This window comes from Pseudoalteromonas sp. SD03, from assembly GCF_040937955.1.
In the GTDB taxonomy this organism is placed as follows: domain Bacteria; phylum Pseudomonadota; class Gammaproteobacteria; order Enterobacterales; family Alteromonadaceae; genus Pseudoalteromonas; species Pseudoalteromonas tetraodonis.
Genome location: NZ_CP162515.1, coordinates 57,672 through 792,768 on the forward strand (window position 1 = coordinate 57,672; position 735,097 = coordinate 792,768).

Here is a 735,097-nt window from a genome sequence, read left to right on the forward strand (position 1 = left end):
TAGCGCTTTAGGGATATCAGGATGGCGACAGGTAGCACCTTTAACATGGCACTCATAAATAACGGTATTGGCCCAACTATGCTTTGGCTTATTATTTGAATAAGCAACCGGCGCAGTCACTTTTGATTTAGGCATATCTATCGCATTATTAACCACGCTTTTAGTGCCAATGGGCATTTGCCCGTAATGACGTTCGCTCCAAGTAAATTCGTTAAACAAGTCTTTTGCATACGGATCAATCAGTAATTTATGCTCATTAAACAACATGCCTTTTTCTGGGCAGTATTCGCCATCAACCCTAAAGCCATACAATGCGCCTGTGCTTAATGGGGCTATGTGAATGCTCCATACGCCGCCTTCATTAATATTCATGGCTATTTTTAATATTTCTGTATGACCACTTTTATCAAATAAGCACACAAAAGCTTGGCTTGCATTAGGGGCATACAAGGCAAAGTTAACGCCTTGGTTTTGTACACTCGAACCCAGTGGCAAAGGCGCACCCTGAGTAACCTCAAAGCAATTACTCATCATTCACCTTTTCTAAGTAAAGTGTGGTTAAGCCACCAATATTAACTGTAATACTGTGATCAAACCCATGACTTGGCTGAACGACTGAATGGATAAGCTGGTTTTTATCCTCTGTGACACGATAACCTGAGCCAAAAAAGCAGACCTCATCGGTATTTAATACCACTTTATATGTGCCCTTCGCTGGCACACCTAAGGTGTAGTGTTGATAAGCCGTTGGTGTAAAGTTAGCGACAATAACCATAAAGTGGTCAGCATTTTTAGCATAACGAATAAAACTAAACATACTCTGCTGGCTGTTATTATTATCTATCCATGAAAAGCCCGTTGCACAGCTATCGAGCTCATATAAAGATGGATGCGCTTGATACACTTGATTAAGGCGTTTAACCGTATGCTGAATCCCTTGATGGCTTTGATGCTCAAGCAAGTGCCAGTCTAGTGAATGGTCATGATCCCACTCTTTACGCTGTGCTATTTCGGCGCCCATAAACAGTAATTTTTTACCTGGGTGTGCCCACATAAACGCATAATAAGCACGTAAGTTTGCAAACTGCTGCCAATCGTCACCGGGCATTTTGTTTAGTAGTGATCCCTTGCCATGCACCACTTCATCATGACTGAGCGGTAAAATGTAATTTTCACTAAATGCATACACCATAGAAAATGTCATTTTATGATGGTGATATTTTCTAAATAACGGATCTTGTTGCATATAATCTAAGCTGTCATTCATCCAGCCCATATTCCATTTATAACCAAAACCTAAGCCATTGTGTTCAACACTTTGCGTGACCCCAGGCCAAGCCGTTGACTCCTCAGCCACCATCATAATGCCGGGGTTATTTTTATAACTGCGTAAGTTCACTTGTTTTAGGCACTCTATTGCCCCTAAGTTTTCTCGACCGCCATAACAATTAGCTACCCACTGTCCTTCTTTACGACTGTAATCAAGGTAAAGCATTGACGCCACCGCATCTACACGCAGTCCGTCTATGCCAAATTGGCTAAGCCAATACATCGCATTAGAAATTAAAAAGCTTTTTACTTCAGGGCGGTCATAATTATAAATATAGGTGTTCCAATCAGGATGAAACCCTTGGCGCATATCAGCGTGTTCGTATAAATGGGTGCCATCAAAACAATGTAAGCCATGAGGGTCGCTCGGAAAGTGCCCAGGGACCCAATCAAGTAATATGCCTATGTTAGCTTTATGACATTGTTCAACTAAGTATTTAAAGCTGTTGTAATCACCAAAGCGGCTCGTAGGTGCAAACAGCCCTACTGGCTGATAACCCCAAGAACCATCAAACGGGTATTCACTGATCGGCATAAGTTGTAAATGCGTAAACCCCATTTCAATCACGTAGCTTACAAGCTTATCTGCAAGCTCGGTGTAACTTAAATAACGGTTATGCTCAGCGCGTTGCCAAGAGCCTAAGTGCACTTCATAAATACTGATAGCCGCATCAATATGATTACGCTTTTGGCGATTTATAATCGCTTGTTCACTTAGCAAAATAGGCGCTGGTTTGTACTGTAATATACTGGCAGTGCCCGGTGCTTGCTGCATTTTAAACGCAAAAGGATCGGCTTTATCTAAAACTTCGCCACTGAGCGTAGTAATAGCATATTTGTAGCACATGTCTGCACTTAAACCCGGGATAAATAATTCCCATACCCCACTTGCCGGATGAAATCGCATAAAATGGCGATTCGCTTGCCAAAAATTAAACTCACCAATAACCGATACACTGGCGGCATTAGGCGCCCACACACAAAAACGAACACCATCTACCCCTTGTTGTGTAGTAAATTGCGCACCTAGGTGAGTATAAGCATGCTCAAGGCTACCTTCGTTAAACAAGTACATAGCCTGTTCATCCAATGTACTGCTGAAGCTGTATTCATCGTAAAATGTAACATCGCTATTTTCATAACTAACCTGGCATTGGTAAACACTGCTAGGCATGCTTGATAACTCAGCGATAAATAAATCACTGTGTTTATAGCGTAACGCGCTAATAACTTGACCATCAATTAACAGTTCGACGCGTGATGCCGCTGGCAAATACACGCGTATTTCAGTGCCACTTTGGGTGTTGTGCGCGCCTAAAAAACTAAACGGGTCTTTAAATCGCCCTGCAGTTAATGCGTTTACCTGTGCGTCATAATCAACTAATTGCGTTGATACCCTATTTTTAGTACTGCCCATTTACGCATTCCTTATTGAATGTATTGCAGCCAAAAGAGCAGCATTATCTTTAAAAATATCGTCGCACGTATGTGTGAGTACCCGTCGCCAATTAGGATACTCTTTATCGGTGCCAGGAATATTGACTGGGTAGTGTTGCTTGTCTAAATCATCAAGCTGTAATGCAAATAAACGAGACGGCGATTTAGCTAAACATACAGCCAAAGCGCTATAAACGTCAAAAGCATCCGTGTTAAGTGACAAGGAAGTGTTTTGTGGATTTAAAAAGCGTAATAACCGGTGTTGCTCTTGCTCTCTCTGCTGAACTAACTGCTGATACTCATCAGTATCAATCAGCCCATACTGCTGTTTAATTTTTAAATCGCTATGCTGCCACCAGCCCACAAATGGCGGTACATCATGATTGGCTATCATCAGCAAGCATTGATCGCTAAGGTCATCGCTATTTACAAACTCATCATTTTGTTGTTTTTCAAAATAAAATAAGCTGTTTGAGAAAATGCCACTATCAACCAGTGCCTCTTTTACCTCAGGTGGTACAACCCCTAAATCTTCGCCTATTACGATGGCCTGATTAAGATGAGATTCAATTTTTAAAATTGCTAATAAATGCTCAAATGGGTAGTACACATAACAGCCATCTTGGGTATTATTGTTTATGAAACACCACCACAAACGCCTAATCGCCATTACATGGTCGATTCGTAAGCCGCCTACTGCATCCATATTGGCGCGTATGAGTGAACGATAAAACTGATAGTTATTGTCAGCAAGGCGCTGCGGGTTTATTGCTGGCAGCCCCCAATTTTGGCCGTTAGGTGCCCAAGGATCTGGTGGTGCACCAAGGGTTGCATCTTGACTAAATAATCCCTGCTGATATTTAAATTCAGTGCCATCATTAGCACAGCCCACCGCTAAATCATTGATTAAACCAATCGCCATCCCTTGCTCAATACAATGCTGTTGGCATTGCGTAAGTTGGCTGTGTGCTTGCCATTGGAGGTAATATTCAAATGTGGGCTCTGTGGTTTCTAACATAGCAAGTACATCACTGTACTGTTTACAAAACGCACTAAATTCGTTTTGCCGTGCTTGACTGCCCTGTTGTTGAAAATGCTTAAAAAGCAGCTTAAAAGCAGCATATTTACACTCAGTAACCGTTTTATAATCAATAAAGGCTACATCTTGGTCGCTGTATTTACTTGAGGTATAAGCAGATAACAACTCAGTTAAATCCGGATTGTTAAAGCTGTCTGGCGATAAATTAATTGCGATATATAGCGGATTGAGTAAGGCACGATTGTTTGGGTTGTAGGGGCTGGCGCACTCAGGGTTATCTGCAAACAATAAGTGCAATGGGTTAAGTAAAATATAGTCCATATTTTGCTTTGCACATAAGGTTGCCAACTCAAGTAAATCACTAAAATCACCAATCCCGAGTCCGGCTTTATTTTTTAATGTATATAACTGAATTGATAAGCCAAAGCGTTTTTTATCCGCTATTTGGTAGGCTTGTTCAGGGGTCGACCAAATTTGTGTTTTCGCTGATTGCTCACCCATCGTTAATAACGCATCATAATAGCCGGTTGGTAAATGCGTCAGTGGTAGCGCTATTTCTATATAACGACACCCATTTACAAAGTACTCACCTAATGCTGCATACTGAGCAATGTGTTCAAATTGCAGCTTTATATTTAATGCTGCCACAGTTAATGTAATTTTGTGATGCGTATCAGCTTCATTAACACGCACCTTTAGCACATTACTAGCCTGATCTATTATGCTAACAGCAGGTGCGAGTGTTAACCATGTAGCCGCATCCAATTGATAATTTAACTGGGTTATTTGCGCCGTATCACGTGTGTCAACGCCACAGCAGTGCAAAGCAGATTTACGTGTGTCTTCGCTAAATATAACGTGTTCACCCGTATACTTAGTGTATTCGTAACCAATACCATGCAAATAAAACAATTGCGATAGTGCGTCCATTCAGCGACCTTAATTAATGCGTTGTGTATTTACTATACTATTTTCTGTACCAAAATTATTAGCAATATACCCATCAGCCTGATGATCGTTATCCCACTGTTTACCATTTATTAAATAGCGAAAATGAAACTCTTTATCAACGGGAAGACGTTGCTTGCATTTAAATACGCCAAGCTTTTTGTTGTGCTTCATTGGCACCGGCTGCCAATCATTAAATTCTCCAAGTAAACAGACATCATCTGCATCTGGGTGAGAAAATTCAAAGGTTACTTCTGCTTCATTTTTTGTTTTAAAAAAGCGTTTATTCAACATAATAGGCTCCAACTAAACCATAAGGGTTATTCATCTTTGCCACAGGCCAAACAGCTTAAAAAGGCGATGTGGAATCCATTCATTCACATAAAAACAGCTTTAAAGTTAATCAAAACTTTATTTACGCATTATTACAGTGCGTTATTTATTTTACCGCACTGGTTTGGTGCAATTTTAACCATTAAAACTGATTTTTACGTAAGCACTGCAACTGAGCAACTTTTAAACCAACTACACCATAACAGCTAATTAATTTGCTTTTGTCCTTATACACATACTTATTAATTTTTATTACTACATTAAAACTATAAAAACCTTTAGCTTAACAACATCATCAGCGATAATAACTATCTACTCAGCCAACCCGATGAACACTTAAATACAATGTTGAAAAAAAGCATCCTTATTACTTCTGTTATCGTCTTTAGCATCATTACGGCTGTTGTAGGCAGTTCAATTTATACACTATATAGTAAAAAGGTGGTCTCTGTAGACCCAAAACTAAAAGAAATTTCAGGCATTGAGTTTGATAAACATAAACGGCTTTGGGCTATTAACGATAGTGGCGACGAGCCTAAGCTTTATAGGCTCAATGACGATGGTTCAATTGCAAAAGAAGTACTCGTCACGAATGCAAAAAATATAGATTGGGAAGATATGACGCAAAATAAGTTTGGTCATTTCTTTTTAGGCGACTTTGGTAATAATAAAAATGAACGTAAATGGCTAACAATTTATAAAATAGAAAACCCTATAGATATAAAAACCAATACAACAGAAGCTGAAATTATAAAGTTTACCTACCCAGAATTAGATGGCAGCCCAATACAACCTGATCAACGTAATTATGACTTAGAAGCGTTTGTCGCTTTTGGTCGACATTTATACTTGTTTACTAAAAATCGCACAGAGCCATTCGATGGAATTACTAACGTTTACAAAGTAGGCGACCATGCAGCGAATTTTGATGCCCAGCTGATAGATTCATTTAAAACGTGCACCACCATGGAAAAGCTTTGCTGGATCACATCCGCAGCACTTAGCCCAGATAGAAAAAAGCTCGCGCTATTAGATTCAACCAGTATTTGGCTGTTTGAAAACTTTAAAGGCGATAAGTTTTTCTCTGGCGATGTATTTAAAATTGACTTAGGTATTGTAACCCAAAAAGAGGCAATCACCTTTTATGATGACAATACCATCGCCTTTACCGATGAAGAATTCAAAGGCATTGGCGGCAATGTTTATTTTATAAAGCTCGACCAAGTAACCAAAGTGAAAGTGCAGCGAAGCCATCCTCAGCCGCAGTAGTTTAAAATAAATCTATTTCTGAGGAATTAACTTGTACACTTATTAAGTTCTCGGCAAGTAAATCTTCATAGATACAAAATTTATCTCGGCCATTATTTTTTGCATAATAAAGCGCTTTATCTGCGCTTTCTAGCACTGCAATTGGAAAATCATAAGGACTAATACGCGCTAAACCAGCACTGATCGTCATATTTTCAACAAAAGGAAACGATGTATTTCTAATGAGCTGTATAAATTCAGCCATTTTATTACTGATTGAGTCAGCATCTGTGGGCTCAAAAACAATCACGAATTCTTCCCCACCAAAACGAAAAATTAAATCTGTTGAGCGAAAAAAGTGACGCATTTTTTGCGCTAATACCAGTAACACTTCATCTCCACAGATATGACCGTATTGATCATTTATATTTTTAAAATGATCAATATCTAAAATAGCCAGCCAAGATGTTGATGCCTGCTTTTGTTGCCTTTTATCCTTATCTCGGGATGAGCCGTGCATTTTTAATACTTGTTTTTCAATTAGCTGTTTTATTTTTTTCTCAAATGTCTGTCTATTTAACAGCCCCGTTAATTTGTCTCTTTCGTTTTCATGGAGTATCACTAAATAGTTTTCAAATATGCGGCAAAAAGCATTTAGCATCACTTGAGCCGAACTATCTAAACTTTTTGAAACCACAGAAATGGCAGCAACTGTTTTTTCTTGGCGGGTAATGGGGAGCCAACGGCGTTCAATTCCATCGGCAGACTGAACAGTAATAATACAGGCAGAACGTAAACACGATAGAAGTTCATCCTCAGGCTGTGCAACAATTTGTCGTTGTACCCACTCGAATTGCTTTTCACCCGTCACTTTTAAGCAAAGACTTTGCTCAATAGTCAGTTGGCCTTGAACTTCTATATCTTTATAAACTGAGACTTCTTTACAGCCTATAAATTCTTGGATGGTCGATATCAAACTATATTCAAGAGAATCTACATCTCTATTTTTTGTTATTTTGATGACTGAATTCAGTAAATTTTCTTGCATTGTACTCCCTAAAGCAAACTGGGCGTTTGAGCATTAATAAAATTTAGCATAGACCACGCAGTGGAATATGCTAAATAAAAATTAAAGCATCAATGCTCATCCAGTTTAGGAGCCGCATTTTTAATAAATTAAGAACTGTAAGCGCTATTTTAGCTATTGGTCATGCAATTAATAAACTTCTCAGAGAGCTGTGTTATTGCCACTTTATCAGTGTACATAGGCTCGTTATTTTTTATTATAAACTCAGCACATTGTGCTTGAGATTGTTTGAATTTTTGCTTACATGAGTTTACCGATTCGCCAATTACTTCTTGGTAGATGCTTTCATCACACAAGCTATCGGCAAATTGACTCGCCCCGGTAATAATTTCATTAATGCTGACAGGAGAGGATTCTAATTTGAAGAATATATCGCTGTAAGTTTCAACCGTTATGCTCTGTGCAGGGTCAAATAAAGTCGCTTTTGCACTTAAATATGAGCCACCTATTAATAATGCCACAGCAGCCATTGTTGTGTATTTCATAACATTTCCTTATAAAGTCTTTGCGCAGTGGTGCCAAAAACGTCCTATTTCACTCACACCTTATTAGCCAATGCTAATAAGATTAATAACTGTATTGATGAGATTTTTTAAGTACTGGAGGATTGCAACAAATGCAGGGCAATAAGCCTATTGATTTGGTTAAAAACATTCCTTGTTCCTAATATCAAGTAGACTACAATCAAGTTAGCTTAAATGCAAATAATTAATGCTCACTTAATGTACTAAATAAATCGAATTAACGCTTAAATTTAGTCTCTAAAATAACCGATGAACGGGTACGCTCTACCCCATCTAAGTTACCAATATCATCAAGTAAGTGGCTTAACTGCTCAAGGTTCTGTGCTTCTACAATAGCAATTAAATCAAACTCTCCACTAATTGCATACAACTGAGAAATCGCATCAATTTGCTTTAATTCAATATTAGTTTTTGTTGTTAGCTTCTGTTTTACTTTTATTGAAACATGCGCAGAGACCAAGCTATTTAAAAAGTCATCTCCAAAGTCAACGCTATAACCCTTAATGATCCCACTTTGCTCTAATTTTAGCATTCGGCTTTGCACCGTTGAACGAGATAAACTCAAATGCCTTGCAAGATCAGAAATGCTAGCACGGGCGTTCGTTTTTAATACTGAGAGTAGTTTTTCATCTTGGGGAGTTATCATAATGCTAATTAAATTCGTTAATTTGACTATTATTCTAATCATTTTTCACAAAATAGCACTGCAAATTTCATTCATAACCTTTGATAATGACATTTTTAATAAGTAAAACACATTGTATTGCTGAATCATCCTGACCTTATCGTTATTTTTTCAGCAACGTATTTTTTTATGTGAATAATTTAGGTGTAAAAATGCAAGTAACCAGAGATTTATTTAACGACGTAATGGTCCCTAATTACAACCCTTCAGCTGTTGTTCCTGTTCGCGGTGAAGGCTCACGTGTGTGGGATCAGAACAATAACGAATTTATCGATTTTGCCGGTGGTATTGCAGTTAATTGTTTAGGGCATTGCCATCCTGCATTAGTCGGTGCACTTAAAGAGCAAGGCGAAAAAATTTGGCACTTATCAAATGTAATGACCAATGAGCCAGCTCTTCGTCTAGCTAAAAAAATGGTTGATGCCACGTTTGCTGAAAAAGTTTACTTTGCAAACTCAGGGGCTGAAGCAAACGAAGCAGCATTAAAATTAGCACGTCGCTTTGCACTGGATAAATTTGGTGCTGAAAAAACTAAAATTATTGCTTTCAATAAAGGTTTTCATGGTCGTACATTTTTCACTGTAACAGTGGGTGGCCAAGCTGCTTATTCTGACGGTTTTGGTCCAAAACCTGCTGATATTGTTCATTGTGACTACAATGATATTGCCGCTTTTGAAGCCTTAATTGGTGATGATACCTGTGCGGTAATGATGGAGCCATTACAAGGTGAAGGCGGCATTGTGCCACCAACTAATGAATTTGCACAAAAAGTACGTGAACTGTGTACTAAACACAACGCACTACTTATTTTTGATGAAGTGCAAACCGGCGTTGGCCGTACAGGTCACTTATACGCATACGAAGGCTTAGATGTTATTCCTGATATCTTAACGACGGCTAAAGCCTTAGGTGGCGGTTTTCCAATTGGCGCTATGATCACCACCACGGAAATTGCAGCACACCTAAAAGTAGGCACGCATGGTTCTACATATGGTGGTAACCCGTTGGCTTGTGCTGTTGCAGAAGCGGCATTTGATACCGTTAATACGCCTGCTGTATTAGATGGCGTAAAAGAGCGTGAACAAATGTTCCGTGATGGCTTAAATGCAATTAATGAAAAATACCATGTATTTAGCGAAGTCCGTGGTAAAGGCTTACTAATCGGTGCGGTATTAAATGAGAAATTTGAAGGCCGTGCTCGTGACTTTTTAGTAGCAAGTGCAAATAACGGCTTAATGAACCTAGTAGCCGGTATGAACGTTATTCGTTTTACACCTTCATTAGTGATCCCATTTGAGGACATTAAAGAAGGCTTAGCTCGCTTTGAAAAAGCAGTTAGCGATGTAGTAAACGGTTAATAACTAAGTAAAACATAACTAAGTCCTGAGGCAAACACACGTTTACCTCAGGATTTTATATGTTGTTGGAGCAAGTAGTTAATGCAAGTATTACGTCCTATTACTGTCAATGATTTTGCAGCACTTAAAGAGATTGCTATTGAGTCTGGCCATGGCTTTACCTCTTTACCTGTCGATGATGGGCAACTACAAGAAAAAATTGATCGTGCGCAAAACAGTTTTACTAAAAACGTAGATAAGCCCATCGACGAAAGCTATCTATTTGTTTTAGAAGACAGTGAAACCGGCAAGGTAATTGGCACTACCGCCATAGAAGCGGCCGTCGGGTTATCTGTACCTTTGTATCATTATCATCTAGGTAAAACCGTTCACCATTCACCCACTTTAAACGTTTACAATACCGTAGATATTTTGAGTATGTGTAATGACTACACTGGCTGCTCAGAAATATGTACTTTATTTTTACGTGAAGACAGTAGAAAAGGCCTGACGGGACGTTTTTTATCACGTTCACGTTTTTTATTTATGGCGCAACACAGCGAGCGCTTTGCCGACACAGTAATTGCTGAAATGCGTGGTGTTAGCGATGAAGACGGTCACTCGCCATTTTGGCAATGGTTGCAGGAACACTTTTTTAGCATTGAATTCCCACAAGCCGACCATTTAGTGGGGTTAGGCGATAAAGTGTTTATTAGCGAACTCATGCCTAAATACCCTATCTATGTGAATTTGCTGAGCAAAAAAGCACAAGCGGTTATTGGCCATGTGCATGATAAAACCAAACCAGCACTAAAACTGCTAGAAAAAGAAGGTTTTGAACACCGCGGATACGTTGATTTATTTGACGCAGGCCCAACTGTAGAAGCAAAACTTGGTAATATTCGCAGTATTCGTGATTCACAGGTGTGCCCTATTACTATTGGCGAGCTTGAACATATCAATGAGCAAAGCTCAGACACCCTTGCTATTTGTAATCAAGGGGTTAGTGATTTCAGAGCCACATTCACCAAACATGCTCATTACAATCAGGCAAAGCACACCTTAATCATCAGCCAAGAAGTAGCTGATGCACTTCATTTAAAACAAGGAGATGCAGCGCGATTTTTCCGCCTGTAACATTATTTATGAACACACAACTAATTAATAATCAATGGCTTGTAGGCAAAGGCCCTGCGTTTGATTCTATTAACCCAAGTAATGGTGAAATTGTATGGCAAGGTAAGGGCGCCAACGCAGAGCAAGTTGACAGTGCCATAAAAGCGGCAAGAGCCGCGCAAGTTCAATGGGCAGACATGCCAATTGAGCAACGTATTACTATTTTAGAAAACTTCGTAGCCCAACTAAAAGAACACAGCGAAGAGTTTGCCGCTATTATTGCTCGTGAAACAGGTAAACCGCTATGGGAAACACGCACAGAAGTGGGCGCGATGACAGGCAAAGTGGCCATTGCGATCCGTGCTTATAATGAACGTACTGGTACAACCGAAAACCCAATGCCTGGTGCAAAAGCCTTTATTCGCCACAAACCTCACGGTGTGGTCGCTATTTTTGGTCCGTATAATTTCCCTGGGCATTTACCAAACGGCCATATTGTACCAGCCATACTAGCCGGTAATACCGTGGTATTTAAACCATCAGAATTAACTCCTCATGTAGCGCAGTTTACCTTAGAACTATGGTTAAAAGCAGGCTTACCTGCTGGGGTTATAAACCTTGTTCAAGGTGAGTTAGAAACAGGTAAAGCGCTGGCCTCACATCAAGATATAGATGGCCTATTTTTTACTGGTAGCTCAAACACAGGTCATTTATTACATAAACAATTTGCTGGCCACCCAGGTAAAATTTTAGCGCTTGAAATGGGCGGTAATAACCCGCTAGTGGTTAAAGATGTTGCTGATGTTAGCGCCGCTGTGCACGATATTATTCAATCGGGTTTTATCACCTCTGGCCAACGCTGTACTTGTGCACGCCGTTTATTTATTGAAAAGTCGCCCAATGGCGATGCTATTTTAGAAAAGCTGATCAGCGCCACCAAAAATATCTTAGTAGACGATAGCTTTGCGGACGATCAACCTTTTATGGGTGCTATGATCAGTGAAAAAGCCGCATTAGGCATGGTGGCAGCGCAAGCTGAGCTAGTTAAAAAAGGTGCTGAGATTCTTGTTGAGCTTAAACAGTTAAAATCAGGCACTGGGTTTGTAAGCCCAGGCATTATTGATGTCACTAACATTAGCGAAATTGCCGATGAAGAACACTTTGGCCCGCTTATAAAAGTATATCGTTACACTGATTTCAATAGCGCTATAACAGAAGCAAACAACACCAGCTTTGGTTTATCTGCTGGTTTACTTGCTGATAGCGAAGATGATTACAGTCACTTTTTAAAACGTATTCGTGCCGGCATTGTTAACTGGAACCGCCCTATTACAGGCGCATCAAGCGCAGCGCCATTTGGTGGTATAGGTGCCAGTGGCAACCACAGAGCCAGTGCATACTACGCTGCAGATTATTGCGCATACCCAGTGGCCTCTGTAGAGTCAGAAAAAGTTAATTTACCGCAAACCCTCGCGCCGGGCTTAATAATTGAATAACAATTTAAACAGATTTAAGGATTTACCATGCATACTGATGTAAACACATTATTTGATAACCTGTGGCAAAACTACCTAAGCGTAACGCCATCGGCTGACAAAATTCATGACCTATTAGGCTCAACGCAAAAAGACGACATAATCAACGATCATATTGCGCTGCGTACTTTTAATATTGAAAAAGTAGGCCTTGAAAAACTAGCTGCACACTTTTTAGCCATTGGCTACAAAGAATGTGGTGAGTACCATTTTGAAGCAAAAAAACTCTACGCTAAGCACTACGAGCACAGCGATCCAACGCAACCTAAAGTGTTTATTTCTGAGTTATTAGTTGAAAAATGCTCGCCTGAGCTTCAAGCAATTGTTACTGATATGGTTGCACAAATTGACGAAAGTGCGGTGACTGCCGATAACTTTTTATATTCAGGTACACATTGGCAAGTAAGCACTGATACTTACAAAAAGCTATTAGCAGAGAGCGAATATGCGGCGTGGATGTCTGCGTGGGGTTACCGTGCAAATCACTTTACTGTGAACATTAATACCTTAGCTAAGTTTGATAACATCCATGATGTAAACCAAGCTCTTAAAGATGCTGGCTTTGCGCTTAATACCTCAGGAGGCGAAGTAAAAGGCTCACCAGAGGTGCTATTAGAGCAATCATCAACATTAGCTGATGAGTACGCCGTAACCTTTAGCGATGGCGATATGCGCATTCCTAGCTGTTTTTACGAGTTTGCTATTCGTTATCCAAAACCTGATGGTGAAATTTACACCGGTTTTGTCGCTGCCTCTGCAGACAAAATATTTGAAAGCACCAACGCACGATAACCAAAGTGTGTTGAATTTAAAAAGCCCACTTTTGGGCTTTTTTTGTGCCTAATGAACGGCTTAAAACAATTTTATTTATCGATGAAACAATAAAAAATGAGAATAATCAATTGCTCCCCTATAGGCATGCAGGCTTATGTGTGTAAACTTAAACACAGTTGCTCATTTCAACTACGCTTTTTGCTAAAGAAGGAGCCGCTTTCCTCTTTAATATTATAAAAACAACGGCTTATAGTCATTTTCTAATTGTTCAAAAGACAAATCGCCAATAAATCGACCAAAGCTGAGCCACGTAGCAAGGCCTCTTAAATCTTTAAAATGAGGCGGCACAAATTGCGGATTATCAATGACACCTAAGTCATGCAATTGCGATATTAATCTAAAGTCATCAATTGATATTTTACCCACCAGCAATAATGGCAACTGATCAATTCGACCAAGCTGTATCGCCACCCTAATTAAGTTGTAAACTAAAACAAAGCCTTTTATGTAAGCAATATCTTTGGTAAAGGGTAAGCCGGTTGCGGTACTGCCTCTAAAAACGCGCTGTGCAAGAGTATAGCTGTCGTCTTTTGATAAACCTTGAGCAACGTAATCTCGGTAAATATCGATAAACTCAGCACCATCAATTACTTTCGTCACCGCTTGAATACGGTTTACTAATTTTGATAAACGACGTGGTGTTGATTTAAGAGTAATAATTTCCGTCAGTACTGCAAGCCCCTCTTGGGTCACCGTAGAGCTTGGTGTGCCTTTACTCAAGCAAGTTAAATAAGGTTGCGCTAAGCCATTTTGAGTGGTGCCTACATGGATCCAGCCCTCGTGCACTTCTAAAATATCTAATTCGCGCTGAGAAAACTTAACATCTTGATTGAGCTTAATATTATTAGCACCTGCTGCCGCATCGCTGACAATACCATCACTTAGCATCACTTCTACGTTTATTCCCGGCATGCTGGCATTGACCTGTTCAGATAAAATCCGCACCGCGTCGCTGGCATCAATATTTTTAGGATCTTCAGGCAAAATATCCGCTGCAAGTAAATTTTTTAAAGGCTGTTCAAGCATATTAGCCAGTTCTGATAGAGATGGCTCACCAGCATGAAACAAATCTTTAGGATGACCAAATAGCTCCACTGATAAGTCATGAAACTCTGGCGTACCGCGGTATTCAAGCATGCTCAGAACCGTTTTATATTCGGTACACATTTTACCCATATATTGTGCAATTGGGTTTAATTGCCCCAACTGGTTAATAATATTGCGGTGCAGTGTTGAAAATGCTTGGCGCAACTCGCTAGGAACAAATCCTAAATCGCGCTGTTGATAATAAGCACGATCAATAAGTGGATTTTTTTGACATTTTTGTCTAAAAAATTCCTCTTTAATTTGTTTATCCCAATTTATTGCATCGAGTATTCTAATGGGTGTTTGCAATGCAATGAGTTGGTCGGATAATTCACGAGTTTTCAAAAGTAACGCTTTGTCTATCATGGTAAAAGCTCAACAAAAAGTGAACTTTGAGCATAATTTATAAATGAAAAATAACAAAGCAATATCATACTTTTTAGACTATTGTTTTTATGATGATCGACCCTCACTTCTATAGCGTATGAGTGATTAAATAAAAGGGACAAACAATGAAAAATGAAATCGACAATAAACAAATTCTAGCGGTTTACGAACGCATTCAACAACGCGGAGAAGTCACAGAAGAAGGTAAATTTTATCAAGGGATCACTGCATATTCTGATATAGATGGCTACACCGTCTATTTACAAGGCAGTGGTGTTTTACTTCGCTTTGGGTTTCATAATACTTATCACCTTGATTATGAACACGACAAACACAAAGACGACTTTTTGAAAAAACTTTACAACATAGCTAATGAAGAGTGATGCGATCAACAAATAGAAGAAACAGACCAACCAGTTCGCGCAATTTGCAGTTTATTAATCAAGTTATTGCGCAATTAAAAGCAGAGCCTAAAAAGCTGCAACTCATCAAAAACAACCTTGCTTATTACCGTGCGCAAACGCATTTAAAGCGTGGGTTTTTACTTGCAATAGAACGTTTTGATTGGGTATTTGAAGCGACCGATAATATTGATGAAATTTGCGATCAAATTATGGCTGACGATTATATTGGCAACCGTTTAAGACGTTATCCTTTGCTCTTTAAAGGCGTTGTTGAAACCTAAACAGCGTCTTTATTTATCTCTTCACTTAGTTAACATTTCTGTAAATTAATCTCATATTTCACTTCCTAAATCTTTTTTCTTGGATCTTCCCACAAACTCGCCTTACCGCTTTTTAAAGTAACCTGCCCACAAAAAATACAATTAGTACTCTAATAGTTATCACACTAATAAATAAATCACTAAAAGTTTCAACAATTGTGTAAACAAATAATTACACCGCAAAAAGCAATCAAAAAAACACACGTAACAAATTGTTATTAAATGATATTTTATAAAAATTCAGCTTGTTAATATAACTTCATTTTAGACTTATTTTATTAATTATTTATCCACATTTCAGACACTCACCATTTTCACGAACCTTGAATTGTTAGAGCTATTACCTTAAGCTTATCTTTATTGAACGATCAATTAATAAAAATTATGCCTAAAGTTGGAATGGAACCTGTAAGGCGTCAGCAGCTAATTGACGCAACAATAGAGTCAGTTGCTCAAAAAGGGTTACAAGCAACCACAATTAATAGTATTAGCAAAAATGCGGGGATGTCTTCTGGCATAATTAGCCATTACTTTGGTGGGAAACAGGGGCTAATTGAAGCAACTGTGCGTTACTTACTGTCTAACTTGAAATATGACTTGATCAGCAAAGTAGATGAAAAGACCACGCCAACTCAAAGGTTAATGTTTATTGTTGAATCAAACTTTGCGCTAGTACAACAACGAAAAGACACCACTCGGACGTGGTTAAGTTTTTGGGCGCAATCAATGCACGACAAGGAACTTCATCGTTTACAAAATGTAAACAGCAAACGCTTGCAAAGCAATTTAACCGTTTCATTTAAGCAATTAATGCCTTTAGCGCAAGCAAACCTCGCGGCAGAGTTAACCGCAGCAATGATCGATGGTTTATGGCTACGAGCCGTATTAAGCCAATCAGACGAAAATCAGTTTAAACACAGTGAATCACTGGCTAAAAACTACGTGCATTCACTTATCAAGCAATATGGAGCCTAACGTGACTACACCTATCTATCAAAACTTTATCAACGGTCAATTCCTTGCAAACAAAAGCGGCGAAACATTTGATGTAGTAAATCCTGCAACCGGCCAAGTAATTTATGCCGTTGAAGTTGCCGATGAATACGTTCAAAACGCAGCAATTGAAAGTGCAAAACAAGGCTTTAAAGTTTGGTCAGCCATGACCCCTATTGAGCGCAGCCGTATTTTATTAAACGCCGTTGCTATTTTACGCAAGCGTAATGATGAGCTTGCACTAGTTGAAGTGCTCGATACCGGTAAACCAATGCAAGAAGCTAACTGCGTAGATGTTGAAACAGGCGCAGATGTAATTGAATATTTTGCAGGCCTTGCCCCTGCGCAAGTTGGTCAACAACAAATGGTTGGCGATGATTTTTACTACACACGCAAAGAGCCTTTAGGTATTTGTGCTGGTATTGGTGCATGGAACTACCCATTACAAATTGCATGTTGGAAGTCTGGCCCTGCCCTTGCTGCGGGTAATGCATTTATTTTTAAACCTTCAGAAGAAACCCCGCTTGGCGCAATTAAATTAGCCGAGGTATTTATTGAAGCAGGTGTACCCGCTGGCGTATTCAATGTAGTTCAAGGCGCGGGTGAAGTAGGCCAATGGCTTACTGCACATCAAGATATTGAAAAAGTATCGTTTACTGGTGAAGTAGGTACCGGTAAGAAAGTCGTCGCCAGTGCAGCAGGTACATTAAAAGATGTGACTATGGAACTAGGTGGTAAATCGCCGTTACTTGTCTTTGACGATGCCAATATAGAGCAAGCAGTAAGCGCGGTAATGTTAGGGAACTTTTATACCCAAGGTGAAATTTGTACTAATTGCACTCGTATCTATGTTCACAAAAATGTGTACCAGCAGTTTATTGATGAGCTTAAAACTCGCACCGAAAACAATATTATTGCCGGTGATCCACAAGATTTAAACACTAACTTTGGCGCGCTTATTTCTAAAAAGCATCAAGATTTAGTGCTGAGCTACATCAACAAAGGCCTTGAAGAAGGGGCAACGCTATTAACCGGTGGCTCAACGCTTTCACCAGCATCTGCGCCAAATGGTTATTTTGTAGCGCCAACCGTATTTGTTGATTGCAACGATGAAATGACGATTGTTAAAGAAGAAATTTTTGGCCCAGTAATGAGCGTTTTAGTATTTGATGACGAAGATGATGTAATTGCACGTGCTAACGGCACTCACTTAGGTTTAGCTGCTGGCGTATTCACAAGCGATATTAAACGTGCTCATCGCGTTATTCATCAGCTACAAGCGGGGATTTGTTGGATCAATGCTTACGGTAACTCGCCGGCAGAAATGCCTGTAGGTGGCTATAAGCAATCAGGTATCGGCCGCGAAAACGGCATACAAACGCTTGATCATTACACGCAAACTAAGTCTGTTTATGTTGGTATGGCTGACATAGAAAGCCCATTTTAAGGAATCATTATGAACCACTCTTTTGATTATATTATTGTAGGCGCGGGCTCAGCAGGTTGTGTGTTAGCAAATCGCTTGTCTGAAGATTCAAGTAACAAGGTATTGTTACTTGAAACCGGCGGCAGCGATAAAAGCATCTTTATTAAAATGCCCACTGCTCTGTCGATACCAATGAATACCGATAAGTATGCGTGGCAATTTCATACGCAGCCAGAAAAGTACTTAGATAACCGTGAAATGCACTGCCCACGCGGTAAAGTGCTTGGCGGCTCATCATCTATTAATGGCATGGTGTATGTACGTGGTCATGCGAAAGATTTTGATGAATGGCAGCAACATGGCGCTAATGGCTGGGATTATCAAGCCTGTTTACCGTATTTTAAAAAAGCAGAAAGTTTTTACCTAGGTGAAAACAGCCATCGTGGTGGAAAAGGCCCCCTTGGCGTTAATAACGGTAATAACATGGAAAACCCTTTGTATAGCGCCTTTATTGATGCTGGTGCTCAAGCGGGTTATGCCACTACAGCTGATTATAATAGTGCTCAACAAGAAGGCTTTGGCCCTATGCACATGACCGTTAAAAACGGTGTGCGCAGCTCAGCCTCTCGTGAATATTTAGATCCGATTAAACATCGCAGTAACCTAACAATTGTAACCGGTGCACTTGCGCAGCGCGTTATTTTAGACGGTAAAAAAGCAACCGGCGTTGAATACAAGCTCAATGGTACAGTTAAAACAGCCAAAGCAAGTAAAGAGGTTATTTTAAGTGCGGGCTCTATCGGTTCTCCTCACCTGTTACAACTGTCCGGTATTGGTGATACACAAATACTTGAAAAAGCAGGTGTTGAAGTAAAACATCACCTACCAGGTGTTGGTCAAAACTTGCAAGACCATTTAGAGTTTTACTTTCAATATAAGTGTAAACAACCCATTACCTTAAACGGTAAATTAGGCTTGTTTTCTAAAGGTTTAATTGGTGCAAAATGGCTGCTTACCCGTAAAGGTTTAGGCTCAACTAATCACTTTGAATCGTGTGCCTTTATTCGCTCAAAACCGGGGGTAGAGTGGCCTGATATTCAGTATCACTTTTTACCGGCAGCGATGCGTTATGATGGACGCAGTGCTTTTGCAGGGCATGGTTTTCAAGTGCATGTAGGTCATAACAAACCTAAAAGTCGTGGCAGTGTCACTATTGCCTCAGCAGATCCGACGCAGCCGCCAAAGATTGTGTTTAATTATCTTGAGCATCAAGACGACATTGAAGGCTTTAGGGCGTGCGTACGTTTAACGCGTGAAATTATTGAACAAGCTGCCTTTGACGACTTCCGTGGTGAAGAAATTCAACCAGGGCAACAAGTTCAAACGGATGAGCAAATTGATGCCTTTGTGCGCCAAGCAGTGGAAAGTGCTTACCACCCTTCTTGCTCTTGTAAAATGGGTGAAGACGAAATGGCTGTAGTTAACTCAAATACCCAAGTGCATGGCATGCAAAGCTTGCGTGTAGTTGACTCGTCGATTTTTCCAACCATACCTAATGGTAATTTAAATGCGCCTACCATCATGGTGGCCGAAAAAGCCGCTGATATTATTTTAGGTAATAAGCCTTTAGCTCATACAGGAGTTGATGTTGTGAATGCCACTGATTGGCAAACTTCACAACGAAATAAAACCCTTTAATTTAGCCTGCCATAAAGGCCACTCTTTTAGCAAAATGCTTTAAGGAGTGCCTTTATGCGCCTTGCAGTGGCTCACAAGCATAAATAGGTTATGCCTGTGTTAATGCAAGCACAATAAAAAACGGAGTATATATGTGTTATTTTTATTCATTCTGGGAGGGCGATAATGACTATTTGGCTTAATGCAGGCATTATTTTCACCTTACTTGCCATTGTTACTATTTTAATAAAATGGGGCAATGTACGCGTAGTAGGCGTCACACCAGTGAGAACATTCACTTTTATAGCAATCCTGTTTACCTCAGGCCTAGACGTTGGCCTTATTATGTTTCCTTTAACCGAATTTGCCGGTTATGCAGACATAAAAGCAAGCCCAGAATATGCATTTGCCAATCCTCTCTCAATTGAGTTTGGTTATTGGGGATTTTTAATTTGGGGATTTTATTTTCTTACGTGCTTTTATTTCTGTGTAATAGAACCCAAAGTGAAGTTTTTTGAAATTCCATGGGTTAAGTTTTTAAACAATGTGGTCATTATTGGTACTTGTGCGTTTACCGCTTACTTATTACTGAGTAACTTGCCGTGGTATTTACCTGAACTCGGTGATGGCTCAAATGTTATTCCTGCGTTTTACTTAATCGTGCTTGCCGCTATTTGCTTTGCGGTGTATTCAAGTACCGATATTAAATATGTGCGCTTTTTAAGTATTGCAACTACTTGGTTGTTTATCGCCCTAATTGGCTTTATGTGGGCTGATGCCTTCTTATTTGGCGACAGTGAACTCTCTGCATTTACTAAAAACATCGGATTAATTGGTAATTACTTTGCCAACATCAATGAGTTTGTATTACCACTGAATGATTACCATGAGTTTTACTTATTTTGGTGGTTTGCGTGGAGCATTATGATTGGTCAATTTACATCGCGTTTTGTGGGCGGTTTAAAAACCTATCAAGTCCTTGGTGCTATGCTGATTTTCCCATCGATTCCAATCGCTATCTGGTTTAGTGTGTTATATCACTACCATGAAGCCGGTATTCCAACCGAGGGAATCAAAAACTTTGCTATGGTGTTTGTAGGTATCGTATTTGTTATTAACTCGCTCGATTCACTGATTCGTTTATACACAGATAATTTAAACCTAACCGTAAAACGCTTTGGTAAATTTAAATATATTGCCATGAACGTTGTCGCTTTGTCGCTACTAACATTGCTATTTAAGCTTGAGTTTTTGCAAATTCAATGGGTTGGTGCTTTAGTTATAGGGTTATTCTTTATTTGCCTTGGTTTTATTGCCTACAGCAAACTTAAAACGGTCAGCAATATCGAAGGATCGCCTAAAGCGAATAAAATTGATTACACAAAAATAGAAACTATCAGCTAGGAAAACACATGAACAATAAATTAAAACAACTTTTTATCGCTTTACCTTTCACCGTTTTATCAACAACGGCAGCGGCTAACTGGTCAACAACGATTACGGCTGCATCTGATTACACCTTTAATGGTGTATCACAAACAGATAACGATCCGGCACTGCAAGCAAGCCTTGACTACGCGTATGATAACGGTGTTTATGCCGGTGTATGGGCATCAAACGTTGATTTTGGTGATGACACCGACTTTGAACTAGATGCTTACGTAGGCCGATACATTCAGTTAAACGAACAAGTAAACCTGGATTACGGTATTGCTTATTACACTTACCAAGGTAATAACAGCGATGGTAACTACGCAGAAGCGTATACTAAATTTGGTTACGCCAGTGACTACGGCCAAACAGAGCTTAACTTTTGGTACAGCTGGGATTACTTTGGCTACGATACTGGCCATGTGATTTCTATGATTGCGCACACTTACGAGCTTGCGCCAAATCATGCGATTCGTGCCAGCTTTGATATTTCAAACTCACTCGATGGCAATAAGTTCCAATGGGATGAAGCTAAGGGCGACAAATCGTATTATCACTACCGCTTAGCATACCAAACGAGCTATGAAGGGTTTGGCATTGAAGTGGCTGCTGAGAATACCAGCCTAGATTACGATTACGCAGATGAGCGAATTGTACTTGCTATCTCACGTACATTTGATTTGTAATAGTTAACAGGGTCTGTTGTACTTTTAAGATTGAATTTGCAGCAGCCTGTTTGGTATTTAGGCAAAACAGAGCCTATGTAGTGTTATTCCCCATAAATAGGCGATAACGTAGCATTAATGCCAAACAGGCGATGCCCAAAGGGTTCTTCCTAGGGGCGATTTACTCTTTGTTGCTCGGTTTTTACTTAGCCCACTAGGTTACAAACCTCGCGCCGCGATTAAACACCCCCTAGTTTGAACAAATTTCAATCCACAAAGGTCAACAGACCCTAGTAAATATAAAAAAACACGCTACTGGTTAGCGTGTTTTTTTATTGCCTAGCAAAATCTTACTTTTATATTATTTATAGCGTTATAATTGCCACGCATAACTGACTTTAGTAAAGAAAGTACGTTGGTCTCGCTCAATCCTTTTTAACGAGTCATCCTGATAACCTTTATCTGAATACCCTAAGTAAAATAAGGTTTGTGCGTTAATTTTGTATGAGTACACCAGCTGACTACCGTAATCTTTGTTGATTTCGCTAACCTGATAAAAATAAGCATCTTCATTTCTGTCTATATCTTCAAACTGTAAAATCAGTTTAAGCATAGCGCGCATACTAAACTTATAATAAAGCCTAAAATCAATAAGGTTTGCGGTAAAAACACGTCGCCCTTGGTAATCATCTAAATGGCTATAATTATGCCTAACATCGACCTGCCAATGGTTATTAATATCCCAAACAGCCTGCGATTGTGTGGTTAAAACATCGCCTAGCTGCTCATTAGTGTAATCTATACGGCTTGCATATTCGGCATATAACGATAATCTCAGATCTTTTGACGGTCTAAAAGCCGTATAAAAATAACCAATATTTTGGTTATAAAACTTGCCGTTATAATTTTCATAGCGATTTAACAAACCCAGCTCAAATACAGACTGCTTTTGACCTTGAAAGGTCATGTAACCTTCGTATTCTTCTTCAAGTAACTCGCCATTCTGCGCCCAGGTTTTATCCCAATCGGCGGTGTATGACCAGGTTGTTAGCATGTCATGTTCATCACCATACCAAGTTTGTCCGCCACCAAAGCCTACTTTTTCATAGTCTACCTTTTCTTGATAACCTAAATCGGTCCGATAATCCTCACCAATATTGTCATAGGTCGCGTAGAGCTTATAATCGCGCTTATCGCGTGTCAGCTTTAATGCATAAGCCCGATCAGACTGAGACTCTGCTAAATTGTAGTTATCAACTAAAAACTGCGAGTTGTTGGTATCAGCATGGGCTATTTGGTAATTAAGCGTATCTGACTGATTAAACCAATAGCTGCCATCAACCGATAGCACCGTATTATGGTAGTCGCTACTTTCGCGATGCGTTGAAGTAACACCAATAGTGCCTTGTTGGCCAATATCATATTGATAACGTGCCACCGCCGCTTTGGTTTTATCATTTAAGTTAGCAAAGCCCGAGCCTTGGTTACTTGGCAATAAAATATTACTGTTTTCGTCATCTGCAAACATCAGCGCATAACTGTGACTGTCGGTTTTACCGGTGAGCTTGGCGCCAATATTTGGCTCAGCTATGGTACGTGTATAAAGGAGTTCAAATAAATTACTTTTAAAATAAGACGCGCCATCTAAGAAAAACGGACGCTTTTCAGCGTAATAAATAGAGTAAGTGGTGTTTACATCCAGTTCTAACGAATCGGTTTCTACCTGAGAAAAGTCTGGATTTATGGTGGCATTAATTACTGCATCTTTGGTAACCCCCCAACGAAGATCAAGCCCAACCTCAGTGTCTACATCGCCATTATCCCACGCACCCGGTACTTGTGTTTTTTGATCGTTTCTCAGTGCGGTTAATGTTGGCGTTAGCTGTAGGTTTTTACTTGGTGCTAAATTATTAAATCCGCTTATTTTGTCAAACTGACATAAACTACATTTAATATCACGGTCAAAGCCTGTGCTTGATAATTGATACAACACATCACGCTGATAGTTTCGCATTACAGCAAAACCCCAGGTAGATTGATCTTTATTTTGCGCAAATCGCAGCGCTTTAAACGGAATACGCATTTCAACTACGTAACCTTGCTCGTTTATGGTACCGGCACTGTCCCAAATGGCATCCCACGATAAGTCTGACACCCATTCATCGGTATCCGTCATGCGAAGGTCACCTTGAGCGCCCAGTGGGTTTACATAAAACTCATAGCCTGTACGTTCATCGTTAAAGGTATCAATCACCAAACCGACAGTATCATCTTGCCAGAGGGTATCTCTATCACGAAGCGCCGCGCGAATTTTACTCGGATCGGGGTCGTAAGCTACAAACGCCACATATAAATTATGACCATCGTCATAAAGGTATGCATCTGTTTTTACTGGCGGTGTGCCTTTTTCATTCGGCTCATCTTGGTAGTTTACCGCAACATGTGTTGCTTGTTGCCAATGTGGCTCGTTAAGCACGCCATCTACATCAATATTTTTATTAATGTGCGCGAGTTGATAATTAAGCTTATCGGCAAGTGCATTAGGGCTGAGAGTTAAACCGAGGCTGAAGCTGATAAAAAACAGCAATGTTGTTATTTTTATAGGTATAAAGTACTGCATAAACATCCATTTAGGTTTATTTACTTGTTAAAAGTAAACTTTGCTCAGGAGTGTAAATTATACAGGTACATTTGTTAATAGTTGCGCGCTATTATTTGCAATAAAATTAACAAAAAACTAATACACAACGAAGTGGAATGATTATGTGTCGAGAAGTTTTAATTTATTAGCCACACCATTCCAGCTATCGGCATCTTCCGGGGCGGGTTTAACTTGGGTGATGCGTGGCCATATTTCTGCTAGCTCCGCATTTAATTGAGTAAACTCTTTTTGCGATTCAGGTAATTCATCTTCTTGAAAAATAGCATCAGCGGCACACTCAGGTACGCATAAACCACAGTCAATACAGTCAATAGGGCTAATAGCCAAAAAATTAGGACCTTCAAAAAATGCATCTGCAGGGCATACTGATACGCAATCAGTGTACTTACATTTTATACAGTTTTCGGTGACTACAAACGCCATAATGGTTTAATACCTAATGTTTCACAATAACAGCTGCGGATCATACCCAACCCTTACCAAAACACAATAAATAAGTGCCAAAAGTGGGCAATTTAACGTAACATATGGCGCTTATAAATCAGCGCTTTGTGCACACCCCTTATTGTGAGCGGAATTTAATCCCCGCTATGACACCTAAAGAGATATTAATGATACGTTTAACCGAAATAAAGCTGCCGCTTGACCATGACGAAAATGCCATTGGCCAAGCCATCATCAATAAATTAAATATAAGCCCAGAGCAGCTACACAGCTACAATGTGTTTAAACGCGGTTACGATGCACGTAAAAAAAGCGCCATTTTACTGATTTACACGCTTGATGTTGAAGTGGATAACGAAGCACAACTGTTAACCTCGTTTGAAAAAGACCAACACGTTAAAGTCTCCCCTGACACCAACTACAAATTTGTAGCGCACGCCAATAGCAGTATTAAAGAACGCCCTGTGGTAATTGGCTTTGGCCCTTGTGGCTTATTTGCCGGTTTAGTGTTGGCACAAATGGGCTTTAACCCAATTATTTTAGAGCGCGGTAAAGAAGTGCGTGAGCGCACCAAAGACACCTTTGGCTTTTGGCGTAAAAAGGCCCTTAATACAGAATCAAACGTACAGTTTGGTGAAGGTGGCGCAGGCACGTTCTCAGACGGTAAGCTCTACAGCCAAGTAAAAGACCCTAAACATTATGGTCGTAAAGTCATTACTGAGTTTGTAGAGGCCGGCGCTCCTGAAGAAATTTTATACGTGAGTAAGCCGCATATTGGTACCTTTAAACTGGTAACCATGATTGAAAAAATGCGTGCACGTATTATTGAACTTGGTGGAGAAATTCGTTTTAGCACGCGCGTTGACGATATCCATTTAGACAACGGCCAAGTGACTGGGCTTACGCTTTCTAATGGTGAACAGCTCGAAACTCGCCATGTGATATTAGCGGTTGGCCACAGTGCCCGCGATACGTTTAAAATGATCCACGATAAAGGCATTTATGTTGAAGCTAAACCCTTTTCAGTGGGCTTTAGAATAGAACATAAGCAATCAATGATTGATGAATGCCGCTTTGGCGATAATGCGGGTAACCCTATTTTAGGCTCTGCAGATTACAAATTAGTACACCATTGTAATAACGGCCGTACTGTATATAGCTTTTGTATGTGCCCTGGCGGCACAGTAGTTGCCGCAACATCTGAAGAAGGCCGAGTCGTCACCAATGGCATGAGCCAATATTCACGTAGTGAACGTAATGCTAACAGTGCTATTGTAGTGGGTATTTCGCCAGAAAAAGACTTCCCTGGACACCCTTTGGCTGGTATCGATTTACAGCGTAAACTAGAAGAGCAAGCCTATGAACTTGGTGGTAAAAACTACGATGCCCCTGCACAGCTTATTGGCGACTTTTTAAAAGGTAAATCATCGGCTAATTTAGGCGATGTACAGCCTTCGTATACGCCGGGCATAAAACTGACTGATTTGAGCAACGTATTACCTCCTTTTGCGATTGAAGCCTTGCGTGAAGCAATTCCTGCTTTTAACAAGCAAATTCGTGGTTTTTCAACTAATGATGGCTTACTCACTGGGGTAGAAACGCGTACTTCATCACCAATAAGTATCAAGCGCGATAAAACCTTCCAAAGTATTAATACTAAAGGGCTTTACCCTGCAGGTGAAGGCGCGGGTTATGCGGGTGGTATTTTATCAGCGGGTATTGATGGTATTAAAGCCGCAGAGGCGGTTGCGTTATCGATGCTAGAAAACGCCTAACTCGATTTAATCGACCTTTATCGAAAAACCTCACAATGTGAGGTTTTTTTGTGCTAAAAATAACCTGTGTTTCCATAAAATAGATAATAACAATGATTATAAAACGGCTACTTTTAACATTATGTGTTTGTACAATAACTAACTTACACGCAGCGGATAACAATACAGAGCTTAAAACCATTAGTGACATTCACAATGCCTATAAAAATAACACCACCACGGCTGAACAGCTTACCCGCACTTATATCGACAGAATAAACGCGCTCAATCCTAAATATAATGCGGTAATTAGTATTGAGCCCACTGCAATTGAACAAGCCAAACAACTCGATGCTCTGTTTAAAGCCGGAAAATGGGCAGGCCCTTTACATGGTATTGCGGTATTACTAAAAGATAACATTGAAACAACAGGTACATTACCCACTACAGCGGGCTCATTAGCACTTAAAAATAACATTACCAATAAAGATGCCTTTGTGGTTAAACAATTACGCCAAGCAGGCGCTATTATTTTAGGCAAAGCGAACTTAAGTGAATGGGCTAATTTTCGCTCATCGTATTCGTCATCTGGTTGGAGTGCAATAGGTGGGCAAACCCATAACGCCCATGATGTAACGCGTAATCCGTGTGGTTCAAGCTCGGGCTCTGCTGTCGCGGTTGCTTTAAATTTTGCACCTATTGCGCTGGGCACTGAAACCGACGGCTCAATTACCTGCCCTGCATCTGTTAATGGGGTGTACGCCATAAAACCCAGTATGGGACAAGTTTCGCGCGCAGGCGTGGTGCCACTTTCTAGTAGCCAAGATTCGGTAGGCCCAATGGCACATTCTTTAAAAGATGCACTCGCAGTATTGTCCGTCATTCAAGGGGAAGACCCTAATGATGTATCAACACTCAACGTAAATAGAAAGCTTGATAGTATAGCGCCTAAGCCGTCACTGAGAATAGGCGCTTTACCTGCCAGTAAGTTTACTGTGGAAACACAAAAACTTTACGCTAAACAGCTACAAGCATTAAAAGACGCAGGTCATACCGTTGTCAATGTTGAAGTAAAAGATGATTTAAGCACACTTTACGTTGATGAATACGCCATCTTGCTTTACGACTTTAAAGCCGAAATTAATCATTATTTAAGCCAAACACCAACGCAAGTAACGGTAAAAAGCTTAGACGATTTAATCGCATTCAATACCGCAAATAAACAGCAAGAAATGCTCTACTTTGAGCAAGATATTTTACAGCAAGCCAACGCGGTTGATTTGAGTGAGAAACAACAATATCAAAAAACCAAGGCGCGTTATCGCGCACTAGCAAACCGCGCTATTAGCAATTTATACCGCAATAATAAGCTAGATATTGTGATTGCACCCACCGTTTCGCCCGCCTGGAAAACCGATTTAATTAACGGTGATAACTTTAAAGGCAGTAGTAGTTCATTGCCTGCTATTGCAGGAACAACCCATATCACTTTGCCAGTAGGTAAAGTAAGCCACTTACCGGTTGGGTTGTCGGTTATTGCTAATCAAAATGCTGAAGCGGCTGCTTATGCGTACGCTGCTATTATCGATAATGTATTAGGCATAAAAAAACCTGAGTAAACTCAGGTTTTTTTAATGGCTTAGCTATCTTACTTTTTAAGTGATAGCTTTTCGCCTTTTAAGCTTTTACGTACATTAGAAATACGCGAACGGTTCTTCGCTCTCGCTTCACCGGTAGCTTGGCCTGATGGCTTATTAGCACGGGTGCGGCGTAAATGCGCTGGCTTTTTACCAATTTTATCAATCAGTACTTCACGATTACTTACTTCGTAACCTTCTAAGTAAACACGTTTAATTTTTTGACCAATTAAGGTTTCAATTTCAAACAACATGTTTTCTTCTTCGCGGCTAACAAACGAAATTGCTTGTCCTTGGTTACCAGCACGGCCTGTACGGCCAATGCGGTGTACGTAATCTTCAGCAAGCCAAGGTAAATCAATATTAATAACGCGCGGTAAACCGTCAATATCAATACCACGTGCTGCAACTTCTGTTGCAACTAGAACGCGTACTTTGCCTTCTTTGAATTCACGTAACGCACGACGACGGTTACCCTGCGATTTATCACCATGACACACTGCCGCTGGGATACCGTCTAGGTTAAGCTCAGTGACTAGCTCATCTGCGGTTTCTTTCATGTTTACAAACACCAGCACTTGCTGCCAGTTTTTCTTACCAATTAGCTCAGAAAGTAACTCTTGCTTACGGCGCTCTTCTACCGGGTAAACCACGTGTTGTACTGTGCTTGCGGTGCTGTTAGTTTGATCAACACGCACAATTTCAGGTTGCTTTAGCACTTTAGAGGCAAATTGTTTAATTGCTGCTGGGAAAGTTGCTGAAAACAATAAGATTTGACGCTCATCAGCACAGCTTTTTATCACGCTTTGCATGTCATTAATAAAGCCCATATCGAGCATACGGTCAGCTTCATCAAGTACTAAGTGTTTTACTTGGGCAAGGCTTAAGTTACCTAAACGAATATGATCAAGTAAACGCCCTGGTGTTGCTACTACAATATCCACACCTTCTTTGAGTGCAATTTCTTGTCCTGCGGTATTAACACCACCAAATAAACTCACTACTTTTAGCGAAGTGTACTTAGCAAAGTCTTTAAAGTTATTCGCTATTTGCTCTGCAAGCTCACGCGTAGGTGCAAGGACTAAGGCGCTTGGCGCATTCGTAGTACTGCTATCTGACTCAAATAACTTTTGGATAATAGGGAGTGCAAAGGCAGCGGTTTTACCTGTGCCGGTTTGAGCACTCGCTAAAACGTCTTTACCTTTACGAACAGCCGGAATAGCTGCGCGCTGAATGGGCGTAAGGGTGTGGTAATTAAGTTCGTCTAACGCCTGAATAAGTTCAGGGGCAAAACTAAAAGATTTAAAATTCATTGCTGTATAACCTGCGGCCACATTATCAAGGGTCGCAAATTATACAGTAAAATCGCTTAAACAGTTAGTTTTAAACACCAGAAACCACTAATTTATAAAATGCGGGGTAATTAGCTATTATTAGACGCTGTTTGAGTTAGCTAAATGATTTTAACTCGCAATATTAATCCTCGCTTATTCACTTCTTTATTGCGATTTTATAAACTTTACACCGTTCTTTTACATTGTGTTACATAACCATTTGCATTTAAATAAAAAAAGCAGGTACACTTTCCCGCCCATTTTGTGGGGTGAATATAAATTAAAGGAAATTAATAATGATAAAAAGATGTTTAACTGCTGCGGTATTAGTAAGCGCGTTTGTTTCAATGCCGTCACAAGCAAAAAGTGGCATCAACCCATGGCAACAATGTGGTATTGGCGCGATGGTTTTCCCAGATAATGGCGTTGCTGCAGCAATTTCTAATATTATTTGGGATTTAGGCACAACTGCAGTGTCTTCTAACATCTCTTCAGTAGAAAGTTGTGAAGGCGCTAACGTAAAAACAGCGCAGTTTATTCAACAAACTTTTCCTGTATTAGAACAAGAAATAGCACAGGGTGAAGGCGAGTATATCGCTGCAATGCTTAACGTACGTGGTTGTGATGTAACTGCACATCAACAAATTATCACTTCGGTACGTAACGATTACGCAAACGCGCCAATAGACAATGCACAAGCATTTTATGAATTAGTTGAAGGTAAAATTACAACTAACTTTTCATCTCAATGCGCTGCAATCTAATAATTAAAGGGCTTAACAGCCCTTTTTTTTTTGGTTAAACAATGAAACCTCTATTTTATTTAATTAGTGCTTTTTTATTCATCTCTTTCTCAAGCTCTGCCACGCAATCTATCTCTGTTTTAGCCAAACACCCAATATGGTTGAAATTAGGGCATTACAAAAACCAACCAGCTACCATCAGTTATATTACTAACGCATCATTTTTTATTGCAGATAACGGACGTACTGATCCGGCTGCCGAATTAAAAGCAACAATCCATGCTTTTAATAACCTGCCCTCAATGCCATGTCGCTACCCTGCTCGTTACCAATGGCTCAAAGAGCAAGGTTTAACCTTTTCAATGCCAGCTGCAGAGTGCCCCAAATTAAAGCAATGGCGAGAGCAACAAGCAATTCACTCTGTTAGTTTAGTATTTGCATCTGGTTATATGAGTAATCCCGCATCATTATATGGTCATTTATTACTTAAACTTAATCGCTCGACCGAATCAAAAAACAAATTATTAGATTACAGTATTAACTATGGCGCACACGTTCCAGATAATGAAAACGGCTTGGTGTATATTCTCAAGGGCTTGTTTGGTGGTTATAAAGCCGGTTTTTCAGATCAATTGTTTTATCGCCACCAGCACAACTATGGTGAAATAGAATTAAGAGATTTATGGGAATATACCCTCAATCTAAACGAGCGCGATGTGGTTTTTATTGCTAATCACTTATGGGAAATTTTAGGCACTGAATTTGATTATTACTTTGCCGATGAAAACTGTGCATTTCATCTTGCGCAAATTATTGAACTTGTTATTGGCGATCAACTAACCAGCGAAGGCGCTCCTTGGGTAATACCAGCCACTATTTTTTCAAGATTAAACACGGCCACTTACCAAGGCCAATCGGCGGTTAAAAAGATCACATTTACCCCCTCGCGCGACACTGTATTTGCCAAGCACGTTCAATCTTTAAGTGAAAAAGAGCTCAGCTTTGCTAAACAAATCTTTGCTGAATCAGCAGTACTTAAAAGCAAATCTTTTTTAGCTTTGCCAGTACAGTCTCAAAAAGCCATTATTGGGGCTTTATTTGAACTCGTACAAGTAAAACAAATTCAAAAGCAAACCCCTGTAAAAATAAGTGAGTTAAAAAATGCACTGATTAAAGCGCGCTTAAAGCTGCCAATGGGCGAAAACAAAGTAAAATTTCAATTTACCCAACAGCCACCACATCAAGGGCAAAAGCCCTCTAATAGCTCAGTTTCTGCGGTGCACACGGCTGAGCAAACACAGTACACTTTGGGGTTTAGGTTGAGTTATTTTGATACCCTTGCCTCTGATATTGCCCGCATTCCATTTTCTAATTTAGAAATGTTAGAAACCGAGCTGATGTTTACTGATGGCGAAACTTACATAAACAAAGTTCATTTATTAGATTTGGAGTCATTCAATCCAAACCAATTATCTTGGGCTAATGAATCTAAGTGGTCGTGGAAAATTAATGTTGGATTCGACAGACAACCAGCACTGTGCAGAACCTGTAAACGTAGCTTTGTTATGGGGGGAGCCGGACAAGCTTGGCAATTTAGGAACAACACCTTAGCCTATAGCTTAATTAATGGTTATTTAGGTGATTTAGCTAAAAACAGCCACTTTTATGATTCGTCGGTAGAAGTGGGGATTATTACTGGTACTGACTCAGGTATTAAACTTAAAGCATCCTACGAAAAGTCATTCTTAAATGCCAAAAACCCTGCGCAAACCAAACTAGAAATGGCAGTGCCTTTAAGCCAAGATATTGATATTAGATTAGCGGTCACTCACGCTAATTCAGCTATGTGGCAGCTTAAACTCAACTACTATTGGCAGTGATATAAAAAAGCAGCCTCTGTGTTTACAGTAGGCTGCTTTGAAAATTTAGTATTTAATAAATAGTCTAACAGTTTAAGATAAAATCAAAACCTTACTAATATCCACACACTGCGCTCGACTACCGACAAAATCTTGCTCATTAAGCTGATTAATTAGGGTTTCACCTTGTTGCTGTTGCTCATCGCTAAGCGGCACATAAGGCATTCTAAACACTGGGTTAACCGCGCCTGTCATCATCATCGCGGTGTTAATGGCAATTGGGTTTGGCTCGCAAAACAGCCAGTTAATTAATGGTTGTAATGAATTATTAAGCGCATCATTTTTGCTATCCATTAATTGACGGAACAAACCCGGGATCAGGTTAGACGTAACTGAAATAACGCCATGTGCTTTATGAGTATGGCGTGCATCGTGTGCTTCGTCATCATTACCAGACCAACACGCAATACCTTGTCGTTCATAGTGCGCTATACGCTCATTGCCACCACATTCTTTAACACCAATAAAATGCTCATGCTGGGCCAGTGGTTCAATAATATCAGGGGTGAGGTCTTGACCTGTGCGCCCTGCTACGTTGTAAATAAACGCCGGACCAATATCAAGCACACGTTTAAAGTGCTCTTTAACACCGGCAATTGATGTGCGCCCGTAGTAAGGGTTAATTTGTAATGAGGCATGCATGCCGCTGGCAAAACCATATTTTGTTGCTTTAATTGCTTCGCGCGTATTATTACTGCCGGTGTTACCTACAATCAGTAATTGCTCACCAAATTTATTGGCACTGTGCGCAATTAGCATTAAGTGCTCTTCCCAGTTCATTAACTGGCCTTCACCGGTGGTGCCACCAACAACTATGCCGTCAACACCCGCTGCAATTTGTATTTCAACGAGTTCATCATACTTTGCAAGATCGATCTCACCATTGGCTAAGTAAGGTGTTTTAATTGCAGTAATAAGGCTTGCTTGTTTAATTTGTTCTAGGGTGCGCATAAAAAAATCATTGTTATTAATACTTGCCCTATTTGTACCATATTTACCGCGCTATTTGCAGTGATAGCCAGTATTTAATTATAAAATGGCTTGTGTTATTGAGTTTGATGATACAAAATAAATAACTGTACAAATAAACAGTATTTTGTTTTTTACTATTAAGCGAGCCACTATGCGTTTATCTGACTATTTAAGCACTCACTTTTATCACACTGATGAGTTATGCCAAGCACTCAACATAGACACTGAAACTCTTGAAAATTGGCAAGCACAGAGCATTTTCCCTAAACCCAGTTATTGCATTAAAAATCAAATGAGCTGCAGCTCTTATTCAGGGTTATATGAATGTGAAGAATACGACGATTATTATCCCCGTGGCTGCGTAAATTGGGGGCAAGGATTAGTTAAGCAAAAAATTGAGTCATCTAACCAAGCTTTTAATTTGTTTGCTCAGCATTATACCCAGTGCTTGGCTAAGCTTGCACAGCAAGGCTTTATATTTAACGAAGAATTGTTTGGCTGTGAAATAGAAGAGCATTTACAGCAAGTGTGGCAACAGTTTTTATGCAGCAAATATGGCGTGCTCACCCAAAATGGCCTAATTGATGAAATTGTGGCTGTGGATATTGGCAGATTATTAGTAGACGATATAACCGAACTGCGCAGCAAAGCCAGTTTAGATAAAGATGAGCGCACCCGTATTCACCCTGCCATGAAGCTTTTAAATAAAGCCCTCAGCCATGGCGCCGATCACGAAAAGCAACTCACATTACGTAGCCGCTATATTGATGCTCTTATTTTAAAATACGATTTATCGATTAAGTAAAGGGTCGTATTTGGCTGAGGAGTTTAGCTATGTATGGATTGTTGGTTTTATTAAACAATGCCAACACTGTGCTTTGCGGCTTATTTTTAGTGCAACGAGACAAACAGTCCGACAACTACGCCTTGTTAATTGCAGATTTACGATTTAGATATGATTTCATTAACCGCATGAGATACATCATCTTTTATTACTGACTCTTCAATAATTGGTATTACCCATGAGACACCAAGCATTTCTAAAGAAAAGCGCCAATCTTTCCATAACTTTCCTTCAATGGTATCAAGACTATCAAGTCCAAATCTTGAAGATGCCCCCCACTGAGCAATTGAAGGCAGCTTAGGATCAACACTTTGCGCACCTAAAATAAACGGACGCTCCATATCTTCTAGCATAATTGCAAAATAATACTCTACTTTTTCAGTCTTATTTAGAAATCTCGAGATAATTACCATTTTTTACCAAACTGAGCTGTCATATAAAAGGATTGAAAGTTTTTTCTAAAATTATAGAAATGTTAATATGGCACTCATCTTGAAAAAAGTTGATAATTTGACTTTATTTTCAATAAATTAAATAACTATAGAAGCTGTAATTATATAAATATACATTGATTCCAACACTAAACTATTTGTAAGGCTGAAGCTTCAACAACTGACATTAGCGCGAAATTGATTGTTCTGTTAGACAATGCGTTTACAAAAATGAGCAGCCTCGGGACATTTCAGGAGAAACGGAGCAAGGCCACTTGAATTTTCAGGCACCCATAACAGCCTAAATTCTCTTTGTGTTGCATAAAGATCAGGCGGTTTTACGAAACCAATACGACCTGGAGGCGACTCCATGCCGGTATAGCTTCGATCTTTGTAAATGACCTTACCTGCAGCAGCTTCTTTTATCTTTTTTGATTTTTCCAAGGATTCAGAAATTAAAACAAAAAAGTCCTTCGGGTTTGTAACTTCTACGCAGTATCGACCAAACGTTTCGCTTAATTTTTCAGGAGAAAATTCTGTAGTTGTGCACAATACATAAGCATCTGGAAGTATGGTTTTCATTGTATTGTTACTTAAGGTTATGTTACTACAACCGGGGCCAATATAAACCCCACTTCTTCGGGCTACCTCAACAAAGCCCGGATCATTACTACCTCCTACAGCATAACCAGAATTGTAGGTTTCATAGGCCTCTTCAGGATCTCCTTGCTCAGGATCTTCGTATGCCCTGCAAGCCTCTAACGTGCTTAACCAAACTTCGCCACGCGCAAGGGCATCAGCTTGCCACTCTTCTTGAAAAAAACGATAGATAGATTGATTGTGCTCACCAAACAACAAAAGTGTATTGGCTGTTCGTTCAATTAATCCATGCTGTTCTAATCCCCTACGCTCTTTTTTTAACCTACTTTTTCTTCCCACGACAATTATCCTTTCGCCTAATCATTTTTTTAAGACTTTTGTCGGTTTATAAACCGTCAAATGTCCATACATTCCTTTTGTATTTATATTAACCATCAAAAAACATTTGTAAACGACTAGTTATCTCCTAACCTGTTTATGACTATGCAAAATTACACTAAAAAGGGTGTGTTCAGTAATATCAGACAAACCACTGCTACCAATGCAAACAGTATTTCTTATTAAAGATGGCTATTATGAAATCGCCTTTATAAACGGCTTTGAGTTTAAGAGAGCAGCTGAAAAGGGTGATATTTGAAGGGGGTATTTGGAGATGATATTTCAAAAAAAGAGCTGTAAGTTACAGCTCCTGTTTTGCTATTAGCCTAGTGACAGTTAACCAATGGTTTTATACACATCAATATTGGTAGAGGTAATAAGTTCGCCTACTGCATCACCAAAGGCTTTAAAGTGGGGTGCGTTTTTATGGGCTTCAAAATGCTCATTAGACGCCCATTGCTCACTCACTAAATAGCTAGTTTGCTCAGCATCGTTTTTAACTGATAGTTCGTAACGCAGGCAGCCTACTTCTTGGCGAGAGGACTGTTGTAAGTTTTCGAGCTCGGTTAAGAGGCGCTCTGCATCGCTATTTTCACTCGATAGTGTAGCAATTACCGTTAACATGGGTGTTCCTTGTTTCAAAAATAAAGGTGCAGCTCAACTGCACCTGTTTTGGTTCTGGCTTTTTGGTTATTGATCCCACTGTGGTGCAAAGTCAGGCGTTGCTTGGCGGTCGTTGCAATCAAGGCCATCAATTCGCGCTATATCTTCATCATCAAGTTTTACCTTGTCGTTAAAGTTATCTTCTAAGTTTTTACGCTTGGTCGATGATGGAATTGTGGTCATGCCGTTGGCATTTTCCCATGCAATAACCACTTGCGCTGGCGTTGCATCGTGTTTATTAGCAATATCTATAATGGTTTGATCGTTTAACACTTTACCAACCACAAACGGCATATAGGCTGTTACATGTATGTCATGTTGAGCACAAAAGGCGCGCAGTTTGGTATTGGTTAAATAGGGATGCACTTCTACTTGGTTAGTAAATATTTCACGCGAGTCTAACGTTTGCATCGCTTCTTTTAAGTTCGCAATAGTGAAGTTTGATACACCTATATGTTTGGTTAACCCTAACTTTTTAGCTTTTAGTAGCTCAGTCAGGTATTCGCTCATAGGCTCATTGTTTGATGGTGCAGGCCAGTGAACTAGCAATAAATCAACCGAGTCAACTTGTAACTTTTCTAATGATTTTTCTACACTTGCGATAAAGTCGTTTTTATTGAGTTTATTGTTCCATACTTTGGTAGTAATAAATAACTCATCTCTGGGAATATTACTGTCTTTAATGGCTTGGCCAACTTGCTCTTCGTTGCCATAAATTTGCGCGGTATCAATATGACGAAATCCTACTTCTAACGCCATTTTTACAGATTCATAAGCAGTTTTACCTTCTAAACGAAAAGTACCCATACCTAAGTCTGGCATTTCAATTACACGTTGTGTCATAGCTTTATCCTTATTAAATAATTGGTTTAAAATTCAAACGTCGTGTTTACTAAATACACCGATTACTTTTTGATTTAAAATTTCGACCTCATGAAAATACTGAGGTCATTCATTTTTATTTCAAGACTAACCTACATAAGTTTCGCTTTATTTAGCCTGAACATTTTGTTTATCTAGCCTGCCACTGTACCGGGTGACTATTAAAGCCAGCAATGAAACAACGGCGCCAATCCATGCGGTATCTTTTAGTTCCATGTGCTCTACTACAAGGCCCCCCGTAATAGAACCCAATGCTATGCCAATGTTAAATGCTGCTATATTTAATCCAGATGCAACATCGACTGCGTTAGGAGTATGTTGCTGAGCTTGCTTAACAACATAAAGCTGCAAACCAGGTACATTACCAAATGCAAATGCCCCCCAAACTAATATGGTTAATACGGCAGCAACCTTTGACTCCATGGTAAAAGTAAATATCAGTAGAATTACAGTAAGTGCACTAAAAATAATGCTCAGCGCACTGATCGGGCCTCGCTTGTCAGCTAATTTTCCACCCCATATATTACCAACAGCCACTGAGACACCATATACCAGCATAATTATGCCAATTGTTGAAGATGCAAATCCTGTCTGCTGCTCTAAAATGGGGGCCAAGTAAGTAAACGCAGTAAACGTGCCGCCATAGCCTAAAATTGTCATTAAATACACAAGCAGTAATCTAGGTTTAGTAACAACTTGAAGTTGCTCTTTAAAGGTTGCCGGTACTGATTGCTTTAAATTTTTAGGTACTAATACAGCACTTCCAATTAAAGCGATAATACCAAGTGATGACACCACTAAAAATGTAGCGCGCCAACCAAAGTGCTGCCCTATCCAAGTACCTAATGGCACACCCGTTACTAGCGCTACCGTAAGGCCGGTAAACATAATTGCAATGGCGCTAGCCTCTTTATCTTTACTTACTAAGCTTGTCGCTATCATTGAGCCAATAGAGAAAAATACACCGTGAGCAAGTCCAGTTAAAATGCGTGCTATTATTAACGTTTCGTAGCTAGGGGCTTGCCAAGCTAATAAGTTACCCATAACAAATAAGCCCATAAGACTTATAAGTACCACTTTTCGGTTCCAGCGACCCGTTAATGCAGTGAGAACCGGTGCGCCAATAGCTACACCAACCGCATATAAGCTCACTAGTAAGCCTGCTGATGGTAAGCTCACGCCTAAATCGTTTGCAATAGTTGGCACTAAACCCACTATAACAAACTCTGTTGTTCCAATTGCAAATGCGCTTAAGGTAAGCGCCCATAAAGCCAATGGCATAGTTACATCCTCATTTTTAAAATAGATGTACAGTGTGAGTAAAAATGCCTTTGCAATAAATGGCAAAATACTTTTGTTTATTTTGCAAATATAAATGAGTGAATTTATGCCTGTTCAAGCTAAAACTGAAGATCTAGAAATGTTTATTACCATTGTTGATTGTGGCAGTTTTTCCGGTGCGGCTAGTTTACTTGATTTAAATGTAGCTAAAGTTTCAAGAGCACTATCTCGTCTTGAAAGCAGGCTAAACTGCACATTACTAAACAGAACAACTCGGCGCTTAGAACTGACCGAGGAAGGGCATATATACATAGAATATGCGCGAAAGGCTTTAAACACGCTGCTCTTAGGGGAAGAAACAATAAAGCTACTAAAGCAAGCACCTAGCGGGCACTTGCGTATAGATGCAGCAAGCCCTTTTGTTTTGCATCAACTAGCGCCACTAGTTAATGAGTTTAAAAAGCAATACCCGCAAATCACGCTCGATATTACCTCACACGACAATATTATTGATTTACTTGAGCGCAAAACAGATTTAGCTATTCGCATTGGAGACTTAAAAGATTCAAACCTGCATGCGAGAAAATTAGGCCAAAGTAAATTAAAATTGGTCGCAAGCACTGATTATTTAAAAAATGCGCCACCGTTACAGCAAGTTTCAGATCTTAAAAACCATAACCTAATTGGTTTCAGTGAACCCAATACTCTTAATCAATGGCCCTTGAAGCATGAGCAATCGCTGCACTTTGATTTAAGGGCTAGCAGCGGCGAAACCATTAGGCATTTATGTATTGCTGCTCAAGGCATAGCACTTCTCTCACAATTTATGATTGCAGAAGATTTAGCCAAAAAACGATTAATAGAAGTTTTACCTCACAGCGTAAGTAGCCCAAATAATCGAGAATCTATTTATGGCGTTTATTACAAAAATGAGGCGGTTTCTTCCCGTATCGTTGCATTTTTAGATTTTATACAACCGCGACTAAGTTTATAAATCACTTTTAAATTGAGTTTAAAGAGCAACTTAATGAAATAATTTACATTATTGACGGTTTTAAGATTAAGCTGAGTATAAACATTGCAGTTGCATTATTTAGATGAGGTAGTATGGATTCTTTAACACAAGTTGCGTTAGGTAGCGCTGTAGGGTACGCAGTATTAGGTAACAAAGTGGGCCGCAAAGCGGTGTTATGGGGCGCTATTTTGGGCACTTTACCCGATTTAGATGTGTTTTTACCCTATGGCAGCAGTGTTGAAGCATTTACTTATCACCGTGGCTTTAGCCATTCATTTTTTGTGCACTTGTTAATTAGCCCTTTGATTGTTTGGCTAATTTTAAAAATACACACTGGCATGCAAGCGTATAAAACACGTTGGTTTTGGTTAGTGTTTTTGTGTTTATCAACCCATGCACTATTGGATGCACTTACTGTGTACGGTACGCAATTAATGTGGCCACTTACAGAGCATCCGTTTGCAATTTCAAATATGTTTATTATTGATCCCCTCTACACGTTACCGTTATTAGTAGGGGTTATAGGCACTTTAATACCAAAAATAACCGCCCCAACCGCCTACAAAATTAACGCAATTACGCTCACAGTAAGTACTCTCTATTTATGTTGTTCGCTTATTCTTAAAGTTGTTATTGACGATAAAGTCAACACTGCGCTACAAAACAGAGACATTACTGTCAATGAATACATTAGCACTCCAGCACCGTTTACTACTTTACTTTGGCGGGTGGTTGTGATGTCGGATGGGAAATATTATGAAGGCTATGCATCGGTGTTTGATACACCCAACGAGGTTACCTTAAATGCATACCAAACAACCCCTTCTTTACTAAACGAGATTAAAAATGAATGGGGTGTTAAACGCTTGCAGTGGTTTACAAAAGGGTTTTATTCCGTTCGCGAGCAGCAAGACAAAGTTATTCTCTCTGATTTACGCATGGGCATGAAGTGTGCTTATGTGTTTAATTTTGTTGTCGGTCAGAAAGATGGCTCAGCAATCAGTGTCGGTAATTTTGAAAAAATAAGTCAAAGACCCAACTTAAACAACCTACCTAAAATATGGGATAGAATTTGGCACCCCGATACCGTATTGGCATCGCCATTAGCAAAAAATAATTGTGTAGAGCAATAATACCAACTATAACTGCCATCTTTTGAGTAAACTCAACTCAATACCTTGTTGAGTTTACCTCTATTTAGTTAGGGGTTATCGTATAATTGGGTTCTGTTTTTTCCGCGCTCTTTGGCTTCATATACCGCATTATCGGCTTGGGCAAATAAATCAGTAAACGTCGTTTTCGCAGTACTCAAACTTGCCCCAATACTGGCGGTTACTGGGCGATTACCTACTTTAATTTCAGCAATTAATAAATGCAGCCTTTGACAAAATGACAAAGTATCTGCTTTATTTGTATCTGGCACCATAATTAAAAACTCTTCACCGCCGTAACGAGAAATAAGGTCGGTTTGTCGACCAAAATGTTTAAGACGTTGCCCCAACTCTTTTAAAACTCGATCCCCTTCTAAATGCCCAAAGGTATCATTAACGACTTTAAAATTATCAATATCGATAATTAACAATGCAACCGACTGCTTTGATCGCATAGCCTGTTCGAGTAACAGCACGCTGCGGCAATTCATCTCTCTTCTATTTAATAAATTGGTTAACTCATCGGTAGACGCTAAAGATTGTAAGCGTTCAGTTTGCGCTTCTAACTTTTCCCGTGTTTTAATCAGCTCGTCGTAAAGCTTATCTCGCTGAGTCGCGTTAAAAAAGCTCCAGTATATATAGCCCTTTTCATCAAGCTGAGCATTAACGGTAACGGCCATACGCTCGCCTTGGGCGCTGAGCATAATTAACTGCATTTCTTGACACGCTTTTTCATGCAGTAAGGTAGGAAGCACATAACTTTGTAAAAATATTTTTGATGATTTAGTTATAATTTTATCAACCGACTTGCCAATAAGCTCATTACAATTCCACTGTAATTCCTTTTGAAAATAAGTATTTGCATAAACAATAATGTTATCTGCATTTGTCACTAATGCACCATTTAAAAAGTGATCTGCGGAATAATCAGCAAGCTTTTCATCTACTTTATCAAGTGACATGTGGCTAACTCACAAAATCAAAAATTAAACGGCTGACTGTTTCTGGGTGCGTCATATGAATACAGTGGCCATGCGCACTAATAACCTTAAGTGTTGCATTTGAAATTTCATTCGCTACAAACTCCCCAACAGAAGGCGCGGCTAAAGCATCATTTTCACTTTGTAAAATTAAAGTAGGCTGTTTTATATGTTCAAGTATAAAACGGTAGTCGGATAAAAACGTGGCTTCTGCAAAGGTTTTTGCAATAAGGGGATCTGTTGAGCAAAAACTTCCCGATAGTTCCGCTATAAATTCATCTGGATGAGAGTTGCCCATTACTAGAGGCGCTAAATAATTTGCCCAACCAATGTAATTTTTATCCATTAGGTTTAGTAATTCGTGAAGGTCTTGTTTTTCAAATCCACCAAAATAATCAGGGGGTAAATTTAAAAAGCACGGTGAGGGGCACACCATAACCAGCTTAGAAAATAGCTCTGGTTGCTCAATGGCAGCAAGTGCGCCAATGGTGCCACTAACCGAGTGGCCTATAAATGTAATATCGGTAAGTTCAAGTGCGGCACATATTTCTAGTACGTCTTTGGCATACCCATCAAGGGTTGAGTAGCGCTGTTTATTATATTTAGACACATCAGAGTTACCTGAGCCTACATAATCAAACAGCACTAAAGTAAAATGTTGTTCAAGGGCAGGAATAATAAATCGCCACATGTTTTGGTCGCAACCAAATCCGTGAGCCAACACCAAGGTTTTATCACCCTTGCCAATTATTTTGACGTTGTTTCTGCTGAGTATTTCATTTAAATGTTGCATGCTGAATTATCCCTTTCTTATTTCAACTTATTAATGGTAGTTCAACTACGAGCCGAAACTACTATTTTAACACTAAATGTAGTTTAACTTATTATAAAGCTTTAAACATCAATTAGTTAGTTGAAAAATAATCAAGGGGCAAAGTACATACTATTTTATTGAATAAGTGTAATTAATTATTTCGCTTATATATAAAAACAATGCCTTTATAACATTAAATTACAATCGTATAGCCAGTGTTAGTATAATGACTAATTAATATGCCTAATACAAACAGTTAGTTTTGGTGCTCATACTGTCCGCGATATACTTCAAATACTTTTAGCACGGTGTGTTGTTCTTTTGAAAGAGAGTCAAACCAGTCATCAAATAACTCATCATCTTCTTGTTCGCTTAATGCTAAATAATGAGCAAGCAATTCAATGATATCGTTATGAGAACATGCGAGTGAGTCAACTTGTTTTGCCAATACACTATGATCGCGCTCCCTAAGAGTGTCCATAACTCCTTGGTCGATTTGGTCCTGTTTCGTTTGAGCGTCACTCATAAACTACCTCTATTCTACGTGTTTAAATTTTTATTATTTTTTTTGCTGAAACTAGTTATAGCAGCCTAAATACTAATAGCCAGTACTTTTGATCTAAGTGCTTATTTTTTGACTAGTTTGTGCAAATACCCAGCAATTACGGTGCATTAAAGACAATTTAACCAAAGTTCAAGCTATTTAAAATGATTTGCAAAGGGAAATTAAATGCGCCAAATTAAATGATATACTATCACATAACATTAAAGGCGTTTAATGAAACCAAATATTCACCCTGATTACCATGTGGTTGCTTTTCATGATACTGCAGCCGATTCATATTTCATTATAGGTTCAACCATCAAAACCGACCGCACTATCGAAATAGACGGTAATACATATCCCTATGTGCCTATTGATGTTTCATCTGACTCACACCCATTTTATACAGGCAAACAAAAAACGCTCGCATCTGATGGCCGCGTTGCGCAATTTAATCGTCGTTTTAAAAACTTATCTTCGGCTAAAAAGGAAAGCAAATGAAAGTATTAAGTTCATTAAAAAGCGCAAAGCAACGACCTGGTTGTCAAATTGTAAAGCGTAAAGGGCGCGTGTTCGTGATATGTAAAGATAATCCTAGATTTAAGGCCGTACAGGGTATGAAGAAAAAATAGTGGGATAAAATAATAATGCCGAGTTTATTACTCGGCATTATTGTTAAAGGGTATTTACTTTACTTCAACAGAAAACTCAGGCACTGCCTGAATAACCTTTTTCACGGTACATGTATTTACAGCAGCAATAAGTGCTTTTTTATATTTATCGGGGAAACCTTCAGGCAACCCAATTTCAATAGAAAAACGTTTTTTACCGTTTTCATCTACATTCTCGTTATTTTGTGTCAGCGTCATGCCGTCGGTTGAGATCTCTCTTTGCTGACAAAATTTACGCGCATAAAAACCAGCGCACAAAACCATGCTAACCAAAAAATAGTCAAATGGTTCTGGGTGCTCTGCCCCACCACCGGCATTGATGCTTTGATCGCTTATTACTTCATGCTCACCAAACTTAGCACTCAACTTTTGACCGTCTAACATTGAAACTGAAATTTCCATTGCTAATCCTTATTTTCCAAACAGTAATTCAAAAAAGCCTGGAGGCTCATGTAATTTATGATATTTTTTGCGTAAATTATCGATGGCTTTAAGTGGTTTTTTTGCAGCTTCGAGTCCCTGCTCATTCGCTACTTTTTTTGCCAACTGGGCTTGAACCAGTACTTTATCGAGCCCTTGCACCGACTTCTCAGCTTCTTTATAAAATTTGGCTTTCTTACCTTGCTCTATCAATCCAATAAATTGATCGATAGCACCATTAAATTCTTGCAGCTGGGTTGCTTCAACACTTTGTTTATAAGCCAGCCCAATATTTTTCATGGTCTTTTCTAAATCACTTACGTCATTAGCGGCAACTGTTTGACTAAAGAGTAATACTATTAACAATAAAACTGCTTTCATTCATAAATCCTAAAAAAATTAATTGCTGCATACATGCTAAACTTACTGGGGTATTATATAGCATAACGCTTAGATGTCACCACGGAGCTAGTTAGCAAGGTAAAAATCGAGCTTTATAAAATCTATAGAGAAACATATGCCTTTGTTTAAATTATACCGCCTGATAACTTATACCTGCCTGCTATTCAGTAGTTACAGTATTAATGCCTTAGAGATCATATTCATCAATCCTGGCTTTTCAAATTCAACTGAAGCTAATAGCAATAAAACCGGTGATTTTTGGTTTCATGTTTCTAAAATTATGCAAAATGCTGCCACAGATTTAGATGTGACATTAACTATAAAATACGCCAATCGAAATCATATTTTAATGAAAGAGCTGATCCAGCAGGCCATTAACGATAAGCCTGATTACCTGTTATTGGTAAACGAAAAAAATGTCACCAGCCAATACCTATCTAAAATAGACAGTAACAAGGTTCCCATTTATTTTTTATTAAATCGTCCTTCCCCTGCGTCTCTCGAGCAATTGCAAAAAAATGGCGTCAATGTGGTCGGCAGTATTACCCCAAATAATCGTGTTGCAGGTAAATCATTGATGCAGCAGCTTTATAAAAAGTTTACCAATAAAACAAAAACGCCAGCTCATACATTAGCTTTACTAGGGGACTACACAACCCCTGCTTCCACTTTACGTACCCAAGGGTTAATGGATTTTTTAGTGCAAACATCCAAAGTAACCTTAACCGCTAAAGAGGTTGCAAATTGGTCTGAGCAAGAAGGCTATATAAAAACCATGGCCTATATGCAACTTGCGCCTGAAATTAACATTATTTGGTGCGCTAATGATGCCATTGCGTTTGGTGCTAAAAGAGCATTAACGCAACTAAACAAACAATCGCAGGTTATTGTGGGTGGGATTAACTGGGATTCTGCGCCTAATAACGCATACACGCTTGATATATCGATAGGGGGTCATGTTTTATTAGGGGCTCATGCAATTATAAACTTATTTGATAACCATACTGATTTAAAGCATTGGCCACTTTTTCACAGCACTAATGATATTTTTCAGCCACTCAACGATACAAATAAGCCTTTATATAATGCAATTAATGCGAATAACCTAGCCGAAATAGACTTTTCGCAGTTTAGTAAAACCCGCCCAGACAAAGTTGAATTTACTATAGAAAACTTACTACTCGCGCTTGAGTAATGTAACTGTAAAGCCCCTTTACAGTTACATTGATTACTTTAAACGTCGTTAATTATGCCCTATTAGATAACCAGAGTGTTTGATACGGTGCTAATTGCATAGTTTTAAGCTCTTCATCCAGCACTGTTTTAGAGAGCAGCTCATGCCATTGCTGTGTATTTATTAAGTTCAAATCGGCCAAGGTTAAGCTTTGTGGCTGACTGCTGATATTATAAATACAAAAAATACTTTGCTGGCGGTCAATGCTTTGTCGCCAAAAACCAAATAACCCCTCTCCTAAATGCAAAGTGAACTGTGTTGCATTAGGATGAAATGCCGCTTGCCTTTTACGCACTGCTAATAACTGTTTTACTCCGTTGAATACTTGATGATGATGACTATATTTTTCTGCAATTGCCGCTAATAATTTTGACTCTTGCCATCGATGACGGTTAATGGCGCGATTGTGCTGCGAATTATCAAAGCGTTCATAGTCATTAGTGGTGCCAAGTAAACTATGTATATACAGCCCTGGGATCCCCTCCATTGCAAACATAATGGCGTGAGCACATAAAAAGCGCTCAAGGCCAAATTTATCCGCGCCATTATGCGTCCCTTGTAAGGCATCAAACAAGGCAATATTTAGCTCATACGGGGTATGTGTGCCATCGTGACTAGTACGCATTGAAACGCGCCCACCAAACTGCATGGTGGTACTGACTAATGAAGCAACCTCACTGGGTTGCAGCAAGCCTTCAATTGGCCTTAAACCAATGCCATCGTGAGAAGCAATAAAATTAAAATACGCAGTGCCGTTTTGTGCAGGCGGCATACTCATCATCCAATGCTTAAGCGCCGTACTATCGCCACTAAGTAAGGTATGCAACAACAACGGCGGCAAGGCAAAGTTGTAAATTGCATGGGCTTCGTTGGCATTACCAAAGTAAGACAAGTTCTCCTGATTGGGAATATTAGTCTCCGTGATGATCACCACGCTTGGCTCGGCATGCTCAATCAGCGTTCGTAATAAACGCACTACTTCGTGGGTTTGTGGTAAGTTTATACAACTGGTATTGAGTTGTTTCCATAAAAAGGCCACAGCATCAAGGCGAAATAAGCGAATACCGTTGTCTAAATAATGACGAATAATGCCGACAAACTCTTTTAACACCTCGGGGTTTTCAAAATCAAAATCCACTTGATCATGACTAAATGTGCACCATACATGTTTTTCACCACTGGTTGTTGTTACCGTATTTAATAGTGGCGACGTACGAGGACGAACAACTTGGCTTAAATCGTCAGTTAAACTGGCTGTTTTAAAGTAATCTTTTCCGGGGTGTGTGTCGGTTAAAAAGTTTTCAAACCAAATACTTCGACTAGAGCAATGATTAATGACTAAATCAGCCATCAGTTTTACATCATTTGCAATCGCGTTAATGTCTTGCCAGTCGCCCAGCGCTTCATTAACGTGTGCATAGTTCATCACCGCAAACCCTTCATCTGAGCTATACGGATAAAAGGGTAAAATGTGCAGTGCATTAAGCTGATGATCGCACTGCTCTTTTATAAAGCGATGCAAGGTTTTTAAAGGCGCCTCTAAAGGGGTGCCTACGGCTAAATCACTGTCTTCATGGTTTATTATCGAATCGCCATAGGCAATTAGCACAACATCTTGTTCATCCCAGCGGTTAGTGTGTGGCGTGGGATCGCGAAGTGGGTTATCACCTAAAATTAAGGTGATCAATTCTTCAGTCAATTCGCTTATTGCTATCGGTAATTCAACATCTTGATAAATAGCATGTAAATGTTGTTCAACTCGTTGAAAAAACTGTTCTTTAACTATACTCACAGGCGCCTCGTTTAATGATGTTAACTGTATTGCTCGTTATCTAGCTCAACGGCTTCTTTTAAACGCTCAAGTACGTCTGGCATTGCCGAGGCCACACGATTCCAACTCGGCACAAAGGGGGCTTCCATTGGGTTTTCTAAAAAGTGCTGACCAGCATTCATGATATTTTGCGCAAACATTTCAACGGCTTTTTCTTCTTGGTGAATATCAAGGGTTAAACCGTTCATTAGTGCATCATTATGATAGGTTTCAATAAAATCTAAACCAATACGGTAATATGTGGCTTTTAATGAGCGAATAGTTTCGCTGGTAAAGGTAACCCCTTGCGTTGCTAACTTTCTAAATAGTGCTTTGGTGATATCAATCGACATTTTAGAAAGGCCAGCGGTTTGGTCGTCGAGCGATAACGCCTGATGTTTATGATCGTAGTTATCCGCAATATCGACTTGGCATAATCGATTATGAGAATAATTACGATACATTTCACTTAATACGCCAATTTCTAACCCCCAGTCACTAGGAATACGAATATCGTTTAATACGTCTCGTCTAAACGAAAATTCACCGGCTAATGGGTAGCGAAACGAGTCCATGTACTCAAGGTAATCACGGCTGCCTAAAATGGTTTTAAACGAGCGCAATAACGGAGTAACCAATAACCGAGAGACACGGCCATTAATTTTTCCATTGGCGGTGCGCGGGTAAAAGCCTTTACAAAACTCATAGTTAAATCGAGGGTGTGCAACAGGGTATATTAACCGCGCTAATAAGCCTCGGTCATAAGTTAAAATATCACAGTCATGCAAGGCGATTGATTCAACCTCAGCGGTGGCTAATTTATACCCCATGCAATACCACACATTACGCCCTTTACCGAGCTCGCGTGGCGCCACACCTAAGGCTTGAAGCTCTTTGTCGAGCGCTTGTAAGCGTGGCCCGTCGTTCCAAAGTACTTTGTGGTTTTGATCAAGCGCTTTAAAAAAGTTCAGTGCATAACGATATTGGCTTTCGTCGGCTCTGTCTAAGCCTATGGTAATTTGTGATAAATAAGGTACTTTTTGCAGCTCTTTAACAATATTTTGTAGCGCGGGGCCTTCTAACTCACTAAATAATGAGGGCAAAATAAGCCCCATGGGTCGCTGCTTACTAAAACTCAGCAACTCTTTTTCTAAATCGTCTACGGGTCTGTTGGCAATATTATGTAACGTTGTAATGATGCCATTTTGATAAAAATCAGCCATGTAAACTATACTCCTCAAAATTGGGTAAAATGCTGTTAATACAAGGTAATGCAGTGATTTCTTCTACCCAGCCTAACGGCGCTGGCAACTGAGAATAGCGCGCTTTGTTATGGGTTAATTTAACCGGCTTTTTACTCTCTGGATTGGCAATAATAATGGCAATATCTGCCTCTTCTAGCATTTGCTTATCGTTATCACTATCCCCAAGCGCAATAATGCTTAGCGGCTTAGTAAACTGCGCAGTAAACTGTTTCACCAGCCATTGCTGCGCCATGCTTTTATCGGTATTTTTACCAATGTGGATAAAGCGCCCGCCTACTTTAACGTCGTAGCCGTACACTGTTATTGCGTTTATAAATTCGTTAAGTTTGTGCTCTTCGCCATGCCAGCAGAGCGGATCTGAATATTGACGATTCTGTGCTTGCGCCGCCTGTATCTCGTTTAACCCTGTGATGTGCATTACCTGCTCACACGATAACTCACTGAATAAACTATATTGGTCGCTGTAGTCTTTTTTTAAATGTGTTAAATCAGCCCATAAATTGCTAATGGGCGCCGCAAATGAATAACACCAATAGCCTTGGTATTCGCTGCAGCCAATGGGTCTGAGGGTAAAGTAATTTTCAGGAATATAGACAGCCGAGCCATTTTCAACAATAAAAGGCTGTTTAATATTGAGCGCTTGTTGCAGTGCCACCACTTCACTAAACGTTTTACTGGTGTTAAATACCACCGGCACACCGCTGTATTGCAGCTCTTGTAATAAAGTGTCGACCGCTTCGGTGTTGTAGTCTCTATGATTTAGTAACGTACCATCTAAATCGGTAAAAATAATGGGCTGACCAATATTGTCGCTAGTTAACTGCATTGCGACTACATCACGGTGACTATCAAGCTCTATTAATGCATTCGCTTTGGCACTGAGGGTATTTAAATTTTCTCGGGTAATACGCTCAAAGTGAGAAATAAACCAAAGCAGCTGCTCGTCGGTCATGGTGCCTGCGCCTTGGCCTTGTTTTACGATTAGCTTGTGCTCTTGCTCTTGTCGCCATGCAAATACATCATCAAAACTCGGGGCTTTGAGCATAATTGTGTAATCGATTTTATCAAAAACGGCTTTATATTCATTGGCTAAACAGCTGTTAATACAGCGACGCCATAGTCCTTGCTGATCGTATGATTTTTCTAGCTCATTAATGGGCTCAATTAAGGTAAAAGGCTGCTGTGGCTCACTGGCTACACACCACCCTTCTAAAATAACAATATCGACTGGCTGGCTATTGGTTAACCATTTATTTTTTGCTACGGGTTCATCTTGTTGCTTGTCAAAACGTGGCAGCGGTACATTAACCTCTTTATTTAACAAGCGACTAATGGTTTTATCCATAAGGGCAACATCATGTGTGCCTGGAACTCCACGGGTGGCAAATAAACAATGCACATCTTGTGCTAGCTGCTGACGTTTTTGGGTTGATAAATAAAAGTCATCAATAGAGAGTGCGACACAATTTAGGTGGGTGTTTTGCTCAAACCAAGTCACTAAATAGTCACCAAGCGTGGTTTTTCCTGAGCCTTGGCAGCCGTTGATGGCAACAAATAAAGGCGCATTTTTTTTGCTGGTTAAAATATCCTGAGCAATCACAGAAAAATACTGCTCACTAATATATTGATATTTCAACGGCAATTGATGTTTTACTAAAAAAGCATTTATATCCACACTATTGGCCTCCAATATAACAATCCCTGATTCAACTATAGGGTATGAATAAGGAAATGCAGTTACTAGACCAATATTATTTATTGTTACTTTTTAGTAGGTTAAAAAAAAAGCGCATTTAAAATGCGCTTTTTTGGTGCAATATTTTTAACCACAGTGCAAATTTAATTCTCGTTGCTCTGTGCTTTTGGGAATACTAAATTTAATACTATGCCTAAAACAGCGCATAAGCTCACACCTTCAAGGCTGAACTGGCTGCTACCAATGTGCATACCACCAATACCGCAAATTAAAATAAGCGCCACAATACTTAAATTGCGTGGGTCGCTTAAGTCATCGCCCGATTTAACTAAGGTATTTAAGCCAATAACGGCAATAGAGCCAAATAATAAAATCATTATGCCGCCCATTACAGGGACCGGAATGGTTTGCAAACCCGCGCCCATTTTAGCCACAAACGCTAAACAAATTGCAATAATGGCAGTCCACATCATCACTTTAGGGTTAAAGTTTTTAGTTAGCATTACCGCACCGGTTACCTCTGAGTAAGTGGTGTTAGGTGGGCCGCCAAATAATGACGCAGCAGACGTGGCTAACCCATCACCAAATAAAGTGCGATGTAGCCCTGGCTTTTTCAAATAGTCTTTTTTTGTAACTTGGCTAATTGCCATCATGTCGCCAATGTGTTCAATAGCAGGCGCAATTGCCACCGGCACCATAAACAAAATGGCTTGCCATTTAAACTCTGGCAGTACAAAGTTAGGCACTGCCAACCACTGTGCATTACTGACTGTTTCAAACTGTACTACACCCATAAATAACGATAGCGTGTAACCGGCAACAACACCGGCTAAAATAGGGATCAGTTTAAATACTCCTTTGCCCCACACGGCAAACACTAAAGTTACTAGTAATGAGAACATAGAGATAATAATGGCACTGTCGTAGGCAATAATTTGTGTACCACCATCGCCACTTTTACCCATGGCCATATTAACCGCAGCTGGCGCGAGTGCGAGGCCAATCACCATAATGACTGGGCCGACCACAATTGGCGGCAAAATTTTATGTAAGGTTTTTGTGCCTTTAAACTTCACCAATAAACTCAACAGCATATAAGTAAAGCCCGCTGCCATTAAGCCGCCCATAGTGGCGGGTATTCCCCACATTTGCACTGAGGCAATAATAGGTGCAATAAACGCAAATGACGAGGCTAAAAAGATAGGCACTTGGCCTTTAGTGACAAATTGAAACAACAAAGTACCTAAACCTGCGGTAAACAAGGCAACACTCGGATCGAGACCCGTTAAAATAGGCACTAATACCAGCGCACCAAACGCTACAAATAGCATTTGGGCACCCGTTAAAATGGTTTTTATTGAAAACGTAGAATTATTTTGCACTGCTAAACCCTAGTAAACCGTACCGAAAATTTTATCACCTGCATCCCCTAATCCTGGGATAATATAGCCTTTTTCATTGAGGTGGCTATCAACTGAGGCAGTAAAAATCTCTACATCTGGGTGAGCGGCTAATGTTTTTTCAACGCCTTCAGGTGCAGCAACCAGTACGATTACTTTAATTTCTTTACAGCCTGCTTTTTTAAGCATATCGATAGTGGCGATCATGGAGCCACCAGTAGCCAGCATAGGGTCAATCACTAAGCTCAAACGCTCATCAATATTACCTACTAGCTTTTCAAAATAAGGTACTGGCTCAAGTGTTTCTTCGTTACGCTCTAAACCCACTACACTCACTTTAGCCGCTGGGAGTAATTGCATTACGCCGTCCATCATCCCAAGGCCTGCGCGTAAAATTGGCACAACGGTAATTTTTTTACCTTTAATATGCTCAACTTTAAGTTTATTACCGTCCCAACCTGTAATTTCGTTATCTTCTAATTCTAGGTTTTTAGTGGCTTCGTAAGTTAATAATGTGCCAACTTCTGAACACAACTCTCGAAAACTTTTCGTGCTAATTCCATGCGCGCGCATTAAACCTAACTTATGTTGAACAAGGGGGTGAGAAATAACGTGAATAGCCATAGTAATAAACCTAGTGATAAAAAATTTGACGTATTTTATATTAAAACAGGCCGTTTGACTGTTAATTTTAGCCCTGATTTCATAGTTCGTGCCAAAATATTTAATTTAGCCATAACTGTTCAACTTTTTGTGTTTATGAGTTGTTACTGGCTAACCAATTATTTACCTGGGCTTGCATGTAGCCGTTAATTTTTTTGTGCTCGGGGCTCCACCCAAGTAAAAACCGATAAAAGTCTGCCCACGCCACCGGCCATAAATGAGCCCATTGTGCAATAACGTCATCCGCATTCACTGCTGGTTGGTAGTGACTGAGTGCGTTTTTAAACTGGCTAAAATAATAACCGAGGTAAGTTTGTGCGTGTTTGTGAAGCTCAGAATCGTCCAAACAACTGGTCATAAAATACATAACATCTACCACCCCAACACCCGCACCCACATATTGAAAGTCATAACCGAGTATATGCCCTTGGCTATTAGCGGCAAAATTAGCAAGCTTGGCATCACCATGAATTAACGTTTGGTAGTCACATTGTTTTAACGCGTTATTTAATTGAGTAGCTGCCTGTTTAATATCGGACTTTTCAGGCAAGTTATTAAATTCATCAGGGCGTGTATCTAAATGCCAATAACTTCCTTGCGGCCATAAGCCATCAAACTTTGTATTTAAATGAAAGGCATTTAAATGAAAGGCATGAAAATGTGCCAACCACTTTAATATGGCTTTTATATTCTCGGTGGTTGCTTGGGTGTATCCCAGCTTTGAAAAATCTTTAAACACCAAGGCAAATTCATCGCCTTTGTTGATTGCTTTAATGCATTCAATAGCTGCCGCTTGCTTGGGCAGTTTATGGCTAAATTGCTTATAAAACGTATATTCAACGTGGTAAGAGTCACGCTTTCTATTAAGCGCAAACGCACTTTGTTTAATTTTAGAATGATTAATGTGATCGGGTACTTTAATCGCTTTAATTACACAGGCTTGCTCATCAAGCTGACACTTCACAATATGGCCGCAGCCGCTCCAAAGTGAGGTTAGGGTTTCGCCAATAGCTATACGTTGAAAATGCGGGGTAAGTAACGAAAGATAAAAAGACATAGCCAAATTAGGTTGCTAAATTTTAGTTAGTTTAACATTAGACGGTGTTTTTAATAACAGGTCTTAAAACAAAGCTCTTAATAAATAAATCCATATGGTTTTACACAACCCTGTATGTAAAAAACGAATGCTAGTTTTTGAATGGGTGGCAAAATTAACTATGCCACTACAAACTTATCGTCGAATTGAGCGCTTTACCCGCTGAAATACTTTGTTGTATCCATTTTAGTTATGGCTTTGTTTAACAATAGAAAGGATAAGACTATCAATGTCATTATTCACTGCGCCAATACTACTATTACTTAAAATCACATAACCAAAGTTAAGGTCAGTGATAGAGCGTGATAGCGAGACCCAACCACGATTAAATCCAGCAAAGCCAAGACTGCTATTCTTTGCGTCAACAACATAGCTCATACTCCAGCGCCCATTAGTGTTTGGCGCGGGCTTTATCATCAGATCAATTAATTTTTCTGGTAGCAACCCTAAACCATTATAATCACCATCGTTGTTGCGCAACACAGCCATATTAAAGCGTGCTAAGTCTATTGGCGTTGTCTGTAAACCAGCAGCTGCTTTCTCATTAAAATAAACCATGCCCGTGACTTTGCCGGAATTATCGTAAGGTGTTGCCGACTTTTTGATAACTTTTTTAGTAATGTTAAAAGTAGAATCCTTCATATTTAGAGGCTTAAACACGTATTGCTGCATATAGTCTTCAAATGCCATGCCTGACACATCTTCAATTAAAAGTTGCACCACTGAATACCCACCACCAGAATAAGACCATTTTGTATCGGGCACATGAATAAGTTCAACAGATCCGGCGCCATTGTTATTGCCATTTAGTGAGTCAACTATAGATGTTAACTTTTCTGGAGACTCCCAGCCTGTATATGGGCCAAGTGACAAGCCTGAAGTGTGAGATAAGATATTTCTCAATGTTACTTTTTTTGCGTTAAACTCAGACTTAGGGATCTGCCAACGTTTGAGGTATTGGTTTATTGGCGCATCTAAATCGACTTTGCCTTGAGCTACAAGTTGCATTACTCCCCAAACAGTAACCAGCTTAGAAATAGACCCTACGTTAAACATTGTGCTTTGGGTAATCTCAGTTTTGGCTGCTACGTCGGCAAAACCATAGGATCGAAACTCTAGAACTCTATTTCCATTGACAAATGCAAGTGCAACACCAGGAGCTTTGTGTTTATCTAAAATCTTTGGTATGTCATCTTCCAAGCGCTCTGTGATCTCAGACACATCAGTAAACTCTTCAGCGGTAGCAAGACTAGCTAAAAACAATGTAAATATTATCAGTATTGATTTAATCATAACTTTCCTTAGTTCGTAAAACGCCAATATAAACAGACTTGAAATAGTTGGCTAAAATATTAAACAGTGTGAAAACAGCCAACGGTTTTTTTTCGTTTGAATATTCTTACTAAATACCGTTTGTTACCGATAAGTATTTGCTTTTACCGAAACTGACATAATAAATAGTTAAAAAAAGCAATTTGAATATATTACTACCAAAAGAATTTTTAATAATAATTCCTTTGTCAGTAATTGAGGCTACAGGAAAAGTTTGGCTTGAACACCAATCTATTTTCGCTTGAATAGTTTTAGTTGAATCAGGGATGTTTACTGTTTGCGTAACCCCTCTTTTTATAGTGGCAACTTCTACGTCATCCGCAAACAACTTATAGTCTCTCGCCATATCTACAAATTGTTTTGGTCTAAAAACTTGAATATTCATCTAAACTCCATTTAGGTATTTAACGCCCCAAAAAAGGCAATACAATAGCTGGCAAAATTAGAGACGCAGGAACAAAAGCCAACTGTTTTATTCTGCTTAATGTGTTTGTTGACTAAATAAAGCTATTAGCAAGTAACCCTACGCCAAGCCCTAAACCAAATATAGAGAAGTTGCGCAATATATATACTTTTTTTGAGATATCATAAATAGTTTTACCTTTTGTTAATGACTCAACTATATAGTCTTGAGCAATTAAAGAGTTAAGAATTGAAAAACAAAAACAACCTAAAGGAATATAAACCTTTGAGCCAAAGGTAAGTACTTTTAATTGAATAAGTATAACAACAGCACCTATTATTGCTGATGATAGCCATGCATACTGTTTTAACAACTCAAAATGTAGCTCTGTTGTAATAGTTTCATTTTGGATTTTATTTTTTTCTACACTTCGAGATTTCTTTATACTATCTTCATTATTTTCGACTTGAACTGATTCTTCCATAATTAAAATAAAACTCCATATTTTGATGAAAACCTAAAGCCCGGATAATGGGCTGATAATTGTTGGCTAAAATGTGTAACGAAGCGAAACTGAGTCAACTGTTAGCAGTTCCGCGCTCAAAGCGCCTGTTATGTGCACTTGTTGACCGTTGCTAAACCTAAATCTATATTTGCAACAATATAGCCATACTCTTTCTTAGTTAACTTTTTAGCCTGATATTGTTGCTTAGCTAATTCGTGAGTCCAAGCCTTTTCACATGGGGCTAATGGAATGGTTGTATCAACCATTAAAAGGTGTTCTTCCTGAATCACGCCCCCTTTTTTGACAATGCTTTTAGCGCAAAGGCTTAAAGCATATTCAACAGCAAATTTATCAACTCTTGGCATACCTACAAATTCTACATCACAACCAAGTTTCTCATTACCTTTAGTATCAACATAATAAAGCTGACCTGACGTGGTGCAACCAGATATAAATAAGATGATAACGAGTAATAAAATATGTCTGATATTCACTTTGCCTCCTTGTGCATATAAGCCCGCATATAGGGCACAAAAACGTAACGGCGATTTGGTTAAATTATGCAGAGCACCAAACTCAATCGCCGTATAGTTTTGATATCCAACGAGCCTGCGAGTGCATTGATGGTTTTGTTATTTGCCAGACCTTGAATATATTGATAGCAAAGGAAACTTACTTTCACCAAAGTTGATAGTTAGCGATAGTGTCTCATCTGCTTTGAATGATTGTAAAAACTCCAATGGCGCAATTCGCTGCCCATCTGCAACGATAGCCATTAGGTGTTTACTAGTTAGACTTCGTCGACCTGATGCCATATTAGTCAAGGTTACTACCGCCCAACGCTCACCAGAATCATTACTCATTAATACAAAATTATTTACACTAAAATCACTCTGCTCTGGCTGAATGTTTGATTCATTTGGGAAGGCCAAATCAAAACTATTAGGTACAACTCTATCAATGGAAAGTACCTCTTCACCCGAATGGGCACAAAATGTAAAAACCAGCAATATCCAAGACATCCTTTTCAACACAAATCTTCTCCTAATTTCATATAACATCTTGCAACAGGGCTAATGGAAGCGCTTTGGCCGTTTGTTTGGCCAACGAGCATTTGTTCCTGCCTGATTGCTTGTTAGCTATTCTTTGCACTTGAATTGATGATATCAACTATCTTTTTAGACATAGCTTCTAACTGTCTAGAAGTTGTAGCACCGAATATTCCTTCACTAAACTCTGAACGAGTGTCTAGTTGCGATTCACTAACTATTTGGTTTGTGGATAGGTCTACGAGCTTAACGTTTAGCATCAATTCGGCATCACCTACCATTACACCTGCCATAAATCGACCAAACCCTGAAACATAACGAAAATGCTCTATTGTTATTTCCACGGAGATATCAGCCTGATTAGATGAGTTGCTTGGTATCAAATTACCTTTGTAATCTGTAGTTATTAATGTATTAAGTTCAGTGATACTTTTAGTTAAATCTCTACTTTTAGAGATTGAATTAGATGAGGATATAGCTACTGATATACTATTTGGTATGGCTCCTTGCTGCATGTTCGATGTTTTTACTGATTGCTTAATGTTTGCAGCACAACCCGCAATTAAGCTTACTAAGATGATTAAAATAAAGTTTTTCATTGAATGCTAAATTTCCTTGAATAGCTAACGCTTTGCTAAGAGGCTAAAATGGTTGGTTGGCTTTTTTGCGGTACTTTGCAAAAAACGAGCAAACTGTTTTAGTCCTTTTAAGCACCTTGTTATGCGCTACTGCCTATTAATTCAGATACTGTAACATAGCGATAACCTTTATCTTTTAACTGCTGAACAATTAAAGGTACCGCAGCCATTGAATTACCTCTAGATTTAAACATTACATGTAAAAGAATAATTGACCCTGGCTTAGTATTTTGGACAACGTAATCGGATATATCACTTGCACTAGCATTTTTATCTAAATAAGTTTCAGGCTCCACATCCCACGTAACGGTAGTTATATTATTATTATTTAGATAATAAGGTAGCGAAAACAATTTTTTACCATAAGGTGGTCTAAAATGTATTTCACCTTTATAACCTGCCTCTGTAATTAACTCATTAGTTTTTTCTAGCTCATCTGCAACAAAGTTATAACTTTTCAAAACCATACGTTGATGAGTATATGAATGGTTTCCAACTTCATGACCTTTATCAATGATATTTTTTGTTTCTTGAATGTTTTCTTCTATAGCTTTGCCGACTAGGTAAAATGTAGCTTTAATTTCTGATTCATCTAGGATTTGGAGAATTTCTTTTGTTTTAAGTCTGGTCGGACCATCATCAAAAGTTAATGCGACTACTTTTTCAGTTGTTTCTACTCGATCTATAAGGTTACCAAAAAATTGAAATTTTTCATTCTTACTCAGCTGCCATAAAGCAATAAATATGATCAGCACTAATGCTGATAGTTTGATTATTTTACTCATGCAGACTCCATTTGCGCATAACAATTTTATAGTGTGCTCATCGCGCATATCTCTGCCAGCGCCCCACTAATATATTTATTAATTTCTTTTTAACAAATAAGTTAACTCATTGCCAGCTTAAAACTTTTAGTAAGGCTGTTCTTTTAATACAGTGCAGAAAAGAGGAAAGCGTCCTCATTTCTTGGCTTTGAAAGAAAGCACCAAAATGCCACGTGTTGCGAATCTGCTTAAATTGTTTGTTATGTTCGAAGTTTAACTGCTGTGCCAAACACTAATATTTCTGATGCACCATCAGTAACTGAGCTAGTTGTAAATCGTATTCCTACTATTGCATCGGCATTTAACTTTTTTGCATCTTCTATTAATCGTTCTACCGCTACATTTCGAGCTTCCATCAACATCTCGGTATAGCCTTTGAGTTCGCCACCCACAATCCCTTTTAAACCAGCCATGATATCTCGACCAACATGTTTAGACTGAACCATGTTGCCATTGACGATTCCCAATACAGCTTCGATTTCCTTGCCAGGAACAGTTTCCGTTGTCGTATAAATCATAATTTTTCCCTAAAACATAACAGCTCATTAAACACCACTTTGGGAGTTATAACCCTCAAAACAGCGTATATTATATACGCTCAATAATTCCACTAAACAACTCTAATGTAAACAAGTAATTACGTAACTTATTTACCACCCATTGTTAAAATACACTAAAACAACGTTTAATAATGTTCTGTACCATTAAATTAGTCGCATTAGTTATGGGCTTAAATTACACCCATAAAAAAGCCCCGCTTGATATTACTCAAGCAGGACTCCACACTAATTTTGTATCAATAAAAGCGCCTAAACTGCAGGCGCTTTGCATTATTGAATTTTATTGGTTAACCACGCTTTTAAGCGGATTAACTGGCTGTGCGTTGTCGTCTAGAATGTTCATATCGAAGTCGAACTCATCAACACGAATCGCTTTTTCACGCTTTTTGTTGTAATCACTTAACTGAACAAATTCAGCGTCGTTAATTACTTTTGCAGCAAGTGCATTTTCAAGCGTGATTGAAAAACGCGTACCCGGCTTAAAGGTTTTAGCACGTAGCGCTTTTTTCACTTTTGCTAATAACTCAAGTGATGCCATTTTAGCTTTGTAAGCTTGCTCGTTGATGTGATGACCATCACCTTCAATTGGCTTAACTAAATGGGTAATTTGCGCTTTAAATGCTGTATCAAGCTGAGCTTGTTTCGCTAATTCACGAATTAAATCATCGCTGATTTTTGGCATTTTAGTTGAGTAATTCATAGTAATGAAACGAATGAACTTACGAGTACCACTTGCAGGGAAGTTATCTAGGAACTTGTGCAATGCTTCTTCAGCACTTTGTAATGCAAAACGAGTCGCATAATGGAAGTAAGGAGCCGCTTGCTCGCGCTCACTACTTGCTACTTTTTGCTCGTAATACTTAATAGATGCCATAGCTGCATATAAGAAGCTCATTACATCGCCTAAGCGTGCTGAAAGCATTTCAGCTTGCTTTAATTTACCGCCTAGTACTAGTAACGAGAAGTCAGCATACACAGCTAATTTAGCTGATAGTTTATGTACTGCTTTTTCGTAGTCACGTACTTCTGGTAGTGCTGAGTTTGCACCAGCAGTAAACGGTAATACACCTAAACGGAATGCACGTAAGCTATTTGCTGTGCTGTAGCCAATTGTTTTACGTAAAATACCGTTAAATTCTGCATCTGCGTTTTTGTCATCGCTGTGGATAGACTCAACCATAGATTGTAAGTATGGGTGACAACGCATAACACCTTGGCCAAAGATCATCAGGTTACGAGTAAGAATGTTCGCACCCTCTACCGTAATGGCAATTGGCTGCGCTACATAACCACTCGCTAATGTATTTTGTGGACCGTTTTGAATCGCTTTACCTGCTTGAATATCCATTGCTGAATCAAGTACATCACGACCAAGCTCTGTCATATGGTATTTAGCGATTGCAGTCACTACCGATGGTTTTAAGCCCATGCCTAAACCTTCAGTTGTAAGTACTCGCATTGCTTCTTGTAGGTATGTTTTACCTGCAATGTCAGCTAGCTTTTCTTGAATACCTTCAAATTGACCAATTGATAAACCAAACTGTTCACGCACTGCTGCGTATTCAGATGCTGATTTAAATGCAACTTGTGCTGTACTTACACCCAATGCTGGTAATGAAATACCACGCCCTGCGCCTAAACAGCTAACTAGCATTTGCCAACCGCGACCGATGTTTTTCTGACCACCGATAATAAAGTCCATTGGTACAAATACTTTGTTACCACGTGTAGTACCGTTGTAAAAACGGATACCCATAGGATCATGACGGTTACCAAGCTCTACGCCTGGGTGCTCTTTTGGAATAAGTGCACAAGTAATACCTAGGTTTTCTTTGCCACCCAATAAACCATCAGGGTCAACTACTTTAAACGCTAAACCAAGTACAGTAGCAATTGGTGCGAGTGTAATGTAGCGCTTGTCCCATGTAATTTCTAGGCCAAGTACTTCTTCGCCGTTGTACATGCCTTTAGTTACAGTACCTACATCAGGAATACCGCCGGCATCAGAACCTGCTTCTGGGCTGGTTAATGCAAAACATGGAATGTCTGTACCATTTGCTAAACGTGGTAAGTAATGTGCTTGTTGCTCCTCTGTACCAAAGTGAAGTAATAACTCACCTGGGCCTAACGAGTTTGGTACCATTACAGTTACTGCAACAGCTGAACTTTTCGTTGCAATAGTACCTACAATTGTTGAGTTAGCGTATGGGCTGAACTCTAAACCGCCAAACGATTTAGGGATGATCAGCGAGAAGAAACGCTCTTTTTTCAAAAACTCTAAAATGTCGTTTGGTAAATGAATACCATTTTGAATGACTGAATCATCAATCATGCCAAGTAGTTCTTGTACTGGGCCGTCTAGAAACGCTTGCTCGTCTGCGGTTAATTTTGCCGCAGGTACATCGCGTAGCGCGCTGAAATCTGGTTTACCTCGATAGATAGACCCTTCTAGCCATACATCGCCAGCGTCTAGCGCTTCTTGCTCAGTAACTGAAATGCTTGGTAATACTTTTTTTAATTTTGTACGTAAACTCATAACGAACTCATCCGACCAGATAAATAATACCTACATTACGTCATAAAAATCGCTTTAGATCAATTACTCTATTCAATTAATTAACAGTTTTTGCAATTTATTTTCTTTACCTGAACGTAAACTGTTGAAATAGAAAGCCTTACACTTGTACGCTGAAAATTAATTTTTTTGTTAAAAAATTAATAATTCAGACCACTAAGGCAATAAAAGCCTGTTTTAGGAGAGGCTAAAAACAAAAAAACGCAGCTTAAAATTAAGCTGCGTTTTTTAAAAGCGAGAGATTAAATCGAGTCTAACTTATTTTAACTACCTGTTTGCCAGTAAAACCACCTGCTAACTGGTTATTTAGTGCAGCCGAAACAGCGTTTGCATTAAAATCAACAGCTAAAACTTTTGGAGGAGTTATCTCGCCATTTGCTACCGTTTCAAGCAACAAATTACCCATGAAACTCATCCGCTGCTGCGCACATAAGCTGTTAGCTAGCCACGCACCTCCTAAGGAGACAATACTAATATTAGGCGCACGCCGATACATTAGCTGCTGTTCGAAGTTAGGGAGTGGATTTAAACAAGCAATACGACCACAAAAACGCATTAGTTCGATATTTTGAATGGTCGATTCCCCACCCATAATATCAATAACAGCGTCAAACCCTTGTGGACCTAACTCTCGACGAATTTTGTCACATAAGGCTTTATCGTTGTAATCAAAGACCACATCGGCGCCGAGTTGCTTAACTAACTTATGATTGCGCTTAGAGGCGGTGGTAAATACATCTGCACCGCGCTGCTTGGCAAACTGAATAGCAAATTGCCCTACAGCGCCAGCACCACCTTCAACAAAAAGTGTATCGCCCTCAGTTACTGATAGTTTATCTAAGCTGATCAATGCCGCCATTCCGGCGCAGGGTAAAGTTGCAGCTTTGTCACTGGCTAATTGCTGAGGAATGATAGACACCGCATAATTAGGCACTTTTGCGTATTCGCTCAGTACCCCTTGCTCACCTACGCTGGCGTGCCACATAACACGCTCCCCTACCCCCGGAAAAATACCTTTACCCGCTTTAACCACTGTCCCCACTGCATCCAAGCCTAAAACATGCGGGTATTGCCACGTACAAAAGCCAGACTTGGCAAATTGTGCATCCACTGGGTTTAAACCAACGTACTCTACTTTTACTAATAGCTCATTCCCTGTGCACTGAGGCACAGGTAACTGAGTATCCGATAAGTTAATATCCTCATTAGGCTCGTTTAACACAATAGAGCGCATGAATGTAGGAATAGTATTTGGGTTTGTATCTGCAGTATTAGGCATCAAAAACTCTACTTGTAAGTATTACTTAACGCGTAACTCCATCGCCCATTAAATGACTGGTAGGCATTTACTTTAGCAAGTAGCGATGAAATAGTTGAATCAACGGCATTTTCTTGCGCTATTAAAACATCCTGACGCGCATCTAACAACTCTAAGTAAGGAATTTGCCCTTCTTCGTACATTGCTTGTGCTTGTAAAAATGCATTATTAGCAAATTGATAACGCTCATCAGCAAAGCGCGATTGCTGTGCTTGATTGACCAATAATTGCAGAGAAAGTTCACTCTCGTTAATCGCTTTTAATACCACTTGTTGGTAGTCAGTATACGCCGCTTGGCTTAAAAACTGCTGCGCATCGCGTTGTGCTAAAAGCGCAGGGTAACTTAATAATGACCACTGCAATTGCGGCGCTACTTGCCATTGCTGCTGGGTATCACTAAAACCGTTGCTCCCTAAACTTAACACGCCTGCAAAGCCGCTTAAGCTAATATCCGGCAATAAAGCTTTGCTGGCTGCTACACTCAGGCTATTTGCTTGGCTAAAATCAAATAAAGCACGACTTATATCAGGTCTTAATGCTATTGCATCATTAGGCTTTGCCAATGACACCGCAAAAGCCTTAGTTAATATAGTACGTTCATCATTAATACTCAGTGATTGCGTAGTTTGCGCGCTTAATACGGCCAAAGTAGATAAGTCACGGTACTTGGCATATTCAATTGCCGGCACCAAGGCTTGCTGCTGTCTAAGTTGCGCCATAGTGCGGTTTAAGTCGAGCTCATTAGCCACACCTTCATCAACTTGGGCCTGTAGCACCTGAATGCTTTGTTCAAGCGCTTCTATTTGCATCTCAATAATTTGCTGCTTTTGCAGATTACCTTGATAACTCACAAAGCCTTTAACCACAGCCGACACCACTTCAATTTGCAATAACCTAACTTGCTCAGCTTGGCTCATTGCTTGTGAATTCGCGGCATCGACTAACGCAGTAATTCGACCAAATAAGTCGAGCTGCCAATCAAGTGCTACATTCGCACTTGATTGTCGGCTATTGGTATTGCCTAGCCCGCTTCGCTTTGCACCAATCTCAATACCTCCTTGCGGTAAGTATTGCGCTTGTTGCTCGCCAATACGCGCCAAAGCGCTTTTTAATACCAGCTGACTAGTTTGTAAGTCGTAATTATTAGCCAATGCGTTGCTCACCAGTTGGTTTAGCTGCGCTGAGCCCAGCTTGTGCCACCAGTTTTGCTCATCTTCACCCATAAATTGCTCTGCAGATATTGCCTTGGCAACAAACTCATTAACCTGTTGTTGCTGAGCGGCTGTGTCAATTTTACTCGCACAACCTGATAACACAGCAACCGCTAATACAGAACTCAGCCATGGCGATAATTTAAGGGCGCTTAGGTTAAATTTAGTCATGTGAAGACTCCTCAACGCGCGACTTTTTTACCACCAGCATATAAAACACCGGTGTAAATAATAGTCCAAACACAGTTACACCAATCATACCCGAGAACACCGCATTACCCATGGCATGACGCATTTCTGCTCCAGCACCGGTTGCCAATACAAGCGGTATAACACCTGCGGTAAAGGCAATTGATGTCATTAAAATTGGGCGTAAACGTAATCGACACGCCGCTAACATCGCCTCAAGGTGCGATAACCCAGTGTCATGCTTATCTTTAGCAAATTCCACCATAAGGATGGCATTTTTAGAAGCCAATGCGACCAGTACAATCAACGCTATTTGGGTAAATATGTTGTTGTCTGAACCTACAAACCACACCCCTAATAACGCTGAGAAAATAGTCATAGGTACAATTAAAATAATGGCCAGTGGTAAACGTAAGCTTTCATACTGTGCGGCCAGTACCATAAACACCAGCAATACAACCAGAGGGAATACATACACCATGGTATTACCGGCTAATACTTGCTGGTACGTTACCTCAGTCCACTCATATTCAATGCCAGTAGGCAATGTTTTTGCTAGTACAGCTTCAATCGCCAATTGCGCTTGATCAGAACTATAACCAGGCGCTGGGCTGCCATTAAGCTCTGCACTTGGGTAGCCGTTGTAATGCATTACACGATCAGGACCAATAGTAGGCGTTACCGTTAATACTGAGCCTAGTGGCACCATATTACCGGCACGATTACGCACTTTTAGGTTTAGTATTTGCTCTGGGTCTACCCTAAAATCAGCATCAGCTTGGGCATTAACCTGATAAGTACGACCAAACAAATTAAAGTCGTTTACATACACTGAGCCTAAATAAATTTGCAACGAGTTAAACACTTCATCTAATGGAATGCCTTGAATAAGCGCTTGCTCACGGTCAATATCAATATCCATTTGTGGTACTTGAATTCTAAAGCTTGAATACAGCCCCATTAACGCTGGATCTTTTTGCGCCGCAGCAATCACTGATTGCAAACTGTTAAATAAGGCTTCAAAGCCTTTGTTAGCTCTATCTTCTATTTGCAATTTAAAGCCACCTGTAGTGCCAAGGCCTTGAATTGGCGGTGGTGGAAACACAGCGACAAAGGCTTCATCAATGACCGCAAAACGTTGGTTTAGTTGCGCTGCAATAGCCGAAGCCGACATACTCGGATCAGTACGCTCTGCAAAAGGCGCCAGTGGCGTAAATACGATGCCGCTATTTGGGCTATTAGTAAAACCATTCACTGAAAGACCAGGAAACGCTACCGTGTTCGCAACCCCAGGGACCTCTAATGCAATTTGCTGCATTTGTTTTACCACCGCTTCTGTACGGTCTAAACTGGCAGCGTCAGGTAACTGCGCAATAGCGACTAAGTATTGCTTATCTTGTTGTGGAATAAAGCCACCCGGTACTGCATCAAACAATTTAATCGTACCGCCAACTAAAGCAATATACGCAACCATAACCACAACACTCATACGAATAAGCTTTTGTACCAGCTTTTCATACCCTTTAGCACCACGGTCAAACACGCGGTTAAAAGGTTGAAATAACCAACGGCCAAATAATTTATTAAGCACGCGGGTAAACGCATCAGGCTCGGCATCATGTGATTTTAACAATAAAGCGGCCAGTGCTGGCGACAGCGTTAATGAGTTAAACGCCGAAATTACCGTTGAAATAGTAATGGTTAATGCAAATTGTTTATAAAACTGCCCTGAAAGCCCAGTAATAAAAGCCGTCGGAATAAATACCGCACATAATACTAATGCAATCGCAATAATAGGGCCGGTTACTTCCGTCATTGCCACGCGGGTGGCTTCAAGCGGTGATAAGCCATCTTCTATGTTTCGCTCAACATTTTCTACAACCACAATTGCGTCATCAACCACGATACCGATTGCCAGTACTAAACCAAATAGCGATAAGGTATTAATAGACACCCCAAGCCACTGCATTACTGCAAAGGTACCAATGAGTGAAATAGGCACCGCAATTAACGGAATAATAGACGCGCGCCAGGTTTGTAAGAACACAATAACCACAATCACCACCAGCACGATTGCTTCGAGTAAAGTGGCGATCACCGCATCAATTGAACCACGAACAAATACCGTTGGATCATAAACAATGTCGTATTCAACACCTGCAGGAAAGTCTTTTGATAAACGTGCCATGGTTTCACGCACCTGATCAGAGAGCTCAATGGCATTTGACCCTGGACGTTGAAATATTGGCATCGCTAAAGCGGGTTGATTATCAAGCTCAGCACGCAATGCATAAGAATCTTGGCCTAAATCAACACGTGCCACGTCTGACAAACGGGTAAGCTGCCCTTGCTCCCCAACTTTAATAATGACTTGTTTAAACTCTTCAATGCTATTAAGGCGTCCTTTGACGTTTAATAGAATTTGGAACTGACTGTCATTTGAAATCGGTTGCGCACCTAAACTACCTGCTGCAACTTGCTGATTTTGCGAGCGTAGTGCATTGACCACGTCACTTGCAGTAAGCTCACGTGATGCTAGCGCATCGGGGTTAAGCCAAACTCGCATTGAATATTTACCGCCACCAAATAAACGAATATCACCCACACCAGGTAAACGCGCTATTTCATCTTTAATATTTAAATCGGCATAATTTGATAAATACGCGGTGTCATGGCTGTTTTGGGGTGAATATAAATGCACCACCATGGTTAAATCGGGTGATGATTTTTCAGCAACTACCCCTAAACGTTGCACTTCTTGTGGCAAACGCGGCAGCGCACTATTTACTCGGTTTTGCACTTGCACTTGGGCACGGTCTAAATCAGTGCCTAACGCAAATGTCACCGTGAGCGTCATACGTCCGTCACTGGTTGCTTGTGAAAACATATACAGCATGTTTTCGGTGCCATTTATTTCTTGCTCAAGCGGTGTTGCCACTGTTTGTGCAATAACCGTCGGGTTCGCACCTGGGTAACTTGCAGTCACAACCACTGTTGGTGGTACGACTTCTGGGTATTCACTGACAGGCAGCTGAAATAATGAAATGCTACCTGCAATTAAAATAATCAACGACAGCATGGCCGCAAAAATCGGTCGCTGTATAAAAAAGTGTGAAAATTTCATCTAATAACCTTATTGCTTAGCAACTAAATCGGCAGGGTTAGCACTTAGCGTAAATGCCACGCCTTGGGTATTAATTGCCACTTTATTTGGTGATATCGGCATACCGGGTCCTACACGAGCAGGGCCATTTACAGCAATAACATCGCCTTGCTCAAGTCCTGATGTGATGGCTCGCAACGATCCATAGCGCTCACCTACCGTTACAAGCTTATACTGCAGCACATTGTTTTCGCCTACCGTTAACACAAAGCGATTTTTTAAATCTGTGCCTATGGCTCTGTCTGGAATAATGACAGTTTCACGCACTGCATTAGCAGCTAACTTAATGCGTGCAAATGAGCCCGAACGCAGCTCGTTACTGCGATCATCAAATACCGCACGAACGCGTAAAGTGCCTGTAGATGCGTTAATTTGATTATCTATAAAGTTAATATGGCCGCTATAGTTAAAATCGTCTTGCCCTACTTTTTGCATTACAACAGGCTGTTTGCTTGCAGCTGTTACTTCGTCAAATGCGCTATTCCAAGTACGTTCATCGACATCAAAGTAAGCGTACATTTTGTCATTAGAAACAATTGAAGTAAGCACGCTTTGCCCTGCAAGTACGTTGTTACCTTTGGTAATATTTGCGCGAGAAATCACGCCATCAATAGGAGAAACCACTGACGTAAACTCTAAATCGAGCTTTGCAGCTTTAAGCTGCGCTTGCAGTGCAGCAAGTTGTGCTTCACGCTGACGTAAAGTCGATGTACGCGCTTGTGCTTGCTCAGTCGAAATGGCTTTTCGCTCAGTTAAGCGTACAGCACGCGATGCTTCGCTTTTTGCTTGTTCAAGTGCTGCTTGAGCACTTTTTACCTGAGCGCTTAAACTGTCAACAGTTGCAGCGAATGAGCGATCGTCTAAACGAAATAATACATCGCCTTGTTTAACGCTATCCCCTTCTTTAAATTCAATTTGCTCAATAATGCCGGATACACGCGGCATTAATGCCACTTTTTGCGGTGACTCTAAGCGTGTTGTATAGGTATGCCAACTTTGAACTGGCTTAACCAAGACTTCGGCTACATCAATAGCTTGTTGTTGCTGTGCGGGGGCTGATTGCGCTGTACTTTCATCGGCACAACCGGCCAGTGTGATTAATGCAACAGATAGTGCTGTAGCAATTAAGTGTTTGTTCATAACGACGCTCCTTTTAATTTAGCATTGCATAATACGGAACATACTTGATGACAAAAACAATAGATTTTTAAATTCATTAGTGCCAAAATGGCATCAATACTCACTAAGTGATGAAATAATGGATACAACCAGTCGACTATTAATGCTGCTTGAAGTGGTAGAGCAAGGCTCATTTGCAAAAGCAGCCGAAATACGAAATATTGACCGCTCAGTGATTTCTAAGCAAATTAGTCGGTTAGAGGATGAACTTGGGGTAAGACTATTAAACAGAACAACCCGCTCATTCTCTCTTACAGCAGCGGGCGCTGAAATGATAAAAAAAGCGGGTGAGCTGCGAAGCCTGCTTGGCGAAACGGTGCGCATGGCAGAAAACTACCACCAAGAGCCTCGCGGCGTATTAAAAGTGACCGCATCGACTTTAATAGGTCGACGCTACTTACAGCCAGTGATCAACGATTTCCAAAAACGCTTTCCACAAGTGGAAGTAGAACTGCGTTTAGATGACCGACTGGTTGATATTGTATCTGAAGGATTTGATTTAGCGTTTAGAGTGGGTGAACCCAAAGACTCATCATTAATTGCTCGTAAAATTGCCCGTAATCGTCTGTTACTATTAGCCGCGCCAGCGTTTATAGAAACATACGGTATGCCAACAACAATCACTGATTTGGCACAATTGCCAGCGGCCAGTTATGCCAGCAACTCACTGCGGGTAGAAGGCATAAATTACTATAACCACACTGGCGAGCACTGCGAGCAAAAAATAAAAAGTGTGTTTAGAGCAAACGATGCAGAAGTATTACTGATGAAAACCCTCTCTGGCACCACCTACTTTTTAGCGCCGGCATTTATTTTAGATAAAGAAGTGATTGATGGGCAACTGGTGCCCTTACTTACCGATGTAAAATTAATGGAACACAGTGCAATGTATGCTGTATACCCACACCGAGATTTACCGGTAAGAACACGATTGTTTTTTGATGCCGTGCGTGAATACATTGGCAAAGAAAGACCGATTTGGGAGAACAGTATTCCTAATTTTGATCAAATGTATTAAGCCGCATCTGCACAGAGGTTAATATCAGAAAAAACCGCATTGCGCCCCGCATCTTTTGCCTTATAAAGCTGCTTATCTGCTTGCGCTATTAATTCAGCCAAATTTTGTTGTTGGTACTTAACTACGCCAACACTGGCTGTTAAATTTATGGTTATACCATTGGCTTCAATATATTTATTTGCAACGGCTTGTCTAAGATTTTCAGCCATTGCCAACGCGGATTGTGCACTATCAAAATTGCTCATTAAAGAAAATTCTTCACCCCCCACCCTAAACACATACCCTTTTGCGAAAGTAATCCTAAATAGAGTTGCCAACTCAACCAGCACTTTATCTCCTACATCATGGCCGTATTCATCATTTATTTGTTTAAAGTGGTCAAGATCAATTAAAAACAAGTACAGCTGTGATTTGTCTTTTATCTCCACTTCAAAATAATGGCTCATAGATAAACGGTTTCCTGCCCCCGTGAGAGGATCAAGTAAGGCCAAGTTTTTAAGTCGCTTCGAAAATTCGGCCCTATTTCCTTCAAAAACATGAGAAATGACCCATATAATAATATAAATAAACAGTAAGTTGAGCGCTAGGTTAAAAGAGGAAAAATAAGGGCTTGGTAATTTATAAAGCAACACTGATGATTGCATAACCAAAAGTGTGGCCGATAACACAATACCGTATTTTCGACCAAGAAGTAGATAATACAAAATGGGTAAAGAAAACGCCCACAAAAACAGACCATTTTTAAGTGGTGCCAAAAAGGTTCCACATAATATAACGAGCGTTACAGTCATACAAACCGTTATGGCATACCAGTTTCGTTGCTTGTTTTTAACCAATTGTATAAAAATATAAAAACAAAGTGCGGAAAAACACACCTCTAAGCCGCCTACAATATAAAAATGATTTTTTGATAGGTTAAACACAGCAAAAATAAATGACAGCAAACCAAAAAATAAACACATCCATTTTAAGACATGCTTACGTAATATTTTTGTACTGTTAAGAGCGGCTATATCCATAAAAAACTTAAATCAAAACTAATCGTTTATATTAACCCTGAAATGCAATAATCACAATTTTATGCTTAACAACCCCCTTTAAAATAAGCAAAAAGGATTGGTTAAATGCAGCTATTCTGTAAGCAGTTCATTAACTGTGCCAACCAAGTCAGCAAATTCCTCATCAACATGTGCGATTTGTTTAGGGCTTAAGGTTTGATTTAATTTAACCAGCAACTGTGCGTATGCCCTTAAAGTTTCCTCATTTCTCTCAATGAGTTCAGCACTCATAAACAGCTCTCGTTCTGTAATGATAGTGCGTAACTGCTGCGCAAATTGGGCATCATCAAGGGTTTGCTGATTAAAAAGCGCCTCAAGTGCACCTAACCGAGTTAGTTTATAGTCATACCATAAATTGCTGGTACTGATATATTCACTGTTGGCTTGTGACACTAGCGTTCGCTGCTCTGAGGTGAGCTTACCAAGCCATTGTTCGTAATAGTCTAGTTGCCTGTCTAAACGAGACTGCTGATGCTCCTCTTTGGTTAATGAAGCGTGCTCTTTTATTTCGTCATTAATTTGATCGCGAATGTTTTCTACCATTTCACTGCGTTGTGATGGAGTTAACGTTTTTGCCAGCTCGATTAAGGGATCACTCGCGTACAAAAGTAAATTGCGCCAATGCTGCTTTACCTGCGTTATTTTTGACATTAACTGTGCTGTATCAGCCTCTTTATCGAGCAACTGCCTTAAGTCGAGTAAATCGGCTTTATATTTTGGTAACTCAACCTCTCGGTGCCAATCTCGGGTGTTATTAATAATCACTTTTAACTGCGTTGATTGGCTTTTGTTTAAGTCGACATAATCGTCTATCCAAAACGAAGACAGCCAACCAAGGTTGTTATAAGCAAAGGAAGTAGAACAACTGGCAATAAACAATAAACTGGTTATAAAAATAATTTTGCTTAGTTTTATATTTTTTAAATTATTTAACATTAACAGACCCCGTTTTATGATGCTTTGGATGTCAAAAATCATCATAAGTAATTATGTAAGCTATTGCTCGCTTTTATTTTTTTCATTTTTCTATAGAATCGCAAGCTAACGCAATTTATATCATGACTATATGCTTAAGTTTAGAATTTTTGAGCTATAGTTAAAGCTACTTGTTAATACGTTTGTATACCTAGGTTATAAACGTTGGCGTTATTAATTTAGCTCATAATTTTTTACCTATCCCTAATAGATTCACTAGGTAAGTTTTCTTTTATGGCGCTTACATAGAACGACAACTAATTTGGAGACATGCTTATGTCACAGTCTAATTTTAAAGCACTGCTACTGGCCGGTATTATGCTCGCTACCCCTCTTGCCCATGCTGGACTAGAAGAAGGGATCAGAGCTGCTAATGCGGGTGAATTTGAAGAAGCACTTAAAGAGTTTAATTATTTAGCTGACAAAGGCTATGCACCGGGTATTTACGAATTAGGTAAGCTATACGAAGGTGGCCATGGCGTTACCCGTGATTATTACAAAGCAGCTGAGCTGTACCAACAAGCCGTAAAGAAAAACCATGTAGATTCAATGTTTGCACTTGCGGTTTTATATGATGAAGGTAATGGCGTTAAATTAGACAAACAAATGGCCATAACCTTATTCGAAAAAGCAGCCAATAAGAACCTTCCCGCAGCACAGTATAACTTAGGTGTAATGTACGCAAATGGCGATGGTGTTAGCCAAGATTATAAAGTCGCCAGAACATGGTATGAAAAAGCCGCTGCTAATAATTATACATTGGCGCAGTTTAATTTAGCACTGATGTATTTTGAAGGCTTAGGAATGCCAAAAAATCTTGAAATGTCGTATGTGTGGAATACCATTGCCGAGTATAACGGCAACATGCAAGCGAGTCACAGCCGTAAACTTGATGAACGTACTATGCTCCCGAAAGAGGTAGCTGAGGCCAAAGAAAAAGCCGATGCAATTTATACCAAAATTTTAGCGGGAACATACGCTGGCGAAGGACGCCTGTTTTAAGTTAGCTATTAAAAAAGCTGAATGAAGTGATTCATCAGCTTTTTTGTTTTAACCGCTACAGGCTATTTTACATAAAGCCATTTTAGCACTTTGATCAGTAATTTATTTTGTTTAAGTAATAAACCAATGCGCGGGTTAACCGAGCCAGAGACTAAGGTATTTTTTGCATGGCTAAAGGTGAGAAAACCTTCTTTACCATGATAATGCCCCATCCCCGAATGCCCCACGCCACCAAACGGCACATCATCGGCAGCTACTTGTATTAATGTGTCGTTTACCGCAACTGTTCCGCTGAGTGTTTGCTTAATAATGTACTGTTGCGCCTGTTTATCTTGACCTAAAATGTAAAGGGCTAATGGGTGGTCGCGTAATCGAATATAATTAAGCACGTCCTCTAATTTGTCGTAACTCATAATGGGTAAAATGGGACCAAATAGCTCTTCTTGCATTAATGTCATCTCATCTGTTACGTGCGTAACAATATGCAGACCCATACGATGCTTTTCGCCATCTTGCTGGTTTTGTTCAAGCGGTTTAGTAATTTTAGCACCTTGCTCTTGTGCTTGCTCTAAATAACCTAGCAAACGTTGATAATGTGCAGGGCTAATAATCGAGGTCAGGTTTTTGCCTTCTACGCCTTGCTTAAAGTGTTTTTTATAAAGGGTACAAAGCGCTTTAATGAATTGATGCTCCAATGCTTTAGGAACAAACACGTAGTCAGGCGCTACACATATTTGCCCTGCATTGGCCATTTTTCCAAATAATAAAGCACGCGCGGCTTTATTTACATCGGCTTTTTCTAACACAATAACGGGCGATTTCCCGCCGAGCTCTAATGTTACCGGCGTTAAATTTTTACTGGCCGCGGCCATAACTAACTTGCCAACGGCAGTCGAGCCTGTAAACAGCAAATGCGCAAATGGCAATGATGAAAACTCACTTGCCACGTCGCTACCACCTTGAATAATTGTGCAGTGTTGGCTTAATTCACCTGCAAATATTTTTTCAATAACGGCATTGGTGTTAGGCGTAAATTCACTGAGCTTTAACATCACCCTGTTACCCGCTGCAATCGCAGTAATAACAGGTACCAATGCTAGTTGAATAGGATAGTTCCATGGTGCAATCACACCGACCACGCCAATAGGCTGATAGGTGACACTTACTTTTGAGGGCCATAAGCTTAACCCCGCGCTGCGCTGACTAGGCTTAGACCATCGAGGTAGCTTTTTAATAATATGCGCAAGTCCCTGCATGGTGGGCAAAATATCCCCCACTAAGGTATCGAACGCCGTTCGGTATCCAAAATCTTTAGATACTGCAGCAATCAAGTCTTGCTCTAACGTTACAATGTTAGCGCGTACTTTCTTGAGTAAAGCAAGACGTTGCTCAATGGGTAAATAAGGGGTGTCTTCAAAAGCATGCTTTAGTTCATTAAATTGCGAACGCAAAGACCCTGTAGATAATGTGTCAGTGTTCAAAATAGGCTACCCGGTTTATAACGTTTTCAAGACTATATCCTTGTTCTGTTACTCGAGCAATAAAGAGTGATTTTGCAACACGAGGAAAAGGATTGCAAAAACACTCAACAGGTTGGTTGGAACGCATACCGATGCACTGCTTTTGTGTGCATCGGTTATCTATTTTGTTAGTTGATTAAAGTGGGTTATTAAAAACCAAAAACTTGGGCTGCTATGGTCATTGTTACTAAGGTAATTAGAACAATAGCGACAATATTTAACACAAAGCCAGCACGGATCATGTCTTTCATTTTAATTTCACCCGAGCCAAACACAATCGCATTGGGTGGTGTGGCTACTGGCATCATAAACGCACAACTACACGCAATCGCAGCTGGAATAACCCACACTAACGGACTGCCTGTTACTGACTCAGCAACGGGGCCTAGCAGTGGTAAAAAGCCTGCTGCTGTTGCCGTATTACTGGTTATTTCGGTTAAGAACGTAATCAGCGCAACCACAACAAGAATGCTCATGACTAATGGAATAGTACTCGCCCCTTCAATCATATTGGCAATGTAGTCAGCTAATCCTGATGACTTTATTTGCGAGGCAAGTGTTAATCCGCCACCAAATAAAAGCAACACACCCCACGGCACTTTAGCGGCACTTTCCCAATCTAAAATACGCGCATCGCTGCCTTTATTTGCCGGTAGTACAAACAGTAATAATGCAGCGGCAATAGCAATACCGGTATCTGAAATTTTAAGCCCAGTAACATCGCCTAATAAAGGTCTAAATATCCAACAAATAGCGGCAAGCATAAATACAAACAACACGCCCTTTTCAGCACGTTGCATTAGACCTAAGTCTTTTAATTGTGAAGAGAATACCGCTTTGGTATCAATACGCTTGTTCGCTTGTACATTCGCATCGACTTTATAAGTGAATTTAGTTAACCAAATCCAGCTGATCAGCAACATACCGAGCGCTAATGGCACACCAACAATCATCCACTCGGCAAAGCCAATTTCAATCTGATAACTGTCTGATAGGTACGCAGCCATTAATGCATTTGGTGGAGTACCGATTAAAGTAGCAATACCACCAATACTTGCGCCATAAGCAATCGACAGTAAAAGGGCTTTACCAAAACCTTCATTACTAGGATCTGAGCTTTTAACTAAATGGGTAATAGATAAAGCGATAGGAAGCATCATTACTGCGGTAGCGGTATTAGACATCCACATTGATAAAAATGCAGTCACTAACATCATCGCTAAAATTTGTAAGCTTGGTTTTTTACCTGCATAAAGCATTGTTTTTAGTGCAATACGCTTGTGTAATCCCCAACGCTCCATCGCTATTGAGATTAAAAAGCCACCTAAAAATAAAAAGATCAGCGGATGCGCATAAGGCGCTGCAACACTTTTTATCGCGGCTATATCAACAATCGGCGAAATCACTAAAGGGAGTAACGCAGTAGCAGGAATAGGCACTACCTCACTCACCCACCACGAGGCCATCCAAAATGCTAAGCCTGCGGTTTTAAACGCTGCCTCCGACATACCTACTGGCGGCTCAACTAAGCAAGTAAGTAGCATGACACATGGGCCAAGTAACAAAAACAGCCATTGCATAAATGGCTTTTTATTCGCGTTATTTTCTAAAATACGTTTTGTCATTTGTTCAGCCCTTAAAATTTATATTTAAGACCAAGTGCAACACTGCTATCAGCATTTTCTTCTAGGTCGAGGTCAGTGTATAAAAGGTAAGCTGTGGTTTGCTTGTCAAATACATAATCTACACCCGTAGTCCACTGTGTAGCGTCTGATGTTTGACGTAGTTTTGAATCATCTTTTGCAAATTGTACTTTAGGTACCCATTTGTCTAACTTATAGCTTGCGCTTAGTACATAACCATTGCCAGACTTAGCGCCGTCAATCGATTCTGAATGCTGGTACAATGCCCCTAATTGTAATTTTTCAAACTTATACACACCAGCAATACGGCTTGCTTTAATGTTATTAAGCGAATCAACATGGCTGATTGAAATAGAGTAAGGTGTTTTATTTAAATTTCGGTCGCCGTAAATTAGCGTAGCAGCAAATCCTGCTTCGTTATCTTTGTTGTCATCTTTTGGCGCATAGGTAAATGAAAACTGCGCGTTATGCCAATACTTAGAGGTATAGGTGATGGTATCGCCTAAGCGGTCTTGACCTGCAATTACTTGAGCAATATCAGCTTGGGTTTCGTTAAAATTATCAAGCTTACCTTCTGAATATTTAAAGCGCGTGTCGTTTCGCCCAACCACCACTTCACCAAAAGCACCTTTTAGACCAAGGTAAGTATTGCGTGCTGCAAAAGGCTCATTGGTGTCGTCGTGTTCAAAACCTTTTACTTGAACTTCGTATTTAAATACCGCGGTAAAATACTCATTTAATTTATGGTCACCTTTAATGCCAATACGCGAAAAAGGGGCATCTATTTGCGTGCCTTCGTCAGCGTAACGCATTATGCCTATATCGGTGTTAGCAATTTGTACTTCGGCTTTACCATACACTGTGTAGTCTGCAGCAAAAGTGGTTGCAGGTAACGTGGCAGCACTGCATAACGCAGCAAGTACTGAACCTTGGAATATATTGTTTTTCATTATGTGTCCTAATTATGTGATGCTACTTGTTGTCTGCACCTACAAAGCAAGAACATGACCAACTAAAAAATAACAATAATTTTCAGTGATTTAAAAAATAAAGGTTTAAAAATAAACATTGAAATGTGCGGGTTTCCACACATAAAAAACACTCAATATCACCATTTCCACCCATTAATCGGTGAACATATCTCGATTAAGGTTATATTTACTCATTTTATCGTAGAGGGTTTTACGCGCAATTTGTAAGGTTGTCATGGTGTCTTTAATGCTGCCATGGTTAAGCTCTAGCGCCTCTTCAATTAAGGATTGCTCATAAAAGCTGACCTTTTCGGCTAGGCTCAAATCTAATGATAGCGTGCTGTTGCTTGAGTCACTTTGTGCAAATGCCAGATCGGGGCCTAGCAATACCGCGCGCTCGGCTTGATTTCTCAATTCCCGCACATTGCCAGGCCAATCGTGCGCTAGTAAACGTTGTTGTAGTTCTATATTGAGCGCCCCTAACGGTTTATGAAAGCGGGTCGCAGCTATAGAGCTAAAATGTTTAAACAACAGTGGAATATCTGCTTTTCTGTCTCTTAATGCAGGGATGCTGACTTTTACTAAACTAAGTCGGTAATATAAGTCGGCTCTAAACTCACCTTTTTCTACCAGCGAAAGTAAATCGACTTTGGTGGCTGCGACAATACGAATATCAAGCTCTATCGCTTTATTAGCACCAACGGGGGTGACTTTTCGCTCTTCAAGCACCCGTAGTAATTTAACTTGAAGTGATAAAGGAGTGCTTTCAATTTCATCTAAAAAAACGGTGCCGCCTTGTGCAAACTCAAATTTACCTTTGCGATCGTGTGTTGCGCCAGTAAAGGCTCCGCTGATAGCCCCAAACAGTTCGCTTTCTATTAATTGCTCTGGGACTGCGCCACAGTTAATAGCCACAAACTGACAGCTTGAACGGTTACTATGATCGTGTAAATAACGGGCAACCAATTCTTTACCTGTGCCAGTTTCACCTTCAATCAGCACATCAGCCGGAGTATCAATCACCGTGTTGAGTAGGTTCATCATATGCTGCATTTTAAGCGTATCACCTAAAATACGCACACCGGGCGCCGACGTTTTCTCAACCGCGCGCTTCAGCGCTCTGTTTTCCATTACTAAAGCACGTTTATCTGAGGCTCTGGCAATACAATCTAATAAATTTTCGTTCAGTGGTTTTTCAAATAAATCATACGCGCCTAGTTGCATCGCTTTTACCGCAACAGAAACATCAGCATAACCGGTTAAAAATATCACGGGTAGTTCACTATCGAATGCTTTTACCTGCTCAATAAAGGTTAAACCATCCATAGTGGGCATGTTTATGTCACTGAGTACAATGCCACAAAAACTGCGATTTAAGCGACTTAAGGCAACACTTGCATCACTAAAACACTGTACCTCATAACCCTCGAGCGTTAATAGCTGATTCAATGAATCGCGGATCATCGCTTCATCATCAATAACAATAATCTGTTTGCAAACAACGGCTTCAATCATTTTTAGTGGCCTCTATGCTTGATAAACTAATAATAAATTGCGCACCGCCTTCAGGGCGATTATGTGCAGTTAAGTAACCATTAAATGATTCAATAATTTGCTTTGAAATCGACAAGCCCAGCCCTAAACCGTTACTTGATTTAGTACTATAAAAAGGTTCAAAAATAGACCCCAGCACATGATGCTCAATACCAGGGCCACTATCTAAAATAGAAAGCTTAACGCGCTCTTCAAAGCATTCAACATCAAAACTGAGCTCTCTAACTGGCTCACCTTTCATTGCCTGTGATGCATTGGTGATCACATTAACCAATACTTGTTCAAACTTTAACGCATCGACCCACACCGTGATCTCTTGCGAAAACTGCGGTGGACTTACGTTAACATCGTCTTGTTTAAGTTGCGGATGGGTGATCATCAACGCATTGTTTAATAACGCCGACAGTGGATGAGGTCGCAGTTGCATGGTCGCCGGTTTACTAAAGTGTTTAAGCTGCGCCACTATTTTATGCACCCGCTCTACCAAATTCTCAATAATGATTAAGTTTTCATTTAATGCGTTGAGCTTTCCCTTTTTTAGGAAAATTTTAGCACTGGCTAAATAGGTGTTCATTGCGCTGAGCGGTTGGTTAATTTCGTGATTAATGCCCGCACTCAATTGCCCAATAGTGGCTAATTTTGCCGACTGTACTAATGCGGTTTGGGCTTTTTCGAGTGCTTGGGTACGCTCTAGTACCTCAAGCTCTAAACTGTGACGCGAATACAGTAATTTTTTATACCCGGCAAAGCGTGCCAATAAGCTATATCCAACAAAAATAAACACCCAATAAAACAACACTAGCCATAACAATCTAGGCACCTGTAAGGCGTTAATGTTTGAAATATCAACAAGCACTGTCATGGTTGCATTCAGATGAGTTAAGGGTCTTGAGGCGGAAACGTATTCATCTTTAGCAATTTTAAATTGCTCAATGCCTTGGCTTTTGTAGCGCTGTTGTTTAATTTGTAGCGGTTGATGATCTAAGTAAGCACGGCGCTGTTTAATATCACGACGCGCGGTAATATCAAGCTCTGTAAAACTATTTAAACGCCATGCGGGTTCATCCGACATGGCAATAATATTATCGGCAAGTTGCAAATAAAAATGGCTTCCTTTTGAGGTATTTAAAAGCGAACGATCGTTTTCAAATTTAGCGACATTAATTTTAAGCGCCACCACGCCAATGGCTTTTCCATCTAGGTAAATAGCTTGGGAAAAATAAATTCCGCGCTCTTTTGAGCGCTGACCAAGTGCAAAGTATGCGACCTTTTCACCGGCAAACGCTTGTTTAAAATAAGGTCTAAATGCAAAGTTACTACCTAAAAATGTATAGTCGGTTTGCCAGTTACTACTGGCAATAACATCGCCATGAGTATCTAGTATGTATACATCTGAGGCACCACTGGCTTGTTGAATATCAGCAAGGTAATTGTTAATTGCATTAAAGTGTTGTGATTCATTATTAGTAAAACGAATCAATACGTTATTTTCAGTTAGCAGCTGAGGGATAGCCGCAAATCGAGCGAGTTCGTTATCGATATAATTATTTAATTGGATGACTTGTTGATCAGCTTGAATTTTGGCTTGCCCTAAATCATAAGCACGACCAAACGAAAAGGTGACCACCAATAATAGTACTAACAATATACAGGCAAAAATAATTTTTTTGGGGATGGAGAACATAAACGCCTATGACAACTATGATGCCAATAATAAGTAATAGCCAATATTGTAACGAGTTATCCCCCTTTGCAGAAGAAACTTTTTGTTAACAATTGTACTGAAACTAAAAAACCGTGAAATATTACATTCCACGGTTTAATCACCTTTTAAGGTGTGCTGTTTTAGCTTAATTTACGCTTTTACAACGACAGGTTTGTCTTTAAAGTATTTGTATAAGCCAATTAATGAGGCTGCAATCCAAAATATTTCAATCACAAAGCTTGCTAAGTTAAAGTTATAACAAAGGCTAATAAGTAACAAAATAGCGCCACTTAAATTCATTAAGTTATACGTTAAACTTTTAGGTGAAACTTTATTTAGTTGCAGCAAAAAAAATGAACCAACCACTAAAAAAGTGCCACTCATACCAACAATATCAAATAAAAGTGCGATCACACGTCTATCCTTTTCCATTTTAAAACCCAACTGACTGGCCCAATCCATGGGGAGGGTTTTTTTCAATCATTGAAACAGCAAAACCAGCGAAGTTTACCAGTGAAATAAAAGCAAACAAGGGCTTATGTCCGCCCCTCACTACTTTAGACTATAAACAAAACGTTTATTTAAAACGTGACTTTACCACCAATCATTTTATAGGCAGGGGTCCCTCTTATAATTGTGGGGCGGGCAAAAGGTCGTTCACAGCCTGGGCATACGCATTCAGTATGGGTGTGATCTTGGGTTATTCTTTCTATAAAACATTTTACTAAAGCACCTTTGCCACCTTTACGGTATTTGAATAACGGTGCCTTACACGCAGAACAAAATATATCGACCGTTTTTGTAGGCCCTTTTTTATTGGGCTTAGCCATACTTCCTCAATAATTACTTTACGATTAGTTAATAGCATAATGCTATCACATCAGTGGTAGAAAATAATGAATGGCTGTTGCGCTAATATATTTTTTAAACAGTCGGTAGATAACTCTACTTTATAAACGATTCGCTTTAGGCTTTTATCGATAAACGGGTTAATTGAGCTGATAACACATTCATATTAAAAGGCTTTACGATAAACCCTGACACTTTAGCATTAATCGCTTTTTTGACAGTCGAAGAACTATCTTCACAGGTAACCATAAGTACAGGAAGGTTTTTCAGCTCGGCATCTTTTCTAATATTATCAAGTAAAGTAATGCCATCCATTTTAGGCATATGAAGATCTGTTATAACCAAATCAAACATTTGATTTTGCAGTATGTTTAATGCTTGAAGCCCATCTGTGGCTTCAACAATATCTTTATAATCTAACTGCCTTAACATATTAATTAATACATGACGCATTAACGGCATATCATCAACAACAAGTATTTTCATGCGTATGTTTTACCAAAATAGCTGCGAGCAAATTTTCATTAAAACAAAGTAAAGGCGACACGCCAATCTAAAAGGTATTAACAAAAACGTGTTATGTGTAGTAACAACATTAGTTAACAATACCTATTGCCGCAAGTAATCAGATGGATACTTATATCCCCTTATTTTAGCTAAACAAAAGTTTAAAAAACTGCAAACGAAGCTTGAGTTATATGTGCTAAGCTTTTTGCACTTAGTGTTACTTCTAACCCTCGTTTTCCGGCACTAACATATATCATTTCAAAATCTAACGCACTGGAGTGTATGTATGTTTTTAGCCGTTTTTTTTGGCCAAGGGGGCTTACTCCTCCCAAAATATAACCGGTACTCGCCTGCACTTTTTGTGGGTCTGCCATCATCACTTTTTTTACTGTACAAAGCTTCGCAAGCTGTTTTAAATTAACCTGCTGAGTGACGGGAGTCACCGCTACAATAAGCTGTTGCTCTGAGGTTTCAAGCACTAGGGTTTTAAATACTTGGGCGCTATTTAGATTTAGCTTTTCAACCGCTTCGAGGCCGTAATTAGTATTGTTTATATCGTGCTCGTAACTAAGTATGTCAAACTTAATATCGCTTTTTTTTAGCTGCTCTATAGCGGGGGTCATCTGATAAAGTCCAAAATAAATTTCCCTAATAATTTAGCACATTAAACATAAAAAAACGGCGCTAAAAAAGCGCCGTTTTTACTAGGGTCTATTGATCCGACTAATTACTTAGTTAAGTCATCAAAAAACTTTTTAACCCCATCAAAAAAGCCTTGCTCTTTAGGACGGTTTTTTGAGCTGTCTTTGCCCATACTTTCATCTAATTCTTTAAGTAAGTCACGTTGACGCTCGTTTAAATTAACAGGCGTTTCAATCACAACCTTACAAATTAAATCGCCTTGAGCACCACTGCGTACTGACTTAACACCTTTGCCACGCATACGGAACATTTTGCCCGTTTGTGTTTCTGACGGTATTTTAAGTTTTGCACGCCCATCAAGCGTTGGCACTTCAATTTCACCGCCAAGGCCTGCGGTGGTAAAGCTTATTGGTACTTCACAATATAAATTATTAGCTTCACGAACAAATATTTTGTGTTCACGAACAGATACTTGCACATACAAGTCACCTGCTGGTGCACCATGCATGCCTGCTTCGCCTTCACCTGATAAGCGAATACGATCGCCAGTATCTACGCCTGCCGGGATTTTAACCGATAGCGTTTTAGTTTTTTCTACACGGCCTTGCCCATGACATTTATTACAAGGATCTGAAATGATCTGACCTTGTCCATGACATGTTGGACAGGTTTGCTGCACAGCAAAAAAACCTTGGCGCATTTGTACTTGGCCAGCACCATGACAGGTTGTACATGTTTTTGGTTTAGAGCCCGCTTTAGCACCACTGCCATCACATGGTTCACAACTAACCCAAGTAGGTACTTTAATCTCAACGTCTTTACCACGAACCGCTTCTTCTAAGCTTAAGTCCATGTTGTAACGTAAATCTGAGCCACGTTGCTGGCGTGATTGACGTCGACCACCGCCGCCACCAAAAATATCACCAAATACGTCACCAAAAATATCACCAAAATCACCTTGGCCGCCGCCAAAGCCACCGTGACCACCGCCACCACCTTGTTCGAAGGCTGCATGGCCGTATTGGTCATACATTTGACGCTTTTGCGCATCAGTCAGTATTTCGTAAGCTTCTTTAACTTCCTTGAATTTAGTTTCAAGGTCTTTATCACCGGCGGTACGATCGGGGTGATATTTCATCGCTAAGCGTTTATACGCTTTTTTTATGTCTCGCTCACTCGCATCTTTGCTTACGCCGAGGACTTCGTAATAATCGCGTTTTGACATATCTATCACACTACTCTTTTCTATTTACAGCGTTAGCTGCTGGACAAACCGATAAATCATATCGATTTATCATTGAATTTTTAAAGCGTTTTATTCACTTCTCTTTACATGCAAAAGGCGCGTTAAGCTTTAGCCTACGCGCCTCATGTGTTCATCCTAACTCAAACACTTGATTTGGTCATGTGTTTTAAATTAGCGAGAAGCGTTAGCAACAATTACTTGTCGTCTTTAACTTCTTCGAACTCTGCATCAACAACATCGTCATCTTGTTTAGCTGACTGTTGTTGTTCACCAGCGTCACCACCAGCTTGTTGTGCTTTAGCTTGAGCGATTTCCATTAGCTTTTGAGACTTTTCAGCAAGCGCTTGCGTTTTCGCTTCAATCTCTGCTTTGTCGTCACTCTTAATTGCTGCTTCTAGGTCCACAACAGCCGCTTCAATCGCGTCTTTGTCTTCGCTTGGCAGAGCATCACCCGCTTCTTCAATTTGCTTACGTGTACCGTGAACAAGTGCATCAGCTTGGTTACGTGCAGCTACTAACTCTTCAAACTTTTTATCGTCTTCAGCGTGCGCTTCTGCATCACGAACCATTTTTTCAACTTCTTCATCGCTTAAGCCAGAAGATGCTTGAATAGTGATTTTTTGCTCTTTACCTGTATCTTTATCTTTTGCAGATACATGTAAGATACCATCGGCATCAACATCGAATGTTACTTCGATTTGTGGCGTACCACGTTGTGCTGGGCGAATGCCTTCTAGGTTAAATTGACCTAGCGATTTGTTATCACTTGAACGTTTACGCTCACCTTGTAACACATGAATAGTTACTGCAGATTGATTATCTTCTGCTGTTGAGAATGTTTGCGATTTCTTAGTAGGAATCGTGGTGTTTTTCTCAATCAGTGCTGTCATTACTGACCCCATCGTCTCAATACCTAGAGATAATGGTGATACGTCTAGTAATAGTACGTCTTTCACGTCACCTGCAAGTACACCACCTTGAATCGCAGCACCCACAGCTACCGCTTCATCAGGGTTAACGTCTTTACGTGGCTCTTTACCAAAGAATTCAGCAACTGTTCTTTGAACAAGTGGCATACGCGTTTGACCACCCACTAGAATGATATCGTTGATATCGTTCACAGACAGGTCAGCATCAGCTAATGCGCGTTTAAGCGGTTCAATCGACTTAGTCACTAAGTCTTCAACCAGTGACTCAAGCTTAGCACGTGTTAATTTCACGTTCATGTGCTTAGGACCTGATGCATCAGCGGTTACGTACGGAAGGTTAACTTCTGTAGATTGTGCTGATGAAAGCTCAATTTTTGCTTTCTCTGCTGCTTCTTTAACACGTTGCATTGCAAGCGGATCATTTTGTAAATCGATACCTTGATCTTTCTTGAATTCAGCAACTAAGTAGTTGATTACACGGTTATCAAAATCTTCACCACCTAAGTGAGTGTCACCATTTGTCGCAAGTACTTCAAATGTGTGCTCGCCTTCAACTTCATCAATTTCAATGATTGATAAATCGAAAGTACCACCACCTAAGTCGTATACCGCTACTACGTTTTCGCCACGGTTTTTATCCATACCGTATGCAAGGGCTGCAGCTGTTGGCTCATTGATAATACGTTTTACTTCAAGACCCGCAATACGGCCCGCATCTTTTGTAGCTTGACGTTGTGAATCGTTAAAGTATGCCGGTACTGTGATTACCGCTTCAGTTACTTCTTCACCTAAGAAGTCTTCAGCCGTTTTCTTCATTTTTTTCAGTACTTCAGCAGAAATTTGTGGTGCAGCGCGTTTTTCACCGCCTGCTTCTACCCATGCATCGCCATTATCTGCTTTGATAATTTTGAAAGGCATGATGCCGATATCACGTTGTACTTCTTCGTCTTCAAAGCGACGACCAATTAAACGTTTGATTGCAAATAACGTGTTTGTTGGGTTAGTTACCGCTTGACGTTTTGCAGGTTGACCTACTAACGTTTCACCGTCTTGCGTATAAGCAATAATAGACGGGGTTGTGCGATCGCCTTCCGCATTTTCAATAACACGTGCTTTGTCACCATCAAGTACTGCAACACAAGAGTTAGTAGTACCTAAATCGATTCCAATAATTCTACCCATGAATCTTCTCCAACTTCTAAATTCGTTAATACATTCGATGACTAGTTAATAGGGATGCCATAAACTTAATTCAACTGTAAAAATGAAAAAAAACGCATTTTTTTTAATTTATTTACTAAATAACCCTAAAAAGAGTAGGGATTGCTCATTTTTTGTAATTTGGGAGCTTATTTATTATCTGGTCTGATGAGTTTGGGTGTGATATAAATTTAGCAAATAACAGCAAAAGGACATTATTTGTGCACTTTGAACAATTATTAAAACAAGCAGCCCAAGCGAGTCAGGAAACTGACCCGTTAACCGATACCATGCAGTTTCCTGCTAACTGGTGCCAAGGTCGTACTGCTTTTGGTGGCCTCTCTGCTGCGCTACTTTATCAAGCAATGCGCAATAAAGTTGATTCATCAAGAAGACTGCTTTCTTTAAGTACAAACTTTGTAGGGCCATTATTGGCTGAAAAACCGTTTTCATTTTCGGTAGAAATATTACGTGAAGGTAAAAGCAGTACCCAAGTGCTCGCCAAAGCGATTCAAGATGATGCGGTGTGTGTCATTGTGCAGGCCTGTTTCGCCAAAAATCGTAACTCATCAATTAATGTGCCGGTATCAAAGTCGTTAACCTTACACCCTGTAAACGAAGGCCATTGTTTAGGCTTTGTACCTGGGAAAATGCCAGAATTTTTTCAGCATGTTGATTTATGCCCGCAACAAGGCGCCATGCCGTTTAGTAGTGCGCAAACCTCTCACCTTGGTGGTTGGATGCGATTTAAACACACGCCTGAAGAAATTACAGAAGCTCATGTTATTGCTCTTACTGACGCATGGCCGCCAACATTACTACAAATGTTTAAGCAACCTGCACCGGCTAGTAGCATGTCGTGGTATTTAGAATTTGTACAAGCGCCTAATTTAGCACCAGGTGAATGGTTGGGTTTTGAAGCAATCACTCATCATTCAAAAGATGGCTACGGCTTAGAAGATGGCTGTATTTGGTCGCAATCGGGTGAGCTTATTGCACTCACCCGCCAAACGGTTGCCTTATTTGATTAATTAAAAACGAGTGAAGTCGCGCTGGGTATATTGCTTATCTAAGTTAAGCATTATGGTGCGATATTCACCGCTTTGAATTATATTTGCTAAGCCTTTGTCAAACTGCTGTCTCAGCAAATCATTGTTAAAATACGCAGGCCTTGCCGCAGGTGGAAAAATAGCATGAATAACAAAATCTTTAGTGGCATTGGTTTTTTGATATTCCTTTAAGTAGTGAAGAAATATACGCCTATCGAGAATAATCGTATCAACCCACCCTGCCATTAAATGGTGTATCTGCGCTTGTTGATTGAATACCTCTTCATAGCCTCTCAAGTTTTCCAAGTTATGACCAAATTCTTTGGGTAAATAAGCAGGCGCATTTTGAAATGCTAAAACACTTTTAGTCGCCAGATCGTAAATACTATTAATAGTGAAGTTACTCTTTTTAAGACTCACCACCACATTCTCATAACTAACAACCGATTGGCTTCGATATATGCCAGCAATTAAAATACCCGAGTAATTTAATGCAATATCAACATGGCCTTGATTCAATAAAGCATCTGCACGCTGATTTGACATGTAATGTACATCAACCTCATTTATGTCTTGATTGTTAAGTGCTGCCTTTACAATCTCGAGCTGAATACCTGAATCATTTTCACTTATTACATAAGGCGCAACAGTAGGGTTAGCCGCAATTATGACTCGTTGCTGCTTAATATCATTAACAAATGCAAAACTATCGCCACATAAACACACTAAGGCCAATAAAAATACAACTTTCACTCTTTCACCTAATCCGTTTTTATTTTCAGTTATTGGGGTTACTTTTCTTTAGTAATTTAGCCGCAGCGTTTGTATTTAACTATTATTTATAGCAATATTTAAATTATTGAATTAATTATAAGCTAACATTTTGCAAACTGCCTGCCCAAGCTGTGATCTTATCATTGATATTCCCGAGATTAATGCCAAACAAGTGGCATTGTGCCCACGCTGTAGCCATAAAGTCCGCGGTATTAATATAAACCATGACACTGAAATAGTCGCACTGAGTTTAAGCGCATTATTAATGTTGCTCAGCAGTATGTTTTATCCGTTTATCTCTTTTAGTAGTAATGGCATTACCCAAACTATTACTCTGCCCGACGCAGCACGGATTTTATTTAACTATGATAGTGACTTACTCGGCCTATTTATTGATATCAGCATTATTATTCTGCCTATGAGTTTACTGATTATTTTGATCCCTTTGCATTTAGGCGCACTCAAAGCACTGCCGCAAGCAGTTGCAAGAAAACTATTAAAATTCACATTAACGCTAGAGCCTTGGATCATGTCAGAAATATTTCTGATTGGTGTTTTAGTTAGCATGGTAAAAATAATGTCATTGGCTGAGGTTAGCTTTGGTATCAGTTTTTTTGCTTATGTGGGATTTGTTATTTTTTATGTTAGTGCATTAACGCGTTTAAATCGTGCTAGGCTATGGTCACAAGTAAGCCCTGCCACTACACTTCAAAATACTTCAAACGCTGAGCGGGCTATTGATGAGAATATAAAAGCCTGCCATGTTTGCCATCAACTGAGCGTTGAATCAATTTGTCCTCGTTGCCATAGTAAAACGTATTTAAGAAACCCCAACAGCGTACAAAAAGCGGCTGCATGGTTAGTTACTTCTCTGATTTGTTATATTCCTGCGAATTTACTGCCCATTATGTACACCATCAGCCTAGGGGATGAAACACCTGCAACCCTTATTTCGGGTGTTATTGCGTTATGGAGTAGCGGCTCGTATCCTATTGCAATTATTATATTTTTTGCCAGTGTAGTGGTACCGTTAGCCAAAGCGCTTATTTTGAGCTTTTTGTGCTTTATGGTTACAAAACCCGCCAACCTGCATACAAAAGGTTACACAAAAGTGTATCAACTTACTGAATTTATAGGTAAATGGTCTATGATTGATGTGTTTGTTGTGGCTATATTAGTTGCACTGGTGCAGCTAGGAAACTTAATGTCGGTTACACCAGGTTTGGGCATCGTCTTTTTTACCGTTATGGTATTATGCCAAATAATGGCGGCACACGCATTTGACCCTCGCCTACTGTGGGACTCACCAAAAATAATAACGCAGAGAATAAAGCATGACTAAAACAGCTAACGTAGCACAAAAATCAAGTATTTCTGCAATTTGGATTATTCCTGTGGTTGCCTTATTTGTTGGTGTTTGGATGCTTTATCAGTATCAATTAAATAAAGGGCAAACAATCTACATCACTATGCCCCAAGCAGAGGGGATTATTGCTGGTAAAACAGAAATAAAAGTGCGAAGTGTTAAAATAGGTCAAATTGATCACGTCCGCCTTTCTGACAGCCAAGACAGTGTAATTGCCCGAGCACAAATAGATAAAAACTATGATAATTTACTCACCGAAGATGCCAGTATTTGGGTAGTAAAGCCACGCATTGATGAAACTGGGATCAGTGGTATGAGTACCCTACTTTCAGGGGTTTATTTAGAGCTTTCACCGGGAGAAAGTAACCGACTTAAAAAGCGCTTTACCCTGCAAGAAGAGCCCGCATTAATTGGTAAACATGTTCAAGGTGGACGCTTTAAGTTACTCAGTTACAATGCTGAGGTACTTGATGTGAGTACTGGTATATTTTTTAAAAACTACAAAATAGGCCAAATAGAAACCGCCACCTTTGATTGGAAAAACCAAGCAATGCAATACGGTATTTTTATTAAAGCCCCTTATGAGAACCTGATCACTTTAAACTCTATTTTTTGGGTTAACTCAGGTATTGAGATAGATCTTTCTGCTGATGGCATAAATATTAATACCGGTTCACTAAGCAAATTATTAAAAGGCGGTATTTCTGTTGGCTTACCTGATCAGCAAGCCCCTGGCGATTTAGCACAAGATGGTCATAGCTTTTCTTTGAGTCAAAGTTATAAGCAAGCTTTAGAAGAGCGTTTTTATGATTTTGATTATTACCTTATTGAATTCGAACAATCGATTAGAGGACTCCATGTTGGTGCGCCAGTTGAGTATAGAGGTACTCGCGTCGGCACAGTGGTTGAAGCGCCCGCCAATGTAATTATAGATGGGAAACCGGCTCATTTTCGCGCTAAAAATACCGCAGTTCCGGTATTGATAAAAGTAGAATATGGTCGTTTATACCATATCACCTCGGTAGCAAAAGAGTATTGGGAAACAAGCGTTAACGAGTGGATTGAAAACGGCATGAGAGCGTCACTTAAACCGGGTAATTTGCTAACCGGTGCAGTTTACGTCGATTTTGACTTTTATACCGACACCCCAAAAAGCGAGCTTAAAAAGCTTGCTCAATACGATGTGTTTCCTAGTGTATCGAGCGGTATAACGGTACTTGCCGATCAAGTATCGGATGTACTTAATAAAGTGAATAATTTAAAAATTGAAGACAGTTTGGCAAAAATGCAATCAACCTTTAGCGAGTATCAAGCTCTGGCCAGTGAGATGCGCACATTATTAAATAAGCCCGATACACAAAATTTACCTGGCGACTTTAATCGTAATCTCGAAAAAATAACCAAAAGTATGGAACAATTTGAAATAACCATGCGCCAGTTTGATAAAACCATGGCAAGCTATCAAGCAGGCTCTCAAATGCACTATCAACTTGAGCAAACACTGCTACAAATTAAACGTTTAACAGAAGAGTTTCAGCCTCTTACCCGTGGCTTAAACGAGCAACCTAATATGCTCATTTTTGACAAATCACTACCTAACGATCCACAACCGAGGAAGCAATAATGAAGGCACTATTTTTACTTTTAACGGGTGTGATCTTTATCAGTGGTTGCAGCTCTGCTATTCAAACAACAATTCAGTATTACCAATTTGAGCAGCCCATTAATGACTCTTCGCGAAATGTGCAAGATACACAGGCACAACTGCGCGTGCAAACAGTTACCCTAAGAGGCGCATTGAATAATCGGGGTATTGCTATGAAAGTAGATAGTAATCAAATCCATGCTGCTAATTATCATCTATGGGGTGAGTCGCCAGATGTTATGCTCAGTGCCAGCGCGCAGCAAACATTATTTAATACCATGACAAACTGGATGGTTATTAAAGGCTTACCCGTTATTACTGACCAACAGCAACAAACATTTTACGAATTAGAATACGAACTACACCACTTTAACGGTGATCTGCAAGGTAATGCAGATATTTCAGGGCTATGGCGTTTATACTACACTCACCCAGAATCGGGTAGGCGTTTACTAAGCATCCATAATTTTTCATCTGTTATGCCAATCAATGATGATGGCTATGATTCATTGGTGGCTACTCTTGAAAAAATGTGGCAACAAATCAACATCCTTGCGGCAAAAGAAATTGAAAAGCGCGAATTTAATTTTTCTCCGTATTAAGTAAATATACATCTACCGCAATGTTAGTGCTTTCTATGATCACTTGACCTTGGGTTTTAAAACCGAGCTTTTGTAATACATTTTTTGATGCGCGGTTATCACAGCGGGCGATCGCCGTAACCTGTTTAATCCCCAAGTTTTGTCTATGGTTTAGCAAGGTATTTGCCGCCTCAAAAATATAGCCCTTTTTTTCAAAACCGTCTTTTAGCGCAAACCCTAAATCGGGATATTGCAGAACAGCTCGCTGATAAAACCCAACAATACCAACTAGTGTTTCATCATGTAATGCGATTATATAAGGCCCAAAGCCATGCTGCTTATGGGCAGATATAAAACTGTCTTTGATGTATTTTTTAGCGTCGTCTAAGGTATAAATACCTTTATCACCAATGTATTTGGTGAAATTAGCCTGATTAACCAACTTAAATAACTCTGCCGCATCTGCTATTTGTGCGAAGCGAATGTGTAAGCGCTCTGTTGTAAAAGCAATATTCAAAATAACTCCTAATAAATTTTTAACGACCCGATATTTTTTTATTGACTGAAATAAAAAAGAAGATTATTTTTGCGCCGATGTTTTTAAAGGCACAACAATAGCGGCATGCATTCCTTGCGCCGTCTGGCGCCAAAGCCAACGCGTTTCACTAAAACTATTAATTTAACATAATTTTTTAAGTGCCCTCCACGCGTGCAAAAGCAGTGACTTGGAAAATGATTTAACAACAAACTTATCATCTTCTTTGTTTTTGTATAAGCAGTTTACTTTTTAAATCTGCTTTTAATTTTGTGATCTTATAAATGCTTGAACCTTCTGCGTTAACTCTACTGCCGCCTGCGGTAGTGGTTGTATTGGCTGTTGTTTTACGCCGCCCTATTTTATCGTTACTGATTGGTGCATTAGTTGGCCTTGTTTTAGCTGACCCTAGCAAAGTTCTCTCAAATTTTGCCAGCACATCACTCAAAGTAATGACTGATGAAACCATTGGTTGGTTAATACTTGTGTGTGGCGGCTTTGGTGCGCTTATTGCCTTATTAGTGCGCACTGGAGGGGCTTCTGCGTTTGGTAGTTTGGCTTTAAAGTACACCCGAGGTAAACGATCCTCCTTATTTATGACCTTTTGTTTGGGTGTCGTGATATTTATTGACGATTATTTAAACGCGCTTACCGTGGGTGAAACCATGAAGCGGATCACCGACAAATTTAAAGTGAGTCGTGAAATGCTCGCTTACGTTGTTGATTCAACGGCAGCGCCTATTTGTGTACTCGTCCCTTTGTCAACGTGGGCTGTATTTTTTGGTGGCCTGTTAGTGGATAACGGCATTGCAGAAGAAGGCAAAGGCATTGCCGTTTATATTCAAGCCATTCCGTACATGTTTTATGCCTGGTTTGCGGTGTTGACTGTGGTGCTGGTTATTGCCGGCGTGATCCCTACTTTTGGCCCCATGAAAAAAGCCGAGCAACAGGCGCTAACTCACGTTCCTACTTTAGAGCCTGCGATTTATACTCAAGTACAAACCGCCGATGAATATGCAGTAAAAGCAGCGGAGGAACACTTTGAAGATGCGGATCCTAAAGGTAAGTTATATAACTTTCTGTTGCCGATTATTTTATTAGTCGCATTTACCGTATATTTTGAAATAGATGTGTACAAAGGTCTATTAGCGACAATGGCTGTCACTTTGCCATTTTATGCGTTACAAAAATTAATGAGCTTTAGCGAAATGATTGAGCGTATGCTGGATGGTTTTAAAAGTATGATCCCCGCAATTGGAACCGTGATTGCCGCCTTTATTTTTAAAGATGTATGCGATTTAATTGGCTTGCCACAATTTGTGATTGGCAGCTTAAGCCCGTATATGACCGCTGGCTATTTACCTGCGGTGGTATTTATTGCGATGTCGATATTAGCGTTTGCGACGGGTTCAAGTTGGGGGATTTTTGCGGTTTCAATTCCTATTGTCATGCCCCTTGCGACGGCGGTTGATGCAAATATTCCATTGGTGATTGGCGCATTACTTTCAGCGTCTTCATTTGGTAGCCAAGCCTGTTTTTACTCTGATTCAACCGTACTAGCAGCACAAGGCTCTGGCTGTAATTTGATCAGTCATGCTGTAACGCAATTACCTTATACCTTAATTGCTGCAGGCTTTGCCATAATTGGCTTTTTACTTATGGCCTAACATGGCAATGGTAGCCATTTTACTAAAACCATAATTAACGCCGTTAAAACAAAACCCAGTCAACAATGGCTGGGTTTTGTTTAGTTTTTGAGTAATTTCAACTTACTTTTGCAATTTTATATCGCTGTAGTAAGCATCTAAACTCGTCACTTTAGTTTGGTTTGGCAAATCAGCGAACTCGCTATCACTAAACTTACTGCCACGTAATTGCACATTTAAGCGGGCTGCTTGTGGATTTAACATGGTTTGCTGGTAGTAGTCTTTAATATCAGCAAGGGTGACCTTTTCTACTTCTGCAATTAGCTTTTGTTTTGAATCAAAATCAAAGTTTTCACGGTACCAATCGTTAATCAATGGACTCATTTCGTCACTTAAATTCTTTGGCTGTTCTTTTAACGAGACCAACGTTGCATTTTTAAGCTGTGCAAATGTCTCTTCACTCATGGCATTAAGCTCAGAAGCATACTCTTTTTTGAACTTATCAAAGCGTACTTGAATTTCTTTTGGCCCTTTAACCGGCGTTTGAATAAACAATCCAATACCAGAGTAATCCTCAATAGGACGCGCTAATGCCCCTACCGCATAAGCTAGTTGTTCTTCGGTACGCATTTTGTCAAACGCGATTGTTCTAAAGTGTCCTTGTAAAACCGCCGCCTGCGCTTTTTGTTTGTAGCCTGGCGTTGGGTGAATGGTCATATCGACAACGGCTACATCGGCTACATCAATATCTTTGTGTAATACGCGCGCTTCACCTAGTTGTGGTAACCAAGCTTTACTGCGGGCAAACTCAGATTTTGTATGATTATTTGGTAAAATAGCCGTTAATTCAGCAGCAATGGCATCAATATCTTTTTGGTTATAGTTACCATAGCTAAATACGCGTAAGTTATTATTCGCTAAGGTGCTTTGTTTTAAGGCTTGTAAATCAGCGAGTGTCAGTGATTGAGCTGCCTTAATAAGCGCGTCAGTATCAAAACTACCGGTTCGAGTCAGTTTTGAATATTCACTAAACGCTTGTGCATACGGGAACTGTTTTTGCTGATTGAGTAAATCACGTTGATAACGGTCAATCGCTTGGTTAAATGCTTGCGCTGAAATTTTATCGTCAAATCCAGCTAACGCTTGTTTAAGTAAGGTATCTTGTTTATCGGTAAAACCACTTAATGATAAAACTAAACCATTGCTTGAGCTTAAATTAACATTCATACCGGCAATAGCCGCTTCGGTTCGTAGCTGACTTAATTGAGTGTTATATAAATCTGCCCACACAGAATAAAGGACGGTTGAGTTAATATCACGCAACCCTGTTTGTGTGTTGATATACACCTCAACTAAACCTTTGGGTTGCTCTGCAAACTGCTGGCTTGCTTGGCGCCAAATTTTTACACCGTTTTTATCATAGCTAAGTTCTGGGTGTTTTTGCTCTTTAAAAGCCTGCGTTTTAATTGCAAAACTCTCTGGCAGTAAGTTGTTAACACTTGGTAAGGCTAAATTAAATTCACTTGGTTTTTCCCAGCTGGCAATTTCTGCGTCGCTAATATCACTAATTCGGTATTTACCATCATAAAAATGTAATTGTGAATCAGTGTCTTCTTGTTGAGAAATATACCAAACACGTAAGGTGTCTGCGTTAAGTTGTTTTAGTACATTATTAACCGCATCAGCATCAAACTTAGCGTAGTAGTATGGTGCGTTTATCGCATGATTTAACGGATAATCTTGCATGCTTTGAGTCAGCGCACTGACGTAGTTAAACTCATCGCCTTTTTCTAAAAATTTAAACTGGTTATTCAAAGAGGTACGAATTTCATTAAAGTACTTACTATTAACACCTTCACGTTTAATTAAATCAATATATTGCATAATAGTCGCAACAATGGCTTCGCGGTTTTTCATGCCCTCATCAGTCAGCTCTATGTTCACATTTAAAGAGCCATAGTTACCATATTGATTTGGTGAAGCAGATGCTGATAACTGCGATACCCAGCCTTTATCACGTAATATTTGTGCTGGGCTACCTGGCATTTCATTGCTAAGTAAATAGGCAACAAAACGATTAGGTTTTACTGCAAATTCAGTTTGATTATTAGTGATTGTAAAGTCGAGCTGTAATTGTTTAACGTCTTCGTTTGGCGAGTAAAAAACACGTTTACCACCGGCATTATCAAAATCTAGCTTGGCTGATACTTTTGGCTTTTCAATATTTTTATTTTTAATATCAGCGAAGTATTTTTCTGCTTTTTTCTGCATTTCTTCAAGCGGTAAATTAGAAATTAACGCCACTTTCATAATATTTGATGAATAATATTTATTATAAAAATCAACAGTTTCTTTGTGTAATGAACTATCAGCTTTATCGCCTAACGTTTCAAGGTTACCAATTAAGAATCGATTAGCTGGGTGTTCACCCATCATTTTACGTGCAAGTTTAAATTGGCCAAAAAAGTCCATTTCACGACGCATTGACCACTCAGCATTCACTGCGTTTTTTTCTTTTTCTGTGTATTCTGGGTAAAGCTTAGGGGCTTTAAAAAAGTCTGAAAAGCGGTCTAAGCCTTCATCAAACGCATCGTTATTAATTTTAAACATGTAGTTTGTAATATCGAGCCACGTATAGGCATTATGCGCTCCGCCGTTTTTAGTCATAAAATCGGAGTACCCTTTAGTGTCAGGGTAGCGCTCAGTGCCTAAAAACAACATATGTTCTAAATAATGCGCCATACCTTGCTGGCTCATTGGGTCGTGCAGCAGGCCGACGCCGACACTCAATGAAGCAGCCGATTTTTCTGCGCTTGGATCAGAAACTAAAATCACTTCAATATCATTGGCAAGTGTTAGTGTTTTGTATTCACGATTATCGTTAGGGCTTACAACAAGCGTTGGTGATAAAAGTGATGTTTGTGATGATTGAGATGATTGAGAAATAGTGGCGGTATTCGAACAACCGCTTAATATTGCCAGTGCAATTGCACTTAAGCCGATGATGTGTTTCATTTTAGTTATATCCATTGCTGTTAAATATGGGCTTAGTGTTATAAAAAAGACTAAATCACTTATAAACTACCATTATCAATTAATACTATGCTACTAATTAGTACTTAATTGTGTAACACATTGTGAATAGTTAATATAAATAATAAGGTAAGTTATGGAAAAGATAATAATAATAGCCATGTTCGTTCAGGTAACACTTTCATTAGTTGTGATGGTAATAATGGGAAAACGACGTTTTGCGGCGGCTAAAAACAAACACATACAGTTAAGTGACTTTGCTGCTATGCGACTTGATAATGCGGGCGATCATGTCAGAGTCGCTGATCGTAATTTTAGCAATCAATTTGAAATACCTGTGCTTTTTTATGCGGGATGTTTGCTTGCTTTACAGCTTAATATGGCGAGTGTCCCTATTGCAGTCTTGGCGTGTATATTTGTAGCGACACGCATTATTCATAGCCTCATTCACCTTGGTAGTAATCATTTAAGAGCCCGTTTTAGAGTATTTTTGCTAGGCTGCTTAGCTGTGTTTGTAATGTGGGTAATGTTACTGGTGAGCGTACTTTACAACTAGGGTCTGATGACCTTTCAAGGTTAAATTTGCAGCAGTCTGTTTGGTATTTAGGCAAGGCAGAGCCTATGTGGTGTGGTTATTCCCCATAAATAGGCGATAACGCAGCATCAATGCCAAACAGGCGGTGCCCTTCGGGTTCTGCCTAGGGGCGGTTTACTCTTTGTTGCTCGGTTTTTACTTAGCCCACTAGGTTACAAACCTCGCGCCGCGATTAAACCGCCCCTAGTTTGAACAAATTGTAATCCGCAAAGATCAACAGACCCTAACTAAAAAAACGGCGGCTATGATAAGTCGCCGTTATTTTTATGGCTTATTTAGTGCGTTTTAACCTAGGTGCTACAAGCAATAGTGCGCCTAATAACCATGCCATACTGCCACTAGAGTCTGAACTTTGTGGTGGTGTCACTTCTACGTTATCAATTAATGTATTCTCTTTAGGTGTTAAATTTTGTGCTGAATTAGGATCGTCATCAAGCACAACCACCGTTTGTATTGATACTAAGTTTTGATTACTAATAACCACATTTTCATCTGAACATTGCTCTTTAGTAATACCAACCAATGGTACCTCTGCACAATGAACTAAGGCCGCTATTTTATCTAAAGTTTCTTGGCTTTGTGCTGTTATTTGTCCGAAAACGGTAAACCCACCATTTTGTAAATCTAAGTTTTGGCTGTTATCACTCATATTAAAAAACCATTGGCTAGTGGCGCTGTTTTCGTTGCCGCCCTGCTTTGCCATGGCAATTGTGCCTTTTACATTTGAGTAAACAGGTTCGTTAATAACCGCTGGCTTGGTTGTAATGGGATCCATTTTGTCAGAAAAAGTAAAACCTCCTCCTTGAATGACAAACTTATCAACAGAGCGGTGTATTACTGTTTGTTTATACGCTGCATCATTAACATAACTTAGGAAGTTTTCTACTGTTTTAGGTGTTTGTTGATCAAACAAGTTAATTTCTATCGTTCCTTGGCTCGTTTGCATTTCGACTATGGTTGCTGCGCTTGAAAAGCTCGCTGCAGTTAAAATTGACGCTAAGATAAGCTTCTTCATTATTATTCCTATTTTTTATTGTCATTAGGCGTCATAGAGTAGTGTTATTCATTTTATAAATCGATACATAAGCACTTAACGCTACAATTCATATCAAAGTAATTACACTGCAGTTACAACTGTTTACATTTTAATTTTAAACACGTGATGGAGAGTTAATTGTCTGAGTGCCTTGGTGTACATCACGGTGACTCTTTTTTAATTAACTTTAAGCCTAGCAAGGTACTTAAAAAGCCCCTTATCAATCACTCTTTTTTTGTTATTATCAGCCTACACAGTGATAGGAGTAAATATAATGGCAAACAACACGACTATTTGTGACTTTGGGCTACACCAAGGTGAACCATACACCCAGCTTCCCGTCAGCTTTTTGAAATGGATGATTGATGTAAATCATCAAAAATCTCAATACGCACATGATGAGCTCGCACGCAGAAAACGGGTTGTAGAGCAGCAACGTGAAGTCTCATTGGCTGAAAAATATGAATAAGTGCGTTTTTTTAACCTCGAACTAGTTTAAACTAGCCGCCTACTATACTGAGTTTTGTTAATCGATAGGTATTTTATGCGTACTCTTGTTTTTCTCATTTTATTTCTTGGTTTATATGGCTGTGCCAGTGACTCTGTCAATAAACCTGCAGTACACTATTTAACTGTTCTTCATACCAATGATAATCATGGTCGTTTTTGGCATAATGAAAAAGGCGAATATGGTATGGCTGCGCGTAAAACCCTAATCGACCAGCTAAGAGCCGATGCAAAAGCACAAGGGCATCAGGTTTTATTATTATCAGGTGGCGATATTAATACCGGTATTCCTGAATCAGATCTACAATTTGCTGAGCCCGATTTCAAAGGCATGTCGAAAATTGGCTATGACGCAATGGCACTAGGTAACCACGAGTTTGATAATCCATTAAGTGTATTAAGACAGCAACAGCAATGGGCTAATTTCCCTCTTTTATCGGCTAATATCTTTGATAAACAAACTAACGAAACTATTTTTGAGCGTTATAAAATATTCAACAAAGGCGGCTTAACCATTGCTGTAATTGGGTTAACAACGACAGACACCGCTAAAATTGGTAACCCGCAATACATTGGTCACTTAGATTTTAAAGATCCGGTTGAGATAACCGCCTCACTTACCCAAACATTAAAAGCAAAATACAATCCTGACATTACCATTGCGGTAACGCACATGGGGCATTATGTAGATGCCAATTATGGGATAAATGCTCCAGGTGATGTCACACTTGCTCGCTCTTTAGATAAAAATGCCCTTGATATGATTATTGGTGGCCATTCCCAAGAGCCAGTGTGTATGGCTGCAGAAAATGTCACAGATGAGAATTTTAAGCCAGGTTTAGCCTGTAAACCTGATCAGCAAAATGGAACCTGGATAATGCAAGCCCATGAATGGGGTAAGTATGTGGGTAAAGCGGAGTTTAAATTAGAAAACGGTCAATTATCACTGCTAAGTTATCAATTATTGCCCGTTAATTTATACGTAGATAAAAAGCAAAAAGACGGTAGCGTAAAATCCGTACTTGCTGCAAATTACATTAAACCAGATCCAGCGCTACAAACCTTTTTAGCGGCGTACCAACAAAAAGGGGCAAAACAAATTGAGGGTAAAATTGGCTTTGTGAATGACAGACTCGAGGGTGATCGTAACAAAGTACGCTTTGAGCAAACTAACCTTGCTCGCGTTATTATTCAAGCGCAAATGAATACCGTAGGTGCCGATTTTGGCATTATCAGTGGTGGCGGTGTTCGCGATAGCATCAATGCGGGTGACGTGAGTTATAAAGACATACTCAAAGTACAGCCTTTTAAAAACCGTGTCGCTTATATCGATTTCAAAGGCAATGATATTTTAACCTATTTAAATGTCGTGACGCGTTTCCCACCAGACTCTGGAGCCTACATGCAATACCACAACTTAGCCTTTGAGCTTAAAGAGGATCAAGTAACTAACGTGTTCATCGCCGGCAAGCCGCTTGATATAAACAAAACATACCGCATGAGTATTAATGAATATAATGCTTCTGGTGGCGATAGTTACCCTAAAATTACTCACATGAAAGGATTCGTAAGCACCGATGAAACGGACTCTCAGGCATTAAAACGATTTTTTGCAGAGCACAGCCCTGTTGATGCACATGAGTTTGCACCTAAATAGTAATCTGTATTGAACAGTGATGAGTGTCATTGATATATAATGACACTCATAATTCAGGTTTATGTTATCACCAAGCCAATTTAAGCGCACTTCAACCCACAAACCTCTCACACTCTATTTAAGTTAGTAGCTCTCTTAACCAGAGTTAAGATTAAGTAGCAAAGCACGATTACTTTCCTATTATTTCTATATTTCCTTGACCCACATTTGCTAACCCATAACTGTGCATTCGTGAGCGTGAGCCCTCTCCAAATGCTTTCGGTGGGTAGTATAATCCCTTTTGTTCAGGGCAATCATTTAACACATCATCCAGTGACGCACGAATTTCACTCAATGTTTTCTCTAGACTGTTATTAAAGTTTGGACGTTTTCTTACTGTATGACCAAGCTCAACTAAACGATAGAAATATTTATTGGCAAGCTCTATCAATTCCTCGGGTACATTCTTGTTATGATTAAGCTTGATCTCTGGATTGTTAGTGCAATATTCCACAAGCGCTAAATAAAAACATAACGGTTTGTTTGCCAAAGCTACTTGGTGCTCCAAAGAAACGCTACTCGATAATGTTTTACTTTTTAAATCAATAATCAGGGTTAATGGTTTTGACTCTGTAGTATTTGATTCTGCGTGAACAACCTGTTTTTCATCACTTTTTTTAATATAGGCTAATTTTATTAGGTATGTTAGTAATATGCTAAGAATAAAAAGCATCCCATAAATAGCTACCACATCACCCGTAAAATACGGCTGTCTCAAAGAGAAAACGATGAACACCACACCATTATTACTATTTAACTCTCGAATAAACTCTGTGTAAGTTTTTAAAGAAGCATCAAATTCATGCTGTGGCGTTATAGCTACAACCTCAATACCGGTACTATCAATAAAGGTGTTTAAGGTTTGAATATAATTAAGTAAAGCTGCTTTATTACCTGAGTGTTTAAGCAGCTCATTAGATAAATCTAACAAAGGTAAGTCTAAAGCGATTCGTTTTTCTATTTGTATTATTTGTAATTTATTTACTTGCTGTTGTTTTTGCATTGTCGAAATATAAAAAACAGACGAGAAAACCAAGAATAAAAAAATTGTGCATATTATCCATATTAACCTATTCATTACGATTCCCCTATAAAGGTAACGGCGTAACTGTTGCACTGCCAATATGGCTCAACATCTTGATAATATTGAAACGATTGTTCTTTAGACATACTCAATAAGTGAGACTGTACAGCACAGAGTAAATCAGTATTGTTATGCTGCATTTTTAAGTACCAACGGGTGCCTGCCACATTACTACTAATAGGCGTAATATAATTTTTTGAAAAACGCTGACTGTCACTTTCTCTCCAAAAAGAGGCAATAAGGTCTACTTCCCCGTTCGCCAATAATTCTCTCAACTCATTGTGTGAACTCGCATAGGTTATTTTTAGCTGAGCAATGTTTAGGCCTAGCTCTTTAAAGGCTTGTTTGGGTAAAATGTGTCCTGAGCGACTCGTTGGATAATCTAACAGACCGATTTTTTTATCTAAAAAATATTGTTTGCTGATCTTAGGTTTTTCTTTTGAAGAGATAAAAAATGCAGTGTAATCAGAAAAGCCAACCACAGGCTGATAGTTGTAAGTAGATTCAGCCTTAAACGCATCCATAATATTATTTTTCGCTAAAATTAAATCTGCAATACCTTTACCTACAAACTCTAAGCTATCAACGGTTCTATATCCCCAATAGCCAATGACAGAGCCATACTGTTTTGCCACTACTTTGTCGCCACAGAGATTTTGAGTAAGTAATTGAGCAACGTATTTTGAGGGGGTAAATACTATAAGTTGACTCTTATTAGCCGTTGCCGTTGTTTGACATGTCGTTGATGTCTCTATTATTACTGGAAACGTTATATCTTCCTCGCCCACAATAACTTGACCTGAAAACCAACTTAGCAACACGCCCAGAAACATAAATGTAACAATTGCTGTTTTATGCAACATTAACTTCTTAATATTCAAAAAACACCCGTTTAAATTAGAGTAATAGCTCATTTGAACAATTTTAATTACTTATTACAATAGGTAATTTTACCTGTCAAACCCAAGCCATTGAATAAAAACAACTTTAAACAAGAAAATATGAATATTATTGAGTCCTTTCTATCAACTAAAAAAATGAGGACAATTGACCTTATCAGCGTTTACAAAATAAATGTCACACTACTAGGATGCTTCAATGTACAAAAATGTAAAATATTCGCTTTCTTTAACACTTTTAATTAGTGCAATATTTGCAAGCACAGATTGTAATGCTTGGGGCCAAAACGGGCATCGTGTAGTGGGTAAAATTGCAGAGTCGCACATAAGCGAAACTACTAAGACTGCACTTATCCCCTATCTCAACGGCGAATCTTTAGCTCAGATTTCAACATGGCCTGACGAAATGCGATCTGCACCAGGTGACTTTTGGCAAAAAAAATCATCTCGTTGGCATTACATTAATGCTGATGACAACGCGACCTTTAGTTTTGACCACGACCACACTAAACACAAAGAATCAGTAACAAACATATTAGAAGGCATTCACTACTCTATCCGCGTGTTGAAAGATGATAAATCAAGCCTTGCGGCCAAACAGTTTAGCTTGCGTTTTTTGGTGCATTTAGTGGGTGACAGCCATCAACCATTTCATGCAGGAAGAGCAGAAGATAGAGGCGGCAATCGCGTTAAGGTTTCTTTTTTTAACCAACAAACCAATCTTCATAGCTTATGGGATACCAAGTTAGTAGAAAACGAAAACTTATCTTTTACTGAATACGCTCAGTTTATAAATACCAACAACAGCGAGCTAATTAGTGAATATTTACAAAGTACACCAACAAGCTGGCTTGAAGAGTCGCACAACTTAGCCCTAAAAATATATGAATCAACAGAAGAACAGATTAGCTACGACTATATCTACAACAACACCCCTATTGTGAAAACACGCTTGCAACAAGCGGGAATTCGCTTGGCTGGATTGTTAAATACATTATTTGATCCTGCTAACACGCAATCAAAAATGGCCTTAACACAGCAAACACAAAAATAAATTTAGTTTCTAACTTAAATCATCTACATGGGAAATCAACATTATGACTAAGCTTCGCCTTTCGAAATTAACTGGGGCTGTAATTCTAGCTCTAGGAGTTTCAACAAGCGCTATGGCTGCTGACACTTCATCTGCAATGCGTGGTAAAATAACCACACCTTCAGGTGCGAGCGCTGCAAACGTTAAAATTAAGGTCGTTCATCAACCAACCGGCACAATTAGTGAACTAACGACCAATGAAAGTGGTACTTTCATTGCGAATGGTTTACGTGTTGGTGGACCTTACACTGTGATCATCGACTCTGATACGTTTAACGATACTACCGTTGAAAACATCTTTTTAAACCTTGGCGAAACTTACCGATTAACATCGCAATTAGCGCCGCTAAACATTGAAAAGATTGAAGTCTCTGGTTATAAAATTGTACAACAGTCAGGTGGCTCTAGTAGTACGTTTGGCGAAGATACTATCAATAATATGCCTAGCTTTAATCGTGACATTAAAGATATCGCACGTTTAAATCCGCTTGCGAGTATTAATGGCAGTGGTGAGCTAACTTTTGCTGGCAGCAACCCACGTACGAATGGTTTAACCGTAGATGGTATTGGCCAAAATGATGACTTTGGTTTAAGTTACGGCGGCTACCCTACTTCACAGCCTCCAGTAGCCCTTGATGCAATTGAGCAAATATCTGTTGACGTTTCTCCATTCTCTGCCTCTAAAGGTAACTTTGGTGGTGGTACTATTAACGCGGTAACTAAGTCAGGTACTAACGAACTTAAGTTTTCTGGTTTTTACGAAACATCAACACCTGATATTGCTGGCGATGTAGACAGCATATCTCAAGTGTTTGCTGATAACCGCCCTGTTTTAGATGACGATGGTCACCGCACATACATTGTTGAACAAGTAGAACCTAACCAAACTGAAAAACGCTACGGTTTTAATGTTGGCGGCCCACTTATAGACGATACCTTATTTTACTTTGTTAACTACAATAAATGGTCAAGCGAACTAGATTTAGACTATGGTTTCGAAGGTTCAGGCGCAACCAACGAATACGATGTGAGTGAAGAAAGCTATAACCGTTTCCTTAATATTCTAAATAACGAATACGGCTTAACAGACTCTCTTGGAGGCGACCCTAAAGACACCAACGAAACATTACTTGTAAAATTAAGCTGGAACATTGCTGATGATCATCGCTTAGATTTTACCTATCAGTGGCAAGATGACAAAGATGAAACAAACTTTGGTACTGGTGGCACATCAGTTCAGTTTGCATCAAGTCGTTATACCTACGCAACCAAGTTTAATAACTTTGCTACCAAGCTATATTCAGATTGGAATGAAGACTTTTCAACTGAAATCGGTATTGCATACAAAGATGTATCATCGAGAAGTTTAACAAATTCTGATATTGGTAGCGTTAAAGTTGAAGAATACTTCCGCGGGCCTTCTTATAACTTTGGTACAGATGAGTTTCGCCATGCAAATAGCTCAGCAACAGAAAATTTAACACTTTCTCTTGATGCCACTTATTTAATGGACGAGCATGAAATTAACTTTGGTATGCAATATGAGTCGTTAAACTTATACAACCTTTTTGCAGCTAACTCTCTCGGTTCATGGGAATTTGATAACTTTAATGGTTTCGAAAATCGTGAAGTAGGTAACTACAAAGGAAAATACGATTTTAGCTACAGCAATGCCTTTACAAATAACCCTAATGACACTGCTTACGACGCAACCCGTAATCAATTAGCACTTTACATTGAAGATACTTTTTATGTTGGTGATGATTTAGAAGTAACGGCAGGTGTTCGTTATGAGCGTTTATCTTCTGATGATAAACCAACACTCAACGAAAACTTTTTAAACACCTATGGCTTTAGCAATCAAGAAAACCTCGATGGGTTAGATATTATTCTACCGCGTATTGGCTTTAAGTATTACGCTACAGAAGCATTAACAGTTAACGGTGGTGTAGGTCGTTTCCAAGGTGGTATCCCTAACGTTTGGTACAATAACTCATTCCAAAACGATGGCATTACTTTTGTAGATGCACCTCAAAGTGCTATTAACGATTATTATACTAATAATCAAGCTGATATCACTCAAGTACCAGATGCCATAAAAGGCTCTTTAGTTCAAGGTGCAGGTAGCACTAACTATGTTGATCCTAACTTTGAACTACCGTCAAGTATTCGTGCACAACTTGGATTTGAGTACGACTTTGATTCTGAATTACTAGGTGAAGGCTTTAAATGGCAAGCAGAAATTGCTTATCACAAAAAAGAAAACGAAGCTGTGTGGCATAACACCGCCATTAAACCTGTAGGTGTAGCGGCCGACGGCGAGCGTATCATCTATGAAAGTATTTACAGCGGTGATTTAGCTGATAACTTTGATATAGCAATGACTAACTCAACTGATGATGGTCGTTCTGTTATTATTACAACAGCACTAGCTAAAGAGTGGGAAAATGGCCTTTATATTTCAGCAAGCTATGCACATCAAGATGTAACAGAAGCGTCTTCAGGTTCTTCATCACGTGCACAAAGCAACTATCAGTACAATATCACTAAGAGCCGAAATGAAGACTTTGCTGCCCGTGGTGCATATGAAGTAGAGCATAGCTTTAAAGTTAATTTAGCGTATAACACTGAGTTCTTCAGTGGCTATGCCACAAGATTTAATGTGTATTTTGAACGTCGATCTGGTCGTCCATTTAGCTATACTATGGGTATGTATCAAGATAGTGATTTAGGTGATACGCGTGACTTTTATTCAAGCTCAGCTTATTTAGCGTATATTCCAACTGGTGCAGATGATACCAATGTAAATTGGGATGAATCAGGGCTATCATGGAGTGAACTTGAAACACTACTTAATAGAGCGGGTATTTCTGAGCGAGGTCAAATCTTAGATCGTAACTCAGGCACGCAACCATGGGTTACCACTATGGATATTAGCGTTAAACAAGAGATCCCTGGTTTTGCAAAAGGTCATAGCGGTGAGGTTTACTTTATGATTGATAACTTTGCTAACTTATTAAACAGTGATTGGGGCGTAGAAAAGCGCTTAGGTTTCTCTGACCAAGCAGTTTACGACTTTGGCGGCTTAGACGATCAAGGTCGTTATATAATTGATAGCAGATTTAATGGCGCTGATGTTCGTAACTATAGCCAATATCAAACTAGCTCGTCTGCTTGGCAAGCTAAAATTGGTGTTAGCTATAAGTTTTAATACATAGCCTGTACATCAAAAACTCGTAAAATTAAAAAAGCCATTACATGCATGTAATGGCTTTTTTTATGGAAAAAATCACTTTTCATCTGTTTGTCATAAAAACTACTTACTATTTGCACGGTAAAATATTGAAACATAGATAAAATGCTAAATTTCATAAATAAAGTGTTTTATAATAAAAAAATTACAGTTGTATTTTATTTGTAACAAACAAATGAGGTACACTATGTAAGTATTTTGGGTTAAGTGTATTTTGCGGTCGCTTAATCCAAAATTAAAATAAAAAAGCTATTAAAAGTTTATTTAACTACACGGGAAAATAAAATGAAAATTCAACTTCGCAAAACAGCTCTATCACTTGCTATAGCAGCATGTGTTGGTGTGAGTGGTGCTGCAATTGCAAACGAAACAACCTCTGCAATTAAAGGTCAAATAAAGGGTCCTAACGGTAACCCTGCTGCAGGAACTAAAATTACTATTTTACACGTTCCTTCAGGCTCTGTTAAAACAACTGAAGTAAATGACGCTGGTTACTTTACTGCTAAAGGTCTTCGTGTTGGCGGCCCTTACAAAGTAATCGTAGACTCAGACATCTATGCTGACCAAGAGTTCAATAATATTATCTTGAACATTGGTAGCGACTACCCTGTTAATACTTCACTTGAAAATATCTCAGATGTTGAACAAATCGTAGTAACTGGTCGCCCTATTAGCACTATGTCTGGTGGTACGGGCCCTGCTTCAACATTTACGTTAAGCGATCTTGAAAATCAACCAGCTATTAACCGTGATTTAAAAGATATTATTCGTATTGACCCTCGCGTTGCTATCGATGATAGCCGTGGTTCAATCAACTGTGGTGGTGGTAATCCACGTTTTAACAGCTTAACCCTTGATGGCGTTCGTATGAACGATAACTTTGGTTTAAGCTCAAACGGTTACCCTACTATTCGCGCTCCATTCTCTTTTGATTCAATCGAGCAAGTAGCGGTAGAATTAGCCCCTTTTGATGTTCAATATGGTGGTTTTACATCATGTAACATCAATGCAGTTACCAAATCTGGCGGCAACGACATTCACGGTGGTGTATTCTACGATTACACTAACGATTCGATGAAAGGCGATAAGATTGAAGGTAATGACGTTGATAACGGCGATTACAGTGAAAAACGTTATGGCTTTAATGTTGGTTTACCGCTAATTAATGACACGCTGTTCCTTTTCACTTCTTACGAAAAACTTGAAGGTGTTAAACAGTTTAACTATTCATCTTTAGTGTCTTCTGCAGAAATTGATGAAATTAAACAAATTACACGTGACGTTTATGGTTACGAAGCCGGTGCAACACCAGCTAGCTCACCAGTAGAAGATGAAAAAATCTTAGTGAAGCTAGATTGGAACATCAACGATGACCACCGTGCTAACCTAATTTATAACTACAATGATGGCTTTACTTTATCGCAATCAGATGCAGATGGTGATGAGCTCGCATTTGACAGCCACTTTTATGAGCAAGGCGCAGAGTTCACTTCAATCGTTGCATCACTTTACTCTGATTGGAATGACAACTTTTCAACTGAAGTTCGTTTAGGTAAATCAGAGCTTGACGCTCGCGTTCAATCTTTAGACGCAGCAAGCGGTTTTGGTGAGTTCCAAATCAGCACAGATAATGCCACGGTGTACGTTGGTCCTGATGACTCTCGTCAATCAAATGATTTAAACTACGATACCACAACAGCTAAATTCTCAGGTACCTACTACCTTGATCAGCACACGATTACCGCTGGTTTTGAGTATGAAAAGTTAGAAGTATTTAACCAATTCGTACAACATACTGAAGGTGAATGGCGTTTTGCTTCGATTGACGCATACAGAAATGGGATTGCTAATGCAGTTTATTATAATAACTCTGCAAGTACGAATAACCCAAATGATGCAGCTGCTAACTTTGCTTATTCACAAAATACATTTTATGTACAAGATGAATACAGCTTTTCAGATATCGATGCATCATTAACATTTGGTCTTCGTTACGACAGCTATTCAAGCGATGACAAACCAACATTAAATCAGAATTTCACTAATCGTTACGGTTTTAGCAATCAGTCAACGTTTGACGGTATTGATTTAATTCAACCACGCGTAGGTTTTGAGTGGTATGCAACCGATGCACTAGAAGTACGTGCGGGTGTTGGTTTGTTCTCAGGCGGTAACCCTAATGTATGGTTGTCTAACTCATATTCAAATGATGGTATCACCAATATTGGTGCTTATATCAGCGATATCAGTAATTCTTATAAAGTTGGTTCTGGTGATGATGAAGTCACTCTAGTTGACCTATTTGATACGCCAAATGTAAATGGTGGTACTCCAGGTTACGACGTTCCACAAGATATGTTTGATAAAGTAGCAAATACTGAAATTGGTTCGGGTGATGCTACAACAAACGCGGTAGATCCTAACTTTGAAATCCCATCAGAGTGGAAGTACTCTTTAGGTGCTACATATACTACAGAAAACGACTATGTTATTGCTTTGGATTATCTTTACACTAAGAAGCGAGATGCAGCGACTCTTGTAGATATTGCTTTACAAGATTCTGGTAAAACTACTTTTGATGGTCGTCCTATCTATGAAAGAAAAGAAGATCCATTAAATCCAGGTAAATATCGTAGTGGTGAACTATTACTAACAAATGTGAATGGTGATAGTGGTGAGTCTTCAATTATATCTGCTGCAGTAAGTAAAGCATTTGATAATGGCGTTAGCGTTCAGTTCTCATACGCTTACACTGATGCAGATGATGTAAACCCAATGACTAGCTCTGTAGCCAGCTCAAACTACGGTAACCTAGCAACATCAAACCCAGGTAACCCTGGCGTGGCATCATCTGATTACGAAATTCCACATCGCTTTACATTAAATCTAGGTTATAAGCACGAGTTCTTCGATGGTTATAACACCCGCTTTAACCTATTTGGTGAAGCATACAAAGGTTTACCATATAGCTTTACTTACAAGAGTAATCGTGACACCGGTGCGGGCGATATTCAATTTGGTGATAGAAACTCTAATGGCGCGCGTCAATTATTGTATGTACCACTTGAAAATGATCCAAACGTTGTCTACAACATGAGTGCTGATGAAATCAATGAGTTTAATGACTTTATCGCATCTGAAGGTCTTAAACGTGGTGAAATCACTGGTCGTAATCAACAGAACTCTGATTGGTTCGTTAAATTTAACTTTAAAATCACTCAAGAAGTACCTGGCTTTATGGATGGCCATAAAGGTGAAGCATTCTTCGTAATCGATAACTTAACGAATATGTTAAACGATGATTGGGGTGTATTAAGAAAAGGCTCTTTCGTGGGTAATAAGATGGTTGAAGTAAATATTAATGACCAAGGTCAATACGTTTACTCAAACTTCAGTGCACGTAGTGCTGAACAGTCTGTACAACGCGATGCGTCTTTATGGGAAATGCGTGTAGGTGTTCGTTACACGTTCTAATTTGATTGATTAAATTAGTGTATTTAAAAGCCCACTTTGTGGGCTTTTTTATGCCTGTAATTTATTTTTTAATTTATCAAAAATTGCGATTAGCTGATGCTGTTCAGCATCCGACAGGCAGCTTAATAATGCACGCTCCCACTGCAATGCTTGTGGCGTTATTTTTTCATATAAAGCCATGCCCTTATCACTTAGCATCAAAAATGCAGCGCGCTTATCATGCTTATTTAACTCGCTATAAATAAGCCCTTCATCAATTAGCGTTTTTACTGCCCTTGATACTGTCGACTTATCCATATCCGCTTGAGTACATAGCTGCTTTGCTGTGCTTTGCCCAGATTGTGCTAAATTAGCGATTATTCGCCACTGAGGAATAGTTAAATCAAACTCTTTTTTATAAATACTCGAAAAATCATTACTTACCAGTGTTGCTAAGTGTGTTAATTGGTAAGGCAAAAATGTCGTTAAATCTATTTTCATATTGAATCACTTATTTATTTACATACGACTTTTATTTGTTCACTTTTATTTACAAGGGTCATAATCAGTGTGTTTGATATTAGTCTCACTTGAGAGTATCTTAGCGTAAATAACAAAAATATAACACTCCCCCACTTTCATAGGAGTCAGTAATGGCGACACAATTAAACTATATGACCGGCTTTGGTAATGAATTTGAAACCGAAGCGCTGCCTGGTGCATTACCGATTGGGCAATTTAGCCCGCAAAAAGTAAAATACGATTTATACGCAGAGCAATTTAGTACCACTGCATTTACTGCTCCGCGCGCCGATAATCGCCGCACGTGGATGTACCGTATTCGTCCATCAGTTGTACAAGGCGATTACACAGCCATAGACAATGGCTTAATTAGAACAGCGCCTATTACTGAAGTGCCAACGCCGCCCACCATGCTTCGTTGGGATCCCATTGATATACCAGCAGCACCTACTGATTTTATTGATGGGCTGATCACTATGGCTGCAAATGGCAGCGCCAATGGGCAAGCCGGTATTGGCATTCATGTTTATGTCGCCAACAAATCAATGGACAAGCGCTTTTTTTATAACGCCGATGGCGAAATGTTATTTGTACCACAACACGGCGAGTTATTACTTAAAACAGAACTCGGGCATTTAAGTATTAAAGCCGGTGAAATTGCGGTCATTCCGCGCGGCATTAAGTTTCAGGTTCAATTATTAACTGACACAGCCCGTGGGTACATTTGTGAAAACTACGGCCATGCTTATGTTCTTGCTGAGCGCGGTCCTGTTGGCGCAAATGGTTACGCTAACGACCGCGACTTTCAATATCCAGTAGCGGCTTTTGAAGACATCGAAGGCGAATTTGAACTGATTGCTAAATTTAATGGCAATATGTTTCGTTGTGATATTGGTCATTCTCCTCTGGATGTTGTTGCTTGGACAGGCAATAGTGCGCCTTACAAATACGACTTAGCTCGCTTTAATGTCATGAATACCGTTAGCTTTGATCACCCCGATCCATCAATTTTCACGGTACTAACCTCGCCATCAGGCACTGAAGGCGTTGCAAATATCGATTTTGCTATTTTCCCACCGCGTTGGATGGTGGCTGAAAACACCTTCCGCCCGCCTTACTATCACCGTAATATTATGAGTGAGTTTATGGGTTTAATCGAAGGCGTTTATGATGCAAAAGAGCATGGTTTTGTACCTGGAGGGATGAGCTTACATAACTGTATGTCGCCGCATGGTCCTGAGGCGGATGTATTTGAAAAAGCGTCAAATGCGGACTTAGAACCACAACGCTACGATAATACGCTGGCGTTTATGTTTGAGTCACGTTATGTAATATCGCCAACTAAATATGCATTAGAAGGTAAAGAGCGTCAAGCTAATTACACTGACTGCTGGCGCACAATCAAAAAACACTTTAACGGCAATCAAGGGTAATTAGATTATGAAGCTTTATACTTATTTTCGCTCATCTGCAGCGTATCGTGTGCGCATCGCATTAAACCTAAAAAATATTGATCACCAGTTGGTGCCGGTAAACTTACTAAAATCAGAGCAACAAAGCACAGATTACTTACAGAAAAACCCCCAAGGACTTTTACCTGCTTTAGAAACGGAAGACGGCGTATTAGGTCAATCTCTAGCAATTTTAGAGTACCTTGAAGAGCAATACCCTGAAACACCATTACTGCCTGGTAATGCATGGCAAAAAGCACATATTCGCAATTTAAGTTATGCAATTGCGTGTGATATTCACCCGATTGATAATTTACGTGTGCTTAAGTATTTAAGTAGTGAACTCAATGTTGATGATGAAGCAAAAAATAAATGGTACCGCCACTGGGTTGAAGTGGGTTTTGAAAAAATAGAACGCATGCTCGATAGTAAAAATACATTTTGCGCAGGCGAGTCGCCAAGCTTAGCTGATGTATGTTTAGTACCGCAGGTATTTAATGCCATTCGTTTTAAAGTAGATATGGCTGCCTACCCTAAAATAGCAGCCATATATCAGCGTTGTAATGAGTTGGCAGCCTTTATTGATGCAGCCCCTGAAAATCAACCTGATGCAAACTAATAGAGTAAATTAACTTTTAAGTGCACTGTGTATTACCGTCACATGCTCAATTAAATCTAAGCCCAGTTCGGTTAAATAACCGCCATCTGGGCTATCTATAACCCCTTTATCGAACAAACGTTGTGCTGCGCTTAGTAAGGCGGGTTCAGCGTCTGAATGAAGTTTAATTCCCTGCATTTTGCTCTCGCGTGGAAATTTTGCTAGTAGTGTAAATTCGTCAATCATGGTTTGATTAAATAGCATATCAGTTCACCTTTTTATTGTTCTGTGTTTTACTTATATTGTCTTACTTACCCTAGCATGTTTTTTGCTAAGTGTACTTATTTTAAATACTGGAGGTTTTTGATGCGTTATTATTTTACTTCGTTTATTACTGTTTTATGCTTGTGTTTTTCAGCTTTAAGCTTCGCTGGCACAATAAAAACGCTTCCTATTGTTGATGCTACCCAGCTTATAAACACTAACACTGAGTGCTGGTATGATAATAAACGTTACAGCGAAGGAGCTATACTGCAGGTTCACTCAGTTACGCTTATTTGTGCTGCAAAGTACCCCCAACATAACAACAGTCAATTGATTTGGCTAAAGCTTGATAAGCAAGGTAACCTTATTTACCCCAAGAAGCCTGCAACTATTACTGTAAATTAATCAAGATTAACAATCTGGAATCTGCCAGCCATCTCCAAACTATTAAGATGCGGTGGGATACGTTACAATACATGCAGTTTAAAAAAGCAGTGTGACTATGAATAATCAACCAAAAAACCCGCTACATGGGATAACTTTAGAGCAAATTCTTGTAGAACTAGAGCAACGTTTAGGCTTTAAAGCAATGGGTGAACAAGTAAACATAAAATGCTTTACTGATTCTCCGAGTATCAAATCAAGCTTAAAATTTTTACGTAAAACCCCATGGGCAAGAGATAAAGTAGAAGCACTTTATATTCATACCATGAGTAATAAACCGCTACGAAAACCCAGAAATAAACCAAAACCAACAGAGCCCACGCAACCTGATACATCAGATTTTGTATGGCCCTCTATTAAAAAATAAATGAGTGCTAAATGGCGTAATATTTACGCCATTTTTAGTCAGTTAGTTTTGTTCTTGGCATATTACATTCAATGAAGCAGGGTTAATATTCACTACCACTTTATCGGCAGATTTAACCTCACCATCAATTACATAATCTAGCGTTTTATCTGCGCTTATCTCTACACGTTTTGCGTTAGTATAATGCGAGTTAATAGCAAAATGTGTTTGCGTGATACTGCTAAACATTAGCTCAGCAATACTCAATACTGTGGTTTCATTGTCTTTGTTTGGCGTTAACCAGTTTACGTCTAATAATCCATCACGGTGGTCGGGTTGTCCCCCACCTTGGGCTAAAAGGGTTGTAAATGGGGCAGCATTAGCGACAATAAAGCTATTTGTATTAATAGCTTCAGGCTCATTATCATCGAGTTTAACCATCAGCTTTTGCGCTTTATTCTCGCCAAAGGAATGTAAAAACCCATTTAAATAAGCAAGCTGGCCAGATTTATTTTTCGACTCTCTATCTGCTTTTTCAATCATTGCATGCTCAAAGCCAATGCCAATTAGCAATAACATCAAATCGTTATTACAATATGCGGTATCGATCAGGTTTGTCTGACCATCAATTATTAAATCGCACGCTTGCTCAACAGGAATAAATTTAGATTTTATTCCCATCAGCACATGGGCCAACGCATTAGCTGTCCCCAACGGTATAATTCCTAATCGACAAGACGTACCCACTAAAACACTCGCAACCTCAGTGACTGTGCCATCTCCACCGCAGGCAATTATAATATCAGGCTCGTGCTCTATAGCTTGTTTAGCCAATGTAATGCCGTTTTGTTCCGGTGTAGTTTTTAAAATGGTTAAATCATAATAAGCAGATAAACGTGTAACGATTAAATGCTCTTTTTCAGACCATAACTTAGTGCCTGATACAGGATTAGCAATTAAATATGCTTTATTTTTTATCAGTAGCTCCCCCCTGCGATGGCGCTTAACTAAATGGCGTAATTGGCGTTTATTAAGATTGGCTGTTTCACGTGTTTCTTTGATTTGAGCAAGAATGTCATGTACATTAGCTTCTTTATTTTGACTCAATAAATACGCTGCCATAACAAACACCGAACGTCCGCGACCTAATGCACAATGCACCACAACACGACGGTCTTTCTTTATATGGTGATGGATCCAGTTAATTGCCTGGTTTAATTGCGAGTGAGTAGGCACACTATGATCAAGAACAGGAATGTTTAAATAACTAATATTTTCTTGGGTAGATGTCCACTCAAGTCCATCAAATTCACAAGTCACATCTAAAATAGCGGTAATGCCATTTTCTTTTAATGTATCTATATCAGAGGGAAACAAACGACATGCTAAAAATAAGTTATCGTTTATTTGTTGAATTGGGGGTACCTTATCGTGTTTGCGTGACCATGCATTATAAATTTGTGCACCTAACAAAAAAGGAACAAATGCCCAACGAATGTAAAAAGGGATAACGCCATTTTCTCGCTTTCTGAATATTTTTCCCGCATTAAAAAAATAAGCACCGCTGACCAATATCAGCGACAGCGCCGTCCAAAAAAATGCAACCGCGAAGTAAACAGAATTAACCTTCAATCCCAGTACTATAAATACTAATGCTGTTACAAGATAACTGACTGCAGCCCACATGTGCTCTCCTTTAAGTTGGCAGCGCCATATTAGCGCCTTTAATATAGTCCTAACTTGCAAATAATACGCCAAAAAAGCAATTTATCTTGTTTGATGCCACTGCACCACCGGTGTTGAAACCACATCACTTAACCATAACCCGCTGTTAATAATAGCTTTTTTAATATAAAAAGTTATAACTTCACGCTAAAACATCGTACTCAGTTTTTATTGATTACGCTTAAATAAAAGCAGCTAAATTGATATAACTCTTTCATATTTACAACAATATCAGTCAAATATTCATAGTTATTTAATGCTTCAACTTATTATTTATCAAATGGCATAAGTAATGTTTTCATCGCTGGGCGCAGTGCAATCAATACGGTTTCCTCGGTCAATTCAGGAAATAACATTTTTCGTAATAGCAGTCCGGCCATCACTGAGAAAATCACATTAATGCGGCTTTCGAGTTCTTGCTCTGAATGTGATTTTATTAAACTACTTTCACTGACTAATAAATCACGCATTCTGTTACGTGCTTGCGTATCAGCCTCGCGTAGTAATAAAGCGACTTTTTTGTTTCTACTGGCCTCTGCCATCATGTCTAAGTCAACTACGCAGGCCCCCGTATCCATATGACGCTGCACACCATGGTGTAAGCCATCAAGTAACACCGTTAAAATATCGCCAGGTTGATCTTCAAACTCTTGAAATATGGAAAACATTTCTTCCATATCTTGTTCAATAATACTTTCAATTATGGCTTCTTTACTTTCAAAGTAATTATAAATATGGCCGGCACTCATCCCGGCTGTTTTAGCTATTTCTGCCATACCTGCGCCATGGTAGCCTTTGCGACGAAAACAATCAGCAGCGGCGGTTAATACCTGCTCGCGACGCGCTTGTGCTTGCACCGGATCTAGGTGTTTTTTATTTTTAGGTTTCATTTGAAACTCCAGTATCGAGTCTCTCAACTCGAAATATTTAGCGTTTACTGCTTTGAACACAAAAAATAAACGCTAAACGGGCATTACTTTAATCACGCATAAAACCTTTTATTGTTAACAGGCTTTATGCGTACTAATTTACTTAACGGTTGAAGTAGTGGTCTGCCAGCCACCGCCAACCGCTTTGTATAAATTGATTTGGCTTGCAAGCACAGCTTGTTGGCCCGTGATCAATTGCTGCCTTGCGCTATACCAAGTTCGCTGAGCGTCAAGCACTTGTAAAAAGCTATCAACCCCTTTGTCGTAGCGCGCCTGCGATAATTCAAAGGTTGTCTTTCGGCTTTGTAATAACTCCTCAAGAGCCATTAACTGTGCGTTATAGCCTTCTCTATCCGCAAGTACATCAGCAACTTCACGAAATGCTTGCTGTATTTTTTGCTGGTACGTTGCTACAGCAACTTGTTGCTCTGCGTTAGCGACATCTAAATTTGCTTGATTTCGACCCATATTAAAAATAGGTAAATTTACCGATGGCATGAAGCTCCATGTGCCTGAGCCTGCATCAAATAAATTACTTAAATCACGTGATGCAGTTCCTGCATTGGCAGTTAAACTAATGCTCGGGTAAAACGCTGCACGGGCAATACCAATGTTAGCGTTAGCGGCTAACAGCTGATGCTCTGCTGCTTTTATATCTGGTCGCTGCGTTAGTAAATCAGAAGGTAAACCCACAGGCACACTAGGCAAGTCTAATAAATAATTTAATGACTTACTTGGCAGTAAATCCTCACCTACCGTTTTACCTACTAATAAATCAAGCGCGTTTTTATCGCGTTTCACTAAACGTTGGTATTTAGCAATATCAACTTTCGCGGTGGCTACCGTACTTTTAAGTTGTTCCAGCGTAATTTTAGAAGCGGCACCTAAATCAACACTTTTTTGGGTTAATGATAAGGATGCTTGCTGCGATGATAACGTCTCTTGTGCCAACGCTAACAACTGTTGATCGGTCGCGTAATTTAACCAAGCATTAGCAAGCTCTGCAATTAACGACACTTGCATGGTGTATTGGCTCAGCTGAGTTGAATAAAGCGTTTGTAATGCTTGCTCTGACTGATTGCGTACTTTACCCCATAAATCTAACTCGTAAGCCGTCATGCCTACCGTTGCACTGTATTGAGAACTTATTTGTGGTTGACCACTTGCTGATAAATCGCTGGGTAAACGCTGACGACTTCCTGATGCATTAAAATCCAGTGATGGATATAACGCTGAATCTTCAATCTGATACAAACCACGCACGCGCTGAACATTTAAAGCAGCTATTTGTAGGTCTTTATTATGTTCAAGACTTTGTGATATCAGTGTTTTAAGTTTTTCATCATTAAAAAACTGCTGCCATTTTAACGAGGACACCTGCTCATCCCCTGTCTCTGATGCATACGCATCAGGGACAGGTAAATTTAGCGCTTCTTGTTGAGGAGCTAACTGACATCCAGATAAAATTGCTAAAGTAAAAGCACTAAAACTGATTGCTCTTAAACTCATTATACTTCCTCCTCGGAGGTGGTTTTAGCTTTTCCTGAAAACAGTCTACGTACTAAAACAAAAAACAACGGTACAAAAATAACAACCAATGACGAGGCGGCAAGTGTTCCACCAATAATTGAAATACCTAATGCATTTTGTGCACCTGAACCAGCACTTGAGGCAATAGCTAATGGAAGCACACCACACACAAAGGCCATTGAGGTCATTAAAATAGGACGTAAGCGAAGGCGTACAGCGGCAATCGCCGAGTCAACTAAGCTTAAGCCTTCTTCCATTTTATGAATCGCAAACTCAACGATTAAAATGGCATTTTTAGAGGCTAAACCTATGGTGGTTAATAAACCCACTTGTAAGTAAATATCGTTTGATAAGTTACCCATAAAGGCGGCTACAATCGCACCAAAAATACCCAGTGGCACAATCATCATTACTGCAAATGGTACTGACCAACTTTCATAAAGCGCTGCTAAACATAAGAATACAAATAACAGTGATAATCCATATAACAACGGCGCTTGACCGCCACTTGATCGCTCTTGATATGAAATACCAGTCCATTCAGAAGCAATACCTTGTGGTAACTGCTTAACTAAACGCTCCATTTCATCCATGGCTTGACCTGTACTGTAGCCTGGCGCTGCACTGCCTTGGATTTCCATTGCTGAAAAGCCGTTATACCTTTCCAAGCGAGGCGAACCATAAGACCAATAAGAACTAGCAAATGCTGAAAATGGCACCATATCGCCGTTTTTATTACGCACATACCATTTGTTTAAGTCCTCAGGCACCATTCTCGCATCGGCTTGACCTTGCAGGTATACTTTTTTCACGCGACCACGGTCGATAAAGTCATTTACATAACTACTACCCCATGCTGTCGAAAGCGTACTATTAATATCACCTTGCGACACACCAAGCGCTTCTGCTTTTGCAAGATCAATATTCAGCTGTAACTCAGGCATATCTTCTTGCCCATTAGGGCGAACACCTGCCAATATTGGACTTTGACTCGCCATACCTAATAACTGATTACGCGCTTTTAATAGCTCATCATGACCTAAACCCACACGGTCTTGTAGAAACATATTAAAGCCATTTGCGGTTCCAAGTTCAACAATCGCCGGAGGTGGAAATGCAAATACAAATGCCTCTTTAATCGTTGAAAAATACCCCATGCCTTTTCCTGCAACGGCGCCCACTGATAGGTCGTCACGTTGGCGCTCATCCCAGTGCTTTAAGCTAACAAAGCCAATTGCTGAGTTTTGTCCAGAGCCTGCAAAACTAAAACCTGTTACCGTAAAAATTGAACTAACGGCTTCAGATTGATCTTCTAAATAGTGGTTTTCAACTTTTTTAACCACTTCAAGCGTTTGCTCTGTAGTAGAGCCTGCAGGAAGCATTACTTGGTTAAACAAAATACCTTGGTCTTCATCAGGTAGAAATGCCGTTGGTAAGTTTGAAAAAATAGCCACCATGCCGCCTACAATTAATGCATAGCTAAGCAGGTAGCGCTTAGAATGTTTGATCATGCGGCCAACAAAACCTTGCGCACCTTTATTGGTTTTATCAAAACCACGGTTAAAGCCTGAGAAAAAACGACCAATAAAACTACCATCGGTGTGAACATGGCTAGGCTTTAATAACGTAGCACACAGCGCGGGAGTTAAAATAAGCGCAACCAGTACCGACAGTCCCATCGCCGACACTAAGGTAATAGAGAACTGACGATAAATAACCCCAGTAGAGCCACTAAAGAATGCCATCGGAATAAATACAGCCGACAGCACCATCGCAATACCTACCAGTGCCCCTTTAATTTCATCCATCGATTTTCGCGTTGCTTCAACCGCAGAGAGCTTTTCTTCGGTCATTAAACGCTCAACGTTTTCGACAACAACGATCGCATCATCTACGAGTAAACCAATGGCCAGTACCATCGCAAACATCGTGAGGGTATTAATGGAATACCCAAAGGTAAATAGAATACCAAACGTGCCTAGCAATACGACAGGCACCGCAATGGTTGGAATAATAGTTGCTCTGAAGTTTTGTAAAAATAAGTACATTACAACAAATACCAAAACGACCGCTTCGATTAGGGTATGTACTACTTTTTCGATTGATAATGCAACAAAAGGAGTGGTGTCATAAGGCACAACCGCCTCTAAACCTTCTGGAAAAAATGGTTTAAGTTCTTCAAGTGCATCTTTTACACCTTGTGCTGTATCCAAAGCGTTTGCGCCACTGGCTAATTTAACCCCTAAACCCGATGCCGGTTTACCATTAAAACGCGCTACAACACCGTAGTTTTCACCACCGAGTTCCACATCAGCAACATCTTGTAAACGCACTACCGAGCCATCGCTGTTGGTTTTAACTAAAATATCTTTAAACTGCTCAGGTGTTTGTAATCGGCTTTGAGCCGTCACCGTTGCATTAAGCTGTTGACCAGCCAATGACGGCATACCACCAAGCTGACCTGCAGATACTTGCGCATTTTGTGCTTTTATTGCCGCAGAGATATCGTTTGGCGTTAGTTTATAGCTTTGTAACTTAGCCGGATCGAGCCAAATACGCATTGCATATTGAGAGCCGAACAATTGTACTTCGCCCACCCCATCAACACGCGCAACAATATCTTGTACGTTTGATGATACGTAATCACCAATGTCAATGTTGGTCATACTGCCATCTTGCGATACAAAACCAACAACGAGTAAAAAACTAGACGATGACTTAGCAACCACAACGCCCTGTCGTTGCACTTCTTCAGGTAATAATGGCGTAGCTGTTGCTAGTTTATTTTGCACTTGCACTTGTGCAATATCAGGGTTAGTTTCTGCATCAAAGGTAAGAGTTAATGTTGCTGAACCACTTGATTCAGAGGTCGATGACATATACAACAAGCCATCTAAGCCTTTCATTTTTTGCTCAATAACCTGGGTCACCGAGTCCTCTAAAGTACGCGCAGAAGCACCAGGGTAGTTAGCAGTAATCGTAATAGCAGGCGGTGCAATTGACGGATACTGAGCAACGGGTAAACTTTTAACCGCAATAATACCTGCAAGCATCACTACAATAGCCAGTACCCATGCAAAAATAGGCCTGTCGATAAAAAATCGTGACATGAAATTCTCCGTTATTGGCTGTTATTTGCTGATGACTGTACTTGTGATGCAGCAACCGGTGCGCCTGGGCGAATTTTCTGTAGCCCTTCCACAATCAATTGATCGCCATCAGCTAAACCGTCGGTAACTAACCAGTTAGCGCCCAAAGTACGCTCTACCTTTAATACACGGCTTTCAACGGTGTTGTTTTTGCTAACAACCATAGCCGTAGGTTCGCCTTTAGTATTGCGACTAACACCGCGTTGAGGAGCGAGTATTGCATTAGATTTCACCCCTTCAACAACCTCAGCACGTACATACATACCAGGAAGCAATAGTTTTTCAGGGTTTGGAAACTTCGCGCGTAACGTTACCGAACCCGTACTTGGGTCAACCGTCACTTCAGAGAACTGTAATGTTCCCTTATGAGGATACGCAGAGCCATCTTCCATAATAAGTTCAACATCTGTTTGCGTGGTTGAATCAACCCCTAAAGAACCCGATGCCAATGCTCTTTTTAGCTTAGTTAGTTCATTACTTGATTGGGTTAAATCTACATAAATTGGATCAAGCTGAGTAACGGTTGCCAATGCTGTGGTTTGAGCTGCGCTAACTAGTGCCCCGACAGTGACACTTGATTTACTAATTTGGCCGCTAATTGGCGAAGAAACATGGCTATAATCAAGATTAATTTGCGCGCTTTGTAACTGTGCTTTTGCCGTTAATAGTTCTGCAGATGCTTGCTTGTATGCTGCATCGGCTTCATCAAAGTCTTGCTGGCTTACCGCTTTAATTTCTAGCAATTCTTTATAACGCGACGCTTTAGATTTACTGCTTGCAATACTAGCCTCTGCGCGCGCAACGGCCGCTTTGCTGGCTGCGAGTTCTGCTTCAAAAATGTCAGGATTAATTTGATAAAGCGCTTGGCCTTGCTCAACCTGTGTGCCTTCTTCAAATAAGCGAGATTGAACAATACCACTGACTTGAGGACGAATTTCAGCAATTTGAAACGCACTAACACGCCCTGGTAATTCTTTTTTAAGTGTAATAGCTTGGCTTGTTAAGGTGACCACACCAACAGGTGTCGCTGCAGGAGCAGAAGCCTTAGGTTGTTCAGCTACCTGATCACAACCACTTAAAGCAACAGAACCAACGAGGGCCGAAAATACAAAAAAAGCGATGCGGGAACGCTGCATGTCAAATACCTTTTAGTTTAGAATGAACGATCATTCTAAACTATAGTACAGCAATTAAAAATAGCCACTGAGCAACATTTACACATTTTTACAATTGAATAGATAAGTAACACAAACAATAGCTGAGTTATTTAAGCAACACCCATAAAAAAAGCAGCCAATGAACTTTCATTGGCTGCTCTTAAGCTATGTTGGCTGTCATTATTCGTTGTCAGTATTAACTCTAGAGACTAGTAACTGCTCAATACGAATTCCTTCCACGTCCACAACTTCAAATTTAAAACCTGCAAATAAAACAAACTCTGCGCGTTTAGGAATATGTTTCATGGTATAAATTAAATATCCGGCCACGGTTTCATAATGATTTTGATCAGGAAATTCATCAATTTCAAGTACCTTCGCCAGCTCAACAATCGGGGTTAAGCCATCCACTAACCAAGAACTCGCGTCGCGTTCAATAATTAACTCTTCACTTTGATGAGTAATTAAATCGCCCATAAAACCTTTCATTAAATCTTTAACCGTAACAATCCCAACCACCAAAGCATACTCATTAACTACCACCGCAAAAGGATGCACAGCGGTTTTAAACGCATTTAACGCTTCAGATAAACTCAATGTTTCGGGCAAGTAAAAAATATCTTTATCAAGCATGTCATCGTTAATATTTGCCGCCTCACCTTTGAGTACTTGGCGTAAAATATCTTTAGACTCAACAGAGCCAATTAACTTATCAAGATTACCTTTGCACACTAAAAAGTGATTGTGCGGATGATCTATAATTTTATTTGCTATATCGTCGCTAGATTCATCAATATCAAAATAAACAATTTGCTCACGCGGTGACATAACGCTTGATAAGAAACGCGCTTCTAAATCAAATACATTTCCTATTAAATCATACTCTTGTTGCTGTAAACTGCCATATTCAGCACCAGCATCCATCATCGCAACAATATCTTCAGTGGTCACAATATCTTCACGTTCACTGGGCACTTTAAACACCCGTAAAACAATATTGGTTAAGCCATTAAAAAATAATACCAGTGGCGTGAGCGCAAAAGTAACCCAGCGCATAATTGTCACCACCCTCACGGCAACGGCCTCAGGTAAAATCATCGCTAAACGCTTTGGTAGTAAATCGGCAAATAAAATAAATAACGAGGTAATAATTAAAAACGATAATACAAAGCTAATTTGCCCAAGTAATGGACCTTGATAAAACAGCTGTAGTATTTCTTGCATGTAAGGAGACAATGCTTGCTCGCCAACAATCCCGCCTAATATAGCAATCGCATTGAGCGTAATTTGGATCATGGCGAAAAAAGCCCCAGGCTGCTCTTGCAACTTTAAAACCGCCAAAGCGTGCACATTGCCCTCGTCCGCCATTACTCTTAACTTAATTTTGCGTGAAGCGGCAATCGAAATTTCTGACATCGCAAATAACGCACTCATCAAGATTAATAACGCAATTCCGATTAAATCACCCATTTATAACTCCAAAATAATCGCTTTTACAAGCAAAAGCAGCTGGATTATAGACGCTTTTATAGACAGGGCAATTGATATTTAAATAATATTAATAACTAATAAAAATCAAAAGCTTAATATTTATAGTTTAGACTCATATGAAGAAAAAGCCGCGCTAAGTTGTTGCTTTACGTTATCGGGTAGATTTTTATTACAGGCGAAATATAAAGGGGCTTGATGGGCATTGATGGGCATAAGTAATTCGAGTTGTAATTTATTTAATAAATGAGATTGTTCATGGTTTATTCGCTGCGCTGGTATAACAACTAAATCAATACTCGAACTTCGGGTTTGGATTATCTTAAAAATATTATCAAAACTATTAAACAGCATTAAATTTTCGTTTTCTTTAAAGCCCTTTGAAAGTAAGTAATGATGGCTGTAGTTATCTTTTAAAACCGCAATACGGTATTGCTTTGCCTGCTCTAAATTAGTTAAGGAAATACCTTTGCTTTTAAGGGAGTAAAAATTAGTGTCAAATTGGGCAAGCTTAGCAAACCAAATAAAATTATGTTCCCGCTCAGGCGAACGAGAAATAGAAAATATACAGGTTTGGGGATCTCTCAGTGCAATATTGTAAGCCATACTCCAATCGTTTACAGAAATTGAATAATCAATACCTACGCTATCAAGCACTAATCGGACTTTATCGGCAGCATCACCTACTAAATTGTTATTCGCGTCCAGATACTGCGCAGGCGCGAAGTTCTCTGTTACAACAGTAAGTTTAGCCGCACAATGATGACTTACAATGAACAATAATACACAATACCACTTAGTCACAATAACCCACTATATAAAATTTAAGATGTTACTTTTTTGATAAAAGCAAATTTAATATAGCGGATTATTTACAAATAGCCAATTTTGACCTTTAGGATTAACGATTCATTGCTGCAATTAAGAATGCTGAAATTTTAGCGCCTTCTCTAAGCGTCGTCTCTGAGCTTGATTGACCCACTAATGAGCTGTCGGTAAACGGCGCGATTTCCATCATATCTGCACCGGTTATTGGAAACTCATCGGCAATGGCTGACAAAATATCAAGCGCATGCTGTGGTGTTAATCCATTTTCTTCAGGTGTACCTGTTGCTGAGGCAAATTGAGCATCTAGTGCGTCAATATCAAAGCTTACATACACTTCATCAACCTTGTCAGCCTTTAGTTGCGCGATTGTATCGGCAGCAACAGCGGCTGCGCCACGCTCAATAATTTCAGCAGCCCAGTGCTGTTTAACGCCAAAGGTACTTTCCCAATGTGATTTAGGCTTACCACTTGAGCGAATACCAAATTGAATTAAATGATGTGGCGCGGGTAAAAATTCTAAAATATGGGTACACCAAGAGCCAAAACATAAATCGATGCCTAAACGCTCAACCAATAAATCGGTGTGGGCGTCGAAATGAATAATAGCCGTACGCTTACCTTGGCTACGCTTTGCTTTTAAGTACGCTTTTGTCAGCGGGTAACTAATAGAATGATCGCCACCAATGCCAAAAATGCCTTTATCTTGGAATGTTGCATAAAAGCTGTCACATACATCTTCGGTAATAGACAGTGGACTTACGAAATGATCGTTATTGTCATTGCCATAAAGCGCTTTTTGGCAATTGGTAATTGTTGCCTCGTTTAAGTATTTATCGTGTAATAAATGCGGTATTACGCGCACATCACCTAAGTCAAATGAACGACACTGTGTTTGCTGGTCAATTAAAGCTGAACGTAAAAATAAAGGCCCCCAGTTTGCACCGCGTAAAATACCACCACCACAATCAGAGCTAATCCCCAGCATAACCGCTTTGTGGGGTGAGTTAGGTAATTCATTTAGCGAGTCACGCCATAAAGCATCGACATTTTCAGTTTGACCATATAATTTATTTCTGAGTGCTGCTTTGCGTTCTTTTGCCGTATTAACCGTGAATACACCGTCGCCAGGTGCACATAAACAGTGTTCAACTTTATTTTTAAATGCTTGAAATTGTGTGCTCATTGTAAACCCTTTTTCAATCTGAATATCTTGTCTATTATTGAGTAGTTATGCAAAACGACGAACGCTGAATAAATTAAAAATTAATTGTCTGTGGTTATAAAAATCACTGAACGTTGTGTTTTGCGAGGTTAGGTCAGCGGCAAAACAATACAAAACCTACTAACTAACCTTATGAATATAAACAATTTAAAATTTAGCTAACAACTCTTTTAGCTAGCTACTGGTTTGCTCTGAGGTATGAATATAGTGTCTGAGCAAACAAGTCAACTGGCTCATTTTGTTAGTAATTTTAGCCATTGATTGAATATTCAGAGTTGATGAATAAATCAATACGGACATCCGTCCTGTACTTCATTTAGGTTTCTCGTAATCATGTTAAATTGACAACAACTCTTATTAAAAAGGCTTAGTTATGGAAAAAGTATTTCACTTAGGACTGTGTATTGATGATTTAAAAGGTGCAAAACTGGCTATTGTTCCAGGGGATCCAGATCGTGCAGCACGCATTTCACAGTTCTTAGATAATCCAACCTGCCTTGCTCAAACGCGTGAGTTTCACATTTATTTAGGCCAATTAAACGGCCACTCAGTGGTTGTATGTTCAACCGGTATCGGCGGCCCTTCAACGTCAATTGCGGTTGAAGAACTGGCTCAACTTGGCGTACGTAGCTTTCTTCGCATTGGCACAACAGGCGCGATTCAGCCGCACATTAACGAAGGCGATATTTTAATTAGCCAAGCCTCAGTTCGTTTAGATGGCGCGAGTCAGCATTTTGCACCGCTGTGCTACCCTGCTGTTTCTGATTTTTTTGCCACTCAAGCGATGGTAAAAGCCTGTGAAAACCTAAACATCGATTTTCATATCGGTATCACCGCTTCAAGCGATACCTTCTACCCAGGACAAGAGCGTTATGATACGCATTCTGGTTATGTTCCTAAGTCATTACAGGGTAGCTGTGAAGAATGGCAAAAACTAGGCGTGATGAACTACGAAATGGAATCGGCTACTTTATTTACTATGTGTGCCGCTCTTGGCCTACAAGCAGCCTGTGTTGCAGGTGTATTAGTAAATAGAACACGTCAAGAAATTCCTAACGTAGACCACGGCGAGATTGAGAAAAAATCGGTTGCCGTGGTACTTGAAGCCGCTAAAGTGTTACTTGGCTAATGTTGCGCTAATAACCTCAAGTGTTGGCAAGCCAGTAAAGCTTGCTAACACGGCTTTTGCCACCCCTGATTGGTTTTCATGACCAGCCGTTTCTAATAACGTAACTGATTTAACTGTTTGCTTATCAAAGTTCAGTCCTGCTAAAAACAACTGACTCACAGCACTTTGTAATGGCGATAAACTCGGGCTGTACGCTGCATTTTCTGCATAGCTGCCATAAAAATCACCGTTTTCAAACGTACTTATTTTTACTGCACTGTAATTTTGGCTGTATGGCACATAAGCCGCTAAAGCATAGCTCATCAGCTTTTCATCAAGTTGTTTGTTTTCAAAACAATTAGTTTGCTCTGCTGGGTTAAATAAGCTGTGCTCATTGCCTAAATCGGTTGGTCCAAATGAATGAGGTAATAACTCTGCCAATTTAAAGTTTTGTGCTGGCAGTAAAATATCAAGCTCTTTCGCATCAGCGAGTTCATTCATAAATTGACGACAGTACCCACATGGGACATCACTAATCGCTATTTTAAGAATTTTTTTACCGCCATTTAACCAGGCATTATTAATTGCAGATTGCTCACCGTGCACCACTAAACTAAGTGCTTGATGGTCAAACTCAGCGTTAGCGCCAAAGTAAAAAGTAGTGTTTCCTTGTGAATCGAGCCCTTTTACAATTGCGCCGACATGAAATTTGGAAATAGGTGCAACGGAAAACTCTGAAGCCATAGGCACTAAGCCTTGTAATAATGCATCGTCGCTAACATTAAGCTCGGTGCAAAGCGCTTTAATATCGCTTGAATATAAAATACCGCGTTGAGTTTTTAATTGACTGCGTAGAGCTTGCGTTTGCGCTACGTTTAGAGAAATGTGTGAATTGCTAAGTGCTGTATTATGTTGCACTTTAAAAGTTGCTGAAGCCATAATAGTTTTTATTTGTTCAATGGCCAAGTAGTGTAAAAGGTTGGCAAACTAAATACCAGCCTATTCAACGTAAAAAAGGGAACACGTCGTGTGTTCCCTCTAAAACTAATCTAGTTTTGGATTAACCTGTATTACGCATACCCGCTGCAATACCGGTCATAGTGATCATCAAGGCATTGTCTATATCATTTTCATTGCCTTTATCATCGCCACGAGAACGACGTAATAACTCAACTTGTAATACATTAAGCGGGTCGGTGTATGGGTTTCTAAGCCCAATAGACTCTTTGATCCAAGGCTGATCAGCCAATAAGCTTTTTTGTGGGCTTAATGATTGCACTAACGTCATCGCCTCACCAAGTTCCTCTCGCAAGGCAACACCTAAAGGCTTATACATCTCTTCCACCAGCGCATTATCGTAATGCTCACTCAACCAGCTATCCGCTTTACTAAATACCATTTCTAGCATTTCTAAACGTGCTCTAAAGAACGGCCATTGCAAACTCATTTCGCTTAAGGTTTCAATTCCATATTTTTCAAGCGCGGCCTTAAGTCCGCTTAATGCACCTAACCATGCAGGTAACATTAACCGGTTTTGACTCCACGCAAAAATCCATGGAATAGCACGTAAGCTCTCAACCCCTCCATTTGGATTTCGTTTTGCAGGTCTTGAGCCTAACGGTAATTTTGACAATTCCAATTCAGGTGTCGCCATTCTAAAGTAAGGCACAAAGTTTTCATCGTGGCGCACCACATTACGGTAGTGCTGACACGACACATCGCTAATTAATGCCATTACTTCACGCCACTGTGATTTAGGCTCTGGTGGTGGCAATAAATTACTTTGTAGTACCGCACCTGCATAAATATTTAAGCTTTGTAATGCCACATTGGGTAATCCAAACTTAAAGCGGATCATTTCACCTTGCTCTGTTACCCTAAGCCCGCCTTTTAACGACCCCGGCGGCTGAGAATGCAATGCTTGTGCAGCAGGCGCACCACCACGTCCAACCGTACCACCACGTCCATGGAATAAAATAAGCTCAATACCGCGTTCATCCGCTAGTTGTACGAGCTTATCCATTGCCTCATATTGTGCCCAACCAGCAGCCATCATGCCTGCATCTTTGGCTGAGTCTGAATAGCCAATCATTACATTTTGGGTGTTTTTGATGTGTCCACGGTACCACTCGTTATTTAAAAGCGTAGTGATGACGTTGTGGCCATCGTTTAAATCGTCCAAGGTTTCAAATAAAGGCGCCACGGGCAGTTCAAAACCACAGCCAGACTCTTTAAGTAATAGCTGCACTGCTAATATGTCAGAGGCGGTTCGTGCCATAGATATAATGTATAAACCAAAGGTTTTTTCATCTTGCTGTGCAATAACATCAAAGGTGTCGAGCACCTCTTGCACTTCTGGACTTGGTTGCCAATGCCTAGGAATAAGCGGACGACGTGAATTTAGCTCTGTCAGTAAAAAAGCTTGTTTGTCTTGCTCTTCCCATTGATTGTAATCGCCAATACCTAAATGACGAGTTAATTCTGAAAACACATCGCTGTGTCTTGACGAATCCTGTCGCACATCCAGTTTTGCCAAACGCAAACCAAAGCTATTTACACGATGGATCACATCTAATAGCAAGCCATCAGCAACCACTTGCATATTGCATTTTAACAATGAGCGATAACACACCTCAATTGGGTGCTTAATTTGGTTAATATCAGTAATTAAATCTTGTGATTCTGTACGCTTATTTTTAATTTTAGCGCTTAAGTACATCACTGTTTCAGCCACTTGATTTTTAAGCTCTTTGAGCACGGCTCGATAAGGTTCAAACTCTTGCCCTGCCAGCTTAATAAGCTCATCGCTGGCATCAGACATAGAAAGTTCAGCACACAAAGTTTCTAAATCACGCTGGTATAAATCCAGCGCCATCCAACGGCCATGATCGAGTACTTGCTTTGTCACCTCGGCGGTTACAAACGGGTTACCATCTCGATCCCCCCCCATCCATGACGTAAATTCTATCGGACTGTAGTTAGCTGGTAGCTCAAGGCTCAAATGCTGTTTAACATGCTGGCTAAACTCACGTAAAAAACGTGGCACGGCATCCCATAAGCTATTTTCAATTACCGCATAGCCCCATTTAGCTTCATCAACTGGGCTTGGGCGAGAACGACGAATATCGTCGGTATGCCAGGCTTGGCTAATTAGCTGCGCAATTCGATTTAATATCGCTTCGCGCTCTTGCGCAAGGTTATCGGTACGCTCAAGCGACGCTAAACAATCGCTTAGTTCAACATGTTTATTAATAATAGTACGGCGAGTCACTTCGGTTGGGTGAGCGGTTAGTACTAAGTTTATGTGGAGTTTTGAGAGTGTGTCGGCTAAATGATTATGATTAAGCTGACCTTGTTCGGCCTTTGCTGCTAACGTTTTTAATGTTTGAGTGAGAGGATTTAGTTGGCAAAAACCAACATCATTAAAACGTGATACGGTATGAAACTGCTCTGCAACATTAGCTAAGTTTAAAAAATGATTAAATGAACGGGCAACCGGTAAAAGCTCCTCATCACTAAGCGCATGAAGTACATCAATTAACGCTTGGCGATCGGCTTCATTGCCACTGCGAGATGATTTTGATAAAGCCCGAATTTCTTCTACTTTATCTAAAATCTCTTGGCCTTGGGCATCTTTAATAGTTTGTCCTAATAATTGACCAAGTAGACTAACATTACCTCGCAAGGCGGCATATTGTTCACTCATTTCTAGCTCTCCTTCGTTTCTTGGAGACCTATTAATATCATTAAGCGGGAATATTTAATAGATCCATTTGCATCGCCTTGTCGTAAAAAAGCATATGTAAAATAAACACAAAGCGACAACATGATCATTTTTTACGATGGCAATTGCCCCCTTTGCAATGCAGAAATGCAACATTTAAAACGTGCCGATGTTGATCATAAAATTACACTAGAAGATTTAAATGCGGATGATTTTAGTGAGCGTTTTCCTGCAATCGATAAACAAAATGCCATGGATTTATTGCACGCCCAAACTGATAAGGGGCAGATGATTTACGGCTTAGACGTCACTTATCAAGCTTGGCGCACCGTTGGGAAATACCGTTGGCTTAAAATAATTCGTTTGCCAGTAATTCGCTTTTTTGCCGATCATGCTTACACTTTTTTTGCAAAATATCGTCACCACATTAGCCGTTTTTTAATGCCCAATGCGCAGTGTAGTAATGGTCAATGCAATATCAAATCTAAAGGTGAAAAATGAAAACAGTGATTTTATTTGGCGCCAGTAGCGCCATTGCACAATCCTACGTAAATCATTTAAATCAGCAAGCAACACAATTTAATATAATTTGTGTCAGCTCATCGAATATTGAGCATAATGATGACAAGGTAACCTATTTCCACAGCGACTACTCGGCGCAAAGCCTAAATGAGCTAACCCAGTCGTTAAAGTCACAACAAATTGGGCTTGCTCAGGTAATTATATTTAATGGTCAATTACATAACGACCAGCACATGCCGGAAAAAAAGCTCGAAGAAATTAACAGTGATTATTTTATGCAGCTTTTGCACTCTAATACACTTGTCCCCCTGCTGTGCTTACAAAGTATAGTGCCGCTGCTTAATCATAAAACTCACTGCACAATTACTGCTTTGAGCGCTCGTGTAGGCAGTATTAACGACAATAAATTGGGTGGCTGGTATACCTATCGCGCATCTAAGTCTGCGCTGAACATGTTATTTAAAACAGCCGCCATTGAACTTGCTCGTCGCGCTAAAAATACCAAACTTGTTTTATTTCACCCGGGTACTACAGATACACAGCTCTCTAAGCCATTTCAAAAAAATGTGCCCGCAGATAAACTGTTTACCCCTGACTTTGTTGCTCAGCAATTATTTAAATTTACTTACGAAAACCCACAGCTAGAACTCAACGGCGAACCTGCCTACCTAGATTGGCAAGGAAACACCATAAAATGGTAAGGAACAAACACATGCATTTTTCGAAAGACCGCATAGCCGCACTTGAAAAACATACCCGTACACACTTTATCAACTCACTTTCAGGGTTTAAAAGTGCAAACTTAATTGGCACACAAGACTTACAAGGTAATACTAATCTAGCCATTGTCAGTTCAGTTATTCATTTAGGCGCACACCCACCGCTAGTAGGCATGATAATGCGCCCGCACAGCGTACCAAGGCATACATTCGAAAATATTATAGAAACAGGTATCTATACCATTAATCAAGTAAACAGTGATATATACCAGCAAGCACACCAAACCTCTGCACGTTACGCCAAAGACGAGTCTGAGTTTAATGCAACGGGTTTAAAAACAGAGTACTTAAACGACTTTAAAGCGCCTTTTGTTGCACAAAGCCGACTAAAATACGCAGTAAAATTTGTTGAGAACCAGCATTTAGCTGTTAATGGCACTGAGCTGGTTATTGGCGAAATAATGGATGTGTACGTAGATAAATCAGCACTTCAAAGTGATGGCTTTTTAGACTTACAAGCCATCGATACCGTTGCAGTAACCGGATTAGATAGCTACCACACGGCGAATAAGCTCAATCGTTTACCCTACGCGAAAAAATAGCCCAAGGTTATCAAGTCCTTGGGAATGAGGGACTTGATAACTCCCCCCATTTGTTTAATCCCTTGTTCACTAATCGCAATTAATTTGAATTGAACGCGTTTAGCCTACACACTATGCAAAATTTTGTAGGAGAAATATATGACCACAGTTGGTATTGGTACACACACACCCGAACAAGCACTTGCTAGTTTAAGCAATATGACCCACTCAGTAACGCCAATTCAGGCCGATGAGTATTTAGTGCGTATGGCCAAAGCGCAAGCTTATATGCAAGCTAATAATATTGATGCGATATATTTAAATGCAGGTACCAACTTAACGTATTTTACCGGTATGAAATGGTACGCCAGTGAACGACTAGTCGGCGCTATTTTACCCGCCATGGGTGAGGTGCAATACATTGCCCCCCACTTTGAAATTGGCTCTTTAAATGGCTTTAAAGTCATTGATGGCCCAATACACGGCTGGCAAGAACACGAGAACCCTTTTGAGCTATTCGTTAAAGTGCTGAAACAGCTTAATATTAGCGACACCGCTACCGTGGGCATTGATGAAAGCGCACAGTTTTTTATTTTTGATGGCATCAATAAAGCCAGTTCAGGATTAGAACTAGTTAACGCACAACCTGTAACCGCACATTGTAGAATGCATAAATCAGCCAATGAATTAGCATTAATGCAATGCGCCATGGATATGACTTTAGCGGTTCATCAGGCTACTGCGAGCATGCTTTATGAAGGAATTAGCACAGTAGAAGTCGAAGAATTTATAAAAAAAGCGCATCAAAAAGTAGGTGCCCCGGGAAATTACTTCTGTATTGTATTGTTTGGCCTTGCTACCTCATTCCCTCATGGTGTAAAAGATCCACAAATTTTGAAAAAAGGCGACATGGTGCTTATCGATACTGGATGTAAAGTGCACGATTACCTGTCTGATATTACGCGTACTTATGTATTTGGTGAAGCAACCAGCCGCCAACGCCTATTTTGGGATTTTGAAAAAGCGGCCCAGTTAGCAGCTTTCAATCAAGCCGCCCTTGGCGAAACCTGTGAATCGGTTGACGAAGCAGCTCGCAGCTACTTAGCAGCTCAAGGCTTAGGCCCTGAATACCAAACACCAGGTTGCCCACACCGCACAGGCCATGGTATTGGCTTAGACATTCATGAATGGCCATACTTAGTGGGCGGCGATAAAACCCCGCTTGCCACAGGCATGTGTTTTAGTAACGAGCCAATGCTGGTTATTCCAGATGAATTTGGTGTGAGATTAGAAGATCACTTTTACATGACAGATAACGGCCCGCGTTGGTTTACCCAGCCAAGCCACAGCATTGACGACCCATTTGGCTTGAACAGCTAACCTGAAAACATTCAATAAACGAGCAGCACTTTCGCTGCTCTTTTTATGTTCGATGATTGATAAACTAAACTTCATCCCAATATCCATTGTTATTAAAAAGCAATCCTTCAAGGATCCCTATGAAAAACTTAAAAATTGATATCGTCTCAGATGTAATGTGCCCGTGGTGTATTATTGGGTATAAAAACTTAGAAACCGCATTGGCAGAATTAAAAGACGAAATGAGTGCGGATATTACATGGCACCCTTTTGAGCTTAATCCAGATATGCCACTTGAAGGACAAGACTTAAACGAGCACTTGCAGCAAAAATACAGTTTAACTGAAGAAGAAAGCGCGCGGAATCGTCAAAACATGGCGGATGCGGGTGAACGAGCTGGGTTTACCTTTAATTTTGACGGTAAACGCATCATGATCAACAGCTTTGATCTACACCGCTTGCTAATGTGGGCGCGTGAAGAAGGCAAACAAACTGAGCTGAAATTGGCGTTTTTTGAAGCACACTTCACCGATTTAAAATATTTAAATCAAGAAGATGCGTTACTGGATGTGGTAGAAAAAGTCGGCCTTAACAAAGACACAGCCAGAGAAATTTTACACTCAGATAAATACGTACAAGCGGTACGCCAAGAGCAAAATAACTTTAAACAAATGGGAATAACCTCAGTACCTACTTTCATTATAAATGATAAGTACGCGCTTACCGGTGGGCAACCGAGTGAATCGTTTATTCAAGCACTTAAGCAAATAAGTGAAGAAGAAGCCAAGCAGGACCAATAATTTTCGGGTTAGGCTACATTTTGCGGCCTAACCTTATTAATTTTTTAAGTTAAACACCCGTCTGTTATTTAAATTAAGCCCGTCCTCAACATCACGATAATAGTGTTCATAAAGCGCATTTAACTCGCCGCTATCTGCTAACTTTGTTAAGCCTTGCTCTAATAACTCAATGATTGCTTTGTTATTTTCGTTTGCGTAAAAATAATAGTAATTATCGTATTGCAGCATAATATGAGGCTCAATAACAAAGTTATACTGAGGATGTTTACGTATTTCGGCTTTTATAGCAGTTACTGAACGCGGAAAATAATCGCCAAGTCCTTCATCTAACGCTTTTAACATGCTTTCATAACTCAAATCACCATTAACTGTTAAGCCATTGTTCTTTAATACATAATAATCAGACCAACTTTGCTTTTGTAAGGCTATGAACGGCTTTAGTTGTTCAAGGGTTTTTATATCAGAAAATTCTTTTAACCGGCTTTGTTTAACCATGAGCAAGCGCTTTGAATGCAGCCCATTATAAATAGGATAACTTGTGCGGATTAAATGTCTTTGCTCTGCAAGGGAGTTTGGCAAAGTTAACCAAGCTAAATTAACATCATCGTTACGTGTGAGCTCTTCTAAAATTCTTTTAGTATTCATTGGCTCAAGACTATAAGCAATATTGAGCTTTACATTAACCTTTGCAAAGCTCTTTTCTAATAATGTTAAAATATAGTGGTTTTTTGGTATGTCTTGGGTGCTTGGTTTGCCAAGCTTAAGGGCGATCGTTTGCTCAGTGCTACTGGCAAAAAATGACACTGCCATTAAAATTAAACTGCAGCATAAAATAATAAGCTTCATAGTTATTCCAAGTTGCTTTAGCAATGTAACAAACTAAACAAATGATAAGTATAGCGGCAACTTAAAATTGCGTTAGTTTATGTACGATAAAGCACCTTAATCACATGCCAACCAAATTTCGTTTTTACTAAATGCGGTTCTAAAATTGCACCACTAAAGGCCACCTTATCAAACTGTGGAACCATTTGGCCTCGTCTAAACTCACCTAAATCACCGCCTTTTTTACCCGATGGGCATGACGAATACTTTTTAGCTAAAGTTTGAAACTTTGCGCCTTTGCCTAATTGCTTGATGATGTCTTCTGCAATCTCTTTATGTTTTACTAAAATATGCAGTGCGTGCGCCGTATTTGCCATGTAAGTGCCTTTTTAATGCTTAAATTTAAACGCCGCGATTTTAGCACAGCCAATACATTCAGGCATCTATTAAAGCACTTATAAATAGTGGGCTTGGTCTTGCTTTGAAGGGATCCTGCAATAGTGATATTTACCAAATAAGGTATATCGATTTGATGCAATTTTATCATAAAGCCAATTGTTAAAACGATTTGGCAACACACTAAATATACCACTAAGTTTCCACGGATAGCCTAGCTGTTTAATCACCTCAAAAAATGCATGGCTTTGTATAAATGCTTGAGCGTTTTCAATGTAAACCATAGAGGCAAAATCAGTTGTCGAATAGCCAAAGTGCATTAATATTTGTTGTCCTTTTGGCGATTGTACACTGCACAGTTTAAACATGGCCTGAGGATCGTGAGCAATAATAAAATTACACCACGCACTACAAAGCTTGCACTGGGCGTCGAACAGTATAATTTTTTGGCTTTTTATTAGCGCGGCGGTATGAGTCATTAATTGCTTGCTCAAGTGAGGGCTTATTGCTGCACAGGTTTTTTTTGTAGCTTGCGCTGCAAAGTGCGTCTATGCATATTAAGCTGCCTTGCAGTCATTGATACATTACCGTTGTTACTGTGTAATACATGTTGAATATGCTCCCACTCTAAACGCTCGGGTGACATAACCTCTTCAGGAATTTCGGTTACTGTCAATACCGGCTCTACTTTTAGCGCTTTTAATAAGCTTGCCATATCGACAGGCTTAGTTAAATAGTCATTAGCGCCCAAGCGCATCGCCTCTACGGCTGTAGCTATACTTGCAAAGCCGGTAAGCAATACAATATGAGCATGTGTGAGTAAATGGCGCAGCGGTGCAATAAGCGCCAGCCCATTTTCATCTGCTAACTTCATATCTAATAAAATACAATCAGGTTGCTGCTGGCGAGCCCTAAGTAAAGCCTCTGTTTGGTTATGTGCAACCTCACAGTTAAAGCTGTGTTTTGTTAAGCGCCTTGCCAAAGTGGTAGCAAGGTTAATGTCATCTTCAATAATTAGCAGCTTCATAGCGCCGACTCGGTTATTAATAGTGGCATTTGTATCTTGGCCACCGCCCCACCATCGGGGTGATTATAAACAGTTAACGAACCATTTAAACGCTCAAACGTGACATTTGATAGCATAACCGCTATTCCCATGCCTTGCTCGCTGGGCATGAGCTGCCCGCCTAACTCCGCTAACTCTGAGGATAAAAAACCAGCGCCAAAATCCCGAATAATTAACGCAATACTTTGCGCATCTGGCTGTTGCCAACTCAACTCTAATTGCATTTGGCCTTTTTTTTCGTTAGCAAGCGCTGCATTTTGTAATAAGTTTAAAATAGCAGGTAGCAGCATGGCATCACTTTTTAATGTGGCTTTAGGCGCCTCATTAAGCCAGTTTATTTGTTGATTAGGGTATTGTAATAGCAACGTATCATGAATTTGATTTTGCAGCTGCTCTGCTTTTATAGGTGTTTGCGTGTTTTTATCTCGTAGCTGCATAGAGAGCTTTCTAAAATCATTAAGCTGAGTGCGGCATTGCAGCAAGGGTGATTGCATTTGCTGAATAATTTCATTGTTGGGATACTCTTCTACAAGCTCTTCAAACAATAATTGTAAATTAGCAATAGGCGTTGCTAATTGATGAGTAATTTGCGCCGCTGCGCCATCGAGAGTAACCAGTTGTTCACTACGCAACTGTTTCTCTCTAACTTTGGCAATAGTGCGCTCACGTTGTTGTAAAGCACGGTTCATTGCACCAATAACCAACGCAATCACGCAGGCACTGATAACAAAATTAACCCACATGCCAATAAAGTGGCCACTCATGTTCATTTGGTGCATGCTATGCTCTGGCATTTTAATCAGTAGCATGCTGTAGGCAGCGATAGCCAGCACAGCAATATAGGCAAGCCCACGAGCGCTCAATGTAATTGCCGCTATCATAATAGGTAACAATAATAACGACACAAATGCGTTAGTTGCACCGCCACTTAAAGACAACAAAATAGTTAAAAAAAGTACGTCAGCGGTCAGTTGCATCAGCATGCCAACTGGCTTTGCTTGGCTAACATTTCTATAAGCAAAGATACTTGCTAACTGAAAAACCGCCTCAAGCGTAATAACGGCTAGCAACGGCATGAGCGCAATTTGATGCTCTAATAAAAAATAAACGCTTAACACCGCAATAAGCTGCACAGCAATGGCGCCACTGCGCAGCATTAATAACCGGCTAATAGCAGGATCGGTTTTAATTAACACAATAAGATTCACCTGACTGAATATACATTGCTTTGTTATCCATTATAAATAATGCTTTTTAAGTAATGCTTTTTAAGTAATGCTTTTTAAGTAATGATTTCATAATATGCGCCCCATATTAGCTGCTCACTCAGCCGCACTCAAGCATATATGGTCAACAAAGTATTCGTATTCTATTAAGCTTAGAAAGCCTATGAGCTATCGTGTAAAACACGCAAAATCATTAAAAGCATTTAATTAACACAATAAAAACAAGCCACTTACCTTTAAACAAAAATGCAGCAAATAGTCCGTAAAATAGCAGTAATTACTAAGCAAACCATGCTTTAAACTAGTGTTAACAGCTAATTTTTGATATAACGTCCTCATTAGACGAACACGTCATACCACTTTTAAGAGAACACACTATGCCTTACGCACATATCACTGGTTGGGGTAAATGCATTCCACCAGCAAGCATCAGCAACGACGAAATAAGTGAAATTGTAGATACAACCGATGAGTGGATCACCACACGCACAGGTATCAAGGCACGAAGAGTTAGCCATGTAAGTACTGCTGAACTTGCTAGTGTGGCTGCAAAACATGCCATTGCTTGTGCTGGCGTAGATGCAAAAGATATCGATTTAGTTATTTTAGCAACGTGCACCCCCTCAACAGTAGTCGCAAACACCGCCTCATTAGTACAAAAAAATATTGGTGCCACAGGCGCTGCAGCCATGGACACCAACGCGGCATGTTCTGGTTTCTTATATGCTTTACAAGCTGCGACAGCGCAAATTCAAGCTGGCATGATCAAAAAAGCTGTCGTTATCGCGGCTGAGCGCATGACGTGGTATGTAAACTGGGCACGACGCGACAGCGCAGTATTATTTGGTGATGGTGCCGGTGCCGTTGTGCTTGAAGCAGCAGAAACTCCTGCAGGCTTATTAGGGACTAAAACCGGTTGTGACAGCGAAGATCGTGATATTTTACACATTACTAATTTTGGCAGTGATTTAAATAAATATGAGCCAATTGGTCCATCAGACCTTTTATTTGAAGGCCGTGAAATATTTAAACGTGCCGTTAAAGGCATGAGTGAAGCCTGTGACGACGTGCTTGAACAAGCCAATCTTAAGTTAGACGATATCGATGTACTAGTTCCGCATCAAGCCAATCTACGCATTATTCAAGCTATTCAAAATCGCTTAAAAGTGGATGACGAAAAAGTAATGGTCAATATTGGTGAATATGGCAACACCTCTGCTGCCACCATTGCAATTGCATTGTGTGAAGCCGTTGAGCAAGGCTTAATTAAACCGCATGCAAACATTATGTCGGCGGCATTTGGGGCTGGCCTTACTTGGGCGGCAAGCTATATAAAATGGGGCGAGCGAGTAACGCCTATTGCTGTTAGTGATGCTGAGCTTCCACCGTGTGATAAAACGGGTTTAGAGCTTGTTGCACCGGCTGTAAAAGCGTGTAAAGACGCAGAGCCTAGCTAAAAGCTAATATATAAACATGCACATGTATTGATAAACAGCGCACTGCTTTTAGTGCGCTTTTTGCTTTTTAAGGAAAATATATGCAACTACTAGGCATTCATCATGTAGCCATCATTTGTAGCAACTACCCACGCTCTAAACATTTTTATAGTGAAATATTAAAACTCACGATTATTAATGAGCATTATCGTGCACAGCGTCAGTCTTACAAACTCGATTTAGCTTTACCTGATGGTAGTCAGTTAGAATTATTTTCGTTTAATGATGCGCCAAGTAGACCAAGCTACCCCGAAGCACAAGGACTTAGACATTTAGCATTTAAAGTTGGGTGTATTAATACTGCTAAACATTATTTAGAGTCACACAATGTCATCGTCGAAAATATTAGAGAAGATGAAATAACCGGCAAAAAATTCACCTTTTTTGCCGATCCAGATGGCTTACCCCTTGAGTTATATGCACTTTAACATCAAATAACTCAAGGTAAACCTTAATCCAAGTTCAGGTTAGTTAAATCGATTTTGTAGGTAAGTAAATACTGCACGAATACCCAGTGCTTCACCACCAGCTGGACGCCCGGGTAATGCACGTAAATTCCATGCCATTACGTCAAAGTGAACCCATGGTGTATTTGGCTCTATAAACTCTTTCAAATAAAGCGCAGCGGTTATTGCGCCACCAAATGGCGTACTTGCACAGTTAGCCATATCAGCCACATCGCTTTTCAAAAATGGTTTGTATTGTTCGAATAACGGCAATTGCCAAACAGGGTCGTTAACTTGCATTCCCGAGTCCATAATGGCATTTGCTACAGCGCGATCCGTTGAGAAAAACCCCGGTAACTCCGTACCTAACGCAATACGGCACGCACCAGTTAGTGTAGCAAAATCAATGATTAATTCAGGATCATCGTTTTGTGCTTCGCTTAGTGCATCACACAGCACTAGTCGCCCTTCTGCATCGGTATTGTCTATTTCGACCATAATACCTTTACGGGTTTTTACTACATCGCCAGGGCGAAATGCATTACGCGAAACAGCATTTTCAACCGCAGGCACTAAAACACGAAGGCGTATTGGTAAGTTAGCGGCCATAATTAGCTGAGCCAGGGCAATAACATGCGCGGCCCCACCCATGTCTTTTTTCATGTTGCGCATGCCTGAACTAGGTTTTAAATCCAGTCCACCGGAATCAAAACACACGCCTTTACCGACTAACGTAATTTGTGGCGCATCGACTGCCCCCCATTTCAAGTCAAGTAATCGTGGTTTATTTTCACTCGCGCGCCCTACCATGTGAATAGTTGGGTAATTTTGCTCTAATAACTCATCACCTATCCACTGCGAAAATTCACCGTCGAATGTATCTGCTAGGTCACTCATTACCTGCGATAAATGCTGCGGCATCATATCAGCAGCTGGGGTATTAACTAAATCGCGTGCTAAATTAATGGCGTCCGCTTGTTGTTTTACTTGTTCATATAATGTTTTATCAGCAATGCCAAGCTGAGCTTTTGCTGTGGCTTTTTGCTTGTACTCACTAAACTCATAACCACCTAACACAAAGCCTAAAGCAAGTTGAGCAACTAAAGACTCATCACCTTGAATTTGATAACAACCCGCAGGTAATTTACTGGCAAGCTCGCCAGCAGCCCAAAAATCATCAGTGCTTTGCATTACACAAAATACCTGACTTAGTTCACCCGTTTCTGGGTTTGGTACTAGTGCGAGTCCTGATTTTTCAAAATCTGTGTTTGCTAGCCAGCGCTGTACAAAACTCGGTTGCTGCGTAAGCCAATCGGTTAGTTCGTTTTTAACGATAAAAGATAGAGGAATTCCTGAAGAGGTATGACGAAGTAAAGCACTCATTAAATGACTCACATAATAGAAAATGATGCCTTAGCATAACAATAAGCACTATTAAAAGGTATAGCTAATTATGTTCTGCTAGCTTACTTCTTCTTTGAGGGCGTTGAGTCTTGCTCTTGGTTTTGTTGAGCAATTTCTTTATCAATTTCTTTAATCGGCTTATTCATACTAAAAGAACTCGGTAATACATCAACACCTACTAACTGCCCTAGTTTAACAACCAGTGGAATAGTTAATGGTGCAAACGGTAATAACGCAAAAACGCCTAGCCCTAGTCCTTTTAATATATCAACAAACTGCTCGTTGGCGCGTTTTAGTTCTGCTTTATTTGTTTGCCCTTGGGTATAACGCCTGTAAATTATTAGCATTTCTTTGGTTTCTTGCCTTTCTTGGGCAAGCGCAATTTTAAGCGCGACCATAGCACGACGAAAGCGTAGTTGTTGCCGCTTTTTACTTATTTTAGCAACCCGCCAGGGTGCACGATGGATAACTTTATATAATCGCATAGCCTGTATTCTCACACAGCGCTTTCAGTTCACAAAGAATAATTTACACGCTTTATTCAATCATTTATTCTTAAAGTTCATTTTCCTCAGTTTTAATTAAAAACATGCAAAAAAACATACCCAACACTAAACCCGAAAGGCCAAAATCTGATGAGTGCTGCGGCGGCGGTAGTTGCTGTCCATGTGTATGGGATGAGTACAAAGAAAAACTTGCACAGTGGAAAAAACATCATGGTGAAAATATCAATAGCAGGTCAGTTTAATTCAATAATAGAAAGTAGCTAAAATAGCTTATTTAATTAATAACTATGTATCAATGCCTGCTTTTACCCCTTTTCCCTGCCCTACTTATGATTAACTCTGCGTTATTTTTAGATAAATCATTTGTTTCAACTTGTTAAATAGTGGTTAATTACCCATTGCCCTCTTTAGTTTTTTTATCTATAGTCTATTTCGAGGACTCACAGGAGGTGCGCTTAGTTTATTAAGCTTTTAGGAGTGAGTTAGCAATATCTGCTCCCCATTGAATGTGAACCGTCCACAATAAAGTCATTAAATAGACTATACAAATCAATTCTAACTGGGGATATTTAGAATGAAATTAAAAAGCAATGCGCTTCAACAGGCCATCAAATTTGCTCTAGCAACAACAGCCGCAGGCTTATTTGTTTCTGGTTCAGCAATTGCTCAAGAAGAGCAAACCGAAGTTAAAGTTAACAAAAATGTAGAAAAAATTGCCGTAGTAGGTACGCGCTCTGCGCCTCGTTCTATTGGTGACTCTCCTGTACCTATCGATATTATTGGTGGTGAAGAGCTAAGTAAATCAGGTAACACTGATATGCTAGAGCTATTAAAAGGGGCTATTCCTTCTTTAAACGTACACTCAATGCCAATCAGTGATGCTGCTTCATTAGTGCGCCCTGCAAACTTACGCGGACTACCTTCAGATAGCACACTAATTTTACTTAACGGTAAACGTCGTCACCGTGCTTCAGTTATCGCCTTTTTAGGTGGTGGTATTAACGATGGTGCGCAAGGTGCTGATATTTCAGTAATTCCAAGTATTGCACTGAAACAAGTAGAAGTACTTCGTGATGGTGCCGCTGCACAATATGGTTCTGATGCGATTGCTGGGGTTTTAAACTTCCAACTTAAAGATGCCTCGGAAGGCGGATCTTTCGAAGTTCGCAAAGGCGAATATTATGAGGGCGACGGTGATACAACTCAAATTTCAGGTAATGTGGGCTTACCATTTACCGATAGCGGTTTTGCTAATTTAAGCTTTCAGTACAAAACAGCCGACGCAACCAGCCGCTCAGTACAAAGAGCGGATGCTACCGCACTTGATGCCGCTGGCGTACCAAACATTGCCCCGATCACCCAAGTATGGGGTGCACCTGAGGTAGATGACGACATCTCTATCTTTGGTAATGTTGGTTTAGAACTTACTAACGACTCACAATTTTACATGTTTGGTAACTACTCAGAGCGTGATGTACGCGGTGGTTTTTATTACCGTAACCCACATACTCGCCCTGGTGCATACTCAAATGATGGTGGCGAAACACTGCTTGTTGGTGATTTAACCGGTGATATGAGCGGTAACTGTCCAACCATTATGATTGATGACAACGTTCTTGATAACCCTGACTACATTAATGGTGTAGCAAATAACCCTGATTGTTTCGCATTTAACGAAATGCTTCCGGGCGGTTTTACACCAAACTTTGGTGGTAATATTACAGATACGTCACTTACTATCGGTACTAAAGGTGAGTTTACTGGCGGCTTTTTAGAAGGCGCTTATTATGATCTAAGTGGTACGGTAGGGTATAACGAATCTCGCTACTTTATATACGACACAATCAATGCTTCACTGGGTCCAGATAGCCCGCGTGATTTTAGCCCAGGTAAATATGAACAATTAGAGAAAAACTTTAATTTTGATATTTCAAAAGGGTTTGACTTTGATTTAGCTTACGATGTAAACATTGCCGGTGGTTTAGAATGGCATGAAGAAACCTTTACCGTAGTGGCAGGTGATGAGGCTTCGTTTATTGCAGGTCCATTAACTGATCAAGGTTTTGGTATAGGTTCTAACGGTTTCCCTGGATTTAAACCATCAGATGCAGGCGAATATGACCGTCGTAACTATGCAGCTTATATTGATATTGAAGCGCCATTTACTGAAGAGTTCCTAATGGGCTTAGCGCTTCGCTACGAAGATTACGATACCTTTGGTTCAACCACTAACTATAAGTTAATGGGTCAATACCACTTGACTGAAGATCTAAATATTCGTGGCTCTATCAGCACCGGTTTCCGTGCGCCTACCGTTGGCCAAGCGAATGTTAGTAACGTACAAACTAACTTAAGCAGTGGTGTACTAGTAGATTCGGCTTTGTTACCACCTACAAACCCAATTGCTATTCAACTAGGTGGTACTGAACTTGAGCCTGAAGAATCACAAAGCTACACCTTTGGTGCGGTGTATACTATTGGCGATTTATTCTTAACGGTTGATTACTACAACATCCAAGTAGATGACCGTATTAGCCAATCAGATAAAATTGAACTTAGCCAAGCAGATAAAGACACGCTTGAAGCTGCGGGCGTACCTAACGTACAAAACCTTGCGCAAGTTAGTTTCTTTACTAATGACTTTGATACCACTACACAAGGTGTTGATTTAGTTGCTAACTACTCAGCTGAATTGTTCAGTGGTAGCTCTACATTTAGCTTAGCGTACAACTGGAATGAAACAGAAGTAACCCGCTCAAGTGATATAACTGGTGCATTTAAAGTAAGCCGTCTTGAAAATGACTTACCTAATCACCGTGCAACACTGAGCTGGGCACAACAATGGGAAAGCTTTTCAGCATTTTCTCGCCTTAACTACTTTGGCGAATACCAAGGCGTTCATGTAGATTATGATGAAACAGCTAAAATGGCTGACGCAGCTATGACGTTAGATGTTGAAGTCACTTACTTCATGAATGACTCAATTAGCTTCTCATTGGGTGCACAAAACTTACTGGATCAGGAAGCAGAAAAACTTGATTTCACAGTGGCACCAAATAACAACTGGGGTGGTAAGTACTACGAAACATCTCCATACGGAATTAATGGTGGCTTTTACTACGCTAAAGCAACCTATACTTTCTAACATGTGTTAATGATAATCAAAGGCGAAATGTGTAATGCATTTCGCCTTTTTATTGCCCTTTATAAACCTATTTAAAATGACTTTTACACTCGCATTTTTTGTCACTTTGGGGTTATAGTAAATAAAAAGAATATTAGTTGTATTATGCTACTAAAGAAAGCGGACCAGTTATTATCACAAAACAAGCTCAGAGAAGCTGAGTTTCATTACAAAATGCTATTACAAGCAGAGCCTGATAATGGTGACGCCCTGTTTGGCTTAGGTAAAGTAGCACTGCGTTTAGAACAATTTGATGCCGCTGTTTATATACTACAACGAGCGTGTCAGCATCTCCCTTATGTATTAGAACCTTTGTATGCACTAAGTGATGCATTTAATGCGGTCAACTCTCCTGAAGATGCGCAAAAAGTACTCGAATACGCAACAAGTATTGCCGCAGACAACCCAGACACTCATTATTATTTAGCCCAGCACTATTTAACCTTTGGCGAGCTTGATAAAGCGCAGGCCACGTTTGAGGAAGCATTAAAGCTTGGAGTAGCACCAGTTACGGCTTATGTTTTATTTGAATTGGTACAATTAGGCCGCTTTAATAAAGCAAATAATTACATCGATCAGTTACACCACTTTTTAACGCAAACAAATAACCTACGCTTAAAAATGGTCTGCTACTATGCTTTAGCTAAAAGTTACGACAAGTTAGACGATACTGATCAAGCATTTAACTATTTTGTGATTGCCAATCAGCAACAACACAAACTCAGTGAATTTAATACTGAAGATTTAATTGGGTTTTATGATCAACTTATTGAATATAACAATGAAAGTGTGCTCAATTTAGCAAACCTAAATAAGCAGTATCCTGTTACGCCCGTGTTTATTATTGGTATGCCACGAAGCGGCTCAACCTTACTGGAGCAGATGTTAGCAGGACACAGTCAATGGGCAACGCTTGGAGAAGACACCAGTATTAGTAAAAAGGTAGTCGCTTTTTTAGAACATAAAACAGGGTTACGCTACCCTCAATGCTTAACTAAGCTAACAACGCCTTTAATTAACCAAGCCAGAGCTATATATTTAGATACCTTAAGTTCTTCTGGGAGCAATTGCGCATTTGTGATCAATAAACTGCCTAGCAATTACCAAAACTTAGGGTTAATTTATATTCTATTCCCAGACGCTAAGTTTATTAACCTGACCCGCAACTTTAACGCAACCGCATTTTCAGTGTTTACTAATTACTTTGCTGAAAACGAACCCTATTTTTGTGATTTGAATGAATTTACTTTGTACCATCAGCTTTATGAAAAACTGATGAGCTATTGGCAGCAATTTAACCGCTTAGCTATTTATAATTTAAGTTATGAGCAGTTAATTGAAAATCCTAAAGATCAATTAACCGCACTATTAAGTTTTACTGGCTGTGAATTTGAACAGACTTGTTTAGACTTTTACAGAAATAAAAGCGCCGTTACAACGCTCAGTAAACATGCGATTAGGCAGCCTGTAAATAACAAAAGCCTTGATAAATGGCAGCGTTATGAAGCCCCTTTACTTAGTTTGCTCTCGTTGCCTCAAACCAATTAAGCACATCCATAAACTGTTCTTGGCGTGCCTGTGGATGGGTAAGCATATTAATATGGTCGTAATCTACTTTGTGCCCAAAGCGGCGGCCATATATTTGCATTTTTTGCACCCCAGTACCTGACTCATCAATAAACTTTTGAATATCGATAGGCTGTGCCAATGCTTTATCTTTTACTGCCGCAATATGTAACGTCGGAGGAAGCGTGAGATTTGCTAATGTTTTAGCGTAATCAAAGCCATCATCACTGTCTATCCACGGATTTTTCTTAGCCCACTGCATACTTTGATAGTGCGACTTTTGAGTTTCATCATCACTGCCCCACTTTAAGCGTTTTGCTGGTAAATAACCGTGTTTTTTCGCTAATATTGGCGCCATAAAATACCAAATTAAATTGGCCTGAAATAACTTTTTAGGGTGGTTATTAAATAGCGAACGCTTTGAACCAAAATAGGCACACGCTTTTATATCGTTAATCAGCTCAGGGAAGCGAGCAAACACGCTATTAAGCAACACCCCACCCCAAGAATGAGCAACTAAAAAGTCAGGTTTTTTACTCTCTAACTGTTCAATTTTCTCAATAAATGCCGGAATATCTTCAACAATCGCCTCAGTTTGTCCATACCGTGCTTGCTTACAAATAGCAGGTTTACTTTCACCACGCCCGCGTAAATCAGCGACATAACAACAATACCCGTGTTCAGCTAAAAAAGGCGCTAACCCTTTATTGCTATGAGTGTAAAATATTTTGCCATTTTCTACCGCACCATGAATTAATAACACCACAGGACCACTTGGCTTCTGGTTGGCGATACGGCGTAAATGCAGTGTTTGATGGTCATCTAATTTAATAAAAACAGACTCTTGAGTAACTGCCAAAGCGAATTCCTTATAATTGCTAACAACTCATCCTACCAGTAATGCCTGGTAAGCCAAAGGGAAAATTATGCACTTTTTTTGTCTGTATTTGTTACTATTGGCTTTTATTCCTGTTGTTAAAAAAGCCTCATGAAAGCAAAATCAGCTCGTTCTAAATTACATCCGCGCAATCAACACAAAAATGGTTACGATTTTAATTTGCTTACCTCGCAAACCCCTTCGTTAACTGCTTTTTTAATTACGACGCCAGCAGGCAATCAAAGTATTGATTTTAGTAATAACTTAGCTGTAAAAACCTTGAATCAGGCGCTATTAAAAAGTCATTACAACATTAACTTTTGGGACATACCTGAGCACAACTTATGCCCACCTATTCCAGGAAGAGTTGACTATATTCATTACTTAGCTGACTTACTCAGCGAAGATAATCAGCAGGTTATTCCCACTGGCCGACAAATTAAAGTGCTTGATATAGGCACTGGCGCTAACTTAGTTTACCCGCTAACGGGCAATAGCGAATACCAATGGCACTTTACTGGCAGCGACATCGATTTAGCAGCAATAAAAATAGCCAAGCAGCTCGCTCAGTTTAATGATTTAAAAATAACGCTTAAACAACAAAAAAATCCCGAGCATATTTTTAAAGGGGTGGTTAATGCGAAAGATTTATATCACCTAACGATGTGTAACCCGCCATTTCATGCCAGCGCAGAAGAAGCCAATAAAGGCAGTGAGCGTAAATGGAAAAACTTAGGTAAAGCCCCCAGTAACGCCCTCAACTTTGGTGGCCAAAGTAATGAGTTATGGTGTGAAGGCGGCGAGCTGACCTTTATTTCTAACATGATCAAAGAAAGCGCTCAGTTCAGTGAGCAAGTGATCTGGTTCACCTCGTTGGTTTCTAAAAAAGAGACCCTTGCTGCTTTACAAACACAGCTAAAACAGCTCCCTATTTGCGACTATAAAATCGTTGAAATGGCACAAGGGCAAAAAGTCAGTCGCTTTATTGCGTGGAGTTATTTTGATAAAACGACCCGTGAACAAATTTGTGAAGAATTCATATAACAACCATAAGGACTACTCATGATAGATTTTCGCTCAGACACAGTGACCAAGCCTTGCAATAAAATGCGAGATATTATGTATCATGCCCCGGTTGGCGATGATGTATACGGTGATGATGAAAGCGTTAACCAATTGGAAGCCTATGCTAGATTGCGTTTTAATGTGGCCGATGCATTATTTTGTAGCTCCGGCACGCAAGCAAACTTATTGGCATTAATGGCGCATTGTGAGCGAGGTGATGAGTATATTTGTGGGCAAAGTGCTCATAACTACAAGTTTGAAGGCGGTGGCGCTGCCGTTTTAGGCTCTATTCAACCACAACCTATTGAAAATGAAGCCGATGGTAGCCTATGTTTTACTAAAATTGCTGCTGCAATAAAACCCGATGATAGCCACTTTGCGAAAACGCGATTACTGAGCCTTGAAAACACCATAGGTGGCAAAGTACTGGGTATTGATTATTTAATTAAAGCACGTGAATTTGTTCATCAACATAACTTAGCACTGCATTTAGATGGCGCGCGAGCATTTAATGCCGCAGCCGAGCTTAACCTTGATATTAAAGAAATCACCAAACATTTTGATTCAGTCTCTATTTGTTTATCGAAAGGCTTAGGTGCGCCAGTTGGCTCATTATTATTAGGTTCTAAGCAGTTAATCGCTAAAGCAAGACGCTGGCGTAAAGTGCTTGGCGGCGGTATGCGCCAAGCGGGTATGTTAGCTGCTGCGGGGCAATATGCGTTAGAAAATAACACTCAACGTTTAGTCGATGATCACGCTAATGCGCGTTATTTAGCACAGCAGTTAAGTGAAATTTCAGGCTTTGAAGTAAATATGAGTAATACCACAAATATGGTTTACGCTACGTTTGATAACAGCATAAACATCACAAAGCTAGCAGCCGATTTAAAAGCACATGACATTGTGTTTAGCCCAAGTAAGCAACTTAGGCTCGTAACCCATTTAGGTATTACCCAAGCGGATATAGATACCTTTATTAAAGTCTTAACGGCCCATATTTAACGCCGCTTTGTAATGCTTGCGGCACACCGATTCATAACGGTCGTTGCCGCCAATTTCAACTTGATTACCATCGGCAATAGCCTCGCCATTTTCATCGGTACGTAATACGTGATTTGCTTTGCGCCCACAATGACACACCGTTTTAAGCTCAATTAGCTTATCAGCCCAAGCAAGTAAATACTGTGACCCTATAAACAGCTCCCCTCTAAAGTCGTTGCGCAATCCGTAACACAATACGGGTATTCCTAACTCATCAACCACATCGGTTAACTGCATAACTTGGTCTTTTGATAAAAACTGACATTCATCTACCAGCACACAATGGCGTTTTTTATCTGCATTAAGAGCTTGAATAAGCGCAAAAACATCTATATCTGCATCATAAATATGCGCATCTGCTTGCAAGCCAATACGTGAGGATACTTTACCTACTCCGGCTCTATCATCGATAGCCGCCGTGAGGATCACCGGCTCCATACCACGTTCTTTATAATTGAATGCAGATTGTAGTAAGGTGGTTGATTTACCTGCATTCATTGCAGAGTAGTAAAAGTATAATTGCGCCATTGTCGTGCCTTCAAATAAAAAGTGCGCTTATGCTACCTTAAAGTGCTCAGAATACAAATTTGGATACGTTATTTAGCTATTTATTTTGCTTCATGCTCTAGTAACCATTGCTTGCGCTCTAAACCACCTGCATAACCAGTTAGTTTTTTATTTGCACCAATAATACGATGACACGGCACAATAATACTGATTGGGTTTTTACCATTTGCAGCCCCTACCGCTCTCACAGCTTTAGGGTTGTTTAACTGCTCGGCAATATCTTTATAAGTCGCCACTTTTCCATAGAGTACGCTACACAATGCCTGCCATACGCTTTGCTGAAATGGCGTGCCGCCAGTATCAAGCTCTAAATCAAACTCAGTACGCGTATGAGCAAAGTACTCATTAAGCTGCGCCACACAAGATAAAACATGCGAATTATTTATCTCGTTTAAAGGCGTACTGATATAACTGGCCGGTGGATAAAACCCCACATAACTAATACCTTTTTCAGTTGCCTGAATAATAATGTCATCAATCGGGCTGGGTAAACTGGTTTGCACTATCATAATTGCTGCCAAAGTTGAAAAGTTAAGTAAGATCGAAATGGTGCACAGTTCGCAGATTCAAAAGAGCTTGCTGCCGCTTGTGCCTTTTTAACGCCTAAATCGCCATCGAGTAAAATATCGGGCTGGCTTTGGCCGCGTAACTTTGCATAATTAACCGTCCATGGGCCAATCCCTTTTAAACTAAGCCATTGGTCTAAATCATCACAATCGGGATTCACGGCACAAAATTCAGCGAGGTTATGCAGTGCATTTTTACGCGCCTGTGGCATTTTAAAGAATGCAAAATCACTGTGTGCTAACACTTCAGGCTCAGGAAAATAGACCTGTTGGTGTTGCTTTTCACCAAGCTGTGTTACTAAATTAGTCACTAGGTTGTGCGCCGCCGCTACACTGACTTGTTGCCCAAGTATAGCCCTAACTCCCGCCTCAAAACTTGACCAAATACCCGGTAACCTTAAGCCTTTAGTAAGTGGAAATGCATTATTAATGTGTTCGCTTAAATGCGCCTCAATTAAATAAGTATCTGCATCTAAATCAAGTACACGGCGAATGTTGTTAATAACTGGCTGTAAATATTGCGTATTATCTATATCAATTTGCACCCGAAAATGATGTTTATCTGCAACAAACTCAGCATCAAAACGCCCTCTACACGATTTATAAGTAAAAGTACGCCCATAACTGGTTGGCGTTAACCACTCTATTGGCTGAATTAATCGTTTTGCTAAAAACCCATGCAATGCCTGCCAGTTATACGGCGGACGAAAAGGCAAAATTAAGGTGAGCCCAATATCAGCTGGGTGCTTGGCGGTTCTGAGCGCTGAGGGCGCAATATTAAGTTGTTTTAAAAAAGCATCATTAAAACGCCTAACACTTTTAAAGCCTGAGGCAAACGCTATCTCGGTAAGCGGTAAGCTAGTTTCTTGAATCAATTTTTTTGCAAAATGACATTGGTTAAACAATCGATATTGCGTGATAGAAATGCCAAAATATTGAGAAAATAATCGCCTTAAATAACGGCTGCTTATTCCTAAACGCGTGGCGAGCTTTTCGCAGTCGTGCTGATTATCCTGATCAATTAATTGCTTGGCTCGTAGAGCCGTTGTTTTTGTTCCCTGCCAAGCCGCACTTCCTGGTGCACTATCGGGCCGACAACGAATACAAGGCCTGAAACCAGCCTGCGCGGCAGAGTGTGCAAACTGATAGTAGACTACATTTTTTTCGTGAGCTGTGGGCGCAGGGCAAATTGGCCTGCAATAAATACCGGTACTTTTAACGGCTACATAAAAAAGCCCATCGAAACGCGCATCACGACTTTGACGTGCTTTTTGCCAGTGCTGATCACCCATAAAATGCTCTTGTAAATTAGGTAGCGCTTAGCTTAGCAAAAACTAAGCGTATTACTGGCCATATTCGGCACTAATCTTTATTTGCAAAATCAATTAATGCCTGACCCGTTAAACGATATATAATCCATTCATTTTGTGGCTCAGCGCCCATACTATTATAAAAATCAATCGCGGGTTTATTCCAATCAAGTACCACCCATTCAAAGCGGCCACAGTCTTTATTGATTGCTCTGTTTGCTAGTTCTTTCATAATGGCTTTACCAGCCCCATTTCCGCGGCTATCAGGGCTCACGTATAAATCTTCTAGGTAAAGACCATTTTTACCTAACCAAGTCGAGTAATTGTAAAAATACACGGCAAAACCAATTGGCTCATCATCTTGTAAACATATTAAACTGTGCGCCGTTGCGCCTTCACAAAACAGGGTGTTTAAAATGGCTTGCTCATCGGTTTTAACTGCATCAGGTTCTTTTTCGTAAATAGCAAGCTCATTGATAAAGTGTAGAATTGTTTTTGCATCACTTGGCTTTGCATCGCGAATTTCTATTGCTGTGTTCATTGTTATTGACCCTTAAAAAACTACTTTTATGCCTGGTAAGCATCTAATTTAATATAAAAAGTGCTTAACTAATTATGATAATTTAAGCCATTAATACATTTATTTATACCCTAGCATATCGTTTTATATTCAATAAGTAACGTTCATGAGCTTATTTCAATTTATTCATTAGGGCATTAAAAAAACAAATTAAAACAACGCTTTTATATATGGCAAAAAGTTGTCATTATGAGTACACAGTAAAGCAATGAGGAAGTTTAACTAAAATGGGTCATGGTCATTCACACAGTCACGTTGATGATAACCAAAGTGATAAACAGCTCACTCTTGCCGTATTTATAAATGTTTTACTGACTGCAGTGCAAGTTGTTGGCGGCGTATTTTCCGGCAGTCTTTCATTAATTGCCGATGCATTACATAACCTAAGTGATGCGGCCTCAATTTTTATTGCCCTCGTTGCTCGAAAAATTGGCAATAAGCAAGCTGATACAACCCACCATTTTGGCTACAAACGTGCAGAAATTCTAGCAACTCTTTTTAATAGCACCACGTTAATAGTCATCGGTGGTTATTTAATTTTTGAGGCCATAAGTAGTTATTTAAACCCTCAACCTATCAATGGCTGGATCATTGTGTGGGTTGCTGCAGTAGCGCTATTCATTGATTTAGTCACTGCATTATTAACCTTTAAAGCCGGCGCTAAAAACAACATGAATATAAAGGCGGCGTTTATTCATAATGTGTCTGATGCCATGGCCTCTATTGTGGTTATTATTGCCGGTACTTTAATTATTTTATACCAATGGTATGTAGTTGATTTAATAGCGACGATATTGATATCACTGTATGTTATTTATCACGGCGTATTATTACTTAAAGCCAGCTGCAGCATTTTAATGCAGGCAGCCCCCATTGGTTTTGACCAGCAACTTATCAGTAAAAAGTTACTGCAACAGTTTGCCATTACTCAAATAAAATCAATAAAAGCATGGCAACTCGACGATAACACCACACACTGTGAAATTGTGATGCAAACAGATACCCTTATTGAGCTTAACGCCATTAAACATTATTTACATGATGAATTTGCAATTGAGCACTGTGTAATCGAGTGTTACTAATCACTGTTTTCAATAACCAAAATGATTACATTAAAGCTCTAAGTAGGTTTACTTATATTAGATAGACTTCTCAGCGGTTTTTATTTAAACCGCTACAAAAATACGATAGATAAGTATTATCACAAATTAATTAAATTAAAGAGTACTGATAGTTGCTGCTGCAAGAGGCAGCATTAAGTTTTCAGCTTTATCTGCTTTTTTCACGGATATTTGTGTAAACAATAAATGTCCACTTCCCTGCTCCTTAGCCTTTCTTACTTCATTAATTACAGAGCCGTGAGCTGGGTGCAAAGACATCACCCCGCTACAATAGCAATAATTAGATTACGAGAGTGGCTACAAAATAAATTGAGTGAAAAAACTCAGTTGTGTAAATATTTCAGTTTTACTGTATTCATCCCAGAATTCGAAGTAATAAAGCGTAAAAGAACAACCTCAACACTTAGAATAGCTGCAATACTTTACTTAATAACCTTAGTAAGTATGCCTTTTTATGTTATAAAAAATGTAACTTGCTGATCTAAAATACAAATAACAACTTGTCCATTTGTCAGCCAGCAATGCAAACTTAAACAAGAATCAAACTCAATATTAACCATATGATTTATAAGTAAATTACTTGCAATTCTGTGCCTATATACTAGACTAGCCACAATTAGAATTTTTAGGATAAGCGCTATGAAAGGTAATCAAAAAGTAATCGACGCCTTCAATACATTGTTAGCTAACGAATTAGCTGCTATTGACCAGTATTTTATTCATTCTCGTATGTACGATGATTGGGGCTTAAACAAACTTTATGAGCGTCTTAACCATGAAATGGAAGAAGAAAAAGACCACGCTGACTGGCTAATCAAGCGTATTCTTTTTTTAGAAGGCGTACCAAACATGACCAAACGTCGTGATCTGTTAATTGGTGACGATGTAAAAAGCATGATGCAAAACGACTTAACCTTAGAACTTGAAGTGGTTGAGTGTGTTAAAGAAGTTATTGCCATCTGTGAACAACAGCAAGATTATCAATCACGTGAAATTCTAGAAAAGCTATTATTTGATACCGAAGAAGATCACGTCTACTGGTTAGAGCAACAATTGGGTCTGATTGACAAAATTGGCACTCAAAACTATCACCAAGCTCAAATGGGCGAATAAGGACTTATATTATGAAAGGCGATAAAGACGTTATTGCAGCACTAAATAAAGTACTTGCTAATGAGCTTGTGGGTATTAACCAATACTTTTTACATGCACGTATGTTTAAAGATTTTGGTTTTAGTAAACTAGACAAAGCTGATTACAAAGTATCGATACAAAAAATGAAAAACGCCGACCGTTTAATTGAGCGTATTTTATTTTTAGAAGGCTTACCTAATCTTCAAGATTTAGGACGTTTACGTATAGGCGAAAACAGCGAAGAAATGATTGCCGCTAACATGAGCTTTGAGCTTGATACCGTAGACGAACTGCGTACTGCCATTAAACTAGCTGAAAGTAAAAAAGATTACATTAGCCGTGAAGCGCTCGATAACATTTTAAATGAGCAAGAAGAGCAAATTGATTGGCTCGAAACACAGCAACTGCTGATCAAAAACACTGGGCTTGAAAACTACTTACAATCACAACTGTAAGTTAAAGTTATAAACATAAAAAAAGCAGCTAAGGCTGCTTTTTTTATGTTTAATTTTTAAGTGTTAAACCAATTCGTTTAGATAGGGACTATTATATAGACTACTATTAGGCCACTTGATCGGTTATATCTGCTATTTGAATCAGTTTACGATTGAGGATCTTTTTAGTACAGCCACAACACTTACCGCATTGGCTGCCCACTTTAAGCTCTTTAGTTAGCTCGCGCATGGTAGTAGCACCATCGTCGATGGTTTGCTCAATTTTTTTATCGGTCACACCGTGACAAAGACAAACATACATGAATACAAACAACTCTCAATTTCATTTAGTGGGTTTATATTAATCTAAACGAAAATAGTTATCAATTGGTTTTTTATAAAATTTGAATTTTTTGCATTTTTTTTGGCCAGCGCCACTTAAGTTGAGAATTCGCGGCAGCTTGAGAATTGTTTAAATTTCAATCGAAGTATGGCACTTAAATTGAGATTTATTAACTAAAGTCTCGCCTTAAATTTAAGTAGGTTTAGATTTAGGTAAATAGTTGAATGATTAAAATGAATTACATTAAGTCTGAAGAAGCCTTAATGTATAAATACAGGATTAGTGCGTGGGCTATTTCCGGTTTGTGCCATTTGCGGACGGTCAAAAGTCAAGGTTTAATCCCTTTGGCTCCACCAACATGTGCTTGTTATAAATCTTGCTCTTCAAATATATAATCTTGTCGATAGATGCTATCAGGAAGATAAATACCCCCATCTTTCTTTTCGTTTAATGCTTTATCACGCACTGCAAATACAAACGAAAATATTGCAGATCTTGTTAATTGCAATATACGTCGAAGATGTTCAATAAAATCATCTTCTTTGATAAATACTATGTTATCCATGAATTCGTAAGACTCATAGATATCACTTGGAGTCTCGCTCTTATGAACAACCACAAACTCATGTTCCAAGTCATTTCTTAACTGTTTCAAAAATGACCACTCACCATCTTTTTTGTCATTCAAATCAGTAGCAATACTATACAAAGCTAGAAGTCCCGGACTTTTAATGCTATTAAAAAGTTCTCTTCTACTGTCACGGTCGAGTTGCCAAAAACTTTGGAAATAGACTTTTCCATTGGGGGGATAGAGGTCAAATAGCTCGCAAATAGCTATACCTATTTTATCCAATATACCGAAGCATGATCGAAAAGAAGTTCTAAGCTTCTCAACATCTATACCTAGTAACTCATCATTAAAAAGCTCTGAAAAACATGAGTCGTGAAGTAATTCAAAATCACTCTCTGTTGTAAGGTATTCAAAATATAAATGTCGTGAGAACGCAAACTCTGACTTTAACCGATTAAGAACCATTTCCATCGGAATAACAAAATCACCAACCACTCCTCCGGCAGTAGGTATAGTTAAATTATCTCTGGAGCTTCCCATACATGGACAGTACAAACCATGTTCAGATAAACTTAAGTTATTGTCTAAACAAAATTTTCTGTAACTACTTAGTTTTTCATATTCATCTTTAGTTTTTTCTGAATCATGTAAATCAGGTTCAATACCAGCATCTTCACAAGCTTCGCTAATCTTATTTTCATGAAAAGCAACCTGTTCCTTATAATGGTCAAGCCACATTGGAGGAATCTGCTCTGATAAAAGTACATTTTCATACCCATTTTTAATCTGTTCCAGCATTTGTATAGTAATTGTATTCGAAACTTGGTTAAGTATCATAAGAGTTTCAGATCTATTGATCCACGATTGGGGGATATCTTGATTTAATGAATTAACTAGATCGTAGCATTCCATAGCCTCAACTATTCGAAACTGCTGTTTCAAGGAATTTCCTAAATTGACAATAAAGGTTGGCTCAAATTTTCCAGCATTCTTATCTCTGAATAATTTGGTAGCCTTCCAAAGGTCTGTTTTTATCTCTACAAGTTGCTCAATCGTAGAGAAGGTATGGTTAAATGGGTTCTTCTCACTGATTAAATTTGATTTTGCATTACTCAAATTGTAAAAATAGGCATCTTCTCCAATCTGTTCGGCTATCTCATTCTTATGCTCATTGAGAATATTCAAACCCTTTTGAGCAGAGTCAGCACATGGTTTCATGTGCCCAATATCAATAAATATACTGGCAACGTTAGATATAATTGTAAAAAAATGAGCACTTCTCTTAGTATCTTCATTGACTTGTTGAAACAAAATATCGGCACCGTTCATAGCCTCATCAAACTGCCCAATACTTACTGCCTCTGACAGTCTATTTAACTCTATTGCTATGACCTTTATTTCCATGAGAATTCCGATTGTGATTTATAACGCCGCACTAAGCGGACTAAAATTGTGGGTTATAATGTGTAGCGGATCGAAACGTAACCCACTGTTTTATTTGCGTTTAAGTGCCTTTTTAGCCCTTTAAAAATGCACCAATTTGAGTTGGCATTCTAAAAGGATATTTATCATTGAATGCACTTAAACTTAAAAATTTGATGATTTCACATGAATCATCGAATGCTTTTTTTGCATTTACAATAGAGCATTGCTCTTGCCAGCTTGCTTGAAGAGGAGGTATGGACTCAGAGGAGAAGCTACTATTATCATCTGCTTCAATCCAAACTGAACTTGAAACGAATTCAGACCTTCCATGAGCTAATGAATTTCTTAGATTAAATAAATGTTCTATTAGTTTTCGGTGCTCTTTTTTTTTAGTGTCATCAGCATATAAAACTTCAGATAAAGCGAAAAATTTGGCTTTTGGAGAAAATCTTATTTTATCATCTATTTCATAGAATGATTTTCCGACACATAACCGGTTAAAGTCTACTTTTTTTCGACCAAATAAGTTGTCATTAAACACACCTATTAGGTTATCCAACTGCTCTTTAAATCCATAAGCAATAGCAACTTTATCGTTTATATGAGTGCCTTTAACTGATTTGTCATCAATAACATCAAAGAAATCAGAAGGAGAAGAATCAAGTACTTCGTTTACCCTAGCTTGCAAATCAAAGATCAATTTACAACTTAGGTTCAAATAGCTTTCCACCATAAATGCAGTTAAGGCCACCGCCGTAATTCCCCCACAAATATTACCATAACCTTCAAATTGAAATGATCGCCTTGTTGATTCATAAAACCAACAATGAGAATAGATATCTCCAGAGAGATGACCACTGAATGACAATTTATACTCTCCTATAAAAGGCTAACGCCGCAATAAACCGTTACGAATCCGACTTTATTGCCTTGTTAGCCATAATTAACTAGTTAATTAACTTTACTTCGAATAGCCTTTTACAGTCTCGACCTGTACTTTCTTTACCTTCACAACTAAATTGAGCAACATCAAATTTAGCCGCAACATTAGGGTTATTACATAATGGATTTGTGCAACTTACAGATGGGTTTATATCGGAAAAATTAAAGTAAGATTTTCCCAGTTTCTCTGTATAGTTGTATTCAGTTATTTCGACTTTTTTATGGGACACGATTATTCCTTTATGTTCTTTATGGCTAACGCCAAAATAACGGGCAAATAGTGTTTGGCAATAATTTTGTAACGCAGTGACAAAAGCCAAACAGTATTTGTCCTTGTTGATTTTTCTTGTTAGGCATACATTTACGCAGACACATATATTTCTGACTTACCTTGTGAACCATCAGGATTTGTCCATAAAACTGTAACATTAAATCCCAAAGGAGTGTCATCACAAATTGCGGCTATAAAAGAAACATCGCTTCCAGAACCGAGAACAGATACAGGAAGCTTTTCTTACACTTCACTACTGATGAGTGGGCTAGAATAATTTGAAGGAATATTTAACTCAAAGGAAACATTTTTAGCATTTTGCTGGCTATTATTTGATAAGAAAAACTTATAGTTATTACTCGAAACCTTTCTTAAGTCTAAACGAACAGATGCTTGTAACTTTTGAGCCTCTTCTTTTTCAAATGACTCTAATTGCTTTTGGGATAATGTAGCTTGTGATTTTTGCAGTTCAATAGATTCCCTTTGTAGCTTGCTCTGATCTACCTTAGTGAGCACACTAACAAAAACGGTTAATAGCGCAACAACAATTGCCCAGTTTATTGAAGCGAAAAAGTCATTTAATTCCACCAAACTCTCCTTGTATACATAACAGCTTATTGAACACCATTTTTTGGTGGTTTATAACACACCAAAATGGCCTATATTACATACCATGATAATTTCACCAATAATTACCTTTGTAAACAAGTAATTAAAACAGCTAGAAATTAAAACAGCTAGAAATTAAGCATGTTATTTTGCCCCAAAACGGCGTTTAATAATGTTATTGGACAAAATTAGATTTCTACTTAAAACACATGAATAAATTTAACTTTTTAAGTGTCCGGTTATCGCTCTAAACCGACTAACGGCTATTTGCCATGAGCGGAATGGTAGTACGCTGGCAACCGCCCCAGCCAAAAGGATTAACTGCCTCCTCTTTTTATGCAGCCTATAGCGCATTGATCTGTTTTTGCAGTGAGGACGTGAACTCTTTTATATCCTCTATTGCCTGATAAAAGTCTTGGGCATTTAAATTAATCGGTGCGTTATCCTTGTTGTAACCATTCCTGTGTACAATATCGTGGCGTAAGGTGGTTATTCTGGACACCTTAGATATATCGAGCTGTAATTTCACCCCAAGAACTTGCTCATAAATTTTCTTTACTTTAGGAATGTTATGAAACAAGATTTCGCTAACGTGCTTTAAAGCTAAGTTACAAATACTTAAATCGGTTCCAGCCAGCTCTGCAATTGAATACTTAGCTTTGCTCACTTCTTCTACATTTTTAATGGCATTGTGCAAGAATGCTTCACGCTCAGTAATAAGGGATTTTAATGTGTCAGCCAGAAATGATTCCAAAAGAGTAACTGCGTACGCATAAGACATTTTTACGATAATATTCGAGTGCAACATAAACGCCATTTTACTGGAATGACCTAAATTGCTTTCAGCCATTGCTTTTAGTGCATTTAACTCAACTGAAAAAAACTTGTGGATATTGGATGAACCATTTTCTTTTAACCACTTTATTTCGGCTTCCCATTCGGCTTCCTCCATTAGATGATCTTGATAGTTTGAATACTCATTTGCCAAGTCTTGCCATTCTTCTGAGTCCTCATCAAGCTGATCATCACTAAGCCTTTCACGAATCCATTGTTCTGCTTGCTCGTTTTGAACCTCGAACAGGTGATCTTTAATTGAGCTCAAAATTTACTCCTTGATGAAATGTTGCATAACGAGGCTGTAGAAAAACTCCAACAGCCAAATCCGATTAGAAAATGAGTTCCTGCAATTAACTCTAAGCATTTTTAAAGCATTAGGTAATGAATTTGGAACTCATAAACAGGCTGCTTTTCAAAAAGAGAGTAACTCTACAGCCTCAACGCTCACTTAAACGGATAAATATAGTTAGTTACAATGTGTAGAAAAATGGAATATAACCAACTGTTTTTGTTACGTTTGAAATGCTTGTTAGCTTCGTTTAATCGTTGCCAACCTTTATAAATGGATTACCAAAACTTCGATCTTTTTTGATAACTTTTCCGACATATTTTTCTCTCACATCTGTTGGCGCTTTTTTTCCAACAAACTCCCAACGCTGACTAATATCTCGATTATCAAAACAACGAGTAAAATATTGCTGTGTTCCAGCTTTAACCCAAGAGTGGATTTGGTATACTTCTTTGATTAAGCCACCGTAAGTTGCATATGCATATTTAATAGAATCATCTCTTGATATATTTCTCCAGACACCTCTTGTTGATTCAAACAACTCTATCTCTGACATACCTGATTTGTATGTAGAATTTAATAAAAAAGCGAGCCCTTGATGTTCTTTTTGTATTTCAACAAGCTCACCAGATTTTAAATTATGAATTTCTTCAATCGTTGCTCTTCCCATTTCTGAGCCACTGCCACGAACTTTATTAGATAGCTCCCCAATTCCCAGTAAATCAATACATGTTGCTTCAATCAACTTAGCTGTTTTATCAGTTTTTATTCCATGCCTAAGAATATCGATACCAAGAGAGTTTTTTTCTAACAACCTTTCAATTACCTCCTTTTTTGGAGAGTCTTTTTTTTCCTTTAGATGCTGCAAGCATCGATCATTTACACCTTTGCCAATATAGAATGGGGTTCTCTTATCCCCATCTATCTCACATAAGGCGTAAATATAATGATCAATTGCTAATAACGACTTTTTGAATTTACTGAAATCCTGCATATGCACCCAGAGTAGCTAACAACTTTATCAGAGGACACTTTCACTTTCTTAGCGAAAAAACGTCCTTATTTTGTGAACTTACATTAATAGCAAATAGTTTAAGTCATTGCCAGTTATAAATATTATGCTAAAAAAGGAAAAATATCCCCTTATTATAACTAAGTTAATGACGACTCACCTGAATGACCGGTTATCGCTCACTGCCGTAATTCGTCAAAGTACCAACTATTAGTATTTTTAGATATACTTATAGGTCAGCAACTATGAAAAAGCTGTTTCAATGAAAAGAAAAGATGAAGCAAAAGGTACTTTAAAATCCATTAAAATAACCCCCTCAATTACAGAAGATGAATCTCTATCATCGGCTATTAGTGAAGATAATGAATTGATAAAATTAGTCAGAGAGAGGGAAAACCAAGAAGAAATCGAAGTTGATATAGATGATTTATAACCTCTTTTAGAGCCCAATCTAACTTATTGGGTGGCTAGCAAACTATGAGAAGTCCATTTATCTTAAAACAAAAACGAGAACAAATCGCTCTTAGCCGAAATATGCCTGAGTGCCAGCAGACATTGGTAACGTCTAATTAACAGGAGAAAAATTATTGGCTAAAATAAGCGACGAAGGAACAAAGGCCAACTATTTATTGTGCTTGGTTGATTTCTTGTTGTATTTAAAAAGTAAAAGAGTCTTTACTTATATAAGTTATAAATTTTTCAGAATCTTTTAATGAAAACTCCATTGAGAAAGTAACATTGGTTCCCATTGCAAGATCTTTTTCAATCCAAAGAACCTTCATGATTTTACCATTTTTAATCTGATCCAGTAGCTTACTATATGTCGCTCCTTGCACTACAGACTCTCGAACAACTCCTGAACTAAAACCTACCCTTTCACCAAAACCATAATTAACTAATTCAAAATCAAAAGGGCTCCCATTATCTATACTTCCTTGTGCGGACAAAATAATAGGTTTTCCATAACTTCGAGAGTTGAAATTTTTCGTTATGACTACTTTATCTTGATATAAACTAAGCTCAAAACTTTGCCAATGTCCATCCTTACTTTTAAGACCAGTATGGCTTTTTGCTATAGCTTCAGTACTGGCATGAAGAGGGGTAACAGGTTTACCAGTTAGAAAATCACAAAACTGATAAGAATAAAAATTATCACCCTTACTACCACCAAGCTTATTACAGAACTTTTCTGTCTCTGATGCCATTAAGATATTTGGGATTAATAATAACGAAAATAGAAGTTCCTTTTTCATGAATAACCTCCGTACTATGATTTAAGTTTAACGCTTAACTCATTGGTGTTTGGGGAGCGAAGCGAGTAAGATTTCTGACTGTAGTAGCTTGTTAGCTTTGCTGCCACTCCTTAACAACTTCATCCCAATCAGAATATCGCTCAACTGCATTCCCATTTTCATCTTTTCTTGTCCAAACATCCCAGAAATCAGGATCGTCTGAATGAGGTTGCTGCTCTTTTGTTAAACTCTTCATTTTAACCAAAACAGGAAGCTCAGATGCCCAGCCCATAAGTATCGCATGTTGAGATGGCAGAGAAGGCAACTCACGGAGTAGTCCACGTAAATTATCGGGCACCATTTTGTGTACTTGCTCTTGATCTCTGTCGTTACTAATCCTGTGCAGAAGAAAAGTATTACATTGAGATAAAACCGTAGGTGATAACTCAGAGGGCCGTTGCGAAGAAATTACCATGCCAAGACCGAACTTTCTTCCTTCACGTGCTATTTTTTCAAACACTTGGCAACATACAGCAGCGACATCCTGATTTTCAGAATCATCACGATAGCGTTTAATAAATGTATGCGCCTCTTCAGCCACAAGAACTGTTGGTAAAGTTTTATTATTTAGTCGTCTATAGCGTTGCAATGATTCAAATATAATTCTTGAAATTACAGCTGTAACTAGGTGGGTGATTTCGTTTGGCACTAAAGAAAGATCAATAATTGAGACACAACTATCATCATCACCATCCTTACCTATATAATTTTCTAGCCACTTAGCTAAGTCGACTTTCTGCTCTCCATCATTAGTTATAGGTTTCATTCTTGTATCAGAGAGCATGGTTCGTATTCGAGCTACCAAGTACTCAACATACTGTTCACTACCGTTTTCTTGCGCTAATGCTTCTAAATAGGCTACTAGGTTATTTCCTTCAAATGGTAATGGAATATCTTCACTCTTAGGCAATAAATCATGCTCATTGCCACCGAATTCCTGAAATGCTGAAGTCACTTTAACTATGATATTGTCAATTTCAGGTACAGTAGCCTGTAAAGTAGCGTATTGTGCGCTTCTGTCTTCTCTGTACTTACACATTACAGTTATGACTGGTGTTAATTTACTATCACCTAATTGATCTCTATAAGCCTCAAAACTTTCTATCCATTTAGCCATTGTCTCGTTAAAACCTTTCGCGGGTCCAAATCCACCAAATGGTCTACCTGAACTCTTATCATGTTTTAAAGTAACTAAGACATTACCTAGAAATCGTTTTATCTCAATACTTGAATCAGTTTCAAGTTTAAAGTCTTCATTTCGCATAGCTCTCAAAGCGCGCTTTAGTAATGGTAGCTGTGCTTTTGGGCTTGCCTGTGTGAAAGATGACCATTCAGCGCTGTTCCAAAACCAAGAAGGTACTTGTAGTTGGTTTTCATCTTGACCAGCTTCAACTTTAAATACTCGGCCTTTAAATTTTGTATCTGGCCCTAAAGCTCGAGTATATTCACCATTTGGATCAAGCACAATAAACCGAGCATTTGGTTTGGTTTCTGATTCCATAGCGGCTTCTAACGACCATTGAATAAGGCCAGCAACTGAACAAGATTTGCCACTACCAGTATTTCCGAGAACAGCAATATGGCGGCCAAATAAGCGATCAGGATCGACTGCAACATTAGCGTTATTCGCAAGTGGGCTTTGCCCGATTATAACTCTACGATTATTGCCAGATTCAACAATAGATCTAAGCTGTAAATCTGTTGGGAGTAAGATAGCAGAACCAATTGATGGAAATGATTCCGAACCTCGCTGAAATTTGAAAGAATCAATACCTTGCTTTGAAACTCGTTTTAAAGTTCCTACAGGATTTAGACTGATTTTTTTTTGTGGGAAAGGTAGATTCACTAAGCCATAATCTTGGATATCCCTTTGTTTAGGATATGGCGAACTTTCAACGGCTAACCACTCAATTTGTCCAACCAGATAACCATTATCACAAGATACTAAAACATAACTATTTACTCTTGGGAAGTTTCTTGGTGTTCCAGCATTTAAGGCAACAGAATCAGGTGAATCAATATCGAGTACAGCTCTAATTTCATTTGGTGATACAAAATCTACAGTACCAACTCTTAATTGTTCTCCTTGCTCAATTGGTAGCGAGCTCATTCTTCACCACCAATTGTGCTTTGAATTGCTGCTGGATATAAGCCTCTTGATTTCAAAAGCTCAGCCATTCTAATTGAAGTGCGATCTATTGCGGCTTTAGGTAGGTAGTAATCAACTAATGTTTTTAGGTCTCCAAAATGACTACCTAGTAATAAAGATATTTGAGCCTGACGCCCGCTATCATTTATAAAACTCATGATTCTTCCAAGTGGATCGCCATAGGCAATAATCACGATATGCGTTGAGGGTATTGTTAGCATATCAGTTAAAACTCGATTTATATGTTCATCACCAAAGCTATAGCCATAGGTGACAAGGGTACTATTTGGGCGGCATGTTGCTGAGGCTAAATCTCTAAACAATTCTACATAGGGGTATTCTGATGTTTCACGATCTTTGACTGAATTTGGATAGATCATCAACTGTTGGTGGTTAGCAGTACCAGAACCTTCGACTTGTAAAAATGGATCGACAGAAGCCGCTCCAAAAGGTAACCCAAAACGCCTTATAGCCCCCTCGTTTGCATACCAGTCTAATGAGCCGTGAAGTTTAGTAAAACGAGCTACACCTTCTAAATATCTTGGTTCTCCACGTATACCAGGTGGATTGTAATGATAATCCACCTCTAAACGAGATGATCTAAAAATTGGCGCAATACTACCGACAAATCGATCGACTAATCGAAGGCCGGCTATTTCGGCTCCGGTTTCTAAAATTCGATCATAATTTGTTGTAAATATATGTAACCTATCGCGCGTCGCAGTCCTACTTGAAAAGCTCATCAGAAAATTGACTAAATAGTTAAATGTCTCAGTTTTTAACTTTGGTTCAGCATCACGGATTGATTTTTCACCACTACTCACAGAATCTGAGAAAGATTTTAAACACCGCGATAATTCATTGTTTAGCTCTACTAATTCATTTTTAAAATTACGATATGGCGGGATACCTGGAGGTGCTGACGGCACAGGAATATTCTGTGCCGTTAGAATTTCTAACCCCTTAATCAATTCATTAATTGAACGAATCTGATCTTCAATATTTCCGTTTTCTCTTCCTGAGGCTTTCGCTGAGGTAGCTACATAACTATCAATTTCACCTTTACACACTTTGAGATCGGTAATCCAACCCATACCTTGCGGAAGAGCCCCCGTAGCAAACTCTTGAACTGCTGAACTAAGGCCTGCACCGACAAGTAAATTGAGGTGCTCTGATTGGAAGAGCGCAGTTAACCAAGGTTCAATTTTTGAGCGTAAAAAGTCTGGGGTAATTTCATCTTCTTTTTTTGCCCAAACACAGTCGCCAACAACTTTAAAAGCACCATTATCACCATGCGCATCCAACTGTACTGGAGATTGGTCATCGCCTAATTTTAGGTATTGAGTCAAGTTATATACATCCTTATAAAATGGTGATATCTAAATAAAAGCTAACATTTTAGTATTTATGCGACACACTAATTTATATAGTTTTAACAAATTACCTAAGGCATTACTATCACTAACTTTTCTAAAATTTTTAGGTAGAGTTAAATTAACCAATATGCGCGTGCAGCTCATTTTCATGAATATATGCACAAAAAGCAGCTTGACCAATCAATTAACTGCTATATTTAGCCAATCTCAATGACTGGTTATCGCTCAAGTAAGACCCTGAAAAGTAGCTCATATAGCTATCTAGGTTAACAACGCTATCAAAAAACAGAAGTATATTTCCGGTAACTACCTTTGAAGCCCTAGAAACGGAAGTTTACTTCCGAAATATGGCAATATAGGCTTAAAATCGGAAGTCTACTTCCGTTTTGTACTTTAAGATTATAAGCCGGTGTCTAGTGAAAGCTGGGAAATCCAAACTCGTTTCTGCCCCAAAACGAGTTTAGTCGAGCGTCGCAAATGAGCGAATTTGAGACACTGATTTTATGTTTGAGTTGTATCAATATATCTACAAAACGGACATTAAGCCTCTTATTTCCCCATGTTCAGTTAACTTAAATACTCTAATTTGTGATTTAAAATTGATTTTTCACAAAAAGAATCTGAAAACTTAGAGGGAAAGCTAGAGCTTTAACGAAATAGCTTTTAAATAAATTAAGTGTAAATTCAGCTAAACTTAAGTTTAAGGCGATATTCTGAATAATATTTACTCAAAGGCATGCATCATTGAAAGTTTTAATTATCGAAGATTCAGTTTCACTTAGGCGTAGTTTAAGAGTTGGACTATCCAATCTTGGTTTCACTGTTGATGACACTGGCGATGGCTCTGAAGGCTTAAGCATGGCTTTGTCTGGTGATTATTCTTTATTAATTCTTGATTTAATGTTGCCCTCTGTCGATGGTACTTCAATATTAAAGGCAATTCGTCAGGCAGGAAAAGATATCCGTGTATTAATTTTGTCTGCGAAAGACCTTACTGAAGATAAAGTTGACGGTTTGCTCAACGGTGCTGATGACTACCTTACTAAACCTTTTTCGTTTGACGAGCTACATGTTCGATTACTTTGTCTTATGCGCAGGGGAACATTGAATGTAAATGACAGCAGTGTCAACATTGGCTCAATATCATTAGATTTGCATTTAAAACAATTAAAATGTGGTGGTACGGATGCTCAACTTACACCCAATGAATACAAAGTGGTTGAATGTTTGTTTACCAATCAAGGAAAAGTAATTTCTCCTGAAAAGCTTAGCGAATATCTTGCCGGGCAGTATGATGCGATTGCAAAAAATTCTTTAGAGGCTCACCTTTCTTCAGCTCGAAAAAAAGTTAAAGCTTTGGGCTACGAGCTTCCAATCAAAACTAAGCGTGGCTTTGGCTACTTCGTTGAGAGTCATTAGTGAACTCAATTCATAAAAAGCTAAGTCGCTATTTATCCATTTCGATTTCATTACTGTTGATCTGTATCTTATTGGCAACTGATATCAGTGTCGATACATGGATTAGTGATGAATTTGACCGGGCTATGATTAACAAGGTTGGGTTACTTGAAACATTAGTTGAAGAAGATGAAGAAGGCATAGAATTTGATTTTGCTGGGGAATTTATGCCGGAATTTGAAGGTAAAGAGAACCCAGAATATTACCAGTTTTGGTATAAAAACGAGGTGTTTGAGAGATCAGACACGCTAGAGTTTTTTGAAATAAAGGATCTGCCAAAACTAGATGTGCAACTAGACAAGTTTATTTTTCAGAACATCACTCTTCCAGATGGACGAGCGGGAAAAATGTTATTCACTAAATTTATTCCTCAAGTTGATTCTGATGATAGAGAGCGATTAGGTATAACTAAAGAAGAGTTCGCAAAAAATCAGCATCCAATGGAATTTGCTTATGCTCTTAGCACTGAAGAATTAAACTACATTCTATGGTTTGTAGATATCATTTTTATAGTTACATCAATACTTGCCGTCTTTGCTGTGCGAAAAATTGTTACTATTGTTGTATTTAATAGTTTAAAACCATTAGATGAATTCAATCGTCAACTAAGAAAGGTAAGTTTAAATTCTGATAACCTTGAGATTTCTGTCGGCACGCTACCACAAGAACTTGTTCCCATTGCTAACGGTGTTAACCAATTCATCAAAGATAACCACAGCCTGTATTTGCGTGAACAAAGGCTAACCTCTGATATAGCCCACGAATTAAAAACACCAATTGCCGAACTAATAAGTTTGAGCGAAGTTGCCATAAAATTTCCTCATGAAAAACAAATAACAGATAACCTTGCCAGCGATGTTCATGAAATATCATCTCGATTAAAAAATATTGTTAATAGCATCATACTTTTGCAAAAATGTAGCAGTTCCAACGAATTAGCAACAAGCAAAATTAACTTAACCGAACTAATTGGAAATATTCTCGCTAGAGAAAATTCAGAAGACAGAGAGATTAAATTTCATCTCGATGTCCCTTTATTGATAGTTGAGACCAACAAATTTGCATTAGAAACTGTGTTATCAAATTTGATTAATAACGCAATTTTTTACAGTCCAACTAATACAGCAATAGAGATAGCAACGTCAAAAACTGATGACAACAACGCTTTGATCAAAGTATCAAATATATGCAATGAAGACTGTCAGGAAGATGATTTGAAATTGTTCTTTGATCCTTTATGGCAAAAAGACGAATCAAGAACATCGACAGAGCGATTTGGTTTAGGTTTAGCGATAGTAAAATCCTACTGTGAAAAAATTGGAGCAACTGTTGCAGTAACGTTAGTTGAGAGGAAAATAACATTTACTGTATCGCTGTAATGAAAAAGAATTTTTTTTCTTCTTTACTATTTCTTTACCTGTTTGCTTCAAGTATTACCTTTGCAACTGAAGTGGTCGTTGATGGCTCCCTGAATGATTCAGGTTGGCACAGCGCGAAGCGAAACACAGTTAATTACCAAGTTGTTCCACTAACGCTAACAAAGGTAGAGGATAACTTTTCTTATCAAGTGATAACTACAGACCACGGCATATACATAGGTGTTGTGGCAACGACTAAAGCACCATTAAGAGTAAGGACTCAAGAAAACGATACGCTTTTCACTAATGATCATATTCAACTAATGATAGATATGAATAATACCGAGCAAACAAGTTATGTATTTTCAGTTAATCATCAAGGATATTTTTATGATGGTATCTATAAGCAGAATAAAGAGTTAGATTTAGATTGGAGCAGTCTATGGAACTTCAAAACTAAAGTATTTACCGATTCGTGGAGCGCTGAAATTTATATCCCTTGGACTGCTATGTCTTTTGCCATTCAAGAGCAGAATGAATTCGGCCTTTCTATTACGCGTTTTGATGAATCCACTAATGCTACATATTCATCAATTCCGGCAAACGCTTCAATGAATAGCTTTTTGACAAACTTCAGCAAACGAAAAGTTGAAATCAACAATCAGTCGAGCCTAGATGTTTTTCCATACATTTCGGCCAATCGAGACATTGCAAACAACAAAAACTCTACTGATATAGGGGCGGAGCTTTTTTGGAAACCTACTAAAAGCCAACAATTAAGTGCCACAATAAACCCGGACTTTGGTCAGGTCGAATCAGATGAGTTAGTCGTTAATTTTTCAGCCATAGAAAGCTTTTTCTCGGAAAAACGACCTTTTTTCAATGATAATCAAAGTTTATTTGAAGTTTCCGGGCCAGAGTCTCTAAGAGTAGTACATACGCCAAGAATTGGCGGGGAGTCATATTATGATGAAGACTATTCAGGTGAGTTGGATTCTGCAATTAAATACACAATAAGTAGTGAACAATTAGATTTTGGGCTTTTATCTGCATTTGAAAGTGCCGATAGCGGGAAATCTGGTAGAGATTTTTGGTTGTTAAGAGGCCAGTACCGTTTAGGAGCTAACAAATTTGGCGCTTCACTTAATAGGGTTAATACGCCCAGCATTGAGCGAAATGCAATTATTATTGAGTCTGATTTCAATTATGCATACTCAGATAGTGCTGAGCTAAATTTCGGTATAATCAGATCTGATATAGAACAAGGACCTGAAACAACGAGCGATTTCGGTTGGTGGCTAACAGGAAGTACAGAGCCATCCGAGCAGCATAACCATGAGTTTAGTCTTTTTTACTATGGAGAAGATTTACAGTTAAATGACATCGGCTATGTTAAACGAGTCAATCGAAAGCAATTTGAGTATGAATATCAATATATAATTCCAGATTTAGATAGCTGGTCAATAAGAGATGTCACATTTGCTTTTGAGACGGAAATAAAAACGAACCACCAAAATGAACAACTACCTCGTATTGTCGGTGCAAGTGTTGAATTGGTGACAAATACTGAATTTGAATATCAACTTTCTATGGAATTAGGTTCGTCTGGGTATGATGATTTACTAACACGAGGGAATAATTCAGTATGGCTACCATCCTTTTATTTAGCCGAACTTGAACTGAATTCTCCAGAATATGACTGGGGAAGCATTGGAGTGGCGCTTGAGATAGGAACTGAGGGACTGTCTGGTAACTTTTACAACTCTGAAGTGAGCATTGAGCAGCAGATTAGCACTCAGTTACACCTTGGACTAACGATATCTCAATACAGCAGTGATAGTTGGCTTGAGTGGGATGAAGGTAATACCGTTGATGAGTTTAACTTCACTGAACAAGGCATTGAGTTAAATTTAGATTATCAAATTAGTGAAAGTCAGGAAGTACGCATCAAACTTGAGTCTGTTATCGGCAAAGCAAATCACTTAAATCAATACTTCGTTGACACACAGGGTGAGCTGATAGACTCTAAAAACCAAGATGATTTTTCTTTTTCTGAAAGTGCTTTCCAGCTTCGCTACAAATATTCTTTAAGTAAATTAACCGCATTTTACCTCAGCTATAGTTTTGGTGGGGAATTTGAAGACGATCTCGCGAAGTTTGGAAAAAGAAACCTTTATAAACAATCAATAAATGCAAAAGATGCTCATAATCTATTTGCGAAAATTCGACTTCATTTTTGATTAAGGCAACATTCAATCAATCTTATTTAAAGTTTCAGTTTCTACTTTAAGTTTAAATTTTTAGCATAAAACCACCAACATTGAGGTGATTTTATGCCAGTAAAACTAACAATTGGTCAACAGTATACTAAAGCCAGTTTTCCTTATTGGAAGCTTATAAGCTTTATATGTTTAATGAGTGCCATAATGGTAAGTATGGCAATGAATAAAGACGCCTATATCGCCAGCCAAAAAGATATCTTTTCTATCAGTAATAATGCTCTGCAAATACTACCCAGTGAAATTTGGCACAATATTACGTACTTGGGAGATGCTCTGATTTTAATTCCGCTGCTTTCCTTCATTTGCCTTATAAATACGAGAATGTGGGCAGCTATGTTCGGAGCTATGCCATTAGCTTTCTCACTTAGTCATTTAGGTAAAAATTTTTTTGCCATTCCAAGACCTGCTGCCGTTCTAGAACATCAGCAATTTACTATTATTGGTGAAACCCTGACTGCTTATACAAGTTTTCCATCGGGTCATACGATTACGATTTTTACAGCAATCTCTGCAATGGTATTTGTTCTTTTAAGAGAAGTTAAAATCAGCGAGCAAGGTAAAAGGTATTGGATATATATATCGCTAATGGTCGCAACAGTAGTCGCCATTTCTAGAGTAGCCGTGGGTGCTCATTGGCCCGCAGATTTAGCATTTGGAGCAATACTAGGCACTGTTTCAGGGTTAAGTGGCGAATATTTATCAAGACATTATTCAAAATGGTGGAACTGGACAAAAGTAAAGCCAACTCTTTTAGGGTATTTTATTCTTGGTTTTTGCTTCATCCTTTTTGTATTTACAATCAGTGAAAAACTTCCTGAACTAACTTTAATTTGGATAGCAATTTCGGTCAGCGCTATTGTTGGTACATACATCGCATTAAAATCAATATTACAAAATGAACACTAAAGCCCTTTCTAATATTTTAATTTTGAAGGCAAGCAGTTTCACTTTTTGGGTGAGCATTGTAATGACGTTTGCTTACAATTTGGTGCTGCTAGAGTATGTTAATCAAAACACCAATGTATGGAGCACTAGCGGACTTGGAATATTGCTATCAACTGTTGTTATAGTATTTATCTTTTCATACACCATATTTTCATTGCTAGCCCTGACTTCACCAAAAATTCTGAAGCTCTTTCTCGTAACAATTACGATAATAAATGCTTTCGCCATATATTACATGAGCAACTATCAAGTGGTGCTAGATAGAACCATGATGGGAAATATATTTAATACCCGCTATTCTGAATCTATTGAACTACTCTCTGTAAGCTTGATTTTCCCAACAATAGTATTGGGTTTAATTCCAGCTTGTTTTGTAGCCTTAATTCAAATTAAACAAGTTGATAGAGTAAAAATATTAAGTAACGCGTCAATTGCATTAATAGTCGCTTTTGCATTCTTGTATACGAACTCTACAAGTTGGCTTTGGATTGATAAGCATGCAAGTGTATTAGGCGGAAAGATTTTACCTTGGTCATACATAATAAATTCAGGTAGATATTACTCATCTATAAATAGAACAACTGACGGACAGAAAGCGTTGCCTGATGGCAATTTTCCGGATAACAATAAAACAGTCTTTGTATTGGTCATTGGTGAAACGGCTCGTGCTGCCAATTTCTCATTATACGGCTATTCCAAATTAACTAACCCAAAGCTCACTGAACAGTCTAATCTACTGGTGCTAAACAATACAAAATCCTGCACTACCTATACTACAGGCTCTCTAGCATGTATTTTAGCGCCTAGTGATCAATACTTAGACTATGAAGCACTGCCTACTTATTTAACTCGACATGGCGTTGATGTGCAGTGGCGAACCAATAACTGGGGTGAACCACCAATTAAAGTTACAAGTTATGTTGAGGCTAGTGAATTACGAGCTGACTGTGTGGGAGAAGGCTGTAAGTTAGATGAAGTGCTACTAACTAACTTAATCAATACAATTGAATCCTCTGATAAACAAAAAGTCTTTGTTGTTTTGCATACTAAAGGGAGTCATGGACCAAGCTACTATTCACGATACACAAAAGACTTTAACCAATTCACACCTGTTTGCAACGATGAAGAAATTAGCAAATGTAGCCCGGATGAGTTGATTAATGCCTACGACAATACCCTGCTGTATACCGATCATTTTTTGACGACACTTATAACGGAGTTACAAACATTAGCGAATACTTCATCAGCTATGATGTACATTTCTGATCATGGTGAGTCACTTGGTGAGCATGGACTTTACTTGCATGGCACACCATATTCATTTGCACCTGATTATCAAAAAGACATCCCTTTTTTATTTTGGGCATCTGATACTTTTTTAGATTCAAAAGATTTAAAGCTGGAAGATCTAACTCAAGCTGAAAGCTATAATCAGTTTAACGTCTTTCATACTGTTTTAGGTGTGTTTAGCTTTGAATCATCAATATATGATAGTACGCTTGATGTATTGCATAACTCTGGTGAACATTAAAAATTATGTTGCTCTACAACAGCGTTATTAAAATTATTATATTGGTAATGCTTTATTTTGCATTGCCATTAACTGCTGCCCCTCTTATTAATAATGGTTCTGAAGAAGCATCTGGATTGAATTTATATACCGCGAAATATAGTGTATTACGGGGCAAGAAAAAATATGGTCGAGCCACAAGAAAACTAAGTAAAAATAATACTTCTTATTCGTTATCATTCAATACTAGCGCATCAATTTTTTTCTATAGCATAGATACGAGTGAGATAAGTAATTTTCTATGGCAGGACAATAAAGTAGCGTTACTGAGCTATAAAGGAAAAGATTCGAGAACTTTTAAAAAAGATAAACATTTACAGTTAAATTTTGATCGTAATAACCAAACTTTAATAGCTAAAATGAATGGCGATATTAGTGAGCAAACCTTAAAAGATGACGTGTTAGACCCACTATTTGTGTTTGAAATGTTAAGGCTTGACGCACTGAAAAACGATGGGTTTTCTAATGTAAAACAATTGCATTACACCGTTTATGATACAAGTGGCTTCAAAGAATTTAACTTCCTGAATGGTGGACGAGTTACTATTGACACACCTCTTGGGGAACTTAATTGCATCAAGTTAAGCAGGATTAGAAAAAATAGTACTAGAAAGACGCATATTTGGCTGGCAATTGATTACGACTATATTCCTATTATGCTTTTACAAGAACACAAGGAAGAAGAAGTCGCAACACTACTTATAAGTTCTATTGAGAAACATTAAGAAGCAATATCGGCATAACCTTCCTACAAATAAAAGATAAAAACTACATTTCTAATTAACTTCTAAAACTAACTACCGTAATTCAATAATAGCAAAGCCTTTCTAAGCAAAAAATAGCAACACTTTGCCATTTATCAGTTTGAACTAAGCAAATCTTAAGTTAACAAAATTACCATAAAGCCATACTCATAAGAGGTGTCTTTATGAAAAAGCATTACATTCTTTCTAAGGTAAGTTAAGTGTACAAAATTATCAATTTTTTAAACCAAATTAAGCTCACAACTAATCAATTAGTGATTTATACCTGCGTATACATCACTTTAGTTTTGAATTTCCCATTTTTAAGTAAAATAACGACAGTGGTTACAGCCCTTGAATCTTACAATCTTTTTTTCTTACTGTCTGTCCCTGTTTTTTTATTGGCATTGTCTATTTTCGTTCAATGCTTTTTATCCTTTCGATGGATAACAAAACCACTACTCATCTTATTGGTTTTATTGTCGTCTGTTCTTTTTTATAGCACTGTGACATACGGTATAGTTTTTGATTATGGCATGATCCAAAATACAGTTGAAACGGATACGGCTGAAGCATTTTCTTATTTTAACTTCTCCGCAATATTGTTCTTTCTATTTTTTGGAGTAATACCTTCACTTCTTATTGCCAACGTTCAATTGACCTATAGTTCTTTTGTCGGGGAATTGCTCGCACGGATAAAATTACTTAGCGGCAGTGTCGGTGTAATATTTCTAATTGCAATAGTATTTTATTCAAACTATGCATCTGTTGGCCGAAATAATCGCGATTTAGTGGGCTATCTAACACCATATGCCTTGATTGATTCAACAGTAAAATATGTTCGAAAAAACTATTTGTATCCTCCGTTAAAATTCAGCCTGTTAGACACGTCTCCAACCATTAAAAATGATGATAGTAACAAAAGTATTACTGTTTTAGTGCTAGGTGAAACAGCAAGATCCCAAAATTTTTCTTTAAATGGTTATGAAAAGCAGACCAATAGCCTAACTAAAGACTTAGGCGTTGTTTCATTTAAAGATGTTACCTCCTGTGGAACAGCAACTGCGGTATCTGTACCTTGTATGTTTTCAAGGTTAAACAAAAACAACTACGAGAAAAGAGTGGCGGTAGCACAACAAAATGCCGTTGATTTAATTCACTTGGCAGGAGCTGAAGTGTATTGGATCAGCAATAATAATGGTAGCTGCAAAGGCGTTTGCTCAAGGGTAAAAACGGAGCAGATTTCTACTAATAGTAAAAATCCATTATGTGATGATGAGTACTGTTTCGATGAAGTTCTGGTTGACGAATTAAGAAAGAAACTTCATTCATTGAAAAGCGACAATACACTAATAGTACTTCATATGATCGGCTCTCATGGACCAACTTACTACCGACGCTACCCCAAAGATAAACGAGTATTTTCTCCTGACTGTCAACGTAGTGATATCCAAAATTGTAGTCAAGAGGAACTGGTTAATACCTACAACAACACTATTGCTTATACTGATTTAGTCTTGTCAGAAATCATCACAGAACTTGCAGCATTGAGCAATGAGAACAATATCAAAACATCAATGATTTATGTTTCTGATCACGGTGAATCTTTGGGCGAAAGTGGCGTGTATTTACATGGTTTACCTTACGCATTTGCACCAGAAGAACAAACAAAAGTGCCATTGATTTATTGGGGGGATAAATTACATCACAAAGCCAAGTTAGATTGTTTAAATAAAATTAGTGAACAGCCTATATCTCATGACAACGTATTCGATATTTTACTTGCTGAAATGCAAGTAAAGTCAAAAGTTTATCAACCTAAAAACAACCCTTTTAATCATTGTACTAATGGTGTTTCCGTAGCAAATGCAAAGTCACCAACAATTTCTCAAGGAGTAAACTAATCCGTGTTTGATAGTGAAAACAAGCCTAAAGGTTTTAATCGAGTTTATCTCGCAACATTAAATTCAACTAGAGCGTTCAAATGGCTCCTAAGGAATGAAGCCGCATTCAGACAAGAGTTACTGTTGCTCATATTGTCGATCCCCGTAACTTTCTTGTTCAATATTACACTGAAAGAGCAACTCATACTTATCATTGCGGTACTGTTCATTATGTTTACCGAGATAGTAAATACTGCAATAGAGGCAGTCGTTGACCGTATTGGTTTCGAAATACACCCACTGTCAGGTTTAGCGAAAGATTTAGGGTCTGCCGCAGTATTAGTGAGTATAGTGATTGCTATATGTATTTGGTTGGTAGTTCTTTTTTAATGACATACTCACATAGAGGAATTTTATATGAATAAACAATTTAACGATGCTCTGATAAAAGTACCTCAATTAACAATAGGGTTTTGGATAATAAAAATACTCGCGACTACGTTAGGTGAAACAGGTGGTGATGCTGTTTCAATGTCAATGAATTTGGGCTATTTAGTTGGAACTGTAATCTTTATGTCCTTTTTTATTGCTGCTGTTATTATGCAAGTAAAATCTACAAAATTTAGCCCGTTTATTTATTGGATCACTATTATTGCATCAACGACAGTGGGGACAACACTTGCTGATTTTGCCGATAGATCGTTGGGAATTGGGTATTTAGGAGGTTCAACTCTATTAGCTACTCTCTTAATTATTACATTAGCTATTTGGTATAGAACAATTGGAAGTATCAGTGTTTCTTCTATTGACAACCCTAAAGCTGAATCGTTTTACTGGTTAACCATTATGTTTTCTCAAACACTTGGGACTGCACTGGGAGACTGGACTGCTGATACTGCTGGATTGGGTTATATTGGAGCTGCATATATTTTCAGTACAGGCTTAGGAATTGTATTAACCCTATATATGTTCACTAAAGTATCTAGAACAATGTTATTTTGGCTTGCATTTGTTTTGACTCGTCCCTTAGGCGCGGTTGTTGGTGACTTTTTAGACAAGCCTGTTGCGCACGGTGGTTTGGAATTGAGTAGATATTCAGCTACCGCGACACTACTGTTTGTAATAGTAGTTTTGATCATACTTCTACCTCAACGACCTGCTTTAAAACAACATTAATGTCTAATTATCAGTTTTAATTAAGCAATTCTTAAGTTTAACCTAATACAGTAAACATCGTGTTATTCACTAAAAAGAATTGCGATGTTTACTTCTATCTACAGCTTTATCAGACCATTCCTACTATTCTCTGTTTCTGTCATGCTATTCCTAACCTTAGTACGAACAGGGTTGGCTATCTGGCAATTAGATAGATTTAATGACTTAAATAGTATATGGAGCCTAATCACAAATGGCTTTCGTATAGACTTAAGTAGCGTAGGTTACTTATGCGCCATCCCGGCGTTATTGCACCCTTGGGTGTCAAAAACTAGATTTCAAGAATATTGGTCATTGGTTTTGCGAATTTGGTTTTTGATCTGCTTTATGGGCATATTGTTTTTTGAATTAGCAACGCCCGCATTTATCAATGAATACGGCTTTAGACCAAACAGGCTATTTATTGAATATCTAGCTTATCCTGATGAAGTGTCTAAAATGCTGGTGAATGGTCATTTGATAACAATATTGATAGTGTTTGCTCTATTGCTATTTCCTGTTAAAAAAATATGGCAGTTTACTGATCACGTAGTCTCTAACAAAGTAAAAGAAGATAACGCAGCAATCGGAAGTAGGCTGGTTTCTTGTTTGATGCTTTTTGTAATAATTGCTTTATCTGCACGAGGGACATTAGGCCACAGACCAATCAATCCTGCCTTAGTGTACTTTTCCACTGACCCACTAGTTAATTCACTTACATTAAATTCGACCTACAGTGTTGCTTATGCGCTTAATCAATTCGGTGATGAAAAAAATGCAGCTAAGTTGTATGGCAAGATGGAAGATGATCGAGTTATTGAGCTAGTTCGTCAGGAGTCAAAACAACCTTTAGACAGCTTCAAAAACGATAACTTACCCACTTTAAGTAAGCGCTCTCCGAGCTTTAAGGGGCAACCAAAAAACTTGGTAATTATCCTTGAAGAAAGCTTAGGTGCCCAATATGTATCATCTCTTGGTGGAATCCCGCTGACACCTGAAATTGATAAATTAAATCAAGAAGGTTGGGCATTTAAACGATTATACGCAACAGGCACTCGCTCCGTTAGAGGTATTGAAGCGGTTATAACTGGCTTTACTCCAACTCCCTCTAGGGCAGTAGTTAAGTTAGACAAATCGCAAAAGGACTTCTTTACTATTGCATCTCTGCTAAAAGAAAATGGTTATGAGACTCAATTTATTTATGGTGGAGAAAGTCATTTCGACAACATGAAAAGCTTCTTTCTAGGAAACGGTTTTACAGACATTGTTGACTTTAATGATATTGAAAACCCACAATTTGTAGCGTCTTGGGGGGCAAGCGATGGTGATTTGTTTAATCAAGCTGATATTGAGTTAACTAAGCTTCATAACGAAGGAAAACCATTTTTTAGCTTCATATTTACGTCAAGTAACCATGATCCATTTGAAATTCCTGACGGTATTGTTACCTCTATCCAGTATAGCGATAAACAATTGACGAAGTATGATGACAAAGAATTACTGCGCCATAAAGCCATACAATATGCAGATTATGCCTTAGGACAATTTATTGCAAAAGCAAAGATGCAAGCCTATTGGGAAAACACAATATTCCTCGTTGTTGCCGACCATGATGCAAGAGCAATGGGTAAAGATCTTGTTCCTATTAACAATTTCCATATTCCGGGTGTGATCCTAAACTCAGGTAAAGAACCCACTTTAGATCAACGAATAGTCAGTCAAATCGATTTAGCACCAACTCTTTTGTCATTAATGGGTATAGAGAATATTTCACCAATGTTAGGTCAAGACCTAACAGTTCCAACGGCTTCTAATAGAGCTATGATGCAGTATGCAGAGAATTTTGCTTATATGGTTAATGATGAAGTAACCATCCTTCAGCCAAGTAAAGCACCTTTGAACTTTCAATATAATTATGAACTCAACACACTATCACCAATAGATGTTAATCATGATACTTCAGAAATTGCATTGGCCCATGTATTGTGGGGAAGTTTGGCGTATAAAAACTATTGGTATTCTCAGCAGGGAAAATAATACTCAACGATAAGTTTAATCAAAAATGAGATGGTGAACATCTGTAGTCGCAATTAGTTTTAAGATGTAATATTGCAGTCGAAAGACCGAAAATGGCACAGAGCCGTCCGTTGGCTCTAACTCATTTCTGTCCAAAAATGCGCTAAAGTGGCCGTCGGCTTCTCGTTCAAAGCCCAACTTCCATACTAATCCATAGAAAATCAGAGCCCTTCTTCAGATCTCTTATAGTTTACTCAAAAAAGTCCACCTTTACGTTAATGACATAAATAGATTTTGAGGCCAGTCTTTATTTAATAATATTCCACACAATAGTTTTCATAAAATAGTAATATCTCATTAAAGGTGAAATCTCGATAATTCATTGTTTTGCTGAAGTAAAAACGATATTAGCTTAGTTAAGCTCTCATTTAACATTTAAATTTCTTGGTAAGCTTTGCAAGCTGAATTATACTGTATAAATAAACAGTATAGAGGTGCGTATGTTTGTTATTCCAATTTTTATAGAGGCCGGTATTACAGGATTTGAGTCTCCCGCAGCAGAGTACACAGAGCTTGGGATTTCGCTCGATGAACTCATAATAAAGCACCCTAATGCGACATTTATTGGTTTAGCATCGGGTGAATCAATGCAAGATGTAGGGATTTTCGATGGTGACTTACTTGTTGTAGATAGAGCTGAAAATGTGAGTACTGGCGATGTAATAGTTGCGAGTTACAACGGGACTTTTGTGTGTAAAATAATAGATAAAACAAACCGTTTACTCATTTCTGCTTCTAAAAACTATCAGTCTGTTTATATCTCTGAAGGTGATGATTTTAAATTAGAAGGTGTTGTCACATCGAGCATTCGTCTTCATAAGAATAAAGCCGAGCTGAGTCGATGTTTGCCCTCGTAGATGCTGTTGCTTTTTATGCGAGTGCAGAAAAGGTCTTTGACCCCTCTATTCGCTTTAAACCAGTTGTGGTTCTAACAAATAACGATGGGTGTATTTGCGCCATATGCCCTATTGCCAGAAAGCTGAACATTCCTAAATTCCAGCCTTACTTCAAAGTTAAAAACTACCTAGAGCAACATAATGTAGTTGTTCGCTCATCAAACTATGAGCTGTATGCTGATTTGAGCGAGAGAATGATGACGGTCATAAACCGCTTTTGTGATGACCACTATGTATATAGTATCGATGAGTCTTTTCTTCGCTTTACTGGCTTCACTAAAATCATTGATGACTGGGCCGACTATGGACAAACAATACGCCGTGCTGTTTGGCGTGAAACCGGTCTACCGGTTGGTGTAGGGTTTGGTACGACGCCTACGCTAGCTAAAGCCGCCAACCATGCAGCTAAAAAACTGTCCGGCTATAACGGTGTTGCTGTTATCAACGATGAACATTCTCGCCAAGCAATATTGATGCGAATGGATGTCACTGATGTATGGGGCATAGGCTCCCGTCTAGGAAAAAAGCTTAAGTTCATGGGGATTAACACGGCATGGGAGCTCGCTTGCCAAAACCCAAAAGCCATGAGAAGAATGTTCAGTGTTGTCGTTGAGCGAACAGTCAGCGAATTAAACGGTATTGCGTGTTTAAGTTGGGATGAAGTAAAGCAGAATAAAAAAGAGATATACTCTACAAGAAGCTTTGGTGAAAGAGTCTGTGATATAACAACATTAAAATCAGCTCTCGTTACGCATGCTGCCATTGTTGGCCGCAAACTGAGGAAACAGCAGTCTTTAGCAAAACGTATCGTTATATTTGCTGCCAGCTCACCTCACGAAGAATTTTATTATAAAAAATCACTTCTTTACGACTTTCCCATACCGACATCGGATACCAGCGTTATGGCTAAAGCCGTTTCGGATGTCATAAATGATATTTTTAAAGTAAATACGCGCTTTTATCGCTGCGGTATTGGTGCAATAGAATTAGAGAGTGAGTTATTCCAACAGGCTGACATGTTTTCTGTCAGCGAAGATAAACCAAGGATGATGGAATGCTTAGATGCTATAAATAAACGTTATGGCGTGGGCACTTTATCACTCGGCAGTGAAAAGCTTACACAAACATGGAATATGAAGCGTGCTTTCTTATCACCTCACTACACAACACGTTGGTCAGACATCCCTATTATAAAGTGCAATTAAATCGGTTATTGTATATTTATCAACCCTAGTTTTAGACAGTGACGTTATTGGTTAAAAAAATCAGGTATAAGGAATTTAAATGAAAGCGCTAATATTAATACTAACTTTGATGGCCTCCAGTAGTGCCTCAGCTCACAGTGGTCGAACGAATTCAGAGGGTTGCCATAACGATAAAAAGCGAAACGAGTATCACTGCCATAGCGGTAAAAGCAAACCAACATCCAGTACGCCAAATATAAATAAACCAGTGCCACAAGGCTTTGGGGTTGGCTCGCTTAATTATAATAGAAAAGATTGGCCACACTGGGTTGATGCCGATAATGACTGCCAGGATGCAAGGGCTGAAATACTCATTAGAGATTCAAAGTCACCAGTTAAATTTAAACGAAATAAGCCCTGCAACGTTTCTTGGGGTGAATGGATAGACCCATACACTGCTCAAACATTTTATAAAGCCTCAGATATCGACATAGACCACATTGTCCCCTTAGCTCATGCTCATGAGATGGGTGGCAAATACTGGACTCGAGAGCAAAGAAGATCGTTTGCCAACGACTTTGAAAATCTCTTAGCTGTGGAAGATAACGCCAACCAATCTAAAGGCGCTCAGCCGCCACATGAGTGGATGCCCCGAAATAAGCACTTTCATTGTAAGTACGTAAAAAAATGGAGACACATAAAAATTAAATATGGACTCCAAGAAAACCTTATAGAAAAAACATTTATAAACAATTTAATTAGTTCAAATGGTTGCAACTAGCAGCAGATGACCAACAAGGAGACGCCTCTAATTTGGGTCCCAAATTAACCAAGCCACTACAATACTGTTATTTGGCTGGAATATGGAAAATAATAGCCTAAGTATTTACTAGAAAAAGTCGAGAAACTGTTTACTGTAGTGGTCAATAAGATTTTAAGTTTCAAGGAAGCTTTTGTGAGAGATAAAGAGAAAATTGCGGTATTTATTGATGCAGATAACGCACCTGCTCAAAAGATAGATAAAGTGCTATCCGAGTTGGCGCGATATGGTGTAGTCAACATTCGTAAAGCATATGGAAATTGGAAAAATCAAAACCTGAAACCGTGGGAAGACGTGCTTCATGAATTTGCAATACAGCCGATGCAACAGTTCGATCTTACCAAAGGCAAGAATGCCACAGATATGGCATTAGTAATTGATGTTATGGATGTGCTGTATACTAAAGACATTGATGTTATTTGCCTGGTGTCGTCCGATTGTGATTTTACTCCCTTGGTAACTCGTTCTTTGGCTGATGGTAAATTTGTGATTGGTTTTGGTGAACGTAAAGCACCACTAGCTTTCGTTAATAGTTGTTCACTATTCCTCTATCTTGACGAAGATAGCGAAAAAGACCCTCCTATACAAAAACAAAAAAAGAACATAAAAAGTGACACCAAGTTAATTAATTTGCTTAGGCAAGCAATTGAGGCTGTCGAAGAAGACGATGGCTGGGCCATGTTAGGACCAATCGGTACACATATTTCAAATCACGCATCCTTTGACCAGCGTAATTATGGCTTTAAGAAGTTGAGTGATTTATTTCAAGCTATAGATTTGTTTGAGATGAAAAAAACAAATGGCTCAGTTTTATGGATTAGGGATAAAAAGAAAGCAAAACAACTTAACAAATCAAGGTAAGGCGCTTTATTAATATCCGCTTATGGCACTTAGCCGAACTTCGGCAAAGAGCGAGAAGCAGACGGTCAGATAAACTCTTTTTTGGACAAATATGAGTTTGGACGAATGCGTGCTTTTTGCGTCCTTTGTTGAAGCGTTTGTTAGGTATTCTCTGCTTTGAGCTTTTCTATTTCCCTTGAAATAACCTCTTCTGTTAAACCATGCTGTTGCCAGATGTGTAAGTAGACACCTTCTATAAATTGGTCCCATTTATTGAATAGCTTTATCAATTCAGTTAATTTTTTAATCATTTTCATACGTCCTGACTCAGTATGAAATTGACCCATCGAATCAAAAAAATAATCATGAGCCAACCAATTTCTTTTATTTAAGGCTTGTTTCAATTCCGCTAACATCTCATCAGAGGTACTAAGCTCTTTTTTTACCATCCCCAACAAGCGACCAAATGTTTTTTTATTTACGTCGTCAAAAAGAGCATCCCATTCTTCTTGAGTCACTATATTTTTATTAGTGAGAGAGTATGTAAAAGCTAAATTCACCAAAGCTTTTTCTAAACATTGCGCCGAAAATGAAGCCAAACCAAAAAAAGCATAAACTTCTTTTTCATCGAATGATTCTGGTTCTGGAATTTCTTTAGGTTTAATTTTGATATAAATGTTGTCCCGCTTGCGCTGTTTGTTAGGCATAACTAGTGTGATTCTCCATACGGTGAAACATAGTCTGCATCAATGCCCTCATCCCCAATACCAGTACGAGCAACTTCAATATCCAGTTTTTCGCAGACAATTCTAAGGGCGTCAAAGAGTGGTTGAGACATTCTATGCCCAGCAATAACCTTCTTGATTGGTTTTTTTAGTTTATAAAAACTATCCGTTGTAAGGATCCGTATTTCTTTTTCATACGACCAAGCGTCATATTTAGAAGATAGGACAGCCCTTGCTACAGAAGAAGGATCTGCACTATTTGATTCGTTAACGCCAGCAAATACACCTCTGTAAGTAATATCTACTACTTCATCCTCTGTAGCATCGATTTCAAACTCGATAGCCACTCCTGAAAAACCACTGGCGTAGTGAGCCCAAAGCAAGTGATCATCAAAAGTTTTGGATAGTGAACAAACACGGAGAGGCTTTTTGGCTTGTTCGACTTTTTTCATAAAATTGGCGACTGACTCCTGATTTTTACCGCTATGAGAGTAAACGAATACACCTTCTACCGGATCATTCAATGTATGCCACTCAGCACAATAAATTCGCTTGTTAAATAAGATATCAAAGACAAAGTCCATCTGCTCTGGACCCCTGAACTTATAAACTTTCAATTAATTGTCCTTTTCGTGAGTGCTCAACTTGATGCCTAACGTCTCGCTAACGGGCGCAAAATTGTTGGCTAAAATTAGCGAAGAATCAGCGCAAGCCAAATGTTTTGCGTCCACTTTGAGCGATTTGTTAGCTTACTCTGCCATAAACTTTTCGTAACTATATTGGCATGAACCACATTTACCTTCGTTGTATTGATCTTCTATACCTAATGAAGTGTCACATATTTCACAAAATTTATACTCCATTTCATATTCACACGCCACACACTTTTCTTCACTATGTATATATGTATTTTTTCCACATTCATGGCAAGAATCATATGGAGACTCACCTCCATCCATTGCATTTCTCATAGCTTCACCAGACAGAGAGTCATCAATACATTGCTCAATTACATCATCGAATACAAAATCTAGATTACATGACCTGCAATGGAGGTTAACATAAGGGTGACGATCATCAGGGTATGGTGCTTCGATTAATGAAGAGTGGCATGACTTACAACGTAAATATTTTAATGACTCTTTTACTGCATCATACTGCCAATCTATTTTTTCAATAGATGAGGCGCATAATGCTTCTTCAGCAGAATAGACTTCACTTACTTCAAGTAATGTTGCCCATGCCTCTTCACCTAATGTTTCTTGTGGGTCTTTTTCTAAGTATTCAGTTAGAAAATCTCTAATTAATAAAAATGATTTTGCAACTATTTCACGAACTGTATCTGGTGACTCCGAAGTATAATAGTGCTCAAGGTCATTTCTCAGTTTATTAATTTCTTCAAATCGTTTCCAATCTACTGCTACTTTCAAGCTTTTAAATCGCTCTTGAATAGAAAAGACATCAACTGTTTTATGTCCTTTACCTTCAAAGACGATTTCTCCATCATCATTTTGTATTGGTCTAATATTTTGTTTTATTAAAAGCTCTTTGTTGTCTTCAGGGGATAGTTGACATAACTTTTCTTTGTAAAGAAGCAAAATTCCAGCTGAAATATTTCGCACAGCAGAAACACTTCTTCTATCATCTGTACTTTCATAGTCTTCAATCCCTATTTGAATTGAATCTATAGCATTTTGGATTATGCTCAAAACTTCTCCTTTTACGCTAAAAATTTAATATCGAGCGATTGGGTCGTTTTTCTGCCACAATCATTCTCATTTTTGTCCTAGTACCATTGATATCAAATTTAGGAAGTACTTACCAGCATTGAAGTTACGTTACATTGCTCTAAATGTGGACAAGACAAAAACGACCCGTCAGGTCGTTTTACTGACTATGGAAGAAACTCAATGATTATGGATATGTAAACAGTAAATTAGGTGGAAGGGTAAACGTCAGCTTTTTGCTCAAAGCCGCCCTTAGAGCATTTACATTAACTCGTTTAGGGGCAGAGACGAGTTATACCGGAATAGCTGTTTTTGGCACTCAGGCGTACTTCGGCAAAGAGCGAAAAGCAGACAAACAAGTTAATCATCTTAAGGACGGCAATTCCGACAAAGCAGACATACGAACGAAGAATTATATTACTGTATTTTGCTGCTAAAACCCTTCAACATCAACTTCCTCTATCCGTCGGCCACGTACGCAGGCTGTGTAAAAACTATTTTCAGCCCATTATTTGAACAAAAATAGATGTAAATATGTGTCTTACATTAAAATCTGACCAAGTTTCATAACTAAGGAAACTTACATTTTACGTAGCATTGCGTTATTAATTGGGTTGTTGAAGTTTTTACACAACCTGAGCCAATTGCAGACGTTCGTGGTCATAGCGATTCAGGAGCAATTAGCCTAAGTTTTAGCAAATTAGGATGATGTCTCTGCAACTGATGTAAGGCACTTTTTAGTTGGTAGAGCACCTTACCGTAAGTCGTTATTGCCAACCTTTTTTCCGATATCCCAGAGCGGGTAATATAACGGCACAGCCTGACGCAAGTCCTTGCTCTGCCATAGGTGCATTGCTTTGCGAGATAAAGACCTTTCGTCATTGCCGTCCCCATTCCTTTCCACCCATTTCTACCAACCGAGACGCGGCTCGTCGAAAGGAAAAGGCGAGATCATTGGCGGCCGATAATTGTGCCAGTGACACGCCACTTCGACCCGTCGCCGACCACTCAAATTGTTCACCCTCTTTGGTGCGAATCATGGTCGTCGCAAAGGAACTCGAGTTTCCCCCCTTCTCACTGACAAACAACTCTTCATTTCCATCACTGCTTTCAACTTGCGCTTCAAACTCGACAAATAATTCATCGAGCGGAACTTTTGCCGCTAGCACCAAGCGGGTGCGAGATTCATAACACACGTCAATGAGGGTCACGAATCGTCGCGCTTCGTCGAGGTGATTGGCGTCTAATTGCGGCACCCGGTCCATGATGAGGACCTGAAATCGGTCGCAGAGGAAAATATAATCGGCCGCGCCGAGTGGTTGGTAGCATAACTCGGAAAAGTCAAACCAGGCGCACCGGTCATTCAATCGGGCGACCTGGACGGTGCGACCGAAGGGTATGTGAATGGCCTCGGCCTCAGTTCCGGATGCAGTGCCACCAAATATTTCTTCCAACTGCGCCTGCATGTTGTTGTTACTATTATTATCGCCATGAACATCCTTGTTTGACCAAAAATAGGATTGACCATCAGCTCGAGTTTCGAGTCGATAATCCTCGGTGGAACCCTCCATGGAAATAATGTCGAACGTGTGTTTTAACATGTCTATGAATGGCAAAAAAAGGGATCGGTTAATGCCTCCCTTATACAAGGCATCGGGGGAGCGATTCGAGGTGGCCACTACCACGACATTCCAATCCAATAATAATAGAAATAGTCTTTTCAAAATCATGGCATCGGCAACGTCTGTCACTTGAAATTCATCGAAACAGAGGAGTTGGGCTTCTTGTGCCAATTGTTGCGCAATGATGGGAATCGCATCACCTCTGGGGTGCTTCTGTTTGTAAACAAAGATTCGATGATGGACGTCTAGCATGAATTCATGAAAGTGGACGCGGCGTTTGGTAATCTTTGCGTGTTTGTGGCTGTCATTATTACAGCAAGAATCATCATCAGGAACAATAACCGACGCGTAAAAGAGATCCATTAGAAAGCTCTTGCCGACCCCGACCGGTCCATGAATGTACATGCCTCGCGGTGGTGGACCAAAAGTCCACAAATGGAACTTCTTTCGAAGAAAGGACTGGGCGGATGCCAGGGTTCGCGCCAGCAACAGTGGACTGCTGCTTGTATAGCGGCTCTCTGTCGAATCGTCGGTGCGTACTGGTGGGAGCGAGGCAAGAGACTCGTGCAGGGCATCGAATTTTGCCGCCAGAGCGACTTGCGCGTCATCTCGTCGCACCTCCCCCGCGTCCACCTTGAGTTCATAAGCCGCTGTCACGGGGCCTGTCGAGAAGCACGGCCGAGCGACGCGATGTTGTGCTATTTTCGTCTTCATCATCGTCTTCATCATCATCGTCTTCATCATGGAGCTGATGAGTTTATCAACATGATGGTATGGTACACTAGATTTCTGTATGGGTATCAAATGGATTTGTATTAGAGACTCAAGTTTCGGAGTTCAACCTGAAGCCCAATGAAGCATAACTAACTGAATAATATAAATAAAATTAGCCTTATTATGGTAAAATTTTTGTTATCTAGATAAAACACGAAACCACTCAAGGGCTATAAAATGAACCCAGACACAACCCCCCTCTATTTTTAACGACAGATTTGCTCACACGCGCCGATATTTAAGTCGACAACCTGTTTAGTACAATGTGGTAACGCCTAGGCTTAAGAGTATAGGTAAAATAAAACGTCATTTTTCCTAAAATTAAAATACATGATGCCTCATGTTTTCCATATTGACATCTATTTTATATTCTTAAGGGAGTGAAAGTCGGCTATTTTTCGTATATTAATCAAATGCTTCCACGTAATTAAGAATTCAAGACAAGCGGCTCCTAAAGTTGTGCAAACCAGTTTTGAATATTACTTTTATTTAAACAGGCTTATCTGAGGCCAAGTTTGATTAATCGTATGATGATTCTTCGCTCAATATAGTCTGATAGTTCGAATTTTCTAGCGTCAGCTTTAGGTCGATTTAAGCCTTTTCTAGACTAGAACCTGATGTCGGCTTTTGGCACATAGCAGATAGCCTTTTATTAACTTAGATCAGAATTCCTGGTGCCTTCCCTCCTAATAATCCTTTACTGATGAGTTTTTCAGACTTGTACATTTTTGTGTAAAACTCTATATTAGAAACAAATTTAAAAAGGAGTTTTTATGCGACAAGAAATACAGGAAGTAACAGTCCAAGATATTGAAAATGATTTATTTTTAGTAACGGGTGACCGCGGCTTGGCTAAAGCCCAAGCTCAAGCATTTTCAATACATTACCGTGGTGAAATTATAGATTCTGTAAAGTATAAGCGCGGTTCTATCTCAGCTGATGATTTGATTTATTCGCGCCATGTTCGCTGGGAACACATGAAAAAGCATGCTGAGAAGTTAGCCTCCAACATGGCTAAATCAGGTCGAGGTAAAAAACCTAAAGATACCGCAGCGCACCATATAGTATCTTGGAATGATATGCGTGCAGCTCGTTCAAGACTTAGGCTAGCGGCATTCGGAATCGATATTGATCATGAAGCTAATGGCGTTTACTTACCTCGATTTCAAAAGCATGTTCCAATGGATATTCTTCCGGATGCGTATTCACACTCTAAGATTCATACAGGTAAATACTATTTCAATATTGAATTTTTACTAAATGAAACGATTGCTGAGGGCTTAGGTAGGCAAGGTATTATTGAAACCTTACGAGAAATAGGCGATGAGCTTGCAGATGGTACATTTCCAATTACTAAATCATTAACCCAGGCTAATGTGTAATGACAGATAAATTTAGCAAAGTATTTAGTGTCAGTGTTGACCCTGATGAGTTTTTATTGTTAAACGAAACAGGGTTCGAGCAGACTATCCAATTAACCGAAGGTCAGTTGTTATTATTCGATGGTACGAGTATGAAAGACAATTGGAGAACCTTAGGCGTTGATTGGTTAATAGAGCCGAGTGTTGCACATCAAAATTTAGCCAAACCTGATATTGCCGGTCTAGGTGCTTCAACTATTGTTGTATCCCCTCAATTTTCATCGTTATTCTTAAGTGATTTTGGTAAAAACGTCGAGTTACTTGAATGTAATTTAGCAGATGAGCAGTGGTTTGCATTTAATGTTGTGGGCTTTGACGAGGCGCTGAATGCAGAACATACCGTACGGAATATAAAAAACGGGAAGCCAAGTAGAATACGAAAGTTCAAAAAAATGGTGTTCACAAAAGATGCAATTGAAAACCCTGGATTGTTTAGAGTGCGAGAGGCTGGGCTTAAGTATTTCACAACAGATGCTAAAAACAGTTTATACACAATCGTAAAAGAACATGGCATCAAAGGATTATATTTTCATGAGGTTGAATTAGCATAACGTATAAAGCCGTATATTTACGGCTTTAATTAAATATCAGCACACATTAAAAACTGCTTCTACAATTGGTTGCCAACATCCATTAACGAATTTTTGAAGTCTTTAAAAAAGAAGCCTTAAGAGTCAGTATAAAGAAACCGCCCTATTCTGAATAAAGAACTGTCTAGTGAAATCTGGGAAGCCCAATAAATAAACGATATGGTGTAGAAACTATTATCAATAGACAGTGAAAAGCTAACAAAATCATGGAACATGAAAAGAGCATTTTTATCGCCCCACTACAACCCGCTGGTTAGACATTCCTATCATAGATTTTGATTGAGTTAGTTAGTTGTACTAGTGTGAATACCAAGGGATACTGACGGTATAAGTACCAGGCGATTTTGACGTAATCCCACTACCACATCTAATACAGCTCTATTTTGATAATCGGATAGGTAGTAACAAAGCCGCTATCTTCTTTAACTTTTTGATAGGGCCCTTTAACAACACTTACTTTTGCTTTTCTAGACTCATCATCATAATCCACTTTTGCAGGATCGCGTTCATATTCAATTTTAAACCATTCAAGTATTGGTAAAATTTTATCAATAGAATTATGGTCGAAATTTATAATTGAGTCTTGATGCACAAACGACTCAAACCTGTAGGCTCCTTCGTAGAAAATGGCCAGTTTTTCTAGTTGCTTAATTATTTCATCAATAGCTAAAGTATCACTTTCGAACTTAATAGGGATTATTTTAGTATTTACATACCCAGTACTTTCGTTGCCTAATCTGAACCCAACTTTATTTCCACCTTTGAGTAACGTAAAGAGTTGAATGAGTTCATTAATATCTTTTTTGCTAATTGCCTGAAAGGGGTTGCTATTATTCCCTTCAACTTTAATTTTAATTGAATTGTAATTTCCTTTAAGTTCATTCATTCTCTGAGATAATCTGAGTTTAATTTTTATAAAAGGGTGTGTGAACATCCTAATAAAACAATACTCTTTGTAGTTTGGTGGGGCTAATGATATTAGCTTGACTGGGTAATTACTTAAAATGATTTTCTTATCTGCTAAAGATACAATTTCGCCACCCAATTCAGCTATAATGTTTTTGTTTTTATTATAGTTAGGTAAATAATGTTCTAGTCTAAATGAGTCTTTTTTCCAATCATCAATGGTGTATTCTGCTTCAGTTTTTGTCCTTTGTGAATTTAGATAGTTTTGCAGGTTACATAAACTTGGGTTTAAGAGTGCTGCAGGAGTAAAAAGCTTCTTTGCTTCATCGAAGACTTCTTTATCCATTAACATTTTATGTTTTATTTTGACTTCATCAGCAACAATTTCCATTTGGACAAGAGAATTCAAGTGTTTGGATGCTTCTTCAAGGCTTCCTATCTCATCGACTTTCTTTGTGATTACTTCACTAAGATAATCGGTTCTAATATTTTTCATTTTTCTTTGAAGTAAGTGTACTTTGACATTTTGTCCATACTCTCTGACAAACTTTAGTTTTCTGAGGTCATCGGCAGGGTACATATCAGCATTTGCATCTATCACTGTTTCGCATATATTGCAAAGATGGATTGCATTCGATTCATCTTTTATGAACTCTTCGTTATAAATTTTTTCATTACCACGAGGTCCATTTGGCCGTGCAGGAATAATGTGGCTAATTGTGGCGATGTTTAAAGCTCCGCTTCTACAATCGACATAGCAACCTTTCATTGAGCATAAGTTCCCTGCAGCAAAGCGAACTTTATTCTTAGTTGCTTCTGTAAAGTCAATGCGCTTATCCATATCTATCCTTAACTTATTTTGTGTAAAAGAACCATTCATATTTAATATTAATATGTTCTATCTGGTTTATGTAATTTATAAATATCGAGTTCCTTTCCCATAAGTAATCCTTTATGAAGTAAGGTTTGTTCTTATTAAGAATTATTGAAGCCTGAATATCAACACCTTTGACCGAGCCAACCAAATCACACTGAATATTAGCCAAATTTTTATTAGGCTGGATTACTATGGGAGTACGCGTTAGTTATACTTATACTGTATTCATTTATTAGCTTTTACTGTATTCGTTTATTAGCTTTTAATGTAGAACTAGCAACATTTACATAATACAGATTCTCATCTTTGCTTACCAAAGCCGCTAAGTATCTACCGTTATGTAGAGCTCATGACCTTCAAAAGTAAAATAAAATAGACGGATTAGATGGCGCTAATCCCTTACTTATCTTCCATAACATCTTTAAATGCAATGCGCTTTAACTGCGTGCCATCGGGGTACCCTTTCGCTAACAAATCCTCTAAAACTCCGCCAGTGTAATAGGTGTAGCCATTTTCTTCATTAACGGGGAGCTCATATGTAGAGCCTGATATTTGTGGCCATATCCAGTAGTTTTCACACGGTGATAGGTGAGGTAACACCATTGAGCCTGAACTCACTCTCCAGGCATCGTCATCTCGCCATGAACAAAATAAAACATAACAGGCTTTATCATCTATTGTCTGAAATGTTAGAACAACCCACCCATCTGGTTTGTGTTTATTAGCCATTAATCCTCCCCTCATCTAATCAAATAAAAACTCAATACTAGCCTAACTCTACCTCATTACTTAAAAAATTGTTTTTTTGATTCCAGGAAGGCTCGTTTTTTTCGTTGGCAAACATGGCTTTCCAATAATTTGGTCTCAGAATGGTTGGATTTTTACCTTCATGGCAATTGGTAGCGAGGTGTTTTATGACGTTTTTTGACTTTGATAATGTTGTTTAGCCAAGATATGAAACAAAACACCCACAGGTCAGACCAGCTATACACTCTATTATTTCGGCTAGATTGAACACGTTTCTTCGCAAAAAAAGTACACGTATTACAGCGGGATAAATATCACCCATTGAAAGTAAATAAACTTTATATATTGTTTTTGTATATGTATATGTCAAATAAATATAACAACTAGTTTTATAACCATTTCAGAGAAAGACGCCCCAAAATAAATGCGCTTAACATCCCTAAAAAATAGCAACAAAGCCAATTAATTATAAATACTTACACGGGGCGCTGTACATAAACCACCCACCACAAACTCACTGTAACTTACTAATAAAAAACAGATAAAATTAAAAGCTGGTGATTTTTTGAGGGATTGTTTTATTTTTAAAATCAGTTCAACATTCACTTCGCTTTCAAGAAGGCCCCTTATCCAACTGTGGCAAGGCACAAATGAAAATTACAATGAATGAAGACCAGTAAATGCGATGCAAAACATTTTAAATTATCAAACATTAACTATAGTGTAAAGACATTTATTTTCTGCAGGTGGCGAAAATTATGAAATTAACAGTGACAAAAACCAATGCGAACGTTCATCGTGGACGCTTTGTACTGCGGTTTAACTCTCAAAAAAATAAGAGCGTGCTCACTCCTGAGTCATTTCAGGAACTAAAAAAAGCGTACCTGCTGGAATGTGATCCAAATGTCGTGATGTTTACCTGTCAACCAGAACAAATAGCAGTAACTATTGATAAAAAAACTCGCCGCTATACACCTGATTTTTTAGTTCTGTATCGCTCTGGATTTTCTGAATACATCGAAATTCACCACGCATCAAAAGTGGACGACGCTTATCGCGCCAAAATTGCTTTCTTTGATAAATTCACGCGCAAAAAGGCCAAAATAGGTATCCGCCTCATCGTAGTCGATAAACTCAATTCAATCGAAATGGCAAACTTAAGCTTGTTAACTCAGTATTACGCCGCGCCCACATTTCCATTGTCGATGGCTCCGGATGGCCAATTGACGTTCGCAGAGCTCATTCAAAGCTTAGAGGCGATAGCTGTATGTCCAATATCGGAAGCTTATGGGCTCATTGCTGCAAAGGTATACCACCTAAATTTGTATAAGCCTTTAACCGCTGAAACTGTCTTAACACGAGCTTACCGCTAATGATGGGGTACACGCTTGGCTCGGAGATCACAAATAAATTTGGCAATGTCGAGTCCATTTTATTTGTCACTAACAATGGGGTTATGCTCTCTGGTGATGGTGAAAAAGTCGGGGAGCATTATGTTTCTCGTTCAGACTTTGATGAATCGCTCGATGCGCAAACTTATTTATTGAGACAAAAACAACACCCACACATTGTGTTAACGGACTACCAAAAATCAACCATTACTGAACGATTGATGTACCTCACAGTTTTAAAGACATTGGTCAGTGAGGGTTACCCTGCTACAACAGCTCAAACGTATAACGAGCTCATTAAGCGGGTTGAACGCGAACACCCTGCAACAATTGCCACACAGCACCCAAAATGGAAAACGATTTGTCGTCATTGGCGAAATTGGGTTCAAGCGGATTTTAATGATGAGGCGCTCGCGGGGCAAAAGCGCAACTGTGCCGCACGGCTCAATGCTGCGACTGAGGCCTTTTTACAGCACCATGTTGCGACGGTTTACACCTGCAATAACTCAAATTTCAAACAGGCGTTTTATAGCCATTACAAACGAGAAGCCGAAAAAGCACAGTTAGAGAATAGTGAGATAAAGATAGCCTCTAATCGCACCTATTACAGACGCCTTGGAGAAATTACTGATGCTGAAAAACTTGCCAATTTTAAAGGCCTGTCTGAGGCGGAAATCAATAAGCGATTGACGACATTGCGTAAAAAAATCAAAACCTATTATGCAATGCAGCGCGTTGAATGTGACCGTGTTGTGCTCAACATGTGTTTAATTGACGACAAAACAGGTTTACCTACGCCGACAATATCGCTGTATGTAGCAATAGACGTTTATACACGCGCACCTATCGCGGTTGTATTGAGCCTCGAGCCAGAAAATAGCTCAGGCGGACTCAACCTGTTACGTCAGATATTCATGTCCGATAAAAATTTAACGATGAATGGGCGAAAACCCAATGTGTTGATTATGGATAATGGCCCAGGATTTAATAATTCACTCGTGAAAAAAGCGGCACAAAGACTGGGAGTCGAGCTGCATTATACACCATCAAATCAACCGGCTAAAAAGCCGTTCATTGAATCATTTTTTAACTTCCTAAGAAATAAGTTTTTCTCAGGTATGACAATTGAAACACAAAACGGTGAGTCGAGCATTGGCTTTCAGAGCTACTCACGCAAACGTACCAGCCCGAAATCAATTGATACAATCCCCCTGCCAAAACGTGCTGATATAACAATCAGTAATTTCAGAAAGCTTCTCAATGTATTTCTAACCGAATACATGCACAAATATCATAAATCGGCGGGGCATATCCCTATCGAAAAATGGGAGCAATCTATTATCGATACACCTGCGCCATCATTCACCTACGGACAACTGCAGCATTGTTTTCATGTCTCGCAAGACAAACCATCGCATAAATTGCAGTCACGAGGAACTGTTCGCTATTTGCGTCAAGATTTTTTTAGTGATGAATTAAAAGCGTTTTTTAACGCAACTAAAAAAGATATGGATTTAGGGGAAAACCCGTCTGTGAATGTGTTTGGTGATAGACATGATGCACGTAAGGTAAGCGTTGTGGTAACACTACCAGGTAAAGAAGAGCCGGTGGAGATTATTGCACATAATACAGAGCTAGATGAAACATCACTGCCCGTGTCATTTGACGAGCTAAATGACGATGCAACCCCTACTCAATACGGAATTTATCAAGGCCACTATCACCATAAACCTACCGGCCATTACGTAGGGCAAATCGATTCATTTTTCAAACAGAAGGCATCGCGTAAACGCCGCAGAGGGCCAACAGCGCCTTCTTTCAATGAAAATACGGAAAATAATCTAACCGTTGAAGCGCGCATAAAAGAATCACATAAGCTAACTATCACTAAATCCTCCCAATCCCTGATGAGCGGACAGGATGAATATGAACAATCCATGATTAGCCAAACAAAAACAATGACCCCAACTCGGTCAGATGATGAAGGAAATATTAAGCAATGGTAACTATGCCCGATACACTTTTCGCAAATAATGTATATAAAAAGGCATGGGAGAGGCTCAGCGAAACCCATGACATGTTCAACAAAGACCCCGATGATATACGCGCGCAACTTATTTATGGCTCGTCGGGTATTGGGAAAACGTTTATTTTGAAATCGTACGTAGCGCAATTTGAGCCTGTTACGTCGCCCGAGAAAACAACCGTCCCTGTGTTTTATGTGGCCTTTAAGGAGTTCAAAAAAAGCACGGCCGAAATAACGCGATTTCTAATCTCTGAGCTTGGCGGTATAGCTCAGAATTCTAAGACACCAGCTGCGGAATTAGATGCTCAACTTATTCATTTACTGAAAAAACATGAAGTCGAGCTGATTATCATGGATGAAATTCAAAATATTGCCTCGAGCTATGATGGAATTGAATTTCAACGCATCATTAAATATTTTTGTTACCTGATTGATAGCAATAAAATCCGATGTTCAATGGTTTTTGCAGGAACCAGTAGTGCTAAAAGGTTGCTTACATTTGGAACAACAGCGGGAAAATTTGATGATGATGAGCAGATGTCTCGTCGGCAAATGCGCCCCATAGAAATAACACCTATCTTGCCAAAAACACAGAATTGGCTGGACTGCTGTAATTGGTTTATTCGACAAGTTGGACTGCCCGATTTAGAAGTCAATAAACACAATGAGTTACTCGATCGCATTTACCTTGCTTACAGTGAGCACACTATGAGCACCATGCGTGATTTGTTTTTACGTAATAACACGCGAAAAGTAGAAAACTATGAGCAACTCGTTCTGGCGCTTTATGACAATTTCGAAAAGTATGCAACCGGTGGTATTAATCCATTTGATTATGAGTTTTTAACGCAAGAGCAATTAACAGCGTATATTGATGAGCAAGATAAAAGCCTCAGAAGTCAGAGTTGTTTGCGAAAACCACAGCAACCAAGGAGATAATACGAATGCAATTTTCTATAACTCCAGCACATTTCGAATATGAGTCAGCGATTGGGTATTTATTGCGCCTATTGAAAGAAAATGGTGTGCAGTGTGCATCTCGTGTGGTTAATAAGCCCATGCTAAATGATGTTATCAAAGGCAAACCATCAAAGAATGTTGTGCTCGACAACCTTCTGCCAGAGGCTTGTAAACTGTCTTTATTAAAAATAAAAGGTTGGACACATTCACGACTACTCACACCTCAGGTGTGCATCGAGTGTATTAAGCAACATGGGTATTTCCGAGCTCAATGGCAAAACCCCTTTCTACGCCACTGTATCATTCATGAGTGCGCCCTAGCCTCAGAATGCTCGCATTGTAATGAGCCATTAAAGTTTAGTATTGATTTACTAAATGGTTACTGTACTTCCCCGCGTTGCGCAAAGTCTTTAACGAGTCAGCCATGTAATGAAATGTTGAAAGTGCCAGAGCGTGTTCATGATGCTTACCTAGTCGCAAAAATGATATTCGATGATATAAGTGCACGAACGAGTTATCCGCCAAAAGAAATCACCTCTACGCTACTAGAAAAGGCGGTGGATATACTCAATAACCCTGATTGCGCAAAGAAATTTCTGCATGAGCGAGCTCGAAACATACCGATAAGTCTCCCGCTAAATATTGAATTTAAACAAGTTGAGATTGTTACCCAAAACTTGTTATGTGACTGGGCCTCCCTACCAACGTTATCTGATATGTATAGTGACGACTATATACGTGCAAATGAACCTGTAAGCCAGTTATGGTACACAGCTCAAATAGCCGCAGAAATCATCGAAATTCCATTTAAACAAATCACTATTTTACATGAGCTGGGGTTGGTAAGAATGCTATCCACAAAAACGATACTCCCGAAGAACCGCATTGAAATTTCTAACATTTACTCAATGTTAAGTCAGTTTTCTCATAAAGAAGGATATGTACCTCTAGCTGAGCAACAGAGCCTAATGGCGTACCATAACGTTTGCCTAGTTGATGTACTCACTGCTATTCAAAACAACCAATTATCAATAGCATATAAACCTATGCGCAATTTAATGTATTCTATTGGCGTCTTGCCTGAAGAGTTTATTACCTTTTGTAAATTGCAGGTACAGCTTATGCGCGATAAGACAATGTCACTGGACAATGTTGCTGAAGTTTCTAACGTCCCTAAAGTCGAGTTAATGAGGCTAATTAATATAGGTAAGCTCACACCGGTTTTTATCTCAGGCAGCAACTCAAAGCGTATATATAACAAGGACGTGTTGAAGTTAGCAAAAGCAAATAATATACAATTATCGCTCGACATTTAATACGCTATAAAATAGCAGTAAATTGTTTAGATCAAGGCTCGCTTATAGGCCTATGTATTCAATTAACGACACAATAGACACCTAGATAAAAGTAACCTACTGATTACTATAACTTATCTTTTTCATTGATAATGGTTTAGCTACTTCCTCATAAACTAAACCTAACTCACACCGCAATTGAATCATCCATAATAATTTAATAACATTTCACAAATGATGCCTCAGTTTCACTTAAGCGCTGCGACCTTCCTTACCCAAAATAAATGACCACCTTAGGCATAATAGCCTATGCTTTCAATTAGTACTTATTGGCGTATGATAACCGCCACTTATTCACCGGTCACTGAATCTATTTATTTTAGTACACATAAAATGAAGCCCGTGTACCATAGTGGCAGAGCGAGAATTTTCGCGGCAGGATGAGAACTTTTTTTGGCAGGTTGAGAATTTGCCTTAGAGCAATTTTTAGCGCTTAATAATTCTCAATTTAAGAGGCAAAGTACCCATAAAGGTACATTTTAAGTTCTTGAAAAAGCAATTGATAACCTGCCTGAGATTCTCAAATTAAATGGCGCTGATCATTTTTGGCCAGCGCCACTTAAGTTGAGAATTCGCGGCAGCTTGAGAATTGTTTGAATTTAAAGCAAGGTATAGCACTCAGATTGAGATTTATTAACTAAAGTCTCGCCTTAAATTTGAGTAGGATTAGATTTAGGTAAATTATTGAATGATTGAATGATTGAGAATTAGTTACTTTAAAGCCTGAAGAAACCTTAATGTATAAATATAGAATTAGTGCGAGGGCTATTTCCGGTTTATGCCATTTGCAGACAGTGGTAACGCCGTTTTAAGCGGTAAATTGCTGTTGGCTAAAATAAGTGAGGCACGAACAAAAAGCCAACTGTAATTTATCCGACTTGAAAGCCCTTGTTATGTGTTCACTTTAAATTCCATTATGAACTTAGTTTCTTCAACACAGACAACTTGAAAACCATGAGATTCATAAAGTTTCACGAGGTGCTCTTCACAACGAAGATATATAGCTGGTATTTGTAACTCAATCGACTTTGATTTAGCAAACTCGATTAGTGCTGTTGATATACCTTTCCCTCGATGTTCTATAGGTACACAGATTCCATCTAGCCAATGGTTATAGCTAGGATAGTCAGAGTATTCGCGATATTTTAATTCTCCAGCTCCTGCTAATTCACCGTCAATATGAGCGACAAATGCGGTTCGGTTTGAAATTGAAGAAACCTTTTCGATAACATTTTCTAGCGTCGCTTCCGAATCCTTATGATCCCACTCATTAAAATACCAATTGGCGACAACCTCAATTTCACTCGGGCAATCTACTAAATTTGAAATTTTCACAATACCTCGATGACACATAACGCTTGCAGTAAAATTTGTCCGTTGACTGCACTTGTTAGTTTTCTGTTACTGATACCAACTTACCGTCTATTGAAAGGCTACCGTCTCGAATCAAAACTTCACCCGACCAAATTGAACCATAAAACTTATTACCAAAATACAGTTCTTTTTTGTACTTACCTACAACTTCAAGCTTATGTTGATTTGATTTGGTTCCAAATATAATAGTATGTCTCAACGGCGAAGGTGATGATTTACCAACCGTAGATATTGGCATTAAATCGGGAGCATAAGGTACAATAATTTTAATTGTAAGCCCCGGATGAGTGACGTTATATGCAACCCAGTCATCGTTAATTCTTTTTCCAGTATCCGCACCAGTGACACCTAAAATACTAGCGCACCCAGTAATGAGTAATACAATACTGACAATGACTAATTTACTTAAAATGTTCATCTACTCTCCATTGAAAACTAACGCCGCGCTCTGCGGAAATTTAGGAGCGCCAGCGAGTAAATTTTCCGTAGCAGCGTCTTGTTATATTTCACTTCCCTTTTGCTCGCGAAATTACTCCCATCATGGAGTGAGAAAATTGTCCAATTTCAGCTTTTTCATCAAGTTTATCTGAAACATACTTACCTGTAGCTGCAGCCGCACCAAGGGGAAGTAACGCACCTAAGAAAGGAGCTAAAACGGGAAACATAGTTACACCTAATGTACCACCAGCAATTAAAGCTGTGTATTTATGCTTTGCTTGATATTTATCATTAAATAATGAAACTTGCTTCTCATGTTTCGATATTGCTCTTTCAATATGGGAGTACACTTCAGCAGCAACATACCCTAAATCTTCGACCTTGGTATTAGGTAAGCTGTTAACTAAATCTCTTAACTCTCTTCTAAACTCAATATTTTCATCTGTCTTTCTCAATGCCACAAGTTGCGAGTCTTCAATATTAGCTAAATAATCAAGTCTTTTAGATGTAAGAGACTGTAAAATTGCTGATGTAGATGGGTCAAATGACGCAACTTCACCAGCAGATGCATTCTTCATATTTGCAATAAGCTGGTAATAATGCGCCTGCGCATTAACACACAGAAATGGATGACTCCTAAGTTCATCTGCATTTTCTAGTAAATGATAATTTGGCATAATACGTTCAAAGATCGCATTAGTTACAACACTTGCATCACCATTCGAAAACAACTCATTACACCAATCTTCTGACCTCCACTGCCTCATTTCAGCTTTGTAATTTTCTAATTCTACTTTCACAGACTCCCCTGGCTCAGAACCTGGTGAAACAAAAAGTCTTGCCTCTTCTATCTTTTGAAAGTATTGGTCGGGGTGATTTGTAGCGAACTCCATTATATCTTGCGGGTGCGCTATACCTGAATCGACATAATGTGAAAACACATCGGTGATAAGTTGAACACTATTTTCTTGCGTTTGCTGATCGTGTTCTTCAAGTGATTTTTCAAAGCTTGGAAATACAATAAATGGCGGTAGATCAAACTCGTCACCTTTAATGTCAGACAAATGCAATATGAAAAAAGCCATTTGAAGGGGTATGACATGATTAAACTTTTCTTCATCACGTTTTTTTTCTAACCACGGCATGACAGGGTCTGGAATTAAAACTGTATCGGAATAGAGAAGTGATTTACGTGTAGCATTTAACTGTGTTTGTAAAAAGCGACTACTCCCTCCCAAGTTCAATTTACATGCATCTAATTTCTTGGCTGCACTAAAAGCTTTACCACCTTCTTCTGAATATAATTTCTTAAGATTTTTTTCGAGACTTGAAAAAGCCATCATAGACTTTTCAGCTCTTTTAGGGTTCTCTCTTAAAACAGATGCGATTCCTTGAATTGAGTCAGAGAAGCTCTCCAATGGAGAAAAATCACGTGGCAAACAGCCTGTAACGCAGAGGAAAAACTCCGTTAATATCTCAAAATACCTATCTTGATAAATAATTAAATCGTGTAATTCCTGCTGACTCACTTAAAGACTCCATTTGAAATATAACAATTTAATAGTGCGCTCATCGCGCATATTTCTGCCGACTTAACGCTCATTTATCTACTTTATATAGTTTTAACAAATTACCTAAGGCATTACTATCACTAAGTTTTCTAAATTTTTTAGGTAAAGTTAAATGAACCAATATGCGGGCAGCGCTCATTTTCATGAATATATGCGCAAAGAGCAGTTTAACCAATCAATTAACGACGATATTCAGCCAGTCTCGATGACCGATTATCGCTCATACCCGAATTCTTTTGTAGCGAGCTAAGCTTAAACTCCATAAACACCGGAGTACAACTAAGCGTTTGGCATTGGTTTCTAAAAAATATGTTAATCCGCGCTACTTAGTTCTCATAAAATTATAATGGAGCTGTATCAATATTGATTTGATAAGGCTTACTGACAAAGTCAGCCATTTTTATACACTCCTTAACTGCAAATCCTCGTCCTTTGTAGCTTGCGAAAGCAACATGAGTATTATCAGTTAACACTGCATATAATCTATAGTTATGTGTGTAGCCTTTTCTTGGTATAGCTTTAAAACCTTTAATATCTGATAATTTATAAACACGTTTAAAAATAGTATATAAACTACTAGACTTTAATTCCAAGGTTTGTTTTGCGAGATCAAAACGACATACATAGCCACCAAACGAGCCACTCCACCCTAACCAGCATATAAACCCAGATACCCATATTGGTAATGATTTTGCTTCATCAGAATTAAACACATTAATTAGTCCGATAAATAAAAAGAAACCACACAACAAAACTAGCAATAATCTAGTTAACCTTGGTTGTCGATAAATAGCTAGCTCACTAGATAGTTCTTTAAAATACATTACAGCACTCCGTATTTAACTAAGCCGGCAATGGCTGTAAAAACAAAAAATGGCAGGGATAGTTTTATTAGCGATTTGCGATCCCATATTTCAATGAAAACAAGATCCTCTCTATTAAAATCTACATCTTTCAGATGAGAGTTTGAATTAGCTTTAGTGCTATCATGAGCAATTTGTGGTGAAATATCTAATTCGCTTTGAGCAAACCTTATCGGCGTTTTATTTGGCCAATCCGATATGGTTTCAGCAGCAATAATATTATATTTTTTATATAAAAACGAAATGAACATTTTAGCATCTGTATACTGTTTAAATTCATATAACTGATCAACAAACTTAATTTGATAAGGGCCTTGCGCGCCTATACTACTTAATTCAATTGATAGTGTATCAAACGATGTAATAACTTTACTTCTTTGAAAGTAACCCCATAATGCGGTTTTTAAATTAAGCTGTTTTTCTGTCCCGTTAAACTCTAAGCGGCTCTTTCGACCAAAAAGCAATATAGATATACTTAAAAAGAAGCTTGCAGAAATCGCGAAGAAAATACTTTCCCCTCCTTCGCTTGTTACTGTCATCACAATGCTGGTAATTCCAGGAATAAGCATAATAAACGCAAAAATTTTGCTTGTCATTTCGCGTCTTGAGGGCATTGTTGTATTACCACTTTGATCTGTTTTGAGAACTTTTTTTACAAGCTTGGATAGATTGTTATATTCCATTACTTCAACCTTAAAAGTTAATTATTACCTTATTTACATTAACATAAAGTAGCTAAGTAAATCTTATCTCACGATACTCATATTATTCCTTATATAGGAGCCAAATTGCTATTTCCAATACAGTAGTTAGTTCAAGTCAGGGAAATCTTAAATGCATTTGGTATAAAAAGGTGATCGTCCGGTTTTCGCTGAAATAAGACCCTGAAAAGTTGTTTATATAGCTATCTAGGTTAACGTTTTCAAGAAACAGAATATATTTCGATAACTACCTTTGAAGCACTAGAAACGGAAGTTTACTCCCATTTTGTACTTTAAGATTATAAGCCGATGTCAAGTGAAAGCTGGAAAGTCCAAACTCGTTTCTGCCCCAAAACGAGTTAACGTAAATGCTCTAAGGGCAGCTTTGAGCGAAAAGCAGACATTGACCGTTAATCGTTTCAACGACGGCAATTAGCCATACGTTGCATGTTTGCTCCCTTACTGGTTTTACGATATCCAAAACCGACATAACGACCATTAAGCAAATACCAAAGTAAAATAGGTATGTGCTCCAATCATATAGCCAAAGAGGATAAAGCGTTAATAGCACTGCTACAGGCCCTAGAATGCTGAAGACAGCTCTGGTATGGTTTTTATTTTTGTGCCAGTTGTATAAGTTTACCAATAGTTCCAAAGATGCAAAAATAGGTAAAAGCGTATTTACAGCTATTCCTTCGAAGTGAGAGAAGAAGCCTAGTCCTAATGCCGATGCAAGTGACCTTAATGCAGGGAGGCAGGCCGTGCCGCTAGCCAAACGCCACTAGAGCCTACTCTGTCTAATATTTTATTTATCATTTGAAAGTCTATTGGTTGATATTACCATCATTCTAAACTCCGTATACAAGTACGGAGTCAATCATTTTAATGAGTCAATTATGGGGCAATGTGTTGGATCTTCGTTTTGCATACAGGTATTTGTCATACCCACAATTACTTTCTCTAAACGTTGAAGGTCATTAATTTTGTCTCGAATGATTGCTAACTTTTGTCGGTTTAATAGCTCAACTTGAGCGCAGTTGCTGTCCATAGACATTAGCGATTTTATTTCTCTTAACGTAAAGCCGAGCGCTTTGGCTTTTGTGATAAACCTAAGTTGTCCTGCTATTGATTCGTCATATTGTCTATAACCAGATATTGGTTTTTCAGGTTGTGTAATCAGTCCTTCTCGTTCATAAAAACGAATGGTTTCTACATTTAAATTTAATGATTGTGCTAATTTGCCAATGGTTTTCATTATTGCCTTTGTGAATACTACTAATCTAAAGTTATATTTAGTTCAACTATCTAATGACTTGATAATGCCACAGACTTCAATTGTACCGTCAGACCCGCAAGAGCTTGCCATTAGTTTTAACTCTTTTTTGAGTGCATTCAATTCCTTCATTCGTTGATTAACTAAAGTTAGTTGCCGATCAATTAATGCATTTACACTAGAGCAACTCTCCTCTGGCTTGTTTTTTAATTCAATGAGTCGCTTAATATCATTAAGCGGAATATCTAAACTTCGACAATGCTTTACGAACTCTAGCTCTTTAAATGCCTTATTAGAATACAACCTGAAATTCCCTTCAGTGCGATCAGGATCTGACAGCAAGCCCTCCTTTTCATAATATCGGATGGTTTGTACTGAATACCCCGATGTTTTCGATAACTCACCAATTTTCATAAAATTTCCAAATAAACTTGACCCTATAGTCACTATAGGATTTATAGTTAGAGCATACAAGTTAATCGGAGATGAAAATGAGCGATTGTGGGTGTGAAGTTGAGCTAAAAGATAACCAGCAAAAAACGGTGCTTTATTGGCTTCTGGCTATCAATGCCTCGATGTTTGTTTTTGAAATTGGCTTTGGTTGGTTATCAGAATCAACGGCTTTAATTGCAGATTCGTTAGACATGCTAGCGGATGCAATCGTCTATGCAATTGCACTATACGCGGTGGGAAAGTCAATCCAACATAAGGCTAATGCTGCTTTAGTGAGTGGCTATTTCCAACTGGGGTTAGGCGTGCTAATTCTAATGGATATTGCTAGAAGGCTGTATGGTGAAAGTGAGCCTCACTCTTGGTTTATGATTGGCGTAGGCATGGTTGCTTTAGTTGCAAATGTGATTTGTCTCATCCTTATTCGAAAGCACAACAACGATGAAGTACATATCAGAGCTAGCTGGATATTTTCAGCGAATGATGTAATTGCAAATCTTGGTGTCGTTATCGCAGGCATACTCGTTATGGTGCTGAAACAGCGTTGGCCTGATATCGTCATTGGTAGCATCATTTCAATGTTAATTCTTCGAGGCGCTTACCGAATACTAAGCGATGCTAAACAAGAATTAGCTGTTGCTGAGAAAACACGTTAAACACCAAATGAAGATAAACAATCAACCTTTGGTTGTTCAAAGTAAGGAAACATCAATGAATAGCAAATATCTAGAAAAAACCAAGATAGTAAATTTTGAACACTCTACAATTCAATCATTAATTTCTGAGCGTAATTGGCAAGAACTCGATGACTTCAACAAAATTGGTGCAGCCTACCAATTTGTTAAAGATGAAATATTATTTGGTTACAATGAGAGTGATGATATTTCAGCAAGCAGTGTTTTAGCCGATGGTTACGGACAATGCAATACCAAGGGTAACTTGCTGATGGCTTTGTTACGAGGATTAGGTATTCAATGTCGTTTTCACGGCTTTACTATTGAGCAGCGATTACAAAAAGGAGCTATTCCAACTTATGTATTTTGGTTAGCACCTAAATATATCATTCATAGTTGGATTGAAGTTTATTTCAAGGATCGTTGGATAAACTTAGAAGGCTTTATATTAGATGAACAATATTTAAGTTCACTACAGCACAAATTTAGTCAAATAAAAAACGAATTTTGTGGTTATGGTGTTGCAACAAAGTGTTTCTCTTCGCCAGATACAGATTGGCGTGGTCAAGATACCTATATACAAAAAGAAGGTATTCATGATGATTTTGGTGTTTATAATTCCCCTGATGAGTTTTATCTCGAAAAAGGAACTAACTTATCAGGAATCAAACGTTGGATGTATCAACGAGTGATCCGTCACTTTATCAATTTTAACGTAGTCAATGTAAGAAATTTAAAAGTTCTTGAGGTGGAAAATGCACAATCATAGCCATAGCCATTCGCATGGAAAAGACGACCGTATAGGTTGGACATTTTTCCTTAATGTTTCATTTACTATTATCGAATTTATTGGTGGTTGGCTAACCAACAGTACCGCTATTATGGCTGATGCTGTACATGACCTGGGTGACAGTTTATCTATAGGATTCGCTTGGATACTGAGTCGTTTCTCGGATAAAGAAGCATCCGATAGATTTAGCTATGGCTATCGTCGTCTTACCCTGTTTGGCGCATTAATTAACAGTATTGTATTAGTTATTGGTTCTGTCTGGGTGCTATTTGAAGCAATACCAAGATTATCTAATCCTGAAATGCCAATGGCTGAAGGAATGTTGGGTCTTGCATTACTTGGGGTTGCTGTTAATGGGTATGCAGTATTTAAACTAAAAGCGGGTAAAACGCTGAACGAAAAAGTACTTACGTGGCATTTGCTTGAAGACGTACTTGGCTGGGTTGCAGTCCTAATTGTTTCTATCGTGCTGCTTTTTGTAGATCTACCAATATTAGATCCTTTGCTTTCTATAGGCTTTACACTGTTTATATTGTTTAACGTTTTGAAAAACCTGAAAACAACATTGGCACTATTTCTTCAAGCTACACCTGATGAAGAAGTGCAGAATAATATTGAAAAAGCGATAAAGGCTATACCTGAAATTAATGGGATTCATCATATGCACTTTTGGTCATTAGACGGGGAAAGTCACGTATTAACTGCTCACCTAGAGTTAGCCCATAACTTTGAGGTTGATAAATTAATTAGGCTAAAACAACAAGTGGCTAAGGAACTTTCTTCTTATAATTTATCTCATACAACCATTGAGTTTGAGTTTCCTCAAGAAACTTGCCGTGACGAGCATGAAAAACATGCGCATGGCTAGTTTAGAAAACCTTTTTTTGATATTATAATTTTTCATATTTAAGTAGGTGTTTATTTTGAAATTCAATGTTGCGTTAAAAATACTATTAGTCGTTTCGATTGTTTTGCAATCGTTAACTGCTGTTGTATCCGCAACACCTGAGAATCACCAAATAGATATAGAGCACCTTCAAATTCAACATGATCATGCAGATGATCGAAATGTCTCAAATGATAATGTAGGTGATGAGCAGCATAATGAAAAAGATTGTCATCACTGCGGACATTGCAGTGGCAGCCACTTATCTTGGATTTTAGTCAGTAATTCAAATACCACGGGCAAACTAAACATTATCAATAAAACGCCTTATCAAATTGATCAAACAAGTACCTTTCTTGAAGCGATACTTCGTCCGCCCATTTCTTAATTAGATTAATTTTTAATGACCTATTTATCCTTTAATAATGGATAAAGGTTTCGTGTTTATTAATTTTAAAATTAAGAATTTTTATGTATATATATTTAAAAAATGCAGGTTTAGTCCTGTCTTTATGTATGGCTGTGAGTTTTTCAGTTGCCACTTATGCCAAACAGAAAAGTATTTCATGGCTAGATAGTCAAATAAATAAAGATCCCGAAGTTGTTGCGGCTAAAGAGTTACTTAATGCAAGTAATCATAGAGCCAAGAGCTTAACTAAAGCCGTATATAACCCAGAGCTTGAAGCAAGCTATGAAAAAGAGGGTGATTTTGATAATTATTCTATTGGTATCAGTCAAACGATTGATTTTTGGGATAAGCAATCAGCAAATAAAAGCATTGGTGAAATTGGTGTTTATGCAAACCAGCAACAATTGTTATCTCTACTCGATTCTAAAAAGGCTAACGCTTTAACTGCAATAGTTAATTGGCAAGCAGCAAAAAAGGTGGCTCAGTTACTTTCAGTAAGAGAAAATCAATTACAAACGCTCGTTGGAATTATTGAAGATAAGCGAAAAGCAGGACTTTTAGAGCCACTTGACGCTGAACTGGTTTATTTAAACTTGTCCCAAGTTTTCAGTGAAATATCTGAGTCGCAAATTGCTTTGAAAAATGCAGAGGTAAATGTTCAGGAGTTATTGCCTGATTGGACGCCTAATACTACCAATTTGTTTTCATTTACTTTTGGAGCAACAAACTATTCATTTAACTCTCAGTGGGTTGAGGAACATCCAAAAGTTAAACTCGCTAGAGCGCAATGGAAGATAAAACAATCTAAAGCTCAACTAACCACTATGGAATCTAAAGCCAATCCAACCATTGGAGTTAACGCAGGGAAAAGTGGAGATGAAGACTTGATTGGCGTGACTTTCTCAATGCCTTTAAATATCAGAAATAACTATTCAGATACTGTTAAAGCCGCTTATTCAGAAGCAATTGCAGCAGAGGCTAACTTTCGGTCGGTTTATCGAAAGCAGTCATTTGAAGCAAAAGCTAATTATGAATCGCTTATTGTCAGTAAAAAATATTATGAGCAATGGCAAAAACTGACAAAAGGCAGATTAGATAGCAGCGAAAACTTATTAAATAAGCGCTGGGAAGCTGGTGACATTAATACTTCTGACTACTTACTTGCATTAAATCAACGTGCGGAAGGGCTTCATGCAGGAATACGTTTGGAAAATCAATTCAAGCTTGCAGAAATATCCTTCATTTTAAGTATGGGTCAGTTATCCAAATTTGAGATTTGAGCGCTTTGTTTTTTCAGTAGCGAAAAACGAAATCTTAAATTTATTAAAAATATAGGTTACAAAAATGAATACAGTAATTAGTAAAAAATTTTTAGCCGTAGTAATTAGCTGCCTGTTAGTTGGGTTTACTACAAATCATGATGCTTTTGCACAGTCGTCAGATGGAACTGGTTCTGTCACAAACGTTTCGAAACAAGAAGAAAAAGAACATCAAGATGAGCATGAACACGAAAAGGGACATGAAGAAGATAAAGGTGACCATGACGAGCACGGCCATGAAGGTGGTAATAAAGAGGGAGAAGAAGGACATGAAGAAGGTATCACTATTGATCCAAAGAAGATGTCGCTTGCTAACATTAAAGTGGAAAGTGTTAAGCCTGAATATCAATTTAGCTCCGTATATGCACCTGGCGAAATAAAAGCTAATGGCTATAAAAGTTATGTGGTATCACCACGTACAGAGTCAGTCATTATCAGTCGCCATGCAGCGCTTGGCGAGTATGTAGAAATAGGTCAGAAGTTAGTTACATTATTTAGTGAAGCAATGGCACAAGCACAAGCTGACTATTTAATCGCTTCAACCGAATGGCAACGTGTAAAAAAGCTGGGTAATAAGACGGTGAGTGAAAGTCGATTATTACAAGCTGAAACAACATACAATGCGAGCTATGGCAAGCTCATTGCTTTAGGGTTAACTGAAAAAGCAATAAATGGTATTTCTAACAAAGACATTAAAGCATTTGGACAATATGCATTAACGGCGCACCGTGAAGGTGTCGTGCTTCAAGACGACTTTATCCAAGGGCAACGTGTTGATGCTGGGGATTCAGTCATGTTGTTAGCTGATGAAAAACAACTATGGGTTGAAGCAAAAGTTTCTCCAAATAAAAAGCTAAATTTATCAATTGATTCTCCTGCGGTACTTAAATTAGAAGGCCAGAGTTACAATGCCAAAGTTATCCAAGAAGCCCATACAATTGATCCCGTAACTCGTACAAGAATTATTAGATTGGGGGTACAGAATGCTGATGATAACCTTCATTCAGGTATGTTTGTAAAAGTTTACTTTCAGTTTGCCACAAAGCAGAAAGTGATGGCTGTGCCAGAAGAAGCATTGATCCGCAGCGCAGATGGTGATTGGACCGTATTTGTCGAAGACCACCCTGGAGAATTTAAAGCTGTAGAAGTAGAACTAGGCCGAGCCTTAGGTGATTTTAGGGAAATCATTGGCCTTGATAGTGGGACGCGAATTGTAACCAAAGGCGCATTTTTTGTTGCTTCTGAAATCGCTAAAGGCGGATTTGATCCGCATAACCACTAAGGAGCAAGACTATGTTTAATAAAATAATAGATTGGTCTGTTAATAATAGACTCCTGATTTTGATTGCGCTGTTTGCCACAATTGTCGGCGCAATTATGGTTATACCAAAACTAAATTTAGATGCCTTTCCTGATGTTACTAATGTTCAAGTTGCTGTAAATACTGAAGCGCCAGGACTAGCTGCTGAAGAAGTTGAACAACTCATTACGTACCCCATTGAAGCGGTCATGTATGCCTTACCTGATGTAGAACAAGTGCGCTCAATTTCTAAAACAGGCTTGTCTGGCGTCACGGTTGTTTTCAAAGAAGGCACCGACATTTACTTTGCAAGACAACTTGTATTTGAGCGTCTTCAAGCCGCAAAAGAACTGATACCAGAAGGTGTCGGCACACCCGAAATGGGGCCAAACACCTCAGGGCTAGGCCAAGTATTTCAGTACCTTCTTATTTCAGATAAAGATGCAGGCTATGATGCTATGGCACTCAGGAGTCTCAATGATTGGGTAGTAAAATTACTCGTTATGCCTGTCGATGGTGTTACTGATGTACTCTCCTTTGGAGGTATTGTTAGGCAGTACCAAGTAAATGTAGATCCATCTAAGCTTCTTTCTTATAACCTAACGCAAGAAGACGTTGTTGGTGCCCTAGATAACAACAATGCCAATGTTGGCGGATGGTATATGAACCGTGGGCAAGAGCAGCTTGTTATTAGAGGTGCAGGTTGGTTTGAAAGTGGTGACGCTGGTATTAGTAATATCAAACAAGTTCCCGTCAAAACAGTTGATGGGACAGTTGTGACGGTTTCGGATATTGCTAAAGTTGAAATGGGCAGTGAAATTCGTCAAGGTGCTGTCACAATGACGCGCAAAACCGAAGACGGTAAAGTCGAAAATTTAGGTGAAGTTGTCTCTGGCATTGTCTTAAAACGCATGGGGTCTAATACTAAAGCCACCATTGATGGTATCAATGCAAGAATCCCATTGATTAATCAAGCATTGCCTAAAGGTGTTCGCTTTGAACCATTTTATGATCAGGCTGATTTGATTGAAAAAGCCGTTGATACAGTAGTTGATGCACTATTACTAGCATTTATTTTCATCTGTATTGTATTAGCACTATTTTTAATGAATATACGTGCAACCTTCCTTGTCCTAATATCTATTCCAATTTCAATTGGTATCGCGTTAATGATCATGGCTTGGTGGGGCATTTCTGCAAACCTTATGTCATTGGGTGGCATTGCCGTAGCCATTGGTATGCTAGTTGATGGTTCAGTCGTGATGGTTGAAAACATGTTTAAGCATTTAAATAGACCAGACTCTACCCATTTAAAAACTGTAAAAGAAAGAGTGCCTAGTGCTGATACTGATCCACATGATGTAGAACAAGATGAGCATGGTATTAAGTTACGTCTTCAAAATGCGGGTAAAGAAGTGGCTCGTCCCGTATTTTTTGCAGCTTCTATTATTTTAGTCGTATTTACGCCTTTATTTAGCTTTGAAGGTGTTGAGGCAAAGTTATTTCAACCTATGGCAATAAGCATCATTTTAGCTGTTATATCTGCTATTGTGGTTGCGTTGTTTGTTGTACCCGCTTTAGCTACTTATTTATTTAAGTCAGGTGTAAAAGAGAGGGAAAGCTTTGTTCTTAGGCCATTAGACAAACTCTACAGAAAAGGGCTTACATTCGCACTAAAACGCACCAAATTAGTCATTTCAGCCGCACTTATATTAGTTTTCTCTGCCTTTGCATTAGTTCCATTAATTGGTACTGAATTTGTACCTGAGTTAGAAGAAGGGACGATAAACTTAAGAGCAACGCTTGCACCTTCTTCCAGTTTAGATACCGCGCTCACTGTGGCACCAATTCTAGAAGAAAAACTAATGGCTTTCCCTGAAGTAACCTATGCATTAAGCCGAATTGGTCGAGCAGAAATAGGTGGAGACCCAGAGCCTGTGAATAACATCGAAATTTACATAGGGTTGAAGCCTGTTTCTGAGTGGACCAGTGCATCTAATCGATATGAACTTCAAGGAAAAATGGAGAGATCTTTAGAAGAATTCCCTGGGTTGCTACTCAACTTTTCTCAACCTATTGCGACTCGTGTCGATGAGCTACTATCTGGTGTTAAGGCTCAGTTGGCGATAAAGTTGTTTGGGCCTGAACTTGAGGTACTGGCGGCTAAAGGTCAAGAAATAGAAACAGCAATTAAAAACATTGAAGGTGCAAGGGATGTTGCATTGGAGCAAATTGCTGGTGAAGCGCAATTGGTGATAAGTCCTAACAGGCAAGAACTATCACGCTTTGGATTGTCTGTGAGTGACATAATGGAGGTTGTGCGTGATGGTATTGGTGGTGTTGAAGCCGGACAAATAATCAATGGTAATGAACGTTATGATATTTACGTTCGCATAGAGGAAGAGTACCGAAGTAACAAAGAAGCTATTGCTGATATTCGGCTTCAATCACCTACTGGTGCTTGGGTGCGGCTGGGTGACGTAGCCTCAGTCTCATTTGAGTCAGGCCCACCACAAGTTAGACGCGATGATGTACAACGAAGAGTCGTTATCCAAGCAAATGTACAAAATCGAGATATGGGAAGCGTGGTTGCCGATATCAGAACGGTAATTGCTGAAAAGGTTGACTTACCTTCAGGTTATTCTGTTTCGATTGGCGGCCAGTTCGAAAGTCAAAAACGTGCTCAAAATAGGTTAGCTATAGTTGTACCTTTATCGTTAGCACTAATCGCACTACTACTTTACTTTGCCTTTGGTTCTGTTGGTCAAGCTATGCTGATATTGGTCAACGTGCCGCTTGCTGTAATTGGCGGAGTTTTCTCCTTATATTTATCTGGACAATACTTGTCTGTACCAAGCTCCGTTGGCTTTATTACCTTATTTGGTGTAGCGGTATTGAATGGGGTCGTTATGGTAGAAAGTATCAACCAACGTATTAAAGACGGTCTAGAAGCATCTAAAGCCGTTTTTGAAGGCGCTACTTCAAGATTAAGACCTGTACTTATGACTGCTATAACATCAGCTTTAGGTTTGATACCGATGTTAATGTCTAATGGTGTTGGTGCAGAAATACAGCGCCCATTAGCGAGTGTTATTGTTGGCGGCTTGGTAACTGCAACACTGTTAACATTATTTGTTTTACCTGTTTTATATCGCTGGTTTTCAGAGAAAAAAATAAAAGAGCTATCCAGATAAAATTACTGTGAACTCTAACCCCACGCTAAAGTCACGTTTAGCGTGGGGTTATTGAGTAGATGAACGAAAAGAAAGATTAGATTTAACAATAAACTAATAGTCATGACTGCTTTGTCGGAATATTTGTCGTTAAACAGGCCAAAGCTAACTTCCGCTTTCGTATCTTTGCAGTCTTAATCTCTATGTGTCTCAAGGTCGGATTATGGCACGTGCCAGACTCTAACTTCGAGTCTGGCTTAGGTTCAAATTTAAGCATCGATCTGTTCTGATACTTCTAACGCATCATCAACTTCTATTCCCAAGTACCTGACAGTGCTCTCTAGTTTTCTATGGCCAAGTAGAAGCTGACAGGCTCTTAAATTTTTAGTTTTTTTGTAAATTAGTGATGGTTTGGTACGTCTCATTGAATGAGTGCCATATTGAGTCTTATCTAACCCAATTGAGGTGACCCAAGAGTCAACTATACGTCCATATTGACGGGTTGAAAGGTGTTCAGAGGAATGAATTCGTGACTTAAACAAGTAATCATAAGAATTGAGAGTAAATTGCTCTATGAGCGCCACAATTGATTTCCTTGTATTTCCAGTAATTTCAAATTGAACAGGCATACCAGTCTTTTTTTGAACGACTATTGCCCGTGATTGGATTGCTTTACCATGTGCAATGTCATTAACTTTTAGTGAAACTAAATCACACCCTCTTAGTTTGCTATCTATGGCTAGGTTAAATAGTGCTAGATCTCTTATTTTATGAAAAAGTTCCAGTCGTATTCGGATAGCCCATATTTGCTGTAATTTTAGAGGTAACTTTTGTCCTACAAGCTTATTTTTATTCCAAGGCTCTTTAGGCTGATATATAGTTAACTGGTGCATTAGTTGTACTCCGGTGTTTATGGAGTTTTAAGCTTAGCTCGCTACAAAAGAATTCGGGTATGAGCGAGAAGCGGTCATTGATATTGGCTAAATATCGTCGTTAATTGATTTGTTAAACTGTTCCTTGCGCATATATTCATGAAAATGAGCGATGCGCGCATATTGGTTTATTTAAATTTATCTGAAATTTTAGAAAACTTAGTGATAGTAATACCTTAGATAATTTGTTAAAACTATATAAAGTAGATAAATGAGCGTTAAGTTGGCAGAAATATGCGCGATGAGCGCACTATTAAATTGTTAGCTGTCTCAGGAGAGTCATGAGTAACTCAAAGGAATTCGAAATCGCACTATCTTTCGCAGGTGAAGATCGAGAGTATGTGGATCAAGTAGCAAACCTATTAAAAGACTCAGGGGTAAAGGTATTCTATGATCTTTTTGAAGAAGCAAACCTTTGGGGGAAGAATCTCTATGATTATCTAACTGAAATATATATGGATAAAGCTCTTTATACGATTATGTTTATTTCAGATGATTATTCTAAGAAATTATGGACGGGGCATGAGCGCAAAGCCATGCAAGCCAGAGCCTTTCAAGAAAACCAAGAATATATACTTCCAGTTCGATTTGATGAAACTCCTATTCCTGGGGTATTGCCTACAACTGGATACATTGACATCTCCAAAAAATCACCAGAAGAATTCGTTGAAATTATACATAAAAAATTAGTGAATAGTGGTAAGACGGTCCCAACAGAGAGTGTCCGAAAGTCTCTATTTACTACAAACTCTATCCCAAAGATTGATCCGGCAGTTTCAAAAATAACTGTAACGTCAACACTTGGAAACCCAGTTGAAGGTGCTACAGTCGTCGCTATAGCAGATAATAATACTACCAAGTCTGCCGCATCTGAGAGTGATGGAGTAGCTAAGTTGATGATTTCAACAAGGCGAAGTTACCAAATTCTGGTTTCCCATCCTGATTACCCTGGGGCAATAGTTCAATCATGGGATTCCGCAGAGGATCTGAAAATAGTTTTAGCTTCTACTGATAATACAGGATCTGTAATCTGTATGAGCACAGGATATATTCCAGGACTACAGGGCAGGTTAAACCCAATTTTAGACACAAGCAATCGTACATATCTATATGCAGATAATATAGCTATTAATGGTGGTCAAAACCAACCTACAACTTTCTCTATTGATGAGCCATTTGAGCTTGAAGACTGTGATGGTGTAATTATGCAGGTAAAAGTTTTACACATACAAGGTAGAACGTCACTACTGCAGTTCGTACATGCTAAGCATGACAGGTAATAAATAAGGATAGAGTTTATGCCAACTTACGATGTGGTAATTTCTTTTGCAGGTGAAGACAGGGAAATTGCGGCAGCTATAGCCTCTAATTTAGTTACTAGAGGTATTAATGTCTTTTACGATGAGTATGAGCAAGCTAACCTTTGGGGAAAGGATCTGTATGTTCATCTGACAAAAATTTATCGAGATGACTCCAAATATTGTTTAATGCTTATTTCAGAAAACTACGCTAAAAAACAGTGGACAAACCACGAGCGTAAAGCCGCTCAAGCACGAGCATTCCAAGAGAATAGCGAGTATATATTGCCCTTACGTTTAGATGATGCTGAAATCGAAGGGGTCTTAGGTACTACAGGTTACATCGATTATAGGCATAGTTCGCTAGAAAAAATTATTAGTATGCTTGCCGAAAAGGTTTTCCTGTTTAATAAAGAAAACAATATCTCATATGATTTGGTTAGTGCAGAAAGTGTTTTTAAAAATGCACTAGATTTTAAAGGACAGCGAGCTTACCGAGATAAAGATATGGTGACAAATTGCCCTACTTGTAATGAAAAACAAAACCTTTCAGAAGCTACTATGTCTCTATCAGATGATGACACATTATATACTTGTAAAAATGGATGCCAGACCATCCTTGTTATTAGTCGCCCAGGTGAAACGGCATGGCCTGGTAGAGGATTTCGTTTAAAGGACTATGTATTCAGAAATGCTAGCGACATTACAATACAAACTGAATATATGCAGCTGGCTATGCTAATTCCTGCATCTAAATCAGCATTAATGAAGGTGCAATCGAACAGCTAACAAGTCATTACAGCAGGACAAAAAACAGCTGGTTTTTGCTCGTGCCTCGCTAATTTTAACCAGCTATTTTATTGCCTCTGAATGAGGCGTTACCAATGACCGCTCATGGCACAGAGCCGTCCTTCAGCTCTAACTCATTTTTGTCCAAAAACGAGTTTACCTGACCGTCTGCTTCTCGCTCTAAGCGCAGTTCAATCACACATAATTTGCTTGGCGTTTTGCAAACAATGACAAGATTACCTACCCCCCTATCTGCAGTAACAATAATAAAGATTGATTGGGTTATGCGAGTAAAAGCTTTTTTAAATTAGGCAGGCATTTTTTAACTTAAAACACAAAAGAGTTTTAAAACTGAATAATTTTCATATAAAAATTCAGTAAAATTTTTTATCCATATTATACTTTTTTATTATTGCTGTAATTTTGGATAACTATGTTAAACAATTATTCTGTGCGTACCCGTTTAGCCGTGCTTGCATTGCTACCAATTATGATTTTTTTAATTACATCGTTTTTTTCAATAAACACAATGGGAAGGTTAGTAGCAGGGATTGATAGTTTATACGACGACCGAGTCGTACCACTTAAGCAAATTAAACATGTGTCTGATAATTACGCTGTAAATATTGTTGATTTACTTCACAAGTATCGTGCTGAGTCTATTACCAAATCAGCGCTTTTAGCGAATATTAATGATGCTAGAAATACGGCTGATAATGAATGGAAAGCCTACCTGAGCACACAGCTAACAGCTGAAGAAAAGCGCTTAGTAGATAACGTTGAAAGTAAACTACAGCCTGTGCTTACGCACTTGAATAATTTAATTGTAAGTATTAATAGTGGTGAGTTTTTACTAATCCCACAAAAGCAATTTGTTTATGAGCTTTACCAACTCTTTGATCCGCTGAGTGCCAGCTACCAAGCTTTAATTGATTTACAACTTAAAGAAGCAAGTGATTTTAAAGTTAAAGCTGATGAGAATTATCAATTTATAAAATTGATAATGAGTGTGACAATCGCGATATTGATTTTACTGTTACTGATTGTTGCTTACTTTATTTATTCTTCGATACAAAATCCATTAATGTCATTACGCGATACCATAACGCACATTGCGACCAATGCTGATTTAACAGCTCGTGCTGAGGTTCAAGGTAAGGATGAGATTGCAGATACCGCATCTAACTTTAATGATATGCTACTTCGGATCCAAGGTTTAGTAAAAGATATGGCAGGCGCAACGCTGACACTTGCCTCTGCAGCTGAAGAAATGAACTCTATTAGTATTCAGGTTGCCAGTACAGCAACGCAGCAAGAGCAACAATCGGCTATGATTGCAACTGCAATTACTCAAATGAGCAGTGCAATAGAACAAGTTGCTCAAAACGCGCAAACAACCTCCGACAAGGCAACAAGTGCCGACATTAAGGCAGGCCAAGGGCAACAAGCTGTTGCTGATAATATAGAGTCAATAAATACGCTTTCAACTTTAGTTAATACTAATACGCAGCTCATTACAGATCTAAATACACAAACCAATGATATAAACCAAGTTGTTATGATGATTCAAAGCGTTGCTGAGCAAACTAACTTGTTAGCTCTAAATGCAGCTATTGAAGCAGCAAGAGCTGGCGATTCTGGTCGTGGTTTTGCCGTTGTAGCCGATGAAGTAAGGCAACTTGCCCACAATACTCAAAAGGCAACCGCTAGCATTAATGAAATGATCACTAAACTACAAGGCATGGCTCAGCAAGCTGTTAATGCCATGGGTAACGCTGAAAGCAGCGCTAAAGAGAGTGTTGAGCATGCTAATTATTCTTCGCAGGTGCTCAGCGAAATTAACCGTGAAGTTACTGAAATTGCAGATATGAATACTCAAATATCAACCGCAACTCAGGAGCAAAAAATGGTCGCAAATGAGCTAAGCAGTAATATTAATGAGTTTAGCGCGAGTATCACGTCGGTTAGCGAAAGCTCACAGCAAAATGCACAGGCATCGCAAGAACTCGCACAGCTTGCGGCAATGCTACAAGGGCAAGTTAATGTATTTAAAGTTTAGGTACTTTCATTTTGCCGCATGTTAGGAGTTATACCTTAAATGAAAGCCTTATTTGCCATCAATTAAAATTATTAATTGATGGCATGCTTGTTACTTTAAGCACTCGTTTGATTTGACAATATATTTATCCAATCACTGGGGTTTGAGAGTATAAACTGATACGAGCTGCCATCTTGCGTGAAAACCTCTATCGCATCAGCTGTTATTGGAACAAGGCCTGCGCCTTTGCCTTTACATTCAACCACTTTTAAAATTGTATCACGGGCAATTGTATATGGTTCTAACCCTAATTTTTCATTAAAAGGTTCAAAATTTAAGTCGGTTTGCGTAATCCAAAACTTTCCGTCCGCTTTCATAACTCCATTTTGAATGGTTGCCATTGTTGATTTAACGACAGTTGATTGCATATTTAAATTCCTTTACACGTGAATATAATTTCAAATTGTTCAACTTCCTTCTGTTTATTATTACAGCTAACTTGATAGCCAAAAGCAAGTTTATTTGTGCACTAACGACACAAAGCCACCTTTTAAATTTAAAAGTTACCCGTATATATTTACCTACTTTAAACTTTGTGGAATAATCGCTGCTCTTTTAGGGGAGTAGCCCGCTCAGTAATGAGTAAACTTATCAACATAATTGCACCTCATGTGCATGGTAAGTTTGTAATGTTGTAGCAAGCGTTATCGGCGAGACCTAGGTAGACACTATCCTCATGGCGGGAGATAGCTGTTTGCCTTGGTTTAGTATTCCCGCCTGAAGATTATATTAATGGATATTTTTTTAACCTCTACCGTCACTGTTGCCCTTGCTGAAATAGGCGATAAAACCCAGCTTTTATCTTTACTATTAGCTGCTCGCTTTCATAATAAAATTGCACTTATTTTAGGCATTCTCGCTGCTACTATTATTAATCATGGTTTATCTGCATGGTTTGGTGATTGGCTAAGCGGAAACTTTGCCGTCGAATACTTACCTTGGATAGTCAATATAAGCTTTATTGTGGTAGGGCTGTGGCTACTTATTCCAGATAAAGATGAAGAAGTGAGCCATAAATACGACCGCTATGGTGCATTTTTAGTGGCCTTAATCTTATTTTTTATTGCTGAAATTGGGGACAAAACACAAATTGCAACCGTGTTGCTCGGTGCACAATATCAATCAGTACTTTGGGTTACGCTGGGTACTACATTAGGCATGTTAATTGCCAATGTCCCTGTTATTTATGCCGGTAAGGCGTTACTAAAAAGAATTCCATTAAATACCGTAAGAGCGATAGCAGCCAGTGTTTTTGTACTGTTGGGTATTTATGGTTTAGTGACTATATAATGATTAAATAACGTTTAAATCACTCTTTAATCGTTAAACAATAAAAAGCGCTTACCTACTTTTATACAAGTTAGTTGTAAGCGCTTTTTATATAAGGGTATATGATTTAGGCGTTATTTACACAATAGCAGCCTTTTGTATCCGCTATTAATAATGATGAGTTAAATCCGGCCTGTAAATTACTAATAACGGTTTCCACAAAGCCACTACCTTGAGAGCATGCCAGCCCTTCAGATAAAGGCCCTGCATAAACAAACTCACCATTTTTATCAATTAAAACGGCGGCAGGTGTGGCAGGGACCACTGACTTTAACTCATTATTTAATACAAAATTTTGCACTTCAACACCTTGGTTTGTAGCAAAGCGTTGCAAGGCTGATAAATGAGGCTGTGCTTGAATTGTACAGCCGCAATTTTCTTGCGTAATAATCACAAGTTGAGCACTGTCTTTGTTTTGCCACAGTACTTGGTTTTTAAATTGCGAAAACCAGTTTTGCTGTTTAAGCATATTACCCTCATCAAAGGGCTTTAGCTGCCCTAGCTGAAAGTAAACAAGTGCCGACACAACAAAAGCAAGCCATATACAAATTAAGCTAATGGTGAAATAACGAGACTTACTTAAATTTTGCAATACTTTGCTCTAATACATCAATACTTACGTCTATCAGCTGCACTTTAGCCGTTAACTGCTCAACTATTTTAGTCTCTTGATACTGATTTTGGCGCATTTGATTTGTACTCATTGCTATTTGCTCTGTATTTCCAGCCTGTTCGGAAACCACTTGAGCTACTGAGTTAGTGCTGGCAGATACCGCTTGAATTTGATCACTCATTGACGAAATATTCTCTTTCATCGTTGCGCTTATTTTTGTTAAATCAACCACAAATTCTACACATTGATTCATCGACTGAGTTGACGTGCGACTATTATTTACCAGATCAGTAAGCGTAGACGCTATTTTGGTTGTTGTTGCTTGGCTGCTATTTGCAAGCGAGCGTACTTCATCGGCAACAACAGCAAACCCTCTGCCATGCTCACCCGCTCGTGCGGCCTCTATTGCAGCATTAAGGGCTAATAAATTAGTTTGGTCGGCTATGCCTGAAATTTCATTGAGTAAACTAGTAATAACATCCCCAGCGGCCACTAAATGGCTTAACTGCTCTTCAGTGTTTGTTAACAAGGTGAGTAGCTCGGTGCTTTTTCTGTCGGTTTGTAATACTTCTTCCAGCGCAACATTGGCTGATTCAGTAATGCTATTAACTTGTTGTTTTAAAGTATCGCTTTCTTGTTCAACTAACTTAAAACCATGCGCAACTTGTGCGCCTGAATTAGCAATATCATCTGTTTGCGCGTTTCGTTGCTGCGCGCTATTGGCTAACTCATCATGAACATGAATAAGCTCTTTAGAGTTATTTTTTAAAGAGTCTGACTGAACTTGAACTTGCTTAATCACATCTGATAAGTACTCAAGCAAAGTATTAAAACCAACTACCGCTTTGCTTGTTGTGTCATCTGCTCGCATAGAAAGCTTAACTTGATTTGGATCTTGCATTATTTGCTCTGTGGCATAACTTAACGATAGACCCGCACGGCGTTCGCGATTTAATGTTACGGCAATAAAACCAGCTACAAGCGCTTCCACAATGGCATACGCTGCGTGAATAAGCACTGTTGAAAAGGCGAGTCGGTCTGGATCAAATACGTAAAAACCAGTATTTTGTGTTTGCAAATAGTAAAAAGATAAATGGTGTATAGCTACAAACACAATAGCGGTAATAAACACTCGCCACTCTATGAACATTATTAGCATGGCTAAGAAAATGAATATTTCGAAATGCACTTCAATAAGGCCATAGGCTTGTTGAATATGTAAAAATGAAAACATCATAATTGCAGCCGCAACAACATGCGGTGTCATTTTGCTATCGGGTTGGGTTTTTAAAAGCCAAATGGGGAGCAAACATAACGGTAAGCCGACAAGAAATGCTTCTGTCAGGGTGCCAAAATAAAGACCAATACCTATAGACTCAATAAACAAAAGACTAAAAATAATTGTGAATAACCGACTTACACTAGACATAAAAACCTTAAATTAATTGTGTTCTAATTTAAACACGTTCAGCTGATATTTAAACTCAAAACAGCTAGCTATTTATTATTTCAAATCAAACAAAGTACAAATTATTTGATTTAAAACCGTTTTTAATGCGCTACTTAACAATTGGTAGTATTTGTTTAAAGGTAGACGTCCCTGCTTTTGTTGTCCATTGAAATATGATGGTCTCTACACAAGAGACTATAGCACCGGCTTGACGAAGCTGTTCTAGTGCAATAGCTTTGTGCTCTGTGTTTCTTGATGCTACTGCATCAGCTGCCACAGTGACCGCATAACCCTGCTGTAATAAATCTAAGCATGTTTGTAACACACAAACGTGCGCTTCAGTGCCAATTACAACTATATGTGGGCGATTTAATTGCGCAAGAGTATCTAAAAACCCCTCTTGTGCACAGGCACTAAAGTTAATTTTTTCAAAATAGCGAGCATTAGGTAACACAGATTTTATTTTCTCATCACTTTCACCTAGTCCTTTTTTATAATGTTCTGTAATTATTGAAGGAATTTGATGAATAGCACTTGCTTTTGCTAACTGCAAAGCACAATCTAGCGTGTCATTAAACGAAGCAATCGCTGGTGCTAACTTACTTTGTAAGTCGATAACTAAAAGTATACTGTGCTCTGCTTTAATATTTCCTGCGTAATTCATACTATGTCCTTACGTTATAACTAGATTAACCTTGTAACAAACAACAAAAACACAACAAACAGTTTACATTTAATGCTTTTTGTAATTTTTGAATTAAACTCATGTTATATTACGCCAATATTTAATACCAACCTTGTTCGTTGTAAGGGTAAGTGCTTTTGAGTAAGTTTTTCTTTATTGTTTATATGTTTTTATTTGTTTGCTCGCAGCATAGCTTTGCTTCACAAACTTATTCAGAACAATTACAACGTATCACTAACAACGAACAATTGTCGCAAAGCTTTATAGTGAAATCACTCCAAGATGACGTGGGCTATGTATGGATTGCTACAACTGAAGGTTTATACCGATTCGACGGATACCAAGTCACGCCTTACGAGAGCGAATTGGGTTTAAAAAATAACTACATTAATAGTATTTATAAAGCAATTGACGGCCAAATTCTGGTTAATACTCAACTTGCAGGAAGTTATTTGATTAACCCTAATACCTTGCAAGCAGAGCTAATATATTCAGGGCATTTAAACCAAAATCAAGAAAAGTTCTCTCCTGTTCAGGCTGTTGCTGAACAACCGGCGCATTTTTATTTTTCTATTGATTCGCACATCTACCGATATGGTAAAACATCAAAAGGCCTAACACTCATCTCATCTTTGCCCGATGAAAATATGTTTATTAGAGCATTATCATTATACCAAAACACATTGTATATTGGTGCCGATCAGGGGCTATATGTTTATAGCTTTGCCAATAACGACCTACAACAAATAACACTTAACGACATTCAAGAAGTTACAAACGATAGCAACAATGTTAAATTTTTATCCATAGATGATGAGCTCGGTTTGTTAATTGGTACGGTTGAAGGAATGTATCGGATTGCTTTTGATGAAATTAAAAATATAAACCCTTCAGCATTAACAACTTTGATAAGTGACTATAATATTTGGGATTATATAAACACACCGTATGGTGAGTTTATTGCCACAGAAAGTGGGTTATTTGAATTCGATAGAAAAAACACAAGCATTAGCCCTATTTTAAACTTCAAAGATAGTAACTACAACGTAACAGAGAACACGATAAACGATATTATGTTTGATGAGTCGGGCTTACTTTGGTTAGGTTCTAGAACACATGGAATATTTACTTGGGCAGCACAAACAAAAAAGTTTAAAAAAATAACCTTACCTGAAAATAATATTGTAAATACTATTTACCAAGATAATAGTAAATTACTGTGGATAGGCACTGACGATGGGCTTGTTCAGTATAACTTAGAAACCCAAAAGAGTGACTTATATCTACAATCTAAAGATAGCAAAGCGGTCTATGGCCTATCGGCTATAGGTGATATTTTCCCTGCATATGGCAAAGGCGATAACTACCTATGGCTAGCAACTTTTTCCGGGCTCGATCTCTTTAATAAAGAAACAACAACATTTGAAAAAAACAAATACATTACTCAGTACAAGTTAAATACCGACTATACGTTCGGCATTGCACAAGTTGCACCCGATACTTTTGCTTATATAAACAATGATAACTTTTATATATTTAATGGTAACACAGGCGAAAACCGAGTTATTAATGGACTAAAAGAGCAGGTATCGCCCATGCTTGCATATACGTTTCATACCCCCTCTGAGGCTTTCCCTGGCGAATTACTGTTAAGTACCTCTGACACGCTTTATCGATACAACGAAGAAACAGCGACTTTAATTACTATTTTTGAATCTAAAACAGCAAAAAACAATCTTTACCATACAGTAGAGAATTATTATTACGATGCTAAGCGAGGGCTGCTGTGGTTAGCCACCACCCAAGAAGGCTTAATTGCAGTAAACGCTAAAACATATCAGCAAGTGCATGTATTTGATAAACACAACTCATTAAATACTAACTCTATTTTTAAACTTATTGCAGATAATAAAGACTTTTTATGGATAAGTACTGATAACGGTCTTTATCAACTTAATTTAGATACGCTTAACATCACCACGTACACAATAAAAGATGGCTTAAGTAACAATCACTTTACAGCTCTAGCAGCATTAAGATTACACAACAACGAGTTAGCGTTTGGTAACCGTAGCGGCGTGCTAATGTTTGACCCAGAGCAATTTGATAATGAACAGCGAAAAATCAATAATAACTTAGCAATTACTAATATTAGTTTGTTTTCACAAGCCCTTAATTACTCCCCTTCAAAATACAGCACTGATCCATTAATGCTTAAGCACGACGATATGGGCTTAACGGTTCGGTTTTCAAATTTTGATTATAAAAATATTAATAAAACCTACTACAAAGTTGAGCTTACAGGCCCTTCGTCTTTGAGCTACAACGATTTAAAATCTAACCAGGTGTTTTTTACTAAATTACAACCTGGTGATTATACTTTGTCTGTCTCTACTCAACAGCGAAATGGAGTGATCACAAGTGACCCCATACAGTTAAAATTTAGTGTAGCTTACGCCCCTTGGCAGTCTCCTATTGCATATACTTTATATTTTATTGCTATTGTTGTTATTTTGTTTTTATTTTTCTGGCAATACCGAAGCCGTAAAATTGCAATTGAACAAGCTCACCGCGCCGCTGTGCACTCTAAAACACAAACTGAGCTGGCACTAAAAAGTAATAAAAGCGGTGTATGGAACTATAGCTTTGCAGATAACTCAGTAAATACAGATAGAGGCGCAGAGCTTGGCTACGAGAACTTACCTGAACGCATCGATATAAGTAGTTTTTTTAATATTATGCATCCTGATGAGCGTCGCAGGCTACAAAGTAAATGGAATACTTTCACAAACCAAACTAAGCAAAAACATTGGCAAGCTACTTATCGTTTACGGCACAAAGATGGGCACTGGTTATGGTTTCATGATTTGGGGCAAACTATTTATAATGAAGACACTAAAGAGCCTCTTTATGTGTCGGGTATTTTTACTAATATTACCGAGCAGCTGGCAAACGAACAACAAGCCAAGATATTAGGCGAAGCATTTAGTCAAATAAATGACTTTTTACTTATTTTAGATGAAGACCTCGTGCCATTTTCAGCCAATAACAGCTTTATGGATGTGTTTTCTGATGAAGGCAGAGAGGGGATTGTTACCTCAAAATTATTTATTAATGCCATTGGTCAAGCTAAGTGTAGAGAGTTTGCAACAATTTTAAAAGCACTTAAACCAAAAGAAAACTGGCGAACAAATGCTTATGTAAAGACCACAAAAGCTGAAAAACACCCTATTCATTTAAGTGCCACAGCCGTTGCTAATGAAAAAGATAAAGTCAGTTATTATGTTATTGTTATTACCGATTTAACAGAGCAAAAACGCGCTGAAAATGAGTTACGCTACCTTGCTAATTACGATGCGTTAACGGGCTTACCTAATCGTAGTTTAATGAATCAAAAAATCGAAAATGCCATTACAAGCGCCGCTAAAGACGATTCGCAATGCGCTGTAATATTTATAGATTTAGATAAATTTAAACCCGTCAATGACTCCTTTGGCCATGCTGTGGGTGACAAACTATTGTGCAATATTACCGAGCGAGTGAGCCAATACTTAGGTGATGACGCTACATTTGGCCGCCAAAGTGGTGATGAATTTTTAGTGTTAGTTGAAAACGTTACCTCAATGGCTTCTTTACAACACACCCTCAACGAAATGAGCAAAGAGCTGGCTAACAAGGTTATTATTGAAGACTTCGCTATTAATATATCAGCCAGTATTGGTATTGCATTGTACCCATACGATGCAACATCGACCGATGCCCTCATACGTAACGCAGATATTGCCATGATGCATGCTAAACAAGCAGGCAGAAATGGATTTCAGTTTTTTAATGAAAAAATGAATGAGCAAATTAAACAAAAGCTTATTCTTGAAAACGACTTAAAAGATGCTGCTAGGGACAATCTGTTTTTTAATCACTATCAACCTATTGTTAATACACTAGATAAAACAATAAGTGGGGTTGAATTACTCATGCGCTGGGAAAACCAAGGCAAACCGGTTTCTCCCGCTTTATTTATACCTGTTGCTGAAGAGACTGGCTTAATTGATATGTTAACTGAGCAAGCATTACAGCGTGCAATTACTGAGCTTGCTCCACTTTTGAACATTAACCCGTTGTTTTACATATCGTTAAATTTGTCTCCAAAACATATTTTAAAGGCCAACATAACGCAGCAGCTCAGCTCCATACTAGAAAAAGCACAGATAAAACCACAACAACTTCGTTTAGAAATTACAGAAAACACGCTATTAGAAGATAAATACAAAGCGGCTAAGCAACTAAAAAGCTTACAGGCTGCTGGTTTCAAACTGTATCTTGATGATTTTGGCACTGGCTATTCATCGTTAACTTATTTGAGTCAATTTCCAATTAATGTGATAAAAATAGATCAAAGCTTTGTTAATAGTATTGGCATTGATAAAGGGGATGAATCTATTATTAAAACGATTTACTCACTCGCTGAAAACTTAGAGTTATATTGTATTGCCGAGGGTGTAGAAACGCGTGAGCAGCTAGACTTCTTGCGTAATATAGGCTGTTATCAGTTACAAGGGTATTACCTTGCTCGCCCTATGAGTGCTAACGATTTAATGAGCCCGGAGTGCTTCGAAAAAATTATTGATTTGATATGAAACTAAAAGCGACTTAGTTAAGTCGCTTTTAGGTTTAACGCATTAGTGTATGTGCTTGCATTCGTAGCTTTCTATTTGTAATACGCTGTTGCGCACATTAAATTTATCTGCAAGCAGTTTAATTACCTTTAAGCGGCACTCTTCATCATGTTTTTCTATAGTACAGTGTTGTTTTAGCACAACATGAGCACCAACAATAACCTTTTTGTTTTTACGAACAACAGTGACATTGTGCACATTTGCAACATGTTCCATGGTGGTTATTTCTGTTTCAATATCGGCCACTTTAGGTAACTTAGCTTTATTTGAACGCAACCCCTTGAGACAGCTAATAATGACCTTAATACCGGTAAACAAGACAAAAGACGCAATTAACATGCTCGATAAAATATCAATTACATTCCAGCCTGTTATGTATATAAGTACACCAGCAGCAAAAGTAGAAACCGTTGATATTAAATCAAAAAACGAGTGTAAAAACACGGCATACACATTAATGCTCGCCTTACGGCCTTTATAAAGCACCCATGCCGCTGCGCCATGAAATAAAAAACCAATAGCAGCAATTACCGACATCAAGTAACTATTAATAACCAGCTCATGTCCCCCTTTATGATGCATAAAGCGCTCAGTGCCCTCATATAAAATAAGTGAACTAATGGCTAGGTATAAAACGCCGTTGATCAACCCCCCTATTAGCTCTGCTTTTTGATGGCCATCGTTATAGGTTTTAGCTAAATGAATAGCAAAGCTAGACGCAATGAGAGCAATGAACAAAGAGCTATTATGAACAAACAAATGCCCTGCATCAGCAAGTACTGCAAGTGAGTTTGCGTAATACGCACCCACTAATTGAATCACCATAAATGAGCAGGTAATTGCAAGTGCAATTAACAAACGGCGACGAGAAGCATGATGTGTGGTTATTTCTGTCATGAAATATAATAGACCTTCACTAAAAATAAAGTAAGCTTATGAAATAAAGCAAATTGGGAAATACGTAATGATATACAGTCACAATTGTAATACGTAGGCCAAATAAACGCACTAAAAACTTAGTAAAACACAAAAAACTGTACTAAAAATAACTAAGCAGATACAAAAATAATAATTAATTCATAAATATGGTCAGTTATCATATTTTAATGCGGAGAAACCCGTGAGCCATGACTCAAACAATACAATTTGGCAGGTTTTTAATCTAATTAATTTGGCGGTGATTGTTTATGACAATAAAACACATAATTACATCTTAAACCAACATGCCAAAACGTTACTTAACATAAATAGTGACGACGCGCTTAGCAGCGATGTTTTTAACAGTATTACGCTTCGCGACTTTAATGATGATACGGTTGTTACCGTTGAGCAATTATTCACATCTACTATAACAGCTGTTTTATTAGAGTGTGAATTCACGCCTCAGCTTTTAAATGTGAACCACTCAATCATTGATGACTCTGTTTCTATGATCACTTTAGAGCAAGACCATAGTCATGCAGAGCAATATAATTTTGACCATATTATTTCAAAAATATCCACCAAACTAATTGATATTCAAAATGACAATATTGATCAACAAATTAACTTTGCACTCAAAGCCATAGGCACCGTTTGTAAAGCAGATAGAAGCTACTTATTTGAATTTAATACCGATAGTGAAACTTTAACCAATACGCATGAATGGGTGAACACCGGCATAACTGCCTACAAAGATAGGTTGCAAAACGTCCCTAAAGCCGAACTACCCTACTTTTTTGATGTAATGAACTTAACACACCTATTTAAAGTTAATGATGTTGCTCAGTTACCACCGGAAGCGAATTCAGAAAAAGCAGAGTTTGAAGCGCAGAGTATTCAGTCTGTCTTATGTGTTGGCCTGCGCTTTGACAAGGAGCTTGTTGGTTTTATTGGCTGTGACTGTGTTAACACAAAACGCCAATGGAGCAAAATAGATTTAATAAGAATCAAGCTCGTAGGCGAAATTATTAATAACGCACTCAAAAACATAAACTATAAAAAAAAGCTGCAGTTAGCCCAAAAACAATTAATTAACGCTAATACAAAATTAAATAAGTTAGCAAACACCGATGCACTTACTGATATTGCCAACCGCCGATTTTTTGATACTTCCCTAAAGAGCGAAATTAAACGCTCTGCAAGACAACACCAACCAATTAGTTTAATTATGTGTGATATCGACTTTTTTAAGCGCTATAACGACAATTATGGCCACCACAAAGGCGATGAAACGTTAAAACACGTTGCTCGTGCATTAAAAAATTTATGTAAACGTGAGGGTGACATAGCAGCTCGCTATGGCGGTGAAGAATTCGCAATCATTTTACCTGCTACGAATATAGAGCAATGCCATAAATTTGCTTTATTGATTGAGCAAAAAATAAAAGCACTTAATATTACGCATGAGTTCTCTCCTATTGCCCCTTACATAACACTTAGCTTTGGTTGCTTTTGTAGTTATCCAAATGCAGATACACACACAGAAACCCTAATAAAAAGCGCTGACATCGCTTTATATAAAGCAAAGAAAGCTGGCAGAAATCAAATATGTATTTTTGAATAATAAACAATCATAAATTACTCTTTTCACAATGAAAGTCATATCATTATATTAATAACCACTTTGTGCTATTTAAATGAACAATAAATTGCCCATTTAAATTTATAAATTAAAAACACTTTCTTAGCTTAAGTCATCAGCACTTGGGATAACCACGCCATATAAGTCATTAATGGTTGCTAAGGCACTTTTATGTAGATCAGATGCCAACACATCACTCACTGAAGTTTGTAATGACCTTGTAGCGCACGCGTCAGCGACTACCGTTGCGTGGTTACCTCTTAAAAATGCACCTTGCGCTGTAAATGTCACACACATGTGGGTCATAAACCCAACAATGATCAATTTATTATTACCAATTACATCTACTTCTTCGCCTAAGTCTGTTCCTACAAAACTATCGGGAGCTGTTTTAACGATAACTTTTTCATCCGCAATTGGCGCGACACTTGAGTGTATTTGGCCTATTTCGGCATTAATATCGTAAGGCGAGCCTTCACCACCATCATGCATAATATGAATAATTTTAGAACCAGCAGCACGTGCATCAGCCAGTAAAATTGCCGCATTATTAAGAGCATCTTGCCACCCTTCTAACTCCATAATACCTTGTGTATAAGTATTTTGATAATCAACAAATATAAGTGTGGCGTTTGTAAGTGAAGCGGGTGTTGAGTCAAGCCCATTAAGTTCACGAAGCGTCGTCGTCATAATTTATCCTTTAATACCGAGTTAAATTTAAGTTTATAAGCTATCACGGCTGTGACAGCCGTGTTGCTGCGTTTGCACCGTGACAGCTTATACTTTATAGTCGGTTGCAAATAGTGTCCTAAAGGACGATAGTCGATGATATTAGGCCAAAATGACATTACTCTGTGAACATACCGTTGCGATTGTTGCTTATAACAATATCAGTTTATTTCACCTATCTATTCCGTGTAGTATTTTTGGTGAAGACTTAGACCGCGTGGGCGCTCGTCCATATAAAGTTACAGTATGTACAGAAACTGTAGGTCTGGTGCCAACACTTTCTGGCTTTCCCATAGAAATAAAACAAGACCTGTCAATACTTGAAACTGCTGATACTGTCATAGTACCCGCGTGGTGCGATCCTGATATACCCGCCTCAACAGCTTTACTTAATGCACTTCGCCGTTCACATGCTCGTGGAGCAAGAATGGTAGGTTTATGTTTAGGCGCTTTTGTGCTTGCTGAAGCAGGTATATTGGATGGCAAAACAGCATCAACCCACTGGGTATGGGCTAACGACTTCGCAAAAAAATACCCAAAAGTAAACTTTGATAACGATGTACTGTACATTGATGAAGGAAATGTTTTTACCTCAGCAGGCGCCGCTGCCGCAATTGATTGTTGCCTACATTTATTACGTCGTGATCACGGCGCAGATATTGCCAACAGCGTGGCCAGACGCATGGTTGTGGCGCCTCACCGCAGTGGAGGACAAGTACAGTATATAGAAAAACCCATTCCTCGACACATCGATAGTAACCGTTTAGAGCCGGCTATCACTTGGGCACTAAAAAATTTAACTAAACCTTTAACAATCGATGAACTCGCCAGTAAAGCAAGTATGAGTCGCCGTAATTTTTCTCGACTTTTTAAAAAAGCAATGGGCACTACATTTACACAATGGCTGCTGAGTCAACGTCTAACCATCGCGCAGCAGCTATTAGAAACAAGTAACCACAATATAGATAGAATTGCTAATCAATCTGGGTTTTCATCGAGTGTTAACTTTCGACAGCAGTTTTTAGCCGCTTTCTCTATTTCACCTTCCGCTTACAGAAAGCAATTTAAAAGTAGCGAGCCGCAATAAAAAGTTACTCGCACATACGCAAATCACTTGTTAGCATGAGGTATTATCAAAGGATGGAAATGAGCATGACGAACAATAATCATACGTTAGTCGTTGAAGGTGGTGCAATGCGCGGTATTTTTGCTGCAGGTGTGCTTGATGAGTTTTTAGAGCAAGGATATCAACCCTTTAATCGGTATTTTGGAGTATCAGCTGGTGCTACAAATGTGGCAGCCTATTTATGTAAGCAGCCAACACGCAACTACAAAGTGATCACCGATTACTCCTGCAGGCCAGAATTTATTAATCTCGCACGTTTTATCAAAGGCGGCCATCTATTTGATTTAGATTGGCTGTGGCAAGAAACAGTTCGTGAAATCCCCTTGAATACCGACGAATTCTCACAATCTCGTTACGATTTTTATATTGTTGCAACAGCAATAGATTCAGGTAAAGCTCACTATTTGCAAGCAACGGGCAATGAAATGGTTGAGCAATTAAAAGCCTCTTGCGCCATCCCAATCGCTTATCGGGATTACCCAACAATAAACGGGATCGCAATGACCGATGGTGGCGTTGCCGATTCTATTCCGGTAAAAAAAGCCTATGAAATGGGTGCATCAGAAATAACAGTTATCCTTTCCCAACCTTTAGGCTATCGTAAAAAAGACAACAAAGTACCGTGGTTAACTAAACAACTCTATAAACAGAGCCCTGCGCTTGCAGAGGCCGCCATACAGCGTTCTAAAAATTATAATGACAGTATTGATTTTTTGCACAATGCTCCGTCAGATTGCAAAATAAATATTATTGCACCACCAACAGGGTTTAAAGTCGGCCGCACCACTAAAAATCTAGCTATACTCAATTCAGGCTATCAAATGGGCATAAGTGAAGCTAAAACTTACCTAGGTAGCCCTAGGTTGCGTGAGAAATGAACATAAGCTATAAAATCAACCTATAAGAAGTATACAGTGATATAACCTTTGAATTTACAGCTTACTCCAGCTATTAATTTTTAAACCAACGGGGTAATGTAATAAAGAACGATGTGTTCGTCGTCCTATTGCAAAAAAACAGATTAAATTTAGGCGTGTTTTTTGCATTAAATTTTGTGTACACACCAAATAAATTAAGGGTTTTTGTGAATTTTCTTCGATGCTTTCATAATATAGTCTCAGATCAGCAGCTAAGCTTTGATCAAAAAATTGCAGACTTACTTGCTTTTGGGCTCGATGTTTTTCAACTCGACTTAGCTATTATCAGCCGCGTAAAAAATGATTCTTATATTGTTTTACATGCCATCACCCCTGACAATTCTCTTGCAATTGGTACAGAGTTTGAATTAAACGGCACCTATTGCACGCATACCTTGTCGGCCAACTCTGCACTCGCATTTCATAATGCGTCGCAAAGTAGTATTGCAAATCATCCATGCTATATTAATTTCCAATTAGAAGCGTACATTGGTGCGCCTATACGAATAGGTAAAGACGTATTTGGAACTGTTAACTTTTCATCAGCTCAAGAATGCGCCCCTTTTAGCGATGAAGCTTATGATTATATTGAATTATTGGCTCAGTGGTTGGGCTCAGAATTTGCGCGCAATCAGGATAAAGTTAATCTCACTAAAAATAGTGACACCTTATTGAAACTTGAAAGCGTTGCAAATATAGGCACATGGGAAGTCGACCTAATAGACAATAGCATTTTTTGGAGCCAGCAAACTCGACGTATTCATCAAGCCGAAGAAGGCTATACTCCAAACATGGAAACAGCCATTGAATTTTATAAAGCGGGTAAAAGTCGAGATAGCATTAATAAAGCGGTAGAAAATGCGGTATCTAAGGGTGAAAAATGGCATTTAGAGCTGGAAATAGTTACCGCAAAGCAGCAAAATATTTGGGTGTCGACTTTTGGAGAGGCCGAGTTTAACAACGGCAAATGTGTGCGATTATTTGGTACTTTTCAAGATATAACTGAAGCCGTTAAGTTACGCGAAGAGTTAAAACAAAAAAAAGCACTTGCAGAACAACTCCTCCAAGACCGTAGTATGCTGTTTGCCAAAATTAGTCATGAGCTTAGAACCCCGCTTAATGGAATTACGGGAATGTTAGCGACTCTCATTGATGAACACGATTATGACAAGCGGGCAGAAAAAATTAAAGTCGCCCTTCGAAGTGCTGACATTTTATTAAGTATTATTAATGAAGTACTCGATTTTTCAAAAATAAATCATGGTGAGTTAAAACTGGAGCCCCACCACTCTCTACTTAAAACGGTATTTACCGATTTGGTTTCTTTATATTCGGTATTGTTTAGTAATAAAAACATTGAACTGCTAGCCACTAATCTCATTTCTAATGATGTTTGGGTATACTGCGACACCTCTCGATTAAGCCAAATTGTCTCTAATTTACTAAGTAACGCGTTAAAATTTACAGAGCATGGATCTGTTTCTCTCTATTCGCAATTAGCATTAGACACAAAACACCCTTTACTTACCATTAAAATAACCGACACGGGTCGCGGCATGAGTAAAGCGTATTTAAACTCATTATTTAAGCCTTTTACCCAAGAGGTTGATGCTAACAACAATAAAGGCGGCACCGGATTAGGTTTAGCAATTGTTAAAGAACTCGTTGGTTTTATGAATGGCAAAATTGAAGTAACGAGTGAGGTTAATGTGGGTACGTGTTTTACCTTAACTATCCCGATTGAACTTGGCAAACAACAAATACAGACACCGAGTCTTAAATTGATTAATAATCATGGTGCCAAATTATCAGTACTGGTGGTTGATGATAACGAAATAAACCGCCTTGTATTAGAAGCTGCGCTGGATAAGTTTAATATAAAATCAGACTTTGCCATAGACGGCCAAGACGCAATTTTAAAGTGCAAACAAAAGCATTACGATCTTATTTTTATGGATTGTATTATGCCAATACTTGATGGTTTTGAGGCTACCAAACAATTAAGATCTAATAACATATGTAGCCCCAAAAGCACATATATCGTCGCTCTGACGGCTAATGCTTCTTCCCAAGATAAACTAAGCTGTAAACAAGCGGGCATGGATATATTTATAGCCAAACCATTTAAGCTTCCAGCAATAGAAGAAGCAATTACAAATACATTAAAAAGGCTGAGCGTAGCCACATTATAATAACGAGTGTCGCTCAGATTAAATTGCACTAGAAAACAAAGGATCATTATGACAAATAAAATTATTGGTATTGTACTTATTGTTATTGGTATCGCACTGGCAATATGGGGCTATGACGTTTATGACTCAGCAGCCTCTCAGGTTACCCGCGCATTAAACGGCGAAACACCTATGGAAGCCTGGCTTGGCTTTATTGGTGGCGCAGTCTGTATTTTAGTGGGTATTACCCGACTTAAATAGCGCTCAAAAAAGCCGCCTTTGGAGAGGGCGGCTTGGGTGAACAAACAGCTATGGGTGAGAGCTGTTATATCAAGAGACTTTAAGCTAAAACACTATTAAGCAGCGCTTTGCTCTGCATCGGGCGTTTGACGAATTAAATAGTCAAACGCACCTAGGCTTGCTGTTGCGCCCGCCCCCATCGCAATAATAATTTGCTTAAATGGCGTAGTGGTTGCATCACCTGCAGCATAAACGCCTTGTAACGATGTTGCGCCTTTGGCATCAATGAGTATTTCACCAAATTGGCTCAGTTCAAGGTCGCTGTCTTTCAACCATTCGGTATTAGGTATTAAACCAATTTGTACAAATATACCGGCTAAGTTCAACTGTTTACTCTCGCCGCTAAGGCGGTCGGTATAACTTAACCCCGTTACTTTTTTGCCATCACCAAGTACTTCCGTGGTTTGGGCGTTTTTAATAATAGTGATGTTTTTTAAGCTATTAGCTTTACGAATAAGTACCTCATCGGCGCGTAACGTATCAGCAAATTCAAGTACAGTAACGTGTTCAACTATATTGGCTAAATCAATTGCCGCCTCAATACCTGAATTACCACCACCAATAACCGCAACCGGTTTACCTTTAAATAGAGGCCCATCACAGTGCGGGCAGTATGCAACGCCATGGCCTTTATATTGTTGCTCACCGGGTACATTCATTTCGCGCCAGCGTGCACCGGTTGCTAGCACGAGTGATTTTGCTTTTAATACAGCGCCATTTTCTAGCGTAATATCATACCCATTACTGCCTTTTTGCAGGTTTGCCGCGCGTTGGTTGTGCATAACATCAACATCGTATTCTTTAACGTGTTCTTCCAACTGAGCCACCATTTTCGGCCCTTGCGTTGCTTTTATTGAAATAAAGTTTTCAATCGCTAATGTATCAGCAACTTGACCGCCAAATCGCTCTGCTACAACCCCAGTATTGAGCCCTTTACGTGCTGAATAAATAGCTGCCGAAGCACCAGCTGGCCCACCACCGACGACAAGTACATCAAACACCGACTTTTCATTGAGTGATGCTGCTTGGCGCTGTGCACCTTTGCTATCCACTTTATTTAAAATATCAGTGAGGCTCATGGCCCCTTGGCTAAAGGGTTCACCATTTAAATATACAGCGGGTACAGCCAGTATGTTTCTTTGCTCAACTTCATCTTGAAATAATGCCCCATCAATCATGGTGGCTTTAATATTACTATTTGTTGCTGCCATAGTATTAAGTGCCTGCACAACTTGCGGGCAGGTTTGGCAACTCAAGCTAATATACACTTCAAAATTAAGTGTTTGTTCAAGTGTTTGTATTTGTTCAATGTCATCTTTACTTGCTTTACTAGGGTGACCACCCGTATGTAATAGCGCTAACACTAAACTAGTAAATTCGTGTCCCATAGGTACACCTGCAAAGGTAATATGGGTGTTTTTTTCTGGTGAATGCACCACCATAGAAGGCCTGCGGGCGCTAGTATCGGGATTATTTATTACACTAAACTTATCGCTTAGTGACGCTAAATCGTTTGCTAGACTTTCTACTTCTGTTGATTTTTTGCTGTCGTCCAAGGCGATAAGCAGCTCAACAGGCTGAGTCAGCGATTCAAAATGGCTTTTTAGTTGGTTCTTTATGTTGTTGTCTAACATGGCTTAGCCCCTTAAGGAAAATTAAAACAGCAAGGTTCCCATGCCATCAGTGCATGTGCGAAATTTTAGAAACGTGTGATGGCGTGGGAGAGTGCCCAGTGAACCTATACAGGCTCACTGGTATTAGAGTCATGTTCTACTCTAAATTTAGATAGTGGTAAGGTTTAAATCTTACCAACTAGGTCTAGTGAAGGTGCTAATGTGTCTTCACCTGGCTGCCAAGATGCAGGACAAACTTCGCCATCATGTGTTGCAATGTATTGCGCTGCTTGTACTTTACGAACTAACTCTTTAGCACTACGACCAATGCCTAAATCATGTGTTTCAACAACTTTAATTTCGCCTTCAGGGTTCATTACAAATGTACCGCGAAGTGCTAAACCGTCATCTTCAATCATTACACCAAAGTTGCGTGTAATGCGCCCTGTTGGGTCACCAATCATTGGGTAAGTAATTTTACCGATTGTGTCTGACGTGTCATGCCATGCTTTGTGCGTAAAGTGTGTATCAGTTGATACTGAATAAACTTCAACGCCCATTTCTTGTAACTGTGCGTAATGATCTGCAAGGTCACCTAATTCAGTTGGGCATACAAATGTGAAATCTGCAGGGTAAAAGAAAAAGATAGACCACTTACCTAATACGTCTTTTTCAGTGAGTTCTACAAAGTCACCATTGTGGTAAGCTGTTGCATTGAAAGGTTGTAATTTTGTGTTAATCAATGAAGTGCTCATAGTATTCCTCATTTATGTTTAGTGTATTTATAAAAAGTTAACGCTGTATGCGTTGGCTTGATTAATACAATAAGGCCATTGAGAAATTAAATAAAATTGATTGTTTAGATTAAAACAATCGATTTTTAAGATTACAAATCCAAGGAGTGATCTACTGCTTACTTTTAAGCGTTAAAGCAGTTACAACTCAACTACCACTCATAGTCAGTTGCGCTATATAGATTTTAATAAGATTACACTGCACATCCTTGCTACAATAACGTGGTTTACATTACACAACCTTCAAAGGCATTTCATTTATGGAAAAATTCGTCAATCACATTCAACTTGGCTATTTGGGCTTATTGCCATTTTTAGGCTGTGTGGGCTGGCCACTCATGGTTGGCAGTAACAGTGTAAATTTAGAATTTTTTAGTTTTTACAGCATTGCTATTTTAGCGTTTATGGCGGGTAATTTATGGCATGCAGGCCAGCAGAGCTTTGCTGATGCGATTAAAGCAGTGCTACCGATCATTCCTATTCCGTTTTTATCATTCTTACCGATTGAGTGGATGCTTGCTTGGTTAGGCGCGAGTTTTTGGTTAGTACTGATTTTTGAAAAGGCCACAATACAGTGGCAGGGTTATCATAAAGATTATCAAAAAATGCGTTTTGTGCTCACATCAGTGGTATTTGTGTGTCATATCTTAATTATTGGTATGAGTATTTACCCTAAATAACACGCCATGGCTTAACCATTGGTCTGTAATAGGGTAACATCCGCGCACTGTATTGAGAGGACACACCATGATAGACCAATTACGCCAACAGCTTACTGACCTTGGTGAGAATTTTGTAGAAAAAAACGCGGCTTTTAAAATTAAAGTTATCCCGTTTTTTTGCGCTATTAGCATAAAAAAAGATCATAAAAGTGAGGGGCGTCTTTCTTTTTATTCAAATCAGCTCATTGAAATATTTATGGTGGTGTTGTTTGTTTTATTTGGCTTAGCCATTTACGACCCTCAAGCCGGTTTTACTCATGGCCCTATTCATATTGTGTTTGCTATTTTGATTACCTTTAACTTAATTCTTAAACAAGTTGCCATTGAAGGGTTAAAAACGCGTTTAGCTATGTATAGGTTGCATCAACAGCTGATTAATACACCGCATCCTGACACATCGCCTGTTACTAATAAAAACATATAATTTAATATGTATTTAAACCCAAATTGGAACATACTCACGGTAGGTGATGGCGACTTATCGTTTTCAAACGCGCTTTACAACCACATTAAACCGCAAAAGTTAGTTGCCTCAACCTATGATGCAGCTGCAACTCTTACAGAAAAATACCCCGATAACGCGCTTGCCTCACTTAAAGCACATAAAATTGATGTGCTTAATGAATTTGATGTCACCAACACACAATGTTGGCAACAACTAGCCGAGCACCTAAACAGCTTTGATGTAGTGATTTTTCAATTTCCACTTATTCCTGCGTTTATTGGTCGCGACGCATTTGAGAAAAATACACGTAACAACAGCATGAACGTGCTTAACCGTGCGTTACTGCATCAATTTATAAAATATGCCAATGAGTTTGCCTTGAACCCACAAGGCCCTGGGTTATGCTATATAACCTCAAAAGATGTTAAACCGTATCGTGAGTGGAATATTGAGGGGAGTTTAAATACCCATTTAAACGCGGCATACCAAGGACAAATGCCATTCGATATCAGTCGCTTTGATGGCTATAAAATTCGCAATGTCGACCGTGACAAACACGTCAAAGACACCAGCGGTATTACTTATGTATTTAGTGAAAATACACTACCCGAACTAAGTGATATGTTAACAACCCCTAATTATCTAACTGATGATTATTGTCCGCTTTGTCGTGTGGGGCCGTTTTTAGCGGATGAAGATAAAAACAAACATTTTTCCGCTAAAAAGCACCAGCAAATGCTCAAACTAGAGCAAGACTGGCAGCAATGGTTAACAGCGTTTTATAAGTCAAGTTAGTCACAAAGTGCAGCTTGCTTTATTAAGTCAGCTGCTTTTTCTGCAATTGCTATTACCCCAGCATTGGTATTTCCGGTAATAATACTGGGCATAATAGAGGCGTCTACCACCCGTAAATTTTGCACACCGTGAACACGTAATTCGCTATCAACCACAGCCATATCGTCTTGGCCCATTTTGCAGGTTCCTACGGGGTGATATTCTGTATCGGCTGTTTGCCTAATAAACTCAATAAGCTGCGCATCATCATTAATATCAAGCGGATACACCATATCTGCACGAATAGTATCAAACGCTTTGCTTTGCATTATGCTCAATGTTTTTTTAAGCCCAAGTAGCATAACCTGTAAATCATCGGGGTGGCTTAAATAATTAGGATCAATGAGTGGCGCACTTAAAGGGTTGGCATCCGCTAAACGAATAGTGCCGCGGCTTTTAGGGTGCATTATGCTGCTATGAATACTGTATCCATGGCCATAATGCAGTTTACGGCTGTGATCGTCCACCAGCCCAATAACAAATTCAAGTTGCACATCGGGCACAATAGAATCTGTAAATAAGTTTACAAACGCATGCGACTCGGCAAAGTTACTGGTTAGCTTTCCTTCGCGTTTGGCAAACCAATCAACGCATCCTTTTGCAATATTAAACGCACCGCTGGCACTTATTCCAAATGTGCCTTGCGAATATTTTGCTTTGTATAATGGCACAACGGTTAAGTGATCGTGCAAATTACTGCCTACACCTTCTAATGGCGTTACAAGCTCAATGTTATGCTGCTTTAAATGATCTGCAGGCCCCACTCCCGATAACATTAAAAGTTGGGGGGAGTTAATCGCACCGGCACTTAAAATAACTTCTTTATGGGCATTTAGCACATAGCTTTTATTATTAACTGCAACTGTTACACCAGTTGCAGCTCTCCCGCAAAAATTAATTTTATTTACCTGCGCATCAGTGAGCACGGTTAAGTTTTTACGAGCTAAATTAGGTGTTAAGTACGCTTTTGCCGCACTGCAACGCTCCCCTTTATGTTGAGTGACCTGCGATAACCGCGCACCTAGCTGTTGCTGCGCATTAATATCGTCATTAAGGGCTACGCCTTGCTCTTGGCATGCTTTTAAAAACAGCTGATTAACTGGGCTTGGTAAACTTAGCTCTTGCACATGTAAGGGGCCATTTACACCATGATATGGGCTGTTGATAAAGGTTTTGTTGTTTTCAGCTTTGATAAAATAAGGCAGCAAACTGGTATAATCCCAGCCGGTATTTCCCATAGCGGCCCAGTTGTCGTAGTCTTTTTTATTCCCCCTAATGTACACCATGGCATTGATTGAACTTGAACCACCAAGCACTTTACCTCTGGGCATAAATCCACAGCGGTTATTAAGCTCTTTTTGTGGCACCGTGTTGTAATGCCAGCTATTAATGCCATAAGGTACACTAGCTGCAACTCCCGCAGGCATTTGCACCATGGCACTTTGGTCACGGCCGCCAGCTTCAATTAAACACACACTCACATTTTTATTTTCAGATAATCGCGAGGCAACAACACAGCCGGCACTGCCTGCGCCAATCACAATGTAATCAAATGAGGTGGTATGCATAAAATATCTCCCATTAAAAAAACTACTTTGCATGGATTATCTACTAAAAACTTGATATTTTTAGACACCTCTCCACTAATGTAATTGTTATGAGCAGCCTAATTAAAGCCACTTCTTTACAGGGAATTGATACATTAATTACCGAACTAGGTGGTGATACAGCATGCATCATGCGCCATTGCGCCATTGAGGTAACGTTAAACTCCCTTGAAACCCAAAGCTTAACATATCGCCATTATGCCGAACTTTTAGAATACTGCGCTCATAGCTTAAACTGCCCAAGTTTTGGTCTTAAACTCGCTAGCAAACAAAGTTTTGATATTTTAGGGCATATCGCTATCGCCGCTAAAAGTGGAACTGATTTAGGTGAAGCGCTTACATGGGTAATTAAATACCTGCACTTACATACACCCGCACTTAATTTAACCACGCATACACTTGAAGATGACCAAAATATATTTTTATCATTCGAAATAAAACTCAAGCCTTTACCTGTTATAAATCAAGTTATTGAATTAACAATTGCACTGGCGCTCGCTACCTTAAAAAAAGTGAGCCAAAATCAATGTAAACCCATTAAGGTATTTTTACCGCAAAAGCTTGATGCAAATCTGCGCGCTTACCATCAGCACTTTGGCTGTAACGTTATTGAACACAGAAATAGCGCCGGTATTTTAATCGCCAAAAACGATTTATTATTGCCACTTAATGTTTCTGATCAACACAAAGTACAAGCCGCATTAAACTTTTTAGCCGCTAATAATGCGCATACTCAGTCGTTACCTTCGCAAGTAAGTGCACTTATTCGACCCATGCTGCCCCTTTTTCAATGCTCAAATCAAACGATAGCAACGGCACTTAATCTGCATCCTCGCACCTTGCATCGTGAACTTAAAAAACATAACACCAGCTTTGTAAAACTAAAAGATGCCACTCGCCGCGTATTATGTGAACACTATTTAATGCAAAACCAATTTTCTATTTCACATATTTCCGAGCTGTTAGGTTATCAAGAACAAGCCACATTAAGTGCCAGTGTAAAACGCTGGTTTAACTGCTCTGCCCGCGCATTTAGAGCAAAATATTGTTAAACTGCAAAGCTGTGTAAAATACATAAAAAGGCTAAACATGAATTTTGTAATTGTAGGTACCAATTTTATTAGCGACACCCTACTTGATGCGGCAAGTACTCTGAGTAATTTTAATTTATACGGTGTGTGTTCTCGGGCAGAAAGTAGCGCTGAGCGATTTTTAGCTAATCACCCCACTCATTCTCAAGCAAAAATATTTACCTCCATTGACGCTGTTTGCCAAGACGAGCTTGTAGAGGCAGTATATATTGCCGCACCAAATAGCCTGCATAAAGACTATGCTGTGCAATGTTTAGCTGCGGGCAAACACGTACTTGGCGAAAAACCCTCAGCAGCAAATAGTCATGAGCTTACTGCTATTTTAACGGCTGCTCAAAAACATCAACGTTTGTACATGGAAGCGATGATGACAACGCATTTACCTAACTTTGCTGTTTTAAAAAACGCATTAAAAAGAATCGGTACACCGCGTAAATTTATTGGCCAATTTAGCCAATATTCGTCTCGTTACGATAAGCTCAAAAACGGCGAGCGCCCTAATACCTTTTTGCCTGAATTTGCAAATGGCGCATTAGTAGACTTGGGTATTTACCCACTTTATTTACTTATAGCACTGTGGGGCGCACCAAACAGTGTGCACGCCAGTGGCGTATTACTAGAAACCGGTGTTGATGGTGCCGGCGATGTACTTTTAAATTATGCAGATAAACAAGCGGTAATTAGTTATTCAAAAATATCGCAAGGCGAGAACATAACCGAAATACAAGGTGAGTTAGGCCGTATTCGTATTGAAGCTGTATCGCAACTTAAAAAAGTGGAATTCATCGCTAATAATGGTCAAAAAGAAACAATAAGTGCAGATTTTGATGAGCATTTTATGAAGTATGAAGTGGCGCACTTTATTGAGATGATTGAGCAAAATGCATTAGAGTCACATATTAACAACCACCAGCTTTCACGCGATGTGATGACGGTACTCGATACCGCCCGCGCACAATTGGGCGTTATATACCCTGCCGATAGTAAAGCTGAGCTATAAATTTTTACTCAATCAGTCAGCCCTCATTACCCGCCACCTCAATCTTAAAAAAGAGTAACGCTTATTTTTCATTCAGCCCAGTGATAGCCTCTCATCACTGGGGACTCCATGTAAAACGTTAATTTACATTTACCTGCGTAGGTAAAAGCAGGTAATATGCGCCGCAATTAAATGGCAATATTTAAGGACGACCATGCAAAAATCAACCAAAGAGCTATTACTGGCTATTTTATGCATATTGCTTGCAATGATCACTATTCAGTCTGGGGCTTCACTGGCTAAGCAGCTTTTCCCTATTGTTGGCCCTGAGGGCACAACGGCCTTACGTTTAGGTTTTTCTGCCGCTATTCTTTGTTTGATTTTTAAACCTTGGAGACACTTTCCGGTTGCAAGCCAGCGTTTACCCATCTTAATTTATGGTTTGAGCCTAGGCGGCATGAACATTCTATTTTATTACGCCATTGAACGTATTCCACTGGGTATTGGTGTTGCGCTTGAATTTACCGGGCCACTTGCCGTTGCGTTATTTTCATCAAGACGAAAGCGTGATTTATTTTGGGTTGCTTGCGCAATAACCGGAATATTATTACTGTTACCCGATATGAAAGGCCAAGAAAGTTTAGATCCAATTGGCGTGATTTTAGCTCTAGCAGCGGGTGCGTGTTGGGCAGGTTATATTTTATTCGGTAAAAAAACCGGCAGCCAAAGCTCTGGTGGCGCAACGGTAGCGATGGGCATGACCATTTCAGCTATTGTGCTTGTACCTTATGGTGGCATATCACAAAGTGCCGCATTTACTTGGGATATTATTCCGTTAGGTATTGCCATTGCGGTACTCTCTAGTGCCCTACCTTACACTTTAGAAATGATCACATTGCGGAATATGTCGCCGCAAGGGTTTAGCATTATGATGAGCCTTGAACCCGCTATTGCAGCACTCGCTGGCTTAGTTATTTTAGGTGAACTACTTAGCATTTGGCAGTGGCTTGCTATTTTATTAGTTATTATTGCCTCGGTTGGCAGCTCAACGTCGAACAGTAAAAAGCAGCCCGCTGCTTAATATTTAATTAAATATTAAGCTACCGAGACACACAAAACCCACGCTATTTGCTTGGGTTTTGTAGTTAAGTCATTCACTATTTTATAGGGGATGGCTTGCCATGTGGGCTTGAGCGCAAATATTGCTTTGGTGCCTGCACTTGCGCGCCCAACTCGGCCGCAGCATGCCAAGGCCAATGTGGGTTATATAAAATACCCCGCGCTAAAGCGACACCATCAGCACGTTCATCACTAATAATACTTTCAGCTTGCTGTGCCTCGGTAATTAAACCCACCGCTATCACTGGCATATTCACAACCTGTTTAATGGCGGTTGCAAACGGCACCTGAAAATTCTTAGCAACAGGTATATCTTGCTCAGGGCTTAAACCCGCAGTGCTTACATGAATAAATTCACACCCTAACGCGTCAAGCGCTTTTGCCAGTTCAATTGATTGCGGTAAATCCCAACCACCATCTACCCAATCGGTTGCTGAAATACGTACACCCACCGCTTTATTGCTTGGAAATGCCGTTCTTACAGCTTTAAATACGTCGAGTAATAATCGCATTCTATTTTCTAGGCTACCACCGTATTGATCATCACGTTTGTTTGCCAGCGGCGATAAAAACTGGTGTAGCAAATAACCGTGCGCGCCATGTATTTCAATTAAATCAAGGCCTAACTCGTCAGCGCGCTTTGCCGCATTAACAAAGTCACTTATGAGCGAATCTATATCATCTTGGTTCATCGCTTTGGGAGTGGGGCTGTTTTCATCATAGGCAATGGCTGATGGCGCAACCGTTTGCCAACCATTGAGGTGATCGGGCATAAGTACCCCACCGCCATCCCATGGTTTATCGGTTGACGCTTTTCGACCTGCATGGGCTAATTGAATACCAATAGGCATTGGGCTGTATTGTCTTACGGCCGTTAAACTTTTTGCTAATGCAGCTTGGGTAGTATCATCCCATAATCCTAAATCGGCGTAACTAATTCGCCCTTCAGGATTAACGGCCGTCGCTTCTAAAATAAGTAAACCCGCTCCACTTAAACTCAATTGCCCTAAATGAATGGTATGCCAGTCACTTGCAGCGCCATTGTTGGCCGAGTACTGGCACATGGGTGCAATAATAATTCTATTCTCTAGGCTTAATTTACCAAGTGACAATGGTGAAAACAGCTTTGACATTATAAATCCTCATATAACTAACTCACAGCCACAGCCACAGCTAAACTGTGCTGTTGTTGTTATCAATAATTAAACATGTATTTATAAAGGTTATGGGGGGGAATATTCATTTTTATAGTGTTTATAAAAATATAAGTAATGACGTTTTAAACTATTCATTATCCAGTTTTTATCTCTATTAAGCACAATTAATATTTTGGTTGATTTTAAAGCAACGCCTTTGTTTATTTAATATACAGCGCGAAACACTCAAACTCACTTTTACATTTTTATTCTAAAAAAGTGAATTAAAATTCATGTTTTTATTTCCATCACTAAAACACCCTGATACTATTAGCGCTCATTTATAAACACATTTTATTGAACTAGGATCACTTTTTATGTTTAAACCAAGCCTGTTAACCTTGGCTGTATCAAGCGCACTGAGCGGTGTATTATTTAGCAGTAATGCAGTGGCTCAAGAGCAAGTTATTGAAAAGAACAAATCGCTTGAAGTTATTGAGGTTACAGCAACGCGCCGAAGTGGCTCAATTCAAGCCGCGCCTCTTAACATTACCGCGCTCGATGCTGATGTAATGAAAGATCAAAACATCAGTGAGCTGGCCGATGTAGCACGTTGGGTACCAGGTTTAACAATTACAGATCAAGGTGGCCGTGCCGGTTCACCTATTATAGTGCGTGGATTAAATACAAATTCATCAGGGCCTTCATCAGATGGTGGCACTGTTGCCACTTATATTAATGAAATTCCAGTATCGGTAGATATGCGCCTTGTTGATGTAGAGCGTGTGGAAGTGCTTATTGGGCCACAAGGCACATTATATGGAGCTGGTACATTAGGCGGCGCTATTCGCTATATGCTTAAAGAACCAGAGCTTGATTTCACCTCAGGTGAAGTATTTGGTGATGTTTTTCAAACTCAAGAAAGTGATTCGGTCGGGGGTGAAGCGGGCTTTATCTTCAATTTACCATTAATTGAAGACAAACTTGCTGTTCGTACCAGCTTAAATATTTATGAAGACCCAGGGTTTATTGACTACGCTTACACCGTTCGTGAACCGGGTGTATCGATTACCGACCCTGATTGGACAAACCTTGATGCAGTCAACAGCAATCTTAAAAATGTAAAAGACGCCAACGGTGAAACAACCACAACTGGCCGTATTTCATTGCGTTACAAAGCAAATGAGTCATTCGAAGGTACATTAAACTACTTCTATCAAAAGCAAGATACTGAGGGTCGTTCCATTGTTCATCACAACAGCCTTAATGCTAACAATGGCTTAAATGATCGCATTGGCAAATACGAGTCAGCGTACCGTTATGAAGAGCCACGGATAAAAGAAGACCAATTACTAAGCCTTGAACTTAAAGCCGACTTAGGTTTTGCTGAGCTAGTATCAGCTACCGGTATTTCACACTTTGACGCCGATGGGCAACGCGACCAAACTGATCTTTTAATTCGCTTAGACTATGGCTACGAAGAGTTTCCTTCGTTTTCAGCCTTTACTCGTGAAATTGACGAAAAAGACACGTTTACCCAAGAACTGCGTTTAGTCTCACAAAGCGATAGCGATTTAAGCTGGATTGTTGGTGGTTTTTACAACAAAACTGACACCGATGCATCAAGCAGAGAGTACACACCAGGGTTTGATCAATTCGCGGTTGATAATTTCGATGGCGCACAACTTAGACCAGACTCTTTAGAGTATTTAGAAATTACTGGCAGCAAAGTCACTGAATCAGCGCTTTTTGGTGAAGTGGGTTACCAAGTAACCGATAAACTCGACATTACCATTGGCGCGCGTTTTTACGAATACGATGTTGAGTCAAAAGCGGCTTTTGACTTCCCATTAGCAAATACCTTGTATGAAGGTGCTGCACCTGATGCAATCTCAATTAATTTTGAAGAAAACAAAGCGGGTGACAACGGTAATCTATTTAAATTTAATGCTAAGTATCAGTTTACTGATACTGTAATGGGATACGCCACTGTTAGCGAAGGCTTTAGAATTGGCGGCTCAAATGGCCTAGTGCCTTGTCCTGTGCCCTTACCTGAGGATCAACAAACAGGCTGCGGTACACCTGATGAAATGCTGTATGAAGCAGATACCACAACTAACTATGAACTAGGCTTTAAAAGTACCTGGATGAGAAGCCAACTACACTTTAACGCCGCGCTATTCAATGTTGATTGGGATAACGCACAAATTGCAGGGGCAACCACCGTTGGCCAATTACCGTACCTGTCAAATGCAGGTAGCGCTAATGCTAAAGGGATTGAGGTTGCCACACGTGCAATCTTATCAGACTCGTTTACTGCCTATGCAACTTATGCCTATACAAAAGCAGAACTAACCTCAGACGCTCCGTATTTATTTAATGCCGATGGCACTGATGGCGCAAAAGATGGCGACCGTTTACCAGGCTCGCCAGAGCATCAGTTTTCCATGGGGATTAATTATCAAACAGACGTGTTAAATGATAAAACCTTAGATATTAACTACGGTTTAACTGCACAAAGTGATGTAATTTCAAAAGTAGGCCTACGTGATAATGGTGAAGCACTCCCAGGTTATAGCTTAAGTAATCTTTCAGCTAAATTAACCGCCGATGCATGGTCGACTACTTTATATGTAGATAACCTATTTAATAAATATGCGGTTACCTCTGTTCGTCGCTCAGATGCGGATATTACAACAGCGAATGGCGCAGACATACAACGTAACTATGGTTACTATATTAATCGCCCGCTTACTGTTGGCATTAAATTTAACTATAAGTTTGAAATATAACTAAGCGACAAGTTTGAAATATAATTAAACGATAAGTTTAAGTACAATAAAAAGGCTCAAATTAATTTTGAGCCTTTTTATTTGTAAGTACATTATTTATAAGAGTATTCATGCAGCCAAACTTAAAGCAACTACACCAAAGCGCTATAAACAACTTAAACCAAGGCAACATTCAGCAAGCGCATAAAGCACTGGTTGAGCTAGTGACACAGCAGCCTGACTTTGCTGATGGCTACTTTTTACTCGCCATGGTTAATTTACAGGTTGGCCAAATTTATAAAGCAATAAAGCTAATTGAAAAAGCATTAAGCTTTACTAAGTCTATTGAATATACAGCGCAACTTGCCAAGTGTTACGCCCTTACTGGCGATTTACAAAAAGCGAAAAGCACCGCACTCAGCGTTAAGCTTGAACATATTAGTAAAGCACTTGATGCCGATACATTAGGCGTCGCAATAACCCAAGCGGGTTTACATCAGCATGCTGCTGACTATTTTAAATACGCGTTAAGTTTGGCTGAAGCGAGTAATACTCGTCAGCCGCAGTTTTATTATAACTATGGGGTATGTGCTAAATTTTTAGGCCAGTTTGAAAAGGCGCAGCACGCGTTTGAAAATGCCATTGCACTGAATCCGCTTCATCATCAAAGTCATTTTGCTTTAGCTGATTTAACTAAAGTCACTGAGCAAAACAACCACATAGCGCGATTAAAAAACGTATTTACACAGGTCAATCATCCCGACGCTAAACTGCATATAGGTCATGCGCTCGCAAAAGAATATCAAGACCTAGGCGACTTTTCAGCAGCCTTTAATGCATTACAACAAGGTAAAAAAGCAAAACACGCTAATAAGGCGTTTGATAATCAAGCGTCTGAGGCTTTATTTTCACATATAAAACAGCTCAGTGATAAGTACAAAAACCAAAAAACAGCTGGCAACCAAAGCAGTGAGCCAATTTTTGTATTAGGCATGCCGCGCTCTGGCACCACCTTAGTTGAGCGCATTTTATCAAGCCACAGCGACGTACAATCAGCGGGCGAGCTGCAAGACTTTGGCCTAAGTGTAAAAAAACTTAGCCAAACACCCACGCCTCAAGTACTCGACACAGATACCTTAAGCCAAGCTTACCAGCTTGATTTTGCAAAACTTGGCAGTACTTACCTTGAGGCGACCCGTGTAGTTACCGGTAGCCATAAACACTTTATTGATAAATTACCGTTTAACTTTTTTTATATTGATTTAATTACCAAAGCCCTGCCAAACGCCAAAATAATTTGCCTACTTCGCGACCCCATGGACACCTGTATTGGTAACTATCGTCAGCTATTTACTATTAATAACCCCTACTACGCGTACTCCTTAGACTTACTCGACACCGCTAAATTTTACAGCCGCTTTTATAAACTGATGCAGCACTTCAGCGCCCTGCACAGCAATATTAAACTAGTAAAATACGAAGAGCTCATCGCCGCACCGGAGCAAAAAATAAAAGAATTGGTGAGCTATTGCGACTTAGACTGGCAACCACAGTGCCTTGATTTTCATTTAAACACCGCACCGGTATCAACCGCTAGCAAAATGCAAGTGCGCCAACCGCTTAACAATAAAGCCATAGGCCGCTGGAAAAAGTTTAAACCCCATACAGATGAAGCGCAGGCTTATTTAGTTAATCAAGGAGTTTTAGGTTTAATTAAATAACAACAACTGTTATGTGGTCGGATAGTTCAGTTTGATAAACTTTAAAGTTACCGGATGGATATAAGTTTTTAGGCTGAATGTATTTGAGGTTTTTTCTCTGTTAACTAACCCTCTTCCACTTAAGGAAAAACCCAACGCTACCATAAAAAACTAACAAAAAGTAATACACCAATTACTGCAGCAGCTATAAATAAGTATTTACAAAGCGTTGCATTGTGTTTAAGAGATTCTTGATGTTTAGCCTTAAGCATAAGTAATTGTGCTTCGTTTAAATCAGAACAATGCGTACATTTATCCAAGAATTCAGAATAATACAGTTCACACCTATCACATCGTTTTTGTTTAGGTTGCTTAGATCTCCATGATATGCTCATATCTAGAGACATTATAACCTCCACTCAAGAGTACCAGCGTACTCAACCTTAACCAGCCTACCATTTAATAACGCAGGCTTAAATAGCCATAGTTTTAAAGCCCGTAAACCTTCCTTTTCAAATACACCTTTTGGGGCAGATTCAATTACTTCAACTCTTTCTAACGCTCCAACTTCATTCACTATTGCTTTGAATTTTAAGTAGCCCTCTACGCTATTTTTAGCTGCATCTTCAGGATATTTTGGTTCAATCTTCACAACCCATTTAGCAGGTGGATCTGTTTGCGCATTGATATACACAATACTTGAATTTGCCGCTTCATTAGTACTATTACAACCAACCAGTAAAAGGACTAAAAATATAGTTATGTACTTCAAAGACTACCCCTAAAAATATAGCTAAATAAAATGTACAACTAGTGGCTAAGTTTACTAAGGTGTGCAGCATCACGAAACAAGACCAACTATTATGCATTCAATAATTTATGGCCTTGTTATATGTACTATTGCATTAACAAATCAGATAAAAACTTTATACTATTTATTTCAACTTTACCGTCAGATGACTGCAAACCTAATTGAATATGAGCTAATCCTGTATCAAAGGTTACGGGTACCTGATAAACAGCATATGTCACACTTGAGCTACCAACTGGAGATAACGTTTTCCAATTTTGCAACTCTGCTTTACCGACTGATTGAAATACACCTAATTTAGCAACCTTTTTTACGTACAACTCCCATTGCTCTGAAGTTGCACTAGTGTAACCTTGTTCAGACATTAGCTCTTTAAAAGGAGTTACTTCCCACGTTGCTAACTTAGGGATTGCCTTTACAATAAAAGGCTCAAAGACGGCCTCTTTATCAACAGTATTTATGGATGCAACAACTCCAATACCAATGAAAAATATAACAACACTTAAAATTCCAAAACCTAGATATTTGAAGAATTTCTTCACCATAACTCCTTGTACATACAACCGCTTTATCAGTTAACACTTTCCACATTCCAGCGTGAAAATGCCATTATTTTATTAACATATATTAATAACAAATAGTGTAAGTTATTACCAGCTATAAATTTTATGCTTAATGTAGGTTATTTCGCTATGTAAAAAAGGGAGGGTTTCTTTTTATTCTTACTAAGTTAAAAACGACTCACCTGAATGATCGTTCATCGCTCTTTGCCGAAGTATGCCTGTGTGCTATGAGAGGACATTGAGCACCATAGTCACTTGTTAGCATTAAAACTCTGATACTTATTCCGTGCGATAAAGAACCATACAGAAAAGCAGCCTGCGCATAAGTACCCGAAAAAAATCAAAAATGTAGCACTATTGATTTTTATACCTGTTGATACCGAGGCAACTAATAAGAGATTAGCTGTAAGCCCTGAGAATAGAATACCAACAAGTACATCATTAACGGGTTTTAAGTTTGACGCTGCTATAGAAACACCCAAAAAAGCAATTAAAAACCAATAATGGTTTTCATAAAATTCACCCTGAGATATCAGAATAAAGATCGCCACAACGGTATAAATTAAAAAATTAAGTAGCGATGTTATTTTCAATAGACTATCCAAGTTGACTCCTTAATGCTAGCGCCGCCAGCACGCGCGGCTTTGTTGTGTAGGCGAAGCCGCAACGGAAAAGCCGTCGCCGTGACTGGCATTGTTATGCATTTTCCATGAACCAATATTCAAAACGCTCTTCATTAAAATCACACATGTGGGTGACGAAAGCTTGCTCTAAAGTAACACACATATTAAAAGTAAGATGCAGTACTGCAATACTAGCCAAATCTATGATCATGGTAGGTTCTTGCTTTTTGTAGTTTTTGAGAAAAGCGTGAACGGTAGCCCACAGAGTGAATATATCAAGGTGCTTGCTTTTTAGCTTGCCGGCTTCAGGGTCTCCCTTTTCGAGTTCAGCCAAACGAACCAAATCATCAACAACCTCCTGTGTAAACATAGATTCAATTTTTACAGCATATTTTTCTACCATATCAAAGCTAATATCTCGAGATATAACTCTTTGCTCGTGCTTATGCATATTTTTTTGTAGCTGAAACTGCTTAACCAGCACAACCAGTGTAAGAATTGAAAGAATTGGAGTATAAAACCCTCCGATTGCGCTTCCCATTTCAGCCCATTCTTGATTGGATTCCCATAAACCAAAGCCAAACTGATATGAGTACGCAACGATTGGTAGAGCCAAGACAATCCCAATTATTGGTATGTAAAATTTTTCTTTCATAAATTTAGAACTTTTATTTATTTGAGTACAGGGGTGCATAACGCTTTGCTAAGCGGAAAATAATGGTTGGCTATAATCGCCAAGCGAAGGCCAACTGTTATTTTTCCGTTTAAGCAACTTGTTATGTTTTAATCCATTTGACCATAATTGGACTGATTGATCCGAAGGTCATTTTCTTTAGGTTCTGCGCCATTCTCAATAATATCAATTTTAATGACAAATTTTGGCAAACCAAACTTATCTAAAAAACCAGTAGCAACCTTCTTCGATGTTTCATCAAACTCTAAATCCAAACCGTTGAAGTAACGATTCGAAAGTTGAAGTGATAATGGGGTACCATGTCGATAAAGTAATGTGTCTTTGTAACCAGTAGCTAAAGCTAAATTCAGTGGTACACAAACCGCTCTTGTGACCGCAGATAGTGGAGTGTTGTAGCCACGACGATAATGGTAATGCCTTAACTCGTCCTGATATAAGTTACCCGATAGGAAGTTTGTGATGTCTTCATAATCATAAAGTAAGTATTGTGAGCGAGGTGCGTTCTTCAATATTTTTCTCGCTTGCGGAATTTTCATCGCGCCAAATGATGTTTTTCGCCAATCACGTTTTTTTGCTTCTAAAAATGCAGCTCCATGAAGATCAGTTCTATCCTTATAGGTAATGTTTACAACAAGGGCTATATCTCCAAAATTATTTTCAAAAGTCCCTTTTAACTTGTAAGTTTGCCAATCTACTTTACTTTTTTTATCTTTACCGACCAGTTTTATGCCATTTAGATCCTGCCTTAGGTCACTAAGCAAGTTTAGGGTAATAAAATCCTCATCCCATTCGTGCCCTGTTAGCCCACTAATAGAATTCCTAATAGTATTTTCTATTTGCCCCGTAAGTTCCTCTAAATCAGATTCCATCCGATATCTCCATTTAAAACATAACATTTAAGTATTTATGCGACACGCTGTTTGTGTTGCATAATCGCTTGTTGGACTGAGGCGCTACCTGCTCGGTGTGTCAGAGTTGGTGTTGTTTATGCTATGGGAATTTGCTTTTTAGAGGCTCTAGCTAAATCAGCTAATTTAATAAGCTTACCTATTATAATTTAAGCTTTCCCTGCATTGCTCAGCGTTTATTATCTATTCATTAAACCGAATGTTTAACCGTTAAGCAAGGATATTTTTCGCTCGCATAGTCGCTATTAGCCTGAGCAATTAAGCAGGTTAACTCATTGATTTTATGCAGCAAGCAAAGCTGCTAACTCGTTCGCGTTATTTTATTTGTCACCACAGTTAAATTATTCATCATACCTGTAAATGGCAAGATACCAATTAACAGTGAGGCTATGGATAAATCAAAGTTGATGTAATGCGTGACCGCTTTCGACTGTCCGCTTATCGCTCTTACTTACCTTCTAGGTTTTGATCTAATAGTTAAAACTATATAAAACTCAGCACGTATAAAGATTATTGCTCATCGGCGTCGCGAATGCGTTCTTTACGTTCTTGCTCTTCATCAAAGGCGGCTTGAATTTCGTCAAGTACTGAATCTACATCTGCAACTTCGCTGTCGTCTTCAAATTCGCCACTGAGTTTTGAGTGCGGGGTTAAGTTAGCATCTGCAAACAGTGCCCACATTTCTTTGGCATATTGCGTATGTAATAACGCCGGTGCAAATTGGCCATAATAGCGGCGCATGTTATTTACATCACGGGCAAACATCGCCTCGGCGCTATTATTAGCAGAGGCGTTAACCGCTTGGGGTAAATCAATAATTACTGGGCCGTTGCTATCAACAAGTACATTAAACTCCGATAAATCACCGTGAATAATCCCAGCGCACAGCATTAATTTGATGTAATGCATCATTAATGTATGTTGCTCAATGGCTTGTTGCTCGGTTAAATCAACTGCACCAAGCTGTGGTGCAACATCGCCTTCATCATCACTTACAAGTTCCATTAACAAAACACCGTCAATGCAGCCGTAAGTTTGCGGTACCCGAACACCCGCTGAAGATAAACGCGACAGCGCGTCAACCTCGGCATTTTGCCAAATTTCTTCTTCTAATTGACGGCCATAGCTTGAACGCTTACCCATAGCACGGGCTTGTCGGCCACTGCGTACTTTGCGGCCCTCTTGATACTGGGCGGCTTTTTTAAAACTGCGCTTACTGGCATCTTTGTATACTTTAGCGCAGCGAATTTCATCGCCACAGGCCACCACAAATACATCGGCCTCTTTACCGCTCATTAACCGGCTGATCACTTCATCAATAAAACCATCATCAACTAATGGCTGTAAGCGTTTAGGTATTTTCAAACGACACCTACTAAAAATACAGGGTTGGCTTTTTGTTTTGCTATGTGGTTCAAACGAGGCATACCTTTGGGGATTGAAGAAAGTTATAAATTATTAGTAAACTTTAAAGTTACATTTAATGACTAAATTACGCAGCTAGAATAAGCGACTACAGCTAAAAAGCCAACCGCCTTTTTTGTTTTTTAAATATTATTGAACAAGAACCGAGATAAAACCAAAAAACGAGTACGGTTTAGCGTACTCGTTTACTTTGTATTATTAAAAAGTGTTTAGAACTGCCACACTAAAGACGCCCAATAGCGACGGCCATCTTCAACATAGCCATACTCTTGCTCTGTGATCTCTTTATCAAGCAAGTTGTAAATTCCAGCACCAATTTTAACGCTGTCACTTAGCTGATAATTAGCGCCTAAATTGGCAATGGTATAATCAGGAGCAATTAAACTACTTTGTGAAGGCCCTGTGGTAGGCTGGCTTTCTTCTCCACGATATTGCACACGTAACCATCCGCCTAACTTATCTATTGGACGCCAATTTAAAGACGTTTGTAAACTATGTTTTGGTAGCTGATTAAGTGGGCTCCCTTTATATTGACCGGTTTTTTGCTCTGAATCGGTGTAGGTATAATTAGCACTCAAATCAATTTCAGTTGAAATATCGTAATCTACTGATAGCTCAATACCTTGGGTTATGGCTTCATCCACATTAATGTACGTAGTTGGCATGGAGCCGAACTGATTTGGGCCATCTGAGCACTGCGTTAATGGGCAAGCTATACGGGTTATTTTGTCATCAAATTCATTATAAAAAACGGTTGTAGATATGCTTAAATCGCGTCCAGAATCATAGTAAACACCCATTTCATAGTTAACTGATTGCTCAGGCTTTAAGTCAGGGTTACCATAAATATTACCGCCACGACTCACTTGTCCCCATTGGGCGGTAGATTGGCGAATATTTGGCGCACGGAAACCGGTTGATATGCCGCCTTTAATAGTGATCGCTTTAGATGCGCTATAAACACCATACAAACGTGGGCTCCAGTGACCTGCAAAATTGCCATCATGATCGTAACGTAGGCCTGCGGTGAGCTTAAAGTCATCAGTTGCTGCCCATTCGTTTTCACCAAAAACAGACCATTGCTCGTTTTCTACATGGGTTAAGTCGCTAATTTTATTGCTTGTATAATCATCCAATGACTCTTTTAAATAGGTCGCACCAAACGTAGAGTTATGATTGCTATAAAGCGGTAAACTCCATGTCGTTTGAATGTCGGTATTTTCGACAAACATTTCACGTGAGTTATTATCAAACTTATCGTATTTAATGTAACTACGCGACGAGCCAAAGTCATAAAAACCATTGTGTGACATAGAGTATGTTTGTTGCTCATACTCAGTAGTTGCTGATTCAGGGCAGCCACGTCGACCACAGCTTTCTCCTGGGGCAAGTTCGGCAACTGTTTTACCAAGTGTTTCATCTAATGTTTGTTTTGCCGAGCCAAGTTCAAACATTAATTCGTGACTATCATTAGGTGTTAATGTGAACTTAGCTTTTAAATTACTTTGTTCTTTGCCTCGAAATCCTGCTGTAAAATCATCCTCATTTCGCTTTGAAAACTGCCCATACAATTGCACGCCCAATAGATCTGGAATAATGCCACCAGAAGTGAAAAAGCTGGCTTGGTTTATATCACCTGACTGACTTTGCTCTTGAATGGTACTGTCTAAACGCAGTTCTCCATACCACTGCTCTGGCGCTTTACGGGTAATAATATTGATCACACCACCAATTGCATCAGAGCCATACAATGAAGACATCGGCCCTCGTATTACTTCAATACGCTCAATCGCAGAAATTGGCGGCGTCCAGGCACCTTCTACGCCCGGGCCATCACTATTTGGTCGTGTTTCTCTTGAACTTTGGCGTTGCCCATCAATTAAAATAAGCGTGTATTGGCTTGCCATACCACGCAAGCTAATATCTTTTCTGTCACCTCCGCCAGTCACTATTACACCCGGAATATCAGCCATTGCGTCGGTTAAGTCACGATAAAAGCGTTTTTCTAGCTGCGCTCTGTCGATAACACTAATACTTGCAGGTGCCTCTTTGAGCATTTGTTCGTAACCAGAAGCAGTGACAACCATTACTTCCATATCTTGTTTTTTTTCATCAGCAAAAGCAGGGTTAGCAATTGCAAAAGTACTTAAAATAAATGCAGTTACCGGCCTTAACTTACAACTTACCGTGTTCATGATATTTCTCCGTGACATTTAGCATGTAAATGATAATAATTAGCGTTTGCGATAATAGTGAGAAGTTCCCTTTCTCACAACGTTATTTTTATTAAAGCTAATTTAAGTAAGGCTTAACGGTATGAGTGATAAGTTAACTAAAACCCTGAATATATTTGTTCGCACCGTGCAAACGGGAAGTATGAGTAAAGCTGCCGCTGACCTTTTAATGACAACCTCTGCAATTAGTCAGCAAATAAAACAAATAGAGCAAGATGTAGGTTTGAGTTTATTTAATCGCAGCCCTAGAGAATTAACGCTTACCGAGGCCGGTGAGCTGTATTATCAAAGTTGTTTACAAATGCTTGCCGTTGCAACAGCTACATCAGAACAATTACAGCATTTACAAAATTGCCCGAGTGGGCAATTAAAACTAGCAGCCCCTGTTGGTTTTGGTGGTGGGTTATTAAGCGAGCCTGTAAAGCATTTAATTAGCCAATTTAGTGATATAGATGTGCACTTAACGCTTTCTGACGAGCCGATTGATATGATCAGAACAGGTATAGATTTAGTGCTGGCGATTGGCCCTCTCGAAGACTCAAACTTAATTGCACGCCAGCTCGCTAGTTGGCCTTTAATACTGTGTGTTCATAAAAATCATGCACTAGCACAGCAACCAAAAATCACACTGGATGACCTAAAAGCGTATAACCGCATTGCGCATATAGCTGTTGATCCGACGCTTACGCACCTTACTCGCGGCGTAAGTACAACACTACCAAAAGCGCGTATTACCATTAATAATATGCAAACTGTGATTCAATTTGTTCTCGACGAGTTAGGCTATGCTATTTTGCCTGAGCCTGAAGTACGCAATTTCTTAGCTACAGGAGAACTTTTAGAAATATGCACTGATTGGCAACTTCCCCATTACGATGTATTTGCTCTAACGCCTGCACGCGACACGTTAGCAGCAAAAACAAAAGCTGCAATTAAAGCACTTAACGCATCATTTTCAGCTATTTAAATAACCTAAGTTCAGGTTAAGGCTTGTTTATAGTTAACTAATTGCAAGCCAAACTCCTACTAGCACCATTAAACTCCCCGCAATTCGGTTCATCCACTTGATGTTATTGCCTTTAGTTAAAAATAACCGCAGGCTTTTACCACCTGTTGCGTAAATCATCATACAGATAAACTCTGAAAGTAAAATAATGGCCACCAACACCGCTAACTGTGGCGCAACACTGTATTGCACGTTAATAAAAGGAGGTAATAAGGAAATCATAAACGCCCATCCCTTTGGATTAGCAATAGCGGTTACAAACCCCTGTGAAAATAATGAATATCGGCTCACGGCTGTTGTGCTATGCGTATCAACCGACATTTTTCCTTTCGCACGCCACATATTAATGCCAATGTAGATTAAATAAGCGCCACCTAGCCATTTTAAAATATCAAATGCACTGGGGTAATTAAGCATAACACTGGCTACACCAAGCACCGCGGCTACCGCAACTGTTGCTACACCGAGTAGTTCACCTATCATCATCCATAATGTTCGGCGAACGCCAATACTCATGCCTAAGGTCATGGCCAGTGTCATACACATACCGGGTGTAATTGATACAAAAAAGAAGGTAGGAATAAATACCGCAAGTGCAGCTACATCAATCATTTAAAGCTCGCAATAGATTAAAAAATAGTGTTAATTATGAATGAAAGGGTAAAGGAAAAAAGCCAAAGGTGAAAGATAAAACAACTATCAGTAAGGTAGAAATAACGGCTTCGAGGATCGGTTTAAGAGCACCGAGCTTAGCCTGAGGTTCTAAGCCCGATACTCGAAGCTCGAAGCCTATAACTCGGCGCAAAGTGCCGTGAGATTGAGAGGAGATATTCTTAATCTCACGGCATAATACACTATTGAATGGGTTGTTCGTCCATATCAACTGGTTCAACATTATCCTTTAACAAGTACTTATCAAGCCATTGCTCTTGCTCCCACAGTACATGTAATAAGCTTTTACGGGCACGGTAGCCATGAGCTTCGTAAGGAAGCATCACTAAACGCGCTTCTTTACCCAAGCCTTTAAGCGCTGCGTACATACGCTCACTTTGCATTGGAAAAGTGCCCGAATTAGGGTCCTCTTGACCGTGGATCATTAACATTGGTTCGTTAATTTTTTCAGCATGGAAAAACGGCGACATGTTTGCGTACACACTTTGTGCTTGCCAAAAATCACGTTCTTCACCCTGAAAACCAAACGGCGTCAATGTGCGGTTATACGCACCACTGCGGGCAATACCTGCCTTAAATAAATCGCTATGTGCTAATAAATTAGCCACCATAAACGCACCGTAAGAGTGCCCTGCAATAGCAATGTTATCTTTATCGGCAATGCCCTTTTCAACCAGTACATCAACCGCTGCTTTAGCGCTAGAAACCAGCTGTTTTCTAAAGTGATCATTTGGCTCACTACCATCAACGCCTACAATCGGCATTTTAGGATCGTCAAACACCGCAATCCCTTTCGCAAGGTAAGGCATAGGGCCCCAATAACCTATGTAGGTAAATTCGTATTCAGATTCACGCACTTGTGATGCAACTGCTTTATCTTTATATTCAAGTGGATATGCCCACATCAATACCGGTAATGGCCCTTGTGTTTTGTCATACCCCGGTGGTAAATAAAGCGTACCTGAAAGCTCAACACCGTCATCACGGGTATAACGTAACTGCTCTTTGGTTACGCCTTTAAATGCAGGGTAAGGATGCTCAAACTGAGTAAGCTGTGTTAGCGAGCCTTTATCTAAATCGCGAATAAAAAAGTTTGGCTGCTGCGTTTTAGACTCACGAATAGTAATAAATTTTGTGCCTTCATCGTCTAACAATGCACGCACACGCTCGTAATAAGGCGCTGCTGATTGCCATAAACGTTTGGTGCTATTCGTTTTAACATCGTACTGATCTAAAAAAGGAATGTTTCCCTGCTCAGACGCGCCATCGCCACGTAAGTAGATGTAACGTCCGCCAACAACTTTTATTACGCTAACACCTAAATCGTTACGCTCGTAAATTGCACTGCCTGGATCTTTATAGGCATCGTTATAACTGCGCTCTGAAAATAACACGCGGTTACTATCGGCATTACGTGGTTGAATTACATAAGTGCGCACTTGTCGGTCACTAAAACGCCAATCACTTAGCATAGCAATATTATCATTACCCCATTGTATGCCAGCAAAACGACGCTCTACTTTGGCAAATAATTTAGGGTCGCGTTTAAATGGCGCTCGTAAACTGTAAAGGTAGTCATGATATTCAACCTCAGTTTTCATATCACCGCCATCTTGCGCCTCGGCCCATATGACTTCAGCACCTTGATCGGCTCGCCACTCAAAATTACGACGACCGGTGCGTACACTGTCGTAGCCTTGTGGAATGTTGTCGGCAAGGGGTTGCTTTGCCAGCTCTACTAATGCATAGCCACGCATTCCCCATATTTGCCATGTAGTTGCAAAACGACTGTAAGGGACTTGATACGAAAATGGCTCGTCGATGGTTGCGACTAAAATATTGGTTGAATCAGGCGAAATTGAAAACGATTTAAATAAACCGGCACGGCCAATCGGCTGTGCTTTACCATCAAGCGTGATATACGCTAATTGACCTTGACCATAAAATTTAAATTGTGCTTCATCAAACGGGCTGGTCAATAAGTTTTGATAAGTCCTTGCTGGGGCTTTTTCGCCAGTGCTTTGTTGAATAACCGGCACTGTACTTTGAGTATCATTGGTTAATCTTGGTTTGTCTAAGTTTACTGCTAAATTAGCCACAATCGCCGTGCTATCGGGTAACCACTGATAAGGCGTAGCGGTTAATACTGAATTAAGTGCAAGCTCACTTAACTGCTTAGCTTGTTTGGTTTTAACGCTATAAACCCATAGCCGTGCGTTATCCGGTTGTTCAACAATAAACGCTAAATGTTCGCTATTTGCTGACCAACGCGGCGAGCGAATAATCCCCTGAGGCAAATTATTAACGTTTATTACTGTTCCACTTTGAACATGCTTAAGCTCTAACGCGCTGTACTTTGCACTTACCCGTGAGCGTGAAAAGTTAGCAGGATTAAGCTTAATTCCCGCAAGCTTAAATTCTTCTTTGGCCAGCTCATCAAGCGACACAACACGCTTGCGTTCAAACAGAGCAAGCCACTGACCATCATTCGATAAAGAGCTAGTTGGTGCTAACTTAGCATCGACTAATGCCGCAAGCGCCGGTGAAGGGGTTTGATATCCTTGCTCTGCATAACTTGCAGGCAATAAAACAATGCAGCCTACCAAGGCAATAAATAGCCTAAAAGCATTCATGTTTTCATCCTTTTTTATTGTTAAATATTACCCGCTATATAAACACGTTTTACCTTGTTCATAAAGTGTTAAGCAAGGATAAAATCAGCTAAATGATGCTTAAGTAAGGCGAATAAGTTAAACTACGCGACTATTTACTTATCGTTACTGTGTTGTCGTTATGTACTACGACTAAACAAAACGCAGCGTATTTACACTGCTGAAAAAGCACGCAAATAAACTAGGGTCTATTGGCCTTTGCGGATTATAATTTGTTCAAACTAGGGGCGGTTTAATCGCGGCGCGAAGTTTGTAACCTAGTGGGCTAAGTAAAAACCGAGCAACAAAGAGTAAATCGCCCCTAGGCAGAACCCTTCGGGCAGCGCCTGTTTGGTATTGATGCTGCGTTATCGCCTATTTGTGGGGAACAACCACACCACATAGGCTCTGCCTTGCCTAAATACCAAACAGACTGCTGCAAATTTAACCTTGAAAGGTCAACAGACCCTAATAATAAGAGATCTAGCCAATGAAAAAAGTGCTGGTAATTGGCTATGTATGGCCAGAGCCCAATTCGTCTGCTGCGGGTACGCACATGATGTCGTTACTTAATGCGTTTAAATCGCAAAACTGGGATGTTGAATTTGCTACGCCTGCACAACCTACAGAGCACATGGTAAATCTGAACGATTACGGCATCACCAGTCAAAGCATCGCACTTAACTGCGATAGTTTTGATGATTACGTTAAAGCCTACAACCCAGATATTGTTATGTTCGACCGTTTTATGATGGAAGAACAATTTGGCTGGCGCGTAGATAAGCATTGCCCAAATGCACTTAAAATTTTAGACACCGAAGATTTACAATGCCTGCGCAATGCCCGCCATGAAGCCCATAAAGGTGAGCGTGAATTCAACCATAGCGATTTACTATCAGACATAGCTAAACGTGAAATAGCCGCTATTTTACGCTGTGACTTAAGCTTAATTATCTCAAGCTATGAGATGGAACTACTCAATGAAGTGTTTAAAGTTGAGCCTAGTGTGTTACATCATTTACCATTTATGGTTGATTTAAGCGCCTTACCTGAGCAAACTAAATCGTATGATCAGCGCCAACACTTTATGACTATTGGTAATTTTAGGCATGCCCCTAACTGGGATGCAGTACTGTATTTACAAAAAATTTGGCCGCTCATCCGCAAAAAACTACCACAGGCAGAGCTGCACATTTATGGCTCATACCCACCACCTAAAGCCACCGCACTCAATAACCCTAAAACCGGTTTTTTAATTAAAGGCTGGGCAGATGATGCTTATGAAGTAATGCAAAGCGCGCGCATTTGTTTAGCCCCGCTTCGTTTTGGTGCTGGCATAAAAGGCAAACTTTTAGAGGCCATGATCATGCAAACCCCAAGCGTCACCACGCCAATAGGTAGCGAAGGTATGCATAGCCATTTACCATGGCCTGGGGCTATCACTCAAAATGCAGAAGAATTTGCAAACGCTGCTGTCTCAATTTATACCAATCAGGCTGAGTTTATAGCTGCACAAAAAGCTGGTAATGAGTTACTTAATACACTTTATGATAAAGCGCAGTTGAGCGACAGTTTAATCGAAAAAATTCAATTAGTAAGCCAAAATTTATCGGCGCATAGAATGAAAAATTTCACCGGTCAAATGCTAAAACATCACACCATGCGCAGCACACAATACATGTCGCAATGGATAGCAGAAAAAAATAAAAAATAACGGTGAGAAATGACTAGACAGACGGCGATTTGTGTTTAAAATCGCCGCAAATAAACTTGGGCAATTTTAGCATTATTGCCTATATTTTTAGCTTAGTTATTTAATAGTTGGTTCAAAACAAATTTGAAAACCGCAACGTTTACAGAAAAACGCAAATTTATCGTTAAATTGGGCAAAATGCTTCATAAGTACGGTACACCGGCATATCGCCTAGAAGCCCATTTAATGGAAGTGGCGACTTACCTCGGTCTTAAATCATCGTTTGTCATGTCGCCAACATCGGTTACCTTTGTTATTTGGACTGATGGCCACGAAGATGAATACACCCATGTTGCCCGCGTAGACCCTGGCGATCATGACTTAGGCTCACTTGCAGATACCGATGATCTCGTTAATAAAATGCTTAATGATGAATTAACGTTGCAAGAAGTTGATCAGCAACTTGATATCATTTTTGATGCCCCAAACCCTTACAATAGAGTGATTACAGGTATTGCCTTTGCTACCTCTGGCGGCGCATTTGCAATGCTTATGGGCACCAGTTGGAATGACGTGCTGTGGTCTGGTTTATTAACCTTTGTTGTTTATTTATTTGTGTTGTGGTCGGCTCGTTCCAAGCGCGTTGCCCACATGTTAGAACCCTTAGTGGCCATTGTTTCAGCGGTACTGGCGTGTGCCATTAGCGTTCATTTAGATGCGCATATTAATATTCGTTTAATTGTTCTGTCGGCCATTATTGTGTTTATTCCAGGCCTAGCACTGGCACTTGGTTTAGCTGAACTCGCAGCGCGGCATTTAGTATCTGGCACAGCACGCGTTATGGACTCGTTTATGTTGCTGTTTAAACTTTATTTTGGTGCATTTATTGGTATTGCTATTGGCTTTGCTATTTTTGGCCAAGCTGATTTTGTACAGCCAGAGCCACTGCCTAAATGGACAGCTTGGTTAGCTATATTTTTACTATGTAGCAGCTTAATTGTGATATTTAGAACTAAGTTTAAACATGCTGCTTGGTCTATTGCCTCAGGATTTATAGCCTACGGCACCAGTATTGGCTCTGCCATGTATTTAGATTACACGCTGGGTACCTTTGTTGGCGCATTTTCTGTCGGTGTATTTAGTAACTTATTTAATCGGGTTGCTAATGCCCCTGCTTCCATTGTAGCTATGCAAGGCTTAATTGTGTTGGTACCGGGGAGCAAAACGTACATAGGTTTAAACTCACTCATTGAAGGTCAAGACTTTGTTTATGCTGAACATATTGGGCAGCAAACGTTTTTAATATTTATGTCACTGGTGGCAGGACTTATTTTTGCAAACGTGGCGCTTCCTCCTAAAAAGAGTCTATAAATGTATGCGCGGTATTGCACAAGAATCACTTCACTTAACGTCCTCTTTTGAGGATTAATCGCATTTTTTAGTATATTGGTTACACATTGCTATAATGAGGTAAATCTTATAAAGCAAAGGAAATAACAATGCTAAAAACTAGCTTAGCGCTGGCAATTGGGCTTTCAAGCTCAGTTGCATTTGCGCAATCGGCCATCACTGTTGAAGACATTCCAAAAATTAAATCTGTGATCCAAACCAGTGTTAGCCCAGATGGCGACAACGTTGCGTTTACACGATCGTTACCGCGTACATTATATGTTGATGAGAACGGCAGTAATTACAGTGAACTTTATGTTGTGGATGATAAAGGCGTTGAACGTCCTTTTATTACCGGCTCGGTTAACATTAAAAGCATAGAATGGTCAAACGACAGTAAAACAATTTACTTTTTAGCGAAATTAAAAGACGATAAATTTACCTCGCTTTACCAAATACCTGTTGATGGCGGCCAAGCACAACCTGTTCTTGCTTTAAAAGACACATCAATTTCAAGCTACAAATTAAGCCCAGACAACAAACAGGTGGCTATTTTAGCGATGCCTGCAGCAGACAAGTCAGAAAAAGAACTTAAAAAACTTGGCTTTAAAGCTGAAGTATATGAAATGGGCTTAAAGAACAAGCAGCTTTTTATTGTTGACTTAGCTAAAGCGGATAAACCACTTACCCCCACCGCACTCAACGTTGATAATTACGTGAGTGATGTTAACTGGGCAGCTAATGGCGAAAAACTACTGGTTAAAACCCAACCTACCGCATTGATTGATGATAAATACACAAAATCTATGTGGCATTTGTTTGATATTGCTAGCAATAAAGTAACCTTATCGTTTAAAACTGAAGGCAAGCTAGGTGATGCAGAACTGTCGCATGATGGTAAATACATTGCTATTTTAGGTGCAGAAGATAAGCACGACCCTGCAACAGGCCGCTTATTTATTGCTGACACTAAAACCGCTGAAATCACTGAATGGTTACCTGACTTTATGGGGCACGTTGTTGATTTTGAATGGTCGCATAAGCGTAATACACTTAACTTTATTGCCAATGTAGGCACGCAAAGTTTTGTAGCGAGCATTAAAACGGGATCTAATAAATACAAAAAATTAGTCAAAGAAGGTGAATTTATTGCCTCACAATTGAGTGTTTCAGATTCAGATAAAACACTCGCACTTCGTGGTAATACCGCAAAACACCCTAACGAAGTGTTTATTGTGCGCAGCAATAAAGCAACACGTTTAACCGATTCAAATAGCTGGTTAAATGATAAACGCTTTGCCAAGCAAGAAACCATTACCCTTAAAGCACGCGACGGCGTTGAGCTTGATGGTGTGCTTGTTTACCCATTAAATTATGAAAAAGGCACACGCTACCCACTGATTATGTCGGTACACGGTGGCCCTGAAAGCCATGATAAAGACGGCTGGGTCACTAACTACTCACGCCCAGGTCAAATGGGTGCAGCACGTGGCTATGCGGTGTTTTATCCTAACTACCGAGGCTCTACAGGAAAAGGAGTAGATTACTCAAAATTAGGCCAAAACGATTACGCAGGTAAAGAGTTTGACGATTTAGTTGATTTTAAAAATCACCTTGTTGATATGGGTTTAGTAGACACTAAACGTGTTGGTATTACTGGGGGATCTTACGGTGGTTATGCATCGGCGTGGGGCGCAACAAAACTAACCAAACACTTTGCTGCAAGCGTTATGTTTGTGGGTGTCACCAACCAACTGTCTAAATTTGGTACTACTGATATTTCTAACGAAATGAACCTAGTTCATGCGCGTTCATACCCATGGGATAAATGGCAGTGGTACTTAGAGCGCAGCCCTATTTACTGGGCAGGCCAATCTGAAACACCTCTGCTTATTATGCATGGTAAAGACGACCCTCGCGTTCACCCTGCACAATCTATGGAGCTTTACCGCTACATGAAAGTGCAAGGTAAGGATGTACGTCTTGTTTATTACCCAGGTGAAGGTCATGGTAACCGTAAAGTGGCAGCGCAATACGACTACAGCTTGCGTTTAATGCGCTGGATGGACAACTATTTAATGGAAGGCAAAAAAGAGATGCCAGCGTTTGAAATTGACCATGCTGCTAAGTTAAAAGAAGTCAAAGACGCAAATAAATAAGCACTTACGAACGCGTTTAATTTTAAAAGGCCAACATAAAAATGTAGGCCTTTTTTATAGGTCTAAATTGGCGAGCACGCATCCTTAGTGACATAGCACAGCTTATGTTAAACTCTTGGCAATTATTTTGTTAACTGCTAATTTTACTGCCATGTCAAACCCTGCTAGCTGCTTTACCGTTTTTGATCAAAACGTCGATTCCCTTACTCTGCCTGAGCAGTTTACATTTCCATTTTATTATAAACCGCACCCTTTGGCCGTTGCCGCTGCACAGCAATTACAACAGCAATTAAAAAAGCTAGATAAGGCTATTTTAGATACGGATGATATTGATGCGGGTAAAATGTTTGGTGTGCTCGTCGTTCAAAATCAGGCGCAACAACTGGGGTTTATTAGCGCCTATTCGGGGCAAATAGCGGGCATAGATGAGCAATTGAATTTTGCACCTAATGTGGCACTTAAACACATAGACGATGCTGTATTTAGTCAGCAAAGCCAAATCATTAACGCCATTAATGCGCAAATTACGGCATTAGAAAACAGTGAAGATTATCAAGCCATTGAGCAGCAATTAGCTACAGCACGTAAAAATTATGAACAGCAACTTGTAGCCAAACAACAAGCCATGCAAGTGACCCGCAAACAGCGAAAAGAGCAACGCCAAACTGGCCAAGAGCAACTCAATGCCGATGACTTTGAACAGCTTAAAACAACCTTAGCTGGGCAGAGTATTGTTGAGAAAAAACAACTGCAGGCATTAAAGCAAGACTGGCAAACGCAAATTACAGCGCTTGAGCAAACCCAAGCAGCTATGCTGGGTGAAATTAACGGATTAAAAAAGCGCCGCAAAACACTCTCAAAAAACCTACAAAAGAAATTATTTGCTCAATACCAATTTTTAAATGCACACGGTGAAGTGACCGATCTGAATGCTATTTTTGCCAAACTTCCTGAGCACACGCCGCCTTCGGGAGCGGGGGATTGCGCCGCCCCTAAATTATTACAATATGCATACAAGCACCATTTAAAACCAGTGGCTATGGCCGAATTTTGGTGGGGTGCACCGCCTAAATCAGCAATTAGGCATCACTTACATTATTACCCATCGTGTTATAGCAAATGCCAACCCATTTTAGGTCATATGCTAAAAGGCTTAAATGTTGAAGAAAATCCATTACTAACAAACCCTGCAAAAGGAAAAAACTTAACTATTGTTTATCAAGACGATGATTTACTGGTAATAAACAAACCCGCTGAATTTTTATCGGTGCCAGGGATTAATATTGATGACTCAGTGTACATGCGTATTAAAACTCAGTTCCCCGCGGCTTCTGGCCCACTTATTGTGCACCGGTTAGATATGTCGACCTCAGGGCTGTTAATTATTGCGCTTAATAAGCGCGCGCATAAAGCGCTGCAAAAACAGTTTATTGAACGCACAATTGAAAAGCGTTACGTTGCTTTAGTGGCGGGCAATATCACTGAGAATAGCGGAGTGATTGATTTACCCCTTGTGCTCGACTTTGATGATAAACCACGCCAAATGGTGTGTTATAAAACCGGTAAACCGTCGTTAACAACATGGCATGTACTGGAGCGCAAAAACAACACCACCCGACTGCAGTTATACCCTAAAACAGGGCGCACACATCAGTTACGGGTGCATTGCGCTCATCAATTAGGTTTAAATACCCCGATAGTTGGCGATACTCATTATGGTGAAGAGGCAGAGCGCTTACATTTACATGCCGAGTATTTAGCCTTCACCCACCCTATTTCTCATCAACGTTTAGAATTTGAAGTAGCCGCTGATTTTTAAATCAGCGATACTAAAACTCCCCTATGTTTTAAAAAGCCTTGCCATTTTTTTATATTGCAAAGTCGGTAACCTTTACCGTTGCAATATAGAAAAATTTACCTGCATTATGCAAAGCCTCTACTTATAAATAATAAATAGCTATATATTTCAATGCATTAAAAGTTGGCATTAGCTTTGCTTTTATAAAAATAAGTATTTATTACAGTCCACTTTATTTGATTAAAAGCGCCAATAAGCGCTTTTAATGACACACAGTATATGGGTAACTAACCGTTTACTGCGTACAACAGAACTTCCTACACTCCCTGTGTACTTTATTGGTTATAGGCTAACGCTTATAACCATTTTTTTTGCCTTTATTATTTAATCGTAAATTTTACGTCTTGATCGCGTAATAAATAAAGCGCAAAACACGCAGCCCACATCGGCCACGCCGCAAAAAACAGTAAATTATTAAAGCCATCAATGTATTGATTATATGAAGAAAGCGTAGATAAACCATGCATTATAAAAATAGCACCGTAAGTAATACGTTTTTTAATACCGACCAAAAATGCTATTACTAGCAATAATTGCAGTGCACCTAAAATATAAGCAATAGTATCGGTAGAGCCACTGATCCCATAAAAATGTTCAAAAATTCGGGCGCTATGCCCCGGATTTACAAATTTATCTAGCGTCCACATTACCATCACTATAAACACCCCTAACCGAAGCGATAATAAAGACCACTGCAAACGATTTTGTACATCAGTATTCATTGAACCTGTCATAAAATTTCCTTAAAAAAGATATAAATAAACTAATAAGCAATAAAGACCGTACAAACTCTCTTTTATTTCATAATAATTGTAAATAGCTGTTAAGCTTGTTTAATAAATCGATTAACAAAGCAGCTATTTTTAATATTTTAATAAATAACAATATTGTTAAATTGCTGAAAGTTATTTTTAAGCCTTTCGGTCTTTTATAACCATCAACATACAATTACAGAGAGAAAACGTTTGAAATCTTCATCCTTGGCCGTATCTATAGCCGCTTTATTAAATACACCCGCTATTGCTTTTGCTACAACAAAGCCTGTAACAGAAAATGCCATAGAGCGTATTGAAGTAGCGGGCCAAAGTTTAAATTCTCAAGGACTTTCTGTTAAAGATGCAACCATAAATGGCCCCTTTGGCGATAATTTAGCACTGCAAGATATAGCACGTTCAGTCACGCCTATTTCAAAAGAGCTAATAGAACAACTTAACATTACTACCTTGCAAGACGTACTTGCTGTGAGCCCTAATACGTATGCCGCCAGTGGCTTTGGGGCACCAAGCTTACCCACTATTCGAGGCCAATTAGGTGAGCTTTTTCAAGATGGAACTCGTCGCCAAGCGGGTAATAACGGCTTTGGTGTACCGCTATCATTTAACGCGGTAGAACAAATAGATGTAGTTAAAGGCGCTCCTCCAGTATTGTTTGGTTCAAGCCAGCGCAATGGTGGCTTTGTTAATTTACACTCTAAGCAAGCCTCAACTGAAGAACACAAAGGTAAAGCGAAGCTCTCTGCGGGTCGTTGGGATCAATACACCGCTCAGCTTGATTACACCACACCGATTGTAAAAGACAAAATTGGTTTTCGTGTGAGTTATGAACACCTTGATCATGGAAGCTACTACGATTACTCAGGGACTAAAAGTGACAGTCTTTTTGCAGCACTGCGAGTATTGCCTGATGATAAAAGCAGCTGGGATATTAACTTTGAGCTATATCAGGTTGAGTTTACCGACAACGCCGGTATTAACCGCCCTACTCAAGCACTCATCGACCATGGTCTTTACATTACCGGCCAAGGCGTTCAAGCAAACGGCAGCACAGTACCCGCAGCGGGTTCAATTGTATCTCCTACAGGGTTAGTTAACATTGATCGCAGCACCGTACTTACCGACCCTGATAACCAAAACGAAGCCACTACTTACCTACTACACAGTATTTATAAGCGCGAGCTTTCAGATAAAGCGTCGCTTAAAAATATTAGTTATTTTCAGCACTTAAAACGTGATGAAGTGGCTCAAAACAGTTTTGTTGAAATTATAGATGGTGCCGATACCGCACAAAACCGCACTGAACTAACGTATCAATGGAATAATGAACAGCAAACTATCTTAGCCTTTGATGTACGCTACAACAAAGTACTTGGCTACAGCCAATTTACCACCGAGGCCGACACGCCAATTGATTTAACGGGTCCACTTTCAAACCGTCGTATTCCATTAACCGATGCGCAAAAAGCACGCTTAGTTGAGCTGCGCCCCGGTGTATTTGTATCTCCAGGTGGTCAATACGATATAAACGGCGATGGCAGTGGCGATTTTAACTTATCAGACACCACCGACTCGCGTTCTTGGCAAACTGGCTTTGCTATACAACAAGACTCACAGTGGACAAATAAACTGCGTACCAGTGTGGGTTACCGCCTTGATTATTATGATGTAGAAGCACACGATCCCATAGCGCCACAAGGACAAACAGCAGCCAGTGATAGCATTAACGACACGCTGCAATCTGGCCAAATCAGTTTTAATTACAAGCTCAATACTGATTTTACAAGTTACGGCGCAGCAAGTTACAACGAAGCGACTTCAAATAGTATGGCCGGTGGTAACACCTTAGGTGGTGACAACACGATTAGTGCGCAAAACTTTGCAACCGAAAACACGCTGGTAGAATTTGGCTTAAAATATGCGCCTACTAACAGCGATTGGTATGCTGATGCCGCCCTATTTAGCCAGCGCCGTAGTTTACGCAACCGCGATGGCAGCAATACCGGTATTCGTACCTCAGGTTTTGAAGGCCAAGTATTTTACGACGCTTACCCATATTGGTTAAGTGCAGGTTATAGCTATATTGACGCGCGCTATGATAACTCTGCGACTGGCCAAGACTCGGCGCAAATTGCTGATGCGTTTGATAACTCACGCCCAGATATTATTGCCGGTAATGGTATAGGCGCGCCAAGTTATACAGCGTTTGCCCCTTCAAATAGCCAAGTACAAGGTATTCCTGAGCAATCGTTAAGCGTTAATGGTAGTTATTCAATTAATGAGAAATGGCAGGCAGGTTTTTCAGCTTTATATGCAAAGAGTTACCCGCTAGATTTTTTACAAACAGTGAAAATTCGTGACCAATACACGCTAAACGTCAATACCAGCTACGCGTTTACGCCTAGCACTAAGTTGCGATTAGATGTGAACAACGTCACAAATCAAGATAACTGGCGTCCAGTGTTTGAAGGCGGCTATTTTGGCGCAACATTAGCATTCCCTGAATTACCAATAAACGCCAAGCTTACCCTAACGCATAACTTTTAAGCCCAAGAGATAATATGATTAAAAAACTATTGTTAGTATTGATTGCAGCAGCCGGTATTGGCATGTTCTTTCATTTTAATTTGCACCAGTTGCTTACACTCGATGGCTTAAAAGGGTCGATGGATCAGTTTAACCAATACAAAGCGCAATCGCCGTTGTTAGTTATTGGCGGGTTCTTTTTACTCTATGTGGTAGTAACGGCTCTCTCTTTACCTGGCGCAGCTATTTTAACATTGGCCGCAGGCGCATTATTTGGCTTAGTAGAAGGCTTACTGGTGGCGTCGTTTGCCTCAACGATTGGTGCTACCCTTGCCTTTTTAGTGTCACGCTATTTATTACGCGACACCATTAAAAAACGGTTTCCTGAGCGTTTAGCTGCTATAGATAAAGGCGTAGATAAAGAAGGCGCTTTTTACCTTTTTACTTTGCGTTTAGTACCGGTATTTCCGTTCTTTTTAATTAACCTATTAATGGGCTTAACCGCTATTAAGTCGTGGACTTTTTATTGGGTGAGCCAAATTGGTATGTTGGCAGGCACCTTTGTTTTTGTGAATGCCGGTACTCAACTTGCACAAATTGAGCGTTTATCGGGCATTTTGTCACTAGATTTAATTCTGTCATTTGCTCTATTAGGTGTATTCCCACTGATTGCGAAAGCGATTTTAAATGTATTTAAAAAACAACGGGTTTATAAAAACTACACTAAGCCCAAAAAATTCGACCGTAACATGATTGTTATTGGCGCGGGTGCAGGCGGCTTAGTTACCAGCTATATTGCCGCCGCAGTAAAAGCCAAAGTCACCTTAATTGAAGCCGGCGAAATGGGTGGTGACTGCTTAAACACTGGCTGTGTGCCTAGTAAAGCGATTATTAAAAGTGCAAAAATAGCACAGCAAATGCGCCATGGCGAAAACTATGGCCTTGAAAACACTACACCGCAGTTTTCCTTTAAAAAAGTAATGGCACGTGTACATCAAGTCATTGCTGATATAGCCCCGCACGACAGCATAGAGCGCTACACAAATTTAGGTGTGGAGGTTTTAAAAGGCTATGGAAAATTGATTGACCCGTGGACAGTGGAAATTAAACTTAACGATGGCAGCACGCAAACTCTTACCGCTCGCACACTTGTTATTGCCACCGGTGCACGCCCGTTTATACCGCCACTGCCAGGTATTGAAGAAACCGGTTACGTTACCAGCGATACTTTATGGAGCAAATTTGCCGAGCTCGACGAAGCGCCCAAAAAACTGGTTGTTTTAGGTGGGGGCCCGATTGGTTGTGAGCTTGCACAAAGCTTTGCTCGTTTAGGCTCAAGTGTGACGCAAGTTGAAATGACTCAGCGCGTTATGATCAAAGAAGATGTTGAAGTGTCAGCTTTTGCACACCAATCATTGGCCGATAGTGGCGTTAATATTTTAACCTCACACCAAGCGCTGCGCTGTGAAGCACGCGAGGGTAAAAAGTACCTCGTGGTGAAGCACAACGACACCGAAATTGATATTGAATATGATGAGCTACTGTGTGCCGTTGGCCGAAGCGCACGCCTCAAAGGCTATGGCCTTGAAGAGCTTGGTATAGAAACTAATCGAACCATAGTAACTAACGACTACTTAGAAACACTCTACCCTAATATTTTTGCCGCAGGCGATATTGTAGGCCCGTACCAGTTTACTCACGTTGCGGCTCATCAGGGGTGGTACGCGGCGGTTAATGGCTTATTTGGCCACTTTAAAAAGTTTAAAGTAGATTACCGTGTTATTCCATGGACCACCTTCATTGATCCAGAAGTCGCGCGCGTAGGCCTAAACGAGCAAGAAGCGATTGATAAAGGCATAGACTATGAAATCACCCGCTTTGAGTTTGAAGAGTTAGACCGCGCCATTACTGAGAGCGCCAATAATGGCTTTATTAAGGTGATCACCCCTAAAGGAAAAGACAAAATACTCGGAGTTACTGTGGTTTCTGAGCATGCAGGCGATTTAATTGCTGAATTTGTTTTAGCCATGAAACACGGCCTTGGCCTTAATAAAATTCTAGGCACAATTCACAGCTACCCAACATGGGCAGAAGGCAACAAATATGCCGCTGGTGAATGGAAACGTAACCATGCTCCACAAACTGTTTTAAACATGCTTGAAAAATACCATGCATGGCGCCGAGGTTAAGCCTTTGTATACGTTATTGAAGTTTTTAGTTTTAAGTGCACTACTGGTCACGGCGTTTAAAAGTAGTGCACAAAACCTGCACGATAGTTGGAACACGCTATTAACTAAACATGTTGTCGCTATTAATCATGGGCACAGCACTGAGGTTGATTACGCTGCAATTAAACACGAGCATACCCAATTAAAAGCATATTTAAATACGTTAACAGCCATCACACCAGGTGAATTTAACACGTGGGGTAAACACAAACAGTTGGCGTTTTTAATTAATGCCTATAATGCCTTTACCGTTGAACTAATATTAACGCAGTACCCTAATATTGAATCAATCAAAGAGTTAGGTAGCTTTTTTAGTTCACCGTGGAGCAAAGAGTTTATTTCGCTGCTAGGTAAAACACGCAGCCTTGATGATATAGAGCATGAGTTAATTCGTGGTAGTGGTAAATACAACGACCCGCGTATTCACTTTGCAGTAAACTGCGCCAGTATTGGTTGCCCTGCACTTCGTGAAGAAGCCTACTCGGCCGATAAACTAGAAGAGCAATTACACCAGCAAACTGTTCGTTTTTTGTCAGACAACACCCGCAACATGGCAACAGGCAATACTTTAAATGTATCGTCTATTTTTAAATGGTACGGCGGTGATTTTGAACAAGGCTTTAAAGGAGCAAACACATTACACCCGTTTTTAGCACAATACGCTGATGCATTAAAACTGCTACCCGCTCAACAAAAAGCGCTGCAAAATAATGACATGAAAATTAAATTTTTAGATTACAACTGGAATCTAAATGCACGTCGTTAAGCCAATACAAATACTCAGCCGATATTGTTTTTTGAGTATTGCTTTGTGCATTGTTTTAGTTGCTAGCTTTAAAACCATGGCAACCTCTCCCTCTGATACTCGCTGGCAAACTATCCAAAGCCAAGGTAAAAACCAACCCGTTTATTTTTATGCATGGGGCGGCGATCCGCAAATAAATGCCTACATTCAATGGGTGGCTGAGCAGGTCAAAGCGCAATATGATATTGAATTAGTGCATGTAAAATTAAGCGATACCAGCGAAGCAGTAAGCCGAGTATTAGCAGAAAAATCAGCCAATAATCACGCTCAAGGCAGTGTCGATTTAATTTGGATCAATGGCGCTAACTTTGCCGCTATGAGTAAGCATGACTTGCTGCTTAAAGACTGGGCCCAGACGCTGCCAAATTTTGCATTAACCGATCCTAATAATAACCCCGCGGTAAACTTTGATTTTGGTTTGCCTACAAACGGGATGGAAGCGCCTTGGGGGCAAGCGTCGCTCACTTTTTATTACGACAGCCTAGCAATAGATGGCAGCACAACGAATCAATTACCCACCACCCTACATCAGTTATTAACTTGGAGCGCGCAAAACCCTGGGCGTTTTAGTTACCCAAAGCCGCCTGATTTTTTAGGCATGAGCTTTTTAAAATACGCTTTAGTGGTACTACATAACAACAACGATGATGAATTAAAAGCACAGCTAAACCAGCCAGCTACAGATAAAAACACCACTGAGGTGCTCAACCCTTTGTGGGTATTTTTAAATAAATTACACCCTACGCTTTGGCGTAGCGGCAAACATTTTATGCAAAGTGGCGCACAAATGCGCCGCTTAATTGACGATACTGAGCTTAGTATCGGGTTTACCTTTTCAGCGCCAGAAGTGCCCGCTGCAGTACAACGCTTTGATTTACCCACCAGCACCCGCAGTTATGCTATGCATGATGGCAGTTTAAGTAACACCCATTTTGTAGCAATACCGTATAATGCAAGCCATGCACAAGGCGCACAGTTAGTCGCTAATTTTTTATTAAGCCCTCAAGCGCAAGCTCATAAACAAAAGCCCACTATTTGGGGCGATAAAACCGTGTTGATCCAATCAATGCTAAATACCCAGCAACAAGCCTTATTTAAAACCACACAACCGCACCCAAGTGCGCTGCCTTTTAATAGCATAAAACGCACACTCAGTGAGCCTCACCCAAGTTGGGTTAATGCCATAATGCAAGGTTGGCAAACGCGCTATGGGGTTAGCCAATGAATAAAGTACCCGCTTCAAATAGCCTATTTACCTTTTTGGTCAAACTAAGTCCTTACTGTTTGGTTGCATTGCTTACTTTACCCGTTTTAGGGGGGGTAATCGGCGTGCTTTTACCTGCCTTTGGTTGGGCGCCGGCACTCAATGAAACAAATATTGGCTTAGCAGGATTTAACGCATTATGGCAAACGCCTGGATTGACACACATGGTAGAGCTGAGCATACGAACAGGGCTTATTAGTACCTTAATCGCGTTTGTGCTGATGATCATTATGCTTGGCGCGTTTTTTAATAGTGTGTGGCTTAAACGCATTGAATATATTTTAAGTCCAATATTGGTTATTCCGCATGCCGCTGCCGCGATTGCGGTGAGTTTTTTAATTGCGCCATCGGGGTTATTTACTCGTTTATTTTCTCCATGGTTAACTGGCTGGCAATTAGCGCCAGAAGGCGCGTTACCTTACGACGCTTTTGGCTGGAGCATTATTATTGGGCTTGTGCTTAAAGAGTTACCTTTTTTACTACTGATTGCATTGAGTGTTTTGGCGCAACCCGAACTTGGCAAAAAGCTACGCAAACAGCATCAAATTGCGGTTAATTTAGGTTATTACCCTATGGTGGCGTTTTTTAAAGTGGTGCTACCCAGTTTATACCCACTGTTACGTTTACCTATTTTTGCAGTACTTGCTTATGCCAGCGCCAGCGTTGAAATGCCACTCATTCTTGGCCCAAATACCCCTCCCACTTTAGCCGTTGCTATAATGCACTGGTTTAACGATGTAGATTTAAACCTGCGAATAAAAGCCTCGGCGGGTGCCCTGTTACAATTAGCGGTCACTGTTGGACTACTCTTAACGTGGCTATTGCTTGAAAAAATCATTGCTCTAGTTTTTAAGCAATCACTTATTAATGGCCGCCGCCAGTATGCACATCAATTGATCTGCACATTTACTCATGTTTTCACGAGTCTAATTTTAATTTTTATTGTTGCTGCGCTAATTGGGTTAGTGATGTGGTCAATAGCGGGCTATTGGCGTTTTCCGGATACCGTGCCCTCAAGCGTGGTATTTCTGCATTTTCAACATGCATTTACACAAATACATACTCCCTTGTTTAATACCTTAATAATAGGGGTAATAAGTACGCTGTTTGTTATCACTATGGTATTGCTGTGCTTAGAAGCCGAGCAGTTAAACACGAAACCCATGTCGAAATGGACACAGTTAATTATTTATCTTCCTTTATTAGTGCCCAGTATTGCGTTTTTATTTGGTATTGTGTGGTTACAACAACTGCTCAATAGCCAGCATGCCTTTTTTAATGTGATATTTGTGCACGTTTTATTTGTTTTACCGTATGTTTTTTTATCTATTGCCGATAGTTACAGGCGTTTAGACCCTCGATTAGCGCGCGTTGCCGCAAGCTTGGGGACAAGTCCCTGCAAGGTGTTTTTACAGGTTAAATTGCCACAACTATTCGCCCCTATTTTAATCGCGATAGCGCTTGGACTGGCGATTAGTTTTGGCCAATATTTATCTACACTTTTAGCCAGTGGCGGGCGTATAAGTACCATTACCACCGAAGCCGTAACCCTTGCTAATGGCGCAAGCAGACGCACCAGTGCAGTTTACGCCATTTTACAAATGGCATTACCGCTAATTGGTTTTGGTGTGGCATGGGTGTTACCTAAATACTTTTTTAAAGCGCGCGCTTAACTATAAAACCATTAAGGCTATTTAATGCAGTCATCATTACACATCAAAGATTGTCAGCTTTACCGTCAAGGCGAGCTGTTACTAAGCTTAAACGAGCAAGTAAATGGCGGCGAAATACTCACCATTATGGGGCCATCGGGCAGTGGCAAGTCAAGCTTATTAAATTGGCTTACAGGCTGTTTGCCCAAAGACTTTAGGGCACAAGGCGAAGTATGGCTAAATGATCAAAATATAGATAACACACCCCCGCATTTACGCCATATTGGGGTGCTCTACCAAGACGCTTTATTGTTTTCGCATTTAACAGTGGCAGGAAATATTGCCTTTGCTATGCCCAAAGGCAATAAAAAGCAGCGTCTTGAAAAAATAGACCACGCCCTAGAACAAGTTGGCTTAACAGGATTGGCAGCCCGCCATCCCGACAGTCTATCTGGTGGGCAGCAAGCGCGTGTTGCACTACTACGCATGTTGCTCAGCGAACCTAAAGCTATTTTACTCGACGAGCCTTTTAGTAAACTCGACACCCAATTGCGTGTTGATACCCGCGAACTGGTGTTTAGTCAAATACGCGAGCATAAATTGCCTGCCATTATGGTTACGCACGACCACAGTGACGCCGAGGCAACAGCTGGCAAAGTGATTACTTTAGGCACTGATGCTTAAAACCTGACTCATATTCAAGGCAATACGTATGTTAGATAAATTTGTTACCCCCATTATAAAGCCACTACTAACACCGGTTGTTATGCTCATTAATAAAAGCGGCATTACAGCTAATCAACTCACTGTTTTTGGTTTTTTAGTGGGTATGTTTGCCGTGCCTTTACTTGCCTTTGAAATGTGGTATGGCGCATTAATCGCCATTGCGTTGAATAGAATTTTAGATGGACTGGATGGCGCATTAGCCCGCTATGCTAATCAAAGTTCTAGCGCGGGTGGGTTTTTAGATATTACTCTCGACTTTTTATTTTACGCAGCGATTCCACTGGGCTTTATTTTGGCTAATCCAGCACAAAATGCCATTGCAGGTGCTATTTTACTGGCTACTTTTATAGGTACCGGTTCCAGCTTTTTGGCCTTTGCGATTGCCGCTGAAAAATTTAAACTCGACAAACCACAATTTAAATATAAAAGTTTTTACTACTTAAATGGCTTAACCGAAGGCACAGAAACCATTGCCTTATTTGTTGCCTTTTGTATTTGGCCGCAGCACTTTGCCATAATGGCCAGCTTATTTGCTGCAGCTTGCGCCATAACGATTTTCACCCGTATTTATGGCGGTTATCACACATTAAAACAACTAGAAGCTAATATCAGTAAAACGGAGGCTATCAATGGATAACGAATTATGGTGGCGGCTTGGATGTTTTGTAAGTATTTTAGTCATAATGATGCTGCTTGAGTGGCAAGCCCCTGCACGGCAATCGCCCATAAAAGCCACTAAACGTTGGGTTGCGAATTTTGGTCTTGTATTTACCTCTTCAGTGATTGCTCGGTTAGCGGTTCCTTTAGGGTTAACCGCCGCCGCGCTTTATAACCAAGAACATAGTATCGGTGTGTTTAATCAACTAACTATGCCTCTTTCAGTAGCAATTATACTTAGCCTGCTGTTGCTAGATATACTGATTTATTGGCAACACAGATTATTTCATAAAATTCCAATTTTATGGCGTTTACACCGTGTTCACCATGCTGATGCGCACGTAGATACAAGCACTGGGCTGCGCTTTCACCCTATTGAAATAGGTCTTAGCATATTGATAAAGCTTGCCGCCATAACTGCTCTTGGCGTGCCCGCCATTGCAGTACTTATATTTGAAATAACACTCAATGGGTTAGCACTGTTTAACCACGCAAATATTCGCTTGCCAAGCGCAATAGAAAAACCACTGCGCCTCATCCTTATCACCCAAGCGCTGCACCGCATACATCACAGCCAAAACCCCGAAGAAACAAACAGTAACTTTGGGTTTAGTGTAACTTGGTGGGATAGACTTTTTGGCAGCTATAAATCACAGGCAAGCCAGCCTGATAAACGTATTGCACTTGGTTTGAGCCAATACCCAAACCCCGAACAAAATTCATCCTTGTGGCAATTGTTAATAATGCCATTTAAAAAATAGCAATACGGCTAATGAAAACGCCCATGTACACCTTTTAAACCTTTATTTATAACATTACTTGGGCGTTTAACCGTTCCTGTTAACAAAAACACCCTATTAAAAGTAAATCAATTGTAAATTATTTAAACAAATTCTTGACCCAGTTAAAAATCCCCCATATTATTTGTAAGCGCTTACATTTATCACACATAAAAATGTAAGCGCTTACAAAAATGAAAAAATCAACAAATACACTATATTCTGACAATAATCAGTTGAACGGGGTTCAGTTATGAACATTGAAACAACACGCATTACTCGCCTTTTGGCTGCTATCTCATTAGCAACTTTGGCTGGCTGTGGCGGCGATGCTGCAACAACATCCAATTTTGAAAAAGTAGATCCTGCCCAGCCAGTTTCAGATTGGCAAATGGTTTGGAGTGATGAATTTGATGGCACAAGCATTGATACAAACAAGTGGAACTTTGAATTAAACTGCGCTGGTGGTGGTAACAACGAAAAACAATGTTACACCGACAGTGAAGAAAACGCCTTTATTAAAGACGGTGTGCTAAACATAGTCGCCTTACCTGCAGAAGAAGGCGCAGAAAAACCATACACATCAGCCCGTTTAAACACCCGTTACAACGCAGACTTTACTTATGGCCGCTTTGAAATGCGTGCAAAGTTGCCTTCGGGTCAAGGTAGCTGGCCAGCTTTTTGGATGATGCCAACCGATGAAGAATATGGTACTTGGCCGCGCTCTGGCGAAATTGATATTTTAGAAGCGGTAAATTTAAAAACAGTTGCTGAAGATGGCACCGTTGAATCTAATATTCATGGCACACTTCACTATGGCCGTGAATGGCCAAATAACTCAAGTTCAGGTAAAGCGTATACATTCCCTGAAGGGATGAATCCTGCAGACGATTTTCATACTTACGCAATTGAATGGCAAGAAGGCGAAATTCGCTGGTACGTAGATGGCTATTTATACGCCACACAACGTCGTTCTGAAGTTCGTTACAATTCAAAAGATGAGCCTGTTGGCTTAAAGCATAAAGGTTGGTTTGCTGAATACTTTGAACAAGGTAGCGGCGAGCTAACAACGCATTGGGATACAGCACCATTTGATAAAGACTTTTACCTTATTTTAAACAATGCCGTTGGTGGTGATTGGCCTGAAAACGTAAATAACTTAGGCGTTGACGCTGCAGCATTTGCAGAAGGTCAAAGCTTTGAGATTGATTACGTGCGTGTTTACGAATGTACCTCTAACCCAACCACAGGTAAAGGCTGTGAAACAGTCCGCCCAGGTTACGATAGCCTAGAAGATGCACTCGTTGAAGGTAAAGCCCCTGTACCTACTCCACCAAGTGATGGTGTTGCAAGAAACCTTGATATATTTAATGGCACATTAAACGCAAACTGGATCGCTTGGGATTGTTGTGGCGGAACCACACCAGAAACCATTACCGATGCTGACAAAGGCGACGTAATTAAGTTTAACATTAACGATAATAACGGTACGGTACTTGGTTTCTCTACCCGTGGCGGTCATTTCCCTGATGGCTTTGCAGGGTCATCGTCGCCATTTGACGCTTCTTTATTGCTTGATTTAAATGGCCGTGTATCATTTGATATGAAAGTAGTAACACCTCCAACATCTTCAACTACTTGGTTATTAAAAGCCGAAGCGGGTGATGGTGGTCCTAATACAGGCGATGTAGCCCTTAGCGATAGTACTGAAGGCGTAACACCGGTTACAGGCCAATGGCAAACCTATACATTCCCGCTTTCTTTACTACAAGAAAGAGGTTTAGATTTAAGTGCCATTGATGTTTTAATGGTATTCCCAGCATGGCAAACAGGTGAAGGCGCAGAATACTTAATTACCAATGTGGCTATTGAAGGCGACTTACCAAAAGTCGACCTTTTCAGTGATGAACAAAACCTAAATTGGCCAATGTGGGATTGCTGCGGTGGCTCAACGCCAGTTGAGGTAGTAGATGATGAAGAGCACGGTTTAACTGCTGAGTTTACTATTGGCGCAACAGCAACAGTAATGGGCTTTAATAACCGCACAGCTGCAGGCGGAAGCGGTGAAGCATTCGATGCTACTTCAATATTAGAAAACGGTGTAATAGCGTTTGAGTTAAAGGTGATTTCAAAACCAAATAATCTTGATTCAGTTTGGACTTTCAAAGTGGAGTCTGATAACGGTAGCTCAGCTGTCGAAATTCCACTAACTGACAGCATTGAAGGTATAGAACCTACTGTTGGTGAATGGCAAACATATACCTTTACCCTTGCTGATTTAGCCGGTGCAGGTTTAGATGTTAGTGCGTTAGATGTAGTGATGATTTTCCCAGCTTGGGACACAGGTGAAGGCGCCGTTTATCGTGTAGATAACGCTTTCATTGGCGTTCCATAATTAAAAGTCACTTAATGGTAGGTGCATATATGCACCTACTTATCGTAAAATTTAGTTAAAAGCAGAGCAATTATGAACACATTTAATTTTAAAAAAAGCCAATTAGCGGCTTCTGTGTCACTTATCATCACTGCAAGCACGCTTAATATCGCTCATGCAGCAGAACAAAATACTGTTGAACCTGAAATCGAAGTAATACAAGTTAAAGGTATTCGTGGTTCATTAATCCGTTCAATGGATGTAAAGCGTGACGCATCAGGCGTGGTTGATGCCATTTCTGCTGAAGAAATGGGTAAATTTCCAGATACTAATTTAGCTGAATCGCTACAACGTATTACGGGTGTATCGGTAAGTCGCTCAAACGGTGAAGGTAGCCAAATTACCGTACGTGGTTTTGGCCCATCGTTTAACCTTGTAACACTTAACGGCCGTCAAATGGCAGGCACCGGTTTTACGCGTTCATTTAACTTTGAGAACTTATCATCTGAAGGCGTTAGTTCACTTGAAGTTATGAAAACAGCGCGTGCGGATACACCAACAGGTGGCCTTGGTGCAACTGTAAATATTGTTACCGCTAAACCTCTACAAAAGCCGGGTCAGCGCTTTTCATTGATGGCTAAAGGCATTCACGATACATCGGTAGAAGAAGGTGATGAAGTAACACCTGAAATTGCAGGTATTTACAGCAATACTTTTGCTGACGAAATGTTTGGTTTTTCAGCTAACTTTTCATACCACCGCCGTGATTTTCAGCGCCAAGCAGCCAATGTACGCTCTTGGTTAGTCAACCCTAACCTATCGGTTGATGCTGAAAACATAATTGATAACCGCCCAATGGATGCAGATGGTAACCCAGCTAAGCAGTTTTTCGATCCAAATGCTGGGGATAATGGTGAGTTTGTATCTGCCGCTTTCTTCCCACAAGAAGTCAGCTTTTCAAAAGATGATATTCAGCGTGAACGTTTAAATGCGCAAGCCACTTTTCAGTTTGCACCAACAGATAACTTAACGTTTACACTAGATCATACAATCTCAAATGCAACAACAGGTAATAACTCACTATCGTGGGGTATTTGGAACGGTTCGTTTGGTGGTAATGGTAATGCCTATGAGCTAGATGAAAATGGCACCGCTATTTACTATAACTCAGCCGGTGATGATGCCTCATTCACGGCATTTCGTGAAACTGCCGAGGTAGACTCAAAAGCAACCGGTATCAATGTTGAATGGTTAGCAACAGAAAACCTTAGTTTTAACTTTGATGCCCATACTTCAAAAACCACAACAGATAATGGCAAAGATCCTGGCTTAAATTCTAATGCCCGTATTATTTTGGGCTCAGCAGAGTTATCTACTAAAGAATACTTTTTCCGCGAAGGCGATGTACCGGGTTTTAATATTAATTGGAACAACGGCACACAAGAAGTAAGTCCAAATCAAATTGGTTCTAACTTCAGTATTTTTACCAGAACACCAGGTGAGTCAGAAGTTTCTCAAGTACAATTAGACGGTAAATTATTTACTTATACAGATATTGGTCTTGAAACCGTTAAATTTGGTGCGGCTTACACTAAGCAAACACTCAGTGGTTGGGGCGGCTCTAATAACGCCAATGCACCTGGCTTTAACAACGGTACATTCGCTGAAATTTTCCCAGATGCGATGTTCGAAAGGATTGATTTAAGCGGATTCCTTGATGAATTTTCATTTGGTCCTAACGGCGTAGCGCCAGGTTATGCTTACACTTATGACCTTGATGAAGCATTTGCTCGTCAAAGTGCTTATTTGACCGAAGACGTAATTGGTAGTGATTATTACCGAATTGGTAGCTTTGATAACTTCCCAACTAACGAAGTAGAAGAAGAAACCATTAGTGTTTACCTTTCTAGCAACTGGGTATTTAACGTTAGCGACTACGACGTATTTGTAAACTTAGGTCTTCGTTATGAAGAAACTGATATTGTAAGCCCAGCAAAAAGTCGTGTAGCGGAACAAGTTTACTGGGCAGGCGGTTCAGAGTGGTTAACTCAATTTGCCGCTGGTGGCGAATTAGTTGAAGTAGACTATGAAGGACAATACGACTTACTACTTCCTATGATTGATATTAAAGTCGATCTTACGGATGACTTAGTAACCCGCGCATCATGGGGACAAACAATCACCAGACCAACTCTTGGCGATATGTTAGGTAACTTGGCTTTAACACCATCACCTAAATTAAATTCAAGAAGTGGTAGCCGTGGTAATCCAAACTTAGAGCCATTTAAATCAACTAATCTAGATTTAAGCCTTGAGTATTATTACAGCGAAGGCAGTTACGCTGCTGTCGGTCTATTTTGGAAAGACGTAGATAATTGGATTGATAACACCCAGGTAAAAACTACCTTTGAAGGTTTACATGATGTGTATTTAGGTGAGCGTTGGAACAATGCAGTAGCCGCCATTGAAGGTCGTGGAGATCAAGCAACTGACACTGCAATTTACAATGAAATTGTAGCTAATGGCGTAGGCATTGGTGAAAACAACCGTATATTACCAGATCCAGCGACTGATCCGCTGATTGAATGGACCATCAATTCACCTGAAAACGTTGGTTCACGTAAAGTAAACGGTTTTGAATTTGCTGTTCAGCACTTGTTTGGCGACTCAGGCTTTGGTGCAGGCTTTAATGCCACCGTTGTTGATGGTGATGTAGAGTACGATAACTACTACCTTGCCTCTCAAGCAGTATTAGCTGGTTTAAGTGATTCTGCAAACATACAAGGCTTTTACGAAAAAGATGGCTTATCGGTGAAAATTACCGGTGCATGGCGTGATGAGTACTTAATTGCGCAAGGTTTACCTGACTCAGGTGCTACGGCTCCTCCACAATACGCAGAAGAGTACTTACAGTGGGATATTAGTGTGAACTACGAAGTTAACGAAAGCACAACGGTATTCTTTGAAGGTGTGAACTTAACCAACGAAACCGAGCGTTCATTCAGTCGCTTCGAAAGTCAGTTCTTAAGCGCGGCTCAATACGGCCCTCGTTATGCCTTTGGCGTTAGATACTCTATGGGCAATTAATACATTGCCCAAATACAGTTTTTGATTACCCCTTATAGTTGAAAAGTCAAAGCCGCTCATTGAGCGGCTTTTTTTATAACTGTTTAATTTTTTCTAATAGCTTATCGGTTGTCCAATCAATATCGTTATAGGCAATATCGGGTTTATAATAATCGCCCTTTCCTCTTGCTCTATTCACATACACTTTATTAGGCACTATCACTTTACCTAAACCTGAGGGTAACTCAGCTAATCGAACATCCATATACAGTGAGTCAGCACTGCTTGGCGCGCCAAATAACTGAGTGTTTGAAAACTGCTTAAATACATCAATGGCATCAAGACACGCACTTGCACACTGTGGCGGCACAATAACAAAAACCTGTGTTTTAAAGTCACTCTCTGGCACCGTGCTATCGCTTTGGTTTGGTTTACTTTGCGGCTCTTCGATGTAAAATAGCTTATTATTTTCAAGTGACTGCGCCATACCTGCAGCTATTTCTTTAAACTCTTTTTGTGCTTTAGGTTGATCTTTCAACACTTCAATTAATGATTTAACATGGCTAGTATTATCTTTTGACGCTCTCCACCAAACTCGGCTATTTTTTGAGTAGTTATCCATTTTTTGTTCAACAACTTGCTCACCCCACAACGCTTTTGCAAGCGTTAAGCTCCAATACGACGAGCCACCTTGGTTATGACGAAGATCTAAAACCACCGTTTTTGCACTGAGTAACTTAGAACGTTGATCAGTCACTTTTTTATACAGGTTATTGTAATCATGAGTTTGCTTATCGTTATTTGCAAAACTGGGCATAGCAATCCACGCTATGTTTTGCGCAGGCCAAGTTAAATCGGTTGTAAGCTCATCCCCATTATAGGCATGTGTTAAATGCTTACTTACACTCTTTGGCCGAACAGACCAATCAAGGGTTTTACTGTAAGCTTGCCCATTGGCTTTAACAAATTGACATTCTTTTAGAGGTGTTAAAAAGGGGTTGCCCTCATCAATTAGTAACCGCCAACCTTGCTGCCACCAATGCCCAGGTTGTGTAACCTGTCCATGAAATTTAAACACTCTTTGTCGCATTAACGTCTCGGTACTTTGCCCATCGCATCCACTTATCACATCACCTTTATTTATATTATCTGTTTCACTGTAATACACTTTTAATGCATCACCCCGCCAAACGGCACTAAAACCTGGCCAACGACGAGCAGGTCGTTCAACGCTTGAAAACACACCTGCATGACCATCTTGTAGCACAGTACTAAAACGCGCAATTGCCGCAACATGAACCTGCGGCCCGCTCGCTTTGGCAGACAGTGCAAGTGCTTCTGCTTTTGCTTGCTTTAATAGCTCAGGAAAGACTGGGTTGTTAACATCAAACATACCGGGGTGGTTTTTTGCCGAAATACTGTAAGCAGCTTCAATATCACGATCAGTAACACTGCGCCATTGCGCTGAGGTTTGAGGAGTAACTGCTAATTCTGCCATGCTCAAGGTAGGCGTAATTAATAAAGCACTCAATAAAGTACGGCTAACTATTTTTGTTTTTATGTTCATGAAAATCCATTTTAAATTAGGTTATATAATTACTGTAAACTCATTTGGTGGAACTAAAAATACCTTAAATCAAATAAGTATCAGCAAATTATTTTTATAGCAGTAACTTAACAACATTAAAAGCAGCTAACAACGAGTAAGATTTGAAATGAACTGGCTTTAAATTTAGAGCAACACCTTACTTAGACGTTTGTTCAATTTTGGTTTGCAGTAGTGTTATGCGGGCGTTGAGTTTTCTAAAGCTATACTGTGAATAGAAAAAGTTCAAAAAGAAAGCAGCAAAACCTGAACAAGCAAGCCCTATCAATGGGCTGAAATAAAACATTAACAACAAAACAATAACAGCCATCGCTATCGTAAGTCCCAAATTATGAGATGCACTAAATAACTTTCGGTTGTTTTTTTCAAGTTGAACTATATGAGAATCTATATCCATTAAAAATTTCCTTTTAATAAATCAACGTTAACTATTTTGAGCTTTAGATGGCTACATAAGTAGCATCTAAAGAAGTCCATTCATTCCACTGCGCCTTAGTTAATCGATATAACTGTACAGCACGACCATGAAATTGATGAGTGCTATAGTCTGTAAAACCAATTTTCTTTACTACTTGCTGCGCTGTTAATTTTCGTCAAAAAAGCGCCCGCTGTCGTCTGTCATTTTTACTGGCAAGCCATTATCCACCATAAAATAGTAAAAACGAAGGTCGTCTATTAAATCTGGTGCAGTTATTTCAATATCTTGGTATGTGGCGTTAGTAAATCTAAATCTTAAAATATGTTCAAAACGCTTAGTTTGGCAGTACAAAACCTCTTCAAGCTCTGATATTTTAATCTTTATACCTAGTAGCTCAAATTCACCATCTACAATTTCAATTGCCTGAGATTGCTCTTTGTTTGTAATGTACCACTGTGAAAATACTCTTATTAGTACAAATGCAAATAGGTATAAAAACTGATGCAACAACGGTTGCTTAATAAACACCTCTACCCAAAATAAAATAATAACCGCAATAAACGTGTTAAGACCAAGTGTCCAGATTAGTTTTGCACTGGGTGTTTGTTTGTACCTTGTCAGTTTATTCATAAATACCTTTTAAAACGTTATCCTTAGGTTAGTATTGCTACAGCTTAATATAACCTACTTTTGTTTCCGCTATGAACCAAAGGGTCAAGAATTCTAGCTTCATTCATCACTATTTTAGGCCGCCCGCTGATTACTCACAACTGCCTGTCGGATGATAGCCCACCCTATTAATTGAAGATCTAAGAGAAAATATGAGAGATTACAATTTAGCTAACAAAATGATTACTCCACTGCGCCTTAGTTAATCGATATAGCTGCACAGTGCGACCATGAAATTCATGAGTACTGTAGTCTGTAAAGCCAATTTTCTTTGCTACTTTTAATGACGCAATATGCTCAGGTTCAATAATAACAACGACTGATTGATGAGTAGTTTGAGTAAACACATACTCTAAAACCCCTTTAGCAGCTTCGCACGCTAATCCTTTATTCCAAAACCCGACCGCTAATCGATACCCTAAATTAGGCTCTTCGTTTCCCGCGACACTTTGTGGGGAAACGCCACAAAACCCAATGAGCAAATCGCTATGTTTATCTATTAATGCCCATGGGCCTAACCCATATGAATCGTAGCATTGTATACACCACTTTATGAATTCACGAGTTGCGGCTTCATCGCACGCACCACGAATCGAGTATTTCATCACTTCATCGTCACTAAGAATTTTACTTAATGCCGGCACATCATCAATTGAAAATGGCCGGATAACCAACCTTTGGGTTTCACATATATTCATTAAACCTCACTGTAATTAAATATGAAAGATAAAAAGCACAACACCAAAATGAGTATTATGTTACATGCCTAATAAAGGAAAATGTTTACGCTGATGATAGGTTAAACCAAGTTTAATACAGTGTTTTATCGTTCTTTCGGGGATGGATTCTAGTAAGCTTAATACTATCGCTCTATTACCTTGAAACTCAAGCTCGTCATTGAATAACTCACGAAATGTGTCAATTAGCTTTGTATTGCAATTGAAAAACAAATAGTAGTTATTTGGGCATTCTAACTTCCAATCAAGTCGGATTGGGCTACCAGTTTTAACACTGTAACTAGGCTCTCCCCATTTAATAGACTCAGTGACCTCTCCCAATTTTAACTCTGTGGCAACACTTAAAATTAAGTGACGCAATTCTTCTAACCGTGTTCTTACGTTTGCTGGGTATTCATCAAATCGAACCTTCACACCTTCGTTCATTAAACCTTCCTTGCCTGCACATATTCATTTAAACAGGATACTAGATATATATCGACTGTTGCCATTAGCTTTTCATACTTTACAATTTTGTAGTGGTTAATTCATTGAGTTGATGCACCAAGCTGGGCGCTAACTCGTTCTTACTATTTCAATCGATACAATATTTGAGCGTATCACTGTAATAAACCAAAATACACAAACCTTAATTTGCTCTGTTAATGTACACGCGTTTACAAAAAAACATTAACTGGTGCCCGATGTCTAAAATTTGATTACTTATTTGTACCTCTAAAAGCGCAGCGCCTCTTTACCCTCTTTGTGAATAATTCACTGCGATTTTTTTCGCCTCATGATTGAGCCATATATATATCGTTATAATTGGCCACTAATTTAATGCAATGGTATTGGGTTTTAAAAAACAAAGCGCTACAAAAATGTAGCGCTTTCATTACTTATAGGTTGTTTGTTTAAACTAAAACGCGTTATTAAAAAAAGCCAAGCGGATCTTCGCTGTAACTTACTAGCAAGTTTTTAGTTTGTTGGTAATGATCAAGCGCGAGTTTGTGAGTTTCGCGGCCTATACCAGACTTTTTATAACCGCCAAACGCTGCATGTGCTGGGTACATATGGTAACAATTAGTCCATACACGACCTGCTTCTATTTTGCGACCAAAGTGATAAGCACGATTCATATTACGGCTCCATACCCCTGCGCCTAAACCAAATTCTGAGCTGTTAGCCAGTTCAAGTGCTTCGGCTTCGTCTTTAAAGGTCGACATTGAAATAACGGGGCCAAAAATTTCTTCTTGGAACACGCGCATGTCATTACGTCCTTTTAATAGTGTAGGTTGAATGTAATACCCGCCGTTTAGCTCGTCGCTTAATTGCTCAACATGGCCGCCAGTTAATACTTCAGCACCTTCTTCTTTACCAATTTCAATGTAGCTTAAAATTTTATCAAACTGTGCTTTAGAGGCTTGTGCGCCTACCATGGTTTCACTATCAAGCGGGTTGCCACGTTTAATTTGTTTAGTACGTTTTAAAATACGTTCTATAAATTGCTCATAAATATCTTCTTGAATGAACAAGCGTGATGGACAAGTACATACTTCACCTTGGTTAAAGTAGGCAAGAATGGCACCCTCAATTGCCTTATCTAAATATGAGTCGTCTTTTTCCATAACATCGCTAAAGAAGATATTAGGCGATTTCCCCCCAAGCTCGACCGTTGAAGGAATAATATTCTCGGCTGCACATTTTAAAATATGTGAGCCCACAGGAGTTGAGCCTGTAAAGGCAATTTTAGCAATGCGCGTACTAGTTGCCAGTGCTTCACCAGCTTCTTTACCAAAGCCGTTTACCACATTTAAAACACCCCCTGGCAGTAAATCGCCAATAATTTCCATTAACACTAAGATTGAGGCGGGTGTTTGCTCTGCGGGTTTTAATATTACACAGTTACCTGCTGCAAGTGCAGGCGCTAATTTCCATGCGGCCATTAATAATGGGAAGTTCCACGGAATAATTTGCCCTACAACGCCTAGAGGCTCATGAAAATGATACGCCACCGTGGTTTCGTCTATCTCGCCAATACTGCCCTCTTGAGCACGCAAACAACCGGCAAAGTAACGAAAGTGATCGGCGGCCAGTGGAATATCAGCGGCAAGGGTTTCACGAATCGCTTTGCCGTTATCCCATGTTTCGGCCACTGCAAGTAGCTCCAAGTTTTGTTCAATACGGTCGGCAATTTTTAATAGTATATTGCTGCGCTCGGCGACTGAGGTAGTGCCCCACTGGGTTTTTACTGCATGGGCTTTGTCGAGTGCAAGGTTTATGTCGTCTTTATCTGAGCGCGGTACTTTACAAAATACCTTGCCATTAACTGGGCTTATATTATCAAAGTACTGGCCGTTAACTGGGGAAACCCACTCGCCGCCAATGTAATTACCATACTGCTGTTTAAATGTGACGAGTGCGTCTGCTGAACCTGGATTTGCGTAAATCATATGTGTGTTCTCTTGTTGTTGTTAGCTAAAAGTCTAAGCCGAAATTTGTTAGAGTAATGTAGCAACTTGCTTTATATTTAATCGGTATTGATTGACATTAGACCATTAAGCGCTTAAAAACTTGCTTAGCTGTCCAAAAAAGTTGTCTGTGAGTCCACATTAAAAACGCTCTATAACGATTAAAAAAGGCTGAACATGCACACATCTCAGTTAAATAAAAAACGCCAACAACTTGATGTACTGATTGAAAACAAAGTGACCTTTGCTGCCGATAACTCTGAGCTAAGTATTTACGATACCTATAAAAGTGCGCAAAAAGTGGCGTTGCACTCAAACGAATTACTGTTTTGTGCCATGCTCAGTGGTAAAAAAATAATGCATGTTGAGAGTAGTCATTATCATAAAGCGTTTTTACCACATGAATCGTTTGTATTAGCACCCGAGCAAAGCGTGCTGATTGATTTCCCGCATGCATCCTTAAACGCACCCACCACCTGTTTAGCCATTGAAATAAGCACCGATAAAATAACCAATGTGGCTAATGCGCTTAATATGCAGCAAAGCTTTGCTAGTGATACCTTGTTTGAATACACCCCTAATTTAGTGCATACCCAACATAATACGCAAACTCAGCAGTTATTAGAGCGCATGGTGCATTTATTTAGTGAGCAAGGCGCTGAGCGACACTACTTAATTGATTTATCGTTAAACGAATTGATCACCCGTTTATTACAACAACAAAGCCGTGATTTATTGCTGGCAAACTGCGATAAGCTGCGCCTAAAAAGTAACGTGAGTGATGCACTGCATTATATTGAAGAGCATTTAAGCGAAAACCTCGACATAAACACCTTGTGCAAAATAACCTGTATGAGCCGTAGTAAGTTTTACCAGCAATTTAAACTTGCTTTTGGTACAAGCCCTGCACTTTGGCAGCAACAACTTAGGCTTAAAAAAGCCCGCACGCTTTTATTAGAAGGCCACGCTATAAGCAAGGTATGCTACGACCTGGGTTTTAATAGCGCCAGTCATTTTAGCCGTTTGTTTAAGCAAACTTTTGGTATTGCACCAAAAGCGTGTCGCCATTAACCTAAAACAACAGTTTTTGTTATATTAAACAGCCTAATATGCTAGATTGTTTGCAATGTTGTAAGTAGTAATGAGTCACCGATGAGTAAACCCACCCGCTGGACATTAAAGAGTATTGCCAAAGAATTAGGTGTGTCTAATGCTACGGTATCAAATGCGTTTAATCGCCCGGATCAACTCTCTGCTAAACGCCGCGAAGCCATACTTAAAGCGTGCAAAGAGCTGGGGTATTATGGCCCTAATAAAGCGGCTCAGTCTTTGCGAAGTGGCACGTTTAATATTGTTGCATTAGTCCTTCCTGATAGCGTGGAATACATGGTATCAGACCCTGTTGCGAGCAGTTTTATGCGGGGAGTAACCTCGGTACTTGAAAAAAACAATATTAATGTTTTATTGTTTTCAGGCAATAGTGACAACCTCAACAGCGTTGTTGATTTTGTCGATGGCTTTATTTGTTATGGTCGCCCGCGCAATAAAGCACTAGTAGAGCAACTAAAAACAGTCTCTAAACATGTGGTGACGGTTGATTTTGACATTGCCCGTAACGCCTCAATTAATGTTAATAACGAGCAAGCCAGTTATGAAATAGCCAAACATGTTTTGCATAATCAAGATGATAAAGTGGCTATATTAGGTTTAAGATTACTTGATGAAAATGTATTGTGTCGGGTATACGAACATCACGAATTTGAAACTGGCCAATCTATTTCGCATCAACGTTTGCGTGGTTATCAACGCGCCTTAAGTGAGGCTAATATAACGGTTGCCGACGACCGCATTTGGAATATTCCTGAAAGCAGTGAGCGCTTTGCAAATATTGCCGCAAAAGAGGTATTAACAGCCTCCCCTCGCCCTAACGTGATTATATGCATGAGTGATTTAATTGCCCTTGCCACCATGCGAGAAGCCATAAAACAAGGGATAAAAATAGGCAGTGAGCTGCGTATTGTGGGGTTTGATGGCATAGAAGAAGCCGCTCGTTTTGTACCTCGTCTCACTACAATTCATCAAAATAGCCAAGAAAAGGGCGTTATGGCTGCTAACTTATTTATTTCTAAAGAAGAAAAACAATATGAAGTAGGTTACGCACTCGATATTGGTGCAAGTAGCTAAGCACTGCTAATAAAGCAAATAAAAAAGCCAAACAGAGGCTGCTTGGCTTTTGGTTTTCAACAAATAAAGCTATTTAAGCCAATAAACTTTGTAAGTTTAGAGTGCTTTCTTGAGTGCCATTAACCTGCGAAATAAGTGCAATACGGCTTGCAAAGTCAATCCTCAATGAAATTGATTGTTGTTCAAGCTTCCACATTAAACAACAAACACTTGCGCCGCCTTGAGCCGAAAATTCACCTGCAAATGCGGGATGTGCATTACGCATTTTAATTAGCTCTATGAGCCCTTTTACTACCGGTTTATTAAGGGCTTGCTCTATTTTAGCCGCGTTCAAATATGGGCGATTTATATCACGGCCAACATTGGTTTTTGCTAACAGTTCCATATCGTTTTCACAGGCAAATAAGCCGCCGTAATAAACTTGCGGTACACCTGGCGCAAAAAATTGAATTGCGCGCGACAGTAAATAGTCAAAATCATTAGCGCCTAATGCATTGTAATAAGTACAGTTTACTTGATATAAATCGACATTACTGGCAGCCGCGCCTGTTGCTTGGCGGCTTTGATTGTTACTATTTGCATGCATGGTTTCTACTAGGTTATCAATTTGCTCTGCATTTAATAAGCCTGGTTTTTCACCCATTGGGCCTGCATCAATAATGCCTATGCCATCATGCGTATCAAGTACCGTTAAACAGTTACGCGGCGATATTTTTAGCCATTTGAGTAATGCATCCGCATTGTTATTAAACAAGCTATGTAGAATAAGTGGTGGCAACGCAAAGTCGTAAACCATATTAACGCGCTTAGCTACATCTACTTGTGTTTGATAATGGCTATGAATTTCTGCAATGGTTTCCATGCCTAAATCGTTGGCTTGCTTTGATAAGTTATCTAAGTAGCCAAACGTTTCATCTAGCATAAAACAATTAGTACCCGCCTGCTTAATGGCATAACCTGCTGCATCTAAACGAATAATATTAACGTTGTTAGCAGAGAACTTAGTAAGTACATTATTTAAATACGCAATTCCCGCCTCTACTTTTACGTTTATATCAATTTGATTGTCGGTAAAAGTGGTCCAAAAATCATACGTTTGACCATCACCGCATTTCATTGGTGTAAAACAACTGCCTGGGCGTGGACGGTAAATAGCTTGCTGCTCAGCCTCGCTCATGCCATTGGGAAACACGTCTTCTTTGGTTAAAAATAAATCCCAAAATGCTGACGCTTTACCTTTAGCCAGCACATCTTGAAATTGAAAAGATTGCGCCGACACATGGTTCACTATTAGATCAGCCATTAAATCATGGTCTTTACCGAGTGCCTTTATGTCGTCCCAAGTACCGATTCGAGAATCAACTTCACTATGATCAATCGGGTCAAAGCCTGCATCGCTGCCATCAATTGGGTTATAAAATGGCAATAAGTGCACACCACCAAAAACGCCCTCTAATGGGCCATGTAAAAGAGTGGTAAGTGCATTTATATCTTGGCCAGTAATTCGATCAGCGTATGTGATCAATTGAACTTTATTCTTCATCATTGTGTGATTACCATGTTGAAACTTAATCGATTAAGATATATCTTTAACTAGCACGTACGAATTTACAAGTTATTTTTATAAATTTTACATACAAATATCGTGGCGACATTAATACTATAATCAGTAACTGACTGACTTACTGAGTGTTAAGAACGCATTTAACGAGGAAAAGCACATGACAAAATCACACACACACGTAAGCAGCGATCCGTTGCAACAAATTCGCTGGCTCACATATATGATGTTTTTTATGTTTGCCATGACCTCCGATGCCGTTGGCATGATCATTCCCGAGCTCATAACTGAATTTGGTTTAAGCATGACCCAAGCCAGCGCATTCCACTATGCGCCTATGGCACTCATTGCCTTTAGCGGATTATTTTTAGGCTTTTTAGCCGATAGCCTCGGGCGTAAAAAAACGATTATGCTTGGGTTATTAATATTTTCTGCGAGTTGCTTTTTATTCGCCATTAGTAGCAGCTTTATATTTTTTGTTTTTTTGCTTTGCTGTATTGGTTTAGCTATTGGCTTATTTAAAACCGGCGCTTTGGCGTTATTAGGCGATATTTCTCATAGCAACGCAGAGCACACTAAAACCATGAACAAAGTAGAAGGCTTTTTTGGTATTGGTGCCATTGTTGGACCTGCACTTGTTGGTGTATTACTGGTACAAAATGTAAGTTGGACTTATTTATATATTATTGCCGGCATTATGTGCTTAATTTTAGCGTTTTTAGCGTGGCATGCAGAGTATCCAAGCGTTGTTAAAAGCACTGAAAAGCCCGCTTCACTTGCTACCACCATGAAAATGATTAAAAACCCCTACGCGCTTGGCTTTTCGCTCGCCATTGCGCTTTATGTTGCAACCGAGGTTGCCATTTACGTATGGATGCCGACGCTGTTAAAAGACTACACAGGCTCTTGGCCCCTTTTGGCAACCTATGCACTCACCATATTTTTTATACTGCGTGCCGCAGGGCGTTTTATTGCGGTGTGGTTATTAAACCGCTATAGCTGGCAAGGTGTTATGGCTTACTTAAGTTTAGGTATCGCATTGTGTTATGTGGGTACTTTAGTCGGTGGCGTTGATTGGGCTGTTGGTTTATTGCCGCTTTCAGGGTTATTTATGTCGATGGTTTACCCGACCTTAAACTCCAAAGGAATATCGTGCTTCCCGGTACAACAACATGGCGCAGTTGCTGGGGTTATATTATTTTTCACTGCACTTTCAGCCGCATTAGCGCCTTTATTTATGGGTATGATCAGCGATTACTTTGGTCATGTACGTTATGGTTTTTACCTTGCAACCGGCTTTGCCATTATTTTATTTTTAGCGATGCTGTTTAACTATTTCCGTGACCCATCAGCCTGCGCTTTACAAGAGAGCAACCTAATAACTGAGTAAATCAACAAATTGGGGGCTAAAAAAAACACTATATAAATCAATAGATGAGTAAAAAAACAGCAAATAAAGAATAAAATAATTTGCTTATTGTAAAAGATTTGTTATTTTTACTTAATCGATTAAGTAAAAATAACAAACCCCTTCGGGCTCACAAAGCGAGGCGTTCACATGACAACACACAACACACCTTTATATTTAATGAGTGCTTTAGCGCTGGCTGTAAGCCAAGGCGTTTATGCACAACAAGAAGAGCAAAACACACAAGCGCAAGCTAACAAAGGTCTTGAGACTATCGTTGTAACCGGTGTACCACGTCGTACAACCATTATGGCATCAAGCTCATCAGTGAGCAGTTTATCGCTTGCTCAAGTTGAAGTATCTACACCGCGTTCAACTGCTGAAGCGTTTAGAATTATTCCGGGCGTACGCTCAGAGTCAACCGGCGGTGAAGGTAACGCAAACATTGCTGTACGCGGCTTACCTGTGGCCTCTGGTGGTGCTAAGTTTTTACAATTACAAGAAGACGGTTTACCCGTTATGCAATACGGTGATATTGCTTTTGGTAACGCTGATATATTTATGCGCCTAGATAATACCGTACAAACTATCGAATCAATTCGCGGTGGTTCGGCCTCGACTGCAGCAAGTAATTCACCGGGCGGCATAATTAACTTTATATCTAAAAATGGTGAAAACGAATCAGGCAGTGTTTCTACAACACTGGGCCTTGATTACGACACTATTCGTACAGACTTTGAATACGGAACTTACCTTAGTGATAGCGTACGTTTTCATGTAGGTGGTTTTGTGCGCCAAGGTGAAGGCCCGCGTGAAACAGGTTACACATCAAATAAAGGTGGGCAAATTAAAGCCAACCTTACCAAAGACTTTGAAAACGGTTACGTGCGTCTTTATTACAAACATTTAGATGACAAAAGCGTGGGTTACTTACCAATGCCAATGTATGCAAATGGTGACTCAATCCCAGGGTTTGACGCACAATCAGATACCCCGCATTCAGCATTATTTACTAAAACAGTGCGTTTAAATGGCGAAAATCAAATTAGTAGCGGCGATATTCGCGATGGCATGAACCCGCAAGTTGACTCAGTGGGTTTTGAAGCTGTATTTGACTTAGATAACGATTGGCGTATTGAAAACCGTTTTCGTAAATCCTCTGTTAGCGGTAACTTTAATTCACTTATTCCTGCTGAAGTAGGCAGCGCGACTGCTATTGCACAAAGTATTGGCGGCGCAGGTGCAACGCTTAGTAATGCAAATACCGGAGCTGCATTTAATGACGATTTAGCCATGCGTATTCATACGTTTGACGTCACAATGAACGACTTTGACTCTATTGTGAACGACTTCAAACTAACTAAATCACTAAGCGATGATACAAGCGTTACATTTGGTTACTATGCTTCAACGCAAAATATTGCTATGTCATGGTTATGGAACTCTTACCTAATGGAGCTTAAGGGCGATAATGCGGCGCTACTAAATGTAACAGCTGCCGATGGTACAGCGTTTTCTGAAAATGGCTTATATGCATACGGAACGCCTTTTTGGGGTAACTGTTGTCAGCGTGATTACGATACAGAATACGATACCCGCGCCCCGTACGTTTCATTTTCAACAAAAGTGGGTGATGTAAGTATTGACGCAAGTGCTCGTTACGATAGTGGTGAAGCACGCGGCAACTATGCAGGTGCCGTTACCTCAACGGTCGATATGAATCGCGATGGAGTGATTTCAGTTCCTGAACAAAATGTAGCAGGCATTGATACCGCAAATGCTAGCCCAGTAAATTACGATTGGGATTATGCATCCTATTCAATTGGGGCTAACTACCAAATTGATTCAAGCCTTGCGACATTTGCACGATTGAGTAAAGGTGGCCGTGCAAATGCTGACCGACTTTTATTTGGTAAAGTACGCGCTGACGGTTCGGTTGCTGATGAAGATGCCGTTGATGAAGTAAACCAGTATGAATTTGGGGTTAAAAAACGTTTTGATTCACTCTCAGTTTTTGCAACAGCGTTTTATGCAGAAACAGAAGAGCAAAACTTTGAAGCAACATCGCAAACCTTTTTTGACCGTGAGTACGAAGCAAAAGGGATTGAAATTGAATCAACTTACTTCATCGATGCATGGGATTTTCGTGGTAACTTAACATGGACTGATGCAGAAATTGCTAAGGATGCACTTACCCCTGAAGTGGTAGGTAATACGCCACGCCGCCAAGCTGATTTAATCTACTCTTTAATGGCTCGTTATAGCTTTGATAAAGGTGCTGCCGGTGTCAACTTTATTGGTACTACTGATGCTTACGCTCAAGACAATAACGACCTTAAATTTGACGGTTACACTCAAGTAAATGGCTTTGTAAGTTACGATTTATCTGAAAACCTTAATATTGCACTTAATGTAAATAACTTATTCGATACGGTAGGTATTACAGAAGCTGAAGAAGGCTCAATTCCAGATAATAACATTATTCGCGCCCGTACTATTAATGGCCGCACAACATCAATAACGCTTAAATACGCGTTTAACTAACCATCGTTAGTGTAACAAGCGCAGAAGCTATGTTTTTCAGCGATTGTTACACTAACTTTAATTAGTTTTAATAATTCTCCCTTGAATTTTGACCTAGCTCTGCTGGGTTTTTTAGGATTTACACTATGACCAAATTACTTAGCCTCGGCGAGCTACTTATTGATATGCTGCCACAAGATTCTCAAAACAGTGCTTATTTGCCCATTGCAGGAGGTGCCCCTGCCAATGTAGCGGTAGGTTATGCAAAGTTAGGCGGCAAGGCTGCTTTTTGTGGCGGTATGGGTGATGACTACTTTGCTAAACAATTAAGTAAATCGCTTGCGCAATATAAAGTAAGTACAGAGTACTTATTTACGATTAAAGACTCTCAAACGGCCGTGGTTATTGTGAGTTTAGATGAAACCGGTGAACGCAGCTTTAATTTTTATCGCCACAATACCGCCGATTTACTGTTAACGAGTGATCACTTATGCCATATCAAATGGGATGAATTGAGTACCCTACACTTTTGTTCCAACACGTTAACCAATCCAGCCATTGCAAACACCACCGTGTGTGCTTTAAAGCTGGCTAAAAACAACCATAAACTCGTTAGCTTTGATGTAAATTTACGCTATAGCTTGTGGCAAAATAGCAATGACATTGAACACAATGTACACGCGTGTTATGCGTATTGCGACATTGTTAAGCTATCGCGTGATGAGCTGAACTTTTTAGCTGAGCAAACACAGCATGCACCTGATGATTACTTACAATCTATTTTAAATATAGGTGTTAAATTGGTATTTTTAACCGATGGCCCTGCACCGGCAACGGTTTACCATAAGGGATTTATATTAAATGAATCGGCGCCAATCATTAATGCTGTGGATACTACCAGTGCCGGTGATGCGTTTATTGCAGGCGTGTTATATTATTTAAATCACACCGATGAAAATAGCCCGCTCATCGAAAAAATTAATAATGAGCATCTAGTAAAACACGCTTTAAGTTTTGGTTTGCGCTGTGGCTCTAAAGCCTGCTTAGCTAAGGGGGCATTTCCCGCATTACCTACACTTCAAGAGGTATAATACCAATCCGCAATAATACTTAATCATTTTACGGGGCTAAACGTGTTGCTATCTGCGTTAAAAAATTCTCATTTAGAACAACTAAATAGCAAATTTTTTGCCTAGCTATCAACACGTTTTTCCAGCCTCAAAATAGATCACTTAATTAAGCGAATTGGTATAAATACTTTAAAAATAAAGGCCGATTATGGCCTTTATTTAAGCATCCGCTTCTTCATCATTACTTTTTAACCATTCTAAAGCCGCAGTGGCGTTCTCAAAATATTGAATTTCACCTGATACAAACCAACTGCCTAATTTAGCGATGGTTGATTGCCAGTCTTTGTTGCCGTATATGGCTATTTTTTTAAATTCTTTGTTATGCTTTAAGCCAAGTTTTAAATCATCCCATGCAGCTCTAAGTTCCCAGCCATCAAGCTCAGTACCATCTATGAGTACATTAACAATAGGATGTTTAACTTCGCCAAGCGCAGAGTCAATCATCGGCGTGATCACCTCATAATCTTTATGAGTGAGTGTACCTATAGCTTTTAAGGTTAAAAAAAACTCGCAACCAGAGCGCTCAATACCAATAGATAAGCCGTGTGTTGAATTTACCATAACCCGAACTCCACAATAATATGAGCATCAAGTATAGGTGATAACTTATTAACCAATAGTGAAGTAGATCAAAAAACAGGCACATCACTTTTATTGTGCCCATTTTAATTAAATGCTGAATTATGCATTTTTAAGCCGTGCTATTTGGTTTTCAACATCTGTTAAATGACCGATTTTAAGCCACACTCTGGCTCCTTCACTGCCTGCTGTTGCTTTAATTTCGCTGTTAGGCGGCACTCTTAACCAGCTGTGCTGTACTAATGTATCGCCTTGCTCTTCAAGCGAGCCCTCAAGTACTAAAAGCTCGCCCCCACCTAAGGCGTTTAACGATATTTCACTGTTAGGTGAAAATGCTAAAATACTCACCTCTTCAAAGGCATCTTTATAAAGAGAAACTACATTTACATTACTAAACTCAGGGTGAGGAACGCTGCACATGGTATTAGTTTGCAAGCGAACATGCTCTCTATCCTCTGGCTGAAACTGCCATAATTTCACAAATATCACGCACCCGTTTTCAGAGCTTGGTGTATGTTTTGACTCAGGCGGATTACGAATATAAGAGCCCTTGGGGAAATCACCATGTTCATCTTGAAAAACACCTTCAAGCACAATAAATTCTTCACCGCCGGTATGTGTATGGGCAGAAAAATGGCTGTTTGGCGCATATCGTACAATGCTGGTTGCGCGTGCAACCTCATTGCCCACTCTATCAAGTGGACGCCTATCAACACCCGCCATCGGTGAGGCTATCCATTCTAACGATTCGCTATGTACAACAACACGTTCGCTAAAATCAGCTGCAATTTTCATATTTGACTCCATATCTAAGCGGCAATACTTGGACGCTGAGCGACCTTTTCTTGCCATGCTATTAAATGTGATAGCTCACTAGGAATAGCTATTTTTGCAAAGCCTGCAAACACCAGACCGGCGTACAAAGTAATATCTGCAACACTAAAATTCTCACCAGCAACATAAGCAGAGTTGGCTAACACTGTATTAAAATAAACAAAGCCTTGGCGCGCTTTTTCACCTTGCTTTTCTCCCCAAGCAACATTTTGATAGGTTTCAAGCGCTGGGCCTAAACCATCCGTTGCATGATGAAAGTAAGTGGCTACAGCATCAAGAACCATTGACTCCGCACGTTTTTGCATCATATTAATCACTGCACGCTCTTTTGCCTCAACACCGGTTAATGAAGGGCCTGCAAAAGCGGTATCAATATATTCAGTAATTGCGGTGCATTCTGCGATGAACGTTCCATCATCTAGCTCTAAAACAGGTACGCCTGCTAAGGGGTTTTTAGCTAAAAAAGCCTCAGTACGGTGCTCACCATTTAATAAATCGACAGCAACAAATTCTACTTTATCAGTCGCCTTTTTTTCAGCAAGCGCAATACGGACACGTAATGGATTAGGAAAGTTTTCTACATCATAAATTTTCATAATTATCTCTTTATATTTTTAATCACAGTTTGAGCTAATACTGGCAAGAATAAACTACCTACCTACTGGTAGGTAATTTATATTAAGATCTCGACCTTTGCAAACTAAAAATAAAAGAGCTTGAAAATAACTACCTACTGGTTGATAATTTTTTGCAGCGATATGAAGGAAGTTTAAAATGACAAAAAAAGCAGCCCTGTTAAAAGCAGCAGAAAACAAAGTTAGACTTGGTGGCTATAGCAATTTTAGCTTTAGAGAGTTGGCCAATGAAATTGGTATTAAAAGTGCCAGTGTGCATTATCACTTTCCAACTAAAGCTGATTTAGGTGCAGAGCTTGCGCATCAATATACCGATGCCTTTATCGCTGTACTTGGTGAACCAGAGGCACACAAAGCAAACGGTAAAAACCCTATTGATATTTACACTCAGTTATTTAGAAATGCACTCGTGATTGATAAAAAAATGTGTTTATGTGGCTTGCTCGGCGCAGAAAGCGACAGCCTACCTGATAAAGTGCGGGTTGAAGTTCAGCGGTTTTTTAATAAAAATTTAGCCTGGTTAACCCAAGCACACGCTGCGAATGGTGAAAAAAACCCTGCTCGCGCGGCAATACAAACAGTGAGCTTATTAGAGGGGGCGATGATGATTAGTAAAACCCTAGATGATATCAGCTACTTCGAACAAGCCACTTTTTAGCGATTGGCGATCAAGTATAAAAAAAGCGAGCCTTTATAAGGCTCGCTTTTACATTTTTGAGATTACGATTTATTAAGCCGTACGCACTTTATGCTTTGAATGCACAACAGCTAATACAATAAACCCTATAACAGCCACCGCTGCACCAATCGGTTTACCTAAATCACTTGATAAGTTTAACCCTATTGCCGCAGTCATTATGTATGACAAGGTCACTGCTGTAGCGATTACTGCTGGTATACTAGTGATCCAGTGGAATGTACCACGGTCAAATAAATACTTGGTCGCAAGCCACAACACACTGGTAGAAAGCAGCATATTTGAGAATGCGAAGTAGCGCCAAATCACAGAGAAATCGAGCTTAGTCATAAAGTAGGCAATGGTTAAAATAGGGATTGCTAGCAATAAACGATTACGTAAACTTTGCGGAATACTAAACGCATCAACCACGGTCAAGCGCAGTGAACGAAACGCCGTATCGCCTGAGGTAATAGGGAAAACAGCAACAGCAATAATTGCCATAATACCGCCAAATACACCTAAGTAGCTGTTTGCAATATGGTTAACCACCAAACCTGGACCGCCTAAATCAAGCATAGCTTTTAAACCCGCATAGCCTTCAGGGAAGGCAGCAATACCCGCTAATGCCCATACACAACCTACAATGCCTTCACACATCATCGCACCATAATAAACTGGGCGTACGTATTTTTCGTTGGTTAAACAACGGGCAATAATAGGTGCTTGCGTTGAGTGAAAACCACTAATAGCACCACAGGTAATGGTTATAAATAGCAGCGGCCAAGTGGGCAGTCCATCAGGATTTGGTGCTAAGAAGTCATGAGCGTGATCGGCCTCAAAGTATGCTAAAAAGTCGCCCGCTACTGGTAAATGCGGTGCGTTTATTAGCAGTGATACCGCAATAGCTACTGTCATCACAATCATTAACAAACCAAAAATAGGGTAAAACTTAGTGATGATTTTATCAATGGGTAATAACGTGGCTAAAAAGTAGTAAGCTAAAATAGCCAAAACCCAAAAGGTATTATTTGCAAATATTGTATCCTTAAATATATCAAGGTTACTTAATAATCCTGCCGGGCTCATAATAAATACAACACCAACAAAAAATAGTAGCATCGCAGTAAAAATAAGCATAAAGCCTTTAAATACAACGTTGTAGTAGTGCCCTGCTATTTCCGGTAAGCTTTTCCCGTCTTCTTTTATACTCATTACTCCTGAGAAGAAGTCGTGTACAGCGCCACCCAAAACATTACCAAGCACAATCCATACAAGCGCAACCGGACCATATAATGCACCCAGTATTGGGCCAAATATGGGACCTACGCCTGCTATATTTAAAAATTGAATCAAAAATGCACGAACAGGGTGAATTGCAACGTAATCAACACCTTCGCTAAAGCGTTTTTGTGGTGTGTCGACCGTTGAATCCATGCCCGCTTGCTTTTCAACAAACGGGCTATAAAACTTATAGCCTAATATTAAAATAGTTAGGCAAATAAAAAAGATGATCATAAAGCACGCTTCTCTTTTTGTATGTGTGTATAGGGCCAAGTATTGCAGCCCAAATTTTAAAATAACAATTGAACGTAGCATATGAAAAAGCACGCAACAATGAGACGTTTGGCTAATGCTCTGGCAAAATCAAATTTATTTAAAAAAATAAAACTAAGTAACAGCATAAGTTACTTATAAAAAAGCGTTAAAAAACGTTAAAAGTGCTTATATTGCGACTAAAATCTATACGCCAATTTACAACAATAGCTACACCTGAATGATTAATTAGCCTACGATAAACATTATTACTACTTTTAATGTACTGCCGTTGGCCTACGTGGCTTTATAAAAAACAAGGATGCCCTCAATGACACAGTTTACTACGCCCGATTTATACGATGAACATCGCGACCATGTGCAAGTCGCTGACAGTGGCTTGCAACACTTTGGTAATAAAACTCTCTTTTATGGTCAAGTAGTGACTGTCACCTGCCCAGACGATAACTCGTTTGCTGGCAACATATTACATGAAAATGGTGAAGGCAAAGTGTTGGTTGTGGATGGCTTTGCTAGTAAGCGTTTTGCCTTCATTGGCGATATGATTGCAGAGCGAGCCCTAAAAAATGGCTGGCAAGGCATTATTATTAATGGTTGCTGCCGCGATATTGAAATTCTTGCCACGCTTGATTTACCCGTGATGTCGCTAGGCGCTACGCCGCGCTGCACCACTAAGCGCGGTTTAGGTGCCAAAGATCACCCGGTTAATATGTTAAACACCACAATTAATACCGGTGATTGGGTGTATGCTGATGTCAATGGATTAATTATTAGTAATAAAGCCTTGTTTTGAACAATCAAAGTGGCTGTTCGCGATAAAAAAGCAGCTCGAGAGCTGCTTTTTATAAAATCAAACAATAAGGTTTTACATTAAAGTGCTAACCATACATCGGTTACGCCTGGCTCGTTCCCTTGAGTCCACCACTTAGCTTGGTACTTGTTGCCCTGATAAGAGACTTCATCACCGCTGTTATAAATAGCCGATGACTGCCAAATTGCAGCACCCGTATCATCTGTAGGCTGTGTTGTTGCCTCCCACGCACCGCCTAAATCAGGACGTTCACCTTGAGTCCACCATTTTGCTTTATATTCAACGCCATTATAAGTGACGACATCGCCACCAACGTATGCAACACTCGCATCCCAATCTTCTGTAGGTGGAGTGGTAGTATCACCATTTGTCACTGTTACGCTAAAGCTTTGCGTTGTGGTTAATGCGCCATCAGTGACTGCAACTGAAACAGTGAAGTTTGTATCTGTATCTACAGCGCCTGCCTTAATACTTACATTTGCACCGCTGCCCACTAACGTTAAGCCTGCTGGTACTGTCCACGTATATGTAAGCGCATCGTTTTGTGCATCGTTTGCAACTACAGCAACACTTGCTGATGCGCCTTCTTCAACACTAACATTAGCAATTGCATTAACACTCGGTGCTGTATTTTCGCCACCTGATGTTGGCGCAATAACATTAACAACAACATCACGATTCACTGTTGCTTGACCATCTGATACTGTAACGGTTGCAACATACTGTGTATCTGTAGTCACTGTTGGCGCATTAATAACCAGTGATGATGTATTTTGTCCAGATACTACTAGCGCGCTATCAGCACTCCAGCTAAAGCTCAGTGGATCGTTATCTGCATCGGTTGCAGAAGCCGTTACTGTGATGCTCTCGCCTGAATTAACAGACACAGATGAAGACACTGAAACAACCGGTTTTTTATTACTTGGCGGCGCAACTACGCCCCCTAAGCCATCATGCATTGCATTTAGAATGTCACCATTGTCAGCATCAATTTCCCATGCAAATAAACCGCCTAAGTTATGCTGATTAACATACGCACCTTTGGCCAGCACAGACTTACGACTATCATAGGTGATCAGTTTACCAGTTGAGCGATTCCATACATAAGCGGCTTGTGCTTGCTCATCATAACCCACTTCAAAACCATTAATACCTGTGCCTGCCGCACCAATCATATTGGCTTTAACGCCCTTGTAATCAATAACTCCATCTTCCCATACACCTTGTGCCGTGGAGCCTTTTAACGGGCCATTACCAGGGGCGGTCATTGGGTTACCATCAATCGCTGCATTTTGCGGGTAAACACCTTCCCAACCACGGCCATACATGGCTGTGCCCACGACGATTTTTTTTGATGGTACATTTTGCGCAAGTAACAGCTGTACTGCATTATCGGTGGTATAAGCAGGGCCTTTACGAGGTTCGCCATTTTCATCAAGCCCAGTGCCATTACATTGACCAACACTCATGTGCTCGCCACAGTAAAGTGCAGTTTGATGACCGGTTACGTTACTCCATGCGCCATAAAAGTCATAGGTCATGGCAAAAATGTAATCCATGTACTGGCTTGCGGCTTGATAATCTACATCTTCAATTTTATCGTAACCAGCACCAATGGCTGAGGTTAACTCGTAAGTACGACCCGTTTCTGCTTCTAGTTTATCAAGCATAGCGCGCAGCTCTTGCATAAGCGCCACATAGGCTGGGCCATCGTTAATTGGATCGCCAATATCAGGATTGGGGCCGTCACCACCTGGGAATTCCCAGTCAATATCAACACCATCGTAAAACTTCCAGGTTCTTAAAAACTCTTCCATTGAGGCAACAAAGGTGTCGCGGTTTGCTTTATTAGTAAAACCACCAAATGGGTCTGATAACGTCCAACCACCTACAGATGGTAAAATTTTAATATCGGGGTAGCGCTGTTTTAGTGCCATTAACTGCGAGTAAGTACCACGAATGGGATCTTTAGCATCAACCCCTGGCAATGCTTTTTGTACTGCGGCCCATGGGTCGTGAATAACCACTTCGTAATCTGCAGAGCCCGCACAGGCTGTTTCCAGTGCGCGCTTAGGACCGCCAGTTAACGACGCATTTTCACCACAAATTGGAATGAAGCCATACAAAATATGACTCAGGTTTTGTGCTGGCATATTCGTTACATCGTAATCACGGCCATAGATCCCCCACTCAACAAAGTAAGCGCCCGTCACTAAATCTTGCTTAACGCCAATATCACGGTTATTTGGGTCAACATCCATAGGTAATGGTGCTAAATGTCCGCCGTCAGTGTCAGCAATTACAATTGGCTTACCCGCACTTCTTGCACAGGTCGTGCCGCCTTCACATAGTTCAACATACATTGTATGGCGGCCTGCTTTATCATAAGGGAATGAAATAGTGCCACTTTTAGAACCATCAGCAAGCGTGCCCTCATTTACTAGCATGTCATCAAAGTACACTTTATAGCTATCGCCGCCATCACCGCTCCACGCACTCCATTCAATGTTGATATTAACTTGCTCAACACGGGTAACCAGCTGTTTGTAAGAACCGTTTCCCTCAAGGTCTACCTCAACAAACGAATATTGCTGTGGCTCCCAATTAATACTTGGTGTAGAAGGCGCTGCCGATACAGAACCGGCAAATAGTGCAACACCCATAGCTGCGGTTAATTGTTTAATATTCATATTTCTCTCTTATCTATTTTTAATGTGGTTATTTTGGTTTAATAAGTTTGAACTACAAAACTTAGGCTTTTAGTTACAGTGTTTTCCATACATCGGCTTGTCCTGGCGTATCGCCTTGAGTCCACCAATTAGCGCGATAGCGCTGTCCTTGATAGATTATTTCTGCGCCTGCTTGATAGGCTTTGTTAATACTCCATGCTGCTGGATTAGTACCCTCCTCAACAAGCTCCCACGCACTTGAACTATCGGGATGCTGACCTTGATTCCACCATTTAGCTAAGTAAACACGCTCTTGAAAACTCACTTTATCTGTTGCTTGATAAACCTCAGTAGTGCTCCAAGGCGCTATAGCAGGATCATTGATAACGCTGTCATTAACGGTGACAACAAACTCGGTTTGGGTCGTTAATTGGCCATCAGAAACAGATACCACAACGGTATAATCTGTAGGTGTTGAAACTTCAGGTGAAATTAAGTTGATATTGGCATCGCTACCGGTAAAACTCAGTGGTGCCGGTACTGACCAAGTATAAATTAACGCATTTTGCTCATCATCAAACGCATGTAAATGCACAGCCGTGGTGGTGTTTTCATCAACTACTAGGTTTTCTGGCTTACTAACAATAGGCGCTGTATTATCAGGGGTGCCCTGCACGCTTAATGTATAAGTGTAATTTGGATTGCTTCCATAGACTTGGTTTGTTAGTACATCAGCGCTGTTAAATACAACATCACCAACTTGATTTTGCACACCAATCTGCACTAAATGCGCATAATCAAGGTTAAGTTGTGACGCCAACACTTGCTGCCAATTTACTTGATTATCGGCATTGATTTTAAGTTGTTGATTAATCACCTCTTGGCCAGATTCATCAAATAAGCGAGCCCATACAGTGTCGCCTGCAATGGCATTTTGCCCTTGACGTACAAAGTACCCAAGGCTTGCCCACGCATTCGGATTGGTTGGAGCAGCGTCGTTTACAATATTTATATCACTACAGTTATAAAAGCCTTCACCCACAACATCGTTTCGTTGCCAGCGGCTGTACAAAATGGCATCACCGTTGCGTCCTTGTGGAATAGCCACACTCATTTGATAATAACGCTCACCATCGGTGTCTTTAATCACGTCAACATTTTGATGCTCCTGAACTAGCTCTAAGTCTTGCCAGGTCAATACATCAGTAGCGGCATTAAAAGTTGGCTTAGTTAAGTAAAACTGCCAAAAGCTGGGGTTATGTGGTGTTGATGCAAGGTAACGAACTTGAATTTCACCATTAGCATTGGGCACTACGTCACTACGTTGCCAATGTGGTGATGGTAAATCCATACCGCGTTTGGCTGTATCGCCACCAGCACATAAAGTGCCGTTTGGTATACTGGCCTCAACTGCGGTTTGATTTAAATAGTCAGGAGTATTAACAGAAAATTCAATCGCTTGCACAAACTGCACCGTGCCGGATTCTAGATATGCTGATCGACAAGCAAGGTTAGGAATATTTGTGCCATCTTCTGGCCACCAGTATCCGCCATCATCTTGGCAAAATGCTTGGCGTGCTTTAGGACTATCCATATAACCATGTGCTTGTACTTGCGGTGCTAGCATACTCAGTAGCAAGCCACCTGCGATTGCAGATAGCGTAATCGTGTTAAGTTTAATTGATGCCATTATTTTATCCTTTATTAGACTCAATACATGGGGCAAGCTCAGGCCTACCGCTCATTGTTTTGTAAATTACAGGCTACAACTTAAGGTCCAATCTGCTGTTGCACCCGGCTCAGAGCTTGTCCACCACTTGGCTTTATAAACTGCGTTGTTATGCACCATTAGATCGCCGCCAGCAGCATGACTTGGGTTGCCCGCCCAGTCTGTTTGAGGGAAATTTGGATAAACAGGAATCGTGGCTATATCAACTCCTTCACACGTACCTACAGGGTCACCGCCACCGTTATCTGGATTGCCCGTGCCATCACCCGGTGTTGCACCTGGTAGCATTGGGTATTCAGCTTTGAATGCGTAAGTTTTTCCATCTTTTTCAATGGTAAAATTGCTAGGCCCAGTGATTGGCATGTAGTACATCACTTGTGCATTCACAGTTGCACCAGCGCTAAAGTCTTTTGGTTGACCGCCCCATTCATTGTTCAGTGTGATTGAGAAACGGTGGAACTCGTTCTCAAAACCGCCAATATTATTACCCGCTGCGTTCGAGCCATTTACTTCTACTGCCATGCCCAGTTTTTCTTGTGCATTCCAGTTAGATTTAAAAATAGCGGAAGTTGATACCGGCACATCAAATGAAATTTTTGCACCACTCAAATCAAGGCTTGAGTTATTGGTAAACGCAAATGTTGGGCTGATTGGGTAGTTATCATCACCGACAGGGAAGTCTTTGGCTTCAAATGTGATATCTACTGCTTCAGCAGGCACTGTAAAGTTTGGATTTCCGCCATGTACATCATATGCAACAGCGCTTTGATTAAACTTATCGTATGCAAGTGAAGTAAGCGTTGACCCCATGAAGTACTCGCCTTTTGCTGAGTCGTAATCAAAATCACCAGCAAGCTCCCAGAACATGATACCGCCAAGGCCATTGTTAATAACATAATCAACTTTAGAGGCCATCGACTCTTCATCTTCTATCGACAGAAATACTTTTTTATCGGCATTCCAAAGCCAAGGTGCGACGGCAACACTGTCGTAATAACGTGTGTAAGAACCTGTTAAGCGATCGTCAGCATCGGTATCGGGGGTTAAGCCATACACTTCGAGGTAAGAGCCAACAATACCATTTTCGAGATTTTTAGCGTGCCATAAAGGATTTGAACCGGCGGGCATTTCTTGACCTGCGTCGTTCTTATCGTGCCAAAGGTTATCAATACCTAATGCACCATTACCACACTTGTTCTTTTCACCAACCCCTGTACCTGTGGCACAATCAGCTTGGTTTGGTAAAGCCGATTGACCCCATAGACCATTAGTTCCGCCCGACACATCTTTAAAACCTCGAGTATAATAAGGAATACCGATATTGATTCGACCGGCAGCCATTGCCCCTCGGAAATAACGAACCGCCCAATCGGTGTTTAAGTAACCAATCCCTTCAAATTCTTTAGTGCCGTAGACGTTCCATTGTGTCAGTTCTGAGTCTAAACCGGTGTCAAACAAGGCAGCATTGTGCCCTACATGTGAGTTCCAAGCGCCATGTAAGTCGTAAGACATAATGTTTACATAATCCAGATATTTAACCGCTTGAAAGGTTTCCATACCTCGTAATAAATAACCAGAAGATGGAGACGCAATAGTGAGTAAATAGTGCTTACCTGCTGCTTCACCTGCACGGTCTAGCTCTTCACGTACTTTTTTCATTAGCACTTGGTATGAGGCATTCAATCCTGCACGGCGCGCGTTGGATATAGGAAAATCATCGGGGTGACCTGAGTCGTTCATTGAAGATGGGTATTCATAATCAATATCAACGCCGTCAAATCCATATTTTTCAATAAACTCAACGGTGCTTTTTGCAAATGCATTAATACCTTCATAATTGACTGAGCCATCAGCATGGGTGGTCATGGTATAAAAGCCACCACTTTCAACGCGGCCGGTTTCATCAAAATACCCCCCCGTTTCAGCCCAGCCACCTACCGATACCAAGGTTTTAACGTGTGGGTGTTGTTTTTTGTATTTATTTAAAAGATTAAAGTGTCCTTTGTATGCAAACTCAGGATCCATTTCAGCGCCAATAACGCCTGGCCATTCCATGTTTGTAGCAGGATTATTTGCTGAATTAGGATCGCCAATAGATACTTTATTATTGGCATCAACATGCGCAAAGGCATAATTAATATGAGTAATTTTATCCCATGGAATATCATTAACTAGATAACTTGGTTGGTCATTAGCACCATTTCGCCAACTAGTAAAATAACCAATAACACGACGCGGGTGGTCAGCTCCCATAACTTCACGACCATCAGCATCATACACAGTACAATAAGGCGTATTAACACCGGGGGTTTGATATAACCCTTGTGGTTGACAATCAGTTACACCACTGCCGGGCGCTGCAGAGTCAACAACATTTAGGGTTTTTGTGGTTTGTGCTGTAGCCCCTTCATTATCAGTCACTGTAAGTGTAAAGCTGGCTTGCCCAAGAGCTGTAGCCTGCCATGTGTACTGACTAGTTGCTGATGTCGCTTGATGAGTATCATCACCATTTATAGCAAAATTAAGCGCGGTGATCTCACCATCGCTATCGCTACCTGAAAGCTCAAACACAACTTGTGAACCCACAATTAGCTGTTCAGGTAAGGTACTCAATGAAATTGATGCAACGGGTACTTGATTAACAGGATTAGTAACGTCATCTGCAACTGTTAAGGTATTGATGATTTGTAATGACTGCGCACCTTGATCATCCGTTGCAATTGCACTTATTTGATGAGAACCCGCCACAGCTTGCCAATCAACGCTGTAAGGTGATGAAGTATCTGCAGCTAGAAAAATACCATCAACAAAAAACTCAACGGTGGTTACCTCTCCATCGTTATCAATTGCTTGCGCCGATATGACAACGCTGTCTTTATCGGTTAGTTGAAAACCGTCTGCAGGCATTAACTCGGTAATTACTGGAATTTCATTATCAATGACAGCGTTGTCACATACACCCAAAATTTTCCAATCTTTATAATCACCAGCATTCTCCACTGGATTGGCTTGCGTCCACCAGCTAGCTTCATACGCTGTGCTTTGCGCTTGCACTTGATCTCCAGCAACGTGTGTCTGGCCTGTTTGCCACTGTTCTAACGCACTGCAATCAATAGACGCGTGTACATTTAAACTAAGAAAACTTAACGATAAAGCACTTAGATTAAAGGCATTTGTTATTATTTTACGTGAGCTCATTGGCTCCTCCATTAACGATGTTTATACTCATTATTTTTTACCTTTCAGGTACAAACTTAACATGGATATCGTAAATATCAAGAAAATAATGCACAAATAACAAACAAAATAAATACAAAATAGTTACATTGCAAAATTAACTAATTATTTATTACTATAAAATTAAGAAGGGATATTCCATAAAAAAGCCCAGCATTGCTGGGCTTTGAATGTCTAAGGGGTAAACGTTTTATTCAGAAAATGAAACCGTAATAATATTCGAACATACGTTTTCAGATACGCATAACTGATAGTCGTATGCCGGTAATGTTGCGTTACGCACATAATCACGGTAACGGCCATTATCTGATACGGTATCTACTAGTTCGCCATTTCGGTATAGGCTAAGTGACTCAGCCCCTACTTCTGCCCAGTTTAACTCAACACGCATAGTATCAAGACGTGACTTGTTAGCGCGTTTTAAGCTCAATTCAATTTCAACATCACTAACAACCACTGTTTGAGTGAATGTATCTGAGTTATTTTCACTATCCGTTACGGTTAATTCAACCTCATAACTTCCTGACTGAGCGTAAACATGTGTAGGATTTGGGTTTGTTGATGTTGAACCATCACCAAAGTTCCAGCTCCACTGTGAAATGTCATCATTTACATCACGACTTGTATCTACAAATGTAGCAGTTAAACCTTGTGCTGAAACACTAAAGCCAGCTTGTGGTGGTTGTGGGCTTACCTCACCAATAGCGCTAAATGTAAGTGACCAACCATTGATATTACCCGTATCTGCACCAGCTGTATCTTCAACATGAAGTGTCCAATCTCCGGTTGCCACTTCAGAATTAAATACGCTTGATGTAAATGACTTAACAATATCGTCTGCACTGCCACCTTCATTGCTTTGTAAAGTCACTTCTGTACCTTGCGCTGAAATAAGCGTAAGTACTAAGTCACCAGACCAAGTATGCGTAATATCTACATCAGCAGTGGTGCCAAAAATAGTTAAATCATCAGCAACAGTAATAACTGAGCTTGCGCCCTCTGGAGAATTATCTGGAATAGCGATGTTTTCATCACTGCTGTAAGTAAAGTCATTTAAACCAGCAGGTTGAAGCATTAAACTAACAGTTTGTTCTTTAACTTGCTCTTCAGTTGTTGCGGTAACAGTAAAGTCGTAATTTCCCCACTGAGTATCGCTGTTAGTTGCAACCGTTAGAACAACTTCATCGCCCGGACGAGCGGTAGTTGCGCTTAGTGATGCATCGGTAAGATCTGAAGCTAAAGCCAGTGAAACGTCACCTTCCCATTGTGCAATTGAGCCAATCGTAAAGGTATAAGTAACCGTATCACCTACAGCCGCTTGCTGAGAAACCGGCGATACAGATAATTTAAAGCCTGGAGTTGGATCAGCATCAATTAGCGCTTGGTTAACATTTAGGCGTGTACCTGCAACCGTTTTACCATTTAATGCCGCATTAGCATCACCACTAGACATAAGTAATTCTTTAAGCTCTAGTGTTGTTAAATCAGGATTAACTGAAAGTACAAGTGCAGCAGCACCAGCTACATGCGGTGTTGCCATAGATGTACCTGAATAAGTAGCATAGCTATTACCAGGAACGGTCGACAAAATACCTGAGCCAGGTGCGCCCATATCAACACTTGTTAGGCCCCATTGAGAAAAGCTAGACATATTATCTCTGCTATCAGTACTTGCTATCGATAATACGTTGTCGTTCTCATAGTTAGATGGGTAGTGTGGATTTTGATCGTTATCAACCGCATCGTTACCCGCAGCAGCAACAAATAAAATATCAGCTTGCTCACTAGCCGTAATTGCATCAGCTAACGCTTGGCTAAAACCACCGCCGCCCCAGCTATTATTTAACACACGCAGATTAACACCCGCATTTTTAAGGCCAACCATGTAATCGATACACTTAATAGCACCAGAGGTAGAACCTGTACCATCTGCGGCTAAAAACTTACAACCAACAATAGAAACATCATGGTTTACACCAACAACACCGACGCCATTGTTACCACTGGCACCGATTGTACCCGATACGTGTGTACCATGGCCTTCGTCATCCATCGGGTCACCAACATCAGTAATTGCATTAATACCGTGAACGTCATCAATGTAACCGTTTCCGTCATTATCGATACCATCACCGGCAATTTCACCACTGTTTACCCACGCGTTCGCAGCTAAATCAGGGTGGCTATAATCAACACCCGTATCAATAACACCTACTACAACATCACGACTACCTGTAGAGATTGACCATGCTTCTGGTGCATCAATATCGGCATCAGCCGTGCCACCAGTTTGGCCTTCGTTGTTTAAGCCCCATAAATCATCAAAACGAGGGTCATTAGTTGCGCTTGCTATGCTCACTCGGTAATCAGGCTCAACATACTCAATAGCTTGATGCGATTTTAAGCGCTCAATTGCTTCTTTAGCACTCATTCCTGATATTTTAAATTTTGCGAGGCGGCCAGAAAATAACGAGGTGAAGTTATCATCAATTTCATCGTTATTTAGATCAGATATTTTGGCTTTTACTAACGAACGAGCTTGCTTACGCATTTCCGGCGAAGCATTCTTTTTATACTTAACAATAATCGAGTCACTGCTCGCAGTTACTTTTTGAGTTGTACTGTTAACATCAGGCAATTTAGCCGCAGCTAAACAAGGTAAAAGTGCAAGTGTAATAATAGATAATTTTGTTTTCATTGTTCTATCCGTAATTAAGTTAACTTAGCTTTACTAAGCGAAATATTTACGTTTATGAATTTAAGTAATCACGTGGCAAGCGTTAAGAAAACGGGTAATCAGTCACTAACTCAAGTAAAAAAAGCAAAATCAGGAACAAAACCATTATTTTTAACTAGAAATACAGTAAAAAAAACATTAATAGCAGCCATTTTAATGAATTAAATAACTTATTTTTAACATGGCATTAACTCATTATTTTTTACTGGTTTTTGATGTAAGTAGATAGAAAATACAAATTAAACTGGTAAGCAATTGAAATTTATAGATTTAAATTACCATTAAAAAAGATGATTCAAAATGAACTCATTGAAGAATACAGTGACTGAGCAGTTATGAATTAGTGAATGGCAAACCACCTTACCAAGTACTAATGACCAAACCCTAGTTCATATTTAAAACAGCATTTTACGTTTAAGAATAAAAAGCTAATCACACATTATGGCAGCACGGCATGCTGCAACGAAAATACCTTTTTAAAACTTAATAAATAATCAAGGTATTTTATTTTATCTTTCAAGGAGAATAATAATGAAATTGAATAAATCACTTTTAAGCTGTGCAATTGCAATTGCAATGGGCGCCAGCTTTACAGCAAACGCAAACACAGAAACAAAAGCAGGTTCAACTTCTGAGCTTGCAGCTAAAGTATCTGTAAGTAGCATTGAGAATGCTGTAACAGTTAAGCAATCATTTTCTGACAACACGGCATTAGTCTCTCAAGATGGCGATGGCAATACTGCACTATCTACTGAAATCGGTAACAACAACGATGTTAAAATAGCTCAATTACAAAATGGTAATTACGCCGAAGTTGAAACAACAGGTGATAACAACCAACAAACTTATGCTCAAGATGGTGTTGCTAATGGTTTCATCACACGCATAACGGGTGATAACAACGGCGTTTATGTTTCTCAATTCGGCCAAGGATTATTTCAAAACAATGAAGCAATCAATATTATCACTGGTAGCGATAATAATATTGACGTTGAACAAGGAAATGGCGGTCACTGGTTTTACAACATGGACATGAGAGGTAATGGTAACGAAATTATTTCATCTCAGTCTGGTATGTGGCAAGAATTTGAAGTACTTAGCTTATCAGGCGATGAAAACATTATTGAAATTGAACAAACAGACACCTGGAATGAATTTAAAATAGGCTCATTACGCGGTAACGAAAATGAGATTGACGTTAACCAGGATGGTTCACGTAACATCATTACATTTACTGATATTGCTGGTGATGACAACGAAATAGCTATTGAACAAAGCAGCGGTGATAACAATACCATTACTTTTGCAGCCGTTACTGGTAATGATAATGAAATAAAACTAGACCAAGAAGGTTCGAATAATGCTATTGAGTCTGGTCTTTTTGACGGTTCATTCAATGAAGTAACAGTTAATCAAATTGGTGATGAAAACCTTGCGACTACTGAGCTAATGGGCGATAACAATGAGCTTACAGCAATGCAAGTTGGTAACACTAATGAAGCATACATGGGTGTCATTGGTTCAAATAATGAATTTACAGTAACCCAGGTTAGTGATTTTAACTCGGTTCATTTAGCTAACTTTAATGGTAGCGGTAACGATGTTGATCTTAGCCAATCAGGTGGCGATGAAAACGCAATTTTAGTGCAGTCTTCATACCCTGATGTTTCTCTCACTTCAAACGATAACGATATTGATGTTAATCAAGTCGGTAATCAAAACGAGGCGATTGTTACACTTGCGGGTATCCTTGATAGTAACGCAAACCAAATTGATATTGCTCAAAATGGTGATATTAACGTTATTGACTTAATGGTAGAAGGCAGTAATCACTCTATTGATATTGCACAGCAAGGCGAAGGTAACTGGGTAGGTGGAACTGGAGATTCAGCGTTTTTATTAGGCGGTGAAAACGTTTCATTCTCTGTTACTCAAACCGGTAACTACAACACTGTTGAAGGTAACGTAATTGGCTTTAACAGTACATTCTCTGTCACTCAACTTGGTGATGGTAATACAGCAACAATTACACAAATGTAATTGATGAGACGGGGAGAGTAACCCTCTCCCTTATTTTAACTATGAAAAATAAACAATATATCTATCTTTTTATACTTTTAACTTTTTTTACTCCTTTGAGTAATGCCAGTGCTGAATTAGAAATCGATGGATTATTACTAAACAAAAGTATTAGTCGCTTTGGGTATCAATTTTACAGTGAATTTTCAAATTATTGGCGTGAACTGCCTTCAACAGCTGGCTTTAATGTAGAAATAAAAGAAACGGTTATACCCCGTGCTGGTACTAAATTAGTTTTAATAATGAATCATAAGATTATTTATGCAACCCATTTGGGACGAAAGTTAGAGCCTTTGGACGAGCGAGTAGAGCAAGCAGTGCACTCTGTAATGGACGCCATGGCGCGATCGAATATGCAAACAGCGAGTCCTGATATGGCATTAAATGGATGGTAACAATGAAAAAAATAGCATTAACAATAATAACAACTTTAAGCTTTTCAGTCTCCGCAACTGAAATTATTTATACCCCTATTAACCCGAGTTTTGGTGGCAACCCTCTCAATGCCAATATGCTGCTTAGTAAGGCACAAGCACAAAATAAACATAAAGCGCCGGTTGTCGAAAAAGGGTATGCAGAGCAGTTTCAAGATTCATTAGAGCGGACATACTTAAATCGAATGGTGAGAGAAATCACCGACATGGCTTTTGGGGAAAATATTGAAGACAGTGTTTTTAATCAAGACTCCATTTTTATGAGTGGTGATTATCAAATAGAAGTGATCACCAGTACAACCGACACTATCACGGTTAGAATAACAAATGTAATTGATGACTCGGTTGTGGTTATCGAAGTACCGAGGTTTGGATAATGTATAAATTAATAATAATAACAATCGCTCTTTCTCTTAGTGGTTGCTCTACTATGGGTAATTTAATCCCTCCGTCAAAACAAAGTGCGGTAACGTTAGAGCCAACAGATGTCTTTTCTGATTTAAAAAGCTTACCTAAACCTGCGGGCAGCATTCCAGTCTCGGTTTATTCATTTCGCGATCAAACCGGTCAATATAAGCCACAAACTAATGTTAGCTCGTTTTCAACGGCCGTCACTCAAGGTGCAAACTCTATTCTAGTGCAAGCATTACATGAGTCTGACTGGTTTACGCCGGTTGAACGTGAGGGTCTACAAAATATTTTAACAGAGAGAAAAATAATTAGAGCGGCACAAGCGACTAATCCTAATCAAGGCGAGCTACCGCCGTTAACCACTGCGAAAATCATTTTAGAAGGCGGTATAATTAGTTACGACACCAATGTAAAAACGGGTGGCTTAGGAATGGAATATTTTGGTATTGGCGCATCAGAGCTATATCGTGAAGATGCAATATCAATCTATTTACGTGCCGTAGATGTAAGAACTGGCCAGGTATTGTTATCAGTAGCCACCAGCAAAAAAGTATTGAGCCAAGAAATGCGAGCAGGTTTTTTTAGGTATGTTAGCTATAAACGTCTGGCGGAAGCTGAGGCGGGCTTTAGTGATAATGAACCAATGAGCATTTGCGTAACGCAAGCAATAGAAAAGGCGCTTACAGATCTTATCACCAAAGGTATTGATAAAGGCTTATGGGCTAAACAGGCAACTTAACCTACTCTTGCAGATGGCCACAACGTCATTGATGTGGCCAAACAAATAACGATTAGCTCTCAACGGGTAATAATACTGAAATATATCTTTGCGCCCAATTGGCCAATTCAACTCTATTACGCGAATTAGTTTTTTTAAATGCGCTATAAAGGTGAGTTTTAACAGTATGGTCGCTAATATTTAGTTTGTCCGCTATTTTATTATTACTCGCTCCTTGTGCAATTAAATGAATAACCGATTTTTCTCGTTTAGTTAAATGCTTATAGTCAGCTTCATTTAACGTGATATCTTCGCTTAAGGAGCTAAACGAAGAGGCCACACTTAGAATATCATTAAAGGCCTTAGAGATTACTTTACGAGTAAACCAAAGCTCACCAGTAGAAATTCTTACTAAGCCTTTAAATATATCTTCTGCTGCTGCCGATTTATAAAATACCCCATTAAAATGATTGAGTAATAAGTTTTTTTCACATACTTGCTCTAGTTCTACATTAAAAAGCACAACTTTATACTGTTTAGCCAAACAAATTAAATCTGCTGGGATCAAGTCCTGCCAATCATTTTGAGATCCATCGATTAGAAAAATGTCATAAGCACCACGCTGATCAATATGTGGGATAGTACTGTCCATTTTTATATCACCAAAAATGGCTTGAAGTGTTCTTAAAATAACTGTGTAGTTTTGAGAATGGAAAGACGATTGAAGCGTTGTCTTAATAAAAGCCGAGCTTTTTTGCAACATATAACTCATCCTTGAAACATTAGATTTACAACTATCGTCACATTACCTAAATTAACTACAAAACACAATGCTCTTTTGGTATAAGCCAATGAGTTTAGTTACCCTATAAAAGGGTATAAAAGCGTGATGTAACACCGTTAGTCCAACCAAATCCTTGTTGTACTTGATATTCACCCCCGCTGGCTTTTTGTTGCGGTGTGCATACGTTATATTTCTCCAACAAGCATTTATTTTCAATAAAATCTTGTTCTACCATTGTTAGCCAGTTTTTCATTATGCGTGTAGCTAATTGATCAATACCATAATTACGCAAGCCTTTTACCGCAAACCATTGTAATGGAGCCCAGCCATTCGGGCTGTCCCATTGTTGTGGAGTATCAACAACCGTTGTTACAATACCACCTACTTTTAAAAACTGCTTGCTCAATACGTTTGCGACCAGTTCAGCTTGCTGTTGTGAGGCTAAATTAACAAAAAGCGGGGTACTTGCCGCTGCACTTAAAATAGCAGACGGCTTAGATAGCTTATGATTATAATCAACAAAAAAACGCTTCTCATTACTCCAAAGATATTGATTAATAAGCGACTTTCTTTTTACAGCATAGCTGCTGTACGTTTGTGATTGTTGCTCATTACCAAGCAATTTAAAGCATTTACTAAGCTGATTTTCTAAATTGTAAAGTAGGCAATTTAAATCTATGGGTACAATATCTGTCGTTTGAATTGAGCTTAGTAAGTTTGACTCGGCTAACCAGCGCGAGCTAAAGTCCCACCCAGATTCGCACGCAGCACGAATATTACGATAAAACTCAGATTTTTTATCATCACTAAATCCTGATGCAAGCGCTAAGTCTTCTCTTAATGACTCTGCGCGAGGAGCCGCCTCATCATCCCAATAGCGATTTAATACCCCACCACATGGCATTGTTACCACGCGTTTTACACTTGTTTGCGTATCACTGAGTGTATCTGCTCCTTGCATCCAAAATGCGTGCTCTTTTGTTAAAGCTTCAACACACAATTTAAGCCAAGCTAAATTATGTGTTTTACTGTGAGTGTGCTGCCATAAAAGCTCAACCATCAGCGCTAAAATAGGCGGTTGTGAACGCGATAAATAATAACTGCGGTTACCATTTGGAATGCAGCCGTAATCGTTAATTAAGTCTATGAAGTTTTGTAGCATGTCTTCTACTACATCACTTTTATCTGCATCAATTAAACCTAGCGCAGTAAAGTAACTATCCCAATAATAAATTTCTTGAAAACGTCCACCAGGTACAATGTAGCTGTGCTTTAAAGCGAGTAAAGAATTAGCTTTGGGTGTATCGGCTTCACGTCGAAGGCCGCTCCACAGTGAGTTTATGTAGCCTTTTACACTGGTGGTATTTGCAGCCCCTTTCATTGTTAATAAAGGCGTTGTTATAAAATGCGCATCAACAAAGTCTCTTAATTGAGTTTTATTAAGGGGTGCTATTTGCTCATATTGTTTACAGGCACTTTGCCAATCAACACGCGCGGTTGCATCAGCAAACGTTTTACAGTCGCTAAATATGTGCTGTGTTTGTACATCTTTAAATAATTGGCTATTAAAAAAACTCATAACTGTCCTAATCTATTAACTATTGACTGCGTGTTGTGAAATGGCATGGGTGCGTTTTTTAAAAATAATCACGCTAATGAAAATTAAACTAATGGGCACAAGTGAAAGATAAAAAGCATGCTGGCCACTAAAGTGCTCAAATACATAGCCGGTTATCACCGACCCGGTAGTGCCACCAAGTGCTGAAAACACAACGATTAACCCTGTCATTGCAGCATGTTGATGCTTTTGAAGCGCACTGAGCATGACTGAGTTGAGTACCGGATAAATGGGCGCCATAAAAAAGCCAATTAATGGCAAAACAAACGCCGCCAGAGGCGCATCAAATAAACTATTCACCTCGCTTTTAGGTAAGTTTTCCGTTAGTGGTAAGGTAATAATGATCAATGCAGCCATAGCAACTAAACAACAGCTAAGTACTACAAACCAATGAATATGCTTTAATACTTGGCCCGCCACTAAGCGCCCTAAAGCAAGAGCTGCGGCAAAAATACTCGCTAGTTGAATACTAATAGCTACTGGTAATTGCAAAACTTGATTATTAAATGTAGGCAACCAAGTCCCTACCCCTTGCTCGATTAACACATACAAAAATGCACTAATAATAAAAATCAGCACTAACGGTTGATAGGTAAGTTTGAGCATAGCAATAAAGTCATTCCAACCCGAGTTGCTTTTTTGACCTTTGATAGCAGGCTTTATTGGTGCTATTACGACACTGATAATCACCAAAAGCGTAAGCGCTGCTAATACGTAATAAACGTTCAACCAGGCATTGCTATCAACAGGGTCTATAAATGCGGTGAATACCCAATAGCCACTTAATACACCCACCATAAAAATGCCTTCTATGGTGTTCAGTAATGATGAGTGACTATTTGCATCCTCAGTCACTTGGCCAATAATTGAATAAACCGACACCTTAACGACCGCAAAACCACAACCCACAGCAGCAAATAACACTTTAAACATGTAAAAGTCACTTATTACAGCCGTACTCAAACACGCTATAGCGACAACTAGCAGTGCTAGCAGCATTGCAAGCTTGTAGCCTAAACGCGGTATAAATGAAGCAACAACAAATGACATTATTGCAATTGATAAGTCTTTAAACCCCTCTAAAACCGACGCTTCTGTTTTGCTTACCCCTAATGTGTTTATAGCCTGCAAAATAACAGTGCCTACGCTATTTAATAAAATTGCGAAAATAAAATAGCTTGCAGCAATTGCCAGTGTGATTTTTATTTTACTCATTGCGTGCCTCGTTTATAGCGACATACGCCATAACGTTTATAAAGCAAATTACCCATAACTGGTAAATTACTGTGTGTGTTAGTCAGTGAATCCTGAGTTTAGAGAAGAATAAACAACATTGCAATCGTTTGCATTTTAAATTTAACAATTTATATACATGCATACTAAGTTAACGTTTGCTTGACTGGCGAGTAATTAACTCTATATCAATAACTTGTGATTCGACTTTTTCACCTGAAAACTGCTGTATTAACTTTTTAACTAACAAAGTCGCAGCAAATTGGGTGTTTTGTTTAATTGTAGAAAGTGAAGGATGGCTGATATCAGCCATGGCAATGTCATCAAATCCAACCAGAGCCACATCGTTGGGAATACTCACGTAGCGCTCTTTCAGCGCTTTCATCGCCCCCAGTGCAACCATGTCACTACAGGCCATAATCGCGTCAAAATACAACCCTTTTTCACGTAATAACTGATTAATTGCTTGATACGCAGAGCGACTGGTAAGATCAATGGATATAACATGCTGCTCAAGTTTATGGGTAGAAAGTGCAGCAGCGTAACCACGATGCCTTTCACTAATTTCACCATGCTCAGGATCGCCTAAAAATAAAATATTTTTAGCACCGTGTTCTATTAAATGAGCGGTCGCTTGCATTCCTCCTAAGTAGTTATCACTGCCGACAATAGGATAATTGCTTTGTGTTTTTGGATCCCCCCATACAACTAAAGGAATACCTGCATCGGCAGCCGCTTCTATATTAGTTTGGTTTTTTCCTTGCCCCACAACAATAATGCCATCTGCTCGGCGGCCATTAATAAAGTAATTAGCCCAGTCATCTTGCGCCATAATAGAGTTAGATAACAACAACTCTAACCCCTGTTGATTAAGCGCAAGGTTAATTTCGCTCACTACCTTGAGTAAAAATGGATCGCTGATTGATTGCTCGGTTTGCTCATCAAGATTAATAATGACGGCAACAACATTGGTCTTTTGCGTACGCAAACGGCTAGCCGCCGTGTTAAGGCTAAAATTATGTTTTTTTGCAAGCTGCTGAAGCTTGTCGCGGGTTTCTTGCTTAATGAGCGGGTTATTATTCAGCGCGCGCGAAACCGTTGAGGTAGACACCCCAGCAAGCTTTGCTAAATCAGCTAATTTAATTTTTTTATTATTCATAAAACCCTAAACGCTCCACTGCGGCTGTTGCTATATCTAACTTACTGACAATATAGCATTATTATTTTTTACTGGCTTGCCCATTAACTCAAAAATTACGCTCTTGTGTAATTACGCTCAATAAAACAACAGCCCTTATTAATAAATAATTTACAAATAAATATTGCAAACGTTTGCATTTATCTCTAGAGTTTCAATTTATACAGCCTGTTTACATTAAAATTTAATCAATCTCGCTGTAATACACACTGTTTAACACACTAAAAACGGGATCTCACACATGAAATTCAATAGAGCAAAAAGCATGCTAGCCTGTGCAATTACTTTAGCCCTAAGCACACACGCTGCTCTTGCAGCAGAACAAGCAAAAGAAAAAAAGGTTGAGCGAATTGTCGTTTCTGGTACACCCGCAGGTGTTGGGATCAGAAAAATTGATGCCAGCTACGCTGTAACAAATATTGATTCATCACAAATTATAAAATTATCACCTAAAAGTACTGCTGACTTATTTAAAGCCGTTCCCGGTGTGTGGGTTGAAAGCTCTGGCGGTGAGTCTGGTGCCAACGTATTTGTGCGTGGGTTTCCAGGAGGTGGTGATGCGCCATTTTTAACACTCAGTATTGAAGGCTCGCCAGTTTACCCTGCGCCTACTCTTTCATTTTTAGAAAACTCATCGTTATTTAGAATCGATGAAACGATCGAAACAATGGAAGCACTGCGTGGTGGTCCTAATCCTGTGCTATCCAATGGTCAGCCTGGTTTAACAACCAACTTTAGATTAAAACGTGGCAGTGAAGATACTCAAGGCTTATTTAAATACACCACCTCAGATTACGACTTACAACGGGTTGATGCTGTAGTAAGTGGTGAAATCACCGACGACCTATATTTTATGGTAGGCGGCTATGTTAAAAGCTCTCCTGGTATCCGTGATGCAGGCTTTACTTCTGAAAAAGGCAGCCAATTTACAATTAACATTACTAAAGAGTTAAACAATGGCGAGCTTAACTTTTATACCCGTCAAACAGACGATCATGGCGCATGGTACTTACCAACACCACTCAATGTTAATGGCATTGATGCTGAATATACCCAACTTGGCACACTTAACCGTCAAGCGACGATTTTTACCGGCCCAAATGCGCAAGCACACGACATTGACCTAGGTGATGGCCGAGGATGGGATGGCCATGTATCCGGCGGTAGTATTAAACTTGAATTTGATAATGGCTGGCAATTTATTGATCGCTTCAATATTACAAAAGGCGATGCCAATACATTTGGCCTAGTACCTAATGGTTCAGCAACAACCGTTGGTGAAGTGGCCGACAATGGCCAAACGGCATTCGGTGCGGTAACTAACACCGAATATGCTAGTGACACTGCGATTCAGCAACTGGGTCGCTGGGTAGTATTAAAAGAAATAAGCTCGTTTACTAACGACTTAGCTTTTTCAAAACAATTTGGTGACTTATCAGCCACTTTTGGTTATTACACAGCAAGCACATCTGCGAGCGATTGGTGGAGCTTAGGTAATACGGCGTATCACGTGCTGGAAGCCGGTGGTGAATTATTAAATGGTATTGAATGTAACCAAAACACTGACGGGTGTGGTTTTAATTACGATATTAGCTCAACAGGCGATGCACGCACCAATGCCCTTTACTTTACAAGCCAATATAAATTTGCAGATGCATTTACGCTTGATTTAGGTGTACGTAAAGAAAACCATGATGTGCAGTACAGTGTTGATGAAGACCTTGACGGTATTATCACTAAAACTGTTGATTACGATGAAAGTAAAACCTCATGGACAACCGGTTTAAACTATTCAATTAATGACGACATGGGCGTGTTTGCACGTGTTAACCGTGGTTATAAAATGCCATATTTTGATGACTTTAGAGATAACTTTGGCGCATACCAAGGGGGTGAAAAACTGATTAAAGAAGTAACGCAAGGTGAACTAGGTTACAAGCTTATTTCAGACTCTACCGACTTCTATGCCACCTTTTTTGTCAATGAAGTAAAAGGCGATACCTTTGTAAGTCGCCCGGGTGTGCCGGCTGAAATTTTAACCAACGAAGCGTATGGTGTTGAACTTGATTACAACTTTAATCATGAATCTGGCTTTTCTGTTAATTTAAATACCACATTACAACAAACCGAAATCACTGAAAGTCCAGAAAATAAAGGCAATGAAGCACAGCGCCAGCCTAAATGGCAAATACGCGTAACACCAAGCTATGACTTTGAAGTAGACGGCATGTATGCCACTTTATATGGAACAATTTCAGCGGTGGATGACCGCTTTGGTAATAACGAAAACACCGTGACACTCGATGGCTACGAAAAAGTAGACTTAGGTTTAATTGTTGAACCAATGGAAGGCATTAAACTGCAATTAGCCATAGATAACCTCACCGACGAGCAAGGTATCACTGAAGGCGACCCACGTAATGCCGACGCGCCCAATGGCCGTTACATTATGCCGCGTACAACACGCTTAAGTGTTAGTTACGCATTTTAATACACTCCCTAAGCAATAAATTAAAGTCGCTGTGTTTAATACACGGCGGCTTTTTTATTATAGGTGTCAACCTATTAGCAAGCTCTCTATGCTCACTAACAGGTAAGTGTATGCCCTCTTTCTTGCAAGATTGTATCAGCAGATAACAATCTAAAAATTCACACGTGTGACGATCAGCGGCGGCTTTGAACTCAATGGATAATTGTTCAACTTTTTTACCTGCACCTGCGTAAATGCTTTTATAACTTCCCACTTCATGAACCTTGGGCGGGCTTATAATGATTATCTTTGGTATTGTTTTACAATGATAAAAGGCTTTAATGGCTAAAATTAACTCCTCAAGCGCTTTGCCAATATCGATAGCAGACAGTGCAAAACGTGCTTTTAAGTCATTGGTGCCAAGTTGAATAATAACAACATCAACAGTGTGCGCTTCCAGATACGGTTTTAAATATTTAATGCCCGATTTATCTCCCATAAACGGGGGGTTATTGACTAAAGTACGATTAGGCTCCCCGGCTTCAATCACTTCAAAGCCGGTGCCCAACTGCTGCTTTAATAAAGTAGGCCAGCGTTCAATTTCGCTCAGCCGTTTGCCATCAACAGGAGAAATACCAAAGGTATTGGAATCACCAAAACACAGAATGTTCATTAAAACGGATTCAATGTATAGCCTTGCTGCTGTAACTGCGCATGCGCAGTCATCGCAGAAAGCGCCATTTTCACCCCAGGTATAAGCTGTTCTGCTGCTACATTCATATGCATTGCCGACTGCCCGCATACATATACCTGCGTGTTATTAGCAAGCAGCTGTTTAATTAAAGATTCGGTTTTGTTATCTTTTTCAAATCGTGTCTTATAAACGCTGTTTTGCAGTACATCAACGCTGGCTCCACCGTGTACCACCAGCGCAAGCTGAATATTTTCTGGTTTTACGCCGTGAGCCACATGCATATTAATAAATCGCGCTAACGAATTAATATGATTATTTTGCGCGCCCTTTTCAGCGCCTTTACCTACATCAAAAGCTATCTTAAACTGCGCTTGGCTTAAATCAGACACATGCTCGGGCACATTATAAAAATAACCATAGTCTTTAATAACAGGCGCAGGCTCTGCAGCAAGAGTACTAAAGCTAGCCAAAAGTAAGCTTGAGCCAATAAGTAACGTTTTCATACATCATCCTTTTTACTTTTTGTTTAGCCTAACGCTATTTAACGTGATTAACTAGCCTGAACATGTGAATGCGCTTTAAAAGTCATTCCTAAATAATTAAAGGTATGTTTAAACATATCGATAAATGCATCTGGCGCAGAGGGAGATGCGGCATTAGACAGCAGTGAAAACTGCTTTTGACGTAAAGTTCTAAGCTTCGGTTTTAACGCCTCATCATCCATATAATCTGTGATCCTATCAATAAATGCTTTCATTTGTGGCGTAGTGTTATACCAGTACACAGGCGATGCGAACACCCAATGTTCGTAGCGAAGTAACACTTCAAACAAATTATAAAAATCATCATTGTGATACTGCTTATCGTAGCGATAAGGTGAAATAACATAATCATCTAAGCAAAAAACAATGCCGCTTTGTTGCTTACTATAGGCATTAACTTGCGCGGTAGTATTGCCATTTTTACGACCACTTGAATATATGATTGCAATATTGTGTGCTGATTTTTCTTGCATTGGGTTAGCTCCTTTTTTTATGATGGAGCAAAGCTTAAAACCTCAAGTTAAGTTCAGGTCAATAAAAAATAATTTAATTTTTAAAAGGAATTAAAGTGATGGCGGTACAAAAAAAGCTTACTGAAGCCAACTTAACGGTTGGGTTTGTCGCTAAACGCAGTGGCGTTAAGGTATCTACACTGCACTTTTACGAAAATAAAGGGCTAATACGCAGTTGGCGAAACAGTGGCAACCAACGACGCTTTAAACCAGATGCACTAAGGCGAGTCGCAGTTATAAAAGCGGCACAAGCGATGGGGATCACGCTGGAAGAAATTAAACAAACACTGGCAACGTTACCAGAGCAGCGCACACCTACCCAAAAAGACTGGTCTGCACTTTCAAAACAATGGCAAGCACAGCTTGATGAGCGCATTGCTTATATGCAACGTCTACGTGAGCGGGTTGATGGCTGTATTGGCTGTGGGTGTTTATCAATGAGTAAGTGCCCTATTTATAACAAAGACGACCACTTAGGTGAAACCCAAAGTGGTGCCATTTTGTTAGAGCGAGATTAAGGCTTATAAGACCTTAATCTAGACCATTTAAGCCTTCTCGGGCAGCGCGATATAATGCCCCTAGAGTTGAATCAAATACCGATTTAATAAAACTGTAAGTCAGCTCTACGGCTTTACTAATAACTTTGCCAGCAAACACTAACATGTGCCCGAGTAAACCTAAGGTTTGTGTTGCAAATGAAGCTGACGCTTTGGCTATTTTATCAAGCGTTCGCGCGAGCATATCGTAAAAAGTTAAACCTGTACCTATGGCTGCTTGCGCCGCAACAGCACTGTAGTAGCCCGAATCTTTTAATAAGGTAACTAACGCAGCGCCCAGTTTATCTGCCCAGTGTGAACTAAATGAAGCTTGATTTCTGTCTTCAAACTTCAAACGTACCGGCGTGCTTAAAAAGTGGTTTGCTTTTACAGTTAAATTACCCCAATCATTACTGTTTGCAGTATTAACATAGCCTGGCGTACCACTTAACTTGTGTGCTGCGCCTTTAAGACCTTGACCGTTATCAAGACGAATTTCTTGGCCATTGTAGGGCGCATGTGAAAATGGCCACAAAGGCACTTTTGTAACTGGATCAGCGCCGTGTGTACAGCGGTATATTTTATCAATACGAGAAGTGGCAGCCCGTGAAAAGTTATCAAGCCCCACTCTTGGTGAGCCAAATGTATATAATTTAACCGGCAACGAATACTCTGCTTTTATCCAATCGGCTGAAAGCGTAGCCAGTGCCCCACCTAAACTGTGACCAACAATGTGCACACAGCCGGTTATTTTATCTCGAATGTTAGCCGCTACAAACTCTTGTAAAGCGGGCTTCATGCTATAAAAGGTTTTATTAAACCCAGCATGTACCATACTGCCATTAGAGCCACCGCTTAACCCAAAGTGTGCATCTGTTAGGCCATCTCTAAGAGAGGCCGTACCACGAATAGTAATGACTGAATCACCTTGATAAAGCCCTTGGCCATGCCCTAGCAAACCAAAACCAGTGCTTAAACCAAATAAATGAGAGAAAAAACCACCAGATATTCCTTGCACTGCTTCAGGGCTCACCCCAAAGTTAAAGCTACCTCGTAGAGCAGGATGCAAAGAATTATTAAGTAACGTGGTACTTTTAATACTCTTTGCTTTATAAGCAAGCAAAGCAACTTGTACAGCTTGTGTAGGAGTTAAAGTATTCATAAAATTCCCTTTAAATGATTATGTTAAAAGTTACATTTTACATGCACCATATATCGTAAAGAAATGCTCTGGCGCTTCTTCTATAGGTATGTCGTATGTTTGTGGCTCTTCGGCAATATCACACTCTAAGTTAGCGAGTAAGTTTTTTAGGGTATCACTCCCCTCGTGCATAGACACGGTTGTGTACCAAAGAACAACGCCCTCAGGCGTACCATTTTCTAAATAAACATGCTGAACCAGTGATTCATTATCAAACATGTTTGCAGGCTTACTCGTTTTTATAGATTTTTCTGTGAAGGTAAAAAAACCATTTTCATCGGTTATTGCTTCATCTTTATATTCATCACCATAAGTAAGCGCACGTACAACCTTAGTATTTGCAACAGGCTGCCCTTTATCTAACAACTGCCCCTTCATCGGAGCCGATAAAACAAAATCCTGCTTATTAAAAAAACCAAACATATCTGCACAAGCCTGTGTTGTAGTAAAAATAATAGTAATAGATACAACTACCAAAAAGTAAGCTTTAAAACGTGATAACAAAATATACAACCTCCCAACTGTTAGCCTCAAAATACACCTGTCGTATTGCTATTTAATGACGTTTTAAACTCTTAACTATCAGCGTTAATGAAATTGCCATTTCAACTAAAATTTATTCTAATTGGGTACAAAGCGCACTGCAAGCATTTAGAGTAAAAAACAAGCAATAAATCATTCCCTAAAAAAACACTTCATAAACAAGCTTGCATATAATGCTAAACCCTAGCCCCATCATTAATATATAGCCATACAAAATAGCAATAGCGCCACCCGATGCATCCCCTATTTTGTCTATTTCAATACATGTAGAGCACACTATAAAAAAGATAAAAAAGTTAGCAATTAAGCCTAATATATAAGCTTCGCCAAATAGTGGGGAAATACCGACTAATATAGCACTTAGCATAATAAGTATGCCTGAAAGCGCCTCCTTCAAAGAAAACTTGTATTCAATAATTTTGAGTACTAAGGTCACGACCATTAATGCTAAAAAATAAACCGTAGGTTTAAACTGGCTGTATAAATAATCCACACTAAACATTTGGCTAATCGTCAATGAGGGCTCTTTAGCTGGGCTTAAATCTTCTGTTATCGCGCTTGAAGCGTCATCGGTAAAAAAATACGCAGCCGCAACAATAATTAACTTTATCATTCCAAAAAAGATAAAACTGGCGACCATAAACCCTATTGAATCGTCTCTGGTGAGTCTCTTATTTGCTTTACTTTCTACAATTTTAGCTAGCAATACACCCAATAAGCACACACTACCTAAATAAAGCAGCGCGACCCAAAACTGATCAAGGTAAAAAACCGATAAGCCAGGGGCAATAAATAAAAACATTGAATCTTCATTATCTAACGAGCTTTTTGGCTCAACGCTATATTTTGACTGTTTAAAAAGTGCTAAATAAACAAATAATGGCTGTAAAAACAGCATTAAAATGCAGGTGTTTATAAGAGTCATTTATCATCCTTGATTACAGCCAACACACTTCGCCGAGAGTATTGGCAATTACGAAACTAATTAAAGGTTTATTTTTTGAAGGTAGGTTTTAAGCTTTAATAAGCCCGACTCAAGCTCAAACTTTTGTATTTTAGGGTTTTTAAACTTAAACCCGTTTGAAATATGAGTATTGATCATCGTCGCCATGCCTTCAAAACCCGCAGGCGCAGTTGCGACTAAATCGCTCAATAATGGTTGAATAAGCTCTTGATGCTCTTCAATTTTGGTTGGATCCTCGTAAATATCGTATACAAGGTTGGTTAGTGTTTGTTGGTGTTGTTGTTCCATAATAATTCTATAGCGCCTTAAGTTTGGCGTTTATAGCTCCTTTTTGGATTTGATATTTAATTGTTCATTGCTGCTACGGCATTTTCTTTTAATGTTTTAGCTAAAGTATCAGAGCCATCGTCTAGCTTTTGATCTATCACATATTGCGCATTAATAATAACATTTGGCCAATCTTCAAGCTTGGTATAGATTTTTGCTAAATCGTAATGAATCGACCTTAACAGAATTGGATAGGGCTCTTCTGCCTGAGTTAAAAAAAGCTCATATAAACGTGCGGCTTCCTTTAAATCTTCCTCAACAAACAAACCACCATCATAAAGCCATGCAAGCCTGCGAATAGCCAAATTTTCATTTTTCAGCACACGGCGCTTTAACTCATTAACATAACGGGAGCCGTCCCCAGTATGATGGCCAATAAAAAGTAATGCTTCATACTCACCCATGTCGTAAGCTTTTTCGCACCACTTTTCAAGCTGTCTAGGCGCATACATTAAGCTTTTTTGACATTGAAGCATAACTGTATTTTTAGACAACTCTGGGTTGTTAATATCAAGATCTGGCCATAAAGTTCCGGCATTACTAATTAAGCTAAAAGTAAACAGTGCACTAATTAATAAATACTTTGTCACATGACTTCCAAGTGAAAAGCTAAATACGCGTGAAAAACTCACAAATTACTTTCTTTCAAAGATGTTTCGGCCTCATCTCGCCATCTCTGTGCAAGCTCCCTACGACCCTCACTTTTTGCATTATTAATTACATATTGAGTATGAGTTATTACTTCATCCCACATACCCAGCTTTCTATAAATTGTGGCTAACTCAAAATGTGTAGAAGTTTTAAGTGTAATTGCTTGATTATTTTCTTGAGCTAAATAAAGCTTGTATAAGCGTGTAGCTTCACTTAAATCCTTTTTAACTAAACGGCCGCTTTGGTATAACCAAGCTAATGTGTTAATAGCATTAGCTTCACCTTGTTCAATTCGAGTATTTAATTCATTCAAATAACGAGAACCATCCCCAGTATACATACCAATATAATACAAGGACTCTAAGTAACCCATTTCGTAAGCTTTTTCACACCATTCTTCTAATTTGTTAGGTGCATGCATAAAGCTTTTTTCGCATTGCTTAGCTGCAATTTCAACGGTTAAGTTCGGATCATTAATATCAATATTCGCAAACATAGATGCTTTAGCATCCGTAGAAGTAAAAAAACTAATTGCTAACACAAGTGTCACTAGTGCTTTTACCATTGGAATGACCCATCATTATTAATACGCTTTTCTGGTAGGTGGACTTGAAATGATTTAACCGTACTTTCATACGGAAAACCCTCTTTGTAAAAGTATTGTCCTTTCAAAGTCTCTTGTTGGCTAGACATGCCCTTACACGGCCTGTCGCTGTAACAAGATAAGCCACCAATAAAATCAATAAAACGAACTTTTTGAATACCGTGCTCTTTAATTAAAGAATCAATACCTATTTGATACTTTAAATTCTTAACTGCGTGCCATCGACTCATAAAAGCAACAATTTTATTCTGCTTAGATCTCTTGAGGATTGTAGCTAAATTGTAAGCCCAAAGATCGTTTCTAAACGTATGCGCATCAAAACATTCCCCAGTCACGGCTTTTTTCGATGGGCATACACTATCCATTACTTCCATCGTTTCTACAGAAACATCCAATGCAACTATCTTCATTCCTGCATTGCGTGCCGCCTTTACCAGCTCACCATAGGCTTGAGGAGTAAAATCACCATGTGTCCAATATTTATCAAAATATTGCTGTATTATGTTAAAGCCTTTACCTGTTCGTTGATACAGTTCAATTTTTTCCTGCATCGAGCTAGGCAGCATTTCTATAGCAAAATGTGTAAAACCCGCAGCCTTTAACTGCCTAATCGCTTTTATAGCCTCATATTTATAGCCAGCAGCACTATGGCTCGATTCGCCTAACATAACTAAACGCGCATTACCGGCCATTGTTCTGTAATTTACATCCGTGTTTATTTTATTCATTATCTATCCTTGATTTTATTTAAATTTTCAAAACACCATCTATAAAATTCAATAGCGTTATTATTCTCAGAGCTGTAAGGAGCAACTGCATATTCATAGTTCATTGCAAATAAAAGCTCTTGTGTAGTGAAGTTACATTCTTTACTTTTTGAATAACATTCCTTTACTCCACGCCATAATGACATTGCGCGGCTAAAATACTCGTCACCCCATTTTTCTTTAAATTGCTTGCTGGAGTTATTTTTTAGCGTAAATGAAGCGACGTCTTGAAGTGTTAAATTTTTGATATTTATACATGCCATAATAACAAACTAATATTCAGGTGCTTTGCAATATAAATTTTCTAAGGCAGAAACAATTGTAGTATCAGGTACAAGATTATGTACTGAAACAAGATGTAAAATAGACGAATTAATTACAATATTAAACTCACCATTTGGAATCCTATATTCATAACTGGAAATCTTTTTACCATTAGTACCAAATGTTATATACGTCTTGCATCTGGGACAAACCTCAACACTTCGTAATTTATTTATTATCTGGGCTTGCCTTAATGCTAATAAAAACCAATCAAGAAACACGTCCCTATCCTTTAATGATTGGAAATTTTCTGTCATTAGTGTTAAATCAATACGTACATCATTTCTTTTATAAGATATCATCAGCAGTACCTTAAATGAGAACAATTAAAAATTTAAATATATTTCTCTGTTTGTTACCAAGCTAATTTTCACAAAACTAAGCATCAACACACTTCAATTTACTAATAAATTGATTCAAATCATCACGGTCAAACTGCAAACAACCAAAGTCGAAGTCAAAATAAAATATTTTGCCAATGTTATTCTCTCCATAACCTACACATATAACGGCCCCACCAAATAAACCTAGAAAAGGAAAAACCTCGTATTCACTTAAATATCCTTTGAAGCTTTCCCATATATCATCTAGCTCTTCATCACAAAAAACTTCTTCTATAACTAAATATTTATCTGGGATTTCTTTACTAAGTTCACTATACAGTGTGGTGTCAACTTGTGAAGATAACAGTAAGGTACATTCTGGCTCTCGCCATACTCTTTTAATTATATGTTTAATGCTCTTAATTTCAGTCATACATCACACCTTATACAAGCTCTTTTGGAGACTTATAATTCAATACGTTATTAGGATTATCTTTGTTATGTTTTATCACTGCCCTGCCTCCAGTATGTGCAACACCTCCATTTCTAACAGAGTGCACAGATTTAGGAATGAGCATCATTGTTTTAGCATCTTGGTGATGATGCCAAACATATTTAGTTTTATCGTATACTTCAATACCAGCTTTTTCCATTGCTAAGGGTACATCATTTAGCATATCCCCAGTCAAGCCCTCTACGGAGACTGTTTTTTGTGAGTATGGAGTAAAATCAGGGAAACCATCGGTATCGAACGCAACATCCCCGCCTTTAGTTTTAACAATAGTACCTGCTAGATCCGAGTTAATTATTTTTCGACCGTTAATTACCTTGTCAGGATTGATATCATTAATTAAAGCTTTTTCCAAAGCTGACTGTTCTATGCCATATGGCTTAGTTATACTTCGAGTATCTTCACTAGCATTATCTTCAAGCAACTCACTCCAACTATCGTCATCTTGTAGCTGATAAAATTTATTTGATTCTTTTTTGAAAATGCCCTCAGAAACCAAACAAGACATCCACTCTAATTCTGCAAGCAAAGCTGTTTTTCTAGATTTATTTTTTTAGGCTCATAATTAATATTTTACGACTGCGTTACTTCATTTCATCCAGTAAATAAACCATTATCACCTTTAAACCTAAATTACACGCATAGAAAGAACTGCACCATTGCAGTAACAACTTTTTCTAATGAGTAATTTAAAGTTTATGCTAATAGCTTTTCACAGTTACTAAGATCCGCTCGCCGTTTTCTGTTTAGATTTTCACAGTAACTTGCTTGTGAAGACGGGCGGCCAACTGCACCATGAAATACGCGTGTAAATTGCGTAGTCAGTTTCACCCAGTTTTCTGGCGATATATTTAACCTTTCTAGCAAAGGGAGGTTCATATTATTAATATACCCGCGTTTATCCTCTTGTATTACTCGCCCTGTTAACTCAACAAGTTCAAGGTACGATTTAAGTTCAAACGGTAACCCTTTTGGCATTATTTGACGTGGCATACCTGCAAAGCGGAGCAATTTTTTTGTTTGTTTGCCATTTTTTGCGTATGTTAGCCGCTTTTGAACGCTCGTATGGTCAGAGTCTTCTGGTGTATTTGCCATTTTGGCTCTGATGGGGTTTAAGTCTACATACGCCATGCAGGCCGCAAGTGCGGCTTCATCAAGGAGTGCTTGAGATTTAAAGCGACCTTCCCAGAATCTGCCTGAGCAGTTATCTTCTTTATTTGCTCTACGAGCAATATTTTCATTCAATAAGCGCATAAACCAGCTAATACTTGATAGGCGCTCTCGATATTGTTTGACTGTTTGATTAAAAAAGATAAGCTCAGCTTTACTTAACTTTTCACCTTGTATGTATTTTTGCGTGAGTAACGTGCCTTTACACAGTTTATGCCAGCGAATAACAATTGCTTTATCATTCAGTCTATTTGCTTTTTTATCATCAACATACAACACTAAGTGCGTGTGGTTACTCATAACAGCATAAGCACACACATCAATACAAAATATCTTGGCTAATTTAAGCAGCTTATCCTCAACCCAACCTCGTCGATGTTCATAAGATTGCCCTGTAAAATGGTCTTCACCGCACAAAAAAGCACGCCGAACACAACGCGAGATACAGTGGTAATATTTTGTATCAACCAAACTTACTTGACGCTTTCTTGCGATTGCCATAAGACACCCTGCTTTTTTTTGCACTGATAAAAGCCTAGTACTTAGTTAGCCAAACTGCAAAAATTAGGATGGGTGTCCAGTTCATTCAGGTATAGTTCATTCAGGTGTAGTTCATTCAGGTGTCTAGTTTATTCATCTATTGGGTGAGCGTGCCGTTGTTGTTAAAGCAACTTAGCTGATTAAACGCGTTATATTCACGGCAGGTTTTTATGCCTATACCGGTTTCGCGGATTTGGTTACCAAACTCATCATAATGAAAGTCGCTATCGCCAAAGTGGGTTAAACGGTCTGCATCAGTGATGCCTGTAATAACATCATCATTATCACTTAAATCACTAGCAAGTGTTGTTGTACTTGAATCACTATACTCACTGTGAAGCACGTTATTTGTGTTAGCTAACTGGGTGCTTTCAACATTATTTATAGTATCGCTAGCATCACTTGGTTTAGCATTTTGTTGCTCGGTTAATTCATCATTTTTAACCGCTGACTGGATAACTGGGTTACCAAAACTATCCCACTGGTATTGGGTAGTTTTTGTGTTCTCACCACTTGCTAGATTTTGCTGAATTAACTGTCCAAGGCTGTTGTACTCAAAATTAATATTATGGCTACTAACGACTTCCTCTTTTCGCGCAATCAACTGGTTTACACTGTCGTAATTGTACGTACAGGTATCAAAAAGCGCTTGCGCAGGATGGGTTAACTGCTGCTGTGTTAAGCGGTTAAATACATCAAATTGTTGGGTAAGGGTTACATCATTACCAAACTTTTGCGTTTGAATATTACCTTGGCTGTCGTAGCCATAAAAGACTTAAGCAAAATTGCCTAAACCTTCAAACATCCATGTTTTTAAAGAGCGTTTTATCTTATATTTAAAATGAAAGTATTGATTGTTTGATTAAGCTGTCTTTATTACTGTATAAGTATTAAAGCAATCAATTGTATTCTTTTCCTCATCTATTTTTATACTATCAGGAAAGCTAAATACTCTCCTTAGATCATCAAAATTTATATCTTTCTCTAAATGGCAAAAATAACCAGTTCTATTGATGCCCCAAATATATTCATTAACAGACTTATTACCATGCCCTATTAAAAAATCTACAACTGGCTTTAGGTGTGAATAGTCAGCCTCATCCTCACTAGGGTAATCCTGTATTTTAATTTTTTCAAATGAGACAGGAATAGGTACTAACTTACTAACTTTTCTCACTACTCCATACTTAACTTAAAAGCGATATTTTGGCACTTCTTTAATATTTCTGAAAATTCAAGGTCACTTTCTTCAAATTCACGAACTGCGAAATGCCCTAAAATTATTTTCTCTAATTTACTTCGATCAGGTTCAGAACCGTTCAATATCATCTGTAAATAGTGTAGTTGTTTTAAAATGCTTTTATAAATATCAAAATCAGGAATGTTTTTTAACCTTTTCTCAGTTAAAGATATACCTTCTTCTATTGTTTCCAAGCGGCTCATTTAAGTTATCTCTTCTTTTTAAAAGCTAATTTATTAGCAGTAAAATATTGTGTTCCACCACCTTCTGTTGGATATGATTCCCCCCGAACAGACCAGAAGTCATCAACCGCTTTTGCTCTACTTCTAAGGGCTGGTGTATCTTCTTGGGCAATATAAACACCTTTAATTTTAGGCTCTATACTATTTAATGCTCTATTTGTACCCATAGGGCTTATGCCTAATTGAGTTGGCGTGATATTGGGATCATCTGAATAATAATTTCCTTGTGGTGCTCCGGGTGATTGAAACTGATAGAAGACTTGACCGCTCTCAATCATGACTTTTTCTACCGGGTGAGCAAAATCAATTCCTGTAAGATGTGACGGAATATCTTCTTCCTTAAAGCCTTGCGATTTATAAAACTCAAAAGCCACGAGTTTACGTTGCTTAATAGTATCAGCAATAGGCGTTTCTTCTTGCTCGCCCTCCTTACAACTCAACCCAAACGGGTCCACCCAATTAACCGGATTTGGCGCATATTGATAGTGGTTTATCCCACCGACTAAACCAATTGGATCTTGGTTAATAAAGCGCTGCTGTTTTGGACTGTAATAGCGGTAGCGGTTGTAATGTAAGCCACTCTCGATATCTAAATATTGCCCTTGAAAACGTATTGGCTGAGTGAAGCTATTTGTAGTGTTTGCCTCTGACTCTTCATAACCATATACATCTGCTTGGTTTTCCCAGACTACTTCTGTTTTGTTGTTGGTTACAAAACGTGGAGTATTCAGTTGGTCTAGGTGGTAGTAGTACACCTCGCCTTTTTTAATAAGCGCAATTGGGTGAAATTGATTTGGTAGGTTGATATACCAGGTATATTCACCGTGTTGGCACTCGCCGATTAACTGGTCGTTATCCCAAATGTAGTCAATTTTACCGTGCTCGGTGTGCTTGGCGATACGGCGGCCGAGTGGGTCGTAATCGTATTGGGTAAGCGTGCCGTTGTTGTTAAAACAGCTTAGCTGGTTAAATGCATTGTACTCGCGGCGGGTTTTTATACCTTTACCGGTTTCGCGTATTTGGTTACCGAATTCATCATAATGAAAGTCGCTATCCCCGAAATGGGTTAAACGGTCAGCGTCCGTGATGCCTTTAATAACCCTATCATCTTCGCTTAGGTCACTAGCAAGCGTTGCTGACTTTGAGTCACTATACTCACTTTGAATTACACTAGGTGTATTAGCTGACTGGTTGCTTTCAACCTTATTGATAGCATCGCTATTATCATTTGGCTGAGTAGTCTGCTGCTCTGTTAAATCATTATTTTGAATTTTTGATTGGCTAACAGGGTTACCAAAACTATCCCACTGGTATTGCGTGGTTTTTTGTTCTCAGAACTTACTAGATTTTGTTGAATTAACTGGCCAAGGCTGTTGTACTCAAAATTAATATTATGGCTGCTAACGCCTTCCTCTTTACGCGCAATCAGCTGGTTTACGCTGTCGTAATTGTACGTACAGGTATCAAATAGCGCTTGCGCAGGATGGGTTAACTGTTGCTGTGTTAAGCGATTAAAAACATCAAACTTTTGAGTAAGGGTTATGTCATTACCAAATTGTAGCGTTTGAATATTGCCTTGACTGTCATAGCTAAGCGCTGCAAGTTCAACAGCCGTGCTATTGGCTTGCTGTAAGTGAATAGCACTTAGCTGACCAAATTTATTGTAGCTGTATTTAAGCGTACTTGAATCTGACAAGGTCAGTGATTGCCTTGCCCTCATTAGCATAGAGAACTTAAGGGAAATTGCCTAAGCTTTAAAATATCCATGTTTTTAAAGAGCGTTATATTTTTACGTTTTAGATACGTATTTAGGTTATTTTTGTTTTCTTAAAAAACTTAAGTCAATCACTACTAAATATTATTTTCCAGTTAGTTATTAAAATTATTAACTGAAAAAACAATGTTACATATAGAAACATCTCAACTGAGTTCGGAATATCATGATTTAGATACGTCATAATGCCAAATATAAGAGCTATAGATAAGTAAACAATCTCTTCTTTTAATAAATGTAATAACTTTGCTCTATTAGTTATTGCTTTCCGCTCCATATTTTTTATTACTGCGCTCAGTTGCAATCAACTCTTTAAACTCTTGGGCTTTTAAATAAAAAACATGAAATTCTTTTACTTTTTTAATCCAATGATAATTAATAACACGCTCTCCATAGTAAGCTCCTGCGAGTTGTCCATATATAGCACCGGTAGTATCAGCATCTTCACCTAAATTCACTGCTAATAAAGCACCAGTTTCAAATGTATCAGAATGATAAAACGCCCATAAAACAGCCTCTAAAGTATGCATAACATAACCACTAGCACGTATTTGAGAAGCACTTTTAGATTTATATTTAGCGTCTACTATCAATTTAACAATAGATTGACATAATGGATTTTTATCCCAATAGTCATTAATAGGTGTGTAAATGCCATCAAGTAAAATTTCTTTCGATACCCCATGTAAAGCTCCCCAAATTAACCCACTAAAATATCGGCACGCATCTACTGCTTCTTCTGCACCATGAGTTGTTTTAGAACTTAAAGCAGCGTATTTAATCGCGTCTTCGAAGCTGTAATAGTAACGAATCGGTATTGGTGCTAAACGCATCAACGAACCATTTCCAGCTGAATTAGGATCTGTATCACCAGCTATAGGATCACCTGTTCGTTCATAATTTTTCAGTGCATGAATTACGGTATTTCCAATATCGAAACATTTACCATTAACACTAAAAACACCATCTTTCCACCATTTAGAATACAAATCCATTTGATCTTTTGGGTCAAAAATTTTAGTACGAACAAGGCTATGAGCTAAGCAATACATCATGCTAGTATCGTCAGTCCACTCTCCTGCCTTCAAGTTAAATGGCCCACCACCCACAATATCATTAATCGGCTCAAATGTTCCAGGGGCCTTAAATTCAAGCGTTGTACCTAAAGAGTCACCTAACGCGCATCCTAGCAAAGCCCCTCGGAAACGATTGATGTCATCATCATAATCAACTTGAATTCTTTGATAGTATTCTTTACATTGCTCATCAGTTGGCCTTGGAACAGCGATGCGATAAACATTATATGATGACATCCATTGTGTTTTATGAGGCTCTCTAGAACCACTTAATTTATTTGTCATAAAAGGAAATCGAAGATCATTAGGGATTTTGTTTTCCATTTCTAACATTCGAATTATTGTGGAAGAGGTAATTAACTTACCAGAATCATCATAATATTTTTTGTCACTCATTTTTAAACCTCTTCCAACTCTATGAAGTTTGTACCATTTACCTTAATACGACTAATAACTTTAAATTTCGTTCCTGACTTAAACAGTACTTCTTCCTCATCAGGCTTGACTGCGGCATTATTGGCAATATTAACCCCGCTTTTAGAAGTTATCATTATTTTAGTATTCCCACGAAAAGGCTTATCTAAATTGCTCGATGAGCTTTTAAAACCTTTTTCATGGTGTATGCCGCCAATAGGGAACAGTTCCTCTAATAAGTCATCGCTGAATTCATCTCCACGAATAACCTGTCCCTCATGCCTTAATGCTGAGTTCTCTGCTAGTTTAATTAACGCTTGGTCAGTATCAGCAACAACCCGAGCCCACTTTTCCTTATCCTCAGGTGAAAAGCCTCGAAGACCTGCATTAATAGGCTTGTAAAGGTCTGTAGTATATACTGCTAGTGATAAAAACTCATCACGAGTTAAAGCCTTCATATCAGGATCTAAATGGTAATTCATTAATACGTGATTTTTGAACTCTTCCCCCTCTTTCCCAATTAAACTGGTCACTATATCTAAGTCTGAGTTAATTAATTCATCAACTGAAGGTGGTCCGTCAATACATTCGTCAATTATAGATTGAGTGGTCATTGGGCTTGGCTTTTCCATCCCATTCAATATAAGTAACGAAGCTGGATTCCCTGTAATTAATTTCTGTTTAATCTCTTTTGGGGTAATGAATCCAATTTGTGCAGCTTCTAATAGATCTCTTTGTAGCTCCCTACTAATTACGCCTTCGTTAACTGCTTTCTCTAAGCTTATTTTTAATTTTCTCTCACCTTCTTTACACATTAACCCAAACGGATCAACCCAATTAACCGGGTTCGGAGCATATTGGTAATGATTGATTCCACCCACTAAACCAATCGGGTCTTGATTTATAAAACGTTGTTGTTTGGGGCTGTAGTAGCGGTAGCGGTTGTAATGTAAGCCACTCTCGATATCTAAATATTGCCCTTGAAAACGTATTGGCTGAGTGAAGCTATTTGTAGTGTTTGCCTCTGACTCTTCATAACCATATACATCTGCTTGGTTTTCCCAGACTACTTCTGTTTTGTTGTTGGTTACAAAACGTGGAGTATTCAGTTGGTCTAGGTGGTAGTAGTACACCTCACCTTTTTTAATCAGCGCGACTGGGTGAAATTGATTTGGCAGGTTGATATACCAGGTATATTCACCCTGTTGGTATTCGCCAATTAGCTGGTCGTTATCCCAAATGTAGTCAATTTTGCCCTGCTCGGTGTGTTTGGCGATACGACGCCCGAGTGGGTCGTAATCGTATTGAGTAAGCGTACCGTTGTTGTTAAAGCAACTTAGCTGATTAAATGCATTGTATTCGCGGCGGGTTTTTATACCTTTGCCGGTTTCGCGTATTTGGTTACCAAATTCATCATAATGAAAGTCGCTGTCGCCAAAGTGAGTTAACCGGTCGGCATCAGTGGTACCTGTAATAACATCATCATTATCACTTAAATCACTAGCAAACGTTGCTGCATTTGAATCGTTATATTCGCTATTAATTACATTAGGTGTGCTTTCTGACTGGTTACTTTCAACCTTATTGCTGGCGTCGCTATCATCATTGTGCTGAGGAGTTTGCTGCTCAGCTAATTCGTCATTTTTAACCGTTGACTGGCTAACTGGGTTACCAAAGCTATCCCACTGGTATTGCGTGGTTTTTGTGTTCTCAGAACTTACTAGATTTTGTTGAATTAACTGGCCTAGGCTGTTGTACTCAAAATTAATATTATGACTACTAACACCTTCCTCTTTACGCGCAATCAGCTGGTTTACGCTGTCGTAGATGTACGTACAGGTATCAAATAGTGCTTGCGCAGGATGGGTTAACTGCTGTTGTGTTAGGCGGTTAAATACATCAAATTGTTGGGTAAGGGTTATGTCATTACCAAACTTTTGCGTTTGAATATTACCTTGACTGTCATAGCTAAGCGCTGCAAGTTCAACAGCCGTGCTATTGGCTTGCTGTAAGTGAATGCCACTCAATTGACCAAATTTATTATAACTGTAATTCAGTTTGCTTGAATCTGGCAAGGTCAGTGATTGCCTTCTGCCGTAGTCGTCGTAACTGTATTTTAAGGTATGGGCTTGTTGCTGATTATGTACTTGCTCAGCACGTACTAATCGCCCGCCTTTATCAAACTGCTGCTTTAAGGTTGATTGTGCATTGTGCGCACGAGTAATTTTACCTTGCAGGTTATAGCTGTAGTAATTGGCGTTATTAACGATGTGAGTATCGGTTGCCAAACTGGCATGCTGCGCAATCACGCGGCCTAATTTATCACGCTCTATTTTTACATGGCGTTTATCGCTTTGTGTAACCGAGGTTAAGCGGTTGCAAGCATCGTATTTATATTGCTGTAGCGTGCCATCAAATCCAGTTACTTGCGTTGGGTTTTCGTTAGCGTCATAACTTATGCGGTATACATGGCCGTCGCTACGTTCGATAGCGGTTAGGTTGCGCTCTTTATCGTAAGTTAAATGCAATGCACTGCCATCGGGCTGAATAACACAATGTGGCTGGCTTAGCCCTTCAAAGTGTTGCTCGGTGGTATCACCCTTACTGTTTTGCGAGCTAATTAACCGCCCTGCATCATCGTAACTAAAATGTTGATGCTGTTTATTTTCAGGGTCTTTTTCGTCAAAGGCAATAGTTTGCGCAAGCTGGCCGTGCTCATTGTATTTATATTGAGTCAGCAAACCTGCGTTATTAATGGTGGCATTTACACGGCCTAAACTGTCGTAGCTGTAGCGAATGAGCTCATCGTTATGGTGTTTGGCTAAAAGCTCGCCTTGCTCGTTCCATACAAATTGTGTGACTTGACCATCTTTATTTATGTGTTGGGTTAGCTGGCCAAATTTGTCATAGCTGTAAAGTACGGTGCGACCGTCGCCAAAGGTTTCACTTTGCAGTAAACCCGCTACGCTGTATTTACGTGTTATTGTTTGACCATCAGGCAAGGTGGTTAATACACGCTGACCCAATTGGTTGTAAGCAAATTTAGTGACACTGCCATCTGGCTGCGTTATTGATTCTAACTGGCCGTAAGGCGTATAGCTGTATTTTATTTCACTGCTATCAGGCTTTATTTCCGTTATTTTTTGACCTTGTACGTTATAGCTGTAGTGCCACACATTACCATTAGGGTCGGTGTGCTTAACTAATTTACCTTGCGCGTTATGTACAAAGTGTTCTTTGTGGCCACGCGAATCTATACAAGTTGTTTCACCAGCGTCTAAATTATATTCAAACTGATACGTATAGGTGTTGTTATCGCCCCACTGTTTTATACATTTAGCACTCGATGAGTAACTGTCCCATTCAAAATGATGGCTAAAACCACTGGCACGGGTACGCTTAGTTAATAAGTTAGCGGCGTTATAGCCATAATGCTCTGTTTCACCCTGCTGATTGGTCGCACGAATGAGGTTTTTGTTTTCATCATAATCATATTGCGCAAGAAACGGCGTTAGTAATACTGGCTTATTGTTATCACCTGTACGATAAGCCGAAATGTTTGCCAGCAACCCTTGCGGGTTATATTTTAAAATACAGCCACGCGCTTTATTTACCTCAACGCGATGCAAGCGCTCTTTCGCATCGTAATAAAAACCAATACTTTGGCCTTTTTCGTTAATAACTTTTTCGAGCAACCATGAGTTTTCGCCAGCTTTAAACGTAAGATGCTGATCATCTGGGGTTACCAATACTTGCTTACCATTAGTTTGGTAATGCAACGCTAAATTACTGCTTAGCTGATAGCTCGATTGCCCCGGTTTTACTTTTTCAAAGCGGTGTTTAGCGCCATGCTCATCTTGGTATTCTAACCAGTAGGTGCCTTTTTGTTTTGGGCCTACTTTAGGTGGCGGTAAATAGTGCTCAGTTAGCTGCACCATAAAGTCATGTCGCCAACCATTCCCCATTACACTGCATACATCCGCATGCGATGAACGGTATAGGCGTCGCCAAATTAATTGTTTACTCCCTGCTAGGGTGAAATCAATAAGCGGCAGTATTTCTTCACCTGAGAGCATAGAAACCGGATCAGAACGACATTCTTGTTGGGTGATAGGTTCTTCACTTGGGGTATTATTACTTGCACCGCCACTGTTTTTAGCCGGCGCTTGAGAGGCACTTTTACCTGAGGCTGTTGAACTGCTCTTACTACTTGGCTTTTTACCTGCTGCGCCGCTATTAGTGTTATCGCTTACCTGAATGGCCGACTTAGCTTTTTGGTGATAGCAACTAATAGTACCTGCAACCAAAGCTTGGGTTAATACACTCGCGGTTTCACGTGCAGACGCACCGCGCGAACAGCTCACTCCTGCAAGGTTAAGCAAGTTAATTACGTCTAAACGTTTAGCGGCGTCGCTAGTAAGCGCACTGCCTACTTGCGCAATTTGATTTTTGGCACTTTCAGGCGTGTTAGCTGCTACAGCAACAAAGCCCGACGGCGCAGAACCTTTACCAGCGACGAGGCAAATTGGGTAACTTATTCCTTGTAAAACAACGGTATTACTTTGCATTAGCTGTCTACTTCCTCACTTATCCATAAGTATGATGCTGCACCTTGATGCTTAGCTTGCTCTTGGGAGAGCATTAATGCATAACTAAAATGCTCAACAATTGCAGGGCTTGTGGTTAATTGGTACAAATTAACTAACCCTTCTAGTGCGCCTATTTTCCCTAATTTATAATTGGGTAGTTCGTAATATGTGTGCTCATCAATTAAGCTAGTAAGTAGCTGTAAATTGTTTAGCCAACTATCATCATCTACCCCATTTCCCGGTGCAAAAATTAGATCAATCTTATTCTCTGTTTGTTCAGCTAATCGCGTAAGCATACCTGCTAGCTGATTATGTTTGCTAAAATCAATAGATGCTGCAATCTCATGGCTTACCTGCGACCACCCGCAAGGCACCATTTCAACTACAGCCAACGCACCACCTACACCTTGATATACAAACTGTTGCTGTTTATTTGCTTTAAAAGTTGCATCTAAAGCAATTACATTAAATTTTTGCCATTTTTTTTCACCAGCCAAAGCTATAGCAGAGTGTGCACCTGTTGTTCCATGAAAAATCAGCTCACTGCTATGATCGGGGTATAACTGTTGTAAGCTTTGAGCTAATAACTGTTTTAGCTCATCTTGAAATGATAATGCCGGTAGTAACCAAATCATCGGCAATGTGCTGTCTGTGACTTCTGCCATTAATTCTTTAGATTTAATTATGCAATCGTAAACACATGCATCCCAAGACTGCCATTGCAACTCATTAAAAACAGCACTGTTATCGTCAAATAATAATGTGTCTACGCTGCTAATATTTGAGACAGAAAAGCATGTCATCTCGATTGAAAATGCACTCATGATGCCACCTCGTCCTGAGTTTTATTGGCAGCGAGATGTTGATAATAGCGATATAAATTAAACACCCCTTGGCTATAGCTATCCATGGCCGATAAATAAATGGCATTAGGCACTTCATCAAGAGGGTGCCCTGCAATCAGTCGTAAACTCGACATGGCGGTTTCATATTTAGACCAGTTATGTTTTAACTGCTGCTGAAACTCTAATAGCGCGCTTTCATCACCTTGCCAAGCGAGTCGCTGGATATCGTACTCCACTAGCTGATCGAGTTTATCACCTAACATGCGTCTTATTAGCGCAATAATTAACGCGGGTTGCTCTACTTGTTGTAATAAAGAATTGGCTAAAACAATCAGTTTTACAAAACCGCTTTGTAATAAAATATGCAGTGTTTGATCAACCGATAAGGTATTACTGGCATGATTGCTTAAGCTATTTACTTGCTCAAAATTTAACGACAACAAAAATAACGACATTAAAGGTGATAGATGGGCTTGCTCACTTAATGCATCAAAAATAGCCGTTAATATCTGTCTGTCGTGGTGCTGCGCAAGCTTGGTAATTTTATTTATCGTTGCCAGTGTTTGCGGGGCAATCTCTTCATCAGCACTGTAAGCAAAAAACAAGGTGTTTAAATTTAATAGCCGAATTAAGTTAAAGCTATGCTGTTGAATAACGACTTTATTTATAATGATTTTAAAAAAGGCACTCAGCGATGGCTCATTAAGTAATTCATTTATAAATATAATATTTTTATTTTGTGGCAAGTTAGCCATGACTTCAATACATGCTTGGGCAACTAATTCATCGTTTTTGGTGTTAGTTATTATTTCAAGTAATTGCTTAATGGTAGGTAGTTCAAAGTTATTTTTTTGATTATTGTTTTTTGCCGTTAACCAACAGCTTTCTAATAGCGTTTTTCTTAAATAGCGAACATGACCTACACACGTAAACGGGCACAGTTGAGCGTTACTAATTTGTAGTAATTGTGCTTGATGAACACTTAAATAGGTCGTTAGCAAAGTTAACCACCAATTAAAACGGTTGGGTTGCCAACGATGATCTTTCCGCCGTGGCCACTATCATCGCCCATTCTAGCCGCAGGTTTACCATTAATTTGAACACTACCCGAGCCTGTTTTCACGCTGTCTGGCGGGCCAACACACACTATCATGTCGCCTTTGCGGGCAGCGGGCATGCCGCCTATTAATACATTGCCAGAGCCAGCAACTATAGGTCCGCCCACATGTGGAACTTTAGCGGTCACTTTAGGGCATACATGCATATGACCAATTGTAGCAGCGGGTTTACCCATTTTGACTCCTTGTCGTGTCTTTGTTGGTTTATGAAATGCTATTCATAAAGCGGGATAACTAATAGCTTGTTACTGGTTACCAGTAGCGAAATTTCTTCAATTAACTCATCTTTACTGTGATCAGAAAGTGCCACAGCGCTTTGAGTTGCATATTGATATAAGTTTGAAATTACATTTTCACTATTAAGTGCATCACTTAAATGAATAAAAAACTGCTGTGCATAATAGCCATTCATGGCTTTTAAATGACTTAAAGCCGGGCTTAGTAATGGATCATCTGGCCTGTTTATCGGTAAACACACTAAATGAGGTAAACCATAACGACAGTAAACAACGTGCCCGTTATTTGCAATGCCGTTTCTAAATCCTGATTGAAAGTTATTGACTATTTCCATCATTAATTTAACTTAATTACACCAGCAGATAAGGTAATGGCACTGCCATCTACTTTTACATTACTGCCTTTAATATCAATGTTTGTACCTTCAATAGTAATATTGCCACTACTGCTCATTTTAATTTGCGCAGAGCCTGTTTTTATCACTATTTCGTCACCCGCTTCAATATTAAGTGTTTTACCGACTTTTAAGGTGTCATTTTCACCCATTTCAGCAACACGGTTAGCTGTGACTTTGAGATTATCGTTATTGAGGATTTCAACATTACGGTCGTTATCTATTTTTTCGTTTTGATCGTTTTTAACGTAAAGCTGTTTATCTTTTTCGGCTTGCATATACACAAGCTCGCTGCCTTTTTTATCCTCAAAACGTAATTCATTAAAATTATCTGCCCCACCTTCTTTAGTTGAGCGGGTTTTAATACCACTTTGCGTTTTTTCGCCAGGTAATGCGTACGGAGGCATTAGGTCTGCATTATAAACAGCACCGCTTATTATAGGTTGATCTGGGTCGCCATTAATAAAGTCGACGAGTACTTCTTGACCTACGCGGGGAAAGAAAAAGGCGCCCCACTTTTTGCCAGCCCAGTTTTGTGCAACTCGGATCCAGCATGAACTTTTAGAGTCTTTTTTACCTTCACGATCCCAATCAAATTGCACCTTAACGCGGCCATATTGGTCAATCATAATTTCATCGGCGCTATCACCCGTTACTATGGCTGTTTGTACGCCGTTGATAACCGGTTTCTTTTTGCTCACTTGCGCTCTGTATGGAATGTCTTTTGGCACACATTCAAAGTGGTTAGAATACACTTCTTCACTCGATGCTTGTGCAGCGCCTGATTGGTTTGGTACCACAATCGACGTCATCATCGAGGTGATAGCAAAGGTTTTACCTTCAAGGCGTGGGTCTTCATGTTTTTTGAAACTAAACAGTTTACCAACAGAAAATGAGCGGCAGTCACTGCGCCCGCTCGAGAGCTTCATGTCTCTTTGCAGTGACTCTAGTTGAACTGATGCCAAATTAGCCGCGCGGGGATGACACTCTGCTTCAGCTGTATATTCAAAAATTTCTGATACCGATTGGGTCGGTAATTCTGCGTTTGCTTGCTCTGCATCAGGGTAACGTGATGGCTGTTTAAAATCGTAGCCCAAACGTTTGAAACTACCTGGCGCTAAGCTTAATCCGCCCTGCCAACGCGAAACATGAGACTCACTTAAATGGCCAGTTGAATGAACAACTTTAGCCTCACCACACATTTCATATGCGGTAATATCATCTGCTAAAACTAATGTATGGTTACTTTTTGTATGCTCAAAGAAGTAAAAAATCCCCTCGCTTTGTAATAAGCGTTGGATAAAGTCAAAATCTGACTCTTGGTATTGCACACAGTATTCGTATTTGGGGTAGGTTTTACTGGTTTTATCTGAAAAAGCCACATTGTGTTGGCCAAACAAATCAGCAAATATATCTTTAATTGTTTTCTTTTGGAAAATGCGACTGTTTTTACGATTACGCATAGAAGCGGCAAAAGGCACAATGGTAGCTTGATAATCAATGTAATTTTTTTGCTCATCAACATCCGCCGTACGGCTTCCGTTAGAAACAAGCTGACTCACGATACCGTGATAATAACGCTCTCCGCCACCCTCGGCATTTTTTACCTTGATAGAAACAGGCTTGCCAACCAGATCTTCATGTGCAATTTGTTGGCCTATGGTGTACATATTGACCGACATAACAAACAAATCTGACATGGCTTCTTGCGCAACGAAGCGTGTTAAATAAAGGGCGTCTTTACCAACAGGAGTACTAATTTGAATTACGTTTTTATCTTGTGTTGCTTTTTGCATTCCTTGCTTTTCCCATCCTGAAGATCAAAAAAAGCCCTGGGCAAAGCCCAGAGCTACAATCGGGTAACAAATATTACATTTGTTGACCTTTAACACCGCTGTAACCATATACAAGTGGTGCAGTGATGTTGTTTTGGTCGTCAGTAGGTGTAACAGTCATCATCATTTCAGTGTAGCTGATAGTGATTGTTTCAATTGGACGGTCGTTTTGAACTGATACTGAGTAGCTAGAGATCATGGCATCTGTAAGTTCGATTTTCATGATTTCTTCAACTTTATCACCTTGTTTAGTGATATGGAAAACAGCAGGTAGACCTTTACCAATAGTTGCTTCTTTGAAAAGATCCGGAGATGCTTTATCTTGAAGTTTAGTAATAGTCACATCGCCTAAACGAGTAGAGCTAGATTCACGATCCATCGCCGTACCAGTCGCTGCGCTAATTTCACGGCTAACGTTCCAATCTAAAGATAAAACTGTAATTAAATCTTTGAAAGACTCAGCAGTAGTTTCGCCTTTGATTGAACCGTATTTTAAATATGTATTTGCTTGCATTTGATAATGCTCCTTTTTATTAAACAATATTATCCATTATGTGGATTCGTTTACTTTGGTTACCCAAAATTCCTTGAAATCATTATCTTTAAAACAGCAATGAAAAGGTCTTCAGAATTCCTTTCCCTAGATGAAGACAATGTCTCAAAAATTCCTTGTTTCTATATAAGACACACGAATTATAATGCCCTAAAACTAAAGAAACAACCTTAAAAACAAGTTATTTTGAATTAACTTTAGCTAATTCAACATCGAACTCATTATCTTTAATTAACAATGAGATAGATGTTACTTTTTCACCTTCAACCATGCTTGAAAGCAAGATCTCAGACAATAGAGGTAGTACTTTATTCTGTAATATGGTGTGAATATTTCGTGCACCCGATCCGGCATTTTGACAATTTGCAATAATGTGCTCAATCACATCATCGTTATACGTTAATTGCGCATCATAGTGCTTTTTAACACGCTTAATTATTTTACTAATTTGCAACGCAGCAATCTGGGTAAGAATTTCATCACTTAACGGAATATATGGAATAACGTTAATTCGTCCTAAAAATGCAGGCTTAAATGCCCCTAATAAATCATCTTGTAGTGCTTTTAATAAGCCTTTAATACTTGGCTTACTTTCTTCATCTTCAAATAAGCTCATTGTGGTATCAGTACCGACATTTGAGGTCATAATAATGATGGTATTTTTAAAGTCGATGCCTCGGCCTTCACCGTCCTTAATCGTACCTTTATCGAATACTTGATAGAAAATATCTTGCACGCCTGGATGGGCTTTTTCCATTTCATCTAGCAGCACCACACTATATGGTTTTCTTCTTACTGCTTCGGTTAAAATACCGCCTTCGCCATAACCAACATAACCAGGAGGTGAGCCAAGTAGTAATGACACTTTATGCTCTTCTTTAAACTCAGACATATTAATAACTGTTACGTTATCTTCACTGCCATACACTTCTTGTGCTAGTGAAAGCGCGGTCTCTGTTTTACCCACTCCGCTTGGGCCTGCCAGCATAAATATACCATTAGGGCGACTTTCATCTGCAAGCTGAGCACGAGAGGTTTGTACTACTTTAGCCATGAGTTCAAGCGCATGATCTTGGCCAACTACGCGTTGTTTCATTTGCTCAGCTAAATTTAAAATGCCATGAATTTCATCTTCATGCATTTTACCAACAGGAATACCAGTCCAATCAGAAATAACCTGTGCAATCAGCTCTTCATCAACTTGCCAATGCACCATATTATGTTCATACGAGGCTAGCTTAAGCTTGCTTTCTTTTAACTGCTCAAGCACTTCAACAGAAGAGTCTGCATCGTTGGTGTTAATCGATTCAAGCGCTTGGTTTAATTCTGCAACGATGCCTTTTTCAACGTTGAACTGCTCATTTAATGGTTCAAGTTGCTGTTCAATCTCAACTAGTTCAGATTTAAGTGCTGATAATTGTTCGCTGTGATCTAAACCGGTTTTTTGCTCACGATTTAACATTAAAACTTGCGCTTCAATTTCACTAAGTCTATTCATTAACTGCTCAATCGCATTAGGTGTCGATGCTTGGCTCATAGCAACACGAGCACAGGCCGTATCTAACAATGCAACTGCTTTATCGGGGAGTTGTCGCGCAGTAATGTACCTGTGCGATAGATGCACCGCACTCTCAAGTGCTTGCTCTGAAATAAACACTTTATGATGCTTTTCCATAACAGGAACTAAACCACGTAGCATAGCAACCGCTTTTTCTGGCGTTGGCTCTTCAACCTTTACCACTTGGAAACGACGTGTTAGTGCGGCATCTTTTTCAAAAAACTTTTTATATTCAGCCCACGTTGTTGCTGCAATTGTACGTAATTCCCCTCTTGCTAAAGCAGGTTTTAGTAAGTTAGCCGCATCGTTTTGACCCGCTTGTCCGCCACTACCAATCATAGTGTGAGCTTCATCTATAAAAAGAATCACAGGGTCAACAGCGTTTTTAACTTCGTTAATTAACGACTTTAAGCGATTTTCAAACTCACCTTTCATGCCCGCACCTGCTTGAAGCAAAGCCAAATCTAGGCTGTGCAACTTAACGTTTTGTAATACTGCAGGTACGTCTTTTTGGGCAATTCTTAGGGCAAGTCCTTCAACCACAGCGGTTTTACCTACACCCGCTTCACCCGTTAAGATTGGGTTGTTTTGACGACGTCTAGTTAAAATATCAACCATTTGACGTATTTCAAAATCACGACCTAGAATAGGGTCTATTTTCCCCGCTTTTGCTTGAGCGGTTAAATCAACTGTAAATTGATCTAAGCTTGGTGTTTTAGATGAACCATTTGCAGGTGTTATAGCACTTGCAGTGCTGGTATTACGTTCTTGCGATTGGGCAACAATTTCAGGCCATGCATGTAACAGTTGGCCTGGCTCTATGTTATTAAACAATTTGCTACAGCGCGTTACTAAACTTGAAAGCGTATCGTCTTTTGTTAGCGTATAAATAACATAAGCACTGCGAATTTGCTCATCGGTAAATTCTATACTGGTACTTAACCATGACTGCCTAAGTAAAGTAGTAACATGCACCGACAGACTAGGCGATGAATCACTGCCCGTTTTAAATGACTCTAATGATTGATTTAAATCTTGCTTCACCTGATCAATATCAATATCAAATGAACCGAATATTAGTCTAACGTCATCTAGTTGCTGCTCAATCATAGCTAACAACCAATGCTCTAATTCAACCGTAAAATGGCTGCGGCTATTACATATTGCAACAGCTGCCTCTAAGCTTTTTCTACAATCTGGACTTAGTTTTTCAACTAATTTATTTAATGTCATCGTTGACATACGCTGTTCCTTTTAATTTTTAATTATCCTTTAAACGATAACTTAATAGGGTTAAATTTAGGGGTGTTTTTACTCGCCATTAAAAAGCTATTAGCGCCAAGTTGGCATTCCCGTTTAGACAACTGCACCGCATCAAGTTGTTGAAAATCTGATTCGATGATAAGTCGAAATGAAATCGCATTGCCCGCATAATCTTTTACAATCTTTGTAGCTAGCTCAAATAACTTGCCTTTCGGTAACAAGGATTTTGCTTTATCAATATCAGTAGTGCTGATATGAATCTCAATATTAGAAGAAATATCCCATATCTTTTTACCTATTACGGTATCAACGCCTAAGCGAGCATGTTGTCCCTCATATAGGCGCTCACTTGCTAAACAAGTTTGTTCTTGTGGTTTCAGATCATGCCACTTTCCTACCATTTGTTTGATGACAACATCACAACCAAGGTAAGAGCTCAATACACTTTTTAAATCAAAAGCGTTACGAATTTTTCGGCTATAAAGGCCTGAAAAGTGCAACTGATGATCATTGTAGCCGCCACTTAAAAGTCCCAATATTTGTGTATATGGGTCTTTGTTTTTATCTTTGTTCACATGATTTAAAGACGGCTTATATTTTTTCCACGCTCGATAATATAAAGACACCAAACGATGATTAAACATATCGTAAAAGTCACGCATGGTGGTATCTTTATAGCGAAGACGCTGCATCACCAGCTCGCTGTAAAATTGAGGTAAAGCGCCCGAGCAACCCGTTAAGCCCATAAAAGAGATCTGCATGTTGACTTTATGTAACCCGTCTTCAAAGCTAGCTTGCTCTAATTTTGTTATTGCATTGCCTGGATAACCAAACTTTTGTGTTGCAGTAAATTTAATTAACTCTTGCTTTGGGCTACTGTCATACCCTACATAGCGATATTCTAAGCCATGCTTTTTAAGCTGGTTTTCAATAATGAAAACAGCTTTATAAAAGTCAACTTGTGACGCTTGAGAAATAATATGCTGGATCATATTAACGGGCTTTCCCCGACTCGAGCAGGCCATTGATAATACACTTGCTCTTGTTCTTTGAGCCTTAAACTGACTCGCGTGAAACTATTGATTGCCGCAAATTGTGCAAAGAAATGATCGAGGATAGAAGCAAAGAAAAACATACCACTTCCCGAAAAATCATCATTGGCAAAGGTAATTTCAATTTCGCTTCCCGTTGCAAAGCTTACCCGCCCTTTTTGTACAACACGCGCCGTTGCTGGTTCTACAATCACGCGGTAAATATTATCGATAAGGCCTTTTGTTTGCGGTGAAGCTCTAAAGTCATACAGCCGTAAAACCTCTTTAAGCTTGCTACACGCATCATCACCACTAAAAGTATCAAGGGTTAAATGATTTACTAATTGCCAACGGGTTGCATCGGCTAATATCGGTCTAACGGCATGAGTAAATGGGATTAAACAACGTATTTTTTTAATTACATCGCCACGTTCAGGCATTAAAAGCCCGAGTTCATCATCCCCAAAAGGCATGCTAGCAGGAAGATTTCGATTACTACAGTTAGCGCGAACAGTGAGTACCGTATTGCCTTCAGCATAATCCATAGCGCTATTTTCAAATCGTGCATCTACCAACGACAAAAACGATTCCGTACCTGACTCAACATAGCCACCGGCCCATGAGGCGGTTTCTCTGCGGATGTGCCAAAATAAATCATCATGGCCTTGGTATCGTGGATGAGTCTGCCCATAAAAAGGACACACTATTTGTTTGTTCCCTTTGTGATCAAACGCAATAACTTCTGAGATACCAATCACCTCTGAGATTTCAGAGTCCATATAGCGTGGTGTTAATTGGTATTCGTATTCACTCAGCTCAGGGCGAATCGGTTCTAATTCTTGCTCAAACATATTAATAATGGGCGTACATCCCATTAAAAACATATTTTTGTCTACTTGCTTTTCAAGCTCGGTTGACTCTGAATCAAGATAAATATACACACTGCATTTGTTAGACTTTTTAGGCAGTGATGAACGAATATTTTCAAGTTCAACAAAACGAAACTTTTCTGGAAAGGTAAAGTTTTCCACCAGTAAGCGATAACCAGCACTTGAGCGCTGCGAATACGGCACCACCGCTTCATTTGCATCAAAGCCTACGGCTTTTAACTGGTTTTTAGAAAGGTACTTTATGCCCTCTTCACCATTGTCAAAAGCAATGCCTATACAATGTTTAAAAAGTAACTCGTAAACTTTAAGCGTATGATGCCATTGCCCATTTATAAATAATCTAAGTTTCTCAAGTCCTGTTTCAGCTAATGACACTCCGGGGTATTCACCCGTTAATTCAAGTTTAAAAATTGACTTAGCTTTTTCATGCCAACGAGGCTTAGGAGCAACAAACGGACTGTTATCAAATTGAGCACTCGTGACTTCAACCGGCCATAAATAGGTTTCGTAACAGGTTTGAAACTTACATTGCTTCATTGACTCAACATTGGTTTCTACTTCACTGCCTCTTGGAATGACCACGCCCGTGGTGGACAGATTTTCAGCTTCTAATTTTACTACCGACATTGAAGGGATAGGCGCTTGATAGTCTGGCAGCATTTGTCCCAATAGAGCATCAGTTAGTTCAGGAAAGCTGTCATCTAGTTTTTGCCTAATATTTGCAGTTAAAAATGCGAACGATTCGATTAGCCTAGATACATGAGGGTCTTCAATATGGTCATCACTTAACTTTAATCGCCCTGCAACTTTAGGGTACTTTTCAGAAAAGTCTTTACCCATGTGGCGAACAAACGCTAGTTCGCGATTGTAGTACTTCAATAACTCATCGTTCATAAAGAGGCCTCAATAATCTTCATACCTAAATTAACCGGCTCAACTTCAGAATCAAAGCTGATAAATTCAGGTTCTGGATCGGCATACAACAAGGCGTTAATCCTTAGGTTTAATACTCTGTTCACGGGTACTTCATCATCGGTAAACACTTCTACTTCAATAAACCGTGGTTCAAATTTTAAAATTGTATTTCTTACGGTTTCGCATAAAAGTGCACGCCCTTCGTGAGAGCTTACAGACATACTTGAAAAATCAGGCAAACCATATGATAAACACGAAGTCGACAACTCAGCATATTGTGATGGCCAGGTATGCCACTGAATTCGAGCATTTAGCAGCGCTTCTATGTCTCTACGCACATTTTTTCTCAGCTCACTAATGCTGATCCCCTCAGTACGAGAAGGCGCATCTTGAAAGTCAGGCTCATCGTCAATGAGCCTATCTAAAATAGATGCTTGGAGTTGCTGCTTATGTTCAATCATAATCGTTTATTGCGCTTACTCTGCTATTTCAACGGCGTTGATTTTTAGACTTGGAATAGTGATTGCTTCATCGTTGACAAATAACATTTTCATTCCTTTACCTACAATAAATTCATCTTGTAGCTCATCCCAATCAGAAACCTGACCTAACTTTTCAAGCTCAGTATTTGAGTTTGCATAGACCAGCGGTAAGTGTGCAGTACCTGACGGACCGTCTTTGATAGTGATCTCAACGCGTAACCAAATGCTCTCTAATAAAGACGCTACAGGTTCTACTTTTAATGTTTCAATTTCATTAAAGTTTGCAAGGTAAAACTCGCCATTCGTGCCTAGCACTTCTAAATATGGGCTTAAGCTATCATCTAAATCTCTAATTGCTGAATGCTCATCATCAACACTTTCAAGACGAAGTGCTTCCATTTGTTTTGCAAGGATTGCCGCTTCAGATGTTTCGCCTTCAAGTAAGGCTACGTGCATTTTTAAGAACAGGGTGTCTAGCTCATTAGCTTCATGAAATAGTTTAGGAATGCCCTTACCTTGATAAAAATCTACACGCGATTGTTGTGCGCGAATTAAATGCCTAAGGTTAACCGCTCCTACCGCAAATTCTGGGTTCTTTTGCACCATAAAATCAAGCTGTTTATCTGCTTTTTCAAGTTCACCGTTAATGCAAAGTAATTCAGAATAAAGACTTCTAATATCAAAATTTAAAGGCTCATCTTGCAACTCTGTAGCGCAACATAATAAAGCATCAGCAAGTTTTCCCTCGCGAATTAAACTGTGTATTTTTTTCATTACTATTCCTTTATTTTATGATGAGGACTGAGCTCTGTTATTAACTTAATACTCGAGACCATTTGGTCTAACTGAAAATGGGGCTGTAACTGCAAAACCGAAAAGTAATGACCCGGATTAGCCTTGTTTTCACTTACTTTTATTTTTGCATTACTGAGTGGGTATTTACTTCTAATGTGCTCAGACGCAGAGTCTGACGCGGTTGTGTAGTTATTGATCCACGCCTGTAAATCTCTTTCACACGCTTGAGCCGTACTGTAAGAGCCTACACGGTCTCGGGCCAATAATTTTAAATAGTGCGCAAAGCGCGATACACATAAAATGTATTGCAACATAGACGATAAGCGCGCATTGATATTAGCAGCGCTTGAGTCGTAATTTTTTGTCTTTTGAACCGACGCATTACTGTAAAAAACAATATGTTCGGTATTTGTGACCGAAGAGGCTGGGATAAAACCGAGTTCAGAAAATTGCTTTTCAAACTTACTGGTTACTAACAAATCCAGTGGCGGCTTAGCTTCTTTTTGATAAGTATCATTAGCAAAACTATCGCGAGCTAGCCCTGTGACTAACCCTTTTGACACTTTTCCTGGCTCTATACCACGTATATGCCCAAACCAGCCGCTATCGCAGTAAGCTCTGATTATTGTTGATACAAATTGATAGGCTGCATTCCCCCACAGCATATCTGTTTCTGGATTAATAATTTGTTCTTTGAAATAGAATTCTTGATGGCGCTTACCGTCATTAGCATAAGGCGGCCTAACTAGCACATGAGGGAGTGTAAAACCCATGAATCTAGCTTCTTCCATTTTTCTAAAGCTTTGCCATTTTATATATTCAGGCTGCTCAAAGTGATTAAATAAATCAGAGTAATAACCTAAATCTGAAAAGCTATCAGCGCCAAATAAGTTAGCCGATGCCGAACATATAAAAGGAGAAAATGCGGCGGCAGCCGTTCTTGACACTTCTTTAATCGTATCTATATCGTTATAAATAGTGCCCGCTGAGCAACCATTACTAATTTCATAATCACCAATCACAATACCAAAGGGCTCGCCGCCGGCACTGTCAAATTCGTTTTGATAGAGTAATTGAAAAAACGTACTTTGATCGAAATCTATCGCTTTATTTACGTCTTTTGAGAGCGTTGGCCAGTCACAATTAAGCAATTTAACTTTTACTTTTTTTTCTTTGTCTTGTTGCTCTGTTTGTAATAATAGCCACCATAGATTTCGCCAACTAGCTTCTAAATTTTGAAAGCTTTTCGCATGAATTATATGATTGAGTTGTGCAGAAATCAGTTGATCGAGTTCAATGATCACACGCTGTAAATAAGGACTCAATGACTCCTTATTCCAAGAAAGTGGAGAATCAGAAGAGCCTTCAAGCCATAATAATAACGCTTTATCTAGGTTTTTTTCGTTTAAAAACCTATCGAGTAAAGCGTCATTATCACTTATTCTAGACTGCGACTTTTGTTGAAAAGTGAAGTCTTGATTGATAAATGAAAACTCTTCGTGATTCATTCTATTGCATCATCCTTAATGCAGAGAGCGGTTTTATTAACCGATCTCTGGGATTTTAGCTACAAGGCGTAAAGAAGAGGTAAGCTCTTCCATTTGTAACCAAGGTTTAAGCCAAGCAACAGCGTTATAGGCACCAGGTTGTCCAGGGATCTCTTTTACAGATACTTTCGCATCAGCAAGAGGGTAACGTGCTCTAATATCTTGACCACCGCCCTCTGTCGCATTTACATAAGACAGAATCCAACGGTTTAACCATGATTCAACGTCTTCGGCTTCCATAAAGCTACCAATTTTATCGCGCGCCATTACTTTAAGGTAATGAGCAAAACGAGAAGTCGCCATTAAGTAAGGTAAGCGTGCTGAAATGGCAGCATTAGCGGTTGCATCAGGTGTTGAGTAGATTTTTGGTTTTTGACAGCTTTGGCCACCAAAGAAAACAGCATAATCAGTGTTTTTATAGTGACATAAAGGCAAGAAACCTAACTGGCTTAGCTCGGCCTCACGACGGTCTGTTATGCCAATTTCTGTTGGACATTTAAGATCTGGATCGCCATCATCACTTGTAAATATGTGCGTTGGTAAGCCTTCTACTTTACCACCACCCTCTGCGCCACGAATAGCAGTACAGAAACCATATTGAGAGAAAGCAGCGGTCATGTTTGTTGCCATAGCGTATGCGGCATTACTCCAACAATAATCACTATTATCAGTACTAACTGAACGGCCATCTTTCGCTTCAACTTCAAACTCTTCGTAGTTAAATTCTTCAACTGGTTTTGACGCTGCACCATAAGGTAAACGCGAAAGGAAACGCGGCATAGTAAGTGATACAAAGCGTGAATCATCGCTGTCTCTAAATGAACGCCATTTAGTGTATTCTAGTGATTCAAACACTTTTTCTAAATCACGTGGCTTAGTTAATTCTTCCCAATTATCAAAGCCAAATAACGACGGTGATGATGCGGCAATAAATGGACAGAAACCAGCGGCTGCAACATTAGACATTAAGCTTAATGTTTCAACATCTTCTGGGTGATTCGTAAATTCAAAGTCACCTACAATCGTGCCATACGGTTCACCACCTGGGGTACCAAATTCTGACTCGTAAATTTTCTTGAAGGTTTGGCTTTGATCAAACTCAACAGCTTTACTTAAGTCTTTATGCAGCTCTTTCTTTTTCATGTTTAAAACACGAATTTTTAATGTTGAGCTAGTTTCAGAATTCATAACTAAGTGATGTAATCCGCGCCATGAGCCTTCAAGTTTTTGAAACTCATCCGTGTGCATTACGACACTTAACTGCTTTGAGATTTTTTGATCGATTAATTGAATTGCTTCATTAAACGTCACAGTCATGTTTTTGTTCCATTGAACTGTGCCTTTTAATGCTTCTTCAGTTAACGTTTTCAGTAACTCTTCAGCACGGCTTGACTCTGTTTGTTTAGTCGCACCGATTGCTTGCTCTAAAAGTGAAGAACTAACTTCTGCTACCGATTCTGATTCTGTTGCTAATTGTTCAGTGCTCATTTATCAGTCTCCTCTAAGTTAAGTTCTTTCGCCATCGAGTCTAAGCTTGCTGTGTTGCTTAATACTTCTTCTAGTACGTTTTCAAGTTCTTCTGAGCGGTCAATCTTCGTCATCAAGTCACGAAGCTTGTTACGCGTTTCCATCAATTTGCGTAACGGCTCTACTTGATTTACAACGGCTGCAGGCTCGAAATCGTCAATCGATTTGAAGTTCAAATTAACTTCAAACTGAGAACCATCATCCGTTAATGTGTTGTCTACTTTTAAACGTAGAGATGGGCTCATACGCTTTAAAACATCATTAAAGTTATCACGATCAATTTGAATAAAACGTCTATCTTTTAGTGGCTTAAGCGCTTCTGTATTATCACCAGAAAAATCGCCCATTACACCCACTACAAAGGGTAATTCTTTTTTTACTGCCGCGCCCTCGGTTTCCACATCATAAGTGATATGTACTCTAGGTTTACGAACTCGTTTTAACTTATCATGGATACTCATTGAGAACTCCTTTTACTATGTTTCAGTTTCGCTGATCTTAATGCCAGACAACTTAAAGTATCCAGTCCTAGCATCACTATCTGTAATTAACTCATTTAATAACTCAGGTAGCGATAATTCGCTCCATCGAATAACTTGTTCTATCGTGTAAGACATCGGTGAATGAGGCTCAGTCTTTCTGAAAAAAGTCGCAATTTCTTGAAGTTTTTTTATTGCGTTTTCTCTTGAATTAATCTCATCACTGCTAAGCTTTTTAGGTTGCTCTGAATCAGCTTGAATCGCATCCTCAACAAGTTCCTCTTCAGGCTCAGCGTTAGCTTTATCTAGTGCAGTTTGCGCTGCTTCAAGCTTATCTGCTGCTACGTGTTTTACCGCCGCTAAGCTCACTTCTAATGCTTGTTTGATGTTAGACGTCGGTTGTGGCTCACCTGTCACCTCATCCATAACTTCGCTCAAGGCAGCAAACTGCTCTATCGCATCTTCAATATCGTTTTTTAAAGACACAAAAAATTCGGTACTGGTCTCAGCGGCACTTTTTTCTAATTGCTCAAAATCAACTGCGCCTTGGGCTATTTTCTTTTCGCGCTTTTCATCATTTAAACGCGAAATATCATACCCTTGCTGATACTCCCAAAAAGAAAAAGGATCCATACTGACACTGTCTGTCATATAAATGCTTTTTATTGGGATGATTAACGTGCCTTCACCGGCTGTACCATTTAAGCCAACTAAGGCAGACACTTTGTCTGAAATTTCATCACCGTCATCAAGTGTTGGATAAAGGGATTCAAAATGGTGTTCAAGCAAATACTTGGCAACGCGAAAACCAAACGCTATTCCTTTAAACCCGTGAACGCGGCATAAACCTTCAATTAGCCATGCAAGGTATTCAATATCCTTGCTTTCGCTTTTAACTGCCTCACTGCATTGTTCAAGTAATGGCAGCCAATCTCGCGAAAGTGAAGCAATTCCCTCTTCATCGACTAAGGCATTTCTTTCAGCCGCACGAAGTTGGTTTCTTAAATCTTTTAAGGCATAGTAAGTAGACGTTGGAGAGACGTCTGAGCGCGGATCAATACCTGCAAACTCAGCATCTGAAATAGGGGAAATATACTCTTCAAATAAAAACATTCCATTGTCCTAAATATTATCCATGTGCTCTAAGAAGCAAAGCGGAAATTATATTACATTCTTTAAATTAAATTACAAGCCTTGACGCTATTATGCCGATAAGCTGGCTAATGTTATTTTATAAATAATTGAAATAACAGTTTTTTTGTTCCTGATTTATTTACAACTTTTTTTCTTGATTATACTAAAACAGGCTTAATCAGCTACTTAGTGAACAATGGAATCGTTGCCTCATCTTGCAAATTGCAAGATTGTATCGATAGATTGGCATCCACATCATCATATTTTACTAAAATACAGGTCACGTTATCTTTGGCTCCTCTGACTAACGAAGAATGCATTAACGCCATTCCTGAATCAATAATACTAGAGGGCTCTAATGACAAACATATTTCTTCATCTGATAACTCGCCAGTAAGACCATCTGAGCACAGTAAAAATATATCGCCTGTGTTTATATCCCCTTCAACAACATCAACTTTTACTTCATCCATTACCCCTACGGCACGGGTAATTACATTAGATAGTGGATGATTTTTAGCTTCTTCAACAGAAATCATTCCTTCATCTATTAAGTCGTTAACTTGGCTATGATCTCTAGAAACTTGAGTCAACTTACTATTGCGCAACAAATAAGCTCTGCTATCGCCAACCCATAAAATGTAATAGCGCTCATTTTTAACAAACAAAGCTGTCACCGTGCTGCCCGCTGTTTTGTTGCTTAAGTATTGCGCGCTATATTCAGTTAATTGTTTATTTGCATCTTCAATGGCTTTAACAATGTCACTGACGTTTAAATCTTCTAGTTTAAACTTTTCAACATGGGTTCTTATAACATCAACAACTAATTGGCTGGCAACTTCACCCGCTTCATGTCCTCCCATACCATCAGCTACTACCCATAAATTATGGCTGTTAATTTCTACATGCGCGTCTTCGTTAAGTTGCCTAACAGCACCTCGGTGGGTAATGGCATAACTTGAGCTTAAATTATTAATCACTATTTTTTACCTGTGTAAAATTCCATTCCCAATGTTTCCATCGTCCATCTAGCATAGCGGCCACTTGATTTACAGGCGGTAGAGCCGAAGTGATCAACACCATAGGCTTAATATTGCATGAGCCATGAGTCCACCAAACACTGTAATCACCATACTTTTTATATAAAATGGCATGCATGGCATCTTGTAAAATGTGATCACTTAATTCGGTACCAGAAAACTCCAATGCTGTAGCCTGTTTATTCTTATCTAGCGAGTTTGCAAAACTAACTTGCTTTTTAGTTGAAGTAATTTCGCTCAAAGTATTAGCTAACTCTTTGCGCCAAGAAAATAAATCAACGGAGCCATCAAGTACTTTGAGTACTGCATCTTCGTACTCCAACGAAAAAACACCAGAATGAAGTACATCGACAGGAGCAATATGTGTTGTTCGCGTTACCGTGAGAGGATAATGCCTCCCCACAGCATCCATACTTGGCAATAACGTGCCCATAACGCCAGTATCACCCACAATATTTGGGCTTAAGGCAAAATGCCAAACGGGACCTGTTAAATAGTTTTCTTGCCAAACATCACCAAGCTGTTCTTTACTTACAGCAATGGCAGCCTGAAGCCATTGCTCCCAATGCTCTGAAAACTCTTTAGTAACATTATCTTGAACAAAGTCGCCTAAACAAGGGACTTTGCCAAGATAACCAATATCTACAATCGGGTCGGACATGAGAACTTCTCTACACTGCTATTCCAAAAAGGATGCCTGATTGAACTCGGCAATAATTCTACTTTTGCATTGTTACCCATTAGTGAGAAATGCAGCTCTAAGTCTTCTCGCGTTTTACTTCGCTTTTCACTCAGTTCATCTAACATTCTGTATAGTGACCACTCACCTTGGTAGGTGGTGTTAATTGAACGCCCACCATTTGGTGGAGTAAACACCACTCGAGTTTTGCTTTGACCACTTGCACCAGGCCAAACAAAATTGGTCACCTTAAGCGGACCATGACGATAAATCATAGATTGGCCATCAATTTCAATCATGAAGCTTGAGACCGTTTTGTCTAATTTAAAGGTACGCAAGCCAAACTCAATTCTTGGAGTATTACTACCACGGTCAAAAAATGCGGTTTGAATTTTGTAAGCATGCTCGAACATTTTTAACGTGTTGTTGCTAATACCAATATCTTTTTCAAACTTCCAAGGGGTTGAGCTCATGTCCACACTCGGGGCTACGTAGCTATTGAAAAAGTTGTCTATGGTGCCATTAGGACCAAAGAAGCGGGTAAAGTCTTTAATGCTGACTTCTTTTTCAGCCTGCGGAGCAAATGGGTAACGGCCCACAATCGCCGCGTTATACTCGCGTAAAACTTTACTTTTCCAAATTTCATTTAGATGCCTGTTAGCACTATTTTTGGTTATGTTGCTAGTATCTCTACTAATATCCAGTAACCAACTATTAAATGGATAAGGTAAGTCGCTGCTTTGATACTCTAATTGGCGAATAAAGCTAGGTTTACTCTTACCGCTTATTTGATCTTTAATGGAGTACTTAAGCTGATCGCCTCTATCAAGCTTGGTTAAATAAATATTTAACTCTCTTAAATTTTTCTGAATATTATCAAGTTGCTGAACATCAATATCAATAATATCTTCAAAGGCTTCTTCTACTTGGTAACCTGGTAGATCAATTTCAAATTTTGGAGCTTCATCAGGTAAAAAGCGCTTAATTCGATTTGCTTTAGTTTGCATAGCGACTTTAGCAGCATTGGCTGCCACATCACCGGCTACTTTTTGATTTTCAGATACTGGTAGTTTAGTAAGCTGAACATTCTTTTTCACCGCATTAATGATATTTTTAATCGGCGCTTCAGAGCCTGCTAATACATCAGTAATATTGACGCCTTCAGCGGGTGAGCTGTATTGATTAAGACTCAAGTCATCTAAAAATGACTGCCAATAATAAATATAATCTTGGAAATAGCGCTGCTCTAGTTTCTTCTCTATCTCCGCTTTAGAAATATCGTAAGTTCCTGAGGCTTCTTGCCCGTAAACCCAGCTACTAGCCATTAAGTTACCAAGCATTTTTCCTTTTTCAATATTAAAAATGCCATGAAAACCATTAAAAGTGTATAACCCTGGAATGCTTCGCGTTAAGTCGCCGTTATTACGAAAAGTAAACTTTTGTGCACTTTCAAAGCTAATAATATCGGTTAGTCTGAAAGGCGGAATACTACTATCAAGAAAATCAGCTTGAAGACGCTGGTATGCTCTTTCCGCAATCGGTAGTTTAGTTAACTCTGCACGTGCAACTCGCACAGCTTGGTTATCTATTTCGGTTTGCGTGATTCCCTCATTGAGTAAAGCTGAAATATGATTCATTAACTCACCACGCGTTTGCATATTCAAATCACCGGGTAAGTTTCTGTCTAAATAAGCACTGAACCACACCACAATATCTTCACTTTCAAAGTATTCAGGTTTAAACAACATTAAGTAACACTTTAGCGTTTCATATAAATAGCTTAAGTGTTCTGGATGCGCTTCCATTTCCTTAATTAAAGTATTAGCAACAAATGGCTCTAAATACGTTTGTAAAGAACGCTTGTAAGCATTAGTAGAAGATTCTTTAATTTCGGTTAACTTATTAAAACCAACTGATGAAGCATCCTCAGGGTTAATGAGCTCAGGGTTAGTAGCAGGTAGATTTCTCAGTGCATTTAGTCTGTCGTTCAACACCAATAAATTATTTCTATCAAACGAAGAGGCATCGAGCTCTTGGTAAGTAGTAATTGCCTCATCGGTGGCGTCTATTAAGTTGCTATTCCATGCAAAACTAAAGTACCACGAAACTGAAAAACCTAATAAAGCAACACACGCAGCTGAAATACTTGCAACGCGAAGCCATTTATTTTGCTTATCATGATGTTTGTTAGTGCTTGCTAAGTTTTGCTCAGGAAAAATAACACTTTCTAAAACATTCTTAATAAAGAAACTTTTAGATTGATTTATGTAATCTGTTTTCCCTGCGCTCGCATCATTTAAAAAGCTTGACGGTGTCCCTTCTTGCGTCGCACTGGTTAAGTACACCCCTCTGAACATGGGTAATTCTTCATAGGCATTGGGGGTGAAAATTTCTTTTAAAAAGTCATCACCTACGCCCTGCAATACCCGTAACTGTCGAGGGAATTCAAAAATCTTGGCACGAATAGCTTCATTTCGCTCATTGATAAGCCGACGATTTAACATCTCTGTAAGCTTAGAAATTAAAGCATGGAACTCTTTATTGAACGCATCTACCTGAGTATCTTTATCTAAATCAAGTTCAAAGGTAATTCCCCAAACCTGCTCACATTCTTCTTCAGTTAGCTCAGCAAAAAACTCTCTAAAGCCTTCAATTAAATCAACTTTAGAAAAAATAACATAAACAGGAAATGTCATCCCTAGTTGGTTTTGTAATTCTTGAAGACGCTGTTTTATAGCACGAGCATGTAGGTTTCGCTCAGTTTTGGTCTGGCTCATTAGCTCAGAAATACCCATGCTGATCATCACGCCATTAATAGGACGTAACGGACGATGCTTTCTTAATAACCCTAAAAAACCTTCCCATGCTCTTGAGTCATGTTTTGCGTGGCTACTTTGTGTTGTGTAACGCCCTGCGGTATCAATTAATACCGCTTTATTGGTAAACCACCAGTCACAATTACGCGTACCGCCTACACCATGAACTAAGTCAACGCCTAGCTTATCTTTTAATGGATAATCGAGGCCTGAGTTATGAATAACCGTTGTTTTACCTGCACCCGGAGGGCCAATCATAATATACCAAGGTAACTGGTATATATTTTTACCTTTAAATAGCTTTACATCTTTTAGTAGATCTATAGCTTCATTCATTCTCGTTTTAAGAGTAGTAATTTCTTCGTTTACTTCACTACTATTAGCATCATTGTTATCAATTAACTCATCTGCCATTTTTTCATCGCGCTTATTTTGCTGCATAAGACGATAAATTTTGGTCACTGAAAAAACTAATAATACCAATAAAATAGTTAATAATCGTGATGCTACACCTGCAAGCGGTACATAGTCTGCCACTGCGATTAAAGGGCCACCAAACCAAATTAATAATGATAAGGCTAAAAAGCCGATAATTAATATAGCGGTTCGTGATGTTAGTGCGTAGGTTATTTTTTTAAATTTTTGTGAGAAACTCATTGCAGCCTCATTAAAATAATAGATCGATTTCAATTCGTCGGTTTAATGACCGAGAAGCTGAATCTGAATTGCTGGCGATAGGCTCTGCAGCGCCCTTTCCTTCTGGCCATAAACGACCGCTTAAGTTGGTACTTTTAGCCATTAAATTAGCAACCTGTGTTGCTCTGGCTAAAGAAAGATGCCAATTAGAAGGATACTTATCTGTACTAATTGGTAAGTCATCTGTGTGGCCCGTTATAAGCACTCGCCCTTTAGTTCCCTCTAAGCTTAACGCTAACTTTTCTAAAATAGGCTGAAATGATGGAAGTAGTTGAGAATCCCCTTGTTTAAACAAATTTTCACTGTTTATCGTTATGCGGATCCCATCGGAATTTTTTGCAACAGCAACAATCCCCATTTTAATTTCTGTTTGCAGTAACTGTTCAAGTACACGCAGCTGCTGATCTTTTTTATCAACCGTTTGATTAACAGCTAACGGATGAATGCCCGCTAGTTTTTCATTAATCGCAAAAACATCGTTATTTAGCTTCATATTTATTGATAGATAAATCATCAATAATATCAGCCCCAGCACAGAAAATATGACCCACAGTGGCACTTGATTTCTTAGTTCAACACCTGCAGCAACTCTTTGTTGCCAGTTTGGAGATAGTTTATTATTAATCGGGCCATCAAGCTGATTGAGTAAATGATAAAGCTGTGAACGATACTCTTCGACTTTTGTATCGCCGCCGGCATCTAATCGATATTTCCCTTTAAAGCCTAAGTTTAAACAGTGGTATTGCAACTCCAAAAACTGTTTGTTTTTTTCAGGTTGCCCTAACCCGGCATCAAGTAGAGTATAAAAATATTCACCACCAAAGGTTTCTTTGTGAAAAGTCGACAGCAGACTTTCATCAGCCCACTCCATTGAGCTCCACTTTGAATTCAATACAGACTCATCAAGAATAGCGCATAGGCAATAGCGTGAATTATTAATCACTTCTTTTGATAGGTGCTGGTTACGGACTTCCACTTCAAAACGCTTTATAGCCTCAACACAGCGGTGTTTGAGCGCTGCTAGATTGCTCATTTCAAGCGATTGATTTATGGATATCACAAGAGAAAAGCAATCTGTTGCCGCTTCTAACAAGGGATTTTTAAAAATTGATACCTTATTATTGCTCATCGGCTTTGCAGAGGGTGGCTCAACCGACATAACGGTTTTATCAGCATCATTTTGCGCTGCACCACTGCTTGGGGTATTTCGCCCTAGTCGGCCAGGGCGTGGTTTTATAATGGTTTCGTCCATTGAAACTCTTCCTTTTTAAAAAGTTAAGTTCTAATAGCCCAAAGGCTTAATTGGAGTTCTGGGTAACTTCCTGAGAGGTGGATAGCAATTCCTCCGCTGGAGCGCAGTTTTTCCCAATGTTCACCATGGCGATTTAATTCAAAATAATGAAAACCAGCATGGTAAGGGATCTGTCTTGGCGCTGTTGGCAAGTTACTAATTGTAATACCTGGGATCTGGTTGTTAACAAGATCACGAATGGTTTCAACGCTGCCAATTTTAATTTGCGAAGGTAGAATTTTTCTCAACTCTTCATGCGGAACGCTTGCTTTAATTGCTAAAACAAACTGCGCTGAATTTAAAATAGATTTATCTTTTAAGGCACCAAACGAAATACCAAACTTACTTTGTTCAAGCTTAATTTCAGTCGCGGTTTGCTCAATTACATGGCTTAATGATTGGTATAAAAAGTTAACCACTTCACTAAACACTTGCCCTAAATTTGTGTGATCATAATTAGGTAATTTAGGCACTCTTTTATTAGCCGTGCTAAAGGTTGATAACTCACCTGCCAGTTCAATTAAGCGGCTATAAAACACGTTCGGATGTAAACTATTAACGCTGAGCAAATTATTAAATATCGCGTCATATTTATTTAGTGTTTGCAGCATTATAAAATCTGCAACTGACGTACTACCCGCATAACCTTGGCACAACCTAGCAGCAATGCTTTCAGCGCGTTGCTTTATCATTGAGCCAATTTCTCTCACTAGCCCCGATAAAGGTTTACACTGCCCTACTTTTAAAGAGGGAGGAATGTACTTTGCATCTAACTTTATTTGCCCTTCGCTGCTCACATCCACTATTCGTGCTAAAGGCAACACGATATACCCTGAATGATCATCAGAAGACAGCATCAACTTACTGTATACTTTTGCAACTTGAATTATTTCTTGAGACTGCGCTCCCAATAAGTCATCACTCACTGCCAAATCGTTAAGCTTATAGCGAGTAACCATATTATCGTCAGTTGACGATATATTAACGCCACTATTTTTTAGCGCAGGAATAGCCAAATAAACAACTTCGTCAAACACATCTTTATTAACCACTAAAGGCTCAGGTAAAGAGGTTGACTGAGGCATATCAATTGGCAGTAGATCCGGGGTAATTGCAGTTAATGAATCCACAGCGAATTGACCACTGTTAAGTAATTCATTATCAATACTAATATCTATTATTCCCCATGGATCAGCAAGGTTTCCAATGCATACTTGCTTAATCACATTTGAAATATATTTATCTGATTGCTGAAAGTGCTGAGGTCTTAAAAACATCCCCTCAGTCCAAGCAACACGAGTGTTATCACTCATTTTAAAAATCCTTTTTTATTGCTCTCTCATGTATGTAGCAATCGCTTCTACATTTACATTTATGTCGTCATAACCGGTGGGGTCAACTTCAATAACCGCTCTCCACCTTGCTTGGTCTATATTTCTGTAAGCAACAACAACCCCAACATAACGAGTATTACGATTAAGGCTCATTTTATATTGCTGTACTGAATCAGGCTGAAGCTCTAACTCATCCTTTTTTAATAAATCAGGGCCTAATATCTTTTCTGGCGTATCGTATAAACTAAAAAAATCCTGCGTGTCAAAAATTGTTCTTGAGCTCAACTCAAAAATTTTCATCACCACCGGAGAAGGGCGTTCTGATGTATCCGGATTAACATTTTTAGATACATTGATGATCAGATCTGTAGAAGGAGGTACGATTTTATTCATCGTAGTACATCCCAGTACCAAAAATAGTAAACTAAAACTCATTAAATAGAGCTTAACTTTATGCATTATTTACTTTCCTTTCTAGAGCGTTTCTTTGATTCGATCGTTATATGCTTTTAAAAAATCATCAGACATAGCCATAGCGCCTTTCGCGTTAACTTCCTGAGAAATATCATCATATAAACTTTGATATAACTTCCAGCATTTAGACTCTATTTGGCCTGGAATAATTTTTAACACGTTAGAATTATCGTTTGCCTGTTGATTAATTTGCACGGGAGAAACTTGCGATAACATCCCTTTGAGCACGCCATCTGCACCAGCGAGCAGTGCTTGCTCGTGCTTGCGTGTATCTACAAAGCTTTCTTTAATAGATTCATTCGAAGACAGAAAGCTTGCACTATTTTTTATGAACAAGTTCTGAATAACATCATCAATATTGGCAGAAAACTTCAATGGGTTGTTCTGTTCGGTCTGAAACATTGTATGGTTCAGTCTTAATTTGTTCTTTACAATCGCGCGTTGGCGTAAAGATTCCATGAGCTCTGTCAGTAATAAACTTAAGCCCTGCCCCATCTCAAACCACAGCTTTTCATTATCTAGGGCACTTTTAAGCTCATCCTTAATCCCCAATCCGTTTAAAAAGGCATCACAAAACACTTTATCATTTTGAGTAAAGCTTTTTACAGGCGCTGTTTGTTTTACAGCTTGCTGCTCAGCATTATAACGTTTAGTCGGTGCGCTTTCTTTTATTGGAGCTGGAGTGTCAACTGGCGCTGAAGAATTCACTTCGTCATTACCAAGATCAAACTCATCGGTATTCATAAGGCGAGTTAGTTCATCCCAATCTTCTGGAATATGATTATCCACTGTTGCTTGTTGTGAAATTACAGATACCGCAGGCATAGACTCATTCATAATTGAATCATTGAATAACGGCGCAGACTCTGCAGTTTGACTGCTATGTGAAGCAAATGTATTTGCTTGTTGAGAACTGTTTGAAGTAATAGGATTACTAATATCTGCGTGTGGCTCATCAGCTAAACTAACATCAACCTGAAAATCACCAATAGTTAAGACATCACTATCTGACAAACGTTGTTTATTACCTTGACCTAAAGGCGCCACTGCAAAATTAATAAACAAACCATTGGTTGAATTATCGTATATATAAAAAGAATCGCCTTCTTTTTCAATTCTACCGTGCTTACTGGAGATAATTTTTTCAGGATCGGGGAGATGCCAATCGCATCCCTCAGAACGGCCAAAAGTGAGTGAATCTTTTACCGTTTTGGTAGCTTCGATTTCAGGCGAAAGTCTGTGATAACTAGTGATGTTTAGTATCAGTTCCATTTGATAAGTCAGTCCCTATATCATTATTGTGAACAGGATAAAGTAGAAGCGAAACTATTGTCAACATTGAAATTAACACAGGAAAATGTCGCATTGTAGATTTTGTCTCTAAAACAATACGCCCTATATACTCATCGACGGCGTTTGTTACTTTTCTTTTTAATGCTTTTTAACTAGGCCAAAAATAAACACTTTAGAGACATCTTCTGGCTTTAAACCGACTTTTTCAATTCACTATAAAGCGAGTTCACCGGCAACAATATGCTATTCAGGCATTGCTATAATTGTATATTTTTGTAAAATACATGCTTATATCAGAGGGAAAATTGATAGGTAAGTAGAGATTATTTACCTTTATAATTATTTAACTAAACACAATAAAAGGATTTTTTAATGAGCAATATTAATGATAACAACGATAAAACTCAGATTGCTTCTCTAGACTCCAGCACAAAAAAAACATCAAGCATCCATAAACAAAACCTCCTCGGCAAAAAGATATCCGATCGCTACCTAATTGAAGAGCTCATCGGGCAAGGTGGAATGTGTTACATATATCGTGCGCGAGATACCTTTTTAGAAAACAGCGGTCGCTCTGAAGCATCGGTCGCTATAAAAGTGCTCCAAGAAGAATTTTCCAACTCTGAAGAAGCTATTTCATTATTGAAAGATGAAACAGCAAAAACACAACAACTTGCTCACCCTAGTATTGTAAAAGTGTACTCAGCAGACTCTGATGGCGATTTATATTATGTCACTATGGAGCTCATTGAGGGAGAAACTCTAGAACAAATTATTAAGCGAAATAAACCATCAGGTTTAGCGTTTAAAAAAGCGAAAATTATTTTAGAGCAATTAACTGACGCCCTTATATATGCCCACTCACGTGGCGTAATACATAATGATCTTAAGCCTTCGAATATTATTTTTGACTCTAATGGTAACCTCAAAGTGCTTGATTTTGGTATTGCTAAACACAAAAGTTTGGACGACCAATATGCTGTTAAAAACGAAAGTGAGTTTGCAACCATTGGTGGTTATACTCCAACGTATGCTAGCCCTGAGCAGCTAAAAGGCGGCGAAGCATCCATTAAAGATGATGTATTTTCATTTGCCTGTATTGCTTATGAGCTTCTAAGCAGTAAGCACCCATTTAACCGCATTGCTGCAGATAAAGTTCCTAAAAATACTACTGTAAAAAAACCAAGTAATTGCCCTCTCCTTTTATGGAAAAATTTACATAAAGCATTATCTTTAAGCGCCAGCCAAAGACTCGATTCACTAGAACAAATTTCAAAAACGCTAAAAGTAAACTTAAAACCCGCTATTTTTGCCAGTGTGGCTAGTGTGGCAATTATTGCCTTAATCACTCAAAATTATTTTTCAAGCTCAGATAATACCAAGCAATTACAGGCACAACTTGATAACGCCAAGGCAATCAACCAACAAGTGGAAGCATGGATGTCTTGGCAAGGCCCTACTATTTTAAACAAGCTAGAACAAATTCCGCCACAGTATGAGGTGCTTAAACAAGGATTACTCAGATCAAATCAGCAAAGTATATTAGATAGCTTTAATGATGAAGCAAGCCAGTTTAATAATATTGCGGGCCGTAAATTTAAAGATTTTGATAAAATAATAGCGGTCTATTCTAATGCACTGAACTACTATCCCGATTCAGAAAAACTTTCGATGCAATTAGAAAGTGTATTGAGAGAGCGCCAATCAATTATTTTTGATATTACCGCGAGAATAGATTTATTACTCGAACAATCACGCTACAACGAAGACCAGCCCAATAGTATTGCTCATCTCGTTAAAGATCTAAAAGAAGTAGATAAAACTTACCGTTATCAACCAACAGATCTGCATCTTGATAACTTTACTGTTGCGTTAAACACAGCCATAGAAAGCGATGATGTCATCTCACAAAAAGTACTTTTAAATGTGGGTAAAATTGTATTTTCAAATAACAAAAAAGCAGAAGAGCTTCTTGCAAATTTAATGAAGCGTGAGTCTGCAATTAATGCACTAACCGCATACCAACAAAAGATTAATTTAGGCGAACAAGCCGAGTTTCCTCGTGCCGATGCGGTCATTTTTTATGGTCCAAAGTTTCAACGCTTTTCTGCACAATTAGAAACTATTGAAGATCATAAAGCTTTAATGGAATTTGAAGAGTTTATTAAATCCGAATCGACAGCACTACCCAACGATTTTTCTCTTTTAGTATCGCTTAGAAAAGAATTATCGAGACGTTACATTAGTACAGCGAACGATTTAATGAAAAAAAGAATGTATAAAGCAGCTGAACGTTTGGTTGAAAAAAGTGAGGCCATCACGCAATCGTTAGACAATATGCTTTAAACAACTCTTATTTATTGCTCAAAAATAACACAGATATAATTGAATATAGATTAGTTAGCTATTAGACTAACCCAAAATATACATAATAAAGTCAAGGACGACGAGTGCATTTTCATCATCATACACTCCGCCAAGATTTTAAAATATTTAGACTTTTTATAATTAATGGAGTACCTATGAAAAATTTAAGCTTATTAGCTGCAGCCGTTATACTTACGGGTTGTTCGACAACTTCTAGTGTAAACAAAACAGAGGAAGTAGTTATTGAGCCAACGCCTCAAGTTAGCGAAGAGAATGCGCCAATATCACTGACTGTTATTACTAACCCTGCTGACTCTAGAGTACGTATTATGAATATAGTGCCTGTATATCAAGACGCTATTGAACTAGATGCAGGTAAATATGATATCGAAGTAAGTAAAGCAGGTTATGTGACTTATAGGAAATGGGTAACGGTTGACAAAAAAACCATCTTAACTATTGAGCTAGATGAAAAGCAGCTAAGCCAGTCTGCGCAATAAGCGAATGATCAATTTAAAATGCCTTTATTACGCTCAATAAAGGCATTTTAAATACGGTAATAGGCAAACCACGCGTAACTAATTACACTAATATTAACCACAATACATACCCATAGCACTGCAATAAAGACTCGCTTTTGTGACTTATGTCGTAAACTTTGCTGCGCAATAAGTGCACCGGGCCATCCTCCAAATAAAGCCAATAGATGTAAGTGTCGTTCAGGTATACGACTCACCTTTTTATGGTTTGATTGTACCGCTTTTCGCTTATCCCATGCGTAATATACAAATGTAATACAGCTGATCGATGAAACATATATGGGTAAGTACATTTCAACTTCATTATTTAAGTAAGCTAACCAAAATAAGGCTATAAACAAGCTGGAAAATATAATTAAGCTACTTTTTATCAAAAAATAATCGCCTATAATGAAGATAATTAAAAGAAACACCAAGGTTAAATTATGACATATTTAAAGGCTTCGATGCTGCTGTTTTCACTATGTATATTCAGTATTCAAGCAAATAATAAAACGGATTTACTAGAGCCTGAGCTTGCGGTATTCACTCCTTACTTAGGTACTTGGCAAGCTGATTTTCATATAGATAAAAACCCGCTTCCAACCCAAGATGTGACCAAATGGGAGCGCACTTTAAATGGTAAAGCCATTCGCACTACGCATTCTATAAATGAAGGTGAGTATGGGGGCGAATCAATGATTTTCTATGATCGCAAAAAACAGTCATTAGTATTTTATTATTTTACTACGGCTGGCTTTTATACCAAAGGAGTCATGAAAGTGTTGAGCCCAACACAATTTGTTGCTTATGAAGACGTCACTGGCAGCCAAGAGGGCATCACTAAAGTTAAATCAACTAGTGAATTCAAAGATGAGCAATTTGTTGTTTCCACCAGTTATTTAAAAAAAGGTGAATGGACTAAGCCGCAAATTCGCACCTACCATCGCAGCAATAAAGAAGTAAAGTTTAAATAAGTTTTACTTATTGCCTTGTAATACCTAAAAACGTATTAGTACTTTAAAAAACAGTGTTCTAGCCATTAATAATTACGATTTTGAACTAGAACACTGATCTTAAGTTACTTTATAAATTTTTTAAACGCATTATCAACAGGCGTATCTGCAAGATGGTTGGTGTAATTACTCATCACCTTTTGCGCAAGACCCAACACAATTTCAAGAAGCTGTTGTTTTGTATACCCTGCTGCAAAAAACTTTTCCTGCTGTGACTGACTTAACACACCACGTTCTCGTGTCATTTCAAGCGTTGTCTCACGAAGTGTCTCAAGTTTAGGATCAGCAAGCGGGGTTTTATTGACTAATGCATCCACAATATTCTCATCAACCTTCATGGCAGCCGCTATACCACTGTGTGCTGGCACACAATAATGGCACTCGTGCTCAACATTAATTGATTGCCAAACAACCGTTAACTCTTGTGCATTAAACGATGTTTTTTGAAATAACTCATGCAGTACTTGATAACCCTTTAGCAATGTTGGTGCCTCAGCCATCACAGCATGAAGATTAGGCAACATTCCAAAAGCGGCGACAGAGTCTGTTAATAAAGGTTTTGCCTCTGCTGATGCATTTTCTTGCGTGTATAAGGTAAATTCAGCCATAGTTTGCTCCTATATAATAAATAGTATTAAGTCGTGTTGAGAAACATATTATTTGATTTTGAGCGGTCGCTCAAGTTAAAATTGAACAGTCGCTCAAATTAATAGAAACTATTATGGCCAATAAAATTAAATTTGAACGTGAACATGTTGTTCGCGTGGCAAGTCAGCTGTTCTGGGAGAAAGGCTTTCATGCTACTTCTACCCGCGATTTACAGGAAGCTATAAATATGCGCCCAGGAAGTATTTACTCTGCATTTGGCTCTAAAGAGGGGTTATACAGCGAATCCTTAAAAGACTACACCGTACAGATGAAAAGCCAAATTGAGGGCTTTATAGCAAACTCTGATTCGATTTTAGGTGGTTTGCGGGCATTTGTTGAAAATGTAATTATTAAAACCAAGGACTGCAGTCCAAGTGCTATTTGTATGTTAGTAAAAGCAAATACCGAATTTGCTGAAAAAGACACGGCTTTAAGTGAGTTAAGCGCAGGATTACTGACTAAATTTGAATCTTATTTAACCACATTGTTTACCCGCGCTATTGAAAATGGTGAGCTAAGCGGTGATTTAACTGCAACTGCATACGCACAATTTTTCCAAGTGCAATTTACAGGATTACGAGGTTACTTTAATCGCCCTGCAGTCGAGCATTTGGCGATGCCGATGATCAACCAAATGTTTGTACTAATCAAAAAACTGTAATCCTATTGGATGCTTGTCTTTGCGCTTAAATAAACTCTTTTTATATTCCGTTTGATTATTCAGCGTATAAAAAAGCGGCTAATCTGTATTAAATTAGCCGCTTGTTTAACTCTAAATAAAAAATTTACGTTTTCAACTTATTCAGCTCAGCGTCTTGCTGTGCAACCAACTTATTGAGTTCTTGGCTGCTATCGCCTGCCTGAGCAGATAAATCAGAGAGCTGAGATGCCGCATCAGAAATAATAGTTAAATTACGATTTATTTCTTCAGTGACCAAACTTTGCTCTTCAGCTGCGGTTGCAATATGGGTGATTTGGTTAGTTATTTCATCCACTTTTACAACAACACTGTGCAGTGCATCAAAGGCAGTAGAAGTTTCATCAACTGCATTTTCAGCACGTACAACGCCTTTTTCAATGACAGTTGAGGCATTTCCTACTTCTGATAACAAGCTATCAATTAGGCTGCTAATATCGTCGGTGGATGAGCGAGTTTTAGACGCTAAAGCCCTAACTTCATCCGCAACAACAGCAAAACCTCGACCATGTTCACCGGCACGTGCAGCCTCAATGGCGGCATTCAATGCCAGTAAATTTGTTTGCTCAGAAATAGTTCGGATCACATCCAAAATTTGCGTAATATCATTACTACGTGAAGCCACTTTTTCGACTGCTTGGTTGGCTTCTTTGATTTCCTCAGACATTGTTTTAACTTGGGTCATCGCAGAAGATAAACTCGACTCGCTGCTAACCACTAAGGTATTGATTTCATCAGCTTGTTGCGCAGATTGCTCAGAAGCTTTTGCCACTTCAAGTGCTGTCGCGCTCATTTCGTTCATTGCCGTCACAACACTTTCAATTTCTTTAAACTGTGCCTGAACATTATGCTTGGTTTCTACGGCAATATTTGAGGTAACTTCGCCTTGATGCTTGGTTTGATCCGAGACCGCTTTTAGCTCACTAATAAGTTCACGCAGTTTTGATAAAAACTTATTAAATCCTCCGGCCAAAGCGATAAGCTCAGCATGCGTATCAACATGTAGTGTTTGTGTTAAATCACCTTCAGAGCTGGCTAGGTTATCTACACGTTCTTGTATTTGTTTAAGTGGCGCCACAACACTGCCTACAACAAGTTTCATTACTATAAATGCCAATACCGCAATCACAGTTCCCGTGATCAAAATAATCACACCCAGCTCTTTTGCAGCCTCAGACATCCCAGCAGTTAATTGAATAGGTCCTTCAAAGGCAAGTTCAGCGGGTACTTCAATTAGCAGCATCCATTTCACATCAGCAAGCTTAATTTCAATCGGGTAAGACACCATTATTTCAGCGCCTTGTTTGTTTGTTCCTTTGGTGCCTTTTAGAGCTTTATAACTCTCATAACTTTTAGCGCTAACCGCTTCTTTTAAAGGGCGACCTAGTTTTTCTTTGTAGTGGCTCGTACCGACAATTAAACCTAAATGACTAAGTAACGTTACTTTTGCTTTACCATCGTAAAGCGCTTTTGAAAGCTCTTCTGTCAATTTTTGAAATACAGGTAGTGTAATATCCGCGCCTGTTACCCCTACAAACTGGCCTGATTTAATAATAGGCACCACTAAAGAGGTCATCATTTCAGAATAACCCGGTGTTATTTCATAGAGGTAGGGTTCCATGATACAGGGTTTTAATTTGTCTTTTGCACATAAGTACCATTCGGCTTCACGTAAACCGAATTCATTAATTTTATCAACATATTTTTCTGAGGCATCTTCTACTACTTGTTGTTCAACAACGCCGTTCGAATTTCTCGTTAGATAAACCTCTAGTGTGCCAGCTCCAGCAACTGAATGATCGTACCCTTGGGTAAAATCACTATCTTTGCCATCAAAGCCATTTTTTTCAAACTGTGAGTAAATACTAGAAATCACATCATTGCTTTCTAGTATTGAGCGATTTAGTAGAACGACAGATTCTCTGTTTATGGATGTTTTATCGGCGTCTTCTAAAATACTGCCAAGAGAGTATGGGATCCGATAAGCTTCATTGATAAATGCAGCAATTTTCTCACCGTATGCGGCTGCATTTGCGGTTAAGCGACCATCTACTTCACTGACAATTAATGTTTCTGCCTCTGAAGAGGTTTGTGCATTACTTGATGATAATTTAGACCACAATATTCCTGAAAATAGTACAACCGTTAAAAGTATACTTCCAACACTTATCCACAATAACTTTTTTGCTAACGCTATTTCCCGCATTAAAATTACCTTACCTTACATATGTATTTTTTAGTTTAGACCAATTAAAAGAACATACTATAAAATATTTCAGAAATACCGTTTAGTGACTTATTTTAGTATTTAGTGTTCGGCTAACTTTGTTTAGTTAACCGTTGAGTGATTAAACAAACGAGCAAAAGTAAGCTAGCGCTTACCCACAAACAGGCCTGCAGGCCATATACTTTATACATAAAACCAGAAAGTACTGTCCCGACCAGTCTTCCTGCAGCGTTAGCCATGTAATAAAAACCTACATCCAGAGAAACACCATCACTTTTAGCAAGGCTGACAATCAAATAACTGTGTAATGATGAGTTAATAGCAAATGCAGCACCAAAAATAAATAACCCAACAATTAGCGTAGTGTTTACAGCTATATTCAACTGCATCAAACAAGCTAATAACAAGGTGACACACGCCAATACTCCCCCCCAGTAATACGCTTTCTTTATCGCATCATTACTGACAAGTGACTTACCCGTAATTTTTGGTGCTTGAGATTGCACTACCCCATAAGCAATCACCCATAGTGCCATAAAACCACTAACCCACCAGTGTGGCCAATTAAATTGCGAGGCTAAATAAACAGGCAGTGCAACAACAAACCATACATCACGAGCAGCAAATAAACAAAACCGAGCGGCACTGAGTAAATTAATTGCCCTAGACTTAGAAAATAACGCTTTAAATTTTGGTTTATTTTTAGCTTTGCCTATATCACCCTCTAAATACACTAAGCTAATGATCCAAGCGATAGTTAAAAGCATAATTAAAGCAACTAACGCTCCAACAAATCCTAGTAAAGTAAGTAATAGCCCCCCTAAAAAGAAGCCAACCCCTTTTAATGCATTTTTAGAGCCCGTTAATATAGCAATCCATTTGTATAATTGGCTTTGCTGATTGTCACCTTCGGGAACTAAATATTTAATCGCACTTTTAGCGCTCATTTTATTGAGATCTTTGGCAACCCCACTTAAGGCTTGCGCTAACATTACATAACTTACCGATAACCAATCGCTTGGTGCACACAACATAGCTAAAGCCACAACTTGCAACCCTAATCCTATGTTCATGGTTTTATTTAAACCTAAATGCGCACCTAACCAACCGCCAATTAAGTTAGTAATAACCCCAAATAACTCATAAAACACAAACAGCATGGCAATCGCGAGCGCGCCATACCCTAACTGATGAAAATACAGCACCACTAGCATGCGAAGTGCGCCATCTGTTAGTGTAAAAGCCCAGTAATTACCCGTAATAATACCATACTGTTTTAAAGCCGATGGTAAATTGGCGATTTGCGAAAACATCTTCAATACCCTGAACTAGTTTACTAAATCACTTTGTCCTACTTTGAGCATCAGCTCAGCAGTCCGGTTGGCATAACCCCATTCATTGTCATACCAAGCATAGAGTTTAAGTTGAGTATGGTTTATAACCATTGTCGAAAGCGCATCTATAATTGTGCTACGAGGGTCTGTTTTGTAATCAATAGATACCAATGGCTTTTCTTCATAGCCTAAAATGCCTTTTAGCTCGTTATTAGCCGCTTGCTTAAACCATCCATTCACTTCTTGTTCGGTTACACCACGCTCTAGTTCAAACACGCAATCAGTAATTGATGCATTGGTTAGGGGGACTCGAACTGCATGGCCGTTTAATTTTCCTTTGAGCTCAGGGAATATCTGCGTAATAGCCGTTGCACTGCCGGTAGTGGTAGGAATTAAACTTGTTCCGCATGAGCGCGCGCGACGTAAATCTTTATGAGGTGCATCTATAATGGTTTGGGTGTTGGTAATGTCATGAATCGTTGTTATGGATCCATGCTTAATCCCTACTTTTTCTTGCAATACTTTTACCACAGGCGCTAAACAATTTGTTGTGCATGAAGCCGCGGTAACAAGTTTATGTAACTGCGGATTATAAAGATGATCGTTCACCCCTATTACCACATTCAAAACACTCTCTTCTTTAACTGGGGCAGTAACAACCACACGCTTTACACCTTGCGCTAAATAAGCGTTGAGTAATTCTGTTGTTTTCATTTTACCGCTGGCTTCAATCACCACATCACATTGTGACCAGTCAGTCTCTGCAATCGATTTATTATTCGTTACTTTAACCGTATGCTTTGCTACAGAAAAACTATTATCATCGGCTTGCACCTCATATTTTAGGCGTCCGTGAACCGAGTCAAATTCTAATAAATGGGCATGTGTTTTCGCATCAGCAGCCACATCATTAACATGTACAAATTCAACCTCAGGCCAATCAATTGCCGCTCGTAAGGTTAAACGTCCGATTCGTCCAAAACCATTTATGCCTACTTTAATCGTCATTATAAAATTCCTTTAGTTAGTCACAGCATTTTAAAATTCGCTCAGGACGCTTGCCCATCACATTTAAACGCTGTAATTGATGCTCATAAAATGTAGGGGTGGCATGTAATGTTTTTGTAATTACATCTTTCGCCCAATCAGGTAGTGATTTATTTAAGCTATAGAACACCCATTGATTTTGCTTACGATCAGCAAGCAAACCGCATTGACGTAATACAGCTAAATGCCGTGAAATTTTAGGCTGGCTTACATCAAGTGCCGCCACTAATTCACATACACATAACTCATCTTCATGCGCAATAAGCAGTATTGTCTTTAAGCGGGTGTCGTCAGCGATACATTTAAAAAAATGCAGAGGATTTAGTTGATTCATACAGTGTAGTCTTGTTTTGCATACAACAACAATATATGAAAAGAAAAACATATGGAATAGTGAATATATGAAATTTCATATATTCAGGTAAAGTTATCTATTTTCCGCGTCAACTCAAGTTTGGCTTTTAGAGGTGTGCCCAATAAAAAACACGCAATGATCACTCATGGCGTGTTTTTATAAACAATATAAAGAGGTTAATTAAATAACCGACAGCTCTACTTCAATATTGCCACGAGTTGCATTTGAATATGGACATACTTGATGTGCTTTCTCTACCAAGGCTTGTGCCGCTGCTTTGTCCATATCACCTAGTGATACAGCCAATTTTACAGCAATACCAAAACCGGCATCAATCGCACCAATAGACACTTCAGAGTTAATGTAAGTATCACTTGGCAACGCAATTTTTTCGCTACCCGCTACAAACTTAAGTGCACCAATAAAACAGGCAGCATAACCTGCTGCAAATAATTGCTCTGGATTAGTGCCTTGTCCATCGTCACCACCTAACCCTTTAGGTGTTGATAAGTTAACATTTAAACGACCATCATCCGATTTAGCAACGCCTTCACGTCCGCCTGTTGCCGTTGCTTTTGCTGTATAAGCTACATTTTGTAATACATTCATAGTGAACTCCTAATATTAAAATTTTCAAGCCAATTATTTTGCATGCAAAATAATAGATCAACTAAATTCTGATTGCAAATACTTTGCATGCAAACTAAAATGTTCTGTATTGAAATGAAGGACAAAGCGATGTCGTTTGAACAGTTAAAATTAAAAAATCAGTTATGCCATCGTTTATATATGGCGTCCAACAGCATAGCCCGTGCCTATCGAGAACCTCTAGCTGAGCTTAACCTTACCTATCCTCAGTATGTTGTTATGATGGCGCTGTGGGAACAAGATGAAGTAACCATCGCTGAGCTAATAGATAAAACCGCAATTGATGGTGGCGCGCTTACTCAAATATTAAAAAAAATGACCGACAAGTCATTACTTAACGTTATAAAAGACGAACACGATAAGCGTAAGCGTATGGTGCAACTGACTCACACGGGTCACTCTTTAAAACTTGAAGCTGCCGACATCCCAAAAAGGATTTTTTGCAAATTTGACAGTATCGACACAACCCAAGCACAACAATTAATGCAGTTACTCGACTTAGTGGTCAATGATCTGACCGACTAAAAACCCAGCTTTACCCAGCTATAACTTAACAAACAAGGCGTTAATTAATGACTCATTTAAAAAAACGACTTATTGCTATTACTTACAGCATTACATTACTGGTAAGTAATGGAGCACTTGCCAATAATAGTGAATTAACCACTGTTGCGACATTTGATGCACAACACCCGCCTGGCAACATAGCCATTACGCCATCTGGCCGTAAGTTCTTATCTATACATGGTTTTTATGGGCAAAATCAAAAAATCATGGAGCTATTAAGTGATGGCACCACTAAACCCTACCCTAATGAGCAATGGGCTTACGCATACAACAAAGGTAAGGGCTTTTACGGGGTACTCGGTGTTAATGTATCAAGCGACGGCATACTATGGATGCTTGATACCTCAGGGCCCGATCATGCGGGGCGATTAGTTGGTTGGGATACCAACCAAGAGCAACTGCATAAAATTATTTACCTAGCCAAACCAATAATTACCGATACCTCGTTTTTAAACGATTTAGTCATCGATAATAAACACGGCGTTATTTACATTGCCGATACAGCACAAGGCAGTCAGGCTGCAATTATTATAGTAAACCTAAAAACCGGTGAAGCGCGAAGAGTATTACAAGATAGCCAATACACCACCGCCGAAAATATTGATATGGTTATTAATGGCCGAACAATGCGCCTGGGCGGACAACCTGCGCGTTTAGGTGTTAACCCAATTACGCTTGATCCTAACGAAGACTGGCTCTACTTCGGGTCAATGTCGGGGACTTCGGTTTATCGTATTGCCACCAGCGTAATTAACAACGAGCAGCTTTCAGCAAAAGCGCTAGAAGCTAAAGTAATGCGCTACGGCACTAAACCCATTTCCGACGGCATTACGGTGGATGGGGGCGGTAACGTCTATGTGACCGATATAACCAATGGTGCAATTGGCGTCGTAAAACCAAATGGCGACTATGAAGTGTTATTTAAAGATGATCGCCTAAGCTGGCCAGATGGCTTTAGTTATGGTGCAGATCATAAAATATATTTTACAGTAAACGATTTGCACAACTCGCCGGTGTTAAGCAATGATAAAACTCAAAACCCTAATAAGTTTAAAGTGATGTCGTTTACGCCCCTTGTAAAAGGTAAAGTAGGTCGTTAATAACCTAACGCAATTACCCTAGCCCTGTCATGTAATGCAGGGCTTTATAACATCACACCAAAAAAGTGCATATTTTATAATTACTCCCCCAATTTGGTGCCTCAACCAAACTAGGTATTAAAGAAATAATAGTAAATATCTGATTTATATTCATAAAATATTCAATAAACAATTGGCATACTTCTTCCTTATATTTAATTGTCATTAGTTACACCAAGGAAAAAAATTATGTCTAATTTATACAACACTCTTTATTTTTTATGGCGCTTAGATATCACAGTGTGGCAAGTTAATGAGCCAACAAATACGCATACCACCAGTGAGAAAGAGCGTATCTACTCGCGTTAAAAACTATTTTTGAACAGACTTTGCAAGCTAAGTCATAGCGTTGTATTGTAAAAGACTATTTAATTGGTTAGTGGAACGTGTATGCATGCTTTAGAAGTTAATTTTGACGGCTTAGTCGGCCCTACTCACAACTACGCAGGTTTGTCGTATGGAAATGTTGCCTCGTTAAATAACGCGGCGAGCTTTTCAAACCCGCAAGAAGCAGTATTGCAGGGCTTGGCTAAAATGAAAGCCATGCACGATAAAGGCTTAACCCAAGGGGTATTTGCGCCTCATGCTCGCCCAGATTTAAATGTATTGCGGCGTTTAGGGTTTACTGGCAACGATGCACAAGTCATTAATAAAGCCTTTAAAGCCGATCCTATTTTATTGCGCGCTTGTTACTCAGCCTCAGCCATGTGGACCGCTAATGCAGCCACCGTATCGCCTTCACCTGATACTAACGACGGCAAAGTACACTTCACTGCGGCTAATCTAAATAATAAATTTCATCGCTCTTTAGAGCCAAACACCACTACACGTTTGCTCAAAGCGATGTTTAATAACGAACAATACTTTGCACACCATTCACATTTGCCTGAGCAAGGTTTTTTTGGTGATGAAGGCGCAGCAAACCATACTCGCCTGTGCGACAGCCATGGTGAAACCGGGCTAGAATTATTTGTATTTGGTGCAAGTGCCTTTAACAGTCAGCTTGTTAAACCCGTTAAGTTCCCTGCAAGGCAAACCTTGGAAGCGTCTGAAGCTATTTGTCGATTGCACAATATAAAAGATACCAGCCAAATACTTTTACAACAAAACCCTGATGTGATTGACCAAGGGGTGTTCCATAATGATGTAATCGCGGTGGGTAACGCCAATGTTTTATTATGCCATCAGCAGGCATTTTTAAATCAAACGCAAGCATTAGACGATATCCGCGAAGCTTATGTAGGTAACAAACAGCTTTATATTATTGAAGTGCCAACCAGCAAAGTGAGTATTCAAGATGCCGTTAGTAGCTATTTATTTAATAGCCAACTGGTTAGCCTTAGTGACGATAAAATGTTGCTCGTTGCCCCACAAGAATGCCAGCGTAATCCTGCTGTAAAAGCGTATATTGAAGAAATGATTATTGCCGATAACCCCATAAATCAAGTGCAGTTTTTTGATTTACGCCAAAGCATGCAAAATGGCGGCGGACCTGCTTGTTTGCGTTTACGTGTGGCGCTCAATAGCCAAGAACTAGCAGCGGTAAATCCAGAGGTTATTTTAAATGAGCAAAAGTACGCCCAATTATGTGATTGGGCTACGCGCCATTACCGCGATAAACTCGGTGCTAACGATTTTGCCGATCCAGCGTTATTAACCGAAAGTTATCAAGCGCTTGATGAGTTAACCCAGTTACTTAGCCTAGGATCGGTATACCCATTTCAACTAGAAGCTTAATTGCTTTCGGCTACTAGGGTTTGAAACATACGTTCAAACCCTTATCGCTAATCTCTCTAAATTCAATTAAGGTTAAGTTTATATAATTATACTTATAGCTTAACTATTCAAATAAATATGATTCTATCTATTAGGGTAATGAATTACTCCTGATAGCATGCTTAAACGACATTACTGTCACTCAATTAACCCTAACTAACTCATTTAATTGAGTCTATACACTCAAGCTTGGCAGAATTCCAAAAAAGGAGACAAACCATGGCAACACATAAAGTAATTTTAATTACCGGCGCATCGAGCGGCATTGGCGAGGCAACCGCTAAAACATTAGTCAATAATGGCCACAAAGTGATCTTAACCGCGCGCAGCGAAGATAAACTCAATAAACTAGTTGACGAGTTAGGCCATGAAAATGCATTTAGCGTTTCAGCCGATGCCACTGAATTTAATGAACTTGAGAATGTAGTGAGTAAAGGCGTTGAAAAATTTGGCCGATTAGACGCAGCATTCGCTAACGCCGGCATGGGTGTGTCATCACCTGGTACAGAGAATGGCGATCCTAAAGAGTGGTCAGCCATGGTTGACCTTAATATTAAAGCACTACTGTGGACCGCCAAACTCACTTTGCCTCATTTACGTGAAAACCAAGGGCATTTTATTTTAACCAGCTCTGCAGCAGGGCGAAGACCCATTGATGGCTCTATTTATGGTGCCACTAAATGGTTTGCCCATGGCTTTGGTCAAAACCTTGCAGAAGAAATGAAACCTTGGCATGGCCGATGTACAACCATAGCCCCAGGCATGGTGAATACACCATTTTTTGATGAAGCAAAACCAGATAAGCTCGACCCTCAAGACGTGGCCGATGCCGTTTTGTTTGCCATTGAAGCTAATCAGCGTAATAGCGTACGCGAAATCTATTTAATGCCCACCAACTAATAATAAAATATAAAGGCCAATGTTTATTGGCCTTTACTATAAAAGTGCTTACCTGTGCTTTGTTCAAATCACTATCTATTCAATCAATAAAAAATCACTTATTGAAACGCCACTTACCATGCTAAATCACAACTTTATGTCTATTATATAAAGAAAGTAATTCAATAACTGGAACCCATTTAATGGCTCCCAATAAAACTAATAATATGCCAGCTCATCAATATGTTACTAATGACCCGTTGCATCAACTTTTTGATGCTGTCGATTCTATTTCAGTACAAGGTTACGATGAGCAAAGACGTGTTATTTATTGGAATAAAGGCAGCGAATTACTTTATGGGTATACACACCAAGAAGCCATTGGCAAAAAACTCGAAGATTTAATTATACCCGCGCCAATGCGAGAGCCCGTTATTAAAGCGCATAGTAATTGGATTAAGTATGATATTGAAATTCCCGCATCAGAACTCATACTCAGCCATAAAAATGGCAATGATGTAGCCGTATTTTCAAGCCATGTTATGTTTACCAATCAGTACAATACCAAACAAATGTACTGTATTGATATTGATCTGTCTGAGGTTCACAAAGCACAAGCAGAAGCCGTATTTAATGCCACCATGCTCAAAACTTTATTTGAGGCAATTCCTGATTTATTTTTTGTACTAGATCAAAATGGCACTATTACTGACTACCATGCAAATAATGAAAACGATTTATATATTTCACCTAGCCAGTTTATTGGTAAAAAAATGGTGGATGTATTACCTGAAAAAGTAGCGCAAAAGTTTCAGGTTCATATAGAAAAAACGATAACACAAGACAGTATGGTCAGTTTTGAATACGAATTAAGCATGCCTGAAGGCGTAATTTATTACGAAGCGAGATTGCGTTTACTGCCGAAAAAAAACCAAATTATGGTGATTATTCGTGATATTAGCGAACCACACCGCTCCGCTGAACTAATTCGCCATCAGGCCCACTTTGATAGTTTAACCGATTTACCTAATCGCTTTTTATCTCTAGACCGCTTATCACAAATATTACTGGAAGTACAAAAGAGCCACGAAAAAGCCGCGGTGTTCTTTTTAGATCTTGATGACTTTAAAAAAGTGAATGACTCTTTAGGCCATGAAGTGGGCGATGAACTATTAATTGCGGCAGCAGCAAGATTACAGCAAACACTTAAAAAAAGTGACACAATAGGCCGATTGGGCGGCGATGAGTTTATTGTTTTAATATCCAATTTAAATGATGAAAACGATGCTTTAGCGATTGCTGAGCGGTTACTTCAAGCATTTAGGAAACCCTTTAAACTTGTAGGTAGAGACTTAATACTGACATTAAGTATTGGGATTGCTATTTCCCCTAAGGATGGCACCTGCGCCTCGGTGTTGTTACGAAATGCCGACACCGCTATGTACCAAGCAAAAACCATGGGGCGAAACACGTCCTCTTTTTTCACCCCACAAATGAACGTCGCCATGCGCCGCCGCTTTGAAATAGAAGAGCAAATGCATGGTGCACTGGAGCGTAATGAATTTGAGCTTTATTACCAACCACAAATAGATGTAAAAACAAACACCATCGTTGGCGCTGAAGCCTTGCTTCGTTGGCATAATATAGTGTTAGGGGAAATAAACCCAGATGAGTTTATCCCAATTGCAGAGCAAACCGGCTTAATTACGCCTATTGGTGTATTTGTTCTTCAACAAGCCTTACGCTTTTTAAATGAATGGCAATCAATTAACAAGCAAAACTATACCATGGCGATTAATTTATCACCGCGCCAATTCAGAGACCCGGGACTGGTTAATATAATTAAACACACTCTGCATAAAAATAGTATTAATAATGAATGTTTAGAGCTGGAAATTACCGAAGGGGTGCTGATGAATAGCCAAGCGTCAATTCATGATGCCTTATTGCAAATTGATGAGCTGGGCATAAAACTGTCCATGGACGACTTTGGCACAGGGTATTCATCATTAAGTTACTTACGAGAATACCCTTTTGATGTGCTAAAAATTGACCGCAGCTTTATTACTGGCATAACAGATAACAAGGCAGACTGTAATTTAGTGAAAGCGGCCATAGCTATGTCACACAGCCTAGAAATAAAAGTAGTGGCTGAGGGGGTAGAAACCAAAGAGCAGCTAGATTTACTCAACGAGCTAAACTGCGATATTGCTCAAGGATTTTATTTAAGTAAGCCCTTGCCGGCCGCCAAGCTGCTCAATTTTTCATTGCGTTACTTAAAAGCACTTTAGTTAAAAAGTGCTTTTATAGTTATGTTTTAGCTCATGATTTTAAAGAGTAAATCGCGCACAGTAGCGGGCTCAAACGGTTTGTCACATATTGCGTCCACACCCGCTTGAGCAATATTAGCTAAATGGGTATCGTTAGCTTCTGAGCTCACCATCAAGATTGGAATATGCGAGTACGCATTCGATTGCCTTACCGTTTCAGTTAATTCTTTACCGTCCATTTCTGGCATATTGTAGTCAGTAACAATTAAATCAAATGATTGGCTGTTTAACATTTCAATTGCTTGTTTACCGTCTTCGGCCTCTACCGGTGCTGGAATTCCCATCCCCGCTAGCACTCTTATTATGTGTTTTCGTGCAAAACGGCTGTCATCAACTACAAGCACTCTAAGAAGCGTCACATCAAAGTGCTCTAGTTCCACTTCTTGCTCGCTAATAATATCCAAAGTCGCTTTAAGCGCTCGGGTTATTTCGTCGGCACTAAACGGTTTAGGTAAAATCGCTAATACCCCCGATTGCCTAAGTTGCTCTAAATGGCGCTTATTACGCTCGCTCGATACCAACATAAATGCCTGTTGCTCAGTATTACTATTACTGCGTATTGCCTGTAATAAAGAATCTGCAGTACCGTCACTAAAATACATACTACTAATGACTAAATCAGGGTGATAATTTGATAAAGCAGCCAGCGCGTTTTCTTGAGTGCTGGCCGTTTCAATTTGTGTAACACCGCACTGAGCCAGTGATTTTTTTATTAGCTTTTGTTGAACTTCAGAAGGCTCAACTAATAAAATAGATAAGTTGGCTATTGCCGTTAAATCACTCATTTCAATCCTGTTAATATTAATTCTATAATTTTTATAACGCTCATTATAAAGTAATAACTTACAAGAAAAAGCTAAAACAGCAACAAAACAGCTTGTTTACCTAAACTCAACACACTCAGCTTAAAAACGGTAGTTTATGCCCGCATAATAACGTCTTCCCGAATAGCTTGAGTTTAATAACCGAGACTCTGTATCGTTACCTAGGCGCTTTACCGACTCAGATTTAGTTAAATTAATAACTGCAGCGGTCAAACTCAAATCCTCTAATAAATTAATCGAAGCATTTACATCAACTTGCTCGTATGGGTCTTGGTATACATTTAAGCCGCTATTTAAACCCAACACAGTTTCACCGCGTTTATTATAAGAAGCTCGAATATTAAAGGCATCTCCCTCATAATATATCGAGGTATTGTATTGATACTTAGCACTGCCTATTAGTGGCGATTTACCAAACTCTTTACCATCCACTTCTACATCGGCTTTATTGGTTTTGTTATAAGTGTAGTTTGCATAAAAACCAAAACCACTATCAAAGGCATGCTGTATAAATACTTCCGCCCCTTTAGATACGGCATCAGTGCCATTACCTACTGTGCTATATGGCGATATAGTAATATTTCCTGCCTCAACAATGCCCTCTTTACCAGCAAAATCTTGTTGTACATCAATGACTAAGGGTACAACAAAATTATCAACAGTTTTATGAAACAGCGCTAAACCAATGGCAGAGCCTTCGCTGTAGTAATATTCAATAGATAAATCAGCTTGCACCGACTCAAATGGCTTTAAGTTTTTATTACCGCCACTGCCACTAAAACCCGGAATTTCATTAAACTCAGCTCTATCGTCTGCCCACTCATCTGAGACAAACGTAATGCGTTGTTGTGCGCCTAAATCGGCATAATCAGGTCGTGACATCACTTTAGCAACCGCGCCTCGTACCACTACATCATCACTTATATCCCAAGCAATATTAAAGCTAGGAAGAATTTGAGTATCGGTACTCTCTTGAGTAATAAGTTGATAGTCTTCAACAAATCGATCATCTCCCGTTACCGGCTCGCCGGTGTCATCATTGGTATGATCTAATAAATAAGTATATAGGTCGGTTGATGATGTCATGGTTTTAGTGCGCACCACACGCACCCCTAAATTACCTCGCACGCTATTAAACTCAAAGTCACCTTGCAGATAAAACGCCGCTATTTGCTCTTCAATATCATAAATAAAGTTATCTTCTTTGCGTGTATACGGCACATAATGACTGGTCACAATGTCACGATATTTTTGCCAATCAATACCGGGCATTTGGTTTATATTAAAACCACCAGCAATGTTACCCTCGTTAATAAACACGTCTTGTGCTAGTGGCATACCGTTGTTCCACTGATAACTGTCAAAACGTGTGATCCCCCCCTCGCTGGCTTCTCCTGCAGCAATATCAAAATTAGGATCTAAAAAGAAGGTATTACCGGTTTCGCGATGCAGCGTAGCTTCTCGGTACTTTACGCCGGTTTTAATTGTTCTTAAAATGCCCCAATCGGTATAAATATCAAAGTCAGCTTGGTAGTAATCTTCTTCGAGTTCACTGCGTACAAAACTTGAATTTGACGAGCCCGGATCGCGACCGCCTCCCACGCCATTAAGTAGGTTTGCTAGCGTATTTGGGTCTATATTTAAACTAATGTCGTTTTCATTAATTTGCCAACCCGCTGTTTGCGATGCATTTTCTATACGGCTTTCATTTTCACCGGCGTTTGAACTTTTATACGCCGCTTCCCAACTCTCCTTTGGCCCGCCTTCAGAGCGCGTATTGCCCGCCACAAAACGGGCTTTAAAATAATCGCCTTCATAGGTTAAATTAAAATCAAAGGTGTTTGAGGTCGACTCTTCACGCACATAACGGCCTCGCATCCACGGCAATTGCATATCATTCTCTGCGCCACTCGCAGCTGCATCAAATTGCATCCCATTGATAATAGTGCCCGACTCATCCAAACTTACATCGGTTAAAAAGTCAGGATTTAAAGACCACTCAGGTATATCAATCACCGACTCTGTTCTATTTTTATCAAGTGAAAATCCAAAATAGTTAAAGCCAATTTCAACACGGCTGGTTGGACGCCACTGCGTGCTAAATTGCACCCCTTCTCGCTCACGTAATTCGTTTACAATTGAGCCACGAACCACTTGAGGAAACCAAACATCGTTATAATTATTACCCTGAGCATCACTTATTGAGCCCCACTGATTATTATTATCAACCGGCTCACCATTGGTATCTACCGGGTTATCACCGGCAAAGCGCCATACGTTTGCATCTGTGCCTCCTGAGAGAGTTCGGTTAGTGCGTTTTTGTGAGGTATAACCAAACAACATGCCAAAGGTATCAGCCTCGTTCTTCCAAGAATAAAGCGCGGTTAACTGCGGCTCAGATTCTTCAGTCACATCGGCATAGGTGCTTTCCATGTTAATTACCCCAGAGTTTGCCTCCATACTCAGCGGTTTACGACTATGCATTAATACCGTGCCGCCTACGCCCCCCTCATCTAAACGCGCTTCTGGCGATTTATACACTTCCACGCTTTCAATCATGGCTGAGGGCAGTAATGCATAATCAAATGAGCGAGACGGCTCACCTGGTGATGACGCAATAAAATTACCATTTAGCTGAGAAAAGGTTAGCTCAGATGATAACCCCCTAATACTTACCGATGAGCCTTCGCCTCCGTCACGGTCAATCACCACGCCAGGTACGCGTTGTAATGAATCAGCGACATTTTTATCAGGAAACTTACCAATATCTTCTGCTGTTATGGCATCAACCACAGAGCTCGATAAACGCTTTATATCTAAATTAGCCGCCATACTGGAACGAATACCACGCACCTCAATGACTTCCATATCTTTGCTTTTTAATGTTTTATCTTCTGCTTCATCAGCATATGCATGATTGACAACAGATAGAATAGACACGCATAGCGTTGATTTAATAAAAAGTGGAAGAGAGTGATGTGCAGCGTGGGTTATCCGATGAGCGGTCATAGTTTTAACAGTTCCATTTAAAATACAGTTAATACTTAAAGATGAGCGTACCGGCTAAAGCTGATACGAAAAAAGTAGCTGTATTTTACACAACCAAACTTAATAGTTTGTTAATGTAAACTGATAAGTAACTGAATAACCTATCAAAAAATAGTCAATTCGAATAAAGGTAGGAAGTTAAGCAGCAAAATTGCTATTTAGCTGCTTATTAAAAGAGCATAAAAAAGGAATGACGCGATTAAACAGCAATACACCGTTATTTTTTATCACTAATAGCCTGAATATAATAGCCTAAACTCGCATGAGAAAGTTCTCCCATATGACTGGTAACTAACTCACCTTGGCTATTATAAAACAAAGTTGTTGGTAAGCCCGCAGCACCTGATTCGCGACTCACATTACTACTTTGATCAAAAAACACATGATTTAGGTCGAGTTGCTGTTCATCAAGGAACGCTTTTACCGTGTGTAAGTCTTCGCCTTGATTGACAAATGCCACCGTGATATTCGGGTTATTTTTTTGAGCCGCTTGCAGTACCGGCATTTCTTTTCGACACGGCGGACACCACGACGCCCAAAAGTTAATCACCACCGGCTTACCTTTGAAGTTTTGTAAGTTAACTTGCTGCCCTTGAATATTATGCACAACAGACTGCGGTAACTGCACACCCGTTTGATAAATAGACAGCGCAAAATTAGGAATAATCATTGAACAAAAACCAACAAACCCAGCAATAGCGTAGTTTTTCATTACCGCTTTTTTACCACGTGCATAAAACGCTAAAACCACTATACCGCTGAGCCAGCCATAATAACCAATAAAGCCGCCATCGCTAATATTAAAAAGCTGCCACCAGTTACCTTGATAGGCATCCCACATAGTAAAAACAAACGCTAACCGAGAGACTAAAAACCCCACCACAATTGCTTTAAAAACAGTGTCTAAAATCGCTTTTTGTAATGGATGTTGGCGTGTCAATAAATAGGTAAGCCCCCAAAAAATGCCTAACCCTAAAAAAATGATCAACTGTGAAATGGAAATAACCAAAGGCCCAAGAGAAATACTTAACATTGCTGTCGTCTACTTATAATGTATTTTAGTACTTAAAATAACCGGTACATAGTGTGAATTAAAGGCTAACAATAACATAGCCTAAACTGTACTGATTATTAATAACGCATAATAGGTTATGTATACCAGCAGCAATACAAAACCTATTTACCTAGTTAACCTTGTTGCTGTATGTACTCCAACGCAGTCATTTTTTTATAACTTACATTTGAGTGCAATACATGAGTAGGTTCAGGATCAACAATTTCAATAGGAATAGCGTAATTACGTGCAATCTCTAATGCCATTTGGGTAATATTAACGCTGAACGAAGTACCCATAAACACCATTTTATCGGCATCAATCATTCGCTGCTGCGCTTCAGTAATGCGGTATAGCTCGGTGTAATATTCATCAAATAACAACACAAAGGGCTTTAAAGAATGATTAAGCTTTGGCTGATGGTTTTCAATATTGAATAACGCAAGTAGAGAGCGATGTAAGTTGCTCTCATCAACATTACTCCATAGCGTAGCTTGTGGTGTAACGTTATCACCTTGATGATGAAATACAGTCATTTGATCAAGCCGACCATGAATCGCAATGTAATTTTTATTTTCCGCCTTACCATCTAGCCCATCAATATTTTGAGTTATTAAGTTTTTATCACTAAGCCAATGATGCACTTCGTTAGGACCATGATGACGATAAGTTGCAAAGCGATGATAATACCAAGCTAAAAACTCACTTGGATTATTTTCATACATTGCACGTGTCGCCATTTCCATTGGCGTATAGTTTTTACTACCAATAGTCCAAAAGCCATCTTCACCGCGAAAGGTGGGAATACCGCTAGCAGCACTTACACCTGCTCCAGTAATGTATAATGTATTCATAAAGTCATCTCTTATATTCAATAACCCTATAATACTTTATAAGATTGTATATTTGTGACCTTTACTCTTTAGCTATTAAATTATTTAAGCTTCGGCCATTTAGCTGAAAATAAAGTTGGGCACCAAGAAAGCTCTTTATATTTTTAATTTCGCTCAAGAGCACTTTAAATCCTTTTTTAATTGTATGTGGGAACTATGCCAAAAATAAACAATAACTAATTAGTTACAATGCACTTAGCTTTCTCAGAAAAACATATAATTAATCTACATATTAAGTAACTAACCCATTAACCTCACATATTTTTCTGCCAGCTCATCTATAGTTTCTCGGTGATTAGGGTCGGGCTTTATACAATCAATGGGGCATACGCTCACGCACGTTGGCTTGTCGTAATGACCCACACATTCGGTGCATTTATCTGAATCTATTTGATAAATTTTAGCGCCCATATAAATGGCTTCATTTGGGCACTCGGGGTCGCACATATCACAGTTAATGCATTTATTATTTATTAATAAAGCCACTTTCTAACCTCATTGCTTATTACTAGCATAAAATTACAGTCGTAAATTATGCACTTTATTCTTTGTTACTTTATTGATCTCAAACAATAAAAAATTTTGAAATTACTCGACTAATTTCATTCATGCAGCTATTACTTTTTTGGCAAACACTCGACGACTTAACTCGTTTAGATGACTTAACAAAAGTGCCAACTCAAGGCAAGAATGCGCCAACGTCTATCGAACAGGTATTAAAGCGTTATTAAATAATATCGATTCAAAGTTTATGGTAGTTTGTGTTTTTAATTTTAAGCTTTAATTATGATCTCGATTTAACGCGACGAGTTGCAATGTGTTACTTTTACCACAGTGATAAACCCCTTCACTTATTTCTCGCTCTACTTCATGAAAAATAATAAATGAAAGTGCTGAAAAATCATTAATAAACATTGGTTGAGTATATAGAAGCGATTCGTCTTTTGGGCCACCGGTGTTGTTATTAAGTTGCAAAGGCGTATAACCTTCAATTATAAGTACACCATTGTCTGATAATCCAGACACACACTGAGAATGCACCTGCCTTCTAATTGCTGGTGGAAGGTGTGCAAATATCATAATAATTGCATCCCAGCTATTTTCAGCTATTTGATACTGTGACAGATCACTTTGAACAATTGTTATCTCAACTTGTTGCTCTTGTGCTAAGGCTTTAGCCTTAGAAAGGGCGGCACTTGAAAAGTCAACTAAAGTAACTTCGTAACCTAGCTTGGCTAGATAAACAGCATTACGCCCTTCCCCTTCAGCTAAACACAATATTTTTTCGCCCGTAATGTAATGTGTATTTGCTTTTAAAAAATCATTAGGCTCTTTGCCATAAGCATAGTCACTTGATGCAAATCGGTCGTCCCAAAAGTCAACAGGATTATTCATTATTAAGCCTTATTGTTATCAAAGTTAGTAGGGTTGCTAGTCTGATTTATCTGATAACTTCTCTGGTTTTGCCATCCACTCTCTGCCTTTTAACATGCCTAACCAATAAATAGGCGGCAACAACTTTTCTTTTAGTAGCCAAGCAAGTCTAGATGGGCGTTTACCATTAATAATCCATGACGGAAAGCTATTCATTACTTTACCACCATAACCAAATTCAGCTAATACGACTTTGCCAAGTTCAACAGTCAGTGGACAGCTACCATAACCGTTATATATAGCTTGATATTTAGATAATCCTCTCGCATATAAAAGATTAGTAGCAACAACTGGTGCCTGCATTCTTGCAGCAGCAGCCGTTTTTGCGTTTGGCGCATTAGTAGCATCACCTAATGCAAAAATATTACTAAACTTTTTATGCTGTAGTGTTGATTGGTCAACATCTATCCAGCCATTTTCATCGACAAGTGGGCTCACTTTAATAAAATCTGGAGCAGATTGAGGGGGCACGACATGCAACAGATCAAATTTAACTTTTTCCACAGATTCATTTTCGCCATTAACCACTTTAAAAGTCGCTATTTTTTGCTTTCCATCAACAGCAATTAACTCATGATTGAAATTCATATTGACATCGTACTTTTTAATATACTCTAGTAGAGCAGGTACATACTCTTTAACACCAAAAAGAACTTCGCCTTTATTGTAAAACTCCACATCTATATTATTAATTACTTTGTTTTTAAACCAGTAGTCGGATGATAAATACATGGCTTTTTGGGGAGCTCCGGCACACTTTATCGGCATTGGTGGCTGAGAGAACACCGCCTTTCCCTTCTTGAGGTTTTGCACCAACTCCCAAGTATAGGGTGCTAAATCGTACCTATAATTTGAGGTTACGCCATTTTCACCTAATGTTTCGCTGAGCCCATCAATTTTATGCCAATCAAGCTTAATTCCAGGACATACTACCAAATGTTCGTACTTAACCGTTCTACAACCGTCAATTATTATCAAGTTTTCATCGGGTATAAATGCAGCTGCTGCACCTTTAAGCCACTTTACACCATCAGGTATTACCGACGCTGTAGTTTTAACCGTTTGTTCAGGAGTAAAAACCCCTCTGCCAACTAATGTCCAACCAGGTTGGTAATAATGTATTTCATTGGGCTCAATGATAACTATTTCACTCTCTGGTGAACGTGACTTAATACTCGCAGCAACAGCGACACCACCTGCCCCAGCACCTATTATTACAATAGGGTAAGCAAAATCAGCTTTACTGATTTGCGTTTCACCATTATTTTTTAAACGTCTAATAACACCACTTAAATCATAGCCCGCTTTTTGTGATAAATTTAAAATCTCTTCATGAGAATATGTTTTTGGTGCACTCATGGCCCATAGCGTGATTGAGCGAGTACCTGTTCTACAATAAGCTAAAATAGGTTTCGGTAAGTCTCTAACAATATTTTCAAAGTTTTTAATATCATCATCGGTCACCTTACTACTTACAACAGGTAAGTAATGGCAATTTAAGCCTAAATTATTTGCTTGTTTTTCTATTGCAGCAAAACTAATTTGATCAGCCCCCTCACCATCAGGTCTATTACAGACAATAGATTTAAAGCCTTGCTCTTTTATATGCTGCAAATCGTTCAGCGTTATCTGTGCTGATACAGATAATTCAGGTGTTACTCGCTTAAAGGTCATAATCGTTCACCCTCACTATTTGCACTAACCATTGAATAAAGAATCCCTGAACGAGTGCCCGTTCTGCAATATGCAAGAATAGGTTTTGGTAGCTTACTAAGGGCAAACTCGAATTCTTGCTTGTTTTCTTCTGTAATAGCACCGCTAATGACTGGTAGATAATAAGTTAATATACCAAGCTCATGAGCTTGTTCATTAATAGAAGAAAATGAGGGCTGTGTTTCGCACTCACCATCGGGTCTGTTACAAATAATGCTCTTAAACCCCATTTTTAATATTTCCGTACAGTCTTCAATATTTATTTGGGGTGAAACTGATACATCATCAGATAACTTTTTAATATTCATAACATCTCTCCAACTATATTGAATTAACAGGAACTCTAATAAAAGGTTTGCCTGTCTGTTCAGATATTAAAAATTGGCCATTTCTCAAGTTACATTGAATTGCTGGTAGTAGTAATTTAGGCACTGCTAATGTCGCATCTCTTTTTTCACGCTTGGTAATGTATTCTTGCATTGTTACACTTGGCGAGACTTGAACATTTTCAGATTTGGCTTGAGCAATTGAAATACAAGAGAGTGGTGATGAACCTTCTTTAGGGTAATCATGACCTAAGTAAACCTTTGTATCATCACTCAAAGTAAAGAATCGCTGGATTGTATTATATAAATCTTTTGCACTACCGCCTGGGAAGTCACATCTAGCAGTCCCAAGGTGGGGTGCAAACATGGTGTCACCGACAAAAATTGAGTTATTAACTAAATAGCTTGCGCAAGCAGGTGTATGACCCGGTGTATGCCAAACGGTTACATTAAGATCACCAATATTAAATGTATCACCTTCTTCAAATAATACATCGTACTGACTTCCATCGCTTGGCGTGTCATCACACATTTCGAATACAGGTAACCAAGTATCTAATACTTCTTTGATACCGCTGCCAATGCCTATTTTTCCTCCAACCTTTGTTTTTAGATAGTGGGCAGCTGTTATGTGATCTGCATGAACATGAGTCTCTAAAATCCATTCATTCTGTAAATTGTTGCTATTAATAAACTCAATCACTTTGTCTGCATTAACAGTTGATGACTTTCCTGAAAAAGCGTCATAATCAAGTACAGAATCAATAACAGCGCACTTACTTGTTGCTTTATCAACAATAACATAAGTAAAAGTAGCGGTTGTTGTGTCGTAAAATGTTTCAACGTTCATAGTTTTTTCCTTCTAGATTAACTCTTTAGAAATAATAAAAATGGCGATTATCAAAGTGAAAAAGGCAAAGAACTTTTGCAATGAAGCACCGTCTAATTTACTCGCTACTTTTGTTGAAATAGCCATACCGATAAAGGTGGCAACGAGCATAAGTGGAAGCAACGGCACTTCGAGAGAAATACCTGCTTGTAAATCGCCAACAAATCCGAGTAATGATTTAAGCGCAATAATAAAAAGTGAAGCACCAACCGCGTTTTTCATCGGCATACCTAAAAACAAAACAAGTGCAGGTATAATTAAAAAGCCACCTCCAGCCCCTAAAACACCTGTCACTAAACCAACTACAGCGCCTTCAGTCATTATTAAAGCAACTCTAGAACTAGAGTTTGAGATAGCAGGTGCGGAGTTAGTTACAGTTTGAGATTTATACGCTTTACGTAACATCATTACAGCCGATGCCAACATTAAGATGGCAAATAAAACCATAATCGCTGTATTTTTAGTGATATGTATGGGCGACAAAAGTATGTCGTCAGGGATATTTGGCATTAAAAAAGCACGAGTAAGATATACAGCTACAATTGACGGTATCGCAAAAAGTATTGAAGCTTTTATGTCAACTAGCCCTTCACGAAAATATCGAATTGCTCCAAATGCAGCTGTAGCTCCAACTAAAAGTAATGAATATCCAGTTGCGATATCTGGTGAAATTCCCATTAGGTAAACAAGTATAGGAACTGTAAGTATTGAACCCCCTCCCCCTATAACACCAAGAATTAGCCCCATAAAAACGGCCATTAAATATCCAAGAATAACCATACCGCAAACCTCAAACCAAAAAGAATATAATATAATTAAATGTTATAACAACTGAGAGGGAATATGTCTAATTAAAAAAGGTGAATCACGCAATCTATTTTTAAGATAATGGAAAATCAGCCAGCGAAATAATTTTTATCAACATTAAAGCCATTGATTTATATGAATAAAAATCAACATTAGACAACACTAATGTTTAAAACAAACAAACCCAACCTTGTCAATTTAATTTTTAAGATATAATATAACATCTTACTTTTTGTAAGGGCTAAGTATGAATCAAATTAAATTGATATTTTTTTTACTGCTGTTTTCTAATTCTTTATTTGCAAATCAAGACAAGCATAGTTATTCAGAAATAGACCGAATAACTGTAACCGCTTCTCCTTTCGCTACTAAGGTTCTTGATTCTGCAGCAGCAATAAAAATACTAGATGGGCAAGAAAAGAGCTTAAAACAGACTTTATCTTTAGGTGATTCATTAGCCAGTTACAGCGGTGTTAGCTCAATATCAACAGGCAGCCAGTCTGGGAAGCCAGTGATCAGAGGTTTGAGTGGAAATAGAATAAAAATTTTATGGAATTCAGTGGCGCAAGACTTTTTACAGTTTGGTGTTCGTCATCCTCCAGGTTTAACACCTGTACTGGCCCAAAGAATAGAGTTAGTAAAAGGGCCGATGAGTGTCTTATATGGTGCAGATGCAATAGGTGGCGTTGTTAATTTAATAAGCAGCGATATTCCCATTGGCGCAGATAACATTATTTCTGATGCTAATTTAGGGCTATCCTATCAAACGAATAATTCACAAAAAGATTATAATCTTAGTTTGTCAGGTGGCTCAAACCGATGGGGCTGGAACGCAGCTTTAACGGAGTCTGCGGCTGATAATTTCAAAACACCAAACACTCAATCTTATTACGATTCACAAACACTAAATGCCCCGAAGTTTACAGGTGAAATTCCTTTTACAGACTTCAATATTAAAAATGCTGATGTTGCCATAGGGTATTCTGCCCACCACTTGGATGCGGATTTTCGCATAAATATTTGGAATAACGATCAAAACTTCTTACAACCGAATGGCCTTCCTACAGGTCAAAAGTTACGCAACGAAAACTTTGCAGCAAACTTAAATTATGAATTTTTATCTGAGTGGTCAGCTAATATTAAACTAAGTCTACAAAAGAATGAGAGGGATGCAGTAACAGGCGCTTCCTATCAACAATTAACGGAATATAATAAAGATTTAGCTATCTCTTTAGAGCGAAAGCAAGCCACTATTTCACTCAATCACCCACAAGTACATGGTTGGAAGGGCCAATTTGGCACTGAGCTTGTTAGTAAAAATCAGAATACCTCAATCGGCACACTTGTACCGGATGCTGACTATAATTCCAAAGCGATATTTTTATATGAAGTATTAGACTCAGATCTATATATAGCTGAGTTCGGTGCTCGCTATGACTCAATAAAACAACAAGCTATTAATAAAGAACAAGCATGGGTTAATGATTTTACAGAACACCAATGGCAGGCACTGAGTGGATCAATTGGTATAACATGGAAGCTTGACAACCAATGGCTATTGATGAACAGGGTTGCACGAGGTTTTAGAGCTCCTTCAATATTCGACCTTTACGCAAATGGTGTTCATGGTGGTGTGGCTGCATATCAAATAGGTAACCCTGAACTAAAAGAAGAATATTCCTTAAATAAAGAAATTGGCTTAACTTATTTAGGAAATAAACTAGGTAGTACAATAACCTATTTCCATAACAAAATAGACGACTATATATACCAAGCAAACTCCTTATCGTTTGATCATAACTCTTCGCTCCCCATATACGTTCAAAAACAAAACAACGCCACTATAGATGGTGTAGAAGCTGAACTAAATTGGAAGATTAATGAAAAAACGTCCGTCGAAGCAAACTATACATGGATTAATAGTGAGTTAGCGCAAACAACTGAAGAACTTCCTATGATGCCCGCGGATAGTGGCTACATTGCAGTGAATTATTTGTTTGACGATACCAAGCTAGCAAAAAATCTACAGCTCAACGCTAACTATTCTTTTTATGCAGATAAACAGTCAGCTGGGGCTTATGAGCCATTCTCCCAATACGATGATTTACCTTTTGGAACCGCGTCAACTAAAAGCTATGGACTTTTTGGGATTAGTGCATCGGCAGATTCGCTGTTGCTTGATAAGCCTTTTTTTATTCAACTTAAAATAGATAACCTTTTTGATAAATCATATCGAAATTTTTTAGATACTTATAAAGGTTACACATTAGGAATGGGGCGAAATGTTCGTTTATCTGTATCGATTCCTTTGATATAACCCTTTGGAGATTAAAATGAAATACCTCGTCAAGCTCAGCTTTTATTCAATTATATTAGGTACTCTCGCAACTGCAATGTTAGATACTTGGAATTGGAGTCGACATTACCTATTTGATACCCCGTTGACCAAATATGAATTTATAGGCCGGTGGATGCTTTATATGCTTGATGGTCAGTTTTACCATGCTTCTATAAAAGCATCTCCAGCACTGCCCTATGAGCTATTAGCTGGCTGGTTAGGCCATTATTTTATAGGTATTGTATTTGCTGCCCTTCTACTCCTTGTATTTGGATTAAAATGGCTTGAAAAGCCAATGTTTAAACCTGCAATAATCATAGGTATGGTTACCGTTGTTATTCCTTATTTAATCATGCAACCGGGTATGGGAATGGGTATTGCCGGTTACTTAACTCCCAACCCCATGTTTGTTATTACAAAGGTAATTGTATCTCATGTTGCTTTTGGGGTTGCACTTTACCTCGGTGGAATATTAATCAAAAGCGTTAAAACTAACAGGTAAAACCAATGCAATAAGCTTCACACCAGCCGTATTGCTGTGAGCTGAAAATTAAAAGCGAGAGGCTTTATGAAAAATATCCTATCTAATATTTTAAATTTACTACTTTATAACTAAAAGGTGACCTATGAAATACACTGAAAAATTTCAAAACTTGGCAAATATAGCCCAAACTCAAGTCGAAAAAGTAGAAGCCAATACGGTCAATAAGTTGATTGCATCGGGGGCAATAGCACTTGATATAAGAGACCCTGATGAACATGCAAATGGTCATATTACAGGCTCATTAAATATAAGTCGGGGGAAATTGGAAATGCTCATAGAATCTAAGCTCCCAGATTTAAATACTGAAATATTATGCTACTGCAATGCAAATAACCGAGGGGCATTATCGGCGGCCACCCTCAGGTATATGGGTTATGTAAATGCGAAATACATTGCAGGCGGTCTAAATGAATACAAAAAAGTAGCATAAAAATTAGTTAGATTCTTGTTACAAATGCTTGTCCTGTCCCCGCAAAAGGACTGGGATTAGAGCTTAGGTTAAAAGTAAGTATTAATTTAAACTTACTTTTAACTATGTATTATTAAAGCCCTCAATTAACTCTAAAAAAATTTTTTTTTGATATTTAGTTTTTTCATATTATGAACGAAGAAAAAGCTAATTACGTTAGGGTCTGTTGATCTTTCAAGGTTAAATTTGCAGCAGTCTGTTTCGTATTTAGGCAAGGCAGAGCCTATGTGGTGTGGTTATTCCCCATAAATAGGCGATAACGCAGCATCAATGCCAAACAGGCGCTGCCCGAAGGGTTCTGCCTAGGAACGATTTACTCTTTGTTGCCTACATGGATGTAGGTAAGGGGCGTGAGCAGGACGCGGAAGCTTTGCTTGGTTTTGACTTAGCCCACTAGGTTACAAACCTCGCGCCGCGATTAAACCGCCCCTAGTTTGAACAAATTTTAATCCGCAAAGGTCAACAGACCCTAATATCTAACCTTGAGTTATAGAGCATTTCGACTTATTCAATTAAATATTAACTTTAAGTATAGACTTCATTCAAAACTTATACTTGTCAGTCATCAAAAATCAACAAGTTAAAATTTACATAAATTAATCAAGCGATATTACTAAATCAGCAGTTTTATTCCTTAAAAATTGAGGGGTTTCATGAGTTAACAACACAATTGTTTTTTTAGCTAACCAAGGAGCCATATTAGCCCATACTCGACACGCCATTGATTCATCAAGATTACTAAAGGGTTCATCTAAAACAACTAGTTCAGGGCTTCGAAGTAATAATCTTGCCAAACAAATACGTCTTGCCTGTCCGCCAGAGACAATACCTCCGGTTTCACCCAACCAATAATTTAAACCATCAGGTAAATTAATCGCCCAATCGTATAGCTCTACTGTTTTTAGAACTGACCAAATATCACCCTCTGAAATGCCATCTAAACCTAATATTAAATTATAACCAAGTGTTCCTGAAAAAATGGCATCACTTTGAGGTAGGTAGCTCACTTTTTTATACCAACTATTAGATGCTATCTCTTGCAGGTTTATTTGGTTAATGTAAACACCTCCATGAGCTGAATCAATGCTTTCAATACCCATTAACAAATTAGCAAACGTTGATTTACCAGTACCAGAGCGGCCAATAATTGAAACACACTGGGTCTGTTTTATAGATAAACTAAGAGGCGTATCTAAGCTTTTAGCTATTTTATTATGATTTTTTATATCAATTTGAATATCGCTTAGGGACTTAATCTCTTTGTATTTACTTGATGGATTAGAACTGGATAAAGCTGCTAGTTTTGTCGCAGCAAAAGAAGTCTGCCCCCAAGAGCTAAAATGGTTAGGTAAACTTTGAATAACCTCATAGGTGCCTATCAGCATCATTACGAGCATAATTGCTTGTGCTTCACTTATCAGCTGTTCATTAACTGCAAAAAAAGCACTCACAACCACAACAAACAATGCAATATTTAATAATGAATCAAAAATTAGCTGAACATTAGCAATTCTTGCATTCAGCTGTTCTTGCAAAGAGTTAAATAACGCCAATTCGTCAATGATAATCTGCTCATGATGTTGCATTAGCCCTATTGACTTTAGCTCAAATGCGCCACTTAAGTGCTCAATTATTTTTTGCCTAAACTGGTCCATCATACTGGCATATTTATATGAAAGCTTAGCTGTAAACTTGGTTGTTATTGCAATTACTGAGGTAATACTAAATAGTAAAAACAAAGCAAAATACAATGCAAAGTCCAACCAAATAAAGCCAGTAAATACAGTTAATATAGTGATCAGTAATACTGAAATAATTGGCGGGACAATATAACGAAGAAGTAAACTATCAAGTGAATCTAAGTTAACCGTTAGCTTACTAAGCCATTCGCTATCAGAACGAGCTCTCAACTGCTCGATGGTTGATTTTGAAAGGTTATTAAAAAGAGATAATCTAAAAACAGATATTAATCTTAAAATAGTATCGTGGTTGTAAATTCTTTCTATATACCGAGAGATCGTTCTACTTAATGCAAAAAAACGAATACCGGAGCCTGGTATATATAAATTTAATATAGAAGTAATGCCCAAGCCTATTGCAATACCAGTTAATGCAGTTGCTGTGATAAACCAGCCCGATACCATTAATAAACTCACACCTGAAATAACAGTTAATAGAGCCCAGAAAACACCTAAAAATAGACGTTTTTTTTGACTTTGGTATAAAAGTTTAAACCAATACTTCATTGTCATCCTCTGTGCTTGTTATTGATAAATCTAAATGGGCATCAGCAATATTCAAAAGTAATGGGTCGTGCGAGGCGACAATTAATATATGCTCTTTTTTAAGTATTTTAAGCGCACTGATAATATATTTTTTACTCAATCTATCTAACTTAGAAGTGGGTTCATCTAATAAAATCAATGGTGCTGGGTTTAATAATACTCTTGCAATACTAATACGCTGAATTTGCCCGCCAGATAAACCTTGCCCATGTTCGCCAATAAGAGTATTCAAACCCGTGTGTTTTTGTAATAACTCTTTATCAAGACCAACAATTCGAAGCGCATCAAACATCTGCTCTTTTGTGGCATTAGGTGCTAACGCTTTTAAATTATTAAAAACGGTGTCATTTTTTATCCACCCTCTTTGAGGCAAGTACGCAATGGGTGCTGCTTGCGGATAAATACTCATGGTGCCCGCTATCGGTGCTGTATATCCTGCAAGTGTGTTTAAAAGTGTTGACTTACCTGCACCCGAAGGCCCCGTAATACTTAACATTTGTGCTTGTTGTATATCAATATTAATTGTATGAGGAAGTGGTAACTTCTGGTTGTATCCAATGACTAAGTTTTGCAATCTAACCGCAATGTGTTGCTCTGAATCACTATCAGATGCACTTAATTTATAATACTTATTACTTGTAGTGCTTTTTTCATCACATGCATCGCTATCAAGCAATAAGACAAGGTTATTAGCAGAGCCTAAAGCAGTCGCTCTGTCATGGTAAAATGCGGCTAAATTTCTAAGTGGTTGAAAAAATTCAGGTGCTAAAGTAAGAATTGCCAACCCTGAAAATAAAGTAAGACTGCTTGCAGGTCCCCAATCGATTGACCCATATAAAGAAAAGCCAATATAGATTGCCAAGCTAGCAATCGCGACACTTGTAAAAAACTCTAATACCGTTGAGGATAAGAATGCTAGCTTAAGCGTTTTCATTACAACGGTTCTGTAACCTTCACTATTAACTTTAACCTCATCATAAATTGCACTTTCTGAGCGCAATAATTTAATATAATCAAGATTTGCCACTCTATCTAAAAAATGACCAGCTAAACGCTGACGGATCAATGAATACTTCTGATTAACTTTTTCCGCGCCCATTCCCACCAAAATCATAAATAACGGGATAAGAGGCGCAGAAATAAGTAAAAGCAATGCCGATAGCCAATCAAGCCAAGCGATAACGCTTAATATTAAAATAGGAGATATAATAGCCAAATTTTGCTGCGGCCAATATCTAGAGAAGTAACTATCCATAGACTCAACTTCTTCTACCCATTGAGCTGCAGAGGCCCCTGCAGAGTGTTTTTTTAACACCAAAGGGCTCGACATACGCCATTTAGCTAAAATTGATAGCCGAATATCATTTCTGATCAGCACACTGGCTTTTTGACTCAAATGAACTTGTAGTCTTGTAAACAATGGCTGGCCGATTAATGAACCAAAGAGCAATATATAGGAGCTATAAAAGTCATTTAATTGTGCTTTTTCAATAAATAGGCTGTGTGCTAAATAGCTAAAAGTAACCCACTGAATTAAAAGAAGTAACGTAGAGGCTGTTCCTGACAATACAGCCGCATAAAGTAAAAATGACTGTTTTTTACTGTAGCGTTTTAAAAACAGCTTGCCAGTGAGAGCTGGACTCTCACTGGCGGGTTTATTTTTTTTAAGCATCTAGTGGTAACCAGTATCCTTAACTTTTCCTCTAAATACCCAGTAACTCCAGCTTGTATAACCTAATACAATAGGAATAACAAAAAGAAACCCTATAAGTAAAAATAACTGTGAATTATACGACGAAGCAGCGTCCCAAATTGTAAACTTAGGTGGGACAATATATGGCCATTTACTGGCTAATAAGCCTATGTAACTAAACAAGAAAATACCCATTGTTGCTACAAACGGCATACCGTCACTTTGCTTTTTAACTGAACGATAAACAACGTAAGCACAATAAATCACTAAAACAGGAATTATCCATAACAAGCTTATCTCATCAAACCATCTGCTCATAACGCTGTCATCGATGTAAGGGGTATAAACACATACAATTGCAAACATAACTAAAAATGCGACTAGTAATTTTGGCGTAATTTTATAAGCCCACTCTTGTACTTCACCATCAGTTTTCATTATGAGCCAAGTACTTCCCAATAATGCATAACCTACAACCAATCCTAATCCGGTCAATATGGTAAATACACTTAACCAATCAAGCGGGCCACCAGAATACACAAAACCCTCTGTTTCAAAGCCCTGTATATAAGCACCAACGACCGCTCCTTGAGCAAATGAGGCAACAATAGAACCTACTGAGAATGACCAGCTCCATAAATGTTTTGACGTTTTTGCTTTAAAACGAAACTCAAATGCAACTCCTCTAAAAATCAGTCCAGCCAGTAATAAAAAAACACCTATATATAGTGCAGGTAAAAAAACAGAATAAACCAGTGGAAATGCCGCAAGTAAACCCGCACCACCAAGTACTAGCCAAGTCTCATTTCCATCCCAGACAGGGGCGACTGAATTCATCATTTTGTCGCGTGCTTTTTCGTTTGGGGCAAAGGGAAATAAAATCCCCTGCCCTAAGTCAAAACCATCCATTAATACATACATCATGATCCCAAAACCAATAATGCCTGCCCAAATAATGGTTAAATCAAATGGTTGTTCCATAATTTATTCCTTTTCATCGATAGCAACATGTGCTGCAGAAAACGGACGCATAGGGCGCTCAATTTCATCCATCTCATGTGGTGCACTCGCCTTTTCTATTCCGCCTTTAAACACTTTTAATAAGTAGTAAACACCAGAGCTGAATACGAGTGAATAAACGATGATATACCCAACTAAAGTAAATAGTGCCATACCGCCGGTTAGTGAAGGGGTTAGTCCTTGCGCATGGGTCATTTGACCATAAATCAACCAAGGCGCTCTGCCAGTTTCTGTTACTATCCAACCAGCTAAAACAGCAAAAAACGGGCTTAAACTCATTAATCTTAAGCCATTTAAAAATAAAGGCGATTTATAGTACTGTCCTTTTCTTCTTAAGATTAAGCCCCACAATGCAAACCCTATCATTAAAAAGCCAAGCGCAACCATGATTCTAAACGACCAAAATACAATAAATACTGGTGGCTGCTCTTCTTTGGACACTTCTTTAAGGCCTGGTACTTCACCATCCCAGTCATGAGTTAAAATGAAGCTGGCTAGTTTTGGAATTTTTACTTCAAAATGATTTGTTTGCTCTTCTTTATCAGGTATTGCAAATAGTAACAGTGGAACACCTTTTTGTGTTTCCCAGTTACCTTCCATTGCAGCTACTTTCATAGGCTGATATTTAAGTGTGTTAATTCCATGAAAATCACCTACAAGCGCTTGTGCCGGAGCTAAGAAAAGTAAAAACCATAATGCGATTGAAAGCGCTTTTCGGTTAGCTTCAAACTCTCTGTTTTTAAGCAGGAACCATGCGCTTACGCCTGCTACAACCAATGCCGCAGTTAAAAAAGAAGCCAAAGCCATATGTAGAAAGCGATATCCAAACGAGGGAGTAAACAATGCCTCAGACCATGAAGAAACATGATAAATGCCATTTACTAATTCTAATCCCTGAGGCGTCTGCATAAGGGAGTTAGCTGCAAGTATCCAAAAAGAAGATATAAATGTACCTAACGCAACCATACAGGCGGCGAATAGATGAACACCTTGTGGCACTTTATCTCTACCGAATAATAGTACACCTAAGAAGGCAGCCTCTAAAAAGAACGCAGTCACAACCTCGTAACTCAGTACTGGACCCAAAAAGTTTGCGGTTGCATAGGAGAAGTTACTCCAGTTAGTTCCAAACTGAAAGGACATGACGATACCGGATACAACACCAATACCAAATACGACTGCAAAAACTTGAATCCAAAATTTAGAGAGCCTTTGCCATATTGGATTACCCGTTTTAAATGATAAGAATTCAAAGCCAGCAATTGTGCTTGCCAAGCCTATAGTGAAGACAGGGAATATTGCATGGAAACACACAACAAACGCAAACTGTATTCGAGATAGTAAAAGTGGATCTAGTTCCATATCCATTCCTAATATTTTAAAAATTACGCTCTGATCTATTGACCTTAGCAGAATAAAATTTATTTAACTCACCAGTAATTCATAACAGTAAAAGGCTTTTAATAGTCTTTATTCCATTTTAATATATGCACCTTAAATTTTAATATAAGGATTATATTTGATCTGATCAAAAAATCAACTCTCAAATAAAATATATAATAAAAAATTCATTGTGCTAATACTAACCTCAGTACTGTTTACATTAATTAGTTGCTTTTAATTGTTTTATTAGTGTAAACGCGCCGCGAATATCACCCACATTAAATCCAATTGCTTTATCTTCAGGGTAATAATGCTGAATAACTTTTTTGACTTCAGGTTTGACTGAGGAGCCATGACAAGCCAAGCACAAACCGCCGGTTGGTATCGCTTTCATGTAACGAAAACTTTGTTCATCGTAACTCGACTTTGCCAATGTATTAACCTCAATACCTTGTTGTTTGAGTTTTTCAAAATCAATCAGTGTTTTTAGCTCCCATTGATCAGCCGTATTGCTGGTGTTTCTGGTGCGTAAGCTAGTACGACCAACAGACCAACCGTCAGTTGACAACTGCTCAGCTATTTTTGGTGCCTGCTCACTACACACTTTAACACCAGCGCTGAGCCCTCCTTTATTGATAGCTGACTTTAACTGCGACTTTAAACTGCTCGAGAATTCTTTTATTCGCTTTTGTGCTTCTTGCTCCAATACACTTTTATTATTTTCACCAAGTGATGTTGAATTTACAGCTAAAGGAGTAAAACCCATGATTAAAATTAAAACTAAGTAGTTTTTTAACATTACTCTTCCCTCTGAGCTCTTGTAAAATAGATTAACTATAAAAGTAGCTATAATTTTAAAGCTGATTTAGTGGTACTTTTAAATAACTTACACCGTTATTATCTGCAGGTGGAAAATTACCAGCCCTCACATTAAGTTGAATTGCAGGCAAAATAAGGCGCGGCATAGATAGCGTTTTATCACGTGTTTCACGCATTTCTATAAATTGCTCTTTTATTACGCTATTGTTGGCATGGATATTAGACTCCTTTTGCTCTTTAACCGTTACGCTATGGCGATAATCTCGATCTTCGTTTGGGTAGTCATGGCATACTTGAATCGTTGTTTCATCCGGCAAAGCCAATACTTTTTTTATCGAGTCAAAAAGCTGTGAACTGCTCCCACCCGGAAAGTCACAACGCGCAGTTCCAACGTCCGGCATAAAAATTGTATCTCCAACAAATACAACACTTTCATCAATTAAATACGCCAAGTCGGCAGGTGTATGCCCAGGTGTATGCATTACTCGGATAGTAAGTTCACCTATATGAAATATTTCACCATCTTTAAATAATTTATCGAACTGAGTTCCATTTGGTAGAAATTCTTTTTCTAGGTTAAATAACGTTTTAAATGTTTTTTGGACCGTTTTAATATGTTCACCAATCCCAATTTTTGCACCAAATACCTTTTTGAAGAATGGAGCACCTGAAATATGATCAGCATGTGCGTGGGTTTCTAGCACCCACTCAAGATTTAGCTCATTTTTCTTAATATAATTCGCTATTTTCTCAACCCCCTCCTCTGAAGTGCGGCCAGACTTATAATCGAAGTCCAATACAGGGTCTATGACTATAGCTTTCTTTGTCTGTTTATCAAAAATGACATAGCTAAATGTTTCACTGTCTTGATCAAGAAATTCTTGTATCTCATAGTTTGTTTTCATAAATATTCCCTCGAAGTTAGCCCAAGGAGAAATCCTTGGGCTAACGTTTCATTAAACAGTATTAAAGAGATTTTTTACTAAAGTACCAATCAACGTAATCGTATCCTTTATCTTTACGACCAGCAGCGTCTTCAACGGTATGCGGTGGTGGTACAATAACTGGTTCGCCTTCTACCCAATTCTCTGGTGTAGCTACTGAATTTTCATCACTTGTTTGTAGTGCTTTAACTAAACGTAAAAATTCATTTACTGAGCGACCATTACTCATTGGGTAATAAACCATCGCTCGCATTACCCCCTCAGGGTCAATGATAAACGTAGCTCGTACAGCTGCAGTATCGCTTGCACCAGGTTGAACCATGCCGTAAGCATGAGCCACTTCCATTGAAAGATCTGCAATAATTGGGAAAGGTATATTCACACCAAAGTTTTCTTCAATGTTACGTACCCAAGCAATATGCGCATGAATACTGTCAATCGATAAACCTAATAATTCAGTATTCATCGCTGAAAACTCTTCTGCTGCATTTGCGAAACCCATGAACTCGGTAGTACATACCGGAGTAAAGTCTGCTGGATGCGAGAAAAGCACTAACCACTTACCTTTGTAATCTTCAAGTGTACGATTACCATGAGTTGTCTTCGCATTAAATGCAGGTGCTGGCTTGTTTAATTGTGGGAACTGTAATTGTCTTTCATTTTGTTCAGTCATAACATTCTCCTAATTGATGTTTATCGTTTTGACAAGATCAATATCGCATAAGCATATAACTAAAAGCAATATCAAAAAACAGATTAACTTAATCAATATTATCGATGAAAAAGTAAGCTTTAAGAGTTAAAAAAGATTACCAACCTCGAAAAGTAAAACTCAATTTTATAAATTTAGTAAAGTATTCACCTTTTATATTAGAACAATCTAATATAAAGTACAGCTTGTTCTAAATAATTTTATTTCATGAGGAAATTAAAAAATGCAACCAAAAGAAATATCTGCAAATGAAGCTTTCATGTTAATTGAAAGGGAAGATGTAGGAATAATTGATGTTCGTGAACCAGCAGAACACATGACTTCACACATAGAGGGCTCTGAATTACTCCCTTTGAGTAAACTAAAAGGAGAAGATATTAAACATGAGAAAAGCGCTTATATAATATATTGCCAAAAAGGCGGTCGTGGTAAAAGTGCGTGTGAAAAGTTACTTGCCCATAACCCAGATTTGAATATATACAATATCAGCGGAGGCATAAATGAGTGGGTCAATGAAGGATATAATGTTCGTAAAGGTGAAAAATCAATTTTGCCACTAGATCGTCAAGTTCAATTATCTATAAGTACTCTAATTTTAGTGTTCTGTGCTCTTTCTTTAACAATTTCGACCGCTTTCATTTGGCCAATAATATTTATTGCAGCAGGCTTGTTTGTTGCTGGCGCAACCGGTTTTTGTGGTCTAGCAAGAATTATAGCATTGATGCCGTGGAACCAGAGAGTGTAATTAAAAACAAGTGCCCTCAATTACTGAATTAAAAAAGGTAAATTTTATGCGAATATTAACAGTCATCTTATTATTGGCTTCTACTATTAGTTTCAGTGCTTTTGCAGACGATAATAAGGCAGGCACTAAACCTAAGCTTTTATCATTTATAACATCTGACAACACACAAACTCAGTTAATGGGTATGGTTTTATCATTACAAGCTTTAAAACAAGGTGCTGAGGTCAATATCCTTTTATGTGGGCAAGCCGGCGATATTGCACTGATCGATGCTCCTCAATCAGTTTTAACACAGCTAAAGCCTAAAAATATGAGCCCACAAAGCTTAATGAAAAACATTATAAAAATGGGGGGAACAGTTCAAGTTTGCGCTCTTTATCTACCTAATAAAGGTGTTAAAAAAACTGATTTGATTGAAGGTATTACCCCTGCTTTACCTCCCCACATAGCTAAAAAAATGCTTGATGCTGAAACAAAAGTCATATCATTTTAATCACTGTGAGTAACTGATTCAGGCATTACGATTCGTATTGTCCTGAATCAACATAAATCTAGAGCGTGTAGATCCTCCAAGCTCTATTCTATTAGAAGCTATTCATGCTAAGTGTGTTTAGCTTTTTATACTGTTCTAATATGGTTATGTGTTTTCAAATTTTTTAGTTAGTGCAATTTGCTTTTTTGAGCCGTTTTTAAGATACTAAGTAAGTGCTGACGAGTTACGTAAAATCGTAGCACAAACCATAGCACGACAAAGTAACAACCTGTTTTTAAAGACTTTAATTGAAAACCTTATAACTGTCACAGTTAATGCATTTGCTGTTTATAAGTAAAGCCATGATTAAACTCTCTATTATGAAACAGCTTGTTTGAAAGGATTGCGGGTGTCTTGGTTTTCATCCAAGTTGCGCATAAGTATCGCGTGCTCTAAATCAATGTTGTCAGGCAGTGGAATTTTTACGATATGGCCTGAGCCTTTAGCATCAGTAATGCTTTCGCCTTTTTTGTTTTCCATACATTCAAGCACAAAGCTAATATTACCTTTTGGCGTCATTAATTCTAATGAATGGCCAACGCAAAATTTATTTTTTACATCTATTTCAACCAAACCATTGGCATTACGCCCTAGTACTTCGCCTACAAATTGCTGCTTGGTAGATACAGAGTGACCGTATTCGTAATTTTGATAATCTTGATGGGCGTGGCGTTTTAAAAAACCTTCGGTATAACCGCGGTGTGCAAGGTTCTCAAGAGTTTTAAATAAATCAGCATCGAATGGTTTACCTGCAACCGCATCGTCAATCGCTTTACGGTATACCTGTGCGGTACGGGCAACATAATAAAATGACTTAGTACGCCCTTCTATTTTTAGGCTATGCACCCCCATTTTTGTTAGCTGCTCTACGTATTGCACGGCGCGTAAGTCTTTTGAGTTCATGATATAAGTGCCGTGCTCGTCTTCAAATGCAGGCATATATTCACCCGGGCGACCTTGCTCTTCTAGCATAAATACATCGTTACTTGGTGCGCCTTCACCTAACGTAGGTATAACCGTTTTAGGGTCAATTTTATGTACCATTTCACCGGTTTCGTTTTCTGTACCAGGTTTAACATCATACTCCCAACGACATGCATTGGTGCAGGTGCCTTGGTTGGGATCGCGTTTATTAATATAGCCTGAGAGTAAACAACGCCCTGAATAAGCCATACACAGTGCGCCATGCACAAATACTTCTAGTTCTGTTTCTGGGCACAGAGCACGAATTTCGCTGATTTCTTCAAGCGATAGCTCGCGAGACAAAATTACCCGCTCAATACCTTGTTTTGCCCAAAACTGTACGCTTGCGTAGTTCACTGCATTGGCTTGAACCGACAAATGAATTGGCATATCAGGCCATTTTTCACGTACTAGCATAATTAACCCAGGATCTGACATGATCAATGCATCCGGTTTCATAGCAATCACCGGCTCTATATCACGTAAATACGACTTAACTTTTGCGTTATGCGGGGCAATATTCGACACTACATAAAACTTTTTATTCAGCGCATGTGCTTCGTTAATCCCTATTTGTAATGTATCTAAATCAAATTCGTTATTGCGCACTCTTAAACTGTAACGCGGTTGGCCGGCATAAACCGCGTCGGCACCATAGGCAAAGGCATAACGCATGTTTTTTAAGCTGCCTGCGGGGCAAAGTAATTCAGGTACAAATAAGGTTGAAGAAGAAACAGCTGACATGTGCGCTCCATACATCGAACCGGGTTCAAGCCGGTTGCATGAATAATTAAGGGAAATAAAGCGCGCAAGTATAATGAGATGGCAAAAGAGAAACCTTGATCAAGATCATCAAAATTTCTCTTCTGCGCTAATAAATGAAGAGCTGTAAATTTAAGTTATTTTTTACTGCTTAATTGGTTCGAGAATTGACTAACGGCATCAACAACTTGTTGCGCGCCTTTTTTAATATCACTCATTACATCACCAGATTCTTTGGAGAGCGCTAGACCTTGTTGCGCTTTATTTTTACCTTGCTCAATTACTGCAACGGTTGATTGAGTTAAATTTTGGTTTTGCTGTACAACATCCACGATTTCTTCGGTAGCTTTACTGGTTCTGGAGGCAAGTAAACGCACTTCATCAGCCACCACCGCAAATCCACGGCCTTGCTCGCCTGCACGCGCGGCCTCAATAGCCGCGTTAAGTGCCAATAAATTAGTTTGATCAGCAATACTGCTAATGCTCTGCACTATGCTCGCTATCAGTTGCGACTGTTTATCTAATGCTGAAATTTCTTGAGCAGCTTGCTCCATTTGTACCGACAATTCGTTCATAACCTGAACTGTTTTTTGTACCACTTCAGCACCTTTATCCGCGTTATTATCAGTTTCGATAGAAGTGCCATGCGCAATACTCGCCGCTTGCTCTGTAGCCAGTTCTCTTTCTACTTGGTCAGTGATCACTGTGGCAAATTTAACTACTTTATAGAGCTCATTTGCTTCATTAAAAATCGGATTATATGAAGCCTCTAACCAAACTACATGGCCGTGTTTATCAATACGTTTAAATCTGCTCGCAATAAACTCGCCATTACGCAAACGTTGCCAGAAGGCCTGATACTCTTTACTACTCGCTTCTTGTTCGTCACAAAACATACCATGATGCTTGCCCACCACGTCTTGTCTTGAATAACTCATACTTTTTAAAAAGTTGTCATTAACACGTAGAACTATACCCTGAGTATCAAACTCAATAACCGCTGTTGAACGATGCAATGCTTTGATTAAATCTTCGTTCTCTCTTGAACTCTCAATTATTTGTGTAAGCACAGTGCAATGCAGGGTTAAATACTCTAACTGACCTTGCTCGTTTTTTATAGGATGTAAAATGCAGCGTAACCAATCTCGTTGTCCGTTTGGGTGGGATACTTGGATAGCGCCGGCAAAATGTTCTACTTTACTTAGCGCTTTTTGAAAGGCATGAAAATCCGCGTTATTTCTAGCATTTTCAGGAATGAAGTCTAAAATATTTTTATTAATTATTTTGTTATTTGAGTAGTTAAACTCTCGCTCAAAATTTTTATTTTGTCTTAAAATAGCACCTTGCTTATCAAGCTCTAACACCAGCATTTCACTGTCTAAGCTTTGCTTAACCTGCTCCCTTACAGAAAGCTTACTTTGTAAATCAGCGATTTGATTTTTTAAAGATTGGTTAAAAAACATATTGTTACCTTAGTGTTTAAATGTATCGGCATGCATATTGAGTCTATAAAAAGTGTACTATGAATAAAAAGTCTCACCACTTAAACAAAAGTATAGCTCATGTTTATAAACACATAGTAAACGTAAAAACATTGTTTTTAGTTCATAAATCGGGGTTAGCAAATTAAAAAAAGCAAGCAAGGTAGAATAAATTAGGTTTTTTTGACTAAAACGCGTATAATTCGCGCCCGTTAATATTCAACCTTTTATTTAAATTATTGGAGCACAAAGATGGCTTTAGAGCGTACTTTTTCAATCGTAAAACCTGATGCAGTTGCTAAAAACCACATCGGCGCAATCTACAACCGTTTCGAAACTGCAGGTCTTAAAATCGTTGCAGCTAAAATGGTTCACCTTTCACAAGAGAAAGCTGAAGGTTTCTACGCTGAGCACAGCGAGCGTCCTTTCTTTGGTGCTTTAGTATCTTTCATGACTTCTGGCCCAGTAATGGTTACCGTTCTTGAAGGCGAAAACGCTGTTCTTAAAAACCGTGAAATCATGGGTGCTACTAACCCAGCTGAAGCACTAGCGGGTACTTTACGTGCAGACTACGCTGATAGCATCGACGAAAATGCGGTTCACGGTTCTGACGCTGTTGAATCTGCTGCTCGCGAAATCGCGTACTTCTTCGCTGACGAAGAACTTTGCCCACGTACTCGTTAATTCGAGTTCACAGCTAACCCTGTGATGCAAAGTATGAAAAGGGCTTTCGAGCCCTTTTTTAGTTATTACGTAAAGTATTAACCGTTTATTTATGATGTTTTACTTAATGATTATAGTGGATGAATTGTGTACAATTCGCCCTTGTAAATTTTTACCATCACCGCCACCGATTGAGGTTGTTACATGACCGAGCAAAAAAAGATTAACTTATTAGATTTAAACCGAGATGCAATGCGAGAGTTATTTGTATCATTCGGTGAAAAGCCATTTCGTGGCGATCAGGTGATGAAATGGATTTATCATTTTGGCGTAGATAATTTCGACGAAATGAGCAACGTAAACAAAAAGCTAAAAGAAAAGCTTAAAAATGAGTGTGAAATCGTTGCACCTGAAATTTCAGTTCGCCAGCAAGCCAGCGACGGTACAATTAAATATGCACTCGTACTTGAGGGCGGCCAAGAAGTTGAAGCTGTTTGGATCCCAGAAAAAGATCGCGCCACATTATGTGTATCGTCTCAAGTGGGCTGTGCACTGGAATGTACTTTTTGCTCAACGGCACAACAAGGCTTTAACCGTAATTTAAAAGTGTCTGAAATTATTGGCCAAGTATGGCGTGTAGCCAAAGACATTGGCCTTGATGGAAACAGTGAAAAACGCCCTGTCACTAACGTCGTTATGATGGGAATGGGCGAGCCGCTACTGAATGTTAAAAACGTAGTCCCGGCGATGGAGCTGATGATGGACGACTGGGGCTTTGGTTTATCTAAGCGCCGCGTTACATTAAGTACCTCGGGTGTAGTACCTGCCCTTGATTTATTAAAAGAAAAAATAGACGTAGCACTGGCTATTTCACTTCACGCTCCTGATAACGCACTGCGTGATATTTTAGTACCGATCAATAAAAAGTACCCAATTGAAGAATTTTTAGCGGCCTGTCGTCGTTATATTGATGGCTCAAAAGCCAATAAAGATGTCACCATTGAATACGTTATGCTTAATGGCGTAAACGACAGTACCGACCAAGCACATGAACTGGTTAAAACGCTAAAAGGTACGCCATCTAAGGTAAACCTTATTCCGTTTAACCCGTTCCCAGGTAATGAGTATACGCGTTCAAGCAACAGCCGAATTGACCGTTTTTCAAAGGTATTACAAGCTGCGGGGATTACCTGTATTGTTCGTCGTACACGAGGGGACGACATTGACGCTGCCTGTGGTCAGTTAGCTGGCGATGTGGTTGATAGAACAAAACGTATGGCTAAAAAGAAAATGCGTGATGACAATGCAATTGCAGTAAATATTCACCAAGCCTAACTAAGTAACTCTGTGCCTTTGTGCCTTTGTGATAAATTGTTTATTTTTAAATAAATGATGCAACACAAAGGCTTTGAGGTAAGATAGAGGCTATGGAAATAAATAAAGAGACAAGGTAATGCGATCTTTACTTGCTTTAGCACTATCAACACTACTTTTAAGCGGTTGTGTGACTGAAAATAGTTACAACGGCAGTGACAAACCCGTCGTCGAAAATAAAATAAACAACGCAGGCGCAGCACGTACCCGCATTGCTTTGGCATTACAATATTTAAACACCGGTAATAATTCCCAAGCAAAATACAACCTTGAGCGTGCGAGCGAATATGCACCAAATCTTCCCGAAGTTCATTATTCTTTAGCCTATTACTACCAACAAGTTGGCGAAAATGCATTAGCCGACAAAGCCTATCAAAAAGCGTTGGCGATTAAGCCTGACGATCCGAACACCCTAAATAACTACGGTACGTTTTTATGTAGTATTGATGAGTATGATCGCGCGACCGATCAATTTTTAAAAGCGATTGAAATTCCTAGCTATATTCGTGTAGCACAAAGCTATGAAAATTTAGCCTTATGCGCCATTGAATTTAATGACTTTACCAATGCAGAAAGCTACTTTCAACAAGCGCTAAACCACAGCTCGCAACGCGCCTCTACATTAATAAGCTTAGCGGCTTTGTATTACGCCAAAAGTGACTTATATAAAGCCAGTACTTTAATACAACGTTATGACGATACTGCACAGGTTTCTTCGCGAGCATTGTTACTCAGCTACTTGGTTAAACAACGCATGGGTAGAATAGAAGATGCTGAAAAAATTGCAGCTACCATTTTGCAAACGTACCCAAATAGTGTTCAAGCTAACGCCATTCGTGACAACCAATTAAGGCAAACAGAGTTTGAAGTGCTGCGAGAAAAGTACCGTCAAGCACAACTTGATGAATTGCAAGAAAGCAGTAATAACAATCAAATTATTGTGGAGCCAAAAATAAAAATTATTCGTAAAAAAAGCCCAACATCTGCTGTAAACTCTGATGATTCAGTAAAGTAAGCTGCATAAAATACAACAGAGACACAAATACCTTTTTAAATTAGTATAAATAAGAGTAAAAACGAGTGTATCGGTTGATATCGCTCGTTTTACTGTAAACCAATTTAGCATTTCAGTGTGATTCAATGCTAAACTGCTATATGTTAGGTGCATTAAAGGGCTTTAAAAATAAAAACAGCAAAAATTTTAAAAGGGCGATACTAACGTTTTTATAAAACCGCAGCTGATGATACCCTTTAAAAGCGTGCATTCTAGTAGCAAGAATAAACGAACACTAAAAAATAAAAACAAAGTCTTACTCTGGTTATTAAGCCAAAACATTAACTTTTACTCGTGGATCCAGACTCATACATATTATGAATGAAGATAATACACAACCGCAGAGCGACGAACCCTCTGTAGGACAAATACTAAAATCGCATAGAGAAAATGCAAATATCAGCATTGCTGAAATCGCCTCGCTATTAAAGCTAACAGAATCACAAGTTGAGCATATTGAAAGCGACGAGTATCATTTACTCGGTGCAAAAACGTTCGTTAAAGGCTATATAAAAAACTACTGCCGCACACTAAACATTGATAGCGCAGCTATTTTAGCGATGCTGCCGGCCTTTAGCACATCAGATAAACCGGTCGATATGCAAAGCTTTTCAAGGCGCACAGAAAAAGAAGCCCATGACAGCCGACTTATGACCGTAAGTTACTTAATTTTAGCTATCGTTATTGGTTCTTCTGCAGTGTGGTGGTGGCAAAATGCAATGCCTATTGATGAACAAACTAAAACTATTAATGCTAATAACTCGCTCATAACTCAACAACAAGAAAACACCAAGCTGTTAGCTGAAGCCGCCGACGAGGCACTATTAAATGACATTGAATCTACAGAAGAAGTAGATTCTGCATTACAAAATGAACAACAAACAATTCAAGCTGCGCCAGTTAATAACGCACAGAGCACCAGTGAGCCAAAAAACAGTGATTTAAGCACCATTTTTATGATGTTTAACGATGAGAGCTGGGTAGAAATTCACGATGCCAATGATGAAAAAATTGCTTTTGGTGTAAAAAAAGCAGGCTACGAAATGACCCTAACCGGAGTAGCGCCTTTTTCAGTGGTATTAGGCAAGCATGATGTTGTTCGTATTACCCTAAATGGTGAGCCAGTTGATATTTCGGCCTTTCCTAAAAACCGTTTAGCTAAATTTAAATTACCCTTAGCAGAGTAGTCGCTATGTTTTCAGAATCTCCTATAAAACGCAGAAAATCCACACGCATAAATGTGGGTAATGTTCCTATTGGTGATGGTGCACCTATTGCCGTGCAGTCGATGACCAACACAGATACGATGGACGTTGATGCCACTGTAGCCCAAATTCAAGCTATTCAAGATGCCGGTGCAGATATTGTTCGCGTGTCAGTACCTACCATGGACGCCGCTGAGGCATTTAAAAGTATTAAAGAGCAAGTGTCGATACCCCTTGTCGCCGATATTCACTTTGACTATCGCATTGCATTAAAAGTAGCAAAATACGGTGTTGATTGTTTGCGTATCAACCCAGGTAACATTGGCAGTGAAGAGCGCATTAGAGCGGTAGTTGATTCAGCGCGTGAGCATAACATTCCTATTCGAATAGGGGTAAATGGCGGCTCACTTGAGCGCGATTTACAAGAGAAATACGGCGAACCTACTCCAGAAGCCCTATTAGAATCGGCTATGCGCCACGTAGATATATTACGCCGTTTAGACTTTGATCAATTTAAAATTTCAGTAAAAGCATCAGACGTATTTTTAGCGGTAGGCGCATATCGCTTGCTCGCTAAAGAAATCGACCAGCCACTGCATTTAGGAATAACTGAAGCTGGCGGCATGCGCTCTGGCTCTGTTAAATCGGCCGTTGGTTTAGGGATGTTATTAGCGGAAGGCATTGGTGATACGCTGCGCGTATCTCTCGCTGCAGACCCAGTACAAGAAATAAAAGTTGGCTTTGATATATTAAAATCACTGCGTATTCGCTCGCGCGGGATTAACTTTATTGCTTGCCCAAGCTGTTCACGCCAAGAGTTTGATGTGGTGAGCACCATGAACCAACTTGAAGAACGTTTAGAAGACATTATTGAACCGGTTTCAGTGTCTGTAATTGGCTGTGTTGTTAACGGCCCAGGCGAAGCGCTAGTCAGTGATATTGGCCTTGCCGGTGCAAACCGTCGCTCAGGCTTATACATAAATGGCGAACGCCAAAAAGCCCGTATTGATAACAATAATATTGTTGATCAGCTCGAAGGCTATGTGCGCGATTTTATCGAGCAAAAGCAGCAACAAACACCAATCGATATAAAAATCGTAGAGTGATACGTTGTTACAGCACTATGTATTTAATTGACCTTTTTTAGCCGTGGCATTCAAACGTAGTATAAAACACGTACGCCCCGCTGCGCTCGCAATTAACTTATAGTTAGGGTTATAATGCAGGGTCGATTTTTTAGTTTTACGTGGTTGCAGCCCAGAGCTGCACATAAACAGATTTAGGATTTATCAGTGGCAAAACAAATTCAGGCAGTTCGCGGTATGAACGATTGCCTGCCAGGCGATACGCAAGTTTGGCAGAAAGTAGAACACATTTTACGCGAGACCGTATCATCGTTTGGTTATCAAGAAATTCGTTTTCCAATTGTAGAATCAACCGACCTATTTAAACGCTCTATTGGTGAAGTAACCGATATTGTAGAAAAAGAAATGTACACCTTTGCCGATCGTAACGGTGATAATTTAACTCTGCGCCCTGAGGGTACCGCGGTGTGTGTACGTGCAGGTAACGAAAATGGCCTGTTATACAATCAAGAACAACGCCTTTGGTACATGGGCCCTATGTTTCGCCATGAACGCCCACAAAAAGGTCGTTACCGTCAATTTCACCAATTTGGTTTAGAAACCTTTGGTATTGCCAGCGCCGATATAGACGCTGAAGTTATATTACTCACGGCGCAACTTTGGGAAGCATTTGGCATTACTGACCATGTGCGTTTAGAACTTAATTCATTAGGTTCAAACGAAGCTCGCGCGCAGTACCGTGATGCCTTAATTGCCTTCTTAGAACAACATACCGATGTACTAGATGAAGACTCTAAGCGTCGTATGTACTCTAACCCGCTGCGCGTTTTGGATACTAAAAACCCAGATATACAGGCAATATTAGTGGATGCGCCAAAATTATCTGAACATTTAGATACTGAATCAAAAGAACATTTTGAAAATTTATGTGAACGATTAGATGCCGCAGGCGTCAAATACACGGTTAATGAAAAGCTAGTTCGTGGCTTAGATTATTACAACCGTACTGTATTTGAATGGGTAACCGATAGCTTAGGTGCACAGGGTACAGTATGTGCCGGTGGTCGTTATGATGGTTTAGTTGAGCAATTAGGCGGTAAATCAACCCCAGCAGTTGGTTTTGCGATGGGATTAGAGCGCCTAGTTTTACTACTTCAAGCACTTGAATGTGTAGGTGACATACGCCGTAGTACTGATGTATATTTAGCAGCCATGGGCGACAAAGCCAGCATTCAAGCGCCTATTATTGCATCTACGTTACGTCGAGACGTACCTGGATTACGCGTTATGGTGCATGCTGGCGGTGGTAACTTTAAAAAACAATTAAAACGTGCTGATAAAAGCGATGCATTAGTCGCGGTTATTATCGGTGAAGATGAATTAGAGCAAGGCGTTGTGACCATAAAGTATTTACGTGAGCGTAAAGAACAAGTCACATTAGAACTAGAACAAGCTAAAGCGCTACTTGCAGAACTAATTAATAGTTAAAATTACATAAAGCGCAGCGAGTAAAGCGCTTTAATAGAGGTAAGCATGGAAATTTATTCAACTGAAGAACAACAAGCAGAAGCGATTAAACGCTTTTTTCGTGAAAACGGCCTATCACTTGCTTTAGGTGTAATTGTTGGCTTAGGTGGTTTGTACGGTTGGAAGGCCTACAACCAGAACCAAATAACAACAGCAGAGCAAGCATCTGATGCTTACACTAAGCTTGTTGAAAGTGATGACGTATTAGCCTCTGCTGATGCCTTCATCAGTGAAAATAAAGACACTCAGTACGCAACTTTAGCGGCATTTATTGCTGCAAAAGAAGCGGTAGATGCACAAAAATTAGATGTAGCGAATGAAAAGCTAAGCTGGATTGTATCAAATGTCGATAACGCGCAGCTAAAAGCCATTGCCACTACGCGTTTAGCGCGTGTGCAAATTGCTCAACAACAATACGATGATGCATTAACTACATTAAATTCACCATTGCCAGAGGCATTTAATGCAAATGTTGCTGAGTTAAAAGGCGATATTTACACTCAGCAAGGCAATAAAGAACAAGCACGCGTAGCCTACCAAGCTGCGGTTGATGCCGGTGGATTAACCAGCAATCCTCTATTACAAATTAAGTTAGATGACCTAGCAGTAACTAGCCCAGCGGCATAAGGTTTTAGGCATGAGAAAAATAACAACAGCAACGCTCGCCCTTTGTATGGCAACACTTATGGGCTGTTCATCAAGTGATGATGAAGAAGAACTGGTACTTCCTGAAATAGCCAATCAGTTTGAAACAGAAGTTTTTTGGCAAGAATCAATAGGTAGCGGTGTAGAGCATTACTTCTCACGCCTATCACCAGCTGTTTATAAAGATACTGTCTATGTAGCGAGTCGCGAAGGCCAAGTAGAAGCGTTATCACTTGCCAATGGTGATACGCTTTGGGAAACCGATGTTCGTCATGATTTATCGTTTTGGCCTTGGAGCGATAACGATAGTGCAAAATTATCAGGCGGAATATTACAAGCTTATGGTAAAATCTATTTAGGTTCAGAACATGGCTATGTCATTGCCCTTGATCGTGAGACAGGTAAAGAGGTATGGCGTAAAAAAGTGCCCGGCGAATCACTGTCTAAACCTGCTGCAGGCGATGGTTTAGTGTTTGTTAATTTAGCATCAGGTAAGTTACTGGCCCTGCATCCTGATACGGGTGAAGAGCGCTGGAGCTTTGAGCAAGAAGTGCCAGCACTTACCTTACGCGGTCAAAGTTCACCAACCGTCGCTAATGGTGGTGTGTTGGTTGGCCTTGAAACAGGTAAGCTCAGTGTTTTAATTTCTGAGAGCGGCTACTCAGCGTGGAGCGCAGAAATTGCAGTAGCAAAAGGCGCATCAGAGTTTGAGCGTTTAGTTGATGTTGATACACAACCACTTATTAGTGGCCCGTTTGCTTATGCGATTGCATACAATGGGAACTTATCAGCAGTTGATATTCGTTCTGGTAATGTTGTATGGAAACGTGAATACAGCAGCTACCGTGAAATTGCCATGGATTTGCAAACAATTTACGTTGTTGATAGTAACGGCGTTGTTTATGCACTTGATAAAGATTCAGGCATTGAGCGTTGGAGCCAACCCGCTCTTCGTGGCTGGTACTTAACAGGCCCAGCGGTTGCCGGTAATTATTTAGCGTTAGGTGACCAAGAAGGCAATTTGCATTGGTTAAATAAAGACACTGGCGAGCTAGTATCTCGTGAAGACTTTGACAGCTCAGGTTTTTTTGTTGAGCCTGTTGTTGCTGACGATAAGTTGATTTTATACACCCGTGATGGTGAAGTTAGCGCGGTAAAAATACCGAACTAACTGTCTACTATTAGTGTAAGGCACTAATAGTTAATTATTTTTTGTAAGGCTTCGCACTGCGAAGCCTTTTGTTGTTTTTTAAAGAGGTAGTTTATGCTTCCCGTGATCGCTCTTGTAGGGCGACCCAATGTGGGCAAATCCACATTATTTAACCGTTTAACACGTACTCGTGATGCACTCGTTGCCGACTTTCCTGGCTTAACGCGTGATAGAAAATATGGCCAAGCAAATTACGATGGCTTTGAATTTATCGTGGTAGATACGGGCGGTATTGATGGCTCAGAAGAAGGTATCGAAACCGAAATGGCTGATCAGTCATTACTAGCCATTGAAGAAGCGGATATTGTTTTATTTTTAGTTGATGCTCGCGTAGGTATGACAGTGGCTGACCAAGCTATTGCTAACCACTTACGTAAGCAAGAGAAAAAGTGCTTTGTGGTAGCCAATAAAACAGACGGCATTGATGCTGACTCGAACTGTGCTGAGTTTTATCAACTTTCACTCGGTGAAGTTCATCATATCGCTGCCGCTCATGGTCGTGGTATTACTTTACTGCTTGAGCAAACACTTCAGCCAGTTATTGCTGAACTTGCCGCACTTGATGAAGATGTAGCCGATGACGATGAAGAACTTATCGACTTATATCAAGAAGGTGAAGAAGATGACACAGATCACCAAGCGTTTGCCGACAAGCCGGTAAAGCTGGCTATTATTGGTCGTCCTAACGTTGGTAAGTCAACCCTGACTAACCGTATACTGGGTGAAGATCGCGTTATTGTATACGATATGCCAGGTACAACGCGCGACTCTATCTATATTCCGATGACCCGTAATGATAAAGAATATATTCTTATCGATACAGCCGGTGTGCGTAAACGCAAAAAAGTAAGTGACGTGGTTGAGAAGTTCTCAGTCATTAAAACACTACAAGCAATCGAAGATTGTAACGTGGTGCTATTAGTGGTTGATGCCCGCGATGGTATTTCAGATCAAGATTTAAGCTTATTAGGCTTTGCCCTTAACTCAGGGCGCTCATTGGTGATTGCCGTGAACAAGTGGGATGGCCTAGATAACTACGTTAAAGATCGTATTAAAACTGAGCTTGATCGTCGTTTGGGCTTTATTGATTTTGCCCGCTTGCACTTTATCTCTGCGCTACATGGTACGGGTGTTGGTCATTTATTTGAATCAGTTGACGAAGCGTATGAGTCGGCAACTAAACGTATAAGCACCGCTATGCTGCGTCGTATTATGGACATGGCACAAGCGGATCACCAGCCGCCACTTGTTCGCGGTCGTCGTGTTAAGCTTAAATATGCGCATGCTGGGGGTTATAATCCGCCGCGTATCGTCATTCATGGTAACCAAGTTCATGATTTACCTGATAGCTACAAACGCTACCTAATGAACTACTACCGTAAAGCACTAAAAATTATGGGTACGCCAATCAAAATTGAATTTAGAGAAGGCGATAACCCATTTGCAGGGCGTACTAATAAAGTAACCTTGTCGCAAAAACGTAAGATTCGCGCGTTTAGTAAAGAAAACCGCAATAAATCGTAATGGCTTTAATTTAGTCAATTGAAAAAACGGCGTACTTTATAGGACGCCGTTTTTTATGATTCAAAATTAAGTAATGCCAATTGCACCAGCCGTTCAACTGTAGTGCCTTGAACGTTTTTAGGCGCTTTAGGATAATATTTCGATTTTGGCGGCTTAATAGTTATAAACCCATGATTGGTGGCCATTTCATGGGCTAGCAGTTTTCGTTCTTTGGGTGTTAAATGGTTTTCGTGTATTTTGCTTAATTCGCCACTATCAAGCCATATTCCTGCACAGCTTGGGCATTCATCTATTTCAACTGCTTTTAGCGGTGAAAAATACCTACGCATCATCACTATGCTTGGGCATTTAGGGCAATTTACTCGCATTGCGACTTCACCCTCACCTTCGGCATAATTACTCAAATACTTAAGTAAAACCTGACCATGTTTTAACTCTGGCGAGCTAAATTTAAAAATTTGGCTGTTATCGAAAAAAACGCCGCCTAACGACGATGTATAAACAGTGATACCGCCAACTAATATAGGCTCCAATGGTGTATTTGTTCGAGGGCACAACATTTTCAAAAATCCTTTTTATTTTAATACCTAAAGTTAAATAGTTATTCTAACGCTTTGTGTATCAGGCCAATTAATGGTGTGTGACCTGCCAATACAAACTCATGTGCATTATCTGACATTTTTTTCCAAGTACAGCGAGTAATCCCAATCCATTTTTCTTCATCATAATCGGATTTCGAACCTGCAAAGCTAAGCATGAAATGCTCAATAAATATTTGGGTGTTGGCTATTCGCCTTATCGGTTAGCAAAATACGTTATTAAATATCGCCACCCCAATATGTTTTATTTTAAACACCAGTAAAACAATAAGCTAGACTGCTGTTAAAAACCAACGCATTAATTGAGTGAACTTGTTATTATCATAAAATCAGCGCGCATAAATAATAATTAAAATTTTAAAAAGTGAAATTCAACATGCTAAAAAAAACAATTTTAGCTATTGCCTTAGCAGCCACCTCGCTGCCAAGCTTAGCCGACAGTAACAGCGATTTAAAAACCATTATTGATAACCACTGGCAAAACGCCAAAGCTGAGAAAATATTTTTTAGAACTGATCCTGATGGTTGGAAGCCCAACGGCCCCCTACCCGATTGGAGCGAGCAAGCCATTGCGAAGCGCCAAGCTTACAACAACAGCGTACTAAAAAACTTAGCCAGCATTGATCCTAAAACGCTCAATAGCGAGCAGTTAATGAACTACCGCTTGTTTAAATATGAGCGAGAAACCGAGCAGCAAAGCTACCTTTACCAAGATAAATACTTTCCGGTTAATTTTTTAAGTGGCTGGCATACTTACTTTGCAGAAGCGCCGGCTAACATGGCCTTTTTAACCGCCGAGGATTACGATGCCTTTTTAGTGAGCCTTGGTGATTACCCGCGCTTTAATCAGCAAAACATTAATTTAATGAAGCAAGGCATTCAAACTGGTTTTACCCACTACTGCGAAACGTTTAAAAATTATGGCCAAAGTATTAGCGCCCATATAGTTAAACAACCTGAGAATAGCGCCTTATATGAGCCATTTACCCGTATCCCTAATACATTTAGCGCAGCGCAAAAAGAAACTTACCAAAATAAAGCTAAAGCGTTAATTGCCTCAAAAGTTGTGCCTGCTTATCAGCACTTTTACGACTTTTTTGAAAACGAATATATGTCACATTGTAGATCGCAGCCGGGTATTACAAGTATTAAAGGGGGCCTTGATTATTACAAGTACACGGTTAATTATTACACCACAACTAACGCTACACCTAAACAAATTCATGAACTTGGTCTAAAAGAAGTGGCGCGCATCAAAGCGCAAATGCAAAGTATTATTGATAAAGTTGGCTTTGATGGCAGCTATAGCGAGTTTTTAGAATTTTTGGCAACCGATGAGCAGTTTTACGCAAAAGACGCCCAAGACTTGCTCGAAAAAACCGCCTTTATAACCCAAAAAATGTATGGCAAACTCCCTACTTACTTTGGCCACTTACCGCGCAATACTTTTACTATTAAAGGCTCAGCGAGTCGTGGCGCATTTTATATGCCACCGCCAGATAATCGTTCACCGGGGACTTACTTTTTAGCCTCAACTCCAAAACTGCAGCCTTTATATAATTTAGAAGCACTTAGCCTACACGAAGCCATACCTGGGCATCATTTACAAAACGCCATTGCTATGGAATTAGACGTTCCTGAGTTTAGACGCACACTGAGCCACTCTGCTTTTGGCGAAGGCTGGGCACTTTATACAGAGCGTTTAGGTAAAGAAGCGGGCTTTTACCAAAGCCCGTACAGCGATTTTGGCCGTTTAGGCTACGAAATGTGGCGCGCAGTGCGCTTAGTGGTTGATACCGGTATTCATGCCTTTGGCTGGAGCCGCCAAAAGGCGATTGATTATTTGGCTGATCATACCGCTTTGCCACAAAGCGCAGTGGAAGATCAAATAGACCGCTATATTTCTTGGCCAGGCCAAGCGCTTTCATACAAAATGGGCGAAATTAAAATACGCGAACTACGTGCCAAAGCAGAAAAACAGCTAGGCGCACAATTTGATATACGCAGCTTTCACGATACCGTTATTGGTCAAGGTTCACTCCCTATGGCGGTACTTGAAGATGTAATTAATGACTGGATAGCACAGCAAAAATCAGCTATTTAAAATAAAGCTAGAACAAATTGAGAGGCGGTATTGTTACCGCCTCTTTTTAAAACCCTATTAAACACCTCAAAACTAATCCCTACCCGCTTTTGCTTCGTAAAGTTAATGATTTTAAAAACCAGAGCTTAAGTATGAAAAAACGTATTCTGTATTGGCTGCAAAATGATTTGCGCATTGATGACAACCCCATACTCAATGATTTATCACAACAACAATGTGAACTTGATATCGTATTTGTGATCAATCCTGCTTGGTTTAAAAGCAATAACTATCAACAAAAACCCTATGGTGTACATAAACAACGCTTTTTAATGCAAAGCCTATACGAGCTACAGGAGTCTGTTTTAGGGCTTGGCCAAACCTTGCATATTTTAGAAGGCGATCCGGTAAAGGTATTCACACAGCGTATTAATGAGCTTGGCATTGATGAAGTTGTTTATAGCGAGCAAATAGGCGTTTATGAGCAACGCCAAATTACCGCAGTTAAATCGAAATGCGCCACTGTGGTATTTAAATCTGTGATGCAAGACACCTTATATCAACAGCAACAACTGCCCTTTGAACTTGCTGATTTACCAACCGGCTTTACCCCTTTTAGAAAAAAGATTGAAGCCACTGGTATCAGTTTATCCTCAGTGCCGTTCTCAGCAAAAAGACTTCCACCGCCTATTATTTTATGTGCTAAACAGCCTATATCAGAGCCGCCAACAGGAAACTCTTTACTCCAAGGTGGACACAAAGCCGGCCTTACGCATTGTCTACAGTACTTTTCATCAGCTTTACCAAGCAGCTATAAAATCACCCGTAATGAGCTGGATGGCTTTGATAACTCAACTAAATTTAGTAGCTGGCTGGCTTTTGGTTGCATTAGTGCCAAGCAAATTTTTTGTGCAGTCGATGCTTATGAAGCGCAGCATGGGGAAAATGAATCAACTTACTGGATTAAGTTTGAATTACTCTGGCGTGAGTATTTTAAGTGGCATGCAATTAATGTGAAGCATCAGTTATTTACTTTTAAAGGTAAAAAACAAAGCTCGCCACTTACCACTTTTAGCCCGAATCGTTTTGCTAAATGGTGCCAAGGCAGTACCCCTTATCCGCTAGTTAACGCTATTATGAAGGAGCTTAACGCAACGGGCTTTATCACTAACCGTTCACGACAAATTGCAGCCAGCTGTTTGGTCAACGAACTACAACTAGACTGGCGCTATGGCGCTGCTTACTTTGAACAACAACTTATTGATTACGATGTAGCCGCTAATTGGGGCAACTGGCAATATATTGCTGGAGTTGGCGTAGATCCGCGCGGCGGACGTCACTTTAATTTGCAAAAACAAACCCAGCAATATGATCCGCACGGTGAATATATTGCCAAGTGGCAAGGAAATGAGCACTGCGATGCACAATTAGATGACTTAGACGCCGCTGATTGGCCAGTGTAAAAATAAAACCTCGAACATAATACTGGCTAGCTGACTCTCGTTATAAGCCCAAGGTTAAATCTTGGGCGAGAGTGCCGCTGGGTTTTTCTACTACGCGGTTAACTTCAACCCCGTTATGCTTAATAATAAAAGTGGGGGTATATTGTAAGTCATGCGCTAGAGCAATACCTGCCTCATCACGTTTGTCATAACCGACTGTAACAAAGGTTATTTTCGAAAGTTCAACCTTAGACTCATCAAGTAACTTTATTAATCGAGGTACTTCGCGAGCACTGTCATGACACCAGCTACCTAAAAGCACTAACACCTCTTTACCTACTAATTTTTGCATCAATGCAACGTCTTGGGGTGTAGGCGAAAATGCTTGGTATTGTTTAGCAAATTTATCGTGCTCGCTTAATAAACGCTTAGCAGAAATAACGTCCGAGTGTGGTTTGAGCGTTGCATTCACTGCCAGTGGTAAACTCAACATTAAAAGAAAAATTAATTGTTTAAACATAATCTTATACTTAAATAGTGTTTTAGTTACTATACCCACAATCGAGCTTAAGTAAATAAAAGTTACTTGCTTTTATCCATAAAATCATCCACTTGTGATAAAACGGCTAAGTACTCACGTTTGGCTTCTTTGTTTTGTTCTAATTTATCTAAGTCACCGATTAATGTTACTAATTGCGTATGTGAATAACTCGATGTTGTTCTAAACTCATTCGTCGCCCCCACACCACTGAGTCGTTTTCTTTCATCCATACGATGACTATCTTCATTTTTCTCGAGCCAAATATCGTTAATAACACGAATATTGCTCTCACTGGTGGTTGTTTCTTTTAATTCCTTTTTTAGCTCGTATTGAGATATTTCGGGATTAAACTGATACACTTTTTTATCTACATCCACCTCATGAGCCTGATCAAGGGCAACCAATTCGTTATTTTTTACAGCGGTACCAATAGTGTAATTTTCTTGTTTGTCATAATAATCAGGAGGGATGTCAGAGCGGTTACCTTCTTCATAATTAAAACGCGTGCTCGCCGCTTTATCTTGAGTAACTCCAGTTAACCCTGCTGATTTTTGGTGTTCTGTATTTTGACTCAGCTTTGTGGTGCTTGTTGCTATGTAATCACCTTGATCCATTGCAAAAGAAAATTTCGCATCAAAATCAGCTAACTTAGATATACCATCACCTAAGGAATTTTTATTACTGCTTCCTAGCCCTTGATAACGTGGATCACGGGTGATCATATTGTCAACTAAATTAGCGACAAGCTCGCGTCCATTAGTAAACTGCTTTGTAGCAACTGACTCAATTTCACTGTAGCGCTCAGCGGCTGATGACATACTACTAAACGCACTTTTAAATACAGCCAACCCTTGTTTCATTACTTCATCACTTTTTTGGCCAAACGCCGAACGCGTACTTTTCTCTGAGCTATTGAGCTGGCTATCTTCTAAACTCTTATCGAGCGCTTTTATGTATTGCTGCATTTGGCTTTTGTCTTGAGCGCCAATGGTTGACATATCAAGCGAAAAATCAATGTTGTTCTGTCCATTTACCGATTCAAACTCTAGTATTTGCTGCTCAGAATCCTCATCAAGGGTATAGCTTAAATTAAGCTCATTGTCTTTTCCAAGTAGCGCTCCATCAGCATCGGCAGTATTTCCCTCTGACGTTGAAAAATACAAATCAAAACCCGAAAGTTCTTTGTTATCAAAATTGCTTAGAAAGCTTAAATCTAAATCAGCTTGGTTTGCGGGTACGTAACGACTGTAAGCGCTTTGTTTAGCCTTAAAAAATTCATCCGCCATTTCACCAACACCAGAAAGTACTTGCGTTAATGCTTGGTGTTCAGCCTCAGATAAGTCGCCATCTACTTCATAACTTACGCTAAATTCGTCAGTGGTTTCGCCTGTTTCCTCATCATAACCTTGCGCAGAATGAAGAGTGATTTTAATAACATCACCTTCTTTGGTTTTTACCGAAAGCTCAAACCCATAGTTATCATCATCTTCATATCGCTCGCGGTTAAAACTTTCCATAAAGGGGTCTAGCGAGCGTTCAACACGCTGCTGACTAGACGCTAAAAACGTTTTTTGATTGAACCCAAGCTGCCCCAAGTTTGATAAAATATCGCTAGTGTTAGCATAAGCGCCTTGAATATTTTTTACCGAGCTGTTTAAACGCTCAATTAACTGATCACTACGTTCATTTTTTAATAGGCCCTCTTGCTGAGAACTTATCACCGTACGTAGTGCAACCTCTTCACTAGAGAGCTTATAATTTGAGCCACTGGGTGTGCTGGAAATCGTGAGTAAAGAGGATAATTGCTGATTAAGTATTTCATCGACTTGTTCGTCACTAAACTGACTGAGCATTTCATCAGTGATTGTTGCCGTGCTTGGCGCTAAGTGAGCTCTCGATTGTAAACCTGTGGGCACATTGCTGTGGTTTGAATTATTGACTGATTGGGCAAGCAACGCATTTAGGTTAGCATAATTGCCTTGTAGTTTATTAACCATGATTATCCTTAATCTTCAGTACAATTAAGTACTTTGTCGGCCATCTAATTAAAACCTTTAATTCTTTTTTTATTATTCAAGCATAAAATATTTTAATAAAAACGTTAGTTTAAAAGTAATTAACACGTTTTGGCGAGCAATGATTTGAGTATATCAGGTACAAATTTGCGCTGTGCGGTAATGGCATAAAAGTGCTCAAATGCATCAGGTAAACGTTGGTATTCAACCAGTAGGCCTTGTTCTATTTCATCCTTTACTACAACTGATGGCAATACCGATAGTGCACCACTATCACGAGCAAGTAATCGCAGCATAGCCATATCATCAGCCTCTGCTTTTATTTTTGGCTGATATTGCCAGCGGGCACACAAAGCATTAAATGAGTCTCTAATCGCGGAGGTTTTACTGGGTAGCACCCATTGTGCATCTGTGTAACCGCTAGGAAATTGACCGCGTGTTTTTTTATCTGCAGGGCCCACTATGGCTAATGGCTGACGAGATACCAACTGGCTTTGCCACAGTTGATCGTAGTGCTCAAGTCCGATGGGTTTATTGGTTAAAACTAAATCCAGTTCGTGCTCTGCCAAACCATTTAACAGCCCATCCATACGCCCTGCAGTAAGCGAAAAGCGTACTTCGTCGTTACTCATTAAAGGGTTAATAAATTCCTCGATAAAGTTACGAGAGAGCGTATTAAGCACCCCGATTGATAAATGCTGAGTTTGGGAAATCATCCCTTTATGAATAAAAGACGACAGCTCTTCGCCCTTAGTGAATATATCGTTAGCGTACATTTGCACCCGCTTTCCCATATCGGTTAATGCCAAGGTACGTCCTTTACGTTCAAATAACTCAATATTAATGGTGTGCTCTAGCTGTTTAATTTGAGTGGAGAGCGCTGACTGCGATAAATGCAGCTCTTTAGCGGCTTGGGTTAAGTTACCAATTCGGGCAACAGACCAAAAATAATACAAGTGATGGTAGTTCAAACGGCTCATTATAGTTCTCTTTTATAGAACGTTTATATGCATTATATCTATTTTTATTTAGTTATCTAGTTTGTCATACTCCAATAACTAAATAAGGAGCACTGAATGAGCGAGTATATTATTTCGTTGTTATTACTAATGATGCCATTAAGCACATTTTTAGCGGCGTGGCTAATTGGCCGACAACCTTGTGCCTCAAATGGCAATGTACTGTTTAAAGTGATGCTATTTAATAGTGTTGCATTTATCAGTGCCGTTGCACTTTATCGTATTTATGCCTTTGATTTACTGAGTTTCTTATCGCTCTCAGTGACCCGCGCTATTATGCTAGGACTAATCCTGTTCATAACGCTAATATTAATTCGGTTTTGCAAACACTATATGCAAGGTGAGCCACGTGTAAACTATTTTTGGCGCTGGCTGCTATTAACCGTAACCGCAGTGCTGATTGTAGTTATGAGCAATCACTTAGCGCTATTTTGGCTAGGCTGGGTGTCAATTAGTTTAGCACTGCATAAACTATTAATGTTTTATCCTGAGCGCCCTCGTGCGGTACTCGCCGCTCATAAAAAGTTTATTGTGGCACGCGTAGCTGAATCCTTATTACTCGTCGCATTTATTATATTATCGGTTACTCACAATAGCCTATACATTAGCGATATCACTACTTTTTATCACACCACCACACTACCGCTACCTTTGGCTGAACAATTCGCGGCCTTTTTAATCGCTTTTGCAGCTTTAATCAAATGTGCTCAGTTGCCTATGCATGGCTGGCTAATCAAAGTGGTTGAGGTGCCTACACCCGTCAGTGCCTTATTGCATGCTGGGGTGATAAATTTAGGTGGCTTTTTATTAATTTTATTTGCGCCTTTGTTTATTCAAGCTGCGGCTGCACAGTGGTTAATTTTAATTATTGCTGGTTTAACTACGGTGATCAGCGCTTTGATAATGACTACCCGAATAAGCGTTAAAGTAAGGCTTGCTTGGTCTACCAGTGCGCAAATGGGATTAATGCTCATAGAATGTGCGCTGGGATTATTTGAACTGGCTCTGCTTCACCTTGTTACTCATTCAACCTATAAAGCCTTTGCATTTTTAAACTCAGGCAACGGTGTAAACGAAGATCTGATTCGCCGCCACATTCCAAAACAATCACCCACGTGCTTTGCTTGGTTAACGGGGGCATTGGTGTCGATTACCCTAGTTGGCGCTGCATGGTTCATTAGCGGCTATCAAGGCGCGGTCAGTGTGTGGCTACTTTTAGCATCGGCTTTAACTATTTTACTGGCCAACCAACATGGCGCTTCTAACGTGCAAACTCGCAGTAAAAAGTTGTTAATTGCACTCTTAGTAGTTTTTAGCTATGTGGTTGCTAAAAATATATTTACTTTAGCACTAGAGCTTGAGCAGTGGCGCGAAGCTGCATTTAGCCTCGCCGATAGCTGGGTAATAGCCCTTATTTTAACGTTAATGATTGCCAGCTACTTTTTACGCTACCAGTCTTGGCGACCACAGGTTAAATCACTTTCCACCCTATTATTTGCAGGTTTGTATTTAGATGAGTGGTTTACGCGGTTAACCCTAAAAATATGGCCGATAAATTTACCTAATAATGGCCACACCGATTTAAAAAATCATGCAGCTGGAATCACCGTTGAGGAATCAAAATGAGCAATCAAACGCATTCAAATCACACGGCATTATCGTTAAGTGACACTGAAAACAACATACTTAATAAAGTATGCGGTTACATAGCACCAAACTGGCCTTTAGATCAGATGATTGCCGTTAACCCATTTTGGGAAATGCGCCACCTGCCTATTGAAGATGTAAGCGCACGCATTGATACCTTATGTAATGCCAATATGCTCATGCCTAAAGACTTTTATCAGCACAAGTACGACAACGGCATAATTACTGATAACCACTTAGCCGATGCAGCCAAGTTACTTAACAGTGACTTTACGCATGAGCAACTCATAAAAACCCTTCACATTGATGTTCCTTTAGTGGATTGGCACAACATTGCAGATTTACTCGACCAGCAGCGCAATAAACATAAAATGGCTTGGCATGATGAAATCACCCATCAATTGAGCCAGTTTTGTGCCGCGCATTATCAGCAGCTTGGCCCTATGCTTCATGGTGATGACACATCATCACAATCACCTTTATATCGCCATTGGTTAACCGTTATTCAAGCGGATAAAGGCATTAGTATTGTAATGGATGAAAAGCATTTAAATGGCTACTTTAAGCGACTGCCCACTTGCGCTGATGAACTGATTGCACTAACACTCTCAACCCTTAATATAGATAACGACTCGTTAGAGTTATATGCTCATTCGCTGCTTTTAGATATTAATGGTTGGGCATCGTGGTTGGCGTATTTGCGATTCCAAGGCCAACTTTACGCTAAACCCAAAGATGATATGAAACAGCTACTGGCCATGCGAATGGCATGGGACTTGGTTATTTGGCAGTATCTGGCAGATCATGATAGTGCTTCATTTAAACAACTACAAAGTCAGTGGCAGCAAGAAAAGTCACTCGTAGTTGAGCGCCTGCATGCACACAAATTAGCACAAAAGCCATTATGGGTGTGGGCAAAAGCACTGGAGCTGAGCTATCAATACCCGCTTAATCATGCACTGCAAAGCGCCACTAAAACACCAGTGAACAACGCTCAATTACAAGCGGTGTTTTGTATTGATGTACGCTCAGAGGTTATTCGCCGCGCGCTTGAATCGCAAAGTAAAAATATAGAAACCTTCGGCTTTGCCGGTTTTTTTGGCTTGCCACTAGAATATCAAGAAAATGGTAGTGCAATTACTCGTCCTCAACTACCAGGGCTACTCAAACCAGCCATACATGCCACACAAACACACAAAGACGCGGCGCTTGAAGCATCTCGTCAAAATAGTGCTACATGGCAAAGTTGGTCAAAATCAGCCCCCTCATCGTTTTCTATGGTTGAATCAGCAGGCTGGCTGTATGCATTTAAATTAATAAAAAATACCTTTTTATCTAAAGGTAAAGCTAAAAAGTGCGCAACCACCGACTGGCAATTAACACAAAACCAGCAACAACTGACACTAAAAGACAAAACCGACTTAGCTCAAAAAGTGCTTAACACCTTAGGAATAAAAGAGTTTGCGCCGCATGTTATGTTGGTAGGTCACGCCAGTCATACAACTAATAACTTGCACAGCGCTGGCCTAGAATGTGGAGCCTGTGGAGGGCAAAGTGGCGAAGTTAATGTACGCGTGCTGGCTAACTTACTAAACGATACCCAAGTGCGCCAAGCGCTTAAAGAGCGAGGGCTAACACTGGCACATAGCACGCAATTTATTGCCGCTATTCATAACACAACCACGGATGTCATCACCGCTTACGATACCGAGCTTAATGACAATCTGAAAAAATGGCTAACTGTTGCCACGCAAACCGCTCAGCAAGAACGCTTAGTAAATATCGACCCGCAGTTAGTTAATAAAACCGCGGATGAAATTAACCATGCTTATCATCAGCGTGCCCGCGATTGGTCGCAAGTACGCCCAGAATGGGGGCTTGCTAATAACGCCGCCTTTATTGTTGCACCACGAGCATGGACTCGCAGTGTTAACTTACAAGGACGCTGTTTTTTACATGATTATGAATGGGAAAACGATAACGAATTTGCGGTATTAGAACTGATCATGACCGCACCCATGATAGTAACCCATTGGATCAATAGTCAATATAATGCCTCGGTTACCGACAACCATAAATACGGCAGTGGTAATAAAATACTCCACAATGCAGTCGGCGGTAATATTGGATTATTTGAAGGTAATGGCGGTGACCTTCGTATTGGCTTAGCCATGCAGTCACTGCACAATGGGGAAAAATGGATGCACGAACCAATTCGCCTTAATGTATATATTGCTGCGCCGCAATCGGCAATCGCGGCAATTTATAACAAACATGTCATGGTGAAGGAGCTGATTGATAACCATTGGCTCACTCTCATTCGCTGGGGCGATGATAATACCCTAGAGCAGTTCGAAAATGGACATTTCTCAACTATTTCAGCCTCTAATGAGCCAATATAAGCTATGCCAAAGATAGTCATTGCCACGAAACATAAAAAGGCGCCTTTAGTAGCTCCCGCTTTGGAGCCACTTGGTTTTGAGGTATTCACTACTGATTTATTTGATACCGATACACTTGGGATGTTTAGTCACGAAGTACAACGTCATTGTAGTGCCAACACAGCGGCACTGACAAAAGCTCAGCGCGCATGTGAACTCACAGGCGAGCAATTTGGGCTTGGCAGTGAAGGCAGTTTTGGGGGTGGGCCGTATCCGGGTTTAATGAACTGGGACGAAGAAGTTATTTGTTTTTATGATAAACACAATAACAATGCTATTTATGGATACTCTGGTGGGCCATTTTCGCCGAGCAGCTTAAGCATTAGCAGTGAAACCAGTGCTGAATCAATCACTACTGCATGTCAGCGCTATGAAAACCAGCATTGGATACTTGACGACACCCAAACGCTTCATAAAGGGCTTAGCATAGAAGCGCTTATTGCTTTGTATACAGAAAAAACGCCAAGCACAGGTACAATCACGCCTGATCTGAGGGCCATGTATAGCCCGCAACGCCAAGTAATTATTAGCCGAGCTGCAGAAGATCTTGCAAGGCGATTATCATCAACATGCCCACAGTGCCAAAACCCTAACTTTGTTGCTAAACAGGTCACAAAAGGCTTGCCCTGTGAGCTATGTAATATGCCAACAGAACAAATGAAATCAACTACTTCAGTATGTGATAGTTGCGGCTTTAGCCACATTGAAACGAATAAAAAACGCGTTGCTGATGCAACATATTGCCAGTTTTGTAATCCTTAAGAGTTATTATGACATCATTACAACCCACTCAATTATTGAATACTGAAGAGCGTATTAACCAAGCCGTGGCACTATTAAAAGCGGGCGAATGCGTTGCCTTACCCACAGAAACTGTGTACGGCCTTGCTGCCGATGCGAGCAATAGTGATGCTGTAGCAAAAATATTTGCCGCTAAAGGGCGCCCAACAAACCACCCATTAATTGTGCATATTCCTGAACTATCACATGTGCACTACTGGGCAAAAAATGTAAATAAGGCAGCGATTACACTTGCTGAAGCCTTTTGGCCAGGCCCGCTCACACTTATTTTAAATGCAAAAGATAATTTAAATAGCCCTGTAACAGGTGGCTTGAATAGCATTGGTTTACGCGTACCAGCACATCCGCAATTTTTAGCCGTTTTAAAACAATTAAATACTGGGCTTGCAGCTCCCTCAGCTAATCGCTACAAACAACTAAGCCCAATAAACACAGCCCATGTTATGCGCGATTTAAATGGCCGAATTAGCGCGGTATTAGAGGGCGGTCAATGTGATGTGGGTATTGAATCAACGATTGTTGATGCCACCACTGAGCAGCTTCGCATTTTACGCCCAGGACCTATATCCGCTGCAGATATTTTGCAAAAAACCGGACTGAATGTCACTACACCGCTTTCACATAATGAGGCAGTGCCTGGCAATGTAAAGGCGCATTATCAGCCCCATGCTCCTGCAATACTTATTAATAGCGCAGACTTTCAAAGTGTTTTGAGTAACACTCCCCATTTGCAAACACATTATTTAATCTATTCAACCAAGGCAGAGCAACAGTTATTAGCTAATCACATTTCGCCTCAGTACATTACTAAGCTCAGTGCTTGCCCTGTTGAGTATGCTAAAAACATGTATAAAACGCTGCATAATATCGATGAGACAACACCGATGAATATTTATATCGAAAAGCCGCCAGTAAGCAGTAAGTGGGGGGCTGTGAATGACCGCCTTAGCCGTGCCACCACAGTATTTGCAGGATAAGTTAATTAACCGTTAGGTATTCAATAACCGTTGCTGCTGCCACTGGTTTATAAAAGTAATACCCCTGAAAACGTTTACAGCCAATATCAACTAACATATCAAACTGTGCCTGTTCTTCCACGCCTTCAGCTATAACACTTAAGTTATGGCTGTTGGCAATGGCAATAATACTTTGCACCATACTATTTGATTTAGAGTCCACCAAAATATCATCAACAAAGCTCTTATCTATTTTCAGTTCATCTATCGGTAAGCGTCTCAAAAGACTCAGTGATGAATAGCCTGTGCCAAAATCATCCATTGAAAAGCGTATTCCACGTGACTTTAAGCTCTTAATCGTATCAATCACATGTTCAAGATTATCCATAAAGAGGGATTCTGTTATTTCTAAAATGATACTTTGCGCAGTAACATTGTGCGTCTCTAAACTGTGTAATAATGTAGGAATAAATACACTACTTTGAAATTGCATTACTGAAATGTTTATTGCCAATTCAAGAGGGGTATCGCTGTGTTGCTGCATTTTTGCAAACTCACCAATAGATCGCGCTAAAACAAAGTCACCAATTTTAAAAATTAAATCACTTTGCTCTGCAATAGCAATAAACTCAGCGGGTGATACCATACCAAGCTCACCATCTTGCCAACGAATGAGCGCCTCCATAGCATGGATTTTACCCTGTTCATTTACTTGGCACTGATACGCCATAGACAATGACTGCTCGTTTAACGCCATATTAAGCCGCTCTTCTACTTTTAAACGACGTAAGTAAGCTTGTTTAATATCAGCATGATAATGACACAGCCATTGGCCGGTATCTTTTGCCCACTGGTTAGCTAAATGCGCACTTCGTACGAGCTTACTCTTTGTTATACCATGCTCTGGATAACAGGCTATGCCCACACTTATATTAAGTAATCGTTCACTATTGTTGGTTTCATATTGCTGGATTGCTGACTCTAAAATATGCTCGAATGCACGTCTGTTTTGCTCATCAAAAGTGTGAGGTGCAATAATACAAAATTCATTCCCACTATTTCTAAATACTAAATAGGGTGATAAAAATGTTGTTTTTAAAAAGCCAGCAAAGGTTTTTATCGCTTTATCGCCAAACTCCATGCCAAAGCGATTATTCATAGAACGCAAGTTGGTAATGTTAATGATTGCTAAGCTAAACGATGTTTCTTTTTTCTCTTCAAAGCTATCTCGTAACGCTTTTCGATTTGGGAGTTTGGTCAAATCATCATGTCTTGAAAGATGGAATAGCTCATCAATACGCTTTTTTTCAGCACGTGCAATAAGCCTAAAACCAAAAAATAGCACCATACAAATAAACACATAAACTAGGACATACAAGCCAACTTTCCAATAATACAGATTTTTTATTGGTTGCATCGCCATTTGTGACAGAGTCCACAACTGATAACGGTTATCAAATTTTGCTGAGGTGATATACGGTTTACCTTTTACCGTCGTTTCTATGCTAAACACTTCCTCGGAAGATTTAAGTGTTTGCTTTGTTTTACCTGTTTGCTCTATCAAAGCATTACCCGATAACCCCAATGCCTCTTTAGTCTGGGTTTTTATATAACTTGCTATATCTGCATCTCTAATCGAGCTGTATTGAATAAAGCCATCTATTTCTCTTGCTAGCATGATGTAATCATCACGATTACTTTGCAAAATATTTAAGTACTTAGCCCCTCTCGACACCGCCATACCTGCCGTCATAACCGCAATTACTGTGCCGCTCTTATCGCGTAATGCTTTTCTTATTGGGATGACCCACTCTTGTAAAGATTCATTAAAGTAAGTCTGTCCTAATACCATTTTGTCTGATACGAGGGTTTGCGCAAAGCTTTGGCGTGTATTTTTATTTTCTTTCAGGTTGATCATGGTTGAAGCGTTTAAGTTTGAGCTGTAATAAATAATCTCGCCTTGCGGATTAAACAGTCCAAAGCCTAATAACACGGGATTTTCGAGCAAAATATTATCAAGAAGTTTAATTGTCGACGTTTTTTCATGTAAATTATTATTAGAGAGAATATCTCTACCAATTAAATCTAGCATCAGCTCTTTATTTCTAAGGGTGCTTTTAAGTGCTTGCGCAGAAAATTCCACACGATTTTGGGAGCTCGTGCGGTAATCTTTTTTGATGTTTTTCCACTCGTAAACCAAAAGCACGCTTAATAAAATTAAGCCACCCAACAGCAAAAAACAGAAGAGTTTCCATAAATTATTTTTTATTAGTGCCATCTAATTCTCACAACCCCGCCACAACCTGTTTGGTAGTGTGTTATGTATTTGGGCTCTTAAAAGCACTTTATGGCTAGCTTGGTTTTTTTTCAAGCAATTTTATTGCAAAATTAAGAAAACACACACAAATAAACACCTTTAATTAACAATAAAGGCAACATTAATTAACAACCAGCAAGCTCGATAAAAGCATTATTGTTATTGCTAAGCTAAGGCCTCGTTGTGTCCTTGCATTTAATAAACGATATTATTAAGCGACTATTGTAGTTTATTTATTAAATATAATATTGATTTAAAACAATAGCTTTAGTTGTAAAATGTAATTTAAACCAGCTCATGTATGAAGTCGTTTTGTTTAGTCATAATTTTGCAATAATGATCGGTAATAATAGCTGCATTATTAATCAAAAATAGCATTTGAAGCCCCTCATGAGCGAATCTATAGTGCAACTTACCTTTGCACTTCCGTCATTTGAAGATCCTATGTCTGCGGCAATGAGTCACAGCATGGAATTTGAAACGCTATCGCAGGATGCTAACAGTCAGCATCAAATCACACTGCAATGCGTTTTACCTGAGGCTGCTCATGAAAGTGATATTATTTCACTCAGCGCAACTGAGCCAAATGCACGAGCGGCTCAATACTACACAGAAAAAACACTCAACCTATCTGATCTAGAACAAGGGCGAGTCAACCTAACTTTGAGTCAAATAGCACATAGTCATGATTTTGTGATGCAAATGATTTTGCATGGTAAGCACGGCACGTTAAAAAATAGTTTGCAGTTTGATATGCATATTAACCAATTTGGTAGTGGTTATACTGCACCTGCAACTTATATAGCGCCGCCTAGGCCGCATCGGGTACGTCAGTATTTCGCTAATATGGGAACAGCTTTACTTTCGCTTTTTTAGTTATTGGCGCACAATTTTCCACTGGTTTTTTATTACTCAATCAGCAAAGCTCACTTTACCCATAGTTATGTCTAAAATCCCTTGGTTGTTATTATTTAAGCTTTGACGTTGCCCTGCCAAACATTCATTTGCCAAAATAGCAAACAGCACGGCCTCTTTGGCATCAGGATTTACGCCTAAACTCTCGGTGTTTTTAAACGCCTTAATGTTTGGGCTGTGCATCAATAATTGCTCCATTAATAATGGATTATGAATACCTCCACCACTGGCATACACTACACAGTCTTGAGTATGTTGAGCACAGTCATTTAATGCCTTAGCAATCGTAGTGGCAGAAAGGGCATTTAAAGTCGCTAAAACATCTTCGTGGTTTAGTCTTTGTGTCGTTGAATGCATTTGTGCCGCCCGTAAATAAGCTAAATTAAACACCTCAGGTCCGGTTGTTTTAGGCAGAGGTAATTTAAAAAACGCGTTATCGGTAAGCGCAGTAAGAAGCTTTGTATTCACTTTACCAGCTTTGGCAAGTTTAGCTCCCTCATCATAATGGAGCCCTTTAAAATAATGCTGTACATAAGCATCCATAATAGTATTGCCAGGGCCAATGTCAGAGCTAAAGACCGCTCCAGTATCGCCGTTTTTAGGTAAAAATGTTAAATTAGCAATGCCCCCCATGTTGAGTAAAATACGATTTTCATTTGGGCTGGCAAAAAACAAATAATCTCCATACACAGCTAATGGTGCGCCTTCACCACCAGCAGCAATATGCTTTTGCCTAAAGTCACCTATCGTGGTAATGCCTGTAGTAACCGCTATTTGATCGCTGTCGCCAATTTGTAGCGTGCCATTTTTAAAATCGTGGTGGTTATGTTGGGATTGCGGGCAGTGATAAATAGTTTGCCCGTGACTGGCTATTACATCAATATCGGCTGGATTTACTTGCCACAGTGCTAAACACTGATTAACCATAGCACCATGGAGTTTACCTACCCACGGATGTAACAAAGTCAGCACTTCTAAATCGCATTCGCGCTTAGCAAACACCTGTTTTATTTTAGTTTTATACTCGTCGTTGTACTCAACCGTGGTGAATTTTAATACCTCTATTTGGGTATGCAAACCCGCTCCGGTTATTTTACATAGCGCCACATCTAAACCATCTAAAGAGGTGCCACTCATTAGGCCAATAATTAAACGACTGGGCTTTTGAGCGCTATTATAAAGGGCGGCAATGTGTGGGTGCATAGTGACTCTGTGTAGGTACTTTTTATTATATTTTAAAAGAGTTTAAAGCAAAGTTATAGCTGTATACACTTTAATTTTAAAAAGATAGTTTCATTGTTTAAACGCCTAAAGCTTGCTAGGTTATTGGTTGATAATAATAAACTTATTTACCATATGATGATTTTACGTGAGTTCAAGCAACACGATACCTTTCAAATAGTAACCATTTTGAACGATAAGCAAGTAGCACGCTATTTATCCTCTAAAATTCCATTTCCGTATACGCAGGCAGATGCGAATTGGTGGGTAAACGAGGGAGCAAAATGTGGCATCATTAAAGCCATCGAAGTTGATGGCCTGTGCGTTGGGTGTATTGGTATTACTCCTGGTGAATTTGAGTATAGCCGCAGTGGCGAAATAGGCTATTGGCTTAGTCAGCAATATTGGGGGCAAGGTATTATCACCCAAGCCATTGGGTTGATTACTAAAGAAGTGTTTAAAAGTACTAATTTAAACCGTATTTATGCGGCTGTATTTGCTGGTAATGCGGGCTCAATAAAGGCGCTGCTTAAAAGTGGCTTTAATACCGAGGCTATTTTAAAACAAGCAATTTATAAAAATGGTCACTATTTTGATAGCCATATATTTAGCATGCTAAAAACAGAGTAATTATTCTAATTAAATGTTTGCAAAGGTTGAATTAACCCCCTCTCGCCCAAAGCTCGTGTATCAAGGTACAAATTTTATCTGCCTATCCGCGCATTATTGTTGAGCCGTGTATTGTTTTAAAGCTTAAACATTCGGTAATAGGTGGTTTTTTCACTTTATTTTGGAGATTTTTATGTCTACAACTAGCCGTCAATTTACTTTAGCCTCGCGCCCACATGGCGCCCCTACCAATGACAACTTTGAATTTAAAAGCAAAGAGCTTCTATCGTTAAAAGAGGGCGAAGTACTGTTGCGTACAATTTACTTATCATTAGACCCCTACATGCGTGGCCGTATGAGCGATGCTAAATCGTATGCCGACCCTGTCGAAATTGGTGATGTAATGGTTGGTGCAACGGTGTGCCAAGTAGAAACATCTAAAAACGATAAATTTAGCGAAGGCGAATGGGTATTAGCGTACACAGGTTGGCAAACTTACGCCATCTCAAATGGCGAAGGCTTAATGTCATTAGGTAAAGAACCAACAAACCCTTCATACGCATTGGGTATTATGGGTATGCCTGGCTTTACCGCCTACATGGGTTTACTCGATATTGGCGCCCCTAAAGCAGGTGAAACCGTGGTCGTTGCAGCAGCAACGGGACCTGTTGGTGCAACGGTTGGCCAAATTGCTAAAATTAAAGGCTGTAAAGTGGTTGGAGTTGCCGGTGGCAGCGAAAAATGTGCTCATGCCGTTGAAAAGCTAGGCTTTGATGCCTGTATTGATCACAAAGCCGATGACTTTGCCGAACAATTAGAAAAAGCATGTGACCAAGGCATTGATGTTTATTATGAAAATGTGGGCGGAAAAGTGTTTGACGCCGTATTACCTTTGCTTAATACCTCAGCGCGCGTGCCTATCTGTGGTTTGGTATCGCAATATAATGCGACCAGCTTGCCTGAGGGCCCAGACCGCATGGGCATGCTAATGGGGCAATTACTAACTAAGCGCATCAAAATGCAAGGCTTTATTATTTTTGATGATTATGGCCACCGCTATGACGAGTTTGCAAACGACATGCAAAAATGGCTACAAGACGGAAAAATTCAATACCGCGAACATCTGGTAGAAGGCATTGAAAACACCATCAGTGCATTTAACGACATGATCAGTGGGAAGAACTTTGGTAAAACCGTAGTAAAGATTAACAGCCCACTATAATAACATTCAGGCTGTGTTGTAATTCAACACAGCTCAATAAGGAAGAAAATGATTAAACTACACCATTTAAATAAATCTCGCTCTAAACGTATTATTTGGTTACTAGAAGAGCTTGAGGTCGATTACGAAATTGTTGCTTACCAACGTAACACTGAGACTTTTTTAGCCCCTGATGAGCTTAAAAATGTGCATCCGCTGGGTAAATCGCCAGTTATAGAAGATGATGGCTTAGTGATTGCCGAGTCTGGCGCTATCACAGATTACCTGATCACTAAATATGGCAAAGGTAAATTTGTCCCAAAAGCAGGCACCCCTGATTACGTTGACTACCAGCAATGGCTACATTTTGCAGAAAGCTCAGCAATTTTACCGCTTTTACTCAAAATGTTTGTGCAAAAAGATGGTGCTAAAACCCAGTTTTTAGAGGGCTATGCTGATGCAGAAACCGCTAAAGTGATTAGCTATTTTAACAGCCGTCTTGAAGGCAAGCGTTATTTAGTGGGCGAGACCCTAACCGGTGCCGATTTTATGATGTCGTTTATTGTTGAAATCGTTAAAAATGCAGGCCAGTTAGAGCACTTTAAAAACCTGGTTAAATACGATGAGCAATTACAATCTCATGAAAAATTTCATACCGCTAACGAGTTAGAAGCCAAGTACGACTAACTTACCTTTCGCTTTGATTGTGGTTTCACAGTCAAAGCGATACCCGCTTTTCTACTCAGGTCTATCAAGATAAATTTGTTTAAAATCATTAAAATGTGCTTCAAAAAGTGCAACTAAGTTTGGATCAAAATGATTACCTGCACCTTTAATTATTTCCGCTTTTGCGTCATCCATACTCCAAGGTTCTTTATAACAACGGCGACAACATAACGCATCAAACACATCAGCAATCGCAGTAATTCGTCCCTCTAAACTGATTTCTTGCTGTTTTTTTGCGTGCGGATAACCGGCTCCATCCCAACGCTCGTGATGATCAATCGCAATGTTTGCAGCCATATCAATAACAGGATTAGCTGTCCCTTTGAGAATTTCCCAGCCCTTAGTGGTATGCTGTTTCATAATTTCCCATTCGTCAGCATCTAATTTTGCCGGCTTGTTTAAAATGAGATCTGGTACACCTACCTTTCCTACATCATGTAATTGCGCAGCTAGGCTAATTTTATCGCAGTACGCTTGATTTTGATTATGCAGCTGCGCGAGTAATTTTGCATATAAGCCAACCCTAATTACGTGAGATCCCGTTTCCTTGGAGCGCGACTCCATGGCACCTCCCATCAGTGAAATAGCCAGCTGCTGGGTTTCTTCAATTGAATTAGCTAATAATAAACTTTCAAATGTGAGAACAACATTGCCCAAAAACAAGTCAACAAGCTGTTGCGCTTCTTTTTTAACCGGTTGCAATGATTGAAATGCGAGTATTGAATCTAGACCTTTTTGTGAATGATGAAAATAAACATAATGATCTTCTGCAATAAAATTCTGCTTGGTTTGTTTCGCCCTTAAAAAGTACTCTTGATGCTTTTTCGGAATACTATCAATACCACTTCCCGTGAACAGATGTATACCTGAGACTTCCCCTTCAATCATTTGCAACTTTTCATCTAACTGACAAATACCAAATACTTTAGGCGCATCAATATATAAATTGGCCGAGCTCATATTCAGTACAAGTTTTAACTCTTCCATGACAACAGAGGTAAACTCTACCAAGTCACCAATTTGGGTAATGGTAGAGATAGCTTTTATTAGTCTTTTTAAATTATAGCGGTGAGTTTGTAGCATACAAATATCGCGGTAGGCTCGTAAAGAGGTATAAAAAATCAATGCAAGATCTTGGCTTTGCAGTTGGCTCTTCGCTTTATAGCCATCAATATCATAATCGCGAATAACACTGCGCTCAGGCGCAACCCCAGGCTGACCTGTTCGCAAAATAATTCGACTATAACCATTTTGTAAGTCTTGGCGAATAAATCGCGCAAGATCTAATCCTGCATGTTCTGTTTCCATTACGACATCTAGTAAAATTAATGCGTAACGTTCTGAGCTTTGTAGTTTCTCTTTCGCCTCAGATGCACTGTAAACACTGTGTAGTTCAACAGGGCGTTGCTCAAATTCAAAGCGCTTCATTGCAAGTTGAGTTACCTGATGCACCGAGTCATCGTCATCAACAATTAAGATTTTCCATGGCTTAGCATTGCTGTTGACAACCGCTTTATCTGACACTACATCATCTTGTAACCACTCCATAAACACACCCTGCTATTAATTAATTCGGTGGCGTTACCGGAAATTGAATGAAAAAATAAACGCCTGTGGATTCTTTTTGCTTTACTGCAATTTGCCCTTTCAGGCGGTGAACTACGAGGTTATAAACAATATTCATCCCCAAGCCACTGCCGCCACCCGCTCTATTTGTAGTGTAAAACGGGTCAAACACTTTTTTCTGAACTTCATCTGTCATGCCTTGACCACTGTCTTGATAATGAATACAGACAGAGTCTGAGTACTCAATATGAACACTTATCTGCCCTTTTTTGCTACCATTTTGAAAACCGTGAATAATTGAATTCATTACTAAATTAGTGAAAATTTGCGCTAAGGCACCAGGATCAGAATACACTTCTGGCTCAGGCTCCGTTGCACTAATGGTAATATCAACCGGTGTTGCTTTAAGGGTATGATAGAGGCTTTTTAGCACCTCATTAAAATAACTACTTACATACAAATTACGTAATTCTTCGGTTGTTTGATCAACCGCTACACGTTTAAAACTGCTTATTAAATCAGCGGCACGTTGCATGTTTTTTAGCAAAATGTCACAGCTTAAATCAACTTCACTAATAAACTCACTAAACTCTGTTTTACTTAAGGTGCCAGAAGCCACTTTGTTTTTAGTTTCGATTAACATTTCTCGCAAATGAGATGTCGCTGTCACACAAACACCTAACGGTGTATTCACCTCATGTGCCACACCACTGACTAAACTTCCAAGTGAAGACATTTTCTCTGCTTCAACAAGTTCCTGCTGAGTGCGACGAAGCTCTATGGTTTGCTCAAGTAGAGCCTGCTCTGCCTCATGGCGTTTACTCGACATTAAATTAATAGAATCACTTAAACTGTCATAAGGGCTGCGCTTAGAAACTGTTTGAGAAAAATCCCCAGCTGCAATCGCAGAGCAAACCTGATCAATATCTTTACTGGCTTTAATTAAACGCTCAAAGCTTCTAAACATGGTGCCAAGCTCATCCTTTTGAGTCATATACTTTTGAACATGAATAGATAAATCTCCATTAGCTAGCTGTTCAACAGATTTAATCGCAATATTAATACGCTTGGTTGTTCGGTTAATAAAATACCAAAAGAGTAAAAACACCAGTAATACACTTGCAAAAGCCGCTGCCAATAATGGGCTAAATTGCGCTTGAATAGGCCCAATAATATCGGTTTCAGAGCGACGCACTATCACTGTCCAATGCCCAGTGGCAACCTTGGCTTTATCAAAATAGAATATTCCAGAATCAAAAGGATCGTTAGCAGATAATATTTCTCTTGCTTGCCCCTGTGATTTTAGCTGTTTGGCTATACTTGCATAATCTGTGTCTAAAATGGCTTTCGTTTTTAGTCCTGAATGATTTAATGTCGTGGCAATCACGTTGTCACGTTGGCTGAGTAACAAAACATCAATTTTTAGTTGCTGCTTTATGGTTTGTAAGAATTCCGTAATATCAGCAAGTGCTCTATCTACACTTGCCATACCGACAAATTCGCCATTAATAATAATTGGCGAACTTTGTTCAACCAGCATTCTTCCCTCATAAACGTAAGGCTCAGTGATCATCGTCTCGGTATTACCATCACGTAAAAACTGTTGACGTACTCCCTCATAATAAAGACTTGATTCCATATCGACCAAGGGCTCAAGTAACAAACGTTCAGAGTCATTAAAATCACGATGCCAATAAGGTAAAAAACGGCCAGTTTGGTCTACATAAACGCCCTCTTTTAACGGTGGAGCATTAATATAGGCTTGATCTTGATTATCGGCATTAGGCTCATAACCAAACGAAGCCCCCACAAATGAAGGGTTCATTTTAAGCACTGCACGAACAAAATTAATACTTGCCTCTCTATCACCAAACAACCCATTTTGCTGTGCTAAGGCCATAATCTCTGTAGTGCGTACCGCTAATTGCGTTTCTTCATTTACCTTCGCGGCAATCGTATCTGCCGTCTGGCTTAAATTTAGTTTTGCTTGTATAACAGCCTGATTAAGGCTAGTTGAATACCAATAACTCAAGATACTGGCAATAATGAGCATGACGGGCAATGCCAAATACAGCAGCATCTTTCCTTGCAAAGAGTGTATGAGTGGTAGTCGCATAATTTTAGGCTTAAACAAGCAAGCCAACATCCTGAGGATCTGAAGTATTAAGCTTAAAAATTAGACTATAAAAACTTTCTAGGCAAATCAATTGTGTAGAAATTAATGCAGAAGCGGGGTATTAAAATACCCGCTATATAACGGACAAGGTTGTTAAATAGAGTATCGCTTGGAAACAAAAGCGTTATTTATATAATTTATCAGACTCGCTGAGTTGTAGAGCAGACTGTAAAGTTATTATTGTTTAATCGACCAACCGATAACCCACAGCGGGTTCAGTTAATATGTATTTTGGACTAGCAGGGTTAGCTTCTAGTTTTTGTCTGAGCTGCGCTACATGTACCCGCACATATTCAGGACGGTCTATGTACTGCGCTCCCCAAATATGGCTTAAAATTGCATTATGAGTGAGTACTTTATCTTTATTTTGAAACAGCAATAATAATATTGCGTACTCTTTTTTAGTCAGTTTTATCTCATTCCCCGAGGTGGTTACTATGTGCTTTTGTGGATCTATTTTTATATTCCCACAGGTAAACGCCACACTCGGCTGACTTTGGGTGCGCAATAACACCCGAATTCTGGCGAGTAACTCATTCGCGCTAAACGGTTTGGTAATATAGTCATTTGCTCCATTATCAAGCGCGGTTACCTTTTCAACCTCGCCATCTCGCGCTGACAGCACCAAAACAGGTAAGGCACTCCATTGTCGAAACTCAATCAGCCAGTCTTGACCGTCCATATCTAACAAGCCTAAGTCTAATAACACAAGATCATAACTTTGCTCACTTAAACGTGCAAAACCATCTAAGCCTTTATCACAAATACTTAGCTCGTAACCACTGGCTTGCAACAAGGTTTTTAAAAAGCTTTGTAAAGGGGGAGAGTCTTCCAATATTAAGATTTTAGTCATTGTCTTTTTCCCAGATCAATTTTGCGTACGCCATCTGTGTCTCGTTGTTAATTGTTAATGTAAATGTACCTTGGTGAAATTTAGCTACCACATCACAAATAATACTGCCCAGCCCAACGCCTTCATCGCTACTTGTTTGCGCTTTAGTGATCACGTTATTAGTGAGAAGTAACTGATAACATACCTTTTGCTGATTGCTACTTTGAGTAAATTCAACGCTCACCTTCCCATCACCATAACGCCATGCATTTTCGAGCATATTAGCTAGCGCAATTTCTAATAAAGTCACATCCCCTATGCATTTTGACTGAGCGTCTATATTGGTATCTATAACAAAATGAGTGAGTTGCTGCTGTCTGCGAGCTTTGGCTTCACTGAGTAATGCTTGTAAGTTTATTGTTTGCCAACATAGGTTTTCACCCATTTTATTAACTCGGCTTAACTCCATGACTTTATCAAAGTGCTGATTAAGTATTTTACTTTGCTCATAAATATTACTCGCTTGCTCTTTTATCACGCTGTCGCTGAGGGTAATTTCATCATCTGCAAGCATGCTGGATGCGCCCATAATAGTTGCCAATGGTGTGCGTAAATCATGTGACAAACTACGTAAAAGTGCATTTTTAGCGCGTTCTAATTCCGCTTGCACCGAAATAGCAGCCGACTGCTGGCGTAATATCGTTTTTTCATGTACTTGATAAAGCAGCGAGATAGCGGTATCAGCAAAAGCTTTTTGCCCTTGCGTTAACCGTTTAGTAAAATTAAACCCGCCCCAGCTCGGGTTAGCCTCACTAAGTAATATAAATTCACTGTTGCCTCGCGGTGCTGCAGGCATAAATGTGCAAGATGCATTTAAATGCTTACCGATCCGCTGTACAAAGTACTTTTTTTGTTCGTCCAGCGTATCTAGGCTATTTAGGTCTTTTGCCAGTTCATACAAGGTGCGGCTATTACTTGCGTGTAATTGCACATCTCTGACTTTAGTACTGAGCTCCCCCGCCAATTGACTGATCACAAAACCAACAATTAGCATAACAATAAAAGTTACTAAATATTCTATGTTTTCAATATGAAAAGTAAAATTAGGGGCAACAAAAAACCAATCTGTACATGCGACACTTACTAAGGTGGTCAGTATCGCAAGGCGACGGTTACTACGTACAGCAACCCAAGTCACCCACAATAACTGAAGCATTACAATATCGGTAGTAGTAAACCAGTTACGTACAGGGAAAATGGCCATAACCACAATTAATGGCATTATTAACGCCAAAAAAAATGCTTTATACCACCTTGGTTTGGCCTCGACCTGATTCATTAATTATTCCTCTAACATTTGAGCACTTAGGTTACTGCCTTTTCGATATTGCCTCTATAAAGTTTTTATAAAGTTTTTTATCTCGTTCGTTAAATCTTTATAAAGCTTTGCAGTGCAGCGCTGACTTTAGTATTTGATCCCGTATATTCAACTCAACTTTAGTGATTGCGTGTTACCTGCAATAGGTATTTGATAAGGCGTATTGATGATAAATTGGAAAATCACCTTAAGACTACTCGCCTTTCCTATTATTTGGATGGGAGTGGTGCAACTAGTATTCGCAGCGCTTTCATTATTTATTTTTAAAGATCGCGTTATTAGTGCGTTTCTTATTTCTGGCGCAACGATGATCTCAGTCGCTTTAGTGCTACTTATCAATTTACGTAAAACAGATTATACCGGCGCAACATTCAGAGATGCACTCATTTACGCCACAGTAACGTGGATTATAGCCGGTGTGTTAGGCGCTATTCCCATTTTGGTTGTCACTGGCGTTAACTTTAGCGATGCAGTATTTGAGTCAATTAGCGCCTTAACTACCACTGGTGCAACCGTGCTATCAGGGCTCGATAACATGCCTGCTAGCTTTTTATTGTATCGACAATTTTTACAATGGATGGGCGGTTTAGGCATAGTAATTTTTGTAGTGGCTATTTTACCTATGTTGAATATTGGTGGCATGAAATTACTAAAAGCAGAAACCCCAGGCCCCATTAAAGACGAAAAATTAACTCCGCGCGTTGCCAGTACCGCGCATTATTTATGGGGTGTTTACTTTGCAATCACGCTACTTTGTATTTTAGCCTATTACGCTGGCGGAATGAGTTTATACGATGCGATTGCACATGCCTTTACCACAGTTTCAACTGGGGGGTTTTCAACGCATGATGCCAGTATGTGGTATTACCGCAGCCATTTACTGCTGTGGATAGCTAATGTCTTTATGCTTGCAGGTGCGATTAACTTTGCCTTGCACTTCAAAGTGGCGCACAAAAGAGCCATTACTAGTTATTATCACGATGAAGAAACACGTTATTTTATTTATATCGTCGTATTTTTATCAGTTCTTTTAACCACCATGTTGCTGCTTAAAGACAGCTACTCAAATGTACTTGAAGCATTTAGTTTCTCCACATTTCATATTATTTCTTTTATTACCAGCACCGGTTATGGCGCAGCAGGCTTTACTGACTGGCCAGCTGAGGCTGGGTTTTTGCTGGTTATTGCTGGCTATCTTGGTGGTTGCGCAGGTTCAACCGCTGGCGGAAATAAAATAATTCGTAACATTATTGTTGGCAGAATGATTAATAACAATATTAAACAGCTACTTCATCCAAGAGCGATATTTACACTTAAATATCAAGGTTCGCCCGTTAAAGAAGATGTACGCCATGCAATTATGGCATTTATGACCTTTGCTGTTGGTACAAGCTTACTGTTTACAATGTTGCTTATGGCAACGGGTCTTGATTTTTGGAGTGCATTTACTGCGGTAGCTGCTTGCGTCAATGTACTTGGCCCTGGGTTTGGTGAAGTTGGCGCTAACTTTCAACCCGTTTCAGATACCGGTATTTGGATACTCTCGGTCGCTATGATCGTGGGCCGGTTAGAATATTTTACTGTTTTTGCACTTTTTACTCATAGCTTTTGGAAAAAATAACGAGGAATAATATGGCACATTTTACAGTGATTGGTTTAGGTCGCTTCGGCATTGCAGCAAGTCTTGAGTTAATTCATTTAGGGCACACAGTGACTGGCGTTGATAGTAACCCAAAACTCGCCGAAAAGTATGTTGAGCATTTATCTGAAACCGTCGTTTGCGACTCCACCGATGAAGCCGCGCTTAAAGAGCTTGATTTAGCGAGTAGTCAGGCTGTTTTAGTGGCGATTGGGGAAGATATGCAATCGAGCATTCTGTGCACGCTTGCATTAAAAAACTTAGCTGTTGAGCAAATATGGGTAAAAGCGAGTACTAAAGCCCATCACACTATTATCTCTAAATTAGGTGTAACACGCATTATTCACCCTGAGGAAGAAATGGGGGTGCGCGTTGCACAAGCGCTTAATTACCCGATAGTGAACGACTATATTTCATTAGGCAATGGCTTATACGTTGTTGAAGTAAGTATAAAAGCTCACCTACATAAAACAAAACTAGGGCATCTACTCAGAGAAATAAAAGGCACTGTAGACCCTCTATTGGTAAAGCGCGCCAAGCAAACGTTTGTCAAACTTGATGACGACTTTGAGTTACATACCCACGACACCTTACTGCTATCAGGTAGCCGAGTCGAATTAAACTATCTAGCTCCAAGGCTCTTATAATCATGGTTTTATGGCACCCTCTCAAAACGCCTATTGAGCGCAAAGTCAGTGGGCATAAAAAAATCAATGCGGCTCCGCCTCTTATTTTATGTTGCAGTTTTTTAATATTAATAACGCTAGGAGCATTGGCATTAAAACTGTCTTTTGCAACCTATGAGCCTATTTCATGGATACAAAGTGCGTTTACGGCAACCTCTGCGGTGACTGTAACTGGACTGGTTGTAGTGGATACCGATTCAGTGTTTACCCCTTTTGGACAAGGCGTTATTGCGTTATTAATTCAACTGGGTGGTCTGGGGTTAATGACCTTTGCGGTTGTAACTTTAATGGCACTGGGTAATAAAGTTGGCTTTATTCAAAAAACAGTCACCAAAGCTGCTTTTAATCAAACAGATACATCTACGTTGGTCAATACCGCTAAGTCTGTTTTACTGTTTGCACTAATCGTAGAATCCATAGGCGTTGTTATTTTAACGCTGTATTGGCTACCTGAAATGGGTTTACAGAAAAGCTTTTTTCATGCTCTTTTTTATACCATTAGCGCTTTTAACAATGCAGGGTTTGCATTGAGTCCTAACAGCTTAATGCAGTATGTTGATGACCCCGTTGTGAATTTAACTATTACCGGTTTGTTTATTATTGGTGGGCTTGGCTTTACCGTATTAATGGATTTATATAAATCAAAGCGTTGGGCAAAGCTCAGTCCCTACAGTAAATTAATGTTGATCAGCACAGTTATTATTAACGTTATTGCATTATTGCTTATTTACGCGATTGAATACGATAATCCAAAAACACTGCAACCACTGTCTGAAGTAGGTAAATGGTTAGCTGCTTGGTTTCAAGCTGTCACTCCCCGTACTGCGGGATTCAATACCATTGCTATTGAAGAATTAAAAAATGCCAGCACCGCTTTAACTATGATGCTTATGTTTATTGGTGGCGGCTCTTTAAGTACCGCAAGTGGCATTAAAGTCGTTACGTTTATCGTTTTAATTTTAGCAACCTATAGCTACCTAAGACGTGACAAAGGCGTCACTGTGTTACGCCGAGAAATAGACAAAGAATCTGTGTATAAAGCATTAGCTTTAACCATTATTTCAGCAGGAGTCACTTGGTTAGCTATTTTTACCTTACTGGTCGTCGAAGATGCGCCTTTTTTAGATGTTGCTTTTGAAGCGGTATCTGCACTGGGGACGGTAGGGCTTTCACGTGGTTTAACATCCTCGCTATCACCACTGGGAGAGTTTATTATTATGTTTTTAATGTTCATGGGCAGAATAGGTCCGCTCACTATCGCCTATTTTTTAGCAAGTCCACGCACTAAAAAGCTAAGATACCCAAGCGCGCAACTCTCTATTGGCTAACAAACATTCACGCGGGTTAATCAGCCCGCGTTTTAAATACCCGCTAGCTCCCGCTCAGTAATACACTCACCCGATGCCATTTCAAATTCTCGACACGTTAATGGGCGATTTTCGTAAATAGTACACATGAGGGTATTTCTATCAAGTGCTTCGCACCAGCCATCGTCGCCGCGCTTCATGACCTCACTGCCCCATTTGTCGTAATCAATATATCGAAAAGGAACACCGGTATCAGTGACAATACGCACTTCTAATTGGCAGCAACACGCTTGGCAGTTAGCGCAAGTGACTGGTTGGGTATTGATATTTTCAACAGCAATGATTGAGTTTGGCATACAGACTTTTGATAAATGATATACAAGCTATAGGATACACGAGCGAGGCAAGGGTGACAGTAAAATAACGTCAGATATTAAACATCGTTATATTGTAATTAACTAATCACTAAAAAAGCGTGCTGATTAACCAGCACGCTTATTTAAGATTAAAAATTGAAAACCACTTTAACGTTATCCGATACAGCTGATGAAGAGACAAAGCCAATGGTGTCAGGGTTAGCTGCGACCATTTTGATTACTTCACTGTCATTTTCTAACTCTTTAGGTGGTGTGCCCTTTCCTGTGAAAATTAGTTTTGACCAATATGCTTTTAACTGAGAAGACGTTTTATTAAGTAATTTACTATTAAATTGCTCGGTTGCAGCACTACTTGGTTCTTGAGATATTGGAATGATCTTATTGCCATTGCTAAATGACTTTTCTTTTCCTGTATAAATTCGGCTGATAACAGACTCATCAAAGCTACTTTCATTTGAAGGATGCACGATAATAGCAAAATCTGCATAGGCGAAGTTCGTAAACAGGAATATTACACTTAATATTAATTTTTTCATTTTACTTCTCCTTAAAATACAACATCGACACCAAGCGTGATAGCTTTACTATCACCGGCCACAGCTAAATCAAACGAGTCATCTTTGACTCTATCGTATTGCACTTTAAATGCAGCTGACGGATGAAAGTCCCACCTCACACCAACAGCAAATGTATTATGCTGCTCTGTATCACCTTCACCTTCTTGTTCGAAGTCTGAAAACATGACATAAGGTGTAATAGAGTCAAAACGATAGCCCGCACTGATCATATAAGTGTCGAGATTACCATCTAAGTCTAAGCGGTTAAGCTCACTTAAAACGAAAAAATCACCAAAATCAAGATTTGCAGCTAAACCATAAAATTTACCATCTCTGCTATCTTTGCCGTCCCACAAAACCGGTTCACCCGCACGAAAACGCTTGTTGGTGTATTGCATGTGGGTCACTCTTAGTTCGAGCCAGTCACGATTTAGTAACAGTACGCCGCCTAACATATCTTCCCAAATTTCTCTTGTTGGCTCTTGAAAGAAGAAGTCTGATAATAGCTTGTTATCGTCATCGTCCTCTTTACCGGTATAAATATTCGCAGACACTCCCCAGTCACCTATAGAACCTGAGTAGAGTAAATTAACGCCCTCGTAGTTAAATACTTGCCATGTATAGTTATCTGCAGGGGCTCGCATCCATACATATGCATAACCTACATCGAAAAAGTCTGAGTAGTAAAATAGTGGTAAACGCTTTTTACCTGCTTGAATAGTCCAATTATCATTAATATCGTAAGAAATATAAGCCCATTCAAAGTTTGCCTCAAAGTCGTTGACTCCTCTGGCAACTAGCTGACCTGTTACAGAAAGACCTTCACCCAAATCGCCTGATACCTGTAATCCAATCAAAGACTCTGGCGAAAAGGATAAATCTTCAGTGTATGCACTAACATTTGGATAGTCCGCAAGAAATGTTGGTTCAACGCCATATTGCGGGACACCTGTACCGCTCAGTACCTTACCTGCATTAATACTTGCAAAACCCGAAATATTAATTTCAGCATAACTACTTGCTGATATAAATGCTCCCAATAGTATAATTTTTTGCAGTTTCATTGATCACCTCATTATTATAATGGCTGTCATAGCCAAATTGAGTATAGTAAAGCAAGAAAAAGAAACAAAAAATTAACACTCTTTTATTTTTATACTGATTTCTAATATTATTTAGCCATCGACCTTGATAGCAATGTCCCTTTAATTTCGCTGTAGCGCTGTTGCTCGCACAGTGCAAAACCACTTAGTTGACGTACTTTATTACGCGCAAACAGTGGCACGCTCATTCCCGCCAAAAACCGGCATTGGGTTTCAATACCTACATTGTGTACACCTTTAGTTGCCATGTGCGCTAAAAACTCATCGACCTTTTGATAAATAAGCGCTGTATCAATCGTTGCAGGGGGAATTGAATATTCAAGCTTAACTGAATGCCCACGACAGACCGAGCAATGTCCACACTGCTGTGGCGCATTCGCATCATCAAAGTAACGGGCTAAGTTATAGCTTAAGCAAGATTGCAGCTCAAAAAAGCGTACTAAAGCAGCAATCCGTTTTATTTCCGCTTGCTCTTTATCGGTAAAATAATCGTGTAACTGCTGGGCAAGTGCAGGATTATTAATCACCTCGCTATGCACTTTGTACACGTGAGTAATACGTTTGGTTTCAAGCGTGATAAGGTTTTTTTCAGCCAAATAGTCAAGCGCGGCTACCACACGTTTACGGTCAACCTGCGCGGCTTGCGTTAGGGAGTCAAAATTAAGTGTGCCCCATATTTTTTTAAAGTCGGTATGACTAAATATTTGTGTTAAAAAAGCTTGGCGCTGCTCATCAAACTGGCTAAGTAACTCATTTTTATCAACCAAAAATTTATACTTAAAATCGGCATAATAAGCATACTGCGGGGTTATTGCGCCTTGCATTTCAAGCTGTACCAGCAAGGTTTTAAGGGCAAGCTGGCGAATATTACTCTCGCTTGAAAGGCTATATTCTTGCATTTCCCATTGCTGTTGAGCTTGGCGAATATCGTTAATAACATATTCAATACCGCTGAGCTCTGGAGTATCGCCGTAAATAAAGTTTTCTACTGTATTTAAGCCATCTAAATTAGCCAGGGTATAACAATTTGATGGGTTGCCGTCACGCCCTGCGCGTCCAATTTCTTGGCTGTAGTTTTCTATTGATTTAGGTAAATCGTAGTGAATTACAAAGCGTATGTCTGATTTATCAACCCCCATACCAAAGGCAATGGTAGCAACCACTACATTTATTTTGCCTGCCATAAAATCGTCTTGAATTTTCCCGCGTAGGGTATCTTCAAGCCCTGCATGATACGCCACTGCTTGCAGGCCCTGCGCGCTTAACATATTGGCCACTTGCTCAGCACTTTGCTGCAGCGTGACATACACAATACCGGGGCCGGTTTGCGCACGGACAATTTTAGTAAGCTCATTGTTTTTATCCGCCGTTTTAACACTCAGCACATTTAAATCTAAATTAGCGCGATAAAACCCCGTTTGCACAATACATTGTGGCTCAATAGCAAAGCGCTCGGCCATATCGCGTTTTACTTTTTTAGTGGCGGTAGCGGTTAATAGTAGCACTAACGGAATATTTAGCTCTTCACGGTAACGAGGTAATTTTAAGTAATCGGGTCTAAAGTTATGCCCCCATTCAGATATACAATGCGCTTCGTCAACAACCAACATAGAAAGCGCCACTTGGCTTATAAACTCCCTAAAGCGTTCGTTTTTAAAGCGCTCAACCGACACCATTAACACTTTAACTTTACCACTTCGTACGTCGTTCATTACAGTGCTACTTTGCATTTGGTCTTGGTTTGAGTCGAGGCTGGCGGCATAGATTCCTTTGCTATTTAAAAAGCTAATTTGATCTTTCATCAAGGCCAATAACGGCGATACCACCAGCGTTAAATGCGGTAAATGTAACGCAGTGAGTTGATAGCACAACGACTTACCCGATCCTGTAGGAAATATTGCCAGTGATGATTGGCCATTTAGCAGCTGCTCTATGGTTTGTTGTTGCCCTGCTCTAAACTGATTAAAACCAAAATGTTGCTCAAGAGACTGAACTAGCGAGGTACTCATAAAAGCGTCCTTTTTATGTCGGTGCCCATAAATGCTGTAAATGCGCAGTAGATGAAATATTTGCATATCAGTATACATCAAATGACGTGATTTATTGCTGACATATCCTTTAATTAGGCGCACACTATAGCCCCATAAAAACGTGCTTTGCCAAAATAATTTTTTGATACCCAAGTCATTTTAAAAATCAACGTACAGAAATTGCTTCGGTATATTATTTTTAAGGGCATAGTCATGGATATAACCATACCAAAAATCGTCATCATCGGCGGTGGCGCTGGTGGGCTGGAGCTAGCAACTCAATTAGGGCACAAATTAGGAAAGAAAAAACACGCAAATATATTACTCATCGATAAAAATCGCACTCATATATGGAAACCGTTATTGCACGAGGTTGCAACTGGCTCTATTGATGCCGATTTAGATGGGGTTGTTTACTCCGCGCATGCTGCCAAACACCACTATAACTTTCAACTTGGTACCTTTTGCAACCTCGATAACAACAATAAAACCATTACCTTAAGCCCTCTATATGACGAGTTAGGGCATCAAATTTTACCTAAACGCACCGTTCACTATGATCATTTAGTTATTGCTATTGGCAGTGTGAGTAACGACTTTAATACGCCAGGCATTAAAGAGCATTGTTTTTACCTAGATTCAAATCAACAAGCAGAGCGCTTTCAACACGCGCTGCTGGATAACTTTACTCGCCTTCATCAAGACGATGACCCATTACACTCATTAAACATCGCCATTGTTGGCGGTGGAGCAACTGGGGTTGAGCTCTCGGCTGAGCTGTATCATGTTTCTGATTTACTAAAAATATACGGTTTAACCAATATGTCGGCTAAGCGTTTACATATTCATCTGATTGAAGCGGGCCCCAGGATTCTTCCGGCGCTGTCTGAGCGAATTGCCAGTTCGGCCAAGCGTGAGTTATTAAGATTAGGCGTCACCGTTCGGGAAAATACCCAAGTTAAACAAGCAACCGAACATGGCTTTATCACCAATGATGATGAGCAAATAAATGCGGATATTATGGTGTGGGCGGCGGGCGTAAAAGCACCTGACTTTATTAAAGAGCTGGGTATTTTTGAGCTGACTCGTAATAACCAAATAAAAGTAAACGAGTACTTACAAAGCAACCTTGACCCACAAATATATGTGCTCGGTGATTGCTGCGCGTTTACGCAAGATGATGGTACGCAAGTGCCGCCACGCGCACAATCGGCACATCAAATGGCACAATGCGTTGAAAAAAACTTAATCGCCACATTACGTGAGCAGCCCCTTAAAAAATTCGAGTATAACGACCATGGCTCACTGGTTAATTTATCGCGCTACAGCACAGTAGGCAGCTTAATGGGTAACCTAACCAGTAATAGCTTTTTTATTGAAGGTAAAATTGCCCGCTTTATGTATATTTCATTATATAGAATGCATCAGCGCGCTATTCATGGCAGTGCCAAAACCTTTGCTTTGTGGATCAGCGAAAAAGTGCTGCGTGTTGTGCGTCCTAAAATGAAGCTGCACTAGCCAAAATTAAAGACAGTGGTAATTTAAGTTACCACTGTCTTTAATTTTTAATATTAGCTATATAAAGTACACAAAAATTTTAAGGAAACAGGCTATGTCGGATAAAACGCTTATTTTTAATTTTGATGGTACCGGCAGTGAACCCCGAGACGCAGATCAGTTTAGTACAGAGCATTTTAAAGAAGACGCCAGTATTTCTAATATTTTAAAACTACACTTATTGCTCGGTGGTAAACTTGATGATTCTCCCACCACCCCATTTTCCAAACAGTTAAGTTTTTATTACCAAGGCATAGGCACTAAAGGTAGTCGTTTAAAACGAATTTTAAATCAAGCACTCGCCCCACGTTCAGACGATGTAGCCAGCATTTTAAATCAAGCTATTAATGATTTTAAACAGCATTACCAAAGCGGCGATACCCTCTTACTTACTGGCTTTAGCAGAGGCGCTGCATTAGCGCGGCGATTTGCAAAGTGCTTAGAGCCACTCATACATGAAAAGGTGTATTTATGTGTGTTTGATACAGTGGCCTCGATTGGCATGTCAAAGGTGAGTAAAGCCACTTGGGGTGCAGAGCATGTTATTTTTGAAAATCACACCATTGCCAGTAATGTCTCTGAGGCGCTGCACTGTGTAGCGCTTGATGAAAAACGTCGCGCCTTTGAACCGACGTTAATGAACCAGCAAGCTAACATTACCGAGCTGTGGTTTGCAGGAGCCCATTCCGATGTGGGAGGCGGCTACTATCGCGATGGACTTGCCGATATTTGCTTGCGTTATGCACTTGAGTGGCTTATTGCTCAGCCACTGTCAGTTTCATTGCTAACCAGTCATGACATCGATTACGAAAACCTTTTACCTGAGAGTAACTTAGTTGCCCAAGACGATGTGACTGTTATTCCCGATCCACTGGCGTTAAGTCATCAGCAAAATTACTTTTGGCTAAACCCATTTTTTAAACTTGTTGATAGGCAGTGCTGTGTATTAATTGACGATGAAATCAGCCACGTCGCCCCATTAATACATCACAGTGTTGCACAGCGAATTAATAAACTAACCAGCTATCGTCCCGAATCGTTAAAAAACTTACATTATAAAATGATTTACAGCGACGACAGCACGTTAAACTTTATGGGACTCAGTGCCCATATAATGCTAGCCAACCAAAATATGAGTTTACTTAGCATAAACCAAAGCCAAGATGTGATGGTATATGCCAGTGAAGCCTACAACGCCACCGGCTTAATGCTTGCCCAAGGTGCGACCTATCGCTTTACTCCTTATCCTAATCAATATTGGTATGACGATGGTATAAAGTGCTCTCCTTCTGGGTGGCATCGCGATAACGTGCAACTCGGCGTTAAAGAAATCCCCATGGCATTACTTGAGCCATTTAGACGTTTAGCTACAGCGCAGTGGTTTAGCTTGATCGGCACGATTGGTCAAAGCGATGAACATGCCTTTGAGATTGCTGAAGGCGTTGAAATAACCATTAAAAAATCGGGAGAGTTTTGCCCTTTTGCTAATGATTTAAGTCGTTTTTATGGTGCGAATGCCGGTAGGATAAAACTTAAAGTAACGCGATTAAGCTGATAATCAGTGCACTTTATACTGCAAAGTGCACTGAGCTAGGGATAGCTGGTGGAGGTTATTGCTTTTTCATTTTATGGCCTTTCACGGCATAAAATAATATGAATAGATAACAAGGTAACAACACCGAGTAGCCTGTTTGTAACGAGGTAAAGCCACTCAGTAGCCCCCATAAAACGGGACCAAATGCACCTCCGGCAATCCCCATGATTAAAAGCGCAGAACCAGTACTAGTAAGTTTACCCAATCCTGATAATGCTAGTGGGAACACCGCAGGCCAAACAATCGCATTTGCTAAGCCTAAAAAGGCAATCAGCAGTAAAACATCAGGCAAATTAGCGCCGCCTAAAGGCACCAATAGCGCATTGGCAATAACAAACGACTGTGCATCGAGCAGTAAAATACATAATGTAATAACAATCCCTAATACAGCCGATGCGGTTAAAGCGCTCTGCTGAGAAATAAATTTAGGGATAAGTAAAATACCTAAAATATAACCAAACACCATAAACATCATAGTGTATGAGGTCATTACCCCATATTTTTCGACTCCCAGCGATAGTGCAAAAGTACCTATGGTATCGCCTGCAATAACCTCTACCGCAACATATAAAAAGATAGCAATAGCACCTAACACTAAGTTTGGATGAGAGAGTGTTTCACGAATTTCACCCTTATCGTTTATTGCATCAACTTCATCATTAATAAGTTCAGGTAGCGGCGACTTTTTAACCGCAAAAGCTAATAAACCAATAAATATGGCCATGCCTAAGTAAGGTAAAATAAGGCCGTTGGCCATATCATCAACTTGCTCTTGGCTAAGCTCTGTGCCTACCGTACCGGTAAAGTTGCTTAAAATTAAGGCCGTAAATACCATCGGAGAAATAACCCCTGCGCCTTTATTTAAAATACCCATAATACTAATACGCACAGCAGCCGACTCTTCTGGCCCTAAACGCACTACGTACGGGTTAACCGCAGTTTGTAATAGAGTTTGACCTGCGCCCATCACTAACTGGGCTAATAAAAAAAGAGGAAAAAACTGTGACATAGCAGCAGGAATAAACAGTAAACCCGCTAACATCATACACCCCATGCCAAGCGCCATCCCGTTCTTATAGCCAACTTTTTTAATTAACACGGCCGAGGGAAGCGCAGTAAAGGTGACGGCAATATAAAAGGAAAATAAAATTAACGACCCTTGAAACGGAGTTAACTGTAAAATTTGACTTAAATACGGCATTAATGAGCCATTTAGCCAAGTAGCAAAGCCCAGTATAAAAAATAATACCGCAACAATGGCCATTGGAACCACGCTACTATTTTTGGACGTATCCATAACATTGGTTGTCATGTTATTTTCCTTTATTTATATTTATTATGTTGTTAACAAACCTGAGCGCCGCCAATCCACGTGCTAATGACTTGTTGTTGTGTGTTTAATTGTACAAAATCTGCTGGACTGCCCGGTATTAATCGCCCGTGTGTGGCGGGCAACTGTAAATACTGAGCAGGATATAAACTTGCCATATTAAGCGCTTGCGCTAATGGCTGCTTTAAATGGGTTACTGTATTTCTTACTGCGGTTGCCATATCAAGCGCAGATCCTGCCAGTTCACCCGTGGTAGAGGTGAGCTTACCATTATCTAAGGTGACGGTACGGTCAAAAAAAGCAAATTCGGTGTCATTCGTACCCACTGGTGGCATCGCATCAGTGACTAAAAAAACACGACCCATTGGCTTTGCTTTTAACGCAAGCTGACATGCAGCGTAATCAACATGATGCCCATCAACAATTAGGCCGCAATAGGTGTCATCGTTTAATAATGCACAGCCTACAACACCTGGCTCACGCCCCTGTAATGGCGACATAGCATTATATAAATGCGTAAATCCGGTTGCGCCAGCATCAACCGCGCGCTGAGCTTGAGCAAAGCTTGCATTGGTATGACCTAAACAAACGTGTATGCCTACCTCACGCATTTTAGCGATATCACTTGGCAGAACATTTTCAGGTGCAACTGTTACCACCACTTTACCTAAATCTTGGCGAGATAATACCTGCCATTCTTGTTCAGAAATAGGGCGAATATAATCAGCACTATGAGCGCCTTTTTTTGCAACAGATAAGTGCGGGCCTTCAAAGTGAATACCAATAATACCGGGAGTCTGCAAAGCAATAGCATCAGCAATGACATCGGCTGCTTGGTGCATCACTTCAACCGTGTCAGTAATTAAAGTCGGCAACATGGCAGTTGTGCCATACTTGGCATGTGCCAGCAGCATTTGTTTAACCCCAGCAACACTGCTAGTACGATTAAACAATACACCACCGCCACCATTTACTTGCACGTCAATAAAGCCTGGCGCAACTAACCCCGTTAGATGCTCATCTGCCTGTTGCACGTTATCATCTATTGCCGTAATAATACCCGCATCAATGCTTAACACTTTGTCGTTAACAAATTGCTCGCCATCAAATAGTTCTGCTACATGAATACGTTTTACTGACATTTATAATGTCCTTGTTACTTTTTTAAGCCCCTTAGGCTCATCAGGATTAAAACCACGGCTTAACGCTACTTTTGCCACATCAAGATAAAAACGCTGCAATACTAAAAATGGCGCTAATCGAGGGTGTACGTTAATACCGTTTTGATTAAGGCTAATCACGTGTGCACCGCGTTTTTTAACCTCAGCAATTTGCTGCTGATGTGACTCTTTAGTTTCATCATCAACCGAGCAATCTAAAATCACTAACCCTTGCTCAACTAAGGTTACCGGACCATGTAAAAATTCTGCACTACTGAATGACTCAGCATGAATAGCACACACTTCTTTAAGCTTAAGTGCCATTTCTTTTGAGATAGAAAACCCTAAACCACGGGCTAATACCACCATGTTCTTAATGTTTGCAAACTCACTAGGCTGTAACTGAGTTGGCGAGTCTATCATTGCATCAAGCGCGCTAGGCAGCTCTTTAAGCCCTTGTAATAATGACTCATTTTGCGTCCAATTAGCAACAATATGTACCAATGCCGATAACGTGGCTAAGTAACTTTTTGTTGCCGCCACCGAAATTTCATCACCGGCTTTAAGGGGGACAAAATCATCTACTATGTCTTGCAATGGTGACGCTTCATCGTTAACCAGTGCAATACAATAAGCGCCCGCCTCTTTCGCCATTTTTGCTTGAGCGAGAATATCTGGGCTGCGTCCTGATTGAGAAATTACAATCACCACAGCGCCTTCAAGCTTTAATGTTTTACCATATACACTCGCCACTGATGGCGCTGCTGAACTGACCGGTACACCGGCTTCAATTTCAATTAAGTATTTACCAAAAACGCCAGCATGATCTGATGAACCGCGACCAATCATCATCACCACCTTAGGGGCCATATCGCGAAGCTTATGACCAATTTTTTCCACTAAAGGTTGGTTGGCAATAATTTGCTTTTCAATAACATTTGGCGTTTGCGCCGCTTCTTTTTCCATTAGGGTGTTAAACATCATAACTCCTGGCTGCTGTAATTAACGTGCTGTTGTTTAGCGTAAAGTACAGACCCCATTTCTGGTGACGATAATGGGGCTGATAAAATAGCTTGAATGTCTGGATCTAACCATGTTGTCATCACGGCTGATAAGCCACCAATAAACGAAAGCCTTGGTGGCTTTTTATCTAATAATTGTCGTGCAATGTCGCTTAAATAAGCGCCACCTTCTTTTAAAATGGCAATCGCAATGGCATCGTTTGCTTGTGCTGATTGAAAAACACAACCTGCAAGTTGCGCAAAAAAGGCGGCTGGTTTATTCGCAATCACTTCAACTAGTTGCATTGCATCACGCACTTCTAAATACTTCATAATCAAATTAGTAAGCGCACCACTTGGGATTAACTTGTCTAGGCTTAACAACACCTGCTGACAAGCAGTAAAGCCTATCCATGCACCGCTGCCTTTATCGCCATGCGGGAAACCATGACCACCAATCATAAACGATTGACCATTAACGTATGAAAATCCACACGAGCCAGTACCTGCAATCATCACTGCGCCATCACTACCTTGATGAGCGCCCATACAAGCAATGAGTAAATCAGTCGTTAAATGCATAGTTTTAAATGGGTGTTGCCACTGGGTCATTTGATTATGCAAACTTGGTAAGTTAACTCCCGCCAGGCCAACCCCTGCGATTAATGCAGATAAAGGCGTCTCTTTGAGTCCTGCATCTTGCAAGGCTAAACGCGCTGATTGCTCAATGGAATGCGTTGCTTGGCTAAATCCATGTAACGGGTTACCAGGGCCTGCCACACCGGTGCCTACTATTTCATTACAGCTATTGACGATAATTGCTTTACATTTAGTGCCACCGCCATCGATCCCCACAAAGAGTTCATTGTTATTAATATTGTTGGTGATCATTTTTGCCTCTTAATTTGTTCGACCGTTTTGCAAAACACTGAAAATAAAACCGGACTGTCATACTGTATGAATCTTATACTAGCACAAATGACAGCGTTGTCATTATTTTTATTTACAAATAAATAACTTCTTTCATCTTCAATAATTTAAAGGAAAACGCACCTTATCGGTGCGTTACTTTGAGCTTTCTGCTTACACGACTTGCTGATGGAGTCTTAGAGCGAATCCATACATCTTGTGTTACTTTGACGGGTTGTTTATAGGTTTGCCATTGGCCGCTTCCTTGTTTGTATTCAATTACCAAACCAGGGTAGGCAATATTGGCGTACAACATGCCGTTCTCAATTTTTGCGCCCGCATTTGCAAGACGATAATGCACATCAGCCATTTCTAGCTTAGGAAATTCTTTTAGTCCCATTGTGGCTGCAAAAGTCTGCCATTGCTGATCGCGCTGCTGTTTTAATGCTGAGCTAAAGCGATTTGTTTGTTGGCTATAAACAAAGCCATTGTGATCATACGGTACCGCCCAATCTGCCTTATGCCATGCTCTTTGTGCCAACGATAATAACCGTGGGAAGAGCTTATATTCGGCCATATTATTGGTGCGCGTATTTTCACTCCATAACTGCCCTTGAATACCAATAAAGCGTTTATCTTTTGCCAAAGGCGCTGATACTACCTTGCCTTGCTCATCACGCTGTAACGTGTCATCAGCGACATAGGGGTTATCTTCTCTATCGAGCCAAAATTCAGCATGAATAGGTAAATTATCTGGCATAAACTGAAATATTTTTTCGGTATTTATATGCCTTGAAGCCCAGTAATAACCGTGTTCTTGTGGGTCTGCTTCATACGGAAAGTCAAAATACAGCACATCTGGCGACGAGAGCACCACTTGCCAATTTCTATTAGCAAATTCATGGGCACGTTGATGGCCGTTCCACATTAATAAATCCCAGCTATTACCTTGTACAACCTCTGGCATATTCTCTGGGTTAGTATGCGATAAACCATCGCTCCATGCAGCAGTTTCAATATTCATATCAGCCAACATATTCGCAATACGTTCAATAAAATAGCTGCCCAGCTGACTCGCTTCAGTAATTTCTAACTTATTTTGTTTAATAAAATCAGCACAAGCTGGTGAGTCAACCCACGCTCCGGCGGTTTCATCGGCGCCTATGTGATAACGGGTTAACGGATGCTGTGCATCACTGTGTATGCCTTTTACCTGTTCCATTACTTCACGAATAAACGCATACGATGAGTCTAAACACACATTAATCGTATTGTCGTTATAGTGCTGTACCGACGAATACACGGTTGTATCAAGCGGATCATAAAGTAAAAACTGCTCGGCTTTTTGTTTATCGCCTTGTTTTATGTATTTATTATAACGCGCTTGCATGGCTTTAATTGCAGCGCGAGAATGCCCTGGCATATCAAGTGATGGGATCACTTGAATATGACGCGCACTCGCCGCTTTAAGTATTTCTTGATAATCAGCCACCGAATAATAGCCGTTTGCTGCACTTGAAGTATCAAGCCCTGCGCCCAACTGTGGCATTAAACATTGTTGCTCGCTTTGATCAAAACAACGCTTCGCCCCTATATCTGTAAGTTCAGGAAGTGATGGGATTTCTATACGCCAACCTTCATCATCACCTAAATGTAAATGCAGCTTGTTAAGTTTATAAGCCGCCATTTGATCAAGCAGCTTTAAAATAAAGCCTTTGTCGCGAAAGTTACGCGCAACATCCACCAACACACCTCTAAACTGATAATGCGGTGCATCAATTACTTCTCCCACAGGTAACATATTACTGTTAACCTGATACAAACTCGCTAAGCTTTGCAAAGCATAAAAAATGCCCGTTTCATCAGCGGCATTAATCACAATTTCATCAGCTTTAATCGCTAACTTATAGCTGCCTTCAAATTCATCATTTTTAGTTACTGTATTAAGTGTGACCTTAATGGCCGCTGCATCATCGCTTATATTAATACCTAGTAGTGCTAACCTTTGTGTTGCGGCAGATAAATGTGTTTTATCTATTCCTGAGTAGTTAATATTAAGCCCTTGGCTTATATCTAGCGTTTGAGTTTGGCTAAATTCGCTAAAACGTGGAGTGGGTATAATTTGTTGAGCAATCACATTGCTCACTTGATTTTGCGACGTTAAATAAGCAGAAAAGTCATATTTTTCATTGCGCTCAAACAAGCGTTCAGCGCTAAGCCACTGCGTTTTATCATTCGCGGTACGTTTAAACTGACGTTCATAATCGGTGTAAGGCATAACATGTGGCAACACCTCTAACCCTGTCTCTGGGTCAATTTTAGGTTTTGTGCTTTCAATCACTTTAGCGGTGTCATTATTATTAACAACTATATAATTAGGAATTGCGTCGCTTTGCGATAATGACCAAAAGTGCGCATAAAAAGTAATCGTTTTAGTCTCACCCGCTTTAAAGCCAGTAAACCCGTCTTTAAGCTCAATGACATGAATATCGCCATTAACGCGTTTAATAGTAAATTCATCGCTAACCGCCGTTTGAATAGGTGTAATTTGACTAAAGTAAATTTTCCATTGGTCAACGTTAATCGCCGAGTTGGCGGTTAAATGTAAATACGCTTTAAAACAGTGACCGTTTTCTATATCTGGATCGCACTGTGCTGATGGACGGTTATCAACCTGCTGATATTTTATTTGTAACGTTTTAGCAAGTAACTCTACGGCGCTATCGTTTGCGGGGCTTAGCTGAACCGATACAGTATTTTGTTCATCAACATTGCCCTGACACGCACTCAAACCCAGTGCTAAGCAGCATGCTGTCAGTAATGATTTAATCTTCATTCGCTACTTTCCCTCTATTGTTATTAATTAGTCACTCAAGTATCTCTTTCAGATACTTAAATTAATCCCGCTTTTAAATCAATCACTATTCACATCTAGCAATTGCTACCTTAGCGCACACAATCCGCTACCTTAGGGTTTAAATAATAATTAACAGCGCGCACCAACTTATGACAACGCTGTCATAAAGTTGTTAATGTATCCTTTTTTTTCTTTTATAGCTACACAGAAGGGCAAAAAAGATACAAAAAATTTACATGTATGTGCTTAATATTCTTTTAAACTATTGTATTTAAATTAAATTTAAATATTACTAAATTATTACCTAAAACTTTATCTACCATTCTCACAAGAAAGGCGTATAAATTAACTGTTAATATTCAATGATGTCTTTATAATTTAGCCGTCAAATAATAAAAACCGAGCACTGTTAACTGCTTTTGCTGTAGTTGTTAACCGATAAAGATAAATTAGTACCCAAAATGATATGTAAAGGTCTATTAAGCCTATGAGAACAACAATAAACGACGTGGCAAAAGATGCCGGGGTATCAATAAAAACGGTATCACGAGTAATAAATAACGAAACCTCGGTGCGTGACAACACCCGTGAGAAAGTCATGGCGTCGGTTAAAAAGTTGAACTTTCAGCCTAACCTTGCTGCAAGAAGTCTCGCAGGAACAAAAGCTTACAGCATTGCTTACATTTACGACAATCCAAATGCCTACTATATTATAGATATGCAAAACGGCATTTTAGATGCGTGTAAAAAGCAAGGATTTGAACTACTTATCCACCCATGCGATGCCAAAGAAGCACATATTATTGACGAAATAACCAGCATGATAAAACGCACCCGAATTGCCGGTATTTTACTCACGCCGCCATTTTCAGAGATGCCACATTTTGTTGAAAAGCTGACACAGCTTGACCTAAAAGTTGTGCGTATTTTATCAGGACACGACGCGCCCGATACATTAACGCCCTGTATTATGATTGACGATAACCTCGCCTCTAAATCAATTACCGAACACCTTATAAATAATGGCCACACACGCATTGGCTTTTTAGCTGGGGGCAGCGAACATAACTCCACCAAAGAGCGCTTAGAGGGCTACAAAGCGGCTTTAAAACAATACGACATTACTATAGACCCTAGCTTAATTATTGATGGCGAATACTCATTTGAATCCGGGGTTGAGGGTGCTAAAACACTCATTACTCAACAAAACAGGCCAACCGCTATCGTCTCATGTAACGATGAAATCGCCGCCGGTGCGTTATTTGCAGCCAGATTAATGAACATTGATATACCCAGCGAGCTTTCTATTACAGGGTTTGAGGATAGCCCATTCTCACGCCAAACATGGCCAAAGCTCACTACAGCGCATCAGCCAAATAATAAAATTGCTGAAGATGCAGCCAGCTTACTGATAGCGCAAATTCGTAATGGCAATGACCGCGATATTATTAAACTATACACACCAGAACTGGTTGTCAGAGATTCAACAGCCCCTCCTATAGCTTTATAATTAATTAGCTGGCACGCGCTGCAAGTCCCCCTTCAGCGCTTAAAGCATTAAAAGCGGCCTGATTTTTGAACGCATAGCCTGTACCACTGAGTTTATTAACAATAAAACGGCACATGTTGTAAATTTTACACTTAGGGTCTGTTGATCTTTCAAGGTTATATAACTCAGTTAACCCCTCTAATACCAATTCGCTTAATTAACTGAGCTATTTTGAGGGAGGAAAATCGTGTCGATAGCAAGGCAAAAAATTTCGTTATTGAGTTGTTCTAAATGAGACGTTTTTAACGCTGTTAGCGTCTAATCTGCCCCCTCAAAATGATTAAGTATTATTGCAAATTGGTATAAATATACAGGAGTAAAATATGGCCAAGTCAGCCCAATTGTATAGAATGGCAACCGATGAACATATTTGCCCATTTGGTTTAAAATCTAAAGATTTACTTGAACGTCAAGGCTTTGAAGTAGACGATCACTTACTCACCTCAAGAGCCGATACCGATACCTTCAAACAAAAATACGATGTAAAAACAACACCACAAACATTTATAGATGATGAGCGTATCGGTGGTTATGATGAACTCAGAGAGTACTTTAATAAATCCCCTGCCGGTCAGCAAGGTACAACCTATACCCCTGTGATAGCGATTTTTGCGGTTACCTTGTTGCTCAGTTTAGCTTTTTCGTTAAGTGGTGCAGGGCTAAGCATGTATACACTTGAGCTTTTCGTGGCATTAACCATGGCGGTACTGGCCATTCAAAAGCTGCAAGATTTAAACAGTTTTTCAAATTCCTTTATCACTTACGACTTACTTGCCATGAAAGTGATTCCTTACGCTTATGTATATCCATTTTTAGAAGCCTTTGTTGGCGTGGCCATGATTGCAGCACTTCCGGTTTACTTGGTTGCACCTATCTCGTTGTTTATTGGTAGTGTCGGCGCAATATCCGTGATTAAAGCCGTGTATATAGACAAACGCGAACTTAAATGTGCCTGTGTTGGCGGCGATAGCAATGTACCACTTGGCTTTATTTCACTAACCGAAAACCTATTTATGATAGCAGCCGGTATCTGGATGCTAGTTAAATAATAAAAAGGCGCGATAGGTTTAAAACCTACCGCGCCACTATTAAGTCTGTATTTATAAAGTAAAATTAACTCACTTTATAAACAAAAATTAACTCTCACTTATGGGGATGTTTAAACCGGCCTCTGCATCGGCTAGCATAGCAAACTCTTCATCTGCACTTTTGGCCACTAAATGTTTAGAACTAAAGCCAAAGTAATACGCAGCCCCCACTATAAATAACACCATAGTGTATAAAAAAGCGCGGGGATCAAAGGCGTACACACCGGTCAGTGCAATCAACGATAAGCACAATGCAATACCTGAAGTCACAGTCCCGCCAGGCGTTTTATAAGGACGAGGTAAATCTGGCTGCTTATAGCGCAGTAAAATGTGACTTAGCGCCATTAACGCATACGATACGGTTGCACCAACCACCGCCATAGCTAACATTAAATCGCCCTCACCACTTAGTGAAGCTAAAAAACCAAATACAGCAGGTACAATAAGCGCTCGTGCGGGCACTTTACGCGCGGTAGTAATTGATAACGAACGGGGTAAATATCCCGCACGCGACAACGCAAACACCAATCGACTATAACCATAAATAATAGAGAAAAATGAAGCCACCAGCCCTGCTAGCCCTAATATATTAACCACGGTTGCTAAATCGTTATTGCCCGTCGCATTTAACGCATCCACCAGCGGAACTGCACTTGCGCCCATTGCTGTTGCACCTGCTGCCCCGGGTACTAATACAACCACTAATAACGCGGTAAACAATAAAAACACCATAGCGCCAATAATGCCTTTAGGCACATCTTTCGCCGGATCTTTTGCCTCTTCTGCCGCCAATGGTACCCCTTCAACCGCTAAAAATAACCACATAGCAAAAGGTAATGCTGCCCATACACCATACCAACCCAGAGGTAAAAATTCACTCGCGCCAGCAGCATCGGTTACGGCAATATCAAATAAATTTGTCGCATCAAAATTGGTGATTAACACCACAGCGGTGGCAACAATGGCAAGTACCGCCAAACCGCTTATTACCATCATTACTTTTAGCGCTTCACCAACCCCAGCTAAGTGAATACCCACAAACACCAAGTAAAAGAGCGCATAAACCCAAGGGCCATTAAACCCCGTTAACGCCTCCACCGCAGAGCCAATAAAAATAACAATAGCAGCCGGTGCTAACGCATATTCAATTAATACCGCAAGGCCGGTTAAATAACCCCCCGTTGGCCCCATTGCTTGGCGAGCAAAGCTATACCCTCCTCCCGCAGCGGGAATAGCAGCCGACATTTCAGCCAGCGATAACACTAAAGTGAGATACATAATAGCCATTAATACTGCCGCTATGGCAAAGCCGCCCCAGCCTGCTTCTGCAATACCAAAGTTCCATCCAGCAAAGTCTCCTGAAATCACATACGATACCCCTAACCCTGCCAGCAATAACCAACCTGCAGTGCCACTTTTAAGTTGCCTTTTTGCTAAGTACTCTGAATTATTAGTAGACATAACATCCTCTTTATCGATTTTTTATTTTTAGTTACCGTTATTCCGCATTTAAAAAATGACGGCTCGATTGTTGATGCTCAATCACATCATCCTGTGTACGATCTTTTAAGTTCACTCCTGTTAGTTTTAATTTTTTTGCCTCACGTAATAAATAAACTGCACGCCTTGCAGCCTCACAGTAAGGCAAGCCCGCAGGGCGAATATTTGAAATACAATTGCGACAGGCATCGTTAAGACCTGTTTTAGGTGCCCAAGTTAGATATAAACCAAGGCTATCGGGCGAGCTAAGCCCTGGTCGCTCACCAATTAACACCATGACTACTTGTGCATTTAAAAGCTCTCCAATGTCGTCACCAATCGCCACCCGACCTTGCTCAACCACACTAAAAGGCGCAATGTTTAACTCACTGTTATCACCTAGCTGCGCTAATAATTCATTAATAAAAGGATAAGCATTTTTTTGCACCGCTAGCGACGATAAGCCATCAACCACAACGATGGCTAAATCATATTTTGCAGCCGTGTTTTGCTGCCCAGCGGTGAAATTAAGTAGGGTTTGTCGGCCGTTTTCATCTAACCTGCGTCCTAAATCGGGGCGTTGTAAATACGTCATTCGGTCAACAGCCTGGCTATGTAAGCGCAAAGGAGCAGCCAGCTGTTTCTCAGCACTGAGTTTGCTAAGCTGTTTGGTTATTGCATTAATATCGAGCGGAAAGTTCACCGCATCACGCGCTTGTGCATGGGATAATTGAAACGCCAGCATTTCACTGGTCGGTAAGCTTATTCCTGCGCGGCCAAGGCCAATCCGTGCATCGGTAAAACGGCGTAAATCGCGCCATGGGTTATGCACCACGTTGCCATTATTTTTATGTGTATTATCGCTGTTGTTTGTAACAGACGTTGCGTTAGAATTTGATTTCATACTCAGCCCCCTTTAATCGCATTCAGTGGTTTAGCAAAAGCGGCAGGTAACGTATCAGATAAAATAATATCGTGACTGTTGCGCATAATATTCATATCAGTAAGCCACTTTTCAAACTCTGGCGCGGGCCGCGCGCCCAGTACTCGGCGCACATATAATGCATCATGAAATGAGGTGGTTTGGTAATTAAGCATAATGTCATCAGAGCCCGGAATGCCCATCACAAACGAGCACCCTGCTACCCCAAGTAGCGTAAGTAAGTTATCCATATCGTTTTGGTCGGCCTCGGCATGATTGGTGTAACACACGTCGCAGCCCATCGGAATACCCAATAACTTGGCACAAAAATGATCTTCAAGCCCTGCGCGAGTAATTTCTTTACCATCAAACAAATATTCAGGACCAATAAAGCCCACCACGGTATTAACTAGTAGCGGATTAAATTTTCGTGCAACCGCATAAGCACGGGTTTCGCAGGTTTGTTGATCAAGCCCATGATGCGCGTTAGCCGAAAGCGAACTGCCCTGCCCCGTTTCAAAATACATCACATTATCGCCTACAGTTCCGCGCTTTAAACTCAGTGCGGCATCTTGTGCCTCAGCTAAGGTATTTAAATTAAAACCAAAGCTCGAGTTGGTTGCTTCTGTTCCACCAATAGACTGAAACACTAAATCAACAGGCGCTCCCGCTTCTATGCATTCAATCGTGTTAGTAACATGGGTAAGGACGCAGCTTTGGGTAGGAATTTGATATTTTTGAATCACCTCATCCATCAATGTCATCAACTTAATAGCCTGTGCTACGTTATCGGTTGCAGGGTTTATGCCTATTACCGCATCACCATTACCGTACAAAAGCCCATCTAAAATACAGGCGGCAATGCCGTTAATATCATCCGTAGGGTGGTTAGGTTGCAAACGGGTGGATAAGTGCCCTGGCAAGCCTATGGTGTTTCTAAACGCACTGGTTACATGGCATTTTTTAGCAATTAAAATAAGATCCTGATTTCGCATTATTTTGCTTACAGCCGCAGCCATTTCAGGGGTGATCCCTTGCCTAACACTTGCCAACACAGCGGGAGTTGCAAAGTCACTTAATAACCAGTTACGAAAATCGCCTACGGTTAAATGAGCAATCGCCATAAATGCATTGGTGTCATGATCGTCCATAATTAAACGGGTTATTTCATCGTCTTCATAGGCAATCAGCGCTTCATTTAAAAACGTTTTAAGCGGAATATCTGCCAGTGTCATTTGCGCCACCGCTCGCTCTTGTGCTGAGCCTGCTATCACTCCTGCAAGACGATCGCCCGATCGCTCAGGGGTAGCCTTTGCCATTACTTCAGCCAAGTTTTTAAAATTGTACACCTGCGTGCCTAACGTATATCGGTACCTTTGCCCCATGATCTACTCCACATAACAACTAGTTCAAACCTTGGTACAGGTTTTGCTGACCTATAAGCTATAAATCAATTTTGTTTAGTTTCAAGAGAGCTTAATTCGTACCAAGACACTATCGAATTTTGGCAAATCATCATTTTTAGCTTTATTTCATATAGTTAACTATAGTTACTGGTGGTAACTTAATCTTAATAAAAATAAAAAAAGCAAAGAGTAACTCCATTATGACGCAGCAAGATTTAGCTAGCGCACCACAAAAGAGCATGGTGCATACCCAAGATATAGATGAGCAAGCGAATAACCTAACGCAGTGGCAGCAAAAATATGATCAGCTCAGTGAAGGGCGATTTTTTGGGCGTATAGAGAGCGTGGATTATTCTAATATTCATGCATTTGAAGAATACACAGAGCGTGCTCTTCACCAACAATGTGCAATAGCGCCGCAATCTATTTGGCTTGGGATCCCAAAGCAGTCTCAGCAGAGCAAAATTAATGGCTTAAATGTGGCAAGTAATCAATTTATGTGTCGAACCAGTGAGAGTAACTTTGAGCTTATTACACCTGAGCAGTTTAATATTTATGGTTTAGTAATAGACACGCAATCGTTAGAACATATGGCTCAGATACAAGGGATATACTTAAAAAATATAACCTCTTCAGGTACTGAGCGACATACAACAAGCAACGCCATGTTAAAAAGTGCCCGGGGTATAATAAACAGTATGGTTAGCAGTAACGCTTTTAGCCTAAATGCCGATTTACAGCAAGACATGCTTAATATGTTGGCATTACATTTACTAAACGAACAAACTCCGTGTCAACGTATCGCTCCCAGTTATAAACACCGAAAAGCGGTGGTTGATAAAGTTAAAGAGTATGTAAATGCAAACCCACAAAGTAGCGTGACCATTACTCAGCTATGTGAGCTCACTTTTGTTAGCAGGCGCACGCTACAATACTGTTTTGAAAGTATTTTAGGGATTAATCCGCTGCGATTTTTACGTTTAACCCGATTAAATAATGTCAGAAGAGAACTAAAATTAGCAAAACAAGATAAGCCAATCTCTGTCATCGCAGCCAATTGGGGATTTTGGCATGCAGGGCAATTTACTAAAGATTACACCCAATTATTTGGTGAAAACCCTTCGCAAACACTAAGCAACCATGCTTCTTATTTGGCGAATTCTAAATCGATAATACACGGGTAAACAAGAGATGGGTGTCGTGGTTCGGGTGTCGGGCTAAGAGCTACGGGAAGAGCATTCCTGTTTTTATATTTTCTCATTAACCCTCACTCACTTTTCTTTGTGCAAACATGTTTTAAGTGATTTATTTACAAAGAGGTTATGAGACGCTGCGCTGAAAGAGAAGGCTAAAGGCGCTGCTTTCAAGAATAGTATGACTAGGTAGTAGGCTGTTTTCACAAGCTCGCTCCTCGTCACTCGAAGCCCGTTGTCTTCTCATTGTGCAAACATGTTTTAAGTGATTTATTCACAAAGAGGTTATGAGACGCTGCGCTGAAAGAGAAGGCTAAAGGCGCTAGGTTCTAGGGAAGTAACTTGGCGCTAGGTTGTGTTCGCTGCTCGTGACTCGAAGCCCGAAGCCCGCCTTATTTCAGCAAACACTTAGCCAACTCGCAATAAAAGCCCTATTTGATCGGTGCTATTTAAGCCGCGATTAAATAGGACTCTTGTCCTGCGTGTTTGTTGCTGCGTTTAAACGAGCCTTTGCCTTTTTTGGCTTTAACCACTTGCGGTTTAAATACTTTAGAGGTTACCAGTGCTGCCAATGCGTTGTGTTTTATCACACCGCGCCCAGTGTCTACTGCGGATTTGTTAACCGCTTTTGCTTTGCTTTTTTTCGCCATTTATTTTTTCCTATTAATAAAATGAGTATAACGAGGGATATATATCCCACTGTGTTATTGATGGCGATTGTATGCTTAATTTTCAAGCATGCAATCATTTTTAATGCTGTTTTAAATATATTTTAGCCATAAAAAAAGCGCCGTTTATAACGGCGCCTATTTAGCTTATAAAATTAAAAACTAAAGCTTACTTTTGCGTAGTAAGTACGACCATCAAAGCCATAGGGTACGGCACGTAACGGGTATTTAAATGCCCCATTTGAAATAGCGTTTAATACTTCATCATCGCCTAATTCATCCGGTGTTTCATCAAATACATTGTCTGCACCTACCGATAGAGCAAACATATCGTTAATTTGATAACTTACATTTAAATCCACTAATACGGCTGATTCTACCGTACTGGTTGCTTTAAATGAGCCATCTGTTGCAAGTTCAATATGGTCATTACCAAAGTACTTCACATCGGTTTCGCCAAAGTAATTAAAGCGGATCATTGAGCTATACGCGTCACGCTCATAATCAAACGTTAACGTTGCACGTTCGCCCGGCTGCCCATCAGTTAAAAAACTACTTTGAATATCATCAAGTGCTACATTTTCAGGAATACCCGGTGCTGCATTAACACTGTCAATTTTAGTTTCATTTAAATTACCGGCAAACGTAGCAGAGAAATTACCGTCATATAAATCGGTGCGATAGGACGCAATAATGTCAACACCCTGCGTTGTCGAATTCACTGAGTTTGAAAAGTAATTCGCTTGTACTGCACCCGTTGCCTGTAGCGCGGCAACTGCATCAGGACTAAATGCCACATCATCAGCCGATAACAAGCTGCCCAGTGTAATACGGTCTTCAATTTCTACACGGTAAAAATCCACCGTTAACGATAAATCACTGGTCACATCATAAACAAAGCCTGCACTGTAGTTAGTTGATGTTTCAAGCTTTAAGTTATCAACGCCTAATGCAGCTGGAAATGCTGAGCCCGTTGTTGCTGTAAACGACTGGCTTAACGTGCCGTCAGAACCTAAGTTAGTGGTAAACGCAGTGTAACCGCTTTGCTGTAATGATGGCGCTCTAAAACCCGTTGATAACGCACCACGTATCGCAAAATCATCGTTAAATTCATAACGCGTGGCTACTTTACCAATTATGTCGTCACCCGCATTAGAGAAATCTTCGTAACGAAGTGCACCGCTAACATTCCACGCATCGGTAACCATGGTTTCTGCGTCAATATAAACGGCGTAGCTATCGCGATCACTTTTATTTGATGCTTCAGGGCGAAGGCCGTTGTAAGCTTGAAAACCACATTGTGCAAATTGATTCGGATCGTTCACTGATGGGTATGAAGTATCTGTGTTAGCAGTGCCACACGCGTATGAGGCTTCTTCACCGGGTACAATTTCATAGTTTTCTTTACGGTATTCAGCACCAATTGACACGTACACAGGCTCACTGCGGCCAATATCAACAATCCCGTTCACATCCGCGTTGAATGTTGTTTGGTCAAACCTAAAGCCACCCGAATACCCCTCAGTTGGTCCTGCATTTGCAGCAATATCGGCATCACTTGCACCTGGGTTATTAAATAAATACTCAGCAGCATAAGAGGCATTTAATGTATTGCGTGAGGTAAAGTCGTATTGGTTTTCACCATATACCGCCGATACATCGTAATTCCAATCAGGGTTAATATCACCTCTAAAACCGATTGAAACAGAGATATCCTGTGCTTCATTGTCTATTTGCGGTAAAAATCCATCGCTATAGACTTGAATCACGTTTTTAGATGCTTCGTTAAAGTTACGATAAAAGCCGTTACCTAGTGCAGTACGCTCAGAATAGCCACCAAATGAGTAAAGCTCGCCCTCACTCATTGGCAATGCCATATTGTAAAATACCGAAGTAAATTCACTCTCTGCATTACCTTGTCCCCAACGAACTTCGTCCGATAAAGTACCTGGTGCGACATTAAGTGAACCTCCAGTATCTCGCTCGGCACGATTGGTTTTATCTGCATCGCGATACTCAAGCGATAAATTAATAAATCCACCTTCGTTGCCTAGTTCAAAACCACGATTTAAACCTGCAGAAATTGTTTCCCCATCGCCTTCTGCCGTTTCACCGTATTGCACATAACCTGTGGTTAAATCTGTTGAGTTATTAAGTGATAAATTGATAACCCCCGCAATCGCATCTGAGCCGTACTGCGCCGCCGCACCATCACGTAAAACCTCAACCCCTTTTAAGGCAATAAGCGGGATCGCATTCATATCAGTCCCCGCAGAGCCACCGCCCACGGTACTAGTTAAACCAAAAATAGATTGATTATGGCGGCGCTTACCGTTGACTAAAACCAGCGTTTGATCTGGCTGTAAACCGCGTAATGTTGCTGGGCGAAATAAATCGGAACCGTCAGAAACTTGTGTACGAGAAAAGTTAAACGATGGCGCTGTCGCTTGTAAGCTTTGCCCAAGCTCGGTAAAGCCGCCTTTGTTTAAATCATCCGCGTCAATTAAATCAATAGGTGATGACGACTCTGTTGCTGTTCGGTTAGAAACTCGCGACCCTAACACAGATATTTGTTCGATATTTTTTTCAGCTTTAGCAGGCGCTTCTTGTGCATTAACCATACTTGGTGCACTGAAAGCAAAAGCAACCGCTACAGCCAAGGTGTTTAAACGATATGTTGACATAATGATGACCCTGTTTTGTGTATTCTTATAATGTGTGTGGGGTATATTCCTGTACCCCATTGCCAACATCCTAGCAACATACACAAACAAAAAGAAACAAAAAATTTGATAAAATTAGCATAAGAATGCAAATAACTTTAAAAACAGGAAAATAACACCTATAAAAGCTCAAAATACAACCAAAGTAGCAATTTAATATCAAATCGCTCAAGGTTAATACAATGTTAATGCTGAGGTTTTATTCATAATTAGTAAAAATAACGACTTTGTATGTTTTTTACTCTGCAATGAGCAAAAAACACACTCAAAATGAGGTTTTATGCGGTTTTTATAAGACTAAAGTAGATACTAAAGGTAAGAAAGGGTACTCAGAAAAAACTATACATAGCTAGTTATGTAGTACTGTCCATTTTTAAACAATATTTTATACAGGCCTATTTAAGAGGTATAACTATGCCAATCAAATTCACTAATTAGATGGCAAAGTATAGGGTCTACACCTTTTGAGTCACAGTATGCGCGTAACTGCATGGGGGAGTGTTTATCAAAAAGAATTTGCCTAACAATAAATAACGTATGATTAAGCGGAATTAACTCATTATCATCAGTGGCGGCTAAATCATGGCAACTCATTAATAAGCTACACATTTTCGTGTCGTATCCCCATAACTTTAAAACATAGGCCGAAATAAAGTTAGAACTAGCATCTTCTTCACTCACGGCTTTTTCATGCTCAAAAGACGCTTCACTTTCCCCTTGAGACAGCAAAATAATTTTGCCAACAAAACTCAATAACGCCACTGAAAATAATAGTTCTTGATCATGTAAGTTAAAACCTGCCTGCTTAGCAAAACGCTTAACACAACTAGCGTAATTCGCTGCTATATCCAATTGTTTCTCATGGATAGCCGAAGGAATAGACGATTCAAAATTTTTGGCAACTAATAAAGAAGTGGTGATAGCCATTAATATCGTTGTTCCGAGCCTCGACACAGCTTCATCAATTGACGATGTTGGCCTTACAAACCCAAGATAAGATGAGTTTGCAAGTTGCAACAATTTAGCGGTTATTATTGGCTCTTGAGAAACAACATGGGCAATGTCGTGTAAATCAAACTCATCGCTTTGTACTAACTCCCTGAGTTCTTTCAAAATAAGAGGATAAACAGGAAAGCTGATCATAGCCCCTAACTGCCTGCGCACATTAAAAGCAAAGGGTAACGACTTTAACGCCGCCACATTGTTAAAAAGTGCGGTTATGTCTGCCTCATTAAACGGTTTAGCAAGATAAGCATGCACAACATTAGGCTGTCGCATCATGGTACTCAGTGTCATATCGCCAGTAAGTAATGCCCTCACTGGGTAAGGGTTTTGCGACGAGCATTGCTCTAAAACATCCAAACCATTCATTTGCGGCATTAAATAATCACTTAATACTAAATCTAGGTCTTGCTTAGTGTTTAGTAGTTGCCAAAATTCATCAATATCAGAGGTTGTCATTATATCAACCTCTGGAAAGGCTCGATGAATAGTTCTTTGTAATACTTTTAATAAAAAAGCATCGTCATCTAGTATGACTACCGCTATTGAACTCATTGCGCACCTTGAGAATTGAAATGGCTTAAGTAATTACAAAAATCATCCTGTTCTAAAGGCTCACTATAGTAATAGCCTTGTATGTAGTCACACCCTAACTTTTTAATTAATTCACATTGATAGGCTGTTTCTACTCCCTCAGCAACAACTTTAAGATTTAGATCATGTGACATACGCGTAATATTACGAATCATACTTTGCATCGCTAAAGACGACTCTATATCAGCAATAAGGGCTCTATCTAGTTTAACACCATCTACTGGCAGCTTAGAAAGATAGCCAAGTGATGAGTAACCTACACCAAAGTCATCAATCAATAACTTAAACCCCAACGCTCTTAATTTTATTAACTGTTGTTCGCAAATAGCAAAATCTTCTATTAAATAGGTTTCTGTTAACTCAAAAACCAACTGTGATGACTCTAAATCATTGCGACTTAAACACTCGAGCATAAAGTCAATCCAATCGGGATCATCTTTTAATTGTCTAGCAGATAAGTTAATTGCCAATACACGCACGCCTGTATTGTTCTCTGCCCAATATTTTAGCGTTTTACAACTTTGAGAAATAACCCAGCGTCCTATTGATATAATTTGGCCATCACATTCAGCAATCGGGATAAAATGAGCTGGCGGTACCCAGCCATGTTTACTCGGCTCATACCAGCGAATAAGCGTCTCAGCAATCAATATTTGCCCTGTTTTAGTGTCAACTTTTGGCTGAAAACGCAACGATAGTTCATCATTACTTACCGCTGTTAATAATAAACGGCTTAACTCAAAGTTCTTTTTATAATCGGCTACCAGCTGAGGGTCAAAGCGAGAACAAATACGCTGTTGTTCACTTACTTGGTAATTCATCGTCAACTGCATTTGATTAACGAGTTCTTTTCCTTCCAAACTATCCTCAGGAAACAACCCATACACGCCATAAAGCTGCACATGGGCATCGTTATATTTACTAGGGAGTAGTTTTTTCAGATCATTCATCGCCTTATTTAAATCGGTTAAAATTTCACTATCAGATTTAATTTCAGGAACAAATAATACAAACCGATCGGCGCTCTTATGAAGAACTTTCACCGGTTGCTTTGATACGCCTTTTAGCACCTCCAAAACCAATTTTATAAGGTGGCTGCCATCTTCTGCGCCTAACAGATCATTGATTAATTGAAACTGCGCAATACCTATATAAACGAGGGCATAACATTCTTTATTCGCTTCACACAGGGCTAAATGATGATAAAAATCAGACTCGTTAGTCACCACTGATGGTGTTCTGGTAAGTTGAAAAATATTACTCATACTATTTGAGTTAATTGATAACTTTAAAAGCTGGCAAAAACCGTCATGTAAACAACGCTCAATCATAACTTCTTCGCTTTTAGCTAGATCAGAAGTGCAAGCATAATTAATAAAAAGTGTACTGCTTTGCTTATCAACAAACGACTGACTTACCGCTTTGTTTTGAGCTGTATCTAAATTGGCGAGGTGTTTGTTTTCGTATAAATGAATATCTGAAATGATTTCAGCGGCAGGTGCATTAAAACGATTAATAATGCCGTCATTGTCTATTTCTATTAATGCCGACATACTGCCCATTAATAACTGATCTCTTACTCTTTTAGCTCGGCGCTGTTCATATTTTACTTTCGCCTCGCTAATGTTTTCAAGTAGCTCACTATCAACCCATGGCTTTTCTAAAAAACGAAATACCAATCCCTGATTTAATAACTCAACCACAGACTTAAAATCAGCATACCCGCTGAGCACTAAATTTACGCAATCGGGCCAATTAATTTTAACTTGGCGTAATAAATCAGCGCCGTTCATTTCTGGCATTCTAAAGTCAGTAATGATTATCTCAACTTGATTAGCCGCTAATATTTCAAGTGCCTCAAAACCACTGGATGCCGTCATTACATCATAACCTGAACGAACAAGTACTCGTTTTAAAGATTTCAATACATTGAGTTCATCGTCTACCAATAAAATTCGCAAAGCCACTATTTATACCTCAAATGAGTTTTACTTGTGCCTAGTAAATTGTTCACACAGCTCATCCATGTATCGTTACTTAATGATTTAAATAAATTCACATCAGCATGTTGTGCCTAAACACATAAGCAATAAAGTTATTTACTCGTAGCTATAATTACCTCGCTCAGCTAATGAGTGCCCTTTTAGGCCTCCTACATTGATCCAGTGTTTCTATACACTGATGAGGATATAAGTAATTAGCAACCTTATTCAGCTTTACCGGGGCTGAAAATGTCAATATCATTAGCTTGATTTTAACGCAACGCTAACATAAATTTAAACGCAGCACGACAAATAAAACTCGTGGGCAAAGGTGATATCGACTAATAATTAGCAGCTAAATTCATTCTATTTAATATATAGTCTAGAATAAATTCTAAGCGATTATTAATAATTAAAACATCCACGGTTGTGGCTATTGTTATTACCAAGGGGCATCTATGTTCGCCATTGATACTTTTCATACTCACGGCAGCGATATAGATAAATTTATCCAACCTGTTAGTCAGTTTACGAACAACAGCCCAGATTTACTGCTTGGGTTTGCTACAACCGATACCATTAAATACCTTTTTAATAACCAGCCAGGCTTTTTAAAAAACACTCACAATTGTTTAATCATCTCTTCGTGTCTTGGGTCATCAACCGACCAAACCCTATCATTAAATGAGCAAAGTATTAGTTTATTTTCGATTAAAGACTCAAATGGGCATTATGGTGTTGCTAGTTGTAATGCAACCGATAACCTAAGAGAAAATGCCGCTCAAACTGTACTTAAAGCCATTGCTAATGCAGGCCAAGCAGGCCTCGCCCCAAAAATGGTCTGGTGCTTTCAAGTCCCAGGTAATGAGGAGCTGGTTTTGCAGGGAATTCAAGATGCTATCGGGCAGCGTATACCTGTTTTTGGAGGAAGTTGCGCCGACAACGATATTTCAGCAAAGTGGTGTTTTAGCGATACTGAAAATGTATACCAACAAGGCTTTATTATTGCGGTGCTGTACCCCAGTGTAGAAACATTCGGCTTTTATAGTTCAGGCTACGATAAAACTGACCAGCAAGGTACAGTGACAGACGTGGATGGTCGTTTATTAAAAACAATTGATAACCAGCCCGCGTTTGATGTATATAATCAGTGGCGAAAAAACATAGGTTTAAACGCCTTAACTTCAGGAAATATCCTTGCTCAATCAACAATGACCCCATTGGCAAGCGCCCTTTCTTTAAATGATGAAATCCCTCGATTACTGTTAAGTCATCCAGCTGTAGCAAAAAATGGGGCGCTAGAGCTATTTTCGAACCTACATGTTGGCGATACGGTTTACCTTGCCTCAGGAAGCCCTGAACAATTAATAAAACGAGGCGATATGGTTGTTACCTCATTAACTAAATTGGCAGAACTCCATGCCATAAAAAATATTACCGGCGCTATTATTATTTTTTGCGGAGGCTGTATGCTGTCAATTAAAGACGCCATGCAAGAAGTAAAAGAGTCTATTGCAGCACAACTACCCAACACCCCATTTATTATGGGCTTTACTTTTGGGGAGCTCGGCACATTCAGCGATTCAACAAGTAAACATGGTAATTTAATGATTTCATGCGAAATCTTTGGTGGCCCTGAATGAGTAGCAATGAAATACTGTTAGAAAAGCTACACTTATTACAAGTTCATAATTTAGCACTTGAAGAAAACCGTGCCTTTAATAGCCTGATCTTAAATGGCTTAGATGCCATTTTAAAGAACGACAAAACTGAAACCTTACTCACTGAGTTTTTTGATATTTTGCAGCAAGCCATTGCTTTTTCTGCGGCTATTTTAATTAAAATAAACCCCAGCAATGAAACCACGACGTTAATTACAGCATCGCACCCACAAAGTGATGAAATAATTACCCAACTCAAAGCACTAAATAAACCCAATAGAGACATTAAAAATGTATTTAACTTACACCAACTTCCTGATTGGCAAGTAACTGATCCTTTTTGGCATTCGCAGCATGCAATGCTCACCACCCCAGTAAGTACCAGTACAGAAAGCTACCAGCTCTGTATTTTTTCAGAAACAATTGGCGCATTTAATCAGCACGATATTACTTTAATGCAACGCTTTGTCAGCTTTGCAGGGAATACAATTTCACAATTTGAAAAACGAAATTTACTTGTTAAACAAAAAGAAATGGAAGAAAAACAAAGTAACATTGAACAAGTGTTAATCAACTCTGAAAAAATGGCTTCGTTAGGGCAAATGGCGGCAGGCGTTGCACACGAAATAAACAACCCTTTAAGCTACATTGTCAGTAATATCCAAAATTTGGCTTACAACCTTGAGCAATTTAGTCATTTAATTAACGCACTCAAAGCAGAAAAAGCCATAGCGCAGCAAACATTAGCAGATACGCTACAACATTATCAATTTGATGAATTAGAAACAGACTCAAGCGATATCATTGCTGAAATGACTGAAGGGGCTGATCGTGTTAAGGAGATTGTTCAAGGATTAAGGCAATTTGCTCATCCGGATCAAACCCAAATTGGCGATATTGATATAACCGAGCTCATTGATAACACATTACGTGTTGCCTGGAACGAAATTAAATACAACGCCAACGTTGAAAAACACTACGACACAGAACCCGTTATCATCACAGGACGTTCGACCCAGCTCTCTCAGGTATTTTTAAATTTATTTTTTAACGCCGCTCAAGCCATTTGCGACAAAGTCGGTGTCATCAGTATTACCACTAAAGCCGATAAAAAAAATGCCTATATAACCATTGCCGATAATGGCAGTGGAATTGATGAGGACAAATTAAATAAAATTTTTGACCCTTTCTATACTACAAAACCAATAGGCCAAGGCACAGGGTTAGGGCTAGCTATAAGTAAAGCAATTATAGAGCAACATAGTGGCCAAATTCGAGTTGAAAGCCAGTTAAACCAAGGCACTGCTTTTTATATTACGTTACCTAAAAAGCCCACATTAACTGACGACGTACTGACCATATTACATGCCAACAAACAAATTGAGTAAGCTATGTCACACTCTCGATTTTGCTTATATATCAGTACTCATCTTCACGTTGAATTACAGAGAATTACAGTAAAAATAGATACAAACTACAACACAGCGTTACCTTATTTAATCCTAACAACAATGATTTGCGTATTGTTCAAATACTATACTTGGAAACGGCTTAAATAAATCAGTTGTTTACAACCAAAGCTTAGACTAAATTTAGCCATACAACTCACTATCTTATTGGTAAAAAAATGACGGACATTGATGTATTAGAGCAATTAAATGAACAGCCGCCGAGCATTTTATGCCTAGATGATGAGGCCAATGTACTCAAATCTTTAGTACGACTTTTACGCCAATATAAATTTGATGTGAGTGTTTCAACCAGTGGCCATGATGCACTTGAAAAAATGCAAAAAAAACAGTTTGATGTCGTCATCAGTGACATGCGTATGCCACTAATGAGCGGTGCTGAGTTTTTAGCTAAAGCAAGAAAAGTTGCCCCCGATAGCCAGCGTATTTTGTTAACTGGTTTTTCTGATTTAGAGTCAACAATTAGTGCTGTTAATGAAGGAGGCATTCACGCCTACGTGCAAAAGCCTTGGCAAAACGATCACTTAATTAGCGTTATCCAATCAGGCGTCGAAAAGTTTAGACTCAAAAAGCAAAATGAGATTTTACAGCGCCATGTAAATCAGCAAAATGAACAATTAAAAGAGCTGAATACTAACCTAGAGCAACTCGTCGAAAAGCGGACAAAACAAATAAGAAGCGTATTAAAAAAACTTGAAGTCGCTAATGAAAGTGAAAAACGAGAGCACCAATCTACTGTTGAACTGCTTTATAATTTTATCAATGCGAATCCTTATCTCGATGGTAAAAGAGCAGAAAATATAGCCGGTACATGTACTCAAATAGCGCGTTACCTTAACGTATCGCAAAAAAGCATTGAACTTGCGCCTATTGCGGGGTATTTGGCTCAAATTGGTTTACTTGCTATGGACCCTGAGCTTTACAACAAACCCATTAACGAGCTTAATGAAGTTCAAAGAAAAACGTTTTACACCCACCCAAGTATTTCACAATTAATGCTCATGCCTGCGACTCATTTAAGCGATGTGTCTGATGCAATTTACCACCAATTCGAACGCTACAATGGCAAAGGTATTCCCAAAGGACTTGCTAAAAACGATATTCCCATTGGAGCTATGGTGCTCAGTGTTGCTCGTGACTATTGGGAGGGTTACGAGCAAAGTGAGCCGTTACTTACAACAAAACAACGCCATCAATTTGCGCTCAATAGTATTAAATCAAACAGTGGCAGCTTATACCACCCGCGTATTGTCGATGCACTTGAAGCCAGCCACGCTAAACTCATTGCCTCTGACAGCTCTATTGGTTCAATAAAGGTGATGAGCGCACAAGAACTCGAAGAAAATATGATATTGGCAAACTCACTGCACAGCCATACAGGTATTATGCTTTTGCCTAAAGGACATATTTTCAATACGAAATCGATTGTTAAGCTACAACAACTCGAAGCTAAAAAGCCGACCCCATTTAGAATTATGGTTAAAATGGCTAAATGATTGATCTAAAATACTCTTTTATTCGTTATACTAAGCCTAAATAGATACCTCTAAATCCATTGCTTGAAGGAGCACAACGTGTCGCGATTTTCTGCCGTTACCGACAATCCCCACGACGGGCGTTTTAACCAAAAAACGGGAATACTTCTGACCAACTTAGGTAGCCCCGATGCCCCAACAGCAAGTGCATTGCGTATTTACTTACGTGAGTTTTTGTCAGACCCTCGTATCGTAGAAATACCGCGTATTGTGTGGATGCTTATTCTGCATGGCATCATTTTGCGTATACGCCCAAAGCGCTCAGCTAAATTGTATAAAAGCATATGGACTGAAAATGGCTCACCACTGACCCACATTACACGCCAACAAAGCATTAAATTAAATGCCTTATTAAAACAGCACGGCTATACCAACACCGAAGTGGTTATGGCGATGCGCTATGGTAACCCATCAATCGAAGCGGGCCTTGAAGAGCTCAGAGATAAAGGCTTAACCCGCATTATTGTGTTACCACTTTACCCACAATATTCAAGTCCAACCACAGGCTCAACATTTGATGCCGTGGCAAATGTATTAAAAAAATGGCGCTGGGTGCCAGAGCTACACTTTGTAAATGGGTATCACAAAAACCCAACCTACCTAGAGTCGCTTGCTAACAGCATTAGCGAAGATTTAGAAAAACACGGCATGCCACAAAAAATGGTGTTTTCATATCATGGTATGCCTAAACAGTTTTTAGATAATGGCGACCCCTATCACTGCCTATGCCAACAAACCACCCGTTTAGTGGTAGAAAAGCTAGGCCTAGATAAAGACAAAGTGATCACCACTTTCCAAAGCCGTTTTGGTAAAGCTGAATGGTTAAAACCTTACACAGATGCAACTCTTGAGAGCTTACCTGGCGAAGGAATTAAAGATGTGGCTATTATCAGCCCAGCCTTTAGCGCCGACTGCCTAGAAACACTTGAAGAATTAGAAGGTGAAAACCGAGAGATTTTTGAAGAAGCCGGCGGCGAAAAATACCGTTATATAGCAGCGCTTAACGACCGTGACGATCACATAGACGCCATGTTTGATGTGTTAAAACCAATGCTATAAAACGGGGACAGCAGCGGTTAGGTTTTAGCTGTCAGCGATCAGCAAGAGATTAGCCAAGTGCGGTGATCGACTGTAGGCGTGAGTTTACCTCGCGCGCACAGTACCAAACCCGTTGCTCGACACCCGATCCCCGCACCTAACACCTAAAATCTGCTCTTAGCTCTTACGTGTCACCATTAACGTGAGTGCTCCTGCTATTATCCCCCAGCATGCAGAGCCGACTGACCATAATGTTAAATCAGAAGCCGTAACTAAAAAGGTAATAATGGCCGCCTCTGTATATTCAGGACTGTGCAAAGACTGCTGCAAACTATTAGCGATGGTGCCAAACAGTGCAATACCCGCTAACGCCAATACCAGTGCTTGCGGCAGGCTTGCTACAATCGCCACTAGCATTGCAGCACACAGCGCCATAATAATGTAAAACATCCCACCAGCAATGCTCGCCCAATAGCGCTTATCAGGGTTTTTATCGGCCTCTTCGCTCATACAAATAGCAGCCGTAATGGCCGCTAAATTAATTGAATAAGTGCCAAATGGCGCGGTTACTAAATTTATTAACCCGGTCACAGTTAATGACGATGATATTGGCGCTTTATAGTTATGCGCTTTTAAAATTGCAAACCCAGGTAAGTTTTGTGAAGTCATAGTTACTATATACAAAGGAATACTAATACTTATAAATGCCTGCAAACTAAAGCTTGGTGCAATATAAGCAAAGCTGCTTGCCTGCCACTGCACGGTGCTGGTATCGATATTTCCCATATACCAGGTTAAAAATATACCCGCTAACAATACACTTAGCATTGCAAAACGAGCAAAAAAGCGCTTGCCAATAAAGTACACCACCACCATTAAACCAATCACCAATGGCAAGTCGTTCATAAAGTTAAACACATCAATACCAAATGTGACTAATACCCCCGCTAACATAGCACAGGCCAGTTCACTGGGAATACGGTTCATGATTTTTTCAAACCAACCGGTAATGCCAGATACCAATACCAATAAGGCTGATAGCATAAATGCGCCTATCGCTTCATGTAAGCTGTAGCCCTGGGCACTTGAGATCAGTAATGCTGCACCGGTAGTCGACCATGCAATTAAAATGGGCACCTTATAATAAAACGACAGCACAATAGACGTACCGCCCATTACTAGCCCCAGCATTAATATCCAGCTTGCCACAAGTTCAGGTGTACCACCTAAGGTGATCACCACTTGATAAATCAATGCAATAGAACTTGAAAAACCAATAATGACCGCAACAAGTCCTGCCATAATTCGACTAAGTAACTGATCAGTCCCTGCCATAATTCCCTCTTTTAATAGGTGTTTAACGATACAACATACTTTGCCTATTTATACTTTGCAATTAGCCCTTTGAATAATGAAAAATGATCACGTTACTAAAAAATTTTATTGGTCAGTTTTGCTTGTCAAAATCGGTGTGATTTAAAAAACACACACGTACCCAAAAACATGCCACAGAGTGCGCCATTACTACAAAAAAGCCATCCTATTAAACCAAAAAGGTATACCTAAAAAAGGTAAAGCAAATACTTACAATAAGTTATAAAAAAAGCAATTACCACTTTATGGTTACAATTTAAATTTGATCTAATTCTTTTTTTAAGATAAAACTTAACAATTAGTTCACCATTTAACCTAAAAGAGAAACAGATGAAACGTTACATTGTTTTAACTATCGCTATTCCTTTGTCTGTATTTGCCTTGTATACGCTGCTTAATGATCAGAAAAAAACCGATGAGGTAGAAGCGCCCATTGCTATTGATATCGTTCCTGTTGATTCTGAGTTTGTAAAAAAAACACATAACCCATCGCCCATTGATATGAGTAAAGACCCTATTGCAGCAAAACCCGCTAACATTGAATCAAACGTACCTTCAAACTCATTTGACGCAATTAATAAACCTTCAGCAAAGGCTAAAGAAATACTTAAAGCGGCAAAAGTACTGCCAACCGATTTACAAAATGAAGCCTACATAGAATTTGATCTAGCGGCGCTAAAAACCCTCAAAACGGGTGATAATTTTGACCTTGCAATACCTCAAACCGCAGAAACCTACAGCGCTGAAATAACCAATGTTACCCATGCCAGTAACGGCGATAAAAGCATTGTTGGTCAGGTTATTGGGGCCAATGGCGCAATGCACACCACCATATTAACCGTTGGCAATGATGCGGTTTACGGTCAATTTACAGCCCCAAGTGGTAATTATGTTTTTGAAAGTAAAGGTCAATATGGCTGGATTGCAGCTAAGCGTGACCTATATAAAACACATATAGAGCATCAGGTTGGTGAACCTGCACCAAAAAATGCGGATGACATAGACCCATTTTCACCTCGTGCTGAAAACACGCCCTCTTTTTAAACAAACCTGTCAACGCAGGCAACAAGACCTAGCAGTAAACACTGCAATCGTAAAAAGTAAGGAAATACAACAATGAAAAAAGTAATTTCAACAGCCGCTATTGCAACGGCGCTATGTGCGGCCAGCACAGTGTCAGCAGAAACCATTGATATTGGTATTTTATATACCGATCAATCTGCAGCAGCTACCAGTAATATCAATACCAAAATTAATCAGCTTATTGCTTTTAGTAACCAAGTATACAGCCAAAATGGCGTTGACATTACGCTACGTTTAGTTGGGACTCAAAATTTAGGTGACTATGCAGTAACCCCTTCTGAAGATTGGTTAAATGCCGTCACAAATAGTAGTTACGTAGATGGTTTACGCAATGATTGGAAAGCCGACATGGTTGCCGTACTCGGTACAGGCCAAAGTGCAGGTAACGGTTTAATTTCATGTGGCTTAGCATGGGTTGGCCAAGGCACAAATGGTAATTTATACAGCTCAATGAGCAGCCGCATGTACTCAATCACCGCAATCGATTGTGGAGCCACAACCTTTGTTCATGAGCTTGGTCATAACCAAGGTTTAGCGCATTCACGTAAGCAAGGCGATACAGCCGGTGGTGTATACGTTGATGGTATGGGGCACGGTGTACAAAATGAATTTGCCAGTATTATGGCCTACCCATTTGTATTTGGCAGTGCAACGCAGTACGACTATTTCTCAAACCCTAACTGGAGCGTAAACGGTATCCCATTTGGGGTGACCAATCAGTCGTACGCCATTCGTACCGTTACCGACACAAAAACCAGTATCGCTAACTTTAAATAAGCTCAATTCTGAATAATAAATGTATTCTCAAAATTCAGCTTAAATAACAATATCAGCATGGGTAAATTACCCATGCTAACCAATTAAGTTTCCCTTGCGGAGCGCCTCGGCGCTCTTTTTAATGATTAATCATTTTCTGTTGTATGGCAGGGAGTAAGGTTTCACCATCGCTATCCACTTTACTCATTAGCTTTAAACCCATCACCTTAGCAAGCACAGGGTAAATATCTAAATTATTCACTCGCTCAATGCTCATCCCTTTTTTAAACGCCGGCCCGGTAGCAATAAATGTCGCTGCCATATCATCGGTATAGGCATAGCCATGCGTTCCTAAGTAAGGCACTTTAGCACTATTGCTAAATACCGCAGGCGCTGTCGTTTGTACCACAATATCGCCCACACGAGTGCCTTTATTATAGTGATATCCTGCAAGCTGCTCCTCTGTTAGTACCGTGTAGCGTCCTTTTGCTGCATGTTGTAAACGGGCTTTATAAGCCTCAACATCTGCATTTTTAGCATCGCTTTTAGTATAAATGAGTAATCGAGGACCGGTATTAACAACCATAAAGTTATCATCTTTAGGTAAGCTGCTCACAACAATGCTCTGCTCAGGCTCAACTTGTGCCATACCATGATCAGACACAATCACCAGATTTACCTCTTGCTCTAACTTACTCAAGCGGGTTTTTAATTGCCCCATCAGCGCATCTAGCTGTTTAACGGCATCACGCGTTTGCACCGCATCAGGGCCATATTCATGCCCCATGCTATCCACTAACGAAAAATAACTTGCCACAAAACGTGGGCGCTGTGCTTTAGGTAAGCTTAACCATTGAATGATTTGATCAATTCGGTCTTGGTAGTCACCTTGTTTAGAGTAGTGAAAATAATAGTCAGGCGTCATACCATTAAAGCGCGCATCCGACTCAGGCCAAAAGTATACCGCCGATTTAAGCCCATGCATTTTAACTAAATTCCACAGTGGCGTGCCGCGTACCCAGGTACTGTCTTTTTGTCCTTTACCCATGCTGTAGCATTCATTATTGCGCGCTTTGTCACAAAACTTATTATCTACAATGCCATGGTTAACTGGCAGTAAACCGGTGATCACCGAAATATGATTTGGAAACGTTTTAGTAGGATAAACAGGCTGCATTTTTTGCGCTCTTACGCCTTGCTCACCCATTGCTTTTAAATTAGGCGCACCGTGCTTTTCAATGTAATCCCAACGCAAGCCATCAATAGAGATCATAACAACCGTTTGCTCTTTAGCGGCAAACGCACTATTCACACCCAATAAAAGGCAAAAACACATTACCTTAGTGATCCACAACTTCATTTTAAATACCTAGATGTATGTTAATTTTATAAAAAATAATACTAAAGCAAGTTGTTACTTTATGATACATGCTGATAAATTAAAGCAAACTATTAAAAATAAATAATCGTGCGTTTAATAAGTGCTTAATTCACATAAAAAAGGATTACCATGATCAACTTCAGTAGCAAAGTAACCCCTGCACGTATGCAGCGCACCACTGCCAATTTACAAATGGCGCTTGAGAGCGATCGTGGCCGAATTATTAATAGTGCAGCCATTCGTCGGCTGCAACAAAAAACCCAAGTATTTCCGCTGGAGCGCAACGCGGCAGTGCGTTCGCGCCTAACTCACTCATTAGAAGTTCAGCAAGTTGGCCGCTTTATTGTGCAGCGCATTTTTGCCAATTTAAATTACCAGCAACAAAAAGAATATGGTTTATCGGGTTTAGAGCGCCCACTAGAAACCCTAGTAGAAATGGCCTGCCTAATGCACGATATAGGTAACCCGCCGTTTGGTCACTTTGGCGAAGCGGCTATTAATAATTGGTTTAATGCTAATTTAGCCAGCATTACGCCTGAGCGTTGCCAAACCACAAACAGCAGCATTGGCGTTATTTTTAAACATTTAGCCCAAGATATTTGTAGCTTTGAAGGCAACGCTCAAGGCATACGCATTATTCACTCTTTGCTGAGCCTAAATTTAACCTATAGCCAAACTGCCGCTATTTTAAAGTACACCCGTCCAGCTAGTTTAGCGAAGCAAGATATTCCTCAAAATAAAAACTACATTATGAAAAAAGTGGGGTATTACTACAGTGAAAAAAGCTTTGTTGAAGCACTGCAAACTGAGCTGAAAATGGAGCCCTATTGCCGTCACCCTGCCAGTTATATTATGGAAGCCGCTGACGATATTTCTTATTGCCTTGCCGACATAGAAGACGCCGTAGAAAAAGACATTATCACCACACAGTTATTATGCGAGCAACTAAAAAAGCAGTATCAAAAAGCGCTAATTAACTTAGCCCTTAACGACACTCAACACCAAAGCTTTGTGGACGACGCCATAAACTACGCCATAGAACGGGCACAAGCACAGCCCTTTAATTTTAATAGTGAGTTTTTTATTTATTTACGCGTGTCATTACTGCACCCGCTAGTAAACCATGCCGCAAAACGCTTTATTGAAAATATAGAGCCAATTTATCATGGCGACTTTAACCATGCATTATTAGAAGATCGCAGCTACCTGCATGCAGCAACCCAAGCGCTCAAACAAGTCGCGCTTGAGCATGTATTTTCGCACAAAGAAGTCGAAAAGCTCGAACTGCAAGGCTACCGTATTATTAATGGCCTACTCGATTGTTATAAACCTTTGCTGCTTTTGAGTAGCGATGACTTTAAACGTGCATTGCATGGCGACAACCGCTTATTAATAGAATCGAGACTCGTTAAAAAGCTCTCTAAAAAGCATTTAAGTAGCTATCAGCATGCCATAAATGCGATGCAAGAAGAGCCCGATCATTTTGCCGCCTATGAATTTTATTATCGCTGTCGGTTAATTCAAGACTACATTAGCGGTATGACCGACCAATTTGCTTACGACGAGTACCGAAGCTTAATGGTAATTGACTAGGGTCTGTTGACCTTTCAAGGTTAAATTTGCAGCAGTCTGTTTGGTATTTAGGCAAGGCAGAGCCTATGTGGTGTGGTTTTTCCCCATAAATAGACGATAACGCAGCATCAATGCCAAACAGGCGCTGCCCTTCGGGTTCTGCCTAGGAGCGATTTACTCTTTGTTGCCTACATGGATGTAGGTAAGGGGCGTGAGCAGGACGCGGAAGCTTTGCTCGGTTTTTACTTAGTCCACTAGGTTACAAACCTCGCGCCGCGATTAAACCGCCCCTAGTTTTAACAAATTGTAATCCGCAAAGGTCAACAGACCCTAATTAACGCTAGGCGCTTCTAGATAATTTTTCACTTTACGCTTAAGATTAGGGTATTGATGCTTAACCACTTTTGAGTTTTATGAAACCGTTACTGAGTTGCTTACTTTTTTGTTTTGCTTTGTTTTATAGTGCCAGCAGTGCCGCTTATAACGAAGCTATGTGTATTCTTATAAAACAAGAAATGCAGCAACACAGCAATAATAAAGCCAGCCGTAAATACCGTAATGCTGCGCGAGACTTTGAAAAAAACTGCAGTGATCCGCAAGCGGCACGCACTTTGCCAGTACCAAAGCCTAAACCGCAGCCGGTTATTGAACAATCGACCCCGGAGGTTGTAAAACCACAACAAACAGAACCCACTTTACAGCCAACGTTTCCAGACGCTGCAACTGAGCAAAGTGCAACTGGACCTCAAAATAATGTAATCGAACAAAGCGCCACTCAAACCATAGAGCAAGCTAAAAACAATGCCCCAGTAGCATCAACCACAACAGCACCTGATGAGTCACAAGTCAATGTAACAGCAGCGGCTGAACAAAGCGGCGCTTCTGAAAAAAATGCACAGCCCAGCAAAATACCGGCCAGTGAATTATCAAACACTGAGGAAAATACGCAACCAGAGGTAAAAAAAGCCACCGTTGAGCCTGCACAAACCGCCGTACCTATCACTATAAATGCCAGCGAGCAAACAGCCGTTATTGCCTCTTCAATGCCCAAAGGGGCTAATATAATCTCGCTAGTATTACCAAGTGTGGCACTATTGTTAATTGTGGTAATTACGGTTGTGGTATTAATGCGCCTGCGCAATATTAAGCAAAATAAACAAGTGGCTGATACTGGCATACCATTGCAAATGCCCCTAAGTCACGACAATGATCAAACTCACAGTGTTGTTACTGAGCCGATGGTGACTGGCTCTGATCTGCAAAACCCAGCCGTCGAAAGCAAGGGTAAAGAGCCTGATTCTAGTCGAGTTAATACAGTGAAAATAAAGCCGGAGCCTAACACGGCAGAGTTTGAAGCAGCTGCTAAAGCAACCTTAGAGCGGATAAAAAATGCAACAGAGTTTGCCGAGCCACAAGTAAGAGATTTTGACCCCGAAGCCAAACAAACCAAAATTCAGCGTAACTTTATAAATCAACCTAGCGAACAAGTTATACCGGTTAAAAAAGAGGCGCCAATAAAGTCTTCACACATTGCACCTGAGCCTATTGCACCTGAACCCATTGTACCCCATCAGCCACAAGCTGATTTCCATCCTGCAAAAACGCAGCGTTCATCATTAAGCTCAACCACTGAACACGACTTTAAAGAGCCAGAAGTACGCACTTTCGATCCCGACGCGCCACTACCAACTAAAAAAATAAAAGTAATGCCTGAGCAAGTAAAGGTTGCCCCTCAAGAGCCAAGTAAGCCCGATAACTCACCACAAAGCAGCAATCCATTTGCTAATTTATCGCTTGATGAAAGCTGGGATCCAAATTCACCACAAAAACCAAAAATAGAAGAAAAAAAACGCGCGCCTAAATCACAAGCACTCATCGATGCAGAAGAACGCGCAAAAAACATGCAAACAAAAGAATAACGCGGTAACATAAAAATACTTAAAATAAGTCTGTAAAGCGACGGTATAGCCCTTAAGCCTACATTCAGTTAACGCCTTTAAAATAGCCTGTTTTTTAAGCAACGCTAAAAGCCGCTTTATATCCCAAAAGGGTATATTTAATAGAAGGAGAGACTTATACACATGCATGTTATGTTATCAGCTAAATTAAGATACCGTATTTATATCGCATCTTTTTTGCTGATGGCTTTTACCAGTCATTACACGCACGCAATTGAAGCAATACAACCCTCAAGCAAAGCGCCTAATCACCATGCTACTTTAAATATAAGTACAGGCGAATGGCCGCCTTTTTTAAGTGAATCGCTGCCTCACAAAGGCGTGGTTGCGCATTTAATTACCGATATATTTGCACAAGCTAACATTAAAGTTAACTTTACCTTTTTACCGTGGCCGCGTGCTTACCACGACACCATTAATGATAAATACGCAGCCACTGCCGTATGGATGTTTGAACAACAACGTACTGAGGATTATTTTTACAGTGAGCCAGTGTTAAACGAGCGTTTTGTATTTTTTTATCATAAACAACGCCCTTTTGATTGGCAAAACCTAAACGATTTAAAAGGCTTATTACTCGGTGGTGGGCTTGCCTACAGTTACGGCAAAGACTTTGATAAAGCAGCCGATGAAGGCTTGTTCGATATGTCGCGAGTAAGTACCACAGAGCAAAACTTTAAACGCTTAGCTATGGGCAGAATCGACGCCTTTGCCGAAGAACAAAGCGTAGGCTATCACATATTAGCAGGGCAAAAACCGACAATAAAAAATGGCATTGTGCACCATCCAAGGCCACTATTAATCAATAAAAGCTTTGTGATGTTCCCTAAAAATAACCCACGCAGTGAACAGCGGCTTGAAATATTTAACCAGCAATTACTTAAATTTAAACAAAACGGCCGTTATCAAGCCTACTTTGATGCGTTAGATAATGGCGCTTATCAACCCACAAATAGCGCCCTGGCCGACTAACCTGTAGGCGCGGCTTTATGCCTCGCGTTTTATGTTTGGAACGCGGGTTTCGGGCTACGAGCTAGGTTTTAGGTTTTAGCAAAAGAACGAAGCCCGTTGTCTTCTCATTTACCCTCATTCGCTTCTCTGTGGTTATATATTTTTTAAGTGATTTATGCACCACAGAGATTATGAGGCGCTGCGCTTTTAGAGGAAATAAAAAAGCCAAATATTATTCTGTAGCAGCAATTTTATATCGCGTATTTATAGGCTTTTGCATTTTACCCGCGCCTCGTCGCTCGAAGCCCGTTGTCTTCTCTGTGTTCAAATAATTTTTAAGGATTTATTCACAAAGAGGTTATGAGGCGCTGCGCTTTTAGAGGAAATAAAAAAGCCAAATATTATTCTGTAGCAGCAATTTTATATCGCGTATTTATAGGCTTTTGCATTTTACCCGCGCCTCGTCGCTCGAAGCCCGCTGCCTTCTCTGTGTTCAAATAATTTTTAAGTAATTTATTCACAAAGAGATTATGAGACGCTGCGCTTTTAGAGGAAATAAAAAAGCCAAATATTATTCTGTAGCAGCAATTTTATATCGCGTATTTATAGGCTTTTGCATTTTACCCGCGCCTCGTAGCTCGAAGCCCGCTGCCTTCTCATTCCCGCTTTGTGGTTCATATAAGCGCCAATTAATAAATGAGCACTTAATCAGTCATTAAACCACTAATGACTGCTTTATTAGCCTTTAACTTATAGAGGGTATTACGCTTTCTAAGCGTTTTATGTCAATATCACTGATATTAGCAAAACGTTTAAAGTGCGCTGGCCACTGGCGAGTATAGCTCTCAACCTCGGCAATTATTTTTGTTGCTTGAGCCTTGTTGAGGCCGAAGCGTTTGGCTTGCGACAGTAAATTATCGATACTAGCATATCGGCCATCATCACCAAGCCCTATGCCATGCTGCTTTGAGTTATTAATAGGGGTAATATCATAAGCGGGGCTCATACGCCACGTTTGCCCTGAAAAGTGATATAAAAATGCATGATTTCGGCTGTGATCATCGGTATTACCAATAAATACGTTAAATACCATTCGCTTGTAGAGCTCTGTAGCATCAGCAGCGAACTCACCTGTGTGGTGGCGAATAAATTCAGCCAATTCACCGTAGCTATAGTATGTTGCTAAGTCGTTTATCGCGACTTTTGGTTTTTGTAATAAGCTATTGGCGCTTAAAAAGTGATGAGTTGGTAAGTCATCGCTTACATCAAAACGTTCAACTAACAGAACATCGCCATTTTCTGTTTCATGAATACGGGTATTTGCAGTGCGAATCCCCAATTCATTAGCCATACACATAGCGCCATGCTCAGCCCTAGCTAAATTAAACAAATCGTCTTGACGATTAAACTTTGCCAAATAAAGTTTTTGGTCAATTTTCACAGAGGTTTTAGGTCTTGCTCCCCCCATACTTTGACCAAATTCAAAGGCTTTTTTTGCTTCCTGTGAAATCGTTTTATTGGCGAGCAAATCGTCCTTTGCTTGATCTAACAAAGCTAAATCGGCTAATGTATTTTTATTCGCTTTATGTTTTGATGCGCTGCGCGACAAACTAAATACCAAGGCGCCAACACCATACCCAGACCCTGCGAGTAAAAATTCTAGCTCATTTTTTGGTTTGGTATTATGCAGCGACAGTATAAGCTTACGCCCCCACGAATCAGCTCCCGCATCACTTAACACCCCAAACACACCTTTATTGGCAGAATAACTAACGATGCCAGGCTGTAATGGTAAATGCAGCGGATCGAGCGCAAACGCATCAGAGCGCGCAAGGTAACTTTTACCATAATTAAACTCACCTCGGCCTGTTTGTGTATTTAACTTAAAAAAGCCACAAATTACCGGGCTGTCTTCTAAACCGTCAATAAATACATAAGCTTCAGAAGTCATCGTTAATCACCTGAGTCTTATTGCTTTTACGCTGTCTTGCATTATAACCGCCCACATCTGCGGCAAGCTCGTTAATTTCATCCAGTAATGAGCCTTGCAATTGAAGTACAACAAGGGCTTCAAACAATATATCGCTTTTTACTACCTCCCCTTGCTCAAGCTTTTGTACCGTGGAGCGAGATACACCAATCATCTTAGCGAACGTGTTCTGGGTATAAAGTAAAGTACGATGCTGGCGAATTAAATCACCCAATCGACGCGCCAGTTTTAATGCTTGTTCAGATCTCATAAATGACTACCTAATCGGTCATTAATATACTAACGATTAGTTTAGCGGTATTAAATATGATTGCAATATTATTTTAATAGATACGAAATAAGCTTCGAGCAGCGAGCTTAAAGCGCCTAGTCCCTTTTGCGTTACCTCTTCAGCGCAGCGCCTCATAACCTCTTTGCGAATAAATCACTTAAAACCATATTTGCACAAAGAGAAGACAACGGGTTTCGGGTTTCGGGTTTCGAGCAGCGAGCGACGAGCAGAAAACACAACCTAGCGCTTTTTATCAACGTAGACGTGCAGCTTGCTGACGCGAAAAGCTCAAAGCCCGATTCCCCGCCACTCGATGCTCGTCACCTTTATTTATAAATGTCGCGTTAGTGAGTGCCGACCGCCCCGAGGCTCACACTCCCCACTCCAATGAAGTACACACGATAAATTAAACTTGCTCAATCGCGACTAATTTATTTACTTCTACCGGTTTTGCTAACGCCGTTTCATAAAATGCAAACACCTCTTTTACGTAGGGCTGTGAATAATGCGCATCCAAAGCAGCTTGTGACGTAAATTGTTCGACTAAAAACAAGCACGTTTGCTCACTATTACTGTATAACTCAAATCTAATACAGCCAACCTCAGCCTGTGTAGGCTTTAAAATTTGCTGTAAACGCCCTTTACAGTCATCAAACAATGAAGCTTGAGGTGTTATTTTTGCCACTATATTGATCATCTTTAATCCTTATTAATTAATGTAATAATCACAGCGCGAATTAGCGGTGCTACGGTATAGGCCACTAAAAAAGCCGCAGGCCAGGCATTAATAAATGCAGTTAGCCAACTTTGCACAAATGTATCGCTTAAACCTAAGTTTACGTAGGTCACCCATACAGATAGTAAAAACGACATCATGAACGAAAACACTAATGTAAATATAAAATGAATTTTCATCTTTCCTCCTTGGCGTTACTATATTCAAAAGCTTGGGGCTTCCATACTCACAAAAATGCAAACTAAGATTGAGAAACAGAAATGCTTGATGACATTCATTTATTTATAGAGGTAGCAAGGCGAAAAAGTATGAGCCAAACGGCAAAAGATTTAGGCTTAAATTTATCGACGCTATCGCGACGCATTCAAGCACTTGAAACCAAATTAACAGAGCCATTATTGCAGCGTACAGCACGAGGAATCGTGCTAACAGCAAAGGGAGAGCAGCTCTATACATCGCTTGCAGATTCAATGTTAGCGCTTAATAATCAAATAACTGCCCTTAATTGTGATAGCAATAGCAGCAATACTTTTTATTTATTATGCCCACAGAACATCATTGCAGATCTGCTTATGCCTGCGCTAAATACATTTATAAAAGATAATCCTTCGCTCAATTTTCACATATCACCGAGTAATGCCAATAGTCAGTTGAGCCAACAACGCTTTGACCTCGCTATTCGCATTGGTCAACAACAAGACTCAAGTTATTATCAAAAACGCTTAGGCGCTATTGCAGTTAAGCTAGTCAGTAAAAAAAGTGCACCGCAAAATCGCCTAATTTTACCTTACACTCAAACTCAGTTACCAACAGGCATGCTTAACAAACTAACAGAACTCTACAGCGATATAAGTTATTGCTTTGATATAACAATAGCCCGAAAAATGGTTGAAGAAGGTAATGGGGTTGGTTTATTACCTATGAGTGAAATTAGTTGTATTACTAACAAACAAGCTTTTGACTATATTGAATTTCAGCCTGCTTTTGCAAACAGGCCTATTTATGCCCTATGGCATAACACACGCCAGCCAAATCAAACGGCAAGTCAGTTAATTACTTTAATACAGGGCGTAATTGAGCAAACGCCATGCTTACAGGGTGATATTATTAAGTTAGGTTAAGGAGTTATTCATGCTGTAAGCGTGTAGCTTGCTGACGCGAAAAGCGTAGCTTTTAATGGCAAAACCCGATCTCCACAACTCGATGCTCGTCGCCTTTATTAATATATGTCGCGTTGGCGACGGCAACCAAAGAGAAGTAATCGCCGACTTCTCTTTGGAATCTCTCGGCGCCCCGAGGATCACACAGTTTCCTCAATTTAAATTAATAATATGAACGTAACCAGCGTAGATAGGCCATCCATGGCCAAGCTACGCTTTTTAACAGCATCCATGCTGTAAATTACTCATCAATTGAGTCTTTTCGGGCAACATGACGGGGGAATTGTCTTGGCAGCGGCGTTTAAGTTTTTTGTAGGCGTTTAGCTTACTGTCAATAAAAGCTAGGCTTTTAAATTGCTTTACTTTCATGCAAAGAGCGCTGTACTACCTGATAACAAATAGCGCGTTGTTGCTCTTGATTTAAATTTACTTGTCGCATCGAAAGAATCGTTTTCACTAATTGTTTATGTGAAACAATCGGAAAGAGTGGGCGCTGCTTTAGTTCAACAAACCAACCAGGAAAGCACAAAACAGGGAAAACTTGAGTATTAAAACCCGTTGCTTCATATAACCATTTGTTCACCCAGTCTGCTTGATTTTGAGCCTGCTCTAATGGCTTACTTTCAAACCAAGAGGGAAATTCTAAACGATTATTCTCAAATTTAACTTTGTAGTTTGTGTCGTCTTTTATTCGCTTGTGTCTGCCTTTAGTTTCAATAGCAAAAATGCCATTTGCCCCAACAACTAAGTGATCAATGTTAAAACCATCAGCTTGTATATCATGAAATACTTGATATCCATGTGACTGTAATTCTATAAGTTCAGAGGCAACAGCAAGTTCAGCATCACGGCCGAGCTTTAGTTTTATTAAATAATTAGATTTAACCCACAGCTTTCTTGCTACATAAGCTAAACCTAAAATAATCAAAACAATTAGGAAGTAATTAAAATTACCGCTAGCAAAAACTTCAGCAATCCCTTTGATAGCAAAAGGTATTGTAACAATTAAAGCAGACAAGAAAATTAAACCTATAACATCAACAATATTATCATTGACTTGTTCACTTAGAGTTTGAGCTGCGACTCGCTTTAATTTATGACGTTCGATAGGAAGTTTAGCACTGCGTTGATGTGACCAAATGCGAAAAAATAAAACGCCAAGTAATGAGTAAACACTACCAACAATAACTAAAAGACTTAAACCTTGGTTTAATAAATCATCCATGACGAGTTCCTATAATAACAACTTGTACTTTATACATTAAAAACAGTTACATGTCTCATTATTCAAACTCACACTACAAAGATCACCGAAACACCTGTAGGCGCCCAGCTTGCTCGCGCGAAAAGCGAAGCTTTTAGAGTAATTTATACATGTCGCGTTGGCGACGGCAACCAAGGGGCAGATACCGCCGACCGCCCCTTGGAACCCCACGGCGCCCCGAGGATCACACTATTTTCTCAATTTAAATTAATGATATGAACGTAAATGCTGTGTATTCGCCGTCCATGGCGAAGTCACAGCTTAACGCGCATCCATGCGCTGTTATTACTCATCATTAATTTAATTTCGGGTGTGATCACGGGGAAATTGTCTTGGCAGCGGTCTTTAATTCAAAAATGAGTTAATGCTTGTTTACATTAAATTTTTTAGTAAACTGAATGCTCGCAAACAGGGAGCGATTTAATGCAACAGATTGGTATTTACGAGCAGTTAATTACACAAGTAATTAAGCAAAATTTAAATCGTGACCAATTTTATGTGGGCGAACGCCAACTAGAATCGGCTGAGGCGGCTACGTGGCTTTCGCGCTTTTTAGGCAAGCTTGTTGAACATGCAATCGATGCAATCCCTAATTCAAGCGGGCGTTTACAAGAGCAAATTAACCTCGCAAACAGCCTTGTGCTGTGGCTTAAAGATCATATTCGCGATGACGAACTGATCAACGAAAACCTTATCGACAGCCAAGGCCGTATTCTTACTGCACTGTTTAATACCCAAAACCCCATTGCGGCAAATCTTAAAGATTACTCTCACGATATTTTTCCGCTAACAGGGCTTACACAAAGCGAATTGTTTAGCGGCGCCAATGCGGGGATATCGCTCGAAACCGAGCTAAAACGCGAGATTAAATCATCCGACACTATTTACTGGCTTGTCTCATTTATAAAATGGACGGGGCTGCGCATATTTAAAAATGAGCTTGAAGCATTTACCAAAAGTGGTAATAAACTCAAAGTAATTACTACTTCGTACATGGGTGCAACAGATGCTAAAGCGGTTGAGTTTTTAGCAGGCCTACCAAATACTGAGGTAAAGCTTAGTTACAATAATCAGCAAGAACGCTTACACGCCAAGTCATACTTGTTTATGCGTAATACGGGTTTTCATACCGGTTATATTGGCTCGTCTAATTTATCGCATTCGGCGCTTACCAGCGGCCTTGAGTGGAACTTAAAAATTACCGCGCAAGAAATTCCGCACATCATAGCTAAAACCAGAAGTACCTTTGAAACCTATTGGCAGTCGCCAGATTTCGAGCTGTTTACTGGCAAAGCTGAATGTAAAGAAAAGCTCATAAATTCACTTAATGAGCAACGCGGTGTTGGCCAAGCAAGCAGTCAGTTTTATTTTGATATCACGCCAAAAACCCATCAACTAGCTATTTTAGAAAAACTAAGCGTAGAGCGTAGCGTTCATAACCGCTTTAAAAATTTAGTGGTTGCTGCAACGGGAACTGGTAAAACAATAATATCGGCATTTGACTTTAAAGCCGTTTACGACAAAAACCCAAACGCCCACTTTTTGTTTGTAGCCCACCGTGAAGAAATACTTAAACAAGCACAAAGTGCTTATCGTGGCGTGCTTAAAAACAACGATTTTGGTGAGCTGTGGGTGGGTAACTACAAGCCACAACGCTACAACCAACTTTTTGCGTCAATACAAACATTAAACAGCCAAATTGAATCACTCAAATTAACGCATGATTACTACGACTACATAGTTATTGACGAAGTACATCACGTAAGCGCTGCAAGTTATCGCGCTATATTAAATCACTTTACGCCCACAATATTACTTGGCTTAACCGCCACACCAGAGCGACAAGATGGCGCAAATATACTCGATGATTTTTGTGGCGTAATAGCCGCTGAAATTCGCTTGCCAGAGGCAATAAACCAACGCCATTTATGCCCGTTTCAGTACTTTGGATTAGATGACGATACAGACTTAAGCCAAATAACATGGCGTGGTGGCCGTTACGATATAAGCGAGCTAAGTAGTCTTTATACAGGGGAGAACAGCCGCGCTAACAAAATTATATCGAGCTTGGCTGATATAGTGACTAATGTTCACAACATTAAAGCGTTGGCATTTTGTGTAAGCCAAAAGCACGCAGAATTTATGGCATCTAAATTTAACTTAGCAGGTATAAACGCCGATGTGCTGACCAGCAAAAACACCAATGAGCGCGCGGCCAAACAACAAGCACTTCGCCAAGGCGAGATACAAATACTCTGCGTGGTTGATATTTTTAACGAAGGGGTCGATATTCCAGAGGTCGATACACTTTTATTTTTACGCCCAACTGAAAGCTTAACGCTGTTTTTACAGCAACTCGGCCGTGGCCTTCGCTTGCCCGACAACAGCCAAAAGCAATGCTGTACGGTACTCGACTTTGTAGGCAATGCCCGCCCAGAATATGACTTTGCCAGTAAATTCCGCGCACTCATTGGTAAAAGTAACCAACCAATAAAAACCGAGATTGAAAACCACTTCCCACATTTACCACTAGGTTGCCGTATTGAGCTACAAAAGCGTACACAACAAATAATATTAAAAAGTATTAAGGACGCTATAAATACTAAAGATCGCTTAATAAAGCTTATAAATAGTTACTCTCAACATACAGGTAAAGAATTAACTCTAGGTAACTTTCTGCACATTTACCCTCAAGTAACTTTGGAAGATGTCTATAAACGTGGCGGATGGAGCTTACTAAATAATATAGATATACCTGATATTTACACTGCTTATTACCGCGCTATAAATAATCAACTATTTGCTTGCAATTCACTTAGCTACTTATATTTTTTACGTGGTTTATGTAATAACGACTTTAGTTTTACGCCAACAGCACAAAACCAACAGTACGCGCTTATGGCGCATTACAACTTTTGGGATACCACAGGCACGAGTTTAGGTTTTAAAACGCTTGAGCAAAGCTTAAATGCACTTAAACACCGAGAGTTACAGCAGGAACTTGCCCAAGTAATTGCGCTATTAATAAACCGAATTCACCAACAAGAAAGTGATTTAGCGTGTTTACCTAATCACGCAATCAAATTACACAGCCGCTACACCCGCCAACAAATACTCGCCGCGTTTGGCGCACACATATTTGATAAAAAATCGACCGCCCGCGAAGGTGTTTTAGAATTTAAAAACCAAAACCTAGAGCTGTTATTTGTCACACTCAACAAGTGTGAAAAAACCTACTCGCCCACCACGCTATATCACGACTACGCAATTAGCCCTACCCTGTTCCATTGGCAAACGCAAAACAGCGCCCGTCCAGAACACGGCCGCGGCCTAAGTTATATTGAGCATCAAAAAACAGGTAAAACCATTCTGTTATTTGTCCGCGAACAAGGCAAAGACGAAAACGGCCGTACCATGGGGTTTGTAAACTACGGTGAGGTTAAATATCAAAATCACAACGGCAGCCAGCCGATGAATATTACGTGGGAATTAACCAACCCCATGCCAAGTGAGATGTGGCATGAGGCAGGGAAATTGGCGGTCGGGTGATAATTTAAAATAAGGATGTTTAATGAGCCATAACTATAAAATGACGAGGGCATACAATGAGCAAAACTGGATCACGAGTATTGATGATGTTCAAAGAGGCTTGAAATGTAATTGTACTTGCGTTGATTGCGGATCACAGTTAATTGCCAAAAAAGGAGCTGTACAAGCAAACCATTTCGCCCATGCTCCAGATGATCAAAAAGCAAGACACTGTAAATGGAGCTACGAAACAGAGCTTCACTTATTAGCCAAAGAAGTACTGAATAACAATAAAAAACTAACAATACCAGTTGGTAATTTTGATCCTTACAGCTTCACACTTATTTTTGATAATGTTGATATTGAAACTCCCATTGATAATTCAAAACGAATTCCTGACGTGATTGGTTATTCAAAGGGTGAGCAAATTCTAATTGAAATAGCAGTATCACATTTCTGCGGGGCTGAGAAAACTAGTGAATATAGAAGGTTAAATAAAAACGCTATCGAGTTCGACTTTAGTAATTTCGTTCCTACCTCTGAGGTAATAACATTAGAAGAAGTAAGTGACTTATTTGAAAACTCAAATGCAAAATGGCTGAGTATTGCTCCTGCTGGATTTATAGGTGAGCTATGTCATGCACATGAACGTCAATCAATTAAAGATTTAATGTTTGAAAGAAGGGAGTTTTTAAATAAATACGAACAAGAAAAGACAAGTTTAAATGCAGCCGTAACGTTTCTCAAAGAGCAATTACGAGATTTATCATATACCAAAAATAATCTTGAGGTGATTGTAAAAAACGACGAAGAAAAAATTCGTAGTGCTTTTAGAAAAGAATATAAAGGGCTTGTAGAAAATATTAAATATGCTTCACAAAAACTAGCTCGAATAAATGAAAGTATTAATCAGAGGTCAAATATAAAAAATGAAATTGATGCTTTTGAAGTTAGATTGATAAACGAGCTAAAGATTAAAAATCAAAATTTAGTAAATAAACAAAAAGAACTACAAGAAAACATACGTAGCCTAGAGCTCGCAAAACAGTTTAAGATAAAAGAAAGTAAAAAAGAAGTTCATGATTTTGTCGAAAAAGAAAAAGCATTATTAATATCTAGATTTAATGAGAGCCTTCAACATGAAGTTACAGAATTATCTTTAACGCAATTAGAAATAAGATCAGAAATAATTCAACTATATGGAAAGAGAGATGAATTACAAAATATAATCACTAAAAAACAAAATATTATTGATTTAATAAGTAATCAGCAAAACGATATAAGTAATGAAAAAAAACGACTGGAGCTATTAAAGTTAGAAGTTATAAAACAAAATAGGCAATACCAAAATGCTGCAAAGAATATTGAAAGAATAACTCCTGATTTAAAAGAAATAACTCGTAAAGGCGGAATCCCTTGGCCTTTTGCACACAACTTAATTGATGAACTGAGTAAGGAAATTAAGCCTTAACTTATAAAATAAAAAGTATAAGATCTCCAAAATAAAATTTGCTTATTACAACAGATAACTGTCAGTTCAAGTCTGAGCTAGTACAACTTAAATATTGGATTTTTAAAGCCGATCAAATATCGAACCTTTAGTGGGAGTAAAAAGTTTCTCATAAAATTTTGTTGCATAATCATCAGTCATGCCAGAGATAAAATCACAAATAACACGCATTTGCGCCTGTTTGTCTTTAACTTTATTTTCACCATTTGCCGCTTTTTTCCATCTTTCTAATGTTGGTTTTGGTAAGAACCTTTTTGGATCAGTAGATAACGCTTGAAATAGCTCAATAATTAACTTTTGTCCTTTAAACTCAAGCTGCTGTACATTTTCATCAAGAATGACCTTTTCTAAAACTATATTGAATATTTCTTCGCGAAGGGCTTCAACTTTATTGGGTAGTTTTACTTCAAACTTTAGCAAAGGGTGTGAACAACCAGATTTATTCTCACAAACCTCGCTGCTAGTAATCATAATATTAACTAATGCGCCAATCGCATTCTTTCTTTCGTGGCTAGATTGAAATAAAGCATTAAGAATAGATTCATATTGGAGGTCTTTTCTTTCACCTGCAACATCATTGAATAATAATTCTTTATTTTTAAAGTGTAGCTCCCAATCTTGTTTGGTTATCATTCCCAATGATAACGCGTCTTCCAAATCATGAAGACTATAGGATATATTGTCAGCTAAATTCATTATAGTGCAATCAAGTGACTTGAATTGACTTCTTTTATGCATTTCAATTTTTTTGCCTTCATCATCTTCAATTTCCTCATACTGAGTAAATTTCTGCACATCTTCATCGCTAAATGTTTCCAAAATGAAATCTACAATATCTTGATCATCATTATGAAAGCACTTAGGTGGTTTTTGAGGCTTAGCTTCAAATAACCAAAAAGGTCTAGTTTTGTCGCGATTCACTTCATAGGCTTTATTATTAAGCAAACTTGCATATGACACTGGATATTTAAGAATACCTAATAGCATTCTTCGTGTTGGATTCAAGCCGTACTTATTAGTGTATTTATCAAGTTTTCCTAATATTCTTAGTGTTTGACCATTTCCTTCAAAACCACCGTAGTCACGCATACAATAGTTTAGTGCTACTTCACCGCCATGCCCAAAAGGAGGGTGACCTATGTCATGAGCAAGACAGATAGCTGAAATTAGAGCAATATCAGGAAGGTATTCTTTATACGTATCATCAGCTTTATTAGCCAAGTATTGCACAATTCCGCGTCCAATCTGTGCAACTTCCATAGAATGAGTAAGTCGAGTACGATAAAAGTCACTTTCTCCAAGACCAAGAACTTGTGTTTTTGATTGCAATCGACGAAAAGCAGCGGAATGTATTAATCTTGCTTCATCCCGATCATATTCGCTTCGAGCATCATCATGACGTTGATTTTGAAATTTTCTTCTATCTTCCATATTTTCATTAATATTCATTTTGTTATTCCTTTATTTATTTTTATCCAGCGCTTATTCATAGGAAAAAAGTAGAAATCTTACACTTTCAAAGTTAAAACGAACCACCTTTAATTTGAGGACATATTGTGATCCTCGGGTGCGCCTTGGGATTCCAAAGGGCGGTCGGCGGCAGCCGCCCTTTGGTTGCCATCGTCAACGCGATAAAACCTCGAATAGAGGTTTTAAGGTCTTTAAGTCCCAAAAATGAAACTCTAAATAACTCAAATATTCTTCGCTATTAATTCAGCTTTCAACAAGCCTCCTTTTGTCAGTAACTTAGGCGCAAAGCTTGGGTTTCGCTTTGACTTATAAGCATCAAGTATTAATTTAAGGCCATGCGCTTCGAGTAGTGAAATATTAACCTCTGTATCCATCTCGGCTGATTCGATGAAATCACCTGAAAAACTGGGGGCAATTATTAATACTTGTGCTACACGTTTACCCTGATTTTCAGCCCGTGTTACATAAGCTTTTACTTGGCGTGACGTTGTTGAATATTTAGCAAAATCACCATTTTTACAGGTTTTTGCTTCACCAATAATTATGTCGTTATCACTAAGCGAGATTACGATATCGGCTTTATCTTTAGTGGTGTTTAGGTCTTTTCTCAGGTCTTCATCAATATTAAGCTCTAATAGCTCAAAAATAGCCTTTGTGACTTCTTCAAACTTAACACCAATATCGGCCTCGGTTACATCTGCCCCAGATTCTTTTAGCGCGTTAATATCACGGCGTGCTAGAGCGTCGTAATTTTCAATCAGTTTATCTGTTGCGTTTGCAAAGCTTTCTAAGATTGCAAATCGTGCATTGCCTCGCTTGGATAGCCCCATGCTATCGCGAACTTCTCTAACCTCATCGTTTGAAAGTAAATATAGAATATCGTGAGGAGTAATACTTAACGCACGTAGTTTTTCAGTGTCTATTATTTCGTTCGCTTCAAGTTCAAATGCTTCTTTTAGCACTGCTTGCATTGTTGGGAAGTGTTCTTCTAATGTTTTTAGAAGCTGCTTAAAGCCACTGGCACTAAGGGAATCAAACTCTTTCTCTGTTGCACCTGATAACGATGACAATATTAGACCAATGCGCTCATCTAAGGTTGTACCTAGTTTATCTGTATCAATTTCTAAATCTTGTATGAGCTGTTTTAATCTATCTTTGCGCTGGTTTTGGTTATCTTCAACGTTATGAATATCGTCAGATAATAATTTAGCAGCGCTAATTCCTGAATGAATAATTGTTTGAATTTTATCAGTGCGGCTTATGCCTCTAATTTTACGACCATGGGCTTTGAGTGCATTAGAAAGTTCGGCATCTGCCAACGTTCTGAGTATTCTCAGTACATATTTATCAGCTAAATCTTTACCTTGTATTTCATTTAGTAGGGTAACTATTTCATCAGGAATGAACACTTCTTGGCGCTTTTTACTTATAAATAATAACCCCATATCTCTGAGGCTATTTAAAGCATCTAACACACCGTTTTTAGGGATAACATCAACCAAATGCTCTATAGCTGCACATTCATCAGTAGTGAGGTTTAGCTCATCAGCCAGTACATTAAGGATACTGCGTTCATCATCAGTAACTTTGGCTTCTCGATTATTTTTTTCATCATTGAAGTATGCTTCTTTCATGCAAGCATGATAAATCTTCAACGCTCGGTTTCGCTCTAAAACACTTTCGTCAGAGCCTTGTTGAATACACTCTTTTAGCTCTTTTGAGAGCTTAGATAATTCTGCCCATTCTTTTTCATAAAGTGACTCTATCCAGCTAATTCTTGCGACTCCGTTGCCATCACGGCTCAGTATGTTCACCAATAAATTAAGCTGCGCTGTACTCATTAGAATCTGTTCTTTTACAGAAATTTTGAAGAACTCGCGGACGGTATTAAATAACTGAGTTATTTCACTTCCTGATGCATTTTTAATTTGGCCGTCAATATTGTCGATTGTTTTAGCTAGTGTTTTATTATTTTTAGCGGCGTCTGAACAAAGACGATCAAGGCATGAAATGAATTTAGATTTTTCAACTTGGTTGACGATTGATAAAACTTGGTTGAGTTTCATTTAATAGAGTCCTTTCTTATTATGTGGTTATTAACGTAACAGTTTATAATCATTAGAGCAATCACTGTTCAGCTAGCATTAATTTTTAATACTAGATTTAATAAAGAACAGTACCTGTTCATAAACACCAATCTACCAACATACTCCAACTCCCCGTGATCACACCCGAAAGGTATAAATTGATGAGTAATCACTTGCATGGATGCAAGTTAAGCCGTGACTTCGCCATGGATGGCGAATACACGGCGATTACGTTCACATCAATTTTTAACTTGAGGACACAGTGTGATCCTCGGGTGCGCCGTGGGATTCCAAAGGGCGGTCGGCGGCAGCCGCCCTTTGGTTGCCATCGCCAACGCGATAAAACCTCGAATAGAGGTTTTTAAATCCCTTTTCCCAAAACCATGTAAAAATCACGGCTCAAGCCAATTCCTACACTTTAAAAGCGCGAGGTAAGCTCCCGCCTGCACCACGACCTACAAATTTAAAAGCTGCGCTTTCGCGCGAGCAAGCTCTGCGCCTACAAGTTAAAGCGCGACTACAAGCTACTCTGCAACCACTTGTTTAAACCGTGCGAAGGTTCGCATGCTTTCATCAGCAATCATTACCTCGTAATCTGGGTTTTGAGCAATTAGCTCATATTGCCCGTTTGGTAATTTATTAACTTTACGCAGTAAATACTGCCCTTCCCCACCTATATCATCTCGCTCTATAGCGACTATTTGACCACGTAGCGATCCCGCTTTATCGGGTGTTATAAGCTCAAGTAGCAGTAAATCACCATCAAGTATAGGGTGTTTACCGCCGTTCATAGAGTTGCCCGAAGCGCGTGCTAAAAAGTGCACGTTTGGATCAAGCTTGCCCGCGCCAAGTGGCGCGTCCATCAATTCCATATCGCTTTCATCCCCTGTTTTAAAATGCCCACAGGCTATTTTTATATTGGGGAAGTACGGCAGCTTTAATACATCATCAATTGATTTTAAGCTAACTTCGGGCTCAGCGACTTGATCTAATTCAGGTTGTGGTGCATTTGGAAACGTAAACAACTCAGCAGTTGGTTTTGCTTGTTCAAAATGGTCTTTATTCCCAAGCCATAATTTTGCGTTGTTGGCTTGTGCCACCTGATATGCCCAATTGCTTACTGCGAGAGATTTATCTGCATCGCAGTGAAAATACGCACTTAGCTCGTTACTAATAATTTGGCTGTTAACAACCAAGTTTTGCTTTTGCCAACGCTCGCGGTGCTGCTGTGCAGCTAAAAAGTCACGTTTATTGTTATTACATGTGCGATGCGCTGCCACAAAATTATGGCCTAAGTCGTTTGCGTAGCGGGCAAACGGTATAAAATGATCGACTTCAACATCGTTTTTCATTGGCTTTTGGCAATAAAAACAGCTGTTTGATTGCAGCTCTACCAAAACAGGTTTTGCTTTGGTGAGTGCGTTACGGTCAAAGCCAAATAAAAAATCATGCAGTTGGCTTTGCGGGCCAATAAGTGTTTGGTTGTGCTTTATGCTTTGAATTTTTTGTAGCCACGCATTTTTAGCTAAATACGTTACTAGATCGTAAAAACGCCTAAAACAACTAGCAATGCCTGCATTCAAAGTAATGTATTTAGGGTTTTTAGTATGCGGATATAAAAAGCACTCTTCTTGCTTGGCAAGTATTTGTAAGCGCCAAAGTGGGCCACTTTTTAAGGTTGCCATAGCGGCATTAAAAGTCGGCTTGTAAAAACCACTTTGCTTTAGCTGGCGTAAGTTACGAATATTGTTTTGTTGGCATTCAAACAATACGCTAATTACTTTTGATTGCGCACCGGTATTTTGTAAAAGCAATGCACTTTCACCAGTATGTTCTGAGGGAAACGGCATTGCATGATGCCAATACAAGGTAATGAGTTTGTCAGCAAGAGTTGGCAGTTCTATGACTAGTTCACTTTGCTCTGACTGAAGTGGCCGTTCAACACATACATCAGCCAAAGCATGCAGCAATGCAAATTTGTAGGTTGCACTAAAATCGCCCTCAACGAGCATGCGCTGAATATACGCAATAAAGTCGAGTTGTTGCTGCATTGCGCTCATCATAAAACAGGCACTGCTTTAATTAATGCATTGAGCCACACTTCACTCTCGCGCTCTGGTCGTTGGTCGACCGTTTGCCATTGTTTTAGTATTTTAAGCTCGGTGTGGTGGGCAATTAATGCGGTTAGGCCATCTTTATTTAAATCGGTAAATTCGCGGCCATTGTGCACACGCTCTTGCGTGCCATATTTAAACGATACATACAAAACACCTTTTGGTTTTAGGGCATTTTGCAGCTTTAAAAAAACCTCTGGCAGTTCGTTTTTGGGCACATGCAATAAGCTGGCGCAACACCAAATACCGTCGTACATATTTGTACAATTAAGCTGCTGAAAGGTTTTAATCTCTACAGCTTGCTGTAAGTAATTACTGGCTAACTTTGCAAGCTCGGAACTTGCGTCAAATGCGCTAACAGTAAAATCTTGCTGTTTAAAATACATGGCATCGCGGGCGCTACCGCAGCCTGCATCTAATATATGGCCGTGTTTAGGGATAAGCGGTAAAAACTCAGCGTAAAGCGCCGACATATCAACATTAAGCGTTGAATCGCTGAAGCTTTGTGCGTTTTGATTGTAGTAATTGAGTGTTTTAGTAGGCACTAAATTCACCGCTCCTTGGTTTATTTATTAATCTGGTATTCATTTATAACTAATCTACAGTATCAACATTTAAAAATATAGAGCTACAGTAATATATACGCCCTAAGTAGTATGTTTTTATTACAAAAAAAACACAGTTTAACCTTATAAATCCATGTTATTTACACTTTTACCTAATAGCTCTACACCTTTGAAAAGGTTTAGATTGTATGAAAAACACGCGCAGCTGTTTGAATCATTAGCGCTTGTTAAACTCCGCGAACACTTGCTTTAATCCCCTTAAAAACAGGGTTATTAATTAACCACTTTAGGCTAAAAATGAGGTGACTTTAAACCGTTCACTTATTGGTCACTATAGTGTGCTATGTTTACCCATAAGATCGTTACTCCGCTTTTTCTAGTATGAATATACTGTTGACTAGTTTTGCTGTTTTTAAGTACCGAGGTGTTACTTACAATGAGTGTTTGCTTTAGGTGTTTGTCAGCTATTTTTTTATGTATTGCGCTTAACGTAGGCGGGTTGAATGCTGCCTGGGCGTCGAGCGAAATCAAAAAAATTGTACTGGCTACCGATACCATTGACGGGCTGGTAGAAAAAGACGGCTCTGGCCTTTATGTTGATATGCTCACTAAAATTTTTGCTGCACAATCGATTGAACTTAATATTATGATTGTGCCTCAGTCTCGTGCTTATCGATGGACGGCCAATGGCAATGCCGATGCCATGTTAAGCGCAAGGCAAAATGAGGTGGAAGGCTTGTATTTTCCGGTATGGCATTACGATATTACCTTTGTATCGGCGATGTTTAAAAAAGATCGGTTTAAAGATTGGCAAGGCGAGTATTCGTTACAAAACAGATCGGTGGGTACGTTAAGGGGCGCTAACTACAATAATTATTTGTATGTGCCGATTGATTTGCAGCAGGTTACCCAGCGAATTGAAGGCATTAAAATGCTAAAGCTCGATAGGCTTGATTTCTTTTTAGATAACCGTAAAGCGCTGCAGCAAACCCTGATTGCTAACGCCACTGAGTTATCAAAAATGAATTTTGACCCACAGCAGTATCAAATCGAAAACATTGTGCCTGTAAAACAATACATTGCCTTTACCGATAACGCCAAAGGCCGTGAATTAGCACAAATTTTTGACGCCGGATTTGCAAAATTACTTGCCAGCGGTGAGTTAGAGGCGTTGTTTGTTGCTTACGACTACCTGCCTTTTCCCTTTCCACAAAATATAGACTAGAGTAATAATTAATGTACTGAATAGTCGAGTTGTGTTGATGAAAGTTGTGTTTGGTTTGCTTATAAGTTTACTGTTGGCCTTTCATTGCTTTGCACAAAGTAACCTGCCCCTCTCTAAAATAGAAAGCCAACCAAGCACACCACAACAAGCCACTACCCAGCTCAATGTGCTTACAGTTGATTTAGGCACCCTCATTAGCAAACCTTTAATTCAACGAGGCTTAGAGTTTGAACAACAAACCGGTATTAAAGTTAATGTCACCAAAGTGCCTTTTGGCCAGTTATATAATGAAATAAACAAAGATTTAAGCTCGCCAACGAGCCAATACGATATTATTGCCTATGCCTCACTCTGGATGGTGGATTTTGCAGAAAATAATTACTTAGCGCGTTTAGATAATTACATTGCCTCCGACTCTTTAATTGAATGGAATGATGTATCGCGTTTTTTTAGAGACTTTAGCTCTAAATATAACGGCCAAATTTACTCGATTCCGCTCGATGGTGATATACATTTACTTTATTACCGCCTCGATATTTTAGAAAAATATGGTTTGGCTCCACCTAGAACCTGGGATGATTACCTTGCTATTGCCAAGCAATTAAATGGCGTTGATATGAACGGGGATGGCGAGGGCGATTTTGGCTCGTGTATTTCTAAAAAAGCCAATGAGCAATCGTATTGGTCTTTGCTTTCGATTGCGGGCAGTTTTTTGCAAAGCAAAGGCACTTCTCAAGGCATATTTTTTAATACAAGAACTATGGCGCCATTAGTGAATAACGATGCCTTTAAAAAAGCCTTAAAAATTTATAAAAAAACCACTGAATTTGGTTCTGCTGATGAGCTTAACTTTGATACCAATGATGTAAGGTATGCGTTTATAAGCGGTCGCTGCGCCTTAGCCATTGAATGGGGCGACATTGGTACTATGGCCGTGTTACCTGAGTCTAAAGTGAAAAACAAAACAGGGGTGAGTATATTGCCCGGAGCTACTGAGGTATTAAACCGTAAAACAGGCCAGCTTGAACGTTGCAATGCTAACTTATGCCCGTTTGCCATTGGCGATATTAATTATGCTCCTTATGCAGCTTTTGGTGGTTGGGTAGGCTCAATTAATAATGCCAGCTCAAAACACAAAAAAAACCTCGCTTATAACTACTTGTCGTATGTTACTCAGCCTTTGCAATCGAATGAAGATGTGACCATAGGTGCCACCGGTATGAACCCGTATCGCACCTCTCAATTAGTTAACCACAAAAACTGGCTTAAACAAGGCATGAGTAAAAGTACGCTGCATTTTTACTTGGGCTCTATTTCTAAAACCGTTAATAACGCCAATATTATTCTTGATTTGAGAATTTTTGAAAACAACCGCTACTTTAGAGACATACTCGACACTGAAGTGGCTAAATACCTAAGGCATACCCAAACCGTAGACCAAACGGTTGAAAACATTGAGGCCGGCTGGAATAAATTAACCGATGAAATTGGCCGCGACAAACAGCTAAAAGCTTATAGGGCGTCGTTAGGATTAGTACCAACCCCTTAGTGATAGTGTTATTTAACGTACTTGCCATTATTAGTAAAACATAGGAAGCCAGCATTGTTGCTTAATTGATGTAAAACGAGCTAAATTTGTAGTCTGGTTTATACTTTAGTAATGATAACGCTGTAGCCTCGAGTAATAAAATGCTTAAAGTCGCTTTTGTTGTATTACTGCTTAGCAGCTGTAACGTATTTGCTTGCTTTAAAACACTTAAAGTAGGCACAAATGAAAACAATTGGCCACCCTATGTAATTGCCGTTAACGGTAACCTGACGGGCGTTGAAATTGACGTGTTAAACACGATTTTTAACGGCTCATCTTTTTGTTTAAAATTTATGTTGCTGCCTACCTCATCGCGCGCTTTTGAAGAATTAAAAGAAGGCCGTATTGATGTTATTTTTGCCGCGAGTAAAACATCAGCAAGAGCTGATTTTGCCTATTTTAGCGATGCCTATCGTGATGAAGTAGTTCGCCTGTATAAATACACCGAATCGCCTGATTTAAATAACATTAGCGATATTTTTTATAAAGATTTAACCTTGGCGGTTAACCGTGGCAGTTATTATGGCGTTGCGTTTGAGCTGTTTAAACAGAACCACCCCGCTAACGTTATTATGATGCCTACAGCCGAAAAACGTTTTGCAATGCTCAATAAAAATAGAGTTGATTACGCAATTGAAGACGAACTAGCAGCGCAATATTTTATAAACCAATACCCAGCAATAGAAGCGGTTACTAATATGGCGGCCATCAATAAGAGTTCTATTCATTTAATGCTAAGTAAAAAAACCATTAGCCAAATAGAGTTACAAGCTATAAATGAGTTAATTAAGCAAAATAAATACGCTATACAAGCCATTTACCCACATTACTGAACCCGTAGATTATTCTTTTACCTTTCATCTTGAAGCGCGGATCTGTATAATTCGCGGCCTATTATTTACTCTATTGCTTGTTTATTTATGCGGCGCCTTGCTGCAGCTTAACCCTGCCATTAATTTTCTAGGATTACTTTTTTTGATCTCCACCGCAAATATTACGATGCAGTTTGGCGCAGAGCCGTTGTTTGAAAACATTTCAGCTAAATTTGGTAACGGTAACCGTTACGGTTTAATTGGCGCTAACGGCTGCGGCAAGTCGACATTTATGAAAATTTTAAGCGGTGCGCTTACGCCTAGTGCAGGTAATGTGTCTATTACGCCGGGGCTAAAATTAGGTAACCTAAGCCAAGATCAGTTTGCGTTTGAGCAATACAGCGTGGTTGATGCGGTAATTATGGGTGATGTGGAGCTTTGGAAAGTAAAACAAGAGCGCGACCGTATTTACTCTTTGCCTGAAATGAGCGAAGAAGACGGCATGAAAGTAGCCGAGCTTGAAAGCGTATTTGCTGAAATGGACGGTTACACCGCAGAAAGCCGCGCAGAAGAAATTCTGCTTGATGCGGGTATCGATAAAGAGTTTCATTATGGCTTAATGGCAAACGTAGCCCCAGGGTGGAAATTACGTGTGCTGTTAGCACAGGCGTTATTTGCAAACCCTGATATTTTGCTACTTGATGAGCCAACCAATAACTTGGACATTCATACTATTACGTGGCTTGCCAATGAGCTTAACCAACGTAAATGCACCATGATCATTATTTCCCATGACCGTCACTTTTTAAACTCGGTATGTACTCACATGGCCGATATTGATTACGGTGAGCTGCGTATTTACCCAGGTAACTACGAAAAATACCTTGAAGCTTCAGGCTTACAACGCGAGCAATTACTTGCTGAAAACGCGAAAAAGAGCGCTGAAATAGACGAGTTACAAGACTTTGTTAACCGTTTTGGTGCTAACGCCTCTAAAGCGAAACAAGCCAGCTCGCGCGCTAAAAAAATGGATAAAATTAAGCTTGATGAAGTTAAGTCATCGAGTCGTATGAGCCCATCACTCAACTTTGATGAGGGCAAAAAAATGTATCGCCAAGCGCTTGAGCTAACCAAGCTTGGCCATGGGTTTGACGGTGAAACGTTATTTACTGGTGGTGATTTACTACTCGAAGCCGGTGCTAAACTGGCGGTTATCGGCGAAAATGGCGTGGGTAAAACCACCTTTTTACGCTGTTTAGTTAACGAGCTTAAAAGCAATGAAGGCGAAGTTAAGTGGTCAGAAAACGCCACGTTTGGTTATTGCCCACAAGACAGCACCAAAGACTTTGATAACGATTTAACCTTGTTTGATTGGATGTCGCAATGGCGCACCGCTAAGCACAACGATTTAATGGTTCGTGGTATGTTAGGGCGTTTATTGTTTACCGCAGACGATTCAAATAAAAAAGCGCGTAACTGTTCAGGTGGTGAAAAAAACCGTTTGTTATTTGGCAAGTTAATGATGCAAGACGTTAACGTACTGATAATGGATGAACCAACTAACCACATGGATATGGAAGCCATTGAAGCACTTAACAATGCGCTAAAAGACTTTAAAGGCACGCTTATTTTTGTAAGCCACGACCGTGAGTTTGTATCGTCACTGGCAACCCGTATTGTTGATATTAAAGACAAGCAAGTAATTGACTTCCAAGGTACGTTTGATGAATACCTAGCGAGCTGCGAAGAAAATAAAGTAGCTTAAGAGCTAGGTTAAAGGTTAAAGAAATAGCCTAAACCATTTAAAAGCGGTGCTTGTTTAAGCGCCGTTTTTTTGTGCCTGTAATTTGGGTTCGGGGTTCGGGGTTCGGGGTTCGGGGTTCGGGGTTCGGGGTTCGGGGTTCGGGGTTCGGGGTTCGGGGTTCGGCAGAATTATGCTTGGTATCAATTAAAACGCAATTGGTAATTTGTTTATAAAAAAGGCCGAGAAAAGCTGTATTTTTTATTTGCTCATTTGCTCTCATTCTTTGCTCTTTGTGCAAATAGGTTTTAAGTTATTTATTCACCACAGAGATTAAGAGGCGCTGCGCTGAAAGAGTAGGTTAAAGGTTAAAGGTTCATTGCTGATACGACTAGGTGTCAAACTATTTGTACAAGCTCGCTGCTCGCCACGCGAAGCCCGTTATCTTCTTACTCGCTTCTCTGTGCTCAAACAAGAAATTAGATTTAAACGTTAGATAAATGCGCGAGGTAAACTCCCGCCTACGGATATGATTAACATCTGGATTTAACGTAGGTGGGGCTTTATGCCGCGCAAGACCATTATTCACAAAGAGGGCGAAGAGACGCTGCGCTTTTAGAGGAAAAAAGCAACTATCAGGGTGTAGCAGCGATTTTATATCGCGTCAGGTCAAGGTCATTGCATTTTACCCGAACCTCGCAGCCCGTGTTTTCTCATTTACTCTCATTCGCTTCTCTGTGTTCAAATAGCTTTTAATGAATTATTCACAAAGAGGGCGAAGAGACGCTGCGCTTTTAGAGGAAAAAAGCAACTATCAGGGTGTAGCAGCGATTTTATATCGCGTCAGTGTTAAACCTAAATATGTATTTACCACCGAGAACACAGAGTTCACAGAGAAACGCTTAAAAAATACCAAACCACCTCTGTGCAGCGCAAAGCGCCTCGGGAACCTCTGTGGTGCAAAAATTGTTTTTAGCAGAAAATATCTTTCGTAGCAGCGATTTTATATCGCGTCAGGCCAAGGTCATTGAACTATACCCGCGCCTCGCAGCCCGCAGCTCGTAACCTTTAACCTTTAACCTTTAACCTTTAACCTAAATAATATAAAAAAAGGAGCATTGCTGCTCCTTTTTAAATTTTACTTAGGTTTATTTAATATCAAACCGGTCGGCGTTCATCACTTTTACCCATGCGGCGACAAAGTCGTGTACAAAACGAGTTTTGTTATCGTCTTGAGCATAAAACTCTGCCAGTGCACGGAGTATTGAGTTTGAACCAAATACTAAATCAACCCGCGTAGCCGTGTACTTAGTTTTACCACTAGCGCGGTCAACTATGTTGTACTCGCCTTTAACTGCAGGCTCCCAGCGGTTGTTCATGTCGGTTAAATTAACAAAAAAGTCGTTACTCAGTACGCCTACCTTGTCGGTAAATACACCATGTTCACTATTGCCATAGTTAGTGCCTAGTACGCGCATACCGCCTAGTAATACGCTCATTTCTGGTGCGGTTAGCCCCATTAATTGGCTGCGCTCTAGTAATAGCTCCTCGGCGGATACAGCATAGTCTTTTTTCAGCCAATTTCTAAAACCGTCATGAATTGGTTCTAATGGCTCGAATGACTCTGCGTCGGTCATGTCATCACTAGCATCGCCACGCCCTGGAGCAAACGGTACGGTTACATCAACACCTGCCTTTTTAGCCGCTTGCTCAACCGCAGCGGTGCCGCCAAGTACAATTAAATCGGCCATACTAACAGGCTTAGTTAAACTCGCTTGCAGTGTTTCAAGTGCGCTAAGTACTTTAGCTAAACGCGCAGGTTCGTTACCTTGCCAGTTATTTTGCGGAGCAAGGCGAATACGGGCGCCATTTGCACCACCACGGTGATCGGAGCCTCTATAAGTGCGGGCGCTATCCCATGCGGTATTAATTAAGTCGGTTTCACTTAATCCACAATTAAGTAGCTTCGCTTTTAACTCGGTTATTTCAGCGTCGCTTAGGGTGTAATCAACTACAGGAATAGGATCTTGCCAAATTAAATCTTCGCTGGGTACATCGGCGCCCAAATAACGTGATTTTGGCCCTAAATCACGGTGGGTTAACTTAAACCATGCGCGGGCAAATACGTCAGTAAAGTACTCAAAATCGTCATTAAAACGCTCAATAATTTTACGGTACGCTGGGTCGAGCTTCATTGCCATGTCGGCATCGGTCATTATTGGGTTTAAACGAATCGATGGGTCTTCCACATCAACGGGTTTATCTTCTTCTTTAATATTAACCGGCTCCCACTGATGAGCCCCTGCAGGGCTTTTGGTTAGCTCCCACTCGTAATTAAGCAACAATTTACAGTAGCCGTTATCCCATTTAGTTGGGTAGGTTGTCCATGCGCCTTCAATACCTGAGGTCATGGTATCGCGACCAATGCCACGGGTTTTATGGTTATTCCAGCCAAGGCCTTGCTCGTGCACATCGGCGGCTTCTGGCTCTGGGCCTAAGTTTTCTTCTTTGCCGTTACCATGCGTTTTACCTACTGTATGGCCACCGACCGTTAGCGCTGCGGTTTCTTCGTCGTTCATTGCCATACGTGCAAAGGTTTCGCGCACTTGTTCTGCGGTTTTAAGTGGATCGGGTTTACCATTTACCCCTTCTGGGTTTACGTAAATTAAACCCATTTGCACTGCCGCTAATGGGTTTTCCATGGTATCGGGTTTATCAACCTGGGTATATCGCTCATCACTTGGCGCAAGCCATTCTTTTTCTGCGCCCCAATAAACGTCTTTTTCTGGATGCCAAATATCTTCACGACCACCGGCAAAACCAAAGGTTTTTAATCCCATTGATTCGTACGCCATATTACCGGCTAAAATAATTAAATCGGCCCATGAAAGCTTGTTGCCATATTTCTTTTTAATTGGCCATAATAAACGGCGCGCTTTATCTAGGTTGGCATTATCTGGCCACGAATTAAGTGGTGCAAAACGTTGATTACCGGTACCACCACCGCCTCGACCATCAGCTAAACGGTACGAGCCCGCAGAGTGCCATGCCATACGGATCATCAGGCCTCCATAGTGCCCCCAATCAGCTGGCCACCAAGGTTGGCTTTGAGTCATTAAATCTTTTAAATCGGTTTTAAGTGCTTCTAGGTCGAGTGAATTAAAAGCGTCGGCGTAATTAAAGTCGCTGTCGTAGGGGCTGCTTTTGCTATCGTGCTGATGAAGAATGTCTAAATTAAGTGAGTTTGGCCACCAATCTGTATTGGTGTTTTCGGTTGTAGTATTACTGCCGTGCATAACTGGGCATTTACCCGCTTTATGATTATCCATATTGAGCTCCTTTTTAAGTATAAATAAAAACGCCCATGCTTACTGCTTTTGGTATTCACCAATTGGGAGCGCTGTTATTTTATTGCCATTATATTAGGGTCTGTTGACCTTTGTGGATTAAAATTCGTTCAAACTAGGGGCGGTTTAATCGCGGCGCGAGGTTTGTAACCTAGTGAGCTAAGTCAAAACCGAGCAACAAAGAGTAAATCGCCCCTGGGCAGAACCCTTCGGGCAGCGCCTGTTTGGAATTGATGCTGCGTTATCGCCTATTTATGGGGAATAACCACACCACATAGGCTCTGCCTTGCCTAAATACCAAACAGACTACTGCAAATTTAACCTTAAAAGGTCAACAGACCCTAATGACGTTTATGGTCTCTGCTTATTCAATATACGTGTAGCTGCTTTGATACGCTAGGGCAAAGTAATGCTTTAAAACGATTACTCTCATTTATAAATATGATGATGCAGCCAATGTTTGTGCTTAGCGTAAATAAATATTAAAACTTTTTATAAAATAGATGATCGTTATTAAAAATAGCCACGTAATGTACGATGAAGGGTTTGAAAGTGACTTAGGTTTTCTTAAGTGCACAGTGGAATACCCCCCTTCGCCATGAAATTATAGTTATAAAAGGTGTATAAGTTACTTATGCACCTTTATTTCTTTTTTATTTTTATCTATTTGAATTTAGTTAAGTAAAAATTCAGGTAGGCAAACTTACAATAGCACCTATCTCCTATTGTTCCCTTGATATGTTGATGTAGTTTTTTCCAGCCCAACTTGGGCTGGATTTTTTTGCCTGTAATAAAAGGTTTTTGAGTTAATTCCAGCTTCCCTATCCTCACCCTAGTACCAATGATGTGCGCATGTTAAAGTTAACAAAGCGATTAACTAATTTTTAAACTAGGCATATCAATGCGTTTTTATTTTTTACTATTTATTGTATTTATTGGTGTTTTTTCATCTGCGGTGCAAGCTGCTGATAAAAACACCGCAGCACTCAACGAGCAACAACAGCGTGAATTAGCACAGCTAGAAGCCCCTTTGTACAAACCATTACTTGAACGTTATATTCTCGACGAATTAAAGTCGGTTCGCCAAGATCAACAAAAACTGCGTGAAGACGTGACCAAACAAGTTACGCATGCACAGTTAGACACCGCCGATCGGGCGCTTACCTACACCACAGATACCATTAATAATGTATTTTTTATAATTACCGCCACCGCGTCTATTTTGGTATTAGTGGGCTGGAACTCGTTACGTGATGTAAAGAACAAAGTAGAAGATATAGTAAACACCCGAGTGAGTGTTATTACTGATGAGTATGAAGATCGCTTGAAAATATTAGAAGAAAAACTGCGAGTACGCTCTGAAGAAATACTCAGTAACCAAGAACGCATATCAATCACTAATGAAGTTCATTCGTTATGGATGCGAGCCAACCTTGAAAGTGATATTGCGAATAAAATTGAAATATTCGATGAAATTTTAAAACGTAAACCAGAAGATGTAGAAGCCATTGCCTACAAAGCGGATGCTTTATTAGAATTAAATGAGACTGAGCAAGCTATTGAGCTTTGTAATCAAGCAATTGATATAGATAGCGACTATGGTTACGCATACTGGCAGCGCGCCTGTGCGTATGCTTTAACGCATGAGCATGCAGATGCTCTAGCCGATATAAAAATGTCGCTTGAATACTCACCCAACTTACGAAACGAGCTACTTCATGAAAGTGCCTTTGCCAGTCTGCATGATAACGACAGCTTTAATGCGATAGTTTCAAACGAAGCCTAAACTTCGTTGCCTACAGGGAGGGTGGTAAAAAGCGTGAGCAGAACGCGAAAGTTTTGCTCAGTTTTTACTTATTATTACAGGGATGTAAGCCAGTAGAATAACTTAGGCGCAGTTATCGACCCCACTAGGTTAGAAGCTCGCGCCGCAATTAAACTGCCTCTAGATTAAACAAATATCAATCTACAAAGGTCAATAGAGCTTAGCGTTTAAAGAATAAGTCTATTGACTTAGTAAGCAGCTCGTCGAGCTGCTCTTCAAAGTCTTCTATGTTGATTTCAAAATGATTTAAATACGCTTTAGCCTGCACTTGAGATAAGTTGCGGTTTTTAACGCTGTATTGCCGCTCATCTTTTTGCTTATCGTATCGAGGTAAAAATAATAACTGCGCATAATAAGGCGACTTAATATGCTTGTTCGCAAAGCGACAAAAGTCTTCAATGTGGTCTGCGCCCTCAGGGCCTAAACAGCCAGGCTCTACACGATACATTACACGAATTTTTTTCTCGTCACTTAGCTGCATAATTAATAATTACCTAAAAAATAATACCCTAACCACTTTGCCATCTTTAATTTGATAGCTTGAAATAAGCTCTGAACGTTTATCTATCACGTTCGGATCGTTAGAGCAGGTTTCTGATAGCTCATGGTCAATCACAATGTCACCATGCACAATACGCTTAATAGGTGATGAGTGAAGACACTTTAGCTTTTTAAACATAATGCCATAACGCGCAATTAATTTTTCTTTACCTTTAAATAATAGCTCATTCGGGAAAATATAAAACTCAACATCTTCATCATACATACGAATAAATTCTTCAATGTTACGCGCGTTGTAGGCTTTAACTAATTGCTCTATAACAGCAAGTGACTCACGAGACTGTTTTGCTTTGGCTTGTTGCCTTGCTGTAAGTGCCTCTTTTGCTTGCGTCACTGCTTGCTCAGCCTCGACGACCGCTTGTGCTTTATCTACTTTACTTTTAGGCTGTTCAACCGGCTTCGTTGATTCGCTGCCAAGTACTTTAGAATCATCTGCAGTCACTTTCTTTACATCGGGTTGTTTAGGTATGTTAGCCTCTTGAGTTAACGTATCAAGTGCATCTTGTTGCGGCTGTACTTTTTCTGGCTGTGTCAGTTCAGCATTGTTTGATGATGCCGATTGCTCTATGGCATGACAGTTTAATGTGAAAGCGGCGAATAAACACGCATATATAATGAATGAAGGTTTCATGGTTTTCCTAAGTACAAAGACAAAATGCAATTAACGCGCAACATAGCAAATTTTACCCTCATGAGATAGTTATTATAGCGTTATAGCTCATTACCAATACTGCTCAACCGTAATATGCCCCGGCTCTTTTCGACGATTACGCTTATAGTTTTGAGCCACTAATAACTCACTGGTATCTTTAACCATTTGCGGATTACCACACAACATAAACTGCGCATTATTGGGAGTAGCACACAGCCCCACATGTTCAGATAGCGCGTTATTTTCTATCACTGTGGTTATTCGCCCAGCTAAACCTTGTAAAGGCTCCTCACGGCTAACTACTGGCACATAATTAAGCTGCCCTGGATGAGCCTTTAATAACTTATTAATTAGCTCCTGATAGCTTAAATCGCTATTTAGGCGCACCCCATGCACTAAGTTGATATGTTTGTATTTTTGCCATACCTCACTTTGCTGCAATATAGATAAAAACGGGCCAATAGCGGTGCCGGTGCTAAGCATCCAAAGTTGTTCACTCGCTGGCACTTCGTCAAGGGTAAAAAAACCGCTAGCACGGCGCTCTATTAGTACAGTGTCACCTGGGGTAAGTTGTGCTAAATGCGATGACAATTGGCCATCGACTACATTAATTAAATAAAATTCTAAATTTGGATCATCTGGTGCGTTAACATACGAGTAAGCACGAGCAATGCGTTTTTCACCGTCCATAACAGAGAGCTTTGTAAATTGCCCTGCTTTAAACGGTTCTACATCGGCGTTAACCGTTAAGCTAAATAACGATTCATTCCACCATTTAACTGACTTTACTGTGGCATCAATCCAATTAGACATAATTACTCCAGAGTGTAAAACGTGTTTTAGCTATCAGCTATCAGCTATCAGCTATCAGCTATCAGCTATCAGCTATCAGCTATCAGCTATCAGCTATCAGCTATCAGCTATCAGCTATCAGCTATCAGCTATCAGCTATCAGCTATCAGCTATCAGCTATCAGCTATCAGCTATCAGCTATCAGCTATCAGCTATCAGCTATCAGCTAAAACTTTAAAGTGGTTCATTTTAAAAGCAAGTTTTATAACTTAAACATTAGCATTAAGTTATAAATACTGACAGGGAAATAAATGAGAAGGCAGCGAGCTTCGAGTGACGAGTATCGAGCAACGAGCTAGTGCTAAAGCCTGAGACCTTTAATCTACTCTTTTAGCGCAGCGTCTCTTTGTCCTCTTTGTGAATAATGACCTTGCGCGGCATAAAGCTCCGCCTACAGTAAATTCAGAAGTTAACCATATCAGTAGGCGGGAGTTTACCTCGCGCATTTGTGTTTAATATCCTAGACCTGACGCGATATAAAATCGCTGCTACGAAAGGCACTTACTGCTAAAAACAATTTTTCACCACAGAGGGTTCCGAGGCGCTTTGCGCTACACAGAGGTAGATTGGTATTTTTTAAGCATTTCTCTGTAAACTCAGTGTTCTCGGTGGTAAATATTTTTTAAATTAATGACCTTGCGCGGCATAAAGCCCCGCCTAAAATAAATTTAGAAGGTAACCATATCAGTAGGCGGAAGTTTACCTCGCGCATTTTAATCTGACATCTAAAGTCTAATTTCTTGTTTAAACACAGAGAAGTGAATGAGAGTAAATGAGAAGACAACGGGCTTCGAGTGACGAGCTGCGAGCTACTGCTAAAACCTTTGACCTTTGACCTTTAACCTAGAACCTGAAACCTAGAAACCTAAAGCCCGTAGCTCGAAACCCGTGGCCCGCACCCCGAGGCCCGAATCTCACACCTAAATTTCAGGCATAAAAAAAGCCGCATAAAATGCGGCTTTGGGGGTTTAGTCTCACTTCACTTTGGGCGTGTCTCCAAAACTTAGTGAATACGTTACCAAGGAACTGTTGTATTTAACCTGAACTCTGGATAATAAATCTATCTCAAGCAGCTATTTACAGCGCTAACTACGTTGAATTTACTTGCAATAGGCGAGCTATTGACGTGTAATTTCGCCTTGTTTTCACTGGAAATCTCTGGCTAGAGAAAATAAACATAAATATCAATTTTGATTCAATACGTTAGTAAATCTCTTAACCAAAGTTCAGGTTATTTAAATAATTAATTAAATTGACTCTAGGGCAATTTTAACCATTTCGTTGAACGTGGTTTGACGCTCATCTGCAGGTGTTGCTTCGCCTGTGATTACATGATCACTGACGGTAAATAATGCCATTGCTTTTGCGCCGTATTCTGCTGCTACGCCGTATAAGCCAGCTGTTTCCATATCAACAGCGAGTACACCTAGTTTGTCTAGATCTTTATAAAACGTGTCGTCTGCTTGATAAAAAGTATCGGTAGTAAATACGTTACCTACTTTCGCATCAATACCTAAATCTTTAGCTGCATTTACGCCGTTTAAAAGTAATTCAAAGTTAGCAATGGCAGCAAAGTCAGTACCACGAACGCGGGCACGATTTACGTTTGAATCTGTGCTTGCACCTTGTGCAAAAATTACGTCGCGAATTTTAATATCGCTACCAATACCACCACAGGTACCTATACGAATAATATTTTTAACGCCAAAACTGACAATAAGCTCACGAGCATAAATTGACATTGAAGGAATGCCCATGCCAGAACCCATAATGCTCACTGGCTTACCTTTGTAAGTTCCAGTAAAGCCGTACATGTTACGTACGCCGGTTACTTGCACTGCATCATCTAAAAAGTTTTCAGCAATATATTGTGCGCGTAGCGGATCGCCTGGCATTAATACTGTTTCGGCAAAATCACCTACGTTTGCACTGATATGCGGAGTACTCATCGATTGTTTTCCTTTTGTTTGGCTAAAAGCCCTATTACTTTAAAAATAGCGAGCGTATTTTTAAGTTACTTAACTGTGTTCAGCTTATCAATAAAGCCATCACCATATTCTAACGCTTTAAGGTTAAACCATTGTGCAAGCGTTTGGCCAATATCGGCAAAGCTATTGCGTTCGCCCAGCGGGGTATTTTTCATCCCTGTCTGATAGGCAATAACCGGCACATATTCACGGGTGTGCTCAGACCCTGGGAAGGTCGGGTCACAGCCATGATCGGCGGTGATCATTAATAAATCATCCGGCTTTAATTGCGCTAAAATAGTGGGTAAGTAATCATCAAACTCTTTGAGCGCTTTCGCATAGCCAACAGGATTTCGGCGGTGACCAAACTTTTCATCAAAATCAACTAAATTGGTAAAAATCAAACTGTGATCCGGCGCAGTCGCCACCACTTCGCTGGTTTTTTCTAGCAAGTTCATTAACCCTGGCGCTTTATGCTTTTGGGTAATGCCTTGATGCGCATAAATATCTGAAATTTTACCAATGCTGATAACTTCGCCACCGTCTTTTGCAAGTACATCAAGCAATGTTGGCGATGGCGGTAATACTGAATAATCACGACGATTACCTGTTCTGGCAAAATCTTGATTATTAGAACCCAAAAATGGCCGCGCAATCACTCGCCCTATATTCATTTCATCAAGCAGCGCCCGTGCGATTTCGCAAACTTGATAAAGCTTCTCTAGGCCGAATGATTCTTCATGCGCGGCTATTTGAAACACACTATCAGCTGAGGTGTAACAGATTGGTTTACCTGTTTTTACGTGCTCTTCACCTAGCTGCTCTAAAATCGTGGTACCTGAGGCATGGCAATTGCCTAAAATGCCCGGAATACCTGTGCGAGCAATAAACTCGTCTACAAATTCTTGTGGGAAACTCGGCTGTGTTTTAGGGAAGTAACCCCAATCAAATAACACTGGCACGCCTGCCATTTCCCAATGACCCGATGGCGTGTCTTTACCGCTTGAAAGCTCTTTTGCGTAACCCCATGCACCTTGTGGTTCATGTCGCTCAGCAACTAAACAGGGTTCTTTACCAGCGGCTTCACATGCATCCACTAACCCTAATTTTGAAAGGTTAGGAAGCGAAAGCTTACTGCCAGTCTCGTCATAATATGCCTTGAGTAAATGTGCGAATGTATTAGCACCAACATCACCAAATTTATCTGCATCGGGTGCTGCGCCAATTCCTAAACTATCCGCCATTAAGATAATTGCTCTTGCCATTGTGACCTCACATCTGTTCTAGGTGGTTACTTTATCTGCTCTTCGAATTTTCCGTACAGGACATAAGTCCTGTTTCATAAAACCTAAACATTATAAATTTGCACTCTTAAGCGAAGCAAAAGAGATTAATCGTGTCTTTTTTGCTATTGTGATCTACCAACAATATATCCTTCTGTGTGGGTGAGAACTTTAGTGACACGAACTATTATAGCTATTGCAGGCGCATCGGCGTCCGGCAAATCTCTATTTAGCCAAACTATTTACAATGAATTGGTAAATGAGCTTGAACCAGGCGCTATCGCCATTATTGAAGAAGATGCTTATTACAAGGATCAATCGCATTTGCCGATGGCACATCGTACGCAAACGAATTACGACCATCCTGATGCATTTGAACACGAGCTATTGCTTGAGCATTTAACGCAACTTCGTAATGGCCACTCTGTTGAAGTACCAACTTATGATTATGCCCAGCATACACGTAGCGATAAAACGCGCCGTGTGGCTTCGGCTAAAATACTCATTGTAGAAGGTATTTTATTACTGAGTGATAAAGCGCTTAATAAAGAATTTGATATCAAGGTGTTTATAGATACGCCATTGGATATTTGTTTAATGCGCCGAATGCAACGCGACATGGAACAAAGAGGCAGAACATTACAATCTGTTGTTGAGCAATATCAAGCAACTGTTAGACCGATGTTTTATCAATTTATTGAGCCTTCAAAGCATAACGCTGACTTAGTTGTGACTCGAGGCGGTATGAATCGCGTTGCGATTGATATTATAAAAAGTAAAATAAAGTACATTTTACAAGAATAACAACGGGAAACGTTTGTATGACAACATTTATGAGCTTAGTAGGTATGCTAGTGCTACTAGGCATCGCTTTTGCGGCCTCAACTGATCGCAAAGCAATAAAACTAAGAACCGTGGGTATCGCATTTTTAATGCAAGTCATTATCGGCGGTTTTGTACTGTTTTTTGAAGCAGGCAAAAATGTATTAGCGAGTATGTCTCGCGCCGTTTCATCGGTTATTGGGTATGCCAACGATGGAATTGGCTTTTTATTTGGCCCATTAGCATCGCAAGATACGCTAGGGTTTATTTTTGCCATTCAAGTATTGCCAGTGATTGTGTTTTTCTCAGCACTTGTTGCTGTGTTATACCACTTAGGCATTATGGATTGGATAATTAAAATTTTAGGCGGTGGTTTACAAAAATTATTGAAAACCTCTCGCACCGAGTCGCTTTCAGCCACCGCAAATATTTTTGTTGGCCAAACTGAAGCGCCACTCATTGTTAAACCGTTTATTGCGACAATGACCAAATCTGAGTTATTTGCCGTAATGGTAGGTGGTTTGGCCACCGTAGCAGGCTCTGTAATGGCCGGTTACGTAATTATTGGTGTAGACCTTAAATATTTAATTGCAGCCAGTTTTATGGCAGCACCAGGTGGTTTCTTAATGGCAAAAATGATAGTGCCAGAGACAGAAACACCTAAAGATGATTTAGCCGATATAGATTTAGGCGACGACAAACCGGTTAATGTTATTGACGCAGCAGCATCAGGCGCAGCAAACGGTATGCACTTAGCATTAAACGTAGGTGCCATGCTTTTAGCATTTGTTGCACTGATTGCGTTATTAAACGGTTTATTAGGCGGTATTGGTGGGTTGTTTGATTACCCTACATTAACGCTACAAGAAATTTTAGGCTACTTATTTGCCCCTGTTGCATGGTTATTAGGTGTACCGTGGAATGAGGCAATTTTAGCCGGCAGCTTTATTGGTCAAAAGTTAGTAGTAAATGAGTTTGTTGCTTACTTAGACTTTATAAATTATCGCGATACGTTGAGTGCGCATACACAAGCAATTGTTACCTTTGCCTTGTGTGGCTTTGCTAACTTATCATCGATAGCCATTTTACTAGGTGGATTGGGCGGTATGGCGCCTAGTCGGCGAAAGGATATCGCACGCTTAGGGCTCAGAGCAGTGTTAGCAGGATCTATGGCTAACCTTATGAGCGCAGCAATTGCTGGGTTTTTCCTCTCGCTAGCTTAGAAACTTAATGAGACGATCCAACTGTTGCAAAACAATAGGATAGCGCTTTAAGGGGTTAAAGCACTATCTGACTTGAACGATACTTCACCAAGGGCCGCAAGGCCCTTTTATCGTTTTTATAGCCTCTACTTTCTAAATCCTCAGCAATTCATACCTAAAAATTCCCTAGCAAAGCTTTCATTCACGCACTCTTTACGCCATCAAAAGCCATCATTGCACTTATACCAATCCGCAATAATACTTAATCATTTTGCGGGGCTAAACGTGTCGCTACCTGTGTTAAAAAATTCTCATTTAGAACAACTAAATAGCGAATTTTTTGCCTAGCTATCAACTCGTTTTTCCAGCCTCAAAATAGACCACTTAATTAAGCGAATTGGTATTACTAAAAAATATAAACAACTGTGTAACTGCAGAAGCATTTACTTATTAGCCCTTTACAAGGCACTTGAGAGTATAAAAGGTAGCGAAGTTAACAAGAATGAATGGCTGTGAAGAGGTAATATAGGCATTATTAAGTGGGAACTTTTTGAGTTTTTCTGTGCTTAGGCGTGTTTATTATTGTCTATAGGCTTAATTTTTTACATAACGTTTAATGTAAGCTTCATAGCCAGACTCTGCCTTAAGCTGCTCAAGTGCTTGATTAAAGCGTTTTACTACCACAGGTGAAGTGGCTTTGTTAAAGCCAATATAGTTGCCTTTAAGCTCATCCACATGAATTTGCTTGAGCTTCACCAAGTCATCCCTAGAGTACCCAAATGGCTCAGTTTGATGATCAATAGTAAAGTCAGAGCCAATAATTAAATCGATGCGTTTTTTAAAAAAAAGTCGCATAAATGAGTCTGCTTCACTAAACAGTAGTAAGTTTTTATCGGTAACAAACCCAAGTCGACGCACCAGCATTTCATAAATGTCGCCTCGCACTATGCCCAACGAGTAGTTTTTAGCTTGTGAAATATCATTCATCACAATATGGTCGCTAGTTTTTAATTTAAAAAAGTAGGTTTGGCTCGATACCAAAGGTCCCACCCATTCAAAAAGAGGAATACGTTCTTGCGTTTTTGCTAGAGAAATGATGGCTGAGTGTGGGTTATTTTGCACTAACTGGTAAGCACGCTTCCAAGGTAACATAATAAATTCGCACTCTAGTGCGGCACGAGCACAAGCATCTTTCACTATATCATGATTAATACCCGCTAGCTGCCCAGCTTCATTTTGAAAATTGTAAGGGGCAAAGCTTTCGGTATAAATAACCAATTTAGGCGCATTAGCCTGGATATTATGGCTAAATAGCAACCCTAACGCTAATAATGTAAATTTAAAAATAAACACCCCCTATAATTTAAGTAATAACCTTAACCTAGAAAGCATGTAGAAACTATTAATTTATAGCACTTTTATAATGTTAAAAATAGCAGGTGATTTGAGAGTGACTATCGTTAATAATACCAATCCGCAATAATACTCAATCATTTTGCGGGGCTAAACGTGTCGCTATCTGTGTTAAAAAATTCTCATTTAGAACAACTAAATAGCGAATTTTTTGCCTAGCTATCAACCCGTTTTTCCTGCCTCAAAATAGACCGCTTAATTAAGCGAATTGGTATAAATTTACAGATGGTGGGGAGATATTCTTAAATTTTAGACACAAAAAAAGCGCCTTAAGCGCTTTTTTTCATTTTACTTAAAAGTAAAATTATAGAGCTGTGATGTTATCAGCTTGAGGACCTTTTTGACCTTGTGAAAGAGTGAACTCTACACGTTGGCCTTCAGCTAAAGTTTTGAAACCTTCGCTTTTGATTGCTGAGAAATGTGCGAAAACGTCTGGACCATTTTCTTGCTCGATGAAACCAAAACCTTTAGACTCGTTGAACCACTTAACTGTACCTGATACGATGTTAGACATAGTATTATTCCTGATATAAAAATTAAATTGTGCCCTAATGGGCGGTGTAGCAAAAAATGAGATGGTACTTAAAAACTTCAGGACGGTACTACAAGTATTACTTATACAACAACGAAATGGAGATTTATAAATTATCATGCTTTCTTTCTAGCTGCGGACTACTATATAGAGTTACAGACTCAAGTCAACCCTTAATGCGATTTAATTTATAAAATAGCTTAAGCAGCCCGCTTTATAAATTAAGTACTTGTTTAAAGAGCTTAAAATTCAAATTCTAGTGCCATTCTAAAGCTATGATTTTTCTCTGACTGGCTGATTTCAGTAATAAAACCGGCTTCCCACTTTAATTGTTTTTGTCCATCAAAGCGATGTAACCCTATAAATCCGGGGCCAATACCGACAAAGTCTTCGCCAAGATAAACCTCAACCGCGGGCTGAAAAGCAGACAAATAGCGGTAGCGATATTGCGCTCTAAATTCGCTTTCCCACTCATTTTGTATATCTTGGCCCCACTCGTACACTAAAAATGCATTCATAGTGAGACTTGCACGACCAAACTCTTTTTCAATCACAAAACCGGTGGTTGCTTCATATGCGTCGGCGTCATGCTGCTTTTCAAATTCAAATAACGCGCCCCAATCAGCCCATAGCCTGCCCTGCTCTATTAACTGCCAACGAAGTTCTAACTCATACGCTTGCAAGCCAAAGTCACCATTATCATCGCGCTCGCCCACTAAATAGCCTTCCAATGCCATGGTGTCGTTAATTGCGCCGCCTAAGCCAACGCGCTGCGCTAAAATATTACCACTGTCGGTTTGATGTGACACAAGCCGCCACTCTAGCTCGCGCTCAAACGGCAACACATAAGGATGATAAACTTTATCAACCACTATGCCATCAGCATAAGTCAGCTTAGGTATTAATAAACAAAAACCAATTAATACAGTGGCTGCAAATAGGTTTATTGCTTTCATGATTGTTCCTTAGTTATTGATTTAGGAATAAAATAACAAACTGATAAAAATAACACGCTGCTCAGCACATAACTTAAAACACTGGTTAAATTAGGCGTAGCCTCATAACCGATAAGTGCGCGCAAAACCCGTCCAAACTCTGAGTTTTCAGTTAAAACAGCACGTAAATCCCATACGGTTGCCGTTGTTGCTATCAAATCAATTTGGCTCGCCAAATCAAGTGCCACAACCAGTTTTGCCGCACTGTTTAATGCTAACAATACCAATAAAGGGATAAGCCCAAAGCGCTGTTTGATTGCACTCAATAAAAAATACAACAACACACTAAAGCTACTGCATATCCCTAAGCCTAAAAAAGTGCCAATAAATAAGCTTTGTGCTGCTTCGTTGTTTTGCCAAAAGCCAATCAGGTAAATAATGTAATGACTTAAATAAAGAGTCATTACACTGATAATCGCAATCATAAATGCAGGCGTTGCTTGTTTAATGGCGTAGTACAGCGCACTGATAAACACTAAAACACATAAAGCAATTTGGGTATATTCTAAACCCTGGTAGTCGAACAAGGGACTAATTAGCGGAGCACTTTTTACAAATAAAAATGATAACCCCACACCTAAAACAAGCATCCCCAGTACCTTCACTAAACTTTGCTTGGCAATCACTTGGAGTAAAATAAGTAAAATGGCCACCGGCAATAACTGATTGAGGCTCATCACAAGGCTAGTTATTAGCATCAGAACCCTCCTTTTCGGTCGCTATTACAACACCACGCGCCGTATTGGGCGAGAACTCGCCAAAAAATTCATAACGCCCAGGAGTTAGCGGCCCAATATAAATAACGCTTTTGCGATTAGGGTAAAGTACTTTCTCTCGGTTGAGATCGAAACTGTCGAATTCTTCAGGCGTACTATCTTGATTTTCGATTAACAAGCGTACCTTTTTATTGGCCGGCACCACGATTTCTGCGGGATAAAACAAATGATCTTTAAGTACAATAAGATAGTCTTTACTGGCGGCGTTAAATGATAAAAATACGCAACAATATAAATAGGGGTGAATAAGTCGTTTAATCACATTTAGCTCCTGCAAAAACTACCTGTACTTTTAAGCCGCCCAAATCGCTATCTGTTAAATTAATTTCAGCGCTATAAATAGCAATAATGTGCTGGACTATTGCCATGCCTAAGCCCGCACCTTGTTCACCCGAAGGATGTTGGTCACCGCCAACGCGATAAAAACGGTTAAATATCCGTTGTTTTTGATCGTCCGTCATACCTGGACCGCTGTCTTCTATTTGCCAAATACGCTGCCTGTGCATCTGCTTTAGGGTAATTTTTATTTGTCCGTTTGCAGGCGCGTACTTTATAGCATTACTCAGTAGGTTTGAAATCAACGTCACTAAGGTAAACTCATCACCGTTAATAGTAAAGTCATCTCCCTCAAGGCTAATAGTGTGATTTTTAGCCTCTATTTTTTCATATAGTTGGCTAACTACTTCTTGCGTGATCGCTAATAATGACTGTTCTTTAAACTGCTTTTGCCACTGCTCTGGCTGAGTACGTCCTAGTATTAGCATTTGCTCCACTATATTGGTGAGTCGATTTATACCTTGAGTCATGGCTTGTAATTCTTGGTTATCGCCTTGTTGGGCGGCCAAATTATGCACATTAATTTTTAAACTGCTCAGGGGTGTACGTAATTCATGGGCGGCATCTGAGGCAAAAAAACGCTCTCGTAAATAGGCCGTTTCTACGCGTTTAAATAAGTCGTTTAAGCGGCTGATCACTGGTTTTATTTCTTCATCCGTCACCTGCCAATTGATCGCTGTGAAATCATTTGCTTGGCGCAGGGCTAACTGTTTTGATAAACGAGTTAACGGTGCCAGTGCATATTTAACAAAAAAGCTAATAAATAGCGCAAGCAAAGGAACCGCCCATAACATGGGTAACATGGCTGATAAAATCACCGCCTCGGCAAGCTCAAACCGCTTAGCAATCGGCTCGGCAACAATAACGGTGCGTAAAGAAGTAGCAAAAACGAATACCCGCATTCGCTGCCCTGCAATATTAAGCGTTTGAAAACCTGCTTGATATTGGCTCAAATCAAGATTTAATTCGTCAGAACCGCTAAGTAGCTCACCACTTTGCCAAATTTGATACAGTAACTGGGCGCTTTCTTGCATTTTTGGCGCCATAGCGTTTATAGATAGAGGCTGTTGCATCAAGACTCCAGCCACTACTTTTAGCTCACTATCGAGTAATTGCTCACCATGGCTCATACTTTTTTGATAGCCTTTTACTAAAGCTAAAAAGCAGGTTAACACCATCATTGACAGTAAGATAAGTGTTAAACGCTTACGAATTGACATAGAGCATGGTTACCTTTGTAAATTCAAGTTTGTGCGATCTAGGGGTGTTTTAATCACGTGAGCTATCTCTTTCCCACAACATAGCCAATACCACGGAGAGTTTTAATAAAATCGCTGGGGAATTTTTTTCGTAGGTGATGAATATGCACCTCAATGGTGTTAGAGCCAACCTCTTCACCCCATTGATAGAGTTTATTTTCTAACTGCTGCTTAGATTGCACGCGACCTTGGTTTTCCAGTAACGCTTTTAGCAGCATGTACTCTTTTCGCGGCAGAGAAAGTAGCTCATCGTTAAGTGTGACACTGTGCGCTGACGTATCCATAGTAACATCACCACATTGTAATAAGCTCGACTGAGCTTGATTTACACGTCGGCTCGCTACGCGCAAACGAGCAAATAATTCGGCTGGTTCAAATGGCTTAGCTAAATAATCATCAGCCCCCATATCAAGCCCTTGCACTTTGTCATCTATGCTACTGCGAGCGGTTAGTATCACCACCGGAATGACTTTTTTTTGTGCTTTTATGTGCTTTAAAATTTGCGAACCATCACCATCAGGTAAGCCTAGGTCAAGTATAACCAACTCTATTTCGCCACTGCCTAAACATTGCAACGCATGCTTAACCGTTGCGCTGTGTTCTACACTGTAGCCTTCTTGGCGCAATGAGCGGCAAAGCCCTTGCGCCACAAGATGATCATCTTCAACTAATAATAAATGCATTGTTTGTTTTGTTATCTCTTTAGTTTTTTATCAACTTTAGCTAATAATTGGCTAATTGCTTGCTGACGATATTTGTCCGCTTTAGCGCGAGTATCACGAATACCGGCCGCTTGTGCAACTAACAAATGGGCTTTGGCTTGCTTATATTCACGTTCGTCGTATAAAAACTCACCATACAAGTAATTAGTATCAATGCCTTTTTGATTAAAAGCGAGTGCTTGCTTAAAAAACTTATCGGCGGTGTCATCATCACCAAAGCCAATTGGCCACCCTGGTACTTTACTGTATAAAGTTGCCAGGCTGGCATACGCTGAGCCACCTAAAGCACTGTCGTCTATTTTAAGGGCTTGCTCTAATGATGCCTTTGCATCTTTGGCATAACCCAACGCCCCTAAGCCGCCTTTTGCACCCGCAAAACTTGCCAGCACAATGCCGTTCCATGTGTAGCTATTTGCTGAATTAGGATAGTTTTCGATAAATTGAGCACTTTGCTCACTCAGTTGAGTAAAGGCTTTGATTTGTGCGTCATCTTTAAGCTCATAATTAGCGACCGCCCACTGCTGTTGAATAGCGAGTAAGTCGCTTTGTTCATCTGCAAATACCGGCGATGAAAACACACTAACAATGCTTAAATAAGCTGCTAAAGTAAATTTTTTCATAATAAATCCTCTATTATTTAGGGTCTGCTGACCTTTCAAGGTTGAATTTGCAGCAGCCTGTTTGGTATTTAGGCAAGGCAGCGCCTATGTGGTGTGGTTATTCCCCATAAATTGGCGATAACGCAGCATCAATGCCAAACAGGCGCTGCCCGAAGGGTTCTGCCTAGGGGCGATTTACTCTTTGTTGCTCGGTTTTTACTTAGCCCACTAGGTTACAAACCTCGCGCCGCGATTAAATCACCCCTAGTTTGAACAAATTTCAATCCGCAAAGGTCAACAGACCCTAGTGAACAACTAGCCTAAAAAGCTTTTTATTTTAGGGAGTTGTTTAGCAATTGCGTTATCTACAATACGTGGAAAAACGCCATTGATACGTGCAAAAAGTTTCTCAGGAAAACCAATAAATCGTCTGGTTTTATTTGAGTTTAATAACGCAACTAACTCATCAGCCACCAACTGCGGAGAGTCCATTTGATTACCAAGCGCTTTGTTCATTGCTCGCGTTTGAGCATCATTAATGTCGGTATCAGTTGCTCTAGGTGCCAAATAAGTAACTCTAACGCCAGTGTCTGAAAGCTCTCGTGATAACGCTTCGCTAAAACCACGCAAACCAAATTTACTGGCACAATAAAGTGTTTGATATGGGTAACCTATGCTACCAAAAGACGACCCAACATTAACTATGGTGCCTCTATTCGCTTGCAGCTGCTCTAAAAACAGTTGGCATAGTTTCATCGGGACGGCTAAATTAGTGCTCAGTAGATTATCAATTTGTTCACTACTACAACTACTTAAGCTTTGCATAACATTAATGCCTGCATTGTTTATGAGTAATTTAGCACCGCCCAATTTTTTGGCTTTAATTGCCAATGCCAGCATGTTTTCTGCAACGGTTAAATCTCCCACAAAAGTCATACTACCTGGGCACTGGCTACTTAGCGCATTTAGCGCATCGCCATTACGCCCTACTAATAGTAATTGCCAACCTTGTGCGTGCAGTGTTTTGGCAATCGCTTGGCCAATTCCCCCTGTGGCTCCTGTTAACACACATAAGCCGGTATTCATGCGTGTTGCTCTTGTGCTGATGCTTTAAAGAACGGCTCGTCATCTAAAGCGCGAAAAATATCACCGTACAAACGATAAAAACATTTTGCGCCATGTAAAATAGCTTGCTGATCGGCCTCATTAGTAATTTTGTTCATCAAGTTTTCAAAAAACTTTACGTGCTCTATATCAAGCGCACCATGAGAGGTTAAATAGCTAAATGCTTTTTTAGGTAAACCAACTGCATCAGCAATATTTGAAGCTGCGCCATCAGCCAGGGCAATTGAAGTCCCTTCGAGTACATGAACCATGCCAAAAAAGCTTAATGGATTTTTACGAGCGATACTGTCATACGCATACGAGACCATCATTTCGGTAGCAAATTGTGGCTTACTATGGCGCACACTTTCTTTATCAAAACCACACGCGGCAATATCGTTAAGCACCCATTCTTGATGGCCAATTTCCTCTTCAATGTATTCGGCTACGGCTTCACGTAACCATTCTTGTTCGTCGGTCAAACGGGCACCTAACGACATCATTAATGGCACAGTGTGTTTTACATGATGATAGGCTTGCGCTAAAAATGACGCATACTCTTCAAGTGATGCTTGGCCTTTAAAAACGCGCTGTATAATTGGCGCAGCTAATAAGTACTCACGCTCGTTTTGAGTTTGTGCTTTTAATGTATTAAAAAAATCAGTCATGGATCACTTCTCCAAGTCGGTAAAATTGTTCAAAAATAAGGTTAAATTGCTGGCTAATAGCCTGGCGCTTAGGACGATTATTGGTCGTTAGTAACCCTTGCTGAACACTTAAAGGCTGAGCTAACCGATGCCACTTTTTAACTTGTGCATAATCGGGTAACTGTTGATTTATAAATTTCATATGCTCACTGAGTTGTTGATCACTCAGCTCAGGGATTGCATAAATAATCGCGGTTAAAAAAGGTTTGCCTTCACCAAAAACAACGGCTTGTATAATCGCGCTTTGGCTCAATATTAATGACTCAGGCCATTCAGCACTGACATTACGGCCCATGCTGGTAATAATCAGGTTTTTAAGTCGCCCTTTTATGAAGAGCTTATTGCCATGCTGGGTCACTAAATCGCCTGTTGCATACCAGTTATTTTGGTTATGCGGCGCTTGATTTAAATACCCTAAAAATAGCTCACCCTTTATGTACAACTGGCCTTTTTCGATTTTGGTTTGTATGTGCGGCAGTACAGTGCCGGCACTCTTTAAATCATCATTTTTGGGCGTATTTAAACTTACGACAGATGCCGCCTCTGATAATCCATACCCCTGATAAACAGGTAAATTAAGCTCTCTGGCGGTGGCAATTAAAGCATCACTCACGAGCGCTCCGCCAACTGCAATAAACTGTAATGACTTTGGCGGCTGCCAACCTTGTTTTGCAAACGCTACTAAACACGTTAATAACTCAGGCACTAAAATAAGGGTGTTAGGTTTTACACTGTCAATTGCCCTAATTAGTTTTTCAGGATTTTTTAACCCTGAGCCAACAAAACCCAATTCGTTTAACGGCATTAAATGTACACAACCGCCACTTAATAATGGTGCATAAATACCTGCAATATTTTCCAGTAAGACAGGTAATGGCAGTAAACATAAGTGAGTTGGTTTACTTATACCTATTTGCTCACATAACGATTGTGCAACTTGCATTTGGCTATGAGTTGATAAACACACACCTTTTGGCTCGCCTGTAGAGCCTGACGTGAAGGTGATTTTTTGCGTGCCCTCAAAGTAACTAATCGATTCTTTAACGTTGAGCTGATAAATATATAAGGTGTAATGATCAAACAAAGTAATAGACAATGTATGCGCACCCAAAGAAAGCCTTGGCATATCACTTATAAACAGCTGTGCACCACACTGTGCCAACACATATTGCGTTTGTTGTTGACTAAAAAAATGGGCGATCGGTATAGCCACTTTATTAGCAACGCTGGTCGCAGCATCAAGTACCAACCATGCAGGTGTGTTATCAAGTTGAAATGCAATTGCATCAGCATCTGAATTTGCAAAAATTTCCGCTACTTTATTAATTTCGTGAAGCAGCTCAGCACCTGTGAACTGTTGTGTTTGATTCGCAAAATGCGCAACTACCGCCGGCTGAATAGCTAAATCATTTAAGCTATTTAACATACTCATACCGCCTCCAGCGCATTGATTAATGCCGTAATGCCATGTGTATTTTGTTGTTTAATATCAAGTAGCATTGGCGTATTAAGTACTTGTAGATGTGCTTGCTCTAAATTAACAATGCATACTGTAGGCTGGTTCGCGTAGTAACTTCCCCAGCTTTTTGGTTGCTCAACAACACTGCTGTTAGCCAATGCAATTTCATTACACGTTACCCCTAATAAACGCAATAAAGCACGTACATGTTTGGTGGCACAAAAAACCAAATTAGTAGCACCAATAGCTCTTAAAGCTTCATTAACAATAATAAAATGCGATAATGTGGCTTTTCTGTGTGTTGAATAGAGATTACCTAACTCAAACACTTTACTGCGCTGTGTGCCCATTGGTAAAAACTGCTCAATGGGCGCTGCTAAATATTGTTCAATAAATAAAGGAGAAGTGGCGTTTCTAAGCCCTAAAGTGCAATGCCCTTGCTGAGTTTTATACTGACAGAGTAATGGCATAAATGAAGTTAGGCTGGCATTGTACGCAGCTAAAAAGCCTTGTTTTACTGTATCTTCAAGGCGCTGACGGTGTTCATCACATTCTCTGGCGCTCACAAACTGTGTGAACGACTGAAAAAGTGTTGATGATGACTGTTGTTGTTGAGCTAATTGCATAAAAGCATCGCCTGTATTAAATCTATAGGTAGAATTTAATAGGCGAAACTTAAATAAAACTTAAGGTAAATTAATTTTTTAAAAATTTAATTTAGACTGGCAATAACGGTTTTATTTCGGCCCGTTTCTTTTGCATGATAGAGCGCTTTGTCAGCACATTTGTATACTTGATCAATATCATCACTGTGCTGCGGCCATGTAGCAATGCCGATGGAGACATTTATACAACCAACTTTGGCCATCGGTGTATTCGCCACTTCATTACGTAACCGCTCAGCAATAACAAACGCACTATCGCTATTTTCGTTCGGTAATATAAGTAAGAATTCCTCGCCACCAGTTCGCGCGACAATATCATCTTTGCGAGATACTTGCTTGATCACACACGTTAAAGTTTTTAGTACCTCATCGCCCACATCATGGCCAAAGGTGTCATTAACCCGTTTAAAAAAGTCGATATCTATTTCTAGAACCGCAAAGGGGAGCTGTTCTTGAATTAATTTATCTAACAATAAATACAAACCTCGCCGATTATGCGCACCAGTTAGCGGATCGGTGAGTGCATCTTGGCGTAATTGCCCCATTTTCGACTGCAGTATATTAACTCCTTCTAACATGGCTACTTTAAGTTGCTGACTTTCAAAATACCAAGATTTAATACTTTTAAGATTCGCCACGTTTTGTTGATCAGTCGATAAATTTGCACTGTCAGCTAGTAACCTAAGGGGCTTAGCAATAAAATGCGCTAACACACCAATCAATACAAAAGTAATTAATACAATTGGTAGCATTCGCTTAAGCACCAGCCCTTGAAAAGTATCTAACGTGGCAAGTGTTGCCACCTCACTACGCTGGGCAACTACGCCCCAATTAGCAAGTTTAACGGGCGAATATCCAGCAAGCATAGACACGCCTTGGCTATTTAAAACCCGGGTGTATCCATCTTCGCTTTGCAAAACACGCTCTATTACTGGGTTATTAATGACTTGTTCGCCAATCCGCTCAGTCTCAGGATGATAAAGTAAGGTTTTATTATCAGCCACCACATAAAAGTATGCCCCGCCATCGTAACTATGCTGTTTTAATAAGGCGTTTAAAATGCTCTGTTGCTCTAAATAAAAGCTACCGCCAATATAGCCATAGTAGTTACCCATCTCGTCAAATAAAGGATAAGAAAGTACAACAATTAAGTTATTCGCAAGCGATACATAAGGACGACTAACCAATGGACGCTGTAGTTTAAAGGCTTGTTTAGAATGAGGTGAATTAACGGTTTTATTAATAATATTTAATGAAACAGGTGAGGCCGCTTTAACGACACCTTGCATGTTAATTGCTACCGAATTAAAGCTATGTGTTTGGTTTAAAAGGCGGTTGGTTTCAGCTTGGAGTAACTCAGTATTGGTAATGTCTTTAGCAATAATTTTGGCTGAAAACTCAAGTTGCTGCATCGCAGCGGCTAAAAAGTGATCGGTCGCCGAGGCAAGCTTACTAGCAAATACATGGTTACTTTTGAGAGTATCTTCTATTACCCGTTCTTTTTGTACTTGGTAACTAATGTATAAACCACTGAACAAAATAGCGGCTGTAGCAGTGATAGCTAACAACAGAATTAATTGCCTAAGTTTAAAAGTAAATGGTGATCGAAAACGCAACTTATTATCATCCTAAGCAAATAAAAACGACTGCTATGTACTACATATATCCTAAATATAATACAGAAATTAAACTAAGTAGCCTAATTTTTGTTATTTTTGGAATAATAAAATGACATTTATTATATATGTCGGGTTTTGCAGTTAAGCTCAATAATAGTTAAGCTGCATGCACTTTATTTTTATTTAGCCTTGAGGTGTGTGTTGCTAAATAAGTACCTGTTGTCGTCTTCTCTTTTTTTAATCGGATGTTTCATGCCAATAAAAACTTCTTTTGCCGATTCTGCGCTGTCGCTTGAACAGCAACTTGGGCAAAAACTTATGCTAGATTTACGCTACTTTTGTCACCAAGGCAGCAGTAAGCGCTGCAGAACAGCGTTAACTGAATTACCAGATACACTAGCCAAAGCGATTAGCCGTTATGATATTGGCGGGGTTATTTTATTTTCTGAAAACACCCAAAGCATCGAACAAATAATTAGCCTTAATCAGCAACTGCAACAAGCTGCGTCTCACTCTAAATCAGGCTTACCGCTTTTTATTTCAATTGACCAAGAAGGTGGACGAGTAGCTCGACTGCCACGTGATGTGGCCACTTCATTTACTGGTAATATGTCAATTGGCGCCACCTACCCTGAGCATGGCACTTATTTCGCCACCCAAACCGCGAATGTTCTTGCCACGGAGCTTTCAGCATTGGGGATTAATGTAAATTACGCCCCAACCGTTGATGTTAATATGAACCCAGACAATCCGGTAATTAATGTCCGCTCTTTTAGTGAAAACCCAAATGATGTAGCAGCATTAGGTGCCGCACAAGTTAGTGAATTTGAAAAAAATGGCATTATTAGCGCACTAAAGCATTTTCCTGGGCATGGCGACACCAATGTAGATAGTCATACCGGCTTGCCTAAAGTGATGCATTCAAAAGAGGTGATTTACGCACAAGATTTAGCGCCCTTTAAACACATTATTGAGCAGCATAGTCCGGGCATGATAATGACCGCGCATATTCAGTATCCAGAGCTCGATAGCAGTACCTTGACTAATGTTGATGGCAAACAAATGATTAAGCCCGCGACAATGTCGCGTAAAATCATGACCGATATTCTACGTAAAGAACTTAACTATCAAGGTGTGGTGGTAACCGATGCACTTGATATGGCAGGTATTAGTCACTTTTTTAGTCCAACTCAAGCAATTATAAACACCTTTGCCGCTGGGGTTGATATTGCGCTTATGCCAATAGAGATTAGAACGCCAGATGACATTAAAAAGCTCGATGCCCTCATTGAGTCATTAGTCAGTGCGGTTAAATCAGAACAACTAAACGCACAAGAAATTGCGCATTCAGCACAGCGTATTACCTCACTTAAAAGTAAATTTAAATTAAACGCTTTTCCTGATCCCATTAAAGCATTAGCCAATGCTAAGTACATTATTGGTAATAAAGCACATCGCGAATTAGAAGCGTCACTGGCATTAGCGGCGATCACCCAAATAAAAAATAACAACAACACCTTGCCACTTAAGCTTAATGCTGGCCAACACATTCATATTATTATGCCCGATACGCGTAAATGTATGGCCATACAACAAGCCATAATGGCGCTCAGCTCACACGCATTAGTTTATAGCTGTAGCAGTTTACAAGGTTTTGACCCTGTTGATGCTCAGCGTAATATAAACCAAGCTGATATTATTATTGCCGGAAATGCCACGCCTAATCAAAGCGCGGTGGAAATTGGCGGGATGGATGATTTAGCCGATAACCCAGACTTTGCCCTCAATAACGCAGAGCAACCTAAAGCACTTGAATCATTACTTAAAATGGCTAACAAGCAACAAATACCCACCGTGTTTATTAGTTTGCGAGCCCCTTATGATATTGCGCAGTTTGGCGACTCTGCCGATGCAGTATTAGCTTCATATGCTTATAATATTGACGTAGACAAAAACGAGCAAGTATCTGGGCCTGCGTTTACAACACTTGCTAAAGTATTACTCGGTCAAGCCCCTGCTAAAGGCAGCTTACCGGTAACTATTAAACAATCAAAGAGCCACTAATATGAAACTCAATTGTGATTTAGGTGAAAGCTTTGGCGCGTGGAAAATGGGGCTTGATGATCAAGTAATGCCGCATATTGATATGGCAAACATTGCCTGTGGTTTTCATGCGGGCGATCCTAGCGTTATGGCCAATACTCTTAAGCTCGCTAAACAGCATAATGTTATGATTGGCGCTCACCCAAGCTACCCCGATAAACAAGGATTTGGCAGACGCTCAATGAACCTGAGTGTGGCCGAGCTCACTCAGTGTTTACACTACCAAATAGCTGCTCTTGATGGCATGGCAAAGGCACAAGGGTTAACCCTTCGTTATGTCAAACCCCATGGTGCGCTTTACAACGACATGATGAAACACCAGCCACTACTTAGTGCTGTGATGGGCGCGGTTGCCAGTTACCCTGCTGATCTAAAATTAATGATACTTGCCACGGCCGATGCTAAACACCACCATACAATGGCACGTCACCTTGGACTAACGCTTGTTTTAGAAGCGTTCGCAGACAGGCTATATACAGATCAAGGGCACCTCGTAGCACGAAATATAGCAGGCAGTGTGCATGATAAAGCAGCATTATTGGCACAAGTTAAACAGCTTTTGGCCAGTAACAGTGTGACTACCCAGTCAGGAAAATCGTTAAAACTTAACGCCGATAGTATTTGTGTGCACGGTGATAACGCCCAAGGTGTTGCGCTTATTGAAGACATTAAGGCTCTTTGCAGCGCAAGCGTATAACTTCTTCTAAGCTGTAAACCCCCTTTACAGCTTTTACTTTCTTTTATCACCTTCATTCATTGGTAGTTTTAAATACTGGCTTCGTCGCATCTGACTGTTAATTATCCCTCTCCTACCCTATAAATAGAGCAGTGATTTAAAACAGGGATAAATAATGAAAACGCTTTTAGCTATGAGTCTTATACTGGGCAGCAGTCAATTAGCTGTTGCCAATACCGATACATTACAACTTCAAGATATCTTTAATCTTGAATATGCCAACCAAATAGACATAACAGAAGACGGTAAAACCGTGTATTTTGTTCGCAACCGCATGGATATTAAAACCGACCGTAAAGTAGGCAATATTTGGTCTGTTGATTATAGCACTGGGCAACTACAACCATTAACTTCTGGTGTATATATGGATTACTCGCCAGTAGTCTCTCCTGACGGACAGCGACTTGCTTTCATATCAAACCGAGATGGTAGCAACCAAATATATATTAAATGGTTAAAAACAGGGGCTATCGCTAAGGTTAGTAATTTAACTAGCAATCCAAGCTCACTAACTTGGACTCCTGATTCAAACCAGCTGGTGTTTAGTATGTTTGTTCCAATGGCGGCGTCTGCGCCTGTCAGCTTACCTGGAAAACCAAAAGGTGCCACGTGGGCAGAGCCTGCTAAATATATTGACGATGTTTATTATCGTGCCGATGGAGGGGGTTATACTGAAAAAGGGTTTAGTCAATTATTTACACTTGATGCCAATGGCGGTAATGCTCAACAACTCACCAACGATAATTTTAATAATGGTGGGGAAGTCAGCTTTAGTAAAGACGGTAAAACATTGTATTTTTCTGCTAATCGCAATGAAAATAATGAATTGAAGCCCACTAACACTGAGCTCTATCAACTCGATTTAGACTCGCTAGCCATTCTCCCTCTAACTGAGCGTAATGGGCCTGATCAACAACCTAAAGTGTCACCTGATGGCAAATACCTTGCCTATACAGGGTATGACGACAAGCGTACTAATTACGAAAACACCCAACTCTATATTCGCGATTTAAAAACAGGGAATACTCAAAGCCTAACCACCGATTTTGATAGAAGTGTTGGCCAAATTAAGTGGAGCGCGAACTCAAAAGGGCTTTATTTTAGCTATGCCGATGAAGGGCAAACTGCGCTGGCTTATCAACCTCGAAGTGGCAAACGCAAAGTGATTACCGAACAAATAGGCAGTGTGGCGTTTGGTCGCCCTTATTCCGGTGGCGATTTCGATATTAGTGAAAATGGTCATGTTGCATTTACATTGGCCGATACCCAGCGCCCTGCTGATGTAGCCACAATAAAGCGCGGTAAAGCGCAGCGCTTAACCGATTTAAATTCTGATGCACTCGCAACCAAGCAACTCGCTGAGGTTGAAGAATTATGGCTTAAATCAAGCCACGATGAGCTGCCAATACAAGGCTGGGTTGCTTACCCACCGGGTTTTGATAAATCAAAAAAATACCCACTAGTGCTTGAAATTCATGGCGGCCCTGTCGCTAATTATGGCCCGCACTTTAGTGCCGAAGTACAACTTTTTGCCGCTAAAGGGAACGTGGTTTTATACATGAACCCACGTGGTAGTGATTCATACGGTAAAGAGTTTGCGCAAACCATTCATCATAATTACCCCAGCAATGACTACGATGATTTAATGACGGGTGTTGATGCGCTTATTGCAAAAGGGTTTATTGATGAATCTAAGTTATTTGTAACCGGTGGCTCTGGCGGCGGTGTATTAACAGCGTGGATTGTAGGTCATACAGATCGTTTTGCTGCAGCCGTGGTTGCCAAACCGGTGATAAATTGGATCAGCTTTGTACTCACTGCCGATTTTTATCCATTCTTTGCTGACTATTGGTTCCCAGGTAAACCATGGGATCATATTGAGCATTACATGAAACGCTCACCCATCAGTTATGTAGGTAATGTTAAAACCCCGACCATGTTACTCACGGGTGAGGCAGACTACCGTACGCCTATTTCAGAAACAGAGCAGTTTTATCAAGCCTTAAAATTGCAGGGGGTTGATACCGCGATGGTGCGTATTCCAAACGCTTCACATGGTATTACTGCCCGTCCATCTAACTTAATGACCAAAGTGGCTTATATTCAATGGTGGTTTGATAAGCATTCGAAATAAAACGCAGAGTTATGAGTGACGAGTTATATAAGCTCGTTGCTCGAAGCTCACAAGTGTAAACCCCCTTTACAGCAATAATGTGAGTAACCCCTTACATACTCAAACTAAATATCGGACTTAGCTTCAGACTGAGTTGGTAAAAAATCGGTTTATAGAAGAAATAGTGCTGTGAGTTAGTAAAAAATCGGTTTGAGTCACTGTTTATAAGCCCTCAGTTAGTAAAAAAATGTTTTATAAGCTGCAGCAGTTAGTAAAAAATCGGTTTATTACTCTCTCGATACCTGCCTAAAACCTTTAAATTAATCGTTTAAGTGGCCAAATTGTGGGTTAGAAAGACAAATACCCCCCTTTAATAATAAAAAATGGCCGTTATTAGCATGGTTAGTTAAAATCTGATCTGTATTAAGAGCAGCTAGTTAAATCGTGATCTGCTTTAAGTCAGTTAGTTAAACTCTGATCTATATGCGGCAAAAAACAGTTAATTTATCGTGCTTATACGTGTCAAAGCGTAACCAGACTATCAAGCCCTACAGCCGAGCATAAACATCCTTGAAATTTTATTTACACTTTTAACCTGCATTGCATTGAAAAATCTCACTAACCAAATGGCTAGTAAAATACTGATCTATTAAATTTTGCCTTTATGCAAGCATAAAAAAAGGGCCTTGCGGCCCTTAAGTAACACTATCTAGTTGAATTAAAATTGGTTCATGGTGTTAGCTTCACCACCGGCTTTAAGTGCATTCTCACCTGAGAAGTACTCTTTGTGTGTATCACCAATGTTTGAGCCTGCAAGGTCTTGGTGTTTAACAGACGCTTGCTCACGACGGATTTCTTGACGCTGTACATCACGTACATAAGCCAGCATACCTAAGTCACCAAAGTAACCTTCAGATAGAATATCTGTGCTTAATGCTGCTGTGTGGTACGTTGGTAACGTGATTAGGTGGTGGAAAATACCCGCTTCACGTGCACCATCACGTTGGAAGTTTTGTACTAATAAGTCAGCGGCTGCTGCAAGCTCTGTTGTATCCATTTCTGGAGCCATAAGCGCTTTGTTATCATCAAGACTTGGGTAAGCGCTCAGGTCACGACCTTCTTCCTGCCATTCTTGGTATACTTGCTCACGGAACTTCAGCGTCCAGTTGAACGATGGTGAGTTGTTGTATACTAATTTAGCATCTGGTACTTGCTCTTTTACGCGATTAACGAGTTCAGCAATTTGTTTTACATGTGGTTTTTCTGTTTCAATCCACAGTAAATCCGCACCTGACTGTAGGCTCGTTACACAATCTAGTACTACACGGTCTTTTTCAGTGCCTTCGCGGAACTGGTATAAACCATTGTCTAGGCGTGTTGGCTTACAAAGCTGACCATTAAGCTTCATTGCTGTTTCGCCTTCATTCAAGTCATCAACACTGTTTACTGGGGTTGTTTCTAAAAATGCATTGTATTGGCTTGCTAAGTCACCTGGTTTTTTTGAAACCGGTACTTTTTGCGTAAGGCTTGCACCTAGTGAATCGGTACGCGCAACGATAATACCGTTATCAATACCTAGCTCTAGGAACGCGTAACGTACTGCGTTAATTTTTGCTAAAAAGTCTTCATGTGGAACCGTCACTTTACCTGCTTGGTGACCACATTGCTTAGCATCTGATACTTGGTTTTCGATTTGGATAGCACATGCACCCGCTTCAATCATCTTTTTAGCTAACAGGTAAGTTGCTTCTTCGTTACCAAAACCGGCATCAATGTCAGCAATAATTGGTACAACGTGCGTTTCAAAGTTATCAATTTTGTTAAGTACTGCTTGAACGTCGCCGCCGTTTGCTTTTGCGTCGTCTAATTCGTTAAATAAGTGGTCAAGTTCACGTGCATCCGCTTGCTTTAAGAAGGTATAGATTTCTTCGATAAGTGCCGGTACTGATGTTTTCTCATGCATACTTTGATCTGGAAGAGGACCAAACTCAGAGCGAAGCGCTGCAACCATCCAACCACTTAGGTACACGTAACTGCGCTTAGTTGTTTTTTGATGGCGCTTAATTGCCATCATCATTTGTTGGGCAGTAAAACCATGCCAACAACCTAAAGACTGTGTGTACTGGCTTGTGTCTTTATCGTATGCAGCCATGTCTTCACGCATGATGTCTGCTGTAAATTGTGCAATATCAACACCAGAGCGAAAACGATTTTGTAAACGCATACGTGTTGCGTATTCAGGATTAATTGTTTTCCATGCACTGCCCTGTGATTGGCATAATGTTGCTAGTGTATCTGTTTCGCCTTGATATGTTGTCATAATAAAGTCCTTCGAACGGGTATTAATATTTATTGTTGAGAGAGTGACTACATCACGTTAGCTCTGTAGCGCTTAATTAAACATTAGGCTTATTTTTTAGATTTAGTAAATTTATAGTTTTTATTGTGGCTATACATATAGTGAATGACTAAAAAGCATTCAAAGCCACTTTTTTGCGATATGGTAGGTGTACGCATAAAAAAAATTGCACACTGTCGGACCGTTTAAGGATATTAATTATGAGCCACACTCTCACCCATTCAGGACTCAGCGTTGATAAGCAACTTGCTGAATTTGTTAAAAAACAATTATTACCTGGTACCCATCTTGATGAACACCAGTTTTGGAAAAGCTTTGCCCACATAGTGCAAACACTTACACCATTGAACAAATCACTACTGGCTAAGCGTGAACAGCTACAAAAGCAAATTGATGACTACCACCTTGCAAATAAAAATGCTGACCAAGCTCAGTATCAAGCGTTTTTAAAAGATATTGGCTACCTAGTTGATGAGCCTGAAAACTTTAGTATTGAAACTCAAAATGTAGAGCCAGAAATAGCGTTGACTGCAGGGCCACAGCTAGTGGTGCCGGTTAGTAATGCACGCTTTGCACTTAATGCAGCTAATGCACGTTGGGGGTCGTTGTACGATGCTTTATATGGAACCGATGTATTAAGCGAAGACGACGGCGCCGAAAAAGGCAGCCAATACAACCCTGTTCGTGGCTTTAAAGTAATGGCTTACGCAAGGCAGTTTTTAGACAAAGCATTACCGCTTGAAAATGGCTCGCATATTGAAAGTACTAACTATTCTATTGTTGACGGCGCCCTTGCTATTACCCTGCGCGACAGTTCGCACACCACACTTAAAAACCCTGAGCAACTGATTGGCTATCAAGGTGAAGCACAAAACCCGAGTGTTATTTTACTTAAGAACAATGGATTGCATATTGAGCTGCAAATAGACCATCACCACCCTATTGGTCAAGCTGATAAAGCAGGGTTAAAAGATGTGGTGCTAGAAGCCGCACTAACAACCATTATGGACTGTGAAGACTCGGTTGCCGCAGTGGATGCAGAAGATAAAGTACAAGTTTACAAAAACTGGCTTGGTTTAATGCAAGGCAACTTGGTTGAAACGTTTAGAAAAGGCGACAAAATGGTCGACCGCACGTTACAAGCTGACCGACAATATACAGGTCTTGATGGCCAAAAACTGACCCTCAAAGGGCGCAGTATGATGTTTGTGCGTAACGTGGGACATTTAATGACAAATCCAGCCATTACCGATGTAAGCGGCAATGATGTGTTTGAAGGCATTATGGATGCCATGTTCACCGCAACAGCTGCTTTGCACGATTTAAACACTAAAAACACGATTAAAAATTCAACCGCGCAAAGTATTAATATTGTAAAACCGAAAATGCATGGCCCTGATGAAGTCGCCTTTGCTAATACCTTGTTTGGTATGGTTGAAGAGGCGCTGAGCTTGCCTAAAAACACCCTAAAAATGGGTATTATGGACGAAGAGCGTCGTACATCTGCTAACTTAAAAGCCTGTATTCATGCTGCTAAAGAGCGTGTTGTGTTTATTAACACTGGCTTTTTAGACCGCACTGGCGATGAAATTCATACCTCAATGCAAGCGGGTGTTGTGCTGCCGAAAGCGGCTATTAAAGCACAGCCTTGGATCAGCGCTTACGAAGATCGCAACGTTGATATTGGCCTAGCCTGTGGCTTAAGCCATAAAGCGCAAATTGGTAAAGGTATGTGGGCAATGCCAGATAAAATGGCGATGATGATGGAGCAAAAAATAGCGCACCCTCAATCTGGCGCAAATACCGCTTGGGTGCCCTCCCCTACTGCCGCCACATTACACGCAATGCATTATCATGATGTTGATGTATTTAGCCTGCAGCAAAGCATTGCCACGCGTCAAATAGCAAGCCTAGAGAGCTTACTTACACCGCCGCTCATGCCAAACCCTGAGACGCTGTCAAAAGAAGATATTCAAAGCGAGCTTGAAAACAACGCGCAAGGTATTTTAGGCTACGTAGTACGCTGGATTGACCAAGGAATAGGCTGTTCTAAAGTGCCTGATATTAACCATATTGGTTTAATGGAAGACAGAGCCACCTTACGTATTTCAAGCCAACATATCGCCAACTGGCTACATCATGGAGTATGTAGCAAAGAGCAAGTGCAAAAGGTAATGGCAAAAATGGCTAAAGTTGTTGATGGCCAAAATGAGCATGACAGCCTTTACACACCAATGGCAACTAATGAGCAGACATTAGCTAAAAGTATTGCGTATCAAGCTGCTTTAGCACTGGTATTTGAAGGGGTTAGCCAACCGAGCGGTTACACAGAGCCGCTACTACACAGCTACCGCTTGAAATATAAAGCACAGCACTAACTTAAAACTTAACCTAAAAATAAAAAATCAGCTTTACTAGGGTCTGTTGACCTTTCAAGGTTAAATTTGCAGCAGTCTGTTTGGTATTTAGGTAAGGTAGAGCCTATCTATACCCAAATTACCTTAATCTGCGAGTTTCAGTTGGAATTAAAAGCTATTTTGACAAGGCATTGATTGAAAATAATGGTTATTCCCTTGTTAAAATCAATAACGCAGCATAAATAGCTTTTAAACCAACCCGTAGGGCGTTTCACAGGAACTTACTCCCTTCGTTGTTCCTTTTTAAAAGGGAGGACCATTATTGCAAAGGGAACGCCTTGATATTAAGTCCCTGTGAAACGCTGAATTCTGTATATTAAGGCAATTTGGGTATAATGTGGTTATTCCCCATAAATAGGCGATAACGCAGCATCAATGCCAAACAGGCGCTGCCCTTCGGGTTTTGCCTAGGGGCGATTTACTCTTTGTTGCCTACATGGATGTAGGTAAGGGGCGTGAGCAGGACGCGGAAGCTTTGCTCGGTTTTTACTTAGCCCACTAGGTTACAAACCTCGCGCCGCGATTAAACCGCCCCTAGTTTGAACAAATTTTAATCCGCAAAGGTCAACAGACCCTAAGCTAATTTTTTATAACGCTAGTGAATAATCACTATTCAAATCGCTACGAATTAATTTTTAATAGTCGCGTTGTGATAAACATTTTGTACGTCATCGCAATCTTCAAGCATATTGATAAATTTATCAAAGTTGGCAATAACTTCTTCATCAGTGATTTCAACATGTACTTGTGGCACAAAGGTAATTTCATCAACTTCAAAGTTAATGCCTTCAAATGCCTCTTCCAGTGCCGTTTTAGCTTTAAAATACTCAGTATGCGGTGCAAACACCGATACCTTGCCATCTTCGGCTTCTACATCGGTTACATCAACGTCAGCCATCATGAGGGCTTCTAACACAACTTCGTCGTCATCGCCCGCAAATCCTAAAACAGCAAGGTGATCAAACATATGTGCAACACACCCAGGCGTACCTATTTTTGAATCTGTTTTAGTAAACGGTAAACGTACATCTTTAATTGTGCGGTTTGGGTTGTCGGTTAAACAGTCAACAATCACCATACAATTACCAGGGCCGTAACCCTCGTAACGGGCTGAAGAGTAATCTTCCCCTGCCCCACCGGCTGCTTTTTCAATTGCTTTTTCGATTACGTGCGCGGGAACTTGGTCTTTTTTTGCTTTTTCAATTAAGCGGCGCAATGTTTGATTTACATCGGGATCGGGTTCACCACTTTTGGCTGCAACGTAAATTTCTTTACCGTACTTCGAATTTACTTTAGTTTTTGCGTTGGCTGTTTTAGCCATCGAACTTTTGCGGACTTCAAATGCTCTGCCCATCTTGTGCCTCTATTGAATACATTTGGTTTGCGATATTTTACCAATTCAAACCGTATTGGGCTAGTGGTTCAACATGCTATGCTGTGCAAAAGCAGCTGGGTATTAATTTAAATAATACCCATTATGTTATTAAATAAATAAAACAAAGCTCAATTTAACATAACTCAACTTTTTCAGCGTAATTGTCAATTAATGACACCAACTCATCAAATGCATGAATAACAAAATCGGCTTGTTCGGCATACCCGGGGGTCACATCAGGTGCATACAAACAGGCACGCATATTAGCATTGTGCGCCGCTTGTATGTCGTATAAATAATCACCAACATAAATCACATTATCAACCGGCATTTCCCATTGAGTTGCAACCGTTAATAAAGCGCTCGGATCGGGTTTTGCTGGTGCGTCTGTTCGGGTGAGTACTGTTTCTATTGGTAGCGGGTTATTCTGTAACTTTAATGTCGCCGCCTTATCAAAATTACGTGTAACAATGGCCATAGGTATGTTTTTAGCTTGTAGCGCTTTAACAGCCTCTACAACGCCAGGTAGAAGCTTAGCCGATTGTGCATCTAACAACTCATGCTGATGCACTATATTCATTGCTTCTTCACGCATATAGGGGGAAGGCAGTTGTTCTATGTAATCGAGTAAGTCTTGCTCTGCAGGGCAACCTACTTGGGCTTTTATCAATGAAAAGTTTAATTCTGAAGATACTAAAGTTCCGTCTAAATCAAAAATAACACCTTTGATTGCCTCAATTTGCGTTTTCATTTCATTCCTTGCGCTAAATAATTAGCTCAGTATGCTAGGTTTGGCTTAGGTTATCTAAACCTTTAATAAAAAGTATATCAATAAACATATAAAAAACAGCTCAGTCCATTGAAATTTAATTATAGCTCATTTGATAACGTAATAGTTTGGGTTTGTATAACTGGTATAGTAAAGACTTTACGATGCAATTAATTAACTCGATCAGCTATAAAGGAAAGTGCGCACCCTCTAAAGGTGCGCAATAATAGTGGTTATTTCGGCTCAAATTTCGCTTCAAGCCAGGTATCGTCTTGGCTAAAGTTTAAGGTTTTTATCTGTCCTCGCCCTTCAACATTCACCATATTCACTTGTGCAGGCCACAAATCACGCAGTGCACCATGACTCATTCTAATGCCCTCAATCTCATCGGGAATAGCAGCTTCTTGGTACACCCAAAAAAACTTACCATCCACTTGTGCACCTACATAATTAAGGGTGAGGGGCTCACCGCTCAAGGTTTGTAAGGCAACATGAGATTCAACATACTTGGCAAAGCGTTTTTGGTCACGCTTGTTACTCATAATATCCACTTTGCCTTGAAACAAGTTACCAACAGCATGCTCTGTGTCATGTAAATAAAAACGATGCATCAATTCAATATTGTGCGTACGCTGATTAAATAACACCGTTGTAACGGATGATTTTAATTGATGCGCCATACTTGGCGCAGCAATTAAAAAACAAGCAATAATAAGCAAAAAGCGCATTATTATTGGTCCTCGTCGTTATTTTTTTCGTCTTTTGGCTCGTCTTTTTTCAGCTCTGTTTTGATATCTTGCATAATATCGCGGCTTACTTTTGCCTTACTCTTTTCACGTTTATAAACTTCAATACGCGAAGGAATAATACGACGTGGGTAGTGGTTATTTTCTACATCAACATCTGCTGTTTCCCAGCCTGGATCAACCGTTACTGAGGTAAGCGGTTTGTTTTTGTCGGTAATAATCAGCTTTTGTACGTTTTTGTGATTACGACGCCAAATTTCTGCAGGAATATAACGTTCCTCTTTAGTGCCATCTTCATACGTTAGCTCTAAAAGAATTGGCATCACTAAGCCACCGAGGTTTGAAAACTCCATCACGTAGTAGTTTTTGTCTTCTTCTAGCGCGCGATCAAGTGTTTTACGCTCCCACGGCTTTAAGCCTTTTAAAAACTTATTGTACGTATTACGCTCTTTGTTTGTAACGGTAAAGCGATCGTTTTCGTCATAAAAATCTGTCACATCTGGATTTTGTTCAACCCACGTTTTTTTACCTTCAGCGCGATTACGCTCAACAAATAACGAACTTGGCTTATCAGCTTCAATATCACGTAAACGTTTAAAGTCAATATCTGGATTTTTGGTGTCTAAACGTAATTGATATACTTTATCAAGCGAGATATCAACATGGTCTGTGGTGTAGAACCAACCACGCCAAAACCAATCTAAATCAACACCTGAGGCTTCTTCCATAGTACGGAAAAAATCAGCGGGAGTAGGGCGTTTATACTTCCAGCGCTGAGCGTACTCTTTAAAGGCAAAATCAAATAATTCACGCCCTAAAATCACTTCACGTAAAATATTTAATGCCGCAGCAGGTTTAGTATAGGCATTAGGGCCTAAACGTAGCACGCTGTCTGATTGCGTCATGATAGGCACTTGAGTCTCTGACTTCATGTAAGCAACAATGTCACGTGGTTCAACGCCCCATGGAATCGTTGGATCCCATTCACGCCCAGCAACACCGTCTAAAAAGCTATTTAAGCCTTCATCCATCCAAGTCCATTGGCGCTCATCTGAATTTACAATCATTGGGAAGTAGATATGACCTACCTCATGGATAACAACACCAATTAAAAAGCGTTTTTCTGCTTGAGAGTAAGTGCGTGTACCATCGTCTTGTAAATCTGTACGTGGGCCATTAAAAGTGATCATTGGGTATTCCATACCCCCTACAGGGCCATTAACTGACTGCGCAGTTGGGTATGGGTAATCAAATGAATACTGTGAATACACTTCCATCGTGTGTACAACCGCTTCAGTTGAGTATTTCTTCCATAAGTCGCCACCTTCTTTAGGGAAGAACGACATCGCCATAACGAGTGGTTGTTCATCACCACCTTGCTGGTAACCTTTAGCATCCCACATAAATTTACGTGATGATGCCCAAGCAAAGTCACGAACATTTTCTGCTTTAAAATGCCATGTTTTTGTTTTGTCTGTACCGGCTTTTTCGTTTTCGAGCGCTTCCTCTTCGGTAACAACAAACACAGGGCGTTTTGCTGTTTCAGCTTCTTTTAAACGCTTGCGCTGAGTGCTGGTCAATACCGAGCTTGGGTTATCAAGCTTACCAGTTGCCGATACAATATGATCCGCAGGAACCGTAATTTCAACATCGTAGTCACCAAACTCTAAAGTGAACTCACCACTGCCTAAAAACGGTTTGTTTGTCCATGCTTCGTAATCGGTGTAAGCCGCTAAGCGAGGAAACCACTGTGCAACTAAGAAAATATCGTTACCGTCTTCTTCAAAATGCTCGTAACCTGCACGTGCGCCTACCGCGTCTTCTTCAACGAGGTTAAACGCAAAGTCCATACTAAACTCAACATCTTTACCGGGTTTAAGTGGCGTATTTAAATCAATGCGCATTAAGGTATCAACCACAGTCACGCGCAGCGCTTTACCATCTTCATCTTTAACATTGCTGATGGTGTAACCCAGTTCATTATCGTCCATAAATTGCTGACGACGTAAATCACCTAAGCTTAACTTAGCTGGTTTTGCATCTGGTTCGTTTTGTAGGGTACTTTTAAATGTTTGCGTGGTTTCTGCAATTGAGTCATTTTTAAAAATATTTTGATCAAGCTGAAGCCATAAATACTTTAATGTATGCGGAGAGTTATTTTTATATTCAATTGTTTGACTCCCCGTTAAGCGACGCTTTTGCTCATCAAGCTTTACATCAATATCGTAATCAACGCGTTGTTGCCAATAATTTTCAGCAGGGGCACCAGCTGCACTGCGGTAAACGTTAGGCGTAGGTAAAGCTTCATCTAGTTGACGAAACTTATCAACATAGCTGCCTTTAGTTTGCTCAACAGATGAGGCAAGCACAGAGCTTGCCATTGCCAAAGGCAATACAAATGCGCTCAGTGTAAATAAATTTTTCTTCATTGTTAATCCTGATCGATTTTAGTAACGCTACTGTGACAAATTTACAGCTTAGCTTCAATAAAATAGCGATAAAACCCTGCTTTTATAGGGTGATATTCCCCACCTTTTTGTAAATACAATAAATAGCGTTTTATACAACAAAAAAGAACGGACATTTCGTCAGAAATTGAATAAAAAACAAAGGCCATTAATACGCTAAACAAAACTGTAAAGGGGGTTTACAAAACACACTGGCTATTACTAAAAGTAGAGATAAAACAAAAAAACACAGCTATTTTCATTAAAAAAGCTAAATAACGCAGTTTTAGGTTGATCTTTACTATGGTTTGTAATTAGAATCGCCCACTTTTTTAATTTGAGAGCATTTTTTTAGCGTTTCTCTCAAATATTTTTTGTTCTAACTAGTCGTAACAAGTGTGGTGAGTTTATGGATTTTTATGTCCTAAAAAAGCAGCAAAAACTAATTGCAATACCAGCAGACGTGCAAAATTGTAAGCAGTATATAAACTCGGGTTATCTATATATTGATAAAGTCGCTGCTTGTAATGAAACTAATGCACTGCAAGTATTACAAGCTAAAAAAGCCAAAGCATTAAAGTGGCCTTTAACAATTGCGCTCGCTGCTTTGCCCGTTATTTTTATAGCTTGGTATACTTTAACCTAAAGCGATACTTGCATCTTTAATTGCCTTGGGTATATTGGCGCTCTTATGGTTTTTTAAGAGCGCAAAATGAAAGTTCTTCACACTTCAGACTGGCACCTAGGTCAGCAATTTTATGAACATGATCGCCGTCATGAACACCATGCTTTTTTCTCTTGGCTGTTAACCACCCTCGTTAACCAACAAATCGATTTATTGCTTGTTGCAGGTGACATTTATCATACTGCCACACCGAGTGCTAGCGCCGAAAACCAACTCTATCAATTTATAAAAAACGCCAAAGCCCAGTGCCCACAATTACATGTTGTTATTATTGCGGGTAATCATGACTCCGCTAATCGTATTTTGGCTGCACAGCCCTTATTAGCCCAGTTTGATACTCATGTGGTAGGGCGGTTTGATCCTGCTAAACCCAGTGACGTTGTAATAACGATTAATAACGATGATAAACGCGCTGTGGTACTCGCTATGCCTTTTTTACGCACCAGTGACATAAGCACGCTTAGCCAAACCGAAAATGGCCCCAGTTACGCACAGGGCGTTGCAAAAGCCTATGAACTTGCTCTTGAACATGCGCTAACACTTAACGCTGAAAATACGCCTTTAATTGTTATGGGTCATTTGCATGCAAAAGGCGGTAATATTTCCGGTGACTCTGAACGTAATTTGGTCATTGGCGGTGAAGAAGCTATTTCAGCGTCGGTATTTGGTAAGCAAGCCAATTACGTCGCACTAGGCCACTTACATAAAGCACAACTAGTGGCTAAAAATGAGCAAATACGTTACAGCGGCACACCTATTCCAATGTCGTTTTCAGAGAGAAAGTATACCCATCAAGTAAATGTGGTTGAATTTAGCGAGCAAAAAAACCAACCGTTAAACACCACTGTAAACCCCCTTTACATTCCGCGCTTAGCAGAAGTCATTGTTCTTCCTGAAGGAGAATGTGTGCCTTTAGCACTGCTGTGTGAGCAAATAAAAGCACTCGATACAGAGCAATACGACATTGCTCCCTACTTACGAGTAAAACTTAAATCAAGTGATATCGATACCACCTTTCGAGAACAAATTGAGCAAGCACTTAAAGGAAAGCAGGTTAATTTTTGTGGCATAGAGCGAGTTCGTGACCAGCAAGTGAGTAATTCCTCAGAAACGGTATTTGAAGATTTAAGCTTTGTTGAAATGCTCAACCCAATTAGCTTACTCGAACAAGCATTTAATAATGATAAAGATATGGCCGCAGCAACCGTGCCCAATGAGTTAAAAGCACTGTTAACCGACGTAATTGAAGAGCTTGAACAGGAGCAACTGCTATGAAAATAACGGCTGTTCGTATTCATAATTTAGCCTCTATTGCCGATGCCGAAATCGACTTTTTAGCCTCACCACTCAAAGACGCAGGCCTCTTTGCCATTACAGGTGACACCGGCGCAGGAAAAAGCACCGTACTCGATGCTATCTGCTTAGCACTTTATACTAAAACTGCGCGTTTGAAAGGCGATAAAGGTAACCTAATTGATTTTAATGGCGATAACATTAAGCTTAACGATGCCCGCAATTTATTGCGCCGTGGCAAATGGGAAGGGTACGCCGAAGTAGATTTTAGTGGCCAAGACCAACAGCTTTACAGAGCACGTTATAGTATTCAACGTACGCATAAAAAAGTAACCGGCAAACTTAAAGTGGCCGAACATACTTTACATAGCCTACCCGATGAAACCTTAATTGCTGACAAAAGTGGCACCTTAAAAGCCATAGAAAATAAAATAGGTTTAACCTTTGAGCAATTCTCGCGTGCGGTGCTACTAGCACAACATGAGTTTGCCGCCTTTTTAAAAGCCACTGGCGATGAGCGCGCGCAGCTTTTAGAGTGCCTGACTGGCACCGATAAATTTAGTCGAATAGGGCAGCGTATATTTGAGCGCAACAAAGCTATTAAAGATAAATTTGAATTACTAACGGCAAGTTTAGCCAGTTATACGTTATTGTCTGACGATGAGCTGAGTGAAAAACAACAAACGCTGTCTGATTTAAAACAACAAATTGAACACACTAAAACAACTTTAGCAACGACAGAGCAAGGCGTTAATTGGTATAAGCAAGCACATAGCTTGGAGCTGACATTAAAAAATGCTCAGCAAAACGAGCAACAAGCACATGCCGCACTCAATGCTGTTAAAGCGCAAACGGAGCAAGCGAAACAAGCGCAAAGTGCGCTTGAAATTAAAGATAACCGCCAGCGCTGTGAAAGCTTAACAGCGCAAAATAGCCAGTTAAATACACAAATAAAACAATTAAACGAGCTTGATCACAACGCGCTGATCACCGTGCAAGCCAGTAACGTAAAAAAACAGCAAAACGAATTAGATACAGCAAAACAACAAAAGCTAACGGCAGAGCCTCTGATTGCAAAAGCGCGAGAGCTCGACAGCCAATTAGCAATATATAACCAAACTATAAAAAGTCTGACTCAACAAAGCGCCAAAGAGCAGCAACAATTAAGTGATTTACAACAGCAGCTACAACAAAACAAAATAAGTGCAGAGCAAGCCACAACTCAAATCACAGGGCATCAGCACTGGTTGAACGAGCAGAGTCAATTAAAGCCATTGGCAACTGATTGGAACTATTTTCATCATAGTTTTAAGCAGTTTTTTAATACTCAGACACAACTAAAAACAACCCAGCAGCAAGCTCAGGCTCACGCAGAGCAACAAACAATACTCACAGCAAAACTTAGCGAGCAAAATAAACAACTCGAACAAGCAGAGCAAACGCTTACAACGCAGCAGCAAAGCCTAAATAAGCTAAACCAGCAGCACGCTCAATTTAACATTGAACAATGCGACAATAAGCTTAAAAACATTGATTATTTAAAAGATCAGCGCACACGCTATAAGCAGTTTAACCAAGAATTAAAACACACGGTGCAACAGCAACGTGATGTGGCAGAAAAGCTCAGCCACAGTGAACACACTAAAACTACGCTGCTTACGCATTTAACCATCAAAGAGCAGGCACTTAAACACGCAGAGCAAGCGCTTAATCAAGCGAGGCTTCGTGCCAGTGAGCATGTTGAGCATTTACGCGCACAACTGGTTCCAAATGAGTCGTGTGCCGTTTGTGGGGCTACAGAGCACCCGTTCGCGAGCAATCAAAGCCAACCTTTTACAAACCTAATAACCGACTTTGAAAATGCATATAATAACGAAAAGCAGCAACACCAAGATGCTCAAACACAGCTTCATCAGCACCAAACACAACACGCGGTTTTGGTGGCAGAGCATGCTCAGTACAGCCAAGCCATTAGTGATGCACAAGCCAAAATGCTGGAAATTAAAAATACCATGCAAGCGGCTAAAACCGAGCTTAATGAGTTAACAGTTGAGCAGCTTGATGAAACTTATAAGCAATTAAGTGAACAAAAAACACAGTATTTTTCGGCGCAAAAACAGCTCAGTAATTTGCAAGAAACTGTTAACCAGCTGCAAAGCACAGTTAAAAAAGAACAAGCGACACAGCAACAATTAAACACACAGCATGTTGAGCTGAGCAATCAGCAATCTCAGCTTAATAACAAATGCGATGAACTAGCAACTCAAAACGAAGCGCTTATAAAAGAGCTCAATTTACATTTTGAACACAGTGATTTTTGGCACGCATTGCAAGCAGGCTCGTTACCGCTTAGCGATTTAGCTCAGCAGGTAGAACAATATCAGCAAATCCAAGCACAGCTTGAGCAAAGTCAAAAACAATTCGACAGCGCCAATGTACAGTTACAACAACTAACACCGCTTATAACCAAAGCAGAGCAGCGAGTTAACACGCTCAATGAAGAATTAACTCAAACACAGCAACAGCACAATAATACGCAGCAACAGCGCTTAGCCTTATTTGATAACCAAACTATTAGCGCCGATGACTACCAAGCTAAACTGTCAGCACAGCTAGAGCACTGCCAAAACCAATTAAGTGCCAGCCAACAAGCATACGACAGTGCCGTAAAACAGCGCGATGAACACGCCATCACGCTTAAAAACCTTGAGCATCGTCTGGCAGATAACCACCAAGAGTTAGTGATGCTTGAAACGCGTTACAACGACTGGTTTAAAGAATTTAACATCCTTCATGGCGATATCAGTCATGAGCAAGTCACATTTTTACTAACTATCAGCAACGACGATATTAAAACTCAGTTAAAACAAGGCGAGCAACTATCGCAAGCAGTCGTTGATGCCAGTGCCGCGTTAAAGCAACAGCAACAAGCTAATGAAAAGCATCAACAAAATAATCAGCCAACGCAAAGCGAAGCACAGCTAATTGAGCAACAAAACCACTTAAATACCCAGCAAACACAATTGCAAAATAGCTTACTCACCATCAACACCGCGATTGAGCAGCACAACCAAAATGCAAAAGCGCTTGAGGGCAAACAAGCTGAACTGAGCCAGCTCAAGCAACAGGTTGACCAATGGCATTTACTTAATAAAGTACTAGGTGATGCCACAGGTAAAACAATGCGTAATTTAGCGCAAACACAAACACTCAAAATATTGCTGCATTATGCTAATAGCCATTTAAAAACCCTTAACAAGCGTTATGAGCTCACTGCAATTGCTGAGTCACTTGATATAGCCATTATCGACCGCGATATGGCCGATGAACAACGCTCGGTCAATACGCTATCTGGCGGTGAATCGTTTTTAGTGTCGTTGGCATTAGCACTGGGACTTGCCTCACTATCTTCGAACAAAGTGCAAATTAACTCGTTATTTGTTGACGAGGGCTTTGGAACACTAGATAGTGAAACACTCAGTATTGCCATGGACGCGCTAGATTCATTGCAAGCGCAAGGTAGAAAGGTCGGTGTAATTTCACATGTAAGTGAAATGAGCGAACGCGTTGCTACGCAAATTCATGTCGCTAAAAAACCGGGTGGATACTCCACCATAAACGTAATTTAAGGAGACAGCATGCCCACTTTCAAAGGCGAAGAAGCACAAGAATATGATAACCGCATTACCCGTTTAGTCCCAGGCTATGAGCTACTTCATCAACTAACCAATGCACAACTGCAAACCACGTTAAGCGACGATGCACACATTTTAGTGATTGGTGCCGGCACAGGTAAGGAAGTATTAGCATTAGCACAAATAAATCCTAAATGGCAGTTTACTGCCCAAGACACCTCCAGTGATATGCTCGATATTGCAAAACAGCGCTTTGCAGAGCAAGGTATTGATAGCCGTGTCACTATTGAATGTAGCCCAGTTGATAAAATAAAAGCGAAAGCAGACGCCGTATTATGTTTACTGGTGATGCATTTTGTAGAAGATAACGGCGACAAAAAACAAATTCTTAAAAGCATTAAAGCTAACCTTAAAAAAGGAGCGAATCTTTATATTGCTGATTTAATGCGCCCAGAAACAACATTTGAACGTGAGTCACAATTAAACACCTGTGCTCAATTAGGCCTAACTGAAGCAGGCAAAACTCAAATGGGGCATAACCTCGAAAGAGAGTTTTACCCCCTAGATCGTATGCGCTTTAGTGAACTACTGAATGAATGTGGATTTGGTATTCCAAAGCTTTATTTTAAAGCACTTGGCTTTAGCGGTTACGTTGTATAAATTTTTGTCAAAAAAAAAAGCTAATATCATAATGATATTAGCTTTATTGCTTAACACGAGTTTAAGCGGGGTGAGTGCGCTTTAAAGCCCACTCCCTCTATAATTAGATGCAAACGATGTTTTCAGCTTGCGGGCCTTTTTGACCTTGAGTAACAGTAAACTGTACACGTTGGCCTTCAGCTAATGTTTTGAAACCGTCGCCAGAGATAGCACTGAAATGTGCGAAAACGTCTGCGCCAGATTCTTGCTCGATAAAACCAAAACCTTTTGCTTCGTTAAACCATTTTACTGAACCAGTAGTTGTATTAGACATAATATGTATCCTAAAAATTAATTGAAGTGTGCCTGAAAAGAGGCGATTGAGCCGAAAAAATAGTTAACTTGAGGATATCGCGTAGGATTATTACTAAAACAACGGGGTACTAACAAATAAAACAAAACTTCTTTCAAACTTATAAATATTGATGGGTTAACACTAACCCATCAATTAAAACTATTTAGATGCAAACGATGTTTTCAGCTTGCGGGCCTTTTTGACCTTGCGTTACAGTAAACTGTACTTTTTGGCCTTCGGCTAATGTTTTGAAACCGTCGCCAGAGATAGCACTGAAATGTGCGAAAACGTCAGCGCCAGATTCTTGCTCAATAAAACCAAAACCTTTTGCTTCATTGAAAAATTTTACTGTACCAGTAGTTGTATTAGACATAATAATATCCTAAAAAAATAATAAAAAATTTGCCTTAAAATAGGCGTTTAACAGGAAGAAAACAAACATTTAACTTGAGGATATCGCGAAGGATTATTACTAATAACAACGAGGTACTTACAAATAAACAGGGCTTTCTATCAACCCGATGGCAAGCAGAATAACAGCAATACACTTTATAACAAGCTTTATTTACACTTTATTTTTACCTATTTAGGCAAAGCCCGCTGCCATAGGCTTTGCAGCGTCATCGGCTTAACTTTTTAAAGTTCGTGTAAAACATAACCTGTTAAAAGTGCAAGTTACGCGCTCTTACAATATCTTTCATCACAATGGTTGAGGTTAAACGCTGTACACCCGGTAAGGCTGATAGCTTGTCATCGTAGAGTTGCTGAAACGCGGCTAAATCTTTAGTAACGACGTGTAATAAGTAATCAGGGGTGCCAAATAAGCGTTGTGCATTGGTGATCTGAGGAATAGCATCCACCGCTTGCTCTAATTTGCTTAACGACGCTTTATCACCTTCTTTAATAGTAATAAATACTAACGCAGAAAAGTTTAAACCCACTTTTTCAGGTGATATTTCAGTTCTGTAGCCAACAATTGCTTTGCTTTTCTCAAGCTCTTTTACACGACGATGACAAGGTGACACGCTTAACCCAACACGATCAGCCAATTCAGAGAGGGTGAGCCTGCCATCGACTTGCAACTCAGCAAGAATTTTCCTATCTATGGTATCCATAGTTGATTATTTCCTAAAATGAACGCTCATATCAATAAAATACAGTAACTTTTACTCATCAGAAAGAAATAAAATAACAGCTCACTTATTTTGGGTTTTAGCGCATGGATACGTATGGATATTAATATTATTTTTTCTTTTTGGCTGGTATCAATCTTGTTTGTACTTACCCCCGGTGCCGATTGGGCTTATACAATCAGTGCAGGTATAGCGGGTGATAAAATCATTCCTGCAGTAGCGGGGTTAATACTTGGGCATTTAATGGCCAGTTTAATAGTGGTGGTAGGGTTAGGCGCGTTATTAGCGTCGCATGCCATTTTTATAAAACTGTTAACCTTATTTGGTGCTTTGTACATAATTTGGATTGCCGTATCACTGTACCGATTTCCTTCAATGCCTGCAGCCTATAACGATGGCCAAGAACACACCTCAGACACGCCTCTAAAGTGGATGAGAAAGGGCTTTATAATTAGTGGCTTGAATCCCAAAGTGATGCTGTTATTTTTAGCCTTATTGCCGCAGTTTGTTTTACCAACACTGTCATTTTCTATTACTGAACAATTGCTGGTACTTAGCATTATTCATTTAGTTGGCTGTGCGCTGGTATATTGGTTAATAGGGGTAAGTGCCAGAAAAATCCTCAGCAATAATCCGGCGCTCTCACTAAAATTTGGCCGTGCATCGGCCTGCATCCTATTTATTTTGGGCTCGCTCATGCTAGTTGATAGCGCTAACACACTGAGCGTAACACTTACCTAAAAAACGAAAGTGGCTCAGATTATTCGCAACTGGGCCACTAATTCACTCAAACGAGCAATTTTAATATTACTCAGCTGCCTATAATCAAAATAGGGGCAAACAATAATATTCTGACTTTTATCTATAGCAAACTCATCATCAAGCCAATCAAGTTGGGCGTTTAATTTACCTTGTTGTATTAAGTTTTTAGCGTGAGTTCTTCCTGCAATAATGTGCAATTGATTTTTATGCTCAGTGAGCACCGGCGCACTAAAGAGTAATGCAGTCCCGTTATGCTTTTGTAATAACAGCTCATCTCGATATGCTTGCCAACTCACGGCTTGTTTAGCAAAAGCGTAATACTCGCTTGGCAGCGCAAATAACACCTTGGCGTACACATTAAAGACTTTTCGCCAGCCATTACCACAGTGCTGGTTTATGCTATTTATTTGCCCACTAACTACAGGCTCTAGCTGCGCAAGTGTTTCAAAGTAAGGCATAGGGGGCGCTTTTGCTACATACACAGCAACACTGAATGAGTCATCACCTAACCCTATTAACTGGCTGCTCACTTTAACTGCTCTTATTTTGCGCTAAAATACGATCAAGATTGTTAGCAAAGTTTTGTCTGTCACTTTGGCTTAATGGAGGCGGCCCACCACTCATTTCTACACCACTTGAGCGCATAGTATCCATAAAATCGCGTACATTTAGTAATGAACGAATGTTTTCAGTGGTGTAAAGCTCACCGCGCGGATTAAGCGCTTGGCCGCCATTATCAATCACTTCACTTGCCAGTGGAATATCTCCTGTGATCACTAAATCGCCTTTTTCAATCCGTTTTACTATTTCATCATCAGCCACATCAAAGCCCGATGACACTTGTAGTCGGCTAATAAATTTTGACGGTGGGATTCGCATGGCATGATTTGCAACCAGTATTGTTTCTGTTTGCGTACGCTCTGCGGCTCTAAATAAAATTTCTTTTATTACCACCGGACAAGCGTCAGCATCAACCCAAATTTTCATGCTAAGTTCTTTAAATTGCTTTAGTATTAAAGCGATCCTATAGCAATTTCTAAAGAAAAGGAAACAACATGAAACTCGCTTTTAAAACCGCATTATTTATTACCACCGTGTTTTTACTCAGTGCCTGTACCAGCGCACCCGAAGGAATAACCCCTGTTAAAAATTTTGATTTAGAGAAATACCAAGGCAAGTGGTATGAAATAGCACGATTAGACCACTCTTTTGAACAAGGGATGGAGCAAGTAACAGCCACTTATTCAATTAACGATGATGGAACGGTAAAGGTATTAAACAAAGGGTTTATTAGTAAAGAGCAAAAATGGGACGAAGCTGAAGGCTTAGCTAAATTTGTAGAAAAAGCCGATACAGGGCATTTTAAAGTGTCATTTTTTGGCCCGTTTTATGGTGCCTATATTATTTTTGAGCTCGACCAACCTGATTATCAATATGCGTTTATTACCAGTTATAGCAAAGATTACTTATGGTTTTTATCGCGAACACCTACAGTGAGTAAAGAGCTCAAGCAGCAGTTTTTAAGCCAAGTAAAAGCGCTTGGTTTTGCAACTGATGAGATTATATGGGTAAATCAAAAATCGCTGTAAAGGGGGTTTACACGCCCCTAGGTTGTAATAAAACGTTCACCTTATTGTAAGGTAAACTAAATAAAGAGGGGCTATATTAGCCCTACTTGCAAAAGGAAAGGCAAGTACAAGACATAATGACAATCCCCCTTTTTAATTGGCAAGCCTGATGGCTTGCCATTTTTTTACCTCAATTTAGCCTATTCTTTGGGATCAGATTTTTACTAACTAAAGCCCATTTAAACCAAAAAATAACGTACTCGTGGCCAATATCAATAATACAAGCAAGTTAAAAAGCTTAGTTAGATTGACTAAAAAACTATAAAAAATCATTATAATTAAAGCACTTAACGACATAAACCCGCAAAACTGTAGAGCGCCATAGCCGTGTAATTCGCTAACACAAAGTAGTAAACTTAGTAAAATACTGATCCAAGCAACACTCAATAAAATTAAACGCTGCTGATCAGTCGGGCGCTTGTTAAAAACATCCTTAAAATGATTAAACTTAGCCAGTGCAAAGCAGTTAAAAGCCACCAAACATAAACTAAAAGGGAGCAGTGCCATCATACTTTTTGCTCCTTAGTGTTTATCGGACTAGGTTTTTTAGCTTGCAGCGCAGTACGTAATTTTTCGGTTTGTAACAAAAACAGCAAACCAAACAGTAAAAAGAGACTATCAAACATAAATAAAGCCCACTGTTCATTACGTAAATAACTGATTATATTCCCTTGTGTTGTTAGCGCATTAACCACTGGCACACTAAAACAAGCAATGCTGTTTATGGCAGCCATAACACACCACTGCGACTTGTCACGCTTTACAAAAGCGATAATAAGTACACACAACCAAGTTAAAAAGAAGGCAAGTATCTCTTTATCCGCGCGCTCCATTGCGCGTGTGCTGATTAATCGGTTTGCTAAAAAGAACGCAGACGTTGCCAAGGGCAATCCCATTAAAGTTCCTAAATTAAGCGCTTCGACGAGTTTTAAACCCCATGATGGCTGGGCATTTTTTTTCATTCGCTCCCGAATACGCTTCGCCCACATAATACAGCCCGTGGCTATCATTATGCAGCCAGCAATGCCGCCTAAAAAGTATAAAACACGTAATAATGTCTCTGCTAAACGCCCAGTGTGCATTGAATTTAGTGACTCATACAGCGCTTTACTGCCGGTAAGTTCATCATCAGTTTGAGCAACAAGCTCACCACTCGCTCCACTAAATATCAAACGCGGTGCTTGATCCCTTAATGTTTTTCCAGGACTGACCAAAACCATAATAGTCGCAGCGGCCTTATTCGGCTTATTTATAATCACCCTAGTTATATCAGCCTCTGGCCACTTAGTATAAACCTGATCCAAAACAGTATTGATAGGCACTAACGGCGCAGTGCCTTGCAACGACTCTGTTGCAGGACTACTTGGCGAAACATCATTAAAAAAGCCTCGTATTCCATCCTCATAAACGGTTTGCGCGGGGTAGGGGAAAATCATAAATATCAGGGTAATAATGCCCGTATAAGTAATCATTAAATGAAACGGTAAGGCAAATACCGAACTTAAATTATGCACATCTAACCAGCTACGGCTGCCTTTATTAGCTCTAAAAACAAACATATCTTTAAAAATACGTTTGTGAATAACTATGCCAGATATCAACGCAATGAGCATAAATAAACTAGCAAAACAGACAATCCAACGCGCCGTTTTTACATCGATATAATGCAAATCAAAATGCAGGCGATAAAAGAAATTCCCCCCTCGAGTATCTATAAAGGGTGCTAAAGGCTGCATATTATTTGGATCTAAACGGGTATTTTCAAAAGAGACTCTGCGCTGTCCAGGCTCTTTTGGTTTTGCATAACCATACGTTAAATAAGGTATACGCTCCTCAGGAAGCGTTATACGCCAATTAGGCGCATTAGGTGCTTGCGCATTTAAATACTCAACACCCGACACGATTTGTTGTTTTTGCGCGCCAATACGATCTGCCTGCTGCTCAATATTATGGACACTTGGCTGATTCCATAAGCTCACTTCATCTCTAAAAAAGCTAATAGTGCCTGCAAAAAATATTAAATACAGTAACCAACACACGAGCAAACCCACCCATGTATGTAACCACGTCATTGAACGAAAAAAACTCCCTTTCATAACCATCCCTTCAATAGCGACAACACGACAAGTTGCGCTGCAATACTTAGTAAAATACTGATCCAAACAGTTTTTAATGAATGAATATAAAAGCTATAAATAAACACCAGGGCATAAATTAAAATACTCGCAGACACACTAAGCAAAACCGCGTCAACTTTAGGCACAGGCACTACTGCACTTAATAGCGACACACTTACGGCTGTAAAAAAATACCCGCCAACAATGGCAATAAAAAAACGCGATAAAACCGCTAATTCATAGCTAAAGCGTTGCATAAATTGCCATAACATAGAAAAAACGGGTTTGGGAAAGTCTAAAAGACGGTTGGAGGCCTGCATAAACTGCAAATTCCTTTTAAACATAGCTAAAAAAAGATGGCGATATTATAACGCCAACAAATACAAAAGATAGTAATTCTTATTTGTATTTGAATGCAGTAATAGGCATTTAATTGAGTTAGTTAAATAGTGATCTATATAAAGATTAAAAGTCAGCTATAAAATAACCTATCTAAGTGAATGCTTGCTCTGGATGCGTTGCTGTTACCGGCTAAATACATAAAGACACAGTAAACACACGTCCGTGTATGAAATTAAAAGTTAAATAAAGCACTCTATTTAATAAGTTTTTCCATAGCCTTAACAGGTAATTTTGATATAAGAAGCTAATAATTAGAGATCTTTTAAGCTATAAATTTCTCTCAAATAACACTGGATCAGTATTTTACCAACAAGGCATAAAATACCGCTGGCATAAACCGATTTTTTACTAACTTATTACCAAAGAAAGCTAAAAAACAACCAAAACGATGAAAAAACAGGCTTGGAAAATTAAATTTTATACTTTTAAACCGACATGTTAGTAAAAATCTGATCTTTGATAAATGCAGTTTAATCCGTAATAATTTTAACTGGGAAGGTAGCAATAGAGATACAACGCGTAAATTATGCTCAAAAAACAAACATTTAGCATAGATGTTGCAGTCACTTTATTTCACCGCTTAAGCACAGAGCGATTGCCATAAAAAACTAAAAAATGGTTATGAAAGATTAAAAATAGTTTATAAACATTCATATAGGCTCAACATCAATTAAGTCGCTTTGACTATGCCTTAAAATAACTCCCTCTAGCGTTAAAAAATAATTAACATCGGAGCTATTTTTCTTGTTGCATTTTGCTGGTCAAAATTAATAACTTCATACTAATTATCTCTTTTAAAAAGCCTTAATGTTAACAAAAGATTTCATTTTGATAACAATTGTGTTTAAATCCGAAACAATGGACTGAGATAACCCTCAAAACTAATTTGCACGGAAGTAAAAAAATAATAATTTTTAAAAATGGAAAAACTATGAATAAAAAAATCTTTGCTGCTTCCGCTTTGCTAGCAATTTCATCAACTTCTTTACTTGCATCTAACCAAACATTTCAAGCAAGTGTAAATGGTTGGACTGAGCCTACTTTTGCAGAAGATAGCCCACTGCACTTTGGTAAAATTCGCTTATCTACAAGCTCAACCTGTACGATGGATAATGCAGGCGCTGTATCGGGTGACTGTGATGCGTCAGATGCAAACATTCAATTAGGTGGAATTACTGTATCTGGTTTAGCGCCAAATTCAGCAATGAATATTACTGTATCTGGAAGCACAGGCACTAACTTAACTTTTGCTCCAGTAACAACGGCTACAGATGGCACAACCAGTGTAACAACTGCTGACAATGTTGCGTCTGCTTTCACTACTGATGCAAGTGCAACCGATATTACTGTTAGTGTATATGGTGATATGACAGTTGATTCTACACTGACAGCGGGCGCTGCTTACACTGTAGATTATACTGTAGATGTGTCTTTCCAATAAGACTATGAAAGCTGAGGCTAACTTACTAAGTTAGCCTCAGTTTATTTTTTTGCGCAATTGCGCATTAAAAATAAAATGTGTGGAGCAACGCGCTCCACTTTTTATTATCATGTTGTTGAGTTGTCCCATGATTCTTAAACTTTTTTGTTGGGCCGCCCTTTGCCTAACTCTTTTACTACCTGAAATTTGTAGTGCCAACCTTGCGCTGTCTGAATACCGTTTATACTTTGATGGACGTACTAAAAATAATTCACTACTTATCAGAAATACCTCTAATAAAAATCTCGATTTTAAACTTGTTGTTACCCATAAAGATATGACCGAAGAAGGAGCACTTATAGATGTTACTCCGCAACAAGTTGAAGGACGCTCTGCCAAAAACATGCTACGGTTTTCTCCACGTCGCGGCACTATTGCCCCAAAAGGGATGCAAGCTATCAGAATGACCGTTCGCAAAAAAGCTGAGCTTGCTGTAGGCGAATACAGGGCGGTGCTTAAAATCATAGCCTCTGAGTCACAAAACCCCGACATTGATGGAATAAGCATTAGACCTAAAGTTGCTTACAGTGTGCCTGTTATTGTTCGTCATGGCCAATTAGAGGCTCACTCAGAATTAATAAACCCGCAATTAATTACTCAAAATGGGCGTCCGACTCTAACATTTTGGCAAACACTCACAGGGAATCGCTCTGTGTATGGAAACTTTGAATTAGTCGATGAGAATAATGTAATGATTGGTGAAATAGCCAATGTGGCCGTTTATACCCCTTTATCACGTCGCAAGGTATACATCACTTTACAAGCCCCTGTGACAGGGCCTGTGACACTCAATTACAAAGAAAACGAGCTTTACGGCGGTAAAATCGAGTTAGCGATCCCTATTAATATCAAATAACAAATGCTACACATTAATGCCTTATACTATGGTATAACGACTCGCTTGTTACTTTGTACATTACTGTTAATTGTACCCAAAGCAATCATCGCAAAGCAGTTACCGACTCTTTATCAATGGCCTATTGATGAGGAGTCTTTTGTGATTATAAATGTAAGAGTTAATGGCCGTTCTGTTGTCTCCGACTTAGAAGCTTACTACTCAAAATCAAATAAGTTGCTACTTCCCATAAGCGGCCTGAAATCGACCATGGGAATTAGCTTAAACGTGTCACAAAATACACTGTCTGCTAACGTTGACTCAAGTGAGCAGGTGCTGAATGCTGAGCTTTCCTCAACTTTAGCCCCCTCAGAAAATGTTTCATTGTGGGCTGTCGATGACTACGACCACTATGTTGATTTATCTGTTATAAATACACTTTTAAATACCGACTCGCGCTTTGATTACTCACTGATGCAGGTTTCATTTTCTAGTAACTTGCTTACTTATAATAACAACCAAGTAACGAGTGGTATTACAAAAAAAATTAAGTCCAAAGCACTGCAATACGACCACTTTATAGACGACCAATACCAAGCGCTAACCTACCCCGTGTCTGAATATTCGCTATCAGCAAGCTATAAATCGTCTAATAATCGTTATAAGGGACTACTCAGGCTTAATAGCTACTTTGACTTATTTCATCATCGAGCTGAACTACGATTCAACAAAAACGAAAACACCGCTAATACCTTTTTAAAAATAACTAAAGACTTTAACTTAAGTGAACAAGATCACTCACTGGCACGCATTCACTACCAATTGGGAGATATTCAATCTCAGTCAGATCAGCTTATTACTAGCTCAAACCAAGGCCGGGGATTTTATATTTCAAATGCTAACCCGCATTCGGCACAAAATTTTTCAACTATCACCATTGAAGAACCGGCACTACCGGGCTGGCAAGCAGAGCTGCATCGAAATGGCCAATTTATTGCCACGACTCAAGCTAACGACGAAAATTTGGTTCGATTTACCGATGTTGAAACTTTTTACGGCAACAATATCTTTGAAATTAAACTTTTTGGCTCACAGGGTGAGCAAATTACACGCACTCAAAAATATACAATAGGGCAAGACGCACTATCGCCCGGAAAAATAAGCTATCAGGTGGAGTTTTTAGACACAGATAAAAGCGTTTTTAATCAATCCAGTAACTCCTCAACGGCGATGAGTAATGCCTTTAAAAGTAATCTCTCTTATGGCATTAGTGAGCTTATTACTTATGACGCTCAAATTACTCATTTGCAAACTGAACAAAATAACGGCAGCTACCTATCATCTGGGCTAAACACACTTACAGATCACGGCAGTTACCGTTTTTTAGCCACAAAACAACTCGATGCTGGCTATGCTTATTTTGCCGGTTTTAGAGGCCTACTTTCTAATAAACTTTATAACGATATCAATGTTAATGTTGAATACAGTGCCCTTAATAACTTTTCTAGCGCTTTATTTGTAGCAAAAGAGAACTCACTCAAAAATAGGCTGTCACTGAGCCTCAATGGCCGCACTGATTTTTTTAACTCCCTTAACTGGAATATGAGGTGGAACAATGAAGTACGTAAAAATACTAACACTAAAAATCGGTTCTCATTAGGCATCAATAAAAGTTATGTCGCAGGAACATGGTCAAGCCAACTATTATATGATGACGATACAAATAACCTAATAAACCGGCTTTATTCTTCAATAGATATTGCCTCTTGGAAATGGACCAACACCTTGGATTGGCAGGCTAATAATGGCGCAGAACTCACTCGTTTGAGAAGTAGTTTACGCTGGCCACAAACACAAAGTACCTTTAATCAAACCCAGCTGACGTATCAGTCTAACTCTGCGGCAAGTACGCTTTTAAATCATCAATATACTTACCGCCATGAGATATTTAATATACAAGTATCAGGGCAAGTTGATAATCAAGGAGATTGGCGCTTATCTTTAGGTTTAAATGGCACATTTAGTTTTGATCATTTAGAAGCAGACTTTAACTTTGACACTCCTCGCTCATTAAATTCCGGGCAAATAGAAGTTAGTTCGTTCATAGATTGGAATGAAAATGAAATCTTTGACCAAGGCGATGAGCCAATTCAAGACGTTAATTTTACTGGCAACTACCTATGGCGAGATAAATACACCAATAATGACGGAAAGGTCTTGCTACCAAGTAGTTACGGTGGCCAGGTTTTAGATGTTAATTTACGCTCGTTGTCTAACCCTTACTTGCAGCCCTCTTTAGGAAAAATTAAAACATTGGCTCATAGAGGCGGACAAACCAAAGTAAATATTCCTTTAGTGGTCTACAACGAGGTTGAGGGGACTATTTATCTATCGAGCAATGAAAAGAGTAAACCTATCGCAGGACTCACGGTTGTACTTAAAGAAAAAGACGGCGAAAAGCATTATTCAACGGTCACTGAATATGATGGTTATTATTATTTCCCCAATGTTTCTCAAGGAAATTATATGCTTGAAATAGAAAAAAATGAGCAACTCTCAGAAAACATAACTATAAAAAATCTTCCTGAGCAGGTCATCACTGAAAAAAGCGGCGATACCATAATACTGCAAGACATCATTGTATACACAAATAACGCTAATACCTTAAATAAGCAACCAACAACAGCAGCTAAAGCAAACCAAAACACGCCTTATTTTGTGCAATTAGGCGTATTCAAAAAGTTTCAATCGGCACTTATTGTGGCGAATAAAATTGATAAAGCAGCCTATGCTTTGCAGTTATATAAACATGAAAACCGTGATAGCTATTACCTCGTTGCAGGCCCATATAATAATGCAGCTAAAGCACAGCAAACCATTAATGATGTTTATTCAATACGGGCGCTTCATGGCAGCTTTATGGTTGATGCAAGGCGATATGCCTCACCACAGTGGCGAAAAATAGGGGAGTGGGGCGATATGCAAACCCAAAAAACTGAGACTTACTTTTGCCAGTACGTAGCATATACCTCTGAAAAATCAGTTAATAAAAAACTGCTAAGGGAAAATCCATCACTGTTCGTAGCAAAGCAAGCAATAAAAGGTGAAGCCCATTATTTGATGCTGTCAGGGCCGCATAATGCAAAGCAAACAGCGTGTGATAAGCAAGTGGTTAAACAAATAAAAGGGCTCACCACCGCGATAAAGAAACCTTGGCACAGCATTTTTGCTATAAATCAGTAGTAAAGTACTGCACCTGTGTTTTGCCATCACTGTTTAAATGCGACTCACATTTTATTTCACAACGCGCTCCCGCGGATTCGGCAACCCAAATCGATTGCGCGCTCTTTTTAATATAACACGCAGAATACAGCGCATCTTCTTTTTGCGCAGCAACAACAAAACAGCGTTGAAAATTACCCAAAGGTAACACTTTAATTGGATAAACTTGTTCTTGTGCAATTACACCAGCACTAAACGTTTGAGATGATTTGGCATAAACAGCATACGAAATAGCGAGCATACATACCAAAGACATTAAAATAGATATTTGTTTCATATAATTAAAGCGAATTAAAAAACAATGTAGTAAGTGTAGGATAAATTAATTTTTATGTATTTATTTAGCAATTATTAGATTGAAAATAGCAATGGCCGCCTATCTAATTAGTTGAATCACCACAAGTCAATGTACTGATGTTATAATACATTTTTTTGCAAAAAGAGCGGGGCACTATGTTAACTATTTCAAACAGCGTAACCATTGATGAATGGGAAGTAGAGCTAAGCGCTATTCGCTCGCAAGGCGCTGGCGGACAAAATGTTAATAAGGTAGCCAGTGCTATACACTTACGCTTTGATATAAACCGCTCTAAATTGCCCGAGTTTTATAAAGAACGATTACTTGCTTTAAAAGATTCAAGGATCACCAAAGAAGGGGTATTGATAATTAAAGCCCAGAGCCACCGCACTCAAGAGCTCAACAGGGAAGATGCGCTTAAACGGCTAAAAGATCTAATTTTAAGCGCCACAAAGGTTAATAAGGCGCGTCGTGCTACCAAACCTAGCCGTAACTCACAGCGTAAACGTATGGATAAAAAAACCAAACACGGCCAAACCAAAGCTCTCCGCGGTAATATTAAGCTGTAACTTAAGTAACCTGACTCTGGTTAAGCACATAAAAAAGGCTGCGAATGCAGCCTTTAATTCAATCATAAGTATGATGGCGGGTGACGCTAAATCGGTTTAGGATTCGATGCACTACATACACTGCGCTTAAGCTTACTGTTACTGCAACAGCCACCGAGCTAAATCGATACATGGCGCTGTATATTAAATCTTGCCCTGGGCCTAACGACTGACCAAATAAAATGCCAAACGTGGTCAATACCCCAAACCCAACCCCCGGTGGACCACCGCCTAAAATATGAAAACGACTGAATATAAAAGACAAAATCCATAATATAGCCACCGGAAAAAGCAAAACGTCAGTATGGTTATACAAAAACAATTGCGCAACTAAGGCAGCATTACAGCCTATCAGTGTACCAATAATACGTTGCCAACTTGCGGTGCCCGCAGCCTTAAAACACAACGAAAACAAAATTAAAATAGACGCCGCTTGCGCCGAAATTGAATCTTGTAAGTCAAGTACCTGAAAAACCACGAATGATAAAGTCGCAACGCTAGCGCATAGCAACACCTCGTGACGAATACTTTCTTTATCCTTGTGTGGCACAGTCCGCATGGGCCGCGCTGTCACATCAGGAAACAAACCATGCATCAAGAGCGCAATAATAATAGTAATAAAAATAGCCATACCATTACTTAAAATAAGCGGGTAAATGCTGCTTCCTTGATCAACATGGCTGGCAAAGTGCAACTGAATCGATAAACTCACCGCCCCCAAAGCACCAAATAAAAATGCTCCACCAGAGCTCATTAAGTAAAACAATATACAAAAGCTGGCAAAAATAATGAGCGTCATTAACACCGGCAAGTGTGAAAATAAGCCCTGTAAAATAAGCACTATAAACGCACTGTAGGCAGCACTGGCAACAAATTGACGGATCACGCCTTTGTTAATACTTGGCACTAAACCGAGTAATAACATAGGGTAAACTGTAAAAAATATTCCATTGGGCCAATTCATTAACTTGCACAAAGTAAAACCAATAGTGCAGCCGCCAGCAATCCGTAGCGCTTGGCGTAAACCATTTGAATCGAGTTGTGGCGCTTGGCTAACATGTTGTGTCATTACTCGCCCCACTAATAAATGTAATGTAACCAACTAATAAAGCGGATCTGTACTGATCCCAACCATTGACCTATAGCCGATTGTGGAAGTAACTGCACAGTGGCACGCGCACCACTGGGCATATTATTTATAAGCTGAGTGTTATTTGGCAGCACTAAATGAATACGTTGACGCTGCGCATCCCGAACCCAGCGATTGCTGGTTTCGGTGGTGCTAAGTAATCCATTCGCACTAAGTTGCCCGTCACTAACACCTGCTTCGAAGGTTTCAATTTTAGCGTCGAATACTTCACCTGGTCGGCTGTCAAACACTACTTTTGCTAAACTGCCTGGCTGCATATTTAATAGTGACTTTTCACGAAAATCAGCCACTAAATCTGCTTTTCTTGCCACAATAGCAAGTAATGGCTTACCCGCAACAGCATAGGAACCCTCAAGTAACTGTAAATTAGCCACTACACCATCACTTAAAGCACGCACTTGCGTATAGGATAAGTTAAGCTCGGCTTGCGCTAACTGATTGGCCGCATGGCGCAGCGCTAAATTATTTTGCCCCGAGTCGCCACGCGCTAAAACTGCTTCAGCGAGCTGTGCTTCAAAGGCGGCTAAATTAGATTGGCTTGCTGCAAAATTTGCACGAATGCTTTCAAGCTCTTGCTCCGAAATAGAGTTTTGTTTATAAAGCGTTTCGCCACGCTTTTTTAATAGCTGCTGCTCATGCAATTTAGCGTTAGCTGCACTTATTTGTGCCTCAAGCGCTTTTACATTGGTATCAAGGCGTTTATTTTGCAGTTTAGCATCGTCAAGGGCAAGCTGTGCTTGCTCAAGTGCTAGTTGGTAAGTATTTTTATCTATCTCAAATAATACATCACCCGCTTTAACCGCTTGGTTATTACTGACCAATACATCGGTAACACGGCCATTTATTTGCGGTGATATTTGCACAACCGGATGATAAACCCGTGCCTGTGGCGTAACCGGCAACCATACATCGGCAACAATATAATAAAAAAAGACAACAATAAAACCAACAAGCGAAACTTTAACGTAGCGGGCAAATTTTTGATCAGGTGTCATACTTATTTATCTCCAGATAAGCTTGCAATACAACGCCGCGCGTTTTCTTCCATTTGCACTAAACTGTGCGCCATACCATCAAGTTGCTCAGTACTTAAACCGGCATATAAACGCTGTTTAATATCGCTTGTTAGCTCTTTTAAATGTTCTAATAACTTTATACCCTCATCGGTAAAGTACAATTTTTTACTGCGTTTATCGTGTTCATCAACTTGTCGAATAACCAGATTTTGCTGCTCTAATTGCTTAATGGTGCGCGTTAATGAGGGCATTTCAATACCTAAACTGGTCGCCAATGCTTGCTGTGTTGCCCCTAAGGGTAAATGATGTAAGTGGATCATTGCCGTCCAGCGCGACTGAGTTAAACCTAAGGGTTCAACCGCCAATGTCACCGCTTCTCGACATAAGCGGTGCACTCGGCCCATATTGCCGCATAAGGTTAAATCGAGTGTTTCATGAAAAGGAATAGTGCTACTCATAGGAACTCTTACTTGTGAATATCCAGCAAATTTTAGCATTAGTTAGCAGGCTAAGTAAATATTTGGTATTTTAACTTCAGGTAAATAAGTATTATTTAGATAAATAGTGTACGGCAAGCTTATCTAAGAAAGTATAAAGCTTACTGTTCATCTCATCATAGCAGTGACTTAAGAGCTTTTCGGGCTGTTCAACAAAGCGGTAATTATGGGCATTGGTTAAATCATCGTTGGCAATGAGGAGGGTAACCACCTCGGTGGTCAATTCCATGTGGCATTGAAAACCAAATACTAAATCGCTATAAGCGACTATTTGCCTTGGACAACCTTCGCTATAGGCAATAATACTGGCTGTAGTAGTCAGCCCTGGCATATCGTTATGCCAATGCCCCACATTAAGCTCACTGCCAAAATGGCTAAATAACGGATAATTCAAACCTGCATCAGTGAAGGTAATAGCAAACTTACCAATTTCCTTTTCTGGACTAGGTTGATAAGCCGCGCCTAACGCTTCACCAATTAATTGCGACCCCAAACAAACGCCCAACACTACTTTGTTTGCAGTGATCGCGCTGGCAATAAAGGCTTGTTCTTTTTTGCTATCAAAATAAGCGCATTCTGCAAGCGATGTGGCGGGCGATTGTGGCCCACCCATTACGATTAAAAAGTCTATATTATCGGTGTGTTTTGGTAAGGGTTCAGCTAAATAAATACGGGTATAAGACAGCGTATGACCATTCATTTTAGCCCAAGCTTCATAAGCGCCTGGCGCTTCAAAATGTTCATGAATAATAAAGTGAATGTGCATTGCCGTTTCCTTAAAATATTATCTTTTTAATAAGTAATGGTCACCGGATATAAGTGACCATGTAACAGCTACTAAAAGTTAAGTAAATTTGCTGGAGAGTATTGATCGGTTAGCACCTTAGTATCACTTGGCCAGTCCTTTCCATCTTTAGTGAAAAACATACGTTTACTAATTGCCTCTATATCGACATCATAAGGGGCAAGTAACGGAGTTAGCTGCTTAACTCGCTGTGCTATTTGTTGCTCTGTAGGGGTTTTGTTATAACCGGCTAAAATAATACGGTTACTATTATTATTGGCTGTTACATTAATAAAATCGCCAAATACCGCATGATAAGTTGCCGATTCATGTTCATAAAGTTTACTTGATGAAAACGTGTTAGCAGCAACAATTCCGCCTTCGGCTAATACGCTTTTTATTTCTTCAAAAAACTCTTTTGTGAGTAGGTGCTCAGGAATGTAATCGCCATTAAACGCATCTAAAATAATCCAATCAAATTGCTGGCTTTTAAGCGCCGCACGTTTAATAAAAATACGCCCATCTTGTACTTTAGCAGTTACGTTATCGGTTTCTATAAAGTTAAAATAATCGCGCGCCACTTTAATTACCGAAGGATCTATTTCAACATTTTCAATGTGTGCCTTTGGGTATAGCTCATGAATCATATTAGAAAGCGTACCGCCACCTAAACCAATAATGAGCACGCTTTTAGGGTTATCAATCAGTAACAAACTAGAAAAAGCCAGCTTAGTGTAGTTAAACACGAGTTTTTTAGGGTCGCTAATGTACATGCAACTTTGGCTGCTTTGTCGGGTTTTTTCATCAAACTTTAAACAGCGTAAATCGCCAGTTTCTTCAACGAGTAGATTTCGATACAAGGAGCGCTCTTTATGCACAACATTAGCTGCACTGTATGATGAAAGCAGTAGCGCCGTAATACAAACAAACAGGGATTTAAACTTAAGCATAAACGGCCTCTCGTACTTTAAGTTTGTCAAAGGTAATAGCAATTAGCCCAAGCGTGCCCAATACACCAGCAAAAGCTAAAATAATCGCGTTAACATCAAACGCCAGTACCATATAAAAAGAGGTAATAATGGTGCCCAGTGCGCTGCCTAAGGTACTTACAAAATAAAGGCCACCTGCCACTTGGCCGCTGCGCTCACTATTTGTGACCAGTAAACGTACGGAGTAGGGCGAGATCATGCCTAAAATAATGGTGGGTATAAAAAATAACGCGGTTGAGGCGAGTAACGAGCCATAGCGACTGTCTTCAATATGCGAAAAAATAAATGCCATAATTGGCTCAGCAAACAAAGCAATGGGTAGTACCATAATACTGGCAACTAAAAAGATTAACCCATATTTGGTCAACGAAGGATGACGAATAGACAGCTTACCCCCCAGTAAATACCCAAATGATAAGCTAAGCATAAATACCGTAATAATACTGCCCCAGATATGCACACTACTGCCAAAGTAAGGCGCTAAAATTCGCCCACCTAATAGCTCTATTCCCATAATACTAAAGCCACTACTAAACGCTAAAAAGTAAATTAATGCATTTGTTTTTGTTAACATTATATTGTTCTTATTGTGTTATTTTTATCCATCTTAACGTGATAGCTGCATAGTCGCTAGTGTAAAAATTAGACGCACACATAGAGCGCAAAAAAACATTTTGTTATAAAGTAACACATGCTATAGTTTTGGTTATAATATAACGTTACTAAAAAGCATTTTATGAAGTACTCATTAATTTACTTAGCCTGCTTAAGTGCAAGCGCACAAAGCCTTGCCCAAAGTCAACCAATAGAGAAAATTGCGGTTACATATAAACAAGCTTACCGAGGCGATATTCCTCAAAAGCAAATGCCACAATCAATCGAAACCCTCGATAACGCGATACTTGATCAAAAAGGAATAACTCAATTACAAGATGCGCTGGATTTTTCTGCCAGTATTTCACGTAAAAATAACAGTGGCGCATTATGGGATAGCTTTTCGATTCGTGGATTATCGGGTAACGAAAACATGCCATCGGGTTACTTAATTAATGGTTTTAGCGGTGGACGCGGATTCAGCGGCCCTCGTGATGTATCAAACATTGAGTACATTGAAGTATTAAAAGGCCCAGGCTCTGCACTTTATGGCCGCTCAGAACCCGGCGGTACAGTAAATATCGTAACCAAAAAACCTCAATTTGAGCAACAGGGTGAGCTAAAACTTAGCTTAGGTAGTGATAATTTTAATCGCGTTGAAGGTGACTATACAAACGGCATTAACGATAACACAGCATTTAGAATAAATGGCGCATGGCAAGATAGCGACAGCTACCGCGATGAGGTGTACACCCATAAAAAGGTGATTACGCCATCTATTTATCATCAAATAAACGCTTCAACCAGCATCACTTATGAATTTGAATACGTTGATTTAGCCCAGCTATTTGACCGTGGGGTTGTTGTACTTAATGATAATTTTAATACTGTTCCTAGCTCACGCTATTTAGGCAATCCAAACGATGGTGACACGCAAGTATATTCTCGTGGTCACCAAGTAACTTTAAATCATGATATAAACAATGAATGGTCACTCGTTGTAGGCGCAAACTACCGTAGCTCTACACTAACTGGGTTTTCGTCTGATGCTGAACTTGCACCCTCGCGCCAATCATTATTCGATGATGGCCGCACACTTACCCGCCAACAGCGCTACCGCGATTATGAAGTTGATGATACCAGCCTTAAATTTGAGCTAAGTGGGCATTTTGATACCGCAGGCATTACCCATCACTTATTAATAGGAGCCGACGCATACAAATACGACTTACGCACTGGACTTTATCGTTATCGCGGCGGTAATGGCACTTACACAGTTGATATTTATCAGCCGAATTATAACGTTGCTCGTCCTGAAGTAGGTTTACTCTACGAAAACAACGAACAACAAGATGCTTATGGTATATACGTTCAAGATCAAATGGATCTGACTGATAAAATTAAGCTATTAGTTGGCCTTAGATTCGATAGCGTAGATCAAGACATTTTAGAAACCAAAAGTGGTGTGCTTTCAAGCAGTTCACAAAGCCAGGTAAGTCCACGAGTAGGCTTAGTATATGAACTAAACAACGCTGTAACCTTATACAGCAGCTACTCAGAAGGCTTTTTACCATTAAGTGGCACAGATGCAAATGGCGACCCATTTGGCTTTGAATACAGTGACTCAATTGAAGTAGGCGCTAAATTTAGCTACCAAGGCATAACGGGAACCCTAGCATTATTTGATGCCACTAAAAGTAATATGTTAGTAGCCGACCCTGTAAACGTTGGTTTTTCAGCGCCTATTGGTAAAGCAAATAGTAAAGGTGTTGAACTTGATTTAAGTACTTATATTACTGATGATACAAAGTTTAATTTATCTTACGCTTATATAAATGCCAGTACGGCAAACGACATAATAAATGCTGATTGGGGCGTGCCAATCAAAAAAGGCAGCCCATTAGTCAATGTGCCTAAAAATAACTTAAACCTAACGCTTAGCCATCAAACGGTCGTTCTTGGCAAAGAGCTAGAACTAGGTGCCAGTTATCAGTACACCAGTGAACGATTAGGCGATGCCGCCGATTTAACATTTAACTTACCGAGTTATCAACTAGTTGGTATTTTTGGGCAGGTAAACTTAACCGAGCACACCAAGTTAAATATCAGTGTTAACAATATTTTTGATGAAGAATATGCTCAAAGTAGCTACAACGCATTATGGGTTTACCCTGGTGCGCCTACTCAATTTAAGATGTCATTGGCCTATCAATTCTAACAATTTCATAGTCCCGATTAGCTATTTTAACGTCTAGTTATTTATAGTTTTTCATCCAAAGCGTCTTAATGTAGTGGTTAAGGCGCTTTTTTTATTTTTTTGTATAATACATAGCCGCTGTTAACCCCCTTTACAATCACTTTCATCTTATAAAATAGCTGTCTGCATTATGTCATTTTAGGTACGCTGTATTTTAAAACATGTTATAAATATCACACTAAAATACAGCGACTCCGGTTAGATTTAAAGGACAAGAATAAATGGATACAAGCAGCAATAATAGCTCGTTAATTATTTTTCTTATTTCAGTATGTTTATTGTTACCATTCCTAGAAAGCATGCACGGGGGAACGCTATGGGGTTTAAATTGGCACTCACCACGGCTTATGGATACATTAAGCCATAATCTACTTTATATAAAATTAGTGTTGGTAATTACGGGTTTAATACTGCTTTTCACCAAACCTAAAAAAATTAAAAGCATAATTAAAAATAAAATAGCCCAGTGGTTGTTCTATATCCTTCTTACATTAGTCGGTGTAATACAAATTCCTTTTTTGTGTTTAGGGATTTTAGTCAATGGTTCTTCATTATCAACGCCTGATTATATTCATAAACAAAGCACGTTTACTGATCGTACTATTTATATTTACACCGCAGACCCTGGCGCAATGGGGAAAGCCTACCATTATGCGTATTTAAATTGCCCGCTAGCATTTGGTCGTTATGAGCTAAAACAAATTGCTAAACTCAATTGGATGCGCGAATACACTTTTTACTTTGAAAAGAATAACCTAATAGTAATTAATAAAGATCCTGCTGGTTTAACGCATACTTTTGGTATGAGTGATGTAACCTGTTCGAGCTGATATCTCCTTTTTATAATTAGCTTAGGTTTCTGGTGTTGAATACGCATGCCATAAGTGCCTTTAGTAAACCAATATTGATTTAAGCGCACTCTTTTGAAAATGTATGAATAGTGTTATTGAAAGATATGAGCAGTACAAAGATCACGGGGGCGTAAACCCCCTTTACACTATGGCGCAATACGCAGTGTTTTCTAGTGCTTTATATACCAATCAGCTTAGACATAAAAAAATTCAATCCGTTAAATTATTCAGATATTTATGCCGATTGGTATATATACAACTTTTAATATTAATTAAAACTGATAGCTTATCCGAGCCGAAACATTACGTCCTGGTTGGCTATATTGGCTAAAATCAGTACCTTTGGATTGACCAGCAATAAGTTCAAACGGTACGTACTCTTTATCGAGTAGGTTAAGTAAACCTACATTCATTTGCCATGCTTGCCACTGATAATTTGCATATAAATCAACAACACCATAACCGTTACCTTGTGTTGTTTTATTACCATTAGTATCAAGTACTACATCAGACTGCGCCTTAGCTAAACGCCAAGCAGCGGTCCAATTAACATTGCCAAACTCAGTGCTTACTAATATAGAACCATTTAACGGGCTAATACTAGTGAGTGGCTGGTCAGAGTCTTTGTTTTCACCATCTACGTAAGCAACATTGGCTTCTAATAAAATATCGTCGGTAACATACATAGCAATACCAGCTTCTACACCGCTGATCTGGGTTTCGCTAATATTTTGATATTGGTAAAATGTTTTATTTACATTAGGAATATAAGTTGGTTCAACACCCGCGATTGTTGTTTCGATAAAGTCATCATAGGCAGCATAAAAAGTGCTTAGATTTACACTAATATCACTACTTGCGTATCTTAGCCCGATCTCGAATGAGTCACTGCTTTCAGGGTCTAAATCTGCGTTTGGTAATATTTGATAAAATGGCTCAACACCATGGCTTTGATAAGCTTGGTCGTGTGGCGGTATTTTAAAGCCTCGAACATATTGCCCATACCAAGATAAATTATCGTCTACCTGATAAATCACACCCAGCTTTGGTGAAAACGCAGACTCGGTAATATCATCAAGTTCGGCGTCAGCGTATAGCGCATCTTTTTTTGCTTCAAGTGCATAATAATCGTAACGAATACCCGCAACTAACGACCAATCAGTCTCATTAAATTTAATACTGTCTTGCATATATACACCAACTAAAGAAGTATCGGCGCCAGGAAATGCTTTTTGTTTTTCATTCGTAAAATCAACAGTACCATCATTTAATACACGGGTTTTTAAGCGTGGTCGAGTAGTATCATATAAATCAATATCTACTCCATAGACAAATTCATGCTCGGTATTTTCTCCTTTAACTTCCTTACTAAATACCGCTTTTAAGCCTAAAATATCTTGCTCAAACCCGTAGTCATTATAATCGATGTAATTTCTAGCTGCGCTTATTTGGTCACTTTGTTGCTCGTATCGACTATAAGATAGTTGCCCATACCATTTATCAAATATAGCTGTTGCCATATCTGAATCATAATCGAGTGCAAATGAGATATTTGTGTCTTCGTCTTCGGTTTCTTGAATGGATGGAGTGATTACTTGTTCTATCGTTTGATTAAAGTAATCTAAGGTGTATTTAAGGGTGCGTTTGTCATCAAGTTTTTGCTCAACTTTAAGCAGTAAAGCATCAGAGCGGGCATCGTAACCTGGTAAATCTTCAACGTAGTTTTGTACTTCTTCACTATCGCGATGGCTATAAACAGCGCTAATAGCAAAGTCACCTAAATCTTTTGCGGCTGTAATATCAGCAGCAACCTGATTGCTTTGGCCTTGGTAGCCTAACGCTACTTTTATCAAGCTTTGTTGATCCACTAAATAATCACTCGGGTCTTTAGTTGTTATTACTACAATTCCCCCTAGTGCATCAGAACCATATAGCGATGATGCCGCCCCTTTTGCAACTTCAACTTGTTTAACACCCGCAACATCAAAGTAGTTTCGACCCACTAAATAACCGCCGCCGCCAGCGTAGCCATCGTTTGTGCGTCTTCCATCTTTAATAAAAACAACTCTGTTGCCACCAACACCTCGTACAGTTAATGTTTGCGCGCCTGCGCCACTGCCAGTACTTGAGATACTTGGATCGTATTTAAACATAGTTTGTAAATCTACAGCGAGTTGACGCTCAATATCTTGTTCGGTAATAACCGTTACTGAGCCAGTCACATCTTCAAGCTTTTGTTCAAAACGAGAGCCACTAACCACAATATGATCGTCAATAACATTTTCGGCCAGTGCGCTACCAGAGCTAATTAACAAAGAGGCTAATGCTGTAAATTTAAAAGAAAAGGGATTCATCTCCACTCCAAATGATAATAGTTATTATTTACTCTTAAATGGTACAACTACCCCAAAATAAGATCAATTGATTATGATAATCATTTTCATTTAGATTAAAGTGGTTATAATACTAAAAAATAAAATCGGAGTTTGTTATGAAGTACCTAATTTTTTTTCTGGCTTTAGCCACTCAATCAGCACTCGCTAAAGAGCGTGTGATCAGCGCTGGCGGTACATTAACTGAAATAATCTACGCACTAGATAAACAAAATAGTTTAGTCGCGGTTGACCAATCAAGTATGTATCCGCAACAAGCAACACAGTTGCCACAGGTAGGCTACTATCGAGATCTAGCCGCTGAGGGAGTACTTTCAATGCGCCCAACTACGTTACTTGCACTTGAAGGTGCAGGAAGAGAGCAGGCACTCAAGCAAATAGAAGCGACCGGAGTGAAGGTTATTCACTATAAAAAGCCGACTTCTGTAAATGAACTACTTGAACTAATTAAGCACCTTGGTAGTGATTTAGATGCAAACCTAAAAGCTCAAAATCTGATTACTAAAATAAAAAAATCGTTACCTAATAAAGCAAAAACACAGACCCACAACGCTTTGTTTTTACTTTCAGCTAATGAGCGTGGGCTCGTCGCAGCAGGACAAGAAACGGTGCCCAACTTGCTGTTTAACTATGCGGGCATTACCAATATAGCTGTTACGCATACAGGCTTTAAAGCAATTAACAGTGAAGTACTGGCTGTAAGTCAGCCCGATTTTTTAGTGGCGCCAGCGCATGTTGTGCAAAGCCTTGGTGGGAAACAAGCCTTTTGTAAACAGCCTACACTTCGTTTATTAAAAGCAGCGCAAGAGTGTCAATTACTGGTCATGGACAGCTTACTTTCACTGGGCATGTCGCCGCGTATTGCAACTGCGATTCAAGCATTGCATGAGTATAAAACACGCTTATGAGCACGTTAACTTTGAATCGTTTTAACGCCATAACACTCAGTAATCCGCATAAGTGGATGCTATTAAGTTATGGCTGCATTTTTGCTTTAGCATTACTTAGCATAGGCTATGGAGCTGCAGGGTGGGATTGGCGCTTAGCGATTGCATGGCTAGCCCCTGAGCATTTTAGTCAATTTGATGCGCTACAAATCAATGTGGTTACACAAATACGCCTGCCTCGTTTTGTCCTTGCTGTGATGGTGGGTTTAGTACTTGCACAAACAGGGGCTGCAACCCAAGCGCTGTGTCGTAACCCGCTTGCTGATCCCTCTATTATTGGTATAAGCGCAGGCGCTGCAATGGTCGCGGTTGCTTTTATCGCCCTTAGTGCACAATTTAATTTTAACGCCCAACACTACTTACCGTATGCCTCATTTTTGGGCGCACTATCAGTAACGTCGCTGGTATATTTAGTCTCAAAACAACAAAAACAAATTAATATAAATACACTTATATTAGTCGGTGTCGCCATTAATGCATTGGCATTTGCTGTTATTGGGTTATTAAGTTTTTATGCTGATGACAGCGCACTGCGGTTAATTAACTATTGGACCATGGGCTCATTAGGCGGTGCGAGCTGGGATAATATAAAACAGGCGAGTCCTTTGCTTTTACTGAGCCTTATCGGGCTATGGCGATTAAAAGAGCCAATGAATCTACTCCTTATCGGTGAATCACAAGCCCAATACTTAGGAGTGGATACCAGCAAGCTTAAATTATACGTCATTATATTAGTTGCATTGGGCGTAGGTGCGGTGGTTGCGCTAACAGGTTTAATTGGCTTTGTTGGTTTAGTTGTCCCTCACATCGCACGCCTCATGGTTGGCCCACACTTACGGAATATGCTGCCACTTTGTATGCTTTTAGGTGTGATTGTGTTGCTACTTTCAGATTGGTTAGCACGCTTGGTGGTTATGCCTGCGGAGCTGCCGATAGGCATTATAACGGCGTTACTTGGCGCTCCACTATTTATATATTTAATCATTAAAAATAAGCGAGATTGGTCATGATCACGTTTAACAACCTCAATATAGGCTTTAACACGCATCGTGTTTTAGAGGGTATTAGCGGCAATATCCAAGCAGGACAACTTGTCGCTCTGATAGGCGAAAATGGTGCAGGTAAATCAACCTTACTGCATACTTTGGCAGGCATGCATCCCTTTGAGGGAGATATACTATTTAATACCAAGCCTTTGCATTCATTTTCTAAAGAGCAATTAGCTAGCAAGCGCGCTGTAATGATGCAAAGTAACCATGTTGGCTTTGATTTTAGTGTATTTGAACTCATTGCTATGGGTCGCTATCCCTATACAGAGTCTCTTAAAACACAAGCCAATAAAGTTCAAAAATATGCCTCACTTATGGATTTAACCCATTACCTAACACGTCGAATGAGTGCGCTTTCGGGCGGTGAACAACAGCGAGTTCATATGGCGCGCACATTAGCCCAGTTAGATGCTTTTACTGCGCAAACGGAGCCTAAATTAATGTTGCTCGATGAGCCAACATCAGCGCTAGATATGCGTCATCAACATACTTTACTTAGCTGTGTTAGAACCTTTGTAGAGCAAGGAAACAGCGCCATTATTGCTATACACGATCTTAATTTAGCAAGCCTTTATGCAACCAACGCTATTTTATTACACAACCAAAAAGTGCTGCAAAGCGGGTCTATAAATACCGTTTTAACAGCACAAAACTTACAACAAATGTACGCCATGAAATTGCACGTTAACCCTCATCCTTATAACGATGCGCCCATGGTTTTTTCTCAACGTCAGGAGTTTTCATGAGAGAACAAGCATTAAACGACGCACGTACGCTCGTTTTTAAAACCCATGCCGGCGTAATGTCGACCATTTCAAATAATTTACGCGGCTATCCGTTTGGCTCTGTTACACCTTATATGTGTGACGAACAAGGTCGCATCTACTTTTTTATTAGTGACATAGCTCAGCACACCAAAAATTTAAAACAGGACTCGCGCATGAGTCTGACTATTTTTGATGCCGCCGATTATGGCGACCAAAACGAACATGGGCGAGTAACACTCGTAGGTGATGGCTCTATTGTGGCAAAGGAGCAAAGCGAAGTACTACTTGATAAATATATAGCCTTGTATCCTGAGGCTGCAAGCTATCGCAATGCCCATGATTTTCAGCTTTGGCAATTAGATGTAGTACGGGTGCGTTATATTGGCGGTTTTGGAAAAATATTTTGGCTTGAGCAAAACGAATGGCAAGCTCAGCCTAAAAAGTGGGATGAAAGCCAGCAGCAAAGCATGATCACTCATATGAATGAAGATCATCAAGATGCCATGTCGCTGATATTAATGCAGCACTACAGCGTAGCTGATAACACCCCAATAATGAGCGGCCTACTACCCACAGGCTTTTATATACAAAGCCACAAGCGTAATTACTTTATTAATTTTGCGAACGAGTGCGATAGCCCAATAGCCGTGCGAAAAGCACTTGTAGCCTTAACAAATCAAGCACGAAACAGCTCAAACCAACTAGCAGAGACAGTATGAGAAAATTAATAGCCTTACTAAGTACTTCACTGCTACTGAGTACCAATGCTGCATATGCAGACGAATGCACACTAAATATAGATGCAAACGATATGATGCAGTTTTCAACTAAAACACTAAGCGCCCCTAAAAGCTGTAAACAAGTGACCGTTAAACTCAGGGCGTGTTGAACTTTGCGGATTGTAATTTGTTCAATCTAGGGGCGATTAAATTGCGGCGCTTGATTTGTAACCTAGTGGGCTAAGTAAAAATCGAGCAACAATGAGTTTATCGCCCCTAGGCAGAACCCGAAGGGCAGCGCATGTTTGGTGTTTATGCTGCGTTATCGCCTATTTATGTGGAATAACCACACTTTATAGGCTCTGTCTTGCCTAAAAACCAAACACACTGCTGCAAATTCAACCATCAAAGATCAACACGCCCTTGCCACACAGGTAAATTACCTGCCAATGTAATGGGTCATAACTGGGTACTATCTACGATTAAAACATGCAAGGTATTATCACAGATGGCAACGCAGCAGGGCTTAGCAACCACTACATAAAGCCTAATGATAGTCGCGTGATTGGTGCTACAGACATTATTGGCGGCGGCAAAACAACCGACGTTACTTTTAAAACCAGCGGCTTAACCGCCGGAACCAATTACACTTTCTTTTGTTCTTTCCCTGGCCATTACGCCATGATGAAAGGCACATTTACGCTTAAGTAAATATTAAAAAGTGTATTACACAAACACAGTGCCAACCTATTATTGGCACTGTGTTTTCTTGCCTCGCTTGACTAAAGCTTTAAATGCCGCTTGTTGATGTGCTTTTTGCACATAGCGAGCAGGCAAAGCGTTAACTTCTAATTGATAACCATTTTGCTCAGGTTGTACCTTTGATACTGGCGATATCCATACAACATTAAGCTCTGGGGCAATTCGCTTAATTACCCGCGCTATGCCTTCACCATTTCTCACATGAAAGTCACCGGCTAAATGTATAACCTGCGTGCCCTTATTTTGACTAATATAGTTAACGATAGATTCAGCCATGGTTTCATCCCAAGTAACTTGCGCGGCGTAAAGTTTTTCGTTTTTACTCGCCGTTCCATGATGCATGGATTGCATAAAGCGTTCTTTATAAAGGCTTGGAGAAATATCTATCTCTTTTGCAATAAAACTACGCTGTTGTGCGTCGAGTTTATTAATATAATTAATACCTTGGCGGCCAATACAGGTAACAATATGCTTAGGCGCATTTGCAGCTATTACATCGCTATTTTGTATCTTCGCCAATTCCACTAAAGCACGATAATCGCTCTTATAATTAGGCCAAGCCTTAGTATTATCAATTAGGTATTGTTCACCTATTTTACTCTCAAGATAAAGGTTTAGTGTTTGCTGATCAGCGCGACTAAATTGCTCAAGCGATAAGGCAATAGGCTTATTTTGTGTGCTTAATTGCTGAAATAGCTGAGCCTGAAATAAGTGCACACCGGGGTGTGTATGCCATTCACCGACTAAAACAACATCGGCATTCAAAAGCGTGGACTCTGACAATATTGAATTAACTCGCTGACCCTTTGCATTATAAAGTGCTGAGAAATATAACGATGAACTGTTATCTGGCGCCACAGTGGTTGTACTACAACCACCCAAACCCATAACTAACGCCAGAGTTAACATAGATTTTTTCATACACACCTTTCAAAACCCATTAATGCAAATAATTATCAATATCATATATTTATACTGCGTATTAAGCCAGCCAAAAAACAGTACAAAACAAATAAGCAAAGAAGAGAAAATAACGGGTTGTGGTCAGCGCCACTTAAGTCGAGAATTCGCAGCAGTTTGAGAATAGTTTTAATTTTAAGCAAGGTGTGGTACTCAGATTGAGATTTATTAATTAGAGTCCACATTAAATCTAAGTAAGATTAGGTTTAGGTAAATATCTGAATGGTTGAGAATTAATTACTTTAGGCTTTAAAAAACTTAATGTATAAATACGGAATTTATGGATGGGTGATTTCCGGTTTGTGCCATAAGCGGACGGTGATAACGAAAGAGATGAAATTACCTTTTCCAGGGACTTTTGCCAAGTAGCCTATCTAATTATTAAGGTGAATTCGTTGACTGCCTGGGGAGTTCATGTCCCCCTCATAAGAGGTCGTAAAACCTAAGTGGATATTAGTTAAACTTAGGTGAAGCACTAAAACTAATCCCCGCGTAATTTTGATGTAACAGCCCACGCCTTTTAGCTGGGGCGAGTTGATGCGTTTTTTGTGCCTTTCTAGTGTAAAGTTTGATTACTTAACAACAGATAATTTAGGAGGGGAGTTTCTTGTACTTTTTTGAACTACTTCAGCACTAGTGGAGCTATTTTTCACATCACTTTTGTTTTCATTAACTTCACTAACTTCAGGTCTTGGCCCAAAAAGTTCTTTAAATGCTTTGTCCACTTTCATCAACGTGCTCCTTGCACAGTGATCGCTGAAATGTACCTTCAACTTGTAATCAGCCTTATTTCTCACAGACTTTAAGCTGGCGAGCAATACTCCTAATTTACGATACTCTTGCTCATCACTCGCACGCAATTGTTGAATTAGTTGTTCATGTGACCCAAAACTACGCTCAGTTAATGGAATAGCCTTAAGATCAATATTGGCTAGCTCATGAAACAAAGCGTAGTAAGAATTTCTTGCTACATTACGTAAAGCAACTTCATTATTGTTTGAATTCTTATACAGCTCTTTTGAGTAAGAGAGCAAATCTTCTGCAACAATCATTCAGAAACCTCAACTACAAAAGATATATTACATAATTGAGGTGCTGAGGCATCAAATTTTGATATGTGTTCATGCCAATCGAATTCTAAGTCGACAACTTGTTCTACAGAAGCATTGTGTAGAGCAACATTAATTTCCATGTACTCACCCATTGGATCTGTAATCAAGCCAAAACATAATGACCTAGTTCTCATCGATGATTTTTTTAATAACACTGTCAAACCTTCAAACACATAGTTCATGTATTCGCAGGCTTTTTGAATTAAGTTCTGATCGTTATCTAGGTGGCATCTAAATGCTTCGTAATCATACAAGGAACCGTCATTTCTCAATTGAAAATTATTTGCAATGTATTCACAGTACTCTAAGTCGAGAGTGTAAATTGCTGCATCATAACTTTCATTCCTAGAGTTATTGTAATTGAGAAGAATCGGGAACTCCTTTGACAGCCTAACAATATCAGAAAACAGCTTGTTATTGCTTAAAGCCGATAAAGCATTATCAATACAAGACTGCTCATCATGACCAAATTTAATACTGTTTACAGCATTTTCAATAGCTCGATCATAATCAAATACGTGGGCATACAGAGCCGATAGACAAGCATACCTATGAGGAACCGGTAACTTTTCAGCTTTACGTATGAGGCCTTTAAACTGAAACTCAGGAATTGACTCACCGGTATTAAGTGACTCATTCAGTAAATCATAGATTTCTGAGTCAACCAGGTTGGGTACTCTTGGTGCCATTTCTGCTCCCTTAAATAATGACATGTCGATATTATATTAGACACTATACAAATTCAACATCTAAGATTTTGCCAATTACATTTATAAAGACGAATAAGAAGATAATTGGACTCCCAACCTCTACACTGAAGTAGAAATTATTTTTCGGAGTTCAATTATGAATAAGTTAAGAATTGGTGTCGATTTAGCTCATAAATAAATACAAGTTTGTAGTTCTACAAATAATAAAGTGCACTCAAATAATGAGATGACACTGCAACAATTTAGTGAGTACTTGGTATCGCTTAGTCCTTCAACGATTATTTTTGAGGCCTGTGCGAGTGCTAATTATTGGCATCAATTTGCAACTTCACTCAGTCATAATTCCTTACTAATATCTGCCCGGTTAGTTAAAGAGAATGGGGGCAAATTTTGACTTCATACATCAAAGTTTACTAATGTCTGCTCATGGCCCTCTCCAGCCACTCAACAACATAAAATATTGATAATAATCGGCAAGGTATTTTACTGTGTCGGATGGCGCTTCGCTTATCCGACCTACACTGGCACATATATGGCTGGCAGATTTAATTTTACAACTATTAGTCCTTAAAATTAGCGACCTACTTATGATGAGTTAACTACTAATTTTAATAACCGCTAACATATCGTCGTCATCCTCATCTAGGCCAACTTCTTCAAACCCAAAACTAGAATAAAAATCCTTAGCAACAGGGTTTTGCGGGTTATAACAAATCTCGATTTGTTCAAGCTTAGAAGTCGTTTTAATCTCTGCAATTGCCATGAATAGTGCTTGGCGGCCAATACCTTTATTTTGATGATGTTTATCTACCATAAAACGCCAAATAGAAACCTTTGTAGGGGTTTCTTGCACCCACATAAAAAAGCCTACAGGCTCATTATTTTGGTAAATAGCTTTACAGGTATGCCCAACATTATAATGAGACTCAACAAGCGACCACATATTACACGCTACATATTCTTGTTGCGCTTCGGTAACGTCTAAATCGCATACCTCTTCGTAATTAGCAGAGGTGATATCTTCCAATAAAATGTTCATTATTGTCCTTAATTTCAAACATGGAGTTATAAGTAGTTTTGTTTTATCACGTTATCAGCACTAATACATCTAGGCAATGTATTCTTTTTAGGCACAAAAAGGCCGCAGTAATAAATACTGCGGCTTTTGTTTTTAGCTAAATGCTTTTAATAAGCACCAGCGCTGTATATAAGCTCGTAACTGTGGCTGTAAATCTCAAGGATGTTACCAAACGGGTCTTCCATGTAGATCATGCGGTACGGCTTTTCGCCAGGGTAGTAGTAACGTGGCTCTGGCATACGCTTTTTACCACCTGCAGCAACAATACGTTCCGCTAATCCTTCTACATCTGGGTCTTGTACACAGAAATGGAAGATACCGGTTTTCCAGTATTCAAAGTTGTCTTTAGGGTTTTCTTGGTCTTTAAATTCAAAAATTTCTACACCAATACGATCGCCTGTTGAAAGGTGCGCTATTTTAAATTTTTCCCAATTTGGACCAAATACATCGGTACACATTTCGCCAATTGGGCTGTTATCTTCAGTGATCACGGTAGGCTCCATTATGGTGTACCAGCCCATCACCTTAGTGTAAAACTCTACGGCTTTTTCAACATCCGGTACTGAAATACCAATGTGCGAAAAACTACGTGGATATGTATGACTCATAATAAATACTCCTACTTAACTATGTTTAGTTGATGGAGTTAGTTTACGAATTGACCAACATTAAGTAAAATTATCATTAATCATCATTTTGAGTATATTTTGTAATGATAAATCCTACATGGCTAAATACATTTTGTACTTTAGTTGAGGTAAACCATTTTACCCAAACTGCCGAGCGCCTTTATATGACCCAGTCAGGCGTAAGCCAACATATAAAAAAGTTAGAGCAGCAAGTAGATTGCGCCTTGCTTGAGCGCCACGGTAAACAATTTACGCTTACCGTTCAGGGTCAAAATTTATATCAGCAGGGTAGTCAGTTACTCAAAGAATGGCAGTTTTTAGAGCAGCAATTAAAAGATGATTCACCTTACAGCGGTTTAGTTAAAATACAGTCGCCAGGCAGTTGCGGGCTGCAGTTTTACAATCAACTATTAGCACTGCAAGTAGAGCACAAGGAGCTAATTATAGATTACCGCTTTGCTCCAAATACCAGTGTTGAACAAGCAGTGGCAAACCATAGTGCCGATATTGGCTTTTTAACTCAAGCACCTACTCTAAGCGAGGTAACCAGCCATAAAATAGGCCAAGAGCCTTTACTATTGGTAACACCGGCCGCAATAAAAAGCCCAACATGGAGCGCATTAAATGAACTGGGCTTTATTAGCCACCCCGATGCAAAACATCATGCACAGCTTTTATTAAGTGAAAACTACAGTGAGTTTGAACATGTTGATCAAATTAAGCAAACGGGGTTTTCTAACCAAATAAGTTTAATACTGGAGCCGGTAAGTTTAGGATTGGGTTTTACGGTTTTACCCGCACACGCAGTAAGTGCTTTTAATAAACCTGCGCTTATTAAAACGCATCATTTAACCAAACCAATTAGCGAAAATATTTATGTGTGCCATCACCGAAATAGGCCGTTAGCAAAGCGTATGCATAGCGTTATTAACGCGATAAAAGCAGGCTAGGGCACCCAAATCAGCGCCCGTAAAGCCCCTTTACAGCTTAAGCTGTACGTTTAGTTTTTTGCGTAATGTTTGTGAGACTTTGTTTGCTTTTTAAATAAACCTTATGCACAGCAAAAGTCAGTAAAGTCATCAGTACCATCATACAAAGTGTGGGCCACAGGCTGAGGGTATGATAACCAAGCGCCCCCATAAACCAGCAAATAAGTACCCATTGAATAACATAGAGCGCGGTTACATGTTTACTGGCATATAAAAGAGCACGTGTAATAGGGCCATTATATTTATCAGCAAAAATATACTGTATAGCCGCTAGGGCACATAAATTTAAGCCAACTAAATAGCTAATACCGCCGCCATTTAAATGGAAAAAGTTGCCAAACTGCCCTTTAAAATCAATGGCTAACCATATGCCGCCAATTACAAGTAAAGCAGCACCAAGTTGTGCACATACTTTATATAAGTAATCGGCATTTTGTTGGTTACTAAGATATAAACGGCCAAGTACATACCCCGTTAATATCGCACTTACCCAAGGAAATACCGGAAAATACACCTGATAGTTACTAGCAAAAAACAAATCGCTAATATAAGGTGAAAGCGTAAATTGCTGCCCCCTCACAAACTGGCTCATAACTGCAATTGCAATGGCTAAAACCGCAATCCATATTGTTTTCCAACGGGCAATATTAAGCACACCAAACAGCAATAAGCTAACTCCAGCCAGTTGTAAAATATCACCTGTTAACACCATAAATTGTAACTGCCCAGCACTGAGCGGACTTTGCCAGCCATAAGCATTTATAAACGCCTCAGGCATGGTATTAAATACTTCAATAGGTAGCCAAAACTTGGCCGCATTCATTAAATAGGCAAGCAGTAAAAGCTGTATGCCACGCTTAATTAACAGCAAGGGTGTTTGCCTGCGCGAAAGTGCCATAGACAGTCCCATTGCCACTAAAAACGAGGCAGTGCCTTTGCCAAGTATATGCACAACCGTACCAAATGCGCTTTCACTTTGAAGCGCTGTGGTGGCATACATCCATAAAGTATGCACAATAATCATAATGAAAACGCTCGCACCACGCGCAAGATCAATCGTTTTAAGACGTTGGTTCATTGGTTTTAATGTCCTTTTTAGGGCAGGTTTGGCATTTGCTGTAACCTGCTAAATAATAGCGGCAACAGGTTAAACGCTGAGGGTTTTCAGTAAATAGCGCATCAAGATTAAAGTGTTCACAAATAAGGGTGTGCAGCTGACGATGGCAATTATTGATATGTAAAGTGGTAGCAAGGGCTAAGCTATGAGCTCGCTCAGTAGCGCTACTTAACGAATCGAGTAATAACCGTGCTTGTTCTTTTTTACCCAGCGCATAGTCGGTATTTACCCATTCACCAACTTGGCTTATAAAATGAGTAAACGCTTGGATTTGCTCAGTTTTACTTACTAACACGCCATTATTCAGGTTAAACCCACGACAATAAGCGCCATTTAGCGCTAACGGCATGTTAATGGGGTCAGCCGTACTTTGCTTGCAAGCAAACCAATAGCAATAAGCGTAAATAGCTTGCCAACAAAGCTGCAAATACAAATGCCGACTAATAAATTGCTTAGGCGCAGTCGGGTACTGCGCCTTACAACGAACTGTTAAAGCGCGCACTAATAATAAGCTCGGTTTAAAAGTTCGTTGTACGGGTTGATGGCAATATAAAAACTGCGCAAGGGTAATCGGTTTAGCCATACAGCTTTGCCGATACGGGGTTGTTTAAGTTACCAGCAAACTGCAAACTACCTGCCGGATCCGTTAAATCAACCATTTGCTCATTATTACCCAGCTGTAAGCGGTTTAAACAAGAGTGAGCAAACTCATCACTAAAAAAGTCATACTCTTTAAATCGCTCATTTAAAGCAGGGTTAGCATGTTGATATGCTTTAACACTTTGCGTAACACACTGCCAAAAGTCATGCTCTGTAATACGCTCTTCTCGCACTAAAATTGCCACTAAGTATCTAAAGAAGCAGTCAAATACATCGGTAAATATACTTAACAGCTCAAGCTCTTTAGGCATAGAAAAATGAATACGTTCAACCCCTGCAGGCAATACTTCAGTGCTATTAAGTAAGGCAACCTCTTCACCTATGTCTTTCATATATGCGCCCACTGGCACCGAATTTTTAAGCTTTAAAATGAGGTTTTCACCGTGGGGCATAAACACTAATTTATGCGCGTAAAAGCAATGTACTAGCGGAATTAAATAGGCATTAAAGTACTCATGTAACCACTGCTGCGTGCTCAAACCACTTTGCGCTATCCATTCGCCCACTAAACTTTGGCCATTATTATCTAAGTGTAATAACGCTGCCATAGTGGTCAGTTGTTCATCACTATTTAAATTATGATTTGGGTTTTCTCGCCATAAACAGGCAAACATTTTACGATAGGGTGTATCCCCAAGGGCGTGTTGCTCAAACGTATGATGGGCATAACCTAAGGTGGCGTATTCTCTAAGCGCTGTAAAATTAGCGCCTGCGAGTTGTTGATCTTGGCTAACCTTTTCAAATACCCAATCGTTAATGGCAGGAGTCACCGCCATGTAAGCACGCGATAGGCCACGCATAAATCCCATATTTAAAATCGACAACGCCACTTTTAAATACGGCTTATGCGGGTGCGAGCAATTATATAAGGTCCGAATTGATTGTTGCGCTTGATATAAATCGTCACCTTCACCTAAATACACTAATCGCTGATTTGCCAACTCATTTGCAAATACCACACTCAATTTGTGTTGGTACTGCCAAGGGTGAGCAGGAATGAGTAAGTAATCATCGGGGTTAAGGTTTTGAGCTTTTAGCGCTTTGTTAAACGCATCTCGAGTGGTTAAATCTAGTTCATCACTTATATGGCTTGGGTAGTCGGCAAAGTATTCACTATGGGCAAAGTCGCATACCGCTTTATGCGCTGCTAACCACAGTACTTTAAACGGTTTGCCTACTTCTGGCGCATAACGTAAAAAGTCAGCTTTACTAAAACCAATGCGGCCATTATTAGCAACAAAGGCAGGATGACCTTCACTCATTGCAGCTTCTATTTTTTGCAGCCCTAAATTAGCTAACTGCGCCGCTGTTAACGTGTTATTTTCACGTTTAAAGCACGCACTGGCTAAAGTAGCATTTAGCTCTTCAATGTAGGTGGCAAGGCGCTTACCCGTTAAACCTAGCGCAGGCCCTTGCATACTAAAAAAGTGCAACACATCTAGCGGCTGCAGCTCTTCGTTAAGGTTGTAAAAGCATAGGCTTGGCTCGTCTATATCAATATGGTTTAGTGCCATAGCACGGCCATTAAAAATAAAGTAACCGCCTTCAACATTCACTTTAAAGCCTCGCTTTGTTGTCTCTGCGGCCAATAAACGCTCGTGCACTAGCTCGGTGAGTGCTTTAGCTTGTAAATGCCGATTTGCCCATTGCCAATGTGGCTGTATCACGTAATCAGTTTGCAAAGGCGCTAACGAATCAGTAAATAGTTGGCTGTGCCTATCAAAGGCTGCTTTATTACAAAAGCCTAAATAAGCGGCTTTTTCGCCCAGTTGAATTTGCTGGGTATGCACAAACCCCAAACGTTTATTTAACGTATGAATTTTACTATTAGCAATGTCGGGCTCAACCACAACACGGGCGGCACTGTTTTGAGCAAAAATACTTTGCAGCACGCACTGCATCATTTCAAAACTAAAATGGCGCTTAGGTGCCGTGTTAGGCGCTAATAAAATATGCATACCCACATCATTAGGTTCAACCTCGTACGCCGCTTTCATTAAGCTTTCGTGCTCAGGGCTATAAAGCTCAACTAAAGCCAATAGGTTATTATTTTGCTCGATCACGTATGCCTGATGATGAGGCGTATCAATAATAGCTTGATACACTTTAGTTATTTGTTGCTCGGTTTGCTGCTGCATCCCCCAAAAGTGCGCATACGGTTGCTTAAGCCAATCGCATATTGTTGGCATATCTGTTTGTTGTAATAACCGCATCGTCACTTTGCCGGTATGCTGTAGGGTGGTTACAAAAGATGAAAAATACATAAAAACTCCAATAAATCTTAAAAACTAAGACGCTGAACGCGCAGCTCGAGCAACAGCCTTAACCCGCCAAAGCAAAATAAAGGCAAGGCTTGCAAAGCCAATGGCAGCAAAGTAAAACACAACCGTAGTTGAAAGATGCTCTACGCTCATACCCACTAGTAACGACGCTAAAATAACCCCGACATTTTGAGCAATGTGCACTTTGGCAAAGTCGCTGCCGTAATGTGCAGGCTCACTTTTAGCAAATAGCATTACCTCTAGTAGTACCATCACTTGAAATAGCGAAAAGCCATATAAAACACGTGATAAAATCACTAACCCCACCGACGCCTGCGCTTGTAAATAAAGCCCAAGCGCCCCTAAAATAAGTGCACATAACAAAGTGCTAGTGCGGCTTAATGTTGGCAGTGGTAGATGCTGCCTGAAATGGTTAAAAACCAGCATCACAAGCGCTGTAAAAGCAGGAATGGCGTATACAACAGCGCTTTGCAAGGTGCTGCTTTGTGCGTTTAATGCTTGCCAATGAGTAGTAAAGAAAGGGCGAATTAAAAACGCGCTAAAATAAACCACCACACTTAAAAAGCAAAATTGCCAAATAAAATAGGGAATACGTTCTCGCGGTTTTTCAGTCGCTATTGCTTGTTGATAAATACCGGTTTTTAATGAATACATTAAGTAGGCACACAATAAAACCTGCACCATATCACCGGCACTACTGAGTAATAACGCATAGCGTGGCTCAGCTAAACTAAAGAAATAACCACCAATTAAAGCACCACCAATCGCACCAAAATGCATCAATACAGAAAACAAACCAATAATAGATAAATGCTTAGTTTGTTGCTCTAATCGCAGTGCAAATGGGTATATAAGTAGGTAGCTTGCCTTTAGCACCAACATTAGTTGGTAGTAAATCCAAAATTCCCACACATTGGTAGCAAAGTAGCAAAGCAGGCCAAAACCAGCGGCTACCACTTGGGTTACTAACCACAAAGCCAACTCATTGTATTTTTTAGCGACCTTAGCCCATAGCGGTAAAGCCAGCATTACAGTAATACAACAGTTAGCCACAAAGAGGCCGATTAGAGTGGCGTTACTAATAGCAAATTCACTAGCAAAAAATTGCGGATAAAACGGTAGCAACAAGGTATCGCATACCACCGAAATAACCGTCAGCAAAATTAGCGCTAAACGAAGACTCATGCGGCGCTACTCTGCTGTTGTGTTGATAGGGTGACATCGCTTAAATCAAAGTTTTGAAAAGCAATTTTTTGCTCAACCTGATAAGGCGAATAACCTAAAATTTCACGTAAAATAATACTATTACGGTAGCAAGCCATACCTAAATCTGGAGTTACAAAACCATGAGTATGCTGCTCGGCATTTTGTACAAAAACACGTTTTTGTTCGCTATCTACCGCATATTCACGACTCACTAAATAACGACCTTGCTCATCTTGGGGTAGTTGATGGGCAATATTATTTAAAAAAGCAGGGCGCTGATATTTAAAGCCTGTAGCACAAATTAAAAAGTCGGTTTCTATTGAAAAGGGCTGCTCAAGCTCCTGATGATAAAACTCAGTCAGTAAACGCTTACCTACTTTTTGAGTGCTTGTTAGCTTGCTGTTAGTTTTAAATGTAGTGGAAATTGGCCCATCAAGGCTTTGTGCGTAGAGGGTGTCGAAAATGTCGTTAATTAAATCGCCGTTAATGCCCTTAAATAGATTTTTTTGGTTTTGATTGAGCCAATCTCGCTGCTCAGTTTTTAAATTATAAAAGTAATCTACATACTCAGGAGAGGTCATTTCAAGGGTGAGTTTAGTATACTCAAGCGGAAAATAGCGCGGTGAGCGTGCTATCCAATCTAACTGCAAACCTTGCGGTACTGCTTGTTGCAATAAGGTGTGGTAAATTTCTGCTGCACTTTGCCCAGCCCCTACCACGGTAACCCGTTTAGCCGCCTTTAATTCATCAAGCCGATGACAAAAATCGCTACTGTGCATTACGTTATTTGAGTTACTTTGCACAGCGCAATCAGGAATATACGGTGCAGGCCCTGTGCCCAAAACAATATGGCGAGTTACATAATGTTGCATACCATTAGGGGTGTTACAGCTAACGGTATAACTCTCACTTTGCGGGCAAAATTCAACGTGAGTGACTGTTTGTTCAAAGTTAACATTTGAAAGCTGCGAGCAAACCCATTGGCAATATAAGTTGTATTCACGGCGCAATAAAAAAAAGCTTTCGCGAATATAAAACGGGTATAACCGATTATTCAATTTGGCATAATTTAAAAAGCTATATTGGCTGGTTGGATCTGCCATGGTTACTAAATCCGACATAAACGGAGTTTGTAATGTAACGCCTTCCAGCATCATTCCTGGGTGCCAGTCAAATTCACTGCGTTGTTCTAAAAACAGGCTTTTTACATCTTCGAGCGGTTCACTTAAACACGCTAAAGATAAGTTAAATGGGCCAAGGCCAATAGCTATAAAATCGTAAGGTTGATTATCCATTATGCAATTTCCCTATAAGTTTGCCATGCAATGTGGCTAATTTTCTCAATAACAGCGCGTACATCTGTTAATTGGCACTGCGCATTAAGCAATGTAAATTTAAGGTAATGGCGGCCACTTATTTTTGTACGGGCAACCATGGCTTCACCGGTTTGTAAAAACGTTTGTCGTACATGCAAGTTTAAAGAGTCGAGTAAATCAAGGTCATGTTTTAAATCATCAGGGGCAAATCTAAATACCAAGGCACTAAGCTCAGGGTAGTTAACTACTTCAAAGTCGGGGTGATCGTTAAGTACAATATGCGTTTGGCGCGCAAGGCCAATAACTTTATCGAACGCGCGACCAAGCGGTGCTTCTCCAGTGGTGCGCAGTGTTAGCCATAACTTTAAGGCATCAAAACGGCGAGTGGTTTGTAGGCTTTTATCTACCAAATTAGGCGTGCCATTACCGGCCTCTGCTAATGGGTTTAAATAATCAGCATATAAAGTAATGTGGCTAAAATGGCGTTTATCGCTTAATAAAAAGGCACTACAACTAACCGGTTGCATAAATGATTTGTGATAATCAATCGTTATTGAATCAACCAACTCAATGCCATTAAGCGTATTGCGGTGGTGCTCGCTCACCAACAAACCGCCACCATAAGCGCCATCTACGTGGCACCATAGCTGCTCTTCTTTAGCTAGCATGGCAATATTATGGATTGGATCGATTGAGCCAAAATCGGTTGTGCCTGCGGTAATAACCACTGCAATGGGTAAATCACCTTGCGCTTTGCTTGTTGCTATGGCGGTTTTAAGTGCCTCCATATCCATTTGCATTTCGCTGTTTGTAGCCACTGGCACCACGGCGTCGTAACCTAAGCCCAATAACGCCGCTGCTTTTTGAATACTAAAGTGCGCCACCTCAGAGCAGTAAATTTTAAAGCGCGAGGCAACAGCTGGTAAGCCCTGAAGTTTTACCTGATGTTCTGGCGCATAGCGGCTAACAGCCACTTCACGAGCAACCAACATAGCCATTAAGTTTGATTGCGTGCCGCCACTAGTAAATACCCCATCGGCAGTGCTTGGCAATGCTGCTTTTTGGCATGTCCAATCAATCAGCTTTTGCTCAATTAAGGTCGCACCTGCACTTTGATCCCACGTATCTACTGAGGTATTAATAGCAGCAATAATGTGTTCGGCCACCACAGCAGGGTAGGTTACAGGGCAGTTTAAATGAGCCATGTAGCGAGGATGATGAAAATACACGGCATGATCTAAATACACGCCTTTTAGCTCTTCAAGCACCGCTGGAAAGTCAGCCAAAGGCTTTGATAAATCAACATCGTTTACTACTTTTGCTAACGTATTTACCGACACACCTGAAAATGGCTTTTGGGCTTTAGCCATCGCTTGCTGTACTGCCGACAGCCCTTGCAATGACGCTATTTGATAATTAATGAACTGCTCTAAATTGAATTGTGGGGGCAGGCCGCTTTGTTCAAATACAGCCTGTTTTTCAATGGTATTAATATTTAACACGTGAGATTGAGACACATCAACATTCCTTGAGTACACTTTTTAGGTGCAAGGATCTTAATGATAATGATTTCTATTTACAATAATGAAAAAAGATTAGATAGCAACTTTTTTTTAATTAGAGCTAATAAGCTTGTCGTATATTTTTAACAAAATCGATAAGCCATATTATTAAACGACAAGCATTACATGCAAAAATAAAGTTAAAAAAGAGGGAAGTTGAGCAATTATTTTAGCGGTAGCAAAGCTACGTTTAGCGATTGGCACCTATTTAAACATGAGCAATAAACACGCAATTGAGGTTAATAATCACTGTTTATGAAATATTTAATACAAAATTTAAAGTATTGGCGGTTTTTCTGTTACGTTGGTGTTTGTATTAACGCTAAAGGACGTCATGATGGAAGTAAAACAATTAGCAAGTCAGACCTTAATCGGCTTAAAAGTAAGAACCTGCAACGCCAATGAAATGAATGCTGGCACTGCAAATATAGCTGAACTTTGGCAAAAATTTGGTGAAAAGTTTGCCAACAGCCTTACAGAAAACACCAAAGTGTATGGTGTGTATACTAATTACGAAAGCGATCTCACTGGGGACTTTGACGTAATTGCCTGCTGCGATAATTTATCAATTAAACTCCCTGAAGCTAAAAAAGTAACCACCCAAGCGGGGCGTTATTTGGTATTTAAAGGTGAAGGTGAAATGCCCGATGCAGTAATCGATTTATGGGGCGAAATTTGGCAATACTTCAGCTCAGACGATTGCCGTTATGCCCGCACCTACACTAGCGACTTTGAGTACTATAAAAGCAGTAACGAGATAGAAATTGCCATTGCAATTGAAGACTAGGGTCTGTTGACCTTTGCGGATTAAAATTTGTTCAAACTAGGGGCGGTTTAATCGCGGCGCGAGGTTTGTAACCTAGTGGGCTAAGTAAAAACCGAGCAACAAAGAGTAAATCGCCCCTAGGCAGAACCCGAAGGGCAGCGCCTGTTTGGCATTGATGCTGCGTTATCGCCTATTTATGGGGAATAACCACACCACATAGGCTCAGCCTTGCCTAAATACCAAACAGACTGCTGCAAATTTAACCTTGAAAGATCAACAGACCCTAAAACGGCTAGGTTTGTAAGCGCAAACCTAGCCTTTCATTGGTGTAATTTAACCCCTGCCCACTAAATCATTGGTTATTACTGGCTAGCTTAGTTTTTAAATCATGTATATCGCACGCCGTTATTGTAGGCTCAAGTTCCCAGGGGTCAAAAATAGCCTCACTTGAGCGCTGTATCCACGCAGCACGCATACCGTGCGATAACGCCCCAATAACATCAAACGGGTTACTCGATATAAGCCAGGTATTAGCGCCTGTTGAATGTGCCTCGCGTAAAAAATGACTATAAACACCGGGGTTGGGTTTAAAGGTTTTAATGTCATCGGCGCTCACTACGCCTTCAAAAAGCTCACTTATGCCTGCGGCTTCGAGCAAGGTATTTACCGCACTGGCCGCACCATTAGAAAACGCAAATAACCGATAGTTTTGTGCTTTTAAGCTCTCAAGCCCTGCTTTTACATCATCAAATGCGGGTAGGGTTTTATAGCGTGCTAATAACTGTGCTTTTTGCTCATCGCTTAAAGTTACCTTGTGCAGTAAACACGCATAATTAAGTGCCTGCTCAGTACACACCGAAAACGGCACGTAGTTTTGCATTAAGCCACGTCTAAACGAATATTCGAGTTGTTTTTCACGCCAAGTGGTCGAAAATGCGTGCGCGTTATCACCAACCATATTTTCAAGTAACGACACAACGCCATGGGTGTTTATAAGCGTACCGTATACATCAAACGCCAGTGTAGTTGCCATTAATGACTCCTGTTTAAATCGTTACTAAAACGCAATTTTATTGCTAAGTATTAATTACCTTATCAGTTAATAAAGTGCAGTAACAGCACCCGCGTTTTAAGCAGTTGCTGTAAACCCCCGTTACGGTTTGGTTAAAAATACCGCATTGTAAGATGGTATTTGATCAAGTAATTAATCAGCAGCGCTTTCAAACCCGAAATACTCGCCTCGTTTTAGAATGGGTAGAAGAGTTGTTAAGTTTATAAGTTCTGAGCAGCAATCAAAGTACGTAATAGCTAAAAGTAGTGTTTATTAGCCTATCTTTTCGGGGTAGGCTTGTGAGCAGTCAAATCTGAGCAAAAACTGAACATTGAGATTAAATAAATATAATAGCTAATCAATTCATCAAACAGCTCTTTGCTCACATATTTTTAAAAATGAGCAAAGAGCGCATAGTGTTCTATTTAACTTTACTTTAAATTTTTAGAAAACTTAATGATAGTAATACCTTAGGTTATTTGCTAAAACTATATAAATTAGACAAATGAGCGTGGCATTGGCAGAAATATGCGCGATGAGCGCACTATTAAATTGTTGTATCTCTTAAGTTTTTCAATTAGAGTTTGATAAAAGGAATTACCGTGTTACCAAAATTATTTTTACCAGAACAATCAGGAAATGGAGCCAAAGTTGAAGTTAATCATAATGGCTCTGTAGTAATCGTAGGTGCTAATGGTGCAGGTAAAAGTAGGTTAGGAGCGTGGGTCGAAAAGAATGCAGAACAAAATACCATTGTTCATAGAATATCAGCACAAAGAGCATTAGATATACCCGAATATGCAAGAGTAAAATCGCTTGAGCAGTCTTTAAACGATTTACTTTGGGGTAATGAAAACTCTCAATATGCCTCTATGCAATATAAAATGAGTCATAAATATCAAAATCGACCTGAAACCTTCATGCAAAATGATTACGGTAAGGTTTTATCTACGTTATTTGCAAAGTCAGCAGAAAGGGATAGAAATCACACAGAAGAAACTATGAGATTACAATCTTATGTTCCTGTTCCAGAATCCCCAATAGAAGTTCTTATAAATTTGTGGGATGAAATTCTTCCACATCGAAGTATATCGTTAAGAGACGGCAAAGTAACAGTTACTGATACCCTTCATAGCACTGAATATCACGGTAAAGAAATGAGTGATGGTGAGCGTGTTGCATTGTATTTAATGGGGCAAATATTAGTTGCTCCAGAAGGGGCTATATTGGTTATTGATGAACCTGAAATTCATCTTCATACATCAATTATGCAATCGCTTTGGAATAAATTAGAAGAAGCAAAGCCACATTGTCTTTTTTTATATATAACCCATGACTTAGGATTTGCATCTACTAGGGTTAGTTCTACAAATATTTGGATAAAAGAATATGATGGAAAGTTAGCATGGCAATGGGACTTTGTTCCTGATGTTGATGATTTTCCCGAGAGCTTGTTATTGGAGCTAATGGGCAATAGGAGAACAATCGTCTTTGTAGAAGGTGAAAAAGGCGGGAAAGATCACTCCATTTATCAATCTATATATAGAGGCTATAACATTGTGCCTCGAAATGGATGTCAAAAGGTAATCGATTCTGTTAAATCTATGAGATTGAACTCTTCTTTCCATCATATTAATGTGTTTGGAATCATTGACCGAGACTATAGAACTGATACTGAAATAAAGGGATTACAAGCTCTTGGTATACATACCATAGATGTGGCTGAAATTGAGAACATATTATTAAATGAATCAACTTTAAGGCTTGTTGCAGAGAATCAACACCTGGATCCTGACAAAACAGTAGACAGTGCGAGGGATATTGCTGTAACAATGCTCACAAAAGATCTTGAACGGCAGATCTCATTACGTACTTGTCGCTCAGTCGAAACTCAATTAAGTAGAATTGATAATAAAGCCAAGGGTTTGGAAGCCATAAAATCTACTGTACGCGACACCATATCTACTATTGATATAGATTCTTTATTTGCACAAAACCAAACACTATATAACGATCTGATTACTTGTAATAACCTAGATGAAATATTGAAGTATTTTAACAATAAAGGATTGCTTTCAAATGTTTGCTCTGCTTTTGAGTTAGGTAAAAATGGATATGAAAAGTTAGTGCTTAGGATGCTAAATTCAGAAAATAGAGAGCAACTTTTAACCGGTTTAAATAAATATGTACCAGAAATATAACAAGTTGCTCAAACGGAAAAATAACAGTTGGCCATCGCTTCGCGATTATAGCCAACCATTATTTTCCGCTTAGCAAAGCGTTATGCAACTTTAAAGGAGTAGTAGCTAGCGATGGAAGCTAAAGAACCTAACCTAAGACAGAAGATAGTCGATGAATCCCTTATTCTTTATAGGGATTTCGTAAGAACTGGTGGTCAATATCAAGAGCTAGGGAAACCACATATGCTCAGAATATCCATTATGTTAGCTGATTTTTCAGCCGCTAATAGTTACCTCGAAGCGTCTAATTTTGTTGAAGAAAACTATGATCGCATATTAAGAAAAAAGAAAGGGGTGTATAAAGAATTTGAAGAGCACTTGTTTCACTTAAATCGATCCGCTAAATATTCAGGCGTCCTTTATTTCGTAAAAGCTCTAAAAAGTTCCGGTGGAGATGAGCATGGAAATGTAGCTCGCTTCGGCGGTGGTAATAAAGTAATAAAGCCAATGATCGAAATAATGAAAAAACATCTTCTTAAGCATCATAAAGAAATTGATCAGGCAATAAAAGATGCTGAAATGGTTCGAGATAAAATGATTGCTCATTCTGATGCGGACGCATACTCACCTGTACTAAAAGAAGATGATGGTGTTTCGTATTCCATGAATGATCTAACCATACATGTAACTGACGACATGGTTGAAATATTAAAAGTAATATCAAATCTATTTATCTATATTCTTGGGGACATGATGGAACAGATTCGAGTTAACTCAAGCAGTGAAGTAGCCGTTGCATAGCAAGTCATTGCAGCAGAAAAAATAACAGTTGGCTTTGCTCCTGCGTCGCTATTTTAGCCAACAATCATTTGCCTCTGAATGAGGCGTTGCCGTTCTCTGTAAATGGGGTACTTTCCAATCAATAATACCTAGCGGCTCGGTTAGGTTTAATTACTTTTGCTAGGTTTGTTGCACTCTACCCAACCAATATTCAACTAACTTAAAACCTTTCACCTTTTGCCTTTAACCTTGCATTTCAGCTGTAAACCCCCATGACATTTTGATTAAAAAAGCCACACCTCAACATGTGTTAAAGTGTGGCTTTTTTGTAGCAGCTATAACTAAAAATTAAGCGACAATCACTGCTAATAACTGGCTGCTAATAACTCGTTACGTACTAGCTCTGCGCCTTTGCTTAAAGCGTTAAGTTTGCCGTTTGCAATATCGCGGGGCAAAGGGGCCATGCCGCAGTTGGTGCAGGGGTAGAGTTTATCGGCATCTACATATTTAAGCGCTTCGCGTAGGGTTTTGGCCACCTCTTCGGGGGTTTCTATAGTATTGGTGGCTACATCGATTGCGCCTACCATTATTTTTTTACCGCGTACGAGTTCGAGTAGCTCTATAGGTACATGTGAGTTTTGGCATTCTAGCGAAATAATATCTATATTCGATTTTTGCAGCTTAGGGAATACTTCTTCGTATTGTCGCCACTCGGTGCCGAGGGTTTTCTTCCAATCGGTGTTGGCTTTAATGCCGTAGCCGTAACAAATATGCACGGCGGTTTCGCATTTTAACCCTTCTATAGCTCGCTCTAGGCAGGCTATGCCCCAGTCGTTTACCTCGTCAAAAAACACGTTAAAAGCAGGTTCATCAAATTGAATTATATCAACCCCAGCGGCTTCTAACTCTTTGGCTTCTTGGTTGAGTATTTTAGCAAATTCCCATGCTAGTTTTTCACGGCTTTTATAGTGATCGTCATACAGGGTGTCGATCATGGTCATGGGCCCCGGTAATGCCCATTTAATTGGTTGGCTGGTTAGCTGGCGTAAAAACTTGGCGTCTTCAACAAATACCGATTTAGTGCGAGACACAGGGCCAACCACTGTGGGTACGCTGGCGTCGTAACGGTCGCGAATTTTAACTGTTTGACGGTTTTCAAAATCAACGCCATTTAAATGTTCAATAAAGGTGGTTACAAAGTGTTGACGGGTTTGTTCGCCGTCGCTGACTATATCTACGCCTGCGGTTTGTTGCTCGTACAGGGAAATACGCAGGGCGTCGTGTTTGCCATCAACCAGCTCATTGCCTTGTAATTTCCATGGTGACCATAAGGTTTCGGGCTCAGCAAGCCATGACGGTTTTGGCAAGCTGCCTGCTGATGATGTAGGTAATAGTTTTTTCATAATAAATGCTGCCTTTAATTTTGTTGTGTGATTAGGCGATACTCGCCGAGAACTGCTGCAGTACTGATTGATAAGGCTTAATAAAATGCTGCTCGGTAAATTTGCCTTGCTCAACCGCTAATTGACCTCGTTCTGCGCGGTCATACACAATTTGCGTTAATGAATGATCATCATTTTTTAAATTTGGTTTATAACGACTACCTGCAGCGGCATTAGCGTTATAAATTTCTGGACGATAAATTTTTTGAAACGTTTCCATGGTGCTAATAGTGCTAATTAGTTCAAGGTTGCTGTAGTCGTTAAGTAGGTCACCAAAAAAGTAAAACGCTAACGGTGCAACGCTGTTTGGTGGCATAAAGTAGCGCACTTGTAGGCCCATTTTTTTAAAGTATTGCTCTGTTAACGACGACTCATTAGGCTGATACTCTACGCCTAAGATAGGGTGTAAGTTTTCGGTTTGCTGATAGATTTTGTTATCAGACACGCTTAAGCAAATAACTGGCGGCTTTTTAAAATGCTGTTTATAGGTATCTGAGTTTACAAAGCATTTAAACAACTTACCGTGTAAGTCACCAAAATTATCGGGAATGCTAAATTGCGGTTTGCTTTTGTTATGCTCAAGCAATAACACGCTAAAGTCGTAGTCGCGCACATACGATGAAAAGTTATTACCCACCATGCCTTCAATTCGCTCATTAGTTTGGTGGTCAATAATATTGGTTTTTAATACCTCAATTGACGGAAATGCCTGACCACTACCTGCAATGTCTAAATCAACCGAAATGATCTTGAGCTCAACCTCGTAACGATCCCCTTGTGGGTTATCCCAACTGGCCAGTGCATTAAAACGATTGTTGATCATTTTTAGGGTATTACGCAGGTTTTGTTGGCGACTTTCCCCCCTTGCTAAATTAGCGAAGTTGGTCGTAATACGTGTGTTATTTGATGGATGGTAGTTTTCATCCAAGTTAGTGCTTTTAATCGTAAATGTAAGATCAGTGCTCATAGCCGTATCCTTTCAATTTGAGTTGTTGCTGCTTTTATTGATGGCGCATTACTCGCTGTTAAAACCGACATAACGGGTTAGCTGTAATGGTGCTGTGCAGAGTTAATAAATTTATACGCGCTATGTAGCATGAAGAAAAACGGTATTATTTCAGGTAAAACATGAGCCAGATTCATTCTGTAGCAAAGTTAAATGGGTAAATTCAGCTAATTACCTATGACCCTCTCACAAAAACCACTTTAGAAGTCTAGATTTCTAGATGTTTTTACGGGTGTTGTGATTTATTCATACAAAACGTGAGTATTATTCAATACTTATAAGTACTTAAAGTGCCATTTGCATAAACGGTTGTTGATATACTCGAATAAACCTTGGTGAAATTAGATGTTTTATTAAACGTTTTTACACGCAACTCACCGCCACAGAGCATAACAACCCCTAACATAAGAAGAGACAATAGGAATGAGTGATTTAATAGTGTTAATTATATACTGCGCCATATTAGGTAGCGGTGTTGGTTTTTTAGCAGGCTTATTAGGAATAGGGGGCGGGCTGGTAATTGTGCCCATACTCAGCATGATATTACTGCACTTTAATGCTTTGCCACCTGAACAAGTAGTGGTAGTTGCCATTGCGACCTCGCTGGCCTCTATTTTATTTACTTCGACCTCGTCGGCTATTGCGCATCATAAAAATGGCAATGTACCCTGGAATATTGCACCTTGGGTTATGGCAGGCGTTGCCTTTGGCGCGCTTATTAGTGGCTTTATGGCTGCGCTGTTACCTGAGCATGTAGTGCGTTTGGTATTTGCAGTAAGTGTGGTGCTAATTGCACTAAAAATGATTTTTTCAGGTAAGAATGATTCAGCAATAGCGCGCCCGTTGCCAAGCAAAGGGCTGCTAAGTGTTTATACGACCATAACCGGTGGCTTGTCTGCCATGATAGGTATTGGCGGCGGGGCAGTATTAGTGCCGTTACTGACGTTTTTTTCTGTTGATATGAAAAAAGCCATTGGCTGCGCCTCGGCCTCAGGTATTGTGATAGCGCTGTTTGGTTCAATGGGTTATATCAGCTCAGGCAGCCAGTTATTTACATTAAAACAAGGATTTGCAGGTTTTGTGTATTTGCCCGCTTTATTGGGTATTGTATGCACCTCATGGTTTACTGCGCCACTCGGTGCTAAAGCCACCCATTATTTGCCAGTTTCAACCATAAAGAAAATATTTGCCGGCTTATTAATAATAATGGCAATTAATATGTTTACTCGATAAGAGCATTTATATGAGCCTTAAAAACACGCGGCATAAAGCCGCTGCTACGGTATTAGCTACTAGTAGCAGCGGGTTCACCCCGCGTCGAGGTTGAGCGTTAGAGTCCGAACTTGATACGACTCTATAAAAGTGGACACTTATTTAAGGAATAAGTGTTATGAAAATCAAAACTAGGCGTAGTCATTCAATTGAATTTAAAACAAAAGCAGTTGAACAATCGTTAGACTCTCCAGATACTGTTAATGTAATAGCTCATCGGCTGGGCATTAACCCTGTCTTATTATCTAAATGGAGACGAAAAATGACGTCAAAAAGTACATCTAACCCAATTAAAAACCAAGGCCCTGATAAGTCATATAAAGATTTGGAGCGCCAAGTGCGTAAGCTTGAAAAGCAATTGGAAGATGCGCAGTTGGAGAACGATGTGTTAAAAAAGGCGAAGGCCTACTTGGACAGCCGAAAAGAATAAGATTTGAGTATATTCACCAAGCTGCGACAGCTAAGAAAACGATAAAAAAATTATGCACATGGTTGTCAGTATCAAAAGCTGGATATTATAAATGGCTAAAGCAATCATTAAGTCAACGTGCGTCAGAAAACGACTCATTGCTTGAGTTTTTGAAAAAAGTAAGTAGTGATGAGCACTGTATTCCGGGCTACAGAAAGTTGTGGAAAGCCGCTATAGATAATGGGTATGAGTGTAGTAAAGGCCGTGTGCAGCGATTACTGCAGAGTATGGGTTACCGCTCAGCCGCGGGTAAACGCCGATATACCGGTAGCGGAAAAAAGCAGGGGCATATCACTGCAGAAAACTTATTGGGTCGTGAGTTTAGTGTTGATGAACCCAATACGGTATGGGTGTCAGACATAACGCAAGTTCGTTGCAGAGAGGGTTGGCAGTATTTATGTGTAATTTTAGATTTATACTCACGCAAAGTCGTTGGTTGGGCAACAAGTCGAGTTAACAGCGCAGACTTGGTGATTAGAGCGTTAAAAAAAACATGGGATGCACGTAAACCTGATGGAAGTCGCTTATTATTTCACTCAGACCAAGGCAGCCAGTATCGTGCAAAAGAAACAATATCGTGGTTGAACAACCGACAGGTAACAATTAGCATGTCGAGAAAAGGGAATTGCTGGGATAATGCCTGCTCAGAAAGCTTTTTTGCCCAGTATAAAAAAGAATGGATGAACAATTTAAATGAACTGAGTCGTAGTGAAATGACAGTACAAAGTCGCTTTTATATCGAAAACTACTACAACTCAGTAAGAATGCATGGCACGCTAGGAAATGTGAGTCCCATGCAATACGAGTTAATGAATTAAAAACCCGTGTCTACTTTATCGGGGTCGTATCAACTCTTTAACCTTTAACCTTTAACCTTTAACCTTTAACCTTCACATCTTAAGGCGATTAACTAAAATCTACGTCATTTGCGCATGCTTTATAAATTCGTCATAAATACTGTCTTTAATGAGCCTGTCGGGCGTAAAGGCATAATAATGCTGATAAACATTATCAATTGTACCAATGTAATTAACGTCGTAATGGCGCTCTACTTCGGCTCTTACCAAAATAGGCGCAGGGAATATACCAAACCCTTGCTCACCGAGTGACTTCATTAATGCGCTGTCGTCAACATGGCCAGCTATTGTCATTTCAATCTCTTGCTCTTGCAGCCAATAATAAATAGCACGCGCGACGGGGCTTTCTTTTGCAGGGAGCACTAAAGGCTTGTTATTTAAAGACTGCGGAAACTGCTTATGTAGTTGCGAATGCCATGTTTCGTTACCAAAAAGAGCGATTTGGCTTTTACCTATTTCATGGCAAAACGCCTTAAATGGCAAAGTAGTATCGAGTGGTTTATCAGCTAACACTAAATCGAGCTTATGAATCGCCATTTGTGCAAGCAGTTCATCTTGTTGGCCGTCAATACAGTGCAAGTTGGTAATACGGTCGTTATTAATTAAAGGCGCTAGCCACTTCGACACCAGTGATTTAGGCAACACGTCTGAAATACCCACCTTTAACGTTCGTGAGTATTGCGTGGTATCACCTTGCGTGGTTTCTAGCCATTCGTGAGCAATAGCAAACATATCATTGGTGTATTGCTGGGTTACATGGCCAAATTCCGTTAACTGTAGGCCTCGGCCTTGGCGAATAAAAAGTGGTTTTCCAAGTCGTTGCTCTAAGTTAGTAATTTGCGAGCTGACCGTTTGCGGCGTTAAATTAAGTATTTTACTCGCCGCTGCAATACTGCCGTGCTTACTTACCTGCCAAAAATAATATAAGTGATTGTAGTTAATGTTGGTAATCATTCGAAAATACCTGTTTTAAAGTAAGAAATAATCAGCTTTTTCCTTTGCCACTAAGTTAGTAGATTACAGTCATGCCTGCAACATAGTTACTATTAAAAGGTGTAATTGCATGAAGCTAAAACTTACAGTTAAAAACAAGATAATTAACGCAAGTGAAAAGATGTCGCTTTTGAAGTTGATAAAAAGCCAATTGGCAAAACATGCTTTAAATATTCGTAAAGTAGAGATTCAAATAAATGATCTTTCGAGTGAGCGCCACGGCACTTTGCAGCAATGCAAAATTAATATTCTTTTACCTGGGCTACCCAGTATTAATGTAAATACAAAGGGAAGAAGTATGCTGCAAGCGATAAAGCGGGCACTTAAAAGTTTGCAGCACATTCTCGTTAATAAGTATCAACCTTCGCAACCAAGCTCTTAATATCGCACTTGTAGTAGCAAGGATGCTACTTTTTTAATGCCTCTCTAATTCCAAGTTATGTTTAGCAATAAATGATTCAATTATTGCCATTGAGCAGTATTTCCTTGTTGGGTTTTGTTCGACTCTACCCAACTCACCATAACTAAAAACCTTTGACCTTTTTCCTTTAACCTCAGCTGTAAACCCCCGTTACGTTTTGATTAAAAAAGCCACACACTATTTGTTAGTGTGTGGCTTTTTAGTATTTAAGCTAACTTATTGGTTATTGATTCAATAAGTTTTTTTCAAAAAAATCGGCCATCATGGTGTGATAGTGCAAGGTGGTGCCTTTGCCTTCTCGTAAGCTATGTGAGCGATTTGGATATGAGAAAAACTCAAACTGTTTGTTGTACTTAACAAGCTCGTTAATTAAACGCTCTGAGCCTTGGTAATGAACGTTATCATCCCCTGTACCATGAATAAGCAATAGCTTACCGGTTAGGTTTTTGGCAAAGGTAATTGGCGAGGTGTTGTCGTAACTCTCAGGATCGGTCTTTGGGTTACCTGCATAACGCTCTTGGTAGATAGTGTCGTACAAGCGAATGTCTGGCACCGGCGCTGAGGCAATGCCTACTTTAAATTTATCGCCATGGCGGAACAATAAGTTAAGCGTTGAACTACCGCCGCCTGAGTGTCCCCATACGCCAACGCGCTCGGTGTCTATTACATCCCAACGTTTAGCCATGGCATCTAGGGCGTCTACTTGGTCTTGCACAGTAATTGAGCCAATTTTTTTATAAATCGATTTGCGCCAATCGCGGCCTTTTGGAGCACGTGTACCACGGTTATCAACCGATGCCACAATAAAACCTTTTTGCGTTAGCAGTGATTTATATAAGTAACTGTTACCTTCCCAGCGGTCTTGAACGGTTGAGCCCCATGGTTCGCCGTATACGTAAAACACAATCGGGTATTTTTTACTTTTATCCATGTTCTCTGGGAACATAATGTAGCCGTCAAGCTCGGTGCCATCTTGCGCGTTTACTTTGAAAAACTCATGCTTTGGTAAGCTTTGCTCAGCCAGCTTTTGTTTAAGCTTTGTATTTTCAACTAAGGTTTTTACATTACTATGATTTGCCACTTTAATGATCTCTTTAGTCGGTGGCGTACCAAATTTTGAGTAAGTATGCATTGCCCATGAGGCATCTTTTGACATGTAGTAGCTGTTTGATCCCTCAAACTCAGCAGGTGTTACCCGTACCGGTTTGCTGCTGCCATCAAGCGGTGTGCTGTATAAATAACGCTGACCAGGATCATTTGGCGAGGCAATAAAATACATCACGTTTTTATCTTCATTGATGCTCAGCATATCAATAATGTCGTAATCGCCTGGGGTTAGGTCGATAATAGTTTTGCCATCGCGCGATACACGGTAAAGATGACGCCAGCCGTCGCGTTCGCTATGCCAAATAAAAAACTTGCCGTCTTTTGACCAGTTTGCTTTATAAAACCATTCGATAAACGCATCGTCTTTGTCTTCTAAAATCTTGGTCAGTTGCTGCTTTTGCCAATCAAACAACCAGACCTTATTGTGGCTTTGTGGGCGGTTTAAGTCTTGAATCATTAATTCATTACCGGTGCCTGCCCAGCTAATACGCGGAATATAACGGTCGCGGTTATCGCCTTCAAGCTCAGCCCAACGGGTTTGTTTATCACTAAGGCTTACCACACCAACACGCACGGCAGAGTTGGTTTCACCGGCTTTAGGATACGGGAATTCTTTAAGGGTAGGGTACAGTTCGTCGGTGTTGTTGATCATAGTGAAAAATTTAACGTCACTGGTATCAAGCTGCCAATAGGCGATTGATTTGTTGTCGGGGCTCCAACGAAAACCATCGGCAATGGTGAATTCTTCTTCGTATACCCAATCAAAATTACCGTTAACTATGGTGGCGCTGCCATCGGTTGTAAGCGCGGTTACATCGTTACTGCCAACCGATTGCATGTAAATGTTGTTATCGCGTACGTAAGCCACTTTTGAGCTATCTGGCGAGAACTTAGCAAACATTAACTTAGTAGGCTCAACATCCAAGCCACCAAGTTGCTGTAATTGGTTAGTCTCAAGGTTAAGTAACCAAAAGTCGCCTCGGCTGCGTGAGCGCCAAACTTGCTCACTGTTGGTAAATACCATCAGCCATTTACCGTCTTTTGACCACTGATAGCTTTCGATTGCAAATGGCTCGTCTGCGCCCTCTGGCAACAGCTTTTCAAACTCAACCAGTACTTTACGGCCTGTACCGTCAGCATTGTAAAATACAATGTCGTTGCCTTTTACGCCGTGCTCTTTTTCATCATCGACGTTGTTATCGTCTGCTTTTTCTTTTTCACTTTCGCGCTCTTCAAGCACAGTGTAGCCGGTGCCATCGTCTAGCCACTTAAAGTAAGTGCTACGCTGGGTTTTAAATTCTTTATCTTTATAAATTTGCGCTAGGCTTAATGGATTATTCACGGTACTCATCGCTGCATTATTGTTGGTTGTTATGCTGGTACTTGAACATGCTTGCAAGCCTAAGCCCGCAACAATGGCCAGTGCCAAGCCCGATGTTTTGATCAGATTCATTATTATTGTTCCTTGGGTCTGCTGACCTTTATAGATTAAGGCGCTTATTACATTTACTGTAACAAAATAATCTACAGAATATCAGCATGCTTAACGCATAAAGCTATGGTTTAAACCCAAACTTTTATAATTAATTACCATGCTGGATTTTTAAATTCTTCACTGAGCGTGTTGATTAGTGCTCTTACTGTTGCTGATAAATGCTGACGAGAAGGGTAAAGCACATATATTTTCATTGGGTTTAATGTCCATGGCGCTAATACACGCTGCAAGCGACCATCCAGTATATATTGATTTGCCAAATACGTAGGCTGCACTGAAATACCACCACCGGCTATGGCTGCATGAAGTAATGTGGTGGCCTCGTTTGCACTTAAATTACATTTAACATCAACCGATTGAAATTCATCCCCGTTGTGTAAATGCCAAATATATCGGTCAAAGTTTTTATAGCCTAAACATTGATGAGTGCTTAACTGTTGTGGTGTCGTTATTGGCGGATAATCTGCGAGGTAATCAGCTGAGGCCACTAATATAGATTCACACTCGGCAATAGGTTTACCTATTAACGAAGGAGCAGGATTGGCTGCAATACGTATTGCCAAATCAACACGCTGCTCTATTAGATCTGTGGTTGAGTCTTCAAGATCTATGTCTATTTGCACGTTAGGGTGACGTTTCATAAAGCGTGTAAATATAGGGGCTAATTGTGCAAAGCCTAACGACATACTGGTCGCTACTCGAATTTTACCTGACAACTGTTGCTGGCTTTTAGTTTGTTCAACTAAACGGTTAGCCTGTGCTAACCATTGCTCTATTTCGGGTAAACAGGCCTCGCCAGCGGTGGTAAGTGTAACTTTGCGGGTAGTTCGGTGTAGCAAACGAGTATTGAGCCATGCTTCTGCCGACTCAATATGACGAGTAACCATAGGGCGTGACATTTCAAGCCGATCGGCAGTGGCAGTAAAACTGCCTGAGTAGGCAACATCAACAAAAACCTGCGCTGCGGTGAGTTTATCCATAGTATTTGCACGATTTATGAAACAATGATGCTAATTATTGGTTGTTTTTCTGAACATATCAAACCTTTATTATGCTCGCATTAGCAACCAATGATGAGAATACCATGAACCTACGCACGCTTTTATTAAGCACACTATTAACCAGCAATATCGCTATTGCAGACGAAACCCCATTAACCCTTGATGTGTATAACGCTGACAGCAATAGCTTTCATGTTAATGCCACGCTGGTTTATGGCCGTACCGATGCAATTTTAATTGATACCGGATTTACCAAAGCCGATGCACTGCGCATTGCCGCCAAAGTAATTGACTCTGGTAAACAACTAAAAACTATTTTTATTAGCCAGGCCGATCCTGATTACTACTTTGGCGCTGAAGTGTTACAACAGTTTTTTCCTGAGGCAGAGGTTATTACTACGCCCGCAGTGCACCAAAAAATAGCAGCAAAGCTTAAAGGTAAACTTGCTTTCTGGACCCCAAAAATGGGTGAAAACGCACCAAAAAACCCCGTCGTACCTAAGGTATTTAATGGTAATAGCTTAAAAATAGAAGGCCATACCATTGAAATTCGTGGCACAGAGGGTGAGCATAATCATCGCCCATATTTATGGATCCCTGATAATAAAGCTATTTTAGGGAATGTGGCTGTATACGCTAATGTTCATTTATGGATGGCCGATGCACAAACTCAGGCAGAGCAAAATGCATGGGCAAAGCAACTTAATGAAATGAAAGCACTCAACCCTGACGTGGTGATCCCTGGGCATATGAAAGCAGGCACTCAATTAGATGCTGCAAATATCGATTTTTCAATCCAGTATTTAAAGGATTTTGCACACGCTAAGCAAAGTAGTGATAGCAGTAAGCTGCTGATAGATAAAATGACCAACTCATACCCAGAGGCTGTATTACCTATGGCTCTTAGCATTGGCGCTAAAGTTCATAAAGGCGAAATGAAATGGTAATTGCTTACGCTTAACCACTGTAATAAATACAGTAGAACCAAAAAACACGCCTAGCAAAGTCTGGCGTGTTTTTTATTATTGCCACAAATACATACTGGCTCGCTTATTGGCAATATTTAATTCAAATACCTCAGTGCTTGCACACATAGCAGCGCCATAGCATACATGTAGCGGTAACAAGTGCTCTTCTCTGGGGTGATTAAAGCGTGCAGCTGGAGCTTGCTGCCATGCTAATAATTGCTGTTCACGCTGTTGCTCGGTTAATGTTTGATCTGCGATTGTGCTTACCAACCAATTTTCAAATGCCTGATTTTGCTGGTTAACATCGTTTGATTGAGTAACACCAAAAGCGCGCATATTATGGAAGGTAAAGCCTGAGCCTATAATTAATAAGTTATCGTAATCAATACTTTGCAACGCTTTACCAATTTCAACATGCAACAGCGGATCAAGGCTTGGGTGCAAGGATATTTGCACACAGGGAATATCGGCCTCTGGATACATAATTTTTAACGGTACAAACATACCGTGATCAAAGCCACGCTGTGGATCGAGTTTTGAGTCAATATTATGTGTTGCGAGCGCTTGCTGTACTAAATTAGCAAGTTGCGGCTGTCCAGCACAAGGGTAAGTTAATTGGTACGCCTGCTCAGGAAAACCATAGTAATCGTAAATAAGCGGCGGTGAAGAGTGCGCCGTTATACTAATTGGTTGAGCTTCCCAATGCGCGCTGACCATTAAAATAGCAGAAGGCTTTGGGATTGTAGCGGCAACCTGTTCTAAACAGGCTCGCATTTCTGCATGGTTGGCATTACCTAGTAATGGCATTGGGCCGCCACCATGAGAAATGAAAAAAACAGTTGGGCGTTGCATGTGGTTAATCCTAAAGGACAGATATTATTATAGTGCCTGCGCAGTTAGTAAATAACTAGCCACATAAACGCACAACCTTAGTGCGCAAATATTATATGTGGTGTTTATTCATCAAGCTCTAAGTGAGCGCGTTCAACGCTTTCTTGAGGTAACTCTTTTTGCACCGATACACCCAACTCTTTAAATTCTGAGGCTTGTTTAATTAAGTTACCTTTACCACGGTATAACTGAGAAAATGCTTTATCGTAAGTTTCTTTGGCTTTATCAAGCTGTTTACCCACGCCTTCCATACTGGTTAAAAAGCCGTTGAGTTTACTGTAAAAACGCTCAGCACGATTAGCCAGCTCTTTTGAATATTTAGTTTGCTCTTCAAAGCGCCATAACTGCTTAACAATATTTAAACTGGTTAGCAGGGTAGTAGGAGTAGCAACCAAAATGTTTTTTTCGATTGCTTGCTGGTAAATGTCGCTTTGGTATTTGAGTGCTTCTACAAAGGCGGATTCAATCGGTACAAACATAATAACAACCTCAGGCGAATTTATCCCTGGTAAACGGTCATACGATTTACTGGCCAACTCATTTATACGGGCAGTTACGGCATTTACATGCTCTTTAATAGCTTGTTGAGATTCCAGCTCTGTTTCGGCATTTACATAACGGGTATAGGCATTTAACGATGTTTTTGCGTCAATCACTAAGTGCCGACCTTGGGGTAAATACACCACCACATCAGGGCGCAAACGGCCGTCTTCGGTATTAAACGACACTTCGCGTTTATAGTCTGTGCCAGCTCGAAGCCCTGCGCTATCAAGCACGTTTTCAAGCATTAACTCGCCCCAATTACCTTGGGTTTTCTTTTGCCCTTGTAAGGCATTGCTTAGTTTGTCAGCCTGCTCGGTAATGGCTTGGCTTTTGGCTTGTAAATGAAGCAGCTCAGTTTTAAGCGCAGCACGTTGTTTTAAGTCTTCAACGTGAATAGATTCCATTTTATCTCTAAAGCCTTTTAGCTCACCTTGAACCGGCTTGAGTAACTGCTCTATGCTTTCTTGATTGAGGGTTTTAAATTTTTGCGATTTTTCTTCTAAGATTTGATTGGCTAAATTTTCGAATTCTTTTTTAAGCGTTTCTTTACTTTGCTCTATATGGGCGAGTTGCTCGCTGAAATGTTGCTGCTTTTGCTCAAGGGTGGTGCGTATATTATTAAGCTCGACATCGCGCAGATTGTATTGCTCGCGCAGGGCGGTTAGCTCGGCTTCGGTTTTACGCCAATATTGATTATAAAGTTGACTTTGTTTTTCTTGCTCAGTTAATCGCGTTTTAAAATGTTGCGCCTGATCACGTTGCTCTTGATGAGTAAGCCCTAACAAGTCGTGCTCTTCCACTAAAGAGGCATATTGATTTTGCGTATGCTCATACTGGCTTTGTAATAACAATAACTGTTGTTGCTGCTCACTCACTTGGCGCTTTATTTTTTTGCTTAACTGGACTGATACAACGCTGAAAATAGCCATACCGGCTATAGCGCCAGTACCAACACTTAACCAATCTAAATGGGATAAAAACGAAGTAAACATAGAATAAACTTTTAAAATTTAGTGACATGCCATCATAACGAATTACGCTCTTTAGCAGTAGGGTAAAACACTAAATTAAGCGCATAAAAAAAGCCAGCTAGTAAAGCTGGCTCAATATTACTAAATTAGTAATCAAACAGGGAAATCAACATGAAACTTGTAAAACAACATATCAACTACAAGCATAATAGTAGACGCGCGGTGTTTAAATTAGTTCAAAATAATTTTAAAAAAGTTGAATTTGAGGCATAAAAAAAGCCAGCTAATAAAGCTGGCTCAATATTACTAAATTAGTAATCAAACAGGGAAATCAACATGAAACTTGTATAACAACACATCAACTACAAGCATAATAATAGACCCAGCCATTTGTGATTAGTTCAAAATAAATTAAATAAAAAAATAAATATTTTTAAAAGAAAAAAAAGCCAGCGCATTACTGGCTGGCTTAATCATTACTATGTCTAGTAACTACTATATGGGATATCAACATGAAAGCTTGGAGAAACTGCAATTTAACCAAGCATATTAATAGACGCCTACAATTTAAATAAGTTCAAAAACTCGTCATGATTTTTTAAAATTATTTTAGCTTTTAATTAAAGACAGCATTTGTTGTTCGTCAAACTGGGTAAAACTCATTGATTTTTCGGTAAATAATGCATCTACAAGCGCTTGCTTATCTTGCTGCATTTGAAATACTTTTTGTTCAATAGAGTTAGCCATAATTAGTTTATAAACAAACACTGGGTTTGTTTGCCCAATTCGATAAGCACGATCGGTGGCTTGTTTTTCAACGGCTGGGTTCCACCATGGATCAAAATGAATAACGGTGTCGGCTTGGGTTAAATTAAGCCCTGTACCACCGGCTTTTAAGCTAATTAAAAACACGGAAGTGTTACCACTGGTAAATTCGTCTATTACTTTATCGCGATGGCGCGTTTGCCCAGTTAGCATACTAAAATTAATATTTAGCTCATTTAAACGCTCGGCAATTAAATCAAGGGCAGAGGTAAACTGGCTAAATATAATCACTTTACGGCCAAGGCTAAGCATTAAAGGTAAGTGACTCGATAACCATTCTAATTTAGCACTGGCTGCCTCAGTTTCAGGTTCAATGAGTTTAGGATGACAACAAATTTGGCGTAACTTTAATAGAGCTTCTAAAAAAGCGAGTTTACTTTTTTGTACGCCTTGCTCGGCAAATAAATCAATCAGTTTTTCTTCAAGCGCACGAGTTATACCTTGGTACATATCTTTTTGTTTAGGTTCAAACTCAAACTCTTTTATAAGTTCGGTTTTTTGCGGTAGCTCTTGAGCCACTTGGGCTTTAGTACGGCGCAAAATAAACGGCATAATTAACGCTTTTAGTTGCTCTGCACGTTCAATGTTGCTTTCGCGTTCAATAGGGCCTTGAAAATGCTGCTTAAAGTGCGCCTGTGAACCTAAAAGCGAGGGCATTGCAAAGTCGAGCAATGACTTTAATTCAAATAAATTGTTTTCAATTGGGGTGCCACTTAAACAAAGCTTAAAGTCGGCATTTAAACGTTTTACCAACCGCGAAACTTGTGCGGTATCGTTTTTAATATACTGGGCTTCGTCAAGAATAATGTTTTCAAAATACAGCGGTGAGTAATAAGCAATGTCACGTTTTAATAGCGGATACGTGGTTAAAATACATTGCGCTTGTGCCAAATGCTGCAACGAATCATTTCGGTGTGCACCAAAAATAGTGGTCACTTTTAAGCTTTTTGCGAACTTGGTAATTTCGTTTTGCCAATTACTCACTAAACTTGTAGGGCACACAATAAGCGTAGGCCCTGCTTGCGGTGTATTGTATGAGCTTGCTAAGTAGGCAATCACTTGTAACGTTTTACCCAAGCCCATATCATCCGCTAAAATCCCACCTAACTGATTACGCTTTAAAAAGTTAAGCCAAGCCACGCCTTCTTGCTGATACTCTCTTAATACTACAGAATCGTGTAAGCCATGAATGGCAGTGTTAGGTGATAGCAGTGCATCGTTATTTAGTTCATCAAGGTAACGCTCTAGTGACGGGTCATGTAGCTCTACATTAATAGCTGTGTGCTGAACTAATTCAGGTAAGTATGAAAGCGGAATGTTAAATTCGTCACGGGTTTTAATAAATTCAAATCGCATTTTAAATTCAATTAATAAATTAAACGCTGCTTTATCAATAACCCCAAATTGACGGCCAACAGGGTAGTAATAAAATAATTCACTTTGACGGTTTAACGATTCATACAGTTTATTATTTACATTTAATAGGGTGGCTACTTTGGTATCGTTTAGCATTACTTTACTATGCATTTGATGACCTGCAGCTCTGTTTACATGCAATGAGATTTGGCTTTTAGTATCAGCAACATTAACTTTGCTCATTGATACTTGCCAACCGCGTTGTTTAAAGCTGGGAAGTACCTCGTGAACTAGCCAATGTAAGTGAATAGCCGATTCCTGACTAAAAATAAACTCGCTGTGTAAACCCCCTTTACAAAAATCGAAGCCTAAGTTGACTAACTCATTGGTAACGGTGTTTTCGAAGGCGCTATTAATTAACTTTGCAGGCGCGGTGCCCGCTAAATAGTTTTTATTTTTATACTTAAACGATAACGAAATAGCCATTACTGAGCCCGACATGCTGACTTTAAGTATGGCATTACTCAACGACTTAACAGGCGTGCTTGGTGTATTAGTCGGGTGGGGAATAACACCTACACCAAAGTTATCAGCAAGCTGCTTATAAATTCGGTCAAAGTTTGTATCGTGCAGCGCCGGTATAATTTGTAAGTGCGCAATTTCATCAGCACTGAGGGGCGTACGAATACGGCCTAATTTATATTTATCTAAATCTAAGTAGATGGGCGGTGTTGTTTTAATTAACGCCCAATTAGGAATTTGATCCAAGTGAATTTTTAACTGGGTGACTTCTTTTTGTTTTTCCCATACAAAATTAAGAGGTAAACCAGGTTGCGCTTTAATAGGTACTCGAGAGCGTTGTAAAAATAATCTGTCTGTGGCAAGTAATTGCTGCAGCGCATTAAAACCCCATTGACCTTTAAGCTCAATATTACCGACCGCATTTTGCGATCGGATCCAGCTATATAATCTAAAATCACTTTCGAGCAAATCGCTAGGGGTTACAAAACTATTAAGCTGTTGCTCAGTTAAATTTCGCCCAAGTGCATAATTATTATTTTTATCGTAGTTGGCAATTTTAGGGGTTAAAAATACTTTGTTGTTTTCTATGTCTAATACAAACAGTAATACTTGCGAGGGTTGAGCTTGGTCGGTGTTTTTAAGCGCGCTTAGTTCACTAAACCAATCATTAATAAAATAATCTTCACCGTACTCACCAGAATGCTCAATTTTAAGCTTTAACAAAATAGCGGCCAAATGGCGGCATTTAGTTTTAACATTACAGGTACAGTGGGTATCGACCGAATAACCAGTTGGTAATTTACTGATCTCAATACGTTGGTTGAACGCGATTCCTTTATCACCTTGCACCGTAGAGTCAACCACAGAAAAATCTGCATTATGTTCTAACCAACTGATTTGGCCGTTTTTATAGTACGATTTTCCTTTGGCCAACACCGCGGGTTTAAATAATTTTTTTATGAATCGCTCAGAAAGAGGAAACTGGGTAGCCTGCTCATTTTTAATTTCTTCAAAAATAGCCATTAAATCATTTTTTGATAAGTTAGCAGACATGTCACTCAAAGTATTAAAATTTAAAAACAATTTTTCCAGTATATGCCTTATCAGCGCTGAGCTAAAGCAATATTATTTTTAAAATAAACTGGTTGGATCTGATTGGTTAGTAAAAAATTGGTTTATAGCGAATTGGCGATCATTGTTTAATTTTGCTCACTAAAAAAGCACGTTTAAATTACAAAATAAAAACAATTAATTAACTTTAAAAGGAGGTTTAGTTAGGCTTAGATCAGGTTTTTACTAACAAGGTGAAAAATGGCATTAAAAGGAGGTGTTTAGTTAGTAAAAATATGATCCTTGATGGTTTAAGCCATGTTTTTAGCCTTTTTATACCACTAAAGATCAGATTTTTACCAACTAAAAAAGAGGTCTAGATCATGATTTAACTAACCCAACCCCTTTTACAGATCACGATATTACTAACTAATTAAAGGCACTTAATAACTTAGTAAGTTGCTCTAAGCGCTTGTCTGTCATCACTTTATTATTTATTTTAATTGAAACGTCACCACTTTTAAGGTTACGTTGCACACTAATAAAGTCATTTTCTAAAACCGCTTCACGTTTTGATGCTGTTTTAGGCTCTGTAGTTAGGTATTTAGTAATTAGCATAGCGCGCTTGTCGTCGGCTTCTAAGGCGTTAATTTCATCATTGCTGGCAAGTGCAACAACTAACTCATTAAATGCTTCCTCATCGCGCTCCTTTGCGTTAATCAGCTTTTTAGCAACTTCTCTACCAACATGATTAGCTGTTGGGTAAAGGGCTATAACATCTGCAGATATTTGCTCATACGCTTTTATCGCATCAGCAATCGCTGTATGCGATACCCCTTCAATAACAGCAATTTCACGGTACGAGCCTTTTTTGCCTTGTTGAACAAGATCGTTTCTAGTTTGCTGATACGCTTGACCCAACTCCCAAAGACTAGGGGCAATGTATTGATCTGATGAAACCGCAAGTACTTTGGCATCTTGCTCGCTAAAGTCACTAGAACTCAATACGAGGTAGTCTGCGCCACCTAAAATACAGGCTTTACGACGTCTAGAGCCAGCTAATACAAGGCTCATATCACCTTGCTCCCACAATAGGGCAGGGTGCTGATTACGGCCATCTTCTTTAATAGCAGGAAGAATATCTGCGACTGACTTTTCGTTTAAAAGCGCTTGTACGCGACGATTTTTACCATAAACCTGAGTTGAGTTTTCAATCTCGTTATGTGCTATCACTTTACAAACAAGCGTAATTTCCCGATTAGGATCACTAGGAGCAGGCATACGAATAACGTCGCCTGCATTGGCTTGCTCTAAAAGGGCATCTAAGCTGCTACTGCCAACAGCGGTTGCAAAGGGATCTAAGCGGGTGTCATTTTTACGTTTTTTAGCCATTTTTAGTCAACATCCTTACTTAGGCGTATTTAATTTAGATTGAGTGGATTGCCAATTAGAACGAATTAGCATTTCGAGTTCATCAACTACATCTTTGATATTTTCTTGTGCGCGCATTAATGACTCTCTACTTGCTAAGCTGTCAGATGCTTTTTGGTCAAAGATAGTATTGAACGACGATGAACTGGCGGTAATTGCTGAACTATGATTAATAGGATAGCTCATTACTTGGCGACCAAAAGCACTACGCACATCTTTAACTATGTCGCGTTGTGAGTGATTGCCTTTCACATAATTAGTAACTAAAAATTGCATGAAATCCCAACCATCATGGCCAAGAGCGGCAACGGTATGATAAATCTCACCTAAACGTTTTAAATATTTATTATTTGCATCAAAGTCTACCGCTTCAGGGTGAACCGGAATTAGCATCGCCGTTGAAGCCATTAATGCATTGTAAAACATAAAGTTAAGCGTTGGCGCTGTATCAATTAGAAGAATGTCAAACTCATCTTTTACCGGATTTATTACTCGTTCTAATAGTTTGTGGTAATGGCGTGTTTGCTCATAATTGGAGGTGTCTTTGAGTAATGTTGCTGTTTCGTGCTCAAAATAAAAGTCATCCATACCTGATGGTAAAACACGAATATTAGGAATATGTGTTGGTAAAAAAGAGTTAGACACAAATTCAGGCCATGTTTCACCTTCATCAAGGTCAATGCAGTCACGCATCAAATCACCAACGGTAATTGGATCGGGCTCTGAAGATGGGAAAAAGCTTGATGATGACCCTTGAGGATCTAAATCAATTATACCGATACGGTAACGTTTAATGTTAGTAGTAGCGAGTGCAGCAGCAATGTTAACCATGCTTGTTGTTTTACCACAACCACCTTTTAATGAATTAATAACAATAACTTGGAGTTTGTCTGTTGATGAGCGGTGATCAGGCTGTATGTCCATAATATCAGCCATAGCAAAAATATTAACTAAGGTGTAGGCATAGTGGCCGTTTGCACCGCGTTTTATATTTAAATCGTCAAAGTCACCATTGTCATGGCGTCTTTTTAAGGTACGATTATTACAGCCAAGTAAATCAGCTGCTGCTTTTTGGGTGTAAGTTCTTAATTCTTTTTCTTCAGATTTAAGATGGGCGCGATAATGTTGGATACGTCCTTCTAGTGATTTTTCAGCAACTTCTGCGGTTGCTTTCAAAAGTCGATAAGTATCTAGCGCGTTTTTATTGATAGACATACTTTATTCCTCAAAGTTAGGTGTTTAGTATAATGTCCATTCAATTAGCTGTAAACAACTATTTAAGGCGACATGTCTTTTAAATACATGACATATAAAATAATTTTTACACCTTTAAGATTGCTTAGTATAAATAAAGAAGTTTAAGTATGGTTAAATATATAAGGTATTAAAGGCTAAGGGTGTAAAATACATATATAACATAATGATTTATATAAATAATATTAAAAATAGTGGATCAGTATTGTACGTGGTTAAGATCAGATCCTTATCTACTTGCAGATCAGCTTTTTACTAAGCGAATATTTACAATCTAAGTTACTCACAGGTTAAGCACTGAGTTACTCACAAATGCCTACCTGTAGATCATATTTTTACTAAGTAAATTATAAAGTTATGCACTAAGCAATAGTGATAATGCATGGTTTAATTAGTATAGATCTGATCTGTAGTAAGTACAGATCAGATCTATGCTAACTCGAACTAAGCTTATCCACAGGGGGTTAAGATTTTTATATAATTTGTCGTGTAAAATATAAAAAAAAACACTTTGTAATGGACAAAATTATTATTTAGTTAGTAAAAATTTGGCTTATCAACACTCAGTTAGTAAAAATGTGATCTGAAAACGCTTGTTTTAAGTTTTCCTTAGTAAAATACTGATCTGAGCATTTTATTTGAAGTCAGATCACTTTTATACTAACTTAAACATTTAACTTTTGTGGCTTTATGTGTTGTTATTAGCTGTCACAATAAAAACGGAAATAAAAACCATGAGCCGAAAGGTCAACATCTCGGTAGATAACTTGCCCGATACACTTAGGGGCCAAATTCACGGGGTGGAAAGTGCGATCGATAACGAAAGCCTAGCACTATTTACAGATAATAAAGATGTGCGAATTTCGATAGAAAATGCAGCCCATGGGTTACGCGCTTACTCTAACACATTTAACCATTATGATCTGTGGGGACGTTTTGTTCGCTCAGGCCACAAAAAACTGCCACTTGAAGAAGCCCCTAAAAAAACCATCATTACGCGTAAGATATCTGAAAAAGTAGATGGTATTTTATATGATGGCGAAATAAAAATAACACCGGCTGTGGTCAGTACTCGTAAAGATGGCGAAGATGTAGAATATTTAGTGTGGCCATCAGATAGAGAAGAAAAAGTAGAGCGCGCATTAATTCGCCTAGCTTCAAAAGGTAAAATTGTAAAAATTAATTTTAAGTCCGGTATTCAATATGCCGTTGTGTTTTCTATGAACGAATTAGCACAAGAGCTTAAAGCGGTTGGCCAATCTATGCCATATCCGCAAATTAAAGAGTCGCTTGAAGCATTGCAAGGTTCTAAACTTTCTTTTAAATATTCTGCAACGGATACTAAAAATTCTGATATTGATGATTCGTTTTACGAGTCGAATATGAACTTTTTATCGTCTTTGCACTTTAGTGGTAAGAAAGGCCAAGGCGGAAACGTAAAATGTGTTGCGTGTTTAAATGCATTTGTACACAACATGATTGATAACCTTGAATACAAAGGTTATTACTTTAACAGTGCACAAGAATTAAAACGCGGATTATCGCGTTGGATGATGCTGCGTTTATATCATTTATGGCGTTATGCAGCACCAGGAAAAACCTACCATTTTAGATTACTTTCTATTATGGAAAAATATGGCTCTATTTACTCAACGGATGATATTACCGAAAATAAATTAAAAGCACTGCGTCGTGATATGACAACCACGATGAAAGATTTAATTGAAAAAGGAGCAATATCTGAATACAGCATTACCAATGTTAAAGATGATAAAACCGGCAACATAGTCGATTACACTTATGAAATGCATCCGTCTGATCAATTTTGTGATGAGATATTGGCATTAAATAAACACAATAAGCGTATTGAAATACAAGGCGGCAAACGCATTGTTGAAAATGCGGTATTGATTGATGAAGATAAGCTGGAAGAAATTGTAGAAAAGTAATTCTATTTATTTTTACCAACAAATATATTAAAGGCCACATAATGTGGCCTTTTTAACATAATTTATTTAGTTACTTGTTCTAAATATAATCGGTCCACTAGAAAATCATATTCGCGTTTTCGGGGATGCGATAAGGGTTTTTGGTAACTCGGTAGTTCGCCAAATTTTACGTTGGGCTGTGGGTTAATTAGTATAAAAGGTAAAGCAGCACTAACATGATAGCGATTTTGTGCAGTGTACCTCACATTAACTTGAGGACTAACTCGAGTAGGGCGCCTAATTCGCAATTTTTCTTTTTCACCCAAACTGGCTACTCGAACCTGTTCTTGTGCAACCAGTGACTGCCATTTTTGCTGATCAATCATTCGCGGGTTTTTATAGCTTGCCGATTTTTCTAACATTTCAAGCGCCATTTTTTTTGTAAGTGTTTTGGTTGCGTGTTTATGCATCCAAGTAAAGCGAACAGAAAATGGGGATTCAATTTCACTATGAATTTTACGATACGCCGCAAGCGTTATTAAATTTGGCATTGCATTATGCACCGCTTCAAATCGCGCGTCGTTATTATCTATTGCTAAAATACAATTTTTAAAAGCTGCTTTTGCACTATTTACCTGTGCTATGCGATCAATAATGGCTTGTTTATTCGCCTCTTTTATTACTAGCAAACCAGGGTGTCGCTTTAATACTCGGCTGCTTAGCCCTGGCTTTTTATACATATCTGAGAAAGCATTTAAAATTGCCTTATGTGCCAATTCCCCTGTTATTTTTGAAACGCTTATAGACTCAGGGATTATATTTTCTTCAGTACTACTAATCTCAGGTAATTGAAAATACTCTGCTTTAGCAAAGCCAACCTCTTTAAGCTCATCAATTAAGCTAAGTGTTAATTCATTGAGTAAATCAAACTGACTTCTTATTTGTACCTTTGTAACCATTAGCTACCTACCAGAACACATCTTACTTATCTACTATTCTCGCAAACAATCTTTCCTTTTGATAGTTATCTTTTTAAATAACATACTTTAGCTAAGATTTATAACAACTTAAATTAAGTATGATGTGTTCTTTATGGTTTTTTAAGTACTTTTGCTTCACATATTTTAAAAGAAATAATAGAAGGGGTGAGTTTAGGCACTGAGCTTTGTATGAAGCGCTAGCATAAATATTTAAAAGCGCATAATTGAGTAGCATTCTTTTTTAAAACTACCCGTAAAGTTAAGATTACATAAGCGCAAATTAAGTACGATGTGTTCCTATTACTATCTGTATCACCATCGCTTAGCTGTTAAGCTTCTACTCAAGCCATTATAATGCACACTCTACCTACTTAGATTATTGTTTTTAAATGTTTATTTATTTTTGCTTTATAAACTTGCTCATCAAAAGTAACTCAAAATAGGCTCTTAAATCTTATTAAAATTTAACTAATAATTAAATAATTGGTAAATAGTGTATTTAGTCCTTGAACAAAGCACACTGCATACGTTAATTTCATTACATCAGGTAATAGGAATGAGGAATGAACATGCAATCGTGGAACCCAAATAGCTGGAGAGAACTGCCAATACTGCAGCAACCACAGTACCCAGATCAAGACGTATTAAAGTCGGTAGAAAGCCAGTTGAAAAGTGCACCGCCTTTAGTATTTGCCGAAGAAACAAGAAGTTTATTTAAACAACTTGAAGACGTATGCGAAGGCCGTGCCTTTTTACTTCAAGGTGGAGATTGTGCAGAATCGTTTAGCGACTTTAATGCCGCTAATATTCGCGATACATTTAAAACCATCTTACAAATGGCTGTAGTATTAACCTATGGTGGAAAGTGCCCGGTTGTTAAAATTGCACGTATGGCAGGTCAATACGCTAAGCCACGTTCAGCCGACTTAGAAACAATAGACGGCGTTTCGTTGCCATCTTACCGTGGTGATATAGTAAATAACTTTGAGTTTACTGAAGAAGCGCGTATTCCAGACCCTCAACGTTTAATGACGGCATATCATCACAGTGCAGCAACGCTAAATTTGCTACGCGCTTTTGCACAAGGTGGACTTGCCGACTTACATCAAGTTAACCGTTGGAACATGGGCTTTGTTGCTGCTAATCCACAAAAAGCAAAATACCAACAACTTGCAGACAAAATTCAAGACGCGTTAGAATTTATGGAAGTGTGTGGTATTAATTCAACTATAGCGCCAAGCTTAAAAGAAACTGATTTATACACATCACACGAAGCGTTATTACTAGGCTACGAAGAAGCATTAACACGTAGAGACCATTTATCAGGTGACTGGTACGATTGTTCAGCACACTTTGTTTGGATTGGTGAACGTACTCGCCAGCTAGACCATGCCCATATTGAATTTTTTAAAGGTATTAAAAACCCAATTGGCGTTAAAGTTGGACCAGGTATGGATCCAGACGAGCTTATCCGTTTAATCGATGCGCTTAACCCGGATAATATCCCAGGCCGATTAACACTTATCACGCGCATGGGTGCGGATGTATTACCAGAGAAGTTACCTTCGCTGGTGCGTAAAGTACAGCAAGAAGGTCGCAAAGTAATTTGGAGCTCAGATCCAATGCATGGCAATACTGAAAAAGCCAGCTCAGGTTACAAAACGCGTAGCTTTGATAATATCATGCGCGAAATTAGCCAATTCTTTGCTGTTCATAAAGCAGAGGGTTCTTACGCAGGCGGTGTTCATTTAGAAATGACCGGCCAACATGTAACAGAGTGTACCGGCGGTGCATACGGTTTATCTGACGATGACCTTGCTCAGCGCTACAAAACACAATGTGACCCACGCTTAAATGCTGATCAAGTATTAGAGCTTGGCTTTTTAGTAGCTGATTTACTAAAAGATGCGCGTAAATAATACCCGCTCATAAATACCAAAAGCCGCTTTTATTTAGCGGCTTTTTTGTGTTTAACTGTGATTACGCGCTTAAATCACACATTAGTTTGTTAGTACTTACGACGCTCAAGGCCTGTATCAGAAATGATTTTTGCTGAAATTTCTTCAACAGAATGATGAGTTGAATTTAAATGTGCAATTTTATGTTTTTTATACAGCATTTCAACTTCGCGCACTTCAATACGACACTGCCTGATTGATGCGTATTTTGAATTTGCCATGCGTCTGTCTCTTATTGCAGCCAAACGCTCTGGATCAATAGTTAAGCCAAACAGTTTATGCTTATAAGGCACTAAGCATTTTGGTAAACCTTCACTTTCTAAGTCGTCTTCGGTGATCGGGTAATTGGCTGCTTTAATGCCATACTGCAACGCTAAATAAAGACTGGTGGGTGTTTTACCACTTCGACTAACGCCAACTAAAATAATATCAGCCTCCGCAAAGTTTTTAATGTTGCCACCATCATCATTCATCAACGCGTAATTAACGGCATCAATTCTAAAATCATAACTTTTTTCATGAATAGAGTGTGTTCTGTGTACTTTTGGTACTGGCGCTACATTTAATTCTTTTTCAATTTTTTCACTATAGGTACTTAAAAAATCGTATGAAACTGCATCCGCTGAGCGAATAATCTCAGACAACTTATGATTCACAAAAGTAAAAAACACCAAAGGCTTTTCACCTTGCTTAGATGACGTGGCGTTAATAAGCGCTTTTATTTCATGCGCTTTTTCTTCAGTTTCTACAAAAGGGATTGTTTTATGATTAAATTCGACTGGGAATAAAGATAAAGTCGCATGACCAAACACTTCAGATGTGATTGCTGTGCCATCTGAAATATAAAACGCAGTTCTCATAAAGCCTCTTTTTTATTACATTTAATTTTAAAATCAGTGTATCACGGTTTACGTGGGGACGTTTGCCAGTGTAGAATGGTGGCGACCTTTATAAAAGGTTTTCTTTCTTAACTCTCACAGTTACTACTACAATTTGTTTTTTGGAGAAAGATCCGTGCAAGAATACGTTCTCTGGTATCAAGAGCTTGGTATGCAAGATGTTCCTCGAGTTGGCGGTAAAAATGCCTCACTTGGTGAAATGATTTCAAACTTAGCTAACGCAGGTGTGCAAGTCCCAGGTGGTTTTGCTACTACCTCAGACGCTTTTAACGAGTTTCTAGAACAATCAGGACTCAACGCAAAAATTCATGACATTTTAGATACACTCGATGTTGATGATGTAAACACACTCGCCAAAGTCGGCGCCGATATCCGCCAGTGGATTATCGATACCCCATTCCAACCTAGTCTAGACAAAGCAATCCGCGACGCATACAGCCAGCTACATGGCGACACAACTGCAGATGTTTCATTCGCTGTTCGTTCATCAGCAACCGCTGAAGATATGCCAGATGCCTCTTTTGCAGGCCAACAAGAAACGTTTTTAAACGTTGTTGGTATAGATTCTGTAATGACAGCCATCAAACACGTATTCGCTTCGTTATTTAACGACCGTGCAATTTCTTATCGTGTTCACCAAGGCTACGATCACCGTGGTGTTGCCTTATCAGCAGGTATTCAACGCATGGTTCGCTCAGATAAATCAGCATCAGGCGTTATGTTTAGTATTGATACTGAATCTGGTTTTGAAGATGTTGTATTTATTACATCAAGCTATGGTTTGGGTGAAATGGTTGTACAGGGTGCGGTAAATCCTGATGAATTTTATGTTCATAAACCAACGCTGCTTAAAAACAAGCCATCAGTAGTTCGTCGTAATATTGGCTCTAAAGCCATTCAAATGATTTACTCACAAGACAAAGCTCACGGCAAACAAGTAGAAATTGTTGATGTAGATCCAGCACTTTCAAACAAATTCTCGATTACAGATGAAGAAGTGCAAAACCTTGCCAAACAAGCTGTAATCATTGAAAAACATTACGGTCGTCCAATGGACATCGAATGGGCAAAAGATGGTAACGATGGCAAACTATATATAGTTCAGGCGCGTCCAGAAACAGTTCGTTCAAACGAAGACACTAACGTAATGGAACGCTTCCAACTGAATGGCAGCAGCAATGTTGTTGTTGAAGGCCGTGCAATTGGTCATAAAATTGGTAGTGGTGTTGTGCGTGTACTTGATTCAATCAAAGAGATGGACCAAGTACAAGTAGGTGACATTTTAGTTACCGATATGACCGACCCAGATTGGGAACCTATCATGAAGCGCGCGGCTGCGATTGTTACAAATCGTGGTGGCCGTACTTGTCATGCTGCAATTATTGCACGTGAGTTAGGTATTCCAGCCGTTGTTGGTTGTGGTAATGCAACAGACTTAATTAAAGCAGGTCAAGAAGTTACTGTATCATGTGCCGAAGGCGATACAGGTTTCATCTATGAAGGTATTTTAGACTTTGAAGTACTTACTTCACGTGTTGACGAAATGCCTGAACTGCCAATGAAAGTAATGATGAACGTAGGTAACCCAGATCGCGCATTCGATTTTGCACGTTTACCACATTCAGGTGTTGGCCTTGCGCGCGTTGAGTTTATCATCAACCGTATGATTGGTGTTCATCCTAAAGCGTTATTAAATTTTGATGCACAAACAGATGCATTAAAAGCAGAAATCACAGACATGATTGCCGGTTACGAATCACCTGTTGAATTCTATATTGGTAAACTAGTTGAAGGTATTTCTACCCTAGGTTGTGCGTTTGCTCCAGAGCGTGTAATTGTGCGTATGTCTGATTTTAAATCAAACGAATACGCAAACTTAGTGGGCGGCCAGCAATACGAGCCAGAAGAAGAAAACCCAATGATTGGTTTCCGTGGTGCTGCGCGTTATATTTCTGAAGATTTCCGTGATTGTTTTGCCCTTGAGTGTGAAGCAATAAAACGCGTTAGAAATACTATGGATATGACTAACATTGAAATCATGATCCCATTCGTACGTACCCTTGAAGAAGGTAAACGCGTTATAGAATTACTTGAAGAACATGGCCTTAAACGTGGCGAAAATGGTCTTAAAGTAATTATGATGTGTGAGCTTCCGTCAAATGCATTAATGGCTGAAGAATTTTTAGAATACTTCGATGGTTTCTCTATCGGCTCTAACGATTTAACGCAGTTAACGCTTGGTCTTGACCGTGATTCAGGTTTAATCGCGCACTTATTTGATGAGCGCGACCCTGCAATCAAAAAGCTTCTTTCGATGGCTATTAAAACAGCAAAAGAAAAAGGTAAGTACGTAGGTATTTGTGGTCAAGGTCCTTCAGATCATGAAGATTTTGCTGCATGGTTAGTAGAGCAGGGCATTGATTCTGTCTCACTTAATCCAGATACAGTACTAGAAACATGGTTATATTTAGCTGATAAACTCGCTAAATAAATTACCTTGTTAAAAAAATGCCAGCATCTGCTGGCATTTTTTATGGCTTAAAATGTGTGTTTTGCTAATTTTTTATCTAAATAGGCACATAAACGAGTAAGCGCTTTTTGACACCACGCTAAATAACCTCTCGCTTTTGGGTAATACATAGAAAAGCACAGTAAACCTGCAATAAAAAATATTAACGAAGGCCCTGGTACTACGGCAAATAGTAGTCCTAATAAAATAAACAGTGTCCCGCTGATCTGTATAAGTAGTTTTTTCATATAAACCTCATAGTAGGCGTTTAATTTGATTATAACTGCAGCAGCTCATATTACGATTAAAAGAGTGTTACAAACTGTAAAATCTTCAATTTCTATTAGCCATCACCATGATATAATTACACAAATGCATTAAAAAGCGCCGCCATGATAGCAACGATTACACAACAAGATGCCGCGACCGAATTGGTTGCAAATTACTTAAATACCATAAAAAATCAAGGGTTTACTGGAGATACAGACGCCAGTTATGCAACGAGGCTGACTGCATCAACCGATAACAGTATTTACCAGCAGCTTCCGCAAGGTGTTATTTTTCCAAAAAGCGAAAAAGACATTCAAATTGCCTTACAAACTGCATCTCATGACCCGTTTTTGTCGTTAACTTTTGGTCCTCGCGGTGGCGGCACAGGCACTAACGGACAGTCTTTAACCCCAGGTATTGTGGTTGATTTATCACGTTACATGCGTGAAATCCTCGAAATAAATGTAGAAGAAGGTTGGGTACGAGTTCAAACGGGCGTGATAAAAGATCAACTTAACGACTTTTTAAAACCGTATGGATTTTTCTTTTCACCCGATTTATCTACCAGTAACCGCGCAACCATTGGCGGCATGATCAGTACAGATGCATCTGGCCAAGGGTCATTAGTTTATGGCAAAACCAGCGACCATGTTTTAGGGTTAACTACGTATTTAGTCGATGGCACAGCAATGTCTACCAGCCCAATAGACATAGAAAAAGCAAAAATAATTGCCGATCAAGACTCATTAATTGGGCAAATATACAAAACAGTTTTAGATATTTCAATTAGTGAACGCGACGCTATATTAGCCAAATTCCCACGATTAAATCGCTTCTTAACTGGGTATGACCTAGAGCATGTACTAAGTGAAGACTTACAAACTTTTGATATGAGTCGACTAATTACAGGTTCTGAAGGCTCATTAGGTATAGTTACTGAGGCGAAATTAAACCTAACACCCATTGCTGAATTTAAAACACTCATCAATATAAAATATGACAGTTTTGATTCTGCACTTCGCCATTCACCATTTTTGGTTGATGCCCGTGCTACCTCGGTTGAAACCGTTGACAGCAAAGTTTTGAATCTTGCGCGCGAAGACATTATTTGGCATTCAGTATCGGACTTAATAACCGATGTACCAAATAAAGATATGCAAGGACTCAACATGGTTGAGTTTAATGCTGTATCACCACAAGACATAAAAGACAAAGTAGACACTTTATGTAAATTATTAGATGAATGCGTTGAAAACCAAACTAATGGTGTTATTGGCTATCAGTTAACCAGCGATAAAAGCGATATACTAAAAATTTATGCAATGCGTAAAAAATCAGTGGGTTTATTAGGTAATGTAAAAGGAAGCCAAAAGCCCCTCGCGTTTGCCGAAGATACCGCCGTACCGCCTGAAAATTTAGCCGATTACATTGTCGAATTTAGAGCATTACTCGACAGCCATAATTTACAATATGGTATGTTTGGCCATGTTGATGCCGGTGTATTACATGTTAGACCTGCACTGGATATGTGCGACCCAGAACAAGAAAAATTACTACGTACAATTTCAGATGAGGTAGTAAAACTCACCGCTAAATACGGTGGATTAATGTGGGGCGAGCATGGTAAAGGTTACCGAAGTGAATACGGCCCTGAATTTTTTGGTGAGCATTTATTTACCCAATTACGCAAAATAAAATCTGTATTTGACCCAAACAATAAAATAAACCCTGGTAAAATATGCACACCTATTGAAAGTAAAGACTCACTAGTTAGTGTTGATGGGCAGAAACGTTCTTACTTCGATAAGCAAATTTCTATTGATGTTAAAACCAGTTTTAATAATGCAATGACCTGTAATGGTAACGGCTTGTGTTTTAATTATGATGAAAACTCGCCAATGTGCCCATCTTATAAAGTGACCGGCGATCGCCGTAATTCACCTAAAGGTCGCGCAGGTTTAATGCGTGAATGGTTACGACTTCAAGAGTCAAAAGATGTTAATTTGCTTGAAGTAGAAAAAGAGCTAAACAAAGGTGAAGTGATCACCTGGTGGGAGCGTTTTGTTCATAGCCGTGAAAAAAATAAAGGCGTTTACGATTTTTCTCACGAAGTAAAAGCATCAATGGACGAATGTTTAGCATGTAAAGCGTGTACTACCGCTTGCCCAATAAAGGTAGATGTACCAACTTTTCGAGCTCGTTTTTTAAATTATTACCATAGTTATTATGCGCGCCCACTGAAAGATTATTTAGTGGGTAATATCGAAAATAGCGCACCGTTAATGGCAAAGTTTGCTCGGATTATTAACCCAATTGTAAAAACATCATTGGTTAGTAGCATTATTAAAAAAACAGTCGGTTATGTTGATACCCCGCAGCTAAGTATTCCAGCACTCGGTAAACGTATAAACAAAGCGCAAAAATTTGATTTAAATTTACTTAAAAAGTTAAGCGCCGATGAGCAAAATGAGTATGTACTCATTGTTCAAGACCCATTCACCAGCTTTTACGAAGCTGAATTGGTTGAGAGCTTTATTACACTGATCACACAGCTTGGAAAAAACCCCATGTTGTTACCATTTAAACCCAATGGTAAGCCTCAACATGTGAAAGGTTTTTTACATGAGTTTAAAGTGACAGCTAAAAATGCTGCAGAATTTCTAAATCAACTTAACGAAATCAATGCGCCATTAGTAGGTTTAGATGCATCTTTAGTGATGTGTTATCGCGATGAATATAATACAATTTTAGAAAATAACCGTGGTGATTTTCATGTGCTACTTGCCCATGAATGGCTAGAAACACAATCGTTTAAACAGTTAACGGCTAAACAAAATTTAAATACTGAATTTACGTTATTGAGCCACTGCACTGAAACAACCGCTTTACCAAAAGCGGCAAGTGTTTGGAAAACTATTTTTGATGAACTTGGTTTGACATTAAATACTACAAATACGGGTTGTTGTGGAATGGCAGGTACGTATGGCCACGAAGCACAAAACCAAGATAACTCTCGATCGCTTTACGAAATGAGTTGGAAACCTATTGTTGATAAAAATAAACCTGAGCAACTTTTATCAACGGGATTCTCATGTCGCAGCCAAGTTAAACGTTATGAAAAGTTTAAACCCAAGCATCCGATAGAGTTACTGGCAAATGTACTTAGTTAATAATTTAATTAATTAAGCTGAAAATAAAAAGGCGTAACTTATTATTAAGTACGCCTTTTTATTTTGCTTATATTTATTTAGTTTTTTTAGCAAAACTATCTGCTATAGGTTTTGTACTAATACCGTGAATAAACACACTAAATAAAATTGTTGTCATGGCAATGGTCGCAATTTGAAATTTGTTTTCTATTTGTGTGTCTATTACCATTAAGGTAAAAACAATTGAGGCCAATCCTCTTGGCCCAAACCAAGCAAATGTAAAACGCTCTTTAATTGTTAGTGCTGTAAATTGCAATGACAGCATAACCGGTATTATTCTGATCAGTGTTGTACTGAGTAAAGCGTAAATTACTATTTCAGTATTTAATTTCGGGATCACTAAATAAGCACAAACAAAACCGAATAAACACCAAATCATTAAAGAGGAAAAGTCAGCTATATGCTCTGAGTCTTCAATCAGCTCTTTGTTTATTTTAGTACTCGCGTATTTATCAAATAAAAGCCCCGCTACAAATACGGCAATAAATCCACTGCCATGAAAATATTGCGTAAGTGAAAATACAGTCATAGCAAAACCCAATAGTAAAAAAGGACTCGTGTTTTGGGCAAAGTAATGGCGCTTCATTGCAAAATTTAAACACGGAATAAAAATAGCGGTACTTGTAAAGGCTATTAATAAGGCTAAACCAAGTTCTCTGCCAAACACACTTAACGTTTGCGTTGCTGTAATTGCAGATTCAGGATTTTTTGCCAGTAATATAAATATTAAAAAAATAGGAACACATAAACCATCATTCAAACCACTTTCGGTATTTATTCCTTCACGAATTTTTTCAGGTACCTGCGCACTTGCCAATAACCCTTTACTCAACGCCGCATCGGTAGGCGTTAATATTATTGCAAGTAACGCCGCTTGAATAACAGATAAATCGGCAAACAAAAATAACCCAACGGCAATCCCAAGTAATAACGTTAAGGGGAGGGCGATAAATAACAGTAAACTCGGATACTGAAAGCTATGTCTTAAAACACTTAATTTTGACTTAGCCGCATCAGAAAATAAAAATATACTGAGTGTCAATTCTATAAAGGGCAGTAAAAAATCTATGCCGGTTTTTATTCTGCTACTTTCGTTAGGTAAAAGTGTGGCAAGCAATATCCCACCAATTACAAAAAACATTGGCCCCGTTACTTCGGTTTTTTCTAGTTGGCGAAATGTTAAGGAATAAACTAAAAATAAAACGCCAATAAATGAGATCACTAAGTATTCCATTAAATTTTCCTTTTAATTCCAGATTTAGCCCGCTCTTTTATATTTGTTTGAATATAAATTTGATCGGTTGTAGCAATTTTTGCATGGCCTAAGTCTTCAGATAAATGTTTTAAAGGGCGAGTTTGTGCGTCATGCGTTGCCCCCGTATGGCGTAACCAATGCGCAGTGGCCGCTTCTAATTGTTCCGCGTCATCTTTAAATCCATCATCAAGTAAAGATTGTTGCGCAATATCGAAACTTTGTTGTACCAATCTGCGAATTTGTCTTACGGTCATTCCACCCTGACCACGAATTTTATGAACTAGAGGGTCTGACTCATCAACGCGGGGCAGAGCAGGCAAGCCTCGATACAAGCGATAACGTTTTAAATACTCAAGAAAATCATCACTTAATGTTACATCGCGTAATTTATTTCCTTTGCCCATTATTCGTAAAAACCAAAAGCCATCATTATCTTGCCAAAAATGAGACATAACAGGTGACCATTGTGGTCGCTCTGATAATTCTGAAATTCGAAGGTAGAGTCCTTTTAAACAGGCGAGGGTAAATAAGTTTCTTTCATACTCTGGTTTTTTTTCGCATATATCTCGGGTAACGCCAAATACATATTCCCATTGAATATCACTTAATGTATCGGGGATTTGTATTTGCGATTGCACAACCAAGTAGGGACTATTTTTTTTAACAACAGGTACAAAGTTAGCAAAGGTTTTTTCTTCTAAAATAGCGAATTTATAAAATACATTGAGGGCAGTAAACATGGCCGATAATGTTTGCTGACTCGCAATAGATTCTTTTAACATGAAAGGGCGCCAATTTTGATTTAACCGACGAATTCCTTGCTCATCTTTATAACGCCATTGAACAGATGTAGATGCCCATTTTTTATCCGGTTCAACCATAAAATCAACATAGGCTTCAATATCTTCACGCTTAAGTTCAAATACAGATTTTTCAGCTATAAGCCATGACCATAAATAAAAACGTTCCAACTCATTACGAAAACGACTATAGGTTGCCTCAGATTTTCGTCCATAAACATATAAAAACTGGTATAAAAAATTAAGATCAGCCTTTGATTCAGTTACAGTCAAGCTGACTTGCTGTATAAAAGAGGCTAGTTCTGGATATTCTGATGAGAGTGTATTATCTTCAAGATGAGCTATTTGATAACGTAATTGTTTTAATGTATCGACCAGAGCAACAAGCATAATAGTAAAATATATAAGAAAATAATAGACTTATAGGTTAACCTTAAAGTCCGATACTGTCTAGTATTGGACATAATGAATTTTGATATTTATGCTAAACGCAGATTTATTAACCATATACCTTATTAAAGGAAAAATCATGAAAAAATTACTTCTGTTGAGCATGTTAGTTATTAGCGTTTTATTAACAGGTTGCGCTACTACAGGCAGTGCTTCCCCTGGAGAAAAACGTGCTTTAGTACAAAGTATGAAATCGAATACATTAACTGCTCTATACGAAAAAAAACCAGATGTTAAAACTCAAATTGCAAACTCTGCCGGTTATGCTGTATTTGATAATGCCAATGTAAACGTTATTTTAGCCAGTTTTGGTGGTGGGTACGGTGTAGTAAAAAATAACCTAACCGGAAAATCTACCTATATGAATATGGGTGAAGCTGGTTTAGGCTTAGGTTTAGGTGTTAAAGATTTCAATATTGTGATGGTTTTTCACGATCAAGCTGCGTTAAATAGATTTATTAAACATGGTTGGGCGTTCGGTGGTAATGCCGATGCTGCTGCAAAATACCAAGATAAAGGTGGCGCTTTAGTTGCCGAAGCTATTGCTGACCAAGTTACTGTTTACTCTTTAACCGAAAGTGGCCTTGCACTGCAAGCTGTTTTAAAAGGTACTAAATTTTGGGTCGATTCTGAGCTAAACTAAGCTATCAAAACCCTATCATAAGTGGGCTAGTTTGTATGATTACGCCCACTTTAATTTAAATTGCTTAATTTAACATAACATAACTTATGGGTGATCATATATTTACTTACTTTGATATTTCACTCAGCTTATCCCCTCCAACTGGCCCATGGTCAGATTTTAGAATTTCTTATCATGACAACGTTATGTCTGCGCCTTGGGGCAAAGTGAAACCGTCCGATGTTCAACTCGTTCATCGATATAAATGGTCAGCAAAGGAACATGAATCCATGTATAAAATACTTAAGGGACAAAATAAGACCCAAGATTTATATTTATCTGACCTACAAAGCCAACTTTTGGATATAATTGGTGAAATATCACAAAGGACAGGTAACTAACTTTTCTCGAGATATAGAGCCTTAAAAAAAGGCTCTAGTAATTAGTATTAGATATTATTATTTATTAATTTCAGTGATACTTTTTAACTTTTCCTCTTCAATCTTCACTTCGATTCTTAACTTCTTCACTTTATAGTATTTTTCAATTAGTACGAATGGGTTAATCCATCGTGTAAGTAAATAGAAAGGCGTGATGTATATATTATTAAATAGTTCTATAAAATCTGTAAGCATGCTTACTCCATAATTAATTGTGCGATTTATTGTTAATCATGGGTATCACAATTTCATTGACAAAAGCATCTCTCTACATTATCATCTAAGTGTCAAGTTTAGATAAGTTGTATTAAAATACTTATTTCAAGCCGTTGCAACCCATGTAACGGTTACTTCTTTTTTTATCTCTTCTTATTGTTTCTTTACTTAGTAAAACATCCTTCTTATCTCTTAATGTAAATCCATTATAACATGTTTTTTACCATCAGCAAAACACACCTAATTTGTCAAGTATTATTTTTAATTATTACACATTATATTTAAATTAAATGGTATAGCTTTTGCTTTGAACTCAACTGGTAAGTTCATATAAGGTATGTTAACAATAAGAATGGTTTTCAAAAATACTAAGCAATTAATTCTGTCGATTATTACCGAATTTAATAAGTTTAAACTTTTACATTTGGTCAAACTGTCATGAATGACTGCATATGTAACCAATTAATAAAAAAGGGCTTTTCGCCCTTTTCTTTAATATTACGTACCGTAATTTATACGGTGATCAGCTATCAGCTATCAGCTATCAGCTATCAGCTATCAGCTATCAGCTATCAGCTATCAGCTAAAATAATTTAACGCTTATAAAATCTATTATTCTCTTTTCATTGTTTAATGAATATCAGAAAACATGTATAAAATATTTAAAGTACAAAAAAACTTAGAATATTTATTTATCCGACCTAAAAAGCTAACTATTAAATATAATTAAAACTTAAACACTTTAATATAAAGGCTTACACTCTTTCATTTATATCGCTTGAGTTGGTTATTTTAATTTTTAAAGTTAAATTAGTTATATAACTTCAAATCAAAATTCTCAGCATTTAATTTTTTATCAAACGCCTCGGCCAATTTCTCAGTTTCACTAAACACGGTGTTCCAATATTTAATACGCGTGTCTGCATCAAGATCAGTAAAGTCGTTTCTGTCTGGGATTTTTCCGTAAGGTAAACCCGCGACAAATTCTTTTGATGGGGTGATCATCACAACGTTATCATAATTTTTTGGTGACACTTTTCGTTTTAAATTTTTATCGAACCACCCTGCTTTTGGTTCTGAATTAAAATGCGGATACAAAATTAAGCCTGGGTTATTAATTTTTAAATCAAAGTGGTAATCAATAATGCCGCCATCGCGGTAAATTCCTGGTGGGGAACCGGCAATATTTTTTATGCCTTGCATTACTAGTGGTATAGAGCCCGATGCCAATAAGGCATCTTTTAAATTTGTTTGTGTGAGTGCGATATTTTGAGTTTTAAAATTGTAGCTGTCGGTAATACTTAAATCACTATTGGGCGCGCCAAAAATAAAACGCTCATATTGCGAGCCTAATAATTTTCGATTAACGCGGTTAAGCATATAACTTTTTGATAAACCCAAAAGCTGTATTAATTTATTCTCACTGGCAATAAACCCGTTAGATTTTGCGACAATAAAATGCGCTTTAAATACCGGATTATTTATAATTTCAGTAACGCCATCATCACCAAACACATCTTCAAGTAATGCGCGGGCTTTAGTGGTAATCTCAGTTGGGGTGGGTTTATTACTAGAATATCGGGTTTGCGAATACGATTTTGCTAAACGTTCAATGGCTTTAACTGGATCGTTTTGTGCAAAACACGCAGAACGAAAAGCCCCTGCCGATGAGCCAATTAAATTAAGCGGTTGGGTGCGATGTTTAAAAAATTCGCCAAATATATATTTGTCTAAGCCAAATAAGGTAAACCATTTAGGGCCACCACTTGCCCCTAAAAACGAGGTAAAAAGCTCAGGTTTAAACCCTTGTTCGTTTATTATTTTTGCTGCAGTTTTACCTGCAAAAATGTCGATCATCTAAAAATACTACCTGTAGAGTCGCAGTTTAATGTTGTTAAAGCCAAACTTAAAAATGAATACTTATGCAATAAAAAACTTTTAAACTTTAATCTTAATCCCAAATTCCGTCTTCACATTTGCCCTGCACTTTTACGTTTTTTACCTTAAATTCAGGCTCTATGCCTTTGTCTCTTTGTGCGTGGTAGTCGTTAGTAACAGACAAAATAGTTGGCGTTAACAGTATAATAGCGATTACGTTCACCACTGTCATTAACCCTAGGGCAATATCGGCTAAATCCCATACTTGTTTTAATGTGGCTGATGCGCCCCACAACATCATTGATAAATAAAGCAAAGTATAAATACCGCGCCCTACTTTGTTATCAAGCTTAAATAGGTGCAGGTTACTTTCAGCGTAGGCGTAGTTAGCAACCACCGAGGTAAAAGCAAATAAAGTAATGGCAGCGGCTACAAAATACACGCCGCCTTGCGCTAAGTGTGAGGTCATAGCGCTTTGGGTTAAACGAATGCCTTCCATTTCGCCGCTTATGTTCACATCGGCCAATAAAATAATAACCGCGGTACAGCTACAAAGTACAATGGTGTCGAAGAACACGCCTAGCATTTGTATGTAACCTTGGGTAACCGGGTGGTTAGGAATGGGGCTGGCACTTGCCGATGCATGCGGCACACTACCTGCGCCTGCTTCGTTTGAATATAACCCCCGTTGAATACCGTTTTTAATCGCCGCCCCCATGGCGCCTGCGCCTGCTTCTTGTAAGCCAAATGCAGATAAAAATATATCTTTTAGCATACTGGGTACTTGGGTAAAGTTAATCAGTGTGATTATCACAGCAACCAGCACAAACACGATGCCCATAACAGGGACTACTCGCTCAGCAAAGCGGGCGATGGCTTTAAAGCCACCTAAAATAATTGAACCGGCTAACAAAGTGATCACGATGCCGGAGTAGTGAGTGGGAATTTCAAAGGCATAATTAAGCGCATCGGTAATGGTGTTGGTTTGCATGGCGCTAAAGGTAAAGCCGTAACCTAAAAATAAGCATAAAGCGAAAACAATGGCAAAGCCGCGACTGCCTAAACCTTGTTGAATGTAATAAGCAGGCCCGCCTCTAAAATCGCCATTACTATCTCGAATTTTATAAATTTGCCCAAGGATGCTTTCTGCAAAACCGGTCGCCATACCCAGTATGGCAATCACCCACATCCAAAATATGGCGCCACTTCCACCAAGTGATATAGCAACAGCCACACCGGCTAAATTACCAGTACCAACACGCGCACAAAGCCCGGTACATAACGCCTGAAAAGAGCTAATGTTATTTTTATCACACTTGCTACTACCTTTTAGCAAGCTAAACATATGTGTAAATTTAACGAGTTGAATAGCTTTTAAACGGACAGAAAACCATATGCCAGCAAAAAGTAAAATGTAAATGAGTACTTGGCCTTCGCCCCATAAAAGGCTATTTACACTTTTGATCAGCGTGTCGAACATCAGGCTTCCTTTTTATTATTATTTGCCACGGTATTAATTTAGCGACGTGAGTGTTTAAGTTTAGTAGAGACTTAGCCACTTTATAATAAAGCTAATTAGATGTGAATTATTTTTCTTTATTGGTGAATATAAATTCACCCAATAACTAATTTATATTGCAGTGTAATTGCTGATGTAAAAGGAATGTTTTAGGAAGGAATTAGTCGCGTGCTTTAATAACCGTTCGCGCGTTATTTTTGAGGTAAAAAAAACGAAAATTTCTCACGGCTAAATGACTGCCATGAGAACAATAAATGATGATTTATTACCTTGCTGATAATAAACACACAGCTACGCTATGTAGCTGTGTTTATAATCATCCTGATCTGGGTGATGGTTTTTTAAGTAGTTATGGCCTGCTGCTAAACCAAGTTTATAGTCAAATCGTAAGTCATCATTTGAGCTGCCTAATAACTTACTATACAACTTTTGATTTGCAAAAATTTGGATTATTTCTACATCTTTTGGTGGGTTAGCAATAAATGCTAACTCATCTTCGTAAGCTTGCTCATGTTGTAATAAGTAGTCTATTGTTTTTGGGCAATAGCCAGATACTTCAACAAATGATTTTAATTTACTTACCCATGCTGATTGAGCCTGAAAGGCTTCATCAACGGTGCGTATAACCACAATTTTGCGTGCGCCACGATTATATGCTTCGCGTACAGGAAGCGGTGCGGCAAGGCCACCGTCTAAGTAAAAATCAGACTCTGACTGTATCTCGGTCTTACCTAATTCATTTGCGGCTAATGCATTTAACCACGGCGTCAATTTTACACCTTGCTTATATAAAAATGGCAGTGCACTTGACGCTTTTAATAGCTCTCGCCATTGCTGGCCTTCCCCTGTTGGGGATAAAAAATAAGGTTTGCGATCACGGGCATTAGTTGCAGTAATTAATAGCTCACGGTCACCTAAACTGGCTTTTGCGGTTTTAAAATCAAGCGCTCTGTTCACTTCGGTAGTTTTATCAAAGTACCAATCTAGGTCAACAATATGTTTACCCATTAGGCCGCGACCTAATTGAAAAAAACGTTTATGACGCGAAAGGCCTCTGATCAGGCGTTTAGCATAGCCTTTTTGACGCGCCAAATAGCTTGTTAAGTTTTGAGAGCCTGCAGATGTGCCAATAAATAAGTCAAATGGATCATACTCTTGCTCTAACCAGGCATCGAGTACACCCGCGGTAAATATCCCTCGTTGTCCGCCACCTTCTGCTATCAGCGCTACTTTTGGCTGCACTGAGTTGTTGCCTGAATGGGGTGTCGTACTATTTTGAGATTTCACGCTTTACCTTCCTATTTATTTAGCTGAATTTTGTTGCATACCCTTATAATAATCGTTCAATATTCATAATTAAAATTGATTGTTTAAATCAGTTCTATTGAAAAAATAGAACAAGCTTTTTCATTGCCACTTTTTAAAATAATGTAAAATGGCCCCGACGTAATCAACTTTAATCTGTTTAATAGCATAACAAGCGTTGAGTGTACGCTTGCTTAACCAATTGCTTATCCATGTTTTATTTGCATTAAAATTTCAAGCGCTTTATGGCGCTTTTCATTATCAAATAAGTCGTTGGTGAATATAAGCTCATCAACCCCTAATTGATTTACAATCATTTCTAGCTTGTGTTTAATACTGGCTGGCCCACCGGTAACACTTAATCCTAAAAAGCTCTCAACATGAGCGCGCTCTTGTTCGCTCCACAAACCTTCCATTGTTTCTACTGGGGGTTTTAACCACAGCTCGTCGCCTCTAATTAACGATAACACTCGCTGTTTGGATGTAGTTGATAAGTACTGTGCTTCTTCATCTGTATCTGCAGCCACTAAAGGTAATGCCAACATGACATAAGGCTTAGCTAATACATTTGATGGTTTAAATTCTCGTTTATACAAGGCTATTGCATCATGCACAAAACGCGGTGCAAAGTGCCCCGCAAATACATAGGGTAATCCTTTTTGTGCAGCTAACTGCGCACTAAATAAACTTGAACCTAAAAGCCAAATGGGCACATTGGTGTTTTCACCAGGTATTGCTCGCACGCGCTTAGTTCCCTCATAAGGGCCCAATAATGTTTGTAACTCGCTCACTTCATTAGGAAAGTTTTCAGCACGACTGATATCGTTATTTAATGCACGACTTGTCACAGGATCGCTACCCGGGGCGCGCCCTAACCCTAAATCAATTCGACCTGGGTATAAACTTTCTAAGGTGCCAAATTGCTCAGCAACAACTAAAGAAGCATGATTAGGTAACATAATTCCACCCGACCCTACGCGTATTTTTTTAGTGTTACCGGCTATGTGCCCCACCAAAATTGAAGTAGCCGCACAAACAATCCCAGGCATATTATGATGCTCGGCTAACCAAAAACGGTTAAAACCGAGTTCCTCGGCTTTTTGTGCGTAGGCTGTACTTTTATTTAAGGTGTCACTCACAGTGGCACCCTTAGGCATAGGCGCCAGTTCTAATAACGAAAAAGGAATGGTTGATAACAAAGTAGCACCTCCAAATTAAATAGCGATTTATAGCGCTAGCCATAAATAATGAGTCTACGCTAAGAGATGGGTGTACATTACAGTCAATTCAAGGCGCCTTGCCTTTTAAAAGCTAAATAGCGATGTGATTGAACAACAATTAAGTTAACTATTTTTAGCCGCAGCGTGTTGACGCTTTAGTTTATAAGCTTCTGAATCAAGCCCTTTTTTCCAATAGCCCGATGCAACAATTTGACTGCGCGGTATAGCTAATTCATCAGTTAATATGGTTTTTGCTTTACGGACTAAGCCAGCCTCAAGTGCCATAAATACAATAGGTTGTTGCTCACTAAGTGGTAGCGATTTTAATGCGTTTATCATATCTGTATCGGGGTTATTTGTTATTAACCAAGTTACATCACGCGAGGAGTCTAAGCTAATCACATCATCTTTTGTTGGTGCATGAATAATCGCGTCAATTTTTGCGTTTATAGGCAATTGTTGCACGTAGCCTTTAATTGCATTAACCGAAGTTAAATCGCCAAGTAATAGATAATATGAATGATCATAGTTATCCAACTTTTTAGGGCCTGGCCCTGTTATACCCACTTCCTCGCCTACTTTTGCTTCTTTAGCCCAATTAGTGGCTGGGCCTTGGTGCATATTTATCACAAAGTCGAGGGTAAGTGCACCAGTGTGCTCATCAACATGTCTTATAGTGTATGAACGCATACACGTAGTTTTAATATTAAAGTCAACGCGACCATTTTGTGGAATAAGCACCTTAACGTAGTTACCAATGTATTGGGCACTCAGGTCGTTAAACTCATCTGAGCCGACAATAATGCGTTTTAAATGTGGGGTTATTTGCTTTGTGCTTAATACGGTTGCTTTGCGTACTTTTTTACCCATATAAATTTACCTCACTAAAATGATGAATTGCACAACGCCCCATTGGTTGATAAAATCAACTATAGCAATTTAATTGACTTTATCAACCATTATGGATTTATTATGAACTCTTCATTGGCCAATACATTATTTGCTTTAATGCAAAATTATCGCGTTACCATACGCGAAGCCATTAATGCAGGTGAGCTTGGATTAAACGCGATGCATGTACGTTGTCTGCATATTATTGCAGCGACACCTCAGTGCACTGCTAACGATATTGTGAATCAAACCCAACGCGACAAAGCCCAAATAGCACGGTTAGTGAAAGAACTGCTCGCGCTAAACTTAATTCATAAAAATGCCAGTGAGCATGACAAGCGTTGTTTTATTCTGTCGTTTACCGCACAAGGGTGCACGCTTTACGACAAATTATTAAACGCTGAGCAGCATGTAAATGCGCAAATGTGTAAAAACTTAAACCCACAGCAAATCAATGACTTCTTAGATACAGCTCAGCAAATGATCAAAAATATGGATTGATCGCAGATCCATTACTTGGCATAACTTATATAAAACGCATATACTGTACACTTATACAGTATATGCGTTTTAGGTTGTGTTATGTTTGTTATTCCCATTTATATAGAGGCCGGTGTATGCGGATTTGAGTCACCTGCAGCACAATATACAGAGCTTGGCGTTTCACTTGATGAGTTATTAATAAAGCACCCTGATGCCACGTTTATTGGGATAGCGTCTGGGTGCTCTATGCAAGAAATTGGTATTTTTGAGGGCGACTTACTGTTGGTTGACCGCGCTGAAATACCAAAAGATGGCGATGTTATTGTGGCTAACTTAAATGGTTTATTTGTATGTAAGCTGCTTGATAAGACCAATGCACGCTTGCTATCAGCCTCTTCTGCTTATAAGCCGGTGCAATTGACTGAGTCAGATGAGTTTCAGCTTGAAGGTGTGGTAACTCGCTCTATTAGGCTGCATCGCCAAAGCCCTGAGTTACTTTCATGTATGCCTTAGTTGATGCCGTGGCGTTTTATGCCAGCGCCGAAAAAGTATTTGACCCCGCTATTCGCTCAAAACCTGTGGTGGTGCTTACCAATAACGACGGTTGTGTGTGTGCGGTCTGCCCAATTGCGCGTAAGCTTAATATTCCTAAATTTGGCCCTTACTTTAAAGTTAAGCAGTTACTAGAACAAAACAATGTGGTTGTACGCTCTAGTAACTATGAACTATACGCTAATTTAAGCGACCGGATGATGAGTGTAATTGGCCGCTTTTGTGACACCCAGCATGTTTACAGTATCGATGAATCGTTTTTACACTTTAATGGTTATCAACCTTTAATTAACGATTGGCAAGCATATGGGCAACTAATTAGGCGTACTGTATGGCGCGAAACCAAACTCCCTGTTGGGGTTGGCTTTGGGCCAACACCGACCTTAGCCAAAGCCGCTAACCATGCAGCTAAAAAACTAACTGGCTTTAATGGTGTTGCAGTGATTGACGATGAAGTAAGTCGCCGCACTATTTTGCAACGAATGCACTGCCAAGATGTTTGGGGGGTGGGCAAACGTTTAGCTAAAAAGCTGGCTCTCATGGACATTCATACCGCGTGGCAACTGGCTGAGCAAAGCCCAAAAACAATTCGCCGCCAATTTAGTGTGGTGCTTGAGCGCACAATTAACGAGCTCAACGGCATTACCTGTTTAAACTGGGATGATGTACGCCAAGATAAACAAGCTATTTTTTCAACTCGTAGTTTTGGTCAGCGACTTTGCGACCCCGATGCAGTTAAAACCGCCCTAATAAATCATGCTAGTGTAGTTGCACAAAAATTAAGAGCGCAACAGTCGCTAACTCATCGTATTTATATTTTTGCTGCCAGCTCATCACATGAACACGCCTTTTATAAAAAGTCAGTTATGCATCAATTTGATCCGCCTACTAACGATACTCGCGTTATGGCCAATGCGGTATCAAAGAGTTTTGAGCAAATATATCAACCGGGAATTCGATTTTATAAATGTGGTGTGGGCGCATTAGAGCTCAGCCCGCAGCAGTTTCAACAACATCATTTATTTGATAAGCAAACCGATAACCCGCAGTTAATGAGCTGTTTAGATGCTATTAATCATAGATACGGTAAAGGAATGCTTAGCGTGGCGAGCAGCCAATTAAATGATCATTGGCATATGAACAGGGCTTTTTTATCGCCGCAATACACGACTCGTTGGCGTGATATTCCAAAAATAAAATGCGATTTATAGACGCTTTAATTCAAACTTACATTGAACATTAGCATTTTTAATCGAATATTCTAACTGTGTGTCAGAAACAAAATTTAGCGTGCGGCTAACATCTAATGTATCGCTATTATTGTCACACCTGTCTTGGCGCAAATCCATTGTTAAACCAATATTCGTATATTTAAACTTAGTAGTCACTAGGCAAAAATCAGGGACTTTATTAGTTTGTGTTCCATTATGTAAATCAATAAAAGAAATTAAACTACCAAGTCTAAAACCCAAATCGGTATTATTTCTATCGAGCCACATTAATGAACCTGAATCACAATAGCGAGCATCGCCTGAAATTAATTCATAATCGCCAACTTTACTATTAAACAAGCTAACAAACTTAGTTTTGTTACTAGGTAAAATCGTTTTAGCAAAAGACTGATTAGCAAAAAACAAACAACCAATACACAATAGAACTTTATAATTCTTCATTAAAAAAACCTAACGAGTCACAATATAATTAGCTTAACACATTAAGCCTACTTACTTATTTTAAAATTTATGCAAAAAAAAATCCCTTGATAACAATCAAGGGATTTAATAGTTATAAAGCAGACTGTTGTTATTTGTGTAACAACTGTACTCTTCTATAAACAAACAAAGCGGCTAAAAGTAATAAGAAGAAACTGAAAGAACCTCCTCCACTTTTATCACCTTCTTTAGGTGTTGCAAGTGCTTCAGGTACATTATTAATAGTAACGATAACACTTTGCTCTGTCTCCCCTTCACCATCAGAAACACTAAGTTTAAAGCCAAGTTCACTTGTTACAGATACATTTGGCGCCATAAACGACAATGTACTTGAATTAACATTTTCAATTGCGACTTCTATACCTTGTGTTTGAACCCATCTGTAAGTAAGTTCAGATGACTCTTTGTCTGTCGCAGTTGCTGTAACGCTAACTTCTTTACCCTCATCAACCGATAAAGAAGATGAGCTCAACTCAACTGCTGGTAATTGATTAACGTGCATAAAGGTCACTGTATATATCTCTGTAAATTGCTCGTAACCATCTGAGATTAATAAAGTGATATCTGTAGTGAACGTTTGCTCTATTTCACCTACAGTCAGTGTCGCTTTACTGTCTGTCTCTGAAGGCGTCAGTGATAATTGAGGATGATCAATACTCCACTCAAAACTTAGTAGGTCACCATCAGGGTCTGTTGTTCCTGACGCATCAAGCTCAATAGTTGTAAGCTCTTCAATTGTTGCTGGAATTGTTACATCTAAAACTGGCGCTTGGTTTAAGCTTTCTTCAGCTAACTTAGCAACTAATTCAATCTCACCATTAACTTGACCGTCTAAGTCAAATTCACTGCCGTCTGTTACTGCAAAAGTAAAGCAACCTGAACAAATTTGCTCGTAGACGTTACCAGTTAGCATTGAAACCGACTGCCAGCCTGTATTAGATAACAAACGAATTTGCATCTCTGAACTTAAAATAGAGTTAACGTACTCTGGTATCGCAATTTCAGACGTACCCGATGAGTTTGAAAGAGTAATGTGAATATTTACAATATCACTTTTAGCTTGAAAGTGAGGTTCTGCAATGTCTAAGCTATCAAAGTAAGTACTTAAGTCTTGCTCTGAAATAGACATATCAGCAATCATTTGCGTTACAGTAGCCTGTTTAATATCACCTACTGACAAATGATTAAACTCATCGATGCTACGAACCATATCGCCTGAATCTAAAACAGCTGAGTGCGTAATAGAAGAGCTATCTAAGTAATCAACAATGCCGTCTTTATCGCCATCACTCACACCTTCTTCAGCATCAGAAATACCATCACCATCAGTATCTAACTCAGGATCATTGAAAGTAACTGCGTCAATCACACGTAAACTAATTTGATCCGTTGCAACAGCTTCGCTATTTTGTTTTATAGTGAATGCAATGTCTAGATTGTCAGAATCTGTAAGTAATTGAGGCGTAAATGTAATATTCCACTTTGAGGGACCAATTTTATTTACAAAGTAATCACCTTGTGAAGATAGCTGGAGCTCTATTGAGTTATCACTTGCTGCACTAGGTAAATTAACTGCATGAACATCAACAATAAAGTCTGACGAATCGCGTTGAACTATCTTGCTTATTACTTTTCCATTCTGATATAAATTAGTAATGAATTCAGGTTTTGCAGTTTCATTTAGAAATACTAACTGGCTAGTATCATTTCTATCAGTAAATGAGCTGCTTCTCGTATTAATGCGAATATTCGACGCATTTTCAAAGAACTCACGTTCTAGCACTACCTTGACAAGACCATGCTGATTTGTAGATATATATTTACTAGTATTATTTCCAATCAGATCAAAGCTTACTGAACCGTAAGGGCTTTTACCACTTATGAATACATCAATAACCGCATTACCATCTTGGTAAACATAGGTAGTAGGCTGGATACTAACCTTAGGAAAAACACGAGCATTTATTTCACCTGTAGAAGTATTACCCGCTCCATCAGCGGCAGAAACAGGAATTAAAGTATCCCCCGTTCTGAACACAAAGTTACTATCAATATCGATAGTGGCCACATCCGATACACTATCGTAGATAGCATTAGAGTTAAATAATGCCGCTTTTATGTCATCAATTGAGCTGCCATAAACATTAACTGAGTAATAGTTTTGTATAACAGGTGGCGTTGTGTCAACCAAGGTTACCGTTTGAATAGCCGTAGTTTCGTTACCAACATAATCACGAGCAACCCATGTAATTTGATGTTCACCAAGGGGCAAGTAAGACCCAGAAGCAGCATAAACATAAGGTTCTAAATGTCCGTTATCAGTTGCCTCAGGAACAAAAATATTTGTAAGGTTAGTATTTTGAGAAGTTGCTTCAAGAGTAATAGGCTCTAAACTTGATACAAAAACAGGGGCTATATTTTCACCCAAACTAGAATCAGTTGGGTGGCTATCTTCACTATCTTGCACACCGTCGCCATCTGTATCTGTAGAAAGCGGATTACTCGACATCTGATACTCGTTTAAGTTAGATAAACCGTCGTAGTCTGGATCATTTGATGCATCATAAGAGTCAAGTGCATTTAGTCCATTCTGTGCTTCCCAATAGTCTGGAATACCGTCGCCATCAAAGTCACTAACTACATCCAGCTCAGCAGTCCATGAGATATTATCAACTGAAAAAGGCATATCTGCTAAGTAAGGGCTTTCGTATTTTACCTTCACAATATTAAAACCATCATTTACAGGAATTAACAAACGAGAGCGATAATGCTTAATATTGTACTGAGTACCGTTAACACTAATTTGAAATGACGAGTTACTGTTTGAAAAGTAATCTAAATTAATGAACCCCGCCTCAAATAACCCTGCAATTGCAAAGCCGCTTATACTACCTGCTGGAGAAGCATTTAGGCTTAAGCTTGATGTACCATCCGTAGACCAGTTGGTATTAAGCTGCCATTGAGTAGAGTGCTCTGCAAGCTCAGTAAACATAGCTGGCAAAAGCCCTTCTTCAAAGCTTTCATTTAGCTGAGAAAAAGACTGCACAGTTGATGTTGCGTCATTAGCAAGGCTTTGCCCATAGAACTCTTGGATATTAGTATAACCATCAGCATCAGAATCTAAACTCGCATCTGAAGGGTCAAGTGGTAGCAAGCCATTAATAACTTCATAGCCATCACTTAACTCATCAGAATCTGTGTCAGATGAATTTGGATTTGTTCCTAGGTTATACTCATCAAGGGCTGAAAGGCTGTCAGCGTCTTTGTCAGATAGTGCATCACTTGCATCAAAACGATTTAAACCATTTAGTAGTTCCCAATAGTCTGGCATTTGATCGTTATCAGTATCGGTTTGATCACCGACTGGAAGCATAGCAAAATTATCAAGCCATACTGCATCAGCATCAGTTGATACTGATCCGTCTTTGGTATATTTGAACTCAATCTTATGCACCCCTTCACTAATATTAACTAAAAATGAAGTTGGTTCAGGTGCGTCCAAATTTCCACGTTCAGCATTACCAATAACTTCTTGACCATCTATAGTCACGATAAAAAAGTCACAACACGCTTCAGAATCAATCTTATAATCGAACGCTAAAACCCCTTCTTCAAATAAACCCGTGACGGTAAACCCGCTAAACTGAGAATCAGTGATGTCTCCCGAGCGAATACTTTGTGAGCCCTGTGTGGCAAAGTCGTTTGTGATAAAAAACGGCGCACTTGAGTCTACTGACTCAGTCATCCATGTTGGAAGTGTATCGCCTTCGAATGACGTTGTGATATTTAAAACAACAGGGTAAGAAGTATCTGACTGAGGATCTGTATTTGCTTGATACTCTGTGAAGTTAGTAAATCCATCATTGTCAGCATCTTGTGACGCATCAGCGGCATCTGTAAGATTTAGACTGTTGTTATACTCCCACCCATCAGGCATTAAATCGCCATCAGTATCTGAGTTGTTAGGTAAACCGTTATTTAAAAACTCAAGAAGGTTAGATAAACCATCGTTATCTAAATCAAGCGCTGAGTCGTCAGTATTTATATCCAAACCATACGATAATTCCCACATATCTGACATACCATCACCATCAGAGTCAGGGAAACTAGGCCCAATGTATAAATTATCGATAAATACAGCATCTAAACCTTCAGACACTATAACGTCTTTAGTGTATACAAACTTAACTGTATTAAACCCAGTAGGTAATGGAAAAGAAGCCACCTTCCAATCAGTTAGGCCTGACTCATCAAGAACTAGTGTGTCGTTAATATAAACTTTAAAGAAGTCATAATTTGCTTCAGTTTCCAATAAGTAGTTAAAGTTAACAAAACGTTGTTCGTCACTTATAAATTGAAATTCAACACTCGTTTGTTGCGAATCAGTAATATCACTGTTAGTTAACACTAAGCCATCGTGGCCGTCATAATCAGTAATAAACCAAGGCGTTTGAGGGGTTGAAGAAACTAAAAATTCAGGGACAACTGCGTCATCAAAATTATAAGTAGTTTCAGGAAAAATAGAAGGTTCAGAGTTTGGATCAGTTGGGTCGCTGTTGCCATAGTACTCAATTAAGTTAGCCCAGCTATCGGAATCAAAATCAAGTTCTGCATCAGCTGCATCGAGTGGATTAAATGAAAAAGTGACTTCCCAGCCATCTGGCATACGATCGGAATCTGAATCCACGTTGTTAGGCAACGTCATGTAGACGTTTAATTCATCGTAATCAGATAAACTATCAGCATCAGTATCAACTGAGTTTGGAAGAGTATTTGCTAAGTATTCTTCCAAGTTAGAAAGACCATCTTGGTCCAAATCTAAGTTGGCATCATCGGCATCTGAAGGGTCTAGTCCGTATAACAGTTCCCAGTTATCATCCATTAAATCTGAATCAGTATCGACAAACTTAATATTATCGCAAATAACTTCTACTTCATTAAATGCTGAAATTACATCAGATGCATTATAACGTAGGTCAATTGCAGAGTTGATTGCACCACATGCACCATCGATAAAACCACTCGAGCTAACCCAGTAGTTTTGATTTGCTTTTAGCATTATTTCAAACGCTTTTTGAGGATCCCAACCATCAGTATTTGAAAGCAGGAAAAAAGCACGGTTAAAAACACCACTACTAAAGTGAACATCCATGCCCGGATAAAAATCGCTGGCTTTATCAATAGAAACACCATCTAATGAAGGCGTTTCAAAGTAACGAAGAGCTGGCTCTACTTTTGAAATATCCGCCCCTGATAACCAGTCGGTTTCACCACGTAAAAAATACTCTGCAGTTTCACCTGCCATATCAGAGAAAGACTCGTTAATTCCGCCTGATTGATTAGAGTAAATAAGATTGGAGTTTTGACTAGTAAAGCCATGGCTAACCTCATGAGATACAATATCAAGAGAAACCAGCGGATAAAACCTATCAGCGCCATCACCAAAGGTCATTGCTTGGCCATTCCAAGTGGCATTTTCCCAGTTATCACCACTGTGAACTCGCATTAACAATTGAAATGTAAGCGGTGCAGTGTTGTACCATTGTTGATACATATCAAAAACTGCAGTTCCAAATGCATGAGCGTCATTTAATGGGGAAAAAGCACCATTTATTTCCTTATGCGTATTACGATTACATGTGAATGAAAAGGCTTCACTTGGCTCAGAGCCCGATTCCATAGTGACTGTTTTTACTTTGTCATTTTCTAAAAAACAAGTATCGCCAACTTGGGTAACATTAAATGCGTCTTTATCTGTACCGTATTCATATTGGCCAATCTTTTGATTACCACCAGGTCCTTTACCGTCAACACTTTGAATATTATCCCACAGTTCAAAAATCTGATAAGTCGATTCACTTATTAAACCTATTGGCATTTTTTCAATGCCATTCTCAGTTACTTTGAGTTCAATTAAGCGAACATAGTACGCTTTTCCATCATGAATATAAATGTAGCGCTTATTATTTATTATTTCACTCTCTAGTGAATCATCTAATTTAGACTTAGTCAGCAACGATTTAACCGCTTTTAACTCATCAAAAGTAGCGGTCGCTGTTTTATTCAAAGATGCGAAGTTAATGTTTTTAGCAAAAAAACCACTAATATGTTCAGAGTTAGACTGAACTCTAATTTGCTGACCCCACACTGGAACCCCAGAAAAGTATTGCTGCATCTTTTTAGAAGATGCATTAACTTGTTGTGAAAGGCTCAATTGAGGTTGCTTTAATTCTACAAAATAAGAACTTGCAGAAGATGTATTAGCAATAGAAGGGTTTTGATTTAAAAGTTGCTTAACTTCTTGGGTGGATGATTTGTTTATTCGCTGTGAAACAGCAGCTTGGGAACTTAGCGTGTTCAAAAAGCAAAATGCTATCAATCCTGATGAAAGTGTTTTATACATAACATTCCTATGTCGTATATTATAATTATTCAGTGTTTATTCATTTAAAAACGTTTAAATGTAACATATTTGATAATGGAGAGTCATTCAAAAAACTAAATAAACAGGTACAATTGTTAACTAATGTAAGAGGTAACTAAATAATTAATTGAAACCGTGATTTGAATTTTAAGGATGCAAAAAATAAATGATAAAAGAACAAAGAAACTGCATAGAAAAATTAAATATCCACGCAGTTTTATGTTTCAAAAAGTTGTTAAGAATTATGCAATATTAACGTCTTACTGCCAATATTTTGCAAATAATTGCGGGTAATTTTGTTTTAAAAACTTAGGTTTGTCTTTAAAGCGCTTACCTTTAGGTTGGTCAAGCCCTGATGGGATAAAGGGTAACTCATCGTCGTTACGCTCTTCGTATAACAAACCTGCAATTAGGTCATACTCATCTAAATACGGATAAGGTTGCTCGTTTAAAAAATAAAGCGGCGTGCACTGAGCCAGGCTATCTGGGTTTTCTAGTGCAGCTTTAAATACGGCTTCACCACGAGAAATTAACCAACAACGAAATTCTGAAAAACCATATTCATCATTACAGCCCGCCATAACAAACGCGGCACCAAATAAGTCCCAAGTATAACTTTGACGCATACAAATACTAAACTGCTTATCAAATTCAATTAATTGCTCATCTGATAAGTCACTCAGTGCCGACTTAAGCAATTGGCACACTGAGTCAGGCTCTGCGGTTTTATCTTCAACTGTAACCAGTCGCCAAAAATCAGTTAAGGTTAACTCACTCATGCAATGATCTCTTTTACCCGACCCACTTGGCCGTCTTCTAATTGTACTTTTATTCCGTGCGGGTGATTAGGTGACTTGGTCAATAAACGCGACACAATACCGTTGGTTAAAGTACCACTGCGTTGATCTTGTTTAAGCACAATATTAACCTCTGTGCCTGGCGTTATTTGCGAGCGTGTTGGAACGGCCATATTTAATCTCTATTACAATTTTTTGCGATTATAGCCTGCTTAATAGAATCTCTCCATATTAAAGCTTTTACTAAGACCATAAATGCCAAATACAGCTTAAAATGAGGGATAATTAAACAAAAACACAGTACCTATTTTTACTGCTTAAGAAATGAAATAGCATTGTTTTTTATATGAATATTTAAACTAGCTAATGCATTACAAATAAGCTGCACAATGTAATCTAGCTGATTTTTTTGTTTTGCATGCTCTAGTGCAATAGCATCAATAAAATAACAACTTACAGTAAACTTAGAAGGTAAATTGTTTAAATCAACCGAGTGAGTAAGAAAGCTAAAGCCCTCAACGTTATCTTTTATTTGCTCGCAAGCAATTGTTAATTGTTGACGAATACGTTTATCTAGCTGCTTTTGGGTTTTGGTCATCGTTTATTGCTGCTCGCGAGCTTGTTGTTCTTTAAATTCTTTGTAACTGTCTTGCTGTTGTTTAACACACTCATGGTATTCCTTATCTGCCATGTAGCTGCATTCACCCAACCGCGCTGATTGAATTTCATGGTAGCGGCTATCGCTGCTACATCCCGCTAACACCAATAATGCGGATAACGAAAATAGATATTTTAACTTATTATTTAACATTCAAAATTCCTACTATTTTAACGGGAAAACTACTGATTTTCGTTATTTTTGCTGTATATTGCACTGGTTTTGTATTTATAACCGTTAAGGGCACGTTATGATGTTGTCGCAGTTACAAGAGCTGTTCCAGCGTATCGATAAAAGTAAACTATTTCAATCATTTGTTATTGCAGTTATTGTTATTTCTGCATTGACCGTGGGCGCACATACTTATTCATTGCACCCAACCGCCGAACTCGTTCTACATTGGATGGATATAGGCATAACGGTATTTTTCTTAATTGAACTGATTATTCGCTATATTGCCAGCAAAGGTATCAAGGACTTTTTCTCCAAAGGTTGGAACATTTTTGACTTCATTATCGTGATCGGAAGTTTATACCCCGCGGCAGGCTCTACTATTTTTATTGCTCGACTGCTGCGTATTTTCCGCGTGTTACGATTAGTCTCAATGATCCCAGAACTGCGCTTATTAGTAAATTCGCTAATTAAAGCAATACCGCAAATGGGCTACATTGCGCTACTCATGTTCGTTATATTTTATATTTATGCCGCCACTGGCAGTATGTTGTTTGCTGATATAAATCCGGTACTTTGGGGCGATGTGTCTATTTCTATGCTCACCCTGTTTAGAATAGCCACCTTTGAAGATTGGACTGACGTCATGTACGAAACCATGGCCGTGTACAAATTAAGTTGGATTTTTTACCTAACCTTTATCTTTTTAACTGCATTTGTGTTTTTAAATATGATGGTTGGCGCTATTTTAGAAGTGATGAGTGAAGAGCATCGCAATGCACGCGAAGAGCAAGCCGATATAGACTCACTCCCTGCCACCCAAGGCCAAGTAAACGAATTGAAAGCACAACTAGCAGAATTAAAAGAACTACTTAAAAATAAGTAGCAGGGATAAAAAGGGCATGCATTTGCTTGCCCTTACACTTTAAATTTACCCACCAACCCCGTTAAAATTGACGAAAGACGATTCATTTCGTTGCCGTTTTCACTGGTGGTCACGGCAATATCACTCACCTCATCAGCCGCATTTTTAATTTCAGTAACATTGCGGTTTATATCTTCAGCTACATGTTGTTGCTCTTCAGCAGCGGTGGCTATTTGGGTATTTAAATCGCTAATATGAACGATAGATGCCGTGATCTCACTAAATTGTTGCTGCGCCGAATGCGCAAGCTCGACAGTTTTATTAGTGGTTTCTATACTGCGTTGCATGTCTTTAGATACCTTAGATGACATAGTACGTAGTTTATCAAGCTGTGAAGCCACTTCTTCGGTTGACTCAGCGGTTCGTTGCGATAACGCGCGCACTTCGTCGGCCACCACAGCAAAGCCGCGTCCGTGCTCACCGGCACGTGCAGCTTCTATCGCAGCATTTAAGGCCAATAAGTTAGTTTGTTCTGAAATACCGCGAATAACACTGAGTATCGACATAATGTTTTCGCTTTCAGTATCTAGCTGAGTAATATCTGCTGAGGCATTGTTTATTACCTCACATAGCTGAACCACACTTTCCACAGTTTGTGTAATAACCGATTGCCCCAAATCTGATGCTTGCTGTGTTTGAACAGCCAAATCCGCTGCATTTGCACAACTGCTAGACACTTCGTTCGCGGTGGCAGCCATTTCATTAATAGCCGTAGCTGCCATCTCTAAAGCTTGTTGCTGTTGGCTGGTGGAGCTTGTTAATTGTGCAGCTTGCGATGAAGTTTGCGATGAGGTTTTACTTACATTTTGCGCGCACTCATTAATTTGAGTTACCAGCTCGCTGATCAAGTTTAAAAATAAATTAAAGCTGTTAGCCAGTTTAGCGGTTTCATCTTTGGTTTTTATTGTTAAGCGTTGGGTTAAATCACCGCCACCTTGCGATATTTCAGTTAAGCCATCACTCACTTCAACAATAGGGGCTGATATTAATTTAGAAATATAACTCGCTATAGCAACAAATACGGCAATTAATATCGCACTAATAACCAATATGGTATAGGCCATAGTATTCGCCGTGCTCATCACTTCGGCTTTTTCTACTACCCCAATAAACTTCCAACCTAAGGTAGCAGAGGTATGAATATTAGCCATATATTGTTTACCATCTATCTCTACATCAAACAGCCCTTGGGTATTTTTAGCTAAGTCGGCGTATTTCCCCCCCTCAAGATCTGCTAAGTTTTTAAATCGGTAATCTGGATGTTTAACATCCACCAGCACACTGCCACTATCTTCAATTAACATTAAATAACCGGTTTCGCCTAATTTAATATCGGCAATAATATCGGTAAGCCCGCCTAATGATACATCCATTCCTTGGGCGCCAATTAATTCCCCGTTATCAATAATCGCTTTAACCGTAGATACAATAACTAAATCATCAGCGGCCCAATAATAGGCATTAGTACGCGTTGTTTTACCATTAGCCGCTTTTGCTGCCATATACCAGGGGCGCTCGCGCGGATCATAATTGGCGTTTACTTTCCCCATGGGCCATTGAATATACCCTCCTTGTTCGTTCCCCATGTAGATATAAGCAAGTCCTGGGTGTGTTTGGCCAAAATGGTCAAACAAGCTATATGCAGCTTGCTCTGTTGGGCTTTGATTAGGATGGTTAAGCATCACTGAGTTGGAAGCATCCATATGGGTTTTAACATTGGTGCGTGCGTTTTTAATGGTGGTGTGGGATGCTAAATAATCAACATTTTTGGCAATTTCGGCAAAAAACATCGTAATAGCGTTGTCTACTTGGCGCGCTTCTCGCTCACTCAATTGAGAAAAATTATCGAGTGCTTGCTCCCTCGTTTGCGATATAACAATAGCAGCAATTACAAACAAAGGCAGTGCGATAGCTGATGCAAAAGACAGCTTTAATTTTTTTGATATATTCATGTAGTTACATCCCAAGAAGCTAGATAAAATATAGTCTTGGAATATGTATTGAGCAAGAAATTAGCAATTATTTAAACATCACTCATTTAATCTTCAACCAATGACAGTTAAGCGCCTGTTTACTGTTTGTATGGTCACCATAAATCATGAATATCATTTAATTAATAAAGATGGGAGGTTACTTTTCAAATAGTTCACTCAAGGACTGTGGTTTATGGATAGCATAACCTTGAACGTAATCGACTCCCATTTGTTTTAAGATAGACTTAATTTGCTCGGTTTCGACAAATTCAGCAATTGTCTTCATCCCCATAATTTGACCTATTTCATTAATAGCTTTAACCATAGCATGATCTATTGGGTCACTTGCGATATCTTTAACGAAAATGCCATCAATTTTTAGGTAATCAACTTTAAGATTTTTAAGGTACCCAAACGATGATAACCCACTACCAAAATCATCAAGTGCGAAACGACATCCAAAATTTTTCAGCTTATTAATAAACTTTCCTGCAAGCTCTAAATTTGAAATAGCTGCCGTCTCTGTAATTTCAAAACAAATTTTATGACTGTTTACCCCTAGCGTTTGTAGTTGCTCAATAATAAAATCAAGAAAACTCTCATCAGTCAGCGATTGCCCTGAAAGATTAATAGAAACAAAGTTAATATTTTTAAGAAAAGCAGCGTTACGAACAATTAAACTAAAGGCGTTTTTAACAACCCACCTGTCCACTTTTACAATTAAATGATAACGCTCGGCTGCGGGTAAAAATGCACCAGGCGATATAACATTATCATGCTCATCAATCATTCTTAGTAACAGTTCGTAATGTTTATTTGAATCTCTGGTCAGTGGCTCAATTGCTTGCGCATACAGGCGAAAGCTGTCTTCATCAATCGCGTATTGAATGCGGTTTACCCACAGCATTTCACTTTGCCTTTGTACCAATTCTTTATCGTTTTCATAATGTACGTGAATACGATTTCGCCCTTTATCCTTTGCAATGTAGCAGGCAACATCGGCTACTTTTAACACTTCGATAAAGTCGAGTGCTTTTTCTGTAATTTGCATTAGCCCTATACTTGCACCAATACGAAAACTTCGCCCTTCCCATATAAATTGAAAGTCCTCAATAGCGCTTTGAATAGAGAGTGTTATGCGGTGCGCATCACTAAACGAGCAATCCTCCATTAAAATAGCAAATTCATCTCCGCCAAGGCGCGCCACTATGTCTGATTGCCGAACAGCTTTTTCCAGAATAAAACTAAGTTGGCGAAGTAATTCATCACCCGCTGAGTGACCGCAAGTATCGTTTACAACTTTAAATTGATCGAGATCCATATAACATAAAGCATGAACAGGCCGGTTATGAGCAGGAACAGCAAGTAGTAACTCTGTTCGACGTTTAAACTCTCTGCGGTTTAGCAACCCCGTTAGTGAGTCATGAGTAGACTGATAACTGAGTTTTTCCTCTGATTTTTTTCGTGCTGTAATATCAATATGAGTACCGACTAAACGGGTGATCTCCCCTTCTTCACTTTCAACCATGAAAGAACGAGATAAAATATTGATATAATGGCCGTCTTTATGGCGCATTCTAAATTCGACTTCATATTTTTTTATTTTCGCATCTATAAAAGATTGGATCTGCGCAAGCGTTTGTTCTAGGTCGTCAGGGTGTAATAAGCCTTCCCAGGTTGAGAAATGATCAACCAGCTCGTCCTCTGCATAACCTAACATTGATTTCCAGCGGGGTGAGTAATACATTTTATCGTTGGCTATATCCCAATCCCATAAGCCATCATTTGCGCCTTGCATAGCTAAACTCAAACGCTCTTCATTGGCTAGCGCTTTTTCTTTTTCGAGAATAAGTTCTTTATGTTGCTGCTCTAATGAAAGAGTCATTTGCGTCAATGAGTCAGATAATATATTTATTTTACTATTTGCCTGCGTTAAATCAGTAATATCGTAAAAAATCACCAAATACATTTGCTCAAAATCGGTTAAGGGCGCACAGCTGGCAAGCACGGTTCGTTGTGCACCATTTTTGCAATGTACATCTAACTTTATAGGTTCAAAGTCGGTATTTGTTTTTTTTGCTCGCTCAGTGTTTTTTTCCCATGAACTAATCACCCATTCACGGTATTTAGGGTTTGGGTAGGCTTTGGGCCACCAATCATTTAGTGTGGGAATATCGCTAAGTTTATAACCATAAAGCCTTGTAAACATGGGGTTTACATTAATAATATTTCCATATACGTCATTTAATGCAAAAGGCAAAGGCGAGGAATTAAAAATATTTAAAAAGATATGGCTTTGGGCTGAGCTTGTTTCTAGCTCAGATATTCGAGAATGTGCGATAGCTAATTCAGACTGAAGTTGCTCAATGCTATTCATTTATGCTTCCCAAGAATATAAATATCATAAAAAACCTGTAGTCAGGTTTATGCGTAAAACTGGCGAATAAATGCAACATTTAAATAGCATTTTGCGATGAAATTATTATACAGAGTCAAACGAGTGTTTAGTTGAGCATTGATAGTAGGCATTAAAACGGATTTAAGCAACTTATCATAATTATTAGGTAGTTATACGATGTTGCAACGTAAAATTATCACGCCTATTTTATAAAAATAACCATGCTATATTCAGGTATGAGAGATGGTTAAGCGATCATCTAGCTACAATAAATTTACTTGTGCTTATTACTCTATCCGAATAATCATTATGATATTGAACTATAATTGGTTTAAGGGAATTTTAAGGTAGCTTATGCCGTTATCTTCAGCGGGAGGTGGGTTGCCAGCTCTAATATTCATTTGAATAGCAGGTAAAATTAAGCGAGGCATAGGTAATTCTTCGTCACGGCTATCACGCATTTGGACAAACTGCTCTTTGCTTATTTTAGTCTTTACATGAATATTTGTTTCTTTTTGTTCTTTTACTGTGACCGCAAAACGGTGATTTCGTTTTTCAGTCGGATAATCATGGCATACATAAATTGTTGCCTCATCGGGCATCAAGAGTAGTTTCTGGATTGAATCGTATAATGTTTCAGAGCTACCACCTGGAAAGTCACACCTTGCTGTGCCTACGTCAGGCATAAAAATCGTATCACCAACAAAAATGGCCTCTTCATTTATAATGTAAACTAAGTCGGCGGGTGTATGCCCCGGTGTGTGCATCACTCGTATTGATAACTGGCCAACATTAAAACTATCTCCATCTTTTAATAGTCGGTCAAAATCAGCCCCATTGGGTAAAAATTCTTTTTCAAGATTAAATAGCGCCTTAAAGCTTTGTTGTACCGTTTTGATATGTTCACCTATGGCGATTTTAGCACCAAAGTGTTTTTTAAAATAAGGAGCTGCAGAGATATGATCGGCATGAGCATGTGTTTCGAGAACCCACTCTAATGAAAGAGAATGGCTTTGAAGGTACTCGCCGATTTTTTTGGCGCCTGATTCACAGCTGCGACCTGATTTATAATCAAAATTTAAAACGGGATCAATCAAGATTGCTTGCTGAGAGTTACTATCAGAAACAACATAACTAAAGGTTTCGCTATCGTCATCAAGAAATGCGTGAACATGAAATTTACTGTGCATAATATTCTCCAATAAGTCTGAACTCATCACTTGAATTAATAAAAATGACCGGAAGCAATAATATAAACGTTGGTAAAGGCCATGAAGATATTAGCGATTTAATTATTAAATAAAAAGGGCTAGCCAATGCTAACCCTCAAAGTAAATATTATTTATTATCAACAATAATACGTAACATACGACGCAGTGGCTCTGCTGCACCCCATAAAAGCTGATCGCCTACGGTAAAAGCGCTAATATATTTTGGCCCCATGGCGAGTTTGCGAATACGGCCAACAGGTATACTTAACGTACCGGTTACTTTAACTGGGGTTAAGTCGGTACTGGTAATGTCACGCTCATTAGGAATTACTTTAACCCACTCATTGTGCGAGGCTAAAATTTCTTCTATTTTTTCTACGCTAATGTCTTCACGTAATTTAATGGTCATCGCTTGGCTATGACAACGCATTGCACCAATGCGTACACATAAACCATCAATAGGCACAGGTTGTTTAGATGAGCCTAAGATTTTGTTGGCTTCAACTTGCGCTTTCCACTCTTCTTTTGATTGACCGCTTGGCATAGGCACATCAATCCATGGGATTAAGCTACCCGCCAGTGGCACACCAAACTGGTCTTGTGGCAAATCGCTTGATGCCATTTTTTCGCTGACTATTTTATCAATTTCTAAAATAGCTGAACTTGGGTTATCTAGTTGCTGTGCAACACTTGCATGAATAGCCCCCATTTGAGCTATGAGTTCTTTCATATTGCGTGCACCCGCGCCCGATGCTGCTTGGTAAGTCATTGGGCTTACCCATTCGATTAGGTCTTGCTCAAATAAACCACCCAGCGCTAGTAGCATAAGTGAAACCGTGCAGTTACCACCTACAAAGGTTTTAACGCCTTGCTCTAGCCCTTGTTCAATGACATCTTTGTTAACAGGGTCAAGTACGATAATACTGTCGTCACTCATACGCAGTGCAGAGGCTGCATCTATCCAATAGCCATCCCAACCTGATTCACGTAATTTTGGATACACCGCATTGGTATAATCGCCACCCTGACAGGTAACAATAATGTCCATTTTTGCAAGCTCAGAAATATCGCTGGCATCTAAAAGCGGTTTAGCTGCACCCGCTAACTCAGGGCCAAGCTGACCTGCTTGTGAGGTGGTGAAAAAGGTGGTGTCGATATGTGCAAAATCATGTTTTTGTTCCATTCGCTCTAGTAACACTGAGCCTACCATGCCGCGCCATCCGACTAATCCTACTTTTTTCATTGTTTGTTCCACTGTTTGATTCATAAAAGGAGCCTATACATTAAAAATTAAAAATTCATTGCGTGAGATTTAATTTTTACAGCCCTAAGCTAACACCACCAGCACGCTAAAACTAGTCAATAAACTGTAACTTAAATATTTTTCATACACATAAAAAAGCCCTGTATAAAATACAGGGCTAATGAGTAGTTAGGCGTTGTTATAAATCCTATCCTTGGGCTTTTACTTAAAACTCGTAACTATAACTAATATCAAAGTTCATACCGACTTCTTTAGAGCGAACAATAATATCTGATTGCGATACTTCCTGATCTTCATTAAGTAGGTTTTTAACTTTAAACTTCACCTTAGAGTTAAAGTCAGGGTAAAAGGTATAAACTAAATCAAGTGAATGAAATGGCTGCTCATAAGCATCATCTCGACTCGCAACACCTGCTGCTAAAATACGTTCACCAAATACGTTATAAACCAAAGAACTACTGTGCATTCCGTCGAGTGAATCGTAGTTAAGTTGTAAATTAACTACGTACTCTGAGTGACCCGTCATACGTTTTTTAGGGTTAGTTAAGGTTCCCGCAAGCGCAGGATCGATAGACGCTTCTGAATCACTCAAAGTTATATTACCACTGGTAAATAACCCTTCAGATAAAAACGTAAGATCTTGCAACCATTCAGCTTCTATACCGTAGACCTCAGCGGTTTCACCATTGATAAATGAGGCTGAATAGTCTTCATCGCCAATATTTAGAACCGTTTCAATGGGTGAAGTAATATCTTTGTAAAAGGCAGCCACACTAAACGAATTACCGGCTTCACCGTAATATTCATAACGTAGGTCATAGTTTTTAATTGGGCTACTTTTAAGCCCTGTACGGCCAAATGTTCTAATATCGGTAAGTGGGTCAAAGTAAGTAACCGGTACCACTTCACGAAAATCCGGACGAACTACCGTTTCACCATAGCCTGCACGTATTTGGTAGTTATCAGCGCCTACATAGGTGACAGAAAGCGCAGGGTACCAATCGTCGGAAACAATAGAGCCTGCTTGAATTTTTTCAGGGTCGTAGAAAGTATTTAAGTCATCTTGATCAAATATTAGGCTAGATGTACCAATAGACGTTTGTTTAAATTGTTCATAGCGTACACCACCGCTAATGCGTAGCCATTGATCATAAAACACATCAAACGAGGCGTAACCCGCATCTACTTTTTGTCCTGCTAGGTAATCATCCGCATCAGGAGCTGTTGGTTCGTTAAAATCAACCAGTATCGCGTTATTATTAATAAATTCATCGCTTAGATACCCGCTATTATTTAGCGCATTATCACTGCCATCATTTATAGTGATACCAGCACCACCACTGTTATTAATAGCAAAACTTGAGGTATTAAAAATACGCGCTCTATCTGAAAAGTCATACCCTACTTTAAATTCAACATCCATGCTGTCAAAGCTAAGCGGTAAGTTTAAATTACCACTGTAAGACTTAACTCGTTCTTCCATGTTGGTGTATGACATAATCACACGGTTATCATCACCCGTGATTTGAGAACCTACATACGACCCGTCTGTGTTGTACTCATCGCGAAATTCAAAATCAGCATTCGTCGGAATATCCGTTGTTGCCTTCGCTTCGGTATACTGCCAATCAGCGCCAATCCCCATGTAATCTAAAAAGGTGTGCTGACCAATAAACTGGGTAATATTGAGTTGTCGCTCTTTGTAGTTAAAAGTATGGTTACGATTAGCAACGCCATCCCCTGCAATACTAAATGTTGAACTACCCGCTGGACTTTGCGAAATAGCAATTTCAGACTCATCTTCATTATCAATAATGTATAGCTGCTGCGCTGATATACTGTGAGTACCTAAGGTATAGCCTAAACTAAATGACGCATTATAACGCTCGTTTTCTGTGGTCACTTGGGAATTTTTTACAGTATTAAAACATGAATTTGCGACATCATCTGCAGTATTTAGCGCTGTCGTACAGTCAATTTTACCGTCTTCATTTTTTAAATCTTGGCTTATCACTGAGCTAAATCGGTCTTCAAAATCCCACTCATTTTTATAAGCGCCAGAAAGCATAAAGCCTAACTTGCCGCCAAAGTAAGATTCGCTAAAGCTATCACCGTAATGGGCTTTAATATTGTATTGTGGATCGAGAGAGTCTTCTTTTAACTCATAACCACGCGGTAACGACTTAAGCAATTCGTTATTAATCGCAGTCGCTTGCTCTGCACGCGTTGTGTCACCATCGACTAAGCCATCGCGTTCTACTATGTTGCCAATACCAAAATCACCTCGGTATTGTGTTATTGCAGATGATAACGCATCAGGTAGTCCGCTTTCTTTACGGTTGTAAGTAAAGCCGTCACTTGCAGCAGTGTTATAACCAACACCCGCCTCTACACCCGCTGTAAACTCGTTCGGTGCAGTTTTGGTTCTAATGTCAATATTACCGCCACCAAACGCGGCGGGCATATTTGGTGAGTAAGCTTTTTGTACTGCCATGCTTGAAATTATACTAGCGGGAAAAATATCAAGCGGGATCACATTGCGAGTTAGATCGGGGCTGGGTATGTACGCGCCATTTAAACGTGCGCTCGAATAACGTTCACCTAAACCACGCACATAAATGAACTTGCCATCAACGAGGGTCAAACCGGTTACACGCCTAAGGGCAGAAGCGGCATCGCTATCGCCAGTACGTGCTAATTGCTCTGAGCCTAAAATATCGGCTACAAAGGCTTGATTTTTTCGCTCTTCAACCACAGCAGCAGCACTGCCTTGTAAGCGCGTACCTACTGCCACTACTTCTTCTATTTCTTGGGCTACATCAACATCATTTTGCGCAGCAAATAGGCTTACAGATTGGGCACACAGCCCTAAACCAATCGCCCATGTAATTTGATTAAGTCTATGCTTTTTAGACATAAGATACATCCTGATCAGATTATACAAAAGAGGCGCCAAACGCTTATTATGCAAGCTCCAAGGCGCCTTCAGAAGTTTATAAATAGTGCTAAATTAGTCTGCGTTAGCCGCGGCTACTGCTGCTTCAACCCATTTATACCAATTTGACGTTGTATCCTGGTCCGATACGGCACCGATGTAATTTACCGATTCAAAGAACGAATCTGTTGTACTTAAATCAGTGGCTGTAACGCTCACATCTGTAGAAGCCGTATTAGTAGCAAAACCATTAGCAGCAAGTACAGAGACATCATCTGTTAAAATTTCACTCGCACCGCCATTTTCAAACCATGCTGTTTTAGTTTGTCCTGCAAGCGGACCACCAGCAAAGGTATCGGTATTAGCGAAATTATTTGAACATGCCATTACTGAGCTAGTAAAAGAAATGTTATCGGCTTGCTTTTCACCATCACCCGAGAATTCGATACATTGTGTATTAACTGCGTTTTTCTTAACAATTAACGCGTTATAAATGCTTGAATTAAATTGATCATCAAACTTGTAGGCTTGTGAAGGGTCATCATCACGAACTGAATTGCCATCAGTAGTAATCACAGTCACATTAGCAACCATCGGGTTTGAAGGTGACACTTGAGCAGAAGATGAACCTTTAACGCCGTCAGACTCAAAACCATTATTACCCATATTAACCACAGAACCATCGTTAAGCGTTACCGTACCGTGTTGAACAAATAAGTACTGCGCCTTACCTTGCCAACCGGCATCAAAGTCAAACGAATCATCTTGAGTATCAGTCACTGCAATATGCTTAAGCGTGGTTGCACCACCAAAGATTTCAATACCGTCATCAAAGCCTTGGTGAATATGAATGTAATCAAACTCAGAGCCTGAACCAACAGCATTAAGTGTTAATGAATTTAAATCATCGCCTTCACCACCTACGCGAGGGCCAGAGCCTGCATACCATACTTTAGCCCATTTAATATTACCGCTTGAATCGCTATTATCGTTACCACCAAAGTAGCTTGTTATACCTTCAGAGGCTACGTTACATGTACCGCCATCACGCTCTGCATCTGTACATTGGTCAGTAATACCTTGACCATTAATGATAATGCCACCCCAGTCAGCATAACGTGCACCTTCACCAGCTGTATCAAAACGGTCAAAGGCATTAGCTGAGGTAAATACTACTGGCTTTTCTGCTGTACCCACGGCTTGAATTTTTGCACCACGTGCAATACGTAAAATCGCTTCACCTGATTGAAACGCAAGCGTTGCGCCAGGCTCTACAGTCATAGTTGGGCCATTAGTTGGAATAGAAAAGCCATCAACTGTGTTGCCATCTTCACCAATTTGCAGGGCATCAGCAAATACATGTACACCACCGCCAGGTAACTCTTTAAATGTAATGTTGTTAGTAATTGAAATAGTTTTACTTGAAAATGAATCGTTGTATAAGCAATCTATACCACTGACCACACCTGTTACCGTGCCTGCATCTGATTCATAGCTTGCACATACAGCCTCATCATCAGTTGTTGAACCGGTGTTGTTATTAGAATTATTAACACTGTTGTCTGTACTGGTGCTGTTATCATTAACGGTTGGTGTAATTTCTATATCACCACCACAACCAGCAAGTGTCATTGCTGTAGCCACTAAGCTGATTTTGAATAAGCCAGATAATTTCATTGTTCACTCCGTAAAAGTATTTAATTATTGTGTTAGCGCATTAAGTAATAACTTAAGTCACTTTAAGGCACGATACTCATGCATTAAGGTCACTTGAGTTATCGAATACGAAGTACAATACGGGAGTGATATGACAATGAAGTTACACTTTAATAAACATAAAATGACAATGTTAATTAACTAAAAATCAATTAGTTATTTTAAAAATGCAAGCAAAAAAACCACACTAACCGAATGTTAGTGTGGTTTGAGTAGTGCAATTATGAAATGGTTTTTAGTGCGTCAATTAAGAACTAATAATCGCACTATAAAAATTAAAGCAGTGCTGTTTTTAATGTTTGCGCATGCACTTTTTCGCGTTTTACATATTTGATCCATTGCTGGGCTAAACGTTGCGACTTTTTGTGCTTTTCGGCTTGTTCAAACGCAAGGATAGACGCATCAAAATTTTGTAAGTTGTATTGCGCCATTCCTAAGGCAACAAACGCATTTGATTCAAAATCAAGGCCGCCTTTATCCAGTGCCATTCGCGCTGCATCGGCAGCTTCGTCATACTGTTCTGTGTTTACATACACTTCAGCCAAGCGCTGATCGTATTTACCATGCTCTGAACGCTCTGCAGCTTTGGTAAAGTAACTAATCGACTTAGCATCTTCTTTAGCTTGTACCATGGCCTCGGCTACAAAGGCATAATTTTTAGCAGTTGGTTCAGCAATCCCCTGCTCTATTGCTTTACTCATTACACTGGCTGCTTTATAAGCAAGCTGATTATATAAATATACCTGCGCAAGCTGTCTTAAGTCAGATTTAGAGGTTAAAAATCCTTGCTGGTAAGCAGCCTCTAAAACACTAAGCTGCTGTTTTTCTTGCCCAGTTTCACCATACATACCGGCTAATTGGACCCAATACTCAGGTTTATTGTAAAGCTTTACCATACGCTCAAGTACGCTCACTACTTTATCGGTTTGGTTAAGTGAGTAATACATAGCGCGTTGCAGTACCAGCCAGTTTTCTTTGGGTACTTTGCCTTCGCTATCACTTAAGTTAATGGCTTGCGTAATGTAACTCAGGCCTTGCTCATAGTCTTTTAATTGATAGTAGGTTTGCGCCCTTAATAAATAATAGGCGTCGGTTTTAGGCTTAGTGTTTATAGCATCCCATTTGTCTAAAAATGCAATCACCTTTTTATAGTCACTGTTAGCCATAGCAAGCTGCGCAAGGCTGAATGTTGTGCTCAGGCGTAGTGTTTCTGGAATGCCATCTTCGGCAATCACTTTTTCAAATGAAGCAATCGCTTTTACAAGGTCGTTTTCATTGTAATAAATAAACCCATAAAAGTTATGCATCATCGCAATTTCATACGAATTCATACTTGATGAGCGCGCTTGTATGCTGTCAAGCGCAGCCAAGCCCGCTTTACTGTCGCCATCATCCGCAAGTTTTTGGGCGCGAGCTAATTGGCTGTATACTTTTTCACGCAGTGCGGGCACTCGTGTTGTTTTTTGCTGTTCAGCGGCCTGTACTGTCGCCAGGTTTATACCCGGAAATACACTCAATGCACTTGGTGTAACAACGCTGGCACTGATTGCAACAGTGCACAACATACTCAGCTTTAATAGCTTGGTTGTTAGTTTTAATTTCATAATTGCCTCACGTTCACTCTTTGCTTACTTAACAGAATTAACCATTAATTTGGAAAGAAATTTTATTTTGCACACCGGCTACTTCAACGGCTTCACCATTAACCACGCGCGGTTTATATTTAAATTTAAGGGCCGCATCCATCGCTGCTCTGTCAAATAATGACTCTGGCTCGGCTTTAATAACTTGCGGCTCTTTCACTGTGCCTTGCTTTGTCACTGTAAATTCAACAATGACATAACCTTCAATGCCACGCGATAACGCACGCCTTGGGTATACTGGTGCCACTTTTACTATGGGTAAATACTCACCATCACTGGTTTCTAACGCTAATCCACCCGCTAGATTTACATCCGCATCGACATTGGCAGCAAAATCAAAGTTGTTGCTGGCTGCGTTGTTATCGCTACTTTGCATTTGTGGCGATTCCATTGGCGGTGGTGGCTCTTTAGGTGTTGGTGGCTTTTGTGGTTTACGCTCCTTTTTTTGTACCGTTTCTTCTTTTTTCAAACGGACAAAATCTAACACATTCCCTTTGGCAGGCTCCGTCATGGCGCCTTCACCACCGGTGATCAATGCCTGCATACCTAAAAACAGCATAAAGGTCACCACACCCGCTATAACTAACGCAAGTACATAACGCATCACTCGTTACCCTTCTTGAGCCGCTATTGAAACATCAAATACACCCGCTGCACGCGAGGCATCCATGACTTTTATCAAGGTTTCTGTGGTGGCTTTTTTATCGGCCTGAATAACTACACTGCCTTGTGGATTTTCAGCTTTTAAGCGCTCAATGTTGGCTTGTACAGCGCGTACATCAATTTGACGTTTATTGATCCAAATTTCGCCTTGATCTGAAATGGCCACTAATATGTTAGCCCGCTCTTTTTTAACTGCGGTTGCCGCTTCTGGGCGGTTTACATCAATACCCGCTTCTTTAACAAACGAGGCTGTCACGATAAAGAAAATAAGCATAATAAATACAACATCCAGCATAGGGGTCATGTTTATTTCTTCTGCTTCGTCTTCTTGGAATAAATTACCTAATGGGGCTCTCATGTTATTTCTCCTAGAATAAGCGGTGATTATGTTCACCGCTTTTCAATAATTATTTAGTGGTCTAACACCATAGTGTCTTGCAACAATTCAACTTCACGCTTTGCTTTTCGTTGTAAATAGGTTGAGGCAAACACCCCAGATAACGCACCGACCATTCCTGCCATTGTCGGTATGGTTGCTTTTGACACACCTGATGCCATAGAGCGTGCGCTGCCTGTACCTGTAATGGCCATTACATCAAAGACTTCTATCATCCCTGTAACTGTGCCAAGCAATCCTAATAGTGGACACAGCGCCACCATTACATTAATCAACGGTAAATTTGCGTTTAAACGCATGCTGGCGCGTGAAACCATGGCTTGGCGTATTTGCTCTGCGTTCCAGCTGTTGCGTTCACTGCGCGTTTTCCACGTATTTTTAACGTCTTTTTTGTAGTGCCGATAGCCATTAAAAAAGTACATAAATCGCTCGAGTATCAATAACCACATCGCGAAAATTAACACGGCAATGACCAAGAGCACTTGGCCACCCGTGTCGAGAAAATCACGGATAGCATTGATTGAATCAATCAATAGCACCATGGTTTAGGCTCCTTTCTCGCTTCGCTCGGCAATAATACCTGCACTTTGTTCTTGTAAAATAAGCAGTAAACCTTTTGAGCGAGTATTCAATAAGGTGTATAAAAACACCGTTGGAATGGCAACAACAAGACCTAATACCGTAGTAACCAGAGCTTGCGAAATACCGCCCGCCATTAGTTTAGGGTCGCCAGTACCAAATAAAGTAATTGCTTGGAAGGTATTAATCATCCCGGTTACCGTACCGAGCAAGCCAAGTAATGGCGCTACCACAGAGATAATTTTAATAAGCGTTAAATTACGGGTGATTTTTGGCATTTCGCGTAAAATGGCTTCGCTTAACTTAAGTTCAAGCGTGTCGTAGGCCACATTTGGGTATTGATCTTTCACTTTCATGACGCGCCCTAACGGGTTGTCATCACGGGCTGTATCGTCTTTTAATTGACGACGGATTTTTCCACCCATCAGCATGAGCGATACAAAACGCTCTAGCGCAATTAATAACGCTAATAAACCAACGCCTAAAATAACGTAACCGACCGCACCACCTTGATGAACTTGCTCGCTGGTATCAGGGGCTTGTACTAACAAACCTAAAATTGAGCCGCCTGTTGGGTCAAGCGCAAACGGTACAACACCCGTGTTTGCTTGCTGCAAATCAGCCGCAGTCGCAGTAAAGCGGCTACTTGGTTGGCGAGTAAGCTGGCTAATGGTATTGGTGGCCGGTGTATACTCTAAGTACTGACCGTCACTAATAAGGTTAAATGCACCCACACGTACCACTTCTTTTTGTACTTTATTGCCCCCTTCAACAATTACATCAGTATTGAAGCGGCTTACTTTTCCTTGTTCGGTCATTTCGCGTTGTAGCTCAAACCAAACCTTTTCTATATCTTCAATAGACGCAAGCTTTGAAGTTGAACCCATTTTTTGCGCCAATTCGTCCATAAAAGTACTACGCCCAGGTAACTGTGCCGATACCACAGAGGTAGCAAACTTGTTACTTGAATCGCCAGCGACTTGTTGTAGCACACCAAATAGCTCTTTTAATGAACCCATACGCTTTGATAAGGTATCAGTTAGATTAGCCAATTTAATTTCGTTTTCTTCAAATTGCGTCTCTAAACGCTCTGACTCGCTAAGCATTTGGTTACGTTTAGCTTGGGTGTTTTTAAGCATTTGCACTTGTTCATTTTGACGTGCTGCAAATTCTTGTTCACGTTGTTTATTTTGCTCTGATTGCGCTGATTTACCCTGCTCTAAGGTTTTTAATAAAGCATCTAAATTCATCGGCTCAGCGGCAATGCTGGTGCCCACAAAGCTTAAGCTGGCTGCAAACACGGCCATTTTTGTCATTTTCGTTAATAATTTCATGGTAAACCTCTTATTCTGCAGCGTGAATTGGCAGTGTTAACATATCGGGGGCAAGTTGTTTGCGAGCAATGCGAAGCCCTTTATTAATTTGGCTTATGGTTGAATCTGGTAGCGCAACAAACGACTGTGACTGCTGATCCCAACTACCTGCTTGTTTACCATCGCGGGTGAGGTAAATTAGCTCTAAACGACCAATGCGTAGAAAGTCGACTTCGCGTTCTTTATTATCCACATCAAGCAATGCGGTATACGCCTCAATAGTGCGTCCGTAGTCAACCTCAACTTGGTAAGCTTCTAAAACACGACGAAATTTTTCACTTGATGAAATATCAGCACGCGCCATCATTGCATTTAATGATTCAAGGCGCTGCTTACGCTCTTGCTTTAAAAACGGCACATCTAAGGCAACAAACTGTTCAAGCCCAGTGATCATACGAAGCATTAAAGGGGTTATTTGGCGTTCAATTATCGATACTTGATCCATCGATAAATTAATCGACTCCATCTCTTCTATTTGATTATTTAACTGTTTGGTAAGCTGTGCGTTATAAACGGCTAGGCCATCTATTTCTTTATTTAGGGTTTTAAATTGCTGTAAACGCCCTTGCATTGAATCTGCAATCTTGTCTATTTTTGTTTGTGATTGCGCAGCTAAATTATTAATTTCGCTGCTTTTCTCAATTACCGTGTTTAAATCATTGGCGTGGACTGCTGCACTTGCGGCTACAATACCAGCTAAAATTAATGGTTTAACGCCTTTCATCGTATACACCTTTGCTCGTTAATTAGCGGATTTGCTAGTGTTTATTAATCGCTTTAGCTTGTTTACAAAAAAACAATTTAAAGCGAGATAGTTTCAATGAGCGAAAGTGTATAGATTAAAAATGACAAGCGTGTTGCGTAAAAAAGTCGCTTTTATGACAACGGTAATAAATTAGCCTTATTGGCCTATTTTACAATTCAGGGATGAAAATAGTGGGATTAAGTTTACAAGTAAGATTGTATTTCAATCAGGGTTTGTCGCCAATCTGTGTAGTTAATAGCAATAGGGTAAGCGCGATTGTTATGTATTAATACTAACGACGGAAAACCTTGAATAGGTAAACTGCGAACATAATTAAGCTCATCATCAAAGCGACGCTTAAGCTCATTAGAGTGAAGTAACTGTGCAAATAAACGGGCGTCTAAACCAATTATTTCGCTCAGTTTAATTAAAACCGCTTCATCCGATGGGTTTTGTGCCTGTAAATAATATGCCTGCTGTATTGCCGCTATCATCTGTGGTTCTTTGTTGAAGCTGCGAGCAATTAAAGCGGCCCTGCAAGAGGGATAGGTAGAACGGCGAGGTTGGCAGTCTCGCCAAAAATCAAAATTAAACTCTGTGCCTAACTGGCTGCTAATTTTTTGCCATATGGCTTGTAGTTGCAACTGCATATCCTGACTCATTGGCAAGTCAGTATCTGCAGCTAAACCACCCACTCTGTATTCAATGGGAAGTTTGTTTACCAATGCAGCCTCAAGCGCATGCCATGTAGGTTTATAACCCCAGCACCAGCTACACATAGGGTCGTGTACATATATTAATTTACTCTGAGGCGTGTTGATCATGTACAGATACCACCTTATTTCTACCTTGCGCCTTAGCGCTGTATAAATACTGATCCGCTTGCTTTAACGCATTATTATAATCATCTACACTGTTAGCCTGAGCAATACCCATACTACACGTTAATGATACTCGCTGATGTTTGTCGGTTAGCATCACATGGTTTTGCACACATTCTCTAAAACGGTTGGCCAAAATGCTGGCCTCAAGGGTTGTTTGTTGCGGTAAAATAACCACAAACTCTTCGCCGCCATAACGTGCTTTAAGCGCTGTTGCAGGAAACTGAGACTCTAATAACTTAGTAAATTCAATTAAAACCGTATCACCAAAATCATGTCCGTAGCTGTCGTTTAATTGTTTAAACTTATCTAAATCAATGAGTAAAATAGACAGCGGCAAATAATGTTCTGGCCTTGAAGCTGCTAGCTTTAAAAAATGTGAGGTAATAAAGCGACGATTAGGCGCCCCGGTAAGCTGATCGGTATGAGCATGCTGTTTTTGCTCTAAGGTGATATCAGCAATTGCTAAATGACTGCGGTGACGAAAATACTCACCGATAAACGAAAACACTAACACCAGCGAAAATGCAGCAACAAAACGGGTCTTTTCTACCGCGCCATAAATAACTTGCCCCATATCAGGGCCATACAACATAACAATACAGCTCAATAACATGGCACTGCTTAACCAGGCGCCAAACTTCACACCCAGTATGGCAAATACAGCAACGGGATAAAACATTAGCCAATATAAAGCAGTGTTTTCTTTACCGCCGGTGTATACCAAAGCTAAGCACATCACAAATACAATCACTAAAGTGATGAGGGCGATTGCATCAATCTGCTTTGTTTTCATAAAATAAATAATACACCCTACAATCGTTACGTTAACCACAATTAACGCAATAGTAAGGATTGGTGCATACACGTGATGATTGGCAATTACTAAATAGGTAATTAACACCAAGGCAATCGCTATCATGGTAAATAACGAAAATACTTGGCGTTGTTTATCAAAGCTATAAACGCTGTCAATATTGATTAAATTGAGCCAGCTTGGCTTATTTATTTTTGTTTTACTGATCATACTTTGAATTTTTTAACCATGCGCTCTAAGTCACTAAATTGATGCTTAAGTTTGGTACACTCTTCCAAAGTAAGATTTAGGTTTGATTGGCCTTGAATCGATAAGTCGCTGATAACGTGAATATCGCTATGTAATGACTTAACCACTTGGTTTTGCTCATCCGTAGCATTAGCGACACTATGATTGGCGTCGGTTATTTGCTTAATCGCACTAATTATTTGTTTCATTACATCGCCAACTGCATCCGCTTGCTGAACACTTTTTTCACTTTCTTCTAAACTGGTTTTCATAAGTTCAACGGCAGAGCTTGAACCTTTTTGTAATTCAATGACGGTGTTTTCTATTTCTTGAGTTGATTGCTGAGTACGCTGTGCAAGTTGCCTTACTTCATCGGCAACAACCGCAAATCCTCTTCCCGCTTCACCAGCACGAGCCGCTTCTATCGCCGCATTTAAAGCCAGCAAATTGGTTTGCTCACTCACCCCTTTTATTACTGCCAATACATTTCCTATATTAGCGGTATGCGAGTCTAAACTATTTATGGTTTCTTGCGCTTGCTCTATATTTTGTGACAGTTGATGAATACTTGAAACGTTGTTTGTGAGGGTCTGTTGATTCTTAGCACAGTATTGATCTGCATCTTTGGCAAGCGTCGAGGCATTACTGGCGCTGGTTGAAATTTCTGTTGAGGTAGCTGAAAACTGATTAATTGCCGACGCCACACTGTTGGTGCGCTCACTTTGGTCATCATACATAGTTAATGTTGAGTCTGTCTGCGTAACCAATTTAGCAACTGCCGTTTCCAGTAACTGCGTTGAAGATTTAACCTGAATTATTGAATTTTGGATTTTTTCTATAAAAATATTAAACGAATTGCTCAATTGACCAAATTCGTCATCGTTTTCAACGCTTAACCGACAGGTTAAATCGCCTTCACCCTGCGCTATATCTCTAATGGCATCATTGAGACGATACATAGGGCGCATCAAATAACGCAGTAAAAATTCCAGTGACGCAACAATCACTAAAATACCAATAATTAAAAATACAATTGCCTTTTGCCCAAACGAAGAAACACTTGAATACGCTTTATCTTTATTGACTACTACACCTAGATACCAATCAACGTTTTCAATACCACGAATTTTAGTAAAGGATACCAGCGAGGTTTCACCTGCTACTTGATACTCGGTGAATTCTCTTGCTAACGGTGCATTTTTACCAATTAAGTCAGCGACTGTTTTTGAATTTAATTTGCTATCAGGGTGACTCAATATTTGCCCTTTATTATCAAGCAAAAAACCATAACCGAGTCCTAAAAAATCAATATCTCCAATAATTTCAGCGATGGTTTGCATATCAATATCTGCCCCCGCTACCCCTTTAAATTGACCATTACTATTAATAGGGGCAACGGCTGAAATTGTCAGTTCGTTGGTCGTTACATCGATATAAGGCGTTGTAAAAGCCGTTGTTGTTTTATTTTCTACTAATTTATACCAAGGGCGACTTGTCGCATCAAAATCGCTGGGGAGTACAACACTTTGATCATTTAGAATAAATGTACCCGATGATTTACCTATGTAGGTATTTTTAAAATCCCCTGCAAGCTCAGCGGTATTTAATTGCGAAAGCGTTAAAGACTTGGCATCGTCATCTTGGTATGTTTTTGCGATAGAGATCACAATCGCTAATTTATTATTTAGCCAGCTTGCAATATTTTTAGAGACAGACTCAGAGTTTTGCTCTAGTACTAGCGATAACTGCTCTTGAGTTTGATGCCGCATTGAAAAATAATTATTTATGGTGAAAACACCTAGCACTAAAACTAACACTAATGATGCAGCAATGGTGATTTTGGAGGTGAATTTAAGCGAGCTAAACATAAGTACCTTAAGTATTAATCATTATTATCAGTGTCTTTTTAACAAATTTTTAACTGAATGTCTTAGCAAATATGATTTCAATGAAATTAAAGAACAAAAATAATAATAAATAACTAGTTCTTTCAAGGATGACTTTGCCACAGTGCGTTTAATTTTTAGACTAGCAGAGCTAGATAAATAAGTGTTTAAAAGCACTATGGGGATAAATTTTATCCCCATAGTAACGCTTTATCTAAATTATTCATCTTGTTGGCACTGGCTTGTGATCGGTAATTGCCGAAGTACCTTCATCTGTGGATCTACAATAATATGATCAACAGGTTTAGCTTTAATGGTAATGACTCCTTCAATTGGTGTATAAACTTGAAGCTGGCCATTAATTGAAATGGGTACTGGCATTTTAAAAGGCGTCGCATCTTTTTCACTTTTGCTCCAATATAAATTGGCCACGTTATTTTGACGTTTCATGGTTAGTGTTGGCAATGCAGCTTGTTTTAAATACACATCAAATAGCCAGTTATAGTCTTTTTTTGTAATGCGATTAACAATATCAATAAACTGTTGCGTGTTGCGATATCGCGATTGAATTGGGTAACTGAGACTTTGCGTGTCGCTACTCCCGTAGATTAACTCGCGTGTTGCTTGCCAAAATAACTCATCACCAATTAACCAACGCAAAGTGTGTAATGTCCAGCCTCCTTTACCATAAATATCTGAGTTAAAAGCTTCTTTTGAGCTTAACTCACCCTCTTTAACAATAGGTTGGCAGTTTTTTATCCCTAAATAGGCTTTATACATTGCATGGTTATAAGCGGCCTCACCAAAGGTATATAAACTGTAAGACGGTTGCATGTAAAAGCCAAAACCTTCATGTAACCACGCATCATTCAATTGCTCGTGTGTCATTAAATTACCAAACCACTCATGCGCTAATTCATGCTGAATAAGCCAATCATAACCACTAGGGTCGCGAGTGTACCCTTTGCCATAAGCATTTATCGTTTGATGTTCCATGCCTAAATGAGGCGTTTCTACAAAGCCAAGTTTTTGTTGCCCCCATGGATATGGACCTAACACAGATTCAAAAAATGCCATTTGTTGATAAACATCGTTGGTGAGCAAATTACTGGCTTTTTGCCTATTTTCAGGTAACACCCAAAATTCCACAGGAATGTCAGTACCATTTATACTGGTATATTGCTGTTGAACACGCTCAAATGGGCCAATATTCAGCGCAATGTTGTAATCACTCGCAGGCTCAGATAAAAACCAATCAAACTCGGTAGTCTTGTTTTGTAATACAGTTATATTTTTTAGTACCCCGTTACTGGCAACATACAATCCAGTGGGTACCGTTACCCGTATACGCATACTATCGGCTTTGTCACTAAAGTGATCTTTACAAGGCCAAAATAAATCACAGCCCTCACCTTGCACCGCTGTTGCTATCCAAGGTTTACCATCGTTTGTTTCACTAAATACAAAACCACCACTCCATGGAGGGTTAAGCGCAATATGTGGCTTGCCTGAATAGTTAATGGCAACTTCAACCACTTCTCCAGGGTACTTTTTTTCATATAAGTTAATCGTGATCACACCATGAGAATGGAGAAATTCGGCTTTCTTATCAGCCACTGTTACTGTGTTTATACTAAAGCGACTATCGAGTTTTAGTTCAATTTGCTGAGTTTCTTTAACGACCCGAAATACTGTTTTCCCTGTGCCGGCTATCTGCTTTTCTTCTGGAAAAACGGCTAACTTAAGATCATAGAAAATAACATCGGTTGATTGAGCCACGCTAGATAATGGTTGACCAGTATTAGCAACGAGGGGATCTAATTTTGCAGGTTTGCTGGTGCAGGCACTGAGTATATATATCAATGTAACAACCAAGTAACACCTAATCACATGGTGCAAGAACAACATAAATAATAAGCTCTTATAATTATAATTTTTTAACATAATTACATAGTTTTACATTTATAGTGTTTAAAAAAGACGAATTGCTTATTTTTTAAGTTAACTAGTTACTTTATTTTACATTTAGCAAGGGATAAACCTTAAACAGCTAATATATTTAAGGTTGTTTTTGCCATTTCATTTTATTATTGGTATCGCGTGAAGTGATAATGGTTTCATCACTACTTTGAATACCGCCAAGCTTGGCGAGCCGGTCATAAAGAACAACATTACAGGTTGCTGCTAAATTCATACACCCTATGGTTGGAATATAAACAACTTCATCGCACCATTTTAAAACGTCTTTTGGCACTGAACCATCCTCTGGGCCGAACACATAAAATGCGTTCTCAGGGTGGGTAAACTCAGGCAAGGGAGTGGCCCCTTCTATTAGCTCTATCACCACCACTTTAGCGCCTTGTGGTTTACTTGATGCTAAATTATCGGTAGCGGTTAATGGAATACGTTGCACTACATTTTTAGTATCGGTATGAAATTTCTGTGCGTTTAAATAACGGTTGCCAGTAAAAAAAACCTGCTGTGCGTCATAACAACCTGCGGCGCGTAATACGCCCCCCACGTTGGTCGGGCTTTTAGGATTAATTAAGCCAATACTTGCTTGTAATTTACTCATTAATTGCAATCCTTGGTTGGCCACTCGGCTATATACAAATCAAAATCTTCTAGCTTTACGTCACAGTCTTTTACGGTTTTATCTTTAACAGAAATGTTTAGCTCGTGCATTTTAGTTTTATCGCCGTTATTAAGTAACGGATGCCACGTTGCTAATCCACGTCCTTCGTGAAGTCGGCGATAGCTGCAGCTTTGCGGCATAAAGAAAATGTCTTTGAGGTTTTCTTTGGTAAGCTTAACGCAAGAAGGCACTAAGGTTTGGCGGGTTTCGTATTCACTACAACCACAGGTTGTGTTATCAAGGTATTGGCAAACAATATTGGTAAATATAAGTTGCTCACCTTCTCTTAGCTGATCGGTGGCGGTAAAGTCATCTTCGTCTTCGCTGTCAATAAAGGTGTTTAAACAACACTTTCCGCATCCGTCACAAATGGCTTCCCATTCTTGCTGGTTCATTTCATTGAGACTTTTGCTAAGCCAAAATTGGGTTTTTGCTAATTGTTGATCAAACATGGTGTTCTCGCGCCTTTTAAGAGCGCGCATTCTAACGTATTGCAGCAAAGCGCGCAAAGCCAATCCCTGTTCAAATAATGACTTTGCGCGATTATGTTACTGCTGAGATTTAACCCAACGTTTAATTTTTTGCTCTAAGATAGGCATAGGCAATGCGCCATCTATTAATATTTGCGTATGAAAGGCTTTAATATCAAATTGCTCACCTAACTGCTGGTGGGCGTAATCTCTGAGCTCTTTAATTTTAAACTCACCCAATTTGTACGATAATGCTTGCCCAGGCCATGCAATATAACGCTCAACCTCAGCAATAACATCGCTTTTTGCCATTGAAGAGTTTGCTAACATGTAGTCAATGCCTTGTTGACGTGTCCACCCTTTGGCATGAAAGCCTGTATCAAGCACTAAACGCATAGCTCTTAGCTGCTCATCGTTAAGACGCCCATACCACATATACGGGTCGGTAAATAAGCCAAGCTCTTTGCCAAGACTCTCTGCGTATAATGCCCAGCCCTCAGCAAACACCGTGTAGCCGCCAAATTTACGAAAATCGGGCAGGCTTTCCACTTCTTGTTGCAGTGCAATTTGAAAGTGATGACCAGGTGCTGCTTCATGAATAGACAGCGTTTCAAGTAAAAATTTAGGCTGCGCTTTTAAGTTGTAAGCATTAATGTAAAAGATACCCGGACGAGAACCATCTGGTGCAGGCCCAGCATAAGATGCCCCTGCTGCCGATTGCGCACGATACGCTTCTACTGCTTTAACAATGTAAGGGGCTTTAGGCTCAATATTAAACAAGCGCGGTAAACGCGCATCTATTTTTAGTTTAATATCTTCATAGGCAGCAATTAACTCATCAGCTGTTTTATAATAAAACTCATCTGAGTCACGTAAATGATCAAAAAACGATGCTAAATCACCTTTAAATCCCACGGTATTTTTAACCGTTTTCATTTCACTTAAAATTCGAGACACTTCACTTAAGCCAATGTCATGAATTTCATCTGCTGATAAACTCAACGTGGTGTTTTTCTTGATTTGATATTCGTACCACGCTTTACCATTAGGTAAATCAGCATAACCAACAGAATCGCGAGCATGAGGAATATAGTCGTTGAGTAAAAACTCACTCATACGCTGATAAGCGGGGACTAATTTATCTAAAATAAGCGTTTTATACTGCTCAGTGAGTTGCTGTTTTTGTGCATTAGAAAATGAGTCGGGCATGGCCTTTATTGGTGAATAAAATAATGAATCTTCTGCGTTAGTTACTACGTGCACTTTAAACTGAGGCAATAATTTTTTAGCCAATGGCATAGGCAATACCACGCCTTGTTTAACACCTTGCGCCATTGATTGTTCAACACTGGCTAACCATTTCACAAAACCATCAGCACGTTTAATAAATTGCTCATAGTCGGCAACAGTATTAAAGGGCTGTGCACTTTGCCCTGAACCAAATCCAGCAAAGGTATTATGTGCTCCCGACATTTGGTTAATCGGTAACAAATAATCTTTATATTGCATGCCCTCAAGCTTCAGGGCTAAATCTCGCGATAATACTTCAAAGTTAAGTAGCGCCTGCCCTGTTAATTGTGATTCATCGATTAGCGTTAAACGTTGTTGATATTTTTTATAAAAAGCAGTTTTTTTATCACGATTAGCCTGCGATATCACCGGCAAGAATTGATCATCGAATTCATGGCGACCGTTATAAGTGGCGCTTAAGGGATTAAAGGTTAATGACTCATCGTAGTACTGTGCAACGAGCACATCCAACTGTTGCTGTGCTGATAATTCGCTTATTACAGGCGCGACCGGCTGATTTGTGTTTAATTGTGAGCTGGTGCTCATACAACCACTTAAGGCAAACATAACGCTACTGGCAACCAGTGCTATTTTAATAACTTTCATAAAGATCCTTGTTAGTTTTTACCCGCCAATTATGCGGTTTTAAATGGCTTAAATAAAGCAATTACGGTGAGTGGGATTCGTCGCTAAATAATTTACTCAATAGCTAATGATTGCTACATTCAGGTAAATTTAAATAATTAAATAATTAAATAATAAAAATGATCAAAATAAAAAAACATTTACTAACTACATCAATCGCATTACTGAGCTTAACCAGCGCAAGTACACTGGCAACCACCTATATATCGGCCAAAGCTTTGCTTGATGTAAAAACTGGAGATCTAAAAGCTAATCCGTTAATCGCGATTGACGAGGGTGTAATAAGCCAAATCCAATTTAATAAACAGCCAACGCTTACCAGTAATGATGAACTGATTAACCTACCTGAACTCACCGTAATGCCGGGGTTGATGGATATGCATGTGCATTTAACCAGCGATCCAACCGTTTCGCGCAGTGAACGTATAGGCCAATCAGTACCGCGTATGGCTATTAAAGCCAGTTACTTTGCTAAAAAAACATTAGAAGCCGGCTTTACCACAGTGCGTAACCTAGGTGCAGAAGGCTTTAGTGTTATTGCGGTTCGCGACGGCATTAATGCAGGTGATATTATTGGCCCTCGCATCTGGGCTGCAGGCCCTTCTTTGGGGATTACTGGCGGACACTGTGACAATAATCGTTTGCCTCCAGAAATGAAATATACCGCCTCGGGGGTTGCTGATGGCCCATGGGCTGTTCGCATTAAAGTACGTGAAAATATTAAATATGGCGCTAATGCAATTAAATTATGTGCAACTGGTGGGGTATTTTCTAAAGGCACAAAGGTGGGCATACAACAATACGCATTTGAAGAAATGAAAGCCATTGTGGATGAAGCGCACATGCGAGAATTACCTGTTGCGGCTCACGCACACGGCACTAACGGCATTAAAACAGCCATTAAAGCCGGTGTAGACAGCGTAGAGCATGCTAGCTTTTTAGACGATGAAGCGATTGAGCTTGCTATAAAGCACGGTACTTGGCTCTCTATGGATATTTATAATACCGAGTATACACTGAGCTTTGGTGAGCAAAATGGGGTAGATGAAGAGAACCTAAATAAAGAACGCCTTGTTTCTAAAAAGCAAAGAGACAGCTTTAAACGCGCCGTTGAAGCTGGGGTTAACATGGTATTTGGTACAGATGCGGCTATTTATCCGCATGGTGATAATGCGAAACAGTTCTCGCGAATGGTTGAATTTGGTATGAGTGAATTACAAGCTATTCAAGCCGCGACCATTAATAGTGCTAAATTATTAAAGGCAGATTCACAACTGGGGCAAATTAAAACCGGTTTTGCTGCTGATATTATAGCGGTGAGTGCTAACCCACTTAAAAATATTTCTACACTAGAGCGTATTCCTTTTGTAATGAAAGCCGGTGTCGTTTACAAGCAGTAAACCCAAAACATCTTTATAAGGTTGAGCTTAGCTCAACCTTAACAATTTTTTAGCTAATGTAGCTAAACTGCCCATTTAATCATCAACACTTTTTTTAAATTCTCTCTTGGTAAAGCCAACTAGCGACTGCAATACCCCGTTAATATTTTTAAATGTGATTGTTTTTAAATCACATTGTATAACTATCAAGCAAACACACCCATTAAAGTAAAAAAGTTTGAACTTTTTATTTTATTTTAAAATGATAACCATTATCATTCACGCAAATTAACAAATGCGAATGGTTATCACTCTATGAAAAGGTTTCACTACTCACTACTCACACTCGCGTGCTTAAACGCGCACTTGGCATTGGCAAACGAGTCACAAGTTAATTCCGATATTGAACGTATTAGTGTTTACGAGCAACAAAACCGAGTGGTAATGAGCTCAGGTTTGGCCACTAAATCTGATATGTCACTAATGGAAACCCCTGCACCCGTGGTCATTGTTGATAAAGCGCTAATTGCATCGCAAGGTATTGATAGTTTACAAGAAGTGATCCGTAATGTAAGTGGTTTAACGCAAGCCGGTAACAACTATGGCATTGGTGATAATTTAGTAATTCGTGGTTTAGGTGCTAATTATACCTATGATGGCATGTACGGTGGTGCAGGATTAGGCAATACCTTTAATCCAACGCGTTCTTTAACCAATGTTGAATCAATTGAAGTATTAAAAGGCCCAGCAACTGGTTTATATGGCATGGGCAGTGCTGGTGGTGTGATTAACCTGATTGAAAAAAAGCCACAGTTTAACGAACAACATACCTTAGAAATGGATATTGGTCAGTGGGATAGTTATTCACTGGCACTCGATAGCACCAATGCAATAACAGACGACTTAGCTTATCGAGTCATGGCAAAAACCGCCTCTAGCGATGGCTTTCGTGATTTAAAAGAACAACGTGATGAAATTTATTCGTCTTTAAAATATGTACTAAATGATCAACATGCGTTTGTGTTATCGGGAGCCTATATCAAGGACGCCATTGCTGTGGATTCTATCGGCCACCCTATTCGTATTTTTAACAGTGAATCGGTCAACGGTTTAACTGCAGGTGAAGTATCAGGCGCCGATTTAGTGAATGACCCTACAGCAAGTGGCTTACAATTGAGTGAAGCACAACGAAATGAACTAGCTAACTCTTTGGCAAGCAATGATGGTTTAACACCCTTTAACTTTGGCACCAATGGCATAATATCACCGATGGCAAAGGATAACGAAGGTGAAGAGCTGCGTTTTAAATTAGCCCATAATTATTACATTAGTGATGATTTATTTGTTAATCAACAACTACAGTACCGTAATTACACCTCAAGTTTTGCCCGCCAAACAGGTGCTTACAACTACGTTTACTGGAAACGTAACGGCGTGATCAACCAAGACCCACGCGCACCGCTAGTTGTTGATGACGTGTTATACCCTTTTGCAGCCAGGCGCCAAGAGTACCGCCAAGTAGAAGCGGATGAAAAATCATGGCAATACTTTTTAGATTTACGTTATGACTTTATGCTCGGTAACATAGAAAACGAATTACTGGTTAATGCCAACTATGAAGACCGTGATATTCGTTTTAAACAATATTCTATTTACGATGCTGATAAAGTCATTAAAAACAAAGCCGGTGAAGTTATTTACCAAGGCGCACTGCCGTATATTTTTGATATGCGTCAGCCAAATTGGCCTACAGGTGAATTTAATGATTACGATCCGCTTAAAACCAGCGATTATAATAAAAAAGTACAAGCATGGGGTTTAGGCCTTCAGCATGTTGCCTACATTAACGATAAAATCACCACCCGTATTGGGATTGCTCATAATCGTATAAAACAAAGTTACGAGCATTTTGGTGTTGACCCACGTTATAGTCAAAGCCGCGCAAACCCAACGCCAGAGGCAAACACCTCAGATAGCGGTTTAACGTACAATTTAGGGGCTACTTATCAATTAAGCGCTGACATGGCTTTATTTTTAAATCACTCAAAAGGTCGTACTGCCTACAGTGTACTTGGCTCTGTTGCTGGTAATGAAGCCGATAGAGAAGACTCAGAATCTGTTAGTAACGATTTAGGATTTCGTTTTAAAGCGTTTGATGACCAATTACTGGCTTCAATTGTAGTATTTGAAAGTGCACGTACAAACCTAGAGTACGCCAACCCACTTTATGAAGCAGGCGTGTCTGCACCAAACGTAGTGGAGAGCTTCTTTGATGGTGAAGAACAAACCAAAGGTGTAGAAATTGACTTAAATGCGTATTTGAACGATCAATGGAAAGTTAACATCAACGGTGTTTATCAAGATGCTAGAGATAAAACTAACCCAAACAGCACAAGCTTTGATACTCGCCAAAAAGGGGTGCCTTATGTAACTGCTAGCTCATGGGTAACTTACTCTGCTGCGTTATTTGAATTACCTCACGCAGTAGATTTAAGCGCAGGCTTAACATTTGTTGATAAGCGCAGTACTAACTCAAGCTCGTTCGGTATTGATAACGGCTACGTCCCTGCTTATACCGTGTATGATGCTGCTGTTAGCTATAAAGCAGACAACTGGCAAATGCAATTAAACATTAATAACCTGTTTAATAAAAAATACTATACTAAAGCCATGTTTTTAGGCGGTATGCCAGGTGAAGAAAGAAATGCAAAGTTAAGCTTTAGTTATACGCTATAGCATACAGTGCGCACAAGCCAGGTTGGTTTGTGCGCACTATATTTTGGTATAGTTAGATTGTAACAACAATACGCCCGTTAATTTCACCTTTGAGCATGTCATCGAAAATTTCATTAATATCTTCGAGTTTTTTCTCTTCAATGATGGCTTTTACTTTACCTTGTGCGGCAAATTCAAGGCATTCTTGCAGGTCTTTACGTGTACCTACAATAGAACCTACTACTGAAACACCATTTAGCACAGTATCAAAAATTGGCAATGGCATATCTTCTGGTGGTAAGCCAACTAATACGCATTTGCCCCCACGGCGAACACTTTTATACGCTTGTTCAAACCCAGGTTTTGATACTGCGGTACAAACAACAGCGTGCGCCCCACCTACTTGCTCAAAAATAGCCTCACTTGGCACCACTTTTTTAAAATCAAGCGTAATATCAGCGCCTAACTCTTTAGCTAGGGCCATTTTTTCTTTGCCTGTATCTACAGCAATAACATTAAAGCCCATTGCTTTTGCATATTGCACCGCTAAGTGACCTAAACCGCCCACACCAACAATAGCAACCCATTGACCCGGTTTTGCATCTGATACTTTTAATGCTTTATACGTTGTTACGCCGGCACAGAATAACGGTGCAGCTTCAGCAAAGCCTAATCCTTCCGGTATTTTGATGATGTAATCACCATGTGCTAAACAATATTCTGCATAACCACCGTCAATTGAGTAACCGGTATTATGTTGCGATAAACACAGGGTTTCACGTCCATCTAAACAAAATTCACAATGGCCACAGGCGCTATACAACCAAGGTACTCCCACTCGGTCGCCCACTTCTAAATGTTTAATATTACTGCCTAGTTTTTCTATCACACCCACGCCTTCATGACCTGGTACCAATGGCATTTTTGGTTTTACCGGCCAATCACCATGACACGCATGTAAATCGGTGTGACATACACCACAAGCGGCTATTTTAACCAGCACATCGTTAGGACCTACCTCTGGGATTGGTAAATCGGTGATTTCTAACTTGCCTTTATATTCTGTATTTATTGCTGCTTTCATAGTCATTCCATCGTTTATAAAAAATTTATGCTATTCAACAAAGGCGTTAAACAACAATGTCATGTTGCATTCCCGCAACATAACCCACTATAAATGCTTAAATATTAATCTATATCAATCATTAGTCGTAAAACGTGGTTTTTTATCCAAGCTAAACGCTTGCCATACTTAACCAGCGTGCTAGCATAGATTTCATTTATTTTTGAAACTTGTAACAATGACATTATCAGAAAAAAACTTTGCCTTTGTAATGCATTGTGGCGAGATGGGCAGCCGCTGGGGATTTAATCGTACAATCGGCCAAATGTGCGGGTTACTTATTATTACCAAAGATCCAATGACGGCAAACCAAATCGCAGATGCGCTGAGTATTTCACGCGGTAACGTGAGTATGGGAATTAAAGAATTACAATCTTGGCAGCTGATCAAGGTAATGCATATCCCAGGAGATAGAAAAGAATACTATGCACCTGCGGGTGACATTTGGGATATGGCTAATCGCGTGTTTGAAGAACGTAAAAAGCGTGAAGTAGAACCTACGCTTAGCTTACTCAGAGATAATTTATTAGATGAAGCAAGTAACGACGATGAAATTTATGCACAAAAACAAATGGGCGAAATTCATAACTTACTTGAAACAGTGACTAAATGGTCGTCAGAGTTACAACGCTTAACCCCAGAGCAGCTCAACAAGTTAATGAAGCTAGGATCAGGCATTGGCAAAGTCATTGACCTTAAAGATAAAATATTCAAAAAAGAGCAGTAAACCATTAAAAAAGCCGCAATGAGCGGCTTTTTAGTTATTCGCTTTAGCTTAAATTTTTGGGTAAGCAATTCTATCTGACAAATAACCTACGCTGGTTGCAAAGTAGTATGAACGATTCCAGTGCATAAATACTTTGTAGTTATCGTATGCTAAATACATGCGTCCATTTATATCATCCGGCATCACCAGTGCTGCATCTACAGCAACCTTAGGTAAATCACTGCCATCAACACGACGAACACCTAATGCTTGCCAATCTGCTAAAGAGCGCTCTGATCTATCCCAGTACTCTAGCCATTGCTTTCGGGTTTTAGTACCGCGCTTTAATATATGCTGCTTATCAAAATCAGCGGGCAATTGTACCTGGCGACCCCAGGTTAAATTATCATTCCAACCCTCTTGCTTTAAGTAATTTGCAATTGAAGCAAACGCGTCTTCTTTGGTTGTCCAAATATCTTTGCGGCCATCGTTGTTGTAATCAACGGCGTAGGCATTAAACGAGGTTGGCATAAATTGGGTTTGACCCATAGCACCCGCCCATGAGCCTTTAAATTTATCAAGCGTGATATGACCCGACTTTAATATATCCAGTGCTGCCCACAATTGGCGTTTGTATAACGCTTCACGACGTCCATCAAATGCTAAAGTTACTAAGGATGAAATAACATTGTGGCCGCCTTGAATAGCGCCAAAATTGCTTTCTAAACCCCAAATAGCCACAATAAAACGCGCTTGAACACCAAAGTCTTTTGCTACCTTTTCTAAGACTTCTTGGTTTTCTTTATACAGTTTACGCGCACGATCTATTTTCCATTGCGGTACTCGTTTTGGTAAATACGTTTCCAGCGTTTCTTTTACTTCTGGCTGGTTTTTGTCTGCTGAAATGACTTTTTCTTTATAAGATGCAGTGGCAAATGCTTGCTCAATTAACTGAGTATCGTAGCCTTTTGCCATTGCCTCTTGCTTTAAATTAGTAAGATATTGTTGAAACTCAGCTTGTGTTTTTGCCATCACCGATGAGCTTAAACACACACCACACAATACAACCGCTAATTTTTTAATCACTATCTGCTCCATTTTGTTTTCTTAATTGACTTAGCAAGTTTTCCTCTGGTGGCGGAATTTGTAAATAATAGCCTTGGTCGCTAAGCGACTGTTTTAAAGTGTCTAAATCCGCTACGCCTAATTGAGTCCGCTTCGCTAAGTTAATGATCATCACGTACTGAGGTTGACCAAACATGGCCATTAAAGGTTCCGGAACTTTACTAAAATCGTCTCTTTTTTCAATAAATAAGAAAGTATCTGCTTTTTTCTTACTTTTATATACCGCAGTTAGCATTATGGCCCTATAAAATCTTGCTTAACAGTGCTACACACTATAACATGGCAATAATAATAAGTTATAAAAATTAGTGTGGAAACTGTAATAAAAGCCTTGTTCAGCCTAGGTTTATATAAAGTTACATGCTAACTAGACAATCCAGTTGAGCATCTATGTCGGACCAAATTTTTGAGCTAAAAGGCAACCTTTTTACGTTATCAGTTTTACATCTTTATAGTACTGATATTAACCTTTTAGCAGAACAACTGTATGTAAAAATTGCCCAAGCCCCAAAGTTCTTTGAGGGTGCCCCCATTGTCGTCAATTTAATTGAAGTAAAAAACAGCGCAATCGACTTTGTTCACTTAAAATCGCTTATTGAACGCATGAGCTTTAATGCTGTAGGTGTATGTAATGGTTCGGATGAACAGCATAAACAGGCAAAAGCCGCAGGGTTATCTGTTTTAAACTATTCACAAGACGTTAAGAGTGAACCCGCAAGAGTAGAGTCAAATACTTCGGTTGTAGAAAAAACCGTGTATTTACCAGCGCAAATTATTAATGGTGCGGTGCGCTCAGGCCAACAAGTTTACGCCAAAGACCGCGACTTGGTGGTGTTAGGCGCGGTAAGCCATGGCGCAGAAGTGATTGCCGATGGCAATGTACATATTTACGGAACCCTACGAGGGCGTGCAATTGCCGGCGCAAAAGGGCTCGAAAACGCATACATATTTTGTAATAAATTAGAAGCAGAACTCGTTTCAATCAATGGTAATTACTGGATCAGTGACTCACTGCAAGGTGAACACTGGGGTAACGCAGTTCAAATACAACAAAAAAATGAATCTTTAGAAATTTCAGCTTTGGTTAAAGGATAAATCTCATGGCAAAAATAATTGTCGTTACCTCGGGTAAAGGGGGTGTTGGTAAAACAACATCAAGCGCAGCAATTGGTACAGGCTTAGCATTAAAAGGCTACAAAACTGTTATCATCGATTTTGATATCGGCTTACGTAATTTAGACCTCATCATGGGTTGTGAACGTCGCGTAGTGTATGACTTTGTTAATGTGATCAATGGCGAAGCTAACCTTAATCAAGCACTCATAAAAGACAAACGTGTAGAAAAGTTATTTTTACTTCCTGCTTCACAAACTCGCGATAAAGACGCACTCACCCGTGATGGTGTTGAACGCGTATTGAACGAGTTAAAAGAAGACTTTGACTATATTGTTTGTGATTCTCCTGCAGGTATTGAAGCCGGAGCTATGATGGCGATGTACTTCGCTGATGAAGCTATAGTTACAACCAACCCTGAAGTCTCGTCAGTACGAGATTCGGATCGTATTCTAGGCATTTTACATAGTAAATCGAAACGTGCCGAAGAAGGATTAGAAAACATTAAAGAGCATTTGCTAATAACACGCTATAATCCAGATCGTGTATCAAAAGGTGAAATGCTATCTGTTGAAGATATCCAGGACATCCTAGCCATCGACTTACTAGGTGTCATTCCTGAATCTCAGGCAGTGCTTAGTGCATCAAACTCTGGACAACCGGTAATTCTTGATAGCGAATCAGACGCAGGTCAAGCTTATGCTGATGCGATCAGTCGTTTATTAGGCGAAACGGTTGAATTTAGATTTTTAGATGTAGAGAAAAAGGGTTTATTCAAACGGATATTTGGAGGTTAATGTGTCTTTACTTGACTACTTCCGCTCAGAAAAGAAAAACAGTGCGTCATTAGCAAAAGAGCGATTGCAGATCATTGTCGCGCACGAGCGTTCTCAGCGTGGAACACCAGATTACTTGCCACAATTAAAGCAAGATATTCTTGATGTCATTCGTAAGTACGTTAATGTAGGCGCCGATGCGGTTCAAGTTCAGTTTGATCAAAATGAAGACGATTTAGCGGTACTCGAGCTCAATGTCACATTACCTGACGAAGAAAAGAAATAATAAAAAAGGGCGCTAAGCGCCCTTTTTATTTTTTACATCAAGCTATTTAATACTCTAATTATCCCACTCTTTTAGCGCATCTTTAACAAAATCATATCGCCATGAGCTGAGTAAATCTGGTTTTATGTGTTTTTCTTTTTGCTGAGCAGTTAATTTCCAGTTCCAACTAATTAGCTGATTTATTTGCTTTTTAGAGGCCATAACGTCTTCTGGAATGTTATGCTCTTTAGCAACTTTAGTAATTTTTTGTTTGATCTCCTTCGCTACTTTTTTATAGGTAGGAAAATCAATTAACCGCTTTAATACTTGTGGGTGTTGCTCAGCTGGAATGGCTTTGGCCTGCTCAATACACTTTAAAATTTCAACCCCAGAACGATTCACTTCAATGGGTTCTACCCCAGGAATTTGTCTCAGAGCATTTAAACTTGAAGGGCCTCGTTTGGCAATTTCGGTCATATTGTGCTCTTTAAGCACAAAATTAAGCGCTAGATTTTTACGAATAGCTTTATTTCGACGCCATACTGCTAACTCTTTAAGTACCGCTAGTTCATGCGGCTTAAGTTGCCATGCATTTTTAATTTCTTTGTAAAGTAGCTCATCCGGAATTTGAAAAGCACGTTTATTGGCAACTAATTCACTTTCATTGATCACAATATCAAATAAATCAGCGGCTTTAATGCTATCTATAATTAACTCAAAACAAGGCAGCAGGTGATACGTATCAGCAGCAGCGTATTCAAGTTGCTTTTGGGTAAGGGGGCGTTGTAACCAATTAGTGCGCGATTCGCTTTTATCAATCTCAATATTCAATAATGTTTTCACCATTAAGGCAAAGCCCATACAGTTTCCCTCACCTAATAGCTGAAGTGCAAACTGGGTATCGAATAAAGGATAAGGAACAAATCCTGCGTACTTTTGAAAAACTTCAATATCTTCTGAGGGTGAATGGAGTACTTTTAGCACTTTAGGATCTTTAAGTATTTGCCAAAAATCAAACAAGGAAAGCTCGGCAAGCGGGTCAATAAGCGCTAAATGTTCGCCATCATAAACTTGAATAAGTGCAACTTCTGGATACAAAGTACGGCGGCGCATAAACTCGGTATCAATAGCAAGAATGGGTTTGTTTTTAATTTGTTCTACAAACGTATTAAGCTCATTTTGGGTTTGGATCAATTGGTAGTGCACTGAGTCTCCTACAATAAAAAAGCCGACTGATGTCGGCTTTTTTATAGTTGCTAATCTTTTAAGGCTCTTCTGAGAATTTTACCCACGTTAGTTTTGGGTAACTCATCCTTAAACTCAACGAGTTTAGGAACCTTGTAATTAGTTAAATTATCACGACAATGTTTTATTATATCTTTTTCAGTTAAAGAAGGGTCTTTTTTCACAACAAAAACTTTAACTTGTTCACCACTAATGTCATGAGGGATACCAACCGCGGCCACTTCAAGCACGCCTTCATGCATGGCAACCACTTCTTCTATTTCATTTGGGAAAACATTAAAGCCTGAAACAATAATCATGTCTTTTTTACGATCAACAATGTAGAAAAAACCTTCGTCATCGTAAGTGGCAATATCACCAGTTGCAAACCAGCCATCTTTCAAACATTCAGCCGTTGCATCAGGGCGATTATAGTAACCAAGCATTACTTGCGGACCTTTTACCCACAGTTCACCCGGCTCACCTTTAGCAGCTTCTTCACCGTTATCGAGCATTAATTTAATGTCAGTACTTGGCGCAGGTAGACCGATAGAGCCATTATAAGCTTCTAAATCATACGGGCTAATTGTGACTAAAGGAGAACATTCTGTCAGGCCATAGCCTTCCATTAGTTTGCTGTTAGTGACCTTTTGCCATTTTTCTGCAACAGGGCGTTGTACTGCCATGCCGCCGCCTAATGACATTTTAAGGTGACTAAAATCAAGCTCAGAGAAACCTGGGGTATTTAATAAGCCATTAAATAAAGTGTTCACCCCTGTAATAGCAGTAAATTTATGCTGACTAAGCTCTTTTACAAACCCAGGCATATCACGTGGATTAGTAATTAAAACGTTTAAGCCGCCGTATTTCATAAATGCTAAACAGTTCGCTGTTAATGCAAATATATGATAGAGCGGTAGCGCGGTAATAACCACTTCTCTACCACGCTCAAGCACGTTATCTAAACAACCAGATACTTGCTCAAGGTTACCCACCAAATTACCGTGGCTCAACATTGCCCCTTTAGAAACACCGGTTGTACCACCGGTGTATTGTAAAAATGCTAAATCGCTTAAGTTAACCTCTGGGCGCTTATAGCCATTTAGATCAGCTTTTAATAAATCACAAAAGTTAATCGTGTTAGGCAACGTATAGCTTGGTACCATTTTTTTGAAATGCTTAACAACAAAATTGACTAAATGCTTTTTAAGACCACCCATCATGTCACCAACCTGCGTAACCACAATGTGTTTAACGTCAGTATTAGGCAGTGCTTTTTCAAGCGTGACAGCGAAGTTAGCAAGAATAAATATTGCTGATGTTTCAGAATCTTTTAATTGGTGCTCTAGCTCACGAACGGTATATAGCGGATTAACGTTAACCACCACACACCCTGCGCGTAAAATACCTAATATAGCAATTGGGGTTTGCAACAAGTTAGGCATCATAACAGCGACTTTATCGCCCTTTTTTAATCCTAAATCGTTTTGAATATAAGCCGCAACACGTTTTGTTGCCGCGTCAATTTCGTTATATGACAATGTTTTACCCATATTAGTAAATGCAGGTAAATCTTTGTAATCATTAAAACTTTTTTCAAACACTTCGAGTAACGAGTTGTAGTGCTCAGGATCGATTGTTTCAGGCATACCTTCTGGGTAGCGCTTAAGCCAGATTTTTTCCACTCTTAGCCCCTGTTTATAATTATATTTTTATTAACCTTAATCTAAGTAAGGCACTTTCACAATTGAGCAAATACTCTAATCTAGAGATAATCCCACATTTATCGGTAATATACAATTAACATGCACTACTTTGCACCATAAATGCGTGAATGTGTTCAAAACATAGTCCACTACTTTGCATATGGCAATGATGCCCACCAGGCACATCTATTACACTCAAGTTATTGTAATATTTACTATACTTGTCTAGATTTTGTTTTACAAATGGATAACCTTGATCACCTAATATTAATTGGCATGGTGCAATTAATTCTTTTATTGCACCAATACATTGCGCTTCATCAAATCGAAAACCTGAGTGATTTTTAAGCTTAGGATCGCAAGTTAGCTCAAAACCACTGTGCATTTGTTTTATGTTTCTGTCCATCAGCAATGCAATTTGTTCATTATTTAAATCAGTTGTTTTTGCACGTGCTTGATAAATTTGCTGTTTTGATGTGTATACCCGTGATTTTTTTGTACTAAGCCTTGCTCGGTTTAGTATGGCATTTCTTAGCTGAGAACACACTTCATCGCTATCGGTAGTGACACAACCTATACCTTCAATAAAAGAAACAGATTTTACGTACTCACTAAAACAACTAGCAAACAGCCCTGCTACCATAGCCCCCATAGAATGACCAACTAAGTGTACCTTCTTTAACTTAAGCGCTGTGATTAATGCATACACATCATCCACATAATCAATAAAGTAGTAATGTGCCTGAGGGCTTCGCCAAGATGACAGTCCATGCCCTGCAAAATCAATGCAATACCATGTTTGCGAAGGCGCAGCACGACTCAGCATAGGCACGAAGCTAGCACAATTATCTAGCCAGCCATGCAGAGCGATAACGACGTCTTCACCGTCTCCAAATTTAATACCGTGTATATCTAGGTCATTAGCTTTTACCGAAAATGGTTGCAACGCAAACCTCAACTTTTTTATTTGGTTATGGCCATAACATACAAGAGTTAATACACAAATAATAGAACTGAACTAATAGAACACACACTTAAATTTCGAGATTTCATAACATATTCATTTATTTATCTTGCTATCGGTATACAATAATAGTCGCTATTAAAATAAGTACACTTAAAGGGTACACACAATGAAAAAACAGTTCGGCTTATTAGCGCTTTTATGTACAACAGGAGCATTCGCTCAAACAGCGCCTAAAAATGTTATTTATATGATTGGTGATGGCATGGGTCCCGCTTTCACTACCGCTTATCGATATTACAAAGATGACCCTACAACAAACGAAATAGAAACAACCGTTTTCGACACTATGTTAAAAGGCATGGCGCACACTTATCCTGATGACCATACTTATGTAACAGACAGCGCAGCAGGTGCAACTGCACTTAGCAGCGGCCATAAAAGTTATAATGGCGCAATCGCTGTCGATACGGCCAAAAAACCGGTTAAAACCATGCTAGAAATTGCAAAAGAGCAAGGAATGACAACAGCGTTAGTGGCTACATCACAAATTAACCATGCAACACCTGCAAGTTTTGCCGCGCATAATGAATCAAGAAGAAATTATGATGACATCGCAAACGACTACATTGACAATAAAATTGCTGGTAAATTACCGGTTGATTTAATGTTAGGCGGTGGTACTCAATATTTTATTCGTGATGACAGAAACTTAGTCGACGAATTTAAAAAAGCAGGCTATCAATACGGCGACGATATTAAAAACTTAGGTCAAATCACACAAATCCCTGCCATTGGTCTATACGCACCTAAGGGATTACCTTTTGCGCTAGATGAAAACCCAACGAGATTAAAACAGTTAACCTCTAAAGCGTTTGATTTGCTTGATGGGCAAAACGATAAAGGCTTTTTTGTGATGATTGAAGGCAGCCAAATTGACTGGTGTGGTCACGCAAATGACATTGCTTGCGCAATGGCTGAAATGGATGACTTTGCAAAATCAATCGAAACGGCAAAAGCCTATGTAGATAAAAACCCAGACACTATTTTAGTGATCACGGCTGATCACTCTACAGGCGGTTTAACCATTGGCGCGCATGGCCAATACAAATGGGAAACCGACATCATCAAAGGTGTTAAAGCCACTGCGGGTACATTAACCAAATTATTAATGGGATCAGATAACCTTAAAACGGTATGGCAGGCCAATACCCGTATTGAGTTTACAACTGAAAACGAAATTAAACTTAAGCAAGCTAAAGCCATGGGTGAAAAAACCCTTAATTTAGCGGTTAAAAGCATTATCAATGATTTAAGTTTCACTGGTTGGACAACGGGCGGACATACCGCTTCTGATGTGCAAGTATTTGCCTATGGTAAAAATAGCGATGACTTTATTGGTTCACAAAACAATACTGACATAGCTAAAAAACTGATTAGTTACATAGAACAGTAATCGCTGTTATGAAAATAAAAAGCCCGAATAATTTATTCGGGCTTTTTATTTGGCTATTAATTTTATAATTAAGCGTATATATCAACACCAATTAAGCTTTGAACTTCAGCTCTTCGCTCTAAATTAGCAAACTCAGTGTAAGTAGAAATTGCCTTACTGACTTGCGCACTCGGTTGATCGTAAATAGTTTGGCTATATTGGGCCTCTTTGGTGTTCGCTTTTACAAACTCTTTTGCAAGTTCGAGCCCTTCAGGACTGCTCTTAACATAATCTGTATTGGTTTTCTGTGGTATTGGCTGCTCTGATAGTCGTTCAGGCTTTGCCGTAACAACAGCATTAGAACGCACCTTAGCAGGGATATCACCAGTAAAAAAACCAGAGCTTATAGGCAGCGACATTACGCTTCTCCAACCAACAACATGCTTAAATTATGATTTAAAATAGCTCAATATGCAAACAATACAACTTAGCGTTATTCGCGGCCCGGTAATTTTTTCCATGTCACTGTGTCACGCACATACTTAGGCTGAGCATCACTGGCTTTTACGCCATTACCTGCAAGGTACTGTGCATCCACTAACGCTAACATGTATTGTGCATCGGGTAGCGTAATTTCAGGGTGTACACTCACATTTGTAAATGTAGTTAATGCATCGGGATAACTTTTAAATCCAGTCCCCACGCCGGTTGCTGTTTTGTTTGTGTCTATCAATGAAGCATCAAGCAGTTCTGGCTTAAAAACACATTCTTCACCTTGAAGTGTCATCAAATTATTATTAACTTGGTATTGAGCAAAGTATATTTCCCCCATACGCGCATCAATGCTTGAATAAACCACTTCATCGCCAAATTGTTCAAACGCTTGTTGCGCCATAACCGCTAAGGTAGAAACCCCCACTAGCGGTAAATTCGTTGAATACCCAAGCCCTTGTGCAATGGCCACACTAATACGCACACCCGTAAAGCTGCCTGGACCTTGGCCAAAGCCAATAACATCTAAATCTTTTAATTTACAATTGGCTTTATTAAGCAGCTCATCAATAAGTGGCAGAATTTTTTGGCTATGCTGCTGCGGACACTCTTCAAAATGATGAAATGTTTTACCCTGATAATGCAAAACAAGCGATAAAGCCTCAGTAGAAGCGTCTAGGGCGAGAATGTTACTTTTGATCATTTTTGTACTCAATTAATATGTTTTAAAAATGTATTTGCATCTTCTAAGCTACGTGTACGGCGCATTGGCGGTAAACTCTTTAAAAATACTTGTCCATATTGGCGTGTAACTAAACGATTATCGCAAATTACTAACACACCTTTATCTTTGTTATCACGAATTAAGCGACCTACGCCCTGCTTTAAGGCAATAACCGCTTGTGGTAACTGAATATGCGCAAAGGGATCTTTTCCTTGCATTTGGCAATCTTGCATTCTAGCCTGCAAAAGCGGATCATCGGGCGCTGCAAACGGCAGTTTGTCGATAATAACACAGCTTAAAGTACTGCCTCTTACATCAACCCCTTCCCAAAAGGACGCTGTACCGAGCAACACGGCATTACCATGACGGGTAAATTTTTCTAATATAATGCGTTTAGACATTTGCCCTTGCATGTAAACCGGATAGTCCATTTGTGTGGTTAAGCCCTCAGCCACCAAATGCATCATTCGGTAACTAGTAAATAGCACAAAACAACGCCCTTTTGCTGATTTTATGAGTTCGAGAGTTAACTTTACAATCGCATGCGGCATATTATCTGCGTGGGTTTCAGGTAAATAGCGCGGTAAGCACAATAGCGCCTGATTTTCATAATCAAACGGACTGTCTACCATCATACTTTGCTTTGGTTTTAACCCAAGGCTGGCATTAAAGTGAGTGAGTTCGTTGTCGACCGATAACGTGGCCGAGGTAAACACAAACCCTGCGCCAGACTCTTTCATCATCAAAGCAAATTTAGCCGATACATTCAGTGGCGTTATATTTATGGTTAAATAGCGACGCGTGGTTTCGTACCAATAACTAAAGCCTGTTTGGGCGGTGTCGAACACACGCTCTAACTGGCCTTTAAATGCCAGCACCCGCTCAAATGGGTGTTCAATTTTATCACTTCGTTCTAAGCAATGTTTTAAAACCTGATACACAAATTCTAAATCACTAATAACGCGGTGTAATGCAGAGCAAATAAGCTTATTACTGAGCTTTTCACGCCAATCACCGCGGCTACTATCCACACCAAACTGCAATCTTAAATCGGCGACACTGGTTTCCAGTTTATTCAAACTTTTGCCTAATTGCAGCATGTCAGGAATTTCAGCGCGGTAAATAGCGCGTAAATCATTAATTAAATCCACCAGCTTTTTAGTACTCATGGTTTCGCCAAAATAGTCGCTGGCAATTTCACTTAACTGGTGGGCTTCATCAAAAATATAAGCATCTGCGTTGGGCATTAGCTCTGCAAAGCCAGACTCTTTAACCGCCATATCGGCAAAAAATAGATGATGGTTAATTACGACAACGTCGGCATCCCCTGCTTTTAAACGCGCTTTACGAATGTAGCACTCTTGAAAGTCAGGGCACTCTTTACCTAAACAGTTATCTGCAGTCGAGCTGACATACGGCAACACTTTGGCATCTTCTTCAATACCAATACAGTCGGCTAAATCGCCCGTATGCGTTTCACTGGCAAATTTAGCAACCATAGCGAGCTGATGCATTACATCAGGGTCGTCTGTGGGTACGTGTGCAACATGTTGGGTAAGCCGATAAGTGCATAAATAATTGGCACGCCCTTTTAACAATGCCGTTTTTTTAGCCGCGCCTAAGGCTTTTACTAACACCGGTAAATCACGATGATACAGCTGTTCTTGCAGTGCTTTAGAACCGGTTGAAATTATTGTTTTGCCTTTAGATTTAAGGGCTGGTGCTAAATAAGCAAAGGTTTTACCTGTGCCAGTACCGGCCTCAACAACAAGCTGGGAACTTGTTTTTAATGCATCCTCAACAGCCACGGCCATATCAATTTGAGGTTGGCGTGGTGAGTATCCATCTATTGATAAAGCCAAAGGCCCGGTTGCACTAAACAGCTGTTTGATAATACCAATCACTTTATAAAAAATAATAGCGGGATTCTACGTAAGCTATTGATGAAGGGCAAGCCAAATAGCGTGAGAATTTGGCCTTTAAAGGGGCTTATGCCCCTGTTAATTACTGTGCAATTATAGTTAACTTAATGCCACTTGCATTACGATAGCCTTTAACATCTATATGCCATATACCTGCCTGGGGTGCAGAAATAGTGCAACTTTCTGTGTTGCCGTTTTTATATGGCCTACACACAAATTGTGTATTTGAAGATGGCGCACCGAAATTTAAATACAAATCAGCATCGCCGCTTCCGCCTGAAATAGCAACGTTCAGTGAGGCATAACCCGCGGCTAAACGTTGTTCAAAACGCTGCCAATCACCTGTATTTACGCTAATGTTATCTTCTACGCGATTGATTGGCTCTAAAGCGCCTGCTGGCTCAAAACTGCCTGCCAAAGAAACATTATTAATTGCGCTGTATGCCTCAACCATGACATAGTAAGTGCCTTCATTGCTGGTTGGAATGTCGCAACGCTCATTACTTGTGGCAGAGGTACTTTTACAGTCGTAATCAGTTAACGTGGGCGCCTGATTATATTTAACGTATAAATCGGCATCGCCATTATCACCTGAGGTTTCAAAGCTTAAATTTTGCGCTCCTTTTGGTGCGTTCAATGTATAGATAAGCTGCTCTTTAGCAGTGGCATTGATACCAGAAATTGGTTCACCATTGACTAACTCATTATTATTTGGCGGAGTAACATCACCGGCATTTTTTGCCAATTCAGCAACAAAGCTAACGGCTAAGTTAGCAAATTTAATTGCATGATCAGTGTCAAAATTACTGTCGTTTTGTGTATGTATCAGTGGGTTAATGTCATTCATTTTTGATTCGAATGGCATAGAGGCCGCAAACCCTTGTTGATACCACGAAGCATGATCGGAGCAACCATACCCACATTGATCAAAGCCATAACTAATTTGTGGTAAGTAGGTGTCTATCAGCTGGGCTAAAAACTGGTTTTGAGCATTGGTGGTGTAATCCGTCATCATAATAATATCTTCGATACTGCCGTTATTACCAGTCATGTCAAATTGCACCATGCCAACTACATTCTTACCCTGCGAACGATAGCTACTGGCTATAGCTTTAGACCCTTTTAACCCCACCTCCTCTGCTGCAAACGCCATTATTTGAATAGTTTTTTGCGGTTTATAATTTGTATCAACAATCGCTCTTAACGCTTCCGTTAACACTGCAATACCCGATGCATTATCATCCGCGCCAGGAGAGCGCCCTTGTGCTGGATTTGCTTGATTAATCGAGTCTAAATGCCCCCCAATAATAACAATTTCATCTGCATTTTCAGCACCTGCAATGGTTACAATCACTGATGATTGCGCCCAGCTATGCTGATAACTCTCAATGGTTATATCACTTCGAACGCTGGCAATTTGTTGCCAATAACTTTGCAGCCACTGTGAGGCATCAACGCCGGTTTGCGAAGTATAATAACGATTATTAAAACTAATGAGTGAATTTACAGTGCTTTGTAAATTAATTGGGCTTTGTGCACTAATTAAACTTTGTACTGTTTGCGCATTATCAATTGAATAATTAAAGGCTGATGTAGCTTGGCTATTTTGAACAACAGCTAATTGTTTTGCGTAATCATTCGCTTCTTCGAACGAACTATGCGCAACAAACCCACCACAACGGTTATAGTTCTGGTGCATAAACTCACTTAAATTGTTCACTGCGTCACGCGGTACACTGAGTAAATCAACGTCAGGTAAAATACTTGATTTTCTATGCGCAAATTGTATTTTTTGCAAAAATGTACCTTGTTCATGTTGATAATGCTGGGCTGCAGTTGAGTCAATGGTGACCCAAATATTGTCTGGATTTTCATTTGCTAAGCAATTAAAACTTAAGGTTAAAGTAGTAATAACTGCTAACTGTTTAAAGTAGTTCATAAATATTCCTTATCTTGTTACTTTTATTTTAAGCATTAAAAAAGGGGCAAAGCCCCTTTATTATATGTATGCCTAATTAGCCGTTACGTTGAGTGTTACGCCGCTCGCTAAGCTGTAACCTCTTAAATCAATGTACCAAGTACCTGCTTGTGGGTTATCAAATGTACATTCTTCATTATTACCATTTTTGTAGGGTCTACATAAGTATGAAGACGTACTTGAAGGCGAGCCAAAGTTTACATAAAGATCAGCATCACCATTACCACCGGCAATACTAATATTTAAAGTGCTATACCCTTCTGATAAATCTTGAGTAAAACGGCTCCAGTTATTAGTAGTCACATTAATATTAGACTCAGTTCTATTAATTGGCGTCACACCACCATTCCCATCAGAGTAGCTTCCCGTTAGCGATACACCAGATATCGCACTCCATGCTTCAACCATTACATAGTAAGTTCCTGCTTGTGCATTACTAATGTTGCAGCTTTCTGTACTGGTAGATGTTGTGCTATTGCAATCATAGTTATTTAAGCTTGGTCTACTATCAAATTTAACATATAGGTCTGCATCACCTGAGCCACCCATTGTATTAAATTGAAGATTTGTTGCGCCGTCAGGGACTTCCAAAGTAAAGAATAGTTGCTCTTTTTCTGCGCCGCTAATACCCGTACGGGTTACCCCATTGGTTAACACTTCATCGTCAGTCGGTGGTGGTGGTGTAGCACAATCACTACCTGAACTAAGATTTGAATTAACACCTACCGCAGCCAAAGCGGCTTTTACATCATTAGGGTCATAATTTAAATCACACGCAGCATCCATCACACCGTTACCGGCTAAATCCCAGCCTACACCCGCACTCCAATATAGTTGGTTAGCACGTGCCATTACGATAAAGGCTTTTTGCGTATCCCAACCCGGCGTGGTTGCTAAATTATAAAATGCCTTGTTATAAACACCTGAACTATAATGCACGTCCATACCTGAATAATAGTTACTTTGGTTATCTATTGAACGGCCATCTTGGGTAGGGTTATTCATGTAACGCAGTGCACCATTACCTTTAAAAATATCCTTTCCGACTAGCCAATCGTTGCTACCTTTCATATAAAATTCAGCGGCTTCACCAGCCATATCCGAAAATGCTTCGTTTAACCCGCCTGGTTTACCATTATAAATTAAGCCTGAATTTTGCTCAGTAAAGCCATGGCTAACTTCATGTGCAGATACATCTAAACTTACCAATGGATAAAACGTATTTTGGCCATCACCAAAGGTCATTGCACTGCCATCCCAAAACGCATTTTCATAGTTACTTGAGTAATGAACCCGCATTTGTAACTGAAAACTCAAAGGCGCAGTCCCTAACCAATCGTTATACATATTAAAAATAACGTTACCAAAAAAATGAGCATCGTTTAGCGGTGAATAAGCACCGTTAATTTCTTTAAACGTATTTTCAGGACATGTAAATGAATACGCAGAAGAGCCACTTGTTCCGCCATTTAAATTAATAGTGCGAACATTTGCGTTATTCATGCTACAAGTATTACCTGATTGACTAACATCTAGGCTGTCAAAATCAGTTCCATATAAATACTTGCCTGTTTTTAGATTACCGCCAGGGCCTGTTGCATTGGCATGTTGCAGGTTATCGTAACTAAGCAAGACCTCACCGGTATTAGCATCAATGATCAGGTATGGCCTTGATGGTGACTTGCCATAAGTAACATAAGACACTTCATAAACTAAATGCGCCTTATTTTGATCGTCAACCCAGATAGCAAGTCTGGATTGCTCATTATGTTTTTTTAAGCCTACTGATTTTGCAGCTATACCCGTTTTAGACCCTTTTAAAATCGCATCTTTTTTTGTCAATTTAGCCGATACATCAGATAAATCTTCATCAATATTATAAACAGCTGCACCATGGGCTTTTTTAAGCATCCCATTATTAAATGTTAAGCTGACCGTATCACCAATGACAGGAATGCCCTGATACGTTTGTTGATAGCGGCGGGTTACTTCTCCGTTATTGCTAGTAAATTCTTTTAATACAACTAATTCGTTCCCTACACTCAACCCAATCAACTGATTTGGACTTACTGATAATAAGGAAGCAGAGTTTGATTGCACCATATTATTAATTGTCGGTTGTTGATTTAGGTATTTCTTATTCGCAGCTACTGCATTTGTTGCTTGAACCAAAGTTAAAGCAGCAAAAGTTGCTATTGTGATTTTAGATAAATTCACGTTTACGCTCCGTTAAAGTTTAAGTTTTTAATATATTTGTATTAATCGGCACACCTTGTACCCGATTAAGGATCAGAGTAGGTTACAAACTTAAATAACGAAAATTAAACATTTAATTTACAATTAAAGTATTAGCTCGGAAATTAATCTATTATTTTACAATGATTTAAAAACTACTGTTTTAACTAATGAAGTCCAGAAACAACATTTCGTATACATATATTTACATAAAACAGCCAGCAAAAAGCATTAGATTTTAAAATCACACGCTTTATTGTTAATCACTAATCGACTGCTCAATGAGCATGTAGTTGCAAGGAAAAGACTTTACCTGTTGAGCTTTAAAAGAGGGGTAATCTATTTTAAATGGGTAGGGAGTAGTTTTAAAAACACGCAGTTCATAGCCATGCACCACTATTTGCTATGTTTAAACAAATTTGCTTTTATTGAGGGCGATTTTAACTTGAGGCAATAACGGTATCGCCAATCACTTGTACTAAGCCCATGTATCTAAATGGGGTTTGTCGTCATCTTCTTCAGCGGTTTTATTGCGCGATTTATTTTCGTCAAACGCCAGCTTATGTTGCTTTTCTACTTCTCTTTTTTTACGCTCTTCTAACTCGACTTTTTTGGCACTGGCACTTTGTTGAACCCCAGCAATATGAAAAGCCCCTTTAGATTCAAGCGTTAAACGCGTAATAGGCCCTAAATAAGGGATCATTATATCCATGCGTGCCTCCATTGAATTGAATGTAATTTAATCACTATAAAACTGTTGATAAATAAAGCAAACCTTTAGTTATTATCGACAGTTATAAGGTATTCTTTAATTTAAGAAAATTTTTCTTGCCATGCTATTGGTTTATGTGTTTTTATAAATGCGAAATTTATTAAACAAGCAACAGCTAAGCGTTAACATAATAACGAATAGCTAAACAGGATAAAAAATGCGCAACACTCTGACAGCAGTACATCACCACCATCATTCATCGGAATAACCTGTCAGGTCTTTCGCTGAGAGGTTGTTCCTAAAAGGAAACCTCTGGCGAATCAACATACCAAGATTCATTTTCGCCCTGAGGTTTCCCTCGGGGTTTTTAGTTTTAAAATTAAAGGAAAATGAGTAATGAATAATAGTAATCGTCTTCGTATCGCCATCCAAAAAGGCGGCCGCCTATCTAAAGATTGTCAAGATCTGCTTAAGCAACTGGGTGTAAAACTCAACCTTCGCGAGCAGCGCCTTATAGCACACTCAACCAACATGCCAATTGACGTTTTACGTGTACGCGATGACGATATTCCAGGTTTAGTTATGGACGGTGTATGTGACTTAGGTATTGTTGGCGAAAACGTTTTAGTTGAAGTACAAGCAGAAAGAGAGCGCCAAGGCGTTCCAAGCGAAGTAACTAAATTATCAAAATTAGATTTTGGTTACTGTCGTCTTGCACTTGCATGGCCACAAGAACTAGGTAAGCAAGACAAAAGCTGGTTTGAAGGCAAACGTATTGCAACCACCTACCCTGAAATTTTAAGCCAATATTTAAAACGTGAAGGCATCAACGCCAGCACTGTTATGCTCACAGGCTCTGTTGAAGTGGCGCCGCGTGCTGGTCTTGCTGATGCCATTTGTGATTTGGTCTCAACAGGTGCAACCCTTGAAGCTAATGGCTTAATGCAGGGTGATACGATTTTAGAGTCAAACGCCTGTTTGATTCAAAACACTCAATTGCAAGATGCTGACAAACTCGCGCTTATCAATAAATTGATGCCGCGTTTGCGTGGTGTTAAGCAAGCCAAAGAAAGCAAATACATCATGCTACACGCACCAAAAGACAAGCTGGATGAAATTTGTGAAATCCTGCCTGGTTCTGGTCAACCTACATTACTTGCACTAGCAGGATCTGACGAATATGTAGCATTGCACATGGTAAGCAGCGAAACGTTATTTTGGGAAACCATGGAGCAACTTAAAGCACTCGGCGCGAATTCTATTTTAGTTATGCCAATTGAAAAAATGATGGAGTAACAGCCATGCTTCGTTGGAATGAAGAATCATCACAGGTTCAAGCAGCGGCGCTGATGCGCCCTGCTGTATCAGCGAGTGAAAAAGTAGAAAGTATTTGCCAAACTATTTTGGCAAAAGTAAATGCGCAAGGCGATGCTGCATTACTGGCGTTAGCAAAAGAGTTTGATAACCGAGCTGAGCCGCGTTTACGTGTTCCACTTGATGAAATTAATGCCGCTGAGAAAATGCTAAGCCCTGAGCTTAAGTATGCAATTGATACCGCTTATGCAAATGTAAAATGTTTTCACCAAGCGCAACTGCCTAAAGATATTAAGTTATCGACTCAACCAGGCGTTGAATGTGAACTGAAATATCAAGCCATCGAAGCGGTCGGTATTTATGTACCCGGGGGCAGTGCGCCATTGCCATCGTCAGTTATAATGCAAGGTGTATTGGCGCAGTTAAGCGGTGCAAAAACCGTGGTACTCACTACCCCCGTACAAGGCGATAAAGCAATAAATCCTGCTATTTTATATGCTGCTAAATTATGTGGTATCACCACTATTATTGAAAGCGGTGGTGCAGGCGCGATTGCTGCAATGGCCTACGGCACTGAATCAGTACCTAAAGTGAATAAAATTTTTGGCCCAGGTAATAGCTTTGTGACTATGGCAAAGCAGTTAGTTGCACAAACAATTCCAGGAATGGCGATTGATATGCCAGCAGGTCCATCTGAAGTATTAGTGATAGCAGATGAACGAGCAAATCCAGAGTTTATTGCGGCCGATTTACTCTCACAAGCAGAGCATGGCGCCGACTCGCAAGTTATTTTATTGTGTAACAGCGAAACTATTATTAAACAAACACAAGACGCGCTTACTCGTCAATTAGCTAACTTAAGCCGAAAAGACACCGCTGAACAAGCGTTGGCCAATTCGTCACTTATTTTAGTTGATTCAATAGCGCAAGCATTTGATGTATCAGCGCAATATGGGCCAGAGCACTTAATTTTACAGCTGGCAGATGCAACCCCGTACCTTGATTCGGTTAAAAATGCAGGTTCAGTATTTGTTGGCGACTACACACCAGAATCGGCTGGCGATTATGCATCGGGTACTAACCACGTATTACCTACTTACGGTTATAGCGCGACATACTCAAGCTTAAACTTGCTTGATTTTTTCCGCACATACACAGTACAAACTATTAGTAAAAGTGGCTTAACTGAGCTTTCAAAAGCTATTTTACCACTGGCAGACGCAGAAGGCCTTGATGCCCACGCTAATGCGGTTTCAATTCGTTTAGAGGCAATAAACAATGAGCAATGAGAGCGCCCAAGCAACCAGCTTATTACCCGATAATATTAAAGCGCTTGCTGCTTACAGCTCGGCTAAAAGTGAAAAGTTAACAGGCACAACGTGGCTCAATGCCAACGAAAGCCCATATGCTAAAAACCTTGAGCTGAGTATTGAAGATTTAAATCGCTACCCCGACCCTCAGCCACAATTGGTTATTGATCGCTATGCAGCTTACACCGAGCTTAAAAGCGACAATGTCCTTATGACGCGAGGTGCAGATGAAGGCATTGAGCTTTTAGTACGCACGTATTGCCAGCCAGCTAAAGATAGTATTGCGCTGTTTTTGCCTAGCTACGGTATGTATAAAGTCACTGCTGATACGCACAATGTGGCTATTAACGCGCTTACTCAAGAGTTATTATTAACAGCCAATGTTGATGATATTGTCACTGCGGTCGGTAGCTCAAAACTGGTGTTTATTTGTAATCCAAATAACCCAACAGGTAGTTTAACGCCGCTAGATAAAGTAAAAGCCATTGCCACTGCGCTTGCAGGTAAAGCATTGGTGATTGTTGATGAAGCCTATATTGAGTTTTGCCCAGAGCAAAGTGCAACACAACTTATAAACGAGTTTAGTAATATTGTAGTGCTACGTACACTGTCAAAAGCGTTTGCGTTGGCAGGCCTGCGAACCGGGTTTACCCTCGCTCAAGCCATTGTACTTGCGCCCATTCGTAAAGTCATTGCACCGTATCCGGTATCGAGCGTGATAGCGAGTATTGCAGCGCAAGCCATTGCCCCTGATGCCATTACCTCTATGCGTCGCCAAGTGAGCATTTTAAACAGCTTAAAATTAAAGCTAATAGAGTGGTTAAACGCCTCCCCTGCTGTATTAAAAATTCTCACTGGTGAAGGCAACTTTGTTACCTTAAAATTGGCCGATAAAAACAGCTTTAAAGTTGCCCTTGAACAAGGCTTAGTCATGAGGGCATTTACCTTATACGGTGAAGACGACTGGCTACGCATTTCAATTGGTAGCGAACAAGAATTAGAACAAGTAAAAATTTGGCTCGATGGTTTAACCACCCCAACAGCCCTATCACAACAGGAAGTATCATGAGTAATCCCTATTTATTTATAGACCGTGACGGCACCATTATTGAAGAGCCAATCACCGACAAACAGGTAGATAGCCTTGAAAAGTTGGCTTTTTTACCTGGTGTTATTCCGGCATTATTGCAACTGCAAGCAGCAGGCTATCGCTTAGTGATGGTATCTAATCAAGATGGTTTAGGCACTGACAGTTTCCCTACTGCGGATTTTGACATAGCCCAAGACAAAATGATGGACATACTCAACAGCCAAGGGATTAACTTTGAAGATGTACTCATTTGCCCACACTTTGATGAACAAAACTGCGATTGCCGTAAGCCAAAAACAGGCTTACTGACCGAGCTTATGCGCTCTGGAAACGTAGATTTAGCGCGCTCTTTTGTAATTGGCGACCGCCAAACAGATATTGGCCTTGCGCAAAACTTATGTTGTGAAGGTATTTTATACGATGGTAGCTGGCCTGCTATTGTTACTAAGCTGACCACAGCCAACCGTGAAGGTCGTGTTACACGCAACACCAAAGAAACACAAATTGATGTAGCGGTTAATCTTGATCAGACTAAAAACGGTAGCATAGACACCGGCCTTGGCTTTTTTGATCACATGCTGGATCAAATACGCACCCACGCAAACATTGGCTTAAACATTAAAGCCAAAGGCGATTTACACATAGACGAGCATCACCTTGTTGAAGACATTGGTATTGCCTTAGGGGTTGCTCTTAAACAAGCGCTGGGCACAAAATCACAAATAGCGCGTTATGGTTTTGCATTGCCTATGGATGAATGTAAAGCCGAAGCGCAAATTGACTTATCTGGACGTGCTTCATTTGTGTTAAACGCTAACTTTAGCCGTGAAAAAGCCGGTGATTTAGACGTACAAATGGTAGAGCATTTTTTCAAAAGCTTAAGTGATAACGCTGCAATTAGCCTTATTTTGTCGGTAAGTGACGGTAACTGTCATCACCAAGTAGAGGGCTTATTTAAAGCGTTTTCACGGGCACTGCGTATGGCAATTGCACAAGATACTAGTCAACAAACAGCCAGCTCTAAGGGGTGTTTATGATAGCGATAATTAATACCGGTTGTGCCAATATCAACTCGGTACGCTTTGCATTTGAGCGTTTAGGTAAAACCCCTACGGTTATTACCTCGCCAGAACAATTAGCGGGCTATGAGCGCGCTATTTTACCTGGTGTTGGCCATGCATCTGTGGCTATGAAGCGCCTAGTCGATAATGGTTGGCAGCAAGCCATTAACGAATATCAGCGCCCGCTAATGGGAATTTGCTTGGGGATGCAACTGCTGTGCGAAAGCACCGAAGAAGGTAACGTGCAATGCTTAGGTAAAATACCAGGCCAAGTAAAAGCACTGGATGTAGGTAGTTTAACGTCACCGCATATGGGGTGGAATAACTTATCTATCCAACAAGCGCACCCACTAACTAAAGGGCTGCATAAAGACGATCAGGTTTATTATGTGCACAGCTTTGCGCACACCGTTAACGATGCCACTTTAGTCAGTAGTGAATACGGGCAAACTTTTTCAGCCATTGTCGCTAAAGATAATTATGCCGGTATGCAATTTCACCCAGAGCGAAGTGCTAAAGTAGGCACCCGTTTATTACAAAACTTTCTAGATTGGCAGTTATAAGCGACTGTTAATAAATAATAAAAGAGATACACAGTGATTATTCCAGCATTAGACGTATTACAAAATCAAATTGTACGTTTGTATCAAGGTAAATATGATACCGCACAGTTTTACCCCTTTGAACTTGGCGCTCGCCTAAAAGAATACGCCGATAGCGGCGCGGGTAAACTGCACCTTGTTGATTTAGAAGGCGCACGCGATCCCAGTAAAAAACAATGGCAACATATTCAAGCAGCCACAAAAGCACTGGATGTTCCCTACCAAGTGGGTGGGGGTATTCGTTCAGAGCAAGATGTGAGCGATTGGTTAAAAGCCGGTGCAAATCAAGTGGTTATTGGTTCAATGGCAGTTGAAAAGCGTGAACAGGTTAAAGCTTGGATTGAACAATTTGGCGCTGAGCACTTTGTGATTGCCCTTGATGTTAATAAAACAGAGTCCGGCTGGGCGCCAGCAACCCATGGTTGGTTAAATGAATCTGAGTTTGGGCTATTTGAACTTATTGATTTTTATGTAGAGCTGGGCATTATTGATTTTTTATGTACGGACATCAGTAAGGACGGCACCATGACCGGCCCCTCTTTTGCGCTTTATGAAGATTTAATTAATCATAATGCAGATATTAAAGTACAAGCGTCGGGTGGGGTAAGTTCGTTGGATGATATTAAAAAGCTAAATGAACTTGGTGTTGGCGGCGTGATTTTAGGTAAGTCTTTATTAGATGGTGCTTTCAGCGTAGAAGACGCGCTTAAATTAAGCTAAAAATATAGCTCTAAAAAAGGCACAGGTGCGAGCGCATCTGTGCCTTTTTTGTATAAAACTATTAGTTTATTTATGCTTACCAGGTAACATAGAGCCTAATACGCCATCTTGCTTTATTAAACCATGATAAAGCGCGGCACTAACATGCATAAAGATAAACAATAAAAATGCATAAGCAATTAAACCATGTGCTTCACGGAAAAAAGCATACGTTTCAATATCTTTACTAACTAAGCTGGGCAAAGTAAATAAACCAAAAAAGCTCACATGACGGCCATCAGCGCTTTGCATTAACCAACCAGAAATCGGCATTAAAATCATAGATGCATATAAACCCACTTGGGTTAAATGCGCGGCTAGTGCTTGAGCCTTAGGCACACTCGGTGGTAATGCAGGACTGGTGGTGACGACTTTATTGATTAATCTAATAGCAACTAACACTAACGCTAAAATACCAAATGACTTATGCAGCGCAATGGCCTCTACTTGCCAAACCGCTAAACTTTGTACCATCGACAAACCAAGAAATAACATAGAAAGTATGATTAACGCCATCGCCCAGTGAATAAGCATACTCGACGCTGAGTATTTATTAATTGTTTTCATTCGATATTTCCTGTTATTAATTATTTAAAAGTACTTCTTTAGCACGACGACGAAATGACTCAGCATAAGCCGCGCCACGGGCACGTAATATAGGATCGGCGCTTGGCTCTATCCCTGTAGGAAGTACCAAGGGATCAAAGTTCATATCAGCACACACGCCTCCTTCTTGCGCCTGAAGCCTTGAGATAACTAACGTACCGGCATTTATGGTTTTACGTGATTGAGGCCATAAAACAGTTGGGTTATTTTCATCATCCTCTTCGGTTGCAAAGCTAAACAGCATGTCGAATTTAACGGGGGCTTGAGCAACTTGATCTTTAAGTTGTAGCTGCAATGCATCGGCTGAATCATTATTAAGTGGTTGAATGTTTTCATCACTTAATTGTGGTTTAGCTATCCAACGTACGGCGTGCTTTTTATTATTTTCATCAACCAAATAAAAGGCATTAATACTGTGGTATTGCTCAGTGGCAAAACTGCTGGTTGGTTTATAACTTGCTTTCCAGTTATTAAATGCGGCACTTTCAGGGTGTGCGGCAAAAAAGGCTTTAATTTTTTCAGGACTGCGTTTTTTAGTTACCGGATCAGGGGATAGCGCTTGTAACTGTTTAAAGAACGCATCTGGCGTCGCTACAGCCATAACTGGAGGCGTGTTCATTGCTACGCGCCATTCTTGGTTATCATCGGTAGTTATAGAAAACGCTAAACTGCGCACCGGTGCTTTTAAATCAGGCGCGGTTGGGTTATTGCCCGCAATAGAAAAACGGCCAACAAAAGGAGTGGCCCCTAAATCAAATACCTTTGCTTGCGAATATTTAGCAAGCTCACCGGTAGACTCAAACGACCCCGCTAAACAAATACCTTTTGCATGGGCTCGACGAAAACCCGCATGGGCTTGATCACCTTGTTGTAAATTAACAAAACGCTGCGCAGTAACCGCATCGCTGTTAAAAGCGCCGGTAAAATATAAAATCGTCAGTGCAAATAAAGTGATTATTGCAATTAAGGTGATTTTTTTACTCATGGTAGGATTAGACCTCGTATGATTATTTTCATGATGATTATGTTTGGAATTTTTCATAGTTTTAATTACGTCTTTAAATTAATGGCTAACCATTACTGAGATATGCTTTAGATCGGATAGCTTTTATTTAGTTATACCGACACGACACTCACAAGACCGACCCCAAGCAATTAATATTTCAATTTAATTAATAAAAACCGCACTTTAAGTATTTTAAATTCCAAAAATATAATCTTTATGAGCTGCGCTTTAAAAAAGCCGATTGTTAATTATACTAATGTTGATACAAAGCAAGCATTAGGGTACTGATTTATTACGTTCTACAAAATCACACAAATTAAAACAAAACCGTACAGCAATAATAAACTGTTGAAATTAAAATATTATTTATTACTCACTCGTTATCTACTGCTTTTTTCAAGTAGTAAGTAGTTATAGCTTAATAAACAGCAGTACAGGTAAATTCGAAAATAAACACATTTACGCATTTTATAATTTTGAACCACACAAAAATGCCAACGATTAACACCGCACTTTTTATTTAAGGTAAGCAAGATGATCAATAAACCATGTTTTACTAAATTTAATTTTATTAGTATTGCGCTACTGTTGTTAGCCGGTTGTTCAGATAGCGAAGTCAGCACTCAAAAGCAAAACAAGCCACGCCCTGTTAAGTTAATAACCATTGATGATGGCTCTCAATCAAAAACACTCACCTATCCTGCCACTATAGATACAATAAACAGCTCAAAACTGGCCTTTCAGGTCAGTGGTAAACTTGAAAAGCTCAACGTTATTGCTGCGCAAAACGTAAAAAAAGGAGACGTAATAGCCGCATTAGAGCAACGAAACTTTGTTAATGAGGTTAAGTCGAGCAAAATACAGTTTGAAACGGCCAACAATGATTATCAACGTGGTTTAAAGCTTGCAAAAGACGGTGTTATTTCACAGCGAGATATAGAGCAACTAAAATCTAAAAAAGAAGTGGCCGAATCACAATATGACTCAGCGCAAAAGGCATTATCTGACAGTAAAATCATAGCGCCTTACGATGCCATTGTTGCAGAAGTTCCAGTAAAGCAGCTTGAAAACATCAGTGCTGGGCAACATGTAGTTACCCTATTTGGTAAAGGTGAAATGGAAGCGGTTGTAAATATTCCCGCGTCTATTGTGGCCACGGTAGATTCTAAACAAAACAATGTAGCGACTGTTATTTTACAAGATGTATCGGCTGCGCCTATCCCTGCCACATTTAGACGTGCGAATTTAGAAGCCGACTCAGCCAGTCAAACCTATGAAGTACGCTTTTCGTTTGCTGTACCCAATAACCTTAATATATTACCTGGCATGAATGCCAGCCTAAAAATAGAACGTCAAACAAGTTCAAACGCAACACGACTGGCTGTCCCTACCTTTGCTATTTTTGAAGAAAACGGCCAGCATTTCGTATGGACTGTTGACCAACAAACAATGCAAGTATCAAAAACACTCGTTGCTATTGAGCAAGGTATTGGCGAACAACTGATTATTACTGAGGGCTTAAAAGCAGGTGATGTGATTGTAGGTGCAGGTGCAAACTATGTGACTGAGGGTATGAAAGTACGTCCTTGGACTAAAGCATAGGAGCGCAGTCATGGATTTAGCAAAGTGGACAATAAATAATAAATTAATTAGCACTATACTCATCATTTTAACGCTTGGCTTTGGTTTTTCGTCATACAAAAACATGGCTCGGTTTGAAGATCCCGAATTTATAATTCGCACCGCGCAAGTATTTGTTTCTTATTCAGGCGCGAGCCCGCTTGAGGTTGCTAAAGAAGTGACCGAGCCGCTTGAGCGTGCCATTCAAGAGTTACAAGAAGTCGATACTATATCGTCGACCTCATCAACGGGCTTATCTGAAATTAAAGTAGAAATTAAATCAGAATTTTCGCCAACCAAATCTGAGCTACAAGTTATTTGGACTAAACTCAGAAACAAAATTAACGATACTCGCCCAACACTTCCTCCTGGTACAGGGACCCCCAAAGTGTTTGATGATTATGGCGATGTATATGGCTTAAGTTATTTAATTACTGCCGAAGGTTACTCCCCCGATGAACTGCATGCCTATGCTAAAACGCTACAAAGTGACATTTTACAAGTAGACGGTGTAGCGAAAGTTGCCATGACGGGCGTACAACAAGAGGGAATATTTGTAGAAATTGCTCGAGAAGAGTTAGCCTCTTTAGGTGTATCTATCAATAACATTTACGGTATTTTGGATGAACAAAACGCCGTATTGAGTGCAGGTAATACCCAAATTGGCGATCAACGTATTTTTATTGATCCCACCGGCGAATTAAACTCCGTTGATACCATTAAAAACCTACTGGTAAGTGCCAGCGCTAAAGGTAAAACAATTTACCTAAAAGATATTGCCAATGTATACCGCGGTTTTCAAAGCCCAGCAACCAAGTTAGTGCGCTACAACTCTAAGCCTGCCATATCCCTGGGGGTTGCCAGTGTATTAGGCGCTAATGTGGTAAAAGTGTTTGACCGCGTTGATGATAAAGTAAAGCAAACTGAAAACCTCAGACCGCTTGGCATCAGCGTGCATGAGTTTTACCACCAAGGAAAAGTGGTACAAGACTCAGTCGATAACTTTGTGGTTAATGTATTAGTCGCGCTGGTGATTGTCATGGTCACGCTACTGCTATTTATGGGGTTGCGCTCTGGGATTATTATTGGCGCCGTATTACTGCTAACTATTTTTGCGACACTTGCTACCATGGACTTTAGCGGTATACCCATGCACCGTATTTCCTTAGGTGCGCTTATTATTGCCCTCGGTATGATGGTTGATAATGCGATTGTGGTGACAGAAGGAATTTTGGTAGGCACACAACAAGGGCGTAAAAAGTTAGACATTGCCAGTGAAGTTGTAAAACAAACTAAATGGCCACTACTTGGCGGTACATTAGTCGGCATTGTTGCCTTTGCACCTATTGGCCTCGCACCGGGCGATACCGCTGAATTTACCGGCCATTTATTTTGGGTTATTTTAATCTCTTTGTTATACAGCTGGTTATTTGCCATTACCCTAACTCCCCTGTTTTGTTATTGCTTGTTTAAAGAACAAGATGGCGATACCTCCGGTTCAGCAAAACCTAATAAGCTCATGGCACTGTATCAATCGGTTGTAGTGTCAGCACTTCATCATCGCTGGTTAACGGTTACTGTTGTGGTTGCCATGTTTAGTGTGTCTATGTGGGGTTTTCAATTTGTAAAATCAGGGTTTTTCCCAGCTTCCACCACGCCGCAAATGGTGGTTGATTTTTGGTTACCACAAGGCACCGATATTGAAAAAACCAAAAAAGACATGCTCAAACTGGAAGCGTTTGTAAAACAACAAAACGGCGTTGAAGGCATACAAACGCTTATTGGCGGTGGCGGATTACGTTACATGCTTATTTATGGCAGCGAATCACCCAACAGTTCTTACGGGCAAATTTTAGCTAAAGTCGATGACTATAAAAAACTAGATCAACTCTTACCTAGGGTACAAAACTACATCGATAATAACTTTGTGGATGCGCAAGGCAAAGTATGGCGCTTTGTAATGGGCCCAGGTGGTGGCTCTAAAATAGAAGCCACATTTAAAGGCCCCGATCCGAGTGTATTAAGAGAGCTGGCAGCAAAAGCAAAAGCCATATTAATTGATGATGGCGGTGCGTTATCAATTAAAGACACCTGGCGACAACGCATTAGTGTTATTGAACCACAGTACTCAGCCATTAATGCACAGCGCGCAGGTGTAACGCGCAAAGCTGTTGCTGAAGCACTGCAACAAAACTTTTCAGGGCAAGTGGTTGGGCAGTATCGTGAAGGCGAAGAGCTCATTCCTATTATCGTCAGAGCGCCACAAAAAGAACGCGTAGACATAAACGACATTGGTAACATTCAAGTGCAAAGCAATATCACCGGTGAAACACTGCCTCTTGCTCAAGTCACCAATGGCTTTAAAACCGTATGGCGCGACGGCATATTAAAACGTGAAGACCGTGAATGGACCATAAAAGCCCAAGCCGATCCACTGCCAGGGGAGCTTGCTTCTGAGTTATTTAATAGAGTAAAACCAAAAATAGAAGCCATTGAACTACCACAAGGCTACCGCCTAGAATGGGATGGCGAATATGGTCAATCGAAAGAGTCTAACGAAATGCTGGCCTCAACTATTCCACTGGGTTTTTTAGCCATGGTACTCATTGTTATTGTGTTATTTAACGCATTAAAACAACCTATTATTATTTGGCTTGTGGTGCCATTAGCCTTAATTGGTGTTGTTTTTGGGCTGGTTACTACGCAAATCCCATTAGAGTTTATGGGTATATTAGGATTACTGTCGCTCTCTGGTTTATTGATTAAAAATGCCATTGTATTAGTGGATCAGATGGATATGGAAATACGCCAAGGAAAACCACGCTATGAGGCCATTATCGATTCGGCAAATAGTCGGGTAAGACCAGTAATGATGGGCACACTCACCACCGTACTAGGGGTAATACCACTATACTTTGATGCGTTTTTCCAATCGATGTCAGTGGTACTGGTGTTTGGGTTACTGTTTGCCACCCTACTGACTTTAATTGTGATCCCCGTACTCTACGCGATATTTATGAACGTAAAAACAGATGAACATATACATAGTTAATTGTTGATCACACTGAATCTTGGTCAAATGTTATGAACACTTTGATCAAGATTCACCCTACTTTAGTCAAAAATTACAGAATAAACGCACAACCATAATGGCAATAAACGCACTTTCTAATTATTATATTAATATCAAACAGCAGTATTTTTAAATTAACGATAACAATTCTACTGTCCGCCCTATATTAAATTTAGTCGCTTTTGTTATTCAATAATAATTGGCTCGGAAACTTTATATGCCATTACAACGCTTACTTATTCTATTTATATCACTGGCGTTAAGTGAAGCCATTATTATGATGTTATTGGCATCATTTGTTACGAAATATACAGGCATCTGGTTTTCTGTAATATTAGATGCCAGCCTTATCTCATTCATTGCTATTATTACTATTCACTACTTATTTAATGATAGTGACTTTGTAAAAAACCAACAATCGAGAACCGAATTCCTAACATTTAAAATAGCTATGATCGTTTTTACGATTGAGGCTTTAGTTATGTTTGCCTTTAATTTTGACGAATTTGTTTTACAGCAATGGCAAGTCATAGCAATTGATAGCTTAATACTCAGTAGTCTGAGTGTGCCTATAATTTACTTTTCCATTATTAAACCTGCCTTCTTGCCCTTACAAGAGCAAAATTCGCAAAAGCTAAACACAACCATATTTACTAGCCTACTGACCTATTTTTGCTCTGCAATTATTTTATATATTGCCTTGTATATGTTTTACGAAAACCAAATACAAACGCGTATAGGTTCTGTTATTCAAAAAGAGAAAAATGAGTTAAAACAAGCTAAATATTCGTTTTTACAACAACTTAATCATGCATCTCGTGATCTGTTAATTCTTAAAAATAATCACCACTTTAAGGAACAGCGTTTTTTTAGTAATGAAAACAAAACACTATTAGAACAGGACTATTTTAATTTTATCACCATAAAAAATTATTACACCCAAATAAGAATTCTTAGCTTAAAAGGCCAAGAGTTAATAAGGGTGCAAAGAGAAAATAACAGTACCGTTATCGTACCTCCAGACAAGCTTCAAGATAAAAGCGATCGATACTACTATAAACGCGGGATAAAGCTCAGCCCTGATGATATTTTTATATCTCCATTAGATTTAAATATTGAAAATGGTCAAATTGAAAGGCCATTAAAACCAATGATCCGTTTAGGCTCAGTGCTAGTTGACAAAAACAATGAAAAGATTGGCTTACTTATAATAAATCTCGGAGGTGTGCATTTACTTAGTCAATTAGAAAATATTTCTAAAAGCTCACTAGGTGACATTATGCTCTTTAATGAAGAAAGTTACTGGTTATTTGGTGATGTACAAAAACAATGGGCTTTTATGTTTGCCAATAAACCCCAGCAACGTTTTCAAGATATCCATCCAGATATATGGCAAGCGATGGAAACTAAAACAAATGGGATCATTGAAAAGGATAACAACATTTATATTTTTGAACACATGACCTTACTAGATCAAGTACCAACACTTGATAATCAGAGAAATAGCAACGGGAAATGGCCCAAATGGAAGTTAGTAAATAAGGTCCCTCTATCACTGATTGAAAACGAATTTAGTAGTTTAAAAAAATTGATTGTTTTGCTCTATCTAGGTGTAATGTTATTAATGATATTTGTTATTTACACCTTTGCTAATCACACTATCGCCAGACGAGAATACGAGGCCAAAGTAGAAAGTTATGCGTTTGTAGATAGCTTAACAGGACTTTATAACCGTAGGATATTTTTAGATAAGCTTGATAAAGAACTAAATAAAGCCCAGTTCAATGAGTCACCATTAGTCCTCATGTATTTAGATTTAGATTACTTCAAGCCAATAAATGATGAGTTAGGCCATGGTGCAGGCGATGAAGCACTTAAAGAAGTTGCAACGCGCATAAAAAGCTGTTTACGTAAGCACGATATTATTGCTCGAATAGGTGGAGATGAATTTGCAGCAATTTTGCCACAGTTAAATGATAAAGACGTGATCTCTGAGATAGCACAAAGAATCATTACAAATATTAGCAAACCATTTGTTTTATTTGACCAAAAACGCACGCTCGGAATAAGTATAGGAATTACCATCACAAACGGACAAGCTCATACTAGCTTAGAAGTAAAAACACACGCAGACCAAGCACTTTACGAGGCTAAAAATTCCGGTCGAAACTGCTATCGGTTTTCTAAAGAAACACGCTAATTTTTAGTATTTTATGAATTTAGTATACGGTTTCAAGATTGCGCGTTTTTCCGGAATGAATTATCACTTTTAGTTCTAGCTTTTACCATTAACATAGCGCAAGTTTTATTATATAGTGGAGCCAAGAATTCATTGCATAGTAATGCATTTAGATTCATTCATTAAATTAACTATTCATTTTTATTAAAAATATAACATATCAAGTGCAGTCTATGTGTTTTCTAATGAGTTATACCAATAACAAACGTAATAATAACCATATTACAATCCAGAATTTTAAAAACGAGGTAAGCGCATGTTATCAAAACGCATAATTCCTTGTTTAGACGTAAAAGACGGCCAAGTCGTTAAAGGCGTTAAATTTAAGGGCCATGAGGTAGTCGGCGATGTTTTAACACTTGCTAAAGCCTACAGTGAAGCCGGTGCCGACGAACTGGTATTTTACGAGATCAGTGCAAGCGTTGAAAAACGATTACTCGATGTAAATTGGGTAGAAAATATTGCCCGCCATATCGATATTCCATTTTGTGTAGCGGGTGGCATTAAATCGGTAGCCGATGCAGCGCGTGTACTTGAACGCGGCGCTGACAAAATCAGTATTAATAGCCCTGCCATTGCCCGTCCTGAGCTTATAAAAGAGTTACACGATGAGTTTGGCAAGCAGTGTGTGGTTGTCGGTATTGATAGCTTTTACGATGAAACAACCGGTGAATACTTAGTGTATCAGCTTACAGGCGATCCTAATGCCTCAAGCCGTACTCGTTATAAAACCCAAGAGTGGGTTCAGCGGGTACAAGACTTAGGCGCTGGCGAAATTGTTTTAAACTGTATGAACCAAGATGGCGTTCGTAATGGTTACGACAACGAGCAACTAAGCAAAATACGCGAGCTATGCGACATTCCTTTAATCGCCTCAGGGGGCGCAGGCACAATGCAAGATTTTGTTGATGTATTTAAACAAAGCAAAGTAGATGGTGCACTCGCAGCCAGCGTTTTTCATAAAAACGTGATTAACATTGGCGAACTAAAACAATTTTTAATAGATAACCAAGTGGCAGCCAGATTATGCTAGTAACGCAAGAAAACCTAACTCAAGTTGATTTCGCAAAAAGCGAGATGATCCCTGCCATTGTTCAAGATGCACGCTCTGGCGTTATTTTAATGCAAGGGTTTATGAATAGCGAAGCACTTGCTGTCACGCTTGAAAGTAATAAGGTGACTTTTTATTCGCGTTCTAAATCGCGTTTATGGACCAAAGGCGAGTCATCAGAAAACTACTTAAACGTGGTCTCTGTGCATACAGATTGCGACTACGATTCAATTTTAGTATTGGCAAATCCAGAAGGGCCAACGTGCCATTTAGGCACGCAAAGCTGTTTTGGCGATGCTGCAAAACCAAGCTTAAGCTTTTTAGCGCAACTTGAAGATGTGATTGTTGCACGTAAAAACGACGATCCAGCTAAAAGCTACACCGCATCTTTATTTGCTGAAGACTTAAGCCGCAGCTGCCAAAAAGTAGGTGAAGAAGGCGTTGAAGTGGCGCTTGCGGCAATGAAACACGACAACAATGAGCTTACTAACGAATCGGCTGACTTGTTGTATCACTTAATTGTGTTACTACAGCGTCAAGGCTTAGAGCTCACCGATGCAGTTGCTTGCCTACAAGGGCGTCATAAGTAAAACCGCCTGTTACTGTGTGCGCCATTTTGTGGCGCACTCAGTATGTTAAAACCATAAATTCACTTTAAATTACACCTTGCGAATAGCATTTACTCCCTCCCTTAGGTATTCTTTAACTAGGGTCTGTTGACCTTTGCGGATTAAAATTTGTTCAAACTAGGGGCGGTTTAATCGCGGCGCGAGGTTTGCAACCTAGTGGGCTAAGTCAAAACCGAGCAACAAAGAGTAAATCGCCCCTAGGCAGAACCCGAAGGGCTGCGCCTGTTTGGCATTGATGCTGCGTTATCACCTATTTATGGGGAATAACCACACTACATAGGCTCTGCCTTGCCTAAATACCAAACAGACTGCTGCAAATTCAACCTTGAAAGGTCAATAGACCCTAATGTTCAAGGAATAGCTATTACAAAAGGATAGCGCATT

Annotated in this window: 615 protein-coding genes and 3 pseudogenes (1 of these 618 running past the window's edge); 248 read left to right on the top strand and 370 right to left on the bottom strand. The window is 39.5% G+C overall.

All coding sequences use genetic code 11. The features are described 5' to 3' along the window. The 4 genes in view from glgX to ABZP26_RS16725 are tightly spaced (at most 9 nt apart) and all read right to left on the bottom strand, a layout consistent with a single transcriptional unit that may run on beyond the window. Window positions 1-531: the start of a glycogen debranching protein GlgX gene (gene glgX, locus ABZP26_RS16710; RefSeq protein WP_368485883.1), read on the bottom strand. Its footprint begins 1,533 nt before the window's first position; only the first 531 of its 2,064 coding nucleotides appear in the window; the start codon lies at window positions 529-531; its stop codon lies off the left edge, out of view. After that, window positions 524-2,746, bottom strand: coding sequence for a 1,4-alpha-glucan branching protein GlgB (gene glgB, locus ABZP26_RS16715; protein ID WP_368485763.1), 2,223 nt, complete (start codon window positions 2,744-2,746; stop codon window positions 524-526). The genes glgX and glgB overlap by 8 nt, the downstream gene beginning before the upstream one ends. Then, entirely contained in the window at window positions 2,747-4,735 is a 1,989-nt protein-coding gene (gene malQ, locus ABZP26_RS16720) for a 4-alpha-glucanotransferase (RefSeq protein ID WP_368485764.1), read from the bottom strand. It abuts the gene before it with no gap. A 9-nt stretch (window positions 4,736-4,744) separates the two neighbouring features. Next, window positions 4,745-5,047: an isoamylase early set domain-containing protein gene (locus ABZP26_RS16725; protein ID WP_013463235.1), complete on the bottom strand. Its 303-nt coding sequence runs from the start codon at window positions 5,045-5,047 to the stop codon at window positions 4,745-4,747. Window positions 5,048-5,431: 384 nt separating this feature from the next. Between ABZP26_RS16725 and ABZP26_RS16730 the strand changes: the two genes are divergently transcribed. Continuing rightward, window positions 5,432-6,355 (top strand): hypothetical protein, encoded by a 924-nt coding sequence (locus ABZP26_RS16730; protein ID WP_028834784.1) that lies wholly within the window; start codon window positions 5,432-5,434, stop codon window positions 6,353-6,355. A 1-nt stretch (window position 6,356) separates the two neighbouring features. Here the strand turns inward: ABZP26_RS16730 and ABZP26_RS16735 are convergent, their stop codons facing one another. The 3 genes from ABZP26_RS16735 to ABZP26_RS16745 form a co-directional block, all read right to left on the bottom strand. Further along, window positions 6,357-7,382: a GGDEF domain-containing protein gene (locus tag ABZP26_RS16735; RefSeq protein WP_064663028.1), complete on the bottom strand. Its 1,026-nt coding sequence runs from the start codon at window positions 7,380-7,382 to the stop codon at window positions 6,357-6,359. Window positions 7,383-7,531: 149 nt separating this feature from the next. Beyond that, window positions 7,532-7,906, bottom strand: a complete 375-nt coding sequence (locus ABZP26_RS16740) for a hypothetical protein (RefSeq protein ID WP_008112502.1) — start codon at window positions 7,904-7,906, stop codon at window positions 7,532-7,534. Between the two features lie 256 nt (window positions 7,907-8,162). After that, a complete protein-coding gene (locus tag ABZP26_RS16745; protein WP_013463231.1) occupies window positions 8,163-8,591 on the bottom strand; it encodes an Lrp/AsnC family transcriptional regulator in 429 nt (142 codons plus the stop codon). Between the two features lie 191 nt (window positions 8,592-8,782). On the opposite strand from ABZP26_RS16745, the gene ABZP26_RS16750 reads away from it, so the two are divergent. From ABZP26_RS16750 to ABZP26_RS16765, 4 genes are all read left to right on the top strand, one after another. Beyond that, entirely contained in the window at window positions 8,783-9,988 is a 1,206-nt protein-coding gene (locus ABZP26_RS16750) for an aspartate aminotransferase family protein (RefSeq protein ID WP_024600888.1), read from the top strand. Window positions 9,989-10,069: 81 nt separating this feature from the next. Continuing rightward, a complete protein-coding gene (gene astA / locus ABZP26_RS16755) occupies window positions 10,070-11,104 on the top strand; it encodes an arginine N-succinyltransferase (protein ID WP_013463229.1) in 1,035 nt (344 codons plus the stop codon). Between the two features lie 8 nt (window positions 11,105-11,112). Next, window positions 11,113-12,579, top strand: a complete 1,467-nt coding sequence (gene astD / locus ABZP26_RS16760; RefSeq protein WP_368485765.1) for a succinylglutamate-semialdehyde dehydrogenase — start codon at window positions 11,113-11,115, stop codon at window positions 12,577-12,579. Window positions 12,580-12,606: 27 nt separating this feature from the next. Then, entirely contained in the window at window positions 12,607-13,410 is an 804-nt protein-coding gene (locus ABZP26_RS16765; protein ID WP_064663026.1) for a DUF1338 domain-containing protein, read from the top strand. 213 nt (window positions 13,411-13,623) lie between these two features. On the opposite strand, the gene ABZP26_RS16770 is transcribed toward ABZP26_RS16765, so the two are convergent. Continuing rightward, on the bottom strand, window positions 13,624-14,904 hold the full coding sequence (locus ABZP26_RS16770) for a flavohemoglobin expression-modulating QEGLA motif protein (protein ID WP_368485766.1): 1,281 nt from the start codon (window positions 14,902-14,904) through the stop codon (window positions 13,624-13,626). 146 nt (window positions 14,905-15,050) lie between these two features. Here ABZP26_RS16770 and ABZP26_RS16775 point away from each other — a divergent pair, with 146 nt between their 5' ends. From ABZP26_RS16775 to ABZP26_RS16805, 7 genes are all read left to right on the top strand, one after another. Beyond that, window positions 15,051-15,308 (top strand): DUF3081 domain-containing protein, encoded by a 258-nt coding sequence (locus tag ABZP26_RS16775; protein WP_013463225.1) that lies wholly within the window; start codon window positions 15,051-15,053, stop codon window positions 15,306-15,308. Further along, complete coding sequence (locus ABZP26_RS16780) at window positions 15,308-15,610, top strand: hypothetical protein (RefSeq protein ID WP_064663024.1); 303 nt, start codon at window positions 15,308-15,310, stop codon at window positions 15,608-15,610. Before ABZP26_RS16775 ends, ABZP26_RS16780 begins: the two co-directional genes overlap by 1 nt. A gap of 438 nt (window positions 15,611-16,048) precedes the next feature. Next, window positions 16,049-16,624 (top strand): transcriptional regulator BetI, encoded by a 576-nt coding sequence (betI, locus tag ABZP26_RS16785; protein ID WP_024600892.1) that lies wholly within the window; start codon window positions 16,049-16,051, stop codon window positions 16,622-16,624. Window position 16,625: 1 nt separating this feature from the next. Beyond that, the gene (gene betB / locus ABZP26_RS16790) at window positions 16,626-18,089 is read left to right on the top strand and encodes a betaine-aldehyde dehydrogenase (protein WP_368485767.1); all 1,464 of its coding nucleotides are present in this window, start codon (window positions 16,626-16,628) and stop codon (window positions 18,087-18,089) included. Window positions 18,090-18,098: 9 nt separating this feature from the next. Beyond that, complete coding sequence (gene betA, locus ABZP26_RS16795; protein WP_368485768.1) at window positions 18,099-19,766, top strand: choline dehydrogenase; 1,668 nt, start codon at window positions 18,099-18,101, stop codon at window positions 19,764-19,766. Between the two features lie 165 nt (window positions 19,767-19,931). Continuing rightward, window positions 19,932-21,149, top strand: coding sequence for a BCCT family transporter (locus ABZP26_RS16800; protein WP_013463220.1), 1,218 nt, complete (start codon window positions 19,932-19,934; stop codon window positions 21,147-21,149). Window positions 21,150-21,157: 8 nt separating this feature from the next. Next, entirely contained in the window at window positions 21,158-21,862 is a 705-nt protein-coding gene (locus ABZP26_RS16805) for a TorF family putative porin (protein WP_096039081.1), read from the top strand. A gap of 352 nt (window positions 21,863-22,214) precedes the next feature. On the opposite strand, the gene ABZP26_RS16810 is transcribed toward ABZP26_RS16805, so the two are convergent. Further along, window positions 22,215-24,461, bottom strand: coding sequence for a DUF5916 domain-containing protein (locus tag ABZP26_RS16810; RefSeq protein WP_368485769.1), 2,247 nt, complete (start codon window positions 24,459-24,461; stop codon window positions 22,215-22,217). A gap of 141 nt (window positions 24,462-24,602) precedes the next feature. Continuing rightward, window positions 24,603-24,926: a ferredoxin FdxA gene (gene fdxA, locus ABZP26_RS16815; protein ID WP_008114035.1), complete on the bottom strand. Its 324-nt coding sequence runs from the start codon at window positions 24,924-24,926 to the stop codon at window positions 24,603-24,605. A gap of 188 nt (window positions 24,927-25,114) precedes the next feature. Between fdxA and ABZP26_RS16820 the strand changes: the two genes are divergently transcribed. Together ABZP26_RS16820 and ABZP26_RS16825 are read left to right on the top strand one after the other, a co-directional pair. After that, entirely contained in the window at window positions 25,115-26,722 is a 1,608-nt protein-coding gene (locus ABZP26_RS16820) for an NAD(P)/FAD-dependent oxidoreductase (RefSeq protein ID WP_013463219.1), read from the top strand. A 92-nt stretch (window positions 26,723-26,814) separates the two neighbouring features. Next, the gene (locus ABZP26_RS16825; protein WP_368485770.1) at window positions 26,815-28,320 is read left to right on the top strand and encodes an amidase family protein; all 1,506 of its coding nucleotides are present in this window, start codon (window positions 26,815-26,817) and stop codon (window positions 28,318-28,320) included. Between the two features lie 29 nt (window positions 28,321-28,349). On the opposite strand, the gene ABZP26_RS16830 is transcribed toward ABZP26_RS16825, so the two are convergent. Then, window positions 28,350-29,651: a DEAD/DEAH box helicase gene (locus ABZP26_RS16830; protein ID WP_008114027.1), complete on the bottom strand. Its 1,302-nt coding sequence runs from the start codon at window positions 29,649-29,651 to the stop codon at window positions 28,350-28,352. Window positions 29,652-29,968: 317 nt separating this feature from the next. Here ABZP26_RS16830 and ABZP26_RS16835 point away from each other — a divergent pair, with 317 nt between their 5' ends. Both ABZP26_RS16835 and ABZP26_RS16840 read left to right on the top strand, forming a co-directional pair. Then, window positions 29,969-30,436: a DUF3015 family protein gene (locus ABZP26_RS16835; protein WP_008115277.1), complete on the top strand. Its 468-nt coding sequence runs from the start codon at window positions 29,969-29,971 to the stop codon at window positions 30,434-30,436. 41 nt (window positions 30,437-30,477) lie between these two features. Further along, entirely contained in the window at window positions 30,478-32,295 is a 1,818-nt protein-coding gene (locus tag ABZP26_RS16840) for a DUF4105 domain-containing protein (RefSeq protein WP_368485771.1), read from the top strand. Window positions 32,296-32,367: 72 nt separating this feature from the next. On the opposite strand, the gene dapA is transcribed toward ABZP26_RS16840, so the two are convergent. Further along, on the bottom strand, window positions 32,368-33,285 hold the full coding sequence (gene dapA / locus ABZP26_RS16845) for a 4-hydroxy-tetrahydrodipicolinate synthase (protein WP_368485772.1): 918 nt from the start codon (window positions 33,283-33,285) through the stop codon (window positions 32,368-32,370). Window positions 33,286-33,457: 172 nt separating this feature from the next. Here dapA and ABZP26_RS16850 point away from each other — a divergent pair, with 172 nt between their 5' ends. Beyond that, window positions 33,458-34,111, top strand: coding sequence for a DUF6058 family natural product biosynthesis protein (locus ABZP26_RS16850; protein ID WP_008115283.1), 654 nt, complete (start codon window positions 33,458-33,460; stop codon window positions 34,109-34,111). Window positions 34,112-34,248: 137 nt separating this feature from the next. Here ABZP26_RS16850 and ABZP26_RS16855 read toward each other — a convergent pair whose 3' ends face one another. From ABZP26_RS16855 to ABZP26_RS16875, 5 genes are all read right to left on the bottom strand, one after another. Further along, window positions 34,249-34,503: a hypothetical protein gene (locus tag ABZP26_RS16855; RefSeq protein WP_013463214.1), complete on the bottom strand. Its 255-nt coding sequence runs from the start codon at window positions 34,501-34,503 to the stop codon at window positions 34,249-34,251. A gap of 288 nt (window positions 34,504-34,791) precedes the next feature. Beyond that, window positions 34,792-35,520 carry a hypothetical protein gene (locus ABZP26_RS16860; RefSeq protein ID WP_013463213.1) on the bottom strand — a complete coding sequence of 243 codons (729 nt, stop codon included), beginning with the start codon at window positions 35,518-35,520 and terminating at the stop codon, window positions 34,792-34,794. Window positions 35,521-35,895: 375 nt separating this feature from the next. Then, window positions 35,896-36,183: a putative quinol monooxygenase gene (locus ABZP26_RS16865; protein ID WP_368485773.1), complete on the bottom strand. Its 288-nt coding sequence runs from the start codon at window positions 36,181-36,183 to the stop codon at window positions 35,896-35,898. 66 nt (window positions 36,184-36,249) lie between these two features. Then, entirely contained in the window at window positions 36,250-37,065 is an 816-nt protein-coding gene (gene dkgB / locus ABZP26_RS16870; protein WP_013463211.1) for a 2,5-didehydrogluconate reductase DkgB, read from the bottom strand. A gap of 147 nt (window positions 37,066-37,212) precedes the next feature. Then, window positions 37,213-38,385 carry an MFS transporter gene (locus tag ABZP26_RS16875; RefSeq protein ID WP_029609950.1) on the bottom strand — a complete coding sequence of 391 codons (1,173 nt, stop codon included), beginning with the start codon at window positions 38,383-38,385 and terminating at the stop codon, window positions 37,213-37,215. Window positions 38,386-38,491: 106 nt separating this feature from the next. Between ABZP26_RS16875 and ABZP26_RS16880 the strand changes: the two genes are divergently transcribed. Further along, window positions 38,492-39,379 carry a LysR family transcriptional regulator gene (locus ABZP26_RS16880; RefSeq protein ID WP_368485884.1) on the top strand — a complete coding sequence of 296 codons (888 nt, stop codon included), beginning with the start codon at window positions 38,492-38,494 and terminating at the stop codon, window positions 39,377-39,379. Between the two features lie 113 nt (window positions 39,380-39,492). Continuing rightward, a complete protein-coding gene (locus tag ABZP26_RS16885; protein WP_368485774.1) occupies window positions 39,493-40,533 on the top strand; it encodes a metal-dependent hydrolase in 1,041 nt (346 codons plus the stop codon). A gap of 68 nt (window positions 40,534-40,601) precedes the next feature. Here ABZP26_RS16885 and ABZP26_RS16890 read toward each other — a convergent pair whose 3' ends face one another. The 3 genes from ABZP26_RS16890 to ABZP26_RS16900 form a co-directional block, all read right to left on the bottom strand. Further along, window positions 40,602-41,513: a diguanylate cyclase gene (locus tag ABZP26_RS16890; RefSeq protein WP_013463208.1), complete on the bottom strand. Its 912-nt coding sequence runs from the start codon at window positions 41,511-41,513 to the stop codon at window positions 40,602-40,604. A gap of 4 nt (window positions 41,514-41,517) precedes the next feature. Further along, window positions 41,518-42,324 (bottom strand): alpha/beta fold hydrolase, encoded by an 807-nt coding sequence (locus ABZP26_RS16895; protein ID WP_013463207.1) that lies wholly within the window; start codon window positions 42,322-42,324, stop codon window positions 41,518-41,520. A gap of 277 nt (window positions 42,325-42,601) precedes the next feature. Beyond that, a complete protein-coding gene (locus ABZP26_RS16900; protein WP_013463206.1) occupies window positions 42,602-42,871 on the bottom strand; it encodes a hypothetical protein in 270 nt (89 codons plus the stop codon). Window positions 42,872-43,123: 252 nt separating this feature from the next. Between ABZP26_RS16900 and ABZP26_RS16905 the strand changes: the two genes are divergently transcribed. Both ABZP26_RS16905 and ykgO read left to right on the top strand, forming a co-directional pair. Further along, the gene (locus tag ABZP26_RS16905) at window positions 43,124-43,390 is read left to right on the top strand and encodes a type B 50S ribosomal protein L31 (RefSeq protein ID WP_013463205.1); all 267 of its coding nucleotides are present in this window, start codon (window positions 43,124-43,126) and stop codon (window positions 43,388-43,390) included. Continuing rightward, entirely contained in the window at window positions 43,387-43,521 is a 135-nt protein-coding gene (gene ykgO / locus ABZP26_RS16910; protein ID WP_004586489.1) for a type B 50S ribosomal protein L36, read from the top strand. The genes ABZP26_RS16905 and ykgO overlap by 4 nt, the downstream gene beginning before the upstream one ends. 54 nt (window positions 43,522-43,575) lie before the next feature. Here ykgO and ABZP26_RS16915 read toward each other — a convergent pair whose 3' ends face one another. After that, on the bottom strand, window positions 43,576-43,962 hold the full coding sequence (locus ABZP26_RS16915) for an OsmC family protein (protein WP_016899710.1): 387 nt from the start codon (window positions 43,960-43,962) through the stop codon (window positions 43,576-43,578). 9 nt (window positions 43,963-43,971) lie between these two features. Beyond that, window positions 43,972-44,361, bottom strand: coding sequence for a cytochrome b562 (locus ABZP26_RS16920; protein ID WP_028834754.1), 390 nt, complete (start codon window positions 44,359-44,361; stop codon window positions 43,972-43,974). A 136-nt stretch (window positions 44,362-44,497) separates the two neighbouring features. On the opposite strand from ABZP26_RS16920, the gene ABZP26_RS16925 reads away from it, so the two are divergent. Further along, window positions 44,498-45,577: an ABC transporter substrate-binding protein gene (locus ABZP26_RS16925; RefSeq protein ID WP_058155971.1), complete on the top strand. Its 1,080-nt coding sequence runs from the start codon at window positions 44,498-44,500 to the stop codon at window positions 45,575-45,577. Window positions 45,578-45,629: 52 nt separating this feature from the next. On the opposite strand, the gene ABZP26_RS16930 is transcribed toward ABZP26_RS16925, so the two are convergent. The 19 genes from ABZP26_RS16930 to ABZP26_RS17020 form a co-directional block, all read right to left on the bottom strand. Next, on the bottom strand, window positions 45,630-47,408 hold the full coding sequence (locus tag ABZP26_RS16930; RefSeq protein WP_064663010.1) for a sugar phosphorylase: 1,779 nt from the start codon (window positions 47,406-47,408) through the stop codon (window positions 45,630-45,632). 20 nt (window positions 47,409-47,428) lie between these two features. Next, window positions 47,429-48,649 carry a glycosyl transferase gene (locus ABZP26_RS16935; protein WP_028834751.1) on the bottom strand — a complete coding sequence of 407 codons (1,221 nt, stop codon included), beginning with the start codon at window positions 48,647-48,649 and terminating at the stop codon, window positions 47,429-47,431. Next, entirely contained in the window at window positions 48,642-50,384 is a 1,743-nt protein-coding gene (locus ABZP26_RS16940; RefSeq protein ID WP_368485885.1) for an HAD-IIB family hydrolase, read from the bottom strand. The genes ABZP26_RS16935 and ABZP26_RS16940 overlap by 8 nt, the downstream gene beginning before the upstream one ends. A 146-nt stretch (window positions 50,385-50,530) precedes the next feature. Next, window positions 50,531-51,769, bottom strand: a complete 1,239-nt coding sequence (locus ABZP26_RS16945; protein ID WP_368485775.1) for a uracil-xanthine permease family protein — start codon at window positions 51,767-51,769, stop codon at window positions 50,531-50,533. Window positions 51,770-51,778: 9 nt separating this feature from the next. Next, entirely contained in the window at window positions 51,779-52,411 is a 633-nt protein-coding gene (upp, locus tag ABZP26_RS16950) for a uracil phosphoribosyltransferase (RefSeq protein ID WP_008115315.1), read from the bottom strand. 133 nt (window positions 52,412-52,544) lie between these two features. Beyond that, window positions 52,545-53,507 carry a kinase gene (locus tag ABZP26_RS16955; protein ID WP_368485776.1) on the bottom strand — a complete coding sequence of 321 codons (963 nt, stop codon included), beginning with the start codon at window positions 53,505-53,507 and terminating at the stop codon, window positions 52,545-52,547. A gap of 225 nt (window positions 53,508-53,732) precedes the next feature. Continuing rightward, window positions 53,733-54,839 carry a serine hydrolase gene (locus tag ABZP26_RS16960; protein WP_024600909.1) on the bottom strand — a complete coding sequence of 369 codons (1,107 nt, stop codon included), beginning with the start codon at window positions 54,837-54,839 and terminating at the stop codon, window positions 53,733-53,735. Window positions 54,840-54,948: 109 nt separating this feature from the next. Further along, complete coding sequence (locus ABZP26_RS16965; RefSeq protein WP_008466158.1) at window positions 54,949-55,263, bottom strand: hypothetical protein; 315 nt, start codon at window positions 55,261-55,263, stop codon at window positions 54,949-54,951. Between the two features lie 112 nt (window positions 55,264-55,375). After that, a complete protein-coding gene (locus ABZP26_RS16970) occupies window positions 55,376-55,765 on the bottom strand; it encodes a hypothetical protein (RefSeq protein WP_033104177.1) in 390 nt (129 codons plus the stop codon). 128 nt (window positions 55,766-55,893) lie between these two features. After that, window positions 55,894-56,280: a hypothetical protein gene (locus ABZP26_RS16975; RefSeq protein ID WP_016899705.1), complete on the bottom strand. Its 387-nt coding sequence runs from the start codon at window positions 56,278-56,280 to the stop codon at window positions 55,894-55,896. 138 nt (window positions 56,281-56,418) lie between these two features. Then, window positions 56,419-56,808 (bottom strand): hypothetical protein, encoded by a 390-nt coding sequence (locus ABZP26_RS16980; RefSeq protein ID WP_368485886.1) that lies wholly within the window; start codon window positions 56,806-56,808, stop codon window positions 56,419-56,421. A 113-nt stretch (window positions 56,809-56,921) separates the two neighbouring features. After that, on the bottom strand, window positions 56,922-57,434 hold the full coding sequence (locus ABZP26_RS16985) for a DUF4410 domain-containing protein (RefSeq protein ID WP_010388992.1): 513 nt from the start codon (window positions 57,432-57,434) through the stop codon (window positions 56,922-56,924). A 119-nt stretch (window positions 57,435-57,553) separates the two neighbouring features. Further along, window positions 57,554-58,258, bottom strand: coding sequence for a polysaccharide deacetylase family protein (locus ABZP26_RS16990; RefSeq protein WP_368485777.1), 705 nt, complete (start codon window positions 58,256-58,258; stop codon window positions 57,554-57,556). Between the two features lie 239 nt (window positions 58,259-58,497). Beyond that, entirely contained in the window at window positions 58,498-58,815 is a 318-nt protein-coding gene (locus ABZP26_RS16995; protein WP_008112402.1) for a heavy metal-binding domain-containing protein, read from the bottom strand. A 322-nt stretch (window positions 58,816-59,137) separates the two neighbouring features. Then, the gene (locus tag ABZP26_RS17000) at window positions 59,138-61,393 is read right to left on the bottom strand and encodes an acyl-CoA dehydrogenase (protein WP_013463185.1); all 2,256 of its coding nucleotides are present in this window, start codon (window positions 61,391-61,393) and stop codon (window positions 59,138-59,140) included. Window positions 61,394-61,685: 292 nt separating this feature from the next. Further along, window positions 61,686-62,711 carry a zinc-binding dehydrogenase gene (locus ABZP26_RS17005; RefSeq protein WP_368485778.1) on the bottom strand — a complete coding sequence of 342 codons (1,026 nt, stop codon included), beginning with the start codon at window positions 62,709-62,711 and terminating at the stop codon, window positions 61,686-61,688. An 8-nt stretch (window positions 62,712-62,719) separates the two neighbouring features. Further along, window positions 62,720-64,132 carry a TolC family protein gene (locus ABZP26_RS17010; RefSeq protein ID WP_368485779.1) on the bottom strand — a complete coding sequence of 471 codons (1,413 nt, stop codon included), beginning with the start codon at window positions 64,130-64,132 and terminating at the stop codon, window positions 62,720-62,722. Continuing rightward, window positions 64,125-67,274, bottom strand: coding sequence for an efflux RND transporter permease subunit (locus ABZP26_RS17015; RefSeq protein ID WP_368485780.1), 3,150 nt, complete (start codon window positions 67,272-67,274; stop codon window positions 64,125-64,127). The genes ABZP26_RS17010 and ABZP26_RS17015 overlap by 8 nt, the downstream gene beginning before the upstream one ends. A gap of 9 nt (window positions 67,275-67,283) precedes the next feature. Continuing rightward, the gene (locus ABZP26_RS17020) at window positions 67,284-68,453 is read right to left on the bottom strand and encodes an efflux RND transporter periplasmic adaptor subunit (protein WP_033104168.1); all 1,170 of its coding nucleotides are present in this window, start codon (window positions 68,451-68,453) and stop codon (window positions 67,284-67,286) included. Between the two features lie 118 nt (window positions 68,454-68,571). On the opposite strand from ABZP26_RS17020, the gene ABZP26_RS17025 reads away from it, so the two are divergent. Further along, window positions 68,572-69,510, top strand: coding sequence for a LysR family transcriptional regulator (locus ABZP26_RS17025; protein WP_008112392.1), 939 nt, complete (start codon window positions 68,572-68,574; stop codon window positions 69,508-69,510). On the opposite strand, the gene ABZP26_RS17030 is transcribed toward ABZP26_RS17025, so the two are convergent. Both ABZP26_RS17030 and ABZP26_RS17035 read right to left on the bottom strand, forming a co-directional pair. Then, window positions 69,507-70,529, bottom strand: coding sequence for a GGDEF domain-containing protein (locus ABZP26_RS17030; RefSeq protein ID WP_368485781.1), 1,023 nt, complete (start codon window positions 70,527-70,529; stop codon window positions 69,507-69,509). The two genes, ABZP26_RS17025 and ABZP26_RS17030, sit on opposite strands and share 4 nt — an antisense overlap. A gap of 111 nt (window positions 70,530-70,640) precedes the next feature. Beyond that, the gene (locus ABZP26_RS17035; protein ID WP_368485782.1) at window positions 70,641-71,504 is read right to left on the bottom strand and encodes a DUF6279 family lipoprotein; all 864 of its coding nucleotides are present in this window, start codon (window positions 71,502-71,504) and stop codon (window positions 70,641-70,643) included. A gap of 315 nt (window positions 71,505-71,819) precedes the next feature. On the opposite strand from ABZP26_RS17035, the gene ABZP26_RS17040 reads away from it, so the two are divergent. Further along, window positions 71,820-72,545, top strand: coding sequence for a tetratricopeptide repeat protein (locus ABZP26_RS17040; RefSeq protein ID WP_064664106.1), 726 nt, complete (start codon window positions 71,820-71,822; stop codon window positions 72,543-72,545). Between the two features lie 62 nt (window positions 72,546-72,607). On the opposite strand, the gene ABZP26_RS17045 is transcribed toward ABZP26_RS17040, so the two are convergent. From ABZP26_RS17045 to dnaK, 11 genes are all read right to left on the bottom strand, one after another. Then, the gene (locus tag ABZP26_RS17045) at window positions 72,608-74,026 is read right to left on the bottom strand and encodes a coniferyl aldehyde dehydrogenase (RefSeq protein WP_090493198.1); all 1,419 of its coding nucleotides are present in this window, start codon (window positions 74,024-74,026) and stop codon (window positions 72,608-72,610) included. Window positions 74,027-74,214: 188 nt separating this feature from the next. Beyond that, window positions 74,215-75,690 (bottom strand): SLC13 family permease, encoded by a 1,476-nt coding sequence (locus ABZP26_RS17050; RefSeq protein ID WP_368485783.1) that lies wholly within the window; start codon window positions 75,688-75,690, stop codon window positions 74,215-74,217. An 11-nt stretch (window positions 75,691-75,701) separates the two neighbouring features. After that, window positions 75,702-76,658 carry a porin gene (locus ABZP26_RS17055; protein ID WP_368485784.1) on the bottom strand — a complete coding sequence of 319 codons (957 nt, stop codon included), beginning with the start codon at window positions 76,656-76,658 and terminating at the stop codon, window positions 75,702-75,704. Window positions 76,659-76,832: 174 nt separating this feature from the next. Next, complete coding sequence (locus ABZP26_RS17060; protein ID WP_028834110.1) at window positions 76,833-78,194, bottom strand: sigma-54 dependent transcriptional regulator; 1,362 nt, start codon at window positions 78,192-78,194, stop codon at window positions 76,833-76,835. Beyond that, on the bottom strand, window positions 78,187-79,917 hold the full coding sequence (locus ABZP26_RS17065; protein ID WP_368485785.1) for an ATP-binding protein: 1,731 nt from the start codon (window positions 79,915-79,917) through the stop codon (window positions 78,187-78,189). The genes ABZP26_RS17060 and ABZP26_RS17065 overlap by 8 nt, the downstream gene beginning before the upstream one ends. 171 nt (window positions 79,918-80,088) lie before the next feature. Next, on the bottom strand, window positions 80,089-80,352 hold the full coding sequence (locus ABZP26_RS17070) for a hypothetical protein (protein ID WP_029609945.1): 264 nt from the start codon (window positions 80,350-80,352) through the stop codon (window positions 80,089-80,091). Window positions 80,353-80,519: 167 nt separating this feature from the next. Next, complete coding sequence (locus ABZP26_RS17075; protein ID WP_368485786.1) at window positions 80,520-80,768, bottom strand: hypothetical protein; 249 nt, start codon at window positions 80,766-80,768, stop codon at window positions 80,520-80,522. Window positions 80,769-80,904: 136 nt separating this feature from the next. After that, window positions 80,905-81,273, bottom strand: coding sequence for a response regulator (locus ABZP26_RS17080; RefSeq protein ID WP_008112370.1), 369 nt, complete (start codon window positions 81,271-81,273; stop codon window positions 80,905-80,907). Between the two features lie 182 nt (window positions 81,274-81,455). Next, window positions 81,456-81,917, bottom strand: a complete 462-nt coding sequence (gene ybaK, locus ABZP26_RS17085; RefSeq protein ID WP_013463169.1) for a Cys-tRNA(Pro) deacylase — start codon at window positions 81,915-81,917, stop codon at window positions 81,456-81,458. 104 nt (window positions 81,918-82,021) lie between these two features. Beyond that, the gene (gene dnaJ, locus ABZP26_RS17090; protein WP_013463168.1) at window positions 82,022-83,161 is read right to left on the bottom strand and encodes a molecular chaperone DnaJ; all 1,140 of its coding nucleotides are present in this window, start codon (window positions 83,159-83,161) and stop codon (window positions 82,022-82,024) included. 215 nt (window positions 83,162-83,376) lie between these two features. Next, entirely contained in the window at window positions 83,377-85,293 is a 1,917-nt protein-coding gene (gene dnaK / locus ABZP26_RS17095; RefSeq protein WP_013463167.1) for a molecular chaperone DnaK, read from the bottom strand. A 239-nt stretch (window positions 85,294-85,532) separates the two neighbouring features. Between dnaK and ABZP26_RS17100 the strand changes: the two genes are divergently transcribed. Beyond that, window positions 85,533-86,342: a thioesterase family protein gene (locus ABZP26_RS17100; protein WP_368485787.1), complete on the top strand. Its 810-nt coding sequence runs from the start codon at window positions 85,533-85,535 to the stop codon at window positions 86,340-86,342. On the opposite strand, the gene ABZP26_RS17105 is transcribed toward ABZP26_RS17100, so the two are convergent. After that, the gene (locus ABZP26_RS17105) at window positions 86,343-87,113 is read right to left on the bottom strand and encodes a substrate-binding periplasmic protein (RefSeq protein ID WP_368485788.1); all 771 of its coding nucleotides are present in this window, start codon (window positions 87,111-87,113) and stop codon (window positions 86,343-86,345) included. Between the two features lie 193 nt (window positions 87,114-87,306). Between ABZP26_RS17105 and ABZP26_RS17110 the strand changes: the two genes are divergently transcribed. The 3 genes from ABZP26_RS17110 to ABZP26_RS17120 are packed head-to-tail and all read left to right on the top strand — an operon-like array spanning window position 87,307 to window position 90,747. After that, complete coding sequence (locus ABZP26_RS17110) at window positions 87,307-88,476, top strand: PqiA/YebS family transporter subunit (protein ID WP_368485887.1); 1,170 nt, start codon at window positions 87,307-87,309, stop codon at window positions 88,474-88,476. Next, window positions 88,469-90,124 (top strand): intermembrane transport protein PqiB, encoded by a 1,656-nt coding sequence (gene pqiB, locus ABZP26_RS17115; protein WP_368485789.1) that lies wholly within the window; start codon window positions 88,469-88,471, stop codon window positions 90,122-90,124. Before ABZP26_RS17110 ends, pqiB begins: the two co-directional genes overlap by 8 nt. Next, window positions 90,124-90,747, top strand: coding sequence for a PqiC family protein (locus ABZP26_RS17120; protein ID WP_350314595.1), 624 nt, complete (start codon window positions 90,124-90,126; stop codon window positions 90,745-90,747). The genes pqiB and ABZP26_RS17120 overlap by 1 nt, the downstream gene beginning before the upstream one ends. Here the strand turns inward: ABZP26_RS17120 and ABZP26_RS17125 are convergent. Beyond that, complete coding sequence (locus ABZP26_RS17125; protein ID WP_368485790.1) at window positions 90,728-91,243, bottom strand: GNAT family N-acetyltransferase; 516 nt, start codon at window positions 91,241-91,243, stop codon at window positions 90,728-90,730. The genes ABZP26_RS17120 and ABZP26_RS17125 overlap by 20 nt on opposite strands. 302 nt (window positions 91,244-91,545) lie before the next feature. Between ABZP26_RS17125 and ABZP26_RS17130 the strand changes: the two genes are divergently transcribed. Next, entirely contained in the window at window positions 91,546-92,928 is a 1,383-nt protein-coding gene (locus ABZP26_RS17130; RefSeq protein WP_368485791.1) for a Na+/H+ antiporter NhaC family protein, read from the top strand. A 102-nt stretch (window positions 92,929-93,030) separates the two neighbouring features. On the opposite strand, the gene ABZP26_RS17135 is transcribed toward ABZP26_RS17130, so the two are convergent. Continuing rightward, complete coding sequence (locus ABZP26_RS17135; RefSeq protein WP_368485792.1) at window positions 93,031-95,922, bottom strand: insulinase family protein; 2,892 nt, start codon at window positions 95,920-95,922, stop codon at window positions 93,031-93,033. Between the two features lie 154 nt (window positions 95,923-96,076). Here ABZP26_RS17135 and ABZP26_RS17140 point away from each other — a divergent pair, with 154 nt between their 5' ends. Further along, a complete protein-coding gene (locus tag ABZP26_RS17140; protein WP_028834120.1) occupies window positions 96,077-96,496 on the top strand; it encodes an MAPEG family protein in 420 nt (139 codons plus the stop codon). Between the two features lie 310 nt (window positions 96,497-96,806). Here ABZP26_RS17140 and ABZP26_RS17145 read toward each other — a convergent pair whose 3' ends face one another. Further along, window positions 96,807-97,550: a peptidylprolyl isomerase gene (locus tag ABZP26_RS17145; RefSeq protein ID WP_128583026.1), complete on the bottom strand. Its 744-nt coding sequence runs from the start codon at window positions 97,548-97,550 to the stop codon at window positions 96,807-96,809. Window positions 97,551-97,845: 295 nt separating this feature from the next. Between ABZP26_RS17145 and ABZP26_RS17150 the strand changes: the two genes are divergently transcribed. Both ABZP26_RS17150 and ushA read left to right on the top strand, forming a co-directional pair. Continuing rightward, on the top strand, window positions 97,846-98,040 hold the full coding sequence (locus ABZP26_RS17150) for a hypothetical protein (RefSeq protein ID WP_013463154.1): 195 nt from the start codon (window positions 97,846-97,848) through the stop codon (window positions 98,038-98,040). Window positions 98,041-98,115: 75 nt separating this feature from the next. Next, window positions 98,116-99,735 carry a bifunctional UDP-sugar hydrolase/5'-nucleotidase UshA gene (ushA, locus tag ABZP26_RS17155; RefSeq protein ID WP_368485793.1) on the top strand — a complete coding sequence of 540 codons (1,620 nt, stop codon included), beginning with the start codon at window positions 98,116-98,118 and terminating at the stop codon, window positions 99,733-99,735. Between the two features lie 169 nt (window positions 99,736-99,904). Here ushA and ABZP26_RS17160 read toward each other — a convergent pair whose 3' ends face one another. Together ABZP26_RS17160 and ABZP26_RS17165 are read right to left on the bottom strand one after the other, a co-directional pair. Next, on the bottom strand, window positions 99,905-100,852 hold the full coding sequence (locus ABZP26_RS17160) for a hypothetical protein (protein ID WP_058155920.1): 948 nt from the start codon (window positions 100,850-100,852) through the stop codon (window positions 99,905-99,907). Further along, a complete protein-coding gene (locus tag ABZP26_RS17165) occupies window positions 100,852-101,721 on the bottom strand; it encodes a hypothetical protein (protein ID WP_368485794.1) in 870 nt (289 codons plus the stop codon). The genes ABZP26_RS17160 and ABZP26_RS17165 overlap by 1 nt, the downstream gene beginning before the upstream one ends. 235 nt (window positions 101,722-101,956) lie before the next feature. Here ABZP26_RS17165 and ABZP26_RS17170 point away from each other — a divergent pair, with 235 nt between their 5' ends. From ABZP26_RS17170 to ABZP26_RS17180, 3 genes are all read left to right on the top strand, one after another. After that, the gene (locus ABZP26_RS17170; RefSeq protein WP_024600936.1) at window positions 101,957-102,811 is read left to right on the top strand and encodes a S1/P1 nuclease; all 855 of its coding nucleotides are present in this window, start codon (window positions 101,957-101,959) and stop codon (window positions 102,809-102,811) included. Window positions 102,812-102,854: 43 nt separating this feature from the next. Beyond that, window positions 102,855-106,061 (top strand): TonB-dependent receptor, encoded by a 3,207-nt coding sequence (locus ABZP26_RS17175; RefSeq protein ID WP_368485795.1) that lies wholly within the window; start codon window positions 102,855-102,857, stop codon window positions 106,059-106,061. A 327-nt stretch (window positions 106,062-106,388) separates the two neighbouring features. Continuing rightward, window positions 106,389-109,577 carry a TonB-dependent receptor gene (locus tag ABZP26_RS17180; protein ID WP_013463148.1) on the top strand — a complete coding sequence of 1,063 codons (3,189 nt, stop codon included), beginning with the start codon at window positions 106,389-106,391 and terminating at the stop codon, window positions 109,575-109,577. Between the two features lie 48 nt (window positions 109,578-109,625). On the opposite strand, the gene ABZP26_RS17185 is transcribed toward ABZP26_RS17180, so the two are convergent. Further along, complete coding sequence (locus ABZP26_RS17185) at window positions 109,626-110,057, bottom strand: MarR family winged helix-turn-helix transcriptional regulator (protein ID WP_016899145.1); 432 nt, start codon at window positions 110,055-110,057, stop codon at window positions 109,626-109,628. 152 nt (window positions 110,058-110,209) lie between these two features. Here ABZP26_RS17185 and hmgA point away from each other — a divergent pair, with 152 nt between their 5' ends. Beyond that, the gene (gene hmgA, locus ABZP26_RS17190; RefSeq protein WP_016899146.1) at window positions 110,210-111,511 is read left to right on the top strand and encodes a homogentisate 1,2-dioxygenase; all 1,302 of its coding nucleotides are present in this window, start codon (window positions 110,210-110,212) and stop codon (window positions 111,509-111,511) included. A gap of 7 nt (window positions 111,512-111,518) precedes the next feature. Beyond that, window positions 111,519-112,148, top strand: a complete 630-nt coding sequence (maiA, locus tag ABZP26_RS17195) for a maleylacetoacetate isomerase (RefSeq protein ID WP_016899147.1) — start codon at window positions 111,519-111,521, stop codon at window positions 112,146-112,148. 9 nt (window positions 112,149-112,157) lie between these two features. On the opposite strand, the gene ABZP26_RS17200 is transcribed toward maiA, so the two are convergent. Next, window positions 112,158-112,391: a TIGR02647 family protein gene (locus ABZP26_RS17200; RefSeq protein WP_008112333.1), complete on the bottom strand. Its 234-nt coding sequence runs from the start codon at window positions 112,389-112,391 to the stop codon at window positions 112,158-112,160. Window positions 112,392-112,493: 102 nt separating this feature from the next. On the opposite strand from ABZP26_RS17200, the gene ABZP26_RS17205 reads away from it, so the two are divergent. Next, complete coding sequence (locus tag ABZP26_RS17205) at window positions 112,494-112,796, top strand: DUF1496 domain-containing protein (protein ID WP_128583028.1); 303 nt, start codon at window positions 112,494-112,496, stop codon at window positions 112,794-112,796. Window positions 112,797-112,893: 97 nt separating this feature from the next. Then, a complete protein-coding gene (locus ABZP26_RS17210) occupies window positions 112,894-113,202 on the top strand; it encodes a VF530 family DNA-binding protein (protein WP_013463143.1) in 309 nt (102 codons plus the stop codon). 42 nt (window positions 113,203-113,244) lie between these two features. On the opposite strand, the gene ABZP26_RS17215 is transcribed toward ABZP26_RS17210, so the two are convergent. The 8 genes from ABZP26_RS17215 to ABZP26_RS17250 form a co-directional block, all read right to left on the bottom strand. After that, entirely contained in the window at window positions 113,245-114,867 is a 1,623-nt protein-coding gene (locus tag ABZP26_RS17215; RefSeq protein ID WP_016899149.1) for a diacylglycerol kinase family protein, read from the bottom strand. Window positions 114,868-115,175: 308 nt separating this feature from the next. Next, window positions 115,176-115,796, bottom strand: a complete 621-nt coding sequence (locus ABZP26_RS17220; RefSeq protein ID WP_008464339.1) for a TetR/AcrR family transcriptional regulator — start codon at window positions 115,794-115,796, stop codon at window positions 115,176-115,178. A 138-nt stretch (window positions 115,797-115,934) separates the two neighbouring features. Further along, entirely contained in the window at window positions 115,935-117,344 is a 1,410-nt protein-coding gene (locus ABZP26_RS17225) for an efflux transporter outer membrane subunit (protein WP_016899150.1), read from the bottom strand. Further along, complete coding sequence (locus ABZP26_RS17230) at window positions 117,344-120,475, bottom strand: efflux RND transporter permease subunit (protein WP_016899151.1); 3,132 nt, start codon at window positions 120,473-120,475, stop codon at window positions 117,344-117,346. Before ABZP26_RS17230 ends, ABZP26_RS17225 begins: the two co-directional genes overlap by 1 nt. Before the next feature lie 11 nt (window positions 120,476-120,486). After that, entirely contained in the window at window positions 120,487-121,650 is a 1,164-nt protein-coding gene (locus tag ABZP26_RS17235) for an efflux RND transporter periplasmic adaptor subunit (protein ID WP_013463138.1), read from the bottom strand. A gap of 201 nt (window positions 121,651-121,851) precedes the next feature. Next, window positions 121,852-123,141, bottom strand: coding sequence for a hemolysin family protein (locus ABZP26_RS17240; protein WP_013463137.1), 1,290 nt, complete (start codon window positions 123,139-123,141; stop codon window positions 121,852-121,854). Window positions 123,142-123,261: 120 nt separating this feature from the next. Further along, the gene (locus ABZP26_RS17245; protein ID WP_128583030.1) at window positions 123,262-123,963 is read right to left on the bottom strand and encodes an ABC transporter substrate-binding protein; all 702 of its coding nucleotides are present in this window, start codon (window positions 123,961-123,963) and stop codon (window positions 123,262-123,264) included. A gap of 97 nt (window positions 123,964-124,060) precedes the next feature. Then, window positions 124,061-125,170: an arginase family protein gene (locus ABZP26_RS17250; RefSeq protein WP_008464328.1), complete on the bottom strand. Its 1,110-nt coding sequence runs from the start codon at window positions 125,168-125,170 to the stop codon at window positions 124,061-124,063. Window positions 125,171-125,582: 412 nt separating this feature from the next. Here ABZP26_RS17250 and udp point away from each other — a divergent pair, with 412 nt between their 5' ends. Further along, window positions 125,583-126,338 carry a uridine phosphorylase gene (gene udp, locus ABZP26_RS17255; protein ID WP_008112319.1) on the top strand — a complete coding sequence of 252 codons (756 nt, stop codon included), beginning with the start codon at window positions 125,583-125,585 and terminating at the stop codon, window positions 126,336-126,338. Here udp and cdd read toward each other — a convergent pair. Both cdd and ppc read right to left on the bottom strand, forming a co-directional pair. Continuing rightward, window positions 126,327-127,256 carry a cytidine deaminase gene (gene cdd, locus ABZP26_RS17260; protein ID WP_029609906.1) on the bottom strand — a complete coding sequence of 310 codons (930 nt, stop codon included), beginning with the start codon at window positions 127,254-127,256 and terminating at the stop codon, window positions 126,327-126,329. The two genes, udp and cdd, sit on opposite strands and share 12 nt — an antisense overlap. Before the next feature lie 121 nt (window positions 127,257-127,377). Then, window positions 127,378-130,023 carry a phosphoenolpyruvate carboxylase gene (gene ppc / locus ABZP26_RS17265; RefSeq protein WP_016899156.1) on the bottom strand — a complete coding sequence of 882 codons (2,646 nt, stop codon included), beginning with the start codon at window positions 130,021-130,023 and terminating at the stop codon, window positions 127,378-127,380. A gap of 120 nt (window positions 130,024-130,143) precedes the next feature. Here ppc and ABZP26_RS17270 point away from each other — a divergent pair, with 120 nt between their 5' ends. The 5 genes from ABZP26_RS17270 to ABZP26_RS17290 all read left to right on the top strand — a co-directional run bounded on the left by ABZP26_RS17270 (window position 130,144) and on the right by ABZP26_RS17290 (window position 134,022). Then, complete coding sequence (locus ABZP26_RS17270; RefSeq protein WP_016899157.1) at window positions 130,144-130,542, top strand: thiol-disulfide oxidoreductase DCC family protein; 399 nt, start codon at window positions 130,144-130,146, stop codon at window positions 130,540-130,542. Continuing rightward, the gene (locus ABZP26_RS17275) at window positions 130,539-131,264 is read left to right on the top strand and encodes an SDR family NAD(P)-dependent oxidoreductase (RefSeq protein WP_016899158.1); all 726 of its coding nucleotides are present in this window, start codon (window positions 130,539-130,541) and stop codon (window positions 131,262-131,264) included. Before ABZP26_RS17270 ends, ABZP26_RS17275 begins: the two co-directional genes overlap by 4 nt. 11 nt (window positions 131,265-131,275) lie before the next feature. Next, entirely contained in the window at window positions 131,276-131,884 is a 609-nt protein-coding gene (locus tag ABZP26_RS17280) for a flavin reductase family protein (RefSeq protein WP_016899159.1), read from the top strand. Window positions 131,885-132,022: 138 nt separating this feature from the next. After that, a complete protein-coding gene (locus tag ABZP26_RS17285) occupies window positions 132,023-133,243 on the top strand; it encodes a M24 family metallopeptidase (RefSeq protein ID WP_368485796.1) in 1,221 nt (406 codons plus the stop codon). Between the two features lie 119 nt (window positions 133,244-133,362). Continuing rightward, window positions 133,363-134,022: a DsbA family oxidoreductase gene (locus ABZP26_RS17290; protein ID WP_368485797.1), complete on the top strand. Its 660-nt coding sequence runs from the start codon at window positions 133,363-133,365 to the stop codon at window positions 134,020-134,022. 36 nt (window positions 134,023-134,058) lie between these two features. On the opposite strand, the gene ABZP26_RS17295 is transcribed toward ABZP26_RS17290, so the two are convergent. The 5 genes from ABZP26_RS17295 to ABZP26_RS17315 all read right to left on the bottom strand — a co-directional run bounded on the left by ABZP26_RS17295 (window position 134,059) and on the right by ABZP26_RS17315 (window position 137,505). Next, window positions 134,059-134,868: an ABC transporter substrate-binding protein gene (locus ABZP26_RS17295; protein WP_016899163.1), complete on the bottom strand. Its 810-nt coding sequence runs from the start codon at window positions 134,866-134,868 to the stop codon at window positions 134,059-134,061. A gap of 77 nt (window positions 134,869-134,945) precedes the next feature. Continuing rightward, the gene (ppiC, locus tag ABZP26_RS17300) at window positions 134,946-135,224 is read right to left on the bottom strand and encodes a peptidylprolyl isomerase PpiC (RefSeq protein ID WP_008464312.1); all 279 of its coding nucleotides are present in this window, start codon (window positions 135,222-135,224) and stop codon (window positions 134,946-134,948) included. A 78-nt stretch (window positions 135,225-135,302) separates the two neighbouring features. Beyond that, window positions 135,303-135,722: a thiol-disulfide oxidoreductase DCC family protein gene (locus tag ABZP26_RS17305; protein WP_013463126.1), complete on the bottom strand. Its 420-nt coding sequence runs from the start codon at window positions 135,720-135,722 to the stop codon at window positions 135,303-135,305. A 23-nt stretch (window positions 135,723-135,745) separates the two neighbouring features. Further along, window positions 135,746-136,270: a response regulator transcription factor gene (locus ABZP26_RS17310; RefSeq protein WP_368485798.1), complete on the bottom strand. Its 525-nt coding sequence runs from the start codon at window positions 136,268-136,270 to the stop codon at window positions 135,746-135,748. Further along, the gene (locus ABZP26_RS17315; protein WP_013463124.1) at window positions 136,267-137,505 is read right to left on the bottom strand and encodes a HAMP domain-containing sensor histidine kinase; all 1,239 of its coding nucleotides are present in this window, start codon (window positions 137,503-137,505) and stop codon (window positions 136,267-136,269) included. The genes ABZP26_RS17310 and ABZP26_RS17315 overlap by 4 nt, the downstream gene beginning before the upstream one ends. A 407-nt stretch (window positions 137,506-137,912) precedes the next feature. Between ABZP26_RS17315 and ABZP26_RS17320 the strand changes: the two genes are divergently transcribed. Further along, window positions 137,913-138,992 carry a ketoacyl-ACP synthase III gene (locus tag ABZP26_RS17320; RefSeq protein WP_013463122.1) on the top strand — a complete coding sequence of 360 codons (1,080 nt, stop codon included), beginning with the start codon at window positions 137,913-137,915 and terminating at the stop codon, window positions 138,990-138,992. A gap of 80 nt (window positions 138,993-139,072) precedes the next feature. Continuing rightward, window positions 139,073-139,459 carry a VOC family protein gene (locus ABZP26_RS17325; RefSeq protein ID WP_008464296.1) on the top strand — a complete coding sequence of 129 codons (387 nt, stop codon included), beginning with the start codon at window positions 139,073-139,075 and terminating at the stop codon, window positions 139,457-139,459. A 39-nt stretch (window positions 139,460-139,498) separates the two neighbouring features. On the opposite strand, the gene ABZP26_RS17330 is transcribed toward ABZP26_RS17325, so the two are convergent. Both ABZP26_RS17330 and ABZP26_RS17335 read right to left on the bottom strand, forming a co-directional pair. Beyond that, a complete protein-coding gene (locus tag ABZP26_RS17330; protein ID WP_013463121.1) occupies window positions 139,499-140,860 on the bottom strand; it encodes a M17 family metallopeptidase in 1,362 nt (453 codons plus the stop codon). Window positions 140,861-140,943: 83 nt separating this feature from the next. Beyond that, window positions 140,944-141,366: a hypothetical protein gene (locus ABZP26_RS17335; protein ID WP_016899164.1), complete on the bottom strand. Its 423-nt coding sequence runs from the start codon at window positions 141,364-141,366 to the stop codon at window positions 140,944-140,946. Between the two features lie 104 nt (window positions 141,367-141,470). Between ABZP26_RS17335 and ABZP26_RS17340 the strand changes: the two genes are divergently transcribed. From ABZP26_RS17340 to ABZP26_RS17350, 3 genes are all read left to right on the top strand, one after another. After that, window positions 141,471-141,629 carry an oxidoreductase-like domain-containing protein gene (locus tag ABZP26_RS17340; protein ID WP_076916046.1) on the top strand — a complete coding sequence of 53 codons (159 nt, stop codon included), beginning with the start codon at window positions 141,471-141,473 and terminating at the stop codon, window positions 141,627-141,629. Window positions 141,630-141,961: 332 nt separating this feature from the next. Beyond that, entirely contained in the window at window positions 141,962-144,532 is a 2,571-nt protein-coding gene (locus ABZP26_RS17345; RefSeq protein ID WP_016899166.1) for a TonB-dependent siderophore receptor, read from the top strand. A 144-nt stretch (window positions 144,533-144,676) separates the two neighbouring features. Beyond that, on the top strand, window positions 144,677-146,119 hold the full coding sequence (locus tag ABZP26_RS17350; RefSeq protein WP_016899167.1) for a sulfotransferase: 1,443 nt from the start codon (window positions 144,677-144,679) through the stop codon (window positions 146,117-146,119). On the opposite strand, the gene ABZP26_RS17355 is transcribed toward ABZP26_RS17350, so the two are convergent. Then, the gene (locus ABZP26_RS17355) at window positions 146,088-146,996 is read right to left on the bottom strand and encodes an alpha/beta fold hydrolase (protein WP_016899168.1); all 909 of its coding nucleotides are present in this window, start codon (window positions 146,994-146,996) and stop codon (window positions 146,088-146,090) included. The two genes, ABZP26_RS17350 and ABZP26_RS17355, sit on opposite strands and share 32 nt — an antisense overlap. Before the next feature lie 129 nt (window positions 146,997-147,125). Here ABZP26_RS17355 and rlmF point away from each other — a divergent pair, with 129 nt between their 5' ends. Both rlmF and ltaE read left to right on the top strand, forming a co-directional pair. Further along, complete coding sequence (gene rlmF, locus ABZP26_RS17360; protein WP_016899169.1) at window positions 147,126-148,058, top strand: 23S rRNA (adenine(1618)-N(6))-methyltransferase RlmF; 933 nt, start codon at window positions 147,126-147,128, stop codon at window positions 148,056-148,058. An 18-nt stretch (window positions 148,059-148,076) separates the two neighbouring features. Beyond that, the gene (gene ltaE / locus ABZP26_RS17365) at window positions 148,077-149,081 is read left to right on the top strand and encodes a low-specificity L-threonine aldolase (protein WP_016899170.1); all 1,005 of its coding nucleotides are present in this window, start codon (window positions 148,077-148,079) and stop codon (window positions 149,079-149,081) included. Here ltaE and ABZP26_RS17370 read toward each other — a convergent pair. The 4 genes from ABZP26_RS17370 to ABZP26_RS17385 form a co-directional block, all read right to left on the bottom strand. Next, window positions 149,064-149,648 carry a thymidine kinase gene (locus ABZP26_RS17370; protein ID WP_016899171.1) on the bottom strand — a complete coding sequence of 195 codons (585 nt, stop codon included), beginning with the start codon at window positions 149,646-149,648 and terminating at the stop codon, window positions 149,064-149,066. The two genes, ltaE and ABZP26_RS17370, sit on opposite strands and share 18 nt — an antisense overlap. Window positions 149,649-149,728: 80 nt before the next feature. Then, on the bottom strand, window positions 149,729-150,196 hold the full coding sequence (locus ABZP26_RS17375) for a methylated-DNA--[protein]-cysteine S-methyltransferase (protein ID WP_016899172.1): 468 nt from the start codon (window positions 150,194-150,196) through the stop codon (window positions 149,729-149,731). Continuing rightward, on the bottom strand, window positions 150,193-151,545 hold the full coding sequence (locus tag ABZP26_RS17380) for a DNA-3-methyladenine glycosylase 2 family protein (protein ID WP_024602405.1): 1,353 nt from the start codon (window positions 151,543-151,545) through the stop codon (window positions 150,193-150,195). The genes ABZP26_RS17375 and ABZP26_RS17380 overlap by 4 nt, the downstream gene beginning before the upstream one ends. 70 nt (window positions 151,546-151,615) lie before the next feature. After that, window positions 151,616-152,104: a GNAT family N-acetyltransferase gene (locus ABZP26_RS17385; RefSeq protein ID WP_016899173.1), complete on the bottom strand. Its 489-nt coding sequence runs from the start codon at window positions 152,102-152,104 to the stop codon at window positions 151,616-151,618. Window positions 152,105-152,370: 266 nt separating this feature from the next. Here ABZP26_RS17385 and ABZP26_RS17390 point away from each other — a divergent pair, with 266 nt between their 5' ends. Further along, the gene (locus tag ABZP26_RS17390) at window positions 152,371-153,225 is read left to right on the top strand and encodes a cation diffusion facilitator family transporter (protein WP_013463109.1); all 855 of its coding nucleotides are present in this window, start codon (window positions 152,371-152,373) and stop codon (window positions 153,223-153,225) included. A gap of 135 nt (window positions 153,226-153,360) precedes the next feature. On the opposite strand, the gene ABZP26_RS17395 is transcribed toward ABZP26_RS17390, so the two are convergent. Beyond that, entirely contained in the window at window positions 153,361-153,522 is a 162-nt protein-coding gene (locus tag ABZP26_RS17395; RefSeq protein ID WP_013463108.1) for a hypothetical protein, read from the bottom strand. 381 nt (window positions 153,523-153,903) lie between these two features. Here ABZP26_RS17395 and bfr (ABZP26_RS17400) point away from each other — a divergent pair, with 381 nt between their 5' ends. Both bfr (ABZP26_RS17400) and bfr (ABZP26_RS17405) read left to right on the top strand, forming a co-directional pair. Beyond that, window positions 153,904-154,377, top strand: coding sequence for a bacterioferritin (bfr, locus tag ABZP26_RS17400; RefSeq protein ID WP_013463107.1), 474 nt, complete (start codon window positions 153,904-153,906; stop codon window positions 154,375-154,377). A gap of 11 nt (window positions 154,378-154,388) precedes the next feature. Beyond that, a complete protein-coding gene (gene bfr, locus ABZP26_RS17405) occupies window positions 154,389-154,853 on the top strand; it encodes a bacterioferritin (RefSeq protein ID WP_036955020.1) in 465 nt (154 codons plus the stop codon). Window positions 154,854-154,959: 106 nt separating this feature from the next. Here bfr (ABZP26_RS17405) and ABZP26_RS17410 read toward each other — a convergent pair whose 3' ends face one another. From ABZP26_RS17410 to ABZP26_RS17440, 7 genes are all read right to left on the bottom strand, one after another. After that, on the bottom strand, window positions 154,960-155,154 hold the full coding sequence (locus ABZP26_RS17410) for a (2Fe-2S)-binding protein (protein WP_036955022.1): 195 nt from the start codon (window positions 155,152-155,154) through the stop codon (window positions 154,960-154,962). A gap of 388 nt (window positions 155,155-155,542) precedes the next feature. Next, window positions 155,543-157,150 carry an LA2681 family HEPN domain-containing protein gene (locus tag ABZP26_RS17415; protein WP_368485799.1) on the bottom strand — a complete coding sequence of 536 codons (1,608 nt, stop codon included), beginning with the start codon at window positions 157,148-157,150 and terminating at the stop codon, window positions 155,543-155,545. A gap of 112 nt (window positions 157,151-157,262) precedes the next feature. Further along, window positions 157,263-158,039: a hypothetical protein gene (locus tag ABZP26_RS17420; protein WP_368485800.1), complete on the bottom strand. Its 777-nt coding sequence runs from the start codon at window positions 158,037-158,039 to the stop codon at window positions 157,263-157,265. Between the two features lie 79 nt (window positions 158,040-158,118). Further along, on the bottom strand, window positions 158,119-158,433 hold the full coding sequence (locus ABZP26_RS17425; protein ID WP_368485801.1) for a hypothetical protein: 315 nt from the start codon (window positions 158,431-158,433) through the stop codon (window positions 158,119-158,121). 194 nt (window positions 158,434-158,627) lie between these two features. Further along, window positions 158,628-158,972, bottom strand: a complete 345-nt coding sequence (locus ABZP26_RS17430; RefSeq protein ID WP_368485802.1) for a hypothetical protein — start codon at window positions 158,970-158,972, stop codon at window positions 158,628-158,630. 364 nt (window positions 158,973-159,336) lie between these two features. After that, a complete protein-coding gene (locus ABZP26_RS17435; RefSeq protein WP_368485803.1) occupies window positions 159,337-160,095 on the bottom strand; it encodes a hypothetical protein in 759 nt (252 codons plus the stop codon). A gap of 274 nt (window positions 160,096-160,369) precedes the next feature. Further along, window positions 160,370-161,113, bottom strand: coding sequence for a hypothetical protein (locus ABZP26_RS17440; protein WP_368485804.1), 744 nt, complete (start codon window positions 161,111-161,113; stop codon window positions 160,370-160,372). A 280-nt stretch (window positions 161,114-161,393) separates the two neighbouring features. Here ABZP26_RS17440 and ABZP26_RS17445 point away from each other — a divergent pair, with 280 nt between their 5' ends. Next, the gene (locus ABZP26_RS17445; protein ID WP_368485805.1) at window positions 161,394-161,564 is read left to right on the top strand and encodes a hypothetical protein; all 171 of its coding nucleotides are present in this window, start codon (window positions 161,394-161,396) and stop codon (window positions 161,562-161,564) included. Window positions 161,565-161,787: 223 nt separating this feature from the next. Here ABZP26_RS17445 and ABZP26_RS17450 read toward each other — a convergent pair whose 3' ends face one another. The 3 genes from ABZP26_RS17450 to ABZP26_RS17460 all read right to left on the bottom strand — a co-directional run bounded on the left by ABZP26_RS17450 (window position 161,788) and on the right by ABZP26_RS17460 (window position 165,921). Next, on the bottom strand, window positions 161,788-162,384 hold the full coding sequence (locus ABZP26_RS17450; protein WP_368485806.1) for a hypothetical protein: 597 nt from the start codon (window positions 162,382-162,384) through the stop codon (window positions 161,788-161,790). Window positions 162,385-162,475: 91 nt separating this feature from the next. After that, the gene (locus ABZP26_RS17455) at window positions 162,476-164,533 is read right to left on the bottom strand and encodes an ATP-binding protein (protein ID WP_368485807.1); all 2,058 of its coding nucleotides are present in this window, start codon (window positions 164,531-164,533) and stop codon (window positions 162,476-162,478) included. Further along, window positions 164,530-165,921: an SIR2 family protein gene (locus tag ABZP26_RS17460; RefSeq protein WP_368485808.1), complete on the bottom strand. Its 1,392-nt coding sequence runs from the start codon at window positions 165,919-165,921 to the stop codon at window positions 164,530-164,532. The genes ABZP26_RS17455 and ABZP26_RS17460 overlap by 4 nt, the downstream gene beginning before the upstream one ends. Window positions 165,922-166,692: 771 nt before the next feature. On the opposite strand from ABZP26_RS17460, the gene ABZP26_RS17465 reads away from it, so the two are divergent. From ABZP26_RS17465 to ABZP26_RS17530, 14 genes are all read left to right on the top strand, one after another. Next, on the top strand, window positions 166,693-167,367 hold the full coding sequence (locus ABZP26_RS17465) for a response regulator transcription factor (RefSeq protein ID WP_010558022.1): 675 nt from the start codon (window positions 166,693-166,695) through the stop codon (window positions 167,365-167,367). Continuing rightward, the gene (locus ABZP26_RS17470; RefSeq protein ID WP_010558021.1) at window positions 167,367-168,785 is read left to right on the top strand and encodes a HAMP domain-containing sensor histidine kinase; all 1,419 of its coding nucleotides are present in this window, start codon (window positions 167,367-167,369) and stop codon (window positions 168,783-168,785) included. Before ABZP26_RS17465 ends, ABZP26_RS17470 begins: the two co-directional genes overlap by 1 nt. Then, a complete protein-coding gene (locus ABZP26_RS17475; RefSeq protein ID WP_368485809.1) occupies window positions 168,785-171,004 on the top strand; it encodes a DUF5916 domain-containing protein in 2,220 nt (739 codons plus the stop codon). Before ABZP26_RS17470 ends, ABZP26_RS17475 begins: the two co-directional genes overlap by 1 nt. 93 nt (window positions 171,005-171,097) lie before the next feature. Continuing rightward, window positions 171,098-171,952 carry a phosphatase PAP2 family protein gene (locus ABZP26_RS17480; RefSeq protein WP_368485810.1) on the top strand — a complete coding sequence of 285 codons (855 nt, stop codon included), beginning with the start codon at window positions 171,098-171,100 and terminating at the stop codon, window positions 171,950-171,952. After that, window positions 171,942-173,522 carry a phosphoethanolamine--lipid A transferase EptA gene (eptA, locus tag ABZP26_RS17485; RefSeq protein ID WP_368485811.1) on the top strand — a complete coding sequence of 527 codons (1,581 nt, stop codon included), beginning with the start codon at window positions 171,942-171,944 and terminating at the stop codon, window positions 173,520-173,522. Before ABZP26_RS17480 ends, eptA begins: the two co-directional genes overlap by 11 nt. A gap of 5 nt (window positions 173,523-173,527) precedes the next feature. Continuing rightward, window positions 173,528-174,286: a DUF3108 domain-containing protein gene (locus tag ABZP26_RS17490; protein ID WP_368485812.1), complete on the top strand. Its 759-nt coding sequence runs from the start codon at window positions 173,528-173,530 to the stop codon at window positions 174,284-174,286. Between the two features lie 239 nt (window positions 174,287-174,525). After that, the gene (locus ABZP26_RS17495; protein ID WP_016899341.1) at window positions 174,526-176,208 is read left to right on the top strand and encodes a phosphoethanolamine transferase; all 1,683 of its coding nucleotides are present in this window, start codon (window positions 174,526-174,528) and stop codon (window positions 176,206-176,208) included. 3 nt (window positions 176,209-176,211) lie between these two features. Beyond that, window positions 176,212-176,577 carry a diacylglycerol kinase gene (locus ABZP26_RS17500; protein ID WP_010558014.1) on the top strand — a complete coding sequence of 122 codons (366 nt, stop codon included), beginning with the start codon at window positions 176,212-176,214 and terminating at the stop codon, window positions 176,575-176,577. A gap of 27 nt (window positions 176,578-176,604) precedes the next feature. Beyond that, on the top strand, window positions 176,605-177,363 hold the full coding sequence (locus ABZP26_RS17505; RefSeq protein ID WP_010558013.1) for a membrane protein: 759 nt from the start codon (window positions 176,605-176,607) through the stop codon (window positions 177,361-177,363). Between the two features lie 84 nt (window positions 177,364-177,447). After that, window positions 177,448-179,418, top strand: coding sequence for an LTA synthase family protein (locus ABZP26_RS17510; RefSeq protein ID WP_010558012.1), 1,971 nt, complete (start codon window positions 177,448-177,450; stop codon window positions 179,416-179,418). A 479-nt stretch (window positions 179,419-179,897) separates the two neighbouring features. After that, window positions 179,898-180,314, top strand: a complete 417-nt coding sequence (locus ABZP26_RS17515; RefSeq protein ID WP_368485813.1) for a LexA family protein — start codon at window positions 179,898-179,900, stop codon at window positions 180,312-180,314. After that, on the top strand, window positions 180,299-181,558 hold the full coding sequence (locus ABZP26_RS17520) for a Y-family DNA polymerase (RefSeq protein ID WP_368485814.1): 1,260 nt from the start codon (window positions 180,299-180,301) through the stop codon (window positions 181,556-181,558). Before ABZP26_RS17515 ends, ABZP26_RS17520 begins: the two co-directional genes overlap by 16 nt. A gap of 79 nt (window positions 181,559-181,637) precedes the next feature. After that, entirely contained in the window at window positions 181,638-182,318 is a 681-nt protein-coding gene (locus ABZP26_RS17525; protein WP_368485815.1) for a DUF1524 domain-containing protein, read from the top strand. 174 nt (window positions 182,319-182,492) lie between these two features. Further along, window positions 182,493-183,218 (top strand): NYN domain-containing protein, encoded by a 726-nt coding sequence (locus ABZP26_RS17530; protein WP_010555486.1) that lies wholly within the window; start codon window positions 182,493-182,495, stop codon window positions 183,216-183,218. 140 nt (window positions 183,219-183,358) lie between these two features. Here the strand turns inward: ABZP26_RS17530 and ABZP26_RS17535 are convergent, their stop codons facing one another. From ABZP26_RS17535 to zapE, 5 genes are all read right to left on the bottom strand, one after another. Continuing rightward, window positions 183,359-183,904 carry a hypothetical protein gene (locus tag ABZP26_RS17535; RefSeq protein ID WP_368485816.1) on the bottom strand — a complete coding sequence of 182 codons (546 nt, stop codon included), beginning with the start codon at window positions 183,902-183,904 and terminating at the stop codon, window positions 183,359-183,361. 2 nt (window positions 183,905-183,906) lie between these two features. Then, window positions 183,907-184,539 carry a DUF2971 domain-containing protein gene (locus ABZP26_RS17540; protein WP_368485817.1) on the bottom strand — a complete coding sequence of 211 codons (633 nt, stop codon included), beginning with the start codon at window positions 184,537-184,539 and terminating at the stop codon, window positions 183,907-183,909. 132 nt (window positions 184,540-184,671) lie between these two features. Further along, complete coding sequence (locus tag ABZP26_RS17545; protein ID WP_368485818.1) at window positions 184,672-185,631, bottom strand: hypothetical protein; 960 nt, start codon at window positions 185,629-185,631, stop codon at window positions 184,672-184,674. Window positions 185,632-186,309: 678 nt separating this feature from the next. Next, window positions 186,310-186,543, bottom strand: a complete 234-nt coding sequence (locus ABZP26_RS17550) for a transposase (protein WP_368485819.1) — start codon at window positions 186,541-186,543, stop codon at window positions 186,310-186,312. Beyond that, window positions 186,528-188,015, bottom strand: a complete 1,488-nt coding sequence (gene zapE, locus ABZP26_RS17555; protein WP_368485820.1) for a cell division protein ZapE — start codon at window positions 188,013-188,015, stop codon at window positions 186,528-186,530. Before zapE ends, ABZP26_RS17550 begins: the two co-directional genes overlap by 16 nt. Before the next feature lie 803 nt (window positions 188,016-188,818). Between zapE and ABZP26_RS17560 the strand changes: the two genes are divergently transcribed. Both ABZP26_RS17560 and ABZP26_RS17565 read left to right on the top strand, forming a co-directional pair. Then, window positions 188,819-189,427, top strand: coding sequence for an AHH domain-containing protein (locus ABZP26_RS17560; RefSeq protein ID WP_368485821.1), 609 nt, complete (start codon window positions 188,819-188,821; stop codon window positions 189,425-189,427). Then, window positions 189,427-190,017 carry a hypothetical protein gene (locus ABZP26_RS17565; protein WP_368485822.1) on the top strand — a complete coding sequence of 197 codons (591 nt, stop codon included), beginning with the start codon at window positions 189,427-189,429 and terminating at the stop codon, window positions 190,015-190,017. Before ABZP26_RS17560 ends, ABZP26_RS17565 begins: the two co-directional genes overlap by 1 nt. A 406-nt stretch (window positions 190,018-190,423) precedes the next feature. Here the strand turns inward: ABZP26_RS17565 and ABZP26_RS17570 are convergent, their stop codons facing one another. Both ABZP26_RS17570 and ABZP26_RS17575 read right to left on the bottom strand, forming a co-directional pair. After that, the gene (locus ABZP26_RS17570) at window positions 190,424-191,803 is read right to left on the bottom strand and encodes a hypothetical protein (protein ID WP_368485823.1); all 1,380 of its coding nucleotides are present in this window, start codon (window positions 191,801-191,803) and stop codon (window positions 190,424-190,426) included. 435 nt (window positions 191,804-192,238) lie between these two features. After that, window positions 192,239-192,568 (bottom strand): hypothetical protein, encoded by a 330-nt coding sequence (locus ABZP26_RS17575; protein WP_368485824.1) that lies wholly within the window; start codon window positions 192,566-192,568, stop codon window positions 192,239-192,241. 776 nt (window positions 192,569-193,344) lie between these two features. Here ABZP26_RS17575 and ABZP26_RS17580 point away from each other — a divergent pair. Genes ABZP26_RS17580 through ABZP26_RS17595 form a run of 4 tightly spaced genes read left to right on the top strand, consistent with a single transcriptional unit; the run spans window position 193,345 to window position 198,279 of the window. Next, window positions 193,345-193,959 (top strand): Tn7 transposase TnsA N-terminal domain-containing protein, encoded by a 615-nt coding sequence (locus tag ABZP26_RS17580; protein WP_368485825.1) that lies wholly within the window; start codon window positions 193,345-193,347, stop codon window positions 193,957-193,959. After that, entirely contained in the window at window positions 193,959-195,983 is a 2,025-nt protein-coding gene (locus ABZP26_RS17585; protein ID WP_368485826.1) for a hypothetical protein, read from the top strand. The genes ABZP26_RS17580 and ABZP26_RS17585 overlap by 1 nt, the downstream gene beginning before the upstream one ends. Window positions 195,984-195,985: 2 nt before the next feature. Beyond that, window positions 195,986-196,942, top strand: a complete 957-nt coding sequence (locus tag ABZP26_RS17590; RefSeq protein ID WP_288988025.1) for a TniB family NTP-binding protein — start codon at window positions 195,986-195,988, stop codon at window positions 196,940-196,942. A gap of 5 nt (window positions 196,943-196,947) precedes the next feature. Next, window positions 196,948-198,279 (top strand): hypothetical protein, encoded by a 1,332-nt coding sequence (locus tag ABZP26_RS17595; protein ID WP_368485827.1) that lies wholly within the window; start codon window positions 196,948-196,950, stop codon window positions 198,277-198,279. A 930-nt stretch (window positions 198,280-199,209) separates the two neighbouring features. Here the strand turns inward: ABZP26_RS17595 and ABZP26_RS17600 are convergent. The 3 genes from ABZP26_RS17600 to ABZP26_RS17610 form a co-directional block, all read right to left on the bottom strand. Then, window positions 199,210-199,653, bottom strand: coding sequence for a GNAT family N-acetyltransferase (locus tag ABZP26_RS17600; RefSeq protein ID WP_215522189.1), 444 nt, complete (start codon window positions 199,651-199,653; stop codon window positions 199,210-199,212). Window positions 199,654-199,708: 55 nt separating this feature from the next. Beyond that, window positions 199,709-200,110 (bottom strand): hypothetical protein, encoded by a 402-nt coding sequence (locus ABZP26_RS17605; protein WP_128583031.1) that lies wholly within the window; start codon window positions 200,108-200,110, stop codon window positions 199,709-199,711. Window positions 200,111-200,198: 88 nt separating this feature from the next. Further along, complete coding sequence (locus ABZP26_RS17610) at window positions 200,199-201,659, bottom strand: hypothetical protein (RefSeq protein ID WP_128583032.1); 1,461 nt, start codon at window positions 201,657-201,659, stop codon at window positions 200,199-200,201. A 154-nt stretch (window positions 201,660-201,813) separates the two neighbouring features. On the opposite strand from ABZP26_RS17610, the gene ABZP26_RS17615 reads away from it, so the two are divergent. Then, window positions 201,814-201,951 (top strand): hypothetical protein, encoded by a 138-nt coding sequence (locus ABZP26_RS17615; protein WP_161781326.1) that lies wholly within the window; start codon window positions 201,814-201,816, stop codon window positions 201,949-201,951. Window positions 201,952-202,042: 91 nt separating this feature from the next. On the opposite strand, the gene ABZP26_RS17620 is transcribed toward ABZP26_RS17615, so the two are convergent. The 5 genes from ABZP26_RS17620 to ABZP26_RS17640 form a co-directional block, all read right to left on the bottom strand. Beyond that, window positions 202,043-202,525, bottom strand: coding sequence for a hypothetical protein (locus tag ABZP26_RS17620; protein ID WP_036955025.1), 483 nt, complete (start codon window positions 202,523-202,525; stop codon window positions 202,043-202,045). Further along, entirely contained in the window at window positions 202,525-203,247 is a 723-nt protein-coding gene (locus tag ABZP26_RS17625) for a hypothetical protein (RefSeq protein WP_036955027.1), read from the bottom strand. The genes ABZP26_RS17620 and ABZP26_RS17625 overlap by 1 nt, the downstream gene beginning before the upstream one ends. Before the next feature lie 391 nt (window positions 203,248-203,638). Then, window positions 203,639-204,040: a MerC family mercury resistance protein gene (locus ABZP26_RS17630; protein WP_239978102.1), complete on the bottom strand. Its 402-nt coding sequence runs from the start codon at window positions 204,038-204,040 to the stop codon at window positions 203,639-203,641. 102 nt (window positions 204,041-204,142) lie between these two features. Beyond that, complete coding sequence (locus ABZP26_RS17635; RefSeq protein WP_004588890.1) at window positions 204,143-204,520, bottom strand: MerR family transcriptional regulator; 378 nt, start codon at window positions 204,518-204,520, stop codon at window positions 204,143-204,145. A gap of 42 nt (window positions 204,521-204,562) precedes the next feature. Beyond that, on the bottom strand, window positions 204,563-204,952 hold the full coding sequence (locus tag ABZP26_RS17640) for a Cd(II)/Pb(II)-responsive transcriptional regulator (protein ID WP_004588889.1): 390 nt from the start codon (window positions 204,950-204,952) through the stop codon (window positions 204,563-204,565). A 77-nt stretch (window positions 204,953-205,029) separates the two neighbouring features. Here ABZP26_RS17640 and ABZP26_RS17645 point away from each other — a divergent pair, with 77 nt between their 5' ends. From ABZP26_RS17645 to ABZP26_RS17675, 7 genes are all read left to right on the top strand, one after another. Continuing rightward, on the top strand, window positions 205,030-205,644 hold the full coding sequence (locus tag ABZP26_RS17645) for a cation transporter (RefSeq protein WP_368485828.1): 615 nt from the start codon (window positions 205,030-205,032) through the stop codon (window positions 205,642-205,644). Window positions 205,645-205,699: 55 nt separating this feature from the next. After that, entirely contained in the window at window positions 205,700-206,431 is a 732-nt protein-coding gene (locus ABZP26_RS17650) for a transglutaminase family protein (protein WP_004588887.1), read from the top strand. Beyond that, a complete protein-coding gene (locus ABZP26_RS17655) occupies window positions 206,418-207,320 on the top strand; it encodes a cation diffusion facilitator family transporter (protein ID WP_004588886.1) in 903 nt (300 codons plus the stop codon). The genes ABZP26_RS17650 and ABZP26_RS17655 overlap by 14 nt, the downstream gene beginning before the upstream one ends. Window positions 207,321-207,375: 55 nt before the next feature. Further along, a complete protein-coding gene (locus ABZP26_RS17660) occupies window positions 207,376-207,726 on the top strand; it encodes a hypothetical protein (protein ID WP_004588885.1) in 351 nt (116 codons plus the stop codon). Window positions 207,727-207,809: 83 nt separating this feature from the next. Next, a complete protein-coding gene (locus ABZP26_RS17665; protein ID WP_008468875.1) occupies window positions 207,810-209,027 on the top strand; it encodes a TolC family protein in 1,218 nt (405 codons plus the stop codon). A gap of 64 nt (window positions 209,028-209,091) precedes the next feature. Continuing rightward, on the top strand, window positions 209,092-210,348 hold the full coding sequence (locus ABZP26_RS17670) for an efflux RND transporter periplasmic adaptor subunit (RefSeq protein ID WP_002962258.1): 1,257 nt from the start codon (window positions 209,092-209,094) through the stop codon (window positions 210,346-210,348). An 11-nt stretch (window positions 210,349-210,359) separates the two neighbouring features. Then, the gene (locus tag ABZP26_RS17675; RefSeq protein WP_004588883.1) at window positions 210,360-213,560 is read left to right on the top strand and encodes an efflux RND transporter permease subunit; all 3,201 of its coding nucleotides are present in this window, start codon (window positions 210,360-210,362) and stop codon (window positions 213,558-213,560) included. 248 nt (window positions 213,561-213,808) lie between these two features. Here the strand turns inward: ABZP26_RS17675 and ABZP26_RS17680 are convergent, their stop codons facing one another. Beyond that, on the bottom strand, window positions 213,809-214,432 hold the full coding sequence (locus ABZP26_RS17680; RefSeq protein ID WP_004589486.1) for a tyrosine-type recombinase/integrase: 624 nt from the start codon (window positions 214,430-214,432) through the stop codon (window positions 213,809-213,811). Window positions 214,433-214,752: 320 nt separating this feature from the next. Here ABZP26_RS17680 and ABZP26_RS17685 point away from each other — a divergent pair, with 320 nt between their 5' ends. From ABZP26_RS17685 to ABZP26_RS17695, 3 genes are all read left to right on the top strand, one after another. Beyond that, window positions 214,753-215,751: a TIR domain-containing protein gene (locus tag ABZP26_RS17685; RefSeq protein WP_368485829.1), complete on the top strand. Its 999-nt coding sequence runs from the start codon at window positions 214,753-214,755 to the stop codon at window positions 215,749-215,751. Between the two features lie 18 nt (window positions 215,752-215,769). Then, a complete protein-coding gene (locus ABZP26_RS17690; RefSeq protein WP_368485830.1) occupies window positions 215,770-216,558 on the top strand; it encodes a toll/interleukin-1 receptor domain-containing protein in 789 nt (262 codons plus the stop codon). Window positions 216,559-216,991: 433 nt separating this feature from the next. Continuing rightward, window positions 216,992-218,617, top strand: coding sequence for a methyl-accepting chemotaxis protein (locus ABZP26_RS17695; RefSeq protein WP_016899616.1), 1,626 nt, complete (start codon window positions 216,992-216,994; stop codon window positions 218,615-218,617). Between the two features lie 95 nt (window positions 218,618-218,712). Here the strand turns inward: ABZP26_RS17695 and ABZP26_RS17700 are convergent, their stop codons facing one another. Next, complete coding sequence (locus tag ABZP26_RS17700; RefSeq protein ID WP_013463090.1) at window positions 218,713-219,024, bottom strand: hypothetical protein; 312 nt, start codon at window positions 219,022-219,024, stop codon at window positions 218,713-218,715. Window positions 219,025-219,388: 364 nt separating this feature from the next. Between ABZP26_RS17700 and ABZP26_RS17705 the strand changes: the two genes are divergently transcribed. After that, on the top strand, window positions 219,389-219,946 hold the full coding sequence (locus tag ABZP26_RS17705) for a TMEM165/GDT1 family protein (RefSeq protein ID WP_016899615.1): 558 nt from the start codon (window positions 219,389-219,391) through the stop codon (window positions 219,944-219,946). 106 nt (window positions 219,947-220,052) lie between these two features. Here ABZP26_RS17705 and ABZP26_RS17710 read toward each other — a convergent pair whose 3' ends face one another. The 3 genes from ABZP26_RS17710 to ABZP26_RS17720 all read right to left on the bottom strand — a co-directional run bounded on the left by ABZP26_RS17710 (window position 220,053) and on the right by ABZP26_RS17720 (window position 222,712). Continuing rightward, a complete protein-coding gene (locus tag ABZP26_RS17710) occupies window positions 220,053-220,577 on the bottom strand; it encodes a DUF6436 domain-containing protein (protein ID WP_016899614.1) in 525 nt (174 codons plus the stop codon). After that, on the bottom strand, window positions 220,561-222,027 hold the full coding sequence (locus tag ABZP26_RS17715; protein WP_016899613.1) for a methyl-accepting chemotaxis protein: 1,467 nt from the start codon (window positions 222,025-222,027) through the stop codon (window positions 220,561-220,563). The genes ABZP26_RS17710 and ABZP26_RS17715 overlap by 17 nt, the downstream gene beginning before the upstream one ends. Before the next feature lie 130 nt (window positions 222,028-222,157). After that, complete coding sequence (locus tag ABZP26_RS17720) at window positions 222,158-222,712, bottom strand: isochorismatase family protein (protein WP_016899612.1); 555 nt, start codon at window positions 222,710-222,712, stop codon at window positions 222,158-222,160. Between the two features lie 158 nt (window positions 222,713-222,870). On the opposite strand from ABZP26_RS17720, the gene ABZP26_RS17725 reads away from it, so the two are divergent. Then, on the top strand, window positions 222,871-227,370 hold the full coding sequence (locus tag ABZP26_RS17725) for an EAL domain-containing protein (RefSeq protein ID WP_368485831.1): 4,500 nt from the start codon (window positions 222,871-222,873) through the stop codon (window positions 227,368-227,370). A 42-nt stretch (window positions 227,371-227,412) separates the two neighbouring features. Here the strand turns inward: ABZP26_RS17725 and ABZP26_RS17730 are convergent, their stop codons facing one another. Next, complete coding sequence (locus tag ABZP26_RS17730; RefSeq protein WP_013463085.1) at window positions 227,413-228,306, bottom strand: cation diffusion facilitator family transporter; 894 nt, start codon at window positions 228,304-228,306, stop codon at window positions 227,413-227,415. A gap of 223 nt (window positions 228,307-228,529) precedes the next feature. Here ABZP26_RS17730 and ABZP26_RS17735 point away from each other — a divergent pair, with 223 nt between their 5' ends. Beyond that, window positions 228,530-229,954 carry a diguanylate cyclase gene (locus ABZP26_RS17735; protein ID WP_024601073.1) on the top strand — a complete coding sequence of 475 codons (1,425 nt, stop codon included), beginning with the start codon at window positions 228,530-228,532 and terminating at the stop codon, window positions 229,952-229,954. Window positions 229,955-230,074: 120 nt separating this feature from the next. Here ABZP26_RS17735 and ABZP26_RS17740 read toward each other — a convergent pair whose 3' ends face one another. Then, window positions 230,075-230,662 carry a cysteine hydrolase family protein gene (locus ABZP26_RS17740; RefSeq protein ID WP_368485832.1) on the bottom strand — a complete coding sequence of 196 codons (588 nt, stop codon included), beginning with the start codon at window positions 230,660-230,662 and terminating at the stop codon, window positions 230,075-230,077. 151 nt (window positions 230,663-230,813) lie between these two features. Here ABZP26_RS17740 and ABZP26_RS17745 point away from each other — a divergent pair, with 151 nt between their 5' ends. From ABZP26_RS17745 to ABZP26_RS17760, 4 genes are all read left to right on the top strand, one after another. Continuing rightward, window positions 230,814-231,788, top strand: a complete 975-nt coding sequence (locus ABZP26_RS17745; protein WP_368485833.1) for a GlxA family transcriptional regulator — start codon at window positions 230,814-230,816, stop codon at window positions 231,786-231,788. Window positions 231,789-231,847: 59 nt separating this feature from the next. After that, complete coding sequence (locus tag ABZP26_RS17750) at window positions 231,848-232,705, top strand: patatin family protein (protein WP_090493305.1); 858 nt, start codon at window positions 231,848-231,850, stop codon at window positions 232,703-232,705. A 206-nt stretch (window positions 232,706-232,911) separates the two neighbouring features. After that, the gene (locus ABZP26_RS17755; protein WP_368485834.1) at window positions 232,912-234,936 is read left to right on the top strand and encodes an ATP-binding protein; all 2,025 of its coding nucleotides are present in this window, start codon (window positions 232,912-232,914) and stop codon (window positions 234,934-234,936) included. Between the two features lie 48 nt (window positions 234,937-234,984). Then, window positions 234,985-235,176 carry a DUF3185 family protein gene (locus ABZP26_RS17760; RefSeq protein WP_013463077.1) on the top strand — a complete coding sequence of 64 codons (192 nt, stop codon included), beginning with the start codon at window positions 234,985-234,987 and terminating at the stop codon, window positions 235,174-235,176. A gap of 95 nt (window positions 235,177-235,271) precedes the next feature. Here ABZP26_RS17760 and ahpF read toward each other — a convergent pair whose 3' ends face one another. Beyond that, window positions 235,272-236,849 (bottom strand): alkyl hydroperoxide reductase subunit F, encoded by a 1,578-nt coding sequence (gene ahpF, locus ABZP26_RS17765; RefSeq protein WP_028834166.1) that lies wholly within the window; start codon window positions 236,847-236,849, stop codon window positions 235,272-235,274. 164 nt (window positions 236,850-237,013) lie between these two features. Further along, window positions 237,014-237,583 (bottom strand): alkyl hydroperoxide reductase subunit C, encoded by a 570-nt coding sequence (gene ahpC, locus ABZP26_RS17770; RefSeq protein ID WP_008115650.1) that lies wholly within the window; start codon window positions 237,581-237,583, stop codon window positions 237,014-237,016. Between the two features lie 299 nt (window positions 237,584-237,882). Between ahpC and ABZP26_RS17775 the strand changes: the two genes are divergently transcribed. The 3 genes from ABZP26_RS17775 to ABZP26_RS17785 all read left to right on the top strand — a co-directional run bounded on the left by ABZP26_RS17775 (window position 237,883) and on the right by ABZP26_RS17785 (window position 239,584). Beyond that, window positions 237,883-238,302 (top strand): DUF3429 domain-containing protein, encoded by a 420-nt coding sequence (locus ABZP26_RS17775; protein ID WP_368485835.1) that lies wholly within the window; start codon window positions 237,883-237,885, stop codon window positions 238,300-238,302. A 67-nt stretch (window positions 238,303-238,369) separates the two neighbouring features. Continuing rightward, window positions 238,370-238,768 (top strand): hypothetical protein, encoded by a 399-nt coding sequence (locus tag ABZP26_RS17780; RefSeq protein WP_028834167.1) that lies wholly within the window; start codon window positions 238,370-238,372, stop codon window positions 238,766-238,768. A 6-nt stretch (window positions 238,769-238,774) separates the two neighbouring features. Continuing rightward, a complete protein-coding gene (locus ABZP26_RS17785; RefSeq protein ID WP_028834168.1) occupies window positions 238,775-239,584 on the top strand; it encodes a class I SAM-dependent methyltransferase in 810 nt (269 codons plus the stop codon). On the opposite strand, the gene ABZP26_RS17790 is transcribed toward ABZP26_RS17785, so the two are convergent. Further along, the gene (locus tag ABZP26_RS17790; protein WP_368485836.1) at window positions 239,581-241,191 is read right to left on the bottom strand and encodes a GMC family oxidoreductase; all 1,611 of its coding nucleotides are present in this window, start codon (window positions 241,189-241,191) and stop codon (window positions 239,581-239,583) included. The two genes, ABZP26_RS17785 and ABZP26_RS17790, sit on opposite strands and share 4 nt — an antisense overlap. A gap of 89 nt (window positions 241,192-241,280) precedes the next feature. On the opposite strand from ABZP26_RS17790, the gene ABZP26_RS17795 reads away from it, so the two are divergent. The 3 genes from ABZP26_RS17795 to ABZP26_RS17805 all read left to right on the top strand — a co-directional run bounded on the left by ABZP26_RS17795 (window position 241,281) and on the right by ABZP26_RS17805 (window position 244,381). Next, on the top strand, window positions 241,281-242,282 hold the full coding sequence (locus ABZP26_RS17795) for an AraC family transcriptional regulator ligand-binding domain-containing protein (RefSeq protein ID WP_368485837.1): 1,002 nt from the start codon (window positions 241,281-241,283) through the stop codon (window positions 242,280-242,282). 37 nt (window positions 242,283-242,319) lie between these two features. Then, window positions 242,320-243,321 carry a Gfo/Idh/MocA family protein gene (locus ABZP26_RS17800; protein WP_016899601.1) on the top strand — a complete coding sequence of 334 codons (1,002 nt, stop codon included), beginning with the start codon at window positions 242,320-242,322 and terminating at the stop codon, window positions 243,319-243,321. A gap of 193 nt (window positions 243,322-243,514) precedes the next feature. Then, window positions 243,515-244,381, top strand: a complete 867-nt coding sequence (locus ABZP26_RS17805) for a DMT family transporter (RefSeq protein ID WP_058155863.1) — start codon at window positions 243,515-243,517, stop codon at window positions 244,379-244,381. A gap of 76 nt (window positions 244,382-244,457) precedes the next feature. On the opposite strand, the gene ABZP26_RS17810 is transcribed toward ABZP26_RS17805, so the two are convergent. Continuing rightward, window positions 244,458-245,552: an NADH:flavin oxidoreductase/NADH oxidase gene (locus ABZP26_RS17810; protein WP_058155862.1), complete on the bottom strand. Its 1,095-nt coding sequence runs from the start codon at window positions 245,550-245,552 to the stop codon at window positions 244,458-244,460. 380 nt (window positions 245,553-245,932) lie between these two features. On the opposite strand from ABZP26_RS17810, the gene ABZP26_RS17815 reads away from it, so the two are divergent. Both ABZP26_RS17815 and ABZP26_RS17820 read left to right on the top strand, forming a co-directional pair. Next, complete coding sequence (locus ABZP26_RS17815; RefSeq protein WP_368485838.1) at window positions 245,933-248,347, top strand: TonB-dependent receptor; 2,415 nt, start codon at window positions 245,933-245,935, stop codon at window positions 248,345-248,347. Between the two features lie 110 nt (window positions 248,348-248,457). Next, a complete protein-coding gene (locus ABZP26_RS17820) occupies window positions 248,458-250,047 on the top strand; it encodes a sulfotransferase (RefSeq protein WP_368485839.1) in 1,590 nt (529 codons plus the stop codon). 385 nt (window positions 250,048-250,432) lie between these two features. Here ABZP26_RS17820 and ABZP26_RS17825 read toward each other — a convergent pair whose 3' ends face one another. The 7 genes from ABZP26_RS17825 to ABZP26_RS17855 form a co-directional block, all read right to left on the bottom strand. After that, on the bottom strand, window positions 250,433-250,798 hold the full coding sequence (locus ABZP26_RS17825) for an energy transducer TonB (RefSeq protein ID WP_368485840.1): 366 nt from the start codon (window positions 250,796-250,798) through the stop codon (window positions 250,433-250,435). Between the two features lie 125 nt (window positions 250,799-250,923). After that, a complete protein-coding gene (locus tag ABZP26_RS17830) occupies window positions 250,924-251,382 on the bottom strand; it encodes a hypothetical protein (RefSeq protein ID WP_232311364.1) in 459 nt (152 codons plus the stop codon). Between the two features lie 269 nt (window positions 251,383-251,651). Further along, the gene (locus ABZP26_RS17835) at window positions 251,652-252,005 is read right to left on the bottom strand and encodes a hypothetical protein (RefSeq protein ID WP_010389245.1); all 354 of its coding nucleotides are present in this window, start codon (window positions 252,003-252,005) and stop codon (window positions 251,652-251,654) included. Between the two features lie 91 nt (window positions 252,006-252,096). Beyond that, complete coding sequence (locus ABZP26_RS17840) at window positions 252,097-252,678, bottom strand: hypothetical protein (protein WP_368485841.1); 582 nt, start codon at window positions 252,676-252,678, stop codon at window positions 252,097-252,099. Between the two features lie 128 nt (window positions 252,679-252,806). Then, entirely contained in the window at window positions 252,807-253,586 is a 780-nt protein-coding gene (locus ABZP26_RS17845) for a hypothetical protein (RefSeq protein ID WP_368485842.1), read from the bottom strand. Window positions 253,587-254,135: 549 nt separating this feature from the next. Beyond that, window positions 254,136-254,990 carry a PA4780 family RIO1-like protein kinase gene (locus ABZP26_RS17850; RefSeq protein WP_368485843.1) on the bottom strand — a complete coding sequence of 285 codons (855 nt, stop codon included), beginning with the start codon at window positions 254,988-254,990 and terminating at the stop codon, window positions 254,136-254,138. Between the two features lie 269 nt (window positions 254,991-255,259). After that, window positions 255,260-257,245, bottom strand: a complete 1,986-nt coding sequence (locus ABZP26_RS17855; protein WP_368485844.1) for a ligand-gated channel protein — start codon at window positions 257,243-257,245, stop codon at window positions 255,260-255,262. 121 nt (window positions 257,246-257,366) lie between these two features. Between ABZP26_RS17855 and ABZP26_RS17860 the strand changes: the two genes are divergently transcribed. Next, window positions 257,367-258,251 carry a LysR family transcriptional regulator gene (locus ABZP26_RS17860; RefSeq protein WP_368485845.1) on the top strand — a complete coding sequence of 295 codons (885 nt, stop codon included), beginning with the start codon at window positions 257,367-257,369 and terminating at the stop codon, window positions 258,249-258,251. 33 nt (window positions 258,252-258,284) lie between these two features. On the opposite strand, the gene ABZP26_RS17865 is transcribed toward ABZP26_RS17860, so the two are convergent. Then, the gene (locus ABZP26_RS17865) at window positions 258,285-258,902 is read right to left on the bottom strand and encodes a LysE family translocator (RefSeq protein ID WP_368485846.1); all 618 of its coding nucleotides are present in this window, start codon (window positions 258,900-258,902) and stop codon (window positions 258,285-258,287) included. 242 nt (window positions 258,903-259,144) lie between these two features. Continuing rightward, entirely contained in the window at window positions 259,145-261,595 is a 2,451-nt protein-coding gene (locus ABZP26_RS17870; protein WP_368485847.1) for a prolyl oligopeptidase family serine peptidase, read from the bottom strand. Between the two features lie 508 nt (window positions 261,596-262,103). On the opposite strand from ABZP26_RS17870, the gene ABZP26_RS17875 reads away from it, so the two are divergent. The 4 genes from ABZP26_RS17875 (at window position 262,104) to ABZP26_RS17890 (ending at window position 268,673) form a co-directional block, all read left to right on the top strand. Further along, complete coding sequence (locus ABZP26_RS17875) at window positions 262,104-263,327, top strand: glycosyltransferase (RefSeq protein ID WP_368485848.1); 1,224 nt, start codon at window positions 262,104-262,106, stop codon at window positions 263,325-263,327. A gap of 123 nt (window positions 263,328-263,450) precedes the next feature. Continuing rightward, window positions 263,451-264,677 (top strand): threonine/serine exporter ThrE family protein, encoded by a 1,227-nt coding sequence (locus ABZP26_RS17880; RefSeq protein ID WP_028834183.1) that lies wholly within the window; start codon window positions 263,451-263,453, stop codon window positions 264,675-264,677. A 128-nt stretch (window positions 264,678-264,805) separates the two neighbouring features. After that, window positions 264,806-266,854, top strand: a complete 2,049-nt coding sequence (locus ABZP26_RS17885; protein ID WP_368485849.1) for a prolyl oligopeptidase family serine peptidase — start codon at window positions 264,806-264,808, stop codon at window positions 266,852-266,854. A gap of 151 nt (window positions 266,855-267,005) precedes the next feature. After that, window positions 267,006-268,673, top strand: a complete 1,668-nt coding sequence (locus tag ABZP26_RS17890) for a pseudouridine synthase (protein WP_290191230.1) — start codon at window positions 267,006-267,008, stop codon at window positions 268,671-268,673. Between the two features lie 359 nt (window positions 268,674-269,032). Here the strand turns inward: ABZP26_RS17890 and ABZP26_RS17895 are convergent, their stop codons facing one another. Next, window positions 269,033-269,446, bottom strand: coding sequence for a hypothetical protein (locus tag ABZP26_RS17895; RefSeq protein ID WP_090493334.1), 414 nt, complete (start codon window positions 269,444-269,446; stop codon window positions 269,033-269,035). Window positions 269,447-269,677: 231 nt separating this feature from the next. Here ABZP26_RS17895 and ABZP26_RS17900 point away from each other — a divergent pair, with 231 nt between their 5' ends. From ABZP26_RS17900 to ABZP26_RS17945, 10 genes are all read left to right on the top strand, one after another. Further along, a complete protein-coding gene (locus ABZP26_RS17900) occupies window positions 269,678-272,032 on the top strand; it encodes a TonB-dependent receptor (protein WP_368485850.1) in 2,355 nt (784 codons plus the stop codon). 14 nt (window positions 272,033-272,046) lie between these two features. Continuing rightward, window positions 272,047-274,200 (top strand): FAD-dependent oxidoreductase, encoded by a 2,154-nt coding sequence (locus ABZP26_RS17905; RefSeq protein ID WP_368485851.1) that lies wholly within the window; start codon window positions 272,047-272,049, stop codon window positions 274,198-274,200. Beyond that, window positions 274,181-275,005 (top strand): DUF547 domain-containing protein, encoded by an 825-nt coding sequence (locus ABZP26_RS17910; protein ID WP_013463033.1) that lies wholly within the window; start codon window positions 274,181-274,183, stop codon window positions 275,003-275,005. Before ABZP26_RS17905 ends, ABZP26_RS17910 begins: the two co-directional genes overlap by 20 nt. Continuing rightward, on the top strand, window positions 274,992-276,269 hold the full coding sequence (locus tag ABZP26_RS17915) for an ABC transporter substrate-binding protein (RefSeq protein ID WP_013463032.1): 1,278 nt from the start codon (window positions 274,992-274,994) through the stop codon (window positions 276,267-276,269). Before ABZP26_RS17910 ends, ABZP26_RS17915 begins: the two co-directional genes overlap by 14 nt. After that, window positions 276,266-277,981: an ABC transporter permease gene (locus ABZP26_RS17920; RefSeq protein ID WP_368485852.1), complete on the top strand. Its 1,716-nt coding sequence runs from the start codon at window positions 276,266-276,268 to the stop codon at window positions 277,979-277,981. The genes ABZP26_RS17915 and ABZP26_RS17920 overlap by 4 nt, the downstream gene beginning before the upstream one ends. 24 nt (window positions 277,982-278,005) lie before the next feature. After that, complete coding sequence (locus tag ABZP26_RS17925) at window positions 278,006-278,644, top strand: ATP-binding cassette domain-containing protein (RefSeq protein WP_013463030.1); 639 nt, start codon at window positions 278,006-278,008, stop codon at window positions 278,642-278,644. Window positions 278,645-278,672: 28 nt separating this feature from the next. Next, a complete protein-coding gene (locus ABZP26_RS17930; RefSeq protein WP_013463029.1) occupies window positions 278,673-279,323 on the top strand; it encodes a CDP-alcohol phosphatidyltransferase family protein in 651 nt (216 codons plus the stop codon). After that, window positions 279,316-280,104: a sterol desaturase family protein gene (locus ABZP26_RS17935; RefSeq protein ID WP_013463028.1), complete on the top strand. Its 789-nt coding sequence runs from the start codon at window positions 279,316-279,318 to the stop codon at window positions 280,102-280,104. Before ABZP26_RS17930 ends, ABZP26_RS17935 begins: the two co-directional genes overlap by 8 nt. 271 nt (window positions 280,105-280,375) lie before the next feature. Then, entirely contained in the window at window positions 280,376-282,517 is a 2,142-nt protein-coding gene (locus tag ABZP26_RS17940) for a family 16 glycosylhydrolase (protein ID WP_368485853.1), read from the top strand. A gap of 72 nt (window positions 282,518-282,589) precedes the next feature. Next, entirely contained in the window at window positions 282,590-285,583 is a 2,994-nt protein-coding gene (locus ABZP26_RS17945; protein WP_368485854.1) for a TonB-dependent receptor, read from the top strand. 73 nt (window positions 285,584-285,656) lie between these two features. On the opposite strand, the gene ABZP26_RS17950 is transcribed toward ABZP26_RS17945, so the two are convergent. From ABZP26_RS17950 to ABZP26_RS17975, 6 genes are all read right to left on the bottom strand, one after another. Next, window positions 285,657-287,129 carry a S41 family peptidase gene (locus ABZP26_RS17950; RefSeq protein ID WP_368485855.1) on the bottom strand — a complete coding sequence of 491 codons (1,473 nt, stop codon included), beginning with the start codon at window positions 287,127-287,129 and terminating at the stop codon, window positions 285,657-285,659. A 178-nt stretch (window positions 287,130-287,307) separates the two neighbouring features. Continuing rightward, complete coding sequence (locus ABZP26_RS17955; protein ID WP_058155832.1) at window positions 287,308-287,565, bottom strand: hypothetical protein; 258 nt, start codon at window positions 287,563-287,565, stop codon at window positions 287,308-287,310. 186 nt (window positions 287,566-287,751) lie between these two features. Next, window positions 287,752-288,216, bottom strand: coding sequence for a hypothetical protein (locus tag ABZP26_RS17960; RefSeq protein WP_368485856.1), 465 nt, complete (start codon window positions 288,214-288,216; stop codon window positions 287,752-287,754). Between the two features lie 206 nt (window positions 288,217-288,422). Further along, window positions 288,423-288,953: a GNAT family N-acetyltransferase gene (locus ABZP26_RS17965; protein ID WP_368485857.1), complete on the bottom strand. Its 531-nt coding sequence runs from the start codon at window positions 288,951-288,953 to the stop codon at window positions 288,423-288,425. Between the two features lie 60 nt (window positions 288,954-289,013). Next, the gene (locus ABZP26_RS17970) at window positions 289,014-289,418 is read right to left on the bottom strand and encodes a DUF1801 domain-containing protein (protein ID WP_368485858.1); all 405 of its coding nucleotides are present in this window, start codon (window positions 289,416-289,418) and stop codon (window positions 289,014-289,016) included. Window positions 289,419-289,903: 485 nt separating this feature from the next. Then, entirely contained in the window at window positions 289,904-291,424 is a 1,521-nt protein-coding gene (locus ABZP26_RS17975) for an aldehyde dehydrogenase family protein (protein WP_368485859.1), read from the bottom strand. A 195-nt stretch (window positions 291,425-291,619) separates the two neighbouring features. On the opposite strand from ABZP26_RS17975, the gene ABZP26_RS17980 reads away from it, so the two are divergent. Then, window positions 291,620-292,513: a helix-turn-helix domain-containing protein gene (locus ABZP26_RS17980; RefSeq protein ID WP_368485860.1), complete on the top strand. Its 894-nt coding sequence runs from the start codon at window positions 291,620-291,622 to the stop codon at window positions 292,511-292,513. Between the two features lie 81 nt (window positions 292,514-292,594). Next, window positions 292,595-293,626, top strand: coding sequence for a LacI family DNA-binding transcriptional regulator (locus ABZP26_RS17985; protein WP_016900594.1), 1,032 nt, complete (start codon window positions 292,595-292,597; stop codon window positions 293,624-293,626). A 73-nt stretch (window positions 293,627-293,699) separates the two neighbouring features. Here ABZP26_RS17985 and gtfA read toward each other — a convergent pair whose 3' ends face one another. Next, window positions 293,700-295,172 carry a sucrose phosphorylase gene (gtfA, locus tag ABZP26_RS17990; protein ID WP_368485861.1) on the bottom strand — a complete coding sequence of 491 codons (1,473 nt, stop codon included), beginning with the start codon at window positions 295,170-295,172 and terminating at the stop codon, window positions 293,700-293,702. Window positions 295,173-295,347: 175 nt separating this feature from the next. On the opposite strand from gtfA, the gene ABZP26_RS17995 reads away from it, so the two are divergent. From ABZP26_RS17995 to ABZP26_RS18005, 3 genes are all read left to right on the top strand, one after another. Then, window positions 295,348-296,577, top strand: a complete 1,230-nt coding sequence (locus ABZP26_RS17995) for a sugar MFS transporter (protein ID WP_368485862.1) — start codon at window positions 295,348-295,350, stop codon at window positions 296,575-296,577. Between the two features lie 168 nt (window positions 296,578-296,745). Continuing rightward, window positions 296,746-299,139 carry a TonB-dependent siderophore receptor gene (locus tag ABZP26_RS18000; RefSeq protein WP_368485863.1) on the top strand — a complete coding sequence of 798 codons (2,394 nt, stop codon included), beginning with the start codon at window positions 296,746-296,748 and terminating at the stop codon, window positions 299,137-299,139. 125 nt (window positions 299,140-299,264) lie between these two features. Beyond that, the gene (locus ABZP26_RS18005; RefSeq protein ID WP_368485864.1) at window positions 299,265-300,209 is read left to right on the top strand and encodes a carbohydrate kinase; all 945 of its coding nucleotides are present in this window, start codon (window positions 299,265-299,267) and stop codon (window positions 300,207-300,209) included. Between the two features lie 198 nt (window positions 300,210-300,407). Here ABZP26_RS18005 and ABZP26_RS18010 read toward each other — a convergent pair whose 3' ends face one another. The 3 genes from ABZP26_RS18010 to ABZP26_RS18020 form a co-directional block, all read right to left on the bottom strand. Beyond that, window positions 300,408-300,809 carry an STAS/SEC14 domain-containing protein gene (locus ABZP26_RS18010; RefSeq protein WP_368485865.1) on the bottom strand — a complete coding sequence of 134 codons (402 nt, stop codon included), beginning with the start codon at window positions 300,807-300,809 and terminating at the stop codon, window positions 300,408-300,410. Window positions 300,810-300,929: 120 nt separating this feature from the next. After that, on the bottom strand, window positions 300,930-301,622 hold the full coding sequence (locus ABZP26_RS18015) for a cupin domain-containing protein (RefSeq protein ID WP_013463011.1): 693 nt from the start codon (window positions 301,620-301,622) through the stop codon (window positions 300,930-300,932). Between the two features lie 14 nt (window positions 301,623-301,636). After that, entirely contained in the window at window positions 301,637-302,257 is a 621-nt protein-coding gene (locus tag ABZP26_RS18020) for a glutathione S-transferase (protein ID WP_013463010.1), read from the bottom strand. Between the two features lie 178 nt (window positions 302,258-302,435). Between ABZP26_RS18020 and ABZP26_RS18025 the strand changes: the two genes are divergently transcribed. After that, the gene (locus ABZP26_RS18025) at window positions 302,436-302,954 is read left to right on the top strand and encodes a TetR/AcrR family transcriptional regulator (RefSeq protein ID WP_013463009.1); all 519 of its coding nucleotides are present in this window, start codon (window positions 302,436-302,438) and stop codon (window positions 302,952-302,954) included. Between the two features lie 72 nt (window positions 302,955-303,026). Here ABZP26_RS18025 and ABZP26_RS18030 read toward each other — a convergent pair whose 3' ends face one another. Then, window positions 303,027-304,490, bottom strand: coding sequence for a carbon starvation protein A (locus ABZP26_RS18030; protein WP_013463008.1), 1,464 nt, complete (start codon window positions 304,488-304,490; stop codon window positions 303,027-303,029). A gap of 349 nt (window positions 304,491-304,839) precedes the next feature. Between ABZP26_RS18030 and ABZP26_RS18035 the strand changes: the two genes are divergently transcribed. Further along, a complete protein-coding gene (locus ABZP26_RS18035; protein WP_368485866.1) occupies window positions 304,840-305,322 on the top strand; it encodes a putative 4-hydroxy-4-methyl-2-oxoglutarate aldolase in 483 nt (160 codons plus the stop codon). Between the two features lie 77 nt (window positions 305,323-305,399). On the opposite strand, the gene ABZP26_RS18040 is transcribed toward ABZP26_RS18035, so the two are convergent. From ABZP26_RS18040 to ABZP26_RS18055, 4 genes are all read right to left on the bottom strand, one after another. After that, window positions 305,400-308,030 (bottom strand): glycosyl hydrolase family 18 protein, encoded by a 2,631-nt coding sequence (locus ABZP26_RS18040; RefSeq protein ID WP_368485867.1) that lies wholly within the window; start codon window positions 308,028-308,030, stop codon window positions 305,400-305,402. Between the two features lie 73 nt (window positions 308,031-308,103). Next, window positions 308,104-309,699 (bottom strand): lytic polysaccharide monooxygenase, encoded by a 1,596-nt coding sequence (locus tag ABZP26_RS18045; RefSeq protein ID WP_013463005.1) that lies wholly within the window; start codon window positions 309,697-309,699, stop codon window positions 308,104-308,106. A gap of 66 nt (window positions 309,700-309,765) precedes the next feature. Next, complete coding sequence (locus ABZP26_RS18050) at window positions 309,766-312,936, bottom strand: glycosyl hydrolase family 18 protein (RefSeq protein ID WP_368485868.1); 3,171 nt, start codon at window positions 312,934-312,936, stop codon at window positions 309,766-309,768. Between the two features lie 229 nt (window positions 312,937-313,165). Further along, window positions 313,166-315,673, bottom strand: a complete 2,508-nt coding sequence (locus tag ABZP26_RS18055; RefSeq protein WP_368485869.1) for a S8 family serine peptidase — start codon at window positions 315,671-315,673, stop codon at window positions 313,166-313,168. 570 nt (window positions 315,674-316,243) lie between these two features. Between ABZP26_RS18055 and ABZP26_RS18060 the strand changes: the two genes are divergently transcribed. From ABZP26_RS18060 to ABZP26_RS18075, 4 genes are read left to right on the top strand one after another with little or no spacing between them, the layout of a single operon-like run. Continuing rightward, window positions 316,244-317,752, top strand: coding sequence for a curlin (locus ABZP26_RS18060; RefSeq protein ID WP_368485870.1), 1,509 nt, complete (start codon window positions 316,244-316,246; stop codon window positions 317,750-317,752). A 41-nt stretch (window positions 317,753-317,793) separates the two neighbouring features. Further along, complete coding sequence (locus ABZP26_RS18065; protein WP_013462999.1) at window positions 317,794-318,186, top strand: curli production assembly/transport protein CsgE; 393 nt, start codon at window positions 317,794-317,796, stop codon at window positions 318,184-318,186. After that, complete coding sequence (locus ABZP26_RS18070; RefSeq protein WP_016900115.1) at window positions 318,180-318,602, top strand: curli assembly protein CsgF; 423 nt, start codon at window positions 318,180-318,182, stop codon at window positions 318,600-318,602. Before ABZP26_RS18065 ends, ABZP26_RS18070 begins: the two co-directional genes overlap by 7 nt. Continuing rightward, the gene (locus ABZP26_RS18075) at window positions 318,602-319,375 is read left to right on the top strand and encodes a CsgG/HfaB family protein (RefSeq protein ID WP_024602690.1); all 774 of its coding nucleotides are present in this window, start codon (window positions 318,602-318,604) and stop codon (window positions 319,373-319,375) included. The genes ABZP26_RS18070 and ABZP26_RS18075 overlap by 1 nt, the downstream gene beginning before the upstream one ends. Before the next feature lie 52 nt (window positions 319,376-319,427). On the opposite strand, the gene ABZP26_RS18080 is transcribed toward ABZP26_RS18075, so the two are convergent. The 4 genes from ABZP26_RS18080 to ABZP26_RS18095 form a co-directional block, all read right to left on the bottom strand. After that, a complete protein-coding gene (locus ABZP26_RS18080; protein ID WP_013462996.1) occupies window positions 319,428-320,117 on the bottom strand; it encodes a LuxR C-terminal-related transcriptional regulator in 690 nt (229 codons plus the stop codon). A 103-nt stretch (window positions 320,118-320,220) separates the two neighbouring features. Continuing rightward, a complete protein-coding gene (gene treF, locus ABZP26_RS18085) occupies window positions 320,221-321,717 on the bottom strand; it encodes an alpha,alpha-trehalase TreF (RefSeq protein WP_051894363.1) in 1,497 nt (498 codons plus the stop codon). A gap of 15 nt (window positions 321,718-321,732) precedes the next feature. Further along, window positions 321,733-322,971: a sugar MFS transporter gene (locus ABZP26_RS18090; protein WP_064663730.1), complete on the bottom strand. Its 1,239-nt coding sequence runs from the start codon at window positions 322,969-322,971 to the stop codon at window positions 321,733-321,735. A 169-nt stretch (window positions 322,972-323,140) separates the two neighbouring features. After that, window positions 323,141-324,148 (bottom strand): LacI family DNA-binding transcriptional regulator, encoded by a 1,008-nt coding sequence (locus tag ABZP26_RS18095; protein WP_010389326.1) that lies wholly within the window; start codon window positions 324,146-324,148, stop codon window positions 323,141-323,143. A 280-nt stretch (window positions 324,149-324,428) separates the two neighbouring features. On the opposite strand from ABZP26_RS18095, the gene ABZP26_RS18100 reads away from it, so the two are divergent. After that, window positions 324,429-326,678, top strand: coding sequence for a TonB-dependent receptor (locus ABZP26_RS18100; protein WP_368485871.1), 2,250 nt, complete (start codon window positions 324,429-324,431; stop codon window positions 326,676-326,678). On the opposite strand, the gene ABZP26_RS18105 is transcribed toward ABZP26_RS18100, so the two are convergent. Genes ABZP26_RS18105 through ABZP26_RS18115 form a run of 3 tightly spaced genes read right to left on the bottom strand, consistent with a single transcriptional unit; the run spans window position 326,662 to window position 328,366 of the window. Beyond that, window positions 326,662-327,330, bottom strand: coding sequence for a GDSL-type esterase/lipase family protein (locus ABZP26_RS18105; RefSeq protein WP_368485872.1), 669 nt, complete (start codon window positions 327,328-327,330; stop codon window positions 326,662-326,664). The genes ABZP26_RS18100 and ABZP26_RS18105 overlap by 17 nt on opposite strands. Then, window positions 327,330-327,854, bottom strand: coding sequence for a DsrE family protein (locus ABZP26_RS18110; protein ID WP_368485873.1), 525 nt, complete (start codon window positions 327,852-327,854; stop codon window positions 327,330-327,332). Before ABZP26_RS18110 ends, ABZP26_RS18105 begins: the two co-directional genes overlap by 1 nt. 47 nt (window positions 327,855-327,901) lie before the next feature. Further along, window positions 327,902-328,366, bottom strand: coding sequence for a flavodoxin family protein (locus ABZP26_RS18115; protein WP_028834220.1), 465 nt, complete (start codon window positions 328,364-328,366; stop codon window positions 327,902-327,904). A gap of 98 nt (window positions 328,367-328,464) precedes the next feature. Between ABZP26_RS18115 and soxR the strand changes: the two genes are divergently transcribed. Beyond that, window positions 328,465-328,923 (top strand): redox-sensitive transcriptional activator SoxR, encoded by a 459-nt coding sequence (gene soxR, locus ABZP26_RS18120; protein ID WP_028834221.1) that lies wholly within the window; start codon window positions 328,465-328,467, stop codon window positions 328,921-328,923. 13 nt (window positions 328,924-328,936) lie between these two features. On the opposite strand, the gene ABZP26_RS18125 is transcribed toward soxR, so the two are convergent. The 42 genes and pseudogenes from ABZP26_RS18125 to tagH all read right to left on the bottom strand — a co-directional run bounded on the left by ABZP26_RS18125 (window position 328,937) and on the right by tagH (window position 372,406). After that, window positions 328,937-330,103 carry a lipase family protein gene (locus tag ABZP26_RS18125; RefSeq protein WP_368485874.1) on the bottom strand — a complete coding sequence of 389 codons (1,167 nt, stop codon included), beginning with the start codon at window positions 330,101-330,103 and terminating at the stop codon, window positions 328,937-328,939. A gap of 30 nt (window positions 330,104-330,133) precedes the next feature. Beyond that, window positions 330,134-330,646: a DUF6795 domain-containing protein gene (locus tag ABZP26_RS18130; protein ID WP_013462987.1), complete on the bottom strand. Its 513-nt coding sequence runs from the start codon at window positions 330,644-330,646 to the stop codon at window positions 330,134-330,136. 178 nt (window positions 330,647-330,824) lie between these two features. Then, the gene (locus tag ABZP26_RS18135) at window positions 330,825-331,610 is read right to left on the bottom strand and encodes a hypothetical protein (RefSeq protein WP_368485875.1); all 786 of its coding nucleotides are present in this window, start codon (window positions 331,608-331,610) and stop codon (window positions 330,825-330,827) included. A 60-nt stretch (window positions 331,611-331,670) separates the two neighbouring features. After that, a complete protein-coding gene (locus ABZP26_RS18140; RefSeq protein ID WP_010389341.1) occupies window positions 331,671-331,937 on the bottom strand; it encodes a hypothetical protein in 267 nt (88 codons plus the stop codon). Between the two features lie 56 nt (window positions 331,938-331,993). Then, window positions 331,994-332,608: a hypothetical protein gene (locus ABZP26_RS18145; RefSeq protein ID WP_368485876.1), complete on the bottom strand. Its 615-nt coding sequence runs from the start codon at window positions 332,606-332,608 to the stop codon at window positions 331,994-331,996. Beyond that, entirely contained in the window at window positions 332,605-333,192 is a 588-nt protein-coding gene (locus tag ABZP26_RS18150; RefSeq protein ID WP_368485877.1) for a hypothetical protein, read from the bottom strand. The genes ABZP26_RS18145 and ABZP26_RS18150 overlap by 4 nt, the downstream gene beginning before the upstream one ends. After that, window positions 333,186-333,959, bottom strand: a complete 774-nt coding sequence (locus ABZP26_RS18155) for a ChaN family lipoprotein (RefSeq protein ID WP_368485878.1) — start codon at window positions 333,957-333,959, stop codon at window positions 333,186-333,188. Before ABZP26_RS18155 ends, ABZP26_RS18150 begins: the two co-directional genes overlap by 7 nt. Further along, window positions 333,959-334,261: a hypothetical protein gene (locus ABZP26_RS18160; RefSeq protein WP_368485879.1), complete on the bottom strand. Its 303-nt coding sequence runs from the start codon at window positions 334,259-334,261 to the stop codon at window positions 333,959-333,961. Before ABZP26_RS18160 ends, ABZP26_RS18155 begins: the two co-directional genes overlap by 1 nt. 9 nt (window positions 334,262-334,270) lie before the next feature. Then, window positions 334,271-334,624, bottom strand: a complete 354-nt coding sequence (locus ABZP26_RS18165) for a hypothetical protein (protein ID WP_016900104.1) — start codon at window positions 334,622-334,624, stop codon at window positions 334,271-334,273. A 76-nt stretch (window positions 334,625-334,700) separates the two neighbouring features. Then, window positions 334,701-335,078, bottom strand: coding sequence for a hypothetical protein (locus ABZP26_RS18170; protein WP_013462980.1), 378 nt, complete (start codon window positions 335,076-335,078; stop codon window positions 334,701-334,703). A 10-nt stretch (window positions 335,079-335,088) separates the two neighbouring features. After that, window positions 335,089-335,685 carry an HNH endonuclease gene (locus ABZP26_RS18175; protein ID WP_368485880.1) on the bottom strand — a complete coding sequence of 199 codons (597 nt, stop codon included), beginning with the start codon at window positions 335,683-335,685 and terminating at the stop codon, window positions 335,089-335,091. Between the two features lie 167 nt (window positions 335,686-335,852). Then, window positions 335,853-336,827, bottom strand: a complete 975-nt coding sequence (locus ABZP26_RS18180; protein WP_368485881.1) for a transposase — start codon at window positions 336,825-336,827, stop codon at window positions 335,853-335,855. Between the two features lie 136 nt (window positions 336,828-336,963). Next, window positions 336,964-337,470, bottom strand: a complete 507-nt coding sequence (locus ABZP26_RS18185; protein WP_368485882.1) for a hypothetical protein — start codon at window positions 337,468-337,470, stop codon at window positions 336,964-336,966. Between the two features lie 258 nt (window positions 337,471-337,728). After that, entirely contained in the window at window positions 337,729-338,043 is a 315-nt protein-coding gene (locus tag ABZP26_RS18190) for a hypothetical protein (protein WP_036957305.1), read from the bottom strand. Then, window positions 338,043-338,300, bottom strand: coding sequence for an immunity protein Tsi6 family protein (locus ABZP26_RS18195; RefSeq protein ID WP_128860812.1), 258 nt, complete (start codon window positions 338,298-338,300; stop codon window positions 338,043-338,045). The genes ABZP26_RS18190 and ABZP26_RS18195 overlap by 1 nt, the downstream gene beginning before the upstream one ends. Window positions 338,301-338,314: 14 nt before the next feature. Next, on the bottom strand, window positions 338,315-339,103 hold the full coding sequence (locus ABZP26_RS18200; protein ID WP_273001933.1) for a polymorphic toxin type 46 domain-containing protein: 789 nt from the start codon (window positions 339,101-339,103) through the stop codon (window positions 338,315-338,317). Window positions 339,104-339,271: 168 nt separating this feature from the next. After that, window positions 339,272-339,619, bottom strand: a pseudogene (locus ABZP26_RS18205) (hypothetical protein); the annotation flags it as partial. Beyond that, window positions 339,601-340,044, bottom strand: a complete 444-nt coding sequence (locus ABZP26_RS18210) for an RHS repeat domain-containing protein (RefSeq protein ID WP_368485627.1) — start codon at window positions 340,042-340,044, stop codon at window positions 339,601-339,603. The gene ABZP26_RS18210 and the pseudogene ABZP26_RS18205, both read right to left, overlap by 19 nt. A gap of 332 nt (window positions 340,045-340,376) precedes the next feature. After that, on the bottom strand, window positions 340,377-341,594 hold the full coding sequence (locus ABZP26_RS18215) for an ADP-ribosylglycohydrolase family protein (RefSeq protein WP_024602673.1): 1,218 nt from the start codon (window positions 341,592-341,594) through the stop codon (window positions 340,377-340,379). Window positions 341,595-341,596: 2 nt separating this feature from the next. After that, entirely contained in the window at window positions 341,597-346,180 is a 4,584-nt protein-coding gene (locus ABZP26_RS18220) for an RHS repeat-associated core domain-containing protein (protein ID WP_368485628.1), read from the bottom strand. After that, window positions 346,180-347,025, bottom strand: coding sequence for a hypothetical protein (locus ABZP26_RS18225; protein ID WP_368485629.1), 846 nt, complete (start codon window positions 347,023-347,025; stop codon window positions 346,180-346,182). The genes ABZP26_RS18220 and ABZP26_RS18225 overlap by 1 nt, the downstream gene beginning before the upstream one ends. After that, window positions 347,022-348,047, bottom strand: coding sequence for a hypothetical protein (locus ABZP26_RS18230; protein ID WP_368485630.1), 1,026 nt, complete (start codon window positions 348,045-348,047; stop codon window positions 347,022-347,024). Before ABZP26_RS18230 ends, ABZP26_RS18225 begins: the two co-directional genes overlap by 4 nt. Before the next feature lie 2 nt (window positions 348,048-348,049). Next, the gene (locus tag ABZP26_RS18235) at window positions 348,050-348,340 is read right to left on the bottom strand and encodes a PAAR domain-containing protein (RefSeq protein WP_036955205.1); all 291 of its coding nucleotides are present in this window, start codon (window positions 348,338-348,340) and stop codon (window positions 348,050-348,052) included. Between the two features lie 38 nt (window positions 348,341-348,378). Next, window positions 348,379-348,738 (bottom strand): hypothetical protein, encoded by a 360-nt coding sequence (locus ABZP26_RS18240; RefSeq protein WP_016900103.1) that lies wholly within the window; start codon window positions 348,736-348,738, stop codon window positions 348,379-348,381. Then, the gene (gene tssI, locus ABZP26_RS18245) at window positions 348,738-350,591 is read right to left on the bottom strand and encodes a type VI secretion system tip protein TssI/VgrG (RefSeq protein ID WP_024602740.1); all 1,854 of its coding nucleotides are present in this window, start codon (window positions 350,589-350,591) and stop codon (window positions 348,738-348,740) included. The genes ABZP26_RS18240 and tssI overlap by 1 nt, the downstream gene beginning before the upstream one ends. A gap of 73 nt (window positions 350,592-350,664) precedes the next feature. Beyond that, the gene (locus tag ABZP26_RS18250) at window positions 350,665-351,144 is read right to left on the bottom strand and encodes a type VI secretion system tube protein Hcp (RefSeq protein WP_013462973.1); all 480 of its coding nucleotides are present in this window, start codon (window positions 351,142-351,144) and stop codon (window positions 350,665-350,667) included. Between the two features lie 220 nt (window positions 351,145-351,364). Continuing rightward, window positions 351,365-353,983 carry a type VI secretion system ATPase TssH gene (gene tssH / locus ABZP26_RS18255; RefSeq protein WP_368485631.1) on the bottom strand — a complete coding sequence of 873 codons (2,619 nt, stop codon included), beginning with the start codon at window positions 353,981-353,983 and terminating at the stop codon, window positions 351,365-351,367. A 23-nt stretch (window positions 353,984-354,006) separates the two neighbouring features. Next, window positions 354,007-354,996: a type VI secretion system baseplate subunit TssG gene (tssG, locus tag ABZP26_RS18260; protein ID WP_033102982.1), complete on the bottom strand. Its 990-nt coding sequence runs from the start codon at window positions 354,994-354,996 to the stop codon at window positions 354,007-354,009. After that, window positions 354,993-356,819, bottom strand: coding sequence for a type VI secretion system baseplate subunit TssF (tssF, locus tag ABZP26_RS18265; RefSeq protein WP_368485632.1), 1,827 nt, complete (start codon window positions 356,817-356,819; stop codon window positions 354,993-354,995). Before tssF ends, tssG begins: the two co-directional genes overlap by 4 nt. Next, a complete protein-coding gene (gene tssE, locus ABZP26_RS18270; protein ID WP_013462969.1) occupies window positions 356,816-357,301 on the bottom strand; it encodes a type VI secretion system baseplate subunit TssE in 486 nt (161 codons plus the stop codon). The genes tssF and tssE overlap by 4 nt, the downstream gene beginning before the upstream one ends. Before the next feature lie 15 nt (window positions 357,302-357,316). Continuing rightward, entirely contained in the window at window positions 357,317-358,096 is a 780-nt protein-coding gene (locus tag ABZP26_RS18275; protein WP_368485633.1) for a type VI secretion system accessory protein TagJ, read from the bottom strand. Window positions 358,097-358,098: 2 nt separating this feature from the next. Continuing rightward, a complete protein-coding gene (gene tssC / locus ABZP26_RS18280) occupies window positions 358,099-359,625 on the bottom strand; it encodes a type VI secretion system contractile sheath large subunit (protein WP_028834236.1) in 1,527 nt (508 codons plus the stop codon). A gap of 36 nt (window positions 359,626-359,661) precedes the next feature. Continuing rightward, complete coding sequence (gene tssC, locus ABZP26_RS18285; RefSeq protein WP_013462966.1) at window positions 359,662-361,152, bottom strand: type VI secretion system contractile sheath large subunit; 1,491 nt, start codon at window positions 361,150-361,152, stop codon at window positions 359,662-359,664. Further along, window positions 361,149-361,652 (bottom strand): type VI secretion system contractile sheath small subunit, encoded by a 504-nt coding sequence (gene tssB / locus ABZP26_RS18290; RefSeq protein WP_010389380.1) that lies wholly within the window; start codon window positions 361,650-361,652, stop codon window positions 361,149-361,151. Before tssB ends, tssC (ABZP26_RS18285) begins: the two co-directional genes overlap by 4 nt. A 15-nt stretch (window positions 361,653-361,667) precedes the next feature. Further along, a complete protein-coding gene (tssA, locus tag ABZP26_RS18295) occupies window positions 361,668-362,783 on the bottom strand; it encodes a type VI secretion system protein TssA (protein ID WP_024602746.1) in 1,116 nt (371 codons plus the stop codon). A 203-nt stretch (window positions 362,784-362,986) separates the two neighbouring features. Beyond that, on the bottom strand, window positions 362,987-363,784 hold the full coding sequence (locus ABZP26_RS18300; RefSeq protein ID WP_368485634.1) for a PP2C family serine/threonine-protein phosphatase: 798 nt from the start codon (window positions 363,782-363,784) through the stop codon (window positions 362,987-362,989). Further along, window positions 363,777-364,505: a type VI secretion system-associated protein TagF gene (gene tagF, locus ABZP26_RS18305; protein WP_024602748.1), complete on the bottom strand. Its 729-nt coding sequence runs from the start codon at window positions 364,503-364,505 to the stop codon at window positions 363,777-363,779. Before tagF ends, ABZP26_RS18300 begins: the two co-directional genes overlap by 8 nt. After that, a complete protein-coding gene (gene tssM / locus ABZP26_RS18310) occupies window positions 364,487-367,996 on the bottom strand; it encodes a type VI secretion system membrane subunit TssM (RefSeq protein ID WP_058155789.1) in 3,510 nt (1,169 codons plus the stop codon). The genes tagF and tssM overlap by 19 nt, the downstream gene beginning before the upstream one ends. 10 nt (window positions 367,997-368,006) lie before the next feature. After that, a complete protein-coding gene (gene tssL, locus ABZP26_RS18315) occupies window positions 368,007-369,287 on the bottom strand; it encodes a type VI secretion system protein TssL, long form (protein WP_013462961.1) in 1,281 nt (426 codons plus the stop codon). Window positions 369,288-369,310: 23 nt separating this feature from the next. Next, complete coding sequence (gene tssK / locus ABZP26_RS18320) at window positions 369,311-370,639, bottom strand: type VI secretion system baseplate subunit TssK (protein WP_368485635.1); 1,329 nt, start codon at window positions 370,637-370,639, stop codon at window positions 369,311-369,313. A 15-nt stretch (window positions 370,640-370,654) separates the two neighbouring features. Then, on the bottom strand, window positions 370,655-371,119 hold the full coding sequence (tssJ, locus tag ABZP26_RS18325; RefSeq protein ID WP_013462959.1) for a type VI secretion system lipoprotein TssJ: 465 nt from the start codon (window positions 371,117-371,119) through the stop codon (window positions 370,655-370,657). A gap of 15 nt (window positions 371,120-371,134) precedes the next feature. After that, entirely contained in the window at window positions 371,135-372,406 is a 1,272-nt protein-coding gene (gene tagH, locus ABZP26_RS18330) for a type VI secretion system-associated FHA domain protein TagH (protein ID WP_368485636.1), read from the bottom strand. Window positions 372,407-372,799: 393 nt separating this feature from the next. On the opposite strand from tagH, the gene ABZP26_RS18335 reads away from it, so the two are divergent. Both ABZP26_RS18335 and ABZP26_RS18340 read left to right on the top strand, forming a co-directional pair. Then, complete coding sequence (locus ABZP26_RS18335) at window positions 372,800-374,773, top strand: serine/threonine-protein kinase (RefSeq protein ID WP_013462957.1); 1,974 nt, start codon at window positions 372,800-372,802, stop codon at window positions 374,771-374,773. A 176-nt stretch (window positions 374,774-374,949) separates the two neighbouring features. Then, the gene (locus ABZP26_RS18340; protein WP_028834242.1) at window positions 374,950-375,294 is read left to right on the top strand and encodes a PEGA domain-containing protein; all 345 of its coding nucleotides are present in this window, start codon (window positions 374,950-374,952) and stop codon (window positions 375,292-375,294) included. Window positions 375,295-375,341: 47 nt separating this feature from the next. On the opposite strand, the gene ABZP26_RS18345 is transcribed toward ABZP26_RS18340, so the two are convergent. Then, complete coding sequence (locus ABZP26_RS18345; protein WP_036955235.1) at window positions 375,342-375,707, bottom strand: DUF1294 domain-containing protein; 366 nt, start codon at window positions 375,705-375,707, stop codon at window positions 375,342-375,344. Window positions 375,708-375,758: 51 nt separating this feature from the next. Between ABZP26_RS18345 and ABZP26_RS18350 the strand changes: the two genes are divergently transcribed. Then, window positions 375,759-376,289, top strand: coding sequence for a hypothetical protein (locus ABZP26_RS18350; RefSeq protein WP_013462954.1), 531 nt, complete (start codon window positions 375,759-375,761; stop codon window positions 376,287-376,289). Window positions 376,290-376,393: 104 nt separating this feature from the next. Here the strand turns inward: ABZP26_RS18350 and ABZP26_RS18355 are convergent, their stop codons facing one another. Continuing rightward, window positions 376,394-376,936, bottom strand: a complete 543-nt coding sequence (locus tag ABZP26_RS18355) for a carboxymuconolactone decarboxylase family protein (RefSeq protein ID WP_033102987.1) — start codon at window positions 376,934-376,936, stop codon at window positions 376,394-376,396. A gap of 113 nt (window positions 376,937-377,049) precedes the next feature. On the opposite strand from ABZP26_RS18355, the gene ABZP26_RS18360 reads away from it, so the two are divergent. After that, window positions 377,050-377,637 carry a TetR/AcrR family transcriptional regulator gene (locus tag ABZP26_RS18360; protein ID WP_013462952.1) on the top strand — a complete coding sequence of 196 codons (588 nt, stop codon included), beginning with the start codon at window positions 377,050-377,052 and terminating at the stop codon, window positions 377,635-377,637. A gap of 124 nt (window positions 377,638-377,761) precedes the next feature. Here ABZP26_RS18360 and ABZP26_RS18365 read toward each other — a convergent pair whose 3' ends face one another. From ABZP26_RS18365 to ABZP26_RS18385, 5 genes are all read right to left on the bottom strand, one after another. Further along, window positions 377,762-379,879, bottom strand: coding sequence for a methyl-accepting chemotaxis protein (locus ABZP26_RS18365; protein ID WP_368485637.1), 2,118 nt, complete (start codon window positions 379,877-379,879; stop codon window positions 377,762-377,764). Between the two features lie 113 nt (window positions 379,880-379,992). Further along, complete coding sequence (gene arsJ / locus ABZP26_RS18370; RefSeq protein ID WP_368485638.1) at window positions 379,993-381,213, bottom strand: organoarsenical effux MFS transporter ArsJ; 1,221 nt, start codon at window positions 381,211-381,213, stop codon at window positions 379,993-379,995. A gap of 15 nt (window positions 381,214-381,228) precedes the next feature. Further along, window positions 381,229-382,242, bottom strand: a complete 1,014-nt coding sequence (locus tag ABZP26_RS18375; RefSeq protein WP_368485639.1) for an ArsJ-associated glyceraldehyde-3-phosphate dehydrogenase — start codon at window positions 382,240-382,242, stop codon at window positions 381,229-381,231. A 16-nt stretch (window positions 382,243-382,258) separates the two neighbouring features. Continuing rightward, window positions 382,259-382,615, bottom strand: a complete 357-nt coding sequence (locus ABZP26_RS18380) for a metalloregulator ArsR/SmtB family transcription factor (protein ID WP_013462948.1) — start codon at window positions 382,613-382,615, stop codon at window positions 382,259-382,261. A 201-nt stretch (window positions 382,616-382,816) separates the two neighbouring features. Then, the gene (locus ABZP26_RS18385) at window positions 382,817-383,245 is read right to left on the bottom strand and encodes an organic hydroperoxide resistance protein (protein WP_013462947.1); all 429 of its coding nucleotides are present in this window, start codon (window positions 383,243-383,245) and stop codon (window positions 382,817-382,819) included. 129 nt (window positions 383,246-383,374) lie between these two features. On the opposite strand from ABZP26_RS18385, the gene ABZP26_RS18390 reads away from it, so the two are divergent. The 5 genes from ABZP26_RS18390 to ABZP26_RS18410 all read left to right on the top strand — a co-directional run bounded on the left by ABZP26_RS18390 (window position 383,375) and on the right by ABZP26_RS18410 (window position 389,936). Continuing rightward, complete coding sequence (locus ABZP26_RS18390; protein WP_368485888.1) at window positions 383,375-383,809, top strand: MarR family winged helix-turn-helix transcriptional regulator; 435 nt, start codon at window positions 383,375-383,377, stop codon at window positions 383,807-383,809. 47 nt (window positions 383,810-383,856) lie between these two features. Next, window positions 383,857-384,951: an L-dopachrome tautomerase-related protein gene (locus tag ABZP26_RS18395; RefSeq protein WP_368485640.1), complete on the top strand. Its 1,095-nt coding sequence runs from the start codon at window positions 383,857-383,859 to the stop codon at window positions 384,949-384,951. Window positions 384,952-385,380: 429 nt separating this feature from the next. Beyond that, the gene (gene astB, locus ABZP26_RS18400; protein WP_090493430.1) at window positions 385,381-386,727 is read left to right on the top strand and encodes an N-succinylarginine dihydrolase; all 1,347 of its coding nucleotides are present in this window, start codon (window positions 385,381-385,383) and stop codon (window positions 386,725-386,727) included. A gap of 258 nt (window positions 386,728-386,985) precedes the next feature. After that, window positions 386,986-387,666 (top strand): SDR family oxidoreductase, encoded by a 681-nt coding sequence (locus ABZP26_RS18405; protein WP_368485641.1) that lies wholly within the window; start codon window positions 386,986-386,988, stop codon window positions 387,664-387,666. A 182-nt stretch (window positions 387,667-387,848) separates the two neighbouring features. Next, window positions 387,849-389,936, top strand: a complete 2,088-nt coding sequence (locus ABZP26_RS18410; protein WP_368485642.1) for an EAL domain-containing protein — start codon at window positions 387,849-387,851, stop codon at window positions 389,934-389,936. A 26-nt stretch (window positions 389,937-389,962) separates the two neighbouring features. On the opposite strand, the gene ABZP26_RS18415 is transcribed toward ABZP26_RS18410, so the two are convergent. From ABZP26_RS18415 to ABZP26_RS18435, 5 genes are all read right to left on the bottom strand, one after another. Continuing rightward, the gene (locus ABZP26_RS18415) at window positions 389,963-390,760 is read right to left on the bottom strand and encodes a response regulator (protein ID WP_013462940.1); all 798 of its coding nucleotides are present in this window, start codon (window positions 390,758-390,760) and stop codon (window positions 389,963-389,965) included. Between the two features lie 120 nt (window positions 390,761-390,880). Continuing rightward, on the bottom strand, window positions 390,881-393,808 hold the full coding sequence (locus ABZP26_RS18420) for a TonB-dependent receptor (protein ID WP_368485643.1): 2,928 nt from the start codon (window positions 393,806-393,808) through the stop codon (window positions 390,881-390,883). Window positions 393,809-394,064: 256 nt separating this feature from the next. Beyond that, window positions 394,065-394,880 carry a TlpA disulfide reductase family protein gene (locus tag ABZP26_RS18425; protein WP_013462938.1) on the bottom strand — a complete coding sequence of 272 codons (816 nt, stop codon included), beginning with the start codon at window positions 394,878-394,880 and terminating at the stop codon, window positions 394,065-394,067. Between the two features lie 155 nt (window positions 394,881-395,035). Beyond that, window positions 395,036-395,755 carry a Sir2 family NAD-dependent protein deacetylase gene (locus ABZP26_RS18430; RefSeq protein WP_024602760.1) on the bottom strand — a complete coding sequence of 240 codons (720 nt, stop codon included), beginning with the start codon at window positions 395,753-395,755 and terminating at the stop codon, window positions 395,036-395,038. Window positions 395,756-396,034: 279 nt separating this feature from the next. Continuing rightward, window positions 396,035-396,280 carry a YfhL family 4Fe-4S dicluster ferredoxin gene (locus ABZP26_RS18435; RefSeq protein WP_058155766.1) on the bottom strand — a complete coding sequence of 82 codons (246 nt, stop codon included), beginning with the start codon at window positions 396,278-396,280 and terminating at the stop codon, window positions 396,035-396,037. 122 nt (window positions 396,281-396,402) lie between these two features. Here ABZP26_RS18435 and ABZP26_RS18440 point away from each other — a divergent pair, with 122 nt between their 5' ends. Continuing rightward, a complete protein-coding gene (locus ABZP26_RS18440) occupies window positions 396,403-396,525 on the top strand; it encodes a hypothetical protein (RefSeq protein ID WP_368485644.1) in 123 nt (40 codons plus the stop codon). 49 nt (window positions 396,526-396,574) lie between these two features. On the opposite strand, the gene ABZP26_RS18445 is transcribed toward ABZP26_RS18440, so the two are convergent. Genes ABZP26_RS18445 through ABZP26_RS18465 form a run of 5 tightly spaced genes read right to left on the bottom strand, consistent with a single transcriptional unit; the run spans window position 396,575 to window position 400,936 of the window. Continuing rightward, window positions 396,575-397,189 carry a bifunctional 2-polyprenyl-6-hydroxyphenol methylase/3-demethylubiquinol 3-O-methyltransferase UbiG gene (locus ABZP26_RS18445; protein WP_036955265.1) on the bottom strand — a complete coding sequence of 205 codons (615 nt, stop codon included), beginning with the start codon at window positions 397,187-397,189 and terminating at the stop codon, window positions 396,575-396,577. 36 nt (window positions 397,190-397,225) lie between these two features. Then, window positions 397,226-398,902 (bottom strand): bifunctional protein tyrosine phosphatase family protein/NAD(P)/FAD-dependent oxidoreductase, encoded by a 1,677-nt coding sequence (locus ABZP26_RS18450; protein ID WP_064664286.1) that lies wholly within the window; start codon window positions 398,900-398,902, stop codon window positions 397,226-397,228. Continuing rightward, window positions 398,899-399,249: a TIGR01244 family sulfur transferase gene (locus tag ABZP26_RS18455; RefSeq protein WP_016900098.1), complete on the bottom strand. Its 351-nt coding sequence runs from the start codon at window positions 399,247-399,249 to the stop codon at window positions 398,899-398,901. Before ABZP26_RS18455 ends, ABZP26_RS18450 begins: the two co-directional genes overlap by 4 nt. Window positions 399,250-399,262: 13 nt before the next feature. Further along, window positions 399,263-400,117 carry an MBL fold metallo-hydrolase gene (locus tag ABZP26_RS18460; protein ID WP_016900097.1) on the bottom strand — a complete coding sequence of 285 codons (855 nt, stop codon included), beginning with the start codon at window positions 400,115-400,117 and terminating at the stop codon, window positions 399,263-399,265. A gap of 12 nt (window positions 400,118-400,129) precedes the next feature. Beyond that, entirely contained in the window at window positions 400,130-400,936 is an 807-nt protein-coding gene (locus ABZP26_RS18465; protein WP_020476975.1) for a sulfite exporter TauE/SafE family protein, read from the bottom strand. Between the two features lie 274 nt (window positions 400,937-401,210). On the opposite strand from ABZP26_RS18465, the gene ABZP26_RS18470 reads away from it, so the two are divergent. From ABZP26_RS18470 to ABZP26_RS18480, 3 genes are all read left to right on the top strand, one after another. Continuing rightward, entirely contained in the window at window positions 401,211-403,280 is a 2,070-nt protein-coding gene (locus ABZP26_RS18470) for a TonB-dependent receptor plug domain-containing protein (RefSeq protein WP_368485645.1), read from the top strand. 16 nt (window positions 403,281-403,296) lie between these two features. Next, the gene (locus tag ABZP26_RS18475; RefSeq protein WP_016900093.1) at window positions 403,297-403,803 is read left to right on the top strand and encodes a DUF2938 family protein; all 507 of its coding nucleotides are present in this window, start codon (window positions 403,297-403,299) and stop codon (window positions 403,801-403,803) included. Between the two features lie 124 nt (window positions 403,804-403,927). Then, a complete protein-coding gene (locus ABZP26_RS18480; protein ID WP_016899617.1) occupies window positions 403,928-404,275 on the top strand; it encodes a rhodanese-like domain-containing protein in 348 nt (115 codons plus the stop codon). A gap of 635 nt (window positions 404,276-404,910) precedes the next feature. On the opposite strand, the gene ABZP26_RS18485 is transcribed toward ABZP26_RS18480, so the two are convergent. The 7 genes from ABZP26_RS18485 to ABZP26_RS18515 all read right to left on the bottom strand — a co-directional run bounded on the left by ABZP26_RS18485 (window position 404,911) and on the right by ABZP26_RS18515 (window position 413,131). Further along, window positions 404,911-406,560 (bottom strand): amino acid ABC transporter ATP-binding/permease protein, encoded by a 1,650-nt coding sequence (locus ABZP26_RS18485; RefSeq protein ID WP_016899618.1) that lies wholly within the window; start codon window positions 406,558-406,560, stop codon window positions 404,911-404,913. Next, window positions 406,544-408,271: a thiol reductant ABC exporter subunit CydD gene (gene cydD / locus ABZP26_RS18490; protein ID WP_368485646.1), complete on the bottom strand. Its 1,728-nt coding sequence runs from the start codon at window positions 408,269-408,271 to the stop codon at window positions 406,544-406,546. The genes ABZP26_RS18485 and cydD overlap by 17 nt, the downstream gene beginning before the upstream one ends. Next, on the bottom strand, window positions 408,272-409,273 hold the full coding sequence (gene cydB / locus ABZP26_RS18495; protein ID WP_016899620.1) for a cytochrome d ubiquinol oxidase subunit II: 1,002 nt from the start codon (window positions 409,271-409,273) through the stop codon (window positions 408,272-408,274). A gap of 3 nt (window positions 409,274-409,276) precedes the next feature. Then, window positions 409,277-410,674 carry a cytochrome ubiquinol oxidase subunit I gene (locus tag ABZP26_RS18500; protein ID WP_016899621.1) on the bottom strand — a complete coding sequence of 466 codons (1,398 nt, stop codon included), beginning with the start codon at window positions 410,672-410,674 and terminating at the stop codon, window positions 409,277-409,279. A gap of 241 nt (window positions 410,675-410,915) precedes the next feature. Beyond that, on the bottom strand, window positions 410,916-411,494 hold the full coding sequence (locus tag ABZP26_RS18505; protein ID WP_368485647.1) for a DUF3365 domain-containing protein: 579 nt from the start codon (window positions 411,492-411,494) through the stop codon (window positions 410,916-410,918). Window positions 411,495-411,549: 55 nt separating this feature from the next. Then, entirely contained in the window at window positions 411,550-412,419 is an 870-nt protein-coding gene (locus ABZP26_RS18510) for an MBL fold metallo-hydrolase (RefSeq protein ID WP_138687052.1), read from the bottom strand. Window positions 412,420-412,480: 61 nt separating this feature from the next. After that, window positions 412,481-413,131, bottom strand: coding sequence for a peroxiredoxin (locus tag ABZP26_RS18515; protein ID WP_016899624.1), 651 nt, complete (start codon window positions 413,129-413,131; stop codon window positions 412,481-412,483). A 262-nt stretch (window positions 413,132-413,393) separates the two neighbouring features. Between ABZP26_RS18515 and ABZP26_RS18520 the strand changes: the two genes are divergently transcribed. After that, complete coding sequence (locus ABZP26_RS18520) at window positions 413,394-413,915, top strand: rhodanese-like domain-containing protein (RefSeq protein WP_058155756.1); 522 nt, start codon at window positions 413,394-413,396, stop codon at window positions 413,913-413,915. Window positions 413,916-413,961: 46 nt separating this feature from the next. Further along, window positions 413,962-414,408, top strand: a complete 447-nt coding sequence (locus ABZP26_RS18525) for a hypothetical protein (RefSeq protein ID WP_138687053.1) — start codon at window positions 413,962-413,964, stop codon at window positions 414,406-414,408. A 357-nt stretch (window positions 414,409-414,765) separates the two neighbouring features. Here the strand turns inward: ABZP26_RS18525 and yegQ are convergent, their stop codons facing one another. Both yegQ and ABZP26_RS18535 read right to left on the bottom strand, forming a co-directional pair. Further along, a complete protein-coding gene (gene yegQ, locus ABZP26_RS18530; protein WP_024602632.1) occupies window positions 414,766-416,154 on the bottom strand; it encodes a tRNA 5-hydroxyuridine modification protein YegQ in 1,389 nt (462 codons plus the stop codon). Between the two features lie 155 nt (window positions 416,155-416,309). Then, the gene (locus ABZP26_RS18535) at window positions 416,310-417,635 is read right to left on the bottom strand and encodes a methyl-accepting chemotaxis protein (protein WP_368485648.1); all 1,326 of its coding nucleotides are present in this window, start codon (window positions 417,633-417,635) and stop codon (window positions 416,310-416,312) included. Window positions 417,636-417,905: 270 nt separating this feature from the next. On the opposite strand from ABZP26_RS18535, the gene ndk reads away from it, so the two are divergent. The 9 genes and pseudogenes from ndk (at window position 417,906) to der (ending at window position 427,940) form a co-directional block, all read left to right on the top strand. Then, on the top strand, window positions 417,906-418,337 hold the full coding sequence (gene ndk / locus ABZP26_RS18540; protein ID WP_008111339.1) for a nucleoside-diphosphate kinase: 432 nt from the start codon (window positions 417,906-417,908) through the stop codon (window positions 418,335-418,337). Between the two features lie 183 nt (window positions 418,338-418,520). Then, window positions 418,521-419,651 (top strand): bifunctional tRNA (adenosine(37)-C2)-methyltransferase TrmG/ribosomal RNA large subunit methyltransferase RlmN, encoded by a 1,131-nt coding sequence (locus ABZP26_RS18545; RefSeq protein ID WP_010389431.1) that lies wholly within the window; start codon window positions 418,521-418,523, stop codon window positions 419,649-419,651. A gap of 118 nt (window positions 419,652-419,769) precedes the next feature. Continuing rightward, window positions 419,770-420,669, top strand: a pseudogene (gene pilW / locus ABZP26_RS18550) (type IV pilus biogenesis/stability protein PilW); the annotation flags it as partial. A 392-nt stretch (window positions 420,670-421,061) separates the two neighbouring features. Further along, the gene (locus ABZP26_RS18555) at window positions 421,062-421,931 is read left to right on the top strand and encodes a RodZ domain-containing protein (protein WP_036955299.1); all 870 of its coding nucleotides are present in this window, start codon (window positions 421,062-421,064) and stop codon (window positions 421,929-421,931) included. A gap of 5 nt (window positions 421,932-421,936) precedes the next feature. Further along, window positions 421,937-423,055, top strand: coding sequence for a flavodoxin-dependent (E)-4-hydroxy-3-methylbut-2-enyl-diphosphate synthase (ispG, locus tag ABZP26_RS18560; protein ID WP_013462930.1), 1,119 nt, complete (start codon window positions 421,937-421,939; stop codon window positions 423,053-423,055). Window positions 423,056-423,241: 186 nt separating this feature from the next. Then, a complete protein-coding gene (gene hisS, locus ABZP26_RS18565; RefSeq protein WP_368485649.1) occupies window positions 423,242-424,522 on the top strand; it encodes a histidine--tRNA ligase in 1,281 nt (426 codons plus the stop codon). A gap of 45 nt (window positions 424,523-424,567) precedes the next feature. Continuing rightward, on the top strand, window positions 424,568-425,188 hold the full coding sequence (locus ABZP26_RS18570) for a tetratricopeptide repeat protein (protein ID WP_058155746.1): 621 nt from the start codon (window positions 424,568-424,570) through the stop codon (window positions 425,186-425,188). Between the two features lie 10 nt (window positions 425,189-425,198). After that, window positions 425,199-426,377, top strand: a complete 1,179-nt coding sequence (gene bamB, locus ABZP26_RS18575) for an outer membrane protein assembly factor BamB (protein ID WP_368485650.1) — start codon at window positions 425,199-425,201, stop codon at window positions 426,375-426,377. A 93-nt stretch (window positions 426,378-426,470) separates the two neighbouring features. Then, window positions 426,471-427,940: a ribosome biogenesis GTPase Der gene (gene der, locus ABZP26_RS18580; protein WP_010389444.1), complete on the top strand. Its 1,470-nt coding sequence runs from the start codon at window positions 426,471-426,473 to the stop codon at window positions 427,938-427,940. Window positions 427,941-427,993: 53 nt separating this feature from the next. On the opposite strand, the gene ABZP26_RS18585 is transcribed toward der, so the two are convergent. Both ABZP26_RS18585 and ABZP26_RS18590 read right to left on the bottom strand, forming a co-directional pair. Beyond that, window positions 427,994-428,500 carry a zf-TFIIB domain-containing protein gene (locus ABZP26_RS18585; protein ID WP_013462925.1) on the bottom strand — a complete coding sequence of 169 codons (507 nt, stop codon included), beginning with the start codon at window positions 428,498-428,500 and terminating at the stop codon, window positions 427,994-427,996. A gap of 41 nt (window positions 428,501-428,541) precedes the next feature. Beyond that, window positions 428,542-428,715: pseudogene (locus tag ABZP26_RS18590) on the bottom strand (DUF4202 domain-containing protein); the annotation flags it as partial. Between the two features lie 200 nt (window positions 428,716-428,915). On the opposite strand from ABZP26_RS18590, the gene ABZP26_RS18595 reads away from it, so the two are divergent. Both ABZP26_RS18595 and ABZP26_RS18600 read left to right on the top strand, forming a co-directional pair. Next, window positions 428,916-430,643: a DUF885 family protein gene (locus ABZP26_RS18595; protein ID WP_058155740.1), complete on the top strand. Its 1,728-nt coding sequence runs from the start codon at window positions 428,916-428,918 to the stop codon at window positions 430,641-430,643. Between the two features lie 131 nt (window positions 430,644-430,774). After that, complete coding sequence (locus ABZP26_RS18600; protein ID WP_058155739.1) at window positions 430,775-432,085, top strand: DASH family cryptochrome; 1,311 nt, start codon at window positions 430,775-430,777, stop codon at window positions 432,083-432,085. Window positions 432,086-432,125: 40 nt separating this feature from the next. Here the strand turns inward: ABZP26_RS18600 and ABZP26_RS18605 are convergent, their stop codons facing one another. The 3 genes from ABZP26_RS18605 to ABZP26_RS18615 form a co-directional block, all read right to left on the bottom strand. Then, window positions 432,126-432,584, bottom strand: a complete 459-nt coding sequence (locus tag ABZP26_RS18605) for a thioredoxin family protein (RefSeq protein ID WP_058155738.1) — start codon at window positions 432,582-432,584, stop codon at window positions 432,126-432,128. A 62-nt stretch (window positions 432,585-432,646) separates the two neighbouring features. Continuing rightward, window positions 432,647-434,602 (bottom strand): hypothetical protein, encoded by a 1,956-nt coding sequence (locus tag ABZP26_RS18610; protein ID WP_368485651.1) that lies wholly within the window; start codon window positions 434,600-434,602, stop codon window positions 432,647-432,649. 119 nt (window positions 434,603-434,721) lie between these two features. Beyond that, on the bottom strand, window positions 434,722-435,600 hold the full coding sequence (locus tag ABZP26_RS18615; RefSeq protein ID WP_368485652.1) for a LysR family transcriptional regulator: 879 nt from the start codon (window positions 435,598-435,600) through the stop codon (window positions 434,722-434,724). A gap of 96 nt (window positions 435,601-435,696) precedes the next feature. On the opposite strand from ABZP26_RS18615, the gene ABZP26_RS18620 reads away from it, so the two are divergent. From ABZP26_RS18620 to ABZP26_RS18635, 4 genes are read left to right on the top strand one after another with little or no spacing between them, the layout of a single operon-like run. Then, entirely contained in the window at window positions 435,697-437,265 is a 1,569-nt protein-coding gene (locus ABZP26_RS18620) for an NADH-quinone oxidoreductase subunit L (RefSeq protein WP_368485653.1), read from the top strand. Beyond that, a complete protein-coding gene (locus ABZP26_RS18625; protein ID WP_368485654.1) occupies window positions 437,262-439,688 on the top strand; it encodes a DUF2309 domain-containing protein in 2,427 nt (808 codons plus the stop codon). Before ABZP26_RS18620 ends, ABZP26_RS18625 begins: the two co-directional genes overlap by 4 nt. Before the next feature lie 3 nt (window positions 439,689-439,691). Continuing rightward, window positions 439,692-440,489 (top strand): DUF6671 family protein, encoded by a 798-nt coding sequence (locus tag ABZP26_RS18630; protein WP_290191192.1) that lies wholly within the window; start codon window positions 439,692-439,694, stop codon window positions 440,487-440,489. An 8-nt stretch (window positions 440,490-440,497) separates the two neighbouring features. Beyond that, window positions 440,498-441,505, top strand: coding sequence for an L-threonylcarbamoyladenylate synthase (locus ABZP26_RS18635; protein ID WP_368485655.1), 1,008 nt, complete (start codon window positions 440,498-440,500; stop codon window positions 441,503-441,505). A gap of 1 nt (window position 441,506) precedes the next feature. Here ABZP26_RS18635 and ABZP26_RS18640 read toward each other — a convergent pair whose 3' ends face one another. Next, entirely contained in the window at window positions 441,507-443,576 is a 2,070-nt protein-coding gene (locus tag ABZP26_RS18640; RefSeq protein ID WP_368485656.1) for an EAL domain-containing protein, read from the bottom strand. 615 nt (window positions 443,577-444,191) lie between these two features. On the opposite strand from ABZP26_RS18640, the gene ABZP26_RS18645 reads away from it, so the two are divergent. After that, complete coding sequence (locus ABZP26_RS18645) at window positions 444,192-444,677, top strand: hypothetical protein (protein WP_013462913.1); 486 nt, start codon at window positions 444,192-444,194, stop codon at window positions 444,675-444,677. Window positions 444,678-444,713: 36 nt separating this feature from the next. On the opposite strand, the gene ABZP26_RS18650 is transcribed toward ABZP26_RS18645, so the two are convergent. Then, on the bottom strand, window positions 444,714-445,919 hold the full coding sequence (locus ABZP26_RS18650) for an anhydro-N-acetylmuramic acid kinase (protein WP_138687061.1): 1,206 nt from the start codon (window positions 445,917-445,919) through the stop codon (window positions 444,714-444,716). A 153-nt stretch (window positions 445,920-446,072) separates the two neighbouring features. Here ABZP26_RS18650 and ABZP26_RS18655 point away from each other — a divergent pair, with 153 nt between their 5' ends. The 3 genes from ABZP26_RS18655 to ABZP26_RS18665 all read left to right on the top strand — a co-directional run bounded on the left by ABZP26_RS18655 (window position 446,073) and on the right by ABZP26_RS18665 (window position 448,434). Beyond that, window positions 446,073-446,567: a GNAT family N-acetyltransferase gene (locus ABZP26_RS18655; protein WP_368485889.1), complete on the top strand. Its 495-nt coding sequence runs from the start codon at window positions 446,073-446,075 to the stop codon at window positions 446,565-446,567. Between the two features lie 172 nt (window positions 446,568-446,739). Continuing rightward, window positions 446,740-447,768 carry an NADP-dependent oxidoreductase gene (locus ABZP26_RS18660; RefSeq protein ID WP_138686949.1) on the top strand — a complete coding sequence of 343 codons (1,029 nt, stop codon included), beginning with the start codon at window positions 446,740-446,742 and terminating at the stop codon, window positions 447,766-447,768. A 48-nt stretch (window positions 447,769-447,816) separates the two neighbouring features. Then, entirely contained in the window at window positions 447,817-448,434 is a 618-nt protein-coding gene (locus ABZP26_RS18665) for a glutathione S-transferase family protein (protein ID WP_138686950.1), read from the top strand. Between the two features lie 51 nt (window positions 448,435-448,485). Here ABZP26_RS18665 and ABZP26_RS18670 read toward each other — a convergent pair whose 3' ends face one another. The 4 genes from ABZP26_RS18670 to ABZP26_RS18685 form a co-directional block, all read right to left on the bottom strand. Next, entirely contained in the window at window positions 448,486-450,021 is a 1,536-nt protein-coding gene (locus tag ABZP26_RS18670; protein ID WP_368485657.1) for an HD domain-containing phosphohydrolase, read from the bottom strand. A 19-nt stretch (window positions 450,022-450,040) separates the two neighbouring features. Next, window positions 450,041-452,155, bottom strand: a complete 2,115-nt coding sequence (locus ABZP26_RS18675; RefSeq protein WP_249362430.1) for an ATP-binding protein — start codon at window positions 452,153-452,155, stop codon at window positions 450,041-450,043. 244 nt (window positions 452,156-452,399) lie between these two features. Further along, complete coding sequence (locus tag ABZP26_RS18680; RefSeq protein WP_024602614.1) at window positions 452,400-453,068, bottom strand: response regulator; 669 nt, start codon at window positions 453,066-453,068, stop codon at window positions 452,400-452,402. Beyond that, window positions 453,061-454,386: a DUF4118 domain-containing protein gene (locus ABZP26_RS18685; protein ID WP_024602613.1), complete on the bottom strand. Its 1,326-nt coding sequence runs from the start codon at window positions 454,384-454,386 to the stop codon at window positions 453,061-453,063. Before ABZP26_RS18685 ends, ABZP26_RS18680 begins: the two co-directional genes overlap by 8 nt. 205 nt (window positions 454,387-454,591) lie before the next feature. Here ABZP26_RS18685 and ABZP26_RS18690 point away from each other — a divergent pair, with 205 nt between their 5' ends. The 3 genes from ABZP26_RS18690 to ABZP26_RS18700 are packed head-to-tail and all read left to right on the top strand — an operon-like array spanning window position 454,592 to window position 458,078. Continuing rightward, complete coding sequence (locus ABZP26_RS18690; RefSeq protein ID WP_036955330.1) at window positions 454,592-456,046, top strand: TrkH family potassium uptake protein; 1,455 nt, start codon at window positions 454,592-454,594, stop codon at window positions 456,044-456,046. Between the two features lie 11 nt (window positions 456,047-456,057). Further along, a complete protein-coding gene (locus ABZP26_RS18695; protein WP_016899132.1) occupies window positions 456,058-456,711 on the top strand; it encodes a TrkA family potassium uptake protein in 654 nt (217 codons plus the stop codon). A gap of 2 nt (window positions 456,712-456,713) precedes the next feature. Next, entirely contained in the window at window positions 456,714-458,078 is a 1,365-nt protein-coding gene (locus tag ABZP26_RS18700; protein WP_368485658.1) for a TrkH family potassium uptake protein, read from the top strand. A 32-nt stretch (window positions 458,079-458,110) separates the two neighbouring features. On the opposite strand, the gene ABZP26_RS18705 is transcribed toward ABZP26_RS18700, so the two are convergent. The 4 genes from ABZP26_RS18705 to ABZP26_RS18720 all read right to left on the bottom strand — a co-directional run bounded on the left by ABZP26_RS18705 (window position 458,111) and on the right by ABZP26_RS18720 (window position 462,103). Next, the gene (locus tag ABZP26_RS18705) at window positions 458,111-458,413 is read right to left on the bottom strand and encodes a YkgJ family cysteine cluster protein (RefSeq protein WP_013462899.1); all 303 of its coding nucleotides are present in this window, start codon (window positions 458,411-458,413) and stop codon (window positions 458,111-458,113) included. Window positions 458,414-458,562: 149 nt separating this feature from the next. Then, window positions 458,563-458,970 carry a substrate-binding domain-containing protein gene (locus ABZP26_RS18710; RefSeq protein WP_013462898.1) on the bottom strand — a complete coding sequence of 136 codons (408 nt, stop codon included), beginning with the start codon at window positions 458,968-458,970 and terminating at the stop codon, window positions 458,563-458,565. An 11-nt stretch (window positions 458,971-458,981) separates the two neighbouring features. Continuing rightward, complete coding sequence (locus ABZP26_RS18715) at window positions 458,982-460,055, bottom strand: porin (RefSeq protein ID WP_013462897.1); 1,074 nt, start codon at window positions 460,053-460,055, stop codon at window positions 458,982-458,984. Between the two features lie 107 nt (window positions 460,056-460,162). Continuing rightward, window positions 460,163-462,103 carry an ATP-dependent DNA helicase RecQ gene (locus tag ABZP26_RS18720; RefSeq protein ID WP_368485659.1) on the bottom strand — a complete coding sequence of 647 codons (1,941 nt, stop codon included), beginning with the start codon at window positions 462,101-462,103 and terminating at the stop codon, window positions 460,163-460,165. Window positions 462,104-462,337: 234 nt separating this feature from the next. On the opposite strand from ABZP26_RS18720, the gene ABZP26_RS18725 reads away from it, so the two are divergent. Beyond that, the gene (locus ABZP26_RS18725; protein WP_016899130.1) at window positions 462,338-463,642 is read left to right on the top strand and encodes an NAD(P)/FAD-dependent oxidoreductase; all 1,305 of its coding nucleotides are present in this window, start codon (window positions 462,338-462,340) and stop codon (window positions 463,640-463,642) included. Window positions 463,643-463,736: 94 nt separating this feature from the next. Continuing rightward, window positions 463,737-465,236 carry a DUF2235 domain-containing protein gene (locus ABZP26_RS18730; protein WP_016899129.1) on the top strand — a complete coding sequence of 500 codons (1,500 nt, stop codon included), beginning with the start codon at window positions 463,737-463,739 and terminating at the stop codon, window positions 465,234-465,236. Between the two features lie 55 nt (window positions 465,237-465,291). On the opposite strand, the gene nagP is transcribed toward ABZP26_RS18730, so the two are convergent. The 5 genes from nagP to ABZP26_RS18755 form a co-directional block, all read right to left on the bottom strand. Next, window positions 465,292-466,587: an N-acetylglucosamine MFS transporter NagP gene (gene nagP / locus ABZP26_RS18735; protein ID WP_016899128.1), complete on the bottom strand. Its 1,296-nt coding sequence runs from the start codon at window positions 466,585-466,587 to the stop codon at window positions 465,292-465,294. 32 nt (window positions 466,588-466,619) lie between these two features. Continuing rightward, on the bottom strand, window positions 466,620-467,747 hold the full coding sequence (gene nagA / locus ABZP26_RS18740; RefSeq protein ID WP_028834293.1) for an N-acetylglucosamine-6-phosphate deacetylase: 1,128 nt from the start codon (window positions 467,745-467,747) through the stop codon (window positions 466,620-466,622). Then, window positions 467,748-468,746 (bottom strand): glucosamine-6-phosphate deaminase NagB-II, encoded by a 999-nt coding sequence (gene nagB-II / locus ABZP26_RS18745; RefSeq protein ID WP_013462891.1) that lies wholly within the window; start codon window positions 468,744-468,746, stop codon window positions 467,748-467,750. Beyond that, entirely contained in the window at window positions 468,746-469,657 is a 912-nt protein-coding gene (gene nagK, locus ABZP26_RS18750) for an N-acetylglucosamine kinase (protein WP_024602607.1), read from the bottom strand. The genes nagB-II and nagK overlap by 1 nt, the downstream gene beginning before the upstream one ends. A gap of 163 nt (window positions 469,658-469,820) precedes the next feature. Further along, the gene (locus tag ABZP26_RS18755; protein ID WP_036955345.1) at window positions 469,821-472,511 is read right to left on the bottom strand and encodes a family 20 glycosylhydrolase; all 2,691 of its coding nucleotides are present in this window, start codon (window positions 472,509-472,511) and stop codon (window positions 469,821-469,823) included. Between the two features lie 508 nt (window positions 472,512-473,019). Between ABZP26_RS18755 and ABZP26_RS18760 the strand changes: the two genes are divergently transcribed. Both ABZP26_RS18760 and ABZP26_RS18765 read left to right on the top strand, forming a co-directional pair. Further along, entirely contained in the window at window positions 473,020-474,042 is a 1,023-nt protein-coding gene (locus tag ABZP26_RS18760) for a LacI family DNA-binding transcriptional regulator (protein ID WP_036955347.1), read from the top strand. Window positions 474,043-474,404: 362 nt separating this feature from the next. Continuing rightward, window positions 474,405-475,130 (top strand): MauE/DoxX family redox-associated membrane protein, encoded by a 726-nt coding sequence (locus tag ABZP26_RS18765; RefSeq protein ID WP_058155701.1) that lies wholly within the window; start codon window positions 474,405-474,407, stop codon window positions 475,128-475,130. A gap of 87 nt (window positions 475,131-475,217) precedes the next feature. Here ABZP26_RS18765 and eat read toward each other — a convergent pair whose 3' ends face one another. The 3 genes from eat to ABZP26_RS18780 are packed head-to-tail and all read right to left on the bottom strand — an operon-like array spanning window position 475,218 to window position 478,955. Continuing rightward, the gene (eat, locus tag ABZP26_RS18770) at window positions 475,218-476,630 is read right to left on the bottom strand and encodes an ethanolamine permease (protein WP_368485660.1); all 1,413 of its coding nucleotides are present in this window, start codon (window positions 476,628-476,630) and stop codon (window positions 475,218-475,220) included. Between the two features lie 37 nt (window positions 476,631-476,667). Then, window positions 476,668-477,552, bottom strand: a complete 885-nt coding sequence (gene eutC / locus ABZP26_RS18775; protein ID WP_290208135.1) for an ethanolamine ammonia-lyase subunit EutC — start codon at window positions 477,550-477,552, stop codon at window positions 476,668-476,670. 2 nt (window positions 477,553-477,554) lie between these two features. After that, entirely contained in the window at window positions 477,555-478,955 is a 1,401-nt protein-coding gene (locus ABZP26_RS18780; RefSeq protein WP_368485661.1) for an ethanolamine ammonia-lyase subunit EutB, read from the bottom strand. Window positions 478,956-479,176: 221 nt separating this feature from the next. On the opposite strand from ABZP26_RS18780, the gene ABZP26_RS18785 reads away from it, so the two are divergent. Then, window positions 479,177-480,160, top strand: coding sequence for a helix-turn-helix domain-containing protein (locus ABZP26_RS18785; protein WP_368485662.1), 984 nt, complete (start codon window positions 479,177-479,179; stop codon window positions 480,158-480,160). 458 nt (window positions 480,161-480,618) lie between these two features. Here ABZP26_RS18785 and arfA read toward each other — a convergent pair whose 3' ends face one another. The 4 genes from arfA to ABZP26_RS18805 form a co-directional block, all read right to left on the bottom strand. Continuing rightward, window positions 480,619-480,819 (bottom strand): alternative ribosome rescue factor ArfA, encoded by a 201-nt coding sequence (gene arfA / locus ABZP26_RS18790; protein ID WP_013462885.1) that lies wholly within the window; start codon window positions 480,817-480,819, stop codon window positions 480,619-480,621. A 173-nt stretch (window positions 480,820-480,992) separates the two neighbouring features. After that, the gene (locus ABZP26_RS18795) at window positions 480,993-483,521 is read right to left on the bottom strand and encodes a TonB-dependent receptor plug domain-containing protein (RefSeq protein WP_368485663.1); all 2,529 of its coding nucleotides are present in this window, start codon (window positions 483,519-483,521) and stop codon (window positions 480,993-480,995) included. Window positions 483,522-483,959: 438 nt separating this feature from the next. After that, window positions 483,960-485,117, bottom strand: coding sequence for an HDOD domain-containing protein (locus tag ABZP26_RS18800; RefSeq protein ID WP_368485664.1), 1,158 nt, complete (start codon window positions 485,115-485,117; stop codon window positions 483,960-483,962). Further along, window positions 485,114-487,123, bottom strand: coding sequence for an EAL domain-containing protein (locus tag ABZP26_RS18805; protein ID WP_368485665.1), 2,010 nt, complete (start codon window positions 487,121-487,123; stop codon window positions 485,114-485,116). Before ABZP26_RS18805 ends, ABZP26_RS18800 begins: the two co-directional genes overlap by 4 nt. A 473-nt stretch (window positions 487,124-487,596) precedes the next feature. Between ABZP26_RS18805 and ABZP26_RS18810 the strand changes: the two genes are divergently transcribed. The 4 genes from ABZP26_RS18810 to hemH all read left to right on the top strand — a co-directional run bounded on the left by ABZP26_RS18810 (window position 487,597) and on the right by hemH (window position 492,862). After that, window positions 487,597-488,781 (top strand): FIST signal transduction protein, encoded by a 1,185-nt coding sequence (locus tag ABZP26_RS18810; RefSeq protein ID WP_368485666.1) that lies wholly within the window; start codon window positions 487,597-487,599, stop codon window positions 488,779-488,781. Next, on the top strand, window positions 488,778-490,187 hold the full coding sequence (locus tag ABZP26_RS18815; RefSeq protein WP_368485667.1) for a sensor histidine kinase: 1,410 nt from the start codon (window positions 488,778-488,780) through the stop codon (window positions 490,185-490,187). The genes ABZP26_RS18810 and ABZP26_RS18815 overlap by 4 nt, the downstream gene beginning before the upstream one ends. Window positions 490,188-490,426: 239 nt before the next feature. Continuing rightward, window positions 490,427-491,764, top strand: coding sequence for an HD domain-containing phosphohydrolase (locus ABZP26_RS18820; RefSeq protein WP_273001541.1), 1,338 nt, complete (start codon window positions 490,427-490,429; stop codon window positions 491,762-491,764). A 78-nt stretch (window positions 491,765-491,842) separates the two neighbouring features. Then, window positions 491,843-492,862 (top strand): ferrochelatase, encoded by a 1,020-nt coding sequence (gene hemH / locus ABZP26_RS18825; RefSeq protein ID WP_064663630.1) that lies wholly within the window; start codon window positions 491,843-491,845, stop codon window positions 492,860-492,862. A gap of 156 nt (window positions 492,863-493,018) precedes the next feature. Here the strand turns inward: hemH and ABZP26_RS18830 are convergent, their stop codons facing one another. Then, window positions 493,019-494,176 (bottom strand): benzoate/H(+) symporter BenE family transporter, encoded by a 1,158-nt coding sequence (locus tag ABZP26_RS18830; protein ID WP_368485668.1) that lies wholly within the window; start codon window positions 494,174-494,176, stop codon window positions 493,019-493,021. A 369-nt stretch (window positions 494,177-494,545) separates the two neighbouring features. Here ABZP26_RS18830 and ABZP26_RS18835 point away from each other — a divergent pair, with 369 nt between their 5' ends. Together ABZP26_RS18835 and ABZP26_RS18840 are read left to right on the top strand one after the other, a co-directional pair. After that, entirely contained in the window at window positions 494,546-495,259 is a 714-nt protein-coding gene (locus tag ABZP26_RS18835; protein ID WP_090493538.1) for a hypothetical protein, read from the top strand. Between the two features lie 72 nt (window positions 495,260-495,331). Beyond that, window positions 495,332-496,075, top strand: a complete 744-nt coding sequence (locus ABZP26_RS18840) for a zinc-dependent metalloprotease family protein (RefSeq protein ID WP_024602595.1) — start codon at window positions 495,332-495,334, stop codon at window positions 496,073-496,075. A gap of 118 nt (window positions 496,076-496,193) precedes the next feature. Here the strand turns inward: ABZP26_RS18840 and ABZP26_RS18845 are convergent, their stop codons facing one another. Continuing rightward, window positions 496,194-497,414 carry an alkaline phosphatase family protein gene (locus tag ABZP26_RS18845; RefSeq protein WP_368485669.1) on the bottom strand — a complete coding sequence of 407 codons (1,221 nt, stop codon included), beginning with the start codon at window positions 497,412-497,414 and terminating at the stop codon, window positions 496,194-496,196. Between the two features lie 150 nt (window positions 497,415-497,564). Between ABZP26_RS18845 and dgt the strand changes: the two genes are divergently transcribed. From dgt to ABZP26_RS18860, 3 genes are all read left to right on the top strand, one after another. Then, window positions 497,565-499,028, top strand: coding sequence for a dGTPase (gene dgt / locus ABZP26_RS18850; protein WP_016899096.1), 1,464 nt, complete (start codon window positions 497,565-497,567; stop codon window positions 499,026-499,028). Window positions 499,029-499,420: 392 nt separating this feature from the next. Continuing rightward, the gene (locus tag ABZP26_RS18855) at window positions 499,421-500,926 is read left to right on the top strand and encodes a hypothetical protein (protein WP_368485670.1); all 1,506 of its coding nucleotides are present in this window, start codon (window positions 499,421-499,423) and stop codon (window positions 500,924-500,926) included. 162 nt (window positions 500,927-501,088) lie between these two features. Next, window positions 501,089-501,937 (top strand): ABC transporter substrate-binding protein, encoded by an 849-nt coding sequence (locus tag ABZP26_RS18860; RefSeq protein WP_036955375.1) that lies wholly within the window; start codon window positions 501,089-501,091, stop codon window positions 501,935-501,937. Window positions 501,938-502,661: 724 nt separating this feature from the next. Here the strand turns inward: ABZP26_RS18860 and ABZP26_RS18865 are convergent. The 4 genes from ABZP26_RS18865 to ABZP26_RS18880 all read right to left on the bottom strand — a co-directional run bounded on the left by ABZP26_RS18865 (window position 502,662) and on the right by ABZP26_RS18880 (window position 505,092). Beyond that, complete coding sequence (locus ABZP26_RS18865; protein ID WP_215522147.1) at window positions 502,662-503,867, bottom strand: type II toxin-antitoxin system HipA family toxin; 1,206 nt, start codon at window positions 503,865-503,867, stop codon at window positions 502,662-502,664. After that, window positions 503,857-504,156, bottom strand: coding sequence for a helix-turn-helix transcriptional regulator (locus ABZP26_RS18870; RefSeq protein ID WP_288369161.1), 300 nt, complete (start codon window positions 504,154-504,156; stop codon window positions 503,857-503,859). Before ABZP26_RS18870 ends, ABZP26_RS18865 begins: the two co-directional genes overlap by 11 nt. A 427-nt stretch (window positions 504,157-504,583) precedes the next feature. Beyond that, window positions 504,584-504,874 carry a putative quinol monooxygenase gene (locus tag ABZP26_RS18875; RefSeq protein WP_138686964.1) on the bottom strand — a complete coding sequence of 97 codons (291 nt, stop codon included), beginning with the start codon at window positions 504,872-504,874 and terminating at the stop codon, window positions 504,584-504,586. A 2-nt stretch (window positions 504,875-504,876) separates the two neighbouring features. Beyond that, on the bottom strand, window positions 504,877-505,092 hold the full coding sequence (locus tag ABZP26_RS18880) for a DUF2798 domain-containing protein (RefSeq protein WP_368485671.1): 216 nt from the start codon (window positions 505,090-505,092) through the stop codon (window positions 504,877-504,879). A gap of 81 nt (window positions 505,093-505,173) precedes the next feature. On the opposite strand from ABZP26_RS18880, the gene ABZP26_RS18885 reads away from it, so the two are divergent. Then, window positions 505,174-506,034 carry a LysR family transcriptional regulator gene (locus ABZP26_RS18885; RefSeq protein WP_138686966.1) on the top strand — a complete coding sequence of 287 codons (861 nt, stop codon included), beginning with the start codon at window positions 505,174-505,176 and terminating at the stop codon, window positions 506,032-506,034. A gap of 388 nt (window positions 506,035-506,422) precedes the next feature. Here ABZP26_RS18885 and ABZP26_RS18890 read toward each other — a convergent pair whose 3' ends face one another. Then, window positions 506,423-507,298 (bottom strand): nuclease-related domain-containing protein, encoded by an 876-nt coding sequence (locus ABZP26_RS18890; protein WP_368485672.1) that lies wholly within the window; start codon window positions 507,296-507,298, stop codon window positions 506,423-506,425. Window positions 507,299-507,760: 462 nt separating this feature from the next. Between ABZP26_RS18890 and ABZP26_RS18895 the strand changes: the two genes are divergently transcribed. Together ABZP26_RS18895 and ABZP26_RS18900 are read left to right on the top strand one after the other, a co-directional pair. Beyond that, window positions 507,761-510,886 carry a DUF3427 domain-containing protein gene (locus ABZP26_RS18895; RefSeq protein ID WP_368485673.1) on the top strand — a complete coding sequence of 1,042 codons (3,126 nt, stop codon included), beginning with the start codon at window positions 507,761-507,763 and terminating at the stop codon, window positions 510,884-510,886. Window positions 510,887-510,908: 22 nt separating this feature from the next. Then, complete coding sequence (locus ABZP26_RS18900) at window positions 510,909-512,336, top strand: hypothetical protein (protein ID WP_368485674.1); 1,428 nt, start codon at window positions 510,909-510,911, stop codon at window positions 512,334-512,336. 102 nt (window positions 512,337-512,438) lie between these two features. Here the strand turns inward: ABZP26_RS18900 and ABZP26_RS18905 are convergent, their stop codons facing one another. From ABZP26_RS18905 to ABZP26_RS18920, 4 genes are all read right to left on the bottom strand, one after another. Next, on the bottom strand, window positions 512,439-513,824 hold the full coding sequence (locus ABZP26_RS18905; RefSeq protein ID WP_368485675.1) for an anti-phage deoxyguanosine triphosphatase: 1,386 nt from the start codon (window positions 513,822-513,824) through the stop codon (window positions 512,439-512,441). Window positions 513,825-514,066: 242 nt separating this feature from the next. Beyond that, window positions 514,067-515,911 (bottom strand): hypothetical protein, encoded by a 1,845-nt coding sequence (locus ABZP26_RS18910; RefSeq protein ID WP_368485676.1) that lies wholly within the window; start codon window positions 515,909-515,911, stop codon window positions 514,067-514,069. 545 nt (window positions 515,912-516,456) lie between these two features. Then, on the bottom strand, window positions 516,457-517,995 hold the full coding sequence (locus tag ABZP26_RS18915; RefSeq protein WP_368485677.1) for a S24 family peptidase: 1,539 nt from the start codon (window positions 517,993-517,995) through the stop codon (window positions 516,457-516,459). Next, window positions 517,992-518,591 (bottom strand): bifunctional 2-polyprenyl-6-hydroxyphenol methylase/3-demethylubiquinol 3-O-methyltransferase UbiG, encoded by a 600-nt coding sequence (locus ABZP26_RS18920; RefSeq protein ID WP_036955430.1) that lies wholly within the window; start codon window positions 518,589-518,591, stop codon window positions 517,992-517,994. The genes ABZP26_RS18915 and ABZP26_RS18920 overlap by 4 nt, the downstream gene beginning before the upstream one ends. A 478-nt stretch (window positions 518,592-519,069) precedes the next feature. On the opposite strand from ABZP26_RS18920, the gene ABZP26_RS18925 reads away from it, so the two are divergent. From ABZP26_RS18925 to ABZP26_RS18940, 4 genes are all read left to right on the top strand, one after another. Next, entirely contained in the window at window positions 519,070-519,837 is a 768-nt protein-coding gene (locus ABZP26_RS18925; RefSeq protein WP_368485678.1) for a substrate-binding periplasmic protein, read from the top strand. Window positions 519,838-519,874: 37 nt separating this feature from the next. Next, window positions 519,875-521,386, top strand: a complete 1,512-nt coding sequence (locus tag ABZP26_RS18930) for an ABC transporter substrate-binding protein (protein WP_368485679.1) — start codon at window positions 519,875-519,877, stop codon at window positions 521,384-521,386. A 140-nt stretch (window positions 521,387-521,526) separates the two neighbouring features. Beyond that, window positions 521,527-522,258, top strand: a complete 732-nt coding sequence (locus tag ABZP26_RS18935) for a substrate-binding periplasmic protein (protein ID WP_368485680.1) — start codon at window positions 521,527-521,529, stop codon at window positions 522,256-522,258. A gap of 142 nt (window positions 522,259-522,400) precedes the next feature. Then, window positions 522,401-524,002: an ABC-F family ATPase gene (locus ABZP26_RS18940; RefSeq protein ID WP_024601143.1), complete on the top strand. Its 1,602-nt coding sequence runs from the start codon at window positions 522,401-522,403 to the stop codon at window positions 524,000-524,002. 1,124 nt (window positions 524,003-525,126) lie between these two features. Here ABZP26_RS18940 and katG read toward each other — a convergent pair. Next, window positions 525,127-527,307 carry a catalase/peroxidase HPI gene (katG, locus tag ABZP26_RS18945; protein ID WP_368485681.1) on the bottom strand — a complete coding sequence of 727 codons (2,181 nt, stop codon included), beginning with the start codon at window positions 527,305-527,307 and terminating at the stop codon, window positions 525,127-525,129. Between the two features lie 919 nt (window positions 527,308-528,226). Here katG and ABZP26_RS18950 point away from each other — a divergent pair. After that, the gene (locus ABZP26_RS18950; RefSeq protein WP_008467888.1) at window positions 528,227-529,111 is read left to right on the top strand and encodes a tetratricopeptide repeat protein; all 885 of its coding nucleotides are present in this window, start codon (window positions 528,227-528,229) and stop codon (window positions 529,109-529,111) included. 199 nt (window positions 529,112-529,310) lie between these two features. Here ABZP26_RS18950 and ABZP26_RS18955 read toward each other — a convergent pair whose 3' ends face one another. The 5 genes from ABZP26_RS18955 to ABZP26_RS18975 all read right to left on the bottom strand — a co-directional run bounded on the left by ABZP26_RS18955 (window position 529,311) and on the right by ABZP26_RS18975 (window position 534,447). Beyond that, complete coding sequence (locus ABZP26_RS18955; protein ID WP_013462852.1) at window positions 529,311-529,631, bottom strand: hypothetical protein; 321 nt, start codon at window positions 529,629-529,631, stop codon at window positions 529,311-529,313. 9 nt (window positions 529,632-529,640) lie between these two features. Next, window positions 529,641-530,342 (bottom strand): nuclear transport factor 2 family protein, encoded by a 702-nt coding sequence (locus ABZP26_RS18960; protein ID WP_028834673.1) that lies wholly within the window; start codon window positions 530,340-530,342, stop codon window positions 529,641-529,643. Between the two features lie 90 nt (window positions 530,343-530,432). Beyond that, the gene (locus ABZP26_RS18965) at window positions 530,433-531,176 is read right to left on the bottom strand and encodes a ferredoxin--NADP reductase (RefSeq protein WP_013462849.1); all 744 of its coding nucleotides are present in this window, start codon (window positions 531,174-531,176) and stop codon (window positions 530,433-530,435) included. Between the two features lie 1,286 nt (window positions 531,177-532,462). After that, window positions 532,463-533,164 carry a purine-nucleoside phosphorylase gene (deoD, locus tag ABZP26_RS18970; protein WP_036955453.1) on the bottom strand — a complete coding sequence of 234 codons (702 nt, stop codon included), beginning with the start codon at window positions 533,162-533,164 and terminating at the stop codon, window positions 532,463-532,465. Window positions 533,165-533,229: 65 nt separating this feature from the next. Further along, window positions 533,230-534,447 carry a phosphopentomutase gene (locus ABZP26_RS18975; RefSeq protein WP_028834670.1) on the bottom strand — a complete coding sequence of 406 codons (1,218 nt, stop codon included), beginning with the start codon at window positions 534,445-534,447 and terminating at the stop codon, window positions 533,230-533,232. 192 nt (window positions 534,448-534,639) lie between these two features. On the opposite strand from ABZP26_RS18975, the gene udk reads away from it, so the two are divergent. Continuing rightward, window positions 534,640-535,269, top strand: a complete 630-nt coding sequence (gene udk / locus ABZP26_RS18980; protein WP_013462847.1) for a uridine kinase — start codon at window positions 534,640-534,642, stop codon at window positions 535,267-535,269. Between the two features lie 17 nt (window positions 535,270-535,286). Then, complete coding sequence (locus tag ABZP26_RS18985) at window positions 535,287-536,510, top strand: NupC/NupG family nucleoside CNT transporter (RefSeq protein ID WP_013462846.1); 1,224 nt, start codon at window positions 535,287-535,289, stop codon at window positions 536,508-536,510. A 573-nt stretch (window positions 536,511-537,083) separates the two neighbouring features. Here ABZP26_RS18985 and ABZP26_RS18990 read toward each other — a convergent pair. From ABZP26_RS18990 to ABZP26_RS19050, 13 genes are all read right to left on the bottom strand, one after another. Continuing rightward, window positions 537,084-537,842: an ABC transporter substrate-binding protein gene (locus ABZP26_RS18990; RefSeq protein WP_215522230.1), complete on the bottom strand. Its 759-nt coding sequence runs from the start codon at window positions 537,840-537,842 to the stop codon at window positions 537,084-537,086. 364 nt (window positions 537,843-538,206) lie between these two features. After that, entirely contained in the window at window positions 538,207-538,416 is a 210-nt protein-coding gene (locus ABZP26_RS18995; protein WP_008467029.1) for a cold-shock protein, read from the bottom strand. Between the two features lie 260 nt (window positions 538,417-538,676). Further along, complete coding sequence (locus ABZP26_RS19000; protein WP_248474830.1) at window positions 538,677-539,390, bottom strand: hypothetical protein; 714 nt, start codon at window positions 539,388-539,390, stop codon at window positions 538,677-538,679. Next, the gene (locus ABZP26_RS19005) at window positions 539,387-540,127 is read right to left on the bottom strand and encodes an iron transporter (protein ID WP_368485682.1); all 741 of its coding nucleotides are present in this window, start codon (window positions 540,125-540,127) and stop codon (window positions 539,387-539,389) included. The genes ABZP26_RS19000 and ABZP26_RS19005 overlap by 4 nt, the downstream gene beginning before the upstream one ends. Then, window positions 540,114-540,467, bottom strand: a complete 354-nt coding sequence (locus tag ABZP26_RS19010; protein WP_013462841.1) for a cupredoxin domain-containing protein — start codon at window positions 540,465-540,467, stop codon at window positions 540,114-540,116. Before ABZP26_RS19010 ends, ABZP26_RS19005 begins: the two co-directional genes overlap by 14 nt. Further along, entirely contained in the window at window positions 540,460-541,761 is a 1,302-nt protein-coding gene (locus ABZP26_RS19015; protein ID WP_029609982.1) for an ATP-binding protein, read from the bottom strand. The genes ABZP26_RS19010 and ABZP26_RS19015 overlap by 8 nt, the downstream gene beginning before the upstream one ends. Window positions 541,762-541,823: 62 nt before the next feature. Next, the gene (locus ABZP26_RS19020; RefSeq protein ID WP_013462838.1) at window positions 541,824-542,483 is read right to left on the bottom strand and encodes a response regulator transcription factor; all 660 of its coding nucleotides are present in this window, start codon (window positions 542,481-542,483) and stop codon (window positions 541,824-541,826) included. Between the two features lie 11 nt (window positions 542,484-542,494). Beyond that, window positions 542,495-543,142 carry a hypothetical protein gene (locus ABZP26_RS19025; RefSeq protein ID WP_013462837.1) on the bottom strand — a complete coding sequence of 216 codons (648 nt, stop codon included), beginning with the start codon at window positions 543,140-543,142 and terminating at the stop codon, window positions 542,495-542,497. A gap of 294 nt (window positions 543,143-543,436) precedes the next feature. Further along, window positions 543,437-544,207 carry an SDR family oxidoreductase gene (locus tag ABZP26_RS19030; RefSeq protein WP_013462836.1) on the bottom strand — a complete coding sequence of 257 codons (771 nt, stop codon included), beginning with the start codon at window positions 544,205-544,207 and terminating at the stop codon, window positions 543,437-543,439. Continuing rightward, the gene (locus ABZP26_RS19035) at window positions 544,204-544,893 is read right to left on the bottom strand and encodes a TenA family transcriptional regulator (protein WP_016900001.1); all 690 of its coding nucleotides are present in this window, start codon (window positions 544,891-544,893) and stop codon (window positions 544,204-544,206) included. Before ABZP26_RS19035 ends, ABZP26_RS19030 begins: the two co-directional genes overlap by 4 nt. Continuing rightward, window positions 544,886-546,364: an AMP-binding protein gene (locus tag ABZP26_RS19040; RefSeq protein WP_368485683.1), complete on the bottom strand. Its 1,479-nt coding sequence runs from the start codon at window positions 546,362-546,364 to the stop codon at window positions 544,886-544,888. The genes ABZP26_RS19035 and ABZP26_RS19040 overlap by 8 nt, the downstream gene beginning before the upstream one ends. Beyond that, window positions 546,361-547,017, bottom strand: a complete 657-nt coding sequence (locus tag ABZP26_RS19045) for a thermostable hemolysin (protein WP_028834663.1) — start codon at window positions 547,015-547,017, stop codon at window positions 546,361-546,363. The genes ABZP26_RS19040 and ABZP26_RS19045 overlap by 4 nt, the downstream gene beginning before the upstream one ends. A gap of 86 nt (window positions 547,018-547,103) precedes the next feature. After that, window positions 547,104-548,624, bottom strand: coding sequence for a diguanylate cyclase (locus ABZP26_RS19050; RefSeq protein WP_368485684.1), 1,521 nt, complete (start codon window positions 548,622-548,624; stop codon window positions 547,104-547,106). A gap of 303 nt (window positions 548,625-548,927) precedes the next feature. Between ABZP26_RS19050 and ABZP26_RS19055 the strand changes: the two genes are divergently transcribed. The 3 genes from ABZP26_RS19055 (at window position 548,928) to ABZP26_RS19065 (ending at window position 553,648) form a co-directional block, all read left to right on the top strand. Then, the gene (locus ABZP26_RS19055) at window positions 548,928-550,739 is read left to right on the top strand and encodes a glycoside hydrolase family 3 N-terminal domain-containing protein (RefSeq protein ID WP_368485685.1); all 1,812 of its coding nucleotides are present in this window, start codon (window positions 548,928-548,930) and stop codon (window positions 550,737-550,739) included. Between the two features lies 1 nt (window position 550,740). Continuing rightward, window positions 550,741-551,475 carry a 5-oxoprolinase subunit PxpA gene (locus ABZP26_RS19060; protein WP_024602421.1) on the top strand — a complete coding sequence of 245 codons (735 nt, stop codon included), beginning with the start codon at window positions 550,741-550,743 and terminating at the stop codon, window positions 551,473-551,475. Between the two features lie 154 nt (window positions 551,476-551,629). Continuing rightward, the gene (locus ABZP26_RS19065) at window positions 551,630-553,648 is read left to right on the top strand and encodes a prolyl oligopeptidase family serine peptidase (protein ID WP_368485686.1); all 2,019 of its coding nucleotides are present in this window, start codon (window positions 551,630-551,632) and stop codon (window positions 553,646-553,648) included. A gap of 697 nt (window positions 553,649-554,345) precedes the next feature. On the opposite strand, the gene ABZP26_RS19070 is transcribed toward ABZP26_RS19065, so the two are convergent. Further along, the gene (locus ABZP26_RS19070; RefSeq protein ID WP_368485687.1) at window positions 554,346-555,947 is read right to left on the bottom strand and encodes an isocitrate lyase; all 1,602 of its coding nucleotides are present in this window, start codon (window positions 555,945-555,947) and stop codon (window positions 554,346-554,348) included. A 239-nt stretch (window positions 555,948-556,186) separates the two neighbouring features. Between ABZP26_RS19070 and ABZP26_RS19075 the strand changes: the two genes are divergently transcribed. Then, window positions 556,187-558,364 (top strand): malate synthase G, encoded by a 2,178-nt coding sequence (locus ABZP26_RS19075; RefSeq protein WP_368485688.1) that lies wholly within the window; start codon window positions 556,187-556,189, stop codon window positions 558,362-558,364. A gap of 667 nt (window positions 558,365-559,031) precedes the next feature. Here ABZP26_RS19075 and ABZP26_RS19080 read toward each other — a convergent pair. The 4 genes from ABZP26_RS19080 to ABZP26_RS19095 form a co-directional block, all read right to left on the bottom strand. Continuing rightward, window positions 559,032-559,757 carry a YebC/PmpR family DNA-binding transcriptional regulator gene (locus ABZP26_RS19080; RefSeq protein WP_013462824.1) on the bottom strand — a complete coding sequence of 242 codons (726 nt, stop codon included), beginning with the start codon at window positions 559,755-559,757 and terminating at the stop codon, window positions 559,032-559,034. A 154-nt stretch (window positions 559,758-559,911) separates the two neighbouring features. Further along, window positions 559,912-560,529, bottom strand: a complete 618-nt coding sequence (locus ABZP26_RS19085; protein WP_013462823.1) for an HAD family hydrolase — start codon at window positions 560,527-560,529, stop codon at window positions 559,912-559,914. 251 nt (window positions 560,530-560,780) lie between these two features. After that, the gene (locus tag ABZP26_RS19090; protein WP_368485689.1) at window positions 560,781-561,275 is read right to left on the bottom strand and encodes a DUF6702 family protein; all 495 of its coding nucleotides are present in this window, start codon (window positions 561,273-561,275) and stop codon (window positions 560,781-560,783) included. 2 nt (window positions 561,276-561,277) lie between these two features. Further along, window positions 561,278-563,722: a M1 family metallopeptidase gene (locus ABZP26_RS19095; RefSeq protein WP_033103223.1), complete on the bottom strand. Its 2,445-nt coding sequence runs from the start codon at window positions 563,720-563,722 to the stop codon at window positions 561,278-561,280. Window positions 563,723-564,149: 427 nt separating this feature from the next. Between ABZP26_RS19095 and ABZP26_RS19100 the strand changes: the two genes are divergently transcribed. The 4 genes from ABZP26_RS19100 to ABZP26_RS19115 all read left to right on the top strand — a co-directional run bounded on the left by ABZP26_RS19100 (window position 564,150) and on the right by ABZP26_RS19115 (window position 570,013). Further along, window positions 564,150-564,386: a hypothetical protein gene (locus ABZP26_RS19100; protein WP_013462818.1), complete on the top strand. Its 237-nt coding sequence runs from the start codon at window positions 564,150-564,152 to the stop codon at window positions 564,384-564,386. A 66-nt stretch (window positions 564,387-564,452) separates the two neighbouring features. Beyond that, entirely contained in the window at window positions 564,453-565,700 is a 1,248-nt protein-coding gene (locus tag ABZP26_RS19105) for an exonuclease SbcCD subunit D (RefSeq protein WP_368485690.1), read from the top strand. Further along, window positions 565,697-569,347, top strand: a complete 3,651-nt coding sequence (locus tag ABZP26_RS19110; protein ID WP_368485691.1) for an AAA family ATPase — start codon at window positions 565,697-565,699, stop codon at window positions 569,345-569,347. Before ABZP26_RS19105 ends, ABZP26_RS19110 begins: the two co-directional genes overlap by 4 nt. Before the next feature lie 9 nt (window positions 569,348-569,356). Next, window positions 569,357-570,013 (top strand): class I SAM-dependent methyltransferase, encoded by a 657-nt coding sequence (locus ABZP26_RS19115; RefSeq protein WP_368485692.1) that lies wholly within the window; start codon window positions 569,357-569,359, stop codon window positions 570,011-570,013. A 103-nt stretch (window positions 570,014-570,116) separates the two neighbouring features. On the opposite strand, the gene ABZP26_RS19120 is transcribed toward ABZP26_RS19115, so the two are convergent. The 3 genes from ABZP26_RS19120 to ABZP26_RS19130 form a co-directional block, all read right to left on the bottom strand. Beyond that, on the bottom strand, window positions 570,117-570,326 hold the full coding sequence (locus ABZP26_RS19120; protein ID WP_007377377.1) for a cold-shock protein: 210 nt from the start codon (window positions 570,324-570,326) through the stop codon (window positions 570,117-570,119). Between the two features lie 184 nt (window positions 570,327-570,510). Continuing rightward, window positions 570,511-570,720 carry a cold-shock protein gene (locus tag ABZP26_RS19125; RefSeq protein ID WP_008463923.1) on the bottom strand — a complete coding sequence of 70 codons (210 nt, stop codon included), beginning with the start codon at window positions 570,718-570,720 and terminating at the stop codon, window positions 570,511-570,513. A 289-nt stretch (window positions 570,721-571,009) separates the two neighbouring features. Continuing rightward, complete coding sequence (locus ABZP26_RS19130; RefSeq protein WP_013462814.1) at window positions 571,010-571,462, bottom strand: Lrp/AsnC family transcriptional regulator; 453 nt, start codon at window positions 571,460-571,462, stop codon at window positions 571,010-571,012. Window positions 571,463-571,576: 114 nt separating this feature from the next. Here ABZP26_RS19130 and ABZP26_RS19135 point away from each other — a divergent pair, with 114 nt between their 5' ends. Next, window positions 571,577-572,221: a LysE family translocator gene (locus ABZP26_RS19135; RefSeq protein WP_368485693.1), complete on the top strand. Its 645-nt coding sequence runs from the start codon at window positions 571,577-571,579 to the stop codon at window positions 572,219-572,221. Between the two features lie 14 nt (window positions 572,222-572,235). On the opposite strand, the gene ABZP26_RS19140 is transcribed toward ABZP26_RS19135, so the two are convergent. Then, on the bottom strand, window positions 572,236-572,772 hold the full coding sequence (locus tag ABZP26_RS19140) for a hypothetical protein (RefSeq protein WP_368485694.1): 537 nt from the start codon (window positions 572,770-572,772) through the stop codon (window positions 572,236-572,238). Window position 572,773: 1 nt separating this feature from the next. Next, window positions 572,774-573,229: a YaiI/YqxD family protein gene (locus tag ABZP26_RS19145; protein WP_008110780.1), complete on the bottom strand. Its 456-nt coding sequence runs from the start codon at window positions 573,227-573,229 to the stop codon at window positions 572,774-572,776. A gap of 68 nt (window positions 573,230-573,297) precedes the next feature. Between ABZP26_RS19145 and ABZP26_RS19150 the strand changes: the two genes are divergently transcribed. Continuing rightward, window positions 573,298-573,831 (top strand): lipocalin family protein, encoded by a 534-nt coding sequence (locus tag ABZP26_RS19150; RefSeq protein ID WP_368485695.1) that lies wholly within the window; start codon window positions 573,298-573,300, stop codon window positions 573,829-573,831. A gap of 207 nt (window positions 573,832-574,038) precedes the next feature. On the opposite strand, the gene ABZP26_RS19155 is transcribed toward ABZP26_RS19150, so the two are convergent. Genes ABZP26_RS19155 through ABZP26_RS19165 form a run of 3 tightly spaced genes read right to left on the bottom strand, consistent with a single transcriptional unit; the run spans window position 574,039 to window position 576,307 of the window. Continuing rightward, complete coding sequence (locus ABZP26_RS19155; protein ID WP_016899981.1) at window positions 574,039-574,380, bottom strand: DUF3325 domain-containing protein; 342 nt, start codon at window positions 574,378-574,380, stop codon at window positions 574,039-574,041. Further along, complete coding sequence (locus ABZP26_RS19160; RefSeq protein ID WP_368485696.1) at window positions 574,377-575,966, bottom strand: PepSY-associated TM helix domain-containing protein; 1,590 nt, start codon at window positions 575,964-575,966, stop codon at window positions 574,377-574,379. Before ABZP26_RS19160 ends, ABZP26_RS19155 begins: the two co-directional genes overlap by 4 nt. Beyond that, a complete protein-coding gene (locus ABZP26_RS19165) occupies window positions 575,963-576,307 on the bottom strand; it encodes a hypothetical protein (protein ID WP_033103215.1) in 345 nt (114 codons plus the stop codon). Before ABZP26_RS19165 ends, ABZP26_RS19160 begins: the two co-directional genes overlap by 4 nt. 1,013 nt (window positions 576,308-577,320) lie before the next feature. Here ABZP26_RS19165 and ABZP26_RS19170 point away from each other — a divergent pair. The 3 genes from ABZP26_RS19170 to ABZP26_RS19180 all read left to right on the top strand — a co-directional run bounded on the left by ABZP26_RS19170 (window position 577,321) and on the right by ABZP26_RS19180 (window position 581,947). Beyond that, window positions 577,321-577,830: a hypothetical protein gene (locus tag ABZP26_RS19170; RefSeq protein WP_013462807.1), complete on the top strand. Its 510-nt coding sequence runs from the start codon at window positions 577,321-577,323 to the stop codon at window positions 577,828-577,830. 127 nt (window positions 577,831-577,957) lie between these two features. Next, window positions 577,958-578,725: a hypothetical protein gene (locus tag ABZP26_RS19175; protein ID WP_368485697.1), complete on the top strand. Its 768-nt coding sequence runs from the start codon at window positions 577,958-577,960 to the stop codon at window positions 578,723-578,725. Window positions 578,726-578,866: 141 nt separating this feature from the next. Continuing rightward, window positions 578,867-581,947, top strand: a complete 3,081-nt coding sequence (locus tag ABZP26_RS19180) for an SdrD B-like domain-containing protein (RefSeq protein ID WP_368485698.1) — start codon at window positions 578,867-578,869, stop codon at window positions 581,945-581,947. On the opposite strand, the gene ABZP26_RS19185 is transcribed toward ABZP26_RS19180, so the two are convergent. After that, window positions 581,934-582,263, bottom strand: coding sequence for a hypothetical protein (locus ABZP26_RS19185; RefSeq protein WP_041709269.1), 330 nt, complete (start codon window positions 582,261-582,263; stop codon window positions 581,934-581,936). The genes ABZP26_RS19180 and ABZP26_RS19185 overlap by 14 nt on opposite strands. A gap of 176 nt (window positions 582,264-582,439) precedes the next feature. On the opposite strand from ABZP26_RS19185, the gene arfB reads away from it, so the two are divergent. Further along, window positions 582,440-582,853 carry an alternative ribosome rescue aminoacyl-tRNA hydrolase ArfB gene (arfB, locus tag ABZP26_RS19190; RefSeq protein ID WP_010388730.1) on the top strand — a complete coding sequence of 138 codons (414 nt, stop codon included), beginning with the start codon at window positions 582,440-582,442 and terminating at the stop codon, window positions 582,851-582,853. A gap of 58 nt (window positions 582,854-582,911) precedes the next feature. Here arfB and ABZP26_RS19195 read toward each other — a convergent pair whose 3' ends face one another. From ABZP26_RS19195 to ABZP26_RS19220, 6 genes are all read right to left on the bottom strand, one after another. Beyond that, entirely contained in the window at window positions 582,912-583,961 is a 1,050-nt protein-coding gene (locus tag ABZP26_RS19195) for a DUF2955 domain-containing protein (RefSeq protein WP_368485699.1), read from the bottom strand. A gap of 11 nt (window positions 583,962-583,972) precedes the next feature. Next, complete coding sequence (locus tag ABZP26_RS19200; RefSeq protein WP_290157601.1) at window positions 583,973-585,037, bottom strand: HlyD family secretion protein; 1,065 nt, start codon at window positions 585,035-585,037, stop codon at window positions 583,973-583,975. A 2-nt stretch (window positions 585,038-585,039) separates the two neighbouring features. After that, the gene (locus ABZP26_RS19205; RefSeq protein ID WP_008110790.1) at window positions 585,040-585,516 is read right to left on the bottom strand and encodes a MarR family winged helix-turn-helix transcriptional regulator; all 477 of its coding nucleotides are present in this window, start codon (window positions 585,514-585,516) and stop codon (window positions 585,040-585,042) included. 91 nt (window positions 585,517-585,607) lie between these two features. After that, complete coding sequence (locus tag ABZP26_RS19210; protein ID WP_368485700.1) at window positions 585,608-586,321, bottom strand: type 1 glutamine amidotransferase; 714 nt, start codon at window positions 586,319-586,321, stop codon at window positions 585,608-585,610. 71 nt (window positions 586,322-586,392) lie between these two features. After that, window positions 586,393-587,289, bottom strand: a complete 897-nt coding sequence (locus ABZP26_RS19215; RefSeq protein ID WP_368485701.1) for a spermidine synthase — start codon at window positions 587,287-587,289, stop codon at window positions 586,393-586,395. Continuing rightward, a complete protein-coding gene (locus tag ABZP26_RS19220; RefSeq protein WP_028834641.1) occupies window positions 587,282-587,902 on the bottom strand; it encodes a fused MFS/spermidine synthase in 621 nt (206 codons plus the stop codon). Before ABZP26_RS19220 ends, ABZP26_RS19215 begins: the two co-directional genes overlap by 8 nt. A gap of 162 nt (window positions 587,903-588,064) precedes the next feature. Here ABZP26_RS19220 and ABZP26_RS19225 point away from each other — a divergent pair, with 162 nt between their 5' ends. Next, complete coding sequence (locus ABZP26_RS19225) at window positions 588,065-590,140, top strand: TonB-dependent siderophore receptor (RefSeq protein WP_368485702.1); 2,076 nt, start codon at window positions 588,065-588,067, stop codon at window positions 590,138-590,140. A gap of 260 nt (window positions 590,141-590,400) precedes the next feature. Beyond that, window positions 590,401-591,009, top strand: coding sequence for a hypothetical protein (locus ABZP26_RS19230; protein ID WP_368485703.1), 609 nt, complete (start codon window positions 590,401-590,403; stop codon window positions 591,007-591,009). A 293-nt stretch (window positions 591,010-591,302) separates the two neighbouring features. On the opposite strand, the gene ABZP26_RS19235 is transcribed toward ABZP26_RS19230, so the two are convergent. After that, on the bottom strand, window positions 591,303-593,384 hold the full coding sequence (locus tag ABZP26_RS19235) for a TonB-dependent hemoglobin/transferrin/lactoferrin family receptor (protein WP_368485704.1): 2,082 nt from the start codon (window positions 593,382-593,384) through the stop codon (window positions 591,303-591,305). Window positions 593,385-593,521: 137 nt separating this feature from the next. Here ABZP26_RS19235 and ABZP26_RS19240 point away from each other — a divergent pair, with 137 nt between their 5' ends. The 6 genes from ABZP26_RS19240 to ABZP26_RS19265 all read left to right on the top strand — a co-directional run bounded on the left by ABZP26_RS19240 (window position 593,522) and on the right by ABZP26_RS19265 (window position 597,616). After that, a complete protein-coding gene (locus ABZP26_RS19240) occupies window positions 593,522-594,331 on the top strand; it encodes a hemin ABC transporter substrate-binding protein (RefSeq protein WP_368485705.1) in 810 nt (269 codons plus the stop codon). After that, window positions 594,328-595,380 (top strand): iron ABC transporter permease, encoded by a 1,053-nt coding sequence (locus ABZP26_RS19245; RefSeq protein WP_024602445.1) that lies wholly within the window; start codon window positions 594,328-594,330, stop codon window positions 595,378-595,380. Before ABZP26_RS19240 ends, ABZP26_RS19245 begins: the two co-directional genes overlap by 4 nt. Continuing rightward, complete coding sequence (locus tag ABZP26_RS19250; protein WP_058155591.1) at window positions 595,377-596,165, top strand: heme ABC transporter ATP-binding protein; 789 nt, start codon at window positions 595,377-595,379, stop codon at window positions 596,163-596,165. Before ABZP26_RS19245 ends, ABZP26_RS19250 begins: the two co-directional genes overlap by 4 nt. Further along, a complete protein-coding gene (locus ABZP26_RS19255; protein ID WP_368485706.1) occupies window positions 596,162-596,905 on the top strand; it encodes a HugZ family protein in 744 nt (247 codons plus the stop codon). The genes ABZP26_RS19250 and ABZP26_RS19255 overlap by 4 nt, the downstream gene beginning before the upstream one ends. After that, window positions 596,902-597,075: a hypothetical protein gene (locus ABZP26_RS19260; RefSeq protein WP_368485707.1), complete on the top strand. Its 174-nt coding sequence runs from the start codon at window positions 596,902-596,904 to the stop codon at window positions 597,073-597,075. The genes ABZP26_RS19255 and ABZP26_RS19260 overlap by 4 nt, the downstream gene beginning before the upstream one ends. A gap of 319 nt (window positions 597,076-597,394) precedes the next feature. Continuing rightward, entirely contained in the window at window positions 597,395-597,616 is a 222-nt protein-coding gene (locus tag ABZP26_RS19265) for a plastocyanin/azurin family copper-binding protein (protein ID WP_368485708.1), read from the top strand. Between the two features lie 39 nt (window positions 597,617-597,655). On the opposite strand, the gene ABZP26_RS19270 is transcribed toward ABZP26_RS19265, so the two are convergent. The 5 genes from ABZP26_RS19270 to ABZP26_RS19290 all read right to left on the bottom strand — a co-directional run bounded on the left by ABZP26_RS19270 (window position 597,656) and on the right by ABZP26_RS19290 (window position 602,135). Further along, window positions 597,656-598,588: a ChaN family lipoprotein gene (locus ABZP26_RS19270; protein ID WP_368485709.1), complete on the bottom strand. Its 933-nt coding sequence runs from the start codon at window positions 598,586-598,588 to the stop codon at window positions 597,656-597,658. A gap of 611 nt (window positions 598,589-599,199) precedes the next feature. Next, entirely contained in the window at window positions 599,200-599,679 is a 480-nt protein-coding gene (locus tag ABZP26_RS19275; RefSeq protein ID WP_368485710.1) for a hypothetical protein, read from the bottom strand. Continuing rightward, window positions 599,676-600,428, bottom strand: coding sequence for a hypothetical protein (locus ABZP26_RS19280; RefSeq protein ID WP_368485711.1), 753 nt, complete (start codon window positions 600,426-600,428; stop codon window positions 599,676-599,678). The genes ABZP26_RS19275 and ABZP26_RS19280 overlap by 4 nt, the downstream gene beginning before the upstream one ends. A gap of 616 nt (window positions 600,429-601,044) precedes the next feature. Then, a complete protein-coding gene (locus ABZP26_RS19285; protein WP_368485712.1) occupies window positions 601,045-601,488 on the bottom strand; it encodes a GNAT family N-acetyltransferase in 444 nt (147 codons plus the stop codon). Window positions 601,489-601,634: 146 nt separating this feature from the next. After that, complete coding sequence (locus ABZP26_RS19290) at window positions 601,635-602,135, bottom strand: lactoylglutathione lyase family protein (protein WP_054982007.1); 501 nt, start codon at window positions 602,133-602,135, stop codon at window positions 601,635-601,637. A 104-nt stretch (window positions 602,136-602,239) separates the two neighbouring features. Between ABZP26_RS19290 and ABZP26_RS19295 the strand changes: the two genes are divergently transcribed. Next, window positions 602,240-603,106 (top strand): LysR family transcriptional regulator, encoded by an 867-nt coding sequence (locus tag ABZP26_RS19295; RefSeq protein ID WP_013462795.1) that lies wholly within the window; start codon window positions 602,240-602,242, stop codon window positions 603,104-603,106. A 37-nt stretch (window positions 603,107-603,143) separates the two neighbouring features. On the opposite strand, the gene ABZP26_RS19300 is transcribed toward ABZP26_RS19295, so the two are convergent. From ABZP26_RS19300 to ABZP26_RS19325, 6 genes are read right to left on the bottom strand one after another with little or no spacing between them, the layout of a single operon-like run. Then, window positions 603,144-604,223: a heparan-alpha-glucosaminide N-acetyltransferase domain-containing protein gene (locus ABZP26_RS19300; protein ID WP_013462794.1), complete on the bottom strand. Its 1,080-nt coding sequence runs from the start codon at window positions 604,221-604,223 to the stop codon at window positions 603,144-603,146. Next, entirely contained in the window at window positions 604,207-604,845 is a 639-nt protein-coding gene (locus ABZP26_RS19305) for a hypothetical protein (protein ID WP_013462793.1), read from the bottom strand. Before ABZP26_RS19305 ends, ABZP26_RS19300 begins: the two co-directional genes overlap by 17 nt. Beyond that, on the bottom strand, window positions 604,838-607,186 hold the full coding sequence (locus ABZP26_RS19310; protein WP_013462792.1) for a GNAT family N-acetyltransferase: 2,349 nt from the start codon (window positions 607,184-607,186) through the stop codon (window positions 604,838-604,840). The genes ABZP26_RS19305 and ABZP26_RS19310 overlap by 8 nt, the downstream gene beginning before the upstream one ends. A gap of 24 nt (window positions 607,187-607,210) precedes the next feature. Further along, window positions 607,211-608,389 (bottom strand): MFS transporter, encoded by a 1,179-nt coding sequence (locus ABZP26_RS19315; RefSeq protein WP_368485713.1) that lies wholly within the window; start codon window positions 608,387-608,389, stop codon window positions 607,211-607,213. Continuing rightward, window positions 608,386-609,705 carry a lysine N(6)-hydroxylase/L-ornithine N(5)-oxygenase family protein gene (locus tag ABZP26_RS19320; protein WP_368485714.1) on the bottom strand — a complete coding sequence of 440 codons (1,320 nt, stop codon included), beginning with the start codon at window positions 609,703-609,705 and terminating at the stop codon, window positions 608,386-608,388. The genes ABZP26_RS19315 and ABZP26_RS19320 overlap by 4 nt, the downstream gene beginning before the upstream one ends. Continuing rightward, the gene (locus tag ABZP26_RS19325; RefSeq protein WP_036955554.1) at window positions 609,705-611,243 is read right to left on the bottom strand and encodes an aspartate aminotransferase family protein; all 1,539 of its coding nucleotides are present in this window, start codon (window positions 611,241-611,243) and stop codon (window positions 609,705-609,707) included. The genes ABZP26_RS19320 and ABZP26_RS19325 overlap by 1 nt, the downstream gene beginning before the upstream one ends. A gap of 382 nt (window positions 611,244-611,625) precedes the next feature. Here ABZP26_RS19325 and ABZP26_RS19330 point away from each other — a divergent pair, with 382 nt between their 5' ends. Beyond that, complete coding sequence (locus ABZP26_RS19330) at window positions 611,626-612,075, top strand: GyrI-like domain-containing protein (protein WP_013462788.1); 450 nt, start codon at window positions 611,626-611,628, stop codon at window positions 612,073-612,075. Window positions 612,076-612,406: 331 nt separating this feature from the next. Here ABZP26_RS19330 and ABZP26_RS19335 read toward each other — a convergent pair whose 3' ends face one another. Next, window positions 612,407-613,087: a haloacid dehalogenase type II gene (locus tag ABZP26_RS19335; RefSeq protein ID WP_058155571.1), complete on the bottom strand. Its 681-nt coding sequence runs from the start codon at window positions 613,085-613,087 to the stop codon at window positions 612,407-612,409. Between the two features lie 620 nt (window positions 613,088-613,707). On the opposite strand from ABZP26_RS19335, the gene ABZP26_RS19340 reads away from it, so the two are divergent. Continuing rightward, a complete protein-coding gene (locus ABZP26_RS19340) occupies window positions 613,708-615,306 on the top strand; it encodes a DUF4435 domain-containing protein (RefSeq protein ID WP_058155569.1) in 1,599 nt (532 codons plus the stop codon). A 111-nt stretch (window positions 615,307-615,417) separates the two neighbouring features. Beyond that, the gene (locus ABZP26_RS19345; RefSeq protein WP_058155567.1) at window positions 615,418-616,086 is read left to right on the top strand and encodes a hypothetical protein; all 669 of its coding nucleotides are present in this window, start codon (window positions 615,418-615,420) and stop codon (window positions 616,084-616,086) included. Window positions 616,087-616,430: 344 nt separating this feature from the next. Here the strand turns inward: ABZP26_RS19345 and ABZP26_RS19350 are convergent, their stop codons facing one another. Next, window positions 616,431-617,468, bottom strand: a complete 1,038-nt coding sequence (locus ABZP26_RS19350; protein WP_058155565.1) for a methionine synthase — start codon at window positions 617,466-617,468, stop codon at window positions 616,431-616,433. A gap of 31 nt (window positions 617,469-617,499) precedes the next feature. Then, entirely contained in the window at window positions 617,500-618,474 is a 975-nt protein-coding gene (locus ABZP26_RS19355) for a DUF1852 domain-containing protein (RefSeq protein ID WP_058155563.1), read from the bottom strand. Between the two features lie 462 nt (window positions 618,475-618,936). Between ABZP26_RS19355 and ABZP26_RS19360 the strand changes: the two genes are divergently transcribed. Next, a complete protein-coding gene (locus tag ABZP26_RS19360; RefSeq protein WP_368485715.1) occupies window positions 618,937-619,746 on the top strand; it encodes a sulfite exporter TauE/SafE family protein in 810 nt (269 codons plus the stop codon). Between the two features lie 157 nt (window positions 619,747-619,903). Next, window positions 619,904-621,072 (top strand): IS3 family transposase gene (locus tag ABZP26_RS19365; RefSeq protein WP_128860809.1). Its coding sequence is split into 2 segments (ribosomal slippage): window positions 619,904-620,174 and window positions 620,174-621,072, totalling 1,170 coding nucleotides; the frame shifts between segments, so codons are not numbered across the junction. A 99-nt stretch (window positions 621,073-621,171) separates the two neighbouring features. Here the strand turns inward: ABZP26_RS19365 and nhaR are convergent. Further along, entirely contained in the window at window positions 621,172-622,065 is an 894-nt protein-coding gene (gene nhaR, locus ABZP26_RS19370) for a transcriptional activator NhaR (RefSeq protein WP_368485716.1), read from the bottom strand. Window positions 622,066-622,174: 109 nt separating this feature from the next. Between nhaR and ABZP26_RS19375 the strand changes: the two genes are divergently transcribed. Further along, window positions 622,175-622,486 carry a hypothetical protein gene (locus tag ABZP26_RS19375; RefSeq protein WP_008110823.1) on the top strand — a complete coding sequence of 104 codons (312 nt, stop codon included), beginning with the start codon at window positions 622,175-622,177 and terminating at the stop codon, window positions 622,484-622,486. Window positions 622,487-622,748: 262 nt separating this feature from the next. Here the strand turns inward: ABZP26_RS19375 and ABZP26_RS19380 are convergent, their stop codons facing one another. Next, a complete protein-coding gene (locus tag ABZP26_RS19380; protein WP_368485717.1) occupies window positions 622,749-625,085 on the bottom strand; it encodes a S9 family peptidase in 2,337 nt (778 codons plus the stop codon). 134 nt (window positions 625,086-625,219) lie between these two features. Then, window positions 625,220-626,107, bottom strand: coding sequence for a LysR family transcriptional regulator (locus ABZP26_RS19385; protein WP_368485718.1), 888 nt, complete (start codon window positions 626,105-626,107; stop codon window positions 625,220-625,222). Between the two features lie 71 nt (window positions 626,108-626,178). Here ABZP26_RS19385 and ABZP26_RS19390 point away from each other — a divergent pair, with 71 nt between their 5' ends. Then, complete coding sequence (locus tag ABZP26_RS19390; protein ID WP_368485719.1) at window positions 626,179-627,075, top strand: MBL fold metallo-hydrolase; 897 nt, start codon at window positions 626,179-626,181, stop codon at window positions 627,073-627,075. Window positions 627,076-627,150: 75 nt separating this feature from the next. Here the strand turns inward: ABZP26_RS19390 and ABZP26_RS19395 are convergent, their stop codons facing one another. The 5 genes from ABZP26_RS19395 to ABZP26_RS19415 form a co-directional block, all read right to left on the bottom strand. Further along, entirely contained in the window at window positions 627,151-627,948 is a 798-nt protein-coding gene (locus ABZP26_RS19395; protein ID WP_368485720.1) for a class III extradiol ring-cleavage dioxygenase, read from the bottom strand. Window positions 627,949-628,052: 104 nt separating this feature from the next. Next, window positions 628,053-629,522 carry a DNA recombination protein RmuC gene (gene rmuC / locus ABZP26_RS19400; protein ID WP_028834611.1) on the bottom strand — a complete coding sequence of 490 codons (1,470 nt, stop codon included), beginning with the start codon at window positions 629,520-629,522 and terminating at the stop codon, window positions 628,053-628,055. 588 nt (window positions 629,523-630,110) lie between these two features. Next, window positions 630,111-633,257 carry a DEAD/DEAH box helicase gene (locus ABZP26_RS19405; RefSeq protein ID WP_368485721.1) on the bottom strand — a complete coding sequence of 1,049 codons (3,147 nt, stop codon included), beginning with the start codon at window positions 633,255-633,257 and terminating at the stop codon, window positions 630,111-630,113. 426 nt (window positions 633,258-633,683) lie between these two features. Beyond that, window positions 633,684-634,646, bottom strand: a complete 963-nt coding sequence (locus ABZP26_RS19410; protein WP_368485722.1) for a transcriptional regulator — start codon at window positions 634,644-634,646, stop codon at window positions 633,684-633,686. Between the two features lie 15 nt (window positions 634,647-634,661). Then, window positions 634,662-635,900, bottom strand: a complete 1,239-nt coding sequence (locus ABZP26_RS19415; RefSeq protein WP_028834608.1) for an AAA family ATPase — start codon at window positions 635,898-635,900, stop codon at window positions 634,662-634,664. A 773-nt stretch (window positions 635,901-636,673) separates the two neighbouring features. Here ABZP26_RS19415 and ABZP26_RS19420 point away from each other — a divergent pair. After that, window positions 636,674-637,888, top strand: a complete 1,215-nt coding sequence (locus ABZP26_RS19420) for a hypothetical protein (protein WP_013463357.1) — start codon at window positions 636,674-636,676, stop codon at window positions 637,886-637,888. A gap of 62 nt (window positions 637,889-637,950) precedes the next feature. On the opposite strand, the gene ABZP26_RS19425 is transcribed toward ABZP26_RS19420, so the two are convergent. Next, window positions 637,951-638,826 carry a DNA replication terminus site-binding protein gene (locus tag ABZP26_RS19425; protein WP_368485723.1) on the bottom strand — a complete coding sequence of 292 codons (876 nt, stop codon included), beginning with the start codon at window positions 638,824-638,826 and terminating at the stop codon, window positions 637,951-637,953. A gap of 590 nt (window positions 638,827-639,416) precedes the next feature. On the opposite strand from ABZP26_RS19425, the gene ABZP26_RS19430 reads away from it, so the two are divergent. Further along, window positions 639,417-640,766 carry a class II 3-deoxy-7-phosphoheptulonate synthase gene (locus ABZP26_RS19430; protein WP_368485890.1) on the top strand — a complete coding sequence of 450 codons (1,350 nt, stop codon included), beginning with the start codon at window positions 639,417-639,419 and terminating at the stop codon, window positions 640,764-640,766. Between the two features lie 89 nt (window positions 640,767-640,855). Here the strand turns inward: ABZP26_RS19430 and ABZP26_RS19435 are convergent, their stop codons facing one another. Beyond that, window positions 640,856-641,665: a pyruvate, water dikinase regulatory protein gene (locus tag ABZP26_RS19435; RefSeq protein ID WP_008464475.1), complete on the bottom strand. Its 810-nt coding sequence runs from the start codon at window positions 641,663-641,665 to the stop codon at window positions 640,856-640,858. Between the two features lie 154 nt (window positions 641,666-641,819). Here ABZP26_RS19435 and ppsA point away from each other — a divergent pair, with 154 nt between their 5' ends. Next, window positions 641,820-644,195, top strand: coding sequence for a phosphoenolpyruvate synthase (gene ppsA, locus ABZP26_RS19440; RefSeq protein WP_016898933.1), 2,376 nt, complete (start codon window positions 641,820-641,822; stop codon window positions 644,193-644,195). 47 nt (window positions 644,196-644,242) lie between these two features. Here ppsA and ABZP26_RS19445 read toward each other — a convergent pair whose 3' ends face one another. Further along, window positions 644,243-644,461: a PGPGW domain-containing protein gene (locus tag ABZP26_RS19445; RefSeq protein WP_024602473.1), complete on the bottom strand. Its 219-nt coding sequence runs from the start codon at window positions 644,459-644,461 to the stop codon at window positions 644,243-644,245. A 144-nt stretch (window positions 644,462-644,605) separates the two neighbouring features. Here ABZP26_RS19445 and ABZP26_RS19450 point away from each other — a divergent pair, with 144 nt between their 5' ends. Then, complete coding sequence (locus ABZP26_RS19450; protein WP_368485724.1) at window positions 644,606-647,653, top strand: FAD-binding and (Fe-S)-binding domain-containing protein; 3,048 nt, start codon at window positions 644,606-644,608, stop codon at window positions 647,651-647,653. A gap of 73 nt (window positions 647,654-647,726) precedes the next feature. Here the strand turns inward: ABZP26_RS19450 and ABZP26_RS19455 are convergent, their stop codons facing one another. Beyond that, a complete protein-coding gene (locus ABZP26_RS19455; protein ID WP_024602475.1) occupies window positions 647,727-648,926 on the bottom strand; it encodes a sodium:proton antiporter in 1,200 nt (399 codons plus the stop codon). Further along, window positions 648,926-650,137 carry a tyrosine-type recombinase/integrase gene (locus ABZP26_RS19460; protein WP_024602476.1) on the bottom strand — a complete coding sequence of 404 codons (1,212 nt, stop codon included), beginning with the start codon at window positions 650,135-650,137 and terminating at the stop codon, window positions 648,926-648,928. Before ABZP26_RS19460 ends, ABZP26_RS19455 begins: the two co-directional genes overlap by 1 nt. Window positions 650,138-650,276: 139 nt before the next feature. On the opposite strand from ABZP26_RS19460, the gene ABZP26_RS19465 reads away from it, so the two are divergent. Beyond that, window positions 650,277-650,840: a YSC84-related protein gene (locus tag ABZP26_RS19465; protein ID WP_008108715.1), complete on the top strand. Its 564-nt coding sequence runs from the start codon at window positions 650,277-650,279 to the stop codon at window positions 650,838-650,840. A 1,445-nt stretch (window positions 650,841-652,285) separates the two neighbouring features. Here the strand turns inward: ABZP26_RS19465 and ABZP26_RS19470 are convergent. The 5 genes from ABZP26_RS19470 to ABZP26_RS19490 all read right to left on the bottom strand — a co-directional run bounded on the left by ABZP26_RS19470 (window position 652,286) and on the right by ABZP26_RS19490 (window position 658,267). After that, the gene (locus tag ABZP26_RS19470) at window positions 652,286-653,332 is read right to left on the bottom strand and encodes a patatin-like phospholipase family protein (RefSeq protein WP_368485725.1); all 1,047 of its coding nucleotides are present in this window, start codon (window positions 653,330-653,332) and stop codon (window positions 652,286-652,288) included. A 94-nt stretch (window positions 653,333-653,426) separates the two neighbouring features. Further along, window positions 653,427-654,833 (bottom strand): sodium:alanine symporter family protein, encoded by a 1,407-nt coding sequence (locus ABZP26_RS19475; RefSeq protein ID WP_013463345.1) that lies wholly within the window; start codon window positions 654,831-654,833, stop codon window positions 653,427-653,429. Between the two features lie 330 nt (window positions 654,834-655,163). Further along, window positions 655,164-656,159 (bottom strand): patatin family protein, encoded by a 996-nt coding sequence (locus ABZP26_RS19480; protein WP_013463343.1) that lies wholly within the window; start codon window positions 656,157-656,159, stop codon window positions 655,164-655,166. A 224-nt stretch (window positions 656,160-656,383) separates the two neighbouring features. Continuing rightward, window positions 656,384-657,376: an LLM class flavin-dependent oxidoreductase gene (locus tag ABZP26_RS19485; protein ID WP_013463342.1), complete on the bottom strand. Its 993-nt coding sequence runs from the start codon at window positions 657,374-657,376 to the stop codon at window positions 656,384-656,386. A gap of 144 nt (window positions 657,377-657,520) precedes the next feature. Beyond that, window positions 657,521-658,267, bottom strand: coding sequence for a siderophore-interacting protein (locus ABZP26_RS19490; protein ID WP_368485726.1), 747 nt, complete (start codon window positions 658,265-658,267; stop codon window positions 657,521-657,523). Between the two features lie 102 nt (window positions 658,268-658,369). On the opposite strand from ABZP26_RS19490, the gene ABZP26_RS19495 reads away from it, so the two are divergent. The 3 genes from ABZP26_RS19495 (at window position 658,370) to ABZP26_RS19505 (ending at window position 660,534) form a co-directional block, all read left to right on the top strand. After that, a complete protein-coding gene (locus ABZP26_RS19495) occupies window positions 658,370-658,789 on the top strand; it encodes a MarR family winged helix-turn-helix transcriptional regulator (protein WP_028834599.1) in 420 nt (139 codons plus the stop codon). A gap of 81 nt (window positions 658,790-658,870) precedes the next feature. Further along, complete coding sequence (locus tag ABZP26_RS19500; RefSeq protein WP_013463339.1) at window positions 658,871-659,284, top strand: LexA family transcriptional regulator; 414 nt, start codon at window positions 658,871-658,873, stop codon at window positions 659,282-659,284. Next, window positions 659,272-660,534 (top strand): Y-family DNA polymerase, encoded by a 1,263-nt coding sequence (locus tag ABZP26_RS19505; RefSeq protein WP_058156082.1) that lies wholly within the window; start codon window positions 659,272-659,274, stop codon window positions 660,532-660,534. Before ABZP26_RS19500 ends, ABZP26_RS19505 begins: the two co-directional genes overlap by 13 nt. On the opposite strand, the gene ABZP26_RS19510 is transcribed toward ABZP26_RS19505, so the two are convergent. The 6 genes from ABZP26_RS19510 to ABZP26_RS19535 form a co-directional block, all read right to left on the bottom strand. After that, the gene (locus tag ABZP26_RS19510) at window positions 660,529-660,996 is read right to left on the bottom strand and encodes a hypothetical protein (RefSeq protein ID WP_058156080.1); all 468 of its coding nucleotides are present in this window, start codon (window positions 660,994-660,996) and stop codon (window positions 660,529-660,531) included. The two genes, ABZP26_RS19505 and ABZP26_RS19510, sit on opposite strands and share 6 nt — an antisense overlap. 130 nt (window positions 660,997-661,126) lie before the next feature. Continuing rightward, window positions 661,127-667,438 (bottom strand): M4 family metallopeptidase, encoded by a 6,312-nt coding sequence (locus tag ABZP26_RS19515; RefSeq protein ID WP_368485727.1) that lies wholly within the window; start codon window positions 667,436-667,438, stop codon window positions 661,127-661,129. A gap of 281 nt (window positions 667,439-667,719) precedes the next feature. Continuing rightward, entirely contained in the window at window positions 667,720-668,238 is a 519-nt protein-coding gene (locus tag ABZP26_RS19520) for a DUF4240 domain-containing protein (RefSeq protein WP_368485728.1), read from the bottom strand. After that, window positions 668,235-668,429 carry a YwbE family protein gene (locus tag ABZP26_RS19525; protein ID WP_008468098.1) on the bottom strand — a complete coding sequence of 65 codons (195 nt, stop codon included), beginning with the start codon at window positions 668,427-668,429 and terminating at the stop codon, window positions 668,235-668,237. Before ABZP26_RS19525 ends, ABZP26_RS19520 begins: the two co-directional genes overlap by 4 nt. A 137-nt stretch (window positions 668,430-668,566) precedes the next feature. Further along, window positions 668,567-668,854 carry a hypothetical protein gene (locus ABZP26_RS19530; RefSeq protein WP_368485729.1) on the bottom strand — a complete coding sequence of 96 codons (288 nt, stop codon included), beginning with the start codon at window positions 668,852-668,854 and terminating at the stop codon, window positions 668,567-668,569. A 3-nt stretch (window positions 668,855-668,857) separates the two neighbouring features. Continuing rightward, window positions 668,858-669,067 (bottom strand): hypothetical protein, encoded by a 210-nt coding sequence (locus ABZP26_RS19535; protein ID WP_013463335.1) that lies wholly within the window; start codon window positions 669,065-669,067, stop codon window positions 668,858-668,860. 100 nt (window positions 669,068-669,167) lie between these two features. On the opposite strand from ABZP26_RS19535, the gene ABZP26_RS19540 reads away from it, so the two are divergent. Continuing rightward, window positions 669,168-669,971, top strand: coding sequence for an ion transporter (locus ABZP26_RS19540; protein WP_174818639.1), 804 nt, complete (start codon window positions 669,168-669,170; stop codon window positions 669,969-669,971). 32 nt (window positions 669,972-670,003) lie between these two features. Here ABZP26_RS19540 and ABZP26_RS19545 read toward each other — a convergent pair whose 3' ends face one another. From ABZP26_RS19545 to ABZP26_RS19635, 19 genes are all read right to left on the bottom strand, one after another. Next, on the bottom strand, window positions 670,004-671,962 hold the full coding sequence (locus tag ABZP26_RS19545) for a methyl-accepting chemotaxis protein (RefSeq protein WP_335674816.1): 1,959 nt from the start codon (window positions 671,960-671,962) through the stop codon (window positions 670,004-670,006). A gap of 178 nt (window positions 671,963-672,140) precedes the next feature. Further along, entirely contained in the window at window positions 672,141-674,360 is a 2,220-nt protein-coding gene (locus tag ABZP26_RS19550; protein ID WP_096039100.1) for a bifunctional diguanylate cyclase/phosphodiesterase, read from the bottom strand. 341 nt (window positions 674,361-674,701) lie between these two features. Beyond that, window positions 674,702-675,571, bottom strand: coding sequence for an MBL fold metallo-hydrolase (locus tag ABZP26_RS19555; protein WP_028834593.1), 870 nt, complete (start codon window positions 675,569-675,571; stop codon window positions 674,702-674,704). Window positions 675,572-675,719: 148 nt separating this feature from the next. Further along, window positions 675,720-676,859, bottom strand: coding sequence for an aspartate-semialdehyde dehydrogenase (gene asd / locus ABZP26_RS19560; RefSeq protein ID WP_368485730.1), 1,140 nt, complete (start codon window positions 676,857-676,859; stop codon window positions 675,720-675,722). Window positions 676,860-677,061: 202 nt separating this feature from the next. Further along, window positions 677,062-679,773 (bottom strand): TonB-dependent receptor, encoded by a 2,712-nt coding sequence (locus ABZP26_RS19565; RefSeq protein WP_368485731.1) that lies wholly within the window; start codon window positions 679,771-679,773, stop codon window positions 677,062-677,064. A gap of 93 nt (window positions 679,774-679,866) precedes the next feature. Next, window positions 679,867-681,468 (bottom strand): hypothetical protein, encoded by a 1,602-nt coding sequence (locus tag ABZP26_RS19570; RefSeq protein ID WP_028834590.1) that lies wholly within the window; start codon window positions 681,466-681,468, stop codon window positions 679,867-679,869. A gap of 314 nt (window positions 681,469-681,782) precedes the next feature. Then, window positions 681,783-683,111, bottom strand: a complete 1,329-nt coding sequence (locus tag ABZP26_RS19575) for a lipopolysaccharide assembly protein LapB (RefSeq protein WP_028834589.1) — start codon at window positions 683,109-683,111, stop codon at window positions 681,783-681,785. A 37-nt stretch (window positions 683,112-683,148) separates the two neighbouring features. Further along, window positions 683,149-683,754 (bottom strand): energy transducer TonB, encoded by a 606-nt coding sequence (locus ABZP26_RS19580; RefSeq protein ID WP_368485732.1) that lies wholly within the window; start codon window positions 683,752-683,754, stop codon window positions 683,149-683,151. A gap of 6 nt (window positions 683,755-683,760) precedes the next feature. Continuing rightward, entirely contained in the window at window positions 683,761-684,171 is a 411-nt protein-coding gene (locus ABZP26_RS19585; RefSeq protein WP_008111500.1) for a biopolymer transporter ExbD, read from the bottom strand. A gap of 53 nt (window positions 684,172-684,224) precedes the next feature. Continuing rightward, window positions 684,225-684,752 carry a MotA/TolQ/ExbB proton channel family protein gene (locus ABZP26_RS19590; RefSeq protein ID WP_008111501.1) on the bottom strand — a complete coding sequence of 176 codons (528 nt, stop codon included), beginning with the start codon at window positions 684,750-684,752 and terminating at the stop codon, window positions 684,225-684,227. Between the two features lie 3 nt (window positions 684,753-684,755). After that, window positions 684,756-686,123: a MotA/TolQ/ExbB proton channel family protein gene (locus ABZP26_RS19595; protein ID WP_058156061.1), complete on the bottom strand. Its 1,368-nt coding sequence runs from the start codon at window positions 686,121-686,123 to the stop codon at window positions 684,756-684,758. 10 nt (window positions 686,124-686,133) lie between these two features. Next, a complete protein-coding gene (locus ABZP26_RS19600; protein ID WP_058156055.1) occupies window positions 686,134-686,886 on the bottom strand; it encodes a DUF3450 domain-containing protein in 753 nt (250 codons plus the stop codon). Between the two features lie 224 nt (window positions 686,887-687,110). Continuing rightward, complete coding sequence (locus tag ABZP26_RS19605) at window positions 687,111-687,731, bottom strand: DsbA family protein (protein ID WP_335674556.1); 621 nt, start codon at window positions 687,729-687,731, stop codon at window positions 687,111-687,113. Next, the gene (locus ABZP26_RS19610; protein ID WP_090494943.1) at window positions 687,709-688,815 is read right to left on the bottom strand and encodes a GGDEF domain-containing protein; all 1,107 of its coding nucleotides are present in this window, start codon (window positions 688,813-688,815) and stop codon (window positions 687,709-687,711) included. The genes ABZP26_RS19605 and ABZP26_RS19610 overlap by 23 nt, the downstream gene beginning before the upstream one ends. Then, complete coding sequence (locus tag ABZP26_RS19615) at window positions 688,812-690,701, bottom strand: methyl-accepting chemotaxis protein (protein ID WP_016900175.1); 1,890 nt, start codon at window positions 690,699-690,701, stop codon at window positions 688,812-688,814. The genes ABZP26_RS19610 and ABZP26_RS19615 overlap by 4 nt, the downstream gene beginning before the upstream one ends. A gap of 237 nt (window positions 690,702-690,938) precedes the next feature. After that, on the bottom strand, window positions 690,939-692,594 hold the full coding sequence (locus ABZP26_RS19620; protein ID WP_096039094.1) for a M1 family metallopeptidase: 1,656 nt from the start codon (window positions 692,592-692,594) through the stop codon (window positions 690,939-690,941). A 184-nt stretch (window positions 692,595-692,778) separates the two neighbouring features. Next, a complete protein-coding gene (locus tag ABZP26_RS19625) occupies window positions 692,779-693,294 on the bottom strand; it encodes an RNA methyltransferase (RefSeq protein WP_013463320.1) in 516 nt (171 codons plus the stop codon). Beyond that, entirely contained in the window at window positions 693,294-693,806 is a 513-nt protein-coding gene (locus ABZP26_RS19630) for a YcgN family cysteine cluster protein (RefSeq protein WP_013463319.1), read from the bottom strand. The genes ABZP26_RS19625 and ABZP26_RS19630 overlap by 1 nt, the downstream gene beginning before the upstream one ends. A 96-nt stretch (window positions 693,807-693,902) precedes the next feature. Then, a complete protein-coding gene (locus ABZP26_RS19635; protein WP_058156048.1) occupies window positions 693,903-695,720 on the bottom strand; it encodes a DUF885 family protein in 1,818 nt (605 codons plus the stop codon). Window positions 695,721-695,887: 167 nt separating this feature from the next. Here ABZP26_RS19635 and ABZP26_RS19640 point away from each other — a divergent pair, with 167 nt between their 5' ends. Both ABZP26_RS19640 and ABZP26_RS19645 read left to right on the top strand, forming a co-directional pair. Then, a complete protein-coding gene (locus ABZP26_RS19640) occupies window positions 695,888-697,159 on the top strand; it encodes an amidohydrolase family protein (protein ID WP_024601324.1) in 1,272 nt (423 codons plus the stop codon). 294 nt (window positions 697,160-697,453) lie between these two features. Beyond that, window positions 697,454-699,874: a TonB-dependent receptor gene (locus tag ABZP26_RS19645; protein ID WP_368485733.1), complete on the top strand. Its 2,421-nt coding sequence runs from the start codon at window positions 697,454-697,456 to the stop codon at window positions 699,872-699,874. Window positions 699,875-699,926: 52 nt separating this feature from the next. On the opposite strand, the gene adhP is transcribed toward ABZP26_RS19645, so the two are convergent. Beyond that, window positions 699,927-700,937, bottom strand: coding sequence for an alcohol dehydrogenase AdhP (adhP, locus tag ABZP26_RS19650; RefSeq protein WP_368485734.1), 1,011 nt, complete (start codon window positions 700,935-700,937; stop codon window positions 699,927-699,929). Between the two features lie 217 nt (window positions 700,938-701,154). On the opposite strand from adhP, the gene ABZP26_RS19655 reads away from it, so the two are divergent. Further along, the gene (locus tag ABZP26_RS19655) at window positions 701,155-701,703 is read left to right on the top strand and encodes a GbsR/MarR family transcriptional regulator (protein WP_013463314.1); all 549 of its coding nucleotides are present in this window, start codon (window positions 701,155-701,157) and stop codon (window positions 701,701-701,703) included. Between the two features lie 48 nt (window positions 701,704-701,751). Here ABZP26_RS19655 and ABZP26_RS19660 read toward each other — a convergent pair whose 3' ends face one another. Both ABZP26_RS19660 and ABZP26_RS19665 read right to left on the bottom strand, forming a co-directional pair. Then, on the bottom strand, window positions 701,752-702,768 hold the full coding sequence (locus ABZP26_RS19660) for a lytic transglycosylase domain-containing protein (RefSeq protein ID WP_368485735.1): 1,017 nt from the start codon (window positions 702,766-702,768) through the stop codon (window positions 701,752-701,754). Then, entirely contained in the window at window positions 702,761-703,042 is a 282-nt protein-coding gene (locus tag ABZP26_RS19665) for a YcgL domain-containing protein (protein WP_013463311.1), read from the bottom strand. The genes ABZP26_RS19660 and ABZP26_RS19665 overlap by 8 nt, the downstream gene beginning before the upstream one ends. A 155-nt stretch (window positions 703,043-703,197) precedes the next feature. Here ABZP26_RS19665 and minC point away from each other — a divergent pair, with 155 nt between their 5' ends. From minC to minE, 3 genes are read left to right on the top strand one after another with little or no spacing between them, the layout of a single operon-like run. Beyond that, window positions 703,198-703,902 (top strand): septum site-determining protein MinC, encoded by a 705-nt coding sequence (minC, locus tag ABZP26_RS19670; protein WP_013463310.1) that lies wholly within the window; start codon window positions 703,198-703,200, stop codon window positions 703,900-703,902. A 5-nt stretch (window positions 703,903-703,907) separates the two neighbouring features. After that, the gene (gene minD, locus ABZP26_RS19675; RefSeq protein ID WP_013463309.1) at window positions 703,908-704,717 is read left to right on the top strand and encodes a septum site-determining protein MinD; all 810 of its coding nucleotides are present in this window, start codon (window positions 703,908-703,910) and stop codon (window positions 704,715-704,717) included. Between the two features lies 1 nt (window position 704,718). After that, on the top strand, window positions 704,719-704,982 hold the full coding sequence (gene minE, locus ABZP26_RS19680) for a cell division topological specificity factor MinE (protein WP_008111532.1): 264 nt from the start codon (window positions 704,719-704,721) through the stop codon (window positions 704,980-704,982). A 54-nt stretch (window positions 704,983-705,036) separates the two neighbouring features. Here minE and rnd read toward each other — a convergent pair whose 3' ends face one another. The 3 genes from rnd to ABZP26_RS19695 form a co-directional block, all read right to left on the bottom strand. Next, complete coding sequence (rnd, locus tag ABZP26_RS19685) at window positions 705,037-706,167, bottom strand: ribonuclease D (RefSeq protein ID WP_013463308.1); 1,131 nt, start codon at window positions 706,165-706,167, stop codon at window positions 705,037-705,039. A gap of 50 nt (window positions 706,168-706,217) precedes the next feature. Further along, window positions 706,218-707,870 (bottom strand): long-chain-fatty-acid--CoA ligase FadD, encoded by a 1,653-nt coding sequence (gene fadD, locus ABZP26_RS19690; RefSeq protein WP_016900167.1) that lies wholly within the window; start codon window positions 707,868-707,870, stop codon window positions 706,218-706,220. 115 nt (window positions 707,871-707,985) lie between these two features. Next, the gene (locus ABZP26_RS19695; protein WP_368485736.1) at window positions 707,986-708,837 is read right to left on the bottom strand and encodes an alpha/beta fold hydrolase; all 852 of its coding nucleotides are present in this window, start codon (window positions 708,835-708,837) and stop codon (window positions 707,986-707,988) included. Window positions 708,838-709,024: 187 nt separating this feature from the next. On the opposite strand from ABZP26_RS19695, the gene ABZP26_RS19700 reads away from it, so the two are divergent. Then, a complete protein-coding gene (locus ABZP26_RS19700) occupies window positions 709,025-710,311 on the top strand; it encodes an alkaline phosphatase (RefSeq protein ID WP_368485737.1) in 1,287 nt (428 codons plus the stop codon). A 68-nt stretch (window positions 710,312-710,379) separates the two neighbouring features. Here ABZP26_RS19700 and ABZP26_RS19705 read toward each other — a convergent pair whose 3' ends face one another. From ABZP26_RS19705 to ABZP26_RS19730, 6 genes are all read right to left on the bottom strand, one after another. After that, on the bottom strand, window positions 710,380-710,709 hold the full coding sequence (locus ABZP26_RS19705; RefSeq protein WP_368485738.1) for a hypothetical protein: 330 nt from the start codon (window positions 710,707-710,709) through the stop codon (window positions 710,380-710,382). A gap of 74 nt (window positions 710,710-710,783) precedes the next feature. Beyond that, entirely contained in the window at window positions 710,784-711,485 is a 702-nt protein-coding gene (gene tsaB / locus ABZP26_RS19710; protein WP_368485739.1) for a tRNA (adenosine(37)-N6)-threonylcarbamoyltransferase complex dimerization subunit type 1 TsaB, read from the bottom strand. Window positions 711,486-711,493: 8 nt separating this feature from the next. Then, window positions 711,494-713,410, bottom strand: a complete 1,917-nt coding sequence (locus ABZP26_RS19715; RefSeq protein ID WP_368485740.1) for an ATP-dependent DNA helicase — start codon at window positions 713,408-713,410, stop codon at window positions 711,494-711,496. 100 nt (window positions 713,411-713,510) lie between these two features. Continuing rightward, a complete protein-coding gene (locus tag ABZP26_RS19720; protein ID WP_368485741.1) occupies window positions 713,511-715,367 on the bottom strand; it encodes a M28 family metallopeptidase in 1,857 nt (618 codons plus the stop codon). A gap of 72 nt (window positions 715,368-715,439) precedes the next feature. After that, complete coding sequence (locus ABZP26_RS19725) at window positions 715,440-717,623, bottom strand: M4 family metallopeptidase (protein WP_368485742.1); 2,184 nt, start codon at window positions 717,621-717,623, stop codon at window positions 715,440-715,442. 496 nt (window positions 717,624-718,119) lie between these two features. Then, window positions 718,120-718,353: a hypothetical protein gene (locus ABZP26_RS19730; RefSeq protein ID WP_013463298.1), complete on the bottom strand. Its 234-nt coding sequence runs from the start codon at window positions 718,351-718,353 to the stop codon at window positions 718,120-718,122. Between the two features lie 396 nt (window positions 718,354-718,749). On the opposite strand from ABZP26_RS19730, the gene hisG reads away from it, so the two are divergent. Genes hisG through ABZP26_RS19760 form a run of 6 tightly spaced genes read left to right on the top strand, consistent with a single transcriptional unit; the run spans window position 718,750 to window position 724,450 of the window. Then, on the top strand, window positions 718,750-719,649 hold the full coding sequence (gene hisG / locus ABZP26_RS19735; protein WP_013463297.1) for an ATP phosphoribosyltransferase: 900 nt from the start codon (window positions 718,750-718,752) through the stop codon (window positions 719,647-719,649). A gap of 5 nt (window positions 719,650-719,654) precedes the next feature. Beyond that, the gene (hisD, locus tag ABZP26_RS19740; RefSeq protein WP_368485743.1) at window positions 719,655-720,956 is read left to right on the top strand and encodes a histidinol dehydrogenase; all 1,302 of its coding nucleotides are present in this window, start codon (window positions 719,655-719,657) and stop codon (window positions 720,954-720,956) included. Continuing rightward, window positions 720,946-722,046: a histidinol-phosphate transaminase gene (gene hisC, locus ABZP26_RS19745; RefSeq protein ID WP_368485744.1), complete on the top strand. Its 1,101-nt coding sequence runs from the start codon at window positions 720,946-720,948 to the stop codon at window positions 722,044-722,046. The genes hisD and hisC overlap by 11 nt, the downstream gene beginning before the upstream one ends. After that, window positions 722,043-723,104 (top strand): bifunctional histidinol-phosphatase/imidazoleglycerol-phosphate dehydratase HisB, encoded by a 1,062-nt coding sequence (hisB, locus tag ABZP26_RS19750; protein WP_013463294.1) that lies wholly within the window; start codon window positions 722,043-722,045, stop codon window positions 723,102-723,104. Before hisC ends, hisB begins: the two co-directional genes overlap by 4 nt. Continuing rightward, window positions 723,101-723,691: an imidazole glycerol phosphate synthase subunit HisH gene (gene hisH / locus ABZP26_RS19755; RefSeq protein WP_013463293.1), complete on the top strand. Its 591-nt coding sequence runs from the start codon at window positions 723,101-723,103 to the stop codon at window positions 723,689-723,691. The genes hisB and hisH overlap by 4 nt, the downstream gene beginning before the upstream one ends. A gap of 33 nt (window positions 723,692-723,724) precedes the next feature. Next, window positions 723,725-724,450 carry a 1-(5-phosphoribosyl)-5-[(5-phosphoribosylamino)methylideneamino] imidazole-4-carboxamide isomerase gene (locus ABZP26_RS19760; protein WP_028834570.1) on the top strand — a complete coding sequence of 242 codons (726 nt, stop codon included), beginning with the start codon at window positions 723,725-723,727 and terminating at the stop codon, window positions 724,448-724,450. A gap of 66 nt (window positions 724,451-724,516) precedes the next feature. Here the strand turns inward: ABZP26_RS19760 and ABZP26_RS19765 are convergent, their stop codons facing one another. Further along, a complete protein-coding gene (locus tag ABZP26_RS19765) occupies window positions 724,517-725,056 on the bottom strand; it encodes a cytochrome b (RefSeq protein ID WP_024601330.1) in 540 nt (179 codons plus the stop codon). A gap of 16 nt (window positions 725,057-725,072) precedes the next feature. After that, window positions 725,073-726,080 (bottom strand): catalase family peroxidase, encoded by a 1,008-nt coding sequence (locus ABZP26_RS19770; RefSeq protein ID WP_013463290.1) that lies wholly within the window; start codon window positions 726,078-726,080, stop codon window positions 725,073-725,075. A gap of 555 nt (window positions 726,081-726,635) precedes the next feature. Here ABZP26_RS19770 and ABZP26_RS19775 point away from each other — a divergent pair. From ABZP26_RS19775 to hisIE, 5 genes are all read left to right on the top strand, one after another. Then, window positions 726,636-727,703 carry an efflux RND transporter periplasmic adaptor subunit gene (locus ABZP26_RS19775; RefSeq protein WP_016900158.1) on the top strand — a complete coding sequence of 356 codons (1,068 nt, stop codon included), beginning with the start codon at window positions 726,636-726,638 and terminating at the stop codon, window positions 727,701-727,703. Window positions 727,704-727,713: 10 nt separating this feature from the next. Further along, the gene (locus ABZP26_RS19780; RefSeq protein WP_013463288.1) at window positions 727,714-730,773 is read left to right on the top strand and encodes an efflux RND transporter permease subunit; all 3,060 of its coding nucleotides are present in this window, start codon (window positions 727,714-727,716) and stop codon (window positions 730,771-730,773) included. Window positions 730,774-731,071: 298 nt separating this feature from the next. Continuing rightward, complete coding sequence (locus tag ABZP26_RS19785; protein WP_368485745.1) at window positions 731,072-732,994, top strand: diguanylate cyclase; 1,923 nt, start codon at window positions 731,072-731,074, stop codon at window positions 732,992-732,994. Between the two features lie 295 nt (window positions 732,995-733,289). Next, complete coding sequence (gene hisF, locus ABZP26_RS19790; protein ID WP_033103129.1) at window positions 733,290-734,066, top strand: imidazole glycerol phosphate synthase subunit HisF; 777 nt, start codon at window positions 733,290-733,292, stop codon at window positions 734,064-734,066. Continuing rightward, window positions 734,060-734,674: a bifunctional phosphoribosyl-AMP cyclohydrolase/phosphoribosyl-ATP diphosphatase HisIE gene (gene hisIE, locus ABZP26_RS19795; protein ID WP_013463284.1), complete on the top strand. Its 615-nt coding sequence runs from the start codon at window positions 734,060-734,062 to the stop codon at window positions 734,672-734,674. Before hisF ends, hisIE begins: the two co-directional genes overlap by 7 nt. Window positions 734,675-735,097: the final 423 nt, after the last annotated feature.

Excerpts from the sequence above, each read along its gene's own strand:
- glgB (WP_368485763.1), bottom strand. The coding sequence starts at position 2,746 with ATGGGCAGTACTAAAAATAGGGTATCAACGCAATTAGTTGATTATGAC.
- malQ (WP_368485764.1), bottom strand. The coding sequence starts at position 4,735 with ATGGACGCACTATCGCAATTGTTTTATTTGCATGGTATTGGTTACGAA.
- ABZP26_RS16725 (WP_013463235.1), bottom strand. The coding sequence starts at position 5,047 with ATGTTGAATAAACGCTTTTTTAAAACAAAAAATGAAGCAGAAGTAACC.
- ABZP26_RS16730 (WP_028834784.1), top strand. The coding sequence starts at position 5,432 with ATGTTGAAAAAAAGCATCCTTATTACTTCTGTTATCGTCTTTAGCATC.
- ABZP26_RS16735 (WP_064663028.1), bottom strand. The coding sequence starts at position 7,382 with ATGCAAGAAAATTTACTGAATTCAGTCATCAAAATAACAAAAAATAGA.
- ABZP26_RS16740 (WP_008112502.1), bottom strand. The coding sequence starts at position 7,906 with ATGAAATACACAACAATGGCTGCTGTGGCATTATTAATAGGTGGCTCA.
- ABZP26_RS16745 (WP_013463231.1), bottom strand. The coding sequence starts at position 8,591 with ATGATAACTCCCCAAGATGAAAAACTACTCTCAGTATTAAAAACGAAC.
- ABZP26_RS16750 (WP_024600888.1), top strand. The coding sequence starts at position 8,783 with ATGCAAGTAACCAGAGATTTATTTAACGACGTAATGGTCCCTAATTAC.
- astA (WP_013463229.1), top strand. The coding sequence starts at position 10,070 with ATGCAAGTATTACGTCCTATTACTGTCAATGATTTTGCAGCACTTAAA.
- astD (WP_368485765.1), top strand. The coding sequence starts at position 11,113 with ATGAACACACAACTAATTAATAATCAATGGCTTGTAGGCAAAGGCCCT.
- ABZP26_RS16765 (WP_064663026.1), top strand. The coding sequence starts at position 12,607 with ATGCATACTGATGTAAACACATTATTTGATAACCTGTGGCAAAACTAC.
- ABZP26_RS16770 (WP_368485766.1), bottom strand. The coding sequence starts at position 14,904 with ATGATAGACAAAGCGTTACTTTTGAAAACTCGTGAATTATCCGACCAA.
- ABZP26_RS16775 (WP_013463225.1), top strand. The coding sequence starts at position 15,051 with ATGAAAAATGAAATCGACAATAAACAAATTCTAGCGGTTTACGAACGC.
- ABZP26_RS16780 (WP_064663024.1), top strand. The coding sequence starts at position 15,308 with ATGCGATCAACAAATAGAAGAAACAGACCAACCAGTTCGCGCAATTTG.
- betI (WP_024600892.1), top strand. The coding sequence starts at position 16,049 with ATGGAACCTGTAAGGCGTCAGCAGCTAATTGACGCAACAATAGAGTCA.
- betA (WP_368485768.1), top strand. The coding sequence starts at position 18,099 with ATGAACCACTCTTTTGATTATATTATTGTAGGCGCGGGCTCAGCAGGT.
- ABZP26_RS16800 (WP_013463220.1), top strand. The coding sequence starts at position 19,932 with ATGACTATTTGGCTTAATGCAGGCATTATTTTCACCTTACTTGCCATT.
- ABZP26_RS16805 (WP_096039081.1), top strand. The coding sequence starts at position 21,158 with ATGAACAATAAATTAAAACAACTTTTTATCGCTTTACCTTTCACCGTT.
- ABZP26_RS16810 (WP_368485769.1), bottom strand. The coding sequence starts at position 24,461 with ATGCAGTACTTTATACCTATAAAAATAACAACATTGCTGTTTTTTATC.
- fdxA (WP_008114035.1), bottom strand. The coding sequence starts at position 24,926 with ATGGCGTTTGTAGTCACCGAAAACTGTATAAAATGTAAGTACACTGAT.
- ABZP26_RS16820 (WP_013463219.1), top strand. The coding sequence starts at position 25,115 with ATGATACGTTTAACCGAAATAAAGCTGCCGCTTGACCATGACGAAAAT.
- ABZP26_RS16825 (WP_368485770.1), top strand. The coding sequence starts at position 26,815 with ATGATTATAAAACGGCTACTTTTAACATTATGTGTTTGTACAATAACT.
- ABZP26_RS16830 (WP_008114027.1), bottom strand. The coding sequence starts at position 29,651 with ATGAATTTTAAATCTTTTAGTTTTGCCCCTGAACTTATTCAGGCGTTA.
- ABZP26_RS16835 (WP_008115277.1), top strand. The coding sequence starts at position 29,969 with ATGATAAAAAGATGTTTAACTGCTGCGGTATTAGTAAGCGCGTTTGTT.
- ABZP26_RS16840 (WP_368485771.1), top strand. The coding sequence starts at position 30,478 with ATGAAACCTCTATTTTATTTAATTAGTGCTTTTTTATTCATCTCTTTC.
- dapA (WP_368485772.1), bottom strand. The coding sequence starts at position 33,285 with ATGCGCACCCTAGAACAAATTAAACAAGCAAGCCTTATTACTGCAATT.
- ABZP26_RS16850 (WP_008115283.1), top strand. The coding sequence starts at position 33,458 with ATGCGTTTATCTGACTATTTAAGCACTCACTTTTATCACACTGATGAG.
- ABZP26_RS16855 (WP_013463214.1), bottom strand. The coding sequence starts at position 34,503 with ATGCTAGAAGATATGGAGCGTCCGTTTATTTTAGGTGCGCAAAGTGTT.
- ABZP26_RS16865 (WP_368485773.1), bottom strand. The coding sequence starts at position 36,183 with ATGTTAACGGTAATTGCTACACTATCGAGTGAAAATAGCGATGCAGAG.
- dkgB (WP_013463211.1), bottom strand. The coding sequence starts at position 37,065 with ATGACACAACGTGTAATTGAAATGCCAGACTTAGGTATGGGTACTTTT.
- ABZP26_RS16875 (WP_029609950.1), bottom strand. The coding sequence starts at position 38,385 with ATGCCATTGGCTTTATGGGCGCTTACCTTAAGCGCATTTGCAATTGGA.
- ABZP26_RS16880 (WP_368485884.1), top strand. The coding sequence starts at position 38,492 with ATGCCTGTTCAAGCTAAAACTGAAGATCTAGAAATGTTTATTACCATT.
- ABZP26_RS16885 (WP_368485774.1), top strand. The coding sequence starts at position 39,493 with ATGGATTCTTTAACACAAGTTGCGTTAGGTAGCGCTGTAGGGTACGCA.
- ABZP26_RS16890 (WP_013463208.1), bottom strand. The coding sequence starts at position 41,513 with ATGTCACTTGATAAAGTAGATGAAAAGCTTGCTGATTATTCCGCAGAT.
- ABZP26_RS16895 (WP_013463207.1), bottom strand. The coding sequence starts at position 42,324 with ATGCAACATTTAAATGAAATACTCAGCAGAAACAACGTCAAAATAATT.
- ABZP26_RS16900 (WP_013463206.1), bottom strand. The coding sequence starts at position 42,871 with ATGAGTGACGCTCAAACGAAACAGGACCAAATCGACCAAGGAGTTATG.
- ABZP26_RS16905 (WP_013463205.1), top strand. The coding sequence starts at position 43,124 with ATGAAACCAAATATTCACCCTGATTACCATGTGGTTGCTTTTCATGAT.
- ykgO (WP_004586489.1), top strand. The coding sequence starts at position 43,387 with ATGAAAGTATTAAGTTCATTAAAAAGCGCAAAGCAACGACCTGGTTGT.
- ABZP26_RS16915 (WP_016899710.1), bottom strand. The coding sequence starts at position 43,962 with ATGGAAATTTCAGTTTCAATGTTAGACGGTCAAAAGTTGAGTGCTAAG.
- ABZP26_RS16920 (WP_028834754.1), bottom strand. The coding sequence starts at position 44,361 with ATGAAAGCAGTTTTATTGTTAATAGTATTACTCTTTAGTCAAACAGTT.
- ABZP26_RS16925 (WP_058155971.1), top strand. The coding sequence starts at position 44,498 with ATGCCTTTGTTTAAATTATACCGCCTGATAACTTATACCTGCCTGCTA.
- ABZP26_RS16935 (WP_028834751.1), bottom strand. The coding sequence starts at position 48,649 with ATGGCTGATTTTTATCAAAATGGCATCATTACAACGTTACATAATATT.
- upp (WP_008115315.1), bottom strand. The coding sequence starts at position 52,411 with ATGGCTATTCACGTTATTTCTCACCCCCTTGTTCAACATAAGTTAGGT.
- ABZP26_RS16955 (WP_368485776.1), bottom strand. The coding sequence starts at position 53,507 with ATGTCTTTTTATCTTTCGTTACTTACCCCGCATTTTCAACGTATAGCT.
- ABZP26_RS16960 (WP_024600909.1), bottom strand. The coding sequence starts at position 54,839 with ATGATTAAATCAATACTGATAATATTTACATTGTTTTTAGCTAGTCTT.
- ABZP26_RS16965 (WP_008466158.1), bottom strand. The coding sequence starts at position 55,263 with ATGAATATTCAAGTTTTTAGACCAAAACAATTTGTAGATATGGCGAGA.
- ABZP26_RS16970 (WP_033104177.1), bottom strand. The coding sequence starts at position 55,765 with ATGGAAGAATCAGTTCAAGTCGAAAATAATGAAGATAGTATAAAGAAA.
- ABZP26_RS16980 (WP_368485886.1), bottom strand. The coding sequence starts at position 56,808 with ATGTCTTGGATATTGCTGGTTTTTACATTTTGTGCCCATTCGGGTGAA.
- ABZP26_RS16985 (WP_010388992.1), bottom strand. The coding sequence starts at position 57,434 with ATGAAAAACTTTATTTTAATCATCTTAGTAAGCTTAATTGCGGGTTGT.
- ABZP26_RS16990 (WP_368485777.1), bottom strand. The coding sequence starts at position 58,258 with ATGAGTAAAATAATCAAACTATCAGCATTAGTGCTGATCATATTTATT.
- ABZP26_RS16995 (WP_008112402.1), bottom strand. The coding sequence starts at position 58,815 with ATGATTTATACGACAACGGAAACTGTTCCTGGCAAGGAAATCGAAGCT.
- ABZP26_RS17000 (WP_013463185.1), bottom strand. The coding sequence starts at position 61,393 with ATGAGTTTACGTACAAAATTAAAAAAAGTATTACCAAGCATTTCAGTT.
- ABZP26_RS17005 (WP_368485778.1), bottom strand. The coding sequence starts at position 62,711 with ATGCCTAATACTGCAGATACAAACCCAAATACTATTCCTACATTCATG.
- ABZP26_RS17010 (WP_368485779.1), bottom strand. The coding sequence starts at position 64,132 with ATGACTAAATTTAACCTAAGCGCCCTTAAATTATCGCCATGGCTGAGT.
- ABZP26_RS17015 (WP_368485780.1), bottom strand. The coding sequence starts at position 67,274 with ATGAAATTTTCACACTTTTTTATACAGCGACCGATTTTTGCGGCCATG.
- ABZP26_RS17020 (WP_033104168.1), bottom strand. The coding sequence starts at position 68,453 with ATGAACAAACACTTAATTGCTACAGCACTATCTGTTGCATTAATCACA.
- ABZP26_RS17025 (WP_008112392.1), top strand. The coding sequence starts at position 68,572 with ATGGATACAACCAGTCGACTATTAATGCTGCTTGAAGTGGTAGAGCAA.
- ABZP26_RS17030 (WP_368485781.1), bottom strand. The coding sequence starts at position 70,529 with ATGGATATAGCCGCTCTTAACAGTACAAAAATATTACGTAAGCATGTC.
- ABZP26_RS17035 (WP_368485782.1), bottom strand. The coding sequence starts at position 71,504 with ATGTTAAATAATTTAAAAAATATAAAACTAAGCAAAATTATTTTTATA.
- ABZP26_RS17040 (WP_064664106.1), top strand. The coding sequence starts at position 71,820 with ATGTCACAGTCTAATTTTAAAGCACTGCTACTGGCCGGTATTATGCTC.
- ABZP26_RS17050 (WP_368485783.1), bottom strand. The coding sequence starts at position 75,690 with ATGACAAAACGTATTTTAGAAAATAACGCGAATAAAAAGCCATTTATG.
- ABZP26_RS17055 (WP_368485784.1), bottom strand. The coding sequence starts at position 76,658 with ATGAAAAACAATATATTCCAAGGTTCAGTACTTGCTGCGTTATGCAGT.
- ABZP26_RS17060 (WP_028834110.1), bottom strand. The coding sequence starts at position 78,194 with ATGATTGAAGCCGTTGTTTGCAAACAGATTATTGTTATTGATGATGAA.
- ABZP26_RS17065 (WP_368485785.1), bottom strand. The coding sequence starts at position 79,917 with ATGTTCTCCATCCCCAAAAAAATTATTTTTGCCTGTATATTGTTAGTA.
- ABZP26_RS17075 (WP_368485786.1), bottom strand. The coding sequence starts at position 80,768 with ATGGCTAAGCCCAATAAAAAAGGGCCTACAAAAACGGTCGATATATTT.
- ABZP26_RS17080 (WP_008112370.1), bottom strand. The coding sequence starts at position 81,273 with ATGAAAATACTTGTTGTTGATGATATGCCGTTAATGCGTCATGTATTA.
- ybaK (WP_013463169.1), bottom strand. The coding sequence starts at position 81,917 with ATGACCCCCGCTATAGAGCAGCTAAAAAAAAGCGATATTAAGTTTGAC.
- dnaJ (WP_013463168.1), bottom strand. The coding sequence starts at position 83,161 with ATGTCAAAACGCGATTATTACGAAGTCCTCGGCGTAAGCAAAGATGCG.
- dnaK (WP_013463167.1), bottom strand. The coding sequence starts at position 85,293 with ATGGGTAGAATTATTGGAATCGATTTAGGTACTACTAACTCTTGTGTT.
- pqiB (WP_368485789.1), top strand. The coding sequence starts at position 88,469 with ATGACTAAAACAGCTAACGTAGCACAAAAATCAAGTATTTCTGCAATT.
- ABZP26_RS17120 (WP_350314595.1), top strand. The coding sequence starts at position 90,124 with ATGAAGGCACTATTTTTACTTTTAACGGGTGTGATCTTTATCAGTGGT.
- ABZP26_RS17130 (WP_368485791.1), top strand. The coding sequence starts at position 91,546 with ATGCTTGAACCTTCTGCGTTAACTCTACTGCCGCCTGCGGTAGTGGTT.
- ABZP26_RS17135 (WP_368485792.1), bottom strand. The coding sequence starts at position 95,922 with ATGAAACACATCATCGGCTTAAGTGCAATTGCACTGGCAATATTAAGC.
- ABZP26_RS17140 (WP_028834120.1), top strand. The coding sequence starts at position 96,077 with ATGGAAAAGATAATAATAATAGCCATGTTCGTTCAGGTAACACTTTCA.
- ABZP26_RS17145 (WP_128583026.1), bottom strand. The coding sequence starts at position 97,550 with ATGAAGAAGCTTATCTTAGCGTCAATTTTAACTGCAGCGAGCTTTTCA.
- ABZP26_RS17150 (WP_013463154.1), top strand. The coding sequence starts at position 97,846 with ATGGCAAACAACACGACTATTTGTGACTTTGGGCTACACCAAGGTGAA.
- ushA (WP_368485793.1), top strand. The coding sequence starts at position 98,116 with ATGCGTACTCTTGTTTTTCTCATTTTATTTCTTGGTTTATATGGCTGT.
- ABZP26_RS17160 (WP_058155920.1), bottom strand. The coding sequence starts at position 100,852 with ATGAATAGGTTAATATGGATAATATGCACAATTTTTTTATTCTTGGTT.
- ABZP26_RS17165 (WP_368485794.1), bottom strand. The coding sequence starts at position 101,721 with ATGTTGCATAAAACAGCAATTGTTACATTTATGTTTCTGGGCGTGTTG.
- ABZP26_RS17170 (WP_024600936.1), top strand. The coding sequence starts at position 101,957 with ATGTACAAAAATGTAAAATATTCGCTTTCTTTAACACTTTTAATTAGT.
- ABZP26_RS17175 (WP_368485795.1), top strand. The coding sequence starts at position 102,855 with ATGACTAAGCTTCGCCTTTCGAAATTAACTGGGGCTGTAATTCTAGCT.
- ABZP26_RS17180 (WP_013463148.1), top strand. The coding sequence starts at position 106,389 with ATGAAAATTCAACTTCGCAAAACAGCTCTATCACTTGCTATAGCAGCA.
- ABZP26_RS17185 (WP_016899145.1), bottom strand. The coding sequence starts at position 110,057 with ATGAAAATAGATTTAACGACATTTTTGCCTTACCAATTAACACACTTA.
- hmgA (WP_016899146.1), top strand. The coding sequence starts at position 110,210 with ATGGCGACACAATTAAACTATATGACCGGCTTTGGTAATGAATTTGAA.
- maiA (WP_016899147.1), top strand. The coding sequence starts at position 111,519 with ATGAAGCTTTATACTTATTTTCGCTCATCTGCAGCGTATCGTGTGCGC.
- ABZP26_RS17200 (WP_008112333.1), bottom strand. The coding sequence starts at position 112,391 with ATGCTATTTAATCAAACCATGATTGACGAATTTACACTACTAGCAAAA.
- ABZP26_RS17205 (WP_128583028.1), top strand. The coding sequence starts at position 112,494 with ATGCGTTATTATTTTACTTCGTTTATTACTGTTTTATGCTTGTGTTTT.
- ABZP26_RS17210 (WP_013463143.1), top strand. The coding sequence starts at position 112,894 with ATGAATAATCAACCAAAAAACCCGCTACATGGGATAACTTTAGAGCAA.
- ABZP26_RS17215 (WP_016899149.1), bottom strand. The coding sequence starts at position 114,867 with ATGTGGGCTGCAGTCAGTTATCTTGTAACAGCATTAGTATTTATAGTA.
- ABZP26_RS17220 (WP_008464339.1), bottom strand. The coding sequence starts at position 115,796 with ATGAAACCTAAAAATAAAAAACACCTAGATCCGGTGCAAGCACAAGCG.
- ABZP26_RS17225 (WP_016899150.1), bottom strand. The coding sequence starts at position 117,344 with ATGAGTTTAAGAGCAATCAGTTTTAGTGCTTTTACTTTAGCAATTTTA.
- ABZP26_RS17230 (WP_016899151.1), bottom strand. The coding sequence starts at position 120,475 with ATGTCACGATTTTTTATCGACAGGCCTATTTTTGCATGGGTACTGGCT.
- ABZP26_RS17235 (WP_013463138.1), bottom strand. The coding sequence starts at position 121,650 with ATGCAGCGTTCCCGCATCGCTTTTTTTGTATTTTCGGCCCTCGTTGGT.
- ABZP26_RS17240 (WP_013463137.1), bottom strand. The coding sequence starts at position 123,141 with ATGGGTGATTTAATCGGAATTGCGTTATTAATCTTGATGAGTGCGTTA.
- ABZP26_RS17250 (WP_008464328.1), bottom strand. The coding sequence starts at position 125,170 with ATGAGCACACAATTTCAAGCATTTAAAAATAAAGTTGAACACTGTTTA.
- udp (WP_008112319.1), top strand. The coding sequence starts at position 125,583 with ATGGAAAAAGTATTTCACTTAGGACTGTGTATTGATGATTTAAAAGGT.
- cdd (WP_029609906.1), bottom strand. The coding sequence starts at position 127,256 with ATGGCTTCAGCAACTTTTAAAGTGCAACATAATACAGCACTTAGCAAT.
- ppc (WP_016899156.1), bottom strand. The coding sequence starts at position 130,023 with ATGAGTGAACAATATGCCGCCTTGCGAGGTAATGTTAGTCTACTTGGT.
- ABZP26_RS17270 (WP_016899157.1), top strand. The coding sequence starts at position 130,144 with ATGATCATTTTTTACGATGGCAATTGCCCCCTTTGCAATGCAGAAATG.
- ABZP26_RS17275 (WP_016899158.1), top strand. The coding sequence starts at position 130,539 with ATGAAAACAGTGATTTTATTTGGCGCCAGTAGCGCCATTGCACAATCC.
- ABZP26_RS17280 (WP_016899159.1), top strand. The coding sequence starts at position 131,276 with ATGCATTTTTCGAAAGACCGCATAGCCGCACTTGAAAAACATACCCGT.
- ABZP26_RS17285 (WP_368485796.1), top strand. The coding sequence starts at position 132,023 with ATGACCACAGTTGGTATTGGTACACACACACCCGAACAAGCACTTGCT.
- ABZP26_RS17290 (WP_368485797.1), top strand. The coding sequence starts at position 133,363 with ATGAAAAACTTAAAAATTGATATCGTCTCAGATGTAATGTGCCCGTGG.
- ABZP26_RS17295 (WP_016899163.1), bottom strand. The coding sequence starts at position 134,868 with ATGAAGCTTATTATTTTATGCTGCAGTTTAATTTTAATGGCAGTGTCA.
- ppiC (WP_008464312.1), bottom strand. The coding sequence starts at position 135,224 with ATGGCAAATACGGCGCACGCACTGCATATTTTAGTAAAACATAAAGAG.
- ABZP26_RS17305 (WP_013463126.1), bottom strand. The coding sequence starts at position 135,722 with ATGACTCATACCGCCGCGCTAATAAAAAGCCAAAAAATTATACTGTTC.
- ABZP26_RS17310 (WP_368485798.1), bottom strand. The coding sequence starts at position 136,270 with ATGAAGCTGCTAATTATTGAAGATGACATTAACCTTGCTACCACTTTG.
- ABZP26_RS17320 (WP_013463122.1), top strand. The coding sequence starts at position 137,913 with ATGCCTTACGCACATATCACTGGTTGGGGTAAATGCATTCCACCAGCA.
- ABZP26_RS17325 (WP_008464296.1), top strand. The coding sequence starts at position 139,073 with ATGCAACTACTAGGCATTCATCATGTAGCCATCATTTGTAGCAACTAC.
- ABZP26_RS17330 (WP_013463121.1), bottom strand. The coding sequence starts at position 140,860 with ATGAGTGCTTTACTTCGTCATACCTCTTCAGGAATTCCTCTATCTTTT.
- ABZP26_RS17335 (WP_016899164.1), bottom strand. The coding sequence starts at position 141,366 with ATGCGATTATATAAAGTTATCCATCGTGCACCCTGGCGGGTTGCTAAA.
- ABZP26_RS17340 (WP_076916046.1), top strand. The coding sequence starts at position 141,471 with ATGCAAAAAAACATACCCAACACTAAACCCGAAAGGCCAAAATCTGAT.
- ABZP26_RS17345 (WP_016899166.1), top strand. The coding sequence starts at position 141,962 with ATGAAATTAAAAAGCAATGCGCTTCAACAGGCCATCAAATTTGCTCTA.
- ABZP26_RS17350 (WP_016899167.1), top strand. The coding sequence starts at position 144,677 with ATGCTACTAAAGAAAGCGGACCAGTTATTATCACAAAACAAGCTCAGA.
- rlmF (WP_016899169.1), top strand. The coding sequence starts at position 147,126 with ATGAAAGCAAAATCAGCTCGTTCTAAATTACATCCGCGCAATCAACAC.
- ltaE (WP_016899170.1), top strand. The coding sequence starts at position 148,077 with ATGATAGATTTTCGCTCAGACACAGTGACCAAGCCTTGCAATAAAATG.
- ABZP26_RS17370 (WP_016899171.1), bottom strand. The coding sequence starts at position 149,648 with ATGGCGCAATTATACTTTTACTACTCTGCAATGAATGCAGGTAAATCA.
- ABZP26_RS17375 (WP_016899172.1), bottom strand. The coding sequence starts at position 150,196 with ATGATAGTGCAAACCAGTTTACCCAGCCCGATTGATGACATTATTATT.
- ABZP26_RS17380 (WP_024602405.1), bottom strand. The coding sequence starts at position 151,545 with ATGGGTGATCAGCACTGGCAAAAAGCACGTCAAAGTCGTGATGCGCGT.
- ABZP26_RS17385 (WP_016899173.1), bottom strand. The coding sequence starts at position 152,104 with ATGAACACAGCAATAGAAATTCGCGATGCAAAGCCAAGTGATGCAAAA.
- ABZP26_RS17390 (WP_013463109.1), top strand. The coding sequence starts at position 152,371 with ATGGGTCATGGTCATTCACACAGTCACGTTGATGATAACCAAAGTGAT.
- ABZP26_RS17395 (WP_013463108.1), bottom strand. The coding sequence starts at position 153,522 with ATGTCTTTGCACCCAGCTCACGGCTCTGTAATTAATGAAGTAAGAAAG.
- bfr (WP_013463107.1), top strand. The coding sequence starts at position 153,904 with ATGAAAGGTAATCAAAAAGTAATCGACGCCTTCAATACATTGTTAGCT.
- bfr (WP_036955020.1), top strand. The coding sequence starts at position 154,389 with ATGAAAGGCGATAAAGACGTTATTGCAGCACTAAATAAAGTACTTGCT.
- ABZP26_RS17410 (WP_036955022.1), bottom strand. The coding sequence starts at position 155,154 with ATGTATGTTTGTCTTTGTCACGGTGTGACCGATAAAAAAATTGAGCAA.
- ABZP26_RS17415 (WP_368485799.1), bottom strand. The coding sequence starts at position 157,150 with ATGGAAATAAAGGTCATAGCAATAGAGTTAAATAGACTGTCAGAGGCA.
- ABZP26_RS17440 (WP_368485804.1), bottom strand. The coding sequence starts at position 161,113 with ATGCAGGATTTCAGTAAATTCAAAAAGTCGTTATTAGCAATTGATCAT.
- ABZP26_RS17445 (WP_368485805.1), top strand. The coding sequence starts at position 161,394 with ATGAAAAGAAAAGATGAAGCAAAAGGTACTTTAAAATCCATTAAAATA.
- ABZP26_RS17450 (WP_368485806.1), bottom strand. The coding sequence starts at position 162,384 with ATGAAAAAGGAACTTCTATTTTCGTTATTATTAATCCCAAATATCTTA.
- ABZP26_RS17455 (WP_368485807.1), bottom strand. The coding sequence starts at position 164,533 with ATGAGCTCGCTACCAATTGAGCAAGGAGAACAATTAAGAGTTGGTACT.
- ABZP26_RS17475 (WP_368485809.1), top strand. The coding sequence starts at position 168,785 with ATGAAAAAGAATTTTTTTTCTTCTTTACTATTTCTTTACCTGTTTGCT.
- ABZP26_RS17480 (WP_368485810.1), top strand. The coding sequence starts at position 171,098 with ATGCCAGTAAAACTAACAATTGGTCAACAGTATACTAAAGCCAGTTTT.
- eptA (WP_368485811.1), top strand. The coding sequence starts at position 171,942 with ATGAACACTAAAGCCCTTTCTAATATTTTAATTTTGAAGGCAAGCAGT.
- ABZP26_RS17490 (WP_368485812.1), top strand. The coding sequence starts at position 173,528 with ATGTTGCTCTACAACAGCGTTATTAAAATTATTATATTGGTAATGCTT.
- ABZP26_RS17505 (WP_010558013.1), top strand. The coding sequence starts at position 176,605 with ATGAATAAACAATTTAACGATGCTCTGATAAAAGTACCTCAATTAACA.
- ABZP26_RS17510 (WP_010558012.1), top strand. The coding sequence starts at position 177,448 with ATGTTTACTTCTATCTACAGCTTTATCAGACCATTCCTACTATTCTCT.
- ABZP26_RS17515 (WP_368485813.1), top strand. The coding sequence starts at position 179,898 with ATGTTTGTTATTCCAATTTTTATAGAGGCCGGTATTACAGGATTTGAG.
- ABZP26_RS17520 (WP_368485814.1), top strand. The coding sequence starts at position 180,299 with ATGTTTGCCCTCGTAGATGCTGTTGCTTTTTATGCGAGTGCAGAAAAG.
- ABZP26_RS17525 (WP_368485815.1), top strand. The coding sequence starts at position 181,638 with ATGAAAGCGCTAATATTAATACTAACTTTGATGGCCTCCAGTAGTGCC.
- ABZP26_RS17535 (WP_368485816.1), bottom strand. The coding sequence starts at position 183,904 with ATGCCTAACAAACAGCGCAAGCGGGACAACATTTATATCAAAATTAAA.
- ABZP26_RS17550 (WP_368485819.1), bottom strand. The coding sequence starts at position 186,543 with ATGGGGACGGCAATGACGAAAGGTCTTTATCTCGCAAAGCAATGCACC.
- zapE (WP_368485820.1), bottom strand. The coding sequence starts at position 188,015 with ATGATGAAGACGATGATGATGAAGACGATGATGAAGACGAAAATAGCA.
- ABZP26_RS17560 (WP_368485821.1), top strand. The coding sequence starts at position 188,819 with ATGCGACAAGAAATACAGGAAGTAACAGTCCAAGATATTGAAAATGAT.
- ABZP26_RS17565 (WP_368485822.1), top strand. The coding sequence starts at position 189,427 with ATGACAGATAAATTTAGCAAAGTATTTAGTGTCAGTGTTGACCCTGAT.
- ABZP26_RS17570 (WP_368485823.1), bottom strand. The coding sequence starts at position 191,803 with ATGGATAAGCGCATTGACTTTACAGAAGCAACTAAGAATAAAGTTCGC.
- ABZP26_RS17575 (WP_368485824.1), bottom strand. The coding sequence starts at position 192,568 with ATGGCTAATAAACACAAACCAGATGGGTGGGTTGTTCTAACATTTCAG.
- ABZP26_RS17580 (WP_368485825.1), top strand. The coding sequence starts at position 193,345 with ATGAAATTAACAGTGACAAAAACCAATGCGAACGTTCATCGTGGACGC.
- ABZP26_RS17585 (WP_368485826.1), top strand. The coding sequence starts at position 193,959 with ATGATGGGGTACACGCTTGGCTCGGAGATCACAAATAAATTTGGCAAT.
- ABZP26_RS17590 (WP_288988025.1), top strand. The coding sequence starts at position 195,986 with ATGCCCGATACACTTTTCGCAAATAATGTATATAAAAAGGCATGGGAG.
- ABZP26_RS17595 (WP_368485827.1), top strand. The coding sequence starts at position 196,948 with ATGCAATTTTCTATAACTCCAGCACATTTCGAATATGAGTCAGCGATT.
- ABZP26_RS17605 (WP_128583031.1), bottom strand. The coding sequence starts at position 200,110 with ATGAACATTTTAAGTAAATTAGTCATTGTCAGTATTGTATTACTCATT.
- ABZP26_RS17615 (WP_161781326.1), top strand. The coding sequence starts at position 201,814 with ATGAACCAATATGCGGGCAGCGCTCATTTTCATGAATATATGCGCAAA.
- ABZP26_RS17620 (WP_036955025.1), bottom strand. The coding sequence starts at position 202,525 with ATGTATTTTAAAGAACTATCTAGTGAGCTAGCTATTTATCGACAACCA.
- ABZP26_RS17625 (WP_036955027.1), bottom strand. The coding sequence starts at position 203,247 with ATGGAATATAACAATCTATCCAAGCTTGTAAAAAAAGTTCTCAAAACA.
- ABZP26_RS17635 (WP_004588890.1), bottom strand. The coding sequence starts at position 204,520 with ATGAAAACCATTGGCAAATTAGCACAATCATTAAATTTAAATGTAGAA.
- ABZP26_RS17640 (WP_004588889.1), bottom strand. The coding sequence starts at position 204,952 with ATGAAAATTGGTGAGTTATCGAAAACATCGGGGTATTCAGTACAAACC.
- ABZP26_RS17645 (WP_368485828.1), top strand. The coding sequence starts at position 205,030 with ATGAGCGATTGTGGGTGTGAAGTTGAGCTAAAAGATAACCAGCAAAAA.
- ABZP26_RS17650 (WP_004588887.1), top strand. The coding sequence starts at position 205,700 with ATGAATAGCAAATATCTAGAAAAAACCAAGATAGTAAATTTTGAACAC.
- ABZP26_RS17655 (WP_004588886.1), top strand. The coding sequence starts at position 206,418 with ATGCACAATCATAGCCATAGCCATTCGCATGGAAAAGACGACCGTATA.
- ABZP26_RS17665 (WP_008468875.1), top strand. The coding sequence starts at position 207,810 with ATGTATATATATTTAAAAAATGCAGGTTTAGTCCTGTCTTTATGTATG.
- ABZP26_RS17670 (WP_002962258.1), top strand. The coding sequence starts at position 209,092 with ATGAATACAGTAATTAGTAAAAAATTTTTAGCCGTAGTAATTAGCTGC.
- ABZP26_RS17675 (WP_004588883.1), top strand. The coding sequence starts at position 210,360 with ATGTTTAATAAAATAATAGATTGGTCTGTTAATAATAGACTCCTGATT.
- ABZP26_RS17680 (WP_004589486.1), bottom strand. The coding sequence starts at position 214,432 with ATGCACCAGTTAACTATATATCAGCCTAAAGAGCCTTGGAATAAAAAT.
- ABZP26_RS17685 (WP_368485829.1), top strand. The coding sequence starts at position 214,753 with ATGAGTAACTCAAAGGAATTCGAAATCGCACTATCTTTCGCAGGTGAA.
- ABZP26_RS17690 (WP_368485830.1), top strand. The coding sequence starts at position 215,770 with ATGCCAACTTACGATGTGGTAATTTCTTTTGCAGGTGAAGACAGGGAA.
- ABZP26_RS17695 (WP_016899616.1), top strand. The coding sequence starts at position 216,992 with ATGTTAAACAATTATTCTGTGCGTACCCGTTTAGCCGTGCTTGCATTG.
- ABZP26_RS17700 (WP_013463090.1), bottom strand. The coding sequence starts at position 219,024 with ATGCAATCAACTGTCGTTAAATCAACAATGGCAACCATTCAAAATGGA.
- ABZP26_RS17705 (WP_016899615.1), top strand. The coding sequence starts at position 219,389 with ATGGATATTTTTTTAACCTCTACCGTCACTGTTGCCCTTGCTGAAATA.
- ABZP26_RS17715 (WP_016899613.1), bottom strand. The coding sequence starts at position 222,027 with ATGTCTAGTGTAAGTCGGTTATTCACAATTATTTTTAGTCTTTTGTTT.
- ABZP26_RS17720 (WP_016899612.1), bottom strand. The coding sequence starts at position 222,712 with ATGAATTACGCAGGAAATATTAAAGCAGAGCACAGTATACTTTTAGTT.
- ABZP26_RS17730 (WP_013463085.1), bottom strand. The coding sequence starts at position 228,306 with ATGACAGAAATAACCACACATCATGCTTCTCGTCGCCGTTTGTTAATT.
- ABZP26_RS17740 (WP_368485832.1), bottom strand. The coding sequence starts at position 230,662 with ATGACGACGACGCTTCGTGAACTTAATGGGCTTGACTCAACACCCGCT.
- ABZP26_RS17745 (WP_368485833.1), top strand. The coding sequence starts at position 230,814 with ATGACATTACTCTGTGAACATACCGTTGCGATTGTTGCTTATAACAAT.
- ABZP26_RS17750 (WP_090493305.1), top strand. The coding sequence starts at position 231,848 with ATGAGCATGACGAACAATAATCATACGTTAGTCGTTGAAGGTGGTGCA.
- ABZP26_RS17760 (WP_013463077.1), top strand. The coding sequence starts at position 234,985 with ATGACAAATAAAATTATTGGTATTGTACTTATTGTTATTGGTATCGCA.
- ahpF (WP_028834166.1), bottom strand. The coding sequence starts at position 236,849 with ATGTTAGACAACAACATAAAGAACCAACTAAAAAGCCATTTTGAATCG.
- ahpC (WP_008115650.1), bottom strand. The coding sequence starts at position 237,583 with ATGAGCACTTCATTGATTAACACAAAATTACAACCTTTCAATGCAACA.
- ABZP26_RS17775 (WP_368485835.1), top strand. The coding sequence starts at position 237,883 with ATGGAAAAATTCGTCAATCACATTCAACTTGGCTATTTGGGCTTATTG.
- ABZP26_RS17780 (WP_028834167.1), top strand. The coding sequence starts at position 238,370 with ATGATAGACCAATTACGCCAACAGCTTACTGACCTTGGTGAGAATTTT.
- ABZP26_RS17785 (WP_028834168.1), top strand. The coding sequence starts at position 238,775 with ATGTATTTAAACCCAAATTGGAACATACTCACGGTAGGTGATGGCGAC.
- ABZP26_RS17790 (WP_368485836.1), bottom strand. The coding sequence starts at position 241,191 with ATGCATACCACCTCATTTGATTACATTGTGATTGGCGCAGGCAGTGCC.
- ABZP26_RS17795 (WP_368485837.1), top strand. The coding sequence starts at position 241,281 with ATGAGCAGCCTAATTAAAGCCACTTCTTTACAGGGAATTGATACATTA.
- ABZP26_RS17800 (WP_016899601.1), top strand. The coding sequence starts at position 242,320 with ATGAATTTTGTAATTGTAGGTACCAATTTTATTAGCGACACCCTACTT.
- ABZP26_RS17805 (WP_058155863.1), top strand. The coding sequence starts at position 243,515 with ATGCAAAAATCAACCAAAGAGCTATTACTGGCTATTTTATGCATATTG.
- ABZP26_RS17810 (WP_058155862.1), bottom strand. The coding sequence starts at position 245,552 with ATGTCAAAGCTGTTTTCACCATTGTCACTTGGTAAATTAAGCCTAGAG.
- ABZP26_RS17815 (WP_368485838.1), top strand. The coding sequence starts at position 245,933 with ATGTTTAAACCAAGCCTGTTAACCTTGGCTGTATCAAGCGCACTGAGC.
- ABZP26_RS17820 (WP_368485839.1), top strand. The coding sequence starts at position 248,458 with ATGCAGCCAAACTTAAAGCAACTACACCAAAGCGCTATAAACAACTTA.
- ABZP26_RS17830 (WP_232311364.1), bottom strand. The coding sequence starts at position 251,382 with ATGGTGAAGAAATTCTTCAAATATCTAGGTTTTGGAATTTTAAGTGTT.
- ABZP26_RS17840 (WP_368485841.1), bottom strand. The coding sequence starts at position 252,678 with ATGAAAGAAAAATTTTACATACCAATAATTGGGATTGTCTTGGCTCTA.
- ABZP26_RS17845 (WP_368485842.1), bottom strand. The coding sequence starts at position 253,586 with ATGGAATCTGATTTAGAGGAACTTACGGGGCAAATAGAAAATACTATT.
- ABZP26_RS17855 (WP_368485844.1), bottom strand. The coding sequence starts at position 257,245 with ATGAACACGGTAAGTTGTAAGTTAAGGCCGGTAACTGCATTTATTTTA.
- ABZP26_RS17860 (WP_368485845.1), top strand. The coding sequence starts at position 257,367 with ATGAGTGATAAGTTAACTAAAACCCTGAATATATTTGTTCGCACCGTG.
- ABZP26_RS17865 (WP_368485846.1), bottom strand. The coding sequence starts at position 258,902 with ATGATTGATGTAGCTGCACTTGCGGTATTTATTCCTACCTTCTTTTTT.
- ABZP26_RS17870 (WP_368485847.1), bottom strand. The coding sequence starts at position 261,595 with ATGAATGCTTTTAGGCTATTTATTGCCTTGGTAGGCTGCATTGTTTTA.
- ABZP26_RS17875 (WP_368485848.1), top strand. The coding sequence starts at position 262,104 with ATGAAAAAAGTGCTGGTAATTGGCTATGTATGGCCAGAGCCCAATTCG.
- ABZP26_RS17885 (WP_368485849.1), top strand. The coding sequence starts at position 264,806 with ATGCTAAAAACTAGCTTAGCGCTGGCAATTGGGCTTTCAAGCTCAGTT.
- ABZP26_RS17890 (WP_290191230.1), top strand. The coding sequence starts at position 267,006 with ATGTCAAACCCTGCTAGCTGCTTTACCGTTTTTGATCAAAACGTCGAT.
- ABZP26_RS17895 (WP_090493334.1), bottom strand. The coding sequence starts at position 269,446 with ATGACAGGTTCAATGAATACTGATGTACAAAATCGTTTGCAGTGGTCT.
- ABZP26_RS17905 (WP_368485851.1), top strand. The coding sequence starts at position 272,047 with ATGATTAAAAAACTATTGTTAGTATTGATTGCAGCAGCCGGTATTGGC.
- ABZP26_RS17910 (WP_013463033.1), top strand. The coding sequence starts at position 274,181 with ATGCATGGCGCCGAGGTTAAGCCTTTGTATACGTTATTGAAGTTTTTA.
- ABZP26_RS17915 (WP_013463032.1), top strand. The coding sequence starts at position 274,992 with ATGCACGTCGTTAAGCCAATACAAATACTCAGCCGATATTGTTTTTTG.
- ABZP26_RS17920 (WP_368485852.1), top strand. The coding sequence starts at position 276,266 with ATGAATAAAGTACCCGCTTCAAATAGCCTATTTACCTTTTTGGTCAAA.
- ABZP26_RS17925 (WP_013463030.1), top strand. The coding sequence starts at position 278,006 with ATGCAGTCATCATTACACATCAAAGATTGTCAGCTTTACCGTCAAGGC.
- ABZP26_RS17930 (WP_013463029.1), top strand. The coding sequence starts at position 278,673 with ATGTTAGATAAATTTGTTACCCCCATTATAAAGCCACTACTAACACCG.
- ABZP26_RS17935 (WP_013463028.1), top strand. The coding sequence starts at position 279,316 with ATGGATAACGAATTATGGTGGCGGCTTGGATGTTTTGTAAGTATTTTA.
- ABZP26_RS17940 (WP_368485853.1), top strand. The coding sequence starts at position 280,376 with ATGAACATTGAAACAACACGCATTACTCGCCTTTTGGCTGCTATCTCA.
- ABZP26_RS17945 (WP_368485854.1), top strand. The coding sequence starts at position 282,590 with ATGAACACATTTAATTTTAAAAAAAGCCAATTAGCGGCTTCTGTGTCA.
- ABZP26_RS17950 (WP_368485855.1), bottom strand. The coding sequence starts at position 287,129 with ATGAACATAAAAACAAAAATAGTTAGCCGTACTTTATTGAGTGCTTTA.
- ABZP26_RS17955 (WP_058155832.1), bottom strand. The coding sequence starts at position 287,565 with ATGGATATAGATTCTCATATAGTTCAACTTGAAAAAAACAACCGAAAG.
- ABZP26_RS17960 (WP_368485856.1), bottom strand. The coding sequence starts at position 288,216 with ATGAATAAACTGACAAGGTACAAACAAACACCCAGTGCAAAACTAATC.
- ABZP26_RS17965 (WP_368485857.1), bottom strand. The coding sequence starts at position 288,953 with ATGAATATATGTGAAACCCAAAGGTTGGTTATCCGGCCATTTTCAATT.
- ABZP26_RS17970 (WP_368485858.1), bottom strand. The coding sequence starts at position 289,418 with ATGAACGAAGGTGTGAAGGTTCGATTTGATGAATACCCAGCAAACGTA.
- ABZP26_RS17975 (WP_368485859.1), bottom strand. The coding sequence starts at position 291,424 with ATGATTTACGCAAATCCAGGTTCAGCAGACGCACTCGTCACATTTAAA.
- ABZP26_RS17980 (WP_368485860.1), top strand. The coding sequence starts at position 291,620 with ATGCACACATCTCAGTTAAATAAAAAACGCCAACAACTTGATGTACTG.
- ABZP26_RS17985 (WP_016900594.1), top strand. The coding sequence starts at position 292,595 with ATGAGTAAACCCACCCGCTGGACATTAAAGAGTATTGCCAAAGAATTA.
- gtfA (WP_368485861.1), bottom strand. The coding sequence starts at position 295,172 with ATGATGAAGAATAAAGTTCAATTGATCACATACGCTGATCGAATTACT.
- ABZP26_RS17995 (WP_368485862.1), top strand. The coding sequence starts at position 295,348 with ATGACAAAATCACACACACACGTAAGCAGCGATCCGTTGCAACAAATT.
- ABZP26_RS18000 (WP_368485863.1), top strand. The coding sequence starts at position 296,746 with ATGACAACACACAACACACCTTTATATTTAATGAGTGCTTTAGCGCTG.
- ABZP26_RS18005 (WP_368485864.1), top strand. The coding sequence starts at position 299,265 with ATGACCAAATTACTTAGCCTCGGCGAGCTACTTATTGATATGCTGCCA.
- ABZP26_RS18010 (WP_368485865.1), bottom strand. The coding sequence starts at position 300,809 with ATGGTAAATTCAACACACGGCTTATCTATTGGTATTGAGCGCTCTGGT.
- ABZP26_RS18015 (WP_013463011.1), bottom strand. The coding sequence starts at position 301,622 with ATGAAAATTGCAGCTGATTTTAGCGAACGTGTTGTTGTACATAGCGAA.
- ABZP26_RS18020 (WP_013463010.1), bottom strand. The coding sequence starts at position 302,257 with ATGAAAATTTATGATGTAGAAAACTTTCCTAATCCATTACGTGTCCGT.
- ABZP26_RS18025 (WP_013463009.1), top strand. The coding sequence starts at position 302,436 with ATGACAAAAAAAGCAGCCCTGTTAAAAGCAGCAGAAAACAAAGTTAGA.
- ABZP26_RS18030 (WP_013463008.1), bottom strand. The coding sequence starts at position 304,490 with ATGATCATCTTTTTTATTTGCCTAACTATTTTAATATTAGGCTATAAG.
- ABZP26_RS18035 (WP_368485866.1), top strand. The coding sequence starts at position 304,840 with ATGACACAGTTTACTACGCCCGATTTATACGATGAACATCGCGACCAT.
- ABZP26_RS18040 (WP_368485867.1), bottom strand. The coding sequence starts at position 308,030 with ATGAATATTAAACAATTAACCGCAGCTATGGGTGTTGCACTATTTGCC.
- ABZP26_RS18045 (WP_013463005.1), bottom strand. The coding sequence starts at position 309,699 with ATGGCATCAATTAAACTTAACACGATTACGCTATCTGCAATCGCAGGT.
- ABZP26_RS18050 (WP_368485868.1), bottom strand. The coding sequence starts at position 312,936 with ATGAGCTCACGTAAAATAATAACAAATGCCTTTAATCTAAGTGCTTTA.
- ABZP26_RS18055 (WP_368485869.1), bottom strand. The coding sequence starts at position 315,673 with ATGAAAACAAAATTATCTATTATTACACTTGCACTTTTACCTTGTTTA.
- ABZP26_RS18060 (WP_368485870.1), top strand. The coding sequence starts at position 316,244 with ATGAAATTGAATAAATCACTTTTAAGCTGTGCAATTGCAATTGCAATG.
- ABZP26_RS18065 (WP_013462999.1), top strand. The coding sequence starts at position 317,794 with ATGAAAAATAAACAATATATCTATCTTTTTATACTTTTAACTTTTTTT.
- ABZP26_RS18070 (WP_016900115.1), top strand. The coding sequence starts at position 318,180 with ATGGTAACAATGAAAAAAATAGCATTAACAATAATAACAACTTTAAGC.
- ABZP26_RS18075 (WP_024602690.1), top strand. The coding sequence starts at position 318,602 with ATGTATAAATTAATAATAATAACAATCGCTCTTTCTCTTAGTGGTTGC.
- ABZP26_RS18080 (WP_013462996.1), bottom strand. The coding sequence starts at position 320,117 with ATGTTGCAAAAAAGCTCGGCTTTTATTAAGACAACGCTTCAATCGTCT.
- treF (WP_051894363.1), bottom strand. The coding sequence starts at position 321,717 with ATGAGTTTTTTTAATAGCCAATTATTTAAAGATGTACAAACACAGCAC.
- ABZP26_RS18090 (WP_064663730.1), bottom strand. The coding sequence starts at position 322,971 with ATGAGTAAAATAAAAATCACACTGGCAATTGCTGCAAGCTATTTTATT.
- ABZP26_RS18095 (WP_010389326.1), bottom strand. The coding sequence starts at position 324,148 with ATGAATAATAAAAAAATTAAATTAGCTGATTTAGCAAAGCTTGCTGGG.
- ABZP26_RS18100 (WP_368485871.1), top strand. The coding sequence starts at position 324,429 with ATGAAATTCAATAGAGCAAAAAGCATGCTAGCCTGTGCAATTACTTTA.
- ABZP26_RS18105 (WP_368485872.1), bottom strand. The coding sequence starts at position 327,330 with ATGAACATTCTGTGTTTTGGTGATTCCAATACCTTTGGTATTTCTCCT.
- ABZP26_RS18110 (WP_368485873.1), bottom strand. The coding sequence starts at position 327,854 with ATGAAAACGTTACTTATTGGCTCAAGCTTACTTTTGGCTAGCTTTAGT.
- ABZP26_RS18115 (WP_028834220.1), bottom strand. The coding sequence starts at position 328,366 with ATGCAAGAAAAATCAGCACACAATATTGCAATCATATATTCAAGTGGT.
- soxR (WP_028834221.1), top strand. The coding sequence starts at position 328,465 with ATGGCGGTACAAAAAAAGCTTACTGAAGCCAACTTAACGGTTGGGTTT.
- ABZP26_RS18125 (WP_368485874.1), bottom strand. The coding sequence starts at position 330,103 with ATGAATACTTTAACTCCTACACAAGCTGTACAAGTTGCTTTGCTTGCT.
- ABZP26_RS18135 (WP_368485875.1), bottom strand. The coding sequence starts at position 331,610 with ATGACTCTTATAAACACCTGCATTTTAATGCTGTTTTTACAGCCATTA.
- ABZP26_RS18140 (WP_010389341.1), bottom strand. The coding sequence starts at position 331,937 with ATGGAACAACAACACCAACAAACACTAACCAACCTTGTATACGATATT.
- ABZP26_RS18150 (WP_368485877.1), bottom strand. The coding sequence starts at position 333,192 with ATGGTAAAAGCACTAGTGACACTTGTGTTAGCAATTAGTTTTTTTACT.
- ABZP26_RS18155 (WP_368485878.1), bottom strand. The coding sequence starts at position 333,959 with ATGAATAAAATAAACACGGATGTAAATTACAGAACAATGGCCGGTAAT.
- ABZP26_RS18160 (WP_368485879.1), bottom strand. The coding sequence starts at position 334,261 with ATGGCATGTATAAATATCAAAAATTTAACACTTCAAGACGTCGCTTCA.
- ABZP26_RS18165 (WP_016900104.1), bottom strand. The coding sequence starts at position 334,624 with ATGATATCTTATAAAAGAAATGATGTACGTATTGATTTAACACTAATG.
- ABZP26_RS18170 (WP_013462980.1), bottom strand. The coding sequence starts at position 335,078 with ATGACTGAAATTAAGAGCATTAAACATATAATTAAAAGAGTATGGCGA.
- ABZP26_RS18180 (WP_368485881.1), bottom strand. The coding sequence starts at position 336,827 with ATGGCAATCGCAAGAAAGCGTCAAGTAAGTTTGGTTGATACAAAATAT.
- ABZP26_RS18215 (WP_024602673.1), bottom strand. The coding sequence starts at position 341,594 with ATGAGTGACAAAAAATATTATGATGATTCTGGTAAGTTAATTACCTCT.
- ABZP26_RS18220 (WP_368485628.1), bottom strand. The coding sequence starts at position 346,180 with ATGCAAAGTAATACCGTTGTTTTACAAGGAATAAGTTACCCAATTTGC.
- ABZP26_RS18225 (WP_368485629.1), bottom strand. The coding sequence starts at position 347,025 with ATGAGTGCATTTTCAATCGAGATGACATGCTTTTCTGTCTCAAATATT.
- ABZP26_RS18235 (WP_036955205.1), bottom strand. The coding sequence starts at position 348,340 with ATGGGTAAACCCGCTGCTACAATTGGTCATATGCATGTATGCCCTAAA.
- ABZP26_RS18240 (WP_016900103.1), bottom strand. The coding sequence starts at position 348,738 with ATGATGGAAATAGTCAATAACTTTCAATCAGGATTTAGAAACGGCATT.
- tssI (WP_024602740.1), bottom strand. The coding sequence starts at position 350,591 with ATGCAAAAAGCAACACAAGATAAAAACGTAATTCAAATTAGTACTCCT.
- ABZP26_RS18250 (WP_013462973.1), bottom strand. The coding sequence starts at position 351,144 with ATGCAAGCAAATACATATTTAAAATACGGTTCAATCAAAGGCGAAACT.
- tssH (WP_368485631.1), bottom strand. The coding sequence starts at position 353,983 with ATGTCAACGATGACATTAAATAAATTAGTTGAAAAACTAAGTCCAGAT.
- tssG (WP_033102982.1), bottom strand. The coding sequence starts at position 354,996 with ATGATCCAGCATATTATTTCTCAAGCGTCACAAGTTGACTTTTATAAA.
- tssF (WP_368485632.1), bottom strand. The coding sequence starts at position 356,819 with ATGAACGATGAGTTATTGAAGTACTACAATCGCGAACTAGCGTTTGTT.
- tssE (WP_013462969.1), bottom strand. The coding sequence starts at position 357,301 with ATGATTGAACATAAGCAGCAACTCCAAGCATCTATTTTAGATAGGCTC.
- ABZP26_RS18275 (WP_368485633.1), bottom strand. The coding sequence starts at position 358,096 with ATGAAAAAAATACACAGTTTAATTCGCGAGGGAAAACTTGCTGATGCT.
- tssC (WP_028834236.1), bottom strand. The coding sequence starts at position 359,625 with ATGAATCACGAAGAGTTTTCATTTATCAATCAAGACTTCACTTTTCAA.
- tssC (WP_013462966.1), bottom strand. The coding sequence starts at position 361,152 with ATGAGCACTGAACAATTAGCAACAGAATCAGAATCGGTAGCAGAAGTT.
- tssB (WP_010389380.1), bottom strand. The coding sequence starts at position 361,652 with ATGAGTATCCATGATAAGTTAAAACGAGTTCGTAAACCTAGAGTACAT.
- tssA (WP_024602746.1), bottom strand. The coding sequence starts at position 362,783 with ATGTTTTTATTTGAAGAGTATATTTCCCCTATTTCAGATGCTGAGTTT.
- tagF (WP_024602748.1), bottom strand. The coding sequence starts at position 364,505 with ATGTCCGACCCGATTGTAGATATTGGTTATCTTGGCAAAGTCCCTTGT.
- tssM (WP_058155789.1), bottom strand. The coding sequence starts at position 367,996 with ATGAGTTTCTCACAAAAATTTAAAAAAATAACCTACGCACTAACATCA.
- tssL (WP_013462961.1), bottom strand. The coding sequence starts at position 369,287 with ATGGACGAAACCATTATAAAACCACGCCCTGGCCGACTAGGGCGAAAT.
- tssK (WP_368485635.1), bottom strand. The coding sequence starts at position 370,639 with ATGAGTGATAACACTCGTGTTGCTTGGACTGAGGGGATGTTTTTAAGA.
- tssJ (WP_013462959.1), bottom strand. The coding sequence starts at position 371,119 with ATGCATAAAGTTAAGCTCTATTTAATGAGTTTTAGTTTACTATTTTTG.
- tagH (WP_368485636.1), bottom strand. The coding sequence starts at position 372,406 with ATGGAACTGATACTAAACATCACTAGTTATCACAGACTTTCGCCTGAA.
- ABZP26_RS18335 (WP_013462957.1), top strand. The coding sequence starts at position 372,800 with ATGAGCAATATTAATGATAACAACGATAAAACTCAGATTGCTTCTCTA.
- ABZP26_RS18340 (WP_028834242.1), top strand. The coding sequence starts at position 374,950 with ATGAAAAATTTAAGCTTATTAGCTGCAGCCGTTATACTTACGGGTTGT.
- ABZP26_RS18350 (WP_013462954.1), top strand. The coding sequence starts at position 375,759 with ATGACATATTTAAAGGCTTCGATGCTGCTGTTTTCACTATGTATATTC.
- ABZP26_RS18355 (WP_033102987.1), bottom strand. The coding sequence starts at position 376,936 with ATGGCTGAATTTACCTTATACACGCAAGAAAATGCATCAGCAGAGGCA.
- ABZP26_RS18360 (WP_013462952.1), top strand. The coding sequence starts at position 377,050 with ATGGCCAATAAAATTAAATTTGAACGTGAACATGTTGTTCGCGTGGCA.
- ABZP26_RS18365 (WP_368485637.1), bottom strand. The coding sequence starts at position 379,879 with ATGCGGGAAATAGCGTTAGCAAAAAAGTTATTGTGGATAAGTGTTGGA.
- arsJ (WP_368485638.1), bottom strand. The coding sequence starts at position 381,213 with ATGTTTTCGCAAATCGCCAATTTACCATCGGCTTTAAAACAGTATGGT.
- ABZP26_RS18375 (WP_368485639.1), bottom strand. The coding sequence starts at position 382,242 with ATGACGATTAAAGTAGGCATAAATGGTTTTGGACGAATCGGACGTTTA.
- ABZP26_RS18380 (WP_013462948.1), bottom strand. The coding sequence starts at position 382,615 with ATGAATCAACTAAATCCTCTGCATTTTTTTAAATGTATCGCTGACGAC.
- ABZP26_RS18385 (WP_013462947.1), bottom strand. The coding sequence starts at position 383,245 with ATGAATGTATTACAAAATGTAGCTTATACAGCAAAAGCAACGGCAACA.
- ABZP26_RS18390 (WP_368485888.1), top strand. The coding sequence starts at position 383,375 with ATGTCGTTTGAACAGTTAAAATTAAAAAATCAGTTATGCCATCGTTTA.
- ABZP26_RS18395 (WP_368485640.1), top strand. The coding sequence starts at position 383,857 with ATGACTCATTTAAAAAAACGACTTATTGCTATTACTTACAGCATTACA.
- astB (WP_090493430.1), top strand. The coding sequence starts at position 385,381 with ATGCATGCTTTAGAAGTTAATTTTGACGGCTTAGTCGGCCCTACTCAC.
- ABZP26_RS18405 (WP_368485641.1), top strand. The coding sequence starts at position 386,986 with ATGGCAACACATAAAGTAATTTTAATTACCGGCGCATCGAGCGGCATT.
- ABZP26_RS18410 (WP_368485642.1), top strand. The coding sequence starts at position 387,849 with ATGGCTCCCAATAAAACTAATAATATGCCAGCTCATCAATATGTTACT.
- ABZP26_RS18415 (WP_013462940.1), bottom strand. The coding sequence starts at position 390,760 with ATGAGTGATTTAACGGCAATAGCCAACTTATCTATTTTATTAGTTGAG.
- ABZP26_RS18420 (WP_368485643.1), bottom strand. The coding sequence starts at position 393,808 with ATGACCGCTCATCGGATAACCCACGCTGCACATCACTCTCTTCCACTT.
- ABZP26_RS18425 (WP_013462938.1), bottom strand. The coding sequence starts at position 394,880 with ATGTTAAGTATTTCTCTTGGGCCTTTGGTTATTTCCATTTCACAGTTG.
- ABZP26_RS18430 (WP_024602760.1), bottom strand. The coding sequence starts at position 395,755 with ATGAATACATTATACATTACTGGAGCAGGTGTAAGTGCTGCTAGCGGT.
- ABZP26_RS18440 (WP_368485644.1), top strand. The coding sequence starts at position 396,403 with ATGCAGCTATTACTTTTTTGGCAAACACTCGACGACTTAACTCGTTTA.
- ABZP26_RS18445 (WP_036955265.1), bottom strand. The coding sequence starts at position 397,189 with ATGAATAATCCTGTTGACTTTTGGGACGACCGATTTGCATCAAGTGAC.
- ABZP26_RS18450 (WP_064664286.1), bottom strand. The coding sequence starts at position 398,902 with ATGACCTTTAAGCGAGTAACACCTGAATTATCTGTATCAGCACAGATA.
- ABZP26_RS18455 (WP_016900098.1), bottom strand. The coding sequence starts at position 399,249 with ATGAATATTAAAAAGTTATCTGATGATGTATCAGTTTCACCCCAAATA.
- ABZP26_RS18460 (WP_016900097.1), bottom strand. The coding sequence starts at position 400,117 with ATGAACGTTGAAACATTTTACGACACAACAACCGCTACTTTTACTTAT.
- ABZP26_RS18465 (WP_020476975.1), bottom strand. The coding sequence starts at position 400,936 with ATGGTTATTCTTGGATATTTAATGGCCGTTTTTATGGGGCTAATTCTT.
- ABZP26_RS18470 (WP_368485645.1), top strand. The coding sequence starts at position 401,211 with ATGAATCAAATTAAATTGATATTTTTTTTACTGCTGTTTTCTAATTCT.
- ABZP26_RS18475 (WP_016900093.1), top strand. The coding sequence starts at position 403,297 with ATGAAATACCTCGTCAAGCTCAGCTTTTATTCAATTATATTAGGTACT.
- ABZP26_RS18480 (WP_016899617.1), top strand. The coding sequence starts at position 403,928 with ATGAAATACACTGAAAAATTTCAAAACTTGGCAAATATAGCCCAAACT.
- ABZP26_RS18485 (WP_016899618.1), bottom strand. The coding sequence starts at position 406,560 with ATGAAGTATTGGTTTAAACTTTTATACCAAAGTCAAAAAAAACGTCTA.
- cydD (WP_368485646.1), bottom strand. The coding sequence starts at position 408,271 with ATGCTTAAAAAAAATAAACCCGCCAGTGAGAGTCCAGCTCTCACTGGC.
- cydB (WP_016899620.1), bottom strand. The coding sequence starts at position 409,273 with ATGGAACAACCATTTGATTTAACCATTATTTGGGCAGGCATTATTGGT.
- ABZP26_RS18500 (WP_016899621.1), bottom strand. The coding sequence starts at position 410,674 with ATGGAACTAGATCCACTTTTACTATCTCGAATACAGTTTGCGTTTGTT.
- ABZP26_RS18505 (WP_368485647.1), bottom strand. The coding sequence starts at position 411,494 with ATGTTAAAAAACTACTTAGTTTTAATTTTAATCATGGGTTTTACTCCT.
- ABZP26_RS18510 (WP_138687052.1), bottom strand. The coding sequence starts at position 412,419 with ATGAAAACAAACTATGAGATACAAGAATTTCTTGATCAAGACAGTGAA.
- ABZP26_RS18515 (WP_016899624.1), bottom strand. The coding sequence starts at position 413,131 with ATGACTGAACAAAATGAAAGACAATTACAGTTCCCACAATTAAACAAG.
- ABZP26_RS18520 (WP_058155756.1), top strand. The coding sequence starts at position 413,394 with ATGCAACCAAAAGAAATATCTGCAAATGAAGCTTTCATGTTAATTGAA.
- ABZP26_RS18525 (WP_138687053.1), top strand. The coding sequence starts at position 413,962 with ATGCGAATATTAACAGTCATCTTATTATTGGCTTCTACTATTAGTTTC.
- yegQ (WP_024602632.1), bottom strand. The coding sequence starts at position 416,154 with ATGTCAGCTGTTTCTTCTTCAACCTTATTTGTACCTGAATTACTTTGC.
- ABZP26_RS18535 (WP_368485648.1), bottom strand. The coding sequence starts at position 417,635 with ATGTTTTTTAACCAATCTTTAAAAAATCAAATCGCTGATTTACAAAGT.
- ndk (WP_008111339.1), top strand. The coding sequence starts at position 417,906 with ATGGCTTTAGAGCGTACTTTTTCAATCGTAAAACCTGATGCAGTTGCT.
- ABZP26_RS18545 (WP_010389431.1), top strand. The coding sequence starts at position 418,521 with ATGACCGAGCAAAAAAAGATTAACTTATTAGATTTAAACCGAGATGCA.
- ABZP26_RS18555 (WP_036955299.1), top strand. The coding sequence starts at position 421,062 with ATGAATGAAGATAATACACAACCGCAGAGCGACGAACCCTCTGTAGGA.
- ispG (WP_013462930.1), top strand. The coding sequence starts at position 421,937 with ATGTTTTCAGAATCTCCTATAAAACGCAGAAAATCCACACGCATAAAT.
- ABZP26_RS18570 (WP_058155746.1), top strand. The coding sequence starts at position 424,568 with ATGGAAATTTATTCAACTGAAGAACAACAAGCAGAAGCGATTAAACGC.
- bamB (WP_368485650.1), top strand. The coding sequence starts at position 425,199 with ATGAGAAAAATAACAACAGCAACGCTCGCCCTTTGTATGGCAACACTT.
- der (WP_010389444.1), top strand. The coding sequence starts at position 426,471 with ATGCTTCCCGTGATCGCTCTTGTAGGGCGACCCAATGTGGGCAAATCC.
- ABZP26_RS18585 (WP_013462925.1), bottom strand. The coding sequence starts at position 428,500 with ATGTTGTGCCCTCGAACAAATACACCATTGGAGCCTATATTAGTTGGC.
- ABZP26_RS18595 (WP_058155740.1), top strand. The coding sequence starts at position 428,916 with ATGCTAAAAAAAACAATTTTAGCTATTGCCTTAGCAGCCACCTCGCTG.
- ABZP26_RS18600 (WP_058155739.1), top strand. The coding sequence starts at position 430,775 with ATGAAAAAACGTATTCTGTATTGGCTGCAAAATGATTTGCGCATTGAT.
- ABZP26_RS18605 (WP_058155738.1), bottom strand. The coding sequence starts at position 432,584 with ATGTTTAAACAATTAATTTTTCTTTTAATGTTGAGTTTACCACTGGCA.
- ABZP26_RS18610 (WP_368485651.1), bottom strand. The coding sequence starts at position 434,602 with ATGGTTAATAAACTACAAGGCAATTATGCTAACCTAAATGCGTTGCTT.
- ABZP26_RS18615 (WP_368485652.1), bottom strand. The coding sequence starts at position 435,600 with ATGAGCCGTTTGAACTACCATCACTTGTATTATTTTTGGTCTGTTGCC.
- ABZP26_RS18620 (WP_368485653.1), top strand. The coding sequence starts at position 435,697 with ATGAGCGAGTATATTATTTCGTTGTTATTACTAATGATGCCATTAAGC.
- ABZP26_RS18625 (WP_368485654.1), top strand. The coding sequence starts at position 437,262 with ATGAGCAATCAAACGCATTCAAATCACACGGCATTATCGTTAAGTGAC.
- ABZP26_RS18630 (WP_290191192.1), top strand. The coding sequence starts at position 439,692 with ATGCCAAAGATAGTCATTGCCACGAAACATAAAAAGGCGCCTTTAGTA.
- ABZP26_RS18635 (WP_368485655.1), top strand. The coding sequence starts at position 440,498 with ATGACATCATTACAACCCACTCAATTATTGAATACTGAAGAGCGTATT.
- ABZP26_RS18640 (WP_368485656.1), bottom strand. The coding sequence starts at position 443,576 with ATGCTAGATTTAATTGGTAGAGATATTCTCTCTAATAATAATTTACAT.
- ABZP26_RS18645 (WP_013462913.1), top strand. The coding sequence starts at position 444,192 with ATGAGCGAATCTATAGTGCAACTTACCTTTGCACTTCCGTCATTTGAA.
- ABZP26_RS18650 (WP_138687061.1), bottom strand. The coding sequence starts at position 445,919 with ATGCACCCACACATTGCCGCCCTTTATAATAGCGCTCAAAAGCCCAGT.
- ABZP26_RS18655 (WP_368485889.1), top strand. The coding sequence starts at position 446,073 with ATGATGATTTTACGTGAGTTCAAGCAACACGATACCTTTCAAATAGTA.
- ABZP26_RS18660 (WP_138686949.1), top strand. The coding sequence starts at position 446,740 with ATGTCTACAACTAGCCGTCAATTTACTTTAGCCTCGCGCCCACATGGC.
- ABZP26_RS18665 (WP_138686950.1), top strand. The coding sequence starts at position 447,817 with ATGATTAAACTACACCATTTAAATAAATCTCGCTCTAAACGTATTATT.
- ABZP26_RS18670 (WP_368485657.1), bottom strand. The coding sequence starts at position 450,021 with ATGGAGTGGTTACAAGATGATGTAGTGTCAGATAAAGCGGTTGTCAAC.
- ABZP26_RS18675 (WP_249362430.1), bottom strand. The coding sequence starts at position 452,155 with ATGCGACTACCACTCATACACTCTTTGCAAGGAAAGATGCTGCTGTAT.
- ABZP26_RS18680 (WP_024602614.1), bottom strand. The coding sequence starts at position 453,068 with ATGACTAAAATCTTAATATTGGAAGACTCTCCCCCTTTACAAAGCTTT.
- ABZP26_RS18685 (WP_024602613.1), bottom strand. The coding sequence starts at position 454,386 with ATGAATCAGGTCGAGGCCAAACCAAGGTGGTATAAAGCATTTTTTTTG.
- ABZP26_RS18690 (WP_036955330.1), top strand. The coding sequence starts at position 454,592 with ATGATAAATTGGAAAATCACCTTAAGACTACTCGCCTTTCCTATTATT.
- ABZP26_RS18695 (WP_016899132.1), top strand. The coding sequence starts at position 456,058 with ATGGCACATTTTACAGTGATTGGTTTAGGTCGCTTCGGCATTGCAGCA.
- ABZP26_RS18700 (WP_368485658.1), top strand. The coding sequence starts at position 456,714 with ATGGTTTTATGGCACCCTCTCAAAACGCCTATTGAGCGCAAAGTCAGT.
- ABZP26_RS18705 (WP_013462899.1), bottom strand. The coding sequence starts at position 458,413 with ATGCCAAACTCAATCATTGCTGTTGAAAATATCAATACCCAACCAGTC.
- ABZP26_RS18710 (WP_013462898.1), bottom strand. The coding sequence starts at position 458,970 with ATGAAAAAATTAATATTAAGTGTAATATTCCTGTTTACGAACTTCGCC.
- ABZP26_RS18715 (WP_013462897.1), bottom strand. The coding sequence starts at position 460,055 with ATGAAACTGCAAAAAATTATACTATTGGGAGCATTTATATCAGCAAGT.
- ABZP26_RS18720 (WP_368485659.1), bottom strand. The coding sequence starts at position 462,103 with ATGAGTACCTCGCTAGTTCAGTCTCTTGAGCAACATTTTGGTTTTAAT.
- ABZP26_RS18725 (WP_016899130.1), top strand. The coding sequence starts at position 462,338 with ATGGATATAACCATACCAAAAATCGTCATCATCGGCGGTGGCGCTGGT.
- ABZP26_RS18730 (WP_016899129.1), top strand. The coding sequence starts at position 463,737 with ATGTCGGATAAAACGCTTATTTTTAATTTTGATGGTACCGGCAGTGAA.
- nagP (WP_016899128.1), bottom strand. The coding sequence starts at position 466,587 with ATGACAACCAATGTTATGGATACGTCCAAAAATAGTAGCGTGGTTCCA.
- nagA (WP_028834293.1), bottom strand. The coding sequence starts at position 467,747 with ATGTCAGTAAAACGTATTCATGTAGCAGAACTATTTGATGGCGAGCAA.
- nagB-II (WP_013462891.1), bottom strand. The coding sequence starts at position 468,746 with ATGTTTAACACCCTAATGGAAAAAGAAGCGGCGCAAACGCCAAATGTT.
- nagK (WP_024602607.1), bottom strand. The coding sequence starts at position 469,657 with ATGATCACCAACAATATTAATAACAATGAACTCTTTGTGGGGATCGAT.
- ABZP26_RS18755 (WP_036955345.1), bottom strand. The coding sequence starts at position 472,511 with ATGAAGATTAAATCATTACTGACAGCATGCTGCTTAGCACTGGGTTTG.
- ABZP26_RS18760 (WP_036955347.1), top strand. The coding sequence starts at position 473,020 with ATGAGAACAACAATAAACGACGTGGCAAAAGATGCCGGGGTATCAATA.
- ABZP26_RS18765 (WP_058155701.1), top strand. The coding sequence starts at position 474,405 with ATGGCCAAGTCAGCCCAATTGTATAGAATGGCAACCGATGAACATATT.
- eat (WP_368485660.1), bottom strand. The coding sequence starts at position 476,630 with ATGTCTACTAATAATTCAGAGTACTTAGCAAAAAGGCAACTTAAAAGT.
- eutC (WP_290208135.1), bottom strand. The coding sequence starts at position 477,552 with ATGAAATCAAATTCTAACGCAACGTCTGTTACAAACAACAGCGATAAT.
- ABZP26_RS18780 (WP_368485661.1), bottom strand. The coding sequence starts at position 478,955 with ATGGGGCAAAGGTACCGATATACGTTAGGCACGCAGGTGTACAATTTT.
- ABZP26_RS18785 (WP_368485662.1), top strand. The coding sequence starts at position 479,177 with ATGACGCAGCAAGATTTAGCTAGCGCACCACAAAAGAGCATGGTGCAT.
- arfA (WP_013462885.1), bottom strand. The coding sequence starts at position 480,819 with ATGGCGAAAAAAAGCAAAGCAAAAGCGGTTAACAAATCCGCAGTAGAC.
- ABZP26_RS18795 (WP_368485663.1), bottom strand. The coding sequence starts at position 483,521 with ATGTCAACATATCGTTTAAACACCTTGGCTGTAGCGGTTGCTTTTGCT.
- ABZP26_RS18800 (WP_368485664.1), bottom strand. The coding sequence starts at position 485,117 with ATGAGTTCAATAGCGGTAGTCATACTAGATGACGATGCTTTTTTATTA.
- ABZP26_RS18810 (WP_368485666.1), top strand. The coding sequence starts at position 487,597 with ATGTTCGCCATTGATACTTTTCATACTCACGGCAGCGATATAGATAAA.
- ABZP26_RS18815 (WP_368485667.1), top strand. The coding sequence starts at position 488,778 with ATGAGTAGCAATGAAATACTGTTAGAAAAGCTACACTTATTACAAGTT.
- ABZP26_RS18820 (WP_273001541.1), top strand. The coding sequence starts at position 490,427 with ATGACGGACATTGATGTATTAGAGCAATTAAATGAACAGCCGCCGAGC.
- ABZP26_RS18830 (WP_368485668.1), bottom strand. The coding sequence starts at position 494,176 with ATGGCAGGGACTGATCAGTTACTTAGTCGAATTATGGCAGGACTTGTT.
- ABZP26_RS18835 (WP_090493538.1), top strand. The coding sequence starts at position 494,546 with ATGAAACGTTACATTGTTTTAACTATCGCTATTCCTTTGTCTGTATTT.
- ABZP26_RS18840 (WP_024602595.1), top strand. The coding sequence starts at position 495,332 with ATGAAAAAAGTAATTTCAACAGCCGCTATTGCAACGGCGCTATGTGCG.
- ABZP26_RS18845 (WP_368485669.1), bottom strand. The coding sequence starts at position 497,414 with ATGAAGTTGTGGATCACTAAGGTAATGTGTTTTTGCCTTTTATTGGGT.
- dgt (WP_016899096.1), top strand. The coding sequence starts at position 497,565 with ATGATCAACTTCAGTAGCAAAGTAACCCCTGCACGTATGCAGCGCACC.
- ABZP26_RS18855 (WP_368485670.1), top strand. The coding sequence starts at position 499,421 with ATGAAACCGTTACTGAGTTGCTTACTTTTTTGTTTTGCTTTGTTTTAT.
- ABZP26_RS18860 (WP_036955375.1), top strand. The coding sequence starts at position 501,089 with ATGCATGTTATGTTATCAGCTAAATTAAGATACCGTATTTATATCGCA.
- ABZP26_RS18865 (WP_215522147.1), bottom strand. The coding sequence starts at position 503,867 with ATGACTTCTGAAGCTTATGTATTTATTGACGGTTTAGAAGACAGCCCG.
- ABZP26_RS18870 (WP_288369161.1), bottom strand. The coding sequence starts at position 504,156 with ATGAGATCTGAACAAGCATTAAAACTGGCGCGTCGATTGGGTGATTTA.
- ABZP26_RS18875 (WP_138686964.1), bottom strand. The coding sequence starts at position 504,874 with ATGATCAATATAGTGGCAAAAATAACACCTCAAGCTTCATTGTTTGAT.
- ABZP26_RS18880 (WP_368485671.1), bottom strand. The coding sequence starts at position 505,092 with ATGAAAATTCATTTTATATTTACATTAGTGTTTTCGTTCATGATGTCG.
- ABZP26_RS18885 (WP_138686966.1), top strand. The coding sequence starts at position 505,174 with ATGCTTGATGACATTCATTTATTTATAGAGGTAGCAAGGCGAAAAAGT.
- ABZP26_RS18890 (WP_368485672.1), bottom strand. The coding sequence starts at position 507,298 with ATGGATGATTTATTAAACCAAGGTTTAAGTCTTTTAGTTATTGTTGGT.
- ABZP26_RS18895 (WP_368485673.1), top strand. The coding sequence starts at position 507,761 with ATGCAACAGATTGGTATTTACGAGCAGTTAATTACACAAGTAATTAAG.
- ABZP26_RS18900 (WP_368485674.1), top strand. The coding sequence starts at position 510,909 with ATGAGCCATAACTATAAAATGACGAGGGCATACAATGAGCAAAACTGG.
- ABZP26_RS18905 (WP_368485675.1), bottom strand. The coding sequence starts at position 513,824 with ATGAATATTAATGAAAATATGGAAGATAGAAGAAAATTTCAAAATCAA.
- ABZP26_RS18910 (WP_368485676.1), bottom strand. The coding sequence starts at position 515,911 with ATGAAACTCAACCAAGTTTTATCAATCGTCAACCAAGTTGAAAAATCT.
- ABZP26_RS18915 (WP_368485677.1), bottom strand. The coding sequence starts at position 517,995 with ATGATGAGCGCAATGCAGCAACAACTCGACTTTATTGCGTATATTCAG.
- ABZP26_RS18930 (WP_368485679.1), top strand. The coding sequence starts at position 519,875 with ATGAAAGTTGTGTTTGGTTTGCTTATAAGTTTACTGTTGGCCTTTCAT.
- ABZP26_RS18935 (WP_368485680.1), top strand. The coding sequence starts at position 521,527 with ATGCTTAAAGTCGCTTTTGTTGTATTACTGCTTAGCAGCTGTAACGTA.
- katG (WP_368485681.1), bottom strand. The coding sequence starts at position 527,307 with ATGGATAATCATAAAGCGGGTAAATGCCCAGTTATGCACGGCAGTAAT.
- ABZP26_RS18950 (WP_008467888.1), top strand. The coding sequence starts at position 528,227 with ATGCGTTTTTATTTTTTACTATTTATTGTATTTATTGGTGTTTTTTCA.
- ABZP26_RS18955 (WP_013462852.1), bottom strand. The coding sequence starts at position 529,631 with ATGCAGCTAAGTGACGAGAAAAAAATTCGTGTAATGTATCGTGTAGAG.
- ABZP26_RS18960 (WP_028834673.1), bottom strand. The coding sequence starts at position 530,342 with ATGAAACCTTCATTCATTATATATGCGTGTTTATTCGCCGCTTTCACA.
- ABZP26_RS18965 (WP_013462849.1), bottom strand. The coding sequence starts at position 531,176 with ATGTCTAATTGGATTGATGCCACAGTAAAGTCAGTTAAATGGTGGAAT.
- deoD (WP_036955453.1), bottom strand. The coding sequence starts at position 533,164 with ATGAGTACTCCGCATATCAGTGCAAACGTAGGTGATTTTGCCGAAACA.
- ABZP26_RS18975 (WP_028834670.1), bottom strand. The coding sequence starts at position 534,447 with ATGGCAAGAGCAATTATCTTAATGGCGGATAGTTTAGGAATTGGCGCA.
- ABZP26_RS18985 (WP_013462846.1), top strand. The coding sequence starts at position 535,287 with ATGACAACATTTATGAGCTTAGTAGGTATGCTAGTGCTACTAGGCATC.
- ABZP26_RS18995 (WP_008467029.1), bottom strand. The coding sequence starts at position 538,416 with ATGTCTAACATCGTATCAGGTACAGTTAAGTGGTTCAACGAGTCTAAA.
- ABZP26_RS19000 (WP_248474830.1), bottom strand. The coding sequence starts at position 539,390 with ATGAAAGCAATAAACCTATTTGCAGCCACTGTATTAATTGGTTTTTGT.
- ABZP26_RS19005 (WP_368485682.1), bottom strand. The coding sequence starts at position 540,127 with ATGCTAATAACTAGCCTTGTGATGAGCCTCAATCAGTTATTGCCGGTG.
- ABZP26_RS19015 (WP_029609982.1), bottom strand. The coding sequence starts at position 541,761 with ATGTCAATTCGTAAGCGTTTAACACTTATCTTACTGTCAATGATGGTG.
- ABZP26_RS19020 (WP_013462838.1), bottom strand. The coding sequence starts at position 542,483 with ATGCATTTATTATTAGTTGAAGATGATCATCTTGTGGCGCAAGGGCTT.
- ABZP26_RS19025 (WP_013462837.1), bottom strand. The coding sequence starts at position 543,142 with ATGAAAAAATTTACTTTAGCAGCTTATTTAAGCATTGTTAGTGTGTTT.
- ABZP26_RS19030 (WP_013462836.1), bottom strand. The coding sequence starts at position 544,207 with ATGAATACCGGCTTATGTGTGTTAACAGGAGCCACAGGGGGAATTGGC.
- ABZP26_RS19035 (WP_016900001.1), bottom strand. The coding sequence starts at position 544,893 with ATGACTGATTTTTTTAATACATTAAAAGCACAAACTCAAAACGAGCGT.
- ABZP26_RS19040 (WP_368485683.1), bottom strand. The coding sequence starts at position 546,364 with ATGAGTATGTTAAATAGCTTAAATGATTTAGCTATTCAGCCGGCGGTA.
- ABZP26_RS19045 (WP_028834663.1), bottom strand. The coding sequence starts at position 547,017 with ATGCAATTAGCTCAACAACAACAGTCATCATCAACACTTTTTCAGTCG.
- ABZP26_RS19055 (WP_368485685.1), top strand. The coding sequence starts at position 548,928 with ATGCCAATAAAAACTTCTTTTGCCGATTCTGCGCTGTCGCTTGAACAG.
- ABZP26_RS19060 (WP_024602421.1), top strand. The coding sequence starts at position 550,741 with ATGAAACTCAATTGTGATTTAGGTGAAAGCTTTGGCGCGTGGAAAATG.
- ABZP26_RS19065 (WP_368485686.1), top strand. The coding sequence starts at position 551,630 with ATGAAAACGCTTTTAGCTATGAGTCTTATACTGGGCAGCAGTCAATTA.
- ABZP26_RS19070 (WP_368485687.1), bottom strand. The coding sequence starts at position 555,947 with ATGACAACATATCAAGGCGAAACAGATACACTAGCAACATTATGCCAA.
- ABZP26_RS19075 (WP_368485688.1), top strand. The coding sequence starts at position 556,187 with ATGAGCCACACTCTCACCCATTCAGGACTCAGCGTTGATAAGCAACTT.
- ABZP26_RS19080 (WP_013462824.1), bottom strand. The coding sequence starts at position 559,757 with ATGGGCAGAGCATTTGAAGTCCGCAAAAGTTCGATGGCTAAAACAGCC.
- ABZP26_RS19085 (WP_013462823.1), bottom strand. The coding sequence starts at position 560,529 with ATGAAAACGCAAATTGAGGCAATCAAAGGTGTTATTTTTGATTTAGAC.
- ABZP26_RS19090 (WP_368485689.1), bottom strand. The coding sequence starts at position 561,275 with ATGCGCTTTTTGCTTATTATTGCTTGTTTTTTAATTGCTGCGCCAAGT.
- ABZP26_RS19095 (WP_033103223.1), bottom strand. The coding sequence starts at position 563,722 with ATGAAGAAAAATTTATTTACACTGAGCGCATTTGTATTGCCTTTGGCA.
- ABZP26_RS19100 (WP_013462818.1), top strand. The coding sequence starts at position 564,150 with ATGGATTTTTATGTCCTAAAAAAGCAGCAAAAACTAATTGCAATACCA.
- ABZP26_RS19105 (WP_368485690.1), top strand. The coding sequence starts at position 564,453 with ATGAAAGTTCTTCACACTTCAGACTGGCACCTAGGTCAGCAATTTTAT.
- ABZP26_RS19110 (WP_368485691.1), top strand. The coding sequence starts at position 565,697 with ATGAAAATAACGGCTGTTCGTATTCATAATTTAGCCTCTATTGCCGAT.
- ABZP26_RS19115 (WP_368485692.1), top strand. The coding sequence starts at position 569,357 with ATGCCCACTTTCAAAGGCGAAGAAGCACAAGAATATGATAACCGCATT.
- ABZP26_RS19120 (WP_007377377.1), bottom strand. The coding sequence starts at position 570,326 with ATGTCTAATACAACTACTGGTTCAGTAAAATGGTTTAACGAAGCAAAA.
- ABZP26_RS19125 (WP_008463923.1), bottom strand. The coding sequence starts at position 570,720 with ATGTCTAATACAACTACTGGTACAGTAAAATTTTTCAATGAAGCAAAA.
- ABZP26_RS19130 (WP_013462814.1), bottom strand. The coding sequence starts at position 571,462 with ATGGATACCATAGATAGGAAAATTCTTGCTGAGTTGCAAGTCGATGGC.
- ABZP26_RS19135 (WP_368485693.1), top strand. The coding sequence starts at position 571,577 with ATGGATATTAATATTATTTTTTCTTTTTGGCTGGTATCAATCTTGTTT.
- ABZP26_RS19145 (WP_008110780.1), bottom strand. The coding sequence starts at position 573,229 with ATGAAAATTTGGGTTGATGCTGACGCTTGTCCGGTGGTAATAAAAGAA.
- ABZP26_RS19150 (WP_368485695.1), top strand. The coding sequence starts at position 573,298 with ATGAAACTCGCTTTTAAAACCGCATTATTTATTACCACCGTGTTTTTA.
- ABZP26_RS19155 (WP_016899981.1), bottom strand. The coding sequence starts at position 574,380 with ATGATGGCACTGCTCCCTTTTAGTTTATGTTTGGTGGCTTTTAACTGC.
- ABZP26_RS19160 (WP_368485696.1), bottom strand. The coding sequence starts at position 575,966 with ATGAAAGGGAGTTTTTTTCGTTCAATGACGTGGTTACATACATGGGTG.
- ABZP26_RS19165 (WP_033103215.1), bottom strand. The coding sequence starts at position 576,307 with ATGCAGGCCTCCAACCGTCTTTTAGACTTTCCCAAACCCGTTTTTTCT.
- ABZP26_RS19170 (WP_013462807.1), top strand. The coding sequence starts at position 577,321 with ATGAATAAAAAAATCTTTGCTGCTTCCGCTTTGCTAGCAATTTCATCA.
- ABZP26_RS19175 (WP_368485697.1), top strand. The coding sequence starts at position 577,958 with ATGATTCTTAAACTTTTTTGTTGGGCCGCCCTTTGCCTAACTCTTTTA.
- ABZP26_RS19185 (WP_041709269.1), bottom strand. The coding sequence starts at position 582,263 with ATGAAACAAATATCTATTTTAATGTCTTTGGTATGTATGCTCGCTATT.
- arfB (WP_010388730.1), top strand. The coding sequence starts at position 582,440 with ATGTTAACTATTTCAAACAGCGTAACCATTGATGAATGGGAAGTAGAG.
- ABZP26_RS19195 (WP_368485699.1), bottom strand. The coding sequence starts at position 583,961 with ATGACACAACATGTTAGCCAAGCGCCACAACTCGATTCAAATGGTTTA.
- ABZP26_RS19200 (WP_290157601.1), bottom strand. The coding sequence starts at position 585,037 with ATGACACCTGATCAAAAATTTGCCCGCTACGTTAAAGTTTCGCTTGTT.
- ABZP26_RS19205 (WP_008110790.1), bottom strand. The coding sequence starts at position 585,516 with ATGAGTAGCACTATTCCTTTTCATGAAACACTCGATTTAACCTTATGC.
- ABZP26_RS19210 (WP_368485700.1), bottom strand. The coding sequence starts at position 586,321 with ATGCACATTCACTTTATTATTCATGAACATTTTGAAGCGCCAGGCGCT.
- ABZP26_RS19215 (WP_368485701.1), bottom strand. The coding sequence starts at position 587,289 with ATGCTTAAGTTTAAATCCCTGTTTGTTTGTATTACGGCGCTACTGCTT.
- ABZP26_RS19220 (WP_028834641.1), bottom strand. The coding sequence starts at position 587,902 with ATGTTAACAAAAACAAATGCATTAATTTACTTTTTAGCGTTTAGTAGT.
- ABZP26_RS19225 (WP_368485702.1), top strand. The coding sequence starts at position 588,065 with ATGAAGTACTCATTAATTTACTTAGCCTGCTTAAGTGCAAGCGCACAA.
- ABZP26_RS19230 (WP_368485703.1), top strand. The coding sequence starts at position 590,401 with ATGGATACAAGCAGCAATAATAGCTCGTTAATTATTTTTCTTATTTCA.
- ABZP26_RS19235 (WP_368485704.1), bottom strand. The coding sequence starts at position 593,384 with ATGAATCCCTTTTCTTTTAAATTTACAGCATTAGCCTCTTTGTTAATT.
- ABZP26_RS19240 (WP_368485705.1), top strand. The coding sequence starts at position 593,522 with ATGAAGTACCTAATTTTTTTTCTGGCTTTAGCCACTCAATCAGCACTC.
- ABZP26_RS19245 (WP_024602445.1), top strand. The coding sequence starts at position 594,328 with ATGAGCACGTTAACTTTGAATCGTTTTAACGCCATAACACTCAGTAAT.
- ABZP26_RS19250 (WP_058155591.1), top strand. The coding sequence starts at position 595,377 with ATGATCACGTTTAACAACCTCAATATAGGCTTTAACACGCATCGTGTT.
- ABZP26_RS19255 (WP_368485706.1), top strand. The coding sequence starts at position 596,162 with ATGAGAGAACAAGCATTAAACGACGCACGTACGCTCGTTTTTAAAACC.
- ABZP26_RS19260 (WP_368485707.1), top strand. The coding sequence starts at position 596,902 with ATGAGAAAATTAATAGCCTTACTAAGTACTTCACTGCTACTGAGTACC.
- ABZP26_RS19265 (WP_368485708.1), top strand. The coding sequence starts at position 597,395 with ATGCAAGGTATTATCACAGATGGCAACGCAGCAGGGCTTAGCAACCAC.
- ABZP26_RS19270 (WP_368485709.1), bottom strand. The coding sequence starts at position 598,588 with ATGAAAAAATCTATGTTAACTCTGGCGTTAGTTATGGGTTTGGGTGGT.
- ABZP26_RS19275 (WP_368485710.1), bottom strand. The coding sequence starts at position 599,679 with ATGATTGTTGCAGAAGATTTGCTCTCTTACTCAAAAGAGCTGTATAAG.
- ABZP26_RS19280 (WP_368485711.1), bottom strand. The coding sequence starts at position 600,428 with ATGGCACCAAGAGTACCCAACCTGGTTGACTCAGAAATCTATGATTTA.
- ABZP26_RS19285 (WP_368485712.1), bottom strand. The coding sequence starts at position 601,488 with ATGAACATTTTATTGGAAGATATCACCTCTGCTAATTACGAAGAGGTA.
- ABZP26_RS19290 (WP_054982007.1), bottom strand. The coding sequence starts at position 602,135 with ATGAGTCATACATATCCACGTAGTTTTTCGCACATTGGTATTTCAGTA.
- ABZP26_RS19295 (WP_013462795.1), top strand. The coding sequence starts at position 602,240 with ATGATAAATCCTACATGGCTAAATACATTTTGTACTTTAGTTGAGGTA.
- ABZP26_RS19300 (WP_013462794.1), bottom strand. The coding sequence starts at position 604,223 with ATGAACCAACGTCTTAAAACGATTGATCTTGCGCGTGGTGCGAGCGTT.
- ABZP26_RS19305 (WP_013462793.1), bottom strand. The coding sequence starts at position 604,845 with ATGGCTAAACCGATTACCCTTGCGCAGTTTTTATATTGCCATCAACCC.
- ABZP26_RS19310 (WP_013462792.1), bottom strand. The coding sequence starts at position 607,186 with ATGTATTTTTCATCTTTTGTAACCACCCTACAGCATACCGGCAAAGTG.
- ABZP26_RS19315 (WP_368485713.1), bottom strand. The coding sequence starts at position 608,389 with ATGAGTCTTCGTTTAGCGCTAATTTTGCTGACGGTTATTTCGGTGGTA.
- ABZP26_RS19320 (WP_368485714.1), bottom strand. The coding sequence starts at position 609,705 with ATGGATAATCAACCTTACGATTTTATAGCTATTGGCCTTGGCCCATTT.
- ABZP26_RS19330 (WP_013462788.1), top strand. The coding sequence starts at position 611,626 with ATGGAAGTAAAACAATTAGCAAGTCAGACCTTAATCGGCTTAAAAGTA.
- ABZP26_RS19335 (WP_058155571.1), bottom strand. The coding sequence starts at position 613,087 with ATGGCAACTACACTGGCGTTTGATGTATACGGTACGCTTATAAACACC.
- ABZP26_RS19345 (WP_058155567.1), top strand. The coding sequence starts at position 615,418 with ATGGAAGCTAAAGAACCTAACCTAAGACAGAAGATAGTCGATGAATCC.
- ABZP26_RS19350 (WP_058155565.1), bottom strand. The coding sequence starts at position 617,468 with ATGAAAAAACTATTACCTACATCATCAGCAGGCAGCTTGCCAAAACCG.
- ABZP26_RS19355 (WP_058155563.1), bottom strand. The coding sequence starts at position 618,474 with ATGAGCACTGATCTTACATTTACGATTAAAAGCACTAACTTGGATGAA.
- ABZP26_RS19360 (WP_368485715.1), top strand. The coding sequence starts at position 618,937 with ATGAGTGATTTAATAGTGTTAATTATATACTGCGCCATATTAGGTAGC.
- nhaR (WP_368485716.1), bottom strand. The coding sequence starts at position 622,065 with ATGATTACCAACATTAACTACAATCACTTATATTATTTTTGGCAGGTA.
- ABZP26_RS19375 (WP_008110823.1), top strand. The coding sequence starts at position 622,175 with ATGAAGCTAAAACTTACAGTTAAAAACAAGATAATTAACGCAAGTGAA.
- ABZP26_RS19380 (WP_368485717.1), bottom strand. The coding sequence starts at position 625,085 with ATGAATCTGATCAAAACATCGGGCTTGGCACTGGCCATTGTTGCGGGC.
- ABZP26_RS19385 (WP_368485718.1), bottom strand. The coding sequence starts at position 626,107 with ATGGATAAACTCACCGCAGCGCAGGTTTTTGTTGATGTTGCCTACTCA.
- ABZP26_RS19390 (WP_368485719.1), top strand. The coding sequence starts at position 626,179 with ATGCTCGCATTAGCAACCAATGATGAGAATACCATGAACCTACGCACG.
- ABZP26_RS19395 (WP_368485720.1), bottom strand. The coding sequence starts at position 627,948 with ATGCAACGCCCAACTGTTTTTTTCATTTCTCATGGTGGCGGCCCAATG.
- rmuC (WP_028834611.1), bottom strand. The coding sequence starts at position 629,522 with ATGTTTACTTCGTTTTTATCCCATTTAGATTGGTTAAGTGTTGGTACT.
- ABZP26_RS19405 (WP_368485721.1), bottom strand. The coding sequence starts at position 633,257 with ATGTCTGCTAACTTATCAAAAAATGATTTAATGGCTATTTTTGAAGAA.
- ABZP26_RS19410 (WP_368485722.1), bottom strand. The coding sequence starts at position 634,646 with ATGGCTAAAAAACGTAAAAATGACACCCGCTTAGATCCCTTTGCAACC.
- ABZP26_RS19415 (WP_028834608.1), bottom strand. The coding sequence starts at position 635,900 with ATGTCTATCAATAAAAACGCGCTAGATACTTATCGACTTTTGAAAGCA.
- ABZP26_RS19420 (WP_013463357.1), top strand. The coding sequence starts at position 636,674 with ATGAGCCGAAAGGTCAACATCTCGGTAGATAACTTGCCCGATACACTT.
- ABZP26_RS19425 (WP_368485723.1), bottom strand. The coding sequence starts at position 638,826 with ATGGTTACAAAGGTACAAATAAGAAGTCAGTTTGATTTACTCAATGAA.
- ABZP26_RS19430 (WP_368485890.1), top strand. The coding sequence starts at position 639,417 with ATGCAATCGTGGAACCCAAATAGCTGGAGAGAACTGCCAATACTGCAG.
- ABZP26_RS19435 (WP_008464475.1), bottom strand. The coding sequence starts at position 641,665 with ATGAGAACTGCGTTTTATATTTCAGATGGCACAGCAATCACATCTGAA.
- ABZP26_RS19445 (WP_024602473.1), bottom strand. The coding sequence starts at position 644,461 with ATGAAAAAACTACTTATACAGATCAGCGGGACACTGTTTATTTTATTA.
- ABZP26_RS19450 (WP_368485724.1), top strand. The coding sequence starts at position 644,606 with ATGATAGCAACGATTACACAACAAGATGCCGCGACCGAATTGGTTGCA.
- ABZP26_RS19455 (WP_024602475.1), bottom strand. The coding sequence starts at position 648,926 with ATGGAATACTTAGTGATCTCATTTATTGGCGTTTTATTTTTAGTTTAT.
- ABZP26_RS19460 (WP_024602476.1), bottom strand. The coding sequence starts at position 650,137 with ATGCTTGTTGCTCTGGTCGATACATTAAAACAATTACGTTATCAAATA.
- ABZP26_RS19465 (WP_008108715.1), top strand. The coding sequence starts at position 650,277 with ATGAAAAAATTACTTCTGTTGAGCATGTTAGTTATTAGCGTTTTATTA.
- ABZP26_RS19470 (WP_368485725.1), bottom strand. The coding sequence starts at position 653,332 with ATGATCGACATTTTTGCAGGTAAAACTGCAGCAAAAATAATAAACGAA.
- ABZP26_RS19475 (WP_013463345.1), bottom strand. The coding sequence starts at position 654,833 with ATGTTCGACACGCTGATCAAAAGTGTAAATAGCCTTTTATGGGGCGAA.
- ABZP26_RS19490 (WP_368485726.1), bottom strand. The coding sequence starts at position 658,267 with ATGGGTAAAAAAGTACGCAAAGCAACCGTATTAAGCACAAAGCAAATA.
- ABZP26_RS19495 (WP_028834599.1), top strand. The coding sequence starts at position 658,370 with ATGAACTCTTCATTGGCCAATACATTATTTGCTTTAATGCAAAATTAT.
- ABZP26_RS19500 (WP_013463339.1), top strand. The coding sequence starts at position 658,871 with ATGTTTGTTATTCCCATTTATATAGAGGCCGGTGTATGCGGATTTGAG.
- ABZP26_RS19505 (WP_058156082.1), top strand. The coding sequence starts at position 659,272 with ATGTATGCCTTAGTTGATGCCGTGGCGTTTTATGCCAGCGCCGAAAAA.
- ABZP26_RS19510 (WP_058156080.1), bottom strand. The coding sequence starts at position 660,996 with ATGAAGAATTATAAAGTTCTATTGTGTATTGGTTGTTTGTTTTTTGCT.
- ABZP26_RS19515 (WP_368485727.1), bottom strand. The coding sequence starts at position 667,438 with ATGTATAAAACACTTTCATCAGGATTGATAGCATTTTGCTTTTTGAAC.
- ABZP26_RS19520 (WP_368485728.1), bottom strand. The coding sequence starts at position 668,238 with ATGAGTGAGTTAACCTTAACTGATTTTTGGCGACTGGTTACAGTTGAA.
- ABZP26_RS19525 (WP_008468098.1), bottom strand. The coding sequence starts at position 668,429 with ATGGCCGTTCCAACACGCTCGCAAATAACGCCAGGCACAGAGGTTAAT.
- ABZP26_RS19530 (WP_368485729.1), bottom strand. The coding sequence starts at position 668,854 with ATGACCAAAACCCAAAAGCAGCTAGATAAACGTATTCGTCAACAATTA.
- ABZP26_RS19535 (WP_013463335.1), bottom strand. The coding sequence starts at position 669,067 with ATGTTAAATAATAAGTTAAAATATCTATTTTCGTTATCCGCATTATTG.
- ABZP26_RS19540 (WP_174818639.1), top strand. The coding sequence starts at position 669,168 with ATGTTGTCGCAGTTACAAGAGCTGTTCCAGCGTATCGATAAAAGTAAA.
- ABZP26_RS19545 (WP_335674816.1), bottom strand. The coding sequence starts at position 671,962 with ATGAATATATCAAAAAAATTAAAGCTGTCTTTTGCATCAGCTATCGCA.
- ABZP26_RS19550 (WP_096039100.1), bottom strand. The coding sequence starts at position 674,360 with ATGAATAGCATTGAGCAACTTCAGTCTGAATTAGCTATCGCACATTCT.
- ABZP26_RS19555 (WP_028834593.1), bottom strand. The coding sequence starts at position 675,571 with ATGCACAGTAAATTTCATGTTCACGCATTTCTTGATGACGATAGCGAA.
- asd (WP_368485730.1), bottom strand. The coding sequence starts at position 676,859 with ATGAATCAAACAGTGGAACAAACAATGAAAAAAGTAGGATTAGTCGGA.
- ABZP26_RS19565 (WP_368485731.1), bottom strand. The coding sequence starts at position 679,773 with ATGTCTAAAAAGCATAGACTTAATCAAATTACATGGGCGATTGGTTTA.
- ABZP26_RS19570 (WP_028834590.1), bottom strand. The coding sequence starts at position 681,468 with ATGAAATTATCTGGCTTATTCAAAATCAGCTTAGTGGCTACAGCAATG.
- ABZP26_RS19575 (WP_028834589.1), bottom strand. The coding sequence starts at position 683,111 with ATGAAATTAAAACTAACAACCAAGCTATTAAAGCTGAGTATGTTGTGC.
- ABZP26_RS19580 (WP_368485732.1), bottom strand. The coding sequence starts at position 683,754 with ATGCGTTATGTACTTGCGTTAGTTATAGCGGGTGTGGTGACCTTTATG.
- ABZP26_RS19585 (WP_008111500.1), bottom strand. The coding sequence starts at position 684,171 with ATGAGAGCCCCATTAGGTAATTTATTCCAAGAAGACGAAGCAGAAGAA.
- ABZP26_RS19590 (WP_008111501.1), bottom strand. The coding sequence starts at position 684,752 with ATGGTGCTATTGATTGATTCAATCAATGCTATCCGTGATTTTCTCGAC.
- ABZP26_RS19595 (WP_058156061.1), bottom strand. The coding sequence starts at position 686,123 with ATGAAATTATTAACGAAAATGACAAAAATGGCCGTGTTTGCAGCCAGC.
- ABZP26_RS19600 (WP_058156055.1), bottom strand. The coding sequence starts at position 686,886 with ATGAAAGGCGTTAAACCATTAATTTTAGCTGGTATTGTAGCCGCAAGT.
- ABZP26_RS19605 (WP_335674556.1), bottom strand. The coding sequence starts at position 687,731 with ATGATCAACACGCCTCAGAGTAAATTAATATATGTACACGACCCTATG.
- ABZP26_RS19610 (WP_090494943.1), bottom strand. The coding sequence starts at position 688,815 with ATGATCAGTAAAACAAAAATAAATAAGCCAAGCTGGCTCAATTTAATC.
- ABZP26_RS19615 (WP_016900175.1), bottom strand. The coding sequence starts at position 690,701 with ATGTTTAGCTCGCTTAAATTCACCTCCAAAATCACCATTGCTGCATCA.
- ABZP26_RS19625 (WP_013463320.1), bottom strand. The coding sequence starts at position 693,294 with ATGAGTAAATTACAAGCAAGTATTGGCTTAATTAATCCTAAAAGCCCG.
- ABZP26_RS19630 (WP_013463319.1), bottom strand. The coding sequence starts at position 693,806 with ATGTTTGATCAACAATTAGCAAAAACCCAATTTTGGCTTAGCAAAAGT.
- ABZP26_RS19635 (WP_058156048.1), bottom strand. The coding sequence starts at position 695,720 with ATGAAAGTTATTAAAATAGCACTGGTTGCCAGTAGCGTTATGTTTGCC.
- ABZP26_RS19645 (WP_368485733.1), top strand. The coding sequence starts at position 697,454 with ATGAAAAGGTTTCACTACTCACTACTCACACTCGCGTGCTTAAACGCG.
- adhP (WP_368485734.1), bottom strand. The coding sequence starts at position 700,937 with ATGAAAGCAGCAATAAATACAGAATATAAAGGCAAGTTAGAAATCACC.
- ABZP26_RS19655 (WP_013463314.1), top strand. The coding sequence starts at position 701,155 with ATGACATTATCAGAAAAAAACTTTGCCTTTGTAATGCATTGTGGCGAG.
- ABZP26_RS19665 (WP_013463311.1), bottom strand. The coding sequence starts at position 703,042 with ATGCTAACTGCGGTATATAAAAGTAAGAAAAAAGCAGATACTTTCTTA.
- minC (WP_013463310.1), top strand. The coding sequence starts at position 703,198 with ATGTCGGACCAAATTTTTGAGCTAAAAGGCAACCTTTTTACGTTATCA.
- minD (WP_013463309.1), top strand. The coding sequence starts at position 703,908 with ATGGCAAAAATAATTGTCGTTACCTCGGGTAAAGGGGGTGTTGGTAAA.
- ABZP26_RS19700 (WP_368485737.1), top strand. The coding sequence starts at position 709,025 with ATGAAAAAACAGTTCGGCTTATTAGCGCTTTTATGTACAACAGGAGCA.
- ABZP26_RS19705 (WP_368485738.1), bottom strand. The coding sequence starts at position 710,709 with ATGTCGCTGCCTATAAGCTCTGGTTTTTTTACTGGTGATATCCCTGCT.
- tsaB (WP_368485739.1), bottom strand. The coding sequence starts at position 711,485 with ATGATCAAAAGTAACATTCTCGCCCTAGACGCTTCTACTGAGGCTTTA.
- ABZP26_RS19720 (WP_368485741.1), bottom strand. The coding sequence starts at position 715,367 with ATGAACTACTTTAAACAGTTAGCAGTTATTACTACTTTAACCTTAAGT.
- ABZP26_RS19730 (WP_013463298.1), bottom strand. The coding sequence starts at position 718,353 with ATGGATATAATGATCCCTTATTTAGGGCCTATTACGCGTTTAACGCTT.
- hisG (WP_013463297.1), top strand. The coding sequence starts at position 718,750 with ATGAATAATAGTAATCGTCTTCGTATCGCCATCCAAAAAGGCGGCCGC.
- hisD (WP_368485743.1), top strand. The coding sequence starts at position 719,655 with ATGCTTCGTTGGAATGAAGAATCATCACAGGTTCAAGCAGCGGCGCTG.
- hisC (WP_368485744.1), top strand. The coding sequence starts at position 720,946 with ATGAGCAATGAGAGCGCCCAAGCAACCAGCTTATTACCCGATAATATT.
- hisB (WP_013463294.1), top strand. The coding sequence starts at position 722,043 with ATGAGTAATCCCTATTTATTTATAGACCGTGACGGCACCATTATTGAA.
- hisH (WP_013463293.1), top strand. The coding sequence starts at position 723,101 with ATGATAGCGATAATTAATACCGGTTGTGCCAATATCAACTCGGTACGC.
- ABZP26_RS19765 (WP_024601330.1), bottom strand. The coding sequence starts at position 725,056 with ATGAAAACAATTAATAAATACTCAGCGTCGAGTATGCTTATTCACTGG.
- ABZP26_RS19770 (WP_013463290.1), bottom strand. The coding sequence starts at position 726,080 with ATGAGTAAAAAAATCACCTTAATTGCAATAATCACTTTATTTGCACTG.
- ABZP26_RS19775 (WP_016900158.1), top strand. The coding sequence starts at position 726,636 with ATGATCAATAAACCATGTTTTACTAAATTTAATTTTATTAGTATTGCG.
- ABZP26_RS19780 (WP_013463288.1), top strand. The coding sequence starts at position 727,714 with ATGGATTTAGCAAAGTGGACAATAAATAATAAATTAATTAGCACTATA.
- ABZP26_RS19785 (WP_368485745.1), top strand. The coding sequence starts at position 731,072 with ATGATGTTATTGGCATCATTTGTTACGAAATATACAGGCATCTGGTTT.
- hisF (WP_033103129.1), top strand. The coding sequence starts at position 733,290 with ATGTTATCAAAACGCATAATTCCTTGTTTAGACGTAAAAGACGGCCAA.
- hisIE (WP_013463284.1), top strand. The coding sequence starts at position 734,060 with ATGCTAGTAACGCAAGAAAACCTAACTCAAGTTGATTTCGCAAAAAGC.